We start from the raw sequence: 922746 nt of genomic DNA, 5'->3' as shown, positions 1-922746 counted from the left end.
CGCTGCACGAGCTGTTGTGGCCGGTATTGGATCGGCTGGAGACGCTCGCCGCCCCGCAGGCCATGGCATTGCGGGGTGCGCTGGGAATGAGCCGGGACCCGGCCAACCGCTTCCTCATCGGCGTGGCCGTGCTGTCGCTGCTCTCCGGTCTCGCGTGGGAGCGACCGGTGCTGGTCGCGCGTGGAACGAGGCCCTGCGTTCGGGTCTGCTTCCATGCCTCGGGAGCTCGCCTGGAGTTCCGGCACCCACTTGTCCCGGCGGCCGCCTACGACGGTTCTCCTCTCCCGGAACGACAAGCTGCGTCGTCAAGCCGCGCGGGCTGACGTAGAGGGTCACCTGCCACCAATGGTTGAGCAACGGGGCGTAGGCGGATCTTGCCCACGATCTGGGTCCACATGTGCAGGGTGTCGCGGGTGGGGGTCCAGTGCGAGACCCGAAGGCTCGGCCAGCTCATCGTTGCCGGGCTTGTCATCGCAACTCACATCCTCGATGCGGGCCACTCGTCGGTGACCCACCCGTACTCGGTCATGTCACGCCGTCGACCCACCGGTCGGCTCACTGGTTCCCGCACCTCTATCTCGGTCCAGACCGGGGAACTGCCTACCTTGGTGAGCGCAGCGGCGCATCCGGTGCGTCCGCGTAACGAGTGTCGGACGCCGCGGCCTGCGTCGCATCGGTCGGTCAATCGGTCGGTACGTCGATGCGGCCGTGCAGAGTCGCCCTCGACCCGGACGGACTCAGGGTGAAGAGCACCTAGCGCGGCAGGTCGAGCAGAACGACCGCGCCGATCTCGACGACCTGGCCCGGGAGAGCCAGCTCCACGGCCCCGAAGGTCGTGCTCGTCGGCCGGTGGTCGCCGAAGTAGGCGCTGTGCGCCGCAGTGGCCGGGCCGGAGCTCTCCCAGCCCAAACCATCAAGATCGGCAGAGGTGGTGCTGTGCGAACTCGCGTAGAGACTCCTCCAGCGGATGCCAACCTGGGTGAACCGGTGCCAACACGGGTCACCATGGCCGTTCACCTTGGGTGGCAGGGGAGTGGCCCACGTTCACCCACTTTGCCCGGACCCCTGTTCGCCCAGCCCAGGACCACACCCGGAGCACACGAACCCCGGTTCGCGACCGACGGTCGGTCGGGTCGCTAGACTAGGCCCTCGCGCCCTCGTAGCTCAGGGGATAGAGCATCGGTTTCCTAAACCGTGTGTCGCAGGTTCGAATCCTGCCGGGGGCACCAGGTCACAGCCTTGATCAGCGATCATTTCTCCGCCTTCCGGGGCTTCCGTGCCCGTTGCGTGCCCGATCGAGTGCGGTTTACCTTGTCCAGGTGCCGGGCCACCTCGTCATCCCGCTGGTCGATGGCACGGGCGTAGTGCCGGGTCGTGACACTGGCGTTGGCGTGCCCGAGCCGACGCGCGGCGACCAGGACGCCATGCGAGTCGGCGACCCAACTCGCGTGAGTGGCTCGCAGATCATGCGGAGTCACGTCCTCCAGCCCGGCGGCGGTGACCGCACGGAGGAACCGGCGGCGGAATCCGTGATAGCTCTGCTGCCGGTCCGAGGTCTGCCGCTGTCGACCCGGGAACACGAACGTATCCGGATCGTCGGGCAGGGTGGCGAGGTGCTGTTTGAGCAGCCGCACGACGAACGCCGGCACGGCCAACTCCCGCCGCTGATGATTCTTCGGGGTATCGATGACCGGCCCGCCAGGCAGTTCACTGACCGCATCCGCGACGACGATCCGAGACTCGGCCACCTGAACGTGCCGACGCCGCAGCGGCAACGCCTCACCGATCCGCAGCCCGGCGTAGGCCAGCAGCAGCACGAGCACCCGATCACCCAGCACGCAGTTGCCGGCAATCTGGTCGACCTGCTCGACGGTCAGGATGCGCGGGTCAGCCTCGGGGAGCCGAGGCAGCCGCACCTTCCGGCACGGCGATGCGGGAATCATGCTGTTGTCCACCGCAGCAGTCATGATCTGCGCCAACAGTCGGTACGCCTGCCGCACCTGAGACGGGCTCCACCGTTCCGACAGGTCAGCTACCCAGCGGTTCACCGCGATCGGGCGCAATACGGCGAGCTGCACCCGGCCGAGCTGCGGCAGGACCAGGCGGTCGAGGACGGACCGGTACGTGTGGCGGGTCTTCGCCTTCCAGCCCGACGACGCCGAGGCGAACCACTGTTCCGTCCACTCCGCGACGGACGTACGGCCCGCGTCCGGGTTGAGCCAGCGCCCGGACGTGATGTCAGCCTCCACCAGGCTGAGAAACCGATCCGCGTCACGCTCGCTACGGAAGGTCGTCGGTGCGGGATGGTCGAGACCGTCCGGACCGCGATAGCGCGCCTGGTAGCGGCCGGACGGCAGCTTGCGAACCCGTCCGAACCGGCGCTTACGGGAGCCCATCAGGCCGCCCGACCGTTCCGCCAGCGCACCGTGACCGGTTGCACGGTCGAGGCAGCGATGTACGCGTCCAGCACGCTGGCCGAGATTCGGACATGGGTGCCGAGCTTGACGAAGGCGATCCGCCGCTCGGCGATGAGCCTGCGCACGAACCGCACCTTCGTGCCGAGTCGTGCCGCCGCCTGGTCGACGGTCAGCAGTTGATCCACGGTGTCCCCCTCCTGATTGTTGACACGTACGTGTCAAGCGGCCACGGGTTGATCAGCGGCTTGTCGGGTGACGCGCTCATCGTCGAGGGCGTCGCGGGCGGCTTGTTGTCTGGCGCGGGCTTGGGCGGCGGCGGTGTTGGCCAGGAGGGCGTCTCCGGTGGTGATCCAGCCTGTGGCGTGGTAGCCGAGTTGGTAGATGACGAGTTCGGTTTGTTCGTCGTCCCAGGTGTGGGGGTGGCCTTCGGTGCGGCGCCAGATGGTGCGTTGGTGGCGGATGAAGCCGAAGGTGACGGAGAAGGCACGGCTTTTGGTGGTGATGTGGCCGCCGTAGCCGTACTGGTGTGCCCACCGTCGTAGCCGCTGGTAGTCGGGGTGCTCGCCGAGGTCCCAGTAGGCCCGGATGAGTCGGCCGGGGTGGCTGTTCGGGTCGGCGTAGGCGTCGAGGTTGGTGCCGTCGACTCGACGCAGGTTTAGGCCGGTGACTTCGGTGGATTTGGTGACGTACTTGGCGATGTAGCCGGTGATCCGGGCGAGGTTGACCTCTCCGCCGGGGGCGTTGACGTGCTTGAGGTCCAGGCCCTTGTCTCCCCACCGGATCGGCCAGCCCCGGCCGCCGTTGGCCGGATGCGGTGCGGAGGTGTAGGCGGTTTTCCGGAATGCGGTCTCGACCGCTTCGGCGAGCATGGGTCGGGTGATCGCGGCCGGGGGTGGGGTGATCGCGGTGGGGCAGTCGGGGTGGTAGCCGTCGAGACGGATCAGGGCGTGGTAGTGCACGACGCCTCGGGCTTGGAATTCGTAGACCTTGATGTAGCGGCGTCGTAGGTCGACGCCGTGGCGTTTGCCGAGTCGGCGGAGTTCCCGGTCGACTTGTTGGATGGTGCGGCGCCACAGTTCGGGGGCTTCGTGGTTCCAGACGACCTGTGCGGCGTGGTCGTAGCAGTCGAGGCACAGGGGTTGGCCGAGACGGTGGTCGCCGGGCTTGTGCCGGTCGCCGCAGCGGATCGGTATCCCGTGGGAGCAGGTGCGTCCGAACGGGTGGCAGGGTGCGGGCCGGCAGGCGCAGCCGTCTTTCTTGCGGCAGTCGGCGGCGTGGACCTGGACGACGCGGTGATGGACAGGGCCGAACGAGGGGGCGGTCGCCGTGACGAAGACGGCGATGTGCTCGTTTAGGGGTGGTAGTCCCCACCGGTCGCCTTGGAGGCCGGCTTTGATGAGGTGGTAGGTGTCGCGGCGGTAGACCTCGGCGCAGGCGGGGCAGACCGTGGCGCGGCGGTTGCCGCACGGGGTGTAGATCGCGCCGTCGGGCATGGTGTCGGTGTCGACGGTGGCGACCCGTTGTCCGTCGGGGTTGTTGACGTGGATCTGGCCGGCGAGGCGGATGGGGTGTTTGCAGGCCCAGGCGCCCCGGACGTGGTGCAGCCATTCGGGGTAGTCGGGGTCCTGGGCGCGGGCGCGCCCGGAGTCGACGGTGCGGGGGTCGTGGCCCCGGACGTAGCCGTCGCGGTGGCCGGTGGTGCGGGTGGGGGTGGCCCAGGGCCAGTACTCGGCGGAGGCTCCCGTGCCCGGAACCTTGTTAGGGGTTCCGGGTACGAGAGGCAGCGTCGAGGTCACGCGGTGGCTCCGACAGGCTTGCCGTTGTGCGGTTGGGTGTTGGTGGCCGGCTGGTTGAGTGCGGTCAGGATGTCGGCGGCGATGTTGGTCGGGACGCGGAGTCGAACCGCGAGTTGTCCCGGGGTGATGTCTTCGCCGTGTACTTGCCGGTGGCTCTTGACGATGGTCCGTGCTCCGGGGAGCAGTCCCGTCACGTTGGTCGGGGTGCTGTCCGGCGCCGGTTCGGGACGCGGCGTCGGCCGTTCCGTGTCAGGGCTGGACGGCGGTTCCGTGCTGCCGGTGGTGCTATCTGCTTCGCCCGGGGTTGCAGGGTTGGGTGCTTCGATCGGTTGGGGTTGGGTGGCCGGTGTCGGTGCGGCGGCCGGGCTGACCGTCGGCGCGGCGGGGATGTCCGTGGGGGACGACGCCGGGGCGACGGTGGCCGGCACTTCTGCCGTGACGGTTGTAGGCCGGGAGACGGTGAAGACGAGCTTGGACAGGGCGAAGAAGGCCAGCGCCGGTAGGGCGGAGACCATCCAGCCGAACACGGTCGGTTCGGCCACGGCCAGCTGTGCGGTCAGTGACAGACCGACAGCGACGACGAGCAGGAACATCGGGTAGCCGATCGGGCCGCCGGTACGGCGACGGATGGCGATGACGATCAGTGCGGCTACGGGGATGAGTTCGGTGATGACGGCGTTGGCCCAGCCGAACCAGTCACCGGTACCGGTGGGGCTGTTTTCCATGGTCCAGTCGTGGACGTGGGAGAACGAGGCGGCCCCGGCCATGCTGCCGACGAGCAGCACGATGAAGATGAGGACGCCGTACTGAAGTTCAGACGCTGCGCCGTTCTGCGTCTTGGTGGGCTTGGCGGGTGCGGCCATGTCAGTCACCTCGCTTGAGCTTCTGGGCGAGGAGGCCGTACCGGATGCGCTCGTCTTCGTCGATGATCGAGACGTGGTAGCCGAGCGCTTCGAGGTCGCGCTTCTGGCGGTCGATGTTGGCGGGGTCGACCCGGACCTCTCGGACGGAGGTGTCGGTCTCGGCGAACATGAACAGCTTGCGCATGTGGTTCTCCTTAGAGGCAGGCGATGAGGAGGGCCGAGATCCAGAGGCAGGCGTAGTGCAAGGACTGGTCAGCGACGTACATGCCGCAGACCGGGGTTAGCCGGTCAGCGAAGGCGGCGGAGCCGGTCAGGCGGAGGATGAGGCGTACCGGCCAACGGCGGTCCAGCAGTGCGTGCGTGACGGCGGAGAAGCCGATACCGGTGGCGAGTCCGATTACGGATACCGGCAGGTCGAGTAGGACGACGGTGGCGGCGAGCATTGCCGTGAGGGTCAGGTGGTAGGTGGCGACGTGGAGGAGTAGGTGTCGCCAGCCGGCCCAGCCGGGGTCGGCCTTGTGCGAGGCATCGGAGTCGGTTTGCACGATGTGGTCGGCGAATTGATGGGCCGGGATGAGAACGGCCGTGACGACCGCGAAGACGATGGCGGAGTTCATCGGGCACCTCCAGGTGCGCAGTCGAAGCACTCCCCGAGGGAGCGTTGGATGTAGTAGGGCCGGACCTGTCGGCAGGTGGGGCAGGTGCGGCGGGCGGTCAGCGCCCGGTCGATAGCGGCGCGTTGGGCCGGGGTCGCGGTCCGTTTCGGGACGGCGAGGTCGATGCGGTAGAGGTAGGCGCAGCGCTTGCCTTTGCGCCACAGGATTTGCGCGGCGATGTCTTGGCCGCCGGGGCGGAGGTTGCGGGCGCGGAGTTGCCTGCGGGTGGCCAGGCCGGCGGGCGCGAGCTTGAATGGGTAGGTGGGTAGGCCGTATTTGTCGCCGGTGGGGTCGTAGAAGACCATCGAGTCGTCTCCCTCGTCGGCGTCGTCGTCCTGGTCCTCGTTGTCGTCGGCCGGGTTGGGGCCGGTGGTGAAGGTCGGGTGTTGGTAGGTGTCGCGGTCGATGTCCTCGGGGAGGAACGCCGCGCCGCAGACGGCGCAGACGATCGGGCCTTCGTCGAAGGCCGCGATGGAGATGCGGAGTTTGCGGGGGCACTCGCATTCGCAGGTGTGGCCGTTGTTGTTGTTCGTGCGGCCTTTGCTCTCTCCGGTCGGTTCGGGGTGCCGGTAGACGCGTAGTGCGTCGCCGAGAGCGGTGATGACGGTGCGGTAGCGGGCGCGGGTGATGTCGGTGAGGGTGCAGGGCGAGTAGCCGAGCTTGTCGTCCTTGGTTGTGGACATGCCGAGTTCGGCGGCGAGGCTGGCGAAGTGTTTGTTGTGCCAGCGGCCCTGCCGGGAGGTGTCCTTGATGCCCCGGGCATCGGCGAGGCCGTGCGCGGCTTCGTGTAGGAGGGTGGTGAACACGGCATCGGGTTCGCGGGATAGGCCCTCGCCGGAGATGAGGACTTCGGGTAGCTGGTTGTCGCCGGCCTGCCAGCGCAGGGCGGCGAAGTGGCCCCACTTCATCGGCTGGTTGGCCTTGTGGGGGGAGCCGGAGCCGACGATGAGGACGGCGGCGGGTACGTCGGGGTTGTGGTCGCGGATTGCGGACCAGGCGTTTTCGAGTGCGGTGAGGATGTCGGCGGTGGAGTGGTCGCCAAGGTTTTGACACGTACGTGTCAGGTTGGTGATGTTGGGGGCGGTCATCGGTTCACCTCCGACGGCAGGGCGGTCGACAGGCGTTTGCCGGTCAGGTCGGCAAGCTGGTTCGGGGTCAGCGGTGCGAGTACGCGCGGGCCGGCTTCGTAGCGGCGGCGGCGCAGCAGCGGCCGGACGACGGCGGCGGACGGGCACAGTGGCGCCGTCTGGCTGTAGGCGTGCTCGCAGGTCGGGCAGGCCACCGGTACGGGAAGCCGGGCCGGGGTGTGATCGGCCCAGATGGTCACGAGCTGCGCGACGGTGAGGTTGGGTCCGGCGGTCAGGAGCCGGCGGTCGAGGCGGATCATCGGGTGCCGCCGTGGGTGCGGTCGTGGTCGTCGGCGGCGGCGCGGAGGATGTCCAGGACATCGGCCAGGGCTTGGGTGCTGTCGTCGTTCCAGCCAGCGACGATCTCGGGGGCCGAGCTGCACATGGCGCCGTAGTAGTCGGATTCCTTGACGCGTCCGTCGGTCCAGAGATATTCGGCGAGTTGCGCGGTTACGCGGTTGACCAGGCGCCACGCGTCGTGGCGTTCCTGCCGGTCGACGGGCGCGCTGAGACCGCCGTAGATGCTGATGGTGATGGCGCCGATCGCGCAGGCCGCAGGGAACGGGTCCGTGGTGTCGGGCTGGTACGCGTTGCCCTGGATCCAGCCGTGGCGTTCGAGGTAGCGGGCAGTGCAGCGCAGGATGTCAGCCGGGGTCAGGTCGGCCAGCGCGGCGGCGGTGGGGTCCGGTTTTTGGGTAGGGTTCATGGCGGCCACGTCCCTTCGTGGGCGTTGGTTGGGGCCGGCAGATCGGGCAGCTTGCTAGGGCGTGGACCGGTCTGTCGGCTTTCCTCTATCGGCGGTACAGGTGGAGCCGGATCGAGACGCGGATGCGGCGGTCGCCGGGTCCGCAGGGTTGTGGGGCGGTGGAGTGGACCAGGACCCCGGCCCGGTAGGCGGCGTTGACGAGTTCGTTGATGTCTTCGGTCAGCCCGGTGATGGTCAGGTCGGTGTAGCGGGCCGGGTCGTTGAGCGGGTTCATGCCGCCACCGCCACAGGCTGCTGGTCGACGGCGGCCGGGTGTGGGGTGGTGAGGCGGTCACGGCGGCGGGTCCAGGTGGCGTAGTCGGCCACGCGGATGATGTCCATGTCGGTCATGTACGCGGCCTTGACCCGGTTCGGCATGCCGCCCTCGGCGATGAGGAAGCCCTCACCCTGGTTGTCCGGGTCGATGCTGTTGGCGGAGAATCCGCGGGCGTACCAGCCGTGGCCGAGAACGATGTCCGAGGACACGTCGTTGGTGCAGCGGCCGGCGAACCGCCACGCGAACAGGTCCCGCAGCGACGGCGGAATGATGTCCGAGGACGGGCGCTGAGTCGCGGCGGCGACGATGATGCCGACGGCGCGTCCCCGGGCCACGATGTCGCGGAGCAGGGCGGCGAACAGCTTCTGTGTCTTGTCGTCTCCGGCGGTGGCGGAGAAGTAGGCGATCTCATCGACCGCGACGAGGATCTGACCGAACAGGTCGTTGGGGCCGACCTTGCGGCGGCGGCGGGACAGCAGGAACGTGTACCGGTTGTCCATCACCCGCTGCACCCGGATCAGGGTGCGGATGGCGTGGCCGATGTTCGGGCCGACGAACACGTCGGCGGCGTCCTTCCACAGGCCCAGCTCGACCTGCTTGCCGTCGAGCAGACACAGCCGGACATCGGTGGACAGCGCGGCGTGACCGACGATGGTGTTGAGCAGGCTCGACTTGCCGGCACCCGGTTCGCCGCCGATGAGGATGTTGCGGTACATCATCGGCAGGTAGACCGGCTGACCGAACTCGTCGATCCCGAGGAACACCGGATCGAAGATCGACATGATGGGGCCGACCGGAACCGTGTCCGGCTGTGGGTCACCCCGCAGTGGTAGCGGGATGGTGTCGGTGGTCATAGCAGACTCCCAGGCAGGATGGTGGGGAAGGCGCGGACGGTCGCATCCGACGGCCGGTGCTCGGCCCGCGCACTCCAAGAGGCAGAGGTTGGTTAGGCGTAGTCGGAGGGGTCGAACCCGGACGGGTCCGCGACGGTGCTGTTGTTGGTGGGGTTGCGCGGTTTGCGCGGCCGGGGGTTGTCGTCCGGCCCGGTGACCGGCTCGTCCGGCACGTCGGGCAGGTCCAGGCCGACAGGCGGCATGCCCGGAGAGGTAGGAGCGTTGGCCGGCACATCCGTGGGGATGAAGCCGGGCAGCGGCGACACGACGGTGTCGGTCAGGGGTTCACGTCGGGTGATGTCGACCCGGATCAGCGCCGCGTACCTACGCGATGCCCGCATGACGCGGACCTCGTTCGCCCAGCAGGCGACCGCCAACCTGTGCACCTGCCCCTCGGCCTCCAGGTCCTTCAGAGAGAGGCCGGGGCGCAGCCAGATCCAGACCCGTTCCCCGGCCGGGGTCGGCCGGGCGAGCAGGACCAGCGGCAGCACGCCGTTACGGTTCGTGGCGACGAACGCGGCGAAGCACATCCGTAGCCGGTGCCGGACGATCAGGCACCACGACCAGGCGACGAGGCGGCGGCGGACCGGGCCGACAGCGGCCGGGACACCGACCAGCACGGCCAGGACCAGCAGCGCCACCACCAGGTTCGCGGCCTGCATGAGTGCCTGCCAGCCGTAGACCAGGCCGAGGCCGAGCAGGATCTCCGGCAGCCAGTGCCAGAACACCCGCAGCACCGGCCACGACACGACCAGCACGAATACCACAGACGCGGTGAGCGCGCCGATCAGGGCGCCGACGATGAACCCGAGAATCGGATGCATGTACTCCGAGGCGACAGTGCCGGCCAGCAGACCGACCACCCCGAGAGTGACGAAGAAAGCGATGGTCGCCCGACGACGGTAGGAACGGGCAACCTGCGTTTCGATGACAGTGACAGTCCCCTGACGGTTCGACGAGCCGAACAGGGACCGACGGCTAGACTTCAGCACAACGAGTCCTTTCCTCGTGATGGGGGCAAGGAGTTGTTGATGAGGGACGCGGGGTCGCAGCCGACGCCAATCAACGGCGACCCCGTGTCCACCTCTCCCGGGCTGACACGTACGTGTCAACAGCCGGTAGGAACCCGAACCGGCTACCGGTCAGCGGTCTCGATCGGCCGCAGATCCGAAGCGCGGAACGCCACACCGGAGCGGACCTTCCCGTCCCGATCGTTGACCCACGGCAGCGCCTCCAGGTCCACCGGCACCACCGGCTGACGAACGGTCACCGGCGGCATGGTCGGGGCGACCACGGTCACGTTGATGACCTCACCCGCGTTCTCCGACAGCGCGTACAGGTGCACCGTCCACATCGGGTTCTTCGACTCCCGGTCGAACTTCTGCTGACCGTTCTGGTCCAGCTTCGGCACCGGGTTCACCGACACCTCGTACGACACACGCGACGTGTCCAACAGCAGACGACCCATCACGAACTCCTCTCGACTAGGGCGCACCCACCTTGGATGCCTGCCCGGCTGAGCTCGCCCTCGTCCGGCGAGCTGCTCACTTCAGAGTACCAACTCACTTGGTACTTCACCAGACCTTCCATGTCGCCCAGTTGGCGACCGGATGTTGGTAAGACAACGATCTCGCTCGATCGAGGTGAGCGACAGGTGTCACTGCGGTGACAGGCCGAAGTCCCCTGCCGTATCACCCCCGCAAGGTGGATACTCGGAGGTATGACGGATGAGCTGGAGGAAGACTCGCGGCCCGCGTGGGCGCAGCGACTTCGCTCGGAGCGAACCGCACGAGGTTGGTCCCAGGGTGACGCGGTGCGGGCGCTTAGAGCGCACGCGAGCGATCCGCTGCCGTCCGACAGCACCCTTCTGCGCAACTGGAAGCGGTGGGAGGCGGGGAACTCCGAGCCGGACAGCTTCTACAAGGCGCTGATCGCGAAGACCTACGGCACTGTTACGGCAGCGTTTTTCCCCCGGGGGAGTAGCTCCGATGCTGACGCGGAGCTACTGGTAGGTAGCGGCATGGAAACTCTTGAGATCCTCGCGCGTATCCGCGCATCGGACGTGTCGTCATCTTCGCTTGACGCTCTCCGCATCACAGCCGACCGACTCTGCTGTGAGTACCCCTACGCTCCTTCGGATCAGCTTTACATCGAAGGGAAAACCTGGCTCCGCCGTATCACGGGACTGATGGACCGCCGCTTGACGCTTTCTCAGCACCAGGAAGTGCTCACACTCGCCGGCTGGGTAGCCTTACTCGTCGGATGTGTCGAGTACGACATGGGAATGCGGAGGGAGGCGGAAAGCACGCGCAAAGCAGCGCTAAGCCTCGGTGAAGAGGCGGGTAACGCGGCGATTATCGGATGGGCGCACGAAATGCGCGCATGGTACGCCCTGACACAGGGCGATTACCGAGGAGTTATAGCCGCTGCGGAACTAGGGGCGGCGAAGGCCCCGCGACAGAGCGTTGCTGTGCAGCTAGCAGCACAGCAAGCCAAGGCATGGGCGCGGATCGGAGACCGCAGACAAGTCGAGACCGCCCTCGATCGCGGTCGGACCCTTTTAGAATCGCTGCCCTACCCGGAGGACACCGACCACCATTTCGTGGTCGATCCTTCAAAGTTCGACTTCTACGCCATGGACTGCTACCGGTTGGCCGGAGAAGACCGGCTTGCCGGGATGTACGCTCACGAAGTCATACGATCCTCTACTGACCCGGACGGCACCGAACGGAAGCCCATGCGAAACGCCGAGGCGCGTCTGACTCTCGGCGTTGTCGCTGCCCGTGCGGGAGAAGTCGAGGAAGCAGTAGCCTACGGTCGCCAAGCTCTGTCCGGCGATCGCAGGTCCCTACCCTCACTCCTGATGTGCTCCCGAGAGCTGGGGCAGCTCCTACACGAGCGGCACCCCGAGCACCCCGAGGCGTCTGCCTTCCTAGACGAGTTGCGGGCCCTTAGTGCCGCAGCAGGCTCCCGGTAGGCTCAGTCGCTGTCCGCCCGAGTGTCGGCAGATGCCGGTCGGCCACCAGTGCCGGGGCGGGGACGCTGCCTGTGCCACTCGATGATCCGGGTTGGCCGCCACATGTGGGTTCTGCCGACGGTCGCGTCCGGGGCCGGCATCTGGCCGCGCTTCCGGTAGTTCGTCACAGTTGCCACCTTGACGCCGAGGTACGCGGCGACATCAGATGTCGTCCACCACTCCGCATCTCTGTCGGGTACACCAGCCACGGTTTCATTGTTCCCCATCGGGCGATGATGTTCGACCCATGCTGACCTTGGTCCTGGTCGCAGTGGTCTGGGTGCAGGTCCGGTCCGGAGGCCAACACCCCGTGCGCTGGCTGTCTTTCCCGGTGCGTGCACGACAGCTGATGACCGCACGGCCGTGGCCCCGGTTACGATCGGTGACGTTGAGTCGGCGTGACGCACTCCACGTTGAGTTAGCGCACGGCGCCATTGTCTATTGCTCGGCATCGGCTAGGTCGATGACGGCTGACGCGACATGCAAGGCGTACTCCAGATCGTCACGGCAGCCGATGCAGGCGACACAGCGGAGTAGGTAGTGGAGCAAATACGGGTCATCCCGGTAATCGTCGATCATGTCCATGATGAAAGGTAGAAACTCGGAGCGGCACCCATCCTGAACGGCCCAAACCAATTCCTGCGGATAGTCCTCACATTTTGCTGCGACGGTTGCTGGTGACTCCGAAGACATTGCGAATTCGATTGCAATCTTTCGCATCTCCGTTGTCGGCGCGACTTTGAGTACAACAGCCAGATCCAGGTTCGCCACCAGTGCAGCATCCTTCGCGATCAGCGAGCCTGGATAGAACCGTACAGAGGCGGTACCCGGTTCCTCGATCTCTCCTCGGATGGCTTGAAACGCAAGCACGCTTCGTGCCTGATCATCGAGCCCCCGAATTCCGTAGAACTTATATGCCGCCCAGCGTCGTAGACTCCGCTCACTGCGGAGACACGCGAAGGCGAGGTCGTAGCTGGCGGTTCCCCGTAGGAGAAACAAGACGCGCTGTAGTGCGCGATCGAACTGCAAGCACCGCCTGCGGGGCATACTCCGCCGATGCAATTCATGCAGCACGCCGGCGAGCTGCTCCGCAGCCTCCGCTGTCGAGCCGCTGAGGCGGACGACGATCTCGTCCACTAGAAGTGTTGTATCAGTGTCCGATCGCTCCTCAAACCGGAGGAGGGCTCCCAGTAGCCCCTCGAACGACATCCCGCCGTATCCGTTGCGATATCGGGTTACCGCAGCACGGAGGTTCTCGAGCCCTTTCTTCCGGCGGTGTCCTAGCCCCCAGGGGTTGGGGTAGCGGAGGAGGTAGGGCGGCAGATCCCGCGGTTGATCAAACGGTTCAGTCACGACGCCAGTCTCCGACGCGGGTACGACAGTTCCGCCCAGTTCCCCGAGGTCGAGTTCCCCGAGATCGAGATCAAGCAGGAGAACGGCGCTCTTCTGCGTTTGGACTACGCCTGGAACGAACGTGCTCCCTGGATGTGAGAACTTTCTGTACGGGATCAAGGCGGCCCGCTTCGCAGGCCGCACGCGCCGCCGACCAGGGGCCGGGCCTCCGGCCCGCCGCCGACGCCTTGCCGCTTCGCTCCCGGCGTCGACGGTAAAGCCCCGCCGGCGGCGCGGAACATGACGAAGCCCCGGGCCGCCGGGATCAGCAGCACAGGGCAAAAGAACCAGAAGGACCGGCCTACGGCCGGACTCACCAGAAGCAGGAGCCTCCGGCGGGAGCGCTCAGGCTCCGGGATGGTGGAGAGCCATCCAGTCCACCGACGACCCAGGCGGAGCCGAGCAGACCAGGGCCAGGGCGCCAAGGTCGTACGTCCGGCAGGGCGCTCCACCTTGGCGCCCTGGCCCTGGCCCGCTCCACGGGGTGTGGGTCGACGGCAGACGGGATGGGAGAGGTTCGGTCGTCATCCAGGGTGCTATCTAGAAGGGGGCCTCGTCATCAGGGGCTCCGGTCACTTTGTTGGGCCTCACGACTTTTAACGTCCAGTGGCCGAAGGATTTAGTAGTGCCCTGCGCGAACACCAAGTCCGACTCATCGTCCGTGGTCAGTCGGCCTTCTTTTGCCATTTTCTCCACGAGCTTACGCAGTGTGGCGAAGTCTTCTGGGCTGACGGGATTGAAGCCTCTGCGGGTCTTCTCGCTCAGTATGGTGCGTTCGAGTCGCTGTACGGTTTCGATGATCTGTGCAATGCCTTGCTCCTCTGGGTCCCTGGATCCTCGGAGTTCTTGAAGGTCTAGGGCGAAGGAGAAGGGCGTATCCACTGGTGCGCCGGCTTCTAGGGAGGTGATGGCGCCTTTCAGCTGTGTTTTCGCCTCCGCAACGCTGTCTAAGTCGCGATGATCGACGAAGATCGTGCGCAAACCCTGAACGTCGAAGGGCAAGGTCTGTCCACCCTCTGCCAGCTGCACGAAAGGTTTACGGAGAGCGTGCCTGAGGGCCAGCTCGTAAAAGACGTTGGGATTTAGATCCGTAAGATCGGCGACCACTAGGTCATCTGTCGCGATCCGGTTGATGATCTGACTAGTAATCATCCCGGAGTGATCTATATCGTCGGCTCTGTCGGCACGGTATCCGAGTTCTTCCACTACTGGTCGTATGACATGTCGAAGTATCTTATCGCTCCGCTTCCTAGTTTCGCTGGCCGCAGCTCCTATTGGGGCTATGACAAAACACAACTTTGGGGAAACTTCGGACGACTCCTCCGTCATGTTCTCATGATAGGGAGGCCGCGCCCGCTCGATCCGACCAGGGTCCAACCTCCTGCCTTCGTGCCCCTCGCGTGCCCGTTTGTGCGGTAGCTGACGGGCAACGACGGCTAACCAGGGTTCCCGCACTCCGGCCCCGGCCAGCGCAGCGCCAGGCAGAGGTGCTGTCGGCTCGATGTGATTCAGAATTCCTAAACCGTGTGTCGCAGGTTCGAATCCTGCCGGGGGCACCGAACGGATATGCGACGCCGGTTGCGGTAGGTCGGCGGGCGCTGGTAGCGGAAGTTCTAGCCCCGGCGCGTCGGCCAAGGTGATCTCTACGTCGGCGACTCGATCCTCTGGGTGGTACCGCACCTGGACGTTCAACGCCTCGTATAGCGCGTGGAGATCCTCGGGCGGCCGTCCGATGAGGGTGTCGGCCAGTTCGGGAAGCCGGTTTAGCGCTGCCGTGATTTCGTCGAGGTCGGGTGGCGCGGTTGCGATCTCGGCTTCGGCCTGATCGGCCTCGGCCTGCCGGCGAGCGATCATGTCTTCGAGTTCGCCGATGCGGGTGGCGATTTGGCGTCTCGCCGCAGGCGTGATGTCGTCGGCTTCCAGGTTGAGTACCTGGCGGCGGAATCGCCGGTTGAGGTCGGCGATGTCGTTGTTGATCTCTGCTAGTCGAGTGGCTGCCGGGGCGCGGCCGTTGTTCTGGTCGTCGTCGGCTGCGTCGAAGCATTCGCGCCAGTAGGTGAGGCGGTCCTTACCGAAGATCGTGTAGGTCAGCCATGTGGCGATGGCTTCGTGGAGGGGTTCCTCTGCCAGGTAGATGGTGGGTGGATGTTCGGCGGGGATGTTGGTCGAGCGTGTCTTGCCGGGGTAGCAGAAGTAGTAGCGGCGGCCGGAGCGGCGGCGGATGTTGCCGGTCATGCGGAGGTCGCAGATGCCGCAGCGCAGCCGGCCTCGGTAGAGGTAGTCGGCGCGGGGCTTTCGTTGCTGGGACTGTTCTTCGCCGCTGAGTGCTGGGCGGCGAGAGCCTTCGTTGGCCGCCGCGCGAGCGGCCACGGCGTGGTACTCGTCCTTGCTCACGATCGGTTCGTGGGTCGGCTCGGGGGACCAGATCCACTCGCTGGGCGGGTTGAGCCGGTTTCCCGCGCTCTTCCGGCCGCGTCGGTTCCACACCATGTAGCCGGTGTACTTGGGGTTGCGGAGGATTTCCCACACGCTGGAGATCGACCACCTGCCGAGAGCCCGCTTGGGATCGGGCGGCGTCGGGGCGGGGAACAGATCGGGGTTGGCGTTGAGCCGGTCGCGGATCTGCTGGAGTCCCAGCCCGCTATAGAGGTACAGGTCGTAGATGTAGCGGACCACGGTGGCGCGGATGGCGTCCAGGATCAGGCGAGTCTTGGTCTTGCCCTGCTCGCGGCGAGCCGGCACCGGGTGGGGAATCTTCTCGGCCTGGTAGCCGTACGGCGGGCGGCCGATGTTGAAGCCCTGCTCGGTGTGTTCCTTGAAGCCGTCCCAGGACTTCTCCATCGCTTCCAAGGCGTACCACTCGGCGACACCCTGCTTGACGCGGCGCGTGAGGATGGCGGTGGCTCGCTTGCGTCCGGCGTGCATGGGCTCGTCGGCAGCGGCGAGCAGCACGCCGACCCGTTCCAGCTCGTGTTCGATCTTGGTGCCGTAGTAGGTACGTCGCGCGACGCGGTCGATGGACTCGCAGATGACGCCGTCGAACCGGCGGCCGGGCCGATTCGCTTCTGCGAGTAGGTCCTGGATGCCGCCATCGCGCGGGATGGGGATGTCGAACTGCTCGTGGGCGTGGCCGAACCCTCGGCGATCGAGATCCATTCGACCGGACTCGACATCGTAGAAGTGGGCGACGATCATCCCACCCGGCGGAAGAGCGACGGTGGAGTTGCCCAACTGCCGAGGTAGGGACAGCGTGGGGTCCTGGAGATCGTCTGTGGAGGTGCGGCCCAGCCACGCCCATCGAGTGATCTCGCTTTGCCTCATCGCCGGCCCTCCCGCACGAGTTCAGCGGGGTCACGTTCCGCGCACCTGTCCTGACAGGTTGTGGCGTCGGTGTCTCGCACTGTCATCCCTCCTCCATCTGAGGGCATGGTTCGGGTCAGCGGGTAGCCGCTGACCCGAACCATCTACCGGTTGGTCGTACCATCCGGGGTCGTCGCCGAATTGCCTGGCAGCGTGGCCAGCAGGGCGCGCACTGCGCGCCCCTGTGCGGCAGCGACAGCACGGGCCTGACCGCCGGCAGCGATCCGAACCTGCACCCTGATCGTTAGGGGTGGGCCGTCGTCGTTGATCCCCGATCCATCGATCCCTACCGGGGCCGGCGGGTCAAGGCCGGCGTCCGGGATGGAGCCGTCGGCCGTTGCGGGTGATGACTCTGCGTGCGGCTGCGTCGTCCGGCTACGACGCCGCAGCGGTTCTCGCCGGCGCCCGGTCATGGGCTCAGCGGGGCGCGGAGGACCACCACGTCTTCGTGCTGGACGAGCCATTGCGGGTCGCCGGTGGCGATGGCGTCGCGGATGTTCTTCTGCTGGAAGAACGAGGCGCGGGGGATGATCACGCCGTCGCGGACGCCGCAGATGAGGGCGATGCACTCCTCGACCAGTTCCAGGCCGGCGTTGATGCCGGCGGCGACGACCATGCCAGGGATGTCGACGAGTTCGCCGTGGCGGCGGTAGGGCCGGGCGGTGACGATGACCCGTCCACCAGGACGTAGCACCTGGCGGCAGCCGGCGAGGATCGCGGTGAACCCGTCGGCGAGTTGGCCGTGGCTGCGGTAGGCGAGGTTGTCGCCGTTGCCGTACTTGTGGTGGAGCTTGCGGACCTTGCCGCGTCTCGGGCCTGGGGTGCGGACGTGGCCGTGGGTGGATGGTCCGTACGGCGGTGAGGTGATTACTAGGGAGACCTGCCCGTGCAGGCTCGCCGGCAGCAGGGAGGGCAGCGTGGTGGAGTCTCCGTGGTAGATCTCGCCCCGGTCTGGCGTCCCAGCCTGAACGGCTTGGCGGATGTTGTTCGCTGCCTTGGCGACCCATTCGGCTTCGTACTCGACCCCGACGCCGTGCCGGCCGAGGCGCATGGCCTCGATCACGGTAGTACCGATGCCGGCCATCGGATCGAGCACCAGGTCACCGGAGCTGGTGTAGGTGCGGATGGCGTACCGGGGAATGGTCGGCAGCATCTTGCCGGGGTGCGTCAACGACTCCGGGGTGTATCGGCCGCGCCGCAGGTCGCGGGACGGGTGTTGGCCGGTGAGCCACACCGAGCCGAGGTAGCCCTCGGTGAGCAAGGCCCCCAGATCAGACGCGGCGGGGTACGGCGGTCGGAGGTCGTGGGAGCCGGCGGTGTGGAATATGGGACGAGTTTCAGGCACGGGCGTTCTCCTGACCGGTGGCGGTGGTGCCGAACACGACCAGGTCCCGGAACGCCGGGAGGTGCCGGCCGTCGAGCAGACGCCGGCCGTCGTCGGCCTCGTCTGGGTGTTCCGGGGCGGTGCGTGGCTCGTGGTCGGGCAGCGGAACGAAGACGGCGGGGATGTGCTGGTGGTAGAAGAGCCCGGCGGTGCGGGCGGCGGCGATGACCGTGGCGCGGTGGCTGAACCCGCCCGACTGAGGCGGCGGCGCGGTGGTGAGCCCGACGAGCAGGAACCCGCCGGGGCGCAGCAGAGGTCGCCAGGTGGTCATCGCCGTGGCCGCGCCGTGCCGGGTGAGGCCCTGCGTCCCTTCGGGCAGCCTCGCGAGGATCAGGTCCACACCCTCGCCGGACCGACATGCTGCCCGGCGTTCAGGGGCGGACGTTAGGAGCCGCAGACGCGGGCCGCGGCGAGTGGTGACCAGTCGGGCGGGTACCCGGCGCAGGTAGGTGGTCGCTGCGAGGGTGGCGGGGTGCGCGTCGAGGTCGAGCACCACACCGCCGATGCGGGTGTAGCGGCGGATGAGGTAGGCGAGGTGGCTCGGGGACAGCCCGTACCAGTCCGGCACGCTCCGCAGGGGAGTGCGTGGGACGCGGGTACGGGGAAGGAGCAGCCCGACCGGTACCGGCTGCGGCCGGTCACCGGGGGCGGTGGAGTTGGGCTTCGGCATGGGCGTGTGGGCCACGTCCGCCGACGAGCGCTGACACTAGGGGATTACAGATCCGGGCCTCGGATTGGAAACTGCACTGCGCGCCGACCCGGGCGCGTCATTTGGTGCCGCTGGGTTGAACAAGATCCTCCGCAAGTGACACGCAGGTCAGAGGCGCCGAAACATCGGCTCTCGGTATCGCTCGAGCCGTGCGGATCGCCGTCGAGATCCGTGAGCGGTTGAACAAGATCCGCGCCGCCTTGAACAAGATTGTCATCTGCTTGATACGAGGCGGCTGGTGCCTGGAGGTCACCTGCGGGGTATTGGGCAAGATCCCCAAGGTGGCGTTGAAGCTAGCGACGACCTCGTTGCGCTGGTCGTCCTCGGCGTTGAGTGCGATGTGCATCTGTCGGCCGAACTGGCTGACTGCCGTTCACGCCCGCGATAACCCGGGCCGGGCGTCCACGCGCACCAGGTCAGGGAACGAGCCGTCCCGGTAGCTCTCCGGATCCGCAAGCCTGCCCATCGTCGTCTGCCGGTGCTGCGCATGGCGGGCCATGTCGAGGTAGACAAAGCGGCGTTGCTGCTCAAACCGATCGGCGCGGTCTCGTTCGAGGCGGGTCTCTGCGCGGTAGATCAGCCGTGGAACGATGAGGCGCGTGGAAGCGCGTAGGAACCCGGACTACCTCAAGGCCCTGGCGTCGGCGGTTGCCGAATTCCGCGACGCGTTCGACGACCTGCTCGAACTGTACGTAGAAAACGGGGAGGCCGGCGGCTTAGGAGGCTTTGCGCGCGGCATCGCCCCTGCGGTGCTCCTTCGCGAGGGCTCCGACCCGAGAGAGGTCGCTCGCCGGCAGGCCCGTGTTTCTCGCGCCGCTGGGCGAGCTGCCGCAGCAGTACCCCTGACGCAGGTGGCGGTTGCTGTGCAGGGTGCCGGCGTCGTCGATCCGATCGCCAACTGGCAGACGGTCACGCGGCCGAAGCCGCTTCTGGAAGCGGTTGACGTTTTCGGGGCATGCGATCAAGCGCTCGGCCGGTTGGACGGGCTTATCCTGCAGGCCGAGGCTGAACGTCCGCCATCCGTTGGGGCGGAGGCGATGCATCCCGTGGTGTGGGGTGCCGCGTCGCGTTTGTGGCGTGACCGGCACTTTCGCGAGGCCGTCGCCGCTGCGGCTGAAGCCGTCGTCCTGTTGGTCAAGACACGTACTGGGCGTAACGATGTGGCCGACACCGCTTTGTGGCAGGAGGCGTTCTCGGACAAGGACCCGGTGCCGGGTAAGCCGCGGCTGCGCTGGCCGGGTAATCCGGCGAACCGGGATGTCAGCTCGATGAACGGAGGGCTCCGGTTCTATGCGCCGGGCGTGCAGATGACGATCCGCAACTCTGTGGCGCACGGGGCGGGGCAGCTTGATGAACAGAACGCCGTGGAGCGGCTTGCTGCTCTGAGCCTTCTCGCCCGATGGGTCGACGAATGCGACTTGGTCGAGGCGCCGGCCGGCCCCGGGGAGGCGAACTAGCCATACCCAAGATGTGGTGAGAGGCGAGCCGATCGGCTCGCCTCGGGCTACAGGCTGATGTTGCCGAGCAACGGGGTCGCGCGGTCGTTGTCGATCGTCTCTATGGATGCTGTGTAGATGGTGCTGGGGCTGGGACGCCGCTCGTCGGGCTCGGTGCCAGGCCGTTCGGGCTCGTTGTGTTGGGCGGGCTGCTGGGCAAGGAAGGCGTACAGGTCGCCGGGCATGTGGTCGATACTCCTGTGGGATTGGGCTGCGGGTTGCTCTGTTGCTTTGGCGCGCTGGAGATGAACGGCCAGATCAGCGCGTACAGCATCGCAGATGCGACCGCGAGCAGGACGCCGTCCCGGAGGACCGTGATCTGGGTCCGGATGGTCTCTTCTCCCCAGCCGATCGACCGGGCGTAGCCGATCGCGACCTGCTGCTGTACGGGTGTTGGGCCGGTAGCGATCGTGGGCGTGTCGACGCGTCCGAACACGGCCTGGGAGGTGAGCAGTGAGACTGCTCCACCCAAGGCGAACAATGCAAGGAACGCGCTCACAACCCAAACAACGCTGGTCCAGGGCCCGTGAGTAAAGGCCCGATTCGCGCCCGCCGCAAGGACGCCGATCTCCGCCAGCCCGACGGTCAGCATGGTCGCGGCTCGTGACTTGTTCTTTTCAAGATCAGCCAGTTGCCGGTCGAGTTGTCGGCGCCCTTCTTCAAGAACGATCTTGTAGTCGTCATCGGTGAGGCCGTCGAGGCTGTCGGTGAAGTCCTCGGGCCGACCGAAGGTGGGCACTTCGATCCCAGGGCGGAACACGGCGAGCACGTAGTAGGCGTACACCCGGGCCTCGGCGAACCGTTCGTTCGGGGCGATGACAGGCACTACCGGCCCGCTAACCAGTCGGCGAGGGCCTGCGCCACCGACGTGGCGATCGGCTCGGGAAGGAACAACCACTGGCCACCCGGATTCAGATCGAGGAACACCGGGCCGCCCTCGTCGATCAGCCAGTCCTGGCTGCTGTAGCCGACGCCCAAGATCGCGGCCAGCCGCACGGCAGCCTTCTCGACCTGCGGCCACCGGTCCGTGGCCGCGAAGGTGTGGTGCGCGGATTCGTCCTCGCGCCAATCGAGGGGCAGGCCATGGGCATCCAACTCCGCCGTCCACGCACGGCTGCCGACCGTCACGACCCGCAGGTGGGCTTCGGCCGCGACGACCTCCTGCGCAAGGAACGGCGCGTCGAGCAGGTCGCTACCAGCCAATCCGGCAGCCTGAACCTTCTTGATGTAGAGCACCCGCGACGAGCCGTCCGGCTCCTGAAAGTGGCCAGGCCCAAGCGGTTTCAGGACGAACGAGTCACCCAATTCCGCTGCCAGGTCACCTGGTGAGCCGCTCATGGCTGTGGCCGGGATCCGGATCCCGGCGGTCAGAGCGGCGCGGTACTGCACCACCTTGTTCTCTGCAGCAAACAACGGGTCCACCGAGGTCACCCAGGTCAGGCTCGGCTCGCGCAAAATCGCGGCGAGTAGCGCCAGCCGTGAGGACAACCTTGCAGCGCCGTGACCGCCCAGAGGCACACCCAGATCCCAGCCCGCAGGAGCCAGACGCCGGATCCAGCCACGGGCAGGCATGTGATTCGCTCCGACGCTCACGGCGGAGCCGGAGACGTCGACCAGTCGAACGCTGACCGGGTCAAGCCACTGCACGACGTCGCTTTGGCTGACCGCGTCGAGGACGACCGTGCCTCGAGCCGGAAGCAGGTCCACGACGGCACCGACATGCGGGTCTGCGCGTTCTCCGACGATCAGGACAGGTACGGCAGAACTCAAGGCGCGACCGAACCCAGGAGCGCGCCGGACCGCTCTTCATCGGTACTTTCGACTGATTCGGTGAACCGAGTCATCAGGCGAGGGTGGGGATCGGTCATCCCCGGCACCCGGGAAGGGGTCGCTGCCTCGGACGACTTGACTGCGACCGGAGCCGGAACGCTTAGAAGGCGATAAAGATCCACCGGACGGAACTCCCTCACTCGGCGTAGGTGGAGGCGAATCCGGCGAGTTTTCCACGGCGGTGTGGCCTTGTGGAACCCGATCGGCGTGCCTGCGCTGAACAGCGTACGCAATCCGCCGACCCGCAAACGGCCTCGACACCTTCGCGGAATCTACGGCCACGTGCGGAAGACTCAACTTTGACGGACCCACTCCATCAGTCAGTCAGCCTTGGCTGGAAGGTGCGTAGTCCGTCCATGCCGGGCGGCGCAGGCAGCCGGGTGACGTCCAACGCATACTCGGCAAGACCAGCCAGAACCTCCTCCAGTATTGCCGGGCCGGCGCGAGCGGTTAGCCACCTCGGGACCTTGAACAAGATCGTGATGGTACGTGGGCGCGCCAGGCGAGGGCCGCTCGTGACCCTCCTGCCTCACGCCCATGGCTGCCACGTGGGCGGCGCGTGTTCAACGGTGCCGCTCCGACGCGGGCCGCGGCCGGCGCCGGCGCCGAGGGTCTTGAACAGCCTGACCACGGGTTGAACACCTCGGCTCCGGTTGTCGGCCGGCGTGACGTCGAGGCGCATTGACAGGGATCGGCAATGGCCGGGTTGAACACGCGTGGCGACGGCTTGAACAAGATTCGAGTGTTCATGATCTGTTCAAAGGCCCTGGTGGCGTGGTGGCTCAGCGCCGACCGGCACTCCCGCCGGACGGCACACGGTCATCACGAGGGAGTACCACCATGGACCGTCGTACCCCCACCGCCGAGCCGGCCGCCGCACGGCGGGGCGAGACGCTGCTCAACGACATCGAGTGCCGGTTCCGGCTGATGGGGCAGGGGCCGAGCCCGCTGTCGGTGGACGGCCGCAGCCTCGGTCACGGCCTGCCCCGGCGGGCCATCGCCCTGCCTGAGCTGTCGGCGATCCTGATGCACCCGTCCTGTGGCTACGCCGCCCGGGACGCGGCGTGGCGGCTGCTCGTGCAGCGCGCCCGTAGCGGTGATCCGGCGTGGCGTGCCGGTGCCGTTGGCGTCGCGCTGCCGGGCCTGCGCTTCAAGGCGTACCTGCTGGCCAAGGTGTTCTCCGGGGATGTGCAGGCTGCCATAGTCGAGCACTTCCTGCGCGCTCTTGGCACGGTCGATGTGGCCAGGCCGGGTGTGGTCGGGAACCTGCTGTCGGCGGCATTCTCCAAGGCCCGCGCCGAGCTGCGTGACCTGGAGCCTGCTTCGTCCGGGGCGCCGAACCACGCGCCAGGCTCGGTGCTGCCGCCGGCCCCGTACGGACACCCGGATCTCGTCCTCGCCTGCGCGGTTACCGCCGAGGTCATCACCGTCCAGGAGGCGGAACTGATCGGCGCAACCTACCTGGAAGAGGTCAGCCTCACCGCCTACGCCGAACGCACCGGCCAGCCCCGCTGGAACCTCTACAAGCGCCGCACGGCTGCCGTCGCCCGGCTCAAGGCCGCGATCGAGTCCGGCGAGCTGTCCGACCCGTACGCCGAAGTGGTCAACGAGGCCACCGCGACCCTGGTTCTCGACATGCCAACCGCTCGGAAGCGTCCGTAAGCAGCCGTCCTGAGCTGTGGGTTTCCAATCTGAGGCTCGGATTTGTAATCCCCTAGTGCGGGACTCTTCCGCGCAGGAACCTGCTCCGACCGGACCCGCTGACGGCGCTGACACCCCGCACGGTTCCCGGCCCACCGCCATTGCTGGTGAGGAGGACGGCCGCGCCGGTCGGCATCACAGGTCACCCGCGAGCGCATCGCCCGGTCCCGCCTTCGCCAAGCCCACTCGCGCACCCCATGCCCCGCTGCGGGCTGCCCAGGCGTGCGCACCGGAGGTGCCCAATCCCATGAACCGCAACGCCTTCCCGCGCCCCGAGGCGGCGGCCCGCCGCCGTCTCGGGGCCGGCAGGCGCGGACGGCCCGTCCGCCGCCTGCGTCGATACCGTCTTCGGGCAGCCCGCGCCGGGCTGGCCCTACTCAATGCCGCAGCCGTCACGGCGGCCCTCGTCGCCGTACCCGGCGCGGCGTACGCGGCCGAGCCCGCTGCGGTGGTGCTGGCCGCTGAGTCAATCCAGGAGGTCGCGGAGAACATCCGTGCCTGGCTAGTCGGCATCCTTCTCTCGGTCGCCACGCTGTTCCTGACCGTCGCTGGGCTGCGCTACATGGCCGCTAACGGCGATCCCGGCGAGATTGAGAAGGCCAAGGTCACCCTGCGGTCGGCCGCGATCGGCTACGCCCTCGCGCTGCTCGCGCCGCTGCTCGTGACCATCGTCCGCGCGTGGGTGGCCTGATGAGCGCCCTCGCGATCCCATCCCGCCGCACGGTCCGACCGGTGGCGTTGCTGCTGCTCGGCGTGGCGATCCTCGCCGGCCTGACCCTCGCCTGGGCCGGACCGGCGCACGCCGAGCCGAGCCCGGCACCCAGCCCGCCCTCCACCGCACCCGGCACACCGACGCCTGGCGTGTTTGACCCGGGCGTCCGCCCGCCGGGCGTGGAGCCGTCCCCGCCGGCAGCACCCGCGCCCACGCCCGGCCCGGCTCCGAGTCCGGGCCAGCCCTCTGTCGGCGATGATCCGGCCTGGTATGACATCGGCGGCCAGGTCCGCAAGGCCGTTGTGGACCTGGCCGTGTGGGCCGCTGAGCAGGCCCTCCAGCCGGTGATGGAAGCCCTCGGCGCGTCGTGGCTGTCGACCCCCGACCTCACCAGCAATGAGCAGGTCAAGGCGATCTGGACGACCAGTCTGATCGTCGCCAACGGCGTCGTCGTGCTGTTCATCGTCGCCGGAGGGTTCCTGGTCACCGCCCGGGAGACCTTGCAAACCCAGTACGGGCTCAAGCAGGTGCTACCCCGCATCGCCGTGGGCGTGGTTCTCGCCAATTGCAGCCTGATCCTCGGCGAGAAGGCCATCGAGCTGACCAACGCGCTCACGATCGCTATCGCGGGCAACACGATCGACGGTCCGACCGCCGCGACCGCGATTCGGCGGATCGTGGACAACGCCCTGCAAGGCGACGGGTTCCTGATGGTGTTGATGGCCATCGCCGTGATCGTGATGTGCCTGATCCTGGAGTTTACGTTCGTGCTGCGGCTCGCCGCCCTGATCATCCTGTTCGGTCTCGCGCCGGCCGCGTTGATCTGCCACGCCAGCCCGCTCAGCGAGGGCGTGGCCCACCTGTGGTGGCGCTGCATCCTGGCCTGCCTCGGTCTGCAACTCGGTCAGGCCGTCGTTGTCATGGCCACGGTGAAGGTGTTCCTCACCCCCGCCGGGCCGACCGTGATGGGCGTACCCGCTACCAGGGCCGGACTCCTCGGCATCATGGTCTGCCTGACGATGCTGTGGCTGCTGATCAAGCTGCCCGGTTGGATGCGGCAGTTCATCCTCGGCCCGCTCGGACAGCGCAGCGGCCGAGGGCTGATCGGTCAGCTCGTGCACGCCTTCCTGATGATCAAGACGCTTGGCGCGGCAGCCGGTTTGCTGGGCGGTGCGAGCGCGGCGCGGGAGGCCGGACGGACGACACCTCGTCCGCCTGGCCCCCGTCCGTTGCCCGGTGGCCCTCGTCCGCCTCGGCCGGGGCCGGCTCCCGTCCGGCCGTCCCCGCTGGGGCCGGTGGCCTTCAGCCACGCCCCGGTCACCCACACACCGCTGTCCGCGCCGTCCGGGACGAACGCCGCACCCACCTTCAGCCACCCGGCGACCCCGTCCACACCAACGCCTGCGCCGTCCGGTGGTGTCCCGGCCGCGCAGTTTTCCCACCCGTCCCCGCCCCAGCCGAGTCCGTCGTCCCCGGCGCTGCCACCGGCGCGAGTCGCCTTCAGCGACGCGGCTTCCACGGCACCGGAACCTCCGGCCGGCGGTCCGGTACCGGCGGTGACGTTCTCGGCCGCGCCAGCGCCGCAGACCGCGCCGCGCCGGCCTCCTGCCCCGGTCACACCGGTGTTCTCCGCAGCTCCGGCCGCATCGGCAGCCGGCGGGTCACGACGTGCGTCGACCCCGGCGACACGGCCCACGGCGGCGAAGTGGGCCGCCCCGAGCGGGCGAGCCGCCACCAACGCGGGCACCCCGGCGGCCCCGCCCGTGGCCGCCACCCGCCGGGCACCGGCCACCAGCACGCCCCGGCCCCGTTCACCGGCCCCGTCCGTACCGCCGTCCCCGGACGGTCGGCGGTCGGCGGCCCCGTCCCCGGCAGCGAGGCCGTCCCCGGCGGCTGGTGCGACGTCGGCGGGTCCGACCGCCGTCCGTTCCGGCCCGTCCCCGTCCCCGTCCCCGCCGCCGGCCCGGTCGTCCGCTCCAATGCGGCGCCGGTCATCGAAGCCGAGGGGTGATCAGCGATGAGCCGCCGCGGCGACGAGGCTCCGATGAGGGCTCGGGTGCCCGCAGACATCGAGCGGCCGGACAGGATCGCGTTCAACCTGTCCGGCCGGCAGTTGGTGATCCTGGCCGTCACGGGCCTGCTGCTCTACGCGGCGTGGACGGCGGTGGCGACGCTCGTGCATCCGCTGCTGTTCGTCGCGGGAGCGATGCCGATCGCGGCCGGGGCGTTCCTGCTCGCGGTCGGCCGCCGTGACGGCCTCAGTCTCGACGCCTGGGTCCTCGCGGCGCTGCGGCACCGCCGCAGTCCGCGTCGGCTGGTGCCGGCTGAGGGACCGGTCATCCCGGCTCCGGCGTGGGTACAGACCAGCGCCGGGCCGGGTGACCGGCTGCCGTTGCCCGCACCGCTGCGGCTGCCCGCCCGAGGCGTCACCAGCGAAGGGCTGATCGACCTCGGCTCAGACGGCACCGTTGGTTTGGTCGCGGCCTCGACGGTGGCGTTCGGGCTGCGGACCCCGGGAGAGCAGAACGGTTTGGTGGCCGGGTTCGCGCGGTGGCTGCACAGTCTCGACGGGCCGGCGCAGATCGTGGTGCGGGCGCAGCGGGTTGACCTGGCCTACCTCGTCGACCGGTTCCTCGCTGCCGCCCCCGGGCTGCCGCACCCGGCGTTGGAACAGGCCGCCCGCGCGCACGTGGCGTTCCTCGATGACTTGGCCGGGCAGCGCGAGCTGCTGCACCGGCAGGTCACCGTTGCCGTGCGCGGCCGACGCGGCGCGCACCATACCGCGCACGCAGCGGCCGAGGGAGTGCGCGCCCTCGGCGGCTGCGAGGTTCCCGCCCGTGTGCTGGACGGGCCGGACGCGGCGGTGCGACTCGCGGCCAGTCTCGACCCCACTGCCCCGGCCCGCACTCCCTACGGCACGCCTGTTGGAGGTGACGACCTGTGAGCCTGTTCTCCGCGCTGCTGCCGAACCGGCGGCGTGCCGTTCCCGCATCGGCCACGATCCTGCCCGGTTCCCCAGATGCCGTTGAGGTCGACGGCCGGTTCGTGCGGGTCGGGGACGGCTACACCGCCACGCTTGCCGTCGTCGGCTACCCGGCCGAGGTCGGCCCCGGATGGGCCGAGCCGATCCTGTCCTACCCCGGCCTGGTCGACGCCGCCTTCCACATCGAGCCGGTCCCGCCGGCGGTGGCCTCGCAGCGGTTGCGCAAGCAGCGTGGCCGGTTCGAGTCCTCCCGCCGCCACGACGCGGCCAAGGGCCGCCTCGACGATCCCGAACTCGACGCCGCCGCGGCCGACGCCGCCGAGCTAGCCGGCCGTGTCGCGCGAGGCGAAGCGAGGTTGTTCCGGCTCGGCCTGTACCTGACCGTGCATGGCATCAGCCCCGCCGACCTCGCCGACCGGGTGGCCGAGGTGCGGTCCCTGGCCGCCTCCCTGCTGCTGGACACCGCACCGGTGACGTGGCGGCAGTTGCAGGGCTGGATCAGCGGTCTTCCGCTGGCGTTCGACGCGCTCGGGATGAAACGGGTCTTCGACACCGACGCTCTCGCCGCAGCCTTTCCGTTCACCAGCCCCGACCTGCCCGACACCGCCGTAGACAGCGGCATGGGTGTGCTGTTCGGGCTCAACCTGCACTCGGCCGGAGTCGTGGTCTGGGACCGGTGGGCGCAGTCCAACTACAACGCTGTCATCCTCGCCCGCTCCGGGGAAGGCAAGTCGTACCTGGCCAAGCTCGACCTGCTGCGCAACCTGTGCCTCGGGGTGGAGGCGTTCGTCATCGACCCCGAAGACGAGTACCTACGGCTGGCCGACGCGGTCGGCGGCACGGTCATCCGCCTCGGCGCGCCAGGGGTGAAGATCAACCCTCTCGACCTGCCACCCGACGACGACGCCCTCAACGACCGGGCACGGTTCATGCACACGCTCGTGACCGTGATGGGCAGCGGTGACACCGCCGCCAGCGCACCGCTGCCCGGCGACGAGGCCCGATCGCTCGATGTGGCGGTGCTGGCCGCGTACCGGGGCAAGGGCATCACCACCGACCCGCGCACCTGGAGACGACCGCCGCCGCTCCTCGGCGATGTGATGGCCGCGCTGGAGGACACCGACGACGCCGGCCGCAGAGTCGCCGCCCTCCTGCACCCATACGTCGCCGGCAGCATGAAGGGCCTGTTCGACGGACCGACCACCACACCCGCGCAAGGACACCTCGTGGTCTTCGCCATCAAGGACCTACCCGAGCAACTTCACCCGGTCGGCACGCTGCTCACCCTGGACACGATCTGGCGCACCGTACGCGGCGCGACCGCCTCCGGCGCTCGCCCGGACGTGCTGCGGATGGTGCTGGTCGACGAGGCGTGGAAACTGCTCTCCGGCGGTCGCGGCGGCCGGTTCCTGGAGATCCTCGCCAAGTCCGCCCGCAAGTACGGCGTCGGCTTGACCGTGGTGACCCAGGACGCCGCTGACGTGCTTGCCACCAAGACCGGCCGCGCCGTCGTCTCCAACGCCGCTACGCAGGTGTTGCTGCGGCAGGCGCCGCAGGCGATCGACGCCGTGGCCGAGGCGTTCGGGCTCACCGACGGCGAGCGGGCGTTCCTGCTGTCCTGCCAGCGCGGAGACGCGCTCCTCGCGGCGGGATCAGCCCGGGTGGCCTTCCACAGCCACGCTTCCGCCGAAGAGCACGAGTTGATCGTCACCGGCCCGGTCACCGGCCCGCCTGCCCGCCGCCGCTGACCCGGCCCACGAGCCTCCCTCCACCACCGCCGATCGGAGTCCCCGATGGTTTCCTCCTTCACGCTGTCCGCATCCCCGCCGTCATCTCCTGCGCCTCCTGCTGGCTGTGTGCCCGGCCAGGGCGGCGTGCCCGACTCGGTTGTGGGCGAGTTGCTGTGCGGCTCCTGGGGCGACGACGCCACCGACGCCGTGTGGCGTCTCCTCCGCGACCGGTGGCTGCTGCTCCTCGCCGCCCTAGTCGCGCTCATCGCCTTGCGGCTCGCGTGGGCGGTGTGGCGGCGGCACGTCTGGCGACGACACGCCGCCGGAGCACGGTGGCTGCAGATCACCCCGCCGGTGACCGCCACTCCGGCCGCGACGATCGGCCTGTGGCGGCTCCTCGCCACCGTGCTGCCCGCGCCGCGCCGGTGGGCGCTGCGCCCGCCCCGGCTCGTCTGGGAGGTCACCGCCGACCCGGACGGCATGCGCTGCGGGCTGTGGCTGCCCCCCGGAGTCAACCCGACCGCCGTCGTGCGGCTGCTGCAACGCGGCTGGCCCGGCGTGCGCGCCGAACAGACCACCCCACCGGCCGTGCCGACGACCGGGGCCGTCGCCGCCCTCGCGGTCTGGCCCACCCAGCCGGAATGGCTCCCGTTGGTCGAAGACGCCTCTCCACCAGCGCGCCGGGGCGTGGACGCGGGCACGCCTGAGGAGGACCGGTTACGGGCGGTCTACGGCGGGCTCGCCTCGGCCGGGCGCACCGGCGGCGCGCTGCTGCAGGTCCACCTCGGCCGGGCACCGGCCCACCGGCTGCGGCTGCTACGCCGCGCGATGACCCACCCCCAGCGCGCCCGCCGCCGGAGAGGGGCCGCCCGCGCCGCTGGCCTACTCGCCGATGGGTTGCGAGCGCTGCTCATCGGCGTGCTGAACATCCTCACCCCCGGCCCATCGAGCCCGAGCCGACGTACCGGCCCGACCGACCCGTACACCGCCGAGTTGGCCCGGCATGCGCGGGCGAAGTACGCCGACGCACCACACCTGCTCGTCGCCGTGCACACGGTCGCCACCGGCCCCACCAAGGCCGCCGCCGTCGCGGCGGCGGCTGATGTCAGCTCCGGATTCGGGCTGCTGTCGGCGCACTTCACCCGCCGCCGGCTCCGGCGTGGTGCGGTCGCGGCGGCCAATCGATGGGTGTCCGAGGCCCGGATGAGCCTCGTCTCCGTCGCGGAAGCCGCCGCCTTCGCAGGATTGCCTGCCGAACCGGCCGCCTACGGCCTACCCGGCGCGGCGTCCCGCCGCCGCGCCGCCACCCGCGACATCTTCCGGACCACCGGTCAGCAGACGCACCCGCGCACGACGGCGCAGGCACCGCCCGACGCAACCGACGATCCACCGACCGTAGGAGCACACCTTGAACAAGTCCAAGACCAAGGCCGCCGCGTCGAACACCCGCACCGAGTGCCGCCGGTTGAAACTGGTGCCCCTGGACGAGCGACACGGCCTGGGCGGCAAGGTCATCGGCGTCACCAACGCCGGACCGCCGATCCGAGTCGGGATCTCCCTGACCGACTGCCGGTACCACCTCCACGCGCTCGGACCGACCGGCACAGGCAAGACGACGCTGCTGATGCGCATAATCCTCGACGACGTGCAGGCCGGGCGCGGCGTCGCCGCGTTCGACCCGGCCAAGGGCGACCTCATCCGTGACTTGCTCGCCCGACTGCCCAGGACGTGTGGGGACCGGCTGGTCCTCATCGACCCGGACGAACGGGCCGCGCCACCGGCGATCAACCTGCTCGACGCGGCCGTGCACGGCGGCAGCGCACATGAGGTGGCCGCGAACCTCACGGCGGTAATGGCGAAGGTGTGGTCACGATGGTGGGGCCACCGCACCGCCGACATCTGCTACCACGGCCTGCTCACCCTCGCCCACCTCGAAGGCGCCACCCTCGCCCAACTACCGCGGCTGCTGTCCGACTCGACCCTGAGAACCAGATGGGTCAACGCCGTCACCGGCAAGCTGAACGCCTGGGAGGGCAACACCCTCGGCGAGTTCTGGGAAGGGTTCAACGAGCTGCCCGCCGCGCAGCGCTCCGGCCTCGTCGCCCCGCTGCTGTCCCGGCTACGTCTCGTGCTGGCGCACCCGATGGCGAACAGCCTGTTTGGGGTGCCGGCCACCACCTTCTCGTTCGCCGACATCCTCGACGGCGGCGTGCTACTGGCCCGGCTACCGAAGGGTGTCATCGGCGAGGACGGCACCCGCCTGGTCGGGTCGCTGCTGCTGGCGGGGCTGTGGCAGGCCACCACCGCCCGCGCCCGCATCCCCGAGGACGACCGTCCCGACGCGATGATCGTTTTGGACGAGTGCCACAACTTTCTGCACCTGCCCATTGGCATCGATGACGCCCTCGCCGAGGCCCGTGGCCTGCACACCTCGTTCGTCCTCGCCCATCAGTACCTCGGCCAACTGTCCAGGGACATGGTGGAGGCGATCGACGCGAACGCCCGCAACAAGGTGTACTTCGCCCTCGCCCCCCGTGATGCCATCGACCAGGCCCGGCACCTGCGGCCGTACCTCGATGACGGGGACCTGATCCGCCTCGGCGGCTACGAAGTCGTCCTCCGGCCCGTCGCCAACGGACGGGTCGTGCCACCGGTCACCGCCGACACCGAGCCCCCACCCCCGGCCGTCAAGGGACGTGCCGGCGAGCTGCGCCGAGCGGCCCGCGACCACACCGGCCTCGCCGCCGTGCAACGTCGCCGGCTGTTCGGCGAGACCGCGACCGCTGCCGCACCGGCCGAGATGTCGACGCCGGTCGAGGGGGCGGTGGTGGAGCTGGTGGGTCGCAACACCTTCGCCCTCCACCCCGAGTGGTCTAACGAGACCTCTAACGAGCGATCAAACGAGCAGTCCAACGACCACGAACAGCCGGGTGAACACGCCCCCTTGAACACGTCATACGCGCACGTCGACCGGGGTGAGGAGGACTGGTGGACCGGAACCGACTGATAAGAGATATCCCTCCTACCAGTACGCCAGCCAAAGGCAGCCCCCGCCTCACGGCGTCCGTCGTGGCCGCCGAACTCGGCCGGCTCACTCCCCGAGACCGGCACCTCCTGGACCTGCTCGACCAGCACCGGACCTTCACCACCGATCAGCTCGTCGACCTCGCCTTCGGCTCGGTCGGCCGTGCCCGCAACCGGCTCAACACCCTCCACGGCCGAGACATCCTCGACCGATTCCGGCACTACCAGCGGCCCGGCTCGCAAGCGTGGCGGTGGACCCTAGGCCCGGTCGGCGCGGCCATCATCGCGGCCGGACGCGACGAGGCGCTACCTCGTCCGGCTGTCGTACGCGACGCTACCGCCCGACTCGCCATGTCCCCGACACTGGCGCACCTGGTGACGGTGAACGGGTTCTTCGTCGCGCTCACGGCTCATGCCCGCACGCACCCCGGGGCGCGGTTGGCGCGGTGGTGGAACGAGGCACGCTGCCGTGAGGCGTGCGGCAACCTGGTACGCCCGGACGGGCACGGCGTGTGGGCCGACAACGGGCGCGCGGTGCCGTTCTGGGTCGAGGCTGACCTCGGTACCGAAACGCTGGGCAGAGTCGTGGGCAAGCTGGGCGGCTACGCCGCGCTACCGCCCCGGCGCGGGTATCCGGTGCTGTTCTGGCTACCCACCACCGCCCGTGAGACCAACCTGCACGCCCACCTCCGGCGGGCCGGGGTGCCCGACGGGGTGACCGTGGCCACCGCCACCGCCGACAACGGCGGTCCGGCGGGGCCGGTCTGGCGCATCGTCGGGCACCCCGACCGGGTGAGCCTGGCCGAACTGCCCGCACCGGGCGGGGACGGTGGCGCGCTGTGGGCCGGCTAGCCGTATGGGGCGCGTCCGGTGCCGCCGGGGCGTTGCTGCTGCTTACCGCCGCTACCGCCGGAGTCGTCTCCTCGGTGTTCGGCGGGGGCGGGGCCGTAGGTAGCTGCGGCGATACGTTGCCGGTCTGTGACGGTGCGCCGATCACCGCGTCCGGGTGGACCCGTCCGGTAGCGGGCACGGCCGGTTCCGGCTTCCGCACCGGCCGCCGGCCCGGCCACGACGGAGTCGACATCATGGCAGTGAAAGGCGCCGTCATCCGTGCCGCGTCCGGTGGCGTGGTGGTGCGCGTGCGGTGCAACGTCGGGAGGAACTCGTGGGAACCGACCGGCGGGCCGGTGCCGTGCGACCGTGACGGCTACCCCGGCCTCGGCGGGTGCGGCTGGTACACGGACATCCGCCACGCTGGCGACGTCGTGTCGCGTTACTGCCACCTGGTGCGACAGCCGGTTGTCCGGGTAGGACAGACGGTGATTGCAGGGCAGCCTATCGGCCACGTCGGCAGTTCCGGGAACTCGTCCGGACCACATTTGCACTACGAGATCCACGAAGGCTATCCCGCCACCGAGAAAAATGCGGTTGACCCGGTGCCGTTCATGCGCCGAAAAGGCGTATCCCTGTAAAGGCGTGAAGTGATTTCCCGCACAATCCGAAAAGGTGCCACGGGGTGCGGTGAGCGCCGCGCGTCCGGTCCGCCGGACGCGCGGCGTAGTCGTTGAACCCCCGAAAACCGCAACGCCGTAAGGCGGCGCGTGCGGGCCGCTCACCATCCACCCTACGCGGTACTAGCAGGACGGGCCGAACGCGCCGCAGCGGCGAACACAGGGCCGTCAAATGGCGTTCCGCACGACGGCAACGGTTCCGGAATGGAGAACGTGACCGGGGTGATGCGGCCCCATGTAAAGAGTCTTGCGCAACCGGGTTGACAACCGTCGGGCATCGAGCGTCCATGGACGTGGGCAACGAAAACCGCCCCGGCGAAACCGCCAAACAATGCGCACCACGCGTACGCGGAATCGCCATTTGCCGATCCCTTTTCATGGAGGTGTACTGCCATGCCCGCGAACATTCTGCTGACCCCCGGCACCGACGAGGCCCGGAGCGCCGTCGCCGAGGCGCTGCGCCGCCATCCTGGACTCACCTCCCGGAAGCTGGGCGCGCAAGCGGACATCCCGCTGCCGGCCGTCACCGAGGCGCTTAAGCACATGGAAGCGGCCGGTACCGCCACCCGCACCCCCGACCCGACCAAGGGCAACCGCAAGAGCGCCGACACCTGGGAACTCGCCACCACCACCGAGGACACCGCCGACGCGACCGACGAGCCGACTCCGGCGGACGACACCCCGGCGACCACCGACGCGACCCCGGACACGACCGACGAGCCGACTCCAGCCACCACCGACGCGACCCCGGACACGGCCAGCGAGGCGACGTCCGCCGACGATGACGCGAACGGGGACGGTGAGCCGGACGAGCCGACGGTGCCCGCCCCGGTGTCCGGTGCGCCGGTGTCAGCGGTGCCGGTCGCCCCGCGTCAGCCGGACCTGAAAGTGTTGATCATGGCCGGGGTGCTCGGTGGGCACCCGGACGGCATCACCGCTGACGAGGCGATCAACGAGAGTGGTCTGTCGGTCGTAATGGGGGACACGATCCTCGCCGCGATGGAGGTTGCCGGTGCCGCCCGTCGCCTGCCGGTGGACGACGCCGGTAACGAGTTGTGGGTCATCGGCGACGGTGACCTCGCCACGGTGGACCCGGCCAACGCCCCGACTCACACCACGTGCCCGACGTGCGGACACACCCGCAAGATCCGCCGCCCCTCGGCCCGGCGCACCACTGGCACGGGCCGCGCGACCGGTGAGATCAACAGCGACGGGTCGGTGCGGCTGGGCAAGAACGAGTTGCGTAACCGGGTCGAGGCGTTCATGCGTGACCTCGGCACCGGACACGAGGTGACCCCCGGCACCGTCGCGCGTGAGATCGGCGGCCGGAGCCCCGGCGCGGTGCGCAACGCCATGGAGAAGCTCACCGGGGTCGGTGTGCTGATCCTGACGCGCGAGGCCCCGGAAACGTACGCCCTCGCGGACAACCCGCCCGCCCCGACCGCCGAGGTGAAGGCGTTCCTGGCCCCGTCGCAGAGCGACGACACCACCGCCGACGAGGCCGACACCGACGAGGCCACTGTCGCGCCGGTAGCGGCCTAACCCACCCCCGCCGGGGCCGGGCACCGTGCCCGGCCCCGGCACCCGCACGCCCACCCACAACCGCACGGAAGGAACAGACAATGACCACCCCTCACAACCATCCCCACCGGGACCACGCCGCGCACGGTCCGACGCCCCCGCCGGGGTCGCTGCGCTGCCCGGAATGCGGGGAACCGGCCCGCAGGGTGCCGCCGCGTGACTGGCCCCTCGACGGACTCACCTCGCGTCCGGCCGCGTCCCACCACGACGGCACCCCGCTATGCCCGGTGCCCGGCCCGAACGGCTCACAACCGGCCGAACCGATCGGCGCTCCGGCACGCCTGACCATGTGGCAGGCCGTACGGCAATCCTGGCTAGTCCATCCTGATTGGACCGTTACCGATCACCTCGCGTGGCTCGACGACGAGGGTTACGACACCGGCACGCTGACCGGCGACCCGGCCGAGGTGATCGGCCGGTGGTTGGCCGAACACCGCCGTACCGGCCTCGGGTCCTGGCCCACCGACGATGCCCTCGTCTACACGGTCGCCGGAGGCGACATGGTGGCCGTGTTCGACTCGAAGGAAGCGGCCGACCTCATGGCCGGGACAATGGGCTGCGCGAACCTCGACTCGGTGACCCGGTGCATGACCGAGGCGCAATGGGAACAGGTGCGCGCCGTGTTGCGGACGGAGCAACCGCATATCACCGTGACCGATGCCCGGCCCGGCCGTGGGTCCGGTGCGTCATGACCGGCCCGGCAGGTACCGGCCCGGCCGGTGACCGGCCCGACATCCCGCCCTCGCTGGCCGCGCGTCCCCACGACGCGCGGCGCGGCCTGCCCATCCCGCCGGTCAACATCCACCCCGACCCGACCGGCGACGGGTCGCATGTGGACTTCACCACGATCAACACCACCACCTCGACCCGCCTCGCAGTCGAGCGTCGGTGCTCGCTGTGCGGGGAGCCGTTGGGCTATTGGGTGGCGTTCATCGGCGGCCCTCGGGCCGTTGAGCTGATGCGCTTCACGGACCCGCCGGGGCACCCGGAGTTTATCTCGACACTTTGAGATCTCAGTCCTGGGTGGCTGTAACACGGGGATAGGTCCAGGCGGCCTAGTTCTCCTGGGCTTACGTGCCTCGGGCGCTTGTGTCGCCGAGATGGCCGGACGGCCGTAGCCGGCCCAGCAGGGCGGCCCGAGGTGGCTCCACCCTCTGCGGCGGTCTGGATCGCCTTCGGCAACTATGAGTGATGGCAGCAAGCAATCGCAGACTCCGTCGGCGGAGTCCGCGCAGGTCTGGCCCCCACCCTCTTCTACTTGATACGCAGGTAATCCTCGTTGACCCAGTGTCGGTATCCCCCGCTGGCCGCACCCGGGCCGTGCTGACCACCAGCACCACCACGAGTAGTCGGACCATAATCGCGCTAACCGTGCCGAAATTCGCCGACGCCTCAACCTTCATTTTCGCCCTACCACCAAGGACACGCCCTGCACCGATCAACCTGGCGCCGAACATCCCAAGCCAGGCCCGACGAGCCCACCACCAGCGAAGACTCGGGCCGGAGGCAATCACCCAACGGATTGACGCTAAGCCAATAAGAGGTCCTAACAAAATGATCTCTGGGTCTTCCGTCCCTTGTAGAGGGTGATCTACGATGTCGGGCCGTGAGGCGTGGTGAGCAGCCGCCGTGGATTGTGCCGGACGGGCTGTGGCAGCGCATCGAGCCGCTGCTGCCCAAACGTGAGCGCAACCCGCGGCACCCGGGACGTAAGCGGATCCCGGACCGGCAGGTCCTGTGCGGGATCTTGTTCGTGTTGCATACCGGCATCCAGTGGGAGTTCCTGCCTCAACAACTGGGGTTCGGCTCGGGGATGACCTGCTGGCGGCGGCTGGAGGAGTGGAACCGGGCCGGGGTGTGGCAGCGGCTGCACGAGCTGCTGCTGGCCGAACTGCAAGCGGCCGGGAAGCTCGACTGGTCTCGTGCCGTGATCGACTCCTCACATGTCCGGGCCGCCAGACGTGGCTTAAAAGCGGGCCGAGCCCGGTCGACCGCGCCCGCCCGGGCTCGAAGCACCACGTCCTGACCGAGGGCGCCGGCATCCCCCTCGCGGTGTCGCTGACCGGCGGCAACCGTCACGACGTCACCGAACTGCTCCCGCTGATCGACAAGATCCCGCCGGTACGCAGCCGTCGTGGCCGACCGCGTCGCCGCCCCGACCAACTCTTCGGCGACCGCGCCTACGACCACGACAAGTACCGCCGGGCGGTACGGGCCAAGGGCATCCGCCCACGCATCGCCCGACGCGGTCAACCGCAGGGCTCCGGCCTGGGAGTAGTCCGATGGGTCATCGAGCGCACGATCGCCTGGTACCACGGCATGAAACGGCTACGCATCCGCTGGGAACGCCGCGACGACATCCACGAAGCCTTCCTCGCCCTCGCCACCTGCATCATCACGTACCGACACGTCGTACGACTTTGTTAGGACCTCTAAGGCCGCACTGCCGTCACGGTGTGTCCAAGGTCACATACTGGTTGTAGCCGTCGGCCTCCGTCGATATCTTTGCTCATAGATGGATTTGGCCTCCCTGCGCACCGCGTCACGGCGATGCATGTTGCGTGGAGGGTCGCCGACTGCACGGGGAAGCGGGATCTCCGATGGAGAGCGATGTCAACGATGTGGAGTTCGAGGCATTCGTCCAGGCGATGCGATCCTGGCTGCGCCGCGAGGCCTACCACATCTGCGGCGACTGGCACGAAGCCGACGACCTTGTGCAGGTGGCGCTATGCACGGTGTACCAACGCTGGGACCGCCTGGACCGGCGGGCGGAGTTGGGCGCGTATGTCCGCCGCGTCGTGCTGCGACGTTATCTGAGCGAGCGTCGCCGGCTGAGGTGGCGATACGAGGTCCCGACGCTCCTCGCGGCGGATGCCGTCTCGTCACCAGGTTCGCACACCGCCGTTGACGACCGTGAGATGTTGCTGCCCGCACTGCGGCGGCTGGGCCCACGTCAACGTGCCGTTGTCACGCTGCGCTTCCTCTGTGACCTCAGTGTCGAGCAGACGGCGCGGGCACTCGGGTGTGCTTCGGGGACTATTACCAGCCAGACGGTACGGGCCCTCGATGCGCTGCGTCGCGACCTCAGATTCTGACCGCCGCCATGCAGCATTCATCTCCCGCTGCGACGTGTACACAAGCAACACCCAACGTGTGGTCCCCACAAGGGAGGAACCAATCAATGAAAGTGCGTCGCACACTCGCCACAGTCACCGCCGCGCTGTTGGTCGGGTCGATGCCGATCGCGGGGGCGGCCCAGGCTGCACCCAACATCGAGGACACAGCTTGGAGCCCAGCCCTACTCTCCGCCGAGCTGCTTTACGACGGCTCGGCCGTCCGTACGCGCTACCAAGACGGCGCTAGCGTCATCACTGTCGTCGCCTCCACCGGCGCGAAGGTAATCTTCAAGGGTTCCAAGATACCGACCATCATGGCCAACGGCCTCCGCAGCTACGACCGGGAGGTGTCGGTAGTCCAACCGCGCACTGTCAACAGTTCCCGGACAACGGCCGCCGCCTACTCAGCGGCTGGTCGCAGCGTCTTCACCGACGCGCTCGCCGCTGGAATGAGCCCGTCTGAGGCCCAGCAGTATGCAACCACAAAAGGTGTGGCTGCTCTGGACGACCCGCCGATCTTGAACTCCTGGTGCATGGACAGCGAAAATGGGACACCGGACCCCGAATTCAACTGGTCCGGCTGCCACATATCATACGAGGGGCAATGGGGAGGGTCAGAGGGCAACTGGACCTGGTATGACTTCTGGAGTGCGACAGCACACGGCTGGGGCACCGGCGTACTTGCCGGTGGGAAGGAACTTCAGAAGGGGTACGTATCTACCGACTGGGTCCCCGACGTAAGTACCACGCTCAACATTATCGAGGCATCTCCGTCGGCCAACCAGCCCGGCCCAAACCCCTGTTCCACCTTCACGGTCGGCTTGTCCCAGGTCGTTGAGCTTGGGTTCACTATCCCGCTCTGTCGCGCCGGTTGGGACGTGACGTGGAACCAATCCTTCTACAAGGTAGAATGGCACGGCGCGAGCACTGGGGGTCAGTCGGATACTCGATCTGCGGCGGGCGCTCACACCATTGCGGCCCGCGGTGGTTACCAGGTCTCAGGCAGTATCGGTTGGACTTACGCCTGCTTGGGCTGCTGATGCGCTAACTCTCGCCCCCGTGGCGGTCCTCGACCGCCACGGGGACACCCAAACGTCGATACCAGGGTTCCCCGGGATTACCGCGAGATATCAATACCGGGCTAGACCAAGACCTGTTGAACGGCAACGGCGCGAGTTGGACTGACGGTCCAACCTGGTTCAATGGCCGGCCTACAGCCTCCGCTGTGGGTTTGATGGGTAAGAGTGAGGGCGCATACGAACCTGCCATCGGTGCGCCGCACCGCAACCGCCGTCGACCTCACCCGATGGTTCCAACTGCACGGTCTGGACGGCCACTTCGCCGTGGCCGACCAAGCGGCTGCGCCACCGAATCCGGCTCAACGAAGTTAGCGGGGGTTGAGGTGGCCTCGGGTTCGTCGGGTTGTGGCGCAGCGGGTGCGTAGGCGTTGGTTGACGGGGTTGCGGAAGCCGTAGGCGTCGCGGGCGATGGTTTTGATGACGCGGTTGGTGCCTTCGGAGCCGGCGTTGGTGATTCCGGTGCGGATGAACGCGAGGATTTGTGGCCACCAGGTCTCGATCGTGGTGGCGAGGCGGTGAAGTTCGGGCAGGTCGCTGGTGGCGCAGCGGCGGTAGAAGCGGAGCGTTATTCAGATTGGCTTGTCCCGGGTGCGGTTGGTCGCCAGGTCGGTGACGGTGCGTAGCACTCCGGGGAAGTCGGTTGGGCGTTCACAGTGCGGACGCTGTTGATGGTGGCCCTCTTGGCGCCTGCCGACCTGTTAGGGTCAGTGGATGCTGCCACTCCTTACCAAGCCTCTCGTTGCCGGACGTAGCGCGCTGATCGTTGTGGACCTGATGCCGCGTATCGTCGAGCAGGATTTGGGTCCCTACAAGGGCGTTGATGTGGTGGCCCGGGCAAGCCGTCTGGTGACAGCGTTCCGCCGAGTGGGCGGCACGGTGGTGCTGGTCCGGGTGGATCGCCCGGGGGTAGCCCAGCAGCCGCCCGGTAGCGGGTTCGTTCCCGAGCTGCAGCCGCAGCCCGGCGACATCGCGGTGGTGAAGCACACCATCGGCGCGTTCTACGGCACAGGCTTGGCCGAGCGGCTGCGGGAGCGCGGCGTGGAGACAGTGGTCATGACCGGTATTGCGACGACGATGGGCGTCGAGTCGACCGCGCGCGCTGCGTCCGATCACGGGTTCGAGGTCATCTTCGCCGCCGATGCGATGACCGGCATGACGGCGACCGAGCATGAGCACGCGCTGACGGTGGTCCTGCCGCGGTTCGGCCAGGTGGTCACCACTGACGAGGTGCTCGACCGGCTCAGTTGACGCCGAGAGCGCTGTTCAGAACCCACACGATAGTCCACTGTGGTCAAGGGCACGGGTGTTGCTACGGGTGACGGCGACCGCCCCGGTGTAGATCACCTGGGTTGTGTGGACCAAAGAGATCAACGAGGGGCGGCCGCCGCGCTGTCAGGCTATGACCGGACTACGCGGCGATCAAGTCACCGACCTGGTCGGCGCGGTGTTCGACGTGCTGGACGGGGTGTGGCAGCCGGTCCGGGGCCGGCGGCGGGTGCTCGGGCTGTACCGGGCGGTGGTGCCCACCTTGTTCCTGATGCGCCGTAACGAGTCCCAGGCCGTGGCCGGCGAGTTGTTCGGCTGCTCGCAGTCCACCGTCTCAAGGGTCGTGCGGCGGCTGCGGCCGCTGCTGCGCTCGGTCACCGCCGAGTTCGCCGGACAGGTACGCCAGCAGGCCAAGCGGTCGGCGGTGCTGGTCGACGGGTTCCTGGCCCCGACCGGTAACCGCGCCGGCGTACCCGACCTGTACTCCGGCAAGCGCCACGCCGCCGGGCTGAACGTCCAGGCGGTGTCGGACCTGGCCGGCTGGTCGACACCGGCCTACCGGTACCCGGTGCCCGCCACGACAGCAGAGCCCTGGCCGAGTCCGGCATCGCCGACCGCTGGGCCAACCACCTCCAACCCGGCGGCCCAGGCATGGTCGCCGACCTGGGCTACCTGGGCACAGCCGCGATCACCGGGCACCGCAAACCCCGCGGCGGCCAGCTCGGTGACGTACGACGCGCCTGCAACCAAGCCATCAACAGCACCCGCGCCGCGGTCGAACGCGCCATCGCACACCTGGTCAACTGGAAGATCCTCGACACCGGCTGGCGCGGACGCCTCACCGACTTCCCCGAAGTACTACGCACCGTCACCGGACTGGAAATCTACCGAACCTGGGGATAACCACATTCTGAATAGCGCTCGCGGTCCAGCAGCACGGCGACGCGTTCACGGTCCGGGTCGGTGCGGGTCAGTGCGAGCAGGTCGAGCAGGTCTTCCTTGGCGTTCCACGCCGCCAGGATCGGCACGCCGATGCGCGCGGGTAGCGCGGCCAGTTCGGCTTGCAGGTCGTCGACGTGCTCGGCGCGCATCCGGGCAGCGTTGCGGGTCAACCGGTTACGCAGTTCCCACTCGCGGTTGCCTTTGCGGCCACGGCGGCCCCGGACCTGCACGGTGACCCGGCGGCGGACCTCGGTGACGGTGGCGTTGGCCAACTGGACGAGGTGGAAGTGGTCAACGACGAGTTGGGCGTGCGGCAGCACCCGCCCGACGGCGGACTTGAAGACCGTGCACATGTCGATCGCGACGTAGCGCACCTGGGCACGCCACGCCGGTGGGCGGGCCAGGAGCCCAGTCGGCCACAACCTGGGCGCTGCGGCCCTCGACCTGACCGAGCAGCCCTTGCCCGCCTGACAGGTCGCAGAATCCGACGTGCCAGCGGTCGACGGTGCTCTCCCACGTGCCGGTGGTCTCGTCGAACACGAACTTCGGCCTGCCCCGGCGGATCTCGTCGATCCCCAACGCCTCGACCGGTCGCGGCTGCCGTGGCAGCACCGCAGCGGCATGCGCGGCGAACGCGGCGGCGACCACCGGCCAGGACATTTCGTGATCACGTGCCGACTGCACCACCGTGCGTCCACCGTCGGCGACCGCCGCACCAGCCGCCGCCCGCAACCGGGCGGTCAACCGCTTACGGGCCGGCACCGCCGCCACCGCCTCGGTGAACGACCCCCGCCCGCAGGCGGGCTCGTCACAGCGCCAGCGGCGCTTGCACCACCGCAGCGCCGGCCGCCGCCCTCCCACAGGCAGGTCACGAGGCCGGGTCACCCGCCGGCCCTTCGACCTACGCGCCGGTGTCCCGCACTCCGGACACCGCCGTGCCCACTCATTCGCGGTGACCAGGTCCACAACCGGACCCTCCGGCCCCTCGACAACCCCGACGACAGCCAGACCGGCAAGGCCCAGCAGCCGGGTCGTATCCTCAACCATGCCCGTGGCTCTTCTGTTGTGATCAACCTTGCTTCGACAACAAGATGATCAACCAGGAGCCACGGGCCCCCTCACACCAGGGTCCACCCTGGCACGCCGACGACATCAGCCGGCCCCCATCAACTTCGGTGAGCCCCGAATCCTGCACACAGCCGCCCGACTAACCCCCAGGACAATGACGCCGCTGGATACGTATCCCATCCAACTGGCCACGGGCCATCCAGATCATCACTGCGTACGACCGGATCGCGGCCATCCCTGCACCGGTTGATCGCCCTCAACCCTTCACCCCACGATCCAGGAGAATCCAGGAGACCACGCCCATCGGCGCGCCGGCCGCCCACGCACCCTGGCTGTCACCACAAGCGGGTCGACCAGCAGCGATAGATGCCGCACGAGGGTGAAACCGACGGGTCCGAGGCGTGTGGGGTCGGGAGCCGGCGCGGTGGCGCGGTGGCACGTCGTGGTGGTAGGCCCGGCAGCCTTCGAGTTTACGGCGATTTCTCGTCCGGGTGTCCCACTGGGTGGCCGTGACCATGGTGCTCCGTTTCCAACTCCCGCCGCTTCGAACCGTGCATGCGGTTCTCTCACACGGCTCACCGACGTCGTCACCGCCGGTTCGACTTGTCCCGCCGTCACGGCTGGGTGCACGAAGGACCGAGGCTCGTATCAGGGTGCCCGCTCCCCGGGCAAGCCCGATACACTTGAACCATGCGCTCTCGCATCACTTTGACCGTCTTAGCCGGGCTGTTTTCTATGTCAGGGTGTGCATCCGCAGGTCAAGCGGCTACGCCGCTACCTCATCCACCAGTTGGGCGGCCGCCCGTAGTCTTGGACACCTCTGTGCCAGGCTGGGAGACCTCCGCCTGGCTAACTGAGGGCGCATTCTGCGTACGCGCGACCCGCACCGGCGCAGAGGTCAAGGATGATGCGGCCAACAATTTCGTCTTCTGTAATCCGGTCTCGTCGGCTCTGGACAGCAGTGGTCCCCCGATGCTGCCCGCCAAGCCGCTACCCTACGTCGCGCCCCTGGACCCGCAGCAGCAGGAGATCATCCTGGTAGGGAACGTGCGCGGCGACGTCGCCACCGTCTCCGTAACCATGTTCGGTGAGACCGCGACAGCCGCCGTTCACCCGCTGCCCGTGTCGGAGGGTCGCCAGGTCGGTGCGTACGCGGTCTGGCTTCCCAAAAGCGGTCCCGGGCGTGACGGGATGAGCCTCTCCGACATCACCGCCGTCATTGGCTATGACGCGGCCGGCGACGTCATAGCCGAACTGGAATGACGCCACGGTGAGAACGGCAATAGTCGTCAGAGCGTCGACGCCGACGAAGCGGGCTATGACCGCAGGCGTCAACGTGCTGGACTGCGAGCTGGTCCCAGGGTCATCAGGGTTACGATGGGCGCCGGCCCCTTGGCGTTGTAGAGCTGACTGACTCGGCTACTCCGACACAGCAGGGATCACGCCTCCGTCGCCTTGCTTGGCGTCAGCGATCTCGGCGCCATCTGTCCGCGACGCGTAATCCCCCGCCGAAGCGCTCCGTGAGCCGTTCCGCACCCTGTGATCACCAGAAGTGGCCAGGTGGTTCGAGTGTGGTCGACGTGCGGCGCCTTCGCCGCCCGTGAGGAATGACGGTCCCGGCTGGTTGGACTACCTGCCGACACGGACGCTTGGCCGGGCCGAGCGGCGGGTGGACGCGTTTCCGTATGGCGAGGACACTGCCCTACTCGCTCGAGTGGCGCCGCCCAATCGATGACTGGCTCACCCGCACCGCGACCCAGGTGTACACCACCGTGGACTTGCATCTCAGTCTGGCCGGCTTCGCAGCCTCCGACGACACGTCAAGGACCTCAACGGAGACCCGGTGCCGCAGCGCAGTATCGGATGCCTGGTTCCGGATACCAGTGGCTTGCGTTACCCAGCGTCGACACCCTGAATGGCGCCATGTGGTCGGGAGGCCGGCTTGAACAAGCTGTCCGATGCTGCACGGGCAACGCTGTCGGGCCGACCGGCAGAGACGGCGGCTGGTTCGTTCACCTCGATTGCGACGGGTTGGCCGAGTTCGGTGAGCAGGTCAGCGATTCGGCGGGCTGTAGCGGTGTGCCGTTCTGCCTCGCGGGGCCAGTCCCGCTGCGTGGCGTCTTCGGCAAGCCGTTGCTCCAGGCAGTACCGCTGCTGTAGTCGGGGCGCGTACTCGGCGGTGGTGAGGAATTTGGAGCAGGTGAGGAACAGGTCGCACTCGCAGGGGCCCTCCTCCGGCAGCCGTAGGCAGTGGCCAAGTTCGAGGGCGGTCTTGTAGTAGTTGCTGGTCAGCCACTGCACGGCCTGTCCAGACAGGTCGTTATTGCGGATCGCCTCGGCTGCGGGGCCGGCGAGGTGAGCGCCGGGTTGCAGGGCGGCCTGGTAGTCGCGGAGCACGGCGGTGTCGGTGATGCGGGCGTAGAACAGGCTCATCGCCGGACTGGTGTGGCCGAGGATCGCCATGATCGTCTGGATGCGGGCGCCTTCCTCGGCGAGCTGGGTGCCCACAGTGTGCCGAAACCGGTGGCTGGTAACGGTCTTCCCGCCACCGGCGTCGACGAGGCCGGCGTGCTCGCAGGCTTGCTGCAGCGCCGAGTCGAACAGGAAGTAGTGGCTGAACAGCCGGCCACGGAGCTGGAACACGTAGCTGGTCGGCTTGCCGGTGACCTCGTCGACGAGCGGACGCTGGCGGCGCGCGCGGGTCTGCTCGATGCACGCTCGTAGCGTGTCGGCGGCCTCGGGGTGCAGCGGCACGATGCGCTCGGTGTAGGTCTTGCCGGCTGAGATCCGCAGCCTCGGGTGACCGTCGGGGTAGGTGTCCAGGCAGTCGAGTTCCAGGCGCAGGATTTCACTGCGACGTGGCCCGACCCACCGGGCGATCAGGCACGCCGCCCGCTGGTAGGGGTCGGTCAACGCGCGGATTCCCTCAACCACCGCGTCGAGGTCCCCAGTCGATAGGTAGCGGGGTACGGTCTTGACCTGCTTGGGCATGTCCAGGTGGCTCAGCAGCGGACGGTCCGGCACGTCGGCCCAGCCCCAGGCGAGAGTTCTGCGCAGGAACACGTTGAGCACCGAGATGGTGTGTACCTGGGTCGAGACGCTGACCGGCTCGCCGGTGCGGTAGTTGCGGTAACCGGTGGCCACCCAGGTCAGGAACTCCTCCACCTGGGCCCGGGTGAGCTGGCCGAGGTTTGTCACCTCGGGATGGTGCTCGGCCAGCCAGGAAGTGAAGACCCGAAACCGGGTGCGCAGATTTGCCTGAGTGCGGGCCGGCGCGATCCGTTCGATGTACCGGTCGATGACTTTCTCGATTGCCGGCGGCCCTAAAGAGCGCTGGTGAGGCCGCGGTCCGCTGGAGATATACCGGGCCTGCTCGGCGACCACGCCCAAGCTGTGCAGGACGACCCGGGTGGTGTAGATACTCGTGCGCAGGTTGCGGTACCAGTCGCGCACCGACCCACCCGCCACGAACTCCGGCCGCAGGGTGCGTACGTCGTCGCGGGCGGCGAAGGCGTCCAACTCGGCCCGGAAGTGGTCCAGATCCTCATCGGTGATCGTCTGCCAGTCCGGGCTGCCACGGTGCAGGGCGATGCGGATGCCAGCGCCGGCCAAGGTGCGGTGCGCGGCGGGCTGCCGGTACCCGATCCGCTCTGCCTCGCCATCCAACGGTGTCAGCCACTCAGGTCCCATACCCAGCAGCTTGCCGCTTTCGGTCAGCAGGTCCTTGAACGAGTTCGCCAAGAGCCACGGGTAGTCCAGCGTGACTCGCCCGTGCATCGCCAGCAGACTCACATAGAGCCGGTGCCCGCGGACCACCACATGCCGGTGTCGAGCGACGGCATACGGCGGGGCATGCAAAAGCCGCTCCGCCACCGGTGCGGCCATCCACGCGCCGAGATCTGGCCACTGCTCGATGAACTCACGCCTCGCCTGACGTCTTGTCCGGCTCGACTCCGACCGGCCCTTGTCCGCCGGGACGACCAACGCCGCGTACTCGTCATCGGTGAAGTGCCGCAACCAGTTCGAGCCCTGTCCGGCCACGGAAACAACGCCGCTCACCGTGCCTGCTCCCCACGGCGGATGATTGCCGCGGTCGCCGCCTCGTAGTCCGCCAGCACCTCCGGGTCGGACACCCGGGTGTAGATCCGGGTTGACTCCGGCGAGGCGTGCCCGAGCCGTTTCTGCAGCGTCAACTCCCGCATACCCGATTCCCACATCGCCGTGGCGTGGGTATGCCGTAGCGCGTGCGGCGTGGTCCACGGCGTGCGGATACCGAGCCGGGAGCAGCGGCGGGCGAAGCTCGCCCACAGCGCCTGATAGCCCAACGGCTCACAACGTCGACGGCCCCGCCCACCGACCAGGAACAGAAACGGTGAACCGGAGTCGCGGGGCCGTTCGGTCATCACGTAGTCCGACACCGCCGCGAGCGTGCGCGGGTCGTGCAGGTCCACCACCCGGTCCGTGCGGGACTTCTGCCGCACACCCTTCGGGTGATCGTCGCGGTGGCGCACATGCACCCGACGTCGGCCGTACTCAACGTCGTCCGGGATCCGCAGACCCAGCACCTCACCGGGCCGCAGCCCACCGTCGAGCATCAACAAGAAGATTGCTCGGTCCCGCTGCGTCGTTAACGTGGCGAACAACTCCATCACGTCCTCGGGCGCCATCGGGCGGGGCAGGCCCCGCACCGTCTTGACCCGGACCGCACGGCGCACTGGACGCTGCCGGCTGGCTCGGCCCATGAACGGCCGATGCCGATCGGCCACCCTGCCCGAGGCGACATCGTCGACCTTGCGTACCGGGTTCTCGCCGTCGCACTCCTCAACCGTAATCACGAACTCGTAGAAGCTCGATACCGCCGCCATTGTCCGATTAATCGAGCTGCCTGCCCGTCGCCGTCCCGATCCGCCCGCGTCGGCCGTGACCACCGCGAGCGCCTGCCGCTTGCCTGGACGGCGTACCGGCAGATGCGTCAAGAAATCGAGGAACTCCACCACCAACGCCGGGCCGATGGCTTCGTACGTCAGGCCACGGTGATCAAGGAAACGGAAGAACAATGTCAGATCTCGCGCGTACGCGGCTACTGTATTGGGCGACAACGACCGGTTCTGCAAGAACTTCAGGAACCGGCCCACGATCTCCACCGGCACGCCATCCTCGCCAGCCAACAGCCATCGCAGCACGCCGTGGTCGTCAACCACCTTCAACGCTTGCAACCGTCCTCCTTGGGTCGCCGATGAAGACCACTCGGACGAGTCCAACGAGGAAGACAGCCAGGGTGCCGCGAGCGCAACCGTCGAGATAACGGAGTGCATGAGCGCCGCCCTGTCGCTGTGTCCTCATCTGGCGCTCGGTCGGCACCGCCGTGCCCGTGCCGACCGTCCGGGGGCGGGCATCATTCCGCCGGGGTCGCACGGCGACAAACCCGACCGGTACCTGTTGGGCATCACCCGCACCTACCGGACCCGGTTCCTCCCCGAACACGGGTACAGCGTGTACCTACCGGCCCCGTTCAAAACCGTCCGCGTGTACGTCTACGGACCGGAGGGGCGACTACGCCCGGCCACCGGCACCAGGTAGGCCACGCCTGGCGGCGGGCGTGAGATCCGCCGCAACAACCTCGACCGATTGGCCCGGACCGACTCGATGGACCCGGTGGAGGTAGGAGCCATTGTTCATGACGGTGCAGCTACGGCGACCGGAGATGACCGAGAGCACCGCGAGACCTCGGTGTTCGTGTCCTTCGCGACCGACCAGGGCTGGCCGTCCCCGAACACTCGACAACAGGAGGCACGACACATGCACGACGAGCCCGATCGGCCGGAGACCTGCGGCGCCGCATACGTCACCGGCGGCCACGACTCGCACGGCACCGAGTGCGGCCTTACTCCCGGGCACTCCGACCCGCATCGAGGCGCGGACCCCTTCGGCGGTACCGGCCACGTGGAGTGGTCCGGCGGCGGCTCGGCCGGCAGCGACCCGCTCCCGTACCGCAACGTCCGCTGGACACCGTAACGCCGCATCCGCCGCCGTTCCAGCCTGCCTATCGTTCCGACGGGCAGCTATACCGGCCACCGGCACCCGGTAGGCCACGCCGCGCGGCGGGCGTCAGATTCGCCGCAGAAACCTCGATCGACTCCAGCCGATCGTCTTGATCGACCGGTAGAGGTAGGAAACATTGTTTGTGACGGCGCGGCCGGGGGTGCGACCCCCGGCCCGCCGCCCACCCGAACCACACGACCCGGAAAGGGGTGCCACCGTGGCACACGAACTCGAAACGTTCGCGAACGGGCAGACGGCCTTCGCCTCCGCGAGGGTGTCCGCCTGGCACCAACTCGGCACGATCGCCGACGCCTGCATGACCGCGCAGGAGGTCATGAGCAAGGCGTGGCTCGGCGGCTGGGAGGTCCGCAAAATCGCCATTCAGGGCATCGAGATCACCGCGAAGGGTGTGACGAAGGTCGACTGCCCCGACAAGTACATGACCGTGCGGACCAACCCGGTCACGGGCGTCACCGAGTATCTCGGCGTGGTCGGCGAGGACTACAGCGTGGTCCAGAACGAGCAGGTCGCCGAGACGCTCAACCTCCTAGTCGACGCCTCCGGCGCGCACTTCGAGACGGCCGGCTCGATGCGCAAGGGCCGGTCGGTCTTCGTGACCATGAAGCTGCCCACGGCAATGCAGATCGCCGGGGTCGACGACATGGACCTCTATCTCGCCGCCACCACCTCCCACGACGGCACCGCCTCGCTGCGCCTGGACGCGACCCCGGTGCGGATCGTGTGCGCGAACACCCAGGCATTGGCCTACCAGCGGTCGCGCGCCTCGTACACGTTCCGGCACACCTCGAACGTCAACAGCAAGATCGCCGAGGCGCGGCAGGCCCTCGGGCTGATGTGGAAGGCGTTCCGCGACTTCGAGACCGAAGCCGAAAAGATGATCAACGAGTCGCTGACAATGGGCGAGTTCGAGAAGATCATCGCGCAGGTGTGGCCCCTCGCCGACGACGCCTCCGACACGGCGAAGAACAACGCCAAGCAGCGCACGAACATGCTGCGGTACCTCATCCGCGACGCCGACACGCAGAAGGCGATCAAGGGCACCCGGTGGGCCGGCTACCAGGCCATCACCGAGTACGTCGACCACTTCGCCCCCGCCAAGACCGACCTCGTCCGCGCTACGCGGGCGCTGACCGGTGCCGGTGCGGACCTCAAGGCCCGCGCGTTCGAGCTGCTGGCGGTCTGAGGTGGGCCGGCATTGGGACCGGCGCGGGAACACCCCGCCGCCCGGCCCCGGTACCGGCGCGTACCCCGCGCCCGGAACCGCAGACGCCACCACCGAGCCCGCCGTCACGCCACTGCGTGCGCCGATACCGACCGCCGAGGCGGTGATCGAGCTGGCGAACGAGGTGTGCGGCCACTTCGCGCGGGCTGCGGTCGCCCGCGCCATGGTCGGACACTCGGAGGGCGAGGCCGAGCACGCCAGGCTGACCGCCCGTGCCGAGCGGTTCGACGCGCTCGTGAACGAGAAGTGGCCGGCGTTGGTCGAGGCACTCCGTACGGGATTGCCCAGCGCGGCGCCATTGCAGGGACCCGCGCCCACCGCCGAGGCAGTGATCGCACTGGCCAACGAGGTGTGCGGCCACTTCGCGCAAGCCGCTGTCGCCCGCACGCTGGCCGAACACTCGGCCAGCGAGGCCGAACACGCCAGCCAAGCCGCCCGCGCCGAGCAGTTCGACGCCCTCGTCGACGAGAAGTGGCCGGAGCTGGTCGAAGCCCTCCGCACGGGACTGCCCAGCGCGGCGCAGATCGAGCGGTTCATGCCGGTCCGGCCGCTGACCAACGGCCACGTCGAGCTGCACGTACACGACACCTCGGCCCGCCGTTTCGTCGTGCTGCTCACCGGCGTCCAGGCCCTCGCCGTGGGCGCGCACATGACGGCGTACGGGTCGATCGTTCTCGACCGGATCGGCCAGAAGCTCGACCCGCTCCTGCCGCATGTGAAGGCCGCCCCGCCGTTCGTCCCGCCCGGATTCGCCGGTCAACCGGCCACCCCGGACGGTGCCGCCGGGCCACCGCCCGCCCATCCCTGACCGATCGCGACGTGCCGCGCGGCCACGGTCCGACCCCGGGCCGCGCGGCACACCGGCCACATCCCTTCTGACTCACCACGGAGTATCCGCATGAATCCAGACCGACTGTTCGACCTCGCCGCCGAGTTCGCCCAGGCGACCGGCAACGCCGAACGATTCCACGCTGACGCCGCCTCCACCACCGGCGACGCCCACACCGCAAACACCAAAAAGGCGACGGAATGGGAGGCCGCCGCCGCCCGCCGCCGCGAGCACCTGCGCGCCGCACTGCGCGAAGCATTACGCGGGACCGTCACGGCCGTACCGGACCGCAAGCTGCCCGTCGCCACCTGGCAGCGAGGCCGCGTCGAGATCCGCGCCACCACCACCGACCGCGCACGTGCCGTCCGAGTGCGATACACCCCGGCCCAGGCCCTCGCCGCCGAAGCCGCCCTCATCGCCTGCGCCGCCATCACCGACGAGCAGGCCGGCGGCACTCTCACCAGCATCCTCGGCGTCTTCCCACCCAACCCGAGCACCGGCGACGAGCCGGCCAGCGACGCAGGGACACCGGCATGACGACCTCGGAGAACACCGACGGCATCGGCGACGGACAACACACCCTCTGCGGCGTGCGGCTCGCGGGCGCGCTCGCCGCGCTCGGCCTGGTCGACCCCGTGTGCGCCGAAGTGCTGACCCTCCTCAACCTGCGCGTCTACCCCGGCAACGCCACCGCCGGGGACCGCACCGCGTACGTGGTGCTCGACATCCACGGCGTCTCCATCGGCGTCAAACGCCGTGCCGCCGACCTGTACCTGCACGCCGACACCACCGAGACCGACGACCGGCTCATCGCCTTCGAAATCAACGGCGGCGGCGAAACCGACCACCCCACCCGCTAACCCCTTCCTCTGAACGGAGTACCGATGTACCGATCCATGGAAGTCGGCGACACCGCCCGAGTCATCACGCCGTCCGACGCCACCGAGTACCGCCTCGGCACCGTCACCGACGTCCGCTACTCCACCCCGCACACCACCTACGCCCTCGACTACACCCTCCGATTCCCCAACGGCACCGAACGCACCTACCCGGCCGAGCACGTCGTGCAGTGCACCCGCACCGACGACCGTGCCGCCCTGGAAAAGGCGTTCACCAAGGCGGCCGTCGCTTTGCGCGACGCCTGCCGCATCGCCCACGACTTCGACGCCGACCTCAGCAGCGAAACGGCGAGCCTGCTGCGGCGGCTGGTCGACCTCGCCCGCCTGCACCTCGGGCCGACTTTCGACCCCGCCGCGTGGCCGCACAGCGGCAACCAGGACGGAGGTGACCAGTAATGCCACCGCGCTCTCCCCAGCCGGAGGACTTCACCTGGTCTCCAGAGCGAATCGCACTCGGCGTGGGCGCAGCGCCGGACCAGGAATCGCTCTACTGCCGGCGGTGCCGCCGAGGGCTCAGCATCCGCTTCAACGACCTCGGCCTCATCGTCGGCTACCTACACGCGGCCGAGCAACGCGGCCAGCGCATCGACCACCGCCCCGAGCCCGCCCCCATCACCGAGATCCCCGATCCGATCATCGAATGCGACTTCTGCTCCGCACCCGAGGCCGCCTGGATCTACCGAAGCGCGAACCAGGTCACCGAAGCGCGCCGGATCACCGGACAAGTGGTGTCCGTCAACGACTACCGATCCCGGCACCACGCGGCCAGGGTGCTCCGCACCGACACCGAGCACGCCCTCACAGAGTCGTGGGGCGAGCGGTGGTCGGCGTGTCAAGGGTGCGCGGACCTCGTCGAGGCCCGCGACCTGTACGGGCTGATCCGCCGCGTGGTCGATGCCCTACCCGCGAAGGTCAGCCGAGGCAAACGCCTGACGCGGCTTCGGTGTGAGCTGCACGACAGGTTCTCCGTAGTGTTCGACACCCTCCAACCCGGCCGAGGCAAGATCACCCCCGGCCACCCGCTCGGCATCTGGTCCGACGCACCGGGAGAGGCGTCATGACGGCCACCTTGCGGCACGAGCGGGCCGCCTTCACCCACGCGAAGGCCCGCCGACGCATCGGGCCGGTGTGCGGAGCCGACGACGGGCCGCTGACCTGTTCTCGCCGACTTGTTCGGGCCCCACTGCTCCATCGATTCCTGGACCCGCCACGTCGATTCCAGAAACCTGCGGCCCCACATGGGCGTCGATGGCTGGCGGCGTTATCGCGGCCCCACCGGTTCGCGTCGCTCAGCGCCGAGTTGCTGCCGCGCCGGTCTTCGACCGGCTTGCCACCGAATCGCCGCCCCAAGGCGTCGCTGGTCGGAGCGCAGCTCCACGGCGTTGGCGGGTTGGTGGCGGGTTGGTGGGGCTCCTCCGGCCGAAGTACGACCGTTCCGGCTTCTGGGACTGGTGGAGCCAACTGGAACTGGAGTTTCCATCGAGACATGGACACATTCCGTGGCTGGAGGGTCCAGAACTTGCTGGAGAGGTGGGGCCCGAAAGGCCCGGAGAGAACACGCTGACCCGTATCACCGAGGATCCGCACCTCGTGGACTGCCCGGACTGCGAAGGACTGGCCGAGATCGACGCACTTCCCGACGACGCCGCCGCAGGCGATCCCCGCGTGATCGAGCTGCTGCGCGAGGCGAAGCGCGGCAACTTCCGCAAGATCGACGGGGTGGTGGTGGACGCGACCACCGCCGCCGCCATCCTGACCGTGTACGACGCGATCAAACCCGCCACCCGGGCCAAACTCGCCGCGCTCCCCATACACCTCATGGCGCAGGCGGCATGGCGGGCGCTGCGCCCGGACGACTAGCCAGGAGTGGGACGGTGGCCGGCGGGCACACCCGAGGGTGCGTGCGACCCCGACCGGCCACCTCGCCCACCCGGGCCACCTGCGGACCACACGACCGCCTCTACCCGAGCCGGGCGTACCGCCGATCCTACGGCGAACCCCGCCCGCCTCGGCCCCACGGCGACGACACCGAGCCACCCGCAGGGGAGGATGGGCGACATGGCACGACGCGTGATCGACGGCAGGACCGCCCTCGACCGGGCCGGCGTCGCCGCACACACCGGCGCGGCCTACTCCACCGTCAACCACTGGCACCGCCACCACGCCCGATTCGGCTTCCCCGAAGGATTCCACCACGACGGCCGCGAGTGGTTCTGGCTCGACGACATCGACGCATTCCACGTCGCACACCAGACCGCGAAACGCGCCGAACTGACGAAGGTCGACCGCCGCGGCAACTCCGAAGACCTCATCGGGTCCGGCGCGGCGGCGAAGGTCCTCGGCTATGGCTCGTACCGCAACCTCCCCGACACCCTGTACGACCACCCCGACCGAGTGGAGGTGCTACCGGACGGGCGGCTACGCCGCCTCTGGTTCCGGCGCACCGTGTGGGCCGTGGCAGACGCCCGCACGGGCCGGCAGTCCACCGGCCGCACCCCCGGCACCACCGGAGCCCGCAAGCCGCACACATACGCCGACGATCCTCGGCTTCCGGCCGCCATCGCACTCCTGGCCGAGGCCGACCGCACCGGACGTGACCGGCGCGGCCTCGGTGTCATGTTGGCTCAGCAACTCGGCATCACTGAACGCACCGCGCAACGGCTGCTTGCCGCCGCGTACGCCGCGAGCGGTATCTCTTCCAGGCAAACGGCCTGAGTACGACAGGTGCCGCCGAGGCCGGCTGACGGACTCGGCGGCACCTGTCGCGCGAGCTGTTCAGTCTTCGTCGTCGTCCGCCCCCGCCCGAGGGGTTGGCACCTCCATCAGGTAGCGCAGCGCGCCGTTGATGTCGGTTCCCCGGGTAGAGGCAGTCCGCTCCAGCACGTCATACACGTCGTCGGCGACCTCGATCGTGTGCAGCGTGGACGTCCGATCGGTCATGTGTGGTCCCTCCTGACAGCGTTGGAATGGTGCCCGGCGGGCACCCGGGCCTATCCACGCGGACCTCAACGCGGCGGTCAAGACCGCCCATGATCGTGGATCGCAGTTGGAGCCACCTGCACACGGCCACCCTGGCCCCACCCGGTCGGGAGCAGCCGAAGCGTCCGGCGCTCACCGACCGGGCACTCGGTGCTAACGAGCATCTCTTTGGCCGCCGGGAGCTTGAGGGCATCGCGTTGGGACCAGTTGCGGAGCGTTGCTTCGATGTGGTCCGTCCGAACCGGACACTGGCGGTCAGGTAGACGATCCGGGGCCGTGCTGGGACTCATGCACCGCAACGGCCAGGCCGACCTCCTCCAGGACCTGTGCTGGAGTATCGCCGCCACGATTGGCGGCGAGCTGGGCAAGCAGGGAAGCCAGGGCGATCAGGCCGCTGATGGTCGTGCCGGCCGTACGTTCGTTGATTAGCGGCGCGATGCGGTCAGCGAGTGCCTCGCCATCGCTGCCGGCCTCGATCGCGAGGGTTACGACGGCGATGGCGTGCGTGACTCCGTCGGCCGAGGTGGTCATCGTCCGATGCTACGACCGAGGACGACGGAGCGGGATAAGTTCTCGTGACGCCTGCGTAAGGACCGGCCGGGTAATCCTCGTATCGGAGTCGATGAATATTGGAGGTAGTGGGTCAGCTCCGAGCAGTAGGCTCCAGTCGGCGAACAGCGCTGGTAATGCGACTCCCAAGATCAACGCATGCGTCCAGGCGAGCGTGTACGTGATGGCGAAGACCCGACGGCCAGGTCCGTTTGCCCGAGCCCAAGGTTCGTCGCTGCGATGAGGGTGCCGAAGAGGCCGAACAGGCCGTAGAGGACGGCGACGAAGGTGACGGCCGTCACCGGTACGACGGAGCCCGGCCCTCGTTGAGGTTCCGGGCTCCCGCACGTCTTACCTCTCGCCTGGAAGTCCTGGCTCGGGCACTGGCGTCAGAAGGTGGTGGGCATCGATATGCCCGTAGGTCAGGGCGTAGGCCAGGTTGTTGCGCCACTCTTGGATGACCCCGTATCCGTCTCCTGGCGTGGTGTCGCCGGTGTTGGGGTTGATAGCCGTCGGAACAAGATCGGAGCGGTGCGACCTAATCTGGTCGGCAAGAAGAGAAGCAGAGTCGGCCCTGTTGCGAAGATCCTGGTGGTCCGAGTCGCGGTAGACGGTAGCGACAAGCTCAAGCAGCGCGGCGAGGCCATCCAAAATGCCGCAAACAGGCATTGCACCACGCGGGAAGCCTTCAGACATAGCCAAACTCCTGACAGTCGAGGATGCCGTCCCATCAAGACTGTTGCCTCCGGCCGGGTTTGTCGACGCTCGGCTATCGACCACTTTCCTGTCGTTAGTCGGACCGGTGCGGAGTGTGGTTCACCGCGCCGTGGCCGCAGGCTCGCTGACGTGCGGCTTCCTCGCGCGTTGGTTTTTGTCCGGTGCGGTGGTGTTGGCACGCTTACGCCGATGTAGCGGGGCGGGAGCCGTTGACCGATTGCGCCTCCTGGCGCAGTGCGGCGAGGAGTTGCGAGACCGCGCTGTTGCGGATCGAGTGGCCGCTCTGGCGTAGCCGGCGGGCGAGGGCGTCTCGGCTGACGGTGTGGCCGTCGCGGGTCAGTTCGTCGCGGGCTGCGCGGGCGGCGGGTAGCAGCGGTACGAGGTCCGGGGCGAGGTTAACATCGGCGTCGTCTGGTTCGTCGGACGAGTCGTCATCGCGAGATTCCGCGTCGAGGCCGTGACCAGTCTCGCGGCGGTCTGCTTCATCCTCGCCTACGGGGCGTTCGACGGTGTCGAGAGCCGTATCGAGGCCGGATGTGCCAGCACCCACGTAGACGGTCGACCGCTCGGGCAGCGCTCTCCGATCGGGTGGCACGGTATCGCTGGTGCTGTGCGCAGGTGCCACGGGCGCCGGTGCGGCGGTTTCAGCCGGGGACGGCGCGGCGGGTACGTCGGCCGGCACGGCGTGTGGTTGGCGTTCGGCTTCGCGGCGGCGGGCGGCGAGTTCCACGAGTGATACCGAGGCGACGATGATCAGCCCGTCCACTGAGAGTGGTAGGAGGTAGGGCACGGTGCCGGTCTCGCCGTAGCGGGCGACGACTCCGACCATGTGGTGGTAGCTGATCCAGGCGGCGATGGCGGCGATGGCCGAGGCGGCGACGATCCGGATCACGCCGAGTGAACGGCGGTGGACGGGTACCCGGGTGACCAGCTCGACGGTGATCAGCAATGCCAGCGGTGGCCATGCCGCGATGGCCTGGGAGATCGGGTTCGCTCGGGCGTGCAGGATGTTCGCGGTGACGGAGGCGGCTACGCCGAGGGCCAGTGTCGCTCGCACGGCCCATTGCATCCCCTGAAGTCGGCTCTCGTTCATGGCCGGCCTCGGCTGGCCGGGGCGACGGGTCGGAGCTGTCGTTCGGCGAGCCGGCGGGTGGCCTGGGACGGTTCGGCGTCGCCGAGGTCGGCGAGGCGTTCCTCCAGCCGGCGAAGGCTGCGCCGTACGGCGTCGGGGCGGTGCTGGCGGCCGTGGATGCGCATGATCCGTTGGTACAGCTCCTCGTTGACCGGGTCGAGGTCGGCGGCGTGTTCGAGGGCGGCGATGGCCTGGTCGGGGTGGTCGGGTTCGAGGATCTCGGCGATGCGGGCGTGGGCGGTGATGATCTGGTGGCGGTAGCTGGTGGCGTAGTCGGTGGCCCAGGTGTGGTCGTGGCCTTCGGCGAAGTCGCCTGCGTACAGGTCGGTTGCCCGGCGTAGCGCGGCGAGCGTGATTGCCTCGTCGTCGCTGCTGGTGGCCTGGTCGATGGCGGTGAGCATCTGCCAGAGGTCCACGGTGACGGTCTGCGGGTCGAGCTGGTATCGGCCGGTGGCCGGGTCGTAGACGATGAACATGAGTTCGTCGTGGCCGGTGGCGGCGCGGAGCACCCGACGGGCGGAGGTGATGTCCGTTCGTACGCGTTTGACGGCGGCGGTCGGGTCGACGTCGGGGTGCAGGTGGGCGGCGAGCTGGTCGAGGCTGCGGCCGGCGGGGTGGGCGGCGAGGACGGCGAGCGCGGTGTAGGAGCCGCTGCGCATTCCGGTGGCGATCGGGCCGGCGTCGGTGGCGACGGTGACCGGGCCGAGCACCCGGAGCCGGACCAGGGCCGCCGCGTCGTCGGGCTGGACCGGTACCGGCTCGGTCGCCTCGACGGTCACCGCGGCCGGTGAGATCTCGGCCGGCGGATCGTCGACGTCAGCGCCGGCCTCGGGCCGGGCCAGGGTGTCGGTGAGCATGGTCAGGATGGCGGCGAGGTCGTCCGCGCCGAGGGTGGACAGCCGGGTCACCGGGTGCGGGTCGTCGCCGGTGGTGGTGCCGTCGGCGGTGATCTCGATGGTGGGGATGCCGTCGTGCTGGCCGAGGATGACGGGGTGCAGGTCCAGGGCGGCGCGGTGGGTGGCGACGGCCTGGAGGCGGGCGGCGTGCCGGGGGCTGGACTCGATGAGCAGCACGTACGGCGGTTGCGTCTCGGCGTGGTCGGTGCGGGTGTTGAGGTCGCTGATCGTCTCGGCGTCGAAGGTGTCCAGCAGCCGGCGCCGGCCGATCATCTCCTCCTCGGCGTGGGTGACCGCCGCCGCGATGTCGGCGAGCACGATGAGGCGTTCCCCGTCGTAGGCGGTGCCGTCGGGGTCCAGGCCCACCGCCGGGGCGTCCTCGGGCAGGAGCCGGGTGAGCAGGACGGCGGTCGTGACGACCACCGGCCGTCGGACGGCGGTCTTGGCCACGTTGGTGGTCAGGACGGAGGCGAGGATGGCGCGGGCCGCCGGTATGGCTCCGTCGCCGTGTAGGGCGACGCCGGGACCGGGCAGGTGGAACAGGCTGACCTCGGCGGCGTCGGCGTCAAGGCCGACCGGGGCCGGCACAGCCGGCATCGCGGGTCGGTGGTCGCCGGTGCCGGGGCCGAGGTGCCGGCTACCGATCGTGTCGACTCGGGCCAGAGATGGCGGTGTCGGGGCGGGTTGCGGCGCGGTGCTGGCCGGGGCGGGGAAGGTGAGTCGGGCGCGGCGGCGTCGTTGCAGGCGGAGCAGCCCGGCGACGGCGGCGATGGCAGCGGCCAGGCCGAGGCTGATCCAGCCCTGCGCCGGCAGGGTGATCCCGGCCTCCTTGTCGGGCCGGTCGTCGGAGGGGTCGGTGCCCGGCGCGGGGGTAGCGACATCGGGCGAGTCGGCGGGTGTGCTCGGTCCGGCGGCAGGGGATGATGGGGTGCTCGGTTCCGGGGTGCTGGGGGTTGGGGTGGCACTGGCCGGTGGCGCGGGCGGTGGGACGGCCGGGGCGGTCTCGGTGGCCTCGGATGCGATGGTTCCGGGGCCGCTGGACGGGGAATTCTCGGTGTGGGATGGCTTGGCTGCCGCTGGCGCCGCGCGGGCGGGGAGAGCGAGGACCCAGCCGACGTGGATCTCGTCGGGGTCGGTGAGGGCGTAGCCGTTTGCCTGTTCGTGTCCCCGGTTGAGTTTGTAGATCTCCCGCCAGCGGTGCGGGTCGCCGAGATACTGCTCGGCGAGGTCCCACAGGTTGTCTCCGGCGACGACGCGGTGTGTCCCGCCCGGGGCGTCGCGTGCCCAGGCGGGAACGGCGGGGTTGTCTCGGTGGGTGGCGAGCGGGCGGGCGGTGCTGGTGGCGGACACGTCGATGGTGAGCGCCGGGCGTGGGCTGTGTTGCGCGGTCGGCGGGGCGGCGGGGTGTGCGGGGGCGACGGTCACGGCCGGGCGGCGTGCGGCGTCAGCGGCAGCCGCACTCGCAGTCGCGGGGCTGGTGAAGGCGCGGGCGGCGTCGAACAGCACGGCTGCGACGACCGCGCCGACGAGGACGGCCGCGACCCATCGGATCGGGCCGCGCCGCCTCGACAGTGGACGAGGTTGGCCGCGCCGGGTAGCTGACGCTGCGGCGGCCACTTCGATGATCTCGATGGTGGTGTCGCGAAGGAACTGCGCCCACAGCACCCAGCCGATCGTGGCCAGCAGCGCGAGAACCATGCCATCGGACCACGGACTCGTGACCGCGCTAGACAGGCCGGCCAGGCTCGGTATCGCGTTGGGGGTTGGCCAGCCGATCCAGTCGAGGGGCCAGCCGGCCGCGACGATCAGGAGCCACGGCACCCCGGCGGTGAAGCCGGCCAGCACGGCGAACGCGAGCAGGGCACGCGCCGTCCGGGCGATGGCGGCGACGGCGCGCAACATGCGGGTCGTCCTCTCCCAATGCATAGGGTCAGGTGTTGGGGCCGGTGATGCCCTGCACAGCGGTGGCGGTCGCGGAGGCGGACACGTCGAGCTGCCGCACGCCAACGATCTGCAGGAGCTGCGCGCGACTGGTCCGCCGTACGGTCACGGTGACTGTGGTCGTGGTCGCGGTGGCCTCGCCAGTCGCGCCCGCCGAGGCCAGCCACGCCCGCGCGGCCGACGCGGCGCGGACGGGGTCGAGCACAGCAATGTTGCGGGTGCGGTACTGGTACAGGTCCAGCTCCTGCGCCCCGGCCCTGGCCGCCGCCTGGGCAATGTCGAGGGCACGAACCTTCTGCATGAGGGCCAAGCCGGCGTCGAAGACCAGCCCGGCCACGGCGAGCAGGGCGACAATCATCAGGACCGTGAACGCGGTCACCTGGCCGGAGTCGTCTCCGGTGCGCTCGCGGAGCCGCCGCCAGCGGCCGGCATCGGGTTGCCTCACGAAGCGCCGCCTCTCCACACGTCGATTGGCGAGGTCGCCGTGGCCCGCGTCGTGCGGGAGCCGGGCACGGACAGTAGGGCGAGGTCGGACAGGGCAACGGTGCACTCCACTGTCACGGTGACCGCGCCGCCGGGACGGAGCCCGCCGGTGGACACGGTGACATTGACCTGCTGGCAGGTGACCGCGCGGGCGGCGAGGGTCTCCCGGGCGGCGCGGTCGGCCTGGGTGCGTGCGGCGGCGTCGGCGCGGGCGAGGGAGGCGGACCGGGCCGCGGCGCTGGCGGCGGCATCGAGGTCCATCTGCGCGGAGACCAACCTCCCGCACAGCACCACGAACAGCAGCACAGCCACCAGCAGCGGGGTAACGAGGGTCGCCTCGGTGGTGCTCGCCCCCCGGTCGCCGAAGGCGATGACCTGTCGCAGCCGGCGGAGCAATCCGGCCCGGATCATGGTGCGGCTCCGCTGGGGGGTACGAAGCGCTCTACGGGTCGTACGACGGTGGCGCGGACGGTCCACCGGACGCCAGGAACCACGGTCGAGGCTGTCCCTACGATCTCGGCCCGGACCTCGGTGGCGGTGCGGGTCACCGACACCGACGGTTCCTTGAGGACGCCGTTGCCGATCGCGGCGAGGGTCTGCTCGCCCGCGTCCCGGCCGGCGGCGGCACTCGATTGGTAGCCGGCGGCAGCGTTGGCCGTCCGGGTCGCGGCGCTTTGAGCGATGTGGGTGGCGTGCATCCACACTCCGGCCTGGATGACGAACATGACGATGAGCAGCAGCAGCGGCATCGCGATGGCCAGCTCGGCGGTGGCGGCGCCCGCGTCGGAACGGGCAGCCACGTGCCTGCACCGGGTGCGTAGCCGCCGGGCCGCGTCGAGCGCCGGGGAAGGTGGGCGCTCGACGCGGTGGTTCCGGATGGCCGGCGGCATCGGTCAGCCGAGGTTGATGCTGCTGGCCTTGTCGGTCACCTTGACCGCGATGATGCCGATGACCACGACCCCGAGGGTCACCAGCACGGCGGTGACGAGGACGGCTTCGGTGGAGTAGCCGCCGTCCTTGGTGTCGCGCACCGCCTGCCAGCGGTGCCGCAGCTCGGCGGTGAGGTAGCTGATGAGAGCGGACATTGCGCGTTCCTCCAATGCGGTAAGGGATCTCGTGGCTGTTCGGGATTGGTGAACTGGCGGGCCTCCTACAGCCCGCCGAGTACGGCGGCCATCGCGGGATAGCCGAGGAAGATCAGGAAGCCGGCGAACAGGGCGACGATGGGAAGAGCCATGCGCTCGGTGGCGGCGTTGGCCTCGCCCTCGACGTCGGTGATTTGCCGTGCGCGTAGGGCGATGGCGCGGGAGCGCAGTGACGCGCGTACCTTCGCCCCTTCGGTGCCGGCGAGGCCGACGGTGGCGGCGAGCTGCTGCAACTCGGCGACGGCGACGCGGCGGCCGAGGGCGGCGAGGATGTCCCACGGTGGTACCCGGGCCAGCCGTGCCTCGGTCAGCGCGTACCGCAGTTCGGTGTAGGCGGGGCCGGAGCCGACCTTCGCCGCGTCGTCGAGCGCCTGGTCCACCCCCGCCCCGGACGCGAGGCTGATGACGACCAGATCCAGGAACGACGACAACGCGTCACGGAACGCGGCCCGGTGCTTGGCGACGTCCGAGCGCACCGACAGCTCCGGGGCAAGGAACCCGACCACGCCGAGCAGCAACGACGCGGCGGCCGGCACGGCGAGGCCGGAACCGACACCGCCGAGAGCGAGTAGCCCGGCGGCGACCGGAGGCAGCAGCAGCCCGAGCACCGTCGCGGTCGCCTGCTCGGCCAGGTGCAGGTCCACCGGCTTGTCAACGGTCGCGAGGTCACGGCGGGTCGAGGTCAGAGGCAGGCCGGTACGGCGCAGCCACCGCACCGCCGGGCGGCCCCACCGCCCCGACCACCCGAAGGTGCCGGCCTCGGCGGCGCGGTCGAGCCCGTGCGGGGCGTCAAGGGCCTTGTCCATGCGGGGTGGGCGGGGGAACCAGCCGACCACCAGGAGCCACAGCCCCACTCCGGTGCCGAGCCCGGCCAGGAACACCAGCCCGGTCATGTCGACGCCGCCTCAGCCTTAGCCGGCGCGGCGACCCCCGCCAATATCCTCGCTGTGTCGCGGTCGCGCATGAGTCGGCCAAGCCATGCGAACGCGGCGGCGAAGCAGCCACCGGTGGCCAGCAGCACGAGCTGACCGGCTGCCGTGTCGAACGGAGCCAGATAGCTTCGGTTGAGCATGGCGAGGAGCCCGGCCATCGCGAGGGTGGTACCGACGATGACCCGCGCGGAGGTGCGGTTGCGTTTGCGGGCGGCGGCGACGCGTTGCCGGGAGGCGACTTTCGCCCGCGCGGACGCGGCCAGCTCGCCCAGCACGTCGCCGAGCTGCCCGGCGTTGCCCCGTGCGGCCATCACGAGCCCGGCGACGACGAGATCGGCGGTCGGGTCGGTCAGCTCGGCGGCAAACGCGCGCAGTGCGTCAGGTAGCCGCCAACTGCGCCGTAGGCGCACGGCGAGGAGGGTTACCTCGTCGTGGATCGGCTCTGGGGCTTCGATCGCGATGGCGGTGATCGCCTGTTCGAGCCCGGCCGCGCCGGACAGGTTGTCCCGCAGCGCCTCGGTCCAGGTGGCGATGGCTTCGATCCGGGCCACCCGGCGGGTGTGGTCGCGGTCCGGGCCGATGATGGCCGGTAGCATCCACGCCCCGGCCGCTGACAGGGCCGCCGCGACCGGCCAGCGGGTCACCACACCGACAACCACACCAGCGGCAAGGCACAGGGCTACCCGCCGCCGGTCGACCCGCTCACGCGTCGAGGTGAGCCTCGACAGCCACGACTCGGTGGTGGAGTCGACGGGTCCGTTGTCCCGGCGCGACAGGCCCAACGTGACCAGCAGCAGCCCGGACGCGGTTCCGGCCCCCAGCAGGGCGGCGAGGGGCACCGTCAACACCATCACGCCCACCCCCCACCCGGGGCGGTGCGGGCCTCGTCGAGCAACCCCGGGTCGAAGCCACACCCGGCCAGCGCCGACAGCAGGCCGGTCGACGGCGGCGCACCAGGGACCGCCCGCCCATCGGGGCCGGGGCGGAGGATCTCGTTGCTGGACACGGCCAGCCCGTCCGCGCTGACCACCTCCCGCACCGAGGTCACCGCGCGCACCGCGCCGTCAGCGACAAACCCCAAATGCACGACCAGGTGCACCGCCTCGGCAACAAGGAGGTACGTGGTGGCTGCGTCGAGGCGTTCCGGCGCCTGCGCGGCGTAGATCAGGAGCTTGTTGAACGCCCCGGCGGAGGACGAGGCATGGACCGTCCCGAGGCTGCCGTCGTTACCTTGGCTCATCGCGTTGAGCATGGGGATGACTTCGTGCCCGCGGATCTCCCCGACGATGACTCGGTCCGGCGACATCCGCAGCCCAGAGCGGAACAGGCTGCTCATGTCGATCGCGCCCTCGCCCTCGACATTGGCCTCCCGCGACTGCAACGCCACCACGTCCGGATGCACAGCTTTGTCCGCGTCGAGGGCCAGCTCGTAGGCGTCCTCGATCGTCACGAGCCGTTCGTCGCGTGGGATCGCCGACGCAAGCGCGCGCAGGAGAGTGGTTTTGCCGGCGCCGGTGCGCCCGGCGATGAGGACGTTCAGCCTCGCCCGCACCGCAGCGGCGAACAGCTCCCGCAGCACCGGGTTGACGGTGCCGAGCTGCTCCAGGTCGGCCAGGGTGACCTTCACGTAGCCGTGCCGGCGGATCGACAGCGACGGACGCCGGGCCACCGACATGACCGCGTGCAACCGGGAGCCGTCCGCGAGCTGCAGATTCAGGATCGGCGCGGCTCGATCCCAGCGGCGTTCCTCCGCGCCCTCACCGCCGGTCTCCGCCCGCCCAGCGTCGGCGGCCAGGCGGCGGATCAGCTCCACCATCTCCGCATCCGAATCGGCGATCGGCCCAACCTGGCCGCGCGTGCCGTCGCTGTAGCGTACGAACACCTGGTCACAGCCGTTGGCGTTGACCTCCTCGATCCGTTCGTCGTTCAGCAGTGGTTGCAGGCCGCCCGCGCCGAGCAGCATGTCCGCCACCGCCCGGCCCACCCGCGACTCGACCTCCGGGCGCAGCGGCGCACGCCCGGCGTTCATCTCCTCCGTGGCGTACACGTCCAGAACCTCGCCGATCAACCGGCGCGTCATCGCCGCGCGCTCGTCGGCCGGCATCAGCGAACCGGTCGCCGTCTCGTGCGCCCGCGCGGCCCGGGTCAGCCGCTCGGCGACCTCCCGGCGGATGCGCCCCACCACCGCGATCTCGCCGGACTCGCCGGCCCCCAGGAGCGACGGAGACGGGCTGGTCATGGTGTCGTCTCCGTGGCTACGTCGGTGGGCTGCGGGGCCACGGCTGGCAGGTACGAGGCGAGGTCGGTCCACAGCCGCGCGTACGCGACCATCAGAGGCAGGCGACGCCACCGCCGGCCCGCCACCAGCTCCCCGCCGAGTACCCCAGCCGCCTGCCGGTCATGCGGCAGCGGACCGAGGACGCTCACCGCCTGCGGATCGAAGGCCAACTCCTGCCCGATGTGGGTTGCGAGGACATCCGCCACGTCCGCCGTCGAGTAGACGCCGCCCGCGCCGAGCAGCACCGCCAGGCGAGCCCTGCCGGCGTCGACCAGGTCGCCCAGGTACTCGCGCAGATGGGCCACCTCGTCGGCGTTTGCCCGAGCCAGCACTAACACCACATCGGCGAGCCGCAGCAACGGCCACACCGGGGAACCAGGCTCCAGCCGGCCGCAGTCCACCAGGACCACCCGATCGGAGGTGGTCAGCATCGTCCGGCCGCTGCCGGTCAGCTCCGGCAACGCGGCGCGGGTCTGCGCACCGCCCGCCGGGGCGACCACCACCGGCACCGCCGCCTCCTCCCGCACCGTCACCGGCTGCGACGCGGCGGCGAACACATCTCCGGAACTCGCCGCGCCCCGGGCGGCGGCGGCCAGGTCCACCACGCTCGGTGCCGCCGCCAACCGGTGCCGGCGCATCAGGTCCCCACCCGCCGGATCGCACTCCACCACCACCGGACGCGCCCACTCCGGCGCGACCGCGGCCAACCCGAGTGCCGTCGTCGTCGCACCCGGACGACCCTTCACGTACGTCACCGCCAGCAGAGGCATGTCAGTCCCTCTCGGGCGAGGTCTGCATCAGCACCACACCGCCGGACGGAGCTGCCGCCAACTGCGGCGCGTCTGACGCGGCCAGCAGGAGCGTGACGACGGTCGAGCCCTCGCCATCACCGGCGAGGTCAACTCTCAGCACCACGGCCGACATCCGGGCCGGGGCCGCCGCTGAGCTGGCCGCCGGAGCCGACTGGCCGCCGTCCCGCGCGGTCGTCGAGACGTAGACGGACACCCGCGCCCCCGCCGCAAGCCCTTGGGGATACTGGCCCGGCTTCAAGGCGAGCGAGGCGGTCACCTGCCCGCCCGGCGGAAACGCGGCATCCCCGAGCAACTCCGGGGTCAGCAGCGTCCCGGCCACCAGCGGCACCACCGCCGTACGACCAACCACCTTCACCGCTTGCGAGGCCGGAACCAGCCGCACCCCGGGATCATGGGCAGCGGAGACCTGCTTGAGGTCGGCAGCCGTGATCGGCTGCCCGGCCGTCACCGGCCGCGCGACCGCGAGTACCTGAACCCGGTCACCGAGCTGCGCGGCGCCGTAGGCGTAGGCCAGCACGCACACGATCACCAGCAGCCCGCCGAGCGCGACGAACGGCAACCGGCGACGCCGCCGAGCCGCCCGCCACGGCCCCCGCCCCGCCCGGGTCGTAGCCACCGTCGGACGATCTTCGCGACCTGTTTTTGGGCGCACGGAATCCAGCGCCATGACGTGTCCTCTCGGAATGCGGCGCTCGAACGAACTGGTTGGCTGGCTAGCGGACGACCGCCTGCGACTCCTGGACCCGGGTCGGCACCTGCCCGGTCGTGGTCAGCCCCGGCACCGTGCCGGACTGCCCGGCCCCGGCCCAGGTCACCTCCCACATGATCGTGACCGTCACGATGTAGCGCCCACCCGGTGCGCCAGCCGAGGACCGCTGGTAGACATGCCCGCAGTCAGGCGACGCCTTCACCGGATTGGTACCCGAGGTCCACTGGGTTCCCGGCCCAGTGCACGTCACCGTCACCCCGTCACCCATCGACCAACTCGCCCTCACCGGCCGCGCCGTCGCCGTTACGGCGACCCCAGGAACCGAGGCGGTAGCCGACCGCGACCTCCACGACGCGGGGTCGAGCGCCAGCCACGCCGGCAGGTTGACGAGCTGGTCACCCGGCGGGTTCATGCGAATGCCGACCCTCGGCAGATCAAGACGCGCTCGTGCCTGCCGCGCCAACACCGCCGGGGAGACCACCGGTGGGGCACCCGCGATCCACACCACACCACCAAACGAGCTGTCATCGCCGTAGCACGTCCGGATGTACCAGCCGCCCTCACCGTCGGGCTGACCTCCGAGGGCTTCGATCGTGGAAGGCGACGGGTCGGTGGGCCCGTAGTAGCAGCCATCCGGTCCGGCCCACGCCCCGTCCCGCTCGCACGGAATCTCCTCACCGTCCGGGTTGCGGCACGTGCCATCCCCACCCCGGCCCCCACCGTTGCCGCCGTTCGGATTGCCCGGCCGGCTAGGAGCACCGGCGTTGACGTCACAGGCCGGGTTCGGGTCGCCCCTGCTGCACTCCACACCACCGGTACCACCATCGGCATAGGCAACTGCCGGCACCGCCACGAGCACCGCCACCGCGACGGCGGCCAGAGCCACAAGCCTTCGCGTAGCCGTCAGCATGTTCCCGCTTCCTCCAAGATGAATGAGCTGACCCGCCAGCCCTCGGCGGTCCGGTCGACGGTCGCGGTCGTCCGGTGCCTACCGCCAGGCTCGTCGTTGACTAGACCGCCGGACGCCTTGTGCTCCAACCACTTCTCGTCGTTGACGCAGTCCAGGATCGTGGCCTTGGTGGGGTCCCCCGCTGGCGTCAGAGCCGTGACCTTCGGGTCAATCACCAGCTCGCCGAGGATGACCTCCTTCTGCTGCCGGTTCGTGTGGAGCGCGGTGACGATCAGCCTGAGCGCCTGATGCGAGGCGTACCTACGTAAGACGGGGGCATCGGGATCCGACACCTTGCCCGCCTCCACAAAGGCATCCCACATGCCCCGGTACGCAGCAACAGCGTCACCCTCAGCGGCGGCGCTCGGCTCGACGGCCGCACTGGTCGGCGATGTCGCCGGGGTCGGTTGTGGCTCGCTACGGTCGCCGGAGTTGCAAGCAGCGCTAAGTAGCACCGACGCACCGACAGCACAAGCCAAGAGCAGGCGAGTCAACACCTGCCACCTCCTAATTTCCTGAAAGGCCGCTGATGACAGTCAGCTTTGCCAAGCGTCACGCTGGCAACAAATCACCGACCGTCTCCAAAGTCGCCAGTCGCTTTTTGCAGCGTGACGCCGCACAGAGCGCTGAATGCTGCGGATTCCGAAGAATCGCACGAGCGTCGATGGCACTGGTCATGCCGTAACAGGACCAGCACCAAGAACACCGTCGGCCCGAACGCCTGCGTAATTTCGATGACAGCCCCAACGTATCCGCCTTGGGTGGGCGCTGTATAGGTGACACCTGTTGACTCCATGTGTCGCCTGGTGACGCCTGTTGAGTCGTATTGAGTGGGCCCAACGGCGTGCGCGAGCGGGCGGCCGTACCTTGGGACCAGGTGTGGGGAGCACGTCAAGAGGAGGCAACACAAGCCACGTAGCCACTGCCGTCAGAGACAGTCACCCTGTAGAGAGAAGAACTGATCTTGCATCGATTTCGTCACGGGAGGTGACGCGGCTTGATCGCGGCGAGGCACCAACAGGACCAAGGCGTGGACTACCAGCCGACCAGCGTCATGAGGCTGCTTGATCCCCACGGCGAGAGCGATCGGTGGAGCCGGCAGCACCGCGCGAGCGGCGAACGGACCCGGCATCAATGACGAGCAGCCTCGCCGCGACCGTCCTCGGCCTCGCCGGTGCGATAGCTGGCGTCCCGATAGCCGCCATCGCGTACGGCGCGCAGGGATCCGGCCCAGTTCGCCTACCCGCCCGATGGTGGACCGGCAGACCGGCACACCCCACAGAGGTGATCGGCACCGCCGTCCTCGCCGCCACCGCCACCGCCATCACTGGTGCAACCGTCCCTCCAGGCATCGCACTTCCGGCCTTCTGGCTCTTCGCGGTGCTCGGGGTAGGACTCGCAATCATCGACCTGCGATGCCGTCGACTGCCCCATCGACTCACCGGCTCGTTGTGGCTCTCCTCCGGCTTGATCTTCCTCGCCGCGGCCGTCCTGAGCGGAGATGTGGAGCCGTTGCTTCGGGCTGCCGGAGCCGGAGGTGTCACCTCGGCCATCCTGTTGCTCGTGGCCCTAGCCATGCCAGGCCAACTCGGCCTCGGCGACGTCGTACTCGCGGGTGCGATCACGTTCAATCTTGGCTGGCTGAGCTGGCAGGTAGCAGTTGCTGGCCTCTTGGCTGGGTTGGTTTTCCAAGGCTCCGTGGGCATCGCCCGCGATAGCAAACGAGCAGGCCGTGCCAACCCGTCGCCAACGGGGCCAGCACTGGTCGCCGGCTGGCTGCTGGCCGTCGCGTTCGCCGCGTAACGACACTCGGCTATCGCTCGTCCGGTCCGACGTAGAACAGTCCTGTGTTGGCGCCATCTCCCTGTCGAGCGTTCGGTCGCCGCCCCCCGGGCTGCGACAGCGGGTCGGGCCTGTAACCGACTCATCCCCGACGCGGGCGTGTATCTCGGCGAACAGCAGGGTGGCGATGATGATTTCTCCGTTCTGACGCCGGTTCAGGTACTGAATGTCCTCTCGTCCCGTTCGATCCGACGCTCCCCCCGATGCCTCACTGAGGCGGGGCGACGGCTCGACAGGCTGGCAATGCGATGGTCCGAACAGCTTTTCGTACAACTACCGTCCGGCCATTGAACCTAGCCAACGTCCGAGCCGACGATGGGTGTTGGGACGACTCCGGCGCGTGAGACCGCCGGCCGTCCTGCCTCGTGGTCGGATCTCGCGAAGGTCAGGTGCAAGCCGATGAATGCGCAGGTCGAACCGCCCCCTCTCGCTCAGTTCGTCCTCAAGCCGACGGTCTACTGCTATCACCGCTGCCCGTACTGCGATCTTCGGCAGGACTACTACCAGGGCATGGTCACGGAAAAGAAGCAAGCGCTGCGGCTGCTGCCCAGCAACGGGTCGACCCGAATCCCGAATCCGGGACACATGCCGCTGGACCTGGCGCTACGCAGCATCGATGAGGCGGCGGCGCTGGGCATGAAGGAGTTCCAACTGTCCGGCGGCGACCCGCTGCTGTATCCCCATCTGGTCGAGATCATCCAAGCGGCGAAACGGCACCCGGGGGTGTTCGTGTTCATGAACTCGGTAGGCACCGGTGTGACGGTCGAGAAGGCACGGGAGATCATTGACGCCGGACTCGGGGCGTGGAACTTTTCGGTGGACACCCTGGACCCGGCGAAGTACGCCAAGCTTCGCGGGGTCCGCAACGCCCTACCGACGATCATGAAGGCGATCGACACGGTTCGGCGGGCGGGGGCCGACTTCCCGGAGTTCCGGATGAACTACATGACCGTGATCACCCGCGACAACTTCCGGGACATCCCGGAGCTAGTGGCGCACTGCGTGGACACGGGCATCGCCTCGATCTACCTGATGAATGTCTACGGCGACACCACGGGGAAGTCGCTGCTCACCGAACCGGAGATCCGCGAGTTCCGGAACGAGACGGTACCGGCAATCATGGCGATTTTGCAGGAGAGGAAGACCGCCGAAATCGTCCAGGCGAACGCCGTGCAGGTGTTGGCCACGTTCTTCTCCCGGGAGAACCCCGACTCCAACTACGCGCAGGGCATCTACTGGCCGGACATGGCCTCCGTGCGCAAAGCCTGCACAGTGCCGAACTACTACGCGCTGGCCGAGCCGGACGGTCGGGTGCTGCCGTGCTGCCTGGTGGAGATCTCGCACGAGGGCGAGGTCGGCAACATCACGGACCGGCCGCTGAGCGACGTATGGACCGGCCAGGAGTTCGAGCGGTTTCGCCGTGACCGGATCTCGTTCTGCCAGCAGTGTTCGGCGCCTCGGCACATGACCTTGGGGCTGGTTCCGTCGATGTGTCGGCAGTTCCGTGGCTGAGCCGGACCTGCTGGCCTCGGTGGTCGTCGCGGTTTGCGGAGATGGCCGGGCTCGACGGCTGCTCGACTCCCTCACCCATCAGACGATCCCGCCAGATGCGTACGAGGTCTGGATTGTGGAGAACGGCAGCGCGGTCCTGGCGGATGTAGACGGGTTGGGCGGGGTGGTGCGGTATCTACATCTGCCCGTGGCGAACATGGCGGCGGCACGCAACGTCGGGCTAGCCGCCGCCAGGGGTCGGTTTCTGCTCATGACCGACGCGGATTGTGTGGCTCGCCCTGACTGGATCGAGAAGATGACCACGGGACTCGCCAGCGGTCGGTTCGGGGCAGTCGGTGGCGCTATCGAGAAGTACGAGCCGCGGACGTGGACTCAGCGGCACGCGATCACCGTGGTCGACGGGCAGACCTCGTTGAACTATCTCCCCGCTCTACATCTGCCGTACGTCGTTGGGGCGAACTCCGGCTTCGTCACCGAGTACCTGCGCCGGGCGGGTGGCTTCGATGAGGAACTGCGGTCGGGCAACGACGTGGACGCCTGCTACAAACTCGGTCTCGCCGGGCATCCGATCGGGCTGGTACCCGATGCGGTGATCTTGCATGAGGACCGGTCCGGGCTGGCCGCTCACTTCCGCCGGTTCCGGGGCTACGCCGTCTATCAGGTGTTGCTGTTCGCCAAGTACAGGCGGGTGTCGGGCAAACGGTTCGTGTTCGACACGTACCCATGGCGGCGCGCTGGACGGGCGCTGACGGCCGTTCCCGGGGCGCTGCGGGCGTTGGCCAGGGGCGACGGCGGACCGGCGTCGCGGGCCGCCCTGCAACTCGTGGAAGCGGCCGGCGTGCTCGTCGGCGAGCTGCACGGCGCTATCCGATTCCGCCAGCTCTACCTATGACACCTGACCAACGACACGGCTCACTCGGAGGAGGAGACGGCGATGACTACGACCCCCTTGCCGCCCGTCTGGTCAACACAGCGGCAACCGACCCGGCGCGGCGTCCTGTGGTTGGGCTTGCGCTGCGACGTGCGGTGCAAGTTCTGCTACGACGAACTCGTGTCCAGCCGGGAGAAGGCGTGGATGCCAGTCGGTGAGGCCACCGCCGCGCTGGACAAGTTCCGCCACTTCTACGGCAACGAGTTCGTGGACTTCATGGGCGGTGAACCGACCCTGCATCCGCAGGCGTTGGACATCGTGGCGCACGCTGCTCGGATCGGGCTGCGCCCGACGGTCATCACCCACGGAATGCATCTGGCCGCCCTGGACCGCGCCCGCGCCTACGTTGAGGCGGGTATCCACGACTTCCTCGTGTCGATCCACGGTATCGGTGACACGGTGGCCGAGATCCACGGCCGGGGCCGGGACAACTTCGCCCGGCAGATGGCCGCATTGGACAACCTGAACACCCTCGGTGTGCCGTTCCGATTCAACGTGACCATGATTCGGGACAACCTCACCGAGCTGGAGGCCATCGCTGACCTCGCCGGGGAGAAGGGTGCCCGGGTGGTCAACTTCCTCACCTTCAACCCGTACTTCGAATGGACCGCGCAGCCGGAGATCGAGTTCCAGGCGCGGCACTCGGACATCGCCCCCTACCTGGCTAGGGCGATCGACCGGTGCACCGCCCACGGCGTCGAGGCGAACGTGCGGTACATGCCGCCGTGCCAGCTCCCCGGCCGCGAGGCGCACGTTTACACCGGCTACCAGCTCCCTTATGACCCGCACGAGTGGGACTACAACTCCTGGTACGACGCGGGCCATGAGGGGCCGCCGTCGCCGCAGTGGTACGGCGAGGCGTCCCAGCGTCAGCAGCAGCGTCACCATTACGTGCACGTGCCCGCCTGTGGCGGGTGCGCGTTACAGCCAGTGTGCGACGGCTTCCAAGCCCAGTACGTTGCCCGGTGGGGCGGAGACGAGGCCGTTCCCTACGCCGGACCACCGATCACGGATCCGACCCACTTCATCCAAGGGCAGCGCAAGCTCAGCTACCAGCAGGCCGACCCGGCCGGCGACGGCACAGCGGAGCCGGCGGCAGCGAAGACACACGTTGGCACGCACCTCCCGGTCGGCGATGACGGGCGCGCCGGGGTCAAGCGTGTTCGGGCCACGGCCCCATGACCGTGTCGGCACTCGCCGTCTCCGGGCTGCTCGGCGCTGCCCTGGTTCGGCAACTGTTCATCCTGTCCGGCGTTATCCGTTCCTGCCGCTTCACCGCCGCCGGCATCCCTCCGGCCCCCGCACACTCGTCCCCGGATCCGATCTTCTTCGTCGTGGTTCCGGTGCTGCGTGAGGCCGGCATCATCGCCGATGCCGCCGCTCACCTGACCGCAATGGCACGTGGGCATGCCGCGCAGCTCATCGTGATTACCACCGCACGGGAGGCCGTCGAGGCGTTCCAGCACGACAGCGAGGACACGGTGAAGGTCGTCGAGCAACTCGCCGCTGAGCACAGGCTGATCCACCTTCACTACGCCGACCCGGACGGGCTGAAGGGCGACCAGCTCAACTTCGCTGCGGCCCAATGCGCGTCTCTGCTGCCGCCCGGGGTATCGCCCTCGGAGGCGTTCCTGACCTGCTACGACGCAGACTCCCGCCCACCGAACGATTCCCTCGACCAGTTCACCCGAGCCATAGCGGCCTCACCCGAGGCCAGCGTCTTCCACCAGTCCTCCCGCTTCGAGGTCCGCACCCGGCCACCGGTGCGCGGTGTGCTGTCGTGGCTGGCGTGGGCCGTCGGTGAAGGCGGCGCCCTACGCGCTAACCGGTTCGTCGCCGGGTTCGAGATACCCCGGCTGCGTAACCGGTCCGCCGCAGCCGGCCCACTCAAACGGTGGCTGTGTTCGTACGTATACGCCCACGTCACCACCCACGGTCTGTGCATACGACTGTCCCTGCTGCTCGACCTGCCGTTTCCAGCGTGCTCGCCGTTGGAGGACATGCATTACAGCTTCTATCTCGGGTCACGGAACGTGCCCATGGTCGCCGTGCCCAGCCTCGACCAGGCTGAGGTTCCGGACACGCCCGCACGGCAGGTGGAACAAGCCTCGCGGTGGTTCTTCGGCCCCGCCCGTGCCTGGCGGTACCTGCATGATCCATCAACCCAGCCGGGCTGGCGGGCACGGTTGCAGACGGCCTCGGCCTGGGGGTCGGCGTTGGAATGGCTCGGCTGCGCCGTCGTGCCGCCGGCAACAGTGGGCCTGCTGATCCTCGGGCCCGCCGTCCTGCGTATCGCGGCCAGCGCGCTCACCGCTGTCTATCTGCTCCAACTGATGGCGATTGATCGCGTCTTCGGCGCGCCCGCCTCGGCGGGTCGGCGGCTGCTCCGGCTGCTGGCCTGTCCGGTGGCGACCATCCTGTTCGGCGTTGGCGGCTTCGTCGGCGCTGTCCGTCTGTTGAGAGGAGGGTCCGGCGTCGGCAAGACCGAACGCCGGCAGGCCGCATGACTGATACCCGCCTGTGGGTGGCTGTGGAAGGACCGTGCTGCGCCGGGAAGACCACCCTGGCCCGTCGGCTGCTGTCGGAGCTGCGTGACCCGGGAGCCACATATGTGCAGTGCTTCGCCGATCACGTCGGCGGCGGCCGGTTCCTGCCCCCGGCAGTGCCACAGTCCCTCGCCGAGGACGACGCTGGGCTGCGTCGACTGTTGGCTATCGAGTCCGACCGCACCAGCTACGCCCGCTCGAACCCGACCGCGGTCGTCCTGCTTGACCGCAGCGTGCACACACTACTGGCGCACCGCTACGCCCTTGACCAGGTGACCGGCCTCGCCTGCTACGAACACGCCACCCGAATGATGGCGGGAGCGGACATCCCGACCTGGCCGGATCTCGTACTATACCTAGACGTACCACAGGACGTGGTCCTTGATCGCAATAAAGGAAAATTCGCCGACGACAGCATTTTCATCAACCCAACGTTCAACTCCGGTATCCGAGGCTACTACCTCCGGCTAGCAGATCAAGGAACTGCGGTTTTTTGGATCGATGCCGCGCAGAATGTTCAGCAAACTCTCGAACGCGCCACGTCATATGTCACGAGACTCTTGCAGGGCCAGCACGCCTAAAGGGAGGACAGTCGGTGAGGCAAGTGCCGTTGGGAGGCCGGGTCATCTTCGTGGACTGGCATGGGGTGCTGTCCCGTGACCCGTTCTGGATGTCTATCCGCGATAGCGCCGCACATCCGCTCCGCGCCCAGCTAGAGGCGAACCTCGCCAACGTATTTTCGCGCGAGGGTGGCACCGCGAATGAGTGGATGAAAGGGCTGCTGTCGTCCGAGCAGATCATCGAAGCCATGGATATCCGCTTGGATCGCCGGTTCCGCGACGATTTCCTCAGCAGGCGTCTCTACGTCGACTGCGCGCGGATGAGGGTGAACGTTGAACTGTTTGACGTGTTACGCACCATGAAGGCCATGGCCCTCGTCGTAATCGCCACCGACAACATGGACTGCTTCGTTGACACCTTCGACAAGGCCCGCAACCGCCGCACACGCCCGCCATCACCACAGTCGGAAACCCTCGCCGAATGGGCTTTCACCTGTGACGACATTATCTGCTCGAGCAACGTGGCAGCCCTGAAGAGTGAAGATCCGGTTGGCTTCTTCGGGCCATGGCTCGCGCAGACCGGCCTGAACTTCGCCGACGCTATCCTCGTTGATGACCGCGCCGACAACTGTGCGGCTTTCCGTGAGCGCGGCGGCGCCACCCTGCAATGGAAGATGGGGGCGCAGCCCGTCAGCGAGGCGGCCGACAGACTGCGGCGATGGTTGGACGTTATGACGCCCGCATAATCAACCAAGTCATCGGTGTTGCTGCGACTCGATCTGCTGAGCAACTCCGCCGCGCAACGGGGTCCAGTTCAACGGGCCACACGTCCGTAACAGTTTTCTGTTATCACCCCATGTATGTACCGCGCCGATCGCCTCAACGCTCGTAGCCTGATCGGCCGAGATGCGCACGGACCGACCTGTCAACTCTCCCACGAGATCGACCAAATCCAGCACCGACCTGCTCGCACCAGTGCACACATTGAGCACATCTGAACGTTCAAGGTGCAGAAGGCGCCCCAGGCAGGTGACCACATCGTCAATGAACGTAAAATCACGCCGCTGTGTCCCATCGCCATGCACTGTGAACACATCGCCGATGAGGGCGCAGTCGATCAAACGGGACAACAGCAGGTCCTCTCGCTGACCCGGCCCGTACACCGAGAACAGCCGGGCCGTTACCAAGGTCTTGCCGCAGCCCGCGAGACGGACCTCGGCGACGCGCTCGGCGGCAAGCTTCGACCTCCCGTACGGCGATGCCGGCGCGACGGCGGACTCTTCCGACCACGGCAGCAACCGCCCCCCGTACACGCTGGAGGATGATGCCAACACCATCACGCGGGGCCGCTCTGCCATCGCGACATGCCGGCACAGCCGGTCGGTGGCCTCAACGTTGTCTCGCAGGTAGGGGCCGGGGTCGTGCCAGGAAGCGCGGACGTTGCCTCGCCCCGCTAGGTGAACGACGGCGTCCACGTCGGCCAGCAGCTCGTCCAGATCCACGTTCAGGAGGTCGTCGCCAATGAGCCGCAGTCGGGCGTCTCCGTGGTCCGCGGCGTCGGGCCACCGCAGGCGGCCAGCCTGCCGATCGAGTGCGGCGACCGCATGCCCGTCCTGAATCAGCCGTTCGGTAGTCGCACGGCCTATGAATCCCCCGGCACCGGTGACTAGGACTCTCACCGGTCCACCTCTCCAACGTCGCGCGGCTGGCGAGACGACCGGCGGCCATCCTGGCGCAGCCGTTCACGTTCAACTTCCGGCCACAGCCGCGTGAGCGCACCTCCAGTCTTCAGGACCTGGTCACAGCGCTGGGCAAGATCCTCCGGCGGCCAACGCTGCGCTTTCTCCACCTTGGCTACCGCTTCTTGGCTATACAGCACCACGACGGCAAGGGCCTGATGCGTCAGGCCGCGCCTTGTCCGCCAGGTACGCAGCTCGGCACCGAACCGGGCTCGCGCCGATGCCCCCGGTGTCAACCCTCGTGCTCTCCTACCCACCGCAATCTCTCGACTTTCCGACGACTGATCGAGTCAGTGGAGGCGGGTCCGTAGCGCGTGTGTGACCGGCCTCGATCAATGAAGGCAGGTGCTCATCGCTGAGCGGGATACCGTGCCGGTCAGCGTCGGTGGCGGCGCGCCAGGGCCGGTCCGGCCAGGTGAAATCGGCGCGCCGTGTCAGTCTTAGAAAAAGCGTGTAGTAGACGACGTGACCCGCCGGCACGTCGAGGTACTCGTGCTGGTCAATGAGAAGCTGTTCTGAGGCGAGGAGTTGACCGCTCGTCGGATCGAAGATCAGGCTGTATCGCAGGTTGTCGCGGTCGAGGCTCACCGCAATGCCGGGGCGCCCGAGCCGGTCGGCCACGCGCTCGTGATAGCGGAGTCCGGTTACGCCGGCGAGCACTCGCAGCACGGCTGCTCGAACGGGTCGGGGTGTTGGATAGACCGTTAACAGGTGGTCAATGGCGAGCAGGATGCCGGCAGGCCCCTCGATTATTGGCCTGGCGGTGAGCTGTTTGGTGAGAGTGTTCGGGTTTGTGGACGGTGGGGAGGGCAAGGCGGTGCTGCCGAGGTCGTCAGGCCCGTAGATGATGGGGCGAGGTTCGGGGCTGGCGAACTCGGCATCGGTGCTGCGGTGGTGGGGATCGGCAGTGGTGAGGTCGTAGTCGAGCGGCGGCTCGACGAGCGTGCCCCGCCCGGCCCCGTCCTCGGCGGTCCAGCGCCGCATCTCGACGGACTGCACGGCGGGAACCATCGGCCGCGAAGCGGGCCTCCCCGTCGTGTCGAGGACCCATCGGCGTAGGTGGACCAAGTAGTAACGGCCTTGCTGCGAGTCGAGGGCAGCGGGTCCGATGGTGTCGGCGAGCCGCTTGAGCCTGTCGGAGGTGCGCGGTTCCGTGGCGGGGGAGGTAGCCGGGGTCCCGGTGGCCTGGACAGGAGCAGCAGCGGACATTGGCGATACGTCCTCGGCGCGGACGGCCGCGGTGATGAGGAGTAGAACCACGATGAGCGGCATCAGGGCGTAGCCGCTCCTACGGCGGCGGATACGGCGGGAGGCCATTGGCGTCGCGGGGGTGCCGAGTGGTGTCATGGGAGCCCCGTCACCTCGGGTTCCTGGGGAGCGCCTCGGCCGCGCAGGGTTGGCGCCACATCGGCCAGAAGGCTGGGCCGCCGTGAGGCAAACGGATCGGTGCGTGGCGCATGAGCCGGTAGCCGTGGCGCGCGAACAGGTCCCGGCTGCCGGTGCTCGTTGCCACGAGATATGCGGGGATGCCTGCGGAGTCGAAAGTAGCGTGTCGATGGCGTAACAAGGCGCCGCCCAAACCCGTGCACTGGCGGTCGGGCGCGACGGCCAGATACCCAAGGCGGTGATGTCGGATGCTGGGGCTGTGGGCGGCGAGCGCGGCCTCGGCCTGGCGGATGCGCTCGGCGGTCGGGCTGTGGGCGTGAGTGTGGCTGAGGAAGGTGACCAGGCTGGGCGGTGTGCTGGTATCCGGATACCAGATGGCGACGGCGCTTTGGTCATCGACGGTGTAGACCACGCCGCTACGGTTGTCGAGGATGTAGTCGATCAGTCCGGTGCACAGCTCGGCGTAGACGGCGTGGCGAGTGTCGTCGTCTGGGATGAACCATTCGGCGTCTGGAGTATCGACTAGCGCATTGACGAGCGTGCTGGTGAGGGGCGGCGCGTCGTGGAAGGTGGCGTGCCGCACGGTGACGTGCGCGGTGGTACGCATGAGGGGTGCCGCTCCTTGCAGTTCGGTCTACGGGGCTGATGGCGGGAGGGTTGGTGCGGCTAGCGGTTTCGTCCGGCGGGTCGTAGTGGGGCGGTCTGCGGACGAAGGACCGCCACCCGGAGTAACTGGGTATTCGGAGATGGGCGTGGCCGTGACCGTGCGTGAGGCGGTCGGTTGGCTCGGATGTTGACGGCGGGGTCGGCCATAGAGCGCCGAGGCGCTGACAAAGTCACCTGCGTTCATTTCGTGCCTCGCTGGGTGGTGGCCGGCTTGCCATCGTTCTGTAGCCCGACGAGTTGGGTAAGCGCACGCTGAAGCCGCTCGACGGCCAGATTGGTGAGGATGCGGGCCGTAGCCATCCGGTCGGGGGTCGCGATCTCCCCCGCGGCTTGCGCGGGTGGCTTGCCGAACAGGTGGTCGGCGATGAGCAGGGCCGTCCTGATGTAGCGGCCAGCAGCGGCAGCGGGATCGCTGTCCCACGGAGGACGACGGTCGACTACCTGTTCGCACTCATGTGCCCGATCGGTGAGGAGATGGTGCGCTGCGCTGAGGTAGGCCGCACCGTCGCGCAGCGGGTCAACGGTGTGCGCCCCTCCAACCTTGCCGAAGGCGGCGGTGGTGTGGTCAATGGCGAGGCGGACACACTGTGCCGCGATGTCGGCGCGGTCAGCAGCCCGCGGCCGATCGAGGATCGGGATCGAGCCCTCGGACGAGATGACGGTCTGCGTTTCGGATTGAGTCACGGTGTTGTCCATCGGGAGAGGTTGGCTGTCGGATCGGACTTGGCGCCGTGGCTTGGGTTCTCGGTGGCGGCGGTCGGCTAGGGGCGACCGAGGTCGCTTCTCAGGTGGATCAGGACGGCCGAAATCAAGAGCAGGGCCAGTCCGGCGGTGAGTAACCGTGTGAGGCGTAACCGGAACAGCCACCAGGCGCTGCCCGATGTGCTACCCCCGACAAGCGCCGCAATCAGCAGTAGCAAGCCGATGGCCAGGGGCGATCAGCTCATCCACGGTCGTACCTCGTTGACGCGCAGTCGGGGGTCAGGCGTAGGGGGCACGCCCGGGAAGCAGGGTGACTTCTATTGGTGATCTTCACTGTGGCGGCTCCATTCGTTCGGCGATGAGCATTTCGCGGAGCCGGACTCTGAGCCGTGCGGAGCCTGGGACCAGCGAGGTCAGGCGGGCAGCTTCCTCAGCGTCGGTGCGTGCCTGCTCTGTGTCGCCGAGGAGGAATCGCGCCTGGGCGAGGTCGATCTGGCTGTGGGCACGTTCGCGGCGTCGTGTCGGGTCCGAGGCGGCCAGCGACTGGAGGGCTTCGGTCTCGGCGCTCCTGGCGAGTTCGCGGGCGTGGGTGGGGTTGGTGGTCGCCAGCCGTAGGTATGCGCCTGTGGCCTCGCGGTGCAGGCCGGCTTCAGTGACGTCGGGGAAGATGTCGCGTTGCCACGACGGTTGTGCCTCGTCGCGTGACTCGTCGCGGAGGTTGGCGGCGAGGTCGATCAAGCCTCGCACTTCGCTGAGACCACTCGTTGCCGTTGATGCGAGGACATTCGCCTTGAGGTTCCACAGCATGGCCCTGACGGCGGTGTGCTGTCCGGGCAGGATGCTGACCGCCAGGTCGATCAATCGCATTGCGGCGTGGGGTTGGTCCAGAGACCGTAGTTGGCGGGCCATATCGGCGAGGATGCGGACAGCGGTCAGGGGTGCGCGTTCGTCTGTGGATTCACGTGCCGCCTGAAGCGCGAAAGTGAAGTAGTGTTGCGCTGGTCCGTCGAGGCCGCTGTCATAGGACATGTGGCCGACGGTGCCAGCAAGGGTGGCGACCGCCGCGAGGAGTCGGTTCCCGGTCGTGTCGTCGTAGGTGCTGGCGTTGATCAGGTCGACGGCGGATTTGAGTTGTCCGACGGCGGCGTCGCGCGTAAGCATTCCGCCGAATTCCGCTTCGCTTGCCATCAACCGTGTCGTGGCACGTTCGACTCCCTCGACGGCGGACGTGTCGGTGCGCTGCGTTCCCTTAGTGTCTGAGGCCGATATTCCGATTGCGGCAGTGTCGTACCAGCGCACGATGGCGTCAGCGAACTCGGGTCCGGCGATGACAGGCACCATGCTGGTCGGGGATGCGTCCTGGCACAGCATGTCGCGTCGTACGAAGGTCGCCAGTTCCTTGAGCGTCCGGTCGGCGACGAACGGGTGGCGGTGGGCGGGCAGAGGCGCGGCGCCGTTGCGGGTGTGGGGCCAGATCAGGGCTGGGGTGATGTCGGTGCCCCACGCGTTGCTGAGGACTTCGGCGACGAGGTCGGGCCGCTCGCAGTCGCTACCCAGCAACCAGCGTTTGATGCTCTTGTAGTCGTAGCCGAGGTTGAGGCCGTACTTCTGCCGTCCGAGGTCGTTGATCGCGGTGGCGAGGTGTGACATGGACGTGTATCCCGATCCTTTGACGAGAACGGCAAGGACTCGGTTAGCCGCGTTCGCCGGCAGGATCATTCGACACTTCTCATTCGATTCGAGGGACGGGAGGCCAGGTGGAGTACCTACGGTCGTGGTCACTGCGGTTCGGTGTCGGAGACGGGCGAGTGGGCGGCCGGCAAGGACGAGGCGATGTGGACGGCCGCCCTTGTAGCGATGGGCCGGATCACAGCGGCGGCGAGGCGCTCATGTATGAGTCCCGTCTGGTCGAGGCTGGTGTCCCTATCGGTGCGTCTGGTGACGTACGGCGCGGTTACGGTGTCGACGCCGGTTCCTCTGGCGCCGGTGGGCCGGTAGGTGGCCAGCACTGCCAACGAGGTTGCGGACTCCACGACGCCGGGGCGCCAGGATCCGCCGCGATAGACCCAAACCCGGTCACCCGGCTTGTAGCTGCTCGCTGCTGCTATCTCGGTGGCTGGCCATTCGGTCGGTGTGATGGCGGGTGGCGGCATTGTCGATCAACCTCGGTCATTTGTGGATTCGGCGTGCCATGTCTGGCTTTGGAGCGGTTGTGGCCCGGATCGGCGCAGTGGGACTCCTGCCTGTCGCAGCCGGTCTCCCACGTAGACGCTGGAAACGCCGCCGGCTGCGGCGAGCCTCGGGATCGTCTCTCCGGCGAGGTAGCGGGTGACGATCTCCGGGTCCGGGATAGCGGCCCTTCGTCGGGCTGGGCCGGGACGCATCCGTACCTGGGCGGCCAGGAGGCGGTCTCGGACGTAGCCGCGTGACATTCCGGTGCGGTAGGCGATCCAGCCGATCGACTCGCCCGCCTCGTAGCGGGCGACGATCCGCTCGTCAGTGGGGATGTCGCTGGTGCGGAGTCGACGGGCCTTCTTGCGTCGGGGGATTTCCAACGCCACCAGGAGGTTGTGGACGTGACCGTGCGAGCATCCGACAGTGGCGGCGATCTCCTTGATCGACCACAGGTCGACCAGGTAGCGGTCGACCAGGTAGCGGGTGACGATCCGGGCGACCCAGGCGGGCGGGGGTGTTATCTGGCCCGTCCGCGTGAGCGCCGTCGATGCGGTATCGGCCCGTTGCGCGAACACCTCGTCCGCCTCGTGGGCCGTGTGCGTTCCGTCGCGGGATGCGACCGGCCCGTCTTGGACAGAATCGGTAGGACCGGCGGCATCGGGCCGCAGTGCTGACCCGAGTCGCGATATCCCCAACTCGATGAGGAGGTTGTTGATGTGGCCGTACGGGCAGCCGACGGACCGGGCGATCTCGCCGATCGACCACTCGTCGTTGAGAAACCGGTCCGTGAGGTAGCGAATGACGATGGTTGCCGCCCAGTCCGGTACGTTCGCCAGCGAATACGTTCCGATCCGCCGCCCCGGCCGGTTCGTCCGTGCCAGTGCCTGGCCAGCGCAGCCGAGATGGCCGGTCCGCTCATCCGGTGACGGCTTGGGTGCGGGTAGTCGGTGGCCCGGTTTACGGCGAGGTATCCCGACCTCGACCATTACCCGGCGGATGTGGATGTGCGTGCACCCGACCGAGCCGGCGATCTCCTTGATCGTCCAGCCGTCGACCAGGTACCGGTCGACGAGGTGACGGGTGGCGATGCGGGCTGCCCAGTCGGGCACCTCTGCTATCGAGTTCGTCCACGTCCACCCCGGCGGCACCGCCGCCGCAGTGGCACCGTCCGGCCATGCGATCTGTTCAGCCGGAACCGGGCCAGACCTGGCCAGCCGCTCGCCCGGCTTGCGACGCGGTATCCCTACCTCCACCATCACGCGGAGGAGGTGGGCGGATGAGCAATCAACCGACCTGGCGATCTCTTCGATCGTCCACCCGTCGAACAGATACCGCTCGGCAAGGTGACGGGTGACGATGCGGGCCGCCCACTCCGGCACCGCCGCCATCGAACTCGTCCGTACACGTTTTGCCGGAGCGGCGACACCGCCGGGAGCCGGTCCCACACCGGTCGAATCTGTCGATTCCATCGATACTGGTCTTTTCCTTCGTAGAGAGATGTACGTGTCGGTCTGGCGGGGTTCGTCGCACCCTGAGCCGGGGCAGGGCGGTGCGCTCAGACGCGCGGAGGCCGGTAGCTATCGGGCTTGTGGCGACGGCTCGGCCTTACAGCGGGCGGGTCTCGCCGAGGGTTCCGGACTCCGGCTGGTGCGAGACGGCTGTCTCGGCAAGAGCCGAACGGCAGGATGTCGGTGTCGGTTCGTAGCGCATAGGCCAGATAGGCGGGCCGCCGCGTGGCAGGTAGAACGGGCCGGTTGTGCGGTAGCCATGCCGTAGGTACAGGTCGCGGTTGCGCTCGTTACTCGCTTCCAGGTACGCCGGCTTGGAACCGAGCCGGGCGTGGTGATGGCGAAGCAGCGCGCTGCCGATTCCGGCGGACTGCCGCTGCGGGTCTACGGCAAGGAACGCCAGGTAATGGTGTGACCAGCCTGGATGGTGCAGGGCGAAGGTGTCGTCGAGCATCAGGAACTTGAACAGCCACGGTCCCGCCGCCTCGGCGAGACGGAGGCGGTAGTTGACCGGCTCGGCCGTGTGCGCCCGGGGATACCAGAGCGCTGTGCCGGACAGGTCGGCGGTGGTGTAGACGAGCCCGTTCTCGAGGGCGTGTGCCGCCCAGATGGCGAAGTAGCCGAGGTAGACCTTCCGGCGAATGGTCTCGTCGGGGACGAGCCAGTCGGCGACCGGGCCGGTCAGGAACGCATCGGTGAGGAGCTGAACGATCTGCTCCGCATCGTTTTCGGTGGCGCGGCGGATCTCCGCTTGCGGGGCCGTGACGGTCATCGGGCTATTCCTCCCGTGTCAGGCGTGGGTTGGTCCGGCGAGAGGGGCGTCGACCCGATGGGCTGTGGGTGTGACGCTGTTGGCGCCGAGGCCGATCGCCTCGTACACGTCCGGCTTCGTCATTCGTAGAAACACCGCCCAGCCGATGCCGGCCAGGGCAGCGAGCGCGTAGGCGGCCGGGAACATCCACCTCAACGGGCTGGTTGGGGTGACGCCGAGGAGGGTCGCGAACTCGGCGAGGGTCACCCAGAGCACGACGGCCAGCAGGATCGCGGCCAAGCCAGGCGCGACGAGGCGCCTCCACGCGCTCTCGCCGTGGGGGTGGCGGGCGAAGTAGCCGACCACGGCGGCTGAGGTGCCCGTCATGAGGATCAGCACGCCCAGGCCGCCGGTGACCGTCACCCAGAAGAACAGATGGACGATCGGCTCCGCGCCTGCGGCGGCGTAGCCGATCAGCACACCGAGGGCGAGTAGCGTCTGGGCGATCGATCCGGCAGCCGGTGCGCCGGACCGGCGGCTGGTCCGCCCCATCCATTCGGGCAGCACGCCTTCCCGGCCCAACGCGAACGAGTAGCGGGCGACCGTGTTGTGAAACGCCAGCAACGCGGCGAACAAGCTGGTCACGAAGAGGATGTGCATGATGTCGACCACGGTCTGGCCGAGGTGCGGCAGGACCAGGTTGAAGATGAGTTCGGTACCGTCCGCCGTTGCCGCGTCCACGATCCGGTCCGGGCCGGTGGCGACCGACATGGCCCATGCCGACAGGCCGTAGAGCAGGCCAGTTATCGCGACGGCGATATAGGTGGCGCGAGCGATCGTCCGCCTCGGGTCCCGGGTCTCCTCGGAGAACACGACGGTTGCCTCGAAGCCGACGAAACCGGTGATGGCGGTGACGAGCGCGGCGCCGATCCCGGCGGCGAACAGATGCGATGGGGACAGGGTGGCCAGGCTGAGACCGTCGTCGGCGGGGTGCCTCAGCATGACACCGTCCGCGATCACCGCGACGAGGATCTCGGCGCTGAGCATGACCGCGAGAACCCGGCCGTTGAGGTCGACCCGGAGCACGCCGAGGAGACCGACGATCGCCCATGCGGCGAGCGCGTAAACCCACCACGAGATGCTCAAGCCGGTCCGCGGGTTGATGAAGTCGGCTGCGACGGCGCCGAAGCCGCCGTAGAGGCCGATCTGCATCGCGTTGTAGGCCACGAGAGCGACCAGCGCACCCGCGACACCGGCGGGTTTGCCGAGCCCGTGGGTGATGTAGGTGTAGAACGCTCCAGCGTTGAGGATGTGCCGGGACATGGCCACGTAGCCGACGGCGAACAGGGCCAGGATGGCCGCGACAGCCAGGTAGGCAACGGGGATACCGGTGACGCCGGTGATGGCGAATCCGGTCGTGGCGCCACCCGCGACGACCGTGAGGGGCGCGGCGGCGGCCACGACGAAGAACACCACGGACGGGACGCCGAGGCGGTTGCGGGCGAGGGCGCTGGTCACGGTACTGACCCGGGCAGTTTGGAAACTGGTCACGGGCAACTCCGGGGAGAGGGGGTTTGTTGGAGGGGTGAGGGTGATCAGGTGCGATGAGCGAGCACGGCGTCGCCGATCGCGGCCTTGGTGTGGGCGAACAACTCCCTCATCGGGGGCCACAACCCGGCCGCGATGTGACGGAGGTATTCAGAGGCTCGCGACGGAGCGCCTTCCAGAACGAATGTGTCCAAGCCCGTCGCGAGCGTGAGCCCGGCCAGGCAGGCGGACTCGTAGTCGAACGGCTGCTCCTGCCGTAACCGCATCGAGAGCGACAACCACGGCCAGGCCGCTTTGTTCATATCGGTCGGGACATAGATCGTCTGGGTCGGCCGCAGCAGCCGACGCGATGTCACCGGCCGGAGCTGACCGGCCCGCAGCAGCCGCTCGGCCACCTGCCTGCGGGCGTCCTGGGAGAGGAACATCAGCCAGTTCCGTACGGTGTGCCGTTCCGCCTCCATGACCAGGGTGTCGAGCACCGCGTGGGAAACAGCGTCGGCCGGTGGAGTGCGGTCCACGACGACCAGCACGCCATCTCGAACATCAACTCGCCGGTCGGAGATCAGCTCTCCGAGCAACGCGCCGGCCAAGCCGATCTCGACCGCGCGGGCGTGCAGCCTCAGCCTTCCTGTTACGTCATGATGGGCCAACCGGAAGAAGTCATCAGCGAGCACAACCCACGCCCTTTCACACAGCGGTCAAGCGAACACACGACGTTTGTCCTGCCCGCCGCCACGCCTTCCCCGGCAGCGACAGCGGGCAGGAGACTCAGACGCGCCAGATGAACACCAAGTCCTCTGGCAGAGCGCCAATTCCGACGGAGGCCAACGTTTGTGCGAAGAGCGCACCCCACGCCGATCCGGGAACACCTTCAGCAGGAGTGAGGCCGCGCCGTTCGAGTGCCTCGTAGGTCAGCCGCTCAGCGGTACCCGCGTCGACCAGGTTCATTCGGCATCCGCACGGCGACCGGTAGCAGCGCCGTCCGTCGGCGGATTCGAGCGGGCACAGCGGCAGGTCACAGCCGTTGCAGACCAGCAAGCCCCACAGCGGATAGAGGTTGCCCGGCACATTCGTGCCCCCCACCATCGCGGCGAGGATCTTCATGGCGTGCAGCCGGGACCGGCATCCTGGTCGGCCACACCCACAGCCCTGTGGCGTCGCTGGATGCGTTCGATAGACGTCGGCAGCAAGGTTCACCATGCGCGAGCCGTTCAGACCCGACACGAGAACGCTCATCGCGTCCACCCCTCTCCGGCCGCTGCCCGGGTCCCGCCGCGCCGTTCGGGCACGGCCGCAGACCCCGGTAGCGTGAGGGCGTTCAGCGTTGCGCCTATGGCGTCCATCTCGCCTCCTCCGCACCTCGGAATGCCGGGTATCCGCCGCGAACCTGTCGCCGCTGACCCCACCCCAAGCCATAGACACATCGCTTGCGGTGCTTCCACGATCACGGTTCGTGGGTACCCCTGGGAACACCGGTCTAGGGGGAAAGTTATGGGGAGACTTACCGGTCGCCAATCGTCTGACCTGGGCTTTTGTGTGGGAGGCAAGATCGGGACCAGCGCTGGTTGGCGAAACCAGGGGTTACGATCTCGCCGCCGAGGTCCACCCAGGACGGACCACGGGCTTCTCGCGTCTCGTTCCGGAGGTGCCGGTGATCAGTCCCTACGTGCGTCGTCGCCGACTCGCCGCCGAACTCATCCAGCTAAGGGAGGAGCACGACTACTCTGCCGAGCGACTCTGCAAAGAGGCGAAGATCGCCAAGCAGAAGCTAAGCCGTATCGAGAACGCGAGAGTCCGACCGGATCAGGACGAGATCATGCGGGTCCTCGACCACTTCCGGGTGGACGAGCAGCGGTGGGAACAGATCATGACCATCGCTCGCGAATCCCAGGAAAACGGTTGGTGGGAAAAGTTCCGCGTCGAGATGGGGCCACGGCAGGCGCTCTACGCGGACCTGGAAGCGGGCGCGGAGCACATCGCCGAGTACCACATCACGCTACTGCCAGGCTTGTTGCAGATCCCGGCGTACACCCAGGTTCGGGCGGTAGCCGATCGTGCGGCCTATCCCCGCAGATTTACAGTTGAGCGAGCGTTGGAGGCGCGAGCTGCCCGGCAACGGGTCCTTGACCGGCCCGGCGGACCCACGTATGAAGTGATTATCGATGAACTCGCTATCCGTCGGTACGCGGCGCCGCCGGAGATCGTCCGGGCGCAGCTCGACCACCTGATCAACGTCGGTCACGAGAAGAAGAGGATCACCATCCGGGTGTTACGGCTGGACGCGCGGATTGCTGGCAACGCGGTACCCCGGTCCGCATTCTTCAGCTACCGCTACCCGGACCCGAACGATCCGGTGGTCGTCGCGGTCGACACCATCACCAGTGACCTCGTCCTCACCGACCCGGACGAGGTCGCCAACTACGCCGCCTTGTACGAACGGTTGCGAGCCGCGGCGCTCAGCCCCGCCGACAGCCTCGACTTCCTCGCCAGCGTGGCGGAGGAGCTGCCCGACTACACCAGGAGATGACCATGCACGCCGAGAAGTTCACCAACTGGCGCAAGTCCAGCCGCTCCGGCGGCGGGGACAACTGCGTCGAGGTCGCCTTCGCACCCAACGGCACCGTGGGCATGCGGGACTCGAAGGACCGGACCGGACCGGTGCTGGAGTTCTCGCCGGACGAGTGGGTGGCGTTCACCGGCGGGGTCCGCGACGGCGAGTTCGACGCGTAGCCCTGGGCTGCTGGCTCTTCGGCGCGCCCGGTCCCCGGGCGCGCCGCACCGCCCCGGCTACCGCAAGTGTCACCGCTTGTAAACGCTGGTTCACGCTGCCATGCTGGCCTGCGGGCACCGATCACCCGCCCGCCAATCCCGCACCGCCGTAGAGGGGAATCGGATGGCGCCCCGCCGTCGCCGCGAGTTGCCGCGCAACGACCTGCTGCGCGCCGCTCGCCTTCGTCTGCTATCGCCGACCGGGTCAGGACTGCCGATGTCGCGACGAGAACTCGCTGACGCCATCAACGCCTACCTCGCTGGCCGTACGAGGAGCGTCATCGACGCTAAGCAGATCGGCAAAATGGAGCAAGGCAAACATCGCTGGCCGGGCGCCCTCCGTCGTGAAGCGTTCCGCGTGATCCTCAACGCTGACAGCGATCAGGAACTTGGCTTCTACATCGCGCGGCAGCGGGTCAGCGAGACGGACCAGCCGGCCTCAGGCCAGACATTCACTGATCTCGCCCCCTTGACGGCTTGTGGACCCGACGCGACAGCCATCACATCTCTCGACTCACTCAGGCGGGCCGTGGACAACGCGGTATGCACGTCCACCATGAGCCCCGCCAGCCTCGATGATTGGGAAGAGGCCGTCACCGAGCACGGCAGAAGGTCCCGCACCCGCCCCGCAGCCCTGCTCCTAGACGAGCTGCAAGCTGACATGGTCGACCTGACCGCGCAGCTCAATGGTCGCCATCCCGCCTCGTCGCACCTGCGGCTTACCCACGTCACGGCACGGATGGCAGGACTGATCTTCCTCACCTTGATCAAGCTGGATCAACGAGGGCGGGCGCGTACCTGGGCGCGGACAGCCCGGATCGCGGCCGATGAGGCGGGCGACCGCAGTCTCCGTTCCTGGGTACGTGCGCAGGAGGCGTACGTGCACTACTACAGCGGCGACCTACGCGAAGCCGTCACCGTGGCTGCGCACGCGAGGCAACTCGCCGGCAACCGCCACTGCGTCGGTGCTGCCCTTGCCGCCGCACTCCAGGCACGTGCCCACGCTGTCTTCGGCCAGGTCCGCGAAACGCGTGCCGCCCTCGACTTTGCCGAGGCCACCCTCGGAAAGCTCGACGCCCAATCCGCCGTTGCGTCCGCGTTCGGCTACAACGAAGCCCAACTCCGCTTCCACGAAGGCAACGCCTATACCCACCTGGGCGACACCGCCGCCGCCTGGCACGCTCAGCGGACCGCGTTGACCCTCTGCCCTGCTGCCGACTACCTCGACCGCGCCCTGATCCACCTCGATCAGGCGGCCTGCCTCGCCCGCAAGGGCGACAGCCGGGAAGCCATCGCCGTCGCCACCGAGGCGATGACCGCCCTGACCGAACAGCAACGGACCGGCATGATCGCCACCAGAGGGTTGCAGATCATCCAGCTCCTACCCCGTCCGCACCGGACCCTGCCGGCCGTGGCTGAGTTCCGTACCCTGCTTGGGTCGAACACCCTCAAGGGAGAGGCAGATCCATAGTGGCCCCGCACGTGACCCCCGCCACCAGGCAAGACGCCCCTGCCATCGCCGATCTCCTCGAAGAGATGGACCGCTTCTACGGTGAGACTCAATTCGAATCACCCGATGTACGGGCAGCACAAATCGAGGAGCTGCTATTCGGCGACGCACCGGCTGCGTTCGTCCTACTGGCAAAGCATGACAACGAGGCTATTGGCCTCGCTACTTACACCTTCTTGTGGCCTGCGGTTGGTATCACTCGATCCCTTTACCTCAAAGAACTGTACGTTCGCCAAATCTGCCAACGCGCCGGCATCGGCACTCTGCTCATGCGACATCTCGCCGACATTTGCGTCCAGCACAAGTGCAGCCGGATGGAGTGGACAACGGACCGTGACAACAGTGCCGCGCAGAAGTTCTACGATCGACTGCCTGCGCCGATGAACAGAGGCAAAATCTTCTACCGATTGGACGCCGAGGCTATCGCACGACTCGCCGGGTAAGACGGGGCGCCGCCGCATACCGAATCGTCTTATTGTCTGGGTGGGAGGGCCGACCTCGCTACTCCTTCGCCGCACACAAGTTGTTTTGTTAAGGTCATCTGGCCTCACGTCGGCGCCAGTCGGACGTCCGCCACCACGCGCCGACACCGAGCTACTGTGCCTGGAGCAAGGCGATAGGACATGCGGGTTGATCTCGTCGCGTTTGGGCATCAGTTTCAGCATCGCTGAACGCTGCTCGGTATTGTGGGGCTCGTCGCTCTCAGCGGACCGAGGCGGATGTCTGCTCGATGTGCTCGAAGATGTCCGCGTCCGTCTCTCGTTGCCACTCCGGCATGTCCGGCCAGTCGGCCACATACGAAGGCTTGGGGTTCGGAAAGTGCCTAAAGATCTGCGCAGTCCAGCACAGGGCGACGAAACGGCCCTTCTGTTCCCTGGTCAACCTTGCGGTTGCACCCTCGGCCGCCTCGATGAACTGGCGGACCTGCTGGTACACGGCGGCAGCGCTTACCCGCTCCCATTCGGGCGTATCTTCCCAGCGCGTGACATAGCCCGACTTCGGCTCGCCGGGATAGTGCCTACGGACTCCAGCGATCCACGCCTCGCGGAACACTCGTCCCGGTTCTTCGACCTGCACGCTGGTCCTCCCTCTGGTCGTTTCAATCCGCTGCCCCCGTCAGGGCATTGATCTGGTTATTCAGGTGCTGCACATGACTGTCAGCAAGAAACGGCTGCAGGTGGTGTTGCAACCGGTGAAGTTTGGCGCCGACCACACCCGAACCGCTTTGACGGGCAGTATCAAGGACGGCGCTTCCGTAGAGCACGATCTGGTGCACGTCGCTGCGCTGAACTCCGACCATGGCGAGATCTGCCAGGACAGTTCCGCGCCGTCGCATGGAGAGCTTTTGTGACAGCGCACCGGCCAGGACCGGTTCGGCCAGATCTGGGCGCCCTAACTCGACATAGCAGGCTCCGCGCTCCTCGGCGAGCCGGGAGCCGTCGAAGCGCAACCATCCGCCGTTGTGGATTCGTCCGGGCAGCCGGTTAACCTCTTCGGCTTGGTCGAGTGCCCGCCGGCATCCGCCGAGGTCTCCGAGGCCTGCGAGGGTCTGTGCTCGCACAGTATGTGCCCAATGGCGGGTCGACAGCGCGCTGTCTCCGTTGTAGGCCAGGCCAACGGCAACTTCAAGCATTGGTGTGGCATGACGGAAGTCACGCTCGTAGACGCTGATGAAGGCGTGGCGGATCATGGCACACGCCCAGAGGTCGTAGGCAGCAGCCTCTCGGGCGGCGGTTGCGGCCAGGGTGTAGCAGTGTGCGGCCTCGCTGTATGCGTTCGCGTCGAAGGCGATCTCGCCAGCGAGCTGGAGCAGGTCGGCGGTGATCCCGCAGAGACGGCGATGTACAAGTGTCGTGTGGGAGCGGCGTAGGTTGGCCGTGAGCGTACTGAGCTGACCGTTGACCAGCGGTGATACTGCCATCTTGGACTCGGCTGCGCCGAACGCTGCCCACAGACGGGCGTTCAGAGCTTCATACTCGTCGAGCGTGGCTGGGTCTAGGGGCTTAGTCCCGTCCCTGGAGGATTCGATGCGTGCCCAATCGAGCTGGCTGCCAGGGACAGGTGCGGCCAGGAGCGCACCTGTCAGGCTCAGCAGGCGTAGCAACTCGCGGCGGTTCATGTCGCCAGTGTCCGTGATCTCCACGCCGGTCAGCGACTCGTCGCTGTGATCATTGCCAGCGCCGAGCGCCTGGCCTGGTGGCATCCGGCGTAGATCGTCGTCAGTGTGACGTTGGCCACGGGTGGTGTAGAAGCCTAGGTCAGCATCGCGAGAAGCCTTCAACACCGCACGGAACGCCTCCCGGGTCGCGGGTTTGGGCCAGCGGTGTTTCCCCCGTTCAAGCTTCCCGACGTGATTGGCATTCAGGCTGGTTCTTGTGCCGTAGGTGTCCCAGAGATAGGCGTTGACCGCCTCGGCGACCTCCTGCCGGGACATCTGCCGACCTGAACCACTTGGGGACCGAAGTCGGCGACGGGCGTCACTGAGCAGGGTGTTGGGGCCCTCCGACTCATCCGACTTCGGTGCCATCCCGTCACCGCCCATCGACTATCTGGTCGTCCATGCGGACGGCCTACAAACTCCCGGCCGCCACACACCTGGTCTGCCGAAACTCTGTGTTCGTCCTGATGAACGGCCCCATCCTCCGTGGTCCGGTTTGCCGGAATGCCAGGGCCAGAATGCCAGCGTGGGCGCCTGATCACAAGGCGCGTAGCCGACGGGAAGGTCGGTGCGCCCTCGCGGGCGCGGCGCTCTCATGAGCGCCGATCAGGCCGGCGAGACGTTGAGGGCTATCAGCGCGTTGAAGGGGATGCTCGCCCCGATCGCGACCGGGCTCGCTGCCGGCGACGGACCGGCGCGCTGGACTTCACGCGGACGGCTATCGAGCAGGTCGGCAGCCAGATCTGACCCGGCCGCCGAGTGGCAGCAAGAGACTCGGGTGACGACAAAACTTTTACGTACCTATGGGCGTACCTCCCGGGCGCCCCATGATGCACCTCCGGGGTACCGAGGGACGCCCCTTTCTGGTGATCTTCCACTCCTATTCGATGTCGGGTTTGGTGGTGGACGGCAGCGAGCAGACGGCGATTCCCCAAGATCGGTTGTGGACTGGCATGTCGATTGGTGCATTTCTCGCCTTGCCGCCGGATGGGACCTCGCCGTCCGGCTTTCAACTGTGCATTCGGGAGGGCCCAGGAGATGCCAATAACCAGGGTCCCCGGGAGGTGGAGATCGATGCTCGCGTGGGCCTCGCACACCGCCGCATAACACCCCGTTGCCGGTTTCCGTGAACACCCTATTCGACAGAGCGAGGAGCACGGCCGGGTGGACGCTTTGCGCATACGACCACGCCGCAGTTTGGAATCAACGGTCTGGTACTACCAGAACCCGGCGAAGGATCGATGGGTGACTGTGGTTGGCGTCTACCCCCAAGGCGAGATGGTCTACTACCTGAGCCTGCGCACGATCGCGCGTCGCGGCAGGGACGGCCGGTCGCGGGTCCACTTCGAGGGGCTGTTCGTGCCTCCGTCGGAGAAGAAGGCGGCGCTCCGCCCGGACGACACGGAGCTGGCTGAGCAGATCAGTCAGTGGCAGGTGCTCAGCATCGCGCGGGCCGGGGTTCTGGGCTGGGTCGACGCGCGGGAAGGGTTACGTCCCGAGGCGGATTGGTGTCCGCACACGGTCACTGTCTCAGAGCTGGTGAACCTCACCGGACTGCGCTGGGCTGACGAGCACGTCCGCCGGGAACTAGAACGCCTGGACTGGCCGGACGGCAGCCGTCGACGCCCAGCCCAGCACCGCTGGCGTGAAGCGACCATGGCCCGGCTGGCGGCCCGGCAGGGGCGGACCAACTCGCTGCGCGACCATCCCGCACTGCTGACGTACCGGGCCGCGAACGCCCTGAAGGCGGTCGTCGAGGACGACCAACACACCGTCCTGCTGTGGGGTCTGGAGGTTATGCCCCATATCGCGAACGGCCTCGCCGGCCTCGGCTACATCTGTCGAGGGCAAGAGTGGCTCCAGGTCGGTCAGCTACCTCACCGGGCAACCGCCGCCGCGCACCTGCTACTCGGCTGCGGCCCTCGCCACCCCTCCGTCCGACCGCGGGCCTCGCCACTACAGCGGCGCTGATGTCCCCATGACCAGATTCGGCGGTGCCTCATCCCGCCCGGTACCGCCGACCGGTCGCCGACAGGCCGCCAGATCCGGGTTGCCCGTCGCCGCACCGCCACGCACTACCGCAGAGCGAGCGGGCTGCATAACACACCGGTGGCAGACGCCAGTGCCGCCAGCGGTGATTCCGACCAAACCGAATAGCCCGCTCCCACCGAAGCCCTCTGCCCCGGGACAAACCAGCGGGGTCCCAGGGCGGGCCGCTCCTTACCGAGCACCTCCAACCCGCTGATTCACCCCAGGAAGGTCCCCTTTGTACCGCATGATTCGGAGCGTCGTCGCTGCGGCGATGCTCATCGGCCTCCTCGGCGCTGCCGCACCAGCAGCCGCCGAGACCGGCAAGCCGACCGCCGACGGGCCGACGGGCCGACGGTCGCGTACCGTCCCTTCCCACCCGCTCCGGGTGGAGGGACCACCCCCGGCGGCCCGCCCCGCGAACCCATCAGTCCGATGATCGTGGGCGGTCAACCCGTACCGTTGCCGAACCCGTACCCGGCCACCGCGAGTCTCCAGTTCCACAACATCGCCCGAGACGACCCGAATTGGCACACCTGCGGCGCCTACGTCGTCAACATCGGCCCCCGGCGCGACGTGGTCGCCACCGCCGCGCACTGCGTCACCGAGCGCAACACGAAGACGATCAAGGATCCGAACCTGTTCCACTTGCGTATCGGCTCGGCCGACCAGTCCACCGGCGGTGTCGTCGCGTACGTCGAAGCGATCGCCACGCCCAAGTTCTGGGACTGGGGCATGACCCCCGGCGTCGGCATGGACGGCGACATTGCCCTCCTGCGCCTGGACCGAAACGTGCCCGTCAACGGCTTCCCGATCCTGCCCCGCGCCAACCGGCACGACCCGGTGAAGCTCGTCGGCTGGGGACTCACCGAGGTCGACGGGACGGCCACGCCGAAGCACCTTCAGGAACTGAACGTCGAACTCCGCACGTCCAGCGAGTGCGCGGCGGGGGCGATCACCGTCGGCGAGCTGTGTCTCGACAGCCCGGCCGGCACCGGCGCGTGGTTCGGTGACTCCGGTGGCCCCGCCCTGCAACGCATCGGCGGACGCTGGTTCGTGGTCGGGATCGCCAGCCGCCAAGCCAGTACCGGCCCGGGTCGAGCCATCTACACCGACGTGGGCACCTACCTGTACTGGATCTTGAGGACGGTCGCCACCGATTGGGCGGACGGTCGTCACGCCGAACCCGAGCACACGCTGACCCGCGTCTCCTGAACACCCGTACGGCCGGCCCAACCCACTGGTCGGGCCGGCCGCACGGCTCAACTGATCGTCTACCCCGCATGGGGCTGTGCCGGCGCCCTCCCGCCCGGCCGGCATCCCGAAGGAACAACCAGAGCATGAGACTGCCCAGGCCCGAGCCGACGCGGCATCACCTCACCATCAGCGCCGCCGTGCTAGCCCTTCTGCCAACCGCCGGCATCATCGTCAGCGGGTGCGCGCCATTCCCATCCGCACCAGCCGGCCAGCGACCCGCATGTGTGGACTGGGTGAAATCAGGTGCACGTGAAGAAAGCGGCTGACGGATGACTCTGCTGGACGTGGTTAACGAACTGGACGAGATAATCGGCCAAGTCATCGACGCCGACCGCTCCTCACCGGACCAAATCCTTCGTTTCGCATTCGTGGTGCTTGCAAACGAGTCCGGGCAGTTACTCCTTCATCAGCGCTCACCAGATAAAGAGGACTACCCGCTCTACTGGTCCGGGTCGGCGGCAGGGCACCCCATCAGCGGGGCGAGCTACCAAGACGCGGCCTCACGGGAGCTTATGGAGGAACTGGGTATCAGGGTGTCTCTCAAATCTGTCGGCAAGTTCTATTCGGCGCCTGATCGAAGAATGGTAGGGGTCTTCTATGGGCGTTACGACGGGCCGGTCAAAATCGACAGACGCGAGATCACTCGGGTCGCACACGTCGATCCGCGAGACCTGATGGAGCGGGGACGAACGATTCCGATTACGAGCTTTGTCGAGCGATCTTTGCCGCTGATCCTCCCCCTCCTGGAAGCCACGGACCAAGCCGGCGGCTCAGGCTAGCCCGCCCCGCTGGATCTCGCAACGCCGACCCCGATCCGTGCGATTAGCCTGCGCGACAGGTGGCGACGCGGGTTAGCCCAGCCTCGCCTAGGATACGACGAGAGCTATGTTCGTCGCGCCGACAATGCAGATCATAAGGACGCATATGGATGTAATGCCCCATGAGGTGATTTCGCTACATGAAAGCCTCGCCCTGCCAACTGTCGTCGTTGATGGCCTTGTCGACCTCGCTGTAGCCTGTAACCACATTGTCGACGCCATCCAGACTGCCAACCTCAGCGAGAACCGGGCCCAAATCCTGAGCTATTCGGTAGAGTCGGATCGCCGCAATGCGAGGCACACGCGGGAGGCTGTCCACGAATTGGCGCTGTCCGCGTTGGACTACATTGACCATCTGATCGTTATCTACGCCCGACGTGCAGCTACCTATGCGACGTATGTAGTGCGAGTTGCCGGAGCCATCGCAGCCAGCAGACCGGCCCCAGAGCCCCTGAGTGCGCCTATCGAACCCTCACAGGTCATCAACGAACCGCATGTCTATGTGCCACTCGTGCGTTTAGGGCAGGACCACGAAGATTTGACGCACGCCCACGAGGCGGTCATGGGCGCGCTTTCGCGCATGTCACGTGATGCTGTCGCGTTCTATGGAGGTGAGTGGATCATGTGGCGTCGTCCGGCAGGGTCTGTGGAGGTTGATACCGCCCTACCCTGCACTCTCCATGCTTACGCCGCAGCACTCACTTCTGCCATCGGCAGCCACTTCGCCTCAGCCTAGATCTCCTTGTCATCCCGCCTTGATTCCAATCGGTAATCACGGAGGCCAGGGGATGTCCTTATTGATAGGCAAGGGGAGGTCCGCCAAGGGAATTCCCAGGGCCTTACACAAGACTCGCCGATTGTCTTCGTCTGGTTCTCTGTGACCCCCCTCCCATCGCGAGATCATCGATCTTAGCGATCCGGTGTCGGGTGGCTTCAGCCCGTAAGCCCTCGCGACGCATTGGAATTCGTAGGCCAGCCTCAGTTGAGTCCAACGGCGCTGTAAACGTGCCCGTCGAATTGTCGCACCAGCCGCCTGCGCGGATCTGCCTCTCGATAAGGATGTCATAACCACCTTCCCTTGAAGCCCTGATAGAGACCCCGGCATGCCTCCCGCCGAAGTCACGATGTAAGAACCGTTCGCCGAGAACAGAGGCCGCCGCTATCGCTGGCCTTTCCCATGTCCCCGGTGAGCCCACCATCCGCACGGACGAAGAAGCGCGAGTTCGAGCCGACTGTGCCGGTCGACCACGCCCCGAGACACGCCCCGCGCCTCCGGTCCCGCTGCAACGCGTGTAAGCCCCTCCCCCCAGGGCTGCTGGGTCGGGCCTTGCCCGGCCGGTATCGAGGAGACGCCCCCCAGCGCCTCCGGCCAGTGGCCACAACCGGATCTTCAACTAACAGTTGAGTTCAACGCTGACCGAGTCTAGACTCGACACCGTCGATGTTCAACCCATAGTTGAGGCGATTTCACGTTATGTGATCATCCTGCGGGTGGGATCTGGGGTGGTGAGCGGTGTCGGACAGTCGGCTTGCTGCCAGAGTGGAGCGTCTGTTCGACGCCATTCGTCCTGAGGGGCGCAATGGACGGACGTACACCAACGAGGAGGTCGCTGCGGCCATCCGAGGCTCTCACCCTTCCGTGCGGGTAAGCGGCGCGTACCTGTCGGCAATCCGAAAGGGCACGAAGAGCAACCCATCCCGCGAGCTGCTAGCTGGGCTAGCCAACTTCTTCGGCCTGCGGAAGATCTCGTTCTTTGTGGACGATCTGACAGCCGAGCAGGTAGAAGCGGAGATCACCTTCGCGCGGGCGCTCGGCGACGGCCAACCGGTCGAACGGGTCGACGCGGAAGCGACTCTCGCTCTGGCACTGGAAAACCACGGCGTCAGGATGCTCGCGATGCGCGCGCTGGCACTCTCGCCACAGCGGATCGCCGAAGTAACGAAAATCGTCAATGACATCCTCAACGAAGATCAAAGCGATGACGATGATCACGGCAGAGCGGACGAACAGGATGAGGCAGATGCATAATGCCGCTGACAGTCGCGATCTGGCGGGCCCGAGACACGATCGGGGGTGGGTCAGTGAACCTCAGAGCCATGAGTAGAGCCTGCACCGCCTTGATCAGCGACCTTGACCTGCCGATACCCACCGAGCCGCACCATGTGATCGCCAGCCTCTGCGACCGCATGGCGCAGCGGCTAGACCGGCCCGTCCGGCACCGCCTGGTCCCCTTCCCGCCCGGCGTCAGCGGCATATGGGCAGCCAAGAACGACGCGTACTACATCCTGTGTGAAAAGAACACGAGCCCGTGGCACCAGATGCTCATCACCGGGCACGAGATGTGGCACATCGAGACCGGCGACGTTCTGACGGCAATTCCAGCGGACATTGTCATGGATGCATTTTTTCCATCCCTGCGCCCTGACGCTGTGGTCCGCATCGCGGCTGCACGGACTGACTGCACCGGCTCCGGGCCGGCTGGCCTGAGCGGCAAGGAGGACGCTGCGCGAATACAGGCGGAGCAGGAGGCCGAACTCTTTGGGTCGATGCTGGCGGCCAAGGTAAGCCGTTGGCTACCTCGGCAGGAGTGGACGGTCCCGCCATATGCGCGCGGCGTTGTGGCGCGTTTGGAGTCGTCGCTCGGCCGCGGCGTCGAGCCCCAAGGACACAAATGAGCGGCGGGTTGTGGGTCGGATCGGTCCTTGGCTTTGCCGCGTTCCTTTATAGGCTTGGCGACCTTCTTGCCGACCCGCGCAACCCGACCCGGCGGGCCTTGTGTGCCATGCTCCTGATCGGTTCCTGCACGATGCTAGCCGTGGACCCGGCGTGGATCGCTGCGGTCAACCGGTGGACGGGCGTGCCCAACTTCGCTGCCGTCTTCGCCTACTGCCTCGTCGTCGCTTTTGCCGCGTCCATTCAAATCGTCCTCACATTCTGGCGGTACTCGCCAGCGACGGCTTGGCGTCGATCGCGCTTGTGGCTGCTCGGATACGGCACGGTCATCATCACGATGATCGTCTTATTTCTGCTCGGAGACGCGCCTGTCGAACGCCGGGTAGACTTCGATACCTACTATGCCCGAACGCCCTACATTTCGGGGTTGATTCTTTGTTATCTCGTGGTCGGCAGTATCGCCTACGGCAGCATTGCGGTAGCAACGTGGCAGTGGTCGAAGGTCGCCGGACGTCCACTGTTGCGACGCGGGCTGCGGTTGATCGTCGTCTCAATGAGCCTTGCCCTGGCGAGCCTTATCTGCAAGCTTGTCGCCGTGTTCGCCCGCTGGTTCGGCCTCAATCTAGACTTCCTCAGCTCGTCAGTCGCTCCCGGGCTAGTGGTAGTAGCGGCAGCCGCGTTCGCTGTCGGAAGTGTGTTTCCGGTGGCAGGCCACCGCTTGGCCCGGCTCTCCATCTGGGCTCGACGCTTCCAGTCATACCGGGCACTCTTTCCGCTGTGGGACGGGCTCAGGACGGCCACCCCACAAATCGCTGCACCGATACGACTGCCGTGGTGGGATCTCGACCTGCGCATCACGCGCCGTCTCGCCGAGATACGTGACGGGATCCTAGCCGTACGCCCTCACATCAATCCGGCTGTGGCCAAGACGGCAATGCGACATGCGCAGCGGGCCGAAGTGGAAGGCGCCGACCGTGACGCTGCGGTCGAAGCAGCCTGCCTCAAATACGCCATCAAGGCAAAGGCGCGGGGGGAAGCCTTCGCTCAGGACACAAGACAAGAAGATAGACGAGTAGCCGGCGGTGTCGACGGCATGGACGAGTTCGACTGGCTCGTAAAGGTCTCACGCGCCTACTCCACGCTGCCTACGGCGGCCCACTCAGTTGCTGATGACACTATCGGAATGCATGGTGGCAACCCCGTCGTCCCAACATGACGGTCGCCGACTCAGCTGAGATGAAGGATGCCCGTGAATACACCAAGGCGTGCGGTAGTCGCGGGGGCAGGACTAGCCGGCACGCTCGCGGCAGCGGTGCTGGCCGAGGACGGGTACGCCGTAACGGTCATTGAGCGTGATCGGTTGCCGACCGGACCAGCCGCTCGCAAAGGCGTCCCCCAGGCCCGACATGCTCACCTCCTCTGGTCCGGTGGAGCGCGGACGCTGGACTCCCTGCTGCCCGGCACGACCGACCGGTTGCTCGCCGCCGGAGCACACCGTATCGGAGTGCCAAGCATGCTCGTGTCCATGTCCGCTCAGGGATGGTTCCAGCGGCACCCCGACGGCCGGCAGTTCCTCATCACCTGCAGCCGCGATCTCCTCGACTGGGTGATCCGCGACCAGGCCCTGAGCGCCGGGGACATCGATGTCCGCGACACCACCGACGTCCTGGAGCTGCTTGGAGACGCCACCCGGCTTACCGGCGTGCGGATCCGCGACCAGCAGACGCAGATCATCGAGGATCTCCACGCCGAGTTCGTAGTCGACGCCACCGGCCGCGGATCGCACGCACCCGAGTGGCTGACCCGCCTTGGCCTACCAGCAGTCCGGGAGGAGATCGTTGACTCCGGCCTCGCCTACGCCACCCGACTCTTCCGCGCCCCGGCCACAGCGACACATAGCTTTCCGGTAGTGAACGTCCAGGCCGACCCTCGGGAACCACGCCCCGGACAGACGGCGACGCTGCTGCCGATCGAAGGGGACCGGTGGCTGGTAACGCTGTCTGGCACCCGGGGAGGTGAACCCACCACCGACGAAGACCGGTTCGTCGAGTTCGCCCGCAGGGTTCGCCACCCGATCGTGGGTGACCTCATCGCATCCGCCCAGCCATCTGGACCGGTCATCGGCTCCAGGAGCACGGTCAACAGGCGGCGCTACTACGAAAGATTGCCCCGCTGGCCACACGGCCTCGCCGTCCTCGGCGATGCCGTCGCTACCTTCAATCCCATCTACGGACACGGGATGTCGGTCGCCGCACACGGCGTCGCCGCCCTCCGCGACGGCCTGAGAAAGCATCATCACGACCCGCAGGCCGCCCAGAAAATTCAGCAGGTGATCGCCCGAACGGTTGAGCCGGCCTGGCTGATGGCCACCGGGCAAGACATCCTCTATCCGTCCGCCATCGGCCGACGTCCACCCGCCGCAGCCCGGCTCGCCCAACGCTACTTCGAACGGATGATGAGAACCGGCATCAGCCGTCGCGCCGTCGCGTACGCCCTCCTTGACGTCTTCAGCCTGTCCGCGTCCATGAGATCTCTACTGTCGCCGCGAATCGTCCTGGAAACGATCCTAGGACCCAAGCGACCACCGCCGAGCGAACCACCACTCACTGCCGAAGAACTTTCCGTGTAGCACTCGGAGACCCAACACCAGCGCTCCCCATAGAGCCATATCAACCGTAGGCCCTGCCAACCCTGACGAGAGTTGTGCAGCAGCAGGACACATCGCGCGGCAGACAGCGGCGGTCGTGCGTGTACCGCTCGACCGCCGCCCGCCCTGAAGCCGTTGCAGCGCTGTCAGGAGTCAAATACTCCTTAGCCGCCGCCGGTGGTGACGTCCGCGTTCACCCCCACGCGGACCTCATGCTAGGTGTTGTCGATCCGGATCGTGTCTCGATAGCAGGCCGTCGAGATCTGCGCTCGGTAGCTGCCGTAAAGGCCACCGATCCGTCTGGTCATGTACCCCCCCGATGGGGTGCGCCCGCTGCCGATGGTCACGCCCGTGCCGGCGTCCCACACCCGCCAGCGCGTGTCACGACAGCCCCAGAAGGTGACGTCGATGAAGCGACCACTGGTGTTGGCTGAGATGGTGCCGGTCGTGCAGCCACGGTCGAAGATTCCCCCGATGAATGGCGCGCTACATTCGGCACTGGCAGCCTGAGCTGGAGTCCCGGCGGCGACGAGAGCGCCGCTGAGCGTGATGAGGAGCGCGACCGCACTCGCGATGATCCTTTTGCGCATGTGTTTCCCCCCTACATGCGATTCCTGCTTCTTCTCGTCGTTGTCAGGTCTGTGGGCGCCGCGTGTCGACCACCCCCTTGGCAGTGGTTGTTGGTCCGCCTGCCGGCGGAGATCAGGCGCGCTGGCTGGAGCGCGGTTGAACGACAGGGAGCGTTCGGTGCGCCCGGAAGGCCACATTGGGTTTGAACCGCGACCGGTGGCGGGCGGCGAGCCGCAGTTGCGGCATCGCCTCGGCGAGTCGCACCAGGGCGACCCGGGCCTCCAGTCGGGCCAGTGCGGCACCGATACAGAAATGTGGCCCGTACCCGAAGGAGAGGTGACCCCGGTTGCCGGAACGTGACGGGTCGAACCGATCCGGATCGGCGAAGGCGGCCGGGTCCCGGTTGGCAGCACCGATCAGCACCAGGCATCGGGCGCCGGGCGGAATCAACACTCCGCCGATCGTCACCGGCCGGCGGGTCACCCTCAGCCACCCGTCGATCGCTGGCCCGAACCGCAGCACCTCCTCCACGAAGGCCGGTACCCCAGCGGGCTCGGCGCCGATCCGCGCCCACCGTCCCGGCTCGGACAACGCCCGGTCCAAGGCGTGCGCGAGCAGCCCAGCGGTGGTCTCGTGCCCGGCCACCAGGAGGTTGAACGCCAGACTCGCCGCCTCGGCAGCGCTGAGCACGGCATCGTCGCCGCCACGGTGGCGCAGCGCGCGGCTGACGAAGTCGTCGCCGGTGGCTCCCTCGCGGAGGCGCTGTGAGACGAGTGCCTGGCAGTAGTGCCAAAAGTCGAGCAACGCTTGGGCTAACCGGACCTGCTCGGCCGGCTCCGGCTGGCCCCAGATCAACGCGATCTGCCCGTCGGCCCACCTTCGGATACGGGGCACGTCCCGCTCGGGCACGCCGAGGATGTCCACCACCACCAGCAGGGGTAGCAGCGCGGCGAACTCGGACACCAGGTCGACCACCCCAGCCCGCCGGTCGGCAATCCGGTCGACCAGCTCTGCCACGCGACGATGCACGATCGGGCCGTACTGGTCGGCGACCCGAGGGCCGGTGTTGGCGAAGGTGGCCCGCAACGCCCGCCGGGTGCGGGCGTGCACCGGCGAATCCGCTGCCGCCGTGGTAGGCGGTACGTCCAGGCGCATGACGACGCTCCGCGCCTCCGGACACATCTCGTAGATCGGTGCCAGGGTGAGCGCGTTGCCGAAAGTCCCCGCATCCGCCAAGGCCCGATGCACGTGCTCATGGCGACTGATCAGCCACAACCCGAGATCATCGGCGAAGTGCACATCCTCCGGCGCGTTCAACAGCTCGCGCCAGACGACGGCCGGGTCGGTGAGGTAGGCGCCGGTGAATGGCCGCAATTGCATCGTTGACCTCCGCTGGATGTGGATGTTGAGCGTGAATGACATCTGCCGTCAAGAGAGCAACCGGATGCGGTTCATCGGGTCGACTCTTGGTTTCGCCTGCGATGAGGAACGTAGCGGGAGATCACAGCTTCGGCTACGTGTCGCCTTGTGACTCGCAAGCCACTTCGGCGCTTCTACCAGGACGAACGACAAGCACATCCCGACACCGCGCGGCACATGCCGACACATCGAGTCACCCGCCGTCATCTAGCCAATCGCACACCCGGTAGAACAGATTGCGAAGGGTGAGACCTGCGAGACGCACGATGGGGTCGAGATGACCTCTGCGAGGGGGGACCGTGCGTGCGGGAATCGCACAGCCGTGTCGGGTGTCTGCTCCCAGCGCCCGACACGGCGCACATTCATCTAACACGAGCAGCGGTATGACGAGTTGTGAAGGTGGTTGTTATGGCCGGGACCGGTGAAGACTCCGACGACTACCGGTCGTCCCTTGATCTGTCCGAGTCAGTTGACGACGGCAGTCCGGGTATTCAGACACGTCGCGTCGATGGAGGGTTGGCGTTGCCGCCCGTGCCACGGCGTTTCCGATCAGATGATGCCGAGGTTCTGTGGCTGCGTGCGGCGCGGCTTAGCCCGCCGTGCGCCGTGGTCGGTTTCGGGTCCGCCGACGGTGGAGTTGGTAGGTCGGCTATTACCGCAGCGGTGGGCGGGGTCTTGGCGCTGGCCTGCCCCGATCCTGTCATCGCCATCGACGCCACCGGCCGAAACTGGGGCGGACTCGGGCGCCGGATCGCCGGCACGTCGCGTAGCGTTTGGGACGCCGTAGACAACGCGTGCATACTCACCGACAGACAATCCGTTGAGCGATACGTTCAGCACGGCCCCACTGGGCTACACGCACTGGCTGCGGAGGAAACGGCAGCCGGGGGCGCGCGACGAGCGCCGATGCTGCATGAGACCTACGCACTGGTTGAACGGATCCGCCAAGTCTACTCGATCGCCCTCCTCGATCTACCGCAAGTCGAGGTGCGAGGCACCTGGTCAGCGTTGGCCGGTTGCGCCGTTCCCGTCCTCGTGTGTCGGGCGACCCGCGAAAGTGTTCAACACACACTTCGCCTCCTGGCACAGCTTCGCCATGTCGCCGACGGGTTAGCCGATCAGGCAATTCTCACCCTGGTCGTTGGTCGGCCGCACAACCCGCGAGAGGTGCGGCTCGCGCAGCAACAAGCCGCCGAAGCCGCGCATGCCGTCGTCACCGTGCCCTGGGATCCCGTACTGGCGCGACCCGAGCCAATCGACGTACGACAGCTCGGTGCGGCGGCTCGCCGGGCAGTCGTCAGGTTGGCTGTCGAGATCGTGACCAGATGCCCTTCCGTTCAAGCAGTGACAAATGCGCAGAGGGACGCCCAGGTGGCGGGCACGTCGTCGGTAGGGGATTGAACGTCGTCGGTAGGGAATTGAGTAGCCAAGGAGGACAGACGATGTCGAACATCGTAGATGACGAAGGTGGTTCCCCCGCTTCTCGTGGGCAGGCGATACTCCAGGAGGTGACGCGCCGACCACGGCGGCGTCTTCCCGTCACGATCCTCGCTCTGGTAGTGGCAATCGCGATCGGCTCCGTGCTCGCTACCGCGATCGTCTATTGGCCGACGGACCGCCGCGAGAGCGCGCCAGTTGCGGCGCCCTCCGGCAAGCAGCAGAGTCCCGACGGCGTTGGGTTCTCGGTGACACCTGCCACGTCCCACGGCGTCTACGAGTCCGTGGGCCGGCCCTGTGTGGCCGTCGGGTGGGCTCCGATCGCAGCGGAGGTTGGCGGCAAGCCGGGCAGCGATCCCCAAGAGAGCAGCACCGTCTTGGGTTCCATGGCGACGTTGAGATGCAGCGTCGCCCTTGGCGAGGGTGAGACCCACGGCGTGGCGATGGCCGAGATAACGATCTTCGGCAACAGCAGCGCAGAAGGTACGTACGAGGGCCTCCGACGCACGATTCCCGGCGACATCGTCCTGACGCCAATATCCGGGCTGGGCACCGCCGCATACGCCTACGTAGAGAAGGACGCAGGGCCGGCGGTGGTGGCGTATGACGGCAACATGCACATAAGGCTCGTCTGGGTGCCACTGCAACGGCAGATGCTTCCCATGTATGGCGGTCTCGCGCGAGCACTCGCGGAGGTCGCTCGCCAGACGATGGATTACCTTCGCGTCTGAGCTGACGTCACCCGCAGAGGACCCACATCGTGAGGACCCCCTGGCCAGCGGCCAGGGCGCCCTCACGCTGTGCTACCCGATCACGAAGGTGACTTTTACAACTAGATAGCGGTCAACCATGTTCCGCTGTTTCAGTTCTGTGACGTGCCCGCTGCCGGAGATACACCTGCAGGTATTTGATCTTTATGTAGCGAGTAAGCGGGATGTCCCTGCTGCTGACAGCATTGCCGGTGTGCGTTGCACCGATGTGGGGGCGCAGGGGAGGGTTTGCAGGTTCGAGCGGTCGGGATTGCCTGGCTGCTGCCTCAGGCGTGGCTCTGTCCGAACTGTCTACGGCGCGATGCGCGGGGTGTACGCGCGGTCGGTGTTGACAGTCCCAGCCCGACCCGTCGTTGTCGGTGTGGACAAGGCGCGGGCGTTCCTGCTCGGGTTGCTCTCCGATGTAGAAAGCCGGTCGTGTTGGCAGTTGACGGAGCAGGCCGGACACGCATCGCCGCATGCAATGCAGCGGCTGTTGGGTGAGGCGGTCTGGGACGCAGACAAGGTGCGCGACGATGTTCACGGCTATGCGGTCGACACGCTTGGCGCCCCGGACGGGGTGCTGATCCTGGACGACACGGGTGATCTCAAGAAGGGTGAGCTGGCGAGAACGCTGTTCACCGTCGACGATCAACGCATCGTCCGGGTGCCGAACGGAAGACGGTCGCCGCAGGACGCCGCACCGCGACTTGGTCGACGGCCGGCACATCGACCTCGGCGAGTTCGGGTTCATGTACGCGTCGGTGTAGCACGTCAGGGTTCTCCCACATCTGCTGGACCGTGACTTGGCCGCGCTCACCGATCAGCTCTACCTCGATGCGGCAGAACCGGTCACACGGGTACTCGACGACGAACGTCGCCTGTGGGCCGGGTCACCCGCACGTCCTCCGCGCTGACGCCTAGCAAGCACGCGCCGACCCGCGACATCGCCGAGGTGGAGCGGGTAACCGCCGCGCACTTGGCCCGGCTGGACCGGGCGGCGGCGGTCGTCGCCGCGATTCGCGCGCCGGTCTAGAACAGGCCGCCGCTACGAGATCGATCAAGCGCGGCATTGCGGAACGAGGGTTGCCCCGGCGGTCGGAACCAGTCAACGGGGCCGCTTGTGCCTGTCGGCAGTCAGGACGGGAGCTGGCTGCGGCACTGTTCGCGCAGGGGGCCGACCGCAGAGATCGCGTCCAGGCTGCGGGTGGCACGAGGCGCAGCATCCAGGTGGCGCCGCTCTCCCGGGATGTTGGAGACCGGCCGCGTAGCGGCTGGCGCGCTGCACTCGAAGTCCGGGCGGGTAGTGAGTGTCGTCCGCATCGTGTAAGAAGTGGTGGTGACGTTTGGTGCTGAGAGGCTGACTGAGGACGAAACGTGCCAATGGTTCGTGCTGCCCGCGCTTGCCGCCTCGGGCTGGCCGGAGGAGCAGATCTGGCCGCAATACCCGATTAATGCCGGCAAGTTGGTCGCTACCACCCGGCGGCATTCGCGTCAGCCGAAGCTGAAGGCTGACTATGTGTTGGAGCACCCTGATGGACTCCCGCTCGGGATCGTAGAGGCCAAACGGACCAGCAAGAACGCCGCCGACGGCATCGAACAGGCTAAGCGGTACGCACGGTTGCTTGACGTGCCATTCGCGTACGCAACGAACGGTCGCGTGATCCACGAAATTGATCTGGCAACGGGCCTGATGACCGACGTTGAGGCGTTCCCTTCCCCGGAGAAGCTACTTGCCCGCTATCGGCAAGCGCGAGGTCTCGACGGCGGGCTGCAGACCGAAGTGGTGTTGATGCCCTTCGACCAGCAGTTACGCAATTTCAACAATACACCACGCGAGGCACGCTACTACCAAAAGGTGGCGGTCAACCGTGCCGTTCACGCAATCGCCCGTGGCGATAAGCGGATTCTGTTGACTCTCGCTACTGGGACTGGCAAAACGCTAGTTGCCTACCTGATCGTCGCCAAGCTGCGGCGCGCCGAGTGGATGGGAGACCGCCCCCCTCGCGTTCTCTACCTCGCCGACCGCAGCATGTTGATTGACCAGCCAAAGGACGAGTACTTCATCCAGGGGTTCGGGGACGTGGTCCACAAGATAGAGCGCGGTGTTGCGGCACGTGGCCGGGACATCTACTTTGCACTCTATCAGACGCTCGACCGCGGCAACGATCAGCCACTATACACGCGCTATGATCCGGACTACTTCGATCTGATCATTGTTGATGAGTGTCATCGAGGAAGCGCCCGAGATGAGGCACAATGGAGCAATATCCTGAAGTACTTCAGTCCGGCGACGCAAATCGGGATGACAGCGACACCGATCAGCAAGCGCGATGCCGACACATACAACTACTTCGGCGACCAAGTGTATGAGTATTCATTGGCTCAGGGAATTGAGGACGGTTACCTGGCGCCCTATCGAGTTCGGAAGGCGCGCCTCAATGTCGATATTATGGGATGGCGGCCAAACGCAGGGCAGCGCGACATTTACGGCAACGAGATTCCGGATCGGCTGTATACGCCCAAGGACCACGAGCGGGTTCTGGCAATCCTCGAACGCACCGAGGAAGCTGCAGCCTACCTGACCAACTACCTACGGGAGACCGATCGGTTGGGTAAGACGATCGTGTTCTGCGAAAACAATGACCACGCACACCGAATGCGGCAGGCATTACACAACGCGAATTACGACATGGTCCAGCGGTATCCCGACTATGTTTGCCGGATCACCGACGACGATGGTGATCCTGGCCGGGCGTTGTTGGACCGGTTCAAGAAGATCGACACCGATGAGCCTGTTATCGCGGTGACGTCTCGCTTGCTCACCACCGGGGTCGATATGCCATCGGTACGCAACATCGTGCTATTTCGACGTATCGGTTCCATGCCAGAGTTCAAGCAGATCATCGGTCGCGGTACCCGGGTGTGTGAGGATGTGAGGAAGTCATCATTTGACATCATTGACTTTGTCGAGGCGACGGTCCTGTTCAACGATCCGACTTTCGACGGTCCACCGATCCGTATGGTGCGGGACGACGTTGACGACGACGGCACCTTCGAGACCACAATAGAGCAGCCAGAGGCTGACGAAGTCTTGACGGAAGAAGCCGCCGGTCCTAGGCCCGATTACCAGGAGCAGGACGGCAATGCCGCAGACAAGACAGCTGCAAGCGATGGCCCTGCCAAGGTAGTGGACGACCCCGACCAGATCGACAACATCCGCGCCAACGGCATCCGCCTCTACGTCAACGGTGTCGATGTATTTGTCTGGGGCGAGGCATTCTACGTCCTAGAGGGCGACGGCCGCCGACTGCGCCTGGTGACGTACCGCCAGTACGTCCAGGCTCGACTCATCGAACTGGACCTTGACCCTGTCAATCTTCGAGCGCAGTGGGCGATAGCCAAGAGTCGGCGTCTGCTCAGCGAAGCACTTGAAGCCGCCGACATTCCCGTCTCCGAACTCCCAGAGAAGCTCCAACATCCGGAGGTCGACCCGATCGACCTGCTGTTGCACGTCGGCTGGGAATTCCCCCTTGTCAGCCGCGATGAGCGGGTAGCCCGGCTACGCCGCGAACATCGGGACTTCCTCGCCGGATTCCCCACCCGAGCGCGGGAGATACTGGACCTCGTGCTAGAGAAGTACGCCGCGTACGGCCCGTCTGAGCTGTCGCCTAGCGCACTACAGGTCGCACCGTTTACCGAGCATGGGACGATCATTGAACTTGCCGAGCGGTTTGATGGGGGCGATAAGCTGCATGAGGCTCTGGACAACCTTGGCACACGACTGTTTAGCGTGGCGGCCTAAGCGGTACGATTACGCCTTGCGTGGCTCGTTCACGTTACGCTACCAGTGAATTGCAGTATTCTGCGTGGTAGCATCTCCGCGTGCTGGCTGATCCCCGCAGTGCTCGTAGTCTGCTCTGGCGCCTCAGCGCAAGCCGGCGAGCGTGCTTCAACGTGGCGCAGGCACGCGACGTCGGGCACAGCTATCAGGTCCAGCAATGCCACGTGCAGCACGGCAATTGGCAGCACGCCGATTGCCGCATCGTTCGACTCTGGGAGCACTCCGGCCTCTTCGGCGAAGAGAACAATCACTTGGTTCGTCGTTTCTCGGGTCGTCACCGACTCTGCTGCCTCATCCCTGACCGCCTACTTTGCCGACTCGCATTGACGCTAGGCGACCGAGAACTCTCGTCCGGCGCGATCCTGAGGTTTATGTTCTCCATTGGTGGATGTGCCATCAATGATCCCGATCTTGCCATTGTCATGTACGGTGGCGTCGGGGACATCGTGGGTGAGGCAAGACGCCGAAGCGCTACTCGCCGATTCGGACCGCCTTCCGTCCCGACCGACAACGCCTCCCCGATCCGCCACCGCACTGACGTTAGAGAATACCCGACGATCGTGGGCCGACGTCACCGTTACCAAAGCGGCGGCGACCGACGCGATGAACCTGATTTACGCCTTCTGGTCCAACGCTCTGACTGCCGACAACCGAACGGAATTTGACATGGCAACAAAGAGGAACGACGTACCACCGACCACTCGCGCCCAGTTCGGATCGGCAATCAAATCTGCCCGCGACATCATGCGCAAGGACGCCGGCCTAAACGGTGATCTCGACCGGCTTCCTCAACTCTCCTGGCTCCTCTTTCTTCGGGCCTTCGACACCCTCGAGGAAGAGCGATTCCTTATTGAGGGACCGCGCTTCAAGCCAGCGATAGATGAACGGTACCGCTGGAAGACTTGGGCCTCCGATCAGGACTTCAGTGGCGAACGCCTACTGAAATTTGTGAATGATGACCTGCTTCCATATCTCCGCGACCTTCCGTCGAGCAAGGACCCGTCGGATCCGAGAAACATCATTTCTACGGTCTTTAAAGAAATCAACAACCGAATGCTATCCGGGGTGCTGCTCCGCGATCTCGTCGACCAGGTGAACCGGATTAACTTCCGTACCTCCGACGACTACCACGCGATCGCGTTTCTCTACGAGTCCATCCTCAAGGAGATGCGCGATGCGGCAGGAGATTCAGGCGAGTTTTATACGCCTCGGCCAGTCATTAAGTTCATGGTCGAACAGACGTTTCTCAAGCTCGGAGAAAGTATCCTCGACCCCGCCTGCGGGACAGGGGGATTCCTGGTTGAAGCGTTTGAAAAACTCCGCACCTCGGCAAACAGCAGTGTACTGCTGGCTGAACTGCATGCCAATCTTCGTGGAATCGAGAAGAAACCTCTTCCCTACCTGCTATGCGTAATGAACCTTATCCTGCATCATGTCAACAGTCCGGCAGTTATTCGGGACAATGCACTCATTCGGATGCTTAACGAGAACAAGCCGGCGAACCGAGTGCGCGTCGTCCTAACTAACCCGCCGTTTGGTGGGGAGGAAGAGAGCTCGGTCGCACAACGCTTTCCTCAGGGCCTCCGAACGAAAGAGACTTCGTTACTGTATCTTCAGGCCGTCATTGATAAACTGGAGCCCGGCGGCCGGTGCGCGGTCGTGCTACCTAACGGCGTTCTTTCGGGAGCTGGGATTGGTCCGCGCGTCAGGGAAAAGCTTTTGAAAGAATGCAACCTGCACACTATAGTGCGGCTTGGCCAAGGAGTATTCGCGCCGTATACTCCGATACCTGCGAATCTGCTCTTCTTCGAGAAAACCGGGCCAACGAAAGAGACTTGGTTCTATCAGATGCCCGCTCCGGAAGGCCGGCGAGGGTATTCAAAGACCAAGCCCATGCGCTACGAGGAATTCGCCGACTGCATTGAGTGGTGGGGCGGTGAGCATCGTGATGGTCGAATTGAAAATCACCTTGCCTGGCGCGTGTCGCGGGCGGACATCGAACAAGACGACTTCAATCTTGACCGCCCTAACCCAAGCGCGGCCACTGGTCTTAGCCATCGCAATCCAAGTGATCTAATAGTGGACCTTGTGGCAACCGAGCGTCAGATCCTGGAACTGCTGGATGGACTCACCCCGGTGGAAGGTGCTATCAAAAATGCGCCATGGTCGCCGTTAAGCAAGATTTTGACGCTGTCAGCAGACCCGGTGACAGTGGAGGAAGAAGAGCGATACATTACAGCTGGCGTATACAGCTATGGCCGTGGCCTGTTCAAGCGGCCTATGATTTACGGATCGGAAACGAATTATCGCACGCTCTATCGCTTGCATGTTAACCAGTTCGTGTTTAGTAAACTGTTCGCGTGGGAAGGGGCGCTCGCCACGGTAACCAAGGATTTCGAAGGAGTCTTCGTCTCGCAAGAGTTCCCGACCTTCGACATTAATACCGAAGTGGCTGACCCTAGCTATGTAGCTCATTTAGCGCGCTGGCCGGAGCTGCATGCGCGACTACGGCACGGAACCACAGGGATGGGTTCCCGTCGCCAGCGAGTGAACGTCGCAAGGTTACTTGCAACCGAGGTCCCGCTTCCAGACTTGCAGAAGCAGCGTCAGATCGCTATGCACCTTGATAGCCTGATGAGCATCGACAAGGCCGTGATTGAGCAACAAGAGAAGTCTAAAGCTCTTCGCCTATCGCTACTCAATGCTGCCTTCAGTGGATCCTCATGATGGGTGTCATGCCGTCTCGAGCACCGCAATGGTCAAGGAAGAGACTCCCTTGCCTCGGTCGCTCCCGGACAGTCCGTAGAGATCTGGATGCGTGCTGGCGAAAGCAGCCCGGGGGCGACGGATCTCTCCCAGCGCCCTCGTAGGTCGACGGCGAGGGGCGGCCGAAGCGGAGTCGGGCGTGCGCGGTGATGATCAGCCAGGTTCAACGGTGCGGAAGTACGGATCTTCGGACGGGTCCAACCCAGCAACGCGTGCCAGTAGCGGTCGACATTGACAGCAGTAGCGAGGGACGCAAGGACCACCACAGACCGGAGGATGCGGAGGCGCCGTGATTCCGCTGCCCGGTGGTCATCAGACGCTCCACCACCGTTCGCAGCTGGATAGCGGTGCGTCGTCGGCTGGCCCGAGCCGCACGGCGTCCAAGACCGTGGTCCAGGACGCGGGTCCCTCAGAGCGGAGACGAAGGAGTATGGCCAGCCGGGATGAACTGGGAGGCGGTTTCGGCCCGCCCGTCAATGTGGCAGAACAAAGGTCGCGGGCTGTTGGCGCGTTTGACCGTATCCATGGTGAGACGTCTACGGCCAACACGATCTGTGCGTCGCCTAGGCCGTGTGTCGAAGTTGGTCACAGCCACTCGTTGATGGCGGCGAGGTGGATGGTGGCTTTGTAGCGGACAGCGAGTTTGTCGAACCTGGTGGATACAGCCCGGTGGCGTTTGAGGCGGTTGATGCCGCACTCCACGGCGTGACGCTGCTTGTAGATTTTGGGGTCGAAAGCTGGTGGCCGTCCGCCCTTGGAGCCCTTGGCCCGCCGGTGGGCGTCCTGGTCGGTCTTGCTCGGGATCGTCGCGGCGATACCGCGTCGTCGTAGATAGGAACGGTTGGCCTTGGACGTGTACGCCTTGTCGGCCAGGACCCGGTCCGGGCGGGTCCTCGGGCGGTCGGTGGCCAGGCGGGGTACGCGGATGGCGGCCAGGACCGGGACGAACTGCGGGCTGTCGCCGCGCTGTCCGGCGGTCAGCACGATGGCGAGGGGTTTCTGTCCCTGCTCACACGCCAGGTGCAGCTTCGTGGTCAACCCGCCGCGAGAACGCCCCAGGGCGTGATCGTCCGGCTCGATGCTGACGCCGCCCGGTGGTTCGGCCTGCAGAGCCCCCTTTTCCTCGCTCCGGCGGCGTGCTGGTGGGCTCGGGCGGTGGTCGAGTCCACCGACACGTCCCAGGTGATCTGACCGGCGGCGTCGGCACGCGCCTGCAACGCGGTGAGGATCCGCTGCCAGGTCCCGTTGCGCTGCCAACGTCGGAACAGGGCGTACACCGCCGACCAGGACCCGTACTGGGGCGGCACGTCCCGCCATGGGGCACCGACCCGGATCCGCCACCGGATCCCGTCGATCAACTGCCGTCTGCTCCACGACGACGGTCGACCCGGCCGCTTCGCCGCTGGCAGCAGCGGCTCCAGCGTCGCCCACTGGGCGTCGGTCAGGTCGAACCGCCTCGTCACCGCTAGGGTGTCCACGAGGTCTCCGGTTTCAGGTTCTGCTTGGTCGCTGAACCATCTACCGGAGACCTCGCTACATCACGACCACCGACACGCGAAGATCCTCACGCCAGCCCGAGCCTGACGCCGACTTCGACACACGGCCTAGGCGCAGCAGCGGCAGCTTGGCGAGGGTCACCCGGACAAAAGCGAGCTTAGGAAGCTGATTCCTCCCCGGATGTCTTTTACCCTCATACGGATCCTCCAGAAATACCCTCAGTCGTCGGAATCTCGGTCGACCGGTTCGTCCATAGCATCGTCGTTGTCTAGCTCGACATATCCGACGGTTTCGGGGGCGCCGCCGCTGCTGTCGGGCAGCCCGATGAGAGCGGTCAACCGTTGGTGCAAGGTTTCGCTTCGGGCGCGGAGGAAGCCCTCGAAATCGTCGCGTTGCGCGGCAGCGAAGGCGTCAGCATCGACCAGACATGTGGCGGCCCGTCTGCGCACCTCGGCTTCTCCCTCTGTGTCGCACAGGTCGCGGAGATACCTCGATGGCGGTTGGTTAGAGATCCAGATATTGCTGACCGAGCTAAGCATGATGAAATTGGCGCATGCATTTATTTGCGCCGTCGAGTACCCGGCTCGGCGAAGGAAGTCACGGGGGAAGAAGTGGTGGAACTCTTTGTCGTTGTCCCAGGACAGTGCCTTGTCAACGTCGATGCGCTGTCCAGTGCGAAGATCCAGTGGCTGTTCATACGCGAGCAGTAAGGCCAAGAGCTTTGCGGGGGCGTTGTCGGCGCGGAACTGGTTGCGTTGCCAAAAATTGCTAGTGGGTATAGCAGCGGAGATTTCAATGTCGACTGTGCTCTTCGCAGCGAACTGGGCGATCGCGGTACAGTCGGCCAGCATTTGGGTGCTGTTCCAGCCCTTGAAGTATCCGCCGCTGGCGGTAAGCCAGAACCAGCGGTGTATTGCCGCGAACTGCGCCGCAGTGGGCTTAGGTACCTGGCGGAACACCTCCACGAGCGGTGCGAATTGGTTCAGGTATGGCAAGGCCGCTGCACGGGGTGTGCCAATCTGGGTGGCCAGGAAATCCACCGCTCGGCGGGCGGCCACGGCCACCTCGCCGACAGCTGCCGTGATCTGCCGTCCCGAAAGGTTCCGCAGGTTGTCCATATCGCTGTTGGAGAAGCCGAGTCCAGCGGCGGCGGCGATCGTACGGAGGATCGTTTTACGATCGATTCGTCCGTACTTCTTAGCCTCCAGAACCGCCAGTAAGGTGTCGACTTCCTCGGTAAGGTCGAAGTCGGGCGCCCACGTTGCTGCGCGGACCAGATCCACGACGTCCAGCGGCGTACCGGTGCTGTTTATCCTGCCAAAAACCTTCGCGACCTCGTCCACTGGCATGTCGTGCAGGACGACCGCCGCGATCGAATAGTCCTGGAACCGGGCGAAGACCTGTTTCGCCTGAAGCCGCAACTCGGGCTCCGCGATCAGTCCCACGCGGCCAAAGTAGTCTGCCGGCTCGGACAAGAGCCGGGTCGGTATTTGAAACATTGGTGGCTCGTCATCGGTGGCTCGGTGCATGAACTTTTGCTCGGCCAAGTCGTATACGATGTTCCAGATGCTGCCCGGGTCTCCGTGGGGCTTCCAGTGCAGGGCGCCGAAGATTGAGGAGAGTCGCTGCTGTCCGTCGAGGATGTAGTTGACTGGATAGCCAGGACGGGGTGGTCTTACGGGGAGACCAGCAACGGTGCGTTCGCTCGCGAGTTCGCCGAGGTTAGTTTGCCAAAGGAGGATGCTGCCGATTGGATAGTTTTTGACGATGGAATCGAGTAGCTCTAGGACTTGACGACGGTTCCAGACGAAGGCTCGTTGAAACTTCGGAAGCAGGATGTCGCCGTGCAAGATCCTATCTGCGAGGTTGGCAAGCCGAGGCACCTCAGGCTGAGGATGCCTGATCGGCCCTTCGTCCCTGATGTCAACGGTCACGGTGTACCTCGCCACACCTGCATGACCGGCATCGTATGCGCTACCACCGACAGTCCTTCACGCGTCGCGGCACGAGCGGTTGTGGTAGACACCGTGCACGGCAGATGTGACAAACGGTGTGGGTCGCGGCTTTCAGGACGACTGCCACCGTCCTGACCACAGTCATCGAGTCAACGCGCGGATGCCCCGGGCGAGCGGCCGGGGCATCCTTGACCGTCTACTCGAACGCGAAACTTGCTTCCACGATCAGTGATCGACCGGTCGCGTTGTGCGTTGCAGGTCTGTGACGTGCCCCGGCAGGATACCGACCTGCGCTTCGGTCCTTCCGTGAGTGAACCGTGGCTGATCAGGCGATGCTGACGCGGTGTGTTAGCCGGACGGGGCGTCGCAGATCCGTTCTGGCTCCTGCCGGGGGCACCAGCGCGAGGCCCTGACCAGCGAAAGCCAGTCGGAGCCTCGAAGTCTATCTATGTAGCTCTGAATCGCCTCCCGGAATCCCCTCGGTAACCCTACGATCGATCGGGTTATGGCAGGCGCGCACCGTCAGGGTGTCGGATGCTGTCCCTGCACGTCCATCGGACCCGGTGTAGGCGATGGTGGCGTCGGTGAACTGACCTCCAGCGCAGAGATGAGTCCGGCTTGAAGTACGGGGCTGCATCGGCGGCGGGCAGCTTCGCGGTGGCCGACCGCCTTGACGGCTGCGAGACTGACCAGCGGGTTCAATCGGTCACCTTGTGCCGCGACCCACCACAGGGCGTGGCACCTGTTTGGTGCCACGGACGGCCACCGCGATTGAGTACGCTGACATTGAGCATATCGATTAGGGGTGTTGGTGTCGGCGCCCAGAGGCAGGCAACTCGTTGCCGTAGACGAACGCTGGTCGCTGGTCGCGCCGAGATATCTGGGGCGTTCCACGACCCGGCGGGCCGTCTCATCCGGCACGCGGTCGCGCAGGGTTGGCAGGCGCGTCGGGGGTGCCCGGCGGAGATGCTTCGTCAGCCCGCGAATCGGCGAGGGGCAGCAAGGCCCCGAGGATCGCGAGGGTGATCGGCCGCCGTCGAGCGTAGGGCGATCGCCGCCGCTTTCCGGCTTCAGAGGTTGAAAGGCTGACGGTCGTCGGCGTGTCTGCGTGATCTGCGTCGATGGTTTCGGTAGGCCGGAGGCATGAGGTATCCGGCTGGTGGTGGCATGAACGCGGCAGCCCGGGTCCGGCGTGAGAAGGTCCGAATGCAGGCCGCGGCCATGTTCGAGGAGTCCAAACCGTCCACGCAGATCGCTGCTGAGCTGCGAGTTTCCCCAAAGTCGGTCCGTGAGTGGAGACGTCGCTGGGCTGCCGGCGGGACTGCGGCTCTGGCATCGTCGGGGCCGGGTGGTTCGGACTGCAAGCTCTCCGAAGAGCAGCTCGGTGAGCTTGCCGACCTGCTCGACCGGGGGCCGGTGGAGCAGGGCTGGCCCGACGCCCGGTGGACTCTGGCGCGGGTCGTCGAGGTGATCGAACGTCGTTTCGGCGTCTCCTACACGCTGCGCGGGGTGTCCTACCTGCTGCACCGCATCGGCTACCGCCAGCAGGTCCCGACCCGACGGGCGATCGAACGCGACCCCGAGGCGATCGCGACCTGGCACCGCAGGCGGTGGCCGTCGGTAAGAGGTTAGCCGCGGCCCGCGGCGCCTGGATCTGCTTCCAGGACGAGGCCGGCCAGGTGCTGCGCCCGCCGGTAGCCAAGACCTGGGCACGCCGCGGCCGCACACCCGTCGTGGAGATCTCCGGCAAGGGCTCCGGACGGGTGTCGATCGCCGGCCTGGTCTGCCTCAAGCCCGGCGAACGCGGCCGGCTGATGTGGCGCACGCGGCTGCACCGCGGCCGCAAAGGCGAACGCGGCAGCTTCAGCGAGGACGACTACATCGCCTTCCTCGACCAGGCTCACTAGCGGTTACGTACACCGATCGTGCTGATCTGGGACAACCTCAACACCCACGTCAGCCGCCGCATGCACGCCCTGATCGCGGCCCGGCCGTGGCTGACCGTGATCCGGCTGCCGTCGTACGCACCCGATCTCAACCCGACCGAAGGAGTCTGGCGATGGATAAAACGCGGCCTGACCAACATCGCCGCCCACGGCGCCGACCACCTCGCCGACCTGGTCAAACACCGCCTACGCGCCTGCCAGCAACAGACCGATCTCCTCGCCGGCTTCTTCGCCAACACCGGCATGACCCTCGACCCCGAACCACCGTGACAGCCCGAACCTCAGCCTTTCAACCTCTGTAGCGGTCGGGCAGGGTGAGGTCGATCCGCCGGGCCGGCGCCGCGATGGTCAGCCGGACCAGTCCGGTGGCGTTCATGTGGGCTCCGTGGGATGGGTCACCGTCGGCGGCGACGTGTCGGCGGGTCCGCCGGCTGGGCGGGGACGCACCCAGGATCGCCGCGACGCCTGCGGGGAAATCGCATTGGCCGCAAGCGGACAGCCGTGGCGACGCCGGGTACGGGGCAGGGCGAAGGTGTCGCGGTGCTAAAACCGACCGGCACAACACGTCGTCCATCGAGAAGGTGACCACACTGCTCGCCCCGGCTCGGCTCACCGTGGACCGGGCCGGCACCGTCCACTTCGGGGGCAGAACCTGGCGGCTCCAGGGCGACGGCCTGTACCGCGCGGACGACGGTGAGCCGCTGGTGTTCCTCGCCGGCCCGGACGCGACGCGGTACGTGGCCACCGACACGTCGGCCGCCGAGCTGATGCCGCCATCCGAGACGCTTCCGGTGAACCTCGCGGCTCTGCTCACCCTGCTGCTGCCGACCCTGGGTCTGCTCGTCCTGCCCTTCACCGGACTGGTACGCCGGATCCGCAGGCGTCCGGCACGCGCCACCGGGCCGTGGCGACTGGCGCGCGGGCTCGCTGCCGGTGCCGCCGTCCTGGCCGTGACGTTCCTCGCCGGACTGGCCGTGACCCTGGCCGGCGACACCGGCGAGTTTCTCTACCATGTGCCGCTCAGCTTCACGCTGCTGCTCGGGGTACCCGTGCTCGCACTCGCGGTCGGCCTGGCCGCGACGGCGCTGACGGTCCGGGCCTGGTGCGGCGCGGGCGCCGGTCCCGTCGCCCGCATCCATCAGGTGATGCTGTTCGCCGGTCTCACCTCCGTCGCCTGGTTCCTCTGGCAGTGGAACCTGCTCGGCTGGCAGTACCCGTAACCGTATTCAGGCGTGACCGCGCATCATCAGGTGGTGCCGGCTGGCAGCTGGTTATCCCAAAGCCACGGCCCGCGCACCGGCCGCTGCACAGGGTCGTCAGGCCGGGCTGCCGGTGACCGAGCTGCCGGACTTCGTCAGCAGGTACGTGAGCTGCGTGCCGCTCCAGAAGTGGAAGGTGAGGGTGACCGGGCCGTCGTCGACCTCGGCGAAGAACTCGGGCTTCAGCAGGATCGTGTTCGCGGCGTAGTCGGGTTGGAAGTTGCTCCAGTACTCCTTGTATGTGGTCCAGTTGGCCGGCCCGGCGGGGCTGCCGTCGGCGTACCTGGCCTCCATGGTGGCGAGCTGGTCACCGCGGAACTGGGTGGGGATGGTCAGCCCGCTGGTCGTGCCGGTGGCCGCGGCCTGGGTCGGCGGGTCGTAGCTGATGATGCTGACCTGCCACGGCACACCCTGGGAGAAGCGGGCTTCGATGGTGGCGTTGACGCCGTAGGCGCGGTTGCCGACCAGCCGGGTCAGGGCGGCCTGGGTCAGCGTGAGCGTGTTGCCGGAGACGGTGTAGTCGGTGCCGCTGGCCAGCTGGGTGCTGCCCTGCCAGAGACCGCGGAACGTGCCGCCGTTGAGGTTGAGGGTGAGCGACTGACCGGTGATGCCGCCGGTGCGCCGGACGTAGACCTGGTCGGTGGACGCGGTCGCGGAGCGGGTCGTCAGGCTCGCCCGCATCATGTCGTAGATGCCCTGGTCCCGCCAACGCAGCTCGGGGCGGTGCAGGAACGAGCCCGCGTCCCACAGCATGGTGGTGAGCTTGCGGATCCGGGCGTGGTAACCGACGGCTTCGAAGAACTTCAGCAGTTCACCCCGCTGGATGATGCCGGGGCGGGTGTAGTCGTAGCTGAGCAGCGCCCACTCGCCGACGATCACGGGGATGCCCCGGGAGACGAAGGTCTGGTGCGCCCGGTCGAAGGTGCCGACGATGTCCTGTTCGACGTTGCTGTCGTAGCGGGTGCCACCGGCGATGTTGACGCTGAACGGCCACCAGCCGTAGAAGTGGATGGTCGCCACGAGGTTGGGGTCGTTCAACTGGTCGAAGGTGGTCGTCAGCGCGTCCATCCGGGCCTGCTCCCCGCTGGTGTGCAGGGTGGGCAGCACCAGCAGCCGCGTGGCGTTGTTCCCGCCGCTGCGGCGTACGAGGCGGACGAACGCGACGTTGAGTTCGTGCAGTACCTGGTCACTCTCGGCGTCGCCGGAGGTGCCGGCGAACTGCGGCTCGTTGATGCTTTCGAACACCAGTTTCGGGGAGTGGTCGCGGAAGGTGGCGGCCAGTTGACTCCACAGTGCCGTGTAGCGGGCCAGCACGTTCGTGCGGTCGGTGGGATAGGTGTTGATCCACTGCCACGAGTCGTGGTGCAGGTTGACCATCACGTAGAAGCCCTCCGCCAGGGACCAGTCGACGACCTCTCGGATGCGGTTCAACCAGGTCGGGTCGATGGTGTAGTCGGGCGCCGGGCCGTGGTGGTTGCTCCAGGTGACCGGCAGCCGGATGCTGTTGTACCCCTGGGACCGGATGTGGTGCAGCATTTCCCAGGTGGTTCGCGGGTTGCCCCACGAGGTCTCGTCGGGGATGGCGTCGAATGTGTTGCCCAGGTTCCAGCCGGGCTGCATCGCGGCCACCATCTCCATCCGGTTGCCGGGCTGCGGCGAACCGGTCGGTGGGACCGACGGCGAGGCCGTGGGCGATCCGGAGGGGGAGACGCTGGCCGTCGGCGTCGCCGTCGGGCCGACGTTTCCGGTGCACGCGACGCCGTTCAGGGTGAACGAGGTCGGGGCGGTGTTGGTGCCGGTCCAGGATCCGTTGAAGCCGAACGATACCGTCGCGTTCGTGCCGATGGCGCCGTTGTAGCTCACGTTCGTCGCGCTGACCTGGCTGCCGGACGAGGTGACGGTCGCGTTCCATGCCTGGCTGACCCGCTGGCCGGACGGGAAGGTCCAGGCCAGGTTCCAGCCGTTGACCGGGTCGCCGAGGTTGGTCACGCTCACGTTCGCGGTGAAGCCGCCCGGCCATTGGGACGAGACCGCGTACGCCACGCGGCAGCCGGCCGCCGCCTGGGCGTTGGCAGTCACCAGGGTTCCCGCCACCAGCAGCGCGGCCAGCCCGCCGGCGACCGTGCCGAGGCGCCAGGGGGTCTTGCGGATCTTCTGGGTACTCATCGGAGACTCCCGCTTGGAAAGTTTCGAACCCGGATGCCGGAAAGTTTCCGGTTGGAAGGTTACGATTTTCTTCGATCCGCGTCAATGTCTGCAGCTGGGTCGACCGGCTGAGCGGGGGGCGGGCCGGTGCCCGAAAGGTTCGCTTGAAAATTCCGGAGCTATTTGAGAATCTAAGTTCTTCGATGTGTGTGAGCGCTAACACAGTCTGTTTGCCGGGCTGGCCGCGCCCCGACCGGTCAGGAGGTGGCCGCGCCGATCCGGCACGAGGTCCACCTACCGCAGCCACCACCACCGGCAGGGCGGACGGCTGGACCTACCACTCACCTGCTCCTGGGCTGAACTGCGCAGTCTCGTCCTGTCCGCTCCCCGGAGGAGTACGCCGGTCGGGCCGGCTGTCCGTGATCCACCACCCACCAAGGAGGTAACGACAGTGCGGGAACACACCTACCACCCCCCAGCGGGAGAGGACGCCGGACCTGACCGGACGTCCCCCGACCCGCGCAGAAGACTGCTCAGCATCGGTGCGGCGGGAATCGCGCTCGCCCTCACCCTGCTCACCGCGATGGTGGCGACCGGGTCGGCGTCGGCCGCCGACAACCCGTACCAGCGGGGACCGGATCCCACCCGGGCCAGCGTCGCGAACGTGACCGGACCCTTCGCCACCGCCCAGGTCAGCGTCCCCAGCGGGTACGGCTTCGCCGGCGGGATGATCTACTACCCGACCGACACCAGTCAGGGGACCTTCGGCGGGATCGCCATCTCGCCCGGCTACACGGCGCTGTTCTCCGTCGAGCTGGCCTGGATGGGGCCGTGGCTGGCGTCCCACGGGTTCGTGGTGATCGGCATCGAGACCAACAGCCGGAACGACTTCGACGAGGCGCGCGGCACCCAGCTGCTCGCCGCGCTGGACTACCTCACCCAGCAGAGTTCGGTACGCACCCGGGTCGACCCGAGCCGGCTGGCGGTCTCCGGTCACTCCATGGGCGGCGGCGGCGCGCTGAACGCGGCGATCCGGCGTCCGTCGTTGAAGGCCACGGTCGGGATCGCCCCGTTCCTGCCCTCGTCGAACCTGGCCAACGACCGGGTGCCGACGATGATGTTCTCGGGACAGGCGGACACCGTGGTGACCCCGTCCACGGTCGTCAACCAGTACAACAGCCTGCCGGCCAGCACGGAGAGCGTCTATCTGGAGGTCGCCGGAGCGGATCACGGGTTCATGGTCGGTCGGCCGAACAACGTGATGATCCGCACCATGCTGCCGTTCGTGAAGATGTTCGTGGACAACGACACCCGGTACAGCCAGTTCCTGTGCCCGCTGCTGGACTCCTCCGGCGTGGTCACGTACCGCAGCACCTGCCCGCTGCTGCCCCCGGGTCCGACCACGCCACCGACCTCCACCGGCAACCCGACGAACCCGCCGACCACCCCGCCGGTCACCCCCACCGCCACGCCCACCCTGCCGCCGGGCTCCGCCGCCCAGATCGTCGGGGCGCAGTCGGGCCGGTGCGTCGACGTACCCTCGCGTACCAACGGCACCCGGGTGCGGCTCTACGACTGCAACCGGCAGGTCCAGCAGTCCTGGACGTACACCTCGGACAAACAACTACGGGTGTACGGGGACATGTGTCTGGACGCGGCGGGCTCCGGCAACGGCGCGGCGGTGCAGATCTACAGCTGCCACAGCCAGACCAACCAGCAGTGGAACGTCAACTCCAACGGCACCATCACCGGCGTGCAGTCCGGGCGGTGCCTGGACGTCTGGAGCACGGCCAACGGTGCGCAGATCCAGATCTACGACTGCCACGGACAGACCAACCAGCGGTTCAACCTGGTCCCCTGACCAGCTGAACCTGACCGACCCGACGGACGACCTGTTCGCGGACGCTCGGGCCGGTCAGCCACAGGGCGCAGACCCGACACACCTGAACAGGCCGGACTGATCACGGGCGGCTCGGCGTGAAGCCGGGCCGCCCGGAGGTCGCGGGGCACTCTCCGACGGACCGGCGAGGCACTGCGTCATGATCCGGGCGGGATCAGGCGAGGGCGGCGCGCAGCCGGTCGTAGGTCGGGGCGAGTTCGCGGAGCGCGCCGGCCGCCGCCGCGAGATCGCCCACCACCATCGGGTACTGCATCGAGCCGACCAGCCGGGCCTGGCCCGCGGCGACCGCCGCCGCCTCGGGGTACCCGGCCAGCAGCAGGCAGTCCGCGGTGTCGGCGAGCCGTCGCGCACCGACCCGGAGCGCGAAGTAGACCAGGTGCTCGCGCAGCCCGTCACCCGCCCCGTCCTCGACCAACTGGGCGACCCGTTCCGCCGCCTCCCCGTTGCCGAGGCTGCCGGGCGGCATCGCCAGTTCGGTCCGCATGTCGAGCCGGTCGACCGCGGTCGGCACGATCGACCGGATCGCATCGGCGTCGGTCACCTCCGCGACCTGACGGAATCCGGTGCGCATCGTGTACGGCTCGCCGTAGTCCACCGTCTCCGCCCGCCAGGCGGCCAGGAAGTCCCCGACCGGAACCTGGGCGTACGGGTAGCCGTGCGGGTCGTGTACGAGCACCCGCTCGTCGGAGACGTCGAGGACGACGACGTAGTGGTCGGCGCCGATCGGCCCGGTCATCTCGGGGTGGTGGCGCAGGTGGCCCAACTCCAGCGGGCCGACCCAGACCGGCCCCTTCCCGGCCGCTTCGGCGAGTCGGGCGAGCGCCTCGGCCGGCTCCCCGCCCCGGCTGACCGTCGAGGTCCAGCCGACCGCCCGCAACGCCTGGTCGAAGCCGAGTTCCGGATTCCAGCCGTACGCGTCGAAGAAGACCGTCCGGCCGCCGACGAGCTGCATCCCGAACGGGCCGCCGGTGGCGACCTCGATGACGGCGGTCGACGGGGACCGCTCGCCGAGCAGCATCGCGAACGAGTTGGCGTAGCAGTACGGACCACTGCCGACGTAGGGGGTGTGGCGCATGGGGGAGCATCCTCTCGGTCAGGTGGATACCGGGTACGCGACGTCGAAGAGCGCGTCCGTACCCGGATGGATCTCGTACGGGTGGCCGACGCAGGTGACCTCCGGACGCGCGTCGGTCCACGCCTCCACCGCGTCGTACGCCCGCAGGACCAGCGGGAAGTCGTGGTATCCGGCCGGCACCGGCAGGTACGCCTCGGTGTGTGCGGGCAGCAGGCGGGCGTACAGGTCGTCGGCCGGTTCGACGCTGCCGTCGTACGGCACCGCGACCTCGACCAGTCCCTCGGAGTCCGGGGTGACGAGGTCGTGGAAGTGCACATGCAGCGGAGCGCCGTCCGGACGGCCGGAGTCCCGCAGGTGTGCCCGGATGTCGTTGCCGGCCGTGTGGATCAGGTCGTCCAGGCCGCCGGTGTCGACGTGGCGGCTCCGGCAGAGCACCTTCGTCGCCGGCACGTCCCGCAGTCCGACGGCGTCGACGAGCACGGTTTCGCCGCCGTCCGACCGTATCGCCTCCAGCAACGCCGCCCGTTCGTCGAGCAGCGTGCGTTGGGCGTGCAGCCAGCCGCGCAGTTCGAGGGCCCGAGCCTCCGGGGTGAGGTCGGCGAGCTGGCCGATCCGGGCCAGTGGCAGCCCGAGGCGGCGCAGCCGGGCGATCAGCCGGGCCCGGGGCAGTTGGTCCGGGCTGTAGTAGCGGTAGCCGTTCACCGGGTCGACGTGTGCCGGCGGCAGCAGGCCCAGTTCGGCATAGCGGCGCAGGGCCTTCGGCGACAACCGCCCGGCCGCGCCGAACTCGCCGGCCCGTAGGTATTTCCGCTGCACGTCGTGAAGTCTGCGGCGTGCCCCAGGGGCGAGGTCAAGCCGTCACCGCCGGCCGGCCGCCTCGGACAGAGGTGCGTCGCACCGGGACCGGCACACCCGGTCTGCCGGCGGCGCGACGTATACCGTGGTTCCGGCAGAAAGGCCGGACCCGCAGGTGTCCCGCCCCGCGCTGGGCGCCGCCCGGCCGGGCCGGGTTGAGCAGGGTCGGGCCGGGTTGGGCCGGGCCGGGAGTGGTCTGTTCGGTGGGGAGGGGATCCGGGGTGCGGCTGGCCGTGGGATGCGCGATGTGGGCGCACAAGGCGTGGCAGGGGCGGTTCCTGGCGCACCAGTCGCCGGCCGCCGATCGGCTGCGCTGCTACGCCAGCTGGTGCGACGCGGTCGAGGGGAACACCACCTTCTACGCGACCCCGGGCCGGGAGACCGTGGCCAGCTGGGCCCGGCAGACCGGTCCCGGGTTCCGGTTCGTGCTCAAGATCCCGAAGGTCGTCACCCACGAACACCGGCTCACCGACGTGGACGGGCCGCTGCGGGCCTTCCTGGACGCGGTCGAACCGCTCGGCCCCCGGGCGCACACCCTCTGGATCCAGCTGCCGGCTTCGTTCGCACCGGACGACGTCGGGGTGCTCGCCCGCTTCCTGCGCCGGCTGCCCGACTCGCACCGCTACGCCGTCGAGGTCCGCGACCCCGCCTTCTGCACCGATCCCCGCGCGACCCGACTGCTCGAAGGGGTACTCGCCGACGCGTCCGCCGAGTGGATCCCGTTCGACACCACCGCGTTCTTCCAGGCTCCGCCGACAAGTGACGCGGAACGCGACGCCTGGACGAAGAAGCCCCGGATGCCGCTCCGGACGGCCGCGCTCACCGACCGGCCGATCGTCCGCTATCTCGGGCGCGACGATTCCGACCGGACCGTCGAGGGCTGGCGGCACTGGGTCGACGTCACCGTCGGCTGGCTGCGCGAGGGCCGCTCGCCGACCGTTTTCGTGCACACCCCGGACAACGCGGACGCGCCACAACTGGCCCGCCGCTTCCACGACGAGGTGCGGGCCCGGGTGCCCGAGCTCGAGGCCCTGCCGGAGCCGATCCCGGCCGAGCCGTTGACGCTGTTCTGACCGCTGCGGTGGTGACGGTCGCCGGCCGGGTCAGCGGATCCGGGTCCACTCGCTGGTGCCCGCGCCGAAGAACCGCATCGTGTCGCCGGTGCAGACGTACTCGCTCGGCTCCAGCACCAGCGACAGCGGGACACTCGCGTTGCGGCTGCTGCCCCGGTAGAGCACGATCGTCCCCTTGGCCCGTACGTTGCTGACGTACTCCATGCCGTTGCGGTGGTAGACGTTGGCCGAGGCATTGCCACGGGTCCGCTCCCGCCACCGGACGCCCCGGTAGGTGGCGGTCTCGTCGGTGGTCCTGCCGAAGTTCAGCGTCACCCGGCCGTCCGCGGAGTACGTCTGTATGGTGCCGGCGGCGCCGGTGAAGAGCACCTCCTGGTTGTCGATCTTCTTGAACGACTGGCTGCTGACGCTCCGCCAGCTGCCGACCATGCAGGCGTCCACCCCGGCGGCGGTCACCGTCGGGGTGGCGGACGGGCGGGGTGACCCGCTGTCGGTGGGCGTTGCCGAGGCGGCACCGGCCAGCTTCGTACGCCGACCCGGGTCGTCGTCCCCGGTGACGGCGGCGGCGACGGTAGCCGCGGCCAGGATGCCGGCGACCGCCCCGGCGGCAGCCGTGACCCGGACCCGCCGGGACCGGGACAGCGCCGCCCAGCGCCCGGACCGTCCGGCCGGCGTACCGGCACCCGCCGGGCTGCTCGGCTGCCCGGCGTCCGGCAGCGGTGCCGTCGCACCGACCGGGCCGGCCCCGCCGACACCGCCGCCGGACGGCACCCGCAGGCTGCCCTCGGCGACCACCAGTTCCGGCTGCTCGACGACGCTGGGGGCGATCTCCAGCGCCCGGTGCAGCGCGGTGGCGACCGCCGGCATCCGGCTGGAACCGCCGGAGAGGAAGACCGCGGCCACCGTGGACCCGCCGTCGTCCAGCCGGTCGAGCAGGGTACGGGTGGTCGCCACGGTACGCGCGACGACCGGGGCGGCGAGTTCCTCCAACTCCTCCCGGCCGAGCGGCATGTCCACGTCGAAGAGCGGTACGTGGATCAGCGTGGTGGTGTTCCGGGTCAGCATCTCCTTGCCGGCCCGCGCGTTGGTCCAGAGCTGCTGGCGCGCCCGCCGGTCGGAGGTGGTCTCCGGGCTGGCCAGCCGGGCCCAGAGCGCCCCGTCCCGGCTGCCGATCGTGGCACCGATCCGGTCCACGACGGCGGCGTCGACGTCCAGCCCGCCACAGTCGGCGAGCCCCTCGGTCGCCAGCACCTCGAACCCGCCGGCGGTCCGGCGTACCACTGTCACGTCGAAGGTGCCGGCGCCGAAGTCGTAGACCACCGCACACCGCCCGACCGGCAGGTCCCGGCCGGCCACCTCGACGAAGAAGTTGGCGGCGGCGACCGGCTCGGCCACCAGGCGTACGGTCGGCAGCACCCGGTTGGCGGCGGCCAGCAGGATGCCGCGGCGGTGGGCGCCCCAGGCGGCCGGAAAGGTCAGCACCGCCTCGGTGACCGGCTCGGTGGTGACCAGGCGGACCTCGCTGGCCACCCGGCGCAGCGGAGCGGCGAACAACTCCTCGACCGGCATCTCCCGGTCACCGAGCAGCACGGTGCCCTCGTCGACGCAGCGCTTCGGGTAGGGCTCGCAGGACTGCGGCAGCGAGAGCGCGGTGTGCAGGGCGTCCTGGCCGACCAGCAGCCGGGCTCCGGTGTCGGCGCAGACCGCCGAGCGCAGCAGCGGCGACCCGTCGAAGAGCAGTGGCCGGGGTTCCCGGCCCGCCTGAGCCAGCACCGCGACGGTGTTGTATGTGCCGAAGTCGATGCCGAGTCTCGCGCCCGCGCCACGCACAGCCAACACGGTACGGCAGCCGGGCCCCCGCACGGGCGCCCGTTCGCCCGCCTTCCGCGTCAGAGCCAACCGTTCCGCACGGCCGTCCGGTACGCCTCCGCGCGGCTGGCGACCCCGAGCTTGCCGACCACGGCGGCCAGGTGGTTGCGCACCGTCCCCTGGGACAGCGAGGTTCGCCGGGCGACGGCCGAGACCGGTGTGTCGGTACCGGCCAGCCGCAGCACCTCCAGTTCGCGCGGGGTCAGCGGGCACTCGGGTGCGGTCAGTGCCTCCGCCGCCAGCGCCGGGTCGACGTACCGGGCGCCGCCGTGCACCCGCCGGACGACGTCGGCCAGCGCCCCACCCGGTGCGCCCTTGGCCAGGAAGCCCCGGGCGCCGGTGGTGAGCGCTCGGCGCAGGTGTGCGGGCCGGCCACGACCGGTCAGGATCACCACCGCGCAGGACGGTAGTGCCCTGGCCAGTTCGGCGGTGACGCCCAGCCCGTCCAGCGCCGGCATCTCCAGGTCGACCACCGCCACGTCCGGCCGGTGCGCCAACGCGGCCCGCACCGCCGCCCGCCCGTCGCCGGCCTGCGCCACCACCTCGACGTCCGGTTCCAGGTCGAGCAGCGCGGCGACCGCAGCCCGGATCAGCTCCTCGTCGTCGGCGAGCAGTACCCGGATCACCGGCGACCCGCCCGCACCGCCGACCGCGTGCTGCCGCGCCGGACCGCTCTCCGGCTCATCCACCGCACCCACCGCCGCCACTCTCCGTCCGTGCCGCCGGAATACGCGACTCCGCAGCGCCCGATGCCGTCCCGGCCGGTACGACGGCCTCGACGGTGAACACGCCGTCGCGGTACGCGGTCCGGAGTACCCCGCCCGCGTCGGCCAGCCGGTCGGCGAGGCCACGCAGCCCCGAACTGTGCCGGTCCGGTGCGGCCGGTCCCGCCCCGTCGTTGGCGACGACCAGCCGGAACCCGCCACCCTGCCGGGCGAGCTCGATCGTGCACCAGCCGGCCCGACTGTGCCGCAGCAGGTTGGTGCTCGCCTCACGCAGCACCGGCACCAACCGCGCGGCGACCTCTGCCGGTACGTCCTCGCCGGCCGGTTGGTCGACGGTGCAGCGCACCCCGGAGGAGCGCAGTACCTCGGCGGTCGCCGCGAGCTGTTCCCGCAGGTCGACCGCACGGTAGCCGTGCACCGCCTCGCGTACCTCGGCGAGTGCCGAGACGGCCAGCCGGCATACCTCGTCGGCCTCCCGGCCGGCCCGTTCCGGGTCGACCGGGGCGAGCCGGGCGGCGAGTTCCGCCTTCAGCGCGATCACCGAGAGGTGGTGTCCGAGCAGGTCGTGCACGTCCCGGGCGAACCGGAGCCGCTCCTCGGTGGCGGCCAGCCGGGCCTGGGCGGCCCGACCTCGCTGGGCCTGCACCAGCAGGTCCCAGAACCACACCTGGACCCAGCCGACCGCCGCGACGGAGAGTCCGATGCCGCCGGTGACCAGGAGGTGGTGCCAGACCGAACCGCCGGTGCTCCGGGCCACCACCACGGCGACGCCGACGGCTGCCAGCACCGCCATCGCCGCCGTCCGGCGACCCAGCAGCAGCGGCGCGGTACCGACGACCGAGGCGCCGAGCCAGGCCCAGGTCGGCCAGTCGGCGCCGGCCACCGGTCCGACCAGGGGCACCGAGGCGACGGCGGTCGTCGCGTACCCGGCCAGTGCCCGGTGCCGGGCCGTGTCGCCGAGCCAGGGGGTCAGCAGTACGTAGACGGCCACGATCTGCGCGACGGCGGCGGCGACGATGCCGACGGCGCCGAGCGCGATCCAGACCGGATCGGGTTCGCGGGCCAGGCCGATCCCCGGCATCATCAGGGCGGTAAGCAGGGTGCCGAGCAGCGCGACAAGCGTGGCGATCCGGGGCCGGCGCAGCCGGGGATCACGTCCGGGCAGGTCGGCGGGGCTGGCCACCCGGCCGATGCTATGCCTCGCCGACCAGCCTGTGTCGACCAGCGGGTCGGGGACCGGTCCGTGCCGGCAGGCGCGTGCGCACCGGACGGGGCAACGGTGCGGCTCGGTTGTCTGCGATGCTCCGGTACCGTGACGCCTTCCCGCCACCTGGTCAGCTCAGGATCACCACTGGAACCGGAGATCGGCTTCTCGCGGGCCGTACGGACCGGGCCGTACGTCTGCGTGGCCGGCACCGCGCCGATCGCGCCGGGCGGTGGCACCGCCGGCCCGGGAGACGTCTACGCGCAGTCCGTGCGGTGCCTGGACATCGCCGAGCAGGCGCTGCGGGAGGCCGGCGCGACGCTGGCGGACGTGGTCCGGACCAGGGTGATGCTCGTCGACATTACCCGCTGGCCGGAGGCGGCGCGCGCACACGGTGAACGCTTCGCCGGGGTACGGCCGGCGTGCACCTTCGTGGAGGTGTCCCGCTTCATCGACCCGGAGTGGCTGGTGGAGATCGAGGTCGACGCCATTCGTGACTCACTTGTAGAGGAACGGATCACGGCGGTTGCGCCGGTGACGGCGTCGGGTCAGGCGCCGTACGACGGATAGGACTGACCTCAACGCGCGCGGCCAAACCATTTTCCCCTCCGGGGGACGGACGGCGGGCACCGACGGTGGTAGCGCTAACATCCTTGCGCAAAATATCGCCTCGCAAGGCGCTCGGCAACATCCGGACCGGAACGCCCGCCACCTCCGGGATATTCGCTGTGCAACGCTCCGGGCTCGGCAGGTACGCCGTGGGAGCGCGTCCATCTGATCATGCTCCACCCCTTGACGGCCGTCGCTCCATCGTATTGAGTCGATATCAATCCGAACGGGCAATGCACCCGACGACGGGAAAGACAGGGGGTGGCATGTCCGTGTCCCGGTTTGCTTTGGCATGCCCCGGAGGATTTCTCCGGACCAATGGCGATCAAATAGTCGACGGCGACGGACGGCCGGTTATCTGGCGGGGGATTGGCCTCGCCGGTTGGCTCAACTTCGAGAACTGGATGACCGGTTTCCCGGCCCACGAGCAGGGCATGCGGGCCGCCGTGCGGGACGTGCTCGGCCCGGAGCGGGCGGACGTCCTCTTCGAGCGCTTCCTGGAGCACTTCTTCACCGCCGACGACGCCCGGTTCATCGCCGGGCTCGGCTGCAACGTGGTCCGGATCCCGGTGAACTACCGGCACCTGGAGGACGACCTGCGGCCGTTCGAGATCGTCGAGTCCGGCTTCCACCACCTGGACCGGGCGATCGAGCTGCTGGCCGCGTGCGGCGTACGCACCATCATCGACCTGCACGCGCTGCCCGGGTGGCAGAACCAGGACTGGCACAGCGACAACCCCACCCACGTGGCCCAGTTCTGGCAGCACCCGCACTTCCAGGACCGGGTCGTACACCTCTGGCGGGAGATCGCCGGCCGCTACCGCGACGAGCCGTGGGTCGCGGCGTACAACCCGGTGAACGAGCCGGCCGACCCGAGCGGGGAGGTGATCGGGCCGTACTCGCGCCGGCTGGTCGAGGCGATCCGCGAGGTCGACCCGGAGCACATCGTGATCCTGGAGGGCAACCGCTACTCCAACGACTTCGACGTCTACGGCGAGCCGCTGCCGAACGTCGTCTACTCGCACCACGACTACGCGCCGCCCGGCTATGTCCCGGACGGCCGCTATCCCGGGGTGGCGCACCTGACCCACGTCTGGGAGTCGCCGGACGGCGTCGGTTACGAGCACGGCATCCTGCTGCCGGACCAGTCCCGCGACCAGTACTTCGACCCGGGCGTACTGGAGCGGACGTTCCTCAAGCGCAGCGAGTACATGCTGCGCACCGGCACCCCGGTCTACGTCGGCGAGTTCAACGCGGTCTTCACCGGTGAGCCCGAGCGGGACGGGATGCGGCTGCGGCTGCTCGCCGACCAGTTCGAGATCTACACCCGGCACCGGGCCAACTGGGCGTTCTGGCCGTACAAGGACATCGGGGTGGCGGCGCCGGTGGTGGTCGACCCGGACAGCCCGTGGATGCGCCGGGTCCGGCCGGTGCTGGAGAAGAAGGCCCGGCTCGGCGTCGACCTGTGGGGCGGCCGGCACGACCACATCCAGCAGGTGATGCGCCCGCTCAAGGAACTCTTCGCCCGGGAGTTCCCGGACTACCTGCCGTTCCCGTTCGGCAGCGAGTTCCTGATCGGCCGGCTGGTGCCGCAGATCCTCTTCGCCGAGGCGCTGCTGCCGGAGTTCGGCGAACTGTTCCGGGGCATGAGCGAGTCGGCGATCGACGAGATGATGGCCTCGTTCCGGTTCGACAGGTGCCAGCCGCGCCAGCCGCTGGTCGACCTGCTGCGCCGGGCCTGCGCCCAGCAAGCGCCGGTGTGAGGCGATGTCCTCGACCACCGGGGCTACGGCCCTGGTCCGGCACCGCGACCTGCCCGGTCCAGCGACGGCCCCACCGGAGCACAAGGACACGCTCCGGGCCGAACTGATCGACACCGTGGAACTGCGGATGCGGCGGGACCTGTGGCGGCCCGGCGACGCCACGCTGCTGCGGGCGCTCGGCGACGCGCGCCGGGTCCTCGCCGTCTGCGACCGGCCGGAGCGGCGCCGCCGGCTCGACACCTGGCTCGGGTACTGGCGGGAACGCGGCGTGCTCGACCACTACCGGACGGTCGACGCCGCCGACCTCGTCGGGCCGGGCGAGGCCGATCCGGTACGCGCCGTGCTGCGGGCCGCCGTCGCCACCGGACTCGGCCGGCGGGACGCCTTCGTCTCCCTCGCCGGGCCGTCGGCGACCGCCGCCACCGCACTCGCCGCAGCCGTGTACCGCCGGTACGTCCGCGCGGTGCGGCTGCACGACGACCTGCGGTCGCTGCTGGACTCGCTGGGCCGGACCGCCCGGGTGCTGGCCGGCGTTCCGGTGTGCGCCGCCGAGGCGCGCGATTCCGTCCTGCTTGTCGACGTGGACACCCTGCTCGCCGATCCCACCCCGATCCGCCCCGACGAGGCGTCGGCGATCCGCCACCTCGCCCGCCAAGACGACGTACTCGCCGGACAGTTCGACGGGCACCACGACGTACCCGCCGGAGCGCTCGACCGGGCGGCGCACCCGGCGGTGGTCCGGCAGGCGGCGCTGGACGCGGTGGCCCGGCTGCTGCATCGGCACGGCCCCGACGCCCCCCGGATCTGGCCGGCACCCGCCGTGCCCGCGGCACCTCCGGCCTCGGTGTGGCGGCCCCCGGCATCCCCGGCGTCGGGCCCGCAACCTGCGGCGGTGCCGCCTTCGCCGTCGGCACTGTCGTCCTGGGCGGCGTCGGCAGTGCCGGCCGGGGCGGTGGCGGCACTGTCGTCCGGGGCGGTGTCCGCAGTGTCGGCCGGGGCGGTGGCGGCGGAAGGGCTGGGGCGGTCGCCGGCGTCGATCCGGGCGCACCGGATCAGGAGGCTGGACTACCAGGTCACCTTCACCGCCGGGGTGCTCGATCCGGGCAACCCGGCACTCTCCGGCCACCTGCCGGCCGGCGCCCGGGTGCTGGCGGTGGTGGACGACTTCTCGCCGGCCGTCACCGCCGCCGTCCGGGAGGCGCTGGGCCGGCAGGGCCGGCTCGCCGGCTACACCGTGCTGCCGGTACGCAGCTCGCCCGGGGGGAAGACGCTCGACGCCGCCGTGCTGCTGCTGCGGCAGGTACGCCGACTCGGTCTCGGGCCCGCCGACCGGATCCTGGCGGTCGGCGGCGGTACGGTGCTCGACCTGGTCGGCTACGTCGCCGCCTGCCACCCCGGGCAGACGCCGTACGTCCGGGTGCCGACCACCCTGGTCGGGCTGGTCGACGCCGGGGTGGGGCTGAAGGTCGGGGTGGACCTGGACGGCCGGAAGAACCTGCTCGGGGCGTACCATCCGCCGCTGGCCTGCCTCTGCGACGCCGGATTCCTGGCCACCCTGCCGGCGGCCGAGTTCCGCTGCGGGCTGGCCGAGATCGTCAAGATCGCGCTGGTCCGGGACGACCGCCTCTTTCACCTGGTCGAGGAGCACCACGCCGTGCTGCGTGACCCGGCCGCCGCCCCGGTGCTGGACGAGGTGCTCCGGCGGGCGGTCGCCGCGATGCTCGTCGAGCTGGAGGAGAACCCCTGGGAGCGGCGGCTGCGCCGGCTGGCCGACTTCGGCCACGAGTTCGGGCACGTCCTGGAGGAGCGCTCCGGCTACCGGCTCCGGCACGGCGAGGCGGTGGCGGTCGGGATGGCGCTCTCCTGCCGGCTGGGCGTCGCCGCCGGGCGGCTGCCGGCGCAGGTCGCCGAGCGCGCCGAGACGCTGCTGCGCCGGATCGGGCTGCCGACGTACGACGGCTGCTGCGACGCGGACGGGTTGTGGCGGGCACTGCGCACCGACGTACTGCCACACAAGGGGGGCAGGCTGCACCTGGCCGTACCGGTCGGGATCGGGGTCGGCGGGTTCGTCGACTCGATCGCCGAACTCGACCGCGCCGACCTGCACCGGGCCTGGTCGGCGCTGCGCCGCCGGGCCGGTACACGGGCCGCCGACCAGCCGGCCCCCGGCCTGTCGGCCGCCGACCCGCAGCCGTGCGCTCCGACAGCGGCAGCCCCGACAGCGGCAGCCCCGACAGCGGCAGCCCCGACAGCGGCGGAACCGGCCTGGGCGTGGAGCGGCTCGTGACCGGAGAACCGGGACGGGACGTGGTGGTCGACGTCGGCGGCACCTGGACCCGGCTGGCGCTGGCCGAGTCGGGACGGCTGGTCGGCGAGGTGGTCCGGTTCGCCACCCCGAGCCGGCGGGACCGGCCGGAGCTGCCGGTGGACACCGTCCGGACCGCCCTGCTGGACCGGATCGCCGAGGAGGCCGACCGGCTGCACCGCCGCGCCGGGCCGCCCGGCCGGCGGGAGGTGGGCGTCGCCTTCGGTGCGGTGGTCACCGCCGAGGGGGTGGTCCGGGACGCCAGCGTGCTCTGGCAGGCGCGGTCGGCCGGCTACGACGTACGGGCGGCGCTGGGCGCGCGGCTGCCGTGGGCCCGGGTGACAGTGCTCAACGACGTCGCCGCGGCGGCCTGGCACTACCGGCAACTCGGCCGGTTCGCCCTGCTGACCGTGAGCACCGGGGTGGCGGTCAAGGTCTTCGACGACCAGCTTCCCGGCACCGCCAGGCTGCTCGCCGACCCGGCCGGGCTGGGCGGGGAGATCGGGCACGTACCGGTGGAGCCGAGCCGGCTCGCCGCGCTGCCCGGCGGCCCGGCCACCGCCGCCCGGCTCGGTCGGGCCGCCGCCGCCGGGGACCGGACCGCCCGCGCAGAGCTGGCCCGGCTGGACCTGCCGTGGTGCGACTGCGGTGCGGTGGCGGACCTCTGCGCGTACAGCTCGGGACCGGCGGTGCTGCGGGCGGCGGTCCGGCGGGCCCGGCGCCACCCGGACGACTTCGCCGGCTCGATCCTGCACCGGCTGGCCGACGGCGACCCGGGCCGGATCGACGCCGGGGCGTTCGCCGAGGCGGCCCGCAGCGGCGACGCGTTCGTCGCCGACCTGCTGCGCGGCGCGACCCGGCACCTCGCGGTGGCCGTGTTGCAGGTCTGCGCACAGCTCGGGCTCCGCACGGTGGTGGTGGTCGGCGGCTTCGCGCACGGCGTCGGGGCGCCCTGGTTCGCCGCGCTGCGCGGCTGGCTGGCGGAACTCTGCGTCGACGCCGGCTGGTTCTCCGGCTGGACGGCGGCCGAGCGGGACGGGCTGCTGCGGGTACCCGCCGACCCGGGCCGGGCCACCCTGGCCGGGATGGCCGGCTATCTCGACGCGCGGCGGGACGAGGTCCGCGAGCTGGTCAAGCCGGTCGGCGAGTCGCGGCTGGTGCTGACCACCGGCAGCCGGCCGCGCTGCGGGCGCGAGCAACTGCTGCTCCGCCCCAGGTACGCCGGACTCTGCGGCACCGACCTGGAGATCCTGCGCGGGGCACGCGGCCTGGAACCGGGGGTGCTCGGACACGAGTGTGTGGCCGAGGTGGTCGAGGTGGGCGCCGCGATCTCCGGCCCGCGTCCCGGTGACCTGGTGACGATCAACCCCAACCATCCGGGCGACGACTACCTCAAGCTCGGCCACAACGTCCCCGGGGTGTTCCGGGACCTGCTCGTCACCGACCTCGGCGCGCTGGCCCAGGGGCAGCTCGTCGGCGTACCCCGGGGCAGCGGTCCGGAGTGGGTGCTGCTGGAGCCGCTGGCGGCGGTGCTGCGGGCGCACCGGCTGCTCGCCGAGCACTGGGCCGGCCGGGACGTACTCGTCGTCGGCGCCGGGGTGCTCGGCCTGCTGCACGTCGCCGTCGCCCGCGCCCGGGGCGCCCGTACCGTGACCGTGGCCGCCCGGTCCGACCGGCGGCTGCGGGTCGCCGTCCATCGTGGACTGCCGGCCCCGGACGCGGTCCTGCCGTTCGGCCCCGGACTCGCCGCCGGGGTCCGGTCCGTCACCGCCGGCCGGGGTGCCGAGCTGGCCGTGCTGGCGGTGGCCGGGAACGCCGGGCCGGCGGCGGCCGAACTGAGCTGGCCGGCGCTGGCCGACGCGGCCAACCTGCACCTGTTCGGCGGCTTCCGTTCCGGCCGGCTGCTCCGGGTGGGCGGCGGCGCGACGCTCGACCCCGGGCCGGTGCGGGCCGGCCGGGACCGCCAGGTGGTGCCGAACCCGGCCGGCGGCCGGTGCACCGTGGTCGGCAGCCGGGGCGGTCGGGCCGGCGACTTCGCCGCCGCCCGCGACCTGCTCAGCTCGGGCGCCGACCCGGACACCCCGGCCGGACTCGACCTGGCCCCGCTGGTCAGCCACGTCGTCTCGCTGCCCGCCCTGCCGGGTGTGGCGACCGAGATCCTCGACCACGGTACGGTCGCCGGCCGCGCGCCGCTGCGGGTGGTGGTCGACTTCCGGCTCGACGGCACGGTGACCGCCCCGGCACCGGTACCGGCCCGGCGGGGCACCCCGTGACCGCCCGGCCCTGGGCAGGGGCGGCGGAGCCGAGCGGTGCCGGGCTGTGGGCGTACGTGCGGGCGGCGGCCAGCGGCGACCGGTACGGTCCGGCCGGTACGGTCGCCGCGCTGGCCAGCCTCGCCGGATCGCCCCGGCTCGGCTGGGTGGATCCGCCGTCCTGGACCCGGGTCGCCCGGCTCACCGCCGAACGGGGCGGCGGCACGCTGCTGCGCGGCTGCCGCCGGGCGGTCTTCGCCGGCACCGGCGGCTGGGCCTTCGGGCTGCGGGCGATCGCCGAGGCGGTGCCGGGGCAGGCTGTGATCCGGGTGCTGGACTCCCTCGACCCGTCGACGGTGCACCGGACGCTGGCCGAGTGGGGTGGCCGGGGTGCCGTCGCCGGGTTCGCGGTGAGCGCCTCCGGGCGTACCCGGGAAACCCGGCTGCTGGCCGCAACCCTGGCGCTGGCCCGGCACCGGACCGGCGGGGCGGCCCCGGCCTGGCTCTGCGAGCGCGGCGGCACCCTCTCGCTGGCCGGCGGGCGCGACCAGGTGGCGCTCTACCACGCCCCGCTCTCGGTGCCGGCGCTGCTCGCCGCCCGGATGCTGTGCTGGCCGCACTTCGACGACGCCTACCGGGCGTTCGCCGGCGCGGCCCGGAGCATCGGCGAGTGGGCCGCCGAGGAGTCCGCCCGGCTGCCGGCGACCGGCCGGCCCCGGGTGCTGTTCCGGCTCCCGCCGGGCGCCGGCCCGGGGCTGCGGCTCTGGACCCTGCAAGCCGCCCGGCAGGGCTGGGGCGGCAAGTCCGAGCGGTTCCGGCCCTGGCCGGAGGTGGCCGCCGAGCCGGCTCCCGGTGCACTGCTCGTCGACGTCGCCGCCGGCATCGCCGGGCTGCGCCGGCCCGGCGGGCCGGCCGGCGCGGTCGCCGCCGCGATGGCCGCCTGCTACGCGGTCGCCGCCCTGGTCGCCTGCGTCGCCGTCCGGCACGGGCTGCGGTTCGCCACGCACGACGCGGTGGACCACTACAAGCGGCTGCTGCCGGCGGCACCGACCGCCGCCGACCGGCCCGCCGGGGCCCGCCCGGTCGGCGACCCCGACGAGCTGGCCGGGGTACTCGCCGGCTGGCTGGCCCGGCGGCCCGACCTGACCGCCGTGCACGTCGTCGGGTACGGCGCCGCCCCGGCCGCCGCGATCGGCGCGGAACGGCTGGCCCGGCGGCTCGGCCGCCCCGTCGAGGTGCACGAGGGCAGCGCCTGGAACCACCACTCCTACCAGCTGGTCTGGCACACCCGCTCGGTCGGCGTGGCGGTGCTACTCGCCCCGGAGCGGCCGGTCGGCACCGGCAACCCGGCCCTGGACGCCGCCCTGGCGGCCCAGCGGCACACCCTGGACGCGATCGCCGGCGCCACCCACCGCTCGCTCGGCCCGCGCAGCCTGCTGCTGCACTGGTCCGGCCCGCCGGAGTTGGACCGGTCCGGCCCGCCGGAGTTGGACCGGTCCGGCCCGCCGGAGTTGAACCGGTCCGGCCCGCCGGAGCGGGTCCGATGACGTTCCGGATCGGCATCGTCGGCGCCGGGTTCCTGACCCGCCGGGCCCTGCTGCCGGCCATCGCCGCCGCCGACGACCTGCGACTGGTCGCCGTACTCGACTCCGACGAGGCGGCGCTGCGGGCGGTCGCCGGGCACCTGCCGGGGGTCTGGGCGGGGACGGACGTACGGGACTTCCTGCGTACGCCGCTGGACGGGGTGCACGTGGCGACGCCGAACCGGCGGCACGCCGAGTACGCCTGCCGGGCGCTGGCCCGGGGCGTACCGACGCTCGTGGAGAAGCCGCTCGCCGACACGGTGGCCGGCGGGCAGTGGATCCTGCGCGCCGCCACCGCCTCCGGGGCCCCGGCCCTGGTCGGCTACATGTCCCGGCACAACGCCTACAACCGGGCGGTGGTCGAGCTGGTCCGCTCCGGGCGGCTCGGCGCGGCGAGGTCGATCTCCGCCTGCCATCTCGGGCACCGGCAGCGGGACTGGCGCAACCGGCGGGCCGACAGCGGTCTCGGCTGCCTCGGCGACCTGGCGATCTATCCACTGTTGACTGCCGCCGACGTCTTCGACGCGGCCCCGACCGCCTGCCGGGGCACCGGCTATCCGGCCGGCGACCGGGAACTGACCGAGATCTTCGTCGATGCGACCGTCTGGTTCGGCGAGGAACGCCGGCTCCAGATCGAGTCGTCGTTCACCGAGCCGCCGTGCACCGGCGTCTCGCGCTACACCGTCGTCTGCGAGCGGGGCCTGCTGGTGGTCCGGAACTCGTGGGCGATGGACTCCGGTGGGGAGGTGCTGGTCTGCGACGACGAGGGCCGGCGCTGGCTGCGTCCCGAGCCGGTGGACCCGTACCTCGCCCAGTACCGGGCGTTCGCCGCCTGCGCGGCGGGGGCGCCGGTACCGGTCGAGGTGGGTGTCGCCCGTGGGCTGCGGGATCTGCGGGTGCTGCACGCACTGGAACGAAGCGTCGCCAACGGCGGAGTGCGGTTGGCGTTGACCGGAGGGCAGAACCCATGAAGCTCGTCCTGCACAGCTACACCTTCCGCCGGTACCCCCTGAGGCACGTCTTCGCGGTCGCCGCGCGGCACGGCTGGGACGGCATCGAGCTGGTGCACTTCCATTTCGACCCGGCCCGGGTCGAGGCCGAGGTCGCCGACGCGGTGGCGCTCGGCCGCCGCTACGGGGTGGACGTGCACTGCGTCGGCTACACCGGGAACTTCGTCGGCGCCGACCCGGCGGCCCGGGAGGAGTCGCTGGCGCTTGTCGAGCGCACCGTCGCCGCCGCGGGTGAGCACGGGATCCCGATGGTCAACGGCTGGTCCGGCACCCTGGAACGGGACCCGGACGACTGGCGGGCCAACGGCAGCGCGCTGGCCGAACCGGTGCACTACGAGCGGGCCGCCGAGGGCTACCGGCGGCTCGGCGACCACGCGGCCCGGCACGGCGTACGGGTCGGGGTGGAGGTGTATCCCGGCTCGGTGCACGACACGGTGGCCGGCACGGCGAAGCTGCTCGCCATGGTCGACCATCCGGCCGTGGTCGCCACCGCCGACCCGGGCAACGCCTACGTGGTCAGTCCGGCCGACCGGGACCCCGCCGTGCTGGACCGGCTCGCCGGCCGGCTCGGCTACTTCCACCTGAAGAACCTGCGTCCGGACGGCGGGCGGGCCGACTTCAACGTGGACACCGCCGAGGGGGTGCTGGACAACTACGCCTGGATCACCAAGGCGGACTCGCTCGGGGTGTCGGCGATCTGTGTCGAGTACTGCGGCGACGGTGACCCGCATCCGCCGATCGCCCGGGCCGGCGACTACGTACGCGGCTGCCTGGCGCTCCGGGACGACCTGGCCCGCCGGCACGCGGCGGCCGGCCGGTCGCCGGAGCTGGCCGGGCGCTCGGCGGAGCTGGCCGGCCACGCGGCGGAAATGGCCGGGCAGCTCGGCACCGGTACGGCGGCGCTGGCCGGTGCGGTCGGGTCCGGCCGGTGAGCCCGGCGGGAGCGCCGGCCGGCTTCACCGGTCGGCCGATCCGGTGGGGTGTGCTCGGCACCGGCTGGATCGCCGAGCGGTTCGTCGAGGACCTGCGGCGGCTGCCGGACGCCGAGGTGGTGGCGGTCGGGTCGCGTACCGCCGAGGCGGCCGAGCGGTTCGCCGGCAGGTACGCGATCCCGCACACGCACGGCAGTTGGGCCGGGTTCGCCGCCGACGACCGGGTCGACGTCGTCTACGTGGCCACCCCGCACGCCAGTCACCACGCGGCCACCGCGCTCTGCCTGGACGCCGGCCGGCCGGTGCTCTGCGAGAAGCCGTTCACCCTCAACGCCGACCAGGCCGCCGACCTGGTGGCCCGGGCCCGGTTCGCCGGCCTCTTCCTGATGGAGGCGATGTGGATGCGCTGCGTGCCGGCGATCCGCCGGCTGGTCACCCTGGTCCGGGACGGGGCGATCGGGGAGCCCCGGCTGGTGCAGGCGGACTTCGGCCTGGTCGGGCCGGTCGACCCAGGCCACCGGCTGCGGGACCCGGCGCTCGGCGGCGGCGCCCTGCTGGACCTCGGCGTCTATCCGGTGACCCTGGCCCAGTTGCTGCTCGGCGAGCCCGACTCGGTAACCGGGGTCGCCACGCTGAGCCAGCACGGTGTCGACGAGACCACCGCGCTGGTGCTCGGCTATCCGGGCGGCGCGCTGGCCAGCCTCACCTGCTCGATCGTCGCCGACACGCCCTGGACGGCCACGGTCTGTGGCAGCGCCGGCCGGATCGAGCTGGGCCGGGGCTTCTTCCGGCCCGCCCGGCTGGAGCTGTACACCGGCGACGGGGAGCCGCGCACGGTCGAGGTGCCGTACCAGGGGGAGGGGTTCGTGCACGAGGCGGTGGAGGTGATGCGCTGCCTGCGGGCCGGGCTGACCGAGAGCCCGCTGGCCACCCTCGCCGACACCGTCGCGGTGCTGCGGGTCACCGACGCCGTCCGGGCCCGCACCGGGGTGCGCTACCCGGCCGACGACGAGTGGCGTCATCCGGCCGACGACGACTGGGGCTACCCGGCCGACGGCGGCCGACACCATCCGGCTGCCGGCGAGCGGCGTGTCGCCGGTTGACGGCGAGCGGCGTTCTCCGGCCGCCGGCGGCCGGCCCGGCGGTGCGTGGGAGTCGCCGGGCAGGGGGCTTCGTCAGGGGAAGACGACCCGGTTGCGCAGGCTGCCGACGATCCGGCCGCAGCGCATCGCGCACCGGGTCACCCAGACGGCCCGCGCCCGGCGGGACCGGAGCAGGTCCGGCAGGTGGCCGAGCAGCCAGCGCCACTCCCGGGCGGCCGGCCGGACCGAGCGGGGTAACCCGGCTGCGGCGAAGTCGCGGTACAACCGGGGATGGCTGAGGCCGTACGCGTAGTACTGCCGGGCCATCTCCGGGAGCCGGCGGCGCAGCCGGTAGTGCACCACCGCCTTCGGCAGCGCCCCGATCGGGTACCCGGCGAGCTGCGCCCGCCAGAAGAAGCTCACCTCGTCCGAGCCGTACCGGTAGGCGGGGTCGAAGCCGCCGAGTTCCTCGAAGACGGCCCGGCGTACCCCGCAGTTGGCGCCGAGCGCGTAGGGGAGGAAGTCGAATCCGGACTGGAGTGAGCCGGCCGGCTTCTCGGGGCGGGTGGCCAGGGCGACGTCGTCGTTGAGCAGCCGCCGTTCGACGTGTCCGCCGACGGCGGGGAACCGGGCGAGTCCGCGTACCATCTCGGCCACCCAGTCGGGTCCGACCACGTCGTCCTGGTCGCAGAAGAGCAGCAGTTCGCCCCGGCTCACCCGGCAGCCCTCGTTGCGGGCGTAGCTGGTGCCGGGCCGGTCGTCCGCCCGGTGCAGCCGGAGACCGGGCAGCCGGCCGGCGAAGCCGGCGACCAGTTCCGGCGTACCGTCGGTGGAGCCGTTGTCGACGACGACGAGTTCCCAGGGTCCGGGGTAGGTCTGCCGGGCCAGCGCGGCCAGTTGCGCGCCGATGGTGGCGGCGCCGTCGCGGGCCGGCATGATCACCGACACCAGCCCGGGTACGGTCACCGCCCGCACCAACTGCTCGGCCCGGGTTGCCCGCTCTGCTCACCCTGCCCGCTCCGCCCGTCGCGGGGGAAGCGCAGCCGCTCGTCGGCGTCGAGCCAGCGCAGCAGCGCGGCGGCGAACTGCCGGTGTCCCTCCGCCAGCGGGTGGTCCCAGTCGCCGAACGGCACCCGGCCGAAGACCATCTCCCGGAAGGTCTCCTCGGGCCGGGGCGGCAGTGCGCCGAAGACCAGGTCGGCGCGGAGCGCCCGCATCACCGGGACCGCCTCGGCCGGGATCGGGTCCGGCAGGATCTCCCAGGCGAACGCGAACCGGCTCGGCACCCCCCGACTCGTCAGGTGGTGCTCCAGCAGCAGCCAGTCGACGAAGAAGTTGACCGTCTCGCCGGTGGTGCTGAACAGGTGCCGCAGGTACGCCTTCGACGGCCTGTCCCCCTCGGCGGCCTTCCAGTCGGCCACCCGCTGCCAGTGCAGCTCACCGGGCAGCGCCGGGCGTACGCCGAGGTCGGGGCGGACCGGCCCGTCCTCGATCCCGCTGTCGTGGTATTCGTTGCGGCTCAGCGCGGTCCACATGTTCACGAAGAGGATCTGCCCGAAGTCGATCCCGTGTGCCGCCCGGATCGAATCCAGGTGCTGCACGGTGGTCCGGACGGCCCGTCGGTTGGAGCCACCGTCGCAGGCCAGGTTGACCACGTCGATCTCCAGCTCCCGGCCGAGTAGGGCCGGCCAGGAGTCGCGGTCCGGCTCGGCCAGTTCGGCGCCCCGGGCGAAGCTGCACCCGTTCACCACGAGCAGCCGGATGGTGCTCATCCGCCCGATCTCACCCCGTCCCGCGCTCGCGGCCCCGTACGCATGGGAACGCTCCCATCCTGTGACGCAGGTGAATATACCCAGCTCTGCTGCCGGCCGGCAAACGGCTGTTCCGGTGTGCGGAGGGGCTGGTCGGGGCCGGGCGCTAGCCTGGGCCGCACAACTGACCTCCTGGGTCGCATCCCTGGCCGCCCGGGCCGCGTCCTCGTCGATCGGGAGAACTCCGTTATGCACGGCAAGCTGTTGAGCCGGCGGGCGCTCAACCGGGCCACCCTGCACCGACAGCTGCTGCTGCGCCGGTCGGACCGTACGCCGGTCGAGGCGCTCGAACACCTGGTCGGGATGCAGGCCCAGACCACCCACACCTGGTACGTCGGCTTCTGGACCCGGCTGCGTGACTGTCCACCCGAGGCGGTGGCGGAGCTGTTGACCGATCGGCGGGCGGTCCGGGTCGCGCTGATGCGCTCGACCATCCACCTGGTCACCGCCGCCGACGCGCTGGCGCTGCGCCCCGTGCTGCAACCGGTGGTCGAACGCGGCCTGACTCAGACCTACGGCCGGCGGCTCACCGGAGTGGACCGGGACGAGGTCGTCGCCACCGCCCGCGAGCTGCTCGACGAGCGACCGCTGACCTTCGGACAACTCGGAAAGGCCCTGGCGCGGCACTGGCCGGAGCACGATCCCGAGGCGCTGGCCCAGGCGGTCCGGGCCTTGGTGCCACTGGTCCAGGTGCCGCCCCGGGGCGTCTGGGGACGCAGCGGGCTGGCCGCCCACCAGAGTGTCGAGAAGTGGCTCGGCCAGCTGCCGCCGCCGGCCGGCTCCGTCGACGACCTGGTGCTCCGCTATCTGGCCGCCTTCGGCCCGGCCACCGTGCGTGACGTGCAGGTCTGGTCCGGACTGACCCGGCTCGCCGAGGTACTGGAACGGTTGCGCCCGAGCCTGGTGCCGTTGCGGGACGAGACCGGGGCGGAGCTGTTCGACCTGCCCGACGCCGTACGCCCCGATCCGGACGTGCCTGCCGCGCCCCGGTTCCTCTACGACTTCGACAACCTGCTGCTCTCGTACGCCGACCGGTCCCGGGTGCTCACCGAGGAGTTCCGGTCCCGGTCGGTGACCCGCAACGGCCAACTGCCCAGAGCGGTGCTGGTCGACGGCTTCACCGCCGGCACCTGGACGACCGTCGTCGAGCGGGGCAGCGCACTGCTCACGGTCGAGCCGTTCGCCCGGCTCTCCGCCGCCGACGCGGCGGCGCTGGAGGTCGAGGGAGCGGATCTGCTGCGCTTCCTGGCCGGTGACGACTGCTCACCGGAGGTCAGGATCGTGGGTCCACGCTGACCGGTGCGGTGCTCGGCTGTCCCGGTCGCCGGGGGCGGAGCGCTCCGGCGGCGAGGGCGACGAAGAGCGCGAGCAGGGCCGGCAGCGCCAGCGCGCGGGGCAGGCCGAGCAGTTCGGCGGCACCGCCGATCACCACCGGCCCGACGAGGAAGCCCAGGTAACCCAGGCCGGCGACCCGGGCCAGCGCCCGGCCGGCCTGGCTCGGGTCCCGGTTGCCGGCGGCCGAGAAGACCTGCGGTGCGATGCAGGAGAGGCCGGCGCCGAGGCAGCCGAATCCGATCAGCCCGGCGACCGGGTGGCCGACCAGCAGCGCCCCGCCGAGCCCGACGGCGGCCAGGATGCCGCTGCCGCGTACCAGGGGCACCGGACCGAGCGCGGCGGCGAGCCGGTCGCCGACGAGCCGGCCGGCCGTCATCATGATCGCGAAAGCGGCGTACGCGGCGGCGGCGAAACCCGGCTCGCTGCCCAGGCTCTCCCGGAGATACACCGTGCTCCAGTCGGCGGCGGCCCCCTCGCCGACCAGGCAGCAGAACGCCAGTACGCCGAGGAGGAGCACGCCCGGCGACTCCCGCCGCCGCCCGCCCGACCCGTCACCGCCAGACTGCCCGGCGTCGGCGGTTGGCGGGGTGGGGGAGGTGGGCGGTGCGGGGTGCCCGGTGCGGGGCAGGGCCCACCGGGTGGCCCAGCCGGCGAGGCCGAGCGCGACCAGCCCGGTCGTCCAGAAGGTGACCGGGACACCGGCGTCCGCGCGGGCGAAGAGGCCGCCGACCGCCGCGCCGAGAAATCCGCCGATGCTGTAGACCGCGTGGCAGGACGAGAGCATCGGGCGGCCCCGGGCGCGTTCCACCTCGACCGCGTTGGCGTTCATCGCGATGTTGAGGGTGCCGTGCACGGCGCCGAAGACGAAGAGGGCCAGGGTCAGCGTGACCAGGTTGCCGGCGTACCCGGGAAGCAGCAGGCAGCCACCCTCGGCCAGGGCGACCGGCAGCATCACCCGGACGCTGCCGTACCGGTCGACCAGGCGTCCGGTGAACTGCATGCCGGTGATGGCCCCGGCGGCGAGCCCGAGCAGCCCGATGCTGAGCTGGCCGTCGGTCAGGCCCAGGTTCTCCTTGACGGCGGGGATCCGGGCGGTCCAGGTGCCGATCGCCATCCCGAAGAGCAGGAACAGCAGCGACACCGCGATCCGGCCACGGCGCAGCGCGGCAGGGTCGTCGAGGGACGGTGGCGACGGCACGGACACCCCCACGGAACCGGAAGGGATCTCAGCCAAGCACCACCGACCCGACCCGGCAACCCGGTAACCCACGGCGGTCCTGCGGTGGCGGGCCCGCCTTTCCGGCCGACCCCGACCCCGGCTACCGGCTACCGGCTCCGGCGCTGGACGAACGCCTCGATCCCGTCGAGCAGCCGTTGCAGCCCGAAGTCGAACGAGCGGGCCGGGTCGGCCGGGGCCTGGTATTCGGCACCGGCCACCGAGCCGACCCGGGCGGCCACCGGATAGCGCTCGGCGTCGAAGACCTGCGCCAGCAGGGGTTCGTAGCTCTGCCACCACTGCTCGGTGGTCATCCCGGTGCGCTGGCGCATCTGGGCGGTCTCCACGGCACCGCGTACCGCGCCGTGCACGTAGTCGGCGACCAGGCTGACCAGCAGGTCCATCTCGACCTCGGTCAGGCCCAGCCCGTCGACGGCGGTCAGTTCCCGGTCGTACTGGGCCAGCAGGTTCGGGCCGAGCACCGGCACGCTGCGGGCCACCTGGAGCAGCCAGGGGTGGCGGCGGTAGCGGTCGTAGTTCTCCCGGGCCAGCCGCTCGACCCGGCTGCGCCAGTCGCCCCCGCCGTCGTCGGGGGCGTCGGTCCGGGCGTGCACGGCGTCGAGCATCACGTCGATCAGCTCGGCCTTGCCCGGCACGTAGGTGTACAGCGACATCGCGGTGACGCCGAGTTCGTCGGCGACCCGTCGCATGGAGAGCCCGGCCAGTCCCTCGCGGTCGGCGATCTCGATCGCCGCCCGGACGATCCGGTCCACCGTGAGCTTGGGTTTCGGGCCCCGCCGGGGGCGATCGGGTACGCCCCAGAGCAGCTCCATGCTCCGCTTCGGGTCGCCACTGCCGCCGTACTCCGTCGTCACCTCGCCATCCTCCCCGAACCAGAACTCTCTACAGCGTACGCCGTAGGATGGTTCGCGGCTCAGCTCGGTCGGCCCGCCCCGCTGAGCAGCCGGTCGCCGAGATCGGTGCGCGAGTAGAGCACCTGCCGGCCGGCCCGGCGCGAGGTGAGCAGCCCGGCGGCCCGCAACGCCTGTAGGTGCACGCTGAGCGTCGGCGCGGCGAGTGCCATCTGGGTGGCGGCCTGACTTGTCGACATCGGCAGGTCGAGCTGGGCCAGCAGGGCGGCCCGGGTGTGCCCCAGGACACCGGCCAGCGCCGAACCGGCCTGCTCGGGGTGCTCCTCCCAGAGCCGGCCGAGGCCGCGCGGCGAGTAGGAGATGCTCGGCGACGCGGGCTCCGCCGTCCGCACCAGGACGTCCGGCCAGGCGAAGGCGCACGGTACGAGGAGCAGGCCGCGCCCGCCGCAGTCGGCGTGGCCCTCGTAGTAGTTGACGATCCGCAGCGTCTGGTCGGCGAAGGTGACCGACGGGTGCAGGTTGCCCATCATCCGGTCGACGCCGCCGTCGGCGAGCGCGTCGAGCCGGTAGGCGATGTCGTCGTTCAGCAACGCCTCGATCCGCTTCCAGTCCGGCGCGATCGCGACCCGGTGGTATGCCTCGATCGCCCCGGTGACCCGGCCGAGGCCCGCATCCGGCCGGTCCACCAGCGCCTGGAGCAGGGCCTGCCGCCCCTCCCGGCCGGGCTCCTGCTGGGCGATCCGGTGGGTGGCCAGGTGCGCCAGCTCCCGCGCCACGATCTCCGGGTCGGCGTCGGCGACCCGCGCCAGCTCCTCGGCGAAGGACGAGGACCGGCGCTGCGGCGGCACCAGGAAGTCCGGGAGGTAGCCCGCCGGCCGTACCAGCGCCCGGAGCAGTTCGAGGTCGCGCTCGCGCAGCCGGTCCGCGCGCTCGGCGAACCCGTCGAGCCAGGGCCGGTGCAGGTGTGCCCCCCGCCGGCCGGCGGCCAGCGTACGTAGGCTGGCGACGGTCTCCATCAGCGGCGAGGTGGCGAAGCGTACCCGGGTCAGGTCGATCGCCGTGAAGTGCAGGTGGATCACGCGTCGCCCCTCCCGATTAGGGCTGAGTCTAATCGTGGCCGACCGCGCGACGCCGACAGCAGACTGGGCACACCCACCCGGACAACGGATAGGACTTCGAAGATGCGAACCCTGGTCTACACCGCCTTCGTCTCGCTGGACGGCGTCGTCGACTCACCCGGCGGCGGCACCGCCTCCGAGGCCCACCGCAGCGGCGGCTGGACGTACAAGGACATCGAGTTCGTGCCGGAGGCGTACGAGCTCAAGGGCCGGGAGACCGAGGAGGCCACCGCGCTGATGTTCGGCCGGGCCAGCTACCAGGTGTTCTCGCCGGTGTGGCCGGACATGGCGGACTTCGCCGCCCTCAAGGACCTGCCGAAGTACGTCGTCTCGACGACCCTCGACGAGGACGCCCTGGTCGACAACTGGGGGGACATCACGATCCTGCGCTCCCTGGAGGACGTCGCCCGGCTGAAGGAGACCGACGGCGGCCCGATCTTCATCCACGGCAGTGCCACCCTCGCCCGCAACCTCTCCGACGCCGGCCTGATCGACCGCTACCACCTGCTGGTCTTTCCGCTGCTGCTCGGGGCCGGCAAGCGGATGTTCAGCGACGCCGACCGGGACAAGCAGATGCTGAGGCTGGTCGAGTCCGAGACGTACGCCAACGGCATCACCAAGCTCGTCTACGACGTGCTGCGCTGAGGACCGCCGACGACCGGTGTCCAGTGCCGTACCGAGACCACGCTGACCCCGGGCGCCCGGTAGTAGGGATCGGCGTCGAGCGCCTCGCGTGCCGCCGCCTCGTCGGTGTCGAACAGCAGCAGCGCACCCGAGTCGTCCGCCCAGGGGCCGGCGGCGACCAGGCCGCCCTCGGCGTGCAGCCGGGCCAGCAGCTCCCGGTGGGCGGGGCGGGCGGCCAGTCGTTCGGTCGGGTCACCGGTGAAACGCACTTCCACAACGATCATGCGCCGACGATACGGCCACCCGACAGGCGGACGCGGTAAACCCTGATACAGCCGCCGCCGAAGCGAGGCTGGGCGGGTGGCCGGGGCGGTCGGGGACAATTCGGTGATGGAACCGAGCGAGTTGCGCAGGCTGGCTGCCGTACCCGTCTTCGCCGGGCTCGGGCCGGCGCGGCTGCGCCGGCTGCTCGACCGCTCGGTGTCGCGTACCGCCCGCCCCGGCGACGTGCTGGCGCTACGCGGCCAGCCCGCCGAGCACCTGCTCGTGGTGGAGGCGGGCACCCTCACCGGGGTGCACGACACGGCGGACGGGAAGCGGCTGCGGCTCGGTGACTTCACCGGCCCGTGTGCGGTCGACAAGAGCGCGGTGCTGGACGGCGGCGGGTACATCGCCACCTGGCTGGCCGGCACCGTGCTGCGCTACCGCCTGGTGCCGGCCGGCGAACTGCTCCGGCTGATCGAGGACGTACCGGCGGTCCGGCGGCACGTGCTCCGGCAACTGGCCGGTGGGCTGCGGGACCGGCAGGCGGAACTGGCCCGCACCGCGTACGCCGACGCCGGGACCCGGGTGGCGGCCTGGCTGGTCGCGGCGGCCGGCCGGAGCGGGCGCCGGGTGCCGCTGCCCGGTGCCCAGCAGGGGCTGGCCGAGTCGGTCGGGCTGACCCGGGTCTCGGTCAACCGGGCGCTGCGCGGCCTCGCCGACGCCGGGCTGGTCCGGGTCGAGCCGGGCGCGGTGCTGGTGCTGGCCCCCGAACTCCTGGCGGCCCGCGCCGCGTCGGCGGACTGACCGGCCGGACGACTGCGCCCCGACCAGGGTCCGGAGGATCGGCTCGCACCTCCGCCGGACGGCCACCGGGCTCTCCCGGACGTACGTCCACCGGGCTCTCGCGGACGCTGCCGCTATCCGGCCGAGCCGATCGCGACGGCGAGCTTGCCGACGGTACCGCTGTTGTTGAAGTCGGTGAACGCCTGCGGCACCTCGTCCAGCAGGTAGGTGCGGGCGATGGACGGGCGCAGCCGGTCGGCGGCGGCCTCGGTGGCGATGTGGTCGAGCACGATCCGGTCCGGGATCGCCTCGATCGTGCTGACGTTCAGCTCCCGGTCGCCGAGCTGCTCGGCATCCACCCCGACGGTGGAGGCGAACCGGCCACCGGGGGTGACCAGGTCGGCGACCATCTCCGGGTCGCCGGCCAGGTGGATGGCGTTGTCCACCCCGTCCGGGGCGAGCCGCCGGACCTGTGCGGCCAGGTCGGCCCGGTGGTCCACGGTGTGCGCGGCACCGAGTTCGTGCAGCAGGTCGGCGGCCGGACCGGCCTCGGCGGTGGCGATCACCGTCGCGCCGCGCGCGGTGGCAAGCTGGACGGCGTAGTGCCCGACCCCGCCGGTGGCCCCCGAGATCAGCAGCGTCTCGCCGCGCCCCGGGCCGACCGCGTCGACGCTGGCCAGCGCGGCGATCCCGGCCAGGCCGAGTACGCCGGCGCAGCGGTAGTCGAGCCCGGCCGGCAGCGGCGCCAGCCCCATCTCCTCCGGCACGACCACGTACTCGCCGAACGAGCCGTCGCCGAGCCCCGGCTTCGCCACCACGCCGAAGACCTTCTCGCCCGGCATGAACCCGCGCACGCCCGGCCCGATCTCGGTGACGATGCCGGCGAAGTCCCGGCCGAGTACCACCGGGAACTGGTGCTCGACCTCGCCGGCCAGGAAGCCGCCGGCGAGTTTGGCGTCGAAACCGTTGAGCGACGAGGTCTGCACCTCGATCTTCACCTCGCCGTCACCGGGCGTCGGCTCCGGCAACTCCCGGACCTCCGGCATCGCCCCGAACGACTCAGACATGACGGCACGCATCTACCGGCCCTCCCCGTTTGCCCGATCCGATCCCGGTGCTTTCCCGCCCAGCCCCGCTACATGCCCCCCAGGCGGTGGATCAGTCGAAGAACCGGGCCAGGTGGCCGGGGTCCGGGCCAGGGTCGTCCGGGCCGAGCGGGGTGAGGTCGGCGAAGATCGACGCGCCGTCGCAGCCGGCGTGCAGCGGGTACCACCGGGGCGCACCGGGATGGCGCTGGCAGATGTGCTTGATCGTCTGTACGTCGAGCAGCCGTACGTGGGTCGGGTCGGCGACCGCGTTGACATGCCCCCACCAGGGGCTCATCACGTGCAGTACGCCGCCGGGGCGGAGCACCCGGTGGCACTCGTCGACAAGGGTCAGGAAGTCGATCAGGTGCTCCAGGATGTGCACCGTGAAGATCACGTCGACCGAGTCGGCGGCCAGCGGCAGCGGGCCGGAGAGGTCGGCCTGGGCGTCCACCCCGGGCGCCACCCGCAGGTCGAGACCGAGGTTGCCGGGGTACTGCTTCGCGGCGCCGCAGCCGAGATCCATCACCACCGGGTCCCGGCCGGCCACCCGTACCCGGGACCAGACCGCGAGTACGCCGTCGAGCCGGCCGACGAGCTGGCGTACCGTGGCCAGCTCCTCGCGGTCGGCCACCTCGCCGGTCAGGTGCGCGACGCCCCGGTCGAACCGCGCCTGCACGGCGGTACCGCGCAGCCGGTCGTCGTGCTTGACCAGGTCGGCGTAGGCCATCCCGAGGAACTCGTCGATCGAGCGCAACCGTTCCCCGGAGGGTGCCCTGTGCAGCTGCGCGACCATCCTCCACCTCCTGGCCGCGGCTACCCGGAATCGTCCCCGTTACGCGTCCGGGTCGGGTTCACCCCGGGGTGCGGTCAGCCGGTGCCGGCCCGCCGGCCGGCCCGGCCGAGGTTGCGCAGCCGCGGTCGGGGCGTCGCCGCCCGGAGTACCCGCTTGAGGTGGTAGCGGTGCAGCTCGGCACTGCCCTGCATGTTGCCGTCCTCGGTCACCGAGACCAGCTCCCAGCCCTGGGCGCCGGCCCGGTTGAGGTGCGAGAGCGCGGTGTCCCCGTACGCGGAGACGTCGAGCACGGCACCGTCCGGGCCGTACCAGGTGTAGACGAGTTCCCAGCCGCTCTCGTCCAGCCGGGGCTGGCGGCGGCGCACCAACAGGGCATACTCCCAGGTGAGCATGGCGTGGTTATTGCCCAGCCCGGCGCCGGGAGAAACGAGGATCGATGGCCGGAGCGCCAGCAGGGCCGCGACCGGGCCGGCCGGGCGATCCAATCGGGCAGGTCGGTCGGTCCGCCGGTCGGCGTCAGGCTTCGCTGACCCGGCCGGCGTCGACCCGGACGTGCCGGGTGGTCCGGGCCGTCTGGAGCATCCGGCGGTCGTGGGTGACCAGCAGCAGGGTTCCCGGGTACGACTCCAGCGCCGATTCGAGCTGTTCGATCGCCGGCAGGTCGAGGTGGTTGGTCGGCTCGTCCAGGACCAGCAGGTTCACGCCCCGGGCCTGGAGCAGGGCCAGCGCCGCCCTGGTCCGCTCACCCGGCGACAGGGTGTCGGCGGGCCGCAGCACGTGCCCGGCGCGCAGCCCGAACTTGGCCAGCAGGGTGCGCACGTCCGCCGGGGTCAGCTCGGGCACCGCCGCGCCGAAGGCGTCCAGCAGGGGCTGGCCGCCGACGAAGAGTCCCCGGGCCTGGTCGACCTCGCCGACCACCACGCCCGGACCGAGCGAGGCGTGCCCGGCGTCCAGCGGCAGCCGGCCGAGCAGGGCCGCCAGCAGCGTCGACTTGCCCGAACCGTTCGCGCCGGTGATCACCATCCGGTCGGCCCAGTCCACCTGGAGGTCGACCGGGCCGAGGGTGAACCCACCGCGCCGGACGACGGCGCCGCGCAGCGCCGCCACCACCGCACCGGCCCGGGGCGCGGCGGCGATCTCCATCTTGAGCTGCCACTCCTTGCGCGGCTCCTCGACCAGCTCCAGCCGCTCGATCAGCCGTTCGGTCTGCCGGGCCTTCGCGGCCTGCTTCTCGGTCGACTCGGACCGGAACTTGCGGCCCAGCTTGTCGTTGTCGGTCGCCTTCCGGCGGGCGTTCTTGACGCCCTTCTCCATCCAGGCCCGCTGGACCCGGGCCCGCGCCTCCAGCCCGGCCCGGGTCTCGGCGTACTCCTCGTAGTCGGCGCGGGCGTGTCGGCGGGCGACCTCGCGCTCCTCCAGGTAGGCGGCGTAGCCGCCGCCGTAGTGCCGCACCTGCTGCTGGTGCAGGTCGAGTTCGAGGATCCGGGTCACCGTCCGGGTCAGGAACTCCCGGTCGTGGCTGACCAGCACCGTGCCGGCGCGCAGCCCGGTGACGAACTCCTCCAGCCGCTGGAGCCCAGCCAGGTCGAGGTCGTTGGTCGGCTCGTCGAGCAGGAAGATGTCGTAGCGGCTGAGCAGCAGCGACGCCAGCCCGGCCCGGGCCGCCTGGCCGCCGGAGAGCGCGGTCATCTGCTGCTCCAGGCCGACGGCGAGGCCGAGTTCGGCGGTGACCTGCTCGGCCCGCTCGTCCAGGTCGGCGCCGCCGAGCGCGAGCCAGCGTTCCAGCGCGGTCGCGTACCGGTCGTGGGCGCCGGCGAGCCCGTCGGTCAGCGCCCCGGTCGCGGCGTCGAGTTCGGCCTGTGCGGCGGTCACCCCGGTCCGGCGGCCGAGGAACGCCCGGACCGTCTCGCCCGGTCGCCGGTCGGGCTCCTGCGGCAGGTGGCCGACGGTCGCCGACGGCGGGTTGAGGGCCAGGGTGCCGTGTTCGAGCGGTTGCCGCCCGGCGAGGGTACGCAGCAGGGTCGACTTGCCGGCCCCGTTGGCCCCGACCACCCCCACCACGTCACCGGGGGCGACGACGAGTTCGAGGTCGGCGAAGAGGACCCGGTCGCCGTGTCCGGCGGCGAGGTCCTTGGCGATAAGTGTGGCGCTCATGAGACTTCAGATGCTATCCGCAGTCCTCCCCGGCGAGGGGCACACTGATCACCGTGACGACCACGTTGGCGATCGACTGCGGCGGTGGCGGGATCAAGGCGTCCGTACTCGACGCGGCCGGCACGATGCGGACCCGGCCGCTGCGGGTGCCGACCCCGTACCCGTTGCCGACCGCGCTCTTCGTCAAGACCCTGCTCGATCTCGGCGGCCGGCTGCCGGCGGCGGACCGGGTCACCGTCGGGATGCCCGGGATGCTCCGGCACGGCGTCGTGGTGGCCACCCCGCACTACGTCACCCGGGCCGGGCCGCGCACCAGGCCGGATCCGGAGCTGGTCGCCGAGTGGTCGGGCTTCGACGTGCGCAGCGCGCTCACCGACGCGTTCGGGCTGCCGACGCTGGTGCTCAACGACGCCGAGGTGCACGGTGCGGGGGTGGTCGCCGGCACCGGCCTGGAGCTGGTGCTGACCCTCGGCACCGGGCTGGGCTGCGCGCTCTTCGACGGCGGGCTGCTCGCTCCGCACCTGGAGCTGTCCCAGGCGCCGGTCCGGTGGGGGATGAGCTACGACACCTACGTCGGCGAGCACGAGCGGCGCCGGCTCGGCGACGGTTTCTGGTCGCGCCGGGTCCGGGGGGTGGTGGAGGGGCTGCGTCCGGTCTTCCTCTGGGACCGGCTCTATCTGGGCGGTGGCAACTCCCGGCTGGTCCGCCCGGAACAGCTGGCCCGGATGGGCGACGACGTGGTGGTGGTGCCGAACAGCGCCGGCATCGTCGGCGGGGTCCGCGCCTGGGACCTGGGCGCCGGGCGGGGCTGACCGCCGCCGTCCCCGGCTGGGGGCCGGCTCCGCACCCGCTCATGAAACCGGCTGGTGTGCGCAGTTATTGTCGCTACCACGACAATAACTGCGCACACCCCACAACACACCGCACACCGCGCGCACCGCAAGCATCCGCTGTCGCGATCTTGTCCATCGGAACAGTCGCGGTCCCGGCGGTGTTGTGCCAGCGTCGAGGGGAAGTAGTCGCGACATGAGGAGGTGGGTCTAGTGGATCTTCTGGCCGAGTACCGCCGGGCGACCATGTACTTCGAGACCGGGGACCCGTCCGGGGCCGCCCGGTTGCTGGAGCCCATCGTCGAGGCCGAGCCCGACAACGCCTCCGTACGCCAGTTGCTCGCCCGCGCGTACTTCCAGTCGGCGCAGCTCGCCCGCGCCGAGGAGCAGTTGCGCACCCTGGTGCGGCGCGACCCGAGCGACCACTACGCGCACCACGTGCTCGGCCGCACCCTGGAACGGGTCGGCCGGCCGGAGGAGGCACTTAGGCACCTCCGGATCGCCGCCGCGATGTACGCCGAGAACGACGACTACCGGGTCGCCCTGGAACGCGTCGAGACCCGGGTCGGCGGTCGGCGGTGAAGCTCAAGCTCGACCTGCACGAGATCTTCAACAAGGGACACGACATCGACCGGGCGCTGCGCGGAATCATGGACGAGGCGGTGGCCAAGAAGGCCACCATGGTCGAGATCATTCCCGGCAAGGGGTCGGGACAGTTGAAGAAGCGGGTACTCCGCTTCCTCGACCAGAAGGACGTCAAGCAGCTCTACCACCGGGTGGAGAAGGACTCGAAAAATTTCGGTCGCCTCTTCGTGCACTTCCGCTGGAAGTAGGCCACCGACGCGCGGAGACCCCCGGAAGGCAAACTTCCGGGGTCTCGCGGTGCGGGATCGGGGCTACCGGCGCCGGGGGACCCAGTAGAGGATCTGGCCGGCGATCAGCGCGGGGTGTGTGTCGGGCATCGCCTGCATGGCGCGGGTGAGGTGCGCGCCGAGGTACATCATCAGGCCCACCCGGTTGCCTTTGAAACCGATCAGCAGGGCGAGCCGGGCTGGGGCGCAGGGCCAGGGGTCGTCGCAGGTCAGGCAGCGGTACGTCGGCGCGGGGTGGTGCCGGCCGGCCGGGTGGCTGCGCTGGGCGAGCCGGCGCATGTGCCGGTACCAGCGCTCCTGCGGCCCGATCACGGCTACCTCCGGCCGACTCGCTGAGGCTGGCGCAGCCGCTCCCCGTAGCGGCCCCGGTTAATCTGGGCGGGCGTCAGGTGCCCTACGTGGCCGGTCGTCTCCCGGGACTCCCGGGCGATGGCAGCGGCGCTTGCCGCCTCCCGGACCGCTCTGCGGAACTCGTGCCGACTGATCGGCTGCAGGCGCGGCTGGTACGGCATCGGTACCAGCTCGACCGAGTCCGGGCAGACCCAGCGGAAACCGCACCGGCAGTAGCGCCAGAGGCGCCACCACGCGCGACGATGACGAGGCTTGGCGAAGCGTTGTCCCATGTCGTGCCCTCCCGAGTCGGCGGATAGCAGAGGGGCGGCACCCGGTTCCAGTCCCGAGCACCGTCTGTAATCGACCCTGGACTGTGACGGCATGGTGACGGAAGATGAGCGAGGTGGGCGCCGGACGGTGGCGACACCACCTTTCGACCACCCGGGGTGATAGTCATGGATGACCAGCCGGCATCACTTCCGGCCCGCATCCGGGAGCTGCGCACGCAGCGGAAACTGTCTCAGGACAGGCTCGCCGCGGCGATCGGCGTGGCCAAGTCGACAGTGCAGTCCTTCGAGAGCGGCAAGCTGATCCCGCAGGAAGGCACGGCGCAGCGCCTCGACGGGGCGTTCGGCACCGGCCAGGAGCTTCAGGAGCTGGCGAAGAATGCCCACGACGACCTGCGCCCGTGGTTGCGCTCGTGGGAGGATCACGAACGCCGCGCCCTGACGCTGCGCGCCTACCAGCCACTGCTGATCCCCGGCCTCCTCCAGTGCGAGAGCTACATGCGGGCGGTCTTCGCGGGATCTCCCGGTAACGCCGGCCGTGTCGACGAGCTGACCGCCGGCCGCCTGGCCCGCCAGGGCGCGACCATCGGCCGGGAACACCCTGCGATCCTGAGCGCCATCATCGGAGAGGTCGCGCTGCGCACCGGGCCACCCGAAGTCCTGAAGGAACAACTCAACCACCTTGTCGACGTGGGTCACCTGCCACACGTCAAGGTCCGCGTCGTCGCCCAGGGGGCCGGCGGGCTGCACGTCGGCCTCGGCGGCGCTTTCGTCCTCGCCGGCCTGCCGGAGGGCCGCCGCGTCGGCTACATGGACGACCAGTTGACCGGCCGCGTCGCCACCTCCCATGTCGAACTCGCCCGACTCGATGTAGCGTGGTTGGAGGTGGACGCGCTGGCCATGTCTGCCGACCAGTCCAGAGACGTGATCCTGAGGATGATCGATGGGCAGAAGTGAGCCACGCTGGCGGACGTCATCGCGCAGCAACGCTGTCGGCGAGTGCGTGGAGGTTGCGGACAACATCCCCGGCCTGGTGCTGGTCCGGGACACCAAGGACCGGGACGGCGGCACCCTGACCTTCGAGCCCGCCGCCTGGCAGGCGTTCGTCAGCCTGGCGAAGCAGAGCGTCTGACGTCAGCTCTCGGCTGTGCGCCGGACCGGCCCGCCCCGAGGCGTGACCTCGGGACAGGCCGGCGCGTGCGTCGGGTCGGGTCAGGAGGAGCAGGTGTTCAGCATGGTCTGCAACGCGCTCTTCTCCGTCGACTGCAACCGCAGGCCCCAGTTGTACTTGGTCCGGATCCACATCTTGGCGTAGGTGCAGTGGTAGGCGGTGCGGCTCGGCTTCCAGGTGGACGGGTCCTGGTCGCCCTTGGCCTGGTTGACGTTGTCGGTGACGGCGATCAGCTGCGGGCCGTTCAGGTCGTTGGCAAATGACTGCCGGCGATTGGTCGCCCACGAGCTGGCGCCGGAACGCCACGCCTCGGCCAGCGGCACGATGTGGTCGATGTCGACGTCCGCCGGGTTGCTCCAGGTCGCCCCGTCGTACGGGCTGTACCAGCTGCCCGAGGTCGGATAGCAGGAGCTGTCCACACCCACCCCGCTGCCGTCGCGCCGCAGTACCGTCTCCCGGGTGTTGCAGGCGCCGCTGACGGTGCTCCAGTGTGGGAAGAGGTCCCGGCTGTAGCCGCTCATCGAGCCCTGGGCGGCGACGGTGAGGGCGTTCAGGTTGGACTGCGCGGTGGACTTGGCCGGGATGCCGGGCGGGGTGGCGCCGGCCGGGGTGGCGACCAGCAGGGACGCGGCGATCGTCGCGCTGGCCGCGGTGGCGGCGAGGGTCAGCCGGAGACGGTGACGTCGGAGGTGGAACACGGATGCCTCCCGAGGCTCTGGGGGTACGGGAGAGATCAACTTAACTGACCACCGTGTCCGGATCGCCACGCTGACGTAACCGACCATCGACGCCCGCCGTAATGCGCGGCGCCACCCTGCGGGCAGGCGAGGCGTGCACTCGGGCCGGGCGGCGGGCCCGTCCGGTCCAGGACGGGCCGCGCCCGGCGCCGACCCTCGGTCGCCTCAGGCCGGTTGGCTGCTGCTGGGGGTGCTGGGAGTGCTGGGAGTGTTCGGCGTGCGCGGCTGGCGGGGCGCCGAGCTGCTGGTGCCGTTGTCGGAGACCGCGGGTGCGGCACCGACACCGAGTACGGTGAGCGCGGCCAGCAGCAGCGCCATCCACTCGTTCGAGTCGAGTCCACCGAGGATCACCGTGGCCAGCACCTGGAGCACGCTGAGCAGCACGGCGACGGCGGTCTTGCCCCAGCGGTACTGCGGGGTCAGCGGCACCAGGTAGACGCCGACGGCGGTCGCGGCGGCGATGGCGATCTGCACCGCCTCGTCCGACTCGATGCGCTGGTCTCCGGAGAGTGCGCCGTACGCGACCGTGAGGGCCGCCCCGACAACGGCGGCGAGGGCCTTGCCGTACTTACGGATCATGGGATTCTCACCGTACCTCTCGGGTGGCGGGTCGACCGGACGCGGACCTTACCGCCTGTCCTGGCGCCATGGTGTAACAGTCCGCCGCCGACTGTCAGTCAGATATTTGCCGGCACGCGGTCGGGCTTCCTGTCGTGCCGCCGAGTTCACCCGTCAGGGGTGAACTCGGCGCTCGGCCCGGCAGGAGTGCGCCGGTCCGGTGGCATTTCCGCGGTCCGATTCGGACCGACGATTCCCGGATCGGTCAGACCAACCCGCTCAGGGCCAGTACCTCGTCGGCGCATCCCCAGGAAAGGGCGAGCCCGGAGCCGCCGTGCCCGTAGTTGTGGATGAGCGGATTCCCGTCGACCTGGTCGCGTTCGATCCGTACGCTCGACCGGCTCGGCCGCAGCCCGACCAGGATGCGCCGGACCCGGGCCACCCGGAGCAGCGGCTCGACGGCCGCGCAGCGCTCGACGATCGCCGCTGCCCTGGCCGGGTCCGGGGTGAGGTCCTCGGAGCCCGGGGTGGCGCTGCCGCCGAGTACGACGTGGTCGCCGTGCGGCAGGATGTAGGTCAGGTCCTCGTGTTCGGCCCAGTCCTGGAAGAACGTCTCTATTCCGGGATTGTCGACGACCACCAGTTGTCCCCGGGTCGGAAATACCTGGTCGTCCGGCACCAGATATCGGGAACCGAGCCCGGTGCAGTTCACCAGTACGCCAGCGGTGCCGGCGAGTTCCTTGAAGGAGCGGATCGCGCCGATTTCGATGGTGCCACCCTGGCCGAGCAGTCGTTGGGTGAGATATTCGAGATAGGCCGGCATGTTCGCCAGGGGACTTGTGTAACGCCATCCGCTGACGTATCCGGGCGGCAGTTCGTCGGCGGGGCAGAGTTCGAAGTCGAAGATGTCGCGGACGCAGGCCGGCGGATCCAGCGGAAAGGGCGCGACCTCCAGACCACGGACCAGCCGGATGCCGGAGGACGGGTCCTCGGCGATCTTCTCCAGGGTCAGTCGGGTCTGCTCGCTCCAGTGCACGACGCGTTCGTCGGCCAACTCGTAGGGCCCCCAACTCGCCCCGGCGGAGGCGGAGGTGGTCTGCTGGGGCGGGCTCGCGGCCCTGATCCGGACCGAGAGTCCGGCCTCGGCGAACCGGACCGCGGTGGACAGTCCGATGACGCCCGCGCCGACAACGAGAGCGTCGGGCCGTCGGGGTGCTGCCATTGGGCCATATTAACGGAGGTCTTAGCCGGCCAGTGGTCGTGTGCTGCCGGATTCCCGGTTGCGCGGGCGCGGGTCATCACCCCGACACGTCAATATGGATTCGATGGCGTCGGCATCGGCTGGAAATTGCGGCCACGCATTACCGTGGGTGGTGGAACTGCCGGCGGTCCGACCGGTCGAATTCGCGACGACCAGGCATTTCCGTCGACGACCCTCGCGGCTAGTTACGCTGTGTGAGCGTAGTGCTCCGAGGGGTTGTGGTGGCGGGCCCGCTCGGGTGGTGCCGTCGGGCGACCCAGGTGGTTCCCTCGGGCGGCCCGGGGTGGCGGTCCGGTCGGCGGTTGCCGGCTCGGTGGGTCGGCGGTCGGCCGTTCGGTCGGTCGTGCCCGGGGTGCGGCGCCGGCTGTCCCGCTTCGATGGGATTTATCGCCGTCGACCGCTGCCGTCGCCGCCGGTGACCGGTTGACAGGCACGATACTCGATGTCAATCTCCCCGTATTCTCCCACTGGGAGCGCTTCCATAGATCTTGCTCCACGTCGTACCACCCCCGCCCGGCGGTGCCGGACACCGGTCACCGCGCCCACCGGAAGGAATGACGTGCTCAGACCCCGCTCGCCGCATACCGCGCCACTCGCCGCCGCCACCGTCGCGGCCCTGGCCGCCACCCTGCTGACCGCGTCCGGCCCCGCCACGGCGGCCGCCGACGAGGCACCGGAACAGATCGTCAACGGCACCTTCGACGACGGCCACGCCCCCTGGTGGGGGACGGCCAACATCAGCCTCGACTCCAGCACCGGCCAGCTCTGCGCCGCGATCCCCGGCGGCACGGTGAACCCGTGGGACGTGATCATCGGCCAGGACGTCGTCGCGCTGGTGGCCGGTGAGTCGTACGAGTTCAAGTTCTTCGGCCAGGCCACCCCGAACAAGGTCGGCCGGGCGCTGGTCCAGTTGCCGGTCGACCCGTACACGCAGTACCTGTCGGCCAGCCCCGAGCTGAGCGTCTCCGGCAACGAGTACAGCTACACCTTCACCTCCCCGGTCGACCTGCCGAACGCCCAGGTCGTCTTCCAGCTCGGCGGCAGCACCGAGCCGTGGACGATCTGCCTGGACAACGTCTCGCTGACCGGCGGCGCCGAGCCGGACGTCTACGAACCGGACACCGGCCCGAGGGTCCGGGTCAACCAGGTCGGCTACCTGCCGAAGGGACCGAAGAACGCCACGGTGGTCACCGAGGCGACCAGCCCGCTGCCCTACCAGCTGCGCGACCGGGCCGGCCGGCTCGTCAAGCAGGGCCGGACCACCCCGCGCGGCCTGGACCGCTCCTCCGGGCAGAACGTGCACACCATCGACTTCGGGCACTTCACCCGGCCCGGCACCGGCTACACGCTGACCGCCGACGGCGAGACCAGCCGGCCGTTCGACATCGGCGCCGACTTCTACGAGCAGCTCCGTACCGACGCGCTGAAGTTCTACTACACCCAGCGCAGCGGCACGGAGATCTCCGACGCGCTCCGCCCCGGCTACGGCCGCCCGGCCGGACACGTCGGGGTGGCGCCGAACCAGGGCGACACCTCGGTGCCCTGCCAGCCCGGCGTCTGCGACTACACCCTGGACGTCTCCGGCGGCTGGTACGACGCCGGCGACCACGGCAAGTACGTGGTCAACGGCGGCATCTCGGTGCACCAGCTGATGAGCGAGTACGAGCGCAGCCTCCGGGCCGGCACCGGCGAGCCCTGGCGGCTCGGCGACCGCACCCTGGCGCTGCCGGAGAGCGGCAACCGGGTGCCGGACATCCTCGACGAGGCCCGCTGGGAGCAGGAGTTCCTGCTCAAGATGCAGGTGCCGGCCGGTAAGCCGCTGGCCGGGATGGCCCACCACAAGATCCACGACGACTCGTGGACCGGGCTGCCGCTGCTGCCGCACCTGGACGCCAAGTTGCGTGAGCTGCACCCGCCGTCCACCGCCGCCACCCTCAACCTGGCCGCCACCGCAGCCCAGGCGGCCCGGGTCTTCAAGCCGTACGACCGGCGGTTCGCCGAGCGCAACCTCGCCGCCGCGAAGACGGCCTGGGCCGCCGCGCTGGCCAACCCGGAGCGGTACGCCGACCCGGCCGACGCCAACGGCGGCGGCGCGTACAACGACGCCGACGTCACCGACGAGTTCTACTGGGCCGCCGCCGAGCTGTACCTGACCACCGGGGCGAAGGAGTACCGCGACTTCGTGCTCGCCTCGCCGCACCACCGCGGCGACGTCTGGCGGGAGCGCGGGATGGACTGGGGCAACACCGCCGCCCTCGGCCGGCTGCAACTGGCCACGGTGCCGAACAGGCTGCCGGACCGGGCCCGGGTGCGCGCCTCCGTCGCCGAGGGCGCCGACCGCTACCTGGCCACCCTCGAGGCCCACCCGTACGGCATCCCGTACAACCCGTCGGACAACCTCTTCGACTGGGGTTCGAACAACCTGATCGTCAACAACGCCATCGTGCTGGCCACCGCCTTCGACCTGACCGGCCGGGACCGCTACCGGGACGGGGTGTTGCAGACGATGGACTACATCTTCGGCCGCAACGCGCTGAACCAGTCGTACGTGACCGGGTACGGCGAGGTGGCCTCGCGCAACCAGCACAGCCGCTGGTACGCCCGCCAGCTCAACCCCGAGTTGCCCAACCCGCCCCGGGGCACCCTCGCAGGCGGCCCGAACTCGGCCATCCAGGACCCGGTCGCCCAGCAGAAGCTGCGCGGCTGCGCGCCGCAGTTCTGCTACATCGACGACATCGAGTCCTGGGCGACCAACGAGCTGACGATCAACTGGAACTCCCCGCTGTCCTGGATCGCGGCCTTCGTCGCCGACCAGGACAACGGCGACGCCCGGCCCCACCGGCGGCACTGACGCCGTCCCGGGAACCGACGCGTCCGTACGCGGCGCGGACTCCGGCCGGCGGCGCGAGAGCTGCCGGCCGGAGACCCGGCCCACCGCACCTGGCCCGTTGTGGATGAGGTGGGCCGTTGCCCGGACATCGCGGATGCCCGTTGTCTGAACAGGCGTCGCGAACCCCGTCCGGTGTCACATCGGACGGTCACCGTGCACACCGGACGGGCGCACGGCGGCGTCGCCGGGGGTCCGTCCCGGTGCCGGCGCGAGCCGCCCGGAGGTTCCATCGGACCGGAGGTCACATCGGATACGTCCGGGCCACCGCCACCAGCTCCGAGCTGTGCGAGCCGACGATGCCGACGCCGGGCGGGCGCGGCCGGAAGCCGGGCAGCCCGGCGAGCCCGTCGCTGGCGTCCATCGCCCGCAGCCGCACCGGGCCGCCCCCGGCCGGGCGCAGCCGCAGCTCGATCTCGATCCCCTCGACCGGCGGGGCGTGGAACACCACCCCGAACGGCGCCGGGCCGGCCGCCGAGCCGTCGCCGGGCTCGACCCGGACCTCCCGGCCGGCGACCCGCGCCGCCACCACGCTGGCGGTCGCCGGGTCGACGTGCAGCGCGGCGAACCGTACCGGCCGCTGCGGGACCAGCCGGACCCGCAGGGTACGCAGCCCTGACTCGGTGACGTCGCCGAGCGGGTCGAGCCGGGGCGGGGGCAGTGCGGCGGCCTCGGCCGGGCCGGCGCGCAGTTCCCCGTCGCCGAGGACCGGGAAGGTGTCGCCGAGCCGGGTCGGGCCGTCGACGTACCCGTCGGTCCACGGCTGCGGATCGGTCTCCTCGCTGAGCCAGCGGGCGGTGCCGGTGTCGGCGTCCAGCGCGTACATCAGATGGGTCGGCACCGGGTGCCCGGCGTCGAACCGGTCGACGGCCAGGCCGGTGCCGGCGAGGAGCGCGGCGCCGAGCAGCGCGGCCAGCGCCGGCAGCGCACCGCGCCGCCGGGCCCGCAGCGCCGCCATCCCGCGCTGGCCGCCGGCCGCCGGGTGCAGCAGGTCCAGCACGGGCAGCGCGGCCAGCCCGAGCAGCACCGCGAAGAGCGCGCCGACGCCGCCCATCGCCATGCCGAGCGCCGGGAAGAGCAGCACGACGGTGGGTAGCAGCAGGAGTACCCCGACCGCCGCACCGGCGGTCACCGCGACCACCGCCCAGGGGCCGTCCCGGCGTACCGCCAGGGCGGCCAGCCCGGTGAGCACGCCGGCCAGCGCCGGCAGGGTGGTCAGGTACGACCCGCCGGGCGCGACGAGCGCCAGCAGCGCCCCGAGTACGGCGAGCCAGCCCAGCCCGCCGACGGCCAGTGCCGCCGGGCCGACCCGCCGCCGGGTCAGCGCGTACCAGCCGGACAGCACCGCGGCGGCGAGCGCCAGCACCGCCAGTCGATACCACAGTGGACGGTACGGGTCGAGCAGCGTCGCGTAGCCCGGCCGCAGCGCCGTGATCCCGGCCCAGAGCAGGTACGCCCCGGCCGGGGCGAGCACGATCGGCAGCAGCGCCAGCCCGAACCCGGCGGCGAGCCGGGGCCAGGAGGCGCGTCCGCCGCGTCGTACGGCGAAGGCCAGTACCCCGACCCCGGCCAGTGCCAGCAGCGCGAGCGGCAGGGTGAGCCAGCCGGGGTACCGGGCCAGCCCGCCGGGCAGCGGGAAGTACGTGGCGTCCCCGTCGGCGCCCAGCCGGGCCAGGTCGACCGCGCCGAACTCCCGGGCCAGCCCGAGCGCGTTCGCCCCGTGCTGTTGCAGGCTGCCCCGGTCGACGTTGGCCGGGGTGTCCAGCGGGGTGTGGTAGAGCGCGGCGCCGTCGATGTAGGCGGCGTTCAGCCCGGTGAAGCCGTGGTCGAGGAAGGCGGTGAAGTCGGTGTCGTTCGGCAGCAGCCGGTAGACCTCGACCGCGAACGAGGTGCCCACCGGGTACGGCGCCGCCCGGCCGAAGACCTCCACCAGGCCGGCGTTGCGCAGCGAGGTCTCGAACATGATCACCGGTCCGGTGCTGCCCCGCGCCTCCAGGTTGAGCACCACCCCGCCGTCGGCGGCCAGCGGATGCTCGGCGGCGAACGCCGAGGCGCCGCAGAGGCACGCCTCCTCGGCGTCGGTGAAGACCAGCACCACGTCGTTGCGCGGCCGCTCGCCGGAGGTCAGCGCGCGGGCCACCTCCAGCAGCGCCGAGGTGCCGGCACCGTCGTCGTTGCCGCCCGGACCGACCTGCACCGAGTCGTAGTGCGCCACCAGGAAGACCCGGCCGGTGGGGTCGGTGCCGGGAATCCGGGCGACCACGTTGCGTACCCGGGCCAGCGTCGCGCCGCCCGCGCCGCCGCTGAGCTGTCCGGCCTCCTCGGCGACGGTGTCCTGGACTTCCGGGGCGAGGCCGAGGTCACGCAGGGTGTTCTCCAGGTACCCGCGTACCTGCTCGGCGGCCGGACTGCCGGCCGGATGGGTCTGCGCCGCGATCGTCCGCAGGTGCCGGTACGCCCGCTCCGCGCTGAACTCCCCGGCCGGCGCGTCGAGCCCGGCCGGTGCGGGGGTGCCGAGGCCGAGCACGGTGACCGTGCCGACCGCCAGCAGCGCGGCCAGCGCGGCCAGCGCGGCCGTCAACCGGCGCCGGGGCCGGGCCAGCGCCCGCTCGGGGACGGAGGAAGGGTGGTAAGGGGTGGGCACGGGTGCCTCCAGGGGTCGGCAGCGACTGCCATCATCGCGGTCGGCCCGGACCCGGCCAGCCGGGGTCACCCCACTGGCGCCGGGCCGGGTCACCCTGCTGGCCGCCGGTCGCATAGCGTGATACTCATGTCCACGTACCGACTGACCGATCCGGCGGACGCGCTGCGTGAGTTCGTCGCCCGGGTGGCGCCCTACGACCCGGAGCCGGACGCCCCGCCCGTCGGGGTCCTCGACGTCCGGAGCGCCGGGGAGGCCGGGACGATCCCGCTCACCCCGCACCTGGCCCGGGCCCTCACCGAGGCACTGGCCGGCTACCGCGACCCGGCCGACCGGGGCGCCTGCGCGGGTTGCGGCGGGCGGCGGCTGGACGAGAACCTGCACTGCCTCGACTGCGGCCGGCTGCACGGGGTGCTCGGCCAGGTGATCGCGGACCGGGCCGAACAGGTGCGCCTGCGGCATCCGGCCGGTCCGGCGGAAGCCCCGAGGTGACACCGGGAGCCGTGTCGGCGCCACCTGTGTTGTGTGGCAGCGTTGGGTGGTACAGGATCGGCGCGGATCGTCGTGGCGGACGCGGTACGGAAAGGGCCGGACGAGACGCGGGGGGCGCGGTTACCGGACGGCCCGGTCGGGGCGGCCGTGGCGGCGGGGAACGGAGCGAGGAGGCGTCGTGACCGGATGGAGGGGGGCGGCCCGGTGACCGGGTCGTCCGTCGTACCCGCGCCCTCGTACCCGCACGGAGGGCTCGGCCGGCACGCCAAGCTGCCGCCCCGGGAGCGGCTCCGGGTGCTGCTGATCGAGGACGACGACGCCGACGCCTTCCTGGTCGGCGAGTTGCTCGCCGAGACCGGCGACGGCATCGAGCTGCTCGTGGCGAACAGCCTGAACACCGCGCGGGCGCAGCTCTCCGGCGTCGACTGCGTACTGCTCGACCTCGGTCTGCCGGACGCGCAGGGCCTGGACGGGCTCCGCCAGGTGCTCGACATGGCCAGCGGTGCCGCCGTCTGCGTGCTCACCGGCCGCTCCGACGAGCACCTCGGCATCGGCGCGGTCGCCGAGGGCGCCCAGGACTACCTGGTCAAGGGGCAGGTCGACGGGGTGTTGCTGGCCCGGTCGCTGCGCTACGCGGTGGAGCGCAAGCGGGCCGACGAGAACACCCGGCGGCTGCGCGAGGTCGAGCTGCGCCAGGCCGAGTCGGCCCGGCTGGAACGCGGCCTGCTGCCCCAGCCGTTGATCGACACGAAGCTGCTCCAGGTGCAGCCCTTCTACCGGCCCGGCCGGCACGAGGCGCTGATCGGCGGCGACTTCTACGACGTGGTGCAGACCAGCCCGGACCGGGTCGACCTGATCGTCGGCGACGTCTGCGGGCACGGCGTGGACGAGGCCGCGCTCGGCGTCGAACTCCGGGTCGCCTGGCGGGCCCTGGTGCTGGCGGGAGTTCCCGACGACCAGGTGCTGCCGGCGCTGGAGCAGGTGCTGATGAGCGAGCGGTCGGCCCGGGAGATCTTCGCCACCGTCGCCGCCGTCCGGCTGGACCTGGCCGGCAACCGGGCCACCGTCCGGCTGGCCGGGCACCCGCCGCCGCTGCTGCTGGCCGGCGGCCGGGTGGTGCCGGTGCCGGCGCCGTACGGGTTGCTGCTCGGCGTGAAGCCCCGGCCGCCGGTCGCGCACGAACTGCGTTTCGACACCGAGGACTGGTCACTGTTGATGTACACCGATGGGCTGATCGAGGGCCGGATCGACGACGGCGACGACCGGCTTGACGTGCCAGGGCTGCGCCGGCTGGTGGCCGATCCGCGGGCCGGTGGGGTGGGCCTGCCGGAGCTGCCCGGCTGGCTGGTGGAGCGGGCCGAGGAGTACAACGGCGGCCCGCTCGCCGACGACGTGGCGATGCTGCTGGTCAGCCGAGGGGAGGGGCGGTGAGGACACCGTCGAGGTGGACGTTGCGCCGCCGGGTCACCGCGCTCTGCGTGATCGTCGGCCTGGTGCTCGGCCTGCTGGCCGCCGGTGCGGCCGTGGTCGCCACCGACAACCGGCAACACCTGGACACCCTGCTCAACAAGACCGGTCCGCTGCGCACCGACGGCCAGGCGCTGCTCAGCACCCTGGTGGACCAGCAGGGCGGGGTACGCGGCTTCGCGGTCACCGCCAACGACGCCGACCTGGCGCCGTACCGGGAGGGGGTGCGGCGGGAGGCGGCGCTGATCGCCTCGATGGACGCCCTCCTCGACGACCAGCCGGAGATCCGCCGCGAGCTGTACACCGTGCGCGACCACGCCCGGCAGTGGCGGGCGGTGGTGGCCGAGCCGGCGATCGAGCTGACCACGGGCAGCGGCCCGGAGGCGGCCCAGGAGTTCCTGACCACGCAGACCGGTGCCCGGTTCACCGAGCTGCGCGGCGAGGTCGAGGCGTTGCAGGGTTCGATCCTCGAACTGCGCAACAGCGTCGCGGAGAACGCCCGGCGGACCGGCAACGCCCTGGTGCTGCTGCTGGTGCTGGCCGCGATCGTGGTGGTGCTGGCCGGGCTGGCCCTGCTGACCTCGCTGAACCGGCTGGTGATCGGTCCGGTCACCACGCTGGCCGCCCAGGTGCGGGAGGTGGCCGGCGGGGCGTACCAGCGGGAGATCGAGCAGGTCGGGCCGCCGGAACTCGCCGCGCTGGCCGGCGACGTCGACGGGATGCGCCGCCGGATCGCCGCCGACCTGGCCGAGGTGCGGCAGGCCCGGGAACGCATCGAGTGGGTGAACAGCCAGCTGGAGAAGCAGGCCGAGGAACTGGTCCGGTCCAACCGGGACCTGGAGCAGTTCGCCTACGTCGCCTCGCACGACCTCCAGGAGCCGCTGCGCAAGGTCGCCAGCTTCTGCCAGCTGCTGCAACGCCGGTACGCGGGCAAGCTCGACGAGCGGGCCGACCAGTACATCGCGTTCGCGGTGGACGGGGCGCAGCGGATGCAGCGGCTGATCAACGACCTGCTGGCCTTCTCCCGGATCGGCCGGATCACCAGCGGCTTCGGCGACGTGGACCTGAACGCGGTGATGACCGAGGTCGCCGCGCAGACCGAGAACACCCGGCGGTACGTCGGCGGCGAACTCACCTGGTCGGAGCTGCCGGTGATCCGGGGCGAGGAGACGCTGCTGATCAACCTGCTGGCGAACCTGGTCGGCAACTCGCTCAAGTTCCGCCGCCCGGACGTGCCGCCGAAGGTGCACGTCTCGGCCCGGCTGGTCGGCGACGAGTGGGAGATCAGCTGCCAGGACAACGGGATCGGCATCGAGTCCGAGTTCGCGGACAAGATCTTCGTGATCTTCCAGCGGCTGCACGCCAAGGACGCCTATCCGGGTACCGGCATCGGGCTGGCCATCGTGAAGAAGATCGTCGAGTACCACGGCGGCCGGGTCTGGGTGGAGCCCGGCGCGGTGGCCGAGGGCACGGTGATCCGGTTCACCCTGCCGGTGCCGCCGGAACTGCGGGAGTCCGCCGCACCGGCCGAGGCCGGCGGCGCGGAGGCCGGCGCGGCGGAAGCCGATGCGGTGGAGGCCACCGCACCGGCGGTGCCGGCACAGGCCGCCGAGTCGGGGAGCGGCGACTCGGCGGGCGCCGGGTCGGCGGGCGCGGAGCCGGCGGGCACCGGGTCGGCGGACGGGGCCGGCGTGGACGAGGCCGACGCCACACCGCCGGGGAAGTCGGCCCGGCCGGCCGGCGACATGAAGCACACTGTCTGACGGACTAGCGAATCCGGCCTGCGCGCTGGGCGGATCGAGGAGGAGGGGCCGATGACGGCACCGGCGGACGGCAAGAGCCCGATCGAGGTGCTGCTGGTCGAGGACGACCCGGGTGACGTGCTGATGACGCAGGAGGCGTTCGAGGAGCACAAGCTGCGCAACCGGCTCACCGTGGTCTCCGACGGCGCGGCGGCCCTGGCGTACCTGCGCCGGGAGGGCGAGTACGCCGACGCCGTACCGCCGGACCTGATCCTGCTCGACCTCAACCTGCCCCGCCGGGACGGCCGGGAGGTGCTGGCCGAGATCAAGCGGGACGAACAGCTCTGCCGGATTCCGGTGGTGGTGCTGACCACCTCGCAGGCCGACGAGGACATCCTGCGCAGCTACCAGCTGCACGCGAACGCGTACGTGACCAAGCCGGTCGACTTCGAGCGCTTCATCGCGGTGGTCCGGCAGATCGACGAGTTCTTCGTCAGTGTCGTGAAGCTCCCGCCGCGTGGCTGATCCCGAGGCGCGGCTCGTCGAGGAGGTCGGCGCGCTGCTGCGCCGGGCCGCCGCCGACGCCATCCTGCCGCTGTTCCGGCACCTGACCGTTGCCGACGTCGCGGAGAAGGCCCCCGGCGAGGTGGTGACGGTGGCCGACCGCCGGGCCGAGGAGCTGATCGCCGCCGAGCTGCGCCGGCTCCGGCCGGGGTCCGAGGTGGTCGGCGAGGAGGGCGTGGCCGACGATCCGGCGGTACTCGACCGGCTCGCCGGGCCGGCCGAGGTGTGGCTGGTCGACCCGCTGGACGGTACGGCGAACTTCGCCGCCGGCCGGCAGCCGTTCGCGGTGATGGCGGCGCTGCGCCGGGGCGGGCGTACCGAGGCGGCCTGGATCCTCGACCCGATGGCGGACCGCCTGCTGGTGGCCACGGCCGGGAACGGGGCGTACCGGGACGGGGAGCCGGTGCGGACGACCGCCGAGCCGCTCGCCGCCGGGACGCTGCGCGGGGTGGTGGCGACCCGCTTCCTGCCCGAGGAGCTGCGGCGCCGGGTGGCGGTCGGCGCGGACCGGATCGGTGCGGTACTTCCGGGGCAGCACTGTGCTGGCCAGGAATATGCCGATATTGTGGACAATCGGCAGCAGTTCGCGATCTTCTGGCGCACCCTGCCCTGGGACCACGTCCCCGGAGCGTTGCTGGTCGAGGCGGCCGGCGGGGTGGTCCGGCGACTCGACGGCAGCCCGTACGACCCGACGGACGGCCGGGCCGGGCTGCTGGTCGCCGTCAACGGGTCGGTCTGGGACACCGTGCACGCCGCCCTGCTGGCCACCTCCTGAGCGCCCTGCTGGCCACCTCCTGAGCGGCTCCCGGAACCCGTGCGCCCTCCGGCGAAACACCACGGCAAAAGTCGGTTTACCGCGCAATCTTCCACTTTTCTGTGATATTGCGGCGCCCGTACGCGGGCCGACAGCGCGGCCGGCTTCCGGTAGGCTGACCGGCGGTCTCCGCCAGGTGGCGCCGTAGAGGGTGCCGGTGGCGACCGCCGCCGAGTGGTCAGTGTGGACCCTTCGGGGTCGGCGGCCTACGGAAGGAACGGCTTTCGTGCGCACAACGGCCATCGCCCGGCTGCACCGTCCCGGCCGGTTCACTGCCCGGCTGCACCGTCCCGGCCGGTTCACCGCGCTGCTCGTCGCCGCCGCGGTCCTCGCCGGAGCCCCCGCGCTGCTGGTCACCACCGCCGCCGCTCCGGCCTCCGCCGCACCCAGCTCCCCTGGTGACGAGGGCGGCACCAAGAAGCTCCGGGACGCCCTGGAGTCCGCCTCCCGGGGGCACATCGAGGCGACCGCCAAGCTGAACAGCTCCAAGAAGCGGCAGAGCCAGCTCGGCACGCAGCTCAAGCAGCTGGAGACGCGGATCGCCACGCTGACCCGGGAGGTCGGGGTGATCGCCGCCGAGACCTACCGCCGCGGCCGGCTCACCCCGGTGTCGGCCCTGCTGAACAGCGCCTCACCGCAGTCGTTCCTGGAACGCGCCGCCGGGCTGGAGATGATCGCCCAGCGCGACGACAAGCAGCTCCGTGAGCTGGCCGACTCGCTGGACCAGGCGACCCGGGCGAAGAACGCGATCGACGCCGAGGTCCGCGAGCAGCAGCGCCAGGTCGAGATCATCGCCAAGAAGAAGAAGGACGCCGAACGGGCCCTGGCCTCGGTCGGCGGCAACCCGTCCGGCGGGCTGATCAGCGCCAACTCGCCGCTGGCCAAGCCCGCCCCGCGCAACTCCGACGGCTCCTGGCCCAAGGAGTCCTGCTCCATCGCCGACCCGACCACCAGCGGGTGCATCACGCCGCGCACCCTGCACGCGCTCAACCAGGCCAAGGCGAACGGCTACAAGCGGCACACCTCCTGCCACCGCAGCGGCGGCGGTGGCGAGCACCCCAAGGGACGCGCCTGCGACTTCTCGGCCGCGGCCGGCGGCTTCCGGAACGTCGACGCCACCGGCGGCGACCGGACGTACGGCAACAACGTCGCCGCGTTCTACGTCAAGAACGCCAGCCGGCTCGGGGTGCTCTACGTGATCTGGTACCGGCAGATCTGGATGCCCGGAAACGGGTGGCGGGCGTACAACGGCAACGGCGACCCGGCCTCGGACCACACGAACCACGTTCATCTGTCGATGTTGTAGCCCGGAGCCGCCGGTGGGGTGCGTACCATCGCTGCGATGGACTCTTCACCACCTGGGTTGGCGGACGCGGACGGCCGCAGCGGTCCAGCCGATGACCGCACCGCCGTCGCGGACGGGGCGGCCCACCCCGCGCCCCGGGCACTGCCGCCCGGCCTCGCGGCCACCCTGGTCTTCGTCGCCAGCGGTGCCGTACTCGTCCTGGAGACGGCGTCGCTGCGGCTGGTCGGCCCGTATGTCGGGGTCACCCTCCAGGTCACCAGCTCGGTGATCGGGGTGGCGCTGGCCGCCATCGCGTACGGCGCCTGGACCGGTGGCTGGCTCGCCGACCGCCGGGACCCGCGCCGGCTGCTCGCCCCGGCCCTGGTGCTGGCCGGCATCTGCACCGCGCTGACCCTGCCGATCGTCAGGTACGCCGGCGAGGTGCTGCGCGGCGGAGCCGCCGTCGGCATCCTGCTGCTCACCGCGCTGGCGATCTTCCTGCCGGCTGCCCTGCTCGCCGCGATCACCCCGCTGGTGGTGAAGCTGCAACTGGGTGACCTGCGGCAGACCGGCCAGGTGGTCGGGCGGCTCTCCAGCATCGGCACCCTCGGCGCGATCACCGCCACCCTGGGCACCGGGTTCGTGCTGGTCGCCGCCCTGCCGAGTACCGCGATCATCCTCGGCCTGGCGGTCCTGCTCGGGCTGACCGGCCTGGCCCTCGCTGTCTACCTGCGCCGGCAGGCCCCCGGGGTGCTGCCGAAGCCGTCCCGGGTCACCGCCGCCGCGGCCGTACTCGGGCTGGTCGGTGCCTCGCTCAGCGCGGTCGCGCCGACGCCGTGCGACGTGGAGACGGCGTACCACTGCGCCTCGGTCGAGCCGGATCCGGACAATTCCACCGGCCGGCTGCTGGTGCTCAACTCGGCCTGGCACTCCTATGTGGACCTGGCCGACCCGCGGCACCTGGAGTTCGAGTACACCAAGTGGATCGGGGCGGTGGCCGACGTGATGGCCCCGGCCGGGGCGCCGCTCCAGGCGGTGCACCTCGGCGGCGGCGGCTTCACCATGCCGCGCTACCTGACCGAGACCCGGCCCGGCACCCGGAACGAGGTCTACGAGATCGACGGCGAACTCGTCGAGCTGGGCCGCCGCGAGCTGGACGTGCGGACCGGCCCGGAGCTGCGCGCCCGGGTCGGCGACGCCCGGATGCTGATCGGGGAGCGGGCCGCCGGCAGCGCCGACCTGGTGGTCGGGGACGCCTTCGGACACCTGGTGGTGCCCTGGCACCTGGCCACCCGGGAGATGGCCGCCGAGGTGCGCCGGGTGATCCGCCCCGGCGGCATCTACGCGCAGAACGTCATCGACCATCCGCCGCTGCGCTTCATCCGCTCCGAGGTGGCCACGGTGGCGGCCGAGTTCCCGCACGTCGCACTCGTCGCGCCGCCCGCCGCGCTGGCCGGCTCGCAGGGCGCCAACTTCGTGATCCTCGCCTCCGACCGGCCACTGCCGGTGGAGGAGGTGGAGGAACGCCTGGTCACCTCGGTGAACGCACCGGTCACCGTCGTCTCCGGTGCCGACCTCGACGCCTTCGTCGACGACGCGATCGTGCTCACCGACGAGTACGCCCCGGTCGACCAGCTCCTCGCCACCGCCTGAGCCATCGCCTGAGCCATCGCCCCGGGGTCGGCGGAGGAGCGGCCGGGGCCGGTGTCCGGCGACCGATCCGAGAAGAATCGCCTCCGACAGGTGTAATCCAGTGCGGCACCGGCAAAGAGATCTCCATGACCGGGCAGGGCTGGTGGGGCGGAGCACAGCGGTACGGCACGGAACTGGTCGGTGCCCGCTACCGGCTGATCGAGGAACTCGGCGAGGGCGGCATGTCAGTGGTCTGGCGTGGCCACGACGAGGTGCTGGGCCGGCCGGTGGCGGTGAAGATGCTCGCCCCGAAGCTGACCACCGACCGGGCGTTCCGGCACCAGCTCCGCACCGAGGCCCGAGCCGCCGCCCGGCTCTGCCACCCGCACATCACCGGCGTCTACGACTACGGCGAGTCGGTCCGGTCCGGCCGGACCGTGCCGTACGTGGTGATGGAGTTGGTCGACGGCGAGACGCTGGCGAGCTGGCTGGACCGGGAGGGCCCGCTGCCCTGGTGGCAGGGCGTGGTGCTCGGCGCCCAGGTCGCCGCCGCGCTGGCCGCCGCGCACGCCCGGGGTGTGGTGCACCGCGACATCACCCCCGGAAACGTGATGCTGACCCCGATGGGTGCCAAGGTCCTCGACTTCGGCATCTCGGCGCTGGTCGGCGAGCGGGACGGCGACGAGGGCGGGCTCTACGGCACGCCCGCGTACGTCGCCCCGGAGCGGCTCGCCCAGGGCGACGTCTGCCCCGCCACCGACGTGTACGCCCTCGGCCTGCTGCTCTACCGGGCGCTGACCGGCCGGATGCCGTGGCGGACGTCGACGCGTACCCAGACGCTGCGGGCGCACCTCTACGCCGAGCCGGCGCCGATGCCACCGGTGTCCGGGCTGCCGGACGAGGTGGCGGAACTCGTCACCCGGTGCCTGGCGAAGGCGCCGGAGGAGCGGCCGCAGAGCGGCGAACTGGCCCGTACCCTGGCCCGGGCGGCCGGGGTGGTGCTGCCGGTAACCGCCGGTACGGTGCTCGCCGCGCCGTCACAGCCGGCCGGCCCGGACGATGCGGAGCCGGCCGAGGCCCGTCCGGCGGTGTCGGCGCACGGCGAGACCGCGATGCTGCCCCGCCCGGTGACCGACCCGCTGCCGCTGCCCGCCCGGCGGGGCTGGCCGCCGGCCTGGCTCGGCCGGCCCACGACGCGGCTCGGCAACCGGATCCGGGTCGCGGCGGTCGGGGTCGGCCTGCTGGCGGTCAGCGGTGCGGTCTGGGCGGGTGCCGGCGGCGGCTCCGCACCGGCCGGCGGGGCGGAGACGCCGACGAACCTGGCGATGGGTGGCACCTCGACGTGCCGGGTCGACTACGTACTCCAAGCGGACACCGGCCGCTCGTTCCAGGCCGAACTCACGGTCACCAACCTTGGCGCCAGGGCGGTACGGGACTGGACCCTGCGGTTCGCCTTCCCGGCCGAGCAGGTGCTCACCCGCGAGCCGTCGCCGGAGTCCCGCCAGCAGGGCCAGGACGTGCTGCTCCGGCCCGCCGACGGCGCCGGGTCGACCCTGCCGGCCGGCGGGGCCGTCCGGTTCGGGCTGGTCGGCGAGCACGCCGGCAGCAACCCGCTGCCAGTCGAGTTCCGGCTCGGCGAACACGCCTGCGCGGCCCGGGTCTCCAGCGTCCCCGGCGAGACCGGTGGTACGGCGGCCGGTGACCCGATCGGGGCGGTGGCACCGGCGACCGCGCCGGACCAGCCCGCTGCGCCGGCCGACCCGCGGCGCACCGGCCCCGGCGGCAAGCCGGCCAAGGGCGCGGCGCCGAAGGAGAAGGCGCCGAGGGAGAAGGCGCCGAAGGGCACGGGTCCGGGAAAGCCGGCCGAGGGCAGGGGTCCGAAGCCGGGCTAGCCCAAGGCCAGCCGCCCTCCCGCCCTTCGACGCTGGCGCGGTGTCGCCGTCGGCACCCCCTCAACGGGTGAGCGCCGCCAGGTGTTCGGAAGCGGATGCTACGAAGGCGTCCCTGTCGTCCGCGTACAGGCGGACCCGGGTCGTCGGTCCGCTCGGCCCCTTCGGCAGGTCCAACGAGGATGGTTCGCGCAGGGTGATGTCGACACTCGTCTGCCCACCCGTACCCAGGTTGACGACCGGCCCGTCGCTGTCCTGCTCGACCTGCACGGCCCTGCTCGACGGCAGCGACCGGTACCGCCCGTGTACGGCCGCGATGTCCGTCCACGGGATCGTCACGTCCACACCGATCCCGTTGCGTATCCGGATGCCGGTGTCACCCAGCTCGTGCGGATGCAGTCGCAGCATCGCGAAGAGACCGAGCATCCAGATCAGGCCGTAGACGCCGAGCCCGAGCACGATCCACCGCGCCGGTGACCACGGCACCAGCCGGCTCACGATGAGGTCGAAGATGGGAACCTCCACAGCGGACAGCACGATGAAAGTGATGAGGATCGGCTTGACCGCCCCCAGATAGCCGAACGTCCGGGTGCCCGGTGGGTACGACGGCGGCCGGCGCAGGACCCAGCGGAACAGGCTGCTCCACATCGCCGCCTCGTACGCGGTGGCCGTACGCGCCAGCCTCATCGGGTGCTCCGGCGGTACCCGACCAGCGCCAGCGGGGCGCCCACCGCCAGCCCGCGCATGGCGTCGCCCACCACGTGCCTCGATCATCATCCCTCCAGCGCGCTTTGTGTTGCGACTGCAATGTAACGCTATTTCATTTCAACTGCAATGTGAAATCATGGGGTCATGCCGAAGATGGTCGACCATCACGAACGGCGCAGGCTCATCGCCGATGCCCTGCTGCGCGTCGCGGTCCGCCACGGCTTCGAAGGCGTCAGCCTGCGACACGTGGCCACCGAGGCGGGCGTCACGTCGGGCATGGTGCAGCACTACTTCCGCACCAAGGACGAGATGATGCAGTTCGCGCTCGGCGTCGTGCGGGAGCGCAACGAGGCCCGCATCACCGAGGCGGTCAGCCGGCTGGGGCCGGACCCCGCACCGCGCGACTTCCTCCGTGCGGTACTGGCCGGGCTCCTCCCGCTCGACGACGCCAGCCGCGCCGACGGCCTGGTGGCGCTCGCGTTCCTCGCCTACGCGGCGCTGCGCCCCGAGGCGGGCGCGTCACTGCGCCGGGACACGTCGCAGCTGGTCGCCCATCTCGCCGACCAGATCCGCAGGGTGCGCACGACTGACGGGGCGCGCGCAGACATCGACCCGGACGCGGCAGCGGCCGGCCTGCTGGCGGTCACCGAAGGGCTGGGCACGTACCTGCTGACCGCGCAAACCACACCGGAGAACGCCCTGAGGGCCCTGGACGCCCACCTGACGCTGGTCCTCCCCACCGTTTGACGGGGCATCGGGCCGGGACCGTGCCTGGCTCCGCCGACCATCCGCCGGCGGCTACTTATGGGTCCGCGCCACATAGTACGTGCCTGACGTCACTTCTACCGTGAGCCGACGATGCTCTTCCACTTCACCCTCACGTGGAGCGATGATGACGGTCCGGACGACACGGCGGGTACTGGTCACCGCCGCCACGCTGCTGGTCGGGGCGCTTGCCGGCACCGCCTGCGGCAGCCCGCAGGAGACCGCGGACGGGGGTGGCGAGGGCGCCGCGCCGGTAAGGGTCGGTCTGGTCTACTCCCAGTCCGGGGCGTTGGCCAGCTATGGCAAGCAGTACATCGAAGGTTTCCGGGCCGGGCTGGCGTACGCCACCGAGGGCAGCAACAAGATCGGCGACCGTCCGGTCGAGGTGACCGAGGTCGACGACGCGGGCGACCCCGCCAAGGCGGTCTCGGCGGCGAAGGACCTGATCGGCAAGGGCCACAAGATCCTCGCCGGTTCCACCGCCTCCGGCGTCGCCCTCCAGGTCGCCCCGATCGCCGCGCAGAACAAGGTGCTCTTCGTCTCCGGGCCGGCCGCCACCGACGGCGCGACCGGGGTGAACAAGTACACCTTCCGGTCCGGGCGGCAGTCGTACCAGGACGTGATGACCGCGAAGTCCTTCATCGGCGACGCGGCCGGCAAGAAGGTCGTGGTCTTCGCCCAGGACAGCGCGTTCGGCAAGAGCAACGAGGCGGCCGTCAAGGCGGTCATCGGCGGCGCCGGTGCCACGGTGAGCAGCGTGCTCGCCCCGGCCAGCGCCACCGACTTCACCCCCGTTCGCCAGCCAGCTGACCGCGGCCAGGCCGGACCTGCTCTTCGTCGCCTGGGCCGGCACCACCGCCCCGGCGATGTGGCAGACCCTGGACCAGCAGGGCGTGCTCGGCTCCACCACCGTGGTCACCGGGCTGGACATCCGGGCCTCCTGGCCGACCTTCGGGGCGGCCGGCACCAAGATCTCCTTCCTGTCGCACTTCTTCGACGGCGCCGCCGACAACCCGGCCGCGCAGGCCGCCAAGCAGGCCGTACCCGGCGGGACGCTGGACCTGTTCCACCCGGACGGCTTCGCCGCCGCCCAGATGATCGTCCGCGCGGTCCAGGAGGGCGGCGACGACGTCGACAAGATGGTCACCGCGCTGGAGGGCTGGAGCTTCGACGGCGTCAAGGGCAGGATGACGGTCCGGGCCGAGGACCACGCGCTGCTCCAGCCGATGTTCCAGGCCAGGCTGAGCGGCACCGGCGACGCGATGAAGGCGGAGTCGCCGAAGGTGCTCACCCCGGACGAGACGGCGCCGCCGGCCGTGGCGATGAAGGGCTGAGGTGTGCTCGCCACCCGCGACCTGACCTGGCGGATCGGCGAGGTCGCCATCGTCGACGGCGTCGACCTGGAGCTGGCACCCGGGGAGTTCCTCGGCGTGATCGGCCCGAACGGCGCCGGCAAGACCTCGCTGTTCAACCTGGTCTCCGGGCTGCGCCGGCCGACCGCCGGCCAGGTTTTGCTGGACGGTACGGACATCGGCGCACTGCCGCCGTACCAGCGGGCCCGGCGGGGACTGGGCCGGACCTTCCAGGCCTCCTCGGTCTTCGGCTCGCTGAGCGTGCGGGAGAACGTCCGGCTGGCCGTGCAGGCACACCGGGGCGGCTCGATGAAGCTGTGGCGGCGGGCGGCCGCCGACCGGGAGGTGGTGGCCGCCGCCGACACGGCACTGGACCGGGTCGGCCTGGCCCACCGGGCCGAGGCGCTGGCCGGCACCCTCGCACACGGCGAGAAGCGGAAGCTCGAGATCGCGCTGCTGCTGGCCGGCGAGCCGAGGGTGATGCTGCTCGACGAGCCGATGGCCGGGGTGAGCGCGGAGGACGTACCGGAGCTGGTCGAGGTGATCCGGTCGTTGACCGGCGACAGTGGCCGGGCCGTACTCATGGTGGAACACCACATGGACGTGATCCTCGGGCTCGCCGACCGGATCGCGGTGATGCACCACGGCGCGCTGCTCGCCTGCGACGTCCCGGCGACCGTGATGGCCAACCCGGTGGTGCAGGAGGCGTACCTAGGTGAGTCGATATGAGTGACAGTCCTCCCGTCCTCGCCGTCGCCGACCTGTCGGTACGGATCGCCGGGCTGCACATCCTGCAGGGCGTCTCGTTCACCGTCGCGCCGAGCGGGGTGACCGTGCTGCTCGGCCGCAACGGGGTCGGCAAGACCACCACGCTGCGGGCGGTCCTCGGGCTCACCCCGCGCGGCGGCGAGGTACGCGGCACGGTACGGATGGGCGAGCGGTCGCTCACCGGCGAGCCGACCCACCGGCTGGTCCGGGACGGCCTCGGCTACGTACCCGAGGACCGGTGCGTCTTCGCCGGCCTCACCGTCAGCGAGAACCTGCGGCTCGCCGAGCGGCGCGGCAGCACCCCGGCGTACGACCGGGTCTTCGAACTCTTCCCGGAGCTGGAGCGGCGCGGCCGGCAGCGGGCCGGCTCGCTCTCCGGCGGTCAGCAGCAGATGCTGGCGATCGGCCGGGTGCTGCTCAACGACAACCGGCTGCTGCTTGTCGACGAGCCGACCAAGGGGCTGGCGCCGAAGGTGGTCACCGAGGTGGCCGAGGTGCTGGAACGGGTCGCGGCCACCGTGCCGGTGCTGCTCGTCGAACAGAACCTCGCGGTGGTACGCCGACTGGCCCGCGACGCGGTGGTGCTCGCCGCCGGCCGGGTCGCCTTCACCGGCACCGCCGACGACCTGCTCCGGGAGGCGGCGTTGACCAGATCCCTGCTCGGCGTCGGCGTGGCCGCCGACCACGCGACGGTCGAGACGGCCCGGGAGGTGTCGGCCGGATGAGCACGATCGTGCTGCTGACGCTCACCGGGCTGGGCCTGGCCGCGCTCTACTTCCTGGTCGCCTCCGGACTCTCCCTGGTGTTCGGGCTGGCCGACGTGCTCAACTTCGCGCACGGGCTGTTCCTCTCCGTCGGGGCGTACGCCACCTGGTGGGCGGCGGGGAATCTGCCCGGTGCCGGCCCCTCCGGGCTCGGCTTCGTCCTCGCGGTCGCGTTCGGCGTCGTCGCCGGTGCGGTGGTCGGGATGGCCGTCGAACTGGTGATGATCCGGCCGCTCTACTCCCGCACCATCGAGCAGGTACTCGTCACCGTCGGGCTCTCGCTGGCCGGGGTGGCCCTGCTCCAGGCGACCTGGGGCGCGGACCCGCGACCGTTCCCGCGCCCGGACTGGACCCAGCGGGTCACCTCGATCCTCGGCGCCAAGGTGCCGAACTCCGGCCTCCTGCTGGTCGTCGCCGCCGCCCTGGTGCTGGCCGCGCTGCTCGGCTTTCTCCGCTACACCCGCTACGGCCTGGTGATCCGGGCCGGGGTGGAGAACCGGGAGATGGTCACCGCGCTCGGCATCGACGTGCGGAGGGCGTTCACCCTGGTCTTCGCGATCGGCGGGGCGGCTGCCGCGCTGGCCGGTGCGCTCGGCGGGGTCTACTTCGGCTCGGTCTCGCCGAGCCAGGGCGGATCACTGCTGATCTTCGCCTTCATCGTGGTGGTGATCGGCGGGATGGGCTCGGTCGTCGGGTCCGCGTACGCCGCCGTCGCGGTGGGCCTGCTCCAGCAGTTCGTCAACTACTACGGCACCTCCGGGGCCGGGGACATCTGCGTGGTCGCGCTGCTGGCGATCGTGCTGCTGCTCCGCCCGCAGGGCATCGCCGGAAGGGCGGCGACCACATGACCGAGCCGAGCGGAGGAACCGGGATGACCGGCCTGAAGACGGGCTCCGGGGTGTCGGCCGCGGCCGTGACGGCGGAGGCCGACCCGCCTACCGCACCGCCGACCGCACCGCCGGCCGCCGGTTCCGCACCGGCATCCCGCCGGAACTGGCGGTCGGCCCTGCGCACCTGGTCACCACTGCTGGTGCTGCTGGTCTTCGCGGCCCTGCCGTACTCGACGCTCTCGGTACCGGGGGTCTTCGACGGGCCGCTGAACGGGCCGGGGACGCTGCAACTGCTCGCCATCTGCCTGGTCTTCGGTGGCCTGGCCGCCGGCTACGACCTGCTGTTCGGCCGGACCGGCATGCTCTCCTTCGGGCACGCGCTCTATTTCGCGGCCGGCGTCTACGGCACCGACATCCTGGTCACCCGGGCCGGACTGCCGCTGTGGCAGGCCGCCCTGCTGACCCTGGTCGGCGGCACCATCCTGGCCGGGCTGCTCGGGGCGATCGCGCTGCGTACCGCCGGGATCGCGTTCGCGATGGTGACCCTGGCGTTCGCCCAGGTCGGTGCGATCCTGGTGGCCCGGGACTTCGGCGGGCTCACCGGCGGCGAGGAGGGACTCTCGCTGGACGTGTCGGGGCTGCCGGCGATGCTGGTCGGGGTCGGCAACACCGTCAACCTGTACTGGTTGGCCCTGGCCTATCTCGCCCTGGTCGTCTTCGTGGTGCACCGGGTGACCGGCTCGCCCACCGGCCGGGTACTCGCCGGGCTGCGCGACGACGAGCGGCGGGTCGGGGTGCTCGGGCTCGACCCGTACCGGTTCAAGCTGCTGGCGTTCACCCTGGCCGGCGGGCTCGCCACCGCCGGTGGGGCGATCTACTGCCTGCTGGTCGGCGGCGCCTCGCCGCACGTCACCTCCTCCGAGCTGACCCTGTCCCTGCTGGTCATGGTGGTGCTGGGCGGGCCCGGCACCCGCTGGGGGCCGGTGCTCGGCGGCATGCTCTACATGTACCTGGACCACCGGCTGACCGCCTTCGGCGCCTCGTCGGCGGTGGACTCGCTGCCGGGGGTGCTGAGCGGGCCGCTGTCCCAGCCGCTCTTCGTGCTCGGCACCGTCTTCATCCTGGCGGTCTACTTCTTCCCCGGCGGCCTGGCCAGCCTCTCCACCCGCCTAGCCCCCTTCCGCACCCTCCTACCCACCCGCCCCCGCCCCCCTCGCCGCTCTTCATGACCACGTAGCGTCCGGCCTGCCCGAGAGCCTGTCGCAGAGCAGGCCGGACGCCACGTGATCACTGCCCTCTGCGGGGGAGGAGGAGGGCGGCCAGGGCGCCGGTGGCGACGACGGCCGCGCCGACGAGTACGGCCGGGGTGAGGCCCTGCACGAAGGAGGCAGGGCTGGTGTAGGCGCCGTTGGCCGCGAAGACGGAGGCCAGCACCGCCACCCCGACGGCGACCCCGAGTTCCCGGACGCTGTTGTTGGTGCCGGAGGCGACTCCCCGGGACTCGACGGGCACACTGGCCATCGTGGCGGTGCTCATCGGCGCGAAGGTCAGGCCCATGCCGATCCCGGCCAGCGCCAGCGGCACCACCAGGACGGCATAGTCGACCTCGGCGGTGCTGGCCAGGGCGAGCCAGCCCAGCGCGACGGCCAGCATCGCCTGCCCGGCGACGACCAGGGTGCGCACGCCGAGCCGGCCGACCAGCAGCCCGGCCAGCGGGGCGACCACCATCGGTGCCATGGTCCACGGCATCGTCCGGATGCCGGCGTCCAGCGGGCTGTGCCCCTGCGCCACCTGGAAGAACTGGGCGAGCAGGAAGACCGAGCCGAAGACGCCGAGCGAGAAGGTGAACGCCACCACGTTCACCACGCTGAAGGCGCGGGACCGGAAGAGCCGCAGTGGCAGCATCGGTACCGGGGTCCGGGTCTCCCAGCCGAGGAACCCGACGACAAGTACGCCGCCGCCGATCAGGGCGACCAGCGCCCGGGTCGAGGTCCAGCCGTGGTCCTGCCCGTGCACCACCCCCCAGACCAGGGCGAACACCCCGGCCGTACTCAGCACCAGCCCGACCGGGTCGAGCCGGGCGGCCGGGCCGTGCGACTCGCGCAGCACGGTCGCGGCCAGCAGCAGGGCGAGCAGTCCCACCGGCACGTTCAGCCAGAAGATCCAGGTCCAGTCGAGGCCCTCGACCACCGCGCCGCCGACCACCGGGCCGACCGCGACGCCGAGGCCGCTGATCCCGCCCCAGATCCCGATCGCGGCGTCCCGGAGCCGGTCGGGGACGGCGGCGGCGAGCAGGGTGAGCGAGAGCGGCATCACGGCCGCGCCGGCCAGGCCCTGCACGGCTCGGGCGGCGGTGAGCATCCAGGGTTCGGTGGCCAGGGCGCAGGCGGCGGAGGCGAGGGTGAACAGCGCGATGCCGGCGAGGAACAGCCGGCGGCGGCCGACCCGGTCGCCGAGTGCGGCGGCGGTGAGCAGCAGGGCGGCGAACGGCAGCGTGTAGGCGTTGACGAACCACTGGAGGTCGGTCAGGGACGCGCCGAGCTCGGTCCGGATCACCGGCAGTGCCGTGGTGACCACCAGGTTGTCCAGGGTGACCATGAACATCGGTATGCCGACGGCGGCGAGCACGGCCGCCAGCGGTCGCGCGGGGGTTCCGGGGTCGCTCGTCGCTCCGGCGGCCTCGATCGGTCGTTCCGGCACGGGGGTCGCGGCGCTGGCACCGCCGAGGGTGGGCGCACTGGACATGGCAGCTCCGTTAGTTGTTATCGACTGATAACTAGACGCTCCCAAGGTAAGCATTGACTGATAACATGTCAACGTCCGCCCGGGGTGACGGCGGCCCGGCGACTGCGGCAGGATCGACCCGGCCGGAAAGATCGACCTGGCCGGGAGATCGACGTGTCGGAGACGGAAGGGGTGCGTGACGATGTCCAGGACCCGGCTGACCGCCGCCGAGCGCGGCGAACAGCTCGCCGAGGCCGCCGTCAGGGCGTTCGCCATCTCCGGCTACGCCGGCACCTCCACCGACGACGTCGCCCGGCTGGCCGGGGTCTCCCAGCCGTACGTCATCCGGCTGTTCGGCTCCAAGCAACGGCTCTTCATCGCCGCCGTCGAGCACGCCGTCGCCCGGATCGAGCAGGTTTTCCGGGACGCGGCCGAGCGCTCGCCCGACCTGGAGAGCCTCGGCGAGGCGTACGACGAGCTGCTGGCCGAACGGGACCTGCTGACCCTGCTCCTGCACGGCTTCGCGGCCAGCTCCGACCCGGTGATCGGCAGCGCCGTGCGCGACTGCTTCGGTGGGATCTACCGGCTGATCCGGGAACTGACCGGCGCGGACGAGGACGAGACCAGGGCGTTCCTCAGCAGCGGGATGCTGCTCACCGTACTGGCCTCGATGCGGGCGCTCGGGCCCGGCGCGGTGCAGCCGGAACCGTGGGTGGCGGAGATCGCCGGGTCGTTCGACAAGTCCCGTGCCGAGCCTGCCGGGTAGCCTGGCTCGCCGGCCCGGCCGACGGTTCGGGTGGCGGCGTCCGCCGCCTGGTCGGTGGGGTCGACCTCCGGCCCGGGGCGGAGCGGGCGTTCGTGCGGCACGAGACAGGGGAGGACTGACGGATGGCGGAAAGACTGGCGGTGGTCAGCGGTGGCGCGACCGGGATCGGCGCGGCCGTCGCGGAGGGCCTGGTCTCCGACGGGTACGACGTCATCGTGGTCGGTCGGCGCGCCGAACCACTGGAGCAGACCGCGACCCGGATCGGAAAGCAACTCGACCGGCCTGGCTCGGTCCAGGCGGTACCGGCGGACCTGACCGACCCGGCACAGCTCGGCCGGGTCGTCGAGGCGGTCGCCGGACGCACCGTCGACGCGGTGGTCAACAACGCGGGCGGTTACCTGGACGGCGATTCGTCCACCCTGGACGGCGTGGCCGCGCGGTGGCGGGCCAACCTCGACAGCAACGTGCTCACCGCCGTACTGCTGACCGAGGCGCTCCGGCCGGCACTGCGCCGCCCCGGCGGTCGGGTACTGCTGATCAGCTCGATCGCGGCACAGCGCGGCGGCGGCGGGCCGTACTCGGCGGCGAAGGCGGCGCTGCACGGCTGGGGTTACCACCTGGCCCAGGAACTCGGGCCGGAGCAGATCACGGTCAACGTGATCAGCCCGGGTTACGTCGTCGACACCGAGTTCTTCGACGGCCGGATGACGCCGGAGGGGCACCGGCGGCGGGTCGACGCGACCCTGGTGGGGCGGGCCGGCGAGCCGGCCGATATCGCAGCGGCGGTCAGATATCTGGTCAGCCCGGCGGCCGGGTACGTCACCGGCCAGGTGCTCGGCGTGAACGGCGGCTCGGTCCTCGGCCGCTGACCCGGCCGCCGATTCCGCCCGCAGGCCGGCCCGCGCGAACGGGCTGCCCGCGCGAACGGGCTGCCCGCGCGAACGGGCTGCCCGCGCGAACGGGCTGCCCGCGCGAACGGGCTGCCCGCGCGAACGGGCCGGCCCGCACACGCGAGCAGGCCGGCCTGCGCTACCCGAACGGGCCGGGTGGCGGGCCCCCGTGGCCACCACCCGGCCCGCAGGCCCGCACCCGATGCCGTCGCGCCGGCCCGCGACCGCCTACTCGCCCCCGTTGAGCAGGTCGTACGCCAGCTTCGGCGCGTTCTGGGCCTGCCCTCCCGCCGGTGCGGCGAGCTTCGGCGTGCTGCCGAAGTCCTGGTAGTTCACGACATACTGGGCGGAGTTGGTGCCACCGGCCTTCGCCAGGTCGAGGACGAGCGAGGTCAGCCGCTGCTCGCCGTCGACCGTCGCGGTGAACGGCACCTGCTTCGCCGCCTCACCGAGCGCGGTCATCTGCTCCGCCTCCAGCACCTTCGCCGCCTCACCCGAGGTCAGGTCGATGCTGCCGGAGTACTTGCCGTTGCCCTCGTCGTTCACCGAGGTGGCGGCCTCCAGCAGCGGCCCGGTGTTGCCCGGGTCGGTCCCCTCGTACTTCGGCACGCTCTCCGCGTCGGTGAGCTTCGCGGGATCCAGTTTCAGCCACTTCTTCGGCAGCTTGGGAAGCCCGGTCAGCCCCTTGGTGCCGGTGAAGGAGATCTTCGTCCAGACGTCGTCGCCGACGATCCGGAACGCGATGTTGGTGGTGAAGCCGTGCTCCGGGTCCTTGATCGCGGTGGAGAGTTCCAGCCCCTTCGCGGCCGGGTCGACCGTACCGGAGACGTCGTCGCTGCCGTCCTTGCCGCTGAACCTGAACGGTCCCTCGTCACCGTCCGGCACCGTCCCCAGCAGTGTCTGCTTGGCGGTGACGGTCGCCACTTCCTCCTTCAGCTTCCCGCAGCCGCCCAGCAGTACCGCCATGCCGAGCAGTGCGGCCATCGGGCCGGCGGTACGCCGGGCCCAGCGTGCTGCGCGGATCTCTGTGTTCATTGCGTTCCCTTCTCAGCGGTGCCGTGGATCGACGCCGGAAATGCTGCCGGCCCGGACTGCCGTCGCACTGACCCCGCACTGCGTACCTGCCTTCGACCACTGCCGTTATGCTGCCGTCGGACTGCCGTGCGCTGGTCCGCGAGCAGTCGGGGGGTGATGGGCGCATGGTGGAGGCGGTGCGCTTCGAGATCCTCGGGCCGCTGCGCGCCTGGCACGCCGACCGCGAACTGGAGCTGGGGCCGGGCAAGCAGCGGGCCGTGTTGACCGTCCTGCTGCTACAGGCCGGGCGCCCGGTGCCGACGAACCGGATCGTCGACGCCGTCTGGGCCGAGGAGCCTCCGGCGAACGGCACGAACGTGGTGCAGAAGTACGTCGCCGGGCTGCGCCGGGTGCTGGAGCCCGGGCGGTCGCCGCGTACTCCCGGTCAGGTGCTCAGCCTGACCGACGCCGGCTATCTGCTGCGGGTCGGCCGGGACGACGTCGACGCCCTGCGCTTCGAGTGGTCGGCCCGGCAGGCGACGGCGGCCCGGGACGCCGGACGCTGGCCGGAGGCGGCGACCGGACTGCGTGCCGCGCTCGACCTCTGGCGCGGTGAGCCGCTGCCCGGCCTGACCGGGCCGTTCTTCGACGCCGCCCGGCACCGGCTGGTGGAGCTGCGTACCTCCGCGCTGGAGAGCTGGGCCGAACTGGAGCTGCGACTCGGCCACCATCACGAGGTGGTCGGCGAGCTGGCCCGACTTGTCGCCCAGTTCCCGGTACGGGAACGGTTGCGTGGCCTGCTGATGCTGGCGCTCTACCGGGAGGGCCGGCAGGCGGAGGCGCTGGACACGTTCCGCGAGGTCCGCACCCTGCTCCGCGACGAGCACGGGCTGGAGCCCGGCGAGCCGCTTCAGGAGTTGCACCGGCGGATCCTGCGCTCCGATCCGACGCTGGCCGCCCCCGACCGGCCCGCCGGACCGGCCACACCCGCCCCGGCCGCACCGACTCGGGCCGCACCGACTCGGGCGGAAGCGGTTCCGGCTGGGACGGTTGCCGCTGGGACGGCTGCCGCTGGAACGGCTGCCGCTGGGACGTTCGCGGCCCCCGGATCGGCCGCGCCGGTCGAGCCGGCCGCGCCGCTCGAACCTGTCGCGTCGGCCGCGCCGCTCGAACCTGTCGCGTCGGCCGCGCCGCTCGAACCTGTCGAACCTGTCGCGTCGGTCGAGCCTGCCGCGTCGCTCGAATCTGTCGAACCGGTCGCCTCGGTCGCGTCGGTCCAACCTGTCGCGTCGGCAGAGCCGGCGGTACCCGCTGCGGATGCGCGGCCGGCGCCGTCCACGGGGTTGCCGGTGGTTTCGGTGCCGCCACCGGTGTCGTTGCCGCCGCCGTTCCTGCCGATCACGGCGCCGCCGGGTGGCGGACAGCACGGTGCCCCGCTGCACTGGACCAGCATCGCCGGCACCGTGGTCGGGGCGGTCGGCATCCTGCTCACCTTCGGGATGCTCAGCTGGCTGGTCGCCTTCGTCTACGCCTGGCGGCGCCGCAGCTGGTGGCTGCTGGCGGCCGGATTCGGCTATCTCGTGGTGGCGGCCGGATTCATCGTCGCCATGGAGACCGGCGACCCGGAGGCTCCGGCGACCACGGGGGAGTCCTTCGCGATCTTCGGCCTCCTCCTGGTGAACTGGCTCGGCGGCGTCCTGCACGTGGTCCTGCTCAACCGCGGGGTGCAGAATTTCCTCGGCCGTGGCCGGCGACCGCCGTCACCGGCCGTCCCGCGCAGCGCCACCGAGCAGCGGGTACGCCGGGAGCACGCCCGCTACCTGCTCTACCACTACCCGAGCGCCCGTAGGGAGCTGCGGATCGGCCGGCCCGACCTGCCGCGCAACTTCGACGACGGTGGCCTGATCGACATCAACGCCGTCGCCGAGCACGTCGTGCTGGGGCTGCCCGGACCGTCGCCGGAGCAGAGCCGGCACATCCTGGTGGACCGCCTGGTACGCGGACCGTACGCCTCCCTGGAGCAACTGGTCGCCCGCTGCCTGCTGCCGATGGAGGTGGCCGACTCGCTCCGCGAGGTACTCCTCTTCCTGCCCCCGCTGGCCCGCCCGGAGCCGACGGCCCCGGCCGAGCTGGACGCCTGACCGGCCCTGACCACCCGGCCCGGGGCCGGGACGGGACGTCACGCCGGGCCGGGAGGTCACGCCGGGGCGGAAGGTCACGCCGGGGCGGGTGGCGTGGCTGACGCGGGTCGGCAGCTCTGCGCGGCGGGGTCGTCGGCGGTGCCGCAGTGGAACACCTCGACCGGTTCGGTGTCGACGTCGGTGACCCGGTCGACCCGGACCAGGGAGAGCCGCTTCGCCACCGGCTCGCCGGAGTCGGCCGCAAACCGGATCAGCCCGCTGACCCCCGGGTAGCCGTTCTCGGCGTTCTGCCGCAGTACCTCGGTGTGCACGCCGGCCGGGTTGACGGCCCGGGGGTCCCACGCCTCGCGCGGGCTGCCGTGCCGCAGCCGGGCGGCGAGGCTCTCCACCGCCCGGACCACCATCGTCGCGGCGTCGTAGGCCAGGCTGACCCGTTCGCCGACCGCCGCGCTCGGCTCGCCGTCCCGGCACCGGGGCGGGTCGAGCAGGTCGTCGGCCTGGATCCAGCCGAGGAAACTGCCGCGTACGTCGTCGCGCCGGTCCCGGGCGGCACGCAGGGCGGCGCAGGTGGCCAGAGCCGCCTTCGAGACGTACGTGACCGGGAGGTTGCCGGGTGCGCTGACCCGCAGCCCCGGGTTGGCCATGTACCGGTTGACCGAGTCGTCGCCGACCAGGTGTCGGGGCGGGTTCGGGCCGCATTCCTTGAGCGCCCGGAGGAAGCCGTCGAACTCGGACCAGCGGCCGGCGAAGACCAGCACTCCGGGGTAGCCGCACTCCTGGGTCATCCGCTGGCCGGTGCGCCACTCCTCGACCCGGGTCAGCCGGTCGCCGAACCGCTGGCGCAGGTCCTCGACGAGGGTGCCGACGTAGAGGTCCTCGGTGAGCGAGCTGTTCTCCCCGGTGGTGTAGTACACCCGGGCGCCGGTGACCCGGAGCACCTGGCGGGCGTACTCGTCGATCAGGGCGGCCTGGTCGCGGTTGGGTGCGGAGATCTGGAGATAGAGCCTGGAGTTCTGGAACATGCCGTCGGCGGAGAGCGTCGGTGCCAGTGCGGGCAGGCCGATCCGGTTGAGTTCGCGCAGCGCGCCGGCGGTACTGGTGCGACTCTCCACCAGTCCGACCACGCCGAGTACGGTCGGGTCGTCCCGGGCCAGCCCGGCGAGCATCCGCACCGCCCGGCCGGCGTACCGCATCTGGTGTCCGGCGTTCGCCACCACCACCCGGAGCAGCGCGGCTCCGTCGGCACCGGCCGACTCGCGCAGCAGCGCGTACTGGGCGGTCGCCATCCCTTCCAGCTCCTCGCGCTCGGAGACGTACGACTCCTCGTCGGCCCGGGTCCGGTTGCCGGTGAGCGTGCCCAGGTAGACCAGGGTGACCAGCGGGCGGCGCTGCGCGCTGCGCTGCCAGACCTGCTCGGCGGCGGCGTTCTGGGCGAAGATCCGGCGCTGCACGGCCCGCAGCCGGTCCTGTCCGGGGTCCCGGTTGAAGACGTGCCCGGCCGTGTCGCTGTAGCCGACGCACTCGTCGCCGACCAGTTCCACCTCGACGGCGCCGCCGAACGGCCGCGGATGGCAGTCGAGGCTCCACCGCGAGTTGGCCCAGATCGCCGTGACGGCGACGAGCAGCAGCACGAGGGCGGTGGGCAGGAAGCGGCGACTCCACCACGGCGGCTCCGGCGGGGTGAAGTTCAGCAGCCCGCCCCTCGGTTCCGAGCCGGCGCTGGGGTCGCCGAGCAGCAGGGCGATCAGCCAGGCGGCCTGGCGGCGCAGCCGCCGGGTCTCCGGCAGCACGTCCACCCATTCGTCGTACGCCTCCTCGGCGTCGACGAGCGCGTACGGTTCGGGCAGTTCCGGGGGCGGTTCGGCGCCGGCCGCGACCACCAGCAGCGGGTCGTTCCGGCCGGTCTCGTTGCGGACGTCGTTGACCAGCCGGATCAGGGTGTGCCCCGGGTCGCCGGCCGTGACGCCGGCCAGCAGCAGCACCGGGTAGGCCGTCCGCCGCCAGGTCGACGGCCGCCAGAACCGCCGCCGGTACGCCTGCCGCAGGTCCTCCAGGAACGCGTGCACCAGCAGCTTGTTCACCTGGTCCGGCTGTTCCCCGTCCCGCCATCCGGCGGTGAGCCGTTCGGCGAACCCGAGAAAGGTCACCGACTGCCGGGGCGCCAGGTACTGCTGCCGCATGAACCACCGGTAGTGCGGGCCGAGCAGCGGTACCCGGCCGGAGACCGCGATCCGGAAGACGGCACTCGGGATCGCCCGCCGGACCAGCCAGAACGCGAGCTGGTAGGCGGTGGAGAAGAGGTCGCCGTCACCGTCGCCGGTGCCGGCCTGGTCGCTGCCCGGACGGCTGCCCCGACGGTCCCGCAGCTGCCGGGCCAGGGCGGGCCGGCGGTCCTCGCCCGCCTCGCCCGGCTCGGGTACCGGCTGGTGCAGCAGCCAGTCGGCCAGCGGGTGGTGCCGGAACCGCAGCCGTTCGCCGCCGAACGCCTCCAGCGAGAGCTGGCGGTGCACCTCGCGCAGCGCAGCGGCGATGTCGGTGCCGGCCAGCTCGGCCAGGTCGAGTACGGCGTGCGGGATCCGTCGTCGCTGACCCCGGCCGAGTACCCGGCGTAGCAGGGCGACCACGTCCGGCGAACCGGCCGAGCGGACCAGCCAGATCAGCGGCAGCCGCCGGTCGCCCCGGCGGGGCCGGCGGAGCAGCCGGGCGAGCAGGGCGAGGAACTCCGAGCCGCCGGAGGGCAGCCGTTCCCGTCCCGAGGACGGTTCCCGTCCGGAGGCCGGTTGCCCCTGGGTCGCCACCCCGCGCATGCGCATCTCCCGCCGTTGCCATGGGTGTCCCACAGATCACCACAGTGTCGTGCCAAGGACAAGGCCGGCTACGCCTCTAAGCTGACGTGCAAGGAAGGGCCCCTTCTTAGCGCTTTTTGTATAAGAAGGGGCCCTTCCTTGCACGTCACAGGGTGCGCAGGTGAAAGCCGCCGGTCACGTCGATGACCTGGTGACGCTGCGTCGAGCCTGTCGTCCCGACCTGGTAGAAAAGCCGGATGGACGGAAACCGGACACCGCACGACCAGGACCCCGGCGGTTGGACGCGGGATGCGGCAAGGCCGGTGCCGGACGCCGCAGGGCCGGTGCGGGGCGCGGCAGGGCCGGGACCGGAGTCGGTCCGGGAGCGGGCCGAGGCCGTGCTGCGCCGGTTGGCCGGCGAGCACGCCCGGCTCCGGGACGACCAGTGGCGGGCGATCGAGGCGCTGGTGGTGGGGCGGCGCCGGGTGCTCTGCGTACAGCGGACCGGCTGGGGCAAGTCCGCCGTCTACTTCGTCGCGACCGCGCTGCTCCGGCAGTCCACCGGAACCGGCGCGGGTGCGGGTCCGGGCGATGTCGGCCCGGGGCGGACCGGGCCGACCGTGATCGTCTCGCCGCTGCTGGCGCTGATGCGCAACCAGGTGGAGGCGGCGGCCCGGGCCGGCATCCGGGCCCGCACCATCAACTCCGCCAACCTCGACGAGTGGGCCGATATCGTCGCCGAGATCGAGGCCGGCACCGTCGACGTACTGCTGATCAGCCCGGAACGGCTGAACAATCCCGACTCCGGGACGGGGTGCTGCCGCGGCTCGCCGCCACCACCGGACTGCTGGTGGTGGACGAGGCGCACTGCGTCTCCGACTGGGGGCACGACTTCCGCCCCGACTACCGGCGGCTGCGTACCTTCCTGGCCGGGTTGCCCGCCGGCACGCCGGTGCTGGCCACCACCGCCACCGCCAACGCCCGGGTCACCGACGACGTGGCCGAGCAGCTCGGCGACGCACTGGTGCTGCGCGGGCCGCTGGACCGCGAGTCGCTGCGGCTGGCCGTGGTCGAGCTGCCCAGCCCGGCACACCGGCTCGGCTGGCTGGCTGACCAGCTCGACCGGCTGCCCGGCTCCGGAATCGTCTACACCCTGACCGTGGCGGCGGCCGGCGAGACGGCCGAGTTCCTGCGCGGCCGGGGCTACCCGGTCGCTTCGTACACCGGTCAGGCCGACGACACCGACCGCCGCGCCGCCGAGCAGGACCTGCTGGACAACAAGCTCAAGGCACTGGTCGCCACCTCGGCACTGGGCATGGGGTTCGACAAGCCGGATCTCGGCTTCGTGATGCACCTGGGCGCACCGCCGTCACCGATCGCCTACTACCAGCAGGTCGGCCGGGCCGGTCGGGCGGTCGGCGCGGCCGAGGTGCTGCTGCTGCCGGGTGCCGAGGACCAGGCGATCTGGCGGTACTTCGCGTCGCTGGCCTTCCCGCCGGAGGACCAGGTCCGGGCCGTGCTGGCCGCACTGCACCCGGACCGTCCACTCTCCACACCGGCGCTGGAGCCGATCGTCGACCTGCGCCGGACCCGGCTGGAGCTGATGCTCAAGGTGCTCGACGTGGACGGCGCCGTACGCCGGGTCCGGGGCGGCTGGCTGGCCACCGGCGAGCCCTGGCAGTACGACGCCGCCCGGCTGGGTCGGGTGGCCCAGGCCCGCGCCGCCGAGCAGCGGTCCATGGTGGACTACGTCTCGACCGGGGGCTGCCGGATGGAGTTCCTCCGGCGCTGCCTGGACGACCCGGCGGCCACCGCCTGCGGGCGCTGCGACAGGTGTGCCGGAGCGCGGTTCGACGCCGAGGTGTCGGCCCCGGCGCTCGCCGCCGCACAGGCGTTCCTCGGGCGCGCCGGGGTGGAGGTCCCGCCGAAGAAGCTCTGGCCGACCGGGCTGGAGGCGGTCGGCGTACCGCTGCGCGGGAAGATCGGGCCGGCCGAGCAGGCGTACCCGGGGCGGGCCGTCGGGCGCCTCTCCGACCTCGGCTGGGGTGGCCGGCTGCGCGGGTTGACCGGGCCGGAGGCCCCGGACGCGGAACTGCCGGAGGACGTGGCGGCGGCCGTGGTCGACGTACTCAGGGCGTGGGCGCATGGCGACGACCCGTGGCCGGCGCGGCCGGTCGGCGTACTCGCCGTCGGGTCGCGGCGGCGGCCCCGGCTGGTGCGCGGGCTGGCCGAGCGGATCGCCGGGGTCGGCCGGCTGCCGCTGCTCGGCGAGGTGCCGGCCCGGGGCGGCGCGACGGCCGGTGCCGGTCCGCGGGGCAACAGTGCCCAGCGGGTACGCGCCCTGCACGACGCCTTCGCCCTGCCCGAGCCACTGGTCGATGCGCTGGCCGGGCTGGACGGTCCGGTCCTGCTCGTTGACGATCTCGTCGACTCGGGCTGGACGATGGCGGTCGTCGCCCGGCTGCTGCGCCAGGCCGGTGCCCCCGGCGTGCTCCCGTTCGCCCTTGCCATGGCCGGCTGAGCCCTCCTGCCGTAGGGTCCGTTGCCTGGCCCGGTCGGCTGACCTGGACGGTCGCGAATAGCCTGTCCGAATGTTGGCACGACGACTGTGGACGGTGCTGGCCAGCCTCCTCGTTCTGGGGGGCTGTGCGTGCGCGTGCGGACCAATCGGCCCCGCACCGGACCTCAGCCAGGAAGACCTGGCCGGGACCTGGGTGAACGCTCGGGGAGCGACACTGGAACCCGATGCCGACGGCACCTTCACCGCAACAGTTCTGCATGTCTGCGCGGAGCGGGACGAGCCGCCCGAACAGCGTGCCGAGCCCGACGGTGGGCGGGGAACCTGGGAGCTGGAAGCGCCAGAAACACTCGTGCCCTACCAGACGATGAACCTGAGTTTCGGGCCACCGGAGAGGTTCGCCTGGAGTGACTGGCAGGCCGCCGATGACGAAGTGTTCTTCTACATCGGCGATCCCGACACCAACGATCGCTGTAAGTTCCGGAGGCAGTGACCGGGAGCTGAGGCGGCCGTCGCCCGGTCCGGTGAAATCAGTTGCCCGGTCCCGGGCTCAGCCGGGGCGGCCGTAGCCGACGACCGGCTGGTAGTCGACCCGGTCGATCCGGATGCGGGTGCCGGCACGCGGCGCGTGGATGATCTTTTCGCCGCCGACGTAGATCGCGACATGGTGCAGGTCACGGTAGTAGAAGACCAGGTCGCCGGCGCGCCGGGCGGATCGGCTGACCAGGTTCACCGCCCGGTACTGTCGCGCCGCGTTGTGCGGCAGCCGTACGCCGGCAGCCGCCCAGGCGGCCGAGGTGAGGCCGGAACAGTCGTACCCGTCGGGGCCGTCCCCGGCCCACCGGTACGGCTTGCCGAGCTGCGCGTACGCGAACCGGACTGCCTCGCCGGCGGCGCCGCCCACCGCCTCCGGCAGCCGGGGGACGGATTTCCCGGCCGGCTCGTCCGGTCCGGTCATCCCGGCCAACCGGGCCAGCTCGGTCTCGATCGCCAGCTTCCGCGCGGCGAGTTGCCGCTCCTGGCCGCGCTGCCGGGCCGCGAGCGCCTCGACCGCGCGCCGGGCCTTGGCCAGCCGCTCGTACGCCTCGGTCAGCGCGGCGATCGCCCGGTGTCGCTCCCGGGTCAGCCGGTCGAGCAGGAGCAGCGGATCCAGCAGGTTCTCCGGGGTGGCAGCGCCGATCAGGGTGCCCAGCGTCCCCAGCGCGCGGGTGTCGCCGGTGCGGTACGCGCGGGCGGCGATCAGGCTGACCTCGCTCCGGTGTGCCTCGATCGCGTGCTCCAGCGGCGTCATCTCGGCGTGCATGGCCGCACTGTTCGCCCGGGTTTCCCGCAGCGCCTCCCGCAGCTCGTTGTACTGCTCGACGACGATCTCCAACTGCTCCGCCGCGCTGGCGACCCGCTCGGCGGGGTCGGTGCCCGGATTGGCCCGGGCCGGCGTGGGCGTCAGTGACAGCGCCACGGTCATGGCGGTGGCGAGGGCGGCGGCGCGACATGACAATGCGGAGGTCGGCACGACCTGTCCAACGATCGATGTGGGCCGGAGGCGACGCATCGAAACCGTTCGGGTTCGTACCGTGATGGCCGTCGCTGCCCCGCGCGACCTCGGCGACCGGCCCGGCGGCGCGTCGGGAGCAGCCCGGCGGTGTTTCCGGAACCGATCCGGCCGTGTTCCGGGACCGGCCCGGCCGTGTTCCGGGACCGGCCCGGCCGTGTTCCGGGACCGGCCCGGCCGTGTTCCGGGACCGGCCCGGCCGTGTTCCGGGACCGGCCCGGCGGTGCCTGCGGAGCGGGGCGGTAACCTGCCGGTCGTGACACGTGAGCAGCCAGCGGTGCCGGGGGCCGTCGAGCCAGCGGTGCCGGGGGCCGTCGAGCCAGCGGTGCCGGGGGCCGTCGAGTCGGCCGTGCCGGACCGGGGCACCGTGCGGCTCGCGCTCACCGTGGGCGGCCTGGTGCTGGCCCTGCTCGCCGGCTTCGGGCTCGGTCGGGTGAACAGCGGTGGCACTGCGCCGGCCGGTGCCGGCCCGCAGCCCGTGACCAGCACCGGCGACCACACCCATCCGGCGGGGACCGGGCCGCACGAGCATCCGACCGGTGTGCCGGGCGGCGGTGCCGAGCCGGGCGGGCTGAGCCTGAGCGGGAGCGGCCACACCCTGGTGCCGACCACCACGACCCTGACCGCCGGGCGGAGGCAGGACTTCCGGTTCCAGGTACGCGGCCCGGACCGCCAGCCGGTGACCGGGTACGCGGTGGTGCACGAAGAGCCGCTGCACATGATCGTGATCCGGCGGGACCTGAGCGGCTACCAGCACCTGCACCCGACGATGGCGACGGACGGCACCTGGAGTGTGCCGCTGACCCTGCCCGCCCCGGGCGTCTGGCGGGCGTACGCCGACTTCACCGCGCTCGACGGCACCGGCGGGCAACTGCCGCTGACCCTCGGGGTGGACCTGGTGGTGGCCGGCGACTACACCCCCCGGGCACTGCCGGCGGCGGCCCGGGAGGCGGGCGTCGACGGGTTCACGGTCACCTACGAGGGCACCCCGCAGGTCGGGGCGAGCCAGCCACTGCTGTTCCGGATCTTCTCCGGCGGCAATCCGGTCACCAACCTGGAGCGCTACCTCGGGGCGTACGGGCACCTGGTGGTGTTGCGGGAGGGCGACCTGGGCTACGTGCACGTGCACCCGGAGACCGAGTTGGCCGGCGGGGCGGTGAAGTTCTGGCTCGCCCTGCCGAGTTCCGGACGCTACCGGATGTACTTCGACTTCCAGGTCGCCGGCGAGGTGCGGACGGCCGAGTTCACCCTGACGGTCCCCTGAGCCGCCGCGCCGCCCTCGACCAGGGCCGGCCCGCCACCAGAGCCGCCCTCGGTCAGGGCCGGGGTCAGCCAGCCCGGCGGACCTGGCGGTGCGCGAGGTAGCGCAGCATGTCGCGGATCAGTTTCTTCTCCTCCGGCGGTACGCCTGGATCGGCGAGCCGGGTCATGATCACTCGGAGGTCGGCTTCCACCGGCGACTCGACCCGTTCCCGCCGGAAGGCGCCGGGCTGCTCGCCGTCGGGCAGGCCGAGGGCCCGGAACGCCACCCCGACCGGTACGTCCAGGGCGGTGCAGAAGCCGCGCACCTTGGCCAGCTCCGGATAGTCCTGCCAGTCTCCGGCGAGCCAGCGGAACAGGGTGGATCGGCCGACGTTCGTGTGCGCGGCCACGTCGCTGACCGTCCAGCCACGCTCGCTCTTGGCGTCGTCGATGGCCCGCCGGACGAAGCGGGCGAAGGCCGCCTGCGGCGAGTCCTGTGCGGCACCGATGCTCAGCGGAGAACCCTTTCGCCCGGACTTCGGGTGGTCTTCCGAGAGTAATCCGGAAACGTCTCCGGCATAGCCGACTGATCGCACCCACCCCGCCCGTACCATCGGTCGGCCGGCATCGCCCCCGGCTGCCCGATCGTCCGGACAGGTCCGCCGGTACGGCGGATGAGCCGCCGGTCGCCGGCCCGCCCCGACGGGCCCCGCCGGGGCGGGGCAGGACGCCTCGAAGACTCCGCCCGCGGGCTGGCAGGCTGTCAGGGCTGCTGGTCGAGCAGGGTCTGTAGGCGTGGCGTGACCTGCCAGTCGCCGGTCAGCGCCAGGTAGTCGGCGCGCTGCCGGTCGGTCGGCTCGGCGCCGGTGTGCCGGGCCCGGAGCAGCAGGTTGCGCGGGGTGTGCTGGGAGTCGACGAACTCGACCACCTCGACCCGGTAGCCGTGCAGCCGGAGCAGCGCCGCCCGCAGCGAGTCGGTGAGTACGTCCGCGAAACGCTCCCGCAGGATGCCCTGCCGCACCAGCGGCTCGTACGGGTCCGGGGCGGGGCGGGTCCGCAACTGGGCGGCGAGGTCGTGGTGGCAGCACGGGGCGGCGAGGATCCAGCGGGCTCCCCAGCGCACCGCCCGGGCCAGTGCCTCGTCGGTGGCGGTGTCGCAGGCGTGCAGTGCGAGTACCAGATCGGGGGCGGGTTCGACGGTTGCGCTCAGGATGGTGCCGGCGACGAAACGTACCCGGTCGGCGTAGCCGAGTTCGGCGGCGAGCGCGGTGTTGCGGCGGCGCTGGTCCTCGCGGACGTCCACGCCGACGAGTTCGACGTCGATGCCCCGCCCGGCGAGATAGCGGTATGCCGCGAAGCTCAGGTAGGCGTTGCCACAGCCCAGGTCGACCACCCGCAGCGGGCCGGTCAGCGCGGCCGGCAGGGTGGCCGCGAGGGCGCGCAGGAACGCGTCGACCTGCCGGCGCTTGGCCGCGCTGCCGCCGATCGCGGTGAAGAGCGGGTCACCCGGGTCGAGCAGGTGCTCCCGGCTCCGGTCGTGTGCGGTGGCCGGCGCGGCGGCCCGCTGCGCGGCGACCCGGTGCAGCTGCGCCTCGCCCCGCTTGGTCACCCGCAGTTGCAGGGTGGCGGTGGCGGTCTCGACGTGCCAGTTGCCGAACGGCTCGGCCAGCAGCGCGTCGACCGCCTCGTCCGCCTCGGGTCCGGGTGTCACGTTCCGGGTGTGCGGGCGGGCGCCGTCGTCGGTGACGATCTGGAGCTGGGCGCCCGACTTGAGGGCGACCGGGCGCAGTTCGGCGCGTACCACGGTGGGGAGCTGGCCGCGCCGACGCCCGGCGGCGACGGCGCGGGTCAACCCGGGATCGAGCAGCAGCGCCCGCACCTGGGCGAGCGCCGCGTCGAGCTGTTGCGGCATCTACTCGCCGGTGGCGGCGTCGCCGCCGGAACCGCGGCGGCTGCGCCGGCGTCGACGGCGCGGCTTGGCGGCCCCGTCGACCGCGGTCGAGGCGCCGCCGCTGCCGGCCTCGGTCGCCTCGGCCGGGCCGGTGCCGGCCTCGACCACCTCCGCCGAGCCGCCCGGACCGGCGACGACCTCGCCCGCCCGGCGCCGTCGGCGCTGCCGGCGGTTCGGCTCGGCCTCGCCGGTGACCTCGGCGTCCGGGACGACCGGGTCGGCCACGCCGCCGCTGCGGCCACCGCCGCCGCGCCGGCTGCGGGACCGGCCCGGAGCCTCACCGCGACCCCGCCGGCCGGCGGGTCCCCGGGAGCGGCCGCCGAGGTCCTCCTCGACCTCGGCAGACAGCCCGGCCCGGGTCCGCTCGGCGGACGGCAGGGTACCGGCGACGTCGGTCGGGATGTCCAGGTCCGTGTAAAGGTGCGCGGAGGTGTGGTACGTCTCCGGCGGCTCCGGCATCTCCAGCCCGAGGGTCTTGTCGATGATCCGCCAGCGGGGCATGTCGTCCCAGTCGACGAAGGTCACCGCGACACCGGTCGCGCCGGCCCGACCGGTACGGCCGATCCGGTGCGTGTAGGTGTCCTGGTCCTCCGGGCAGTCGTAGTTGATCACGTGGGTGACGCCGGTGACGTCCAGCCCCCGGGCGGCCACGTCGGTGGCGACCAGGATGTCGATCTTGCCGGCCCGGAACGCCCGCAACGCCCGCTCCCGGGCGCCCTGGCCCAGGTCGCCGTGCACGGCCGCGACCGCGAACCCGCGGAAGTCGAGATCCTCGGCGACCCGGTCGGCGGCCCGCTTGGTACGTGTGAAGATCATCGTCAGGCCGCGTTCCTTCGCCTGCATGATCCGGGCGACGATCTCGACCTTGTTCATCGAGTGGGTGCGGTAGACGAGCTGCTCGGTGAGCGGCGACGGCCCGGTCTCGGCGGTGTGCCCGGCGTGGATCGTGACCGGCTGCCGGAGGAACCGGCGGGACAGCGCGACGATCGGGTCCGGCATGGTGGCGGAGAAGAGCATCGTCTGCCGGTCCTCCGGCAGCATCGCCAGGATCTTCTCCACGTCGTCCAGGAAGCCCAGGTCGAGCATCCGGTCCGCCTCGTCCAGCACCAGCGCGTGCACCCGGTCCAGCCGGAGCTGCTTCTGCTTGGCCAGGTCCAGCAGTCGACCGGGCGTGCCGACCAGAATCTCGACGCCCTTGCGCAGCGCCTCGACCTGCGGCTCGTACGCCACGCCGCCGTAGATCGGCAGGACGCGTACGCCCCGGGTGCGGCCCGCCGCCGCGAGATCCTTGGCGACCTGGAGGCCCAGCTCCCGGGTCGGTACGACGACAAGCGCCTGCGGCAGGCCGTCGCTGCCCTCACCCGGCGCGAAGACCCGCTCCAGCAGCGGTACGCCGAAGCCGAGGGTCTTGCCGGTGCCGGTCGGCGCCTGGCCGATCAGGTCGGTGCCGCGCAGCGCGATCGGCAGGGCGTACTCCTGGATGGCGAACGCCCGGGTGATGCCCACCTCGGCGAGCGCGGCCACGGTCTCCTGCCGGGCGCCCAGCTCGGCGAAGGTCGGTGCTTCGGGTCGGACCGGTGCATCGGCGGTCAGCGCGTCGGTAAGCGCCTCGCCGGCCATGATGTTCTCGATTTGATCGCTCATGTGGTTGTGGGGGTGCCCTCTCGTGGTGCGCCCCGTTCGTCCGTAGGGCGCGGTATCGGTATGGCGCGGGCCACACGGTCGACGGCTGAACGCCGAGTAGAAGACCGGGCCGCACGCGCGCGCCGTAGGGCAGAATTTCCGGAACGGTCGAGCTCTTCCGGACCTCTGCCTCCTTCGGCAACTGATCCATGCTACCTGAGCCCGGCAAACGGCGTCTCGGGTCCTCCGAGACGGCCCGCGCCCGGGGGCCACAGATGTGACATCGGTTACACATCGCGCCTCCTGCCACTACGGACAGGCAGGTCGCCGCCCCACAGCCAGGACAACAACCACGAAAACATCCACGAGCACAACCGCGACAGCAAGCAGGACAGCAACCACGACAGCAAGCAGGACAGCAACCACGACAGCAAGCAGGACAGCAAGTCAGGACAGCAACCAGACAACGACGCACCGAACGACAACCCGACCCCGGCGACCGGGCGGTACCCTGCGGGCGTGTCCGCCCCCGCAGAGCCTGCCCCCGTTCCGTCCCACGGTCCCGCCGAGCGGCTCGGCGAGCCCGTCCCGCCCGCCGGGCCGGCCGACCTTCCGGCGGTACCCGGTGCCGTCGTCGACCTCCTCGGGCTGGTTGCGTACGGCGAACTGGTGGCCTTCGACCGGATGGCAGCCGACGCCCGGCTGGCGCCGGACCTGGCGCGTCGGGCGGTACTCAGCGAGATGGCGGCGGCCGAGATCGCGCACTACCGCCGGCTCGCCGACCGGCTCACCGAACTCGGCGTACCACCTGGCGAGGCGATGGCCCCGTTCGTGCCGGCGCTTCAGTCGTACCACGACTCGACCGAGCCGAAGGACTGGCTGGAGGCGCTGACCAAGGCGTACGTCGGGGACGCCATCGCCGACGACTTCTTCCGGGAGATGGCGGCGTTCCTGGCCGAGCCGGACCGGCAACTCGTGCTGGACGTACTGCACGACTCCAGGTACGACGAGTTCGCAGGTCAGGAGATCCGGCGGGCGATCCGGGCCGACCCGAAGGTGGCGAACCGGCTGTCGATGTGGGCCCGGCGGCTGGTCGGCGAGGGACTGTCCCAGGCCGGACGCACCGCGGGCGAGCGGGTGGCGCTGACCACCCTGATCGCGACCGGCTTCGACGACCAGGCGGGAGTGCAGGCGCTGTTCAAGCGACTGACCGCCGCGCACACCGCCCGGATGTCGGCGGTCGGCCTCAACAACTGAGCCCGGTGGTCGGCCTCAACAACTGAGCCGGACGAGCCCGGCTGGCCGGGCCGGACGTGCCAGCCCGACCGGCCGGGCGGACACCGGGCCCAGCCGGGTCCGGTGTCCGCCCGCGGTTCAGCGGGCGACGAAACCGACCGCGCGGGGCGACGCCTCGGCGATCTCCACGTAGGCCACCTTGCCGACCGGCACGATGACCCGACGGCCCTTCTCGTCCGTCAGCGACAACGTGCCGTCGCTGGTGCTGAGGGCGTCGGTCACGATCTGCTCGATCTCGGCCGGCGTCTGCGCGCTCTCCAGGACCAGTTCGCGCGGCGCGTACTGCACGCCGATCTTGACCTCCACGTGGCCTCCTCGTTCGGGGCGAAAGATCCGCCGTCGGAAAGGCTATCCGATCCGCGCCGGTTACGTTCAGGCTGACTCGCCCTGCAACGGAAAGCTCGCGATCCCGCGCCAGGTCAACCCGGTGAGCAGCGCCTCGGCCTCGGCCTTCGGCACCTGCCGCCCACCGGCCAGCCAGAACTGCGCCGCCGTCTCGGCCGCACCGACCAGACCGGAGGCGAGCAGCTCGGCCCGGGACCGGCTCACGCCGGTGTCCGAGATGATGGTGTCGGTGATGGCCGCGATGCAGCCCTGCTCGACCCGCTCGACCCGCTCGCGTACGGCCGGCTCGTTGCGCAGGTCCGACTCGAACACCAGCCGGAACGCCCCACTCTCGTGGTCGACGAAGTCGAAGTACGCCCGGACCGCCCCGCTGACCCGCTCCTTGTTGTCGATGGTCGCCGCCATCGCCTCGCGGACCTTGGCCACGATCGCGTCACAGTGCGTGTCCAGCAGCGCCAGATAGAGCTCCAGCTTCCCCGGAAAGTGCTGGTAGAGAACAGGCTTGGAGACTCCGGCCCGCTCGGCGATGTCGTCCATCGCGGCCGAGTGGTATCCCTGGGCGACGAACACCTCCTGAGCCGCGGCCAGCAGCTGCTTACGCCGAGCCGAGCGCGGTAGCCGCGTTGGCCGGCCGGCTGTCTGCGCGCCGTTTCCCACCTGGGTCATGGTCACCTCCGCTTCCCCTCGCACGCTGTGGAGCTTCTTCCGACCGGAGCAGGGATCCGTCGTGCGACTGCCGAATTAGCCCGCTGCTGTAACTTATCGGCACTGCCACCACACGGTAGCCTCAGCGGGGGCGACCAAGGAGCGCACGGTGGACGAAACAGGGCAACCCGGAGCCCCCACACCGGGAGAGAACGGTAACGGGGCAGGTCCGCAGGGTGACCCGGCCCGTCCGGTCAACGGCTGGGCGGCCGACGCCGGCTGGTCCGGCGCCGAGACCGGCGTCGATCCGGGCGGACGGCAGTGGCAACCGGCGGTCGAGCCGGCGGTGAGCCGCGGCTGGGGTGACCGGGCGGCGTACGCTCCACGGCCGCTGCCCGCCTCGCCCGGCATTCCGATCCGCGAACTCCGGCAGCCGGTCAACGGCGTGCATCTGGGGGAGGCGCCCGAGGCGGACCGGGGCTGGAGCGGCGGGCCTGGCTATCCGTACGAGGCGGAGGTGCTCGATCCCGCCGGACGGCACGGAGTCGGGCCCGAACTGCCGACCGGTGGCATCCCGGACTATCCGGGCCAGCCGGGGCAAACTCCGGGCGAGCCGGATCCGACGGGCACCGCCCGGCACGCCTTCGGCGAACCCGGTTACGGCGACCCGGACCGTGCCGGTTTCGGCCCTGCCGGCTATCCGCCGCGCTGGGGAGAACCGGCGGCACCGGCGCACCCGGGTCCGATCTCCGCGCCACCGGCCGCGGTCTCCGGGCCGCCCGGCCCGGTGCCGATGCCGCCGGTGGTGACGTCGGGTCCACCGGCCGCCGCCTCCGGGCTGCCCGCCGCCTCCGGACCACCGGCCGCGGTCTCCGGACCGCCGCTCGGGATGCCCGGTCAGCCGGGTGGTGTGGCGTCGCCCGAGCACCTCGTACCGGCCGACTTCGAGCGTGGGCACGGTTTCCGGTCGCTGCCCGAGCAGGACCACCCGCCGGTGACCGAGATGACCGCGCTGATGCCTGCCGTTCCCCGGCAACCCGACCGGTCCGCCGGCCAGCCGGCCGCTCCGGAACAGGCCGGCCCGGCAGGACCGGGCTGGCGCCCGGCGGAGACGGACGAGCGCGGGCCGATGCCGGCCCATCCGGCCGATTTCCGGGCCCAGGAGCAACCGCCCTGGTCGTCCGGCTGGGCCCCGCCGTGGGCCCCGGCCGGGACGTCCGGGGAGCAGGAGGGCAGCCGCCACCCGGAGAGCCAGCACGCCGCCGAGGCCGTCCCGCCGGTCGAGCCGTCCCGCGAGCCGGAAATCTCCGGCGGGCGAGAGCAACGCTGGTCGCCGAGCTGGGCCGACCAGCCGGCGCAGCGGGCCGCCGAGGCTCCGGCCGGCCCGGAGCCGGGAGAGGGGCAGGACCGGTCGGCGGCCGGACCGGGCTTTCCCGCGAACGCGGCCGGAGCGGGCTTTGCCGCGAACGCGGCCGGCCGGAACGCACCGGCGGCGCCAGAGGGCGGGGCCCGGCCCGGCGCGGCGGGTGATTCCGCCGGCTATCCCGGGCCGATCGGACCCGGTCCGGACGCGCCGGGCTACCTGCCTGGCCCCGGTGGCCTCGCCGGCCCGCCCGGAGCGGAGGCATCGGGCCAGTTGCCTGGGCAGGAGACGGCCGGCTACCTCTCCGGCCCACCCGGTCCGGACGCACCCGGCTACCTGCCCGGCCCCGGCGGTCTCTCCCGCCCTGGCGGACTCGTCGGCCCTGGCGATCTCGCCGGCCCTGGTGAACTTTCCGGCCCTGGTGAACTTTCCGGTCCTGGTGGGCTCGCCGGTCATGGTGGCCTCGTCGGTCCCGGTGAGCTTTCCGGCTCGGGCGGGTCCGAGTCGTCCGGCTACCTGGGCGCTCCGGCCGGACCGGGGTCCGAGCCGTCGGGCCCGCAGGCCGGGCCGGTCCCGGGGCCGGAATCCGCGGCCCGGCCGTCCTGGCACAACTCCAGCGCCGAAGGGTCCGGCTATCCGTCCGCCCCGCCCGGCCCGCAGCCGGGGCCGGAACCGGCCGGCTACCCTCAGGCCGGTCAGACACCTGGCTACCCGCCGGCTGGTGAGGCGCCTGGCTATCCGCCGGTCGGGCAGGCGCCCGGATATCCGTACCGGAGGGAGGCCCTGGCGTTGCCGACCGCGCCGAGTCATCCCGGTGCGCCGTACCGCTATCCGGAGTCGGCCCCGGCGGAGCCCGCGCCCGCCGCCCGGCCGGCGGACCCCGGTGACGTGTTGCCGCAACGCGTCCCGGCCGAGCCAGACGTGCCGACCGTGCCGGAGCCACCCAACGTGGAACCGCCCGCCGAGACGCCGGAACTGGCCCGGATCGCCACCCATCTGCGTCGGGAGGACGGAGCGGCACAGCTGCAGGAGCGACCGGACGGCTTCGACGTCAACGCGATCCTGGACGCGGTCCGCGGAGTTGCCGGGGTACGCGACGCCTCGCTGCGCACCACCCCGGCCGGAGCGCACAGCCTGCGGCTGGATCTCGCCGACGGCGCCGATCCCGCCGAGGTGAGCCGGCACGTGGCGCGGCTGCTCCAGGAACGGATGGGACTGGCCGCCGCCCCGCAGAACCTGCCCGGCGCGCCGGCACCGGCCAGCTTCACCGGCACCGCCGAGCCGCCGCGCGCCGCGGCGACACCGCCCCGGCACGCGCCGCCGGTCGAGCCGGAATCCCGGGTCGAGCCGGCCGCCGAGGAACCCCGCCGCCGGCACCAGGCGCCGGGACACCGGGGCCGGGCCACCGTCGGCGAACCGGCGACGGCGCCACGGACGGAGCCGGCCCGCAACGCGGCTCCGCCCGTCAGCGGCACGAGCACCGTCGGCGGTACGAGCACCGGCGGCACCTTCTACTCGGGCAGCCAGGTGACCACCACCGAGACCGCGCCGTCCCGGCCGCTGAACCCGGGTACGCCGCCCGGCCCTCGAGTGATCATCGACCACGTGCAGGTGAGCACCTTCGGGCTGGACGCCACCGTCGAGGTGCGGCTCGCCGCAGGGAAGCAGCCGGCGGCCGGGCTGGCCACCGGGCCGGCCGTCGACGGGTACGTGCTGCGGCTCTGCGCCGTGGCCGCCGCCGCGGCCGTCGACGAACTACTGAGCGCCTCGACCCGGGTGACCGAGCGGGGCCGGTGCTTCGTCGAGCACGCCGCGGTGGTGCCGTTCGGCAGTTGCGAGGTGGCCACCGTGGTGGTGCTGCTGGTCTGCGACGGCTGGGTGGAGCAGTTGGCCGGCTCGGCGCTGGTCTCCGGCGACCCGCGGCAGGCGGTGGTCCGGGCCACCCTGGCGGCGGTCAACCGTCGCCTTGAGGCGTTGCTCACCTGAGTCGCCTCCGAGCCGGTGCGATCGGCGGGGCAAACGGCACGAACCGGGGCGGAGAACGCCAGTAGATCTCTCCGCCCCGGACAGTCCCGGCCCGGCACGGCGGCGTGATCTCCGTACGGCCGGCACACTTGACGGATGAAGCGTGCGCTGCTGGCGGCGGACGAGTCGATCGTCCGGGACGAGATACCGCCGCCCTGGCCCGGCCGGGGCGTACGGATCGACGGCGCGATCACCTACGTCCGGCAGACCCCGGCCACCCGCCCGGACGCCGAACCGGCGCTCTACGTGCACGGGCTCGGCGGCTCGGCGCAGAACTGGACGGACCTCGCCGGCCTGCTCGCCGACCGGCTGGACGGGCACGCCATCGACCTGCCCGGCTTCGGGCGCAGCGACCCGGCCCGGAGATACACGATTCCGGCCTTCGCCGACCGGGTGGTCCGGTACATCGAGCACTCCGGCCGGGGACCGGTGCACCTGTTCGGGAACTCGCTCGGCGGAGCCGTCTCGGTACGCGTCGCCGGCCTCCGCCCGGACCTGGTCCGTACGCTCACCCTGGTCTCGCCGGCGATGCCGTTCCTGGATCCGCGACGGTCGTTGCAGGGTCGGCTGGTGCCGCTGCTGGCGGTGCCCGGGGCGGAACGGCTGGCCTCGCGCTGGCTGACCCAGTTGCCGCCGGAGGAGATGGCCCGGCAGGTGATGGAGGCGTGTGTCGCCGACGTCACCCGGATCTGCGACCAGCGCCGGCTGGAGGCGGTCGAGGAGATCCGGATCCGGTACACCGCCGAGCACTACGCGGCGGCGTACCTGCGTACCCTGCGCGGCCTGGTCGGCAGCTTCGTCCGGGCGTACCTGCCGGGGGCCGGCTCGCTGTGGCGGATCGCCAGCCTGGTCAGCGCGCCGACCCTGGTGATCGGCGGCGGGCAGGACCGGCTGGTGGACGTCCGGGTACCGGCCCAGGTGGCCCGGCTGATCCCGGACAGTCGACTGCTACTGCTGCCCGGTGTCGGGCACGTGCCGCAGCTGGAGGTGCCCCGGACGGTCGCCCGGGCCGCCCTGGCGCTGCTGGACGAGACCAGCCCGCTGCCGGCCGTACCCCGCTGACCTGCGTCGACGGTTGACCCGCGAGGATGGGGTGCAACCAACCGGACGGGTCAGGCGTACTAAGTGAGCGTGTGGAGAAGAGAGCGTGGCCGGCCCCCGGCGACCGAGGACGTACCGGCGGCTCCGAGATCGGCGCACCGGCGACCCGCCCGGCGGTACCGGCGTGGCCGGCGGCTCGCGGTGCTGCTGCTGAGCGTGGCCGGCGCGGTCGCGGTGGTCGGACTGCTGGTGCCGCCGACCGATCGGCTGACCGCGGACGAGTCGCCGGCCGCCGCCGGACCGACGTCGTCGCCGGCCGGATCGACCCCGACCCCGGGCCCGAGCCCCACGGCCACGCCGAGCCGGACGCCCGCGCCGGTGCTCCGGCTCACCGGCGCGGTGCCGTCGACCGGGCCGGGCAGTTTCAGCTACGCGACCGGCCGGGGCGAGGTGCTGGGCCGGGCCGGGACGCTACGGCGCTACCGGGTGGCGGTGGAGCGCAACGTCGACGAGCACCTCGCCGAGTTCGCCGCGAAGGTGGACGCCTCGCTGGCCGATCGGCGCAGTTGGATCGGCAGCGGCCAGCTGAGGTTGCAGCGGGTACCGGACCGGTCCGGTCACGACTTCACGGTCTACCTGGTCACCGCCGGTACGGCCCAGAAGATGTGTGCCGCGTCCGGGGTGAACATCCGGATCGGCGGCAAGCCGTACACCTCCTGCCGGGGCACCGGGCGGGTGATCATCAACCTGGACCGTTGGGTCTCCTCGGTGCCGCACTACGTCTCGGCGAAGGTGCCGCTGGACCGGTACCGGACGTACGTGGTCAACCACGAGGTCGGGCACGAGTTGGGACACGGGCACGAGCGCTGTCCGCGCCGGGGCCGGGCCGCCCCGGTGATGATGCAGCAGACGCTCTTCCTCAACGGCTGTGTGGCGAACCCGTGGCCGTACCTGGAAGGTGAGCGGTACGCCGGTCCGCCGCTGTAGCCGCCCGCCCGTATTCCCCGCTCCCGGATTTCGGGCAGGTGTTTCAGCTCATGGCCCGTTTCCGCTCCGGCGAGGAACAATGGCCGGACATGCCACTGTCGATGCGCTCAGCCGCCGGCTGAGCGAGGATCCGAACCGGGGAGTCCACCGTGTCACTGCCCCCGCTCGTCGAACCCGCCGCCGAGCTGACCGTTGACGAGATCCGCCGCTACTCGCGCCACCTGATCATCCCGGACGTCGGGGTGGAGGGGCAGAAGCGGCTGAAGAACGCCCGGGTGCTCTGCGTCGGCGCCGGCGGCCTCGGCTCGCCCGCCCTGATGTACCTGGCCGCGGCCGGAGTCGGCACGCTGGGGATCATCGACTTCGACACCGTCGACGAGTCCAACCTCCAGCGGCAGATCATCCACGGCCAGTCGGACGTCGGCCGGTCGAAGGCCGAGTCCGCGGCGGCGAGCATCCGCGAGATCAACCCGCTGGTGCAGGTCGAGATCCACAACACCGCGCTGGACCGGGACAACGTACTGGAGATCTTCGGCCAGTACGACCTGATCGTCGACGGTACGGACAACTTCGCCACCCGCTACATGGTCAACGACGCGGCCGTACTGCTCGGCAAGCCGTACGTCTGGGGGTCGATCTACCGGTTCGACGGCCAGGCGTCGGTGTTCTGGGCCGAGCACGGCCCCTGCTACCGCTGCCTCTACCCGGAGCCGCCGCCGCCCGGGATGGTGCCGTCCTGTGCCGAGGGCGGCGTGCTCGGCGTGCTCTGCGCGTCGGTCGGCTCGATCCAGGTCACCGAGGCGATCAAGCTGCTGACCGGGATCGGCGAGCCGCTGGTCGGCCGGCTGATGGTCTACGACGCGTTGGAGATGTCGTACCGGAAGATCAAGGTCCGCAAGGACCCGAACTGCGCGCTCTGCGGGGAGAACCCGACCGTGACGGAGCTGCTGGAGGACTACGAGGACTTCTGCGGCGCGGTCTCGCCGGAGGCCGAGGAGGCGACGCTGGACGCCACCATCACGGCCCGGGAGCTGAAGGAGTGGCAGGACGCCGGCAAGGACATCTTCCTGGTCGACGTCCGGGAGCCGGCGGAGTACGAGATCGTCCGGATCCCCGGGGCGACGCTGATCCCGAAGGGTGACATCCTCTCCGGTGCCGCGCTGGCCACGCTGCCGCAGGACAGGCAGATCGTGCTGCACTGCAAGTCCGGCGTACGCTCCGCCGAGGCGCTGGCCGCGGTGAAGGCCGCCGGGTTCCGGGACGCGGTGCACGTCCAGGGTGGCGTGCTCTCCTGGATCAAGCAGATCGACCCGTCGCTGCCCGCCTACTGACCGCGGCCCGACTCCTGCGACGCGGGGGCGGCTCCTTTCCGGAGCCGTCCCCGCGTCGCGTTTCCGGCAGCACGCCTGCTCGGCGATGTAGCAGATGTACTATCTTCCCGCATAGCTACATGACGAGGGGGTGTAGACCTATGACCATCGCCGAGACTCCGGACCGGACCGCCGAGTCCGCCGGGACGACGGCCGAGCAGCCGGTGCTGAACGTCCGTGACCTGCGGATGCGCTACGGCAGCACCGACGTGCTGACCGGGGTCACCTTCACGGCCCGCCCGGGTGAGGTGCTGGTGCTGCTCGGTCCGAACGGTGCCGGCAAGACGACCACGATCGAGATCCTCGAAGGGTTCCGGAAGCGGTCGGCCGGCGACGTCACGGTGCTCGGGGTCGACCCGGCACACGGGGACGAGCGCTGGCGGGCCCGCCTCGGCGTGGTGCTCCAGTCCTGGCGCGACCACGCCAAGTGGCGGGTACGCGAACTCCTCGCCCACCTCGGCTCCTACTACCGGCCATACTCGACCGAGCAGATCCGGCGCCCCTGGGACGTCGACGAGCTGATCGACACCGTCGGGCTCAACCCGCACGCCGGCAGGCGGGTCGGCCAGCTCTCCGGCGGGCAGCGACGGCGGCTGGACGTGGCGATCGGCATCGTCGGCCGTCCCGAACTGCTCTTCCTCGACGAGCCGACCGCCGGGTTCGACCCGGAGGCCCGGCGCGAGTTCCACGACCTGGTGCACCGGCTCAGCGACTTCGACCAGACCACCATCCTGCTCACCACGCACGACCTCGACGAGGCCGAGAAGCTGGCCGACCGGATCCTGATCCTGGCCGGCGGCACGATCATCGCCGACGGCTCGGCCGACCAGCTCTCCCGACGGATGTCGGCGGAGGCCGAGGTCAGGTGGAGCCGGGACGGGCAGCGGTTCGTGCACGCCACCACCGATGCCACCCGATTCGTCCGGGAGCTCTTCGGGCAGTACGGCGACAGCATCGCCGACCTGGAGGTCCGGCGGGCGAGCCTGGAGGACACCTACATGGCACTGGTCCGGGAGTTCGAGTCCGGCCGGAGCCTCGCCGCGCTGCGCGACTTCGAGGAGTCCGACCGATGAACCCGATCTCGACAGCGCTCCGGTCCGGTGTGCGACGCGGCGGGATCGAGGTGCGGCAGTCCCTCACCAACGCACAGGACCTGTGGAACTACATCTTCCCCAACTTCTCCTTCCTGCTCGTCATGTTCTTCATGCGCGACGCCACGGTGCCCGGCACGGACTTCTCGCTCGGCGCCCGGACCCTGCCCAGCGTGCTCGGCGGCGGGCTGGCCTTCGGTGCGCTGGTCACGATGATGATGACGCTCACCGTGGAGCGCGAGGACGGCACCCTGCTGCGGGCCAAGGCGATTCCGAACGGGATGCTCGGCTATCTGGTCGGCAAGGTGGTGCAGGTCGCCGGGATGAGCGTGCTCGGCTCCGTCATCCTGGTGGTGCCCGGGGTGCTCCTGGTCGGCGGGATGACCGTGGACGGCCTCGGCTCCTGGCTGACCCTGGCCTGGGTGGTGCCACTCGGCCTGGTCGCCTGCCTGCCGCTCGGTGCGGTGCTCGGCTCGATCTTCGACAATCCCCGCAACGTCGGCATCATCATGCTGCCCATCATGGGCCTCGTCGCGACCTCGGGGATCTTCTATCCGATCACCAACTTCCCGGTCTGGTTGCAGTGGATCGGCCAGGCGTTCCCGATCTACTGGCTGGGTCTGGGCACCCGCTCCGCCCTGCTGCCGGACGAGCTGGCGGCGACGGAGATCGGCGGCTCCTGGCAGCACCTGACGACGTTCGGCATGCTGGCCGGCTGGGCACTGCTGGGTCTGCTGGTGGCACCGATCGTGTTGCGCCGGATGGCCCGGCGGGAGTCCGGTTCGAGTGTCGCCGCTCGAAAGGAGAAGGCGATGCAGAGAGTCGGCACTTGATGAGCGAGGCGATCTACAACCGCATCGCGGTGCTGCGGGCCGAACGCGGGACCTCCCGGCGGGAACTCGCCGACGCGCTCGGGGTGCACTACCAGACGATCGGCTATCTGGAGCGCGGCGAATACAACCCGAGCCTGCACCTGGCGTTGCGGATCGCCCGGCATTTCGAGGTCTCGGTGGAGGTGGTCTTCTCCACCGAGCCCTTCCCGAGGATCGGGGCCGCCGAACGCGCCAGCGCCTGAGCCTCCGGTCGGGCTGGCCACCGGCGGTACCACGGCGTGCGGACTGTCGAGTTGCCCCGCTTGCGCACCCGGGCGCTGCCCCGTTCGTGCACCCAGCTCGACAGTCTCGAAAACAGAGTCATGCCGAGGACCGAAGGACACAGCGTCATGCCGAGGCCAAGAGCGACGACCGAGGGGCGGTGACCGAGGGCCGACGACCGAGGGCCGACGACCGAGGAGCCGCTGGCCGGCGGATCAGACCAGCAGTACCAGGTCGTCGCGGTGCACGACCTCGCGCTCGTACCCCGGCCCCAGGGCGGCGGCGAGTTCCGCGGTGGAGCGGCCGAGCAGGCCCGGCAGCTCCACCGCGTCGTAGTTGACCAGCCCCCGGGCGACCGCCGCACCCGCGCCGTCGACCAGGTCCACCGGGTCGCCGGCGGTGAAGGTGCCGTCGACCGCGGTGATCCCGGCCGGCAGCAGGGACTTGCGCCGGTCCACCACCGCCTGCACCGCGCCGGGGTCGAGGTGCAGCCGCCCCCGGGGCGAGGTGGCGTGGGCCAGCCAGAAGAGCCGGGCCGCCGGGCGCTGGCGTACCCGGTGGAAGAGGGTGCCGACCGGCTCGCCGGCCAGCGCGGCGGGGGCCAGCGGCGCGGCGGTCAGCACCACCGGGATGCCGAAGCCGGTGGCGATCCGGGCCGCCTCCACCTTGGTGACCATGCCGCCGGTGCCGACCCCGGCCCGCCCGGCCCGGCCGACCGCCACCTCGGCGAGGTCCTGCTCGTCACGGACCTCCTCGACGCGCACCGTGCCGGGGCGGGCCGGATCGCCGGTGTAGAGGGCGTCCACATCGGAGAGCAGGATCAGCAGGTCGGCGTGTACCAGGGCGGCCACCAGGGCGGCCAGCCGGTCGTTGTCGCCGAACCGGATCTCGTCGGTGGCCACCGTGTCGTTCTCGTTGACGATCGGCACCGCACCGAGGTCGAGCAGCTTGCGCAGCGTGCGGTAGGCGTTGCGGTAGTGCGCCCGCCGGGTCACGTCGTCGACGGTGAGCAGCACCTGGCCGACCGTGCGGCCGTGCCGGGCGAAACCGGCGGAGTAGCGGCCGATCAGCAGGCCCTGCCCGACGCTGGCGGCGGCCTGCTGGGTGGCCAGGTCACGGGGGCGGGCCGGCAGCCCCAGCGGCGCCAGGCCGGCGGCGATCGCCCCGGACGACACCAGCACCAGCTCCCGGCGGTCCGCCGCGGCGGTCCGCCGGCGCCCCACCCCGGCCGGTCGGGCGTCCGGCTCGGTGCCCGGGGCGCCGGCCGGACCCTCGGCCAGCCAGCCGGCGAGTACGTCGGCCAGCGCGTCGACCCGCGTCGCGTCCAGGCCACCGGCGGCGGTGGTCAGCGACGAGGAGCCGACCTTGACCACGATCCGGCGTGCTGTGGTGACTGCTTCCCGCACCCGCCCATTCTGCGGTGCGCCTGTCGGCCCGCCCCGCCGGCCCGTCCGGTACTCCCATATCGTGGCAGCTCATGACGCCCGAGGAGTACGTCGAAGAGGTGCTCGCGCTGGTCGAGCGGATCCCACCCGGCCGGGTCATGTCGTACGGCGGGATCGCCGACCACCTGGCCGACCGCTCCGGCCGGTCCTCGGCCCGACTTGTCGGCTCGATTATGGCCCGGCACGGTGGCGGGGTGCCGTGGCACCGGGTGGTCAACTCGGCCGGCCGGCTGCCGCCGGGGCACGAGTCCGAGGTCCGGTCCCGACTGCGCGCCGAGGGTGCTCCGCTGCGCGGCGCCGGGGTCGACATGGCGGCGGCCGACTGGCGGCCGGTCGAGGAGCCGCACCCGTCCGACTGAACGAGCGTCGCCCGGCCGGCCCCGGTCAGCTCACCAGGACGGTCGGCTGGGCGCTGCGGCGCAGGATGCGGTCCTTGTCCGGGCCGCCCGGCACGGTCACCAGCAGGCAGCCCGAGCGGGGCGCGACCGAGGCGGGCGAGCCGAGCACCTGGGCGCCGCGGACCAGCACCGCCGCGAGTTCGGTGTCCCGGATGCGTACCCCGAGGATCGTGGTCCGGACGTGTCGGCCGGCGGCGAGCAGCGCGGCCCGCCAGGCGGCGGCGGCCAGCGCCTGCCGGCGGGCGTTGCGCGGCGCGGAGGCGCCGATGGCGGCCGGGTCGAGCAGGGCGGTACGCCCCTGCCGCCAGCCCATCGCGAGTACGGCCGGCTGCCCCGGGTCGGTGAGGTGCAGGCGGTGCAGTTCGTAGCGGCGCCGGACACCGGCGGTGATCCGTTCCGGCCGGGCCGGCATGCCGAGCCGGACCAGCAGTTCGGCCAGACGGGTGGCGGCAGCCTCCGAGCTGAACTCGGCCACCAGCGTTGCCGGCTGCCGCACCCCCTCCACCTGGATGCACCTGATCAGGCACGCCGCCTCGAAGGCGTCCGCCAGCGAGGTGCGGTCCAGCAGGTTGGTTCTGCCGGACGGCCGTAGGGGTGACCGCGTGAAGGCGTACGCCCCGGTGCTCCAGACCATCTCTGTCGCCCCCCGTTGTCGCGACGACCAACTACTTTCAACGGTGGCCGTTAGCGCGCCGACGCGGTAGACATCGGCTGAAGGCTTGAGCAAAATTTGCGCTGAGTGTCGATCATCGCCGGGGTGGTGGTGGGGTGGGCGAGGCACGGTGGCACCGACACGTCGGCCGGAAACTGCCCGGTCGGCGGTTCGGGCTGCCCCGGCTCGGGCTGCCCGTGCCCCGGCTCGGGCTGCCGCGTACGCGGTCCGGCAGGCTCGCCGCGGCACTGGCCGTGGTCGCGGTCGCGCTGCCGGGCTCCACCGGCTGCACCACCGAGGCGGCCGAGCCGACCCGGCTGCGGATCGCCACCGGCAGCGCCACGGCGGTCTACTACGCGGTCGGTCAGTCGCTGGCCGGCATCCTCAACCGGGAGTTGCCGGACGTCACGGCGAGCGTGGTGGTGACCGCCGCGTCGGCGGAGAACGTCTCGCTGGTCCGCGCCGGCCGGGCCGAACTCGGCTTCACCCAGGCCGACATCCTGGCGACCGAGCCGGATCAGCGGGTCGGGCTGAGCGCCGTCGCCCGGGTCTACGACGACCTGCTGCACCTGGTCACGCTGAGCCAGCAGCCGATCCGTAGGCTGACCGACCTGACCGGCAAGCGGGTGGCGATCGGCGCACCCGGCTCCGGCACCGCGGTCACCGCCGAGCGCCTGCTCGACGTGGCAAAGGTCGACGACAAGCTGGCCGAGACGCTCCGGCTCGGCATCGACGACTCGGTGGCCGCGCTGCGGGCCGGCCGGATCGACGCGTTCTTCTTCTCCGGCGGGCTGCCGGTCAAGGCGGTGGCGGACTTCGCCGCGCAGACCCGGGCCCGCTTCGTCGACCTCGGACAGTGGGTGGAGCCGCTGCGGCGGTCGTACCGGGAGGTCTACGTGCAGCGGGACATCCCCGCCTCGGCGTACGGGTCGGCGCCGGTGACCACGGTGGCGGTGCCGAACTACCTGGTGGTGGCGACGAACCTGCCGGAGCAGCTGGTCTACGACGTGACCCGGCTGCTGATGCAGCGCCGGGACGAACTCTCCAGCGCGCATCCGGCCGCCGCCCGGCTGAACGTGCAGTCGGCGATCACCACCACCCCGCTGGCGCTGCACCCCGGCGCGGCCCGCTACTACCAGACGCACAAGCCCTGAGCGGGAGCCGCCCTTTTCCCGGCTCGCCGCCGCGGAGCCGGCTCACGGCTCGCCGGGGCGGAACCAGACGTCGGCGGTCAGCCCGGTCGGCTCGGCCGGGCGCATGGTGAGCCGGCCGCCGGAGGCGTCGACGAGTACCGCCACGATGGTCAGGCCGAGGCCGGCGCCGTCGATGTTCTGGGTGTCCGGGGCCCGCCAGAAACGCTCGGTCGAGGACTGGAGCTGGGCGCCGGTCATCCCCGGGCCGTCGTCGCTGACCCGGACCACCACCCCGTCGTCGTCGCGGTGCACCGAGACCTCGACCCGGCCGCCGGGGTGGCCGAACTTGACCGCGTTGTCGATGAGCGCGTCGAGCACCTGGTCGACGGCGGTACGCACCGCCCGGGCGGGCACCGGGCCGTCAACCGGGGTGAGGGTCAGCGTCATCCCCCGGTGGTTGGCCAGCGGTTGCCAGGCGGCGACCCGGGACGCGGCCACGGCCGCCGCGTCCACCACCACCATGGTGTGCTGGGCACGCTCCGCGCGGGCCAGGGTGAGCAGCCCGTCGAGTACCTGGGCCAGCCGGTCGGTCTCCTCCAGCGCCAGTTTGTGCTCGTCCCGGCCGTACTCGTCGGTCAGGCTCGGCCCGAGTTCCTCGACCCGCAGCCGGAGCGCGGTCAGCGGGTTGCGGAGCTGGTGGCTGGCGTGCGCGACGAAGGCCCGCTGCCGTTCCAGCGCGTCGGCGACCGCGTCGGCCATCTCGTTGAAGCTGGTGGCGAGCCGGCGCAGTTCCGGCGGTCCCTGCTGGGTCGGCACCCGGGCCAGGCCGTCACCGGCCGCGATGTCGTGGGTCACCACGTCGAGTACGGTCACCGGGCGCAGCACCCAACCGGCCAGCCGGAACGCCGTCATCACCCCGGCGGAGACCGCGAGCAGCCCGACGGCGGCCAGGACCGCCCACCAGATGGTGACGGTCCGACGCACCCGTTCGGTGGCCGAGACGGTGATCACGGCACCGATCACCTCACCGCCGTCGTTCACCGGTACGGCCACCACCAGCGGGCCGACCTGCCAGGGCCAGAGCACCTCCGGCACGGTCATCTGCCGGCCGGCGAGCGCCCCGAAGGTCGCCGTGTCGGCCGGTTCGGTGTCCAGGCGCGGGCCGGCCGGGGCGGCCACCTGGCGGCCCTCCCGGTCGATCACGGCCGCCCGGATGCCGTACAGCTCCTGGTAGCGCTGCAACTCGTCGGTTATCGCGCTTACCGCGCCGGTACGCAGGGCGGGGCCGGCGAGCGAGGCGAACCGGTTGGCGTCGGCGAGCCGGTCCGCCCGGACCCGTTCGGTCTCCCGGTTCGCCAGCGTGACCGCCAGCGGAGTCTCCAGGGCGAGCAGGACCAGGATCATGAGCAGCGAATAGCTGAAGACCAGGCGGCGGCGCACGGACGGTCCTACTCGGCTCGGAGCCGGTAGCCGACGCCGCGTACCGTCTGCACCAGGTCGGGGTCGCCGAGCTTGCCGCGCAGCGAGCCGACGTGCACCTCGACGGTGTGCCGGGCGGCGCCGGTGGTCGGCCAGACGTCCAGGACGATCCGCTCGTGCGGCACCACCACACCGGGTTGCCGGGCCAGCGACACCAGGATGTCGAACTCCTTGCGGGTCAGCGCGACCCCGGCGGCGCGTACCGTGACCAGCCGGGCGGCGACGTCGATCGAGATCGGGCCGACCTCGATCACCTCGGGGCGCGGCACCCCGGCCCGGGCCCGGCGCAGCACCGCGACGATCCGGGCCTCCAGCTCGGCCATCGAGAACGGCTTCACCACGTAGTCGTCGGCGCCCATCCGCAGCCCGATGACCCGGTCGCGTTCCTCGCCGCGCGCGGTCACCGCGATGATGCCGAGCTGGGCACTGCGCTGCCGCAGAGCCCGGCACACCTCCACCCCGTCGCCGTCCGGCAGGGTGAGGTCGAGCAGCACCAGGTCGCAGGGGGCGGCGGCGAGCGCGGCGGCGGCGGTGCCGGCCCGCTCCACGTCGTAGCCCCGCCGGGAGAGGGCGCCGGCCATCGCACCGGCGACCCGGGCGTCGTCCTCGACCAACAGGATGCGCATGCCGGCCGCTCCTCGTCTGTCGTACCAGCCGTTGCGCATCATCCCGCATCCGGCTGGTCGAACACAGCGGCGCGGGATGCCGGAACACTCAAGATTGGCTCAACGATCGGCTTCAAGCCGCAGTGCGGGCAGGACGGCCGGGGGCTGGCCCCACCAGGACGGTTACCACCGGCGCACGGTGCGTTCGTTCGAGGTGTATGACATCAAGGCCGACACTCCGGAGGCGCTGCAGCTCGTGCAGAGCTTGCTCGCACTGGGCCGCGACACGGGCGAGACGGCGATCTTGCTCGCGGCGGCCGCCGACAACACTGACCGCCGGTGATCGGGTGGCCAGTCTGAACTACTTCAGATTACCTTGACAGGTGGCAGTGCAGACCTTCCCATACAGCTCATTTCTTCGCGGACCCTCACAGGTCCTCCCGTCGCTGACTGACGCGGACGTCATCCTTGAGCGCCGTGATGAGGAGAATCTGGTCCTCACTCGGGTGGAGCGGTTCGAAGCCGTCGCGACCGGGCTTCGGATCGCGGCGCGATCGCTGGCGATCCTCGCTCGACGCCACCGCGACCTCGCCGAAGAGGCTCTCGCTGAAGAACTGCCCTGGCTGTCCTGGCTGCCGGCCGAGGAGCGGCTCACCTGCGTCCGTGAACTCCTCTCCGATCTCGTCGCTGGGGCCGATACCGGCCTACTGACGCCGTTCGCTCGAAACCTCGCTTCCTGGCGGTCCACCGCCGAAGCCTGGTCCGACCCGCGCCTGGCCCGCGAACTTCAAGGGCCATTCAACGGCGACGGCCCCGTCATCGACCGCCCCGGCGAGGACGCCGCGTGACCGGACGGGGCGCCGAGATCCCACGACCGACACCATGGACGGTCCGCGCGGCCGATCGTCAGGCATACCAGGGGTGGCAGGGACTGCTGACCGTTATACCCGGCAACCTGGACCGGGCGTGGGTCGCGTTGACCAGTGACCCCCGCAAGATCGATCAGCGCCAGCACCCGTTGAAAGGCGCGCTCGGATACTTCGCATCCACCATGCCCGACGCGGGTGCTTCGCCGGCCGTCCGCCTTGGTCGGGCGGCGTTACACCGATCGGCCACCGTCGCCGTACGAAAGCGGGAGCCCGCAGGCAAGATCGATACCGATAGCATCCCGGCGCATGGACGCCGTGCCCGGCACTCGCGCCGACCCCTCCGAGTCCCCGTCCCCGGCCACCCTGCCGCGCCGGGTGCACGCCGGGTACGCCCTCGGCTCGCTGGCCACCGGCGCCTTCGGTACGGTGCCCGGCCTGGTGCTGCTGCCGTACCTGACCGACACCCTGGGGGTGGCCGCCGGGCTGGCCGCCCTGCTGGTGCTGCTGCCGAAGGCCTGGGACGTGCTGGTGAACCCGGTCGCCGGGCGGATCTCGGACCGGACCCGGTCGCGCTGGGGTGCCCGCCGCCCGTACCTGCTCGGCGGCGGGCTCGCCCTCGCCGTCCTCTTTGCCGCCATCTTCGCGGCGCCGTTCCCGCCCGGCCCGGCCGCCGCCGGGTACGTAGCGCTGGCCTTCCTGCTCACCGCGACCGCGTTCGCCTTCTTCCAGGTCCCGTACGTCGCCATGCCGGCCGAGCTGACCGACGACTACGCCGAGCGGACCCGGCTGATGACCTGGCGGGTGGCGGTGCTGGCGCTGGCCATCCTGGTCTCCGGCGCGCTGGCCCCGGTGGTGGTGGCCGCCGGTGGCGACGGCGTGTCCGGGCACCGCTGGCTCGGTCTCTTCGTGGCGGTGCTGATCGCGGTCGGCGCGGTCGGTGCGTTCCGCGGCACCCGGTCCGCGCCGGCCGGGACGGTGCTGGCCAGCGAACCGAGCCTGCGGGCCCAGCTCGCGGTCGCCGCCGCCAACCGGCCGTTCCGGCTGCTGCTGGTCTGCTTCGTGGTGCAGGCGGCCGGGATCGCGACCGTGCTGGCCGGGGTGGCCTACTTCGCCGAACACGTGCTGCGGGATCCGGAGACCGGCGCGACGCTGCTCTTCGCCTGTTTCGTCGGTCCGGCGCTGCTGGTGATGCCGCTCTGGAGCCGGGCCGGTGCCCGGCTCGGCAAGCCCCGCGCGTTCGCCGTCGCGTCGCTGATCTTCGCGGGCGGCGCGCTCGCGCTGGCCGCCGCGCCGGTGCTGCCGGCCCCGGCGGTCTATCTGGTCGTCGCGATGATCGGCTGCGGGTACGCCGGCCAGCAGGTCTTCGGGATGGCGATGCTGCCGGACTGCATCGGGTACGACACCGCGCGCACCGGCCGCCGCCAGGCGGGAGTCTTCACCGGGGTGTGGACGGCCGGCGAGACGTTCGGGTTGGCGCTCGGGCCGGGCATCTACGGCCTGGTGCTGCAACTGTCCGGCTACGTCTCCTCGTCGACCGGTCAGGCGGCGGCGCAGTCCGGCACCGCGCGGGCCGGGGTGCTGGTCGGCTTCACCGTGCTGCCCGCGCTGCTGGTCGGGCTCGCCCTGCTGGCCATGCGCGGCTACGACCTCACCCCGGAGCGGCTGGCGGCGGCGTCGGCCGCCGAGCCGGAGCGGTAGCCGGGTCGCTTCCCCAGTCGCTGGTGAGCCGTTCGTACGCCACCCTGGCGGCCCAGCACATTCCGGTGTGATCCGGCGGCCTGCCGCACGACCGGCAGTTGCCGCCGCTGCTGACGTGGCGCAGGAGCACGCTGCGCATCTCGGCCCGTTCGACGGACTCCGGCACGGGTACCGGTCCAGGGTTCGTCAGTGGCACGGGCTGCTGCGGTAGGTCGTCGCTGAACACCCGCGTCCTCCTTCGCCGCCAGACGGCAGGTCCGGCCACGGAGCCCTACGTCGCGTAGCCGGACCGCCTTCCGCCCCACCTGGTTTGCCGACCGGAGGAGGCTGCTGTCGAACTTCCCACAGCTAGCGTTGGGTAGTCAATGGCTTCCCTTTGGTGATTTCCTGTAGGTGCCGACCGGAGGGATCACCGTGCCACCGCGTTACCGCTACGAGGAAATAGCTGACGACCTGGAGAAGCGGATCGAGGCGGGAGAGTTTCCGCCCGGCTCCCGGCTGCCCAGCCGACGAGAGTTGATCGAGCATTACGGCGTCACGGAGCCGGTCATCGACCGGGCCATGCAGAACCTCCGCGCCAAGGGCATCACCGAGACGCTGCCCGGCGTCGGCGTGTACGTCCGGGAGCGCTGAGCGGCCGGCACCACGGCAGGGAATCGTGCCGTGGTCGCAGGTCACAAGGGGGTCGACGGGGTCGTTACGACTGTTACGGTGGCCGCCATGATCGACGCGTTGCCGCCGGTGGGCGTACCCGCGGACAAGGTGCTTGCCGAGCTGGGCGACCTGCGCGCCGCGGACCTGCCGACGCACGGCGGCCGGCTCTTCGCCTACGTCTACGACCCGGCGGTCGCCGGGCTGGACGAGCTGGCGAACGCGGCGCACGCGCTGGCGGCACACGTCAACGGGCTGGACCCGACCGCCTTCCCGTCCCTGCTGGCCCTGGAGAACGCACTCGTCGGCGCCGCCGCCCGGCTGCTCGGCGGCGGGCCGGGGACGGCGGCGCCGGAGGTCGCCGGCAGCGTCACCGGTGGCGGCACCGAGTCGCTGATCCTGGCCGTCAAGGCGGCCCGGGACGCCCGGCCGGAGGTGGCCCGGCCCCGGCTGGTGGTGCCGACCAGCGGGCACGCGGCGTTCGCCAAGGCGGCGCACCTGCTCGGGGTCGCCCTCGACCAGGTGCCGGTGTCGGCGGAGACGCTCCGCCCCGCACCTGGGGACGTGGCGGCGGCGATCGGCCCGGAGACCGTACTCGTGGCCTGCTCGGCGCCGTCGTACCCGTACGGGGTGCTGGACCCGGTGGCCGAGATCGCCGAGCTGGCCGCCACGGCCGGGGTGCGCTGCCACGTGGACGCCTGCTTCGGCGGCTGGGTCCTGCCCTACCTGCGCCGGCTCGGCGTGCCGGTGCCGCCGTTCGACTTCGGGTTGCCCGGGGTCACCTCGATCTCGGTGGACCTGCACAAGTACGCGTACACCCCGAAGGGCGTCTCGGTGCTGCTGCACCGGGACCCGGGGCTGCGCCGGCCGCAGTACTTCGCGTTCGCCGGCTGGCCCGGCTACACGATGGTGAACCCGGTGCTCTCGTCCACCCGGTCCGGTGGGCCGATCGCCGCCGCGTACGCCACGCTGCGGCACCTCGGCGACGCCGGCTATCTGACGCTTGCCGAGCAGACCCTGACGGCGGTACGCGGACTGGCCGGCGCGGTCTCCGCGGTGGACGGCCTGCGACTGGTCACCGAGCCGGAGTCGACGGTGGTCTGCTTCACCAGCACCGATCCGGGGCTGGACCTGTTCGTCCTGGCCGACGAGCTGACCCGGCGTGGCTGGCACACCCAGCCCCAGCTCTCGTACGCCGGCCTGCCGGCCAGCATCCACCTCTCGGTGACCGCCTCGGTGGCGCCCCGGGTGCCGGAGTTCGGCGCGGACCTGCGGGCGGCGGTGGCGGACGCCCGCTCGGCCGGCCCGGTCGCGCTTCCCGCCGAACTGCTGGGCGTCCTCGACACGCTGAGGCCCGAGTCGCTCACCCCGGAGCTGGTCGCCGGGGTGGCCGGCGGGCTGGGCCTGGACCCGGCCGCCGGCCGTCCGCCGGAGCGGATGGCCCCGGTCAACACCCTGCTGGACGCGGCGCCGGTCCCGGTCCGGGAGGCGCTGCTGGCGGAGTTCCTCGGCCTGCTGCAACGCCCCGGCTACTGATCTGCGGTCCGGTGCCGGCCGAGCCGACCGGCGGGCACCGGGGACGGGACCGCCGCCGCCCTGGCCCTCGCCGGTCAGCTCAGTCGCCGACCAGCCGGAGGCGTACCTCGATGGTGTTGTTGCCGGGCGTCCGGTCGGTCAGCAGCCTGCCGTCCAGGTTGCTGCGGATGGTCATCCGGTAGCCCTCGATCGTCCGGGTGCCCGGTGCCGGCGCCACGTCGACGAAGAGGGTCAGGGCGGTGGTCTGGGAGCCGCCGGACGGGACGGTGCGGAACCCGGTGCACTCGTTGGTGCGGGTCTCGTTGTTCTCGTCGGTGTACCAGCAGGCGCCGAACTCGCTGCCGTCGGTGCGGGTCCGCACCTCCAGCGGCTCCACCACGATCAGGGCGTTCGCGTCGTACGGCTGCTCGCCCTGGTTGCGGATGGCGATCGGGATGCTGCCGCTGTATCTCCCGTCGACCGGGGTGAGGGTCACCTCGGACGGGCCGGTCAGCACCAGGTCCGTCGGCCGGGACGGCTCGGCCGGTCCGGGGTCGGGAGCCTGGCCCTGGTCGGGCGGGCGGGTCGGCGGCGGGCCGACCGGGGTGGCCGGGGCGGTCGGCGACACCGTCGGGCTGGGCGTGGCGCTCGGGCTGGGGGTGCCGCTCGGCGTGGGAGAGCCGGAGGGGGCGGCCGACGGCGCGGCGCCCGTCGGCGCGGCGGTCGGGTTGGGGGTCTCGGCGACCGGCGGGTCGGACCGTTCGACACCGGGCAGGCCGAGTACGCCGACCAGGCTGCCGGCCACCACGGCCAGCGCGAGCGCCCCGGTGGCGGCCATCCGGTTGCGGGTGCGCCGGTAGGCGATCCGCCGGGGGGCGTCCGGATCTCCGCTCGTCATCCGGTCCAGCGCCTCGGCCCGGAAGTCGGCGAAGGCCGCGTCGAGCCGGCGGTTGGTCGCCGGGTCCAGCTCCGCCACCTCAGCTCACCTCCATCCGACCGGTCGGCTCCGTCGGTTTCCGGCCGCCGGACCTGCCGGCCGTGCCACCGGATCGGGAGTCCGTGCCACCCGATCGGGAGTCCGTGCCAGCCGACCGGGAGTCCGTGCCGTCCCGAGCAGTGTCGCCGAGTCGGGCGGCCAGCGCGATCCGCCCCCGGTGCAGCCAGGATTTGACCGTGCCGGGGCCACCTCGCACTCCAGGGCGATCTCGCTGATGGAGAGGTCCGCCAGGTGGTGCAGCACCACGGCCCGGCGCTGGTTCGGCGGCAGGGTCGCCAGCGCCGCCGCCAGGGCCACCCGGTCCGGGCCGGGACCGGGTACGTTCTCCGGCCGCTGCCGCTCCAGATATCTCCGGGCGGTACGCAGCCGGCGCCACCGGCTGGTGGCGGTGTTCCAGGCGACCCGGCGGACCCAGGCGACCGGGTCCTCGTACCGGGCGATCCGGTCCCAGCGCGGCCAGGCGCGGCTGAACGCCTCCTGCACCAGGTCCTGTGCCTCGGTCATGTCACCGACGTACGCGAACAGCTGGACGACAAGCGGCTGGAAGTGGGCCCGGTAGACGTCGTCGAACCGTGGCCCCGACTCCGCTGCCTGCACACCCGTCTCCCCGTGGCTGTTCCGTGTGCCCGCCCTGCCCACCGGTTGACCGACCGGGTGGCCAGGAGGGAGCCGCCCGGCCCCTGGAAGGTCAGGGGCCGGGCGTCGACGACCGACATGCTAGGCAGCGCCGTCAACGGCGGTGACCGCGAAGCCGGCGGTGTTGTCCGACGGGTCCACGTCGGACAGCTCGGTGAACAAGAAACCGGCGTGCAGCCGGATCGAGCCGGTGCCCAGGTCGCCGGGGGCGGTGCCGGCCGGAGCGCCGACCAGTACCTCAACCGACCGCTCCTCGCCGGGCATGAACCTGCCGCCCGGCACCTCGCACCAGGTCCCCGCACAGACGGCGCCCGGCTCGATGCCGCGCAGCTGCACCCCGGCCGGGAGTTGCGTCTCGACCTGGAGCATGTCGTGCGGGGCGTCGCCGCCGTACCGGACGGTCACCGGGACCCGGCCGAGGTAGCTGCCGTCGGGCTGGCGTACCAGGGTGGCGGCCCCGGCGGTGACGCTCGCGTCGGTCCGGGTGTCCTGCACGTACGGCCGGGGGTCGCGCAGCGACCCGGTGGTGGACCGGAACAGCGTCTGGAAGCTGTCGGTCACGGTCGCCGGCTGCGCGTCCCTGGTCTGCACGGTCACCGCACCGCCGTCGACCGACATCGGGTACGCCCGGGTGCTGGTCAGCACCTCGAAGTCGATCGTGTACGTCCGGTGCTCGCCGCCCCGGATCGCCGACGCGCCACAGTGGATGTCCCGGCGCAGCTCGCCGGGACGGGTCCCGAACCAGCACGGCAGGTCGGTGTCGATGTCGGCGAAGGCGCCGGCCACCGGCTCGGCGACGGTCACCTGGAGGTCGGCGCTGCCCCGGCCCCGGTAGGAGACGGTAAGCGGCACGCTGCCCCGGTAGCCGCGCTCGGTCGGCTCCAGCACGAGCCGGCCGACCGTGACCGAGGTGTCCCGGTACGCCGGCGGCTGGCCGTCCCGGGTCCCGGCCTGTGCCGCCGGTGCCATGGCGAGAGTGGCGAGCGCGGTGGCGGCGCCGAGTGCGCCGGCCGCCAGCCGGCGGCTCCTGCTGATGGTCATGACTGTCCTCCAACTCCACATTGGACGGGTGGACGGTCCCCCCGTTTCGTGTTGCGGCCAAGACACGTCGCCGCCCGAAGACCGGTTGCACCCCGCATCGTGTCGGCTGGCCGACACCCCGCGACCGGTGCCGGGTGGCGGTGGGCCACCGGCGACCGGCGTGGCAATCCATCGACGAATGTTGCCGGTGAGTATTTACTGTTAACAATCTTTCTCTTATGTTGAAGAGACCTTCCCGATGCAGTAAAGGAGCCCACGATGCGAAGAACCGTGGTCCTGGCGGTCACGACGGTGGCGACCGTCGTCTCCGCCCTCCTCGTCGCCCCGCAGGCCGCCCAGGCGCACGGCTACATCTCCTCACCACCGAGCCGGCAGGCGCTCTGTGCGCAGCGGGCGGTGTCCTTCGACTGCGGCCAGATCCAGTGGGAGCCGCAGAGCGTGGAGGGCCCGAAGGGGCTGCGCAGCTGCCACGCCAACATCGGGCACTTCTCGGTGCTCAACGACGACAGCCGGCCCTGGCCGGCCACCTCGGTCGGCCAGACGGTCAACTTCAACTGGGTACTCACCGCCCGGCACGCCACCAGCACCTGGGAGTACTACATCGGCAACTCCCGGATCGCCGTCTTCGACGACGGCGGCCGGCAGCCCGGTGCCACCGTCTCGCACAGCGTGAACCTGGGCGGTCGCAGCGGCCGGCAGAAGCTGCTGGCGATCTGGAACGTCGCCGACACCGCGAACGCGTTCTACGTCTGCGTCGACCTCCAGATCGGTGGCGGGAGCGGCAACCCCAACCCGAACCCCACCCCCACCCGGACCAACAGCCCGACCCCGCCGCCGGCCACCACCGCCCCGCCGCCGGCCGGCGGAACCTGGCGGGCCGGTACGGCGTACTCGGTCGGCAGCCAGGTGACCTACGGCGGTGCGACGTACCGCTGCCGCCAGGCGCACACCGCGATCGCCGGCTGGGAGCCGCCGAACGTACCGGCGCTCTGGCAGCGCGTCTGACGCCAGCCCGCCGGGACGTACCCGTCGCGGATACGGACCCGTACCCCCTGCGGGTCCGTATCCGCCACAGGTCCGCTCCCAAGGCCGTACCAGGAGACGAGGGCATGAAGCGCTTCCGCCGTACCCTGATCGTCGCGACGCTGGCGCTGCTCGCCGGCTGCGCACCCGCACCGGCCGGGACCGGCGGTCCGGTGGCGGCGCCGGCACCCGCGCCGACCGGTCCCACCCCGGCGGCGGCGGGCTCCGTCCCGGCGACCGCGCCCGCCGGCGCCGTCAACGACACCGACGTGATGTTCCTGCAGATGATGGTGACCTCGCACGGTCAGGGGCTGGCCCTGGTCCGGCTGGCACCCGAGCGGGCCCGGCAGGAGGAGCTGAAGATCCTGGCCGCCGCGATCGAGGTCACCCAGGAGGCCGAGCAGCAAACCATGCGGGACTGGCTGCGCGGTTGGGGCCGGAGCCCGTCGGCGGACCCGGCCGCGCACGCGCACGCCGACCACGGCGGACTGCCGGTACTCGACCCGGCGCAGCTCGCCGCGCTGGCCCGGACCAGCGGGGCGAGGTTCGAGACGGACTTCCTCAACCTACTGATCGGGCACCAGCACAGCGCCGTCGAGCTGGCCCGGACGGAGACGAGGGCCGGCAGCCACCCCGAGATGCGCGAGCTGGCCCGGCGGATCGACATGTCCCGGACCGCGCAGATCGACCAGATGCTGAAGATGCTGCCCCCGGCCGGACCGGCCCGCTGACCGGACCCGTCGCCCTGCCCGGAGTCCCCGCGCCGCTCGGACCGTCCCGTTGCCGGAGGTTCCGCCCCGATCGGACCGTCGCGTTGCCCGGTCGGCCTAGCCTGGCGATCGACGCACGGCAACGTGTGCGCGTCGACCGGAGGTGAGGCCCCGATGATCAGTGCTGCGCTGTCCCTGGCCCTGGCGGCGATGCTGGCCGTACCACCCGGCGGCGCCGACGGAACCCCCGGTTCTCCGGCGGCCGGTCCGGCACCGGGTCACGGCACGACCAGCCGGGTCAGCGTCTCCGGCGCCGGCGAGCAGGGCGAGGCCGGCGGTTCCGACGGCACGACCAGCCGGGACGGGCGGTACGTGGCCTTCTCGTCGTACTCCGCGAACCTGGTGCCGGGGGACACCAACGGGGATTCCGACGTGTTCGTCCGCGACCGGGTGGCCGGCAGTACGACCCGGGTGAGCGTCGCCAGCGACGGGACCCAGGGCGACGGCTGGAGCGTCGAGCCCGTACTCAGCGCCGACGGCCGGTTCGTGGTCTTCACCTCCAGGGCGTCCAATCTCGTGCCCGGCGACACGAACGACGAATCGGACGCGTTCGTGCACGACAGGCGTACCGGCACGACCCGGATAGCCAGCGTCTCCACCGCAGGCGTCCCGGCCGACAGCGGAGCCGGCGGTACGACGATCAGCGCGGACGGCCGGTACGTCGCCTTCGACTCCTGGGCCTCCACCCTGGTCCCCGGCGACACGAACGGCATCTCGGACGTCTTCGTCCACGACCTGCGCACCGGCGTCACCGGCAGGGTGAGCGTGTCGAGCCTCGGTGCCGAGGGCGACCACCTCAGCCAGGAGCCGGCCGTCTCGGCGGACGGCCGCTACGTGGCCTTCTCGTCCAGCGCCTCGAACCTGGTGTCCGGCGACACCAACCTGTCGCCGGACGTCTTCGTGCACGACCGGCGGACCGGCCGGACGAGCCGGGTCAGCGTGACCGACGACGGGGGCGAGGGGGTCGGGCCGGCGGAGGAACTCGGCAGCCGCAGCCCGGCGATCAGCGCGGACGGCCGGTACGTGGCCTTCACCTCGTTCGCCCTCAACCTGGTGCCCGGCGACACCAACGACTTCCCGGACGTGTTCGTCCGGGACCGCCGGGCCGGGACCACCCGGATGGTGAGCGTCTCGTCCGACGGGGTCCAGGCCGACGCCGCCGGTCGCGGCCCGTCGATCAGCGCCGACGGCCGGTACGTCGCGTTCAGCTCGGACGCGACCAACCTGGTGCCCGGGGACACCAACCAGGACCTGGACATGTTCCTGCACGATCGCCGGGCGGGGCGGACGGTCCGGGTGAGCGTCTCCACCGGCGGTGTCCAGGGCAACGGCAGCGTGCTGCCCGGCCAGGTCAGCGGGGACGGTCGGCACGTCGTCTTCGCGTCCTACGCGTCCAACCTCGTGCCGTCCGACGGCAACGAGGCGCCGGACGTGTTCGTCTGGGACCGGCGGGGCCTGCCGGGCTGACCGGGCACCCGGTCCCGACCCGAGCGGACCCGAGCCGGACCCGAGCTGGAGTGACGGCCCGGGTCGGGACCCGGCGTCCTGTGGTTCACTGTCGACGGGGAACCGGCCGAGTCGACGGGGAACCGGAGGCGTGGACCGGGGACCGGAGGAGGGGGTGGACCGTGCAGTTGCCGGCGGTGCTCGGCGAGCCGATCCGGTTCGTGCTCAACTGGGGTCGGCGCTACTCGCTCTGGGTCTTCAACTTCGGGCTGGCCTGCTGCGCGATCGAGTTCATCGCGACCAGCATGGGCCGGCACGACTTCATCCGGCTCGGCGTGATCCCGTTCGCGCACGGTCCCCGGCAGGCCGACCTGATGGTGGTCTCCGGGACGGTCACCGACAAGATGGCCCCGGCGATCAAGCGGCTCTACGACCAGATGCCCGAGCCGAAGTACGTGATCTCGTTCGGCGCCTGCTCCAACTGCGGAGGCCCGTACTGGGACTCGTACTCGGTGACCAAGGGCGTGGACCAGATCATCCCGGTCGACGTCTACGTCCCCGGCTGCCCGCCGCGCCCCGAGGCACTGCTGCACGGCATCCTGCGCCTACAGGACAAGATCGCTGCCGAGCGCTCCGGCCCCGGCGGGGTGGCCCGGCCGGACGAGCTGGCCTCGCCGGCCGACCGGGGCGGCGTACCGGCCGGGCGCGGCGCCGACGCGCTCACCGCGCCTCCGGTGCCGCCCCCGGCCGCCCGGCAGTGACCTCCCGTCCACCGTCCGGACAGCGGCGGCGGAAAGTAGCGATTGGTGCCTGATCTGCCGGAATTGGCAGGTTGACCGATTGAACCGCGTCCGGGGGACCGGCACGATTACTCTCCCGGCTCATGGAACTGCGTTGGGTGACTTCTATGGCCGGAGTGCTGGTAGTGGCGCTCTGCCTGCCGACCACACCGGCGGCGGCCGCGCCGGTCGCACAGACCTCCGCCGGCTACGCCGGCACGGTCCGCACCGAACACGGCCGCCCGGTGCCCGGCGCCTGTCTCGCGCTGCTCCGCACCGAGACGGTGGAACAGGCCACCTTCTGCACCGATCCCGCCGGCCGGTACTCGATCAGCGGGGTGCCGACCGACCTCGGCTACCGGGTCCGGGTGACCGCCCCCGGCCACCGCACCCACTGGTGGCCGGACGCACCCGACTACGGCAACGCCGAGACCGTCTGGGTGCCCGGCGACACGGTGCTGGAACGCGACGTGGTGCTCGGCACCGGCGCCGGCACCCTGCGGGGGCGGGTGGTGGACGACTCCGGCGCCCCGGCCGACGCCACGGTCACCGTCTGGGCCACCGACCGGGACTGGCACGCGCTGGCGTACGCCACGCCGGACGGGGACGGCCGCTACCAGATCGGCAACCTTCGGCCCGGCCGCTACCAGGTCTCCCTCTTCGACGACGTGCACGGCACCCAGTGGCTGCCGGGCCGGGAGGACCGGACGGACGCCGGAACCTACCCGCTGGCCGACGCCCGAACGCTGACCCTGGACGAGGCGTGGCTGCCACTCGGCACCGTCGAGGTGCGGGTCACCGACGCGGCGACCGGAGCACCGGTACCCCGGCCCTGTGCCCGGATCGACGCCCCCACCCGGACCGTGGAGTCCTGCGGGGCCGCCGGGCTGGTCCGGCTCGGCCAGGTCCCGCCCGGCCGGTGGGAGGTGGCCGTCACCGCCGCACCCTCGCACTTCCCGCCCGCCCGTCCGGCGGCGGTCGAGGTGGTCCGGGGCGCGGTGGCCCGGCCCGCGGTGACGCTGGTCGCGGGTGCCGGGCTGACCGGCACGGTCCGGGACTCGGTCACCGGAGGACCCGTGGACCGGGTCTGCGTCCGGCTGGTCGTGCCGGGTCGGGGCGGGCAGTCCGCCGGCCAGCCCGGCTACTGCTCCGACGCCACCGGCCGGCTCGCGATCGGCCCGCTGGACCACTCGGCCACCGTGCAGCTCTATGCCTACCGGGCCGACGACCCGTACGAACGGACCGACCGGCGGTACGGCGCCCAGTGGGTTACCCCCAACGGCGGTACCGGTGACCAGCGGCTCGCCGCCCGGGTGCGGATCAGGGCCGGCCGGACCGCCGCCATCGCGCCGATCGTGATGGACCCGCCCGGCGCGATCGGCGGCACCGTCACCGACGCGTCGACCGGGGCGCCGGTGCCGGGGGTCTGCGCCTACCCGTACGCCTTCCGGCCCGACCGGGGCAGCGGGCACGGCCGGCACTGCTCGGGACCGGACGGCCGCTACACGATCGACGACCTCGGCCCGTACTCCTGGCCGGTGCAGTTCGTCCCGCCTCCGGGCAACGGGTACGCCTGGCAGTGGTCCGGGGACGTCGCCGACCGGCTGACCGCCCGACTCACCCCGGTCGCCGCCGGCCGGACCGCCGAACTGCCGGCCCGGCTGGTCGCCGGGGGCAGCCTGGCCGGCACCCTCACCCGGCGCGGCGTGCCGGCCGGTTCCGGGTACGTCTGGACGTACCACCACCGGACCGGGGACGTCGCGGGGGCCGGGCCGGCGCACCCGGGCCCGGACGGCCGGTTCGTCCTGCCCGGCCACCGCACCCAACAGGTGCACGTCGAGTACGCCGAGGCCGCCACCACCTGCTGGTACGGGCTACCGGCCGACGGGAACGCCGGGCCGAGGACCGCCAGCCCGGTCCAGGTCACCGACGACCGGGCCACGACGCTGGAACTGGACCTGGTCACCACCTGCGCGCCCCGGCCCGGAGGCTAGCCGGTCCCGTGCCGTCGGTGCCGACCGTTCCCGTGGTCGTCGGTCAGTGCGGGAACTCCAGCACCACCTTGATGTCGTCGGGCTCCGAGGCGTACGCCTCGGCATACCTGTCGACCGGCACCCGCCGGGTGACCATCCTGGCCAGCCAGTCCCGGTCGGCGGCGGCGAGCGCCTCGGCGGCGAGTTCCCAGTGCCGCCGGTTCGCGTTCACGGTGCCGAAGACGACGTTGTTCTCCAGCACCAGTTCGCGGTTGAGCGCGCCCGCGTCGAAGTCGATCGTCCGCCCGCCGGAGGAGACGCCGGTCAGGCAGACGATCCCGTTCGGCGCCGCCTGGCACATCGCGTCCAGCACCACCGTCGGGGCGCCGGTGCACTCCAGCACGATGTCGAACTCCACGCCCAGCTCGGGGATGCTGCCGGTGTGGAACTGGCCGCCGAGCGCCTCCACCAGGGCCGGCTTCTCGCCGTTCGCCGAGCGGTTCAGCACGTGCAACTCGTGGCCGCGCTGCGCGGCGAGCAGGGCGGCCAGCAGGCCGATCGGTCCCGCCCCGGCCACCAGTACCCGTTTCGGTTCCCAGGCGGCGCGGGCGCCGATCCGCTCGATGTGCTCCCACGCCTTCGCCACCACACTCGTCGGTTCGAGCAGCATGCCCAGCTCGGCGAGGGCCGGGTCGAGGCGTACGGCGAACTTCGGCGAGACCCGCCAGCGGTCCCGGGCGAAACCCTGGAGGCACTTGATGCCGTGCTCGGTGTAGAGACCGTTGCGGCACATGTCCCACTCGCCGACCGCGCAGTTGGTGCAGGGCACCGGGTCCGGGTGCCGGACGATCCCGGCGACCAGGTCACCGGGGGCGAGCGAGCCGCTCGGGTCCTCCAGCACCCGGCCCAGCGACTCGTGCCCGAGCACCAGTTCGGTGCTGCCGGGCGGCGGCTCGCCGTAATCGCCGTCGATGATCTCGCGGTCGGTGCCGCAGACACCGACCGCGACGGCCTCCACCAGCACCGCGCCCTCTTCGGGGCTCGGCTCCGGGAAGTCGTCGGCCAGTCGCAGCGAGCCGGCCCGGCCCGGGGTCACGGTAATCGCACGCACCTGGTCATTCTTCCCTCCCGGACTGTCCGGTACGCCGGGAGTTGCCGAATAACCCGTCCGGGCCCGGCGGTACGGCCGGAGATGGCCCTAGGATCGCGGACATGACCCCGGAACAGGTCGGTGACCGGTTGGCCACCCTGCTCGCGGATGCGGAGACGACCGTCGGGCAGTCCGGCGGCCAGGCGTACGCGCGGGCGACCGTCGACGTACCGGCCGGCCGGTGGCGGGACGCGGTCCGGGCGGTCCGGGACGACACCGAGCTGGCCTGCGACTTCTTCGACTGGCTCTCCGCCGTCGACGAGTTGGACGGCGGGTTCGACGTGGTGGCGCACCTCTGGTCGACCCGGCACCGGCACGGCGTGCTGCTCCGGACCCGGGTGCCCCGGGACGCCGCGACCGTCGGGTCCGTGGTGGACCTCTATCCGGGGGCGGCCTGGCACGAGCGGGAGACGCACGAGATGTTCGGCGTCGACTTCGCCGGCCATCCCGGCCTGGCGCCCCTGCTGCTGCCGCCGGAGTTCGAGGGGCATCCGCTGCGCAAGGAGTTCGTGCTCGCCTCCCGGGTGGCGAAGGCGTGGCCGGGTGCGAAGGAGCCGGGCGAGTCCGAGGCGGGTACCACCCGGCGGCAGGCGATGCGCCCACCGGGCGTACCGGCACCTGGGGAGTGGGGGGTGGCCGCCGCCGTACCCGTCTCCGCCGCACCCGCCTCCGGCCCGCCCGCCCGGACCTCCCCGGCCAACAGACCGCCGCGCCGCACCCCGCCGGCCGCGCCCGCGTCGGGGCCGCCGGCCCGGTCTGCCTCGGGGTCGCCGGATGATGGCGGCGGCGGGGTGGCTGGCGGGGCCGGGGCGGCGGAGCCGGAGCGCCGGGACGGGGGCGCGTGATGCCGCTCTGGCTGGAACTGCTGGTCCGGGTCGTCGGGGTGGTGGCGGCGTTCCTGGTCCTGCCGCTGGTGGTCGGGCAGGCCGAGCACAAGGTGATGGCGCACATGCAGGGCCGGCTCGGCCCGATGTACGCGGGTGGCTTCCACGGCTGGGCACAGTTGATCGCCGACGGCGTCAAGTTCGTGCAGAAGGAGGACATCACCCCGCGCGAGGCGGACCGGGCGGTGTTCCGGCTCGCCCCGGTGGTGGCGCTGGTGCCGTACCTGCTGGCATTGCTGGTGATCCCGCTCGGCCCGAACGACCTGGTCGGGCAGCCGCTGGACATCGGGCTCTTCTTCGTGCTCGCGGTGGTCGGCGTCGGGGTGGTCGCGGTACTCATGTCGGCCTGGGCCTCGGCCAACAAGTACAGCCTGCTCGGCGGGCTCCGGGGCGCCGCCCAGTTGCTCGGCTACGAACTGCCGCTGGTGCTCGCGGCGGCAAGTGTGGCGATGGCGGCCGGCACGCTGAGCCTGCCCGGCATCGTGCAGGCGTGGCAGCCGTGGTGGCTGCTCTGGCAGGCCCCGGCGATGGTGGTCTTCTTCGTCGCCGGGCTCGCCGAGATCCGCCGCCCGCCGTTCGACATGCCGATCGCCGACTCCGAACTGGTCTTCGGGTACATGACCGAGTACACGGGTCTCCGGTTCGCCTTCTTCCTGCTCGCCGAGTACGTCGGCATCGTGGTGATCGCCGCGCTGACCACGGTGCTGTTCCTCGGCGGTTGGCAGGGGCCGTTCGGTGACGAGTACCTCGGCTGGCTCTGGACCCTGCTGAAGGTCTTCGCCGTCTCGTTCGTGATCATCTGGTTCCGGGTGACGTACCCCCGGCTGCGCGAGGACCAGTTGCAGCGGCTCTGCTGGCTGGTGTTGGTCCCGGTGGCGCTCGGCCAGCTGGTGCTGACCGCCGGGGTGAAGTTGGCGATCGCCTGATCCCGGGCGCCCAGCCGCGAATGGCGACGATGGTCGGACGCGTCGAGGTCACCGCTTCGGGCCGCTCGGCCGGGTGGCGGCGGCCCGGGGTCGTGGAGTCGGGCCGTCGTTGCCGCGACGGTCCGACTCCACGACCCCGGGAACCGACTGATCGAGAAACGTCGTCGGGTTTTGCCGGCACCATTCCACCGCTATCGCGGCTTTGAAGCACCGGCCGCCTGGACCGGCCCGCTCGCCACACGCCTGACACAATCCGCCGATCATCCGATGCAGCCGGATCGTTTCGACAAGTCGTGTCCGGACGACCTCGGCGGGTAGCGGCGGGCCGTCCGCCGCGACGTCCAGATGGCCGCTGAGGACCAGCGCCTCGCGTGCGTCGAGTTCCACGCCGCCACCCCCTCGTCCGGGCGGCGCGGACGGGCTCCGCGCCGCTCTGCGAGAGCAGTGTGCGGCCGTTCGCGACCCCCGCCCCACCCGCGATGTCCGTCGTCGCCGGAGCGATGCGCGGGGCGGCGAGCCGGGTTGGGCTACAGGTGCCGGGGGGTCAGCCGGCTGATCGGCAGGTTGATCGGCCAGGGCTCGCCGGTGTCGACGAACTTCGTCCACCGGCCCGTCTCGACGTAGACCTCCTCGACCGGGTCCAGCCGGTTGGTGTGCACGACCAGCCCGTGCTTCGTCTCGATCCGCCAGTAGAACGGTATGCCGGCCCTGGCGTAGAGGGCCGGCTTGGTGAACCGGTCCATGCTCTCCGAGCTGTCCGAGACGATCTCGACGGCGAGTACCACCTCGTGCGGCTCGTACCGGGCGGTCCGGCGGGCCGCCGCGGTGGCCGTGCTGACCAGCACGTCCGGGATGAACGAGCGGCGCTGGCTGAGCCGCACCTCGACGGCCTGGGTCACGTCGTACTGGTCGGGGCAGTCCTCTTCGAGCGCGACCATCAGACGGCCGGCGATGGTCTGGTGTGCCGCGGTGGGGGAGGGCGACATGATCAAGACTCCGTCGAGAAGCTCGCGGCGGTGGCCGTCGTCGGGCATGGCGTCGAGGTCGTCGGTGGTCCACCCGCCGCTGGGCGGGTACGGATCGTTCAGGGCCGCGGTCATGGCATCCCTCTCGCGGACGGCGGGGCTCAGGTCACCCGACGCCACCGTACCGCTTCAACTGGCCAGGGGTGGTCGCGCCGGAACCGCCGACACGGCAGGATAAGGCGCATGAGTGTGCCGGGCGAGGGGTTGACGAAGGGGCTTGCCGTCACCTTCAGGACGATGACGCGGCACTCGCACACCCAGCAGTACCCGGACGTCGCCCCCGAGCTGCCGCCACGATCCCGGGGCGTGATCGCCCTGCTGGAGGAGAACTGCACGGTCTGCATGCTCTGCGCCCGGGAGTGCCCGGACTGGTGCATCTACATCGACTCCCACAAGGAGGAGGTGGCGATGCCCGGTGCGGCCCGGCCGCGCCAGCGCAACGTACTGGACCGCTTCGACATCGACTTCTCGCTCTGCATGTACTGCGGCATCTGCATCGAGGTCTGCCCCTTCGACGCGCTCTACTGGTCGCCGGAGTTCGAGTACGCCGAGTACGACATCCGGGACCTGCTGCACGACAAGGAGCACCTCGGGGAGTGGATGGGCAGCGTGCCGCCGCCGCCCGCGCACGACCCGAACGGCGAGCCGGCCAAGGAGGAGACCGCCGCGCAGAAGGCCGCCGCCCGCCCCGCCGGCCGTCCCGCCACCCGTCCCGCCGGCAGCCCCGCCGCCGCTGCGGGCCGGGAGGAGGAGCCGCCGTGACCGCCGCCGACGTGCTGATGCTGGCCCTCGGGGCGGTGGCGGTCGGCTCCGGCGTACTCGTGGTCGCCACCCGGCACCTGGTCCGGGCCGGCCTCTACCTGGTGGTCTGCCTGGGCGCGGTCGCCGGGCTCTACCTGGTGCTCACCGCCGAGCTGGTCGCCTGGGTGCAGTTGTTGATCTACGTCGGCGCGGTGGTGGTGCTGCTGCTCTTCGCGGTGATGCTGACCCGGGCGCCGATCGGCGCCGCCGACGACCTGGACCGGCCCGGCTGGCCGGCCGCGCTCGTCGGCGGCGGGACCGGGCTGGGCCTGGCCGCCCTGCTCGTCGACGCGTACCGGTGGTCCACCGTGGAGCTGCCCGAGCCGGGCACCGCCGAACGGGTCGGCACCGAGCTGTTCCGCTCCTGGGTGCTCCCGTTCGAGGTGCTCTCGGTGCTGCTGCTCTCCGCACTCGTCGGTGCGATCGCGGTGAGCGTACGGCTGCCGGGGCGGCCCCGGTGAGACCCGCCATCCCGTACGTCGTCGCCGCCCTCCTCTTCGGCATCGGCGTCTACGGCGTCCTGCGCCGGCGCAACGCCGTACTGGTGCTGATGGCCGTGGAGCTGATGCTGAACGCGGTGAACCTGCTGCTGGTCACCGCCGACGCCGCCCCGCTGCACCGGGCGCTGGGCCACCCCGCCCCGGGCGCCGACGGTGCCGCCCCGCTGCCGCTGACCGGGCAGGTGTTCACGCTCTTCGTCATCGTGATCGCCGCCGCCGAGGTGGGGGTGGGGCTGGCGATCGTGCTCCAGCTCTACCGGCTGCGCGGCACGGTGACAGTCGACGACGTACGCCTCGACACGCACACCCCGGACGCCGGCCCGCAGGGGATCGTGGCGGCTCCGGCCCGGACCGGCACCGGCCCGACGCCGGCACCGGGACCGGGACCTGGGACAGGGCCGGCGCGACCGGGGACTACGCCGGGGGCGGGCCGATGAGCGCCGCGACGGTGCTGGCCGCGCTGCTGCCGTCCGTACCCTTCGGACTGGCCCTGGTCGGGTTGCTGCTGCCGCAGCGGTCCCGGGCGGGTGCGGCGGCGCTCGGCATCGGCGGCGCGGCGGTGGCGCTGGCGGCGGCGATCGGCCTGGTCGTCGCCCTCGACGGCCGGGGTGCCGAGGCGGGCACCGGGTGGGTCGACTTCGGCGGGCTGGCGGTCACCCTCACGCTCCGGCTGGACCCGGCCGCCGCCCTGGTCGCGGTGGCGGTCGCCGCGGTGGCCCTGGCGGTGCAGGTCTACTCGGTCGGCTATCTGCACGACGACGACCGGTACGCCCCCTACGCCGCCCAGATCAGCCTCTTCACCGCCGCGATGCTGCTGGTGGTGGTCGCCGGTGACCTGATCATGCTGCTGGTCGGCTGGGAGGTGATGGGCATCTGCTCCTACCTGCTCATCGGCCACGACCGGCGGCTGCCGGAGGCGCCGGCCGCCGCCGTGAAGGCGTTCCTGGTGACCCGGGTCGGCGACGTCGGCTTCCTGCTCGGCATCGTGATCCTCGGCGTGCAGGCCGGCAGTTTCCGGATCTCGGACGTGCTGGCCCACGACTTCAGCCCCGGCACCCTCACCGCCGCCTGCCTGCTGCTGCTCGCCGGGGTGGCCGGGAAGAGCGCCCAGTTCCCGCTGCACACCTGGCTGCCGGACGCGATGGCCGGCCCGACCCCGATCTCCGCGCTGATCCACGCCGCGACGATGGTGGCCGCCGGGATCTACGTGCTGACCCGGCTCTTCCCGCTCTTCGAGCAGGCCCCGGCCGCGCTCGCCGTGCTCGGTGTGCTGGCGGCGGTCACCCTGCTGCTCGGCGCGCTCGCCGCCACCGCCCAGGACGACATCAAGCGGGTACTCGCCTGGTCGACGGTCTCCCAGCTCGGCTACATGGCCGGGGCGCTGGCGGTCGGCTCGCCGCCGGCCGCACTGTTCCACCTGCTCAGCCATGCTGCCTTCAAGGCGCTGCTCTTCCTGGCCGCGGGTGCGGTGATCCACGCAGTCGGCAGCAACCTGATGTCGGCGATGGGCGGGCTGCGCCGGCCGATGCCGGTGACCTTCTGGTGCACCACGGTCGGGCTGGCCGCGCTGGCCGGGGTGCCGCCGCTGGCCGGCTTCTGGAGCAAGGACGGCATCCTGGTTGTCGCCGAGCGGGCGGCCCGGCACCACGCCGGCCCGACCGCAGCCTGGGTCGGCTGGCTGGTCTGGCTGGCCGGGCTGGCCGGGGTCGCGCTGACCGCCTGGTACGCCACCCGCCTGCTGCTGCGCACCTTCCTCGGCACCTCCCGGGCGCAGACCCACCCGGTCGACACCCCGGCAGCGCACGCCGGCCCGGCGAGCCCGGCAGCGCACGCCGGCCCGGCGAGCCCGGACCTGTCGCCCGCCGAGCGGGGCGCGTCGGCGATCGACGCGCCGGCCGGCTCGCCCGCGCACACCCCGGCCGGCCCGCCGCACGACCCGCCCGGCCTGCTGCGCTGGCCGGTGATCCTGCTCGCGGTGCCGAGCGCGCTACTCGGACTGGCGGTCTTCGTCACCCCGTTCCGGGACGCGCTGGCGCTCGACGAGGCCCACCTGGGCAGCTTCGTGATCATCCCGGTGGCGTTGCTGGTCGCCGGTGCGGCGCTCGCCTGGTGGCGCTGGCGGGCCGACCCGGCCGCCGACCCGGCGACCGCGCTGGGGCCGCTGCGCCCGGCCTTCGCCCGCGCCTTCTGGCTCGACGAGGCCCAGCACGCCCTTGTCGTACGCCCGGTGCGGGCGCTCGGCCGGCTGGCCCGGCGCGCCGACGAGGGGCTGGTGGACGGGGCGGTCGAGCGGACCGGCCGGGGGACCGGCGGACTCGGCGGCGGGCTGGAGTCGCTGCACCGGGCCGGGGTGCCCCGGGCGGTGGTGGCGGTACTCGGCGGCGCCCTGCTGCTCGGCCTCGCCGCCGTACTGGCCCTCGGGGGCGTGGCATGACCCTCGGCGGGACGGGGCTGGTCGGCACGCTGGCGGTGCCGGCGGTCGGTGCGGCGGTGCTCGCTCTGCTGCCGGGGCGGTTCGACCGGGCCGCCCGGATCACCGGTACGGCCTTCGCGGCGGTGACCCTGGTGCTCGCCGCGCTGCTCGTGCTGGGCGCCACCGACAGTTGGGTGGTCTACGACGCGTCCCCGGTCGGCGCGCCCGGGACGGCGGCGCCGGCCATCTGGCCGTGGCACCAGGTGGACCTGGCCTGGGTGCCCGGACTCGACCTGCGGTTCCAGCTCGGCGTGGACGGGATCTCCTACCCGCTGGTGGTGCTTACCGCGCTGCTGACGCTGCTCTGCTGCGCGTACACCTGGTGGCGGGTGCCGGCGCCGGGCCGGGGCCGCAGCCTCGTCGCGCTGCTGCTGGTGGTCGAGGTCGGCATCCTCGGCACCTTCCTCGCCCTCGACCTGGTGCTCTTCTTCCTCTTCTTCGAGGTCGTCCTGCTGCCGATGTACGCGATCATCGCGGTCTGGGGCGGCGAGGGCCGGCAGCACGCGGCCCGGAAGTTCGCCCTCTACACCCTCTTCGGCTCGGTGCTGCTGCTGGTCGGCGTCTTCACCGTGGTGACCGCCGCCGGCACCGCCGACCTGACCGAGCTGACCGGCGGCACCGGCCTGTCCCGGGGCACCCAGATCGGCGCGTTCGTGCTGCTGGCGATCGCGTTCGCGGTGAAGAGTCCGCTCTGGCCGCTGCACTCCTGGCTGCCGGACGCGCACACCGCCGCGCCGACGGTCGGCAGCGTGATCCTGGCCGGCGTACTGCTGAAGATGGGCACCTACGGGCTGATCCGGGTGGCGGTCGGGGTGGCGCCGGAGGGGGCGCGGGCGGCGGCCGGGGTGCTCGGGGTGCTGGCGGTGGCGGCGATAATCGTCGGCTCGCTGGTCTGCCTGGCGCAGAGCGAGCTGAAGCGGCTGATCGCCTATTCGAGTGTCGGGCACATGGGGTTCGTGCTGCTCGGCATCGCCACGCTCACCGCCACCGGCCTCCAGGCGGCGCTGATCGGGAACATCGCACACGGGGTCATCACCGGCCTGCTCTTCTTCCTGGCCGGGGCGGTCAAGGACCGCGCGCACACCGGGGGGCTGGCCGAACTGGGCGGGCTCCGGGAGAGCAGCCCGCGGCTGGCCGGGCTGCTCGGCTTCGCCGCCGTCGCCTCGCTCGGACTACCCGGCCTGGCCGGATTCTGGGGCGAAGCCTTCGCGGTGGTGGCCGCCTGGCAGGTGGGAGGTCCACTCTGGACCACCCTGGCCGTGCTCGCCGCGCTCGGCGGCGCGCTGACGGCGGCGTACCTGCTGCGGCTGCTGCGCCGGGTCACGCACGGGCCGGCCAGCCCGAGGGTGCTGACGCTGACGCCGGGACTGGCCGGGGCGGAGTGGGCCGCCTGGGGGCCGCTGGTGCTGCTCGCCGTGGCGCTCGGGCTCGCCCCGACCCTGGTGCTCGGCTATGCCGAGGTGCCGGTCGAGGCGCTGCTGGAGGCGATCCGATGAGCAGCTCGGCCGACGGGTGGGCGTCGTGATCCAGACCGTGGACAGTGTGGCGCTGCTGCCGGCGTACCTGGCGGCCGGTACCGCCGTACTCGTGCTGCTGGCGGACCTGCTGCTGGCCCGGCGGGGCGCGACGGTGGCCGTCTTCGCGGCCGGGGCCGCCGCCACCGCCCTCGGTGCGGTGCTGGTCGGCGTCGCCGGACCGCGCCGGACGTTCTGCGCCGGCACCGACTGCTCCTATCTGGCGAACGGCCGGGCGGCGCTGGTCGGCTGCCTCTTCGCGCTGCTCACCCTCGGGGTGCTGGCGCTCTCCGTCCCGCTGCTCCGGTCCGGCCAGGTGCCGCCGGGGGAGTACTGCTTCCTGCTCGCCTGCTCGATGACCGGCGGCGTGGTACTCGGCGCGGCCGGCGACCTGATCACCCTGGTCGTGGCGCTGGAAACCCTGACCCTGCCGCTCTACGTGCTGGTCGGGCTCCGGCAGCGCAGTGTCGCCGGTGCCGAGGCGGCGCTCACCTTCTTCGTGGTGAGCGTGGTCGCCACCGCCGTCACCCTGCTCGGTGCGGCGCTGCTCTACGCGGTCACCGGGGCGGTGCACCTGAGTCGACTGGACGCGGTCTTCACCGCCGAGGCGAACCGGCCGGTGGCGCTCGGCGGCGGCGACTTCCCGACCGGGCCGGCGCTGCTGAGCCTGCCGCTGACCGTGGTCGCGGTGGCCCTGGTCGTGCTCGGGCTGGCTTTCAAGGTGGCGGCGGTGCCGTTCCACGCCTGGGCGCCGGCCACCTACGACGGCGCCCCGGTGCCGGTGGCGGCGTACCTGTCGACCGCGTCGAAGCTGGGCGGGGTGGTCGCGCTGCTCGCGGTCACCGCCGCCGCGCTGCCGGCGCGGCTGACCGGCCCGGTGCTGGCGGCGGTGGCGGTGCTGACGATGACCGTCGGCAACCTGGTGGCGCTCCGGCAGCGCCGGATGGTCCGGCTGCTGGCCTGGTCGTCGGTGGCCCAGGCCGGCTACATCCTGGCCCCGCTCGGCGCACTGGCGCTGGCCTCGGGGCGCAGTGCGGAGGCGGTCGACACGGCGGTCGCCGCCGCGGTGGCGTACACGGTCTTCTTCGTGCTGCTGGAGCTGGCCGCGTTCGGGGCGGTGGTGGCGCTGCGGCCGGCGGTCGCCGACGGCGGCGAGATCGCCGACTACCGGGGTGCGGCCCGGCGCCGGCCGTGGGTCGGGGCGGCGTTCGTGTTCGCCCTGGTCGGGCTGGCCGGGTTGCCGCCGGGGCTGGCCGGGCTGTTCGCCAAGATCACCGTCGTGCGGTCGCTGCTCGCCGGGGAGGCAGGCTGGCTCGCCGTGGTGGTGGCGCTGAACGCGGTGGTCGGACTCGCCTACTACGTACGGGTCGCCGCCACCCTCTACGCTCCCGAGCCGGCCGCCGACCGGGCCGGGGAAGCGGCTGCCGCACCCGTCGTGCCGGCCGCCGCCGATCCGGCCGCCCCGGTCCCGCCCGACGACGGCAGCCCGGTCCCGGCCGCCGAGCCGGCACGACCGGCCTGGGCGGTTGTCGCCGCGCTGGCCCTGGCCACCGCCGTCGCGGTGGTCGTCGGCTTCGCCCCACAGTTGATCCTGGACGTCGCCGCGCTGTGAGGTTCGTCCTCCGGGTGTGATTTCGGCCGCCTTCGGCCCTCGACATGGCCCTTTCCCAGGCAACTCTCAGTCATATCCGGATTGTGGAGAGGGTATCCCGGTGTTGTACCGGTCAGCGGGTCCACCGGCCCGCGCACCGAAGGAGTTATCGTGCATAGCCATCACAACCGGCTCAAGACAGCCGCGCTACTTGGCCTGCTCACCGCACTGATCCTCGGCGTCGGCTACTGGTTCGGCGGCAGCGGCGGTCTGGTGATCGCCGTCTTCGTGTCGCTGGCCCTGAACGCTGCCAGCTACTTCTGGTCGGACAAGCTCGCACTTCGCTCGATGCGGGCCCAACCGGTCACCGAGGCCGAATTCCCGGCGCTCTACCAGATGGTCCGGGAGCTGGCGACCGAGGCGAAGCAGCCGATGCCCCGGTTGTACGTAAGCCCGACCATGCAGCCCAACGCGTTCGCCACCGGGCGCAACCCGAAGAACGCGGCGGTCGCCGTGACCCAGGGCATCACGCAGATCCTGGACTACCGGGAGCTGCGGGGCGTCATCGGGCACGAGCTGTCCCACGTCTACAACCGGGACATCCTGATCTCCAGCGTGGCCGCCGGCCTGGCCGGCATCATCACCATGCTGGCCAACATCGCCTGGTTCATCCCGCTCGGCGGCGGGGACGACGAGGACTCGCCGAACCCGGCGGTACTGCTGCTGACGCTGATCCTCGGCCCGATCGCGGCCACCCTGATCCAGCTCGCCATCAGCCGTAACCGGGAGTTCCAGGCGGACGCCTCGGGTGCCGCGCTCACCCGCGACCCGCTGGCGCTGGCCAGCGCGCTTCGCAAGATCCACGCTGGCACCAAGGCGCTGCCGCTGCCGGCCGACAACCGGCTGACCAGCACCGCCCACCTGATGATCGACAACCCGTTCAAGGGTGGCGGCGTTGCGAACCTCTTCTCCACCCACCCGAAGATGGAGGAGCGGGTACGCCGCCTGGAGCGGATGGCGGCCACCAACGTCGGCCCGGTGCAGTACCAGCGCTGAGTAAGGAAGGGCCCCCGCTTATCGTTTTCTGTTGTAGAAGGGCCCCCTCCTAACACCTCCGGCCGAGGACCTGCGCCCACGGCATCGACGCCGAGCGGGCGCAGGTTCTCTGCTATGTGAGGTGCGCGTGCTGCGGTGGGACGTGACCGGCAGCGCACAGCCGGGAATCCGGTACTGCGGGACGCAGAGCTCAGGTTAGGGTCGGTTGGCTATCCGCTCGTTACACACGCCACCACCGACCCGCAAAGGGAGTTCCGCCGTGACCGCGCTGCGCCAGTACCTGGGAGTGTGGCGGATCCCTGGTGCACCGATGCTGCTCGTCTCCGGCATAGTCGGCCGGCTCGGCATCGGCATGACCCCGCTGGCGCTGCTGCTCGTCGTCGAGCAGGTCACCGGCCGGTATTCGCTCGCCGCCGTGGCCGGCGGCGTCTACGCGCTCGCCGGCGCCGCGGTCAGCCCGATCGCCGGCCGGATCGCCGACCGGGTCGGGCCGAGCCCGGTGCTGCTGGTCACCGGCGTGACACACCCGGTGGCCCTGGTCGGGCTGCTGCTGGCCAGCCGCGCCGGCTCGGACGCGCTGGCAGTGATCTTCGCCGCCTCGGCGGTGGCCGGCGCGACGTTCCCGCCGCTGACCGCCGCCATCCGGGGCGCCTGGAACGACCTCACCGACCCCGCCTCCGGCCGGTACGCCCTGCGCAACACCGCGCTCGCCGCCGAGACCACGCTCTTCGAGCTGGTCTTCGTGCTCGGCCCGCTGCTGGTCGCCGGGTTCGTGCTGGTCGCCGACGCCGGGGCGGCACTGCTCGGGGCCGCCGTGGTGACCCTGGTCGGCACCCTGACCGTGGCACTCGGCCGGGTGATGCGCGGCTGGCGGCCCCACCCGAGTGGCAGCCACGCCAAGGGACTCGGCCCGCTGCGGGTCGGCGGCTTCCCGGCCCTGCTGTTCTGCGTGGCCGGGCTCGGCATCGCGTTCGGCGCCGCCGGGGTGGCCGTGCCGGCGTACGCCTCCGCACACGACCCGGTCGACGCGGAGAGCGTGGCCGGGGTGCTGCTGGCGACCTGGGGGACCGGCAGCGCGATCGGCGGCCTCTGGTTCGGCACCCGCAAGCCGGCCCGGAACGCCGCACGGCAGTTCGCCCAGCTCCTCGGCCTGCTCGCGGCCACCTTCGCGGTCTTCGCGGTGATGCCGAACCCGATCGCGCTCGGCGTGGCCCTGGTCGTCGGTGGGGCCACCATCGCGCCCGCACTGACCGTGGAGAACACGATGGTCGGCCGGATCTCCCCGGTCAGCATGCTGAACGAGGCGTACACCTGGGTGGTCACCGTCGCGGTGGCGGCCAGCGCGGCCGGCGGCGCGGTGGCCGGAGTACTCGCCGACCAGGTCGGCGTACCGTGGGCCTTCGTCTTCGCCGGCGTGGCGGTGGCAGCCGCCGCGGTGGTCGCGGCGCTACCCACCGGTTCGATCGCCCGTGCCGAAGCCCTCGCCGAGGTACGCCTGGAGCAGGCACTCGCCACCGAAGGGTAACCGGGTGTCGGCGGTGCTGTTCGCGCAGTGACCGCTGTCGAACATCGAACCGGGTCGCTTCGGGTGCTACCGTCCGGAATGGTGGCCGAGGTCAGCGGTCACGTCCACCCAGCTTGACCTGGGAGATCGAGATGGCCGACAGCATCGGTGCGCGGATCCGCTACCGGCGTCTGCGGCGGGGCGGCATGACCCAGACGGTCCTGGCCGGGCTGGCCGGTGTCTCGCAGTCCTACATCTCGCAGGTGGAGGCCGGGCGGAGGGTCGTCGACCGGCGATCCACGCTTGTCGGCATCGCGGCCGCGCTCCAGGTGACCGTCGCGGACCTGCTCGACCAGCCGGGTGACCCCACCGACCCGGCCAAGGCGGGTGCTGCCGACGCGGTTCCGGCGATCTGGGCGGCCCTGATCGAGATCGAGGAAGGCGAGCGGCGTACGCCCAGCCACAGCATCGGCGAGCTGACCGCCGCGATCGAACAGAGTGCCGCGCTTCGCCTCCGTGCCAACCACGCCGCCATGGCACCACTGCTCCCCGGGCTGCTCCTGGACGCCGCAGGCTACGGCGGGACGATGCTCGCGCAGGTCGCGTACCAGACCTCGACGTGTCTGCGGCACATCGGCTATCGGCACCTGGCGCTCAATGCGGCGAAGGTTGCCCTGGCGGCGGCGCAGGAGACCGAGTCGCCGGCCTGGATCGGCGCGACCCGTTTCACCTGCACCCAGTCTCTGCCGATGGAGGCGCCCGAACTCGCCGCCCGGGTGGCCGACCGCGCCCTGGTCGATCTCCAGTCGACGGCTGCCGCCCAGGACGTCCGGCAGGTTCTCGGCCAACTCCACCTGGCCGCCGCGTTCACGTCGGCAGTGGCCGGCAGGCAGGACGACGCCCGGTCCCACCTGGCCGAGGCCGACCGGGAGGCGCTGGTCGCGTTCATCCGGGCCGAGCGCGCTGCGCCGCGGCTCTTCGCGATGAACCCGATAGCTCGCGATTCAGTGGTGGCGATGGTCCGGCGAGCACAGCGTCGATCCATCTCGGAGGATCTGCGCGTGTTGGCCCGCCGCTTCGGCATCGAAGTGTACGCATAACACCGCGTAATACGCCTCGCCGCTGCTCTCCGTAGCGTTCCTGTCACGGATGCGCGGTTCGAGGGAAGTCCCTTCGTTCGTCGAGCCGGGCGTCCGGCCGGTCGGGCCTGCCTTCTCCGAGGGTTGACCCGACCGGCGCCGACAACAGGTGGAGAGTGGCGCTCCTGATCGGGGATCCGGGGCGCCACGGTCGAAGGAGGCGTGGACGTTGACCAACTCGGAACAACACCAGGCGGACGAGCAGATCTTCGAGGCGCACGCCGGTGGCGGCCGGTGCGCGGAGTGTGCGCCTCGGGGCGGGTGCCTGGTGCTGCTCGCGGCGGTCCGTCGCCGGGTCGATTCCGGCCCGGTCGGGACGCGGTCCGGGCTGGTCCGGCTGTGCTGATCCGGATGCTGCGGCGCTGGGTGACGGTCCAGTGGCCGGTACCGGTCGAGTGCGCCTTCGCTCGGCTGGTCCTCGGCACGCACGCGCTGCGGAAGTGCGACCGGTGCGGGCCGGACGGCTGCCCGCTCCGGGCCTGGGCGATCGAGGTCCACCGTCGGGAGCACGCCGTCCGGGTGTTGCTCGGCGGGACGCTGCCGGCGGCGGTCACGGCTGGGGACGTACGCGCGGCTCTGGAGCGGGTCCAATGACCGCCGTGCCGGGCGGTGGTGCCGGACCGGCGGTCGACTGGGCCTGGGCGACGATCACCGCGCACGCCGAGGGTCGGGGCTGCGCCGGCTGCCGGGGCACGTGGTGTCCGACCGTCGAGTGGGCGTTGTGGCTGGTGGTTACGGACCGGCTGGTGACGCCCACCGGTCGGCAGGCACTGGTCACCGTCGTGGCCCGGCAGGTGATGACGGCACACTGGCCGCACCGTCGACGGCTGCCGACCGTGCGGCCTGCCCGACTGCGGCCGGATGGTGCTCGCCGGGACCTGGCTGGAGGTCGTCGGCGACGACGCCGTACCGGAGTCGGTCCGGATCCTCCGGCCTTCCGCCGTGCCGACCGAGGCCGACCTGCGTCGGCTCACCGGCATGGACGGGCCGAGTCGCCGGCCCGGCGGACCGCCGCGAGCAGCACCGACGCATGAGCGCGGAAACGCCCGCCCGACCAGCCGCCGCGAGCCGGCGCTGGCGGTCGGCGGGCGGGGCTGCGGGCAACCTGCTGGTACGAGCGCCGCCCGACCCGTGCCCCGCGCGATCATGGCGACGGGCGTCGCCGCTGGTCACGGGTGCGGATCGGGCGGGTGTCAGCTCTGCCTGGCAGCGGCAGCGCTCAGCAGACCGCTGGCGGGATGCTCTGCTCGTACTGGAAGACGTTGTGCGGGTCGTACTTCGCCTTGATCTTCCGTAGCCGGTCGAAGTTGTCCGCCCAGTAGGCGGTCTCCCACTCCTGCATCCCGATGTTCGGCACGTTGACATAGGCGCCGTCCACGTACGGCCGCAGTGCCTGGCTGAACTCGGCGATCCAGGCCTGCGCGACCGGGGTGAGCGGGTCGCCGCTGTCCGGCTCGCCACGAGTACCCCAGCCGGCGCCGGGCTCGGAATAGAAGAGTACGTCCCGGTGCGGGAATGCCGAGCCGCCGCGAGGTTCTCTTGTCTGCGCCCCGCTGCCGAAGGCCTGGGTGAAGAAATTGCTCTCCTCGGTCGGGGCATCCTCCATGAAGGCGCGGATGATGTCGATCGCCTTCCTCGGGAACGGCTCGACGGTGAACTGCGAGAAGAACTTCCAGTTCGCCGGCTCCTCATCGGTCGGGATCTGGAATCCGGCGTAGATCTCTCCCCAGTTCCCGATCTGCACCGTGACCTCGGGGGTGCCGATCGAGAGGATCGGCTCCAGCAGTTCCCTGGCCTCTTCCTCCGACCCCTCCGCGAGCACCGCGAACAACAGGATCTGGGATTTGTGGATCTCGACCTGGGTGCCGAGACGGTTGACGGCGAACGGCGCGCTGCGCTGCCAGGTGTCGAAGATCCCGTGCAGGTCGTCGAGGCCCTCCCAGGTCGCCTGGAGGTAAACGACGCTCCGCAGTGGAGTGACGTGGTAGGTGAGTGAGGTGACGATCCCGAAGTTGCCGTTACCCGCGCCACGGAGCGCCCAGAGCAGGTCCGAGCGGTGCCTGAGGTCGACCTCGACCGCCTTTGCGCCGTCGGCGCCCGAGGCGAGGACGATCTCCGCCCCGACGAGGTTGTCACAGGCCATGCCGAGGTAGCGGGTGAGGAAGCCGAAGCCGCCGCCGAGGGTCGCACCGGACAGCCCGACGCTGCCCTCGGTGCCGGTCGTCACCGCCAGGTCCTGCTCCCCGAGCGCGGTCACCGCCTCCAACTGGTTGAGCCCGGCGCCGACCTTCGCGGTGAGGGTGGCGGCGTCGATGTCGGTCGACTTCAGCTCGCTGACGTCGATCACGATGCCGTTGTCGACGTTCGACCAGCCCTCCAGGCTGTGCCGTCCGCTGCGTACCCGCAGCGCGACGTTGTTCTGCCGCGACCAGCTGAGGGCGTTGACCACGTCCTGGGTGTTCTGGGCGAAGACGATGACGAGCGGATAGTGGACGAAGAGTTCGTCCCAGCCGATACTCGCGCTCGGATAGTCGGGGTCACCGGGACGGACTATGCGGCCGGTCAACTCCGCTGGCGGGCTCTTCGCCATGGAAGATAGTTCCGGATCCTCGTTGGCGAAGCTGGGGGCGGCTCCGGAAACAATTCCCGGCAAGACGACGGCCCCGGCGCCGGCGGCGGCTGTCGCCCTGAGCAGTTGGCGGCGAGAAAGGTCGGGCATGGCGATATCCTCTCCATCGAGTTACGCCAGCGATCGACCAGGGAAACTCGTGCCCTCTATCTGGCGCGCGAAACCCACGGTAATACCCGTGATCTTTCGGGTACCTGAAACCTTGTCGCAGAACCCGGTCGGGTGACGCTGATTCACCTTCTGGGGTGCGACCAGGGGCGGTCGGTGCAAAGGTGCCCCGGCGGGCGGGTTCTGTGCGGCCGGGTTCTGCGCGGGGCGGCGGCGGTCGAGCGCCGCCCGCCGACTGCGCGGCCGTGCGCGCCGGGAGACCCTGCGGGCGGTCGCCACCGGGCCGCCTATTACTTGCCGGTAGCATATCGTCGACGTATCCGAAAACGCATACGCGCTGGCAACACCGCCCTGCCTTGACTGTAGGCGTGACCTACCGCGAAGCAGCACGGACGGCCGTCCACCGCACCCGATCGCCGGGGCCCTCGCCCGCGTCCTCGTCGGCTGTCCCGACCATGGGAATCACGATTTATGGATGTGGGCGGGACGAGGCAGATCTGTTCCGGGAGGTGGCACCCCGCTTCGGCGTGCTGCCCACCGTCACGGAGGCGGCCGTCTCCGAGGCCAACACCGAACTGGCCTTCGGAAACCGGTGCATCAGCGTCGGTCACAAGACGCGAATCACGAACTCCACCCTTCTCGCACTCGGGCGGGTCGGCGTGGCGTACATCTCCACGAGAAGCATCGGGTTCAACCACATCGACGTGAAGTATGCGGAGAGCCTCGGCATCTCCGTCGGAAATGTCGCCTACTCGCCGGACAGCGTGGCTGACTACACGCTGATGCTGATGCTTATGGCCGTGCGGAATGCGAAATCCACCATCCGTCGCGCGGACGTCCACGATTACAGACTGGATGGCGTACGCGGGAGAGAGCTGCGCGACCTGACCGTCGGGGTCATCGGAACCGGACGCATCGGCGCGGCGGTAGTAGCTAGACTCGAGGGTTTCGGCTGCCGAATACTGGCCTACGACAGCCGCCCGAAGATCTCCGCCGACTACGTCCCCCTGGACGAACTGTTGCGGCGAAGCGACATCGTGACGCTGCACACTCCGCTCAACGCGGGCACATACCATCTGCTGAATCGTCGACGTATCGCGCGGATGAAACGCGGGGCGTTCATCGTCAACACCGGACGCGGGTCGCTTCTGGACACCGAGGCCCTGGTTTCCGCTGTGGAGAGCGGCAGGTTGGGCGGCGCGGCGCTGGATGTCCTCGAAGGGGAGGAAGGAATCTTCTACGCCGACTGTCGAAACAAGGCCATTGACAGCGGGTCGTTGTTGCGACTGCAAGAGTTGCCGAACGTGGTCATCACTCCGCACACCGCCTACTACACGGACCACGCGCTGCGTGACACCGTCGAAAACTCCATCATCAATTGTCTGGAATTCGAGAACGGGGATCAGCATGGGTAGGTTGAGGATCGGGATCATCTTCGGCGGGTGCTCCGAAGAGCACCCCATCTCCGTCAAGTCCGCGCAGGAGGTCGCAAAGAATATCGACACCGAGAAGTACGAGCCGTTCTACGTCGGGATCACGACGAGCGGCGCCTGGAAGCTCTGTGCCGGCCCCAGCGCAGGGTGGGACGACGGCAGCTGCCGCCCGGCCGTGCTGTCACCGGACCGGAGCGTACGCGGACTGCTCGTCCTGGAGCAGGGGCGATACGAACCGATCAGTCTGGACCTGGTGCTGCCCGTGCTGCACGGCAAGCTCGGCGAGGATGGCGCGATGCAGGGGCTGTTGGAGCTTTCCGGCATCCCCTACGCGGGCTGTGACATCCAGAGTTCTGCCCTGTGCATGGACAAGTCCCTCACCTACCTCGTCGCCCGAAGCGCGGGAATCGCTACGCCGAACTTCTGGACCGTCATGGCGAACGAGAGTATCGATCCCGACCTGCTCCCCTATCCCGTCTTCGTGAAGCCGGCCCGTTCGGGGTCATCCTTCGGCGTCAGCAAGGTGTCCCGGAGTGAGGAGCTGCCGCGCGCTGTGGAGGCCGCAAGGCAGTACGACTCGAAGGTGTTGATCGAGGAGGCTGTCGCCGGCCGCGAGGTCGGATGCGCCGTGTTGGGAAACGATCTGGATCTGATGACCGGTGAGGTGGATCGCATCGCCCTGTCGCACGGCTTCTTCAGAATCCATCAGGAGAGCGAGCCTGAGAGTGGTTCCGACAACTCGACGGCGATCGTCCCCGCAGACATCTCGGCAGAATGGCGCTCGCTCGTGCAGGAGACAGCAAGGGCCGCGTACCGTGCTCTGGGATGCCGGGGGCTATCGCGCGTCGACATGTTCCTCAAGGAGGACGGAATGGTGGTTCTCAACGAGGTCAACACCTTTCCTGGCATGACCTCCTACAGTCGTTATCCGAGGATGATGGCGGCCGCAGGCATGCCGCTTGCCGAAGTGATCGACCGGATGGTGACGTTGACGTTGACCGGAAAAATGCGATGAAGGACGATTTTGTCTTCGTGGACGAGTTGGTGCCAGGCATACGTTGGGATGCCAAGTACGCCACCTGGGACAACTTTACCGGCAAACCGGTTGACGGATATCTGGCAAATCGGATCGTCGGAACGAAAGCCTTGTGCGCTGCGCTGGGCAGGGCGAGAGAGCAGGCCGAATTCCTTGGCTTCGGCCTGCTGCTCTGGGACGGCTATCGCCCACAACGGGCCGTAGACTGCTTCCTGCGCTGGTCGCAACAGCCCGAGGACGGCCGGACGAAGCAACGACACTACCCGAACATCGACAGGGCCGAGATGTTCGAGCGCGGGTATGTGGCGGCGAAATCGGGCCACAGCCGGGGCAGTACGGTCGACTTGACCCTCTATCACCTGGCAACCGGTGAACTTGCCCCAATGGGCGGTGACCACGATCTGATGGATCCGGTCTCACACCACGGAGCAGCGGGCATCACGCAGGTCGAAGCGGCGAACCGTCGTACCCTGTGCTCGATCATGGAGTCATGCGGTTTCGCTGCGTACGATCACGAGTGGTGGCACTACAACCTGAAAGACGAACCGTACCCGGACACCTATTTCGACTTTCCGATAGTCGAGCCGGCCAGGGGAGGCGGCACGGCACCGAAGCTACTTGTCGCAGCGGACAGCTTGGCGAAATGATCCGCACGTGGTGGGGTTCGGGCGAACGCGGAAGGTCATCCGCCGCTGGTCGGCGGCGCGGTGGGGAGTTGCACGGTGGCGCGGAGCCCGCCGTCCGGGCGGGCAGTGAGCGTGAGGGTCCCGTCGTGCGCCTGGACGATGCTCTTGACGATTGCCAGCCCGAGGCCGACACCTGCCTGGCCATCGCGGATCCGTCCGGTGCCCCGCTGGAACGGCTCGACAATCGTGGAGGCCAGTTGCGGGGAGAGCCTTTCGCCAGTGTTCTCGACGGTGAGCACCACAGCCCTGGAGCGAACGCTGGTCCTGACCCACACGGTGCCGTGTTCAGCCAGGTTGTGCACGATCGCGTTGTGCACGAGATTCGTGGTCATCTGCCGCAGGAGCGCGTGGGAGCCGCTCGTGAGGCTGATGTCGCCGGAGGTTTCGATGGTGAGGCCGCGCTTTTCGGCGAGCGGCAGAAGCGTCTCGACGGCCTCTTCGGCTACCAGGGAGAGGTCGACGTCCTCCCGGGTGAACGATCGTTGGTCGGCGCGACTGAGCAGGAGCAGTGCCTCGGTGAGGTCGATCGCCCGGCTGTTGACGAAGTGGAGACGGTCGACAAGCTCGTCGGCCTCGCGGTTCGGATCGTTGCGGGCCACGTCGAGAAGCGTCTGGGTAATCGCCAGCGGGGTGCGCAGCTCGTGGGAGGCGTTCGCGGAGAATCTCTGCTGCTCGGCACTGTGTGCCTCGAGCCGGCCGAGCATGGTGTCGAAGGCGTCGGCGAGTTCGCGGAACTCGTCCTGGCGGCCCTCCAGGTGGATGCGATGGGAGAGTGACCCGTTCGCGGCCAGGCGTGTGGCACTCGTGATGCGGGTCAGGGGCGCCAGCATGCTCCCGGCCAGGAGCCATCCGCCCAGGAGGCCGAAGACCAGCAGGAAGGCCAGCACCGCCGCTGCCTTCGGGGCGAAGGCGTCCACCAAATCGGAGCGGTCGGGTCCGGGGAAGGGGCGTGGATCACCTGGGATACGGTGACCGGGGGTGTAGATCTCCTCGGGTACGTAACGCAGCAGGAAGGCCCACACCACGGCGAGCAGCAGGCCACCCGCCAGCATGAGGAATCCCGCGTAGCTGAGGGTGAGTTTGAGTCGAACACTCAAACCAGGCGCCCTATCCACGATCCCCTCCCAGACGCCCGCTGCCGGACGCGGTGTCGATGCGGTAGCCGACGCCGGCCACGGTGGCGATGATCCAGGGCTCGCCGAGCCGCTTCCGCAGTGCCGAGACAGTAATGCGCACCGCATTGGTGAAAGGGTCGGCGTTCTCGTCCCACGCGCGCTCCAACAGTTCCTCGGCGCTGACCACACCGCCTTCGGCCGCGACGAGGACCTCGAGTACGGCGAACTGCTTCCTGGTCAGCGCGACGAATCGGCCGTCGCGGAAGACCTCACGGCGGAACGGGTCCAGACGCAGACCCGAGAGCTCCCGCACTGGCGGCCTGTTGTGCGCGCGCCTACGGTCGAGTGCTCTGAGCCTGAGCACGAGTTCTCGAAGCTCGAACGGCTTCGTGAGGTAGTCGTCGGCGCCGAGTTCGAACCCGGAGGCTTTGTCGTCGAGACGGTCGGCAGCGGTGAGCATCAGGATCGGCATCCCGCTGCCGGAAGCGACGATGCGTGCGGCGATATCGTCACCGGAGGGCCCGGGAATGTCGCGGTCGAGGACTGCGATGTCATAGGCGTTGATGCTCAACAGCTCCAGTGCGGAGTTGCCGTCACCGGCGATGTCCGCGGCAATCGCTTCCAGGCGCAACCCGTCACGGATGGCCTCTGCCAGATAGGGCTCGTCCTCGACGACCAGCACACGCATACACCCGATGCTACGAGCCGCAGCATATCGCTGGCATATCAGAAACCGCATACGTGTTGACAACACGCCGCTGTCTTGACTACCAGCATGACCGGCAGCGAACCAGCCCGAGCAGCAGGTGGCCGTCTCCGATCGCCGGCGTCCACGTCCCACCCGGCCGCGTCGACCGCGTCGACCGCGTCGACGGCGTCGACCGTCTCGGCGGCACTCGGCACGGCAGATGGCGCCGTTCCCGAGGGCGTGACGGTCTTCGATGACGAACTTCCGGCCGTGGCCAACCTCGACCCCGATCTGCTCGGTGCGCTACGCCGAGCTGCGACCGATGCCGCGGGCGACGGAGTCGAGTTCTGCGTCAACGGCGGCTGGCGCTCGCCGCAATACCAGGAGAACCTACTCCAAGGGGCCATCTCGAAGTACGGTTCGGCAAAGGAAGCCGCCCGATGGGTCGCCACAGCCGAAAAGTCTCTCCACGTGTCGGGGCACGCGATCGACATCGGGCACTCCGATGCCAGAGCGTGGTTGTCCAAACACGGCGCCGAGTACGGCCTCTGTCAGATCTATCGCAACGAACCGTGGCACTACGAGTTGCGCCCCGAGGCGATCGATCGCGGCTGCCCACCCATGTACGCCGATCCGTCTCATGATCCGAGGTTGCGGCAGTAGTCGGCGCGCTCGGCATCGCGATCACGCGAGGCGCTGTGACGCCTTGAGATGAGGATGTGTCAACTTCTGACCGAGGTTGATCCTGGTTGTGATCTCAGCCGGCCAGGTCCCGCAGGAAGCGGGACGATTTTCCTGCCTGGTCGGCGTATCCCAGGCGCTGATAGAACGTGTGCGCGTTCAGCCGTCGGTCTGCGCTGGTGACTTCCATCCGGAGGCACCCGTGGCTCGCGGCGAAGGATTCGGCCGCCGCGACAAGTTGGGAGCCGACACCCCGTCCGCGCACCCGGTCCGACACGACCAAGGCTACGATTCGGCCCGAGGCGCCATCGCGTTCGAAGAATGGGCAGACGTGGACGGCTATGACGCCGTGGGGATCGCCTTCGACGTCAGCCACGTAGGCCGCACTGGCCGGGTCGTCGACCCACGTCTGGATCCGGACCGCCGTCGTAGCCTGACCATCCTGGGGATAGCCCAGTTGTTCGAGCAACTGGTTGACGGCCTCGGCGTCAGCGCTGCGCGCCGGTCGTATCCGCATGCCGCGACCCTAGGCGCCGGAGCATATCGTCGGCGTACCGGAAAGACGCAGGCGCCGCCAGCACCACGCTGAATGGCTGTGCCGGTCGCGTGGGCCGACGGGAGATTCGGCGTCGACGCCGTCGACGCCGGGCCGCCGCTGGTCGTCGAGCACGTGAAGCGACGACGACCAGCGGTGCCGAGGCCGGTAAGGCGAGGTCGTCCGACGGGTACGAACCTGGTCGCCGTTACCGGTAGTTGGTGAACTGGAGGGCGACGCCGAAGTCCTCGCTCTTGAGTAGGGAGATCACGGTCTGGAGGTCGTCCTTCTTCTTCCCGGTCACCCGGAGCTGGTCACCCTGGATCTGCGCCTGTACGCCCTTCGGCCCCTCGTCGCGGATCTTCTTGCTGATCGCCTTGGCCTTGTCGGAGTCGATGCCCTGGATGATCTTGCAGTCGATCTTGTGGACCTTGCCCGACGGCCGTACCTCCCCGGCGTCCAAGGATTTGAGCGATATGTTCCGCTTGACCAGTTTCTCCTTGAAGACCTCCAGGGCCGCCTTGACCCGCTCCTCCGTCTCGGCCTGGAGGCTGACCCCCTCCTCGCCCGACCACGAGATGTCGGCGCCGGTGCCCCGGAAGTCGAAGCGGGTGGAGAGCTCCTTCTCGGTCTGCCGGAGGGCGTTGTCGATCTCCTGCCGGTCGACCTTGCTGACGATGTCGAACGACGGGTTGGCTGCCATGAGTTCGCTCCTGCTGTGGACGACATGTGGTGTACCGGGCCGCCGCGCGGCGGTACGACATGCCGACGGTACCCGGTTGCGCGGTGGCCCGATGTAACCGCTATCCTTGCTTCCGCTGCCGCGTTCGGCGTGGCGGCACGCCCTGGCGGGTTGCCCGAGCGGCCAATGGGAGCGGACTGTAAATCCGTCGCGAAAGCTACAGAGGTTCGAATCCTCTACCCGCCACCAGGTGCGAAAGCGGCCCCTGACCAGCGCAAACGCCGGTCAGGGGCCGTTTCGTCATGTCCAGCCGTGTCCAGCTATCACCGGCCCTTCACGGCCGTTCACGGGGAATACGCGGGGAAATTCTTACCATGATCACCCGTCGTCGTCCGAGGTCATCGCCTCCTCGATCCGCCGTCGCGCGGCCCGGTCTTGTCCCACGATGCACTTCGCGTACACCCGTAGGAGAACGGCCACGCTGTGCCCGGCCCACTCGGCGACCTGTGTCGCGGGTACCCCCGCGTTCAGCCACGTCGACACAGCCGCGTGACGCAGGTCGTACGGCACCCGGGCCAGGGGTGACCGGTACTCGGCCGGGGTGAGCGCGTAGGCGCGCGCCCGGTGCCACACTCCGAGGTAGGTCGAGTCCCCGATCGACCCGCCACGCGGCCCGACGAACAGCCGCCCATCCGACGCCGTGCCGAAGTGGTCGAGGTGGCAATGCAGGATCTCCACCAGTTCGGGGTGCGCCGGTACCGGTCGGGTGTCATCGGCGGCCCGATGCTTGAGGCCGCGACGTTCCCGGGACAGTCCGCTGTCCGTCCAGGCCGTACCGGTCCGGGGTGACGAATTGCCTAACAGCAGTTCGCCCCACCCGTTCGACGGTAGTTCTGCGATATTCTCTTCCCGGAAGTCGAGCGCTTCACTTGGCCGTAGTGCGGCGTAGTACATGAGCGCGAACATTGCCACGATCCGACTCGCTACGCCCGGTTGCACTGCGACGGCCGTGAGCAGCGTTCGGGCGCGTCGCCGGTCGACCACCACCCGGCGGTCTACCGATTCCGTTGCCTTGGGTGCCTTCCAGGCCACCCGTCCCATCGGGTTGTCGGTCAGTAGACCCAACTCGACCGCGTACTCAAGCGCGTTGTACAGGATCGCGCGCTTTCTCGCGATGGTCTTCGCGGATGCCGCCTGACCATCCAATCGTACGGCCAGCGTGTCCAGTGCCCGGCGCACCAATTCGGGGCCGCGCGTACGGTCTTCCAGATCGGTAAGCGCAATCGTGTTGCGCTCCAACCATCGCAGCGTCGAGACAAGGTCGGCCGGCGGCTGACCGGACTTTCGGCGTGGTGGAATGAATGCCCACCCGTACAACGCTCGCCGGATATCCTCCGCCGGAGGTCGGCCGCGATCGGTTGCCAACAGGGCAGGTGTGACGGTGGCGAGTGATTCGGCGATGCCGGTCCGCGACTTCGGGGCCGCGCTCGGCCACTTCATGTCGGTGTACTGGCAGGCGTGCTGATACCAGGGACGACGTTGCGCTTCACGGAGCATCGGCGCGGGTAGCCCAGTGGCCTTGTCGAACGCGGCGCCGCGTTGGATGTAATTCAGCAGCTTCGCGCGGAACGCGTGCGCCAGGTTGCGACTGGCGAACGTTCGTTGATTCTCCTTTCCAGCGACTACCCATCGCACGGTGTAGGTCGTGCGTCGCTTGCCCGAGTTGGGACGCAGGTCCCATATCCGAACGCTGTGGGAGTAGCGCGATTCTTCGGTATCGTCAAGTCCGGTCATGCGGCCTCCTCAAGGCTTTCCAGCCACCTGTCAAGGTCTGTGCGCCTCACCCGGATTTCGCCATTCGGTAGCTTGATGCACCGGGGTGCTTTTCCGGTCTGACGCCAGTAGTAGAAGGTCGATCGTGATACCTGTAGCTCGGCGATCACCTCCGCAATGGTGAGAGAGGACGGCTGTCGGTCCTGTCGGCGTGGCATAGGGACGACGCTCACGGCACTTCTCCTCTGCCGGTATGTCGTGGGGCCTGAGACGCGTTGTGGGCGCCTTTCGGCTGGCATCGGTCTGTTGTGGTAGGTGGGGGTGGCATTTCGACAGAAGGTCTCTGGTTGGCCCGCTGAGAGCCCCGTAGACACAAGATCTCCGGTGGGTCGGTACCCGTTGATAGGGCAAACCGTCTGAGGGCTTCTCAGCGGGCCGAATTTAAGATGATCGGGAAGGAGTCGCCCCGATACCTCGGTCGGTGTGGAGCCGGGGGTAGCCGTCCCAGCCGTCCCAGCCGTCCCGGGGCTGGTCAGGGCTGGGACGGCTTGTTGGGTGGGACGGCTTAAGCCGTCCCAGCGGTGGTGTTCGTGTCGGCTGGTTGGGACGGCTCAAGCCGTCCCAACGAAAGAAGCCGTCCCGGGGTTGAGCTGGGAAGGGACGGCTGGGACGGCTGGGACGGCTTACCCCCGGGTACCTTGTCCGGGCCTGGGCAGTAGCGCTGCCACGCATCGGCGAAGTCGGCTCGGTAGTAGCCCTTGACCTGCCCATATTCGGCGAACGGCCCCGGCGCAAATCGAATGTTGGATGATCGGATGTCGTACTCACGTAGCAGCAGACCGAGCTTCATCGCAGTGAGCCCGGTTCCGCCGTACTCGGCCCACGGCGCCTCTGCGTCGGCTTTGAGCCGCTCCAGCAGGACAGCGGAGGGCATGGCATCGGCACCCCGAAACGCGGTGCGACAGTCGGCCAGTAGCCGGATGCGGTCCGATGGTGGGGTGCTGCCGTCCCGTTCGGCGGTCAGCGTTTCGCATGCGCGGCGTGCCCGGTCGGGCCATGTCCCGCCGGCCAGGTCGGCAACGGCTACGAGGGGTTCCCATGTGTCGGCGGCTCGGTCCTCAACTGGCATGAACGGGGTGGCTGCCGACAGTTCGGGCAGGTGAGCGCTAAGCCACTGGTTGAGTCGTTCGGCCAGCGCCCGGAGCGCTGGGCCGTCACGTCGTTCCCGGTACGGGGCGACCTTTTCACCGGGCGCCCGGCGGCGCATCCTGACGACTACGGCTCGGTCTTCGATGGTGTCGGGCATGGCGCCGATGCCTGCCAGCGCGGCCATGGCGAACGTGGCGATCTTCTCTAGCCGTTGGTTGGCGGCGTCCCACCGGATCGTTGGCCGGTTGCGCTGGTGGCCGGCGTTGAGCAGGCCGCGTAGATCCTCGTTGCCGTCCGCGCTGGCGCCAAAGATGGTGTCTGCCTCGTCCAGCAGGATCGTCGGCGGGTTGTCGGTGCCCACGGACCGATAGACGGCGGCCGGGCTGGCGTTAACGGTGATCAGCGGGTTGTGGCAGGTGCCTTCCACCACGTCGAGTAGCCGGGACTTGCCGCACCGCTTCTCCGGTGCCCGGATCACCAGCCGTGGGGCGTGTGCCCATGCCGGTTGCGCGTGGCTGGCGGCGACCCACAGCGTGACGGCGTCGACTGCTTCCGGGGACGGCAGGATCACGTATCGGGTGATCGCGGCGTGTACCGCGTCGAGAATGACGGCGCCCGGTTCGGTTGGTGCGGGGTTTGGGCTGGTCATGCGGCTACTCCGTTCTGTGCGGGGCGCGCGGCTGCAAGCACTCCGGCCCGCCACCGCAGGGCGTAGGGCAGGCAGTTCGCGCAGTTCTTGTGCCGGCCAGCGCGCACGCATTCGGGTAGTGCGGGCCGACGAAGTTTGCGGGCCACGTCAGACCAGGCCATCGAGTCGGCCGAGGTCAGTAGGTGTCCGTGCTCGATCAGTCCGAGAGTCTTGAACCCGAACCCGTGTAGTCGACGTACGCCCCTGATGTGCAGAGCGCGCAGGATTACGCCGGCTTCCCGGGTGCCTTGCCGGCGGCACACTGACCCAAGTCCGACCAGCGGCATCGTGGTCAGATCCACCCCGAGCATCGACCAATACAGGTCGACACAGCGGAGGTAGTCGTCCCTCTCCCAACCCTGAACGACCGGGACGATCGGCAGGTCCGGAGCAAGGTCACGCAGCTGTGCGAAGTTCGCCACCGTGCGGCGTTGATGCTCGGCCACCGACAATCGGGTGCCGACGAACCACTGTCCGGCAGCTACCCCGCCGTTGATGACGATCGGCTCACACATCCAGTCCTGCGGGGCGGCCCACAACATCCGGCCGGTCTCGTCACGGTAGCGCCGTAGCCGAGCCACGTATTCGATCGGTCCGACGGTCCACCGGCCGTACTTCTGCAACTCGGTGAACCCGCCGGAATCGCATGCCCACGGCGCAGCTGCGCGAGGCAGCGTCTTGTAGACCCGTAGCCGCCGGTCGGAGACGAACAGCGGCACCCCGGCCCGGCCCCGGTTCAACCAACCCGGTTGATGGGTGCCGAGCATGAACAACGGCCCGGTCATGCGGCTACTCCCTCGGCTTGGAACCCGCCACGTACGGCGGCGCGGATATCCCGGTCGGTCTGCTCGGCGGCCCGGCCCGCCTCGGCGAGTGCGGTCCACGCGTCGGCGGGGGTGAGTGCCCCGGCGGCGACCATGCGGGCTACGCCTCGGGCGGCGCCGTAGAGCGTGGTGCGGCGTCGTCCTTCGGGGGCGCGGCGGACCGCGTCTAGGTGTGCAGCCAGGAGTGCGGTCGGGGATGAGATGCCCCCCGCTTCGCGGGTGATCGGCTGGTGCGGCCGGGTCGCGGGTGTCAGGTCGGCGGGTGGGGTGAGCACGGCCGCGCGAAGCGCGGGGGGCATCTCCTCCACCGACCCGTGACGTGCCCACCGGTACGGGCGGCCGGTGTCCGGATGGATCGAGGGCGGGGCGACGACGTACCCGCCGTCGGCCTTGATGTCGATCCCGGTTCGGCCGGGCAGCGGCCGGGACAGCACCGGGGTTCCGGGGTGCCGGTAGTACAGGTGCCAGCCGCCGGAACCGGTCGCCACGGCGGCGGTAGGCGGCATCAGAGCCGGCACGAGTCGGCCGCCGTGCCTGGGGTCGATGTCAACCACCACGAGGCCGGACACGGCACCGGTCCGCACCGCGAGAAGCCCGGACGGGTGCGCGGTCAGCATCGCGGCGATGCGGTCGGGATCGCGGGTGGCGGCGTAGAAGCCGTGACAGGTCAGGCACGGGCAGGCTTCCCGGTCATGGTCGGTGCCGACGGTTCGGCAGGCCGGGCAGTTGGCCATGGGCCGTTTCGACCTGCCGAGTAGGAACACCGGCCAGCCGCGGGCGGCGTAGTCGAGAGCTGTGGTTAGGCGGTTGTCGGGCATGCGGGTATCGCCTCCCCTTCATCGGTCGTTGCCGGCGGTGCGGGGGTGGGGTTGGGTTTGGCTGGCCACCGCCGCGTAGCGGCGGGGTGGTGAGTCGCCGCGTAGCGGCGGCCTGTCAGGGTTTGCCGCCCCAGCGGGTGCCGATGATTTCGGCATCGGCGGTGATCGGTACGCCGCGGAAGGTGGTGGTCATGGACCGGGCCAACGCGGTCCGGGCGTGCTCGGCGTGGTCGGCGGGGACCTGGATCACGATTTCGTCGTGGATCAGCGCCCACAGGTAGGGGTGGTATCCCTCGGCGACGCAGAGCCGGTAGACCGATTCCACGAGTAGATCCCGGGCGGTGGACTGGATGGAGTAGTTCGAGTTGGCGTAGGCGCGGCCCGGGTCGGCGGGTATACGGCGCCGGGCGGCGTTACGGACCGGGTCGCGGTCGGCCATGGCACGGCCGAATTTCGTGATGCCGGGGTACGCCTTTCGGAACCGGGCAACTGCGTTGCGGGCTGCTTCGAGGGGGATGCCTGCCTGTTTGGCGAGCCCTGGTGCACCGCCGCCGTATGCGGTGCCGAAGTTCAGTGCTTTTGCGATCCGGCGTTGGTCCTTGGTGAAGTCGGGGCCGAACAGCATCCGGGCCGTGTTGTTGTGCACGTCCTGGCCTTCGCGGAATACCCGGACCATTTCCGGGTCGCCGGACAGTGCCGCGGCTAGCCGGAGTTCGACGTTGGCGAAGTCGCAGCCAACCAGGACGTGCCCAGGTTCGGCGATGAAACAGCCGCGTAGCCGCGGGTCGTTCTTCTTGAGTGTCTGCATGGCCGGGTACTTCACGCTCATACGGCCGGTGTGTGCGGCCAACGTCTTGTAGTCCGGATGCACTCGGCCGTAGGCGTCGGCGTAGCCGGGTATCTTCTTCAAGTTGTTGGCGAAGTTCGATGTAGTTGCTAGGTCCATGCACGCCCGCAGCATGTCCCCGACTTCACCGTCCGGATACCTGGTCAACAGGTCGGGTAGTCCATCCTTGCTTGACAGTGACGGGCGGCCTCGGTCGGTGAAGACGGTGAAGGTCACGCCGCGGGCCGCGAGCCAGTCAACCCGTTTCGGACTAGCCGCCGGGTATCCGGTCATCGCTTCTAGCCGTGCGCGGGCGGCACGGTGCTGGTGGTCGAACTGACGCGCGAGTGCGGTGGTGTAGTCGACATCCAGCCGGATACCGCGGATCGTGAGCGCCGTGGTTTGCGCAGCGAGCCACATCTCTATCCGGGGCAGGTGTCCCATGTCGGCTACCAGTGGCGCCAACCGGTCGAGTAGGCGGCGCACATAAATCGCATCTAGCCCGGCGTAGACGATGTACGGTTCGGCGTCGATCGGAACGTGTGTCCATCCGTAGTTACGGATTTGGTTGGTGCCTCGGATGGTGGGTGGGGCGATTGCCCGGAACAGGGTGTGTAGGTCGTCTTCCGCGGCGCGTAGCCCGCCGTCGATGTGGCGTTCGGTGAGGCTTTTCAGTCCGTGGTCCGCGGTCTCTCCGGGCTCGATCAGGCATGCCAACAGGTGCGTGTCTGCGACACGTTGCCCAAGCGGAATTCCGAACGCGGACCATACTGCGAGGACATCAAAGTTCGTGTGTGTCACGAATCGTGCCGCCTGATTGGTCAGCAGCGTTTCGGCCATTCGCCGCTGTTCGGGGTCAGCGGCCCGGAGAACCATGGCTTCGTCTTCGGTGGCGAATTGGACCAGGCGGACCCCGAAGTCCGGGCCGAAGAATCGCGGCCCGTCGTCCTGAACGGGGGTGGTTTCCACGTCGAGCCCGAACAGGCTATCTGTGGCGGTGAAGCGGTGGAAGGTGCCCGGGTCGGGGTCAGCGACGATACGAACGGGCCGATCGTCAACCGTTCGGGTGTAGGTGATCATGCGTTCACCTCGGCAGGGAAACAGACCGGGCAGGCCAGCAAGAACCCGGCCGGTCGCCGGTAGACGTGCACCGTCGTGCAGGACACGCACCGCGGCGGCGGGGTCGGAGACAACCGGCCGCTGAACCACGCCATCTGGTCACCAGCGACCGCGGACGCAACCCCGTCTGCCTCTCGCAGCTGCCCGGCGAGCGCGGCGACGGGCACCACCGGGGCATGGGCAATGGCCGGCAGGTCGAACAGGGTGAGCGCTACCGGCGCCGGGATCGTGTCGGTACTCATGCCGCGGCCCGGTCGGAACGAGGCTGGTCGGCAAGGTCAGCCAAGACGGTGACGGCTCGCTGCATCCGGGTCCGGGCATCGCCGAGGGTGGTCGGGACCTGGGTGAGCATGTCATGGATCTGGTGGCGTGGGTGCTGGTGCCGGCGGGTCCAGCCGGTGAGGTAGGCGTGGAACGTGACATCGACCATCCACGTCTGCCGGGCCGCGTGAGTGGCCTTGGTGAAGCCTTCGGCGGCGGTGGCGAGGCGTCCGGTCAGCATGTGCAGCCGGCTGGCCAGCGGGAGGGCATCGACGGCGGGTACAGGGGCGGGTAGGGCCTGGAAGGTAGCCAGCATCCGGGTTGCCGCGACGGTGGCGCGACCGGCCAGGGTGGGGTCGACGTGGGCGGGAAGCGCCGTGATGTGCTCGGGTGAAACGCAGATCAGCAGCGGGTGGCCGGTGGTGATGGCGCCCAACTCCAGACTCGGCACGTCCGTGTCAAGGCAGTTGTCGCAGGTGCAAGGGCCGTTGAGCCGGTAGACGCCGCGGTGGGCGCCGAGGCTGCCGTGATAGTCGACGGTGTCTCCGGCGGTGATGGCGCGGGCGGTCAGTGCGGCGCAGTCGTGCAGGTTCTCGGCGGTGACTTCGATCAGGTCGGCGGCGTGGTACATCGCGGCTTCGACGGTCGCCAGCCGAGCATTCCGGTGCCCGAACCGGCGTGGCGGGTAGAGGTGTTCTTGGAGTTCGGCGACGGAGGCGGCGATGCCGTGGGCGAGCCGGCTCAGCGTGTTGCAGACGATGGCGCGGTCGGCGGTGTTCGCCGCGGCGGCCGAGTCAAGGCCGCGAAGGATCGCGTCTACACCGCGCATGATGGCGACGTTCATTGGATGCCTTCCAGGCTTGGGCGTGCGGAACCGACGGGCGGGGACACCCCGGCCCGTAACAGGTAGGTGGAGCGGCTAGCGGAGCCAGTACAAGGCGGTGCCGAGAACGCCGATCACGGCGAGACAGGCGGTAGCGACAGCGGCGGCGCGGTGCTGGCCGGCGTGCATCTGCCACCGCCAGCGGCGCCACAGCCACACGATGAGGCCAAGAACCGCGGCGGTGACGGCGAGGCCGGTCAGGCGGGGTAGCCACCACACGGCCGACCGGGCGGCGACCGCGACGGCAGCAGCGACGGCAACGAGGATCAGGAGGGTGGGTAGGGTGCGGCGGATGATGGCGGCGGCGAGGAACCAGCGCCAGAAGCGGCGGCCGAATTCGTCCGCGGCGCCGCGGCGAGCGGTACGGAACCAACTCATCGGACACTCACTCTCGGTGAAGTTCACGGGCTTTACGGGCTTCACACTTCACGGACTTCACGAGCGGTCGGGGTCGCGCGCACGCGCGCGATGGGGGCGGGTTGCGGGCCGGCGCGTGAAACGCGTGAAGTGCGTGAAGACACGCCGGCCCGCGTGACGCTAGGTAGTAGACGCGCCTACGAGATGCGGTTGCGGGGTGACGGTGATGATCTCGTAGACGCCACGGTCAGCAGCCTTCCGCAGCAGCTGCGTCGGGCCGGGGGTGCACAGTTCGCCGAGGATCTTGCTAATGGTGGGTGGCTTGAGCCCGTCCTCGCCGACGATGTCCACGATCGGCGCGAACGATGACGGCTTGACCTGACGCACCCCCGCGGCGCGGGCGTCGATGATGGCCTGACGGAAGATCTCCCGGATCTCGCTCGGGGTGAACTGCTGCCCGTCGCGGGGGTCCAGCGCCAACTCGATCCGCGGCCGGTTCGGCACGCTGATCGGCGTGTGCGGGTCCGGGTCGGGCAGACAGTCCGGATCGATCGGCAGCGGCGGGCACTCCGGATCATCCGTGTCGTCCGCATCGTCCGGGTCGTCGGTGTCGGTGACAAGCTCACCCTCACCGTTCGGCACGGGCAACCGCTCGGCCGACACCTCCGCGGCGGGTGAGCCGCCGGCCTGCCCGATGGTGTCGAGGTAGCCGACCAGTTCGTCTAGGACCCGGTCGCGGTCGGGCTTGAACGTGCGGGCCGGTAGTGACCAGTCGTCCGGGTCGGTGCCGGGTAGCTCGGCGTAGAGAGCGCCGGGCTTGGTGTTCTTCCATCCCGGGTCGGCACCCGCGGCGATCGTCTCCTCAGACAGCACCCGGGCGCCTTCGCCCACGTCCTTGACGCCCATGCAGATCACCCCGCCGATGGTCGAGCGGACCGAGGTGGGAAGCCGGTCACCGGTCGCCCGCTGGATACCGAGCACCAGGCAGATACCGACCGACCGCACCGATTCGGCCAACTCGACTAGGGTCTCTTCGGCCTCGATGAACTTACTGGCTTCGTCCACGATGACCAGGTCGAACGCCGGGCACAGCCCGCACCCGGCGGTCCACTGCTCATGCCCATGCGCACCAATCTGACCGGCCCGACGGGCGACCGCGTCAACGAGGCCGTCAAGGTAGCGTTCCCCCTCATCGGCGCGGTGGATGAACACGTGCACGTTGCGGCGCAACGCCTCCGGCAGCTGCAAGCCCTTGCGGCCGTCGATGTAAATCACGCGGGCGTCCCGACGTGACCGGGCCTCCGCAGCGAGGGTGATCTGTAGCTCGGTCTTCCCGCTACCGGACTGGCCCAGCAGGATCAGCACTCCCACCGCGTTCCGGCCCGCGGCCTGGTCGCCGGGGAGGTAGAACGGGACGGGCTTGCCGGTCTGGTAGACCATGATCCGGATCGGGTCGGCGATTGACCCGCCGGGGGCGGACAGGCCCGGCCATGCGGGCGGGTTTTCCAGCATGTCCACCGGAGACACCTCCATCCGCCCCAGCCGGGGCGTGTTCCGGTTGGGCACCATCCGCACCCCACCGGCCGGTACATCGAGCGCGGACGCGATTGCGGTCCGCACCTCGGGCTTGGCCAGAGCGCCGAAGTCGGCGCCGGGCAGCATCTCCGTGTGGGTGACGATCCGGCCGTCGATCGTCTTCGGTCGGCCGGTCTTGCCCACGTCCTGCAACTCCCGGACCCGCTCACCGAGTTCGCCGAACAGGTTCGCTCGGGCGTCGGTGCCGTCCCCGCGCAGCAGCTTCGTCAACGCCAGCAGGATGCACGCGCAGGTCATGACGATCAGGTAGACCATCACCGAGTCGAACGACCAGCCGCGGAACGTCAACACGAACAACCCGGCACACGAGCCGGCGGACATCAGCATCGACGCCACCCGCAACTCGGTCTTCCGTGCCCGGCCGACCGCCCACGTCGCCCACACGATCAGCGCGGAACAGGTGAGGATCAGCGCGGACCGCCAGGCAACTTCCCACACGGTCGGCTGTGCGTAGGCGCCCCACAGCCGGGACAGCACCCCGGACAGGATCAGATTCGCCACCGCGGCGACCGGCGGGACCAGGTAGGGCCATGGGTTGTTGTGCACCGTGTACGCCGCGCCGCGGGCCGCGTCGGCGTAGCCGTGCCTCTGGCGGGCCATCAGGCAGCCCGCCGAGACGGCGACGGCCGGCGCCGCTGCTTGACCTCGAAGTCGGAGCGGCCGGCGTCGTCCTCATCGAGCGCGACTACGAACGCCTCGAACCGGTTCTTACACACCTTCGCGTAGGCTGCGACCGCCAGCATCGCGTCGGCGGACCGCGCCAGCGGTAGCGTGACGGTGCGGCCCCAGAAGCGGGCGCGCATCCGGGACATGCCGTTGCGGCGGCCGTACCGCTCGATCTTCATCCGGATCAGCCCGGCCAACTCGTCCAACTCGTCATGGCCGGCGACCCCGACCTGCCGGACCCCTTCCAGGAGGGTGATCAGGTCTTCATCGGTGCGGATATCGGTGTCAGGAATTAGGCGTGCCATCAGGGCGTATCTCCTTGCTCAGTGGCGGCGGGTAGCGGTGGTGAAGGGCCACGGCCAGCGGCGCGGCTTGCTGACCTTGACCGGCTTGTGCCGGGCTAGGTGTCGGGTGGTGTCTCGCAGCCGGTGCGGGCGGTTGCAGTGAGCGCACGTAACGATGTCGTTCACCGGGGTTACCTCGTTCGGGTACGACGCCGCACCGGCCGGCGCGGCGATGGGCGGCGGGCCGGTCGCACGGCGACCGGGAAGAACGTGACCAGGAACGCCACCGCGGGCAGCAACACCGGGTCAGTACCGACCCGTACCGCGATGACCACCGCCACGACCGCGACGATCAGACCAGCGGCCGACGCTTCAACAACACGCATCGCAACAGCTCTCCTTCCAGGAGCGCCGTCCCCACCGGCCGGTGAGGATGGAAGTCGAATACGAACTGCGGGGCGCGGCCCGCCGTGGTCGGTTGAGCCGCGCCCCGCAGGCTTGTTTGGGCTGGTCAGTCCTCGAACCGCTGCCAGCCGGTGATCGTCAACCGGTCGATGCTCTTGTCCTGGTTAGCGATCAGGTTGGTCATCGACAGAACGTCGGCGCTGGACCGGATCGGCGCGTCCCGAGTTACCTCGGTCCATCCGTTTCCCGAGCCCTGATAGGTCGAGAAGACGTAGGCGATGAAGTAGCGGTACACGGTGCTGCTCCTCTCAAAACCGCGGCGCGGCCGAGTGTCGGGGTGTCGAACTTGCAACCGTTGGCGTATGCCGTCTCAGGATCAGAACGGCGGTTCGTCGCTCGTGGCGCCGCCGTTGGCGGCCGTGCGGGCGGGGGTTGCAACGGCCCACGGGTCATTCGGCGGGATGTCGACCGGGCCGGCGCCGCCGTTGCCGTTGGTGCGGGTCATCTTCTGCACCTTGGCGGTGGCCCATCGCAGCGACGGGCCGATGTCGTCCACGTCGAGCCCGTAGGCGGACCGCTTGTCACCCTCCGGGGTCTCCCAGCGGGACAGCTTGAGCCGACCGGTCACCACGACCCGGGCACCCCTGGTCAGGGACTCGGCGATGTGCTTGGCGAGGTCCCGCCACGCGGTGCAGGTCAGGAACAGCGGGTCACCGTCCTTCCACTGCCCGGACGCCTTGTCCAAGACCCTCGGGGTCTGGGCCACGGTGAACTTCGCCACCGCCGTCCCGTTCGTGAGGTAGCGGAGTTCAGGGTCGGCGGTCAGGTTGCCGACGACGGTCAGGGAGGTGATGTCGTTAGCCACGACGGGGCTCCTTCCAACTGGTGCCGGGGGCAAATCTGGTTGCTGTGGGGCGGCTTACTGGGGGTGCGAACTCGGCGGCGACGACGAACGCACCAGGTGCGCCAGCGCCGCGCCCATGCCGAGCACGGCCACCGGGATGCAGGAGACGGCCATGGTGACCCCCCACGGCGTTGTCGGGAGGTTCGACTCGACCAGCAGGTGATACGTGACCTGTCCGGCCGCGCCGACGATTAGGGAGATGGCGGCCGACCACCCGGCGAACTTCCGAGCCCGTGGCGGCACCCGGCCGGACAGGCACACGTAGAGGGCGTACGCGGCGTACACCTCCATGCCGATCGGCAGGGTGATCGCGGTGTTGATCGACAGCAGCGGCTTGCCGTCGTCGTTCGTGAACCCGGGAAGCAGGTTCATCACGCCGTATCCGGTGCGCTCCCCGAGCCCAACCCAGCCGGCCCAGACGGAGACGAACGCGGGCGCCAGCATCACCCAGACCGGCCACACGACGACCGGCTTGCCGTTGACGGGTGCGGCGGTGTCATCCGTGTCTTCGTCCACCCGGGCCTGCTTCGTCGTCTCTGCGACCGGCTCAGCGGGCAGCGTGGCCGGTTTCCGCTCGGGGATCGGCTCAGGCTCGGTGTCATCCGTGTCCGGATTGCCCACCGGCGCGGCCCCGAAGTCGCGCTGCACGCCTTCCTCGATCAACCGGGCGCGGATCTCCTTCGCCTTCTCCTGACCGACACTGAGTACGGACATGAGCCGACGCTGCGACGGCACCAGCTCACCATCGCGGACGGGCACCTTCCGGGCCTCGGGCATCAGGTCATCCACGGTGCGCGGGAACGCGCTGGCGGGGGCGGTCACTTCTTCCTCCCTGTGTCGAGGCCAACGGCCACCACCAGAGCGGCGATCAGCACGGCGGCGAAGATTCCGATCAGCGCGGCCATCAGGCCACCACCAGCGCGGTCAGCCCATCCCGAGTCGGCTCGTCCAGCGGCGACGGGTCGGTGTACTCGGTGGCGGTGGCGTAGATCTTCCAGCCGTGCCACGTCGGGTACGCGGTCAGTTCGCGATACGACCGGCCGGTGACCGTCGTTCCGGAATGCTCACCGGTCAGCGTGTCCGGCGTGTTCAGCCCGGCTGCGTCCAGCCACGACCGCATCTCGGCGATGCTGTCGAACTCAAAGGCCAGCGAGATTCCGTCGCCCCGCTGCCTCATCTCCGTCGGCGACGCCAACAACAGCAGCGCGGCGTACACGGTCCGCCGGCTCTTACGCTTGGTCATGTCGGGGGTCTCCGTTCCACGTCAGGGGGCACAGTCGATGCACTGGCCTAGCGAGCGGGGGATGCAGTAGGGCTGAACCACGCCACAGGTCGGGCAGGTCCGACGGGCACGAAGCGCGGCCCGAACCGCCCGCAGCTGCGCGGGAGTCGTGGTGCGCTTCGGCTTGGCCAGATCGAGGCGGTACAGGTAAGCGACCCGGGTACCGCCGATCCCGGCCCACATGATCTGGGCGGCGACCGGTTGGCGGCCGGGGCAAAGCCCGGCGGCCCGCAGTTGCCGGCGGGTGGCGTATCCGGCCGGGGCACCCTTCCACCACCAGGTGGGGATGCCGTACCGGTCGCCGGTCGGGTCGTGAAAGGCGGCGCGTATTCGCGGCATGGCCAGCGCCTATGCCGCGTGTCGGGCCGGAATACCGAGCGTGGCGGCGGCCCGCAGAACACGCCGCTGAGCGCTTCGCCACCGCTGCCAGTCCAGATCCACTAGCGGCCGGGCCGCGAACAAGATGGTGATCTCTACGTCGAGCCGTTCAAGTTCGGCCTCAATCAGCGGCCATTCCGTCTCGATCGCGGACAGGTCAGCGTCGGACGGGCCTTCGAGCGAGTCCAGGTCGGGAAGCATCGGGGTGTTCCTCTCAGGAAGATCAGCGGCGGCGACGCTTCGGGCAGGTGCACGCCGTACGCGTGCTCACCTCGCCGCACCGGTCGCATTGGCGCAGGGGAGTCGACTTCCGGGCCGAGATTCGGACACAGCCGGCAAGGTTCATGGGGATCACTCCTCGGTCGGGAAAGCCCCGGGCCGACACGCAGCGTGGCCCGGGGCAGTAACAGGGGTACTCAGCACCCAGCAGAGCCGGGGTACGCGAACGCCGTCCTTTCCCGACACCCGCTCGCCCCAGCTCTGCACCCGGGGGTCGGCCACCGTGTGGCTCAAGGCAGGCGACTACCGAGAACGGCATAGTCCGCGCTTCTTGCAGACGTCACTGTTGAGTTCTCAACGATCAAGTGCACGGCGGTCCGGGGATCGCACGTCGCAGCCGTGAAGCCGCTCCGCCGTTCCGGTCGCCAACCGGCGAGGGACTCAGCGTATACGCAACTGCGTATACACACAAGCCCTGTGTATACGCAGTTGAGCCCCGGTGGGCCGCTGCCCCCGCCGTCGCCTCACTGATGCCGAGGTGTGGTCGGCGGCACCCGTGCAGGGGTGTCGAACCCTGGGTTGTGGCCCCGGCGGCTTCCGGGCGGCCCGCCGGGGTCGATTCAGCCGGAGGATTTGCCCGCAGCCACAGCCGCGCGACCGATCAACTGCGTATACGGTGTTGGGTATACTGACAGTTGACCGGGCCTCGCACGTAGGCCAAGCCGTCGAAGGGACGACAGTCATGGAGGAACCCGCGTACGTCTCCATCGCGGGCCAATACGCGCGGAAGATCCGCAACGGCGACCTTCCGCCGGGGGTGCAGCTTCCGAGCTATGCCGAGATCGCTAAGAGGAACGGGGTGTCGGATATCGTCGTACGGAAAGCGATCGAATTACTTCAAACCCAAGGTCTCGTAAGAACTGTTCAGCGTCGTGGCGTCTTCGTGACGGATCGCCCCAACCTTGTACGAGTCTCGCCAGAGCGTCAAATGGAGAGCGCGGAAACTACTTTCTCCAACGAGTCAGCTAGCGGAATCCAAGTCGAACGCGAAAGCATTCAAGTTCGGGCGACCGACAGCCTTGCAGAGACATTTGGCGTCGCTCCGGGCGACGAAATCACGCTTGTCGTGACCCGCGCCACAGAAGATGGTCGGCCGATTTCCATTTCGGACACGTACCTTGCCCCGGGCGTCACTGACATATCAAGTGCGACAACTCTCGAAGAGATCCTAGCGGACCGAATCCCGTCGCCCACACATGCGACGTGGTTGCGCACGACCCCCGGCGAATTGACCAAAGCCGTTCACCAGCGATTCTTTGCGGCAGACGGGCGGACAATCATGGTGTCAGACGTGTCCTATCCGTGGAACCGCTACGACGCATTTGCGTTCAGGATGCCCCTAGTCTAAAGACCTAAATGCCCCCGGCCGGCGGTCGCCGCGCGGCCGGGGGCAAGTTGTTTCAGCGCCGAACCCAACCCTGCGCCACGTCCGACAGGTTCCACCACGAGACGTAGCTTTCGTCCTGCGATTCCATCCGCCAGCCTGTTGTTAGGCGCTCAAAGAACGCATCGTCGCCAGTCTTGCCGCCCCTAGGTTCGCCGATAAAGATGAGGCGCTGACCTCTTGCGCGTTCAAAAGCAACCAGTGCATCAGACGCCATCGTGTCACCCCATCCGGGGGGCCAACAAAGAAACAGCACCTCGTCCGAAGCGTTATGTAAGCGCGAAGTAAAGTCGGGCAGATCGCCAACGTCATGCCAGGTATCGGGCTGCCCTGAGGCGCGAGGAAATGACACATTCTGCGCTCGGTCGGGCGGCTCAGAATCGAAGGCGCGCACCGCAAGGCCCGCGCGAGTTAACTGAGCCGCCCAGTATCCTCGTCCAGCGCCAAGCTCCAATATTGGACGGTCGCCGCAAAACTGCGAGCACCACTCAATCGTCTCCGGGGACGGAATGGCATATGCGTAGTGCGCCTGTAGGATCATTTGTGCGAATGCAAGCCGCGCACTACCTCTGGCATTGCCACCGTTCACCACTCGACGATCCTCGTGTACAAACACGGATGGCTCGACAATGTCCCAATAGGGGTTGCCTGTCGCAGACTCACCGCCAGCCAGATAGTGCACGAATCGCAGATCGAACGCTGCGTCGGCTTGCTGATCACTTGTCCCTGACAGCATTGGTGCCGTCTCCACATATTCGGCCACCTTGGGATACCTGGCGCGCAATAGCTGTTGGTCGTTCAGTAGCGCGAGAAGTTCGTCACGACGTTCCGTAGTCAACATCAGCTCAGCCACGCCATAAGATTTTGCCGTCCTCCGACGTGCCGCGACAGTCGGCTCGCCGCTGCGCACGTCGAGCTTTGGCCACCTGCTAACCGACACGGGTCGCCTGTGGTTCCGCGTGACGGTTCCCACCAGGCGGCTTCCGTCGTCGGTTGACACGCAACCCCCGCCCCCGGGGCGGTCCTTGCATCACTGTGACTGGTTGAGGCGGCCCGACAACGGTCAAGATCAAGAGCCATACGGGGAATATGCGGGTAAGAGGGTGCCATCGGGTCGCAACGCCGCAGGTCACGGCTGGTTGGAAGCGTGGGCTGTAAATCCGTCGCGAAAGCTACAGAGGTTCGAATCCTCTACCCGCCACCAGGTGCGTAAACAGCCCTTGACCAGCCAAACACCGGTCAAGGGCTGTTTTAGTATGTCCAGCCGTCAACGGCGATGTTCGGCGCGGTCTCGGCTGGTCTGGTTTCGCCTGGTGTCACCCCGGCGTATCGCCCGTGGACGGCCCGGCACCTTCGTGTTCCTCGTCGGCCGGGCGTAGGTGCTCCCGCTGAGGGTCGTAACAGACAAGACCATGCTCGGCGGCCAACCTGGCGGCCTCGGCTGACAGCTCCCTCGATCTCCCGTAGGGCATCGTCAGATAGATCATCGGCCCGGATGCGTCGTCGAGCAGGGAGCCCCACTCAGAGGTTGCACCGTCAGTCATCTCGGCCCAGCACTCGGCCAGCGCCGCAGCGTAGCCCCGGATGCGTGGCGTCGGGGGGAACTCCTCGTCCTCCATGAACTCCTGATACAGCCGCTCGTAGACAACACCGCCGTCGACATCATCAGCTGGAGGGGCGCCCTCCCACACCGCAAGGTCGTAGCTCATGCCGGCATTGTGCGGGCATGTGCCGGCATTACGTCCCAGAGGGTCCATGCGACCCGGAGAGGGGAGCGTGTCCGGCGGCCGGAGAGCTACCGGCGAGATCAAGAGTGTCGCGCTCGCGGTTGGTTTCGGCCGATCGCCTTGACTGACTCCCGACCGACTTCAACCGGATGTTGGTCTGTAGTACGACGTCATCCGCACGGACGAGCACGGCAAGGGGGTCGTACCAGGCTCGTACTCGCGCTAACGACCAGGAAGCCGGGCCGACGCGTGGCGGGCACGCCGTCCCTCCGTCGCGTCGGCGCGGTCAACACCCGCGCCGGATGCGAACCGATCGGCGGCGTCAGCGCGTCAAGTGGGCAGTCGACGCCACGGGGGATCGGATGAGGACGAGAGCGCTGCTTGCCACATGTCTGTTCATGACAGCCACGGGAGTGACCGCGTGCGGCGCCGACGATCCTTCGCCAGCACCCGCCAGGCCGGCGGTCTCTCCCGCCCCTGGCGACCACACGCTCCACCTGGACTGGCAGGGCGTCGAGCGCAACTATGAACTGCACGCGCCGCCGGGCTACCGGCCGGGCGTCGCGGTACCACTGGTCGTTGCCCTGCACGGCCGGCCCAGCTCGGCGGCGAAGCTGCGGGCGGCGAGCGGGCTGGACAAGGTGGCGGACCGCGAGGGCTTCCTCACGGCATACCCGAACGGGATCGACGGAGCGTGGCAGGCGACAGGCGGCGTGGGAGCCGTCGACGATGTCGGGTTCCTCCGCGCGATGGTGGAGCACCTGGTCAAGACGTGGGGTGTCGATCCGCGCCGGGTGTACGCGACCGGGTTCTCGGACGGCGCGCGGATGAGCTACGAGCTGGCGGTGAACGCGTCGGACGTGTTCGCCGCGATCGCCCCGGTCAGCGGTCCGTTCGAGTGGGGCCGGGCGAGGTCGGACACCGGCTACAAGCCCGCCGAGCCGGTTTCGGTAGTGGCCTTCCTGGGCAGCCGCGACCGGATCGCCGACCAGATCTCCTACGGACTCAGCCGGTGGTACCGCCACCTCGGCTGCACCGCCGACGAGCCGGTGTGGATAGACAAGGACAGGACGGTCAACCGTACGGTCGCGAAATGCGCCGATGGCAGCGAGGCGGTCGACTACGTGGTCAACGGGATGGGCCACTCCTGGCCGGCGCCGACCGACCGGGCCGCGGCGATCGACGCCGGTGTCGTCATGTGGGAATTCTTCGCCGCCCATCGGCGCGGATAGTGCGGCCGAGGTCACGATCTCGTCGTGAATGAGCCCTTCGCCCGGGACAACCAGGTGAAGGGGCTGATTCGTTCCGGCCCCGCCCCGGCCCCGGCCCATCCCGGTCCGTGACGATGGCGACGGACAGGTCGACCGTGCGTCCTCCTCTGGCCGAATGGGCGCTGCCCGGGTCTACGAGCAGCAACTGCTTCGGTCAGCCGCTCCGGCGCCGACGAACTCCTTGGCGCCACCACCTTCTGCGGCCTCGCCGCACTTACAGCCGTCGTCGGCGCCCGGCTGCGTGTCGGCGCTCCTGCCGTACTGCTCGGCGTCGCCCTTGACCACGTACACCTCCCACGGCTCGTTGCCGGGGCCGCGTACCCACACCTTGTCCTGCAACGCGTAGCAGCAGGAGGTGTCGTTCTCGCTGAGGGTGATCAGTCCGGCGCTGCTGAGCCGCTCGGTCGCGGCGGTGACGTCGTCGCCGTCGAAGACCTCGACGCCGAGGTGGTCCATGACGGTGGGCTGGTCCGGGGCACCTTCGAGCAGGACGAGCTTGAGTGGCGGCTCCTCGATTGCGAAGTTGGCGTACCCCGGCCGGCGCTTCGCCGGCTGCACGCCGAAGAACTTCGAGTAGAACGCCACCGATCCCTCGAGATCGGAAACCCGGAGCGCGAGTTGGACGCGGGACATCCCGCACCTCCCTGCCTAGATGGATATCAAAACAAAGAATGCCACCCTGCCTAGACCGCTGTCAAATTAGACGAGTGTCGAGACAGTGACACTGCCCGGGAAGGGCGGCCCTGCTGCCGTCTGCCGCCGGAGGTGCCGGCCGGCGACGAACTGGACCAGACTGTCGAAGTGCAGATCGACGAACGCGGTGCACGGGTCCGCGCGGTACGCCGACGACTCGCGCAGGACGGTCCGCCGTGGACCCGGCCCCACGAGCGGGACTTCGAGACGGTCGCGTTGCCGGAGCGGGACTGCGATCTGCTCCGAGACCTGTTGATCGCGGAACGGGCCGAGACGGTCGTCGAGGTCGGGCTCGCGTACGCCAGCTCCGCGCTCGCGATCGGCGAAGCCCTGATCACGGTCGACCCGCCGAACCCTCGGCACGTCATCGTCGACCCCTTTCAGGCCCACGCGTACTCCGACGTCGGCTGGGACCTGCTCCGTGCCGCCGGACTGGACTCGATCGCCAGGCTCATGCGCGTGCAGTCGTCCGTCGCGCTGCCCGAGCTCGTCGCCGAGGGGTTCGTCGCCGACGCGGCCTTCGTGGACGGGAGCCACCGCTTCCACGAGGTCTTCGTGGACCTCTACTTCCTGCGCAGAATTGTCCGGCCGGGCGGGCTGGTCGTGCTGGACGACGACTGGACGCCGTCGGTGCGTACCGCCGTGCGCTACTACGAGCGAAACCTCGGCTGGTCGGTGATCCCCGACGCCTTCGCCGCCAGCGGAACCCTACGGAGCATCGGCGACGATCCGGCAGCCGAAGCCGTGACCCGCTGCCGCGCCCTCCGGCTTCCCGATCCCCTGACCGAGCCGCCCTTCGAGCAGTTCAACGCCTTCTGACCGCACGGCAACATGGTGCACGGCCGCCGACAACACGATGACCGGGCCGGCAGCCGTCGCGGCTCATCTATGGAATGATCGCTGACCGTGCGCCCCACGCGTGTCCTGCTGGCGGTCTGCGGCGCTGCCGGCACGCTGTCGGTGCTGGCTGCGCTGATCAGCGCCGACCGCACCGCCGCGCAGTGCGCGCTCGCCGCGTCGGCCGCGCTGATCGGGTACGTCCTCTTCGCCGGCCCGGCCGCACCCCGGGTACGCCCGGCGCTGGCCGCCGGCATCGCCCTGCTCGCCGTTCCCGCCTCGGTGGAACTGTGGCGGGACTCCACCGCACCGGTCCGCCGGCAGACCCTCGCCCCGCTCTACACGCCCCTCGACGGCAGTGTCGCCTCGACCGGTCCGGCCCGACTTCCGCAGTCGGTCCTCGACCAGTGGCGCCAGTCCCTCGACGAGCGGCAGTTCGCCTGCGTGGGCCTGTTGCTCGGGGTGGTCTGCCTCGCCGTGGCGGTCCGCGCCCTGCCAGCACAGCAGCGGCCGAAGGCCACCGCACTGGCCGGCGCCGGCGCCGTACTCATGATGGTGTTCGTCGGGGCGGACGCCTGGTCGCGGGTGGACGACGAACCGCTGCTCGGCCTGCTCGGGGCCGGCTGGCCGGCGCTGCTGGCCACCCTGGCGGCGGCGCGGATGCTGGCGCTGTCGGGGCCCCGCGCCGACCGGGCCGCCCTGGTGCCGATCGGCGCGCTGCTCGTCGCGGTCTCGGCGGCAGCCGCCTTCCAGGACCTGACCGGCAGGTGGGCGGCCTGGTGGACGTTCTCGCATCCGGACGACAACGTCGTCGTCTCGGTCGGGGTCGCGGTGTCGCTGGCCAACGTGGTCGACGGCGAGGCCGCGCTGCTGGCCGCGGTGGCCCTCGCCGGCCCGGCCCTGCTCGCCGTCGGCGTGCTCCGGGCCGGCCGCACCGCCGCCGCCGTACCTCCGGCGTACCCGCCGGGCCCGTAGAGTCCCTGCCCGTGGGAGATCTGGTCGGGACGCTCGTCGCGGCGGTCGGGCTCTTCGCGGGTACGAACGTCGACGACCTCATCGTGCTGACCCTGTTCTTCCTCTCCGCGCGGGCGGTGGGAAAGCCCCGGCCGTGGCAGATCTGGCTCGGCCAGTATGCCGGGATAGCCCTTCTCGTCCTCGTCTCCGCCGTGGCCGCGCTCGGTCTGACGGTCGTGCCGGACCGTTGGGTCGGGCTGCTCGGCCTGGTCCCGTTCGCCCTCGGGGTGCGGGGCCTCGTCTCGGCATTCCGCTCCCGGGGCGAGGACGACGAGCCGCCGGCTCCGGTCGTCGGCACCGGCCTGCTCTCGGTCGCCGCCGTCACGGTGGCGAACGGCGCCGACAACATCTCCGTCTACACCCCGGCGTTCCGGACCATCGGTCTCGTCGACAGCCTGCTCACCGTCGCGGTCTTCGCCGTCGGCGTCGCCGCCTGGTGCCTGGCCGGTCGCTGGCTCGGCTCACACCAGAAGGTCGTCACCCTGGTACGCCGCTGCGGGCACTGGCTCGTCCCGGTCGTCTTCGTCGTGATCGGCGCCGTGATCGTGGTCGAGTCCGGCGTACTCGGCCGGCTCGCCAACTGAGCCTGCCGGCGCCGGCGTACCGTCTGGGGCGGCGCCGGAGCGCCCGGGTGACTACCGTCTCGGCATGGCCTCCGCCGACCAGATCCCCGCCCTGCTGTTCGTGCTCACCGTCTATCTCGCGCTGTCGGCGGTCGGACTCGGCGTGCTCTACTGGGTCGTCCGGCTCGCGGTACGGCACGCCATCGAGGACGCCGACCGCCGCCGTTCGGCCCAACGGACCCACTGACGCCGACCAACGTGAACCGGGCCACGGGCGGCATCCGGTCAGTACGTCAGCCGGGCCACGGCACCGATCTCCAGGGCCACCCACACCACCCCGTCCGGATCGACGGTGATGCCGTGCGGCTCCGAACCCGCCGTCGGCAGGGCGTACTCCCGGATCGTCCCCTCCGGGGTCAGCTGCCCGACCCGGTTCGCACCCCACTCGGTGAACCAGTAGCTGCCGTCCGGCCCGGCGGCGATCGCGTGTGGCCGGGCGGCCCGGTCCGGCAGCGGGATCTCGGTGATCTGCCCGTCCGGGGTGATCCGGCCGAGCTGGCCGGCGACGATCTCGACGAACCAGACGGCCCCGTCGGCGCCGGCCGCGATCCCGACCGGCCCGGCACCGGCGGTCGGCAGCGGGTGCAGCGTGACCGTGCCGTCGACGCCGATCCGGCCGATCGCGTTCGCCTGGTTGACGGTGAACCAGAGTGCCTCGTCGGCACCGGCGGTGATCATCGACGGGAAGCCGCCCGCCACGGGCAGTGGGAACTCGGTCACCTCGCCGTCGACATCGATCCGGCCGATCCGGTCGCCGGTCAGCTCGGTGAACCAGAGCGCGCCGTCCGGCCCGGCGGCGATCCCGTACGGCCCGGCGCCCGGTGACGGGACCGGATAGGAGCTGAGCTGCCCGGACGTCGACAGCCGGCCGATCCGGTGGTCCCGGGACCGGGTGAACCAGAGTGCCCCGTCCGGGCCGGTCGTGACGACCGACGGTCCACTCGCCGATTCGTCGAGCGGGTACTGTCGAACATCACCATCCGGCGTTATTCGGGCGATTCCCCCGGCATGCACCAGGGTGACCCAGACTGCGCCGTCCGGCCCGATGGCGACGCCGTACGGGCCGGCCGTGGAATCGCTCACCGGAAACTCCCGGACCGCTGGATGAGGTGGCAATGCCATTCGGGTTCCCTTCGATTGGAATTCGAGTGCCGGACGGCTCTCCGGAATCGCGATCCGCCTGGACGGATCCGGCCCGCCGGGCTGTGCCGGCCGGATTCAGTAGGCGGCGGAGACCGGCTGTTCGGGGGCGAGTACGCCGCCGCTCATCACCCGGTGCTCTCCGCGCCACCGCTCGCGCAGCCGCCGGTCGTGGCTGACCACCACCACGGCGCCGGGGAACTCGGCGAGCGCCGCCTCCAACTCTTCGACCAGGCCCGGCGAAAGGTGGTTGGTCGGCTCGTCCAGCAACAGCAGGTCGGCCGGCTCGCTGACCAGCCGGGCCAGCGCGAGCCGCCGCCGCTGGCCGGTGGAGAGCTCCCCGACGGGTATGCCGAGCCGCTCCCGGTCGAACAGTCCCAGGGCGAGCAGTTCGTCGAGGTACTCGTCCGGCTCCCCGCCCCGACCTCGCGCGAAGGCGTCCAGCAGCGGTTCCCGGGAGTCCTCGACCTCGACCTCCTGGGGCAGGTGACCGATCCGGCCCCGCCGGAGCACCCGGCCGGCGTCCGGGGCCAGTTCTCCGGCGAGCACCCGCAGCAGGGTGCTCTTGCCGGCCCCGTTCGCCCCGCTGACCAGCAGCCGTTCCCCGCCGTGCAACGTCAGCCAGGTGACCGACAGCCGCCCGCGCACCGCCACCCCGTCCGCCCGCAACAGCACCACACCGCCAGCACCATCCCGGGCGGCTCCATCGCCAGCGGTGTCACCATCACGGGCGGCACGATTGCCAGCGGCGTCACCACCGACAGGCGACGGGCCGGAGGCGGCGAGTCGAGGGGTGAACCGGAGTGGTTCCGGTGGCGGGGGCACGGGGCGCTCGGTCAGCCGGCGGAGCCGCTGTTCGGCGTTGCGTACCCGGCTGGCGACCGACTGCTGCACCCGCCCGCCGCTGCGGTCGTACGCCATCTTGTTGCGGTCCTTCATCTCCCGGCCCGGCGCGACCTGCCGGGCGGTGGTCGCCACCGTCTCCCGCAACCGGTCGACCTCGGTACGCCAGTCGAGGTGTGCCTGGGCCCAGCGTGCCCTTGCGGCCGTCTTCTCGGCGAGGTATCCGGGGTAGCCGTTGCCGTACCGGGCCACGGTGTGCCGGTCACCGTCCACTTCGACAAGTGTGCCGGCGACCCGGTCCAGGAAGACCCGGTCGTGCGAGACCACCACCGTGCTGCCGTGCCGGGCGCGCAGGTGCTGCTCCAGCCAGCCCAGCGCGTCGTCGTCGAGGTGGTTTGTCGGTTCGTCGAGCAGCAGCACCTCGGCACCGGCCGACAGCACGGCGGCCAGGTGCAGCCGGGCCTGTTCGCCGCCGGAGAGTTCGCCGAGCCGCCGGTCCCGGTCGACGCCGGCCAGCCCGAGCGCGTGCATGGTGCGTTCGACCCGGGCGTCGGCGTCGTACCCGCCGCGCAGTTCGAAGACCGTGGCCAGTTCGCCGTACTCGGCCAGTCGCCGGTGGTCGTCCTCGCCACCGGCACCGAGCAGCGGCTCCAGCTCGCGCAGCCGGGCCTCGATCCGGCGCAGTTCGGCGAGAGCGTCGTCGATGGCCTGCCGCACCGTCAGGTACGCCGGCAGCGGCGCGTCCTGTCCCAGATAGCCGAGCCCGCCGGTGGTGACGACGGTCACCTGCCCCTCGTCGGGCTGTTCCCGCCCGGCGAGCAGCCGGAGCAGGGTGGATTTGCCGGAGCCGTTCTCGCCGATGATCGCGGTGCGTTCGCCTGTGGCGATGGCACAGCTGACCCCGTCGAGCACGGTCCGGCCGGCGTAGCGCTTGGTGACGGCGTGCAGGCTGAGCTGGGTAGGCATAAGAGCGGCTCCGGTCGTCGACGGATGGGCCGCCGGGGGTGCGGCGGCCCGGGACGCGGGGGACGCTCACCTGATCATCGGACCGGGCACCTACCTTAAGTCTACGGATGTAGCAGTAAGATACTGCCATGCCTCCGCCCCGACCACCAACCAATTCCGCCGAACCGCCGCCGCCTCCGACGCAGGAGCGGGAGCAGGAGCAGGCGCAAGGGCAGGAACAAGAGCAGGAGCAGGCGGCGGCGTCGCGCCGGGAGACCGGTCCGGTCCGGCGGCCGGGCGGGCGCAGCGCCGAGGTCCGCCGCCGGGTGCTCGACGCGGTCCGGGCCCACCTGGTCGAGTACGGCTACGACGCGCTCGGCATCGACGCCGTGGCGGAGCGGTCGGGAGTGCACCGCACCACTGTCTACCGGCGCTGGCGGGACGTGGGCGGGCTGCTCGCCGACGTACTCGCCGAGGCCACCGGCGACGCCTGGCGACCACCGGACACCGGTTCCCTGGAGGGCGACCTGCTCGCCCTGAACATCGAGGTGTACGCGGCGCTGACCGCCGAACCTCCGCTGACGGCGGCGCTGATCGCCGCTTCGTTCCGTTCGGCGCCGGCGGCGGGCGCTCTGCGCTCCTTCTGGGCCGACCGGTACGACCGCTGCGCCCTCCTCGTCCACCGGGCCGTACGGCGGGGCGAGGTCCCGGCGGGCTGCGACCCGCGCCGGTTGCTCGTCGCCGCCACCGCACCGCTCTATCACGAGCTGGTACTGCTGCGGTCCGCTCCCGGCCAGGAACTCGCGGCACAGGCGGCACGGGACACCGTGGCAGCCGCCCGAGCCGGGGCCTTCGTGGGCGATGCCCGCGCGGGTCGTGATCCTGCCGACATCCGCGTGCCGGCCGCACAGTCTCCAGCGGGTACTCGCTGAGTCTGCTGTGGACAGTAGGCCGAGGTGCACCTAGTGTCCCGATGTCGACCCATTCTGCGACGCAAACTCCGTCCGTGATGGGCGGACTTACGCGATTGCAGTGGTTTAGCCGAAATCCGTCGATGACGGTATTTGATACACCTGATCGCGTACGGGTGGTGAGTCTTATTGAGCGGGGAGTGAACCATGTCGGGGATTGGCGGCGGATGGGGTTGCAACCGGCTGGCGAAGTTGTCCCTACCAAACGGTTAGACTTTGCCGATCCCCGGGTGGTCGCTCTTCCGATGGCTTTGCGGGTTCCTCGGACTGTGGCACCATCATGGAACATCTACCTTCCACGCTACCTCGACGGGAGCAACCGATGCCTGCATGGAGGTTGGGCCGCCTCGTAGGCTCCCTGCTTCTGCTCGCGGTGCTCGCCGTCAGTGGCTTCGCCGCCGCGATCGCGGCGACCGATCTGGCTGTGCCGGACCAAACCAGCCGCACCTGGATCGCTGCCTCGGCCGACCCTCCAGCCGAGAGCGACGAGCCCGGACCCCAGGCCGGGCTCCAAATCCTCGGCTGGGAGTGGGGATAGCGGCCACCCGAGTCGAGGGACGGACTCTCTTCCATCGGGAGTGGTATGGCTGGGCGCCCACCGTCACCACGTCGATCTCCTGAGCACGCCTGGCTGATCACCGGCCCGCTGGCCATCTTCGCGGTCATCCTGGCGGTGGTGCTCGGTGTCCTCGACGGTCCGCCCGGCGATTGGGCGTGGGCGGCCCTGGTGCTCGCTCTCGCGCTGCTGGGTGACACGCCGCTGCTCTTCTACGTCGTCCGGCGACAGACCACGTTCATCACCTTCAGCGAGATTCCGCTGCTCTTCGGGCTCTACCTGCTGCCGCCGCTCACCGTCGTGCTCGTCTTCACGCTCGGTTCTCTGATCACCCAGCTTTACCGCCGATTCCCACCGGCGAAGTTGTGGTTCAACGTCGCCAGGTCCGCCGCGGCGGTGTCGCTGGCGAGTCTGGTCGTGTTGGCGCTGCCGGAGACGCACGGCTTCGGGCCGAGCACCTGGGGTGTCCTCGTCGCCGCCGTAATGACCCACGCGCTGGTGACGCTGGGCGCGGTCGCCGGAGTCTTCGCGATCATGCATGGCGCACAGGCGGGCTGGGAGGTGTTCCGCACCTCCGGTCCCGGCCTGCTCACGGTGATGCTCAACGTGGCCATGGGCCTGGTCATCATGATCTGCCTCCGGATGACGCCGTGGTCCGCCCTGCTCCTGCTCGCACTCGCCGCCGCGCTGGTCCTGCTCTACCGCTCGTACGCACAGTTCTTCCGCCAGCACCGGACCCTCGCCGACGTCTACGAACTCACCAAGGCAATGAGCGAGAGCGGCCAGGACGGCACCCTGGCCGACTCGCTGCTGGGCCGGGTCCGGGCGCTGATGCAGGCCGAATACGCCACTCTCTGGCTCCCGGCCCAGGGCCGGCACCCCGAGGTCCTGCTCACAGCCAGGGTCGAGGACTCGGGACTGCTCGATCTGTCCCGCACCCCGCTGGTCGCCCGGGAGCGCGCTACCCGGAAGAGCCGGACGGTCGCTGCCGGCAGCCGGTTGGATGGCCATCCGGACGTACGGGAGGCGCTGCGGGAAGCGGGTCTCAAGGACGTGATCGTCGTTCCACTCCGCTCCCGCCAGGCGGTGATCGGGACGCTCGAGGTGGTGAACCGGCTCGGCGACATCGGGCACTTCACCCCGGCGGACGTGCCGATCTTCGAGACGATCGCCGCGCACGCCGCCGTCGCGTTGGAGAACTCGCGGCTGGTGGACCGGCTGCGGCACGACGCGTACCACGACGGGTTGACGAACCTGCCCAACCGGCGACGGGTGACCGGGGCACTGGAGGAGGCGGTCCGGGTACGCGCGCCCAACGAGGTGGTGGCCCTGCTCCTCTTCGACGTGGCGGGACTGCGCCAGGTGAACGAGTCCGTCGGGCACGCGGCCGGCGACCGGGTACTCGTCGAGGTCGCGACCCGGCTGCGCGCCTCGGCACCGTCCGCCGCGCTTGTGGGCCGGGTCGGCAGCGACGAGTTCGTGGTGACGCTGCGGATGGAGAGCACCGACGCGGCGCTCGACCTCGCCGCCGAACTGCGCGAGCAGATCCGCGACCGGATGGTCTTCGACGTGCTGGTCCTGGACATCGACACGGTGGTCGGGGTCGCGGTGCACCCGGACCACGGTGACGACCCGGCCACCCTGCTCCAGCGCGCCGACCTCGCCGTGACCAGGGCCAAGTCGGCCCCGGACGGCATCCAGCTGTTCAGCCCCGGGCTGGAGTCCCGGTCGTCGCGCCGGCTCGGCCTCGCCGGTGACCTGCGCCGCGCGCTCGACCACGCCGAGGTGGAGGTCTACTACCAGCCGAAGGTCACCCTGACCGACCGGCGGCTGGTCGGGGTGGAGTGCCTGGCCCGCTGGGTGCACCCGGCACACGGGACGGTCGCCCCGGAGGACTTCGTGGCGGTCGCCGAGCACACCGGGCAGCTTCCCGAACTGACCAGGCTGGTGCTCGGCGAGGCCCTGCGGCGCAGCCGGGACTGGACCAGCGGCGGCAACACCCTCGCCGTCTCGGTGAACATCTCTCCGCGTACCCTCGCCGACCAGCAGTTCCCGGCGCTGGTCCAGGGGATGCTCGCCGAGTACGGCGTCGCACCGGAACTGCTCACCCTGGAGATCAGGGAGGCCGGCGTGCTGGACGGCACCGAACGCGCCGTGCCGGGGCTGCGCCGACTGCGCGACATCGGGGTACGCCTCGCCGTCGACGACTTCGGCACCGGCCACTCCTCCCTGTCCTACCTGCGCCGGCTGCCGGTCAACGAAGTGAAGGTCGACCGCTCGTTCGTGCAGGGCATGGCGACCGATCCGGTGGACCTGGCGATCGTCAACGCGGTGGTGACGCTCTCCCAGCAGTTCGGCCTGGCCGTGGTCGCCGAGGGGGTGGAGAGTGAACTGACCCTGGAACTGCTCCAGGACATCGGGTGCCAGATCGGGCAGGGCTTCCTGTTCAGCCGCCCGCTGCCGTACGAGCGCCTGGAGGCCTGGTTCGCCGCCCAGACCGAGTCCGACGCGCAGGCCGGCCCGGCCGACGTACGGCGGCTGCGCGCGGTGCCCTGACCTGCGCCGAAGTGCCGGACCCGACGACCCGGTCCGGACACCGGGGATCTGATTTCACCTCGTGCCCGACGACGTGTACTCTTACCTCTGCGCGCCGGCAGGAAAGATCGCGTGCGCGCCCCCTTAGCTCAGTCGGCAGAGCGTCTCCATGGTAAGGAGAAGGTCTACGGTTCGATTCCGTAAGGGGGCTCAGAGGGTTCAGTTGGACCCGCCGCGGCGGTGTAGCTCAGATGGCAGAGCAAGCGGCTCATAATCGCTGTGTCGCCGGTTCAAGTCCGGCCACCGCTACTCTCGGGCGCCGGGTCTGACCCGGAGACCGGAACGAAAAGGGCGCCGACGGCGCCCACTTTGCGTGTCCGCGTGGCAGGCGTCTACGCTGGTACGTCGTAGTTCAGTCCCGCTAACGAGGAAGGCGCCCCGCCGTGGCCAAGGCGACCGATGTCCGTCCCAAGATCACTTTGGCGTGTGTGGAGTGCAAGGAGCGCAACTACATCACGCGTAAGAACCGCCGTAACGACCCGGACCGCATCGAGCTGAAGAAGTTCTGCCCCCGGGACGGCAAGCACACCGTTCACCGCGAGACCCGCTGATCCGCCGCCGACGCGGGTCGGCCGGTCAGAGACCTCCAGGATCGCCGCTCCGGCCCTGGTGAGCGCGGCAGCCGAGCCCGCTCCCGCCAGGCCCGGGGCGGCGATTCTGCGTCCCCGGGACGCCCGTTTCGGCGGGGCCGTCGGGCCGTCCGGCGGTGGCCCCGACGGGTCGCCCCGGCCGTGTAGGTTCGGCGGCATGTCCCTGGACCCGTCCTTCGTCGGCCGCAGCTATCCGCCGACCCCGCCCTACCAGGTGGGCCGCGAGAAGATCCGAGAGTTCGCCACGGCGATCGGCGCCGACGACCCGGCGTACCACGATCCGGATGCCGCCCGCGCGCTCGGGCACGCCGACGTGGTGGCGCCGCCGACCTATCCGTTCACGATCACCATGGCGGCCAGCCGGCAGATCGTCGAGGATCCCGAGCTCGGCATCGACTACAGCCGGGTGGTCCACGGCGACCAGCGGTTCCGCTACACCCGGCCGGTGGTCGCCGGTGACGAGCTGGTCTGCGTGAACACGGTCGAGGAGATCGTCAACCGGGCCGGGCACGGCTTCATGACCACCCGTACCGAGGTGAGCACGAGTGCCGGGGAGCCGGTGGTCACCGTCTGGACCAAGCTCGTCGTACGCGGAGAGGGCTGAGATGGACCTGTCACCCCGTACCTTCCGGATCACCCGCGCCGACCTGGTCCGCTACGCGGGCGCCTCGGGCGACTTCAACCCGATCCACTGGAGCGAACGGTTCGCCACCAAGGTCGGGCTGCCCGGGGTGATCGCGCACGGCATGTTCACCATGGCGCTGGTCGGGCGGGCCGTCACCGACTGGGCCGGCTCGCCGGACGCGGTGCTGGAGTACAGCGTCCGGTTCACCCGGCCGGTGCCGGTGCCGGACGACGACGAGGGCACCGAGATCGAGGTGAGTGCCGCCGTACGCGGCGAGCCGGCGGACGGTCTCACCCGGCTCGACCTGACCGCCACCTGCCAGGGCGAGAAGGTGTTGGCCCAGGCACGGGCGGTGATCCGCACCCCCGCCTAGTACCCGTCCGGGGCGGGGCGCGCCGGGCTCGCCGGGACACACCGGTTGGGAAACTCGTGCCTCTACCCGTACACTGGTCCGCCGTGGGGCAAGTGGCCTCTACTCAGGCATGCGTGCCAGAGTGGGTCTGCTGCCCGCACAGGGGTGTAGCTCAATTGGCAGAGCAGCGGTCTCCAAAACCGCAGGCTGCAGGTTCAAGTCCTGTCACCCCTGCGCCTACGGCCTGACCGGTCCCGGGATCGGCGTCGCCATCACCTGTGGCGACCGGCTCGTGTTGGTGGCATCGGCGGGGTCGAGCCGAGGCGGTGAGTCCGCCCGGTCCGTCCCGACGGATCCGCCGGCCGCGGGCCGTTCCGGGGACGGTCGTCCGGGGGTTCGGTCGAGGGCGGTCGGTGCCCGAGACGGAGACTCCGGGTTCCGGCCGGCGTGAAAAGCGCAGCGCGCGTCCACTCGGCGCGCGTACCAACCACCCGGCGACGGAGGGCGAAGTGGCCGACAAGAATCGGCGCGACGAGGACGACAACGACCGTCTCGACGACGAGATGATCGACGACGCCGTCGACGATGACGCCGACGAGGCGGACGAGCCGGTCGGCCGGGGTGGCACCGCCACCCGGGAGCGGACCAGGGCCGATTCGGCGGACAGCAGGCCCAAGACCAAGACCGAGGGTCGGGTCGGAATGTTCGGCCGGCTTGCCCGGTTCTTCCGCGAGGTCGTGGCAGAGCTGCGTAAGGTCATCTGGCCGACCCGCAAGGAGCTGCTGACCTACACCGCCGTGGTGGTCGTGTTCGTCGCCGTGGTGCTGACGATCGTGGCCGGGCTGGACTACGCCTTCGCCCGCGGCGTGCTGTGGGTCTTCGGCGGCTCCAGCTGACCACCTGCCCCACCTGATAGTGACGGAAGTGAGCGAGAGCGTGCCTGAGTACGACGAGACCGCCGAGACCCCGGACGAGCAGTCCGCGGTGGCGACGGCGAGCGGTAACGAGTCGGTCGAGGCCGCCAGCGAGCCGGGGTTCGACGCTGCCGAGGCTCCGGAGGAGGACTACGACCCGGTCGCCGAGCTGCGGCAGAAGCTGCGCTACGCGCCCGGCGACTGGTATGTGGTCCATTCGTACGCCGGTTACGAGAACAAGGTCAAGACGAACCTGGAGACCCGGATCACCAGCCTCGACATGGAGGAGTTCATCTACCAGGTCGAGGTGCCGACCCGGGAAGAGGTCGAGGTCAAGAACGGCAAGCGCCTCCAGGTCCAGAACAAGGTCTTCCCGGGCTACATCCTGGTCCGGATGGAGCTGACCCCGGAGTCGTACTCCTGCGTGCGCAACACCCCGGGGGTGACCGGCTTCGTCGGGGCGACCGACCGGGCCGACCGGCCCGCGCCGCTCTCGCTCGACGAGGTGCTCAAGTGGCTCGCCCCGGCGGTGGAGACCGAGACCAAGAAGGCGAAGCCGGAGGTCAAGGTGCTCGACTTCGAGGTCGGTGACTCGGTCACGGTGACCGACGGCGCCTTCGCCTCGCTGCCGGCCACGATCAGCGAGATCAACGCCGACCAGCAGAAGCTCAAGGTGCTCGTCTCGATCTTCGGTCGGGAGACTCCGGTCGAGCTGAACTTCAACCAGGTCGCCAAGATCTGATCGACCGCCGCGGATCCGGCCGGTCACCCGGCGCCGGCCGGTGGGCCGGGTCGGGTGCGGCCGGTGGGCCGGTCGGGTTCGGCCGACCTCGGCGCGTCGCCCCGGCCGGGGTTGCGCTACTCTAGAACGTCGCCCGCCACGCAGGCGCGCTTGACCGTGCGCGCCGACGGGCGAACTCAGGTGCACGTTCCCCAGTTTCAAGCCCAGGAAGAGACATGCCTCCGAAGAAGAAGCTCGTCAAGACGTTCACGCTTCAGCTGCCGGCGGGCCAGGCCACCCCGGCACCGCCGGTCGGCCCGGCGCTGGGTCAGCACGGTGTCAACATCATGGAGTTCTGCAAGTCGTACAACGCCCAGACCGAGTCGCAGCGCGGTGACATCGTGCCGGCCGAGATCAGCGTGTACGAGGACCGGACCTTCACCTTCGTGCTGAAGACCCCGCCCGCCGCCCGGCTGCTGATCAAGGCCGCCGGCGTGCCGAAGGGCTCCGGCGTCCCGCACACCCAGAAGGTCGGCTCGGTCACCCGCGCCCAGCTGCGCGAGATCGCCGAGAAGAAGATGGCCGACCTGAACGCCAACGACATCGACCACGCCGAGAAGATCATCGCCGGCACCGCCCGGTCGATGGGCATCACGGTCAAGGAATAGGTCCGCCCCCACCCTGACCGGCACGACCCGTTCGTGGGAGGGCCGCGGCGCCGCCCGGCCCGACAGACACCACAGGAGTAATCAGAGATGCAGCGCAGCAAGAGCTACCGCAAGGCCGCCGAGGCCATCGACCGGGACAAGCTCTACAACCCGGTCGAGGCCGTCAAGCTGGCCAAGGGGAGCAGCACCGTCAAGTTCGACGCCACGGTCGAGGTCGCGATGCGCCTCGGCGTCGACCCCCGCAAGGCGGACCAGATGGTCCGGGGCACGGTCAACCTGCCGCACGGCACCGGCAAGACCGCCCGCGTGATCGTCTTCGCGGCCGGCGCCAAGGCCGAGGAGGCCACCGCCGCCGGAGCCGACGTGGTCGGCACCGACGAGCTGGTCGCCCGGATCCAGGAGGGCTGGCTGGACTTCGACGCGGCGATCGCCACGCCGGACCAGATGGCCAAGATCGGCCGGATCGCGCGGATCCTGGGCCCGCGCGGCCTGATGCCGAACCCGAAGACCGGCACGGTGACCATGGACGTCACCAAGGCCGTCTCGGACATCAAGGGTGGCAAGATCACCTTCCGGGTGGACAAGCACTCCAACCTGCACATGATCATCGGCAAGGCCTCGTTCTCCGAGACCCAGCTGGTCGACAACTACGCCGCGGTGCTCGACGAGGTGCTCCGGTCCAAGCCCTCCGCGGCCAAGGGCAAGTACCTCAGGAAGGTCACCATCACCACGACCATGGGTCCGGGCGTGCCGGTCGACCCGAACGTGGTGAAGAACCTGCGGGAGTCGGCCGAGGACTAAGCCTCCGCCGACCCGTTCGTCCCGTCCGACGCGGGGCGCCCAGCGAGATTCTCGCGGGCGCCCCGCGTCGGCGTTTCCGCCGCATGGCCGACCCCGTCCCGGGTCGCCGGCAGTGGCCGGACAGGTCGGGGTCCCCGTCCGCCGGGCGGTGCTGTGGCACCCTCCTATCCGTGCGAGTGGATCAGGTCTGGCTGCGCTACGGCCGCCGTGCCCCGTGGGTGCTGCGGGCGGTCGAGCTGGAGATCGGCCCCGGGCAGAGCGCCGTGGTACTCGGCCGCAACGGCGTGGGCAAGTCGACGCTGCTGCAACTGGCGGTCGGGGTACTGCGGCCGAGCCGGGGAGCCGTCCGGGATCGGCCTCGGACGGTGGGCTGGGTGCCGGAGCGGTTTCCGGCGGAGCAGCCGTACACGGTGGCGCGGTACCTGACCGGGATGGGCCGGATCCGTGGGCTCCCGGGCGCGGCGGCGGACCGTGCCGCCACCGGCTGGATCGAGCGTCTCGGGCTGGCGGCGTACCGCGACGTCCGGCTGCCGGCGCTGTCCAAGGGCACCGCCCAGAAGGTCGGACTCGCCCAGGCCCTGCTCCGGCCCCCCGGCCTGCTCGTCCTCGACGAGCCCTGGGAGGGGCTGGACGGGCCCACCCGCGAACTGGTCCCCGAGTTGATCAGGGAGGTGCTCGACGACGGCGGCAGGGTGCTGGTCAGCGACCACCGGGGCGAGACGGTCCGGCTGCCGTACGCGATGCGGTGGAGTGTGGCCGACGCGACGGTGACCGTCACGCCTCCGGACGCCAGCGGCGAGGGGGCCGCCGGGACCCCCGCCGCCGGGGCCGGGTTCGCACCCGGGCAGCGGGTCGTCGGGGCCGGCACGTCGGTGGTGGAGATCGCGGTGCCGACCGACCGGGCCCTGGAGACCGTCGCCGCGCTGCGCCGCGCCGGCCACCAGGTGCTCGGGGTACGCTCCGCCGAGCCGCTGTCCGGCGCGTCGTCGTCCGTCGAGCCGCTGAAGGCCGAGCCGCTGACTGCCGAGCCGCTGAATGCCGGCCCGCCGCCCGCGCAGACGAGGCCGGGCGCGGATGCCGGGGAGGCGTCGTGACCGCGCTGGCCCGGATGCGGCTGCTGGGGTTCGTCCGGACCGCCCGGGTGTTGCCGCCGCTGATCACCGGGCTGGTCGCGCTCAGCGTGCTGTACGGGGGCGGCGCCGCCCAGGCCGCCGAGGCGTACGGGGTCTCCGCCGTGCTGCTCTTCCCGGTGCTGGCCTGGCAGACCAAGCTGCTGCTGGACACCGAGCCGGACGTGCAGCGCCGGCTCGCCGTGGTGGCCGCCGGTCGCCGGGCGGAACTGGCCGGTGGACTCCTGGCCGCCGGGCTGGCCGGGCTGGCCCTGGTCCCGGTCGCACTGCTGCTGCCCTGGCTGCTGGGCGGGGTGACCGGGCCGGAGCGGGCCGGCGACCTGCCCCTTCCGCTGGGCCTGGCGATCGGGCTCTGGGCACACCTGCTGGTCCTGCCGGTGGCGGTCGCCCTGGGCGCCCTGGCCAGCCGGGCGGCGACCAACAGCCCGCTGTACGGGCTCGCCGCCCTGGTCGGCGGAGTGGTCGGCGGGTACGTGTTCGGGCTGAAGGATTCCGTCCTGCCCTGGATCGCGCCCCCGGTGCTGGCCACCGCCCGGGCCGCCACCGCCGGGCCGACCGGTGCCTCGGTGGCGCTGCTGACCGGGCACGCCCTGCTCTGGAGCGCCCTGGCCCTGGCCGGGTACGCCTGGCTGCGCCACCGCCGGACCTGACCGACGAGCCGCGGCGGCCGGGACGTGACCCGGACCACCCGGGGTGATTTGGCGGTCACGGCAGGCGTCCCGTACTCTGGCAAGTCGGCCAAGCCTGCTTGGTCGACGTTCTAACCCAGAGACCGCTGGTCGCCGTGCCCTGGCACGGTCGAAGGTCCCGCTCGACGGGCGGCCCGCGCAGGGGGAGACGGCAAGCGTGTCAGGTCGTGTCCAGCGCGACCTATCCCGCCCCGTGCGCCCTGCGCCGGGGCTTCTCTCGTTGGGGTGGACTTCCGATCCGTCGGGCTCCGGCCGTGCCGACAGCCGGCCGGGCGTGACCAGCCTGGAGCAAACGAGAGAGGAGGGACATGGCGGACAAGCCGGTTCGGGCCGACAAGGCCACCGCCGTCGCCGAGCTCACCGAACACTTCCGCAACGCGGGAGCCACCGTGCTCACCGAGTACCGCGGACTGACGGTCGCCCAGCTGACCCAGCTGCGCCGCTCGCTGGGTCGGGAGACGACCTACGAGGTGGCGAAGAACACGCTGGCCAAGCGTGCCGCGACGGACGCTGGCATTGCCGGCCTCGACGAGCTGTTCACCGGTCCTACCGCGCTGACCTTCGTCTCCGGTGACGTGGTCGAGGCGGCGAAGGGCCTGCGGGAGTTCGCGAAGGCCAACCCGAAGCTCGTCATCAAGGGTGGCGTCTTCGAGGGCCGGGCGATCAGCGCCGACGAGGTCAACAAGCTCGCCGACCTCGAGTCCCGCGAGGTGCTGCTGGCCAAGATGGCCGGCGCGATGAAGGGCAGCCTGAGCAAGGCCGCTGCCCTGTTCCAGGCGCCGCTGGCGCAGACCGCCCGGTTGGCGGCTGCCCTGCAGGACAAGCGTGAGAAGGAGGGGCAGGCCGCCTGACCGGCCAGCCCTCCCGGTACCCCGATATTCGTGTAAGAGATTACGAAAGGACGCCAGACACCATGGCGAAGCTCAGCACCGAAGAGCTGCTCGACGCGTTCAAGGAGATGACGCTGATCGAGCTCTCGGAGTTCGTGAAGCAGTTCGAGACCACCTTCGAGGTGACCGCCGCCGCGCCGGTGGCCGTCGCCGCCGGTGGCGCCGCGGCCCCGGCTGCCGAGGCCGAGCCGGAGCAGGACGAGTTCGACGTCATCCTGGAGGCCGACGGCGGCAAGAAGATCCAGGTCATCAAGGTCGTGCGTGAGCTGACCGGCCTGGGCCTGAAGGAGGCCAAGGACCTCGTCGAGGGCGCGCCGAAGCCGGTCGTCGAGAAGGCCAACAAGGAGACCGCGGAGAAGGCCAAGGCCAAGCTCGAGGCCGAGGGCGCCAAGGTCACCCTCAAGTAGTTCCGCACCACGTCGCCCACCGGGCGGGCCCGTACCGGGAGTCCTTCCGTTCCGCCGAGCGGGGGAGCGAGCGCGGTACGGGCCGCCCGGAGGCGGCTCGCGTCGGCCGAGTGAGCTGACGCACAGCTCTGTCGCCGACGGGCGGCGATCCGGCGCCGGATCGCCGCCCGTCTCCGTCCGCTGACTGGCTGCGACCGTCGATGATCAGGGCTTTGGCGCCTCCGACGGCCGGCGGAGGCCCGTCCGGGCGGTCAGCTTCGGATGCCGACCCGGGTAAAGAGGTGGTCCGACCCGGGCATCAGCCCTTGACGCGGCACGAACCGGCAGGCACGCTGACATCAGCAAGACCTTCCGCGCTTGCGACGGCCGACACCTGGGTAAGAGCCACGGCAGCACCACGAGCCGCTGGCTACTACGGGCCTAGCGGGTTGCGTGCGGGACGTGTGAGCGCGCTCGGCGCGCGCCGACCAGCCGGTCGGCGACACGTTCTGCAACGCCCTGCCGTGGTGGGCTGGACAGCGGTTAGCCGCTCGGCTACACTGCTAGTTTGCGCTGCCTTCCGACTTGACCCCTGCTCGGAATGTCCAGTTATGGGCGTTTGGAGTGGGGCCATTGGAGTGCACGCGTGACAGCCGCAGCTAGCAGCACCGGTCCTCGGAAGGACGCATCTTGGCAGCTTCCCGCCCTGCGAAGACCAGTCGTACGTCGAGCGCTTTCGCGCCCCGCCGAATCTCCTTCGGCAGGATTACCGAACACCTCGAGGTCCCCAACCTCCTTGCCATCCAGAACGAGTCCTTCGACTGGCTGGTTGGCAACGAGGCTTGGCAGGGCCGGTCGGCTGACGACCCGCACGCTCGATCGGGTCTCGCCGAGATCCTCGACGAGATCAGTCCCATTGAGGACTTTTCTGGCACAATGTCGCTCTCCTTCTCCGCGCCCCGCTTCGACGAGGTCAAGGCCTCGATCGAGGAGTGCAAGGAGAAGGACCTGACCTACTGCGCCCCGCTCTTCGTGACCGCGGAGTTCACCAACAACACCACCGGCGAGATCAAGAGCCAGACGGTGTTCATGGGTGACTTCCCGATGATGACGCCGAAGGGCACCTTCATCATCAACGGCACCGAGCGCGTGGTGGTCAGCCAGCTCGTCCGGTCCCCGGGCGTCTACTTCGACAAGCAGCCGGACAAGACCTCCGACCGCGACCTCTCCAGCGTCAAGGTGATCCCGAGCCGGGGTGCCTGGCTGGAGTTCGACATCGACAAGCGCGACACCGTCGGTGTCCGCATCGACCGTAAGCGCCGGCAGGCCGTCACCGTCCTGCTCAAGGCGATCGGTTGGACCAACGAGCAGATCCGCGAGCGGTTCGGCTGGTCCGAGCTGATGATGACCACCCTGGAGAAGGACCACATCGCCGGGGTGGACGAGGCGCTGCTCGACATCTACCGCAAGCTCCGGCCCGGCGAGCCCCCGACCCGGGAGAACGCCCAGACCCTGCTCGACAACCTCTTCTTCAACCCGAAGAGGTACGACGTAGCCAAGGTCGGCCGATACAAGTTCAACAAGAAGCTCGAAGTCGACGTGCCGATCAACACCGGCACGCTCACCGAGGACGACATCGTCGCCACCGTGGAATACCTCTGCCGGCTGCACGCCGGTGAGGAGGGCTACGAGGCCGACGACATCGACCACTTCGGCAACCGCCGGCTGCGTACCGTGGGCGAGCTGATCCAGAACCAGGTTCGGGTCGGCCTCTCCCGGATGGAGCGGGTGGTCCGGGAGCGGATGACCACCCAGGACGTCGAGGCGATCACCCCGCAGACCCTGATCAACATCCGCCCGGTGGTGGCGGCGATCAAGGAGTTCTTCGGTACGTCGCAGCTGTCCCAGTTCATGGACCAGACCAACCCGCTGGCGGGGCTGACCCACCGGCGCCGGCTGAGCGCGCTCGGCCCGGGTGGTCTGTCCCGGGAGCGGGCCGGCTTCGAGGTCCGGGACGTGCACCCGTCCCACTACGGCCGGATGTGCCCGATCGAGACGCCGGAAGGCCCGAACATCGGCCTGATCGGCGCCCTGTCGACCTTCGGCCGGGTCAACCCGTTCGGCTTCATCGAGACGCCGTACCGGAAGGTCGTCGAGGGTCGGGTCACCGACCAGATCGACTACCTGACCGCCGACGAGGAGGACCGGTTCGTCAAGGCGCAGGCCAACACGGCGCTGCGGGCGGACGGTTCCTTCGCCGAGGACCGGGTCCTGGTCCGTCGGAAGGGCGGCGAGATCGACTACGTCGCGCCGACCGCCGTGGACTACATGGACGTGTCGCCGCGCCAGATGGTGTCGGTCGCCACCGCCATGATCCCGTTCCTCGAGCACGACGACGCCAACCGGGCACTGATGGGCGCGAACATGCAGCGCCAGGCGGTGCCGCTGGTCAAGGCCGAGTCGCCGCTGGTCGGCACCGGCATGGAGTACCGGGCCGCGGTCGACGCCGGTGACGTGGTCGTCGCCGAGGTCGGCGGCGTGGTCGAGGACCTCTGCGCCGACTACGTGACGGTGCACCAGGACGACGGCCACCGGCGTACCTACCTCCTGCACAAGTTCCGCCGCTCCAACGCGGGTTCCTGCGTCAACCAGAAGCCGATCGTCTTCGAGGGCGACCGGGTCGAGGCGGGCCAGGTCATCGCGGACGGCCCGTGCACCGACGACGGCGAGATGGCGCTCGGCCGCAACCTGCTGGTCGCCTTCATGCCGTGGGAGGGTCACAACTACGAGGACGCGATCATCCTGTCGCAGCGCCTCGTCCAGCAGGACGCCCTCACCTCGATCCACATCGAGGAGCACGAGGTCGACGCCCGGGACACCAAGCTCGGTCCGGAGGAGATCACCCGCGACATCCCGAACGTCAGTGAGGAGATGCTCGCCGACCTCGACGAACGCGGCATCATCCGGATCGGCGCCGAGGTCGTCACCGGCGACATCCTGGTCGGCAAGGTCACGCCCAAGGGCGAGACCGAGCTGACCCCGGAGGAGCGGCTGCTCCGCGCGATCTTCGGCGAGAAGGCGCGCGAGGTCCGGGACACCTCGCTGAAGGTGCCGCACGGCGAGACCGGCACGGTCATCGGCGTACGCACGTTCAGCCGGGAGGACGGCGACGAGCTGCCGCCGGGCGTCAACGAGCTGGTCCGGGTCTACGTGGCGCAGAAGCGGAAGATCCAGGACGGCGACAAGCTCGCCGGCCGGCACGGCAACAAGGGCGTCATCTCCAAGATCCTGCCGGTCGAGGACATGCCGTTCCTGGAGGACGGCACCCCGGTCGACATCGTGCTCAACCCGCTCGGCGTGCCGAGCCGGATGAACATCGGCCAGGTGCTGGAGACCCACCTCGGGTGGGTCGCCAAGACCGGCTGGCAGGTCGACGGTGACGACGCCGACTGGAAGCGGGCGCTGCGTTCGATCGACGCGGACTCCTCCGAGCCGGACACCAACGTGGCGACGCCGGTCTTCGACGGCGCGAAGGAGGAGGAGATCTCCGGTCTGCTCTCGTCGACCCTGCCCAACCGGGACGGCAAGCAGCTGATCGGCGCGAGCGGCAAGGCGCAGCTCTTCGACGGACGTTCCGGCGAGCCGCTGCCCGACCCGATCGCGGTCGGCTACATCTACATCCTCAAGCTGAACCACCTGGTCGACGACAAGATCCACGCTCGGTCGACCGGCCCGTACTCGATGATCACGCAGCAGCCGCTGGGTGGTAAGGCGCAGTTCGGTGGCCAGCGGTTCGGCGAGATGGAGTGCTGGGCGATGCAGGCGTACGGCGCCGCGTACGCGCTCCAGGAGCTGCTGACGATCAAGTCCGACGACGTACTCGGCCGGGTCAAGGTGTACGAGGCGATCGTCAAGGGCGAGAACATTCCCGAGCCGGGCATCCCGGAGTCCTTCAAGGTGCTGCTCAAGGAGCTTCAGTCGCTGTGCCTCAACGTCGAGGTGCTCTCCAGCGACGGTGTGGCCCTGGAGATGCGCGAGACCGACGACGAGGTCTTCCGGGCGGCGGAGGAACTCGGCATCGACCTGTCCCGGCGCGAGCCGAGCTCGGTCGAAGAGGTGTGAGTGGGTGGTGGGTTCGGGGCGGCTCGACCCGCTCCGGGCGGTCAGGCTTGATCCCTCCGCGGGTCGAGCCGCCCCGAACCCCAGCCCCGGGTGCTAGCAACAGGAAACGACACGACACGAGGGACGTATAACGTGCTCGACGTCAACTTCTTCGACGAGTTGCGGATTGGCCTGGCCACTGCTGACGACATCCGTCAGTGGTCGCACGGCGAGGTCAAGAAGCCTGAAACGATCAACTACCGCACCCTGAAGCCGGAAAAGGACGGGCTCTTCTGCGAGAAGATCTTCGGTCCGCAGCGGGACTGGGAGTGCTACTGCGGTAAGTACAAGCGGGTCCGGTTCAAGGGCATCATCTGCGAGCGCTGCGGCGTCGAGGTGACCCGCTCCAAGGTGCGCCGTGAGCGGATGGGCCACATCGAGCTGGCCGCGTCGGTCACGCACATCTGGTATTTCAAGGGTGTGCCGAGCCGGCTCGGCTACCTGCTCGACCTGGCGCCCAAGGACCTCGAAAAGATCATCTACTTCGCCTCGTACGTGGTCACCAGTGTCGACGCCGAAGCGCGGCACCGCGACCTGTCGACGGTGGAGAACGAGATCCTGGCCGAGAAGCGGCAGGCCGAGAACAGCCGCGACTCGGAGATCGAGAAGCGGGCCGCCAAGCTCGAGGCCGACCTGGCCGAGCTGGAGGCCGAGGGTGCCAAGGCCGACGTGCGGCGCAAGGTCAAGGAAGGCGGAGAGCGCGAGATGCGCCAGATCCGCGACCGGGCGCAGCGCGAGATCGACCGCCTCGAAGAGGTGCTGGACACCTTCCGCAAGCTGGAGCCGAAGCAGCTGGTCACCGACGAGCTGCTCTACCGCGAGCTGCGGGACCGGTTCGGCGAGTACTTCACCGGTGGGATGGGCGCCGAGGCGATCAAGGCGCTGGTCCAGAACATGGACCTGGACGCCGAGGCCGACAACCTCCGCGAGATCATCCGTAGCGGCAAGGGGCAGCGGAAGATCCGGGCGCTCAAGCGGCTCAAGGTCGTGGCGGCGTTCCTGAACACCCGCAACTCGCCACTCGGCATGGTGCTGGACTGCGTACCGGTGATCCCGCCGGACCTGCGCCCGATGGTGCAGCTCGACGGCGGTCGGTTCGCGACCTCGGACCTGAACGACCTGTACCGCCGCGTGATCAACCGGAACAACCGGCTCAAGCGACTGATCGACCTCGGCGCGCCCGAGATCATCGTCAACAACGAGAAGCGGATGCTCCAGGAGGCCGTGGACGCGCTGTTCGACAACGGGCGGCGGGGCCGGCCGGTCACCGGTCCGGGCAACCGGCCGCTGAAGTCGCTGTCGGACATGCTCAAGGGCAAGCAGGGCCGGTTCCGGCAGAACCTGCTCGGCAAGCGGGTCGACTACTCCGGTCGTTCCGTGATCGTCGTCGGTCCGCAGCTCAAGCTGCACCAGTGCGGCCTGCCCAAGCAGATGGCGCTGGAGCTGTTCAAGCCGTTCGTGATGAAGCGGCTGGTGGACCTCAACCACGCGCAGAACATCAAGTCCGCGAAGCGGATGGTCGAGCGGCAGCGGCCGGTCGTCTGGGACGTGCTGGAAGAGGTCATCGGCGAGCACCCGGTGCTGCTGAACCGGGCGCCGACCCTGCACCGGCTCGGCATCCAGGCGTTCGAGCCGCAGCTGGTCGAGGGCAAGGCGATCCAGATCCACCCGCTGGTCTGCACCGCGTTCAACGCGGACTTCGACGGCGACCAGATGGCGGTGCACGTACCGCTGTCCGCCGAGGCGCAGGCCGAGGCCCGGATCCTGATGCTCTCGTCGAACAACATCCTCAAGCCGGCGGACGGCAAGCCGGTCACCATGCCCACCCAGGACATGGTCATCGGTCTCTACCACCTGACCCACCTCACCCCGGGTGAGGTCGGCGAGGGCCGGGTGTTCAGCTCGGACGCCGAGGCGCGGATGGCCTTCGACAACGGGGAGCTGCACCTGCAGACCCCGGTGAAGGTCCGGCTGCGCGGTGTGGTCGAGGTCGACAACGGGCCGGGTGCGTCCCGGTGGACCGCTCCGGAGGACTGGACTCCGGGCGAGCCGCTGACCGTGGAGACCACGCTGGGCCGGGTGCTCTTCAACGAGACCCTGCCGGTCGGCTACCGGTTCGTGAACTACGAGATCCGCAAGGGGCAGCTCTCGGCGATCGTCAACGATCTCGCCGAGCGGTTCCCGAAGGTGGCCCTGGCCGCGACGCTCGACGGGCTGAAGGAGGCCGGTTTCCACTGGGCCACCTGGTCCGGCGTGACGATCGGCATGGAGGACGTCATCGCGCCGCCGCGCAAGCGGGAGATCCTGGAGCGGTACGAGAAGGAAGCCGAGCGGATCGACAAGCAGTACCAGCGGGGTCTGATGACCGCCGAGGAGCGTCGCGGCGAACTCATCGAGATCTGGACCAAGGCGACCAACGAGGTCGCCAAGGAGATGGAGACCGCGCTGCCGCAGGAGAACCCGCTGTGGAAGATGATCAACTCGGGTGCCCGCGGTAACCTGCTCCAGCTTCGCCAGATCGCCGCGATCCGTGGTCTGGTGGCCAACCCGAAGGGTGAGATCATCCCGCGGCCGATCAAGGCCAGCTACCGGGAGGGTCTCTCCGTGCTGGAGTACTTCATCTCCACGCACGGTGCCCGGAAGGGTCTCGCCGACACCGCGCTGCGTACCGCCGACTCGGGTTACCTGACCCGTCGTCTGGTGGACGTCTCGCAGGACGTGATCATCCGCGAGGAGGACTGCGGCACCGACCGCGCCATCCCGATGCAGATCGCGACCCAGCTGGACGGCAGGCTGGTGGCGCACGAGCACGTGGAGACCAGCGTGCACGCCCGTACCCTGGCCGACGACATCAAGGGTCCCGACGGGAACCTGGTCGCCGAGCGGGGTGCGGACATCAACACGATCCTGGTCGACCGGATCGTGGCGGCCGGGGTGGACACCGTACGGGTCCGCAGCGTGCTCACCTGCGAGTCCAAGCTCGGCGTCTGTGGGGCGTGCTACGGCCGCTCGCTGCCGACGGGCAAGACCGTGGACGTCGGCGAGGCGGTCGGCATCATCGCCGCCCAGTCGATCGGTGAGCCGGGCACGCAGCTGACGATGCGTACCTTCCACACCGGTGGTGTCGCGGGTGAGGACATCACCCAGGGTCTGCCCCGGGTCCAGGAGATCTTCGAGGCCCGGGTTCCGAAGGGCAAGGCGCCGATCGCCGACACCCCGGGCCGGATCCGGATCGAGGACGGCGAGCGGTCGCGCAAGATCATCGTGGTGCCGGACGACGGCAGCGACGAGATCGTGTACGACAAGATCTCCAAGCGGGTGCAGCTCCAGGCGCACGACGGCGACCACGTCGACGTCGGGCAGAAGCTGACCAAGGGCACCATCGACCCGCACGAGCTGCTGCGGATCCTCGGCCCGCGGGCGGTCCAGGTCCACCTGACCCAGGAGGTCCAGGAGGTCTACCGGTCGCAGGGTGTGCTCATCCACGACAAGCACATCGAGATCATCATCCGCCAGATGCTCAAGCGGGTGACGGTGATCGACTCCGGCGCGACCGAGTTCCTGCCGGGCGTGCTCGTCGACCGGGCGCTCTTCGAGTCGGAGAACCGCCGACTCGTCTCCGAGGGCGGCGAGCCCGCGGCGGGCCGGCCGGTGCTGATGGGTATCACCAAGGCGTCGCTGGCCACCGACTCGTGGCTGTCGGCGGCCTCCTTCCAGGAGACCACCCGGGTGCTCACGGACGCGGCGATCCACGCCCGGAGCGACTCGCTGATCGGTCTCAAGGAGAACGTCATCATCGGAAAGCTCATCCCGGCCGGTACGGGCATCAGCAAGTACCGCAACATCCGGGTCGAGCCGACCGAGGAGGCGAAGGCCAAGGTCTACTCGATGACCGGCTACCCGGAGACCGACTACGGGTTCGGGCCGGCCAGCGGGCAGGCAGTGCCGCTGGACGACTTCGACTTCGGGTCGTACCGCTAGACAGGCGACACCGGGCAGCCCCGCTCCGTCACGACGACGGGCGGGGCTGCCCGCTTTTCCGGCCCGGGTCGCCGGGGTGGGTAGGCTGGCCCCGTGACGACGATGCCGGCGGCCGGTCCGGCCACCCGCCATCCGCTCGACCCGGATCCGGTCCGCTCGACCAAGTCGCGGGCCGTCTTCGCGCTCGGCCTGGTGGCGCTGCTGACCGGTGCACTTGTCGGCGGGATCGTCCCGGCGACGGTGGCGATGCTGCTGGCCCGGCAGGCCCGCCGCGAGGCGTACGCCTCCGGGGGTTACCTGACCGGCGCGGCCTGGCTGCGTCGCGGCGAGCGGCTGGCCTGGGCCGGAATCGTCCTCGCCGCCACCGCCGTGGTGGCGGCGACCGTGGTCGGCGTGGTGAACCTGGCCAACGGGTCGGTCGGCCGGGACTTCGCGCCCGGCGTCGACTGACGCGACCCCGCGCGGACCGCCGGGGCTGACCTGGCCGTGCGGCGGTAACCTGGCCTCGACACGACGTGTCGGTTCCGGTCGACGCCCGGCCGGTCAGTTCCGCCGTGGTCGGCGGCAGGTGCTTTCCAGGGGGAGTTTCGTGACGGATGAGGCGCAGCCACCGCAGGTGGAGCGCGCGGCGGACGAGACTCCGGGGTTGCCCGACGGGCAGCAGCCCCGCTACCACGAGCCCTCGTACACGTTGCCGACGGCCGCGCCGGCGCGGCCGGGTGGTGCCGTCGGTGGAGAGCCCGGTGCCGCGGCCAGCGAGTGGGCTCGGCCCGCTCCCGCCGCGTCCGGCCCGGCAACGACGAACTTTGGCCCGGCAACGACGAACTCCGGCCCGGCAACGACGAACTCCGGCCCGGCAACGACGAACTCCGGCCCGGCAACGACGAGCTCCGGCCCGGCAACGACGAGCTCCGGCCCGGCCGGGCCGGCGACGGGAGACTCCGGCCCGGCCTGGCCGGAAGTCGCCGCCGGACAGACCTCGGGAGGGCCTGGCTCCGGGCCCGTCCCCGCGATCCCGATCTCCGGGCCGGGGCCGGTGGCCGCGGCCGCCGGGTCGGTCGGGGTGCGCGGGTCGGCCACCGGTGCGGCGTACCCGATGCCGGAGGCCCGGCCCGGCGGTGCGCCGCGACCCGGGTACCCGACGATGTCCCTGCCGGCAGGCGGGCCGGGTGCGGGCGGCGGCGGTGCACCGGCGGTGGCGCCGCCGCCCCGGGAGTCGGTGCGGGCACCGAGCCGGATCGACGCCGTGCCGGGTACGCCGTTCGGGCTGGTGCACCTGGAGGTGGCGCCGGTCACCTCGGGACCGGCGGTGGCCTCGCTGGTGACCGGGATCGCATCCGTGCTCGTCGCCTTCACCGCGGGTTGCCTGGGCCTGGCCGGCAGCAGCCCGAGCGACTGGGGCGGCTGGGTGGCCGGCGCCTTCGCGGTACTCGCCGGGCTGCTCGGCCTGGCCGGCGTGCTCCTCGGCGAGCTGGGCCGCCGCCAGACGTCGGCCGGCGGCCGGTCGGGCTGGCCGGGTGGGCGTGCGCCGGTGCCCGGGTCCGGTCCCACCGCGCCGCCGGTCCGGTTCACCGGCCGGGGCCTGGCGATCGCCGGGTTGAGCTGTGCCGGCGTCGGCCTGGCCCTGACCGTGCTCGCGGTGGCCGTGTCGGTGCTGCTGCAAGTGCTCTGAGCGCCGGGGAGGACCGTCGGGCAGGGCCGTGCGGGCGGTGGGCGCCCTGTCGGGTTGCCGGGCCGACGGGCCGATCGTGGGATCAGCCGGTACACTTGACAACCGGCAGTGCTTTTCGGGAGCGACGCGGAGATCCGGGCCTGGCCGGGGGTTGGCTGACAACCTCCCGGAGTCCTGTTTTTGACGTGCCCACTCACGGTAGGTACTCTTTCCTCTCGTGCCCGGGCATGCCCGGGCAACTCGTGCGTGTGCCCGAGCCCATGGCGATCGGGCAACGTCACGACACAGTCGAAACGAGTCGGCTACGCCCCCGGCGTGCCGGCGAGCTGGAATCCGGCGTCGACGAGCGGCGGCGGAAACCGCGAGCGGGCGACACGCCCGACCGCGGGTGCCGGGACCGCCGCGAGACGGCCCTGGTTGGAAGGTAAGAGAGCCACCCGTTGCGGGCGGCTAAGACACACGGCGCGGTCGCAGAGGGCGGCCGAAGGGAGCGGAAAACCCGGTGCCCACGATCCAGCAGTTGGTCCGCAAGGGCCGCCAGGCGAAGACGAGTAAGACCAAGACGCCGGCGCTGAAGGGAAGTCCCCAGCGGCGCGGCGTGTGCACGCGCGTGTACACCACCACCCCCAAGAAGCCGAACTCCGCGCTGCGCAAGGTCGCTCGGGTGAAGCTCAGCAGCCAGATCGAGGTGACCGCCTACATCCCGGGCGTCGGGCACAACCTCCAGGAGCACTCCCTCGTGCTGGTCCGCGGCGGCCGGGTGAAGGACCTTCCGGGCGTGCGTTACAAGATCGTCCGCGGTTCGCTGGACACCCAGGGTGTCCGCAACCGCAAGCAGGCCCGCAGCCGCTACGGCGCGAAGAAGGAGAAGAGCTGACATGCCGCGTAAGGGCCCTGCTCCGCGCCGGCCGCTGGTCGCCGACCCGGTGTACAACTCCCCGCTGGTCACCCAGCTGGTGAACAAGATCCTGCTGCGCGGCAAGCGGCAGCTCGCCGAGCGCATCGTCTACGAGGCCCTGGAGGGCTGCCGGGAGAAGTCCGGCACCGACCCTGTGGTCACCCTCAAGCGGGCGATGGACAACGTAAAGCCGACCCTGGAGGTGCGCAGCCGCCGGGTCGGTGGCGCGACCTACCAGGTGCCGGTCGAGGTCAAGCCGCAGCGTGCCACCACGCTGGGCCTGCGCTGGTTGGTCACCTACTCCCGGGCCCGTCGGGAGAAGACGATGGTCGAGCGGCTGATGAACGAGCTGCTGGACGCGAGCAACGGTCTTGGCGCCGCCGTGAAGCGGCGTGAGGACACCCACAAGATGGCCGAGTCCAACAAGGCCTTCGCGCACTACCGCTGGTAACGGCCTCCGGGTTCCGGCGCGGTCCACCGCGCCGGAGCCCGGCACCGGTCGCGATCACACCGACGAGACGACAAGTAGGGATTGAAGTGGCCGCCGCAGACGCGCTCGCCAACGTACGCAACATCGGCATCATGGCGCACATCGATGCCGGTAAGACCACTACCACCGAGCGGATCCTGTTCTACACCGGCATCACCTACAAGATCGGTGAGGTCCACGAGGGCGCCGCCGTCATGGACTGGATGGAGCAGGAGCAGGAGCGGGGGATCACCATCACCTCCGCCGCCACCAAGTGTGAGTGGAAGGGCCACACGATCCAGATCATCGACACGCCCGGCCACGTCGACTTCACGGTCGAGGTCGAGCGGTCGCTGCGGGTCCTCGACGGTGCGGTCGCAGTCTACGACGGTGTCGCCGGTGTGGAGCCGCAGACGGAGAACGTCTGGCGTCAGGCCGACAAGTACAACGTCCCGCGGATGTGCTTCGTCAACAAGCTCGACCGGACCGGGGCGGACTTCTTCCGCTGCGTGCAGATGATGATCGAGCGGCTCAACGCCACCCCGCTGGTGCTGCAGATCCCGATCGGGACCGAGGCCGAGCACATCGGTGTCGTCGACCTGGTCGGGATGCGCGCGCTCACCTGGCGCGGCGAGACCCAGAAGGGCGAGGACTACGCGGTCGAGGAGATCCCGGCCGACCTCGCCGACCAGGCCGCCGAGTGGCGCGAGAAGCTGATCGAGACGCTCGCCGACGTCGACGACTCGGTGATGGAGAAGTACCTCGAGGGTGAGGAACTCTCCGTCGACGCGATCAAGGCCGCCATCCGGCGGGCCACCATCGGCGGCAAGGCCAACCCGGTGCTCTGCGGCTCGGCCTTCAAGAACAAGGGCGTCCAGCCGATGCTCGACGCGGTGGTGGACTACCTCCCGTCGCCGCTGGACATCCCGGCGATCGAGGGCACCGCGACCGACGGCGAGACCCCGCTGCAGCGCAAGCCGGACCGCAAGGAGCCGTTCTCCGGGCTGGCCTTCAAGATCCAGACCGACAAGCACCTGGGCAAACTGACCTACGTCCGGGTCTACTCGGGGGTGGTGGAGTCCGGATCGCAGGTGATCAACTCCACGAAGGACCGCAAGGAGCGGATCGGCAAGATTTACCAGATGCACGCCAACAAGCGGGAAGAGCGCAGCTCGGCCCAGGCTGGCGACATCATCGCGGTGCAGGGTCTCAAGCAGACCACCACCGGCGACACCCTCTGCGATCCGGCCAACCCGGTCATCCTGGAGTCGATGACCTTCCCCGAGCCGGTCATCGAGGTGGCGATCGAGCCGAAGACCAAGGCCGACCAGGAGAAGCTCAGCACCGCCATCCAGCGGCTCGCCGAGGAGGACCCGACCTTCCGGGTCAAGCTCGACGAGGAGACCGGCCAGACCGTCATCTCCGGCATGGGCGAGCTGCACCTGGACATCCTGGTGGACCGGATGCGCCGCGAGTACAACGTCGAGGCGAACATCGGCAAGCCGCAGGTGGCGTACCGGGAGACCATCCGCCGCAAGGTGGACAAGATCGAGTACACCCACAAGAAGCAGACCGGTGGTTCGGGGCAGTACGCCCGGGTCATCGTCAGCCTGGAGCCGCTGCCGCTGGACAACGACTCGCCGACGTACGAGTTCGCCAACGCGGTGACCGGTGGCCGGATCCCGCGGGAGTTCATCCCGTCGGTGGACGCCGGTGCGCAGGACGCCATGCAGTACGGCATCCTCGCCGGCTTCCCGCTGGTCGGGCTGAAGCTCACCCTGCTGGACGGCCAGTACCACGAGGTCGACTCGTCGGAAATGGCCTTCAAGATCGCCGGTTCGATGGTGCTCAAGGACGCGGCCCGCAAGGCCGACCCGGCACTGCTCGAACCGATGATGTCCGTCGAGGTCACCACGCCCGAGGAGAACATGGGCGACGTGATCGGCGACCTGAACTCCCGCCGAGGCATCATCCAGGCGATGGAGGAGCGCAGCGGCGCTCGCGTCGTCCGGGCCCTGGTGCCGCTGTCGGAGATGTTCGGCTATGTCGGCGACCTGCGGTCGAAGACCCAGGGCCGGGCTAGCTACAGCATGCAGTTCGACTCCTACGCCGAGGTTCCCGCGAGCGTGGCGAAGGAGATCATCGCGAAGGCGACGGGCGAGTGAGCGGAAACGCGCACTGACCTGTTGCCGGGCCGGTGATTCCGCGAGTGTCGCGGGCGGGTAATCTCGCCCGCGGCGCCCACGGGCCGGGCTGCGAGACCGGGCCTGAAGGTTTCACCGCCGCAAGACCCACATGACTTCCCGATCGGGAATCCTCGGTCGGAAAGGCTGTCGACAGAGTCCTGAGCGCCGAATGGCGTGCCGGGCGTACGAACCAAGAAGTCCACAGGAGGACACCAGTGGCGAAGGCGAAGTTCGAGCGGACTAAGCCGCACGTCAACATCGGCACCATTGGTCACATCGACCACGGTAAGACGACGCTGACGGCGGCCATCACCAAGGTCCTGCACGACAGGATGCCGGACCTGAACCCGTACACGCCGTTCGACGAGATCGACAAGGCGCCGGAGGAGAAGGCCCGGGGCATCACGATCTCGATCGCGCACGTCGAGTACCAGACCGAGGCGCGGCACTACGCACACGTCGACTGCCCCGGTCACGCCGACTACATCAAGAACATGATCACCGGTGCCGCGCAGATGGACGGCGCGATCCTGGTGGTCGCGGCGACCGACGGCCCGATGCCGCAGACCCGCGAGCACGTGCTGCTGGCCCGCCAGGTCGGCGTGCCGTACATCGTCGTGGCGCTGAACAAGAGCGACATGGTCGACGACGAGGAGTTGCTGGAGCTCGTCGAGCTCGAGGTCCGCGAGCTGCTCTCGGCGCAGGAGTACCCGGGTGACGACCTGCCGGTCGTCCGGGTCTCGGCGCTGAAGGCCCTCGAGGGCGACCCGGAGTGGACCGACAAGCTCATGGACCTGATGAGCGCCGTCGACACCGCCATTCCGCAGCCGGAGCGGGAGACCGAGAAGCCGTTCCTGATGCCGATCGAGGACGTCTTCACGATCACCGGTCGGGGCACCGTGGTGACCGGCCGCGCCGAGCGTGGCATCCTCAAGCCGAACGAGGAGGTGGAGCTCGTCGGTATCCGCGAGAAGTCGCAGAAGACGGTCTGCACCGGCATCGAGATGTTCCGCAAGCTGCTGGACGAGGCCCGTGCGGGCGAGAACGTCGGCCTGCTGCTCCGGGGCATCAAGCGCGAGGACGTCGAGCGCGGCATGGTGGTCGTCAAGCCCGGCACCACCACCCCGCACACGGAGTTCGAGGCGACCGTCTACATCCTCTCCAAGGAGGAGGGTGGCCGGCACACCCCGTTCTTCCAGAACTACCGTCCGCAGTTCTACTTCCGGACCACGGACGTTACCGGCGTCGTCACGCTGCCCGAGGGCACCGAGATGGTCATGCCGGGTGACAACACGACGATGTCCGTCAAGCTGATCCAGCCGATCGCGATGGAGGAAAACCTCAAGTTCGCGATCCGTGAGGGTGGCCGGACGGTCGGCGCCGGGTTCGTCACGAAGATCGTAAAGTAATTCAGGTAACCCCGATTAGCGTTGCCGTGCGGTAGTACGGCATACTGGTCAGGTTGCGTACCGGCGGGGTGGTTGGCTGCCCAGCAGTCAGCCACCCTTGCTGGGCGTCCGGGGGTAGTTGATCTACCGCCGGCGCCCCGAAACTTCCCGCACGGGCGGGACCGTCTCGGAAATATTCGGGGTGGAGTCCGGCCCCGGGGTGCGACACGCCCGACCGCGGGGGTCGGACAGCACGGGAACTGGGCAGCGCCCGCGCCCGGCGTGGAACATCCCGCTCCCCACCCGGGAGCGCGCTCCGCGGCAGCGGACGGGCGGGACGGACAAGGCGAGAGAAGGAACAGAGGCCACCATGGCGGGACAGAAGATCCGCATCCGGCTCAAGGCGTACGACCACGAGGTGGTCGACTCCTCGGCGCGCAAGATCGTTGAGACGGTGACGCGTACCGGGGCTCAGGTCGCGGGCCCGGTGCCGCTGCCCACGGAGATCAACCGTTTCTGCGTGATCCGTTCGCCGCACAAGTACAAGGACTCGCGTGAGCACTTCGAGATGCGCACGCACAAGCGTCTGATCGACATCATCGACCCGACCCCCAAGACGGTCGACTCGCTCATGCGCCTCGACCTGCCGGCTGGCGTCGACATCGAGATCAAGCTGTAGGGACCGGACTAATGGACAGGCAAGTGAAGGGCATCCTGGGCGCCAAGCTCGGCATGACCCAGGTCTGGGACAACAACAAGGTTGTCCCGGTGACCGTGGTGCAGGCCGGACCGTGTGTCGTCACCCAGGTCCGCACCGCTGAGAAGGACGGCTACTCCGCGGTCCAGCTGGCGTACGGCGCGATCGACCCCCGGAAGGTCAAGAAGCCGATCACCGGCCACTACGCCAAGGCCGAGGTGGCACCGCGCCGGCACATCGTCGAGCTGCGCACCACCGACGCGACCGACTACGAGCTGGGCCAGGAGGTCAACGTCGAGACCTTCGCGCCGGGCGCGACGGTCGACGTGACCGGCCGGACCAAGGGCAAGGGCTTCGCCGGTGTGATGAAGCGGCACGGCTTCCACGGCCTGCGCGCCAGCCACGGTGTCGAGCGCAAGCACCGCTCGCCGGGCTCGATCGGCGCCTGCGCCACCCCGGGCCGGGTTTTCAAGGGCGTCCGGATGGCCGGCCGGATGGGTGGGGCGCGGTACACCGTGCAGAACCTCACCGTCCAGGCGGTCGACCTGGAGAACAACATCCTGCTGGTCCGCGGCGCCATCCCCGGCCCCAAGGGCGCGCTGGTGCTGGTCCGCTCCGCGGCCAAGACCGAGGCGAAGAAGGGCGGTGCCAAGTGAGCCCGAGGAGTGAGCTTGCGAGCCCCGCAGTCGCGAACGGAGGACGAGCGCTGTGACCACCGTTGACGTGCTGAACGCCGAGGGGACCAAGAGCGGCTCCGTCGAGCTGCCCGCCGAGATCTTCGACGCCCAGGCGAACATCGCGCTGATGCACCAGGTCGTGGTCGCCCAGCTCGCCGCCGCGCGGCAGGGCACGCACAAGGTCAAGACCCGGGGCGAGGTCGCCGGTGGCGGCAAGAAGCCGTACAAGCAGAAGGGCACCGGGCGGGCCCGGCAGGGTTCGATCCGCGCGCCGCAGTTCGCCGGCGGTGGTGTCGTGCACGGGCCGGTCCCGCGCGACTACAGCCAGCGGACCCCGAAGAAGATGAAGGCCGCCGCGCTGCGTGGCGCCCTCTCGGACCGGGCCCGCAACGGTCAGGTGCACGTCGTCGAGACCTTCGTCACCGGCGAGACGCCGTCGACCAAGGGGGCGCTCGGCGTGCTGCGCAAGGCGAGCGAGGCCAAGCGGGTGCTTGTGGTGCTCAGCCGCACCGACGAGCTGAACTGGCTCTCGCTGCGCAACGAGCCCCGGGTGCACCTTCTGGAGGCCGGCCAGCTCAACACGTACGACGTGCTGGTGGCTGACGACGTGGTCTTCACCAAGGAGGCCCTGGACGAGTTCCTGGGCGGCCGTGGTGGGGCGCAGGGTGAGGAGAGCGACAAGTGACCACCATCGCCGACCCGCGGGACATCATCTTCGCGCCGGTCGTCTCGGAGAAGAGCTACAGCGTTCTCGACCAGAACTGGTACACGTTCCTGGTGCACCCGGACGCCAACAAGACGCAGATCAAGATCGCTATCCAGCAGATCTTCAACGTCCGCGTACTGACCGTCAACACGGCCAACCGCGAGGGCAAGCGCAAGCGCACCCGCACCGGGTACGGCAAGCGCAAGGACACCAAGCGGGCAATGGTGAAGCTGGCCGAGGGCGACCGCATCGAGGCCTTCGGCGGCCCGGTCAGCTGAGGGGTATAGACAATGGCTATCCGTAAGTACAAGCCGACGACGCCGGGCCGGCGTGGCTCCAGCGTCGCCGACTTCGCCGAGATCACCCGGTCGACCCCGGAGAAGTCGCTGCTGGTCCCGCTGCCGAAGAAGGGCGGGCGCAACGCCCACGGCCGGATCACCACGCGGCACCACGGTGGCGGGCACAAGCGGCAGTACCGTCTGGTCGACTTCAAGCGGGTCGACAAGGACGGCGTGCCGGCGAAGGTCGCGCACATCGAGTACGACCCGAACCGCACCGCGCGGATCGCGCTGCTGCACTACGCCGACGGCGAGAAGCGGTACATCATCGCGCCGAAGGACCTGAAGCAGGGCGACCGGGTCGAGTCCGGGCCGAGCGCCGACATCAAGCCGGGCAACAACCTGCCGCTGCGCAACATCCCGGTGGGTTCCACCATCCACGCGGTGGAGCTGCGTCCGGGTGGCGGTGCCAAGCTGGCCCGCTCGGCCGGCGTCGGCATTCAGCTGCTGGGCCGCGAGGGCGCGTACGCCACGCTGCGGATGCCCTCCGGCGAGATCCGGCGGGTGGACGTGCGCTGCCGGGCCACCATCGGCGAGATCGGCAACGCCGACCAGTCGAACATCAACTGGGGTAAGGCCGGCCGGATGCGCTGGAAGGGCCGCCGCCCGACCGTCCGTGGTGTGGCGATGAACCCGGTCGACCACCCGCACGGCGGTGGTGAGGGCAAGACCTCCGGTGGTCGTCACCCGGTGAACCCGCAGGGTAAGCCCGAGGGTCGTACCCGGCAGAAGGGCAAGGCGAGCGACCGCCTCATCGTCCGCCGCCGCTACGCCACCCGTAAGCGCGGCTAAGGAGATAGGTAGATATGCCTCGCAGCCTGAAGAAGGGCCCGTTCATCGACGACCACCTGCTCAAGAAGGTGGAGACGCAGAACGAGAAGGGCTCGAAGAACGTCATCAAGACCTGGTCGCGCCGCTCGACGATCATCCCGGACATGCTCGGGCACACGATCGCCGTGCACGACGGGCGCAAGCACGTCCCGGTGTTCGTCACCGAGGCGATGGTCGGGCACAAGCTCGGTGAGTTTGCGCTGACCCGCACGTTCAAGGGTCACGAGAAGGACGACCGGAAGAGCCGCCGGCGCTGAGCGCCGACCACGGATAAAGGATCAAGGGGTTTCAGCGATGCCAGTAAAGGGCGACGCTCCGGTGCTTCCGGGCGCGCGGGCGGTTGCGCGACACGTGCGCATCTCGCCGACCAAGGCGCGCCGGGTGGTCAACCTCGTCCGCGGTCTGCCCGCGAAGGAGGCGCTCACGGTGCTGCAGTTCGCGCCGCAGGCGGCGAGTGAGCAGGTTTACAAGGTGCTCGCGAGCGCGATCGCCAACGCGGAGAACAACGAGCGGCTGGACCCCGACGCGCTGCTCGTCAGCGAGGCGTTCGTGGACGAGGGCCCGACGATGAAGCGGTTCCAGCCCCGGGCGCAGGGCCGGGCGTACCGGATCCGCAAGCGGACCTGCCACATCACCGTCGTGGTGGAGGCCGTGGCGCCGGCGGCGCCGGGCGGGCGGGGTGCGGCGAAGAAGGCCGCGCCGGCCAAGGCGACCAAGGCGACGGAGCCGGCCAAGGCGACCGAGTCGACGGAGTCGGCCAAGGCGACCGAGCCGGCCGCGAGCGAGGGCGGCCAGACGCAGAGCAAGACGGAGGGTGCCGAGTAATGGGTCAGAAGGTTCACCCGCACGGGTTCCGGCTCGGCATCTCGACCGACTGGAAGTCGCGCTGGTACGCGGACAAGCTATACAAGGACTACATCGCCGAGGACGTCAAGATCCGGCGGATGATGTCCAAGGGCCTGGAGCGGGCCGGCATCTCCAAGGTCGACATCGAGCGCACCCGGGACCGGGTACGCGTCGACATCCACACCGCCCGGCCGGGCATCGTGATCGGCCGGAAGGGCGCGGAGGCCGACCGGATCCGTGGCGAGCTGGAGAAGCTGACCGGCAAGCAGGTGCAGCTCAACATCCTCGAGGTGAAGAGCCCGGAGTCGGACGCGCAGCTCGTCGCGCAGGGCGTGGCCGAGCAGCTCTCCAGCCGGGTCAGCTTCCGGCGGGCGATGCGTAAGGCCATGCAGTCCGCGATGAAGAACCCGCTGGTGCGGGGCATCCGGGTGCAGGTCTCCGGCCGGCTCGGCGGCGCCGAGATGAGCCGTACCGAGTTCTACCGCGAGGGTCGGGTGCCGCTGCACACGCTGCGGGCCAACATCGAGTACGGCTTCTTCGAGGCCCGGACCACCTTCGGCCGGATCGGCGTGAAGGTCTGGATCTACAAGGGCGACGCCGTACCCGGTCGGGAGGCTCCGGCCGAGGCGGGTCCGGCACGTCCGCGCCGCGAGCGGGGCGACCGTCCCGACCGGCCGCGTCGTGGCCGCTCCGGCTCCTCCGGCACCACCGCCGGTGGGACCGAGGCGGGCCGGGCCGCGCAGGCGGAGATCTCCGGTCCGCCTGCCGAGGCGACGAACGACAGCGCCGCGCCGGCTACCGCCGCGGCGACTCCGGCGGCTTCCGCCGGAACGGACAGCTCAGCGCAGGAGGGCTGACAGATGCTGATGCCGCGCAAGCCCCCGAAGGGCTTCCGCAAGCCGCACCACCCCGACCGCCATGGCGCGGCCAAGGGTGGCACCCGGGTGGTGTTCGGCGAGTTCGGAATCCAGGCGCTCGAGTCCGCGTACCTGACCAACAGGCAGATCGAAGCGGCCCGTATCGCGATGACCCGGCACATCAAGCGTGGTGGCAAGGTCTGGATCACGGTCTTCCCGGACCAGGCCCTGACCAAGAAGCCCGCCGAGACCCGGATGGGTTCCGGTAAGGGTTCGCCCGAGTGGTGGGTCGCCAACATCAAGCCGGGGCGGGTGCTCTTCGAGATGTCCTTCCCCAACGAGCAGATCGCGCGAGAGGCGATGCGTCGCGCGATCCACAAGCTCCCGATGAAGTGCCGCATTGTGACGCGCGAAGTGGGTGAAAGCTGATGGCCGCGGGCGTCAAGGCCAGCGAGCTGCGTGAGCTCTCCGAGGAGGAGCTGGTGAGCCGGCTCCGGGAGGCCAAGGCGGAGCTGTTCAACCTCCGCGTCCAGGGGGCGACCGGTCAGCTGGACAACAACCGCCGGCTCCAGGTCATCCGCCGGGAGATCGCCCGGATCTACACGATCATGCGTGAGCGTGAGCTTGGGCTTTCGGCCGCGCCGACTGAGGTGACTGCATCATGAGTGACGAAACGACCACCGCCGCGCAGGCGCGGCCCCAGCGCAAGGTCCGCGAGGGCCTCGTGGTGAGCGACAAGATGGAAAAGACCGTGGTCGTCGAGGTCGAGGACCGGGTCAAGCACGCGCTGTACGGCAAGGTCATGCGCCGCACCAGCAAGCTGAAGGCGCACGACGAGCAGAACGCGTGCGGCGTGGGCGACCGGGTGCTGCTCATGGAGACCCGTCCGCTCTCCGCCACCAAGCGGTGGCGGGTCGTGGAGATCCTCGAGAAGGCCAAGTAAGAGCCGTACCGCAGGCTCAGGGTTCCGCCAAGCTCAGCCGGCAGCCGCCGACCTCGGTCGAAAGGCAGGCCGGACGTGCCGCCGGCTGAGAACTGGCAGACATAGGAGATAGACGTGATTCAGCAGGAGTCGCGACTGCGCGTCGCCGACAACACGGGTGCCCGGGAGATCCTGTGCATCCGGGTGCTCGGTGGCTCCGGTCGGCGCTACGCGAGCATCGGCGACGTCATCGTGGCCACGGTCAAGGACGCCATCCCCGGTGCCGGTGTGAAGAAGGGCGACGTCGTCAAGGCGGTCGTCGTCCGCACCGCGAAGGAGAAGCGGCGGCCGGACGGCTCGTACATCCGATTCGACGAGAACGCGGCCGTGATCATCAAGGATGGTGGCGACCCGCGAGGTACCCGTATCTTTGGCCCGGTTGGCCGTGAGCTGCGGGACAAGCGGTTCATGAAAATCATCTCGCTCGCGCCGGAGGTGTTGTAAACCGTGAAGGTCAAGAAGGGCGACACGGTCATCGTCATCGCCGGCAAGGACAAGGGTGCCAAGGGCAAGGTCATCGCGGCCTACCCGCGGCAGGACAAGGTCCTGGTCGAGGGCGTGAACCGGGTCAAGAAGCACACCCGCATCCGCACCACCCAGCGCGGTGCGAAGACCGGCGGCATCGTCACCCAGGAGGCCGCGATCCACGTCTCGAACGTGATGGTCCTGGACTCCGACGGCAACCCGACCCGCGTCGGGTACCGGATCGACGAGGGCGGCCAGAAGGTTCGCATCGCGCGCAGCACCGGTAAGGACCTGTGATGACGGCAACCGAGACCAAGACGCTGCCCCGGCTCAAGCAGCGCTACCGCGAAGAGATCGTGGGCCAGCTGCGCGAGCAGTTCCAGTACGGCAACCCGATGCAGGTGCCCGGACTGGTCAAGATCGTCGTCAACATGGGTGTCGGCGAGGCGGCCCGGGACGCGAAGCTGATCGACGGCGCCGTACGCGACCTGGCCACCATCTCCGGCCAGAAGCCGCAGGTACGCCGGGCCCGCAAGTCCATCGCGCAGTTCAAGCTCCGCGAGGGCATGCCGATCGGTGCCAAGGTGACCCTGCGGGGTGACCGGATGTGGGAGTTCCTGGACCGGCTGCTCTCCATCGCGCTGCCCCGGATCCGGGACTTCCGCGGCCTCGACGGGCGCAAGCTCGACGGGAACGGCAACTACACGTTCGGTCTGACCGAGCAGTCGGTCTTCCACGAGATCGACCAGGACCGGATCGACCGGGTGCGGGGCATGGACATCACGGTGGTGACCACAGCCAGGACCGACGACGAGGGCCGGGCGCTGCTCAAGCTCCTCGGCTTTCCGTTCAAGGAGAGCTGAGCAGCCGTGACGGATCGAAACAAGGAGAACTGAGATGGCGAAGAAGGCGCTGATCCTCAAGGCCGCCGCGAAGCCGAAGTTCTCGGTTCGCGCATACACCCGCTGCCAGCGGTGCGGTCGGCCGAAGGCGGTCTACCGCAAGTTCGGCCTCTGCCGGGTCTGCATCCGGGAGATGGCCCACCGCGGTGAGCTGCCCGGCGTGTCGAAGGCTTCCTGGTGACACTGCGCCCCATCCGTGGGCGGCGGAGCGGAGAACGTCCCGCCGTCCGCTTTGGGCCCAGCCACGTTCCGGCCGATGTCCGGGGCGAGGATCGCAACGCCGCAGGCCCGGGCCAGTGCCCCGGGAACCCCGGCGAGAAAGGCTGACGAAATCCATGACGATGACCGACCCGATCGCAGACATGCTGACGCGTCTGCGTAACGCCAACCAGGCGTACCACGACCGGGTGACGATGCCCTACTCGAAGATCAAGGCGAACATCGCCGAGGTCCTCAAGTCCGAGGGCTACATCGCCACCTGGTCGGTCGAGGAGCCCGAGGAGGGCGCCGTCGGCAAGCGACTGGTCGTCGAGCTGAAGTACGGCCAGAACCGGGAGCGGAGCCTGGCCGGCATCAAGCGCGTGTCCAAGCCCGGCCTCCGGGTGTACGCCAAGTCCGACGGGCTCCCGCGGGTGCTCGGTGGACTGGGTGTGGCGATCATCTCGACGTCCCAGGGGCTGCTGACCGACCGGCAGGCCCGCAAGCGGAGCGTTGGCGGGGAAGTCCTCGCCTTCGTCTGGTAACGGGAGACAGAGAGATATGTCGCGTATTGGACGTAAGTCGATCCCGGTGCCGTCCGGCGTCGAGGTGACCATCGACGGCTCCACCGTCAAGGTCAAGGGACCGAAGGGCGAGCTGTCGCACACCCTTGCCGAGCCGATCACGGCGGAGCGGGGCGAGGACGGCCAGCTGCACGTCAACCGGCCGAACGACGAGCGCAAGGCCAAGGAACTGCACGGCCTGAGCCGTACCCTGGTGGCGAACATGATCGTCGGGGTGACCGAGGGCTACCGCAAGACCCTGGAGATCGCCGGTACCGGTTACCGGGTCACCGCCAAGGGCAGCGACCTGGAGTTCGCGCTCGGGTTCTCGCACCCGGTGCAGGTGAAGGCCCCGTCCGGGATCACCTTCACGGTCGAGCGGCCCACCCTGTTCCACGTGGCCGGCATCGACAAGCAGCAGGTCGGCGAGGTGGCCGCCAACATCCGGAAGATCCGCCCGCCGGAGCCGTACAAGGGCAAGGGCGTCAAGTACCAGGGCGAAGTGGTTCGCCGCAAGGCCGGAAAGGCAGGTAAGAAGTGACCGCCACGCTGCTCAAGCGCCGTCGCGGGGTTGCCGCCCAGCGCGCCGTCGGGCGGGCGCGTCGGCACTTCCGGGTCCGCAAGACCGTCTTCGGCACCGCCGAGCGGCCGCGTCTCGTGGTCACCCGCTCGCTGCGGCACATCACCGCGCAGATCGTGGACGACGGCAAGGGCCACACGCTGGTCTCCGCCTCGACCATGGACGACTCGATCCGGGGTGCCGAGGGCGACAAGAGCGCCCTGGCCGGCAAGGTCGGCGCGCTCGTCGCCGAGCGGGCCAAGGCCGCCGGGATCGGCAAGGTCGTCTTCGACCGCGGTGGCAACCGGTACGCGGGGCGGATCGCCGCGCTGGCCGACGCGGCCCGCGAAGCCGGGCTCGAGTTCTGAACCCCGTCACGAGGAGAGAGGAAGGCTGCTGATGCCAGGTCAACAGCGCCGTGGCGGCGGGTCCGGTGGCAACGAGGGTGGTCGCCGCGACAACCGCCGTGAGGGCGGTCGCGGAAACGCGCCCGCCGAGAAGACGCCGCATCTCGAGCGGGTCGTCGCCATCAACCGGGTTGCCAAGGTCGTGAAGGGCGGTCGTCGCTTCAGCTTCACCGCCCTGGTGATCGTCGGCGACGGCGACGGCACGGTCGGTGTCGGTTACGGAAAGGCCAAGGAGGTGCCCGCGGCGATCGCCAAGGGTGTCGAGGAGGCCAAGAAGCACTTCTTCAAGGTGCCCCGGATCGGTGCCTCGATCCCGCACCCGGTGACGGGTGAGGACGCGGCCGGTGTCGTGCTGCTCAAGCCGGCCAGCGCCGGTACGGGCGTCATCGCCGGTGGTCCGGTCCGGGCCGTGCTGGAGTGCGCGGGCATCCACGACGTGCTCTCCAAGAGCCTCGGCTCGTCCAACCCGATCAACATCGTGCACGCCACCGTGGCGGCCCTGAAGGGGCTGGAGTCGCCGGAGGCGGTCGCGAAGCGTCGGGGTCTGCCGGTCGAGGACGTCGCCCCGGCCGCCATGCTGGCGGCCCAGGCGGGGGTGACTGCCTGATGGCACGCCTGAAGGTGACCCAGGTCCGGTCCGGCATCGGGACCAAGCACAACCAGCGCGAGTCGCTGCGGTCGCTCGGTCTCAAGCGGATCAACGACGTGGTGGTCAAGGAGGACCGTCCCGAGATCCGGGGCATGATCTTCACCGTGAGCCACCTCGTGAAGGTCGAGGAGGTCGAGTAATGACGATCAAGGTCCACCACCTGCGCCCGGCACCGGGAGCCAAGACCGAGAAGACCCGGGTGGGTCGCGGTGAGGGCTCCAAGGGGAAGACCGCCGGTCGCGGCACCAAGGGTTCCAAGGCCCGGAAGAACATCTCGGCGGCGTTCGAGGGTGGGCAGATGCCCATCCACATGCGGCTGCCGAAGCTGAAGGGCTTCAAGAACAAGTTCAAGGTCGTGTTCCAGGTGGTCAACCTGGACCGGCTCGCCGAGTTGTTCCCGGAGGGCGGCCAGGTCGGTCCGCAGGAGCTGGTCCAGGCCGGCGCCGTCCGCAAGGGTCAGCCGGTGAAGGTCCTCGGTACCGGGGAGCTGGGCGGGGTCGCCCTCCAGGTGTCGGCGCACGCGTTCAGCGCGTCGGCCAAGGAGAAGATCACCGCTGCCGGCGGCTCGGTGACGGAGCTGTAAGGACGTCGTGGTCGAGGCGCTCGCCCAGTTCATCGCAACTGGCGGGCGCCGCGACCTACTAGCGGGTCACGCGTCCCGTTAATATCGGAAGCGGTGAATGCTTCCCGGGTGGATCTGCCCGGAAGCGCGCCGGACTGTTAGAGTCCGATCCCAGCTATGGGTATCGGGTCGATCGCCCGACCACCACCCCGTCCCGCCACGAACCACCGGCGGCCCGCCTCGCGCAGGAGGAAGAAGTTGCTCTCCGCCTTTCTCAGTGCGTTCCGCACGCCTGACCTGCGCAAGAAGCTGCTGTTCACAGTAGGCATCATCGCGATCTACCGGCTCGGCGCCACGCTGCCCAGCCCAGGCGTCTCCTACGGCAACGTGCAGCAGTGCATCAAGACCATGGAGTCGGGTGAGGGCAACGGTGTCTTCAACCTGCTCAACCTCTTCTCCGGCGGCGCGCTGCTGTCGCTGTCGGTCTTCGCGCTGGGCATCATGCCCTACATCACCGCGTCGATCATCCTTCAGCTGCTCACCGTGGTCATCCCGCGGTTGGAGCAGCTCCGCAAGGAGGGTCAGGCCGGTCAGGCGAAGATCACGCAGTACACCCGGTACCTGACCCTGGGGCTGGGCATCCTGCAGGCCTCGGCGTTCGTGGCGCTGGCCCGCTCCGGTCAGCTCTTCAACGGGATGTGCCAGGAGTTCCCGATCATCCCGGAGGGCACCGGGCTGCCGACCTGGCTGACCGTGAGCGTCCTGGTGATCACGATGACCGCCGGCACCGGCGTGGTGATGTGGCTCGGCGAGCTGATCACCGACCGGGGTGTCGGCAACGGCATGTCGGTGCTGATCTTCACCTCGATCGCCGCGCGGCTGCCCAGCGAGGGCTGGACGATCAAGAACAACAAGGGCTGGGGGATGTTCGCCCTGGTGCTGGTGCTGGTCTTGGTGGTCATCACCGCGGTCGTCTTCATCGAGCAGGCGCAGCGCCGCATCCCGGTGCAGTACGCCAAGCGCATGATCGGCCGGCGGATGTACGGCGGCACCTCCACCTACATCCCGCTGAAGGTCAACCAGGCGGGTGTGATCCCGGTCATCTTCGGCTCGTCGCTGCTCTACCTGCCGTCGCTGCTGCTCCAGTTCTTCGACCAGAACAACCTCAACGGTTGGCAGACCTGGGTGCAGAACCACCTCGTGCAGCCGGACAGCCCGACCTACATCAGCGTCTACTTCCTGCTGATCATCTTCTTCACGTACTTCTACGTCTCGATCACGTTCAACCCGACCGAGGTCGCGGACAACATGAAGAAGTACGGCGGGTTCGTCCCGGGCATCCGCCCCGGCAAGCCGACCGCCGACTACCTCGACTTCATCCTCAGCCGGATCACCCTGCCGGGTGCGCTCTACCTGGGTCTGATCTCGATCCTGCCGAACTTCTTCTTCATCTGGCTGGACAACCAGCAGTTCCAGAACTTCCCGTTCGGTGGTACCGCTGTGCTGATCATGGTCGGCGTCGGTCTGGAGACCGTGAAGCAGATCGAGAGCCAGCTCATGCAGCGGAACTACGAAGGGTTCCTGCGGTAGATGCGACTCGTTCTGGTCGGTCCCCCCGGGGCGGGCAAGGGGACCCAGGCCGAGTTCATCGCCGCCCACCTCGCCGTGCCCAAGATCTCGACGGGGGACATCTTCCGGGCCAACGTCTCGCAGGGCACCCCCCTTGGTGTCGAGGCGAAGCGCTACATGGACGCCGGCAAGCTGGTGCCGGACGAGGTGACGATCAACATGGTCCGGGAGCGGCTCGCCGAGCCGGACGCCGCCGAGGGGTTCCTGCTCGACGGCTTCCCCCGGACCACGCCGCAGGCCGCCGCGCTGGACAAGCTGTTGGCCGATCTCGGCACCGCGCTCGACCTGGTGCTGGAGTTGGTGGTCGACGACGACGAGGTCATCCGGCGGCTCTCCGGCCGGCGTACCTGCCGGGGCTGCGGCAAGGTCTGGCACATCGAGTTCGACCCCTCCTCGGTGGAAGGGCTCTGTGACCGCTGCGGCGGCCAGCTCTTCCAGCGCGACGACGACAAGGCCGAGACGATCGCCGAGCGGCTGCGGGAGTACGCCAGCAAGACCGCGCCGCTGATCGACTACTACGGCGCCCAGGGCAAGCTCGTCGGCATCGACGCCACCGGACCGGTGGAGGACGTCACCGTCCGGGCTATCGACGCCCTGCGGTCGTACGGCGGATAGGCTGGCACCATGCGCCGTCACCAGCTGGACATCCAGCTGAAGACCCCGGAGCAGATCGAGCTGATGCGGGCCGCCGGGCTCGTCGTCGCAGCGGCCCTGGAGCGGATGCGTGCGGCGGTCGCGCCCGGCGTCTCCACCGCCGACCTCGACGCGATCGCCGAGTCGGTGATTCGGGAGGCCGGCGGCGTCCCGTCGTTCAAGGGCTACCACGGCTTCCCGGCGTCGATCTGCTCCTCGGTCAACGAGCAGATCGTGCACGCCATCCCGGCCCCGACCCAGGTGCTCAGGGACGGCGACCTGATCTCGATCGACTGCGGTGCGGTGCTGGACGGCTGGCACGGCGACGCCGCGATCACCGTCGCGGTCGGCGAGGTCCGCCCCGAACTGCTCCGGATGGCCGATGTCGCCCAGGACGCGATGTGGGCCGGGATCCGGGCCGCGGCGCGGGGCATGCTCAGCGGCCGCGGCCGGCTGACCGACATCTCGTACGCCGTGGAGCGGGCGGTCCGGGCCGGTGGCCGGTACGGCATCGTCGAGGGGTACGGCGGGCACGGCATCGGTACCGAGATGCACCAGGACCCGCACGTGCTCAACCACGGCCGGCCGGGTCGTGGCCCACGGCTGGTGCCGGGGATGGCGCTGGCGATCGAGCCGATGGTGACGATGGGCTCGCCCCGCTCCGTGGAGCTGGACGACGGCTGGACGGTGGTCACCCGGGACGGGTCGATCGCGGCGCACGTCGAGCACACGATGGCGCTGCTGGACGACGGTGTCTGGGTGCTGACCGCCCCGGACGGCGGCCGGTCCCGGCTCGGCGACCTGGTCACCTCCCGCGAGCCCGCCCGCTCCGCCTCCTGAGGCGGACCGCTCCTACGGACGGGAGTCGCGGGCCGGGCGGTCGGGAGTCGCCGCTTCGGCATCGGGCGTGGCCGGGTCGCCCAACCCTTCGCTGGCCACCAGCACCGACGCAGCAGGTCGGGGCCGTCGGGTGTCGCCTCGGCATCCGGCTAGCGGGTCGGCGCTGCTGGACCGGGGGTGGCATCCTCGTAGCTATGGACCGGCGGGACCAGATGCGCGCTGCGGACTCCGATCGGACAGCCGTGGCCGACCAGCTCCGGCAGGCCCTGAACGAGGGCCGTCTCGACCTGGGCGAGTACGACGACCGGCTCCAGCGGGCGTACGCCGCGAAGACCTACGCCGACCTGGACGGGCTGCTCACCGACCTGCCGGGTACGGTGCCGGTCGACCAGGCTCGGCTGGTGCCGACCGACCCGAAGTCCCCGGTGTTCCGCCCCGGACCCGACGGCCGCTATCCGGGTGCCACCCGGGCCTGGCTGGCCGACACCTGGGACGGCTATTTCGGCCTGGTCGGCGTGGTGGTGGCGATCTGGGCGGTCACCTCGGTCGTGGCGAGGGACTTCCTCTACTTCTGGCCGGGTTGGGTGGCGGGACCGCTGGGCGCGCTGCTGCTGGTCGGCACGGTCACCGGGCTGGCGAAGGGGGAGCCGCAGCGCTGGGCGGCCAAGCAGGCGGCGAAGCAGGCCGCGAGAGAGCGGGCGAAGATCGAGAAGCAGGCCCGGATCGAGGAGCGGAAACGCCGCCGGGACGAGCAGGCCGGCCAGGGGGAACCCCCCTGATATAGTCGCGTTCGTCCGATCCGACGGCCCGGGGGTCCCCGGGTTGGCGCTGGCGTGCGGGCGCGCGTACACTGGCTGATCGGCGCACAGCGTCCACTCCGGCATGCCCACCAGCGCTTCGGTGGGGGCCCGGAGCCGCGGCTGGCTCGGACGTTCTCCGTCCGGGAAAAGGCGTTGTGGGCCGTCCGGAGTAACCGACGTCAGGACAGCGGAGGACATGCCGAAAAAAGACGGAGCCATCGAGATCGAAGGCCGAGTGATCGAGCCACTGCCGAACGCCATGTTCCGGGTGGAGCTCGCCAACGGTCACAAGGTGCTGGCTCACATCAGCGGCAAGATGCGGCAGCACTACATCCGCATCCTGCCCGAGGACCGGGTCGTCGTCGAACTCTCGCCGTACGACCTGACCCGCGGGCGCATCGTCTACCGCTACAAGTGAACCGCGCCGGGCCGACTCCCGGTCCGGGGTTCAGGAACTGCCTGACGGCGGCCGGGTGTCCGTGTCCGTCCTCAAGACTCGACGGCGTCAGCGCGCTGCCGGGCACAGATGGGAAAGTAAGGCAACCGTGAAGGTCAAGCCGAGCGTCAAGAGGATCTGCAACAAGTGCCGGGTGATCCGCCGGCACGGCCGGGTCATGGTCATCTGCACCGACCCGCGCCACAAGCAGCGCCAGGGCTGATCCGCGCCCGCCGGCCGGCGACGAGCCGGTGCAGCGGGCAGTAGGTCCGGGCCGCAGATCCCGTACAACAACACAAGCTCGTCCCAGCCGCGAGCAGCGAGATCGCCCAGCGAGAACGCGTCGTGGCCGACCCCCGGTCGGAGGCCGGGGCCCGCAGGTTTGGGCAGGCGGGGTGGGGCGGGTCCAGACCTCCGTGAACTATTCCGAGGAGTACGCCCGCACATGGCACGGCTAGCCGGCGTCGACCTCCCCCGCGAAAAGCGGCTGGAGATCGCGCTCACCTACATCTTCGGGGTCGGTCGGACCCGCGCGGCGGAGACGCTCGCCGCCACCGGCATCTCCCCCGACAAGCGCGCCAAGGACCTCACGGACGAGGAGCTGGTCCAGCTCCGGAACCACATCGAGGCCAACTACAAGGTAGAAGGCGACCTGCGCCGCGAGGTCGCCGCTGACATCCGCCGCAAGGTCGAGATCGGCTGCTACGCGGGTATCCGGCACCGCCGGGGTCTGCCCGTCCGTGGCCAGCGGACCCGTACCAACGCGCGGACCCGGAAGGGCCCGAAGCGGACCGTCGCCGGCAAGAAGAAGCCCGGCAAGAAGTAGAACTGAACCGGAATCCGGGTCGGCGTCCGCCGAGGTAGGCCGGACTCCAACCCGCACCGGAAAGTCAACTAGGAGCGCACAGACTTATGCCACCGAAGGCTCGCGCCGGGGCCGCCGTCAAGAAGGTCCGGCGCAAGGAACGCAAGAACGTCGCCCACGGGCAGGCGCACATCAAGAGCACGTTCAACAACACGATCGTCTCCATCACGGACCCGACCGGTGCCGTCATCTCCTGGGCCTCCGCCGGCCAGGTCGGCTTCAAGGGTTCCCGCAAGTCGACTCCGTTCGCCGCGCAGCTCGCCGCCGAGGCCGCCGCGCGCCGGGCGATGGAACACGGCATGCGCAAGGTCGACGTGTTCGTCAAGGGTCCCGGCTCCGGCCGGGAGACCGCGATCCGTTCGCTGCAGGCCGTCGGCCTCGAGGTCGGCCAGATCGCCGACGTCACGCCGCAGCCGCACAACGGGTGCCGTCCGCCGAAGCGTCGTCGGGTCTGAGAGGTAGACGAAGAACATGGCTCGTTACACCGGTCCCGACTGCCGCCGTTGCCGTCGGGAGAAGATGAAGCTGTTCCTCAAGGGCAGCAAGTGCGATGGCCCGAAGTGCCCGTTCGAGTCCCGGCCGTTCCCGCCCGGGCAGCACGGCCGCGGCCGCACCAAGGAGACCGAATACCTGCTCCAGCTCCGGGAGAAGCAGAAGGCCCGCCGGGTCTACGGCGTCCTGGAGAAGCAGTTCCGGGGGTACTACGAGGAGGCCGTCGCCAAGAAGGGCAAGACCGGCGAGATCCTCCTGCAGATCCTCGAGTCCCGGCTCGACAACGTCGTCTACCGGGCCGGCCTGGCGAAGTCGCGTGACCACGCGCGGCAGCTCGTCAAGCACGGCCACCTGACGGTGAACGGCCGTAAGGTCGACATCCCGTCGTACCGGGTGAAGGAGCACGACATCGTCGAGGTCCGGGCCAAGTCCAAGGAGATGACGCCGTTCATCGTGGCGCAGGCCGAGGCCGGCTCGAAGACGGTGCCGGCCTGGCTGGAGGCGATCCCCAGCCAGATGAAGGTGCTGATCCACACGCTTCCGGCCCGGGGTGTCATCGACACCCAGGTCCAGGAGCAGCTGATCGTCGAGCTCTACTCGAAGTAGCGGTTCCTGGCGCTCCCGCGCCGACTCCCGGTCTTCTGCCGGGAGCCGGCGCGGAGCGCCGGACACCAGCCGGTGCCGAGCGCCGGACATGAAGTTTGGGCATCAAATAGCGGGTGCCCCGAACGAAAAGGAAACAGCATGCTCATCACCCAGCGGCCGACCCTCACCGAGGAGTCGATCAGCGAGACCCGGTCCCGGTTCACCATCGAGCCACTGGAGCCGGGCTTCGGATACACCCTGGGCAACTCGCTCCGGCGGACCCTGCTCTCCTCCATCCCGGGCGCGGCGGTCACCTCGATCAAGGTCGACGGTGTGCTGCACGAGTTCACCACCATCCCGGGGGTCAAGGAGGACGTGGTCGAACTCGTCATGAACGTCAAGGAGCTCTGCGTCAGCTCCGACCACGACGAGCCGGTCAGCATGTACCTGCGCAAGCAGGGCCCCGGCGACGTCACCGCCGGCGACATCCAGCCCCCGGCCGGTGTCTCCGTGCACAACGCCGACCTCAAGCTCGCCACCCTGAACGGCAAGGGCCGGCTCGACATGGAGCTGACCGTCGAGCGGGGTCGCGGCTACGTCACCGCCGCACAGAACAAGCAGGCCGGCGCCGAGATCGGGCGGATCCCGGTCGACTCGATCTACTCGCCGGTGCTGAAGGTGACGTACCGCGTCGAGGCGACCCGGGTCGAGCAGCGTACCGACTTCGACCGGCTGATCATCGACGTCGAGACCAAGGCGTCGATCGGGCCGCGTACCGCGCTGGCCTCGGCCGGCTCCACCCTGGTCGAGCTCTTCGGCCTGGCCCGGGAGCTGGACGAGAGCGCCGAGGGCATCGACATCGGCCCGTCGCCGCAGGACGCGCAGCTCGCCGCCGACCTGGCGCTGCCGATCGAGGAGCTGGACCTCACCGTCCGGTCCTACAACTGCCTCAAGCGCGAGGGCATCAACACTGTCGGCGAGCTGATCGGGCGTACCGAGGCCGATCTGCTGGACATCCGCAACTTCGGTCAGAAGTCGATCGACGAGGTCAAGATGAAGCTCGCCGGTATGGGGCTGGGGCTGAAGGACTCGGCGCCCAACTTCGACCCGGCGCACGTCGTCGACTCCTTCGGCGAGGCCGACTACGACACCGACGACTACCGCGAGACCGAGCAGCTTTAGTCCGGGGCTAGCCGGATTTCCGGCCACCCACTGGAAATCCGGCCACCCACTATCGAGGAGCACCAAGAATGCCCACGCCCACCAAGGGCCCCCGCCTCGGCGGTAGCCCCGCGCACGAGCGGATGATCCTGGCGAACCTGGCCACCGCGCTGTTCCAGCACGGCCGCATCACCACCACCCAGACCAAGGCCAAGCGGCTCCGCCCGCTCGCGGAGCAGCTCATCACCAAGGCCAAGCGGGGAGACCTGGCCTCCCGGCGTCGGGTGCTGACCGTCGTACGGGACAAGGACGTGGTCTTCACCCTGTTCGACCAGATCGCGCCCCGGTTCGCCAACCGCCCCGGCGGCTACACCCGGATCGTGAAGACGGTCCCGCGCAAGGGTGACAACGCGCCGATGGCCATCATCGAGCTGGTCGAGGAACTGGTCGAGGCCCCGGCGGCGCCGGCCAAGAAGACCGCCGCCCGCAAGGCGGCGCAGCAGGACAAGGTCGAGGCGCTCGCCCCGGACGAGGAGACCCCGCGCTCCTCGTCGTCGGACGACCAGGACGCCGAGGCGCCGGAGTCGCGCTCCGGCGACACCCCGGCCGCCCGGGAGGACACCGACGAGGCCGACACCAACGAGGCCGACACCAAGTCGGACAACAAGTAACACCGAGGAACGACGCCGGCCCGGCATCCCCGTGGGGGTGCCGGGCCGCGGCATATCGGGAGCTGGTCGTGGAGTACGAGGTGGATGAGGAACGGACCCGGGTACGCCTGGACGTCGCCTACGACGGCGGGGACTTCTCCGGCTGGGCGGTCCAGCCCGGTCGGCGTACCGTCGCCGGGGTGCTGGTCGAGGCGCTGACCAGGATCGTCGGGCCGGACCGGGTCAGCGGGCTGACCGTGGCCGGACGCACCGACGCCGGGGTGCACGCCAGCGGGCAGGTCTGTCACCTCGACCTGCCGAGCCCGGTGTGGCGGCAGTCCGCCGAAACCCTGCTGCGCCGGCTCGCCGCAGTGCTGCCGCCGGACGTGCGGGTACGCGCCGTGACCGAGGTACCGGCCGAGTTCGACGCCCGGTTCTCGGCCACCTTCCGGCGCTACGAGTACCGGGTCACCGACGCCCCCTACGGCGCCGAGCCGCTGCGCCGGCACGAGGTGCTGGCCTGGCCCCGCCCGCTCGACCTGGCGGCCTTGAACGAGGCCGCCGCCGGCCTGGTCGGCGAGCACGACTTCGCGGCGTACTGCCGGCGCAAGGAGAACGCGACGACGGTGCGCGAGCTGACCAGGCTGGACTGGCGGCGGGAGCCGGACGGCGTGCTGGTCGCCACGGTGCAGGCCGACGCGTTCTGCCAGTCGATGGTGCGCAGCCTGGTCGGGGCGATGCTGGTGGCCGGGGACGGGCGGCGCCCGGTCGACTGGCCCGGTGGCCTGCTGGGGCGCCGGGAGCGGGCCAGCGAGGTGAGCGTGGCACCGCCGCACGGGCTGATCCTGGTCGCGGTCGGCTATCCCGTCGACCCCGCCGACTACGCCAGCCGCGCGCAGCGTACCCGTCGGCTCCGGCTGACCGCGTCGGCCGCAACGGCGCCGACGGCGCCGACGAGCCCTACTGGCCGGGGCTCGGTGGCCCGGACGGGGCGATGATGCGCTGGTCGAGCACCTTGCCGCGCAGGTACACCTCGATCATGTCGGAGAGGATCTGCCGGGCGAAGAGGTCCTCCTCGCCGATGGTCTTGCCGTCGCTCTTCGCCACCACGCAGTAGATCAGGAAGTGGCCGCGGACGTGCCAGCCGGCCTGCGCCGAGGCGGCCGTGACGGCTTCGGTGCCGCGTCCGGCGGCCAACCCCAGGAACCGTCCCTTCCGGCCGTCCACGATCGGTTTGATCTTCTCCCGGGCGGCGGTCGCGCCTGCCTCGTCGGTCAGGTTGACGATGCCGGCGGTGGCGAGGTAGAGGCCGGTGGGGGAGCGTACGGTGCCGCGGACGAACTGGCTGCATCCGGCGTCCCGCAGCACGGTGGCGATCTGGCGGTCGGCGGCGAGGTCGCAATCCTCCGCCTCCTGGGTCTTGAGCAGCTCGTACGGCGTCTGCTCGGGGTCGACCTGCACCTCCTTGCCCGGGAAGACCTCCTTGACGGTCAGCGGCGCCGGGTCGACGGCCCGGGAGCTGATGTCCCGGGGCGCGGCGGCCGCACCGACCCCGTCGGCGGCCCGGGAGTCCCGGCCGACGGGTTCGTCGACCATGAAGAAGTACGAGCTGAGCCCGCAGATGCCGAGCATCAGCAGTACGCCCAGCGAGCCGATGATCAACTGCCAGGTCCGCTTGGCACTGCGCAGTGGTGGATCGGCCCTGCCGGGCGTCGACGGGAGGGTGGCGACCGCCGAGCCGGGAGTCGGCTTACCTGGTGACTTGACCGGCTTTCCCGAGGGCGCGACCGGCTTTCCGGCCGGGGCGGTCGGCTTTCCGGCCGGGGCGGTCGGGGCGGAGACGGGTGGGGCGCTGACGGCCGACCGGGGTGCCCGTTCCGCAGCCGGGACACGGGCCGGCGAGACCTGGGCGGCACCGCCCGCCGGCCTGGTACGCCCACCCTGCACCGACGGTCCCGACGGGCGCGTACCGACTGGGCCCGGCCGCCCGGCTCCGGGCGGCCCGGCTCCGGGCGGCCCGGAACGTGGGGCGGCGGGTGAGCCGGGAGCCCGGTCGTGTGGTGGCCCCGAGCGCGGCCCGGCAGGTGATCGTGGTGCGCCCTCGGGTGCCGGTCCGGGGCGGGGGCCGAGGGGCGAGCCCGGGGCACGGTCCACGGGCCCGGTGCCCGTCGACCGGCCGGCCGGTCCGGCAGGTGATCGTGGTGCGCCCTCGGGCGCCGGTCCGGGGCGGGGGCCGGCGGGTGAGCCCGGAGCACGGTTCCCGAGTGGCCCGGAGCGGGTGCCAACAGGTGGCCCGGAGCGGGGGCCGACGGGTGGGCCGGGGCGGGGGCCGGGGGGCTGGTCGCCGGGGGCCTGGTCGCCGGGTGGGCCGGAACGAGGGCCGGCAGGTGAGCCGGGTACCGGCGGCCCACCGTGCCGGGAGCGGCCCGGGGGACCGTCCGGCCTCCGCCTGCCCGGCTCGGTGCCGGGTCGGCGAGCGGCGTCCACGCCCGGATCTCCCGGGCGGGGTCGAGGCGACACCGCCGACGCACCCCCCGGCCCGGCGGGCGGCGGGCCGGGGCGGCGGCTACCGGCCCGGCCGGCGGGTGGTTCCGCGGCGGGTCCACCCGGCCGTCGGGCGGCCGGATCCTCCGGTCCCGGCCGGGAGGGCATGGCGCGGTCCAGCGGCGGCCGACTCCGGTCACCCCGACGCTCCGCCGGGATCTCGTCCGGTCGGTCGGCGGACCTGCGCCGACCACCGGGTCCGGCGGCAGGGTCGGGGTAACCGGTCCGGGGTGGCTCCTGGTCGGCGGAGGGCGCCCGTCGCTGACGGGGCACCGGGACGGACCGCGGTGCGCCGGGCGGCCCCTCCCCGGGGAGCGGCCGGTACGGCCCGCCGGGTTCGGCAACGGGATCGGGCTGGGCACGGCGGCGCCCGCCAGGCGTACGGTCCCGCGGATCCGGCGATGCGGCCGGACCGGACACGCTGTGTGCTGGACCGAACGGCCCGGCACCGGCCGAAACCGGTCGGCCCCGGCCGGCCGGACGATCCGAGCGGCCGGGTGGGCCCGGCCAGCCTTCGGATCCGGGCGGTTCGTCGGCCGGCATCCGGGTGCCGGGCGCCGGTCGGCCGCCGGGGGCCGTCCGGTCGCGTGGTCCGGGCCGGCCGCCGGATGCCAGGTTGGCCGGGCCGGGCAGGTCGTCGGCGGGCATCCGGCCACGGGGGCCGGCCCGGTCGCCGCCCGCCGGTCGTCCGTCGCCCGGTCCCGGTCGGGTGCCAGGGCCGGCCGGCATGCCGGTGCCGGGAAGTCTTGGATCGGGTCCGGGAAGTCTCGCGCCGGGTCCGGAGAGTCTCGCGCCGGCTCCGGGAGGTCTGTCGTCGGGAGCGGCCAGGTGGCGACCGCCATCGGGCGGGCGTGGTGTCCGCAACGGGCCGCCCGGAGGGAGCCGGTCCTGGCCGGGACGGTCCGGCGAGATCCGGTCGCGGGTCCGGCCGCCGCCGGGACGGCCGGGGAGGTCAGGGGCCGGCCCGCTCACCGGCGGGTAGCCGGCATCCGGCCCGGGGGCGTCGAAGTCGGCAGCGCCGTGCCGGGCTCGGCGGGACCGACCGGGGGCGTCCACGGAACGCCCCGGGCCGTCCGGCGTACGCCCCGACGGCTCCGCCGGGTACCTGCCGCCCGGTCCGTCGGGGTGCCGGTTGCCGAGTGGTCCGCCCGGGTACCTGGCACCCGCGCCGTCCGGGTGGCGGTCGCCGGCAGGTCCGTCCGGGTATCTGTCGCCCGGTCCGGCTGGGTATCTGTCGCCCGGTCCGGCCGAGTGCCGGTCACCGTCCGGTCCGGCCGGACGCCGGCTGCTGCGGGGACCGTCGCCGGGTCGGCCGGCGGGTCCGTCCGCGGGCCGTTCCGCTGCGTTCCGGTACCGGCCGGGGCCGTCGGGGGAGTGCCCCGCCGCCGCCGAGTGGCCTGGTGGTGCCGAGTGGCCTGGGTGGTCGGTCGAGCGTCCGGTGCCGTCGCCGGGCCGGCCGTAGGAAGGGCCGGGGCCTGCGGATTCCTCGATGGACGGTCGGAAGCGGGCAGCCGCCGGTAATCCCTCCGACCGGTCGGCCCCGGTCCGGCGCCGGCTGGCCCGTCCCGGTGACGGACCAGCCGCCGAGTCCGTGTCGGCCGAAGGCTGATCGGCGGGATCTCGGCGGGACCGCGGCGGTCCACCGCTCGGTCCCGGTCCACGCCCATAAGCCATGTCGCACAGCGTAACGGAAATGCGGATCGGCGCGCCGCCGTGCCGGAGTCACAGTTTGGTGAGAGAGTAGTCATTTGCCCGGAACCCGGGCAGGGCCCGGAACCCGGGCAGGGCCCGGAACCCGGGCAGGGCCCGGAACCCGGCCACCGGCGAGGACGCCGCAGCGGTAGGCGAGAATGCGTGACGTGACCGGCGACCACTACTTCAGCACCGAGCCCGCGACCAGCGCCGACCGGCGTACGGTGGTGTTCTCCGTCGACGGGTCCGACTATGCGCTGACCTCTTCGGCCGGAGTCTTCTCAGCCGACCGGCTCGATCCGGGCACCGCCGTACTGCTGCGCAAGGCCGAGCTGCCCGGGCCGGGGACCGGTGGAGTGCTGCTCGACCTGGGCTGCGGTTACGGGCCGGTCACCTGCGTACTCGCCAGCCGGGCGGGTACGGCCACGGTCTGGGCCGTCGACGTCAACGCCAGGGCCCGGGAACTCACCGGCGAGAACGCCCGGCAACTCGGCCTCGCCGACCGGGTACGCGTCGCCGCGCCGGACGAGGTGCCGGACGACCTCACCGTCGACCAGCTCTGGTCCAACCCGCCGATCCGGGTCGGCAAGGAGGAACTGCACGGCATGCTGCGGCGCTGGCTGCCGAGGCTGGCGCCGGACGGCGTGGCCTGGCTGGTGGTGGCCCGGCACCTCGGCGGCGACTCGCTCCAACGTTGGCTCGTCGAGTCTGGTTGGCGGGTGGAGCGGCACGCCAGCCAGAAGGGCTACCGGGTACTCCGGGTGACCCGCTGAGTACTCCGCAACGGGCGGGGAGGGGCGGGGGCGCCGGCTGAAACCCGGTGTCGGCGGACGGGGTGGTTGGGGCAGTATGCCGACGTGGGATACGCGGACGTCGCCGGAGTCGGGCACATCCTGCCGGACGGGCGGCAGCTCTTCGCCGACGTCTCCTTGCGGGTCGGCGAGGGCGCCAAGGTCGCCCTGGTCGGGCCGAACGGCGCGGGCAAGACCACGCTGCTGAGGATGGTCGCCGGCGACCTGCCGACCCGCACCGGAGTCATCGCCCGCTCCGGCGGGCTGGGCGTGATGCGCCAGTTCATCGGCATGATCGGCGACGAGTCCACGCTGCACGACCTCGTACTGTCGCTCTCGCCGCCGCCGGTGCGCGCGGCCGGGCAGCGGCTGGCGGCGGCCGAGGTGGCGCTGCACGCCGCCGAGGTGCGCGGCAAGTTCAGCAGCGCCGCCGGCAAGGCCCAACTGGCGTACGCGGAGGCGCTGGCCAGCTGGGGTGAGACCGGCGGCTACGACGCGGAGGTGCTCTTCGACACCGTTGCCACGATCGTGCTCGACCTGCCCTGGGACAAGGCCCGGGACCGGCCGGTACGCACCCTCTCCGGTGGACAGCAGAAGCGGTTCGCGCTGGAACTGCTGCTGCGCGGCGTGGACGAGGTGCTGCTGCTCGACGAGCCGGACAACTTCCTCGACGTGCCAGGCAAGCGCTGGCTGGAGGGGCGGCTGCGGGAGTCGGCGAAGTCGGTGCTCTACGTCTCGCACGACCGGGAGCTGCTGGCCCGCACCGCCGACCGGGTGGTCGCGGTGGAGGGCGGGAGCGCGTGGGTGCACCCGGGCGGCTTCGACAGTTGGCACGAGGCGCGGCTGGCCCGGCACGACCGGCTGGAGGAGCAGCGCCGCCGCTGGGACGAGGAGCACCAGAAGCTGCGCGAGCTGATGCTGATGTACAAGCAAAAGGCGGCGTACAACGACGGGATGGCCTCCCGCTACCAGGCCGCGCAGACCCGGCTGCGCAAGTTCGAGGAGGCCGGGCCGCCGCCCGTACCGCCGAAGGACCAGGACATCCGGATGCGGCTGACCGGCGGGCGCACCGGCAAGCGGGCCGTCGTCTGCGAGCAGGTCGAACTGGACGATCTCACGTTCCCGTTCGACCTGGAGGTCTGGTACGGCGACCGGGTAGCCGTGCTCGGCGCGAACGGTACCGGCAAGTCGCACTTCCTCCGGCTGCTGGCCAGGGGCGGCACCGACCCGGAGCCGGCGAACGGCCCGGTCGACGGCGGGCTGGCCCTGGCACCGGTCCGGCACGGCGGGGTGGCCCGGTTGGGCGCCCGGGTCCGGCCCGGTCACTTCTCGCAGACCCACGACCGGCCGGAGCTGCTCGACCGGACCCTGGTCGAGGTGCTGTGGCGCGGCGACGACCACCGGGCCGGGATGGACCGGCACACCGCGATGAAGGCGCTGAACCGCTACGAGCTGGCCGGCCAGGGCGACCAGCGGTTCGGCACCCTCTCCGGTGGACAGCAGGCCCGCTTCCTGGTGCTGTTGCTGGAACTCTCCGGGGCGACCCTGCTGCTGCTCGACGAGCCGACCGACAACCTGGACCTGGCCTCGGCCGAGGCGCTGGAGGCCGGGTTGCGGGCCTTCGAGGGTACGGTGCTGGCGGTCACCCACGACCGCTGGTTCACCCGGTCCTTCGACCGGTTCCTGCTGTTCCGGGGCGACGGCGAGGTGGTCGAGACCCCGGAACCGGTCTGGGACGTGGGCTGAACAACCTCGACTGACTGCGTCGCCGCGTGGCTCTGCGGATCAGGAAGGTCACCCAGAGTATCGTCCCTGTCGTGGTGCCGCACCCGACAGGCAGCTGGCGCCTGGCGGGGCGAGCCGTCCAGGTGACCCTGACCGGGGCACTGCTCGGCCTGGTCGGCTGGTCGGTGGCGCGGCGCTGGGACGAGATGCCCGGCGTACTCGACAAACTGTCCGTGCCGGGACTGCTGCTGGCCGGCCTGGCCGCCGTCGCGGGTGGACTCGGCGGCTGCCTGGCCTGGCGGGCCGTCCTGGCCGACTTCGGCGCCGTACTCCCACTGCGGGGTGCGGCGCGGATCTTCTTCGTCGGACAGTTGGCGAAGTACCTGCCCGGCAAGGTCTGGCCGATCGTGGTCCAGGCCCGCCTGGGGCAGGCGTACGGGGTGCCGGGGCGGGCCTCGGCGGCGGCGGCGTTGCTGGCGATGCTCGTCACGCTCGGCACCGGCCTGCTGCTCACCGCCGCCGCCCTGCCGGTGCTCGGCGACCGGGCGGTGCGGGACTACTGGTGGATCCTGCTCGCCGTACCGCCCGCGCTGCTGCTGCTCTGGCCGCCACTTGTCAACCGGCTGCTCGGCGCGCTGCTCCGGCTGACCCGCCGCGAGCCGATGCCCGGGCCGCTCTCCCCGCGTGGCATCGCCGGAGCCGTCGGCTGGTCGCTGGCGACCTGGCTCGGCTACGGCACGCACCTCTGGCTGCTCCTGGTCGACGTCGGTGCGGGCGGCGGCCCGGAACTGCTGCTCGGCGCGCTCGGCGCCTTCGCCGGCTCCTGGTCGGTCGGGTTCCTGCTGGCGGTGGCACCGGCCGGACTGGGCCCCCGGGAGGCGGCGCTGCCGCTGCTGCTCGGTCCGACCGTCGCCGGACCGGCCACGCTGGTCGCCACCGTGCTGTCCCGACTGCTGCTGACCCTGGTGGACCTGCTCCTCCCGGCGGTCGCGATCACGCTGACGTCGCGGTGGTCGCCCCGGCTGCCGTTCCGGTGGTCGTCCCGGTCTCCGTTCCGGTCTCCGTTCCGGTGGTCGTCAGGTCGGCTGCCCCGGCAGTCGACACCGGCCGGGTCGGCGTCGACCACGGGGGAGTCGGCCGGGTCCGCGACGCGCCAGTCGTGACGACGCAACGTGGCGACGGGCGTACGACGGGTTACGCTGCTGCTCGTGCGCTGGCTGGTCTTCGGCAGCTACGACGTACGCCGACATCCCCGGGTCGGCGTACTCGTCGAAGGGCTGCGGGCAGCCGGTGACGAGGTGACCGAGCTGAACGTACCGCTGAGCCTGGACACCGCCGGCCGGATAGCCATCCTCCGGCAGCCGTGGCGGCTCCCGCTGCTCGCCGGCAAGCTGGCCCGCTGCTGGGCCCTGCTGGTCGTGCGCACCCTGCGCGCCCTGCGGCAGCGGCGGGCCACCGGCAGCGGCCCGGTCGACGCCGTGCTCGTCGGCTATCTCGGGCACTTCGACGTGCACCTGGCCCGGCTGCTGTTCCGCCGCACACCGATCGTGCTCGACCATCTCGTCTCCGCCGCCGGCACCGCCCGGGACCGGGGACTCGCCGGTGCCGGAGGTATCCGCGACTCGCTGATGCGGGCGATCGACACCGCCGCGCTGCGCCGGGCCGACACCGTACTGGTGGACACCGCCGAACACCTCGACGCACTGCCGGCGGCGGCCCGGGAGCGGGGGATCGTGGTACCCGTCGGAGCCGGCGCGGAGTGGTTCGCCGCTGGTGCGCGTACCGCCGGACAGTGCTGGACCGGCGACCGGGCCGGCGATCGGGCCGGCGGCGGACGGCGGCTGCGGGTCGTCTTCGTCGGATTGTTCACCCCGCTGCACGGCACCCGGACCCTGGGCGCCGCACTGGCCGCACTCGCCGACGACGACTTGGTCGAGGTGACCGTGGTCGGCACCGGGCAGGACCATCCGGCCTGCCGCCAGGCCGCGGCGGGCAACCCCCGGGTGACCTGGTACGACTGGTTCCCGGCCGGGGAACTGCCCGCGCTCGTCGGCCGGCACCACGTGTCGCTGGGCATCTTCGGCGAGACGACGAAGGCCCGCCGGGTGGTGCCGACGAAGGTGTTCCAGGGCGCCGCCGCCGGCTGCGCCATCGTCACCTCCGACACCGCGCCGCAACGCCGGGCGCTCGGCGACGCGGCCGTCTTCGTGCCGGCCGGCGACCCGCTCGCCCTGGCCGGCGCACTGCGCGAGCTGGCCCGGGACCCGGACCGACTCGCCGAACTCCGGGCGGCAGCCCGGCGCCGGGCTGCCGACCACTTCTGGCCGGCGACCGTCGTCACACCGATCCGGCACGCGATCAGCCCTCCCGGCCACCGGATCAGCCCTCCCGGCCACCGGATCAACCATCCCGGCCGCCGGATCAGCCCTCCCGCCCAGCCGGACTCCGCGGCACCAGCGCCGCCGGTGGACGGGTCCGGTGCGTCGACGCCGGCCGGCGGCACGGTGGGGTCCACTCCGACAAGGCAGCCCGGATGAACGCGCTGGTGGCCGACCCGCCGCTGCCGCCCCGGGCGGCGCTGCGCTGGCACGTGGTGCGCCCGATCGTGGCGCAGTGCCGGCCGGCGACCATCCTGGAACTCGGCTGCGGGCTCGGCTCCGTCGGCACCCGGCTGGCCCGACTGGCCAGCTACACCGCGGCCGAACCCGACCCGCGCAGCTTCCGGACCGCGCACGACCGGATCACCCCGCTGGGCGGGACGGTCCTGAACGGGGATCACCGGCAGGTGCCGGCCGGCGTGGGCTACGACCTGGTCTGCGCGTTCGAGGTGCTGGAACACATCGCCGACGACCTGCCGGTGCTGACGGAGTGGCTGACCCTGGTCCGGCCCGGTGGCCGGCTCCTGCTGTCGGTCCCTGCCGATCCGGAGCGGTTCGGCCCCTGGGACACCCTGGTCGGGCACTACCGGCGGTACTCCGCCGAGCAGCTTCGGCAACTGTTGCTCGACGCCGGTGCCAGCGACGTACGGCTGGTGCACTACGGCTGGCCGCTCGGCTACCTGCTGGACTCGGTACGGGACCGCTGGGCGGGTCGTCCGGCCGGGCAGACCGGCGGGACGACGGAGCAGCGGACCTCGACCTCGGGGCGGATCCTGCAACCGCGCGGAGCACTCGCCGGCGAGATGATCCGGATGGCGGTCTCGCCGTTCGCGCTCCTCCAGCGGATGCGCCCGGATCGCGGTCCGGGGCTCGTCGCCGTCGCGACCCGCCCCTGAACCGGGCGGGCCGGGTTCAGCGGCCGGGGACCGCGTCGAGTGCGCCGACCGGTTCGCGAGCTGGGCGAGCCGGGCTCAGGAGCCGGTGGCGGCGTCGAGTGCGGCGACCGGGACGAGCGCGTACGGGCCGTCCTGCGCCACGGCCGTCGTCCCGATCGACTCGGGCAGCCAGTCCGGGCGCTTGTCGAGGTTGACCAGGACCAGGTCTCCGGGACGGGTCGGTTCGGTGTGCAGGGTCGCGGCGGTGAGCTGCTGCGGCTTGAGCCGCCAGTAGTAGGCGAGCCACCGGGCACTGGTCGCGCTGGTGCCGGCGATCCAGGCGTACCGCTGGCCGGCCGACGGCGGGTGCCCGGAAACGAGCCTGCCGGCGCGGGCGGGCTCGTCGACCAGACGCTGCCGGTCCGGGCCGGCGACCAGCACCCCCAGGTACGCAGCCAGCGTCGTCCCGGCCAGTACCGCCGTGGTCACCCGGACCGACCGCCGTGCCAGCCGCTGTGCCAGCCGCGGTGCCGGTCCCCGGGCCAGTCGCCGTGCCGGTCGCTGGGGCTCGGTGCTGAGCAGGTCGGTCAGCCGGTCCAGCAGTACGCCCGCGCCGACGAGCCCGACCACCAGGACCGGATACGACCAGTACGAGTGGACGAAGGCACCGTTGTTGAACCCGAGGATCCAGGCGACGGTGAAGCCGGCCGCCACCGCCAGGTAGATCCGGGTACGTCGATCCCGCAGCCCGGCCAGCACGCCGAGCGGCAGTGCGGCGAGGTACCAGACCGGCAGCAGTTCGGAGACGTGCCCCCACTGCCGGCGCAGGAACTGCGGCACCGTGTACCCACCCCCGGTGCTGCGCAGCTCGGCCTGCCCGCCGAGCAGGGCCAGCCCGGTCACCCCGACCACGTAGCCGACGCTGATCGCGACTCCGGCCAGCATGCTCGCCCCGACCAGCACCGTCACCCGGTCGAGCCGGCGTGCCGCCAGCAGCCACAGCCCGAGTACGGCCGCGAACCCGACGCCGGGCCAGGAGACCAGGGTGCTGAGCAGCGCGGCGACGCAGGCGGCGGCGACGAGCCGGCGACCCGGATCCGGCCGGGCGCGCAGCCGGACCACCAGGGCGGAGAGCGCCAGGATCGGGCCCAGGTCGAACATCAGCGGGCTGTAGACCCAGTAGAACGGGGTGGCGACCGTCAGGCCGAGCGCCAGCAGCGTCGCCGACCAGCGCAGGCCGAATCCGCGCAGCAGCGCGGCGCCGGCCGGGATGACCAGCAGGGCCAGCAGGTACGCCGGCAGCCACACCTGGTACTCGCCGTCGCCCGGCAGCAGCCCGGTAAGCGCGGTGAGCAGGTTGAACAGCGGCGGATGGTGCGCGTACGGCGTCGCGGCGTACGGCAGCCAGTCGGCACCGAGGTGCGAGCCGAGGATGCCCTGCTCCTGGAGGTTCCGCAGGTGCAGGGCGTACCGGCCGACGATCCGGCCCAGGTGGTTGTCGCCGTACGGCATGCGGAGCAGCGGGAACCAGGTCAGCGCCACGACGCCGGTGATCGCGGCGACAGCGGTCCAGCCCCGCCGCTCGACCCGGCGAGCCACCGCGTCAGGTTCCCGAGCCGCCGACGTCGATATCCGGGCGGCGGTGGCCTGGAGTCCGAGGCCGGCGTCCCGGACCCGCAGCAGCGCGGCGGCGGTCGGCAGCAGCGCGCGGGCGGTCGGCACCGTCCGGCTCACGAGCGGTTTCCGGGCGGCCAGTCGATCCTGGACCGCACGATCAGGTCGGCGAGCAGCGCCACCGCGCCGACGATCAGGCCGGCGCAGAGCAGCAGCACGGTGTTGGTGGCGATCCGGACCGGATGCGCCACCAGGTCGTAGACGATTTTGCCGGAGCCGACCGTGAGCATCAGCAACGACGGCGGCATCAGCACCTTGAGCGGGTTGAAGTACATCACCATCCGGAGCACCTGGAGGAGATAGCGGTAGGCGTCCCGGACGAAGTGGAACTTCGACGAGCCCGACCGGCGGGCATAGGAGATCGGCACGTAGTGCACGTCGTGCTGGTTGTGCAGGAACGCCATCGTGATGGTGGTCACGCAGGAGAAGCCGGGCGGAAGCAGCCGCAGGTAGGGCAGCGAGACATCCCGGCGAAAGGCGCGCAGCCCCGAGTTGAGGTCCGGGATCCGGGTGCCGGCCAGCCACTCGGCGACCTTGCGGATGAACCACTTCGCGGGTACCCGGAGGAGCTTGTGGCTGCCCTGCTCACTCGTCCGGGCGCCGACGACCTGGTCGACGTGCGGGTCCCGGAGCAGCAGTCGGACGAACTCGGGAATCCGTTCGTTCGGATAGGTCATGTCCGCGTCGGTCCACACCACGATGGAACCGCGCGCCTGTTCGGTGCCGATCCGCCGGGCGGTGCCGGAACCGCCGTTGCGGTGGAACGCCAGCAGCCGCAGCCGGGGGAATCGGCCGGCGGCGGCGCGCAGGACCTCCAACGTGTCGTCGGTGGAGGCGTCGTCGATCGCCAACAGTTCGTAATTCAGGCCGCTGGTGTCCAGTGCCGCGCAGATGCGTTCGATCTCCGCCAGTACGTGAGCCTGTTCGTTGTAACACGGCAGTACGACGGTCACCTCGACCGGCGCGTTGCTCTCCCGGCTGACCTGGGCGGGTACGACGGAAACCTCCGTGCCCGGCCGGTCGAATCGGCCGTTCACCGCCATGTGAGCCCGCCTTCCGCCGCCTCGTCGCGACGACCGTGAACGGCGCGGAAATCGCACGGGTCGCCGTATCCGTGCTCACGGTATAGCAGTTTCCGGTCCACGCACGCGACGCGCCAGAACGCCGGTCGACTTTACGGACGTGAATCGGCGCCGAATTCTTTTCTCGATTGGATGTGTCGATATAGAGGCACCGAACGGACTGTCGAATGGGCGTACCGCCGCCGGGGTGTCCTATGGGTTGTGTCGCGCAGCGAGGCGGAGTGCGGTGCCGGGCGCCGGACCGCTGCCGGCGGCATAGGGTTGATCGCTTGACTGAGATGACCTACCGCCGGTTGGGCGAATCCGGGCTCGTGGTGTCCGTCGTCGGGATCGGCTGCAACAACTTCGGCCGCAAGCTCGACGCCACCGGCACCCGCGCCGTGGTCGACGCCGCCCTCGACGTCGGGATCAACTTCTTCGACACCGCCGACATCTACGGCGAACCGCACGGCGGGTCGGAGGAGCAGCTCGGTGCCGCGCTGCGCGGCCGGCGGGACGACGTCGTGCTGGCCAGCAAGTTCGGCATGAGCATGTCCGGGATGAACGGGCCGGACCACGGCGCCCGGGGCGCCCGCCGCTACGTCGCCCGGGCCGTCGAGGCGTCGATGCGCCGGCTCGGCACCGACCACATCGACCTCTACCAGCTGCACGAGCCCGACCCGGGTACGCCGATCGAGGAAACGTTGAGTGCGCTCGACGACCTGGTCCGGGCCGGCAAGGTCCGCTACCTCGGCAACTCCAACTTCGCCGGGTGGCAGATCGCCGACGCCGCCTGGACGGCGCGTACCCGGGGCTGGACGCCGTTCGTCAGCGCGCAGAACGAGTACAGCCTGCTGAACCGGGCGGTGGAGACCGAGGTGGTGCCGGCCGCCCGGCACTTCGGGCTCGGCCTGCTGCCGTTCTTCCCGCTCGCCGACGGGCTGCTCACCGGCAAGTACAAGCGGGGCGCGCCGCCACCGCCGGACAGCCGGCTCGCCGGCACCAGCCCGAGGTACGCCGCCCGGCTGGCTTCCGCGCCCTGGGACACCATCGAGCGCTGGAGAAGTACGCCGCCGAGCGCGGGCGCAGCCTGCTCGACGTGGCGATCGGCGGCCTGGCCGCCCAGCCGGCGGTGACCTCGGTGATCGCCGGTGCCACCACCCCCGACCAGGTACGCGCCAACGCCGCCGCCGGCCGCTGGCAGCCCACCCCCGACGACCTCAGCACCCTCCACACCCTCCTCTGACCCCGCCCGCACCAGGCTCTCTCCCGTCGACCTGGACAACAGAGGCGTTACGACGCCCGGGTAACGCCTCTGTTGTCCAGGTGAGTGGGTTGCCGCATGCCGGCCAGCCCGAACGATTCCTGTGCTGCACCGGGTCGATGAGGACGGTCGGGTGCGGATCAGCGCGGGCGGGCGGAACGTTCGCGGAGCGCCTGGGTGAGCTGGGCGAGTAGGCGGGCGGGGTGGCGCAGGACGTCGTCGGCGGTGAACCGGAGCACGGTCCAGCCGGCGGCACGCAGCTCGTTGTACCGGGAGACGTCCTGGCGGAAGTGTGCCCGCTCGCGGTGGTGGTGACCCTCGTACTCCAGGGCGATCCGCAGCCCCGGGTACGCCAGGTCGACCCGGCCGACGAACCGCCCCCGGCTGTCGTACACCTCGTGCTGGGCGGTCGGGGGCGGTAGTCCGGCGTCGACGACCAGCAGCTCGCCTGCCCCGCACCACCGACGCCCGCCACCCGCCGCCCACCGCCGCGCCGCCGGCCGTCGCTCGGCCGTCGACCTGGACAACAGAGGCGTTACCCGACCGGGGTAGCGCCTCTGTTGTCCAGGTGAGCAGGGTGACTGACCATGTTGTCGGCCGCCGGAGGCGGGGCGCCGGGGCGCCGGGCCGTCGGAGTGCCGGGCCGCCGGGATGCGGGGCGCCGAGGCGGTGACGGGGGTGTCAGGGGTGGCGGGTGCGGCGGACGCGTACCAGGAGGGCGCCGAGGGTGGCGACGGCGGCGAGAGCCACCGCGGCGCCGGCCACCCACCACAGCCAGGTGGTGTCGGCAGACCCCGACCCGGCGGTCGGGGCCGGCGCGCGTACCGGTGGGGCGGCCTGGGCGGCGCGGGCCTGCACGACGACGCGTACCTCGGCTGCGGTCGGCTTCGGTGCGCTGACCGTGACCTGCCAGGATCCGGGCGTGAGGATCGGCCCGGTGCTGTAGAAGCCCTTGCCCTCGCCGGCCGGGTTGAGCTGGACCGGGCCGACGCTCCGGCCGCCCTCGCCGGTGGCGGTCAGCACCAGCCGTACGCCGGTCTCCACCGGATGCCCGTCCTGGTAGCTGGCCTGCACGGTCACCCCGGTGGACCCGTCGCCGGCGACCAACAGTTTGATGTTGTCGCCGTGCGCGCCGGCCGGGGCCGCCGGCACCAGCCCGGCGGCGAGGAAGAGGGCGCCGAACAGCAGCGGTACGAGCGCCCGGACCCCGGAATTCCGCCGGAGGGCTCGCACGGGTCGACGTGGCATTCGGGTACTCCTTCCCGGCGGACACGCCCGCCGGACCATGTCCCGACGAGCGAGCCCGTCGGTCTTCTGCCGACGAGCGAGCCCGCCGGTCTTCTCCCGGCAGTGGGCCTGCCGGACGGGTGCGGGGGCGGTCGCCTGTCGGTGACCGCCCCCGCGCCTACCTGACGTGCCGGAGGCTCCGGCTCAGAGCCGGCTGCCCCGCTTCACCCGGGTCGGGTCCTCGACCAGCCGGCCGGTGCCCTGCACCGACTTGCCGTCGTTGGCTCTGACCCCGGCGGCGCTGGGGTCGCCACCGAGCCGCACGATCATCGCGTCGGCGTCCCGGATCAGTACGTCCCGGATCTCCGCCTCGGCGACCAGCCCGGTGTCCGAGGCGAGCGCCTTGAACTGGTCGAGCTGCTTGATCGCCTTGTTGTCGTTGCCGTTCGCCTCGGCCTGGCGGACCGTGTCGAGCTTGTTCGACAACTGCTTGTGCCCCTTGGCCGACAGCCGACCCGTCGCCTTGAACCGGTCCAGCAACTGTTGCATGTCCCGGAACGAGGTGGTGACGAAGAACCGTACGGTCGAGGTCGTCGTGTTGCCGGCCTTGTCCGTGGCGGTCACGGTCAGCTCGTGCAGGCCGAGCGGCAGCTCGTACATCGCCTGCAGGGTGTTCGGCTGGTAGGGGCGACCGTCGAGCGTGCCGACCGTCGCCTTGATCCCGGAGGTCGGGTCGACGGCCGACCAGTTCACCCGGACGTCCTGGCTGTCACCGTAGAGCTGGCCGTCGGCCAGCCCGGAAACCAGTACGGTCGGCTTGTCTCCGTCGATCTTCAGGATCGCCGACTTGAGCGTCTCGACGTTGCCGGCGGCGTCGGTGGCCCGGTAGAGCAGCTCGTGCTGCCCGTTCCCGGTCACGTTCACCGGCTCGGTGTACGCCGTCCAGGGTCCGCCGTCCAGCGACCACTCCAGGGTGGCCACTCCGCTGCCGGCGTCGGTCGACGACAGCGTCACCGGGATGGTGCCGCTGTGCCAGCCGTCGTCGGTCGGCGGGGCGAACTCGGCGGTGCTGACCGGCGCGGTGGCGTCGATCTTCACCTCGACCGACTTCGTCTCCTCGACGTTGCCGGCCTCGTCCACCGACCGGAACCGGACGGTGTGCGTGCCGTCCCCGGCGACCGGTACCGGCTCCGAGTAGGCCGTCCAGGTCGTCGCGGTGTCGAGTTGGTATTCGGTGCGGGCCACCCCGCTGCCGCCGGCGTTGTCGGTGGCAGCCAGGGTCACCGTCACCGGGCCGGTGTACCAGCCGCCGGTCGGGGTCCCCGACACGGTGGCGGTGGTCACCGGGGCCACCTCGTCGGCCGCCTCCGTGCTGAGCCGGAAGTAGTCGAACGAGACGGTCTTCGACGCGGTCTGCGCCCCGCCGAGGCTGAACAGACCGATCCGCGGCGTGGCGCCGACTGCGGCGTTGGTCAGCGACTCGAACTCCGTCCAGGTCGTCCCGTCCGCCGAGTACGACGCCGTGTAGGTGTCACCCGACTTTGCCAGTCGCAGCTGCCACACCGAGTCGGTGAGGTCGGTGACCTGCGGCTGCGGGTCCTGCACGGTGGCGTCGATCTCGCTGCGGAACTCGATCCGCCGGCTGACCGGCTGACCCACCTGGTTGTCGGCGATGAAGTCGAGCTTCAGGTAGTTGTCGTCGTCGCCGTAGACGAGCAGACCGGCCTGCTGGTACTGCTCGTCCAGCTTGCTGCCGTCGACCTTCGTCTCGATCGTCCAGTCGCCCTCGGGAGCGGTCTGGAGCACGAAGTTCGTCGGCCCGGTGTTGTTGCCGGTGTAGATGTCACCGTTCGGCACGTCGACGTGCAGCGCGCCGTCGGCGACCCGGTACGCCGTCGGGTCCTCCCGGACGATTCCGTCCCACCGGCACTTGTCGAGGGTGGTCCCGGTGAACTCGTCGTTCGGGGTCACCTCGCCGGCCGGCTCGTCGGGCGTGACCTGGAACCAGTCGAAGCTGGCGTCCACCACGGGTGCGGTGGTGCCGCCGTTCAGCGCGAACAGCCCCACCTTCGGGTCGGTGATGCCGGCCAGCGCCGCCGACCGGCCGACCGGGGTGAAGGTCTGCCCGTCGGCCGAGAAGGCCGCGGTCAGGTTCACGCCGTCGCTGGTCAGCCGCAGGTAGACCGAGTCACCGGCCGGTGCGGGCGCCGAGTCGCCGCTTTCGTTGCGCGGGGTTCCGGCGGTCTCCCGGATGAACTCGACGACCCGGCTGCCGTTGTACAGCAGGTCCAGTTTGGCGTAGTTGTCGTCGTCGCCGTACACGATCAGGCCGGCCTGCTGGTAGTTCTCGGTCACCGCCAGGCTGACCTTGGTGGTGGCCTGCCAGCTGCCGTCCGGCGCCGGTTGCAGGACGACGTTGGTGGCGTCGTTGCGGCTGCCGTACAGGTCGCCGGAGGAGGTGGGCAGCACCAGGGAGCCGTCCCGCACACCGTAGAGCTGGTTCTCCCGGAGCACAGTCGACCAGCGGGCCTTGTCCAGCTCGCTGCCGTCGAACTCGTCCGAGCGGGCCCCGAAGCACGAGTTGTTCGGCGCCTCCACCCGCACCGGCACGCTCGCGTACGCGGCGGCGCCGCGCGAGTCCGTCACGGTAAGGGTCGCGGTGAAGTTGCCCGGGGCGGTGTACGTGTGCGTGGCGTCCAGGGTGTCCGCCGTGCCCCCGTCCCCGAAGTCCCAGGCGTACGTGAGCGGTTCGTCGCCCTCGGCGTCGCTGGCGGTGCCGTCGAAGCTCACCGCGACCGGCGCGGTGCCGGTGTTCGGGGTGGCGGTGGCGGTCACCGTCGGCGGCGCGTTGTCGGTGACGCCGCGACCGACGAACTCGACCCAGTTGACGTTGACGATCGCACCCGTGCCGGTGGCCCCGACCGGGTTCTTGGCCACGAAGTACAGCGGCCCGCTCGTCGTGCTGGGGGTCGCCAGCTCGGCCGTGGCGTTGGTGAAGGCCTGCCAGCCGCCGGTGTCCGGCACCGTGGCGGTGGCCAGTACCGGGCCGTCGGCCGCGCCGGACCGTACCTCGATCCGGGCGCCGCCGCCGGCCGAGGAGGCCCGGAACCGGAACCCGGTGATGTTCGTCAGGTTCGTCGGGTCGAAGGTCCAGTAGTCGCCGTCCTCGACGAACGCGATGTTCTGGAAGCCGCCCTCGACGTCGGAGGTGGCCTCGGTCTGCACGCCCGGGTCACCGCCGCCGACGCCGTCCGGCGCCCGGCCGGTCGCCGAGAAGTACTCGGCCTGCTTCCGCTTCGGCTGCAACTGCTCGATCGCCCGGCCGGTCAGCGCGTTCGACCCGCCGGCTCCGCCGCCGTCGGTGTAGCTGGCCTCGAAGACCGCGAAGACGTCGGCGTCGGCGCCGTGCCCGGAGGCGAGCGAGGTCTGCACCGTGCCGGTGCAGCCGGTCTGATCGTCGAGCGGGTGGGCGTGCTCGTCGTGGCCCAGGTAGTACTGCAGGACCACCCGGTCGCAGTCGATCTCCCCGTCCTCCGGGTCGGTCACCTTCACCGTGTACTTGACCTGGTCGCCCCAGTCGAAGAAGCCGCCGTCCGGCGGGAACTCGATGGTCACCGTCGGGGCGGTGTTGCCGACCGTCACCGGTACGTTCGCCACCGCCGTCCGGCCGGTGTCGCCGGTGACGGTTAGCTGGGCGGTGTAGTTGCCGGCCGCCGCGTAGGTGTGCGTCGGGTTCGGCTCGGTCGAGGTGGCGCCGTCGCCGAACGCCCAGGCGTAGGTGATCTCTCCGCCGTCCGGGTCCCGGGAGCCCTCGCTGGAGAACGCCACGGTCAGCGGCGCCGGGCCGGAGGTCGGCTCCGCGCTGGCGACCGCGATCGGTGCCCGGTCCCCGGCGATGTAGTCGATCCGGTAGACCCCGGAGTTGTCGTTGTTGCCGCCGAAGCCGCTGCCCCACTCGATGAGGTACAGCGCGCCGTCCGGGCCGAACTCGAAGTCCATCGGCCGGAGGAAGGTCATCCCGGTGAGCATCTGGTTGATGTCCACCAGGGACTTTCCGTCCGCGGCGACCTGGAAGGCGTACATCTTGTTCTGGTTCCACTCACCGAACGTCGCCTTGCCGTCGTAGTACGCCGGCCACTTGCGGTCGGAGGTGTTCGCCGGGTCGTACCGGTAGACCGGGCCGCCCATCGGGGCACCGCCGCCGCCGATCTCGGGGAAGAGCGGGTTGCCGCCGTAGTCGTAGTCGACGGTGGCCGGGATCGCCGGCGGCAGGTTGGTCAGCCCGGTGTTGTTCGGCGAGTCGTTCACCGGGGCGGCACAGTCGAACTTCGCCCCGCTCGGCCCGGACGGGAACTGGTAGTCGTTGTAGGCGTAGTTCGCCCCGTGGCAGTACGGCCAGCCGTAGTTGCCGGCCTCGGCGACGATGTTCCACTCCACCGTCCCCTCCGGACCGCGGTTCGGGTTCGCCGCCCCGGCGTCCGGGCCGTAGTCGGCCACGTAGAGGGTGTCGGTCTTGGGGTCGATGCCGATCCGGAACGGGTTCCGGAAGCCCATCCCGTAGATCTCCGGCCGGGTCTTCTCGGTGCCCGGCGCGAAGAGGTTGCCCTCGGGGACGGTGTACGTCCCGTCGTCCTCCGGGTGGATCCGGAGCACCTTGCCGCGCAGGTCGTTCGTGTTGCCGGCGCTGCGCTGCGCGTCGTAGTCCTGCCGGCCCGGCCGCTCGTCGATCGGGGTGAAGGAGTTCGACTCGAACGGGTTGGTGTTGTCGCCGGTGGCCAGATAGAGGTTGCCGGCGCTGTCGAAGGTCATGCTGCCGCCGGCGTGGCAGCAGGTGTTCCGCTGCGTCGTCACCTCGAGCACGATCTTCTCGCTGGCCAGGTCGAGGGTGTCACCGACGACGGTGAACCGGGAGAGGTAGTTGCGCGGGCCGCCGCCGTTCGGGGCGTAGTAGAGGTACACCCACTTGTTGCTGGCGAAGTCGGGGTCGAGCCGGAGGCCGATCAGCCCGTCCTCGTTGCCGCCGAAGACGTCGAGGTCGGCGGCGGTGACCGTGGTGCCGGTGTCCGGCTTGACGATCTGGACCCGGCCGTCCCGCTCGATGTAGAAGACCCGGCCGTCGGCGGCGACGTCCAGCTCCATCGGGTTGTTCGTGTTGCTGTCCAGCGTGATCTTCTCGAAGCTGCTGGTCAGCGAGGCGGAGCAGTCGGCCTCGACGGCACCGGCCGCGGTCTGGATGCCACCGAGCAGGTGGCCCAGGAACTCCGGCTCGGCGTACGACTGCTGGGTGTGGCCACCGGCCGTGTACCAGGCCCGGCCGCCGTCGTAGTCCTGGCACCAGGCGAACGGGTGGTCGTGGCCCATCGCCCCGGCGCCCGGGGTGTAGCTGCGCTCGTCCAGCGAGGCGAGTACGTGCACGTCGCCGCGCGGGTTCTCGCGGAAGTTGTACCACTCGTCGTACCGGGACCACTGCGCCGGCAGGTCGTTCGTGGACTCGTGCGCGGGGTCCTCGACCTTGATGGTGGCCTGCTGGTTGGCCGGGTGCGAGGCGAAGTACGCGCCGACCAGGTCGCCGTACCAGGGCCAGTCGTACTCGGTGTCGGAGGCGGCGTGGATGCCGACGTACCCGCCGCCGGCCTGGACGTACCGCTCGAACGCGGCCTGCTGCTCCGCGTTGAGTACGTCGCCGGTGGTGGAGAGCCAGATCACCGCCTGGTACCCGTCGAGGTTGGCGTCGGTGAACGCGGTGGAGTCCTCGGTGGCGTCGACGGTGAAGCCGTTGTCGGCACCGAGCTGCTGGATCGCGGCGATACCGGCCGGGATGGAGTCGTGCCGGAAGCCGGCGGTCTTGGAGAAGACCAGCACGCTGAACGGCTCGGCCTGGATCGCCGGGGCCTTCCCCATCGGTGCCGGGGCCTGCGGAAGCGCCGCCGGGGCGGCCAAGGCCGGGGTCGGGGCCAGCATGGTCGTGCCGAGCAGTACGGCCGCGGCGGTGCCGACCAGGCGACGGAAGAGTCTCGGGCCGTGCGGGCCGGAAGCGGGTCTGCGGTGGGGGTGTGGGGGGTGCGAGGTGCCGCCGGGGCGGCCGGGAGTGGACACGGAGGATCTCCTTGGTCCGCGAAGGACAGAGGGATCCCGCGCCGGACGCCGAAGCCGCCACGGGGGTGTGGTGGTACGCCCGGAGCTCGCCGAAGCACCGGCCGTCGAGGTCTTGCCTTGTGGTCGGGGTCTTGCCTTGGGGTCGGGTTTTGCCTTGGGGTCGGGGTTTTGCCTAGTGGCCGAATTTTGCCTTGTGATTGAACAAATTAGGGCCGGGCGCTGGCCGGTCGGAATACGACGGTGAGGTTAATTCGGGTAACGGTTGCGTAACGGGACGGCGCGATCCGGATAGGACAGACATATCCCTCCGGTGCCGGTCAGCCGCTCCGGAACGGCGGTACGTGCTTCGATGTCGATCCTGTGCGCTGGGCCACGGCCCTTTACGGATTCGTGACCGGCGACGTACGCTCGCCGACAAGTAACCCACGGGAGCCCGGTGGACCGGGCTGAGAGGGGGGCTGCGAGCCCCCGACCGTCGAACCTGATCCGGGTAATGCCGGCGCAGGGAGGAGCGTTGCCGTGCTATCCATCGGACGACTTCACCTCATCACCGACACCCGGCCGGGGCGGGACCCGCTCGCCGTGGTCGACGCGGCCCTGGCGGTCGCCGGCCCCGAGCTGGTCGTACAGGTCCGGGTGGAAGACGACGCCGACGACCGGACCGGGTACGAACTGGCCGCCGAGGTCACCGGCCGGTGCGCCGCCGTCGGGGCGACCTGCCTGGTGAACGACCGGCTGCACCTGGCCCTGGCGGTCGGGGCGGCGGGCGGGCACGTCGGCGCCCGGGACCTGCCGGTCGACGCCGCCCGCCGGGTGCTCGGCCCGGACGCCGTGCTCGGCGCGACCGCCCGGGACCCGGAGACCGGCGCGGCGGCGGTCGCGGCCGGCGCCAGTTACCTCGGCGTCGGCCCCTGCCACGCCACCTCCACCAAGGACGGCCTGCCCGCCCCGATCGGCCCGGACGGCATCCGCCGGGTCGCCTCGGCGGTCCCGGTACCGGTGATCGCGATCGGCGGGATCACCGCCGAACGGGTACCCGCGCTGCTGGCCGCCGGGGCGTACGGGGTGGCCGTGGTCGGTGCCGTCGCCAACGCCGCCGACCCGTCCCGAGCCGTCGCCGACCTGCTTACCGCACTCGCCACCGTCCCGCCCCCACCCCTGCCGGAGCGGGGATTCCCACCGGGGTGGGACCCCCGGCGGGGATCCCCGACCTCCGCGCGGGGTGCGGGGGCGGCGGGATGGTAGGCACCGGCCGGGCGGACGTCGCCGTGGTGGGCGGCGGGCCGATCGGGCTCGCCGTCGCCTGGCGCTGCGCCGCCCGGGGCATGCGGGTCGACGTGTACGACGACGACCCCGGCTCCGGCGCCTCCGACGTGGCGGCCGGGATGCTCGCCCCGGTCGCCGAGACGTACTTCGGCGAACGGGTGCTGACCGGACTGCTCGTCGAGTCGGCGGCCCGCTGGCCGGGATTCGCCGCCGAACTCGGCGAGTACACCGGAGTGGACCTCGGCTACCGGACCGAGGGGACACTCACCGTCGCGCTCACCTCGGACGACCTGGCCGAGGCGGAGCGGCTCTGGACGTACCAGCGGAATCTCGGACTGCCGGTCACCCCGCTGCGGCCGGCGGAGCTGCGCGAGCGCGAGCCGCTGCTCGCCACCCGGCTGCGCGGCGGTGCGTTCGCCCCCGGCGACCACCAGGTCGACCCGCGCCGGCTGGTCGCCGCGCTGCGGGTCGCGGCCGAACGCGCCGGGGTGAACCTGGTGCCCCGGCCGGTCCGGCGGCTCGCCGAGCTGGACGCGGCGGCCACGGTCGTCGCGGCCGGCTGCGGCACGGCGGCGCTCACCGGCCTGCCGGTCCGGCCGGTGAAGGGGCAGATCCTGCGGCTGCGCGCCCCCGGCGGCGCGACACCCGGCTTCCGGCACGTGATCCGGGGCCACGCCGACGGCCGGGGCGTCTACCTGGTGCCCCGGATCGACGGCGAGGTGGTGGTCGGGGCCACCGTCGAGGAGCGCGCCGACCTGGCGGTCACCGCCGGAGCGGTGTTCGAGCTGCTCCGGGCCGCCACCGAGGTGCTCCCGGAACTGACCGAGTACGAGCTGGTGGAGGCGCGCTCCGGGCTGCGCCCCGGTACGCCGGACAACGCGCCGCTGCTCGGCCCGCTGCCGGACCGGCCCGACGTGGTGGTGGCGGCCGGGCACTTCCGGCACGGCATCGTGCTCACCCCGCTCACCGCCGACCTGGTCGCCGACCTGCTGGCCACCGGGGTACCCGACCCGGCGCTCGCGCCGCTGTCACCGGCCCGGTTCGCCGAGCTCCCGACGCCGACGGCGCGACCGGCACGGCCGGGCGCGGCTTCGGCGCCGAGCCGGGCGGACCGGGACGGGAAACCGGCGGCCCGGCCGGCAGAGGTGCCGGCGGAGGCGGTCGACGGGCCGGTTACCGGCGGGCGGCGGGCGGAGCCGGACGACGAGACGAAGAGGGTGGGGAGGACGCGGTGGAGCTGACCGTGAACGGAGTCGAGCAGCGGCTGCCCGGCGAACTGACCGTGGCGGACCTGGTGCGGCAGATCACCAACGCGCACCGGGGGGTGGCGGTGGCGGTGAACGGCGAGGTGGTGCCCCGGGGTGGCTGGCCGGCCCGGCAGCTGCGCGACGGCGACCGGGTCGAGGTGCTGACCGCGGCGCAGGGCGGGTGAACGGCATGACCCACGGACTCACCGACCGCGAACTCGAACCCGCCGCCGAATCCGGGCGGAGCGCCGATCCCGGGCGGAGCGCCGATCCCGGGCGCAGCGCCGATCCCGGAAGCGATCTCGTACCCGGAACCGGTGTGCAGCCGGACGCTGGGTTCGTGCTCGCGGGCGAGCGGTTCGGCTCCCGGCTGATCCTCGGCACCGGCGGCGCGACCAGCCCGTACGTGCTGGAGCAGACGATCCGGGCCAGCGGCAGCGAGCTGGTCACCGTGTCGCTGCGCCGGATCGACAGCAGCGCCACCATGGGCGGCGGCATCCTGGAGGTGCTCTCCCGGTGCGGCGTGCGGCTGCTGCCGAACACCGCCGGATGCCGTACCGCCGCCGAGGCGGTCACCGTGGCGCGACTCGCCCGGGAGGCGTTCGAGACGCCGTGGGTCAAGCTGGAGGTGATCGGGGACGACCGCACCCTGCTGCCGGACGCGGTCGAGTTGGTCACCGCCGCCGAGCGGCTGGTCGCAGACGGTTTCACGGTGCTGCCGTACGTCACCGACGACCCGGTGCTGGCCCGCCGGATGGTGGACCTTGGCTGCCCCGCGGTGATGCCGGCGGGTGCCCCGATCGGTTCCGGGCTGGGCATCACCAACCCGCACAACCTGCGGCTGCTGCGGCAGAACGTGGACGTACCGGTGATCCTGGACGCCGGTGTCGGCACCGCCTCGGACGCGGCCCTGGCGATGGAACTCGGCTGCGACGCGGTGATGCTGGCCAGCGCGGTGACCCGGGCGGCCGACCCGGTGCGGATGGCCACCGCCATGCGGTACGCGATCGAGGCGGGCCGGCTGGCCGCCGGTGCCGGGCGGATCCCGCGGCGCTTCCACGCGCTCGCCTCCACCCCGGACGAGGGGCGGCCGGAACTGTGACCGGCCCCCGCGGGATCGTGCTGGTCACCGACCGGTGGCAGGCGAACCGGCCGCTCGACGAGGTGGTCGGGGCGGCGGTCGACGGCGGGGTCCGCTGGGTGCTGCTGCGCGAGCGGGACCTGCCCCGACCGGAGCGGCTCGACCTGGCCCGGCGGCTGCGGGCGCTGCTCGCCCCGGTGCACGGCACCCTGCTGGTCGCCGGGCCGGACCCGCTGGACGGCGGCGCTGTGCACCTGCCGGCCGCCGGCCCCTATCCGCCGCCCGCCCTGCCGCTGGTCGGCCGGTCCTGTCACGACCTGGCCGAGCTGGGCCGACTTACCACAGAGGACTACGTGACCATCTCGCCGCTCTTTCCGAGCCCGTCCAAGCCGGGATACGGCCCGCCGCTCGGGACCGCCGGCCTGGCCGGGCTGGTCGCCGACAGCCCGGTCCCGGTGCTCGCGCTCGGCGGCGTGGCCACCCCCGACCAGGTCACCGCCTGCCTGGCGGCGGGTGCCGCCGGGGTGGCGGTGATGGGTGCGCTGATGCGCGCGGACGATCCGGCCGGACTGTCCCGGGAACTGTGCGCGGTCGCCTCTGCCGGGTCCGGCGTTCCGGCGGTCGCATGCGCCGAGCCCGGCGTCCCGGCGGGCGCCTCTGCCGGGTCCGGCGTCCCGGCGGTGCCCACCGCCGGCACGGGGTGGCCCCGGTGACGCCGCCGGTGGTGTTGACGGTCGCCGGGTCGGACTCCGGGGCGGGTGCGGGGATCCAGGCCGACCTGAAGGTCTTCGCCGCGCTCGGCGTCTACGGCACGTCGGTGATCACGGCGGTCACCGCACAGAACACCGGCGAGGTACGGGCGGTCTTCCCGGTGACCGCCGAGATGGTGACCGCACAGCTGCGCACCCTGGCCGAGGACCTGCCGCCGCTGGCGGTCAAGACCGGGATGCTCGGCGAGCCCGAGGTGGCGGACGCGGTGGCCGAGGCTGCCCGGGACGGGCTGCTGCCGAACCTGGTGGTCGACCCGGTGCTCGTCTCCACCAGCGGAGCCCGGCTCGGCGTGGTCGGGGCGATCGAGCGGCTGCTGCCGTACGCCCTGGTGGCGACGCCGAACCGGGCGGAGGCGGCGGCGATCCTCGGCCGTGCGGTCTCCGGTCCCGACGAGATGGCGCAGGCGGCCCGGCAGCTTGCCGCGGGCGGCCCCCGCTACGTGGTGGTGACCGGCGGCGACAGCGACGACTCCGGGGCCGCGACGGGCGGCGGGGTGGAGTTCGGCGGCGCGGTCGACGCGCTCTGGACCGGTACCGAGGTGCGGCTGCTGCGCCGGCCGTGGGTGCCGACCCGGAACACCCACGGCACCGGCTGCTCCTTCTCGGCCGCGATCGCCGCCCGGCTGGCGCTCGGCGACCCGGTGCCGGACGCGGTGGCCTTCGCCAAGGAGTACGTGACCCGTGCGCTGCTCGGCGCCCGCGCCTGGTCGCTGGGCGGCGGTCACGGGCCGCTGGACCACTTCGGCTGGTCCGCCCCGACGGCGCCCGACCGTGACTCCGCGCCCGCGCCGTCCGGCGGTTCTGTTCCGTCTGCCGGTTCTGTTCGGTCTGACGGTTCTGTTCCGTTCGGCGGCGGCGGATCGTCCAACCGCTCCGGTTCGTCCGGCGGCGCCGGATCCTCCGGTGGCTCCGGTCCATCCAGCACAGGGAGGTTGTTGCCATGAACGCTCGGCGCAAGGTGTACGTGACGGGGGAACGACCGGACGTCCGGGTGCCGTTCGCGGAGGTCGAGCTGACCGGCGACGACCCACCGGTACGGCTCTACGACACCTCCGGCCCAGGCTCGGATCCGTCCGTCGGGCTGCCGGCGCTGCGCGGAGCGTGGATCGCGGAGCGCGGTGACGTGGCCCCGGTACGCGGCGCCGGCACCCCGCTGGCCGGTCGGGACGGCGCCCGGCCCACCCAGCTGGAGTACGCCCGGGCCGGGATCGTCACCCCGGAGATGGAGTTCGTGGCGATCCGGGAGGGGATGCCGGCCGAGGTGGTCCGGGACGAGATCGCCAGTGGCCGGGCGGTGCTGCCGCTGAACGTGAACCACCCGGAGTGCGAGCCGGCGATCATCGGCAAGCGGTTCCTGGTGAAGGTCAACGCCAACATCGGCACCTCGGCGGTCACCTCGTCGATCGCCGAGGAGGTGGAGAAGCTCACCTGGGCGACCCGGTGGGGCGCGGACACCGTGATGGACCTCTCGACCGGCAAGCGGATCCACGAGACCCGGGAGGCGATCGTCCGCAACTCCCCGGTGCCGATCGGGACCGTCCCGATCTACCAGGCGCTGGAGAAGGTCGGCGGCGACCCGGTGAAGCTTTCCTGGGAGGTCTTCCGGGAGACCGTGATCGAGCAGGCCGAGCAGGGCGTCGACTACATGACGGTGCACGCCGGGGTACGCCTCGGCTATGTGCCGCTGGCGGTGAACCGGGTCACCGGGATCGTCTCCCGGGGTGGCTCGATCATGGCGGCCTGGTGCCTGGCGCACCACCAGGAAAACTTCCTCTACACCAATTTCGCCGAACTCTGCGAGATCCTCGCCCGCTACGACGTCACGTTCTCGCTCGGCGACGGACTGCGGCCCGGCTCGATCGCGGACGCGAACGACGAGGCGCAGTTCGCCGAGCTGCGTACCCTCGGGGAGCTGACCTCGGTGGCCTGGGAGCACGGCGTACAGGTGATGATCGAGGGGCCGGGGCACGTGCCGATGCACAAGATCAAGGAGAACGTGGACCTCCAGCAGGAGCTGTGCCACGAAGCCCCGTTCTACACCCTCGGGCCGCTGACCACTGACATCGCCCCGGCGTACGACCACATCACGTCGGCGATCGGTGCCGCGATGATCGGCATGTTCGGCACCGCCATGCTCTGCTACGTCACCCCCAAGGAACACCTGGGCCTGCCCGACCGGGACGACGTCAAGGCCGGGGTGATCGCGTACAAGATCGCGGCACATGCTGCCGACCTGGCCAAGGGGCACCCCGGGGCGCAGGCCTGGGACGACGCGCTCTCCAAGGCGCGGTTCGAGTTCCGCTGGGAGGACCAGTTCAACCTGTCGCTGGATCCGGAGACCGCGCGGGCTTACCACGACGCGACCCTGCCGGCCACGCCCGCCAAGACGGCGCACTTCTGCTCGATGTGCGGCCCGAAGTTCTGCTCCATGAAGATCACCCAGGAACTCAGGGAGTACGCGGCGCAGGGCATGCAGGAGAAGTCGACCGAGTTCCTGGCCTCGGGCGGCAAGGTCTACCTGCCACTCGCCTGAACCGTCCGACCTGCACACTGGAGGCGTTACCAGCGCTGGGAAACGCCTCCAGTGTCCAGGTCAGTCGGCGTGGTGGCGGCCGGTCGAGCGCAGCGAGCGTCGTACTCCCCGGTCCGGGTCGAGGTCGTCGGCGGTCGGGTCGGGTTCGCTGAGTCCGCTCACCCAGTCGACGTACTCCGCGTCGCGGGCCGGGACCGGTTCCTCCGTACGGTTCCGGCCCTTCGCGTCACGCTGCTTCGGCTCGCCCTTGTCGGTCTCGGTGGTGTCGGTCTGCTCGGGGTCGCCACCGCCCCGATTGCGCCGGAACAGACCGCGACGGATCCGTCCGGTCCGCCGCTCCGCGTCCCCCGACCCGGTCTCGGCCCCGGCCACCACTCCGGTCTCAGCCCCGGCCGCTCCGGTCCCGACGGCTCCGGTGCTGCTCTCAGTCCCGACGACTTCGGTCTCGGACTCGGTCCTGGCCGCAGCCCTGGCCTCAGCCTCAGTCTTGGCCTCAGTCTTGACCTCGTACTTGACCTCAGTCTTGGGCTCGGGCTGGCCCCCGGTCGCGGCGCGGGGTCCGGGACGAGAAGTCGCCTCCGCCGCGCCACCCGGCTCGGCTTCGGCCGTGGGCGTGCCACGACTCGACGTCGCCGGGACCGGAAGATCGGTCGCCGGGACCGGAAGATCGGTCGCCGGGACCGGCGAGTCGCCGGAGACCACCGGGATGGGCAGGCTCCGCCCGGTCCGGCTCGCGTCCGCCGAGGTAGCGCCCTGTCCCAACCGGTTGACGGGATCCGCCGGTGCCTCGCGACGGCCGTCGGAGCGGGGCCGGAGCACCGGTGCGAAGGCGTCCCAGGTGTCGCCGGTAGGGGCCGGCCTGACGACCGGTGGCGGCGTGACGGGCGTGGGCGGCACCGGAGGCGGCATCAACGGCTCTGGCGTGGGTCTGGTCGCAGGCTGCGCCGGAACCACGGGCCGGGCCGGAGCGGTCGGCGGCACCGGAGTCCGCGGTACCGGCGCCGGAGCCTGCGGTACCGCGGGTGGCGGCGCCGCTGCCGCCGGGGGCTCCGGGACCGTCGGTGTGTTCGCCGCCGACGAAGTGCCCACTGCCGCCTCAGGCGACGGCGACGGCGTGGTCGGCCAGAAGTCCTCGGTACGCAGTCGGCGCGCCCCTGCCCAGCCGGGCGGGAAGCCGGCATCCGCCGACGCCTCACCCGTCCCCCCACCCGTACCGCCGTCGGCCGGCCTGGTCGGTTCTGTGCTGCTGCTCCGTCGGCCGGTCTCGGGAGCAGCGGCCGAATCAGCGGCCGAGGTGGACGAACCGAACCGCTCGGTGTGCCCGGAGGAGTACTCCGTCGGGACGCGTGGTGTGGGGATGGAGATGTCGAACGACCAGGTACCCGGGCTCGACCCCGGCTCCCGGGACGGTTCCCGCGACTCGCCTCCCGCCTGCCTTCCGGCCACCGGACCAGGTGGCCAGCTGTCTGCGGGAGACGTTGCGCTGCCCTGGTCGCCGCCGGTTCTGTTGCCGGTGCCGACCGTCGGGGACCCGCCACTCGGCAGGTCCAACCGCCAGGTCTGCTCGACCGGGGGACCGGCGGCGCCGATCTCACTGGTCGGGCTGCCGTCGCTCGGCCTCTCCCTCGTCGGCCTCTCCCTCGTCGGCAGGGTCGTGGTCGGTGCGTCATCCGCGGCCGGGGTCATGGTCGGCGCGTCCGTTGTCGGCAGGGTCGTGGTCGCCGCGATCCCCGTCGGCAGGATCGTGGTCGGCGCGTCGCCGAGGTCGTCGCCGAGGTCGCTGCCGTTGCCGAGGTCGCTGCCGTAGCCGTAGCCGTTGCCCGGCGGCGTCGGGCCGGTGCCGCTGCCGCCGGTCGGGTCGGCTCCGACCGTGGACGGGGTCCCGGAGGGCGAACCGGCCTCGGCGCTCTGCGCCGGAGCGGGCGTGGTCAGCGGCCAGCGGGCCCAGGCTGCCAGCGCCGAGCCCAGCACACCGGTGGCCACGGCGATCAGGGCTCCCCAGTACGGTGCCGCCTGGTAGGCGTCGGCGGAGTCGCCGCGGCCGGCGACGAGGTACGCCAGGGCGAGCATCGCCGGACCGGCCGCTCCGCAGCTGGCGACCGCCGGCAGCGGGAATTGGCGGGACCGGGCCAGGGCACCGGTGAGGGCGCCCGCGACCAGGGCCAGCGCCGGCAGAACGACGAAGGCCAGTCGTTGGCTCGGGCCGGCGCCCAGCCAGCTCGGATCGAGCCCACCGAGCCGGACGGCGGGCAGCGGGTCGGTGGGACCGAGCGAGGGCAGTACGGACAGCACGGCGAGGAACCAGGCTGCCCCGGTCAGCGCCGTGACGTTCCAGGCCACCGGGCGTTGGGTCAGCGCGGCCAGGGCGGCGAGGAAGCCGACCCCGGCCCCGGCCGCCGCGGCGACGCCGGTCAGGGTCACCGGGTCGCCCGAGGCCAGCTGGGCCGCCCGGGCGGGCTGCATGCAGAGCGGGGCGACCGCGAGTGCGCCGAGGGCGGCCACCGCGGAGACGGCCGCCCGGGTGCCGAGCGTGCTGGGCAGGGCGAACCTGTGGGCGAGCCGGTCCGCCAGCAGGGCGCCGAGGACGGCCGCCACCGTGGCGATCCAGCCGACCCAGGCGAGCTGGGCGGGCCACTGGTTCACCTCGTCGGCGACGAAGCCGCGGTCGAAGCGGACGAGGCCGAGCCCGTACGCGATCCCCAGCTGACCGGCGCCGCTGACGATCCCGCCGACGAGTGCGGCGAGCAGCACCCTGCCCCAGGTCCGGTAGGCCATGCGGGGCACGTTACGCACCCCCATCCGTACCCGCCAGTCTGGGCCGGGCGGCGGGCGCGAGCGGAGTCGTCGAACGACTACCTGTTGTGACTGACTGTCGGATCAGTGCTGTTGCTCGCCCTGACCGCTGCCGCTGAGCGCCAGGCCGGGGCCGTTGTCCGGGTGGTCCAGCAGGAGTTCGTGCAACTCGGCGCTGGTCCGGGCGACGTCCTCGAAGTGCGCGTTGCGGCCCAGCGAGCGCGGGCGCGGGATGTCGATGCCGAGCACCTTGCGGATCCGCCCGGGTCGCGGGCTGAGTACGACGACCCGGTCGGCGAGCAGCACCGCCTCGTCGATCGAGTGGGTGACGAAGAGGATCGTCGCCGAGTGCTCCATGTGGATCCGCTGGAGTTCGACCGACAACTCCTCCCGGGTCAGCGCGTCGAGCGCGGAGAACGGCTCGTCCATCAGCAGCACCTTCGGCTGCTGGATCAGGGCCCGGCACAGCGACACCCGCTGCTGCATGCCGCCGGAGAGTTCGTGCGGGAGCCGCTTCTCGAACTCGCTGAGCCCGACCATCGAGAGCAGGTCACGGGCCCGGTCGCGGTGTGCGGCCTTGCCCCAGCCGAAGATCTCGGTGGGCAGCAGTACGTTGTCGAGCACCGACCGCCAGGGCAGCAGCGCGGGGCGCTGGAAGACCATGGCGATGTCCCGCCGTGGCCGGGTGACCACCTCGCCCGCCACCTGGATCTCGCCCTCGGTCACCGGCAGCAGCCCGGCGACCAGGCGGAGCAGGGTCGACTTGCCGCAGCCGGAGCGGCCCACCACGGCGAGGAACTCGCCCTCGGCGATGTCGAGGTCGATGCCCCGCAGCGCCTCGACGGAACCGGACCGGCCACCGAAGGTCCGGGACACTCCGGAGAGTCGGATCATCGCTTGGCCACCTCATTCGACAGGCCGACAGTGTCGACAGGCTATCCCGGACGCCCTCCGGCGGCGAGAACCCGTTTCCCCGCCGCCGGATCGGCTCCTCTCCAGCGGGCCAGCCGCACGCAGCCGGCCAACCGGACGCAGCCGGCCAGACTGGTCAGCCGGCCAGGCGCCAGCGGCCGCCGCGGGCCACCAGCAGGCTCAGCGCCTGGGGCATCAACCCGGAGTGGTTCTCCGGCGTCATCCGGATCGGGCCGGAGAGGCCGTCGGTCTCGGCGGTCTCCAGCAGGCTGCGGATGCGGGCCCGGTCCGGTTCGCCGCTCTTGCCGCCGGCCCGTACCGCCGCGTCGACGACGAGTTGCAGCGCGTCGGCGGCAAACGAGGAGTACCCGTAGTAGCCGCCGAACCGGGCGGTGTAGTCCCGGAACCACTGCTTGCTCGCCGCCTTGGCCGGGGTGGTCGCGATCACGTCGTCGATCACCATGGTCTGGGTGAAGACCATCGTGGTGTTCTCGGCCGCCCGGCCGCTGTTGCCGATGAAGAGGTCAGCGGCGGCGACCGCGTCGAAGAAGACCTGGCCCTTGAAGCCCTCGGAGCGCAGGCTGCCGATGGCCAGGTTGGCCTGGTCGGCAGGGGTCCACACGATTATCGCGTCGGGCTCCTCCTCGACCAGTGCGCCGACCGCCTGGCTGACGTCGGTGTCGGTGACCTTCACCGACCGCTTCGCCAGGATCGGGACGTCGGTCGCGTCCTCTTCGGGTCCGACGAGTTCGTTCGCCAGGGTCGCCGCGCCCTCTTCGCCGTATTTGTCGGCGGTGTGCAGCAGTGCCACTGTTTCGATCTGTCGGGTACGCAGTTCGGCGGCGATCGCGCCGACGTTGTCCCGGGCGTTCGGACCGAGTTTGAACATGTATTCCCGATCCGCACCGGCGGCCACGTCACCGGCCGGAGCGAGCGCGATCGTCGGGACCTGCTTGCTCTTCACCGTCTTCGCCGCACCGATGGCGCACTCGTTGCAGCTGCCCATGATGATGCCGCTGATCGCCGGATCGGCGGTGAAATCGCCGATGTTGGTCGCCGAGATGCTCGGGTCGAACTTGTTGTCCCGGACGTCCAGCCGGACCCGGCGACCGCCGAGCGCACCGGACTCGTTCAGTTGTTCGACCTTGAGCTCCAGGGCCCGCTGGTAGGCCTTACCCACCTGCGGGGCGGCGCCGGACAGCTCCAGGTCGGCGCCGATAACGATTTCCCCGGACTCCTCCTCCGGCGCGCCGAACTGGCAGCCGGTCAGCGAAGTAGCCAGGATGGCCGACGCGAGCAGCGCGGGTATCGCGGAGCGGATGGGCCTCAACTCAGTCCTCCAGGTATCCGGCGCGGGTGGGGGGCTTGCCCGGCCGCGGATCTAGTCGTCCACAATGGAAGGGCAACGATCTGCCGTACGGTTCACGCGAAGCCTTCAAACCCGCAAAACCTTGCCAATGCCGGCCGCCTGGGTCAAGCGCGGGATAGCCGGCCGGTTTCGGGATGACGGGTCTCACATAGTGATAAGAGGGGGTACGGGTGCGGGATAACTTTCCAGATGCAAGTGACCACTCTAGAGATATATGTGCTGATCAGAGACTTGCAGATTCATCGATCTCGTGGACCCGAGGGTAGTCGACGGCCCATGATGGACCTTTGCTGCCCTCCCGTCGCTTCCCAAAGCGGCCTTCTTCTGATGAAATCGCGGCCGTGCCGCGTGCGGCTCGATCCGCTGCAGCAGGCATCGGTCGACGGGTCACGTATCGAAACGACGGAGGCGATGTCGTGAGCACCGGACCTACGACCCTGCCCGCGAAAGGCTTGCGGGCAGGTGCCGTACCGCGCCGCTGGCTTCCCCGGCTACGGGACACCCGGATCCGGTCCAAGCTCGCGCTCCTGCTGGTCGTTCCGGTCGCCGCGGTCCTCGCGCTCGCCACGATCCGGCTGGTCGACATCGGACAGGGTGCCTACCAGGCCGGCGTGCTCCGGTCACTCACCGAACTCTCCGCCGACGTCTCGGCGCTCACCCAGGACGTGCACAAGGAGCGGATCGCCGCCGCCCGGCTGCTGGCCAAGTCGAAGGAGACGACGCCCGAGGTCTACGACGCGTACGTGCAGCGGACCGATGCCCGGATCGCCGCGTACAACGACCGGCGGACGCAGGTGAGTGACGTACCGGCCTCGGTGGAGGACCGGTTGCGGGTCATCGACGACCGGCTGGCCACCCTCAACGGGACCCGGCAGGAGGTGCTGGAGCGCCCGCAGATGCCCCCCGGCGAGGCCACCCTCCGGTACGGCATGATCATCGGCGAACTCGTGGCGTACGGCGAGACGCTCGGCCAGATCTCCGGCGAGAGCGCGGTCGGCGACAGCCTGCGTACCCTCTCCGCGCTCGCCCAGGCCAAGGAGGCGGTGGCCGAGGAGGAGGCGGTGGTCTACAGCGCCTTGGCCGTCGGCGGGGTGCTCGACCAGCAGCAGTTCTCCGCCTTCATCGCCACCCTGACCAGCCAGCAGGAGGCGCTGCTGGCCTTCGGCGCCTCCGCCAACTCCCGGCAGGAGTCGGTGGTCAACGGCTCCGTCACCGGCGACGCGGTGATCCTCGCCGACAAGGTGGCCCGGGACCTGACCCGGTCGGTCGGGCAGCGGTCCCCGGTCAGCGCCAGCTCGGCGGCGATCGCGATCGGCTCGATCAACGACCTGATGCGCTGGGCCGAGACCCTGCTCGAACGCGACCTGCTGGACCAGGCCGAGGCGGCCCGCTCCGAGGTCGTCCAGCAGGCGATCGTCGAGTCGATCGTGGTACTCCTCACACTGATCATCGCGCTGGCCCTCGCCGTGGTGCTGGCCCGGTCGCTCAACCAGTCGCTGCGCCGGCTCCGCGAGGGCGCGCTCTCGGTGGCCAACCACGACCTGCCGGAGGCGGTCCGTCGGCTCCGCGACGTCGGCACCATCGGCGAGGGCGGCGTCGACGAGATCGTCCGGCAGGTCCGGGACCCGATCCGGCTCAACAACAAGGACGAGGTCGGCCAGGTCGCCCTGGCGTTCAACGTCGTACACAAGGAAGCGGTCCGGATCGCGGCCGAGCAGGCCGCCCTGCGGACCAGCGTCTCGGCGATGTTCCTCAGCCTGGCCCGGCGAAGCCAGACCCTGGTCGACCGGATGATCGGCGAGCTCGACGCGATCGAGCGGGGCGAGGAGGACCCGAAGCGGCTGGCCCAGCTCTTCGAGCTCGACCACCTGGCCACCCGGATGCGCCGCAACGACGAGAACCTGCTGGTGCTGGCCGGTGCCGACTCGACGGCGCCGCGCCGCGACGACGCGCTGCTGATCGACGTGCTGCGGGCCGCGCAGTCCGAGGTGGAGCTCTACAACCGGATCGAGTTCGGCACGGTCGACCCGGACATCTCCGTCGCCGCGCACGCGGTCAACGACGTGGTCCGGCTGGTCGCCGAGCTGCTCGACAACGCCACCCGGTTCTCGCCGCCGCACACCACGGTGGTCGCCGACGCCCGCCGGATCCGCGACTACGTGCTGATCCAGGTCGAGGACCGGGGACTCGGGCTCAGCGAAGAGCAGATGGACGCGCTCAACCGCCGGCTGGCGGAACTGCCGGCCGTCGACGTGGCGGCCTTCCGGCTGATGGGTCTCGCCGTCGTCGGCCGGCTGGCGCACCGGCACGAGATCCGGGTCGACCTGCGCCGCAACGTCGAGGGCGGCACGGTGGCCCAGGTCACCCTGCCGGCCAGTACGGTGGTGCTGCCCGGTCCGCGCGGCCGTGACCAGATGCTCGCCCGGCAGCGGCAGCCGCTCGCCGTCGAGCCGGGACCGGCCGCGGCCCGCCCGTCGACGGGTGCGGCCTGGCAGGAGTCGCTCTCCCCGGTCGGCGCGGCGCGGTCCGGCGGCAGCCTCACCGACCAGTGGCGCAACGCGGGCGCCAACCAGTGGCAGACCACCGGTGACCAGACCGGTGCGATGCCGGCCGGTGCCCCGGGCGGCAACAACCACCTGACCGGTGCCCCGGTCAACAGCCACCTGGCCGGGGGGCAGTTGCCGGCCACGCCCACCCCGGGCTACCAGCAGCACGTGACGCCGAGCTACCAGACCCCGGCGTCCACGGCACCGCCCGCGCACACCGGGCTGGCCGGTGCGGGGATGGCCTCGCCGACCGTGCAGTACCCGACGGTCGCGTCGTCGCTGCCGCAACGCGGCGCGGCGGGCTCCGGCCCGGCCCCGACGCACGCCATGACACCGGCGGCGGGGACACCGTCCGGCCTGCCCTCCGGCCCGGTGGCCGGTGCTCCGGTCAACGCCGCCTCGGCGGTCGCGCCCCGGGTGGAGGACACCGGCGAGGCGCCGATCTTCCGGGAGATGGAGGCGGTCTGGTTCCGTTCGCACGGATCCGACTCGACCGCGATCTTCACCGTGCCGCCGGGCGGCTACCAGGCGCCGCCGAGCGGCTACCAGGCGCCACCGAGTGCGGCGCCGTCCCCGATGGCGACTCCGGGCCGTACCCCGCTGACCCCACGCACTCCGGGACGGTCCGCGCCGCCGCCGGCCCCGTACAGCCCACCGACACCGCCGCCCGCCCCCGTGCCGGCACCCGCCGCCGCACCACCGCCGGTGCCGGCGCCCGCGCCGGCCGCCACCCCGGCACCGGCCGCGCCGGCCGGGACCGAGGGGTCCTGGCAGACGGCGGCCGACGAGGGCTGGGCCCGGGCCAGCCGGGCGGCGGAGCCGGCCAGCGGCGGTACGACCCGGTCCGGCCTGCCCAAGCGGGTGCCCCAGGCACAACTGGTGCCCGGCGGCGTCGAGACCAGGAGCGGGCGCGAGCGCAGCAGGCGTACCCCGGACGAGGTACGCGGTCTCTTGTCGGCCTACCACCGTGGCGTACAGCGCGGCCGGACGGCCGGTTCCGAGCAGAACGGCATGATCTCAACCAAGGAGACGAGCGGATGAACAGGCCAGCAGCGATGCAGGACATGGGTTGGCTGCTCAGCAACTTCGCCGACAGCGTCGCCGGCATCGCACACGTCGTCGCGGTCTCGGCGGACGGCCTGCTCCTCGCCTCCTCCCGGGACCTGCCGCCGGACCGGGCCGACCAGCTCGCGGCGATCACCTCCGGCGTGGTCAGCCTGACCGACGGCGCCTCCCGGATGTTCAGCGCCGGTGGGGTGCTGCAAACGGTGATCGAGATGGACAGTGGATACCTTTTCCTGATGTCCATCAGCGACGGATCGTCGATGGCCGTGCTGGCCGCCCGCAGTTGTGACGTGGGCCAGGTCGGCTACGAGATGGCGTTGCTCGTCGAACGGGTCGGCGCGGCCCTGGTGCCGTTGCCGCGCGAGGCCGTTTCGCGTCCCTGACCCGGCAGACCAAGGATGGCATCGGTGCGGCCGCGACCTGACCCTGAGGAGGTGACCACGGTATGGATGGACGACGCGATGACCCGCGTGGCGCGCTCGTCCGACCGTACGCGGTCACCCGTGGCCGTACCGAACCTCGCCAGGACATCGCGCTGGAGGCGGTGCTCGTGGCGAGTCCGGCCGCGGTCGTCGAGTCCCGGTTCGCCGGTCACGACAAGCACCGCATCGCCACGATCTGCGAGGGCCGGGCGCAGTCGCTGGCGGAGATCGCCGCGTACACCCGGCTGCCGTTGGGTGTCGCCCGGGTGCTGGTCGCCGACATGGTGGCGGACAGCCTGCTGACGCTGCACAATGCCGCTCCACCGTCTGAGGCGTACGAGGAGCGGATGGAACTGCTTGAGAGGGTGCTAAGTGGACTTCGCAGGCTATGACCGGGCCAGGCCGCGTCGCGGCGGTGGCGGCGCTGGCAGCGGCGGCGGTGGCGGCGGCGGTGGCGGGATCACCTCCGCGAAGATCGTCATTGCCGGCGGCTTCGGGGTCGGCAAGACGACACTCGTGGGTGCGGTCTCGGAGATCACCCCGCTGACCACCGAGGCGGTGATGACCGCGGCGGGGGTGGGCATCGACGACCCGTCGAAGGTGCCGGGCAAGGAGACCACCACGGTCGCCATGGACTTCGGCCGGATCACCATGGCCCAGGACCTGATCCTCTATCTGTTCGGTACTCCCGGACAGACCCGGTTCTGGTTCATGTGGGACGAGATCATCCGGGGGGCGGTCGGCGCGGCGGTACTCGTCGACACCCGGCGGATCACCGACGCGTTCGCCCCGCTGGACTACTTCGAGAACCGGCACCTGCCGTACGTGGTGGCGTTGAACTGCTTCGACAACGCCCCGCAGTACGAGCCGGAGGAGGTACGCGAGGCGCTCGCCATCTCCCCGCACGTACCGTTGGTGATGTGCGACGCCCGGCAGCGCGAGTCGGTCAAGCACGTACTGGTGAACGTGGTACAGCACGCGATGGAGACGCTGCGCGCGGAACACGGCCGGGGGCAGCCCACCCCGGTCGGCTGACCCTCCGCGGTTGAGCAGGCTTGCCGGGCCCGGGGAGGCTCCGCGGTTCAATCCTGCACAACGAGAGGGACGGACATGCCACAGCACGATGGCCCCGATGGCGGCTGCGTAGTCGTCATCGGGGGTACCTCCGGCCTCGGCCGGGACGTGGCCGAGTACTACGCGAAGCGGGGACGCGAGGTCGTCGTCACCGGCCGGGACACGGCCCGGACCGAGGCGGTCGCCGCCGAGATCGGCGGCCGGACGACGGGGGTGGCGGTCGACCTCGCCAAGCCCGACTCCATCGCCGCCGCGCTCGCCGGGATCGGCGAGATCGAACACCTGGTCCTCTCCGCCTTCGTCCGGGACGTCAACAAGGTCTCGGACTACCAGATCGACCGGGCGGTCAGCCTGGTCACGGTCAAGCTGGTCGGCTACACCGAGGTGGCGCACACCCTGGCGGGGCGGCTCTCGCCGACCGGTTCGGTGCTGCTCTTCGGCGGCGGTTCCAAGGACCGGCCGTTCCCCGGCTCGGCGACGGTCTCCACGGTGAACGCCGGGGTGGTCGGCCTGGTGAACGTGCTCGCCTCCGAGCTGCGGCCGGTCCGGGTCAACGCCCTGCACCCGGGGATCGTCGCCGACAGCCCGTTCTGGGCGAAGCAGCCGGCGCAGGTGCACGAGACCTACCGGGGGCGTACCCCGACCGGCCGGCTGACCACGATGGCCGACGTCACCGACGCCGCCGTCTTCCTGCTGGAGAACCCGTCCGTCAACGCGGTCAACCTCGACCTCAACGGCGGTGCCGGGCTGGGCTGATCCGCCCGCCCCGAAGTGCAAGGAAGGGCCCCTTCTTATCGCTTTTTGTATAAGAAGGGGCCCTTCCTTGCACCTGAGTCAGGCGGAGATCTTCCGGGCCCAGGGCACCACGAGCCGTTCGGCCAGCACCACGGCGTAGAAGACGCTGATCCCGATCACCCCGGTCAGGGTGATCGCGGCGAACGCCAGCGGGGTGTCGAAGGTCTGCTGGGTGCTGTAGATGATCGCGCCGAGCCCGCTGTTCAGGGTCTGCAACTCGGCCACCACCGCGCCGATCAGCGAGAGCGTGATGCCGAGCTTCAGCCCGACGAAGACCTGGGGCAGCGCCCACGGCAGGCGTACCTTCAGATAGGTCTTCAGCCGGGAGGCTGAGAGCGACCGGGTCAGCTCGTAGAGGTCCGCCGGGGTCGAGGTGAGACCCGCCATGGTGGCCACCATGATCGGGAAGAACGCGATGAGTACGACCAAGGCCAGCTTGGTCCGCGAGTCGTAGCCGATCCAGAGGATCAGCAGCGGGACGAGCGAGACCTTCGGCACCGCGTTGAACGCGACGATCATCGGCAGGGTGGCCTGTTCGATCAGGCGTGAGCTGGTCAGCAGCAGTGCCGCCACCATCCCGCCGAGCGCGGCGATGCCGAAGCCGACGAGCGTGCCCCAGAGCGTCGCCCAGGCCGCCTCGAAGAGGTACGCCGGCTGCCGCTCGAAGGCGTCGACGACCTCCGGCGGGTTGGGCAGGAAGAGGGTCTCGACGTCGAAGACGATCGTCGCCAGCCACCACAGGCCGATCGCGACGACGGTGCCGACGACCGGCAGCGCGATCCGGGTGCCGGTGGAGAGGTTTCGCCGGTTCATCGGTGCGGCCGGGCCGGATGTGCGGGGCCGGCGGGGTCGGCGGGGTCGGCGGGGCCGGTGCGCCGGTGGGGCGGGTCGGGCAGGTCCCGGACGTCGCCGGCCGGACGGGTGCGGACGCGCAAAGCGTTTCCCTTCTCTGCGTCGAAAAGGGGACGGCGAGTGGCTGTCCACTCGCCGTCCCCGAGGTGTCCCGCCGTGGGTCAGGCCTTCGGCGCGACGGAGAAGTCGATGACCTTGTCCGGGGTGAGGCCGGCCGGGATCAGCTCGGCGCCCTGGAGGATCGCGATGGCCCGGGCGGCCCGCTGCTCGTCGAGCGCGCCGACCACGCTGCCTGGTGCCGAGGTGACGTACGGCGTCATCAGCCGGATCTCGGCCGCCGCGCCCTGCTCGTTCACGTTCGGGTTGTTGGCCTTCATGATCTTCGCGGCCTCTTCGGGGTTCTCCACCGTGTACTTGAGGCCCTTCATCGCCGCGTCCTTGAACCGCTTGACGATGTCCGGGTTCTCCTGGGCGTACTTGGCGGTGGTGGTGAGCCCGGTGCCGAGCAGGTCCCGCAGGTAGTCGGTGAGCGGCATGACCGTCATCTGCTGCTTGGTCACCGTCTCCACGGTGTTGCGGGTGATGACGAAGGTGCTCAGCACGTCGACCCGCTTGCCGACCAGCAGGCCGACCAGGGTCTGCGGGGTGGCCTCGACGAACTGGAGCTTGCTGGCGTCGAAGCCGGCCAGCTTGCCGTACGCCGGGAGCAGGGTCTTGGTGATCGAGCCCTGCGCGACGCCGACCCGCTTGCCCTCCAGGTCCTTCGGCTTGGTCACGCCGGACCCGGGCGGCGCGAAGATCGCGACCAGGGTGCTCTGGTGCACCGCCGCGATCACCCGCATGTCGGTGACCTGGCCCTTGCCGGTCTGGATCATCAGCTGGGTCACGTCGCTGTAGGTGAACTGGGCCTTGCCGGAGAGCAGACCCTGGTTGTTGGTTGCCGGGGCGCCCTGCTGGATGGTGACGTCGAGCCCCGCCTCCTTGAAGAAGCCCTTGTCCTTCGCCACCCACGCGAATGCGTCGTGGCCACCGGTGCCGAATCCGGTGAGGTATGTCACCTTGTCCGGGTTCTTGCTGCCGGCGTCACCGCCGTCGGAGTCGTCCGAACCGGAGCAGCCGGCGGTGACCAGCATGGCTGTGGCCATTGCCGCGGCGGCCAGCACGCGTATACGCCTCGTCATTCCTACCTGTCCTTTGAGGAGAATCCATTGAGGATGTGGATCGGTCGCCCGGTTCAGGATCGGCCGCGTCCCGCTGGTGGCGCCACGGGTGCTGATGATGCCGGCCGGCTCGCCATGGCCGGTGTCCGTCATGATCGTAATGCCTTGCCCGATGTTCCCGGCAGTCCTCCTGACGCGTTCGCGAGCAGGGTGTGACGCGATCCGAAATGTTTTCTGCCAGGGCGACGCGGCGCCTCCACCTGTCCCCTGTGCACAGACCCGGAGGGCAGTTTACGGGCGCTTCCGGGACGTTGCGGCCTTACCCTGCCAACCGGCTGTCCGGCAGTCAAGGGATCAAACCGAGCCGATACCCAAGCTTCATGCGGACCGGCCCCAGCTCAGTCCGGGTCAGGTGAGGAGTTCCGGAACGTGATCAGTCGACCGGGAGCCGGTAGCCGCGCTTGACGACCGTCTGCACCACCCCGGGGGTTCGCAGTCCGGCCCGCAGCCGGGCCACCGCCATCTCCACGGCGTGCTCGTCGGCGCCCCGGGGCAGGGTGCGCAGCAGGGCGGCCCGGGACATCACCCGGCCGGGCGTACTGGCCAGGGCGCGGAGCACCGCCATCGGGGCGGGTGCGAGTGGACGCAGCTCACCGTCCAGGATGGCCGCGTGCCCGCGCAGGGTCAGCAGGTGACCGGCGACCTTGACGCTTATCGCCCGCTGCGGCAGCTCGTCCACGATGGTCCGGACGAGGGCGCCGAGCCGGGCCCGGCTCGGCGCCACCACGGGTACGCCGTGCCGGCGCAGCGGCGCGGCGGTGACCGGCCCGACACAGGCGGCGAGTACGTCCGTACGCAGCGCGTCCAGCACCGCCTCGGTGCTCGGGCCGGCGGCCCGGAGCAGTGCGGTGACCGCCGGCGCGGAGGTGAAGGTGACCGCGTCGACCAGCCGGCCGGCGATCAGGTCGACCAGCCGGTGCAGCGGGGCCGGGTCGGTCGGCGCCGCCCAGCGGTAGACCGGCACCTCCAGCACGCTCGCCCCGGCCGCCTCCAGCGCGGCGGTGCACTCCGGCTGACGTTCCCCGTGCAGCTGCATCGCGATCAACTGGCCGCGTACGCCGCGCTGCCGGAGGTGTTCGATCACCTCGTCACAGCTCTCCGAGGCCGGCGACCACTCGTCGTGCAGCCCGGCGGCCCGGATCGCGCCCCGGGCCTTCGGCCCCCGACTGACGATGTAGGCCCGGGAGAGCACCGTGCGCAGCGGTTCGGCCAGCCCCCAGCCCTCGGCCGCCTCCAGCCAGCCGCGCATCCCGATCCCGGTGTTCGCCATCAGCACGTCCGGCGGGTTGTCCAGACAGGCCCGGGTCGCCGCGCGCAGCTCGGTGTCGTCGGCCAGCGGCACGATCCGCAGGGCCGGGGCGAGCACCACCCGGGCACCGCGCCGCTCCAGCATGGCGGTGAGTTCGTCGCGGCGCCGGTCGGCGGTGACCCCGACCGTGAAGCCGGACAGCTCGCCGGCCATCAGCGGTCTCCGGCCGGCCGGGGCGCGACCTCGACCAGCCCGTCCCGGCAGCGCACCGGGTAGGTCGGCACCGCCACCCCGGGCACGTCGAGGCAGTCGCCGGTGCGCAGGTCGTAGACCTGCTTGTGCAGCGGGGAGGCGACCGTCGGGATCTCGCCCCGGCTGCCGACGATGCCCCGGGCCATCACGTAGGCGCCGGCGATCGGGTCCCGCTGGCCGATCGCGTAGAGCGTGCCGTCGTGGGTGCGGAAGACCGCCACCTGCTCGCCGTCGACAAGTGCGGCCACCCCGCGCTCCGGCTCCAGCCGGGGGTACGGGCAGACGGCCGTCCAGTTCACGTCGTCGTTGATCGTGATGTCGAGAGTCAACTCGGTACCCCCATGGTCGTCGGGAGGCCGAGCGACACCGGTCGGCGGTCTCCCAGGGCCGGAACGGGCTGTCCCCGTTCCACCTCGAACGTGATCGACGGGTCGGGTACGCCGGGCGCGTTGACGAAGGAGGTGAACCGGCGCAGCCGCTCCGGGTCTTCCAGCGTGTCCCGCCACTCGTCGGAGTACGCCCCGACGTGCCGGGCCATCGCGGCGTCCAGTTCGGCGCAGAGCCCGAGGGAGTCGTCGACGATCACCGCCCGCAGGTGCTCCAGGCCGCCCTCCATCGCCTCGATCCAGGCGGCGGTGCGCTGGAGCCGGTCGGCGGTGCGGACGTAGAACATCAGGAAGCGGTCGACGTACCGGACCAGGTCCTCGGTCGACAGGTCCTGGCCGAAGAGTTCGGCGTGCCGGGGGCGAAAGCCGCCGTTGCCGCCGAGGTAGAGGTTCCAGCCGTTCTCGGTGGCGATGATCCCGAAGTCCTTGCTGCGGGCCTCGGCACACTCCCGGGCACACCCGGAGACCGCTGACTTGATCTTGTGTGGGGCGCGCAGCCCCCGGTAGCGCAGCTCCAGGGCGATGGCCAGCCCGACCGAGTCCTGCACCCCGTACCGGCACCAGGTGGAGCCGACGCAGGACTTGACCGTACGCAGTGCCTTGCCGTACGCGTGCCCGGACTCGAACCCGGCGTCGACCAGCCGGCGCCAGATCTGCGGCAACTGCTCCACCCGGGCACCGAAGAGGTCGATCCGCTGCCCGCCGGTGATCTTCGTGTAGAGATTGAAGTCCCGGGCCACCTCGCCGATCACGATCAGCTTCTCCGGGGTGATCTCGCCACCCGGGATCCGCGGCACCACCGAGTAGGTGCCGTCCCGCTGGATGTTGGCCAGGAAGTGGTCGTTGGTGTCCTGCAACGACGCCTGCTCGCCGTCGAGCACGTAGCCGTTGCCGAGCGAGGCGAGGATCGAGGCGACCGCCGGCTTGCAGATGTCGCAGCCCCGGCCCTGGCCGTGCTCGGCGACCAGCCGGGAGAAGGTCCGGATGCCGCGCACCCGGACGATCTCGAACAGCTCCTGCCGGCTGTGCGCGAAGTGCTCGCAGAGTGCCTTGCTCAGCTGCACCCCGGAGACCGCCAGCAACTGCTTCAGCATCGGTACGCAGGACCCGCAGCTCGTCCCCGCCCGGGTGCACGCCTTCAGCGCGGGCACGTCGGTGCAGCCCTCGGCGATCGCACCGACCAGCTGGTCCTTGGTCACCGCGTTGCAGGAACAGACCTGGGCCGAGCCGGGCAGCGCGGCGATCCCGGCCCCGGTGCCGGCACCGTCGCCGGCCGGGGCGAGCAGCGCCAGCGGCGGGCCGGGCAGCGCACCGCCGACGCTGGCCCGCAACGTCGGGTACGCGGTCACGTCGCCGACCAGTACCCCGCCGAGCAGCGTCTTCGCGTCGTCGGAGAGGACCAGTTTGGCGTACACCCGGGTGGCCGGGTCGGTGAAGGTGACGTCCAGGCAGCCGGGAGTGCGGCCGTGCGCGTCGCCGAACGAGGCGACGTCCACGCCGAGCAGCTTCAGCTTGGTGGAGAGGTCGGCGCCGGGGAACGTCGCCGTGCCGCCGAGCAGCCGGTCGGCCACCACCTCCGCCATCGCGTAGCCGGGGGCGACCAGGCCGTAGCAGGTGCCCTCGACGGCGGCGCACTCGCCGATCGCCCAGATCCGCTCGTCGGCGCTGCGGCAGCTCTCGTCCACCAGGATGCCGCCGCGCTCGCCGAGGGCGAGCCCGGCGCTGCGGGCCAGGTCGTCCCGGGGCCGGATGCCGGCGGCCACCACCACCAGGTCGGTGGGGAGCCAGCCGCCGTCCGAGAGGGTCAGCCCGGCCAGCTCGCCATCCCGGCGGGACCGGATCGCGGTGGTGGCCACCCCGAGGTGTGCCACCACGCCCAGCTCCTCGACATAGCGGCGCAGCATCGCGCCGCCGGCCTCGTCGACCTGCACCGGCATCAGCCGGGGGGCGAACTCCACCACCGAGGTGGCCAGGCCGAGCAGCCGCAGCGCGTTCGCCGCCTCCAGGCCGAGCAGCCCGCCGCCGATCACCGTGCCGGTGCGCCGGCCCTTGGCGAAGTCGCGGATCGCCGCCAGGTCGTCCAGGGTGCGGTAGACGAAGACGCCCGGCCGCAGCGCCGGGGTGGGTCCGGGGGCGTCCGGGCCGCGGTCGACGTACGCGCCGTCGATCGGGGGGACGAACGGGTACGAGCCGGTGGCCAGCACCAGGGCGTCGTACCGGTACTCCCCGCCGAAGGTGAGCACCCGCCGGGCGGCCCGGTCGATCTCCAGCACCGGCTCGCCGAGTCGCAGGTCGACACCGTCGTCGGGCTGGTGCAGGCTCAGCTCGTCCGCGTCCGCCCCGTCGAAGAACGCCGAGAGCCGCACCCGGTCGTACGCCGGCCGCCCCTCCTCGGCCAGCACGGTGACCTGCCAGCGGCGCCCGGTGTCCCGGGAGCGCAGCGCCTCCACGAAGCGCTGCCCCACCATGCCGTTGCCGACCACCACGAGTCGTCGCTGCTCCGACGTCATGCCGCCGCCACCTCTGCTTCCACCGGGTCGGGAGTGTCGATCGAGGAGAGCCAGCCGAGGATGCCCTCGACGGCGTCCCGGCAACTGCCGCAGCCGGTGGTGGCCCGGGTCGCCGCGACCATCTCGGGCAGCGACCGGGCGCCCGCCCGCCAGCAGGCCACCAGCGCGCCCTTGCGGACCGTGTTGCACTGGCAGACCGTCGCCGCGTCCGGCATCAGCGCCGGTGACTCCACCGGCGCCGGGCTGCCGGCGTCCCGGCTGCGGCCGAGCAACAGGGTGCGGCGGTCGAGCGGCACCGGGGAACCCCGGTCGAAGAGCTGGATCACCGTGCCGACCGCCGGGTTGTCGCCGAGCATGATCGCCCCGGTCAGCCGCTCGCCGACGATCCGCAGCCGGGCGTAGGTGCCGCGGACCGGGTCGGAGAAGCTCAGCTCCTCGACGTCCGGGGCGGGGCCGGCGGCGGCGTCGCCCATAGCGGCCAGGTCGATGCCGGCGGCCTTGAGCCGGGTGACCGGCGGCTGCGGCCGGTAGCGTGCCCGGGGGTCGTGTCCGGCGAGCAGTTGGGCCAGCACCCGGGCCTGCTCCCAGGCCGGCGCGACAAGCCCGGTGACCGTGCCGGCGTGCTGGGCGCAGTCGCCGATCGCCGAGATGTGCGGGTCGCTGGTGCACAGCCGGTCGTCGACCACCACCCCCCGGTCCACGGCGAGCCCGGCGGCCCGGGCCAGCGCCGTGTCGGGGCGGACCCCGCAGGAGAGCACCAGCAGGTCGGCGTTGAGGACCCGGCCGTCGGAGAGGGTCAGGGCGACCCCGTCCGGCCGGGCGTCGACGGCGGTCGCCGCCACGTCCAGGTGGGCGGTGACGCCGAGCCCGCCCAGGGTACGTGCCAGCACGGCGCCGGCCGTCGGGTCGAGTTGCCGCTCCATCAGGTGCCCGACCGGGTGCACCACGTGCACGTCCAGTCCCCGGGCGGCGAGCCCGCGGGCCGCCTCCAGGCCGAGCAGCCCGCCGCCGAGCACCAGCGCCCGGCGTGCCCCGGTGGCGGCGGCCAGGATCCGCCGGCAGTCGTCGAGGGTGCGGAACACCGCCACCCGCTCCGGCAGCCGCTCCCGGTCCAGCCCGGACAGCGGTGGCACCAGGGCCTGCCCGCCGGTGGCCAGCACCAGGTGGTCGTAGCCGATCAGGTCGCCCTGCCCGGTCGTCACCGTCCGGTTCGCCCGGTCGACAGCGGTGACCGCCACCCCCGGGCGTACGTCGATGCCGTGCCCGGCCGCCTCGGCCAGCTCCACCCCGGACTCGTCCACCTTGCCGGCCAGCAGGCTGGAGAGCATGATCCGGTTGTACGCCCGGTGCAGCTCGGCGCCGAGTACCGTGATCTTCGCGTCGCCGAGCCGGGCGGCGAGTTCGGCCGCGAGCCGGGCGCCGGCCATGCCGTGCCCGACGATCACGAACCGGTTCCCCGACCCGTCCACCGTCTCCTCTGTCGTCATGCCGTCCCCTCGGTCGTCATGGCGTCCTCCCCGGTCGTCGCGGCGTCGCCTCGCCGGCGCTCGCTGCCGCGTCCCCGACCGGCACTGTCCGTTCGGCGGGCACCGCGTCGTCGACCCGCACGTCCTGCTCTGCCGGCTCCGCCTTCTCGACCTGCACGTCCTGCTCCGCCGGCTCCGCCTTCTCGACCCGGACCGCGCAGACCTTGAACTCCGGCATCCGGGAGACCGGGTCCAGCGCGTCGCTGGTCACCGAGTTGATCCGGGCCGCGCCCGCCCAGTGGAACGACGCGAAGACCGTGTCCGGACGGATCGTCGGGGTGAGCCGGGCCGGGGCGCGCATCTCGCCCCGCCGGCTGGTCACCAGCACCTCGTCGCCGTCGTCCACCCCGAGCCGGGCCGCCAGGTCGGGGTGCAGTTCCACGAAGGCGTGCGGGCTGGCCCGGCGCAGCGCCTCGACCCGCCGGGTCTGCGCGCCGGACTGGTACTGCGTCAGCACCCGCCCGGTGGTCAGATAGACCGGGTACTCCGGGCAGACCTCCTCGGCGGCGGCCCGGTGCTCCACCGGCAGGAACCGGGCCCGCCCGTCCGGGGTGTGGAACCGGTCGGCGAAGAGTCGCGGGGTGCCCGGGGCGTCCTCGGCGGGACAGGGCCAGAAGACCCCGTCCTCGGCGTCGATCCGCGCCCAGGTGATCCCGGCGTAGTCGGCGGTGCCGCCGGCCGAGGCACGGCGCAGCTCCGCGAAGACCCGTTCCGGCGCCGCCGGGAAGCGGTCCCGGCCCGCCCCGGCCACCCCGTCCACGTGGTCGAGCCGGTCGGCGAGGTCGGCCAGCAGGTCGAGATCGGTGCGTACCCCGGGCGGCGGCGGGCGGAGCGCGCGGCGGCGCAGCACCCGGCCCTCCAGGTTGGTCATCGTGCCGTCCTCCTCGGCCCACTGCGCGGTCGGCAGCACCACGTCGGCGATCTGGGCCGTCTCCGAGCGGACGAAGTCGGCCACCACCAGCAGGTCGAGGTCGCGCAGCCGGCCTTCCACCCGGGCCGCCCGGGGCGCCGAGACGACCGGGTTGGAGCCGAACACCAGCAGCCCCTTCGGGCCGGCGTCGGTGCCGAGCGCACTGAGCAGCTCGTACGCCGAGACACCCGGACCGGGCAGCGCGTCCGGGTGCACCCCCCAGACCTCGCCGACGTGTGCCCGGGCGGCCGGGTCGTCGATCCGGCGGTAGCCGGGGAGCTGGTCGGCCTTCTGCCCGTGCTCGCGCCCGCCCTGCCCGTTGCCCTGCCCGGTGAGGCAGCCGTAGCCGGAACCGGGCCGGCCGGGCAGGCCGAGCGCCAGGGCCAGGTTGACGAAGGCGGTCACCGTGTCCACGCCCTTGGCATGCTGCTCGGCGCCGCGCGCGGTGAGGATGATCGCCCGCCCGGCGCCGCCCAGCGCCCGGGCGGCGGCCTCCAGGTCGGCCACCGGGACCCCGGAGAGCCGTTCGGCGCGGGCCGGCCAGTAGCCGGCGGCGACCCGCCGCACCTGGTCGAACCCGGTGGTCCGGGCGGCCACGTAGTCCTTGTCGACAAGCCCCTCGGCCAGCGCGATGTGCAGCAGCGCGTTCGCCACCGCCAGGTCGGTGCCGGGGGTCGGTTGCAGGTGCAGGCTGGCCTGCCGGGCGGTGGCGGTGGCCCGGGGATCGACAACGATCAGCGTCCCGCCGCGCTCCCGCTGCTCGTTGAGATAGCGGACCAGCGGCGGCATCGTCTCGGCGACGTTCGCGCCGACCAGCAGCAGGGTGTCGGCGGTGCCGAGGTCGGCCAGCGGGAACGGCAGTCCCCGGTCGACGCCGAAGGCGCGCATCCCGGCCGCCGCCGCCGAGGACATGCAGAACCGGCCGTTGTAGTCGATGTTGCGGGTGCCGAGGGCCACCCGGGCGAACTTGCCGAGCGCGTACGCCTTCTCGTTGGTCAGTCCGCCGCCGCCGAAGACGGCCACCGCGTCCCGGCCGTACGTTCCCTGGATGTCGCGGATGCCGGTCACCACCCGGTCCAGCGCCTCCGGCCAGCTCGCCGGGCGCAGCCGCCCGCCGGGGCGGTCCCGCAGCAGCGGGGTGGTCAGCCGGTCGGGGTGGTCGAGCAGCTCGGCGGCGGTCCAGCCCTTCTGGCAGAGCCCGCCCCGGTTGGTCGGGAACTGCCGGGGCAGCACCTCCACCCGGTCGCCGGTGCGGCGCAGCGTCATCCCGCACTGCAGGGCGCAGTATGGGCAGTGTGTGACGACGTCCTGGGACACATCCTCCGAATGCGTCGCAGTGCGTGCACCGTCTGTCATGTCCGAAGCGTGCCGGTGCCCGGTTTCGCTGCCGGGTCCCTTCTGTTTCGGGCCTGTCAAGAGCCGCTCACACACCAACCGCTTCGCGGGTCGGCTCGGCGGGTTCGTCCCGGTGCCGTCCGGGGGAGTGGATCTATGATCGGTTCGGTCGGTGAACTGGCCGGTCGTCGCACATTCTAGGAGGCACTCCGTGGCCGTGGTGTCGCTCTTCGACGCGGTGGCCGGGTCGTACGACGAGTCCCGCCGCCGGCTGGTGCCGTGCTTCGACGACTTCTACGGCACCGCCGTCGAGGTGGCCGCCCCGCCGCTGCGCCGGGCCCTCGCCTCCGGGCGGGTACCCGCGGTACTCGACCTCGGCGCCGGTACCGGGCTGCTCTCGATCCTGCTCGGCGCCGCCGTACCCGGGGTGCGGACCACCCTGCTCGACGGCGCCCCGGCGATGCTCGCGGTCGCCGAGGGGCACCTGAGCCGGCGCGGGGTACCGCACGAGACCGTGGTCGCCGACCTGACCGCCCCGCTGCCGCCCGGCCCGTACGACGCGGTGGTCTCCGCGCTCGCCATCCACCACCTGCCGGACACCGACAAGCGCGACCTCTACCGGCGGGTCCGCCAGGTGCTGGTCCCCGGCGGGGTCTTCGTGAACGCCGAACAGGTCTCCGGCGGCACCCCCGACCTCGACTCCCGGTACGACGAGGTGTGGCTGGCCCAGGTCACCGCGCTCGGCGCCACTCCGGCGGAGATCGCCGGAGCCCGGGAGCGGATGCGGCACGACCGCCCGGCGCCGGTGCCGGACCAGTGCCGCTGGCTGGCCGAGGCCGGCTTCGTCGGGGTCGACTGCTTCTACAAGGCGTGGCGGTTCGCCGTCTTCGGCGGTCGCCGCGAACTGGACTGAGTCTCCGGCGGTCGCCGCGAACTGGACGGGGCCTCCGGCGGTCGCCGCGAACTAGACTGTCCGGGCGGGCGGACAGCACATCTCACTACCCGCCGAGGGCCGCCGTGCGCCGACCGTTGCCGGCCCGACTCGGAGTGCGAACCGCCGGGAAACCCCGGGCTCCTACGTTCCGGGGGCATGACTAGTACTGCCACCGCCAGCGGCCCGACGGCCGAGCCCGGGCCCGACAGCACGGCCGCCGCCCCGCCGGCGGCCGGCCTCGGCACCCTCCCGCCGCCACAGACCAGCGCCCCGCCGGCCCCGCAGGCCGGCTCCGCGCCGGCTCCGCGCCGGCACCAGCTCGACGACTGGCACCCCGAGGACCCGGAGTTCTGGCGTACCACCGGAGCGCCGATCGCCCGGCGCAACCTGATCGTCTCGATCGCCTCAGAGCACATCGGCTTCTCGGTGTGGAGCCTCTGGTCGGTGATGGTGCTCTTCCTCGGCCCGCAGTACGGGATCGACCCGGCCGGGAAGTTCCTGCTCACCGCCGTACCGGCGGCGCTGGGTGCGGCGCTGCGGCTGCCGTACACCCTGGCGGTGGCCCGGTTCGGCGGGCGGAACTGGACAGTCGTCAGCGCCCTGCTGCTCCTGCTGCCGGCGGTGCCGATGGCGATCCTGATCGAGCCCGGGGTGTCGTACGGCACCCTGATGGTGCTGGCCTGCCTGGCCGGGGTCGGCGGCGGCAACTTCGCCTCCTCGATGGCGAACATCAACCTCTTCTACCCGCAGCGGCTCAAGGGCTGGGCGCTGGGCCTGAACGCCGGGGGCGGCAACATCGGGGTGGCCGCCGTGCAGCTCGTCGGGCTGGCGGTGCTGGCCACGGCGGGCGCCACGTACCCGCGCCTGGTGCCGGCGGTCTACATCCCGCTGATCGTGCTCGCCGCGCTCGCCTCGGCCCGCTACATGGACAACATCACCGGGGCGCGCAACGAGCCGGGAGCGCTCCGCGAGGCGGCCCGGGACCCGCACACCTGGGTGATGTCGGTGCTCTACATCGGCACCTTCGGCTCGTTCATCGGCTTCGGCTTCGCCTTCGGGCAGGTACTCCTGGTGCAGTTCGGCGACCGGTTCGCCACCCCGCTCGACGCGGCGTACCTGACCTTCCTCGGGCCGCTGGTCGGCTCGCTGATCCGGCCGGTCGGCGGGCACCTGGCGGACCGGTACGGCGGGGCCCGGATCACCTGGCTGACCTTCGCCGGCATGGCGGCCGGGGCCGGACTGGTCTACTACGCCTCCCGGGAGCGCTCGCTGACGCTCTATTTGGTCGGGTTCATCGGGCTCTTCGTGCTCTCCGGGGTGGGCAACGGATCGACGTACAAGATGATCCCGGCGATCTTCCGGGCCAAGGCGGCCCGGTCGGTGGCCGACGGCGAGCTGGACCCGGCCGCCGCACAGCGCCGGGCGTGGCGGCTCTCCGGTGCGCTGATCGGCATCGCCGGGGCGGTCGGCGCGTTCGGGGGCGTACTCGTCAACATCGCCTTCCGGCAGTCGTTCCTGGTCTACTCCTCGGCCGACGCCGCCTACCTCGCCTTCATCGCCTGGTACGCCCTCTGCCTGGTGGTGACCTGGGTGGTCTACCTCCGCCCCTCCCCGCACCGCCTCGCCGGAGTGTGACGGATGTTCGGAGTGTGACGGGTGTAAGGAAGGGCCCCCGCATATCGTTTTCTGCGGTAGCGGGGGCCCTTCCTTACACCCCGTTTTGACCCCGGTGCCGGCGAGCGGGTATCGTTGCCTGCTGTTGTGTGACACCCAAGTTTTCACGTGACATCCGCGGGCGTGCCCTTCCCGGGTACGCTTGGTCGTTTGTGCGTGCCTGGCGACCGGTGCGCGACCCCAGACCGACGACGAGACAAGGTAGACCTGTGCGTACGTACAGCCCGAAGCCGGGTGAGATCGAGCGTCAGTGGCACGTCATCGACGCGTCAGACGTCGTGCTGGGCCGTCTGGCCACCCACGTTGCCACGCTGCTGCGCGGCAAGCACAAGCCGACTTTCGCGCCGCACGTGGACACCGGTGACTTCGTCGTCGTCGTGAACGCCGGCAAGGTCGCGCTTACCGGCAACAAGCGCCAGCAGAAGATCGCCTACCGGCACTCCGGCTACCCGGGCGGTCTGAAGCAGGTCGGCTACGAGGAGCTGCTGTCCAAGCGCCCCGACCGGGCGATCGAGCTGGCCGTCAAGGGCATGCTCCCGCACAACAAGCTCGGCCGTCAGCTGATCAAGAAGCTGAAGGTCTACGCCGGTGCCGAGCACCCGCACGCCGCGCAGCAGCCGGTGCCGTTTGAGATCAAGCAGATCGCGCAGTGAGCGCGGGCGAAGGAAACAGCATGACCGACACCATCGCGACCGCCGAAGCCCCGGTGCCCGCCCCGGTGGCCCGGGCTCCTCGTGGCGACCGCCCGATCCAGACCGTTGGTCGCCGCAAGGAGGCGATCGTCCGGGTCCGGATCGTCGCCGGCAGCGGCAAGATCACCTGCAACGGGCGTGACCTGGAGGCGTACTTCCCGAGCAAGGTGCACCAGCAGCTGATCAAGGAGCCGCTGGTCACCGCCGAGAAGGCCGAGGCGTTCGACATCATCGCCAACCTGCGCGGCGGCGGCACCACCGGCCAGGCCGGCGGACTGCGGCTGGCCATCGCCCGGGCGCTGATCGCCAACGACCCCGACGACCGCCCCGCGCTGAAGAAGGCCGGCTTCCTCACCCGGGACGCCCGGGAGAAGGAAAGCAAGAAGTACGGCCTCAAGAAGGCCCGCAAGGCGCCCCAGTACTCCAAGCGCTGATCAACGGCAACATCTTGTACGTCTGACGTACGGCCGGATACCGTCCCCTTCCGCGGTGGCGGTATCCGGCCGTTTCGTCTTCCACTGGTGTGCTTCGCACCTTTTCCACTGGTGCGCTTTCCGGAGGTTTCGCGCATGGGGCGGCTGTTCGGCACTGACGGCGTACGCGGACGCGCGAACGCCGACCTCACCCCCGAGTTGACCCTCGCGGTCGCGGTGGCGGCGGCGCACACCCTTGCCGAGTCCGACCGCAGCCACCCGCCGCTCGCGGTGGTGGGCCGGGACACCCGGGCCAGCGGCGAGATGCTCGAGGCGGCGGTGGTGGCCGGGCTGACAAGTGCCGGCGCCAACGTGGTCCGGGTCGGCGTGCTGCCGACTCCCGGCGTCGCGTTCCTGGTCGGCGAGGCCAAGGCCGACTTCGGGGTGATGCTCTCCGCCTCGCACAACCCGATGCCGGACAACGGGATCAAGCTCTTCGCGGCCGGCGGGCACAAGCTCCCGGACGACGTCGAGCTGAGGATCGAGGCCGCGGTCGAGGCGAACGGCGCGGCCGGCTGGACCCGGCCGACCGGTGCCGGCGTCGGTCGGGTGCACGACCTGCTCGACGGCGCCGAACACTACGTGCAACACCTGGTCGGCACCATCCCGCACCGGCTGGACGGGCTGAAGGTCGTGGTCGACTGCGCCAACGGCGCAGCCTCGGAGGTGGCCCCGGTGGCCTACCAGGAGGCCGGCGCCGAGGTGATCGCGATCCACGCCGCACCGGACGGGCTCAACATCAACGACGACTGCGGCTCGCAGCACCTCGACAACCTGCGCGCCGCCGTCCTCGAACACGGCGCCGACCTCGGCATCGCGCACGACGGCGACGCCGACCGGTGTGTGGCGATCGCCGCCGACGGCAGCGAGGTGGACGGCGACCAGATCATGGCGGTGCTGGCGCTGGCCATGCGGGAGGCCGGCACGCTCACCCAGGACACCCTGGTCGCGACGGTGATGAGCAACCTCGGGCTGCGGCTGGCCATGTCCGCCGCCGGCATCCGGCTGGTCGAGACCAAGGTCGGCGACCGGTACGTGCTGGAGGAGCTGCGCGGCTCCGGCCTGGCGCTCGGCGGCGAGCAGAGCGGTCACCTGGTGCTACCGGCGTACGCAACCACCGGCGACGGCATCCTCACCGGGCTGCACCTGATGTCCCGGGTTGCCGCCACCGGCCGTACCCTCGCCGAGCTGGCCTCGGTGGTGACCAAGCTGCCGCAGGTGCTGATCAACGTGCCGGTCGGCGACCGGACCGTGGGCGCCGGTGCGCCGGCCGTGCTCGGCGCGGTGCAGCGGGCCGAGGCCGAGCTGGGCGAGACCGGTCGGGTGCTGCTCCGCCCGTCGGGCACCGAGCCGCTGGTCCGGGTGATGGTGGAGGCGCGCACGCTGGAGCTGGCCCAGGAGGTCGCCGAGCGGATCGCCGCCGAGGTGCGTACCGCCAGCCCGGTCCCGGCGTAACGCGCCGGCAGCCGGCCCGGCCCGGCCCGGCGCGTCCGGTCAGCCGGCGGTGTCGGTTGGCTGCGTCGGCCGGTCAGCCGGCGGTGTCGAGGGTGCGTAGCCGGGTGACGGCTTCGGCGAGCACCTCCGGGCGCTTGCAGAAGGCGAACCGGACCAGCCGCCGTCCCGCCTCGACGTCGTCGTAGAAGACCTGGGTCGGCACGGCCACCACTCCGCAGCGCTCCGGCAGCGAGCGGCAGAACTCCACCCCGTCCCGCCCGCCCAGCCCGGTGATGTCGGCGGTGACGAAATAGGTGCCCTCCGGCACCAGTACCTCGAAACCGGCCTCGACCAGCCCGGCGGCGAGCTGGTCGCGCCGGTCCTGGAGGTCGGCCCGGAAACCCTGGTAGTAGCCGTCCGGCAGGGTCAGCGCCACCGCCACCGCCGGTTGCAGCGGAGCGCCGCCGGTGTAGGTGAGGAACTGCTTGACCCGCGTCGTCGCCGCGACCAGCGGGGCCGGGCCACTGGCCCAGCCGATCTTCCAGCCGGTGCAGGAGAAGGTCTTGCCGGCCGAGGAGATCCGCAGGGTGCGCTCCCACATTCCCGGCAGGGCCGCCAGCGGTACGTGCGTACTGCCGGCGTCGGTGAAGACCAGGTGCTCGTAGACCTCGTCGGTGACGGCGAGCACGTCGTACTCCTGGCACAGCCGGGCGACCAACGCCAGTTCGTCGGCGTCGAAGACCTTGCCGGTCGGGTTGTGCGGCGAGTTGAGCAGTACCAGCCGGGTCCGGGGTCCGAACGCGGCGCGCAGTTCCGCCGGGTCGAAGGCGTACCGGCCGCCGTCGACCGGGCGGAGCGTGACCGGCCGGCGGACCGCGCCGGCCAGCGCGATCGAGGCGGCGTACGAGTCGTAGTACGGCTCGAAGCAGACCACCTCGTCGCCGGCCTCGCAGAGTCCGAGGATCGCCGCCGCGATCGCCTCGGTCGCCCCGGCCGTGATCAGCACCTGCCCGTCCGGGTCGTAGTCCAGCCCCCAGAACCGGCGCTGGTGCGCGGCGACCGCGGCCCGCAACGCCGGGATGCCCGGACCGGGTGGGTACTGGTTCTGCCCGCCACGCAGCGCCTCGACCGCCGCGGCCAGCATCTCGGGCGGCCCGTCCGTGTCCGGGAAGCCCTGACCCAGGTTGACCGCGCCGGTGCGCACCGCCAGCGCCGACATCTCGGCGAAGATGGTGGTGCCGAACGGGCGCATCCGGCGGACCAGGGGGTCGGAGTCCGTTGTCGTCACCCAGCCACCCTAGAGGCGCGGTGCGGCGTCGCGGCAGATCCCGGCCGTCTGGTCCCGGTCGCTCTGGTCCCGGTCGCTCTGGTCCCGGTCGCTCGGGTCCCGGTCGCTCGGGTCCCGGTCGTCGAGGAACGGAGCGGACGCGGGCACCGGCTGCGTCCGCTCCCCGAGCCGGCCGGTCAGAACCCGAAGTCCGAGCAGTTGACGGTCGCGTAGGTGCCGCTGGAACTCTTCGACGCGGTTGCCTTGCCGTCGACCGTGATCTTGCAGGAGACGTCCCCGGAGCCGCCGCCGGTGCGGATCGCCACCACCGTCTTCAGTTCGTCCTCGGGGAGCTTGACCTCCTTGCGCCACGGCAGGTCGACCGAGGGCGCGTGCACCTGCTTGCCGGCACCGTCGATGTAGGAGAGGGCTACCCGGCCGTCCCCGGTCACCTCGTAGACCACCGTCTGGCCGCTGCTGCCCGGGTCGCCGCCGTCCGTGCTGTCCGAGGTGGACGGCGGCGGGGTGACGTCCAGGCTGCTTTCCACCGTGTCCCGCATCCGGTCCATGAATGCCAGCGGACCGAGGCAGACGCCGACGCAGGCCAGCAGCACGACGACCACCACCGCCACGATCACGATGATCATGGTCTTGTTGCTCTTCTTCGGCGCTGCCGGCGGGAACGGCCCGCCGGGGTAGCCCGGCTGTCCCGGCTGTCCGGGATAACCCGGCTGTCCCGGGTATCCCGGCTGTCCGGGTTGTCCGTAGCCGGGGTAACCGCCGGCCGCCGCCGCGTACGGGTCGGGCGGCCCGGACTGGGGTGGCCCGGACTGCGGTGGGCTGGACTGCGGCGGGTAGACGCCGTAACCGGCGTCCTGCTGGTTCGGCGCCCCGCTGGTCGGGTATGGCGTGGCTGGCGGGCCGGACTGCGGCGGGTACGCCGGGCCGGCACCGTAGGCCGGGGTCGGCGGCTGGCCCGGGCCGGGCTGCTGTGGCGGGGCGTACGGGTTCGGCTGTTGCGGCTGGCCCCAGGCAGGCTGCCCGTACGGGTTGTCCTGCGGCGGCTGACCGTACGGGACGCCGGACTGCGGCGGCTGGCCGTAGGGAACGCCGGACTGTGGCGGCTGGCCGTACGGGACGCCGGACGCTGGTGGCTGGCCGTAGGTGCCGGCTTGTGCCGGCTGCCCGTACGTCGTCGGCTGTGCCGGCTGTCCGTAGCCGCCGGACCGGGGCGGCTGGGGCGGGGCGTACCTCGTCGTCGGGGCGTCCTCCTCCTCGGCCGGCTCCTCCGGCCGGGGCTGCTGCGGCGGGCCGTACTTCGTCGTCGGCGGCTCGTACTCGGCGGAGGGGTCGTACGGGTTCTGCGGGGGCGGCGAGTCGGTCATCGGGTCTGGGCTCCAGATATGGCGGACAGCAGGGGTACGGCGACGGGGAGAGGGGGCGCCGGGAAGATGGCAGCGAATGCGCCAGTCACGGTACCGCGTCCTCGCTGGCCGCGATGTACCGGTGAAGCCTGGCCAGGCCGGTCCGGGCACCCTTCGTCCGGTCGGCATGTCCGGCCGCGTCCGGGTGGCGGTTCCGCGCTCGGTGTCGCCGTTCGTCCGGTTGAGGAGGCGGGATCAGAAATTGAGCATATGCAGTGATCGAATGAGCACCTTTCGAGCAGGCCATCTGAGCGAACTTAGGTTAGGCTGCGGGCCATGTGCGGAATCGTGGGTTACGTCGGCGCCAGGCCGGCGCTGAGCATCGTGCTGGACGGGTTGCGGCGGCTGGAGTACCGCGGCTACGACTCGGCCGGGGTGGCGGTGGTCGCCGAGGGCGAGCTGCTGACCGAGAAGAAGGCCGGCAAGCTGGCCAACCTGGAGAAGGCGCTGGCCGAGCGGTCGACGCCGGACGACGACGCGGTACCCGGCATCGGCGCCGGCGCCACCGGCATCGGGCACACCCGCTGGGCCACCCACGGCGGCCCCACCGATCGCAACGCCCACCCGCACCGCTCCGGCGACCGGGTGGCCGTGATCCACAACGGCATCATCGAGAACTTCGCCAAGCTCCGCGCCGAGCTTGAGGCCGACGGCGTCGAGTTCACCAGCGACACCGACACCGAGTGCGCCGCGCATCTGCTCGCCGGGGAGCTGGCCCGGCTGCGCTCGGCCGGCGAGCCGGACGGCCCGGAGTTGCTGGCCACCGCGATGCGACAGGTCTGCCAGCGGCTGGAGGGCGCCTTCACGCTGCTCGCGGTGGACGCCGCGATCCCCGGCGCGGTGGTCGGGGCCCGGCGCAACTCGCCGCTCGTGGTCGGGCGCGGGGTCGGGGAGAACTTCCTGGCCAGCGACGTCTCGGCGTTCATCGAGCACACCCGGGAAGCGGTCGAGCTGGGCCAGGACCAGGTGGTGCTGATCACTGCGGACGCCATCGAGATCACCGACTTCACGGGTGCGCCGGCCACCGGCAAGGACTTCCACATCGACTGGGACGCCTCGGCCGCCGAGAAGGGCGGCTACGACTACTTCATGCTCAAGGAGATCGCCGAGCAGCCGCAGGCGATCGCCGACACCCTGCTCGGCCGGCTCAAGGAGAACGGCGAGATCGTCCTCGACGAGGTCCGCCTCTCCGACCAGGACCTGCGGGACGTGGACAAGGTCTTCATCGTCGCCTGCGGCACGGCGTACCACGCCGGGATGGTGGCGAAGTACGCGATCGAGCACTGGACCCGGATCCCCTGCGAGGTCGAGCTGGCCAGCGAGTTCCGCTACCGCGACCCGGTGCTGGACCGGTCCACCCTGGTGGTGGCGATCTCCCAGTCCGGCGAGACCATGGACACCCTGATGGCGCTGCGGCACGCCAAGGAGCAGAAGGCCCGGGTGCTGGCGATCTGCAACACCAACGGCTCCACCATCCCGCGTGAGTCCGACGCGGTGCTCTACACCCACGGCGGGCCCGAGGTGGCGGTCGCCTCCACCAAGGCGTTCCTCACCCAGCTGGTCGCCTGCTATCTGATCGGCCTGCACCTGGCCCAGGTGCGCGGCATCAAGTACGCCGACGAGGTGGCCGCGGTGGTCGCCCAGCTCCAGGAGATGCCGGACAAGCTGCGTGTGCTGCTCGACGGCATCGAGCCGGTCCGCGAGCTGGCCCGGGACATCAAGACGGCCCCGACGGTGCTCTTCATCGGCCGGCACGTCGGCTTCCCGGTCGCCCTGGAGGGAGCGCTCAAGCTCAAGGAACTCGCCTACATGCACGCCGAGGGCTTCGCGGCCGGCGAGTTGAAGCATGGCCCGATCGCCCTGATCGACCAGGGCACCCCGGTGGTCTGCGTGGTGCCCTCACCGGCCGGGCGCGGGATGCTGCACGACAAGATCGTCTCCAACATCCAGGAGATCCGGGCCCGGGGCGCCCGCACCATCGTGATCGCCGAGCAGGGCGACGAGGCGGTGCGGCCGTACGCCGACCACCTGATCTACGTGCCGCGTACCCCGACCCTGCTGGCCCCGCTGGTGACCACCGTGCCGTTGCAGGTGCTCGCCTGCGAGATCGCCGCGGCCCGGGGACACGACGTCGACCAGCCGCGCAACCTGGCCAAGTCGGTCACTGTGGAATGAGTCGCGGCGCCCGCCGGTAGGGTGAGGCGGTGATCGTCGCAGTCGGCATCGACGTCGTACTCGTCGACCGGTTCGCCAGGGCGCTCGCGCGCACCCCGCTGCTGGCCGACCGGCTCTTCACCGAGGCCGAGCGGGTCACCGGGTCGGGCAGTCCCCGCTCGGCCGAGTCGCTCGCCGCCCGGTTCGCCGCCAAGGAGGCGGTGGCCAAGGCGCTCGGCGCACCGGCCGGGCTGCGCTGGCACGACTGCGAGGTGGTCGCCGACCCGGACGGGCGGCCCTGGCTCACCGTCACCGGCACGGTCGCGGCCGCCGCCACCCGGCGCGGGGTGCAACGCTGGCACCTCTCGCTGTCACACGACGGCGGCATCGCCTCGGCGATGGTGGTGGCGGAGCGGTGAGGACGATGCCGCGCACGGCTGGGCCGGCGAGCGTGGCGGTGCGGGAGACGGAGCGGGTGGGCACGGCGCTGCGGAGGGCGGAGCGATGAGGACGGCGTGGCGGGTGGCGGACGTACGCGCCGCCGAGCGGGCCCTGCTGGCCACCGTGCCGGCCGGCACCCTGATGCGGCGGGCGGCCGGCGGGCTGGCCGGACACTGCGCCCGGCTGCTCGCCGAGCGGGGCGGGGTCTACGGCTCCCGGGTGCTGCTGCTGGTCGGCTCCGGCGACAACGGCGGCGACACCCTCTACGCCGGTGCCCTGCTGGCCGGCCGGGGCGCGGCGGTGAGCGCCCTGCTGCTGGCCCCCGACCGGGTGCACACCGGCGGCCTGGCCGCGCTGCGCGCCGCCGGTGGCCGGCTGGTCGAGCGGCTGCCGGAGCGCGCCGACCTGGTGCTGGACGGGATCGTCGGGATCGGCGGCTCGGGCGGACTGCGCGAGCCGGCGGCCGAGCTGGTCGCCGCGCTGCCCGAGCTGACCGGCCGGTCCGGGGACCGGGCGACGGTGGTGGCGGTGGACGTGCCGAGCGGGGTCGAGGTGGACACCGGCGGGGTGCCCCGGCCCGGCAACCTGCCCGGCACCGTGACCGCCGACCTGACGGTTACCTTCGGCTGCCTGAAGCCGGCCCTGGTGGTCGGGCCGGCCGCGCCCCGGGCCGGGCGGGTCGAACTCGTCGACATCGGGCTCGGCCCGTGGCTGCGGGGCACCCCGGCGGTCCGCGTACCCGAGTGGTCGGACGTGTGCGACTGGTGGCCACGGCTCGGCCCGGAGGAGGAGAAATACAGTCGGGGGGTGGTCGGGCTGGCCACCGGCTCGGCGACGTACCCGGGTGCGGCGGTGCTCTCGACCGGCGGCGCGGTCGCCGGGCCGACCGGCATGATCCGGTACGCCGGTGGCGCCCGTGCCGAGGTGCTGCGCCGCTATCCGTCAGTGGTCGCCGCCGAACGGGTCAAGGACGCCGGCCGGGTGCAGGCGTGGGTCTGCGGCTCCGGGCTCGGCACCGACGAGCGGGCCGCCACCGAGCTGCGCTGCGTACTCGCCGCACCGGTGCCGGTGGTGCTGGACGCCGACGCGCTCACCCTGCTGGTGGACGGCTCGATGGCGGAGCGGCTGCGGGGGCGGGACGCGCCGATCGTGGTCACCCCGCACGACCGGGAGTACGCCCGGCTCTGCGGCGAGTCGCCCACCGACCGGGTCGGGGCGGCGCTGAAACTGGCGAGCTGGATGAACGCGGTGGTGCTGCTCAAGGGGGACCGGACGGTGATCGCCACCCCGGACGGGCGGGTCTTCGCCAACCCGACCGGCACCCCGGCGTTGGCCACCGGCGGCACCGGCGACGTGCTGGCCGGGTTGCTCGGCTCGCTGCTCGCCGCCGGGCTGCCGGCCGAGCGGGCGGCGGCGGCTGCGGCGTACCTGCACGGGTTGGCCGGGCAGGAGGCGGCCCGGCACGGCCCGGTGACCGCCGCCGACGTGGCCGCCGCGCTGCGCCCGGTGATCGCCCGGCTGCCCCGCTGACCGGCCGCCCGGCTGTCCGGCTGCCCCGCTGACCGGCCGCCCGGGGGAGCGGGAACTGTCCTGGTCACGCCACCTGGGGCCGGTTCGATCTACCGGACAGTAGGCTGAGGGCATGTGGCAGGCCGAGGTACGCGTCGACCTTGACGCGATCCGCGACAACGTCTCCCGGCTGCGGGCCGGGACCGGCGCCGAACTGATGGCCGTGGTCAAGGGCGACGCGTACGGCCACGGCATGCTCCCGGTCGCCGGTGCGGCGCTGTCGGCCGGGGCGGACTGGCTGGGCGTCTGCACCCTAAAGGAGGCGCTGACGCTGCGCCGGGGCGGGATCGAGGCACCGGTGCTGGCCTGGCTGCTCGCCCCCGGGCTGCCGCTGCACGACGGGGTGACCGCCGACGTCGACCTGGCCGCCGCCAGTGTGGGCCAGCTCGCCGAGCTGGTCGCCGCCGCCGAGCGGGCCGGCCGGCCGGCCCGGGCCCACCTCAAGATCGATACCGGCCTCTCCCGGGGCGGCGCGACAATCACCGACTGGCCCGAGCTGCTCGACGCGGCGGCGAAGGCCCAGGCCGACGGGCTGGTCGAGGTGGTCGGGCTGTGGAGCCACCTGGTCCACGCCGACGCGCCCACGCACGCCACCACCGACCGGCAGCTCGCCGTCTTCGCCGAGGGGCTGGCCCTGGCCGAGCGGGCCGGACTGCGCCCCCGCTACCGGCACCTGGCCAACTCGGCCGCCACGCTGACCCGCCCTGACACCCACTTCGACCTGGTCCGCCCCGGCATCGCGATGTACGGGCTGTCGCCGGTGGCCGGCGAGCAGTTCGGGCTGCGCCCGGCGATGACCGCCCGGGCCCGGGTGACCCTGACCAAGCGGGTGCCACCCGGCACCGGTGTCTCCTACGGCCACACCTACCACACCGATCGGGAGAGCACCCTCGCCGTCGTGCCGCTCGGCTATGCCGACGGGGTCCCCCGGCACGCCTCGAACGTCGGCCCGGTCCAGCTCGCCGGGGCCCGGCGCCGGATCGCCGGCCGGGTCTGCATGGACCAGATCGTGCTGGACTGCGGCGACGACCCGGTGGCCCCGGGCGACGTGGCGACGCTCTTCGGCGACGGCGCGGACGGCGCACCGACCGCCGACGACTGGGCCGAGGCGATCGGCACCATCAACTACGAGATCGTCACCCGGTTCGGCGGGGTCCGGGTGCCCCGGGTGTACGACGGAGCAGCATCGTGAGTGCGAGGAGTGAGCCGGGTTTGCGAGCCCCGCAGTCACGAACGGAAGGCGGGCTCCGGTGAGTGCGAGGAGTGAGCCGGGTTTGCGAGCCCCGCGGTCACGAACGAAAAGCAGGCTCCGGTGAGCCCCGCCCGCCGGCTCGCCCCGTCCCGGGTGCCCGTGCAGCGGCAGCCGTCCCGGCGTACCCCGGCCCGGACCGGGCTGTTCCGGGTGGCCGGCATCATCGGCGCGGCGGCCGGGGTCGCGGCGGCCGGCATCGCCGCCGGGGTGGCCGCCGAACGAGCGGTGGTACGCCGTTCCAAGGCCGCACCCGGCGACCGCTACGCGACCGAACCGTTCGGCGCGCTGCCCTACGACGAGTCCTGCACCGTCACCACCGCCGACGGCACCGACATCCACGTCGAGATCGTCGGGCCGCCGCCCGACCCGGGGCGGCCGACCCTGGTCTTCGTGCACGGCTTCTGCCTGGACATGGGCACCTTCCACTTCCAGCGCAAGGTCCTCACCGAGCGGGGCGAGGACCGGATGGTCTTCTACGACCAGCCGGGACACGGCCGTTCCGGCCGGCTGGAGTCCGGCGAGTACCAGCTCCAGGCGCTCGCCGAGACGCTCCGTTCGGTGCTCGACCGGACCGCCCCGACCGGCCCGCTGGTGCTGGTCGGGCACTCGATGGGCGGGATGACCCTGATGGCGCTCGCCGAACGCCATCCGGGGCTGTTCGCCGAGCGGGTGGTCGGCACCGTGCTGATGGCCACCTCGGGCGGGCTGGTGGCGGAGACGAAGTTCGGCCTGCCGACGATCGTCGCCCGGGCCGGCACCCCGCTGCTCCCGGTGGTGGACAACGCCACCCGGCTGACCGGTGGCGTGCTCGACCGGGCCCGGCGCGCCTCCGCGAACCTGGCCTGGCTGCTGACCCGCCGGTACGGCTTCGGCACCCCGACCCCGAGTCCGGCACTGGTCTCCTATGTGGAGAGAATGAACTCGCGGACCTCCACCGAGACGGTGGCCCGCTACCTGCGCACCATCTACCTGCACGCCCGCTATCCGGTGCTCGCCGCACTGCGGAACACCCCGACCCTGGTCATCGTGGGCGAGCGCGACATGATCACGCCGGTCACCCACTCCGACGAGATCGTCCGCTGGCTGCCGGAGGCCGAATATGTCAAGGTGCCCGACAGTGGGCACGTGGTGATGCTGGAACACGCCGACGAGGTCAACACGGCACTGCTGGACTTCCTCGACCGGCTGCCCGGCCGAGGAGAGACCTGAACTGTGGAAGGAACAACTGCGCGGATGAGCGACGCCTCGGCCGGCCCGCACGGCAGTCCGGAACTGGTCCGCGAGCTGCCCACGGTGGCGGACACCCACGGGTTCGGGAGGCGGCTCGGCGGGCTGCTCCGCACCGGCGACCTGCTGGTGCTGACCGGCCCGCTGGGCGCCGGCAAGACCGCCCTGGTGCAGGGGATCGGCGCCGGGCTGGGCGTACTCGGCGAGATCACCTCGCCGACCTTCGTGATCGCCCGGGTGCACCGCCCCGATCCGGCCCGGGGTGGCCGGGTCACGCTGGTGCACGCCGACGCGTACCGGCTCGGTGAGGCGGTCGACCCCCGGGCCGAGATCGACGACCTCGACCTGGACGCGTCGGTGGACGAGGCGGTCACCGTCGTCGAGTGGGGCGAGGGCATGGTCGAGCACCTGGTCGATGAGCACCTGCGGGTGCTCATCGACCGGCGGGACGACGACACCCGCCGGATCGTGCTGGTGCCGTTCGGCGGCGACTGGGCCGAGCGCCTCGCCGTACTGCGCTGAGGCCGAGCGCCTCGCCGTACTGCGCTGAGGCCGGGTGCCGCTGGCGCCGGCTGGTTGGAGCCGATGCCCCCGGTGTCGTACCGGACTTCTAGAGTGCGGGAAACATCCTGGCGTTCGAGAGGTTACCGATGACCCTGGATCTTCCGGCCCTGCTGCCGCCGGCCTGGCGGGCGGCGCTGGACCCGCACCTCGACCCGGCCGAGACGGCCGCGTTGGGCGAGTTCGTCGCCGGGGAGTATGCCTCCCAGACCGTCTTCCCGCCGCTGGAGGACCTCTTCGCGGCCTACCGGCTCTGCGCGCCGGAGGACTGCCGGGTGCTGATCCTCGGTCAGGATCCCTACCACAAGGCGGGCCAGGCGCACGGGCTCAGCTTCAGCGTCCGGGACGGTGTCGCGGTGCCGCCGTCGCTGCGCAACGTCTTCAAGGAACTGGCCGACGACCTCGGGGTGCCGGTGTCGCGCAGCGGCAACCTGACCCGCTGGGCGAGCCAGGGCGTGCTGCTGCTCAATGCGGTGCTTACCGTCCGGCAGGCCACCCCGGGCTCGCACGGCAACAAGGGCTGGGAGGCGTTCACCGACGCCACGATCAAGGCCCTGGATGCCCGCCCGGAGCGGATCGTCTTCCTGCTCTGGGGCGGCTACGCGCGGAAGAAGGCCGCGCTTGTCGGCAACCCGGCGCACGTGGTGCTGGAGGCCGGCCACCCGAGCCCGATGAACCCCCGGGGATTCCTGGGCAGCCGCCCGTTCAGCGCCTGCAACAAGGCGCTCGCCGACGCCGGTCGGCCCACCGTCGACTGGGACCTCTCAGCCCGCTGACGCGTGCCGGGCCCGCCACCGTCGCAGACCTCGACCAGCCGGCGGTCAGCGCGCCGGTGGGGAAGCTCCGGTCCCACGCCGCCCCGGGCGGGGCCCGGTGCGGGTGGCAGTCCGGTTAGGGTGCCTATGTGCTCGTACTCGTGCTGGAATCCTCGACCCCGGCGGTGACCGCCGCACTGGCGGAGATCACCACCGACGCGGTAGTGCCGCGCGGCGAACGCCGCGTCGTCGACGCGCGCGCCCATGGCGAACTGCTGGCGCCGCAGGTCTCCGAGGTGCTCGCCGGGGCCGGCGCCCGCCCGACCGACCTGGCCGCCGTGGTGGCCGGGGTCGGACCCGGGCCGTTCACCGGACTGCGGGTCGGCCTGGTCACCGCCGCCAGCATGGGACAGGTGCTCGGCATACCGACCTACGGTGTGCCCTCGCTCGACGCCATCGGCCACGCCGCCACCCACCCCCAGCCGGGGGCGGTGCCGGAGGCCGGACCGGTGCTGGCCGCCACCGACGCCCGGCGCCGGGAAATCTACTGGGCCGTCTACGACCCGGCCGGCGAGCGGCTGGCCGGACCCGGGGTCGACACCCCGGCCGCCGTCGCGGAGCGGGCCCGCGAGCTGGGCGTCCGGGTCGCGGTCGGCGAGGGTGCCCACCGGTACGCCGACATCCTCGGCCTGACGCCGCGAGCCGGCCTCGACTACCCACCGCCGTACGCGCTCGCGGAGCTGGCGGCCGAGCGGGTCCGGGCCGGCGCCCCGGGCGAGCAGCTCACCCCGCTCTACCTGCGCCGGCCGGACGCGGTGGCGGCGGCCGGCCGCAAGCCGGTCTTACAGTGAGGGTCCCACGGTGACGCCGGCGGTCGACGAGGGCAGTGCCCGGACGATCCGGCTCGGGCCGTTCCGCTGGTGGCACATCTCCGAGGCCTTGCCGATCGAGGCGGACCTGTTCGGCGCCGAGCAGTGGTCGGCGGCGATGTTCTGGAACGAACTGGCGAACGGACACCACTATCTCGCGGCGCTCGACGACACCGACGCGCTCGTCGGCTACGCCGGGCTGGCCGTCGCGCCGCCGGACGAGGCCTGGGTGCAGAACGTGGCCGTACGCCGGGACGTCCAGCGCGCCGGGATCGGCCGGATGCTGCTCGTCGAGCTGCTGGCCGAGGCGACCCGGCGCGGCGTACGCCGGGTGCTGCTGGAGGTGGCGGTGGACAACGCACCGGCGCAGCGCCTCTACGCCGCGTACGGATTCGAGCCGGTCGGGGTGCGGCGCGGCTACTACCAACCGAGCAACACCGACGCGCTGGTGATGCAGGTCGAACTGGAACGGGCGGAAAATGGCTGACGAACCCCTGATCCTCGGGATCGAGACCTCCTGCGACGAGACAGGCGTCGGCGTCGTACGCGGGCACACCCTGCTCGCCGACGCGCTGGCGTCCAGCGTGGACGAGCACGCCCGGTTCGGCGGGGTGGTGCCGGAGGTGGCCAGCCGGGCCCACCTGGAGGCGATCGTGCCGACCATGCGGCGGGCGCTCGACGACGCCGGGGTGAGCCTGGCCGACGTCGACGCGATCGCGGTCACCGCCGGGCCCGGGCTGGCCGGAGCGCTGCTGGTCGGAGTGGCCGCCGCCAAGGGCTACGCGCTGGCCGCCGAGAAGCCGGTGTACGGGGTCAACCACCTGGCCGCGCACGTCGCGGTGGACACCCTGGAGCACGGCCCGCTGCCCGAACCGGCGATCGCGCTGCTGGTCTCCGGCGGACACTCCTCACTGCTGCTGGTGGACGACCTGGCCACCGGGGTCACCCCGCTCGGCGCCACAATCGACGACGCCGCCGGGGAGGCCTTCGACAAGGTGGCCCGGCTGCTCGGGCTGCCGTTCCCGGGCGGCCCGCCGATCGACCGGGAGGCCCGCTCCGGCGCACCGGACGCGATCGCCTTCCCGCGCGGGCTGACCGCCCCGAAGGACCTCGCCGCACACCGCTTCGACTTCTCGTTCTCCGGGCTGAAGACGGCGGTGGCCCGCTGGGTGGAGGCGAAGCAGCGGGCCGGCGAGCCGGTACCGGTGCCGGACGTGGCCGCCTCGTTCCAGGAGGCGGTCTGCGACGTACTCACCCGCAAGGCGATCGCGGCCTGCCGGGACCGGGGCGTCGACACCCTGGTGCTCGGCGGCGGGGTGGCCGCCAACTCCCGGCTGCGGGCGCTGGCCGAGGAACGGGCGGCGAAGCACGGCATCCGGGTCCGGGTACCCCGGCCGAAGCTCTGCACCGACAACGGGGCGATGGTCGCCGCACTCGGCTCGCACCTGGTCGCCGCCGGGGTCGCCCCGAGCCGGCTGGACCTGCCCGCCGATTCCGCCATGCCGCTCACGATCGTCAGCGTGTAGTGTTCCGGCGGCGTCGAGGGCGGGAGGAGTGATGGCCGACGTGATCGTACGGATGTGGGAGGTACGCGCCGAGCGCGCCGGCTTCGCCGACCTGATCTCGTGGGTCTGCGACAGCGCCCTGCCGGAGTTGGAGCACAACCCGCTGCACATCTCCAGCGAGGTCTTCTCCTCCACCGACAACCGGCTGGTGGTCATCTCCAAGTGGCGGGCCAACCCGGTCTCGCTGCCCGACCCGCCGGCCCGGATGCTGGCCCGTACCCCGCACTTCTGGGACTTCACCCAGGTCGACCGCTGACCATCCGAGCGGCCGGGCCGCCAACCGAAGTTGACCTTCTGTCGTAATAACGACCACCCTACGTGTGGCCAGCATCTGCCATCATGGCCGGGTGCACCCAGGGACGTACCGGTATCACCTCTCGGTCGGCTTCCACGGCACTCGTGCGTTGCGAGTGGTGTTTGGGGTGGTGCTAGGCGGAATGGCCGCACTGGCGTCCGGCTGCCTCGGATTCATCGTGGGCATGATGCTGCTCTGGGTGATACCCGATCGCCCTGATAGTCAGATATCGCTCGGCTACCTGCCGCTTGGGACGGCTGCAGTATTCACCCTGGGCGTCGTTGTCTACGTGGCGCTGGCGATCACCTTCGGTGTTCGGCTGGCTGCGTGGCTGGAAGGAACTCGGTTGACCGTGCGGGGCCTACGGCAGCGGAGCGTTGAGCTTGCGGACGCCCGATCGGTGGCGTTGCGTCAGACCAACCAGAAACTCGTCGGTCCGGTACGCCACAGCGGGGTCATCGGTCCGGCTCGACCGGTGTCGGTGCTCGACATCGCTGATGGCAGAAGCAGGGTGCGGCTGCGCCTAGCCAGCCGTGAGGCAGTCCAACTACCACCGGAACAACTACTCGCACTTGCCAGTGCGCTGTCGACAGCTCGGTGTCCGGGCGCCGTAGAGGTCGTGGCGTGGCTGCGCGGGACTGCGGCGCTTGCCCAACGTGGTTGATCAAGGGAATTGCGTTCGTCAACTAATCACACGGTGGGGAGTATGAGCGCGGAACGAAGGATCCATCACCTCGGCAGGGAGATCGAACTGGTCAGCTGGCAACTCGACGGCTCTAACATCACCGGGAGCGGAGCGGACGAGTCCGGCCTCGTACAGGTGTCGTTGGACGGCACCGGGCAGGTGCGGGAGGTCAAGATCGGCCGGGACTGGTGGAGGGATCTCGGCCCCGAACGGTTGCAGGCCGCGATTGTCGAGGCACTCGACCGGGCGGTCGGCGACCGGTTGGCGGCTTGGTCGGTTCAGGTGGCCGAACGAGAAGCTGATGAACCGCCGGCCGGTTGGCAGCCGCCAGTTCGTCAGCGGTCGGAAGGCGATTCACCGGACCGCCGGGACCCTGACCAGCCCGCTGGCGGTGACGATCGGGACAGCGAGGTGGCACGGGTTGTCGATCTGCTCAGGGATGCGATGTCTGAACTGGACGGCTACCGGGAGCGGGTCGACGACCAGGCCGGGCGGCAGGTGCTTGGGAGCGGTGAAGGCGGGCGCGTCACGGTCGCGATGACGGCCGGGCGGGTCACCCAGCTGGAAATCAGCCAACGGTGGTTGCGCGAGCAGCCGACCGGCCAGTCGGTCGCCGAGGAAGTAGAAGCCGCTTGCCAGGACGCATACCAGCGCGCGTCCCAGCAGGCCGCCTCACTCTCGGCCGCGTCGCCTGCCATTTCCCAGGTACGGGAGCTTGCTGCACATCCAATGGCCCTGCTGCGGCGTCTCGGCCTCGGCTAGTGAACCTCTCTTGCGCCCATACTGACGTGATCTCAGCAAGAATCCGGTAGGTATCGGTATTCGACGTGGGTGAGGTGAAGGGCGGCGCGGACGATGTCGCCGATGCCGCGAGGGCTGGCGGTGGTGTGTCGTAGCGTTCGCCATCGGCCGGTGAGGATCGCGAAGCCGCGTTCTCCGAGGCATCGCATGGATCGAAGCATGGTGTTGTAGGCCCGGTTGTCCGGAGCCAGGCGGCGGCTGTCGGCGGGTTGCTTGTACGGGGTGTGGATGCCCTGGCCAGCGCCTTCGTAGCCGGAGTCGGCAAGGGTCGGAAGGTGGAGTTGCGATGCCGCCCAGTACAGGGCGCCGGTGACGTCGAGGTGGTGGGCGCAGGTCAGGTCGTGTAGGTGTCCGGGCATCGCATCGGAGGTCCAGATCGGCAGTCCGTCCGGGCGGATCACGGCCTGGATGTTCGCGCCGAAGTCGCGGTGTTTCCCGGAGTACCAGGCGTCGATCGTCTCGCCTTTCACACTGGTGGTCGTCTCTGCGAGCCGGTCGGTGTTGAACAGCTTCCCGTCGAGGATCACGTGTGACCAGCCGTCGGCGGCCACTCGTCGCAGGGCGTCGTGCAGGGTCGGGGTCTGCGTCGCCAGGACGCGTATGGCCTCGGCGACGTACCGGTAGGCGGTTGCTCTCGACACTCCGAACCCGGCCCCAAGGATGGTCTTGTCCTCACCTTGCGGAACCACACCAGCACCAGGAGTGCTTGGTAGAAGCAGGTCAGAGCGCGGGTACCCGGTCGAGTGCCGACCGCGCGACGCTCGGCGCGGAGCAGCCGCGCCAAGTACTGCACGAGTTCCTTGGGGACGTCGAGGATGGCACGATAGGCAATCACGTGGGGTCCTTCCTGGTAGATCAGATTCCGTCGCAAGAACCTGTCTACCGAGGGCCCCACGCTCTGTCTCTGGACCATCCGTTATGGACGCGATGCCCGTGTCATCCCAACCTGAGCCCGGATCCTTGTTGAGATCACCTCACTGACGAGGCGCCGACTGTGAGGAGGACCTGAGTTGCATCCTCAACCGGATGCCGGCCAGATCAAGATGGCACGTGAAACCCTCGTGAGGGACGCGGGGAAATGGGCGGAGGCCGCCAGCGTGATGGACACGGCCGCGACGCGCGCCGCCTCCTTGATGCTCACCGGCTTCCACATCGGATATTTGCCGAACCAACAGGGCGTAGGCGCTAAGTACGCGGAGTTGCAGGAGTTCGTCGTCAAGCTGTTGGCCGACGGAGCCAAGACCATGCGGGACATGGAGGAGGCGCTGCGTACCGCTCTGGACAACTACGATCGCACCGACCAAGGCGCGGTCGTGCGTATCGAGCAGACCTGGAGCGACACATGACAGCCGTGGGAGCTGGGCCCTGGCGAGCGGGACTTTGAGCAGCTGATCAGTCAAATCAACGAGGCGATCGAACGAGTCCAACAGTTGACCGTCGAGTTGGTAGACCGGCTGACACAAGCGCTCCGTTGGATGCCGCCCGGCATCGGGGACGCGGCGATCAGGCGGTCCTGGGACAAATTCCTCGGGCTTAAGGACCAGGTTTTCGACGAGATTCAGGAGTTCATCAGCGAGCCAGGCGTCCCGCCCGCGTTGACCCGAATCGGCGGCTACTGGAACACAGACGTTGGTGCTCCGGTCAGCGACCTGCACCAAATGGTGTCCGCGTACGGGATGAAGGCCGACAATCAATGGTCAGGTTCGGCCGCGTCGGCGTATGGGGACTCCGCGGACGCGCAATCGGATGCCATCGAGACGATCAAGCCGATGGTGGAAAAGATCCAGAATATACTGGTCGATCTTGCCTGGGGGCGTCGTTGCGTTCTGGGCCGCCCTGGTGACAGCGTTCCTGGCATTTGTCGCCGGCCTGATCAGTGCCGTCGGGCTCGCGCTCGGTGTGGTGACGGCTCCCGCCGCACCAGTCGATGCCGCTGCCACCGCCGCAGTGGTGCTCGGGATGCTGGGAGCTGCCGTCATGGCAACGATCGAGTACTGCGAGCGGATCAACAAGTCGATGACCACCGCTCGGCAGTTGCTGACAGACAACACCGGGATGGTCAAGGTTGGCGACACCTGGCGGTGGCCTCCAGCTGACACCGCCGGCAGCTGGTCCATCCGTGGCTCCCGTCAGTGACTCGCTGTAGATCGTGGTCGGCTCCGGCGTGCGTAGGCCGGTCGGTGGGAAGTCGAGGATGACGAAGTTGCTGCCGGCCACAGCCCAGTTCGGCTGCGTGGCCAACGGCAGCACCCGGATGTCCGTCGTCTCGCTGCTCGTCATCATCGAGTGCAGATGAGTGAGCTGACGAGCCATCCCGGGTGTCCGACGACGCAGCACCACCTCGTCGAGGATGACTTCCAACCGCGGTGGCGCGGGCTTCCTCCGAAGAAGGATCTGTTGGCGCTCCATCCGGACCTCCACCCGGCGCTCGATTTCCGATTCCGGAAGGTCCGGCTGGGAGCGCAGGAGGTGAGTCGCGTACTCCCTGGTCTGAAGGAGTCCGGGGAACGAGGCCGGCTCCCAGTGGCGGAGGCGGGAGGCGGCGGCTTCCAGGCCGACGTACAGCTCGAACCAGGAGGGGATGGCGTCGCCGTAGGAGTGCCACCAGCCTGCTGCCTTGGTCTGGGTCGCCAGGCCGATGAGCGCCTCGGTCATCTCGTTCGACACCCCGTACGTGGTGCACATGGCGAGGACGTCGGCCTTGCGGACGGAAGTGCCGCCGCTCTCTATCCGGTACATGGTCGTCCTGGAGACCTCCAACTCCTGGGAGGCGGCCTCCAGGCCGAGCCCCGCCTGCTCGCGCGCGATGCATAGGTGCCGTCCGAGTTGGCGGCGTGGCACCGATGATCCGCTGTCGGTCATGTCATCCCCCTGTTTCAGTTTGATACGGAGAACCGTTCAGGGTGAAACGGTCGGCCGATCACCATTCGAAATAGCGGCCAATCGATTCAACTTATCGACGCTAGGCACTTTTGTCGGCGGATTCCAGCCGCGACTGCTCGCGATTCCGAGCCCGTACGTCGGCGATCATGAGGCGGCCAGGACCCGGAAAACCCGTGGCGATCGTGGCGATTGGTCTCATAGCGTCGCCGGGTGCGCTCCTTACCTGTCGCCGATCCCGGCGTGCCCGACCGGCGTTCGGCGATCAGGTTCCTGCTCTGGCTAGCCGCCCGGATCTGGCCCACCCTCGCCTGGGGGATGGGGCTGGCCGTCGTCTCCTTCGTCGGCCAGGCGCTGATGCCGGCCGTGCTGGGCCGGGCGATCGACGCCGGCCTGGTGGCCCGGGACACCGACGCGCTGCTGCGCTGGGGCGGGGTGCTGTTCGCCCTCGGTGTCGGGCAGGCGGTCGTCGGGATCGTCCGGCACCGGTTCGCCACCTTCAACTGGCTGGCCGGGGCGTACCGGACGGTGCAGCTCACCGTCGACCACGCCAACCGGCTCGGCGCCACCCTGCCGAAGCGGCTCGCCAACGGCGAGGTGGTGAGCATCGGCACCGCCGACATCAACCACATCGGCGGGGCGCTCGACATCCTCTCCCGGGGCACCGGTTCGATCTTCGCGGTGCTCACCATCACCGGGATCCTGCTCGCCACCTCGCTGCCGCTCGGCCTGGTGGTGGTGCTCGGCGTACCGCTGCTGATGGCGGTGGTCGCCGTACTGATCCGGCCGCTGCACCGCCGGCAGGAGGCGTACCGGGACCAGCAGGCGACCCTGACCACCCGGGCCAGCGACATCGTCGCCGGGCTGCGGGTACTGCGCGGGGTCGGCGGCGAGTCGGTCTTCTCGGCCCGCTACCGGGCGGAGTCGCAGGCGCTGCGGCACGGCGGGGTACGGGTGGCCCGGGTGGAGGCGCTGCTGGAGGCGACCCAGGTCCTGATGCCCGGCATCTTCCTGGTGCTGGTGACCTGGCTCGGCGCCCGGTTCGCCCTGCGCGGCGAGATCAGCGTCGGGCAGCTCGTCTCGTTCTACGGCTACACCGTGTTCCTGGTCGGTCCACTGCGGATGCTGACCGAGCTGATCGACCACATCACCCGGGGGCACGTCTCGGCCCGCCGGGTGGTGGGCATGCTCGACCTGCGGCCGGACATCACCGACCCGGAGCACCCGGTCGAGTTGCCGGCGGGCCCCGGCGAGCTGGTCGACGTCGAGTCCGGGGTGACGGTGCGGCCCGGCCGGCTGACCGCGATCGCCGCTGCCGCGCCGGAGGAGGCGGTCGCCGTCGCCGACCGGCTCGGCCGGTACGTCGACAGCGAGGCGACGCTGTGCGGCGTACCCCTGCGGAGGCTCGCGGTGGCCACGGTCCGGCGCCGGATCCTGGTCGCCGACAACGACGCACGGCTCTTCTCCGGCCCGCTCCGGACGGAGCTGGACCCGCACGACCGGGCCGACGACGGCAGTTTGGCGGCGGCGCTGGCGGCGGCCAGCGCCACGGACATCGTGGCGGCGCTGCCGGGCGGGCTCGCCGGCCGGGTCGCCGAGCGGGGCCGGGAGTTCTCCGGCGGCCAACAGCAGCGACTCCGGCTGGTCCGGGCCCTGGTCGCCGACCCGGAGATCCTGATCCTGGTCGAGCCGACAAGCGCGGTGGACGCGCACACCGAGGCCCGGATCGCCGAGCGGCTCGGCCCGGCCCGGCGCGGCCGGACCACAGTGGTCTGCACCACCAGCCCACTGCTGCTGGACCGGGCCGACCACGTGGTCTTCGTCTCCGACGGCAAGGCGGTGGCCGAGGGTACGCACCGGGAGCTGCTCGACACCGAGCCGCGCTACGCCGCGGTGGTCAGCCGGGCCGAGGGGGAGTGAGATGAGCGAGCGTCCCGCACTGCCGGTCGCCGACGCCGCACAGGTGCGCCGGTACGCCCGCAGCATGCTCCGCCGGCACCCCCGGGCGCTGGCCGGGGCGCTCGGACTGCACGCGCTGGCCGCGGTCACCGGGCTGGCCGCGCCCCGGCTGCTCGGCGACCTGGTCGAGGCGATCTCGGCGGGCACCAGCACGGTGACGGTCGACCGGGTGGCGCTGGCGATCGCCGGTTTCGTGCTGGCCCAGGCGGTGCTGATCCGGTTCGCGCACTTCGCCTCGGCCCGGCTCGGCGAGCGGGTCCTCGCCGAGCTGCGCGAGGAGTTCGTCGACCGGATCCTGGCCATCCCGCTGCCCACCGTGGAGCGGGCCGGCACCGGTGACCTGCTGACCCGGAGCAGCCGGGACGTCTCGGCGCTGTCCAGGTCGGTCCGGTTCGCGGTGCCGGAGACACTGATCGCCGTGCTGACGGTGCTGGCGGTGGTCGGCGCGATCCTGCTGACCAGCCCGCTGCTGCTGTTGCCCGCCCTGGTCGCGGTGCCGATCCTGGCCGTCTCCACCCGCTGGTACCTGCGCCGGGCCACCCCCGGCTACCTCGCCGAGAACGCCGCCTACTCCGACATCACCGACGGGATCAGCGAGACGGTGGAGGGGTCGCGGACCACCGAGGCGCTCCGGCAGCAGGCCCGGCGCCGGGCCCGCACCGACGCCGACATCGCCCGGTCGTACGCGGCGGAGCGGTACACGATGTTCCTGCGTACCGTCTATTTCCCGCTGGCCGAGACGGGTTACGTGCTGCCGGTCGTGGCGACCCTGGTCTGCGGCGGCTGGTTCTATGTCGAGGGTTGGGTGTCGCTGGGCGAGGCGACCGCGGCCACCCTCTACGTGCAGCAGTTGATGGACCCGGTCGACCGGCTACTCTCCTGGCTGGACGAGGTGCAGGTCGGCGGCGCATCCCTGGCCCGGCTGCTCGGAGTGGCCCGCCGACCCGACGACGCACCGGCCGGCGAGGCGCCGGCCGACGGTGTGCCGGCGTCCGGATCGGCCGGCGAGGCGGCGGTGTCCCGTCCGGCCGACCGGCGGCTCGTCGCCCGGGACGTCCGGTACGCATACCAGCCGGGGCGGGACGTGCTGCACGGCGTGACCCTCGCGCTGCGCCCGGGGGAGCGGCTGGCGATGGTCGGCCCGTCCGGCGCCGGCAAGTCCACCCTCGGCCGGCTGCTCGCCGGGATCCACCGGCCCCGGCAGGGTGCGGTCACCGTCGGCGGCGTCCCGCTTGCCGACCTGCCGCTGGCCGAGCTGCGCACCGAGGTCGCGCTGGTCACCCAGGAACACCACGTCTTCCTGGGTACGCTGCGCGACAACGTCAGCATGGTCCGGCCGGACGCCACCGACGAGCGGGTACGCTCCGCGCTCGCCGCCGTCGACGCACTGGACTGGGCGGAGCAGCTTCCGGACGGGCTGGAGACCCGGGTCGGCTCGGGGGGCCATCCGCTCTCGGCCGCCCAGGCGCAGCAGCTCGCGCTGGCCCGGCTGGTCCTCGCCGATCCGCACACCCTGGTACTCGACGAGGCCACCTCGCTGCTCGATCCTCGGGCCGCCCGGCACCTGGAGCGCTCGCTCGCCGCCGTGCTGCGCGGCCGTACGGTGATCGCGATCGCGCACCGGCTGCACTCGGCGCACGACGCGGACCGGGTGGCGGTGGTGGAGGACGGCCGGATCACCGAGCTGGGCCCGCACGCCGAGCTGGTGGCCGCCGGCGGCTCCTACGCGGCGCTCTGGCGTTCCTGGCACGGCGACCGGAGCTGACCCCCGGGCGCTCCGACCGGAGCTGACTCCCCGACGCTCCGACCGTCAGCGTTCTGACCGCCCGGCTGACAGGTAGTCCGACGTGCAGACTGTCGAGCTGCCCCGTCTGACACCCAGCTAGCCCCACCCAATCTCCGCGCTGCCCGTGCCCCGTCTGTGCACCCAGCTCGACAGTCTCCGCAACGAACCTGGCCCGGCCGGCGGAGCCTCCGGCCGGGCGGAAGCCTCTGGCCGGGCGGGGCGTCACCTCGGACCCGTCCAGTCTTGCAAAGGAAGCTTTGCAAGACTAGCGTTGCAAACATGTCTAGGGATGAAGTTCGGCTGAGTGCCACCTCGCTGCGCGGCCTCGCCCACCCGCTGCGGGTGCGGATGCTCAACGCGCTGCGCGAGCACGGTCCCGCCACCGCCACCCTGCTCGCCGAACGGCTCGGCCAGTCGACCGGTGCCACCAGCTACCACCTGCGACAACTCGCTCAGTACGGCTTCGTGGTCGAGGAGTCGGGGCGTGGCGCCGGCCGGGAGCGGTGGTGGCGGGCCGTGCACCGGAACACCCGGCTGGACCGCGAGGTGGGCCGGGACGCGCTGCCGGAGGTCGAGACGTACCTGCGCGCCGTCGCCGCGCTCTACGCCGAGCGGGTCGACCGGTGGCTGAACGAGCTGCCCCGGCTGCCGGAGGAGTGGAGTGACGTGTCCACCCTGAGCAACTGGCAGCTCCGGCTCACCCCGGCCGAGGCGCGGGAGTTCTCCGCCGGCCTGCACGACCTGGTCGGCCGCTACCGGCGGGACGAGCCGGGCGTGACGGCGCCGGAGGACGCCGAGCCGTTCATGGTGCAGGCGCAGCTGATGTCCTTCGTCCGGACCGGCGACGACAGCCCGGGGGCGGGCACGCCACCGGAGAGCGGCGGCAAGTCGGCGGGAGCGGCCTGATGGACCGGGAGCGCCGGCCAGTCGGCGGGAGCGGACTGACGGGCCGGGAGCGTCGGCCACTGGTCGGGCTGCTGGTCGCCGAGTGGATCTCCCTGGTCGGCAGCCGGATGAGCATGGTCGCACTGCCCTGGTTCACCCTGGTAATCACCGGCAGCGCCGCCCGGACCGGGGTGGTCGCGTTCGGCGAGATGCTGCCGTACGTGCTCGCCTGCGCGCTCGGCGGGCCGCTGATCGACCGGATCGGCGCCCGCCGCACCAGCGTGCTGGCCGACGTCGGCAGCGCGGCGGCGCTGGCCGGCGTCCCGCTGCTGCACCTGGCCGACCGGCTCTCCTTCGGCACGCTCGTCGGCCTGGTCGCGGTCGTCGGGCTGCTGCGCGGGTTCGGCGACACCGCCAAGCGGGTGGTGTTCCCGGAGACGGTGGCGGCGGCGGACATGTCGATCACCCGGGCGACGAGCATCCACGACGGGCTCAGCCGGCTCGGCACGCTGCTCGGTGCGCCGCTGGCCGGGCTGCTGATCGCCGTACTCGACGCCCCGCTGGTGCTGCTCCTCGACGCGGGGACCTTCCTGGCCGGGGCGGTGCTGCTGGCCCTCACCGTGCCGAAGACGCTCCCCGGCACCGCAGCCGCGACGGAGTCCGCCCCGCCGTCCCCGACACCGGAGCGGGAGCCCTACCTGGTCGCGCTCCGGGCCGGTCTGCGCTATCTGCGGCGGGACCGACTCGTACACGGCATCGTGCTGATGCTGCTGGTCACCAACCTGGCCGACGCGGCGTACACCTCGGTGCTCGCGCCGGTCTGGGCCAGCGAGGTGGTCCGGTCGCCGACCGCGCTCGGCCTGCTCAGCGCGAGTTTCGCGCTGGGTGCGGTACTCGGCAACGTGGTCTTCACGCTCGTGGCCGACCGGGTGCCCCGGTTCGCCGTCTTCGCCGTCGGCTTCCTGCTCGCCGGGGCGCCCCGGTTCGTCGCCCTCGCCGTGCTGGACCGGCTCTGGGCGGTCTATCTGGTCTCGTTCGTCGCCGGGGTCTCCATCGCGGCGGTCAACCCGATCCTCGGCGCGGTCAGCTTCGAGCGGATCCCGCAGCAGCTCCGGGCCCGGGTGCTCGGGCTGGTGCACGCGGCGGCCTGGGCCGGCATCCCGCTGGGCGGGCTGCTCGCCGGGCTGGCCGTGCAGGAGCTGCGGCTGCCGGTGGCCTGCCTGGTCTTCGGGACGGCGTACCTGCTGGTGACGCTGCTGCCGTTCGTGATGCCGGTCTGGCGCGAACTCGACCGGCCACCGGCCCCGCCGGCCACGGCCGAGCCGGCGCCGGCGGCGGCGCCGGTCAGCGGGTGACCGCCATGAAGACCGCCAGCAGCAGCAGGGTGGCCACGGCCACCGCGAAGACGACAAGCAGTTCCCGCCGGCTTCCGGCGCCGCCGCCGGCACCGGCCGACCCGGCGGCGGTCTCCGGCGCCGCCGGCAGGTCCCGGACGACGGTGGCCAGCTCGCCGAGGGTACGCGCGGACCAGACCGCGCCGACCCGCTCGGAGAACTCGTCCAGGCTCAACCGCCCCTGCTCGGTGTGCCGTTGCAGGTCGGCGACGACCCGTTGCCGGTCGACGTCGGAGGCGCGCAGTTCCCCGTCCACGCCGGACAGCGTACGCCCGCCTCAGCCCGCGTCGAGGGGGTCGGCGAGCAGGTGCTCGAAGGCCAGTTCGGCGGCGCCGACAAGCGCGGCGTCCTCGCCGAGCTGCGGGGTGCGCAGCCGCACCTGCTCGCGCGGGGTGGGAAGGGCCAGCGAGTTGAGCCGGCTGCGCACCCGGGCCGCCGCCGCGAGGTAGACGTCCCGGAGGGTGCCGCCGAAGATGACCACACCGGGGTTGAAGATGTTGACCAGGTTCGCCACGCCGAAACCGAGCCAGTCGCCGACCTGCCGGATCGCGGCCTGGGCGTTCGCGTCCCCCCGGGCGGCGGCGTCGACCACCCGCAGCGCGGCCTCCCGGCCGGCGGCGTCACTCCGGCCGGCGGCCTGGAGCATCGCGTACTCGCCGATCTCGGTCTCCCAGCAGCCGTACGAGCCGCAGTCGCAGGGCCTGCCGCCGGGGTTCACCACCATGTGCCCGACCTCGCCGGCGTACCCGCCCTGCCCGGTCAGCCGCCGCCCACCGACGATGATCCCGGCGTCGACCCCGACGTCCCGGTGCAGGTAGACGACGTCGTCGTGGCCGCTGGCGGCGCCCCGGGCGTGCTCGGCGACCGCGCTCGCGTCGGCGGCGTTGCTGACCAGCACCGGCCGCTCCTGCGGCAGCAGCTCGCCGAGCGCCTCGGCCAGCGGCCTGTCCAACTCGCCGCTGCCGGCCCAGGCGGTGCTCGCCGGCCGGAGGTGTGCCGCCTCCTCCGAGCGGCGCAACCGGCCGCAGACCGCCACGCCGCTGCCGACGTAGACCGAGCCGTCCGGCACCGCCTGGTGCATCTCCTTGACGAACCCGGCCAGCAGCGGCAAACACTCCACAGCGGACAATCCTGGCGGACGCTCCGCCTGCCGACGGTCCAGCACCTTTCCGCCGAGCCCGATCCGGGCGGCCCGCAACCGGTCCACCTCGATGCTGTACGCGTACGCGAAGACCCGCCCCGACTCGGGCCGGACGACAAGCGACGGCCGTCCGGCCCGCCCGGTCTCCCGGGGTGCCCGTTCGCTGACCAGGCCGGCTGCGGCCAGTTCGGCGGTGAGCGCGCCGATGGTGCTGCGGTTGAGCCCGAGCGAGGTGGTCAGCTCCGCCCGGGAGGTGGCGCCGTGGATGTGCACGTACCGCAGCAGCGCGCCGAGATTCTGCCGGCGAATCTCCTCCTGGCTCGGCCCCGCGCGCATGCTGCCCCTTATCGGTTACCGGTCGCGGCGGCCCGCCGTCGGGACAGCGCGTCCACACTGGCCGCGAGCAGCAGTACCAGGCCGGTCACCACGAAGGTGAAGCCGGAGCTGCGGCCGAGCAGGCCCATGCCGTTGTCGATGACCGCGATCACCGCACCGCCGAGCACCGCGTCCACGATCCGGCCCTTGCCGCCGAAGAGGCTGGTGCCGCCGATGACCGCCGCGCCGACCGCGTAGAGCAGGACCTTGCTGCCCCCGGTGTTGGCGTCGACCGAGGTGGCCCGGCTGGCCGCCACGATGCCGCCGATCGCCGCCATCGAGGAGCAGATCACGAAGACGGAGATCCGGATCCGGTCCACGTTGATGCCGGCCCGGCGGGCCGCCTCCCGGTTGCCGCCGACCGCGTAGACGTGCCGGCCGTAAGCGGTGCGTTGCAGTACGAAGGTGAGCGCGACCAGCAGCACCACGATGATCGGAGCCACGATGGGTACGCCCTTGAGCGAGACGAGCGCGTTGCGGCTGCGCTCCTGATTGAGCAGGTACACCGCCGTGCCGGCGATCACCGCCAGCCCGCCGATCCGGATCAGCACCACGGCGAGCGGTTCGGTGACCAGCCCGAGCCCGCTCCGCTTGCGGTGCCGCAGCAGTTGCACGACGGCGTAGCCGGCCACCCCGAGCAGGGTCAGTGCCCAGCCGAGCCACGGCGGCATGTTCCGGTTGGCGATCGCCACCAGCACGTCGTCCCGGACCGAGACGTTGGTGCCGCCCTTGATCAGCAGCAGCACGATGCCCTGGAAGGCGAGGAAGGCGGCGAGGGTGACCACGAAGGAGGGGATGCCGACCTTGGCCACCAGGAAGCCGAGCACCAGCCCGATCACCACGCCGGTGACGAGTGCGGCGGCGACCGCGACCCACCAGGGGTAGCCCCGCAGGGTGACCAGCTGGGCGAGTACGGCCGCGCAGACCCCGCTGGCGAAGCCGGCCGAGAGGTCGATCTCGCCGAGCAGCAGGACGAAGACCAGCCCCATCGCGATCAGCATCACCGCCGCGCCCTGGGTGAAGAGGTTGGCGAAGTTGCCCTCGGTCATGAAGTTCGGGCGCAGCGCGGTGAAGACTGCGCAGAGCACGATCAGGCCGAGGACGGCGGGCAGCGCGCCCATGTCGCCGCCGCGTACCCGGGCCAGGTAGTCCCGGAAGTGGCTGCCCACCGTGGGCACCGGTGCGCCCGGCACCTCGGCCGGCGGCACCACGGTGGTGGTGGGGGCGGCGCTCATATGTCGGCTCCTGCACTCGTCGTCTCGGTGGGTGGGGTGTCGTGCCTGCCGTTGCCGTTGCCGTTCTCGGCGGTCAGCCCGAGGCCGCCGCTGCGTCCGGCGGTGATCAGCTCGACCACCTGGGCGTGCGTGACGTCGCTGGTGCGCAGCTGCGCGACCATCTGGCCGAGATAGAGCATGGCGATCTGGTCGGAGACGGCGAAGATGTCGTTCATGTTGTGCGAGATGAGCACGACGGCGAGGCCGTTGTCGGCCAGTCGCCGGACCAGTTCGAGCACCTGGGCGGTCTGTGCCACGCCGAGCGCGGCGGTCGGCTCGTCCAGGATCACCAGCCGGCTGTTCCAGAGCACCGCCTTGGCGATCGCCACGGTCTGGCGCTGCCCGCCGGAGAGGCTGGAGACGTGCTGCCGCAGCGACTTCACGGTCCGCACGGAGAGTCCGGCCAGGGTCTCGGCGGCCATCTGTTCCATCGTCGGCTCGTCCAGCACGAGGCCGCTGCGCTTCTCCCGGCCGAGGAACATGTTCTGCACGATGTCGAGGTTGTCGCAGAGTGCGAGGTCCTGGTAGACGACCTCGATGCCGAGAGTGGCGGCGTCCCGGGGATTGTGGATCTGTACGGGCCGGCCCTCGAAGAGGATCTGGCCGCCGTCGGCCGAGTGGATCCCGGCGACGCACTTGACGAGGGTCGACTTGCCGGCGCCGTTGTCGCCGACCAGCGCGGTCACCTCACCGGGGTTGACCGAGAGGTCGACGTCGTGGAGGACCTGGACGGGACCGAAGCTCTTGTCGATCCCGCGCAGTTCCAGCAGGGGTGTCGCGGACACGGGTTGGTCTCCTTTACGCGGGTGTCCGGGTGCGGGTGCCGATCGCGGGGTCACCGATCACGGGTCCGGTCCAGTCGTCTACGGGGCGCGGACGCCGCCCGGCACGGATGGTTCCGTACCGGGCGGCGTCCGCGGCGGGCCGGTCGAGCCCAATGCCGTACTCGGGTCAGCCCAGGCCGACCTCGGCGCAGGCGGCGGCGAAGGCGCCCGTGCAGAGTTCCGCCTTGCTGACGTAGCCGTCGTCGACGACGTCCTTGACGTTCTCCTTGTAGATGGCCTTCGGCTCGAGCAGCACCGACGGTACGTCCCGGTTGCCCTCCGGGTCCTTCACCGTGGTGGGTGCGCTCTTCTTCTCGCCCTTGGCCAGCGCGATCGCCAGTTCGGCGGCGGCGTCGGCCTCCTTCTTGACCGCCTTGTAGACGGTCATGCACTGGTCACCGGCGAGGATGTTCTGCAGACCCTGCACGCTGGCGTCCTGGCCGGTCACCGGGACCTTGCCGTTGAGCTTGTTCCGCTTGAGCACGGAGATGACCGCGTTGCCCAGCCCGTCGTTCGCGGCCAGTACGCCGTCGATCTTGCCGTTCTGCTGGGTCATCATCTGCTCGAAGATCGTGCCGGCCTGGGTGTTGTCCCAGGCGGGCACCCACTGGTCCGGGCCCTTGACGTACTCCTTGGCGTCGTACTTGGGCTGGAGGATGCTGTCGTAGCCGTTCTTGAACAGGGTGGCGTTGTTGTCGGTCTCCGAGCCGTTCAGCTCGGCGACGACCGGGTTCTTGGCACCCTTGTCGGTCAGGCACTTGACCAGGCCCTCGCCCTGGAGCTTGCCGACCGCCTCGTTGTCGAAGCTGACGTAGTACTCGGCCGAGCCGCCCAGGGTCAGCCGGTCGTAGTCGATGGTGAGCACGCCCTGGCTCTTGGCCTTGTCCAGGACCGCCTTGCCGGTGCCGGAGTCCAGGTTGACGATCATCAGGACGTTGACGCCCTCGGTCATCATCTGGTCGGCGAGGGTCTGGAACTGCGCCTTGTCGCCCTGGGCGTTCTGGATCTTGTACTTCACGCCGGCGGCCTTGAACGCCTCCTCCAGGTACTTCCGGTCCGCCGTCTCCCAGCGGACCGACGAGGCGCTGTCCGGGAGGATGACGCCGATCATCGGTTCGGCGGTGCTACCGCCGCCGTCGCCGGAGTCGTCGCCGCAGGCGGCGAGCCCGCCCGTGGTCAGCAGCCCCACGGCAGCGATGGTGAGGATCCCTCTGCGCATTGCACGGGTCCTTTCGGGGTGGGTGTGGTGTCTCGGGTTCAGCGGTGGTACACCGGAACGGGTCGCCGTGCTGCCCGGTGGCCTCCCCCCGTTGGGCTGCTCCGAGCGTCTCCGCCGGGTGCCGGCCCGGCGGCGGTCAGGTGGGCTGCGGCGACCGCCCCGCCTCACTTTTGTTGTGTCCGGCAACGTATTTCGCGGAGAGTCGTTCGGGCAAGGTCACCGAGGCCACGAGTTTGTTGCTGGGAATAACAATTCAGCAACGTGAGGGACATCCCGGCATCGGCCGGTGGCAATAAGCCGGAAATATGGCGACCCGGCTGCGGGTCCGGCGGGCCGGTGCGCGGAGCGCGGTGCGGAGCCCGTCGGGCCGGCGCGTGGGGCCGGTCGGGTCAGGTGCGGAACCCGTCGGGTCAGGGTGCGGCGACCGGCGCGGTGCTGGCGGAGGTGAGCCGGATCAGGTCGGCCGGAGCGAGTTCGAGTTGCAGCCCCCGGCGGCCGGCCGAGACGTAGACGGTGGGAAAGCGCTCGGCCGAGGCGTCCAGCACGGTGGCCAACGCCCTGCGCTGTCCGAGTGGGCTGATGCCGCCCCGGACATAGCCGGTGGTCCGCTCGGCCAGTGCCCGGTCGGCGAGCGTCGCCCGCTTGCCGCCCACCGCCACCGCCAGTGCCTTGAGGTCGAGTTCCCCGGTCACCGGCACCACCGCCACGGTCAGCACCCCGTCGACGGTGGCGACAAGCGACTTGAAGACCCGCTCCGGCGGTACGCCGAGCGCCGCCGCCACCTCGGCACCGTAGTTCGGCGTCTCCGGCGCGACGTCGTACGGGTGCAGGGTGTGCGCGACCCGCTGCCGGGTCAGCAGCGCGGTCGCCGGTGTGCCCCTGCCCGCCACGACCGCGCAGCCTACCCGCTCGACGTGGCCAGGTCCGGGGCCGGCAGCGGACGGCAGAGCAGCACCGTGGGCGCCCCGGCGACCCGGGTCAGCACCAGACTGGTCGCCGCGTCGCCGGCCAGCCGCAGGTCGCGACGGAGCCGCTCCGGCTCCAGCGCCGAGCCCCGCTTCAGGATCTCCGCCCGGCCGACCCCCAGCTCCCGCAGCCGGGCGCGCAGCCGTTTCAGCGAGAACGGCAGCGCCTCGACCACCTCCAGGCACCGGGCGTACGGGGTGGGGTGGGCGGTGTCGGCGTAGACGTACGCGATCTCGGGATCGGCGAGGGTGCCGTCGACCGTACCGGCGAACTCGGCGACCAGGTGGGACCGGACCACCGCCGGGTCCGGGTCGTACAGGTAGCGCCGGAGCGGGCCGACCGGCGCCTGCCGGGTGCCGTCGCCGGTGAGTTCGTGCACCGCCGACCCGACCAGCAGGGTGGCCCGGCGCGGCACGGTGCCGAGCGGGCCGGAGTCGGTCGGGCCGGAGTTGGTCGGGCTGGCGCCGTGCGGGCCGGAGTCGGTCGGGCCGGACCAGACGGTCGCCTCGACCAGGTCGCCGTCGACGCTCACCCACTCGCCCTCGGCACCCGCCGGCAGCAGCCGGTGTTCGATCCCCGGGGCGACCTTGAAGACTGTCCGGGGCACCCGGTCGACCAGGTCGAGCAGGAAGTCCCAGGGTGGCGAGTAGGCGGCCGGGTCGAAGATCCGCCGGCCGGTGCCGGCCCGCCGCCGGGCCGGGTCGCAGAACACCGCGTCGACCGGCCGCCCCTGCACGGCGGTGAGGTCGAACCGCGTCGCGTCGCCGAGCGTGACCGTGAAGGTCTCGGCCACCCCGGCCGCCCCGGCGTTCGCGGCGGCCATCGCCGCGGTGAGCGGGTCGGCCTCCACGCCGTACACCCGGATGCCGGCCCGGGCGGCGGCGATGGCGTCGGCGCCGAGGCCGCAACCGAGGTCCACGAGCGTGCCGACCCCGGCGGCGCGCAGCCGGGCGGCCCGGCGGGCGGCGACGGCGGCCCGGGTGGCCTGCTCCAGCCCGGCCCGGGTGAAGAACATCCCGGCGGCCTCCGGGCCGAACTTGACCGCCGCCCGGCGGCGCAGCCCGGCCTGGGTCAGCGCGGCGGCGGCCAGCCCGGCCGGCACCCCGGCCGCGCGCAGCGCCGCCGCCGCGGCCAGCGGGTCGCCGCCGGCCAACTCGGCGGCGGCGGCCAGCGCGGTTCCCCCTTCCGGGGTACGCAGCGCGGCGAACTGCTCCAGGTCCACCGCAGCATTGTGCCGGCCGAGGTAGGGAAAGGGCGTGTCGGGTTGGCACTCTCCTTGACGGAGTGCTAGCCACCGGCATAACCTGCGGTTAGCACTCTCAAACCGAGGGTGCCAGCTTCCGGGCGGTTGTCCGGGAGTTGAACGCCAGGCGGACCGGCACCCGCGACGACGGCCCCGCCCGGTGGCATGTGGCAGATTGACGCTGGTCGGCTCGCCGGCCAGCACAGAAACCAGTACCCCAGGAGGGTATGCCCGTGACTACCGCGACCAAGGTTGCGATCAAGCCGCTCGAGGACCGGATCCTGGTCCAGGCGAACGAGGCTGAGACGACCACGGCGTCGGGCATCGTGATTCCCGACACCGCCAAGGAGAAGCCGCAGGAGGGCACCGTCCTCGCTGTCGGCCCCGGCCGCTTCGACGACGACGGCAACCGGATCCCGGTTGACGTGAAGGTCGGCGACACGGTCATCTACTCGAAGTACGGCGGCACCGAGGTCAAGTACGCCGGCGAGGAGTACCTGGTGCTCTCCGCCCGCGACGTCCTCGCCGTCATCGAGAAGTGATCTGACTGATTTCAGTGACGCTGCCCCGGACCGGCCCTGCCGGGCCGGGGCAGCGCTGCGTGAAGGGACCCTGTTAACACAATGGCGAAGATTCTGAGCTTCTCGGATGACGCCCGGCACCTGCTGGAGCACGGTGTCAACGCGCTCGCGGACACGGTCAAGGTCACTCTCGGCCCGCGCGGGCGCAATGTCGTCCTGGACAAGAAGTTCGGTGCCCCGACGATCACCAACGACGGCGTGACCATCGCCAAGGAGATCGAACTCACCAACCCGTACGAGAACCTCGGCGCGCAGCTGGTCAAGGAGGTGGCGACCAAGACCAACGACGTCGCCGGCGACGGGACCACCACCGCCACCGTGCTGGCCCAGGCGATGGTCCGGGAGGGCCTGCGCAACGTCGCCGCCGGTGCCGGCCCGGCCGGGCTGAAGCGCGGCATCGACCTGGCCGCCGCGAAGATCTCCGAGGCGCTGCTGGAGAAGGCCGTCGAGGTGGGCAGCCGGGAGTCGGTCGCGCACGTGGCGACGATCTCGGCCCAGGACGCCACCATCGGCGACCTGATCGCCGAGGCGATGGAGAAGGTCGGCCGGGACGGTGTGATCACCGTCGAGGAGGGCTCGACCCTGGCCACCGAGCTGGAGGTCACCGAGGGCCTCCAGTTCGACAAGGGCTTCGTCTCGCCGAACTTCGTCACCGACACGGAGTCGCAGGAGGCGGTGCTCGAGGACGCGTACATCCTGATCACCACCCAGAAGATCTCCTCGATCGAGGAGCTGCTGCCGCTGCTGGAGAAGGTCCTGCAGAGCGGCAAGCCGCTGCTGATCGTCGCCGAGGACGTGGAGGGGCAGGCGCTCTCCACCCTGGTGGTCAACTCGATCCGCAAGACCGTCAAGGTCTGCGCGGTGAAGGCGCCCGGCTTCGGCGACCGGCGCAAGGCGATGCTCCAGGACATGGCGATCCTGACCGGCGGCGAGGTGGTCGCCCCCGAGCTGGGCTACAAGCTCGACTCGGTCGGCGTCGAGGTGCTCGGCACCGCCCGCCGGGTGGTGGTCGACAAGGACAACACCACGATCATCGACGGCCGGGGCCGGGACAACGACGTCACCGAGCGGATCACCCAGATCCGCAAGGAGATCGAGGCCTCCGACTCCGACTGGGACCGGGAGAAGCTCCAGGAGCGGCTGGCCAAGCTCTCCGGCGGCATCGCGGTGATCAAGGCCGGCGCGGCGACCGAGGTCGAGATGAAGGAGCGCAAGCACCGCATCGAGGACGCCATCGCCGCGACCAAGGCCGCGGTCGAGGAGGGCACCGTGCCGGGCGGCGGCGCCGCGCTGGTGCAGATCTCCTCGGCGCTCGACGGTGACCTCGGGCTGACCGGCGACGAGAAGGTGGGCGTCTCGATCGTCCGCAAGGCGCTCGTCGAGCCGCTGCGGTGGATCGCCCAGAACGCCGGGCACGACGGCTACGTGGTCGTGCAGAAGGTCGCCGAGCAGGGCTGGGGCACCGGCCTCGACGCCGCCACCGGCGAGTACAAGGACCTGGCCAAGGCCGGCATCGTCGACCCGGTGAAGGTGACCCGCAACGCCGTCACCAACGCGGCGTCGATCGCCGGGCTGCTGCTTACCACCGAGAGCCTGGTGGTGGAGAAGCCGGAGAAGGCCGAGCCGGCCGCCGCCGGTGGGCACGGGCACGGCCACGGGCACGGCCACCAGCACGGTCCGGGCTTCTGAGCCGACGTTCGGCGGGCCGCCGACCGGTCCGGGCCGTGAGCCCGGACCGGCCGGCGGAACGGATTACGAACCCCTGACGTGCCTTCCGGTCCCGGCCACGGCCGGCAACACTTGGTCCGGTGAAGACGATTCCGGATCCCGGTGCCGACCAGCCGACGGCGCCGCCCCCGACCGGGGGCGGGAGACTGCCCCGCCGGCTCGGCGCGCTGGCCGGATTGGCCGCGGCGGCCGTCGCGGTCGGCGTGGCCGAGGCGGTGGCGGTGCTCACCGGCGCCCGTTCCGCACCGCTGGTCGCGGTCGGCGGTGCGGTGGTGGACCTGGCGCCCGCCCCGCTCAAGCGGTTCGCCGTGGACCTCTTCTACGTGTACGACAAGATCGCCCTCCTGGTCGGCACCGCCGTACTGCTCGCCGGGTTCGCCGTACTGGTCGGGCTGGTCGCGGTCCGCTCGCTGCCCCTCGGGTACGCCGGGATCGCCCTCTTCGGCGCGGTCGGCGTACTCGCCGCGTCGACCCGGCCCGGAGCCGGCCCGGTGGCCGTACTGCCCTCGCTGGTCGGGGCCCTGTTGGCGGCCGGCGTACTGCGGCTTCTCGTCGCCGGCCCGCTCGGCCGGGCCGCCGCCGCACCGATTGTCACCGCCCGCCCGGACGCGTACGCGCGACGGCGGTTCCTGACCGCGGTCGGGATCGCGACCGGCGGGGCGGCGGTCGGCGGCTTCGGCGGGCGCTGGCTCGCCACCCGCCGGGACGTCTCGGCGGCCCGGGAGGCGATCGAGTTGCCGGCCCCGGCCGTCCCAGCGGCACCGCTACCGGCCGGCGCCGAACTGGCGGTGCCCGGGTTGGCGCCGTACGTGACGCCGAACCGGGACTTCTATCGGATCGACACCGCCCTGGTGGTGCCGAGGGTGGATCCGCACCGCTGGCGGTTGCGGATCTCCGGGCGGGTACGCCGACCGATCACCCTGGACTACGCCGAGTTGCTCGCCCGGCCGATGGTCGAACGGCACATCACCCTCGCCTGCGTCTCCAACGAGGTCGGCGGCGACCTGATCGGCAACGCCCGCTGGCTCGGCGTGCCGCTCGGGCCGCTGCTAGCCGAGGCCGGGCCGCTGCCCGGGGCGGACCAGGTGGTGGCCCGCTCCGCCGACGGGTGGACCTGCGGCAGCCCGACCGAGGTGCTCACCGACGGCCGGGACGCGATGCTGGCCGTCGGGATGAACGGCGAACCGCTGCCGATCGAACACGGCTTCCCGGTCCGGGTGGTGGTGCCCGGCCTGTACGGCTACGTCTCGGCCTGCAAGTGGCTGGTGGAGCTGGAGTTGACCAGTTTCGCCGACTTCGACGCGTACTGGGTGCCCCGGGGCTGGTCGGCGCGGGGGCCGATCAAGACCCAGTCGCGGATCGACACGCCCCGGGCGGGCCGGCGGCTGGCGGCCGGCGAGGTCACGGTCGCCGGGGTGGCCTGGGCGCAGCACGTGGGGATCCGGCAGGTCGAGGTACGCGTCGACGACGGCGACTGGCAGCCGGCGACGCTGGCCCCGGCGACCTCGACCGACACCTGGGTGCAGTGGTCCTGGCGGTGGACCGCCACTGCGGGTGAGCACACCCTGCGGGTGCGGGCGACGGACGCCACCGGTGCGGTGCAGACCGGCCAGTCGCGTCCGGTCGCTCCCGACGGCGCCACCGGTTGGCACGCGGTCCGGGTCACCGTCGCCTGAGGAGCGGGGCGCCGGTCCCGTTCCGGTGCGCCGTCCCGGATCGGCATCGTTCGCCGATCACAGGTACGGCGGGTGTGCGGACATTCCCGCCCCGGGTGACTACGACGGTGACGGGCGTACGGACCTGGCGCTGTACCGGCGCGACTGTGCCGACATCCCGGCCGCCAGCAACCCCGCCACCACCTGATCGATCGCAGAAATCGGCCGGCGCCGTCCCCCTGGAGGGGGCGGCGCCAGCCGGCACGTCGCGGTGTTCGCCGGCGCGGTCAGGCCGACCGCTGCATCGGCACCGTCGAACGGAAGGGCTGCCCGAGCCGGGCCTCCAGCCGGGCGATGTCCACCCGGTGTCCTCGACGGTCGGCGAGGTCCTCCCAGCCGAGGGCGAGCAGCCGGAGCCGCTCGGACTCGCTGAAACCACCCCACACCCCGTACGGCTCGCGGACGGCGAGCGCGTGGGCGGCACATTCGGCCCGAACCGGGCAGGCTCCGCAGACCGCCTTGGCATTGGCCTCCCGGCGGTTGCGGGACGAGCCCCGCTCACCGTCCGGGTGGAAGAACTGGGCGCTGTCCCGGCCCCGGCAGGCGCCAAGCCGCTGCCACTCCCACAGGTCGACGATGGGTCCAGGCAGCCTGCGTACGTTCGACATCAGCACCCTCCTTCCGCGCGGCACCGCGAGAAACGCTCCGGTCGGGATCCGGGCGGCGGGCCGCGCAGGCGCACCGTTCCGACCACGGGTCCCGATACCCCCGGCGCGGACGGCTCACACGTACTTGATCGCGAACTTCTGGCCACGAAGCCGATCGGTGCGGCGAATCGTCCAAAAAGTTTGTGGTTCATCCGGGGAAACTCATCATGATCATTCGCTGGCGTGGTCTCCTCGTTGCGGAGAGGAGACCACCGTGCGCACCGTTCTTGTCTGCGTCCGGACCCCGCTCGCGGCCCAGAACGTCGCGGCGGCGGCGGCCCGGCTGGGGTTGGCCGCCGCGGTCCGTACCGCGGTGTCCGACCCCGAGGCCATGCTCCGGCTCGCCGAGCGGCCGGCGGACGTGGTGCTCGCGGACACCGCGCTCACCCGCCCGGACAGCGTCGGCTTCACCCGGCGGGTCCTGGCCCGGTCACCCGGAGCGGCGATCCTGCTGCTCGGCACCGAGGACCCCGGGGTCGCCGCGGCGACCATCGCGGCCGGCGCCCGGGGGCTGATCCAGGGCAGCGACCATGACCTGGTGAGCGTGGTCGCCAAGGCGATCCTGCTGCTCGGCGGCAGATCCGGCCGGGGCGGTGCCGCGCTGGCCGGCGGCGCGCTGACCGGCGGCCAGGCGGGCGGCCCGGTCGGCGCCGGGCGCGGCGGTGAGCCCGGCGACCCGGGGGGCCACCCGGGCGCCGGTCAGCGGCTGGGCAGCGCGGTGCGGGCGCCGGCCGGGCCGCGACCGGAGGGTCCGGCAAACGACGGACCCGGCGGTCGCCCGGCGGCGGACGAGTCGACGGTACGCCGCCGCGACGACCCGGAGTCGCGGGTCGGCACCGGCGAGACGGGCGGGGAGCAGCCGACCGGGCCGGCGGTGGTGCCGGCCCAGCGCGGTGACGACCCGAACGCCCCGACCGAGCCGGCTCAGCCGGGCGGCACCGGTCCGGCGTACCCGGCGGAGCAGGGTGCCCCGGACGGGCCCGGTGGAGTCGCCGGCCAGCAGCCGCGCGGCGCCGACGCTGCCGACGGCTCCGGCCGCCCCGTGCCGCCGCGCCGGCCGGTGCTTACCGAGCGCGAGATGCAGGTGCTGGTCGGGATGGCGGACGGGAAGAGTAACGCGGAGATCGGCCGGGAACTCTTCGTCTCCGAGGACACCGTGAAGACCCACGCCCGGCGGCTGTTCCGCAAGCTCGGCGCCCGGGACCGGGCGCACGCCGTGGCGGCCGGCTTCCGCGCCGGCCTGGTCGCCTGACCGACACCGCCGAAGGAGTGCAAGGAAGGGCCCCCGCTACAACAGAAAACGATATGCGGGGGCCCTTCCTCACACCTCAGCGCGGCGTCTCGGCCTCGCCGTCGTTCTCCTCGGCGGTCTCGGTCAGGGTGTCGTGCACCCCGTCGGCGTAGCCTCGGGCGTACTCCCAGCTGACGTAGTGGTCCGGGTCGGGGTCGTACGCCGGCTCGTGCACCCGGGGCCGGCCGGAGTTGAGCAGGTGCCGCAGGTTGCCCCGGAGCAGGTCCCAGTCGAAGTAGTGCGGCTCCCGGCAGTCCTCGCACTCGATGACGAGGCCGCGTACCCCGACCGGACCGAGCAGCGCCTGGTAGATCTCCAGGTCGGCGAGGTCCTCGAGCACGTCCTGTCGCTCGACCTCGCTGAGCGGGTCGAGGTCGGCCTCCTCGCCCGGGTCGTCGAGGCCGGCGGAGGGATCGGCGGGGTCACCGTTGAACGGGTCGATCGGCTCCTCGTGCACCCCTCCACCGTAGTCCCAACACCGCCCGGCGTGGTCACCCGTTCCTCGCCTGTACCGCGCCATCCCCGCGCCCGCGACGCCCACCCGGCACGGATGGGTACGATGAACCATCGCGCCGTACCCGGGGCGAGCCCTGACACCGCCCTGCCGCCAGGCAGCCTGTCCGACCAGCACAGCGCCGAGGCGACCCGCGTCGGCGGTGGTCGCGCCGCGTCGGCCGTGATCGTCGTCGACCGTCAACCGCAGCGCACCGTCAACCACAGCAGCAGGGGACACATCGTGGAGAACCGACCCACCAACGACCTTCCGCTGGCCACCGACGCCGACCAGCTCGCGGGGCACCTGCCCGAACTGCCGGCCGGTTCGGCCCGGGTGGTGCCGCTCGGGTTGACCTTCGACGACGTGCTGCTGCAACCCGGTGAGTCCGAGATCATCCCGAGCCGGGTGAACACGATCACCCGGCTCAGCCGCAACGTCGAGCTGTCCATCCCGCTGGTCTCCAGCCCGATGGACACGGTGACCGAGGCCCGGATGGCGATCGCGATGGCCCGGCAGGGCGGCATGGGCGTACTGCACCGCAACCTCTCGATCGAGGACCAGGCGCTCCAGGTCGACCTGGTGAAGCGCTCCGAGGCCGGCATGGTCACCCACCCGGTCACCTGCGGCCCCGACGACACGCTGCGGGACGTCGACGCGCTCTGCGGGCGCTACCGGATCTCCGGGGTGCCGGTGACCGACGCCCAGGGCACCCTGGTCGGCATCGTGACCAACCGCGACATGCGGTTCGTCACCGACGGCGACACTCCGGTCCGGCAGATCATGACCCGGATGCCGCTGGTCACCGCCGAGGTCGGGGTGACCAAGGAGCAGGCGCTCGACCTGCTCCGCCGGCACAAGGTCGAGAAGCTGCCGATCGTCGACCCGGACGGGCGGCTGCGCGGGCTGATCACCGTCAAGGACTTCGCCAAGAGCGAGCAGTACCCGCTGGCCACCAAGGACGGCGCCGGCCGGCTGCGGGTGGCCGCCGCCGTCGGGGTCGGCGAGGACGCCTACAAGCGGGCCCGCGCGCTCGTCGACGCCGGGGTCGACGTGCTGATCGTGGACACCGCGCACGGGCACCAGCGGGCCGTGCTGGACATGGTCGGCCGGCTCAAGCGGGACACCACGGTCGACGTGATCGGCGGCAACGTGGCGACCTACGCCGGGGCCAGTGCACTTGTCGAGGCCGGTGCCGACGCGGTGAAGGTCGGGGTCGGCCCGGGTGCCATCTGCACCACCCGGATCGTCGCCGGGGTCGGCGTGCCGCAGATCACCGCGATCATGGAGGCGACCCGGGCCGCCCGGCCGGCCGGGGTGCCGGTGATCGCCGACGGCGGCATCCAATACTCGGGCGACATCGCCAAGGCGCTCGTGGCCGGCGGCGACACCGTGATGCTCGGCAGCCTGCTGGCCGGCTCCGAGGAGAGCCCCGGCGAGCTGATGTTCATAAACGGCAAGCAGTTCAAGGCGTACCGGGGGATGGGGTCGCTCGGCGCCATGCAGTCCCGGGGACAGGCCCGGTCGTACTCCAAGGACCGCTACTTCCAGGACGACGTGACCAGCGAGGAGAAGCTGGTGCCGGAGGGCGTCGAGGGGCAGGTGCCCTACCGCGGCCCGCTGGCCCGGGTCGCCCACCAGCTCATCGGCGGCCTGCGGCTGGCGATGGGGTACGTCGGCGCGGAGACCATCCCCGAGCTGCACCGCCGGGGCCAGCTGATCCGGATCACCGCCGCCGGCCTGAAGGAAAGCCACCCGCACGACATCCAGATGACGGTCGAGGCGCCGAACTACCACACCCGCTGACGGTCGCCGCCTTCCCGCCACCACCCCCTTTTTCTACTCTGGAGTGACCCATGCGTGACGTGGTCGAGATCGGGCTGGGCAAGACCGCACAGCGCGGCTACCACCTGGACGACATCGCGATCGTGCCGAGCCGGCGTACCCGGGACGTGGACGACGTCTCCACGGCCTGGCAGCTCGACGCGTACCAGTTCGGGATCCCCTGCGTCGGGCACCCCTCGGACGCCACCATGAGCCCCGCCTCGGCGGTCGCGCTGGGCCGGCTCGGCGGGCTCGGGGTGCTCAACGTCGAGGGCCTGTGGACCCGGTACGAGGACCCGAGCAAGGTCCTGGAGGAGCTGTCCCGGCTGGAGGAGGGCTCCGCCGCCACCCGCCGGCTCCAGGAGGTGTACGCCGAACCGATCCGCCCCGAGCTGATCGCCGAGCGGGTACGCCAGATGCGCGAGGGCGGCGGCACGGTCGCCGTCCGGGTCTCCCCGCAGCACACCCTGGCGCTGGCCCCGGTGATCCTGGACGCCGGGGTGGACATCCTGGTGATCCAGGGCACCATCGTCTCGGCCGAGCACGTCTCCACCACCGACGAGCCGCTGAATCTCAAGGAGTTCATCGCCGACCTCGACCTGCCGGTCGTCGCCGGTGGCTGCACCGACTACAAGACGGCGCTGCACCTGATGCGCACCGGCGCGGCCGGGGTGATCGTCGGGCTCGGCGGTGACGACTGGTCGACCACCGAGTCGGTGCTCGGCATCCGGGTGCCGATGGCCAGCGCGATCGCCGACGCGGCGGCGGCCCGCCGGGACTACCTCGACGAGACCGGCGGCCGGTACGTGCACCTGATCGCCGACGGCGACCTGCAGACCTCCGGCGACATCGCCAAGGCGCTCGGCTGCGGCGCCGACGCGGTGATGCTCGGCGAGCCGCTCTCGCTCTGCGCCGAGGCACCGGCCGGCGGCGCCTGGTGGCATCCGGCGGCCAGCCACCCCAAGCTGCCGCGCGGGGCGTACGGGGTGGCCGACGAGCCGCTCGGCTCGATGGAGAAGCTGCTCTTCGGGCCGTCGGACGACCCGGAGGGGCAACTCAACCTGTTCGGCGGGCTGCGCCGGGCGATGGCGAAATGCGGCTACCGGGACCTGAAGGAGTTCCAGAAGGTCGGGCTCGTCCTCGACCGGTGACCGGTGGCCGCCACCGTGACCGCGGAGGCGTGATGGAGAGGTCGTCGGGCCACCGCCCGACCGGCGACGACGGCGGCCCGGTCCGTGCGCGGCCGGCGCCGGCCGGCATACTGCCGGCACTGCTGGCGGCGTTGTCGGCGATCCTGCTGGTGCTGGTCTCGACCGGCGGTTGCACCGGCTTCCGCCGGGACGACCGGCCGGCGACCGCCGGTTTCCGCCCCGGGGCGCCCGGGGTCGGCGACCCGTACTTCCCGACCTACGGCAACGGCGGCTACGACGTCGCCGGCTACCGCCTCAAGGTCCGGTACGACCCGGCCACCGACGAGCTGACCGGCGACGCCACGATCGAGGCGACCGCGACCCAGGAGCTATCCCGGTTCAACCTCGACCTGGCCGGGCTGACCGTGGCGTCGGTGCAGGTGGACGGGGTCGACGCCGGACACGCCCGGACCGAGGACGAACTGGTGGTCACCCCGGCGACCGGCCTCGGCAAGGGCAGGCAATTCGGGGTACGGGTGCGCTACTCCGGCAAGCCGGCCCCGATCACCAGCCCCGAACTGGGCAACGGCGGCCTGCTGCACACCTCGGACGGCGCGATCGCGCTCGGCCAGCCGGAGTCGGCGAGCACCTGGTTCCCGGTCAACGACCATCCGCAGGACAAGGCGACGTACCAGATCGAGGCCACCGTGCCGGAGGGGCTGGCGGCGCTGAGCAACGGCGTACCGGACGGCCGCAGTACCGACGCCGGCTGGACCACCTGGCGCTGGGCGGAACGGGTGCCGATGGCCAGCTACCTGGTCACCCTGGTGATCGGGAACTACCGGGTCAGCACCGGTACGCACGCCGGCAGGCCGATTGTCACCGCGATCGCGGCGAGCCTGCCGGCCGGCGGCCCGGCCGAGCAGTCACTGGCCCGCACTGGCGAGATCGCCGACTTCCTGGCCACCCGGTTCGGCCCGTACCCGTTCGAGGCGTACGGCGGGATCGCGATCGCCGAGGAACGGATCGGGTACGCCCTGGAGACCCAGTCCCGCCCGGTGTACGGCCCGGCGTTCTTCTCCGGCGGCCCGGACCTGGAGGTGGTGGCGCACGAGCTGGCCCACCAGTGGTTCGGGAACAGCGTCTCGATCCGGCGCTGGAGCGACCTCTGGCTCAACGAGGGCTTCGCCAGCTATGCCGAGTGGCTCTGGACCGAACACGACGGCGGCCCGAGCGCGCAGGAGATGTTCGAGCGGGTCTACGCCGGCACCGACTGGGCGGCACCGGCGCTGGATCCGGGCCGGACGCAGATCTTCAGCCGGGCGGTCTACAAGCGCGGCGCGCTGGCCGTGCACGCGCTGCGGCGTACGGTCGGCGACGAGGCGTTCTTCCGGATCCTGACCACCTGGACGGCGGAGCGGCGCAACGGGAACGCGACAACCGACGATTTCGTCGCGCATGCCGAACGGATTTCCGGTAAGAAACTGCGCCAGTTTTTCGACGACTGGCTCTCCGGCTCCACGGCACCGCCGATGCCCTGATCGACCGGGCGGAAACCGCTGTGGCCCGATCGCCGGGCCACGGCAATTTCCGCCCGTTGTCGCGCTAGGCGGCGACGTAGTCGTTGAACACGTGGACCCCGTCGAACGAGCCGTCCGCGTTCGCCCGGTTCGTGTTGAAGTACAGTTTGCCGTCGCTGATTCCCACGCCTTCGATCTCGAACAGCGTCGAGTATTTCGAGGACGTGATCCGGAAGGAGAGGTCGGTGGCGGCGGGTGCCGTCCCGGTCGTCGTCGGCAACACGTTCCGGTAGACCAGCACGATGCTGCGGTTGGCCTTCGTCAGCGGGTAGTAGAGGACCCGCTTCGACGCGTCGTAGAAGAACCCCTGGTTGGTGAAGGTGTTCAGGTCCGGCACCGTGGCGCCGTTGACGAGGGCGCCGTCGACCTGGAGGGTGAACGCGGTCGTCAGCTCGATGGTCCCGGCGGAGGCGCGCAGCGGGAGACTGCCGTTGTAGACCGTCCGGCCGCTCTTGAACATGAACGCGATCGTGGTGCTGCTGACCGAGACCCGGCTGATCCCGGACGGCGTCGCCACGGCCCCGTTGAGCCGCAACTGGTAGGACCCGGCGTGATAGTAGGTCGTGCCGTCGTAGCGGAGCTTCACGAGCTGCGCGCCGCTGTCCTTCATGGTGACGACGAACAGGTGGTGCTGCCCGTCGATGTCGACGATCGTCATGTCGTTCCCGTGCCCGAGCCACGGGTTCGTCGTCCCGCCGTTCGTGCCGTTCGTCATCAGCACCCGCGCACCGCTGGTCTTGTGCACCCGGTAGATGACGGAGGTGTCGTCGTAGTTGGTGCGGTTCTTGATGGAGTAGAGGTAGGTGGATCCGGCGGCGAAGCCCTGCGCCCCGGTGCAGCAGCTGGTGTTGGGCGTGCTGGCTATGTCGCTGTAGATGTTGTAATAGGCGGCCTGTGCTGGATTTCCGGACAGGACCAGAAGACCACTAACCATCGCGACCAACAAGGTCAGTCGTTTACCGAATCGCACGCTGTTCCTCCCCGTCGTCGACGACCCGAGGCCGGATGCCCCGGAGATCATCGAGTGCAGGCTATTGCTCGACCCAGGGACGGTCAAGACGACGACGAGACCACCGAAGTGCCCGCGAAGCGTTATCCGTACCCGCCACAGAAGACCACCGGAAACCGTCGCACGGAGTGCCCTCCGTACGGGTGGTCAGGTCTTGACGACGAGTTTCGGGTTGGCCGTCAGGTAGGCGTCGGCTCGGCCGGCGCGCAACTCGGTGATGAACTTCCTGCCGACCGAGGTGAGCTGTTCGCCCCGGTAGGAGCCGCCCCGGCCCACCCCGCTGCCGGGGAGCGCGACCAGGGTCATCGTCTCGGGGCGGAGCCGGCTGAGCGCGTACCCGAAGTCGACGACGTCCGAGCTACCGCCGCTGACGAAGGTCAGGGCGTCGCCGAGCCTGCGGACCACCTGGCGGACCCGGTCGGGGTCCCGGGCCAGGTCCTGACTGAGGATCTTCGCCAGCATCGCCTTGATGAGCTGCTGCTGGTGCCGCTGCCGGGTGTACGCCCCGCCGCTGGTGTAACGCTGCCGGGCGTAGTCCAGCGCCTGCCAGCCGTTGAAGTTCCGGCGCCCCTTCTCGTAGACCATCTGCGGCCCGACGTACCCGCCGCCGCGCAGCGCGCGGTGCGTACCGTCCGGTTCCCGGTGCTGCGAGACGACCCGCTGGTCGACGTAGAGCCGTACCCCGCCGAGTGCGTCGACCAGGTTGTCGAAGCCGCCGAAGGTGAGTACGGCACCCGCGTCGAACCGCTTGATCCCGGTGTACGCGCTGACGGTCGCGGAGAGCAGTTCGAAACCCTGCGCGGTGTTCGGCTGCTTCTTCTTGCCCGGCACCCGGCTGCCGTAGCTCATCGCGTGGGTCAGCTTGGTGCGCTCGCCGGGAAACTTCGCCTTCGGGAAGCGCGGGATGTCGGCCACCAGGTCGCGGGGGAGCGCGAACAGGTAGGCCCGGTCGAGTTCCTTCGTGACGTGCAGGATCAGTACCGCGTCGGCGTGCGGCTCCCAGCCCGGCTTGCTGATCCGGGTGTCGACGCCGACCAGCAGCAGGTTGAGCGGCCCCTTGATGTCGGCGCCGGGTTCCGGGGTCGGGCTCGGCGTCGGCGTCGGTGCCGCCGTGGTCGGTGCCGGCGTGCCGGGCCCCGCCGCCGGGGGTGGGTCCCCGCCGCCGCCCCAGAACCGGTTGGCCGCGTACGCCGTGCCGGCCAGCAGCACCGCCACCGCGACGATCGCGGCGACCCAGACGATCCGCCGCCGTCCGGGCCGGCCGCCTTCGCCGGGTACCGGCTCGCCGCCGTTCCCGGGTACGCCGTCGGGCTTTTCCCCGCTGTCTGCCACGCGTCCACTTCCCCTCGGCCGTGCGGTCTGCCAGGACCGGCCGTAATTAACAGACGCATCGTCGGCCCGCCGACGTTGCACCGCCGTGAGCGCGGCAGCAGGAAATGATGGCGCAGTCGCACCCTGGTGCGATAGCTACTCGTCGGTAATGATGGCCGACATGGCACGACCGCCCACCCCCACCCCCACCCCCGCCGCCGATGTCGACTTCGACGTCGTCGTGGTCGGTTCCGGCTTCGGCGGCAGTGTGGCGGCGCTGCGGCTGGCCGAGAAGGGCTACTCGGTCGCCGTCCTGGAGGCCGGGCGGCGGTTCGCCGACCACGAGTTGCCGGAGACCTCCTGGCGGATCCGCCGCTTCCTCTGGGCGCCCGCCCTGGGCTGCTACGGCATCCAGCGGATCACCCTGCTCCGCTCCGCCGGCCGCCGAGCCGCCAGGCGACAGGGCGGCGGCGCGGCCCCGGCGAAGGTGCTGGTCCTCTCCGGTGCGGGTGTCGGCGGCGGCTCGCTCGTCTATGCCAACACCCTCTACGAGCCGCCGCCCGCGTTCTACGACGATCCACAGTGGAAGGGGATAACCGACTGGCGGGCTGAACTCGCCCCCCACTACGACCAGGCGAAACGGATGCTCGGCGTCACGACGTACCCGCGGGAGACCGGCGCGGACCGGGCGATGCGGGCGGTGGCCGACCGGATGGGGGTCGGGCACACCTTCCGGGCCACCCCGGTCGGCGTCTATCTCGGCCGGCCGGGACAGCGGGTCCCCGACCCCTACTTCGGCGGGGCGGGGCCGGAACGCACCGGCTGCCTGCACTGCGGCGCCTGCATGACCGGTTGCCGGCACGGCGCCAAGAACAGCCTGGTCAAGAACTACCTCTGGCTGGCCGAGCGGCTCGGCGCCGAGGTCCGGCCGCTGACCACGGTGACCGCGGTCCGGCCAGCGCCGTCGGGCACCGGTTACGAGATCGAGACGGTACGCACCGGAGCCTGGCCGGTCCGGCACCGCCGCCGCATCCGGGCCGGTCAGGTGGTCCTCGCGGCCGGCGCGTTGCAGACCCAGCGGCTGCTGCACCGGATGCGCGCCGACGGGGCGCTGCCGCACCTGTCGCCCCGGCTCGGCACCCTGACCCGGACCAACTCGGAGGCGATCCTCGGCGCCACCGTGCCGCTGCGCAGCGCCGACCGGGCCGGCGTCGACTTCACCGAAGGGGTGGCGATCACCAGCTCCTTCCACCCCGACCCGGCCACCCACGTCGAGCCGGTGCGCTACGGCCGGGGCGCCAACGCGATGGGGCTGCTCCAGTCCGCCCTGGTCGACGGCGGTCCGCACCGGGTCCGGCGCTGGCTCGGCACGCTGGCCCGGCGACCGCTGACCTACCTGCAACTGCTCTCGGTCCGGGACTGGTCCCGGCGTACCGTGATCGCGCTCGTCATGCAGTCGCTGGACAACTCCCTCACGGTGCGGCACCGGCGCGGGCGGCTGGGTCGGAGCCGGCTGGTCAGCACCGCCGGGCACGGCGCCGCCAACCCCACCTGGATCCCGGTCGGCAACCGGGCGGTCCGGCTGCTCGCCGAGCAGCTCGGCGGGATCCCCGGCGGGTCGGTGACCGAGCCGTTCGACATGCCGGTCACCGCACACCTGCTCGGCGGTGCGGTGATCGGGGCCAGCGCCGCCGACGGGGTGGTCGACCCGTACCACCGGGTCTTCGGGCACCCGGGGCTGCACGTGGTGGACGGGGCGGCGGTCTCGGCCAACCTGGGGGTGAACCCGTCGCTGACCATCGCGGCCCAGGCGGAACGTGCCATCTCGTACTGGCCGAACCGGGGTGACCCGGATCCCCGACCGCCACTCGGCGCGCCGTACGCCCGGATTCCACCGGCACCGCCGCGCTGCCCGGCGGTGCCGGCAGACGCTCCAGGCGCGCTGCGCTGGGTGTAAGGAAGGGCCCCCGCTTATCGTTTTTTGTATATGAAGGGCCCCCTCCTTACACCTCATCCCCGGCGGGGCGTGGTGCGGTGGCGGCGGGTTCTGGCTATCGGTCGGGGCTGGGTAGGCTTCGTACACATGAACACGCCGCGCCCGGTCCTGGTGGTGGACTTCGGAGCCCAGTACGCCCAGCTCATCGCCCGCCGGGTCCGCGAGGCCCGGGTCTACTCGGAGATCGTCCCGCACTCGATGCCGGTGGCCGAGATGCTGGCCAGGGATCCGGCCGCGATCATCCTCTCCGGCGGCCCGGCCAGCGTCTACGCGCCGGGTGCCCCGCAGGTCGACGGCAAGCTCTTCGACAGCGGCGTGCCGGTCTTCGGCATCTGCTACGGCTTCCAGGCGATGGCCCGGGCCCTCGGCGGCACGGTGGCGCACACCGGCGGCCGGGAGTACGGCGGCACCGTGCTGCGGGCCAGGCCCGACGCGACCGCCGCGACCGCCCTGCTCCGCGACCTGCCGGCCGAGATGTCGGTCTGGATGAGCCACGGTGACTGTGTGACGGAGGCGCCGGACGGGTTCACCGTGACCGCCGAGTCGCCCGGTGCTCCGGTGGCGGCGTTCGAGGATCTCGCCGGACGGCGGGTCGGCACCCAGTTCCACCCGGAGGTGGGGCACACCGAGCACGGCCAGCGGATGCTGGAGTGCTTCCTCTACGACGTGGCCGGGATCGAGCCGACCTGGACGCCGGAGAACATCATCTCCGACCAGATCGCCGAGATCCGCGCCCGGGTCGGCGACAAGGAGGTCATCTGCGGGCTCTCCGGCGGCGTCGACTCGGCGGTCGCCGCCGCGCTCGTGCACCAGGCCGTCGGCGACCAGCTCACCTGCGTCTTCGTCGACCATGGCCTGCTCCGGGCCGGCGAGGCCGAGCAGGTGGAGTCCGACTACGTCGCGGCCACCGGGATCAAGCTCAAGGTGGTCGACGCGGCCGACCGGTTTCTCGACGCGCTGGCCGGGGTGACCGACCCGGAGCAGAAGCGCAAGATCATCGGTCGGGAGTTCATCCGGGTCTTCGAGGCGGCGGCCCGGGAGGTCGCCGCGAGCGGTGACGTGGAGTTCCTGGTGCAGGGGACCCTCTACCCCGACGTGGTGGAGTCCGGCGGCGGCAGCGGCACCGCCAACATCAAGTCACACCACAACGTCGGCGGCCTGCCGGAGGACCTGAAGTTCGCGCTGGTCGAGCCGCTGCGCACGCTCTTCAAGGACGAGGTACGCCAGCTGGGTCTGGCGCTCGGCCTGCCCGAGGCGATGGTCTGGCGGCACCCGTTCCCCGGCCCCGGGCTGGCGATCCGGATCATCGGGGCGGTGGACCGGCAGCGGCTAGACCTGCTCCGGGAGGCCGACCTGATCGCCCGGGAGGAACTCACCGCCGCCGGCCTCGACAGGGACGTCTGGCAGTTCCCGGTGGTGCTGCTCGCCGACGTACGCAGTGTCGGGGTGCAGGGTGACGGACGCAGTTACGGACATCCGGTGGTACTCCGGCCGGTGTCGAGTTCCGACGCCATGACGGCGGACTGGTCCAGGCTGCCGTACGACGTGATCGCCCGGATCTCCACCCGGATCACCAACGAGGTTGCCGAGGTCAACCGGGTGGTGCTCGACGTGACGAGCAAGCCACCGGGCACCATCGAGTGGGAGTGACCGTGGGCCCGGTTCACGCCGGGTAGCGCGGCTCCGTCGGCGGGTTCTCCAGCACCTCCGCCGGCCCGTCCCCGCGCGGCTGTGAGGTACCCGTCGTCCCAGCGGGTGCGCCGGGCGGTGGCGGGGCAGGGGTGCCGGGCGGTGGCGGGGCAGGGGTGCCGGGCGAGCGGGTGGCCCAGGTCGGCGGCCAGACCGGGCCGGTGCCCGGTGGGTGCGGCCAGGCGGGCGCGTCGGCCGGCTCCTCCGGCATCAGGAACCAGAGCACCGGGTACGCCAGCAGGCCGAGCCCGCCGGTGAAGACCGCGATCGCGGCGAACACCACCCGGACCAGGGTCGGGTCGACGTTGAAGTAGCGGCCGAGCCCGCTGGCCACACCGGCGATCATCCGGTCCGTGGTCGGGCGGCGGAGCTGCTTGTACGGGGGCTGGCTGAGCGGTATCTGCGTCATGTCTCCACGGTCCGCCCCGAGAGCCGTACCGTCCTCGGTGACCGCCCGGATAGCGACCCTGACCCTCCCCTGACGGTGCTCCACCACCGGATCACGGACAGGGCGGACTGTCAGGAATCCGACTCTTTTCATGGTCGGGTCGGATGATCGAGGGAGAATTTGGTCCTGTGACCCCCGCGCTGGAACCGATCCGCAAGATCGCCGCTTACGCGATCTGCACCGATCCAACTGATCGGGTGCTCCTGGTCCGGGCCTCCTCGAAGTCCGGAACGCCCGGCGTCTGGTCGCTGCCCGGCGGCGCCGTCGACCACGGCGAGGACCCCAACCACACGGTGGTCCGCGAGACCGCCGCCGAGACCGGACTCTCCGTCTCCGTCGTCGGCCTGCACGACGTGCTCGCCGACATGAGATCGCTGCCGCACCGTGGCGTCACGATCCACACCGACCGCCTGCTCTACCAGGTCTCCGTGCGTGGCGGCACGCTCTGCGACCGGGTGGGCCAGCCGACCGACCTGGCCCGCTGGCACACCCTGGCGGAGGCGGAGAAAGTGCTGCTGCGGCCGTTCACCGCACGCGCTCTGGGACTGCCCAGCGGGCCGATCGACCTCTGTCCGGAGGAGGCGCCCGACTTCCCCTCCTTCCACGCCGTACCAGGGCCGGACGGGTTGCACCGGGCGCAGCGGTTCGCGGCGTACGCGGTCGCCACCGACCCGGACGGCCGGGTGCTGCTGACCCGGGTCGCCGACGGCTACCCGGGAGCGGGCTGCTGGCACCTGCCCGGTGGCGGCACCGACTACGGCGAGCAGCCGGGCGCGGCACTGATCCGGGAACTCGTCGAGGAGACCGGGCAGCGCGGCCGGCTGATCGAGTTGATCGGGGTGGCGAGCCACCGGGACGCCGCCTCGCTCGGCCCGGAGGGCTATCCGATCGACTGGCACGGCGTGCGCGCCTTCTACCGGGTGATGGTCGACTCGCCCGCCCCGCCGACGGTCGGTGACGTCGGCGGCTCCACCTCCGAGGCGCGCTGGTTCGGCCGGGAGGAGTTGGAGGCGCTGCCGGTCGACCGGCTGACCGAGGTGACCGCCGAGGCGGTCCAGGCGGCCCGGCTGGGCTGATCGCCGCCCGCGAGCGCCGCCCTGTCGTGGGGAACGCCGGCCTGTCTTCCGGTTCCACCCTGGATGTGTCGGGTGCCGGGCGGGCCGGCATGATCGGTGCGGCGCGGGGAAGGGGGCGGCGGTGCGACGGCGACGGCGGATCGGGGCGTACGGGCTCTGTCGGGACGGTGAGCGGGTGCTGCTCGTCCGGGGGTCCGCGGCCGGACCATTTCCCGGCGTCTGGCAGCTCCCGGGCGGAGACGTCGCACACGGGGAGCACCCGAGGGTGGCGGTGCACCGCGAGTTCGCCGAGGAGACCGGGCTGGCCGTCGCGGTGACCGGGCTGCGCGCGGTACTCGCCGACGTGATCCGGCTCAGCGCGGACGGTGGGCCGGTGGCCGAGCACACCGACCGGGTCGTCTACGACGTCGAGCCGACCGGCGGGACGCTCCGGGCCGAGCCGCACGGCGGCACCGACCGGGTGGCCTGGCTCGCCCCCGAGGAACTCGCCGGACTGGTCCTGATGCCGTTCACCGCCGAGCTGCTCGGCCGCCCGGCGGACCCGCTGCCGGAGAGCACCCTCCCGACACCTCAGGACGCCGGTTCTCCGGCATTTCGGGACGCCGGTTCCTCGGCGGGGAAGCGGGACGGGGCCGTGCCGGAGGGGGTCGTGCGGGTCGGACCGGTCGACCGGTACCAGCGGTTCGCGGCGTACGGGCTGGCCACCGATCCCGCCGGGCGGATCCTGCTGACCCGGATCGCGACCGGGTTTCCCGGTGCCGGCCGGTGGCACCTGCCCGGCGGCGGCACCGACCACGGCGAGCAGCCGGTCAGCGCGCTGCTCCGGGAACTGGTCGAGGAGACCGGGCAGCTCGGCCGGGTGACCGGTCTGCTGCACCTGTCGCACCGGCACAACACCCGCGAGTTCGGTCCGGAGGGCCGGCCGCTGGACTGGCACGGGGTGCGGGCGATCTACCGGGTCGAGGTCGACGCGCCCACCGAGGCGAGGGTGGTCGAGGCCACAGGTGGGTCGACCGACACCGCCGGCTGGTTCTCCCCGGCCGACGTGGCGCAGCTGCCGCGTACCGAGGTGGTGGACGCCGCGCTGTCGCTGCTCTGAGCGCTCCGGTCGGCGTCGGCGCGGGATGCGGGAATCTCTCCCGGAACGATGGTGGTGACTGGTTCGGCTAGAGTTGGCAGCAGCGCCGAACAGTGTGCCAGCCCGGGATAGCGTCCCGGATGGGGAGGTCTGAGTGCCGCGGGTGGGTTTGGGAGGAATACCCCTCGGACGGCTATCGCCAACCCCTGCCGTCTGTGCGATGGTGTAGGCCGCAATCGGGTTGCCGGCCAAGGAGTCCCGGGTGCCCGATGGCGCTAGGGGGGTGCCGCCACGGTGGCGGACAAGTTGACCCGGTGATGGAGGAAACGTGCCGAGAGCCCCATGGCGTCGGCGTCGTACGTCGGACAGCCCGCGCCCGGCAGGGCGCCGCTGGGCGGGGCAGCTGCGTCGCAGCGGCGCGTTCGCCCGGCAGGTGTTGCTGGTCCGGGTGGGACGCCGGGATCACCACCTTGACGACGCCGGCTCCAGTGCCCTCGTGTTGCCAGACCGCCGCTACCCCGCGGACCGCGCTCGGCTCGACCCGTACGGCGTCGACCGGCTGACCGCCGCCGAGATCGAGGCGGTCGTACCGGTGAGTCCGGCCGTCGGCCCGACCGACCCGGTCGACGCCGCCAACCCGCCGATGGCGATCCCGCTGCTGCCCGGCGAGCGGACCATGGCCCGCCGGGTCAAGTTCGCCGTGGTCAACGCCTGCACCGTGGCCAGCCTGACCCTCGGACTGCTCGCCATCTTCCAGGCGATGCAGGGCGACGTGCGCGTCGCGGCGTACTGCCTGATCGCCTGCGTGGCGTTCGACGGCCTCGACGGTGCGCTGGCCCGCAGGATGGGCGTGGCCAGCCCGTTCGGTGCCCAGATGGACTCGCTGGCCGACATGTGCTCGTTCGGCCTGGCCGCCCCCGTGGTGGTCTACGCCTCCCTGGTGGGCTCGGTCTCCACCGCCGCCGCTGCGGTGGCCTGCGCGCTCGTCGCGGCCTGCGCGGCGATCCGGTTGGCCCGGTTCAACGTCTCGCCCAAGGACGGGCGGTTCTTCTGCGGCGTGCCGACCACGATGGCCGCGGCGGTGCTCGCCCTGGCGGTGCTGATCGGGCTGCCGGTCTCCGGCGAGGTGCAGGTGGCCGGCGTGGGGCTGCTCGCCTTCGCGATGGTCTCCAGCTTCCCGTACGCCAAGCTGGCCCGTCTGATCAAGCTGCCGCCGTGGCTGTGGCTGGCTCCGGTGATCGGTGCCCTGGTCGACATCCGGCTCACCTTCGCGCTCCTGGTGGTCGGCTACCTGGTCAGCGGGCCACTGCTCTGGTGGCGCCAACGCCGCACCGCCTGACCTGACCTGACCCGGCACCGCCTGACCAGACCTGGCAGCGTCTGACCTGGCCAGACCCGGCAGCGCCGCAGCGACTGGCGACCCAGGCGTACCCGCCCGCCGCCGGCGACGATCCCGTCGCCGGCGGCGGGCGGTCCGCGTTTCCGGTCAGCGCCAGCGGGCGATCACGGAGCTTCCGCCGATGACACGTTCGCCCGGCCCGACCACCGGCTCGGCGGCATCGGCGGGCAGGTAGACGTCGGTCCGCGAACCGAACCGGATCAGGCCGAACCGTTCGCCCCGGGCCAGCAGCGCGCCGACCGGCGCCCGCTGCACGATCCGCCGGGCGATCAGGCCGGTCCGCTGGGCCACCACCACCGTGCCGCGGTCGGTGTCGAGCACCGTGTACGCGGCCACGTTGTGCTCCGCGTCCGGTTTCATCGCCGCCGCGAAACCTCCGTCGGCGACGAAGTAGTCCACCACCTTGCCGGCCACCGGCGAGCGGTTGACGTGCACGTCGAGTACGGAGAGGAAGACCGCGACCCGCAGGAACTCGCCGTCGCCGAACCGCTCGTCCCGGAGCCGCTGCACGGAGAGCACCTGGCCGTCGGCGGCGGCGACGACGGCGGACTCGTCGTCCGGGACGTCCCGCTCGGGGTCCCGGAAGAACGCCGCGACCGGGCCGGCGGCCAGCGCGGGCACCAGCCAGAGCCGGGACTTCGGCCGGGTGGCCCGGGTGAGCGCGGCCAGCCCCAGCGCGATACCGGCCGCCGCGACCCCGTTGGAGTCGATGTGCATCCGCTGGGTGAGCCGGACGCTCGACGTGCGGTGCGCGGGCGCCAGCCGGGCCGCCACCGAAACGTCGGCCGGGGTGAACCGGAGCCGGTGTGCCCGCACCGGAGGCTGGTTGACCAGTACGAGATCGGTGCCGACGCCGAACAGTGCGCTCTGCCGTTCGAGTTCACCCACCGCCCCGGCGGCCCGACCGGGCAGTGCGGGCACCAGCACGCTGAGCACCCCGCCGTCGGTCAGGTACTTGGCGAGGCCGTTCAGCGCCGACCGGGTCTCCTCGGCGCTGCCGGTCAGCGGTTCCGCGGCGATCACCACGTCCGCCGTGTCCGCTTCGGCCAGCGAGTCGACCACCCGTACCCGCTGGGCGGTCCACTGCCCCAGGGCCGTGACGTGCTCCCGGAGCTCGTCGGCGGCGAGCGCGTCCGCCGGCACCACGGTGAGTACGTCGCCGGGGAGCAGCGCGTCGGCCGCGGCGGCCAGTACGGACGAGTCGGTGGTGCCCCCGACCAGCAGGGTGGTCTTCGGGCCCTGGTGCCGGGACATCTCGGTGGTCAGGACGCGGGCGGCGCGCTCGCCGACGCGGACCGGGCGGCCTGGGCCGGTGGCGCATACGGCGGGGGACTGGGTCATCTCGGGCGGGCTCCTCGCGAGGTCAGGACGGGCGGCTGCCGACGACGGCGCGGGCTACGCGGTGGGCGGAGCCGCACCGTGGGGTACGCGGTGAGCGGTTTCACGCACCGCCGGTACGCCACCGGCCGGCGGAGGTGCGAACCTCCGCCGGCCAGTTTAGGCACGGCCTGACCGAGTCGCACTGATCCGCCGGGCCGCTGGTCCCGTCCGCGGCAGCTGGTCCCGCCCGGGCCGGTGGTCCCGCCCGGACCCGCTCGTCGCGTCACCCGGGCCGTTCGTCGTCCCGGCGGGCTCCGGCAGCGTCTCCGGGGTGCTGCCGATCCGGCTCCAGCTCTGCGACCGGTCGGTCGGTCGGGTTCGCGCCGGATCGGTCGGTCGGGTCCGCGACCGGTCGGTCGAACTCCAGGGTGTGGGGGGCGTCGAGCCGGTCACCCCGGTCCTGCTCGAACAGCGTTCCGAGGGGTGTGTCGGCGGACCCGGGATCGGCGGGGTGGACGTCGGCCGGCGCTGCCGGGGATCCGGCGCCGGTGGCCACCGGAGACCCCGGGCCGGCTGTGGCCGGTGTCGTGGCCGGCCGCCGGCCGGACCGGTTGGCCCGGATCGCGCCGACCAGGCCCAGCGTGCCGACCAGGATCAGCCCTCCGGCGATCAGCCAGCCGACGGCCGGCAGGGCGAGGTGCATCAGCTGGGCGAAGAGCCACCAGCCGGCGACGCCGAGGAAGATCAGGGCGAACGTCAGCGACACCCCGTCGGTGCGGTGCGCCTTCATCGAGTCACCTCCGCGGTGGCCGCGTCGACCGAGAGGTTGAGCAGCAGTTTCCCGCCGCCCGGACCGTCCTCGCCGAGGTCGGTCACCTCTCGTTGGTTGCCGTCGAAGTTGCTGTACCTGCGGTCCAGCACCAGGGCGTCACCCGCGTTCACGTCGAGGCGTACGGTCACGTCGACGTCGGGCGGCAGGATCACCTTCACCTCGCCGAGGTCAACGTCCACGCTCACCTGGGCGTCCTTGGCGGCGAAGTCGACCCGGGTCAGGTCGAGGGTGGCGCTGCCGAGTCGGGTCTCGTAGCGGTCGGCCAGCGCGGCGTAGCTGGCCGGTGCCCAGAGCACGTCCTCCTCGCTGCGCAGCCGGGTGTAGGACTCGGCGACCGTGGAGATGCCCAGTGCGCAGGCCGCGACCAGGCCGAGGGCGATCAACCAGCGGGCCCGGCCGAACCAGGCGCCGACCAGCAGCCCGAGCGCGATCGTCACCAGCACGGCGGCGAAGTAGGTGGACGGCATGACCCGTACCGCGTTCGTCAGGTCCAGGATCGCGACCACGCCGATCGCCACGAAGATCATCGAAAAGGTGGCGGCCCCGAGCGCGGACCGCTCCCGGGGGCGCTTCGGTGGCTTCACCTTCGGCGGGGGTGGCGGCGGGGGAGCCGGCCGAGTGGCGTACGGGCCGTGCGGTGCGAACGGTGCCCGGTAGCCCCCCGGCACCGGCGCCACCGGCACCGCTGACGGAAGCGGCCCGGTCGGCCCGGTCGGCACGGCCACCGGTGGCCCGCTCACCGGCCCGGCGGGTGCCGGTGAGGCCGGTACGGCCGCTGCGGGGTACCCGGGGTAGTCGGGTGCGACGCTCGGCTGCGCCGCCGGCGGGTACCAGCCGGGCTGTCCGGGCGCGGCCGGCGGGGGCATCTGCTGGCCGGGTGCCGGCTGGCTGGACGCCGGGTAGCCGGGTGCCGGGTAGCCGGCTGCCGGGGGCGGATAGCCGCCCGGTGGTGGCCCGGCGGGTGGTGGGCCGGCGTGTGGTTGCCAGTACGGCGCGGTCCGGTTCCGGTCCCGGTTGAGCAGCAGCGCGCCGCCGATCAGGACGGCCGCGCCGAGCAGGACGGCCCGGTAGGTGTCGGTCACGATGAAGCCGAACATCACCGCGACGACGATGCCGAGCACCAGCACGGTGACCGGGGACATGCTCGACCGTCCCCGGCCCAGCATCGACTCCACCGGCGAGGCGGTGTCGCCCTCGGAGGGGATGATCAGCCAGGCGGCCAGGTAGACCAGGATGCCGATTCCGCCGAAGAAGCCGAGTACGGCGAGGAGCACCCGCCAGAGGATCGGGTCGCTGTTGGTGGCCCGGCCGATCGCGGCGCAGACGCCGGCCAGGTAGCGTCCCTCGCTCGGCCGGACCAGGCCGTACCGGTAGGTGAACCCGAACTCCGGGGGCGGCCCGCCGGCAGCCCCGGGCGGCGGTGGCGGCGCACCGGCCCCGGGCGGCGGCATGGCGCCGCCTCCGGGCGGCGGCGGCCCGCCGTCGCCGGGCGGCGGGGTCGGGCCGGCCCCGGGCGGCGGTGGGCCGGGTGTCGCCCGGGCCGGGTCGGTGCTGTCCACCCGACCAGAGTCGCCGGTGCCGGCGCGTTCGGCGGCGTCCACGCGGGCCGAGGTGTCCGCGCGTTCGGCGGTGTCCGTGCCGGCCGAGGTGTCCGTGCGGGCCGAGGTGTCCGTGCGGGCCGAGGTGGCCGTGAGGTCCAGGGTGTCGGCGCGGTCGGGGCTGTCCGCGCGGTCGGGGTCGCCCGCCGGACCGGGCGTTCCACGGGCGGCGGCAGCTTCGTCGGTCATGCTCCGATCCTCCGTCGTCGCGGGACCGGCCGGCCTCAGGCGACAACCCTGAGGCCACCCTGAGATATCGCGCGCGGGAAGTCCGGGGAGTCCCCATGGTTGCTGGTGCCGGCAGCGTGTGACGATCGGAGCGTCGGTGGAACGGGGCCGCCGCGGCAGGCCGCCGCACGTCACCTCCGCCGCCCGAGACGACGAGGAGTGCGAAGATCCGCGCCACGACCGAGCCACCCCGCCTCTACCGTGCCCGCGACCATCGGATGGTCGCCGGCGTGGCCGCCGGGATCGCCCTGCACCTGGGCGTCCGGGCGGTGTGGGTACGCGTGACCTTCCTCCTGCTGCTCGGCTTCAGCGGCCTCGGCCTGCTACTCTACGCGGCGTTCTGGGCGGTGGTGCCGCCGCTGCCCGGCAGCGGTACCCCGCCCCGGCGCAACGTCTTCCAACTGCTGCCCTTCGTGGCGTTCGGGCTCGCGGTGATCCTGATCGAGGTGCTCGCCTTCAAGTCCGACGGGGTGGCCGGCACGGCCGGCTGGCTGGTCTCGATCATCGCGGTCGGCGCCGGGGTGATCTGGCACCAGTCCGCCCCGGAGCGCCGCTGGCAGTGGGACCGGTCCCCGGTGCCGTGGCTCGGGGCGGTGGTGGCCGAGAGCGACCGGCGGGCCTTCGTGCTGCGGTTCATCGGCGGCGGGGTGCTGGTCGCGGTCGGGCTGATCGGTGTGGTGGCGGTCTACCGCCCGCAGGGCAACTTCGACGCGGTGGTCAACGGGGTGATCTTCGCCCTGGTCGCGCTCGCCGGGGTCGGCGTGGTGGCCGCCCCGGTGCTCTGGCGGACCTACAACCAGCTCCGGGCCGAGCGGGAGGGGCGGATTCGGGAGCAGGAGCGGGCCGAGCTGGCCGCGATGATCCACGACCAGGTGTTGCACACCCTGGCCCTGATCCAGCGCAACGCCGCCGACGTCAAGACCGTGCAGCGGCTCGCCCGGGGGCAGGAGCGCTCGCTGCGGAGCTGGCTCTACAAGCCGACCGGCTCGCCGACGGAACGCTTCGCCGCGGCGCTGGAGCAGGCCGCCGCCGAGGTGGAGGACACCTTCGCGATCACCGTCGAGGCGGTTGTGGTCGGTGACCGGGAGACCGACGAGCGGGTCGGCGCGCTGGTGGCCGCCGCCCGGGAGGCGCTGGTGAACGCGGCCCGGCACGCCAAGGTGCAGACCATCTCGCTCTACGCCGAGGTGGAGCCGGAGCAGGTGAGCGTCTTCGTCCGCGACCGCGGCGCGGGCTTCGACCCGACTACCGTTGAGGACCACCGGCACGGCGTACGCGGCTCGATCATCGGGCGGATGAAGCGGCACGGCGGGCGGGCCGAGATCCGCAGTACGCCGGGGGACGGCACCGAGGTGAGACTCTTCCTCCCGATACCCAGGGAGAACGCGGCACCAGGGAAGGACAGGTAACGATCATGGTCGAGCCGACGGAGCCGATGGAGCCGACGCGGGACGGTACGCCCGAGCCCAGGCTGCTGCGGGTGTTCCTCGTCGACGATCACGCGATGTTCCGGGCCGGCGTACGCGCCGAGCTGGGCGCGCACGTCGAGGTGGTCGGTGAGGCCAGCACGGTGGCCGAGGCGGTGAGCCGGATCGCCGCCACCGAGCCGGACGTGGTGTTGCTGGACGTGCACATGCCCGACGGCGGTGGCCGGGCGGTGCTGGAGGCGGTCCGGCGTACCCGCCCCGAGGTGCGGTTCCTGGCGCTGAGCGTCTCCGACGCGGCCGAGGACGTGATCGGGCTGATCAGGGCCGGCGCCCGGGGCTACGTGACCAAGACCATCTCGCCGGACGAGCTGACCGCCGCGATCCGCCGGGTCGCCGACGGTGACGCGGTGTTCAGCCCCAGGCTGGCCGGGTTCGTGCTGGACTCCTTCGCCTCCCGGCCGGACGCGCCGGTCGCCGATCCGGAGCTGGACCAGCTGACCAACCGGGAGCGGGAGGTGCTCCGGCTGCTGGCCCGGGGCTACGCGTACAAGGAGATCGCCAAGGAGCTGTTCATCTCCATCAAGACGGTGGAGACGCACGTCTCGAACGTGCTGCGCAAGCTCCAGATGTCCAACCGCTACGAGCTGTCCCGCTGGGCCGCCGACCGCCGGCTGGTCTGAGGTCGGGCGCGCTCCGTTCGAGTCGGGGTCGGGTCGGCGGTACGGGTATCGGCGGATCCGCCCGTACGCCATCGGCCGAGCGGTGGGTGCCCGGGCGATGGTCATCGGATACCATTCATCGATGGTTGTGACTGTCCTGCTGGCTGTCGGACCCCCGGTGCGCAGTTCCGTATCGTACAAACGGACGAGTACGTTAGGTATGCGCTTGACATCGGAGAGCGCCGGCAGTGACGCGGGAAAGGTCACAACGACCTGTGTGCGCGGTTGCCGGAGCATCTCGCCCGGGTGACGTTTTACCTGCTCAACGCCGTGTTCGGAGGGGTGTCCGAGGTGTCCGGCACGCGCCTGAAACATTGCCGGCAACTAACGGGTTGATAACGGCACCTTTCCGCGCTAGGCAGCTCAGTGTCACAGTGTCAGTCACCTCACAGTCCCTCGTGAGCGCCCTGAGGAGGCTTCACTCATGCGCGGGCAATTCCCGTTAAAGATGGCGGTCGGAGCGACCGCCATAATGTTGTTGGCGGCAGGCTGCGGCGGCGGCGGTGACGACGAGAGCTCGGCGGCGGACGCCCTGGTCTCGATCGGCGTCGGCGAGCCCCAGCACCTGATCCCCTCCAACACCACCGAGTCCAACGGCGCGGAGGTGCTGGCCGCGCTCTTCAGCCCGCTGGTGGACTTCGACGCCGACAACAAGCCGTACACCGTCGCCGCCGAGTCGGTCGAGTCGACCGACAACAAGGTCTGGACGATCAAGCTCAAGGACGGTTACACCTTCCACAACGGTGAGAAGGTCGGTGCCGACAACTACATCAACGCCTGGAACCACGCGGCGTACGGCCCGAACGGCAACGGTGGCTCGTACTTCTTCGAGCGGATCGAGGGCTACAAGGACCTGCAGTCCGAGGACCCGGACGGCGAGGGCCCGAAGAAGGCTCCGGAGCCGGCGGCCAAGACCATGACCGGTCTGAAGAAGGTCGACGACCTCACCTTCACGGTGACGCTGAGCGAGCCGTTCTCCGGCTGGCGCTCGGTCATGGGCTACACCGTCTTCTACCCGCTGCCGGCGGCGGCGTGGGCCTCCGAGGGCGTGCTCAAGGAGGACTACGAGCAGGCCCCGATCGGCAACGGCCCGTTCAAGATGAAGGGCACCTGGCAGCACGACTCGAAGATCGAGGTCGAGCGCTACGACGCCTACCCGGGTGACAAGCCGAAGGTGGGCGGGGTCACCTACAAGATCTACCAGGAGCAGACTGCCCAGTACGCCGACCTGATGGGTGGCGCTCTGGACGTGGTGACCCAGATTCCGATCGAGAACCTGGCGACCGCTCCGGCCGACCTGGGTGACCGGTTCAAGACCGGCCCGAACTCGGTCTTCCAGTTCGTCGGCTTCCCGACCTTCCTCTCGCAGTACTCGAAGGTCGAGGTCCGCAAGGCGATCTCCATGGCGATCAACCGCAAGGAGATCACCGACAACGTCTTCCGTGGCGCGCAGACCCCGGCGACGTCCTTCGTCTCCCCGGCGGTGGCCGGCTACCGCGAGAACAGCTGCGGCGAGCCCTGCACCTACGACCCGGCCAAGGCCAAGGCGGCCTACGACGCCGCCGGCGGCCCGAAGCAGATCAAGATCACCTACAACGCCGACGGTGGTCACAAGGCGTGGGTGGACGCGACCTGCAACCAGCTCAAGACCAACCTGGGCGTCGACTGCGTCGGTGTGGGCGAGCCGAAGTTCGCCGACCTCCTCACCAAGGTCGAGAACAAGGAAGACGTCGGCATGATCCGGCTCGGCTGGATCATGGACTACCCGCTGATGGAGAACTACCTCGGCCCGCTGTACGGGACCAACGGCTCGTCGAACTACTACGGTTACAGCAACCCGGAGTTCGACAACCTGGTCAAGCAGGGTTCGGCCGCCGCGACCGAGGACGAGGCCATCAAGCTCTGGCAGCAGGCCGAGGACATCCTCGCCCGCGACATGCCGGTGATTCCGCTGCGGCTCGGCCAGAACGTCTACGGCCACTCGGAGCGGGTCAAGAACGTCGAGCTTGACAAGTTCCAGAAGGTCGAGCTTCTCAAGATCGAGGCGACGAGCTGACCTGATCGCTGCACGACGGACGGTCCGGCCGACCCGGGTCCAGCCCGGGTCGGGTCGGACCGTCCGTACGAGCCTCACCGGCCCCGGTGACCGGGACCGGTGAGGCTGCGGTCGCTACCGTGAGCATCACGGTCCGCTGCCCACCAGGCAGTCGCCGACGCTCGTATCGCTAAGGACTGATATGTTCCGCTACTTCGTGCGGCGCGTGCTGCAAGGGGTCCTGACGTTCTTCGGGGCCACCTTCATCGTGTACGCGCTGATGTTCGCCAACCAGGACGACCCGCTCCAGGCCCTGGCGGGTGAGCGTCCGCTGACGGAGAACGTCCGGCAGGTGCTCACCGAAAGGTACCATCTGGACGATCCCTTCATCCTCCAATATGGCCACTACATGCGCGGCCTGCTGACCGGGGACTTCGGCATCTCGCTGACCAACCGGAAGATCAGCGAGATGATGGCCCAGGCCTGGCCGGTGACGATCCGGCTCGCGGTATTCGCGATCATCATCTCGGCGCTTGTCGCCGTCGTCGCCGGCATCGTCTCCGGAATCCGGCGCGGCGGTGCCTTCGACAACACCACGCTTGTCATCACGCTGATCCTGCTCTCGCTGCCGATCGTGGTGCTGGCCCCGCTGGCCCAGCTCCTCTTCGGCGTGCAGCTCAAGTGGTTCCCGGCCACGGCCGGAGCGGATCCCGGCTTCTATCAACTGATCCTGCCGGCGGTGGTGCTGGCCTGCCTGGTGATCGCCACCGAGCTACGGGTGACCCGGGCGTCGGTGGCGGAGAACCTCCGGTCGGACTACGTGCGTACCGCCCGGGCCAAGGGGCTCGCGAACCGGCGGGTGATCGGCGTGCACGTACTGCGCAACTCGCTGATCCCGGTCGTCACGCTGATCGGCGTCGACCTCGGCAACCTGATGGCCGGGGCGATCGTCACCGAGGGCGTGTTCAACATCCCGGGCGTGGGGTTCAACCTGTTCCGTGGCATCCGCACCGAGGACGGCCCGCTGGTGGTCGGCTTCGTCAGCATGCTGGTGATCGTCTTCCTGGTGGTCAACCTGGTGGTCGATCTGCTGTACGCGGTACTCGACCCGAGGATCCGCTATGAGTGAGCGGAACCAGCGACCCGGTGCACCCGTCCGGTGCACCGGACGGCGGACCGAACGGACCGGTCGTCGGACCGGGCGAACCAGTAAACGAAACGAGCGGACCGGTCGGCTCAGCGTGGACGTGCCTGATGGCGGCGCGGAGCGTAGCGAGGTGGCGGGCATGAGTGAGCGAGGCGCCCGATGAGTAACATCGAATCCACCGCCAAGGCGGAGATACCCGCCGACGCCGGTGTGCCGGCGCCGGAGAGCGGCCAGGAGAAGCCGCGCAGTCTGACCGGCGACGCCTGGGAGGACCTGCGGCGCAACTGGATCTTCTGGGCCGCCGCCGTCCTGGTCGTCCTGGTCGTGGTGATGGCGGCCTTCCCGGGCCTGTTCACCTCGGCCGACCCGGACTCGTGCGCGCTGTCGAGGCAGCACCAGGGTCCAAGCGGCTCGGCGATCTTCGGCTACAACTTCCAGGGCTGCGACGTCTACGCCCGGACCATCCACGGCGCCCGCAACTCGGTGCTGATCGGGCTCTTCGCGACCATCATCGCCGGGGTGATCGGCCTGGTCGTCGGGATGGCGGCCGGCTACTTCGGCGGCTGGATCGACGCCCTGCTGGCCCGCGGCATCGACATCGTGCTGGGCATCCCCACCCTGCTCGCGGCGATCGTGCTGGCCCGGCGGCTCTCCGCCGACCCGCAGAACTCGGGCTTCTGGGCGGTGGTCTTCACCCTCGGCGTGCTGACCTGGACCACCGGGGCCCGGATCATGCGTTCGTCGGTGATCTCGGCCAAGAGCCAGGACTACGTGGCGGCGGCCCGGATGTTGGGCGCGAGTCCCGCCCGGCTGATGTTCCGGCACATCCTGCCGAACGCCGCCGCGCCCTTCGTGGTCGTGCTCACCATCCTGCTGGGCGTCAACATCGCCACCGAGGCGACCCTGACGTTCCTCGGTGTCGGCCTGCGCGGCAACGCCATCTCCTGGGGGATCGACATCTCCACGGCGGCGCCGTACGTCCGGGAGACGGCCACCCCGCTGGTCTGGCCGTCGGTCTTCCTGGCCCTGACCGTGCTGGCGTTCATCATGCTCGGCGACGCGATCCGCGACGCCTTCGACCCGAGGCTGCGGTGAGCTGACCATGACCGATATCAAGGCAGAGATCGACGTCCTGCCCGGGTTGGACTCGTCCGCCCGGCTGCTCGAGGTCGAGGGTCTGCACGTCGAGTTCCGTACCCAGGTCGGGATCGCCCGCGCGATCAACGGGGTGGACCTGCACCTGGATCCCGGCGAGACGCTGGCGATCCTCGGTGAGTCGGGTTGCGGCAAGTCCGTCACCGCCCAGGCGATCATGGGCATCCTCGACTCGCCGCCCGGCTTCGTCACCGGCGGTGCGATCCGCTACCGCGGCGTCGACCTGCTCAAGCTCGCCGAGGAGCAGCGCCGCAGGGTACGCGCCAACCACATCGCGATGATCTTCCAGGACGCGCTCTCCGCGCTGAACCCGGTCTTCTCGGTCGGGTTCCAGCTCGCCGAGCTGTTCCGGGTGCATCGCGGGATGTCCCGGGGCGACGCGAAGAAGCGCTCGATCGAGCTGCTCGACTTGGTCAAGATCCCGGCCGCCAGGCAGCGGATCAACGACTATCCGCACCAGTTCTCCGGCGGCATGCGGCAGCGCGTCATGATCGCGATGGCGCTGGCGCTGGACCCGAAGGTGCTGATCGCCGACGAGCCGACCACCGCGCTGGACGTGACGGTGCAGGCCCAGATCATGAACCTCCTCGCCGAGCTGCGGCGGGAACGGAACATGGGCCTGATCCTGATCACCCACGACATGGGTGTGGTCGCCGACGTGGCCGACCGGATCTCGGTGATGTACGCCGGCAAGGTCGTCGAGGAAGCGCCGGTGCTGGACATCTACGCCCGGCCGGCGCACCCCTACACCAAGGCGCTGCTGGAGTCGATTCCCCGGCTCGACCTCAAGGGGCAGCAGCTCAACGTGATCAAGGGCCTGCCGCCGAACCTGACCCGGATCCCGGCCGGCTGCCCGTTCCACCCCCGGTGCGCGTACGCCCGCGACGCCTGCCGGGTCGACCCGGCCCCGCCGCAGTACGACGTGGCCCCGGGCCGTACCGCGCGGTGCCATTTCTGGACGGAGGTGGTCGGCGATGAGCCAGCCGTCAGGTAACGAGGTCGTGCTGGAGACCCGGGAGCTGGTCAAGCACTTCCCGATCACCCGGGGCATCGTCTTCCAGAAGAAGATCGGTGCGGTACGCGCGGTCGACGGCATCGACCTGCAACTGCGCCGGGGCGAGACCCTCGGCGTGGTGGGCGAGTCCGGCTGCGGCAAGTCGACGCTGGCCAAGCTGCTGGTCGGGCTGGAGAAGCCGACGAGTGGCGCGATCAACGTCCGGGGTCAGGACATGACCCGGCTGGCCGGCAACGAGCTGCGCAAGGCCCGGCGCAACATCCAGATGGTGTTGCAGGACCCGTACACCTCGTTGAACCCGCGGATGACCGTCGGCGACATCATCGGCGAGCCGTTCGAGATCCACCCGGAGGTGGCACCGGCCGGTGATCGGAAGCGGCGGGTCCGGGAACTGCTCGACCTGGTCGGGTTGAACCCGGAGCACATCAACCGCTATCCGCACCAGTTCTCCGGCGGCCAGCGGCAGCGGATCGGGATCGCCCGGGCGCTGGCGCTCCAGCCGGAGATCATCGTCTGCGACGAGCCGGTCTCGGCGCTCGACGTGTCGATCCAGGCCCAGGTGATCAACCTGCTGGAGCGGTTGCAGGACGAACTGGGGCTGTCGTACGTCTTCATCGCGCACGACCTGTCGGTGGTCCGGCACATCGCCGACCGGGTCGCGGTGATGTACCTCGGCAAGATCGTCGAGATCGGCGTCGAGGACGAGATCTACGAGCGGCCGACGCATCCGTACACCCAGGCGCTGCTCTCGGCGGTGCCGGTGCCGGACCCGACCCTGCGCGGCCAGCGGGACCAGATCGTCCTGGAGGGCGACGTGCCGTCGCCGGCCAACCCGCCGTCCGGCTGCCGGTTCCGCACCCGGTGCTGGAAGGCACAGGACATCTGCGCCGCCGAGGAGCCGGCGCTGGTGCAGCGGGACCGCTCGGCGCACCCGAGCGCCTGCCACTTCGCCGAGGTACGGAACGTGGTGCACGCGGTCGAGTAGCCCGCACAGACGCCGGTGGTGTGCCTGACCCGGCCAACCACCGGTGCTAGAAGAACGCCTCCTCAGTGCCCGGGGCGCGGGCCGCCATCCACGCGGCCGGCGTCCCGGGCTCGCGTCTGTCCCCGGTTGCGGGCCTGCCGCTCTACAGCGGACCGCGACCCGCCCTGTCGCGGCGTGCGGGCCTGTCGGCCCTACAGCGGACCGCGACCCGCCCTGAGCAGCAGCAGGGCGAGCTGGGTGCCGTCCGCGCCGAGCGCCTCGCGGAACCGGTCCACGATCTCGCGCTCCCGGGCGAGGACGAGCCGGGTGCCGCCGGAGGCCATCCGGGTCCGGCCGACCTGCTGGGAGAGCGCGGCGCGCTCCTGCCAGAGGGCGATCAGTTCCCGGTCGATCTGGTCGATCCGGTCCCGCAGCCCGAGGATGTGCTCCGAGGCGTCCGGCGCGCTCGTCCCGGTCCCGGGCTCGGTGCCGTTCGGCTCGACGGGAAGCTCTGCCACCTTCGCTGCCACCTCTGCCGCCATGGGGTCCTCCTTGCCAGACAGGGCCCCGGTGCCTGGATCCCGACGCGAAAAGCCCCGGGCTCCAGGAGCCCGGGGCTTTCGTAGGTCATGTTCAGGCGCGACCCACGGCTGCCGGACTCCCGGAGCTGTAGTAAAAGTAGGACTGCGCCCGATGGATCACGGCTTGAGTATGCCCAGCCAGCGATGTCTTGGCAAGCGCATTGCCGAAGCCCGGGAACCGGCCGGTGCACAGGTGTAAGGAAGGGCCCCTTCATATCGTTTTCTGCATAAGAAGGGGCCCTTCCTTACACCTGCACCTCAGGGGCTGGGCGGCGCCGTGCGTAGGTTGTCCGCCCGGCGGCATAGACTCGCGAGGCGATGCATGCTCTCTTCGAACCCCCGCCGCCCTCCGTCCCGCCGACCCAGGACGCGCCGCGGCACCGGCCGCCCGGCCTAGACCCGCAGGCCCTGCTGGCCGGGCTGAACGGGCCACAACGGGACGCGGTGACCCACTCCGGGTCGCCGCTGCTGATCGTGGCGGGTGCCGGCTCGGGCAAGACCCGGGTGCTGGCCCACCGGATCGCCTATCTGCTCGCCGCCCGGGACGTGCACCCGGGGCAGATCATCGCGATCACCTTCACCAACAAGGCGGCCGGGGAGATGAAGGAGCGGGTCGCCGCGCTGGTCGGGCCGAGGGCCCGGCTGATGTGGGTGTCGACCTTCCACTCCGCCTGCGTACGCATCCTGCGGGCCGAGCACGAGCACGCCGGGCTGAAGTCGACGTTCTCGATCTACGACGCCGACGACTCGCGCCGGCTGATGCAGTTGGTCACCCGGGAGCTTGACCTCGACCCGAAGCGCTATCCGGCGCGCGGTCTGACCACCCAGGTGTCGAACCTGAAGAACGAGCTTGTCGACCCGGAGACCTTCGCCGACCGGGCGAAGGGGCCGAACGAGCGGGCGCTGGCCGAGGCGTACACGCTCTACCAGCGGCGGCTGACCGAGGCGCACGCGCTGGACTTCGACGATTTGATCATGACCACGGTGCACCTGCTCCAGTCACACCCGCACGTCGCGGAGAGTTACCGGCGCCGGTTCCGGCACGTGCTCGTCGACGAATACCAGGACACCAACCACGCGCAGTACACCCTGGTCAAGGAGCTGGTCGGCGGCACCGAAGGGGTCGAGCCGGCCGAGCTGTGCGTGGTCGGCGACGCCGACCAGTCGATCTACGCGTTCCGGGGCGCCACCATCCGGAACATCCTGGAGTTCGAGCGCGACTTCACCGACGCCCGGACGATCCTGCTGGAACAGAACTACCGCTCCACCCAGACCATCCTGAACGCGGCCAACGCGGTGATCGAGCGGAACAGCTCGCGCAAGCCGAAGCGGCTGTGGAGCGAGGAGGGGGCGGGGGAGCAGATCGTCGGTTATGTCGCCGACACCGAGCACGCCGAGGCGGACTGGGTGGGTCGGGAGATCGACCGGCTCTGCGACGCCCGCGCGGCCCGCCCCGGCGACGTGGCGGTCTTCTACCGCACCAACGCGCAGTCCCGGGTCTTCGAAGAGGTCTTCATCCGGGTCGGGTTGCCCTACAAGGTCGTCGGCGGGGTCCGGTTCTACGAGCGCAAGGAGGTCCGGGACGCCCTGGCCTACCTGCGCGCGGTGGTGAACGACGACGACACGGTCAGCATCCGGCGCATCCTGAACACCCCTCGCCGGGGCATCGGCGACCGGGCCGAGGCCTGCGTCGAGGCGCTGGCCAGCCGGGACCGCATCTCGTTCGGTGCCGCACTGCGCCGGGCGGCCGAGGCACCGGGCATCTCGATCCGCTCGGCCAACGCGATCGCCGAGTTCGTCGCGTTGCTCGACGGGCTGCGCGAGCTGGCCGGGACCGCGCTGCCCGAGGAGGTGCTGGAGGCGGTGCTGACCCGCTCCGGCTACCTCGGGGAGCTGGAGGAGAGCATCGACCCGCAGGACGCCGGCCGGGTGGAGAACCTCCAGGAGCTGGTGAGCGTCGCCCGGGAGTACACCGAGCGGGCGGAGGCGCTGGCCGACGAGGGCGGGCCGGGTGCCACCCTGGCCGGGTTCCTGGAGCAGGTCGCACTGGTCGCCGACGCCGACCAGGTGCCGTCGGACGACCCCGACCATCAGGGCGTGGTCACCCTGATGACCCTGCACACCGCCAAGGGGCTCGAGTTCCCGGTGGTCTTCCTGACCGGCCTGGAGGACGGCGTCTTCCCGCACCTGCGGACCCTCGGTGACAACCGGGAGCTGGAGGAGGAGCGCCGGCTGGCGTACGTGGGGATCACCCGGGCCCGCCAGCGGCTCTACCTGTCCCGGGCGGTCACCCGGTCGGCCTGGGGGCAGCCGTCCTACAACCCGCCGTCCCGGTTCGTCGACGAGCTGCCGGGCGACCTGGTCCGCTGGGAGCGCACCGGGGCGGCCTACACCTCCTGGTCCGGGACGGGCGGCGGCGTGGGTGGCCGGTCCGGCACCGAGGACCGGTCCGGCGCCTATCGTGGCGGCGGCTTCTCCGGAGGTACGCCGAAGGCCGCCCAGCTCGCCTCCCGGCTCGGCATCGACGGCAGCCGGCTCAGCACCGCCAGCGAGCTGAGACAGCCGCCGAAGGTCGCCGCCGGGGACCGGGTCAACCACCAGCGGTACGGCCTCGGCCGGGTGCTCGCGGTCGAGGGGCACGGTCCGGGTGCCCGGGCCCAGATCGACTTCGGCGACCAGACGCTCTGGCTGGTGCTCCGGCACGCCCCGATCGACAAGCTCTGAGCATCGCCGGACGGTGACGGCCGTCGGCGGGGCCCCACGAGCACGACCAGTTCGCCCGTCAGGCGGCACAGGGCCGACTGTGGCACGGGATCGTCCGATGGGACGATTTCCTGCATGATGGCAGCCGACGATATCGCCGTACACGCGCGGGGGCTGCTCGACACGAACGCCTTCCTGACCCTTGGCACCGTCGATCCGAGCGGCCGGCCCTGGACCTCCCCGGTCTACTTCGCCGCATCCGGCCTCCGCGAGTTCTACTGGATTTCCCAGACCGACGCCGTGCACTCACGCAATCTCAGCGACCGCCCGCACGTGAGCATCGTCGTGTTCGACTCGAGCGTCCGGCCCTACCACGGCCGTGCCCTGTACGCGTCCGGGACGGCGGGTGAGTTGCGGGGTGACGACCTCGAGCGCGGGCTGCGGGTGTACCCCGGGCCCAGCGAACGGGGCGGCGCCGTGCTGACCCGGGACGACGTGACGGGATCCTCGCCGTACCGCCTCTACCGGGCGACCGCGACCGACCTGTGGGTCCTGTGCCCTCGCGAGCCGAGGCAACCATGCCCGCTGCACGGTCTCGCCAAGGACCACCGGACCCCTGTCGAGCAGGGACCGCGCGAACGACCCGAAGCCTGAGAGATCGACAGCGGACGGACGGCGGCGGATTCAGCCGGCCCGGCTCCACCACGTTCCCAGCCAGCCCGGCGTTCGCTGCCAGCCCCGCGCCACGCCGCGATCTCAGCAGCCGAGGTCCACGCCACGGTCCCGCATCCACGGTGCCGGGTCGACCTGGTTCCACAGCCCGTCGTGCACCTCGAAGTGCAGGTGCGGTCCGGTGGAGTCGCCGGTGGAACCCTCGTACCCGATCACCTGGCCGGGCTTGACCCGGTCCCCGACGCCGACCGTGGTCCGGTTCTGGTGGGCGTAGTGGGTGAGCCAGCCGTTGCCGTGGTCGACGACGACCGAGATGCCGTACCCGGCGTAGGCCCAGCCGGCCTCGACCACCGTGCCGGCGCCGGCGGCCCGGATCGGGGTGTCGGCCGGCATCGCCAGGTCGATGCCGGCGTGCAGCACTCCCCAGCGCATCCCGTAGCAGGAGGTGATGGCGGCCCCCGGCATCGGGTTGACCCAGGCGGGCGCCTTCCGGCTCGCGGTCGGGCTGGCCGCCTTGGCCTTGCCGGACCCGCCGCTCCGGCTCGGCGTGGCGGTCGGCGTCGGCGTCGCGGTGGCGCTCGGCGTCGGCGTGGCGGTCGGGGTCGTGCTCGGCGTGCCGGCGGCATCCCGCGCGGACCGGTCGGCCCGCTGTGCGGCGGCGGCCCGGGCCGACTCCTCGGCGGCCACCGAGACCCGGTCGGCCGGCCGGTCGTCGCGGACGGCCACCGCCGTCGCCGCCCCGGCCACGCCCAGGCCGAGCAGCACGGCCAGTCCGGGGACCAGCCACCGCCGCCGGCTGGCCCGGTGCCGGGCCACCCCGGCTCGGCGGGTACGCCGGCTGGGGCCGGACCCACCGGACGGGCCCTCGACGGCCGGCCCCCCGACGTCGCCACCAGCGACGCCACCGCCCTGGACGGCTCGGCCGTCGACGGCCTGGCTCTCGACGGCCTGGCTCTCGACGGCCTGGCTCTCGACCGTTCGGCCCTCGGTCGTCTCGGGCTGGTTCGGATCGGTCTCCGGCACGACGGGTCCCTTCGAAAGGTGGGGCGTGGACCCGAAAATGGTGGTCAACCCGTGCCGCGGCGCGGCTTCCCGGGTCGGGCGACGACTGTCGATGGGCGCGACTACCTGCCGGATTTCGCCGCGAAACGCCGTTGATGGCCGATATCGTGGGCGAGGCGATGATGCGATCGCTCACACCTGTCGGTGTGGCGCACGCAACTTCGTCGCGGGTCAGTGCAACGAAAACCGCCCAACCGGTACCGGTCGGGCGGTGAAGCGGCGTTACGCCGAGTCAGGAGGCAGCTACACCAGCGTACAGATCGTCGACTTGTAGCTGGATGTCCACTCCACGGTCCCGCAGGTAGGGGATCGGGTCGGTCGGCTTGCCGTTGACATGCAGTTCGAGATGCAGTTGCGAACCGTAGGCGTGGCCGGTGAGGCCGACCAGGCCGAGCTGGTCGCCGGCCTTGACCTCCTGGCCCTCGCTGACCACGATCTTGGACGAGTGCCCGTAGATGGACTCGGTGCCGTCGGCGTGCCGCACGATCACGCAGTAGCCGTAACCGCCGAACCAGCCGGCCTTGGTCACCGTGCCCGCGTGCACGGCGCTGTACGGCGTCCCCTCGGGAGCGGCCAGGTCGATGCCGGCGTGCAGCTTGTTCCACTTCATGCCGTACGGCGAGGTGAAGCTGTAGTTCTCCAGCGGTAGCCGCCAGACCTCGGGGGCGGCGGCCAGGGTGGAGGCGAGCCCGTCGTCGCCACGGTCGTTCCGGGACGCCCGCTCGGCGTCGGCGGCCCGCGCGCTCAGGTCCTCGCTGGTGGCGGCCGCCTTCTCCAGGTCGGCCAGGGCGGACGGGCTGACCGCCTTCGCGTCGGGCAGGGCTCCCGCGCCGAGCGCGACGACGCCGGCTCCGACGAACGCGGTGGTGACGACGGCGGCGTAGCGGCTGCGCGGGGGTGTGGGGACGCGGCGTCGCCCTCGATAGCGATCGGGCTCAGACGACAGGCGCTGGCGCACGCACACCCTCCGTTGTCGGATCCGTGTTGCGACCGTGACCGGGGTTCGACGATCCAGGTGAACTCCGGTTGACCGCGTCGCCACCCGGTCATGGACCTGATGACAACCGTGGGCCACGGTAACCAACCCCTAGGCGCGCCACAAGTCGCAGCGCCAGAATGCCGGTTCGATGTGCGGTTGTGCGTCCATGAATGCCATATCTCGTAACCTTTTGCGATCACCCTCGTTAATAGCGCTCAGTTACCGGAGGGGCAGCGCGGTGTCATCCATCCGACCCGTGTCGTAGGGTCCGCCGCAGAGTCCCTAGGGGTATGGCCGGAGGGGGTTCCCCGGCCGGTTGCCCGGGGGAGTTCCCGGCCGGCAGGCCAGCGGGTTACCGTTCGTTCAGGTAGGTCCGGTCGTGCCCAGGAGAGGTGTTGCGCTGATGAGTTCTCGGATCCGGGTGGTCGTCGCCAAGCCCGGCCTGGACGGGCACGACCGGGGAGCGAAGGTGGTCGCCCGGGCCCTGCGGGATGCCGGCATGGAGGTCATCTACACCGGCCTGCACCAGACCCCCGAACAGATCGTCGAGACGGCAATCCAGGAGGACGCCGACGCCGTCGGCCTGTCGGTGCTCTCCGGGGCGCACATGACGCTGTTCCGCAGGGTGCTGGAGCTGCTCGCCGAGCGGGACGTGGCGGACCTGGTCGTCTTCGGCGGCGGGATCATCCCCGACGCGGACATCCCCGAGCTGGAACGGCTCGGCGTGGCGAAGATCTTCACCCCGGGGGCCACCACCGGCTCGATCGTGGAGTGGGTCCGGGCCAACGTCGGGCAACCCGTCGGCAACTGAGCGACCCGGCCCGGGCAGAACCCGCGGGCCGCGCCCGGAGATGGGGGAGAGGCCGGACGCACCCCTCACACGTCCGGCCTCTCTATGCGCGATGCCCCGCCGCCACCCCTCGACCGACAGGGCATCGGCCGTATCCGTCATCGCGCTTCCCAGCGCTCCGACATCAGACTCAACGACGTCCCTTACGCCGGGTTACGCCACCCGGGAAATCTTTTCCGCCAGGCCGGCGGCCGGCCCGCCGGCCGCGCGGCCACCCGGCCCGGCACGGCCGCCGGCCTGCTGTGCGATACCGCACACCGCGCACCCACGTGGATGCCCGCCGTGGTCGCCTCGCTAGGCTGCGCCCGACGGCCTGTTTCTGGGTATACGACAGGTCCAAACCATTCACACGCTGGCGGCGGCGCGACGGCGCGCCGCGAAGACGCAGACGGGACGCGCAATCGTGGACCTGTACGAATACCAGGGGCGTGAGCTGTTCGAGCGGCACGGGTTGCCCGTGCTGGCCGGCGGTGTCGCGACGACCCCGCAGGAGGCCCGCGCGATCGCCGAACGCCTCGGCGGCCGGGTGGTCGTCAAGGCGCAGGTGAAGGTCGGCGGCCGGGGCAAGGCAGGCGGCGTCAAGCTCGCCGAGGGACCGGACGAGGCGGTGGCCCGGGCCACCGACATCCTCGGCATGGACATCAAGGGCCACACGGTCAACAAGGTCATGCTGACCGTGACCGCGGACATCGCCGAGGAGTACTACTTCTCCTACCTGCTCGACCGCGCGAACCGCACCTTCCTCTGCATCGCCAGCGTCGCCGGCGGGATGGACATCGAGCAGGTGGCCGCCGAGACGCCGGAGCGGGTGGCGAAGGTGGCGATCGACGCGAACGCCGGGGTCGACGAGACCAAGGCACGCGAGATCGTCGAGGCCGCCGGTTTCCCCGCCGAGCTGACCGAGCAGATCGTGCCGATCGCCGTACGCCTCTGGCAGGCGTTCGTGGCCGAGGACGCCACCCTGGTCGAGGTGAACCCGCTGGCCCGGACGACCGACGGCACGGTGCTCTGCCTGGACGCGAAGGTCTCGCTGGACGAGAACGCCGGCTTCCGGCACCCCGACCACGAGGCGCTTGTCGACCAGGCCGCGGTCGACCCGCTGGAGCAGCGGGCCAAGGAGAAGGACCTCAACTACGTCAAGCTGGACGGCGAGGTCGGCATCATCGGCAACGGCGCCGGCCTGGTCATGTCCACCCTCGACGTGGTGGCGTACGCGGGCGAGTCGCACGGCGGGGTCAAGCCGGCGAACTTCCTCGACATCGGCGGCGGCGCCAGCGCCGCGGTGATGGCCAACGGGCTGGAGATCGTGCTCTCCGACCCGTCGGTACGCAGCGTCTTCGTCAACGTCTTCGGCGGCATCACCGCCTGCGACGAGGTGGCCAACGGCATCATCCAGGCCCTCGCCCTGCTCGCCGAGCGTGGCGAGACGGTCGACAAGCCCCTCGTGGTACGCCTCGACGGCAACAACGCGGAGGCCGGGCGGGCCATCCTGGACGGCGCCGCGAACCCGCTGGTGCAGCGGGTGGACACAATGGATGGCGCGGCCCAGCGGGCCGCCGAGCTCGCGGCTGCGGGGGTCTGAGATGGCAATCTGGCTGACCAAGGAGTCCAAGGTCGTCGTACAGGGGATGACCGGCTCCGAGGGGATGAAGCACACCAGGCGGATGCTGGCCGCCGGCACCAACGTGGTCGGCGGGGTCAACCCGCGCAAGGCCGGCCAGAAGGTCGGCTTCGACACCGTCGAACTGCCGGTCTTCGCCAACGTCGCCGAGGCGATGGCGGCCACCGGCGCCGACGTCACGGTCATCTTCGTACCGCCGCAGTTCACCCGGGGTGCCGTGGTGGAGGCGATCGACGCCGGCATCCCGCTCGCCGTGGTGATCACCGAGGGCGTACCGGTGCACGACACCGCCGCGTTCTGGGCGTACAACCTGGCGCAGGGGGAGCGGACCCGGATCATCGGGCCGAACTGCCCCGGCATCGCCTCGCCGGGCGCCTCGAACGCCGGCATCATCCCGGCCGACATCACCGGGGCGGGCCGGATCGGCCTGGTCAGCAAGTCCGGCACCCTGACCTACCAGATGATGTACGAGCTGCGCGACATCGGCTTCTCCACCTGCGTCGGCATCGGCGGTGACCCGATCATCGGCACCACCCACATCGACGCGCTCGCGGCGTTCCAGGCCGACCCGGAGACCGACGCGATCGTGATGATCGGCGAGATCGGCGGCGACGCCGAGGAGCGGGCGGCCGAGTTCATCAAGGACAACGTCACCAAGCCGGTGGTCGGGTACATCGCCGGCTTCACCGCGCCGCCCGGCAAGACCATGGGGCACGCCGGGGCGATCATCTCCGGCTCCGCCGGCACCGCCGACGCGAAGAAGGCCGCCCTGGAGGCGGTCGGGGTCAAGGTCGGCAAGACGCCGAGCGAGACCGCGCGGCTGATGCGGGAGCTGATGTCCGGCAACTGAGCCGTCGAGAGCGTGGTTCCGGGGTGGTCGGCGGTCGCCGGCCACCCCGGTCCCGTTCCGGCCGCCGCCGAAGGGATACGGGTGTCGCGGTGGCGCCGGTCATCCGTACCGTGGTGTCGTGAACCGGCCGACCCGCTGCCGTGCCAGAGTAGGCGCTGATGCCACCACCCACCGATCCTGACCGGCCGCGTAGTCCGGACCCGCCGGTCGAGCCGGCCGCGCCGGCCGGCGGCGCGGAGCGCGGCGGCGCGCTCGGCGGCCCGGAGCGGGCCGACCGGACCGGGCCGACCGACGGCCGGCAGGCACGCCGGGGCAGGCCGTCCGGGGCGCCGCCGGTGCCGTCCGGACAGCGCCGGGTGCCCCGGCCGAGACCGGGCGGGACAGCAGGGTCCGGCCGGGCTCCGCTGGCGGTCGCGGCGGCGGTGGCCGCGGGCTGGGCGGCCCTGCTCGGCTACCTGCCGGTCGCCGTGGTGCTCGGGCTGGCCCGGTTCGCCGAGGGCGGCGGCGAGGTTCTCGGCGCGGCCCGGCTGGGCCTGGCCGGCTGGCTGCTCGGGCACGGCGTGCCGCTACAGACCGAGGCCGGTCCGTTCGGCCTCGCACCGCTCACCCTGGCCATGCTGGCGGCCTGGCGGCTGAACCGGGCCGGCGTGCACGTCAGCCGGGCGGTCCGGGTCCGGGAACGGCCGAGCGTCGGCCGGGCACTCGCCGTCGCGGCCGCGGTCGGCATCGGGTACGGCGTGCTCGGCGGACTGGCCGCGCTGCTGCTCGGCGGCGCCGGGCCGACCGCCGATCCGGTACGGGCCGCGGTGACGCTGGCCGGCTTCGGCACCCTCGCCGCGCTGGTCGGCGCGGCGAGGGCCGGCGGCGTACTCGTGATGGTGGCCCGGCGTACCCCGCTGGTGCTCCGGGACGGGCTGCGCACCGGGGTGGTCGCCGCGCTGCTGCTGCTCGGGGCCGGTGCCGGGGCGGCCGGGTTGGCGGTGGCGACCGGCGGCGGCGAGGCCGGCGACATGATCGGGGCCTACCGCACCGGTGTGTCCGGCCAGGCGGGCATCACCCTGGTCAGCCTCGGGTACGCGCCGAACGCCGCCGTCTGGGCGGCCAGCTATCTCCTCGGGCCGGGTTTCGCGGTCGGCACCGACACGGTGGTGCGGAGTTCCGAGGTCTCCATCGGAGCACTGCCGGCGGTGCCGCTGCTTGCCGGGCTGCCCCAGGGACCGCTCGGCGGGGTCGGCGGCGTCGTACTTGCCGTACCGGTGCTGGCCGGCATGGCCGCGGGCTGGCTGCTCGCCCGGCGCCGGATGCGCTCCGCCGCCGAGCGGAACGTGCCGCCGCCCGGCTGGGCGGTGCTGCTGGGCGCGGCCGCGGTCGGTGGCCCGGTCGCCGGGCTGGTGACGGGTGCGGCGGCCCTACTCTCCGGCGGCCCGCTCGGCGGTGGCCGGCTCGCCGAGGTCGGCCCGGCCTACTGGCAGGTGGCCGCCGGGGCGACCGTCGTGGTGCTGGTCGGCACCCTGGTCGGCGCTGCCGCGACCCGGGCCGTCGCCCGACGCTGACGGCCCGGCCCGGGTGCGCCGCAGGAAACACGCTCGGGGCGCCCCGGAGACTCCGGGGCGCCCCGATACGGCTGTCATGCTCCGGCGGGCCGTGGCCCGGCCGGGGTTCGGTCAGGGGGTGTAGGAGAAGCCGTTCACGTACGGCTGTCCCGAGGTCGGCTGCCCGTACGGCTGTCCCGAGGTGGGCTGCGGCGGCTGCGCGTACGGATCCTGGGGTTGTGGCGCGTTCGGATCCGACGGCTGCTGCCCGTACAGGTCCTGGCCTGGGTAGCCGGGCTGCATGACAAGACTCCTTCGACGACAGGTCTCAGACTAGATGTTCGACGCCGAGTTGGCGCTGATGACGAAGCTGATGACGCAGCAGATCAGCGAGACCACCCAGAGGCAGATGCCGATGATCAGGGCCAGCTTCGACCACTTGCGGGACTCGGCGGCGGCGGCCTGTGCCTCGGCGAAGTTGCCCTGCTGGAGCAGCGGGTTGACCTTCGAGGCGTTGATGATGGCCGGAATGGCCAGCGGCCAGAAGAGGAAGATCGCGACGATGGACATCGTCATGTTGTTGTTGATCTGTTGCGGCGGGTGTGAAGGGTAACCAGGTTGCATGTGTGTTGGGCTCCTTGGCCGGCACTCAGCGCATGTATGAAATTACCGAGGGTCTATCTCCTGGGGCACGTCACTGCCCCGAGCGTCCGGCAGCGTACCTAATCAGCGCCACTTTGGTGGCCCACCCGCCATCCGACATGCCGATCGTGACCGACACCGCTCCCGCCGGGTGCCGTCCCCGGGCCGCGCCGCCGCCGGGCCGGCCTGACCTGCCCGGTAGGGTGCTGGGGTGACTGAGCCCGTGTCGCCAGCCCGCATCGTCGTCCTCGTCTCCGGCTCCGGGAGCAATTTCCAGGCCCTGCTGGACGCGGCTGCGGACCCGGCGTACGGCGCCCGGGTTGTCGCCGTCGGCGCCGACCGGGACGGCATCGCCGGCCTCGACCGGGCCGCCGCGGCCGGGGTGCCCACCTTCGTCGCCCCGGTCCGGGCGTACCCGACCCGCGAGGACTGGGACCGGGCGCTCACCGCGCACGTCGCCGAACACCGGCCCGACCTGGTCGTCTCGGCCGGCTTCCTCAAGCTGGTCGGCCCGCACTTCCTGGCGGCGTTCGGCGACCGCTACGTCAACACGCACAACTCGCTGCTGCCCGCCTTTCCCGGCATGCACGGCCCGCGCGACGCCCTCGGCTACGGAGTCAAACTCGCCGGGGCCACGCTCTTCTTCGTCGACGCCGGTGTCGACACCGGGCCGATCGTCGCCCAGGTGGCGGTGCCGGTACTCGACGACGACGACGAGGAGACCCTCACCGAGCGGATCAAGGTGGCCGAGCGGCGGCAGCTCGTCACGCAGGTCGGCCGGCTGCTCCGGGAGGGTTGGACGATCACTGGAAGGAAGGTCACGATCGGAGTGAGCGACACGAGTTCGGGCGTGGACGGCCGGCGGCCGATCCGGCGCGCGCTGGTAAGCGTCTACGACAAGACCGGGCTTGTCGAGTTGGCCCGGGCGCTGCACGACGCCGGGGTCGAGATCGTCTCCACCGGGAGCACGGCGGCGACCGTCGAGGGGGCCGGCATCCCGGTCATCCCGGTCGAGTCGCTGACCGGCTTCCCCGAGGTGCTGGACGGCCGGGTCAAGACGCTGCATCCGAAGGTGCACGCCGGGCTTCTCGCCGACCTGCGGCGCCAGCGGCACGCGGCGCAGCTCGGCGAGCTGGGCATCGCCCCGTTCGACCTGCTGGTGTCGAACCTCTACCCGTTCGCCGAGACGGTCGCGTCCGGTGCGGACTTCGACGGGTGCGTCGAGCAGATCGACATCGGCGGGCCGGCGATGGTGCGGGCAGCCGCCAAGAACCACGCCTCGGTGGCGGTGGTGACGTCGGTGTCGTCGTACCCGTCGGTGCTGGCCGCGCTGGCCGACGGCGGATTCAGCGCCGGTCAGCGCCGGCAGCTCGCGGCCCGCGCCTTCGCCGACATCGCCGAGTACGACGTGGCGGTGGCGAACTGGTTCGCGACGCGTACCGGGTCGGAGGAGCAGGAGTGGCCGGCCTTCGCCGGTCAGGTGCTCACCGCCCCCAGTCCGCTGCGGTACGGCGAGAACCCGCACCAGGCGGCGGTGCTCTACGTCGACCCGGCGTCCCCGGCCGGGCTGGCCCAGGCGGAGCAGTTGCACGGCAAGGAGATGTCCTACAACAACTACGTGGACGCGGACGCGGCCTGGCGGGCGGTGAACGACTTCCCCGGGCAGCCGGCGGTGGCGATCATCAAGCACGCCAACCCGTGCGGCATCGCAATCGGTGTCGACGTGGCGCAGGCGTACCGCCGGGCACACGCCTGCGACCCGGTTTCCGCGTTCGGCGGGGTGATCGCGGTCAACCGGCCGGTCTCGGTCGAGATGGCCCAGCAGGTCGCCGAGGTCTTCACCGAGGTACTCGTGGCACCCGACTTCGAGCCGGGTGCGGTGGACGTGCTCTCCGGCAAGAAGAACATCCGGCTGCTGCGGGCGCCCGCCTGGGCTCCGTACCCGGCGGAGTGGCGTCCGGTCAGCGGCGGCGTGCTGATGCAGCTGGCCGACCGGGTGGACGCGCCCGGCGACGACCCGGCCGGCTGGCGGCTGGCCACCGGTGAGCCGGCGGACGAGGCGACGCTGGCCGACCTCGCCTTCGCCTGGCGGGCCGTCCGGGCGGTGAAGAGCAACGCGATCCTGCTCGCCGCCGACGGCGCGACGGTCGGGGTCGGGATGGGCCAGGTCAACCGGGTCGACTCGGCACACCTGGCGGTCTCCCGGGCCGGCGCCGACCGGGCCCGGGGCGCGGTAGCCGCCTCGGACGCCTTCTTCCCATTCCCGGACGGGCTCCAGGTGCTTGTCGACGCCGGGGTGCGGGCGGTCGTCCAGCCGGGCGGCTCGCTACGCGACGAGGAGGTCGTGGCGGCGGCCTCGGCGGCCGGCATCACCATGTATCTCACCGGTACCCGGCACTTCTTCCACTGACGCCGGCAGACACTTCGCCCACCGCCGGCCCGACCCGCCCGGTCAGCCGACTCTGAGCAGCGCACTGCCGGTCGCGCCGCCCGAGCGGCTGGCCCGGACGGTCCAGCAGCCGGCGGTGGGGAAGTTCCAGCCGGTACCCCATTCATCACCCAACCTGGTCCAACTGCTGCCCTGGTGCGAAGTCGGACCCCAGACCGGCTCGACGGCGGTCCCGTCCGGGCCGGTCGCCCGCACCTCGAAGGTGCCGGAGCCGGTCATCCGCCAGACGATCTTCTCGTCCCGGCCGGCGTGCAGCCCCGGACCGCCGCGCGGGAAAAGCAGCCCCCAGAACGAGTTGCCGGCGTCCGCGACCCCCCGCACCTCGAGCGGGTTCTCCACCGTGCCCGGGCTGGCCGGGCTGGCCGGGCAGTTCCCGGCCGGCCCGTCGACTCCGGTCGCGGGCACCGCTCCCGGGGCGGCTCCGGCCGAGGCCGACGGGCTTCCGCCCGCCGGACCGACGGAGCGCGACGGCTCCGCACCACACCCGGCCAGCGCGCCGACCAGGGCCACCAGAACCAACGTCACGGGTACGACTCTTCGCGCCATGTAGACCTGAGCCCGGGAACCGCCACCGGGTTCCCGGAAGATCCCGCGCCGGGGTTCGGCGCGCCGCTCCCTCCGGGACGGTGTCCCGAGCGGAGGTTGTCGAGCTGCCCCGTCGGTGCGCCCAGCTCGACAGTCTGCGGATCGGGTAGTAGCCGAGAACGCGATCTTCGTTTACATCGACGCCTTCTGCTTGGCGGTCAGTTCGCCGCCGGGTGGTTTCTTGTGTGGGGTGATCGGGCCGGTGCCCTGGTAGCCACAGTCGCCGATCATGCCCGGGCCGCCGGCGGTCAGGTGGTCTGCCCAGCGTTGCGCGATGCCGGAGATGTGGAACGCGGCCGCGTCGTGGCGGGCGCCGTTGACGGGCTCACCGACGTCGGCGACGTGGCCGTCGAGGTTGGCGATGACCTGCACGTTCTGCCCTGACAGGTGCTTCTTGCCGGAGAAGAGGCCGTGGTAGTCCTCGCGTTCGCCGACCGGGGCGAGGAACCCGTCGACGAGCACACCCTCACGGCGGGTCTGCGCCAAGCGCTGGTCGACCTCGGGACGGGTGACCCCGCGCAGGATCGGCCGCAGGATCTGGTGATAGCGGGTGATCGTGGCCTGCGAACAGCCGAACACCTCGGCGAGGACCTCGTCGGGCAGGTTGTGCCGCAGCCCGAACAGCACCGCGATCACCGTCGTGGCCAGCGGCAACACGTGCGGACGACCGACCGCCGGCTTTTCCCACTCATCGCCCACGATCTCGCGAACCCGGCCGATCAGGTCAGCAAGCCGGTCGGTCGGGAGTCCTGTCATACTCTCACCGCGCAGCGGCTGGCCCTCGATTATCTTCCACACAAAGCTGATCTATCGGATCCCAGCCGCTGCGTCTATTCCCGACAGTTAACCCGAGCGGTAGGCACCCTCGAATCTCACTGAACGTAACATCCATGGATATCGACCGATTTCTGAATAACTCTCCGGCTTCCGCGGCGATCTGCCGGGCCGCTGCCACGGCCGCGCCGGAGATGTCAAGACCAACCGCGCGAGCCCCCGCGACGGGTGAACGCCGCCGTCTCGGTACCGAGATGGCACTGTCACACGTCGCCGACGACGAGGCCGTTCCCGTTGGATCCACGGCCCCGGTCCTTCAAGCCTCGCCAGCGTGAAGCCGAGTCGAAGTCCTAGACCTGTAGCGTACGTGATCGGCACATTACCATATTGCGAAATGTTTTCGTCGATGTCTGACCGGAGGCGCCGACGTGTTGTCTAGATCTCGACGATAACCATGGTGGGGTGGAAATGAGACTTCGTGTTCGCGTAACGGCGCGGCTCGCTGTGCTGATGCTGTTTGGTGGTGCACTCATCGGCGTCGGCGAGCCGGGTCTGGCTGCCGGCGGCCCGGCGTACAACCAGAAAACCATCGACATAACGTGGCCCCCACCCCCGGATGCCAAGTCATGCACAATACGATCCATCAGCCTGGACAAGGGGACCTATCGGTGGCAGGCGTTCCGCCGCTACATTAATCCCTATGTCTCACCAGCCTGGACCGTACCAGCACAACCCCCTTCATGGGACATCGACCTGAATGGGGGCGAGTACTACTGGGAGGATTGCGTATCCGACGGCAGCGCTGCGCATCTCGACCCCAACTACTGGCACGGGTCAATCCTGCGGCTGAATGGAGCAGATGCCAAAATGGGGTACCACTGGTACGTGGGCCCCTCGGGCACCTACTACACCACTTGGGGCAGCTCGCTGACGCGAATCAGGTAACCGCAGGAGGATCACGTCTCCCGGCTCTCGTAGCTCTGCGCGAAATGAGCTCCTGTCAATCCCCCGGTGACCTGGACAAGGCGGTGCCGCCGCCCTTGCCGGGGTCCGGAGCGTGTGTTCCGGACCCCGGCTTTTCGCGTTCTGGCCGGCTGTGATCGTTTCGACGGTGGTGGCGATGGCTGGGGCGGTGTCAGCGGTGATCGTTACCCGGATGGTGAGGTGCGGACGCTGGGTAGCGCAGTTCGAGGTGGAACGCGTCGTAGATCTCCCGCCGTTGATCTTCTGGGAGCCGTCATACGCGGCAGGCACTTCGCCGTCTCTGCAGACCCTTCCCAACCCTCAAGATCACAACAGCCGTGGAAGACCGAGGTTAGCGGCCTAATACTCCAATGTCACTTCGCCTGTCTGCGCTGGTAGTGGGCTCGTCGGGCTCGGGCTTGGGATGTTCGTCGCCAGATCGACCAGTGCAGGGTGTGTTCTGGCGGTGGCGATGTGGCGAGGACGAAGGCGTTGAGGAGTCGGCGGATCTCGGCGACGGTCAACGCGATGATCTCCGAGTCGTCGTCGGGTTGCTGGGCGGCGAGGATGGTCCGCCACTGATCAACGTCTACGCTGTGGCACACGGCCACCGCACGATCTTCGGTTGTCCTCACAAACCATCGATGATCAACGCGGTGGCCGTCCTCATGCCCACGCCACGCCCATGGCCGAAGCCAAGTGACGTTGGAGTACCAAGTGGCCGGGCTGCTGCGTGCCGAACGGCGCCGACGGGAAACCCGGCGGCGGACACGTAAGCTTCGGGAGCCGCCAGACAAGCGCTGCTGGTGCCGGTGTGGTTCCGCAAGCACGAAGACCTCGCGTAGGTGGCCGCCGGGTTCCGAGTATCGCACGCAGCGCACTCGTCCTCACCCAATTCGAACACGGCGACTCGCTCTGCTTGTTGAGATCGCCTCACTGTTCAAGGCCGAACTCGTGCGCAACAAAGGTCCCTGGCGCGGGCTGACCCGCGACGACCTAGCCGACAACATCGCGCGGTACACGGACCCGGAGGACCGCCGCCGCCCGGCCCCAGCCGCTTCCGCCGTCGGGCTCGGCGCTGAGGTCGGTGACCGGGAGCCGCACGGGTAGGTCGGCGAGGATCTCCTGGACCAGTTCGCCGTCCCGGAGGACCAGCCGGGTGCGGAGCGCGGTGTGTCGGTCGACCAGCCCGCCGAGGGCCCGCCTCAGCGCGGCAGGATCGAGGTCACCGTCGATCCGGATCCGGTGGGCAACGTTGTAGACCTCCGGATGCGGGTTGGCGTGATGCACGCGCCACCCCCGCCGCTGGAAGCTGGTCGCCGGAGCGGTGTCCGCCGGGGCCAGGGCTGCGGCGTCACTGCCATTGCCGATGTCGATGGCGGCGGTGGTGCCGGTGGTGGTGAGGTGTCCGGCCATCGCCCGAATCGTCGGCGCGCGGAACAGGTCGGCGACCTGCACCTCGACGCCGAGCGCCTGCCGGATTCGGTTGACCAGTTCGACGCCGGTGAGCGAGTGCCCGCCAAGCGAGAGAAATGAGGCGTCGACCGGCACCTCGGTCAGCCCAGGCTGGTCGGACCAGAGCCGGTGCAGGGTGGGCCTGGCCCACCCGGCGCCACGTACCCCGAGCAGCACCAACCGCAGCTCCTGGTCTGGTGCCGTGACCGTCTGTGCTGTTCGGGGTAGGGTCTGCCGACCGCTCGGCCGGGCGGCGTCCATCTTCCTGTCGAACTCCGACAGCACCCGTGAGCGGGCCGCGCCGGCTGATCCCCGACGCGGCCCGCTCGGGCAGGCACTTTTCGGCTCCGGCTACTGGAACTTGCCGGGGGCGGGTCGGTCGCCGAGGCTGCCGTCGCCGAAGACGACGGCCTGGGTGGTGTTGTTGGCTCTGCGGATGTGGAAGGTGTTGGTGGTGGGTCGGTAGACGGCGATGTTGGTGTAGGGCAGGCCCTCGTAGTAGCCGGGTGCGGGTAGGTCGCCGGAGGCGCCGAAGGGGATGCGGATGGTGGTGCCGCCGTTGGCGGGGCGGATGTAGAAGGAGGCGTCGGAGGGTCGGTAGATGGCGAGGTTGTCGTAGGGGGTGTTCTCGTAGCGGCCGATGGCGGGGATGTCGCCGCGTTGGCCGAAGGGGATGCGGATGGTGGTGCCGCCGTTGGCGGGGCGGATGTAGAAGGAGGCGTCGGAGGGTCGGTAGACGGCGAGGTTGTCGTACGGGCTGTTCTCGTAGTGGCCGGGTGCGGGTAGGTCTCCGGGGTTGCCGAACGGGATGCGGATGGTGGTGCCGCCGTTGGCGGGGCGGATGTAGAAGGAGGCGTCGGAGGGTCGGTAGACGGCGAGGTTGTCGTACGGGCTGTTCTCGTAGCGGCCGACCGCGGGCAGGTCTCCGGAGGCGCCGAACGGTATCTGGGCGAGTAGCCCGCTGCCGTCGAGTTTGCGGATGTGGAACGTGGCGGTCGAACCCCGATACACCGCGATGTTCGACGTCTGGCCGCCGCCGCAGTTCCTGCTCGTGTGCTGGCGGGTGGTGCCGTCGTAGAGCAGGGCAACGGAGTCGATCACGATCGGTACCCGCGTTCCGCCGTTGATCTGTTCGTAGTGCAGATGAGGTCCGCTGGAGTTGCCTGTCGAGCCGACCTTGCCCAACTCCTGCCCGGTCGTGACCACCTGGCCGACCGCGACCGAGAACGCGTTCAGGTGGGCCACTCTGCTGCTCCACCCGCCGCCGTGGTCGACGACGACTTCGTTGCCGTAGCCGCCGTTCGCCCTGGCGGAGGTGACCGTGCCGGGCGCGGAGGCGAGCGCGGGTGTTCCGAGGTCGGCTGAGCCCGCGATGTTGAAGTCGATGGCGTTGCTCACCTCGCTGGCGTGGTGGTAGTAGTCGCGCACCTGGCCGCATGGCCAGGGTGCCCGGAAGTCCGGGCCTGCCAGCACGGCGGGACCGGCTCCGTCCGGTACGGCACCGGCTGCCACGCCGGGTGCCAGCACGGTTGCCGCAAGTGCCACGAGTGCCGCACATGTCCGAGCGGCCATTGCTACACGCATGTCTCCTCCGGTCATGGGTGTGGGTGGCGGCCATCAAAGCAAGCGCGGACTTCCGCCTGGCTTCACGCCCGATGTTCCCCCGGCATCCGGTCAGCGCTGGCGGCCTACAGCGCCACACGCGGCCCCGACCACGACCGTCGTCGATCCCTGTGAAGTCGATCGGAAGCCCTCGCCGAGTAGCGTTGCGACACTACGTTAAGAACCTTCGGACTCTGAAGTGGCGAGGAAAACATCCTTCAACCAAGCGCAGCAGGGAGATTAACATGAGTCGAGACAGCAGGGCGAAATCTCCGTCCACGACACAGGAGCAGCGTCACCACGCCACCCGCCGCAAGCTTCTCAGCATCCCACCCCTCGTCGTTCTCGCGTCGATGATGGCGGCGAAGCCGGCTCAGGCGAGTAGCGGTTCCGTCGAGTGCCTGGCCGACCTGGGAGCGTTCTGATGGCGATCCTGTGGTTGGCCGACGTGCTGCGCCAGGCCGGTGTAGCGGTCGTCGAGGAAGGCAACTGGCAGGCGCGCGGCGTCAGCGGCGCCTTCGCCCCGATCGGCGTGCTGTGGCACCACACAGCGGCTAGGTCGAGTGCCGCCAACCCGGCTCCGGCGCTCGGCATCTGCATCAACGGACGAGCCGACCTGCCGGGGCCGCTGTGCCACGCGTTGGTCGACTACCACGGCACCTTCCACCTCATATCGGCCAACCGTGCAAACCATGCCGGAGCTGCCAGGGCCAGCGGACCGATCCCCGCCGGCGATGGCAACACCATGTTGATCGGCTGGGAGATCGACTATGCCGGGGATCAACCGACCGGCGCCGACCAGGCCATGACCTCCGCGCAGTACTCGGCGTGCGTTGCCGCAACCGCTGCGGTGCTGCGCAAGCTGGGACGCGACGCCAGCTACGCCCGTGGACATCGCGAGACCAGCACCACCGGCAAGATCGATCCGTCCTTCGTCGACCTGAACGCCATGCGTGCGGACGTCGGCCGAAACACGACATCGAACGTGGCGGTGTATCGGGGTTCGAACAGTACCTTCTACATCCGCAAACTCGACGGCAGCGGGCTACTCGCCCAGATACCGTTCGGCGCCTCCGGAGACCTGCCCGCGGTCGGCCGCTACGAGAACAGCCCGTACGACAACCTCGCCGTCTACCGACCCTCCGACGCCTCCTTCTACATCCGCCCCGCCAACGGCGGCACCACCATCCGCATCCCGTTCGGCAACCCCGGAGACCTACCCGCACCCGGCCACTACGAGAACAGCCCGTACGACAACCTCGCCGTCTACCGACCCTCCGACGCCTCCTTCTACATCCGCCCCGCCAACGGCGGCACCACCATCCGCATCCCCTTCGGCCAACGCGGCGACATCCCCGCCATCGGCCGCTACGAGAACACCCCCTACGACAACCTCGCCATCTACCGACCCTCCGACGCCTCCTTCTACATCCGCCCCGCCAACGGCGGCACCACCATCCGCATCCCCTTCGGCGCCTCCGGCGACCTACCCGCACCCGGCTACTACGAGGGCCTGCCCTACACCAACATCGCCGTCTACCGACCCACCACCAACACCTTCCACATCCGCAGAGCCAACAACACCACCCAGGCCGTCGTCTTCGGCGACGGCAGCCTCGGCGACCGACCCGCCCCCGGCAGATTCCAATAGAAGGAGGAGAGCCTCGATGTTGGTTCTCCTCAGGCGGCTCGCGCTTTTGCTGGTGGTAGCGATCACGCTGACGCTGGGATCGGCACAGATCGGCTACGGTACGGCCCCGGCTCGGACCGGGACATCGGCGTCCGGCGGCACTACTGTCGCAGCCGTCGCGGAGACGATCACGGTCACCGGTGTCGACCTGCACGATGGCACGGTCGCCAAGTTCGGCAGCACCTACTACCTCTACGGCACGATGTACGGCTGCGGTTTTCGCTGGCAGGTGGCCGGCACCCCGTGGTGCGGCTTCGGCGTTTCCACCGCGACGAGCCTGCGCGGCCCGTGGTCGGCGCCGCGACGGCTGTTCTCGCCGTCGGACATGAACTCGTTCCGCCTGACGACGTGGCAGCAGACCTGCGGGGGTACCGGTGCGGGGTGCTTCAACCCGCGCATGCTGCGCCGCACGTGGGGTCCGAACGACGGCGTCTTCATCCTCTGGTTCAACGCCCCGTCCGACTATGCGCAAAGCGGCGCGAACGCGTACTACGCCATGGGGTGCAAGGGTCCCGAGGGTCCCTGCGGCGACGCTGCCGGCCCGCCGTACGGCTCGACCACGAAGCCGCGGTTGACGATCTGCGGCGGCAACGGCGACTTCAGCATCGTGACGAACGGCAGGGCCGCGCCCCAACTCTTCTGCACGAACGCCGACCAGACCTTCGCGCAGGAGCAGCTCGACACCTGGGGCACCAACGGCACGGGTACCGGCACCAGAAACCTTGCCGGCCTGCGAGCCGTCGAGTCGCCGGGCGTCTACCGCGATCCGGCCACCGGTAAATGGCTCATGACGTTCTCGGACCCCAACTGCGGCTACTGCGGCGGCACGGGAACGAGCTATGCGACCGCCGACAGCCTGTCGGGGCCGTGGACCGCACCCCCGAACACCGGCTACTCGCCCGCAGCGGCTGGACGGCGAGCCGTCTCCGCGACCTCCTGTGGCGGACAGCCGCGGACGGTGTTCACCGTCGACGACCGCACGTACCAGTGGATCGACCTGTGGGGCCGGTGGAACGGCGACTCGACGAACCAGGCCCGCGCCGGAGTCGTCCTCGCCGAGCTGAAATACACCCCGCAGCCGGCTCCGAACGGCGGCGTACTGCCGCCGCAGTTCGCCCAGTGGCCCTGTGCCTGATCCAGCCAACCCCACTGTCCGAGGAAGGGCATGATGAGATCACCTGTCCGCAGTTGGTGGCTCCGACTCGGAGCGACGATGTCTGCGCTCTCTGTCCTCGTGGCCGGGTCGTTGACGCTGGCCGGCCCGGCGAGCGCCCTCGCCGCGCTGCCCTGTGACCCGGCCGGCGTACGACCGACCGACGGCAACGCCGCCGGTCATGCCTCGCCCCAGCTGACCGGGCGCATGCGCGGCGGGCTCACCGCCTATCGCATCTCTTGCGCCCGGGTCATCGTCGACACGGTACGCAGCCGAGGACTGCCGATGCGTGCGGCACAGATCGCGCTCACCACCGTGATCGTCGAGTCCACGATGGACAACCTCGACGGCGGGGACGGGACGAGCGTGGGCCTGTTCCAGCAGACCGTTTCGTCGTACCCGAACATCAACCGCAACGACCCGATCGCCGCGACGAACGCCTTCCTGAACGAGATGCTGCGCATCTACGGTGACGGGAGTTGGGCGACCCGGCCGGTTGGCCAGGTGTGCCAGGCCGTGCAACGCTCGGCCTTTCCGGACCGCTACGAGCCGCAGGCACACGACGGCGGCCTGCTCGCCGACGCTGTCTGGAGCGGTACGTCGAACATCGCGGTGTATCGGGGTTCGACCGCCACGTTCCACATCCGCAAACTCGACGGCAGCGGGCTACTCGCCCAGATACCGTTCGGCGCCTCCGGAGACCTGCCCGCGGTCGGCCGCTACGAGAACAGCCCGTACGACAACCTCGCCGTCTACCGACCCTCCGACGCCTCCTTCTACATCCGCCCCGCCAACGGCGGCACCACCATCCGCATCCCGTTCGGCAACCCCGGAGACCTACCCGCACCCGGCCACTACGAGAACAGCCCGTACGACAACCTCGCCGTCTACCGACCCTCCGACGCCTCCTTCTACATCCGCCCCGCCAACGGCGGCACCACCATCCGCATCCCCTTCGGCCAACGCGGCGACATCCCCGCCATCGGCCGCTACGAGAACACCCCCTACGACAACCTCGCCATCTACCGACCCTCCGACGCCTCCTTCTACATCCGCCCCGCCAACGGCGGCACCACCATCCGCATCCCCTTCGGCGCCTCCGGCGACCTACCCGCACCCGGCTACTACGAGGGCCTGCCCTACACCAACATCGCCGTCTACCGACCCACCACCAACACCTTCCACATCCGCAGAGCCAACAACACCACCCAGGCCGTCGTCTTCGGCGACGGCAGCCTCGGCGACCGACCCGCCCCCGGCAAGTTCCAGTAGCCGGAGCCGCACCCGGCTGGTCCTCCGGGACGGCGAACTGCATCCTCGGCTACGCGACGACCAGCCCACCACGATGCTGGGCTGGTCGTCGCAGCGTTGAACATGGCCGCCGTCACCCGCGGTGGGAGCGTCGAAGGGGTGATCTTTCACAGCGACAGGGGCAGCGAATACTGCTCGGCCGACGTTGCCCGGGCCTGCGCCCGGTGGAAGGTACGCCAGTCGATGGGGCGGGTCGGGTCGTGTTTCGACAACGCCGTCGCTGAGGCCTGTGTTCCCTCCGCTTTGAGGATCTTCAACAGCACCGATGCGCGGGCGTTGGACACGCCCTGCCCGTCGCCGCGCATCGTGTCGGCCAACGCGTCCCGTGACAGTGACCGGCCGCTGTTGCCCAGCGCCGCGCGGGCCGCCCGCGCCGCCGGGAGCAGGTGGGCCAGGGTTCGGATGTCGACCGTGGCCTGGTTGCCCGGACCGGTCGACTGACCCGTGGTGGCCTCGCTGGTTTGGTCGACGACGCCGGTAGTGGACGGGTCGCACGTGTCCGCCGGCCCGTCCGCCGTCGTCCGAGACGATGCTCCACCGTCCTGGCCGGCCCCCCGGGGCCGTCCCGGGGACGGCCGGTCGATCAGCGGACGGCCGTTGATCGTCTCCGGCCGTCCGTTGATCAACTTCGCTGTGGTCGATCATGGAGAACAGCAGCTTGACCGAGACGAGCATGGACAGCGCTGGCCAACCGGCCAACGCCTTGCCGATCGGGGTCGTGCCCGCCCACCGCGACGTTCGCGGCGAGGCTGGCCAGAGTCCCGACCACCAGGGCGACCCACGGAACCCAGCCGGGGGGCGACCGGCGCGACGCTGCACCACCAGGTACAGGCTCGCCACGATCTCCAGCCCGTCCACACCGACTGGGAAGGCGTGCGCCTTCCAGCCGGTCTGACCGTGTTTGATGGCGAGCTCGGTCATGTGCGCGAACGAGATCGCACCCGCCACGATGGCCAACCCGGCAACGGTCAACCCGGTCAGCGCACGCAGCGCCTTCTCCGTACGGTTGCTCACCGGTCCGCCCCGGACCAGCTGCGGCAGCGAGCGCGGACAGCGTCGTCAGCACCGGGCCGGCATGCGCGACGGGCATGGACAGCTCCGCATCACCGAGGCACACCCGCAGGTACGGCGCGCACGGCCACGGGCTGCGGCCTCAGTGAGGAAGGCCGTACCGACCCGCTGCGGAAGCCATATAGCGGTGGTGAGATTCAGCGAGACCGGGGCCGACCGGTGCTGCCCGCCAGCACCGGCCCGGTAGCCGTCAGCGACGGTCGCGGCCGGGTCGGCGGTGCATAGATCGCGGTCGCACCAGGCGGGATGCCCCTGGTCAGGGCTTGTTCGGTGGTTCGTGAACCCTTATGCCATTTTCCGTTCACTGACGTCGGCGAAGTGGCAGGCTGACGGGTGCGGCTCGACGGCCCGAAGCACGAGCTGTGGCTCCTGGGTGGCGCAGATGTCCTGCGCCTTCCAGCACCGGGTGCGGAACCGGCAGCCTGACGGCGGGTTGGCCGGCGACGGCACGTCACCGTCGAGTCGGATCACCTCACGGTGTGACCGGGCCTTCGGGTCCGGCACCGGCACCGCCGAGAGCAGCGCCTGGGTGTACGGATGCGTCGGCCGCTCGTAGATCTCCTCCTCGGTACCGATCTCCACGATCTTGCCGAGGTACATCACCGCGACCCGGTCGGCGATGTGCCGGACCACCGACAGGTCGTGCGCGATGAAGATGTAGGAGAGCCCGAGTTCGTCCTGGAGGCTCTCCAGCAGGTTGATCACCTGGGCCTGGATCGAGACGTCCAGCGCCGAGACCGGCTCGTCGCAGACGATGATCTCCGGCTTGAGGGCCAGCGCGCGGGCGATCCCGATCCGCTGCCGCTGGCCGCCGGAGAACTGGTGCGGATAGCGGTTGACGTGCTCCGGGTTCAGCCCGACCAGGTCCAGCAACTCCTGCACCCGCTGCCGCCGGCTGCCGCGCGGTGCCGCGTCCGGGTGGATGTCGAACGGCTCGCCGATGATGTCGCCGACGGTCATCCGCGGGTTCAGCGAGGTGTACGGGTCCTGCATGACCATCTGCACGTTCCGGCGCATCCGGCGCAGCTCGGCGCCGGAGAGCTTGAACATGTCCCGGCCATCCAGCACGGCCCGGCCGCTGGTCGGCGTCTCCAGCCGCATCAGCAGCTTGGCCAGGGTCGACTTGCCGCAGCCGGACTCGCCGACGATGCCGAGCGTCTCGCCCCGGCCGAGTTCGAAGCTGACCCCGTCGACCGCCTTCACGGCGCCGATCTGGCGCTTGAAGACGATGCCCTGGGTGATCGGGAAGTGCTTGACGACGTTCTCGACCCGCAGCACCGTCTCGCCGCGTGGCTTGACCGGCCGACCCTGCGGGTTGACCGGCTGGCTCGGCGGGTTGTTGTCAGACGCGGCCATCGAGGACCTCCTGGGCGAAGTGGCAGGCGCTGGTCCGGCCGTTGCCGGGCGACCGGACTGCCGGCACGACGTCGACGCACTCCTGCCGGGCGTACGGGCAGCGGGGGTGGAACGGGCAGCCGCTGGGGATGCGCATCAGGTTGGGCGGCAGGCCCCTGATGGTGGTCAGCCGCTGGCCCTTGAGGTCGAGCCGGGGAATCGACTCCAGCAGCCCCTTGGTGTACGGGTGTGCCGGTGCCTCGTACAGCGAGTGCACGTCGGCGTGCTCGATGATCCGGCCGGCGTACATCACGGCGATCCGGTCGGCCACGTCGGCGACGACCCCGAGGTCGTGGGTGATCAGGATCATCGCCATGTTCAGGTCCCGGCGCAGCTCGCCGAGCAGGTCCATGATCTGGGCCTGCACCGTCACGTCCAGCGCGGTGGTCGGCTCGTCGGCGATCAGCACCGCCGGGTCCTGCGCCAGGGACATGGCGATCATGACCCGTTGCCGCATGCCGCCGGAGAACTGGTGTGGGTAGTCGCCGATCCGCTGCCGGGCGCCGGGGATCTTGACCAGTTCCATCAGCTCGATCGCCCGGCGCCTGGCCTGGGCCCGGGACATCCCCTCGCGCAGCCGGAGCGTCTCGCCGATCTGCCAGCCGACCGGGAAGACCGGGTTCAGCGCCGAGAGCGCGTCCTGGAAGATCATCGAGATCTGCTTGCCGCGTACCTTCCGGCGCTCCTCCTCGCCGAGCTTCAGCAGGTCGGTGCCCCGGTAGAAGATCTGCCCGGCGGGGATGACCGCCGGCGGCATGTCCAGGATGCCCATGATCGCCTGGGCGGTCACCGACTTGCCGGAGCCCGACTCGCCCAGCACCGCCAGGGTCTCCCCGGCGTCCAGGTGGTACGAGACACCGTTGATCACCTTCGCCACGCCGTCCCGGGTGTGGAACTCGACGAAGAGGTCCCGTACCTCCAGCAGGTGCCCGCCGTCGGTGCCGGCCGGCGCCGACGCGACGGCGCCGCGCCGGTTGGACTGGTCGCTCATGTGATCACCGCAGCTTCGGGTCGAAGGCGTCGCGGATCGCGTCGCCGAGCATGATGAAGGCCAGTACGGTCAGCGCCAGGAAGGTGGACGGCACCACGAGCGGTACCGCCGACTCCCGCATGTGCGTCCGGCCGGCGTCGATGTCGATGCCCCAGGAGATGGTCGGGGCCTTCAGGCCGATGCCGAGGAACGACAGTGTCGCCTCGGCGGCGATGAACGAGCCGAGCGCGATGGTCAGCACCACGATCACCGGGGCCAGCGAGTTGGGCAGGATGTGTCGCCACATGGTCCGGCCGTCGCCGGCGCCGAGCATCCGGGCCGCCGCCACGTAGTCCTGCTGCTTGGCGCTGATCACCGAGGAGCGGATCACCCGGGCGGCGGTGGTCCAGCCGAGGACGGCGAGTACGAAGATCACCGCGATGATCCGGACGTTCGGGTCGTCGCTGCCGATCCGCTTGAGCAGCACGATCGCGGCGAGCAGCAGCGGGATGCCGAGTACCACGTCGACCACCCGGGACAGCGTCGCGTCGACCCACCGGCCGAAGTAGCCGGCGAGCATCCCGACGGTGATCGCGATCAGCCCGGTGACCAGCGCGGAAAGGGCGCCGACCAGCAGCGACGCGCGGGCGCCGAAGACGGCGCGGGCGTAGACGTCGCAGCCCTGGAAGTCGTACCCGAGCGGGGCACCGCCGCCGGGGCCGGCGTGCTGCCGGGCCAGCGTGCAGTCGTGCGGGTCGTTCGCGGTGAACAGGCCGGGGAAGGCCGCCATCGCGGTGACCGTCAGGACCAGTACCAGGGAGATCCAGAAGATCGGGTTGCGGCGCAGGTCGCGCCAGGCGTCGCCGGCCAGGCTGCGCGGCCGGGCCGCCGGGTCGGTCGACCCGGCCCTGTTCCCGTCGCCCAGCTCCGTCGCCGTGACGCTCTCGAGTTCACTCATGCCTGTTGGTCCCTCACTCGTACCGGATGCGGGGGTCGAGGACGGCGTAGAGGACGTCCACCACGAGGTTCGACACCAGATAGACCACGACCAGCACGCTGACCAGGCCGACCACCAGCGGGCCGTCCTCGGTCCTGATGCCGCGGAAGAGGTTGAACCCGACGCCCGGGATGTTGAAGACGCCCTCGGTGATGATCGCGCCGCTCATCAGGTTGCCGAGTTCGACGCCGAGGAAGGTGATCACCGGGATCAGCGAGTTCCGGAGTACGTGCACGGTGACGATCCGCCGCACCGGCAGCCCCTTGGCCCTGGCGGTGCGTACGTAGTCGGAGCGCAGGTTCTCGGCCACCGAGGTACGGGTCAGTCGCAGCGCGGTGGCCAGCGACAGCGAGCCGAGCACGATGCCGGGCAGCAGCAGGGCGTGCAGGCTGGGATCGGCGCCGGCGGTCGGCGGGAAGATCGGCAGCTTGACACCGAGGAAGTACTGGGCCAGCGGCGCCAGCACGATCGTCGGGATGCCCAGCACCAGCAGGGTCAGCGCCAGGGTGGCGTTGTCGAAGATGCCGCCCCGGCGGAGCCCGGCGATCACCCCGGCGGTGACGCCGACCAGGATCGCCACCAGCAGCCCGATGAGCGCGAGCTTTACCGTCACCGGCCAGGCCTGGGCCAGCATGTCGCCGATGTCCCGCCCGGTGAGCGAGTCGCCGAGGTCGCCCCGGAGCAGGTTGCCGACGTAGTCGAAGTAGCGGTAGAAGAAGCCGCCGACGCCGGTCTGGTCCAGGTTGAACTTCTCGGTCAGGTACGCCCGCTGCGCCGCGCTGACCGGGCGTTCGCCCGCGAGTGCCTGGATCGGGTCACCCTGTCCGGCGAACATCAGCGCGTAGACGATCAGAGTGGTCCCGAAGAACGCCAGGACCATCTGGAGCAGGCGCCGCACGATGTAGCGGAACATGCTTGCTTACTCTCCGTGGGTGGGCTGGGGTGCGATGCGGCAGGGCACGGGCCGGACGACTGCGTCCGGGAAACGTTCCGGGCCACCCGTGGTCTGCACCGGGTGGCCCGGACCGGCCGTGCGGTCAGCTCAGCTGCTGACGACCTCGATCTTGGTCATGTCGACGACCTGGAAGAGGTCCACCTCGACGTTCTTGACCCGGGTCGAGTGCGCGTAGACGTTCTGGCCGAACCGGAGCGGGATCACCGGCATGTCCTGGGCCAGGATCTGCTCCGCCTGCTGGTACTTCTTGATCGCCTCGTCCGGGGTCGCGGCGGTCGTACCCTCCTGCACCAGCCGGTCGAACTCCGGGTTGCTGTACCCGTAGTAGTTCGACGAGCCGTTCGTGGTGTACAGCGGGCCGAGGTAGTTCTCCATCGACGGATAGTCCATCAGCCAGCCCATCCGGATCAGGCCGACCGGCTGCTTGCCCTCGACCTTGGTGAGCAGGTCCGAGAACTTCGGCTCGGCGACGCCGACGCACTCCACGCCCAGGTTGGCCTTGAGCTGGTTGCAGGTGGCGTCCACCCAGTCCTTGTGCCCGCCGTCACCGTTGTAGGTGATCTTCAGCTCGCTCGGGCCACCGGCGGCCTGGTACGCCTCCTTGGCCTTGGCCGGGTCGAACTCGCAGGCCTCGCCGCAGGTGTCGTCCTGGTAGCCGGCGACCACCGGCGAGACGAACGAGCGCGCCGAGATCTGCGACTCCTTGAAGATCGACTTGGCGATCTCGTCCCGGTCGATCGCCATGGAGATCGCCTTGCGCACCTCCGGCTTGCTGAACTCCTCCTGGAAGGTGGGGAAGGCCACGAACTGGAAGGACGAGTTCTGGCTCTGCTGGAACCGGTCGCCCAGGTCGGTCGCCGCGGTGCTCAGGTTCTCGGTCGGAACCGTCACGTCCACGTCGAGGTTGTCCGAGAGCACGTCGGCGTACGCCGCGGTGAGCTGCTGGTAGATCCGGAACTCGGCACCGGCGATCTTCGGCTTCTCGCCCGGGTACGCGTCGTAGCGCTCGACCTCGACCTTGGCGTCGTGCTGCCAGGTGCCCTTCATCTTGAACGGGCCGTTGCCGATCGGGGCGTCCTCGTAGCCGTCCTTGATGACGCCCGGCGCCGAGAAGGCCGCCTCCGGCAGCGGGTAGAACGCGGTGTAGCCGAGCACCGTCTTGAACTCGGTGTACGGCTTCGCCAGCGTCACCGTGAAGGTCGTGTCGTCGACCTTCTTCAGCCCGGTCAACGTCTTGGCCTTCGGCTCCGCCGCCTTCTCCGGGCCGTCGCCGTCCGGGTCCTCGGCCTGGAGGTCGTCGTAACCGGCGATCTTCTCGAAGAAGTAGCTGTTGCCCTGGCCGTTCGGGCCGTAGGCGCCGTAGTTCCAGGCGTTGATGTAGCTGTCCGCGGTCACCTTCTCGCCGTTGTGGAAGGTGTAGCCGTCCTTCAGCTTGATCGTCCAAGTCAGGTTGTCGGTCGAGTTCACGGACTCCGCGGCGACCTCGTACGGCTTGTTCTGCTCGTCGTAGTCGACCAGCGGGGCAAACAGGGCGGACAGCACCTGGTTACCGCTGGAGTCGTTGGTGTTCGTGGAAATCAGGTGCTGCGGTTCCGCGATCTGGATCGAAACCGTCGCATTCGGGTCGCTCTCCCCCGAGTCCCCGCCGCTGCCACAGGCCGCGAGGCCGAGGGTCGCGGCAAGGGGGAGGGCGGTCCAGGCAGCGAGCCTACGAACCTGCATTGAGCCTCCTCGTCTCCTTACGCTGAGCAGTCGTCCCCACACTGAGGTAACGCTGTGCAACGCTCGGCAAAGGTAGGTCGTGGCAGGACCCCTGGCCAAACCGGATGGTTACGAGTCAGTAACACAGGGGTCCGGTAGGACTTGCGGATAGCTGGTTTGAGCTGCTATCGCGGTCTCGGCGCGACAGACCGGCAAAATCGCGCGTAAAGGATTCAACCTCCCGAACTCCCCCGATCGGCCGCTGTGCACTGGGCCACCTGCTGCCCGATATTGGTCCGCATTCGCCCTGATCGTGCCTTCCATAATGTGGACAACTCCACAAGATCTTACTTAGCGTGACTAACGACACGACTACTGATAGTTAGCACTTGGTGTCGGTTGCCCGGCCGAGCAGGGGTTGGCCGAGTGGCCGATCCCGGTACCGACCGGCCGGGTGCCGGCTCGGCCCGGCGTACGGCGTGAGACGATCTGGGACGTGACGGCCACCCTTCTCGACGGCAAAGCGACCGCGGCGACGATCAAGGAAGAACTGCGCGACCGGGTGAAGGCGCTGGCCGACCGGGGCGTCGTACCGGGACTGGGCACCGTGCTCGTCGGCGAGGACCCGGGCTCCCGGGCGTACGTCGACGGCAAGCACCGGGACTGCGCCGAGGTGGGCATCGCCTCGATCCGCCGCGAGCTGCCGGCCGACGCCAGCCAGGAACAGGTGGACGCCACGGTCGCCGAGCTGAACGCCGACCCGGCCTGCCACGGCTACATCGTGCAGCTCCCGCTCCCGGTGCACCTGGACACCCAGCGGGTGCTGGAGATGGTCGACCCGGACAAGGACGCCGACGGGCTGCACCCGGTCAACCTCGGCCGGCTGGTACTCGGCTACCCCGGCCCGCTGCCCTGCACCCCGCGCGGCATCGTCGAGCTGCTCCGCCGGCACGAGGTGCCGCTGCGCGGCGCCGAGGTGGCGGTGGTCGGCCGGGGCAACACGGTCGGCCGGCCGCTCGGGCTGCTGCTGACCCGGCGCAGCGAGAACGCCACCGTGACGCTCTGCCACACCGGCACCCTCGACCTGGCCGCGCACACCCGCAGCGCCGACATCGTGATCGTGGCGGCCGGCGTGCCGGGCCTGCTCACCGCCGACATGGTCCGGCCCGGTGCCGTGGTGGTCGACGTCGGGATCACCCGGGTGATCGGGGCGGACGGTAAGGGCCGCTACACCGGTGACGTCGGGCCCGACGTCGCCGAGGTGGCCGGCAAGGTGGTGCCGATGCCGGGCGGCGTCGGCCCGATGACCCGGGCGATGCTGCTGACGAACGTGGTGGAGCGGGCCGAGGCCGAGCTGGAACCGCCCGCCCGGGGCTGAAGCCGCCGTAGTGGGCCGGAAGCCGTCGATGTGAGCCAGCACCGGCAATTCCGCCCCTGGCCAGAACCGAACACTCCTGACTGATACCGTCCGGAAATAACCAGACGGGTATCAGGGAGTGGGACGACCATGGGCAAAAAGGTCACCGTAGTCGGTGCCGGCTTCTACGGCTCGACGACCGCGCAGCGCCTCGCGGAGTACGACGTCTTCGAGACCGTCGTGATCACCGACATCATCGAGGGCAGGCCCGAGGGGATCGCGCTGGACCTCAACCAGTCGCGTCCGGTGGAGGGCTTCGAGACCAGGGTCGTCGGTGTCACCACCGGCAAGGGCGGCGAGGGCTACGAGGCGATCGAGGGCTCCGATGTCGTCGTGATCACCGCTGGCCTGCCCCGCAAGCCGGGCATGAGCCGAATGGACCTGCTGGAGACCAACGCCCGGATCGTCCGCCAGGTCGCCGAGAACGTCGCCAAGTACGCCCCGAACGCCGTCGTCATCGTCGTCTCCAACCCGCTGGACGAGATGACCGCGCTGGCCCAGATCGCCACCCAGTTCCCGCGCAACCGGGTGCTCGGCCAGGCCGGCATGCTCGACACCGCCCGGTTCAGCAACTTCGTCGCCGAGGCGCTCGGCGTGAAGGTCGGCTCGGTGCGCACCCTCACCCTCGGCTCGCACGGCGACACGATGGTGCCGGTGCCCTCCCACAGCACCGTCGACGGCAAGCCGCTGCGCGACGTGATGCCGGCCGAGCAGATCGAGGAGCTGGTGGTCCGCACCCGCAACGGCGGGGCCGAGGTGGTCGCGCTGCTCAAGACCGGTTCGGCGTACTACGCCCCGTCGGCCGCCGCCGCCCGGATGGCCCGGGCCGTGGCCACCGACTCCGGCGAGGTGATGCCGGTCTGTGCCTGGGTCGACGGCGAGTTCGGCATCTCCGGGGTCTACCTGGGCGTCGAGGCGGAGATCGGCCGCGAGGGCGTACGCCGGGTCGTGGAGACCCCGCTGGACGCCGACGAGATCGAGAGCCTGAAGGCCGCCGCCGAGGCCGTCCGGGCCAAGCAGGCCGACGTCGCCAACATGTGAGCTGTAAGGAAGGGCCCCCGCTACAACAAAAAGCGCTGTGCGGGGGCCCTTCCTTACAGTGGTACGAAGGGTTCGCTCAGGTGTGGGGTGCCGAGCGTGCCGGTCGGGCGGGCGGCCAGCTCGGCGAGGAGCCGCTGCCGGGAGGCGCGGGCGGTGGTCGGGTCGACCTCGTGCGCGTACGGCAGCTCGGGGGCGACAAGTTGCACGGCGTGCACTAGCAGATCGCCGGTGAGCAGCAGGGCGTCGTCGGCGTGCTCGACGAGTACCGACTGGTGTCCGGGGGTGTGACCAGGGGTGGCGACGATCCGTACCCCGGGGGTGAGCCGGAGGTCGCCGTCCAGCGCGTCGAGCTGCCCGGCGGCGGTGAGCGGGTCGAGCAGGTAGCCGGCCACCCCGGCCGGGTCGTGCCGGCGGAACGCCGCCACCTCGGCCCGTTGCAGCAGGTAACGGGCGTTGCGGAAGTACGGCGTACCGCCCTCGCCGGTGACCGCCCAGCCAACGTGGTCGGTGTGCAGGTGGGTGAGTACCACCGTGTCGACCTGTTCCGGGGCGATGCCGGCGGCGGCGAGTTCGGCCGGCAACCGGCCCGGGACCGGCGCCCAGCTCCGGGCCGGCGCGTCGGCCGGGCCGACCCCGGCGTCGACCAGGACCACCCGGCCGGCGTCCGGGCCGTCGTCGAAGCGGAGCGCGAAGCAGCGGAAGGGCAGCCGCCACCGCCCGTCGGCGGTCACCGCACCGGGGTCGCGTTCGTCGGCCAGCCGCCAGTGTGCGGCGGTGGCGGTCGGGAACGCCTCGGCGCGGGGCTGGAAGAACAGCCCCTCGGCGTCCGGCAGCGCGACGACGGTGACCGGGCCCACGCGGCGGCTGAGCATGGCAGGCAGTGTACGGGCCGCCGAGGCTCTCCAGTACGCTCGTACTGCTAGCGCAGATGTCCCGGAGAGGAGCGTCGCCCGATGGCGAAGATCAAGGTTACGAATCCGGTGGTAGAACTCGACGGCGACGAGATGACCCGGATCATCTGGAAGCAGATCCGCGATCAGCTGATCCTGCCGTACCTCGACGTCGACCTGCACTACTACGACCTGTCGATCCAGTACCGCGACGAGACCGACGACCAGGTGACTGTCGACGCGGCGAACGCGATCAAGCAGCACGGGGTCGGCGTGAAGTGCGCCACCATCACCCCGGACGAGGCCCGGGTCGAGGAGTTCGGCCTGAAGAAGATGTGGCGTTCGCCGAACGGCACCATCCGGAACATCCTCGGCGGGGTGGTCTTCCGCGAGCCGATCATCATGTCCAACGTGCCCCGGCTGGTGCCGGGCTGGAGCAAGCCGATCATCATCGGCCGGCACGCGCACGGCGACCAGTACAAGGCGACCGACTTCGTGGTGCCTGGGCCGGGCACGGTCACCATCACCTACACCCCGACCGACGGCGGCGCCCCGGTCGAGATGGAGGTGGCGAACTTCCCGGGTGGCGGCGTCACCATGGGGATGTACAACTACGACGACTCGATCCGGGACTTCGCCCGTGCCTCGTTCCGGTACGGCCTGGACCGCGGCTACCCGGTCTACCTGTCCACGAAGAACACCATCCTGAAGGCGTACGACGGCCGGTTCAAGGACCTCTTCGCCGAGGTCTTCGAGGCCGAGTTCAAGGCGGACTTCGACGCTGCCGGGATCAGCTACGAGCACCGGTTGATCGACGACATGGTGGCCGCCGCGCTGAAGTGGGAGGGCGGCTTCGTCTGGGCCTGCAAGAACTACGACGGTGACGTGCAGTCCGATACCGTGGCGCAGGGCTTCGGCTCGCTGGGCCTGATGACCTCGGTGCTGATGACCCCGGACGGCCGTACCGTCGAGGCCGAGGCGGCGCACGGCACGGTCACCCGGCACTACCGGCAGTGGCAGAAGGGCGAGAAGACCTCGACCAACCCGATCGCGTCGATCTTCGCCTGGACCCGGGGCCTCGCGCACCGGGGCAAGCTGGACGGCACCCCCGAGGTGACGCGGTTCGCCGAGACCCTGGAGCGGGTCTGCGTGCAGACCGTCGAGGATGGCCAGATGACCAAGGACCTGGCCCTGCTCATCTCCCGGGACGCCCCGTGGCTGACCACCGACGAGTTCATGGCCGCCCTGGACAACAACCTGGCGAAGACCCTCGCCGCCTGACCGTATCCCTCGTCTCCGGCCGCTCGCGGGTGGTTGTGCCGTGGATGTTGACGACTTGTCGTCGTTCCCGCGACAACAAGTCGTCAACATCTACTCGAAGTGCTCGGTCGGACGTCCAGGATCGGGGGTGGCTTGTGGCGTTACCGGTCGGGGGGCAGCCTCGTTGAACAGGGTGGACGTGATGCCAGTCGCGTCCAGGAAGACCGGCCCGGTCGAGGCCGCCGCGAGAGGCCCGTACCGGATGGAGCGGTCTTCCCGGCTGTTGCGCACAGCCGGCCGTCCCTTCCCTGCGGGGGGCCCTGTCCCGGGCCCCCCGCGCCCTCATTCACTCCTCGATCGGCCCCAGCGTCACCCGGCCGTCCTCGGCCACCTGCCAGTCCGGGTTGTGCGCCACCTCCCAGACCAGGTCGTTCGGGTCCGAGAAATGGCCGTGGTAGCCGCCGAAGGCAGCCCGCTGACCGGCCTTGACGATCGTCCCTCCGGCGGCGGCCGCCTGGGCCAGCACCCGGTCGACCTCCGCCGGGCTCTCGACGTTGTGCGACAGGGTGAACCCGGTCGGCGCGGGTAGCAGCGGCGTACCGGCACCGAGGTCGGCGGCGAACGCCTCCGCCTCGAAGAGCCCGAGCACCACTCCCGGGGCCACCTGGAAGAAGAGGATCTCGTCCGGTACGTCGAGCGTCGGCGTCCACCCCAGCCCGTCGACGTAGAAGTCCCGGGCCCGGTCCAGATCCCGGGTGGCGACGGTCAGGAAGTGCACGCGTTGCTCCATGACCAGTCATTGTCCGGCCCGGCAGCCTCCAGCGGCGCCTGCTTCGTCGAGATCCCGGGTCCCGCGTCCCGCCCCGCCAGCTCCGCACCCCAGCCCCGGCCCCCGAATCCGGTGCCGCTGTCCGGTGCCGCTGTCCGCTGTCCGCTGTTGATTGTCCGGGCGGTCGTGTCGAAGCCGGACAACCCGCAGCCCAGTAGACATCGGAGCAGCGGGACCGAGCACGGTGCCCGTACCAGCAGCGGGAGGGAACCCAACATGACCAGAAATCTCGTCCGACGCAGACGGCGGTTGCTGTCGGCGTCGCTCGGCGTACTGCTCAGCCTGGCGGCGCTGGTCGCCGGATCGGCGGCACCGGCGGCGGCCGGGCCGGCGGACCGGGCCTCGACCCAGGCTGCCGTACTCCGGTTCAACGCGATCTGGGAACCGGGCACCGACAACCGGGCCTGGGTACACACCTGGACCGCACAGGATCTGCTGCACCGCAACGGCGAGCTGTTCGGCCAGGGCTGGCGGATCGACTCGCTGACCATGGTCAGGGGTGCGAACGGGGAACTGCGGTACAACGCGATCTGGAAGCCGGGCAGCGGTCCGAGCCCGGTCCTGATCGGCTGGACCGAGCAGCAGTTCTTCGCCCAGGTCGGGACGTACTGGAACCAGGGGTTGCGGCCGTGGCGGATCAACCGCTACCCGCACGCCGGGAGCTTCCGGTACGACGCCATCTTCAAGCCCGGCACCGACGGCCGGCGGTACGTCGTCGACTGGACCCGGGAAAGCCTGCTCGCCGAGGACGCCAAGATGCGTGCCCAGGGGTACCGGCTGGTCCAGGTGACCGGGGTGCCGCAGAACAGCCCGATCACCAACGACATCCGCTACGTCGGCATCTGGATGCCGGGCACCGACGCCCGGCCCGTCCTGCTCGGCGGGACCTGGGACGAGGTCTCGCAGGCGAACGGCAACCACTGGGCCAGCGGCTACCGGATGAAGTACCTGAGCAGTTACCTGACCAACACCGGGGCGCTGCGCTACGACGCGATCTGGGAGCCGGGCAGCGACGGGCGGCCGGTCATCTTCGGCTGGGACGCGGCCGGTTTCGCCGCGAAGAACTCGGAGTTCTGGGCCGCCGGCTACCGGCCGACGGTGCTACAGAGTTATCTCAGTGTGAGCTGATCGTCCGCATTCGCTATGGCGGCGGCGTGCGGGCAGGACCCGTGCGTCGCCGCCGGCGATCCCGGCCCCCGAGCGTCAGGGCGCGGAGACCCCCGACCGGGAGCGGGCCAGCGCGGCGGCTGTCGAGGAGCAGGTGCGTGCTTTCGTCGTCGCCACGGACGGCCGGGGAGGCGTCGTCGGGGGTGACGGCCACGCCGACGCAGTAGTTTCAGCCGCAGCCGTCCAGTACCGGGCCGGCGGCGGCGATCTGCTCCGGAGTCAGCTGGTTGGTGGTGACCAGCTCGACCGACTTCTCCGACAGCAGCCGTGCGGCCGGTCCGGTGCCGCCGGGTGCAGCCGATCCGGTGTCGGGTCGCTCATGGCGGGCAGCCTACGACCCGGTGCCGACAGGGTCCCCTCGAAGTACCGGGGCGGCCCGAACTCAGCCGGCGGCCCGGAGGAGTTCGGCGGCCCGTTCCGGCGCGATGTCGTTGACGAAGACTCCCATCGCCGACTCCGAGCCGGCCAGGTATTTCAGCTTGTCGGCCGCCCGCCGGATGCTGAACACCTGCAGGTGCAGGTGGGCCAGGGCCGGATCGGCGTGCACCGGCGCCTGGTGCCAGGCCGAGATGTACGGCAGCGGCCGGTCGAAGAGCCGGTCGAGCCGGCGCAGCAGGTCCAGGTAGAGCGGGCCGAAGGCGTCCCGCTCGGCGTCGTCCAGCGCCGGGATGTCGGGTACCGGCCGGTGCGGCGCGACGTGCACCTCGAACGGCCAGCGGGCGGCGGCCGGCACGTACGCCGTCCAGTGCTCGTTGGCCAGCACCACCCGGTCCCCGGCGGCCCGTTCGGCGGCGAGTACGTCCGCGTAGAGGTTGCGCCCGCCGGTGCGTTCCGCGTGCCGGCGGGCCGCCGCCAGCATCGCCCGGCTGCGCGGCGGCAGGAACGGGTACGCGTAGACCTGCCCGTGCGGGTGGTGCAGGGTCACCCCGATCTCCACACCCCGGTTCTCGAAGCAGAAGACCTGTTCCACCTCGGGCAGCCCGGACAGCGCGGCGGTACGGTCGGCGAGCGCCTCCAGCACGGTACGCACCCGGCTCGGCGGCAGGGTGCCGAACGACGCGGAGTGGTCGGCGGTGAAGCAGATCACCTCGCACCGTCCCGTCCCCGGTCGCACCGCCGTGAACGGGGTGATCTCGCCGGGCAGGTCGCCGGGCCGGTCGCTGAAGGACGGGAAGCGGTTCTCGAAGACCACCACGTCGTAGTCGTACGCCGGGACCTCGCCGGAACGCTCCGGTGTGGACGGACACAGTGGGCACTTGTCGCTCGGCGGCAGGAAGATCCGGTCCTGCCGGTGCGCGGCGACCGCCACCCACTCGTCGACAAGTGGGTCGTAGCGCAGCTGCGAGGCCGGCGGCGGCAGCGGCAGGTCCCGCCGGTCCGGCCCCTCCCGGACCGTGTCCGGGCGCTCGTCGAAGTAGATCAGCTCGCGCCCGTCGGCCAGCTGCACCGCCGTCCGCCTCACCGGCCCACCTCGCCGCGCAGCGTGCGTCGCAGTTGTCTCGCCGGGCAGGCTCACCGTGCCACCTCACAGAGCAGTAGTTCCGGTACGTGTGCCCGGAGGACCTCCCGGGCCGGTTCGGGCAGGCCGGTGTCGCAGACCACGGTGTGCGCCTCGGCCAGCCCGGCGAAGGACGAGATCCCCACCGTCGCCCACTTCGTCGAGTCGGCCAGCACGACCAGCCGGTCCGCCGCGGCCAGCAGGGCACGGTTGGTCTCCGCCTCCAGCAGGTTCGGGGTGCTGAACCCGGCCCGCTCGCTCATCCCGTGCACCCCGAGGAAGACCAGGTCCAGATGGAGCGAGCGGATGGTGGCCACCGCCACCGGCCCGACCAGGGCGTCGGACGGGGTGCGTACCCCGCCGGTCAGCACCACCGTCTGGTCCGGGCGCCCGGACCGGTGCAGGATCTCGGCGACCGGGATCGAGTTGGTCAGCACGGTCAGCGCCGGTACCCCGGCCAGCCGGCGGGCCAGCTCGGCGGTGGTCGTACCCGCGGAGAGCGCGACCGCCATCCCGGCGGTGACCAGCCGGGCGGCCTCGGCCGCGATGGCGGCCTTCTCGGCCTGCTGCCGCACCGACTTGGCCGCGAAGCCTGGCTCGTCGGTGGAGCCGGGCCGGGCGGTGGTCGCCCCGCCGTGCACCTTGGCCAGCAGGCCGCGTTCGGCAAGCGCCTCCAGGTCGCGCCGGATGGTCATGTCGGAGACGCCGAACTCGCCGGCCAGCTCCGTCACCCGCACCCCGCCGGTGGCCCGGACCCGGCCCAGGATCGCCTCCTGGCGCTGCTGGGCGAGCATCAGGGTGTACCGGCCGGCTCGTCCGCTGCCGTTGCCTCTGCCGTTGCCTGTGCTGCAGCCGCCGCTGTCGCGGCGTGTGCTGGTGCGGCCGGCCGCTGTGCCAGCACCGCGACGCCGCGCGGTCCGACCCGGGTCGGACCGGCCCACTCGGTGCCGGTCAGCAGGTCGGTCCCGGCCGCGTCGACCTCCGCCGGCCGGTCGGAGCGGTTGAGCAGGAAGAGGTACGACCGCCCGTCCGGGTGCCGCCGCCGGATCTGCTCAACCCCGGGTACGACCGGACCGGTCGGCCCGGCACCCGCCTCGGCCGCGACCCGGGACAGCAGGACGCCCAGCGCGGTCTGCTCCAGCCGGGTGCCGAGATACCAGGCGGTGCCGCCGCCGGAGACCGCCCGTCGGGTGATCGCCGGACCGCCGGCAACCGGCCCGGTGTCGAAGCTGGCCAACACCTCGGCCTGCGGTGCGGCCAGCACCTCGGTCCAGACCGCCGCCGAGGTGCCGTCGTCCAGGCGTACGGTGCCGGCGGTCGGCAGCGGGAAGAACTCCTCGACCCGGATGCCGAGCAGCTCGGCGAAGGCGCCCGGCAGCGGGGCCGGCCGGACCCGGTCGCAGGCGTCCACCAGCCCGCTGTACGGGCCGACGACCAGGGTGCCGCCGGAGTCGACGTACCCGGTGAGGTTGCCGACCGCGGCGTCGTCGACCAGGTAGAGGGAGGGGGCCAGCACCAGCTTGTAGCGGCTCAGGTCGGCACCCGGCGGGGCCAGGTCGGCGGTGAACCCGGCCCGCCAGAGCGCGCTGTGCCACCGGCGGATCTCGTCGAAGGCCACCATGTCGGTACTCGGCTGGTTGGCCGCCTCCTGGGCCCAGACCGACGGGTAGTCCAGCAGCACCGCGACCTCGGCCTCGGTCCGGGAGCCCTCGACCTCGGCCAGCGCCCGCAGGTGCCGGCCCAGCTCGACCACCTCGCGCCAGACCTTCGAGTCGGTGCCGGCGTGCGGCAGCATCGCCGAGTGCCACTTCTCCGAGCCGGCCCGGCTGGCCCGCCACTGGAAGAAGAGCGCGCCCTCCGAGCCCCGGGCCACGTGCGCCAGCGCGTCCCGGACCAGCTGACCGGCCGGCTTGGCCAGGTTGCGCGGCTGCCAGTTGACCGCGCTGGTGGAGTGCTCCATCAGCAGCCACGGGCCGCCGGCCAGCGACCGGCTCAGGTCGGCGGCGAAGGCGATCTGGGCCGGCGGTTCGAGCGGGTACTCGCCGAGCAGGTAGTGGTCGTTGGAGAGCAGCCGGTCCGGGCCGGTCAGCTCCGGGCCCCAGGTCCAGTGGTCCAGGTCGACGCAGCTCGCGGTCATCAGGTTCGTGGTCACCGGTACGCCGGGGGAGAGCCGGTGCAGCGCGTTCCGTTCGGCGGTGAAGCAGGCCAGGTGCTCGTCCGAGCTGAACCGCCGGAAGTCCAGCACCTGTCCGGGGTTGGACGAGGTCGGGGTGGCCCGGGGCGGCAGCACCTGCGCCCAGTCGGTGTACGTCTGCGACCAGAACGCCGTACCCCAGGCCGTGTTGAGGGCGTCGAGGTCGCCGTACCGGTGCCGTAGCCAGTGGCGGAACGCCTCGGCCGAGACGTCGCAGTAGCAGTGCGGGTTGTGGCAGGCGTACTCGTTGTGCACGTGCCAGACGGCCAGCGCCGGATGCCTGGCGTAGCGCCGGCCGAGCTGCTCGGTAAGCGCCAGGGCGGCCTGCCGGTACACCGGTGAGCTGGCGCAGATCGCCTGCCGGCTGCCGTAGCTGAGCTGCCGCCCGTCGGCGTCCACCGGCAGCGTCTCCGGGTGGGCGGCGGAGAACCAGGGCGGTGGCGAGGCGGTGGCGGTGGCCAGGCAGACCCGGATGCCACCGGAGTGCAGCAGGTCCATGATCCGGTCCAGCCGGTCGAAGTCGTAGCTCCCTGGTGCGGGTTCGAGCCAGGCCCAGGCGAAGACGCCGACGGTGACCAGGTTGACCCCGGCCTCGCGCATCAGCGCCACGTCCTGCGGCCAGACCTCCTCGGGCCACTGTTCCGGGTTGTAGTCCCCGCCGTAGCTCAGGCCCTCGACGTTCGGCACCAGACCGGTCACACCGCCTCCAAACGCGCCCGCACGCAATCCAACAGATACGCACACTAGCGCCCGCGTGGCGCGTGTGAGGTGCTAGGAGGGGGCCCTTCCTATGCAGAATGCGATAAGGCGGGGCCCTTCCTTACAGTTGTTGCAGGCGGGACTCGACCCAGCCGGTCTCGGTCAGGTGCGCCAGCAGCTGGTGCACGCACTCGTCCACCGTCATGTCGGTGGTGTCCAGCACCAGGTCGGCGTCGGCCGGCTCCTCGTACGGGTCGTCGATGCCGGTCATCCCGCTGAGCTGGCCGGCGCGGGCGCGGGCGTACAGCCCCTTGCGGTCCCGCCGCTCGCAGACCGCCAGCGGGGTGGCGACGTGCACCAGCACGAATCCCGCCCCGGCGGACCGGGCCATCTCCCGGGCGGTCGCCCGGGCGCGGTGGTACGGCGCGATCGGGCAGCAGATCGCCAGCCCCCGGTGCCGGGCCACCTCGGCGGCGACCCAGCCGATCCGGCGTACGTTCAGGTCCCGGTCGGCCCGGCTGAAGCCCAGCCCGGCGGAGAGTTCCCGGCGCACCACGTCGCCGTCGAGGAGCGTGATGGTGCGGTCCCCGCCCTCCCGCAGCGCGTCGGCCAGCCCCCGGGCGATCGTCGACTTGCCCGAGCCGGAGAGCCCGGTGAGGAAGACCACCAGCCCCCGGTGCCGGCGCGACGGCCGGGCCCGGGTCAACTCCTTCGCCACCGCCGGCGGGGTGTGCCACTCCGGCAGCGGGAAGCCCCGGTCGAGCAGGTCCTCGATCTCCGCCTGGTCCAGCGCCAGCCGCCGGTTGCGTGGCGGGATGTCGTCCCGCCACCGCCACTGGCCGTCCCGGTTGTCGTAGGCCAGTTCCCGGGGGACGAGCATCCGCAGCCCGCCGCCGGTGACCATCTCGGTGGTGGAGAGCACGTGGGTCACCCCGTACGCCCGGGCCACCCGGGCCCGCAGCAGCGCGTCCCAGATGTCGTCGCCGCGCCGGGCGATCGGCACCGCGACGATCGTCGCCGGGGGCATCCGGTCCCGGGCCCCGAAGATGCTTCGGACCAGCACCTCCGGTGCCAGCCCGTCCGCACTGCTGCCGGCGACCGGAACCAGGATGAGCAGGTGCGCGGCGAGAGTACGGACCGCGTGCGCGATCTGCGCGAGCTGTGGCCGGTGCAGTGGCCGGTCGGCGATCACCCCGAGCACCCGCCCCGGCGGCAGCAGCTCCCGGACCTCGGCCGGCGTGCGGCGCAGCCGCTGGAACGGGCCGTGGCCGCCGTCGCCGATCCGGCGTACCGGGCCGCCGACGCCGTACCAGCCCTGGGTGGTGGGCCAGCGGTCGGCGACCTCCAGCAGCGCGATCGGCGCCCCCTCGGGGTCGGTGAGGACCAGGCCACGCTCGACCGGGTTGTCCAGGTCGAGGCCGCCGACCAGGTCCGCCGGCACCTGGAGGGTCACCGGCACCGGCCAGGGGCCGCCGTCGGCCAGCCGGCCGCGCCGGGCCACCGAGGCCAGGTCGGCCCGGCCCATGAAGCCGGCGAGCGGGGCGTACGCCCCGGAGAGCAGCAACTCCAGGTCGGCCAGCTCATAGGGGCGCGGCGTGTACGCCGGAGCATCCCGCAGCAGCTCGTCGGGCAGCACCCACCCGTTGCTCATCGCACCCCCAACTACGCCGGCCGGCACACAGTTTCGCAGCCGGCCGCCGATCGGTCGAGACCGCCACTCCCGTTTGGACGCGGCGCGACGGTTCCGCCGGGTTGCCGGCGGTGGCCATCAGGAGGTTACCGAACCGGGCCGAGTTCGGCCGCGCCGAAGGAGACCGCGAAGCGCCGGCACCAGATCGAGACACTGCGCAGCCGTTCCAGGTCGGTGCCGGCCGGCACGTCGTACGCCTGGTCGCCCCGGTTGCCCTTCAGCCGGCCGAGTTCGACGAAGCGGCCGTCGTCGAAGACGTGCCATCCTGCCCGGCCCGCCCGGACCGGCTGGTCGGAGAGCCAGACCCGCAGGTCGGGTCCGTTCGAGGTGTCCAGGTCCACCAGTTCCAGCCGGTGGCCGCCATCGGGCTGGCGGACGATCCGGGCCGTTCCGCTGGTCTCGTGTTCGTGGGTGACGAAGGTGCCCCGGCTGACCAGCACCGGCCGGTCGGCAGCGCCGGCAGCCGGCGAGGAGGGCGCGGTCGACGGGGCGACGGTCGACGGACCGGTGCTCGGCGGGCCGGTCGTCGGCGCCTCCGGCGCGGGCTCGGTGAGCCGCTCGGCGACGTTCTGGTCGACCACGAGCTTCCAGGGCTGGAACCAGTAGCCGCCGAAGATCGCGACGGCGACGAGTACGGCGGCGACCACCCAGGTCAACGGGGCGCGGAGCAGGCGACGGAACATGCGGCCAGTCAACCGGACCGACGCCGGTGCGGGTGGCCGTACCGGCTTACGAAAGTCTTACTCCTCCCCTAGGGGGGACCGCCGTCGGCGCCCGGACGATTCCGGGTACTTCCAGGGTGGCTTCCGGACCTCCGGGACGTGCCGCCGGTCCTACCCTGGCAGCGTGACAGTGATCGCGACCCAGTCGCTGACCAAGACGTACGGCAATCGGGTGACCGCGCTGTCCGACCTGACGGTCAACGTCGAGCCGGGCATCGTCGGTCTGGTCGGAGCCAACGGGGCCGGCAAGTCGACCTTTATCAAGATCATGCTCGGCCTGCTGGAACCGACCGGCGGACAGGCCCGGGTGCTCGGCCTCGACCCGACCCTCGACGGGCACCAGGTGCGGGCCCGGGTCGGCTACATGCCGGAGCACGACTGCCTGCCACCCGACCTGTCGGCCGCGGAATTCGTCACGCACATGGGACGGATGAGCGGGCTGCCCAAGACGACCGCCCGGGAGCGTGCCTCCGAGACGCTGCGGCACGTCGGCCTCTACGAGGAGCGGTACCGCCAGGTCGGCGGCTACTCCACCGGCATGAAACAGCGGGTCAAGCTGGCCCAGGCGCTGGTGCACGACCCGGACCTGCTGCTGCTCGACGAGCCGACGAACGGACTGGACCCGGCCGGCCGGGACGCCATGCTCGCCCTGATCGAGCGGATCGGCACCGAGTTCGGCATCTCGGTGCTGGTCTGCTCGCACCTGCTCGGCGAGGTCGAGCGGATCTGCGACGCGCTTGTCGCGATCGAGGGCGGCAAACTGCTCCGGTCGGCGCAGCTCTCCGATATGACCGCGGTGACCGAGGTGCTCTCGGTCGAGGTGAGCGAGGGCACCGACGAGCTGGCCGCCCGGCTCGCCGCCGCCGGCCTGCCGGTCCGGCGGGACGGCCGGCAACTGCTGGTACCCCTGCTCGACACCGAAGCCGGCCCGGCGGGCGTGCCAGCCGGCGCACCGGCCGCGGAGTCGGCCCTCGACCGGACCTACGACCTGATCCTGACCGCGGTCGCCGAGCTGGACCTGCCGCTGCACCGGCTCGACCAGCGGCGGCACCGGGTCGTCGAACTCTTCGCCACCGATCCGGCCCGGGTGCCCGCACCGGTCGCCGCCGGCACGTCCCTGGAGGGCGCCCGATGACCACCCTCGACGCTGCCCGGCCGGACCGACCGGCCGGGGTCATCCACGACATCGGCTACCAGCGCTACGACGGCCCCCGGCTGGGCCGGCGCTACCTGGTCGGCTCGCTCTACCTGCACAGCCTGCGTACCGCCTTCGGGCTCGGGCGCACCTTCAAGGCGAAGATCTTCCCGTGGTTGATCGTCGGGGTGGTCGGGGTGGTCGCCGCGGTGCTGACCGCCGTACGCGCCCAGACCGGCAGCCTCGCGCTGAGCTACGCCGAGTTCCCCGAGACGCTCAGCGTGCTGATCATCTTCTTCTGCGCCATCGTGGCGCCGGAACTCGCGTCGAGGGACCTGCACAGCGGGGTGCTGCCGCTCTACTTCGCCCGACCGCTGCACCGGGCCGACTACGCGCTTGTCAAACTCGCCGCACTGGTCTCGGCGACGTTCCTGACCGTCGGCGTGCCGCTGACGGTGATGTTCGCCGGCTCCGCGTTCATGGTCGACGGCTTCGGCGCGGTCTGGGACGAGTTCACCGACTTCCTGCCGGCGCTCGGCTACGTCGCCGTGCACGCGGTCGTCTACTCGGCGCTGGCGCTGCTGGTCGCCTCCCTGCTCCGCCGCCGGGCCGTCGCCGCCGGGGCGATCGTCGGGGCGTTCCTGCTCACCACCCCGGTCGTCGGGGTGCTGGCGGTGCTGCCGTACAAGGCGGCCAACCAGCTCGCCGGACTGGCCAGCCCGGTCACCATGGTCGGCGGGATCGGGGACTGGATGTTCGAGCCGAGCGGCGACCTCGACGTCGGCCCGTACGGCCCGCTCTACGCCCTGGTCGCCGTCGGGTTCGTCGTCGTCGGGATCCTGCTGCTGCTCGCCCGTTACCGGAAGGTCGCCGCGAAATGAGTGAACTGGAACTGGCCGGCGTCTCCCGCTGGTACGGCAACGTGGTGGCGGTCAACGACGTGTCGATGAGCCTCGGCGCGGGGGTCACCGGGCTGCTCGGGCCGAACGGTGCCGGCAAGACCACCGTGCTGCACATGATGGCCGGCTTCCTGGCCCCTTCCAAGGGCACGGTGACGCTCGACGGCGAGCCCACCTGGGGCAACCCGGAGGTCTACCGGCGGCTCGGCCTGGTCACCGAGCGGGAGTCGGTCTACGACTTCCTCAGCGCGTACGAGTTCGCGCTGGCCAGCGCCAAGCTGCACGGGCTGCCGCAGCCGGCGGAGGCGGCCCGGCGGGCGATCGAGCTGGTCGAGTTGACCGAGGCGCAGGACCGCCGGATCGGCACGTACTCCAAGGGCATGCGGCAGCGGGCCCGGGTCGCCGCCGCGCTGGTGCACGACCCGCAGGTGCTGCTGCTCGACGAGCCGTTCAACGGGATGGACCCGAGACAGCGGCTGCACATGATGGAGCTGCTGCACTCGCTCGGCGAGCAGGGCCGGACGATCCTGTTCAGCTCGCACATCCTGGAGGAGGTCGAGCAGGTCTCCGGGACCGTGCAGGTGATCGTCTCCGGCCGGCTGGCCGCCTCCGGCGACTTCCGGACGATCCGCCGGCTGATGACCAACCGGCCGCACGTCTTCGCGGTGCAGTCCAGCGACGACCGGCGGCTGGCGGTGCAGCTGATCGGCCAGCCGTCGGTGAACGGGGTGGACGTGACCCGGGACGGCCTGACCGTCCGGGCCGGCGACTACGGAAGCTTCACCCGGGCCCTGCCGAGGATCGCGCTGGCCTCCGGCATCCGGGTACGCCGGCTGCTGCCCTCGGACGAGTCCCTGGAGAGCGTGTTCTCCTACCTGGTGGAGGCGTGACCGTAATGTCGACTGTTTCCTGGATCACCGCGCGGGGGCTCTTCGGCCGGCGCCGGTTCCTGCTGCTCTTCCCGCTGCCGGTGCTGCTGGTCGGGCTCGCCGTCCTGGCCCGGTCGGCCGGCGTCGACGCCGCCCAGTGGGGCCAGCCGGTGGTGTACGGGCTCGGGCTCGGCGTGCTGCTGCCGGTCACCGCGCTTATCGTCGGCACGGGTGTGCTCGGCTCCGAGATCGACGACGGCACGCTGCTGCACATCCTGACCAAGCCGCTGCCCCGGTGGCAGATCGTGGTGCCGAAACTGGCCGTGGCGACCGGGGTCACCGCGCTCACCGTCGCCGTGCCGCTCTACGTCGCCGGGGTGCTCGCCGACTCGGTCCGCTTCGGGCTCGGGCTGGCCGCCGCGAGCGCGGTGGGTGCGCTGGCGTACTCGGCGTTCTTCCTGGCGTTGAGCCTGCTGACCCGGCGCCCGGTGCTGCTCGGTCTGGTCTACGTGCTGATCTGGGAGGGCCTGCTGACGAACGTCGTCAGCGGCACCCGGGTGCTGTCGGTGCAGCAGTACGTGGTGACGCTCACCGACCGGATCGCCCCGAGCGTGCTGTTGGACGCTTCGGTGTCGCTGCCGGTGGCGATCGTGATGAGCGTGCTCTTCACCGTCGGCTTCACGGGGCTGGCGATCCGTCGGCTGCGCACCTTCAGTGTGGCCGGCGAGACGAGCTGACCGGCGCGGCGGCCGTGGGCCTGGTCCGGCCCACGGTCACCCACGGCCGCCCGCGAGTCAGGCGAGCCCGAAGTACCTGGCGATTCCCCGGGCGTGTCCGACGGCGAGTGCCTGCCGGAAGTCCGCGCGGGCGAGCAGGGCGGCGTCGGCGGCCCGGTCGATGAAGAGGTTCTCGGTGAGTACCGCCGACATCGCGGTCTCCCGGAGGACCTGGAAGTTCGCCGTCTTCTGGCCCCGGTCGGTGACCGAGCCGACGGTGCGGGCGCTGCTCAGTACGGCCGCGTGCACGTCGTCCTGGAGCCGCAGGGTCGCCGCGCTGGTGACCGGGTAGATGTAGCTCTCGAAACCGGTGCCGCCACCGGCGTTGATGTGGATGCTCGCGAAGATGTTGGCGCCCCAGGTTGGGTGGACGACGCCGATCCGGGGCCGATAATTTTCACTGGCCGCCGCGATGGCATAAATTTTCGACATCAGATCGCATCGATTCAAGACCCCCGGGGGCGGCCGGGGACCCCCACGGTCCCCGGCCGACCACCCCGGCTACCCCTCCTCGGTCAACGGCTGCTCGCCCGGCAGCGGCGCGCGCCCGAAGACGATCCGGGCGTACGACCGGAAGTCCAGCGGGATCCGCACGCCGACCGAGCAGTTGCCGTTGGCGGTGCAGTTGCCGGGTGACTCGATGGTCTCGACCTCCGCGTCGGGACCGGTCTCCATGAAGACCACCCGGCCGACCCGCTCGGCCGGCACCGGCGCGACGGTGATCTCGATGTCGAGACCGTGCTTCTCCAGCTCCGCCTGGTAGCGGGCGGGGTCGGCGGTCGGGTCCACGATCGTCACGACGATGTGGTCGGTCTCCGGGACGATCGAGAGCGCGCGCCCGACCGGCCGCAGCGACGGGGCGGGGCTCGGCTGCCCGCCGGGCGTGCCGCTGGCCGCTCCGCTCGGGGCGACCTGGGCCGGGCCGGGGTCGGCGGGCCCGGACGGCAGGTTGACGGCGACCACGGCGGCCAGCGCGCCCAGAGCGGCCAGGGTCGGCACCGCGAAGGCGAGCCGGCGGCGGCCGAACCAGGACGTCGGGCGGCTCGCCCCACCGGCCGGTGCCGGCCCGGTGATGTCGACGCCCGTGGTGCTGGCCGTGGTCCTGGCCATGGTCGTGATCGTGTTCAGCAGTTCCTCGGCGGCCGGCCCGTCCGGTCGCCTGGTCTGCTCGGCGAGGCGGTGTTCTGGGGCGAGCAGCCGGACCAGCCGGTCCTGCTCGTCGTGGTCCGTCATGGTGTTCTCCCCGGTCATCTCGTCAGCGAGGGCTGGCGCAGCGCGACGGCGAACCGTCGCCGGGCCCGGTGCAGCCGGATTCGGGCGGCGTTCGTCGAGCAGTCGAGGACGACGGCCAACTCGTCGGCGGCCAGCCCCTCCCAGGCGACCAGCCGGAGCAGTTCCCGGTCCGCCTCGGACAGCGACCGGAACGCCCGGCCGATGTCGTCGGGCACCTCCGGTTGGACCACCTCGGCGGCGGCGAGTTCCTGGCGCAGCCGCGCCGCCAGGTCGGCCCGGCGCCGGACCGACCGGTGGTGGTTCGCCAGCACGTTGCGGGCCACCCCGAACAGCCAGAGCCGGGCCCGCTCCGCCGGGATCTCGTCGATCCGCCGCCAGGCGACCAGGAAGGTGTCCGCCACCACGTCGGCGGCGGCCTCCGGGCGGTCACACCGGCGCAGCGCGAAGGTGAGCAGGTCTTGGTAACAGGCCCGGTAGAGGGTCTCGAACCGGGCGGTGGCGTCGTGCGGGTCGTCCTCCGGCGGCGGGACGGGTGCGGCGCGGGCCAAGGCAGCTCCTTCGGACAGGTCCGGTGCCGGGCGGAGATGCCCGACAACCAGAACGTGTCCGCGTGCGGCCCGCTGTTTCGCTCTGATCCCGTTCCGCGGGCCCGCAGTGCCGCTCTGATCCCGTTCGGCGGGCCCGCAGTGCCGTGCCGGGCGGGGTCAGCCGGTGTTGCGCATCCCGGCGGCGATGCCGTTGACGGTGGTCAGCAGCGCGCGCTCCAGCGCCGTACCCTCGCCGGGAGCGCGCCGGCCGCCGGGCGCGGTGGCCACGGCCCGCCCGGCGGCACCCGAGTCGCGGTACTGCCGCAGCAGCGCCACCTGGAGGTGGTGCAGCGGCTCCAGGTAGGTGTCCCGGACGGCGAGGGTGCGTTGCAGCACCGGCGAGTTCTCCAGCAGGGCCGGCGAGGCGGTGATCGCCAGCACCTCCTGCTTGGTCAGCTCGTACTCCGCCTCGATCAGGTGGAAGATCGGGTGCAGCGGCTCCGGCACCAGGGTCTCGACGTACCGGCGGGCGATGGTCAGGTCGGTCTTGGTCAGCATCATCTCGACGTTCGACAGGAACGTGCCGAAGAAGTGCCAGGCCCGGTGCATCTCGGCCAGTACGTCGCCCATCCCGGCCTCCCGGGCGGCGGCCAGCCCCGTCCCGACGCCGAACCAGCCGGGCACGATCTGCCGGGTCTGGGTCCAGCCGAACACCCACGGGATGGCGCGCAGCCCGGCCAGCCCGGCCCCGGTGTTCGGCCGCTTCGCCGGCCGGGAGCCGATGTTCAGCGCGCCGAGCAGCTCGGTCGGGGTGGAGGCCCAGAAGTAGGCCGGCAGGTCCGGGTTCTCCACCAGCGAGCGGTAGCGCCGGTAGGCGGCACCGGAGACCACGTCCATCGTGGCGTCCCAGCGGTCCAGCGCCTCGGCCGGCTGCCGGGGGGTGGTGTGCAGCAGGGTGCTCTGCAACACCGCCGCCAGGGTCAGCTCCAGGTTCTCCCGGGCCAGCGAGGGCAGCGTGTACTTGTCGGAGATGACCTCACCCTGCTCGGTCACCTTGATCTCGCCGTCCAGCGTGCCGTACGGCTGGGCGAGGATCGCCTCGTGGGTGGGGCCGCCGCCCCGGCCGACCGTGCCGCCCCGGCCGTGGAAGAGCCGCAGCCGTACGTTGTGCCGGGCGGCCACGTCCCGCAGTGCCCGCTGGGCCCGGTGGATGGACCACTGCGACGTGGTGATCCCGGCCTCCTTGTTGGAGTCGGAGTAGCCGAGCATCACCTCCTGCACGTCGCCCCGGGCCGCCACGATCGCCCGGTACGCCGGCAGCGACAGCATCTCGTCGAGCAGTTCGCCCCCGGCGTCCAGCTCGGCCGGGGTCTCCAGCAGCGGCACGAAGCCGACCCGGGCCCGTCCGGTGTGCACGTCCACCAGCCCGGCCTCCCGGGCCAGCACCACGGCGGCGAGTACGTCGTCGACGCCGAGCGTCATCGAGGTGATGTACGACTCGATCACCTCGACGCCGAACCGCTCCTGCACCTCGCGGATGGTGTGGAAGACGTCGAAGGTCTTCCGGGCCGCCTCGGTCAGCGGGGTGTCCATGGTGGAGAGCGGCCGGCGTCCGGACAGCTCCTCGGCGAGCAGCTTGGTCCGCTCGGTCCGACTCAGCGCCGCATAGTCCGGCACCTCGCCGACCTGCGCGTAAAGCTGGGAGAGCGCCACGTGGTGCGCCTCGGCGTGCTCCCGGATGTCCATGGTCGCCAGGTGCGGCCCGAAGGCGGCGACGGTGCGGATCGCCGAGGCGAGCCGGCCGACGGCGGTGAGCTGGCCGGAGTTGCGGGCCAGCGAGGCGCGCATCAGCTCCAGGTCGGCGAGCAGGTCGGCGGAGCCCCGGTAGTCCCGCCCCGGCACGTGCGCGGTGCCCTGGTTGAGCCGGCGCCGGGTGTTGGCCAGCTTGGCGCGTACGCACCGGGCCTTGAGCCGGTACGGCTCCTCGGCGTTGACCCGGCGGAACCTGGGGGCCACCTCGGGGAGCGCGTCGAGGTCCTTGGCGAGGCTGGCGGAGAGGTCGAGGCTGACCCCGCGCAGCCGGCGGGAGACCGAGATCTCGTTGATCAGCGCCTCCATCGCCGCCTCGGTCGCCTGGATGCCGTGCTCGTACTGGATCAGCAGCACGTCCCGGGTGACCTGCGGGGTGACGAAGGGGTTGCCGTCCCGGTCGCCGCCGATCCAGGTGCCGAAGCTGAGCGGCCGGGCGGTCGGCGCGGTCTCCACGCCGAGCCCGCGCAGCGTGTCGGCGAGGTCGTCGAGGACCTGCGGGGCCGCCTCGGCGTAGAGGTCGCGCAGGTAGTAGATGGCGTTGCGGGCCTCGTCGGTCGGGTCGGGCCGGTCCAGCCGCAGCTCGTCGGTCTGCCAGAGCAGGTCGAGCAGTTCGGCGAGGCGCCGGCTGGCCGGGCCCTCGTCGCTGGCGCCGTAGAGGATCGCGGCGGCGGCCTCGGCGTCGAGTTCGTCGGCGACGGCGCGCAGCTTGGACAGGATCGACCGGCGGGCCGCCTCGGTCGGGTGCGCGGTGAAGACCGGCCGGACGGAGAGCCGGCGGGCGACCGAGGCGATCTCCTCGGGCGCCACCCCGCGCTCCCGGATCAGCCGGGCGGCCTGGTCCAGCCAGCCGCCGTGCGCGGCCCGCTGCCGGCGCAGCTCGCGGGAGCGGTGCACCTGCTCGGTGATGTTGGCCAGGTGGAAGTAGGTGGAGAAGGCGCGGGCCAGCTTGGTGCCGGTGGTGACGTCCATCGCGCCGAGCCGCTGGGCGGCGGCCTCCGCGTCGTGCCGGACCAGCGCCCGGACCTCCTCGACCAGGTCGAGCAGGGGCGGACCCTCCTGGCGGGCGAGGGTCTGGCCGAGAAGCTTGCCGAGCCGGCGGATGTCTGCTCGCAGTGCGGCGTCGGGCCCGTCGTGGTCATGCTGGTCGGTCACCGTGCGCTCCTTGATCGAGTACGGAGGACAGCGTTGTCCGACACAGTGGATGTTATCGGCGGCTGCTCCCGGAACGCTAACGAGACTCGTGCCGGAGCAGATGGGTACCGGTACGGATCGGGTCGATTCGGCAGCCGCGAAACGTGCGTTATGTCGAGTTGTGTCGAGTTCCGGGCGCTCGAGACGGATGATCGTTAGTTTGCTCACCCCGCTGGCTGGCTTGCCGCTGGCTGGCTTGCCGCTGGCTGGCTTGCCCGGTCGCCTGGCCTGGCCCGGTCGCCTCGGTGCGCAGACTGTCGAGCTGCCCCGTCTGTGCGCCCGCCGGCTGGCTGCCCGGTCCGGGCGCCCGCTGGCTGGTTCCGGTCCGGGTAGACGCTGGTGCCCCGTCTGTGCGCCCAGCTCGACAGTCTGCGTCCGGGGCATTGCGCTGCCGGCCCGGCCCGGCCCGGCCCGGGCGGTGCGGTGCGGTGCCGGGTCCGCGCCAGGGCGTGTCGCGGGCACGCGGCCGGTTCGAGGTGCGGTGGATGCCGTCGAACAGCAGGCGCGTGCCGGCCGTCGCCGGGAGTTCGTCGGAGTCAGGGGATAGTCTTGACGACGGCGTTGAGGAGGGGCCCTTCCGGCACGGCAACGCCCCGGGTCCTGCCTCACCCCGCACCCCCCGCCCGCTCCGGGCGTGGGGCACTTTCGGCGTGCCCGTCCGCAAGGTTGTGATCTTGGTGCTCACCGGTCTGCTCACCGCCGCGCTTCGCGACCCCGCCCTGGCCCGGGCCCGCTCGTTGGCCGGCGCCGGGGGTGCCGAGGCCGACGGCCTCGACCTGACCGCCCCGCCCGCGCTGCGGCCGTTCCTGGTCGCCGCCGTGGCGGCCGGCGAGCAGGCCGGCGGGGCCGGGCGGCCCGTGCTCGCCGTCACCGCCACCACCCGGGAGGCCGACGACCTGGCCGCCGCGCTGGGCAGCCTGCTCCCGCCCGAGCAGGTCGTCGTCTATCCGGCCTGGGAGACCCTGCCGCACGAGCGGCTCTCGCCCCGCTCCGACACCGTCGGCCGGCGACTCGGCGTACTGCGCCGGCTGGCCCACCCCGACCTGTCCGAGCACGCCGGTCCGGTCCGGGTGGTGGTCGCCCCGGTCCGCTCGGTGTTGCAGCCGCAGCTCAAGGGCCTCGGCGACCTGGAGCCGGTCCGGCTCGCCCCCGGTGGCGAGGCGGGGCTGGAGCAGACCGCCCGGCGCCTCACCGACCTGGCGTACGCCCGGGTCGACCTGGTCACCAAGCGCGGCGAGTACGCCGTCCGGGGCGGCATCCTGGACGTCTTCCCGCCGACCGACGAGCACCCCTCCCGGGTCGAGTTCTGGGGCGACGACGTCGAGGAGATCCGCACCTTCGCCGTCGCCGACCAGCGGACCATCGAGGCGGTACCCGCGCTCTGGGCGCCGCCCTGCCGGGAGCTGCTGCTCACCGAGCCGGTCCGGCAGCGGGCCGCCGAGCTGGCCGCCGAGCACCCGGAGCTGGCCGAGATCCTGGACAAGCTCGCCGAGGGGATCCCGGTCGAGGGGATGGAGTCGCTGGCCCCGGCCCTGGTCGGCGCCGACTCGCTCGAGCTGCTGCTGCACTGCATGCCGGCCGGCAGCCACGTACTGCTTTGCGACCCGGAGCGGATCCGGACCCGGGCGCACGACCTGGTGCGTACCTCGGCGGAGTTCCTGGAGGCCAGTTGGGCGGCGGCCGCCGTCGGCGGCCAGGCCCCGGTGGACCTCGGCGCCGCCGCCTTCCGGACCCTGGCCGAGGTACGCGGCACCGCCGCCGCCCTCGGCCAGCCCTGGTGGTCGGCCTCCCCGTTCGGGCTGGCGGAGGCCGCTCCCGGACCGGCCGCCATGCCCGAGCCGTGGGCGGTGGAGCCGGAACCCGAGGTGACCGTGGTGCCGGACACCGGCGAGGCGCTGGCCCTGGCCGCCCAGCCGGTGCCGCTCTACCACGGCGAGACCGCCCGGGTGGTCGACGACCTCAAGCGCTGGGTCGGCGAGGGCTGGGCGGTGGCACTGGTCTTCGAGGGGCACGGGCCGGCCCAGCGCGCCGTCGAGGTGCTCCGGGACGCCGGCCTCGGCGCCGCGCTCACCGAGAGCGTGCCGGCACCGCCCGGTGCCGGCGAGCTGCTGGTCACCTGCGGTTCGCTCAACCACGGCTTCCTGGACGGCGCGTCCCGGATCGCGGTGGTGACCGGCAACGACATCACCGGCGGCCGGGGCGCGTCGACCCGGGACATGCGCAAGATGCCGAGCCGGCGGCGCAACACCATCGACCCGCTGGAGCTGCGGGCCGGCGACCACGTGGTGCACGAGCAGCACGGCATCGGCCGGTACGTCGAGCTGGTGCAGCGCACCGTCAACGGCGCCGACCGGGAGTACCTGGTCATCGAGTACGCGGCCAGCAAGCGCGGCCAGCCCGGCGACCGGCTCTTCGTCCCGACCGACCAGCTCGACCAGCTCTCCCGGTATGTCGGCGGGGAGAACCCGGCCCTGCACAAGATGGGCGGCGCCGAGTGGCAGAAGGCAAAGGCGCGGGCCCGCAAGGCGGTCCGGGAGATCGCCGCCCAGCTCGTCCAGCTCTACGCCGCCCGCAAGGCGTCCAAGGGGCACGCGTTCGCCCCGGACACCCCGTGGCAGCGGGAGCTGGAGGACGCCTTCCCATACACCGAGACGCCGGACCAGCTCGCGGCGATCGAGGAGGTGAAGCGGGACATGGAGCAGTCGGTCCCGATGGACCGGCTGATCTGCGGCGACGTCGGCTACGGCAAGACCGAGATCGCGGTGCGGGCCGCGTTCAAGGCGGTGCAGGACGGCAAGCAGGTGGCCGTGCTGGTCCCGACCACCCTGCTGGCGCAGCAGCACTACAACACCTTCGCCGAGCGGATGGGGCAGTTCCCGGTCTCGATCAAGCAGTTGTCCCGGTTCCAGACACCGAAGGAGGCCGAGGGGACCCTGGCCGCCGCCGCCGATGGCACCGCCGACATCGTGATCGGCACCCACCGGCTGCTCCAGGCGGCGACCCGGTTCAAGTCGCTCGGCATGGTGGTGGTGGACGAGGAGCAGCGCTTCGGGGTGGAGCACAAGGAGCACCTGAAGACGCTCCGGACCGCCGTGGACGTGTTGACCATGTCGGCGACCCCGATCCCGCGGACCCTGGAGATGGCGATCACCGGCATCCGGGAGATGTCGACGATCGCCACCCCGCCGGAGGAGCGGCACCCGGTGCTCACCTTCGTCGGGGCGTACGACGACAAGCAGGTCGCCGCGGCGATCCACCGCGAACTGCTCCGCGACGGCCAGGTCTTCTACCTGCACAACCGGGTCGAGTCGATCGACCGGGCGGCCCGCCGGATCCGGGAGCTGGTGCCGGAGGCCCGGGTCGCGGTCGCGCACGGCCAGATGGGCGAGGACGCCCTGGAGAAGGTGATGGTCGGCTTCTGGGAGAAGGAGTTCGACGTCCTGGTCTGCACCACGATCGTCGAGTCCGGCATCGACATCCCGAACGCCAACACGCTGATCGTGGAGCGGGCCGACCTGCTCGGCCTGGCCCAGCTGCACCAGATCCGGGGCCGGGTCGGCCGGGGCCGGGAGCGGGCGTACTCGTACTTCCTCTATCCGCCGGAGAAGCCGCTGACCGAGCACGCGCACGAGCGGCTGGCCACCATCGCCCAGCACACCGAGCTGGGCGCCGGGATGTACGTGGCGATGAAGGACCTGGAGATCCGGGGCGCCGGCAACCTGCTCGGCGGCGAGCAGTCCGGGCACATCGAGGGGGTCGGCTTCGACCTCTATGTCCGGATGGTCGGCGAGGCGGTGCAGGCGTTCAAGGGCGAGCGGCCGGAGGAGGACGACATCAAGGTCGACCTGCCGGTCGACGCGCACCTGCCGCACGACTACATCGGGGTGGAGCGGCTGCGCCTGGAGATGTACCGCAAGCTCGCCGAGGCCCGGGACGCGTCTCGGCTGGCCGAGGTGGTCGCCGAGATGACCGACCGGTACGGCGAGCCGCCGGAGCAGGTCGGCAACCTGGTGGCGGTGGCCCGGTTCCGGCTGCTGGCCCGGGCGTACGGGCTGAGCGACGTCTCGGTGCAGGGCCGGCACGTCCGGTTCTCCCCGCTGCCGCTGCCGGACTCGAAGCAGCTGCGGCTCAAGCGCTACCACCCGGACGCGGTCTACAAGCCGGCGACCGACCAGGTGAGCGTGCCGCGCCCGACGACCCGCCGGATCGGCGGCGAGCCGCTGCGCGACCAGGCACTGCTGGACTGGTGTGCCCAACTCCTCCAAGATGTGCTGGGTGACCCCGTGCCGTCGGGGCGCGGCGGTGCGTGAGAGAGTGTCGAGCATGCAGCGTGCCCGTCGTCTGGCGTCGATCGCGGTCATCGCCGTGCTCGGCAGCACCGTCCTGTCCGCCTGCCGGTCCGACTCCAACGTCGCCGTCTACCTCGGGGATAAGAAGATCACCGAGGACGAGGTGACCTCGGTGCTGGACGACGTCCGGAGCAAGGCCTCGCCGGCCGCCGAGCCGGCCGCGATCGAGCAGGCCGGCGCCACGCCGGCGCCGGACGCGCCCGAGCCGAAGACGCCGAGCCGGGCCGAGGTGGTCGGCACGCTCGTGATGCGGGAGGTCTGCCTCAAGCTCGCCGCCGACAAGGGCTTCAAGCCGTCCGAGCAGGCCCCGGTCGAGCGGGTCGCCGAGGCGACCGGCCTGCCGGCGAACTCCCGCTACGTGCAGCTCTTCTCCGAGCTGGACGCCTGCCGGGCCGGCATCCCGGTGACCCAGCCGGTCGCGCCGACCAAGGAGGAGCTGCTGGACGTGGTGACCCGGGGCCGGGCCGCCGGGGTGATCCCGCCGGACGCCAAGGACGGCGAGGCCGGGCAGCAGCTCGACGGTGACGTGCTGCGCCGGGCGCTGGCCATGCGCAACGTGCTGACCGAGGCGCTGGAGAGCACCGACGTCACGGTCAACCCGCGTTACCGGCCGCTGGAGTACCCGGTGCTGACCTTCTCGGACAGCAGCCCGGCGCTTGTCGTGCCGATCGGCCCCGCCGGCTCCGACACCGTGATCGACGCCCGCTGACCGGGGAACTGCCCGGCCCGGCCGGCCGGATCGTACTGCTGGTCACCTCGCCCCGGCTGCCGGCCGGGCTGCTGACCGCGCCCGCCTGGGACGTCGTACGCGACCATCCGGTGCTGGCCGGCGCGGGAAGTGAACTGGCCACGGCGGTACGCGCGGCCGGTGCCGAGGTGCGGCTCACCTCGACCCCGGTGGCCGATCTGCTGGCCACGGTCGCCGAGCACGGTACGGCGGTCTGGCTGGCCGGTCCGGCCGGCGACGAGGACCTGGCCCGCGAGCTGGGGCTGCGACTGGCCCGCCAACCCGGGCTGGCCGAGTTGGAGCTGATGTACGGCTCCTGGGATCCGCCCGGCGCCCGGCTGCTGGACGCGGTCGAGGTGATGGACCGGCTCGCATCACCCGGCGGTGACCCGTGGAAGCGGGCCCAGACCCACGCCTCCCTGGCGCGGTACCTGCTGGAGGAGTGCTACGAGGCGTACGACGCGATCGTCGCCGACGACCTCGGCGCGCTCCGCGAGGAGCTTGGCGACGTGCTGTTGCAGGTGGTGCTGCACGCCCGGCTGGCGGAGAACCTGCCCGAGGGCGAGCGGTGGTCGATCGACGACGTCGCCGGTGGGCTGGTGGCGAAGATGGTGCGGCGCAACCCGCACGTCTTCGCCGGCACCGAGGTCGCCGGCATCGACGAGATCGTGGACAACTGGGAGCGGATCAAGCAGGCCGAGAAGCCCCGGGACTCGCTACTCGACGGCGTCGCGTTCTCCCAGCCGGCGTTGGCGCTGGCGGCGAAGGTGCTGCACCGGGTCGCCCGGTCCGGGCTCGCCGTGCCGCCGCCGGAGCCGGCTGCCGGTGCGGACGAGACGGCCAGGCTGGGTGCGAGCCTGCTGGCGACGGTGGCAGGTGCCCAGGCAGCCGGGCTGGACGCCGAGGCGGCGTTGCGCCGGGCGATCCTGGACTACGCAGCGGCGGTCCGGGCGGCGGAGCGTGCCGACAGCGAGCCGGGCGGCTGACGGGAGCCGGGCGGTTGACAGCGAGCCGGGCGGTTGACAGCGGAGGAGATCTCAGCTCTCCCGGCGGGCCCTGCGCCGGACCCGCAGCGTCGTTCCTGCTGCGGTGCCGGCGAGCAGCAGTGCGGTGAAGCCGAGCGCGATCGGGCCGGGTCCCAGGCTGTCCAGCCAGCCGGTGATCGTGGTCTGCACGGTGGCGGCGGTGTCGACGACGGGGTCGGCGTCGACCGCACCCCGGAAGACCCGGATCTCGTACCAGCCGTACCAGGCGACGTAGCCGCCGGCCAGCACCAGCAGCCCGCCGGCGACCCGGCCGACCACCGGTGCCGCCCGGCGCAGACGACGGACCAGCGAGACCTTGGCCAGCGCCACCGCCAGCGCGGCCAGCCCGACCACCAGGGCCATGCCGGCGGCGTACGCGAGGAAGAGACCGATCCCGGCGCCGATCGAGTCGGTGCGGAACCCCGCCACCACCACGGCGAGGAACGGGCCGACGGTGCAACCCAGGGACGCGATGGCGTAGGAGGCGCCGAAGAGTGCCATGGAACCGAACCGGCGGGTCAGCTCCGGGCTCGCACCGACCTTGGGAACGGCGCTGGGCAACTCGCGACCGGCCAGCAGCCAGGCGCCGAACCCGACGAGGGCCAGGCCGACCACGATGCCCACCCAGGGCAGGTGCTGGGCGAGCAGGCCGGCCACCGGCGCGGCGAGCAGACCGAACGCGCCGAAGACCGCGACGAAGCCGGTGGTCATCGCCAGGGTCGACCAGAGCGCCCGGCCGATCGCCCGGGACCGGCCGGCGTCGTCGTCGGCCAGTACCAGGAACGACAGGTACGCGGGCAGCAACGCGAACCCGCACGGGTTGACCGCGGCCAGCAGCCCGGCGGCGAGGGCCAGGGCGTACGGGGCGTCGAGCACCGGGCCGGTCACCCGGCCAGTGTGGCGACCCGCTCGCGCAGCGCGCCCGGGGTCAGGGTCCCCTTGTACGCGACCTTGCCGGCGGCGTCGAGCAGTACGTAGTACTCCTGACTGGTGACGCCGAACCGCCGCCAGACCTCGCCCTTGTCGTCGGCGAGGTTGACGAAGCCGTCGATGCCCTGGCCGGTGACGAACTCGCGCATGGCGTCCTCGCCGCTGTCCAGGCCGGCGACGCCGACCACGTGTACCCGGTCGGCGTGGCTCTGCCGCAGCCTCGCGACATCGTCGGCGGCGGCCCGGCAGCGGGGACACCAGGCTGCCCAGAACCAGAGCACGACCGGCCGGCCGTGCAGGGTGGCGGCGTCGAACTGCTCACCGGTCACCGTGGCGGCGGTGAACCGCAGCGTCTCCGGCACGGCGCCGGTGGTCGCCGGTGTACCCGTCCCGGCCGGTGCCGGAGTGGAACTCGGCGACGCGGCCGGCGTCGTGCTGCCGCCCGTCCCGGCTCCCGTCCCGGCGTCCGTCGCGCAGCCCGCCAGGGCGAGCGTGCCGGCGACGAGGAGGGCTCCCGCCCGACCTGCCCCTGTCATCCGACCTCCAAGTGCTTCCGTCAGGTGCAGGCAAATCTATCCACAGTGGGGACGGTGCGATTCTTACCGGCTGCTTACGTCTGCCCGTGCTGTGCCGGTCAGCCCTTCGGGCGGAGCATGTCGACCCGGGCCACCGCCTGGTCGATCCGCTGCTCGGTGAGCCGGCCCGAGCGGACCAGCCCGACGACGTTGTCCAGGGTCTGCCCGACGACGTTCGGGTCGTACTCCTGCTGGTTGCCGAAGACCAGCAGGTCGACGCCGGCCGTCAGGGCCAGCGCCACCGCCTCGTCCCGGCCGAACCGGCTGGTGACCGCCACGGCCTGGATGTCGTCGCTGACCACCGGGCCGCGCCAGCCGAGCCGGTCGTGCAGCAGGTCGGTGACGACCGCCCGGGACAGCGAGGCGGGCCGGTCCGGGTCGAGCTTCCGGTGAAGTACGTGCCCGACCAGGATCGAGTCGGTGGCCCCGTTGGCGATCAGTTTCCGGAACGGTTCGAGTTCGGTCTCCCGCCAGGAGTCGGTGACGTCGACGGCGGTGAAGTCGGTGTTCCCGGTCGCGCTGCCGAGGCCCGGGAAGTGCTTGAGCGAGGTGCGGATCCCGGCGGCCCGGTGCACCCGTACCTCCTCGGTCGCGTTCCGGACCACCACGTCCGGGTTGGCCGAGAAGCTGCGTTCGAGCGCACCGACGGCCGGGCCGTCCGGGCGCAGGTTCAGGTCGACCACCGGGGCGTAGTTGAGGTTCGCCCCGATCGAGGTGAGGCTGCGGGTCAGTCCTTCGGCCCAGGCCCGGGTGGTCGGGATCGAGTCGGCCCGGCCGATCTCGGCCTCGGAGCGGCTGGCCGGGAAGCCGTTGCCGGGGTTGAGCCGGGCGACCCGGCCGCCCTCCTGGTCGATCGTGACGAGCAGCCGGCCGCGCGAGGCCTGTTTGAGTGCCTTCACCAGCGCGGTCACCTGGCCGGGCGAGCTGATGTTGCGTACCGCGTCGGTCTTGATGTCGCGGTCGAAGAGAATGACGCCGCCGAGACCTTCCCGGATCGCCTTGACGACCCAGTCGGCCTCGGACGCCTGCTGGCCCCGGAAGCCGACCACCAGCAGGCTGGCGATCTTGCGGCGGAGCGCGGTCTCGTCCCGCCGGCCCGGACCGGGCCGCCGGGACGGGGTGGCGGCGATCCGGGCCGGCGTCTCGGCACCGCCGCAGCCGGCGGCGGCCACCACCGTGGCCGAACCGAGGCCGGCGAGCAGTCGTCGGCGGCTGAGGCGAGGACCCTTCACCCGACCCACGCTACGGTCGGTCACCGCCCCCGCGCCGGACAATGCCGGTACCGCCCACGCCCACGCCGCTCCCGACCACCCCCGTGTCGTCCGCGCCCACGCCGGTGCCGCTCGCGGCGGAGGTTCCACGTTCGCGGTGACGGTCGCGGTCACGGCGGTCGCGGTCGCGGTGGCGGCGGCCGGCGGTCATGCCGACGGCGATGCCGGCCGCCGCGACCAGCACCCCGGCGCTCTGCCCGAGGTCCGGCGGCCGGCCGGCCTGGACCGCCGCGGTGAGCAGGGTGGCGATCGGCATCAGCCCGACGAGTACCCCGGCCCGGTCCACCCCGAGCGCGCGCAACCCGGTGAACCAGGCGAGGAAGGCGACCACCGTCATCATCGCCGCCAGGTAGCCGAACGCGGCGGTCTCGGCCTGGGTGGGCAGCCGCCACCGGGCCGGTTCACCCGCGAGGACTGCCGCGACCAGCAGCAGCGGTACGGCCAGCCCACAGCTGTACGCCGCGACGCGTACCGGCCCGAGCCGGGGGAGTACGACGGCGGCCAGCAGCGAGAACGCGATCTCGCCGCCGAACGCGCCGAGCGAGGCGACGATGCCCACCGCGTCGGCCCGGCCGCTGCCCTGCACCAGTACGGTGCCCGCGACGACGATCCCGGCCGCCCCGACCAGCCGCAGCGCCGGTCGCCGGCCGGCGGTGAGCGGGCCGAGCAGGGCGAGTCCGAGCGGTGCGGCGCCGATGAAGGTGCCGACCACCGCCGGGTCGGCGTGTGGCAGCGCGACCAGGATGCAGGCGTTGAACCCGGCCATCCCGGTCAGCGCGAGGGTGGTGAGCACGACCAGTTCCCGCCGGTTCGGCCGGCCGGGCGGGGGCGTGCCGCCGGCCAGCAGTCCGGGAAAGCGGCGGAGCAGCCCGAAGAGTACGGCGGCGGCGAGCGCGTACCGGGCCGCCTGGCCGGTCAGGTGCGGATAGTCGAGGACGAGTTGGCTGATCGAGACGGAGCTGCCGACCAGCACCATCCCGCTGACGCAGAGCAGCACCGCGGCCGGGTTCGAGATCTTCACCAGACCGACGTTAGGGGGCGTTTGGTCCATGTGACAGAGCCAAACAACAGCGTTTCGACAGGGCCATTGGCGAGTGCGTGGTCGTCGGAGCGGTGCGTACCGGCCCTCGGCGCGCGGACTGGTCGTCTAGGTTTGCCCCATGCCGCCTTTCGTCCCGCTCGCCGAACGGATCGTCGACGCCCTGCTGGCCAGCGACCCCGAGCTGGCCTCCTCGGTCGGCGACCACCGGTTCGACGACCGGTTGCCGGACCCTTCCGCCGAGGCGGTCGCCGGCCGGGTGGCGATGCTGCGGGACGCCGCACACGCGCTCTCCGAGGTGGACGCCGAGGAGCTGGACATACCGGAACGGGTGGACCACGAGGTGCTCACCGCACTCGTGGACCGGGGGATCTTCGAGCTGACCGAGGTGCGGGCGTACGAGTGGAACCCCCTGGCGCACAACCCCGGGTCGCTGCTGCACGCGCTCCTGGCCCGGCCGTTCGCCCCGGCCGAGGTGCGGCTGACCAGCCTGGCCGGGCGGCTGGCCGCCGTACCCGACGCGCTGGCCACGGCCCGGGCGGTGCTCCGCGACGTGCCCCGGATCCACGCCGAGACCGCCGTCGGGCAGTTCGAGGGGACGGCGGCGCTGGTCCGGGACCAGGTGCCGGCGCTGCTGGCCGAGGCGCCCGGGCTGCGGGACACGGTCGAGCCGGTCGCCCGGGAGGCGGTCCGCGAGCTGACCGGGTTCGCCGACCGGCTCCGGTCCGGGCTGCGCGACGACACCGTACCGGGCCGGGACCCCCGGCTGGGGCGCCGGCTCTGGGAGGCGCGGCTCTGGCACACCCTGGACACCCAACTCGGCGCCCGGCAGGTGCTCGACTCGGCCTGGACGAACCTGGAGCGGGTCACCGAGGAGATCCGCGCGGCAGCGGTCGAGCTGGTCGGCGGCCCGGCCACCGACGAGACGGTACGCCAGGCGCTGGGCCTGCTCGCCGACGAGCGCCCGGACAACTCCTCGGTGGTGCCGCTGGCCCGGACCACCCTCGGCGAGGTGCTCGACTTCGTCGCCGACACCGAACTGGTGTCGCTGGTCGACGACGCCTGTGTGATCAGGGAGATGCCGGAGCACGACCGGGGGGTCGCGGTCGCCTACTGCGACGCGCCGGGGCCGCTGGAACCGGCAGCCGTGCCGACGTACTACTGCATCGCGCCGACCCCGGCGGACTGGCCGGCGGCCCGGGTCGACTCGTTCTTCCGGGAGTACAACGACCACATGATCCGCAACCTGACGGTGCACGAGGCGGTGCCGGGGCACTTCCTCCAGCTCGCGCACGCCCGGCGCTACCGGGGCAGCAGCCGGGCCCGCGCGCTCGGCCACTCGGGCACCTTCGTCGAGGGCTGGGCGGTCTACGCCGAGGAGGCGATGGCGGCCCGGGGCTTCGGCGGCCTGGCGGTCCGCCTGCAACAGCTCAAGATGCAGCTCCGGATGACCATCAACGCCATCCTCGACCAGTTGACGCACTGCGAGGAGCTGACCGAGTCCGACGCGCTGGCGCTGATGACCGGGCGGGGCTTCCAGGAGGAGGGCGAGGCGGCCGGCAAGTGGCGGCGGGCCCAGCTCACCTCGACCCAGCTCTCCACCTATTTCGTCGGCTACCACCAGGTCGCCGGGATCGCCGCGCGCCGCCCCGACGGGGTGCCGGTGCGGCAGTGGCACGACGCGATGCTGGCGCACGGCTCGCCGGCACCACGCCACCTGCCCGCCCTGCTCGGCCTGGACGACGACGGGTACGGGCTGGCCTGAGAGCGGGCGAGCCCGGGCTCAGGCTCAGACGGGCGGCTGGCCGTCGGCGCGTCGGTCGATCAGTCCGGCACCGGCCGGCAGGTCGAAGGCGCCGGTCTGCACCGCGTCCCGGTAGCGGCTCAGCGCCACCTCCAGTTCGGTGCCGTCGACCGTGCCGGTGAAGCTGCCCAGTGCGCCCTCGCCGGTGATGCAGGCGTCGAAGGCGGCCGTCTCGGCGTCACTGAGCTGGTCGACCTCCACGCAGGTGGCGTGCCGTCCGGCCACCGTGGTGTCGTACTGCCGGATCGTCGCGTCCGGGTCCAGCGCGGCGGCGGTGAGCAGGCCGACCACCACCGGCGGGGTGACCAGGCCGCGTTTGCGCATGTCCGCGAAGACGGTGACCGACGGCTTGGCGTTCGGAGCGGGCGGCGCGGTGAGGGTGCAGGTCGGTTTCCTGCTGCTGGTGTCACAGGCCGTGGTCGCGTCGGCGGTGACGGTCAGCTTGCCGCCGGGATAGGTGTACGCGGCCCGCAACGGGTCCTGCGACTGCGAGATCGAGGCGTTCCGGCCACCGGGGAGCTGGTAGTCGGCCGAGTAGGTCAGCTCGGTCGACCGGTCCAGCCGGGCGGCCAGGTCGTTGACCAGGTCGGCCCGGCCGATCACCCGACCGGCGTCGTCGAGGGACTGACACCCCGAGACCACCAGTACGGAAATGAGCGCCCCCGCGAGTGCCCGGAGTGGGTTAGACACAACCGGCATGGCCCACAGCCTTCACGATCGGGTCAAGCGCGCGCAAACCGGTTCCCACGTACTGTGAAGGAGATCCGCAAATGTCTCCTCCGGCCGGCTCGGCCCGACGGCCGGGAGTCGGAGGCAACGCCCGGCGCCCCGGACCCGACCGATAGGCTGCCCTGCGGGAGCCTGCGCCGCACCGCCGCGACGGGGACGGACCGCCAGCGACTGTCGATGGATCGACTGTCGATGGATCGACTTCAATTCTTGAGGAGCAGGACAGTGGCCACCATCGAACAGATCGTCGCCCGGGAGATTCTCGACTCGCGCGGCAACCCGACCGTCGAGGTCGAGGTCGGGCTGGACGACGGTACGGTCGGCCGGGCCGCGGTGCCGTCCGGCGCGTCCACCGGGGCCTTCGAGGCGATCGAGCTGCGCGACGGCGACTCCGACCGCTACAACGGCAAGGGCGTGGAGAAGGCGGTCGCCAACATCGAGGAGCGGATCGTCGACCAGCTCGTCGGCTACGAGGCCAGCGAGCAGCGGCTGATCGACCAGAAGATGCTCGACATCGACGGCACCGACAGCAAGTCGGAGCTGGGCGCGAACGCCATCCTCGGGGTCTCGCTGGCGGTGGCCAAGGCCGCGGCGAGCAGCGCCGAGCTGAGCCTCTTCCGCTACCTGGGCGGCCCGCACGCGCACCTGCTGCCGGTGCCGATGATGAACATCCTCAACGGCGGCGCGCACGCCGACTCCAACGTCGACGTGCAGGAATTCATGATCGCCCCGATCGGCGCGCCCTCGTTCCGCGAGGCGCTGCGCTCGGGCGCCGAGGTCTACCACGCGCTCAAGTCGGTGCTGAAGAAGAAGGGCCTGAACACCGGCCTCGGCGACGAGGGCGGCTTCGCCCCCGACCTGCCGACCAACTCCACCGCGCTGGACCTGATCGGCGAGGCGGTCGAGAAGACCGGCTACCGGCTCGGCACCGACATCGTCTTCGCGCTCGACGTGGCCGCCACCGAGTTCTTCGCCGACGGGGTCTACACCTTCGAGGGCGGCAGCAAGACGGCGGACGAGATGACCGCCTACTACCACAAGCTGGCCGACGAGTACCCGATCGTCTCGATCGAGGACCCGCTCTCCGAGGACGACTGGTCCGGCTGGGCCGGGCTGACCGGTTCGCTCGGCGAGCGGATCCAGATCGTCGGCGACGACCTCTTCGTCACCAACCCGCAGCGGATCGCCCGGGGCATCGCCGAGCGGAGCGCGAACGCCGTACTCGTCAAGGTGAACCAGATCGGTTCGCTCACCGAGACGTTCGAGGCGGTCGACATGGCGCACCGGGCCGGCTTCAAGTGCATGATGAGCCACCGTTCCGGCGAGACCGAGGACACCACCATCGCCGACCTGGCCGTGGCGACCGGCTGCGGCCAGATCAAGACCGGTGCGCCGGCCCGCTCGGACCGGGTGGCGAAGTACAACCAGCTGCTCCGGATCGAGGAGGAGCTGGCCGACGCGGCGCGGTACGCCGGCACCGGCGCGTTCCCGCGTTACCGTTCGAACTGAGCGGCTTTCGGACTGAGAGGCTTTCGAACTGACCGGGTCAGCCTTCGGGGGAGGGGTGCGACGGCGATGACGCAACGCCGTACGCCGAGCGGGCAGGGCCCGGCTCGACGGCCGGATCGTGCTGGCCGGTCCGGGACGTCCCGGACCGACCGCCGCACGGGCCGGGAACCGGGCAACCGGGCCGAGCCGCGCCAGGGCCAGGCCCGCTCCGCCGGGACCACCCGGGCGACCGGGGCCACCCGGGCCGGCGGCACCGGCCGGGGCGGCGACGCCCGCTCGGGCAGCCGGCCCGCCGCCGCCCGCCGGCCCGTGGCCGCCCGAGCGGTGAAGCGGACGTACGCCCAGCACCCCCGGCGCTACACCGGCCGCGCGACGGTGCTCGTCGGCGTACTGGTGGCGTTGGCGCTCGCGTACACATACCCGGTCCGGGTCTATCTCGACCAGCAGTCCGACATCGCCCGGATCGAGGCGGCCCAGCAGGCGCAGCGGGAACTCATCGGCGACCTGACCGAGGAGGCGGCGCTCTGGGACGACCCGGAGTACGTCAAGATCCAGGCGAGGGAGCGGTTCTACATGGTGCTGCCCGGCGAGGTGCCGCTGGTGGTGCTCACCGACCGCAAGGGCGCCGACCGGGACGCCGGGGTCGACCCGAAGACGGCCGAGCAGCCCGCGAAGCCGTGGTACGACACCCTCTGGTCCAGCGTGCAGGCGGCCAACGAGCCGGACAAGGCCGGCCGGTGAGCGGTTCCGATTCGGCCGGCGTACCCGGTGCGGTGGACCGTGCCGGCGCGGAGCCGGCGGCGGCCGGCGTGCCGGCACCGGTGCGGGAGCCGGCAACCGGCGCGGACCTGGCGGCCGTCGCCGCCCAGCTCGGCCGGACCCCGCGCGGCACCCGGGCGGTGGCGCACCGCTGCCCGTGCGGCCAGCCCGACGTGGTGGAGACCACCCCGCGGCTCGCCGACGGCACCCCGTTCCCGACGCTGTTCTACCTGACCTGCCCGCGTGCGGTCGCCGGGTGCAGCCGGCTGGAGTCGGCCGGGCTGATGCGGCAGATGCAGGAGCGGCTGGCCGCCGACCCGGAGCTGGCCGAGCACTACCGGGCGGCGCACCGCGACTACCTGGCCCGGCGGGAGGCGATCGGCACCGTGCCGGAGATCGACGGCATCTCGGCCGGCGGCATGCCTGGCCGGGTGAAGTGCCTGCACGTGCACCTCGGGCACGCGCTGGCCGCCGGTCCCGGGGTCAACCCGTTCGGCGACGAGGTGCTGGAGCTGCTCGAACAGTGGTGGGCCGGCGGCCCGTGCGTCGAGCCGGCGCCCTCGGCCCGCTCGGCGGAGCCGGCCGGATGACCGACGCCGACCACGGAGCCGGCCGGATGACCGACGGCGATCGCGGGATCGGCGCGGTGCCGGTGCCGGCCGAGCTGGTGATCCGGCGGGCCCGGACCGCCGACGTACGCGGGATCCGCGACCTGATCGACACCTACAGCCCCGAGCGGCGGCTGCTCAGCAAGGCCACCGTCACGCTCTACGAGGACGTCCAGGAGTTCTGGGTCGCGGCCGACCCGGCCGACGACGGCACGGTGATCGGCTGTGGCGCCCTGCACGTGATGTGGGAGGACCTGGCCGAGATCCGGACCGTGGCGGTGCACCCGGCGTACCGGGGGCGGAAGATCGGCCAGCGGATCGTGGCGGAACTGCTGACCACCGCCCGGGAACTGGGCGTCGCCCGGGTCTTCGTGCTCACCTTCGAGACCCGGTTCTTCGCCAGCTTCGGGTTCGTGGAGATCGACGGCGCACCGGTGCCGCAGCCGGTCTTCGAGCAACTGCTCCGCTCGTACGACGAGGGCGTCGCCGAGTTCCTCGGGCTGGAACGGGTCAAGCCGAACACCCTCGGCAACGTCCGGATGCTGCTCCGGCTCTGAGCGACCTTCCGCCGCGACCCCGACGACCCTTCCGCCGCGACCCCGGCGACCTCCCGCCGCGACGACGACCGGTCGCCGCGACCCCGACGACGTAGGGTGAAGATCGTGAAGAACCGGGTGGCCGCGATCGACTGCGGCACGAACTCGATCCGGCTGCTCGTGGCCGACCTGCCGGACCCGTCCGCCGGGCCGGAAGCCGAGCTGGTCGACGTGGTCCGGCGGATGGAGATCGTCCGGCTCGGCCAGGACCTCGACCGGACCGGCCGGATCGCGCCGGAGGCGCTGGAGCGGACCTGCCGGGCCCTGCTCGGGTACGCCGAGTCGATCGAGTCGCTCGGCGTCTCCGACGTACGCATGTGTGCCACCTCCGCGTCCCGGGACGCCGCCAACGCCGACGAGTTCCGGGCGATGGTGGTGGACGCGATCGGTGTCGAGCCGGAGGTGGTGACCGGCGACGAGGAGGCCAGGCTCTCCTTCACCGGTGCGGTACGCGGACTCGGCCCCGACGTCCCGGCGCCCTACCTGGTGGTCGACATCGGCGGCGGTTCGACGGAGTTCGTCGCCGGCGGGCGGCCGGTCGGTGGCGGGGCGGCGACCGTGGACGCGGCGATCTCGGTGGACATCGGCTGTGTCCGGATGACGGAGCGGCACCTGCCCGGCGATCCGCCGACGCCGGAGCAGTTGGCGGCGGCCGAGGCGGACATCACGGCGGCGGTGGACCGGGCCCTTTCGGTGGTGCCGGGACGGGAGGCGGCCACCCTGATCGGGCTGGCCGGTTCGGTGACCACGGTCGCCGGGATCGCCCTGGGCCTGTCGGAGTACCGCCCGGACCGGATCCACCACTCCCGCATCCCGTACGCCGACGTGGCGAGGGTGACCGACGAACTGCTGGTCCGCTCGTCGGCGGAGCGGCTGACGATCCCGGTGATGCACCCCGGCCGGGCCGACGTGATCGTCGCCGGCGCCCTGGTCCTGAAGATCGTCATGGAGCGCACCGGCATGACCTCGGTGATCGCCAGCGAGCGCGACATCCTCGACGGCATCGCCTACAGCCTCACCCGCTGAGCAAGCCGCTGATTCCGGGAAAGAGTCCCCTCCGCCCCTGGCGAAGAGGACTCTTTCCCGGAACTTGGTGGGAGCCCCCTTGTCCACAGGAGTGGGGGTTATGCACAGGGCGCGCAACGGGGGCGGCGCGGATCCGTGGGGGTGGGGACAGCGTGGCGGGATGTCCAGACTGGCTCGACGCCCGCCGGAACTGCGCGGGCGCATCTTCCGGGGTTCCTGGGCAGTCGCCCGTGGCCTGTTGACGAAGAACGACCTCCGCAGTTCCGCGTGGCGCCCGCTGTTCCGGGGCATCTACGCGGACGCCGAGCTGGCCGTGCCGCACCACACCCGCTGCGCTGTCGTCGCGCGGTGGCTGCTACCCCCGGGTGCGGCGATCGCCGGACGTTCGGCCGCCGTGCTGTACGGCGTCACGAACCTCACCGAGCCGGACGCACCGGTCGAGGTGCTGGTGCCGGCTGGTACCCGACTCGGTCCGATGGCCGGGCTCCGGGTGCACACCGGGACTCTGACCCCCGGCGACGTCCGGTCCCGGCGGGGAATTCCCGTGACGATCCCCGGGCGCACCTGCTGGGACCTGGCCTGCTGGCTCGATCTGGTCGAGGCCGTCACGCTGGTCGACCAGTTCCTCGCCGGGCGGATCGTCACCGTACCGGAACTGCGAAGCTATGCCCTGAGCCGGGCTCGTGCCCGGGGGTGGCGGCTGCTGCAACGCGCCGTCGAGCTGGCCGATCCCGGTAGTGAGTCCCCGCAGGAGTCCCGGCTCCGGGTCCGGCTGGTCCTCGCCGGGCTGCCCCGGCCGGAGACCCAGTACGTAATCCGGGACCGGGGCGGCTTCGTGGCCCGGGTCGACCTGGCCTGGCCGGAGGTCCGGATCGCGGTCGAGTACGACGGTCTCTGGCACAACGACCGAGCCCCGTTCCACCGCGACCGCCAACGCCTCAACCGGATAACCATCACCGGCTGGCTGGTGTTGCACGTAACCGCCCACCGCCTAACCACCGACCTCGACGGCATCGTCCGCGACCTCCGTGCCGCCTTCCGACTCCGTCGCGCTCGCTGAGGGGGGCTGCCCACAGTTTCTGGGAAAGAGTGGCTACTCGACGGGCTTGAGGCCACTCTTTCCCGGAAACTGTGGGCCCCCACCCCCCGCGTCAGGTGGTGGCGCGTTGCACGAGGGCGGTGAGGTGGGCCTCCACCTCGGGGGTGAGCGTGGCGATGGCGAAGGCGGTGGGCCAGATCGCGTCCTCGTCCAGGTTGGCGTGATCGCTGAAGCCGAGCGTGGCGTAGCGCGTCTTGAACTTGGCGGCGGGCTGGAAGTGGCAGATGATCTTGCCGTCGAGGGTGTAGGCGGGCATCCCGTACCAGAGCTTCGAGGCGAGCGCGGGGGCGCTGGCGGTGACCACCTCATGGATGCGTTCGGCCATGATCCGGTCCGAATCCTGCATCTCGGCGATCTTCGCGAGTACGTCCCGCTCCGCCTCCGCCGCCTTGTCCGCCCGCGAGCCACGGCGTGCTGCCGCCTTCTTCTGCTCCTGGGCGTGTTCCTTCATCGCGGCACGCTCTTCGGCGCTGAAACCCTGGTAACTGCTGTTGTCGCTGTTGCTCATGCCTGACATCTCCCAACGTGCGGTACGGGGGCCGGAGGTGGCCGGGTTGGCCCCGCCCTACTACTCGGACGAGGCGGGGACGACAGCGGAGGCGGTCTCCCACTGGAAGCCGTCCGGGTCGGCGAAGGCGCCGGCGTTGCCGCCGATGACGAGCCGGTGTGATCCGGTGCCGTCGGAAGAGACACCCGCGTCCTTGGCGGCGGCACGGCGGCCGTAGAGGGCCAGCTTGATCCCCGAGGTGGCGAACTCGACGTACTTGCGACCGAAGCTCTTGGCCACGGGCAGGCCGCGTTCGACGTAGTACCGCTTGGTCGCGGCGACGTCGGCCACGCCCAGCAGCAGGACGATGTCGTCGACGTGTCGGCGCGCCGGTCCGGTGTTCTTCTTCGACGATGACGCGATCTTCCAGATCGTGCCGTACGGGTCCTGGAGCACCCCGCCGTAGCCCCAGAAACTCTTCGCGGCCGGCTTCAATGCGGTCGCTCCGCGTTCGAGGGCGGCGTCGAAGTAACTGTCCACAATGCTCGGCTGGGATACCACGAGCGACACGGCGAACCCGCGGAAGCCGGTCGTGGGTGCCTGCGAGCCGCGTACCCGTACTCGGGCGCCCAGGTCGAAGGCCTCGGCGTAGAAGGTGCTGGCGGCGGTGGGCTCGGACGACACTTCTAGGGTGACAAAGTCGATCGAGGGCATGGCAGGGCCTTTCCGTGATTGTCGGATGGGGTGGGGGAAGAAGGTCAGTCCTGGATCAGTCCCAGGACGTTGCCGTCCGGGTCGCTGACGGTGGCGACGGTGCGGCCCCCACCGACCTCGTGCGCGGGCTCGGTCACGGTGGCACCGGCGGCGGTCAGTTCGGCGAGCTTCGCCGCGATGTCCGGTACGTGCCAGTAGGCGACCGGCGAGGTCATGCCCTGTGGTCCCCCGCCTGGCACCAGCCCGATGTGCTGACCCTCGGTGTCAAAGCCGACATAGTAGGACGAGTCAGTTGTCGGCGGTACGCCGAGCAGGGCCGCGTACACCGTCCTGGCCTTCGCCAGGTCCGACACCGGATGCAGCACGGTCTTGATTCCCTGGGTGGCAGAACCGGCCATGGTCACTCCTTCGATCGCTGGTTGCGGGCCGCCGTCGGCCCGGTCTTTCCGGGTACGCAGACAGCATCTCCGCCGGCCCGTCCGGTGCGGATCCGTGCTGGCCACGGAGCGGCCACGGGGAATCGGCCCACGGAGGGGCTGACAGAATGGGGCAATGGTTGACATCTCGCCTCGGGAAGCCGACGTGCTCGCGTTGGTCGGAGAGCACCTCAGCAACGCCGAGATCGGGGCACGGCTGTTCATCTCGGTGCGTACCGTGGAGACCCACGTCTCCTCGCTGCTGCGCAAGCTGGGGGTCTCGGATCGGCGTGCGCTTGCCCAGCGGGTGCCTGAGCTGGCCGTCTCCGGCCCGGCTCAGCCGGTACCGGTCCTGCCGGCCCCGCTGACCTCGTTCGTCGGCCGGGTGCGCGAGCGGACCGAGCTGACCGAGCTGATCAAGGATCACCGTCAGGTGACGGCGGTCGGCCCCGGTGGCGTGGGCAAGACCCGGCTCGCGCTGGCGGTGGCCGCGGAAGCTGCCGGCGAGTACCCCGACGGGGTGTGGTTCGCCGACCTGGTCCCGGTCGCCGACCGAGGCATGATCGCGACTGCCGTCGCCGGGGCGCTCGGCCTCGGCGAGCAGCCCGGACGCGACATGACGGAGTCCGTGGTCGCGGCGCTGGCCGACCATCACGCGTTGCTGGTGCTGGACAACTGCGAGCACGTACTGGACGGGGTGGCGCCGCTGCTCGAGCGGCTGTTGGCAGCGTGCCCCGCAGTGACGGTACTGGCGACCAGCCGGGCCCGGCTGATGGTGCCGTTCGAGCGGGTGTACCAGGTGCCGCCGCTGTCGCTGGCCGCCGACGGTGAGTCGGACGCGGTCGCGTTGTTCATGGAGCGGGCGGCGGCGGTAGGTTGGCCGCTGGATCCGCCGCTGCGCGAGCAGGTCGCCTCGATCTGCGAGCGGCTGGACGGCATGGCGCTGGCGATCGAGCTGACCGCCGCTCGGTATCCCACGCTCGGGCTGGACGGCATCACCGCCGCGCTGTCCCATCCGCTCCGGATGCTGACCGGCGGATCCCGGGCCGATGAGCGGCACCGATCGGTGCGAGCGGTACTGGACTGGAGCCACACCCTGCTGGAGCCGGCCGACCGGGCGCTGCTGCGCCGGGTGTCGGTGTTCGTGGCACCATTCAGCGCGCAGGCGGCGGCCGAGGTCACCGGCTTCGAGCACGCGGCGGCCGAGGTCACCGGCTTCGAGCACGCGGCGGCCGAGGTCACCGGAGCCGAGGTCGCCGGGTTCGAGGGCGCGGCGGAGGTCGCCGGGTTCGAGGAAGGTCTGGTCGCCGAGGGACTGGCCCGGCTCGCCGAACAGAGCCTGCTGGTGGTGACGGCCTCCCCGAGCGGCACCCGGTACCGGGCGCTGGAAACCATCCGCCAGTACGGGACCGAGCGGCTCACCGAGGCCGGTGAGCTGGTCGACGCCCGGTCTCGGCACCTTCGCTGGTGCCTGGCGCAGGCCGCTGGCCTGACCGAGACGGGAGCGGACTGGCGGGTCCGCTTCGACGCGATGGCCGACGACCTCCGTGCCGCCCTCGCCTGGGCGGCCGACCGGGCAGAGCAGCGCGCGGAAGCCTGCCGGCTCGCCGGTCTCCTGGCGGAGCTGACCTTCACCCGTCACCTGACCGCCGAGTCCCAGCAGCGCTACGAGCAGGCGGCCGTACTCGCCGACGATCCTGCGCTCACCGCCTCGATGTACCGGCAGGCCGCGGCCGTGGCCGGCTGCCGGACGATCGGTGACGACATGTACCGGCTGCGGCGCGCTGCCGCCGACGCCGCCCGACGGGCCGGTGACACCGCTGGCGCCGCCGGTGATCTGGCGACCGCCGCCACCACCGCTTACCGGTTCTCGAGCAAGTTCGTGCGGATCCCGTCCCCGGCGGAGGCGCTCGCGCTGCTCACCGAGGCGCGGGAGCTGGCCGGCGACGACCCGGCCGCGCAGGCTGCGGTGGCGCTGGCCGAGGCGGGGGTGCTCTCCGACGCGTTCGGTGCCGCCCAGGGTCCGCCGGACAACGCCGTACCGGAGACGATCGCGCGCGCCGAGCGGGCGGTCGAACTCGCCCGCCGGACCGGCGACCACCTCGCCGAGTCGGCCGCACTCGACGCACTCACCGCCGCGCACAGCTGGGCCGGTGACAACCTGGCGGTCGCGGCCACCGCGCAGCGCCGGATCATGCTGCTGACCGCCACTCCGGATACCCCGGCTGGCACCCACGAGCTGATCGACGCACTCGGCATGGTCACCGAGACGGGCCTCGGCGCCGGGGACGTGCCGGGCGCCCGGCGGTGGGCGCGGCAACTGGCCGGCCATCCGGCGCTGGCCGAGGTCGGGCACCTCGCCACGTACCGGTTGCTGATGGTGGAGGCAATGGCCGGCAATGCCACCGAGGTGCTGACCGGCAGTGTCCGGTTCCTCGACGGGTGGCGGCGGTCGGGCAGTCCGGCCCAGCCGGGGCTCGGTCCGGCCGCCGCCGGGGTGGCGATGATCCACGGCCTGCGTGACGACCAGGAGGCGAGGGGCGAATGGCAGGAGATCCAGGATCAGCTCGGCACCTCGGCGGGCGGGCGTACCTACGGCTACGGGGCGGTCTTCGACGCGATGCTCCTGCTGCACCAGGGGCGGGCGCCGGAGGCGCTGGAGCGGGTGGCACCCGAGCCCGGTGAGGTGTGGAAGTGGGTCACCTGGATCTGGCTCCACTGGTACGTCGCACTGCGCGCCGAGGCCGCCGTACTCGCCGGAAGCCCGGAGGCTCGCGACCGCCTGGCCGAGGCCCGGACCATCGTGGCCGGCAATCCGGTGGCCGATGCCATGGTGGCACGGGCCGAAGCCCTGCTGGACGGCGACCGGGCGGCGCTGCTCGGCACGGCAGCTGCCTTCGAGGTGGCGGGTTGCCGCTACCAGTCCGGCCGGACCCTGCTGCTGGCCGGCGGCGCCGATGCCGAGCGCGGGGCGACCGTGCTCCGCGAACTCGGACTCGCCCCGACGGGCGGAGGCGTCGACGGACTGGTTCGGCCGGGGCGATAACTCGGCTCGCGAACGCGGGAAGTCGGCCGGCGCACAACTTCCGGGAAAGAGTGGCTTCGCAGCGTGCGAAAGCCACTCTTTCCCGGAACTAGCGTTCCCCCACGGCTACCGAGCCCGCAGGAGGGCGATCTCCGGGTGGGTGCCGGAGAGGCTGATCGGGTACCGGTGGCGCAGGGTTAGTCCGGTCGTTTCCGCATCGGGTAACTGGCCGTCCATATCGGAAAGCAACAGCACCGCGCGGCCGGCTGGGCGGAGTACCCGGCGCAGCTCTGTCCAGAACCGCCGCTGCTGCCCGGCCAGGACGCCGGCGAACGGCACCTGCCGGTCCCATGGCGGGTTGGTGACCACCAGGTCGACGGCGCCGTCTGGCAGCGGGATCCGGCCGGCATCCGCGACCACCCAGCCGACCGGTGCGTCCCCGCCGTTGCCGGCGGCGATCGCGACAACGGCCCGGTCGATGTCACCGCCCATGATGGACAAGCCTCGACCGGCGAGGGCCGCCTCGACCGGTATCGTCCCGGCGCCGCAGCAGGGATCGAGGAGGCAGTCGCCGTCACGTGCTCCGGCGACCCGGACCAGCGCGGCGGCGACCGGCGGGTGCAGGCTGCCCGGCCGGGACATCCGACGGTACGCGCGGCGGTGCAGCGGCCGATCCGCGATCCGCAGCGCCACCAGCGCCCGGTCGTCGACGAGGGTGACCCGCCAGGAGAGTCCGCCCGGCGGTGGCGCGATCCCGCCCCGCCGGCTGTGGTGCGGCAGCCCGAGCGCGGCGGCGATCGGCTCGCCGACCGCGTCCTCCAGATCGAACCGGGTGAAGTTGCGCCGTCCCAGGAACGACGCGGAGACGTCGACCCCGGACAGCGGTGCCGACCGATGCGACCGGGGCGGCCGGCGGTCGTTTCTGGTGCTGCCGGGGGTCGGGTGTTGGGCAGCGCCGCCGCAGCGGCGCCACTGGGTCAGCAACTCCCGCAGCGGCAGCGCCGACGCGGCCTTGCTCAGCATCCGCAGGTCGGCCCGGCTGCGACCGATCCCGTACACCACCGTGCCGACCAGGAAGACGTCGTCGGCACAGCGCAGATCCAGTACTTCCGGCCCGGGATCGACGCGGTCGAACCACACCTCGCGATGTGCGACCGCACTGACCCGGCCCAGGTGAAGTGTTGCTATCTCGTCGGCCACCACCGGCTCGATGCCCCGCACCGTCCGCGCCACCAGGCGCGCGGCCGTCACGACGTGACGACGGTGCCAGGACGCGGTGTGGCCCCGGCGCGAGTACGCGCCGGCAACCGAAAGATCATCCGATCTTCTCCCACGTCGCGACTCGGGGCGACGCGACGCCGCCCCGCATCGCTGGCGAGGGGTTGTCCGCAACCCGCCAGCGGTCGCGTCAGGCGAGGAAGAAGAAACTCATGGAGCGGAGCCTAGCAACCGGTCCGGTTACCGCGCCGCCGGGTTTCACGACGGCGCCGGATCGCTCCGGAGCCGGCTGTAGAGCCAGCCGTCCCGCCACCGGCCGGCCCGGAACTCGACGGAACGGAGTACGCCCTCGCGGCGGAAGCCGGCCTTCTCCAGCGCCCGCTGCTCGGCCGTGTTCTCCGGATGGGTGCCGGCCTGGATGCGTTCGGCGGGAGTGTGCGTGAAGAGGTAGTCGCAGAGCAGCGCCTGGGCCCGCCAGCCGATGCCCTGGCCGCGCCACTGCGGCAGCAGCGCGATGCCGATCTCCCAGGACTTCGCCACGCCGTACCCGGTGGCCTGCCAACCGACGAAACCGGCGGCTGTCGGATCGGGGCCGTCATCCCCCGTCGCCGAGCCGGTCTCCACGATCAGCCGGCTGCTCTCGGCGCCGAGGTAGCCGTCGGCGGCGAACCGGCGTACCGGCTCCTGGGCGTCGCGGAAGCCGGTCCAGTCCAGTCCGACCAGGCCCGGCTCGGTCAGGAAGCGTTGCAGCATCGGGAGGTCGTCCTCGCGTACCGGGCGCAGCCGCACGGATGGTGTCACGGCCCGCTCCCTCAGGTGACCGGCTGCGGGTCGGGATAGCGGACGTCGCTGAGCTGTTCGGAAACCTCCCAGAGCCGGAGTGCGGCCGCGTCGTCCAGGGCAGGGGCGGGGAACCTCGCCGGGGCCGGCCCGCCGTGGAGTCCGCCGAGGCCGTCCGGGCCGTAGTAGGCGGCACCCTCGGCGGCCGGGCTCGTCGCGGCGTGGACCGCGGGCAGGGCGCCGGCCGGGATTTCCTGCCACACCCAGGGTACGAGGTAGATCAGCCGGTTCCAGAGCCGGTTGAGCCGGACCGACCCGCCGCCGTGCATCGGTCCGGTCACCTGGAGGTTGGTGATGGTGGCGCCCGGATGCGCGGCGTTGCTGAGGATGCCCCACCCACCGGCGGTGCTGCGTCGCTGGAGTTCCCGGGCGAAGACCAGCATGGCGAGTTTGGACAGCCCGTACGCGATCACCGGCTGGTATTTCCGCTGGCTCTGGAGGTTGTCGAAGTCGAACCGCCCGAACCGGCTCATCAAGCTGCCGATCGACACCACCCGGGCGGCTCCGGCGGCGCGCAGCAGCGGAAGCAGGCGACCGGTCAGCGCGAAGTGCCCGAGATAGTTGACGGCGAACTGGAGTTCGTAGCCGTCCTCGGAGAGTGCCCGACGGGGCGGCCCCATGATCCCGGCGTTGTTGACCAGGACGTCGATCGGGCGGCCCTCCCCGGCCAGGCGTTCGCCGAGCGCCGCCACGCTGGCCAGCGAGGTCAGGTCCAGGTGCCGGAGGCTCACCGTCGCGCCGGGCACCTCGGCACGGATCTCGGCCAGCGCCCGGTCGCCCTTGGCCTGGTTGCGTACCGCGAGGATGACCTCGGCGCCGGCCCGGGCGAGCCGGTGGCTGACGCCGAACCCGACCCCGCTGTTGGCTCCGGTGACCACCGCGAGCTTGCCGGTCAGGTCCGGTACGTCGATGTCTGGCGTGCGCTGCGACATTCGATCAGTATCGACGTTCAGCCGGATTCGGTGGGGGACCATCGCATCCGAGGAGGCCGAGCGGGACCATGCCGCTGCGCAGACTGTCGAGCTGGGTGCACAGACGGGGCGCGGGTGGCCTGCCCTCGCGTGCCTGTACGGACAGGGCACGGTTACGTCCTGCGCGTGGGCGCACAAGCGGGGCAGCTCGACAGTCTCGCTGAGAGGCTTGTCCTGCCCGGGTGGCTACCGAGCGTCCCACCCGTACCGCGTCCCTGCGTCAGCGGACGGCCGGGTTAGCCGCCGACGTCACCGGCCCGGGGCGCGCGAGCCGTACGCCGGGCCGAACACCACAAGCAGGGCCAGGTCCTCGGTGATGTCCTCGAACCGGTGTTCCTCACCCGCCGGCACGAAGATCACCGCACCGGGGCCGACCTCGGCCGTACCCTCCGGGGTCACGATCCGGGCCCGTCCGGCGGTGACCACGTAGATCTCGTCCTCGGTGTGTGGACTCTGCCCGTCGGTCCCACCTGCCGGAATGCAGTACGTCCCCACCGAGAGATCCGGCACCCGCAGGTTCTCCACCCAGTCGTCGGCCGCTCCGGCGGGCGGCGGCGTCCACGCGCCGGCACCATGGATGATCTGCATGGGTGCACCCTAGACGTGCCGCGCACGCGCCGACTCGCCCTGCTGGGCAGTCTGTCCCACCAACCGGCCGGCGGCGTGGTCGGAGTAGCCGGTCACCCGGATCAGGTCGCTGGCCGCGACCCGGACCTGCGTCACGAGCGCGTCGCCGTAGCTCCACACCCCTTCCCGCCGGGCTCGGCCGGCGGCGTCCGCCGCTTACAGTGCCTTCTCCCGAGTCTCCTGCCGGGTACGGTCGGTGCCGGCTGATCGCCTCCCGCAACCGGTCCACGTCCGGAGACGTCGCCCGCAGCGTCGCCAGTGCCTGCCAGGCCCGGTCCGGATCCTGGTCGCGCAGGGCCCATCCCGGCCTCCCGGAGCTGCGCCGTCAGGGTGTGCAGCACCGGTTCGGCAGCACGGTTGACCACCCGGATCGGGTTGAGCGGCACCAGCAGCGCGATCACGACGAAGCCCACCAGGCTGCCCACCAAGGCGTCCACGACGCGTGGTAACGCCAGATCCTGGGCGGTGGAGGAGAGCGTCGCGATCAGCACCGCCGTACCGCCCACGTGACCGAGGGCGGCGGCGATGGTGCCGAACCGCCGGTAGTTCCCTGTGGGTTGCGGCTCAATCCCGAGAACCGGTGCGGTCCGGCCTATCCGATCCCGAACGGGACGCAGCCGGTGGCGGGCGGTTCGGGATCGTCGGCGAAGGCCTTGGTCAGCATCGCACCGCACTGGGCGAGGGTGCGCAGCTCGTCGTCGGAGAGCCGGTCGAGGATCCGGCGCATCTTCTGGGTACCGGCGGTCACGAACCGGTCGACCAGGTCGCGGCCGGGACCGCTCAGCTCGATCCGGCGTACCCGGCGGTCGTGCGGATCCTCGCGGCGGGTGACCAGGCCCTGGGCGACCAGCCGGTCCACCATCCCGGTCATGGTGGCCAGGCTCACACCCATCGCCGAGCTGAGTTCCTGGCCAGCGATACTGCCGTGCGCGGACAGTAGGAGAAGTGCCTTGAGCTGGGGCAACGTGAGGTGCAGCGTGAAGAGGGGGTTCGCCGGGTCGTTGGCGAAGTGGTGCTGCATTTCCCGTTGCGTATCCATGATCTGGGCGATGAGATCGTCCCGGTCACTCATCGGTTCCTCCAGAGCAGGGAGACGGCGGCGTGGCGACGCCTCGGCCGCCGCGCAGCCACGCCGCTGCGGGTCAGCGGAGGCTACCAGGCGGGTGGTGGGCGACAGCCCCAGAATACTTCGCTGCGAGCGAACTGTTAGTGTCAGCCAAACTTTTATCCACGGGGAAAAGGAGCGAGCCGCATGTCCGTGGCCGTCCAACCTGACGCCGAGAGCGACAAGCTCGATCCCGGCGTCCTGAGAATCGCCGGCGTGGTGGTGCTCGGCATCATCATGTCCATCCTCGACGTCACGGTCGTCAGCGTCGCGCTGCCGACCTTCCAGCGCGAGTTCGACGCCAGCTACGCCACCGTCGCCTGGACGATGACCGCGTACACGCTGGCCCTGGCCACCGTCATCCCGATCACCGGCTGGGCCGCCGACCGGTTCGGCACCAAGCGCCTCTACCTGCTGTCGCTGGTGCTCTTCCTCGGCGGCTCGGTGCTGTGCAGCGTCGCCTGGGACATCGGCCCGTTGATCATGTTCCGGGTGCTCCAGGGGCTCGGCGGCGGCATGCTGATGCCGCTCGGCATGACGATCATGACCCGGGCCGCCGGTCCGCACCGGGTCGGCCGGGTGATGGCCGTGCTCGGCGTACCGATGCTGCTCGGCCCGATCGGTGGCCCGATCCTCGGCGGCTGGCTGATCGAGGCGGTCTCCTGGCACTGGATCTTCCTGATCAACGTGCCGGTCGGCATCGTCGCCTTCCTCCTCGCGCTGCGGGTGCTGCCCAAGGACGAGCCGCACCCGTCCGAGTCGTTCGACTTCGTCGGCATGCTGCTGCTCTCGCCGGGCCTCGCGCTGTTCCTCTACGGCGTCTCCTCCATCCCGGAGGCCGGCACCGTGGCCGACGCGGAGGTACTGGTCCCGGCGATCGCCGGCCTGGCCCTGGTCCTCGGCTTCGTGCTGCACGCGCTGCGCAAGGACCACCCGCTGATCGATCTCGGGCTGTTCAAGAACCGCAACCTCACCGTCTCGGTCATCACGATGACGCTGTTCACGGTGTCGTTCATGGGCGCGATGCTGCTGCTACCGAGCTACTTCCTCCAGGTGCGCGGGGAGGGCACCCTGGACACCGGTCTGCTGCTCGCTCCGCAGGGCCTCGGCGCGATGCTGACCATGCCGATCGCCGGCCGGCTCACCGACCGGACCGGGCCGGGCCGGCTGGTGCTGACCGGCATCGTGGTGATCTCCCTCGGGCTCAGCGTGTTCACCCAGATCACCGCCGGCACCTCGTACCTGGTGCTGCTCGGCGGCCTCTTCGTGATGGGTCTCGGGATGGGCATGACAATGATGCCGATCATGTCGGCCGCGATGGCCAGCCTGACCCACCAGCAGGTGGCCCGGGGCTCGACCACGATGAACATCGTCCAGCAGACCGCCGGGTCGATCGGCACCGCCGTGATGTCGGTGGTCCTCACCAACCGGGTGCTGGACAGCCCGGCCGCCGCCGGGTACACGGCGGTCACCCAGGGACAGGTGTCGGCGGACCAGGTGCCGCCGGAGGTACTGGCCCAGGGGCAGGCGTCCCTGGCGGACGCGTTCGGCCAGACGTACCTGATCGCGCTGGTCCTGGTCGTCCTCTGCGTGATCCCGGCGCTGCTGCTGCCGCGCAGGCGGATCGCCCCGGCGACGCCGGAGCAGGGCGCGGCACCGGTCCCGGTGGCCATGCACTGACCCCCAGGGCTGTACTCGCCGACCGCGAGGCCCTTCCGTCGCAGCCGACGGAAGGGCCTCGTCGTATCCGCCGTCGGCGGGTGTTTCGACCCGTCCGGCCCCGACGGGGACGGATCAGCCGGGTCGGGTGGATTATCTCCGTCGTGTCCGGGTAGGCGGTGACAGCTGCGGCACGGACGAGAGGACAGAGCGCATGGCTACCAGGGCGGGCGACGCGCGGCCGGAGACCAGGCCGGCCAGCCTGCGACTGCCGGGGATCGTGCTGGGCGTGGGGCTCGGCGGCTTCGTCGACGGCATCCTGCTGCACCAGCTCCTCCAGTGGCACCATTTGCTCAGCAGCACCGACACCGACAACGTCGGAGTGAAGTACTACGACCCGAAGACCGTCCCGGGGTTGGAGATGAACACGGTGTGGGACGGCATCTTCCACGCGGTCTGCTGGCTGGCCGTACTGACCGGCCTGGCGATCCTGTACTCCCGGGTCACCCGGCACCGCCGCCGGGTCTGGACCTCCCGGGTGCTGTGGGGCTGGATCCTGGTCGGCTGGGGCCTGTTCAACCTGGTCGAGGGCATCCTGGACCACCACATCCTCGGCGTCCACCACGTCTACGCCGGCGAGCACCAGCTCTGGTGGGACGTCGCCTTCCTGGTCCTCGGCGCGTTGCTGGTGGTCGCCGGCTGGCTGCTCCAGCGCCGCGGGCGGCCCTTCGACCCCGAGCCGCCGGCCGCCGGCCGGGTGGACGCCGCGACGCCGGGCGGGCCGGGGCGGACCGGTTGACGGAGCACGACCACCCGCACCCGGTGCCGGATGCCGGTGCGGGCGGCCTCCTCGGGCTGCTGCTGCCCGCGCTGGGCCTGCTGCTCTGCGCCGCCGGATACCTCTACCTGGCCGGGCGGGTCCGGCGGGGCAACCCGGCGCGGGGCTGGAGCCGGTGGCGTACGGCCAGTTTCGGTGTCGGGCTGTTGCTGCTGGCGATGGCGCTGCTGCCCCCGCTGGCCAGTTTCGCGCACACCGACTTCCGGGGCCACATGCTCGGGCACCTGCTCGTCGGGATGTACGCCCCGCTCGCCCTGGTGCTCGGCGCACCTGTCACGCTGCTGCTGCGTACGCTGCCGGCGCGGCACGGCCGGCGACTGGTGGCGGTCCTGCACGCCCGGCCGGCCCGCCTCCTGACCCGTCCGGCGGTCGCCTGGCTGCTCTCCACCGGCAGCCTCGTCGTGCTGTACTTCACCCCGCTGTTCGACACCCTCGCCGGCCGCCCGGCCGGGCACTGGCTGCTGCACGCCCACTTCCTGCTCGCCGGCTGTCTCTTCGCGCACGTCGTCGCCGGTCCCGATCCGGCACCCGCCCGTCCCGGTGTTCCCGCCCGGCTGGTCTGGCTCGGTTGCGCCATCGCGCTGCACGCCGTCGTCTCGCAGCTGATGTACGCCGGCTACTGGGTGCGGATCGCCGCCCCGGCCGCCGAGGTCCGGACCGCTGCCGAGATCATGTACTACGGCGGGGACATCGCGGAGCTGCTGCTCGCCGCCGCCCTGGTCGCCACCTGGCGCCCCGAACGCCGTAGCGCCGACCGTCGGCGGAGGGCGGTGCCGGAGGCCGCGTCGACGGGTGCGCTATCACCGCGTTGACGGTACTGTGCATTGAACAGTAGTATCGCCGCGTGGACACGACCCAGTTGCTCAAAGGCGTGCTGGATCTCGCGGTCCTGGCCGTGCTGAAGGACGAGGACGGCTACGGCTACGACATCATGCGCCGGCTCCGCGCCGCCGGCCTCGAAGAGATCGGCGACGCCTCCGTCTACGGCACGCTGCGCCGGCTCTTCCAGGCCGGCCTGCTCACCACCTACGTGGTGCCCAGCGAGTCCGGACCGCACCGCAAGTACTACGCGCTGAACCCGGCGGGGCGGGACCAGCTCCGCCGGTCCGGCAAGACCTGGCGGTCCTTCGCCCTCACCATGGACACGCTGCTCGACGACAAGGGGATGGCGGCATGACCACCGTGACGGAGCAGGAGATCGCCCGGTACGTCGGGCAGGTCCGCGCGGCGCTTGCCGACCTGCCGCCGCCGGTCCGCGACGAACTGCTCGAAGACCTGCCCGAGCACCTGGCCGAGGTGGCCGCCGAGGCGGAGGGGTCGCTCTACGAACGGCTCGGCCCGCCCGAGGCGTACGCGATGGAACTGCGCGGCGCCGCCGGGGTCACCCCGCCGCCGGCCGCCACCGTCAACCTCGACCAGCGGATCGGCGCGGCGGTCCGCAGGGGCCGGGACCGGCTCCGCGCCGCCGACACCCGGCTCGGCCCGGTCCTCGGCTACTCCCGGCTCAGCGACTTCCTCCGGCTGCTCCGCCCCGCCTGGTGGGTGCTGCGCGGCTACCTCGCCGCGATGCTGATCACCGTGCTGTTGACCGGCACCTCGTTCGGCCTGCTGCCCCGGCTCGGCGGCAGCAGCCTGGCCGCGCTGCTGCTGCTCGCCGCCACCATCACCGGGTCGGTCTGGCTCGGCCGGCGCACCGACCGGATGGGCCGGCGGCCGAAGCTGGTCCTCGGGGTCAGCGCGGTCCTGCTGGTGCTGTTCGGGCTGGCCGGCTTCGTCGAGCTGGACAGCCGGGCCGGCGGCACCTCGGTCCCCTACGAGCAGGTCTACACCGACCAGTACTCCGGGGTGCAGGACGTCTACGTCTACGACAGCGAGGGCCGGCTGCTGGAGGGGGTACGCCTGTTCGACCAGAACGGCGAACCGATCCGGCTCGGCCACCCGTGGTGTGCGGAGGCGGAGCAGCGCTACCAGGACCTCTCGGGCTACAACGACCTGACCCGGCAGCCGTACCCGTACTGCCCGGAGGGTGCGCCGTTCCGGTTCGGACCGACCACGCCGCCGGCCCCGGAACCGACCGCACCGGCCGGCTCGCCGGCCCCGGGCGCGACCGCGCCGTCGCCCACCCCGGACGGCGCCACGCCCGGCGCCACTCCGGACGGCGGGCGAACCCCCAGCCCTACCCCGACCGGCTAGACCGCAAACCCGGCTCCCCACGGGTCTGCGACGACGTGGCGTACACCTCCGCAACAGGAGGTGTACGCCACGTCGCTGTTGGCTTCCGTCCCCGGTGTCGGGCGTGGCAGGCTACCCGCACACCCGGCACACAACCCCCGGTACCCCGGTTGGGTGGGTGGAACTGTGCGACCAGCCAACGATGACTGACCGACAGGAGGGCCACCGATGGGCGAGATGGTGAGTTACCGGAGTAACGGGGGGACCAGCGAGGGCTACCTGGCGTTGCCGGCCGGTGGCGCCAGCGGCCCGGCCGTCATCGTCATCCAGGAGTGGTGGGGACTCGTGCCGCACATCACCTCGGTCGCCGACCGGTTCGCCGGGGCCGGCTTCGTGGCGCTCGCCCCCGACCTCTACCACGGTGCCTCCACCACCGAGCCCGACCAGGCCGGCAAGCTGCTGATGGGGCTGGCCATGGACCAGGCGGCCCGGGACATCGCCGGTGCCGCCGACTACCTGGTGCAGCGCGACGAGGTCGACGGGGACAGGGTCGGCTGCGTCGGCTTCTGCGCCGGCGGCAGCCTCGCGCTCTGGTCGGCCACCCTCTCCGACCGGATCGTCGCGACCGCCGGCTTCTATCCGGTACTCCCCTGGGAGCGGATGCGTCCCGAGTGGTCCAACTACGCCGGCAAGACCGCCGTGATCCACTGCTCCGAGGAGGACGGCACCTCGGCGGCGGACGGGGTGAAGGCGGCCCGCCGGGCGATCGAGGCGGCCGGCGGCGACTGCGCCACCCACGACTACCCCGGCACCCGGCACGCCTTCTTCAACGACGACCGGCCGGAGGTCTTCGACCAGCCGGCGGCGGCCAGCGCCTGGGCCCGTACCCTGGAACTCTTCCGGTCCCGACTTGGCTGAACCGCGTCCCGACCCGGCCGGACCGCGTCCCGACCCGGCCGGACCGCGTCCCGACCCGACCGGACCGGGTCGTTCGGCCGGACCGGGCCGCGCGCCGGGTGGCGGCGGACCGGGCCGGCCGTCGCGTACCCCCGCCGACGTGGCCGCCCGCGCACCGCGGGCGGCCGACCTGGCCGCGCTGGACGGCGCCGTCGCCGACTGCTTCGCCTGCCCCCGGCTGGTCGCCTGGCGCGAGGAGGTCGCCACCGTCCGCCGGGCCGCCTTCCGGGACCAGGAGTACTGGGGCCGCCCCGTCCCCGGCTTCGGGGTCGCCGACGCCCGGATCGCCATCCTCGGTTTGGCCCCGGCCGCGCACGGCGGCAACCGGACCGGCCGGATCTTCACCGGCGACCGCTCCGGCGACGTGCTCTTCGCCGCGCTGCACCGGGCCGGCCTGGCCAACCAGCCGACAAGCGTCGCCGCCGACGACGGCCTGGCCCTGCGACACACCCGGATCGCCGCCGCCGTCCGCTGCGCCCCGCCGGACAACAAGCCCGACCCCGCGGAGCGGGACACCTGCGCGCCCTGGCTGCACCGGGAGATCGACCTGATCAGACCCACCCTGCGCGTCGTGGTCACGCTCGGCGCGTTCGCCTGGGCGGCGTGGTGGCCGGTGCTCCGCCAGGTGTACGGCGTGCGACCGCCCACCCCGCGACCCGCCTTCGGGCATGGGGCACACTGGTCGCAGGACGGTGCCGTCCCGCAGGTACTCGGCTGTTACCACGTCAGCCAGCAGAACACCTTTACCGGGCGGCTCACACCGACAATGCTGGACGAGGTGTTCACCCGGGCCCGGCACCTGGCCGGGTTGGACGAGGACCGCTAGACGGCTCGGGAGGGCGGTGCGATGACCGACGGGCACTCCGGTCGTGCCCGTCCGGCACCCCAGCCGCCCCGGTCCAGCCTCACCAGCAGCCTGCTCCGGACGCTCTGGCCGCTGGCGGCGGTCGCCGGGCTGCTGGCGCTCGCCGCGCTCGCCGCCTCCCATTCGTCGATCGGATTCGACCGGGTGCAGCCGCCGGCCGACATCGTGCCGACGATCGAGCAGGCCCAGCCCACCGGGACGGAGCCGCCGCCGCCCACCGCCGGGCCGGGCCAGCCCGGCAGCTACCTCCCGCACTGGGTGCCGTACCTCGGCACCCTGCTCTGCGGCGCCGTCGTGCTGGCCGTGGTCGTCGCACTGCTCTGGGCGCTGGTCCGGGACCTGCTGCGCCGCCGCCGGGGACTGAACCGGCCCGGTGCCCGGAAACTCCGCTCCGCCGAGCAGACCGCCGAGGAGGTGGTCGCCGCGCTCGACGCCGGCCTGGTCGACCTCTCCGACACCGACGCCGACCCGCGCCGGGCGGTGATCGCCTGCTGGGTACGCCTGGAGCAGGCCGCCGCCTCGGCCGGGGTCGAACGCCGGCCCGGGGACACCCCGACCGACCTGGTGACCCGGCTGCTCGGCGCCGGCCGGCCGGTCAGCGCCGACGTGCTCGGCGCGTTCGCCGACGTCTACCGGGAGGCCCGGTACGCCACGCACACCGTCGACGAGCGGATGCGCGGCCAGGCGCTGGCCGCGCTGCGCCGGTTGCGTACCGAACTCACCTCCCGGGTCGACCGGCCCGGCGAGGACGCCGCGCCCACGACGGCCGGAGGCGGGCAGCGGTGAGCGGCTCCAGCGCCAGCATCTTCGACCTGCTCCAGGACGAGGAGGAGCAGCCGAGGGCCGCCCCGGCCCGGCGCGGGGTGGGCGGCTGGCTGCGGCTCGGGCTGGCCGCTGCCGGTCTCGCCGCGGCGGTCGTACTCGGGCTGCGCATGGTCGGCGTCGCCGTCTCGCCGGCCGCCGTCTTCGCCGGGTTCGTCGCCCTGCTGCTGCTGCGCCGGCTCACCCTGGCACTCGTACCCCCGCCACCGCTCCCGCTCCGGCTCCGCCGCCCCGCGCAGGAGCGGGGCGAGCCCGACGGCCACTACGACTGGACCGTCCGGGACGCGCTGGGCAGCTCGGTCGGCCGCTGGGAAACCAAACTCACCTGGTCGCAGGGGGAGCCGGCACGGTTCGCCAAGGCGGTGCTGCCGGTGCTCGCCGAACTCGTCGACGAGCTGCTCCGGCAGCGGCACGGCGTCACCCGGGCCGGCGATCCGGTCCGGTCCCGGGCACTGCTCGGCGAGCCACTGTGGAACTTCCTCGAATCCCCGCCCAAGCGCACCCCGGCGCCGCGCGACCTCGCGGCGATCGTCGCCACATTGGAGAAGCTATGAAAGACGCGGACCAGGTCAGCACGTTCGACGTGGGCCGGCTGGCGCAGGCCGTACTCGACCAGGTCGGCACGGTCGTGGTGGGCAAGCGGGACGCCCTGGAACTGGTGCTCGCCGGGATCCTGGCCGGCGGGCACGTGCTCCTGGAGGACCTGCCCGGGCTCGGCAAGACCCTCACCGCGCGCTCCTTCGCCCAGGCGCTCGGGCTCGACTTCCGGCGGTTGCAGTTCACCCCCGACCTGCTGCCCGCCGACGTCACCGGTTCGTTCCTCTACGACCAGCGCACCGCCGACTTCAGCTTCCGGGCCGGGCCGGTCTTCACGAACCTGCTGCTGGCCGACGAGATCAACCGTACGCCGCCGAAGACCCAGGCCGCGCTGCTGGAGGCGATGCAGGAGAAGCAGGTCTCGGTCGAGGGCGTCACCTACCGGCTGGACCCGCCGTTCCACGTGATCGCCACCGCCAACCCGATCGAGTACGAGGGCACCTATCCGCTGCCCGAGGCGCAGCTCGACCGGTTCCTGCTCCGGGTCTCGTTCGGCTATCCCGGCCCGGAGGAGGAGTGGGACGTGCTCCGCCGCCGGATGGCCCGCCGCCAGGAGGAGGCGGAGCTGAAACCGGTGGTCAACGCCGAGATGCTCCGGGCGATGCAGGCAGCCCTCGAGAACGTGGTGGTGGAGGACTCGATCGGCCGCTACATCGTGGCGCTCACCGCCGCCACCCGGGAACACGCCTCGGTACTCGTCGGCGCCTCGCCGCGCGGCTCGCTCGCGCTGCTGCTGCTGGCCCGCGCGATCGCCGCGTTCGCCGGCCGTGACTACGTGATCCCGGAGGACGTCAAGGCGGTGGCGGTGCCGGTGCTGACGCACCGGATCACGCTCCGCCCGGAGATGTGGCTGCGCCGGGTCGACCCGTCGTTCGTGGTCAACGAGGTGCTGGAGACCACCCCGGCGCCGGCCAGCGGTGCGCTGCCCAGCTACGCCGCCGGGCCGGCCGGGGCCCGCACGACGTGAGCTCCGCCGGACCGACCCTGCGTCCCGCCGTGCCCGGGCAGCGGGGCGCCGCCCCGGCCGTGGCGGCGGCGCCCGGGGACGTGCCGGACTGGGTACCCACCCGCGCCCTCGGCCGGGCGGTGCTGCTCACCGGGCTCTTCCTGGTCGCCGGTGCGCTGCTCGGCCGGGTCGACCTGGTCGTGCTGGCCACACCGTTCGCGCTCGGCACCGCGTACGCGCTGCGCCGCCGCCCGGCGCGGCCACCGGAGATCGGCATCGCGGTCGACGACACGAACCTGGTCGAGGGGGGTGCGCTGGTCGGCGGGATCGGCGTCGGCAACGTCGACGAGGTGCACTACGACCTGGTGCTGGTCCGTACCGTGGTCTCGTCCTGGCTGCGCGTCGACGAGGTCCGGTTCGCGTCCGGCGACGCCGGCCCGGACGGCTCCGCCCCGGCCGACGGCCCGGCCCCGGGGAACGGCCCGGCCGCGACGGACGGCTCCGGCGACCCGGGCCGGGCCGGCCGGCGGGACGCCACCGACCGCCCCTACGGCTTCACCGTGCCGGCCGGCACCATCGCCGACCTGGAACTGCGCGGCGGGACGTTGCGCTGGGGCCGGCACTCGCTCGGCCCGGCGGCGGTCCGGGCGATCGCCTGCGACGGGCTGCTGGCCAGCCAGACGGTGCTCACCGAGGCGCATCCGGTGCCGGTCTACCCGGTCACCGAGCCGTTCGAGGCGGACGAGGCAATGCCCCGGGCCGCCGGCCTGGTCGGCGGGCACCGGTCCCGGCGGCCGGGGGAGGGCGGCGAGCTGGCCGGGGTACGCATCTTCGGGCCGGGCGACCGGCTGCGCCGGATCGACTGGCGGGTCTCGCTGCGGGCCCGGCAACTGCACGTGGCGGCGATGCTCTCCGACCGGGACGCCGAGGTGGTGCTGCTGCTCGACGTGCTGGCCGAGGCGGGCCGGTCGGGCGGGATCCGGGGCAGCGCCTCGGTGCTGGACACCTGCGTCCGGGCCGCCGCGGCGATCGCCGAGCACTACCTGCACCGGGGCGACCGGGTCTCGCTGCTGGAGTACGGCCCGTCGGCCCGTCGACTCCGCCCGGCGACCGGCCGGCGGCAGTACCTGACCCTGCTGGAGTGGCTGCTCGACGTACGGGTCGAACAGTCCCCGCACGAGCCGTACGACCAGGTCTTCGGCCCGCAGCTGCTCTCCTCCAACGCCCTGGTGGTGGTGCTCACCCCGCTGGTGGACGCCCGGTCGGCGGCGATGCTGGCCCGGCTGGCCCGCTCCGGCCGGATCGTGGTGGCGGTGGACACCCTGCCGCCGTCGGCGCTGCCGCCGAAGCGGGGGCACTGGACCGAGTTGGCGCACCGGCTGTGGCGGCTGGACCGGGACACCACTATCGGGCAGCTCCGCGAGCACGGGGTGCCGGTGGTCACCTGGGCCGGGGCCGGCAGCCTCGACCTGGTGCTCCGGGACGTCGCCCGGCTCGCCTCGGCACCCCGGCCGGGTCTGCGATGACGGCCGGGTCCGCGGTGCCGGCCGTGCTCGCTGCGGTGCGCGACGGGGGGGCGTCGTGCTGACCCGGGTCAGGCAGCTCTACGGCGCGATCGGCCGGATCACCCCGGTGCCGCTGCTGGTCCGGTCCGGGGTCTTCGGCTGCGCGCTGGTGGCGCTGCTGCTGGCGTACCCGTCCCGGCCCTCCGATCCCCGGCTGCTCGGCCTGCTGGTGGTGGCGGCGCTGGCGCCCGCGATCGCGCCCCGGCGGAACTGGCCCACCGCGGTGCTGCTGGCCGCGGCCGGCGCCTGGGTGGTGGCCACCGGCTGGTACGACCACCGGGTCGAGCTGTGGCGGCTGCTCGCCCTGGCCACCTTCCTCTACCTGACCCATTCGCTGGCGGCGCTCGCCGCCCTGCTCTCGTACGACGCGGTGATCGCCCCCGAGGTGCCGGCCCGGTGGCTGGCCCGGGCGCTCGGGGTGGCGCTCGCCTCGGCGGTGCTCTCGGTGCCGCTGCTGGCCCTGGACGGGCGGCTGGGTGCCGGAACCTCCGTCGTCGTGCTGCTCGGCGGGCTGGCTCTGGCCGTCGGCGTCGCCGCGTTGCTCAACTGGCTCTTCCGCCGCCAATAGCGGCCCGGCTCCGGTCCGGGCGGCCCCACCCGGGTCTCCCGTCCGGGCGGCCTGGTCAGAGATGGGTGCGGGTGACGCCGGAGCACCGGGGTAATGCGGCTCACCTGGCGTCGTCAGTCACAAAGGGGGCATCTGGCCTGCATCCGGAGCCGGGGCGGGGAAGGATGGAGACGTGAATCCGCAGCGGATCCTTGTGGTGGGCGCCGGTCACGTCGGCCTGTACGCGGCCCTGCGCCTGTCGAAGAAGCTCCGGTCGTGGGAGGCGGAGGTCATCGTCGTCGACCCCCAGCCGCACATGACGTACCAACCCTTCCTGCCCGAGGCGGCGGCCGGCAACATCTCGCCCCGGCACTCCGTGGTGCCGCTGCGGCGCGAGTTGCGGCGCTGCACCATCGTCGCCGGTACCGTCACCCGGATCGAGCACGACCGGAAGACCGCCATCGTGCAGCCGATCATCGGGCCGGCCCGGGAGATCGGCTACGACCACATCGTGGTGGCGCCCGGATCGGTCTCCCGTACCCTGCCCATCCCCGGCCTGGCCGAGCAGGGCATTGGTTTCAAGACCATCGGCGAGGCGATCTACCTGCGCAACCACGTGCTGGACCGGTTGGACGTGGCGGCCGCCACCACCGACCCGGATACCCGGCGCTGCGCGCTGACCTTCGTCTTCGTCGGCGGCGGCTACGCCGGCATCGAGGCACTCGCCGAGATGGAGGACATGGCCCGGGACGCCCTGAAGTACTACCCCGAGCTGAAGCCCGACGACATGCGCTGGGTACTCGTCGAGGCGACCCTTCGGGTGCTGCCCGAGGTCGACCGGGACATGGGCGCGTACACCGTCACCCAGTTGCTGAAGCGGAAGATGGACATCCGGCTGGAGACCCGGCTGGAGTCCTGTGTGGACGGCCTGGTCCGGCTCTCCGACGGGGACAGCTTCCGGGCCGACACCATCGTCTGGACGGCCGGGGTGAAGCCGTCGCCGATGCTGGCCCAGACCGACCTGCCGCGGGACGAGCGGGGGCGGGTCACCTGCCTGCCGACCCTCCAGGTGGTCGACGGCGACCGGATCGTCGACGGGGCGTGGAGCGCCGGTGACTGCGCGGCGGTGCCGGACCTGACCGGCCCGCCCGGGGCGTACTGCTCGCCGAGTGCCCAGCACGCGGTGCGGCAGGCGGCCCGGATGGCCGACAACATCAGGGCGGTGATCCGGGGCCGGACGCCGGTGGACTACAAGCACAAGCACGCCGGCAGCGTGGCCAGCCTCGGCCTGCACAAGGGGGTCGCCCAGGTCTACGGGATCAAGCTCAAGGGGTTGCCGGCCTGGTTCATGCACCGGACTTACCACATGAGCCGGATTCCGTCGTTCAACCGCAAGGTGCGGGTGATCGTGGACTGGACGCTGGCTTTCGTGCTGCGCCGCGAGGTGGTGGCGCTGGGCCAGTTGCACGACCCCCGGGAGGAGTTCGTCGAGGCGAGCGCGGGGGCGGGCAGCCGCCCCGGCGACCGCAAGCCGGTCTGACCCCGGCCGGTCCCGCCGCAGGCCGGCCGGCTCCGCCGAGCACGGTGCCCGGTCCGCCACGCGCGGCCGGGCACCGTCGCCGCGGTCAGAACTTCCAGGTCCAGGCGTCGGCCATCCGGGTACCCGGACCGTACAGCGCCTCCAGGGTGCCCTTCAGGCTCGCCGCGTTCGGGGCGTCGTCGGCGACCGCGACACAGGAGGCGCCCCAGAAGTCGATGGCCCGGCGGGCCTGGTCCCGCTGTTCCTGGAGGATCGACGGCACCCCGCCGTTCTTGGACACGTCGGCCAGCAGTTGCGAGGTCGGCTGCTTGTAGGTGCCCATCGACGCCTGCCCCTCGGCCGCGTACGGGCCGATGAAGAAGCCCTCGGGCAGCGCGAAAGACGCGTCGGCGGCGGTCGCCCAGCGCATCGGCCAGGGCTCCTGCGGGGTCGGCAGCGGCACCGGCACGAGTACGCCGTTCGGCTCGACGCAGTCCCGCCAGTGCCCGTCCGCGATGAACCGGGGCAGCGGCGGCCGGGGAGCGGTCGGGATCTGGGCCGGGAAGATCGGCAGCAGCGCGACGACGGCGGCCAGCGGCACCATCACCTGCACCGGCTTCTCCGGGGTGGCCAGCCCCTTGTCGACCGCCAGCACCAGCACGGTGGCGATCAGCGGCAACAGGGCCAGCGCGAAGCGCATCGGCAGCGCCCCGTCCACCACGGGAACGCCGAGCAGCAGCGTGTAAGGACCGGTGATCCCGGTCTGCTCCTTGTCGACCACGATCGTCGGCCCGAGCGACAGCGCCGCCATCACGACGCCGGAGACGAGGCAGGCGATCACCACCGGTCGCCGGATCAGCCAGCCGACGGCGAGGACCGCCGCCAGCAGCAGCGGCCAGCCCAGGAAGGTGTTGTACTCGGCCGGCCCGGTGGTCAGCCGGGCGGCCTCCGGGGAGCCGGCGATCGACATCGGGGAGATGGCCGACCAGCTCGCCAGGTCGGCATAGAAGTAGTGCGGGCTGAACATCCCGTTCGGCACGCTCTGCGGCCCGGCGAACTGGAACCAGAGCGGGTACGCCAGCAGCGGCAGCGCCAGCCCCACCGCCAACACCATCCCGGCGAGGAAGCCGGGCAGCACCCGGCGGGCCAGTGACCAGTTCGCGGCGGCGTACGCCAGGGTGAAGACGACCAGGGCGACGGCGGCCAGGAAGAGCGTCTCCTCGCCGACGAAGACCTGCACCGTCACCCCGGCGGCGAGCCCGACGGCCGAGGTGACGACCCGCCGCCAGTCGATTCCCGGCCGGTCGGGCCGGCCCTGCGGATCGGCGGCCCGCACCATCCGGACGACCAGCCAGATCAGCACCGGCACCAGCCACTGCGCGGTCATGTGCAGGTGACTGTTGGACTGGGAGATGATCCCCGGCCCGAAGCCGCAGAGCCCGGCACCGAGCGCGGCCGCGAGCCGGCGGGCGCCGAGCAGCCGGGTGAAGAGCAGGTACCAGGCGATCGCGGTGCCGGCCAGGTTGCCGGCGGCGAGCAGCGCGAAGGTGACCGGCGCGCCGAAGGCCAGCGTGATCGGCGCGAACAGGAAGCCGAGGGCGATGACCGTGGTGTTGGCCATCAGGTTCACCCCGTCCGGGGCGTTCAGCCGCTCGCTCAGCAGACTGAAGTCGCCGTGCAGCACCCGGGAGTCCATCGCCAGGAACCACTCGTAGAGGGCCTGGTCCTCCGGGTTGAGCGCCAGCACCCGGGCGCCCGGGTCCGGCCAGAGCCCGGCGGTGAGCCAGCCGGCGAGGAGGACGAAGAGCAGGCAGATCCCCAGGTCGGGTCCGTGCCGGTGCAGTGCGCCGGGCCAGCGTCCCCGGAAGGACCGGGTCGGGCCGGAGACGGAGGCTGTCGTGGCCGGGCCGGGGTCGGCGTCCTGCGCCGCGCGGGCAGTGCTGGTCACGACAGTGACCCTAGTGCCGATCCGCGAACGGGGTGCGCCCGGTGGGGCTCCACCCGCTACCGTGGCAGGCACCAGGACCGAGGGGTCCGGCACCCGCCCGGGTGGTGGAAAGGCAGACACGGCCGCCTTAAAAGCGGCTGCCGCAAGGCGTGCGGGTTCGACCCCCGCCCCGGGCACCGCCGTCGCCGTCGCCGCGTGGGTCTCCCTTCCGACAGGCCGGGACCCGCCCGCCGGGTGGTGCGGTGACGTGGATCTCCACAACGTCGCCGGTGCCCATTACCCTGGATAGGGCACGGGCACTGCGCACCGACCTTTTCAGGAGGCTTGACAAAGTGAAGACGTCCAATCCGGTGCTGTCCCGACTCGGCCAGGCGGCCGAGCGGGAGCGCGCCGCGGGTCACGCCCCGGCCGGCGCATACGGGCAGCCCGGCTACGGGCAGCCCTACCCGACGGACGCGGGCTACCCCGCCGCGCCGCCCACCGTGACGCCGATGTCCATCGACGACGTCGTCGTCAAGACGGTCACCCTGCTCGGCATCACCGGCCTCTCCGCCGCGCTCGCCTGGGTACTCGTGCCGGACGCGCTGGTCGGCGCCGCCTGGATCGGGGCCGCCGTCGTCGGGCTGGTGCTCGGCCTGGTGATCTCGTTCATGCGGATGGCCAACCCGGCACTTGTCGTCACCTACGCCGTCGTCGAGGGTGTCTTCGTCGGCATGGTCAGCAAGTTCTTCGAGTCCTTCCTCGGTCACGACGGCATCGTCCTCCAGGCGGTGATCGCCACCTTCGGGGTCTTCTTCCTGATGGCCGGGCTCTACAAGGCCAAGGTCATCCGGGCTACCCCGAAGTTCGTCCGGGGCGTCATCGCGGCCACGGTCGGCATCTTCGCGGTCATCCTGATCAACTTCGTGCTGGCGCTCTTCGGCATCGAGACCGGGCTGCGCAGTGGTGGCCCGGTCGCCATCGGGTTCAGCCTGATCTGCATTGTGATCGCCTCGCTCAGCTTCATCCTCAGCTTCCACGAGGTCGAAGAGGGCGTGCGGATGGGCCTGCCGAGCCGCTACTCCTGGACCGCCGCCTTCGGCATCCTGGTCAGCCTGGTCTGGCTCTACATCGAGATCCTGCGGTTGCTCAGCTACTTCCAGGGCGACGACTGACCCGGTCGACGCCCCTGACGGGACGACATCCGGCGGCCGTGCCGGCCCGCCGAACCTGCACCGACGCCCGTCCCCGCCGCAGGCGGGGGCGGGCGTCGGCGTACGCGGGGGTGCGGCGGGCGCCGGTGGCCCAGTCGACTGGGTGGCGGGGACGGCCTGCCGGTCCGGTACGCCTGGTACTGCGCGTTCGGGCTGCTGGTCGGGCTGGTCTTGCGCTACCGGCAGATCCTCCGGCCGCTCAGCTACGTCCGCCGGTGAACCGACCGTAGACTCCCCGCGATGAACGCGCCCGAACCCGTCGTCCGCCCGGCCGAGCCGCTGCTCCGCCAGCTCGACCTGCTCGTCCGGCAGGTGGGGCACTGGACCCCGCCGCGCTGGGCGGCACCGGGCCCGTCCGGCGGGACGGCCCGGGCCGACCTGGTGCACCGGCTCGTCCAACGGCTGGCCGACCTGGCCGCGGCGGCGGCCGGCGAGCCGGCCCGGCCGGTACCCCGGCTGGAGAACGACCTGGCCCTGCCCGACCAGCTCCGGGTGGTGGTCGCCGACCTGGTCGCCGCGGACCCGGCGCCGCCGGTGCTGGCCGGGGCGGCCGACGAGATGGCAACCGTCCGGCAGGCGCTCTGACCGCGCCCGCCGTCGGCGAGCCTGCCGCCGACTGTCGCCGCGCCCCCGGCGGCCCGGCGCTCGGCGGTCGGCTCAGCTGAGCCGCTCCAGCACCATCGCCATGCCCTGACCGCCGCCCACGCACATGGTCTCCAGCCCGATCGTCCGGTCGTGCCAGTCCAGGGCGTTGAGCAGGGTGCCGGTGATCCGGGCGCCGGTCATCCCGAACGGGTGTCCCACGGCGATCGCGCCGCCCATCACGTTCAGCTTCTCCAGCGGGATGTCGAGCTGGCGGTACGACGGGATCACCTGGGCCGCGAACGCCTCGTTGATCTCGACCAGGTCGACGTCGTCGATCGTCATCCCGGCCCGCCGCAGCGCCTGCCGGGACGCCTCGACCGGACCGAGTCCCATGATCTCCGGGGAGAGTGCGGTCACCCCGGTGGAGACGATCCGGGCCAGCGGAGTGATCTCCAGTTCGCGGGCCCGTTCGGCGCTCATCACCACCACCGCCGCCGCCCCGTCGTTGAGCGGGCAGCAGTTGCCGGCGGTGATCCGGCCGTCGGGTCGGAAGACCGGCTTCAGTCCGGCCACCGCCTCCACGGTCACTCCCGGGCGCGGCCCGTCGTCGGCGTCGACCCACTCCCCGGACGGCAGGGTGACCGGGGTGATCTCCCGGGCCCAGAAGCCGTCGGCGATCGCCTTCTCCGCGAGGTTCTGGCTGCGTACGCCGAACTCGTCCATCTCGGCCCGGGTCACGTCGTACGCCTGGGCGAGGTTCTCGGCGGTCTGCCCCATCGCCAGGTAGACGTCCGGCAGCCCGCCGTCCAGCCGGGGATCGGTCCAGACCGGTGCGTCGGCCTCGGTACGGGCCGCCGAGCGGGCCCGTGCCGCGTCGAACCTCGGGTTCTGCCAACCGCCGCCGACCAGCTCCTGCGCCTCCGGGGACAGGCCGTCGGAGTTGCCCCGGGCGTACCGGGAGACGCACTCCACACCGGCCGAGACGAAGATGTCGCCCTCGCCGGCCCGGATGGCGTGCAGCGCCATCCGGGTGGTCTGTAGCGAGGAGGCGCAGTAGCGGGTGAGGGTCGCCCCGGGCACGGTGTCCAGGCCGAGCAGTGTCGTCACCACCCGGGCCATGTTGAAGCCCTGTTCGCCGCCGGGCAGCCCGCAGCCGAGGTAGAGGTCGTCGATCTGGCGCGGGTCGAGCTGTGGAATCTTGTCGAGCGCGGCCTGCACGATCGTCGCGGCCAGGTCGTCCGGGCGCAGTTCTCGCAGGGAGCCCTTGTGGGCCCGGCCGATGGGGGAGCGGGCGGTCGCGACGATAACGGCATCGCGGGGGGACGCGGTCGGCATGAACCAACGTTAACCCGGGTTGCCCCGCCGGTCATCAGTGGGCGGCTCCGCTTCCGTCCGGCGGGCAACGGCGGCGACCAGTTCCGCGACGAACCGGTCGGGATCGTGGTCGAGCAGCTGGTCGCCGGCCGGCCCGAGGAAGGCGACCAGGAAGGCCCGGTAGAAGCAGGCGCCCAGGAAGAGGTTGGCCAACGCCACCGGATCGGCCGTGGGCACGATCCGGCCCAGTTCCCGCTCCCGCCGGAGATACTCGGCCAGCTGGTCGTTGGCGTGTTGCGGCCCGGCGCCGGTGCTCAGGAAGAGGGCGCGCTGCCGGTCCAGCAGCACCGGCTCGGCGAAGAGGGCCATCGCGAGCTGGCCGGAGTCGGCGTAGACCCGCAGCATCTCGTGGCCGAGGCCGGTCAGCCGGTCCGGCACGCTGCCGGTGCCCGCCTGGTCCGGCAGCCGGATCATCAACCCGATGAACGGGGCGAGCCGGATCCGCAGTACGGCGAGGAAGAGTTCCTCCTTGCCGGTGAAGTACTTGTAGAGGGTGGCCTCGGAGCACCCGGCGATCCGGGCGATCTCCTTGGTCGTGGTGTGTGCCAGCCCCTGCTCCCGGATCACCGTGGAGGCCGCGGCCAGGATGCGTTCCCGGGTCGTCTCGCCTCGGCTCGTCGTGCTCATCGCCCTCGTTCCGTCGGCCGCCCACGGGCGGCGGTACGCCGGCCCCCCACACATCCTCGCCAACGCCACCCGCCGGCCGCCGACCAGAGGTGCACGGCGTGCTTGACAGGTGGTGAGTGCTCACTAGTCTAGTGGTAAGTGAACACTCACTCACGTACCGGGGACGGGGAGAGGCATGAAGCTCACGATCTTCGCGGCCAGCGGCGGGATCGGTCGGCACCTGCTCCGGCAGGCGGTCGACGCCGGCCACGACGTGACGGCGGTGGTACGAGACCCGGCGCGGCTGTCCGGCGAGCCCGAGGGCGTACGGATCGTCCGGGGCGACCTGGGCCACCCCGACCCGGCACCGCTGGCCGACGCCGTCGACGGGGCCGACGCGGTGCTGTCCGGCCTCGGCCCCCGGTCGATGGCGGACAGCGGGGTGACCTCCCGGGGCACCAGGGCGATCGTCACCGCGATGCGCGCCAGGGGAGTACGCCGGATCGTCGTGGTCAGTGCCGCCCCGGTCTCCACCGTCGCCGCGCCCGGCCAGCGGAAGCCCTCGCCCGACCCGGGTGAGGGACCCCTCGTGCGCTACCTGCTCGGCCCGATCCTCAAGACCGTGCTGCGCAGGCACTACGTCGACCTGGCGGTGACGGAGGAACTGCTCCGGGACAGCGACCTGGACTGGACCGTCGTCCGCCCGCCCCGGCTGACCGACAGGCCGCTGACCGGTGCCTACCGGACCGCGTACGGGCGCAGTGTGCGGGGCGGGCTCGTCGTGCCGCGCGCCGACGTCGCGCACTGCATGCTGCGGGCGCTCGAACAACCGGAGACGATCCGGCAGGCGGTCGCCGTCGCCACCTGAACATCCGCCCCCGGTGGCCCGGGACCTGGTGGGGCTACCGCTGCCGGGTGCCGGCGGCGGCCCGGGCCACGGCGGGGAGCAGGGCGTGCGCCCAGACCCGGTAGCCGTCGGCCGACGGGTGGTAGCCGTCGTGGCAGAGCGTGCCGGCGTCGGCCCGGAACACGGCGCCGGTCTCGGCGGCCAGGTCCACCACCGTGCCGCCGGCCTCGATGACGGCAACCGCCTGCGCCCGCGCGGTCTGCCGGCCCAGCCAGCCGGCGACCTGCCGCAACGGCGGCGCGATGGCCCGGACCGCGCCGAGATCGGGGCAGGTGCCGACCACCACCCGGACACCGGCGCCGCGCAGCCGGCGTACCGCCGCGCCGAGGTACGCCGCCGCCTCGCCCGGCCGGCGCAGCCCCACCACGTCGTTCGCGCCGACCAGGATCACCGCCACGTCCGGCTGCTCGCCGAGCAGTGCCCGGGCCACCTGGGTCGCCAGGTCGGTGGAGCGGGAGCCGGAGACGCCGACGCTGGAGAGCCGCACCTGGCGCTGACCGCCGCCGACCAGCGCCGCCCCCTCGGAGAGCAGCCGGGCGAGCTGCCCGCCGACCGTCTCGTCGGCCCGGTCCACCCCGACCCCGAGCGCGGCCGAGTCGCCGAGCAGGACCAGCCGCAGCGGCGGGGCACCGGCCCGGCCGACCGTGGAGCGCAGGGCCAGGCCCAGCTCCGGGCGGGCGTACCGGCGGTTGCGGGCCACGAACGCCTCGCCGGCCAGCAGCGCGATCCCGCCGACCGCACCGGCGAGCAGCGTGACCGCGGCCCCCCGGGCGATCCGGGTCGCTATCCCGTACGTCGCCGTGCCGATCGTCGTGTCGAGTCCCGTCATGCCCGTTCCTCTACTGTGGAGGACGTCGCCTCGTCCAGCGGTGCCGGTGTCTCCGGTGGGCCTCCAGTCTCCCCCGAGCGGGGGTGCCCGAACCAGGCCCCACGGCGGCGAAGCTGCGCCCACCGGCCGCCCGGGCCGTGCTCGTGGCCGTCGACCCGGACCGCCCGGACCTCCGTACCCGCGTGCCGGGCCGCCTCCTGGGCCGCCGCCGGCAGCGACCGTACGCCCTGGTCGCCGACGAGCGACGGGCGGTGCTCCGGGCGTGCGCCGAGCGCGGCCAGTACGGTCGGCAGCAGGGCGGCCGCCGCGATCGCGTACCCCTCGGCGGAGGGATGGAAGTGGTCCCAGGCGAACATCCGGGTCGGCTCGGCGGCGAACCGGGGACCGAGCAGGTCGCCGAGGGAGACCGTCAGGCCACCGGCCTCGACCACCGCCACGGTCTGCGCGGCGGCCAGTTGCCGGCTCCACCGCCGGGCCAGCCAGCGCAGCGGCGGCTTGATCGGCTGGATCGCACCGAGGTCGGGGCAGGTGCCGACCACCACCTGCGCCCCGGCCGCCCGCAGCTCGCGTACCGCCTCGACGAGATAGCGGACCGCCATCGCGTGCGGCGTACGGTTCGTCACGTCGTTGCCGCCGATCAGGATCACCGCCACGTCCGGCTCGCGCTCCAGCGCCGCGTCGACCTGCGGGCGCAGCCCCGAGGAGAGGCAGCCGACCACGGCGTACCGGTAGAGCCGGACCGGCCGGCGCAACCGCCGGGAGGTGCCGGTGGCGAGCAGTGCGCCGGGCGTCTCCCGGGGCCGGTGCACCCCGTAGCCGGCGGCCGAGGAGTCGCCCAGGACCACCATGGTGATCGGCTCGCCGGGAAACTTGGCACCGTAGACGCCGTCGCCACGCGGCGGCGGCGCCTCGGCCAGCGGGATCACCCGACGGGCCTGCCGGGCCTGCCCGAGCAGCAGCGCGTACCCGGCGGCGGTGGTCAGCGCGGCCAGCCCGGCGCCCAGGGCCGTCGCCTCGGCCACCCGCCGGGCGACCGGGGATTGCAACGCCGACCGCTGCGGTTGCCACCGCGACGTCAGGTTCCGTTGCCGCGACCGCTGTCGCCTCGTCGATCCGGCCGGACTCATCAGGGCCCCCCGCCTGTCGCGCCGTACCCCTCGCGACCTTCGACACTAGCTCCGCCTCGCCCATCCGCGCTGTCGGCGTCCCGCCAGCGCGACGGATGCCGCCTCGGGTACCCGGCCAGCGCCGGTTCACCGCCGGCCGGGCGGACGTTTCCGCTCGGGAGCCCCCGAAATATCTCGACGGGCGCCCGGTTGCGATCGGATGCATCATTGGGTGCAGAGGAGGGTGCCGACATGGCCACCAAGACACTTCGCCGAACCGCCGCGTTCCGGGCGCTGTTCCGGGCCCTGACCGCCGGTTCCCGGGGCGGGCCGTCGCTGGGCAGGCGGATCGCCGCCCTGCCCCGCATGATCGCCGCCACCGTCCGGGGCGAGTACGACGGCGGGGTGCGGCTCGCCCTGATGACCGCCGCGACCGCGTACGTGCTCTCCCCGGTCGACGTGCTGCCGGAACTGACGCTGTTGATCTTCGGTCTGGCCGACGACGCGGTGATGGTGACCTGGCTGGCCGGTGCCGTACTCGCCGAGACCGAGCGCTTCCTGGAGTGGGAGGCCCGCCGCGCCTCCGTCGTCCCCGGCCGGCTGGCACACTGACACCGTTCCTGCTGCGCCCGGCCGGCGCGGTCACCCGCTGCGCCCGGCCTGCGCGGTCACCTACCGGCCCGGGTCCTGCGGCCACCGGCCGGGCCGGCGGCACGTACGCTGACGGAAGAACCAGACCATCCTTCGCCCCGACCGCACGCCACCAGCACCGACGTGCCCGGCCAGTGCCGTCCGGCCGGCGAGCAGGCGAGAAGGGCACAACGTCGTGCGCTACTACGACAACGTCATCGAGCTGATCGGTGACACCCCGCTGGTCCGACTCCGGCAGGTGACCGCCGGCATCTCGGCGACCGTGCTGGCCAAGATCGAGTACTTCAACCCGGGCGGCTCGGTCAAGGACCGGATCGCGCTGCGGATGGTCGAGGAGGCGGAGCGGGCCGGACTGCTCGGGCCGGGTGGCACCATCGTCGAGCCGACCAGCGGGAACACCGGGGTCGGACTGGCGCTGGTGGCCCAGACCCGGGGCTACCGCTGCGTCTTCGTCTGCCCCGACAAGGTCAGCGAGGACAAGCAGAACGTGCTCCGGGCGTACGGCGCCGAGGTGGTGGTCTGCCCGACCGCGGTGGCGCCGGAGGACCCGCGCTCCTACTACAACGTCTCCGACCGGTTGACCCGGGAGATCCCCGGCGCCTGGAAGCCCAACCAGTACGCCAACCCGGCGAACCCGCGCTCGCACTACGAGACGACCGGTCCCGAGCTGTGGGAGCAGACCGGCGGCCGGATCACGCACTTCGTAGCCGGGGTCGGCACCGGCGGCACCATCTCCGGCACCGGCCGCTACCTCAAGGAGGTCTCCGGCGGGGCGGTACGGATCATCGGCGCCGACCCGGAGGGCTCGGTCTACTCCGGCGGCACCGGCCGGCCGTACCTGGTCGAGGGGGTCGGCGAGGACTTCTGGCCGGAGACGTACGACCGGGGCATCTGCGACGAGATCGTGGAGGTCTCCGACAAGACCTCCTTCGAGCTGACCCGGCGGCTCGCCCGCGAGGAGGGGCTGCTGGTCGGCGGCTCCTGCGGGATGGCGGTGGCCGCCGCCCTGGAGGTGGCCCGGCGGGCCGGCCCGGACGACGTGGTCGTGGTGCTGCTGCCGGACGGCGGCCGGGGCTACCTGTCCAAGATCTTCGACGACGAGTGGATGGCCCGGTACGGATTCATGGACACCAGCGCCACCGAGCCGACCGTGGCCGACGCGCTGAACAGCAAGCCGAACGGCATGCCGGAGCTGGTCCACGTACACCCGACCGAGACGGTCCGGGACGCGGTCGACTACATGCGCGAGTACGCCGTCTCCCAGTTGCCGGTGCTCAAGGCCGAGCCGCCGGTGGTGACCGGCGAGGTGGCCGGCTCGATCGCCGAACGCGACCTGCTGGACGCGCTCTTCACCGGGCAGGCGAAGCTGCACGACACCATCGAGCGGCACATGGGCCCACCACTGCCGATGATCGGCGGCGGGCAGCCGGTGAGCGAGGCGGTCGGGCTGCTGGAGAAGTCCGACGCCGCGCTGGTGCTGGTGGACGGCAAGCCGAAGGGCGTACTCACCCGGCAGGACCTGCTGGCCCACCTGGGCGCACACACCCGCTGAACCGAGGTGTAAGGAAGGGCCCCTTCCTATCGCTTTTTGTATAAGCAGGGGCCCTTCCTTTCACCGGGTCAGCTCGGCGGGGACGGCGATGACGTCGACGAAGGCGCCCCGGCGGAGCAGGGTGATCGGCAGCCGGCTGCCGATGGCCGGACCGAGCATCAGCCGTTGCAGGCTCTGCCCGTCCGCCACCGGCCGGCCGCCGGCCGTGACCACCACGTCACCCAGGTAGATCCCGGCGACCCCGGCCGGGCTCTCCGGGACCACCTCCACCACCCGCAGCCCGCGCCGCTGGCCGGTACGCTCGGCGACGGCCGGCGGCAGCGGCACCGGCACCCCGGCGACACCCAGCCAGGCCCGGCGGACCCGTCCGGAGGTCACCAGGTCGCCGATGATCTGCCGGGTGGTGGGATTGATCGGCACCGCCAGGCCGAGGCCGTACCCGGCGACCGCGGTGTTGATCCCGACGACCCGGCCGGCGGCGTCGGCCAGCGCCCCGCCGGAGTTGCCGGGGTTGAGCGCGGCATCGGTCTGGATGACGTCCTCGATCAGCCGGACCACCCGGCCGTCCCGGGCCGGCAGCGAGCGGCCCAGCCCGGAGACCACCCCGGCGGTGACCGAGCCGGCCAGCCCCATCGGGTTGCCGACCGCCACCACGAGCTGCCCGATCCGCAGCGGATCGGCGTCGCCGAGTTCGGCGGGCGGGGCGCCGGTCGCCCGGACCCGGAGCACGGCCAGGTCGGAGAGCGGATCGGTGCCGACCACGTCGAACCGAGCCTCCGCGCCGTCGCCAAAGGTGGCCAGCCCACTCGTCGCGCCGTCCACCACGTGCGCGCTGGTGAGCAGGAAGCCGTCGTCGGTGAAGGTGACCGCCGAGCCGGCGCCGGCCCCGCGCGGCCCGCGCACCGCCAGCGCGGCCACGCTGGGCAGCACCCGGCTCGCGACCCCGGTCACCACCTTCGAGTACGCGTCGAGCGCGGCCCCCTCGGCGCGCTCCGGTACTCCTCGTTCGGTGTCCATGTGCCGGTCAACAGCGGCCGGGCCGAGGTCGATCCCCGGCCACGCTGCGCCCAGAGCGAAATCCCGCCGAGCGCCGCCGCTACGTCGTCGCTGTCAGGGCAGGTCGCGGGCGTACCGGAGCTGCGGGGTCAGGACGCGACCGATGCCGCCCTCCCGCTGGGCGCCGTCCGGGCGCCAGCCGCCCCGGAGGTAGAAGTCCCGGGCGTGCGCGTTCTCGGCGAGCACCCAGAGCACGGCCCGGCGCCAACCGCGGGCGTGCAGCTTCGCCAGGGCGTCGACCATCAGGGTCCGGCCCGTCCCTTGGCCCTGCTCGGCCGGGTCGAGGTGGATCGCGTACAACTCGCCGACGTCCGGGCCGGCCGAGTCCGGCTCGGCCGGATCGTGCGGCCCGAGATAGGTGAACCCGACCGGTTCGCCGGCCCGTTCCGCCACCGTCATCTGGTGGGTGTCCCGCTCGTAGGACCAGCGCTCCGTCCAGTACCGCCCCATCATCTCGGCGGTCTCCGCCGCCAGCGCGTCGGCCGGGACGATGTCCCGGTAGGCCATCGCCCGGGATCTGTGTTGGAGCGCTCCGATCGCCATCAGGTCGCCGGCGGCCGCCGGGCGCAGGTTGAGGGTCATGATGATGATCGTAGTAACGTGGCCGACATGGTCACCTGGGACAGAGTGTGTGATCTGGTGTCGGTGTTGCCCGAAGTGGAACAGGGCATCTCGTACGGGACACCCGCCTGCAAGATCCGCGGCAAGCTCTTCGTCCGACTGCTGGAGGACCGCGAACGGATCGCGATCTTCACGCACGAGCGGGAGGCGCTGCTCGACGCGGCGCCGCAGACCTACACGGTGCCGGCGCACTACGCCAACTATCCGATGGTGGTGGTCGCGCTGGACCGGGCCGACCCGGTCGAGTTGAGCGAACTGCTCACCGAGTCGTGGCGGATCAGGGCGCCGCAGCGGCTGGCGGCGACGCTGCCCCGCTGACTCAGGGCGCAGCGGTTGGTGGTGAGCCCGTCCTGCTGACCGCTGCCCGGGGTGGCACGGCCACCCGGGTCAGGTCCTCGGCGACCACCAGCTCACCGTCGAAGTGCTCCCGGGCCTCGGTCGCGAAGCGCTCGGCGGCCGGCGGCACCCCGGCCCGGGACGTCGGGCCGTAACGCTGGGAGAAGTGGGTCAGCACGAGCCGGCGTACCCCGGACTCGGCCGCCACCCGGGCGGCCTGGGCCGCGGTCAGGTGCCCGACCTCGGCGGCGAGCGCGGCGTCCTCGGTCAGGAACGTCGACTCGATCACCAGCAGGTCGGCCCGCTCGGCCAGCTCGAAAACTCCGTCACAGAGGCCGGTGTCCATCACGAAACCGAACCGCTGGCCGGGCCGGGGCGCGCTCACCTCGGCCAGCGTCACCCGCCGGCCCGCCGCGTCGACCTGCCCGGTACGGATCAACTCGCCGACCGCCGGACCCCGGATCCCGTACGCCGCCAGCCGCTCCGGCAGCATCCGCCACTCGTCCGGCTCGACCAGCCGGTAGCCGTACGTCGGCACCGGATGCCGGAGCCGGCGGGCCAGCAACGTGCCGGCGGCGGTGCCGAAGGTCTGCCCGTCCCGCAGCACCGGCAGCTCGCGCAGCTCGGCGGTCTCGTGGAAGGAGCTGGCGTGCCGCAGCCGGGCGAAGAAGTGCGCGTCGTCGGCCGGGAAGTGCGCCTCGACCGGTCGGGCCACCCGGTCCAGGGAGAGCCGCTGCACCACCCCGGGCAGGCCGAGACAGTGGTCGCCGTGGAAGTGCGTGACGCAGATCCGGGTCAGGTCACCGGCCGGGATGCCGGCGAACATCATCTGCCGCTGGGTCCCCTCGCCGGGGTCGAAGAGGATCACCTCCCGGTCCCAGCGCAGCAGGTACCCGTTGTGGTTGCGGTGCCGGGTCGGGACCTGGCTGGCCGTGCCCAGCACCGCCAGCTCACGTACGGACACGGCGGGCCTCTTCCCGGGGAGTACCGGCTTGCGGCGGCGGCCGGTGGCGACGGAGGTCGACGGGGAAATGGTCGACCCCCGGGGTCCCGCGTGACGCCTGTCACGCGGGAGCCGGCTGGACTATGGCCGGCTCCCCGGGGGTCGGGTGGCTGTCGTGGATTCGCCGCACCGCTGCCACACGGTCTCGACGACTTGCAACTGCCCGCCTGCGGCGGACACCGAACTGTCAAGGACAGCGGCTAGCGGACAGCCACCTCACGAGTCCTATCGCTATACAAAGCTCGGACCACCTCCCTTCCCGTGTACGGCCACGCTATCCAGCCCGGTCGGCACCGGCAAGGGTTTTTGACCACACCGCCGGGACCGCCGAACCGGCCCGCCCGAGCGCTCCGTACGGCGCCGGCTGCCGGCTGCCGACTGCCGGCCACGGCTCAGGCGCTCTCGCCGTTCTCGCCGCTCTCGTCCACGAACTTGTAGTAGCTCATCCGGAAGCGCTGGAGCAGGGCCCGCATGAACTCCGGACCCGTCTCCGGCGAAACCCGCCCCGGCCCGGCCGGTACGCCCTTGTTGTAGAAGTCCCGCGCCAGCGCGGCCCACTCGGGGTCGAGGATGGTCAGCGACACCGCCTCGCCGGGCTGCCAGCGGAACTCGGCCACCCGCCGGTTGGTGTGCTGGGCGAACGAGTACAACGCCACCTTGGTCGGTGCCTGCTCGGTCATGTCTGCCTCCTGTGTCACCACGGCTCCTCTGGTCACCACGGATTCGGCGGATGGAAGGCCCGCCACGCCTCGCCGGTGATCATGCCCCGGCTGCGTAACTCGTCGAAGCGGTCCAGCGCACCGGCGACCGCCCTCTCGTCCAGGCCGGTGGCCCGGAGCCGGTCGGCCAGTACGGGGCTGGGTCGGTGGCCTGGAGCCGGGCCATCGTGTCCGGGCTGAGCGGGCTGTTCATCCGCTCCTGCACGAATTCCGAGCGCAGCGGCTCGGCGTTCGACTGCGGGAACGAGTAGCCGTGGTCGATGGCGACGAGGCGACCGTCCGGGCCGGTCAGGTAGTTACCCATGTGCCGGTCGGTGTTGCCGCTGACATAGTCGAGCACCGCCATCTGCTCGCGTTCCGGGACGGAGTAGTCGGTCACCTCACGGCCCTGGCTCGCGTTCTCCACGAACTCCTGCATCGAGCCGGACCCGTGCGGGCCGTCCCAGCGGGCGGTCGTCGGCACCAGGTCGAAGCCGAGGTCCTCGTTGAGGCGGGAGGCGGCGACCTCCCGGGCCGCCAGCCCGCTCTCCGGAATCGAGGAGCGGACCTGGACGAACTCGTTCTCGGGCACGTTCGGCTTGTAGATGCCGTGCGTGCCGTCGGTGAACGTGATGTCGTACACCTCGGGGTGTCTGCTGGGGTCGAGCTCGACCATGCTGTGCACCTCCCTGCCGAGCAACCGCAACTCGGCCTCGCTCGCATGATCGGGCACGGCGGGATCGGCGCCGGACCCGGCCTCCGGTTCTCCCGGCCCGTCCGCCGCCCCGTCCGCATCAGCCGCCCCGTCCGTCTCCGGCGGCTGACCCGCGCCGTCCCCGCCGTCCCCGCCGTTTCCGCCGCCGTCCCCGCTGTCGTACCACGGGTTCCGGCCAGCGTCGGACGGCGACCTCGGTTCGAGCGAGCTGAGATCGTCGGGAACGGTCGGTTGCGGAAGTCCGCGTGGCGAGCGCGGGTCAGCACCGGTCGGGCCGGAACCTCCGGGCGGCGCGGCCGGGGTGCCGGGCGTGGACGGACCGGTGGCCGGAGCGCCGGGCCTGCCGGCCAGATCGGGTGCGGTGGGTGTGCCGTAGAGGGTTCCGGTCGGAGCGGGGGCGGTGCCGGGCGACGGCGTAGCCGGGGCGGAAGCCGGGGGAATCTCCGGTGCGCCGGGGACCGTCGCCGGCGGGGCCACCCCGGCGAGCTGCGGGCTGGTCGGCGTGCCGTACACGGTGCCGGCGGGCGCCGGGTTCCGAGCCGGCGCGACGCCGTCGCCACCGCCTTCGCCGGACCCACCGTTCCCGCCGGCTCCACCCCCTCCACCCCCTCCGCCGGCTCCACCGGATCCGCCGGCTCCGCTGGGGAGATCGGTGGAGCCGGGAGCTTCCGGTGCGCGGGGGGCTGTCGGTGACGGATCGGCGGACACCGGTGTCCCGGCCGCTGGTACCGGGCCGGTCCATTGCGGCTGCGGTACGTCCGGAGTGGCGCCTGCGCCGGGGAAGCCGTCGCCGGTCGCGTCGCGCAACGCCCGCCACAGCTCGGCGAAGATGTCGTCGAGTCTGCGCAGCATCGGCATCAGCTTGGTGATGCTCCGGACCAGCCCGAGCAGCAGCTCGGAGATCTTGGCGACCCACTTCGCCACCAGCGAGCTGACCTGGGCGGCCACCAGCGGAGTGGCGGCCCCGAGGGTCAGGCCCGCCTCGGCCAGCCACATCGGCAGGCGGACGACCAGCACCGAGACGAAGTCGGCGATCAGGTCGCGGACGAGTTCCCGCACCAGGGTGACGAGCAGGCCGGCACCCTCCACGGCGGAACCGATCCCCTTGGCGGACTCGCCGATCTTCCCCAGCGAGTCGACCTGGAGACCGATGTTCGTCTGGTACGCGGTGGCCGCCGGTCCGGCCCACTCGACCAGGTCACGGGCGACGGCGGCGCGCAGCTCGTTCGCCGCCTTTACGGTGTGCTCGGCGACGTTGCGCCAGGTCTGTGCGTACGCGGAGATCTGGTCCGGGTCGCCGGCGAGCCAGTCCAGTGCGTCGGAGAGCGGCTTGACGTGCTCGATCAGCCAGGAGACGCCATAGCTGACCAGCGAGCCGAGCGGATCCAGGACGACGCTCAGCGCCTCCAGCGAGGTCGCCAGGCCGCCGATCGTCCCGTCGACCCAGCTGCCGGACTCGATGCCGTTCACCAGGTCGGCGACGCCCTCGGCGACTCCGATGCCGGTGTACCACTCGGTGCTGTCGACCCGCTGGGCGACCAGCGGATTGGCCCCTGAGGTCACAGCGGCAGCTCACGTCGGGGCGCGACGGCCCGGCTCCGGCTGGCGCTCACCTGGTCGGTCGACTCGGCGCTGGCGGCGGCCGTACGCAGTCCGGCGGCGGCGTCCCGCAGGCTGTTCAGGGATGCCTCCAGGGCCTTGACCCCGGAGCCGCCGAGTATCCCGATCATGGCGGGCAGCACCACGCCGCAGAGCTTGCCGTACGCCTCCTGACCCAGGTTGACCTGCTGTGCGGCGCCGTGCGCCGTCTGTACCGCGTCGGCGGCGGCGTCGACCGAGGTGGCGTGCCGGGCGACCGCCTCGATCGGCATGCGAATGTCCTGACCGGACACCTGTCACCTCCGGCCGTCGAGGTCGTCGTCGGGCTCGTCGGCCGGGAACCTCTGCCGGAAGCTGGCGATCACCGCCTGTCCGGTCTCCGTGTCGACGCCCACCGTCTCCCGGACGGCGGCGGTGACCGACTCGGCCAGCTTTGCCTGCGCGCGGCGCATGGTGGCCATGATCTCGGCGGCGAGGTCGCGGCCGGAGAGCGCCCGGGTGCGGTCGTCCAGCTCCAGGCCCAGCAGTACGCCGGACGAGGCGATCCGGACCCGGACCGTACCGTCGAGATTGGCCGCGGTGGTGGTGACGCCGGCAACCCGGTCGGCCATGGCCGTGGTCGCCTCGGCCCGGGCGGAGGCCTGGGCCGACCAGGAGCGGATCCATTCCTCGGCCTCGGTCGGATCCCTGTCCAGCACCGTTCCCCCGCTCGTCGTCACGTCCCCCGGCAGAGGTATTGAAGCAAACACACACCGTGTTGTCTGTCCCGGAATTTCGGTTGGTCGGCCCGGCGGGCAACTGGCGCTGGCGCGGACCCGCGCCAGCGCCAGCGCCTGTACCGGGGTCAGGCTGTCCTGGCCACGGCGACTCGGCTCACTCGTCACCGGGTTTCGACTGCGAGCCGAACCGTCGGACCTCCTGGGGCCAGCCGCATGCTTCGGCGAGCTTGCCGGCCCACATCCGGGCCGTCTCCTCGTCGGGCACGTCCACCACGGTCAGCCCGCCCAGCCACTCCTTGTTGTCGACGTAGGGCCCGTCGGTGAACACCAACGTGCCGCTCGTGGCGTCGGCACTGAAGACGGGGCCCTGCTCCAGGCCTCCGGCGAACACGTACGCCCCGGCTGCCCTGATCTCGTCCACGACCGCCGAGGCGAGTGGGCCGCGCTCGCGGAACCACTCCTCGGTGTGGTCGCCCACCCACTGCTGGTTGAAGTAGATGAGGTAATGGGCCATGTCTGCTCCCTCGTCTCGGGCGGACCTTCGTCTGCCTCCGTACCACCTACGGACGGCGCCGAGTGGATACGACACCTCGGGCAGGACGTTTTCACGTCGATGTCGGTGGGGAGCTGTGTGGCCAGGAGCCTGTCGTGCCAGGAGACGGGTGAAGGTCGGACGGCACCCGGGCGACGCCGACGGGGCAGCTCATCCCGGTGGGGCCGTGGTTGCGGTAGCCGCACCGTGGCGAACGGTGAGCTGCTGGCGAGAGGGTGGGACCGGGCCGACGTGGCCCGCGGTGAGTCAACGCGACCGGTACGCGTCCGCGCGGTCTTCGATCGCCGTAACGGTCACGACGCGGTTGTCTTCGTCGATCTCGTAGAGGACGCGGTACGTGCCCCGTCGCGCCGACCAGGTGCCTTCGAAGGGTGGTAGAAGAAGCCGTTTGCCGACCCGATTCGGGTTGTCGAGCAGGACCGTGGTGATGAACTCGTAGACGGCCGCTGCGATCTTCTCCGGCAGCCTTCCGGCTAAGGCGCGTGCGGCAGGGCCGGTGACCTGGAGTCGGTAGCGGTGGGGATTCGGGTCGGTCATCGTGACCGGTTCGACCGCTTCGCCATCAGAGCGGCGAGCTCGTCGGCGTCGAGGACGTCACCAGCTTCGACGGCTGCCCTGGATTCGGCGAGTTGCCGCATAGCCTCGGCGCTGGACAGGACCTCCAGGGTCTCCTCCAGCGCCGCAAGATCGTCGGCAGAGATGAGCACCGCGGCGGCGTGGCCGTGCCTGGTGATCTCTATCCGCTCGTGTGTCGAGGCCACCTCGTCGATGAGTTCCGAGAGGCGGTTGCGGGCCTCGGTGAACGGCACGGTAGTCATGCTCGAAGTATAGGCAGTGTCTGGCGCGAAGTCTGCACAGATCTCCGGGCATCCTGCTGTACTGGTCCGACGACTGATTCGGCATCCTGACCATCCGCCTTGCCAGGAGTTCTGAACAAGTTCAGAATTGACCGTGTCGATGTCAAGGAAGTGCACTGGAGCGAGTTGCAGCGTGATCCCAAGAGCGTCGCAGCGCTAGCCGATGCCGGCGACGTGCGTGTGCGACGCAGGGACGGCGCCGACCTGCTGTTGACCAGGGAAGATCGGATAGCCACTTCCGGCGAGGGAGCCATCGCCACCGTGCGGGCGCTCCGCAACCTTCTGGCGCATGTTCCCGTCGAGACCGCCGCAGCGGCGCTGAGCGAGGAGTTTCCCTGGCTCGAACTGCTGCCTGCCGACGCGGTGGCTCAGTTCGTCGCCGAATTCATCAAGGCAGCGAGGATATCGGCCGAGTTGGGGCAATGGTCGGTACTGGCCGAGATGCTGCGTGGGTGGAAGTCGACGGCCATGGTCTATGCCGATCCGGATCTTCTGCGCCAGCTGAGCGGCCCGGGGACGAGGACCTGGGCCCGGTGCCTGCTCCCATGGATGGCGACGCTGATGCCCGCTAAGCGAGGCGATCGGGTGGCCCCGCCGGGGAAACCGGGCGGGTGGGAAGCGCGGTTCGCCACGTCCGAGGCCCGCCAAAGGTTGGGAACACCTGTGTCAGGCCGCCCGGTCGAACACCTGGGAGGCGTGGATCGTTCTCACCGAACGACCTACCGCGCCGCCTAGCCCGCCGATCGCTGGAGAAGCTGTCGGGACGACTCGAAGCCCAGCCGTTCGTACACCGGGACTGCCTTGCGACCGGATTGAACCGTCACGCGGAGAGATCCGAGGTGTGTCGCATGCTCTGACGCAGCCTTCACGAGCGCCGAGCCGATCCCCTGGCCTCGCTGATCCGGCATGACGAAGACGCTTTGTATGTCTGCGGACAGCCGACCTGTCGCCCCGGGGCGCGGGATGCGGGGGACGAGCGCGACCCAGGCCATGCCGACGATCTCCGGTCGGCGGAGTCGAGCGACGAACGCCAGATGCGAGTCCTGGTGGGCTGCCCACCACCGCGCAAGGTCCGCCGTGAATGCCTCAACGGACAGCGGTGCTGGCTCCTCATGGAGTGTGTCCAGCCACAACAGCCGGGCCAGCTCCGCGACGTCGTCCGCGCTCGCCTGACTGATCCTCACGAGCTGAGTTTGCCACGGCCGTGGAGCGCCCCGGCCACGCCATGTCGGCGCTGGCGCGGGTCCGCGGATCTGCGGACCCGCGCGGTGCCGGGGTCAGGCCGTCTTGGCCACGCCCACGGGGCAGGTCATCCCGTTCGGGCCGTGGTTGCAATAACCATCGGGATTTTTGGTCGGCGCCAAATACTGCTGGTGGTAGTCCTCGGCGTAGTAGTAGTCGCCCAGCTCCGCGATCTCGGTGGTGATCTCGCCGCGTCCGGCCTGCGCCACCACCGGGGCGAACGCGTCCCGGGAGGACCGGGCGGTCGCCGCCTGCTCGTCCGTCGTGGTGTAGATCGCCGACCGGTACTGGGTACCGACGTCGTTGCCCTGCCGCATTCCCTGGGTCGGGTCGTGGTTCTCCCAGAAGACCTTGAGCAGGTCCTCGTAGCCGATCTTCGACGGGTCGTAGACCACCTGGACCACCTCGGCGTGCGCGGTCCGGCCCGAACAGACCTCCTCGTAGGTCGGATTCCGGGTGTAACCGCCCGCATAGCCCGCAGAGGTGGAAATCACCCCGGGCAGGGTCCAGAACAGCCGCTCTGCCCCCCAGAAGCAACCCATCCCGAAGACGGCGACCTGGGCGCCGGCCGGCCACGGCCCCCGCAGCGGGGTGCCGAGCACCTCGTGCCGGTCGGAAACCGGCATCGCGATCGGCCGGCCGGGCAGGGCCTGGTCGGGGGTGGGCAGTTCGGCATTTGCACGCCGTAGGAACACGATGGAACTCCTCTCGTACCTCTGTCGGGTGCAACGCGGCACGTACCCGGATCCTTACCCGCCCCGGCCCGCACCACCCGTCGGCCCGGTCGCACCGAGTGCGGCGGAGATCCGGTCGGCGTACCAGCTGGCCTCCTCGTCCGAGGCGTACCTGGTCCGCGGCCAGAAGAAGCCGCGCAGCCCGTCACCCTTGGTCCGGGGTACGACGTGGGTGTGCAGGTGCGGGACGGACTGGGACACCCGGTTGTTCATCGCCACGAACGTGCCGCCGGCACCGATCCCGGCCTCGACGGCGAGCGCGAGTCGCCGGACCAGCCGGAAGTAGCCCGGCAACGCCTGCTCCGGCAGGTCACCGAGAGTCTCCACGTGCTCCCGGGGCACCACCAGCACGTGCCCCCTGAACACCGGCCGTACGTCGAGGAAGGCCACCCCGTCCGGGCTGTCCGCCACCCGGAACGCCACCCCACCCGCCACGATCCCGCAGAACACGCAAGCCGCCACGGAGGGAGCCTAGTGGACCGGCCGGCGGGCGTGAGGTACTTGGGTACCATTGCGGCGAGGTAGGGGGTGACGGCATGGTGAAGCCGAAACGACAGGCGCCGCTCAAGGTCGATCCGGCGGTCGACGAGTTGATTTCACAGGGCGCACACTTCCTCGGGCTCACAAAGAAGGACTTGGTCGCCGAGGCGGTCAAGGACTACCTCGCGGCCCGTCGTACGGAGATACAGGAGCGGATGGCCGAGGCGATGCGGCTGCTCGACGGCAGCACGACTTCGCGGCTGAGCCTGCTGACCGGCGTTCCGCGCGAGGACATCGACCGACTCGGCGGGGTAGGGGAGTAGCCGCCGGCATGGAAGCCGCCCGCCCGACTCTGCGCTGCCTCCGGGACGACCTGGACCTACCCCTTCCCTCGCTCGACAAGCCGCTCGACAGCATCGCGCACCCCCTGCTGCACAAGGCGGGTGAACAGTTCGCCGCGGCCGAAACCCCGCACGAGCGTATCCGGGCCCTCGACGACCAGGTCTTCTTCAAGGTCAAGGTTCAGCGGTGGCGTGGTGCGGTGTGGGCGGAAACCGGACTGCCGTGGCTGGTTGCCGCCGGGCGTCGCGAGTCCGGCAGCCCGGACGACTTCTACGCCGCCTGGTCGCGGCGGGCAGGGCGGCGCGCCCGGCACAACGCCGAGATTCGGCCGCCGTTGGCTACCGACACCTGTTCGGCGTACCTGCTACCGACTCAGGACGACCGGTTGCGTTACCGGTTGGAGGCGGGCCTGCGGTTCGTCCGGAGGTTGGAGCGGACAGTCCCGGGCCTCGTGGGCGCCTCCCTCAGGGACGGGCACGAGCACTCGATGGATCTCGATACCTTCGTCCTCGGTGTCCAGGTCCGTGCCGACGCCGGACACGAGACCTACGTCGCTATCCGGGTCACCGGCTCGGTGCCGGAGAACATCACGAAGATCATCCTCGACATCGTTCCCGGCTGTGACCATGGTGGCTGGTACCCGGAGACCGTCCTGCCGGAGCGGAGCCTCCGGGCCAACGAGCAGGCCTGGTCGAACATCATGGATACGGCTGCCGCCGCGAAGTTGCTGGATCTGGATGAGGGGTAGCGTTTTCGCAACGTCCTCGCGTCCCCGCTATCCCGCAGAACACGCAAGCCGCCATCACGGCAGGCTAGCCTTCTGCAAATGAGTCACGGCTTCGAGACACTCGCCATCCACGCCGGCCAGGAGCCGGAGCCCCGCACCGGGGCGGTGGTGCCACCGATATACCAGACCAGCACCTACGCCCAGGACGCCGTCGGCGCGCCCCGGCTCGGCTACGAGTACAGCCGGTCGGCGAACCCGACCCGGGACGCGCTGCAGGACTGCCTCGCCGCGCTGGAGGGCGGCCCGGTCGGGCTGACCTTCGCCAGCGGGCTGGCCGCCGAGGACACCCTGCTGCGTACGGTCTGCCGGCCCGGTGACCACGTGGTGATCCCGGACGACGCGTACGGGGGCACGTTCCGGCTCTTCGCCCGGGTCGCCGAGCGCTGGGGGCTGACCTGGACGGCGGCCCGGATATCCGACGTCGACGCGGTACGCGCGGCGGTCCGCCCCGGCCAGACCAGGGTGATCTGGGTGGAGACTCCCACCAACCCGCTGCTCGGGATCGCCGACATCGCCGGGCTCGCCGGACTGGCCAGTGACGTCGACGCGCTGCTCGTGGTCGACAACACCTTCGCCTCGCCGTACCTCCAGCAGCCGATCGCGCTCGGCGCGGACGTGGTGGTGCACTCCACCACCAAGTACGTCGGCGGGCACTCCGACGTCGTCGGCGGCGCCCTCGTCGCGGCCAGCGCCGCGCTCGGCGAGGAGCTGCGCTACCACCAGAACGCGATGGGGGCGGTGAACGGGCCGTTCGACGCCTGGCTGACCCTGCGCGGGGTGAAGACCCTCGGGGTACGGATGGACCGGCACTGCGACAACGCCGAGCGGATCGCCGACTACCTCGCCGGGCACCGGGCGGTGGCCCAGGTGCTCTATCCCGGCCTGCCGGAGCACCCCGGGCACGAGGTCGCGGCGAAGCAGATGCGCCGGTTCGGGGGGATGATCTCCTTCCGGGCGGCCGGCGGCGAGGAGCACGCCGTACAGATCTGCGACCGGGCGAAACTCTTCGTCCTCGCCGAGTCGCTGGGCGGGATCGAGTCGCTGATCGAACACCCGGGCCGGATGACACACGCAAGTGCTGCCGGCTCGCCGCTTGAAGTTCCCGCCGATCTCGTGCGACTGTCTGTCGGCATCGAGACCGCCGACGACCTACTCGCAGACCTGGAGCAGGCGCTCGGCTGACCGTCGTCCGGCCGGCTGGCCGCCCGGACGGCGCCGCGGACAAGCCGATGGGGAGGTGGCCGTGCAGGACATCACGCCGAACTGGGTGGGCGCGACCGCGAAGCAGATCGCCCGGGCCGTCCGTCGCGGGGACGCCTCCGCCACCCAGGTGGTGGCGGACCACCTCGACCACATCGACCGGACCGACCGTGAGCTGTCCGCGTTCCGGGTGGTGCGGGGCGGCGAGGCGATCGTCGAGGCGGAGAAGGTCGACGAGCAGGACGACCTGGCGAACCTGCCGCTGGCCGGGGTGCCGGTGGCGGTCAAGGAGAACACCGCCGTGGCGGGCCTGCCGACCTGGAACGGGTCGGCGGCGGCGCGTACCCCGGTTGCCGAGTCCGACCACGAGGTGGTCCGGCGGCTGCGCGGCGCCGGTGCGGTGATCGTCGGGGTGACCCGGATGCCGGAACTCGGGCTGTTCGGGTTCACCGACGACGAGGCGGTGGCGACCCGCAACCCGTGGGCGCCCGACCGCACCCCGGGCGGCTCCTCCGGCGGCGCGGCGGCGGCGGTGGCCTCCGGCATGGTGCCGATCGCGCACGGCAACGACGGACTCGGCTCGATCCGGATCCCGGCCGCCTGCTGCGGCCTGGTCGGGCTCAAGCCGGGCCGGGGCGTGGTGCCGTGCCAGCTCGGCGCCAACGACTGGTACGGACTCGCCGAGCAGGGCATCCTGGCCAGCACCGTGGCGGACGCCGCGGTCGGCTTCGCGGTGCTCGCCGGACGCCGGCCGGAGAAGCTGACACCTCCGCAGCGGCTGCGGGTCGCCGTCTCGCTCCGGTCGCCGGTGGCCGGGGTACGCCCGGACCAGCCGAACCGGGACGCGGTGGCCGCCGCCGCGAAGCTGCTGGCGGTGGCCGGACACGACACCGTCTCGGTCGACCCGGTCTATCCGACCTCGCTGGGGTTGCGCGGCATCGCCACCTGGCTGGCGTCGGCGGCGAACGAGATCGAGGCGGCCGGCCTCGATCCGGCCACCCTGCAACAGCGCAGCCGGCGGCACGCCGCCCTCGGCGGTTGGGCCCTGCGCCGCGGCCTGGTACGCGAGCAGGACCGCACCCGGTGGCGGGAGCGGAGCATCGGCTTCTTCGGCGACCACTCGGTCGACCTGCTGCTCACCCCGGCCCTGGCCAGCGCTCCGCCGCCGGCCGACGGCTGGGCGTCGCGGCCGTGGCGGGCGAACCTGCTGACCTGCATCCGGTACGCCCCGTACGCCGGGCCGTGGAACCTGGCCGGACTGCCGTCGCTCGTGGTACCGGTCGGACTGCGCCCGGACGGGCTGCCGGTCGGAGTGCAACTGGTCGGGCCGCCCGGCTCGGAGCTGCTGCTGCTCGGGGTGGCGGGGCAGTTCGAGATGACCGGCCCGTGGCGCCGGCACGCCCCGAACTGGCCCCGGGTGCCGACCCCGGCCGGCTGACGCCCCCGGCGGGTCCGGAACCGCCAGTGCGTCCAGGATCGCGACGAGCGGGCCGGCGTCGGTCACCTCGGTCGGTCCCGCGCAGCGGTCGGACCGGGCCGGACCGGCGACACCCGACCCGGCCGGAGCACCCCGCGGCGACGCGGGGTCGCCAGCCATGGTGCGGTCGGCTCGGGCAGCAGGACCGGGCCGACCGGCGAGAGGGTACGGCCGTCGACAGTCACCGTGCCCCACTGTCCGGGTACGGGCACACCGTGCAGCACCGCCGGTCGGGGCTCGCGGCCGGCCGACGGTACCAGCCGGTCCCGTACCTGGATCTCGGCCAGCGGGAGTACGTCGGGGCCGGTGCCGGCGTAGACGTACACCCGGTCGACGCCCTGGTGCACGGCGACAGTGTGCAGCGGCTGCGGTCGCCGGAAGAACCGGCGGCCGGCCAGTACCCGGGCGGCGGCCCGGGCACCGACGCCGAGCCCGAGCAGGGCGAGGACCGTCACCAGGGTCAGCATCGGCGTCACGTCGTACGGCTCGCTGACGAGTTGCCGCAGGCCGGCGTCGTCCAGCGCGACCTCGACGGTGGAACCGACCGGATAGTCGGCCGGTTCGTAGACCGGCAGCCGTTCGCCCGGCCGGCCGTCCGGGAAACCGAGTTGGATCTCTGCCCAGGACGGGTGGGAGAGCACGGTGGCGCTCACCACCTCGGCCCGGCGCTGCTGGTCGTCGACCTCGCCCTGCCGCACGGCGCTCCAGGCGGCCAGGGCCAGCGCGACGGTGAGCAGCACCGTGCCGGCGACCACCGAGCCCAGCGGGAGGTGGGGCGGCCGGGCCGGCCGGGGTGGCCTCGCCTGGCGGGCCCGGCGGTGCCAGTCGCGCACCGCCGCCCGGTGCCGCCGGGGCAGCCGGGTCAGCCGGGCGAGCAGCCCGCAGCCGACCGCGTAGCCGACGAGCAGCAGGTAGAACCAGACCGGCAGGTGGTCGGCCTGGGTCAGCTCGTAGCCGAGCGCGGTGGGCACCGTCGCGGCGGTCACCGCCGAGGCGAACTCCAGCCGGACGAGGGCGAGCAGCGGGAGGCTGCCGATCAGCCCGACGACGACGTTGCCGGCCCGGTCCGGGCCGCACGGGTCCGCCGCCGTGCAGGGGGCGGCCGGCATGACGGCAAGTAGCACGCCGCAGAGCAGCAGGCCGGCGCCGAGGGCGAGCCAGCGGGCGTACCAGACCAGCCACTCCGGCCGGCTCTCCGGTTCGGCGGTCAGCCTGAGCCGGACCACGTCCCGCCAGGGCAGCGGTGGCGGCGGCCCGCCGGGCAGCGACCCGCCCGCGGAGGTCGGCTCGGTGCCGGCAGACATCTTCAGGCTCCGTTCCCATGCTGCGGCGGCTGGAGGAGAGGGCGACGACCCGAGCGGAGGATAGAACGGCGGCGACAATCCGGTGCCGGGTGACCTCGGGCACGCCGGCAGCGCCGGGTCGAGCGCGGCCGGGCCGGGATGCGACGATCTGGGACATGACGGAGCTGGTAGGACTCGCCGAGGTGACCGCCGCGCGCGAACTGCTCGCCGGGGTCGTCCGGACCACTCCGCTGGAGCCGTCCCGGCCGCTCTCCGCCGCCCTGGGCGGACCGGTCTGGCTCAAGTGCGAGCACGTGCAGCGGGCCGGGTCGTACAAGGTCCGTGGCGCGTACGTGCGGATCGCCCGGCTCTCGGCGGCGGAGCGGGACCGGGGGGTGGTGGCGGCCAGCGCCGGCAACCACGCCCAGGGGGTCGCGCTCGCCGCCGGCCTGCTCGGCGCCGCCGCCACCGTCTTCATGCCGGTGGGCGCGCCGCTGCCGAAGGTGGCGGCCACCAAGGGGTACGGCGCCCGGGTGGAACTGGTCGGCAACACCGTGGACGAGTCACTGGTGGCGGCGGAGGACTTCGCCGACCGTACCGGGGCGGTCTTCATCCACCCGTTCGACCACCCGGACGTGATCGCCGGGCAGGGCACGGTGGCGCTGGAGATCCTGGAGCAGTGTCCGGAGGTGCGGACCATCGTCGCCGGGGTCGGCGGCGGGGGCCTGATCTCCGGGATCGCGGTGGCGGCCAAGGCGCTCCGCCCGGAGGTACGGGTGATCGGGGTGCAGGCCGCCGGTGCCGCCGCCTTCCCCGCCTCGCTGCGGGCCGGCGAGCCGGTACGCCTGCCCGCCTTCGCCACCATCGCCGACGGCATCGCGGTGGGCCGCCCCGGCGAGGTCACCTTCGCGCACGTCAGCAAGCTGGTGGACGAGATCGTGACGGTGCCGGACGAGGACATCTCCCGGGCCCTGCTGATGCTGCTGGAGCGCGGCAAGCAGGTGGTGGAGCCGGCCGGTGCCGCCGGGGTGGCGGCGCTGATGTCCGGGGCGGTGCAGGTCGAGCCGCCGGTGGTGGCGGTGCTCTCCGGCGGCAACATCGACCCGCTGCTGATGCTGCGGGTGATCGAGCACGGGCTCGCCTCGGCGGGCCGCTTCCTGCGGATCACCGTGCGTTGCGCGGACCGGCCCGGCCAGTTGGCGTCGCTGTTGGGGCTGATCGGCGAGCACCGGGGCAACGTCGTCGACGTGGTGCACCAGCGGCAGAACCCGCACCTGCGGCTCGGCGAGGTGGAGGTGGCGCTCTCGGTGGAGACCCGGGGGCCCGAGCACTCCGACCGGCTGATCAGTGCGTTGCGCGGCTGCGGCTACCAGGTCGACGTCGCCCAGCCGGGCTGAGCCGGCCGGGCTGGGACGTCGTCCGTCGCCGGTCGTCTCCTGCTCAGCCGCCGTACGCCTCGAAGCGGACCACCGTCACCTTGATCTCCGCCCCGCTGGGCGCCGTGTACGTGACGGTCTGGCCGGGGCGGGCGCCGAGGATGGACTTGCCGAGCGCGGACTCCGGGCTGTAGACGGTCAGGTCGGTGGTGGCGGCGATCTCCCGGGACCCCAGCAGGAAGGTCTCGGTGTCGTCGGTGTCGTCGTCGAAGTGGATCGTGACGACGCAGCCCGGTGCCACCACGTCGGCGGCCGGCGCCTCGCCCACCTGGGCGGTACGCAGCAGTTCCTGTAGTTGACGGATCCGGAATTCCTGTTTGCCCTGTTCCTCCCGGGCGGCGTGGTAACCGCCGTTCTCCCTGAGGTCACCCTCTTCTCGCCGGGCGTTGATCTCGGCGGCGATCGCCGGCCGCCCGGCGATCAGCTCGTTGAGCTCCGCCTGCAGCCGGTCGTAGGCCTCCTGGGACAGCCAGGTGGCTGCCGCGCGGTCGGTCGTGGACACAGACGATCTCCTCGGGTAGTCGTGGACAGGGACGAATTACCAAGTTACCAGTGCGCTACACACCGGACGCCACGTCATTTACCGCTGTACAGGTGCGGACGGCGTTCCTCGGGCACCCGTGGACCGACCCCGGCGGAGCAGGGCCCGCCCGGCAGGCCGGGCGGCAGCGGGGGCAGGTGCTCAGCCGGCCGGGCGGCAGCGGAGCACCTCGCCGAGCATCGGCCGGGCCGTGGTGGCCAGCAGGTGCCGGACCGTCAGGTGCCGCTGTCCCGGCCCGGCGTCGACCCGTACCTCCTCGCGGGCGACCTCGGCGCCGTCCTTGGCGCGGGCCCGCAGCACGCAGACCGCCGAGCCGCCCGCCGGGACGGTCACCCGGAAGTCGAGTACCAGCTGGCTGTCGGTGATCTCGGTGTAGGTGATCACCTGGGCGTCGTAGTTCGGGTCGCCGTACTGCCGGTAGAGGCGGTAGGAGGCGGCGACGGTCACCGCCAGCAGGGCCACCGCCAGCAGCGCTGGGATCCAGGGCCGGCGGCGCCGGTGCGCGCGGCGCCGACCGTACCGGCCGGGTGGGAACACCGGGGCGGAGGGTACGGGTGTGGCGGGCGTCTCGGGCACCAGCGGGTATCTCCTGGGGCTGTTGTCGGTGGCATCGGCAAGAATGGGTACGCCCATTCTCGCAGTAGACGAGGGACGGGCGCCTGGAGGGGGACCGGGGGCCGAGCCCGGCCCAGGCATCACGAGGGAGCACCTGAGTTGGCAGAGCAGCTACGGCTGATGGCCGTGCACGCCCATCCCGACGACGAGTCGAGCAAGGGCGCGGCGACCATGGCCAAGTACGTCGCCGAAGGCGTGCAGGTCCTCGTCGTCACCTGTACGGGCGGCGAGCGGGGCAGCGTCCTGAACCCGAAGTTGGACCGACCGGACGTCTGGGCGAACATCGCCGAGATCCGCCGGGCCGAGATGGACGCCGCCCGGGCGATCCTCGGCATCGAGCAGGCCTGGCTCGGCTTCGTCGACTCGGGGCTGCCGGAGGGTGACCCGCTGCCCCCGCTGCCGGAGGGCTGCTTCGCGCTCCAGGACGTCGAGGTCGCGGCGGCGCCACTGGTCAAGCTGATGCGCGAGTTCCGGCCGCACGTCGTCACCACCTACGACGAGGACGGCGGCTATCCGCACCCCGACCACATCATGTGTCACAAGGTCAGCGTGGCGGCGTTCGACGCGGCCGGCGACCCGGAGCGCTTCCCGGAGCTGGGTGCGGCGTGGCAGCCGTTGAAGCTCTACTACGACATCGGCTTCTCCAAGGCCAAGATCATGGCGCTGCACGAGGGGATGCTCGCCCGGGGCGCCGAGTCGCCGTACGCGGAGTGGCTGGAGCGCTGGGAGGACCGGCCGGACAAGGGGCCGCGGATCACCACCCGGGTGCCGTGCGCCGACTACTTCCCGGTCCGGGACGCCGCGCTGCGGGCGCACGCCACCCAGGTCGACCCGGACGGCTTCTGGTTCCACGTGCCGATGGAGTTGCAGCAGCAGGCCTGGCCGACCGAGGACTTCGAGCTGGTCCGTTCGGTGGTGGAGAGTCCGCTGCCCGAGTCGGACCTCTTCGCCGGAGTACGCGAGACCGCGCAGGTCCGCTGAGCCCGGGTTAGGCGTACCGTAAAGCGGTAGGCCGGCACATCGGAGGATTTCCAGTCATGCTTAGCGCTGCGCAGGTGCTCGCGCAGAACAACTTCGGCGACACCCGGACCGGTGGCCTGGCCGGACCGATGGGTCTGTTCCTGATCACCGTACTGGCCATCGCCACGGTTCTGCTGATCCGCAACATGAACGCCAGGTTGCGCCGGCTGCCGGACCGCTTCCCGCACCAGCGCGACGACGACCTGCCGGGCACCGCGGCGTCGGCCGGCGAGCCGTCGGCCGACGAGGCGGAGTCTGCTGTGCCGGAGTCCGCCGTGGCGTCCGGGCCGGAGGAATCTGCTGGAAGCGCTCCCAATACCGCCCAGCAGGGCCGGAACGACCAGTCCGCGCCATGATTCACGCTAATCCGCCCAGGCGCCCCCTGTTGCGCTCAATCGGATTGGCTTAGCCTTCCGCCGGGGGACCAAAAGTCCCCGCACCGTGCGCGGGAGGGGGGCGCCGATGAGAAGCAGACCCGACGCCCGGCGCCGGTGGCGGCATGGCCACGTTCCGAAGTGGCCGCCGGCGAACGGCGGCGATCCGTGACCTCGGGGCGTCGGCCGGGACGCTTCCTCGCCCTGGCCGGCATCGCGTCGACACCCCGTCGGGCGCGCGCCCTCACCTTCAGCGTCCTGCCCGTCGCGGTGGCCCTCGCCGTGGCCGGCCTGCTCCTCCCCACCAGTCCGTCGGCCGACGACCCGCTGCCGGCGGTGGCCCGGTTCGGCATCGCCATCGCGGTGATGGCGGTCGCGCAACTGTTCCGGCTGCGGTTGCGGATCGGTTCCGGCCGGGTCAGCGTCACCTGGGGCGAGGCGTCGTTCATCATCGGCCTCGCCCTGGTGCCACCCGGCTGGCTGCCGGCCGCCGCCCTGCTCGGCGCGGTGCTCGCCTGGACCCTACTGACGATCTTCGTTGACCGGCGCTCGGCGCTGGACGTCGTGCACACCGCCGCCTCGATGGCCGTCTCGGTCGGGCTGGCCGTCACTGTGGCACTGGCGGTCGCCGGAACACTCGGCACGAACGTACCGGAGGCGCTGCGGACCCGGTTCGCCGGCGACCTGTCGCCGCCGCTGATCGCCGCGCTCGCCGTCGGTTCGCTGAGCTACCTGCTGGCCTCGGCCTGGCTGGTCGGGCTCACCCTGGCGCTGCGGCACGGCGAACGGCTCTGGCCGGCGCTGCTCCGCGCCCTTCAGGGCAAACTGCTGATGTTCGTCGGCAACGTCTTCGTCGGGCTGGCCGTGGTGGCCGTGCTCGAGTACGACCCCCGCTGGCTGCTCTTCCTGCCGCCGGTGCTCTGGCTGCTCCAGCAGACGTACAGTCACCGGCTCCGCGCCGACGACGAGCGCCGGGCCTGGCGGGCCCTGGCCGAGGCGACCGGCGCGCTCAACCAGCTCGACGAGCACGGCGTGGCCACCGCCGGCGTGGCCGGCCCGCTGGCGCTGTTCGGCGCGGAGTGGGTCGAGGTGGACGTGCGGCGCGGCGACGGCCGGTGGCGGCGCTACCGGGGCGAGCCGGGCCGGCCGGTGGTGCACCGCGACCTGACCACCGCCGAGCGGGCCGACCCGGAGCCGGCCGGGCCCGCCGGGGCGCCGATCGCCGGGAACGGCCGACTGCCGCTCGCCAGCCGGCTCGGCCTGGACCTGGCCGCGAGTCAGGTCGGCGGCGACCTGGCCGCCGACCGGGGCACCGGGCCGGCCGGCGGTCGTGCCGGCAGCCCGCCGGGCCTCGCCGTGACCGGACGGACCGAGCAGGAACTCGTCCGACCGCTGGTCGTCGGCGCGTCCCCGGTCGGCGAGCTGCGGGTCCGGTTCCCCCGCTCCGCCCCGCCGAGCCAGCGGGAGCAGGACGCGCTCTCCGCGTTCGGGGACGCGCTGGCGGCGGCGCTGCACGACGCGGCGACGCACCGCCAGCTCCGGCTGGTGACGGCCCGGTCGTCGTACGAGGCGGTGCACGACGCGCTCACCAACCTGATCAACCGGGCGGCGTTGCTGAGCAAGGGCGACGTCGCGCTGCACCAGCTCGGCCACGACCATCCGGTGGCGCTGCTGCTGCTCGACATCGACCACTTCAAGGAGGTCAACGACACCCTGGGGCACGCGGCCGGCGACGAACTCCTCCAGGTGACGGCCGACCGGCTGGACGCCGTGGTCCGCCCCGGCGAACTGCTGGGCCGGCTCGGCGGGGACGAGTTCGCCCTGCTGATCCCCACCCCGGCGGTACTCACCGAACCGTCCACCGACCGCTCGCCGATGCCGAACGTGCTGCGCCGGGCCCGGGAGATCGTCGAGCTGCTGGCCACCCCGATCGAGGTGGCCGGGGTGCGGATGTCGGTCGAGGTCTCCGTCGGGGTGGTGGTGGCCGGCGCGGGTACCGCCGACATGACCGAGCTACTGCGCCGGGCCGACATCGCGATGTACCAGGCGAAGCAGGGCGGCGGCAGCGTCGCGTCGTACGACAGCGCCCGGGACGCGGCCAGCACCGACAAGCTCGCCCTGCTCGCCGAGTTGCGCGAGGCGCTGGACGTCGACGACCAGCTCGAACTCGCGCTCCAGCCGGCGGTGGACCTCTGCACCGGGGAGCCGACCGGGGTGGAGGCACTGATTCGCTGGCGGCACCCCCGGCGGGGCCGGCTCAGCCCGGCCGACTTCGTCCGGACCATCGAGGGCAGCGAACTGCTCGGCGCCTTCACCCGGTATGTGGTGGACAAGGCGCTCGGGGTGGCCGCCGAGTGGGCCCGGCACGGTCTCGACGTACCGATCTCGATCAACCTGTCGGCGCGCAGCCTGCTCGACCCGAGGCTGCCGGCCGAGGTGGCCGAGTCGCTGCGCCGGCACCAGGTGCCGGCGCGCCGGCTGGTGTTGGAGATCACCGAGACGGTGGTGATGAGCGAGCTGGAGGTCATCGACGAGGTGCTCTCCGCGCTGCGCACCATGGGCGTGCAGTTGGCCGTGGACGACTTCGGCACCGGCTTCTCCTCGCTCACCTTCCTGACCCGGATCTCGGTGGACGAGCTGAAGGTCGACCGGTCGTTCGTGATGAAGATGGCGGAGTCGCCGGAGGCGGCGGCGATCGTGCGCACCACCGTCGACCTCGGCCGCGAGCTGGGGTTGCGGGTGGTGGCCGAGGGGGTGGAGACCGCCGACCAGCGGGCCGCGCTCGCCGAACTGGGCTGTACGGCTGCCCAGGGCTACCACTTCTTCCGGCCGATGCCGTCGGACAAGATCGTCGCGGTGCTGCGCTCGCTGCTCGACTCCGCCCAGGCCCGGATCCTGCCGCTACGCGCCGACGGCGCCTCCTAGCCACCACGACGGGGCCGGGCCGACCGCCCCGAGCGTCGAGCGCCCACCGCCGCGAGCGCCGAGCGGGCCGAGCGCCGAGCGGCGTACCGGCACAGCGGTTATGGTCGTCGGGTGAATCGACTGGCCGATGCGACCAGCCCCTACCTGCTCCAGCACAAGGACAACCCGGTCGACTGGTGGCCCTGGACGCCGGAGGCGTTCGCCGAGGCCCGGCGCCGGGACGTACCGGTGCTGATCTCGGTCGGCTACGCGGCCTGCCACTGGTGCCACGTGATGGCGCACGAGTCCTTCGAGGACGAGGCCGTCGGCAAGCTGGTGAACGACAACTTCGTGCCGATCAAGGTGGACCGGGAGGAACGGCCGGACGTCGACGCCGTCTACATGACCGCCACCCAGGCGATGACCGGGCAGGGCGGCTGGCCGATGACGGTCTTCGCCGCCCCGGACGGCACCCCGTTCTTCTGCGGGACCTACTTCCCGCAGGCGAACTTCGTCCGGCTGCTCCAGTCGGTGACGCAGGCCTGGACGGACCAGCGCGAGGCGGTGTTGCAGCAGGGCGCCGCCGTGGTCGAGGCACTGGCCGGCGCCCAGGCGGTCGGCGGGCCGACCGCGCCGCTCACCGCCGACACGCTGGACGCCGCCGCCGAGCAGCTCGCCCGGGAGTACGACGAGATCAACGGCGGCTTCGGCAACGCCCCCAAGTTCCCGCCGCAGATGAACCTGCTCTTCCTGCTCCGGCACCACCAGCGCACCGGCGCGGCCCGGGACCTGGAGATCGTCCGGCACACCTGCGAGGCGATGGCCCGGGGCGGCATCTACGACCAGCTCGCCGGCGGCTTCGCCAGGTATTCGGTGGACGGGCACTGGACGGTGCCGCACTTCGAGAAGATGCTCTACGACAACGCGCTGCTGCTGCGGGTCTACACCCAGCTCTGGCGGCTCACCGGGGACGCGCTCGCCGGCCGGGTCGCCGCCGAGACCGCCGCGTTCCTGCTGGACGACCTGGACACCCCGGCCGGCGGGCTGGCGTCGGCGCTGGACGCCGACACCGAGGGGGTGGAGGGGGCCACCTACGCCTGGACCCCGGCCCAGCTCGTCGAGGCGCTCGGCGACGACGACGGCCGCTGGGCCGCCGACCTCTTCGCGGTCACCGACGCGGGGACCTTCGAACACGGCACCAGCGTGCTCCGGCTGGCCCGGGACGTCGACGACGCCGACCCGGAGATCCGGGAACGCTGGCAGCGGGTCCGGGCCGCGCTCCGGGAGGTACGCGACCGCCGGCCGCAGCCGGCCCGGGACGACAAGGTGGTGGCGGCCTGGAACGGGCTCGCCGTCACCGCCCTGGTCGAGTACGCCACCCTCACCGCCGACCCGGTCGCCGGGGCGGCGGCGGTGCGGATCGCCGAGGTGCTCGCGCAGCGGCATCTCGTCGACGGGCGGCTGCGCCGGGTCTCCCGGGACGGTCAGGTGGGTGAGCCGGCCGGGGTGCTGGAGGACTACGGCTGTGTAGCCGAGGCGTTCTGCGCGGTGCACCAGTTCACCGGGGAGGGGCGCTGGCTGGAGCTGGCCGGGCAACTCCTGGACGTCGCCCTGGACCGCTTCGGCACCGGGCAGGGCGGCTTCTACGACACCGCCGACGACGCCGAGCAGCTGGTCAGCCGGCCTGCCGACCCGACCGACAACGCCACCCCGTCCGGGCTGTCGGCGGTGGCGGCGGCGCTTGTGGCGTACTCGGCGCTGGGCGGTCAGGTGCGTTTCCGGGAGGCGGCGGTGGCCGCCCTGGAGACCGTCGCGCCGATCGTCGCCCGGCACGCCCGGTTCACCGGGTACGCGGCGGCTGTCGGCGAGGCGCTGCTCTCCGGCCCGTACGAGATCGCGGTGGTCACCGCCGAACCGGCCGGCGACCCGCTGCTGGCGCTGGCGCACCGGCACGCCCCGCCCGGTGCGGTGGTGGTGGCCGGCGAGCCGGACCGGCCGGGCGTACCCCTGCTCGCCGACCGGCCGATGGTCGACAGCGACCCGACCGTCTACGTCTGCCGGGGCTTCGTCTGCGACCGCCCGGTCACCTCCCCGGACGCCCTGCTGGCGCAGCTCGGCGTGGCCGGGAGTTAGGCTTGCCCGCGCTATGGATTCCCGCACGGGTCTGCCCGTTGTCGGCATGGTGGGTGGCGGCCAACTGGCCCGGATGACCCACCAGGCCGCGATCGCCCTCGGCCAGTCGCTCCGCGTCCTCGCGCTCACCCCGGAGGACGGTGCCGCGCTGGTCGCCGCCGACGTCCGGTACGGCCAGCACACCGACCTCGCCGCGCTGCGTGACTTCGCCGACGGCGCCGACGTGGTCACCTTCGACCACGAGCACGTGCCGACCGAGCACGTGCGGGCGCTCGCCGAGGCCGGGGTGGCGGTCTATCCGCCCGCCGACGCGCTGCGTTACGCCCAGGACAAGCGGGCGATGCGGGAGCGGCTGACCGAGCTGGCCGCGCCGGTGCCGCGCTGGCGGCCGGTCGCCGAACCGGGCGAGCTGGTGGAGTTCGGTGCCGAACTGGGCTGGCCGGTGATCCTGAAAGCGGCCCGGGGCGGCTACGACGGCCGGGGAGTCTGGGTCGTCTCCGGCCCGGCCGAGGCGACCGAGCTGGTCCGCACGCTGCGGGAGGCCGGCACCGAGCTGATCGCCGAGGAGCGGGTGGCGCTGCGCCGGGAGCTGGCGGTGCAGGTCGCCCGCTCGCCGTTCGGCCAGGTGGCGGCGTACCCGGTGGTGGAGACCGTGCAGCGGGACGGCATCTGCGTCGAGGTGCTGGCACCGGCGCCGAGGCTGCCGGAGGAGCTGGCGCTGCGGGCCCAGCAGCTCGCCATCGACCTGGCCACCGCGCTCGGCGTGGTCGGCCTGCTGGCGGTCGAGCTGTTCGAGGTGGCCGGCCCGGACGGCGGGCCGGCGCTCGTCGTCAACGAGTTGGCGATGCGCCCGCACAACTCGGGGCACTGGACGATCGAGGGTGCCCGGACCTCCCAGTTCGAGCAGCACCTGCGGGCGGTGCTCGACTATCCGATGGGCGACACCGCGCTCGCCGCCCCGGTGGTGGTGATGGCCAACGTGCTCGGCGGCCCGGACGGCGGCATGTCGATCGACGAGCGGCTGCACCACCTCTTCGCCGAGGACCCGGGCGTCAAGGTGCACCTCTACGGCAAGCAGGTCCGGCCCGGCCGGAAGATCGGGCACGTCACGGTGCTCGGTGACGACCTGGAGAAGGTACGCGCCCGGGCCGTCCGGGCCGCCTGGTGGCTACGGGAGGGACACGAGTGACGGAGTCTGCGCCGCCGGTCGGCCTGATCATGGGCAGCGACTCGGACTGGCCGGTGATGGGCGCGGCGGCCGAGGCGCTCACCGAGTTCGGGGTCGGCTACGAGGTCGGGGTGGTTTCGGCGCACCGTACCCCGGTCAAGATGATGGAGTACGCCCAGTCCGCCGCCGGGCGGGGCATCCGGGTGATCATCGCCGGGGCGGGCGGCGCGGCGGCACTGCCCGGCATGGTGGCCTCGGCCACCCCGCTGCCGGTGATCGGGGTGCCGGTGCCGCTGGCGCACCTCGACGGGCTCGACTCGCTGCTCTCCATCGTGCAGATGCCGGCCGGCATTCCGGTGGCGACCGTCTCGATCGGCAACGGCCGCAACGCCGGCCTGCTGGCGGTGCGCATCCTCGCCGCCGCCGACGAGGCGCTCCGGGACCGGATGGTCGGCTACCAGGCCGACCTGGCGGCGCTCGTCGCCCAGAAGGAAGCCAACCTCCGCGCCAGCCTCCAGGTGTAAGGAAGGGCCCCTTCTTATCGCTTTTTGTATAAGAAGGGGCCCTTCCTTACACCTCAGCGCTACACCTCAGCGCTACACCTCAGCGCATGCCGCGTACGGCGCGCAGGCGCTCCTGGGTGCGGCGGCGGTTCTCGTTGCCGGCCCCGAACGCCAGCAGCAGCAGGCCGACCGGGATCAGCACCAGCCACGGACCGAAGCTGAACAGGGCACGCAGCGCGGCCAGCGCGGTGACCACCGCCCCGATGATCACCGGGGCCTGCTGCCGGCGGTAGGAACCCCAGATCAGTGTGGCCACCCCGCCGAGCAGCAGCAACACCTGCCGGAGCGCGCTGTCGTTGCCGGCCAGCACGATCACCAGGGTCGGCAGGAACGCCGCCACCAGCGCCGGCCCGTACGCCGCCCAGCTGCTCAGGTCGGTGCGGTGCCGCAGCTCCAGCAGGCCGACCAGCAGGGCCAGCACGGCGAAGACGAGCGTGTACGCCTCCGGCAGCGCCACGTCGGCGAGTGCCATCAGCAGCCACCAGGCGACCACCTCGCAGCCGACCGCCGACCAGAAGAGGGTGCGCCGCTCGACGGTACTGCGGTAGGGGCGTACGGCGGCCATCCCGAGCACGGCACCCCAGGCGGCGAGGAGTGCGGCGATGTGCCGGGGCGAGTCGTAGGCGAGCGCGGCGGCGATCAGCGCGGCGGCGTACCCGCTCCACTCCACGGTGGTCGCCTCGCGGATCGCCTCCGGACGGCGCAGTCGGGGCAGCAGCGCGGCGACCAGCAGCAGGATCGCGCCCACCGCCAGTACCCCGAAGGCGGACCAGGCCGGGTCGAGGCCGAACACCAGCCCGGCGGTGAAGACGAAGGTCTGGGCCATCACCGAGGCGAAGAGCCAGCCGAGGATGCGGGCGTTCTGGCTCCGGCCGCCCAGCGCGGCGACGGCGCCGACCCCGACCGCCGCGCCCAGGGTGAACAGGGTCAGCTCCCGGGTGGCGAGCGCGCCGGCCAGCCCGGCACCACCGGCGGCCAGCCCGATGCCGAAGACCAGGATCCGGGTCAGCCGCAGCGAGCGGGCGATCTCGGCGTCCGGCGGCGGCGGGGTGAGCGCCAGCCCGAGCATCGCGATGGTGAACACCCCGAGCGCGGCCAGGGTGACGTTCGGCCAGCCCAGGTCGAGCGAGATCGGGGCGATCAGCAGGGTGATCGCGGCACCGGGGAGTACCACCGGCACCGCCCGGGCCGGCCGGCCGCCGCCGAACCCGGTGGCGGCCAGCCCGGCGGCGATGGTCAGCAGCAGCGCGGCGAGTACGTTGCCGGGGTCGGCGGCACCGGGCTCGGGGTCGGTGAGTGCGGCCGGCGGCCCGGCCCAGATCCCGGTGAGCGTCTGGTACGGCTCGACAAGCGCCACCACCAGCGCGGGCGCCAGTGCGGCCACCGCGAGCGCGGTCGGCAGGACGGCGGCGAGCATCGCCCCGACGGCGGGGCTGACCGACCAGCGGCCGCCCCGGGCCGGCTCGGGCAGCCGGCGGAGCGCCCCGCCGAGCATCACCGACCAGCGCCGGATCGGCTCCCGCAGCGGGGTAGGTGCCGGGGTGACCGCCCGGACCAGCTCGGCGAGCACCCCGAGGAGTACGGCCGAGGCGGCGTAGACGCCCCAGGGCAGGCCGGTGAAGAGGGCCGCCACCGAGGTCGCGGTCGCGCCGCCGACGATGCCCACCGTGGCGTACGGGAGGTACTGCGGGACCTGCCGGCGGACCAGTCCGACCACCGCCACGCCGAGGCTGGCCCCGGCGAGGGTGGCCAGCACCACCACCTCGGCCGGCCAGTCCAGCGCGGCGGCGAGCGAGGCGAGCGCCCCGGTGAGCGCGAACAGCCCCCCGCCGGCGGCGATCCCGCCGATCAGCGCGGTCTGTGGCGGCATCGACCAGGAGTCGTCCTCCTCGGCCGGACCGGAGAGGGTGCCGACGACCCGGGCGAGGGTGGCGACGACGGCGCCGATCAGCGCGACGATGCCGAGCGCGGCGGCGGTCGTCCACGGCCGGACCAGGCTCGTGCCGACCGCGTGCAGGGCGACCACGCCGGCCACGGTGGCCCGGGCCAGCCCGGCCCGGGGGTCGGTGGCGACGACGGAACTCACCCCGTAGACGGTGGCGACGGCACCGCCGACCACGATCGGGGACCACCAGGGCAGCCCGAACGCCGCCGGGATGCCGATGGTGGCGAGTCCGACGCAGACCGCGGACACGTCGTACGCCCACGGCCGGGGCAGGGCGATCGCGGCGGCCCCGGCCAGCAGGAGCAGCGCGACCGGGGCCTGCCAGCCGGTGCCGTCCGGGCTGACGTGCCACTGCGAGAGGTCGGCCTCCCAGAGCCGGCCGGGGGTGGCCAGCACCTGTAGCCCGCCGCTGGCCGCCGTCGCGCCGGCGAGCAGCGCGACGATGCCGCCGGTGAGCGAGATGCCGAGGACCGGTCCGCGCCGCCAGTCGGCCGGCATGGCCCGGATCCCGGCGGCCACCACCAGGATGAGGAAGGCGGCGGCGGCCAGTTCGGCTCCGTCGCCGAGGATGCCGGCGATCCGGGCGAGGGTGCCGACCAGGGCGGCGGTGACGGCCGCGGCGGCGATGTCCGAGCCGTCGAGCAGCCGGTCGGCCCGGCGGCCGGCGTCGATCGACGGCGCCAGCACCAGCAGGATCGCACTGACCAGCAGCAACCCGCCGACCAGGGCGTCCGGCAGGGTGGCGCCGGGTGCGCCGAAGGCCGCCGCGGTGACGGCGAGCGCACCGAGGCCGGTGCCGACGGCCAGCGGCCCGCTGATCTGCCGCTGGGCCACCTGGGTGACCGCCGCGTAGCAGAGTACGGCGCAGACGGCGAGGAAGCTGGCGGCCAGCACCGGCTCGGTGGCCTCGCGGGTCGACAGGACGGTCGGGGTGGGGTCGACGGGTACCGCCGAGGCGACGAAGGACGCCACCGCGCCGGGGAAGGCGAACGCGGCCCCGCCGGCCGCCCAGTCGCCGACCAGCCCGGCGTACCGGCCCAGCGGCGCGGTACGGGCCAGCGGGGCGAGTGCGACGAGTGCGCCGCCGAGCGCGAGTGCGAAGAGCACGGCGGCGGTCAGGCCGGGCCGGACCACCGAGGCGGCCGCCCCGGCGAGGCCGACCACGGCGGCGGCGACGGCGTGGGTCAGCGCGGCCCGTCGGGTCTGCGCGGTGAGCCCGACCAGCCCGATGCCGACCGCGACCAGCACCGGCGGCCAGGGCGCGGCGGCCCAGCCGAGCCCGAGCGAGGCGGGGGCGGCCAGTGCGGTGAGCGCGGCGCCGACCACGGCGAACTCGCGGCGTACCTCGGGTGGCGAGGAGAGCACTGCGGCGATGGTGAGCAGCAGTGCGGTGACGACGAGCTGCCAGGAGGTGTCGCCGACCCCGGCGGCGAGTTTTCCGGGATATTCGGCGAGGTCGGCCTCCCAGACCGGCAGCGCGGCCCGGATCGGGGCCAGGGCGGCCCGCAGCGCGCCGCCGGCCACCACGATGCCGATCACGATCAGGGCGGCGGCGGAGGCGAGTTGCGGGCCGCGCCGGGCCGCCTCGGGCACCGCGCGTACGCCGAGTCCGGTCAGCGCGATGACGGCGGCGATCACCACCAGTGCCCGCCCCGGCAGGGCCACCGCGGCGACCCGGCCGGCGGCGCCGATCACGGCCAGCGTGAGGATTCCGGCGGCGACGTCCGGCAGCGGTGGCCTGCGCAGTACCAGCGCGCCGACCAGGCCGACTCCGGCGGCGAGCAGCAGGGCCAGGCCGGCCCGGGCCGCGCCCGGCACCGTGTCGGCGTCCACCAGGGCGATCACCGCGCAGATCACGGCGACGGCGAAGGCGACCCCGTGCAGGGTCCAGGCCAGTTCGCGTACCCACGGCGTGCTTGTCGTCGGCCGGGCACCCGGGGTGCCGGCCGGCGGGCGGACGCCCGGAGTGCGGACCCGCTGCACCGGCCCGTCCTGGGGCGGATCCGCCTGGACGACCGCGTCCGCCTCCTCCGGGAAGGTCTCCGGCCGGTCCGGTCCGGTCGCGGCCGGCCCGGACCCGGTGTCCCGGTCGGGGTCGTCGGTCGGGTCGGCCGGTGCCCGCCCCGGCCGGCCGTCGGGGCGGCGCGGCGGCGCGGGCGGGGCGTCCACACCGGCCTGTGGGCCGAACCGGAACCGGGCGGGCCAGCCGGTCAGCCGGCCGTCGTCGCCGAAGAGCCGGGCGAGGTAGAGGTTGCCGACCGCCACCGCCACGAGTACCGCCGCCCAGCCGGCCGGCCCGGTCACCCAGGAGTACGCCAGCAGCGGCAGGACCGGCTGCACCGCGAGTACGGCGGCGTAGCGGGGCGCGTTCAGCCCGGTCGCCACGGCGTAGCCGGCCGCCACCACGGTGGTGACCAGGAAGGTCAGCCCGGCGAAGATCGAGCCGGGCAGGCCGCTGTCGCCGAACCGGTCGACGGTCCAGAGTGCGTACCCGGTCAGCGGCACCAGCAGCAGCCCGACCGCCGCGACAGTCTCGGCGGTGGCGACCAGCCCACGCTGGGCCACCCGGGGCGGCGCGGCCAGCATCAGCGCGGTGGCCAGCACCAGGATCGCCACCCGGCTGAAGTCGTCGAACGAGCTGAGCGCGACGGCGACGAAGACCACCGCCGCGACGCCGAGCAGCAGTGCCCCGAGTCCGAGCAGGATGTTCTGCACCTCGAGGGTGGACGCCTCGGGGCGGGCCTTGCCGTCGTCCCAGGACGGTTCGGCGCCCGGCGGCGGCGGTGGCGGCGGTGGCGGGGCGACCGGCGGCATCCGGTCCGGGCCGCCGCCGCGGGGCTGGCGGGGCACCCGGGGCGGCGGCCCGCCCGGCGCGCTGCCCGGCGCGGCGGTCGGCGGCCGGCGGCCGGCCTTGCGCCGGAGCACCCGGCGGGGTTTGGTGCTCTGCTTGCGTCGCTGGTCGGCGGCGTGCGACAGGATGTCCCGCTGGAAGAGCGCCGCCTGCATCTGCGAGGCGATCGTCTTCTGTTCCTTGGCGATCGCCGCTTCGCGGATCTTCATCTCGGCGATCGAGCGCTCGATCCGGGCCACGTCGTCGGCCCACTGGAGCTGCTCCGCCCCACAGTTCGGGCAGTACGGCGCCGCCTCGATCTCGCGGCCGCACGAGGAGCACTGGTACGTCGTACTCACGGCACCCCCTCCAGCCGGCGCTGACGCCGCGTCCCGGGCCTACACCGAGCATGCCCACCCGGGGTCTGCGTTGAACAGCCCCTGATCGCATGCGAAACCCGGCTGAGGGAATCCTAAAAGGCCGGCCGTGGAGCCCGAGGGGTCCACGGCCGGCAAGTCGTTGTCGAATTCACGTTTGTCGCCGTCCGGCCGGTCCAGCGAGGGCCGGCCGGTGCGACGTTCCGCCGCGTTACGGTCGGCCCATCCCCCGGTAGTCCCAGCCGGCCTGGGTCCACAGTCCGGAGTCGAGGCAGTTTCGGCCGTCCACCACCCGCCGTCCGGCGGCGAGTTCGCCGAGTGCCACCGGGTCGGCGTTGCGGAAGTCGGCCCACTCGGTGAGTACGCAGAGCAGGTCGGCCCCGCGCACCGCCTCCTCCATGCTGGCCTCGTAGGTCAGCTCGGGCCGCTCCCGGCGGGCGTTCTCCATGCCCTGCGGGTCGTGCACGTGCACGTCGGCGCCGGCCTTGTGCAGGGCGGCGGCGACGGCCAGCGAGGGGGCGTCCCGCACGTCGTCGGAGTTCGGCTTGAAGGTGGCGCCGAGCACCGCGATCCGGGTGCCGGAGAGGTCCGGCCCGGCCGGCCCGTACCGGCGGCCGAGCAGTTCGGCGGCGAGCTGGAGCACCCGGCTGCGGCGGCGCAGGTTGATCAGGTCGACCTCGTGCAGGAAGCGCAGCGCCTCGCCGGCGCCCAGCTCCTGGGCGCGGGCCTGGAACGCCCGGATGTCCTTGGGCAGGCAGCCGCCGCCGAAGCCGACGCCGGCCTGGAGGAAGCGGTTGCCGATCCGGGGGTCGTAGCCGATCGCCCGGGCGAGCTGGGTGACGTCGCCGCCGGCCACCTCGCAGACCTCGGCCATCGCGTTGATGAACGAGATCTTGGTGGCCAGGAAGGCGTTCGCGGCCACCTTGACCAGCTCGGCGGTGGCGAAATCGGTCACCACCAGCGGGACCTCCCGGTCCTCGGTGGCGGCGAGGTCGAAGACGCCCTTGTGCGCGGAGTAGAGCATGCCGTTGGCCCACTCGCTCTTGACCCCGACCACGATCCGGTTGGGCCGGAGCACGTCCTCGACGGCGAAGCCCTCCTGGAGGAACTCGGGGCTCCAGGCCACCTCGACCCCGAGGTCGGCCTCGGCGTGCTTGCCGACGAGCTGCTCGATCCACTCGGCGGTGCCGACCGGGACGGTGGACTTGCCGACGATCAGCGCCTTGCGGATCAGGTGCTGGGAGAGCCCGGTGACGGCCGCCTCGACGTACGACAGGTCGGCGCCCATGCCGTCGGCCCGCTGCGGGGTGCCGACGCAGATGAAGTGCACGTCGCCGAAGACGGCGGTCTCGGCGATGTCGGTCGAGAACCGGAGCCGACCGGCCGCCAGGTTGCGCTTGAGCAGCTCGTCCAGGCCGGGCTCGTGGAACGGTACCTCGCCGCTGGCCAGCTTAGCGATCTTCTCGGCGTCGACGTCGAAGCCGATCACCTCGTAGCCGAGTTCGGCGAAGCAGATGGCGTACGTCGCGCCCAGGTAGCCGGTGCCGAGGAAGGTCAGCCGCGGGCGGGCGGCACCGGACGGCGGGGCGACCGCCGGGATCGCCGGCATGGGCTGGGTGCTCGGGTACGGGATCGTCACGCCTGTGTTCTCCGCTCGCAGTGGCGGCGCTTCATTGCGTCGCGGTGGGAGTTCGGCGCCGGAGGCGGGCGCCGATGTCGGACATTGTGGGCCTTGTTCACCTGGTGTCGACGGCGCTCGGCCGGTGGGTGGCCGCCGGTGCCGGGACGACAAGCGCTGAGCCTACGCGGACCGCGCTTGCCGGTGCACCTTCGGTCGGCATCTTCACAGCGTACCGGTCATCCGGACCGCCCGGCATCGCGGCTATTCCCCCTATTTCTACTGTTAGGCGTACTTTCAACGACCCAGGATGCCCCACCTGCAGGCAGGCGGGCGGCTGGCCGCAGGGGAAGGCACTCCTATCCCTTCTGCCCAGAGAGGGCACTTCCTGACGCCCGTCAGGTGATTATGTCGGTTGATCGGCTCCTTGCTCGGCTCGGCTGATCGGCCAGGGCACGGCCGGAACGGGAACCGGTGTCGGATTCCCCAGCCCGCCCCGGGGCGCCGGGTCGACCGCGCCACTACCGCTATGGCAGGTCTATGTATGCACCACCGGTCGACTCGTCTGCGGCGGTGTGGGCCGAGGCTCGGTCGAGCATGCCGGCAAGGTGGATCGTGTAGGCGCGCAGGGACGGGTGGGCGAAGAGGTCCGTCACCGACAGGTCGGGGAGCGGGAACAACGACGCGACCTGATCGTGGATCCGGATGAGGTCCAGCGAGCCGCAGCCGAGTTCGAAAAGCGTGCTCCGCGCGTCGAAGTCCGGGTCGATTCCGCTGCCGGCCAGGGCTGACAACCACGCGAGCCGGACGGTCTGTTCCAGGACGCCATCCCGCGTCGGCGGGGCGGCGGGGCGTGCGGACGGCAGCGCCGCGCGGTCGACCTTGCCGGACGGCAACAGCGGTAGTCGATCCAGCTCGTGGAACCGCGTCGGTACGAGATAGGTCGGCAGGCGCTGTGCCAGCGAGCGGCGCAATGCCGCCGCGCCGACGCTCGCCCCGTCGACCGGGACGATATGCGCCACCAGATGTACCGCCTCTCCCTCGTCACTCTCCTCGCGTGTCACCACGGCCTCGGCGACCGTTTCCTCCTGGCACAACTGGTACTCGATCTCGGCGGGCTCGATACGATGGCCGAGAATCTTGATCTGGGTGTCCACTCGACCGAGGAACTCGATGACGCCGTCGGCCCGCCACAATGCCCGGTCACCGGTGCGGTAGAGGCGTGCCGACGGGTCGGTGTCGAACGGGTCCGGTCGGAATCGTTCGGCCGTCAGGGCCGTATCGTTGAGGTAGCCCGCGGTTACGCCGTCGCCACCGATCCACAACTCACCCGACTCGTCGACGTCCGCCGGCGTCCCGTCGGCGCGCAGCACATAGCAGGCCGCGTTCGCGATCGGGCGGCCGATGGGAATGCTCGCCTGCCTGGCCGGCAGCTTGGTGATGGGGTACGTGGTGGTGAAGGTCGTGCCTTCGGTTGGCCCGTAGCAGTGAACGAGACGGCCGGGCGGCCGGGACGACAGGACCTGCCGAACCCGCTCCGGATTGACCACTTCACCGCCGACGAGTAGCTCACGCAGCTCGCCGAAGATGCCGGGGCGGCGCCGGGCGAGGTAGTGGAAGACGGCGGTGGTGAGGAATGCCGTGGTGATGCCGTGGCGGTGGATGGCGGCCTGGAAGTCGCCTGGCGACAGCAGGGTGCTCGACGGCAGCACGACCAGCCCGGCCTGCCGGAGCAGCGCACACCAGATCTCGAACAACGAGGCGTCGAACGATGGCGACGACGCGTGCAGCACCCGGTCCGTACCGTCGAGCGTGGTGAAATCGGAATTGATCGCAAGCCTCGATATGTTGCGGTGCCGCATGCCGACCGCCTTCGGCTGGCCGGTGGAGCCGGACGTGAACATGACGCAGGCGAGGTCTTCGCCGCGGGCCTCGCTGGCCGAGCGCGGCGGGTCGGGGCAGGACGCGTCACCCACGTCGAACGTCGGCACCGACATCGACGGCGCGGACTCCTGGCCGGGCAAAACGACGACACACCCCACACCTGCCGCCTCCAGCATCGAGTGCAGCCTCGCCGGCGGGTACGAGTCGTCGAGGGGCACGTACGCGCCTCCCGCCTTGAGAATGGCGAGCATGGCCACGACAGCGTCGGCGCAGCGCTTGCCGAGGACGCCGACGCGTCGGCCCCGGACGCCGCCCGCCTCGAGCACGTGTGCGAGGCCGTTGGACCTGGCGTGGAGTTCCTGATAGTCGAGGCTACGATCGCCGTCCACGACCGCGCACGCCGAGCCGGCCAGCCGGGCGCTTTCATCGAACAGAGCGACCAGACTCGCGTCCCGGGGATAGGCGGTCGCAGTCTGGTTCCACGCCAGCACGCGCGCATCGATTTTGTCGAACATGTTCAACTGATCCCTTGCGGAGAGCTTCCCACGGGAGGGTCGGCGAGGCATGCAACCATCCGGTCGATGATGTGGTGGCGGTCGGTCCTCAGGCTGAAGTGCCCTCCCGGCAGATCAACGGTCCGAAACGGTCCGGACGTCTCGACCGCCCAGGCGGCCAGCGTGTGAGGCGGGGTTTCGGTGTCCTGCGCGGCACGGAACACGGTCAGGGGGCATTCCAGTCCGGCCGGACCGGAATACACGTACTCCTCCGCCAGCCGGGCGTCGGCCCGCAACACCTTCAGGTACAACGCCATCAGCGGGGCGTGGTTGAGCACTGGTTCGGGCGTACCGCCGAGGCGGCGAAGATAGGCGATCAGCGCGTCGTCGGTCATCGTGCTGTAGATCGTGTCGGTCTGCGGCCAGCTCGGCGCCGGCTGCGCGCCGACGAAGAGATGGCGCAACGACCGGCGGGCCGGGCCGTCCAGGCGCCGGGCGACCTCGTACAACAGCAGCGCGCCGAGGCTGTGACCGAACAACGCGAACGGCCGGGTGGTCAACGGTGCGACCGCGCGCACGATCTGGTCGGCCAACGCGGCCGCGGGCTCGTGCAGCGACTCCGCCACACGGTGCTCCCTGCCTGGTAGCGCCACCGGCGCGACCGTGATCCTCCCCTGCAGGATGCGGCCCCAGTCACGAAACTCGCCGGACCCACCGCCAGCGCCGGCGAGGCAGATGACGGTCGGCAGTGTGCCGTGGTCCGCCGGCAGACCGGGAAACCATCGGCGTACGGAGTCCGGCAGGGTCATGCCAGCGCCTCTAGTTCTTCCCGTACCAGGGTCAGCAGCCGGTCGCGGGAGTCCCGGACGAAGAAGTGGCCGCCTGGCAGTGTGTGGCGTCGGAACCGGGAACGGGTGAACTCCGCCCACGCGTCGAGGTCGGCATCGCTGGTCTCGAAGTCGTCCGCGCCGCCGAAGGCCACGATCGAGCAGGACAACGGTTCGGTGCGGGAAGCGTCGTAACGCCCGCGGATCTGGTAGGCGGTGCGTACGTCGCGAACCAGCCAGTCGGTGAACCACGAGTGTTTCAGCAGTTCGTGCGGGGTGCCGCCCAGCTCACCGATCCAGGCCAGCAGGTCGGCGTCGTTCCGCTCCGCCACGCCGGGCTGGCCGCCCGGCCGGCCGGGAGCGGCCAGGCCACACACCATCAGGCCGGCGACCGTAGCTCGGGCATCCGCCTGAATGCGCTGGCACCACTCGAACATGACGAGGGCGCCGAAACTGTGACCGAAGCACACCAGCGGCGTGTCGGACGGATCGACCGCCTCGTCCAGCGCCGTCGCCACCGCCGCGACGATGAGTTCGAGGTCCGACCACGGCGCCTCGCGCATGCGTTGCTCCCGGCCGGGCAACTGCACCGGCCAGACCTCGACCGTCTCCGGCAGGGCCTCGCCCCAGCGTGCGAACTCGGACGGCCCGCTGCCCGCTCCGGCCAGGCAGAGCAGGCGCAGCCGCGGCTTCCTCCGCCGGACGACATAGTTGAACCAGGGCCCGTAGCCGGTCGCGGGGGTGGTGGAGGCCACGTCGATCACCTCCCGAGCTGCGTGGGTGACAGCCGTGCTCGGTCGTCGAGCACGGACGCGAGTGCGCTGATCGTCGGATGCTCGAAGATGTCGACCGGCTCGACGTCGATGCCCGCGCCCTCGCTGAGCCCGACCATCAGGCGGGCCAGGGACAGGGAGGTCAGGCCCAGCATGAAGAGGTCGTCGTCGGGACCGAGTTGATCGAACTGCAGTGTGTCGATCGCAACACGCAGCAGCAGCGCCTCCGTCGGCGTCAGGGTTCGATCGACGGACGTCCGGGGCCGGACCGCCGAGGCGTCCGGCAATGCCGCGACATCGACCTTTCCCCAGGCGGTGAGTGGCAGGCTATCCATCTCCACATAGAGCGTCGGCACCATGGCCAGCGGAAGCCGCCGCTCCATCCACTCGATGAGGTCTGTGGTGTCCACCGACGTGTCCCGGGCCGGGACGAGGTGCGCCACCAGACGGCCGCCGTCCGGCCGGACCACGCAGTCGTCGACGGCTGGATGGGACCGCAGGGCCTCGCGCACCTCGCCGAGCTCGACACGCAGTCCGCCCAGTTTCACCTGGTCGTCGTCGCGGCCATGGAACAGGAGGCGCCCTTGGGCATCGATGCTGCCGATGTCGCCCGTCCGGAGGAGGCGCCCACCCTGACCGGTGGTGAACCGGTCTTCGGCGGTGTCGTCGTGGTCGAGGTAGCCGACCGCGACCCCGATCCCGCCGAGGCAGATCTCGCCCCGCTGACCGGCCCCGACCGGTTCGAGGTCCGGCCCCCGGACCGTGACCTCGCAGCCACCGATAGGGATTCCGATCGGTGCGGTACCGTCTCCTTCTTCCTCATCGCCGGTGACCTCGGCCCAGGTGGACCAGATCGTCCCTTCTGTCGGACCGTACGCGTTCAACAGCCGCACGCTCGAGGTCCAGGGGCGAGCGACGGAGGTCGGCAGCGCCTCACCCGCGCTGATGATCAACCGCAGGTTCGTCAGCCGCTCGGATCGCAGCGCCCGGAGGGTCGACGGCGTCATCACCGCCACGGTCACATCGTTCTCGTGCAGGAACCGCTCGGCGGGAGGTCCGGGATACCGGTCTTCGGGACGGGCGACGCAGAGGGTGGCCCCGGCCGTCAGGGCGAGCACCATCTCGAACAGGGCGGCGTCCACGCACCACGGTGCGAGCTGGGCTACCCGGTCGGCGGGCACGATCCCCACGATGCCGTGCTGAGCCCGTGCTACGTTCGCCCATGCCGGGTGCGAGCAGACCACGCCCTTGGGCGTACCGGTGCTGCCGGACGTGTAGATGACGTAAGCGGGGTCGACCTCCGCACCTGCCAGGACGCGGCGGCCGTCGGTCGCGACCACCTGTACCGCGTCCGTGCGGGCTCCCGCTGCGACCACGAGGCCGGCGTCCGAGCTTTGGAGGATCTGCTGCTGGCGCAGCGGCGGTTGGGACGGGTCGCACGGCAGCAGAACACCCCCGGCGTGCAGAACTCCCATCGCGGCGGCGATCGCGGTTGCGGAAGGGGGAACGGTCAACCCGACCACCCCGCCCGGTCGCAGGCCGGTGTCGGTCAGCTGCGCTGCCACCAGGTCGGCCGCGTCAGCCAGTTCGCCGTAGCTCAGCATGCGGTCGTGGTCGACGACGGCAGGTGCGTCTGGTCGACGCCGGACCTGGCCGGCCACCAGCCCCATGACACTGCCATCCGTACGCTTCCGGAAGGTCGTGTCGACGCTCGTTCGTTCGGTCATCCTGATTCCTCCGCAGACGGTCGGCTAGCCGGTCGCGCCGGCAGGGGTTCGTCCGGTGCGGCGAGCGATCCGGACGCACATCGGACTCGGGAGATTGATGTTGTCGGACCACGGTGTCGACTCGTCGACCAGCGAGAGCCCCCTCGGGTCGGCGATGATCCGGCGCAGTACGACGCGGGACTCGAGGCGGGCGAGCTGTGCGCCTGGGCAGCGATGCCGGCCGAACCCGAAGGCCAGGTGGCGTCCGTGCGCCGATCCCGCGTGGCCGTCACCGTTGGTTTCAGCCCAGTTGGCGGCGGCGAGCAGCACGAGGACGGAGTGCCCAGCCTGTAGCGACCGCCCGTCGAGGTCGACGTCGCCGACCACGTGGCGGCCCACGAACCGGGATGGCGAGATCCGGGCCAGCAGCCGTTCCACGTCGGCGGCAACCAGATCCGGTCGAGGGATGCGCTGAGGCGCGGTGCTGAGCAGGTCGAGGACCGCGGCGGAAAGGAATCCCGTGGTGGTCTGGTGGCCGGCGGCCAACAGCATGACCAGGTTCGTCGCGAGGTCGAGGTCGGTGGCGTCTCCCGCAGCCCCCACCATCCGGCCGACGGCATCGTCGCCCCGGCGGGACCGGCCAAGTTTGACGACGTCGACGGCGTAGCCGAGGAAGTCGGCGACCAGCGAGATCGTCTGCGGGTCCGTGACCGGGTTGACGCCGGTGACCAGGCGGGTGTAGGCGTCCGACCATTCCTGGATTTCCCCGACGTCGCTGATCGGTAGGCCGAGTAGCCGTACCACAACGGAAAGTGGCAGCGGCCGGGCGACGGTCGCCACGAGGTCGAACTGCTCGGGCAGGTCAGCCAGCAGGCTCCGGGTGGCCTCTTCGATCCACGGCTCGAGTGCCGCGACCCGCGCGGGTTCGAGTACGTGGTGGATGATCCGGCGCCACCTGGCGTGTTCCGGGCCATCGAGGAAGAGCGCCTGCCGTGCGATCGCGTCGTGGACGAACGAGCGCAGCCCGGAGGAGTCACTCGCCGTTGACGTGACGGCCTTCACCGTTCGGCGGGCGCTGAAACGCTTGTCGGTCAGCACGGCTTCGACCGCGCTGCGACCTGACACGAGCCAGAGCCCGGCATACCTGTCCCAGTGGACCGGGTCCTCTCGATTCAGGCGTAGGAACAGGTCGTCCTGTGCCTGCGGACGGCCCAGGACCGAGAGGATGCTCAACTCGCGCGCTGATGATTTCGGTGTGTCGATGTCTCTCATACGGGTAGCTCACCCTCTAACCGTTGTTCTCCCCACGCGTGCCCCCGACATCTCCGGCTCCGTGATGAGCGCCGAGGGCAATGTAACGAGGTCGTGACTCCTAGATCAAGAGGTACGACCGCCGGGTTCCTTCGTCGGGGCCGCCGTCGAACACCTGCCGATATCATGTCTTCGTTACTGACAAGTACCCTCGTGATGTCGGGGCGGGATGCCGCCGAGGACGAGTGACGGGGAGTGCCGTGATGACCGTGGAGTCGTCGTTCGACGCGTACCGGATGCCTGAGGAGCACGAGGCGGTGCGGGCGGCCGTCCGGGAGGTCTGCGACGCCAAGGTCGCGCCGCAGGCGGCCGAGGTCGACGAGACCGGCGAGTTCCCCAAGGCGTCGTACGAGGCGCTGAAGGCCGCCGACTTCCACGCCCCGCACATTCCCGAGGAGTACGGCGGAGCCGGCGCCGACGCGCTCGCGACCGCGATCGTGATCGAGGAGGTTGCCCGGGCCTGTGCCGCGTCATCGCTGATCCCGGCGGTGAACAAGCTTGGCACCATGCCGCTGCTGCTGGCCGCCTCCGCCGAGCTGAAGCGGCGCTACCTGCCCGCGGTGGCCCGGGGCGAGGCGATGTTCTCGTACTGCCTCTCCGAGCCGGAGGCGGGCAGCGACGCCGCCTCGATGACCACCCGGGCGGTGCGTGACGGCGACTTCTACGTGCTCGACGGGGTCAAGCGGTGGATCACCAACGCCGGGGTGTCGGAGTACTACACGGTCTTCGCGGTGACCGATCCGGCGGCGCGGTCCCGGGGCATTTCCGCCTTCGTGGTGGAGAAGTCCGATCCCGGGGTCAGTTTCGGGGCACCGGAGAAGAAGCTCGGCATCAAGGGCTCGCCGACCCGCGAGGTCTACCTGGACAGCGTGCGGATCCCGGCCGACCGCATGATCGGCGAGCCGGGGACCGGCTTCGGCACCGCTATGCGGACCCTGGACCACACCCGGGTCACCATCGCCGCCCAGGCGCTCGGGATCGCCCAGGGCGCGCTCGACTACGCCAAGGCGTACGTCAGGGAGCGCAGGCAGTTCGGCAGGGCGGTCGCCGAGTTCCAGGGCATCCAGTTCATGCTCGCCGACATGGGGATGAAGCTGGAGGCGGCCCGGCAGTTGACGTACGCGGCGGCCGGAAAGTCGGAGCGTGGTGACGCCGACCTGACCTACTTCGGCGCCGCCGCGAAGTGCTTCGCCTCGGACGCCGCCATGGAGATCACCACCGACGCGGTGCAGCTCCTCGGCGGGTACGGCTACACCCGCGACTACCCGGTCGAGCGGATGATGCGGGACGCCAAGATCACGCAGATCTACGAGGGCACCAACCAGGTCCAGCGGATCGTGATGGCCCGGCAACTCCTCAAGGACTGACGCCGCTCCCGGCACGCCGTCGCCACGCCTGGGACGACGCGACGCCGACCGGTGGAACGGGCTGCGGCTACGATGCTGGGATGAGTGCGGAGGCGTTCGGCAGGCATCTGCCCGCCGTCGTCACGCTCGACGACCTGGCGGCCATGATCGGTGCTGACCAGCACGGCCATCGGTATGAGCTGAGCCCTGAGGGAGCCCTGTCGATCATGCCGCCGCCCGATTCCGAGCATGCCGCGATCGCCAGCCGCCTCCTGGTCTGGCTGGCGATGGCGGGTTGGCCGGCCGAGCAGGTGTTGCAGGCCGCGGGCCTCCGGATCCCCGGTCCAGACGGCGACGGTGGCCGGATACCCGACCTCACGGTCTGGGCCCGGCCGCAGCCCCGGACGGTCTGGCTGACCCTCACCGACCTGGTTCTGGTGATCGAGATCGTCTCGCCCGGCTCGGCCGCGGTGGACGAGGTGGTCAAGCGCCGCGAGTACGCCCAGGCCGGCATCCCCCGCTACTGGATGGTCGAGCGGGACGCGGCCCAGACGGTCACCCTGCACGTCCTCGGCCCGGACCGGTCGTACGAGGTGGCGGCGAAGATGCCCCTGGCCTGGCTGTTGCAGACCGACCCGGCCGACCACCAGATCGGCTGATCGTCCGGTCGCGGTTTCGCACGGCGTGCGGTGTGGCGGGAGGTGGGGCCGGTCGGCGTATCGGCCCCACCTCCCGGTCTGGGTCAGCTCCCCAGGGTCCAGCGCTGGTTGGTGCCGCCGTGGCACGCCCAGAGGTGCACCTTGGTGCCGTTCGCGGTCCCGTTGCCGCTGGCGTCCAGGCAGAGCCCGGACTGTACGCCGGTGATGGTGCCGTTCGAGTTGACGTTCCACCGCTGGTTGGTCTGCCCGTTGCAGTCCCAGATGATCGCCAGGGTGCCGTTGGCGGTGCCCTGCCCGTTGGCGTCCAGGCACTTGTTGCCGTACACCATGAGCTGCCCGCTGCTGGTGTAGGTCCACCGCTGGTTGGTGCCGGTGCCGCAGTCCCAGATCTGCGCCTGGGTGCCGTTGGCCGTACTCGATCCGCCGATCTCCAGGCAGCGCCCGGACTGCGCCCCGACGATCCGGCCGGTCTGCGGCTGTGGTTGTCCGTCGCCGCCGCCCTGCGGCCCGGCGGCGGCCATCACCGCCTGGGCGCCGGCCGGCCAGTTGCCGCCGCTGACCGTGACGTTGTTGTTGACCACGTTGCCCCGGTCGCCGTTCGTCACGTTCGTGCTGTTGTTCGTCGACCAGTTGTTGGTGACGGTGAAGTTGCCCATGTTCTCGGCGAACCAGTAGTTGGCGGTGGCCCAGGTGCCGGTGTTCGAGAAGACGTTGTTCCGGGCGGTCCAGTACCGCGAGCCCTCGTCGAAGTAGATCCCGAAGTAGCCGTTGGTCCGCAGGCAGTAGTTGTCGCTGATCAGCCCGCCCTGGTTGGCCGAGAGGGTGTAGATGCAGCCGCCGTCGTTCATCTGCTGCATCACGTCGTGCACGTAGTTGCCGATCAGCCGGTTGTTCGACGCCGTGGTCGGGGTGGAGTAGCGCGGCTGGTAGTTGTAGAGGCCACGGTCGGCGTAGTGGTTGCTGCCCCCGGCGTCGTTGGCGCCCCAGCCGTACCCCATGGACATGCCGGTGTACGGCATGTTGTAGACCTCGTTGTGCGAGATGGTGGCGGTGTTGACGTAGGTGGTCAGCACCGAGACGATGCCCCGGTGCTCCACGCCGATGTCGTGGATGCGGTTGTTGCTGATTGTGATGTCCCGGTTGGTCATCCGCTGGTCGCTCGGGTGGTGGGCGTCGGCGCGGACGCCGCCGACCACGATGCCGCCGGCCGAGGTGCGGGCGATCTCGGACCGGTCGATCGTGATGTTGCTGGCGCCCAGACCCACCCCGCTGGCGTGCGCGTTGGCGTCGTTGCCGATGCCGATCGCGGTCTGCCCGAGGTTGAAGAACCGGGAGTCGGTGACGGTGATGTTGTTGGCAGCGGAGATCTGCACGGCGGCCGGCGACTGGAACCAGTTCGGCCGGGCGGCCTCGAATTGCGGGCAGCCGTTGTGGCAGGAGCTGAAGGCGGGCCAGCTCCAGTTCCCGGCGATGTAGGCGCCGGTCTGCTGGTCGACGTAGCCCTGGTTACTGCTCGGGCCGAGCCAACTCGTGCCGGTGAACGTGATCCCGCTGAACGTGACGTGGTGCGCCGGTGCGTCGTACGTGCCGCCGAGGTTCAGCAGGGACTGCAACGTCGGCAGTTCGATGCCGAGGTTGTTGATGTTCTGCCCGGACGGCGGGATGTAGAAGAGGTCACCGGTGGTCCGGTTCAGGTACCACTCGTTGGCGGCGTCCAGGAACTCGTACGCGTTGGTCAGGTAGAGCGGGCCGGCCCGGTGCGGGCTGGTGAAGGTGTCGTACCCGAAGTTGTTGTTGTTCCAGGCCGGCTGCTGCATCGTGATCAGGTTTCCGCTGATGCTCTGCACCGGGGAGTAGCGGTCGGTGAAGGAGCCGACGCTCTCCATCTCGATCCGGCTCTGGTTGGCCAGGTTGTTCAGGTAGTTGAGCGCGCTGTTGGTGAACCGCATCCCGGTGCTGGACGGGGTGAAGTCGGCCCGGTTGACCTGGGTGCGGGCCCGGGTGGCGATGGCACCGTCGACGTAGAGCTGCCGGCTCTCGGTGCCGGCGCCGACGTTGGCCCGCCAGATGTTGCGGCCGGCGTCGACCTGGGTCCAGCCGGTGACCGCCCGGGAGCCGCTGATCACCGGGCGGGCCGACGCGGCGGCCTGCCAGACCACCCGGTAGCCGTTGTTGCCGGAGTCGGCGGCGGTGAACCGCAACGGCGCGGAGAGCCGGTAGACCCCGTCGGCGAGCTGCACGACGACGTCGCCGGACATCGCGGCGGTGAGCCCGCGCACTGCGGTCTGCGCTCCGGTCAGCGAACAGGGCTGGGCGGCCGAGCAGGTGGTGCCGCTGCCGGAGGGGGCGGCGTAGAGGGTGGTGGTGGCGGCTGACGCGGGGGAGGGTGCGGCGGCGACGAGGGCCACTGTGGCCAGTGCCGCCGCGGCGGCGCCGGCCAGCACCCGCCGCCGGCCGGGGGCAGATGACGGTACGGACACGGGACGGTCTCCTTACCTGGGGGTGGGTGGTGCTGGTGGTGGTAGGCGCCCCGCCGAAGGCTCTCCGTCTCGAAGTTCATCATACGAATTATGTTTCCGCAAGAATCGATCGAGCTGACTGGCGGTCTCAGTCCGGCGGCTCCGGCGGCCCCGGAGCAGCGGCCGGGGCGGACGGTGTGGTGGCTGTGGACCGTCCGTCCAGGAGCCTCCGGAGATGCTCCAGGCCGTCCAGGGCGAGCCGGTCCTGCGTGACGGCGAGTGGGCGCCAGATCGAGGCGGCGGTGGCGATCGTCTCGTTCTCGGCCGTGAACGACTCGATGCAGACCGCGCCCCGGTAACCGGTCCCGCCCAGCGTGCCGAGGAAGCGCGGCCAGTCGAAGTGGTCCGCGCCGGGAGCGCCCCGGTCGGTGCCGCTGACCTGCACATGCTTGAGGTAGGGGCCGGCGGTCGCCAGTGCCGCGTACGGGTCCGCCTCCTCGATGTTCATGTGGTACGTGTCGACCATCAGGCCGACGTTCGACGGCAGGCCCTCGATCATCTCCACGGCCTGCCCCAACGTGTTCACGACACTCGTCTCGTACCGGTTGAGCGCCTCCACCCCGAGCGAGACGCCCCGCTCGGCGGCATGGTCGGCGACCGGCGCGAGCGCCCGCCGGAACTCGGCGTAGCAGGCGAAGCGCTCCGCCGCCGACATCCGCCAGGTCCGGCCGACCGAGGCGTACAGCGGGCCGCAGACGCAGGACGCGCCGACGGCCGCCGCACTGTCCACACAGCCTTTCAGGTACGCCACGGTGGACTCGACCACGGCCGGCGGCGCGTACACCAGGTCCCGCCCCGGCGGCGTGACCGCGCAGACGGCGACGGCGGCCAGGCCGTACCGGGCCAGCAGTTCGCGGGTCCGGGCCGGGTCCCAGTCGCCGGGCTGCTCGATCGGCAGCTCGACCGCGTCGAAGCCGTACGCGGCGATCCGCGGGACGAGGTCGGCGAGGGCCCGGTCGTCGACCGGGGACGTCCAGACCCACGGGTTGACACCGATGGCGTACAAGCTGCCTACTTCCAGCGTTGCGGGTAGCCGGGCAGGTCGGTGCAGCCGCACATCGCGTAGTGCAGCGGTGGCATGCCCGGGTCGAGGTACTGGTCCAGGTTCTCCTGGGTGATCGTCGGCTGCGGCAGCTTCCACGGGTTGGAGACCGGCTGGCCGTCCAGGATCCGCAGCGCGGCCAGCACCGGGGTACGCCACTGGTAGGTCGGGTAGGTCGGTGCGATGGCGGTGAGGTTCTTCTCCTTCCACAGCTTCAGGAAGTCGAGCTGGTCCTCGCCGTTGATCGGCGGCACCGGCTTGCCGGCGTCCTGGAACGCCTCGACCGCCGCGACCGCGACCGCTCCGGCGTCCATCCAGACGCCGTCGATGGAGCCGTGCCGCTGGAGGTAGTCGTTGACGATCTTCTTGGTCTTGGCCGGGTCCCCGTCGGTGAACTCCACCCCGACGACGTCGACCTTCGCCTTGTCGAAGGCGACCTTCGCGGCGGACCAGCGGGTCTCCAGTACGTCGACACCGGGCAGGATGCGCAGCGCGAGCAGCTTGCCGCCGGGCTTCATCCGCTGGCTGACGAACTCGGCACCGACGTGCCCGAAGCCGTAGCCGCCGATCGGGTTGATGAAGGTCACCGGGCAGTCGGTGTCGACACCGCGGTCGAAAACGACGACCGGCAGGCCCGCCCGGCAGGCCGCCTCGACGGCCGGGGTGAGCGTGGCGGTGGTGTTCGGCGAGACGAGCAGCGCGTCGCAGTCCTTGCCGAGCAGGTCGTTGATGTCCGCGATCTGCTTCTGGTCCTTGCCCTCGGCGTCGACGTGCACGAACTCGCTGATCCGGCTCTTCTGGGCCTCGACCTCGGCCTGCATGGTCTTGAACCCGACCTGCCGCCACGGGTTGTTCAGGGCCGCGTTGGAGAAGCAGATCTTGTGCGGGCCGGCCTTCTTGAACTTCGTGGTCTCCGCCATCTTCGGGTCGAGGACCTGCTCCCACGGCTTGTCCGCCGGGCCGGTCGGGGTGGCGCCGAGCAGCGCGAGTTCGGCGTCGTAGTCGGCCTGCACGAAGAACTTGGACTGTTCGCCGGTGCCCGAGCCGGCGGCCGCGCTGGCGGTGCCGGAGGGGGTCGCGGTCGGCTCGTCGGTGGCGCACCCGGCGAGCGACAAAAGGGTGACCGCGGCCAGAGCCGCGAGGGAGCGTTTCACGGTATTTCCCCTTATCTGGACGAGGAACGCATTGCCGAGACCGCCACGGCGGCCAGGATGATCACGCCCTGGACGGTCGACCTGAGGGCGCCGGAGACGCCGTAGAAATTCATCAGGGTGAAGAGCAGTTCGAGGGTCAGCGCCCCGAGCATCGCGCCGACGACCGAGCCGCGGCCGCCGCCCAGCGCGACGCCGCCCAGCACGACGGCGGTGATCGCGGTGAACTCCAGGCCGGCGCCGGCCTGGAACGAGACCCCGCTGTAGCCGCCGAGCAGGATCGCCGCGACCGCCGCCGCGAGGCCGCTGAGCATGAAGGCGATCGTCCGGGTACGCCAGACCCGTACCCCGGCCAGTTCGGCGGTGCGCGGGTTGTCGCCGACGGCGACGAGCGTCCGGCCGAAGTCGGAGCGGCCCAGCAGGACGGCCAGGGCGGCGAGGACCAGCAGCACGAGCAGCGCGTACGGGACCCGGCCGAGCAGCGGCACGTCCTCGAAGGCACGCCGGCCGAACCGGCGGAACTCCTCGGAGAGCCCGCCCCTCGGCGCACCGTCGGACCAGAGGTACACCGCGCCGACGAGGATCAGGAACATGCCCAGCGTGGTGATGAAGGACGGCACCCGCAGCCGGGTGGTGACCAGGCCGTTGACCAGCCCGACGAACAGGCCGGCGGCGAGCAGCAGCAACACCACCGGCCAGGTCCGGCCCGGGTCGCTGTCGATCAGCCGGGCGGCGACCACCACCTGCGCGGTGACCAGGGAGCCGACGGAGAGGTCGAACTCGCCGGAGACGATCACGAAGTACTGCCCGGCGGCGAGCAGGATGATCGGTGCGGAGCGGCCGAGGAAGGACATCAGCGACGGCGGGGCGAGGAAGTCGGGCTGCCGGACCGCGACCAGCACCAGCAGCAGCGCGAGGATGGCGACGATCGGCAGTAGCCCGCCGGGGCGTACCCGGGACAGCGGTGACCGCAGCGGAGGGCGCTCGACGGTCTGCATCTAGGCCGCCTTCCGCAGGGACCGGTGGGCGTAGAGGGCGACCGCGGCGATGATCACGATGCCCCGGATCACCTGCTTGACGAACGCGTCGACCTCGAGCTGGTTGAAGACGGCGTCGATGCTGGCCAGCAGCAGTACCCCGCCGACGGTGCCGACCACGCCGCCCCGCCCGCCGGCCAGCGCGGTCCCGCCGATCACCACCGCCGCGATCGACTCCAGGTCGTAGAGGCCCTCGGTGCCGACCCGGGGAGCGCCCGAGCCGAGCCGGCTGGCCAGGTAGATCCCGGCCAACCCGGCGCAGAGCGAGCAGAGTACGTGGGCGGTGACCAGGACCCGGCCGGTGCGTACCCCGGAGAGCCGGGCCACCTCCGGATCGCCGCCGACGGCGAGCAGGTGGTGCCCGAACCGGGTACGCGTGAGCGCGAACCAGACTGCCGCGGCGACGGCGAGCAGCAGCAGGAACGACACCGGCACCGGGCCGATCCGCTGGTAGCCGAGGGTCTGCACCAGCGCCGGGGAGGTCCTGCCGGCCGGGCCGGCGTACCCGTGGTCGAGGTAACCCTTCAGCAGCAGCCCGACGCCGAGGGTGGCGATGAAGGCGTTCACCCGCAGCCGGGTGACGAAGAGCCCGTTGAGCAGCCCGATCGCGGCGCTCACCCCGAGGGCGAGCAGGACGGCCGGCAGCAGTGCGCCGTCGCTGCCGGCCATGGTCTCGGCGGCGAGCAGGGTACTGAGGCTGACCACGTACGCCACGGAGAGGTCGAGGGAGCCGCCGAGGATGACCAGGGTCTGCCCGACGGCGACGAGCCCGAGCCCGGCGGCGACGTGCAGCAGGCTCACCGTGGTCGCCTGGTTGAAGAGCTGGCCGCCGTCGATCCCGACCACCAGGGCGCCGATCGCCAGGGTCAGGGCCAAGGCGACGAAGACTCCCGGAACGCTCCGCCGGACCGCCAGGATGGGTGCGGCGGTCATCCGGCGGTCTCCCGTACCGCACCGACGGCCAGGGCGAGCACGTCCTGCTCGGCGGCGCCGGCCGGCAGCTCGCCGGCGATCCGGCCGTCGCGGAGGACGACTATCCGGTCGCTCATGCCGATCAGCTCCGGCAGCTCGGACGAGATCATCAGCACCGCGGCGCCGTCCCGGGCGAGCCGGCGGACGAGGTCGTGCACCACCGCCTTGGCGCCCACGTCGATGCCCCGGGTCGGCTCGTCGAAGAGCAGGATCCGGGGACTGAGGGCGAGCCAGCGGGCGAGTACCACCTTCTGCTGGTTGCCGCCGGAGAGGAAGCGGATCTCCTGGTCCTCCCCGGCGGAGCGCAGTTCCACGGCACCGAGCAGTTCCCGGACCCGTACGGTCCGGGCGGCGTGGCCGGAGCGGACCCGCATCCGCACCGCCCGGCTGGCCAGCAGGGCGTTGTCCAGCACCGACTGCCGGCCGACGATCCCCTCGCCCTTGCGGTCCTCGCTGACGTAGGCGATGCCGGCCCGGATCGCCTCGCGCGGCGAGCGCAGTGCCCGGGTGGTGCCGTTGACGGTCACGGTGCCGCTGGTGAACGGGGCGACGCCGAAGAGCGCCCGGGCCAGCGCCGAGCGCCCGGAGCCCTGTAGGCCGCCGATGCCGAGCACCTCGCCGGCGCGCAGCTCCAGGTCGACCCCGCGCAGTTTCCGGTTGCCGCCGTCCCGGACGCTGAGCCGGACCGGCCCGACGTCGTCCGGTGCGGCCCGCTCCGGGTAGTAGCTGGACAGCTCCCGGCCGACCATGTGCCGCACCAGGTCGTCCACTGTGGTGTCGGCGGTCTCCAGGGTGCAGACCCGGCGGCCGTCCTTGAGCACCGTGATCCGGCTGGACAGCGCGAAGACCTCGGTGAGCCGGTGCGAGACGTAGAGCAGGCCGATGCCGCGTTCGGTGAGCCGGCGGACCAGGCCGTAGAGCAGTTCGACCTCGTGGTCGGCGAGTGCCGCGGTGGGCTCGTCCATGATGAGCAGCCGCACGTCGAGGGCGAGCGCCTTGGCGATCTCGACGACCTGCTGCTGTGCCACCCCGAGCTGTCCGACCGGCACGTCGGTCGGCAGCGAGGTCTCGCCGATCGAGCCGAGCAGTTCGGCGGTGCGCCGGTGCATGGCCCGGCGGTCGACCAGGCCGCGGCGCACCGGCTCGTGGCCCAGGTAGACGTTCTCCGCGACGGTGCGCTCCGGCAGCAGGTTGAACTCCTGGTGGATGATGCCGATGCCGGCCCGCTGCGCGTCGCGCGGGCCGCGGAACGTCCGGTCCGCACCGGCGAAGGTGAGGGTGCCGCCGTCCGGGGCGTGCGCACCCGAGACGATCTTCATGAGGGTGGACTTCCCGGCGCCGTTCTCGCCGACCACCGCGTGCACCTCGCCGGCCGCCACGTCGAGGTCCACCCCGTCGAGGACGCGTACTCCGAGGAACGACTTGCCGACGTCGCGGAGCGAGAGCAGCGGCGTCCGTATGGCGGCATCGTCTGACAAAGCTCAGATCACTTCCTTGACACCCATGAGACGTAACACGTATGAAGATAGATGTTCACATCCGTGCATGCAATCCTCGTTCTGCCGTCCGGCCCGGCGTGTGGCCCCACGCGGCGTCGAACCGTCCACGATGGCCGGACAGGGGATGGCAACCGCTCGGCCTGGAACATCAGATCAATCCTGCGAGGAAATATTGACATGTATCTATGATCTGGTCATCCTGACCTCGCGGACCACGGGACGGACACACGGCAGCCCAAGTAACGCTGTGTGACGTTCTGCGGCGCTGACTGCCGTCGCGGCGGACGGCACGACGACCGACCGGGCGAACCCGCGCTCCCGGCGTCCAGGCCCCGACCTGGCACGCCGCGGCCCGCGGCCGGCCCGTGGTCGCACCCCGCCCCGCCCCTGCGAAAGAGAGACGGCATGCGTCGCAAGACACTTATCACCGGAGTGCTGGCCGGCATGTTGCTGGCACTGGCACTCGTCCCGCCGGCAGCGGCGGCCCCCACCTTCCGAGCCCTGCTGTTCACCAAGACCACCGGCTACCGGCACGACTCCATCCCCGCGGGGATCTCGATGTTCCAGCAGCAGGCGGCGGCGAACAACTTCGAGCTGGTGCACAGCGAGGACTCGAGCGTCTTCACCCAGGCCAACCTGGCCACCTTCGACGTACTCATCATGTTCCAGACCTCGGGCATGGTCTGGACCTCGGCCGCCCAGCGGCAGGCGGTGGAGGGCTACCTGGCCAGCGGCAAGGGCATCGTCGCCATCCACAACGCCACGGACATGGGCATCGAGTCCGAGTACCCGTGGTGGGACCAGACGGTGAACGCCGGAGCGCACATGCCGGAGCACTCACCCGGGGTACTGCCCGGCACCGCCATCGTCGCCGACAAGAAGCACCCGTCGACGGCCAGCCTGCCGGACCGGTGGAACCGCAGCGAGGAGTGGTACAACTTCGACCGCAACCCGCGCGGCCAGGTGCACGTCCTGGTCACCGCCGACGAGCGGACCTACAACCCGGGCTCCCGGGCGATGGGGCCGGACCACCCGATCTCCTGGTGCCGCAACACCGGCGGCGGGCGGGTCTGGGCCACCGCGATGGGGCACGCCATCGAGTCCTACAGCGAGACGCACTTCCGCAACCACGTGCTCGGCGGGGTCAAGTGGGCCGCCGGCAACGAGCCCGGCGACTGCGGCGGCACCGTCTGGGGCAACTTCGAGAAGCGCACCCTCGACGACAACACCGTCGACCCGATGGCCCTGGCGGTGGCACCCGACGGCCGGGTGCTCTACGCCCAGCGGGCCGGCCAACTGAAGATCTTCAAGCCGTCCACGAACACCACGGTCACCGCCGGCACGCTCAGCGTCTACACCGGCGGCGAGGACGGCCTCACCGGCATGGCGCTGGACCCCAACTTCGCCAGCAACGGGTACGTCTACCTCTACCACTCGCCGGCCAGCAGCTCGACCGACGTCAACCGGGTCTCCCGGTACACCCTCACCGGCGACACGCTGAACCTCTCCAGCGAGGTGCGGATCATCGACATCCCGGCGTACCGGGACCGGACGTTCCCCGAGCCCGGCCACACCGGCGGGTACATCGAGTTCGGCCCGGACGGGAACCTCTTCATCGGCACCGGTGACGACACCCCGCCGAACCTCGACCCCAACTGGCAGGGCTACGCCCCGCTGGACTGGCGGTCCGGCAAGTCCAACCTGGACGCCGCCCGGTCCGCCGGCAACACCAACGACCTGCGCGGCAAGCTGCTCCGGATCAGGCCCTCGGCAAGCGGCGGATACACCATCCCGACCGGCAACCTCTACCCGCAGGGCACCGCGCAGACCAAGCCCGAGATCTACGCGATGGGCTTCCGCAACCCGTTCCGGTTCTCGGTCGACCCGGCGAACGGCTGGGTCTACCTGGCCGACTACGGGCCTGACCGGAACCCGCCGACCACCAACCGGGGCCCGGAGGGGCTCGTCGAACTCAACGTCATCAAGTCCCCGGGCAACTACGGCTGGCCGTTCTGCCACGGCGACAACCAGCCGTACGCGCCGTTCAACCCGGACACGGGTGTGGTCGGTGCCAAGTTCAACTGCTCGGCGCCGGTGAACAACTCGCCGAACAACACCGGCCTGACCAGCCTGCGGCCGGTCGTCGCACCCCAGATCTGGTACGGCTACGGCACCTCGCCGACCTTCCAGGAGCTCGGCTCCGGCGGCTCGGCGCCGATGGGCGGCCCGGTCTACCGGTACGACCCGGCGAACCCGTCCCAGACGAAGTTCCCGCCGTACTACGACGGGGTGCACTTCTTCTACGAGTGGGCGCGCAACTATGTCAAGGAGGTGCACTTCGACTCCGCCACCACGGTCACCCGGACCAACCCGTTCCTGCCGGCCGGCAACTTCAACAAGCCGATGGACATGGAGTTCGGCAAGGACGGCTCGCTCTACCTGCTGGAGTGGGGCACCAACTTCGGTGGCGGCAACAGCGACTCCGGGCTCTACCGGATCGACTACATCCAGGGCGGTCGGTCGCCGATCGTCAAGGCCACCGGTACGCCCACCAGCGGCAACGCCCCGCTGAACGTCCAGTTCAGCAGCGCCGGCACGGCCGATCCCGACCCCGGCGACACGCTCAGCTACCAGTGGACGTTCGGTGACGGCACCACCTCGACCGCGGCCAACCCGGCGAAGGTCTACACCGCCAACGGCAACTACACGGCCCAGTTGAAGGTCACCGACAGCAGCGGGAAGAGCGGCTTCGCCAACGTACAGATCACGGTCGGCAACACCGCTCCGGTGGTCACCATCACCACCCCGGCCAACGGCGGCATGCTGACCTTCGGGGACAAGGTGTCGTACCAGATCACCGTCACGGATCCGGGTGGCGCCGCGGTCGACTGCTCCAAGGTGCTGCTCAACCCGGCCCTCGGCCACGACGACCACGCGCACGAGACCACGGACTACGCCGGCTGCTCCGGGACGATCTCCACCGACCTGCTCGGCGGGCACCCCGACGGGGCCAACCTGTTCTACGTGCTCAACGCCCGGTACACCGACAACGGCGGTGCCGGCGGCGCGAACCCGCTGACCGGGCACGGGCAGGCAATCCTGCAACCGAAACACAAGCAGGCCGAGTACTACAGCAGCCAGTCCGGCACCCGGGTGGTCGACCAGGCCGGTGCGGAGAGCGGCAAGCGGGTCGGCGACATCTCCAACAACGACTGGGTGGCGTTCACCCCGATGAGCCTGTCGGGCATCACGAACGTCAGCTACCGGCTGTCGTCGCCGTCCGGTGGCGGCACGATCGAGCTGCGCGCCGGTTCACCGACCGGCACGCTGCTGGCCACCACTCCGGTGCCGAGCACCGGCGGCTGGGACAACTACCAGTCCACCCCGCCGGTCAGCGTGGCGTCGCTGACCGGGTCGCACACCCTCTACCTGGTCTTCAAGGGCAGCGCCAACAACTGGTTCGACCTCGACTCGCACACCTTCGGCGGCAACGGGGTCGGCGTACCGGGTTCCGGTAACCCCGATCCTGGCAGCGGCGTGGCGGGCAAGACCTGGACCCTGACCGCGCAGCACAGCGGCAAGCTGATGGACGTCAGCGGCGTCTCCACCGCCGACGGCGCACAGATCCACCAGTGGGCGGCGACCGGCGGCAACAACCAGAAGTGGCAGGCCGTCGACGCCGGGAACGGCGCGGTCTACCTGAAGGCCGGGCACAGCGGCAAGTGCGCCGAGGTGACCGGCGGCTCCACCGTGCAGGGTGCCTACCTCCAGCAGGCCACCTGCAACAACACCGACCGGCAGAAGTTCACCGTCACCGCCACCGGAACCTCCGGGGTGTACACGGTGAAGAGCGTGCCCAGCGGGCACTGCCTGGACGTCGACGGCGGCGGCACCGCCGACGGGGCGCGGCTGTTGCAGTGGGGCTGTCACAGCAACGCCAACCAGCAGTGGCGGTTCACCGCGGCCTGACGCGTTCGACTCGACGCGCAGGCCGGTGACGGCCCGGTCGGGCCGCCGCGGAGGAAGAAGGGCCCCCTCATATCGCTTCTTGTATATGAGGGGGCCCTTCCTAACGGCCGGGCCGCCGCTCGCGGGCGGCGGGCTCAGTCCGCGGACGGGGGCGTTTCGAGCAGTCCGGCCGCCGCGAGCGCGTCCCAGAGTTCGTCCGGAACGACCGCCGTCGACCGGCGCAGGGTCTCGGCGACCTGGGAGCGGTCGCGCAGGCCGACCACCGTCGAGACGACCGCGGGATGCCGGCGTACGAAGGCCAGGGCCGCCTGCGGCAGGGTGACCCCGTGTTCCTCGCAGACCGCCGCGATCCGCCGCGCCCGGTCGAGGAGTTCCGGCGGAGCGGGCCGGTAGTCGTAGTACGCGTCGGCCGGTGGCCGGTCCCGGGAGAGCAGCCCCGAGTTGTAGACCCCGGCGACCACCACGCCCACCCCGGCATCGGTGGCGGCGGGCAGCAGGTCGCCGGCCGCGCCCTGTTCCAGCAGGGTGTACCGCCCGGCGCACATCACCACGTCGACGTCACCGCCGGCCACGAACCGGGCCAGCATCGCAGACTGGTTCATCCCGGCGCCGATGGCCCGCACCACGCCCTGCTCCCGCAGTTCGACAAGCGCGGGCAGCGCCCCGGTGACGGCCTCGGTCCAGTGCTCGTCCGGGTCGTGCAGGTAGACCACGTCGAACCGGTCCAGCCCGGTGCGTTCCAGGCTCGCCTCCAGCGACCGGAGCACGCCGTCCCGGCTGAAGTCCCAGACCCGCCGGTGGCTGGCCGGGACGTCGAACCCTTCCGGGTCGCGCCGGTGTGCGTCCTCCGGCGAGGGTACGAGCAGCCGGCCGACCTTCGTCGACACCACGTACTCGTCGCGGGGGCGGGAGCGCAGGGCGGCGCCGAGTCGCCGCTCGGAGAGCCCGAGTCCGTAGTGCGGCGCGGTGTCGAAGTAGCGGATCCCGCCGTCCCAGGCGGCGTCGACGGCGGCGGCGAACTCCTCGTCGGTGCTCGCCCGATAGAGGTTGCCGCCCTGCGCGGCGCCGAAGCCCAGCGCGCTGAGCCGGACCAGTGGGCTACGCGGCAGCTCCCCGACCGCCCCGCCCGCCGGCTGTCCGCTGCCCGGCTGTCCGCTCACCGGCCCAGCCATCCGCCGTCGACGGGCAGCACCACGCCGTTGACGTAGTCCGAGGCGGCGGAGGCGAGGAAGACGGTCGCGCCGGCCAGGTCGTCGGGGCGGCCCCACCGGCCGGTCGGGATCCGGGCGAGGATGGCGGTGTTCCGGTCGGCGTCCTCGCGCAGCGCCCGGGTGTTGTCGGTGGCGATGTAGCCGGGCGCGACGGCGTTGACGTTCACGCCGTGTGCCGCCCACTCGTTGGCCAGTGCCCGGGTCAGCCCGGCGATGCCGGACTTCGCGGCCGCGTACCCCGGCACGGTGATCCCGCCCTGGAAGCTGAGCAGCGACGCGGTGAAGATGATCTTCCCGCGTCCCCGGTCCACCATCCGCCGGCCGAGCTGCCGGCTCAGCACGAACTGGCTGTTCAGGTTCACCTCGATGACGTGGTCCCACATCTCGTCCGGGTGGTCGACCGCCGGGGTCCGGGCGATCGTGCCGCCGTTGTTTACCAGGATGTCGACCGGGCCCAGCGCGTCGACCTGGTCGGCCAGCTCGTGCACCGCGCCCCGGTCGGCGAAGTCCGCCCGCAGCGGCGTGAACCGTCGCCCGGCGGCGCGGACCCGGCGTTCCACCTCGCTGCCGTCCGGTTCCATCCGGGCGGAGACGCCGACGATGTCGGCCCCGGCCAGCGCCAGCGCCTCGGCCATGGCCAGCCCGATGCCCCGGCGGGCGCCGGTCACCACCGCCGTCCGCCCGGACAGGTCGAACAGGCCGGTCACCGGGCATCCTCCCGCCAGTCGAGCAGTACCTTCAGCACGGCGCCGCCCTCCAGGGCCGTGAAGGCGGTGTGCACGCCGTCGACGGGTACGACCTGGGAGATCAGCGGCTGGACCGGGACGGTGTCGGCGGCGACCAGCCGGACCGCCTCGACCACGTCGTCGCGCTGGTACAGCCGTGCACCGAGCAGCTCCAGTTCCCGCCAGAAGAACCGGTGCAGGTCGACCGGGCGGGGTTGCGGATGGATCGCGACCATCACCAGCCGGCCCCGGGTGGTCAGCACCCGTACCGCTGTGTCGACACCGGCGGCCGAGCCGGACACCTCGAACGCCACGTCGGCGCCGGCGCCGCCGGTCCACTCCTCGGTCAGCGCGACCACGTCCGCGGTGCTCGGGTCGACCGTCTCGATGCCCAGCTCGGCGGCGACCGCCCGCCGCGCGGGAGCGGGTTCGACGAGTTTCACCCGGGCGCCCCGGGCCCGGGCGACCAGGGCGATGAGCACGCCGACCGGACCGCCGCCCACCACGACGACGTGCTCGTCCGGCCGCAGGTCCGCCCGCCGGACGTCGTGCACGGCGACCGCGACCGGTTCGACGAGCGCCGCCCGGTCGAGCGGCAGTTCCTCGGGCAGCGCGATCACCAGGTCGGCGGGCAGCGTCCAGGACGACTGCATCGCGCCCGGTGAGTCGATGCCGAGGAAGTCCATCCGGTGACAGATGTGCGAGGTACCCCGCCGGCAGGCGGCACACCGGCCGCAGGACCGGGTGGGCATCACCGTCACCGGCTGGCCCACCGACCAGCCGGTGACGTCGGGACCGACCGCCTCGACCAGGCCGGACATCTCGTGCCCGAGTACGGCCGACGGGCCGACCCGGGCGTCCATGTCCCCGTGGTAGATGTGCAGGTCGGTGCCGCAGATCCCGGTGTACGCCACCGCGATCCGGAGCTGGCCGGGGCCCGGCGGCGTCGGGTCACGCTCCTCGATCCCGAGGTGGCGGGCGCCCCGGTAGACGACTGCCTTCAATCGATCCTCCGTCTCGGCGTTCGGTTGTCCGTTGCCGCGGGCCGCCGGGGCGGTCGCGGTGCGGGAGGTCTGCGGCGGGTCAGGGATGGTGCCGCCGGTGGTTGGCGGTGGGGCCGACGCCGACCGGGCCGACCGGGAGCAGTGGGCGGGCGCCGTCGGCTCCGGCCAGCAGCCGCCGCCCGGCCCGTTCCGGCCGGACGTTCGGGCTCTCCGCGGTCACGCCCCCCGGAGTACGGTCCGACCGCCCGATCGCCTCCTCGTCGAGCAGTACGCCGAGGCCCGGCGAGTCGCCGAGGACGAAGGCACCCTCCTCGACGTGCAGGTCGAGGGCGACCCCGATCGGGCGGTGCAGGTCCTGCAACTCGCTCACCAGGTGGTTCGGCACCGAGGTGGCGGCGTGCAGCAGCCCGGCCGGGCTGTTGCCGATCGGGCTGACCGGCAGGTCGTGGGCGTGGGCGAGGGCGGCCACCCGGAGGAAGTGCGTGATCCCCCAGACGGCGGACGCCTGGACGACGTCGACCGCCCCCGCCGTGATCAGCGGGCGGTACTGTTCGAGCCCGGTCAGGTTCTCCCCGGTGGCGACCGAGGCCCGCACCCCGCGGCTGACCGCGGCCAGCCCGTCGGCGTCCCAGCGCCGGACCGGCTCCTCGATCCAGATGAGGTCCAGCACCCGCTCCAGTTCGCCGACGTGCCGGACTGCCTGCTTGCGGGTCCACGCCTCGTTGACGTCGAGCATCAGTCCCGGCCGCTGCCCGGGGGCCGCCTCGGCGAGTACGTCCCGGACCAGGCAGAGCCGCTCCCGGTCCCGGTCGATGTCGAGGCCGCCCTTGAGCTTGGCGGCCCGCAGCCCGTGCCGGGCGTAGCGCTGGTACTCCGCGACCAGCTCGTCGTCGGTCAGCCCGATGTCCAGACCGGACGCGTACGCCGGGACCCGCCGGTCGCGGCCGCCCAGCAGTCGCCAGAGCGGCTCACCGGCCGCCTTGGCCTTGATGTCCCAGAGGGCGGTGTCGATCGCGCCGATCGTGCCGAAGACCTGTCCCGCGTGGCCGGCCTTGAAGGTCTGCCGCAGCATCCGGTCGTAGAGTGCCGGCACCGCGCGGGGATCCTCGCCCTCCACCGCCGGGAAGATCCGCTCGATCTCGACGTGCGGCCCGAAGCCCACCCCGGTGATCCCCTCGTCGGTCTCGACGACGACGATCGGCAGCGAGGTGACCCCGTCCGGGAAGATCCCGTTGGCGTCGCCGACGGGGCGCCCCCACTCCTGGACCGTGCTGAGGGTCCGGTACCCGGTGATCCGCATGTCAGCCCTTCGTGGAACCGGCGGCGACGCCGTCGGCGATCTGGCGCTGGAGGAAGAGGTAGACCAGCAGGACGGGAATCGCGGCGATCATGACACCGGCGGCGAAGGTCGGGATGTCGTCGGAGTACTGCCCGCGCAGCGAGGTCACCCCGACCATCAGGGTGCGGTGCTCGGCCGAGGGCATCACCACGAGCGCCATCAGGACGTCGTTCCAGCAGAACAGCGCGTTGAGGATGCCGACCGACAGCAGGGCCGGGGTGCCCAGCGGCAGCATGATCCGCCGGTAGACGCCGTACACGCTGTTGCCGTCGATCCGGGCCGCGTCGATGATCTCCGCCGGGATGGTCTTGTAGTAGCTCGTCATCAGGAAGACCGTGAAGGGCAGGAACTGCGCCACGTACACCAGGATCAGCCCGGGGTACGTGTCGAGCAGGCCGGTGTCCGCCATGATCCTGGCGAGCGGCACCATGATCACCTGGAACGGGACGAAGAGCCCGGCGAGACAGCCCAGGAAGAGCGCCGACGACCCGCGGAACCGCAGCTGGCTCAGGGCGAAGCCGGCCATCGAGCCGAACAGCAGCAACAGCAGCACCGAGGCGGTCACCACGACGAGCGAGTTGACGAAGTACCGGCCCATCCCGACGCTGGTCCAGGCGGTGACGACGTTCTCCCAGCGCAGCGCCTCGGTGAGCGAGAAGCGGTCCAGGATGTACTCCCGCCGGGTCTTCATCGCGACGTTCGCGGTGAAGACCAGCGGATAGACCGTGGCCAGCGCGAGCAGGGCCATCGGGATCGCGACGAACCACCGGCCCAGGCCGATCCGGGACATCAGTCCACCCTTCCGGTCCGGCGGAGCAGCCTGATCTGGAGCAGGCCGACGACCAGCATGATCACGAAGAGCACCGTCGACGCGGCCGAGGCCAGGGCCGGACGGTTCATCTGACCCTGCTGGATCCAGACGTAGTACTCCGGTAGGTAGGTGGAGCCCTCCGGGCCACCGCTGGTCATGACGTAGAGCAGGCCGAACATCGAGGTCAGCATCCCGATCATCGTGGTCACGAAGACGAACTGGATGGTCCGGGTCAGACCGGGGACGATCACGTGCCAGATGGTCTGCGGCAGGGACGCGCCGTCGACCCGGGCGGCGTCGAGCAGCGCGGCGTCCAGGGTCGCGAAGCCGGCCAGGAAGACCACCAGGGCCATCCCGAAGGTCGCCCAGACGTGTACGCCGACCACGACGAACATCGCCACGTCCGGGTCGCCGAGCCAGTCCACCGGACCGAGGCCGACCGAGCCGAGCACGCTGTTGACCGGGCCGTCGAACGCGAGCAGCAGGTTGAAGATCGCGCCGACGATGACCGGCGAGAGTACGGCCGGGAAGAAGTAGACGCTGCGGTAGAGCCGGTGCCCGGGTACGCGCAGGAAGATGAGGGTCGCGAGCAGGCCCGGGATGGCCACCGCCACCGGCAGCAGCAGCACGAGCAGCCCGACGTTCCGCAGCGCCTGCCGGAACAGCGGGTCGTCGAGCAGCCGGAGGTAGTTGTCGAAGCCGACCGCCGTGCCGTTGCGGTCGCCGTCGCCGGTGAAGGAGAAGTTGACTCCGAGCAGCAGCGGCCAGAGCCGCAGTACCACGATGATCAGGACGGCCGGCGCCACCAGCACGTACGGCGCCAGCCGCTCGGCGGTCAGCCCTCGGGACCGCCGCCGCGGCCGGGTACGGCCGCCGGGCGTGCCTCGGGCAGCCTCGCCGGCCCGCCCGGCCGAAGCCGGGCGGGCCGACGACACGGTTTCTCGGATCGACACCTGATCAACCCGCCTTGTCGACCGCGGCCATCTGCTTGGCGACCTCGTCGACGGTGACCGAGCCGCTCAGGAGCTGCTGGGAGAGGCGTCCCATCAGCTCCAGCGCCTCCGAGGAGAGCGCGACGTGCAGCGCTGGCTTGCCGGACTTCAGCCCCGAGATCATCGTCCCGACGGCCGGGCCGGCCTGGGTCGCGTCGATCGTGGTGTCGGCGGCGATCGCGCCGGCATCGGCGAAGAACGCCTTCAGGGCGTCGGTGGAGGTCAGCGAGCGCACCAGGTCGGCGGCCACCTTCGGGTCCTTGGTCCACTTCGCGACGCCGTACCCGATGCCGCCGTCGTACGGCAGGCTCGGGGTGGTGCCGGCGGTGACCACCGGGGCGCCCATCACGCCGAGCTTCTCCGGCGTCAGGAACTCGTTGAAGTCCTTCCAGTGCCCCACGTCCGACATCAGCCCGATCACGTGGGCGGCCTTGCCGGACTGGAACAGCGCGAAGGAGTCGTTGAACATCGCCGTCGAGTTGGCGCCGTCGTTGTTCAGCTTCTTGTCGCCGGCCTCCTTCCAGAGCTGGAAGATCCGCTTGACGTCCGGCGAGTTCCAGTCCCGCTTGCCGGCGATCCAGGCGTCGTACTCGGCGGTGGTGAGCACGCCGGAGGCCAGGCCGGAGAGCCAGAACTGGATGCCGTAGCCCTCCTTGTTGCCGAGGGCGAAGCACCTGGCGCCGGTCTTGCTGGTGATGGTGGCGCAGTTGGCGGCGAACTCGTCCCAGGTGCCGGCCGGCTTCGCCGGGTCGAGTCCGGCCTTCTCGTAGAGCGACTTGTTGTAGTAGATCGGGTGCCCCTGCAGGGTGACCGGGCTGGCGTAGGTCTTGTCGGCGGCGGTGAACGCCTCCCAGCCGGCCAGTCGTTGCCGGTCCTCGGCCACGTACTCGTCGAGCGGCAGGAGTGCGCTGACCCGGTCGCGGATCTGGCCGCCGCCGTTGAAGAGGACGACGTCCGGCCCCTTGCCGGCCTGGATGGCCGCACCGAGCAGGGTGTAGTACTGGTCGAACGGCTGAGCCACGAACTCGACGGTGACGTCGGGGTGCTTCTTGGCGAAGTCGGCCTTCGCCTTCTCGATATAGGCTGCGGCTGCGGGTTCACCGGATTTCCAGTCCCAGACCACCAGTTTGTCCCCGGAGCCCGAGGACGAGGAACCGGATTCTGTGGCGCTTCCGCAGCCGGCCAGCGCCAATCCCGCAACGAGGACCGCTGACCAGACTGCTCGCTTCATCGCGCTGCTCACCTTCGTAGGGAGTGGCCGACCGGGCGGCCGGGGATGTTGCTAGATTGCGGCGAAGGTAACTCGTATGACGTCTGACGTCAATAGTCAGGCCGTACACTGAACACGCCGTTCGTATCCCACACATGCGCACGGCACCCCGGAGGGGACATGACGACATCGCGACAAGCGAATCCGGGCGCTCCCGCACCCCCGGCCTGGTCACGGCGACCGGCCAACCTGGCCAGGGCGGTGACCGCGGAACTGGTCGAGCGGATCGTCCGCGGACAGCACCCGTCCGGCACGCCGCTGCCGCCCGAGCCGATCCTCTGCGAGACCTTCTCGGTCAGCCGGACCGTCGTCCGGGAGGCCGTGAAGATTCTCCAGGAGAAGGGGCTGGTGCAGGTCCGGCAGGGCAGCGGCACCACCGTCACCCCGCCCTCGATGTGGGACATGCTCGACGAGCTGGTCCTCGGTGCGACAATCGCCCAGGACGACACCCTGGCGATCCTGGACGACCTCGTCGTCACCCGGCGGGTGCTGGAGTCCGACATGGCGAACGTGGCCGCCCGGCAGGCCGGCCCGGAGCACCTGCGACGACTGCGCGAGCTGGTGGACCGGATGGACGAGCTGGTGGACGACCACGTCGCCTACCACGACCACGACCGCGCCTTCCACGACACCGTCATGCAGGCGTCCGGAAACCGGATCGCCCGCGGCGTCGTACGGTCGCTGGAGAGCCAGGTGGTGAACACCGCCCGGTACATGGGCCGGACCGAACGGGCGCTCTGCGTGGCGTCCAACCAGGGACACCGGCGCATCTACGACCGGATCGCCGCGCAGGACCCGGAGGGCGCCGCCGAGGCGATGTTCACGCACATCACCGAGGCGTGGCTGGTGCGCCGGGGTGGATCGGGCAGTCCGGCGCGCCTGCAACGGTGATCCGACCCCGCGCGGCCGGAGGTCCGGCCCCGCGGCCCGACGCCGGAGCGGGCTCCCGGTCGGCGGAGGGCCCACTTCCGCCGCCGTGAGCCCGCCTCGTCCGGTCGGCGCCGAGCCGTCGGGGCCGGAGTATCTGCTGGACCCCGGCGGGAGCAGGGCCACGACCCGTAGTGCCCCGGGCCGTGGCCGCTGCCCTGTCCCGCCAGAGCGCGGAAGGGCGTGTCCCTAGAACTGCGCGAAGAACCGCCAGATCTCACCCTTGGTCCAGGTCGTGACGCCACTCTCCGAGTAGGTCCCGTCGACCGGGCCGGGCATGTGGCCGTTGTCGAACGCGGCCCACTGCACCGGGTACCCCGACCGGCAGCCCGAGTAGGCGGTGGTGCGGTGCGTCCGGCTGCCCGCCGCCGGCTCGGGCGGGTTCTGCGCGGTGCACCCGTTGTTCCGGACGAACGTGTCCCGCAGGCCCCGGCCCTGGGAGATGTTCAGGACGTTGTCCGAGATGCCGTGCAGCCCGAAGTACGCGATGGGTTGTGACCCGCCGCTGCACCCGCTGATCTGCGCGCCGGCGATCACCGCGACCGCCCGGAAGACCGTGGCCCGCGCGCAGGCCAGGGCGTAGCTCATCCCGCCGCCCCAGCTGAAGCCGGTGGCGAACCGGCGGGCCGGGTTGACGCAGAGGTCGCTCTCGATCTGGCGGATCATGTCGTCGACGAAGACCACGTCCTCACCGCCGGAGTTGGCCCAGCCGTTGCCGAAGCCCTGCGGTGCCACCAGGATCGCGCTGTTGTTGCCCGACTGCTCCCACTGGCCGTAGTAGGACCAGGCCTGGCCGCTGGTGCCGCCCGAGTCGATCTCGTTGGCGGTGCCGCCCCGCCAGTGGAAGGCGAAGATCAGCCGGTACGGGGTGCTGTTGTTGTAGTTGTTCGGCATCCGCAGGATGAAGCTGCGGGCCTTGCCGTTGCTCTGGATCGAGTGCGTGCCGTTGCGCAGCGTCGGTGCCTTGCCACATCCGGCGCTGCCACCGGTCGGCGGCGGGTCGGTCGGTCCGCCGCCGCCGAGCCGGACCAGCTGCCACTGCTGGTTGTTGCCGTTGCCGTCGGCGTACTGGACGACGTTCGCGCCGTCGGCCGTCGAGGCGCCCTGCACCTCCACCGCCTTGTTGCTGTTCCGGTTGAGCAGCCGGACGTGGCCGCCGTCCGAGTCGGCGAGCCGGAACTGCTGGTTCGTGCCGTTGTGGTCGGCCCACTGGACGATCGCGCCGCCGTCGGCGGTCGACGCGTTCGACACGTCGAGGACCTTGCCGGAGTGCCGGGACTTCAACCGGTAGTAGCCGCCGCCGGAGTCGACGAACTGCCACTGCTGGTTGGCCCCGTCGTTGCGGGTCCACTGGCTGATCCGCGCACCGTCGTTGGTGGCCAGGCCGTACAGGTCCAGGGCCTTGCCGCTGTTCCGGTTGACCAGCACGTACCAGGCGTTGGTGTCCACGGTGGCCGCCGAGGCGGGTGTCGCGTGCAGTACGCCGAGGGCGCCGGCCGCGAGGACCGCCGCGGCCATCGCCGCCAAGCCTGCCCGCCAGCGGTGTCTGTGCCTGACAGCGGGTGGTGCCGCACCGGTGGCCTTCATGATCCGCTCCTTCGATCGGGCCACCCGCGATCAGGACGGACGCGGGCTGGCCTGCCGTGTGCCGGCGTCCGGTGGTGGCGTCAGCACGTCAGGTTGGTGTGCGAGCACGGCGGCGCGGTCGGCGCTCGCGTTCCGGCCCCTGCCCGTGGGCCGGCGAACGTCGAGCAGCCTGGGCAGTCCGCGCCGCTGCTTCGGGTCAGGCTCCCGGCAGCCTTCGACCCACCGGAAAAGTTAGCGCTAACAACGTCATACGTCAAACGATTCGCATCGATGCACCTCGCCGCTCGACGGCGGCGATCGCAGGCAGCGTCAGCGGCGGTCGGGCGGCAGCCCGGGTCCCCGGACGCGCTCCTCGGCGGGGTCTACCGGGGCGGGGTCCGGCGCTCGCCGGGGTGGTTCAGCGGTCGCCGAGGCGGCGGGTCGCCCCGTCCATGCCGTCGTCGTCCGGTCCGCCGGTGAACTGAGTGGTCTCGTCCGATCGACCGCCGACGAACTGGGTCGTCGCGTCACCGCCGGGTCGACCGGGCCGGGGCGCCGGAGCCGGCGGCGTCAGCGGGCTGAAGGTGGGCGGCACGGGCGGCGCGCTCGGCACCGGCGGGCTGGAGATCGGCGGACCGTACTGCGGTGCCCCGGCGGCCGGCGCGTTGTACGGCGGCGCCGGATACTGCGGCGCCGGATACTGCGGCGTTCCGGGACCGTAGCTCGGCGGCACGGCGGGACCGAAGTTCGGCGGAGCGGACTGGGCGTAGTTCGGTCCGGTCGACGGGCCGTAGTTCGGCGGATGCGGGGCTCCCGGCGCACCGGGCCCGCCGGGCGGGAACTGGCCCGGCTGCTGTGCACCGGGCGGGAACTGGCCCGGCTGCTGTGCACCGGGCGGGAACTGCCCGGCCGGCGGGTGCGACGGGTAGCCGGGCTGGCCGGCGGCACCGGGGAAGCCGGCCGTCGCGGGCCGGGGCGAGCGCCAGCGCTGCGGCACGAGCACGGTGGCGCCCAGCAGCACGGCGACAAGTGTGGCGAACGCTCCGGACGGCGCGGTGAACGCGAAGTCGACGCCGAGGAAGGAGCGCGGCAGCACGTCGACCATCGACCCGAAGTCGACCATCGACCAGAGTGCCATGATCATGAAGAGCAGGCCGGCGGCGGCCGTACCGACCGGGGACCAGCGGGGCAGCAGCAGGGCGGCGAGCAGCCCGGCGACGACCGCGATCACGACGAATCCGACGATCATGTCCTCGGTCCGGGCCCGGGTGATGCCGCCGTTGAACTGGACCAGGCCGATCCCGGACAACACCCAGATGATCGGCGCGCTGACCAGCCCGAATACCAGGGATCCAAGGTGTCGCACTGCATCCTCCTCGCACCGGGTGCCTGCCGGCACCATATCCGGACCGGGCAACACCGGCCTCGGCGTGTCGGTCCGGGGCGGGCCGATCGGACGACCCGCCCCGGCACGGGTCAGCTTGTCGTACTGCCGGCGTCGTCGTGCTTCGTCGCGGTCCGGGGCGGCGCCGACCACGGCGATCCGGCGTCCCGGCGCGGCAGTGGCGGCAGGGGTTCGGTGTCCCGCTCCGGATAGCCCAGCGTCGGCGGCTTGACGTCGCTGTCCGGCGGGTTGTTCAGCAGGGACCAGTCGGTCGGGGTCTTCTCCTCCACATCGGACGGCGTCGGCGCGGGGCTGGCGGCAGCCGGCTGGGGCCAGCGACGCCAGCGCTGGATGCTGAAGGTCGCCATCACCAGCAGCACGCCGACCAGGAACGTCGTGCCGTTGTCGAGCACCTGCACCAGCGGCAGCGGGTCGCCGAAGACCTTCCAGTTCGCCGGCACCGCGTCGCGCACGGTGAAGGGGTCGACGAACAGCCCGACGTACGGCGCGACCAGCAGCAGGCCGGCGACGAGTGGACCGGCCGGGGAGAGCCGCAGCGTGCCGAGCAGGCCGAGCAGGATGCCGGCGACGCCGAGGTAGACGGCCCCCTGGATCAGGTTGGCCGTGTTGAACGTACCGACTTCCACCCAGCGGGTGACGGTGCGGGCGGACCCGTCCTGACCGAGCGCGATCAAGGCCCAGGTCAGTGGCGCCGCCACCACTCCGGCGAGGAAGCTCCAGAGATGTCGCATCCGCGCACCGTACCGCCTCGGACGCCGCCCGGCAGCCTGCCTCGGCGCGTCTTAAATCGAACTTGCTGATTGTCACCGTCCGGTGACCGGCGGACCGGGGTGATCGGGGTAACCGGCGTCACCGGCGCGGGCGGGGGTCCGGGAGATCGCCGTACCGTTGCGGCATGACCGAGCAGCCCGCGCCGCAGCCGTCCGGCAAGCCGACCTCGTACTCCCGGGTCACGCTCAGCCGGATCATGACGGCGGTCGACGTCAACCTCTACGGCACCGTGCACGGCGGGGTCCTGATGAAGTTCGTCGACGACGTGGCCGGGGCGTCGGCGGCCCGGCACTCCGGCGGTACCGCGGTCACCGCCGCGATCGACGAGATCGTCTTCGCCGAGCCGGTCCGGGTCGGTGACCTGGTGCACGCGCACGCCCAGGTCAACTGGACCGGCCAGACCTCGATGGAGGTCGGGGTACGGGTGGTCGCCGAGCGCTGGGACAGCGCCGAGGACGACCCGATCCTGGTGGCCACCGCCTACCTGGTCTTCGTCGGGGTGGACGTGGCCGGCAACCCGCGCCCGGTCCGCCCGGTACTGCCGCAGACCCCCTCGGACGAGCGCCGGTTCCGCGAGGCGGAGATCCGCCGGGCGCACCGGCTGGCCAAGCGCAAGGCGATCCAGGCACACCGGGGCGCCGCCGCCGACCCCTCGGTCGCCGGCTGAGCCGACCCCGGCGGCGACCCACATGGTCCAGGGGTCGGAGATGTGGGCCGGGCACGCGTACCGGTGCCGGCCTCCGGGCGGAGAATTGCGGGTCGGGGTACGGCAGTATGGCGACCGGGCCCAGCACACCGGTGTGCTGGCCGTAGGGAGGAGCAGGACCATGGTGGGCGAGGTGCTCTGGACGCCGCCACCGGCCGGCGAGGACCGGTCCCGGATCGGCGACTACCTGCGCTGGCTGCGCCGGCACCGGGGACTCGACTTCGACGACTACGCCGCGCTCTGGCCGTGGTCGGTCACCGATCTCGCCGGCTTCTGGCGCTCGATCTGGGACTACTTCGAGGTCCAGGCGCACACCGAGCCGACCGCCACCCTGGTCGACCCGACCATGCCCGGCACCCGCTGGTTCCCCGGCGCCACCCTCAACTACGCCGAGCACGTACTCCGGATGCCCGGGCTCGGCGACGACGAGCCGGTGGTGATCGCGCACAGCCAGACCCGGGCCCCGGTCACCCTCACCGCCGCGGAACTGCGCGAGCAGGTACGCCGGGTCCGGGCCGGACTGGTCCGGCTCGGTGTCGGCCGGGGCGACCGGGTGGCGGCGTACGCCCCGAACGTCCCCGAGACCCTCGTGCTGATGCTCGCCACCGCCAGCCTCGGGGCGGTCTTCTCCTCCTGCGCCCCCGAGTTCGGCACCCGCAGCGTGCTCGACCGATGGCGGCAGATCGCCCCGACCGTGCTGGTGGCGGTGGACGGCTACCGGTACGGCGACAAGCCCGTCGACCGGCGCGCCGAGGTGGCGACGATCCGGGCCGAGCTGCCGTCCCTGGTACACACGGTGGTGCTGCCCTATCTGGAGCCGGACGCCGCGCCGCCGGACGGGACGCTGGCCTGGGCGGAGCTGGCGGCCGGCACCGACGAGCCGCTGGCCTTCGCGGCCGTGCCGTTCGAGCACCCGCTCTACGTGCTCTACTCCTCCGGCACCACCGGGCTGCCGAAGCCGATCGTGCACGGGCACGGCGGCATCCTGCTCGAACACCTGAAGATGCTGGCCCTGCACCACGACCTCGGCCCCGGCGACCGGTTCTTCTGGTTCACCACCACCGGCTGGATGATGTGGAACTTCCTGGTCTCCGGCCCGGCGGTGGGTGCGGCGATCGTGCTCTTCGACGGCAACCCGGCGGTGCGGGCCGAGCCGGGCCGCCCGGCCGAGCCGGACCTGGGCACGCTGTGGCGGCTGGCCGCCGAGACCCGCACCAGCTACTTCGGCACCTCGGCGCCGTTCCTGCTGGCCTGTCGCAAGGCCGGGCTACGCCCGGCCGAATCATTCGACCTTTCCGCGGTCCGCGGGGTCGGTTCGACAGGTGCGCCGCTGCCGGCCGAGGGCTTCCGCTGGGTGTACGACTCCGTCGGCGCGCACCTGCGGCTCGACTCGATCTCCGGCGGCACCGACGTCTGCACCGGTTTCGTCGGCGGCGTGCCGCTGCTGCCGGTGGTGGCCGGTGAGATCACCTGCCGCTGCCTCGGTGCCCGGGTGGAGGCCCGGTCGGCCGACGGCGAGCCGGTGCTGGACCAGCTCGGCGAGCTGGTGATCACCGCACCGATGCCGAGCATGCCGGTCGGGTTCTGGGACGACCCGGACGGCAGCCGCTACCGGGAGGCGTACTTCGACGTCTATCCCGGGGTGTGGCGGCACGGCGACTGGATCACCGTCAGCGGGCGGGGCAGCTGTGTGATAACCGGCCGTTCCGACGCCACCCTCAACCGGGGCGGCGTACGCCTCGGCACGGCCGAATTCTATTCGGTGGTCGAGGGGCTGCCCGAGGTGACCGACTCGCTGGTGGTGCACCTGGAGGACGACGAGGGCGGCGCGGGCGAGCTGCTGCTCTTCGTCGTACTCGCGCAGGGGTTGGAGCTGGACGCCGAGCTGACCGGGCGGATCAACCGGGAGCTGCGTACCGGGCTGTCGCCCCGGCACGTGCCGGACGCGATCCACCAGGTCGGTGCGGTGCCGAGGACGTTGTCGGCGAAGAAGCTGGAGGTGCCGGTGAAGAAGATCCTCACCGGCGCGGCGGTGGACTCGGCCGCCGCCACCGGCGCACTGGCCAACCCGGAGTCGCTCGTCGCCTTCGAGCGGTTCGCCCGGCAGCGGACCGCCGGCCGGCCATAGCACAGGGCGGGGCGCCGGTCCCGCTGCGGTGTGACGTGGATTACGTCAACCGAACCGTGACCTTCTCCGCCGCCGCCCGGTCGTCCAGCCGGGCCGGGTCGAGGTTGCCGCAGAGCACCGTGCTGGCCCCGGCGGCCAGCGGGGCGAGCAGCCAGTCCACCGGGTCCGGGTGCCGGGCCGCGTCGACGAGCACCCGGTCACCGGCGTCGATGCCCAGCTCGGTGGCGCGTTGGATCGCCAGGTCGACGAGTACCGGGTCCTGCGGACCGGCCGCCGGGTACGGCGTGAAGTGGTCGCCGTGCCCGCGTACCTCGGTCACGTAGTCGGCCCAGCCCGGCGGCAGGTCCCGGGCCGGGGCGGCGAGCGGGGCGAGCGCGAGGGCGTACTGCTCACCGGCCGGCCAGGCCGCCGACTCGCCGATCCGGTCGACGGCGGCGAAGAGCACGTCGACAGGTCCCGGGGCCGACCCGTCGGGCCGGGCGCCGCTCACCGCCGCCCCGGTCGACCAGCAGCCGAGCAGCACGGCGGCGGTCTGCCAGTGCGGCGGCAGCAGCACGCCGACGGGATCGGCCGGCGCCACCCCGGCCGCGTCGACAAGCAGGTTCGCGGTCTTCGCCACCCAGTTCGCCAGGGTCGCCCCGGAGAGTTCGGTGCGGTCCCCGGAGGCGTCGTCGTACCAGGTCAGCAGCGGTCGGGTGGGGTCGGCGGCGGTCCCGGCGGCGAACAGCCCGGCAATGTTCTCGGTCATCGACCGGAACGATACCGACCACGGCGGCGCGGCACCGCCCGAGTCGGCGGCGTCGGGCCACCGGCATGACACCGCGTGCGACCGGCCGCGAAGACACCGCGTGCGACCAGCCGCGGAGAGACCGCGTGCGACCAGCGGAAAGACCCCGCGTGCACCACCGGAAAGAGGCCGCGTGCGGTCAGCGGAAGGACCGGCGCCGAGTCGTCGGAAGAGTAGTCGGGAGAGCGGCCGTCGAGTCACCGGAAAGACAGTTGCCCGACGGGTCGCAGTCGACGCTTCCGGGGCGGTCCGGCGTAGGCTTGGCGTAAGTGTTGTTCCCCACATCACACCCAGCCGAGGAGTCGCCAAGTGACCGCCGGTCGCCCGCCCCGCGTGCTCATTGACGCCACCAGCGTCCCCGCCGACCGGGGTGGCGTGGGCAGATACGTCGACGGCCTGCTCGGCGCGCTGGGCAAGTTGATCGGACCGGGGCTGGAACTGGCCGTGGTCGGGCTGCGCACCGACGTCGAGCGGTACTCCCGGATGCTGCCGGCCGCCGAGGTGATCCCGGCACCGGCGGCGGTGGCGCACCGGCCGGCCCGGCTCGCCTGGGAACAGACCGGGCTGCCGCTGCTGGCCCAGCAGGTCGGCGCGCAGGTGCTGCACTCGCCGTTCTACACCTGCCCGCTGCGGGCCGGCTGCCCGGTGACGGTGACCGTGCACGACGCGACCTTCTTCACCGAACCGGAGCACTACGACAAGACCCGCCGGACCTTCTTCCGCAGCGCCATCAAGACCTCGCTGCGCCGGGCCGACCGGGTGATCGTGCCGAGCAAGGCGACCCGGGACGAGCTGATCCGGCTGCTGGACGCCGACCCGACCCGGATCGACGTCGCCTACCACGGGGTCGACCAGGCGGCGTTCCACGCGCCGAGCGACGAGGAAAAGGCCCGGGTACGCGCCCGGCTCGGCCTCGGCGGGCACAGCTACGTGGCGTTCCTCGGCGCCAAGGAGCCGCGCAAGAACGTGCCGAACCTGATCCGGGGCTGGGTGCTGGCGGTCAAGGACCGGCCGGAGCCGCCCGTCCTGGTGGTCGCCGGTGGCCAGGGGCACGACGACGACATCGACCGGGCGGTCGCCGACGTGCCGGCGCACCTGCGGCTGCTCCGCCCCGGCTACCTGCGCTACGCCGACCTGCCGGGCTTCCTCGGCGGTGCGCTGGTCGCCGCCTACCCGTCCTACGGCGAGGGTTTCGGGCTGCCGATCCTGGAGGCGATGGCCTGCGCCGCACCGGTGCTCACCACGCCCCGGCTGTCGCTGCCGGAGGTGGGTGGCGACGCGGTGGCGTACACCAGCGAGGATCCGCAGCAGATCGCGACCGACCTGGCGGCGCTGCTCGACGACGAGGCGCGGCGGCTCGCGCTGGCCAAGGCGGGCTTCGACCGGGCCAAGGAGTTCACCTGGGAGTCCAGTGCCGAGGTGCATCTGGCGGCCTGGGGCCGGGCCCGGGCGTGACCTGCGGAGAGCCCGTTCAAGGCGGTACGACCCCGGACGGTGATCGGGTGTTATCAGCCGGTGTGCGCGCCCCGCAGCGAGCGGGCAGGGCATGATGTGGCGATGTTCTACGCCGTGATCCCGGCTGGCGGCAGTGGCACCCGTCTGTGGCCACTCTCCCGCGCCGGCCGCCCCAAGTTCCTCCTCCCGCTCACCGGCTCGGACGAGTCGCTACTCCAGGCGACCGTACGCCGGGTGCGTCCACTTGCCGGTCCGGACAACACGTACGTGGTCACCGGTGCCGCGCACGCGGTCGCGGTGGCCCGGCAACTGCCCGACGTACCCGAGGAGAACGTCCTGGTCGAACCCTCCCGCCGGGACTCCTGCGCGGCGATCGGGCTGGCGGCGGCGATCATCGCCCGGCGCGACCCGGACGCGGTGATGGGCGCCTTCTCCGCCGACCACGTGGTCGGCGACCAGACCCGTTTCCTGGAGGTGCTCGGCGCCGCCATCGCGACCGCGCAGGACGGCCTGATGGTGGCGGTCGGCATCACCCCGACCCACCCGGAGACCGGCTACGGCTACCTGGAGTCGGGTGAGCCGATCGGCGACGGCCCGGCCCGGCGGGTGGTCCGGTTCAAGGAGAAGCCGGAGTACGACCTCGCGGTCAAGTACGTCGAGTCCGGCCGCTTCTACTGGAACGCCTCAATGTTCGTCTGGCGGGTCGACGTCTTCCTCGGTGAGCTGGCCCGGCAGCAGCCGGCGCTGTACGCCGGGCTGACCGAGATCGCCGCCGCCTGGGGCACCCCGGAGCAGGCGGCGGTACTCGACCGGCTCTGGCCGCAGCTGACCAAGATCTCGGTGGACTTCGCGGTGATGGAGGGTGCCGCCGAGCGTGGCCTGGTCGCCACCGTCCCGGCCGACTTCCGGTGGAACGACGTCGGCGACTTCCACACCCTCGGCGAGGCGCTGACCGGCGACGACGCCAGCAACGTGGTGCTCCGGGAGGGGCCGGACGGGACGGCACCGGCCGGCCGGGTGGTGCTCCGGGACACCGAGCGCACGGTGGTGGTGACCCAGTCGGACCGGCTGGTGGTGACCCTCGGGGTGCAGGACACCGTGGTCGTCGACATGCCGGACGCGCTCTTCGTCTGCTCCCGCTCCCGGGCCCAGGAGGTCAAGGAGATCGTCGCCGCTCTGGAGGCGGAGGAGGCGCACCCGTACCTGTGAGTCAGCCGACCCCGGCGGACGCCTCGGGCGCGGGTCCGGGCAGCTGGCGGGCCCGGGCGAAGACCGCGAGTGCCGGTGCCACCAGTTCGGCGGTGGCGCCGGCCAGCGGCTCCGGGAGCGCGTCCGGCGGGAACCAGCCGAGTTCCACCGACTCGGCGCTCACCCGCTCGACCGCGCCGGCCGGGGCGACCGCGGCGAAGCGTACGTCGTAGTGCCGCGAACCGCCCTGGCAGGCGACCTCGTGGATGTCCAGGTGGATCGGGGCCGGGTCGAGCCACAACCCGGAAATGCCGGACTCCTCGGTCGCCTCGCGCAGCGCGGCACCGGCAAGTGTCCGGTCCTCGGGCTCGCAGTGCCCGCCGAGCTGTACCCAGCGGCGGAACCGGCCGTGCAGGCAGAGCAGCACCCGGCCGCCGGTCGCGTCCAGCACCAGGGCGCTGGCGGTGACGTGGCCGGCCCGGTGTGCCCGGGTCAGCGCGGCCGGGCCGCCGTCGGCGAGCAGCCGCAGGGTCCGGTCCCGTGCCCCAGCTACCACCGTGGTGGGCGGCTGCCAGGCGCTGAGCAGGGCGATCGTGTCGGCGTAGAGGGCTTCGGGCACACCGCCACCCTAGTGCCGGGTTCGTAAAATGATCGGTATGACCTGCCTTCCGCGTACCGTCGAGCTGGCCGTCGCCGGCAACGAGGCGAGCGACCTGCTGCCGGTACGCGCGCCGGAGGTGCTCGCCGCGTACGGCGCCCGCCGGGCGTTCTGGACCGTACTCGACGAGGGGCCGGTCGAGGACTGCCTCGCCCTGCTTGTCGAGCGGCCCGACGGCGGCTGGTCGACCCACCACCTGCCGATGGACGCCGGTGCCGAGACCGGCCGGACCGAGGACGGCGAGGCGCTGGCCCGGCACGACGGCTGGGTCTACGTCTTCGGCTCGCACTTCGGCTCCAAACGCGGCCCGTTGCGCCCTCGGCGGGCCTTCGTGGCCCGGTTCCGGGAGGCCGATGCCGCCGCCCCGCTGCCCCGGCTGCACGTGGTGCGCAACCAGTTCCGGCTGCACCGGGCGGCGAACGACGCCCTGCTGGCCGCCGGGTTCGGCATCGTGGCGGCGGGGGAGCGGGTGCGGCACCGCTTCATCGCGGCGACCCGGGACCGGGGCACCGCCCGGGCGAAGACCTGGGTCGGCCGGCTCGCCGAGGACGACCTGCCGATCAACCTGGAGGCGGCGGCGTGCACGCCGACCGGCAACGTGCTGCTCGGACTGCGTTTTCCGGTGACCGGGCGGGGTGAGCCGATCCTGCTGGAGGTGGCGGGGCTGGCCGGGATGTTCGACCGGCGGAGCTGGCCCCGGGTCGTCGGGGCGTACGCGTTGACCGGGGTGACCCGGCCCGGTGAGCTGACCGGCTTCCGGGCGCTGTCGGCCCGCGACGACGGCGGGTACGACGCGGTGGTCGGCTCGATCGACGCCCTCGGCAAGCGCTCGGTACTGCTCGACGACCATCCGGCCGGCGGCGACGTGACAAGCCGGCACGTGCGGTTCCACGGGCCGCCCGACGGTGCGGCCGGTGGCCCGCTCGCCGGTGAGCTGGTCGCGGACCTCGGCCCGCTGCACAACGTCGAGGGACTGACCGAAATGGACGGTGCGCGCTACTACGTGACCGACGAGGACCACCGCGTCGCGCTGCTGATCACGCCGGCCTAGGTTGCCCAGCGCGGAAGGGGGTGTGGGAAGCGACATCCCGGACAGTGCCCTTCACGGACCACCGCCCGCGAACCCTCGTGGCGACCGTCCGGGTGCCGCGTTCCTCCCCTGCCCCCTGGAACGCCGCAGGGCTGTCCGGTTGTACGGGACACCGGTGACCCTGTCGGCCTAGTGAGCATGCCTGCTGGCTCCGCCGGGCGTCGAGGTCTTTCAGCCTGAGCTGAAAGACGCTGATAGATCGCGCCGGGTAGAGTGCGAATGGTCGCCGGGCCACCCCCATCCGGCGATTCGGGGAGTGCGCGCCATGCTGCGGATCTTCTTCTCCAGCGAGGACATCGCCCGGACCCGGGTCGCCCCTGCGGCGGACCAGGTCTGGGAGCTGGTCCTCAGCCTGCACCTGCTACAGGGGCGCAGCCGGGACCCGATGATGGCGGGCTGGCGGCGGGGCGTCTCCGGCGGGCTGCGCCGGGACACCGTACCGGGCCAGTTGCGGCTGCTCTTCGCGCTCAACCCGCCCCGGGGCTACTTTCCCGACTTCCTGACCCCCTACCACAGCATGTACGGCCTGGCGGCCGGGCTGGACGCCGTACGCTCCACTCCGATCGGGGCACTGGAACGGGACCTGACCGTACTGGCCGGGGAGAGCCCGCTGCCGCTGCCCGGCTCGGCGAGCGCACTGGCCAGGGGCGACGTCGAGATACTGGAACACCTGACCGACTCGATGCGGCTCTACCAGGCGACCGCGATCGAGCCGTACTGGGACCGGATCCAGGCGGCGGTGGAGGCGGACCGGTCACGGCGGGCCCGCGCCCTGCTCGACGGCGGTACCGAGGGGCTGCTGGCCAGCCTGCGCCCGGCGATGCGCTGGGACGCGGGCGTACTGGAGGTGCCGGACTATCCCGCCGACCGGGAGCTGCACCTCGACGGGCGCGGCCTGCTGCTGGTGCCGTCGTTCTTCTGCGCCCGCATCCCGGTGACACTGCTCGACCCGGAGCTGCCGCCGGTGCTCGTCTATCCCGTCGACCGGTTGGGCGGGCTGACCCCGGCTCCCGGCGAGGGCGTCGGTCCGGTGCCGGCGACCGGTCGGGAGGAGAGCCGGGTGGCGCTGGCGGCGCTGATCGGGAAGACCCGGGCCCGGGTGCTGGAGGTGGTCGGCGACGGCTGCTCGACCGGCGAGGTGGCCCGCCGGCTGAACATCTCGGCGGCGGCGGCCAGCCAGCACACCGGGGTACTGCGCAACGCCGGGCTGCTGGTCAGCCACCGCGACCGCAACACGGTGCTGCACAGCCTCACCCCGCTGGGCAGGGCGATGCTCAACGGCTGAGCCCGTCCTCGGCCGGCGGGTCAGTGGTCGCCGGCGCTGGCGGGTGCGGTGCCGGCGGGTCGATGCTCGTTGGCGTTGGCGTTGGCGTTGGCGTTGGCGTTGGCGTTGGCGGTGCCGGCGGGTCGGTGGTCGCCGGCCGGTGCGGCGGTGAGCAGCAGGGTCGCGCCGATCCGACCGGCCGGTGCCGGCAGCACGGCGGAGCCGAGACCCTCGGCGGCCAGCGCGGCCCGCAGCCGGTGCAGGTCGGCGCCGAACCGGATCAGCACCCCGGGATCGGTGCCGGCCGGGCCGGGAGGCGCACAGTCGAGCAGCCCGACACCGGCGGCGTACGCCTGGCCCGGGGCGGTCGCGTCGAGCCGGGTGCGTACCCGTGCCTCGTCGGTGACAAGCGTGCAGACCGTGCCGGGCGCCACGACGCCGGCCACCGTGCCCAGCGCCCGGTCGACCGCCGCCCGGCCCGGCCCGGCGTCGGTGCCGTCCAGCACGGCCGGCACCACCGGGCGGCCCGGTCCGTCGGCCGGCGACTCGGCGAGGGTGGCGGCGGCGCGCAGTCCGTCGGCCCGCGCCTCGGCGGTACCCAGCGCGAAGAGGTCCTGCTCGGCGTTGCGGACCAGCACCGCCGCGCCCGGCCCGTCGTCCGGGTCGGCCGCGCCGAGATAGCCGCGTACCACGGCCACCGGCACCTGGTCGCACTTGCCCTTGACCAGTTCACCCGCGCCGGCCAACTCGTCGACCACGGCCATCTGGGTGATGTTGAGCTTGTTGCCGTACGGGTCGACCTCGCCCCGGTGGTCGCGGACCGCCGGCATCCCGGCGACCCCGAGCGCCACGTCGGTCAGGCCGTTGCGCCACGGTCGGCCCATGGTGTCGGAGACGATCACCGCCACGTCGGCGCCGTGCCGCTCGCGGATCGCGGCCCGCAACGCCCGCGCGGAGGCGTCCGGGTCCTTCGGCAGCAGCACCAGCCGGGAGCGGTCCACGTTGGAGGCGTCGATCCCGGCGGAGGCCATCACGAAGCCGTGGTGGGTCTGCACGATCCGGGTCGCGCCGCGCCGGGCCACCGGCCGGGCGGTCTCGCCGGCCAGCACCTCGGCCCGGGCCGCCTCCCGTTCCGGCCCGTCCACCGGTACGTCGACAAGCCGGCCCTCCGCCTTGGAGACGATCTTGCTCGTCACCACCAGCACGTCGCCGTCGCGCAGCCAGGGCGCGGCGGTCGCGATCAGCGCCGACAGGTCGTCGCCCTCGGTGACGTCGCCGATGCCGAGCACCGGCAGCACCTCAAGTCTCATCCCAGCTCCACGGCTTTCGTCGTCCGCCCGGCTTTCGTCGTCCGCCCGGCTTCGGTCGTCCGCCCGGCTTCGGTCGCCGGCCGGGCGGCACGGGTCACGCCAGCTCCAGGGCGGTCCGGACCATGGCCGCGGTCGCCGCCTCGTCGGTCATCCAGAGCGGGGCCGCCCGCACGGTCACCCCCTCGACCTCGGTGCCGGCATCGGTGCTGTCCACCAGCCAGGCGTCCAGGATGCCACCAACCGACCGGGCGCCGTACAGCCCACCCACCCCGGCCGCCGTGCAGGGCACGCCGAGCACCGCCAGGCAGCGGTCGGCCATCCCGCGCACCGGTGCGCCGCCGATGATCGGCGACACCCCGATCACCGGTGCGGCGCCGGTGACCAGCGCGTCCCGCAACTCGGGTACGGCGAGTACCGGCGCGATGCTCACCACCGGATTGCTCGGGGCGAGCAGCACCACGTCCGCGCCGGACAGCGCGTCGAGCACCCCGGCCGCCGGCTTGGCCGCCTCGGCGCCGACGAAGACGAACCGGGAGGTGGGCAGTTCGCCCCGGTGGCGTACCCACCACTCCTGGAAGTGGATCGCCCGCTGGGTGCCCGGCGGGTCCCCGTCCGGGTCGGTCACCACGACGTGTGTCTCCAGGCGGTCGTCGGTGGCGGGGAGCAGGCGTACCCCCGGTTGCCAGCGGGCGCAGAGTGCCTCGGTGACCGCCGAGAGGGGGTAGCCGGCGTTCAGCATGGTGGTCCGGACCAGATGGGTCGCCACGTCCCGGTCACCGAGGCCGAACCAGGTCGGCTCGGCGCCGTACGCGGCGAGTTCCTCCTTGACCGTCCAGGTCTCACCGGCCCGGCCCCAGCCCCGTTCCCGGTCCGCCCCGCCGCCGAGGGTGTACATCACACTGTCCAGGTCCGGGCAGATCCGCAGGCCGTGCAGTACGACGTCGTCGCCGACGTTCACCACCGCGGTCACCTCGGCACCGGCCTGGCGGGCGTACGCGCGCACGCCGGTCAGGAAGCGGGCCCCGCCGATGCCCCCGGTCAACACCACGATGCGCATGACGTCCATCCTCGCCCATCGACGCGGAGCGGGCGTCGGGCGGGCCGGGCGACTAGGCTCAGGCGACGCAGGAGTCCGTAACCGCCATCAGGGGGAAGCCTTGACCAGCCAGCCCGGGCCCGCGCCGAGCGAGGCGTCGCAGGCCAGTTCGACAACCAAGCCGCTGCGCGAGCTGATCGCGCTGGTGCTCGTCGGGGCGAACGCCCTCTTCCTGTTCAGCGGGCTGATCGAGCTCTTCTTCGGTGGCTGGGAGAACTCCGACTTCGGCGACCGGTCGCTGGGCAACTTCTACGCCTTCGTCGGCCTGGAGCAGGTGGCGCTGCCGGTGCTGGCGGTGCTCCTCGCCACGCACATCCAGCCGGTCGTCGGGCAGGCCCGGGTGATCACCCTGGTGGCGCTCGTCGAGTACGCCGTCTCGGTGCTGCTCGGCGGGATCACCCTGCTCGCCGCGATCTTCGGGCTGCTGGCCGAGACGCAGTTCCGGCAGGCGTTCACCCGGACGCTGGTCTTCGTCGGGGCGTACCTGATCCTGCTGGTGGCGGCCTTCGTGGTGCTGCGGGTGTGGCGGACGCTCTTCCACGTGCCGAAGCCGAAGCCGCAGCCCGGCCTCTACGGCCAGCCCCAGCCGGGCACGTACGGCCAGCCCGGGACCTACGGCCAGCCCGGCACGTACGGCCAGCCCGGTACCTACGGTCAGCCGGCGTCGCACGGCCAGCCCGGTGTTCCGTACCAGGGCTACCCGCCGGCCGGTCAGGCCGGGCCGCACGGCTACGGCCAGCCGACGGTCTACGGCCAGCCGACCGACTACGCCCCGCCCACCGGCTACGGCCAGCCCGGCTACACCCCGCCGGTGCCGTCCTCGGCCCCGCCCACGTCCGCGTCCGCCCCGCCCGTCTCGGCTCCGCCGTCATCCGCGCCACCGGCACCCGCCTCCGCGCCACCTGCCTCCGCGCCACCTGCCTCCGCGCCACCTGCCTCCGCGCCACCTGCCTCCGCGCCACCGGCCTCCGCGCCACCGGCCTCCGCGCCGCCCGCACCGCGCGCGCCCGCCTCGTCCGCACCGTCGGTCGGCCCGGTGCCCTCGGTCGGGCCGGTGCCGTCGGTCGGCGCCACCCCGTCGGCGAAGCCGGAGCCGGACGACGAGGAGGGGCGGACCCAGGTGATCCCGCAGCGGCCGGCGCCGGCCGAGCCCACCCAGCGGATCAACCCGGCCAGCCAGCAGCCGTCGGCCGGCACCCAGCCGCCGCCGGCCGACCGGGACGACGACCCGACCCAGCCACACTGAGCCGGCCACCCGGCGAAGCCTGCACCGCCGGCTGCGGCACCGCCGGGCGTGGCACTGCCGGGCGTGGCGCCACCGGGTGCTCCACCGCCGGGCGTGGCACCGCCGGGCGCGGTCCGGCCGGCGGTGCGCCTAGGCTGCACGAGTGGCTGATGGGACTGATCAACCAACCGTCGCGAGTCTGCGCCGGGCGCTGCGCCGGGCGACCGAGGGGCGGCCCCTCGACCCGGACGAGGCGACCGCGCTGCTCGCCGCGCGCGCCGGGTTCCTCGACGAACTGCTGGCCGTCGCCGGCCGGATCCGGGACGCCGGGCTGGCCGACGCCGGCCGGCCCGGCGTGGTCACCTTCTCCAAGAAGGTGTTCGTCCCGCTGACCCGGCTCTGCCGGGACCGCTGCCACTACTGCACCTTCGCCACCGTGCCGCACCGGCTGCCGGCCGCCTTCCTGGAACGGGACGAGGTGCTGGCGATCGCGGCGGCCGGTGCCGCGCAGGGCTGCAAGGAGGCGCTGTTCACCCTCGGCGACCGGCCCGAGGAGCGCTGGCCGCAGGCCCGGCAGTGGCTGACCGAGCGGGGCTTCGACTCGACCCTGGACTACCTGCGGGCCTGTGCCGTCGCCGTACTCGAGGAGACCGGCCTGCTGCCGCACCTCAACCCCGGCGTGCTCTCCTGGGCCGAGTTGCAACGGCTCAAGCCGGTGGCGCCGAGCATGGGGATGATGCTGGAGACCACCGCCACCCGGCTCTGGTCGGAGCCCGGCGGCCCGCACTACGGCTCGCCGGACAAGGAGCCGGCGGTCCGGCTGCGGGTACTGGCCGACGCCGGGCGGGTCGGCGTGCCGTTCACCACCGGCATCCTGATCGGGATCGGCGAGACGCCGGCCGAGCGGGTCGACGCGATCTTCGCCATCCGGCGCAGCGCCCGAGAGTACGGGCACGTCCAGGAAGTCATCGTGCAGAACTTCCGGGCCAAGCCGGACACCGCGATGCGCGGGATGCCGGACGCGGAGCTGCACGAGCTGGCCGCCACGGTGGCGGTGGCCCGGATCCTGCTCGGGCCGGGTGCCCGGATCCAGGCCCCGCCGAACCTGATCGAGGGGGAGTACGACCTGCTGCTGCGGGCCGGTATCGACGACTGGGGCGGGGTGTCGCCGGTGACCCCGGACCACGTCAACCCGGAGCGCCCGTGGCCGCAGCTGGACGAGCTGGCCGCGCGTACCGCTGCCGCCGGGTTCACCCTGCGGGAACGGTTGACTGTCTATCCGGAGTACGTCCGGCGGGGCGACCCGTGGCTCGATCCGCGGCTCGCCGGGCACGTCGGGGCGCTCGCCGACCCGGTGACCGGGCTGGCGGTCGAGTCGGCCCGGCCGGTCGGCCGTCCGTGGCAGGAGCCGGACGACGCGTTCGTGCCGGGTGGGCGTACCGACCTGCACGCCACCATCGACACCGCCGGCCGTAGCGCCGACCGGCGTGGCGACTTCGACTCGGTCTACGGCGACTGGGCCGAGGTCGGCGCGAGGGTGAGCACCGCAGCCCCGGCGTCCGGTGCCGAGCTGCGGGCCGGGCTGCGGCTGGCCGCCGACGACCCGGCCGCGCTGCTGGAGCCCCGGCACGAGGCGGCGGCGCTGGCGCTCTTCGCCGCCGACGGGACGGCCCTGGACGAGCTGTGCCGGATCGCCGACGACGTCCGCCGGGACACCGTCGGCGACGACGTCACCTACGTGGTCAACCGCAACATCAACTTCTCGAACGTCTGCTACGTGGGCTGCCGGTTCTGCGCGTTCGCGCAGCGGGAGCGGGACGCCGACGCGTACCGGCTCTCGGTCGAGCAGGTCGCCGACCGGGCCGAGCAGGCGTGGGCGGCCGGCGCCACCGAGGTCTGCATGCAGGGCGGGATCGACCCGAAGCTGCCGGTGACCGCGTACGCGGACCTGGTGCGGGCGGTCAAGGCCCGGGTGCCGGGCATGCACGTGCACGCGTACTCGCCGATGGAGATCGTCACCGGGGCGGCCAAGGCCGGGGTGTCGATCCGGGAGTGGCTGACCGAGCTGCGGGACGCGGGGCTGGACACCATCCCGGGCACCGCCGCCGAGATCCTCGACGACGAGGTGCGCTGGGTGCTCACCAAGGGCAAACTGCCGGCCGCCACCTGGGTCGAGGTGGTCGGCACCGCGCACGAGCTGGGCATCCGGTCCAGCTCCACCATGATGTACGGCCACGTCGACCATCCCCGCCAGTGGCTCGGGCACTTCCGGGTACTGGCCGGGTTGCAGGACCGGACCGGCGGTTTCACCGAGTTCGTCGCGCTGCCGTTCGTGCACACGAACGCGCCGATCTATCTCGCCGGCATCGCCCGGCCGGGTCCCACCTGGCGGGAAAACCGCGTCGTGCACGCGATGGCCCGGCTGCTGCTGCACGGCCGGATCGCCAACATCCAGTGTTCCTGGGTGAAGCTCGGCGACTCCGGCACGGCCGAGCTGCTGCGCGGCGGCTGCAACGATCTCGGCGGCACCCTGATGGAGGAGACGATCTCCCGGATGGCGGGCTCGGACCACGGCTCGGCGCGTACCGTCGCCCAGCTCGAACGGATAGCCGCCGCCGCCGGCCGGCGGGCCCGACCCCGGACCACCGTCTACGGGTACGCCGGCTGACCCCGCCCGTCCCACCTGCCGGACAGGTCCGGAAGGTTTCGGCTCGGGCGCGCCGGCCGCGCCACGCCGGATATCCGACGCAACTCGCCGTGCGGGCGTTACCCGCACCGGGTCTGAATCGATAGGGCAGGTGTTGCGAGACCCGATGACTCCACAGTCGTCCGGGCACGCGGTAGGGGTGACTCCATTTAGCAGGTTCGGCTTGACGACGCACGTATGACACACGTGTAATTTCAGTGGGGTCGTTCGTACGGAGCGCATCAAATCGCTACCGGACGGACAAACACGCCTTCCGCGTGGGGGGTTGCGCCGGCTGCCGCGCCGGTGCGCGATAAGGAGGCAACTGGATGGACGGCCGACTCGAGGTGGCCGACCTGCTCGGAAATGCTCCGGAGTGGCAAGAGCGGGCGCTCTGCTCGCAGACCGATCCGGAAGCGTTCTTTCCCGAGAAGGGCGGCTCGACCCGCGAGGCGAAGCGGATCTGCTCCCGGTGTGAGGTCAAGACCGAGTGCCTGGAATACGCACTCGGGCACGACGAACGGTTCGGGATCTGGGGCGGGTTGTCCGAACGCGAACGGCGCAAGTTGAAGCGTCGCGTCGCCTGAGCGGCCGCGCCCGGGTGGTGGGGGCCACCCGGGTCAGGCCAGCTCGTCGGGATCGACGCCGAGCAGGTTCGCGACCTGCTCGATGATCACATCGTGCACCAGGTCGGCGAGGTCCTCGCGGTCTATCGCGCGGAACTCCAGGGGGCGACGGTAGAGCACGATCCGGGGTGGCACCTCCTGCCGCCCCGGGCGCCCGGGCAGCAGCCGGGCCAGCGGCACCTCGCCGTCCTCGAGCACGTCCGAGTCGTAGACGTTCAGGTCCGGCGGCACGTCCTCGACCGCGAACTCGACCCCGGCCAGCTCCTTGGCGAACCGCCGCTCCAGGGTTTCCACGGTGTCCAGCACCAGGTCGTCGAAGATCTCCGACTTCGTCCTGGCCAGCGGGACGGTGGCCGGTACGAGCCGGCCGCGCAGCCCGCGCCCGTGCCGGTCCCGCCGCGACCGGCGTCCGGAACCCGGCCGGCGGTTCTCCGGACTGGTCATCTGCACCCCGCTTCGTTAGTCGTGGACGACGGCCCACGACGACAGGGTAGACCTGCTTTAATCAAGATCGGCTCGGGGATTCGGCTGTGTCGGAGCGGGCTGCCCGGAATGTGATCACCACTATCGGCGTGTCGCAAGCCCAAGCGTGGTGGCGGAGCCGGTAATGGAGATACCGTGCCGCCGTGAGGTCACCACGGCGTTGCTCCCGCAACGGCTGCCCCCGACAGGCCGTAGCCACGCTGACCTATGTCTACAACGAGTCGACAGCCGTGGTGGGCCCGCTGGCAGCCTTCGCCGAGCCGCACACCTACGACCTCTGCGAACCGCACGCCCGGAGTCTGACCGCCCCCCGTGGCTGGGACGTGGTCCGGCACGAGGGCGAGTTCGAGCCGCCGCCGCCGACCACCGACGACCTGGTGGCGCTCGCCGAGGCAGTCCGCGAGGCGGCCCGGCCGGCGCCGCCGCGCCCGGACGAGTTCGAGGCGGAGCAGCACCCCGGCCAGCAGACCGGCCGCCGCGGCCACCTCCGGGTCATCCCACCCAGCCACTGACTCCCTCGGGGCCGCCCGGCCGACGGCGCTCGCTGCGCGGCCGGTGACCACGTGTTCAACCATCGACGCCGGGCTGCCGGATCGATCGCCCTCGCCGCCCAACCGCCTCCGGGCCGCCCGCTGGGCGACGTCAGCGCCGCTCCCGCGCCCGTCCCTGCGGCGCCGGACGAGGGTCACGTCCGTTGACCTGGACACCAGAGGCGTAACGGGGCGGCGATAACGCCCATGGTGTCCAGGTGAGTCGCCGGTGGCTGGCTACTGCGGTTGATCCCCGGGCGCGGTCGCCAGTGGACGAGTCGCCGGGACGCAGTGGCAGTGGCAGGCGCGCTCAAGATCACCTCGTTTGGACACTCTGGGACGTTCTTCGGACCTGCGGGTTCGCGGGGATGGTGTCCCAGTCCGTCGAGGTGATGCGGCGCTTGTGTTCCACATTCGAGCAGTTCGGAGCCTTTGGCGGCCAGATGGCCGTGTCGGGGCGGACATAGACGGACGTCGTCGATATGTTGGCCTGGACGACCCGACCTACTCGGAAAGGCGGCGCGGCGATGAACGAGGTGCTACGGCTGGCGATGGCGACGGCGGGGGAGACCGCCGAGTCCCTGGCCGAACAGGTGGGCGTGGACCCGAAGACCGCCGGGCGGTGGCTCTCACCCGGCCGCATCCCACACCCGAAGACCAGGGTGGCGGTCGCCGCGATCCTGAGACGGGAGGCTGCCGAGTTGTGGCCCGACCCCTACCGGAGACGGGACATGCCGTGGTTCCGGCCGTGGGCCGAGGCCGAGCGGGAGGCCATCGCGCTGCGGTCGTACGAACCTCGGACAGAGGTGGGACAGCCTGACCGGTGAGGCGCTGCCCGCCGACCGTCGATCGACCTGATCAGGGAGGTGGCGAAGACATGGAGATGACCGGCGCCCGGTGGCGGACCGCCACCCGGAGCAGCAACAACGGCGGCAACTGTGTCGAGGTGGCGGACAACCTGCCCGGCCGGGTGTTCGTGCGGGACAGCAAGGACCGTGCCGGTGCAACGCTCAGCTTCGGCCAGGACGCGTGGCGGGCCTTCGTGGGGCTGGCCAGGCGCGGCTGACCGGCGTACCCGACAAGGAGACCGCGCGGCGCGCCAGTCGCCGCCAGACGCCCCCGGCCAGCCGGCGCGGGGGCGTCGTCGTGCCCGTGTCAGGATCTCCAACTGATCGAGTCTCCCGCACCGCGCCGTCGGTACGACCGGAGGAGCCGCCGCATGCCCGACCACCCGCACCCGCACCCGTTGGCCCGGCGGACGATCGCCCGACCGACGATCGCCCGGCGGACGTTGCTGCGCGGCATGGCCGGCTCGGCGGCGCTTGTCGCGGCGGCCGGGCTGGCCGGGATGGCCGGCTGCGGCACCCGGGGAGCCCGGCAGACCGAGGCGAGCTGCGTCAGCGAGGACCACTCCGACACCGAGCGGACGCTTGCCTTCTCGAACTGGCCGCAGTATCTCGACGTCGCCGAGGGGGACGGGTCGGGGCGGCCGACGCTGGAGGCGTTCCAGCGGCGCAGCGGCATCCGGGTCAGCTACACCGAGGAGATCAACGACAACAACGAGTTCTTCGGCAAGATCCGCCACCAGCTCGCCGACTGCCAGCCGATCGGCCGGGACATCGTCGTGCTCAGCGACTGGATGGCGGCCCGGCTGATCGACCTCGGCTGGGTGCAGCGGCTCGACCTCGCCCGGCTGCCGAACGTCGGGCGGAATCTGCTGCCGTCGCTGCGCGACCGCACCTACGACCCGGATAACACCCGGGCGATCCCGTGGCAGTCCGGGCTGGCCGGGCTCGCCTACAACGGCCGGGTCACCGGCGAGGTGCGTACCGTCGACGAAGTGCTGACCCGGCCCGACCTGAAGGGCCGGGTGACCGCGCTGGCCGAGATGCGGGACACCATGGGGCTGCTGCTGGCGGCCGGCGGGCACGACCCGGCGAACTTCACCCCGGACCAGTTCGACGCGGCGCTGGAGAAGCTGCGCCGGGCCGTCGAGAGTGGGCAGATCCGCCGGTTCACCGGCAACGACTACACCGCCGAGCTGGCCCGGGGCGACATCGCCGCCTGCGTCGCCTGGTCCGGCGACGTGATCCAGCTCGCCGCCGAAGACCAGCGGGTACGCTTCGTCGCCCCGGACTCCGGCGTGATGCTCTACTCCGACAACATGCTGGTGCCGAACCGGGCCACCCACCGGGCCAACGCCGAGGCGCTGATGGACTACTACTACGAGCCGGCGGTCGCCGCCCGGCTCGCCGCGTACGTCAACTACATCTGCCCGGTGCAGGGCGCGCAGGCAGAGATGGAGAAGATCGCCCCGGAACTCGCCGGCAACCCGCTGATCTTCCCCGACGCGGCGATGCTGGCCCGGTCGAAGGTGTTCATGTCCCTGGACGAGGCCCGGGAGCGCGAGTACGAGTCGAAGTTCCAGCAGGTCGTCGGAGGTTGACCCGGATGGCCGTCGAGGAGCCTGGGCCGGACACGTCCGGCGCGCTGCGACTGGTCGGGCTGACCAAACGGTTCGGCGACGTCACCGCGGTGGACCGGCTCGACCTGACCGTGCCGGCCGGCTCGTACTTCGCCCTGCTCGGGCCGTCCGGCTGCGGCAAGACCAGCACGCTGCGGATGATCGCCGGACTGACCGAGCCGACCGCCGGCCGGATCCTGCTCGACGGCACCGACGTCACCCGGCTGCCGGCGTACCGGCGGCCGGTGAACACCGTCTTCCAGAGCTACGCGCTCTTCCCACACCTGGACGTGGCCGAGAACGTCGCCTTCGGACTGCGCCGCCGCCGGGTGCCGGACGTGGCCGGACAGGTGCACCGGATGCTGGCCCTGGTGCAGCTCGACGGGTACCAGCGGCACCGGCCGGAGCAGCTCTCCGGCGGGCAGCAGCAGCGGGTGGCACTGGCCCGAGCTCTGGTCAACCGGCCCCGGGTGCTGCTGCTCGACGAGCCGCTCGGCGCGCTCGACCTGGCGCTACGCCGCCGGATGCAGGGTGAGCTGCGGCGGCTGCGCGCCGAGGTCGGCGGCACCTTCGTGCACGTCACCCACGACCAGGAGGAGGCGATGACCCTGGCCGACACGGTGGCGGTGCTCGACGCCGGCCGGATCGAACAACTCGGCGCCCCGGCCGAGCTGTACGAGTTCCCGGCCACCCCCTTCGTGGCCAACTTCCTCGGCCGGTCCAACCTGCTCGCCGGCACGGTACGCGGGCGCAGCGGGGCCGACCTGCTGGTCGAGGCGTACGGGCGGCGCTTCTCGGTGCCGGCGGCCCGGTCCCGGGTCGACACGGGCGCGGTGCTGCTCGGGGTACGCCCGGAGAAGATGCGACTGGTCGGCACGGCGGAACAGGTGCCGGCCGGGCACCAGTGGCTGGACGGGACCGTCGTCGACGCCGGCTACCTCGGGGTCGGCACGGAGTACTCGGTGCGCGGCGACGCCGGGGTCGACCTGTCGGTCTTCGCCGCCGCCGACGGCGGGTCGGCCCGGCTGCCGGTCGGCGACCGGGTGGTCGCGTACTGGCATCCCCGGCACGCCTTCCTGCTCGACGGCAGCCCGGCGGCCGGGGCGGCACCGGCGGCGCCGGCCGGGTCGTCGACCGCACCTTTGCCGGCGGGGCGGGAGTGACCCGGCGCGGCCGGGTGCTGCCGTACCTGCTGGTGCTGCCCGGTCTGCTCTGGCTGGTGATCTTCTTCCTGCTCCCGGCGGTGCAGCTTGCCGCCACCAGCCTCTACGACCCGGCCGGCTCGCTCACCGACGGCTACCGGATGACCTGGTCGGTCGGCAACTACCCGGCCGCGGTCGCGGCGTACGGCGCACACCTCGGCCGCTCCTTCGGGTACGCCGCCCTGGCCACCCTGCTGGCGCTGCTGCTCGGCTACCCGCTCGGTTACGCCATCGCGCTGCGGGCCGGGCGCTGGCAGCACCTGCTGCTGCTCTGCGTGGTGGCGCCGATGTTCACCAGTTTCCTGGTCCGGACGCTCGCCTGGAAGGCGGTCCTCGCCGACGGCGGCGCCGTGGTCGGGCTGCTGCGCGCGGTGCACCTGCTCGCCCCGGACGGCCGGCTGCTCGCCACCCCGGTCGCCGTGGTGACCAGCCTGACCTACTGCTACCTGCCGTTCATGGTGCTGCCGGTCTACGCCAGTCTGCACCGGCTCGACCCCCGGCTGCGCTCGGCCGCCGCCGACCTCTACGCCCGGCCGGCCCAGGTGTTCCGGCGGGTCACCCTGCCGCTGTCGATGCCCGGGGTGGTGGCCGGCACGCTGCTCACCTTCATCCCGGCCAGCGGCGACTACATCAGCGCCGAACTGCTCGGCAGCCCCACCGAGTACATGGTCGGCAACGTGATCGAGGCGGCCTTCCTGGTCCGGCTGGACTATCCGCAGGGCGCCGCCCTGTCGGTGCTGCTGATGGCGGCGATCCTGGTGCCGGTGGTCGGCTACCTGCGCCGGCCCGGTGCCGCCGAGGAGGTGCGGTGAACGTGCGCGGCCGAGCCCGCCTGCCGGGCAGGATCGCGCGGTTCGTCGCCGAGCACTGGGTGCTGGCGGTGGCCGGGCTGGTCCTCGGCTATCTGCTGCTGCCGGTCGCGGTGGTGGTCGGGCTGTCGTTCAACCGGCCGTCCAGCCGGCTCTCCTACGACTTTGCCGAGTTCACAGTGGACAACTGGCGGGACCCGTGTGCGGGAGCCGGGATGTGCGCCGCGGTGCTGCGCAGCGTACAGATCGGGTTCGTGGCCACGGCGGTCTCCACCGTACTCGGCACGCTGCTGGCGTTCGCGCTGCACCGGCACCGGTTCCGGGGCCGGGGCGCGGTCGGCGTGCTGGTGCTGGCTCCGGTCGCCACCCCGGAGGTGGTACTCGGCACCTCACTGCTCGCCCTGCTGGTCGCCGCCGGCATTCCGCAGGGCTTCTGGACCGTGGTGATAGCGCACGTGATGTTCTGCGTCTCGTTCGTGGTGGTGACCGTCCGGGCCCGGCTGCACGGAATGGACACCCGACTGGAGGAGGCGGCGGCGGACCTGTACGCGAGCGGGTGGCAGACGTTCCGCCTGGTCACCCTGCCGCAGGTGCTGCCCGGCATCGTCGCCGCCGCACTGCTCGCCTTCTCGCTCTCCTTCGACGACTTCGTGGTCACCAACTTCAACTCCGGCACCACCGTCACCTTCCCGATGTACGTCTGGGGGGCCAGCCAGCGCGGCATCCCGCCCCAGGTGAACGTGGTCGGCACCGCGATGTTCGCGGTCGCCCTGCTGGCGCTGGCCGCCGCCGGGCTCGGCCGGCGCCGCACCCGCCCCGGCCGGCCGGGCTAGGCTGGGCCGCCATGGAGCACCGTCACCTCGGCCGCAGTGGCCTGCTGGTCAGCGAGATCACCTACGGGAACTGGCTCACCCACGGGGAACTGGTGGCGAGAGAGGCGGCGCTGAGCTGCGTACGGGCCGCACTGGACGCCGGGATCACCACCTTCGACACCGCCGACGTCTACGCCCGGGGAGCCGCCGAGGAACTGCTCGGCGAGGCGCTGCGCGGAGTACGCCGCGAGTCGGTGGAGATCGCCACGAAGGTCTGCCTGCCGGTCGGCGACGGTCCCAACGACCGGGGCCTGTCCCGCAAGCACGTCGTCGAGTCCTGCCACGCGTCGCTGCGCCGGCTCGGCACCGACTACGTCGATCTCTACCAGGCGCACCGCTTCGACGAGCGGACCCCGCTGGCCGAGACGCTGCTCGCCTTCGACGACCTGGTCCGGCAGGGCAAGGTGCTCTACCTCGGCGTCTCGGAGTGGACTGCGGCGCAGATCCGGGCCGCCCTGGACGTCGCCGGCCAGCTCGGGCTGCGCCACCGGATCGTCGCCAACCAGCCGCAGTACAACATGCTCTGGCGGGTGGTCGAGCCCGAGGTGGTGCCGCTGTGCGAGCGGGAGGGGATCGGGCAGATCGCCTTCCAGCCGCTCGCCCAGGGGGTGCTGACCGGCAAGTACCGGCCCGGTCAGGAGCCGCCGGAGGGCTCCCGGGCGGCAAGTGGTGGCCGGGCGCCGACCTTCATCCGGCGGGTCCTCGGTGACCGGCTGCTCGACCAGGTCCAGCAGTTGCGCCCGATCGCCGACGAGGCCGGCCTCTCGATGGCCCAGCTCGCCATCGCCTGGACGCTGCGGCGGCCCGCCGTCAGCACCGCGCTGATCGGGGCGTCCCGGCCGGAGCAGGTCACCGAGAACGCGGCGGCGGCCGGGGTACGCCTCGACGACGGGCTGATGCGCCGGATCGACGAGACGCTCGGCGACCTGGTCGAGACCGACCCGACCAAGACCGCCCAGATGATGGCGGTCAAGGCTGACTGGGCCGCCCCGGCCCCCGCCGCCGGCTGACCCGGCGGTATCCCGGACGGCCCGAGAGAGGCGCGGCATGAAGGTGATCCTGTTCGGTGCGACCGGCATGGTGGGGCAGGGGGTGCTGCGTGAGTGTCTGCGGGACCCCCGGGTCGAGAGCGTGCTCTCGGTGGTCCGCGCCCCGAGCGGCCGGCCGGACCCGAAGCTGCGCGAGCTGGTCTGGGCGGACTTCCTCGACTTCTCCGCAGCGGCCGGTGATTTCGCCGGAGCGGACGCCTGCTTCTTCTGCCTCGGGGTCTCCTCGTTCCGGATGAGCGAGGCCGACTACACCCGGATCACCCATGACATGACGCTGGCCGCCGCCCGGGTGCTGGCGGACGTCAACCCGGAGCTGACCTTTGTCTACGTCTCCGGGCAGGGCGCCGACAGCACCGAGCGGGGTCGCACCATGTGGGCCCGGGTCAAGGGCCGTACCGAGAACGAGCTGTTCCGGCTGCTGCCGAACGCGTACGCCTTCCGGCCCGGCATCATCCAGCCGCTGCACGGCATCCGGTCGAAGACCCGGCTCTACCGGGCAGGCTACGTGCTGCTCGCCCCGCTCGGCCCGGTGCTGCGCCGGGCGTTCCCGCGCTCCGTCACCAGCACCGAGCAGCTCGGGGTGGCGATGCTCGCCGTCGCCGAACGCGGCCATCCCCGGCGGGTGCTGGAGAACCGCGACCTGACCGCTGCCGGGGCCCACTGACCGCGGATAGGCAGCCGGCCGGACCGCTGTGCCTCGCCCGAATCACCCTGCGGTGGTTGGGGAGGCTTCGGTCGGCGAGCGATGTACGACGTACGGGTGCGGGTAAGGAGCCGTCACTGGTTCAGTTCTGGCGGCCAGCCGGGCGACGGCGTCGGCGTGGTTGGTGGCGAGCCAGTTTAGCCGTCCTGGGTGAGCGGCATCGAAAGCCTCCAGCCATCGACGGAACTCGGAATGGGCATAACGTGGGCCAACATCCCACACACCACGCGGGATGCGCGTCCTGGTACCCCCGGGGACCATCCGGTCGACGTGGGCCAACGCGCGAGTGAGGTCCACGAGGACGTCTCGGACCACGCGGAGGGCTTCCGGTGGTGCCTGCTGCAGCGTCTCCAGCAGCAGGCGTACTGCCCGATCGTCGCCACGGGTCGTCTTCAGGTGCCCAAGAAAGACATCGTTGCATAGGGATTCGTCGGCGATGCTGCGCTGCAGATCGCGCCGGACGCGAGAATGCCGCGTCCACAGTCGTGCGGTTGCGACGATACTCGACACTACAGCCAGGGAGGCTAGAAGAGACCCCCTGACCTCGCTTTGGTTAGCAACGGCTACGAAGGGAAGCGGGCCGAAAACGACGTAAATCACTGTTCCGAATAGTCCACCGACGACGAGCACCCTGGAGAACGCCTTCTGCCACCAACCGGGCGGGACCCTCTTGGCTCGGGTAGTCAGGACGGCGACGACGTGTAGCTGTGGGAGGGCCAAGCTCAGCAGAGATGGCGACGTTCCGAGGAGGAGTAGCGCGATGAAACAGCTAGGCCAGGTGATCCCGTACGCGAATACAAGTGCTCCTACGTTGATACCCGCACCTGAGCCGCCGATCAACCGAATCAGCTCCAGGAAGAGCGCCAGGATGGCGATAAAGGTCAACAGGGCGCCTCCTGCTGAACCGACTAAGAGCAGGATTGCCTCTGGGAGGCCAGCCCGCCGTTCTCCCCTTGCATACGTCCAAAGGACCAGGCCGAACCAAGGGATCGCCAGGACCAGCGTCGCGACGGTCATGGCCGAGTCATCGCCGAGGGAGCGCAGTGTCAGCCAAAGCCATGCGGCGAGCATGATTACAGCACCGGCGCGCACTCCGAAACGTAGGTGTCGTACGAGCAGGGGCAGGGTGTCGGATGCTGGCTCGATCGGTCCGCTGTGGATCACCTTTTCCGCGACGGTAGGCCGTTCCAGCAGACCGCCGACGAGTCGAAACCTCGACCAGATCGACAGATTAAATATCGGATGCTGTGTCTCGGACATGGCGATCGCGGCGGTTTCGAGCAGCCACCCGCCGCCGCGCACGGCACGCTCCGCAGCCCAATTCGCCACCCTCGGCGACGTCAGCCTAAGCAGGGTCAGCGCAGACCGTTGGTCGGTTCTGTCTCCGTGCGCGAACGCGGTGACTACGAAACGATCCGCCACGATGCGGACCGGTTTCGGGATCAGTGTCGCGCGGCCGGCAGGTATCGCCGAGATGAGGGTGAGAATGTGTCCCGTCAGGGATTCGGGCACGGGGACCGAACCCGTGGCGTCAAGTAGGACGGGCAGCGGTTCATGGGGCGCGGCGTCGAGGCAGGTAGCGAGATCGGAGATCAGCGGCTCGGCCAGGTCGCCGACGAGGTCGGCGGCCTTTGCCAGCACGATGCGCCGGAAGCTGTCCGAGCCTGCCCACATCGACATGATCGCCGCGTCGCGCCACCGTAGATCCGTCAGGACGGATCTGAGGTCAACCGCTTCGACGTTGCGCCTTAGCCAGTTCGACGCGAAGAAGTCCTGAAAGCTGCGATGGGCGAAGGTGAATGTCTGTGGTCGGTGTGCGACAACCAGCCCACACTCCGTCAGAAGATGGAGTCCTGCCTGGATTTCGTGTGACGCGCGCCCTGTCCGCCGTGCGAGGATGAAAGTCAGCCGTTGCCGGGACGGGGCAGATCCCAGATCCGCCTCGGAGGCCATGCATCCCGCGATGTCCTCGGCCAAGGCCCGCAGCACGCCTTTCACAGGGACGTCGGCGGACGCTCCGCCAAGTCGAGCGTCGACAGTGGCGGAGAGGAAGCTGTACAGGCTGTCCGGCGCCCGTGGCGCAGAACGGGCACCGAGGTCGCGGACCACTTCGCACCAGAGCCGGAAGGCCAACGGCCGCCCGGACAGCTCTCCGGCGTTCTGCCGCATCCGGTCGAGGGCGCGCATCTGGTCGGCGGATTGAAGGCCTGCGGCATGCATGAGTCGACGCTGTGCATCGCGAGTCATCGGAGCGATCCCGACAGTCGCGATTCCGGGCGGCAGGATGATCGAGTCCCGGGCGGCGACGATGGCCTGAAAGCGGAGATCTCCCGGACGGAGAAACCGGCGTAGGACGGTCAGGAACTCGCGTGTCAGCGCTGTGACCTGCTCGGCGGGCCAGGCCACCGCCAACTCGTCCAGTGAGTCGAACAGGAAGAGCCACCTCGCCCGGTCCGCATCGCCCCTCAGGGCAGCCTCGAGCTTGGACCGCATCGCCGGATCGGTCCCGATCACCCTGTAGAGTACGAAAGAACGCAACTGGTCGACGGTGGGCACGACGGGCGAGGTCGGCATCGCTCCCAGGTCGACGTAGACCGCCATCAGCCGGGGTGATCGTTTCTGACTGGCGTCGCGGCAGAGTGTGCGGGCCAGCGCGCGCAACGCAGTGGACTTGCCCGATCCGGGCGGCGCAACCAGCACCGTCAGCGGCTCACTCAACTCACGCAGGCGGGTTACCAACGACGGGGCGCGAAACCACCGGTTGACCCCGGCCGGAAACAGATCCACCCGCACTGAACCGTACGGGTCGGTTCGCGGTTCGGCCTCGCCCAGCACTCCGACCATCTCGGCGGCGAGTGCGCGAAGCGGCTCGGCATCCCGGTCGATCGGGGCCCCCCGCACCCGACGAACCCCGTTCACACAGATGCCGGTGCCAATCAGAAAGCTGGCGGCCAGCAGGACGTCGTGCAGGTCGCCGCCCCGCCATGGAACGCCGCCGACGACGATCCAGGGCAGAAGAGACAAAGCAGCCATAAGCAGGCCAATTGTCGATTGGGCGTAGCCGGTAAGGCGCTGAGATTGCCCCGGCCACTGGCTGGCGTGGCCGGCACGGCTGATCAGCATCGACATGACGCTGACCAGAATTCCCAGGATAGGGAGCGCGAGTGGCAGTACCTTGAGGAGCGCCTGTGCAACATCCACCACAGCACCTCACAGATGTGCGCCGATCAACCTTGTCGAGACGTAGTTGAATGACTACACGAATCGACGAGCGGGATGAACCGACGTACGGCTGTGATTCCAGTCGCGTGCGCTGTCGGAAGTCCGACGGGCCCAGGCGAAGCAGCCGACATCGGGGATGCGAGCAGGTCACGTCGCCGAGCAGCAGGGACTGGATGCCGGGCCGGACGGGTGGTCGTACTCGAAGAACTTGAGCCATACAGATTGGCCTGACGCCTCCGCCACGACGAGATGCTATGTGGACCCGTCGACCTCGGTCGAACCGAAGACCTGCTGGAACGCCGCCAGGGTCGGGGTGCCACGTTCCCGGTCGTACACGGCGAAGACCACCCGCTCGAACCACGGGCTCGCCCGGAGCGCCTCGTCGAAGGCGGTCGCCACCGTCGCCGGGTCGTTGCCGAAGACACCGCAGCCCCAGGCGCCGAGGACGAGCTGGCGGTGCCCGTACCCGGCGGCGACCGCCAGCACCCGGGCGGCCCGCCGACGCAGGACGGCCGGGACGTCACCCAGCCGGTCGGGCTGGTTGCGGCGCATCGCGGCGAGGTTCGGCGCCGCCGAGGTGAGGAACGAGACCGGGTACGGCGCCGGCAGCAGAGTGCCCCGGTCGTCCCGGAACACGGGTACGGCCGGCGAGTGCACGACCCGGTCGCTGTAGCCGAGGTACGGGTCGGCCCGGTGCGCGAGGTAGAAGTCCCAGGCGGCCCGGAGACACGGATAGAGCGCCGAGGCGCGGGCGATGCTCTCCTCCTGGGCCTGCGCGCCGTTGAGGAAGCCGCCGCCCGGGTTGCGGGCCGAGGCGAAGACCAGACAGGCCAGGTCGCCGTCGAGCCGGCGGCACGCCGCCAGGCTGGATTCGTCGGTCACCTCGACGGTGGGTGGCCCGGCCAGCGGCTGCGGTGCCGGCAGGGCTTCGTCGGGCAGGTGCAGCCGGGTCCCGGCCACCGCCCTGGCCACCTCGTCGCCGATGGCCACCTCGGCACCCTGCTCGGTCCGGTAGGAGCCCCGCTCCGCCGCCGCCACCGTCTCCTGGGCGATCGCCCTCAGCCGCCTGCTCACCCCGCCATCCTGCGCGATCCGCCGCGCCGGCTCGACCGGGTTTCCAGCGGGTCCCGGCTGGAGCTCACTTCAACGCCGCCGCCAGGGTCATGATCTCCGTCGCGACACCGGCCGGGTCGTGCAGCATGTGCAGGTGTTTCCCAGGGATGGTGCGTACCGGCCAGCCACGGGTCCGGGCGTCCGCCTGCTCGTCGGCGTAGGTGTCACCGAAACCGAGGTATCCCGCCGAGACGGCGTCCCAGCCCTCGGGCAGCTCCACCCGGGCGGTGAGGTAGTCGAAGGGCACCCGGGACTGCTCCGCCTCGACCCGGGCCCGGGATCCGGCATCGGGAAACAGCTCCGCCACCGACTCCTCGGGCCACCAGCGGGTCCACGGCGGCAGACGGCCGTCCGCCGGATCGATCCTGTCCCGGAGCATCTCGGCCAGTCGGGTTGGCGCCACCGGCACGCTGCCGCTCGCCGGTGGCAACAGCGCGTCCACGAAGACGGCGCCGCGCACCGGGCGGGCCGCGACGAGCGCCGGGACGTACAGGCCGGCGTTGCTGTGTGGCACGAGCACCAGATCGTCCGAGTCCGGCAGACCGTTCTCGATCGCCGCCAGGACCGTCGCGGGTGCCGAGGCCGCCGGGCTGGGCGGTGCGGGCACGGTCGCGGTGACCCCGAAGCGGGAGCGCAGCACCGAGGCGACCGGCGCCCACACCGACGGACCAAGCAGGGGACTGGGGATGAGCACCACCGGGGGCACTGCCGGACCAACCACTCCACCGACCTCCGAACACCCGAACTCCCTGGTCACCACACCACACCACATCGCATCGGGCCCGCGCCGCGCCCGCGAGGAAGGGCTCCCGCACGTACGGAACGACGTGCGGGAGCCCTTCCTGGCACGGTCAGGGCTGGCTGCGCGGCCCGTCGGGGTCGAGACTGTCGATGAACTCGTGCGGCTGGTCCGCCTCGACGGCGGTCCGGGCGGCTCGCGCCTGGGCCGACATCTCGGCGGCTACCCGGTCGGTCGGCACGCCGGCCTGCCGGGCGCCCCTGACCACCTCGGCGTACGCCTGGTCGGCGTAGGCGTGCGCGGCCGGGTACTGGTGGGCGGCGAGTGCCGCCTTCGCCCGGCCGAGCAGCCGGTCCGCCGCCGCCAACTCGTCCCGGGCCCGGTGCGAACGGGGCGAGCCGAGTACCTCCGCGGCCAGCCGGTTCGCCGCCTCGTTGTAGGCGGCGGTCAGGAACCGGTCGCTGTTGTCGTGGTCGAACTGGCTGAAGTCCCAGTTCAGGTCGATGTAGCTCATCATCGAGTTGGTCTGGTCACCGGCGCCGACGAAGTAGAACCCGTCTTCCGGCCCGTAGTCCAGTCCGGTCGTGCTGTCGTAGCCGTCGTGCGGGTGGCTCATCCCGATGTGGTGCCCGACCTCGTGGATCAGCGTGGTGGTCAGGCCGTAGCCGGCCTCGACGACCTCCGGCGAGACGAACGCGAAGACGTACGTCTGGGTGCCGTCGACGTAGTTGTCGTCGGCGAAGCCGAGGGCTGGCACGTCGGTGCCCGCCGGCACCGCGTAGCTGAACATCGGCAGCTCGTAGTCGACCCGGCCCTGGTCGTCCTGGGTACGCGCCACCTCCTTCTGGTTCTGCAGATAGAAGTTGGCGAAGCCGGGGTAGCCGGTCTCCGGATAGCAGGAGACGTCCTCCATCGCGAGCGTGTAGCAGCGCCGCGCGTCACCGGTGAACGGCAGGTCCTGGCTGTCGTAGTCGAGCCTGTTGCGCCAGCGCAGTTCGCGCAGCTCGGCCAGGAGCAGGCCGGGCTTGACGTACCGCTTGGAGGCGTCCACGCCCGGCCAGCCCTCGTACACGTTGCTGTCCAGGTTGATCGAGCGCGGCGGCTCGGCGGTGGGCAGCTCGGCCGGATAGAGCGGCGAGGTGGTGAAGAGCAGGTTCAGCGCGACGTACCTGGTGATCCGGCCGAGGTCACCGGCGAGCGCGCCGGCCGGCCGGTAGCTACCGGCGACGTACTCCCAGGTCGGTGGCATCCGGTAGTCCTCGATGCCGTTGCCGTCGAGGTCGGGGTTGTCGACGTTCCAGTTGGAGGTCCAGGATTCCGGGCCGGCGGAGAGGTCGTGGAACCAGATCCGGTGGGTGGAGCCGAGCCCGTCCTCCTCGTCCTTCGCGGTGGTGCCACCCCAAGCAATGATCTTGCGACTGTCCCGCTCGACGCCGAAGTTGTAGCCGGTGTCCGGGTCCGGCTCGTTGGTCTTGGTATAGACGTGGAACCGGAAGTCGGAGCGGCCGTACCAGTTGATGAAGAAGACGGTGTTCCGCCGGGTGTCCACTCCGGCCGGCGGGTTCTTCGCCAGCCAGCGTTCCACGCTCGGCGCGTCGATGTGGTGGTTCGAGGTGATGTCCAGGACGTTGCGCCGCTGCGCGTTGTACTCCGTCTGGAGCGCGGTCAGCGGTGCCGGCCTGGCCAGCCGCTTGAGTTCGCCGAAGAACCGGTCCTCGTACCGCCGGTCGGCGTAGCTGATCCGGTAGTCGTACGTGTAGTGCAGGCCCAGCTTCTCCCGGACGTCGTAGAGAAGCCGGGACCGGACCACCGGCTCGTAGTCGCGCGGCAGCTCCGTCTGGTAGTCCGCCCGGGGCACCTGGTTCGGCTCGTAGCCGAGGAACACGACGTTGACCGGCACCTTCTCGGCCAGTCGTGGCTGGCCACCGGGGTTGAGGTGGGGGTAACGCGCCGGCGCGGCCTGGCCGGCCGATGCCAGCGACAGCGACAGCACGGTGAGCACCGCCGTGGCGGCAGCCGCGGCGATGGTGCGTCTCGTTCTCATTCCTGACCTTCCGCCGTCCGAGGGGTCGACGGGCCGGCCGGACCGGGGAGGCGGCTCCCGCCCCGGGGCTCGGCGGGCTCGTCGTGGGACCTGCGTCGCCGAGCGTACGTCCCGTGTGGACGGCGAGTCATCCGTCGGCGTCAGTTTTCTGCCCGAGCCGGCGGCATGGCGGAAGGGTGCGCGGGGTCAGTTCGGGCTGCGCGGGGTGAGCATGGCGGCGACCGGCGTCCGGGCGAAGTCGGTGGCGCTGTCGTAGTCGGTGCTCCGGCTGACGTCGGCCCAGGCGGTGCACTCGGCGGCACGGACCCGCGCCGCCTCCTCGGCCAGCCGCAGGGCGTCCGAGCCGAGCAGCAGCCGCAGCGGCGGTGCGGCGAGCCCGACCAGGTCGGCTATCACCCGGGCGGCCCGTTCCGGGTCACCGGCCTGCTGGCCGTCCATGTCGCGACGCAGCGCGTGCATCCGCCCGACGGTCTGCTCGTAGTCCTCGCCCACATCGGCCAGCCGCATCGACTCCCCGCCCCAGTCGGTCCGGAACGCGCCGGGCTCGACGATCGTGACCCGGATGCCGAACGGCTTGACCTCGTTGTTCAGGACCTCGGAGAAGCCCTCCACCGCGAACTTCGCCGTCTGGTAGGCGCCCAGCCCCGGCGTGCCGCCGACCCGGCCGCCGACCGAGGAGAACTGGAGGAAGTGCCCGGAGCGGCGGTCCCGGAGCACCGGCAGGGCCGCCCGGGTGACGTTCACGACCCCGAACAGGTTCGTCTCGACCTGGGCCCGGAAGTCCTCCTCCGGCATCTCCTCGATCGGCGCGCTGTTGGCGTAACCGGCGTTGTTGGCCACCACGTCCAGCCCGCCGAAGGTCTCCACGGCGGCCCGTACCGCCGCCCGGGCGGCGGCCGGGTCGGTGACGTCGAGGGCGTACGGCCGCACCTGGTCGCCGTACCTGTCGACGAAGTCGGCGAGCTGGTCGGGCTGCCGGGCGGTGGCGAGCAGGTTGTCGCCCCGGTCCAGTACCTCCTGGCTGAGCGCCCGGCCCAGTCCCCGGGAACTTCCGGTGATCAGCCACGTCTTGGCCATGCTGTCGATTCCCTTCCGGCACGCGTCGGCGGGGAGGCCGCTGCGGGCGCTCCCGGGCTCGACTCTGCTATGCCGGTCCGGTCCGGGCGGGAAAAGCGCCCCGGCGCCACCCGTCCGGCTGAGCCAACTTTGAGGACAGGAAGTGGCCGCAATTCCGGCTAGCGTTCCGGCATGACATCTCCCCGCGTACTCGGTCCGCGAGTTCTCGGCCGGGCGGCCCTGGACCGGCAACTGCTGCTGCGCCGGGCGGAGCTGCCGGTCGTCCCGGCCGTCGAGCGGCTGCTCGGGCTGAACGCGCAGAGCCCGAACCTGCCGTACCTGGCGCTCTGGAACAGGTTGCGCGGCTTCACGGTCGCGGAGCTGACCCGGGCGGTCGAGGACCGTACCCTGGTCCGCTCGACCCTGATGCGGGCCACCCAGCACCTGCTGTCGGTGCCGGACTTCCGGCTGGTCCGGCCCGCCCTGACCGGCCTGCTCCGCCGGGTGCAGCGCAACGCCTTCGGTACCCGCACCGCCGGTCTCGACCTCGACGCGCTGGTCGCGCAGACCCGGCGGCTGCTCGCCGACGGGCGGGTGCTGACCCGGCCGGCCCTGGGCCGGCAACTCGCACTGGCCTGGCCGGAGTACGACCCGACCGCCCTCGGCTGGACCGCGCAGTATCTCGAACCCGTGCTGCACCCGGCCCCGAGCGGCACCTGGAACACCTACGGCGCGACCCCGTTCGCCAGCTCGGACTGGACCGGCGTGACCCGGGAGGCGACCGCCGAAGGGCTGCGCGAGCTGGTCCGGCGCTATCTGGCGGCGTTCGGCCCGGCGACCGTGGCCGACGCGCGGGCCTGGTCCGGGGTGGCCGGGCTCCGGGAGGTCTTCGCCGGGCTCCGCCCGGAACTGCGGGTCTACGCCGACGAGTCCGGCCGGGAACTGTTCGACCTGCCGGACCGGCCGCTGCCGCCGGCCGACCTGCCCGCCCCGGTACGGCTGCTGCCGGAGTTCGACGCGCCGCTGCTGGCGTACGCCGACCGGAGCCGGATCATGACCGACCAGGAACGCCGGCAGGTCTGCGTCGGTGCGGCGGTGGCGGCCACGGTGCTTGTCGACGGGACGGTGGCCGCGATGTGGTCGACGTCCCGGACGGACGGTGCCGCCGTGCTGACCGTACGTCCGCTGCGCCGGCTAACCCCGGTCGAGTACACCGAGATCGAGGCGGAGGCCGACCGGCTGCTCGCCTTCACCGACCCGGACGCCGCTAGCCGGCAGGTACGCCTGCTTCCTGGTCCAGCAGGTCCTCGTACACCCCGATCTTGAACCTGACCAGGTCCAGGGACTGGGTGAGCCTGTCGATCTGCTCCGCGACCTGGCCGTGGTGCTCCCGGAGCAGGGTCAGCCGCTCCCGCTCGTTGCCGGCCCCGGCCCGGACCAGGTCGGTGTACCGGCGGAGCACGGGCAGCGGCATCCCCGAGGCGCGCAGGATGACGCAGACGGTCAGCCAGTCCACGTCGTCCTGGTCGTAGACGCGCCGGCCGCCGGGCCCGCGTCGGACGGGATTGACGAAGAGCCCCTCGTGCTCGTAGAAGCGGAGCGCGTGCACGCTCAGGCCGGTGCGTTCGGCGAGCTGGCCGATACTCAACGCCGTCGGGACCTCGGTCATGTCGCTCAGCGTACCGAGGTTGACCTAGAGTCGACTCTAGCTCCTAGGGTGCAGCACCATGCGCTATCGCACTCTCGGCGGGACCGGAATCGAGGTCAGTGTGCACTGCCTCGGGACGATGATGTTCGGGGCCGTCGGCAATCCCGACCACGACGACTGCGTCCGGATCATCCACGCCGCCCTCGACCGGGGAATCAACTTCGTCGACACCGCCGACATGTACGGCCAGGGCGAGTCCGAGGAAATCGTCGGAAAGGCGCTGCGCGGCCGGCGCGACGACGTCGTACTCGCCACCAAGGTGCACTTCCAGATGGGCGAGGGCCGCAACCGCAGCGGCAACTCCCGCCGGTGGATCCTGCGGGCGGTCGAGGAGAGCCTACGGCGGCTGGACACCGAGTGGATCGACCTCTACCAGGTGCACCGCCCCGACCCCGCCACCGACATCGAGGAGACCCTGTCGGTACTCAGCGACCTCGTACGCCAGGGCAAGATCCGTGCCTTCGGCTGCTCGACCTTCCCGGCCGAGGAGATCGTCGAGGCGCAGCACGTCTCCGCGCGGCGCGGCTTCGAACGCTTCCGCTCCGAACAGCCGCCGTACTCGATCCTGGCCCGGGGGATCGAAACCTCGCTGCTGCCCGTCTGCCAGCGCTACGGCATGGGAGTACTGGTCTGGAGTCCGCTGGCCTTCGGGTTCCTCACCGGCAGATACCGCCGGGACCAGCCGATCGACCTGTCCACCGGGCGGGCCGCACTCCGCCCGGGGAACTTCGATCCCACGATCGCCGGAAACGCAGCCAAGCTCGACATCGTCGAACAGCTCGTCGAGGTCGCGACCGGCCTCGGCTGCACCCTGCCGCAGCTGGCAGTGGCCTTCACCGTGGCCCATCCCGCCGTCACCTCGGCGATCATCGGGCCGCGGACCATGCGGCAACTGGAGGACCTGCTCGACGGCGCCGCGCTCACCCTGGACGACGCCACCCTCGACCGGATCGACGAGATCGTGCCGCCCGGCACCGACCGGTACAGCCCGAACGCCCTCTTCCGGCCGCGATCACTCACCGACACCGCGCGACGTCGCCGCCCACCCGCCGACCGCGTCGCGGCCTGAGCGCGGGCACAGCCTGAGCGCGGGCACTGCCTGAACGCGTCCCGACCTCGGTGGGCCGCCAGCTCCGGGGTCGGGGTCGGGGTGCTCAGGCGAGGGTCGCCCGGACCACCTCGTCCGGCTCGGGTCCGGCCTCGGCGACCACCCGACCGTCCGGGGCCCAGATCCTCGACCGTCCGGCGGCGTGGGTGAACCCGCCACCGGTGGCGCCGGCGAAGCTGGCAGTGGCCACCCAGACCCGGTGCGCGGCAGCGGTGCGCAGGGCCCGCTCCGCCTGGACGCCCCACTCCGCCGCGTGGTCCAGCGCCCCGGCGAGGTAGGCGTCGATGCCGAGCGAGGCGGTCCCGGCGGCGTGCTCCGGTATCCCGGTGTCCTTGCAGACGGCGAGCCCGAGCCGCCAGCCGGCCACCTCGACCACCGCCGGCCCGTCGCCCGGCGCGAAGTGCGCCGGCTCGGACCCACCGAGGAACATCTTCCGGTACGCCACCCGCGCTCCGTCGCCGTCGACCGCCAGCACACCGATGTGCCGCCGTCCCCGCTCGCCGGCCACCGGTGCGCCGACCAGCGCCAGCGTCCCGGTCTCGGCGCAGGCCGTCACGACCGGGGCGAGGCGGGAATCGCCGGGGTCGACCGGTGCGGCGTCGAACTCGTACCCGGTCAGTGACATCTCGGGAAAGACCAGCACCCGGGCTCCGGCGGCCCGGACCGCCTCGGCGTGGGCGTCGGCGTTCGCCACCACGTCGTGCGCCAGGCAGCGCGGCTGGGCGACGGCGAGGACCAGGGGATCGCGCACCCGCCCGAGGGTAGTCCCGCCGGCAACCCGGGCCGCCGTGAGGAAGGGATCAGACCGGGCTGGAGGTCGGCGTGCCGGCGGGGGCCGGGGCGGCCGGCTCGGGCCGTTCCAGGGCGACCCGGGGCAGCCAGCGGTCCAACCAGGACGGCAGCCACCAGGCGCGGGCGCCGAAGAGCCGCATCACCGCGGGCAGGATCAGGCAGCGGATGACGAAGCCGTCCACGAAGATCGCCACCGCCAGGCCGAGCCCGAACTGTCGCAGCATCCGCCCCGGGTCGAAGAGGAAGGCACTGAACACCACGATCATGATGGCGGCGGCGGCCGTCACGATCCGCCCGGTGGTGGCCAGGCCCTCCCGGACGGCGCCCTGCGCGTCGTGGTGCCGTTCCCAGTGCTCGTGCATCCGGGACACCAGGAAGACCTCGTAGTCCATCGAGAGGCCGAAGACGATGGCGAAGATGAGCACGGGTACGAACGCCTCGACCGGGCCGGGCTGCACGCCCAGGTTGCCGTACTGGAAGACGTAGGTGATCACGCCCAGGGCGGCGGCCACACTGAGCAGGTTGAGCACCGCCGCCTTGACCGGGACGAGCAGGGAACGGAAGACGAGTACCAGCAGCAGGGCGGATAGGCCCACCACGACGACCACGAAGAGCGGCAGCCGGTCGGCGATCGCGTCGGCGAAGTCGACCGCGGCCGCCGTACCGCCGCCGATCGAGACGAGCACCCCGGTGTTCCGCTCGACGGTCGGGAGCACCTCGTCGCGCAGCCGTTGCACCAGCTCCATCGTGGCCGCGTCCTGCGGGGCCGAGGTCGGGAAGAGCAGCAGGGTGTGCAGTTGCCCGTCCGGGGCCGGGAACAGCGGGGTGACCGCCGCGACGCCGGCCGCCCCGGCCAGCGCGTCCCGCACCTCGGTCGCCGCCGGCTGGCCGCCCTCGACGACTACCACCAGTGGACCGTTGCGCCCGGGGCCGAAGCCGGTCGACATCAGGTCGTACGCCTGCCGGCTGGTCGAGCCCGGTGCGTCGCTGCCGGCGTCGGCGAAGCCCAGCCGCATGTCCAGGGCCGGCACCGCGAGCAGCAGCAACAGGGCCGTCGGCAGCAGCAGGGCCAGCCACGGCCGGCGCTGCACGAACCCGGCCCAGCTCCGCCACAGCGCGCCCTCGGCCCGCTTCGCCCGCGCGGCGCGGCGCCGGATGACGCGCTCGACCCGCCCGCCGAAGAGCGCCAGCAGCGCGGGCAGCAGGGTCAGCGAGGCGAGCATGGTGACCAGCACGGTCAGCGCCACCGCCACGGCCACGCCCTGAAGCGAGCCGAGGCCGAGCAGGACGAGGCCGAGCAGGGCGATCACCACCGTGCAGGCGGCGAAGAAGACGGTACGGCCGGCGGTGTCCAGTGCGGTCCGGGTGGCGGTGGCCCGGTCGGCACCGTCCAGCAGCTCGGAGCGGAACCGGGAGAAGACCAGCAGCGCGTAGTCGATGCCGACGCCGAGCCCGACCAGGGCCATCAGCGGGGCGGTGTAGTCGGCGATCGTGGCGACGTGCGAGGCGAGGACGACCAGGCTGAGCGTGCTGCCCACCGCGAAGACGGCGATCCCGACCGGCAGCGAGGCGGCCAGCAGGGAACCGAAGAGGATCACCAGGATGACCAGGGCCGCCAGCAGTCCGGCGCCCTCCGCCGCGCCGCCCTCGCTCTCTTGGGCCGCCCGCACCGGGTCACCGGCCAACTCCACCCGCAGCCCGTCCCCGGCGACCTCCCGCGCGGCGGCGATCACCGCCCGTACGTCCTCGGCCGGCACCTCCTCGGCCGGCCCGTCCAGGGTCACCGTGGCGTACCCGATGGTGCCGTCGGCGGAGACGGCCTCGGGCGTCCCGTAGGGGCTTGCCACGTCGGCGACCGAGGCGAGGGTGCGTACCTCGGCGAGCATCGGTTCGACCCGCTCGCGGGCACCGGCGAGGCCGCCCGCGTCGTGCAGCACGATCTCGACGCTGGCCGCCCGCTGCCGGGACCCGTGTTCGGCCAGCAGGTCCGCGGCGGCCTGCGACTCGGTGCCCGGCAGCGAGTGGTCGTTGTGGTAGTCCGGGCCGACCGCCTGGGCGGCCACGGCGAGGCCGACCAGCACGGCGACCCAGCTCAGCACGGCCACCCAGCGGTGCCGGTACGCCCAGCCGGCCAGCCGGGCGAAGACGCCGGCCCGGTCCGGGGTGGCGCCGGGTCTGGGGGTGGCGCCGGGTCCAGGGGCGGCGGGGGCGGGTTCGGTCGACACTGTCGGCTCCTTCCGTCGCAGAGCCCGGGACCGCACCGCGTCCCGGCCAAAGATAGGTTAGCAACCTACATGTAGATGCTCTACTTATGAAAGTCGAGCGGGTCGCAGGTCGAGCCGATCGGTTTCCGTCTGGGCCGCGCCTGGCGACGACCGCTAATTGACCGGATGTACCGGCGGGCTGGTCGCCGCACGCGCCGCCGACAGGCAGCGGGAGCCGTGCACCGCCACCAGGGCCATCGGCGTGACCAGGACCACAAGCACCAGCGGAAGCCGGATCAGTGGCGGCGCGTCGGCGGCCGGACTGAAGAACGCCAGCAGCAGGCCGTTGAGACTGAAGACGGGTGCCAGTGCGCAGGCGAAGATCCCGGTGAGCCGGGCGTGTCCGGGCCGGGCGCCGAACACCCGGATCCCGTGCCCGAGGACCCAGACGGCCAGCAGGGCGACCACCAGCGCCAGGGTGCCCAGCCAACTCACCAGGTCCTCCAGCACGCCGGAGAGCCCGGGCAGCGGATCCGGCTCGGCGAGCCGCCACGAGACCAGCCGCCAGAACGGGGGCTGGACGGCGAGGACGAACACGGCCAGCAGCGCGGTCCGGCGGCCCTGGGCCAGCGCGAGTTCCGCCTGGTAGCCGGGGGCGATCCGGCCGACCGCGCCGAAGTCGTCGACCGCCCGCCGGTCGGCGGTGCCCGGGTCGAGACCGAGGTCCCGGTACGCCTCGCTCGCGTCGACCAGGCTGTCCCGGGCCTCCCGGAGCAGGTCGGCCTTGACCCGCCGCGGCCCCCGCAGGGCGCGGTCGAGCTCGTCGAGGTATCCGTCTATCGCGGTCAAGGGGTCCTTCCGCCTCCGGCGCCCGGCCGGCGTCCAGGCGCTCCGGCGCCCCCGCTGGCGTCCGACTGCTCCGGGCGCCCGGCCGGCGGGCAGGTGCTGCTGGGCCAGTGCCGGTGTCCAAGTATTCCGGCCCGCCCCGGCGGCCGGAACCATCGGCGACCCGGAGTTTTCCCTGAGACCGCCGCCGACCGGCCCAGTCCTCCGGGGGTGTCCTCCGCGCCCCTACCCGTCCTGGGTACGGGGTTGCCCGAGGGCCGCGATCTCGGTGGCGGAGGCGTTTCCTCCGGTGCACACCACAACCAACCGCCGGCCGGCGAACACGTCCGGCCGGGCGAGCACCGCCGCCAGGCCGGCCGCCCCGGCTCCCTCGGCCAGGGTGTGTGCGCAGCTGGCCAGCAGCCGCTGCGCCTGCGCGATCTGCGCGTCGGTGACCAGGTGGAAGTCGTGCAGCCGCCCCCGGACCAGCCGTTGCGGCAGCGGGAACCCCCGCCCGGTGGCGAGGCCCTCGACCGTCGTGCGGATCGGCCGGCGCACGCAACTGCCGGCCCGCCACGAGTCGTGCGCGGCCGGCCGGCATCCCATCGGTCCAATGCCAACTGTCGTCCTGACCCATAGACCCGGTTGATACGTTGGCGCCATGCTCGACGTGACCCGGCTCCGGGTGCTCGCGGCGGTCGCCCGGCACGGTTCGGTCACCGCCGCCGCGCAGGCGCTGCGGTACGCCCAGCCGTCGATCAGCCACCACCTGGCCCGGCTGGAGGCCGAGACCGGCGCCCGGCTGGTGCAGCGGATCGCCGGGGGATCCGGCTCACCGAGGCGGGCCGGCTGCTCGCCGAACGGGCCGAGGAGATCCTGGGCCGGCTCGACGCCGCCGAGGCCGAGTTGGCGGCGCACACCGGCTTGCGGGCCGGCCGGGTCCGGCTGGCCGCCTTCCCGTCCGCGCTCGGCACGGTGGTGCCGGTGGCGGCGGCCGGCTTCGCGGCTGCCCATCCCGGCGTCGAGCTGCGACTGGTGGAGGCGGAGCCGCCGACGGCGCTCCGGCTGCTGCGCGCCGGTGAGGTCGACCTGGCCCTGCTCTTCTCCCACCCCGACGGCCCGCCGGACGACACCGGTCTGCGCCGGCTGCCCCTGCTGGACGAGCCGATCCACCTGGTCACCCCGGCCGGCACCCCGGCGATCCCGGCAACCGGGCTCGACGGGTACGCGGACCGGCGCTGGATCGCCGGCTGCGAGCGCTGCCGGACCCACCTGCTCCGGGCCTGCGCGGCGGCCGGCTTCACCCCCGACGTGGCCTTCACCACCGACGACTACGTGGCCGTGCAGGCGCTGGTCGCCGCCGGTCTCGGGGTGACCCTGCTGCCCGGCCTCGCGCTGGCGGCGCACCGCGATCCCCGGGTGACGACGGCACCGCTGCCCGGCCACGCCCGCTCGGTGTACGCGGCACTGCCCGGCCCGCCACCCGACCCGCCGGCCACCGCCGCGCTGCTCGGCCAGCTCCGTACCGCCTGCCGGGAAGCCTCCGGCCACCTCTTCGCCCCGCCGCAGGGCTCCGGCTGACCCTCCGCGCTGGCACACTCGGTGACATGATCGACTGGTACACCCGGACCGAAGTGGACGGTGACGTCGTCCGGATCTCGGAACCGCACGTCGACGAACTGCTCTCGGCGAACCTCTGGTGGCTGCGCGGCACCGACCGGGACGTCGTGGTCGACGCCGGGCTCGGTGTGGTCGCCCTGCGGGAGGCGATTCCCGCCATGTTCGAGCGCGACCCGATGGTCCTGCTCACGCACGCCCACCTGGATCATGTCGGCGGGGCGGCCGAGTTCACCGACCGGGCCGCCCACCTTGCCGAGGCGGAACTGCTGGCGGCGGGCGTAGCGGCGAGCCTCTACGGCGCGGAACTGTTCGACAAGCTCGGCATCGACGCGGCGGGCGAGCCCGTCCCGGGGCTCATGATCGACGTACTGCCCCGTCCCGGGTACGACCCGGCTAGTTACCGCGTCGAACCGGTGACCCTGAGCCGGACGCTCGACGACGGCGACCGGATCGACATCGGCGGGCGGGTGCTTACCGTGCTGCACCTGCCCGGCCACACACCGGGCAGCATCGGCCTGCTGGAGGAGCGCACCGGGACCCTGTACTCCGGCGACGTCGTCTACGAGGGTGCCCTGATCGACAACCTGCCGAACTCGGACGTGGCCGCTTACCGGCGGAGCATGGAGTTCCTCGCCGACCTCGACGTCTCCGTCGTCCATCCCGGCCACGGGAACAGCTTCGACCGGGCCCGCTTACGCCAGTTGGCCGAGACCTACCTGCGCGGGAAAGCCTGATCCAGTCGGGTGCGGCAGCTACGTCGTTCTCCAGTCGGTCTTCCAACTGTCAGGAGATCGGTGTGTCTGCCGTCTTACCCACCGTCATCGAAGCCACGAACGCGGCCCAAGCCGCCGCCTCGAACACCAGCACCGGCCCGGAGGGATCCTTGCTGTCCCGCACCGGCACGACGCCGGGAAGGTTCAGCGCGGCCTCAAGGCACTGGCTGTTGGCGTCGCTGCGGGTGCTCCTGCGCCACGCGGCACGTGCCAGATTCATCGCCGCGCCTCCTTCGTCCGGGTTACGGCAGCCGCCGTTTGAACTGTTGCTGATGAGGCGTGGTGGACGCGGAGCGGCCTCCGCATGATCGTCTGTACGTTGTGGACATAACTTCAGATCTGGCGGTGGCCGCGTGCGACAGCGTAGCTGTTGCTCGGTGGGATCGGGTGCTGGCCGAGGTGCTGGGCTGCTTCGCGGGCTGGTTCGGGCGGGTTGAGCCGCGTCGTGCGGCGGGGCAGTTTGTAACGGGGGTGCTGGCTGACCTTGAGGTGAAGACGTGCCATCGGTGGACTGCATTCGCCGGGCCACCGCTTGCGCACCCGGAGCCTGGATAGACGCAAAGAATGCTCAAAGTAACTCGCTGAGTCTCGCCGGAGGTGGGTCCGGAACACCGAACCACGCCCCCTACGACGTCCGCCTTCCGCCATGGTCAACAGTGACGCAGAGATGTGCTGCGTGTCGGACCGCTGTGCGAGACTGACGCAGTAATGGAGGCGAACCACCGAGATCACGACGACGAACCGGAGGTGACCATGACCGCGGCGGTGTTCGAGCACGGCGGGCCGTGGACCGAAGCGGAATACCTCGCCCTCGGCGAGACCCGGGATCGCGTCGAACTCTTCGACGGGAGCCTCTACGTGACACCTGCCCCTACCCCCCGCCACCAGCACATCTCCGGCGAGATCCGCGTTGCGCTCCGGCCGGCCGCGCACGCCGTCGGACTACATGTGCTGGAAGCGGTGAACGTACGGCTGCGATCCGGCCGCATTCCGATCCCGGACCTCGTGGTCGTGGGTGAGATCGACTTCGATGATCCGGTCGTCGACGGTGCGGCGGTCCGGCTGGTTTGCGAGATCATCTCCCCGAGCAACGCCGCTACCGACAAGGTGCTGAAGATGCACTACTACGCCGCTGCCGGGATCCCCTGGTACCTCCTGGTCGAACAGGACACCGGCACGCTGCGGCTGCACCGCCTCGACGGCTCCCATTACGTTGAGCACGCGGTGGCCAAACCGGGCGGCTCGCTGCGGCTCGCCGAGCCGGTCGTGGCGGAAATCCGACCGGCGGAGTTACTCCCCGGGCGCTGACACCTGCTCCTCAAATAGTCGTCCCATGATCCGCCGTCCGGCCGAACTGGACGGTGGCTCACCCAACGGGCGAGCGCGACGAGGAGATGTCGATGGCCGAGTTCGACGTGGCGACGGCGGCGGTGCAGACCGCCCTCGACGCCGGTCGAGAGTGCCGGGATCGGGGCATGCGCGCTTTGTCGGCTCGGGGTGGGGCTTCTACGCCGTACCCGACCTGGCTGAGTCGGCGGCCCGGGCGGCGGACGTAGAACGGGAATCGGCCATTGAACCTGAACTTCACCAGGCTTCCCCATGCCCTCGGGGGGCGGGACCTGCCAGCCCACGCCTGGAACTATCACGGCCAAGCCCTCGTCAGCCAGTGCGTCCATCGCCTTCGAAGCAGTCTCGCGAGCCACTCCGGGAGTCTGAGTCAGGGTCTTCTCGGATGGCAGCCGGCTCCCCGGCGGGTAGTGGCCGGCCTCGATCGCCGCACGCAGAATCGCCGCGAGCTGCCGGTATCGCGGTATCGGCGACATCGGGTCGATCTCTGTAGTCATGCCTTCACTAATCGCTGATCCAGCTTAGTTCGTTCACGGCGGGGTCTTTAATCATCAGGGCTCCCGGCACCCTGGGGCTCCACGCCGTTGGCTCGCAAGATCCGTCGGACCTGTTCGCGGCCGTAGCCGGTGACCCGGGCGATCTCGCCAACCCGCTGGCCGCTCCGGTACGCCGTCACGATCGCGGTGGCCAGCCGCTCACGCACCTTCGGCACATCGGCACGGGCCGAGGCGACTTCCGCGAGCCCATCCTGCACCCGCTGGAGTGCCGCTCGGTACGCCTCTGACGCTGCCTCAAGGTCGCCCGCCACGTGGCCACTCTGGCACGCATGCCGACTCCCACCTGCGAGGATATCTGAGTGGCCACCTTGCTGATAGGTAAGTGGCCACCTCTGCGTTAAGCTGGTGGAACCTACAGCCGGCCCCGGTTCGCGTGGCAGCGCCCACCAGGGGTTTTGATCGGACGCGGGAGGTTCGACCCGATGCGCAGGCTCCCCGACCCGGCTCCGCCGGACGAACCCACGGCCGCCGCGTTGCTCACGCTTCACCCGCCCAGCAAGAGCCCGGCCATCGACCGAGCGAAGAACACCATTCCGCCCTTCGAAGCCACCAGCTGGTACAACGCCGAACGTCTGCTCTCCACGTGGGCGCACACCTGGACACTGTCCCGCCGAGAGTGGGCCGTCCGGTTCGATCCCACCGGTGCGAGCGGAAGGCGTGTCTCGTGACGATTCTGGCGCTCGGCCCCCGTGAACTGCCGGGCTCAGGGTTGGTCGAGTTGTGGTTCGATGCCGGTAGCGGCTGGACGGGACAGCGGGTAATGGTCCCCTTAAAACAGCTGACCCTCTCCGACCGCGACCGCGGGGAGGGTGTGACAGCGCTGTACGAGTACGAGTCGTCCTACTGCCCGGGCTGACTCGTACGCCCGGCGCACGGCACCCCGATCTTGGTGTCCGCTTCCCGGCTTACGATCGCCGCATGATGCAACCGATCATCGACATGTCACTCGGCGCTGCGGGTCCGCCGCACGAGGTGGTGCTGAAGCTCCAAGGTGGCGACGACTGGGAGCTGAACGTCTGGGCGACCTTCGAGAATCTGGCCCAGCTCAGTGGTGTTCGAGCCGCCGTGTGGAACGAACGTAGGGCGATCGCGGCTGGAACAAGCGCCGGCAGCAGGGTCTTCTGGTGTGCTCCTGCGGAGGGCGCAGGTCCGGAGACTGCGACGGTACTCATCGGACACGACGACGAGACGTGGGACATCGCCTTCCTGATACCCGTCCGTGGCCCTTGTCCAAAGGATCGGCACTCTGGCGAGCGCACGAGCTTGCCCAGAGGGCATGGGAGCAGGACATGACGGTGGAGGCGTTGTTGGCGCTGACGGAGGTGCTGATCCCAGCGTCAAGCGATGCGCCCGCAGCCTCGCTCTGAGAAAATCATCGACTCAATTGCGCGTTCCCAGCCATCCTTCGGGCTGTCAGGAGGTGGGTATGTCCACCGTGAGGCCGGCTGTCGAGGCCGCCTCGGCCAGGCGTTTGTCGTAGGTCACGAACGAGGTCAGTCTGCCCTGGTCGCGAAGGCGCAGCCCGGTGGCCAGGTGGATGGCGTCGAGCGTGCGAACGGCGGGTGGGAAGACCGTCTGCGCGAGGATGCGTATTCCAGAGTCGATCTCGATGCGGGCGACGAGGTCGAGTAACGCGTGGAATCGATTGATCACTGCGGGCATGTCGGCAGGTCCCGTGACCCGGGCCAACGCCCGGTACGTCTCGATCTCCACAAGGGTCGAGCTGACCCACTCGAGACCGGAACGTTCGTCGAGGAAAGCCCGCAGGGCGGCAGAGCCGGCTTCGGCATGGACGAGTTTCACCGCAGCCGCTGAATCGAGATAGATCAAGGTTAGTTGCCTTCGCGCTCGCGAGCGATGTCGTCGGCGAGGTTGACCCCGTCTGGCGCGGGCATGGGGTGACGCAGGAAAGCGCGCTTCATCTCGACAAGGCGCTCCCGACGCACCGCTGCTTCCAGGACGGCTTGGCGGATCGCGTCAGACCGGTTGGTGCCGTCGCTGGTCAGTACGTCCAAGGCGTGCTCGGTGTCCGCGTCGGTTCGGATCGTGACGGTGTCAGCCATGCGCCAAGTGTAAGACGGCACGTAAGACGCAACAACATGATAAATGTTGGCTGGTCAGAGATTCTTTAGCAAGTGTGCCCCCGGCAGGATTCGAACCTGCGCTCCCGCCTCCGGAGGGCGGTGCTCTATCCCCTGAGCTACGGGGGCTCAGCGACCCAGGAAGAGTAGCAGGCATGGGTCCCCGGGCACGAATCGGTATCCCCGGCGTGCCGCCCCGGCGGACGAGACCCGTGCCCGCCCGGAAACCACGGCCACCGGCCGCAGTTCGCAGCGGGTCGCGGCTACCGGCCGCAGCTCGGCAGGGGGTGCAGCACGATCCGGGGCGGGAGGCGGCGGGGCCACTCGGCCCGGGTCCAGGAGCCGTCGACCACGACGTGTACGGCGTTCCCCTCCGCCCCGCTCAGCCGGAGCAGGAAGTCCCGGGGCAGTGCCGGGTCGACGTTCGGGGTGGTGATGAGGAACCGCACCCGACCGCGTACGGAGACCGCGGAGAGGACGTCGGCGGCGGGCACCACCCCGTGCAGCCGGGTACGGCCGATCCAGCAGAGTTCGGCTCCGTGCTCGGCGGCGGCGCGCACGATCGCCGGGTACTCCCGTTCGACCCAGAGGGCGACCGCGTCGACGCAGAGCCCGCAGGCCCGCTCGGTGGGCTGGCGCGGGCCGAGGCCCCAGGCGCGCAGGTAGCCGCCGATGTCGGTGGTGTCGGCGGGCAGGCCGTAGCGGCGGTCCACGAGGGTGCCGACGCTCTGCCGGGTCCAGAGTTCGTCGTCCAGCCCGAACTTGTCCGGATAGCAGCCGCGCAGCGTCTCGATAAGTTCCAGCTCCTGGTCGCGGCTGAGCACACCCGGCTCGCCGGACCGCTGTCCCCGCCGGACGGCCGCGACCGCGCCGTCCCCGCCGATGGTGTGCCGACGGCACCAGCTGGTGACCGACCGACGTCCGTCCCGGAGAGCAACCGTCATGTCTTGGACAACGACGGCAGATCCCGACTGGTCACGTTATGTGCGGAGAAAGCTCGTCAAAGCGGGCAAGTAGCTAATCTCGGACCTAACGGGAGCATCTGCGTCTGTAGCTAAGATCGAAAACGGAACCGGCGGCCGTCCCGATGGGGGACGGCCGCCGGACCAGCGTCACGGGTGCCCGGTCAGGGAGTGCCGATCCTGCCCTGGAGGCTCCGGACCAGCTCGATCTCCTTCTTCTGCCCGGCCACCATGGACTCCGCCATCGCGGTCACCTGCTCGTCGTCGGAGAGGTCCAGCACCCCCTCGGCCATGTGGATCCCGCCGAGGTGGTGGTCGAGCATCAGCTTCAGGAACAGCGCGTCGAAGTCGCGGCCGGTGGCGGCCCGCAACTGCGCCCGCTCGGCGTCGCTGGCCATCCCGGGCATCAGCCCGTCCTGCACCGCGCCCGCACCGTCCGGCATCCAGGCCATCCGGGGTTTCCGGCTGGTCGGGCCGAGGTTCCACTCCTTCAACCAGGTCTGCATGATGCCGATCTGGGCCTGCTGGGTCAGCGCGATGTCCGCCGCAAGCGTCCGGACGTCCTGGTCGGTGGTCTTCTCGTGTGCCAGGATCGCCATCTCGACCGCCTGGGCGTGGTGCGTCGACATGTCCCGGGCGAACCCGGCCTCGGCCGAGCCGTCACCCGGTCGGAGCAGACCCGGGGCGAGCAGGCCGGCGGCGAAGCCGAGTAGCAGGCCCAGCAGGATGGCCAGGGCCAGCGCGGCGGTGCCGGGACCCCGCCGCCCCGAGCCGCCGTCGACGACCCCGTCCTCCGGGACGGCGGTGGTCGCCACCGCACCCGACTCGGTGGTCATCGCGATCAACCGCCCGCCGGAGGCATCGGCGGCTGCTGCTGGTCACCGGGGACGTTGTCCCGGGGCGTCGTACCGGTGGCGGTGATGCCGCCCGAGCAGCCGGCGCCCTCCTCCATGGTGGCGTTCTGCCGCAGCGCCTGGATGAAGTCGTCGATCCGGCCGTCGGTCGGGCTGTCGACCTTGAGCTGGTAGCCCCAGGCCTGCAGCGAGATCGGCCGGTCGAGGTTCTGCACCGGGCTCATCATCATGAACTCGTTGCCCCGGACCTTGCCGGCCAGCTGCTCCACCTGGTCGGCCGGCAGGTCCGACTTGTAGGTGATCCAGACCGCGCCGTGCTCCAGGCTGTGCACCGCGTGCTCGTTGGCGATCGGGGCGTCGTAGACGTCGCCCATGCAGTTCTGCCAGGCGATGTTGTGCGAGCTGCCGACCGGCGGGTTGACCTTGTAGGTGAGCGGGCCGGCCTCGTGCGACTGCTTGCCCGGGATCGGCGCCACCACCGACGGGTCGCTCTCCCGGAAGTTGGTGATCCCGTCGATCGCGGCGGCCTTGTCCTCCCACTTCTTGCCGTTCTGGATCACGGCGTACGCGCCGTACCCGATGATGGCGGCGGCGACGACGCCGACGGCGGTGAAGAGGGCGATCGAGCCCCACGAGCGGCCCTGGCTGACCCTGACCGGGGTGACCGGGCGGCGCTGCTGCGGCTTCTTGGCGCCGCCACCGGCGCCCCCGCCTCCGCCGCGGCCGGCCGGCACCCTGGCGCCGGAGCCGGACTTGCCGGCGGCGGCCCCGTTCTTCCCACCGGTGGAGCCGGACTTGGCGGCCGTCCCCGCGGGCTTGGCCCCGGCCCCCTTCTCGGCGGGTTTGCCGCCGGCCGGCGCCTTCTTTCCGGTGCTGACCACGGACGGACGGCGCTGTTCGCCGCCCGAGGTGCTGATGCTCATGGTCCCTCGTCAGGTCGGTCGGTCAGGGGGGATGGCGGGCCACACACGCGCAGGGTCGCCACCGAGTGACCGAGTCTACCCCCGCTAGCATGGTTCGGTGACTCCCGCCAACCTCGCCGACGCTGTTCTCGCCGCCGCCCACGCCGTCTTCACGCAGCGTGGCCTGGATCACTCGGTGCTGCCCGAGTCGGTGACGCTGGAGCGACCCCGCAACCCCGAGCACGGCGACTACGCCTCCACGATCGCCCTGCAACTGAGCAAGCGGGTCGGGCTGCCGCCCCGGGAGCTGGCCACCGCGCTGGCCGGGGAACTGGCCCGGACCCCGGGGGTCAAGTCGGTCGAGATCGCCGGACCGGGCTTCCTCAACCTCCGGCTCGACCCGGCCGCCGCCGGGCAGCTCGCCCGCGAGGTGGTCCAGGCCGGTCAGGCGTACGGGCGCAGCGACCGGCTGGCCGGGCAGCGGGTCAACCTGGAGTTCGTCTCGGCGAACCCGACCGGCCCGATCCACCTCGGGCACACCCGCTGGGCGGCGGTCGGCGACTCGCTGCGTCGGATCCTGACCGCCGCCGGTGCCGAGGTGACCAGCGAGCACTACGTGAACGACGCGGGCGCCCAGATCGACAGGTTCGGCCAGTCGCTCTACGCCGCCGCGAAGGGCGAGCCGACCCCGGCAGAGGGCTACTCCGGGGAGTACGTCACCGAGATCGCGCAACGGATCGTGACCGAGCGCCCCGGCCTGGCCGACCTGCCGGCCGAGGAGGCGCTGCCGATCTTCCGGGACCGGGGCTACCAGCTCATGCTGGACGAGATGCGGGCCAGCCTGGAGCGGTTCGGCGTGCACTTCGACGTCTGGTTCTCCGAGCGCACCCTGCACAGCAGCGGTGCCGTCGAGCACGCCCTGCGCCGGCTGCGCGAGCAGGGCCACGTCTACGACGCCGACGGGGCGATCTGGCTGCGCACCACCGACTTCGGCGACGACAAGGACCGGGTGCTGATCCGGAGCAACGGCGAGCTGACCTACTTCGCCGCCGACTCGGCGTACTACATCGACAAGCGGGAGCGCGGCTTCGACAAGTGCGTCTACCTGCTCGGCGCCGACCACCACGGCTACGTCAACCGGCTCCGGGCGATCGCCGCCTGCGCCGGGGACGATCCCGACTTCAACATCGAGATCCTGATCGGCCAGCTCGTCAACCTGGTCCGCGACGGGGTGCCGGTCCGGCTGTCGAAGCGGGCCGGCAACATCGTCACGCTGGACGAGGTGGTCGACGCGGTGGGCGTGGACGCGGCCCGCTACTCGCTGGCCCGCTCCTCCACCGACTCGCCGCTGACCCTCGACATCGAGGTGATCACCCGGAACTCCAACGACAACCCGGTGCACTACGTCCAGTACGCGCACGCCCGGATCGCCTCGTTGCTGCGCCGCGCCGCCGACCTGGGCGTCGACCGGGGCGACGACTTCGACCCGGGGCTGCTCAGCCACGAGCGGGAGAACGACCTGCTCAAGTCGCTCGGCGAGTTCCCCGGGGTGGTGGCCACCGCCGCCGAGCTGCGCGAACCGCACCGGATCGCCCGATACCTGGAGGAGCTGGCCGGGTCGTACCACCGGTTCAACGACGCCTGCCAGGTGCTGCCGCTCGGCCGCCAGCCGGTGCCGGCGGAGCTGACCCGGGCCCGGCTCTGGCTGGTCGAGGCGACCCGGACGGTGCTGGCCAACGGCCTGGCGCTGCTCGGCGTCTCCGCCCCCGAACAGATGTGACCGGCCGCCGGCCGCCGGGCACGGCGGGCACGGCGGCAACACGCGCGTGGAAAGGGGCAGCACAGATGCGCGCTCACGAAGCGGGGGCACTGCACGGTGACCTCGGGATGCGGGGACCGGCCTGGCTGCGTACCCCGGAGGACGTCAACGCCCTGGTGCCGCAACTCTGGCCGCGCAACGTGGCGCGGGACGCCGACGGCGCCCTGGTGGTCGCCGGGCTCGGCGTCCGGGAGCTGGCGGCCGAGTTCGGCACGCCGGCCTACGTGCTCGACGAGGACGACCTGCGCAGCCGCTGCCGGGACTTCCTGGCCGCCTTCCCGGACCAGGACGTCTACTACGCCGGCAAGGCGTTCATCTGCCGGGCGGTGGTCCGGGTGATCGCCGAGGAGGGGCTGCACCTGGACGTCTGCTCCGGCGGGGAGCTGACGGTGGCGCTCTCGGCCGGCATGCCGGCCGAGCGGATCGGCTTCCACGGCAACAACAAGTCCCCGGCCGAGCTGGCCCGGGCCGTCGACGCCGGGGTGGGCCGGATCGTCGTCGACTCCTTCCAGGAGATCGACCGGCTCACCGAACTGGCCCGCCAGCGGGGCGTCCGCCCGAAGGTGCTGGTCCGGGTCACCGTCGGCGTCGAGGCGCACACCCACGAGTTCATCGCCACCGCGCACGAGGACCAGAAGTTCGGCTTCTCGCTGGCCGGCGGCGCGGCGGCGGCTGCCGCGTTCCGGATCCTCGACGACGACGTGCTCGAACTGCGCGGGCTGCACTCGCACATCGGCTCGCAGATCTTCGACACCAGCGGCTTCGAGCTGGCCGCCCGGCGGATCCTCGGGCTTCAGGCGCAGATCCGGGACGCCCGTGGGGTGGAGTTGCCGGAGCTGGACCTCGGCGGCGGCTTCGGCATCGCATACACCACCCAGGACGACCCGTCGACCCCGCACGACCTGGCGAAACGGATCAACAAGATCGTGGACGGGGAGTGCGAGGGGCTGCGGCTGGCCGTACCCCGGCTCTCGGTCGAGCCCGGCCGGGCGATCATCGGCCCGGCCGTCTTCACCCTCTACGAGGTCGGCACGGTCAAGGACGTGGACGGGATCCGGACGTACGTCAGCGTCGACGGCGGGATGAGCGACAACATCCGTACCGCGCTCTACGGTGCGTCGTACTCGGCGACCCTCGCATCCCGCCGGTCCGCCGCCGAGCCGATTCTGGCCCGGGTGGTGGGAAAGCATTGCGAGGCCGGGGATGTGGTGGTGAAGGATGAATTCCTGCCCGCCGACGTGCAGCCCGGAGATCTTCTCGCCGTGCCCGGAACGGGCGCCTACTGCCGGAGCATGGCCAGCAACTACAACCATGTTCCCCGGCCGCCCGTGGTGGCGGTCCGGGACGGTCGCGCGCGGCTGGTCGTCCGGCGGGAGACCGAAGACGATCTGCTCTCATTGGATGTGGGTTGACCTTGACGAAGCCTGTCCGTCTGGCTCTGCTCGGTTGCGGCACCGTCGGCGCGGAGGTGGTACGCCTGCTGCACGAGCAGGCCGCCGACCTGACCGCCCGGGTCGGTGCACCGCTGGAGATCGCCGGGATCGCCGTACGCCGGCTCGGCCGGGACCGGGGTGGACTGCCGGTCGACCCGACGCTCTTCACCACCGACGCGCTCGGCTTGGTCAAACGGGACGACGTCGACCTGGTGATCGAGGTCGTCGGCGGGATCGAGCCGGCCCGGAGCTGGCTGGTCGAGGCGTTGCGGGCCGGCAAGAGCGTGGTGACCGCCAACAAGGCGCTGCTGGCCGAGGACGGCGGGGCGCTGCACGACGCGGCCGCCGAGGGCGGCGCCGACCTCTACTACGAGGCGGCGGTGGCCGGCGCCATCCCGCTGCTCCGCTCGCTGCGCGAGTCGCTGCACGGCGACTCGATCACCCGGGTCACCGGGATCGTCAACGGCACCACAAACTTCATCCTCTCCGCGATGGACGCCACCGGCGCCGGCTTCACCGAGGCGCTGGACGAGGCGACCGAACTCGGCTACGCCGAGGCCGACCCGACCGCCGACGTGGAGGGCTTCGACGCCGCCGCCAAGGCGGCCATCCTGGCCTCGCTGGCCTTCCACACCCGGGTCACCGCCGCCGACGTGCACCGGGAGGGGATCACCGAGGTCACCGCCGCCGACGTGGCCAGCGCCAAGGCGATGGGCTGCACCATCAAGCTGCTCTGCATCGCCTCCCGGGGGCCGGACTCGGCCGGCACCGAGTCGGTGAGCGTCCGGGTGCACCCGGCGATGATCCCGGTCAGCCATCCGCTGGCCAGCGTCGGCGACGCCTTCAACGCGGTGTTCGTCGAGGCCGACGCCGCCGGTGAACTGATGTTCTACGGGCGCGGCGCCGGAGGTGCGCCGACCGCGAGCGCGGTGCTCGGCGACATCGTGGCGGCGGCCCGCAACCACCTGGCCGGAGTACGCGCACCGAGCGAGTCGGCGTACGCGGCGCTGCCGATCCGGCCGATGGGGGAGGCGGTCACCCGCTACCACATCAGCCTCGACGTGGCCGACCGGCCCGGCGTACTCGCCGCGGTCGCCGGAGTCTTCGCCCGGCACGACGTGTCGATCGCCACCGTCCGGCAGGCACCCGCGCCGGCCGGCCCGGCGGACGGGGTCACCGGGCCGGTGAGCCGGGGCGGCGACGCGATCCTGGTGATCGTCACGCACGCCGCGCCGGACGCCGCGCTCGCCGCCACCGTCGACGAGCTGCGTCGGCTGGAGATCGTCCGGTCCATCGCCAGCGTGCTCCGGGTCGAGGGCGGCGACCGGTAGGGCGGACCGGCGGCCCGGACCAGGCAGGACCGGCTGCCCGCCAGGAGCCGTGGCCGGGCGGCTGCCCGCCGGGAGCTATGGCCGGGCGTACTGCCTGATCGGCTCTGTCCCGCCAGATGGTTAGCGGGTGGTGCGGGCGCGGCGCGTCGGCCACGCTAAGTCACCGTGGAGAAGGTGCCCGCCGGCCGGCCGGCGGGCGGGACCGCGACGCGAGGAGAGCGACATGTGGCGGGGCTTGATCGAGGCGTACCGGGACCGGCTGCCGGTCAGCGAGGCCACGCCGGTGATCACCCTGCACGAGGGGAACACCCCGCTGCTGCCCGCACCGGTGCTCTCCGCACAGCTCGGCTGTGACGTCTACCTGAAGGTGGAGGGCGCCAACCCGACCGGCTCGTTCAAGGACCGCGGCATGACCCTGGCGGTCTCCCGGGCGGTCGAGGCCGGCAACAAGGCGATCATCTGCGCCTCCACCGGGAACACCAGCGCCTCGGCGGCGGCGTACGCGGCACGGGCCGGGCTGACCTGCGCGGTGCTGGTGCCACAGGGCAAGATCGCGCTGGGCAAGCTGGCCCAGGCGCTCGTGCACGGCGCCAAGCTGCTCCAGATCAACGGCAACTTCGACGACTGCCTGTCGCTCGCCGCCAAGCTGGCCCAGGACTATCCGGTGGCGCTCGTCAACTCGGTGAACATCGACCGGCTGCACGGCCAGAAGACCGCCGCCTTCGAGATTGTCGCGGCCCTCGGCGACGCCCCCGACATCCACTGCCTGCCGGTCGGCAACGCCGGTAACATCACCGCCTACTGGATGGGCTACCTGGAGGAGACCGGGGCCGGCAACGCCACCCGCCGCCCGAAGATGTACGGCTTCCAGGCCTCCGGCGCCGCTCCGATCGTCACCGGCGAGGTGGTCCGGGAGCCGTCCACCATCGCCACCGCGATCCGGATCGGCAACCCGGCCAGCTGGACCAAGGCGCTCGACGCCCGGGACGCCTCCGGCGGCCTGATCGCGGCGGTGACCGACCGGGACATCCTGATGGCGTACCGGCTGCTCGCCCGCGAGGTGGGGGTCTTCGTCGAGCTGGCCAGCGCGGCGAGCGTCGCCGGGCTGCTGCAACAGGCCGCCGAGGGCCGGGTGCCGGCCGGCTCGACGGTGGTCTGCACGGTCACCGGGCACGGCCTGAAGGACCCGGAGTGGGCGATCTCCACCGCCCCGTCGCCGATCACCATCCGTAACGACGTCCCCACCGCCGCCCGCGCCCTCGACCTGGCCTGAGCGACGCCTGCCTGGCCTGGGCGACGCCTGCCTGGCCTGGGCGACGCCTGCCTGGCCTGGGCGACGCCTGCCTGGCCTGGGCGACGCCTGCCTGGCCTGGGCGACGCCTGCCTGGCCTGGGCGACGCCTGCCTGGCCTGGGCGACGCCTGCCTGGCCTGGGCGACGCCTGCCTGGCCTGGGCGACGCCTGCCTGGCCTGGGCGACGCCTGCCTGGCCTGGGCGACGCCGGCCCGCGCCGGCCCATCCTGTCCGGGGCCGGAGTCGGATCCGGCCTGCTGAGAGGCGGCTGAGCCGGAGTTGTCGCCGGGGCGGGTGACCGGCACGCCGGTCAGCGCCCCGGCGCCGGGGCTGAGTTCCGGGTCAGGCAGACTTTCCCTGCCGCGCCGAGCCGGACCTCGCGCGATCGCAGACTCGCGCCAACCCGACAACACTCGCGCCGACCCGAAAAACAGGAGTGAGCCGCTGATGTCGTTCCTCGCCAGACTCAGTCTCGCCAACCGAGGGCTTGTCGCGCTCATCGCGATCGTGGTCACGGGGTTCGGCGTGTACGCCGTACCGTCGCTGAAGCAGCAGCTCCTGCCCTCGCTGGAGTTCCCGGCGGCCTTCATCGTCGCGCCGTACCCGGGCGCCGGGCCGGAGGTGGTGGAGGAGCAGGTCGCCGAGCCGATCGAGAACAGCATCCAGGGGATCGCCGGGCTGACCAAGGTCACCTCGACCTCCCAGGAGGGCAGCGCCACCCTCCAGGTCGAGTACGAGTTCGGCACCGACCTGGACGACGCGGTCAACAAGATGCAGACCGCCCTGAACCGGCTCTCGCTGCCCGAGGACGTCGAGCCGCAGGTGATCGCCGGCAGCACCGACGACCTGCCGGCGGTGGTGCTCGCGGCGGCCGGCAACGGCGACGAGCGGGCCCTGGCGGACAAGCTCGCCGAGACCGTCGTACCCGAGCTGGAGTCGATCGACGGCGTCCGTACCGTCGAGGTGACAGGTGCCCGCGACCAGCAGGTGGTGATCACCCCGGACCCGGTCAAGCTGGCCGCCGCCGGGGTGGCGCCGACCGCGATCGGCGAGGCGCTGCGGGCCAACGGGGTCACCATCCCGGCGGGGGCGCTGACCGTGGCCGACCAGACCCGGACCGTCCAGGTCGGCGGCCGGATCGGCTCGGTGGAGGAACTCGGCGGGATCTTCCTGACCGGGCGGGCCGGCGGGCAGCCGGTCCGGCTCGGCGACGTGGCGACCGTGCGGCAGCAGCTCGCCCCGCCGACCTCGTTCACCCGGACCGACGGCGAGGACAGCCTCGGCATCATGGTCACCGCCGCGCCGGACGGCAACGCGGTGCGGATCTCGCACGACATCCGGGACCGGCTCACCGAACTCTCCGGCGCCTCCGGCGCGACCCTGACGGTCGTCTTCGACCAGGCGCCGTTCGTCGAGAAGTCGATCGAGAGCCTGACCACCGAGGGCCTGCTCGGCCTGGTGATGGCCGTACTCGTGATCCTGGTCTTCCTGCTCTCCGTCCGCTCGACGCTGGTCACCGCGGTCTCCATCCCGCTGTCGGTGGTGGTGGCGCTCATCGCGCTCTGGGTCGCCGACTACTCGCTCAACCTGCTCACCCTCGGCGCGCTGACGATCGCGGTCGGCCGGGTCGTCGACGACTCCATCGTGGTGCTGGAGAACATCAAACGACATCTCGGGTACGGCGAGGACAAGCGCACCGCCATCCTCGGCGGGGTACGCGAGGTGGCCGGCGCGGTGACCGCCTCCACCCTCACCACGGTCGCCGTCTTCACCCCGATCGTGCTTGTCGGCGGCTTCGTCGGGCAGCTCTTCGCGCCGTTCGCGATCACCGTCACGGTGGCGCTGCTCGCCTCGCTGCTGGTCTCGCTGACCATCATCCCGGTGCTGGCGTACTGGTTCCTCCGGCCGGCGAACGGCGGTGCGACCGAGCAGGCGGTCCGGCGGGCGGCCGAGGAGAAGGAGCTGCGCAGCCCGCTGCAACGCGGGTACCTGCCGGTGATCCGGTTCGCCACCCGGCGGCGCTGGCTCACCGTCGCGCTCGGCCTGGTGGTGCTGCTCGGCACCTTCGCGCTCTCCACCCGGCTGGAGACCAACTTCCTGGACGACTCCGGCCAGGACACCCTGAACATCAGCCAGGAGATGCCGGTCGGCAGCAGCCTGGCCGCCACCGACGCCGCCGCCAAGCAGGTCGAGCGGGTGCTCTCCGACGCCGACGGGGTCGAGTCGTACCAGGTGACCGTGGGCGGGGGCGGCGGGAACCCGTTCGCCGGCGGCGGCAGTGCCAACGAGGCGAGCTTCTCGGTGGCGTTGACCGAGGAGGCCGACGCCGAGCGGGTCGAGCGGGCGCTGCGGGCCGAGTTCGACAAGCTGACCGGGGCCGGTGAACTCAGCTTCGGCGGGGCCGGCGGGCCGGGCGGGGGCGCGGTGGACGAGATCCAGGTGATCGTCCGCGCCGCCGACCAGGACGTACTTGTCCGGGCGACCGAGCAGGTGCGGGAGGCGATGGCGGAGACCGCGGACGTGACCGACGTGCGCAGCAGCCTGGCCGAGAGCGCGCCCCGGATCGACGTCACGGTGGACCGGGCCGCCGCCGCCCGGCTCGGGCTCTCCGAGGCGGCCGTCGGGCAGCTCGTCGCGCAGCAGTTCCGGGGCAGCCCGCTCGGCCAGGTGTCGCTGGACGGCGCGCAGCAGGACGTGGTGCTGCGTACCGGTGCGCCGCCGGCCGGGATCGAGGCGCTCCGGGCGATGCCGGTGGGGCCGCCCGGTCCGGCCGGTGCGGTGAAGCTCGGCGACATCGCCGAGGTGACCGAGGTGCAGGGCCCGATCGCGGTGACCCGGATCGACGGCGAGCGCAGCGTGACGGTCAGTGGCACGGCCACCGGCTCCAACCTGGGCGCCACCACCACCGCCCTGCGAGAGAAGCTCGACGGGATCGAGGTGCCGGGGGCGAGCTTCGAGATCGGCGGCGTCAGCGCCGAGCAGCAGGAGGCCTTCGCCGACCTGGGGCTGGCGGTACTCGCCGCGATCGCGATCGTCTTCGTGATCATGGTCGCCACCTTCGGCAGCCTGGGCCAGCCGCTGATCCTGCTGGTCTCCATCCCGTTCGCCGCGACCGGTGCGATCGGGCTGCTGCTGGCCACCGGCACCCCGCTGGGCGTACCCGCGCTGATCGGTGTGCTGATGCTGGTCGGCATCGTGGTGACGAACGCGATCGTGCTGATGGACCTGATCAACCAGTACCGGGCGCAGGGGATGGGCGTGGTCGAGGCGGTGGTCGAGGGCGGCCGGCGCCGGCTGCGACCGATCCTGATGACCGCGATCGCCACCATCTTCGCCCTGCTGCCGATGGCGCTGGGGCTGACCGGCGAGGGCGGGTTCATCTCGCAGCCGCTGGCGGTCGTGGTGATCGGCGGCCTGATCAGCTCGACGCTGCTCACCCTGGTGCTGGTGCCGACCCTCTACACGATGGTGGAGAACACCAAGGAGCGGTTCCGGCGCCGCCGGGCCGGGGCCGCCGGGGCCGCCGAACCGGACGGCCCGGGTGGGCCGGCCGAGCCGGTGCCGGCCGGGGTCGGATCCGGGGTACGCCAGCCCGGCGCCCAACCCGGCGCCGGCCAGGGTGCCGGATCGCCGGGCCCGGTGCCCGCCCGCCCCTCCGGCGCGCTGGTCGAGGGCACCGACCAGTTCGAGGTACTCCGGCTGCCGAAGACCCGGAGGTCCCCGCTGCCCCCGCCAGGGCAGGAGGACTGACAGTTCCCACCGCCCATCCGCCGCCGGTGCCCGGCCAGCATCCGCACCAGCGCCAGCACCGGCGGCGGAACGGCTCCGGGTAGGGTCCTGGTACGTGTCGTCTGCCGTTTCAGTCCTTACCCGGAACCGGGACTTCCGCCGCCTCTTCACCGCCGAACTCGTGGTCTTCGGTGCCGACTGGTTCGTGATGGTCCCGCTGCTGGTGCTGCTGCCCGAGCTGACCGGCAGCGGTGTGTGGGGCGCCCTGATCCTCGCCGCCGACAACGGCATCCTGGCCCTGCTGTTGCCGTACGCCGGCACCGTCGCGGACCGGCTGGACCGCAGGCGGATCCTGATCGCCTCGAATCTCACCGCGCTGGCCGCGATCGTGCTGCTGCTCGGGGTACGCAGCTCCGGCACCGCCTGGCTGGCCCTGGTGGCGGTCGGCGTGGTGGCGGTGGCCAAGGCGTTCTACTCGCCGGCCGCCTCGGCGGCGCTGCCGAACGTCGTCGACCCGGACGACCTCGCCGCCGCGAACGCGCTCGCCGGCTCGGCGTGGGGCACGATGAGCATCGTCGGCGCCTCACTCGGTGGTGTGCTCACCGCGGCCGTCGGCCCGTACGCCTGTTTCTGGGTGGCCGTCGGCGGCCTGGCGGTGGCCGCCGGGCTGACCCTGCTGATCCGCCGCCCGATGCAGCAGCCCCGCGACCACGGCCTGCCGGTGCCGAACCCGTGGGCGGCGCTCGGCGAGTCGATGCGCTACATCGGGCAGCGTCCCCGGGTGCTGGCGCTGGTGACCGTGAAGAGCGCGGTCGGCCTCGGCAACGGCGTACTCACCGTCTTCCCGCTGCTCGCCGTCCTCTACGGTGCCGGCCCGATCGGCACCGGCCTGCTCTTCGCGGTACGCGGTGCCGGCGCGCTGGTCGGCCCGCTGCTGATGCACCGGGTCCTCAAGCACCGCTCCTGGCTCTTCACCGGCCTGGCCCTGTCGATGTCGCTGTACGGCCTCGGCTATCTCGGCGTCTCGGTGACCCGCTGGTTCCCGCTGGTGCTGGTACTGGTCTTCGTGGCGCACCTGGCCGGCGGCAGCAACTGGGTGATGTCCAACTACGCGTTGCAGGACGAGGTGCCGGACCGGTTGCGGGGCCGGGTCTTCGCCACCGACATGATGCTGGCGACGGTGGCGATCGCGCTCAGCCAGCTCGTGGTGGCCGGCGTGGTGGACCACGTCGACCAGCGGGTGGTGCTGGCCGGCTGCGGCCTGACCACCCTGCTGTACGCCCTCGGCTGGTGGTTCGCCACCCGCCGCCTCGCCGACCCCGCGTCCACGGCAGGGGAGGTCACTCTTTCCCCGAAATAGTGCCCTTTCCGGCGCCCTGGGCCACTCTTTCCCCGAAATAGTGCCCGTTCGGGCGCCGGGGGCGCTCTTTCCCCCGGAGTGGTGGCGCGGTGCGTAGTTCGGGCGGGGTGGGGTAGTGGGGTGGGGATGGGCACGGGTGGGGTGGCGGGGCGGTTCGCGGGGCGGGTCGCTCGGTGGCGCGGGGGGCGGATGCTGCACCCGCGCGGGGTGTCGTTCGGCGGGGAGGTCGAGCTGTCGGGGGTGCTCGCCGAGCGGCTGGTCGGCGGTCCCGGCCGGTACCCGGCGACCGTGCGGCTCTCCCGGGGCACGCCGACCCCGGCGGGCTGGCCGGACGTGCTGGGGCTGGCCGTCCGGCTGCACGGTGCCGACGGCCCCTTCGACCTGCTGCTCTCCAGCACCGGCCGGCCGCGACTGCTCCGGCACCTGCCGGTGCCCCGCCGCGACTTCGCCGGCCCGTACGGGAGCCTGCTGGCGTACCGGGTCGACGGCCGCCGGACGTACCTGCTGGCGGCTGCCGACCGTCCGCTCGGGACTTCGCTGGCCGGGGTGGCCGCACTCGCCGCCCGGCACGGGGTCCGGTTCGACCTGCTGGCCGCCGAGGGGTTCCGGGCCCCGGGGCGGCTCGTCGGCCGGGTCGTGCTCGGCGCCCGGCTGCCCGCCGGGACGGACGCTGCGCTCGCCTTCGACCCGGACGGCCGGCGCGGTTCGGGGCTGCGACCCAGGGGGCTGATCCAGCGGCTGCGCCGGGCGAGTTACCCGGTCTCGCAGCGCGGCCGGAACGCCGCCGAGGACCAGTCCCGGTTGCCCTGACGCCACACCTCCGCCGGTCCCGCGTTGGCACGGGGTCGACGGGAGCGCGGCCGTTGGATATCCTGGTGATATCACTTCGCTAGTAAGGAGATGTCATGGAACGAGCCGCCTTCCGGATCTCCGGGTTCATCCCGATCGTGGTGATGCTGCTGCTGGCAGGCGCCGGGGTGGCGAGCATCCTGCCGGTGCTCGACGAGCCGGGTGTCGACGTCCGGATCGGCGTGGTCACCGTCGGCTACGCGGTCCTCGCCATGCTGGTGGCCACCGGCTTCACGGTGGTCAACCCGAACGAGGCTCAGGTGGTGCAGTTCTTCGGCCGCTACGTGGGCACCGTCCGGCAGGCCGGACTGCACTGGACCTGGCCGCTCACCGCCCGGGCGAAGGTCACGCTCCGGGTGCGCAACTTCGAGACCGCCCGGCTCAAGGTCTCCGACGCCGACGGCAACCCGGTGGAGATCGCCGCCGTCGTCGTGTGGCGGGTGGTCGACTCCGCCCGGGCCGCCTTCGCGGTCGACCACCACGTCGAGTACGTCGCCGTGCAGTCCGAGGCCGCCGTCCGGCACCTGGCCACCAGCTACCCGTACGAGGCGCACGACTCGGGGCGGGCCAGCCTGCGGGACAGTGCGGTGGTCAGCGAGGAGCTCACCTCCGAGCTGCGGGAACGGGTCGAACTGGCCGGCGTCGAGGTGCTGGAGTCCCGGATCACGCACCTGGCGTACGCCCCGGAGATCGCCCAGGCGATGCTGGCCCGCCAGCAGGCGAGCGCGATCGTGGGGGCCCGGTTCAAGATCGTGGAGGGTGCCGTCGGCATGGTCTCGAACGCGCTGGACCGGCTGCGCGAGGAGCACGTGGTCGAGTTGGACGAGGAGCGCAAGGCGCAGATGGTGTCGAACCTGCTTGTCGTCCTCTGCGGCGACCGGGCGGCCCAGCCGGTGGTGAACACCGGCTCCCTCTACAGCTAGGTTCGCCCCCTCATGGCGGAACGCAAGAAACTCCTGCTCCGGCTCGACCCGCAGGTCCACGAGGCGATCGCGAAGTGGGCGGCGGACGACCTCCGCAGCGTCAACGCCCAGATCGAGTACGCGCTGCGGCTGGCCCTGCGCTCGGCGGGTCGGGCGGCGAAGCCGGCCCCGGCCGGTGGCCCTGCCGGGTCACCGGCGGAGCCGGACGGCACCCGGCCCGACGGGAGTGGGCGGGAGGGCCGGGAATCCGACGAGCCGTAGGCGTCCCGGCCCTGCCGGGCGCGGTGGCGTCCCAGGGCGCGGACGGCGGGGCCCGGCGCCGGCCACGGGCCGCCTAGCATGAGCCGATGCGGCCGACCTTCGTTTCCGAACCGGTCCGGGTCCAGGTGCCGGCGACCAGCGCCAACCTCGGTCCGGGCTTCGACGCGCTCGGTCTGGCGCTGGCGCTCTACGACGACGTCACCGCCCGGACGGCGTCGAGCGGCTGTCGGGTCGAGGTGACCGGGCAGGGGGCCGGAGAGCTGCCGGACGGCGACGACCATCTGGTCGTCCGGGCCATCCGGGCCGCCCTCGACGCCCTCGGTGGCCAGCCGGACGGGCTGGTGGTGGAGTGCGTCAACCGGATCCCCCAGGCGCGCGGCCTCGGTTCCTCGTCGGCCGCGATCGTCGCCGGGATCCAACTGGCCCGGGGGCTGGTCGAGGACGGGATGCGTCGGCTCGACGACGCGGCGGCGCTGCGGCTCGCGGCCGAGATCGAGGGACATCCGGACAATGTCGCGCCGTGCCTGCTCGGCGGCTTCACGATCGCCTGGGTGGCGGAGGACGGCCTGGCCAGGGCCGTCCGGCTGCCGGTCGCGCCGCAGGTCCGGGCCACCGTGTTCGTACCCGAGGAGCGGGGCCTGACCGCGACGGCCCGGGCGGCGCTGCCGGCGACGGTGCCGCACGCCGACGCGGCCCGCAACGCGGGTCGGGCGGCCCTGCTGGTGCACGCTCTGACCACCGACCCGACGTTGCTCTTCGAGGCCACCGAGGACCGGTTGCACCAGGTTTACCGGGCGCCCGGGATGCCGGGCACCGCCGCCCGGTTGGCCGAGTTGCGTGCGGCTGGTGTGCCGGCTGTGGTCAGTGGGGCTGGACCCTCGATCCTCGCGCTGACCGGCGGTGACGAGATTTTCCAGCCGGGAATGGGCTGGACCGCGCAAAGGTTGCCGATAGACGTAGCCGGGGCCCGGGTCGATGGGGGTACACTGGGACACGCCGAGCGGGACCCTGTTGCCGCAGGTCGGAAGAGTTGATTACGCTCTAGACTTAGCACAGCCGCGAAGCAATGCGACTCCTGCGGGTCGGTGCACCCCCGAAGCTTTCGGCGGTCAGCCCGTCTCACCCCTGCCTAGGTCTACGCCGCACCGCAGTTTCCACAGGTCGCCGCAGGCGGCGAGACCTGCCCACCGATGTTGGTGGGCCGGGAAACCAACCGGCTGCTGTGTTACAGACTCCCGTGACGCGTCAAGCGAGACGGGTGTACCGAGGCCGCCCGGCCAGCCAGCACTTTCGGCCACGGGCAGCCCCGGCCTTATCGAGGGAAGGAATCCATTGAGCGACACCACCGACGTGACGTCGGATGTTTCCAACGTCGCTGGCGAAGCCACCACCGGCGCCACCCGTCGTCGGCGGACCGGCACCGGGCTGTCGGCGATGCTGCTGCCAGAGTTGCAGAGCCTGGCCGCGTCGCTCGGCATCTCCGGTACGGCCCGGATGCGCAAGGGTGAACTGATCGCCGCCATCTCGGAACGGCAGGCTGGCGCCACCAACACCGTGGGCGGCGGTGCGCCGCGTCCCCGCGCCGAGGTGTCGGCCGCGGCCGCCCCGGCCCGCGAAGAGGTCCGGGCCGAGGTGCGGGACAGCGCCGACCGGCCGGATGCCGAGCGTCGGAGCGCCGAGCAGGCGCCGGCCGCGACCGGCGGCAGTGAGGGTCGGACCCGGACGTCCCGCCGGTCCAGCCGTACCGCTGTCGCCACCGCCGAGGCGGAGACCGAGGCGACGCCGCCGACCGAGCGGGCCGACCGCGCGGAGCGTGGCGACCGGGCGGAGCGTGGCGATCGCGGTGACCGCGGCGACCGCGCGGAGCGGGCTGACCGCGGCGAGCGTGCCGAGCGCGGCGATCGTGCCGAGCGGTCCGAGCGCGGCGATCGTGCCGAGCGCGCCGAGGGTGCCGAGCGCACCGACGGCGGCGACCGCAACGACCGTTCCGACCGGGGCGAGTCGCGCAACGGACGTGACCGCAACGAACGCGGTGACCGGGGCGAGCGCGGCGAGTCGCGCAACGACCGGGGACAGCGTTCGGCGGACCGGGACAACGACGACGACGACGGTGACGGCGGCGGCCGGCGCAGCCGGCGGAGCCGTTTCCGGGACCGGCGCCGGGGCCGTGGCGACCGGGCGGAGAACGGCGAGGGCGGTGGCGGCCGGGAGCCGCAGGTCAACGAGGACGACGTGCTCGTCCCGGTGGCCGGCATCATCGACGTGCTGGACAACTACGCCTTCGTTCGGACCACCGGCTACCTCTCCGGCCCGAACGACGTCTACGTGTCGATGTCCCAGGTCAAGAAGTACGGCCTGCGCCGCGGTGACGCGGTCACCGGCGCGGTGCGCGCGGCCCGGGACGGCGAGCAGCGGCGGGACAAGTACAACCCGCTGGTGCGGCTGGACACCATCAACGGGATGGACCCGGACGAGGCGAAGCGGCGTCCCGAGTTCTACAAGCTGACCCCGCTCTATCCGCAGGAGCGGCTCCGGCTGGAGACCGAGCCGCACATCCTGACCACCCGGGTCATCGACCTGGTGACGCCGATCGGCAAGGGTCAGCGGGCGCTCATCATGTCGCCGCCGAAGGCCGGTAAGACGATGGTGTTGCAGGCGATCGCCAACGCGATCACCCACAACAACCCCGAGTGCCACCTGATGGTCGTCCTCGTCGACGAGCGGCCCGAAGAGGTCACCGACATGCAGCGCTCGGTCAAGGGCGAGGTCGTCGCGGCCACCTTCGACCGCCCGCCGCAGGACCACACCACGGTCGCCGAGCTGGCGATCGAGCGGGCCAAGCGCCTGGTCGAGCTGGGCCACGACGTGGTCGTACTGCTCGACTCGGTGACCCGGCTCGGCCGGTCGTACAACCTGGCGGCCCCGGCGAGCGGCCGGATCATGTCCGGCGGTATCGACTCCACCGCGCTCTACCCGCCGAAGCGGTTCCTGGGCGCGGCCCGGAACATCGAGAACGGCGGTTCGCTGACCATCCTCGCCACCGCACTTGTGGAGACCGGTTCCGTAATGGACACGGTCATCTTCGAGGAGTTCAAGGGCACCGGCAACGCGGAGCTGAAGCTGGATCGGAAGATCGCCGACAAGCGGGTCTTCCCGGCCATCGACATCCACACCTCCGGCACCCGTAAGGAGGAGATCCTGCTGGCTCCGGAGGAGTTGGCGATCACGCACAAGCTGCGCAAGGTGCTGCACTCGCTCGACTCGCAGGCCGCGCTGGATCTCCTGCTGGACCGGCTCAAGCAGTCCCGGACCAACATCGAGTTCCTGATGCAGATCGCGAAGTCGACGCCGGGGGAGTAGTCCGTACCCCTGATCCGTAAGCGCACGTCTCGAAGGCCCGGCCGGGATCCGGCCGGGCCTTCGGCTGTCTGTCTCCGGGGGTGTCCGCCTTCCACCGGCTGTCGACGTGGCAGCTCGGTCGGCTTGGAGCACTGACGGAGTTTTCCTTCAGTTCAGTCATCGACTATTGAAACTTCTATACGTCATCGGGTTGACTACCGGGCATGGTGACCCGCCGCCGATCCGGCCGCCGCCTCGCCGGCCTGCTGCTCCTGGTGCCGTCCCTCGTCCTCGCCGGTCCGGTCCCGGCCTACGCCGAACCGGGGCACGCGCCGCCGGCCGCCCCGGCATTACCGTCGCCAGCCGCCCCGGCGCTACCGTCGCCGGTCGCCCAGGGCACCGCGCCGGAGGAGGCGCCGGCCGCCTCGTCGTACCCGGCGCCGTCGACCCGGCCGGTCGCGGCCGACGCCGACGACGCGATCGTCACCGACCGCCGGACCCGGCCGGTCGCGCCCGGTCTCGACCTGACCTCCTTCGACAGGTACGACGCCAACGGCTGGATCCGGGCCGACGCGCTCACCGCCGACCTGGCCGGCGGGCTGACCGTCGACTACGTCAACTCCGGCGAGGTGACCCGGACCGAGCCGCTGCGGAAGGCGGCGGACCGGACCGGCGCGGTGGCCGCGGTAAACGGGGACTTCTTCGACATCAACAACTCCGGGGCGGCCCAGGGGATCGGCATCCGCGACGGCGAACTCGTCCAGTCGCCGGTCGCGGGCCACCACGAGGCGGTCGGGGTCACCGCCGAGGGGGTGGGCCGGGTGGTCCAGGTGCACTTCGACGGCACCGCCACGCTGCCGGCCGGACCGGTCCCGCTCAGCCAGTTCAACAACATGGTCGCGGCCGGCGGGATCGGCGTCTTCACCCCGCTCTGGGGGTCGTACCCGCGCACCCGGGCCGTCGAGGGTGCCGGCCGGGTCACCGAGGTCACAGTGGTCGGCGGCCGGGTCGACACGGTCACCCCGACCGCCGGCAGCGGCCCGATTCCGGCCGGTACGACCGTGCTGCTCGGCCGGGAGGCCGGCGCCGACACGCTCGCCGCGCTGCGCCCCGGCGACCCGGTCGACCTCCGGTACGCCCCGAAGCCGTCGGACGGCAGCACGCTGCGCGCCGCGGTCGGCGGCAACCGGGTACTGGTCCGGGACGGGGTGCCGCAGCAGATCGGCGACGTGAACCCCGAACCCCGCACCGCGGTCGGGTTCTCCGCCGACGGCCGGAAGATGTATCTGCTCACAGTGGACGGACGACAGGCGGACAGTCGGGGCGTGACGCTCACCGAACTCGGCCGGATGATGGCCGAACTCGGCGCGCACGACGCCCTCAACCTCGACGGCGGCGGCTCGTCCACCCTGCTCGCCCGCGAACCCGGCCAACCGGCGGTACGCGTCGAGAACAGCCCGTCGGACGGCTCGGAGCGGCCGGTGCCGAACGGACTCGCGCTCTACGCGCCGCAGGGGAGTGGACGGCTGCGGGCGTACTGGCTGAAGACCGTGCTCGACCCGACGGCCGCGCCGGGCGCGGGGCCGGTGCGCGGCGGACGCCCGGACCGGGTCTTTCCCGGGCTGACCCGGCGGCTCGCGGCGGCCGGCTACGACGAGACCTACGGCCCGGCGGCCGGCACCCCGCACTGGCGGGCCGAGCCGGCGTCCCGGGGCGGCGTCGACTCCGCCGGGGTGTTCCGGGCCCGCCGGGCCGGCGAGGTCACCGTGACCGCGTCCCGGGGCCGGGCGAAGGGCGAACTGTCGCTGACCGTGCTCGGCCCGCTGGCCCGGATCGACGGCACCGTCGACCGGGTCGGGTTGGCCGGTGCGGGCGGCACCGGCTCGTTCGGCGTGGTCGGCTACGACGCGGAGGGGAACACCGCGCCGATCGAAGCGGCCGACCTGCGCCTGGACTACGACCGGGAACTGCTGGAGATCGCCCCGGCCGTCGACGGCACGCTCACGGTGAAGGCCAAGGTGGACAGTGGCGCCGGGTTGGTCACGGTACGCGTCGGTGCGGCCAGCACGGTGCTGCCGGTGACGGTCGGGCTGACCGACGTACCGGTGGCGATGTTCGACGACGCGGAACAGTGGCGGTTCAGCGCCGCCCGGGCCACCGGCTCGGTGACCCCGGTGCCGGGCCGCACCGGCACCGGCCTGAAACTCGGGTACGACTTCGGCCAGTCCACCGGCACCCGCGCCGCGTACGCCGACCCGCCCGGGTACATCCCGGTCGCCGGCCAGCCACAGTCGTTCGGGATGTGGATCCACGCGAACGGAAACGGCGAGTGGCCCAGCCTGCACCTGCACGACGCCCTCGACCAGCAGCACGTGCTGCGCGGCCCCTACCTCGACTGGACCGGCTGGCGGTACGTCGAGTTCGCCGTACCGGCCGGGGTGGCGTACCCGGTGCGGATCCGCCGGTTCTACGTCGCCGAGACCGACGCCGCCGCCGCGTACACCGGGGAGGTGGTGATCGACGACATCGTCGCCCGGGTGCCCGCCGAGGTGGCCGCGCCGGCCGAGCCGCTCCGCACCGACCGGGTGGTGCTGACCGACGGCACCGTGGACCGGGCACCCTGGCGCTTCGCGGTCCTCTCCGACGCCCAGTTCGTCGCGGCCGACCCGGACAGCGACCTGGTCGCCCAGGCCCGCCGTACGCTCCGCGAGGTGAAGGCCGCCCGGCCGGACTTCCTGGTGATCGCCGGGGACTTCGTGGACACCGCCTATCCCGAGGACTTCGCCCTGGCCAGGCAAATCCTGGACGAGGAACTGGGCGGCACGGTGCCGTACCACTACGTGCCGGGCAACCACGAGATCATGGGTGCCCCGATCGGGAACTTCCGGTCGGTCTTCGGGGACACCTACCGGGTCTTCGACCACAGCCCGCCCCGGGGCGGCACCCGGACCCGGTTCGTCACCCTGGACACCTCCACCGGCAGTCTGCGCGGCGGCGGGTTCGACCAGGTGCGCGCGCTGCGTACCGCCCTGGACGGCGCGGCCCGCGACCCGGCGGTCGGCTCGGTGGTGGTGATCGAGCACCATCCGCCCCGGGACCCGACCCCGGCCCGGGCCAGCCAGCTCGCCGACCGGAAGGAGGCGGCGCTGCTGGAACGCTGGCTCGCCGAGTTCCAGCACGAGACCGGCAAGGGCGCGTTGTTCGTCGGCGGACACGTCGGCAGCTTCTCCGCCGACCGGGTGGACGGGGTGCCGTACCTGGTCAACGGCAACACCGGCAAGAACCCGTCGACCGCGCCGCAGCTGGGCGGGTTCAGCGGCTGGACGATGTTCGGGGTGGATCCGGTCTCGCCGGCCGAGGCGGCGGCGGCCCGGCGGGACCCGCTGGCCGAGGGACCCGAGTGGGTCAGCGCGCAGACCCGGGCGCACGTCGACGCGCTCACCCTGACCGCACCGTCCCGGCTGCCGGCGGGTACCGCCGCCGAGGTGACCGCCACGGTGACCCAGCCCGGCGGCCGGCAGGTCCCGGTGGCCGCCCCGCTCTCGGCCGACTGGTCCGGCTCGCCGAACCTGCACATCGGACCGGCCCGGACCATCCGCCCCTGGCACGCCGCCCACTTCGACCCCGCCACCGGCACCCTGACCGCCCGGCACCCCACCACCATCCACCTCACCCTCACCGTCAACGGCGCCACCACCCGCAGCACCGTCGAACTCACCCGCCGCTGACGGGACCGCAAGGGCTCGACCTGGACACCAGAGGCGCTACTTCGGCCGGATAACGCCTCTGGTGTCCAGGTCGACCCCGGCCCGGTGGCACCAGAAGCGGGGTGGGATGCCTAGAAGTCGCCCTCGGCGACCTGGAAGACGGTCAGGCCGAGGGCGCGCCACATCCGGACCACCTGCATCCGGTCGTCGAAGACGCCGACCACCCGGTAGCGGTCGCGGATCTCCCGGTCGAAGATCTCCCGCTTGACCACCGAGTCGCGCCGCTGGTCGCCGACGGCCCGCATGTGCAGGGCCAGGTACGGCACCCCGACGTGCTCGGCCAGCCAGGACTCCGTCTGCTCGCGGCAGGACGCGTCCCGTCCGGTGCAGAACACCACCCCGTAGCCGGCCGCGTGCATGGCCCGGACCGCCGAGATGACGGCGGTGTTCGGGAGGTCCTCACCCACCCGGGTCATGTCGTACGGGCTGCGTCCCGACATCAGCGCCACCGTGCCGTCGATGTCCACGAGTACGATCTCCGGCGCTTGCTCGTCCGGCGGCGGGGTGTAGACGGCGGCCGGCCCGCCCGGCTCGACCGCCGGCACCGGCAACGGCAGTGCCCGCCCGGCCAGGTAGCGCTCGTGCAGCCGGCGGATCGCCTCCTCGCCGACCCGGTCCGGCTCGGGCCGCTCGGCGTCGCGCCGGACACACTCGTCCACCGGTACGTCGGTGAAGTCGTGCACCTCGAACGTGGCACCGAACCGGGCGGCGAGTTGTGCCCAGTCCCGCAGGGTCCGGGAGCGCAGGTTGGTGTCGTCGACGCAGACGTCCGCACCGGCCCGGAGCAGCGCCTCCACCTGGGCCCGCTGCACGACGGTGACCTGGCCCTCGGCCCACTGGGTGAAGAGCCGCTCGCCGTGCAGCATCCGCCGCAGGTCGTCGCGGTTCACCCGGACGACGCCCGGTTGCAGCTTCCGGGCGAAGGTGGTCTTACCGGAGGCGGGCAGCCCCCGGGTGACGATCAGTCGGGTCATGTCGCCTCCTCTCGATTCGTCGTGTGCGGGGTCCAGTCCGCGGACGGGCGGGCCCGCTGCCAGAGCTGCGGGCGGTAGTCGCGGCCGTCCAGGCGCAGGAAGAGGAAGGCCCGCTCCGGATGCCGGCCGGCCCGTTCGGCGAAGTCGCGCCGGGTCCATCCGGTGGGGAGTCCGGCCACGATCTCACCGTACGCCTGCTCGATCTTCGCGGCCCGAGCCTCGACTGTCGCGGTCAGCTCGGCCACGACGGAGTCCACCCAGCGGTGGAACTCGTCCGGCAGCGGCGCGACCCAGGCCGCCAGGTCCCGCCCGCTGACCAGGTACTCCCAGACGGCCCGGGCGTTGAGTCCGAAGACCAGCCGGTGCAGCAGGAGGTACCCCGGATACTTGATCTTGACTCGCTCGTCCGTGTCCGGCCAGTGCACCACCAGCCCCTCCCGACCCTCCCGCACCGGCGCGGCCAGCGCCTCGGCCAGGGTGTGGTACGGCAGCCGCCCGACCACCGGCCCGGGCCAGTCCGGCACCGTCTCCGGGCCGGAGCCACGGCCGGTGGCGATCTCCACGCTGCCGAGCAGCACCAGGTCGTCCAGGCCGCCGTAGTCCAGCACGATCCGGTTCGCCGGATAGACGATCTCGACCAGCACGGTCCGCCCCGGCGGCGGGACGAAGCCGGGGTAGCGGGTCCGGAGCACGGCGGTGGCGTGCCGGGCCTGGTCCGAGGCGAACGAGCCCCGGGTGGCGACCGCGAAGCCGTCCCCGTCCGGATAGACCACGCCGAGGCTGCCGTCGGCCTTGTCGGTGACGATCGCGGGCGCGTCCGGCCGCAGCGCCGGGGCGCCGGGCTGGTCGTGGTTGAAGAACTTCGGGTACGGCCGGGCCACGACCGTACCTGTCGAGGTGTCCACGATCAGCCCCCGACAGGCCACCGTCACCGGCGTCCAGTTTCCGGCATAGGTGCACGCCTCGGTGTAGTTGTAGACCGCCAGCGGGCGCTCCGGATGCCGCTGGACCCGGACGTGGCCGTCGGCGAGCGCGGCGGCCAGCGCCGCCTCGTCCAGGACGTCGGCGAGTCGGGTGGCGGCGGGCCGGGTGGCGGCGGGCAGGGTGGGAGCGGGCGCGCGGGTGACCACGGGTGTGCCTTCCGGCGGAGTGGGAATGCGGGAGGGGGGAGTGACGTTATCCGTCACGGATCACCTGTGCAGCCCGATTTCTTCGGCGACGGTGCCCGGTTCGGGCAGCCCGCCGGCAGGTTCGGGGTCGGTCCGCACCGCCCGGTACCAGGACGGTCCGCCCGGCATGGCACACTGGTCAGTCGGCCACCGGTTCCGGTTCACGCCCGAGTCCGCCACCGGCCGCGACACACGTCGCGGACCCGGCGGAGGCGAGGGCGACCCGGCGACCACCCACGAAAGGACCGAGGCGACATGAAGCCCAACATCCACCCCGAGTACGTGTCCACCGAGGTCACCTGCTCGTGCGGCAACACCTTCACGACCCGCAGCACGGCGAAGGGCGGCTCGATCCACGTCGAGACCTGCAGCGCCTGCCACCCGTTCTACACCGGTAAGCAGCGCGTGCTCGACACCGCCGGCCGGGTCGCCAAGTTCCAGCAGAAGTACGCCAAGGTTCAGGCCAAGAAGGCCAAGTAGCCGCGTCGACGGCGCCCGCCTCCGGCTTCCCGCCGGGGGCGGGCGCCGTCGTGCCGTATCGGCCGGCGTCACCCCGGCCAGCCCGCGCGCCCACCGCCCCCGGCGGAGCCCGTCCACCGTTCCAGCAGAGGGAGTACGAGCATGAGCGGCGATCGGCTGGCCGGTCTCCTCGCCGAGTACGCGGAGCTGGAACGACGGCTCGCCGACCCGGCCATCCACGCCGACCAGGCGACCGCCCGGCGGGTGGGCCGGCGGTTCGCCGAGCTGACCCCGCTGCACAAGGCCGCCGGTGAGCTGGAACAGGCCCGTGCCGACCTGACGGCCGCCCGCGAACTGGCCGCCGAGGACCCGTCGTTCGCGGCCGAGGCGGAGTCGCTGGCCGAGGCGCTGCCCGCGCTGGAGGCCCGGCTCGCCGAGCTGCTGATCCCGCGCGACCCGCACGACGCCAAGGACGTGATCCTGGAGATCAAGGCCGGTGAGGGCGGCGAGGAGTCCGCGCTCTTCGCCGGTGACCTGCTCCGGATGTACCTGCGCTACGCCGAGCGGCACGGCTGGGCGACCGAGGTGCTCGACGCGCAGGACTCCGACCTGGGCGGGGTGAAGGACGTCTCGCTGGCGGTCAAGGCGAAGGGCGTACCGGAGGGCGGCAACGGGGTCTGGTCCCGGCTCAAGTGGGAGGGCGGCGTGCACCGGGTACAGCGGGTGCCGGTCACCGAGTCGCAGGGCCGGATCCACACCAGCGCGGCCGGCGTACTCGTGCTGCCGGAGGCCGAGGAGGTCGACGTCACCATCGACCCGAACGAGCTGCGGATCGACGTCTTCCGCTCGTCCGGGCCGGGCGGCCAGTCGGTGAACACCACCGACTCGGCGGTGCGGATCACCCACCTGCCGACCGGGATCGTGGTCTCCTGCCAGAACGAGAAGTCCCAGTTGCAGAACCGGGAGCAGGCGATGCGGATCCTCCGGGCCCGGCTGCTCGCCAACGCCCAGGAGCAGGCCGACGCCGCCGCCTCGGACGCCCGCCGTTCCCAGGTGCGTACCGTCGACCGGTCCGAGCGGATCCGGACTTACAACTTCCCGCAGAACCGGATCACCGACCACCGGATCGGCTACACGGCGTACAACCTCGACCTGGCGCTCGCCGGTGAGCTGGACGGGGTGCTCGACGCGCTCGCCGAGGCGGACCGGTCCGCCCGGCTGGCCGGCGAGACGGAGCTGTCCCGCCGCTGACGCACACGCCGGGCGGCTGCCCTGACGCCCGGCCAGGCGGCGCTCGGCAGCCGGGACCGGAGCTTTGGCCGGGGACCGGGGTCAGCGGGTGACCGCCGTGCCGGCCAGGACCGTGGCCCGGTCGGCGCCGGTGAAGGCGCGCTCCAGCGCCTCCCGCAGCCCGGCGGCCGAGGCGGAGACCTCGGCGAAGCCGACGCCGACCCGCACCGCGGTGCCCGGGACCACCGACTCCCAGTCCTCGGCGGCGACCGCCGCGCTGATCCGCCGGCCCACCTCGCCCGCCTCGGCCATCCCGGCGCCGGGCAGCACCACCACGAACTCGTCGCCGCCGTACCGGGCCACGAAGTCGCCGCGCCGCATCACCCGGTTGACCACCCCGGCGAGCCGTTGCAGCACCAGGTCACCGCAGTGCCGGCCGTGTGCCGCGTTCACCGCCCGGAAGCCGGCCAGGTCGACGACGCCGAGCACCGCCCGCTCGCCCCGGCTGATCATCGCGGCGACGTAGCGCTCCAGCCGGCGGCGGTTCGGCAGGCCGGTCAGCGGGTCGGTGAGCGCCTCGCCCGCGTCGTGGGCGGCCTCCCGGCGCTGCTCCTCGTGCTCGATCCGGGCCGCGATGCCGTCCACGTAGACGTCCCGGAGCCGGTCGTTGCGCTGGGTCGCCAGCCGGAACGCGTACCGGTCGGCCCGGTGCGCCGCCGCGTGGTCGCCGAGCCCGGCGTGCGCCAGGCTGGAGAGCCGGGCGTGTTCCGCCGCGCCCAGCGTCTCGGCCGAGACGTGCACCGTCTCCAGCCGGGCCAGCGCCTCGGCGGGCCGGCCGGCGGCGATGGCCAGGCACGCCGCGCCGAGCTGCCGCATGTCCCGGGTACGCGCGCTGTCCCCGCCGTTGCCGAGCAGCCGGTCGGGATCGAGTTCGGGTGTCGCCGGCCGGCCGGTCGCGGCGCCGAGCGCGGCCTGCCTGGCCAGCGCGTACCCGTACGCCGCCCGGCTGCTCGGCCGCAACCGGTCGGCGGTGCCGGCCGCGACGAACCGTTCCAGGTCGCCGCCGACGTCCCGGAGCACCCGCAGGCAGCCGTCGCTGTCCCCGTGGTGGTCGAGCGCCACCGCGTTGCGCAGCCGGATGCCGGGCGCGGCGAAGGTCTCCTCCGGAATTCCGACGGCCAGCCCGAGCCGGCGGGCCCGCTCGATGGCGTTCAGGGCGTAGCCGTGGAAGCCGAGGTAGGAGTACGCCATCGCCAGGTCGTGCCAGCCCCAGGCGGTCTCCCGGTCGGGATGGCCGATCGAGCCGAGCGCCCGGGCACCCCGGACCAGGTGGGTGACGCAGCGGTCCAGGGCGCCCTGGTTCTGCGCCGCCAGCGCGGCCAGCGCGTGCAGGTGGCCGTGCAGGTACGGCTCGGGCAGGTCCCGGGCCGCGTCGAAGGCCTGCTCCACCGCCCGGGTGTACTCGGCGGTACGTCCCAGGTTGAGGATCGCGGAGAGCCGCTGGAGCAGCGCCTCGGCCCGGGAGTACGGGTCGTCGGTGCTGCCGAGCACCCTTTCGAAGATCAGGCACGCCTCGGCCGACCGGCTGCTCTCCATCAGGGAGCGGGCCCGCTTCAGCTCCTCGGCCCGATCACCGACCCGGTCGAGCCAACTCACGCACAACCTCCATCGCCTTCGCCAGCGGCCCCGTGGAGTGGAGGAGCCGGCCGGTCGCCCGGAGGCAGGCTGCCCTCCGGCTGCCCGACCGGTCCGAGCACCCAGTCGATCGGGGGGTGGAACGCGCGCCCGCCACGCGATGATCCCCGGTCGACGTTTCATGATTATGTCGTGACACGTATTCCCGGGCACCCCCCGGAACCGCCGGAACCGGTCCGACCCTCGGTCCCGGACCGGGTCCGACCGTCGGTCGCACTCGCGGCGGCGGCGTCCGCGCTGGCCGGGGCCGGGGTCGGGCCGGCCCGCGTCGAGGCCGAGCTGCTGCTCGGGTACGTCCTCGGCGTGTCGCGCGGTGCGCTGGCCGTGGCCGACCCGCTCACCCCGGAGCAGCAGGGCCGGCTGGCCGAGCTGGTGCGGCGGCGTACCCGGCACGAGCCGTTGCAGCATCTGCTCGGCTCGGCGGCGTTCCGGTATCTGGAACTGGCGGTCGGCCCGGGGGTCTTCGTCCCGCGCCCGGAGACCGAACTGCTGGCCGGCTGGGGCATCGAGCAGGCCCGCCGGCTGGTCCAGCCCGAGGGCGGGTCGGAGCCGCTGGTGGTGGACCTGTGCAGCGGCAGCGGTGCGATCGCGCTCTCGGCCGCCGGGGAGGTGCCGCGGGCCCGGGTGGTCGCGGTCGAGCGGGCCGCACCGGCGCTGGACTGGCTGCGCCGCAACGCCGCCGAGCGGGCCGGCGCCGGTGACCGGCCGATCGAGGTGCTGGCCGGGGACGTGGCCGACCCGGAACTGCTGGCCGGGTACGCCGGCCGGGTGGACGTGCTGCTCTGCAACCCGCCGTACGTGCCGGACGGCACCCCGGTCCCGCCCGACGTGGCCGGGCACGATCCGGCCGACGCGGTCTTCGGCGGCCCGGACGGGCTGGCGGTGATCCGGCTGCTGCTTCCGCAGGCGGCCCGGCTGCTGCGTCCGGGCGGACTGCTCGGGATCGAGCACGACGACACGCACGGCACGGCGGTTCCGGAACTGCTCCGGGTCGACGGCCGGTTCGTCGACGTCGCGGACCATCCGGACCTGGTCGGCCGGCCCCGCTTCGCCACCGCCCGGCGGGCCGGGACCCCCGGCTGAGCAGCTTTGGCCCGATCTTGTCCGGTCCGGTCGACGCGAGGCGGTAACCGGCCGGAAGTCCCCGTGCCACGACCGGCGCGGCGGCGTGGCAGACTGGCTCCTCGTGATGCTCTACGACTGCCGGTCGCTGGCGGAGCGTGACCGAGGCATCGCCGCGGCCGTCGAGGCGGTCAAGAACGGCGAGCTGGTCGTGATCCCGACCGACACGGTCTACGGGATCGGCGCGGACGCCTTCACGCCGTACGCGGTCAAGGCGCTGCTCAACGCGAAGGGCCGGGACCGGCAACATCCGCCGCCGGTGCTGGTCGGCTCCCGGCGCACGCTGGACGGGCTGGTCTTCATGTTGCCCAGCGCCGCCCGGGACCTCGCCGACGCGTTCTGGCCCGGCGCGCTGACCATCGTGGTCGAGCACTCGCCGAGCCTCCAGTGGGACATCGGCGACACCGGCGGCACGGTCGCGGTTCGCATGCCGTTGCATCCGGTCGCCCTGGAGGTGCTCCGGGAGACCGGGCCGATGGCCGTCTCGTCGGCGAACAAGACCGGGCAGCCGCCGGCGGTCACCGCCGAGGAGGCGCGGGAGCAGCTCGGCTATGCGGTGCGGGCCTACCTGGAGGCGGGGCCGTGTCCCGATCCGGTGCCGAGCACGATCGTCGACGTCACCGGCGAGGTGCCCCGGGTGCTGCGCCAGGGTGCGATCCCGCTGGAGAAGCTGCGCGACGTCGTACCCGACATCCAGGGCCAGGAGTCCTGAGGTGCCGCCGTTCACGGTCCTGCACGTCTGCCTCGGCAACATCTGCCGGTCGCCGATGGCCGAGCGGCTGCTCGCGCTGGCCGTACGCGAACGGCTGGTCCGGTCGGCGGCGACCGATCCGGACGACGCGGACCGCCTGGTGCACAGCCACAGCGCCGGCACCGGCGGCTGGCACGCGGGCGAGGAGATGAACCCGCCGGCCGCCCGGCAGGTCCGGTCCCGGGGCGGGAACGTGGCCGACTTCGGCGCCCGAAAGCTCCGTTCCGAGCACATCGACGCGGCCGACCTGGTGCTCACCGCCACCGCCGACCAGCAGGAGTACGTCGTGGCGCTGCGGCCGGACGCCGCGGACCGCACCTTCGTGCTCGGCGAGTTCGGCCGGCTGCTGCCCACCGTGGACGCCACGGCACTGCCGCCGGCCGGCGCGGCCGACCCGGACGCGGTGTACGCCCGGGGCACCGCCCTGGTGGCGGCGGTGGCGGCGGCCCGGAGCGGCTCGTCCCCGCTGCCCGGCGACGACCTCGACGACCCGTGGGGCCGTGGCGACCAGTGTTTCAGCCGGGTCGCCGACGAGATCGAGGGGGCGGTCCGGCCACTCGCCGCCGTCCTGCTGCCCTGATCAGCGGCTGTCGACACCGTCACCCCGTCCGTGAATTTGCCCCGTTTTGCCGCGAAACCGGTGCGGCGCCCGGAATCACCCGTCAGGCTGACTGGGTCCCGATCCGGCTGACCCGCCGGGTCTCCCCGATGCTGTCCGCCCGGGAGGTACGGCATGCTCCGGCTGCGGCTGAGCCAGCTCTGGACCCTGACCCTGGCCGGCATCCTGGCCGGGACGATGCTGGCCGCCGCCGCGCTGCCGGCCGTCGTGCTCGGCGCGGTCGGGCTGCGGGCGATCGGCGCCCGCTACGAGGACCTGCCGCAGGACCTGCGCACCCCGCCGACCGCCCAGCGCTCCTACCTGTTCGCCGCCGACGGCCGTACCCCGATCACCTCGTTCTACGACGAGAACCGGACGAACGTGGCGCTGGGCCAGGTCGCCGAGGTGATGCGGCAGGCGACGGTGGCCGCCGAGGACGCCCGGTTCTACTCGCACGGCGGCGTCGACGTGAAGGGCGTACTCCGGGCGCTGGTGGCGAACCGGATCGGCGGCGAGGTACGGCAGGGCGCCTCGACGCTGACCATGCAGTACGTCCGCAACGTGCTGAAGAGCGACCCGGGGCTGACCGCCGAGCAGCGCGCCGGGGCGACCGAGACAAGTCCCGGCCGCAAGATCCAGGAGATGCGGTACGCGATCGCGCTGGAGCGCCGGCTGGGCAAGGACGAGATCCTCGGCCGCTACCTGAACATCGCCTACTTCGGTGCCGGCGCGTACGGCGTCGCCGCCGCCAGCCAGCGGTACTTCTCCAAACCGGCCCGGCAACTGACCCTGGCCGAGGCCGCCCTGCTCGCCGGGTTGCTCCGCTCGCCGGAGACCGACAGCCCGATCGGCGGGAACACCGAGGCCGCCCTGGTCCGCCGGGGCTACGTACTGCGCCAGCTGGCCGAGACCGGGGCGATCACCGCCGAGGCCGCCACCCGGGCCCAGGCCGAGCCGATCCGGCTGCGGGCCGGCGCCGAACCGAACGACTGCGCCGGCATCCCGGACGGGCGCGCCGAGTGGGGCTTCTTCTGCGACTACTTCCGGCAGTGGTGGAACGCGAACCCGGCGTTCGGCCGCACCGTCGACCAGCGGCAGCAGGCGCTGCGCCGGGGCGGCTACCGGATCGTCGCCTCGCTCGACCCGGCGCTCCAGGCCACCGCGCTGCGACAGACCCTTACCGTGTACGGCTACGCCGACCGCCGGGCCGCGCCGATGGCGGTGGTGCAGCCCGGCACCGGCCGGGTACTCGCGCTCGCGGTGAACCGGCACTACCGGCTCGACCCCAACCCGTCGGGCCAGCGCAACCATCCGAACACGGTCAACCAGCTGGTCGCCGGTGGCGGTGGCATCGACGGCTACCAGGCCGGCTCCACGTTCAAGATCTTCACCATGCTCGCCGCGCTGGAGGCGGGGATGCCGCTCAGCTCGGCCTACCTGGCGCCGTCCCGGCTGCTGACCGGCTATCCGATCGACGGGCCGCACGCCTGCGGCGGCTACTGGTGCCCGGCCAACGCCAACCCGGGCTGGATGGACGGCTACCGCACCATGTGGACCGCCTTCGGAAGGTCGGTGAACACCTACTTCGTGGCGCTGCAACAGCGCATCGGCGCCGACCGGGCGGTGCGGATGGCCGAGCGGCTGGGGATCGTGTTCCGGGCCGACACCGACGCCCGGCTGGCCACGTACGGCGCGAAGGGGTGGGGGGCGTTCACCCTGGGGGTGGCCGCCACCACCCCGCTGGACCTGGCGAACGCGTACGCGACGCTGGCCGCCGAGGGGACGTACTGCAAGCCGTTGCCGGTGCTGTCGATCGTCGACCCGACCGGCCGGTCACTGGCCGCCGCCAAGCCGAGCTGCGGCAGGATGATCAGGGCGGAGGTGGCCCGGGCGGCGACCGACGCGGCCCGATGTCCGGTCGGCGGCCAGTCGGCGTACCTCCAGTGCGACGGCGGCAGCGCGCCCGAGGTGACGAAGATGCTCGGCGACCATCCGGTGGCCGGCAAGACCGGCAGCGCGGAGGGGTACACCTCCGAGTCCTTCGTCGGCTTCACCCCGCAGGTAGCGGCGGCGGGCTTCGCCGTCAACCCGGACGATCCGAGCGACGCCGTCGGCCAGCCGGTGCAGCGGAAGGTGATCGCGGCGGTCGCCCGGACCATGGCCGCCGCGCTGGTCGGCAAGCCGCGTCGGAACTTCGCGCCACCCGGCCAGCAGATCGCGTTCGGGTACGGCGAGGGTGACCTCGCCCCGCCACCGGTCGGGCCGACTCCGGAACCGTTCGCCCCGGCACCGGCCCCGACGGTCCCGGCCGCGCCGCCGCCGACCCCGACAGCGCCGCCCACCGCCACCGTTCCCCGGCCGACGACGCCGCCACCGCTGCCGCCCCGGCCCACCGCCACCGTGCCGCGCCCGGTACGCACGACCCCGCCGGCCAGGGCCGCCGTCGCACCCCGACCGGCTCCTCCGCCCCCACCCGCCTCTGGCTGACCGCTCACCCGCCCGGCCCGTAGCCCGCTGACGGTTCACCCGCCCGGCCCGCGTCCCGCTGACCGCCGATCCGTCTCGCTCGCGTCCGGTTCGCCGGGCCCGGTCGCCCGCCCCTCGCCGGGGGCGGTTTCCACCTGGCCCGCGTCCCGGCGGCACGTCGGGGGCCGGCATTGCGGGTACCTGCATAGACTCGGACCCGGCCGGACGGGCGAGCGGGACGAGAAGGTGCCGGGGTGAGCGAGTTGAGCGAGCGGGCAGGTCGGCCCGGTGCCGGGGAGCCGCCCTTCTGGGGGCCGGACTTCGACGAGCTGGCCGGGACCGACCCGGAGATCGCCGAGGTGCTGCTCGACGAACTCGACCGGGTACGCGGCGGGCTCCAGCTGATCGCCAGCGAGAACCTGACCTCCCCGGCGGTACTCGCGGCGCTCGGTTCCACCCTCACCAACAAGTACGCCGAGGGTTATCCGGGCCGGCGCTACTACGGCGGCTGTGCGCAGGTGGACCGGGCCGAGCAGCTCGGCATCGACCGGGCCAAGGCACTGTTCGGGGCCGAGCACGCGAACCTCCAGCCGCACTCCGGGGCGAGCGCCAACCTGGCCGCGTACGCCGCGCTGGTGCAGCCCGGCGACACGGTGCTGGCGATGGACCTGCCGCACGGCGGTCACCTGACCCACGGCAGCCGGGTGAACTTCTCCGGCAAGTGGTTCGCCCCGGTCGGCTACCAGGTACGCCGGGACACCGAGCTGATCGACTACGACGAGGTACGCGAACTCGCCCTGGCACACCGGCCCAAGATGATCATTTGTGGCGCCACCGCGTACCCACGGTTGATCGACTTCGCCCGGTTCCGGGAGATCGCCGACGAGGTCGACGCCTACCTGATGGTGGACGCGGCGCACTTCGTCGGGCTGGTCGCCGGCCGGGCCATCCCGTCCCCGGTGCCGTACGCCGACGTGGTCTGCGCCACCACGCACAAGGTGCTGCGCGGGCCACGGGGCGGGATGATCCTGTGCCGCGAGTCGCTGGCCGAGCGGATCGACAAGGCGGTCTTCCCGTTCACCCAGGGCGGGCCGTTGATGCACTCGGTGGCGGCCAAGGCGGTCGCGCTGCGCGAAGCGGCGTCCCCGGCCTTCCAGGCGTACGCTGCCCAGGTGGTTTCGAACGCGCAGGCGCTGGCCGCCGCTCTCGCGGCGGAGGGGATGCGCCCGGTCTCCGGCGGCACCGACACCCATCTCGCGCTCATCGACCTGCGCGAGGTCGGCGTCACCGGCCGGGACGCCGAGGCGCGCTGCGACGCCGCCGCGATCACCCTGAACAAGAACGCCATCCCGTACGACCCGCAGAAGCCGATGGTCGCCTCCGGCATCCGGGTCGGCACCCCGAGCGTCAGCACCCAGGGCATGGGCGTGCCGGAGATGCGCCGGATCGCTGAGTTGATCTCCCGGGCCGTCCGGACCGACCCGGCCGCCCCGGGCGGTGCCGACGCCCTCGCCGCGATCGGCGCGGACGTCGCCGACCTGGCGGCCGACTTCCCGGCGTACCCCCGTGGCTGAGCGGGCCGAGCCGGTCGAGCTGGCGGACCGGACGACACAGCCGGACGTACCCGACGGATCGCCCGTCCCCGACAGCGCGGCCGGTCCCGGTGGTGCGGGGGAGCGGCACTGGCGGCTGGCCCACCTGCCGGTGGTGCTCGGGGCCTCGGCCGGGCTGCTGTTGCTGGCCACCGCGCTCGGCGCCCTGTTCGGCGGTGCGGTCGGCGCGCTCGGCGCGGCGACCGGGGTCGGTCTGGTGACGGTGAGTTACCTCGCCTCGACGCTGGTGATCGCCTGGGCCGACTCGGTCAACCCCACCCTGGTCCTGCCGTTCGGCGTGGCGATGTACATCGCCAAGTTCAGCGTGCTCGGGGTGGTGATGGCCCAGGTCGCCGGTGCCGGCTGGGCCGGACTGCCGGCGTTCGGCTGGGGGATCGTCGCCGGGGTGGTGGCCTGGACCGGCGCGAACTTCTGGTGGCTGGTCACCGTGCACGCGGTACGCACGCACCGGCTGCCGGCCGACCGGGCCGGGCGTCCACCGCAGGCGTGATCCGGGTCACCCGGATCAGCCCGGACCTGCCCGGAGTCCCGTTCACGGGACGGCACAGGAAACTGTCAGTGATCGGTCATTTTCCCGGTGGCGGAACCGGAGTAGCGTGCCCACAGACGACGCGCCCGCCCACACGCCCACACAACCACGTTGTGCGGGGGGTGAGGCACAGCCTCGTATCCCCGGCTGATATCGTTCGGCCGTCATGACCGGTGACCAAACCCCCCAACCCCCAAACGGTCCGGGCGCGCCCGAGGCCGGTGAGGGTTGGACCGCGCTGGCATACCTCATCGGAGGTCTGACGGTGTGGGGCTTCATCGGTTGGTTGGTCGACCAGTGGCTCGACACCGGTGGTCTGGCCACCGGAATCGGGTTCCTGCTCGGCGGGGCCGGGGGTGTCTACCTGGTCATCCGCCGGCTCGGCACCCCTAGCTAGGGAAGGGACGCGGTGATCGGACAGTCGGTCGTCCTCGCGGAGGGCGAAGTTCCGTTTCCACCCAGCGTGGAAGACTTCTTTCTGCCGAGCATCGTGCCGTGGGGTGCGCACAACTCGTACTGGATCACGAAGTTCACAGCGCTGGTCTGGCTGGCCGTCGCGCTTACCATCATCTTCTTCCTGGTGACCTACCGGAAGCCGAAGCTGGTGCCGACGAAGGGCCAGTGGATCGCGGAATCGATCTACGGTTTCGTCCGGAACAACATCGCGGTCGACATGATCGGTCACCGGGGTGTGGCCTTCGCGCCCTACCTGACGACGCTGTTCGTCTTCATCTTCGTCAACAACCTGTGGCAGATCATTCCGTTCGTGCAGATCTCGCCGATGTCGCACATCGCGTTTCCGGCGATTCTGGCGATCATCAGTTACGTGCTGTTCATCTGGGTCGGCATCCGGCACCACGGTTTCGGAAAGTTCTTCAAGCATTCACTGATGCCGCCGGCGCCGTGGTTCATGCAGCCGCTGCTGATCCCGATCGAACTCTTCTCGACGTTCATCGCCCGGCCGGTGTCGCTGGCGCTGCGGTTGTTCGCCAACCTGTTCGCCGGGCACATCATCCTGCTGGTCTTCACCCTCGGCGGCTTCGTCCTGCTGAACGCGGACTCGTTCTTCCTGAAGCCGATCTCGCTGCTCTCCTGGGCGGTGTCGATCGCGATCACCTTCCTGGAGGCGCTGGTCATCGTCCTGCAGGCCTACATCTTCACCGTGCTGACCGCCAGCTACGTGCAGGGCGCGCTCGCCGACGAACACTGACCCGCAACCGACGAACACCGACCCGCACACAACCGCACAACCGTTGTCGTCCCGCGTGAGCCCTCACGCGTGATTTCAGGAGGAACCAACCAATGTTGTCGTCGACCCTCGCCGCCGTAGAAATCACCGGCAGCCTCAGCGCCATCGGTTACGGCCTCGCGGCCATCGGCCCCGGTATCGGTGTCGGCCTGGTCTTCAGCGCCTACATCCAGTCGACCGCCCGGCAGCCGGAGTCGTCCCGGATCACCCTGCCGTACGTCTGGATCGGCTTCGCCGTCATCGAGCTGCTGGCCCTGCTGGGCATCGCCTTCGGCTACGCCTTCGGCAACTAGCCGTCCCCTCGAAACGGGAGGTTCCGATGTACCTCATCTTCGCCGCGGAGGGCGGCACCGAGCACAACCCGATCATCCCGCTCTGGCAGGAGATCGTGGTCGGCTCGATCGCCTTCGCCATCCTCTGCTTCATGCTGATGAAGTACGTCTTCCCGCGCATGGAGCAGACCTTCCAGGCCCGGGTGGACGCGATCGAGGGCGGGATCAAGCGTGCCGAGGCCGCCCAGGCCGAGGCCAACCAGCTCCTCGAGCAGTACCGCGCGCAGCTCGCCGAGGCGCGGACCGACGCGGCGAAGATCCGCGACGACGCCCGGGCCGACGCCGAGGGCATCCGGCAGGACGTCCTGGCCAAGGCCAGGGAGGAGTCCGACCGGATCATCGCGGCCGGCAAGGAGCAGCTCGCCGCCGAGCGGGCCACCATCGTGCGTGAACTGCGCACCGAGGTGGGCACCATCGCGGTCGACCTGGCCAGCCGGATCGTCGGTGAGTCGCTCGCCGACGAGGCGCGCCGCAAGGGGACGGTCGAGCGGTTCCTGACCGACCTGGACAACGTCGGCTCGGCCAACGGCTCCGCCGTACGGACGAGCTGATGCAGGCCGCCAGCCGGGAGTCGTACGCCGCCGCACGGCAGCGTCTCGACGCGTACGCCGGACAGACGGACGCGGACCGGATCTCCGCGACCGGTGACGAGCTGGGTTCGGTCGCCGGCCTGCTGCGGCACGAACCGCGGCTGCGCCGGGCGCTCTCCGACCCGGCGCGGGCCGGCTCCGACCGGGCCGCACTGCTGGGGTCGCTGCTCGGCGACAAGGTCGGCGCGGACACCAGGGAACTGCTCGACGTGCTGGTCTCCGGCCGCTGGTCGGCGCCGTCCGAGCTGCTGGAGGCCACCGAGCGGCTCGGGGTGGAGGCGCTGCTGGCCAGTGCCGACCGGGCCGGTGAGCTGGGCGAGGTGGAGGACGAGCTGTTCCGCTTCGGCCAGGTGGTCGCCGGCAACTCGGAGCTGAGCAACACGCTCTCCGACCCGATCGCGCCGGTGGCGCAGCGGGCCGAGCTGACCGGCGCGCTGCTGTCCGGCAAGAGCCGGCCGGTGACGGTCAAGCTGGTCGAGGTCGCGCTCGCCGGGTTCGGCGGTCGCTCCTTCACCGGGGCACTCACCCGGCTGGTCGAGCTGGCCGCCGACCGGCGGAACCGCCAGGTGGCGTACGTCACCGTCGCGGCTCCGCTGGCCGAGGAGGAGGAGGAACGGTTGGGACGCAAGCTCACCGAGCTATACGGTCGGGAGGTCAGCGTCAAGCAGACGGTGGACCCGACCGTGCTGGGCGGGCTGCGCGTGCTTATCGGTTCCGACCTCTACGACGGTACGGTCCTGCGCCGCCTCACCGACACCCGAAACGCGCTCGCGCGCGGCTGAGCAGTAGCGACGCCGCCGCGCAGCGCCGAGATAGACATCCACGCCGTTCCGGTTAACCGGGCCCTGAATAGAGGAAGAAGAGGATGGCCGAGCTGACCATCTCGTCGGAGGAGATCCGCGGCGCGCTTGAGCGCTACGTCTCCTCCTATTCGCCCGACGTCTCCCGTGAGGAGGTCGGCACCGTCGCCGACGCCGGTGACGGCATCGCCCACGTCGAGGGCCTGCCCTCGACCATGACCAACGAGCTGCTGGAGTTCGAGGACGGCACCCTCGGCCTGGCGCTGAACCTCGACGTCCGGGAGATCGGCGTCGTGGTGCTCGGCGACTACCGGGGTATCGAGGAGGGGCAGCGGGTCAAGCGGACCGGCCGGGTCCTCTCGGTGCCGGTCGGCGACGCGTTCCTCGGTCGGGTGGTCGACCCGCTCGGCAAGCCGATCGACGGCCTCGGCGACCTCGAGAACGAGGGCTACCGCGAGCTGGAGCTGCAGGCGCCGAACGTGATGGCCCGGCAGAGCGTCAGCGAGGCGCTGCAGACCGGCCTCAAGGCCATCGACGCGATGACCGCGATCGGCCGGGGCCAGCGGCAGCTGATCATCGGCGACCGGCGGACCGGCAAGACCACCGTCGCGCTGGACACGATCCTCAACCAGCGGGACAACTGGCGCTCCGGCGACCCGGCCAAGCAGGTCCGCTGCATCTACGTGGCGATCGGCCAGAAGGGCTCGACCATCGCCTCGGTGAAGGGCCTGCTGGAGGAGCAGGGCGCGATGGAGTACACCACCATCGTCGCCTCGCCCGCCTCCGACCCGGCCGGCTTCAAGTACATCGCCCCGTACACCGGGTCGGCGATCGGCCAGCACTGGATGTACGCCGGCAAGCACGTCCTGATCGTCTTCGACGACCTGACCAAGCAGGCCGAGGCGTACCGTGCGGTGTCGCTGCTGCTGCGCCGCCCGCCGGGCCGCGAGGCGTACCCGGGTGACGTCTTCTACCTGCACTCCCGGCTGCTGGAGCGCTGCGCGAAGCTGTCGGACGAGATGGGCGGCGGCTCGATGACCGGTCTGCCGATCATCGAGACCAAGGGCAACGACATCTCCGCGTTCATCCCGACGAACGTGATCTCGATCACCGACGGCCAGATCTTCCTGGAGACCGACCTGTTCAACCAGGGTGTCCGGCCGGCGATCAACGTCGGTACCTCGGTCTCCCGGGTCGGCGGCGCCGCCCAGGTGAAGCCGATGAAGAAGGTGGCCGGCCGGCTCCGGCTGGACCTGGCGCAGTACCGCGAGCTGGAGGCGTTCGCCGCGCTCGCCTCGGACCTGGACAAGGCGTCCCAGGACCAGCTCAGCCGAGGTGCCCGGCTGGTCGAGCTGCTGAAGCAGACCAACTACTCGCCGTTCCCGGTGCAGGAGCAGGTGGTCTCGGTCTGGATCGGCACCGAGGGCAAGCTGGACGACGTCCCGATCGGCGAGGTCCGGCGCTTCGAGTCCGAGTTCCTGGAGTTCCTCCGCCACCAGTACAAGCCGACGATGCAGTCGATCGCGGACAACAACTGGGACGACGACATCACGAACGCGCTGAACGAGGCCGTGGCCCGGTTCAAGCAGATGTTCCTCGGCAAGGAGGACGAGGTGAAGGTCAACGAGGCGCCGGCCCGTCCGATGGAGGGCGAGCAGGACCGCGAGACCGTCACCCGGTACCGCGACGGCGGCGAGCCGGCCGAGCCGGCCCAGGCCGAGAAGCAGTAGGGCTGACCGGTGGCTGCCCAGGTACGCGTTCTTCGTCAACGGATCCGCTCGGCGAAGTCGATGAAGAAGATCACCAAGGCGATGGAGCTCGTCGCGACGAGCCGACTCGCCAAGGCCCAGTCCCGGGTCGCGGCGTCGCTGCCGTACGCCCAGGCCATCACCGGGGTGCTCACCGCGCTGGCCTCCAACGCGGCCATCGACCACCCGCTGCTCACCGCCCGGCCGAAGGTCCGCCGGGCCGGGGTGGTCGTGGTCACCAGTGACCGCGGCCTGGCCGGCGGCTACACCTCCAACGCGATCAAGGCGGCGGAGTCGCTCATCGCCCGGCTGAAGGCCGACGGCAAGGAGCCGGTGCTCTATGTCATCGGCCGCAAGGGCGTCGGCTACTACCGGTTCCGGCAGCGGAAGGTGGAGGCGAGCTGGACGGGCTTCTCCGAGCAGCCGACCTTCGCCGACGCCAAGCAGGTGGGCGAGACGCTGATCAAGGCGTTCGTCTCCGGCGCCGACGACCTGGAGGGCGGCGACCCGGGGATCGACGGCGTGCTCGGGGTCGACGAGCTGCACATCGTCTTCACCGAGTTCAAGTCGCTGATGTCGCAGACCCCGGTCACCCGGATCATCGGCCCGATGGAGGTCGAGGACCGGCCGCGGTCCGAGGCGGAGGGCCCGCTGCCGGCGTACGAGTTCGAGCCGGAGGCGGAGGCGCTGCTGGACGCGCTGCTGCCGAAGTACGTCAACACGCGGATCTACGCCGCGCTGCTGGAGTCGGCGGCCAGCGAGTCGGCGGCCCGTCGTCGGGCGATGAAGAGTGCGACGGACAACGCCGAAGAGATGATCGAGAATTACACGCGCGAGATGAACTCGGCCCGCCAGGCCGGGATCACCCAGGAGATCAGCGAGATCGTCGGCGGCGCCAACGCGCTGGCCGCGTCGGGAAGTGAAGTGTGATGACTGCTCCTACAGAGACCAAGACCGCGACGGGCCGCGTGGTCCGGGTCATCGGCCCGGTCGTCGACGCCGAGTTCCCGCGCGACGCGATGCCGGACATCTTCAACGCCATGCACGTCGACGTGACCCTTTCCGGCGGCGAGAAGACCCTGACCCTGGAGGTCGCCCAGCACCTCGGCGACAACATGGTCCGGGCGATTTCGATGCAGCCGACCGACGGCCTGGTCCGGGGCACCGAGGTCCGGGACACCGGTTCGCCGATCACGGTGCCGGTCGGTGACGCGGTGAAGGGCCGGGTCTTCAACACCATCGGCGAGGTGCTCAACCTCAAGGAGGGCGAGACCTTCGAGGCGGCCGACCGGTGGCAGATCCACCGCAAGGCGCCGGCCTTCGCCGACCTGGAGCCGAAGACCGAGATGCTGGAGACCGGCATCAAGGTCATCGACCTGCTCGCCCCGTACGTCAAGGGTGGCAAGATCGGCCTGTTCGGCGGTGCCGGGGTGGGCAAGACGGTGCTGATCCAGGAGATGATCACCCGGGTCGCCAACAACTTCGGTGGCACCTCGGTCTTCGCCGGGGTGGGTGAGCGGACCCGTGAGGGGAACGACCTCATCCACGAGATGACCGAGTCCGGCGTCATCGACAAGACCGCGCTGGTCTACGGCCAGATGGACGAGCCGCCGGGCACCCGGCTCCGGGTGGCGCTCTCCGCGCTGACCATGGCGGAGTACTTCCGGGACGTGAACAAGCAGGAAGTGCTGCTCTTCATCGACAACATCTTCCGGTTCACCCAGGCCGGTTCGGAGGTCTCCACCCTGCTCGGCCGGATGCCGAGCGCGGTGGGCTACCAGCCGACCCTGGCCGACGAGATGGGCGAGCTCCAGGAGCGGATCACCTCGGTCCGGGGCCAGGCGATCACCTCGATGCAGGCGATCTACGTGCCGGCGGACGACTACACCGACCCGGCGCCGGCCACCACGTTCGCGCACCTGGACGCCACCACCAACCTGGAGCGGTCGATCTCCGACAAGGGCATCTACCCGGCGGTGGACCCGCTGGCGTCCTCGTCCCGGATCCTCGCCCCGGAGTTCGTCGGCGCCGAGCACTTCGCGGTCGCCTCCGAGGTGAAGCGGATCCTGCAGCGCTACAAGGACCTGCAGGACATCATCGCCATCCTCGGCATCGAGGAGCTCTCGGAAGAGGACAAGCTCACCGTCGGCCGGGCCCGCCGGATCGAGCGGTTCCTCTCCCAGAACACGTACGCGGCCGAGGTCTTCACCGGCATCAAGGGCTCGTACGTGCCGGTCAAGGACACCGTCGAGGCGTTCAAGAAGATCAGCGAGGGCGAGTACGACCACTTCCCCGAGCAGGCCTTCTTCATGTGCGGCGGGCTCGACGACCTGGAGCGCAACGCCCGGGAGCTGATGAAGGACTAGTTCCGCCCCAGCACGTACCGCAGCCGCACCGGTGACCGCCGGTGCGGCTGCGTCGTCTATGTCGCCTCTCCATTTGCGCGGTCTGGTGGATTTGAAGGTTATTCAGCCGGTTTCGGTGCTTTGGTAACCCCACTTCGGCGGGTACCGTCGTGGGCGGCCCGTGACCGGCGGCCCGGCTTCCTTCGGCGGATCCGTCCTGGTCACAGGGCGGACGACGAACGGAGACGTTGGTGGGTGAAGGCGGCGGGAACGCGGATCGGTCGGGCCTGCGCCGGCTGGTCCGGCAACGGGTCGGCGGCACGGACCCGGCGGGACCGCACGACGGTCCGGAGCGCTCCAGGCGCGGCCGGCGGCACCGGTCGGCGTCCCGGGTGCCGCGCTGGGCCCGGGTCTGCACCCTGCTCGGCGCGATCCTGGTCCTGGTCAGCGGCGCCGGGCTGGTCGGCTTCGAGGCCGTGCTCGCCCGCTACGAGGGTGCGGTGCGCGAGGCCGACCTCTTCGGCGACGAGGCGGCCGGCGTCGTGCCGGAGAAGAAGTCGGACATCAAGGGCCCGCTGGACATCCTGCTGGTCGGGATCGACCCACGGACCCCGGAGTGGTCGCCGCTGGCCGACTCGATCATGGTGCTGCACGTGAACGAGACGCTGGACTCGGCGTACCTCTTCTCGCTGCCCCGGGACCTGCTGGTGGAGATACCGGCCTTCCCCAAGGCGAACTACGCCGGCGGCACCGAGAAGCTGAACGCCGCGATGGCACACGGCAGCCGGGTGCCCGGCGAGAAGCTGCCGAGCGCGGCACAGGGCTTCGAACTGCTCTCCAGAACCGTCTCCGAGGTCACCGGGATCGAGCGGTTCGACGCCGGGGCGATCGTCAACTTCAACGGCTTCCAGAAGATCGTCGACGCGATGGGCGGCGTCGACATGTACATCGACACGAACGTCAGGTCCGAGCACCGGCAGCCGGACGGCACGATGCGGACGCTGAAGCCGGGCGGTGGCGGCTACCTCGGGCCGCAGGCGGAGTACACCAGGGGCAACGCGCACCTCAAGGGCTGGCAGGCGCTGGACTACGTCCGGCAGCGGTACGGCCTGCCGAACGGCGACTACGACCGGCAGCGGCACCAGCAGCAGTTCGTCCGGGCCATGGCCGACCAGGCGCTGAGCAAGGACGTGGTGACCAACCCGGTCAAGTTGGACGCGGTGCTCCGGGCGGCCGGCGAGTCGTTGGTCTTCAGCGGTCGCGGGCGCGAGCTTGTCGACTTCGCCTTCGCGCTGCGCGGGCTCCGGTCGGACTCGATCCAGATGATCAAGTTGCCGGGCGGCGGGGTCACCGAGGGCGGCTCCTACCGGGGCGAGCGGTTCCAGCCGATCGCCGAGGAGTTCTTCGCCGCACTCGGAGCCGGCACCCTCGACAGCTTCGTCATCAACAACCCGGAGCTGCTCAACAAGGCCAGGTAGCCGGCGTCTCGACAGGCCCAGGTGGCCGGGCCGGCGTCTCGACACGGTCGTGTCACCGTTTCGTCACAGCCGACGGCAGCCACCCGGGTCGCCGTCGGGCCAGGTGGCCGGCGTACGCGACACCGGTCGGAGCGTCCGGGTCCGCGCCGGATCCGGTCGGTCGCCGGGTACCGGGACCAGGGGTTCCGAAATCCGTAACCTTGCTCTGCAACAATTCGGCCCCGGCCGCCCGTCTCTATTGACGGGCGCGAGATTCGCGGTGCGCGGACGGATGGAGACGCAGTGAGCGAGGGTGGCAAGGGCGCTGGCCGGTCCACCAGGCGGACGGGGCGGCCGGAACGCGGTCGGGGCGGCGGCGCCGGGCTGGTCGACGCCGACCCGGTGGGCGACCTCTCCGGCGGCGGACGGCCGATCAGGGAGGGGCGGCGCAGGAAGTCCGCCATCCCGATGTGGGCCCGGCTCTGCACGATCTTCGGCGCGGTGCTTGTGGTGCTCAGCGGCGGCGTACTTGTCGGACTGGAGGCGGTGCTGGCCCGTTTCGAGGGCGCGGTCACCGAGCAGGACCTCTTCGGCGACCAGGCGGCCGGGGCGTCGGCCCCGGAGAAGAAGTCGGACATCAAGGGCCCGTTGAACATCCTGCTGGTCGGCATCGACCCGCGGAAGCCGGAGACGCCCCCGCTGGCCGACTCGATCATGGTGATGCACGTCAACGAGACGCTGGACTCGGCGTACCTCTTCTCGCTGCCCCGGGACCTGCTCGTCGACATCCCCCGGTTCGAGAAGGCCGACTTCCCGGGTGACCGGACGAAGCTGAACGCCGCGATGTCGTACGGCAGCAAGGTGCCCGGCGAGAAGCTGCCGAGCGCGGCGCAGGGCTTCGAGCTGCTCTCCCTGACGGTCTCCAAGGTGACCGGGATCAAGCGGTTCGACGCCGGGGCGATCATCAACTTCGGCGGCTTCCTGAAGATCGTCGACGCGATGGGCGGCGTCACGATGTACATCGACCAGAACGTGAAGTCGGAGCACCGCCGCCCGGACGGTACGCACCGGACGGAGAAGCCCGGTGGCGGCGGCTACCTGGGGCCGCAGGCGCAGTACAAGAAGGGCAACCGGCACCTGGAGGGCTGGCAGGCGCTGGACTACGTCCGGCAGCGGTACCCGTCCAACGGGGTGACCGACGGCGACTACGGCCGCCAGCGGCACCAGCAGCAGTTCGTCCGGGCGATGGCCGACCAGGCGCTGAGCAAGGACGTGGTGACCAACCCGGTCAAGCTGGACAAGGTGATCCGGGCGGCCGGCAAGTCGCTGATCTTCAGCGGCCGGGGAAACAAGCTGATCGACTTCGGCTTCGCGCTGCGCAACCTGCGGTCCGACTCGATCCAGATGATCAAGCTACCGGGCGGTGGGGTCGGGACCGGCCGGAACTACAAGGGCGAGAAGTTCGAGCCGATCGCCGACGACTTCTTCGCCGCGATCAAGGCCGGCACCGCCGACAGCTTCGTGATCAACAATCCGGAGTTGTTGAACAAGGCCAAGTGACCGGGCCCGGCCGGCCGATCCGGGTGCGAACCGCCCGGGTACCCGGCTGGGAGCGGCGGCGGGAGCCGGACTAGACTTTCCACAATCCCGCCGCCGCAGCAAGGAGACAGCGTGGCACAGCTTCAGGTCGAACTCGTCGCCGTCGAGGAAAAGATCTGGACGGGCGAGGCCGAGATGGTCGTCGCCCGGACGACCGAGGGTGAGCTCGGGGTGCTGCCGGGACACGCGCCGCTGCTGGGCCAGCTCGCCGAGCCCGGCCAGGTGCGCATCAAGCTGGCCGGTGGCGAGCAGTTGACCTACGAGGTGAACGGCGGCTTCCTCTCGGTGACCGGCGCCGGCGTCACGGTGCTGGCCGAGAGCGCCAGCCCGGTGACCGAGTCCACGAGCCGCTGACCCGGCACGTCGATGCTGGTCTTGCGTTGGATCGGAATCGGCGTCCTGGTGCTGCTGCTCGCGGTGGCGGCACTCTTCCTCCGGCGGTTCCTGGTGACCCGCTCCGGCGGGATCATCCGGCTCAGCGTCCGGGTCTCGACAATCCTCGACGGGCGCGGCTGGTCGCCGGGCTTCGCGCGGTTCGCCGAGACCGAACTCCGCTGGTACCGGATGTTCAGCTTCGCGCTCCGGCCGAAGCGGGTGCTCTCCCGGCGCGGCCTCGCGGTCGAGCAGCGGCGGCTGCCGGAGGGTCAGGAGCGACTCATCATGCCCGCCGACTGGGTGATCCTGCGATGTGTCAGCCACCAGGCGCCCGTGGAGATCGCGATGGCGAAGTCCACGGTCACCGGCTTCCTCTCCTGGCTCGAATCCGCCCCTCCGGGGGCGGTTTCGCATTTGGTCCTACACGACTGATCCCGCGCCACGGCTGAACGCCCTGCTCGGCCTGAATGCCCTGCTCGGCCAGGCAGCCGGGTGAAGGTCAGGGGCGGGTCGGCTCCGGGCCGCGCGGGGCGGAACGGTTCGCCGGGCGGAGCGGTCCGGGGTGCCGGCCGGGTCCGCCGCGCTCGGCGCCGGACGGGTGCCGGATCGGCCGCCGGCAGTGGTAGACCACCGCGGGCGGCAGGTTTGCCCAGACCGTACCGCCGACCACCACCTCCTCGAAGAGTTCCCGCAGGTTGCGGTGCAGCCGGCGGGCTGGTGGCGACCAGCGGGCGTGCTGGTAGGCGAAGGTGGTGAAGACCCCGTCGTCGGCAAGCGCCGCGACGACGGAGCCGAGGATCTCCCGCTGCCGCTGCGCGCCGAAGACCGTCCAGGGCAGGCCGCTGACGATCACCCCGGCCGGCGGAAGGTCCCGTTCGGCGAGCAGTCCGGCCAGCGCCCCGGCGTCGGCCCGGAGCACGTCCACTCCCGGGTGCTCCCGGGCCAGCCGGTCCGCGAAAGTCGGGTTGATCTCCACTGCGAGGTGCCGGCCCTGCCCGGCCAGTCGGCGCTGGATCACCCGGGTGAACGCCCCGGTCCCCGGGCCCAGCTCGACCACGAGTGGTTGCCCGCTCCGGGGGATCGTCGCGGTGATCCGTTCGGCCAGCGGCATCCCGCTGGGTGCGATGGCGCCGATCGCCAGTGGGGCGCGGGCCCACTGGGCCAGAAACGAGATCATCTCGGTGGGCACGGTCCGAAGCTAGGCGACCTAGTGGATCTCCGATGTCGTCCGGCCGGCCGCTGTACCGGCCACTCGGAGGATGCGCCGTGTCCGGTGGCAGGAGTCGCAGCCGGAGTTCCGGCTCCGTATCGTTGCCGGCGTGCGGGTACGGCGGAGATGGTGGCCCGATCTACTGATGGGCCTGTTCGGCGGCGCCTTCGGGCTGGCCAAGCTGGGCTGGCCGGTGGTGCCGAGCGAGCCGCTGCCACTGCTGGTGACGGTGGCGGCCGGGCTGATCCTGGTGGCTGCCCGCCGTTGGCCCTGGCCGGTGCTGCTGGCCGAGTGCCTGCTGCTCAGCCTCGCCAACTGGACCGCCCCGCTCGGCGGCGACGTCGCCCAGTTCGGTGCCCTCACCGCGCTCGGCATCATCGCGTACGCGGCGACCTGGCCGGCCACCGCCGTGGCACTGGGGCTGTCGTACGCGGCGTCGCTGGTGCACCTGATCGGCCCGGACAGCGCCGGGCTGCTTCCCGGGCAGCAGGGGTTCGTCCAGCTCGCCGGCTTCTTCGGCATCTCGGTCGCCCCGGTCGCGCTGGCCCGCTACCTCGGTCGGATGCGCCGGGCGACCCGGTCCGCCGAGGAGCGCGCCCGGGAGGTCGAGGAGCGGCAGGAGGTGCAGACCCGGGCCGCCCGGCTGGCCGAGCGGGCGGCGATCGCCCGGGACCTGCACGACATCGTCGCGCACCACGTCGGCGCGATCGCGTTGCAGGCCGGTGCGGCGCAGTACGCGGCCCGGCGTACCGGCCGGGTGGACGACGCGGTGCAGGCGCTGGGCGAGTTGCGGGTCACCGCCGGGCAGGTGCTCGACGAGCTGCGGGCGCTGCTGGAGGTGCTGCGCGACCCGGACGCGATCGTGTCGGGCGGCCCGACGATCGAACCCGAGCAGTTGATCATGGACGCGGAACAGCGGGTCCGGGCGGCCGGGGTGGCGGTCCGGATGAACCTGGCCGGTGACGTCGGCGAGGCGCCGCTGGTGGTGCGTACCACCGCCGCCCGGGTGGTGCAGGAGGGGCTGACCAACACCCTCAAGCACGCCGGACCGGGCGCGAGCGCCTCGGTGGACATCCGCCCGGACGGCTCCGGCCTGCTTGTCGAAGTGCTCGACACCGGCCCCGGACAGCCCCGGCCGGCACTGCTGCCGCCCTCCGGGCACGGCCTGGCCGGCATGCGGGAACGGGTCCGGCTGCTCGGCGGCACCCTGCTGGCCGGTCCCACCGGCGGCGGCGGCTGGCGGCTCGCCGCGCACCTGCCGATCCGGGAGAAGGCGGCGGCGGTCCGGGAGAGGCCCGCGACCTGCGCGAGGCCGTTGCTCCGGACGGCCGACACCGACCCGGCCGGGCGGCCCCGGTGACCGTACGCGTCCTCGTCGTCGACGACCAGGCCCTGGTCCGGGCCGGCGTGACCCTGCTGCTGCGTACGGCCGGCGGGTTCGACATCGTCGGCGAGGCCGGTGACGGCCGGGAGGCGGTCCGGCTGGCCGAGCGGCTCCGCCCGGACGTGGTGCTGATGGACCTGCGGATGCCCCGGATGGACGGGATCGAGGCGACCCGGCGGATCCTCGACCGGCATCCCGGGACCCGGGTGCTGGTCTTGACCACCTTCGCCGACGACGCCAACATCTACGGGGCGCTCGGCGCCGGTGCGATCGGCTACCTGGTCAAGGACGGCGCCCCGGAGGACCTGGTGGACGCGGTCGGCCGGGCGGCCCGGGGCGAGCCGCTGCTGGCGCCGTCCGTGCTGGCCCGGATCGTGCACCGGGCGTTGCAGGCGCACACCGAGGACGCCGAACGGGACGCGGACAGCGTACGGCCGGCGGGGCGGCGGCTGCTCAGCGTCCGCGAGCGCGAGGTGCTGGCCCTGGTCGGTGCCGGACTCTCCAACGCCGAGATCGCCGCCCGGATGCACCTGGGGGTCACCACCGTCAAGACGCACGTCTCGGCGGCGATGGAGAAGCTCGGGCTGCGCAACCGGGTGCAGGCCGCGGTGGTCGCGCACCGGCTCGGTCTGGTCGACGACGACTTCCAGCCGATTCCGTCCGGGCCCTGGTGAGTCGACGGGGTGTCAGGTGCCGGGCAGTGACGAGGCGCAGAGTTCCACCTCGAACCCGGTCTCGTCGGTCAGGTAGCCGGCGTAGTTCTCCGGCCCGCCCGCGTACGGGTGGCGGTCGGCGAAGAGCAGCGACCAGCCGTACGCCGGGGCACGGGCCACCAGCCGGTCCACCTCGGCCGGCGGGCCGGCGTGCAGGGCCAGGTGGTTGAGCCCGGGGGCGAGCCGGTCGTAGCTGCGGGAGGTGAGTGCGGGGGAGCACTCCAGCACCAGGTAGGTGGTGCCGTGCCGCCAGGAGCGCCCCGCCGGCCAGCTCTGGTACTCCGTCCAGCCCAGCTCGCCGAGCAGCCAGCCCCAGCTGGTGCCGGCCCGGGTCAGGTCGGGCACCCAGATCTCGACGTGGTGCAGGCCGCCGGGCGGGGCGGGAGGGTCGGCGCCGCCGGGTGGGGCGGCAGGGTCAGCGCTGGCCACCGGGGACCCATAGCACGTCACCGGCCGGATTCGCGGTTCTTGCCAGGATGAACAGCAGATCCGAGAGACGGTTGAGATACTTTGCCGGGGAAGTGCTGGTTCGATCTGGTTCGGTGCTGACCAGGGCCCACGCCGAGCGTTCCGCCCGCCGGGCGATCGTGCGTGCCACGTGCAGCAACGCCGCTCCCGGGGTGCCGCCGGGCAGGACGAAGGAGTCGAGTTTGGCGAGTCGGGCGTTGTACCTGTCGCACCAGCCCTCCAGGCGGGCCACGTACTCCTCGGTCACCCGCAACGGCGGGTACGCCGGGTCCGGCTCGACCGGGGTGGCGAGGTCGGCCCCGACGTCGAAGAGGTCGTTCTGGATGGTGCCGAGCACCTCCCGGACGTCCTCGTCGAGCCCACCGAGCGCCAGGGCCACCCCGATCGCCGCGTTGCACTCGTCGACGTCGGCGTACGCCCCGATCCGGGGGTCGGTCTTGACGACCTCTTCGTTGTTGACCAGCCTGGTCGTGCCGGCGTCGCCGGTCCTGGTGTAGATGCGGGTGAGGTGGACGGCCATGCCGAACAGCGTACGGGCGTCGACCGCGGCGAGCCCGGCCCGGCCCGGGACGGCCGCGGGGCAGGGCTGGCCCGACGGCAGCGGGCCGGGCGGGGCGGACGACTCTACGATTTGCGACGTGGACGTGATCAGAGTCAGTGGCGGGGCCCGGCTGGCCGGCCAGGTGCACGTGGTGGGCGCCAAGAACTCCGCGCTGAAGTTGATGGCCGCCGCGCTGCTCGCACCGGGGCGGAGTGTGATCACGAACGTACCCCGGATCACCGACATCGCGATCATGGCCGAGGTGCTCCGCCGGCTCGGCTGCGAGGTCTCGTTCGGCGACGACGAGGGTGACGGCCCGGCCGGCGACGACGGCGGCCCGCCCCGGTCCTGCTCGGTGACGATCGACGTGCCGCCCGACCCGGGCACCGAGGCGGACTACGACCTGGTACGCCGGCTCCGCGCCTCGATCTGCGTACTCGGCCCGCTGCTGGCCCGGCGCGGGTACGTCCGGGTGGCCCACCCCGGCGGTGACGCGATCGGCTCGCGCGGCCTGGACATGCACGTGGCCGGGTTGGCCCGGATGGGGGCGGAGATCTCCGGCGAGCACGGCTTCGTCATCGCCTCGGCGCCCCGGGGGCTGCACGGCGCGACGATCTGGCTCGACTTCCCCAGCGTCGGCGCCACCGAGAACCTGGTGATGGCGGCGGTACTGGCCCGGGGGGTCACGGAGATCGACAACGCCGCCCGGGAGCCGGAGATCGTCGACATCTGCACCATGCTGACCCGGATGGGTGCCAGGATCGACGGCGCCGGCACCTCGATGCTGCGCATCGAGGGGGTTCCGGAGCTGGGTCCGGTCCGGCACGCCACGGTCGGCGACCGGATCGTCGCCGGCACCTGGGCGTTCGCGGCGGCGATGACCCGGGGCGACGTCACGGTGACCGGCGCCAGCCCGGCCTTCCTGGAGATCGCGCTGGACAAGCTGGTCTCGGCCGGCTGCCTGGTGGAGACCCGGCCGGACGCCTTCCGGGTGCGGTTGGACCGGCGGCCGTCGGCGGTGGACGTGGTGACGCTGCCGTTCCCCGGCTTCGCCACCGACCTGCTGCCGATGGCGATCGGGCTGGCCTCGGTGAGCGAGGGGGCTTCGCTGGTCACCGAGAACATCTTCGACGGCCGGTTCATGTTCGTGAACGAGATGGCCCGGCTGGGTGCGGACATCAAGACCGACGGGCACCACGCGGTGGTGCGGGGGCGGGAGCGGCTCTCCAGCGCACCGGTCCGGGCCACCGACATCCGGGCCGGCGCGGGGCTGGTGATCGCCGGGCTCTGCGCGGACGGGGTGACCGAGGTGTCGCACGTGCACCACGTCGACCGGGGCTATCCGGACTTCATCGCCGACCTGCGGACCCTGGGCGTCGAGGTGGAGCGGGCCACCGCTCCCGAAGAGCCGGCGTTCACGATATGACCGGGCGGCGGCCGGCGCGGTCAGGAGCCGGACCCGGACCCCGGGTCGGAGTGCTCCGCGCAGGTGCCGGTCGTCGCGAACCTGCGCAGCGCGTCGGCGAGCCGGGCCAGGTCGAGCCCGTCGAGGTGGTCGACGACGTGCCGCCGGACGCTGCCCAGGTGGGTGGGATAGGCCGCCTCCAGCCGGCTCAGCCCGGCGTCGGTGAGCACGGCGTTCCAGCCCCGGGCGTCCTCGGGGCAGCGGACCCGCTCGACGAAGCGCTGCTGTTCCAGCCGGGTGACGATCCGGGTCATCCCGCTCAGGGAGAGGTCGCAGGCGCCGGCCAGCTCGTTCATCCGCATCCGGCGCCCGGGTGCCTCGGAGAGGTGCATCAGCGCGGTGTACTCGTTGATCGAGAGGCGCTGCTCGCGGGTGAGGTCGGCGTCCAGCGCCCGGGGCACGACGATGATCGCCCGACCCAGCGCCCGGACGACGGCCTCCTCGTCGCTGTTCAGCGGGGCCGGCGGGGCTGTCATGGAGAACACAGTAACACGAAGATTGCTTGACAAAGCAAGTATCGGTGGATTTGCTTGACGCGGCAAGCACAGGAGTGCTGCGCAATTCGGAGGAAAAGAACCAGCAATGACTGGAATCGGCATCATCCTGGGCAGCACTCGACCCGGCCGCAACGGCGAGGCCGTCGCCCGCTGGGTGTACGACAACGCCAGCCGGCGCAACGACGCCGAGTACGAGCTGGTCGACCTGCTCGACTTCAAGCTCCCGCACCTGGACGAGGCGGTCCCGGCGAGCATGGGCCAGTACGCCAACCCGCACACGCTGGAATGGGCCGCCAAGATCGCCTCGTTCGACGGCTTCGTGATCGTGACCCCGGAGTACAACCACTCCACCTCGGGGGCGCTGAAGAACGCCATCGACTTCCTCTTCGCCGAGTGGAACAACAAGGCGGTCGGGTTCGTCAGCTACGGCTCGGTCGGTGGTGCGCGGGCGGTGGAACACCTGCACCTGGTCGCCGGCGAGCTGATGATGGCCGACGTTCGGGCCCAGGTGACGCTCGCGCTGAACGCCGACTTCGAGAACTACAGCACCTTCAAGCCCGGCCCGCACCAGGCGGACGCCCTCGGCGTCGTACTGGACCAGACCGTGGCCTGGAGCAAGGCGCTCGCCCCGCTGCGGGCCAGCTGACCCGTTCCGAGCCGACCCGGTGGCGGCCCCGCGACGGCCCTCGTCGCGGGGCCGCCGGCCGGTGTGCGGGCGGGAACTGTTACCGGCGGGTAGCAGTGCTCGGTCGGACCGTTAAGGTGCTCTGCGAGGACACAATCCAGCCGAAGGAGTGAGCAGATGGCGGGTCGACTCGCGGTCGTCGGGGCCGGTCTGATGGGTTCGGGCATCGCCCAGGTCGCGGCGCGGGCAGGCTGGCAGGTGACCCTGCGCGACCTGGACGAGGCGGCCACCCGCCGTGGCCTCTCCGGCATCCGCACCTCGCTGGAGAAGTTCGCGGCCAAGGGCACCATCGGGGCCGACGAGGTCGAGGCGACCCTCGACCGGATCACCCCGACCACCGAGCTGGAGGCGGCGGCCGACGCCGACATCGTGGTGGAGGCGGTCTTCGAGCGGCTGGAGATCAAGCAGGAGGTGTTCCGGGCGCTGGACAAGATCTGCGCCCCCCGCGCGGTGCTCGCCACCAACACCTCGGCCATCCCGGTCACCCAGATCGCGGCGGCGACCGGCCGGCCGGAGTCGGTGGTCGGCACCCACTTCTTCTCGCCGGTGCCGATGATGAAGCTCTGCGAGCTGGTCCGGGGCTACAAGACCAGCGACGAGACGCTGGCCACCGCCCGGAGCTTCGCCGAGGAGATCGGCAAGACCTGCGTGGTGGTCAACCGGGACATCGCCGGCTTCGTCACCACCCGACTGATCACCGCCCTGGTGATGGAGGCGGTCAAGCTCGTCGAGTCCGGGGTGATCTCGCCGGAGGACCTGGACACCGCCTGCAAGCTCGGCTTCGGGCACGCCATGGGCCCGCTGGCCACCACCGACCTGACCGGCGCGGACGTGCTGCTGCACGCGACGAAGAACATCTACGCCGACACCGCCGACGAGAAGTTCTTCCCGCCGGAGCTGTTGCAGCGGATGGTTGCCGCCGGTGACCTGGGGCGCAAGACCGGGCAGGGCTTCTACTCGTACTGACCAGGCCGGGGGCGGCGGCGGGACGGGGACACAGTCCGCTTTCGCCGCTGTCGAGCTGCCCCGCCTGTGCGCCCACTGGTCGCGGTCACGGGCCGGACCCGCCCTCAGACTGTCGAGCTGCGCCCCGTCCGTGCGCCCACCGTGCCGGGCGGGGCAATGTCCGGAAATGTCGCGCCCCGTCGGTGCGCCCAGCTCGACAGTCTAGGAAAAGGGAGTAGTCCCGCGGCAGGAGTGGTGGCCACGGGCGGCCTTCGTCCGCGCCGACCGCCCTCGCACCGCGTCGCGCCGACCGCGTCGCGCCGACCGCGTCGCGCCGACCGCACGGCCCGGCCTGTGCGGCGACAGCCGATCGCCGGGCTGGTCGGGGTCAGCCGTCGCGGCGGCTGGTCCAGCGGAAGGTGGTCAGGCAGAGCAGCAGGCCGATGACGCACCAGGCGGCGAGGACCAGGGCGACCCGGCCCAGTTCGAACGAACCGGCCGGCTCCTGAGCGCCGAACGACTCGGGCAGGAAGACCGAACGCAACCCCTGGCACATCCACTTCAGCGGAAAGATCGCCGCGATCTGCTGCATCCAACTCGGCAGCTGGGTGAAGACGATGAAGACCCCGGAGATGAACTGGAGGACCAGCGCCACCGGGGTCACCGTCGCCGACGCGCCGCGTCCGGTGCGGGGCAGCGAGGAGAAGGCGATACCGCAGAGGGTGCAGGCGGTGATGCCGAGTACCGAGACCCAGAGCAGGGTGAGCCAGGCGCCGGCGGTCTGCGGCAGGGTGAGGTCGAAGAGCAGCGCGGCGACGGCCAGCAGCAGCACGGTCTCGGCCACGCCCACCACGGCGACCATGATGATCTTGCCGACGAAGTACACCCACTTCGGCATCGGGGTGCCGCGCAGTCGCTTCAGCACGCCCCGGTCCCGCTCGATCGGGATCTGGATGGCGAGGCTCTGGAAGCCGACAGTCATCAGGCCGGTCGCGATCATGCCGGTGATGAAGTACTGCGTGAACCGGGCCCCGCCGCCGATCTCGCCCTTGAAGATCGACGCGAAGATCAGGATCATGATCACCGGGAAGAGCATGGTGAAGACCACGGACTCCCGGCTGCGCAGGAACTGGCGTACCTCCAGGCGACCCTGCCGCAGGCCGAGCGCGACCGGCCCGACCCGGCGGGCCGGTGCGGACGCCGGCCGGTGCCCGGCGGTCTCCGGTGCGGTCGTCGAGGTGCTCATCGATGCCCGATCATCCGTAGGTAGACGTCCTCCAGGGTGGGCCGGGTCACCGTCAGGCCCGGCACCTCGCCGCCGAACCGCGCGGCCAGCTCGGCGACCAGCGCCGTCGGCGTCGCGCTCTCGACCCGTTCCACGTCGCCGGCCGGGGTACGCCAGGAGACCGTCGCCAGCGCCTCGGCCCGGTTGCCCAGCCGGGCCGGGGCGGCCACCTCGACCAGCCGCCCGCCGCTGATCACCGCGACCCGGTCGGCCAGCGCCTCCGCCTCGTCCAGGTAGTGCGTGGTGAGCACGATCGTGGTGCCCGCGGCGGCCAGGTCCCGGATCAGCTCCCAGAACTCCCGGCGGGCCTCCGGGTCGAACCCGGTGGTCGGCTCGTCCAGGAAGAGCAGCTCGGGCCGGCCGACGATGCCGAGCGCCACGTCCAGCCGGCGCTTCTGACCGCCGGAGAGGGTGTGCGTACGCGCCCTCGCCTTGCCGGCCAGCCCGACCCGTTCGATCACCTTGTCCGGGTCGTCGGGGTCGGGATAGAAGCCGGCGAAGTGGTGCACCACCTCGGCCACGCTCAGGTCGTCGAACTCGCCGGTGCCCTGGAGCACGATGCCGACCCGGGACCGCCACCCGCCGTCCGCGTGGTCCGGGTCGACGCCGAGCACGCTGACCTCGCCCGCGTCCCGGCGCCGGTAGCCCTCCAGGATCTCCACCGTGGTGGTCTTGCCGGCGCCGTTCGGGCCGAGCAGCGCGAAGACCTCGCCCCGGGACACCGCCAGGTCGACCCCGTCCACGGCGGCCGTCCCGCCGTACGCCTTGTGCAACCCCCGCACGGAGATCGCGAGCTGCTCTGCCATGGCTCAACTATGCGCGACGGAGCGGCCGTGCCGGTCACCGGGTCGGCCGGATCACCCGCCGGAAAGTACCTCCGACAGCGTCGCCGGGCGCAGCCCCCGGTCCCGCAGCCCGGCCAGGATGTGCGGCAGCGCCTCGTCGGTCATCGCCGCGTTCTCCTCGGTGACGTGCAACACGACCACCGAACCGGGCCTCACCTGCGACAGCACCGCCTTGACGATCGGCCGCCAGGCTCCGGCGAACGGGTCGCCGCTGACCACGTCCCCGTCGACCACCGTCACGCCGAGCGGGGCGAGCGCGGCCAGCGCGGCGGCGTCGTGACAGAGCCCGGGAAACCGGAAGTACCTGGTCTGCCGGCCGCCGTACGGCTCGATCAGCCGGAACGTCCGCGCGACGTCCTCGGTCATCCGGCCGGGCGGCAGCCGGGGCAGGCCGTAGCAGTCCGGGGTGAAGGCCAGGTGCCCGTACGTGTGGTTGGCCAGCTCGAAGCGCGGGTTGCCGGCGAGCCGTCGGGTCAGCTCCGGATAGCGCTGCACCCACTTGCCGGTCAGGAAGAACGTCGCCGGCACCCGTCGCCGCTCCAGCAGCTCCACGATCCGCAGGTTGGCGTACGAGCGGGCCCGGCCGTCCCGCAGGTTGCGCAGCATCGCGTCGGTCATGTCGGCGTCGAAGGTGAGTGCCACCAGGTTGCCGGTGCGGGGGCCGTGGTCGACCACCGGTGGGCGGCTGCCGGGTCGGATGGCGCCGGGAAGCGCGCCGCCGCCCGACGACCGGGGTGCGGGTGCCTCGGTCGACGGCGCCGGGGTGGCCGGGCCGGACGTCGCCGGAGCGGCGGTGGCCGACGGCGGCCCGCCCGGTGTGCCGCCGGCCGCCGCGTCGGCGGCCCGGACCGGGTCGAACCGGGGGGCCGACTTCGTCGAGCCGGTGCCGTCGCGGACCACGGTCACCACCAGGACGAGGGCGCCGAGCAGTGCGGCGGCGGAGCCGACGACAGCCGACACCCGAAAGAACTTCGTGAACACCCGGTCGAGGATGCCAGTCCGGCCGCGCCCCGGTGACCCCCGCCGTCAGTGATCCGTCGTCATCGGTGGTAGTCGTAGTCCGCCGTCGTCTCCTCCCGCGCGGCGACCCGGGCCGCCCGGCGTGCCGCCCGGCGGCGCCGGCGGCGGCGTACCACCCAGAACGCGAAGAGCGGCACGACCAGCAGGAAGAGCAGGACCAGCACCGGCAGCAGGATCGCCGAGAGCGAGAAGACCACGCTCGTGGCGTCCTCGGCGGTGCTCGCCACCGGGGCGCCGAAGCCGGCCGTACCGGCGTTGATCACCGGCCGGGCGGCCGCCTTGAGGCCGTGTACGCCGAGCGCGATCAGCACCCCGACCACCACCGGCACCCACTCGTGCGAGCCGAAGAACTGGCCGGGATCGCTGACCGTGACCGTCTCCGCGCCGGAACCCGCGCCGAAGGCGAGTCCACCGGCGGTCGGCCGGACCACTGTCTGCACCACGTCGTTGACGTGGTCGACCACCGGCACCTTGTCGGCCACCGTTTCGACGGCGAGCAGCACCACCAGGATGGCCAGCACCCAGCCGTTGGAGATCCACTGCCAGCCGCTGGGCAGGTTCACCACGTCGGTGTACCGGGCGAGCAGTCCCATGGTGAGCAGCGGGATGTACGCGTTGAGACCGGCCGATGCGGCGAGACCGGTTCCGGTGAGGGCTTCCAGCACGCCTACCAGGATGGCATCGACTCGCCAGGACGGCGCGGCCAGCGGGACCGGGGCGCTCCGCTACCCTCGTCGGGTGCGGTTGGTGATTGCGCGGTGCTCCGTGGACTACGTCGGACGGCTCTCGGCACACCTGCCGCTGGCGACCAGGCTGCTTATGGTGAAGGCGGACGGGTCGGTCTCGATCCACGCCGACGACCGGGCGTACAAGCCGCTGAACTGGATGAGCCCGCCGTGCCGGCTGGAGGAGGCCCCCGGGGTGTGGCGGGTGGTCAACAAGGCCGGCGAGGAGCTGCGGATCACCCTGGAGGAGATCTTCCAGGACACCTCCTACGAGCTGGGTGTGGACCCGGGTTTGCGTAAGGACGGTGTGGAGGCGCACCTGCAGGAGTTGCTCGCCGCCACCCCGACCGAGCTGGGCGAGGGGTTCACGCTGGTCCGCCGGGAGTACATGACGGCGATCGGCCCGGTCGACCTGCTCTGCCGGGACGCCGCCGGTGCCGCCGTGGCGGTCGAGGTGAAGCGGCGCGGCGAGATCGACGGGGTGGAACAGCTCACCCGCTATCTGGAGCTGCTCAACCGCGATCCGCTGCTCGCACCGGTCAGCGGGGTCTTCGCGGCCCAGGAGATCAAGCCGCAGGCCCGGGTGCTCGCCACCGACCGGGGCATCCGTTGCGTGGTGGTGAACTACGACCGGCTGCGCGGCATCGAGCGCGACGAGCTGACCCTCTTCTGATTCTCTCCCCGGTGGGGTGACCCCGGGCGGTTTCATGCGCCCGCACTGAAGAAACTTTCAGTTACATCGATTGACTCCGGGGATTTCTGCCAGGGCGACGGCATGTACGTCCGGGCGTCCGGCTCCCCGACGGCACCCTCGCCGCCGACTCGCTCTGGGCCAACATCGTCAACCTGACCGCGCACATCGCCTCGGTCGGCCGCAACGTGCTGCACCTCGACCACCACGGCCGGCGGCTGATCGGGCACGTCGTACCCGGCACCACCGCGGCGGTCTACAACGGCACCCCGGCCATCTCCGACGTCTCGCTGCTGAAGGTCGGCGGGCACGTCCAGGTGATCGGCGCCTGGCACCCGACACCAACGAGATCAGCATCGCCACCGTCTACGCCGCCAACTGAGGTGTAAGGAAGGGCCCCCGCATATCGCTTTTTGTTGTAGCGGGGGCCCTTCCTTACACCTCTTCCGAGAGAGGAGGGTGAGATGTTCCAGTCGTTGGCGGCGCTCCAGTCCCTGCTGGTCGGGGTCGTGCTGATCTGGTCGGCCCGGGTCAAGTTGTTCGACCGGCACGCGGCCGAACTGGCCGGCAACTCGGCGCTCGGCAGGCTGCTGAGTGCCGGGCGGGCGGTGCCGGCCTACCGCGTGCTCGGCGGGGCGGAACTGCTGCTCGGCGTCCTGCTGGTGCTGCCGCCGGCCCCGGTCGCCGAGCCGCCGGCCGCAGCCGCGCTGGCCGCCGGCTTCGTCGGCTTCGTCGGCTATCTCTGGTACGCCCGCCGCGTCGCGCCCGCCGCCTCGTGCGGCTGCCTGAGCGCCCGGGCCACCCCGGTCACCGGGCGCGGCATCGCCTGGGCCGGCCTGCTGTTGCTCGCCGGGCTCTTCGGCGTCGCGGCCGGTGGCACGTACTGGCTGCCGGCGCTGGCCGCCGCCCCGGCCGCGTCGACCGGGCTGCTGCTGGCCGAGGCGGCCCTGCTCGTCGCGCTCTCCCCGGAGTTCGACGGGTACTGGCTGCTGCCGCTGCGCCGGATCCGCGCCCGGCTCACCCATCCGCTGCGCGACGGTGCCGGGGTGCCGCTGCTGGCCAGTGTCCAGCAACTCCAGCTCAGTACGGCGTACCGGCAGGTCGCCGCGCTGCTCACCTCGGACGTCCGGGAGCACTGGCTGGAGGAGTCCTGGCGGATGGTCTGCTACTCGGCCCGCTACCAGGGCCGGCCGGCGACGGCGGTCTTCGCGGTGCCGGCCGGGGAGGTGGCGCCGGACCGGGTCCGGGTGGCCCTGGTGGACGACTCGACCGGAGCCACCCTGGTCGCCGGTGCCGGTGCGGACCGCGATCAGTAGTCGCCGGTGCCGGTGCGGACCGCGATCAGTGACTTGACCATCCCGGCCAGCCGTTCGGCCCGGATCCGGGAGTGCGGGAAGTAGTGCCGCATCTGCGACCGGTCCACGAGTTCGGTCCAGAGCACCTGCTGGGTCGCCGTCTCCCGGCAGTCCGGCCGGGTGTGCGCCAGTGGCCAGCGGCGGGCCAGCGCGATCCGCACCCGGACCGGGGTGAACTGCATCCCCGGGGCGATCCAGTGCGGCTCGATCGGGAAGTACCGGTACGGCGTCTGCACCCAGTGCGCGTCGGAGAGCGCGTGCACCGTCTCGGCGAACCGCAGCCGGCGCTCGTGCCCGCCGACGTGTTCCAGCACCGAGTTGGAGAAGACCAGGTCGTAGCGGCGGTTGGCGATCGGCCGGGGCAGCGCGCAGGCGTCGCCCCGGTCCACCTCCGCCCACTCGGGTACGTCGATCGGCACCTCTTCGAGGTTCACCACGTGCACGTGTTTGGGGCGTACCGGGGCCTGCTGCCAGGTGTCGACCCGTCCGCCGAGGTCGATCACGGACATCTGGGCCAGGTCCGGGAAGGTCTCGGCGAGCCAGCCGGCCCGGCGCGCACGCCGTCGGCCGCCCCAGGAGTTCTCGCTGTCGACCAGGCGGAATCGCAACGCGTGCAGCCCCATTGGCCGAACGGTACCGATGCGGGAGGCGGCCAGGGATGTCCTAGTCGCCCTTTTGTCCCTACGATCGGTCAGCTTGAAGTCACCGTCCGTACATAATCTTGGCTGCTTTGACGATCCTTTCCACCTGGGCCGGAGTCCGCTCGAAGGTCATCGACGGCAGCACGGAGCGGGCCCGCCGTCTCGTCACCGCCTTGCTGCGGGCGAACTCGCGGAGTCCGTCCGCGCCGTGGATCCGGCCGAAGCCGGAGTCGCCGATTCCGCCGAACGGGAGTGTCGGCATCCCGACGAAGGTCAGCGTGGAGTTGATCGCCGTCATCCCGGAGCGGATCCGGCCGGCGATCTCGGCCGCCCGGCGCCGGCCGAAGACCGAGCCGCCGAGGCCGTAGCGGACCGCGTTGGTGCGGCGCAGCGCTTCGTCGGCGTCGGCCACCCGGGCGATGGTGAGGGTCGGCCCGAAGGTCTCCTCGCGGACCGCGTCGGCATCCTCGGGTACGTCGAGCAGGATCGTCGGGTGTACGTACGGTGGCCGTACCGCCTCCGGCCCGCCGAGTACCGCCCGCCCGCCGCGCGCCACGGCGTCCTCGATGTGCTGACGGATCGTCTCGATCTGGCCGGGCATGGTGATCGGGCCGAGGTCGGTGTCGTCGGCCCCGACGGTGAGCCGGCTGGCCCTGGTCACCACCTTGTCGACGAAGGCGTCGTAGACGGGTGCGGTGACGTAGGCCCGCTCGATCCCGATGCAGGTCTGCCCGGCGTTCGTCAGCGCGCCCCAGACGCACGCCTCGGCGGCGGCGTCCAGGTCGGCGTCGTCGTCGACGATCATGGCGTCCTTGCCGCCCGCCTCGACGACCAGCGGGGTGAGCGTCTCGGCGCAGGCCGCCATCACCTTCTTCGCGGTACGCGTCGAGCCGGTGAACGCGATCTTGTCCACGCCGGACCGGCAGAGTGCGGCGCCCACCTCACCGAGCCCGTGCACCGCCTGCAACACCGGCTGCTCCGGCACGATCTCGGCGAACGTGTCGACCAGCCACTGCCCGACCGCCGGGGTGTACTCGCTGGGCTTGAGCACCACCGCGTTCCCGGCGGCGAGCGCGTAGCCGAAGGCGCCGAGTGGGGTCAGTACCGGATAGTTCCACGGCGCGATCATCCCGACCACGCCGAGGGGCCGGTATTCGAGCCGGGCGGAGAACTCGGCCACCACGAGCCGGGACCGCATCCGGCGGGGTCCGAGCACCCGCTTGGCGTTCCGGGCCGCCCAGTCGAGGTGGTCGATCGCGCTCACCGCCTCGACCACCGCGTCGGCGACCGGCTTGCCGGTCTCCAGGTGCGACAGTTCGGCGAGTTCGGTGATCCGGTTGGCCAGCAGCGCCCGCCAGCGCAGCAGCCGGCTCCGCCGGCCGGCGAAGCCGAGGTCGGCCCACCACTGCGCGGCGGTCCTGGCCCGTTCGACGGCCCGGCCGACCGCCTCGGCGTCCGCGACCGGAAACCGCCCGGCCAGCTCCCCGGTCGCCGGATTGGTGGAGACCAGCTCGCCGTCGGAGATTTCGGGTACGCCGGGAGCGTTCACGGTCGTCATGGCGGAAGTCTAGACCCGAGGATTACTCACGGGTAGCCATACGGATCGCCGCGTCCCGATCTCCTCTCGGCCGAACCGGCGAGCCCGGATCCGCTTCCTGGCCAGCGCGACTCGGACCGCCAGGACGTGGAACCGGACCTGGTCGGATGGGAAGCTGACCCGGGGCCGACGTTGCCGCGTCGGTGGGGCGGAGCCGGATGGAGAAATCCATGTCCGACGAACTGGAGCTGTTGCCGATACTGACCGTCACCAGCGGACCACTGAGAGGGGCCAGTTTTCGACTGCGCCCCGGCGTACGCCGGATCGGTCGGTCCGACGGCGCCGATGTGCCGCTGGACGATCCGTTGGTCAGTCGCTGGCACGCCACCGTCGAACTCGCCGCCGGGCGGGTACTGCTGACCGACAGCGGGTCGACAAACGGCACCTGGCTCAACGACGAGCGGCTCGCCGGGCACACCGAGCTCTGCGACGGCGACCGGATCCGGCTCGGGAATCTGGAGCTGCGGTTCTTCGACCCTGGTGCCGCCGCCACCGACCAGTTGGGCACCCTCAGCCGAGGGCTGAAGCCGCTGCTTCCGCCGCCACCCGCACCGCCACCCGCACCGCCACCCGCACCGGCATCCCCGCCGTCGGAGGCGGCCGGCGCGCTCGCCGCGCCGACCCAGCTGATGGGTACGGCCGGCCGGCGCTCCCGGCGGATCCTGCTGATGATCGGCGGCGGCGTCGCCCTCGCCACCGGGATGGCCTGGGTCTACCTGGCCTTCCAGTGACCACCTACCCGACCCGTCGAGCGGCGGCCCGTGCCGTTCGCCGGCCGGCATGACCTGCTGGGCAGACTGTCGAGCTGGGTGCACGAACGGGGCACCGAAGATCCTCCGGCCGGCCGGCCGCGCTCCGCCGCCGGAAGCGAAGCGGGCGCGGTTGGCGGGCGCGGTTGGCCGGGCGTGATGGTCGGGCGCGCGGTGGCCGGCTGCGGTGGCCGGGCGCGGTTGGCGGGCGCGCGGTGGCCGGCTGCGGTGGTTGGGCGCGGTTGGCGGTCGCGGTGACCGGTCGCGCGGTTGGCGGTCGCGGTTGCCGCGCGTGGTGGGCGGGCGTGGTTGGCGGGAGCACAGACGGGGCAGCTCGACAGTCTGCACAGCGGGTCTGGTCCGGCCCGTCCCGACGGCGCGGTCGCCGGGCGAACGCCCGCGTCGCGCCTGGGGGAGTGGTGCCGGGAGGAGTGGGGCCGGGGGAGGATCCGGCCCCGGGATGTGTCGGACGGCCACATGTCGCCGCGGGCGGACGGCTGGCATCATCGCTGCGATGGAGATCCGGCGACACGAGATTCCGGCGAACGGCATCCGGCAGCGGGTACTGGTGGCCGGTCCCTCCGACGGCCGACCGGTAGTGCTGATCCACGGCAACTGCTCGTCCGCCGACTTCTGGCAGCCGCTCATCCGGCAGCTGCCGACCCACCTCCGGCTGGTCGCCCCCGACCTGCGCGGCTACGGCGGCACCGAGGTGGCGCCGGTGGACGCGACGCGCGGGCTCGGCGACTTCGCCGACGACGTCGCCGCGCTGCTCGACGAACCGGCCCTGTTCCCGGTGGCGAACGCCCGGCCGGTGCTGGTCGGGCACTCGCTGGGCGGCGGAGTGGCGATGCGGCTGCTGGTCGACAGCCCCGACCGGGTGGCCGGGCTGCTGCTGGCGGCGCCGGTGTCGCCGTACGGCTTCGGCGGGACCCGGGAGTTGGACGGCACCCCGACCACCCCGGACTTCGCCGGCACCGGAGGCGGCACGGGCAACCGGGACTTCGTGGCCCGGCTGGCCGCCGGAGACCGCAGTGCCGACGAGCGGACCAGCCCACGGGCGGTACTCCGCAGCGCGTACGTCGCCGACCCGGCCAGCCTCGGCGCCGACGAGGAACTGCTGCTCGACTCGGTGCTCTCCACCGCCACCGGTGACGACAACTATCCGGGCACGACGGCACCGAGCGCCAACTGGCCGGGGATGGCGCCGGGGGACCGGGGCGTACTCAACGCGCTGGCGCCGAAGCACTTCCGGGTCGCCGACGAGCTGGTGGCCGTCCCGGTCAAGCCGCCGATCACCTGGGTACGCGGCGACGCCGACGTGATCGTCTCGGACACCTCCCTCTTCGACCTTGCCCAGCTCGGCGCGCTCGGCGTACTGCCCGGCTGGCCGGGGGTGCAGGCGTGCCCGCCGCAGCCGATGGTCGGGCAGACCCGGGCGGTGTTGGACCGGTACGCGGCGGCGGGCGGAAGCTACCGCGAGATCGTCTTCCCGGGCTGCGGCCACTCGCCCAACCTCGAACGTCCGGTCGAGTTCGCCGCCGCCCTGTCCGACCTGCTCGACCAGCTCGACCTGCTCGACCACCGGTAGGCCGGGGCACCCGCAGGCCCGGCCGAGGCGTCCGGGCGGCCCGTGGCAGACTCGCCGCAGGTGACCTAGCGGCCGTTCAGCTCGCGGCCCGGACACAGTGGGAGGCCAGGGGTGACAGGCGAGACGACCGGTGCCGGCGGCACCATCGACACCGGAACGACCGGTGCCGGCGGCACCATCGACACCGTCGGCGTCGTCGGGTTGGGCACCATGGGCGCCGGGATCGCGGAGGTCTTCGCCCGCAGCGGCCTCCGGGTGGTGGCCGTGGAGATCACCGCCGAGGCGCTGGACCGGGGCCGGGCCACCCTGGCCCGCTCCACCGACCGGGCGGTGGCCCGGGGCCGGCTGAGCGCCGCCGACCGGGACGCGCTCGTCGAGCGGATCACCTTCGCCGTCGGGCTGCCCGCGCTGACCGAGGTCGACCTGGTGATCGAGGCGGTACCCGAGCGGCTCGACCTCAAGCGACGGCTCTTCGCCGAGCTGGACCGGATCTGCCGGCCGGGCGCGATCCTGGCCAGCAACACCTCCTCGCTGAGCGTCACCGAGATCGCCGTCGCGACCGGCCGGCCGGACCGGGTGATCGGGATGCACTTCTTCAACCCGGCGCCGGTGATGAAGCTGGTCGAGGTGGTCCGGACCGTCACCACCTCGGCCGAGGCGGTCGGCGCGGTGCAGGCGCTCTGCGCCCGGCTGGGCAAGGTCGGCGTGACCATCGCCGACCGGGCCGGCTTCGTCGCCAACGCGCTGCTGTTCGGGTACCTCAACCAGGCGGTCGCGATGGTCGAGTCGGGGTACGCCACCCGCGAGGAGATCGACACCGCGATGCGGCTCGGCGCCGGGCTGCCGATGGGGCCGCTGACCCTGCTGGACCTGATCGGCCTGGACACGGCCTACGAGATCCTGGAGACCATGTACCGGCGGGGTGGGCGGGACCGGCGGCACGCCCCGGTGCCGCTGCTGCGCCAGATGGTCACGGCGGGACTGCTCGGCCGCAAGTCCGGCCAGGGTTTCTACGCCTACGAACGGCCCGGTTCGGCAACCGTCGTACCCGACGGGCGGACCCCGGCGGCGGCACCGGCGGACGGCGGCCGACCGGTGCGCCGGATCGGGATTGTCGGCACCGGCGATCCGGCCGACCGGCTCGGCGACCTCTTCGGACAGGCCGGCTACGACGTGCTGGTGACCCCGCCGGAGCAGCTCGGCGGGCTGGCCGACGCCGACCTGGTGGTGGAGGCGGTGGCCGACGAACTGGCGGTCAAGCGGGCCCTCTTCGCCGAGCTGGCCGAGGTCTGCAAGCCGGAGGTGCTGCTCGCCACCACCACCGGCACGCTGCCGGTGATCGACGTCGCGATGGCGGCCCGGCAGCCGGCCGAGGTGGTCGGGCTGCACCTGCTCGACCCGACCCGGGCCGGCGCGCTTGTGGAGATCGTCCGGACCGTGCGCACCTCGGCCGAGGCGGTCGCCACCGCCCGGACGGTCTGCGCCGGGCTGGGCCGGACCGGGGTGGTCTGCGGGGACCGGGCCGGCTTCGTGGTGAACGCACTGCTCTTCCCGTACCTGAACGACGCGGTGCGGATGCTTGAGGCGTCGTACGCGTCGGCGGACGACATCGACCACGCGATGACCCTCGGCTGCGGCTATCCTGCGGGCCCGTTCGACGTGCTGGACGCGGTCGGCCCGGCGGTGGTGCTGCGGATCCAGCGGGCGCTCTACCGCGAGTCCCGGGAGCCGGGGCTCGCCCCGGCGCCCCTGCTGGAGCAGTTGGTCACCGCCGGCCGCCGCTTCCGGGACCCGGCAGCGGATTGACGGCTCAGCGGACGGCAGCGGGCTGACGGCTCAGCGGGTGAGCCGGAGGCTCACCGCCGCGTTGCTGGTCCGGCCGGCCTCGGTGAGCCGGTAGACGAACCGGTCGGACCTGGCCTGGTGGCCGGGGTTCGGCCGGTAGACGACCGTACCGCCGGTGGTGACCTGCACCGTGCCGTGCGCCGGCCGGCTGACGATGCTGACCCGGGTCGCGCTGGTGGCGAAGTCGTTGGCGAGCACCCGGATGCCGGTCGCCCGGACCGCGCTCACCTGTGCGTTGTCCCGGACCGCCGTGGGGGCCGGGAGGAAGGTGCCGGTGCCGGTGCCGACGAAGACGTTTCGCGCCCCGGTCACGTCGCTGGTGGTGAGCACGTCGGGAAAGCCGTCGTCGTTCACGTCCGCCACCGAGACCGTCCAGAAGTCGTCGCCGTAGGCGTCACCCCGCAGATCCACCACGGTACCGTCATCCAGCACCACGACCACGCCGGTGAAGTACGCGCCGCAGCCCTCGACGTACGCGATCGTCACGTCCATCGCGCCGTCGGCGTCGAAGTCGGCGAGCTGGTACTGCGGCCGGCCGGAGCAGTACCGCACCGGGCCGGGGACCAGCGCACCGGCGCCGGTGTTGAGGTACGTGCTGAAGCCGCTGCCCTGGTCGTCCCACTGGTAGATGTCCTGCCGGCCGTCCCCGTCGAAGTCGGCGGTGCCGATGTAGCTGGGCTGCGTGATGGTGTCGAAGCCGGCCGAGACCGCGAAGTCGTCGAGCACCAGCAGGGTGTGGTCGATCCCGGGCGGCGGCCCGGAGAACCAGGTGACGGCCAGCTCGTTCGCGGCGTCGCCGTCGAGGTCGAGCCCGACTCCCATGTCGGGGCAGTCCGGCGCCGCCGTCAGGTAGCGGTAGGACCGGGCCGGGCCGTAGCCGCCGGGGCGGCCGAGTTCGACCCGGACCGCGCAGTCGGAGGTGCCGGGCAGGGTGCCGAGGGTGTTCCGGTCGGCACGGCCGTCCCCGTTCACGTCCGCGACGATCGGCTCGTGCTGCCAGCCGGCCCAGGCGGCCGGCGCGGCCAGACCGACGGTGGCGGCGGTGACCGCGATGGCGACGAAGGTGATGCGCCGATACCACATGATGCCTCCCGGGCCCTGACCAGCCATTTTGGCAGGCTGTCCAGATGGAGATTAGATCGCCTAAATGCCTAATAGTTCTGGTTGACCAGCATCTGACATGATTTGCCCGATGGCTTCTGTAGCCCGGCGTTCAGAGGACGACCCGTACCACCACCGAGGCTTCGCTGGTCCGGCCGTCCTGCACGAGTCGGTAGACGAACCGGTCGGTCGACTCGACCGTCGCGTCGGGACGGTAGCTGACGGCATGGCTGCCGGAGACCTCGACGCTTCCGGAGCTGGGCGGCACGACGACAGTCAGCTGGCACCGTCGACCGCACCAGTCGTTGGCCAGCAACGGGATGTGTACGGAACCGCCGACCGGCACCGTGGCGGTGTCGGGGACGGCCAGTGGCGCGCTGACGAACCTCCCGTCGCCGGTGCCGAGGAAGGTACCCGGCTCACCGGTGGGCTGGCGGTACGTGAGCACGTCGGACGTGCCGCCGCGGTCGGCGTTCAGCACGTCGACGGTCCAGCCGACCCGCCCGTGGTGGTCGCGCTGCAGCCCGACCGTGGTGCCGGCGTCGAGTACCACCACGACCCCGTCCGACCCGTCGTCGCACCGATCGGCATAGGCGATGGCCACGTCCATCGCCCCGTCCCGGTCGAAGTCGGCAAGCCGCTGCTGGACCCGGGCGGCACAGAACCTGACCGGGCCGGGGACGAGGGTTCCGGTGCCGGAGTTCAGGTACGTGGCGAAGCCCTCGCCCTGGTCGGTCCAGAGATAGACGTCCGGCCGCCGGTCGCCGTCGAAGTCGGCCAGTCCGATCTCGTTGGGACTGTCGAGCGCCGGCATCCGGGCCGACACGGCGAAGTTCCGCAGTACCAGCAGGTCCTGGCCGGACCGGTCGGGCGGCCCGGCGTACCAGCCCACCACCAGTTCGGCCCGACCCGGAACCGTCGGCTGGCCGGGGTCGAGGTCGACGGCGACACCGAGTTCGGGGCACCTGGCCGACCGGCCGGCGCCCGGCGCCCGGTAGGTGTACCGCTGTGCCGGCTGGTAACCGCCGTCCGGCCGACCACCCTCCACCCAGACCGCGCAGTCCGGCCGTGCGACGCCGAGCCGGACCCGGTCCACCACGCCGTCCCCGTCCACGTCGCCGAGGAAGGGCTCGTTCGGGCGTGCGGCCCCGGATGCCGACGCCCAGGCCAGGACCGGCGGGATCGCCGCCGTGGCGGCAAGCGCCGCGATCGCTCTTCTCCGCATTGGGTGCCTCCGGTGGTACTGGCGGTGCCGGCGACTCAGTCGACGATCCTGAGGCTGACGGCCGCGTTGCTGGTCCGGCCGTCCTCGGTCAGCCGGTAGACGAACGTGTCGGTCGGGCCGTGCACCTCGTTCGGGGTGTAGATGATCGTCCCGTCGGTGGTGACCTTTACCGTGCCGTGCCGGGGCGCGCTCCAGATCGTCACCTTGGCCCGGGTGCTGGCGTAGTCGTTGGCCAGCACCCGGATGCCGGTCGCCCGGTCCCCCCGGACCGTCGGATAGTCCCGGATCGCCACCGGAGCCCGGACGAAGTTGCCGTTGCCGAGCCCGATGAAGGTGGCGATCGCGTCGGTGAGCTGGTTGTAGGTGGTCACGTCGACCAGGCCGTCCCGGTTGACGTCACCGATCTCGACGGTCCAACTCGCCAACCCCTCCACGTCGGCGTGCAGGTCGACCCGGGTGCCGTCGTCCCGGATCACCACCACCCCGCTGAAGTAGTCGCCGCACCCCTCGACGTACGCGATCACCACGTCCATCGCGGCGTCCCGGTCGAAGTCGGCGAGCCGGTGGGTGAGCGGCCCCGAGCAGTGCCGCACCGGACCGGGGACGAGCGTGCCGGTGCCGGGGTTCAGGTAACTGGCGAAACCTTCGCCCTGGTCCGTCCACTCGTAGACGTCCAGCCGGCCGTCGCCGTCGAAGTCGGCGGTGCCGACGAAGCTGGGTTGCACGATGGTGTCGAACCCGCGGCTGATCCGGAAGTTGTCGAGGGCCAGCAGGGTGCTGGCCACCGTCGACGGCGGGCCGGCGAACCAGGCCACCGCGAGTTCGGCCGGCGGGTCCGCGTCGAGGTTGACCCCCACCCCCAGGTCCGGACAGTTGGGCTCGTCCACCGGCAGGGTCAGGAAGGCGTACGGCTGGGCCGGGCCCAGGCCACCGCCGGCCAGGCCCAGGCTCACCACCGCCCGGCAGGTGGTCGCGGTGGTGCCGGTGACGGCGTCGAGCACCACCCGGTCCGGGCGGCCGTCCCCGTTCACGTCGGCGACGATGGGCTCCGCCGGTCCGCCCGCGACGGCGACGGTCACCCAACCGGCCGTGGTGACGGCTGCCGCCATGGCGACGGCGGTGATCCGGCTTCCCCTCATGGGTTCGCCTCCTCAGGCCTGCCAACCCGCTCCGTGGGCTGGGCTATCCGGTCCACCGGAGGTACACCACCGCGCTGCTGCGCCGGGCGCCCTCGGTGAGCTGGTACGTGAACCGGTCGGTCACGCCGTGGTTGGCCCGGGGTCGGTAGACGATCCGGCCGCCGCTGATCACCTGGACGGTGCCGTATCGCGGTGCGGCGGTGATGGTCACCGTGGCCTGCGTACTGGCCTGGTCGTTCGCGCGTACGTCGATCGTCACCGCCTTGGTGCCGGTGAGCTGCACGGAGTCGGTGTTCGCCTTCGGTGACAGGACGAACTGCCCGCCCGGAGTGCCGATGAAGTACTCGGTGACACCTGTCGACCGGGAGACCGTGCGGATGTCCGGGATGTTGTCGCCGTTGGCGTTGACCACCCGGGCGTCCCAGGTCTCCAGGCCGACCGGGTCGTGTTGCAGGTCCTGGGCCCGGCCGTCGTCCAGCACCACCGCGACGCCGCTGACCACGGTCGTCGACCGGCAGCGCTCGATGTAGCTGTTCACCAGGTCGGTCGCCCCGTCGAGGTCGAAGTCCCGCAGGTCGTAGCCGAGCGGGCGGGCACACCACTGCTCGGGGCCGTGCACAAGTGTGCCGTCACCCCGGTTCAGGTACGTCTCGATGCCCTGTCCCTGGTCGGTCACCGAGTAGACGTCCTCGCGCCCGTCGCCGTCGAAGTCGGCGGTGCCGACGTAGTACGGCGCGAAGATCGCCGAGACGAGTCCGTAGAAGGGCTGGAACTCGCCGTCCAACGCCATCAGGTGGTACGGCACCGTCGGCGGTGGCCCCGGGAACCAGGCCACCACCAGCTCCTCCCGCCGGTCTCCGGTCAGGTCGACGGCCACGCCCAGCTCGGGACAGCGGGTGCCGATGCCGGAGCCGCCGGGCCGGAGGTAGACGAAGGCCACCGGCAGCCGGTAGTCGCGGGACGCGGTGCCGTACTCCACGATCACCGAGCAGAGGTCGGGCTGGACCAGTCCGAGGGTGGCCCGGTCGGTGAACCCGTCGCCGTTCACGTCGCCGAAGATCTGTTCGCCGCGGCCGGCCGCCCAGACCGGGCCGGGGGTCGGCCCGGCGATGCCACCGACGGCGACAACGATCACGATCACCAGCGTCATGGCGGTACGTCTGCGCCACATGGCCACTCCTCGTACGTCGTCGACGTGGACGGTCAGTCGGTCAGTCGGTCGCGGGGCGGCGGCGCGGCCTGTCTCGGCCCCGCCGCCTCACCTGCTGGGCGCGGCGGTCGGCGCGACCGTGCGACGGGTACGGTCGGCGGCGGTAACCAGGCCGGCGACGGCGAGAAGTGAGCTCCACATAGTGCTCCCCCTATGTAGTGCCTCGATGGGGCTGCCAGACAAGCCCTGTATCGGGGACGTTAGACCCATTCTGGTGATATCGACCGATGTTGACCGTGATCCGACAGTGGACGGGATGGCATATCGGCAGGTCACCGAGGTATGGCCGACTGGCGTCGGAGGCTCAGCCCGGGAAGGTGAGGTAGACGGTGGCGGTACTCCGCCGGCCGTTGCGCCGCACCTGGTAGCTGAACCGGTCGGTCCGGCCGTGCTGCGCCCGGGGGGAGTAGCGGATCCGCTGGTCGGAGAGGACCTGGATGGTGCCGTACCGGGGCGGGGTGACGACGACCACCCGAGCCGTGCTCGCGACGTAGTCGTTGGCGAGTACGTCGATCGCGACGGGCTTTTCGCTGGTCAACGTGATCCGGTCGGTGTTCGCGTCGGGGCCGCGGACGAATGTGCCGTCACCCGCCGAGTGGTAGTAGTTGACCTCTCCGGTTCGCAGGTTCCGGGTCTCCACGTCCGGATACTGGTCCCCGCCGAGGTTGCGCGCCTGCGCCTGCCAGCTGGTCTGGCCGGTCGGGTCGAGTTCGAGTTGCCAGGTCTCGCCGTCGGCGAACACCACCACCACGCCGTTGCCGTGGTCCACGCACCCGTCGGTGTATGCCAGCACGGCGTCCGTCCGCCCGTTGACGTCGAAGTCGGTGTGCGTGAAGGCCGGGCTGTCGGCCGAGCACCAGCGGGCGGGCCCGAGTTGGGCCACGCCGTCGACCAGGATGCTTGTGTAGTACCCGCCCGGCCCGACCGCGAAGGGCGAGCGGACGTCATTGCCGGTGAAGTCCTCGGCGCCCAGATAGCTGGGATTGGCCAGCGGCGAGGTGAACGTGGTGATCGTGTCGAAGTCGTGGTCGACGGCGATCCGGTTGTACGGCACGCTCGCCGGCACCGAGTCGCTCCAGGCCAGCCAGAGTTCGTTGAACTGGTCGTCGTCGGCGTCGAAGGCCGTGCCGATGTCCGGACAGTCGGTGCCCAGCTCGCCGCCGCCGGGACGCTGGTAGGCGTAGGCGACCGGTGGCAGGTAGACGCCGGGGGACGTGCCGTACTGGATGATCAGCGAGCAGAGGTTGGGGTAGATGGCCCCGAGGACCGCCCGGTCGACGGTGCCGTCGTTGTCGAAGTCGGACAGGATCGGTTCGCCGGGCCCGCCCGCCCGGGCGGCCGGAGGAATCGGGCCGGTGGCGACCACCGCCGTCACCGCCAGGACCGCGACGATGCGCCTGCTCCACATGGCGTCCTCCCCGGTTGTCCGGATCGGTGGGGTTTCCGTGACGTTAACTCCGGTTCGTGCCGACCAACGAAGCGCTGACCGTGATCCGACAACCACTCCACGTCACGAAGAGGCAGCTCAGTGCCCTTGATCCAGGTGTGCTGGCGCGGACGTACCCTGGAGACGTGAGCCCTCGTCGCAACCGTCCGCGCGCCGACGACGCGCCGCCGCTGGACCGTGCCCGGCTGGAGCGCGGCATCGGCTCGGTGCAGAGCTGGCGGGACGGCGAGTGGCAGGTACGCGACATTCCGGGCAGCGCGGCGACCAAGACGTACCGCTGTCCCGGCTGCCTCCAGGAGATCCGCCCCGGGGTGGGCCACCTGGTCGCCTGGCCGGCCGACGGGCAGGGCGACCTGACCGACCGCCGGCACTGGCACACCGGCTGCTGGCGGGCCCGGGACCGGCGCGGCCCCGGGGTGGAACGCTCACGCAGCGCCCCCCGGTACGGCTGACCCCGCCCCGGGTACGGCTGACCCCGCCGCCCGGCCCGGCCGCACCGCCCGGAGACCCGCGGGAGATTCGAGGGATCTTCGTCACGCGGTCGGCGGGTACGCCGTCCGGCCCGGCCGAAGCGGGTAAGACTGATCCCTGTGAGTACAGCCATCCGCGCCGCCAGCATCCTGCCCGCCCGCCGGGAGGAAATCGAGCTGCACACCGCCGACGGCCTGCGTCTGGTCGGCGAGCTGGCACTCCCCGCCGACCGGGACCCGGTCGCCACCCTGGTCTGCCTGCACCCGCTGCCGACGCACGGCGGGATGATGGACAGCCACGTCTTCCGCAAGGCCGCCTGGCGGCTGCCCGCGCTGGCCGACCTCGCGGTGCTGCGGTTCAACACCCGGGGCACCAGCAGCGTGCGCGGCACCAGCGAGGGGACCTTCGACGGCGGCGAGGCGGAGCAGTACGACGTCGCCGCCGCGATCGAGTACGCCGAGTTCGCCGAACTGCCGCAGATCTGGCTGCTCGGCTGGTCCTTCGGCACCGACCTGACCCTGCGGCACGGCTGCGACCCGGGAATCGTCGGCGCGATCCTGCTCTCCCCGCCACTGCGCAGCAGCGGCGACGCCGACCTGGCGGTCTGGGCGGAGTCCGGCAAGCCGCTGACCGCGCTGGTTCCGGAGTTCGACGACTACCTGCGACCGGAGGAGGCTCGGCAACGGTTCGCCGCCGTGCCGCAGGCCGAGGTGATCGGCGTGCCGGGCGCCAAGCACCTCTGGGTCGGCGACGCCGAGACCGTACTCGACGAGGTGGTCCGCCGGGTCAACCCGGCGGTGCGGGTACCGCTGCCGACCGAGTGGGACGGGCCGATGGAGACCGGCGACGCGAGCGCGTACGCCGACCGCACCGTCGCGGCCTTCGCCGACCTGCCGATGCCGGGCGAACAGCCGGACTGACTCGCGGTGCCGGGAGAGCGACCGGCGCCGGGGAGCGACCGGACCGGAACGCGGTGCCGGGGAAAGACCGGCCCGGAACGCGGTGCCGGGGAGCGACCGGACCGGATCGGCGGTTGGTTCAGCCCTCGGGGTCCGGGGCACCGCGCGGGGCCGGCGGCACCGGCTCGCCGACCTCCACCGGCGGCAGCTCCTCCACCGGCGGCAGCCCGTCCGCCGGTGGCCAGCCGGTCAGCCAGGTACGCCGCTGCCGCCACACCTGTGGCCAGTAGCGGGCCCGGCCGGTCAACCGAGACCCGGCCGCCCGCACGGCGATCCCGGTCCGCAGCAGGGCCCGGCCCAGCGCCGCCCGGAGCGGGGACCAGCGCAGCCGGAGGAAGGTGACCTGGCCGCGCAGCAGCATCACCCGCTTGCCCGCGCTGGTCGAGGCGGCCCCGCCGACGTGCAGGACCCGGGCCGAGGGGACCAGCACCGGGGCGGCGCCGAGCGCGGTCGCCCGCAGGCAGAGGTCGAGATCCTCGCAGTACATGAAGTAGTCCGGGGTGAAGCCGCCGAGCTGGCTGAAGAGGGTCCGCCGGACCAGCAGCAGGCAACCGGAGGCGGCCGGCACCCGCACCGGCGCGGCCCGGTCCAGCCAGGGCAGCGCCTCCCGGTTGAACAGCCGGGACCGGCCGAACAGCGTGGAGAGCCCGGTGGCGAAGCAGGTGAGCGTCCAGAGCGAGGGCGGGCCGAAGACCGAGTGCCCGTCGTCGCTGCCGTCCGGTGCGAGGGTGCGACCGGCGTAGATGCCGTGCCCGGGACGCTCCCGGGTGAACGCCAGCAGCTCGCCGATGACGTTGCCGACCGGTTCGGTGTCCGGGTTCAGCATCAGCAGCCAGTCGCCCCGGGCCCGCGCCGCGCCGATGTTCACCGCCCGGCCGAACCCGACGTTGCGGGCCAGCCGGACCACCCGGGCCTCCGGGAAGGCTGCGGCGACCGCCGCCGCCGACCCGTCGGTCGAGGCGTTGTCGACCACGATCACCTCGTACGGCTCGCCGGGGCAGGCGGTGCGCAGCGTGGCCAGCGCGGTCAGGATCAGCTCGCGGGTCTGGTAGGAGACCACCACCACGCTGACCAGCGGGTTCACCGCGCCGCTCCGTCCGGCTCGGCGGGGACCCGGCTGGACTCGTCCCGCCCCCAGCGGTTCCGTACCGCAGGCCGCCGGGCGGCGGTCGCGGCCAACAGCGTCAACCCGGCGTAGCAGACCCCGGCCGGCAGCAGCCACGGCCGGGGCAGCACCACGTCGACCAGCCAGGAGGTCCGCCGGGCCCGGCGGACCCGCTGGTCGGCGGCGCGCAGGCTGGCGTTGCCGGCCCGGACCCGGCCGAGCCGGCGGAGCAGGTCGGCGGTGCGCCGGGGAGTGGCCACCACCGTCCCCACCTCGGTCACCTCCCGCTTCTCCGTCCCGGTGAACTGGCCGTCCAGGAAGAGGTCGTCGGCGACCACGTCAGGAAACCTGTCGAACCGGGCCCGGCCGGCCGCCGAGAGCGCTATCGCACCCCGGCCGAAGAGCGCGTTCCGGTACGCCGGGTGCCGCCCGTTTATCGCGTAGTAGCCGCGTACCAGCAGCGGGCGTCCGGTGGTGTCCAGCCGGCGGCGCGGCGCGGCGGCCAGGATCCCCGGTGCGCCGACCGCCGCCGCCAGCGTCCGGGCCCCGGCGGTGGGCAGCGCGATGTCGGCGTCCAGGTAGATCCGCGGAAAGCCGGTGACCGCGTCGTCCCCGGCGTTCAGTGCGGCCGGCTTGCCCGGCTCGGGCAGCTCCCGCAGCAGCACCCCGGGCACCGACCGGGCCACCTCCGCCGTGCCGTCGGTGCAGCCGTTCGCCACCACGACCACCTCGAACTCGCCCGGCCGCGCGTCGGCGAGCAGGGTCCGCAGGGTCCGGCCGAGCACCGCCGCCTCGTCGTGCGCGGCGATCACCACGCTCACCGGTCCCCGGGTCACCATGGCGCCCGCCCGGTCAGCGCCAGCCGGATCCGCCGGGTGGCGTTCCGGCGACGCAGCCGCCAGCCCTGGTATTCCCGCAGGTCGAGCGGGGCGGCCTGGACCACCCGGGCGGAGTGCCGCATCTGCTCGGTCCACTGCGCCAGCGTCGTCACCCCGGTCCGCCGGGCCGACAGCGGCCGGCGGGCCACGAAGTCGGCGTCGGTGCGGTAGATGGTCTGCGGGCTGCGCGGGTCGTCCAGGTGGTCCTCGGGCAGGAACGGGTGGTACCAGCCGTTCAGCCAGCCGAGCCGGGCCGCCCGCAGGCACCAGGCGGTGAACGTCTCGTCGCCGGCCAGCGGGCCGACCTGGTCCAGCGTCTCGCGCTTCATCAGATAGCCGCTGCCCTGCACCCAGTGGTTGCGGAACAGCCGGTGCCCGTTCGGATAGTCCGCCAGCTTCGCCGCCACCAGCGCCTCGTCGACGTCCTCGGCCGGGAACCGCCAGGTGCCGACCACCCCGAAGCCCGGTACGTCCCGGTGCGCCCGGCGCAGGATGGTCAGCCAGTCCGGGTCGGGCAGGCAGTCGTCGTCCACCTTGCTCAGATAGGAGCCGGTCGCCTCCGCCCAGAGCCAGTTGGTCGGCTCGGTCAGCCCGGCGTTGGCCGGGCTGTGCCGGAACCGGTGCACCCGGGGATGGTGCCGGAGTTCCTCGACCGCCTCCAGGGTCGGCCGGTCGGTGCCGTTGTGCCAGAGCCAGACCCGGGCGTCCGCCGGGCAGCTGCCCAGCAGGTGCGGCAGCGACAGCCGGACGTACTCCGGCCGGTCGTACGTGATCATGAGAATGTCGATGCCACCGTCGCCGGTCATCCGACCGCCCACCTTCCGCTCGGTCCCCCGGAGCCGGCCGCTCGCCGGGTGCCGGTCATGCCCGTGCCACCGCCGGCACCGGCTCCGGCTCGTCGCCGTTGCCGGCCCGCCGGCCCGACTCGATCCGGTTGGCGCGTTCCGCCCTGGTGAGCCGCCACAGCGCACCGGTCAGGCCGAGCAGCACGTGCACCGTGACGAAGAACGTCGAGAAGTACATCGAGTCGAAGGTGAAGCCGGAGAAGGCGGCCACCCCGATCGCCACCGCCAGCGTCGCGGCCAGGTCGCGGTCCCGTTCGGTACGGGCGAACCGGCGTACCCGGCCGGCGACGACCATCCCGGCGAGGAAGAGCGCCGCCAGTCCGGCCACCCCGATGATGCCGCCCTGGACCAGGGTGGTCAGCCACTGGTTGTCCAGCAGTTGGTAGAGCTCCGGCAGGAAGGTGCCGACGCCCCGGCCCAGCCAGGGACGTTCCCGGATGAACGGGGTCACGTAGTCGTAGTCCTCCACCCGGGCCTGCACGCTCGGGTCGCTCTCACCGGCCAGCAGCAGCGACTTGATCGCGGCGAGCAGGCCGGGCCGGGCGACCTGGATCAGCGCGGTGAGGAGACAGCCGACCACGAGTACGTTGAAGGTGGTCCGCAGCGGCCAGAGCAGGACCAGCAGCAGGATCGCCGCGCCGAGGGCCAGCACCCCGGTCCGGGACAGCGAGATCGGGATGACCCCGGCCTGGAACATCGCCAGCGCGCCGTAGATCTGCCGGTCCCGCCGGGTCGCGGAGAACCGGGCGAAGTGGATCGCCACCACCAGGCCGATCACCATCAGCACGCTGAACTCGATGTAGTGCCCGGCGGTGCCGGCGACCCGGACCAGCCCGTCGCCGCCCCGGTCGCGGAACCCCACCACCTCCTTGTGGAAGGTCAGCAGCGGCGGCAGTTTCAGGTACGTCGTCAGGTCGACCCGGGTGACGAACTGCACCAGCGCGACGAAGGCCATGAAGGTGGCGCCCCAGCAGAACCAGCGGAGCACCCGGTCGACGCGTTCCCGGGTCAGCACCCCGTCGGCGGCGGCGAGCAGGATCCCGGCCCCGGCCAGGGCCATCAGCAGGGTCCGCTCGGCGCCGTTCGCCTCCAGCGCCGGCATGCCGCGACCCTGCCCGGCGACGTAGGAGAGGAAGAGGCTGACCAGGTAGATCGCCATCGCCCAGCGCATCGGCTGCTGGCCCCGGGTCACCAGGGTGGGGTGCAGCCGGCTCAGCGCCCACCAGACCAGCAGGCCGAACCCGACCATCAGACCCGGCTTGCCGAGGTCGCTCAGGGGCGGGAAGACCAGCCGGAAGGGGAGCAGGTAGGCGAGCATGACCGACGCGATGACCGCGGCGGTGGCATCCGGGAAGTGGCGTACGGCGGGGGTGATGCCGTCGTACACCGTGTCGGACCGCCGCGCGGATAGGTAGGTCGGCACGTCGCTCGTCTCGTCCGTGCGCCGTCAGCGGGCGCTGGGTGGCTGCCCGGGGATCATCGGCCCGGATCGTCCAGGACCTTGCGGGCGGTGCTGGTGAGCAGGACCGTCTCCTCGGCCGCCGGGGCGGCAGCCCGGTCGTCGACGGACGGGTCGGCGTACCGGTCGTCGGCCTGCGGGCCGGCGTACCGGTCCTCGGCCCGGGGGTCGGGGTGGCGGTCGTGCACCGGGTGCGCCGGGATCCTGTCCTCCGGGCCGCGCGCGGCGCGCCGGGAGACCGCCTGGGTCGGCTCGCGACCGGCGGAGACCGCCGCGGCCCTGGTCATCGGGGCCGGCGAGATCGGTGCCGTCCGGGCCACCGGGGTCGCCGCTACCGCCGGCCCCGGCCGCGGCGAGTTGACCACCGCCTGCCCGGCGGTCACCGCCGGACCGCCGTTCCAGGCCATCGGGGTGGGCGCGTCCCGGCGTACGCCGGGACGGGCGTTCGCCCGGCGCCGGGCCACCGCGTCGTGGACCACGGCGGCGACGGCGGCCAGCAGGAGGCCGATGGCGAGGATCACCACCTGGGCCCGCAGCACGTTGGAGCGGGACGGCAGGATGTTCAGCCCGGGATCGAGCACCTCGGTGGTGATCTGCTCGCCCGGGTTGGGCCGGTACGGCGCCTGCTGCCCGGCGACCTCGTCGTGGACGAGCTGGGTCACCGCCTCGACGGTCCTCCGGGCACTCTCCTCGCTGGACGCGGTCACCGCGATGGTCAGGATCGAGCTGCGGGTCACCAGCCCGACCTCGTAGTCGGGATCGCCGCCGGCCGCCGCGATCCTGGTCCGGGCGTCGTGCGCGGAGGTGGAGATCTGCACGGCCTGGGCCATCGCGTTCTCGCCGATGCGCAGCCACGGGTTGCCCGGCCGGGGTGCCGCGTCCGGCTCCGGGGCCGCCGAGGTGGTCGGCGGCACCAGCAGGATCGCGACCTCGGTCTTGTACTCGGGCTGGATCGCCAGTCCGAACGCGAGCGCCGCGCCGAGCGTCACGACGACGATCGGAGCCGAGACGTACCACCGCCGAAACATGAGCTTCAGCAGGTCGAGAAGGTCCATCGGGCGGCCCTTTCGAAAGGTGCGGGAATGCGGTGCGAGCGGTCAGATCGGCAGGCGCGCGGCATCGGCCCCGTTACCGTGTGGAACTTCGTTGTAGTCGCGCGGCGACGGGCGCAGCAATCGGTCCCACAGTCGGATGTACGACTTCACCTGGTGGTCCCAGGCGAGTTCATCGACGAACCGCTGTCTCCCGATCGCGCCCATCACGGCCCGGGTGCGTTCGTCGCTGAGAAGCTGGTCGATGGCCTTGGCGAACTCGTCCGGGCTGCCGTGTTCCACGTAGCTCGCCGCCGCCTCGGCGGTACGCCGGGTCTCCAGCAGGTCCACCGCGACCACCGGTACGCCCCGGGCGACGTACTCGACGGTCTTCGCCATCGTGTACATCTCGGCCATCCGGCTCGGCCGGTCCGGCTGGATGGCGATCGACGCGGAGCAGAGCAGTGCGTCCACCTCCTCGGCCTCCAGCCAGCCGGTGAACCGCACGACGTCGTCGACCCCGCGTTCGGTGGCCAGCCGGCGCAGCTCCGGCATGCTCTCGCCGTCCCCGGCGACCACCAGCTCCCAGTCGCCGGTGCCGCGCAGCCCGGCCAGCCGCTCGGCGGCCAGTACCGTCGCCTCCACGTTGTCCTGCGGGTTGATCACCCCGACGTAGACCACCTTCTGCCGGGGTTCGGCCGGCGGCGTGGGCTGCCGGCGTCCCGCCTCGTCCGGGGTGCCGTGGCCGCGCCGGACCTCGGCCAGGGCCGGGCCGTTGCGGACCACCACCACCTTCTCCGGCGGGCAGCCGCCCCGGCCCATCGCCAGTTCCCGGAACGACTCGTTGGTGGCGACCACGGCGGTGGCGGTACGCCAGGAGAGCCGTTCGAAGAGCCGGAGCATCCACAGTACGGCCGGCCGGGGCTGGCCCGCCTTGCACTCGTAGAGTTCCGGGCTCAGGTCGTGGTGGTCGAAGACGAAGGGCCGGCCCAGCGCCCGCATCAACAGCCCGACCAGCCAGAAGACGTCCGGCGGGTTGCACGCCTGGACGGCGTCCACCCGGGTCCGCAGCATCAGGCCGAGCAGCCGGGCGGCGACGGCGACCAGTGCCCAGGCGAACTCGGCGGCGAAGGAGAGGACTCCCTTGCCGGCGAGTGGCTGGGGGAACGAGTGGATCCTGGTGCCGGTGGTGCCGGGCAGCACCCGTAGCGGTCGTGGTCCCCGTGGGCAGATCACCGACGCCCGGTAGCCGGCCGCCTCCAGGGCCTGGCACTCCCGGATCACCCGGCGGTCCCGCTCGGCTGGCAGATTTACCACCACTATGACTACGTGAGGGCGTCGATCGGCCATCTCTAACTCCCATCCGCGCAGCTCGGACGACGTTTTCGATGGAAGGTCGCGACGCATTCGACAGCGCCGCGACCCGAATGAGTGTTGCTTGCGCACCGAGCTTGTCCCGTCACCGCCGGTGCCTACCAAGACCTTGCTCTACCGGCCCGGCCCGGGCAAGGACCGGGGATTGGTGTATGTGTCGAGTTACTTACAAGGTCACGACCGAACGTACGATTGTTCCTTCACTCGCTCATCCGCGTGTCGTACGCACACCGGCAGGTCAGTGCCCTGATCAACACGCATTCAGTGGCATCGGGTCGAACCGTCCGGGGAAGCGGCGTTTCGTTGATCTTCGTCCGGATTCGCGATTAGACCCTGGTGGCTGGCAAGCCTTGCGCCGAAAACTACTCTGTGCCCACAAAGGTGAGCGACTGTCATGTCCCGGGGAAGAGCCGGGCGGTCGCGCTCACCACGTGGGGAGAGGAAGTGGGCCATGCGACTGCGGCGCGGCTTGCGACTTGGTCTGGTAATGGCACTGCTGGGCAGCGTACTGGCGCCGCTGCACCCGACGGCGGCCTCGGCGGTGACCCTGCCGAACGGGTTCCAGGAGCAGGTGGTGTTCAGCGGGCTCAGCCAGCCGACGAACATCGAGTTCGCCCCGGACGGCCGGGTCTTCGTCGCCGAGAAGGGCGGCCGGATCAAGGTCTACACCGACCTGGCCGACCCGACCCCGACCGTCTTCGCAGACCTCTCCCGCGACGTGCACAACCAGTGGGACCGCGGCCTGCTCGGACTGGCACTGCCGGCCGACTTCCCGGCGAACCCCTGGGTCTACGTGCTCTACACCTACGACGCGCCGCCCGGACAGACCGCTCCGGTGTGGAACGACACCTGCGGCGACGCCAACAACGGCCGCTGCCTGGTCACCGGCCGGCTCTCCCGGCTGCGGGCCGCCGGTGACGTGATGACCGGCAGCGAGCAGGTGCTGATCTCCGACTGGTGCCAGCAGTACCCCAGCCACTCCGTCGGCGACCTGCGGTTCGGTGCCGACGGCATGCTCTACGCCACGGCCGGCGACGGGGCCAGCTTCAGCGCCACCGACTACGGCCAGCTGGGCAACCCGGCCAACCCCTGCGCCGACCCGCCCGGCGGCACCATGACGCCGCCGACCGCCGAGGGCGGGGCGCTGCGCGCCCAGGACGTCCGGACCGCCGCCGACCCGACCGGGCTGGACGGCGCGGTGCTGCGGCTCGACCCGGCGACCGGGGCGGCGGCGCCGGGCAACCCGGCGATCGGCGCCGCCGACCCGAACACCAGGCGGATCGTCGGGTACGGCGCCCGCAACCCGTTCCGGTTCACCATCCGGCCCGGCACCAACGAGGTCTGGTTCGGCGACGTCGGCTGGAACTCCTGGGAGGAGGTCAACCGGATCGCCGACCCGAGGGCCGGGGTGACCAACTTCGGCTGGCCCTGCTACGAGGGGCCCACCCGGATGGGCAGCTACGACAACGCCAACCTGAACCTCTGCGAGACGCTCTACACCGGTGCCGGCCAGACCTCGCCGTACTTCGCCTACCACCACAGCGCGCCGGTGGTGCCGGGGGAGAACTGCGGGTCGGGCGGGGACGCGGTCTCCGGACTCGCCTTCTATCCGGGCAGCGGCGGCAACTATCCGGCGGCGTACGCCGGGGCGCTGTTCTTCGCCGACTACTCGCGCGGCTGCATCTGGGCGATGCGCCCGAGCGCACCGGGCGGGCTGCCCGACCCGGTGAACATCGAGGCGTTCGGCCAGGCCGCCGCCGGCCCGGTCGACCTGGCGATCGGCCCGGGAGCCGAGCTGTACTACGCCGACATGGGCGGCGGCACGGTACGCCGGATCAGGTACTTCCCCGGCAACCAGCCGCCGACCGCGGTGATCCAGGCGACCCCGACCACCGGCCCCGCCCCGCTCGACGTCAGCTTCGACGGCACCGCCTCCACCGACCCGGACCCGGCCGACGCCGGACGGCTCAGCTACAAGTGGGACTTCACCAGCGACGGTACGGTCGACGCCAGCACCCCGACCGCCACCTTCCGCTATCCGAGCAACGGCAGCTACACCGCGACGCTCACCGTCACCGACACCCTGGGCAGCTCGGCGAGCAGCACCGTCCGGATCCAGCCCGGCAACGCCGCCCCGACCGCCCTGCTGGACAGCCCGGTGCTCGGCACCACCTGGCGGGTCGGCGACACCCTGAGCTTCGCCGGCCGGGCCACCGACCCGCAGCAGGGCAACCTGCCGGCCTCCGCGCTGCGCTGGAAGCTGCGGATGGAACACTGCGAGTCGGTCGGCAACTGCCACACCCACCACCTCCGGGAGTGGACAGGGGTGGCGTCCGGCTCCTTCGTCGCACCGGACCACGAGTACCCGTCGTACCTGGAACTGGAGCTGACCGCCACCGACGCGCAGGGCCTGTCGAACACGGTGCTGCGCCGGCTCGACCCGCGCACCGTCGACCTCACCTTCGGCACCGACCCGGCCGGGCTGCGGCTGAGCGTCGGCCCGACCACCGGTACGGCGCCGTTCACCCGTACCGTGATCGTCGGTTCGACGAACACGGTGAGCGCACCGGGGTCGCAGTCGGCCGGTGGCACGGCGTACTCCTTCGCCGGCTGGTCGGACGGCGGGGCGGCGACGCACGTCGTCACCGCGCCCGAGACGGCGACCACCTACACCGCGTCGTACGCCGGCGTCTCCGGCTGTGGCGCCGCGCCGGGCTACGTCTGCGGCACCGCGACCGACCGGCCCTGGCTTTCCGCCGGTACGGTGCTGCCGTTGACCGGCGACGACGCGGTGACCTCGGTGGAGCTGCCCTTCCCGGTGCCGCTCTTCGGGCAGGGCTACCGCACCGCCTGGGTCTCCGGGAACGGGTTCGTCTCCTTCACCGACCCGGGCGGGCCGCAGCCGGTGAACGCCGTGCTGCCGGCGGCCGGGGCGCCGAACGCGGCGCTCTACCCGTTCTGGGACGACCTCTGGGTACGCTCCGACTCCAGCGTCCGGACGGCGGTGACGGGTACCGCGCCGAACCGCAAATTCGTGGTCGAGTGGCGCAACAGCGGCATCTACGGCTCCAGTTCCGCCCGGATCAGTTTCGCGGCGGTGATCGGCGAGGACGGCGAGATCGTCTTCAACTACCGGGACCTGAGCAGCAGCGGGCGGGAGCGGGGCGACTCGGCGACGGTCGGCATCGAGAACCAGACCGGTACGGTCGCGCTGTCGTACTCGGTCAACCGGCCGGTACTGGCCGACGGCACCTCGATTGTCTTCCGGCCGGTCGCCCAGCAACCCTTCGTAGCCGAGCGGGGTGGGAACCGGCAGTCGCCGCTCGGCGGCCGACTACCAAGGTGATCCCTGTGCGAACGGTTGACCAGGGAGTCTGATCGGTCGTTAAGGAGCGTCCGGTCGGCTAGCCGCCCTGGTCAACCTCGCGACAGCCCGCCCCGCTACGGACGGTGATCCTGGAGCCGGCAGCCGCCGGACAAACTCGGCGGCGCCGTCGAGGGGAGGCCGCCATGTCCGCAGCCGTGCGGCGAAACTGGGCTCGGGCGCTGGTTCCGGCCCTGGCACTCGGGCTGGGCGTACCGGTCGTGGCCGGGCTGCCGCCGCTCGAACCCCGACCCGCGGCGGCGATCCCGCCCGGCTTCACCCAGCAGGTGGTCTTCACCGGGCTGACCCGCCCCACCAAGCTGGTCTTCGCCCCGGACGGCCGGGTCTTCGTCGCCGAGAAGAGCGGCATCGTGAAGGTCTTCGACAGCCTGGCCGACAACACCGCCACCGTCTTCGCCGACCTGCGCCCCAAGGTCTACGACTACGAGGACCTCGGACTGATCGGCCTGGCCCTGCCGCCGAACTTCCCCGCCGACCCGTACGTCTACCTCAGCTACACCTACGACGGGGTGGTCGGCGGCCCCGCGCCTACATACCACGACAGTTGCCCGGTGGTCGGGAACTGCCGGGCCAGCGCCCGGGTCTCCCGGCTGCGGGCCGCCGGGAACGTGACGACCGGCAGCGAGCAGGTGCTGCTGCACGACTGGTGCCACCAGATCGAGAGCCACTCGATCGGGGACCTGGCGTTCGGTCCGGACGGTGCGCTCTACGTCGCCGGTGGCGAGGGGGCGTCGGCGACCTTCACCGACTACGGGCAGGCGGGCAGCCCGTCGAACCCGTGCGCCGACCCGCCCGCACCGGCCGGCGGCGCGATGACACCGCCGAGCGCCGAGGGCGGCGGACTGCGCTCCCAGGACATCCGTACCCCGGGCGACCCGACCGGGCTCTCCGGCACGCTGATCCGGGTCTCGCCGACCACCGGGGCCGGGCTGCCGGACAACCCGCTGGCGGCGAGCAGCGACCCGAACAACCGGCGGATCCTGGCGTACGGGCTGCGCAACCCGTACCGCTGGACGTTCCGGCCGGGTACCGGCGAGGTCTGGATCGGTGACGTCGGCTGGCGCACCTGGGAGGAGGTCAACCGGGTGGTCGACCCGGCGGTCGGGCCGGTCCGCAACTACGGCTGGCCGTGTTACGAGGGGAACGCGCCGCAGGGCGGCTACAACGCGGCGAACCTGTCGCTCTGCGAGACCCTCTACCCCCAACCGGCCGGCACGGTCACCCCGCCGTACTACACCTACCAGCACAGTCAGCAGGTGGCGGCCGGCGACGGCTGCCCGACCGGCGGCTCGTCCCCGGCCGGGGTGGCGTTCTACCCGGGCGGAGGAGGCGGCTATCCGGCGGCATACGCGGGAGCGCTCTTCTTCGCCGACTATTCCCGGGGCTGCATCTGGGCGATGCGGACCGGCAGCAACGGGCTGCCCGATCCGGCCCGGATCGTGCCGTTCGCGATCGCACCCGGCGTGGTGGACCTGCGGATCGGGCCGGAAAACGACCTGTACTACGTCGACCTGCTCGGCGGCACCGTACGCCGGTTCCACTACAGTTCCGGCAACCAGCCGCCGGACGCCGTCGCCGAGGCGACCCCGACCAGCGGAAGAGCGCCGTTGGACGTCTCCTTCGACGCCGTCGGTTCGACCGACCCGGACCCGGGCGACATCCTCGAATACCAGTGGGACTTCACCAACGACGGCACCGTGGACGCGACCGGGCTGAACGTGACCCACCGGTACCCGTCGATCGGAACCTACACCGCCCGGTTGCGGGTGGTCGACTTCGCCGGGCTCAGCGACACCGCGACGGTGCAGATCAGGGTCGGTACGAGTGCGCCGGTGCCGGTGATCGAGCAGCCGACCGCCGCGCTGCGCTGGGCCACGGGCCAGACTGTAACGTTCAGCGGTGGCGCCACCGACCCCCAGCAGGGCGCGCTGCCGGCCTCGGCGCTTACCTGGACGCTGGTCAACATGCACTGCACCACGCCGGAGAACTGTCACAGCCACCCGGTGCGCGAGGTGACCGGGGTGGCCTCCGGGACGTTCCTGGCCCCGGACCACGAGTATCCGTCCTATCTGGAGCTGACGCTGACCGCGACGGACAGCGGTGGGCTGACCGGGAGTACCACGCTCCGGCTGGACCCGAAGACCGTGCAGCTCAAGCTGGCGACCAAGCCCGCCGGGCTGCGGGTCAACCTCAACGGCCGGAGCCTCACCACCCCGAACGCCGTGCAGGTGATCGTCGGCTCGACCAACACGGTCAGCGCGCCCGGGCCGCAGCGGCTCGGCCCGGGGACGTACGCCTTCCAGAGCTGGTCGGACGGGGGTGCCGCGACCCACGTGGTCACGGCTCCGGCCGCCACCGCCGCGACCTACACCGCCACCTACGACGGCGCGCCCGGCAGCTGCGCCGACGGCTTCGGCTACACGTGCACGACACACTCCGGCCGGGCGTACCCGCCGGCCGGTCCGACCGAGCTGCCGTTGACCGGGGACAACGACAGTACGTCGGTGGCGCTGCCGTTCCCGTTCCCGTACTACGGGCAGAACCATTCCAGGGCGTGGGTGGACGTGAACGGCGTACTGTCCTTCGCGGACCCGCGTGGCTCCTGGCCGGCGAACCGGGCGCTGCCGCACGCCGCGACACCGAACGCCGCGCTTTACCCGTTCTGGGACGACCTGGTGATGCACCCGGAGTCGCGGGTCCGGACCGCCTTGCTGGGCAGCGCACCCGACCGGCAGTTCGTGGTCGAGTGGAAGGACGTGGGGCTCTCCGGCGCACCGGCCGCGCGGGTCAGCTTCCAGGTGGTGCTCTGGGAGTGGGGTCAGATCGTCTTCAACTACACCGGGCTGAACGCCGGACGCGAGTTGGGCAACTCGGCGACGATCGGCATCGAGAACCTGACCGGTACCGACGCGGTGCAGTACTCGGTCAACCAGCTGGTACTGGCCAACGGCAAGGCAATCGTCTTCACCCCGCCGGCCGCACTCGTCGGGGCGGCACCGGGCCGATGCCCGCCACGACCCCGACAAACCGTCAGCTGCGACGCGACAAGCACCGCACGCGGACCGCGCACCGGGTGAGAGTGACGGTGGTCCGCCGGGATGAGCAGGAGGCGGCGGAACCACGGCGGTGTCCTGCCGGGCAGCGGCTCAGCCGGTCGACACCTGTTGCTGGACGTCTGCGGTTGCGTTCGCACCCGGTTCGGCGGGCTCCCGGGGGGAGCCGACCAACCCCGACGCCCAGGTAACGGGCAGCGCCACCACGCAGATGATCAGGCCGGTGAGTACCACGGCCTCCACGCCGCGGCCCGCGAGCGCCAGGCCGCCGATGACGGCGCCACCCGCGATGCCCGCGTTGACGGCGGATGCGCCCAGTGTCGCGGCAAGGTCGGCGCCCTGGCCCGCCAGGCTGATGACCCGTAGCTGGAACGAGGGGACGAGACCGAAGCCGACCATTCCCCATACCGCGAGTAGCGCCGCGGTCGCCACCGGCGATCCGCCGAACAGGTACAGCGCCCCGAGAGCCAGCACCAGCACGGCATTGGCCACCAGGAGGGTCCTGGTGGGGTCGATGTCGGCGAACCGTCCGCCGACCGCGATCCCCACCGCGCTGGCGATGCCGTAGACCAGGAGGAACGCGCTGACCAGGCCGCCGGATACGCCGGTGACCTCCTCCAGATAGACCGCCAGGTAGGTGAACACGGTGAACTGGCCGCCCAGCAGAAGCAGACCGACCGCGAGCGTGGCCAGCACGCGAGGCGCGAGCGCCGCCTTCGCCTGCACGACCGCGCCGCCGGAACCCTGGGTGGGCACCGCCGGTACGAGGGCCAGGGACAGCACCAGCGCCACCACGCCGAGCACGATGATGCAGACGAACGACGCCTGCCACCCGAACGCCTGCCCGACCAGGGTGCCCAGTGGCACGCCGAGCACTGTGGACACCGCTATCCCGCCGAAGACCATCGAGATGGCCTGCCCGCGCCGAGCCGCCGGGACCAGACTCGCCGCGATCATCGAGGCCACACCGACGAACAGCCCGTGGATCGTGCCGGTCACGGCGCGAGCGACCAGCAGCGAGCCGAAATCCGCGGCAACCACGGCGACGATGTTTCCGAGCACGTACACCGCGAGCGAGGCGTGCAGCAGGAACCGTCTGCCCAGCCGTGTCGTGACCGCGGTGAGCAGCGGGCCGCCGATCGAGATGCCGAGCGCGTAGGCGGTGACGATCCAGCCCGCGGTGCTGATCGACACCGTCAGGTCGGCAGCCACCAGGTTCAGGATGCCGACCACGACCAGCTCGGCGGTGCCGATGACGAACGCGCCAAGGGCGAGCGTCGCCAGGGCCAGGTTGCTGCGCTGCGGAGCCATCGTCACCACATCCCGGGTTGTGTGGTGGCCTCGGCGTGGGCGTCCACCGCGTGGATGGCACGCAGGGCGTCCTTGAGATATCCGACGCATTTCATTGCGTTTGCTCCAGAGGAGGTAGATATGAGAGGTCAGCTGAACGTTAGCCGCTCCACCATTGCGCCGGCAGGAACACCGGCCGTCTCATGCGTACTACGTCAGGTCGGGTGCGGACGCCGCCGTTCGGCGGCCCGAGTCGTGCCTAGATCAAGCGCAAAATGGCGTACTGTCCGGGCGGCAATACCTCGGCGTGGGCCGCGAACGTGCTCAATCGCGATGGTCGTCGGAGTAGGGCAGGTGAAAGGCGATGGTGACCAATGACCCGTCCGTCGGATGTACCACGGCGAGCTGCGTGGTCAGCTCGCCGAACGCGGGGTGCCGCAGCCTGCGCGGACGGGCCTGCTGCCCGCGCACCTCGAAGTCGGCCCACCACCGGCGGAACTCCGGGCTCGCTTCCAGCAGGTGATTGATGACGTGGGTCACCTTGCGGTCGCCGGGATGGCGGGCCGCCATCGCACGGCTGCGAGCGGTGATGTCGCGTGCGTCGTCGGCCCAGTCAACCACACGCTCGCGCGCCTCCTCGCTGGTCAACATCCACCACAACATGTTGCGGTCCAGCCCGTCACGGGCTCCCCAGTCCGTATACCACCGCGTGGCCGCGTCGTTCCAGGCGATCACGTCACCGGCGTGATTGAGCGCGTAGACCGGGTAGGGGCCTCGGCCCGCGTGCCGGACCAGGGCGGTAATCAGGGACATGTCGGGTTCGACGCCTTCGGCCGACACCGCGGGTGCGTTTCCGGCCGCGAGCTGGTGCAGGTATCTGCGCTCATCCTCGCTGAGCGCGAGCACCCGCGCGAGGCTGTCGAGCACCTCCGGCGACGGATGGATGTTCCGTGCCTGCTCAAGGTAGGTGTACCAGGTCGGCGAAAGGCCGGCTAGGACGGCGACCTCCTCGCGGCGCAGGCCGCGGGTGCGCCTGCGCCGCCCGATGGGCAGGCCGACATCGGCGGGGCTGATCCGTTCCCGCCTGGTGCGGAGGAAGTTGGCCAACTCCTGCCGGTATTCCTGGGACGACACCCTGCCCTCCGGTCGTCAACGGCCATTCGCCGGCGGTCCGGCCGAGCTGCCCGGACCACAACCTATCTCACCAGGCAGGGCGCAGGTCATCGCACATCCTGGTATCCCGAGTACCCACACTGTCAGCTTCTGGGCAAGCCCGGCGGATTCGCTGATCGTGGAGTCACCAGCTGTTCCCGGATGAGGCCAATGCACACCGACCGCCCTCCCGGCGGTCATGGCCACAGGGGCGGTCATGTGCCGGCATGGGTCCGCCGCGACGGCGAGGTGGTGCGGAATACCGGTATGAGCGGGCGGCGCCGGGTGGGGCGGTGAGTTGCGGACGAGCGCCGTCCGGGGTCAACGCGGGTCTGGGAGTAACGGGCAACGGAGAAGGACCATGACGGTAGGTGTCGAGACGGGCGCGACCATGTCCACCGCGCGTGGCGGGCCAGACCTGTCAGCGTTCTGCCGGGAGCGCCTGTCCTCCCTGTCCCGAGCCGACCAGCGCCGGTGGGGCGAGGCGTACGTGCGGGGTCTGGTGACGGTACCCGGCCGCAAGTCGATCCGGCGCATCTCCGACCAGATAATCGGCTGGCGGGCCGACCAGTGCCTCCAGCAGTTCGTCAACCAGAGCCCTTGGCCCTGGGAACCGGTCCGGCGCAACCTCGCCGAGCACGTCGCTGGCCTGGTCGCGACGCGCGCGTGGGTGGTGCGCGAGGCGGTCTTCCCGAAGGCCGGCTCCAGCTCTGTCGGGGTGGCCAGACAGTACGCGTTCGGGGCCGGCCGGCTCCTCAACTGCCAGCTTGGGCTCGCGGTGTTCCTCGTCGGCGACACGGCGGCGTGCGCCGTGAACTGGCGGCTGCTGCTGCCCCGGTGCTGGGACGACGATCAACGGCGCAGGGCACGAGCACACCTGCCGGCGGTGCAGCGCTACCGGCCGCGCTGGCTGCACCCGCTCGACGCGATCGACGAGATGATCAACGGGTGGAAACTGCCGCCCCGGCCGGTGCTGGTCGACGCGGACGACCAGCAGGACGTGCAGCCCTTGCTGACCGGGCTGGAGCAGCGCGGGCTGTGCTACCTGGTGCAGGTGGCACCGCACCTGCGGGTGCCGGCAGCGCCGGGTGCCTGCCCGGCACCATCCTTCGGCGAGTTGGCTCTGTGCGCTGTGCGCCCCCCGACGAGTCGGTTGCGTTGGCAGGCCGGGACCGAGCTGCGGACGGCCGACACACGGTTCGTGGCGTCGCCGCTGCCGCCGGGGAACCCCATGCCGGTCGGCGATCACCCTTTCCAGCCCACCCGTCATCTGCTCGCGCAATGGGCGGTCGGCCGCGGTCGCCCCCGGGGGATGTGGCTGACCAACCTGGATGTGGCCCGCCTGCCGGAGGTGATCGACCTGATCGGGTTACGTGCGCGCGCGGCGGAGCATCTGTGGCGGATGGAGGACGAAGTCGGGTTGCGGCACTTCGAGGGTCGTTCGTTCCGGGGCTGGCACCACCACACGACACTCGCCTCGGTCGCGTACGCGTACCGGCTTGGCGCAGCGGAGCTGCCGAGTTCCTGGTACTGCTGATACCACCACCAACGGGCTGTTGATCTCCGTTGCGTCCGACGGCAGGCTGGTGGCGCCCGGCCAATCCACCGGAGGTGCATCGAGATGCGTGCCGTCGTGATCGACAGCCCTGGCCCACCCGGCGTGCTCAGACCGGCAGAGGTTCCCGAGCCGGTGCCGGGAGATGACGAGGTGTTGCTTCGGGTGGCCGCGGCCGGGGTGAACGCGATCGACTGGGCCACCCGCGCGGGAGCGGGCGTCGCGGTGCCCGCCTTCCCCGCTGTTCTCGGCTGGGACGTGTGCGGAACGGTCGCCGCCCCCGCTGGGCAGTGGCGGGCCGGTGACCAGGTTTTCGGCATGCTGCGCTTCCCCGTGCTCGCGGGGGCGTACGCCGAGTACGTTGCCGCCCCCGCCGCACAGCTCGCCCGGGTGCCGGACGGCGTCGACGCGCACACCGCGGCGGCGTTGCCGATGGCCGCGCTCACCGTATGGCAGACCCTGGTCACCCATGGCGGGCTCACGGCCGGGCAGCGGGTGCTCGTGCCCGGTGCGGCCGGCGGCGTGGGTCATGTGGCCGTGCAGCTCGCGGCCGCCCTGGGGGCGGAGGTCACCGGCACGGCGTCGCGGGCCAACCACGACTTCGTCTGCGGGCTCGGCGCGAGCCGGGTCGTGCCGCATGACGGGGCCACGGCACGGGCCGGGGAGTACGACGTGGTGATCGATCCACGTGGTGGGGCGGACTTCGAGCGGCTGCTGTCCGCGCTGCGCCCGGGAGGGATCATCGTGACCCTCAAGGGCGAGGCACCAGGCATGCGGGATCTCGCTCGGGCGCGGGGCGTACGGGCCGGGTTCACCTATGTCCAGCCCGACGGGGCCGTCCTGGCCGATGTCGCCGACATGATGGCCGGTGGGGGGCTCACGGCCGCGATCGAGCGAGTGCTGCCGTTGACCGAGGCGGCATCGGCACACGAGATCGGTGAGGCGGGGCACGTGCGCGGCAAGCTCGTTCTCGCCGTTGCGTGAGGCTAGCGCCGCAGGAGTTGCCTGGCATGCCTGCCGGCGCCGGGAGAACGAGCGCGATCACCTGGCGCCTCGGCCGAGCCGCGGGCGGCGGGGGAGTCGGGCGAGCACCAGGCGGCGCAGCCGGGCGTCGGTGGCCCAGAGCAGCACCCCGGCGACCAGCCCGGCCGCCCCGCCCAGCACCAGCAGTTCGACCACCGGCCCGGCGTCCAGCCCGGTCCGGGCCACCGCCAGCGGCACCAGCGCGGCGGCCACCGCGGCCAGGATCGCCGGCACCGTCGGGGCGAGGAAGGCCGCGACCGACGCCCGCGCGGCCCGGTGCACGGTGACCCAGACCGCCAGTGCGGTCACCACCACCTGCATGCCGACCCCGGCCAGCGCCACCGCCGTCGCCTCGGCCACGTCGCCGTACCCGGTGAAGAGGGTGCCGACGGCGGCCAGCGTGGCCACCCCGAGCACGCCCCGGGTCCAGAGGATCGCGGCGAGCTTGCCCGGCTGGCCGATCGCCTGGAGCGCCGGGCCGAGCAGTACCCCGTACACGTTCACGGCGCCGAAGAGGCAGAGCAGCCGCAGCGGTACCTCGGTGCCGGCCCACTGCGGACCCAGCAGCGTGACCAGCGGGTGCGCCGCCGCCGCGAGTACGCCAAGCACCGGTAGCCCGGCCAGCGCGCCGAGGTGCTGGAGTTGGTTCAGGTGTGCGGCCAGCGCGGCCCGGTCCCGCTGCAACCGGGACAGCGACGGCAGCGCCACCTGTTGCAGCGACCGGACTGTCACGTCGACGAGCATGTCCGGCAGCCGGGCCGCCAGCCGGTAGATGCCGGTCGCCACCGGCCCGAAGAACAGACCGGTGAAGATGACGTCGGCCTTGGAGCTGAGCATCAGGCCGAGCCCGGCGTTCGCGGAGTGGGCGGAGAAGACCAGCAGGTCCCGGATGCCGGCCAGCCGGGGCCGCCGGCTCGGCCGCCACGGGCAGACCCACCAGAGCACCACCAGGCCGACCGCCGCGTTCACCAACTGCTGCGCCACCAGCGCCCAGATGCCCGCACCGGCCAGCGCCAGCGCCACGCCGACGGCACCGCTGAGCAGCGAGGCGAGCAGGGTACGGATGGCGACCGCCCGGAATCTCAGCTCCCGGCGCAACACCGCCTCGGGCACGATCGACAGCCCCTGCAACAGCACCAGCGGGGAGAGCGCCACGCAGATCGCGGTCAGCTCCGGCGCCCGGTTGGCCATCGCCCAGAGTGGACTGGCGGCGGCGGTGAGCCCGCCGATCACCACCCCGGCGACCACCAGCACCACGAACGCGCCGTCCAGGTGTTCCGGGGTGAGCCGGTCCCGCTGCACGATCGCGGAGACCAGTCCCTGCTGGATCAGCGTCTGCGCCACCGTGATGAAGACGGTGGCCATCGCCACCAGCCCGAACTCGCTCGGCCCGAGCAGCCGGGCCAGCAGGAAGGTGACCAGGATCGACGAGCCGATCCGGCCGGCGGTGAGCACGTACGACCAGCCGATCGCCGAGCGCAGCCGGCCGCCGCCGCCCGCCGGGGGCGACTCCGGGTCCGCCGGGGTGTGCTGCTCCGGAGCCGTCCGGGCGGGCTGCACCGCGGCCACCCTAGACGCTGCCCTTCGCCGTGCCGGTACGCCGCCGCAGCATCCGGCCGGCCCGCTCCCGGAGCTGGCTGCGCAGCCGGCCGAGCCGGACCCGGACCCGGCGGGCCCACCAGGTGGCCAGGAACGCCACCGCCGAACTGAGCCGGGTGCCGAGCGGCTCGGAGCCGGTGGCGAGGGTGCGCAACGTCTCGGCGACCATCCGCAGCCGGGGTGCCCGGACCCGCTTGCCGCTCTGCGCGAACCAGGCCAGTGCCGAGTCCGGGGTGGCGTCCTCGGCCTGCCGGGTGGAGGCGCCGTGCATCCGGCGCAGGAACAGCGGCTCGGCCACCTCGTGGATCTCGCCGAGCCGGGCCACCTCGGCGATCAACGTGTAGTCGGAGGAGAGGAACGGCCGGATCATCCCGGTCCGGCGCAGCGCCGACATCCGGAACACCCCGAAGTGCGCGTGGCAGAGGTTGATGTTCCGGGCCACCCCGGCCACCCGGCGCCACGGCCGGGGGTCGCGCAGGTCCAGCCGGTCGGCGTACGGGCCGATCACCTCGCCCGCCTCGTCGATCAGCACGGTACGCGGATAGGCGAGTACGGCCTGCGGCCCGGCCTCGTCCAGCGCCGCCACGCAGGTGCGCAGGTACGCCGGCAGGCACACGTCGTCGTACGCCACCCACTTGAACAGCTCGCCCCGGGCCAGTTCGACCACCCGGGCGTAGTTGACGTGCCCGCCGAAGTTGCGCGGGTTGCGGTAGAGCCGGATCCGGGAGTCCTTCGCGGCGTACGCCTGGCAGATCTCCCAGGTCCGGTCGGTGGAGGCGTTGTCGCTGACGACGATCTCGAAGTCGGGGTAGTCCTGGGCGAGCAGCGCGTCGAGGCAGCCTTCGAGGTAGCGCTCGGCGTTGTAGAGGGGTACCCCCAGACTCACCCGCGGCGCTGGCTCCATCGTTCCCTCCGCTCAGGCGACCAGCAGCTCGGCGCGCACGCCGAGCTGGCGCAGCGCGGCGTCGATCTCGTCCCGGTAGGCCGGGTTGGTGATGATCACGGTGCGGGTGCCGGAGCCGGCGAGGGTGGCCGGGTCCCGCACCTCGTGCCCGGTGACCGGCAGAAAGCGGCCCCACTTGCGCGGGTTGACGTCCACCACCGCGGCGAGCCGACGGTCCGGGTCGGCCAGGTGCAGGAACTGCACCCCGCGCGAGCCGGCGCCCCAGAGCACCGGCCGGTCACCTGCGGCGAGCAGCCGGTCGATGGTGCCCCGCCAGCGTTCCCGCTCGGCGGCGTGCCGGTCGGCGAAGCCGGCGATCGCGGCGAGCTGCCGGTCCCGGTCGGCCGTCCCCGGCAGCTCCGAGCCGGGCAGTTCGGTGCCGGTGGCCGGGTCGGCGGCGTTCACCGCGATCTCGACGTACCGGAACATGCCGGCGAAGAGCCGGCCGGTGGCGAGTACCCGCCAGCCGGCCCGTTCGACGATCCGGCACAGCGAGTAGCCGTCGAAGTAGGAGACGTGCGGGTAGATCACCTCCCAGCCGGCGGTGGCCAGGTCGTAGCCGGCGTCCGGCACCTCCAGGTAGCCGTACGCCGGCCGGTCGCCGGCCAGCCCGCGGAGCCGGACCAGGAAGGCGTACGGGTCGTCCAGGTGCTCGAACCAGTGCCGGGAGGTGACCAGGTCGAAGGCCGGGGTGCCGCCGTCCAGCGGCGCGTGGCCCCGGTGCAGGATCGCGCCGGACGGGTCCGGGCCGGGCGGGCCGGCGTACATCGCGTCGTAGCCGACACCCCGGCAGCCGGCGACGTGGCAGAGTTCGCGCAGGAACTCGCCCTGGCCGCAGCCGACGTCCAGCACCGTGCCGCCGCGCAGCGGGAACCGCCCGGCGAGATGCTTGACCAGTTCCGCCGAGAAGACGCCGAACGCGGGCGAGTGGTGCAGGTTGGTGTCCATGGTGGTGTCGTAGACCAGCACGGCCGGGTCGAAGGCGAGGTTGCGGACGTACCCGCACTCCGGGCAGTGGGCCAGGCACATCCGGCCCAGCGGGCTGGCCAGCGCCTCGGCCCGGCTGGCCCAGTGCACCCCGCAGTAGACCGGGATCTCGCCCAGGTCGGCGAAGGGCACCAGGTCGTGCCGCCCGCAGGCCGCACACCGGTGCACCGGCCGCCGCCCTCCGGCGTAACCGGCAGCGGTCACCGCCCGCTCCCGCACCAGCGCAGCTCGGTGTCGAGCCGGCCGGCCTCGACGAGCATCCTGATCCGGCGCAGCCGCTGGTGCCGTTCGCTGCGGAACGCCTCGATCGTCAGCCCGTACCGTTGGTACGCCTCGACCAGCTCCTCGATCCCCTTGCGCACCGTCCAGCGGGGCCGGAAGCCGGGCACCTCGGCGGCGACCAGGTCGCAGCTCACCCGGTAGTTGCGGGTGTCCGCCGAGGCGCCGCCCGCGAAGGTGACCCGGGAGCCCGGCACCACCTCGGCGACGAGTTCGGCGACGTCCCGGATCAGGTAGTTCTCGGCACTGAGCCCGATGTTGTACGCCCGGCCGTGCACCACCGCCCGGTCCGCCTCCAACAGTGCCAGGAAGGCCGCGCAGATGTCCTCGGCGTGCACCAGCGGGCGCCAGGCAGAGCCGTCGGAGAGCAGCCGCACCTCGCCGGTGAGCAGGGCGTGCGCGGTGAGGTCGTTGACCACGAGGTCGCCGCGGAGCCGGGGCGAGAAGCCGTACGCGGTGGCGTTGCGCAGGAAGGTCGGGGAGAAGTCGCGGTCGGCGAGGGCGGCGAGGTCCTGCTCGGCCCGGATCTTCGACTCGCCGTACGGGGTGACCGGGGCGAAGCCGGCGGTCTCGGTGAGCGGCCGGTCGTCGGTGCCCGCCCCGTAGAGGCTGCACGAGGAGGAGAAGAGGAACCGGGTCACGTTGGCGGCCTTCGCGGCCTCGGCCAGCCGTACCGTCGCCCGGTGGTTGATCTCGTGGGTCAGCTGGGGGTTCAGGTTGCCGATCGGGTCGTTGCAGAGCGCGGCGAGGTGGCAGACGGCGTCGAAGCCGGCGAGCTGCTCCGGGCGGACGTCCCGCAGGTCGGTCCGGAGTGCCGGTACGGCCGCCGGGGCCGGGCCGAGCAGGCAGTCGGCGTAGTAGCCGGTGTCCAGGCCGGTCACCTCGTGCCCGGCGGCCCGCAACATCGGGGTGAGCACGCTGCCGAGGTAACCATGGTGGCCGGTCACGAGAACACGCACGGCAAAGCTCCCGTCGTCGCCCGGGTTGGAGAAGGCGAGTTTATGGGTGGCCCGGAGAGCGGCCGGGCTATTGTCGGACTTTTTACTCAACCGCTCCCGGCGCGCGGCGGCGCTGGTTAGCGTGGCGCGCAGGCGGGCGGGCGCCGTGCCGGTATTTGCGATCATATCGGGGTGGGTGGGGCATGACCGATGCCAAATGTCGGCTGTGTACGGCGGTATTGACCGAAACGTTTGTCGACCTGGGCATGTCGCCGCTCTGCGAGAGCTATCTCGACGCCGACCGGCTCGATTCGGCCGAGACGTTCTATCCGCTGCACGTCCGAATATGTTCCACCTGTCTGCTGGTCCAACTTCCGGCGTACGTGTCCGGAGAGGAAATCTTCTCCGACTATGCCTATTTCTCGTCGTATTCCGACTCCTGGGTGGCGCACGGCAAGCGGTACGCCGACACGATGACCGAGGCGCTCGGGCTCGGGCCGGACTCGCTGGTGACCGAGGTGGCCAGCAACGACGGCTACCTGCTCCAGCACTTCGTCGCGGCCGGGATACCGGTGCTCGGGGTCGAGCCGGCCGGCAACGTCGCCGAGGTGGCCCGGCGCCGGGGCATCCGCACCGAGACGCGGTTCCTGGGTGCCGAGACCGGCGCCGAGCTGGCCCAGCGGCACGGCCGGGCCGACCTGGTGGCGGCGAACAACGTCTACGCGCACGTCCCGGACCTGATCGGCTTCACCGCCGGGCTGGCCGCACTGGTCAAGCCGACCGGCCTGGTCACCTGCGAGGTCCCGCACCTGCTGCGGCTGATCGAGCGCCGGCAGTACGACACCATCTACCACGAGCACTATCAATACCTGACGCTGCGGACGGCGATGCGGGCGCTGGCCACCGCCGGGCTGATCGTGGTCGACGTGGACGAGCTGTCGTCGCACGGCGGCTCGCTGCGGGTGCACGCCCGGCCGGCCGCGGCGGCGGGAGAGCCGTCCGGCAACGTCAAGTCGGTGCTGGACGCCGAGACCGAGGCCGGGCTGCACACCGTCGCCGGGCACCTCGGCTTCGCCGACGCGGTCTTCGACATCAAGCGGGAGTTGCTGGACTTCCTGCTCACCGCCCGCGCCCAGGGCCTGCGGGTGGTCGGCTACGGGGCGCCGGGCAAGGGCAACACGCTGCTCAACCACTGCGGGATCCGCACCGACCTGCTGGAGTACACGGTCGACCGCAGCCCGCACAAGCAGGGAAAGTTCCTGCCCGGCACGCACATCCCGATCCATCCGCCGGAGCGGATCGCCGAGGACCGCCCCGACTACGTACTCGTGCTGCCCTGGAACCTGCGCACCGAGATCTCCGCACAGCTCGCCTACGTACGGCACTGGGGCGGGCGGCTGGTCTTCCCGATCCCCGCCCTGGAGGTGGTCTGATGAAGGTGGTCCTCTTCTGCGGCGGCCTGGGGATGCGGATGCGCGAGGACGCCGCCTCCGCCCCGAAGCCGATGGCGATGATCGGGGACCGCCCGCTGCTCTGGCACGTGATGCGCTACTACGCCCACTTCGGGCACACCGACTTCATCCTCTGCCTCGGCTACGGCGCCGTCGCGGTCAAGGACTACTTCCTCCGGTACGACGAGACGCTCTCCAACGACTTCAGCCTGGCGATGCACGGCCGGGACGTACGCCTGCACTCCGCCGACATCACCGACTGGAACATCACCTTCATCGACACCGGGCTCGGGGCGAGCATCGGCGAGCGGCTGATGCGGATCCGCGAGCACGTCCAGGACGAGCCGATGTTCCTGGCCAACTACGCCGACACCCTCACCGACGCGCCGCTGCCGGAGATGGTCGACCGGTTCCGGCACAGCGGGGCGGTGGCCAGCCTGCTCGCCGTACCGGTGCAGTCGACGCACCACGTCATCGACATCGCCCCGGGCGACCAGGTGACCCGGGTACGCCCGATCCGCGAGCTGATGCAGTGGGAGAACGGTGGCTACTTCATCCTGCGTCCCGGCATCTTCGACGTGCTCCGCGACGGCGAGGACCTGGTGCCGCACGCCTTCGACCGGCTGTTGCCGGAGCGGCGGCTGATCGCCCAGCGCTACACCGGGTTCTGGCGGGCCGCCGACACCTTCAAGGACCGGGCCGAGCTGGAGCAGCTCTACCACTCGGCCCGCTGCCCGTGGATGCTCTGGGACGCCAACCGCAACCGGGGCCGCCGGCCGGCCACCCTGGAGCCGGTGCTCGCCGCCGCCGGCAGCGGAGCCGGGTCAGCCCGGAAGCTGGGGCTGACCGGTTGATGATGCCGCTACGCCTGAGCGCAGCCCGGTCGGTGGTGCTGCTCGGGGCACATCCGGACGACATCGAGATCGGCGCCGGCGGACTGCTGCTCGCCCTCGGCGACGTACCCGGGCTCCGGGTGCACTACGTGCTGCTCACCGGCACCCCCGCCCGGCAGGCCGAGGCCCGCGCGGCGGCCGCGGCCTTCCTGCCCGGCGCCCGGCTCAGTTTCGCGCTGCACGACCTGCCGGACGGTCGGGTACCGGCCCGCTGGGGCGAGGCGAAGGAGATCGTGAACGCCGCCGCCGCGACCCTGGATGCCGACCTGGTGCTGGCGCCCGGCCCGGAGGACGCGCACCAGGACCATCACACTCTCGGTGCGCTGGTGCCCACGTCGTTCCGGGACGCCACGGTGTTGTACTACGAGATCCCCAAGTGGGACGGCGACCTGGGCCGGCGCAACGTCTACCTGCCGCTGACCGGGCAGCGGGTACGCCGCAAGGTCGAGCTGCTGCACGCGAGCTATCCGTCCCAGAAGGACCGGGACTGGTGGGACGACGAGGTGTTCCTCGGGCTGGCCCGGCTGCGCGGGATGGAGTGCCGGTCCCGGTACGCCGAGGCGTACCGGTGCGAGAAAGCGGTGATCGAGCAGTGACCGAGGCAAGCGAGCGGACGGCCGGCGAGCAGACGGCCGGCGGGCAGACAGTCAGCGGGCAGACAGTCAGCGAAGAGACCGCCAGCAGGAGGACCGCCAGCGGAAAGGCGTTCAGACCGGTGTCGGCATGCCTGTTCGGGGTACCCGGCGCGCACCTGAACCTCGGGGTCGGTGCGCTGCGCGCGGCGACCCTGGGCGGGCTGCTGGCCCGCGAGCCGGACGCGGCCGTCACCGTCTTCGACGACGGCTGGGGACAGCGCGCCGGACACGCCTTCGTGGCCGGCCGGCCGGTGCCGATCTCGCTGGCCGGTGCCCGGCACTCCCGCCGCTACCACCGGCCGGAGTCCTATCTGAACATGCGGGTCAGCGCGGCACTCGGCGGGCTCGGCAACGCCGGGCTGGCCCGGATCGACGCCGCCGACGTGGTGCTGGACGTCAGCGGCGGGGACAGCTTCAGCGACATCTACGGCGAGCACCGGTTCCGCACCGTGACCTGGCCGAAGCGGTTGGCGCTGCTCCGCCGCCGCCCGCTGGTGCTGCTGCCGCAGACGTACGGGCCGTTCCGGTCGCCCCGGCTGCGGGCCGAGGCGGCGGCGCTGGTCCGGGGTGCCCGCACGGCCTGGGCCCGGGACCCGGAGAGTTACGCCGCCCTGGCCGACCTGCTCGGCCCCGACCTCGACCCGGGGCGGCACCGGGAGGGCGTGGACGTGGCGTTCGCGCTGGAGCCGAGGGTTCCGGACGAGCCGGCGTACCAGCGACTGGCCGGGTGGTTCGCGGCGGAGCCGGGTCCGGTGGCCGGGATCAACGTCAGCGGCCTGATCGCCCGGCCGGAGGGGCGCCGCCGGTTCGGTCTGGCCGGGGACACCGCCCGGGTGGCCAACCTGCTCTGCGAACGCCTGCTGGAACAGCCCGACACCCGGGTGATCATCGTGCCGCACGTGCTCACCCCGAACGGCGCCGACGACGACCGGGTGGCCAGCGAGCGGCTCTACGCCATCCTCGCGCCCCGGTACCGCGACCGGGTGGCGCTGGCCCCGTCCGGCCTGGACCCGCACCAGAGCAAGTGGGTGATCGCCCGGACCAGCTGGTTCTGCGGGATGCGGATGCACTCGACCATCGCGGCGCTCTCCTCCGGGGTACCGGCGGCGGTGGTCGCGTACAGCGACAAGGCCCGGGGCGTCTTCGCCAGCGTCCGGCAGCGCCGGCACGTCGCCGACGCCCGCCGGCTGCCCGACGAGGCCCTGCTGGACGCGCTCTGGACCTCCTGGACCGGCCGGGACACCGCCGCCGCCGAGCTGGCGGTGCATACCCCGGAGGCGGTCGGCCGGGCCGCCGCCCAGATGGACGAACTCGTGGCACTGGCCCGCGCCGAACGGGACCGCCGGACGCCGGCCGGAGTGCGCTGATGGCGCGGCTCGGGCGGGGTGCGTTGATGGCACGGGTCGGCCGGGCCGGTCGAGTGCCGGCCGGGGTGCGCTGATGGCACGGCCCCGCAGCGTGCACGACGTCGCGGCCGGCAAGCTCTGCACCGGGTGCGGAGTCTGCGCGTACCTGGCGCCGGACGAGGTGCGGATGGTCGACGTACTCGACCACGGCCGGCGCCCGCTGCCGATCACCCCGATCGGCTCCGGCGGGCGGGGCGCGGCGGCGGCATTGGACTGCTGTCCGGGGGTGCGGCTGGGGCACGGCAGCAGCCGGCCGGCGCCGGGCGAGATCGCCGAGCTGCGCCCGGCCTGGGGACCGGTCCGGGCCCTGTGGGAGGGGTACGCCGCCGACCCGGCGATCCGGTACGCCGGCTCCAGCGGCGGAGTGGCGACCGCACTGGCCGGACACTGCCTGACCGGCGAGGGAATGACCGGGGTACTGCACATCGGCGCCCGGCCCGACGTGCCGTACCTGAACGAGACCCGGCTGTCCCGCACCCCGGCCGAGTTGCTGGCCAACGCCGGCTCCCGGTACGCCCCGGCGAGTCCCTGCGACCGGCTGGACCTCGTCGAGGCGGCCGGAGGGCCGTGCGTCTTCGTCGGCAAGCCCTGCGACGTGGCGGCGGTCCGGATGGCCCGGCAGGTCAGGCCGGAGCTGGACCGCAAGCTCGGGCTGACCATCGCGATCTTCTGCGCCGGTACGCCTACCACCCGGGGCACCCTGGAGATGCTGGAGCGGCTCGGGGTGACCGACCCGGCCCGGCTGGCCTCGGTGCACTACCGGGGCGCCGGCTGGCCCGGTTCGGCCCGGGCCCGGCTGGTCGACGACCCACCGGAGCGGCGACGTGAGCTCAGCTACGCCGAGTCGTGGGGCGACATCCTGCAGAAGCACCGGCAGTGGCGCTGCTCGCTCTGTGCCGACCACACCGGGGAGTTCGCCGACGTGGCGGTCGGCGACCCGTGGTACAGGCCGACCGGCGACGACCCCGGGCAGTCGCTGGTGCTGGCCCGGACCGAGCGTGGCGTACGGCTGGTCGAGGCCGCCGTCGCGGCCGGCGTACTGGTGCTGACCCCGGTGGCCGCCGGCATCCTGCCCGCCTCACAGCCGAACCTGCTCCGGGCCCGGGGCGCGGTGTGGGGGCGGATCACCACGCTGCGGGCCGTCGGCCTGATGGCGCCCCGGCTGCGCAACCTGCCGATGGCCGGCATCTGGTGGCGGCAGCTCTCCACCACGGAGAAGCTGCGCTCCACCCTCGGCACCCTGCGCCGGATCGGCCGCAAGCGGCTGCGCGAACCGGCCGTCCTCCAGCCCTACCAACCCCAGTAAGGAAGGGCCCCTTCTTATCGTTTTTGGTAGATGCGGGGGCCCTTCCTCACACCTCAGACCACGGGGCGGCCGTTGTCGAAGTAGACGTTCGTGGGCCGGTCCCAGGTGACCCCGGCCCGGTTCCAGCCGGAGACCACGCCGTACCGGTAGTCGCGGCCGTACTTGTTGTTCTTGAACAGGATGCTCGAGCCGACCAGCCGGGGGCTAATCCCGATCGAGTAGTTGCCGCCGTTGCAGTAGTTGTCCTCGAAGGTCAGGTTGGTAAGCGACGGCGCGGTCTCCGAACCGATGGTGAGGCACGAGTTGAATGGGTCCCGGGTCACCGGGTTGTACGACAGCAGCGTGTTGTGCCGGATGAGGATGTTGTTCCCGCCGGTGCTCTGCAACACGTCGTTGTGCGAGCCGGCGACCCGGGTCAGGCTGTGGATGTACGAGTCGAAGACCCGGGTGTTGCTGGCCAGCCGCGGGCCGTCGATCATGTTGTAGACGTTGCCCCGGCGCAGCGTGTAGTCGCTACAGCAGATCGAGGCGGAGTTCTTCGCCATGCCGTTGATCTCGACGTCCTGGATCAGCAGGTTGCTCGTCCCGGGCAGCGTCCGGATCGAGTATGTCGTGCTGTTGCAGGTGATCCGGGAGCGCAGGATCTGCACGTTCGCGGCGGCCACGGTGACGCAGCCGACGATGTTCAGCCCGCTCACCACCTGCCCGGCGGTACGCAGGCTGAGCGATCCTGAGTTGCGCAGCGCCGTACCGGCCGGCACGCCGGTGTTCGTCGGGCCCGGCCAGTACGTGATCGGGGTGGGCGGCGCGGCGGCCGGCGCGTACGGCGGTCGTTCCGCCATCGCCCGGGAGTCCGGATCAGGGGCCGGCGGTGGCACCGACCCGGTCGAGCCCGGCACCCCGCCCCGGTACGGCTTCCCGTCCTGCGCCGACTCGACGATTGTGGCTGGGTTGTCGTCGGTCTGCCGGAACGCCTGGCGGCAGCCGTCGACCCGGACCCGCAACGCCGAGTATCCGCCCGGCACCACACCGTCGGTACCGGCCGAGGTGCAGCGGATCTCGGTGTCCTCGATCAGGGTGCCGAGCACCCCCGGCCGGATCACGATGGCGGCGGCGCCACCGGTGCGTACCTTCACCCGCCGGATGGTGACGTTGTCGGCCGCCACCTCGATCGGACGGTTGACCGTCTGTCCCCAGAGGACGGAGGCGGGTTGGTCGAGCACCATCGGCTCGGCCCGGACCGGCCGACCCGCGACGGTGAGCACGAGATAGCCGCTGGCGGCGAGGAGCACCGCCGTGACGCCGAAGACCCCGACCAGGACGGCGCGGCGTCGGGCGGGCTGTGCTGGGCGGACGAGTTTCGCTGGCTCGATCGGAGGTCCGGCGTTGGTGTCGGTCACGGCTACCCCCCACGGGCACGTCGCACACGGGCGGGGGCTATCGCTCGTGCGCGACGAGGCGCCCACCGCCGGTCCGGCCGCCGCGTCGGCTCCCCCCGAACCGGCGCGCGGGGCGATCGTGCACTCTCCCAGCTCAGGATGGGTGCGGTCCGATCGCCGCGATCTACTGGCCGTGAAATGAATACTACAAGCCGTGTCGAACGGGTTACTATTCTCGATTCAGACGGATTACGGACAGAAGCTACTGGTCGGCGGGCTGAGAGACAGGTGTTGGTCACTCTTCGGCTACGTACACCCCGCGACCGGGCTGTCCGAGTACGAGTTCGCGGTCATGTAGGAGTGACACGGCGCGATAAGCGGTCGCCACACTGACGCCGAACTGCTCGGCCAGCTCGGTAGTGCTAGGCAGCTTCGTGCCCGGCGCCAGCTCGCCGCTCTTGATCTTGGCGGTCAGTGCGTCCGCGATTCTTCGGTATTCGGCAGGTGCAGAGGGCATGGCATCCCCTTGGTTCGGCCCTGCCATTCGATCACGACCAGATTGAGTCAGCAAGTGACGTAGGAAGGAAGGCCGCATCGGGATTTACCTACGTCACCCTGTGATGGGGGTTGGTCACGGCTAGCCCCTTGGTTCGGCAAAACCTGGCGGCCAGCCCCGTCAGGACGGCAATCGCTCTGCCGTCCTGACGGAAATTCCACGCCGGAATCGGTGAGTATCCATGCGCCGCAGATACGCGACGGTGGTAGTGGGTCAGCGTGCGGCACCTGCTCCAACGAGTGGCAGGAAGGGACAACCTCGTGAGGTGGGCCGGATGACGTCGATCGGGAACCTGTCCGAGGACGAGGCGGAGGAGCGAGCTGGCCCGCTCGGTCGAGCACAGCGTCGAGGAACTGCGGCAGGCGTACGCCCGGCTGGTGCTGAACCTCAGCCGGGCGCGGGCGGCGACGGCCGGATCGACGCATCCACTGCCGGCGCGGGCGCTGCGGCACTGGACCGCCGCGCTGGAGTTGGCCGACCGGGCCCAGCGGTGGCTGTCCGGCGGGGTGGCCGAGCTGCGCCGGCTGCCCGGGGCCGCCCCGATCGGCTGCCTCGAAGACGTGGTCACCGCTCTCGGCGCGGCCACCGACGGGGTACGCGTCAGCATCGTTGGCCTGATCGAGCTGCGGCAACGGATCGACACCTGCACCGCCGAACCAACACACGCAGCGCTGCCGGTCACTGCGTTGGCGGACCTCCGGCAGGGCGCCGGGGTGATCGACGAGCTGACCGCGCGGATGCAGCAGGGCAGCGCCGCGCTGTCGACGTACGCGATAGCGGTTTCCGGGGTGGACCCGACGCCCGGCCGGACCGCGCGGACCGTCGCTCTCGCGCAGGCGACCTGGTATCCACCCGACAGCGTGGGTTTCGGCGCGCGGCTGGCGGGTCGGCTGGTGGGCGCGGCCGGTCGCCGGCCGCACGACCCGCCCGCGCCGGAGCACCTGCGGGTGCCGTCATGGCGTCGGGTGGCCTGGCACGCGGGGCGCGGCTTCCGGGCCTCCGGCGGGGTGCGGTTACTCCGCCCGTGTACCGACGCCGCATTCTTCGACGACTGCCTGCGGAGCATGCTCCTGCTCACCCAGGGCAACCCGATCTGGTACGCCGACCGCCTCGACCTGTATCGCCGGGCGCAGGTCCTCGACGGCTACGCCGACGCGCTGGCCGCCGCCGTGGTCGTCGCCGTCGACCGGCGGCTGATCCCCGGCCGGGACCGCCGAACGGTACGGCGGCTCGCCGCCCGGATGCACGCCCGCTACGACGGCGGCAGCGGGGAAGTGCCGCCCGAGGTCGTCATCGAGCTGATCCGAGCCGCGCTGGGCGAGGCACCCCCGCCGGTGGTCGACCCGGTCCGGCTGACCCTCCTCCAGACCCTGCTGCTGGTGGACCTACTCGGCGACGAACGCCTCACCCGCAGCGACCGGGCGGCATTCCGGGCCGAGGTGGTCGAGCTCGCCCTGACCGCCGGCCCGGCCCGGCTGACGGCCGAGCCCATCGACCGGGACCGCGACTGCGATGGCTGAGCACCCCGGACCGGACGACCGACCGCCGCCGAACCAGGACGTGTACGCACTGCTGCGCGCCTTCGCCGCCGAACGCGACGAGCTGTACCGTGCCGTCGGCGCGGCCCGGGGCGAGGCGGACAGGCTCCGGGCGACGCTGCGGCGCTGGCAGGCACGGCACGGCCACTGCTTCCGACGCGGCCCCGCCAACCAGGGCCGCTGGGACGGCGTGCCCTGACGACGAGCCGGCCACGCTCTGCCCGGGCACCCATGGCTTCAAGCCGGATCGGAAGCGGGCGGCGGCCAGGATCAGCGGTGTTGTTGGCGGGGGAGGACCACCTCGCGGAGCAGGAGTTGGATCGCGGCCACCGCCGGGATGGCGACCAGGGCGCCGATCACGCCGAACAGGGCCACCCCGAGCAGCGCGGCGACGATCGCCGCCACGTCGTTCACCTGCACCGACCGGCGCATCACGCGGGGATAGACGAGATAGTTCTCCACCTGCTGGTAGACCAGGAAGAAGACCACGCAGGCGATCCCGGTCGGCACGTCGGCGGCGAACCCGACCAGGCTGACCACCACCGCGCCGATGGTGGCGCCGATCTGCGGGATCAGGTCGCAGATCGCCACCACCACGGCGAGCGCGAACGGGTACGCCAGCCCGACGACGACCGCGAAGACGAACGTGCTCACCCCGGCCAGCAGGGCGATCGCGAGGGCACCCACCATGTACGCGCCGACCTTGGCGAGGATCTCGTCGCCGATCAGGCGTACCCGGTCCCGCCGGGTGGCCGGGACCAGGCCGTAGCCGAGATCGCGGAGCCGGTCGAAGGTGGCCATGAAGTAGATGGTCAGCACGATCACGGTGACGATGTTGAAGACGGCGCCGAAGACGAACCCGGCCGCCCCGAAGACACCGCCGAGCGCCCGGGTGATGTTCTCGGTGGTGGCCGCCGACTCGATCTTGCCTGCCAGGTCGTACTGCTCAATCAGCTCGTTCACGGTGGCGCTGCGGCGCAGTTGACCGACATAGTCGGGCACCTGCCCGATCAGCTCACCGGTCTGGCTGACGATCGGCGGGACCAGCGCGTAGACCGCGCCTGTGAGGACGGCGAGCAGGGTCAGAGTCACCGCCGCCACGGCCAGGCCCCGGGGCAGCCCCCAGTCGCGCAGCCGGACCACCGCCGGGTGCAGCCCGATCGCCAGGAAGAGCGCGATGAAGACCAGCACCAGCACCGAGCCGGCGTTGCGGACCGCGAGGAATATCGTGTACGCCAGCAGCACGCCCAGCCCGCCGGTGAGTCCGACCAGGAACGGGCTGAGCCGCAGCGGCTGACCGGGCCGACCGAACCGCCCACCCTCGGCCGTCCCCGCCGCCTCCGCACCGTCCGGCCCGCTGTCCTGCGGTGCCGTGCCCGCCGACTCGTCGTAGCCCGGTTCGACCTGCCGGGGCACGCCCGGCGTCGGGTCGGCTCTCGTCGGCCGGGCCGCCGTGGGGGCGGCGTCGTGCTGCTCGTCGTGCGCCGATGGCTGCTCGTTGCCCACCCCGGACCTCCCGCCGACCGATCGTCTCGGCAGAGGCTAACGGGCCCTGGCAACGTGCGCGACAACACCGGTCGGGCCGCGTCGGCGACTACTCCGGGTCGGTGGAAATCGCTCCGAGTCGGTGGCTACTCCGAGTCGACGGTGGCTACTCCGAGTCGACGGTTACCTTGTTCGACTTGGTGCCCTGGTCCTCGACCTTCGGTTTGGCGTTGCGCTTGCCGGAGTCGCCGGTGCTGGTGATCCGGGTCGGCATCGGCTCCCGGCCACCGGTGCCGGGCACCGCCGCCACCGTCGGCTCGCCGTCGATGCCCGCGCCGTCGGCGCCGGCGGTCACCGGCTCGGTCACCCGGGTCGTCCCGGCCTTGCCGTCGCCGGCCGATCCGGCGTGCAGGTCGGCGGCGACCTGCTCGGCGGCGGCCTCGACGATCTGCTGCATGTCCGCCTCGGCCTGTGCCAACTGCTGCTCGGCCTGCTGCGCCGACTGCTCCGTGCCGGTCAGCCGGTCCTGCTCGCCGGCGAGCTGGGCCTGGGCGGTGGCGAGTTGCCGCTGGATCCGGTCGGACTCCTGGCGGGACGCGACAGTCTCCTGGCGGATGTCGGCGAGTGCCTGCTGGGCCTCGGCGATCTCCTGCATCACCTCGGCCAACTGCTGCCGGCCGGCGACCGCCTCCTGCTGGGTACTCGCCAGGTGCTGCTGGGTGGTGGCCAGGTGCTGCTGTGCGGTGGCCATGTACTCCTCGAACTGCCGGCGGGACGTCGTCGCCTGCTCGTCCGCCTGCCGCTGCAACTCGGCGAGCCGCTCCTCGGCCTCCTGGCGGATCCGCACGGCGTGCTCGTCGGCCTCCCGGCGCACCTGCTCGGCGTACTCGTCGGCCTCCTGGCGGACCCGGTCGGCGCCGCCCTCGATCTCCGCCCGGCGGGTCTGGTAGGACTCCTCCAGCTCCGCGCGCCGCTGCTCGACCTGCTCGTCGAGTTCCGCCTGCCGTTGCGCGAACTGCTGCTCCAGCTCGGAGGTGCGCTGGTTGAACTCCCGGTCGGCGCCGGCCCGGTAGGCGGCGAGTTCCTCCTCCAGCGCGGCCCGGCCGGCGGCGAGTTCCTGCTCGGCCGCGCTGCGCTGGGCGGCGATCTCCGACTCGGCGGTGGTACGGCGCCGGTTCAGCTCCTGCTCGACGCCGGAGCGCCAGGCACCCAGCTCCTGCTGCGTCTCCGCCCGCACCTTCTGGGCGTACTCCTCGACGTCGGCCCGGGACGTGCGGACGTACTCGGCGGTCTCCTCGTTGATCCGGGTCGCCTCCTGCTTGGCCTTGTCGTGCGCCGCCTGCCCGGCCTCGCGGAGCTGGGTCGCCTCGTGCTTGGCCTTCGCGTGCAGCCCCTGGCCGGCCTCGCGCAGCTTGGTGGCCTCCTGCTTGGCCAGCTCGATCACGCGGTCGGCCTCCTGGCTGGCCGCGTCGGTGAGCCGCTGCGCCTCCTGCTGGGCCTTGACGTGTGCCGCCTGCCCGGCCTCGCGCAGCCGGGTCGCCTCCTGCTGGGCGGCGTCGCGCAGCCGGTTGGCCTCGTGCTGGGCCGCGTGCCGCAGCCGGGCCGACTCCTGGCGGGCCCGTTCGACAACCTGCTGGCTCTCCCGCTCGGTCCGCTCGGTCAGCTCCCGGGCCTGCTGGTTGGTCAGCTCGGTGAGCCGGGTCGCCTCCTCCTCGGCGGTGTCCCGCAGCTGCTTCGCCTCCTGCACGGCCTTGGCGTGCGCCGCCTGACTCGCCTCGCGGAGCCGGTTCGCCTCCTCGGCGGCCCGGTTGCGCAACTCGGAACCTTCCTGCTTGGCCTTCTCGAAGGCGGCCTGCCCGGCCTCGCGGAGCCGGGTGGCCTCCTCGGCGGCGGCGGCGACGGCGGCGTCCGCCTCGGCCCGGCGGGCCGTGTTGACCTTGTCCTCCTCGGCGCGGCGGGCGGCGAGGGCGAGTTCGAAGTCGCGCAGTGCGTCGGCGGCCTGCTGACGGGCGTCCTCGAGGACCTGCTCCGCCTCGGCCCGCCGGGCCTCGATCTCCTGGATGGTGTCCCGGTGGATGATCTCGGCCTGTTCCTCGGCGAGGGTCAGGATCTGTTCGACCACCGGACCGAGGTGCCGGAACGACGCCCGGTCGACAACGCCGACCTGCCGGCGTACCGCCGCCAGGTCGCGTTGCAGCACCTCGACCTGTCCGGCCAGATTGTGGATCTGGGTGTACGCGTGCTCGCGCTGGGCCGCCAGGGTGGCGATCTCGTTCTCGGCGCGAGCGACGTACCGCTCCACCTGGCCTTTGTCGTAGCCCCGGAAGGCCGGCTCGAAGCTCGGCTCCGTAGCCACGTCCCCGTTCAGGGCGAACAGTTCCTCGCCGTGCGACATGCTCCCATCCTCACACGCGGTGGACGGTTCTGCGGCGATACCCGACGGGGCTTATGGGACGAAGCTCACCGCTGGTGACAATGGCCAACCTACCGGATGCGGACGTCGGGCAGCACACGGGGCCGTACCGGAAAATCCGGTACGGCCCCGGCCGTACTGCTGCCCCGCAGTCCGACCCGCGACCGTGGTCGGGTCAGTTCGTCGCGTCCGCGGGAACCCGCTCCTCCGCCTCGGTCTTCTCCTCGGCGGCTGCGGCCTTCGGCGCCTCGGGCTTGGCTGCCGCCCCGCCCACGCCCGGCACGATCCCGGCCAGCCCGGAGAGCATCTGGCCGAGCTGGGAGGTGACGGCGTCCTTCTGCCGGGTGAGGTCCTCGACCTCGCGGCGGGCCGCCTGGGTGGTCAGGTCCGCCTCGGTACGCGCCTCGCTGAGCAGGCGGTGCGCCTCGGCGCGGGCCTCGTTCAGGGTCTTGTCGGCGAGTGCCTTCGCCTTGTCGATGGTCTCGTTGGCGTGCCGCTCCGATTCCACCCGGCGGGCCTCGGCGCGCTGCTCGATCTCCTTGGCGCGGTCCTGCGCGGCCCGGGCCCGCTGCTCGGCCTCGGCGACCAGCTTCTGGGTCTGGGCCACCTGGGCGGCGTGCCGCTCCGACTCCTCGCGCTCGGCCTTCTCCCGGCGCTCGGCGAGCTGGAGCTCCAGCGCCTGGAGATCCTTGTCGCGCTTGTCCCGGGCGTCGGTGAGCAGCTTGGTCGCCTCGGCGCGCTTCTCCTCGGCCTCCCGGGCCGCCTTGGCGCGCTGCTGGGTGATCTCCCGCTCGGCGGTGGCCCGCAGCGTGGCGACCTCCCGCTCGACGGTGGACTTCAGCTCGGCGACCTCGTGCGCGGTGACCGTACGCAGCTGCTTGGTCTCCCGCTCCGCGTCGGCGCGCAGGGTGTCCGCCTCCCGGCGGGCCTGCACCCGGACCTCGGCGGCCTCCCGCTCGGCGGCGGTGCGGACACTGCCCGCCTCCCGCTCGGCGGAGGCCTTCATCGCGGCGGCCTCGGCGCGCGCCTTGTCGGTGATCTCCCGCGCCTCCAGCCGGGCGGCCGAGAGGATGCCCTCCGACTCGCGCTTGGCCTCACCGCGGTGGTCGTTGGCCTGCTCCTCGGCGAGGCGCAGGATCTGCTCCACCCGGGTGCCCAGGCCGGAGAGGGTCGGGCGGTTGTTCTCCTCGAGCTGCTTGTTGGTGTCGGTGAGCTTCTGCTCGACCGACGTGAGCCGCTGCTCGGCCTGGCGGAGCCGGCGCTGGGCGTCGTTCATCCGCTGCTCGGCCTCGGCGCGGGCCTGCTCGGACTGGTTCAGAGCGGCGTTCAACCGGCCCAGGTGGCTGTTGACCTGCTCACGGTCGTAGCCGCGCAGGGCGACCGTGAAGTCTGGCTGTGAGTTCGCGTTGTCGAAGAACGCGAGAGGGGAGGACTGCTGCTGGGGCATTGGGACATACTTGCAGACTTACCGGGGTGCTTCGCAAGAGCCGTGTCGTACTATCGCGCCCAGTTCACAAGGTCAACTCGCCCCGCCGGTCGGTGGTGCTGTTCGTCTGTTCCACTGTGCTCTGCCGGCCCTTCCGGCGGTGCCGTCGACTCCGCTCCGGGAAACCCTTGCCACATCGGGCATCGGGCATCGGTCGACGGGCATCTGGCATCTGGCGCCCGTGCCGGCATCCGGCGCGTGGTCAGCGTCCGGACAGCCGGGCCACGATCGGGGCGGCGGCGTCCAGGTTGCCGCCGAGGTGCAGATAACTGACGCCGTACTCGTCGCGCAGGGCGAGGAGCTTGTCGACGCACTCGGCCACGCTGCCGTGCAGCACCGACGGCGAGCCGACCAGCGCGGCCGGGTCGACCCGCTGGGCGTGGCTGGACGAGGCACGGTGTTCGACACCCCGGTGCAGTACCCGTACGTCGAACATCCGGGCCTGGAACTCCAGTCCGGCCGGATCCCGCCCGGCGGCGGCCGCGGCGTCCCGAGCCCAGGCGACCTTGCGGGCGAAGCGTGCCGGGCTCAGCTCGGCCAGCGCGGCCCGCGGGTCGACGTCCGGGGCGAGCCGGGGGTTGATCCCGACGATGTCGGCCCGCCGGCCGGCGAGTTCGAGGATCCGCCGGCTGCCGCCGCCGACCAGCAGCGGCGGATGTGGGCGCTGCACCGGCTCCGGCAGCCCGGCCAGTCCGCTGACCCGGTAGTGCCGGCCGGCGAAGTCGACCGGGCCGCCGGCGAAGAGCCGGAGCAGGATCTCGACCGACTCGACCAGCCGCGCGACGCGTACCGTCGGGGGGTCGAAGGGTAGGCCGGCGGCGTCGTGGTCGTCGCGCAGCCAGCCGGCGCCGAGGCCGATCTCCAGCCGGCCGGCGGAGAAGACGTCGAGGTTGGCCAGCGCCTTGTGCAGGAGTACCGGATGCCGGAAGTCGTTGCAGAAGACCAGGCCGAGCAGCCGGAGCCGGGTGGTGGCCTCGGCGGCCACCGTCATCGCCACCAGCGGGTCCATCGACCAGCCGCCGGTGAGGTGGTCGGAGACCGAGACCGAGTCGAAGCCGAGGTCCTCGATCCGGCGGATCTGGTCGCGCCACCGCGCCACCGGATGGTTAAGCGCGGGCATCGCGGCGGTGAACCGGAACGGGCGTACCCGGACAGCACCGTCGGCGGGTGCGGCGTGCTGCGCCGGGGTGGCGGCGGGCGCGGCGGGCTGCGCGGGCGGCATCGGCCGACTCTATGTGCCGGCCGGCACCCCGGTCGCCGTTCCGGCCGGGTACCCGAGGCGAAGTCGGATTGTCGACACGGTCTCCGGCCCGACCGGACGGCGCATTCCGGCACCGCCGGCCGGCGCCTACCGTGACCGCTGCGCGGACCCAGCGTGACCCGCTGACCGACGACGAAGACCGAGGACAAAGACCGCTGACCGAAGACCGACCTACCGGGAGCTACCGCAGGAGGCCGCAGTGACGGTGCTGCACTTCGACTCGCCGATGTCCGACGACGAGCGGCGGGCCCGGCTCTTCGCCGGGGACCTGTTCGTCTACTCGCCGACGCCGCACTCGATGGCGCTCGTCGCGTTCGCCCGGCAGATGACCGAGACCGCGTTCGCGCCGTACTTCCCGCCGGAGGCCCAGCACCACCTGGCCGCCCCGGACTACGTGGGGGTGCTGGCCGAGCTGAAGCCCAGCTTCATCAACCATCCGCGCAGCGCGGAACTCGTCCGCGGGGTGCTCTCCGACCTGGGCGCCGACCCGGCGCGGACCTACTTCGACGTGCCCCGGCTGCGCTCGATGACCAGCGAGTACCTCAACGCGGGGCTGACGCTCCAGTTCGAGTCGCACCGGGACACCTGGTTCTCCGCGCCGATGTGCCAGCTCAACTTCTGGATCCCGGTGTACGAGGTGACCGGGGCGAACGTGATGGCCTTCCACCCGGAGTACTTCGGCACCGGGGTGCGGAACAGTTCGCGGCACTACAACTACGCGCAGTGGGTGGCGCACGGGCGTAGCGTCGCCGCCGCCCAGGTGCACGCCGAGACCCGCGAGCAGCCCCGGCTGGAGCAGGAGCTGTCCGGGGAACCTGATCTGCGGGTGCTCACCCCGCCCGGCGGGGTGCTGGTCTTCTCCGGCGCCCAGCTGCACGCCACCGTGCCGAACACCTCCGGCCGGACCCGGTTCTCCGTCGACTTCCGGGCGGTCAACCTCTCCGACGTGCGTACCCGGGCCGGCGCCCGCAACGTCGACTCGGAGTGCACCGGCACCACCCTCGGCGACTTCCGCCGGGCCACCGACCTGGCCCCGCTCCCGGCCGACCTGGTGGAGTCGTACGACACCGTGCCGGCCTGACCGGGTGTTAGGAAGGGCCCCCGCTACAACAGAAAGCGATAACGGGGGGCCCTTCCTTACACCCCGTCGGCGGCGGGTTCGACGAGTTCCACGAGTACGCCGCCGGTGTCCCGGGGATGCACGAAGTTGACCCGGGAGCCGGCGGTGCCCCGTTTCGGCGTCTCGTAGAGCACCCGTACGCCCCGGTCGCGCAGCGCCGCGCAGGCGGCGTCGACGTCGGTCACCCGGTACGCCACCTGCTGCACCCCGGGCCCACTGCGGTCGAGGAACTTCGCGATCGTGGAGTCCGGGGTCAGCGGGGCGAGCAACTGCACGAAGCCGCCGTCGGGCGTCGGGCCGACCTGGAGCATCGCCTCCCGGACCCCCTGCTCGGGGTTGGTCTCGGTGTGCACGCAGCGCATCCCGAAGACCCGCTGGTAGAACTCGATTCCGTTGTCGAGGTCGGCGACCGCCACCCCGACGTGATCGATGCCCAGCAGGCCGATGCCTGTGAGATAGTCGGCAGCGGGGCCGCCCGGGTTGTCGTCGTCCACCAGGCTAGTCTGACCTAACCGACGTTAAGGCGCTCCGCCAGGTTCCCCCCGGAGGCGACAGTTCCCATGGCATCCGTGATCGTCAACGGCGCCCGTACCCCGATGGGTCGGCTGCTCGGCAACCTCAAGGACCTCCCGGCGACGAAGCTCGGCGGGATCGCCATCCGGGGCGCCCTGGTGCGCTCCGGCGTCCCCGCCGACCAGGTGCAGTACGTGATCATGGGGCAGGTGCTCCAGGCCGGCGCCGGGCAGATCCCGGCCCGGCAGGCGGCGGTGGAGGCGGGCATCCCGATGTCCGTACCGGCGCTGACGATCAACAAGGTCTGCCTCTCCGGCCTGGACGCGATCGCCCTGGCCGACCAGCTCATCCGGGCCGGCGAGTTCGACATCGTGGTGGCCGGCGGGATGGAGTCGATGACGAACGCCCCGCACCTGCTGCTCGGCCAGCGGGCCGGCTACAAGTACGGCGACGTGATTGTGAAGGACCACATGGCGCTGGACGGCCTCACCGACGCGTGGGACTGCTGCGCGATGGGCGAGTCCACCGAGCGGCACAACGCCCGGCACGGGATCGGCCGGGCCGAGCAGGACGCATTCGCCGCCGCCAGCCACCAGCGGGCCGCCGCCGCGCAAAAGAACGGCGCCTTCGCCGAGGAGATCGTCCCGGTGGCGGTGCCGCAGCGCAAGGGCGATCCGCTGGTCATCGACGAGGACGAGGGCGTACGCCCGGACACCACCGCCGAGTCGCTGGCCCGGCTCCGCCCGGCCTTCACCCCGGACGGGACGATCACCGCCGGCAGCTCCTCGCCGATCTCCGACGGTGCCTGCGCGGTGCTGGTGATGAGCAGGGCGAAGGCCGAGGAGCTGGGGCTGACCTGGCTGGCCGAGATCGGCCCGCACGGCAACGTCGCGGGGCCGGACAACTCGCTGCACTCGCAACCGGCGAACGCCATCGAGCACGCGCTGCGCAAGGCCGGGCTCTCCGTCGGCGACCTCGACCTGATCGAGATCAACGAGGCGTTCGCGCAGGTGGGCATCAAGTCGACCCGGGACCTCGGTGTCTCCGACGAGATCGTCAACGTCAACGGCGGTGCGATCGCGCTCGGCCACCCGATCGGGATGTCCGGCGCCCGCCTGGTGCTCACCCTGGCGATGGAGCTGCGCCGCCGGGGCGGCGGTACCGGCGCGGCGGCGCTCTGCGGCGGTGGCGGGCAGGGTGACGCGCTGATCCTGCGGGTGCCGGGACAGGCTGGCGGGCGGGAGTGACCCCCGGCTCGGCCGCCGACCGGCCCGCAGCAGGGTCGTCCGGCCCGGACCGCGCGGCCGGCCCGGGGCAGGCGCCGCCGGAGCGGGCAGCGTCCCGGTCCGTCGGGGCGGCCGGGCCGGTGCGGCGCAGCCGGGACGTGCCGATGCTCGTCGAGCTGGCCCGGAACGGCGATCCCCGGGCGGTCGCCCGGCTGATCACCCTGGTCGAGTCCGGTGACGAGCTGCTGCCGCAGGTCGCGGCGGCGCTCGCCCCGCACACCGGGCAGGCCCAGGTGATCGGGCTGACCGGTTCGCCCGGGGTGGGCAAGTCGACCACCACGAACGAACTCGTCCGGGCGTTGCGGGCCCGGGACCACCGGGTCGGGGTGCTCGCGGTGGATCCGTCCAGCCCGTTCACCGGCGGGGCGATCCTCGGCGACCGGGTCCGGATGCAGGACCACGCCACCGACCCCGGCGTCTACATCCGGTCGATGTCCAGCCGGGGACACCTGGGCGGGCTGGCGGCGGCCACCCCGCAGGCGGTCCGGGTGCTGGAGGGGGCCGGCTGCGACGTCGTACTCGTGGAGACCGTCGGGGTCGGCCAGGCCGAGGTGGAGGTCGCCTCGCTCGCCGACACCACCCTGGTGCTGTTGGCCCCGGGGATGGGTGACGCGATCCAGGCGGTCAAGGCCGGCATCCTGGAGATCGCCGACGTCTTCGTGGTCAACAAGGCCGACCGGGACGGCGCCGACTCCACCGTGCGGGACATCAACGGCATGATCGCGCTGGGCGAGCGCGGTCCCGGGGAGTGGCGGCCCCGGGTGGTGCGTGCGGTGGCGGCCCGGGGCGAGGGGATCGACGACCTGGTCACGGCGGTGGAGAAGCACCGCGGCTGGCTGGTCGAGCACGGCGAGCTGCGCCGCCGCCGCGAGGCGCGGGCCGCCGCCGAGGTCGAGGCGATCGCGCTCGGCACCCTCCGGAACCGGATCGGTTCGCTGCGCGCGGGTACGTCCCTGGCGGCGCTCGCCGCCCGGGTGGCCGACGGCGGGCTCGACCCGTACGCGGCAGCCGACGAGCTGCTCGACCAGCTCGGCCGTTCCGCCGGCTGAGCCGCCTGCTCGGCCGTTCCGCCGGCTGAGCCGCCCGTTCCCGGTTCACGGGTGCAGGGCGGCGCCCCTGAACACCTTGTCGACGGCGTTGCGCGGCCCGTGCACGGCCAGCCCCACCAGGTCGAGCCGGTCCCGCCCGACCGCTGCGACGGCGGCCCGGTTGTCCCGGTCGTTGCCGGTGCCGAAGAGCTGCTCGGTGAAGATGGCGACCCGCATCTCCCGTTCGACGGCCCGGCGGTGCGCCCCGACCAGTACCTCCCGGGTGCCGGTGAAGACCAGCACCGGCTGGCGGAACATCGGCAGGTAGCGGGTGCCGTCGGCGTCGAGGTAGTCGGCGCCGAGCAGTTCCGGTTCCGCTCCGGCGACGCCGCTGGTCAGGAACGCCGTCACGTTGAGCCGTTGCCAGCTGGCCAGGTCGTCCCGGAGCAGGATGGCGATCTTGGTGTCGAAGCGGACCCGGGCCGGCTCCGGTCCGGCGGTCGGGACGGCTGCGGTCATGACGGATCCTCCTTGCTCGATGGTCGCCAGCGATCCTGGCCCGTCCCCGGCAGCACGGTCTTGTACGTTCCTTGCGCCACGAGCCCGTGCCGGTCCTCGCCCGCCGGGGATGTGTCAGTCACACCGCTGGTTGCCGGCGGCCGATAGGCTCCGTCAACGCCGGCGGCGCCGTGCGGGCCGTCGAGACCAGGGGAGAGAGACGAAGGATGACCGAGGTTCAGAACGATTCCGGCCAGGCTCCGGAGACCGCACCGGCGGCACCCGCACCGGCGGCGGCACCGAGGGGCGGCACCGAAGTGTCCGAAGAGGTCATCGAGAAGATCGCCGGTACGGCGGCCCGCTCGGTGCCCGGTGTCGCCGATCTCGGTGGCGACGTCGCCCGGTTCTTCAACACCGTGCTGGACAAGGTCGGCCTGGACGAGGTGGGCGACGCGGGGCGGGGCGTCTCGGCCGAGGTGAAGGGGACCAGCGCCACGATCAGGATCGTGCTGGTGATCGCCGCCGGGCACGTCGTGCAGGAGGTGACCGAGGCGGTCCGGGCCAGCGTCATCGAGGCGGTGGAGAAGTACGGCCTGACGGTCACCGAGGTGAACGTCAAGGTGGACGACATCGAGCTGAACGCACCGCCGGCCGCCGGGGCCTGACCCGGGCGGGGGAGGGCCCCGGCTCCACCGCGAGGCGATCCGCGGGCCCTACCTTAGCGATCGTTCAGGGTTCCCCTCTACACTCGGGCGGAGTCGAGGAGCGAGGAGGCCCGCTGCGATGAACGCCGAGGAGATCGCCGCCGGTAGAGCACGCTGGCAGGCCAGGTACGACGCGGCGCGCAAGCGGGACGCGGACTTCAGCACCCTCTCCGGGATGCCCGTCGAGCCGGTCTACGGCCCACCCGAGGGGAGCGCCGACCCGCGCTTCGGTCGGATCGGCTGGCCGGGCGAGTACCCGTACACCCGGGGGTTGTACCCGACCGGCTACCGGGGGCGGACCTGGACGATCCGGCAGTTCGCCGGCTTCGGCAACGCCCGGCAGACGAACGAGCGCTACCGGATGATCCTCGGCGCGGGCGGTGGCGGCCTCTCCGTCGCCTTCGACATGCCGACCCTGATGGGCCGGGACTCCGACGACCCGCAGGCGCTCGGCGAGGTCGGGCACTGCGGCGTCGCCGTCGACTCGGCCGCCGACATGGAGCTGCTCTTCGACGGCATCGACCTGGCCGCCGTCACCACCTCGATGACCATCTCCGGGCCGGCGGTGCCGGTCTTCTGCATGTACCTGGTGGCCGCCGAGCGGCAGGGCGCGGACATCGCCACCCTGGACGGCACCCTCCAGACCGACATCTTCAAGGAGTACATCGCGCAGAAGGAGTGGCTCTTCGACCCCGAGCCGCACCTGCGGCTGATCGGCGACCTGATGGAGTACTGCGACCGGGAGATCCCGCGCTACAAGCCGCTGTCGGTCTCCGGCTACCACATCCGGGAGGCCGGCTCGACCGCCGCGCAGGAGTTGGCGTACACCCTGGCGGACGGGTTCGGCTACGTCGAGCTGGGACTCTCCCGGGGCCTCGACGTCAACCGCTTCGCCCCGGGGCTGAGCTTCTTCTTCGACTCGCACGTCGACTTCTTCGAGGAGATCGCCAAGTTCCGGGCGGCCCGCCGGATCTGGGCCCGCTGGCTGCGCGAGGTGTACGGCGCCACCGACGCCCGGGCGCTCTGGCTGCGCTTCCACACCCAGACCGCCGGGGTCTCGCTGACCGCGCAGCAGCCGGTCAACAACGTGGTGCGCACCGCCGTGGAGGCGCTGGCGGCGGTGCTCGGCGGCACCAACTCGCTGCACACGAACGCGCTGGACGAGACCCTGGCGCTGCCCACCGACTCCTCGGCGGAGATCGCCCTGCGTACCCAGCAGGTGCTGATGGAGGAGACCGGGGTGGTGAACGTGGCCGACCCGCTCGGCGGCTCCTGGTACGTGGAGGCGCTCACCGACAAGATCGAGGCGGAGGCGGAGGAGATCTTCGCCCGGATCCGGCAGCTCGGCGGCGACGGCCCGCACCAGATCGGCCCGATGACCTCCGGCATCCTGCGCGGCATCGAGGACGGCTGGTTCATCGGCCAGATCGCCGAGTCGGCCTTCGTCTACCAGCAGGCGCTGGAGAAGGGCGACAAGAAGATCGTCGGGGTGAACTGCCACACCGGCACGGTCGCCAAGGAGCTGGAGATCCTGCGGGTCTCGCACGAGGTGGAGCTGGAGCAGCGGCGGGCGCTGGCCGAGCGCAAGGCCGGCCGGGACGCCGCCGAGGTGACCGCGGCGCTGGCCCGGATGGTGCAGGTCGCCCGCACCGACGGGAACCTGATTCCGCCGATGCTGGCCGCCGTACGCGCCGAGGCGACCCTCGGGGAGATCTGCGACGCGCTGCGCGCCGAGTGGGGCGTCTACCGCGAGCCGGCCCGGTTCTGAGCGCCGCGGCCGGTGCCGGATCGGTGGGCGTGGTCGGTGTACCCGGCTCGGCGAGGTGTCGGGCAGTGGCGGTTCGCCGGGGTTCGTGGCCTCGCGTGCGAGACTAGGGAACCATGAGCGACCCACGGATCACCTCGTCGATCTTCACCCGCGGCGCGGTCGACCTCGGCGCGCTGCGCGCCGCACAGACACCCGCGAAGCCGGCGGCCCCAGCCACCCCGCCGGCCGGCCCCGGCATCCCCGGAACACCGCCGGGCACCCCTGTGGGGGGCGGTGGTGGAGTCGCGGTGATCGACGTCACCGAAGCCACTTTCCAGTCCGAGGTACTGGAACGCTCCCTCACCACCCCGGTGGTGATCGACTTCTGGGCCGAGTGGTGTGAGCCCTGCAAGCAGCTCTCCCCGGTGCTGGAACGGCTGGCCGTCGAGGGCGGCGGCGCCTGGATCCTCGCCAAGGTCGACGTCGACGCCAACCAGCGGCTCGCGCAGATGTTCCGGGTGCAGAGCATCCCGATGGTCTACGCGGTGGTCGGCGGCCAGCCGGTCGACGCCTTCGCCGGAGTGGTGCCCGAGGCGCAGCTGCGGCAGTGGATCGGCGCCGTGCTCAAGGCCGGCGGCGTCTCGGTGGAGGCGCCGGAGGATCCCCGGCTCAGCGAGGCGGACGAGGCGCTGATCAGCGGCGACCTGGACACCGCGGAGCGGGCGTACAAGAAGATCCTGTCGGACGCGCCGGCGGACGCGGCGGCCGAGGCCGGGCTGGCGCACGTCGCGCTGGCCCGCCGGGTGAGCGGTGCGGACCCGGCGGCGGCACTGGCCGCGGCGGCGTCGGCGCCGGACGACGTACCGGCACAGTTGCTCGCCGCCGACGTCGAGGTGCTCAGCGGTCAGGCCGAGCAGGCGTACGCCCGGCTGGTCGAGCTGGTCCGTCGGACGGCCGGGGATGACCGGGAGGCCGCCCGGCAGCACCTGGTGTCCCTGTTCACCATCGCCGGTCCGGACGATCCTGCGGTGGCCGGCGCCCGGAGGGCCCTCTCGCGTGCGCTCTTCTAGACAATAGGAAGTACGACCAGCGCGCGTGCCGGCCTGGCAGCCGCGATACCGGACGGGAGCACAGTATGCGCCGGATCGCCGTCCTGGACGCCCCGTCCAACCTGGGCCTGCGCCCGCCGACCCCCACGTCGGTGCCGGGCTGCGCCAAGGCGCCGGGCGCGTTGCGCGACCACGACCTGGTCGACCGGCTCGCCGCCCGGGACGCCGGCTGTCTCACCCCGCCCCGGTACGACCCGGGCGACTGGCGTCCCGGGGACGGGGTGTGTCACGCCGGCTCGATCGCGCGCTACTCGATGGAGCTGGCCGACCGGATCGGCGGCATCATCGACCAGGGCGAGTTTCCGCTGGTGCTCGGCGGCGACTGCTCGGTCCTGCTCGGCTCGGCGCTCGCCATGCACCGGCTCGGCGAGGCGGTCGGCGGCCGGATCGGACTGGTCTTCGTGGACGGCCACTCCGACTTCCGGCACCCGGGCAACGCCTCGTACGTCGGCGCGGCGGCCGGTGAGGACCTGGCCCTGGTCACCGGCCGGGGTCAGGCGGACCTGGCGGCGATCGAGGGGCGCCGGCCGTACTTCCGGGACATCGACGTGGTGGTGCTCGGCATCCGCGCACACGACGAGTACCGGCTCGACCTCCAGGCGGCCGGCATCGTCACCCGGCCGGTGCCGGCACTGCGGGTCGAGGGGGCGGCCCGGACCGCCCAGTGGGCGCACGACCAGTTGACCGACTGCGCCGGCTACTGGGTGCACGTCGACGTCGACGTACTCGATCCGGCGGTGATGCCGGCGGTGGACGCCCCGGACCCGGGCGGGATCGCCTTCGCCGAGCTGGAGCTGCTGCTGGCCGGGCTGGTCGACACCCCGCACTGCCTGGGAGTGGAGATCACCGTCTTCGACCCCGACTACGACCCGGAGGGCGCCTACGCGGCCGAGATCGTCGACACCCTGGTCGCCGGCCTGGCCCCGGTCGCTGCACCGGAGGCGGTCCCGCCCCGGTTGGCCCCGGGACGCCCGCCGGGCCCCGAGCAACGGCCAGCCGTGCCCGCCCCCCGCACGGTCCCGCCCGACGTGCCGGTGGCACCGCCCAGGCAGTCGACGATGCCACCGACCGGCATACCGGCCGGGTCGGCGGCGGCTGGCTCGGCTGGCTCGGCGGTGGCTGGATCGGCGGCGGCGGCTGGCTCGGCTGGCTCGGTGGTGGGTGGACCGGCTGTCAACGGCGTCCGCTTCGGGATACCCGACCTGTCCGCCCGCTGGTCGGAGCCGGTGGGTCCGCCAGTCTCGGCTGGTCCGGGTCGGCTGCGCCGCACCCCGTCACTCCCGGCCGATGAGTCAGAGCCGGTCGGTCCGCCCGCGTCGGCTGGTCCGGGTCGGCTTCGCCGTGACCCTCCGCCGCCAGCTGAGGAAGCGGCCGCCGATGCCGTGCGCCCCACCCGTCCCGCCGAAGCGGAACCCGAGGCGTCGGCAGCGGCCCCGACATGGGACGCCGAGCCGGGGTCGGCGGACATCGCCTGAACCCCGCCGTATCCGCTCGTCCTGTCCCGCCGCTCGTCCTGTCCCGCCGCCTGGCTGTCTCGTCGGCCCGTCGGCCCGTCGGCCCGTCGGCCCGTCGGCCCGTCGGCCCGTCGGCCCGTCGGCCCGTCGGCCCGTCGGCCCGTCCGATCGGCCACCCGGCCACCCGGCCACCCGGCCACCCGGCCGACCGACCGCCGGGCCGCCGGGCCTGGCCTGGCCCGGGACCTCCGATCGGGAGACTGTCGAGCTGGGTGCATGGATGGGACACCTGGCGCACCGAGCTGTGGTTGGTATCGGCGCGACCCGGACTCGTGGGCGCACGAACGGGGCAGCTCGACAGTCTCGACGCCAGACCCATACGACCCCGCGGCGACATCCACCGATGGGAGCGCCCATGTCGGCGGCCGAGACGCCACGACGCGAGACCATGCTGCCCGCCCGGCGGTTCCGGCTAACCGGCGTGGGTCAGGTCGATCGTGGTGGCCAGGTCGGTGACGACGTCGAGCAGGTTCCGCAGTACCGGCTTCGGCGCGGCCGGATCCCAGACCACCACGGTCTCCGCCCGCTCGTCGGCCAGCGGCACGAACACCACCCCGGTCCGGCGCAGGCTCCGTGCCGAACTGGCCAGCCGGGACACGCCTAACCCGGCGGCGACCAGCCCGAGCAGATGCGGCACACCGGTGGCCCGGGCCACCACGTCCGGCGTGAACCCGGCCCGGTGGAAGTCCCGGTCGTACTTGCGGTGCCAGGGCGGCCAGGAATCGGGGGAGGTGAGCACCCAGGGTTCGTCGGCGAGGTCGCGCAGCCGCAGCTCGGACCGGCGCGCGAGCGGGTGCCCGCTGGGCAGCACGGCGCAGACGGGTTCGGTGACCAGGGTACGGGTGGCCAGGTCGTCCACCAGCGGTGGTCGGGTGAAGGCGGCGTCGTACCGGCGTTCGCGCAGGCCGGTCACCAGCTGGGCGATGCCGACGTCCTCGGTGTGCAGTCCGACCTCGGGGAAGCGTTCCCGGAACGCCCGGACCACCGGCGGCAGCATGTAGTTGGCGGTCGAGACCAGAAAGGCGAGGCTGAGCCGGCCGATCTCGCCGCGGACCGCCCGCCCGACGGTGCCGACCGCCTCGTCGGCGCGGGCCAGCACGGCGCGCGCCTCCGGTAGGAACACCTCGCCGACCTCGGTGAGCCGGGCGCCGCGGGTGTCCCGGTCGAACAGCCGCACCCCGAGGGATCGTTCCAGGACGGCGACCTGCTGCGACAGCGACTGCTGGGCGACCCGCAGCGCGACCGCCGCCCGGGTGAAGCTGCGGTGTTCGGCCACCGCGACGAAGTACCGCAGGTGCCGCAGCTCGGGGGGCACAGGCTAGGACTGTAGCGGCTGCTGGAAATGTGTGTTGGCGCTCCGGTCGGCCCGTTGGCCAGAGTGGACCGCGGGCGGTGGTCGGCACCGCCGGGCTGGACGAGGCGGGGAGGGGCGCGGTGGCGCGACGGGAACGGGTGTGGTTGGTGACCGGATGCTCGGCGGGCTTCGGCCGGGAACTCGCCCTGGCGGCGCTGGCCGCCGGTGACCGGCTGATGGCGACCGCCCGGGACACCGGGCAACTGGCCGACCTCGCCGGGGCCGGGCCGGAGCGGGTCCGGACGGCCCGGCTCGACGTCACCGACGAGGCGTCGGTGCAGCGGGCGGTGGCGGAGACCCTCGCCGGGTTCGGCCGGATCGACGTGCTGGTGAACAATGCCGGCTACGGCTCGGTCGGCGCCGTCGAGGAAATGACCATGCCGGAGTTGCGCGCCCTGCTGGAGGTGATGTTCTTCGGCGCGGTGTCGGTGACCAGGGCGGTGCTGCCGCACCTGCGGCGGCAGGGCGGCGGGACGATAGTGCAGATGAGTTCGATGGGCGGCCAGGTCACCATGCCCGGCTTCGGCGGGTACTGCGCGGCGAAGTTCGCCCTGGAGGGCCTCTCCGAGGCGCTGGCCGCCGAGGTGGCGCCGTTCGGCGTACGGGTGTTGATCGTCGAGCCGGGCGCGTTCCGTACCGAGTTCGGTGGACGCCGGATGCACCGGTCCAGGACGATCGAGGCGTACCGGGTGTCGACCGCCGGCACCAGGGCGGCCGTGGACGCGATGGACGGCACCCAGCCCGGTGACCCGGCGAAGGCCGCTCGGGCAGGACGCCCTGCGGAGCATCCGGGCGGCCCAGGAGCGGCGCCGGGCCGACCTCGACGGCTGGGAGAAGCTGAGCCGTAGCACAGATGGCGAATTTGACACGGCAGGCTAGCGCTACTAGCTTTCTGGCTATTGTGACTAGCAGATCTCCGGGTCGACGAGGAGCGTTCCACGGGCGTCGCGGTGCCTAGGGCCGGGCTCTCGCCGACCGCCGTCGTCGACGCGGCGCTCGGGGTGATCGACGAGCACGGCGTCGACGCGCTGACCCTGGCGGCCGTCGCCGCGCGCACCGGGGTCGCCCCGCCCTCGCTCTACAAGCACGTCGCCGGCCTCGCCGAGCTGCGCACGCTGGTCGGGATCCGGGTGCTGACCGAGATGACCGACCGGTTCGTGGCGGCCGTGCTGGGTCGCAGCGGCGACGACGCGGTGGCGGCACTGCTGCGCGCCTACCGCGACTACGTCCGCGAGCACCCGGCCCGGTACGCGGCGGTGCCGCCCGATCCGATGCACGAGCCGGCCATGGTCGACGTCGCCACCCGGATGTTGCAGGTCTTCCTCGCCGCGCTCCGGACGTACGGGCTCACCGACTCGGCGGCGATCCATGCGACCCGGTGCGGCCGGTCCATCGCACACGGCTTCGCCTCGCTGGAGGCCAGCGGCGGCTTCGGGCTGCCGGAGGACCTGGACGAGACGTACGAGCAGCTGATCGCGATGTTCGTCGCCAGTCTGCCGGGCCGGTGACTTCCGCCTGATCACGGTGCGGTTACCGGGGCAGCGGGGCCGACGGGATTCCGGTAATGTGCGCGACCGCTGTGCACGCAACTTTCCCTGAAATGTTCTGAAAGGAATAAACCATGTCCACAACCGCCGCCGGTCCGGCCGTCGGGCAGAAGTCCTGGATCGCCGCGCTGCTGCTCTGCCTCTTCCTCGGCACCATCGGCGTGCACCGGTTCTACGTCGGCAAGGTCGGCACGGGCATCCTGATGCTCCTCACCTTCGGCGGGTTCGGCATCTGGACGCTCATCGACCTGATCATGATCGCGGTCGGCAAGTTCACCGACAAGCAGGGCCTGGCCCTCGCCCGCTGAGCCGACCCGCACCGACAGCCGGGACGGTCCGGGGCAGACCCCGTCGACCGCCCCGGCTGTCGTGTTCGTCCGGGCCGGGCCGCCCCGGTCAGCGGAGGCCGCGGAGGAACTTCTCGGCGATCGGCACGGCGCTGGCCGTACTCGACCCGCCCTTCTCGACGAAGACCGCGAACGCGACGTCTCCCTGCCAGCCCACGAACCAGGCGTGCGTGTGCGCCGGGTTGTCGTCGTACTCGGCGGTGCCGGTCTTGCCGTACACCGGTCCGCCGGGCACGTCGGCCAGCGCGCTGCCGGTCCCCTTGGTGACCACCTCGCGCATCATCGTGCGCAGCGGCTCGACCGAACCGGCCTTCAGTTGCGGGCCGGGCGGGGCGGGCTCGCCGGGCACCGGCTCCAGCACCAGTTTCGGCTGCTGCCACTGGCCCCGGGCGACGCCTGCGGTGGCCGCCGCCATCGCCAGCGGGCTGACCACGGTGGTGCCCTGGCCGAACGAGGCGGCCGCCCGCTCGGCCGCCGACCCGCCCGCCGAGACCTTGCCGGTGAAGGCGTCGGTGCCGAGCTTCCACTCCGCCTCCAGGCCCAGGCTCCGGCCGGCGTTGGCCAGCCCGTCCGGTCCGAGCTTCGGCGCCAGCGCGGCGAACGCCGTATTGCAGGACTTCGCGAAGTCGGTGCGGAACGGCACGGTGCCGAGGGCGAAGTTGTCGGAGTTCTTGAACGAGCGCCCTTCCACGGTGAACGTCTTCGGGCAGCCGACCGGTCCGTCCAGGCTGACCGCGCCGAGGTCGAGCAGCCCGAGCGTGCTGACCATCTTGAAGGTCGAGCCGGGCGGGACCTGGGCGGTGAAGGCGAGGTTCTCGGCGGTGCCGGAGTTCGCGGCGGCCAGTACGGCGCCGTCGCCGACGCGTACCGCGACCAGGGCGGCGCGCTGCCGGGAGCCGCGTACCGCGTCGTCGGCGGCGTTCTGGGTCGGCACGTCGAGGGTGGTCTTCAGGGGTATCCCGGCCTGCGGCTCGCGCCGGAACACCTCGGTGCTCTCCGGCGCGACCGTGCCGTCCGGAAGCTTGCTGACGATGACCACGCTCAGTCCGACACCGCCACGCAACTGCTTGTCGTAGCGACCCTGTAGCCCGCCGTGACCGACCGAGTCGCCCTCCTGCACCAGGCCGGGGTTGGCGGCGATGTCGTCCGCCTGCGCCGGGTCGACCGAGCCGAGCAGGGCGCGGGCGAAGTCCCGGGTCGGTGCGAGTTCCCGCTGCTCGTCGCGGAACTTCGTCCCCGACAGGTCGTAGATGCGCGGTTTGATCTGGAGGTACGCCTCCCGGCGCAACGTCACCACGTCGACGAAGGCGTTCGGTTTCGCCTCCTTCATCCGGGCCGGCAGGTCGGTCAGGTCCACCGGCGGGGTGATCGGCGGGCGGATCGCCCGGAACGCCGTGTCGAGCTGCCGGACCAGGCCGGGTACGTCGGTCACCTGATCCGGCTGCACCCCGACGACCACCACCGGGCGGGGCGCCACCAGGGGCGCTCCGGCCCCGTCCGTCACTGCCGCCCGGCTGGCGGTCAGCCGGCGCACCGCCAGCTCGTCACCGCTGCTGAGGCGGGGCTCGACGACCTTCGGTTCCCAGATCACCTGCCACTCGTCGTCGTCGCCACGGTTGAGATGGATCTCCGAGGGGTACGACCAGTGCGTGTCACCGGGCAGCGTCCAGTCCACCCGTACCGTCGCGGTCGCGTTGTCCTCGTTGACCTTGGCCTCGCCCTCCCGACGGAGCTTCGGCGGCGTCCTGGCCAACTCGCCGGAGAGCTGCTTGATCTCCTCGGTCACCTCCTCGGCGGGCACCCGCTCGCCGGCCGGGTTACGGAAGCCGACCCGGTGCATGTCGCCGCCGAGCCAGCCGGCCAGGAACGCGTCGACCGCCTGGTCGGGCCCGTCCGAGCCCGAGCAGCCGGCCAGGGCGCCGGCCGCGAGCAGCACGCCGGCCAGTGCGACAGTCGTGCCTCGACGGGCGGTATGCCGGAGTCGGGCAGTATGCCGGAGAAGCGGGCGTGGGGATGGCGTGGAAAAGCGCATGCCGCGGTTACCTTCCAGGTCGGCGCACCACCGGAAGGCGCACCGGCGGCAGCCCGACCGTAGTACGCCGGGCCCAGCGCGGGCTGCCCCGGTGCTTCCGGCGGGGCGGATCGGGTGATGGCCGAGCGTGCGTGGGTACTCCCAGGCGGGCGTGTCGGGTGTCCGCGACGGCCGGAGGGAGAGACTCGAGATCCGGCATCCGCACCGCCGGTCCACCGGCAGAGGGGCTGATCGGTAGGGCCTAGTCTGGGCGGAGAGTGACCCACGGCGTGGTGGGTCGAGGGGAGTGGCACGATGGACCGGCGTCCGGCGATCAAACCGGAACCCGTTCTCCGGCCGGCGAATGCCAGCCGAGACGACAGCTACGACGCGGCGATCGACGACGACGGAGCCGGCTCTCGGGTCGCCTCCGGCGCGACAGGTGTGCCGGGGGCCAGCATCGACACCCTCTACGACCTCGGACTGCCACCGGAGGCCCTCGCCGACGACGTCGAGGACGCCGACCTGGACGAGCCGGTGCCGAACGCCGAGCGGCTGGTCGCCCAGGCGGTCACGCTGGCCGGGGACGACCACGACGCGGCGACGCTCGTCGACAGGTTCTGGCGGTTCGCGCCGGACGAGGAGCTGATCGGCTTCACCGCGGCGGAGATGCTCGCCGCCGCCAAGGAGCACCGGGAACTCGCCCAGCAGCGGGTGCCGGGCGAGCTGAAGCTGCGGATCCACGAGCCGGACGAGGACCAGCAGCACACCGTGATCGAGATCGTCACGGACGACATGCCCTTCCTGGTGGACTCCGTCACCGCCCTGCTGACCGGCCACCACCTCGACGTGCACATGCTGGTGCACCCGTTGGTGGTGGTCCGCCGCGAGCCGCTCGGCAGGCTGACCGAGGTCGCCGCCGACGTCGAACCGGACGACGCGATCGACGGCGACATCGTCGAGAGCTGGATGCGGATCGAGATCGACCCGGTACGCGGTGCCGCCGACCGGGACCGATTGCGCGCCGAGTTGCAGCGGGTGCTGACCGACGTGCGGGAGGCGGTGGAGGACTGGCCCAAGATGCGCCAGCGCGCCCTCTCGCTCGCCGACGAACTGGCCGCCGCGCGCACCGCCGAGAACCGCCCACCGGTGCCGGAGAAGGACATCACCGACTCGGTGGAGCTGCTCCGCTGGCTGGCGCACGAGCACTTCACCTTCCTCGGCTACCGCGAGTACCGGCTGATCCAGACCCCACAGGGCGCGGCGCTGGAGGCGATCCTCGGCACCGGGCTCGGCATCCTGCGCCAGGACTCCACCACCCCCCGGGCGCTCTCCTCGATGACCCCCGAGGCGCACCAGAAGGTGACCGAGAAGCGGCTGCTCATCATCACCAAGGCGAACAGCCGGGCCACCGTGCACCGGTCGGCCTACCTGGACTACATCGGCTTCAAGGTCTTCAACGAAGCCGGCGAGGTGGTGGGGGAGCGGCGCTTCCTCGGGTTGCTCGCCACGGCGGCGTACCGGACCAGCGTCCGCGAGCTGCCGGTGGTCCGCCGCAAGGTCGCCGAGGTGCTGGACCGCTCCGGGCTCAGCCCGCGCAGCCACTCCGGCAAGGACCTGTTGCAGATCCTGGAGACCTATCCCCGGGACGAACTCTTCCAGATCAAGACCGACGACCTCTACCACGCGGTGATCGGCGTACTCCGGATGGCCGGCCGCCGCCAGCTGCGGGTCTTCCTGCGCCGCGACGGGTACGGCAGGTTCATCTCCTGCCTGATCTACCTGCCCCGGGACCGGTTCACCACCCAGAACCGGCTGCGGATGCAGGAGATCCTGCTCCGCGAGCTGAACGGCATCGGCGTCGACTACACCACCCGGGTCACCGAGTCGATGCTGGCCCGGGTGCACTTCATCGTCCGGACCGACCCGGCCAGCCCGCCCGGCGAGGTCGACGCCGACCTGCTCGCCGAGGAACTCGCCGACGCGACCCGGCTCTGGGACGACGACTACCGGCTGGTGCTGGAGCGCAAGCTCGGCGACGAGCAGGCCAAACACCTCTTCACCCGGTACGCCGACGCGTTCCCGGAGGGCTACAAGGACGGGCACACCCCGTACGAGGCGATGAAGGACCTGGCCAAGCTGGAGCTGCTGGAGGAGCCGGGCCAGCTCGAGATGCACATGTTCCGCAAGCAGCAGCCGGCCCGGCCCGGCGGCCCCGCCCCGGCCACCGCCGTCGAGGACGTCCGGTTCAAGGTGTACCGGTACGGCGAGCCGATGGTGCTCTCCGCCGTCCTGCCGGTACTGCACTCCCTCGGCGTACGGGTGGTCGACGAGCACCCGTACGAGGTGGACCGGATCGACGGCCGGATCTACCTCTACGACTTCGGTCTCGAACTCCCCGACGGCGCCCGCGAGCTGGCCGAGGTACGCCCGCACGTCGAGAACGCCTTCTCGGCCACCTGGCGCGGCGAGGCCGAGGTGGACGGCTTCAACGAGCTGGTGCTGCGCGGCGGGCTCACCTGGCGGCAGGTGGTGGTGCTCCGGGCGTACGCGAAGTACCTGCGGCAGGCCGGCACGGTCTTCTCGCAGGACTACATGGAGTCCACCTTCATCGCGTACCCGCAGCTCGCCGCCTCGCTGGTGGAACTCTTCGAGGTGCGGTTCTCGCCGACCCTCGGGCTCAGCGCCGAGGAGCGCAACCTGCGGAGCAAGGAACTGGTCACCTCGATCGGGCAGCAGCTCGACGACGTGAGCAGCCTGGACCAGGACCGGATCCTGCGGTCCTACCTGACGCTGATCCAGGCGACCCTGCGGACCAGCTTCTACCAGCGGCGCACCGACGGCCGACCCAAGCCGTACGTGGCGTTCAAGCTCGACCCGCAGGCGGTGCCGGACCTGCCGGCGCCCCGGCCGAAGTACGAGATCTTCGTCTACTCGCCGCGCTTCGAGGGCGTACACCTGCGGTTCGGGCCGGTGGCCCGGGGCGGCATCCGCTGGTCGGACCGGCGGGAGGACTTCCGCACCGAGGTGCTCGGCCTGGTCAAGGCGCAGATGGTGAAGAACGCTGTGATCGTGCCGGTGGGCGCCAAGGGCGGCTTCGTGCTCAAGCAGAAGCCGGGGGACCGGGACGAGGCGGTCGCCTGCTACCAGGGCTTCATCTCGGCCCTGCTGGACGTGACCGACAACCTCGTCGGCGGGCAGATCGTGCCGCCGGCCGACGTGGTCCGGCACGACGCCGACGATCCCTACCTGGTGGTGGCGGCGGACAAGGGCACCGCGAGCTTCTCCGACACCGCCAACGAGATCTCGGTGCGCAACGGCTTCTGGCTGGCCGACGCGTTCGCCTCCGGCGGCTCGGCCGGCTACGACCACAAGAAGATGGGGATCACCGCCCGGGGTGCCTGGGAGTCGGTGAAGCGGCACTTCCGGGACATGGGGATCGACACCCAGAGCCAGGACTTCACGGTGGTCGGGGTCGGCGACATGTCCGGCGACGTCTTCGGCAACGGGATGCTGCTCTCCGAGCACATCAGGCTGGTGGCCGCCTTCGACCACCGGCACATCTTCCTGGACCCGGACCCCGACCCGGCCACCTCGTACGCCGAGCGCCGCCGGCTCTTCGACCACCCGCGTTCGTCCTGGGCGGACTACGACGCCGACCTGATCAGCGAAGGCGGCGGGATATACCCGCGTACCGCCAAGTCGATCCCGGTCAGCCCGCAGGTGCGCTCGGTGCTCGACCTCGGCGACGTCGAGTCGATGTCGCCGCCGGAGCTGATGAAGGCGATCCTCCGCGCCCCGGTCGACCTGTTCTGGAACGGCGGGATCGGCACCTACGTGAAGGCGTCGTCGGAGTCGAACTCCGAGGTGGGGGACAAGTCCAACGACGCGATCCGGGTGGACGGCAGGGACCTGCGGGTCAAGGTGGTCGGCGAGGGCGGCAACCTCGGCTTCACCCAGGTCGGCCGGATCGAGTACGCCGGCGGCGGCGGCCGGATCTTCACCGACTTCATCGACAACGCGGCCGGGGTGGACACCTCGGACCACGAGGTGAACATCAAGATCCTGCTCGGTGCGGCGGTGGCCGACGGCGAGCTGAGCGTGCCGGACCGGGACGCGCTGCTGGCCGAGATGACCGACGAGGTCGCGCAGCTCGTGCTCCGGGACAACTACGACCAGGCGCGGGCGATCGGCAACGCGCAGGCCCAGGCGGCCTCGCTGCTGCCGGTGCACCGCCGGATGATCTCCGACTTCGAGCGGGCCGGTCACCTCGACCGGCAGCTGGAGGCGCTGCCGCCGGACGAGGAGCTGGCGGCGCGCACCGACACCGGGTTGACCGCGCCGGAGTTCGCGGTGCTGCTGGCGTACGTCAAGATCGTGCTGGAGCGGGAGATCCTGGCCGACCGGCTGCCGGACGAGGAGTGGACCTTCGAGGTGCTCGCCGGCTATTTCCCGACCCCGCTGCGCGAGCGGTACGCCGACCGGATGCCGGAGCACCGGCTGCACCGGGACATCGTCACCACGGTGCTGGTCAACGAGGCGGTGAACCGGGGCGGCATCTCGTTCATCTACCGGGTGGTGGAGGAGACCGGCGCCACCCCGGCGGACGTGATCCGGGCGTACGTGGTGGTCCGGGAGGTCTTCGGGCTGCGCGAGGTCTGGGCCGACATCGAGGCGCTGGACAACCGGGTGCCGACCGACGTCCAGACGGCGGTCTACCTGGACACCCGGCGGCTGCTCGACCGGGCCGTACGGTGGCTGGTGACGAACCGCCGCTCGCCGATCGACGTACCGGCCGAGATCGCCCGGCTGCGGGACGGCATCTCCCGGCTGCTGCCGGAACTCGGCGGCCTCTTCTACGGCAGCGAACGGGAGGCGCTGGAGGCACATGTCGACATGTGCGTACGGCGCGGGCTGCCCCAGGACCTGGCCGAGCGGTCGACCCGGCTGATGTACAGCTTCGGCCTGCTCGACGTGGTGGAGACGGCCCGGGCGACCGGGCGGGACGTCGCCGAGGTGGCGGCGGTCTACTTCGTGCTCTCCGACCGGTTCCGGGTCGACGCGCTGCTGTCGAAGATCTCGCTGCTGCCCCGGGAGGACCGCTGGCAGACGCTGGCCCGGATGGCGCTGCGCTACGACCTCTACGCCGCGCTGGCCGCGCTCACCGCCGAGGTGCTCGGCGGGACGCCTGCCGAACTGTCGCCGGACGAGCGGGTGCAGGAGTGGGAACGGTCGAACTCGATCTCGATCGGGCGTACCCGCAGGGCGATGGGAGAGTTCGACGAGTCGCAGGCCGATCTCGCCGCGCTCTCCGTACTGCTGCGGCAGATCCGTACCCTGGTCCGGACCTCGGCGGCCGGCTGACCGGCGGCTGGCTGGGCGGCCTGACCCGGCCCAGCCGGCCCGTCCCTCCGCGGGACCCGGATCCCGTCAGGGGATCCGGGTCGCGGAGACGATCACGTTGTTCCGGTAGCTGCCCTCCTTGCGGTCGAAGCTGCCGCCGCAGGTCACCACCTGGAGCCGGGCGGCGTCGGCGGTCCCGTAGACCAGTTCGGAGGGGAACGAGGTCTTCGGGTACGACTTGACGGCGTCCACCGCGAACCGGACCAGCTCGCCGTCGGCGCGGACGACCTCGATCCGGTCGCCGCGTTCGAGCGAGCCGAGCCGGAAGAAGACGGCCGGGCCGATCGCGGCCGAGTCGACGTGCCCGACCACGACCGCGTTGCCGAACTCGCCGGGGCTGGCGCCCAGCTTGTACCAGCCGGCGCGGTGGGCCTGCTTGAGCGGCGGTACCTGGACGGTCCCGTCGGCCTCCACCCCGAGCGGCATGATCTCGGCGTCCACCCTGATCTTCGGGATGCCGATCCGGACCGGCTCGGAGCGCGGCAGTTCGGCCAGCGGGGGCGGCCCGCCGGTCGGCATGCCGGGCCCGGTCGGGGCCCCGGGCTGCCCGGTCGGGGTGCCCGGGGCCGGTGGCAGTGGTGGCCGGGGGGTCGAGCCGGGCTGCGGTGACGTTTCGGCGGCCTCGGTGTCGGCGGGCTGTGGCGGCTGTGCCGGTGCCGGGTTCAGGCCGGCGGTGAGCAGGGCGGTGCCGCTGATCGCGAGCAGGACGACCAGGGTGACGCCGGCGGCACGCCACGGTTTCCCGTGCCGGCCGCCGGCGCGCCTGGTCGGCACGTCAGGCTGGTGAGCCATCGGTACGACGTCGGCGGATCATCAGGAAGCCACCGAGCGCTGCCGCTCCCAGCAGGCTGGCGCCGGCAGCGGTCTTTCCGGAGTCGCTTCCGGTGGCGCCACCGTCACCGCCGTGCACCCAGCCCCGGGGCAGCACGACGATCTTGCCCTTGCTGTCGCAGGCGCCCCAGGCCGGGTAGTGCCCGGGCCTGGTCCAGTGCGGCACCTTGGCCCAGGCCGCGTAGACGGCCCCGCCGTACGCGGCCTGGCCGCCCTCACCCCCGGGCTGCCCCTCCATGTCCGGCTGGGCGTCCGGCAGCGGCGGCTGGGTGTTCTCCGGCGGTAACGGCGGCTGGGTGTTCGCCGGTGGCTCCGGCTGCGGGTTGGGCGGCTCCGGCTGCGGGCTGATCGGAGGCTGTCCGCCGTCGGGCTGTCCGCCGCCGTCGGGCTGTGGACGCGGGGTTTCCGGTACCCGGAGGCCGTCCTCAGGCACCGGCTTGAGCCAGATCTTGCCGGTGATCTTCGACGAGACCCAGGCCCTGGCCACCGGGTGTTCGCACTTGAGGATGATCTTGAATTTGTGTCCCGGCTTCACTCCCTTCGGGACGGTGTGGATGTGGCCCCTGTTGCCCCGGTCGTGCGGGGCGCCGTCCGCCAGAGCGGTTCCGGGCGCGCAGATCAGCAGGGATGCGGCACCGAGACCCGCGCCCGCCATCACCTTCCCCAGCAGTTTCCTACTCATGACTCTTGGTCACTCCTTCCCCGTTGGTGCGCTCGACGGCCAGTCGAGCCAGCACCGACGTTAGCTAGTTTGTGAGGAGATGTCGTTATTATGGGTGTTCCTGGGTGAACGCCGACTTCTGAGTGATAGAGGAGTTCACGTCGAGGATGTCCGGATCGGCGGGGTGGGCGGACACCCGACGGGGGGACAGCGGTAACGCCGCTGTCCCCCCGTCGTGGTCCGCCCGCCCGTCAGCCAGCCGGGCGGGTGCCGTCGGCGGCTGTCCGGCTGCCGGCTGCCCGGTTACCCGGCCAAGCGGGCGAAGGCGACGACGTTCTCCGGATAGGAGCCCGTGCGCTCGTCGAAGTCCCCGCCGCAGGTCACCAGCCGCAGCCCCGAATCCTCGCTCGGGCCGTAGACGAGCTCGGTGGGAAAGGCCGCCTTCGGGTACGACTTCACGCCGTCCACCACGAAGCTGGCCAGGCTGCCGTCCTCGCGGATCACCTGGATGCCGTCCCCGGGCAGCAGGGCGCCGAGCCGGAAGAAGACCGCCGGCCCGATCTCCCGGGAGTCGACGTGCCCGACGATCACCGAGTTGCCGGCCTCGCCGGGCGTCGGACCCAGCCGGTACCAGCCGGCCAGCCCCGCCCTGGCCAGCGGTGGCACCTGCACCATCCCGTCCGGGGTGAGTCCCAGCGGCATGATGGCCGCGTCCACGCCGATCTTCGGGATCGTGATCTTGACTGGCTCGGACCTGTCCAGTACCCGCGCCGGGCCGGTGTCGGTACCGCTGCCCGGTGTCGCCGTACGCCCGGTGTCGCCGAGGTCCGGACCGGTCACCGCCCGGTTCTGCTGGTCCGGGGCGGCGCCGGCACCGGGCTGCGTCGGCGGGGCCGGTTCCGGCGCGTTGAGGGCTGCCCCGATCAGACCGGCGCCGACCAGCGCCAGCAGGGCGACGAGGCCGGTGCCGGCGGCCCGCCACGGTCTCCCGTGGCCGCCGCCGGCACCGCTCGCCGTCGCCTCAGTCGGCCGACTCATCGGTACGGCGCTGCCGCAACAGCACCAGTCCGCCGAGCCCGGCCAACCCGAGCACCCCCATCCCGGCCACCGCGAGGTTGTCGCCGTTCCCGGAGGACACACCGCCGTCGCCGCCGTCGACCCAGCCCTTCGGCAGGATGGTCAGCTCACCCTTGCCGCAGGAGCCCGTGAGCTCGTACGATCCCGGCTTCGCGTCCCACGGGACGGTGACGCTGTTCCAGTACTCGTAGCCGCCCTTTCCGCCCGTCCAACCGTCCTCGGCCTTCCCGCCGCCGCTCTCCCAGCCGTCCTTGCCCGGTTCGGCCTTCTCCCAGCTGTCCTTGCCCGGTTCGGCCTTCCGGTCGGCTTCCCCGCCGTCGCTGCGCGGTTCGGCCTTCTCCCAGCCGTGCCTGCCGTCCTCGGCCTTCCCGTACTCCGCCCAGCCGTGCCCGCCGTCGTCCCGGGCCATTCCGCCGGTGCCCTCCGCCTTGCCCTCGTCGGGCTTCTCTGCCTTGCTCTCCTCGGGCTTCTTCGTCTTGCCCTCGTCGGTTTTCCCCGCCTTGCCCTCGTCGGGCTTCTTCGTCTTGCCCTCGTCGGGCTTCTCCGCCCTGCTCTCCTCGGGCTTCTTGCCGGCCCGGTGGTCGTCCCTGGGAATCAGGTCCACCTTTCCGGTGACCCTCGACCACAACCACGCGTGCTGCTGCGCCTCGGTGCAGACCTCGACGAGTTCGACCGTGCCGCCGGGCCGCACCGCGGCTGGTTTCGCGAAGGCGTGGCCTGAGCTGTCCTTCTGGTACCCCTCCGAGTGGTGGCCGCCGTCCGCGAGGGCGGCCGAGGGGGAGAAAACGAGTAGCGAAGTGCCGCCGAGAGCGGCTCCTGCGATCATCCTGCCGAGGAACTTCTTGGACATGACTTTCGTCATCCTTCCCTCTTGCCTCAGCCCGCCGGCAGACGAGCCATGACCGAGATTAACGAATTTGTGAGCTTTCATCGGATTCTTTCGCCTTTTCCCCTAACGGGTACTCAAGGCGCCCGGAGGTACCCCCTGGGACCTGTGGTGGGTAGCGGACGCCTCGGGTTCGGCGTACCGACCCGACCGGGGAGGGCGGGATCCGCTCCGGAGGGCGGGATCCGCTCCGACGGGCCGGCTGGCCGCGAACGCTCGGGGCTTGGCGGCGAAGCGCCTGATCGGCGGGTCCGGGGGAGTACGGCGTCGCTCGTCCGGTTCCGTTCGAGGCGGGCGACGGCGGCCCGGGGTAGGCTGCGGGTCGGGGTGCGGTCCACTGTGCCCACCCGACCGTGCCGCCGCAGGTCGCGATGACGAGCCTCGATGGCCGACGCAAGCCGGGAATCGTCATCCATCACTGTCGAGGTGTTGTGGTGGAAGCGCTCCCATGCAAGAATTCATCCACTGTGCTGGGGGAGCCACACCGCGCAGCAGACGCCGAGGGCAGCCGGTTCACCGGACGGCGTCACCACGGCCGCTCAGCCGGCGGCCGGCACCACCACCAAGATGCGCCCGTCGTCCGGGGCGGGTTTACCGCAGTCCCCCATGGCGTCCACGGACGTACCCACCTGACGTGACGTCCATGTGACCGCCGCGCCGGTTCCGCCTGTCGTGACCGGCTGGCCCAAGGAGATCAGTGGCATGAATTTACGGAGTAGATTGTCCGTCCGGCAGAAAGCCGTCGCGGTGGCAGGTGCGAGCGCTCTGGTCGCCGCCGGTCTGGTCACCCTTCCGGCATCGGTGGCGCAGGCCGCCCCCGGCTGCAGCGTCACCTACAGCGCCAACCAGTGGCAGGGTGGTTTCAGCGCCAACATCACCATCCGGAACGTCGGTGACGCGATCAACGGCTGGACCCTCCGCTTCACCTTCCCGGACTCGAGCCAGCGGGTCACCCAGGGCTGGTCGGCCAACTGGACCCAGTCCGGCAGCCAGGTGACCGCCACCAACGTGGCGTGGAACGGCAACCTGGCCACCGGCGCCTCCACCGGCATCGGGTTCAACGGCTCGTGGAGCGGCAGCAACCCGGCGCCGACGTCCTTCAGCGTCAACGGGACCAACTGCAACGGCACCGCGCCGACCACCGGCCCGACGACCGGGCCGACGACCGGCCCGACCACTGGTCCGACCACCGGCCCGACGGGGAACCCCTCGGCCCGGGTGGACAACCCGTACGCGGGCGCCCGGGGTTACGTGAACCCGGAGTGGAAGGCCAAGGCGGAGAGCGTCTCCGGCGGCAACCGGATCTCCAGCAACCCGACCGGCGTCTGGCTGGACCGGATCGCGGCGATCGAGGGCACCCCGGACAGCAGCTCGAACGGCGCCATGGGCCTGCGTGACCACCTGGACGAGGCGCTGGCGCAGAACGCCGGCTACATCCAGCTCGTCATCTACAACCTGCCCGGCCGGGACTGCGCGGCGCTGGCCTCGAACGGTGAGCTTCCGGCCGACGCGCTGGGCAGGTACAAGACCGAGTACATCGACCCGATCGCGGCGATCATGGGCGACACCAAGTACAGCAGCCTGCGGATCATCGCGATCATTGAGATCGACTCGCTGCCGAACCTGGTCACCAACGTGTCGCCGCGGGAGACCGCGACCGCGCAGTGCGACACGATGAAGTCCAACGGCAACTACGTCAAGGGTGTCGGCTACGCCCTGGCCAAGCTCGGTGCGGTTCCGAACGTCTACAACTACATCGACGCCGGCCACCACGGCTGGATCGGGTGGGACGACAACTTCCGGCCCTCCGCGCAAATCTTCGCCGAGGCCGCCCGCGCCGAGGGCAGCACCACCGCCAACGTGCACGGCTTCATCGCCAACACCGCCAACTACTCGGCCACGGTAGAGCCCTACCTGAACGTGACCGAGCAGAACCGGCTCTCGAAGTGGATCGACTACAACAAGTACGTGGACGAGCAGCGCTTCGCCCAGGCCCTGCGCACCGAGCTCATCTCGCAGGGCTTCTCCAGCAGCATCGGCATGCTGATCGACACCTCGCGTAACGGTTGGGGCGGCTCGGGCCGGCCCACCGGCGCGGTCACCTCGGGCACCGTGGACGAGCAGGTCGACGGCTCCCGTATCGACCGCCGGATCCACCTCGGCAACTGGTGCAACCAGAGCGGTGCCGGCCTCGGTGAGCGGCCCCGGGCCGCCCCGGCCACCGGGATCGACGCGTACGTCTGGATCAAGCCCCCGGGCGAGTCTGACGGCTCCAGCACCCAGATCGACAACGAAGAGGGCAAGGGCTTCGACCGGATGTGCGACCCGACGTACACCGGTAACCCGCGGAACAACAACAACATGAGCGGCGCGCTCGACGGTGCCCCGATCTCGGGTGCCTGGTTCCCGGCGCAGCTCACCCAGCTGATGCAGAACGCCTACCCGGCGCTCTGACCAGCGGACGACAACTGGGGTAGCACAACAGCACAGCAGCGACACCAAAGCGGTCCCCGGCCGGCGCGGCAACGCGTCGGGCGGGGACCGCCGCCGTCGGTGCCGACGCAGGGCGGTCCGGCCGAGAGCCGGGTCCGGCTCAGGGCACCGTCTTCTCCACCGCCGCCGCCGTACCCTCCCGGTCCAGTTCCGCCCCGGCCCGCCGTACGTTCTCCGGTGTCGGGTCGCGGCCCTGCGCCATCGCCAGGTCCTCCGGATCCCACGCCTGCTCGGCGCCGGTACGCGTGTCGCCCGCGCTGCCCGCGCCCTGCCCGTGCGGGTCGCCGAGCAGGTCCTCGGTGCGCGGGAAGTCGCCGGGAACGTCGTCCGAGTCCACGAAGTCCGGGTTGTCGGGACCCGGCCCACCGTCCGCCGCGAGCTGCGGAACAGCGGTCTCGTCCTCGATCGCGGCGGCCACCTCGGGGCTCTCCTCAAGCGGCCGGTTCGGCGTCGGGTCACGCTCGGTCATGCTGCTGCCCTCCTGTGCCGGATGTCGCGCGCGAGCGGTCTTCCGGGCCGACTACCCCGGACGACCCGTGCCATGCCTGCCTGCCCGCCCGCCCCGCCCCCGCCGGGCCGGGCCGGGGACTTCACCCACGGAAAGGCTGTTCCGCCTGCCCTTGGTGCCGACGGCTCCCCGGTACGCCGACGGCTCCCCGGCACCCACCGGTCGGCGGGCATCGGGGAGCCGTCGGGAGATCGGCGCGCGAGGCGGGCTATCGGCCGAGTAGGCGGTCCAGGAAGTCGCGGTGCCGGCGTACCACCATCCGCAGCTGCTCGGTGTCGGTGGCGTCGTCCCGCTGCCAGCCGCCGAGGTCGTCCTGCTGGCGGGTCAGTGCCTCGGTGACCGCCGCCACGGACTCCCGGACCAGCCGGTGGGCCTCCTCGGTGGCGCCCGGCGGGTCGTCGACGAACCGGAGCTGCACGTCCCGCCACCGGTCCCGGAATCCTCGTACGGCCTCGTCGTCGAGGATCGCGACGATCGGCTCGGCCGGCGCGGCACCGGGCGGAAGGCCGCCGTCGGTCGTACCCCGGGGCTCTGCCGCCGTTCCGTCGTCGACCTCCGCCGGCTCGTCGGGATCGCCGCCGACCACGTCGGGATGGCCCGCGCTGAGCACGTCCGGGTTCACCGGGTGGGCCACTCCGACCGCCGTCGAGTCCACCGGCCGGCCCAGCGGATCCGCCGCCGGCTCGGGTCCGTCGGCGTCGGTCACCGGTGCGCCGGGCCGGTTGGCGGTGGCGGCGTCGGCCGCACCGAGGCTCCGGTCCGGTACGCCCGAACCGGCGGTGACCTCGGTCCGCTCGTCGCGGACCCCGTCGATGCGGTCGTCGGCCGGCCCGTCGCCGGAGCGGACGGTGTCCTCGTTGCGCGGGTCGCGGTGGCTGCCGGCCAGCGCGGCGGCGGCGACCGCACCGCCGACGGTGGGCGCACCGAAGCTGGTGGGCAGCGGTGCCGGCGCGTGGAACTCGGAGGTGCCGGAGCGGTCCCGGGCGTCGTCGGCGGAATCGTCGGTCCGAGCGCTGCCGTCCGGGTCGTCGGTGCGGGCCGGGTCGTCCGGGTCGTCGGTGCGGATGCTGCCGTCGGGGTCTCCGGCGGCGTCCTTGCCGGCGGTCCGCACGTCGGCGACGTGGTCGACCCGTACGGTGTCGGCGTCGGCGGTGGCCGGCACCTTACCGGTCGGCTCGTCGGTGCCGTCGGCCGCGTCCGTCTGGCTGACGTCCGCCAGGTCGCCCCGGTCACCGGCGCTCGGGACGGCGTCGTCGGCACCGTCGGCACGAAGCGCCGGAGAGCGCTCCGGAAGGGCGTCGTCGTCCAGGGCCGCGTCCTCGGCCCGGTCCTCCGCCGAGCGGTTCTCGCCGCGCCGGTCGTCCCGGCTGCGGGCCTCGGCGGCCGGGTCGGACGGGAACGCCGGGCCGGTTCCGTCGGTCGCGAGGTCGCTGTCGTAGGAGCCCCGCTCGTCGAGCGCGTCGGGGCCCTGGTCGCCGGTACCCTCCGGATACCGGTTCCGCTGCCGGCCGTCCGGCTCGGCGGGGCCGGTCACGGGTACCGGCTCCGAACGGATCACGTCGGTGCCGCCGTTGTCGGTCTGCTGTTCCTGGTGACGCATCGCAGTGTGCCTCCTCACCGGCTCGGTACGTCCTGCGGGGTGTCCGGACGGGTCCCGTCCGAGTGCTGCTCCGAATGCTGCTCCGAGTGCTTGCGTACGGGGTCCTCGCCGAGCAGGTCGGCGAAGAGTTCCCGGTAGTGGACGACGGCCTGGCGGAGTTGCTCGGTGCTGGCCTCGCCGCGCTCGTTGCGCAGTTGGATCTCGTGCGCGTCCCGGTAGTGGGTCAGGGTGCGGGCGTGCTCGACGGAGAGGTGGGCGAGCTGCTCGTCGTACTCGCCGACCGGATAGCCACGCTCGGCGATCAGCCGGGTGACCAGTTCGTCCGCCGCGCCCACCGCCTCGGCGGGGGAGTCGACGAACCGGGCCTGGATCTCCTCCCAGTCGGCCGCGTACCGCTGGCGGGATTCGGCGGAGAGCGGAGTGAGCGTCAGCTCGGCGTGGCGGCGTTCGCGTTCCCGGAGTTCCTGCTCGGCGGCGGACCGATTCTGCTGCTCGGCGACCACCCGGTCGTACTCCGGACCGAACCGGGTGCGCAGGGCGCGGCGACGGCTGGCCACCCAGATGGCGGGTACGGCCGCAGCCACGACGAGGACCACAAGGACGATGAGGACGACTTCTATCGGCGACATGACTCCTCCTTCGTCTTCTGCTATTCCCGCTCGTCCCTGATCGCCAATCCAGATCCGGCATAATTTCGCGCCCCACGGCCGGGAACCGGGTTGGAGCGGTAGGAACCGCTCGTAGCGGGCCTGAGCGGGAAAAACGGCCGAACGGCCGGCCGGGATCGGACCTGCCGGAAACGCGCCGACCACCTAGACTGGCCGGCATGACGCATCGACATTAGTTCCGCGCCAGCGGCCGGCCCGGCCCGTGCTGCCGGGGCCCGCCCGGGACGTTTCGTGACCCGAAACCCGAGTCCGATTTGTTCCTGTGGGAAGGCCCCATGCCCGTCACCTCACCGTCCGCGCCGACAGTCCGCGCGCGGCGACTGGCCAGCACCTTCTACCTCTATGCGTTCCTGGACGAGTTCGTCCTGCTCTACCCGGTGTACGCGCTGCTCTTCACCGACACCGGGCTCTCCGTGCCGCAGATCTCGTCGCTCTTCGTCATCTGGTCGCTGACCGGGGTCGTCCTGGAGGTCCCGTCCGGGGTCCTGGCCGACGCCGTCTCCCGGCGACTGCTGCTCGTCGTCGCCCCGCTGCTCGGTGCCGTCGGCTTCGGACTCTGGGTCGCGGCGCCCTCGTACCAGGTCTTCGCGCTCGGCTTCGTGCTCTGGGGCGTCCGCGGTGCACTCCAGTCCGGAGCCGCCGAGGCCCTGGTCTACGACGAACTCGACCGGCTCCGCCTGGCCGACCGCTACGGCCGGGTGGTCGGGCGGGCCAGCACGGCCGGCCTGCTCGGTGCGCTGCTGGCCATCGCGGTCGCCAGCCCGGTCTTCGCGGCCGGCGGCTATCCCGCGGTCGGCATCGCCAGCGTGCTGGCCAGCCTGCTCTGCGCCGCCGTCGGGCTGGCGCTGCCGGAACACCGCACCCCGGCACCCGCCAGCGCTGTCCCCGCCGAGCCCGGCGTCGCCGGGGGCGCGGCGTCCGGCCCGTTCGCGATCCTGCGGGCGGCGCTCGCCGAGGCAAGGGGCAACCGGGCGGTCCGCCGGGCCCTGCTGATCCTGCCGGCGATGGTCGGCATCTGGGGCGGGCTGGAGGAGTACGTGCCACTGCTGGCCGGCGAGGTGGCCCCGGTTTCCCGGGTGCCACTGCTGGTGCTGCTGGTCTGGGTCGGGGTGATGCTGGGCGGCCTGCTCACCCCGCTCGGGCAGCGGCTGACGGCGCGGCGGTTCGCCGGCACGGTCGCGACGGCCTCGGTCGCGCTGGCCGTCGGGGCGCTGGCCGGCCGACCGGCGGGCTTCGTGCTGGTGGCGGTGGCGTTCTGCCTCCTCCAGACGACCAGCCTGGTGGCCGGGGTACGCCTCCAGGAGAGCATCGACGGGCCCGCCCGGGCGACCGTGACCTCGCTGGCCGGGCTCGGTGCCGCACTCGTCACCATCGGGGTGTACGGCGGGTACGCGCTCGCCTCGACGGTCGCCGGGCACGGCGTGGTTTTCGGGCTGCTCGCGGCGCCGTACCTGCTGCTGGCGGTCGGGCTGGTCCGGGCCGGAGCGCCCCGGCGGATCCGGCCGGTGGCTGCCGGTCGGGATGCGGCGGGGCCGGATGTGGCACCCGCCGACGCCGGCCGGGCCGGGTGAGGTCCGGCGCAAACGTCCCGGAGTGACATATCCGGCAGGAATCACCGGGTCGGCCCGGCCTGGCCACCGGATCGCCACAATGGACGGCACGGACGTCTCCGCTGACGGGCCGGTCGGTTCCCCGGGGCCGGCCGGTCACCGGGCGACGACCGGTACGGCCGCGTTCGCGGTGCTCATCCGGCCGGTCCGATCGCTCGACGTGGATGGGTCGAGTGGTGCGCGGGAGCTGCGACATCGACGCTGGTCGAAGCCCAGTTTGGCAAGACCGTTGTCGATCCGTCTGCCGGACCGGAGCAACGGCAGACCCGACGTCCGGTAGTGCCGGGGCCGTTGATTACGTATCCTGCCGAAGGCACGCGCGCCCGTGACCCTCGGACTCTGGCCGGAGCCGCGGGCCGCCGGTGCGGGTGTCGACCCTGACGTAACCCCTTCCGGCGAGGTCTGATGGAAACCCAGAACTGGCCGATCCGCTCGAAGATCGTCGCGCTGGTCGCCGTACCGATCCTCGCGTTGTCGGCGCTCTGGATCTTCGCGACCACGCTCACCGTGGGACCCGCGTCGAGCCTGCTCGCCGCCCAGACCCTGCTCGACGGGGTGGGGCGACCGGGCGAGACACTCGTGCTGGAGTTGCAGCAGGAGCGGCGCCTCTCGGTACGCCAACTGGTCGACTCGGGCGCCAGCGCCGCCCTCGCCGAACAGCGGACGCGTACCGACCGGGCGATCGCCGAGTTCCGGCGCCGGACCTCGGACGCCGACCTGCGGGACACCACCGGTGCCCTGCTCGACGCCCGGATCGACCAACTGCTGACCGCTGCCGACGCGTTGGGCTCCGGGCGGGTCTTCATCGACCGGCGTACCGTCGACGCCAGCGGAGCCCTCGGCCTCTACAGCGGGATCATCGACGCCGCGTTCCGGACCTTCTCCGCACTGAACACGCTGCCGGACGAGACCCTCGCCCGGGAGGCCCGGAGCCTGACCGAACTCGGCCGGGCCCGCGAGGTCCTGGCCCAGGCCGACGCGCTGCTCGCCGGTGCGTTCAGCGCCGGGCGGTTCGCTCCGGGCGAGCACTCCCAGTTCGTCCAGATCGTCGGCACCCAGCGGTTCCTCTACGCGGCGGCGACCGCGGAACTGCCGGACGCCGAACGGGTCGCCTACCAGCAGCTCACCGAGGGCGACGCGTACGTCCGGCTGCGCCGGATGGAGGACGACCTGATCGGCCGGGGCGGCGGCGACACACTTCCGGTCGACGCCCGCCAGTGGCAGGGCAGCTACGACTCCGTCCAGCGGCAACTGCGTGACTTCGAGCTGGCCGGCGCCGACTCGCTCGCCGACCGCAGCCGTCCGGTGGCCGCCGGCATCCTGCTCCGGCTGGGTCTCGCCGGCCTGCTCGGCTTCGTCGCCGTACTGCTCTCGGCGGTGATCGCGCTGCGGATCGGCCGGTCCCTGGTCCGGCGGCTGACCGGCCTGCGCGCCGCCGCGCTGAGCATGGCCGACGAACGGCTGCCGGACGTCGTCGGGCGGCTGCGCCGGGGCGAGGAGGTGGACGTCGAGACCGAGGCGCCACCGCTGGACTACGGGCAGGACGAGATCGGCCAGGTGGCGCAGGCATTCAGCGAGGTGCAGCGTACCGCCATCGCGTCGGCGGTCGACGAGGCCGCGCTGCGCCGCGGGCTGCGGGACGTCTTCCTCAACATCGCCCGGCGCAGCCAGACGCTGCTGCACCGCCAGCTCGCGCTGCTCGACAAGATGGAGCGGCGGGCGGCCCAGCCGAACGAGCTGGAGGACCTCTTCCGGCTCGACCACATGGCCACCCGGATGCGGCGGCACGCCGAGGACCTGGTCGTGCTCGCCGGGGCGGCCCCCGGGCGGGGCTGGCGCAACCCGGTCCCGATGGTGGACGTGATCCGGGGTGCGATCTCCGAGGTCGAGGACTACGCCCGGGTCGACCTGGCGAACGTGGCACCGGCGGCCACCGCCGGCCGGGCGGTCGGCGACGTCATCCACCTGCTTGCCGAGCTGGTCGAGAACGCGACGTCCTTCTCGCCGCCGCACACCCGGGTGCAGGTCACCGGGCAGGTGGTCTCCAACGGGTACGCGATCGAGATCGAGGACCGCGGGCTCGGCATGTCGGCCGAGGCGATCGAGCAGGCCAACCGACGGCTGGCCGACCCGCCGGACTTCGACCCGGCGAACAGCGCCCGGCTCGGGCTCTTCGTGGTCGCCCTGCTCGGCGCCCGGCACGGCGTACGGGTCCAGTTGCGGTCCTCGCCGTACGGCGGGGTGACGGCGGTCGCGCTGATCCCCGGCGACCTGGTGGTACCCGACACCACCCCCAGCACTACTCCCGCCACCGCCACTCCCACCGCCACTCCCTCCGCTGCCCCCGCTACCGCCACCGTCAGGGGTGACCAGGGCGCCGTGGCCGGCACTGAGCCTGCCGGTACGCCCAGCGCTGCCGGTACGCCCAGCGCTGCCGGTGCCGGTGCCGCTGTCGGCCAGCCCGCCGCCGGCACGGGTGGCTCGGAGACGACGGAACTGCCCATGCGGTCCGGCCGGGCCGCCCGGACGTCCCCGGAAGGCGCCGAGCCGGCCACCGGGTCCGGCTCGACCTCCGGGCTCGGACCCCGGCGCAAGGCGGGTGCGGCCCTGGCCGCGCTGATCGCCGCCGGCCGGCCGGAGAAGCCGGAACCCAGCCCGGTAGCCGACGGCGGAGCAGAACCTCCTGACCGGCGCGGCGCACCCGAGGCGGCCACCTCCGGTCCCACCGACTCCGCCGGTCCGGGCGCCGCTGCCGGCCCGACCGCCGCTGCCGGCCCGACCGACTCTGCCGGCCCGACCGACTCTGCCGGCCCGACCGACTCTGCCGGCCCGATCGGCTTTGCCGGCCCGACCGACTTCGCCGGCCCGATCGGCTCCGCCGGCCCGACCGACCGCGCCGGTTCTGACGACGCCGGCGTCCCCGGCAATCTCGCCGGGGACGCCGGACCGGAGACCAGCCCCTGGTCCGGCGTGCGGCGGCCGAAGACCGGCGGCCTGCACCGGCGGGGGATCGATCCGGCCGCCGGGCCCACCATCCCGGCCGACGCCGCCACCGGCCCGACCGGGCCGGCCGCGACGACGCCGGCCGGCGGGCCGCTGCCACGTCCGCCGATGGACGACGACACGGTCGTACTGCCGGCGGTCCCGCCCAACGGCGGTCCGGTGCGCCCGGCCGCCGGCCCGGTCGGCGCGGACGGCCTGCCCCGCCGGATCAGGCAGAAGAGTCTTGCCCCGCAACTGCGCGACGGGCCGGCGACCCGACCCGGCGGATCGGCCGGCGCGAGCGCCGCTGCCGGTGGGAACGCCGACGGCGAACCGGACGAGGCGGCGCCGCGGACCCCGGAGCAGATCCGGGCGGTGATGGCCGCGTTGCAGTCCGGCACGGCACGGGGACGACGGGACGCCGGCGCAATTCCACCGCCCGGCGACACCGCCGAGGCAACCTCCCGGGTCGCCGACCCGGGTGTTCCGAGTTCTGAAGGGGACGGGTGAGTGGTGCACACGACGAAGCCGGGTGCGGATCTCGGTTGGCTGCTCGACGATCTCGTGGAGCGGGTACCGTCCGCCCAGCAGGCCGTACTGCTCTCCGCGGACGGGTTGCTGATGGCCGCGTCGCGGGAGCTGGGCCGGGAGGCAGCCGAGCACATGGCGGCGATGGCGGCCGGCTTCCAAAGCCTGGCGAAGGGGGCCAGCCGGCACTTCCAGGCAGGACCGGTCCGGCAGACCGTGATCGAGATGGAGGCCGCCTTCCTCTTCGTCACCGCCGCCGGGCAGGGTGCCTGCCTCGCCGTACTGGCCAGTGCGGCGTCGGACATCGGTGTCATCGCGTACGAGATGGCGATGCTGGTGACCCGGGTGGGACAGAACCTGTCCGCGTCGAGCCGAACAGCGCGGGCGCCGGCAGATGCGCAGTGAGGCACCCGGCCCGCACCACGACTGGCTGGACGACGACGCCGGGCCGGTGGTCCGGCCGTACACGGTGACCGGTGGCCGCGTCCAGCCGTCGGCGGGTCGCTTCGACCTGATGGCGTTCGTGGTCGCCGGCCCGCCGGACGAGACCGGCGGCGACGGCGCGCAGCCGCAGCCGGAGCAGCGGGCGATCATCGCGCGGGCGCAGCAGCCGATCACCGTCGCCGACCTCGCCGCCGACCTCAACCTGCCGGTGGGGGTGGTCCGGGTGCTCCTCGGCGACCTGCTCGGCAGTGGCCGGATCTCGATGTACGACCCACCCACCTCGCGCCAGTTCCCCGACGACGACATCCTCAAGGCGGTAGTCGATGGACTCCGAGCTCTCTGACCGGCCGACGGCGAAGCGGCGGATTCCGCTCGCCCTGAAGATCCTGATCGCCGGTGGCTTCGGCGTCGGCAAGACGACCCTGGTCGGCGCCGTGAGCGAGATCCGTCCGTTGCAGACCGAGGAGATACTCACCGACGCCGGGGCCGGCACCGACGACCTCTACGGGGTGGAGGGCAAGCAGACCACCACCGTCGCGATGGACTTCGGCCGGATCACCATCAACCCCGATCTCCAGGTCTACCTCTTCGGCACCCCCGGCCAGGACCGGTTCTGGTTCCTCTGGGACGAGCTGGCGTTCGGGGCGCTCGGCGCCGTGGTACTGGCCGACACCCGCCGACTCGCCGACTGCTTCCCGTCGGTGGACTACTTCGAACGCCGGGGAATCCCGTTCGTGGTCGGGGTGAACTGCTTCGACGGGGCCAAGCGGTTCAGCACCGAGGCGGTACGCGGCGCACTCGACCTGGATCCGGACGTGCCGGTCGTACTCTGCGACGCGCGCAGCCGGCAGTCCGGCAAGGTGGTGCTGGTCGCCCTGGTGGAGCACGTCGCCGCCCGGCGCGCCGACCGGGTCTCGGCGAACTGACCGCCGCCGGCTGTGATCGACGATCGCCTGTGACCGCCGCCCGGCTCTGACCGCCGCCCGGCTGTGATCGACGATCGCGAACCGGCGGGCGGGGTCAGCCGGTGACCACCAGCACGTCCAGCCGGCGCGGCCCGTGCACGCCCTCCACCCGGTCGAGCTCGATGTCGCTGGTCGCCGACGGTCCGGAGACCAGGGTGATCGGTCGGGTCGGGTCGGCGAGCCGGGCGAGCGCCTCCGGCACCCCGCCGACGACCTGGGACGCCCGGACCACGCAGAGGTGGTGGTCGGGGACCAGGCTGAGCAGCCGGCGCCCCTGGTCCGGGCCGCCGTCCAGCAGCAGCGTGCCGGTCTGCGCGACCGCCACCGCGCAGCCGGTGACCACGGCGACGCCCGGCGCGTCGAGTTCGGCCACCGTCAGCGGGCCCGGGTCGCCGTCCCGGCGGATCCGTCCGAGGTACGCCGACAGCCACTCTTCCGGCGCCTGTCCGGGTAGCACCACGGTCGGCACCTCGCCGAGCAGTTCCGCCAGCGCCTCGGGCAGCTCCCGTGGACCGCAGCGGCGTACCGTGGCCCGGTAGTCGAGCAGCCGGTCGACCAGCAGGTCGATCAGGTCCCCGGCCGGCGGTGCCGCTGTCGTGACGTGGACGTTCTCCGACGGTGTCGGGTCCGGGCCGTCGGGCGTCCGCGGGTGGAGTGCGGCGGCCGGGGCGGTGCGGTAGTCCCGGGGGACCCGTACCGGCCCGTCGGGCCGGGCGGCCCGGATCCGGGCCAGGATCTCCTGCCGCGCCGAACTAGTCACGGTCGCCCCCGCCCTCTCGCCGCCCGTCCTCTCGCCGCCCGTCCTTCCGTCCCCCGTCCTTTCCGCCGCCCGTCCGTCCGCTACCCGTCCGTCCGCCGCCCGTCCGTTCGCCGTGCGTGCCGGCGTCCCGGCCGGTCCACCAGTCCCGGAAACTCTGCGGGGCGGGCAGCGGGGCGTCCCGGCTCGCCGTCCAGGCCGACAGCGGCCACGGCAGCCGGCGTACCTGGCCGCGGGTGCCGGCGACCAGGCGCAGCGGGGCGGCACCCCGGCGGGCCGCCCGGAGCGCGGCGGTGTACCGGCGGCGGTCCCGCATCGCCCAGGCCAGTGACCGCATCGCGGTACGCTCCGCCGACGGTCGGCCCCGGCGCGCGTCCACGCCCCGTTGCCGCAGGTGCACGAGCACCTCCGGGATGTCGATCTGGACCGGGCAGGCGTCGAAGCAGGCGCCGCAGAGCGTCGAGGCGTACGGCAGGCTGCGGTTCGCCCCCGCCCCCGGGCCGGTCAGCTGCGGGGACAGGATCGCGCCGATCGGTCCCGGATAGACCGACCCGTATGCGTGCCCGCCGACCCGCTCGTAGACCGGGCAGACGTTCAGGCAGGCGGAGCAGCGGATGCAGCGCAGCGCCTGCCGGCCCACCGGATCGGCGAGCGTGGCGGAACGCCCGTTGTCGACGAGTACGACGTGCACGGTGCCCGGCCCGTCTCCGGGGGTGACCCCGGTCCACATCGAGGTGTACGGGTTCATCCGCTCGCCGGTGGAGGAGCGGGGCAGCAGTTGCAGGAAGACCTCCAGGTCGCGGAAGGTCGGCAGCAGCTTCTCCACCCCCACCACCGAGATCAGCGTCTCGGGCAGGGTCAGGCACATCCGGCCGTTCCCCTCGGACTCGACCACCACCAGGGTGCCGGTCTCGGCGACCGCGAAGTTGGCGCCGGAGATCGCCACCCGGGCGCCGAGGAACTTCGCCCGCAGGTGCCGGCGGGCCGCCTCGGCGAGCGCGGGCGGGTCGTCGGTGAGCGCGTCGAGGTCGACCCCGGGCATCCGGCTGGCGAAGATGTCCCGGATCTGCCGCCGGTTGTAGTGGATCGCGGGTACCAGGATGTGCGACGGGGTGTCATCGGCGAGCTGCACGATCAGCTCGGCCAGGTCGGTCTCCACCGCCGCGATGCCGGCCTCGGCGAGCGCCTCGTTCAGCCCGATCTCCTGGGTGGCCATCGACTTGACCTTGACCACCTCGGTGCTGCCGGTCCGTCGGACCAGCTCGGTGACCACCTCGCACGCCTCGGTCGCGTCCCGGGCCCAGTGCACGGTGGCTCCGGCGGCGGTGGCGGCGGCCTCGAACTGTTCCAGCAGCTCCGGCAGGCGGGCCAGGACGTCGTCCTTGATCGCCGCCCCGGCGCTACGCAGTGCCGCCCAGTCCGGCACCTCGCCGACCATCCGCAGCCGCTTGTCCCGGATGGTGTGGGTGGCCCGGCGCAGGTTGGCCCGGAGCTGCCCGTCGGCCAGTTCGCGCCGGGCCGCCGTCGGGAACGGCAGCGGCGCGACGATGTTCCCGCCACCCGTGTTCATCCCCGCTCCCCCCGATAAGGAGGGGGCCCTTGTACAACAGAAAACGATAAGAAGGGGCCCTTCCTTGCCGGCTGGCTCATCTCGGCTCCTCGGTGGTCGCCAGGATTTCGGCGTAGTGGATGGTGCGGGGCGCGTCCGGGGTCGAACCGGCGCGCCGGGACAGGCCGCCGCCGATGTGCGCCAGGCAGGAGTTGTCCGCCGCCGCCAGGTACGCGGCCCCGGTGTCCCGGGCCGCCGTGCACTTGTCGGTCAGCATCGCGGCGGAGACGTCGGCGTTCTTCACCGCGAAGGTGCCGCCGAAGCCGCAGCACTCCTCGGCGCCGGGCAGCGCCACCAGCTCCAGTCCGCGTACCGCGCGCAGCAGCCGCAGCGGCCGGTCGCCCAGCCGCAGCATCCGCAGGCCGTGGCAGGTCGGGTGGTAGGTGACCCGGTGCGGGAAGGAGGCTCCGACGTCGGTCACCCCGAGCACGTCGACAAGCAGCTCGGAGAGTTCGTGCACCCGGGGTGCGAGGTCGGCGACCGCCGCCGCGAGGTCCGGGTCGGCCGCGGCGAGCCGGGGGTACGACTCCCGCACCATCGCCACGCAGGAGCCGGACGGAGCCACCACGGCCTCGTACCCGGCGAAGGTGTCGACGAAGCCGCGGACCAGGGGCAGCGCCTCGGCCCGGTAGCCGCTGTTGGCGTGCATCTGCCCGCAGCAGGACTGGGCGAGCGGGAACTCGACGGTGTGCCCGAGTCGCTCCAGTACGCGTACCACGGCCTGCCCGGTGGCCGGGTAGACCAGGTCGTTGACGCAGGTGACGAAGAGGGCTATCCGCATCGGGGTCCTTCGAAGAACGGCAGGTGCCGGTCGGCGGCGGCGAGCAGGTGGTCGCGGACGGCGGCACCGGCGGCGTCCGGGTCGCCGGTGCCGACCGCGTCGACGATACGCAAGTGCTCCTGGCCGCTGGTGCCGTGGTGCGCGGTGGAAAGTCCAAGATCCTATAGGAACGGTAGCGGGCCGGAAGATCGCCGAGCTGGCCGGCTCCGGCCGGGGCGGTCGACGGGGCGGCCGGAGCGATCGGCGGGCCGACCGGGGCGGGCTCTGGTTGGATCGGGCCGGAGCGGTGCGACCGGGTGGTCGGCCGGGAAACGGAGCGGGCATGTCGGGCGGCGCCGGAATCGTGTACGTCGGTTGCTACACCGGACGCGGCGGAGGACGCGGTACGGGCATCGTGGCCGCCCGCCGGGACCCCGGCAGCGGGCGGCTGGACGTACTCGGCGTGGTGGCGGAGACGCCGTCGCCGTCGTTCCTGGCCCGGCATCCCCGGCTGCCCGTGCTCTACGCCGTCAACGAGCTGCCGGACGGCACCGTCAGCGCCTGGACGATCCACCCCGACGGCGCGCTGACTCCGCTCGGGGTCCGGTCCACCGGTGGCGCCGACCCGTGCCATCTGGCCGTCGACCCGGGCGGGGAGTTCCTCTACGCGGCCAACTACGGCAGCGGCAGTGTCGCCGTACTTCCGTTGGACCCGGCCGGGGCGCCGGGGGACCGGGCCGACCTGGTCGCGCACGACGGGCGCGGGCCCGTGCCGGACCGTCAGGAGGGGCCGCACGCGCACATGGTCTCGCCCGATCCGGACGGCTGCGGGCTGCTCGCGGTCGACCTCGGCACCGACTCGCTGTACCGCTACCGGCGCGGGCCGGACGGGCGGCTGCGGGCCACCGACCGGTTCCCGACCCGTCCCGGCACCGGTCCCCGGCACCTGGCCCGGCATCCGGACGGCCGCCGCTGTTTCCTCGCCGGCGAGCTGGACGCCTCGGTCACCGCCTACCACACCGACGGGGCCGGCCGGCTGGTCGAGCGGGGTCGGGTCGGGGCGAGCCGGCGCCCCGGTCACGTCCAGCCCTCGGAGATCGTGGTCGGGCCCGACGGCCGGTTCCTCTACCTGGCCAACCGGGGCGTCGGCACGGTCGCGGTCTTCGCGCTCGACGAAGCGGCGCCGCGCTGGCTGGCGGAGGTCTCCGGGTTGGGGGACTGGCCCCGGCATCTGGCTCTGCTCGGCGGGCACCTCTACATCGCCGACGAGCGGGCCGACACCGTGGCGGTCTTTCCGGTGGACCCGGACACCGGCCTCCCGGCATCCTCGCCGGCCCGGGTCCCGGTGCCGAGTCCGACGTGCGTACTCGGCGACCAACCTTAATTCTTCGATAAATATCCATAAGATCTTTTTTGCTGGGTGGTGCGCTGATGCCGCCCCGTTGGGCGGTTTTAGCAACGTTGCGGGGTCGCCCGGCTACCCATGGTGAACGAAGTTCAGAAAGTCTTTGCTGCCTCGGTAACATTCGGCCGTTCGCCCCTGGCACGACTTCGCAGAAGCCCTCAGGATGGTCAGGTGCCTGGCCGCCATCGCATGCGTAGAAGTATCCGAGGGGCGGGTGCCGTCGCGAGCGCGATGGCGCTCGTCCTGGTCGCGGTTGGAGGGTGGTATGGCTATCAGCAGTGGGCAGGCTCGGACTGCTCCGGCGAGCTGGAGCTCACCGTCGCCGCGGCGCCGGAGATCGCTCCGGCCATCCAGAAGACCGCCGACGCCCTGAGCGCCGACCAGACCGAGGTCGACGGCCTCTGCGTCGCCGTCGAGGTCACCGCCAGCGAGTCCGTGGACGTGGCCGCGGCCGTCGCCGGGCAGCACGGCGTGTCGCTGTCCGGGGTCGGACAGCCCAGCGGCAGCGCCGTACTCCCCAACGTCTGGCTGCCCGACTCCTCCACCTGGCTGCTGCGACTGCGGCAGCAGGCTCCCGCGTTCGCGCCGCAGAACAACGCCTCGGTGGCCCGCAGCCCCGTGGTGGTGGCCATGCCGGAGCCGCTCGCCAGCACCGTCGGCTGGCCGGAGAAGAAGCTCGGCTGGAAGGACCTGCTCGGCAGGATCACCACCGGCACCCAGCTCAAGACCGGTCTCGTCGAGCCGAGCCGGGACGCGGCCGGGCTGGCCGGTCTGGTCTCGCTGGCCACCGCCGCCCAGACCTCCGGGGCGCAGGCCCAGCAGAAGACCACCGCCGCGCTGCGGGCCCTGGCCACCGGTGTCTCGGCGGTCCGCGAGGAGCTGATCGCCCGGTTCCCCCGGGCGACCGACCCGACGTCCCTCGCCCGCGGGCTCGGTGCGGCGGCGCTCTCCGAAGTCGACGTCATCGAGTTCAACGCCAAGAAGCCACCCGTACCGCTCGCCGCCCTCTACCTGGAGCCGGCACCGCTCTCGCTCGACTACCCGTACGCGGTGATGCCGGGCATCGAGCCGGCCAGGGCGTCGGCCGCCGAGAAGCTCTTCGCCGCGCTCGACTCCGGTGCCTTCCGGGGCCGGCTGGCCGGGCAGGGGCTGCGCGCCCCCGACGGCACCTGGGCCGACGGCTTCGCGCCGCCCCGGGGTGCGCCGAGCCCGGCCGGCACCCAGCCGCCGCCGACCACCGCGGCGCCGAACCCGGGCGGCACGGCAGGCGGCGGTGACGGCGCGACGATCGAGCGGGTGCTCTCCAGTTGGGCCGTGGCCACCCAGTCCGGCCGGATGCTGGCGATCGTCGACATCTCCGGCTCGATGTCCCGGAAGGTGCCGACCGCCAACAACGCCACCCGGATGCAGGTGACCCTGGAGGCGGCCAGGCGCGGCCTGGCGCTCTTCGACGACTCCTGGGCGCTCGGTCTCTGGGTCTTCTCCACCGAGCTGAGCGGCTCCCGCGACTACCGATCGCTGGTGCCGATCGGGCCGATGTCCGCACAGCGGGAGGAGCTGGAGGCCAAGATCGCCACCATCACCCCGAAGAAGCTCGGCGACACCGGCCTCTTCGACACGATCCTCGCCGGCTACAAGGCCGTGCAGGAGGACTGGCAGCCCGGCCGGGTCAACTCGGTGGTGATGCTCACCGACGGCAAGAACGAGGACGACAACGGGATCAGCCAGGCGGCCCTGCTCGCCGAGCTGAAGCGGATCAGCGACCCCGACCGCCCGGTGCAGGTGATCATCATCGGCATCAGTGCCGAGGTCAGCAAGGCCGAGCTGGACTCCATCCCCAAGGTGACCGGCGGCGCCGCCTTCGTCACCGAGGACCCGGCGAAGATCGGCGACATCTTCCTGCAGGCGATCGCCGCCCGCCGGGAGGCCCCGCCCCGCTGACCCGGCTGCTCCGCGCCCCGGCCCGCCGGACCGCGAGCCCGCGACACCCGACGCCCGTCGTACCGGCCACCCGTGCCGGTACGGCGGGCGTCGCGCTTCCCGGCCACCACCGGGTCACGCCCGCCCGGCACGCCCGCCCGGCACGCCCGCCCGGCACGCCCGCCCGGTCGCCGTGACGCGACGCGGAACTGAGCAGCCTGATCACCGGCGACGCAAACAAATGACAGTAATCTGTCGGAAGCTCTCGGTAACAGGCTCGTCAGGTGAAGATGTCGAGGTGCCTCCGGGCCGCTCCGGCAGGGAACGGGCGGCTGACGGGCGCCCCCTGGATCGAGGAGGGCCGGTGACGTCGGCGACACTGCTGAGCCCCGCCACGATGCCTCCGGAGCCGACCTCGGGGGCGTCGGCGTCCTCGTCCCGGACGCGCCAGCGCGACTACATCCGTACCCTGCTGGTGCTGGACACCGTCATCCTGGTGCTGGCGGTCATCGGCGGCTACTTCGCCCGGTTCGGTGGTGACGAGCCGCGCGGCTCCGACATCCCGTACGTGATCGTCGGCCCGGCCCTGGTGCTCGCCTGGCTGGTCTCGCTGAAGGCCCTGCGCTGCTACGACCACCGGGTGCTCGGCTACGGCGCCGACGAGTACCGCCGGGTCAGCTCGGCCAGCCTGCGGCTCGCCGGAGGGGTGGCGATCACCGGCTACCTCGCCGACGTCGGTGTCTCCCGGGGCTTCCTCGGCATCTCGTTCGCGGTCGGCACCGTCGGACTGGTGGCCGCCCGGTTCGCCGCCCGGAAACGACTGCACTGGTCCCGGTCCCGGGGCGCCGGCTGGTCCCGGCGGGTGCTGGCGGTCGGCGACACCGCGCACGTACTCGAACTGGTGCACACGCTGCGCCGCGAGCCGTACGCCGGTTACCAGGTGGTCGGTGCCTGCATCCCGGACGCGCTGCTCGCCCCGGTGCCGCAGCGCCTCGGCGACGTGCCGGTACTCGGCTCGTTCCGGGCGATCCTCGACGCCGCCGCGGCGATAAACGCCGACACGGTGGCGGTGACCGCCTGCAACGAGCTGACCGCCACCAGGCTGCGCCGGCTCGGCTGGCAACTGGAGGGCACCGGGATCGACCTGGTGCTGGCCCCGGCGCTCACCGACGTCGCCGGGCCCCGGATCCACACCCAGCCGGTCGCCGGACTGCCGCTGATCCACGTCGAGGCGCCCGAGTTCCGGGGTGCCCGGAAGATCGTCAAGTCCTTCGTGGACCGGGCGCTGGCCGCCGCCGCGCTGACCGTCACGCTGCCGCTGCTCGCCGTGCTCGCCCTCGCCGTCAAGCTGGACAGCAGGGGGCCGGTGATCTTCCGGCAGGTCCGGGTCGGCCAGGGTGGGCGGGAGTTCGGGGTCTACAAGTTCCGTACCATGGTGGCGAACGCGGACGCGCTGCTGGCCGAGCTGGCCAGCCGTAACGAGACCGACGGACTGCTGTTCAAGATGCGGGCGGATCCCCGGGTCACCCGGGTCGGCCGGTTCCTGCGCAAGTGGTCCCTGGACGAGTTGCCGCAGCTCGCCAACGTGCTCTTCGGGCACATGAGCCTGGTCGGGCCGCGCCCGCCGCTGCCGTCCGAGGTGGCCCGCTACGACGGCGACATCGCCCGCCGGCTGCTGGTGAAGCCGGGCATGACCGGCCTCTGGCAGGTCAGCGGCAGATCCGACCTGAGCTGGGAGGACGGCATCCGGCTCGATCTCTACTACGTGGAGAACTGGTCACTCGCGGCCGACCTGACGATCCTGTGGAAGACCTTCGGGGCGGTGGTCCGGACCCGGGGTGCGTACTGACCCCCGGGTCCGGCACCCCCCCGCCCCCGGGGAGGCACGGGTCAGGACCCGTGCCAGTCCAGGCAGACCACCACGGCGTCGTCCACCAGATCGTTGCCGACGAACGCCCGCACGTCGCCGAGCAGCGACCGGACCGCCTCCAGCGGCGCCATCGACCTGGTCCGCCGGACGGCCCGGTGCAGGGCGATCTCGCCGTACCGGGTGGTCCGGGAGGTGGCGTCGAGGACGCCGTCGCTGACCACGAAGAGCCGGTCGCCACGGGCGAGCTGGAAGTGCTGTGACTGGTAGAGGGTGCCGTCGAACATGCCGAGCGGGAACTGGTCGTCCAGCGGCTGCTCGACCACCTCGCCCTCGCGCAGTACCAGCAGCTGGGGCGAACCGGCGTCCACCGCCTCCACCACTCCGGTCCGCAGGTCCAGCTCCAGCAGCAGTGCGGAGAGGTGCTGGATGCCCTGGTGGTAGGCGTAGATCGCCTGGTCGGCCAGGGCCGCCTGGTCGGCGAGTTCGAGACCGGCCCGGCGGGCGTTGCGCAGCGCGTTGGTGCCGAGGCAGGTGAGCATGGAGGCGCTCACCCCGTCGCCCATGCCGTTGACGGTGCAGAGCCAGAGCCGCCGGCTGTCGTCGGCCCAGTCGAAGCTGTCGCCGCGCACCGCGTACGCCGGTTCGAGCTGGCCGGCGAGGCTGAACGAGGGACGGATCCGGCTCCGGCCGGGCAGCAGTTCCCACTGCATCTCGGCGGCCAGGGTCAGTCGGCGGGTCCGGGCGCCGACCGCGTACTTGTCGGTGCCGGCCCGTACCGCCACCAGTTCGTGCGCCAGCGCGGTGGCTGCCTGCGCCAGCTCCTCGCGCCGGTCCGGTTCCTCCGGCGCCGGGCTGAGCCGGAGTACGCCGATCCGCTCGCCGCGTACCGTGACCGGCAGGTAGAGCACCTCGTCCTGGAGTACCTCGCTCTGGTGGTCGAAGCACTGCCAGGCCGGGCTGCCGGCCCCGACCACCGGATCGCCGCCGTGCAGCGGCACCAGGGCGGCCAGCCGGTAGTCGACCTGGAGCAGCTCCGTCTCCGCCGTGCCGTAGGTGTTGGCCAGCTCCGTGCCGAGCCGTTCCAGGACGAGATCCGCGGGAGCCTCGGCCAGGGTGCGGCGGATGTCGACCAGTCGATCCGTCATCTGCGACCTACCGGGCGCGGGGCCGGGTCGGCGTACCGTTCCGGACGATTTGGCTGGGCTGTCCGGGCGTGCACCGATGCGGGCGGCCCGGTGACGGCGGTAGTGTCAGGATCACCATGGCAGACCCCGGCGGTCCCGGCGGACCGGATCCGACCCTCGCCACGGCGGTGGACACCGCCGCGGCGGCCCTGCTGTCGGTCTGGGACGTCGCCCGGGAGCGGACCAGCGGGCGGCTGTCCAGCTCTCAGTTGCGGGCCCTGATGGTGGTCGAGCAGTTCGACGGGATCAACCTCCGGGGGTTGGCCGGGATCCTCGGCATGCTGCTCTCCTCGGCGAGCCGGCTCTGCGACCGGCTCGTCGCGGCCGGGCTGCTCGAACGTGAGCCGGGCCGGGCGGATCGCCGGGAGATCTCCCTGCATCTCACCACGATCAGCCAGAAGCTGCTCGTCGAGATCCGCGACGACCGGCGGGAGCGGCTGGCCGAGACGCTCGGCCGGATGAGCCCCGCGGGCCGGCAGGCGTTGTTGCGTGGGCTGGTCGAGTTCGACCGGGCGTTCCGGGCCGAGGTGCAGCCGACCGAACGGTCGGCCTGACCGAGCCGGTCCCGTCGGCCGGCCCGAGCGAGCCGGTCCCGTCGGCCGGCCCGAGCGAGCCGGTCCCGTCGGCCGGCCCGAGCGAGCCGGCACCGTCGGCCGGGCTGGCGACGTCGCCGCTCCCCGCCGTCCGGCATCCTCCCACCCGACGGCGGGGAGGTCCGGGGGCTTCCCGCCGGGTCGTCGAGCAGTGCGCATCGGCGCTGGCACTCCTGTCGTCACGGAACGAACCTCCTTCCACCTTCCCCTGCGGTCGGCTCTGGCCGCAGCGGAAAGTAGCGGCGCGTTCCCGCGCCTTCCCCCGGGTCGAAGAAGGCCCAATTGTTGATCATGGAAATAGTTGTCCGGGGGCAACAATAGCGAGCGGCTTCCGATGTTGTCGCCGCGGTCGCCTCTTGCGCCGTGGCCGATCCCATGGTGCCGGTTGCTGGCCACCCCGGCGGTGCGGAATTGGCAACGGGCGGCTGGTCGGGCAGGCGCCGCCGGTGCTGCTGGCGGGCTCCGGATCGGCTCGGCAGGCAGCTGGATCGGCTCGGCTGGCGGCTGGGTGGGCTCGGCTGGCGGCTGGGTGGGCTCGGCTAGCGGCTGGCGCGACCGAGCCAGCGGGCCGGGTGCTCCAGCACGGTACGGACGACCGAGCCGGCAGCGCCGAGCGCGGCCGCGTCCCCGCCGAGCAGGGCGGCCCGGACGGTCACCGGCGACCAGGCGGCGGTCAGCACCCGCCGGCGGATCTCGGCCTCCACCGGCGGGGCCAGCCAGCGCGCGAGCGGCGCGTAGGCGCCGCCGAGCACCACCGTGTCCACGTCCAGCAGGTTGATCACCCCGGCGACGGCGACCCCGAGCGCGGTCGCCGCCTCGACCAGCGCTCGCTGGGTGGCCGGATCCTCCCTGGCGGCCGCCTCCACCAGCCGGGCGACAGTGGCGCCGGGGGCCGGGACCGCCGCCCGCCCGAGAGGCGTTTCCGGCCCCGCGGGAGTCGGTACGGTCAGCCGGGCGGCGGCCAGGATCGCCTCCTGGCCGGCGTACTGCTCCAGGCAGCCCCGGCCACCACAGCGGCAGGGCAGGCCCTCCGGATGTACGGGGACGTGGCCGAGCTCCCCGCTCCAGCCCCGGGCGCCCCGGAACAGGGTGCCGTGCAGCACGATCCCGGCACCGATCCCGACCTCGCCGGAGATGTAGATGAAGTTGCCGCCCTCGGGTGGGCCGGCGTGCAGTTCGCCGAGGGCGGCGAGGTTCGCCTCGTTGTCCACCCCCAGGCCGCTCCCGCCGAGCGCCGGATGCCCGCCGAGCAGCGCCGGCACGTCGACGTCCCGCCAGCCGAGGTTCGGGGCGAGCCGGACCAGCCCGGCGGCGGTGACCAGGCCGGGCACCGCGAGTGCCGTACCGGCCAGGGTCAGGTCCTGCCGCTTCGCCTCGGCCGCCGCCTCGGTGATCAACTCGCCGGCCAGGGCCAGTGCCTCGGCGGGCGGCACCGGCCGCAGGTCGACCAGGCGCACCGCGCGGTGCCGTACCGCACCGGCGAGGTCGACCAGGACGGCGGCCAGGTAGTCGACGTTGATCTCCAGGCCGAGGCCGGCCGGTCCGTGCCCGGCGAGCGTGAGGCCGACCGCGGGCCGGCCGGCGCCGGACCGGGGTGCCGGGGCGACCTCGGTGAGCAGCCGTCCGTTGATCAGGTCGTCGACCAGCGCGGAGACGGTGGCCCGGGTCAGGCCGGTGGCGCCGGCCAGGTCGGCCCGGGACGGCGGGCGGGCCGCGGTCGCGATCTGGCGGAGCACCAGGGCCAGATTGTGCTCGCGCAGGCTCGCCTGCCGGACGGCGGTCACCGCCGCGCCGACCGGTACCGCCGCGGGTTGCGCCACGGTATTGACAATGCCATACCGCAGCCAAATAATTCAACCGATAAACAAATCGGCGGAGTTGCCGGGGTGTCAACCCAGGGTTTCACGTCCGCCGTCCACCTCAACGTCGAGTCGGTTCCCTGGAGGTCAGCCATGGCAGCCCAACCCACCCCTGCCGACAAGTTCTCGTTCGGTCTCTGGACCGTCGGTTGGACCGCCCGGGATCCGTTCGGGGAGGCCAGCCGGGAGGCCCTCGACCCGGTCGAGGCGGTCAACCGGCTCGCCGAGCTGGGGGCGTACGGCATCACCTTCCACGACGACGACCTGATCCCGTTCGGCTCCGACGACGCCGCCCGGGAGCAGCACATCGCGCGCTTCCGCAAGGCACTCGCCGATACCGGCCTGGTCGTGCCGATGGTCACCACAAACCTCTTCAGCCACCCGATCTTCAAGGACGGCGGCTTCACCAGCAACGACCGCGACGTACGCCGCTTCGCGCTGCGCAAGGTGCTGCGCAACATCGACCTCGCCGCCGAGCTGGGCGCGCACACCTTCGTGATGTGGGGCGGCCGGGAAGGCTCGGAGTACGACCACGCCAAGGACATCCGGGCGGCGCTGGACCGCTACCGCGAGGCGGTCAACCTGCTCGGCCAGTACGTCGTCGACCGGGGTTACGGGCTGAAGTTCGCGATCGAGCCGAAGCCGAACGAGCCGCGCGGCGACATCCTGCTGCCGACGGTCGGGCACGCGCTCGCCTTCATCAACGAGCTGGAGCACCCGGAGCTGGTCGGGCTGAACCCCGAGGTCGGGCACGAGCAGATGGCCGGGCTCAACTTCATGCACGGGATCGCCCAGGCGCTCTGGGCCGGCAAGCTGTTCCACATCGACCTGAACGGGCAGCGCGGGATCAAGTACGACCAGGATCTCGTCTTCGGCCACGGCGACCTGCTGAACTCGTTCGCGCTGGTGGACCTGCTGGAGAACGGCGGGCCGCAGGGCGGGCCGGCGTACGAGGGGCCCCGGCACTTCGACTACAAGCCGTCGCGGACCGAGGACTACACCGGGGTGTGGGCGTCGGCGGCGGCGAACATGCGGACGTACCTGCTGCTGAAGGAGCGGGCGGCGGCGTTCCGGGCCGACCCGGAGGTGCAGGAGGCGCTGGCGGCCAGCAAGGTGGCGGAGCTGTCGACGCCGACGCTGAACCCCGGCGAGTCGTACGCGGAGCTGCTGGCGGACCGGAGCGCGTTCGAGGAGCTGGACGTGGACGCGGTGGCGGCGCGCGGGTTCGGGTTCGTGCGGTTGAACCAGCTCGCGGTGGAGCACCTGCTCGGGGCGCGTTGACGCTCGTCCTTCGTGGGGGCGCTGGCGTCCGCCGTTGGACGGGGTGCGTCGGCGCTCGCCCTTCGTGGGGGTGGGGTCGGGGGCCGGATCGCCCGCTCTGGGCGGTCAGGCTTGATCCCGACGCGGGCGATCCGGCCCCCGACCCCTGACCTGGTGGGGCCGCGCGGACAGGGTGCGGTCATACCGTTCGATGAGCCAGAAGACCTGAGCCAGAAGACCTGAGCCCGAGGATCTTAGCCAGAAGACGTGAGCCCGAAGACGTGAGTCCAGAAGGAGGGCGTGGGATGGCGCTCGTTGCCGGGGTCGACTCGTCGACCCAGTCCTGCAAGGTGGTGATCCGGGACGCCGAGACCGGCGCCCTGGTCCGCAGCGGCCGGGCGGCGCACCCGGACGGGACCGAGGTCGACCCCCGGGCCTGGTGGGAGGCGTTGCGGCAGGCGATCGCCGAGGCCGGCGGCCTCGACGACGTGGCGGCAGTGGCCGTGGCCGGGCAACAGCACGGGATGGTCTGTCTCGACGAGGCCGGCGAGGTCGTCCGGCCGGCGCTGCTCTGGAACGACACCCGGTCGGCGGCGGCGGCCCGCGACCTGGTCGAGGAGCTGGGTGGCGGCGAGGTCGGCGGGCGGGCCTGGGCGGAGGCGGTCGGCAGTGTGCCGGTGGCGAGCTTCACCGTCACCAAGCTGCGCTGGCTGGCCCGGCACGAGCCGGAGAACGCCGCCCGGGTGGCCGCGGTCTGCCTGCCGCACGACTGGCTGACCTGGCGGCTCGGCGGCGCGACCGGGCTGGACGCGCTGCGCACCGACCGGGGGGACGCGAGCGGGACCGGATACTGGTCGCCGTCGACCGGGGAATACCGGCCGGATCTGCTGGAGCGGGCGTTCGGGCGGGTGCCGGTGCTGCCAGCGGTGCTGGGGCCGGCGGAGGTGGCCGGGCGGCTGCCGGGCGGTGCCCCGCTGGGACCGGGGACCGGGGACAACGCGGCCGCCGCGTTCGGCGTCGGCGCGGTTGCGGGCGACGTGGTCGTCTCCATCGGTACGTCGGGGACGGTCTTCAGCGTCGCGGACACCCCGGCGGCGGACCCGTCGGGTACGGTGGCCGGCTTCGCGGACGCGACCGGGCGGTACCTGCCGCTGGTCTGCACGCTGAACGCGGCCCGGGTGCTGGACGCGGCGGCGGCGATGCTCGGCGTCGGCCTGGACGAACTGGCCAAACTGGCGTTGGGTGCCCCGGCCGGGGCGGACGGGCTGGTGATGGTCCCCTACCTGGAGGGCGAGCGGACGCCGAACCGGCCGCTGGCGACCGGGGCGGTGCACGGGCTCACCCTGCGGACGTCGACACCGGGGCACCTGGCCCGGGCCGCCGTGGAGGGGATGCTCTGCGCGCTGGCGGACGGGCTGGACGCGCTGCTCGCGCAGGGGGCGACGGCCAACCGGATCATCCTGGTCGGCGGTGGTGCCCGCTCCGAGGCGGTACGCCGGATCGCGCCGGAGGTCTTCGGCTGCCCGGTGCTGGTTCCGGAGCCGGGGGAGTACGTCGCCGACGGTGCCGCCCGGCAGGCCGCCTGGGTCGTCCAGGGTGGCGCCGAACCGCCCGTCTGGTCGGCCGGCGAGTCGCGGGAGTACGCCGGCAGTGCCGTGCCGGCCATCCGTGAGCAGTACGCCCGGGCCCGCGACCTGATCCTGGACCGGCCGGCGGGCTGAGTCCCGCCCGGCCGGGGCTGAGTCGGCGTCTCCTGCCGGCGGCGGTCCCGCGTCCACTTCTTCCCATTCGTCGACCCACGGTCCTATAGGCATCCACGGTTGCCTATAGGACCGTGGGTCGATGTTTGACACACTGCCTGTGGCCGGAGTTCCGGCTCGACCACGGGTGAGTGTGAGGAGACTGCCGATGGACGCGCCGGCGACCGGCGAGGTGCGGGCGGCGGCGGGGAACGCTGAGCGGCCCGGGGAGCGGGCCGTGCCTGCGGATGCCGAGCGCCCCGAGGAACGGGCGGCGCCTGCGGACGACGCCGGGCGACCCGGAGAGCCTGGCGGGCGCCGGGAGCCGGGCGAAGCGGGAGAGCCTGGTAAGCCCGGGAAGTCCGGGGGATCCGGGCCGGCGGCGGGGTCTGGTGGCCGGGTCGCGGCGGTGCTGGACTGGGTTCTCGTCTGGGCCGGGATGGCGCTGCTGGCGGTCTATCCCCGGCCGCCGATGATGGGCGACGGGCTGGCCCGTTACCAGGCGTTGCTCCAGTTGCTGGAGCAGCGGCAGATGCCGGAGATGGCGTACTCGTTGATCGGCCCGGTCTTCGCGAGTCCGCTGTGGATGGTCGGCCGCTGGTACGGCGACCCGCAGCGGGTGCTGGCCCAGTACAACCTGCTGCTCTTCGGGTTCGCGCTGATGGCGCTCCACCTGCTGCTGCGCGACCGGATGGACCCGCGGCTGCTCCGGCGGTTCCTGCTGGTCCTGATCGCCGGCAGCATGATCGCGGTACACCTCCAGGACTTCTACGGCGAGGTGTTCACGGCGGTCACCGTCGGGGTCGGGTTGCTCGCCGCGACGCTGCCGGGGACCGCCCGGTCGACCCGGCTCGCCGGCTGGGCCGCGGTGGTGCTCGGGGTGGCCAACACCCCCGCCTCGGGGTTGGCGCTCGGGCTGGTCGTGGTGCTGCTCTGCCTGCGGCGCCGGCGACTGCGCTACCTGCTGGTGCCGCTGGCCGCCGCGGCGGTGATCGCAGGCGAGGCGTGGCTGCGCTTCGGTGATCCGCTGCACGGGGAGTACGCGAGCCACGGCGGCGGCCGGACCGTGATGCCGTACTCGGGCGAGCCGGGTTTCTCCTATCCGCTGCTGCTCGGGCTGGTGGCGATCCTCTTCTCGTTCGGCAAGGGGCTGCTCTGGTTCACCCCGGGACTGTTCCTGCCGGCCCGGCGCGCGCTGGTGGCGCAGGCCGGCCGTGGCGTGGCCGGGTCGTGGCTGTGCTGGTTGGTCTTCGTGGCCGGCTTGGTGCTGGTCTACGCCCCCTGGTGGGGCTGGTACGGCGGCCTCTACTGGGGACCGAGGTTCTTCCTGTTCGCCATCTGGCCGGCCAGTCTGGCGCTCGCCGTACGGCTGGGCGCTACCGAGGCGGGACCCTGGGCGAATCTGGCCACTCTCGTCGCCGTACCGCTGTCGGTCTGGGGGGCCGCCAACAGCCTGGTGTACGGGCAGCTCTGGCCGTGGACCTGCTACGAAAACAACTACTACCTGGAGTCGCTCTGCCACTTCACGCCCGAGTTCAGTCCGCTGTGGTATCCGCTGGTGGACTCGCCGCCGTTGACCGGGACGCAGCGGGTGGCGCTCGGCGGGTACGCGGTGGTGCTGCTCTGGCTGGTCGCGCCGCTGGCCGGCCGGCTGGCCCGGCAGGCGGGCACGGCACTGTGGGGCCGTCGGCGGGTGTGGGCGCCCCGCAGGTGGCGCTGGTAGCTCGACCACTCACCCGGGCCGCTCCCGAGACGTACGTCCACGACAGACTCGGCCAAGTGGACGGTAATCAGGAAACTACGTCAGTTGTCCATATAATAATGTCGTGCGTTACTTAAGAGCATTAGTCGCATTTGCTCTCGTCGCAGCGATGTGCGTGCTGATCCCGTCGTCCGGACAGGCCGCCGCTGCCACGTTCGTGATCGCCCGTGCGCTACAGACGAATCTGGAGATCGTGGTGCCGGCCGCGGTCAATCTCGGCGCGGCGTTGCCCGGCACCACTCTCAGCCGGCAGATGGGCACGGTCACCGTCTACGACACCCGACCGATCAACCCGAACGTCTGGACCGTGACCGTCTCGGCGACGGCGTTCACCACCGGCGCCGGGTCACCGGCACAGACGATCCCCACCAGCCGGGTCTCCTACTGGTCCGGGCCGGCGACCCGGGCCGTGGGCGGGGGCAACCTGATCCCCGGACAGCCCACCAGCGCGCAGGCGCAGGTGCTGACGGTGCCCCGCGTCGCCTTCCGCAAGACCTCCGGCAACGCGAACAACCGGGTCAGTTGGAACCCGACTCTGGTGATCGCCATCCCGTCGACCGCGGTTGCCGGCCTCTACCAGGGCAGGGTGACCCATTCGGTCTCCTGACGACCTTTTTCCAGCAATAGCTCCGGATAGCCGGATTTCCTCCGAATCGTCGTGTTACAACATGCTCATGAAGAAGCTCCTACCTGTGCTCGGGGTGGCCGCGGTGACCCTCGCCGTCGCCTCCCCGGCGGCGGCGCAGCCGTCCGCGGACACGATCGTCACGTTCACCGTTGCCACCGCGAACCTGACCATCGAGGTGCCGGCCTCCGTCAACCTCGGCTCGGCCTTCCCCGGCGGGCGGCTCGTCGGGCAGATGGGAGTGGTTACGGTCCGCGACCAACGGGCCGCCGCTACCGCCACCTGGGTCGCCCAGGTCGTCGCCTCCGACTTCCGCACCGACGACGGAGAGCCCAGCGAGATCATTCCACCCCAGCTGGTCGAGTACTGGTCCGGACCGGCGGTCGCCACCACCGGGACCGGCGTGTTCGTGCCGGGCCAACCCACCCGGGACGAGCGGGTGACCCTCAGCGAGCCACGCGTCGCCTTCAGCAAGACCTCCGGCAGCGGCAACAACACCGCGAGCTGGAACCCGACCCTGGAAATCACCATCCCGCCGGGCGCTGTCGGTGGCCTCTACGTCGGTACGGTGACCCATTCTGTGTCGTGACCCCCGGCGCCTCGCGGCGCTCGGTCTCGCCGCCGCCACGCTGCTGACGGCGGCAAACCCGGTCGCCGCCGTGCCGCCCGCACCCACGCCGGAGCCGCCGCAGGTCGGGGTGGGCGTCCGGCTGCTCGACGCGCCGGCGAACCGCCGTGACGACATCCGCGCCTACCAGTACATCGTCGACCACCTGAACCCCGGCACCACGATCCGGCGCCGGATGGTGGTGGCCAACACCTCGCAGATCCGGCGGAAGGTCACCGTCTACCCGGCCGCCGCCGACGTGGACGGGGACCGGTGGACCGTCGCACCCGAGCGCACCGCGAACGAGCTGTCGAGCTGGGTGACCGTCGACTCCGACCACCTCAGGTTGAAACCCGAGGAGGAGAAGCCGGTATGGGTCACCATCGCGGTACCGGAGAACGCCTCGGCGGGAGAGCGCTACGGCGTCGTCTGGGCCGAGACCCCCGGGTTCGGCGACGAGAGCGTGCGGCACGTCGGCCGGGCCGGAATCCGGATCTACCTGTCGGTCGGACCGGGCGGTGAACCCCCGTCCGACTTCACCATCGGCCGTCTCGCCGGCACCCGGGCCCCGGACGGCACCGCCCTGCTCACCGCCGAGGTGACGAACACCGGTGAACGCGCCCTCGACCTGGCCGGAAGCCTGATGCTCAAGGACGGGCCGGACGAACTCACCAAAGGCCCGATCAAGGTCGAGGCACCCACCCTCGCCCTGGGCGCGACGGCCACCATCACGGCACCCGTCGGCCAACAGGTACCGGACGGTCCGTGGACCGCGACGCTCGATCTCCGCAGCGGATGGACCCGCCGCTCCGCGACCGGCCAGGTCAGCTTCGCACCCGGGACCGCCGCACCGGCCGCCGCCACCGACCACACCGGCAGCATCTTCCTGGGCGGCCTCGCGACCTCCGTACTGGTGCTGGCCCTGTTCGCCGGCTACGCCGTCCGCCAGCGCCGACACGCCGGCCAGCCCGGAAGCCTCCGGGTCCTGCTCCCCGCACCGCCGTTCCGGAGGACGTCCGCGAAGTAGCGGCCGGCTGACCGAATGCCGAGCAGGGCGCCCGGAGGCGGTCTCCGCCGGCACAGGTCAGCCCGGCGCTCCTCCGCCGCACCGCCCTCGGTGGCCGCGAACCCGGCGCACCGTAACCCGCTGTCCAGCGCAGAGCACGATTCGCCGGGGCGGCGACTGGGTAGCAACTCCGATGACAGCCAAGCATCCCCCACGAGGAGGCATGTCATGGGAATCGGCACCAGCATCTTCCTGATCGCGCTCGGTGCGATCCTCACCTTCGCGCTCAACGTCAGCGTCGGCGGCCTGGACCTGGACGTGGTCGGCTGGATCCTGATGGCGGCGGGCGTACTGGGCCTGATCATGACCACGGTGATCTGGGGCAACCGGCGTCGCGCGGTTACCACCACCGCCGAGCCGACCGAGTACCGCGAGGTCAGGACGACCGAGCCGACCGAGTACCGCCGGGTCGAGGAGCGGCGCGACGTGCTGCCGCCCCGGTAGTAACGGCGGAGCACGGACGTCGGGGCCGGCTGGGGTGTGACTCGGTGGCTGGGGGCACCGGGCGCACGCCGCACCCCAGCCGGCTGACTGGAATAGCGTCGCCGGGGACCCGGGTGTCACATTCCGGCTGATCCGCCGGCCCGTTCGGCGTAGCCGCTGGCCTGGAGGTCGAAGAGTTCGCGGTACAGGCCGCCGGCCGCCATCAGCTGGTCGTGGTCGCCCTGATCGACCAGCCGGCCGTCCCGCATCACGTAGATCCGGTCGGCGTGCCGCACGTTCGCCAGCCGGTGCGTGATCAACACGACGGTCCGGCCCGGATGCCGGCGGAACTGCTGGAAGAGCGCGTGCTCGGCCCGGGCGTCCAGCGCGGCCGACGGCTCGTCGCAGATCAGCAGCCGGCCGTCCCGGTAGAGCCCCCGGGCCGCCACCAACCGCTGCCACTGGCCGCCGGAGAGGTCGTGGCCGTCCCGGAAACCGCGGTCGAGCAGCGTGTTGTAGCCGTGCGGCAGCCCGCTGACCATCTCGTGCGCCGAGGCCGCCCGCGCCGCCTCCACCACGGAGGGTCCGGCCTCCTCGGCCCGGTCGTACCTGCCGATCGTGATGTTCTGCCGGGCCGTGAACGGAAACCTCCACCAGTCCTGGCTCAGTACCGCCACCTGGGCGGCGACACTGCCCGGGTCGAGCGCACCGGTCGGCACGCCGTCCCAGCGGATCGTCCCGCCGGTCGGCCGGTAGAGCCCGGCGAGCAGCTTGGCCAGGGTGGTCTTGCCGGAGCCGTTCTCGCCGACCAGGGCGATCACCTCACCCCGGCGTACGGTCAGGCTGACCCGGTCCACCGCCGGCTTCTCGGTGTCCGGGTAGTGCAGGCTGACCTCGTCGACCTCGATCTCCTCGAAGCCGGTGACCTCCGCCCCGCCCCCGCTGCGGGTACGCCCGTCAGCCCGCTCCAGGAAGGTCAGGAAGTCCCGGTAGTAGAGCGCGTCCTCGTACAGCGCGTTCGTGGCGTGGATCGTGTTGCCCAGGCTGGTCCGGGCGGCCTGGAGCGCCAGTAGTGCCGTCGCGGCGGCGGCCAGCGGCACCACACCGGCCAGCAGCAGCCAGCCGAGGACGGCGTAGACCGCGAAGGTGGCCAGCCCGGCCACCGAACCACCGCCGACCCGGGTCGCCGTCTGCGACCGGACCAGCCGGAGCTGGGCCCGGGTCTCCATCCGCATCACCCGGCGGTACTCGCCGAGCAGGAACCCCCGCATCTGGTACGTCCGCACCTCGACCGCGGTGTGCCGGTTCGCCATCAGGGTGGCGAGCATCCACATCCGGCGCCGCCGGGTGATCCGGGCCAGCAGCGCGACGTACTCCCGGCGGGCGATCCGGACCGCGGTGACCGCCGACGGCACCGCCGCGACCAGCAGGCAGGGCAGCAGCAGTGGCTGGATCACCGTGACGGCGGCGGCGGTGGCGACCACCCCGACCAGCCCGGTGATCAGGTTGACCGTGTCGTCGACGATCGACGCCGCCTCGGCCATGCCCCGGTCCCGGGCCCGGTCCATCTCCTCGGCGAAACCGGCGTCGTCGAAGGCGGCCAGGTCGACCGCGGTGGTCGCCTCGAAGAGCCGTAGCTCGACCCGGTAGTTGATCTGCGGGGCGAGCCGGGCCTGGGCCCAGCCGGCCGCGATGGTCAGGCCGCCCTTGGCCATCACCGCCAGGGCCGCCACCACCAGGCTGGGAGCCGCCGAGCGGACCCGGTCCGGGGTCGGCCCGGAGGCGAAGAGTTCCCGCAGTACGGTGCTGGTGGCGAGCAGCCCGAACGTGATCATGGTGCCGGCGACGACGTTCAGGCCGATCGCGGCCAGCGTGTCCGTCCGGCTCACCCGCCAGGCCAGCACCACCGCCTCGCGGACCAGCGCCGGCAGTTGCCGGGCCACCGCCCAGAAACTCGTCTCGGCGAACGTGGCACCGTGGTGCATCCACCCGGCGTCGGCCAGCTCCGGCAGCGCCGCCGGATCGTCCCGTTCCTCCTCCCGGGCGGACTCGGCGACCCGCTGCCGTACGTTCGTCATCGTCGGCTCCACCGCACCTCCACCGAATCCGGTGTCGAGACATCCGCCGCGAACCTTCCCGCCATTACGCAGGGTCGCGCGAACACTACGATGCCGTACCGGGGGCCGGACCGGAATGCCGTACCAACCAGCGGATTCCGGATACGCCACCCGGCGACACCGTCACCTCGGCGTTACCTGATCCTGGTTAGGTGCCGGAGATGACGATCGGTGGCCGGCGAGTCGCCCGGGGCGGGGGCCGGGTCCACCGGTTCTACAGCGTCGCGGTCTTCGTCGTACTCGCCTCGCTGGACAACGTGGCGATCGGGCTGGTGCCGCCGCTATACGGCTCCATCGCACCTGCCCTGGACGTCGGCGTCGGCGCGATCGGCGCGGTCACCGCGACGGGTTTCCTGGTCAGCGCGGTTGCCGCGGTCGGCTGGGCGTACGTCGGGGACCGGTCGAACCGCAAGCCGCTGCTGATGGTCGGCACGCTGCTCTGGGCCGCCGGCACCGCCGGCAGCGCGCTCGCCCCGAACTATCCGGCGTTCTTCGGCGCGCAACTGCTGGCCGCGATCGGGCTCGGCGCGGTCGGATCGGTCGGCTTCTCCGTGGTCACCGACCTGGTCAGCCCGCGCCGCCGGGGGGTGGTGCTGAGCTTCTGGGGCCTCTCCCAGGGCGTCGGCACGCTGGCCGGCACCCTGGTCGGCGGGGTGCTCGGCGCGCAGGACTGGCGTCGCCCGTTCCTGCTGCTCAGCGTCGTCGGCCTGGTGGCGACCCTGGCCTACCTGCTCACCTACGACATCCGGCGCGGCCAGAGCGAACCGGAGCTGACCGGCGCGCTGGCGGTCGGCGGGGACTACGACTACCGGATCAGCCCCGCCGACCTGCCCGGCATCCTGCACCGCCGGACCAACCTCTGGCTGGTGATGCAGGGCCTCACCGCCCAGGTGGCGTTCGGCTCGCTGGTCTGGCTGCCAGCCCTGTTCCGGGAACGGGCCGAGGCCCAGGGGTACTCGTCGGCCACCGCCACCGTGCTGGGCAGTGTCTTCGCCGTACTCTTCCAGCTCGGCGGGGTGCTCTCCATCGTCGGCGGGCTGGTCGGCGACGCCGCGCAACGGCGTACCCCCCGGGGTCGTGCCCTGGTCGCGGCGGTCGGCGTGCTGGCCGCGGTGCCGTTCTACGCGGTGCTCTTCTTCGTGCCGCTCCGGATCGACGTGCCGGACGGTGCCGGTGCCGGCGCGGTGGCCGCGGCCGTGCTCAGCAGCGTCTTCACCGAGCCGACCGTCGGGCTCAGCCTGCTCACCGCCCTGCTCGCGCTCGGCCTCACCTCGGCCAACTCGCCGAACTGGTTCGCGCTGATCGCCGACGTCAACCCGCCGGAACACCGGGGTACGGTCTACAGCCTCGGCAACCTGGTCAACGGGGTCGGCCGGGCGACCGGGAACGGCCTGATCGGGGTGGCCGCCTCGGCGCTGCGCGCGGCGTTCCCGCCACCGCTGAACTTCGCCGTCGGGCTCGCCGCCTTCCAGCTGTTCTTCCTGCCCACCGGGATCATGTACTGGCTAGCCTCGCGCAGCGCGCCCGACGACATCCGCCGGGTGCACGAGCTGCTGCGCGCACGGGCGGCGGAGGTGGCCCCGGACGACGCCGGACCGGCCGGGAATTCCCACCCGACCGGCCCGGCCCGCTGACCACGATCCAGAGTTGACTCGCCTGCTCGGCTCAGTCCGAGGCGCCCTGCTCGGCGACCCGGAGCCAGACGGTGACGTCGGTCGGCACCCGGCCGTCGGCGTCCAGCGGGCCGCTGGCGTGCACCAGCTCGGCACCGGCCGGCAGCTCGACCGGGTCGGCGCCGAAGTTGGTCAGCACCCGCAGGGTCCCGTTGCGGAAGTAGAGCACGTCGTCCGGGCTGGTCAGCCAGTACACGGTGCCGGCGCCGAGCCGCAGGTCGCGGCGCAGCCGCAGGCTGGTCCGGTACAGCTCGTACGTCGAGCCGCCCACCCCGCGCTGCCGGTCCAGGGCGTACTCGGCCCAGATCGCCGGCTGCGGCAGCCAGCTCGCGTCGGTCGGGCCGAAGCCGTACGACGGGGCGTCCGCCTCCCACGGGATCGGCACCCGGCAGCCGTCCCGGCCCCGCTCGGTGTGCCCACTCCGCTGCCAGGTCGGGTCCTGCCGGGCCTCGTCGGGCAGCGTGGTGTGCTCCGGCAGCCCCAGCTCCTCGCCCTGGTAGAGGTAGGCGGAGCCGGGCAGGGCCAGCATCAGCAGGGTGGCCGCCCGGGCCCGGCGCAGCCCGACGACGCCGTCCGGCTGCGGATCGTCGACGCCGATGCCGAGCGGCCGGCGGGTGCCGACCGGCAACCCGAGCCGGCTGGCGTGCCGCAGCACGTCGTGGTTGGAGAGCACCCAGGTGGTCGGTGCGCCGACCGCCTCGTTGGCGGCCAGCGAACGGGTGATCACCGCGTACTGGATCGGGGCGGTCCAGGCCGCCTCCAGGTACTCGAAGTTGAACGCCTGGTGCATCTCGTCCGGCCGGACGTACCCGGCCAGCCGCTCGGCCGACTGCACCCACGCCTCCGCGACCAGGATCCGCTCGCCCGGATATCCGTCCAGGACCCGCCGCCAGTCCCGGTAGATCTCGTGTACGCCGTCCTGGTCCCACATCGGCGGTCGCGGCCCCTCGGTGCCCTCCCCGGTGACCGGTTCCACCGGCGGGTGCCAGTCGGCCAGGTCGGCCTGCTTGACCAGCCCGTTCGCCACGTCCACCCGGAAACCGTCCACCCCCCGGTCCAGCCAGTACCGCAGGATGTCCCGGAACTCCTCGCGCACCTCGGGCAGGTCCCAGTTGAGGTCCGGCTGTCCGGTGTCGAAGAGGTGCAGGTACCACTGGCCGGGGCTGCCGTCCGGTTCGGTGACCCGGGTCCAGGCCGGGCCGCCGAAGACGCTGCCCCAGTCGTTCGGCGGTTCGTCGCCGCCGGTGCCCCGGCCGTCCCGGAAGATGTAGCGCTGCCGCTCCGGACTGCCGGGCCCGGCGGCCAGCGCGGCGGTGAACCACGGGTGGGCCGCGGAGGTGTGGTTCGGCACCAGGTCGACGATGAACCGCAGGCCGCGGGCGTGGGTTTCGGCGATCAGCCGGTCGAGGTCCGCCAGTGTGCCGAAGAGCGGGTCCACTCCCCGGTAGTCGGCCACGTCGTAGCCGGCGTCCGCCTGCGGCGAGGGATAGAACGGGGACAGCCACACCGCGTCCACGCCCAACTCGACCAGGTGGTCCAGCCGGGCGATGATCCCGGGCAGGTCGCCGAAGCCGTCGCCGTCGGAGTCGGCGAAGGAGCGGGGATAGATCTGGTAGATGACCGCGTGCCGCCACCACGGCCCGACCTCGGCCGGCCCGTCGCCCAGGGCCGGTCCGGGGTCCGATCCGATGCTGGCGGACATCGCCTCGCTGCTGTTCAGGGTGCTCTCCCATCGCCTCGCGCCTCGCGGGCGGCCCGGGGTACGGCTCCGCCCGTCGAGATCCAGTCTTCCGCAGGACCGGGCTCCAGTCTTCCCGAGGGCCGGGCCAGGGCCTTCCGGAGACGGCGTGGGTGCGACCTGGCGGGCCGCCTGGGCGGCGGACCGTCGACCCTGCGGCTCTCCGCCGGGACGGGGCTCAGGCTGTTTCGGGCGGGGCGGTCGACTCGCGTAGGACGAGCCGGGTGGGCAGGACCACCGGCGCGGGTTCCGGCTCGGCCCGGGTCCGCTCGGCCAGCGGGCCGAGCAGCGTACCGGCGGCCAGCCGGCCCTGCTCGGCCGCGGGCTGGGCCACGGTGCTCAGCCCGAACGCGGCGGACAGGTCGTGGTCGTCGACGCCGATCACGCTCACCTGCTCCGGTACCCGCAGCCCGGCCAGCCGCAGCCCGCTGCACACCCCCATCGCCAGCTCGTCGCAGGTGGCGAAGACCGCCGTCGGCGGGTCACCGCGGGCGATCAGCCGCGCGGTGGCCGTCCGGCCTCCCTCGGCGTCCGCCGGGACCTCGGCGCCGAGCCGGGGGTCCGGGGCGATCCCGGCGGACTCGAGCGCCTCCCGGTAGCCGTGCTGCCGCTCCTGGTGCGCCGGGTGCGCGAACTCGTCGGCCGGGTCGCCGCGGACGCAGGCGATCCGCCGGTGCCCGAGCCGGAGCAGGTGCTCGGTGGCGGTCCGGCCGGCCGCCCGGTCGTCGATCCGGATGCTCGGCCAGCCCGGCACCACCGTGCCGGCGCCGACCGTGACGCCCGGCAGCGCCAGGCCGGCGATCGTGGCCAGGTCGTCGGCGCGCATCGGCGTGCCGACGAGCATCGCCGCGTCGACCCGTTTGGGCAGCGTGGACCGGTGCAGCAGCCGGCTCCGGGCGTGCCCGCGACCGCCGAGGTTGTGCAGCAGCAGGTCGTACCCGGCGGCGTGCAGGACCTCCTCGGCGGCGTCCAGCACGGCACCGACGAACCAGGGGGTGAGCCGGGGGACGAGCGCGGCGATGGTGCCGGTCCGGCCGCCGGCCAGCCGGGAGGCGCTGGGCGAGACGGTGTAGTCGAGTTGCTCGGCGGCGAGCAGTACCCGCATCCGGGTCGTCTCGGAGACCGTCGGCAACCCGCGCAGCGCCCGGGAGACGGTGGCGGTGGAGACCCCCGCCAGCCGGGCCACGTCGTCGATTGTGGTCACAGTGCTGCCATCCTGATCCGGCCGTACGCCGGGCACGGCTGCCCCGTCCGGGGCCCGGCTGCCGGGCGGCTCGCCTGCCCGGCAGCCGTCGGCCCGGGACGGCCGGTCAGCCCTTGACGCCCCCGGCGAGCAGGCCGCGTACGAAGTAGCGCTGGAGGGAGAGGAACACGATCAGCGGTACGACGATCGAGATGAACGCGCCGGAGGTGAGCCGCTGCCACTCGTTGGCCCGGGTGCCGGCCAGCTCGGCGAGGCGTACGGTCAGCGGTGCCGTCTCCCGGCCGCCACCGGCGAAGATCAGCGCGACCAGCAGGTCGTTCCAGACCCAGAGGAACTGGAAGATGGCGAACGCGGCCAGCGCCGGCACGATCAGCGGCAGCACGATGGAGCGGAAGATCTTCGGGTGGGTGGCGCCGTCCACCCGGGCCGCCTCCATCAGGTCCTTCGGCAGCTGCGAGATGAAGTTGTGCAGCAGGAAGACGGCGATCGGCAGTGCGAAGCAGGTGTGCGCGAACCAGACCTGGAGGAACTTCTCCTCGTCGTCGAGGTTCCACGCCGGCATCAGTTCGACGCCGCCCAGGCTCACTCCCTCGGAGAAGAAGCTGAGCAGCGGCACCAGGGCCATCTGCAACGGCACGATCTGCAACGCGAAGACCGCGATGTAGATCCAGTCCCGGCCCCGGAAGTTGATCCAGGCCAGCGCGTACGCAGCCAGTGCCGCGAAGGCCAGCGGGAAGAGTACCGACGGGATGGTGATCACCAGCGAGTTGACGAAGTAGCCGGCGAGCTGCCCGGAGCTGGCGGAGCGGCCGAAGAGCACCTCCTGGTAGTTGCCCAGGGTGAACTGCGGGTTGCTGAAGGCCGTCCACCAGCCGGTGGTCTTGATCTCGTCCTCGGGGCGGAACGAGGAGACGAAGAGGCCGAAGGTCGGCACCGTCCAGATCACCGCGATCAGGATCGAGACGCCGGTGGCGACCGGGTTGTTGAGCCGGCGGCGCACCCGGGCGGCCCGGGTGACCGGCGGGGTGGCCACCTGCTGGGTGCCGGTGAGCGCGGGCGGGGTCGTGGTGGTCATCTCAGGCCTCCCGCTGCTTGCGCAGGTTGCGGATCTGGTAGATCACGATCGGGATCACCAGTACGAAGAGGAAGACGGCGAGCGCTGACCCCTGGCCGGTCTGGCCGAACCGGAACGCCTGGTTGTACATCTCGTTGGCGATGACACCGGTGTCGAAGTTGCCGTTGGTGGTGGTCCGGACGATGTCGAAGACCTTGAGGGTGGCGATCGAGACGGTTACCACCACGACGATCAGGGCCGGCCGGATGCTCGGCAGGGTGATCCGCCAGAACATCTGCCACGGGTTCACCCCGTCCAGCCGGGCCGCCTCGACGACGTCGCCGGGGATCGCCTTGATCGCGGCCGAGAGCACCACCATCGCGAAACCGGCCTGGATCCAGATCATGATCACGATCAGCAGCAGGGTGTTCAGCGGCGGGTCGTTGAGCCACTGCCGGGGCTCGCCGCCGAACATCATCCAGACCTGGTTGAGCAGGCCGATCTGGTCGTACTCGCCGGAGCGGTAGGCGTAGACGAACTTCCAGATGATGCTGGCGCCGACGAACGAGATCGCCATCGGCATGAAGATGAGGGCCTTGGCGATCGACTCGAACCGGGCCCGGTCGACCAGGACGGCGTAGAGCAGCCCGGTGCCGGTGGCCACCAGCGGCACCAGGACCACCCAGATCAGCGTGTTGGTGAGGATGCTGGAAATCTCGTCCTGGGTGAACATCCACCGGTAGTTGGCCAGCCCGACCCAGCGCTCGCTGCCACCGTCCATGAAGGACAGGATTGTGGTCCGGACGGCCGGCACGACCAGGCCGATCGCCAGCAGCAGCAGGGTGGGCAGCAGGAAGAAGAGCGCGAGCCCGCCCTCCGGCCGGTTCGCCACCGAGCGGCGGCGCGGCCGGGGGCCGCCGGCCGCCGGGCCGCCGGTCGAGGCCGCGACCAGCGCCGCCTCCCGGCGTCGGGCGAACCAGTTGGGTACGACGTCGAGCAGCACGAGCAGTCCGCCGACCACGACCGCGAAGGCGATCAGGCCGTAGAGCAGCATGAGTAGCTTCGGTGCCTCGTCGGCGAAATCCATCAGCGCCTCCAACGCCGGAAGGGACGACAAAGAAGCCGACGGTCCGGCCCGCGTGCTGCGGGCCGGACCGTCAGGGGGTCACTTCGGCCAGGAGCCTTCGACGAAGTCGAGGGTGCTCTTGGTGTCCTTGCCGTTGACCCAGTCGATCATGCCCTTCCACAGGGTCCCGGAGCCGACGGCGGCGGGCATCAGGTCGGAGCCGTCGAACCGGAAGACGGCACTCTTGTCGAGCAGCACCTCCATCGAGAGCTTGTCGACCGCCTGCTCGACCTTGCTGACGTCGAGCTTGTTGTTCGGCGTGATCCAGTTGCCGAGCCCGGCTCGGGAGTTGGCGTACTCGCCGGTCATCAGGTATTGCCGGACGGCCTGCACCGCCGGGCCGTCGGTGAAGGCCACGGTGAACTCGCCGCCGCCGAGCACCGGCTTGCCCTTGGCCGGGTCGACGGCCGGGAAGTAGAAGGCGTAGATGTCGCCGTCCGGACCGACCTTGGTGCCCTCCGGCAGGTAGTTGGCGTAGAAGTTGGCCTGCCGGTGCATCGAGCACTGGCCCTGCAGGATCGGCAGCCCACCCTCCTGGAACGGGGTGGTGGTCAGGCTCTTGACGTCGCCGTAGCCGCCGTTTACGTACTTCGGGTTCTTCAGCACCTGACCGGCCTGGTCGACGGCCTGGACCACCCGGGGGTCGTTGAACGGGATGCCGTGGCTGGTCCACTGGTCGTAGACCTCCGGCGGCTGCGTACGCAGCATCAGGTCCTCGATCCAGTCGGTCGCCGGCCAGCCGGTGGCCTCGCCCGACTCCAGCCCGACGCACCACGGCTTCTTGCCGTCCGCCGCGATCTTGTCGCTCAGCTCCATCAGCTGCTGCCAGGTGGTCGGCACCTGGTAGCCCTTCTCGGCGAACGCCTTCGGCGAATACCAGACGAAGGACTTCACGTTGGCGCCCAGCGGGGTGCCGTAGAGCTGCCCACCGGCGGTGGCGTACTTGAGCCAGTCGGCCGGGTAGTTCGCCTCGGCCAGGCTCTTCTGCTCGGCCGTCATCGGCTTGAGCTTGTTGGCCCCGGCGAACCGGGCGAGCAGTCCGGGCTGGGGGATGAAGGCGAGGTCCGGCGGGTTGCCGCCGTCCACCTGCACCTGGAGCTGGGCCTCGAACTCGCCGCTGCCGTCGTAGTCGATCTCGATGCCGGTGCAGTCCTCGAACTGCTTCCACGACTCCCGGAGCAGGTCGGCCTCCTTGTCCCGGATCGACGCGTAGATGGAGACGTTCTCCCCGTCGTGACCCTGGTAGGCCGAGTAGGGGGCGCACTCCGCGGAGTCCGGGTCGAGCCCGCTCCCACTGTCGCCGGAACAGGCGGTGGCGCCGAGTGCCAGGGTCAACACACCGGCGATCGCGAGGGCCTGGCGTGGTCTGGACTGGACCGCCATGCCGTCCTCCTTTCGTGCCGGCGTGTCCGGTTGCCTGTTGGCTTCCGCGCCGGCCTGTGGGCGTCCCCACATGTAAGCGCTTGCAGCCAAAGGTCGTCCAGACCCGGAGAGCCACGAGGCCGTAACGATTCGGAAACCCGACGACCCGCGCCGACCGGTAGGAGGGACGGCCGGCTATCCGGCGCCGGGAACCGCCGGGGCGGCGCCGGGCTCGTCGAGGATCGCCGCGAAGCGCTGTTCGGCGAGGTCGAGCTGGCCGAGGATGTGTGCCCGGGCGTCGTCGTCGAGCGGGGTGTCCGGCCGGGTCACCAGGTCCCGGAAGAGCGGCACCAGTGGACGGTACTTCCGGGCCGAGCGGTGCACCTTGTCGCCGGTGGTGTGGATGACCCCCACGCCGTTGTCGGTGAAGTCCGACATCTTGATCACCCGGGCCCAGGGTTCCCGGTCCAGGCTCTCCGCCAGGTGCGCGCGGTACTGCTCGTCCCGGTCCAGCGCGGGGTCGTACTCCGGATTGGTCACCGCCGCGATCAGCCGGGCCACCCGGGGGTTGAACCGCCGGGCCACCTCGGCCAGCGCCGCCTCGGTGGTCGCCGGCCCGGTCGTCCCGGCGGGCCGGCCGGCGAGTTCGGCCGGATGGTCCTCGACCGCGTCGTGCAGCAGCGCCGCCACGATCACGTCGACGTCGGTCACCGCGTAGTAGCAGATGATCCGGATCGCCACCCGGAGCAGGTGGTTGAGGTAGGGCTCGCGGACCCGGCGGTCGTCGCGGTGCAGCGTGCCGGCCAGCTCCAGCGCCGCCGCCAGCCGGGCCCGCTCCGCCGGGTCGAAACGCTCCGTCTCCAGCCGGAACCGGTCCCGCAGGCCGGCCTCGCCGTAGACCTCGGTCACGGCGTGCAGCGGCATGCTCCTCAGGTACGTCGGTGCGGCCATGTCGTTCAGGTATACCGGATCGACGCCAGCGGCGAGCCCTCCCCGCGCCCGGCGACACCCTTCCGCTTCTTGAAGTTTTCTGCCACAGTCAATCCATACATGGAAAATTTTCGCCATGGGAGGTACCCGTGCGTTCCCGCCTCGTCGCCACTCTCGGCGCCGGCCTGCTGCTGGCCGCCGCGGTGCTGGTCCCGGCCTCGCCGGCCGCCGCCGCGCCCACCTTCAAGGTGCCGTTCCCGTGCGGCCAGTCCCGGTCCGGACAGACCCGGACCAACCACAGCCCGGCGTACGCCGTCGACTTCAACCGGACCGACGACCAGGGCGACCCGGTGGTGGCCAGCGCCCCCGGCACCGTCGACGTGGTCGCCGACCTCGGCGGCACCAGCTACGGCAAGTACGTCCGGATCAACCACGGCAGCGGTTACACCACCTACTACGCCCACCTGAGCGGCTTCAACACCGCCGTCGGGCGGACCGTCGGCCACGGCACCGTGATCGGGTACGTCGGCACCACCGGCGGCTCCACCGGCCCACACCTGCACTACGAGCAGCGGCTGAACGGCTCCGACATCCAGGTGCGGTTCAACGGGACCCTCGCGCTCTACTGGGGAACCCGCAGTTACACCAGCGACAACGGCTGCTCGGGCGGCGGCACCGGGTCCGGCACGGTGAACACCGCGGGCAGCCCGCTGACCGTCCGGTCCGGCCCCGGCACGGGCTACTCCTCGGTCGGCACCGTCGCGGACGGCGCCGGGGTCACGATCCACTGCCAGACCACCGGGACGACGGTCACCGGCACCTACGGCACCAGCAACATCTGGGACCGGATCGGCACCGGCCGGTTCATTTCCGACGCCTACGTGCTCACCGGTTACGACGGTTTCATCCCCGGCGTACCCCGGTGTTGAGGTCCGGCCACCGGTAGGCCGGAAAAAGCGAATCGCCGGAGCCGCCGGGCCCGGGTCCTCCAGGGGGAGAGGGAGACCCGGGCGCGGCGACCCCGGCTTGCTTGTTTCGTTCCTGAGGTTCGTAGGGGCTTCGGGAAGAGGAACAGGGGCTCTTCAAGCGATGGGGGGCCGGCGGTGCGCCGTCGTCGGCCCCGCGTCAATTGAAGATGCTGACCCCGCCGGGGCCGACGAGCAGGCCGACGACGATCAGCACGATGCCCCACAGGATCTGCCGCCGGAAGAGTGCAAGCACACCGGCGACCACCAGCACAACCGCGAGAATCCAGAGCAGTAGTTCCATGACTCAGGAAATACCCCCGGCGCTGATCGCGGAAACCTTTCCCGCGGTGGCTCCCGCGTACGGCGGATGCAGGTGGAACACGCTGTACGCCTGCTTGATCACCGGGTGCGCCACGTTGCGCACCCGTACCCCGCCCGGCGTGGTGCCCCGCTCGGTGCCGGCGTGCGCGTGCCCGTGCACCGCCAGCTCGGTCGGGGCCGAGTCGACGGCCTGACCGAGCTGGTACGAGCCGAGGAACGGATAGATCTCCAGCGGCTCCCCGGCCAGCGTGTCGGGTACCGGGGCGTAGTGGGTCAACGCCACCCGCACGTCGCAGTCCATCTCCCGCAGCGCCTCGCCGAGCTGCTCGGCGATCGCGCTGGTGGTCCGGACGAACGCCTTCATCTCCGGCTCGCCGAACTCGCTCGCGCACCGGCCGGCGAACCCGCCGCCGAAGCCCTTCGCCCCGGCGATGCCGAGCCGGGTCCCGGAGCAGTCCAGCACCACGTTGGTGCCCTCCAGCACCAGGATGCCGGCGTCCTCGAGCACCCGGATCACCCCCGGCACCTCGTCGCAGTGGTGGTCGTGGTTGCCGAGCACCGCGACCACCGGTACGCCGAGGTTGCCGAACTCGGTCGCCACACAGCGGGCCTCGGACTCGGTCCCGTGCCTGGTCAGGTCACCGGCGAGCAGCAGGACGTCGGCGCGCTCCGGCAACTCTTCCAGTGCCGGCCGGAACCGCCCGACCACGTCCTGGTCCATGTGCACGTCGCCGACCGCCGCGATCCGGATCACCATGTCGTCACCTCCCTCACCGCAACTCCTCCACCTCGGCCGGCGCCTGGGCCCGGATCAGTCCGATGTCGACGGTCACCGGTACGTCCGGGAAGTGCTCCAGCACCGTCCGGAGGATCTCCTCGCGGCGCTGCGCGCTCTCCACCTCGCCGCAGAGCACCACCGAGTGGTCCCGGCGGGTCACCGTGATGCCCTGTTCGGCGATCTCGGTACGTTCGGTGAGCAGGCGCTGGATCGCCGCCTCCAGATAGTCGTCGGGCGGCTCGCCGCCACCCGTGCCGCGCTGGTTCATGTCGCCACCTCGCTGTGCTCGTCCATCCCCCGCATTCCCTGCTCCGTCGCGGCCGACGCGTAGCGCCGCTGCTCGCCGGTCGGGCGGTAGGGCAGCACGTCGAGCCGGTCCAGCAGCACCAGGAAGGCTTCGGCGTACGGGGAGTGCGCCGTCTCCTTGCGTACCCGGTCCCAGTCGATCTGCTCCCGCAGCGAGCGGGCCAGCGGCAGCCCGCGGGCGAAGTCGCAGTAGTGCTGCGAGAAGCTGAGCAGCTTGTGCACCATCAGGTGGGTGGCCGACAGCACCGGCATGTGGATGGCGTCGACCGGGCGGACCACGGTGTCCCGGAAGGTCTCGTCGGTCACCGGGGTCTCGATCGGCCGGTGGATCAGGTCCACCATCCGGTCGTCGTCCCAGACCTTGACCAGCCAGTCCTCCGGCGGGCGCTCGGCGGTGAAGCCAGCCTCGACAAGCGCTTCCAGGGCGCGCTCGGTGTCCTGCTCGCGGATGAGGAAATCGACGTCGTGGTCGCTGGAGTGGCCGCCGTGCGCGTACACCGCGAAGCTGCCGCCCAGCGCGAAGGGGATCTCGGACTGCTTGAGGACGGCGGCGACCCGCTTGAGGGTGGCAAGGAGGGTCTCGTCGCCGCGGTGATCCATCAGGCTCTCCCTGTCGGTGTCGTGGACATCTGGTCAATGGGGTGGAGATTTACCGTTACCCGGCACTTCGTTCCTTCACACCTGACCGGGCTCGGGGGCTGCGGACGCCGGGTACCGTTGCTGGGCGTGGCCCCAACTCTGCTCCAGCGGCGGAACGGGGGACGGCTGCGGGCCGTGGCCCTGGTCGGAATCGACGGCTCCGGCAAGACCACCCAGGCACACCGACTGGCGGACGCACTGACCGCGGGCGGCGTTCCGGCGACGTACTGGCAGAACGCCGGCGGTCGGCGGTGGTTCGGCCGACTGGCCCGCAAACTGGGCCGGCGGGACGCCCAGCGCCTACTGGGCCGGGACGGGATGCTGCTGGCCGAGTCGGCACTGCGCTGGCTGGCCATCGCCCGGGCGCTGCTGCGCTCCCGGCTCCGTTCCCGGGTCGCCGTGATGGACCGCTACTCGGTCTGCCAGTACGCCAGCATCCGGGCGCACGGCGGCGGCGGGCGCTGGGAGGGACTCGCCCGGCTGCTCTACCGGATCTTCCCGCCGCCCGAGCTGACCTTCCTGCTGGCGGTGGACCCGGGCGAGGCGTACCGGCGGATCGAGGCCCGGGGCACCGACCACGAGAACATCAGCTATCTGACCGCCGGAGCCGCGGCGTACCGCTCGCTGCCGGAGTTCGGCACCTTCGTGGTGGTGGACGCCAACCGCTCCCCGGACGAGGTGACCCGGGCGATTCAGGCCGGGCTGCGGGAGTGGCTGCCCGCCGACCGCCTCCCGCCCGGTCCCGACACCGTAAGGCCGAAGACGCCGGGCGCACCGGAATCCGTGCCGAAGACGCCGGGCGCACCGGAATCCGTGCCGAAGACGCCGGACGCACCGGAATCCGGGCCGAAGACGGCGGAGACGCCGGAATCCGGGCCGCAGGAGGCGGAGCCGGCCGCCCAGTCCTCGGGGACGCACGGACCGGCGGCGGAGCCGGCCGCGGTGGGCTGGCCGGTCAGGCCCGGCCGTACACCGGTATCGCCGCACCGCTCGTCGGCGCCGACTCGTCGCTGGCCAGGAAGCGGATCACCGCGGCGATCTCCGCCGGCGCCACCCAACGGGAGTGGTCCGCGTTGGGCTGCGCCGCCCGGTTGGCCGGCGTGTCGATGACGCTGGGCAGCACCGTGTTGCACCGCACCCCCGCCTGCCGGTACTCCACGGCGACCGCCGAGGCGAAGGCGAGTACCGCCGCCTTCGACGTGACGTAGCCGGCGGCGCCGGGGAACGGCGCGAGCGCCGCCCGGGAGGCGACGCAGACCACCGAGCCGCCGCCGGCCGCCAGCAGGTGCGGCAGCGCGCTCCGGGTGACCAGGTGGGTGGGGCGCAGGTTGCGGAGCAGCATCCGGTCGAAGTCGTCTACCGGGGTCTCGTGCACCAGGCCGCCGGAGGCGTACCCGCCGGCCAGGTTCACCACGGCGCGCAGCGGCGTCCCGGCGTCGCCGGCGGCCACCCGTACCGCCCGGTCGACCTGTTCCGGGTCGGTGAGGTCCGCCGCCACCCGCAGCACACCGTTGCCGGCCTGCTCCGGGGCGGTGGCTGGTCCCGGGCCGGTGGCCGGCTCGGTCCCGCCGGCCGGCCGAACGGGTACGACCACCCGCCACCCGGCCGCGACGAACGCGGCACTGACCGCCCCGCCCAGCCCGCCCGCTCCGCCGCTGATGAGCACACTGCGATCCGCCATACCCGTCACGCTATCGGCAGCCCGCCGCCGCACCGGACGGTGAACCGCCGGAAGGCCCGGCGTCGGGGCGGAGGAGAGCCGTCCGGACCGGTGCCCCCGGACGCCGCGCGCACCACTCCGGTAGCCTATCGATGGATGACTATTCATCCGGATGCCGCCCCGTGGTGCGGCTCGGTGACCCCGCCGAGACGAAGGTGTGGTGGGAATGGCACGCTCGGCTGGGCTTACCGGCCGCTTTTTCCCACCCGTTGGGCGTACTTTCGCAGGTGTAGCGCGTCACGGTTGACGCTCCCGCCTCCGTGAAAGTAAGTTTCATCCGTGGTGAAGACTGCGAAGGTTTCTGCGAGTCACGAGACAGGTGGGCTGATCGTCCATATCAGCGGCCTGCTCCCGTCGCTCTCGCCCGCCGAGCAACGGGTCGCCCGGCTCGTCGTGGCCGATCCCGCGGACGCCGCTCGCCGGACCATCACAGACCTGGCGACCGCCGCCGAAACCTCCGAGGCCACCGTCATCCGGTTCTGCCGCTCGGTCGGCATGGAGGGCTACCCGCAACTGCGGATCCGGCTCGCGGCCGAGGCGGCCCGCCGGGTCGAGCCGCCGGACGCCCGGGTGGTGGGCGGCGACATCCCGCCCGGCGCCGACCTGGCCCAGATCATCGCGACGATCGCCTTCAGCGACGCGCGGGCGGTCGAGGAGACCGCCGAACAACTCGACCCGGCGGTCTGCGAGCAGGTGGTCGAGGCGATCAACAGCTCCGGCCGGGTCGACATCTACGGCGCGGCGGCGAGTGGCTTCGTCGCCTCCGACTTCCAGCAGAAACTGCACCGGATCGGCCGTACCGCGTTCTACTTTCCCGACGTGCACACCGCGCTCACCTCGGCGGCCCTGCTCGGCAGGGGCGACGTCGCGATGGGCATCTCGCACACCGGCACCACGCTGGACACGATCGAGGTGCTGGAGCAGGCCCGCGCCCGGGGGGCGACCACGGTCGCCCTCACCAACTTCCCGCGCTCGCCGATCACCGACGTCGCCGACCACGTCCTCACCACGGCGGCCCGGGAGACGACGTACCGGTCCGGTGCGATGGCCAGCCGGCTCGCCCAGTTGACCGTCGTCGACTGCCTCTTCGTGGGAGTCGCCGCACGCAACCGGGCCAGAGCGAAGAAGGCCCTGGAGGTCACCGCCGAAGCGGTGCAGCCGCACCGGGTCAAGGGGAGGCGGGCATGAGAAGCGAGCAGATCGGGTCGTCCGGCGCGACGGCGTCGCGGGGCGGCGCGCGCGGCGAGGCGGCGGCCGGATGAGCGGTCGGCGCTGCGGCGGTCGAGGTGCTGGGGGGCGGACATGACGGCCGGACGGGTCGAGCCCGGTGCGCCACCCGCCACCCCGCGTCCGGATTCCGGCGCGGGGTCCTCTTACCCGACGCCGACCGAGCCGGACCACCGGCCGGACGGTGTGCCGGGACGGCCCGGCGACCCCGGCCCGACCGTGGGCGTGGCCGAGGAGCCGGACCGGCGGGCCGTGGTCCGGGTCAGTTCCCCCACCGAGCGGCGCAACCCGCGCAGCTTCGACCTGGACCTGCTGTCCGTCCGGGACGTGCTGAAGGTGATCAACGAGGACGACCGGCGGGTGCCGGCCGCCGTGACGAAGGTGCTGGACGAGATCGCGGTGGCGGTCGAGCTGGCCGTGACGGCGCTGCGGGCCGGGCACCGGGTGCACTACTTCGGCGCGGGCACCTCGGGGCGGCTCGGCGTGCTCGACGCCGCCGAGCTGGCACCCACCTTCAACGTGCCGGACCGCTGGTTCTGCGCCCACCTGGCGGGCGGGCCGGACGCGATGTGGCGGGCCGTCGAGGATGCCGAGGACGACGAGGCCGGCGGTGCCGGAGAGGCGCGTGACTGCGTACGCCCCGGCGACCTGGTGGTCGGGCTGGCCGCCAGCGGGCGTACCCCGTACGTCCTCGGTGCCCTGCGGGCCGCCACGGACCTCGGTGCCGACACCGTGCTGATCTGTGCCGATCCACGCGCCGCGGCGGCCCGGTCGGTGACGGTGTTCATCGGGGTCGAGACCGGCCCGGAGGTGGTTACCGGCTCGACCCGGATGAAGGCCGCGACCGCCCAGAAACTGGTGCTGAACGGGTTTTCCACCGCCGTGATGGTGCGTCTGGGGCGGGTCTATTCAAACCTGATGATCGACATGGTCGCCACCAACGCCAAACTCCGGGGACGCATGATCTCGATCCTCGTGGAGGCGACCGGGTGTGCCGAGGAGGTCGCCCGGCACGCGCTGACCGAGGCCGACGGTGACCTGAAGGCCGCCCTGGTGTCGCTGCTGTCCGGTGCTGCCGTCGCCGACGCCCGGGCCGCGCTGGACCGCTCCGCCAACCAGGTACGCCCCGCGATCGCCCTGCTCACCGGCTGACCCCCGGCCCACGCGCCGGCGCCCCGGCCCGCGACCGGAGCGTGCCGAAACCGACGCGCGGACGACCGACGTGCGGACCGGGGGACCGACGCGTGGGCCCGGACTATCGCCGGGCTCCGGATTGTTGACCGGGCGGAGGGGTAACCCTCCGGCGGGCGGGATGAACCGACCGGCCGGGCCGTACGTAAGACGAGGCGTGACGAGAATCGCAGCAACCTGGTGACGTGGATCGCTGTGTGTCGTTGTGTGGCAGTGGTCCGATAAGCCGGTCGCCTTCTGTCCCAGCCCCCCAGGCTGCGGTGACCGCCGGTAGCAGCGCACCCGATCGGGACGACTGACAGCAAACGTCGATCGTGCTTTCAGCAACTACTCAGCCATTCGTGACACTTTCGACTCACCAGATGGAATCCCTAACGCGTCTCAACTGTTGTGTAGGTGTCAGCACCGCGGGGCACAGCGGAGGTTACGGGGAGGGCTGATGAACGTGGGGATGGCAGGAGCAGGAACCCGGGCCACCGGGAGGAACGACGAGGGGACCGTGGGGAACGTGGAGAAGAAGATCGTGATGCGGACCGACGAGGTCGCCGAGGAGCGCGACCTGGTCGGCGTGTACCTGCACGAGATCTCCCGCACACCGCTGCTCGATGCCGCCGCCGAGGTAGACCTCTCCAAGGCCATCGAGGCCGGCCTCTACGCAGAGCACCTCATCGACTCCGAGAAGCTTCCGGCCGGCGTCAGCCGCGCGGAGCTGGAGCGACTGGTGGTCGAGGGGGAGCGGGCGAAGGACCTCTTCATCCGGGCCAACCTCCGGCTGGTGGTCTCCATCGCCCGCCGGTACGTCCGCTCCGGGATGCCCATGCTGGACCTGATCCAGGAGGGCAACACCGGTCTGGTCCGGGCGGTCGAGAAGTTCGACTACGAGCGGGGCTACAAGTTCTCGACGTACGCGACCTGGTGGATCCGGCAGGCGATCAGCCGGGCGATCGCGCAGCAGGAGCGCACCGTACGGCTGCCCGTGCACCTGGTCGAGGACGTCAACCGGATGCGCAACGTGGCCCGTCAGCTCACTCGTGAGCTGGGCAGCGACCCGGAGCCGGAGCAGATCGCGGCGGCGCTGGGCGTGACCGTGGAGCGGGTGCACGAGCTGGTCCGCTGGTCGCAGGACACCGTCTCGCTGGACACCCCGGTCGGCGACGACGGGGACACCAACCTCGGTGACCTGGTCGCGGACAGCGACGCACCGTCGCCGGAGGAGATCGTGCTCACCGGCCTGGAGCGGCAGCGCATCGAGGGCCTGTTGAACCACCTCGACGACCGGTCGGCCGGGATCATGCGCGCCCGGTACGGCCTGGAGGACGGCCGCGAACACTCGCTGACCGAGGTTGCCTCCCGGTTCTCGCTCTCCCGGGAGCGGATCCGGCAGCTGGAGATCCAGGCGCTGGGCCGGCTGCGCGAGCTGGCCCGGGCCGAGGGGCTCCAGGCGGCCTGAGCGGACCCACAGCCGGTGCTCCAGGGGAGCATCCCGGCACCACCGACGAGCACCCGGCACCATCGACGAAGCCGAGCGGCCGGCGTCCGACAGGGACGCCGGCCGCTCGTCGTCCCCGGGGTTCGGACGGTGGGTGCCTGCCCGGCGCGGCACCGGATGCGCCAACTAGGGTGACCGGCACCACGACAGTGAGTTCCGCTCGCGTCGCAGGGAACGCCGTGACCGGACGGGCGGCGTGCCAGGTACCGACGGAGGAATTCGGGGAGGACTCCGTGCCGATCAGTCCGACCGCCCGGCGTCGCCGGCTCGGCATCGAGCTGCGCCGCCTGCGCGAGCGGGAGCAGCTCACCCTGCTACAGGTGGCCCAGCGGATGAAGTGTTCCGACGCCAAGATCTCCCGGATCGAGGCGGGCAAGCACTCCACCCGGACCCGGGACGTCCTCGCCCTGCTCGACATCTACCAGGTGGCCGACGAGCGCACCCGGGAGGTGCTGGCCACCCTGGCGAAGCAGTCGACCCAGCGCGGCTGGTGGGTCACCTACGGCGGCGCGATCCCGGACTGGTTCGAGGTGTACGTCGGACTGGAGTCCGAGGCGACCGAGATCCGTACCGTGGAGACGCATCTGGTGCCCGGCCTGTTGCAGACCGAGGCGTACGCGGCGGGGCTGATCCGGGCCACCCAGCCGCTCGCCCCGGCCGAGGAACTCACCCGGCAGGTCGAACTCCGGCTGGCCCGGCAACGGCGGCTCTACGAGCACGATCCGATGCGGCTGCGGGTGGTACTCGGCGAGGCGGTACTGCGCTGCCGAGTCGGCGACGCGACGATCATGCGGGAGCAGCTCGGCCACTTGGCGCTGCTGGCCGAGCGCTCCAACGTCGAGCTGCGGGTGGTCCGGTTCAACAGTCCGGCGTACACCGCATTCGGCCGGCCGTTCGCGATCCTCGGCTTTCCCGAGCCCACCGATCCGGGCCTCGTCTACACCGAACATCGGACCGGCGCGCTCTACATCGACGAGCCGGCCCAGATCGCCTCCTTCGCGCTTGCCTTCGACCACCTGGTTGCGGCAGCGTTGTCGCGGAAAGAATCGGCGCGGCTGCTCAGGGAGACGGCGGCCTTCTGGACGTGAGGGAGGGCCGGACGGGATGCGGCCGGACGAAGACACGCTGACCTGGAAAAAGAGCCGCCGATCTGGCGGCGAGGGCGGCAACTGCGTGGAGGTGGCCCGGCTCGGGACGGGCGTCGCCGTGCGTGACTCGAAGGACACGCTCGGGCCGGTACTCCGGTTCGGGGTGAGCGCCTGGACCGCCTTTCTCAGCGGCTTCGTCGTCGACGGGAGGCTGCCCGGCTGACCGGCGGGGGCTCCGGCTCAGCCGTCGAAGCGGGCGACCAGGTCACCGATCTTCGCCGACGGCTGGGTGTCGCAGAGCTGGTCCACCGCCGTCATCACCAGCGGACTGTCGACGCCGGAGATTCCCTTGGCCAGCCCGATCTGCCGGATCGCCGCGACCCGCTCCTCGGGTGGAGCCTGCTGGTATTCCGTACAGCTGGAGTCAGCGGTCAGCCCACCGGCGTCGCTGAGCCCGCCGAGCGCCGCGCGGACGACCAGGCCGCCCACCACCAGCAACAGGACGACCGCGCCGAGCGCGATCCACGGACCGTAGCGGCGCGGCCGTCGAGCACCGCCCGATCCGGGTACGGCGCCGGCCGCCGCCCCGACCGGCTCCCCGGGCCCCGCTGGCGCCGCTCGGCCCGCTCCGGGCGTCGCCGACCGTTCCGCCGACCGCTGCGTCGATCGTCCCGCCGACCGCGGCGTCGATCGTCCCGCCGACCGCTGCGCCGACCGTTCCGTCGATCGTTCCGCCGGCAGGGCCTCGACGGCGTCGGCCAGTTCGGCGGCCCAGGCGGGATCCTCGGTCGCGGCGGTGCCCAGCAGGCGCTTGCCGAGTGAGTTGTTCCGGGGCTCCCGGACCAGCTCGGTCAGTGCCTCGGACTCGTCGAGGGCGTCCAGCCGCTCCGCCACCAGCCGATAGAGGCGCCCGGCCGGACCGGTTGGGGCCACGCCGCCGGTAGAGGCGACCTCGGGCAGGTGTGGGGCGAGGCGATCGAGCGCCGCAGCGGCGAGCTTCCTGGCCTCCGACGGGGTGACCCGGGCAGGTTAGCGCCTGACGGGCTCCGCCGCGGGCCGGGGCTGTCGGTGTGCTGGTCGAACCGATCCCGCATTCCGCCTTCACGAAAACCGCACAGCCCCCTCCTAGGCTCACCCAACGTGATCAGACTCGGCGGAGCAGGCAGCCTGACCCCCCTCGCGGAGGCGGTGGTCGACCTCGACGCGATCGCGCACAACGTGCGTACCCTGGCCGGCCGGACCGGTGCGGAGCTGCTCGCCGTGGTCAAGGCGGACGCGTTCGGGCACGGGGTGCTGCCGGTGGCCCGGACGGTGCTGGCGGCCGGCGCGCGGTGGCTGGGCGTGACCTCCCGGGCCGAGGCGCTGACCCTGCGGGCCGGCCGGGTCGACGCGCCGCTGCTCTGCTGGCTGCACGGCGAGGACGAGGACTTCGCGCCGGTGGTGGCCGCCCGGATCGACCTTTCGGTGGCCTCCGCCGGGCACCTGCGGGGGATCGCCGCCGGTGCGGGCCGGGCCGGGGTACGCGCCGACGTGCACCTGAAGGTCGACACCGGGCTCTCCCGCAACGGGGCACCGGACGGCGAGTGGCCCGAGCTGGTCCGCCTGGCGCGCGGCTTCGAGGCCGTCGGGCGGGTCCGGGTACGCGGCGTCTGGTCGCACCTGGCCGCCGCCGAGACACCGGCCGACCCCAGGAACACCACCCAGTTGCGGCGGTTCGGCCGGGCGCTGGCGTGGGCCCGGGCGCAGGGGCTCACGCCCGACCTGGTGCACCTGGCCAACTCGGCCGCCCTGGTCGGTCTGCCGCAGACGCACTTCGACCTGGTCCGGGCCGGCATCGCCGTCTACGGCGTGGAGCCGCTGCCGGAGCTGCCGGCGGGGCTGCGGCCGGCGATGACGCTGCGGTCCCGGGTGATCCTCACCAAGCGGGTCGCGGCGGGCACCGGCATCTCCTACGGGCACGACTACCTCACCGCCGCCCCGACCACGCTGGCGCTGGTCCCGGTCGGCTACGCGGACGGGGTGCCCCGGGCCGCCAGCGGAGCCGCCCAGGTCTGGATCCAGGGTCGCCGGTGCCGGATCGCCGGGCGGGTGACCATGGACCAGATCGTCGTCGACGTCGGTGACCTGCCGGTGCGTACCGGCGACGAGGTGCTGCTCTTCGGTCCCGGCGACCGGGGCGAGCCGACGGTCACCGACTGGGCCGGCTGGGCCGGTACCAACCCACACGAGATCTTCACCGGGATCGGTAGCCGGGTCGGCCGGCGGTACCTGCCGGTGCGGGCCGAGCGGCACAGCGGACGGGAGCGGGTAAATGTCTGAGTCACCGATCAGGATCGCGGTACTCGCCGGCGGACGCAGCGGGGAGCACCAGGTCTCCCGCCACTCGGCGGCGAGCGTGCTGGGGAACCTGGACCCGGAGCGCTACCGCCCCGAACCGGTGCTGATCACGCGCACCGGGCAGTGGGTCTTCGGCACCGGGGCGCCGGTCGGGGTCTTCGAGGCGGTCGAACGGCTGGCCACCTTCGACGTGGTCTTCCCGGCCCTGCACGGCCCGCTCGGCGAGGACGGCACCCTCCAGTCGGTGCTGGAACTGGCCGGCGTGCCGTACGTCGGCAACGGCGTACGGGCCAGTGCCGCCGGGATGGACAAGGAGTTCACCAAGAAGCTGCTCGCCGCCGAGGGGATCCCGGTCGCCGACGCGGTGGTGTCCCGGCCGACCGACCCGGACGGTGTGCCGCCGGAGGCGGAACTGCGCCGGCTCGGCCTGCCGGTCTTCGTCAAGCCGGCGCGGGCCGGCTCCAGTCTCGGGGTGACCCGGGTGACGGAGTGGAGTGAACTGCCGGCGGCTCTCCAGTGGGCCCGGTCCAGCGACCCGAAGGTGCTCGTCGAGGCGGCGGTGCCCGGCCGGGAGATCGACCTGGCGGTGCTGGAACGGCCCGACGGCCGGCTCGACGTCGGTCCGCCGCTGGAGATCCGGGTCACCGGCGACCGACCGTTCTTCGACTACGACGCCAAGTACGACGATCCGGAGACCGTCTTCGAGATCCCGGCCCGGCTCGACGACGGGGTCGCCGCCGAGCTTGCCGACCTCGCCGTACGCGCGTTCCGGGCGCTCGGCTGCGCCGGGCTGGCCCGGGTCGACTTCTTCCTCCGCGACGGGGTGTCCCCGGTGCTGAACGAGATCAACACGTTTCCCGGTTTCACCCCGGTCTCGCAGTACCCGCGAATCTGGCAGGCGGCCGGGCTGGACTATCCGGAGTTGCTGGACGTGCTGGTCCGTACCGCGCTCGCGCGCCGGACCGAGCGGTCCGACGCGCGAGCGGTGTCGGGCTGAGCCGGCGGGACGTCGCCGTCTGCCGGGCTATCGGACGCGTCCGTAGCCGTACGGGGTCATCATGTCCACGCTGGCGAGCTTGACGCTCTCGCCGGCCCGGGGGGCGTGGATCACCTTTCCGCCGCCGACGAAGAGCGCGACGTGGCCGAGTCCACTGTAGAAGACGAGATCACCGGGTTTCAGCTCGCCTCGGCCGATCCGGGCCACCTTGTCCCACTGCATCGCCGCGTTGTGCGGCAGTGACTTCCCGGCGGCCTTCCAGGCGGCCAGGGTCAGCCCGGAGCAGTCGTACCCGTTCGGTCCTTCGGCCGCCCAGACGTACGGCTTGCCGATCGCGCCGTAGGCGTACCGGACGGCGACGCCGGCCTTGCCGGAGACCGCCGGGACGCTGCCGGTGTAGCGGCTGCCGGCGGAGGTGGCCGACCCGTACGCCTCGCGGCGCATCTCGTAGAGCTTGGCCAGTTCGCCCTCGATCCGCTTCTTGCCGGCGGCGAGTTGCTTCGCCTGGGCGGTCTGCCGGGCCAGTGTGGCGTCGAGCCGGGCCTTCTCGTCGGTGTACCGGCGCTGCGTCGCGTCGAACCCGGCGATCTGCCGGTCCCGGTCCCGGGCCAGTTGTTCCAGCGCACCGAGCCGGTTCATCAGGCTGCTGCCCTCGCTCGGGCTCAGCAGGGCGCTCGCCGTGCTCAGCCCACCGAGCTTGTACGCCCGGGTGGCGAGTTCGGCCACCTCGGCCCGGCTCTGGTCCGCCTGCTGCCGCAGTGGTTCGATCCGGGCGCCGAGGGTGGCCGCGGCGGCCCTGCTCTCCTTGATCTCCTCGTTCAGCTTGTTGTACGACTCGACGACCTTCTCCAGCTCGGCGGAGGCCTTGTTGATCCGCTGCGTGAGCTCGCCGACCGAGGGTTCGGCCCGGGCCGCCGTCATCGGGGCGAGCAGTGCCGCCGAGAGGCCGGCCGCGACGAGACTACGCAGCAGGATCCGCACCGGTAACAACGTGTGCAGAACCCTTCTTCCGTGCGCCGCCGCGACTTGGGCGCGGCGGCCCTGCGCCACCGTGACCGATCTCCGTGCGTGGCACCGGGGTGGCGCCGTGTCGCAGGCGGTGGCACCGGAACGGCGCCGGTCGGGCGGTGGCACCGGGACGGCGTCACCGCAGAGGGATGACTGACGACCGGGCCCCGGCAGTCTCAACGTAGTCCGGGACCGGAACTGCCGACAGTGGTCGGCGGGCGGGATGTGACGGTGGCGACGGATAGCCCGAATGTCGTGATCACTCACCGTGTATCAGATCCGATCCGGCGGTGACGGCCGCCGGGGCTGGCGCGCCAGCTCGGACTGCTCCCCGGTCCTTCGCCCGATACGTCGGTCTTGGCGGATGGCGGCCGGCACTGAGTATGACCAAACCACCACGCAATCGGGCAGAGTGTCGCCAGTGGTCGGAATGCCGCCTGGAAAACTGCCAGGTGGCTGTCTGCATACCTTCGACTTCGCTGGTGCGCCCTTCGCACAATGAACGTGGGAGCCGAAAGGTTCTCCGGAGGACCGGCACAGCTGTATCAGGCGTGGTCGCCAGCAGGGGCAGGGTCGCGTGCGACGAAGCAGGCGTAGCCCCAGCCGTCGCCAGCGCTCGGACAGTCCGCGAGACGATCGGCATCCGGCTGCCACCAGATGCCGATCTTCGAACCATCCAGAGCAGCCCGCCTCAGGAGCCGTTGGAGGCAAGAATGGAGCCTACTCGCCCTCCCGCCCACCTGCTAGACGCGTCATTCGAGGTATCTGGAGCGTCCCGCCCCCGCCCGGTCGACATCTACCGGGCGCCCGGCGTACGCATCACGAACGAGGCGTTCATCGTCGCCGGCCGCAAGTTCTCGCTCTCCGAACTCACCCACCTACAGACCGCGCGCGGGCCGCACGACCGACTGACGCTGCGCGCCGTACTCGTCACCGCCGCCGTGCTGGTCGGCATCGGAGTGGCGCTGGGCTACACCGGCGACCTCTACCGGCTCCCCGCCAGCACGTACGCCGGGCTCGGGCTCGCGGCCTTCGTGCCGGTCGGACTCGCCCTGGCCGGCAACCGGTGGCGGCCACCGGCGTACGAGTTGTGGGGGCGGTACCGGGGAGAGATGGTGCTGCTGTTCAGCTCCGACCACGAGCGGCAGTTCGGTCATGTGACCCGGTCACTGATCCGGGCCCGCGAAGCCGCCCGGCTGGGCGGGCTGGCCTATCCACCCGCCTCGGACACCCCCTACGAGCCGATGTCCTAACCGGAGCGGTGCGCCGCCCTCGCCGCCTCAGCCGGCGAGGGCGGCGGCTATCTCGGCGATCCGGCGCAGGGAGTCGGCCGGGGTCAGCGCCGCCTCGCGGAGCCCGGTGAAGGTACGCAGGTGCGCGGTCACCGCGTCGGCATCGTCGATCACGTCCTCCAGGCCGGTGCTCTCCAGATAGACGACGTCGGCGTCCTCCTCGGCGGCGAAGCGCACGATCACGAACTGGCCGAGCGGGGTGTAGATCGTGGAAATGAACGGCAGCACCTGGACGGTGATCCGACCGGATTCGGCGAGTTCGACCAGATGCCGGAGTTGTTCCAGGATCACTGCCGGGCCGCCGGTCTGCCGATGCAGCGCCGCCTCGTCGAAGACCACCACGATTTTCGGCGGATCGGCCCGGCCGAGCAATTCCTGCTGACGACGCAGACGCAAAGTGACGGAGGCCCGTGCCTCGTCGGGATCGTCCAGCTTGGGAATTGTCGTCCTGAGCACCGCCTGCGCGTACGCCGCTGTCTGGAGTAGTCCGGGCATGCCGACGGACTGGTAGAAATAGAGTTCCGAAGACTCCGCCTCCAGCCCGATGTACGAATAATAGGCGGGCCGGACCGCGTCGCGGTATTGCGACCACCAGGTGCGCTGTCGGGACACCCGGGCCAACTGGACGAGTTCGGCGACCTGATCCGGGTCGCGCACCTGATAGTGGTCGAGCAGTGCCTTGACGTCGTTTGTGGAAATCGAGACGTACCCCGCCTCTATCCGGATCAGCTTGGACAGTGACCAGTCCATCGCGACGGCCACCTGCTCCTGGGTGAACCCGGCGGCTTCCCGGGCCCGGCGGATCGCCGAGCGGAGCTTGCGGCGACCTACCGTCGGGCCGTACGCCGTAGTCATCGCCGAACGCTCCCTTCGAACGGCGCCCCGGCGGCCGAGCGAGGGGTGGATTCGGCTGATTCCGATCCCGGCAACCTGCCACCTGGCTACCGGCCAGCTGCCAGAATGCCAGACTTTTGTGCAGGCTACACGGGACGGCTGCGTTCCACCAGCGTCCGTGCTTGCCGCGACGACGTCATCACCGGTCGTGTCCATTGTCTACACCGCATCATAATCGCGGGTATTCCGGCCTGTGCGGAATGGCGGGCGACGGGTAGCCTCTGTCCGTTGTCGCGGCATCTGCCGCAACAGTATTAGTGCCGGGGAGGGTGCATGTCACAGACTGGTTCCGCCGAGCTCGACTGGCGGAAGAGCAGTCGATGCGAATCGCAGCATTGTGTCGAGGTGGCTCGGGTCGGGCACGGCGCAGCCGTCCGTGACTCGGTCGATCCCGCGCGGTCGCTGCTGTTCGGCACGGTTGCCTGGCGGGCATTCGTGGCCGGGCTCCGCGAAGCGTGAATCCAAACCCGATCACGTGATTCATTCACGTTCCGGTCCGGTCGGCGACCCCGACCGGACCGCGTGACCGCACATATCGCAGAGACATTTGGTCGAACAATCGAATCCGGGGCGGCTCCCACCGGCAGCCGCCCCGGCCAGCGGCTCAGCCGGCCACCGGCTCCGGCTCGCGTACCTGCCGGGTGACCGCACGCTCGGCGAAGAACGAGACGAACGGGATCGTCCCGGCGAGCATCACCAGCACCATCCGGCCCAGCGGCCAGCGTGCCCGGCGCCCCAGGTCGAAGGTGACCAGCAGGTAGACCATGTAGAGGAAGCCGTGTGCCGGGCCGATCGTCTCGACCACCACCGGATCGTCCCAGAGGTACTTGAGCGGCATGCCCACCACGACGAGCGCGATCAACACGACGCCGACGACGTAAGCGACCACACGGTAGCGGGTCAGGGCTGCGCCCACGGTTCATCCTTCCTGCTGCCGGCCCAGGCCGGGATAGTCGGCGGGTCGAGCGCCCGGATTGGCGTTCAACCACGCGAGGTAGTGGTTGTACTCGGCCAGCGCCGGGTCCTCCGGGCCGACGGCGGCCAGCCGCGGCCGGGCCGTGCGCACCGGTCGGCGTACCCCCGGGGTCGTCGGCCGGGGCGGCGGGGCGGCCGGCTCGGCGCCCGGCGGCCGGCCACCGCGCAGCGTGTAGCGGGCCTCCCGCACCCAGAGGAAGACGACGAACCCGGCGAAGATCGGCCACTCGACGGCGTACGCCCAGCTCAGGGCGTTGCCGTTCAGGGCCCGGCTGATCTGCCACCAGCCGAGGGCCAGGAAGCCGACGACAAGTGCGACGGTGAGCACGTGGCGCACGATCCACGCCGGTGTGCACAGCCGTCTCATGCCCACGAGGGTACCGGGAGCCGGGCGCCATCTCCGACGCGGCGTCGTAGTGTCGGGCCGGCGGGCGGGCGCGCGGACGGGTTTGGCGGTGCCCGGTTTGGGCAACCGTCTAGTCGTCAACCCAAACGAGCTATCGGGGGCGACGATGTCCGAATCAGTACGTCACGACGAGTTTTCTCCGGTCGGCACCGGATTGCCGACCGACACCAGCCCCGAGCAGCGGATCGGCCAGTGGGACGGCGACCCGGTCCGGCACGGCGGCACGGCCAGCGACTTCGTGGCCGCCGAGGAGGAGATCCTCGGCGTCGACCCGGCCGAGTTGAGCGACGAGGACCTGCTGCGGGAGATGCACAGCCTGCACCGGACCCGGCTGGACACGCTCCGGCACGCCGCCGACACCGCGCTCGGCCACCACCTGCGGCGTACCGCCGAACTGGAGACCGAGTACCTGACCCGACACCCCGGCCGGGAGGTGGATCCCAGCCGCCTGCGGGACGGCGCATGGTGAGCGCCAGCGCCGAACGCGGCTTCTCCGCCCCGCCCGAGGTGGTCTTCAGCACCGCCACCGACCCGGACCGGGTCTCGGCCTGGCTGCCCGAGCCGCTGCGCGCCGAGGGTCGGCCGGGGCCGGAACTGGTCGCCGACGACCTGCGGGCGAACTGGGGCGACACCGGGTCGTCGGACTGGTCGGCCCAACTGGAGGTGTCCCCGGTCGACGCCGGCGGAGCCGTCGTCCGGCTCGACCTGGCGGCCGACCCGGCGCAGCGGCGGCTGGACGAGATCGCCGACGAGTCGCTGGCCAGCCTCGCCCGGGAGGTCGACGACAACCTGACCCCGGGCTGAACGGACAACCACTGGCGAAGGTGCGGAACAGCCGCGACGCGGAACGAGGCGGGATGAACGTACGGGACAGGGTGGCGCGACTGCGCAAGGCGTACGCGCCCGACGAGCACCGGCCGCTCGGCGGCTACCTGGCGGCGATGGGCACCTACGCCGGAGTGGCGCTGGCGCTGGCCACCGCGGCGAAGACGACCGGGCGGCGGGCTCCGGACCGGCCGAGCGCCGCCGACGTCGTACTGCTGTCGGTGGCCACCCACAAGCTCAGCCGGCTGCTGTCGAAAGATGCCGTGACCAGCCCGCTGCGGGCGCCGTTCACCCGGTACGACCGGCCGATCGGCAGCGGCGAGGTGATGGAGCAGGTACGCGACCAGGGCAGCTCGACCAAGCACGCCGTCGGCGAACTGCTCAGTTGCCCGTTCTGCCTGGCGGTCTGGGTCGCCACCGGGCTGACCGGCGGCCTGGTGCTGGCACCCCGGCTGACCCGGCTGGTGGCGACCGCCTTCACCGCGGTGGCCGCCTCCGACTTCCTCCAGATGGGTTACGCCGTCGCGCAACGCGCCGCCTCTCGCCCCCACTAGGGACGGCAGGCGGCGCACGGCGTGCTGGTGGACGGGTCGGGTCAGCGCTGCATGCCCGACCAGCCTCGGGGCGACTCCGGCTCCCGCTCGGTGTCGCTGTCGGTGATGATCTCCTCGTCCACCGCCGTCTTGTCGTGCTCGTTCGTGAAGTCCGGGTCGTCCTGCGGATCCGTCTCGTCGGGTGGCTGGCCGAGCGGAGCGAGACGGCCCCGCGCCTGCCGGTCGTCTTCGGTCATCGGTGCTCTCCTCGTTGATCCTGATCCTGGCGGGACAGGCCCGCGCTGGTGTTCCCGTCGTCGCCGTCGGGCGGCGTGCCCTACTGGTCAGCCGCTGGTGCCGCCGAGCAGGTCCGCGACCTCGTCGGCCGCGTACTCGCCCTGTGGAAGGGCGGTGATCCTGGTCAGCAGCTCGGCGGAGACGTCGGCGGCGACCGCCCGGCGCTGGATCTCCGACTGCGTCACCCGCTCCTGACCGGAGTACATGTCGTCGAGCAGGGCGTCGAGTTCCGGACTGGTCGAGCCGTCCGGGCTTGCCGGTTCGGCCGGGTCGGCCGGGTCCGCTGCGTCGGCCGGGTTCGCTGGGTCGGTCACGCCTGATCAGCTACCCGGTGCCGAATCGCCCAAACGACCTGTCCCGTACTCGGGACAGGGGCGTGACGTGCGTCACGACCGAGTACGGAACACCGGACCCGGATCCGAGGTTGACTAGGACTGTCGGTGTGTCCAGTGTCCCCGGGCCTCACCCTATTGCCTTCGCGGAATACCGTCCGGCTGGAGCCGCGTCGTGCCACTCGCCGAGAGGCGACCTGCACACCGACACCGCGCCGCCCATGGCCTCGCCATGGGCGGCGTACCCATCTCCGGCCCCACCGGTCGCGCGGGTCAAGCGCCCGGAACCCGGCGTCAGCCGCGCCGGCCGGGCCGGTCGGCCGGAGTCTCCCCGGCCGCGCCGCCCCCGCCCGGGGACTGGCCGCTGCCGGGACCGCCCGCCGCGGGCTGGCCGTTGCTGACCCGGAGCATCACCACACCGCCGGCCACGGTCCGGCCGGACGGGTCGGTGCCGGCGACCGCACCGGCGGGGCAGTTCGAGGGCACCCGGTTCGGGTCCACCTCGACCTTGAAGCCGGCGTTCCGCAGCATCGTGCTGGCCTCGTCGACCGAGCGGCAGGTGACCAAGGGCACCGACCGCTGGTCCCCGTAGACCAGCTTCTCGGTCGGCTTGGGGAAGTTCTTCTTCGGCTTGCCCTTCATCGCGTCGGCGAGCGTCTCGTAGACCGCCGGGTTGACCTTGTCGTGGTCCATGTTCGTGGTGGTCTCCGGCCAGTCCGGGTTCGCCATGATGCCGGCGACCGAGAGCGTGGTGGTCATGGCCACCAGGGACGCGGTCCGGTCGCTGTCGGTGGTACCCGTCTTGCCGGCGACCGGATGTCCCACCACCCGGCGGGCGTCCGCCTCGGTCGCGCCACGGCACCTGCCGTACGCCGACTGGTCGCCGACCGGGCACCGGGCCGCGTCGACCGCCGCCCGAGCCACCTCCGGGTCGACCGCCTTGTCGCAGCGCGGCTTGGCGATGTCCAGCGCCGTGCCGGTCCGGTCCTTCACCTCCTGCACCGGGATCGGCTCGCAGTGCGTGCCGTCGGCGGCCAGCGTGGCGTACGAGTTGGCCAGGTCCAGCGGGGTGGCGGCCGAGACGCCGAGGGTGAACGAGCCCCAGCCGTCGGCCTGGGCCGGGTCGGCGGCGACGGCGGCCTCGCCCGGTTCCCGGAACCGGATGCCGAGCCGCTGCGCCGCGTCGACCACCTTCGCCGCCCCGACCCGCTCCTCCAGGGGTACGAAGTAGGTGTTGACGGAGCGGCCGAACGCACTCCACATGTCGTGCATCCCGGCCATGCCCTCGTTGTCGTTGCTCGGGCACCACCGCTCGGTACCGGGGCAGGCCGACTCGGTGCCGGCCGCCGCCGTGTACTTCGACGGGTAGCGGTTCGGCGCGTTGTAGCTGAGGCTCAGCGGGTAGCCCTGCTCCAGCGCGGCCACCATGGTGAACATCTTGAACGTCGAACCGGCCTGGTAGCCGTGCACCCCGCCGCCGCCGGTCAACAGCGGGTTCGTGGTACGCGGATAGCTGGCCCGCAGCCCGGCGTCCTTCTGCTTCGGGTTGCTGGAGATCGGGTTCTTCGGCTTCGCCGGGTCGTCCAGCCCGAAGGTCCGGTTGGTGGCCAGGGCGCGGATCCGGCCGGTGCCCGGCTCGACGGCCGCCACCATCAGGGCGTCCTTCCGCCCGGTCGGCAGGTACTGCTGGACGTTTTTGTACGCCGCCTGCTGCACGGCCGGGTCGAGGGTGCTGACGATCCGGTATCCGCCGCCCTTGAGCCGGCGCTCCCGGTCGTAGGAGGTGGCGCCGAACGCCTCCTGGTCCATCCACCAGCGGTAGAAGGCGTCGCAGAAGAAGCCCCAGTCGTTGTGCACCGAGCTGGTGCAGCCGTTCGTCGGCCGCTGCCCCTTGACCTTGAGCGGAGTGGCCAGCGCCGCCGCCTCCTCCGCCTCGGTGATCGCCCCGATCTCCTTCATCTGCCCGATCACCCAGTCACGGCGTTGCACGGTCCGGGCGTAGCCGGGGCCGTCGGTGTCCAGCGCGTCGTAGTAACTCGGCGACTTGACCAGCCCGGCGATCATCGCCGCCTCCGGCACGGTCAGGTTCTTCGGCTCCTTGCCGAAGTAGAACCGGCTGGCCGCCGCCACCCCGTACGTGCCGTGGCCGAAGGGGGCCATGTTCAGGTAGCGCTCCAGGATCTCGTCCTTGGTCAGCCTGTTCTCCAGCGCCGCCGCCAGCCGCATCTCGCGCAGCTTCCGGGGGTTGGTGTCCTCGCTGGCCGCGACCACGTCGTTCGGGTCGGTCGCGCCGTAGGTGATCGACATCCGGACGAGCTGCATGGTCAGCGTCGAGGCGCCCTGCCGGGAGTTGCCGGTGAAGTTGGAGACCAGCGCCCGGACGAAACCCTTCACGTCGATCCCGTTGTGCCGGTAGAACGCGTGGTCCTCGGCGCCGATCATGGCGTTCCGCATCGCCGGGGCGATGTCGGCGAACCCGACGTCCTGGCGGTTCTCGTCGTAGAACGTCGCCATCAGGGTCTTGTTGTCGGCGGCGAAGACCTGGGTCGCCTCCGGCACCTGCGGCACGGTCAGCTCGGTCGGCAGGTCCTTGAACGAGTCGGCTCCGGCCTTCGCCGCGAGCCCGGACATCGCCACCGCCGGAAAGGCCGCCCCGGCGACCACCACTCCGGCGAGCAGGGCGCAGGTGAGCAGGGTGCCGGCCTTGGTCAGGCCGCGTCGACGGGATTTCGGCATGATCGCGTGAACCTCTGGGTGATCGGAGCAGGTCGCGGGCGGGGCGGCCGGCGCGAGCACAACCGTACGCGCGCCTTTCGCCCTATTGATCCAGACGCCGCACCGAACGGCACGGTTGCGTCGCGGTGGATCTCGCAACTGACTGCTACGTCACACCCGCAGGTGTCGACGGCGGCCCGGAACGCCCGCCGCCGACTCCGCCGCCGCCCCGTCGGGTCGACGAACCCGCAGGTCAGTGGGGGTTACCGGCAGGTGCCGCCACCCGCCGGGCCCGGACCGCCGCCGACAGGTCCGCCAGCACCTGCTCGGTCTCCGGCCAGCCGAGGCAGGCGTCGGTGATCGACTGCCCGTACTCCAGCGGCCGGGTCGGGTCGAGGTCCTGCCGGCCCGGCACCAGGAAGGACTCCAACATCACCCCGACGATGCCGCGCTGGCCGTCGGCCATCTGCCGGGCGACGTCGGCGGCGACGACGGGCTGCCGGCGGTGGTCCTTGCCGCTGTTGTCGTGGCTCGCGTCGATCACCAGCCGCTCGGGCAGCCCGGCCGCCCGGAGCAGCGCCAGCGACCGCCCCACCGACTCGGCGTCGTAGTTGGGCTCGCCCCGGCCGCCGCGCAGCACCAGGTGGCAGTCGGCGTTGCCCCGGGTGTGCATGATCGCCGGAGCGCCGGAGACGTCGATGCCGGGGAAGACGTGCGGCACCCCGGCCGCCCGGATCGCGTCGACAGCCGTGCCGACGCTGCCGTCCGGACGGTTCTTCATCCCGATCGGCATGGAGAGCCCGGAGGAGAGCTGCCGGTGCACCTGGCTCTCCACGGTACGGGCGCCGATGGCACCCCAGGCCACCGTGTCGGCGATGTACTGCGGGGTGATCGGGTCCAGGAACTCACAGCCGACCGGCAGCCCCAGCCGGAGTACGTCCAGCAGCAGCGCGCGGGCGGCCCGCAGCCCGGCGTTCACGTCACCGGAGCCGTCCAGCCCCGGGTCGTTGATCAGGCCCTTCCAGCCGACGGTCGAGCGCGGCTTCTCGAAGTAGACCCGCATCACCACCAGCAGGTCCTCGGCGTGCTCGGCCGCCGCCACCCGCAGCCGCCGGGCGTAGTCGAGGGCCGCCGCCGGATCGTGCACCGAGCACGGCCCGACCACGACCAGCAGCCGGTCGTCGGCCCGGTCGAGCACCCGGGCGACGGATCGTCGGCCGTCCAGCACGGCGCTGGCCAACGCCTCGCCCAGCGGCAGTTCGTGGTGCAGCAGCGCCGGGGTGGTCAGCGGCACGACCCGGTCGATGCGTTGGTCGCTGACCCGGCCCATTCCGGTGGTGGTCATCGTCGAGGCTCCCTCTGCCGACCGCCGCCCCGGGGCCGGCACCCGGGAGCCGAGCCGGCTGGTCACATGGAAAAAGCAGGGACGATGTCCCTGCTTCAGCCGGCTCTGCTGGATTCTGGTGACGTCAGGTCATGGCCGAGTCACCGGCTCCTGAGCCGGCTGACTAAACCATCGATACGACCGCGTCACGCAGCGAACCATACCCGATGCCGGCCCGCGCCGGCCCCTGCTGCCCAATTCCTGGTACGCCGGGCAGCCGTCGACCGGTTCCGACCAGGTCAGCGCCCGGTTCGGCGGTCCGGTTCGGTGGCCCGGTTCGGCGGTCCGGGTCAGCGGCCCGGGTTGCGGAGCGCGATCGCGGTGTTCAGGGCGGTGGCGAAGCCGGTCCAGGCCAGGTAGGGCAGCAGAGTGGCCCCGGCCACCCGGTCCGCCCGCCAGGCCCGGCGCAGCAGCGCAGCGTTGGCGGCGTTCAACAGGACCAGCTCGGCCAGGGCGAGCCGGGGCCGGTGGGCCCGGAAGAAGAGCGCCGTCCAACCGGCGTTCAGGACCAGATCGATCGCGTACGCCCGGCGAAGCCCGCGACGCTGCGCGGCACTGCTTGTCGCGTCCAGGGCGCGGGCGGCGGCGAACGCGATCGAGGCGTAGAGCGGGGTCCAGACGACGGGGAACGCCACTGGCGGCGGCTGCCATGCCGGCTTGTCCAGCGACCGGTACCAGGCGGAGTTCGGGTCGGTGGCGATCGAGCCGGCGGCGGCGGTGGCCGCGGTCGCCAGCCCGGTCCCGACGAGGGTGGACGTCTTCATCCCGATCGGGTACCCACCCCGGCCCCCGTCATCCCTCGACCGGAGCCTGCTTCGCGAAGTCGACGAAGGCGCTCCAGGTCGCCGGGGCGAACGTCAGGGTGCCACCCTCGCGGTCCTTGGTGTCCCGGACGAGCACGACGCCGGGCAGGTTGTCGGCGACCTCGACGCAAGCGCCGCCCGACCCGTTGCTGCGGCGGGACTTGCGCCACTCGGCACCGGACTGGTCAGTCATCGCTCATCTCCTTGGCGATCGCGGCTATCAGGTCGGCCGACCGAGACAGATCGAACGCCACCTCTTCGAGCGACCTCCATGCCTTAGCGTACGTCGCGACCTCGGCCGGCTTGTCGAGGTAGAGGGCGCCCGTGAGTGATTCGCTGTAGACGGTGGTGGGCTCGGGCGTCCGGAGCCCGATCGACGGGAACTCCAGGATGATGAACTGCCCGCCGGTCAGGGCGAAGCTCGGCGGCGCGGATCGCGGGACGACCCGGACGCTCGCCACCCCTGCGGCGGTCTGGGCGTGCAGGTGGGTGAGCTGCCGCCCCATGCCCGGCACCTGCCGGCGTAGCACCCCCTCGTCCACGATGACCTCCAGGCGCGGTGGCTCGGGCTTCCTGCGGGTCAGGATCTTCTGGCGTTCGATCCGCACCTCGACCAGCCGGCCGACCTCGCGGGGCGGGATGTCGGGGTGCGACCGCAGCAGGTGTTCGGCGTATTCCCTGGTCTGGAGCAGGCCGGGGATCGTGGCGGGTTCCCAGTGGCGGAGGCGTGCGGCGGCTGCTTCCAGGCCGACGTACAGCTCGAACCAGGCCGGCAGGGTGTCGCCGTAGGCGTGCCACCACCCCTTCGCCTTGGTCTCGGCGGCGAGCTTCTTCAGCGCCTCGGTCATCTCGTCCGAGGTGCCGTAGAGCCGGCACATCGCCTCGACGTCCCGCGCCTTGACCGCAGCCTGGCCGCCCTCGATCCGGTACATCGTGGAGCGTGACCACTCGAGGTCGGTGCCGGCGGCCTCCATGGAGAGGCCGGCCTGCTCGCGAGCCTGCCTCAGGATCCGGCCCAGTTGCCTGCGCGGGATGGACGATCCCACATCCGTCATCGCCGCACCTCCTGTCTCAGATTGGAGCAATAAGTCGATCGATCTTCGGACTGTTTCCGGTGGATTGTGAAAAAGGGACGACTAGCGCGGGATGCATCAGCTTAGACCGTTGCATGGCGCTTGTGGGGGCACCGAGAGTGGCAGCAGCAGGACCGCTCGGTGACCGCTCGCGCCCGGGTGGAACTCGCACCGGGAGCCGGTCTCAGCTCCCCCCACTGAGACCGGCTCCCCTCCAGCCAGCCGAGGAGGTACGTGATGAGAAGGCTCTGTCGGGGTCTGGTCGGCATCCTGGCCGGTCCACGGCCGCCGCACCGGCGGGACTGGCGTCGGCTGTGGCGCTACTGCCGGTGCGGATTCCGCTGGCGCTGCCCGGACTCGATCGAGTTGGTCCCGATGCCGTACCTGCCGGTGGTTCCGCCGTTGCCGCCGTTGCCGTCAGCAACGTCGTTGGTCCCGTCGGCGTCGGCGGCGCTGCCGGCTCGGGCCAGGGCCCGGAACACCCGCGATCCGATGTGGAGTGACCGGACGGTGCGGCGGCCGGAACGCGTGCGGCGGGCCGAGAGCGTCGGCGGGGTGTAGCGGTGATCGGCCCGGAGGAGCGTTGGCGGCGGCACGTGCCGAGGCAGACGTCGTACCGGTGCCGGGCCTGCGGCGACGACTGGCCGTGCCAGGAGGCGCGGCTGGCACTGCTGACCGGGTTCCGGGGTGACCGGGTCGGGCTGATGGTCTATCTCGGCGGCCACCTCGCCCGCGCCCTGCAACAGTTGCCGGACGTCCACCCCGCCCTGCTCACCACCCGCTTCCTGCACTGGGTACCCCGCCGACGCTGAGCTGATGGCCGGTCACGGTACGAGCGGGTCGGCTGGGGAGTATCAGATGTGAAGACTGTCGAGCTGCCCCGTCTGTGCTCCCGGGGGTGGGCGCACAGACGGGGCAGCTCGACAGTCTCCGTGCCGGATGTATGCCGGCCGGCCCGCACCCGTCTTGCGGCGAGTGGACCAGAGGCCCCTCTCGGTCCCGAGCAGCTCGCGCTGGGAAGTTGGGAAGGGCCCCTGGAATCCGCCGGTGGCTCAGAGGATCAGGAGGGTTCCGTTGGTCAGAGTGGTCTCCTGGGTGGTCAGGCCGGTCCAGTCGGTGGACAGGAGCAGCCGGTCGCCGTCGATGAGGGTGACCGCGATGCCGTCCCTACCGCTGAGCAGGCCCCGGTCGGTGCCGGTGATCCGCAGGCTGAGCCCGCTGGCCACGGTGACCGGGCGGCGGGGGTCGGTGACGTCGTACAGGCCGGCTCGGGTGCGCAGGTCGAGGCGGTCGGTGCCGCCGCCGGACCGTACGCCGAACGAGTCGAGCCCGACGCCGCGGATCTCGTACCGCCGGCCGTCCGAGCGGAACCCGACGGTGGTGGTGCCGGTGCCGCCGAGCCGGGTCTGCGCGACCAGCACGCTGAAGTCGACAGCGGACTTCGGCTGCACCGGGTACGCCCCGGCCGACCGGCTCGGGGTCAGCGTGCCACCGCCGAGCACCACGGTGGTGCCCGGCCGGGCCACCTCGACCCGGGCCGTCGTGCTGCCGGCGTAGTTGCCGCCGAGCGTGACGGTCAGCTCGGAGTTGCCGGCCGGCAGGGTCGCCCGGCAACTCGACACCGCCGCGAAGTCGTCGGTGCCCAGCGGCGCCGGTACGTCGGTGCAGAGGGTCCGGCCACCAGCGGCGAAGGTCACCGTGGCGGTCGAGACGTCACCCGGCCACGGCTCGGCGCCGGAGGACGGCGACGTCTCCCGGAGGGTGGCCTGGAGCAGCACCTCCGCGTGCCCGCCCGAGCCGGTCGAGGCCAGCGTGTCGCCGGTGTACGCCAGCTCGGCCGCCTCCGGCACCACCCGGACGGTGAAGGCGACGGTGCCGGCCAGCCCGTGCTGGTCGGTGACCGTCACCGTCACCGGGTAGTCGCCCGGGGTCGCCCGGTTGTTGCCGACGACTCCCCAGACCGCTGCCGCACCTGTCGCGTCCGGGTCCTCCGGCGTCCTGCCGCCCAGCGACAGTCCGGCGGGCAGTCCGGTGGCGGTCGCGGTGAGCTGCCCCGGCCCGCCGTCCGGGTCGGTGGCGGTGATCCGCACCTCGGGCAGCAGCGGGTCGCTGTACTGCACCGTCAACACCTCGCCCGGCCCGTCGAGGGTCACCTTCGGGGCGGCCCGGAGCGCGAGGTCGGCGTCGTTGAGGTCGAAGAAGACGTTGCCGACCGCCTCGACCCTGATCCGGGCCGCCTTGGCGCCGACGTTCGGCAGGGTCACCGTCTCGGCGCCGTCGTTGGCGGTCCGCTCCGCGAGGACGTACCCGAAGGTCTTTCCGCCGTCGACGGAGAGCGAGATCCGCACCTCGCCCACCCCGACCGGTGCGGCGTCGGTGCCGGCCACGTCCCAGCTCACCGGCAGCTCCGCGCCGCCGGTCAGCGTCTCGGCGGTGGCCTGCGAGGTGACCAGGAACGGCCCGGCGGCCGGGGCCAGGGTCAGCGCGGTGTCGGCGCTGCCGATCCCGCCCGCGCCCGGGTGCCCGTCCCGGGCGGTGAGCCGGAAGTGCATGGTCCGGTCACCGGTGAAGCCGACCCAGTCGGCGGTGGGCAGGAACTCCGAGTAGCAGTCGACGAGCTCCGGCGGCACGTTGCTGGCCCCGCCGCTGGTCGGTGGCGGCGGCGCGGCCGGGCAGCCGCCGGTCTTCGCGTTGGTGTTGCCGGCGACGACCTGCGCCAGGTCCGGGAAGACCCGGGTCGGGTCGGTGCCCACCGCGTTCAGTCCGGGGGAGTGGTATTCCAGGGTGTCGGTCGGGCTGACGATCGCCGCCGTGCCGAACTGCCGGAACAGCGGGCCGTTGGTCTTGGTGTTGCTGACCAGCGCGGTGCCGGCGGTGCTGCCGCCGCTGACGCCGCCCCGGTCGTTCTGCTCCCAGAGGTACGTCACCGTGTCGCCGTCGGCGTCGGTGGCGCTGCCGGTGAGCGCGAACGGGGTACGGACCGGAATCGTGTACGACGCCGGGGCGGTGACCACCGGGGCGCTGTTGCCGGTCTGCTCGACCCGCCAGCCGCCGTTGTCGATCGGGCCGCCCTTGACCGTCTCGCCGACGAACCCGTCCGCCCCGCTGGTGCCGCTGACGGCGAGCGCGCCGACGTTCACCGCCGCCACCGGTCCTCCCGAGAAGGTGACCTGGAAGCCGGTGTCGTCGAGCGTGCTGGTGCCGCCGAACGGCCCGACGGTGACGGTGGCGCCGGCCGGCCAGCCCGGAATTCCCTCGATCGCCGCCCTGATCCCGGCCGCGGTGTAGTTGCCGCCCCGGACGATCGGCGCCGACTCGGCACCGCCGAAGGTGAGCGTGAACGAGTCGCCGTCGGTGTCGAAGCCGCGCAGCGAGACGTTCTGCACCTCGTTGACCGCCGGCCGGTTCGCGGTTATGTAGCTGGTGATCTCGGTGTAGCTGCGCTGCGACCAGTACGGGTCGCTGTGCGGTTGCAGGTTGTCCTGCTGGCAGATGCCGGCGTACGCCATGATCGACGATCCGCTGCCCGGCTCGTACGAGTTGGCGGGGCTGCGGTTGCCGCCCGAGCAGTTCCACTGGGTGCCGTTGAAGGTGTGGTTGCCGGCGAACTGGTGGCCGATCTCGTGCGAGACGTAGTCGACGGCGAAGAAGTCGCCGACCGGGGTCGGCAGGCCGGTGCAGCCGCGCGCCTTGTTGGCCCCGCCGACCACGCCCAGCCCGGCGATGCCGCCGCCGTTGACCCCGAGCCCGATGTGCCCGACGTCGTAGTTCGACGCGCCGACGAGCTGGCCGAGCACGATGTTGTTGCGGTTCAGCGTGCCGCTGGCGCAGGAGGAGAGCTGCGCCGCCGTGTAGCAGGGCGCAGCACCGCACGGCCCGTCCGCGCCGATCGCCTCCGCCGGCGTGTTCAGGTTGGTCTTCTCGGTCTGGTCGACCAGCACCAGCCGGATCGCCGTCTCGTCTTCGTAGATCTGGGTCACCCGGTTCACCAGGGTCACCTTGGCCGCCGTCACGTTCGCCGCACCGAAGTAGGTCGCGTAGGACGGGTCGGTCACCAGGGCCAGCCGGTACGTCCGCAGCGTCACGTCCCCGCCCGCCGGCTCCGGGGCGGCGTCGATGTCGTCGGCGAGTTCCCCGGCGGCGTGCGCCACGTCCTCCCGCTCGACGAACGCCTCGTCCGGGTTCGTGGTGTCCCGCACGAAGTAGCTGGCGTACCGGCCCTGGTCGGACCGGCTGTACGGGTCGACGTACCAGACGCCGTGCTCGGAGCGGACCGAGGCGTGGAAGCCCAGCGGGGTCAGGTCGGCCCGGACCGTCGCACTCGGGTCGTCCAGCCCCCGGCCCGTGTACGTGCGGATCTCCGGGTGCCGGGCGGCCAGGCCGGGCGCCATCACCGGCGAGTCGACGAGCGCGAACCGCTGGAACGTGCCGTCCGGGGCGGGCAGCACCACCACCAGGGACCGGTCCGGTGCGACACCGGCCCGCTCCTCGGGTGCCCGGTCCAGGGTGGCGGCGAGGCTCGCCCGGTCCAGGGCGTACCCGGTGAACCGCTCGGCCTGGATGTCGACGGGCCCGGCGGACCGGGCGGCGGTCGAGCCGTCGGCGAGCCGGGTCCACGGGTTGCCCGACCGGTCCGGCGCGGAGCTGGCCGGGGTCGGGTCGACCAGCACCGGCAGCAGGCCGGCGGCGAGGGCGGCCACCGCCAGGATGACCAGGCGCCGGCGGGGCGCCGCCCGACCGCGGGTGGCGGCCGGTAACGAGAGGGTCGTCAACGCTGTCTCCTTGGGACTACTCCGGGCGCCGGTCGGTCGCGCGGGCGTTCCTGCCACCGGGTCGAATCCATCGACCAACCACGGGGGTGTTCGCACGATAGGCGCCCGCGGCCGGTCGTGAACATCCCTCCACCCGGTACGAAGCCTCGGGAGCGAGCCGTACCGGCCACTGTGTCCGGGCCGATCCGACCCGGCGGGGCTGGCGGCATCGGGGCGGGGCGATCGGATAGCGTCGGGGCCATGCCCGAGACCGGTTATCCCTGGCCGATCGAGACCACCCGGCTGGACAACGGCCTGCGCGTGGTGGTCAGCGAGGACCGCAGCGCGCCCGTGGTCGCCGTCAACCTCTGGTACGACGTCGGCTCCCGACACGAGCCCGCCGGCCAGACCGGCTTCGCCCACCTGTTCGAACACCTGATGTTCGAGGGCTCGGTGAACGTGGCCAAGACCGAGCACATGCGGTTGGTGCAGGGCTCCGGTGGTTCGCTGAACGCGACCACCAACCCGGACCGGACCAACTACTTCCAGACGCTGCCGTCGGAGCATCTCGCGCTCGCCCTCTGGCTGGAGGCGGACCGGATGGGCGGCCTGGTGCCGGCGTTGACCCAGGAGACCCTGGACAACCAGCGCGAGGTGGTGAAGAACGAGCGGCGGCAGCGCTACGAGAACGTCCCGTACGGGGACGCCTGGCTGCGCCTGCTGCCGCTGCTCTATCCGCCCGGCCACCCCTACCACCACGCCACGATCGGCTCGATGGCCGACCTGAACGCCGCCGACCTGGCCACCTTCCAGGCGTTCCACACCACCTACTACGCGCCGAACAACGCGGTGCTGACGGTCGCCGGGGACGCCTCGCCGGACGAGGTCCACGCACTCGTCGAGCGCTACTTCGGCCGGCTCGTGCCGCAGGCCGACATCCCGCCGGCCCCGGACGGGACGGTGGTGCCGGCCACCGGGGCACCGGTCCGGGAGGTCGTCGACGCGGACGTGCCGGCGCCGAGGGTCTATCTGGCGCACCGGACGCACCCGTTCGGCGGTTCCGGCTACGACACGGTGACCGTGCTGGCCACGCTGCTCGGCAGCGGCCGGGGCAGCCGGCTCTACCAGCGGCTCGCCGACGGGGCCCGGCTCGCCCAGCCGGACAGCGTTGGCGCGTTCGGCGTCGACCTGGCGTACGCGCCGGCTCCGCTGATCGTCACCGCCACCGCTCGGGACGGGGTGACCGGCGAGGAGCTGGAGGCGGGACTCGTCGAGGTGCTGGACGGGCTCGCCGACGGGGTGACCGCCGCCGAACTCGACCGGGCGAAGGCGCTGCTCACCACCGCCTGGTGGCGGCAGCTCGCCAGCGTGGACGGCCGGGCCGACATCCTCGGCCGGCACGCCACCCAGCTCGGCGACCCGGCCCGGGCCGCCGACCGGCTGCCCGGCTGGCTCTCGGTCACCGCCGAGCAGGTGAGCACGCTCGCCGCCGAGCTGCTCGGCCCCACCGACCGGGCCACCCTGATCTACCGGCCCGAGACCCAGGAAGAGGCGTCATGACCGAGCCCGGTCCCATCCTGACCGCGCAGCGGCCGTCGGCCGGGGCCGCCCGGCCGTACCGCTTCCCCCGGGTGGTCCGGGCGACGGTGGCCGGTGGCCGGGTCGTCGCCGCCCACCTGCCGGGGCACCACCTCGCCGTCGCGGTGCTGCTGCTCGACGGCGGCGCCGGGCGCGAGCCGGTCGGCCGGGAGGGGCTCTCCGGGGTACTGGCGAAGGCGCTGGAGGAGGGGACGACCCGGCGCGACTCCACGGCGTACGCGCTGGCGCTGGAAGGGCTCGGCACCGAGCTGACCATCGCCAACGACTGGGACGCGTTCCAGGTGAGCGTGCAGGTGCCGGTGGAGCGGCTGCCGGCCGCGGTGGAGCTGCTGGCCGAGGCCGTCCGGACCCCGCGCCTCGACCCGGCGGACATCACCCGGGTACGCGACGACGAGGTCACCGCGCTGCGGATGTACTGGGCGAACCCGGGGCCCCGGGCCGACGCCGCGCTCCGGGCGGACCTGTTCGGGGCCGACCAGCGGCCGGGTCGCCCGATGGACGGCGATCCCGACTCGGTCGCGGCGGTCACCGTCGACGACGTGACCTCGTTCCACGCGGCCTGGCTGACCCGGCTCGGCACCCTGCTGGTCGTCGGCGACCTCGACCGGATCGACCTCGACCAGCTCGCCAGCACCGCCTTCGCGGGCGCGGACGGGCACGCCGAGCCCGCCGGCCCCCCGCTCGACGTGCGGGTACGCGACCAGCGGCGGATCATCCTGGTCGACCGTCCCGGCTCGGTCCAGTCCACGCTGCGGCTCGGGCACCCGGCACCGCACCGGGCCCACCCCGACTACGTGCCGATGACGCTCGCCGCCACGGTGCTCGGCGGGGCCTTCACCTCCCGGCTGAACCACCTGATCCGGGAGGTACGCGGCTACACGTACGGGATCAGGTCCGAGTTCGGCCACTCCCGGCGGTTCGGGCGGTTCGTGGTCAGCTCCGGGGTGCAGACCGCGGTGACCGTGCCGGCCCTGGTGGACGCGGTCGGCGAGATCACCCGTACCCGGGACGCCGGGGTGACCGAGCCGGAGCTGGCGGTCGCCCGGGCCTGGCGGGCCGGGCAGCTCTCGGTGGAGTTGCAGGCTCCCCGGGCCATCGCCAGCGCGCTCGCCACCCTCGTCGTGCACGACCTGCCGGACGACTACCACGCGACGCTGCGCGAGCGGTTGCTGTCGGCGGCCGAGCCGGCGGTGTCGGCGGCGGCCGGCACGCACCTGCACCCGCAGGGGCTGACCCTGGTGGTCGAGGGCGACGCGGCGCTGATCCGGGACGAGCTGGTCGCCAGCGGGCTCGGCGAGGTGGTCGACGCGGCCGGCTGACCGGCCCCCCGAAACTGATCCGGCCGGGCGTGCGCTGCGACGTGGCCCGGCCGCCCGCCGGCGTTACCCCGCCACACCTGTTAGGAAGGGGCCCTTCCTATACAAAAAGCGATAAGCGGGGGCCCTTCCTTACAGCCCGGATGCTGGGCGGGCCGGTGATCGGCTTGCCGGGGTCGCCGGGCCGCTGGGTAGCCTCGCGGTATGAGGATCGGCATTGTGGGGGCCACCGGGCAGGTCGGTGGCGTGATGCGGCGGATACTCGCCGAACGCCAGTTCCCGGTGGACGAGCTGCGGCTCTTCGCCTCGGCGCGGTCGGCGGGGCGCACCCTGCCCTGGCAGGACGGCGAGGTCACCGTCGAGGACGCGGAGTCGGCCGACTACACCGGCCTGGACATCGCGCTCTTCTCGGCCGGAAAGGGCACGAGCAAGGCGCTCGCCCCCCGGGTCGCCGACTCCGGCGCGGTGGTGATCGACAACTCGTCGGCCTGGCGGATGGACCCCGAGGTGCCGCTGGTGGTCGCCGAGGTCAACCCGCACGCCGCCGGGGCACGTCCCCGGGGCATCATCGCCAACCCGAACTGCACCACGATGGCGGCGATGCCGGTGCTGCGCCCGCTGCACGCCGAGGCCGGACTGGTCAGCCTGGTGGTCGCCACCTACCAGGCGGTCTCCGGTTCCGGGCTGGCCGGGGTCGCCGAGCTGGACGAGCAGGTCCGCAAGGTCGCCGACGGCGCCGCCGCGCTCACCCACGACGGGCGGGCCGTCGAGTTCCCGACCCCCCGGCAGTACACCCAGCCGATCGCCTTCAACGTGCTGCCGCTGGCCGGCTCGGTGGTCGACGACGGGTCGGCGGAGACCGACGAGGAGCAGAAGCTCCGCAACGAGAGCCGCAAGATCCTGGAGATCCCGGAGCTGAAGGTCTCCGGCACCTGCGTCCGGGTGCCGGTCTTCACCGGGCACTCGTTGCAGGTGAACGCCAGCTTCGCCCGGCCGCTGAGCCCGGACCGGGCCCGCGAACTGCTGGCCGGGGCGCCCGGGGTGGCGCTGGCGGACGTACCGACACCGCTGCTGGCGGCCGGGCAGGACCCGACGTACGTCGGGCGGTTGCGGGTCGACGAGACCGTCCCGCACGGGCTGGCCATCTTCTGCTCCAACGACAACCTGCGCAAGGGCGCGGCGCTGAACGCCGTGCAGATCGCCGAACTGGTGGCCGCCGAGTCCCGCTGAGGGGTCCGCCGGCGGACCGGGCAGCGGTACGCTGGGAGCGATCTTGGCTCGGGAGGTGGGCGGCACGGACGGCCGGGCCAAGACCGCCAACCTGCGCCGCGACCCCAGGGCCAGCTTCCAGGTCAGTACGGCCGACGGCTGGGCGTACGCGGTCGCCGAGGGCACCGCCGAGCTGACCCCGGTGGCGGCCGGGTTGACCGACCCGACCGTCGAGGAACTGATCGACGTCTACCGGGCGGTCCAGGGCGAGCACCCGGACTGGGACGACTACCGCCGGGCGATGGTGGCGGATCGCCGGCTCGTGCTGCGCCTCCCGGTCGACCGCGTGTACGGCGTACCCCCGCGCGCATAGGCCCCCGCTTCCCCCCTTCTCCGGCCCTTCTCCTTCGCTGGCCTTCCCCCTCGGTGGCCCTTTCCCGGCTCCGCTCCGCCGTGCCCGCTTCGGCCGCTCTCGCCCCTTGCGTGCCTGAGACCGCACGCCTGGTCCCGTCAGGGCGGAGTGTCGCCCGGTGGCGACCTGTCCGGGCGGGCGCCGCGGCGTTACGTCGTGGCCTGCCCGGGTAGACCGCCCCCGGCCGACATTGAGAGGGGAGCAGGATGACGACCGTCGGAGAGTTCATGACGACCCGCCTGGTGACCATGGACGGCGGCGACACGCTCACCGCTGCCGCCCAGGAGATGCGGGACAGCGCCATCGGCGACGTGATCGTGACCAACGGGGACGACGTGATCGGAATCGTCACCGACCGCGACATCACGGTGCGCGGGGTGGCGGAACAGTTGAACCCGTCCAGCGCCACGTTGAGCGAGATCCTCAGCCAGGACGTCATCACGGTGTCGCAGTACGACGACGCGGTCGCCGCCGCCGACCTGATGCGCACGTACGGCGTACGGCGGTTGCCGGTGGTGGAGGAGGGCCGGTTGATCGGCCTGGTCTCCCTCGGCGACCTCGCGGTCGAGCGGGAACCGCAGTCCGTGCTCGCCGACATCAGCGCCGATGAACCGAACAACTGAGACCAGCCCGACGGGTCCGGGTGACAACGGCGTCGCCGGGCTCGTCGGGCTGCGCCAGCCCGGGCGAGCAGGGCGTGGGAGGGCAGGGCGATGGACCAGAGCACGCAGTTCTTCGAAGGGCTCAACCACCGGCCCCCGGAGCCGCTGCTGAGCAAGATCCGGGGAACCGTCCGCTTCGAACTCGAATCGGACACCGGCGTCGACGTCTGGCTGCTGGTCTTCAGCGCCGGCAGTGTGAGCGCCGCCCAGGCGGCCCGGCCGGCGGACTGCACCATCCGGACCGACCGGACCTTCTTCAACCTGATCGCGTCCGGCGAGGCGGACACGTTCGCGGCGCTGCTGCGCAACCGGCTCACCGTCGAGGGGGACCTCCAACTGTTCCCCTACCTGAACCACCTGGTGCCCGGCCCGCCCGGTGCGCACGAACCCCGGCAGTGGGTGCTGCAGCGGGGGCAACGGCCATGAGACCACTGGTCAGCATCCTCGACGGCAACACCTTCGTGGTCAGCGACGACCGGGGCGACATCGACCCGTCGCCGGTCTTCCCGACCGGACTGTTCTCGTTCGACACCCGGTTCCTCTCCAAGTGGGAACTGACCCTCGACGGGCACCGGCTCAGCGTGCTGTCCGTGGACGACCTCCAGTACTTCGAGTCGCAGTTCTTCCTGGTCCCGGGCGAGCCGACGCACTACGTGGACGCCAAGTTGTCGGTGATCCGGCACCGTACGGTCGGCGGCAGCTTCGTCGAGGACCTGACCGTGCTCAACCACGAGGACCGGGCGGTCGAGTTGGCCGTCCGGATCAACGTGGAGAGCGACTTCGCCGACCTCTTCGAAATCAAGGACGTCCGGGAGAAGGCCGGCGGCACCAGCGTGTTCGTGGAGCAGGACCGGCTGCGGCTCTGCTACCAGCGGGAGACGTTCCGGCGGGAAGCGGTCATCACCTCGACCGCGCCCGCCGATTTCGACCGGGGCGGGTTGAGCTTCACCCTGCGGATCGGGGCGCACCAGCAGTGGCAGACCCGGCTGCGGGTGGAAACCCTGGTGGAAGGGGCCGGTGGCCGGGACATCCGGCTCAGCATCCAGCGGCACCGCAGCCGGTCCCCGGAGACGCTGCGCCGGGACCTGGACGAGTGGATGGAGCGGGCGCCGAAGCTGACGAGTGACAGCGAGCCGCTGACCGAGACGTACCGGCGCAGCCTGATCGACCTGGCCGCGCTGCGGTACACGCCGCTGCTCTCCGGGCCGCCACTGCCGGCCGCCGGCCTGCCCTGGTTCATGACCATGTTCGGCCGGGACAGCCTGATCACCTGCTTGCAGACCCTGCCGTTCACTCCGGAACTCGCCGGGCCGACGCTGCGCTATCTGGCGATGACCCAGGGAGTCAGCCTGGACGACTTCCGGGAACGCGAGCCGGGCAAGATCCTGCACGAGATCCGGTACGGCGAGTCGACCGCGTTCGAGGAGCAGCCGCACTCGCCCTACTTCGGCTCCGCCGACTCCACCCCGCTCTTCGTGATCCTGCTCGACGAGTACGAGCAGTGGACCGGGGACGTCGAGTTGGTCATGACGCTGGAGCAGGAGGCGCGGGCCGCGCTGAACTGGATCGACCGGTACGCGGACATGATGGGCAACGGCTACGTCTGGTTCGAGCGGCGGAACCTGCGCAACGGACTGGAGAACCAGTGCTGGAAGGACTCCTGGGACGCCATCTCGTACTCCGACGGGCGGCTGCCGGCGTTCCCCCGGGCCACCTGCGAGCTACAGGGCTACGCGTACGACGCGAAGATGCGCGGCGCCCGGCTGGCCCGGCTCTACTGGCAGGACCCGGTCTACGCCGACCGCCTGGAGCGGGAGGCGGCGGAGCTGAAGCAGCGGTTCAACCGGGACTTCTGGGTCGCCGACGGCGAGTACTACGCGCTGGCCCTGGACACCGAGGGTGGCCAGGTCGACGCGCTCACCTCGAACATGGGGCACCTGCTCTGGAGCGGCATCGTCGACGAGAACCGGGCCGCGAAGGTCGCCGAGCACCTGCTCGGTCCACGGCTCTTCTCCGGCTGGGGGGTGCGGACCATGGCCGAGGGGGAGGGCCGGTACAACCCGATCGGATACCACGTCGGCACGGTCTGGCCGTTCGACAACTCGCTGATCGCCTGGGGGCTGCGCCGCTACGGCTTCCGGCACGAGGCGGGCCGGATCGCCGAGGCCATGATCGACGCGGCGCGGTACTTCGGCGGCCGGCTCCCGGAGGCGTTCGCCGGCTACGACCGGGCGCTGACGAAGTACCCGGTGCAGTACCCGACGGCCTGTAGCCCGCAGGCGTGGTCCACCGGAACCCCGATGCTGCTGATCCGGACCCTGCTGGGCCTCGACCCGCACGGCGAGCACCTGGTCGTCGACCCGGCCCTGCCGGAGCACATGGGCCGGATGGAACTGCTGGACATCCCCGGCCGGTGGGGTCTGATCGACGCCTTCGGGCGCGGCCGAGCGGAGCACGGCCAGACGCCCCCGCACATGCTCGACTAGCCAGGTGTCCCCCCCAGCACCAGCGGATGCGTGTGCCGGACGAGTCGGAAGGGAGGCACCGATGGCGGATCCGACCGCCGAGTTCTTCGCCCGGGTCGAGCAGCACGGGCCGGAGCTGCTGCCGACCGCGTCCAGGGGGACGATCCGGTTCGACCTGCAACGCGACGACGGGGCCGAGCACTGGTTCGTCGCCATCAACCGGGGCAACGTGCTGGTGTCGCACGAGGAGCGGGAGGCCGACTGCGTGGTCGCCACCGACAGGGGGCTCTTCGACCGCCTGGCGACCGGCGAGACGCAGGTGCTCGCCGCGTACAACCGGAACGAGCTGACCGTGCGGGGCAGCCTGGCACTGCTGCTGATGTTCCGGCGGGCCTTTCCGTCGCCGCCGGGCACCCGGGATCCCCGGGAGCGGATCCGGGAGCGGTTCGCGGCCCGCCGGGTGGCCCGGGAGCGGGGGCAACGACCGTGAAGAACCTGGTCAGCATCCTGGACGGCAACACCTTCATGCTCAGCGACACCCGCGGTGACGTCGACCCGTCGCCCGACTATCCGACCGGGCTCTTCGCCTGGGACACCCGCTTCCTCTCCAAGTGGGTCCTCACCATCGACGGCGAGCGGCTGCACGCACTCTCCGTCGACGACCTCCAGTACTTCGAGTGCCGTTTCTTCCTGGTGCCCGGCGAGCCGACCCACTACGTCGACGCGAAGACCTCAGTGATCCGGCACCGGTCGCTCAGCGGCGCCTTCGAGGAGCAGTTGACGGTGCTGAACCACCGGGACGAGCCGGTGACGCTGACGCTGCGGATGGAGGTCGACTGCGACTTCGCGGACGTCTTCGACGCCCGGGAGGCCCGCCCCCTTACGCGACGGACCGCCAAGTTCGTCACCTCGGGCGGGCTGCGGCTGTGTCACCAGCGGGACAAGCACGTCTCCGAGACGATCGTCACCAGCAGCGAGCCGGCCGAGATCGACGCCGAGGGACTCACCTTCCGGGTCGAACTCGGCCCGCACGGAAAGTGGTCCACCACCATCCAGGCGCTCGGCACGATCAGGGGTGCCGGCGGCCGGGACGTCCGGGAGAACCTGCGCGGCTACCAGCGGAACCGGCCGGAGAAGCACCGCGACCTGCGCGAGTGGCTGACCGGTACCCCGAAGCTGACCTGTGACTCGGACGCGCTGAAGGAGACCTACCGACGCAGCCTGGTCGACCTTGCCGCGTTGCAGTACACCGGGTTGACCAGCCAGGGGAAGCTGACGGCGACCGGACTGCCCTGGTACATGACGGTCTCCGGCCGGCACAGCATCGTCACCGGCCTCCAGACGCTGCCGTTCACCCCACAGATCGCCCTCAGCGCGCTGCGCGTGCTCGCCCTGTTGCAGGGCGGCCGGATCGACGACCTGCGGGACGAGGAGCCGGGCAAGATCCTGCACGAAGTCCGGTACGGCGAGCCGGGCGGCTTCGAGGACAGCGCGTACACGACGTACTACGGGGCGGCGGACTGCACGCCGCTGTTCGTGGTGCTGCTCGACGAGTACGAGCGGTGGACCGGGGACGTCGCCACGGTGCGGATGCTGGAGTACGAGGCCCGCTCGGCGCTCGCGTGGATCGACACGTACGGCAACCTGATGGACGACGGCTACGTCTGGTACGAGTGCCGAAGTCCCAGCGGCCTGGTCAACCAGGGCTGGAAGGACTCCCCGGACGCCATCATGTACTCCGACGGCCGGCTGCCGGGCAAGCCCCGGGCCACCTGCGAACTACAGGGGTACGCCTACGACGCGAAGATCCGGGGTGCCCGGCTGGCCCGGCGGTTCTGGAACGACCCGGCGTACGCGGAACGGCTGGAAGGGGAGGCGGCCGACCTGCGCGCCCGGTTCAACCGGGACTTCTGGATCGCCGACCGGGGCTACTTCGCGCTCGCCCTGGACGCCGAGGGCGGTCAGGTCGACGCGCTCTCCTCGAACATCGGGCACCTGCTCTGGAGCGGCATCGTGGAGGAGTCCCGGGCCGAACAGGTCGTCGAGCACCTGCTCAGCCGGCCGCTCTTCTCCGGCTGGGGGGTCCGGAGCCTGGCCCGACACAACCCCGCCTACAACCCCATCGGCTACCATACCGGGGCGATCTGGCCGTGGGACAACTCCATCATCGCGTGGGGGCTGCGCAAGTACGGCTTCACAGAGCAGGCGGCCCGGCTGGCGGTGACGATGATCGAGGCGTCCCGGTATTTCGGCGGCCGGCTGCCGGAGGCGTTCGCCGGCTACGACCGGCAGCTCACCAAGTATCCGGTGCAGTACCCCCGGGCGTGCGGGCCGTTCTCCTCGTCGGCGGGGGCACCGCTGATGCTGCTGCGTACCCTGCTCGGGCTGCGGCCGCACGAGGACCACCTGACAGTCGACCCGGCGATCCCGGAGCGGCTCGGCCGGATCGAGCTGATCGACATTCCCGGCCGGTGGGGCAAGACCGACGCGTTCGGCCGGGGTCGGGTGTGCCTGGAACCCGAGTGACCCGGCGGGTCGGCGCTGGAACCGGGTGCGTCTGGAACCCGAGTGATCCGCCCGGTCGGCGGCGGAACCGGAATTCCGGGTGGTGAACCGGGATCCGTCGTGATAGCGATATGCGATGGCGGATCCTGACACGGTGGAGGGGGCCGCGCTGGCCCGGGTGCTGCGCCAGGCCGGCGGCGCCGAGATCCTGAGCACCCTGGGCGTACGACTGTCCGGTTCGGACCTGGTGACGCTGCTGCTGGCCGCGTTCCGGACCCGGGCGGGCTTCCTGACTCCGGCCGACGTGCTGCGCCGCTACACGGAGGACCGGTTCGTCGCACCGGCGCAGGCCGGGTTCCGCCGGCTGCGCCGGGCCGAGGACGTGCTGCTCTCCGCCATCCCGGACCAGTACGACCTGCTCACCCTCGCCCCGGTCACGCCGCTGGGCACCCACTCCGCGGTCGCCGGACTGAACCAGAACAACGTGCTCGCCACGATCCGGGGCAGCGAGGTGGCGGCCGATCCGACCAACGGGCTGGCGCTGGAGGCGGCGGTCCGGCGCCGGGAACTGCTCGCCCGGGACGGCCGCTCGGCCCCGCCGGTGCGGCTGGCCACCCTGCAACGGGTGATCCGGGCCCAGCGGTTCGCCGGGGCCGGCAGGTTCGCGCACTTCAGCCTCCTCGCCCTGGTCACCGCCGGCCGGGACACCGGAAGTGTGGCCTTCGAGCGGGGCAGCTGCGGCGAGCAGTTGCGGATCCTCTGCGCGGCGCTGGAGGCGGCCGGGGTGCAGGAGGTCGACATCGCCCTCACCGTGCTGGACCCGGCGGCGGTGCCGATCGCGGAGGCGGCTCGGGCCGCCCTGGCGGACTCCCCGAGGGTCGTCGTGCGCGACGACCCGGACCGCTCCGGTGGCCGGGGCTACTACACCGGGTGGTGCTTCAAGATCGGCGCTGTGGTCGACGGCGAGCGGGTGGAACTCGGCGACGGCGGCTTCGTCGACTGGACGGCCCGGCTGCTCGGCAACCGCAAGGAGCGGCTGCTGGTCAGCGCGGTAAGCGTCGACCGGCTGGCTCTCTTCCTCGACCCACCCGCCAGAGAGCCGGCGGACTGAACTCGACCCTGTGCCCTGGCACTCGTTCCGCCCGAAGCGGCCCGCCCCGGACTGTGGGGGAAGGTGTCCGGGGCGGGCCATGGGGTGATGAGTGGAAAGTCAGGGTCGGCGTCGGGGCACCCAATAGATGATCTGGCTGACGACGAGGGCGGGGTGCGTGTCGTGCAGCGCCTGTAGCGCCCGGGTCAGGTGTACGCCGAGGTAGCTCAGTAGGGCCACGCGATCTCCTTCGAAGTCCTTGAGGAGATCCATCCGCGCTGTGGCACACGGCCAGGGAGTGTGTTCGCACACCTGGCACTGGTACCGCCCGTCGGGGTCGTGCCCGGTGGGTGCGCGGGCCGCTCTCGTGCGGCGTCGTGCGGCGTGCCGTTCCCATCGTGCCCACGGCCCGATCATGGGTCAGGCTCGGACGCCGGACCGGGAGCGGCGCTGCTGGGCCGGGGTGCGGTTACCGGCTGGGGTGAGGTTGCCGGCTCGGCCGTTGTTGAGGTGCGGGTTCGTCGGCGCGTCCCACCGGGGTCGTCGGTTTCCGGGCCGGGCGGGTGGCGGGGGGTCCGCCAGGGCCAGGATCTCTGCCGCCTCGGTGCTGGTCAGCCTGACGGGGGTGCTGCGCGGCGTGGACCAGCAGTCCCGGTAGACCGGCGACGGCGACGTGTGGCTGGTGGCTGGCGCGGTCGGCCGGTAGGGGCCGGGCGTCGACGCGATCGAGTCCGGGCAGATCCAGCGGTGGCCGCATCGGCAGTAGAGCCAGCATCGCCACCATGCCCGGCGGTGTCGGGGCCTCGCTGCGCGCAGGTGCTTCATGTCGTGCCTCCCGTCGGCGCCTCTGAAGGGCGGTTCGCGAATGGATGCCTGGAATCCACCCTGGACTGCCGGCCCCCAGCGCAGGAAGATGGCCGGTGACCTCGGGAGACGACGTGGTCACGGAGGGTTTCTGGTGTGATCGCGTACGAGATCGGAGTTCGTCGTGACGGATTGGGGGACGTGAAGGTCTATGAGCGGTAGCCGTTATCTGATAGGGGAGCTGCGCCGGGTGCGCGAATCGCTGGGGCTTTCCCAGGAGTCGTGGGGGGAGCGCATCCACTTCTCGGCGTCCCACGTCGGCGCCGTCGAGCGCGGCGAGCGGCCCGCGCTGCCGGACTATCTCGGACCGGTGGACCGGGTGTACCGGACGGGTCTGCTGGACTTCTACCAGGAGTTCGTGCTGGGCGAGAAGTCTCCGGTGTGGCTGCGGCCCTGGCTCGAATACGAGCGCGAGGCGTCGATGCTGCGCTACTTCGAACTCGCCGTGCTGCCGGGACCGTTCCAGACCGAGGGGTACGCCCGTGCGCTGATCGGCACCACGAAGTCGGGGGTCGCGCTGGAGGAGGCGGTCGCCGTCCGGATGGCCCAGGGTGAGATCCTCCGCCGCGAGGATCCGCCCCGGGTGGTCGCGGTGCTCGACGAGGGTCTCCTCTACCGCCCGGTGGGCGGTGCGGCGGTGATGCACGAGCAACTGCGTGCGGTCGTCGACGCGTGTTCTCTGCCGCACGTCAGCGTCTTCGTGGTGCCGTCCCACGTCGGTGCGTACGCCGGCCTGGACGGGCCGATCGGGCTCGCCACCGTGCACGGTCGCACGGTCGGCGTTAAGGACGGGCCGGGCGAGGGCACCGTGGTAGAGGACCAGGCCGGGATGGCCGTCCTGGAACGGCATTGGGAGGCTGTCCGGGAGTACGCTCTACCGCAGGGCGCCAGCCTCGAACTGCTCAGGAAGGCGATGGAGTCATGGACGTAGAGACCCCCCGCTGGCGTACGTCGACGCGGAGCAACGGCGCAAGCAACTGCATCGAGGTGGCCGACAACCTGTCCGGCCGGGTGCTGGTCCGGGACACCAAGGACCGTGACGGCGGCACCCTGGCCTTCGGGCCGGTGGCATGGCAGGCGTTCGTCAGCCTGGCGAAGCAGCAGCACGGCTGATCCGGCCGTGCAGCACGGCTGATCCGGCCGTCACTCGAATCTCAGGTGCCGGCGCTGGCGCAGCCTGATCCCGGAGGCCGCCGCCACCAGGGCGGTGAGCGTCAGGGCCAGGACCACGCCGTGCACCAGGCCGCGGGTCAGATAACCGCTGTCGGTGTGGTCGATCGCGTACGTGCCGATCTCGCGGCTGAACCAGAACGGCAGCACCCGGGCGGCGGTGTCGGACGGGTCCATCACCATCTGCAATCCGACCACGATCAGCAGCACCAGCGTCCCCTCCAACTCCCGGGGCAGGATCGCGCTCAGCGCCAGCCCGAACGGGACGGCGGTGGCCACCGTCAGCGCCATGATCAGCGCGATGGCGCCGTACCGGACGTCGTGCCGGTCGAAGCGGATCAGCAGGAAGTACGGCACCGACAGCACGACGCCGACCGTCCAGAGCGCCAGCAGCCGGCCCAGGTGCAGGTGGTGCGCCCGATAGCCGGAGAGCCGCAGCCGGGGCTCGATGCCTCGGGCGGCGCTGCCGGTGAAGAGCGCGGCGGCGCTCAGCGCCCAACTCAGCCCGAGGCAGACGAACCGGATCGACTGCCCGGTGTGCATGTCCCGCCGGCCGAAGTAGAAGGCGAGCGGGAAGAGCAGCAGGATCACGAGTACGCCCCGGCGGCGGAGCACCTCGCGCAGGGCCAGTTCCGCCACCGTCCAGATCCTGGTCATGCCGACACCTCCCGCGCCGGGGTGAGGTCGAGCACGGTGTCGACCCGGTCGAGCTGGTTGAGCAGGTGGGTCACCACGACGATCGCCCGCCCGTCGGCCCGCCACCGCCAGAGCTGCTGCCAGAAGTCCAGATAGGTGCCCCGGTCGAAGCCCTGGTAGGGCTCGTCCAGCAGCAGCACGTCCGGCTCGCCGAGCGCGGCCATCACCAGGTTGAGCTTCTGCCGGGTGCCGCCGGAGAGGTGCCGGGCCTGGGTCCGGCCGGCGGGTTCCCAGTCCAGTGCGGCGGCGTGCGTCCGGCCGGCCGCCCGCGCCTGCGCCCGGTCCAGCCCGCGGCCGGCGCCGACCAGCACGAAGTGCTCCTCGGGATAGAGGAAGTCGCTGGTGCCGCCGGACTGCGGGCAGTAGCCGAGGGCGCCGTACACCCGGACGTGTCCGGCGTCGGGGCTGAGCAGGCCGGCACAGATCCGCAGGAAGGTGCTCTTGCCGGCGCCGTTCGCCCCCACCACGGCGGCGATCTCGCCGGCCCGGACGGTCAGGTCCACCCCGGTCAGCACCGGCCGCCGTCGGTAGCGCTTGGTGATGCCGCGCACCTCCAGCCGGACCGGGCCGGCGGTCGACGCCGGTCCCGGGCTCGGCACCCGGGCCACCCCGACACCGCTGCCGGGCTGGGCCGCTCCGAGGCTCTCCGCGACGGCCGCCGCGTACGCCGACGGCGGGCCGAAGACCTGCAACGGCGGCTCGCCGCTGTCCCGCAGATGGGTGGCGGCCTCGGCGACGACGTGCCGGGACAGGTCCGGGTCGAGGCCGCGCCGGTGCAGTTCACCGGTGAGCGCGTGAAGCCATCCGTCGGAGTTCACCGTGTCCCCACCTCCCGCAGGACCGTCCCCACCCCGCTGGCGAAGGCGTCCCAGTCGACGGCCGTCCGGCGCAGCGTCTCGGCGCCGGCCGGAGTGATCCGGTAGTACTTGCGGGCCGGCCCGGCGGCCCCCTCCCGCCACTGCGCGCTCACCAGGCCGGTCCGTTGCAGCCGGAGCAGCACCGGATAGAGGGTGCCGCCCTGGATCGGGCCGATCCCGCTCGCGTCGAGCGACTGGGCCAACTCGTATCCGTAGGACTCCCGGCGGTGCAGCAGGGCGAGGACGCACAGGTCGAGCACCCCGCGCAGCCACTGGCCACGGCGCTCCTGATCCACGGCGAAGAAGGTAGCACAGCCAGCTAGCTTGCACGGCAATCTAGTGCGCTCCCGCTATGCCGCCCGTTGGTCGGTGCCGGCCGGCGGCACGGCGCTCACTAGGCTGATCACATGCGAGTGCTGTTCGCCTCCGCACCGTTGCTCGGACACGTCTTCCCGATGGTGCCGCTCGCCGAGGCGATCCGGGACGCCGGGCACGAGGTGCTGGTCGCCACCGGCGGCGACGGGCTCGCCGTACGCCGGACGGGGTTGCCGGTCGAGGACATCGCCCCCGGCTTCCGGTTCGACTGGATCGCGCGGCGGACCATGCTGCGCCATCCGATGATCGCCCGCGCCGAGCTGGCCGGCCGGGGCGGCACCCGGGGCGTCGCGCTGCTCTTCGGTGCGGCCAACGAGCAGATGGTCGACGGCCTGGTCACCCTGGCCGACCGCTGGCAACCCGATCTCGTCGTGCACGAACCGCTGGCCGTGGCCGGCGCGCTCGCCGCCGCCCGCCGGGCGGTGCCGGCGGTACTGCACGAGAACTCCCTCTTCGACGGCGCCGAACTGGTCCGGGTGACCGCCGCCCGGCTGGTCCGGGCCCAGCAGCGCAGCGGGATCGGCAGCCTGCGTCCGAGCGCCGCCATCCTGACCGTCGCTCCGCCAAGCGTGGTCGGCGGGCGGGCCGGCTGGCAGCTGCGCGGCGTGCCGCCGACCGGCGTCGGTGAGCTGCCGGACTGGCTCCGGGAGCCGGGCGGACGGCCGCGGATCCTGGTCAGCCGCAGCACGGTGGCCGGGCCGGGCGGTGGAGCGCTGATGACCGCCGTGGTCCGGGCCGCCGCCAACACCGACGCCGAGGTCGTGCTGGTCCGCCCCGACCGGCGGGTGTCGCGGCTGAAGTCGTTGCCGGAGAACGTCCGTACCGTGGAGTGGATCCCGATCAACGCCGCGCTGCCGTACTGCACCGGGGTGGTGCACCACGGCGGGGCGGGTTCGGTGCTCGGCGCGCTGGCCGCGGGCGTACCGCAGCTCGTGGTGCCCGGCCCCGGGGACCGCCGGCACAACGCCGAGCTGGTGGCGGCCCGGGGGGCCGGACTGGCCGTACCCGAAAAGGAGATCACTGGTGCGGTGCTGGACCGGCTGGTCACCGATCCGGCACTCGGCTCCGCCGCCGACGAGGTACGCCAGGAAATGGCCGCGATGCCGGCCCCGGTGGACCTGGTGCCCCGGCTCGAAGCCCTGCGCGGCTGACCGCCCGGCCACCCGGGGCGAGTGCCCGGCCGGACGGGCTGGGCGCCCGCACCACGGACCGTCCGGTGTGGAGGGTCAGCCGGGCAGGTTGGCGCCGAGGAAGGCCGCCGTGACGGCGTGGATGTCGGGCCGGTCGAGCGGCAGTGCGTGCCCGCCGTGCGTGACCAGCGAGTGCACCGGATGACCGGCCCGGAGCAGTGTCGAGGTCAGCGCGACCGCCTGGCCCACCGGTACGGCCGCGTCCGCCACGCCGTGCACCAGCAACACCGGTACCCGGCTGTTGCCGACGTGACTCGACGGGATCACGTCCACGGTCGCCGGATCGCCGGCCGCGGGCCGGTGACCCAGCAGTGCCACCCAGGGGTTGTCGTCGCCACGAGCCCGGAGCCACTCCTCGTCGAGCGGATCGACCGGCGACCAGAAGGCGAGTACGCCGTCCACGTCGCCCGGCTCGGTCACGCCGCGCAGGCCGAGGTGCAGGGCCAGGTGGCCACCGGCCGAGTCACCGGCGACCAGGAACGGCAGCCCGGCCGACCTGGCCCGGGCCAGCGGCTCCCGCGCCGCCGCCCGTACGTCGTCGAGCTGGGCCGGCCAGGTGGCCTCGGTACTCAGCCGGTAACGGCCCTGCACCACCGTCAGCCCGTGCCCGGCCAGCGCCGCGCCGTCCTCGTCCGACCAGCCACGCCAGCCCCCACCCGGCAGCCACAACACGATGCCCCGCTCCGTCATCGGACAAGCATGGGTGGCGAGGTCTGCGCAGGCCAGCCGGGACCGGCCGGATTCGCTCACGGCGCAACCGTCCGTCTGGGGCGGCGACCCGAGCCGCTTCGGGCTCCTCCGGCTGGGGTGACCAGGGCCGCTCCGGTTCGACGAGCGGTTGCCGGCGACCCGGGGTAGGTTGGGGTGCGTGTCTTCCGTCGCGCTGGTCCGCCCCGTGTGGTGGATAGCGTGCCGGTCGGTGCGGTTCGTGACCGCCCTGGTGTTGATGGGCCTGCTGCTGGGCGCCGGTGGCGCCCGAGCCGGGCTCTCCGGCCCCGCCCTCGCGGCGGCCGAGTCGCGGCCCGCCGTAGCGGAGTCGACCTCCGTAGCGGAGTCGACTGTGGACGGGCTCCGCTCGCCGCTGGCACTCGGCGGATCGTCCCGGACAGCCCGCCACGAAGCGTCAGGTGTTGCCGGCGACGCGCCGGTGGCAGTGGCCGAGCAGCCATCGGCGACGCTCGTCAGCGCGCCGCCGAGCGAGCAGGAGCCCGTCGCGGCCGGCTCGGTGGTGTCGACGGTGCAGGTCCCGGCCGCCCTCTTCGGCGGGCAGCCGGATCGGCCGCTGGTCGGGGCGGCGGTCGGGGGATGGCCGGCAGGTGACGCGTACGCCCGGGTGGCCGGGCCGCGCGCACCCCCGCTCGGCTGAGGACCGCACCGCGCCCGAGGCGCGTCCGGTCCGGCCTCGTCGACTCTCGTCCGCATCGTCCACCCCGTGAGGTGCCGCAATGGAAAACCTGCTGTCCGACCTCCTGATCGAGGTGATCCGGTCCACCACTCTCTGGCTCGTCCTGCTCGGGCTCGCGCTGGCCGCGGGCATCTGGCTGGTCGTCCGCCCGGGTGGCCCGGTCACCGCCCAGCCAGCCGACGAATCCGGCTACGACGTGGCGGTCCGGGACGCCGAGGGGCGCCGGCAGCGGCTGGTGACCCGGGCGGCGGAACTGCACCGGTACGCCGAGGAGGTGGCGGTCGCCGCCGAGCGGTCGGCGGTCACCGCCCAGCGCCGCCGGGACGAGTGGCTGGCGGCGCAGGAGACGGTCGAGACGACCTGGCAGGCGTACGAGGCGGCGGATGCGGCGGCCCGCCGGCTCGGCGCCACCGCCGTACTGCCCGAGCCGCAGACCCCACGCACCCCGGCCGAGTACGCCGACCGCGAGCGTTTCCTGCACCGCGCCGCGATGGTGGCCTGCACCCGGCAGGAGCTGACGGTGCTGCAACTCAGTGACGCGCTGGCCAACCGGAACGGCTGGGACCCGCGCCGGCACCCGGCCGAGCAGGAGATCCTGCTCCGCCGGGCGGCCCGGGACAGCCTGCTCGCCGCGCACCGGGTAGCCGAGGAGCGGGAGCGGACCGCGTGGCGGGACGCCGAGGTGGCCGCCGCGGCAGCTCGCAGCCTGCGGGAAGAGGCGTTCGCCGCAGCCAGCCGGGCAGCCCAGCTCCGGCGCTGGTTGCCGACCCCGGCCGGCAAGGCGCACGGGTTGGCGGGCGAGGAAGCCAGGCAGCAGCACCGTACCGCCCGTCGCTGGCGCGCGGCCCGGGCCGGCTGAGCAGCTCGGGCAGGGTTCGGGCCGGCTGGGCGGGGGCGGGCAGGGTTCGGGCCGGCGGCGGGGCGGGCAGGTTGGGGCGGGTGACCGGGCCCCGCTGCCCGGGTCCGCCGGGTCAGGGCGCCTCGGGATCCAGGCCGAGCGCGGAGCGTCCGCCGTCGACCGGCAGCACGACTCCGGTGAGCAGGCTCGCCTCGGGCGAGAGCAGGTGCGCGACGGTGGCGGCGACCTCCTCGGGGCGACCGATCCGGCCGATCGGGTGCAGCCGGCGCATGTCCCGCTCGATCCGCTCGACGCCGGCCGGGTCCTGCGCGGCCAGCAGGGCGGCATAGCGCTCGGTCGTGATCGAACCGAGGGCGACCGCGTTGACCCGGATGCCGTACCGGCCGTACTCCACGGCGAGGGCGCGGGTCAGGCCCTCCACGGCCGCCTTCGCCGTCGCGTACGGCAGGGAGCCCGGCACCGGCCGCTGGGCCTGGTGCGACGAGACGTTCACGATCGCGCCCGGGACGCCGGTGCCGAGGAAGCGGCGGATCGCGGTCCCGCAGCCCAGCACCGTGGCGTCGAGGTTCGCCCCGATGAGGTCGAGTACCTCCCGGGCGGGGGTGTCGTGCAGCGAGGCGTCCCGGAACACGGCAGCGTTGTTCACCCAGCCGCGCAGCGGTCCGGCGGCGGTCGCCTCGTCGGCGGCGCGTTCCGTCACCGCCTCGTCGGCCGCGTCACCGGAGACCACCACCAGCCGTGGCCCGGCCGGATGGTCGGCGAGCCGGGCCGGTGCCGCACGGTCCTGGTCGAGCACCACCACCCGGTCGGCGGTGCGGAGCAGCCGCTCCACGATCGCCCGGCCGACGCCACGGGCGCCGCCGGTGACCACGATCGATCCCGCACTGTCCGAAAAGGACGTGCGCCCGGAGGTTTCCGGGCCGGTCGGGTACGGCATCGCACCCACCGTACCGGCCGGTGCCCGTGCGCCCACGGCAGCGGCCGGCGGGCCGAGCGGCTCAGTCCCGGCTGCGTCGCCGCCAACCGGTACCCGGGTGCCACGACTCGATCACGAGATGGTCGGCGGGCGTGCCGACGTACGTCAGCACCGCCTCGCTGATGTCGATCCGGAAGAACCCGGCGTTCTCGTGCGGGTTGTCGGCCGGCGGCGGCACCGGGACCACCCGGCCGGCGAGCTTGGCGTCACCCGACCAACTTTCCGGAGCGTCCCCGGGCGGGTCGATGGTCGGGCTGTGCACGGCGATCCGCGGATCCCGCCGCACGTCGAGCAGCTTCATCGAGCCGCTCATCATGCCGAGTGTGACCTCTCCGTCGCCGAACTCGAGTTCGAGACCGCTGATCCGGGGCGAGCCGTCCCGGCGCAGCGTCGCGATGCTCTTGTGGGTACCGGCCGAGAAGCGTTCCCGCACCCGCGCCGCGAAGCCCGGGGCGTCCTGTTCGATCTCCCGCCAGCTCGCCACGTCGCCCTCCGAAGTCCGGCCCGGCCCCGTCCGGCGTGCCGGGCCGTGCGGGGCCGGAGAGACTCGACCGAGTACGCCTCGGCCACGGCCTCCAACCTACCGCCGCCCGACCGGTCTGCCGCCCGGCTGGTGGGCCCGGCCGGAGGAGCGCCGCCCTGCGGATCTTCACCCGGACGCAGGTGTCGGATAATCAAGATCGCCTGGAAGATCGTCAAGGTCCCGGAAGATCGTGAAGGCAGGTCATGACCACCGAGAAGCAGCACTGGCTGACCCGGCGGACGGGCGTACTGCCGACCGCCCCGCCGACCGAGCGGCTCAGCCCGAAGAGCGTGCTGGACGAGTCGACCCGACCGAACGCACCCGAGCCGCCGCCGGAGGTCACCTTCACGCACCAGGGCCGGTACGCCGGCCGGCACCTCGTCGACGTGCACGACCACTACCGGGCGGAACTGCGGCAGGTCCGCGACCTCCTCCAGCAGGTCAGGGAGGGCACGGCCGCGATCGGCGACGCCCGCGACGAGATCAACGTGATGACCGTCCGGGCCAACGACTGGACCCTCGGCGGCGTCTGCCAGGCCCAGTGCCGCGCGGTGGCGACCCATCACACCATGGAGAGTCAGGGCGTCTTCCCGCATCTGCGGCGCAGCCAGCCGGACCTGGCGGCCGTACTGGACCGGTTGCACTCCGAGCACCTGGCGATCCACGAGGTGTTGGAGGGGGTCGACGCGGCGCTCGTGCACCTGGCCCGCAACCCGACCGACTACGGCCCGATCAGCGAGGCGATCGACCTGCTCACCGACACCCTGCTGTCGCACTTCGCCTACGAGGAGGCACAGCTGATCGGCCCACTCGCCCGGCACGGCTTCTATCCCGGCCAGGTCTGACTGAATGGTAAGGAAGGGCCCCCGCATATACAGAAACGATATGCGGGGGCCCTTCCTTACCGGTCGGTGAGGTAGGCCAGCACCGCGAGTACCCGTCGGTTGGTGTCCTCGGTCGGCGGCAGGTCGAGTTTGGCCAGGATGTTGCCGACGTGCTTGCCCACGGCCGCCTCGGAGACCACCAGCACCCGGGCGATCGCCGCGTTGGAGCGTCCCTCGGCGACCAGCGCCAGCACCTCCCGCTCCCGGCCGGAGAGCCGGGCCAGCGGGTCGCGCCGCCGCCGCAGCAGTTGGCGTACCACCTCGGGGTCGACGACGGTGCCGCCGGCGACCACCTGGCGGAGCGCGCCGACGAACTCCGCCACGTCGACCACCCGGTCCTTGAGCAGGTAGCCGACCCCGCGACCGCCGCCGGAGTCGAGCAGCTCGGCGGCGTAGCTCTGCTCGACGTACTGGCTCAGCGCCACCACGGCCAGCCCGGGGTGGGCCCGGCGCAGCCGTACCGCCGCCCGCAGCCCCTCGTCGGTGAAGTCCGGCGGCATCCGGATGTCGGTCAACACCAGATCCGGGGCGTACTCCTCGACCGCGGCGCCGAGCGCCTCCGCGTCCGCGACGGCGGCCACCACCTCGAAGCCGAACCGGCCGAGCAGCCCGGCCAGCCCCTCCCGGAGCAGTACGCCGTCCTCGGCGAGGACCACCCGGATCAGCACGGCAGTTCCACGCGCAGCAGCGTCGGCCCGCCCGGCGGGCTGGACAGCAGCATTCTTCCGTCGACTCCGGCCACCCGGTCGGCCAGTCCGGTCAACCCGCTGCCATGGCCGGGCTCGGCGCCGCCGCGACCGTCGTCGGCGACCTCGACCGTCAACCGCTCGCCCCGCAGCCGCAGCGTGACCGTGGCCGCCGTCGCCCCGCTGTGCTTGGCGACGTTGGTTAGTGCCTCGGCGACGACGAAGTACGCCGTCCCCTCCACCGGGTTCGGCAGCCGCGCCGGCAACTCCGCCTCGACGGTCACCGGCACCGCCGAGGAGTCGGCGAGGTCGCGTACCGCCGCCGGCAGGCCCCGGTCGGTGAGCACCTTGGGATGGATGTTCCGGATCAGCTCCCGCAGCTCGGTCATGAAGAGTTTCGCCTGCTCGTGCGCGTCCGCCACCGCCGCCGCACCCGGGCTGCCGGCCGGGATCTCCAGCCGGGCCAACCCGAGTTGCAGGGTGAGACTGACCAGCCGCTGCTGCGCCCCGTCGTGCAGGTCGCGTTCGATCCGGCGCCGTTCGGCCTCGAACGCGTCCACCAGCCGGGCCCGGGACCGGGCCACCTCGACCAGCTCGGTGCGCAGCCGGTCCTGGCCACCGGCGCCGCCGAGCAGTGCCCGGGTCAGCGCCCCCTGCCCGGCGGCCAGCATCGCCAGCGGGTACGGCGAGACGGCCAGCAGCACCAGCCCGAGCAGCGAGTACGGCACCGCCTCCGCGACGGTGTCGATCCGCGCGAACCCGATCGAGATCGGGCCGTCGCCGGTGTGCAGCAGCACCGGGCCGGCGACCAGCACCGCGACCAGGAGCAGCAGCACACCGGCGGTGGCCGAGAGGAGCAGCCCGACCGTGCCGAGCAGGCCGGCGTGCAGCAGCGCCAGCCAGGTGGCCGGCTCGGCGTACCGGGTCCGCAGCCAGGACCACGGGTCGGCGGCGGGGACGGGCCGGTGTCCAGAGCTGACCGGGCGGTTGTCGACCAGGCGCAGCCGGAGCCGCTCCAGCCCGGCCAGCGGCAGCGCAACCAGCGGGCCGAGCCCGCCGAGCAGTACCGCACCGAGCGCCAGCAGCAGCGCCAGCGTGCCGAGCGGCAGCTCGGTGATCCCGGTGCCCCGGCCGAGCAGATAGAGCCAGGGCAGGCCGAGCAGCGCGAGCGGGACACCGGCGGCGAACGCCACCGGCGGGGTGCCGAGCAGGTAGGCGAGCGCCCGCCACGGCCAGCCGGTCAGCGGGAACCGGCGCCGGGCGACGGCTTCCAGCAGGGTACGGGGGCGGGGCCGGGTCACGGCACCAACGCTAGTGCTCCGCTCGCCTCGCCCGAAGGGCGCTGGCGATAGTCCTCGGGTATGTCCAGCCCTACCCCGAATCCGGTGTCTGCCGCCAGTGCCCTCGACCCGCCCCGGATGGTCTGCTCGACGGGCCGGCACCAGCCGCCATGACCGCTCGGCACCAGCTGCCACGACCGGCCGGCACCGCGCCCACGCCGGACCGGGGCGCCGGACCGTCCGAAGGAGGAGAGAGGGCACGTGCTCGAACTGCACGACATCGTGAAGGTCTACCGAGGTGGACACCGGGCGGTCGACGGCGTGACGCTCCGGCTCGGACCGGGGCTGCTGGGCCTGCTCGGGCCGAACGGAGCCGGCAAGTCGTCGCTGATCCGGATCGCCGCCACGGTCACCCGGCCCACCAGCGGTCGGGTCAGCTTCGACGGCGCCGACGTACTCGCCCGGCCGGACCGGCTGCGTCGGGTACTCGGCTATCTGCCGCAGGACTTCGGGGTCTATCCCCAGTTGACCGCCCGGGAGTTCCTGGGCTTCCTCGCCGCCGCCAAGGGGCTGCCGGCGCGGACCGCCCGGACCCGGGTCGACGAACTGCTGGAGCTGGTCAACCTGAGCAGCGCCGCCCGCCGCCCGCTGGGCGGGTACTCCGGTGGGATGCTGCGCCGGGTCGGCATCGCGCAGACCCTGCTGGCCGACCCCCGGGTGATCGTGGTCGACGAGCCGACCGCCGGGCTGGACCCCGAGGAGCGGGTGCGGTTCCGCAACCTGCTCGGCGAATTGGCGGTCGACCGGGTGGTGGTGCTATCCACGCACATCGTCCCGGACATCGAGTCGGTGGCGCACCGGATCGTCGTCGTCGCGCAGGGGCGGACACGCCGCCAGGGCAGCCCGGAGGAACTGCTCCGGGCGACCGACGGGCGGGTCTGGGAACTGTTGGCCGACCCGGCCGAGGTGCCGCGCATCCAGGCCCGTCACCTGGTCAGCCGGCTCGTCCGGACCAGCTTCGGGGTGCGCGTCCGGCTGCTCTCGGCGCAGTCGCCCGGCCCGGCCGCCAGCCCGGTCCCGCCGGACCTGGAGGACGCCTACCTGGACGCCGTCCACCAGCCGACCCTGTCCACCGCGGACGACCCTCCTGCCGGGCACGACCGGCGGGCCGGGGACGACCCTCCTGCCGGGCACGACCGGCGGGCCGGGGGCGGCGGTCCCACCGGGCCCGACGACCGATCCACCGGGCCCCACCCGCACGGCGGGCACCAGACGTGGCCGGTGCCCCGGTGACCGCCCCCGCCGCGACGGCGGTACGGGTGCCCGTACGCGTCCGGGTGCCCGGCGCGATCGCCGTCGCCGACTTCCGCGAGCGGGTACGCCGCCCGGCGTACGCGATGGTGCTGGCCACCGCGGTCGGCCTGGGCTATCTGGCGGTGCCGGCGGTCGACGGCCGCTGGGTGGTGTTCAACATGGGCGACGAGTACCGGGGCGTCTACAACAGTGCCTACGTCGGCACGGTCACCGCGCTCGCCGGAGCACTCTGGCTGGCCTTCGCCGGTTTCTACGTGGTGCGCGGTGCCGTCGTCCGAGACGAGCGCACCCGGGTCGGCGAGCTTCTCGCCGCCACCCCGCTGTCCCGGCCGGGCTACCTGCTCGGAAAGTTCCTGAGCAACCTGCTGGTGCTGGGTTCGATGCTCGGTGTCCTCGCCGGCACCGCCGTGCTGATGCAGCTCGCCCGGGGCGAGGACCGGGCGGTGGACCCGGTCGCACTGCTGCTGCCGTTCGGCCTGCTGGCCCTGCCGGTACTGGCGGTCACCGCCGCGGCGGCGGTGCTCTTCGAGACGGTACGGCCGCTGCGGACCGGGTTCGGCAACGTCGTCTGGTTCTTCCTGGCGATGATCGGGATGATCCTGGCGCAGGATCCGGACGCGCCGCTCGGCGGGCTCGGTGTGCAGCAGGTGGCCGGCTCGATCCGGGCCCGGCTGGTCGACGCGGGACTGGGGCCGGGCGGCGAGTTCAGCCTCGGCCTGATGTACCTCGACGCTCCACTACGGACGATCGAGTGGTCCGGCTTCGTCCCGGACGCCGCCTTCGTCGGGCAACGGCTGCTGCTCGGTCTGATCGCGGTCGGGATGGCGGTGCTGCCCGCGCTCTGGTTCGGCCGGTTCGACCCGGCCCGCGCCGGCCGGCGCCGGCCAGCCGTCCCGCCCGGTGCGGGGCCGTCGCTACCGGTCGCGGCGGGGCCGGGCCCGGCGGGCGTGGGGTGGGACGCACCGGCCCGGCCACGGTTCGCCGAGGCGGCGCCCTCCTGGATCCGTGGCGGGCGGCGTCAACCCGGCCCGCCACAGCCGGGCCGCGCCGCCGACAGCACCACCCGGGTACGCCCCGGCGGGCTTCCTGCGGTCGACGGCCTCGGCGGGCTTCCCGCAGTCGACGGCCTCGGCCGGCTGCTCGGCGCCGAGCTGCGGGTACTGCGCCGTGCGGGGTCCCGCTGGTGGTGGCTCGGGGTACTGCTGCTCGCCCTGGCCGGCGGGCTGGCACCCCTGCCGGCGGTGTCGACGGTGGTACTGCCGCTGGCCTGGATCTGGCCGGTACTGCTCTGGTCCCGGCTCGGCACCCGCAGCCACGAGTACGGCCTGGCCGGACTGCTCGGCGCGTATCCGGCGCTGCGCCGCCGGATGCTCGCGGAGTGGCTCGCCGGGGTGACCCTGGCCGGGCTGACCGGACTGGTGCCGATGCTCCGGATGCTGCTGGCCGTGGACGCTCCCGGGCTGGCCGCCTGGGGCGCCGGTGCGCTCTTCGTCCCGTCCCTCGCCTATGCCGCCGGGATACTCACCCGGACCGAGCGGATCTTCCAGGTCGGGTACCTGGCGATCTGGTACCTGACGCTGAACGGTGTCGCCGCGTTCGACGTCATGGGCGCGGTACGCGTCGACGGCCGCCCGGCCGGACCGGTGCCGCTGCTGGTCGCCGGCTGCGCGCTCGCCCTGCTCGGCCTCGCGTTGCTGGTCGGCACCCTCCGGCACTCCCGCCGCTGACGACGACCCCGCCGGCGGCCTGCCGACGCCGGTATCCGAATACCCCCGCCGCTCCCGCTCCGTGGCGGCAGCAGGCCCGGACCGTCGTCGGCGGTCTCCGACCCGGCGGTGGCCGGACCACGCCGCCGCCGTCGGCGGGGGATGGGCCCAGCAGATCTTGACGACTTCTTGTAGTCGGAACAGCAAGAAGTCGTCAAGATCTGGCTGGTGTCGGCGGGCGGGCGGGGCCGGCGGTCAGTTGGGGTGGCGGGTCAGCAGGGCGACGGCTGCCGCCTCGGCGCGGGAGAGTGCCTCGTCGACCCGGTCCGCCCGTCGGCCGCCCGCGTTGGCGAGCGGGCCCGTGCCACCGGCACCGCCGCCGATCAGCCGTCCCGGCTCGGCGAGCAGGTCACGGGCCCGGCCGCCCCGGTCCAGCAGCGTCCGGTCCAGCCCGGCCACGAACTGCGCCCGATCGCCGTCCGCCGTCGCGAGTACCACCACCGTCGGTGTGCCGGCCGGACTCCGGGCCAGTACGCCGCTGGCCACGGTCCGCAGTTCCGCCGCAGTCAGGTCGTCGCGCCGTGCGCCGACCAGCCAGCCGGAGCCGACCGCCCGGTGCTGCCCGAGCAGGGTCCCGGCGATCGCGTCGAGTTCGGCACGCCGGTACCGGCGCAGCGCCGCCTCCGCCTCGGCGAGCGCCTCCAGCCGCCTGCCGAGCGTGTCGAGCAGGTCGTCGGGGCGGCCGCCGACCAGCCGGCCCAGTTCGGCCAGCAGACGCCGTTCCGTGTCGGCGTACCGGAGGGCGTCCCGGCCGGTGAGCGCCTCGATCCGGCGTACGCCGGCGCCGACGGAGGACTCGCCGAGGATACGTACCGGTCCGGCCTGGGTGCCGTGCCCGACGTGGGTACCCCCGCACAGTTCCCGGGAGGCGTCGCCGATGTCGACGATCCGGACCTGTTCGCCGTAGCGGTCGCCGAAGAACGCGGTGGCGCCGGCCGCCTCCGCCTCGGCCCGGCTCGCCTGCCAGACCCGCACCTCCGGGTCGTCGAGCAGGTAGTCGTCGACCAGTTGGCCGACGGTGTCCAGCGCGGTCCCGTCCACCGGGGCGAAGTGCGTGAAGTCGAAGCGGAGCCGGCCGGGCGCGACGAGTGAGCCCTGCTGCCGGGCGTGCGGGCCGAGTACCCGACGCAGCATCGCGTGCAGTACGTGCGTCGCCGAGTGGGAGCGTTCGGTCGCCGCCCGCCGTGCACCGTCGACCTCCGCCGTCACCGGCTCGCCGGGGCGTACCTCGCCGGAGTCGACCCGGCCGTGCTGCACGTGCAGGCCGTCCAGCCCGTACCGGGTGTCGGTGATCTCGACCAGCCCGCCCTCGGCGGTGCGGATCCGGCCGGTGTCGCCGACCTGCCCGCCCGACTCGGCGTAGAACGGGCTGCGCCGGAGCACCAGCTCGACCCGGTCGCCCTCGCCGGCCGACCCGACCGGCCGGCCGTCCCGCAGCACGGCGAGCAGCTCGGTTCCGGTGTGCAGGTCGGTGTAGCCGACGAAGTCGGTCCGGCCGTGCCGGTCGAGCAGTTCCCGGTAGCTCTCCGTCCGGCGCCGCGCCGCCGCGCCGCGATTCCGGCCGCCGTCGCGGGCCCGCCGGCGCTGCTCGTCGAGCAGGGTCGCGTAGCGGTCCCGGTCGACGTCGAGACCGGCCGCCCGGGCCGCCTCGACGGTGAGGTCGATCGGGAAGCCGTACGTGTCGTGCAGCTCGAACGCGGTCTCGCCGGAGAGCCGCCCAGCGTCGGTCTGCCGGGCCCGGCCGATCGCCGCGTCGAGCAGCCGGCCGCCCTGCCGGAGGGTACCGCCGAACGCCTCCTCCTCGTGCGCGGTGACCGACTCGACCAGCTCGCGGCGGTCGACGAGTTCCGGCCACGCCTCGCCGAGGTTCGCCACGACGCTGCCGGTGACCGCGCCGAGCACCGGCCCGGTGATGCCGAGCGTGCGGGCGTGCCGGACCGCCCGGCGCATGATCCGGCGCAGCACGTAGCCGCGCCCCTCGTTGCCGGGGAGCACACCGTCGGCGACCAGGAACGCGATGCTCCGGGCGTGCTCGGCGACCACCTGGAAGGAGACCGACTCCAGGCTGCCGTCCCGGCCCGGGTACGGCCGCCCGGCGAGTTCCGCCACCAGGTGCAGGGTCGGGGCGAGCAGGTCGGTCTGGCAGACCGTCTCGACGTCCTGGAGGATCGCGGCGAGCCGGTCCAGGCCCAGTCCGGTGTCGATGTTGCGCCTCGGCAGGTCGCCGAGGATCGGGAAGTCCTCCTTCACCCCGCCCTCGCCGCGTCGGTGCTGCATGAAGACCAGGTTCCAGAGTTCGACGTACCGCTCGCCGTCGACCGCCGGGCCGCCCTCGGCACCGAACGCCGGACCCCGGTCGTAGCAGAGTTCGGAGGACGGACCCGCCGGGCCGGGTACCCCCGTCGACCAGTAGTTGTCCGCCATGCCGAGGCGCTGGATCCGGCGCTCCGGCACCCCGATCCGGCGCCACAGGTCGACCGTCTCCTCGTCGCCGGTGTAGACGGTGGCCCACAGTCGCTCCGGGTCGAGCTGGTAGTGCCGGGTGAACAGCTCCCAGGCGTACGCGACGGCCTCCGTCTTGAAGTAGTCGCCGAAGGAGAAGTTGCCGAGCATCTCGAAGAAGGTCGCGTGCCGGGTGGTCCGGCCGACGTTGTCGATGTCGCTGGTGCGTACGCACTTCTGCACGCTGGTCAGCCGTCGGGCGGGCGGGGTCGACTCGCCGAGGAAGTACGGGGTGAACTGGTTCATCCCGGCGATGGTGAGCAGCAGGGTCGGGTTGTCCGGGATCAGTGGACTGGACGGGACGGACGTGTGGCCGCGCTCGGTGAAGTAGTCGAGGAAGGTGCGGCGGATTTCGGATGATCGCATCACAGAGCCCTGTCGGGTAGGTGCGAACGCGTACCGGAGCCCGGCACGGCGGAGAGCCGTACGGGTCCTCGCGGTGTCCGTCCGGAGGCGCTCGCGCGGAACGTGGCTGTTCGGGGCCGAGAGGCCGCACGCCGAGCCGGGCCGAGGGGGTCAGGCGAGGACGCTGTCCTCGTTCCCCAGCTCGGCGTGGCTAGCTCGCCGCCCTGCCGTCGCCATCCGTCGCACTCCGGATCTTCTCGCTCCGATCCACCCGAACCCGGGTCGATCTGACTCGCCCGAGTCGTCGACCTGGCGGTCGGGCCGGATCGGTCGAGCGTAACTCAACTCCCGTCGAACGGCTCGCCGATAATCTGTCAAGGTTCACTTGACGAACGAAGTTTGTCAGGGCTACCTTGACGGTATGGACAGTTTCCTGGAAACCGCACTCGCCGCCGACGTCACCGCCGCCGCCGTGGCCAGCGCCGACGCCGCCGTCAACGAGGCGAGCCGGCAGGCCGACCTGCTGATGGGCGGCCGGCCGGTGCCCGGAAGCCCGGAGTGGACGGCCGAGCAGGAGGGGGCGGCCGGGCGGCAGCGTGAGGTGGCGACGCAGTTGTTGCACTTCCGGATCGTGCTGGCCGCCGGGCTCGACCCGCTGCCCAGCGTCGTCGGCCTGCGGCGCTGGGGTGTCACCTGGGAGTTGGTCGCCCGGGCGGCGGGGGTCACCAAGCAGGCCGCGCACGAGCGCTGGGGTCGCCGGGTGCTGGAAATTCTCGACCGGTACGGGACCGGCGAACTCGGCGGACCGGTCGCCGACGACGAGGCGGACCTGCGGAACCCCAAAGGGGGTAGCCAGTAACCCCATAGGGGTTATAGTGAAGGCGTCGCAGGGGGACGCACGAGAGGAGTCCGGCGATGCCGAAGATCAACGTCTATCTGCCCGACGAGCTGGCCGAGGCGGTGCGGGTGGCCGGGGTCCCGGTCTCGGCCGTCTGCCAGCGCGCCCTGGAACAGGCCGTACGCCGGGTTACCGCGATCCGTCAGGCCGCCCTCGGCGACCTGGACGACGCCGACCTGGCCGCCCGGTTGCCGCACTTCACCCCGCGGGCCCGCGCGGCGGTGCTGCTCGCCGTCGACCGGTCCCGCGAGGACGGCTCGGCGGTGGTCGGCAGCGCCCACCTGCTCGCCGGGATGCTCGCCGAGGGGACCAACCTGGCCCTGCACGTGCTGCGGGTGGAGGAGATCGAGCCGGAGCGGGTGCTCCAGGATCTCGCCGGCCGGCCCACGGCCGAGCCGGGCGGCGACCCGGCGGACAGCCTGCACTTCAGCGGGCCGGCGGCGAACGCACTGGAGCTGGCCGTCACCGAGGCGACCGCGTTCGGCCACAACTACGTCGGCTGCGAGCACCTGCTGCTGGGCCTGGTCGCCGAGCCCGACGGCGTCGGCGGGCAGCTGCTCAGGTCGCTCGGCGCCGAGCTGCGGCTGACCCGCCGGGCGGTGGCGGCGGCCCTGGCCGGCTACGTCCACCTGCGGGCGCAGACCGCGGCGCCGCCGGCCGCGCCGCACCCCGCCGGCCCGTCACCCGATCCCGCCGGCCCGTCCGCCGAAACCTTCGGAGCGTCACCCGGGACCGCCGGAGCACCGGCAGGCGCCGCCGCGCTGCTGACCGAGGCGGTACGCCGGGAACTGCGGCCGATCGTCGCCCGGCTCGAACGGTTGGAGCAGCGGGCCGGCGGGACCGGCACGGACTGACCGGCCATCACCGTGCGCAGGCTTCTGCCGACGGCCGTCGCGATACTGACCTTCCTGCTGGTACTCGCGCTGCCGTTGCTCACCGACAGCCCCTAGCCCCCGATCGGAGGGAACAGCCGTGGCCAGCCGGGTACTGATGCTCGCGACCAGGGACACCATCGCCTACTCCACAACCCCCGGGCGCGAGGGTGCCGCCAGCGGGGCGGAACTGCTCGGTCTGATCCCACCGGAGCGGCTCACCGCCGAGGTGGTGGTCGAGGACGTCCTTGCCGAGCCGAGCTGGGACACCGGTCCGGGCACCATGCTCGGGCTGGCCCGCCGGGCCCGGACGGCCGTCGTGGCCGAGGGCTTCGACGGTGTCGTGGTCAGCCACGGCACCGACACCCTGGAGGAGACCGCCTACCTCGCCGACCTGCTGGCCGGCGCGGCCGCCGGGCGCGGCCCGATCGTGTTCACCGGCGCGCGGCGGCAACTCGACGAACTCTCCGCCGACGGCCCACGCAACCTGGCGTCCTCGATCACCGCCGCCGCCGATCCGGTGCTGCGTGGAGCCGGTGCGGTGGTCTGCGTGGACGACGAGGTGCACGCGGCGCGCTGGGTGAGCCTGGTCGACGCCACCACCGTCCGGGGGTTCTCCTCGGCCCCGTTCGCCCCGCTGGGCAGGGTCGTCGGCGAGCGGGTCGAACTGTTCGGCCCGGCACCGTCCCGCCCACCGCAGGCGTACGGCGAGCCGGAGTCGGACGTGGCGCTGCTGAAGACGTACCCGGGGATGGACGCCGGGCTGCTCCGGGCGGTGACCGACGCGGGTGCCCGGGGCGTCGTACTGGAGGGGACCGGGCCGGGCAACGTCCCGGCCGGCCTCTTCGCCGCGATCGCCGAGCTGGTCGACTGGGACATCCCGGTGGTGGTCGCCTCGCGCTGCCGGACCGGGGCGGTCGACCTGGCCGAGCTGCCCCCACCCGCCGGGCTGGCCGCCCGGGTCGGCGCGATCGGCGCGCGGGGTCTGCCCGCCGCCAAGGCACGGGTCGCCCTGATGGTGGCGCTCGGCAACCCCAACGGTGGCGGCAACGCCAACGGCGACGCCGGCAGGGCCAGCGTCGCCGCCGACGCGGCCATGCCCAACGGCAACGGCAACGGCGACGGCGGTGGCGGCGGCCATGGCGGGGCGGTGGCGGCGGCCCGGGACTGGTTCGACCGGCTGGTCCCACCGTCAGCCCGCTGAGCATGCCGTCGAGCGTCCGGCCGGCGAGCGCGGGAGCGTGTCGTCGGTCGATGTTCGCGTAGGCTGCGGCGATGACCCGCACCAATCCGCAGACGGCCCGGAGCGGGCGTGGCGGCGTGCTCACGGTTGCCAAGATCGCTCGGTTGGCGGGAGTCTCGGCGCCGACCGTGTCCCGGGTCATCAACGGTCAGACCGGAGTGGCGCTGGAGACCCGCAGGCGGGTCGAGGCGGTCCTGCGGGAGCACGGCTACCGCCGGCCGGGCGGCTCGGCCTCGGTGGCCATCGTGGAGCTGGTCTTCCACGCCCTGGAGAGCCTCTGGGCCCTGGAGATCATCCGGGGCGTGGAGAAGGTGGCCCGCGAGCACGACCTCGCGGTCGTACTCACCGAGATGCAGGGCCGGTTGACGCCGGGGCGGGCCTGGACGGAACAGGTGCTGACCCGGCGACCGATCGGGGTGATCGCGGTCTTCTCCGAACTGACCGTGGCACAGCAGTCGCAGCTCGCCACCCGGTCGATCCCGCTCGTCGTACTGGATCCGACGGGGGAGCCGCTGCACCAGACACCGTCGGTCGGCGCGACGAACTGGAACGGTGGGTTGGCCGCCACCCGACACCTGCTCGACCTCGGGCACCGGCGGATCGCGATGCTGAGCGGCCCGATCGAGTGGCCGTGCTGCCGGGCCCGGCTCGACGGGTACCGGGCGGCGATGGACGCCGCGGGGGTACCCGTGGATCCCGAGCTGGTGCGGATCAGCACCCTCTACGTCGAGGGCGGGCTGGCCGACGGCGCGGCGCTGCTGGCGCTCCCCGATCCGCCCACCGCGATCTTCACCGCCAACGACCTCCAGGCGCTCGGGGTCTACGAGGCGGCCCGCCGGGCCGGGGTACGCGTCCCGGACGAGCTGAGCGTGGTCGGCTTCGACGACCTCTCCTTCACCCGCTGGTCCGGCCCGCCGATGACGACGATCCGGCAGCCGTTGGAGCAGATGGGGGTGACCGCCGCCCGGATGGTGATCGAACTGGCGGCCGGCAACGCCCTCGACCAGCACCGGATCGAACTCGCCACCGAACTCGTCGTACGCGAGAGCACCGCCCCGCCCCGTCGCGGGTGAGCCGCCCGGCCCGGTCGCGGGTGAACCGTCCGGCCCCGTCGCGGTGAACCGGTCCGGCGGGATCGTGGTGAACCGGTCCGGCTGGGTCGCGCGGGCCGGGTGCACACCGGTGTTGTGAACTCATGTCGGTCAATGTCTTGTGCGGTGAAACATTCCCATCGATACTTTGGGATGTTTCAGCTGGCGGGATATCCGGATCGCTCGTCCTTAACCCGCGCCTCGCCAGGTCGAGAGAGGATCAGGATGCGACGACTCGTACGCGCGCTCGCCGTCGCGACCGGCGCGATGATGCTGGCCGCGGGCCTGGCGAGCCTCACGGTGGCCACGCCGGCCTCCGCCGCGGCGCTGACCGAGGTGACCAACTTCGGCACCAACCCCAGCAACCTGCGGATGCACCTCTACGTGCCGGACCGGCTGGCGACGCGCCCCGCGATCCTGGTCGCCGTGCACTACTGCACCGGTACCGGACCGGCGTTCTACTCCGGCACCCAGTTCGCCTCGCTGGCGGACCGGTACGGCTACATCGTCATCTACCCCTCGGCGACCCGCAGCGGCCAGTGCTTCGACGTCTACTCCCAGCAGGCGCTGCGGCGCGACGGCGGCAGCGACCCGGTCTCGATCATGTCGATGGTCCGGTACGTGCAGCAGCGCTACAGCACCGGACAGGTCTTCGCCACCGGCACCTCCTCCGGGGCGATGATGACGAACGTGCTGCTCGGCAACTACCCGGACGTCTTCGCCGCCGGGGCCGCGTTCGCCGGTGTGCCGCACAGCTGCTTCGCCACCACCGGTGGTTCGACCTGGAACAGCGAGTGCGCCAACGGCCAGATCATCCGTACCGCCCAGCAGTGGGGTGACCTGGTCCGGGCCGCGTACCCCGGCTACACCGGCGCCCGGCCCCGGATGCAACTGTGGCACGGCACCAACGACGAGACGCTGCGCTATCCGAACTTCGGCGAAGAGGTGAAGCAGTGGACCAACGTGCACGGGCTGAGCCAGACGCCGACCTTCACCGACACCCCGCAGTCCGGCTACACCCGCACCCGGTACGGCGGCAGTGGCCCGATGGCGCCGGTCGAGGCGATCAGCATGCAGGGGGTGTCGCACAACCTGCCGGTGAACGCGGCCGAGGCGATCCGGTTCTTCGGGCTGGACGGCAGCGCGCCGCCGACCGGGAACCCGACCACCGCACCGCCGACCCAGCCGCCGACCCAACCACCGACGCAGCAGCCCACCCAGCCGCCCACCCAGCCGCCGACGCAGCCACCGGCGGGCGGGTGTGCGGTGAGCTACACCGTGAACGCCTGGAACTCCGGGTTGACCGCAGCGATCACCATCACCAACCGGGGTAACACCGCGATCAACGGCTGGACGCTCTCCTTCACCCTGCCGGCCGGCCAGACCATCGTCTCGGGGTGGAACGCCTCCTACAGCCCCAACAGTGCTGCGGTGACCGCCCGGAACGCCAGCTACAACGGCACCATCGCGCCGAACGCATCGGTCGGGATCGGCTTCCAGGCCAGCCACACGGGCAACACCGGCAGACCGGCCTCGGTCAGCCTGAACGGCACGGCCTGCACGCTGAGCTGAGCTGGTCGACGTACCCGATCTGCCCTATCCGTTACTGAAGCGCGACGGGCCGCGCGAGGGAGGGCGGGTTGCCGGCGGGTGATCCTCCGCCGGCAACCCGCCGGCCCGTCTCACGGTCCGGGTACGCGCGCGGTGCGCCGGTGCGGCCCCAGGTGCCCAGCCCGGCCTGGTGCTCGGCCGGGCGTGGTGCTCGGCCCGGCCTGGTGCTCGGCCGGGCCTGGTGCTCGGCAGGGCGTGGTGCTCGGCAGGGCGTGGTGCTCGGCCTGGTGCTGGCCCAGCTCGGTGGCGCGGCCTGGTGCTGGCCCAGCTCGGTGGCGCGGCCTGGTGCTGGCCCAGCTCGGTGGCGCGGCCTGGTGCTGGCCCAGCTCGGTGGCGCGGCCTGGTGCTCGGCCGGGCTCGGTGGCGCGGCGTGGTGCTCAGTCCGGCTCGGCGGCCCTGCGGGCGCGGGCCCGGCGCTTGCCTTCGTGCATCGCCTGCACCCGGGCGACCGGGATGGTGTGTCCCTCCGCGACCAGGTCGGCCGGGAGCCGCTGCGGACCGGGCATCCGGCCGGCCCACGGATCGTCCCCGCCCAGCAGGCGCGGCACGGTCCGCATCGTGAAGTCGGCCGGGCTGACCCGGTCCAGTTCGTCCCACGGAACCGGAAACGACACCGGCACTCCCGGCCGAAGTCGGGGACTGTACGCCGAGACCACCGTCGCACCGCCGGACCGGGTCGAGTCGACGAAGACCCGGCCGCCCCGGTCCTCCCGGATGAAGGCCGTGGTGGCCAGCGCGGGATCCAGCCGTTCCGCCCGGACCGCCAGCGCCCGGGTCGCCGCCGCCACGTCCTCGATCGGCGCCGCCTCCTCGACCGGTACGAAGATGTGCAGGCCCTTCGCCCCGCTGGTCTTGACCACCCCGGTCAGATTCGCCTCGGCGAGCACCTCCCGGACCAGGTGGGCGGTGCTCACGACCAGCCCGAACGTGTCGGCGGCCGGCGGATCGAGGTCCAGCACCAGGTGGGTGGAATGGTCCCGCCGATCCGCTGTGACCAGGGTCGGGTGGTATTCCACCGCCCGCTGGTTGCCGAACCAGAGCAGAGTGCGCCGGTCGTTGCAGAGGGCGTACGACACCTCGCGGCGGGACGCCTCCGCCCACATCGTCACCGTCGAGATCCACGAGGGTGTGTAGCGCGGGACGTTCTTCTGCATGAACGGCGGCTGTCCCCGGAGCACCCGGATCACCGAGAGCGGCCGGTCCCGCAACTGCTTGATCAACGGGTCGCGCATCTCGTCCAGATAGTCGACCAGGTCCCGCTTGGTCGCGTCCGCCCCGTCGAACAGGGGCTGGTCGAGGTTTGTCAGCGAGACGCCGTCCCGTACCTCGTCGGCCTTGCCCGTCATCGCACCACCTTCCCGGCCCGCCGCCGCACGGTCAACTCGCCTGGCCTGGCCCGGCTGGCTGTGGACGCTGCCCGTGCCCCCGGATCTTGTGGCCGGCTGCCGGCGCCGGGTTGCCGGTTGCCGGTTGCGGGTTGCCGGATCAGTCGAGCAGCAGCCGGACGCTGTGCCCGGAATCGTTGCGCCGGAAGGTGACCGTCCCGAGCAGTCCGGTCAGCTCGCCCGTCCCGGTGCCCGGGACGACGTGCCCGAACGTACGCGGAGTCTCGGCGTCCACGCCGCCGTGCTGGAAGACCACCGTCCCGTGCCGCCCGTCGATGCTGCCGGTGAACCGCTCCGAGGCGACGTAGCCCCGGTTTGCGGCAGTCAGCAACTCGGCGACGCTGGTCCCCTCGATCATGCCCCGGAAGGTCTTCCGGACGGTCACCCTGGCCAGGGTGCCGCCCTCGGTCGGCTCGTCGTAGGGCCGCTCGTCCCACCCGGTCACCTCGAACTCGGCAGTGAACTCGGTGCCGGAGGCGAGCGCGGTCTCGGTCTGTCGCGTCATGCCGGAATCGTAGGGCGGCCCCCCGACAACCGAGCCAAAATCGCCCGTCAGGATCCGCCGCTCGCCGCTCGCCGCTCGCCGCTCGCTGCTCGTCGCTCCCGGCCGATGGCCGGAGTCGGCTCCCGGCCCGGGGTCAGAACCCGCGGTACATCACGTGCAGGCCGACCCGGCCCAGGGTCGGGTGGGCGAAGGCGCCCGGCACCGTACCCAGCACGGCGAACCCGAGTCGCAGGTAGAGCCCGACCGCCGCCTGGTTGGACTCGGCGACGGCGTTGAACTGCATGCCGGCGTACCCGCGCCGCTCCGCCCAGTCCAGGGCGTACCGGCACAGCGCAGTTCCCACGCCCCGGCCGCGGGCGTCGGTGGCGACCATGAAGCTCGCGGTCGAGACGTGACTACCGGGGCCCGGGCGGTTCGGTCCCATCTTCGCCGTGCCGAGCAGCCGGTCGTGTTCCACCGCCACCACCGTCAGCCCCGGCGCCGACTCCACCCAGACGTCGTACGCCTGCTCGCCGGTCATCCGGGGGTCGTAGGTGAACGTCTCCCCGGCCCGTACGACGTCCCGGACAATCGGCCACACCTGGGACCAGTCGGCTTCGGTGAACTCACGGATCCGCACGCCGCGACGCTAACCGCGCCGTCCCGGACCCGACAACCGGGATACGGAGCGGTGGAGACCGAGCGGGGATGCCGAGCCGGGGTGCGGCAGCCCCCGTGGTGGTGGCGGTGCGGGGTCGGCCCGGTCGGCTCGCGCGGGGCGTTGGCGGCGCCGTCAGTCGGGGGTACCGGCCTTGGCGGCGAGCGGGCCGGTGCTGCTGACCACCTGGTCGATGAAGCCGTAGTCCCGGGCCTCGGTCGCGGTGAACCAGCGGTCGCGGTCGGCGTCCCGCACGACCTGTTCGTACGTCTGCCCGGTGTGCTGGGCGATCATCTCCAGCAGCATCCTCTTGGTGTGCAGCATCTGCTCGGCCTGGATCGCGATGTCCGCCGCCGTGCCGCCCATTCCGCCGGACGGCTGGTGCATGATGATGCTGGCGTGCGGCAGTGCGTACCGCTTGCCGGCTGTGCCGGCGCAGAGCAGGAACTGCCCCATCGAGCCGGCCATGCCCATCGCCACCGTCGACACGTCGTTGTCGATGAACTGCATCGTGTCGTAGATCGCCATGCCGGCGTAGACCGAGCCGCCCGGCGAGTTGATCCAGAGGTTGATGTCCCGCTGCGCGTCCTCGGCCGCGAGCAGCAGCAGTTGGGCGCAGATCCGGTTGGCCACCTCGTCGTTGACCTCGGTGCCGAGGAAGATGATGCGTTCCCGCAGGAGACGGCTGTAGACCGAGTCGTCGAGGGTGCCGTGCGGCGGTTCTCCGCTGCGGGCCTGTGGAGTGTACGGATCAGTCATGTCAGCAACGTAATGACGGCCAGCAGCGAGAATCGACGCCTTACGCTCTGAGCGCACGGGTTCAGCCGTGGGCGGAAACGGAGCCGGCGGAAACCGAGGCGGCGGTGCGGCGGGCATCGGCAAGAGTGCGCTGCTCGACCACGCCTGCGCGACGGCCGACGGGTTCCAGGTCGTCGAGGCGTCCGGGTCGCAGTTCGAAACGCAGATTCCCTTCGCCGCCCTGCACCAGGTGTGCACCCCGATGCTCGGCCGCCTCCCCGACATCCCGGCCGGGTACGCAGCCGCCCTGCGGGTCGCGTTCGGGCAGGTCGCACCTCCGCAGCATCTTCCGCAAACTGGCATCAGCTCCCGGCGTCAGCTCCGGGGCCTGGTTACGTAGTTTTCGCCGACGCGAGCGCCGCCGCCCGGGTCGGACAGTACGGGTATGCCAAACTCGATCGCTCCGTGGGCCGACCGCACCGGCCGCATTCTGCTGGCCATCTGTTCGATTGCCACCTTCGGCGCCCTGGCCCAGGGGATCCAGCAGATGATCGACTCGTCCGACGAGCACCTGATGACGGAAGCCTGGCGCACGCTGGCGTACGTCGTCTTCGCTGGCCTGTGGGCGATGCTGGCCGTCTGGCCACGCGGGCAGCGGGGGGTGTGGGAACTGGTGCTCTTCCACAAGATCGCGATCACCGTGTTCGCCCTCGCCGTGATCGACGTGCCCACGGCCAAGCAGCACGTGATCATCGACGGTTCCCTGGTGGTCGCGACGGCCGTCGCGTACTTCCTGTGCCGGGGCTGGTACTCCTGGCGGCGCCAGGTCTGAGCAGGCCTCCACGGGCGAGGCGGCGGGTCATGTCGCAAACCACCGTGCCATCGCGCTGCCCTCCTCGTGGTGACCGGCCGTCGCTGTGGAGATCAGCACGGACACCGCCTCCCGGTGACGGCGACCGCCGAGCCTCGCCAGGCAACCGATCCAGCACCCATTAAGAATCTTGATGGAAGCTGAGATCAATTGGCCTTAGACGTCATATAGTTTCCGTTCCATGCTGTTCCTTGTCAGGTCATCCGACGAGAGGGACAGCCGTGACACCGCACACCGCAGACGGCAGCTCCATGCGCCGAGGCCTGCTCACCGGCATCGCGGCCTACGTGGGATGGGGTTTCTTCCCGCTCTACTTCAAGCTGCTCGCACCCGCCTCGGCGGGTGAGATCCTGGCCCACCGGATCGTCTGGTCGGCCGTGTTCATGGCGGTACTGCTGGCGGTCCTGCGCCGGTACCGGTGCCTGCGCGACCTGGCCCGCGAGCCCCGACGGCTGGCCGCGGTCGGCCTGCCCGCGCTGTTGATCGGAACGAACTGGTTCGCCTTCATCCTCGGCGTCGCTACCGGACAGGTCGTGGAGGTCTCGCTCGGCTACTTCATCACCCCGTTGGTCAGCGTGCTGCTCGGCGTGGCCGTGCTCCGCGAACGGCTGCGGCGTACCCAGTGGACGGCCGTGGGCATCGGCGTGATCGCCGTGCTGGTGTTGGCCGTCGGGTACGGCGGGCCGCCGTGGCTGGCCCTGGTGGTCGCGATCACCTTCAGCCTGTACGGGCTGGTCAAGAAGCGGCAGGGACTGCCGGCCGCCGACGGGCTGCTCGTCGAGACGGTCGCGCTGCTGCCGCCGGCGCTGGGCTACGTCGCGTTCCTGATGATCACCGGCAAGCAGACCGTGGGCCACGTGGCCGCCGGCCACACCCTGCTCGTCCTGCTGGCGGGTGCGTTGACCGCGCTGCCGCTGATGGGCTTCGCCGCGGCGGCCAACCGGGTCCCGCTGACCACGTTGGGCGTCCTGCAGTACATCACGCCGATCCTGCACCTCGGCTTCGGCGTGCTCCTGTTTCACGAACCGATGCCGCAGAGCCGGTTGGCGGCGTTCGCCCTCGTGTGGCTGGCGCTGGCCGTCTTCACCTGGGACGGCGCGCGCTCCCGCGCAGCCAGACGGCAACCGCGGGCCGTCGACGGGCACGCCACCCACCCACGGGCCACCGCGCGCGTCCGCACCACCTGAGAGAACCGACCCGCCCAGTATCGAAGGAGCACCGTCATGTCACTCGTCCGCGTCCAGAACTTCTCGATCTCGCTCGACGGATTCGGCACCGGCGAAGGCCAGAGCCCCGACGCACACTTCGGCCACGCCGGCCAGCGGCTGCACGAATGGATGTTCGCCACCCGGTGGTGGCAGCAGGGCGGTGGCGGCGGCGTCGACGACGCCTTCGCGCGGCAGCACGGCGACGCGGTGATCGGTGTCGAGATCATGGGGGCCGGAAAGTTCGGCCACCCCGGTTGGCACGAGGACCCGGACTGGAAGGGCGCGTGGGGTCCCAACCCGCCGTTCCACTCACCGGTCTTCGTCCTCACCCACCACACCCGCCCGTCGATCGAGATGGAGGGCGGCACGACGTACCACTTCGTCGACACGTCACCGGCCGAGGCGCTCGAAGCGGCCCGCAACGCCGCCGACGGCAAGGATGTCCGCATCGGCGGCGGCCCCACGGTGATCCGCGACTTCCTCGCCGCCGGGCTCGTCGACCACGCGCACATCGTGGTGGTCCCGATCCTGCTCGGCCGAGGCGTCCGCCTCTGGGACGGGCTGGAGGGCATCGAGCAGAAGTACCGGGTAGAAACGACCGCCTCGCCCAGCGGGGTCACACACCTGACCTTCACCCGTGCGGGTGTCTGACCGGTTCCGTCACGGACCCGGCGGCGCGGCCACGGCCGTCGCGCTGCCGGGTCCGCCTTCCGCAGGCGACGGTCGCGGAGCGCACCCGGCAGCGCCACCGCGACGGTCAGCAGCGTCGTCACGGCGAGGCTCACCGGCGGCGCCGACCAGCCGTTCGCCGGGTCGATGCGCAAGAATCCTCGACCGGTGATCGAGGGTCCTGTATGTGTGGTCGCCCCGGTCCATGCGAAGGTGCGCCGAAATGGGCATCGCGGCAGTCGACGACGATGACTGCTGGACGAGCCGCCAGTTCGCCATGCTCGACGCGTGGGACAGGTACAGCGGTGGTCGCCGGCCGTGAGGTGGAGGCTGGTGTGTCGGCGATCTGCCGGTTTCAGCTCGAAAGTGCGGTGAACAGCCCGAGTCCGAGGTAGATCGACGCGAACCATCGATGTCCGTTCGAGATGCGGTTCAGCCTTGGGCCGATGGTGTTTGCGGCAAAGCAGAAGGCGATGTCCACGGCGAGGGCGAGGACGAAGAAGACCGCGCCGAAGACCGGTAGCTCGCCCTGGGACCGGGTGAACTGTGGCAGAAAGGCCAGAAAGAACAGCACGACCTTGGGGTTGAGTGCGTTCACGACGGCGCCGTCCACGAACAGTCGCCCCAGTGAGGTCTTCTGCGCGACGCCGGTCGTGGTGGTCGACGGGCCGCGAAGTGTCTTCACTCCGAGGTATACGAGATAGGCCACGCCCGCGTACTTGACGACGCCGAACGCGATCGGTGAGGTGGCGATGAGCGCGGCGACTCCGAGGGCGGCCGTGGCCACGTGCAGGAGTGTGCCGGCCTCGATGCCAAGTGCCGAGGCCAACCCCGCTCGCAGCCCCTGCGCCGCGGTACGCGTCACGATGAAGATCATGTTCGGCCCCGGAATCACGACGAGCGCGAGCGAAGCGAGGGTGAAGGCGATCATTCGGCTGGTCATCGATCTCTCCGATTCCGTCAGGAGTGCCTGGTCCTGAACGTATGCAACCGGTCGATCGCCAGCCTTGGACGAATCCGTCGTGTGGGCGGTCGGCGTTCCGGCGGGCGCGAGGGCGGCGGATTCGTTCAAGCCCGCCACGTTCCGCCGCGCCTAGATTCGGACGTGATCAAGGCGAACATACGGAGGAGTCATGACACGCGTCATCCTGTACATGGCAATGTCCCTGGACGGATTCATCACCGGACCCGGTGACAACAAGGAGAACCCAGCCGGCGAGGGCGGCATGCGGCTCATGGAGTGGCTCGGCCCGGGGCCCACGGTCGCCGCGTTCCGGCCAAGCAACAGCCAGAGTCAGATCGTGTTCGACGAGTCGAGGTCGACCGGCGCCGTCATCACCGGGCGACGAACCGGCGACTTCGCGGGCTACTGGGGCGGCGACCACCACGACGGCGTACCGATCTTCGTGCCCACCCACAAGGCGCCGGCGGACAACCCCCACGAGCGGGTGCATTACGTGACCGACGGCATCGCGGCGTGCGTGGAGCAGGCGAAGGCGGCCGCGGGCGATCGGGATGTCATGATGCACGGCGCCTACACCGCCCAGGAGTGCCTGAAGGCCGGTCTGCTCGACGTGATCGAGATTCAGCTGATGCCGGTCCTGCTTGGCCAGGGTCGGCTCCTGTTCGAGAACCTGCCACCCGAATGCGTCGAACTGGACCTGGTCCGGACGTTGGAAGCACCGGAGACCCTTCACCTGCGTTACGAGGTGAGGCGGGGATGACCGGCCCGATCCGGCTCTACATGTCCATGTCCCTCGACGGCTTCATCACCGGAACGAACGACCGCAAGGGCCACGGCCTCGGCGACAACGGCGGCCGGCTGTTCAACTGGCTCGACGACCGTATGTCGGCCGGGAACAGCGGACGTATCTACCGGGAGGCCATGGCGACCGGGGCTGTGATCGCGGGGAGGCGCACCTTCGAACTCGCCGGCCGCTGGAACGGTGACCACCACGACGGCGTCCCGATCCACATCCTCACCCATCACCTCGACGACGGTGGGGCGCTGTCGGCCAACACGAAGCTCTTCTCCGACGTCGCCGAGTGCGCCGCGCAATCCCGCGCCGCTGCCGGCGACCGCGCCGTGCTGGTCCACGGTGCGGGCGCGGCACAGGCCTTGCTCCGCGTCGGCGAACTCGACGAGCTGGAGATCCATCTCGTGCCGGTGCTTCTGGGCGCCGGCCGGCGGCTCTTCGGCTCCGCCGACCCCGGGCACATCGAGCTGGAACTCGTCCGACGGCTGGAGGACCGCGACGTGACGCACCTGCGCTACCGGGTGCTGAGACCGCAGTGACTCACCAGCGGTGACCGGCTCGATGCCGCGCTCGCAGCAGCGGCAGATAGGTCGGGGCGTGGTTGTGGTTCTCGCCGCAGTTGCGCGCGATGCCGGCCAGCAGCTCACTCGGGGCCACACCGGTGATGGCGACCGACTCGCGGGCCAGATGGGCCTGGTCGGCGTACCCGGCACTGCCGGCCAGTGCGGCCAGTGACCGGCGGCGGTGCGGCCCCGACTGGGCGAGCGCGAGGAATCCCCAGAACCGCAGGGTGCGGTGCAGCACCTTGGGCGGGCAGCCCACCGCCGTCATGAAACGACGCCGCAGCTGACTGTCGGAGATGTGCAGCTCGGTGGTGAGCGTGCGGACGGCGTTGGCCGGGTCGAACACCAGCATCCCGACCGCCGAGCGCACCAGCGGATCGGGATCGGTGGCCGCACGGACCCGGCGGAGCACCTCCGCCTCCAGCAGCCCGGCCGCCTCCTGCGGCGACCCGGCAGCCGCCAGCGTTTCGCCCACCGAAGCGGCGGAACCCCGCCACAGGTCGTCGCACCCGACGGTGAGGTCGACCATCTCGCCCGCCGAGGTCCGCAGGACCGGGGCCGCGGCGCCGGGGCGGAACCGGACACCGACCATCACCGTGCCGGGCGCCAGCATCTCCCGCGTCAGTCCCGACTGGATCCCGATGATGAAAGGCAACCCGCCCACAATGCAGACGACCTCGACGCAGCCGTTCGGCACGGCCTGGAACACGAACGGCGGAGAGCCGGGCGACACCTCCTGCACCCATACACAGCTCACGTACGGCGCGAGTTCGGGCACCGGTGCCCGCTCCCGGTAACTCTGCGGCCACCGGAACCAGGTGCTCCTGTCGATCTCCGACACGCCGGCAGTATCCCAGACGGAAATCCGGGAGACCATGGTGTTCGTGTGCGGTCGAGTTGTGCGCCCGGCAGGATTCGAACCTGCGACCAACTGCTTAGAAGGCAGCTGCTCTATCCGCTGAGCTACGGGCGCGGGAGGTCATTCGTGTCCCAGCAGGCTACCGTTGCCGGGAGAACGCGTCGGCGAGGACGTGACGATCTGGCCTGCACATACTAGGTTTCGAAGCGTGCAGTTGACGAGCACAATGTTTCTGCCGCTGCTGGTGTCGACGGAAGACGCCAGGTACGGCCAGAACCACCTGCTCGAAGACTTCACCCAGGACCTCGATGTCGGCTACTCGTTCGGACCGCCGTACGGTAACCGCCTCGTCACCTGGGATGATCTGGACGAGCTGGAGATCAGTCAGGCCGAGTTGCGGCAGGTGGCGGTCGACAACCTCTACCGATTGCTGCCCAGACTGCGGATCGACGGGCAGCCGCCCGCGCCGATGCTCTCGTTCGGCGGGCTGGAGTCCACCGTGCTGCTCGCCGCCGAGGTGTGGGAGGACCTGGAGCGGTCCGTGCCGGGCGAGCTGGTGGTCGGCGTGCCGGCCCGGGACGTGGTGATCGTCACTGGTACGGCGTCCCGACCGGGGATGGCGAAGGTACGGCGGGCGGTGGACCGCGTCTTCTTCGCGGGCGACCAGAATCTGCTCAGTCGTGAGCTGCTGGTGTGGCGGCAGGGTGGCTGGTCGCCGTACCGGACGACGCCGGACGCCGAACCGCCGGAGGACCGGTGGGAGGAGCCGGTGCCGGAGCCGGATCGTCGGGAGGGCGCGGAGCGGGACCGTGACCTCCGGGCGGCACCTGAGCGGCTCCGGGATTCCCGGCGAGAAGAACCGGCACGGTCCCGGGGCCGCGAGCTGTCCCGGGATCCGGCGTGGTCGCGGGACCCGGAGCTGCCCCGGGAGCGGGAGCGGTTCAGGGATTCGGAGCGCCGTCGGGGCGGGGGCCCGGAAATGGAGCCTGAGCCGGAGCGGTGGCGCAGCGCTCCCCGCCCGGATCCTGGCCCGGGCCCGGGCCGCTGGCGGGGTGGCTCGCGGTCGGAGCCGGAGGACGAGCCGGGACCGCAGCGGCGGCGGGGTGGCTCGCGGTCGGAGCCGGAGGACGAGCCGGAGCCGCAGCGGCGGCGGGGTGCCCCTCGGCCGGAGTCGGGGGCAGGGCGGGCGCGGTGGCACGGCGGCCCCCGTCCGGAGCCTGACCCGGAGCTGGAACCCGGATCCGAGCCCGAGCCCGAGCCGGATCGGTGGCGGGGCGCAGGCCCGGAGCCGGGTCCGTACCGGGTGCCTCGGCAGCGGCCGGGTGCCGGCGGCACGACGGACTGGCCGGAGCGGCCACCGGCCCGGCGGCCGAAACGACGTAAGCCGAGGCCCAACGGTTCAGCTCGCTGAACACCTGCTCACGTACGGCCGGGCCGGACAGGACGAGGTCGTGCATGGCGCCGTCGAAACGGACCAACGTCACGTGCCGACCCAGCTTCGGCGCCCAGCGGGCGATGTGTTCGACGTCGAGTACGGCATCCGATCCGGTGGCGGAGTCGTCCCAGGCCCGTCCCCGGAAACTGCGGGTCGAACTGCTGACCAGCACCGGCGCCGAGATCTCCAGTCCGGCCCGCAGTTGCCGTTGCGCCCGCCCGATCGCGGCGAGCCAGCCGAGCCGGATCGGGAAACCGGTCAGCGGCTTCCAACCGAGGTCGTAGTTCCACTCGCCCCGGTGCTCGGCGTGCAGGCTGTGGCCGTACACCGTGGAGAGCCTGCGGGGAACGGTCCGGTAGGGGATCCGGTGGCTGACCCGCGCGAGCGTCGCCAGGACCGGCCGGCGGACCAGCCAGGGCAGGTCGAGGTCGAAGAACGGGCTGTTCAGGAAGAGACCGTCGACGGCCCCGGTGGACCGGCGGGCGTGTGCCCAGAGCGCGGTGACCAGGCCGCCGGTCGAGTGGCCGTTGACCAGTAGTGTCCGGTTGCCGTCCGTCTCGCGGATGATCCGGGTCGCCGCGTCGAGTTCCGGGAAGTAGTCGGTCAGGTCGGAGCAGAAGTTCGGCGTCTGGTGTGGCAGCAGGCTGCGTCCGTGCTTGCGCAGGTCGAGCGCGTAGAAGTGCCAGCCGTGCGCGACGAGGAAGTCCGCCAGGTGGGTCTGGAAGAAGTAGTCGGCGAAGCCGTGCACGTAGAGCACCGCCCGGTCGCTCGGCCGCTCGGCGCGCCGCCGGACCAGGGTGGCCAGTACCGGCCCCTCCGCGTCGCGGCCGAGGTCGATCGTCTGCCGCTCGTACGGGAGGCCGAGCAGGTCCGGTTCCACCCTCCCGACGCTACTCGGCGATACCAGATCAATCCTTGATCAGGTCTTTTTCCACAGGGTGCCCGGTTGTCCACAGAGCGGCTGGTGGCGGTGGCGGGCCATCGGGTACGGCGGCGAGGCTTTCCGTCGAGTCGGCTCGGACTGGCACAACCGGATCCCTGTGGAGGGACGATGTTCGATACCTATGTAACTATCGTCGGCAATGTACTGACTGCTCCCGAATGGCGGCGTACCACCCAGAGCGGCACGCTGGTGGCGAACTTCAAGGTGGCCTCGACCGCACGACGCCTCGACCGGGAGAGCGGACGCTGGGTCGACGGCAACAGCCTGCGGGTCAGGGTGAACTGCTGGCGGAAACTGGCGGAGGGCGTCGCCTCCTCGGTGATGGTCGGCGACCCGGTCGTCGTGGTCGGCCGGCTGTACACCCGGGACTGGACCGACGACGCCGGCAACCACCGCACGATGTACGAGCTGGAGGCGGTGGCGGTCGGCCACGACCTGTCCCGGGGGAGGGGGCGCTTCGCCCGTAACCGACCGTCGACGGTGACCTCCTCGATGGAGGAGGCGGAGGCCGAGGCCCGGGTGCATGGCGAGGTCACCGAGTCGGTGGCGCCCGGGGAAGCGCCGGCACTGCCCGACGAGCGCGCGTTCGACGACGACGGCGAGTTTCCTGGCCTGCCGGTTCCGCCGGACCAGGGCTTCTATCCGGTACGCCTGCCGGACGATCCCTTCGACGGCCGGATCGACCTCGACGGACAGCCCGACGGTCGGTTGACCGATCCGGGCGAGGTGATCACCTCCAGGGCCGGCGGCGACCCGTACGGCCGGCCCGCCAGCGTCGATGAGCAGGACGGTACCGACGAGCGGGAGGGCGCCGACGAGCGGGAGGGCGTCAACGGACCAGAGGACCCCGACGGGCGGGACGGCGCCGATGAGGCCGTTACCGCAGACCTCGGCAAGTCCGGCGGTGCCGGTCGTGGTCGCCGTGGCCGGATGCCGGTCTCCGTCTGAGTGCCGCACACCTCCGGCCCAGGCGCTTCCGGTCTGAAGGGGATCGGCCTGGATGTTGCCTGGGCCGGCGGTCCGGCCGGTTAGCCGGCCGGACAGCGGGTCGCCCGGATCGACGTGGTGGTCGCCTCCGCACCGCCGTCCGGGCCGGCCAAGGGTGGGGAGGGCGGTCGTGGCACCGGCCGACCTCCCCACCGAGCCGTCGAGCACTCATTGTGGGGACAAACGGTCGTGGCCTAGGCCCTCGCCTGTTGCCGATCGGCGGACGCGTCTGGGGACTCCTGGTCGCGGCGGGGCGCAGGCACCAGCCGGGAGGGCCGGTCGTCGGGACCGCCCCGGCCGGGCCGGCCCGGCTCCGGCCCGGCCGCGCTCTCGACGACCTTCCCGGCCACGCCCTCGACGACCGGCCCGGCCGCGCCCTCGACGACCTTTCCGGACGGTGGCGATGTGGGTCGGGGACGTCGTCGACGGCCGAGCAGACGCATCATCGGTGTCTCGACGAACCGGAAGAGCAACCAGGCGGCAGCCAGGCTCACCACCAGCATGGCGACCGCGACGACCGGACCCTGCCAACCGGGAAAGCCGCCGGAGTGCCCGGCGAAGCGGAAGATGGCCTTGATCAGGAAGACATGGACCAGGTAGAACGCGAACGAAACCTCGCCGAGCCAGACCAGCGTTCGGGACCGCCACGGCGACCAGCGACCGGTGGTGTCCGCCCGAGCCGCGCTCGCGATCACGAGTACGTAGCCGAAGGCCAGCACGGTGGTCCAGAGTTCGGCGCGGATCCATTCCATCGACGCCACCCAGATCGCGACGAAGAGGGCGGTGGAGAAGAGCAGTCCCGGCCCGCGCCACTTTCCGCGCAGCATCAGTTCGGCGGCGGCGACGCCCATCCAGAACTCGAAGGAACGCACGATGGGGAAGATCTGGGTGAACCACCAGCGGGTGTCCTCCGGCAGCAGTTGCTGACCCGGCCACATCGCCAGGATGAGCAACGGCATGGCGACGACGACGGCGTAGAGCTGCCACGCCCGCATCCGACGGATCAGTGGGAGGGCGAACGGCAGCGAGAGATAGAAGAACATCTCGCAGGCGAGCGACCAACTGACGTTGTTGATGCTGTAGAAGTAGCCGTCGACCGGAATCCAGGCCTGGACCAGGAACAGGTTGGCCAGGGCTGCCTTCAGGTTGACCGGATCGGCCCAGTAGACCGCGAGCGCCATGACGACGGCCCAGGTGACGAGGTGGTTCGGATAGATCTTCGCCGCGCGACGCCGCCAGAACGCGCGCTTCGTGTCACCGGGCCGGGCGGACCAGACCAGTACGAACCCGCTCAGGATGAAGAAGAACTGCACCCCGGAGAGGCCGAGCGTGAATACCCAGTCGACCACCTGGCGGTAGTCGGGCTCGGCGACGATTCCCATCGTCCCGACGTGGAAGCCGAAGACCAGCATCGCGGCGACCCAGCGCAGCCCGGTGAGCGACGGCAGCCGGTGCAGGGCGGCGCCCGCACCGGCCCTTGCCGACGTGCCACCGCCGGCCGATCGACCGGCCATGTCGTCAGGCGGGGACGGGTCGCTGCCGTACGCCTCTTCGGAGACGGGCGTCACACTGGTCATCGGACCTCCTCGATGGGCACATCGATGGCCAGCACTTATGCCTCCGGTCGGCTGGATTGTTCCGAGATGTCCTGTCCTGCGGCGATCTTCAGCCGCGTACACCCGCTGTGGCGAGTCCGCCCGCGACCCTATCCGGTGCCGGAGCGGATCGGCGCGGGCATGCTCCCCGGTCGTCCTGCCGCACCGGTCACGGCGCTGGTCAGCACGGCGCTGGTCAGCACGGCGCTGGTCAGCACGGCGCTGGTCGGCACGGTGCTGGTCAGCACGGTGCTGATCCGGCCCGGTGCGGTCGGACTAGGCTCCCGGGCGGGGAGGTGATCCGTGTGCGAGCAGACGGCAGCTTGTCCGGAAACAGCCGGTACCGGCAGCAACGGCAGGAACGGCAGCAGCGACAGCGACGGCAGCAACGGCAGCACCAGCCGCGAAGGCAGTACGGCGGCGCGGCCAACGCCGCCGGGCTGGTTGCCGGCTACGCCCTGGACGCGATCTTCGGCGACCCCCGACGGTGGCACCCGGTCGCCGGATTCGGGCAGTTCGCCACCGCGCTCGAACGGCGGACGTACCAGCCTCGGCGTACCTCGGGTGCCGGGTTCGCGGCCCTGGCGGTCGGCGTACCTGTGGTGCTCGGCGGGGTGGCGGCGGTCGCGACCCGGCAGCGACCGCTGGCCCGTACGGCGTTGGTCGCCGCCGCCACCTGGACGGTGCTCGGCGGGCGGACGCTGCGCCGGGAAGCCACGGTGATGAGCCAGGCCCTGCGCCGGGCGGACCTGCCGGCGGCACGGCTACGGCTGGGCCACCTCTGCGGGCGGGACCCGGCGACGCTCGACGAGCCCGAACTCGCCCGCGCCACGGTCGAGTCGGTGGCGGAGAACACCTCTGACGCTGTGGTCGCGCCGCTGGTCTGGGGTGCGGTGGCGGGACTGCCCGGGCTGCTGGGCTACCGTGCGGCGAACACCCTGGACGCGATGGTCGGGCACCGGTCCGAGCGGTACGCCCGGTTCGGCACCGCAGCCGCCCGCCTCGACGACCTGCTCAACCTGCTGCCCTCCCGGCTGACCGGGCTGCTCACCATCGTCGCCGCGCCGCTGGTCAGGGGTGACCGGACGCGTGCCTGGCAGGTCTGGCGGCGCGACCGGGCGGACCATCCGAGTCCGAACGCGGGCCAGTGCGAGGCGGCGATGGCGGGCGCCCTCGGGGTACGCCTGGGTGGTCGCAACGTCTACTTCGGACGCTCCGAGGTCCGGCCCTTCCTCGGCGACGGTCCCCGGCCGGAGGCCCGGCACATCGACCGGGCCGCCCGGCTCTCCGGCGCGGTTGGACTCGCCGCCCTGGCCCTGACGGCGGCCTACGCGGCCACCAGCCGGGCGCGTCGGGCGACGACGGGTTGGCTCGTCCGCGGTCGGCTTCCGTTCCCGCTTTCGCTTCCGCTTCCGCTTCCGGTCCGGGAGTCGACGAGCCCGGCGGAAGCGATGCGCCGGTGAGCGGCGGGCTGCTGGTCGCCGGCACCACCTCGGACGCCGGCAAAAGTGTGCTCACCGCCGGCATCTGCCGCTGGCTGCGTCGCCAGGGGGTCCGGGTGGCGCCGTTCAAGGCACAGAACATGTCCAACAACTCGGCGGTGGTGGTCGGGCCGGACGGCCGGGGCGGCGAGCTCGGCCGGGCGCAGGCGATGCAGGCCGCCGCCTGCGGACTCCCGCCGGACCTGCGGTTCAACCCGGTACTGTTGAAGCCCGGCAGTGACCGGTCGAGTCAGGTGGTACTGCTCGGCCGGGCCGTCGACACGATCACCGCCGGCAACTTCCGTACCCTCCGTCCCCGGCTCGCCACGGCCGCCTTCGAGGCGCTCGCCGAGCTGCGCGGCGAGTACGACGTGGTGGTCTGCGAGGGGGCCGGCAGCCCGACCGAGATCAACCTGCGGGACACCGACTACACCAACATGGGGCTGGCCCGGCACGCCCGGCTGCCGACGATCGTGGTCGGCGACATCGACCGGGGTGGCGTCTTCGCCTCGATGTTCGGCACCCTCGCCCTGCTGGACGCCGCCGACCAGGAACTCGTGGCCGGCTTCGTGGTCAACAAGTTCCGGGGAGATCTCGACCTGCTCCGACCCGGGCTCGACATGCTGACCCGGCTCACCGGGCGGCCGACGTACGGGGTGCTGCCCTGGCACGTCGACCTCTGGCTGGACGCCGAGGACTCCCTCGCCTACGGGCGGGTGCTCGGCCGGCCGGCGGCTCCGAAGGGCGACGAGTGGCTGGACGTGGCGGTGGTCCGGCTGCCCCGGATCTCCAACGCCACCGACGTGGAGGCGCTGGCCACCGAGCCGGGGGTACGGGTGCGGCTGACCGTCGAGCCGGCCGAACTGGCCGCCGCCGACCTCGTCGTACTGCCCGGGACCAAGTCGACGGTGGCCGACCTGGACTGGCTGCGGAGCACCGGACTGGCCGAGGTCGTGCACGCGCACGTCGCCGCCGGCCGGCCGCTGCTCGGCATCTGCGGCGGCTACCAGATGCTCGCCCGCGGCATCGACGACGAGGTGGAGAGCGGGCGCGGCCACGTCGCCGGCCTCGGCCTGCTACCAGTCGAGATCACCTTCGGCGCCGCCAAGACGGTGACCCGCTCGGTGGGCACGGCGTTCGGAACCGTCCCGGTCGAGGGCTACGAGATCCACCACGGCTACGTCTCCGGCGCCGCCGATCCGGCACCGGAACCCCTGATCAGGTACTCGGACGGCCGGTCGGAGGGCGCTGCCGTCGGCAACCTCTTCGGCACCCACTGGCACGGTGCCTTCACCTCGGACCAGTTCCGCCGCCGCTTCCTCACCGAGGTTGCCCGGCTCGCCGGCCGGCACGGCTTCCAGGTCGCCCCGGACACCTCGTTCGCCGCAGCCCGGGAACGCACCCTCGACATCCTCGGCGACCTGGTGGAGGAACACCTCGACACCGCCGCCCTACGGCGGCTCGTCGAGCAGGGCCCACCGGCCGGCCTGCCGTTCGTGCCCCCAGGCGCCCCGCCAACCCCCGGCCCGACCGGGCCGGGTGATCCGGTGTCGGAGTCACCTCCGCACGTCGGCCGGGCCGGCGGTACACGGCAGCCCGGCCCGCCGCCAGGCCTCGAAGCCGCCGATCAGGTCCGTCGCCCGCCACAGGCCGATCGCCCGGAGGCTCGCCGCCGCCAGACTGGAGCTGTACCCCTGCCGGCAGATCACCACGATCTCGAGGTCGTAGCCGACCGCCTCCGGGATCCGTGACCCGCTCGCCGGATCGAGCCGCCACTCCAGCACGGTCCGGTCGATCACCAGCGCGCCCGGCAACTCGCCCTGCTCCGCCCGCTGCGGATCGGTACGGGTGTCCACCAGCAGCGCCCCGCGCCGGCTCGCCGCGAGCGTCTCCGGCGGATTCAGGCGGCGTACTCCGGCACGGGACCGCGCCAGCAGCGCCGCCACCCCCCGATCGTGGTCGAACACCCGATCATTGTGTCCCCGCCCAGCTCGACGCGGAGTAGGGTCGGCGTCAGTGTCACCGATGGTGGAGTCGTACGCTGACTGTGCGGTCCGGATCCTGAACCGGCCGGCGCGGCTGGGCCGGACCCGACTGGTCGCGGTCGACGGGCCGAGCGGCGCCGGCAAGACCGTCTTCGCCAGCCGGTTGGCGGCCGCGTTCGAGGTGACCGTGCCGGTGGTGCACACCGACGACCTGCTCGACGGCTGGGCGGACCAGTTCACCTTCTGGCCCCGGCTGGAGGAGTGGATCCTCGCCCCGCTGCGCGCCGGCCGGCCCGCCCGATACCGCCGGTACGACTGGATCCGCGGCCGGTTCGGGCCCGACTGGATTGTGCTGCCGCCCGCCCCGGTGGTGATCGTGGAAGGAGTCTCCAGCGCCCGTGCGGCGATCGCCGCCGAGGTGACGCTGGCCGTCTTCGTCTCCGCACCGGCACGGCTGTGCCGGGACCGCACCCTGGCCCGGGACGGCACCGCGCTGGTACCCGCGCTGACGGTCTGGCGACGCGGCGAACGGGCACACTTCGCCGCGGACCGTACCCGCGAACGGGCCGACCTGGTGGTGGACGGCGCCGCCGGCCCGGCGCAGGAGAGTGCCGCCGGTCCGGCGCGGGACAGCACCGCCTTCCACCGGATCCGGTGACCGACCGACCCTCGTCCGCTTATGGACGTATCCGGGTCACTGCGGCACGATCGGCAGGAGAAAGCCGAGCAGCGGCCGGGCGGGGGACCCCATGACGACAGGCGGCACGAGTGGCACTCCCGCCCGACGGCGGGTGGCACTCAGCGGTATCAGCTCCCGCGCCTGGGAACACCCGGCCGACCGTGGCGCGCTCACCGCGTTGCGCGAGCTGCGCGGCTTCGACGACGTGGTCAAGGCGTTCTTCGGGATGTGGAACGAGCGCGGCTTCCGGCTCTCCTACCTGGCCGCCGCGATCCGGGTCGACCACCGGCAGTACTCGCGGGTCTACCGGCTCTACGCCGAGGCCGGCGCCGCGCTCGACGTGCCGGAGCTGCCGGAACTCTTCGTGACCCAGTCGCCCTGGCTGACCGGCGAGGCGATCGGTCTCGAACGGCCGTTCATCGTGCTCAGCTCGGCCTGCGTCAACCAGCTCGACGACGACGAACTCCGCTTCCTGCTCGGCCACGAACTCGGGCACGTGGGCAGCGGACACGCCGTCTACAAGACCATCCTGACCATCCTGACCCGGTGGGCGGCCAACCTGAGCTGGCTGCCGGTCGGCGCGCTCGCCCTCCGGGCGATCATCGCCGCCATGCTTGAGTGGTGGCGCAAGGCGGAACTCTCCGGCGACCGGGCCGGGCTGCTCGCCGGCCAGGATCCGGCGGCGGCGCTCCGGGTGCTGATGAAGATGGCCGGGGGCGGCGACCTGAGCCAGATCGACACGGCCGCCTTCCTGGAGCAGGCTTCCGAGTACGACGGCGGCGGTGACCTCCGGGACAGCCTGCACAAGATCCGGATGACCGCCTGGAGTACCCACCCGGTGCCGGTGGCCAGGGCGGCGGACCTGCGCAGGTGGGTCGACTCCGGCGAGTACGCCAGGCTGCTCGGCGGTGACTATCCGCGCCGGGAGGACGACGACCTGACCTCGGTCTCCGCCGAGATCAAGGCGGCGGCGGAGTCGTACCGGGAGGCGTTCGAGCGCTCCCAGGACCCGCTGGTCGGCCTGCTGCGCCGGCTCGGCGACGGCGCCACCGACCTCGGCGACTGGGCGGGCGGCACCGCGGGCCGGGCCCGCTCCTGGATGAACGCGGCGGGCGAGGCCGCCGCCCGAGCCGCCGGACGGACCCGCCGGGGTGCCAACCCGGGCCCGAGCGGCCCCTCCCGGGCGGACACCGGGCCGGACGGCGGTGGCGGCGAACCGTCCCCGCCGACCGACGACACCCAGCCGTAGCAGCCGGTCCAGAACTGCCCAATTCCTTCCTCGGCCGCGCCTGTATGCCGCTCCGAGCTGGGCCGGCGCCGGCCGGGTCCGGGGACTCGGACGATCAGGTCGGGCCCGCGCAGCCTACGATCTTCGGCATGACCACGACTATCCGCACCGAGTCCGAACTGCGTGCCGCGGTCGAGCGCGAGATGCCCGGCGTACGAGCCGACCTGGAGCGGCTGGTCCGGATCCCCGGCATCGCCTTCGAGGGATTCGACCACTCCCACGTCGAGCGTTCCGCCGAGGCGGTCGCCGAGCTGCTGCGCGGCTGTGCCCTCGACGTCCAGGTGGTCCGGTCCGGCGGCCAGCCGGCGGTGATCGGCCGGCGTCCCGCCCCGCCCGGCGCGCCGACGGTACTGCTCTACGCGCACCACGACGTGCAGCCGGTCGGCGACCTGAGCCTCTGGCAGAGCGAACCGTTCGAGCCGGTGGAGCGGGACGGCCGGCTCTACGGACGGGGTGCCGCCGACGACAAGGCGGGCATCCTCGCCCACGTCGCCGCGCTGCGGGCCTTCGGCGACGCGCTGCCGGTCGGCGTGGTGCTCTTCGTCGAGGGCGAGGAGGAGTACGGCTCCGATTCGCTGGAGCGGCTGCTCGTCGAGCACCGGGACGAGATCGCCGCCGACGTGATCGTGATCGCCGACTCGGGCAACTGGGACATCGGCGTACCGGCGCTGACCACCTCGCTGCGCGGCATCGTCAACTGCTTCGTCGAGGTTCGCACGCTCTCCCAGGCCGTGCACAGCGGCATGTTCGGCGGAGCGGTACCGGACGCGCTGACCACGCTCTGCCGACTGCTCGCCACCCTGCACGATCCGGCCGGTGACGTGGCGGTGGACGGGCTGGTCAGCGCGGCGGGTGCCACCGTCGACTATCCGGAGGAGCGGCTGCGTACCGAGGCCGGGATGCTCGACGGTGTCTCGTTCGTCGGCACCGGCCGGCTGACCGACCGGTTCTGGAACAAGCCCGCGATCTCGGTGATCGGGCTGGACGCACCGTCGACCGCCGAGGCGCCGAACGCGCTGGTCCCGTCGGCCAGGGCGAAGCTGAGCGTCCGGCTGGCCCCGGGCGACCAGGCCGCGAAGGCGTACGCGGCGCTGACCGAGCACCTGAACCGGCACGTACCGCACGGGGCGAGCGTCACGGTGACCCTGGAACACGACGGCGAGCCGTGCGTGATCGACGCCTCCGGCCCGATGTACGAGGCGGCCCGCGCCGCCTTCCGGACCGCCTGGGACGGCGTCGAGCCGGTGGACATGGGGGTGGGCGGTTCGATTCCGTTCATCGAGACGTTCCGTCGGATGTTCCCGGAGGCGGCGATCCTGGTGACCGGCGTCGAGGATCCGTACGCGCGGGCCCACGGGCCGAACGAGAGCCTGCACCTGGGCGAGTTCGCCCGGGTCTGCCTCGCCGAGGCGCTGCTGCTGGCCAAGGTCGCCGAGACCGCCACCGCCGACTGACGCGCCGACTACCACCGCCGGCTGGCTCCCGGGAGCACCGACTGACTCCCGGGAGCGGTGCGGGTGGTGGTTACTCGGCGGGCGGGGGCGCGGCCGCTCGGCGGCGCCGGCCGAACAGCAGCAGTACCGTGCCGAGCAGCAGGGCACCGGCACCGATGGCGGCGATCGGGCCGGTCCGTACCCCGGTGATCGGCAGCCCGTCGTCCGCGCCGCCGCCACCGCCCGGCTCGTTGACCAGGATCTGGGTCGTGTTGCTCTTCGGACCGCTCTCCGTCGACGGGCCGAGGCCGCGGACCGTGATGGTGCCGCCGGTGACGGTCGCGGACTTGATCTTCACCCGGACGACGGTCGAGACCACACCGGCGCCGGAGGCGGTCGCCGGCCACCTGTCGTCGGTGCGGCAGTCGACCTCGGTCAGCTCGGCGACCGCCGCGCCCTGCTCGTCCTGGAACGCGCACCACTGGCTGGGCAGCAGCACGGTGCCGCTCGGCGCGACGATCCGCCAACCGGCGGCACCGTCCGACGGCCCGTGGTTGGTGACGGTGTACGGCACCTCCACGGTGTCACCGACCGAGCCGGTCACCGCCGTCGCGCGTACCTCCAGATCGTGGCTGTTGGACTTGGTCCAGACCGCGAACTCGGCGACGTGGGGTTGGGCAGCGGTGGCCGGCCGGGCCGGGCCGGGCCCGTCGGTGTCGTCCTGCCGGTCCGGCGTGGTCGTCGGCTCGTCCTGGCCCGGCCGTTCCGGTGTGGTCGTCGGCTCGTTCCCGCCCGGCCGTTCCGGCGCGCGGGGCTTGCCCCGGGCCGGCTGCCCGGCCCCGGCCCGCGACTCGGCCGCAGTCCGCAGTTGCCCGACCCTCTCGGCCAGCGACGGCCCGTCCGGCGTCCCGGCCCCGCGCCGGGCCTCGGCGAGTGGCTGCTCCAGCACGTCGACCTCGAACCGGCCGGTCTCCTCGGCGGGGCCCGCCAGGTTCTTGCCGAAGACGACGGTGAACGCCGCGTCGCCGGAGACCGGGTCGGAGAAGCCGACGCCGTTGCCCGGTTCCAGGATCACCTGCATCGGGCAGGTCACCCGCTGCGGACCGTAGACGTAACCGT

834 protein-coding genes, 8 tRNA genes, 28 pseudogenes and 1 riboswitch (2 of these 871 only partly in view) are annotated in these 922746 nt (G+C 71.6%); of the genes and pseudogenes, 496 read left to right on the top strand and 374 right to left on the bottom strand.

The window, feature by feature from the left end; all coding sequences use genetic code 11:
• On the top strand, positions 1–323 hold the 3' portion of the coding sequence (locus O7626_RS30765) for a hypothetical protein (protein ID WP_278066534.1). Its footprint begins 25 nt before the window's first position; only the last 323 of its 348 coding nucleotides appear in the window; its start codon lies beyond the left edge, outside the window; it ends in the stop codon at positions 321–323.
• Between the two features lie 25 nt (positions 324–348).
• On the opposite strand, the pseudogene O7626_RS30760 reads toward O7626_RS30765, so the two are convergent.
• Positions 349–397 (bottom strand): annotated as a pseudogene (locus O7626_RS30760) (hypothetical protein); the annotation flags it as partial.
• A 356-nt stretch (positions 398–753) separates the two neighbouring features.
• Positions 754–909, bottom strand: coding sequence for a hypothetical protein (locus tag O7626_RS30755; protein ID WP_278064528.1), 156 nt, complete (start codon positions 907–909; stop codon positions 754–756).
• 244 nt (positions 910–1153) lie between these two features.
• Between O7626_RS30755 and O7626_RS30750 the strand changes: the two genes are divergently transcribed.
• Positions 1154–1229, top strand: a tRNA-Arg gene (locus O7626_RS30750).
• A gap of 21 nt (positions 1230–1250) precedes the next feature.
• Here the strand turns inward: O7626_RS30750 and O7626_RS30745 are convergent.
• The 13 genes from O7626_RS30745 to O7626_RS30685 form a co-directional block, all read right to left on the bottom strand.
• Positions 1251–2396, bottom strand: coding sequence for a site-specific integrase (locus O7626_RS30745; protein WP_278064527.1), 1146 nt, complete (start codon positions 2394–2396; stop codon positions 1251–1253).
• The gene (locus O7626_RS30740) at positions 2396–2593 is read right to left on the bottom strand and encodes an excisionase family DNA-binding protein (protein WP_278066389.1); all 198 of its coding nucleotides are present in this window, start codon (positions 2591–2593) and stop codon (positions 2396–2398) included. Before O7626_RS30740 ends, O7626_RS30745 begins: the two co-directional genes overlap by 1 nt.
• A gap of 42 nt (positions 2594–2635) precedes the next feature.
• A complete protein-coding gene (locus O7626_RS30735; protein WP_278064526.1) occupies positions 2636–4213 on the bottom strand; it encodes a replication initiator in 1578 nt (525 codons plus the stop codon).
• Positions 4210–5076 (bottom strand): hypothetical protein, encoded by an 867-nt coding sequence (locus tag O7626_RS30730; protein WP_278064525.1) that lies wholly within the window; start codon positions 5074–5076, stop codon positions 4210–4212. The genes O7626_RS30735 and O7626_RS30730 overlap by 4 nt, the downstream gene beginning before the upstream one ends.
• Position 5077: 1 nt before the next feature.
• Positions 5078–5260: a hypothetical protein gene (locus O7626_RS30725; protein WP_278064524.1), complete on the bottom strand. Its 183-nt coding sequence runs from the start codon at positions 5258–5260 to the stop codon at positions 5078–5080.
• A gap of 10 nt (positions 5261–5270) precedes the next feature.
• On the bottom strand, positions 5271–5693 hold the full coding sequence (locus tag O7626_RS30720; protein ID WP_278064523.1) for a DUF3307 domain-containing protein: 423 nt from the start codon (positions 5691–5693) through the stop codon (positions 5271–5273).
• Entirely contained in the window at positions 5690–6037 is a 348-nt protein-coding gene (locus O7626_RS30715) for an RRQRL motif-containing zinc-binding protein (protein WP_278066388.1), read from the bottom strand. The genes O7626_RS30720 and O7626_RS30715 overlap by 4 nt, the downstream gene beginning before the upstream one ends.
• 779 nt (positions 6038–6816) lie before the next feature.
• Complete coding sequence (locus O7626_RS30710; RefSeq protein WP_278064522.1) at positions 6817–7119, bottom strand: hypothetical protein; 303 nt, start codon at positions 7117–7119, stop codon at positions 6817–6819.
• Positions 7116–7574, bottom strand: a complete 459-nt coding sequence (locus O7626_RS30705; protein ID WP_278064521.1) for a hypothetical protein — start codon at positions 7572–7574, stop codon at positions 7116–7118. Before O7626_RS30705 ends, O7626_RS30710 begins: the two co-directional genes overlap by 4 nt.
• A 76-nt stretch (positions 7575–7650) precedes the next feature.
• Positions 7651–7839, bottom strand: a complete 189-nt coding sequence (locus O7626_RS30700) for a hypothetical protein (protein WP_278064520.1) — start codon at positions 7837–7839, stop codon at positions 7651–7653.
• Positions 7836–8735, bottom strand: coding sequence for an FtsK/SpoIIIE domain-containing protein (locus O7626_RS30695; protein ID WP_278064519.1), 900 nt, complete (start codon positions 8733–8735; stop codon positions 7836–7838). The genes O7626_RS30700 and O7626_RS30695 overlap by 4 nt, the downstream gene beginning before the upstream one ends.
• A 92-nt stretch (positions 8736–8827) precedes the next feature.
• Positions 8828–9598 (bottom strand): hypothetical protein, encoded by a 771-nt coding sequence (locus O7626_RS30690; protein WP_278064518.1) that lies wholly within the window; start codon positions 9596–9598, stop codon positions 8828–8830.
• 311 nt (positions 9599–9909) lie between these two features.
• Positions 9910–10242 (bottom strand): hypothetical protein, encoded by a 333-nt coding sequence (locus O7626_RS30685; RefSeq protein WP_278064517.1) that lies wholly within the window; start codon positions 10240–10242, stop codon positions 9910–9912.
• 252 nt (positions 10243–10494) lie between these two features.
• Between O7626_RS30685 and O7626_RS30680 the strand changes: the two genes are divergently transcribed.
• The gene (locus tag O7626_RS30680; RefSeq protein ID WP_278064516.1) at positions 10495–11751 is read left to right on the top strand and encodes an XRE family transcriptional regulator; all 1257 of its coding nucleotides are present in this window, start codon (positions 10495–10497) and stop codon (positions 11749–11751) included.
• 477 nt (positions 11752–12228) lie between these two features.
• Here O7626_RS30680 and O7626_RS30675 read toward each other — a convergent pair whose 3' ends face one another.
• The 5 genes from O7626_RS30675 to O7626_RS30655 all read right to left on the bottom strand — a co-directional run bounded on the left by O7626_RS30675 (position 12229) and on the right by O7626_RS30655 (position 18981).
• Positions 12229–13302 carry a hypothetical protein gene (locus O7626_RS30675; protein ID WP_278064515.1) on the bottom strand — a complete coding sequence of 358 codons (1074 nt, stop codon included), beginning with the start codon at positions 13300–13302 and terminating at the stop codon, positions 12229–12231.
• A 420-nt stretch (positions 13303–13722) separates the two neighbouring features.
• Positions 13723–16503 (bottom strand): recombinase family protein, encoded by a 2781-nt coding sequence (locus O7626_RS30670; protein WP_278064514.1) that lies wholly within the window; start codon positions 16501–16503, stop codon positions 13723–13725.
• Between the two features lie 448 nt (positions 16504–16951).
• Positions 16952–17887, bottom strand: a complete 936-nt coding sequence (locus O7626_RS30665; RefSeq protein WP_278064513.1) for a DNA methyltransferase — start codon at positions 17885–17887, stop codon at positions 16952–16954.
• On the bottom strand, positions 17880–18596 hold the full coding sequence (locus O7626_RS30660; protein ID WP_278064512.1) for a hypothetical protein: 717 nt from the start codon (positions 18594–18596) through the stop codon (positions 17880–17882). Before O7626_RS30660 ends, O7626_RS30665 begins: the two co-directional genes overlap by 8 nt.
• Positions 18597–18693: 97 nt before the next feature.
• A complete protein-coding gene (locus tag O7626_RS30655; RefSeq protein WP_278064511.1) occupies positions 18694–18981 on the bottom strand; it encodes a hypothetical protein in 288 nt (95 codons plus the stop codon).
• 132 nt (positions 18982–19113) lie between these two features.
• Here O7626_RS30655 and O7626_RS30650 point away from each other — a divergent pair, with 132 nt between their 5' ends.
• On the top strand, positions 19114–19248 hold the full coding sequence (locus O7626_RS30650; protein ID WP_278064510.1) for a hypothetical protein: 135 nt from the start codon (positions 19114–19116) through the stop codon (positions 19246–19248).
• Entirely contained in the window at positions 19235–20092 is an 858-nt protein-coding gene (locus O7626_RS30645; protein ID WP_278064509.1) for a TIGR02391 family protein, read from the top strand. Before O7626_RS30650 ends, O7626_RS30645 begins: the two co-directional genes overlap by 14 nt.
• A gap of 100 nt (positions 20093–20192) precedes the next feature.
• Here O7626_RS30645 and O7626_RS30640 read toward each other — a convergent pair whose 3' ends face one another.
• Together O7626_RS30640 and O7626_RS30635 are read right to left on the bottom strand one after the other, a co-directional pair.
• The gene (locus O7626_RS30640; protein ID WP_278064508.1) at positions 20193–20957 is read right to left on the bottom strand and encodes a hypothetical protein; all 765 of its coding nucleotides are present in this window, start codon (positions 20955–20957) and stop codon (positions 20193–20195) included.
• Positions 20957–21838: a hypothetical protein gene (locus tag O7626_RS30635; protein ID WP_278064507.1), complete on the bottom strand. Its 882-nt coding sequence runs from the start codon at positions 21836–21838 to the stop codon at positions 20957–20959. The genes O7626_RS30640 and O7626_RS30635 overlap by 1 nt, the downstream gene beginning before the upstream one ends.
• A gap of 963 nt (positions 21839–22801) precedes the next feature.
• Here O7626_RS30635 and O7626_RS30630 point away from each other — a divergent pair.
• The 14 genes and pseudogenes from O7626_RS30630 to O7626_RS30565 all read left to right on the top strand — a co-directional run bounded on the left by O7626_RS30630 (position 22802) and on the right by O7626_RS30565 (position 39359).
• Positions 22802–23623 carry a hypothetical protein gene (locus O7626_RS30630; protein ID WP_278064506.1) on the top strand — a complete coding sequence of 274 codons (822 nt, stop codon included), beginning with the start codon at positions 22802–22804 and terminating at the stop codon, positions 23621–23623.
• Between the two features lie 286 nt (positions 23624–23909).
• Positions 23910–24353 (top strand): pilin, encoded by a 444-nt coding sequence (locus O7626_RS30625; RefSeq protein ID WP_278064505.1) that lies wholly within the window; start codon positions 23910–23912, stop codon positions 24351–24353.
• A gap of 323 nt (positions 24354–24676) precedes the next feature.
• Positions 24677–26395 (top strand): hypothetical protein, encoded by a 1719-nt coding sequence (locus tag O7626_RS30620; protein ID WP_278066387.1) that lies wholly within the window; start codon positions 24677–24679, stop codon positions 26393–26395.
• Positions 26392–27318, top strand: a complete 927-nt coding sequence (locus O7626_RS30615) for a PrgI family protein (protein ID WP_278064504.1) — start codon at positions 26392–26394, stop codon at positions 27316–27318. The genes O7626_RS30620 and O7626_RS30615 overlap by 4 nt, the downstream gene beginning before the upstream one ends.
• Positions 27315–29105, top strand: a complete 1791-nt coding sequence (locus O7626_RS30610) for a DUF87 domain-containing protein (protein ID WP_278064503.1) — start codon at positions 27315–27317, stop codon at positions 29103–29105. The genes O7626_RS30615 and O7626_RS30610 overlap by 4 nt, the downstream gene beginning before the upstream one ends.
• A gap of 1390 nt (positions 29106–30495) precedes the next feature.
• Positions 30496–32094, top strand: a complete 1599-nt coding sequence (locus O7626_RS30605; RefSeq protein WP_278064502.1) for a type IV secretory system conjugative DNA transfer family protein — start codon at positions 30496–30498, stop codon at positions 32092–32094.
• Positions 32095–32156: 62 nt separating this feature from the next.
• Positions 32157–32963 (top strand): replication-relaxation family protein, encoded by an 807-nt coding sequence (locus O7626_RS30600; protein WP_278064501.1) that lies wholly within the window; start codon positions 32157–32159, stop codon positions 32961–32963.
• Positions 32964–32995: 32 nt separating this feature from the next.
• Positions 32996–33583: a M23 family metallopeptidase gene (locus O7626_RS30595; RefSeq protein ID WP_278064500.1), complete on the top strand. Its 588-nt coding sequence runs from the start codon at positions 32996–32998 to the stop codon at positions 33581–33583.
• A 432-nt stretch (positions 33584–34015) separates the two neighbouring features.
• Entirely contained in the window at positions 34016–35164 is a 1149-nt protein-coding gene (locus tag O7626_RS30590; protein WP_278064499.1) for a helix-turn-helix domain-containing protein, read from the top strand.
• Between the two features lie 266 nt (positions 35165–35430).
• Positions 35431–35895, top strand: a complete 465-nt coding sequence (locus tag O7626_RS30585; protein ID WP_278064498.1) for a hypothetical protein — start codon at positions 35431–35433, stop codon at positions 35893–35895.
• Positions 35892–36203, top strand: a pseudogene (locus O7626_RS30580) (hypothetical protein); the annotation flags it as partial. The gene O7626_RS30585 and the pseudogene O7626_RS30580, both read left to right, overlap by 4 nt.
• Before the next feature lie 633 nt (positions 36204–36836).
• Positions 36837–37630 (top strand): IS5 family transposase gene (locus tag O7626_RS30575; protein ID WP_278066386.1). Its coding sequence is split into 2 segments (ribosomal slippage): positions 36837–37170 and positions 37170–37630, totalling 795 coding nucleotides; the frame shifts between segments, so codons are not numbered across the junction.
• 173 nt (positions 37631–37803) lie between these two features.
• Positions 37804–38298, top strand: coding sequence for a SigE family RNA polymerase sigma factor (locus O7626_RS30570; protein WP_278064496.1), 495 nt, complete (start codon positions 37804–37806; stop codon positions 38296–38298).
• Positions 38299–38384: 86 nt separating this feature from the next.
• Positions 38385–39359, top strand: a complete 975-nt coding sequence (locus O7626_RS30565) for a hypothetical protein (protein WP_278064495.1) — start codon at positions 38385–38387, stop codon at positions 39357–39359.
• A gap of 347 nt (positions 39360–39706) precedes the next feature.
• Here O7626_RS30565 and O7626_RS30560 read toward each other — a convergent pair whose 3' ends face one another.
• Positions 39707–39967: a transposase gene (locus tag O7626_RS30560; RefSeq protein WP_278066385.1), complete on the bottom strand. Its 261-nt coding sequence runs from the start codon at positions 39965–39967 to the stop codon at positions 39707–39709.
• 142 nt (positions 39968–40109) lie between these two features.
• Here O7626_RS30560 and O7626_RS30555 point away from each other — a divergent pair, with 142 nt between their 5' ends.
• The 3 genes and pseudogenes from O7626_RS30555 (at position 40110) to O7626_RS30545 (ending at position 41567) form a co-directional block, all read left to right on the top strand.
• A complete protein-coding gene (locus O7626_RS30555; protein ID WP_278064494.1) occupies positions 40110–40646 on the top strand; it encodes an isochorismatase family protein in 537 nt (178 codons plus the stop codon).
• Positions 40647–40797: 151 nt separating this feature from the next.
• Positions 40798–40983: pseudogene (locus O7626_RS41605) on the top strand (hypothetical protein); the annotation flags it as partial.
• A gap of 221 nt (positions 40984–41204) precedes the next feature.
• On the top strand, positions 41205–41567 hold the full coding sequence (locus tag O7626_RS30545; RefSeq protein ID WP_347404876.1) for a transposase family protein: 363 nt from the start codon (positions 41205–41207) through the stop codon (positions 41565–41567).
• Here O7626_RS30545 and O7626_RS30540 read toward each other — a convergent pair.
• Complete coding sequence (locus tag O7626_RS30540; RefSeq protein ID WP_278064492.1) at positions 41549–41980, bottom strand: transposase; 432 nt, start codon at positions 41978–41980, stop codon at positions 41549–41551. The genes O7626_RS30545 and O7626_RS30540 overlap by 19 nt on opposite strands.
• 131 nt (positions 41981–42111) lie before the next feature.
• On the opposite strand from O7626_RS30540, the gene O7626_RS30535 reads away from it, so the two are divergent.
• Positions 42112–42273: a hypothetical protein gene (locus O7626_RS30535; protein ID WP_278066533.1), complete on the top strand. Its 162-nt coding sequence runs from the start codon at positions 42112–42114 to the stop codon at positions 42271–42273.
• Between the two features lie 197 nt (positions 42274–42470).
• Here the strand turns inward: O7626_RS30535 and O7626_RS30530 are convergent.
• A pseudogene (locus O7626_RS30530) lies at positions 42471–42653 on the bottom strand (ISL3 family transposase); the annotation flags it as partial.
• Positions 42654–43496: 843 nt separating this feature from the next.
• Between O7626_RS30530 and O7626_RS30525 the strand changes: the two are divergent.
• Positions 43497–43937, top strand: a complete 441-nt coding sequence (locus O7626_RS30525) for a hypothetical protein (protein ID WP_278064491.1) — start codon at positions 43497–43499, stop codon at positions 43935–43937.
• Between the two features lie 630 nt (positions 43938–44567).
• Here O7626_RS30525 and O7626_RS30520 read toward each other — a convergent pair.
• Both O7626_RS30520 and O7626_RS30515 read right to left on the bottom strand, forming a co-directional pair.
• A complete protein-coding gene (locus O7626_RS30520; protein WP_278066383.1) occupies positions 44568–45665 on the bottom strand; it encodes a site-specific integrase in 1098 nt (365 codons plus the stop codon).
• A 1064-nt stretch (positions 45666–46729) separates the two neighbouring features.
• Positions 46730–47890: a tyrosine-type recombinase/integrase gene (locus O7626_RS30515; RefSeq protein ID WP_278064490.1), complete on the bottom strand. Its 1161-nt coding sequence runs from the start codon at positions 47888–47890 to the stop codon at positions 46730–46732.
• Positions 47891–47987: 97 nt separating this feature from the next.
• Between O7626_RS30515 and O7626_RS30510 the strand changes: the two genes are divergently transcribed.
• The 10 genes from O7626_RS30510 to O7626_RS30465 all read left to right on the top strand — a co-directional run bounded on the left by O7626_RS30510 (position 47988) and on the right by O7626_RS30465 (position 54402).
• Positions 47988–48254 (top strand): hypothetical protein, encoded by a 267-nt coding sequence (locus O7626_RS30510; RefSeq protein WP_278064489.1) that lies wholly within the window; start codon positions 47988–47990, stop codon positions 48252–48254.
• 219 nt (positions 48255–48473) lie between these two features.
• Positions 48474–48689, top strand: a complete 216-nt coding sequence (locus tag O7626_RS30505) for a hypothetical protein (protein ID WP_278064488.1) — start codon at positions 48474–48476, stop codon at positions 48687–48689.
• A gap of 244 nt (positions 48690–48933) precedes the next feature.
• Complete coding sequence (locus O7626_RS30500; RefSeq protein ID WP_278064487.1) at positions 48934–49920, top strand: DUF932 domain-containing protein; 987 nt, start codon at positions 48934–48936, stop codon at positions 49918–49920.
• A 1-nt stretch (position 49921) separates the two neighbouring features.
• Positions 49922–50767: a hypothetical protein gene (locus tag O7626_RS30495; protein WP_278064485.1), complete on the top strand. Its 846-nt coding sequence runs from the start codon at positions 49922–49924 to the stop codon at positions 50765–50767.
• A 90-nt stretch (positions 50768–50857) separates the two neighbouring features.
• Positions 50858–51325 carry a hypothetical protein gene (locus tag O7626_RS30490; RefSeq protein WP_278064484.1) on the top strand — a complete coding sequence of 156 codons (468 nt, stop codon included), beginning with the start codon at positions 50858–50860 and terminating at the stop codon, positions 51323–51325.
• Entirely contained in the window at positions 51322–51648 is a 327-nt protein-coding gene (locus O7626_RS30485) for a hypothetical protein (RefSeq protein ID WP_278064483.1), read from the top strand. Before O7626_RS30490 ends, O7626_RS30485 begins: the two co-directional genes overlap by 4 nt.
• Before the next feature lie 24 nt (positions 51649–51672).
• A complete protein-coding gene (locus tag O7626_RS30480; RefSeq protein ID WP_278064482.1) occupies positions 51673–52083 on the top strand; it encodes a hypothetical protein in 411 nt (136 codons plus the stop codon).
• 62 nt (positions 52084–52145) lie between these two features.
• A complete protein-coding gene (locus O7626_RS30475; protein ID WP_278064481.1) occupies positions 52146–52748 on the top strand; it encodes a hypothetical protein in 603 nt (200 codons plus the stop codon).
• Positions 52749–53190: 442 nt separating this feature from the next.
• A complete protein-coding gene (locus O7626_RS30470; RefSeq protein ID WP_347404875.1) occupies positions 53191–53547 on the top strand; it encodes a hypothetical protein in 357 nt (118 codons plus the stop codon).
• A 189-nt stretch (positions 53548–53736) separates the two neighbouring features.
• Entirely contained in the window at positions 53737–54402 is a 666-nt protein-coding gene (locus O7626_RS30465) for a hypothetical protein (protein WP_278064480.1), read from the top strand.
• A gap of 60 nt (positions 54403–54462) precedes the next feature.
• Here O7626_RS30465 and O7626_RS30460 read toward each other — a convergent pair whose 3' ends face one another.
• The 16 genes from O7626_RS30460 to O7626_RS30385 all read right to left on the bottom strand — a co-directional run bounded on the left by O7626_RS30460 (position 54463) and on the right by O7626_RS30385 (position 67706).
• Complete coding sequence (locus tag O7626_RS30460; RefSeq protein ID WP_278064479.1) at positions 54463–54627, bottom strand: hypothetical protein; 165 nt, start codon at positions 54625–54627, stop codon at positions 54463–54465.
• Between the two features lie 294 nt (positions 54628–54921).
• Positions 54922–55197, bottom strand: coding sequence for a hypothetical protein (locus tag O7626_RS30455; protein ID WP_278064478.1), 276 nt, complete (start codon positions 55195–55197; stop codon positions 54922–54924).
• A 369-nt stretch (positions 55198–55566) separates the two neighbouring features.
• Positions 55567–55911: a hypothetical protein gene (locus tag O7626_RS30450; protein ID WP_278064477.1), complete on the bottom strand. Its 345-nt coding sequence runs from the start codon at positions 55909–55911 to the stop codon at positions 55567–55569.
• A 202-nt stretch (positions 55912–56113) separates the two neighbouring features.
• The gene (locus tag O7626_RS30445) at positions 56114–57025 is read right to left on the bottom strand and encodes a DUF2637 domain-containing protein (RefSeq protein WP_278064476.1); all 912 of its coding nucleotides are present in this window, start codon (positions 57023–57025) and stop codon (positions 56114–56116) included.
• Positions 57022–59862: a BTAD domain-containing putative transcriptional regulator gene (locus O7626_RS30440; RefSeq protein WP_278064475.1), complete on the bottom strand. Its 2841-nt coding sequence runs from the start codon at positions 59860–59862 to the stop codon at positions 57022–57024. The genes O7626_RS30445 and O7626_RS30440 overlap by 4 nt, the downstream gene beginning before the upstream one ends.
• A gap of 28 nt (positions 59863–59890) precedes the next feature.
• Positions 59891–60346 carry a pilus assembly protein TadG-related protein gene (locus O7626_RS30435; RefSeq protein WP_278064474.1) on the bottom strand — a complete coding sequence of 152 codons (456 nt, stop codon included), beginning with the start codon at positions 60344–60346 and terminating at the stop codon, positions 59891–59893.
• A complete protein-coding gene (locus O7626_RS30430; RefSeq protein ID WP_278064473.1) occupies positions 60343–60795 on the bottom strand; it encodes a TadE/TadG family type IV pilus assembly protein in 453 nt (150 codons plus the stop codon). Before O7626_RS30430 ends, O7626_RS30435 begins: the two co-directional genes overlap by 4 nt.
• A complete protein-coding gene (locus O7626_RS30425; RefSeq protein ID WP_278064472.1) occupies positions 60792–61184 on the bottom strand; it encodes a TadE family protein in 393 nt (130 codons plus the stop codon). Before O7626_RS30425 ends, O7626_RS30430 begins: the two co-directional genes overlap by 4 nt.
• A 93-nt stretch (positions 61185–61277) precedes the next feature.
• Positions 61278–61469 (bottom strand): hypothetical protein, encoded by a 192-nt coding sequence (locus O7626_RS30420; protein WP_278064471.1) that lies wholly within the window; start codon positions 61467–61469, stop codon positions 61278–61280.
• A 65-nt stretch (positions 61470–61534) separates the two neighbouring features.
• Positions 61535–62422, bottom strand: a complete 888-nt coding sequence (locus O7626_RS30415) for a type II secretion system F family protein (protein ID WP_278064470.1) — start codon at positions 62420–62422, stop codon at positions 61535–61537.
• Complete coding sequence (locus O7626_RS30410; RefSeq protein WP_278064469.1) at positions 62419–63321, bottom strand: type II secretion system F family protein; 903 nt, start codon at positions 63319–63321, stop codon at positions 62419–62421. The genes O7626_RS30415 and O7626_RS30410 overlap by 4 nt, the downstream gene beginning before the upstream one ends.
• Complete coding sequence (locus O7626_RS30405) at positions 63312–64700, bottom strand: ATPase, T2SS/T4P/T4SS family (protein WP_347404874.1); 1389 nt, start codon at positions 64698–64700, stop codon at positions 63312–63314. Before O7626_RS30405 ends, O7626_RS30410 begins: the two co-directional genes overlap by 10 nt.
• Positions 64697–65509, bottom strand: a complete 813-nt coding sequence (locus O7626_RS30400; protein ID WP_278064467.1) for a hypothetical protein — start codon at positions 65507–65509, stop codon at positions 64697–64699. The genes O7626_RS30405 and O7626_RS30400 overlap by 4 nt, the downstream gene beginning before the upstream one ends.
• Position 65510: 1 nt before the next feature.
• Positions 65511–66110: an SAF domain-containing protein gene (locus O7626_RS30395; RefSeq protein ID WP_278066381.1), complete on the bottom strand. Its 600-nt coding sequence runs from the start codon at positions 66108–66110 to the stop codon at positions 65511–65513.
• A 154-nt stretch (positions 66111–66264) separates the two neighbouring features.
• Positions 66265–67170, bottom strand: coding sequence for a hypothetical protein (locus O7626_RS30390; RefSeq protein ID WP_278064466.1), 906 nt, complete (start codon positions 67168–67170; stop codon positions 66265–66267).
• Entirely contained in the window at positions 67164–67706 is a 543-nt protein-coding gene (locus tag O7626_RS30385; RefSeq protein WP_278064465.1) for a hypothetical protein, read from the bottom strand. The genes O7626_RS30390 and O7626_RS30385 overlap by 7 nt, the downstream gene beginning before the upstream one ends.
• A gap of 787 nt (positions 67707–68493) precedes the next feature.
• Here O7626_RS30385 and O7626_RS30380 point away from each other — a divergent pair.
• The 7 genes from O7626_RS30380 (at position 68494) to O7626_RS30350 (ending at position 75346) form a co-directional block, all read left to right on the top strand.
• A complete protein-coding gene (locus O7626_RS30380) occupies positions 68494–69012 on the top strand; it encodes a prepilin peptidase (RefSeq protein ID WP_278064464.1) in 519 nt (172 codons plus the stop codon).
• A 438-nt stretch (positions 69013–69450) separates the two neighbouring features.
• Positions 69451–70563 (top strand): radical SAM protein, encoded by a 1113-nt coding sequence (locus O7626_RS30375; protein ID WP_278064463.1) that lies wholly within the window; start codon positions 69451–69453, stop codon positions 70561–70563.
• Positions 70556–71455: a glycosyltransferase gene (locus tag O7626_RS30370; RefSeq protein WP_278064462.1), complete on the top strand. Its 900-nt coding sequence runs from the start codon at positions 70556–70558 to the stop codon at positions 71453–71455. The genes O7626_RS30375 and O7626_RS30370 overlap by 8 nt, the downstream gene beginning before the upstream one ends.
• A gap of 42 nt (positions 71456–71497) precedes the next feature.
• Complete coding sequence (locus O7626_RS30365) at positions 71498–72676, top strand: radical SAM protein (RefSeq protein WP_278064461.1); 1179 nt, start codon at positions 71498–71500, stop codon at positions 72674–72676.
• On the top strand, positions 72673–74001 hold the full coding sequence (locus tag O7626_RS30360; RefSeq protein WP_278064460.1) for a glycosyltransferase family 2 protein: 1329 nt from the start codon (positions 72673–72675) through the stop codon (positions 73999–74001). The genes O7626_RS30365 and O7626_RS30360 overlap by 4 nt, the downstream gene beginning before the upstream one ends.
• Positions 73998–74621 carry a hypothetical protein gene (locus O7626_RS30355; RefSeq protein ID WP_278064459.1) on the top strand — a complete coding sequence of 208 codons (624 nt, stop codon included), beginning with the start codon at positions 73998–74000 and terminating at the stop codon, positions 74619–74621. Before O7626_RS30360 ends, O7626_RS30355 begins: the two co-directional genes overlap by 4 nt.
• A gap of 14 nt (positions 74622–74635) precedes the next feature.
• On the top strand, positions 74636–75346 hold the full coding sequence (locus tag O7626_RS30350) for a hypothetical protein (RefSeq protein ID WP_278064458.1): 711 nt from the start codon (positions 74636–74638) through the stop codon (positions 75344–75346).
• A gap of 9 nt (positions 75347–75355) precedes the next feature.
• Here the strand turns inward: O7626_RS30350 and O7626_RS30345 are convergent, their stop codons facing one another.
• From O7626_RS30345 to O7626_RS30300, 10 genes are all read right to left on the bottom strand, one after another.
• Positions 75356–76279: an NAD-dependent epimerase/dehydratase family protein gene (locus O7626_RS30345; protein ID WP_278064457.1), complete on the bottom strand. Its 924-nt coding sequence runs from the start codon at positions 76277–76279 to the stop codon at positions 75356–75358.
• A gap of 309 nt (positions 76280–76588) precedes the next feature.
• Positions 76589–77338 carry a hypothetical protein gene (locus O7626_RS30340; RefSeq protein ID WP_278064456.1) on the bottom strand — a complete coding sequence of 250 codons (750 nt, stop codon included), beginning with the start codon at positions 77336–77338 and terminating at the stop codon, positions 76589–76591.
• Between the two features lie 358 nt (positions 77339–77696).
• Positions 77697–78332, bottom strand: coding sequence for an N-acetyltransferase (locus O7626_RS30335; RefSeq protein ID WP_278064455.1), 636 nt, complete (start codon positions 78330–78332; stop codon positions 77697–77699).
• A 239-nt stretch (positions 78333–78571) separates the two neighbouring features.
• On the bottom strand, positions 78572–79087 hold the full coding sequence (locus tag O7626_RS30330; RefSeq protein WP_278064454.1) for a hypothetical protein: 516 nt from the start codon (positions 79085–79087) through the stop codon (positions 78572–78574).
• 336 nt (positions 79088–79423) lie between these two features.
• Positions 79424–80812, bottom strand: coding sequence for a hypothetical protein (locus O7626_RS30325; RefSeq protein ID WP_278064453.1), 1389 nt, complete (start codon positions 80810–80812; stop codon positions 79424–79426).
• 440 nt (positions 80813–81252) lie between these two features.
• Positions 81253–82656 carry a hypothetical protein gene (locus O7626_RS30320; protein WP_278064452.1) on the bottom strand — a complete coding sequence of 468 codons (1404 nt, stop codon included), beginning with the start codon at positions 82654–82656 and terminating at the stop codon, positions 81253–81255.
• Between the two features lie 217 nt (positions 82657–82873).
• A complete protein-coding gene (locus O7626_RS30315) occupies positions 82874–83548 on the bottom strand; it encodes a GNAT family N-acetyltransferase (protein WP_278064451.1) in 675 nt (224 codons plus the stop codon).
• An 18-nt stretch (positions 83549–83566) separates the two neighbouring features.
• The gene (locus O7626_RS30310; RefSeq protein ID WP_278064450.1) at positions 83567–85045 is read right to left on the bottom strand and encodes an APC family permease; all 1479 of its coding nucleotides are present in this window, start codon (positions 85043–85045) and stop codon (positions 83567–83569) included.
• A 77-nt stretch (positions 85046–85122) separates the two neighbouring features.
• Positions 85123–85749: a GPP34 family phosphoprotein gene (locus O7626_RS30305; protein ID WP_278064449.1), complete on the bottom strand. Its 627-nt coding sequence runs from the start codon at positions 85747–85749 to the stop codon at positions 85123–85125.
• A 94-nt stretch (positions 85750–85843) separates the two neighbouring features.
• Positions 85844–86311: a hypothetical protein gene (locus O7626_RS30300; protein WP_278064448.1), complete on the bottom strand. Its 468-nt coding sequence runs from the start codon at positions 86309–86311 to the stop codon at positions 85844–85846.
• A 415-nt stretch (positions 86312–86726) separates the two neighbouring features.
• Here O7626_RS30300 and O7626_RS30295 point away from each other — a divergent pair, with 415 nt between their 5' ends.
• From O7626_RS30295 to O7626_RS30280, 4 genes are all read left to right on the top strand, one after another.
• A complete protein-coding gene (locus O7626_RS30295; RefSeq protein WP_278066380.1) occupies positions 86727–87602 on the top strand; it encodes a helix-turn-helix transcriptional regulator in 876 nt (291 codons plus the stop codon).
• A complete protein-coding gene (locus O7626_RS30290; protein WP_278064447.1) occupies positions 87599–87805 on the top strand; it encodes a DUF397 domain-containing protein in 207 nt (68 codons plus the stop codon). The genes O7626_RS30295 and O7626_RS30290 overlap by 4 nt, the downstream gene beginning before the upstream one ends.
• A gap of 163 nt (positions 87806–87968) precedes the next feature.
• Positions 87969–89315: an XRE family transcriptional regulator gene (locus O7626_RS30285; protein WP_278064446.1), complete on the top strand. Its 1347-nt coding sequence runs from the start codon at positions 87969–87971 to the stop codon at positions 89313–89315.
• Positions 89316–89326: 11 nt separating this feature from the next.
• Positions 89327–89797, top strand: a complete 471-nt coding sequence (locus O7626_RS30280) for a GNAT family N-acetyltransferase (protein WP_278064445.1) — start codon at positions 89327–89329, stop codon at positions 89795–89797.
• A 259-nt stretch (positions 89798–90056) separates the two neighbouring features.
• Here O7626_RS30280 and O7626_RS30275 read toward each other — a convergent pair whose 3' ends face one another.
• Positions 90057–90431 carry a hypothetical protein gene (locus tag O7626_RS30275; RefSeq protein WP_278064444.1) on the bottom strand — a complete coding sequence of 125 codons (375 nt, stop codon included), beginning with the start codon at positions 90429–90431 and terminating at the stop codon, positions 90057–90059.
• 22 nt (positions 90432–90453) lie between these two features.
• A complete protein-coding gene (locus O7626_RS30270) occupies positions 90454–91788 on the bottom strand; it encodes a transcriptional regulator (RefSeq protein ID WP_278064443.1) in 1335 nt (444 codons plus the stop codon).
• Between the two features lie 888 nt (positions 91789–92676).
• Between O7626_RS30270 and O7626_RS30265 the strand changes: the two genes are divergently transcribed.
• The 8 genes from O7626_RS30265 to O7626_RS30230 all read left to right on the top strand — a co-directional run bounded on the left by O7626_RS30265 (position 92677) and on the right by O7626_RS30230 (position 100918).
• Positions 92677–93483 (top strand): hypothetical protein, encoded by an 807-nt coding sequence (locus O7626_RS30265; RefSeq protein WP_278064442.1) that lies wholly within the window; start codon positions 92677–92679, stop codon positions 93481–93483.
• A gap of 492 nt (positions 93484–93975) precedes the next feature.
• Entirely contained in the window at positions 93976–94755 is a 780-nt protein-coding gene (locus O7626_RS30260; protein ID WP_278064441.1) for a trypsin-like serine protease, read from the top strand.
• Positions 94756–95066: 311 nt separating this feature from the next.
• Positions 95067–95576 (top strand): NUDIX domain-containing protein, encoded by a 510-nt coding sequence (locus O7626_RS30255; protein ID WP_278064440.1) that lies wholly within the window; start codon positions 95067–95069, stop codon positions 95574–95576.
• Positions 95577–95682: 106 nt separating this feature from the next.
• Positions 95683–96351 carry a hypothetical protein gene (locus tag O7626_RS30250; protein ID WP_278064439.1) on the top strand — a complete coding sequence of 223 codons (669 nt, stop codon included), beginning with the start codon at positions 95683–95685 and terminating at the stop codon, positions 96349–96351.
• 804 nt (positions 96352–97155) lie between these two features.
• Complete coding sequence (locus O7626_RS30245) at positions 97156–97644, top strand: hypothetical protein (protein ID WP_278064438.1); 489 nt, start codon at positions 97156–97158, stop codon at positions 97642–97644.
• Between the two features lie 89 nt (positions 97645–97733).
• Positions 97734–98291 carry a hypothetical protein gene (locus O7626_RS30240; protein ID WP_278064437.1) on the top strand — a complete coding sequence of 186 codons (558 nt, stop codon included), beginning with the start codon at positions 97734–97736 and terminating at the stop codon, positions 98289–98291.
• The gene (locus tag O7626_RS30235) at positions 98288–99505 is read left to right on the top strand and encodes an MAB_1171c family putative transporter (protein WP_278064436.1); all 1218 of its coding nucleotides are present in this window, start codon (positions 98288–98290) and stop codon (positions 99503–99505) included. The genes O7626_RS30240 and O7626_RS30235 overlap by 4 nt, the downstream gene beginning before the upstream one ends.
• A 27-nt stretch (positions 99506–99532) precedes the next feature.
• A complete protein-coding gene (locus O7626_RS30230) occupies positions 99533–100918 on the top strand; it encodes an FAD-dependent monooxygenase (RefSeq protein WP_278064435.1) in 1386 nt (461 codons plus the stop codon).
• Positions 100919–101151: 233 nt separating this feature from the next.
• On the opposite strand, the gene O7626_RS30225 is transcribed toward O7626_RS30230, so the two are convergent.
• Together O7626_RS30225 and O7626_RS30220 are read right to left on the bottom strand one after the other, a co-directional pair.
• A complete protein-coding gene (locus O7626_RS30225; RefSeq protein ID WP_278064434.1) occupies positions 101152–101526 on the bottom strand; it encodes a hypothetical protein in 375 nt (124 codons plus the stop codon).
• Positions 101527–101638: 112 nt separating this feature from the next.
• Positions 101639–102886: a cytochrome P450 gene (locus tag O7626_RS30220; protein WP_278064433.1), complete on the bottom strand. Its 1248-nt coding sequence runs from the start codon at positions 102884–102886 to the stop codon at positions 101639–101641.
• A 945-nt stretch (positions 102887–103831) separates the two neighbouring features.
• Between O7626_RS30220 and O7626_RS30215 the strand changes: the two genes are divergently transcribed.
• From O7626_RS30215 to O7626_RS30200, 4 genes are all read left to right on the top strand, one after another.
• A complete protein-coding gene (locus tag O7626_RS30215) occupies positions 103832–104326 on the top strand; it encodes a hypothetical protein (protein ID WP_278064432.1) in 495 nt (164 codons plus the stop codon).
• Between the two features lie 41 nt (positions 104327–104367).
• Complete coding sequence (locus O7626_RS30210; protein WP_278064431.1) at positions 104368–105093, top strand: hypothetical protein; 726 nt, start codon at positions 104368–104370, stop codon at positions 105091–105093.
• Positions 105094–105493: 400 nt separating this feature from the next.
• Complete coding sequence (locus O7626_RS30205; RefSeq protein ID WP_278064430.1) at positions 105494–105916, top strand: transposase; 423 nt, start codon at positions 105494–105496, stop codon at positions 105914–105916.
• Positions 105917–106444: 528 nt separating this feature from the next.
• On the top strand, positions 106445–108916 hold the full coding sequence (locus O7626_RS30200; RefSeq protein WP_278064429.1) for a DEAD/DEAH box helicase family protein: 2472 nt from the start codon (positions 106445–106447) through the stop codon (positions 108914–108916).
• A 29-nt stretch (positions 108917–108945) separates the two neighbouring features.
• Here O7626_RS30200 and O7626_RS30195 read toward each other — a convergent pair whose 3' ends face one another.
• Positions 108946–109233 carry a hypothetical protein gene (locus tag O7626_RS30195; RefSeq protein WP_278064428.1) on the bottom strand — a complete coding sequence of 96 codons (288 nt, stop codon included), beginning with the start codon at positions 109231–109233 and terminating at the stop codon, positions 108946–108948.
• Positions 109234–109405: 172 nt separating this feature from the next.
• On the opposite strand from O7626_RS30195, the gene O7626_RS30190 reads away from it, so the two are divergent.
• Complete coding sequence (locus O7626_RS30190; RefSeq protein WP_278064427.1) at positions 109406–111682, top strand: N-6 DNA methylase; 2277 nt, start codon at positions 109406–109408, stop codon at positions 111680–111682.
• Between the two features lie 624 nt (positions 111683–112306).
• Here the strand turns inward: O7626_RS30190 and O7626_RS30185 are convergent.
• Together O7626_RS30185 and O7626_RS30180 are read right to left on the bottom strand one after the other, a co-directional pair.
• Positions 112307–113199 (bottom strand): annotated as a pseudogene (locus tag O7626_RS30185) (IS5 family transposase).
• A gap of 237 nt (positions 113200–113436) precedes the next feature.
• The gene (locus tag O7626_RS30180) at positions 113437–115152 is read right to left on the bottom strand and encodes a DUF262 domain-containing protein (protein ID WP_278064425.1); all 1716 of its coding nucleotides are present in this window, start codon (positions 115150–115152) and stop codon (positions 113437–113439) included.
• A gap of 1164 nt (positions 115153–116316) precedes the next feature.
• Between O7626_RS30180 and O7626_RS30175 the strand changes: the two genes are divergently transcribed.
• The 4 genes from O7626_RS30175 (at position 116317) to O7626_RS30160 (ending at position 118339) form a co-directional block, all read left to right on the top strand.
• Positions 116317–116805 carry a winged helix-turn-helix domain-containing protein gene (locus O7626_RS30175; RefSeq protein ID WP_347404818.1) on the top strand — a complete coding sequence of 163 codons (489 nt, stop codon included), beginning with the start codon at positions 116317–116319 and terminating at the stop codon, positions 116803–116805.
• Positions 116784–117080, top strand: coding sequence for a hypothetical protein (locus O7626_RS30170; RefSeq protein WP_278064423.1), 297 nt, complete (start codon positions 116784–116786; stop codon positions 117078–117080). The genes O7626_RS30175 and O7626_RS30170 overlap by 22 nt, the downstream gene beginning before the upstream one ends.
• 18 nt (positions 117081–117098) lie before the next feature.
• Positions 117099–117389, top strand: coding sequence for a transposase (locus O7626_RS30165; protein WP_278064422.1), 291 nt, complete (start codon positions 117099–117101; stop codon positions 117387–117389).
• Between the two features lie 311 nt (positions 117390–117700).
• Positions 117701–118339, top strand: a complete 639-nt coding sequence (locus O7626_RS30160; RefSeq protein WP_278064421.1) for a hypothetical protein — start codon at positions 117701–117703, stop codon at positions 118337–118339.
• 96 nt (positions 118340–118435) lie between these two features.
• Here the strand turns inward: O7626_RS30160 and O7626_RS30155 are convergent, their stop codons facing one another.
• Positions 118436–120544: a cellulase family glycosylhydrolase gene (locus O7626_RS30155; protein ID WP_278064420.1), complete on the bottom strand. Its 2109-nt coding sequence runs from the start codon at positions 120542–120544 to the stop codon at positions 118436–118438.
• A 430-nt stretch (positions 120545–120974) separates the two neighbouring features.
• Between O7626_RS30155 and O7626_RS30150 the strand changes: the two genes are divergently transcribed.
• Complete coding sequence (locus O7626_RS30150) at positions 120975–122384, top strand: ricin-type beta-trefoil lectin domain protein (protein ID WP_278064419.1); 1410 nt, start codon at positions 120975–120977, stop codon at positions 122382–122384.
• A 193-nt stretch (positions 122385–122577) separates the two neighbouring features.
• Here the strand turns inward: O7626_RS30150 and O7626_RS30145 are convergent, their stop codons facing one another.
• Complete coding sequence (locus O7626_RS30145; RefSeq protein ID WP_278064418.1) at positions 122578–123498, bottom strand: hypothetical protein; 921 nt, start codon at positions 123496–123498, stop codon at positions 122578–122580.
• Between the two features lie 18 nt (positions 123499–123516).
• Positions 123517–124314: a MerR family transcriptional regulator gene (locus O7626_RS41600; RefSeq protein ID WP_347404817.1), complete on the bottom strand. Its 798-nt coding sequence runs from the start codon at positions 124312–124314 to the stop codon at positions 123517–123519.
• Between the two features lie 284 nt (positions 124315–124598).
• On the opposite strand from O7626_RS41600, the gene O7626_RS30135 reads away from it, so the two are divergent.
• On the top strand, positions 124599–125426 hold the full coding sequence (locus O7626_RS30135; protein WP_278066379.1) for a DUF72 domain-containing protein: 828 nt from the start codon (positions 124599–124601) through the stop codon (positions 125424–125426).
• Between the two features lie 30 nt (positions 125427–125456).
• Here O7626_RS30135 and O7626_RS30130 read toward each other — a convergent pair whose 3' ends face one another.
• From O7626_RS30130 to O7626_RS30120, 3 genes are read right to left on the bottom strand one after another with little or no spacing between them, the layout of a single operon-like run.
• Positions 125457–127256: an Hsp70 family protein gene (locus tag O7626_RS30130; protein WP_278064417.1), complete on the bottom strand. Its 1800-nt coding sequence runs from the start codon at positions 127254–127256 to the stop codon at positions 125457–125459.
• 59 nt (positions 127257–127315) lie between these two features.
• Positions 127316–127921 (bottom strand): response regulator transcription factor, encoded by a 606-nt coding sequence (locus O7626_RS30125; RefSeq protein WP_278066378.1) that lies wholly within the window; start codon positions 127919–127921, stop codon positions 127316–127318.
• A 55-nt stretch (positions 127922–127976) separates the two neighbouring features.
• Entirely contained in the window at positions 127977–129203 is a 1227-nt protein-coding gene (locus tag O7626_RS30120) for a histidine kinase (RefSeq protein ID WP_278064416.1), read from the bottom strand.
• A gap of 129 nt (positions 129204–129332) precedes the next feature.
• Here O7626_RS30120 and O7626_RS30115 point away from each other — a divergent pair, with 129 nt between their 5' ends.
• From O7626_RS30115 to O7626_RS30080, 8 genes are all read left to right on the top strand, one after another.
• Positions 129333–129794 carry a RidA family protein gene (locus O7626_RS30115; RefSeq protein WP_278064415.1) on the top strand — a complete coding sequence of 154 codons (462 nt, stop codon included), beginning with the start codon at positions 129333–129335 and terminating at the stop codon, positions 129792–129794.
• 443 nt (positions 129795–130237) lie between these two features.
• A complete protein-coding gene (locus tag O7626_RS30110) occupies positions 130238–131596 on the top strand; it encodes a cellulase family glycosylhydrolase (protein WP_278064414.1) in 1359 nt (452 codons plus the stop codon).
• 4 nt (positions 131597–131600) lie between these two features.
• Positions 131601–133883: an iron-containing alcohol dehydrogenase gene (locus O7626_RS30105; protein WP_278064413.1), complete on the top strand. Its 2283-nt coding sequence runs from the start codon at positions 131601–131603 to the stop codon at positions 133881–133883.
• Complete coding sequence (locus O7626_RS30100) at positions 133880–136174, top strand: ROK family protein (RefSeq protein ID WP_278064412.1); 2295 nt, start codon at positions 133880–133882, stop codon at positions 136172–136174. Before O7626_RS30105 ends, O7626_RS30100 begins: the two co-directional genes overlap by 4 nt.
• Positions 136171–137700 (top strand): hypothetical protein, encoded by a 1530-nt coding sequence (locus tag O7626_RS30095; RefSeq protein ID WP_278064411.1) that lies wholly within the window; start codon positions 136171–136173, stop codon positions 137698–137700. The genes O7626_RS30100 and O7626_RS30095 overlap by 4 nt, the downstream gene beginning before the upstream one ends.
• On the top strand, positions 137697–138707 hold the full coding sequence (locus O7626_RS30090) for a Gfo/Idh/MocA family oxidoreductase (protein WP_278064410.1): 1011 nt from the start codon (positions 137697–137699) through the stop codon (positions 138705–138707). The genes O7626_RS30095 and O7626_RS30090 overlap by 4 nt, the downstream gene beginning before the upstream one ends.
• Positions 138704–139678, top strand: coding sequence for a sugar phosphate isomerase/epimerase family protein (locus O7626_RS30085; protein ID WP_278064409.1), 975 nt, complete (start codon positions 138704–138706; stop codon positions 139676–139678). The genes O7626_RS30090 and O7626_RS30085 overlap by 4 nt, the downstream gene beginning before the upstream one ends.
• Complete coding sequence (locus O7626_RS30080) at positions 139675–140781, top strand: Gfo/Idh/MocA family oxidoreductase (RefSeq protein WP_278064408.1); 1107 nt, start codon at positions 139675–139677, stop codon at positions 140779–140781. The genes O7626_RS30085 and O7626_RS30080 overlap by 4 nt, the downstream gene beginning before the upstream one ends.
• A gap of 72 nt (positions 140782–140853) precedes the next feature.
• Here O7626_RS30080 and O7626_RS30075 read toward each other — a convergent pair whose 3' ends face one another.
• Together O7626_RS30075 and O7626_RS30070 are read right to left on the bottom strand one after the other, a co-directional pair.
• Positions 140854–141726, bottom strand: a complete 873-nt coding sequence (locus O7626_RS30075) for a glycosyltransferase (RefSeq protein WP_278064407.1) — start codon at positions 141724–141726, stop codon at positions 140854–140856.
• Positions 141723–142532, bottom strand: a complete 810-nt coding sequence (locus O7626_RS30070; protein WP_278064406.1) for a DUF6071 family protein — start codon at positions 142530–142532, stop codon at positions 141723–141725. Before O7626_RS30070 ends, O7626_RS30075 begins: the two co-directional genes overlap by 4 nt.
• A gap of 228 nt (positions 142533–142760) precedes the next feature.
• On the opposite strand from O7626_RS30070, the gene O7626_RS30065 reads away from it, so the two are divergent.
• Positions 142761–143867: a winged helix DNA-binding domain-containing protein gene (locus tag O7626_RS30065; protein ID WP_278064405.1), complete on the top strand. Its 1107-nt coding sequence runs from the start codon at positions 142761–142763 to the stop codon at positions 143865–143867.
• On the opposite strand, the gene O7626_RS30060 is transcribed toward O7626_RS30065, so the two are convergent.
• From O7626_RS30060 to O7626_RS30050, 3 genes are all read right to left on the bottom strand, one after another.
• Positions 143845–145110: an MFS transporter gene (locus O7626_RS30060; protein ID WP_278064404.1), complete on the bottom strand. Its 1266-nt coding sequence runs from the start codon at positions 145108–145110 to the stop codon at positions 143845–143847. The two genes, O7626_RS30065 and O7626_RS30060, sit on opposite strands and share 23 nt — an antisense overlap.
• 122 nt (positions 145111–145232) lie before the next feature.
• The gene (locus O7626_RS30055; protein ID WP_278064403.1) at positions 145233–145997 is read right to left on the bottom strand and encodes a TetR/AcrR family transcriptional regulator; all 765 of its coding nucleotides are present in this window, start codon (positions 145995–145997) and stop codon (positions 145233–145235) included.
• Between the two features lie 59 nt (positions 145998–146056).
• Positions 146057–147073: a DUF5937 family protein gene (locus O7626_RS30050; RefSeq protein ID WP_278064402.1), complete on the bottom strand. Its 1017-nt coding sequence runs from the start codon at positions 147071–147073 to the stop codon at positions 146057–146059.
• 102 nt (positions 147074–147175) lie between these two features.
• On the opposite strand from O7626_RS30050, the gene O7626_RS30045 reads away from it, so the two are divergent.
• A complete protein-coding gene (locus O7626_RS30045; RefSeq protein ID WP_278064401.1) occupies positions 147176–147757 on the top strand; it encodes a dihydrofolate reductase family protein in 582 nt (193 codons plus the stop codon).
• Here the strand turns inward: O7626_RS30045 and O7626_RS30040 are convergent.
• Positions 147739–148020 (bottom strand): YciI family protein, encoded by a 282-nt coding sequence (locus O7626_RS30040; RefSeq protein ID WP_278064400.1) that lies wholly within the window; start codon positions 148018–148020, stop codon positions 147739–147741. The genes O7626_RS30045 and O7626_RS30040 overlap by 19 nt on opposite strands.
• A gap of 106 nt (positions 148021–148126) precedes the next feature.
• Here O7626_RS30040 and O7626_RS30035 point away from each other — a divergent pair, with 106 nt between their 5' ends.
• Positions 148127–148804 (top strand): Crp/Fnr family transcriptional regulator, encoded by a 678-nt coding sequence (locus tag O7626_RS30035; RefSeq protein ID WP_278064399.1) that lies wholly within the window; start codon positions 148127–148129, stop codon positions 148802–148804.
• A gap of 113 nt (positions 148805–148917) precedes the next feature.
• Here the strand turns inward: O7626_RS30035 and O7626_RS30030 are convergent, their stop codons facing one another.
• From O7626_RS30030 to O7626_RS30015, 4 genes and pseudogenes are all read right to left on the bottom strand, one after another.
• Complete coding sequence (locus O7626_RS30030; RefSeq protein WP_278064398.1) at positions 148918–149850, bottom strand: NADP-dependent oxidoreductase; 933 nt, start codon at positions 149848–149850, stop codon at positions 148918–148920.
• A gap of 91 nt (positions 149851–149941) precedes the next feature.
• Entirely contained in the window at positions 149942–150664 is a 723-nt protein-coding gene (locus tag O7626_RS30025) for a methyltransferase domain-containing protein (protein WP_278064397.1), read from the bottom strand.
• A 143-nt stretch (positions 150665–150807) separates the two neighbouring features.
• Positions 150808–151056: pseudogene (locus O7626_RS41595) on the bottom strand (hypothetical protein); the annotation flags it as partial.
• A gap of 124 nt (positions 151057–151180) precedes the next feature.
• The gene (locus O7626_RS30015) at positions 151181–152818 is read right to left on the bottom strand and encodes an ABC-F family ATP-binding cassette domain-containing protein (protein WP_278064395.1); all 1638 of its coding nucleotides are present in this window, start codon (positions 152816–152818) and stop codon (positions 151181–151183) included.
• A 53-nt stretch (positions 152819–152871) separates the two neighbouring features.
• Here O7626_RS30015 and O7626_RS30010 point away from each other — a divergent pair, with 53 nt between their 5' ends.
• The 3 genes from O7626_RS30010 (at position 152872) to O7626_RS30000 (ending at position 154481) form a co-directional block, all read left to right on the top strand.
• Positions 152872–153630 carry an ROK family protein gene (locus O7626_RS30010; protein WP_278064394.1) on the top strand — a complete coding sequence of 253 codons (759 nt, stop codon included), beginning with the start codon at positions 152872–152874 and terminating at the stop codon, positions 153628–153630.
• Positions 153631–153861: 231 nt separating this feature from the next.
• Positions 153862–154230, top strand: coding sequence for a tetratricopeptide repeat protein (locus tag O7626_RS30005; RefSeq protein ID WP_278064393.1), 369 nt, complete (start codon positions 153862–153864; stop codon positions 154228–154230).
• Positions 154227–154481: a Smr/MutS family protein gene (locus tag O7626_RS30000; protein WP_278064392.1), complete on the top strand. Its 255-nt coding sequence runs from the start codon at positions 154227–154229 to the stop codon at positions 154479–154481. Before O7626_RS30005 ends, O7626_RS30000 begins: the two co-directional genes overlap by 4 nt.
• 63 nt (positions 154482–154544) lie before the next feature.
• Here the strand turns inward: O7626_RS30000 and O7626_RS29995 are convergent, their stop codons facing one another.
• Positions 154545–154832 carry a hypothetical protein gene (locus O7626_RS29995; RefSeq protein WP_278064391.1) on the bottom strand — a complete coding sequence of 96 codons (288 nt, stop codon included), beginning with the start codon at positions 154830–154832 and terminating at the stop codon, positions 154545–154547.
• 476 nt (positions 154833–155308) lie between these two features.
• On the opposite strand from O7626_RS29995, the gene O7626_RS29990 reads away from it, so the two are divergent.
• Both O7626_RS29990 and O7626_RS29985 read left to right on the top strand, forming a co-directional pair.
• Positions 155309–156097, top strand: coding sequence for a helix-turn-helix transcriptional regulator (locus tag O7626_RS29990; RefSeq protein ID WP_278064390.1), 789 nt, complete (start codon positions 155309–155311; stop codon positions 156095–156097).
• Complete coding sequence (locus tag O7626_RS29985; RefSeq protein WP_278064389.1) at positions 156084–156272, top strand: DUF397 domain-containing protein; 189 nt, start codon at positions 156084–156086, stop codon at positions 156270–156272. The genes O7626_RS29990 and O7626_RS29985 overlap by 14 nt, the downstream gene beginning before the upstream one ends.
• An 80-nt stretch (positions 156273–156352) precedes the next feature.
• Here the strand turns inward: O7626_RS29985 and O7626_RS29980 are convergent, their stop codons facing one another.
• The 3 genes from O7626_RS29980 to O7626_RS29970 all read right to left on the bottom strand — a co-directional run bounded on the left by O7626_RS29980 (position 156353) and on the right by O7626_RS29970 (position 158828).
• A complete protein-coding gene (locus tag O7626_RS29980; protein ID WP_278066377.1) occupies positions 156353–156946 on the bottom strand; it encodes an HNH endonuclease family protein in 594 nt (197 codons plus the stop codon).
• A gap of 267 nt (positions 156947–157213) precedes the next feature.
• Positions 157214–157627 carry a hypothetical protein gene (locus O7626_RS29975; RefSeq protein WP_278064388.1) on the bottom strand — a complete coding sequence of 138 codons (414 nt, stop codon included), beginning with the start codon at positions 157625–157627 and terminating at the stop codon, positions 157214–157216.
• A gap of 244 nt (positions 157628–157871) precedes the next feature.
• Positions 157872–158828: an FAD-dependent oxidoreductase gene (locus O7626_RS29970; protein WP_278064387.1), complete on the bottom strand. Its 957-nt coding sequence runs from the start codon at positions 158826–158828 to the stop codon at positions 157872–157874.
• A 598-nt stretch (positions 158829–159426) separates the two neighbouring features.
• Here O7626_RS29970 and O7626_RS29965 point away from each other — a divergent pair.
• Positions 159427–161718 carry a glycoside hydrolase family 9 protein gene (locus O7626_RS29965; protein ID WP_278064386.1) on the top strand — a complete coding sequence of 764 codons (2292 nt, stop codon included), beginning with the start codon at positions 159427–159429 and terminating at the stop codon, positions 161716–161718.
• Between the two features lie 280 nt (positions 161719–161998).
• Here O7626_RS29965 and O7626_RS29960 read toward each other — a convergent pair whose 3' ends face one another.
• Positions 161999–164398, bottom strand: a complete 2400-nt coding sequence (locus tag O7626_RS29960) for a M28 family peptidase (RefSeq protein WP_278064385.1) — start codon at positions 164396–164398, stop codon at positions 161999–162001.
• Between the two features lie 126 nt (positions 164399–164524).
• Between O7626_RS29960 and O7626_RS29955 the strand changes: the two genes are divergently transcribed.
• The 8 genes from O7626_RS29955 to O7626_RS29920 all read left to right on the top strand — a co-directional run bounded on the left by O7626_RS29955 (position 164525) and on the right by O7626_RS29920 (position 174283).
• Positions 164525–164887, top strand: a complete 363-nt coding sequence (locus O7626_RS29955; protein WP_278064384.1) for a hypothetical protein — start codon at positions 164525–164527, stop codon at positions 164885–164887.
• Between the two features lie 270 nt (positions 164888–165157).
• Entirely contained in the window at positions 165158–166318 is a 1161-nt protein-coding gene (locus tag O7626_RS29950) for a fused response regulator/phosphatase (RefSeq protein WP_278066376.1), read from the top strand.
• Positions 166315–168117, top strand: a complete 1803-nt coding sequence (locus O7626_RS29945; RefSeq protein ID WP_278064383.1) for a sensor histidine kinase — start codon at positions 166315–166317, stop codon at positions 168115–168117. Before O7626_RS29950 ends, O7626_RS29945 begins: the two co-directional genes overlap by 4 nt.
• Before the next feature lie 51 nt (positions 168118–168168).
• Positions 168169–168621 carry a response regulator gene (locus tag O7626_RS29940; RefSeq protein WP_278064382.1) on the top strand — a complete coding sequence of 151 codons (453 nt, stop codon included), beginning with the start codon at positions 168169–168171 and terminating at the stop codon, positions 168619–168621.
• The gene (locus O7626_RS29935; protein WP_278064381.1) at positions 168614–169435 is read left to right on the top strand and encodes an inositol monophosphatase; all 822 of its coding nucleotides are present in this window, start codon (positions 168614–168616) and stop codon (positions 169433–169435) included. The genes O7626_RS29940 and O7626_RS29935 overlap by 8 nt, the downstream gene beginning before the upstream one ends.
• Before the next feature lie 385 nt (positions 169436–169820).
• Positions 169821–170780 carry a hypothetical protein gene (locus tag O7626_RS29930; protein WP_278066375.1) on the top strand — a complete coding sequence of 320 codons (960 nt, stop codon included), beginning with the start codon at positions 169821–169823 and terminating at the stop codon, positions 170778–170780.
• 36 nt (positions 170781–170816) lie between these two features.
• Positions 170817–172412, top strand: coding sequence for a fused MFS/spermidine synthase (locus O7626_RS29925; protein WP_278064380.1), 1596 nt, complete (start codon positions 170817–170819; stop codon positions 172410–172412).
• A 125-nt stretch (positions 172413–172537) separates the two neighbouring features.
• A complete protein-coding gene (locus tag O7626_RS29920) occupies positions 172538–174283 on the top strand; it encodes a protein kinase (RefSeq protein WP_278064379.1) in 1746 nt (581 codons plus the stop codon).
• A gap of 60 nt (positions 174284–174343) precedes the next feature.
• On the opposite strand, the gene O7626_RS29915 is transcribed toward O7626_RS29920, so the two are convergent.
• The gene (locus tag O7626_RS29915) at positions 174344–174967 is read right to left on the bottom strand and encodes a hypothetical protein (RefSeq protein ID WP_278064378.1); all 624 of its coding nucleotides are present in this window, start codon (positions 174965–174967) and stop codon (positions 174344–174346) included.
• Positions 174968–175132: 165 nt separating this feature from the next.
• Between O7626_RS29915 and O7626_RS29910 the strand changes: the two genes are divergently transcribed.
• From O7626_RS29910 to O7626_RS29885, 6 genes and pseudogenes are all read left to right on the top strand, one after another.
• Positions 175133–175735, top strand: coding sequence for a TetR/AcrR family transcriptional regulator (locus O7626_RS29910; protein WP_278064377.1), 603 nt, complete (start codon positions 175133–175135; stop codon positions 175733–175735).
• 145 nt (positions 175736–175880) lie between these two features.
• Positions 175881–177087 (top strand): annotated as a pseudogene (locus tag O7626_RS29905) (substrate-binding domain-containing protein).
• 3 nt (positions 177088–177090) lie between these two features.
• Complete coding sequence (locus O7626_RS29900) at positions 177091–177834, top strand: ABC transporter ATP-binding protein (RefSeq protein ID WP_278064376.1); 744 nt, start codon at positions 177091–177093, stop codon at positions 177832–177834.
• Positions 177831–178598, top strand: a complete 768-nt coding sequence (locus O7626_RS29895) for an ABC transporter ATP-binding protein (protein ID WP_278064375.1) — start codon at positions 177831–177833, stop codon at positions 178596–178598. Before O7626_RS29900 ends, O7626_RS29895 begins: the two co-directional genes overlap by 4 nt.
• Positions 178595–179485: a branched-chain amino acid ABC transporter permease gene (locus O7626_RS29890; protein WP_278064374.1), complete on the top strand. Its 891-nt coding sequence runs from the start codon at positions 178595–178597 to the stop codon at positions 179483–179485. Before O7626_RS29895 ends, O7626_RS29890 begins: the two co-directional genes overlap by 4 nt.
• A 23-nt stretch (positions 179486–179508) precedes the next feature.
• Complete coding sequence (locus O7626_RS29885; protein ID WP_278064373.1) at positions 179509–180696, top strand: branched-chain amino acid ABC transporter permease; 1188 nt, start codon at positions 179509–179511, stop codon at positions 180694–180696.
• Positions 180697–180754: 58 nt separating this feature from the next.
• Here O7626_RS29885 and O7626_RS29880 read toward each other — a convergent pair whose 3' ends face one another.
• Positions 180755–182212, bottom strand: coding sequence for a DHA2 family efflux MFS transporter permease subunit (locus O7626_RS29880; RefSeq protein WP_278064372.1), 1458 nt, complete (start codon positions 182210–182212; stop codon positions 180755–180757).
• Positions 182213–182393: 181 nt separating this feature from the next.
• Between O7626_RS29880 and O7626_RS29875 the strand changes: the two genes are divergently transcribed.
• Both O7626_RS29875 and O7626_RS29870 read left to right on the top strand, forming a co-directional pair.
• Positions 182394–182957, top strand: a complete 564-nt coding sequence (locus O7626_RS29875) for a TetR/AcrR family transcriptional regulator (RefSeq protein WP_278064371.1) — start codon at positions 182394–182396, stop codon at positions 182955–182957.
• A gap of 122 nt (positions 182958–183079) precedes the next feature.
• On the top strand, positions 183080–183826 hold the full coding sequence (locus tag O7626_RS29870) for an SDR family oxidoreductase (RefSeq protein WP_278064370.1): 747 nt from the start codon (positions 183080–183082) through the stop codon (positions 183824–183826).
• A gap of 249 nt (positions 183827–184075) precedes the next feature.
• Here the strand turns inward: O7626_RS29870 and O7626_RS29865 are convergent, their stop codons facing one another.
• Positions 184076–184882, bottom strand: coding sequence for a hypothetical protein (locus O7626_RS29865; RefSeq protein WP_278064369.1), 807 nt, complete (start codon positions 184880–184882; stop codon positions 184076–184078).
• A gap of 164 nt (positions 184883–185046) precedes the next feature.
• On the opposite strand from O7626_RS29865, the gene O7626_RS29860 reads away from it, so the two are divergent.
• A complete protein-coding gene (locus O7626_RS29860) occupies positions 185047–187002 on the top strand; it encodes a BTAD domain-containing putative transcriptional regulator (RefSeq protein ID WP_278064368.1) in 1956 nt (651 codons plus the stop codon).
• Between the two features lie 74 nt (positions 187003–187076).
• Here the strand turns inward: O7626_RS29860 and O7626_RS29855 are convergent, their stop codons facing one another.
• Positions 187077–189809, bottom strand: coding sequence for a hypothetical protein (locus tag O7626_RS29855; RefSeq protein ID WP_278064367.1), 2733 nt, complete (start codon positions 189807–189809; stop codon positions 187077–187079).
• A 323-nt stretch (positions 189810–190132) separates the two neighbouring features.
• Here O7626_RS29855 and O7626_RS29850 point away from each other — a divergent pair.
• Both O7626_RS29850 and O7626_RS29845 read left to right on the top strand, forming a co-directional pair.
• Positions 190133–192309: pseudogene (locus tag O7626_RS29850) on the top strand (DEAD/DEAH box helicase).
• A 70-nt stretch (positions 192310–192379) separates the two neighbouring features.
• Positions 192380–192799, top strand: coding sequence for a hypothetical protein (locus O7626_RS29845; RefSeq protein ID WP_278064366.1), 420 nt, complete (start codon positions 192380–192382; stop codon positions 192797–192799).
• Positions 192800–192856: 57 nt separating this feature from the next.
• Here the strand turns inward: O7626_RS29845 and O7626_RS29840 are convergent, their stop codons facing one another.
• Positions 192857–193819 (bottom strand): C40 family peptidase, encoded by a 963-nt coding sequence (locus O7626_RS29840; RefSeq protein ID WP_278064365.1) that lies wholly within the window; start codon positions 193817–193819, stop codon positions 192857–192859.
• Positions 193820–194114: 295 nt separating this feature from the next.
• Between O7626_RS29840 and O7626_RS29835 the strand changes: the two genes are divergently transcribed.
• Positions 194115–195122 (top strand): hypothetical protein, encoded by a 1008-nt coding sequence (locus tag O7626_RS29835; protein ID WP_278064364.1) that lies wholly within the window; start codon positions 194115–194117, stop codon positions 195120–195122.
• Positions 195123–195186: 64 nt separating this feature from the next.
• Here the strand turns inward: O7626_RS29835 and O7626_RS29830 are convergent, their stop codons facing one another.
• From O7626_RS29830 to O7626_RS29820, 3 genes are all read right to left on the bottom strand, one after another.
• The gene (locus tag O7626_RS29830; protein ID WP_278066374.1) at positions 195187–195609 is read right to left on the bottom strand and encodes a helix-turn-helix transcriptional regulator; all 423 of its coding nucleotides are present in this window, start codon (positions 195607–195609) and stop codon (positions 195187–195189) included.
• Positions 195610–195863: 254 nt separating this feature from the next.
• On the bottom strand, positions 195864–197012 hold the full coding sequence (locus O7626_RS29825) for an SAM-dependent methyltransferase (RefSeq protein WP_278064363.1): 1149 nt from the start codon (positions 197010–197012) through the stop codon (positions 195864–195866).
• On the bottom strand, positions 197013–198695 hold the full coding sequence (locus O7626_RS29820; protein ID WP_278064362.1) for a DEAD/DEAH box helicase: 1683 nt from the start codon (positions 198693–198695) through the stop codon (positions 197013–197015). It abuts the gene before it with no gap.
• A gap of 498 nt (positions 198696–199193) precedes the next feature.
• Here O7626_RS29820 and O7626_RS29815 point away from each other — a divergent pair, with 498 nt between their 5' ends.
• Positions 199194–199931 (top strand): ferritin-like fold-containing protein, encoded by a 738-nt coding sequence (locus tag O7626_RS29815; RefSeq protein WP_278064361.1) that lies wholly within the window; start codon positions 199194–199196, stop codon positions 199929–199931.
• Between the two features lie 117 nt (positions 199932–200048).
• Here the strand turns inward: O7626_RS29815 and O7626_RS29810 are convergent, their stop codons facing one another.
• Together O7626_RS29810 and O7626_RS29805 are read right to left on the bottom strand one after the other, a co-directional pair.
• Positions 200049–200276 carry a DUF3107 domain-containing protein gene (locus O7626_RS29810; protein WP_278064360.1) on the bottom strand — a complete coding sequence of 76 codons (228 nt, stop codon included), beginning with the start codon at positions 200274–200276 and terminating at the stop codon, positions 200049–200051.
• 66 nt (positions 200277–200342) lie between these two features.
• Positions 200343–200981, bottom strand: a complete 639-nt coding sequence (locus O7626_RS29805; RefSeq protein ID WP_278064359.1) for a TetR/AcrR family transcriptional regulator — start codon at positions 200979–200981, stop codon at positions 200343–200345.
• A gap of 148 nt (positions 200982–201129) precedes the next feature.
• Here O7626_RS29805 and O7626_RS29800 point away from each other — a divergent pair, with 148 nt between their 5' ends.
• From O7626_RS29800 to O7626_RS29770, 7 genes are all read left to right on the top strand, one after another.
• Entirely contained in the window at positions 201130–204309 is a 3180-nt protein-coding gene (locus tag O7626_RS29800; protein WP_278064358.1) for a hypothetical protein, read from the top strand.
• A 135-nt stretch (positions 204310–204444) separates the two neighbouring features.
• Positions 204445–205410 (top strand): alpha/beta hydrolase, encoded by a 966-nt coding sequence (locus tag O7626_RS29795; protein ID WP_278064357.1) that lies wholly within the window; start codon positions 204445–204447, stop codon positions 205408–205410.
• A gap of 69 nt (positions 205411–205479) precedes the next feature.
• Positions 205480–206376: a DUF3152 domain-containing protein gene (locus O7626_RS29790; RefSeq protein WP_278064356.1), complete on the top strand. Its 897-nt coding sequence runs from the start codon at positions 205480–205482 to the stop codon at positions 206374–206376.
• A 128-nt stretch (positions 206377–206504) separates the two neighbouring features.
• Positions 206505–207707: an adenylyltransferase/sulfurtransferase MoeZ gene (gene moeZ, locus O7626_RS29785; protein ID WP_347404873.1), complete on the top strand. Its 1203-nt coding sequence runs from the start codon at positions 206505–206507 to the stop codon at positions 207705–207707.
• Positions 207708–207934: 227 nt separating this feature from the next.
• A complete protein-coding gene (locus tag O7626_RS29780) occupies positions 207935–208819 on the top strand; it encodes an ABC transporter ATP-binding protein (protein WP_278066373.1) in 885 nt (294 codons plus the stop codon).
• Positions 208816–209670, top strand: a complete 855-nt coding sequence (locus tag O7626_RS29775; RefSeq protein ID WP_278064354.1) for an ABC transporter permease — start codon at positions 208816–208818, stop codon at positions 209668–209670. Before O7626_RS29780 ends, O7626_RS29775 begins: the two co-directional genes overlap by 4 nt.
• Complete coding sequence (locus O7626_RS29770) at positions 209670–209912, top strand: helix-turn-helix transcriptional regulator (RefSeq protein ID WP_278064353.1); 243 nt, start codon at positions 209670–209672, stop codon at positions 209910–209912. Before O7626_RS29775 ends, O7626_RS29770 begins: the two co-directional genes overlap by 1 nt.
• A 234-nt stretch (positions 209913–210146) precedes the next feature.
• Here O7626_RS29770 and proB read toward each other — a convergent pair whose 3' ends face one another.
• Positions 210147–211337: a glutamate 5-kinase gene (gene proB / locus O7626_RS29765; RefSeq protein ID WP_278064352.1), complete on the bottom strand. Its 1191-nt coding sequence runs from the start codon at positions 211335–211337 to the stop codon at positions 210147–210149.
• A 71-nt stretch (positions 211338–211408) separates the two neighbouring features.
• Here proB and O7626_RS29760 point away from each other — a divergent pair, with 71 nt between their 5' ends.
• A complete protein-coding gene (locus O7626_RS29760) occupies positions 211409–211735 on the top strand; it encodes an MGMT family protein (protein ID WP_278064351.1) in 327 nt (108 codons plus the stop codon).
• A 25-nt stretch (positions 211736–211760) separates the two neighbouring features.
• Here O7626_RS29760 and O7626_RS29755 read toward each other — a convergent pair whose 3' ends face one another.
• Positions 211761–212408, bottom strand: coding sequence for a hypothetical protein (locus O7626_RS29755; protein WP_278064350.1), 648 nt, complete (start codon positions 212406–212408; stop codon positions 211761–211763).
• A gap of 230 nt (positions 212409–212638) precedes the next feature.
• Between O7626_RS29755 and O7626_RS29750 the strand changes: the two genes are divergently transcribed.
• Positions 212639–213580 (top strand): TAXI family TRAP transporter solute-binding subunit, encoded by a 942-nt coding sequence (locus tag O7626_RS29750; protein ID WP_278066372.1) that lies wholly within the window; start codon positions 212639–212641, stop codon positions 213578–213580.
• 42 nt (positions 213581–213622) lie between these two features.
• Here the strand turns inward: O7626_RS29750 and O7626_RS29745 are convergent, their stop codons facing one another.
• The gene (locus O7626_RS29745) at positions 213623–214999 is read right to left on the bottom strand and encodes a HAMP domain-containing sensor histidine kinase (protein ID WP_278064349.1); all 1377 of its coding nucleotides are present in this window, start codon (positions 214997–214999) and stop codon (positions 213623–213625) included.
• Positions 215000–215007: 8 nt separating this feature from the next.
• Positions 215008–215664 carry a response regulator transcription factor gene (locus O7626_RS29740; RefSeq protein WP_278064348.1) on the bottom strand — a complete coding sequence of 219 codons (657 nt, stop codon included), beginning with the start codon at positions 215662–215664 and terminating at the stop codon, positions 215008–215010.
• A gap of 178 nt (positions 215665–215842) precedes the next feature.
• Here O7626_RS29740 and O7626_RS29735 point away from each other — a divergent pair, with 178 nt between their 5' ends.
• The 5 genes from O7626_RS29735 to O7626_RS29715 all read left to right on the top strand — a co-directional run bounded on the left by O7626_RS29735 (position 215843) and on the right by O7626_RS29715 (position 220397).
• Entirely contained in the window at positions 215843–215986 is a 144-nt protein-coding gene (locus O7626_RS29735) for a hypothetical protein (protein ID WP_278064347.1), read from the top strand.
• Between the two features lie 40 nt (positions 215987–216026).
• The gene (locus O7626_RS29730; RefSeq protein ID WP_278064346.1) at positions 216027–216491 is read left to right on the top strand and encodes a hypothetical protein; all 465 of its coding nucleotides are present in this window, start codon (positions 216027–216029) and stop codon (positions 216489–216491) included.
• 327 nt (positions 216492–216818) lie between these two features.
• Positions 216819–218210 (top strand): MFS transporter, encoded by a 1392-nt coding sequence (locus tag O7626_RS29725; protein WP_278064345.1) that lies wholly within the window; start codon positions 216819–216821, stop codon positions 218208–218210.
• Between the two features lie 414 nt (positions 218211–218624).
• Complete coding sequence (locus O7626_RS29720; protein ID WP_101371566.1) at positions 218625–218843, top strand: GntR family transcriptional regulator; 219 nt, start codon at positions 218625–218627, stop codon at positions 218841–218843.
• Between the two features lie 87 nt (positions 218844–218930).
• On the top strand, positions 218931–220397 hold the full coding sequence (locus tag O7626_RS29715; protein WP_278064344.1) for an aspartate aminotransferase family protein: 1467 nt from the start codon (positions 218931–218933) through the stop codon (positions 220395–220397).
• Between the two features lie 79 nt (positions 220398–220476).
• On the opposite strand, the gene O7626_RS29710 is transcribed toward O7626_RS29715, so the two are convergent.
• From O7626_RS29710 to O7626_RS29700, 3 genes and pseudogenes are all read right to left on the bottom strand, one after another.
• Positions 220477–221352, bottom strand: a complete 876-nt coding sequence (locus O7626_RS29710) for a hypothetical protein (RefSeq protein ID WP_278064343.1) — start codon at positions 221350–221352, stop codon at positions 220477–220479.
• A 139-nt stretch (positions 221353–221491) separates the two neighbouring features.
• Positions 221492–221970: pseudogene (locus O7626_RS29705) on the bottom strand (sigma-70 family RNA polymerase sigma factor); the annotation flags it as partial.
• 120 nt (positions 221971–222090) lie between these two features.
• Positions 222091–223050: a hypothetical protein gene (locus O7626_RS29700; protein WP_278064342.1), complete on the bottom strand. Its 960-nt coding sequence runs from the start codon at positions 223048–223050 to the stop codon at positions 222091–222093.
• Positions 223051–223308: 258 nt separating this feature from the next.
• Between O7626_RS29700 and O7626_RS29695 the strand changes: the two genes are divergently transcribed.
• The 5 genes from O7626_RS29695 to O7626_RS29675 all read left to right on the top strand — a co-directional run bounded on the left by O7626_RS29695 (position 223309) and on the right by O7626_RS29675 (position 229062).
• Positions 223309–224055: a lytic polysaccharide monooxygenase gene (locus O7626_RS29695; protein WP_278064341.1), complete on the top strand. Its 747-nt coding sequence runs from the start codon at positions 223309–223311 to the stop codon at positions 224053–224055.
• Between the two features lie 104 nt (positions 224056–224159).
• Positions 224160–224804, top strand: a complete 645-nt coding sequence (locus tag O7626_RS29690) for a DUF305 domain-containing protein (RefSeq protein ID WP_278064340.1) — start codon at positions 224160–224162, stop codon at positions 224802–224804.
• A gap of 153 nt (positions 224805–224957) precedes the next feature.
• Entirely contained in the window at positions 224958–226310 is a 1353-nt protein-coding gene (locus O7626_RS29685; RefSeq protein WP_278064339.1) for a hypothetical protein, read from the top strand.
• A 161-nt stretch (positions 226311–226471) separates the two neighbouring features.
• A complete protein-coding gene (locus tag O7626_RS29680; RefSeq protein WP_278064338.1) occupies positions 226472–227050 on the top strand; it encodes an NADH-quinone oxidoreductase subunit B in 579 nt (192 codons plus the stop codon).
• Positions 227051–227172: 122 nt separating this feature from the next.
• Positions 227173–229062 carry a carboxypeptidase-like regulatory domain-containing protein gene (locus tag O7626_RS29675; RefSeq protein ID WP_278064337.1) on the top strand — a complete coding sequence of 630 codons (1890 nt, stop codon included), beginning with the start codon at positions 227173–227175 and terminating at the stop codon, positions 229060–229062.
• A gap of 43 nt (positions 229063–229105) precedes the next feature.
• On the opposite strand, the gene O7626_RS29670 is transcribed toward O7626_RS29675, so the two are convergent.
• Positions 229106–230152, bottom strand: a complete 1047-nt coding sequence (locus O7626_RS29670; protein ID WP_278064336.1) for a glucose 1-dehydrogenase — start codon at positions 230150–230152, stop codon at positions 229106–229108.
• 101 nt (positions 230153–230253) lie between these two features.
• Here O7626_RS29670 and O7626_RS29665 point away from each other — a divergent pair, with 101 nt between their 5' ends.
• Together O7626_RS29665 and nuoH are read left to right on the top strand one after the other, a co-directional pair.
• Positions 230254–231036 carry an NADH-quinone oxidoreductase subunit C gene (locus tag O7626_RS29665; protein ID WP_278064335.1) on the top strand — a complete coding sequence of 261 codons (783 nt, stop codon included), beginning with the start codon at positions 230254–230256 and terminating at the stop codon, positions 231034–231036.
• Entirely contained in the window at positions 231036–232001 is a 966-nt protein-coding gene (gene nuoH / locus O7626_RS29660; RefSeq protein WP_278064334.1) for an NADH-quinone oxidoreductase subunit NuoH, read from the top strand. The genes O7626_RS29665 and nuoH overlap by 1 nt, the downstream gene beginning before the upstream one ends.
• Before the next feature lie 527 nt (positions 232002–232528).
• Here nuoH and O7626_RS29655 read toward each other — a convergent pair.
• A complete protein-coding gene (locus tag O7626_RS29655; RefSeq protein ID WP_278064333.1) occupies positions 232529–233101 on the bottom strand; it encodes a Uma2 family endonuclease in 573 nt (190 codons plus the stop codon).
• Between the two features lie 108 nt (positions 233102–233209).
• On the opposite strand from O7626_RS29655, the gene O7626_RS29650 reads away from it, so the two are divergent.
• From O7626_RS29650 to O7626_RS29600, 11 genes are all read left to right on the top strand, one after another.
• Positions 233210–233788, top strand: a complete 579-nt coding sequence (locus tag O7626_RS29650) for an NADH-quinone oxidoreductase subunit I (protein ID WP_278064332.1) — start codon at positions 233210–233212, stop codon at positions 233786–233788.
• Positions 233785–234288, top strand: coding sequence for an NADH-quinone oxidoreductase subunit J (locus tag O7626_RS29645; RefSeq protein ID WP_347404816.1), 504 nt, complete (start codon positions 233785–233787; stop codon positions 234286–234288). The genes O7626_RS29650 and O7626_RS29645 overlap by 4 nt, the downstream gene beginning before the upstream one ends.
• Entirely contained in the window at positions 234285–234764 is a 480-nt protein-coding gene (gene nuoK, locus O7626_RS29640; RefSeq protein ID WP_278064331.1) for an NADH-quinone oxidoreductase subunit NuoK, read from the top strand. The genes O7626_RS29645 and nuoK overlap by 4 nt, the downstream gene beginning before the upstream one ends.
• Complete coding sequence (locus tag O7626_RS29635) at positions 234761–236761, top strand: NADH-quinone oxidoreductase subunit L (RefSeq protein ID WP_278064330.1); 2001 nt, start codon at positions 234761–234763, stop codon at positions 236759–236761. The genes nuoK and O7626_RS29635 overlap by 4 nt, the downstream gene beginning before the upstream one ends.
• Positions 236758–238296, top strand: coding sequence for an NADH-quinone oxidoreductase subunit M (locus O7626_RS29630; RefSeq protein WP_278064329.1), 1539 nt, complete (start codon positions 236758–236760; stop codon positions 238294–238296). Before O7626_RS29635 ends, O7626_RS29630 begins: the two co-directional genes overlap by 4 nt.
• 25 nt (positions 238297–238321) lie before the next feature.
• Positions 238322–239926: a proton-conducting transporter membrane subunit gene (locus O7626_RS29625; protein WP_278064328.1), complete on the top strand. Its 1605-nt coding sequence runs from the start codon at positions 238322–238324 to the stop codon at positions 239924–239926.
• Between the two features lie 150 nt (positions 239927–240076).
• The gene (gene htpX / locus O7626_RS29620) at positions 240077–240961 is read left to right on the top strand and encodes a zinc metalloprotease HtpX (RefSeq protein WP_278064327.1); all 885 of its coding nucleotides are present in this window, start codon (positions 240077–240079) and stop codon (positions 240959–240961) included.
• A 259-nt stretch (positions 240962–241220) separates the two neighbouring features.
• The gene (locus tag O7626_RS29615; RefSeq protein ID WP_278064326.1) at positions 241221–242486 is read left to right on the top strand and encodes an MFS transporter; all 1266 of its coding nucleotides are present in this window, start codon (positions 241221–241223) and stop codon (positions 242484–242486) included.
• A gap of 131 nt (positions 242487–242617) precedes the next feature.
• Complete coding sequence (locus O7626_RS29610; protein ID WP_278064325.1) at positions 242618–243565, top strand: helix-turn-helix transcriptional regulator; 948 nt, start codon at positions 242618–242620, stop codon at positions 243563–243565.
• Positions 243566–243773: 208 nt separating this feature from the next.
• Complete coding sequence (locus O7626_RS29605) at positions 243774–243950, top strand: hypothetical protein (RefSeq protein WP_278064324.1); 177 nt, start codon at positions 243774–243776, stop codon at positions 243948–243950.
• Positions 243951–243955: 5 nt separating this feature from the next.
• Complete coding sequence (locus tag O7626_RS29600; RefSeq protein WP_278064323.1) at positions 243956–244198, top strand: hypothetical protein; 243 nt, start codon at positions 243956–243958, stop codon at positions 244196–244198.
• Between the two features lie 625 nt (positions 244199–244823).
• Here the strand turns inward: O7626_RS29600 and O7626_RS29595 are convergent.
• On the bottom strand, positions 244824–246323 hold the full coding sequence (locus O7626_RS29595; protein ID WP_278064322.1) for an FAD-binding oxidoreductase: 1500 nt from the start codon (positions 246321–246323) through the stop codon (positions 244824–244826).
• A 473-nt stretch (positions 246324–246796) separates the two neighbouring features.
• On the opposite strand from O7626_RS29595, the gene vanH reads away from it, so the two are divergent.
• From vanH to vanX, 3 genes and pseudogenes are all read left to right on the top strand, one after another.
• Positions 246797–247756: a D-lactate dehydrogenase VanH gene (gene vanH, locus O7626_RS29590; protein WP_278066371.1), complete on the top strand. Its 960-nt coding sequence runs from the start codon at positions 246797–246799 to the stop codon at positions 247754–247756.
• Positions 247749–248789, top strand: a complete 1041-nt coding sequence (gene vanA, locus O7626_RS29585) for a D-alanine--(R)-lactate ligase (RefSeq protein WP_278064321.1) — start codon at positions 247749–247751, stop codon at positions 248787–248789. The genes vanH and vanA overlap by 8 nt, the downstream gene beginning before the upstream one ends.
• Positions 248786–249388, top strand: a pseudogene (vanX, locus tag O7626_RS29580) (D-Ala-D-Ala dipeptidase VanX); the annotation flags it as partial. The gene vanA and the pseudogene vanX, both read left to right, overlap by 4 nt.
• 104 nt (positions 249389–249492) lie before the next feature.
• Here the strand turns inward: vanX and O7626_RS29575 are convergent.
• On the bottom strand, positions 249493–250593 hold the full coding sequence (locus O7626_RS29575; protein WP_278064320.1) for a HAMP domain-containing sensor histidine kinase: 1101 nt from the start codon (positions 250591–250593) through the stop codon (positions 249493–249495).
• A gap of 10 nt (positions 250594–250603) precedes the next feature.
• Entirely contained in the window at positions 250604–251299 is a 696-nt protein-coding gene (locus O7626_RS29570) for a response regulator transcription factor (protein ID WP_278064319.1), read from the bottom strand.
• Between the two features lie 87 nt (positions 251300–251386).
• Here O7626_RS29570 and O7626_RS29565 point away from each other — a divergent pair, with 87 nt between their 5' ends.
• Positions 251387–251962 (top strand): M15 family metallopeptidase, encoded by a 576-nt coding sequence (locus O7626_RS29565; protein WP_278064318.1) that lies wholly within the window; start codon positions 251387–251389, stop codon positions 251960–251962.
• Between the two features lie 94 nt (positions 251963–252056).
• On the opposite strand, the gene O7626_RS29560 is transcribed toward O7626_RS29565, so the two are convergent.
• Both O7626_RS29560 and O7626_RS29555 read right to left on the bottom strand, forming a co-directional pair.
• Positions 252057–252497, bottom strand: a complete 441-nt coding sequence (locus O7626_RS29560; protein ID WP_278064317.1) for a GNAT family N-acetyltransferase — start codon at positions 252495–252497, stop codon at positions 252057–252059.
• Positions 252498–252723: 226 nt separating this feature from the next.
• Positions 252724–253218: a YajQ family cyclic di-GMP-binding protein gene (locus tag O7626_RS29555; RefSeq protein WP_278064316.1), complete on the bottom strand. Its 495-nt coding sequence runs from the start codon at positions 253216–253218 to the stop codon at positions 252724–252726.
• A 144-nt stretch (positions 253219–253362) separates the two neighbouring features.
• On the opposite strand from O7626_RS29555, the gene O7626_RS29550 reads away from it, so the two are divergent.
• Positions 253363–253446: transfer RNA gene (locus tag O7626_RS29550), tRNA-Tyr, on the top strand.
• A 129-nt stretch (positions 253447–253575) separates the two neighbouring features.
• Here O7626_RS29550 and O7626_RS29545 read toward each other — a convergent pair.
• The 18 genes from O7626_RS29545 to O7626_RS29460 all read right to left on the bottom strand — a co-directional run bounded on the left by O7626_RS29545 (position 253576) and on the right by O7626_RS29460 (position 267611).
• Positions 253576–254991 (bottom strand): integrase, encoded by a 1416-nt coding sequence (locus tag O7626_RS29545; RefSeq protein ID WP_278064315.1) that lies wholly within the window; start codon positions 254989–254991, stop codon positions 253576–253578.
• Positions 254988–255188 carry a helix-turn-helix domain-containing protein gene (locus O7626_RS29540; RefSeq protein WP_278066370.1) on the bottom strand — a complete coding sequence of 67 codons (201 nt, stop codon included), beginning with the start codon at positions 255186–255188 and terminating at the stop codon, positions 254988–254990. Before O7626_RS29540 ends, O7626_RS29545 begins: the two co-directional genes overlap by 4 nt.
• A 347-nt stretch (positions 255189–255535) precedes the next feature.
• On the bottom strand, positions 255536–256768 hold the full coding sequence (locus O7626_RS29535; RefSeq protein ID WP_278064314.1) for a DUF3631 domain-containing protein: 1233 nt from the start codon (positions 256766–256768) through the stop codon (positions 255536–255538).
• The gene (locus tag O7626_RS29530; RefSeq protein WP_278064313.1) at positions 256765–257592 is read right to left on the bottom strand and encodes a hypothetical protein; all 828 of its coding nucleotides are present in this window, start codon (positions 257590–257592) and stop codon (positions 256765–256767) included. The genes O7626_RS29535 and O7626_RS29530 overlap by 4 nt, the downstream gene beginning before the upstream one ends.
• Positions 257589–258449 carry a bifunctional DNA primase/polymerase gene (locus O7626_RS29525; RefSeq protein ID WP_278064312.1) on the bottom strand — a complete coding sequence of 287 codons (861 nt, stop codon included), beginning with the start codon at positions 258447–258449 and terminating at the stop codon, positions 257589–257591. Before O7626_RS29525 ends, O7626_RS29530 begins: the two co-directional genes overlap by 4 nt.
• Before the next feature lie 115 nt (positions 258450–258564).
• Complete coding sequence (locus O7626_RS29520) at positions 258565–260355, bottom strand: DNA polymerase (protein WP_278064311.1); 1791 nt, start codon at positions 260353–260355, stop codon at positions 258565–258567.
• Entirely contained in the window at positions 260352–260636 is a 285-nt protein-coding gene (locus O7626_RS29515; RefSeq protein ID WP_278064310.1) for a hypothetical protein, read from the bottom strand. The genes O7626_RS29520 and O7626_RS29515 overlap by 4 nt, the downstream gene beginning before the upstream one ends.
• The gene (locus O7626_RS29510; protein WP_278064309.1) at positions 260633–261484 is read right to left on the bottom strand and encodes a hypothetical protein; all 852 of its coding nucleotides are present in this window, start codon (positions 261482–261484) and stop codon (positions 260633–260635) included. The genes O7626_RS29515 and O7626_RS29510 overlap by 4 nt, the downstream gene beginning before the upstream one ends.
• A 90-nt stretch (positions 261485–261574) precedes the next feature.
• Positions 261575–261943, bottom strand: a complete 369-nt coding sequence (locus O7626_RS29505; RefSeq protein ID WP_278064308.1) for a hypothetical protein — start codon at positions 261941–261943, stop codon at positions 261575–261577.
• A 132-nt stretch (positions 261944–262075) separates the two neighbouring features.
• Positions 262076–264091: a hypothetical protein gene (locus O7626_RS29500; RefSeq protein WP_278064307.1), complete on the bottom strand. Its 2016-nt coding sequence runs from the start codon at positions 264089–264091 to the stop codon at positions 262076–262078.
• The gene (locus O7626_RS29495) at positions 264091–264462 is read right to left on the bottom strand and encodes a hypothetical protein (RefSeq protein WP_278064306.1); all 372 of its coding nucleotides are present in this window, start codon (positions 264460–264462) and stop codon (positions 264091–264093) included. Before O7626_RS29495 ends, O7626_RS29500 begins: the two co-directional genes overlap by 1 nt.
• A gap of 170 nt (positions 264463–264632) precedes the next feature.
• The gene (locus tag O7626_RS29490) at positions 264633–264827 is read right to left on the bottom strand and encodes a hypothetical protein (protein WP_278064305.1); all 195 of its coding nucleotides are present in this window, start codon (positions 264825–264827) and stop codon (positions 264633–264635) included.
• A 125-nt stretch (positions 264828–264952) separates the two neighbouring features.
• Positions 264953–265141, bottom strand: a complete 189-nt coding sequence (locus O7626_RS29485) for a hypothetical protein (protein WP_278064304.1) — start codon at positions 265139–265141, stop codon at positions 264953–264955.
• Positions 265142–265222: 81 nt separating this feature from the next.
• Positions 265223–265711, bottom strand: coding sequence for a single-stranded DNA-binding protein (locus O7626_RS29480; RefSeq protein WP_278064303.1), 489 nt, complete (start codon positions 265709–265711; stop codon positions 265223–265225).
• Positions 265712–265765: 54 nt separating this feature from the next.
• Positions 265766–266572 carry an ABC transporter permease gene (locus O7626_RS29475; protein WP_278064302.1) on the bottom strand — a complete coding sequence of 269 codons (807 nt, stop codon included), beginning with the start codon at positions 266570–266572 and terminating at the stop codon, positions 265766–265768.
• A gap of 82 nt (positions 266573–266654) precedes the next feature.
• The gene (locus O7626_RS29470; RefSeq protein ID WP_278064301.1) at positions 266655–266993 is read right to left on the bottom strand and encodes a hypothetical protein; all 339 of its coding nucleotides are present in this window, start codon (positions 266991–266993) and stop codon (positions 266655–266657) included.
• Positions 266994–267014: 21 nt separating this feature from the next.
• Positions 267015–267371 (bottom strand): RRQRL motif-containing zinc-binding protein, encoded by a 357-nt coding sequence (locus tag O7626_RS29465; protein WP_278064300.1) that lies wholly within the window; start codon positions 267369–267371, stop codon positions 267015–267017.
• A gap of 9 nt (positions 267372–267380) precedes the next feature.
• Positions 267381–267611 carry a DUF6284 family protein gene (locus O7626_RS29460; protein WP_278064299.1) on the bottom strand — a complete coding sequence of 77 codons (231 nt, stop codon included), beginning with the start codon at positions 267609–267611 and terminating at the stop codon, positions 267381–267383.
• Positions 267612–268371: 760 nt separating this feature from the next.
• Between O7626_RS29460 and O7626_RS29455 the strand changes: the two genes are divergently transcribed.
• Positions 268372–269037: a GntR family transcriptional regulator gene (locus tag O7626_RS29455; RefSeq protein ID WP_278064298.1), complete on the top strand. Its 666-nt coding sequence runs from the start codon at positions 268372–268374 to the stop codon at positions 269035–269037.
• 52 nt (positions 269038–269089) lie between these two features.
• Here the strand turns inward: O7626_RS29455 and O7626_RS29450 are convergent, their stop codons facing one another.
• Both O7626_RS29450 and O7626_RS29445 read right to left on the bottom strand, forming a co-directional pair.
• Positions 269090–269926, bottom strand: coding sequence for a hypothetical protein (locus O7626_RS29450; RefSeq protein WP_278064297.1), 837 nt, complete (start codon positions 269924–269926; stop codon positions 269090–269092).
• 463 nt (positions 269927–270389) lie between these two features.
• Positions 270390–270782: a hypothetical protein gene (locus O7626_RS29445; RefSeq protein WP_278064296.1), complete on the bottom strand. Its 393-nt coding sequence runs from the start codon at positions 270780–270782 to the stop codon at positions 270390–270392.
• 416 nt (positions 270783–271198) lie between these two features.
• Here O7626_RS29445 and O7626_RS29440 point away from each other — a divergent pair, with 416 nt between their 5' ends.
• Positions 271199–272032: a PHB depolymerase family esterase gene (locus tag O7626_RS29440; protein WP_278064295.1), complete on the top strand. Its 834-nt coding sequence runs from the start codon at positions 271199–271201 to the stop codon at positions 272030–272032.
• Between the two features lie 171 nt (positions 272033–272203).
• On the opposite strand, the gene O7626_RS29435 is transcribed toward O7626_RS29440, so the two are convergent.
• Positions 272204–272704: an ArsI/CadI family heavy metal resistance metalloenzyme gene (locus O7626_RS29435; protein WP_278064294.1), complete on the bottom strand. Its 501-nt coding sequence runs from the start codon at positions 272702–272704 to the stop codon at positions 272204–272206.
• A 168-nt stretch (positions 272705–272872) separates the two neighbouring features.
• On the opposite strand from O7626_RS29435, the gene O7626_RS29430 reads away from it, so the two are divergent.
• From O7626_RS29430 to O7626_RS29415, 4 genes are all read left to right on the top strand, one after another.
• Positions 272873–273583: a class I SAM-dependent methyltransferase gene (locus O7626_RS29430; RefSeq protein ID WP_278064293.1), complete on the top strand. Its 711-nt coding sequence runs from the start codon at positions 272873–272875 to the stop codon at positions 273581–273583.
• Between the two features lie 87 nt (positions 273584–273670).
• Positions 273671–274576, top strand: a complete 906-nt coding sequence (locus O7626_RS29425) for a hypothetical protein (protein ID WP_278064292.1) — start codon at positions 273671–273673, stop codon at positions 274574–274576.
• Positions 274577–274587: 11 nt separating this feature from the next.
• Positions 274588–275199, top strand: a complete 612-nt coding sequence (locus O7626_RS29420; RefSeq protein WP_278064291.1) for a cadmium resistance transporter — start codon at positions 274588–274590, stop codon at positions 275197–275199.
• Between the two features lie 64 nt (positions 275200–275263).
• Positions 275264–275425 carry a hypothetical protein gene (locus O7626_RS29415; protein ID WP_278064290.1) on the top strand — a complete coding sequence of 54 codons (162 nt, stop codon included), beginning with the start codon at positions 275264–275266 and terminating at the stop codon, positions 275423–275425.
• Positions 275426–275463: 38 nt separating this feature from the next.
• On the opposite strand, the gene O7626_RS29410 is transcribed toward O7626_RS29415, so the two are convergent.
• Together O7626_RS29410 and O7626_RS29405 are read right to left on the bottom strand one after the other, a co-directional pair.
• Entirely contained in the window at positions 275464–276321 is an 858-nt protein-coding gene (locus tag O7626_RS29410) for a virginiamycin B lyase (RefSeq protein WP_278064289.1), read from the bottom strand.
• Positions 276322–276456: 135 nt separating this feature from the next.
• Positions 276457–278187, bottom strand: coding sequence for an ABC-F family ATP-binding cassette domain-containing protein (locus tag O7626_RS29405; protein ID WP_278064288.1), 1731 nt, complete (start codon positions 278185–278187; stop codon positions 276457–276459).
• A 305-nt stretch (positions 278188–278492) separates the two neighbouring features.
• On the opposite strand from O7626_RS29405, the gene O7626_RS29400 reads away from it, so the two are divergent.
• The 19 genes from O7626_RS29400 to O7626_RS29310 all read left to right on the top strand — a co-directional run bounded on the left by O7626_RS29400 (position 278493) and on the right by O7626_RS29310 (position 298646).
• On the top strand, positions 278493–279098 hold the full coding sequence (locus tag O7626_RS29400; RefSeq protein WP_278066369.1) for a TetR/AcrR family transcriptional regulator: 606 nt from the start codon (positions 278493–278495) through the stop codon (positions 279096–279098).
• Between the two features lie 622 nt (positions 279099–279720).
• Positions 279721–282249: a sensor domain-containing phosphodiesterase gene (locus tag O7626_RS29395; RefSeq protein ID WP_278064287.1), complete on the top strand. Its 2529-nt coding sequence runs from the start codon at positions 279721–279723 to the stop codon at positions 282247–282249.
• A 117-nt stretch (positions 282250–282366) separates the two neighbouring features.
• A tRNA-Thr gene (locus O7626_RS29390) sits at positions 282367–282439 on the top strand.
• Positions 282440–282464: 25 nt separating this feature from the next.
• Positions 282465–282537 (top strand) — tRNA-Met (locus O7626_RS29385).
• Positions 282538–282671: 134 nt separating this feature from the next.
• Complete coding sequence (rpmG, locus tag O7626_RS29380; protein ID WP_013288652.1) at positions 282672–282839, top strand: 50S ribosomal protein L33; 168 nt, start codon at positions 282672–282674, stop codon at positions 282837–282839.
• Between the two features lie 196 nt (positions 282840–283035).
• Positions 283036–283482, top strand: a complete 447-nt coding sequence (locus O7626_RS29375) for a MaoC family dehydratase N-terminal domain-containing protein (protein ID WP_278064286.1) — start codon at positions 283036–283038, stop codon at positions 283480–283482.
• Position 283483: 1 nt separating this feature from the next.
• Positions 283484–283876: a MaoC family dehydratase gene (locus O7626_RS29370; protein ID WP_278064285.1), complete on the top strand. Its 393-nt coding sequence runs from the start codon at positions 283484–283486 to the stop codon at positions 283874–283876.
• Between the two features lie 140 nt (positions 283877–284016).
• Positions 284017–284089: transfer RNA gene (locus O7626_RS29365), tRNA-Trp, on the top strand.
• Positions 284090–284364: 275 nt separating this feature from the next.
• Positions 284365–284751: a preprotein translocase subunit SecE gene (gene secE, locus O7626_RS29360; protein WP_278064284.1), complete on the top strand. Its 387-nt coding sequence runs from the start codon at positions 284365–284367 to the stop codon at positions 284749–284751.
• Positions 284752–284791: 40 nt separating this feature from the next.
• A complete protein-coding gene (gene nusG, locus O7626_RS29355) occupies positions 284792–285511 on the top strand; it encodes a transcription termination/antitermination protein NusG (protein ID WP_278066368.1) in 720 nt (239 codons plus the stop codon).
• A 215-nt stretch (positions 285512–285726) separates the two neighbouring features.
• Positions 285727–286158, top strand: a complete 432-nt coding sequence (gene rplK / locus O7626_RS29350) for a 50S ribosomal protein L11 (protein WP_278064283.1) — start codon at positions 285727–285729, stop codon at positions 286156–286158.
• 87 nt (positions 286159–286245) lie between these two features.
• Positions 286246–286959 (top strand): 50S ribosomal protein L1, encoded by a 714-nt coding sequence (rplA, locus tag O7626_RS29345; RefSeq protein ID WP_278064282.1) that lies wholly within the window; start codon positions 286246–286248, stop codon positions 286957–286959.
• A gap of 170 nt (positions 286960–287129) precedes the next feature.
• Positions 287130–288053 carry an ATP-binding cassette domain-containing protein gene (locus tag O7626_RS29340; protein ID WP_278064281.1) on the top strand — a complete coding sequence of 308 codons (924 nt, stop codon included), beginning with the start codon at positions 287130–287132 and terminating at the stop codon, positions 288051–288053.
• A complete protein-coding gene (locus O7626_RS29335) occupies positions 288050–288739 on the top strand; it encodes a hypothetical protein (protein ID WP_278064280.1) in 690 nt (229 codons plus the stop codon). The genes O7626_RS29340 and O7626_RS29335 overlap by 4 nt, the downstream gene beginning before the upstream one ends.
• A 347-nt stretch (positions 288740–289086) precedes the next feature.
• On the top strand, positions 289087–289629 hold the full coding sequence (gene rplJ / locus O7626_RS29330) for a 50S ribosomal protein L10 (RefSeq protein WP_278064279.1): 543 nt from the start codon (positions 289087–289089) through the stop codon (positions 289627–289629).
• Between the two features lie 62 nt (positions 289630–289691).
• Positions 289692–290075, top strand: a complete 384-nt coding sequence (rplL, locus tag O7626_RS29325) for a 50S ribosomal protein L7/L12 (RefSeq protein ID WP_278064278.1) — start codon at positions 289692–289694, stop codon at positions 290073–290075.
• A 669-nt stretch (positions 290076–290744) separates the two neighbouring features.
• Positions 290745–294176 carry a DNA-directed RNA polymerase subunit beta gene (locus O7626_RS29320; protein WP_278064277.1) on the top strand — a complete coding sequence of 1144 codons (3432 nt, stop codon included), beginning with the start codon at positions 290745–290747 and terminating at the stop codon, positions 294174–294176.
• Between the two features lie 132 nt (positions 294177–294308).
• The gene (locus O7626_RS29315; protein WP_278064276.1) at positions 294309–298196 is read left to right on the top strand and encodes a DNA-directed RNA polymerase subunit beta'; all 3888 of its coding nucleotides are present in this window, start codon (positions 294309–294311) and stop codon (positions 298194–298196) included.
• 102 nt (positions 298197–298298) lie between these two features.
• Positions 298299–298646, top strand: a complete 348-nt coding sequence (locus O7626_RS29310; protein WP_278066367.1) for a hypothetical protein — start codon at positions 298299–298301, stop codon at positions 298644–298646.
• Positions 298647–298865: 219 nt separating this feature from the next.
• On the opposite strand, the gene O7626_RS29305 is transcribed toward O7626_RS29310, so the two are convergent.
• Entirely contained in the window at positions 298866–299276 is a 411-nt protein-coding gene (locus O7626_RS29305; RefSeq protein ID WP_278064275.1) for a hypothetical protein, read from the bottom strand.
• Between the two features lie 64 nt (positions 299277–299340).
• On the opposite strand from O7626_RS29305, the gene O7626_RS29300 reads away from it, so the two are divergent.
• The 38 genes and pseudogenes from O7626_RS29300 to truA all read left to right on the top strand — a co-directional run.
• Entirely contained in the window at positions 299341–299868 is a 528-nt protein-coding gene (locus O7626_RS29300; RefSeq protein WP_278064274.1) for a hypothetical protein, read from the top strand.
• Between the two features lie 502 nt (positions 299869–300370).
• The gene (gene rpsL, locus O7626_RS29295; RefSeq protein ID WP_101368150.1) at positions 300371–300745 is read left to right on the top strand and encodes a 30S ribosomal protein S12; all 375 of its coding nucleotides are present in this window, start codon (positions 300371–300373) and stop codon (positions 300743–300745) included.
• 1 nt (position 300746) lies between these two features.
• Entirely contained in the window at positions 300747–301217 is a 471-nt protein-coding gene (gene rpsG / locus O7626_RS29290) for a 30S ribosomal protein S7 (protein ID WP_101368149.1), read from the top strand.
• 86 nt (positions 301218–301303) lie between these two features.
• The gene (gene fusA, locus O7626_RS29285; RefSeq protein WP_278064273.1) at positions 301304–303400 is read left to right on the top strand and encodes an elongation factor G; all 2097 of its coding nucleotides are present in this window, start codon (positions 301304–301306) and stop codon (positions 303398–303400) included.
• Between the two features lie 236 nt (positions 303401–303636).
• The gene (tuf, locus tag O7626_RS29280; protein WP_101368147.1) at positions 303637–304830 is read left to right on the top strand and encodes an elongation factor Tu; all 1194 of its coding nucleotides are present in this window, start codon (positions 303637–303639) and stop codon (positions 304828–304830) included.
• Positions 304831–305179: 349 nt separating this feature from the next.
• Positions 305180–305488, top strand: coding sequence for a 30S ribosomal protein S10 (gene rpsJ, locus O7626_RS29275; protein ID WP_007073037.1), 309 nt, complete (start codon positions 305180–305182; stop codon positions 305486–305488).
• A gap of 11 nt (positions 305489–305499) precedes the next feature.
• Complete coding sequence (gene rplC, locus O7626_RS29270; protein WP_278064272.1) at positions 305500–306162, top strand: 50S ribosomal protein L3; 663 nt, start codon at positions 305500–305502, stop codon at positions 306160–306162.
• Positions 306163–306214: 52 nt separating this feature from the next.
• Positions 306215–306868, top strand: coding sequence for a 50S ribosomal protein L4 (gene rplD, locus O7626_RS29265; RefSeq protein WP_278064271.1), 654 nt, complete (start codon positions 306215–306217; stop codon positions 306866–306868).
• Positions 306865–307167 (top strand): 50S ribosomal protein L23, encoded by a 303-nt coding sequence (rplW, locus tag O7626_RS29260; protein WP_278064270.1) that lies wholly within the window; start codon positions 306865–306867, stop codon positions 307165–307167. Before rplD ends, rplW begins: the two co-directional genes overlap by 4 nt.
• A gap of 12 nt (positions 307168–307179) precedes the next feature.
• On the top strand, positions 307180–308019 hold the full coding sequence (gene rplB, locus O7626_RS29255) for a 50S ribosomal protein L2 (RefSeq protein WP_278064269.1): 840 nt from the start codon (positions 307180–307182) through the stop codon (positions 308017–308019).
• A gap of 14 nt (positions 308020–308033) precedes the next feature.
• Positions 308034–308315, top strand: coding sequence for a 30S ribosomal protein S19 (gene rpsS / locus O7626_RS29250; RefSeq protein ID WP_067359615.1), 282 nt, complete (start codon positions 308034–308036; stop codon positions 308313–308315).
• A 37-nt stretch (positions 308316–308352) separates the two neighbouring features.
• Positions 308353–308883: a 50S ribosomal protein L22 gene (gene rplV / locus O7626_RS29245; protein WP_278064268.1), complete on the top strand. Its 531-nt coding sequence runs from the start codon at positions 308353–308355 to the stop codon at positions 308881–308883.
• Positions 308883–309761, top strand: a complete 879-nt coding sequence (rpsC, locus tag O7626_RS29240; RefSeq protein ID WP_278064267.1) for a 30S ribosomal protein S3 — start codon at positions 308883–308885, stop codon at positions 309759–309761. The genes rplV and rpsC overlap by 1 nt, the downstream gene beginning before the upstream one ends.
• Before the next feature lie 3 nt (positions 309762–309764).
• Complete coding sequence (gene rplP / locus O7626_RS29235; protein ID WP_192765393.1) at positions 309765–310190, top strand: 50S ribosomal protein L16; 426 nt, start codon at positions 309765–309767, stop codon at positions 310188–310190.
• The gene (rpmC, locus tag O7626_RS29230) at positions 310190–310426 is read left to right on the top strand and encodes a 50S ribosomal protein L29 (RefSeq protein WP_278064266.1); all 237 of its coding nucleotides are present in this window, start codon (positions 310190–310192) and stop codon (positions 310424–310426) included. The genes rplP and rpmC overlap by 1 nt, the downstream gene beginning before the upstream one ends.
• On the top strand, positions 310423–310704 hold the full coding sequence (rpsQ, locus tag O7626_RS29225; RefSeq protein WP_278064265.1) for a 30S ribosomal protein S17: 282 nt from the start codon (positions 310423–310425) through the stop codon (positions 310702–310704). Before rpmC ends, rpsQ begins: the two co-directional genes overlap by 4 nt.
• Positions 310705–310818: 114 nt before the next feature.
• Positions 310819–311187: a 50S ribosomal protein L14 gene (rplN, locus tag O7626_RS29220; RefSeq protein ID WP_007073026.1), complete on the top strand. Its 369-nt coding sequence runs from the start codon at positions 310819–310821 to the stop codon at positions 311185–311187.
• 3 nt (positions 311188–311190) lie between these two features.
• A complete protein-coding gene (gene rplX / locus O7626_RS29215) occupies positions 311191–311505 on the top strand; it encodes a 50S ribosomal protein L24 (protein WP_278064264.1) in 315 nt (104 codons plus the stop codon).
• On the top strand, positions 311505–312071 hold the full coding sequence (gene rplE, locus O7626_RS29210) for a 50S ribosomal protein L5 (RefSeq protein ID WP_278064263.1): 567 nt from the start codon (positions 311505–311507) through the stop codon (positions 312069–312071). The genes rplX and rplE overlap by 1 nt, the downstream gene beginning before the upstream one ends.
• Before the next feature lie 34 nt (positions 312072–312105).
• Positions 312106–312291, top strand: a complete 186-nt coding sequence (locus tag O7626_RS29205; RefSeq protein ID WP_007073023.1) for a type Z 30S ribosomal protein S14 — start codon at positions 312106–312108, stop codon at positions 312289–312291.
• A 154-nt stretch (positions 312292–312445) separates the two neighbouring features.
• Positions 312446–312853 carry a 30S ribosomal protein S8 gene (rpsH, locus tag O7626_RS29200; RefSeq protein ID WP_018784557.1) on the top strand — a complete coding sequence of 136 codons (408 nt, stop codon included), beginning with the start codon at positions 312446–312448 and terminating at the stop codon, positions 312851–312853.
• A 16-nt stretch (positions 312854–312869) separates the two neighbouring features.
• Positions 312870–313412: a 50S ribosomal protein L6 gene (gene rplF / locus O7626_RS29195; protein WP_278064262.1), complete on the top strand. Its 543-nt coding sequence runs from the start codon at positions 312870–312872 to the stop codon at positions 313410–313412.
• An 8-nt stretch (positions 313413–313420) separates the two neighbouring features.
• Entirely contained in the window at positions 313421–313798 is a 378-nt protein-coding gene (gene rplR, locus O7626_RS29190; protein ID WP_347404872.1) for a 50S ribosomal protein L18, read from the top strand.
• A gap of 31 nt (positions 313799–313829) precedes the next feature.
• Positions 313830–314444, top strand: coding sequence for a 30S ribosomal protein S5 (gene rpsE / locus O7626_RS29185; RefSeq protein WP_101368132.1), 615 nt, complete (start codon positions 313830–313832; stop codon positions 314442–314444).
• Entirely contained in the window at positions 314444–314626 is a 183-nt protein-coding gene (rpmD, locus tag O7626_RS29180; protein WP_013735939.1) for a 50S ribosomal protein L30, read from the top strand. The genes rpsE and rpmD overlap by 1 nt, the downstream gene beginning before the upstream one ends.
• Entirely contained in the window at positions 314626–315069 is a 444-nt protein-coding gene (gene rplO / locus O7626_RS29175) for a 50S ribosomal protein L15 (protein WP_101368131.1), read from the top strand. Before rpmD ends, rplO begins: the two co-directional genes overlap by 1 nt.
• Before the next feature lie 237 nt (positions 315070–315306).
• On the top strand, positions 315307–316638 hold the full coding sequence (secY, locus tag O7626_RS29170; RefSeq protein WP_278064260.1) for a preprotein translocase subunit SecY: 1332 nt from the start codon (positions 315307–315309) through the stop codon (positions 316636–316638).
• Entirely contained in the window at positions 316639–317292 is a 654-nt protein-coding gene (locus O7626_RS29165; protein WP_278064259.1) for an adenylate kinase, read from the top strand.
• Between the two features lie 9 nt (positions 317293–317301).
• The gene (map, locus tag O7626_RS29160; protein ID WP_278064258.1) at positions 317302–318150 is read left to right on the top strand and encodes a type I methionyl aminopeptidase; all 849 of its coding nucleotides are present in this window, start codon (positions 317302–317304) and stop codon (positions 318148–318150) included.
• A gap of 194 nt (positions 318151–318344) precedes the next feature.
• The gene (locus O7626_RS29155) at positions 318345–318929 is read left to right on the top strand and encodes a DUF1707 domain-containing protein (protein WP_278064257.1); all 585 of its coding nucleotides are present in this window, start codon (positions 318345–318347) and stop codon (positions 318927–318929) included.
• Positions 318930–319146: 217 nt separating this feature from the next.
• Entirely contained in the window at positions 319147–319368 is a 222-nt protein-coding gene (infA, locus tag O7626_RS29150; protein ID WP_007073013.1) for a translation initiation factor IF-1, read from the top strand.
• Between the two features lie 127 nt (positions 319369–319495).
• Positions 319496–319609, top strand: a complete 114-nt coding sequence (gene rpmJ / locus O7626_RS29145) for a 50S ribosomal protein L36 (RefSeq protein WP_012184307.1) — start codon at positions 319496–319498, stop codon at positions 319607–319609.
• Between the two features lie 222 nt (positions 319610–319831).
• Entirely contained in the window at positions 319832–320212 is a 381-nt protein-coding gene (rpsM, locus tag O7626_RS29140; RefSeq protein WP_278064256.1) for a 30S ribosomal protein S13, read from the top strand.
• An 86-nt stretch (positions 320213–320298) separates the two neighbouring features.
• Positions 320299–320706, top strand: a complete 408-nt coding sequence (rpsK, locus tag O7626_RS29135; protein WP_030329919.1) for a 30S ribosomal protein S11 — start codon at positions 320299–320301, stop codon at positions 320704–320706.
• Positions 320707–320722: 16 nt separating this feature from the next.
• Positions 320723–321349 (top strand): 30S ribosomal protein S4, encoded by a 627-nt coding sequence (rpsD, locus tag O7626_RS29130; protein ID WP_278064254.1) that lies wholly within the window; start codon positions 320723–320725, stop codon positions 321347–321349.
• Positions 321350–321487: 138 nt separating this feature from the next.
• Positions 321488–322510: a DNA-directed RNA polymerase subunit alpha gene (locus O7626_RS29125; protein ID WP_101368124.1), complete on the top strand. Its 1023-nt coding sequence runs from the start codon at positions 321488–321490 to the stop codon at positions 322508–322510.
• Positions 322511–322578: 68 nt separating this feature from the next.
• Positions 322579–323160, top strand: a complete 582-nt coding sequence (gene rplQ, locus O7626_RS29120) for a 50S ribosomal protein L17 (protein WP_278064253.1) — start codon at positions 322579–322581, stop codon at positions 323158–323160.
• 80 nt (positions 323161–323240) lie between these two features.
• A pseudogene (gene truA, locus O7626_RS29115) lies at positions 323241–324071 on the top strand (tRNA pseudouridine(38-40) synthase TruA); the annotation flags it as partial.
• A gap of 28 nt (positions 324072–324099) precedes the next feature.
• On the opposite strand, the gene O7626_RS29110 reads toward truA, so the two are convergent.
• Positions 324100–325086: a hypothetical protein gene (locus tag O7626_RS29110; RefSeq protein ID WP_278064252.1), complete on the bottom strand. Its 987-nt coding sequence runs from the start codon at positions 325084–325086 to the stop codon at positions 324100–324102.
• Positions 325087–327542: 2456 nt separating this feature from the next.
• Here O7626_RS29110 and O7626_RS29105 point away from each other — a divergent pair.
• The 5 genes from O7626_RS29105 to O7626_RS29085 all read left to right on the top strand — a co-directional run bounded on the left by O7626_RS29105 (position 327543) and on the right by O7626_RS29085 (position 333165).
• Positions 327543–328148 (top strand): methyltransferase, encoded by a 606-nt coding sequence (locus O7626_RS29105; RefSeq protein ID WP_278066366.1) that lies wholly within the window; start codon positions 327543–327545, stop codon positions 328146–328148.
• Between the two features lie 84 nt (positions 328149–328232).
• Positions 328233–329912 (top strand): ATP-binding cassette domain-containing protein, encoded by a 1680-nt coding sequence (locus O7626_RS29100; protein ID WP_278064251.1) that lies wholly within the window; start codon positions 328233–328235, stop codon positions 329910–329912.
• 74 nt (positions 329913–329986) lie between these two features.
• Positions 329987–331054 (top strand): lysylphosphatidylglycerol synthase domain-containing protein, encoded by a 1068-nt coding sequence (locus O7626_RS29095; RefSeq protein ID WP_278064250.1) that lies wholly within the window; start codon positions 329987–329989, stop codon positions 331052–331054.
• 45 nt (positions 331055–331099) lie between these two features.
• Positions 331100–332428 (top strand): glycosyltransferase, encoded by a 1329-nt coding sequence (locus O7626_RS29090; protein ID WP_278064249.1) that lies wholly within the window; start codon positions 331100–331102, stop codon positions 332426–332428.
• Complete coding sequence (locus O7626_RS29085) at positions 332425–333165, top strand: class I SAM-dependent methyltransferase (RefSeq protein WP_278064248.1); 741 nt, start codon at positions 332425–332427, stop codon at positions 333163–333165. The genes O7626_RS29090 and O7626_RS29085 overlap by 4 nt, the downstream gene beginning before the upstream one ends.
• A gap of 75 nt (positions 333166–333240) precedes the next feature.
• Here O7626_RS29085 and O7626_RS29080 read toward each other — a convergent pair whose 3' ends face one another.
• The gene (locus O7626_RS29080) at positions 333241–334878 is read right to left on the bottom strand and encodes a hypothetical protein (RefSeq protein ID WP_278064247.1); all 1638 of its coding nucleotides are present in this window, start codon (positions 334876–334878) and stop codon (positions 333241–333243) included.
• Positions 334875–335861, bottom strand: a complete 987-nt coding sequence (locus O7626_RS29075; RefSeq protein WP_278064246.1) for a glycosyltransferase family 2 protein — start codon at positions 335859–335861, stop codon at positions 334875–334877. The genes O7626_RS29080 and O7626_RS29075 overlap by 4 nt, the downstream gene beginning before the upstream one ends.
• Positions 335862–336178: 317 nt before the next feature.
• Here O7626_RS29075 and O7626_RS29070 point away from each other — a divergent pair.
• Positions 336179–337125 (top strand): annotated as a pseudogene (locus O7626_RS29070) (aldo/keto reductase).
• 158 nt (positions 337126–337283) lie between these two features.
• Here O7626_RS29070 and O7626_RS29065 read toward each other — a convergent pair.
• The 3 genes from O7626_RS29065 to O7626_RS29055 form a co-directional block, all read right to left on the bottom strand.
• Entirely contained in the window at positions 337284–337670 is a 387-nt protein-coding gene (locus O7626_RS29065) for a DUF559 domain-containing protein (protein ID WP_278064245.1), read from the bottom strand.
• A 154-nt stretch (positions 337671–337824) separates the two neighbouring features.
• Entirely contained in the window at positions 337825–338391 is a 567-nt protein-coding gene (locus O7626_RS29060; protein WP_278064244.1) for a hypothetical protein, read from the bottom strand.
• A gap of 183 nt (positions 338392–338574) precedes the next feature.
• Entirely contained in the window at positions 338575–344331 is a 5757-nt protein-coding gene (locus tag O7626_RS29055; protein ID WP_278066365.1) for a ThuA domain-containing protein, read from the bottom strand.
• A gap of 550 nt (positions 344332–344881) precedes the next feature.
• A riboswitch (TPP riboswitch) is annotated at positions 344882–344991 on the top strand.
• Here O7626_RS29055 and thiE point away from each other — a divergent pair.
• From thiE to thiC, 7 genes and pseudogenes are all read left to right on the top strand, one after another.
• Positions 344986–345603, top strand: a pseudogene (thiE, locus tag O7626_RS29050) (thiamine phosphate synthase); the annotation flags it as partial. Its footprint overlaps the riboswitch before it by 6 nt.
• Before the next feature lie 101 nt (positions 345604–345704).
• Positions 345705–346973, top strand: coding sequence for a glycine oxidase ThiO (gene thiO, locus O7626_RS29045; RefSeq protein WP_278064243.1), 1269 nt, complete (start codon positions 345705–345707; stop codon positions 346971–346973).
• Positions 346964–347164: a sulfur carrier protein ThiS gene (thiS, locus tag O7626_RS29040; protein WP_278064242.1), complete on the top strand. Its 201-nt coding sequence runs from the start codon at positions 346964–346966 to the stop codon at positions 347162–347164. Before thiO ends, thiS begins: the two co-directional genes overlap by 10 nt.
• Positions 347165–347169: 5 nt before the next feature.
• Entirely contained in the window at positions 347170–348081 is a 912-nt protein-coding gene (locus tag O7626_RS29035) for a thiazole synthase (RefSeq protein WP_278064241.1), read from the top strand.
• Positions 348078–348773, top strand: coding sequence for a thiamine phosphate synthase (locus tag O7626_RS29030; protein WP_278064240.1), 696 nt, complete (start codon positions 348078–348080; stop codon positions 348771–348773). Before O7626_RS29035 ends, O7626_RS29030 begins: the two co-directional genes overlap by 4 nt.
• Positions 348770–349582 (top strand): annotated as a pseudogene (gene thiD / locus O7626_RS29025) (bifunctional hydroxymethylpyrimidine kinase/phosphomethylpyrimidine kinase); the annotation flags it as partial. The gene O7626_RS29030 and the pseudogene thiD, both read left to right, overlap by 4 nt.
• Positions 349583–349770: 188 nt before the next feature.
• Positions 349771–351363 carry a phosphomethylpyrimidine synthase ThiC gene (thiC, locus tag O7626_RS29020; RefSeq protein ID WP_278064239.1) on the top strand — a complete coding sequence of 531 codons (1593 nt, stop codon included), beginning with the start codon at positions 349771–349773 and terminating at the stop codon, positions 351361–351363.
• Between the two features lie 60 nt (positions 351364–351423).
• Here thiC and O7626_RS29015 read toward each other — a convergent pair whose 3' ends face one another.
• The 3 genes from O7626_RS29015 to O7626_RS29005 all read right to left on the bottom strand — a co-directional run bounded on the left by O7626_RS29015 (position 351424) and on the right by O7626_RS29005 (position 356398).
• Positions 351424–354138 (bottom strand): hypothetical protein, encoded by a 2715-nt coding sequence (locus O7626_RS29015; RefSeq protein ID WP_278064238.1) that lies wholly within the window; start codon positions 354136–354138, stop codon positions 351424–351426.
• A 102-nt stretch (positions 354139–354240) separates the two neighbouring features.
• Positions 354241–355050: an ABC transporter ATP-binding protein gene (locus O7626_RS29010; RefSeq protein WP_278064237.1), complete on the bottom strand. Its 810-nt coding sequence runs from the start codon at positions 355048–355050 to the stop codon at positions 354241–354243.
• Between the two features lie 154 nt (positions 355051–355204).
• The gene (locus O7626_RS29005; RefSeq protein WP_278064236.1) at positions 355205–356398 is read right to left on the bottom strand and encodes an ABC transporter substrate-binding protein; all 1194 of its coding nucleotides are present in this window, start codon (positions 356396–356398) and stop codon (positions 355205–355207) included.
• A 455-nt stretch (positions 356399–356853) separates the two neighbouring features.
• On the opposite strand from O7626_RS29005, the gene O7626_RS29000 reads away from it, so the two are divergent.
• From O7626_RS29000 to O7626_RS28980, 5 genes are all read left to right on the top strand, one after another.
• Positions 356854–360024 carry a sensor histidine kinase gene (locus O7626_RS29000; protein ID WP_278064235.1) on the top strand — a complete coding sequence of 1057 codons (3171 nt, stop codon included), beginning with the start codon at positions 356854–356856 and terminating at the stop codon, positions 360022–360024.
• The gene (locus tag O7626_RS28995) at positions 360021–360431 is read left to right on the top strand and encodes a roadblock/LC7 domain-containing protein (protein WP_101368105.1); all 411 of its coding nucleotides are present in this window, start codon (positions 360021–360023) and stop codon (positions 360429–360431) included. The genes O7626_RS29000 and O7626_RS28995 overlap by 4 nt, the downstream gene beginning before the upstream one ends.
• A 62-nt stretch (positions 360432–360493) precedes the next feature.
• Positions 360494–360862: a DUF742 domain-containing protein gene (locus O7626_RS28990; protein ID WP_278064234.1), complete on the top strand. Its 369-nt coding sequence runs from the start codon at positions 360494–360496 to the stop codon at positions 360860–360862.
• 67 nt (positions 360863–360929) lie between these two features.
• Positions 360930–361505: an ATP/GTP-binding protein gene (locus tag O7626_RS28985; protein WP_278066364.1), complete on the top strand. Its 576-nt coding sequence runs from the start codon at positions 360930–360932 to the stop codon at positions 361503–361505.
• Between the two features lie 75 nt (positions 361506–361580).
• The gene (locus O7626_RS28980) at positions 361581–362300 is read left to right on the top strand and encodes an SDR family oxidoreductase (protein WP_278064233.1); all 720 of its coding nucleotides are present in this window, start codon (positions 361581–361583) and stop codon (positions 362298–362300) included.
• A gap of 78 nt (positions 362301–362378) precedes the next feature.
• On the opposite strand, the gene O7626_RS28975 is transcribed toward O7626_RS28980, so the two are convergent.
• The 7 genes and pseudogenes from O7626_RS28975 to O7626_RS28945 all read right to left on the bottom strand — a co-directional run.
• Positions 362379–363152 (bottom strand): ABC transporter permease, encoded by a 774-nt coding sequence (locus O7626_RS28975; protein ID WP_278064232.1) that lies wholly within the window; start codon positions 363150–363152, stop codon positions 362379–362381.
• Positions 363153–363352: 200 nt separating this feature from the next.
• Positions 363353–364372 (bottom strand): ABC transporter substrate-binding protein, encoded by a 1020-nt coding sequence (locus tag O7626_RS28970; protein WP_278064231.1) that lies wholly within the window; start codon positions 364370–364372, stop codon positions 363353–363355.
• 412 nt (positions 364373–364784) lie between these two features.
• A complete protein-coding gene (locus tag O7626_RS28965) occupies positions 364785–365873 on the bottom strand; it encodes a uroporphyrinogen-III synthase (RefSeq protein ID WP_278064230.1) in 1089 nt (362 codons plus the stop codon).
• A complete protein-coding gene (gene nirD / locus O7626_RS28960) occupies positions 365873–366241 on the bottom strand; it encodes a nitrite reductase small subunit NirD (RefSeq protein WP_278064229.1) in 369 nt (122 codons plus the stop codon). Before nirD ends, O7626_RS28965 begins: the two co-directional genes overlap by 1 nt.
• Positions 366238–368808: a nitrite reductase large subunit NirB gene (nirB, locus tag O7626_RS28955; protein ID WP_278064228.1), complete on the bottom strand. Its 2571-nt coding sequence runs from the start codon at positions 368806–368808 to the stop codon at positions 366238–366240. The genes nirD and nirB overlap by 4 nt, the downstream gene beginning before the upstream one ends.
• Positions 368805–370295: an FAD-dependent oxidoreductase gene (locus tag O7626_RS28950; RefSeq protein ID WP_278064227.1), complete on the bottom strand. Its 1491-nt coding sequence runs from the start codon at positions 370293–370295 to the stop codon at positions 368805–368807. Before O7626_RS28950 ends, nirB begins: the two co-directional genes overlap by 4 nt.
• Before the next feature lie 178 nt (positions 370296–370473).
• Positions 370474–372600: pseudogene (locus tag O7626_RS28945) on the bottom strand (molybdopterin oxidoreductase family protein); the annotation flags it as partial.
• Between the two features lie 190 nt (positions 372601–372790).
• Between O7626_RS28945 and O7626_RS28940 the strand changes: the two are divergent.
• The 5 genes from O7626_RS28940 (at position 372791) to glmM (ending at position 377807) form a co-directional block, all read left to right on the top strand.
• The gene (locus tag O7626_RS28940; protein ID WP_278064226.1) at positions 372791–373492 is read left to right on the top strand and encodes a class I SAM-dependent methyltransferase; all 702 of its coding nucleotides are present in this window, start codon (positions 372791–372793) and stop codon (positions 373490–373492) included.
• Positions 373493–373669: 177 nt separating this feature from the next.
• Positions 373670–375148, top strand: coding sequence for a nitrate/nitrite transporter (locus tag O7626_RS28935; protein ID WP_278064225.1), 1479 nt, complete (start codon positions 373670–373672; stop codon positions 375146–375148).
• A gap of 248 nt (positions 375149–375396) precedes the next feature.
• Positions 375397–375840, top strand: coding sequence for a 50S ribosomal protein L13 (gene rplM, locus O7626_RS28930; RefSeq protein ID WP_278064224.1), 444 nt, complete (start codon positions 375397–375399; stop codon positions 375838–375840).
• Positions 375841–375860: 20 nt separating this feature from the next.
• Positions 375861–376313 carry a 30S ribosomal protein S9 gene (rpsI, locus tag O7626_RS28925; RefSeq protein ID WP_278064223.1) on the top strand — a complete coding sequence of 151 codons (453 nt, stop codon included), beginning with the start codon at positions 375861–375863 and terminating at the stop codon, positions 376311–376313.
• Between the two features lie 135 nt (positions 376314–376448).
• Entirely contained in the window at positions 376449–377807 is a 1359-nt protein-coding gene (glmM, locus tag O7626_RS28920) for a phosphoglucosamine mutase (protein WP_278064222.1), read from the top strand.
• A gap of 73 nt (positions 377808–377880) precedes the next feature.
• On the opposite strand, the gene O7626_RS28915 is transcribed toward glmM, so the two are convergent.
• The 3 genes from O7626_RS28915 to O7626_RS28905 are packed head-to-tail and all read right to left on the bottom strand — an operon-like array spanning position 377881 to position 380438.
• Complete coding sequence (locus O7626_RS28915) at positions 377881–379074, bottom strand: pyridoxal phosphate-dependent aminotransferase (protein WP_278064221.1); 1194 nt, start codon at positions 379072–379074, stop codon at positions 377881–377883.
• A 9-nt stretch (positions 379075–379083) separates the two neighbouring features.
• Positions 379084–379221 (bottom strand): hypothetical protein, encoded by a 138-nt coding sequence (locus O7626_RS28910; protein ID WP_278064220.1) that lies wholly within the window; start codon positions 379219–379221, stop codon positions 379084–379086.
• 29 nt (positions 379222–379250) lie between these two features.
• Complete coding sequence (locus O7626_RS28905; protein ID WP_278064219.1) at positions 379251–380438, bottom strand: MmpS family transport accessory protein; 1188 nt, start codon at positions 380436–380438, stop codon at positions 379251–379253.
• Between the two features lie 315 nt (positions 380439–380753).
• On the opposite strand from O7626_RS28905, the gene glmS reads away from it, so the two are divergent.
• The 13 genes from glmS (at position 380754) to O7626_RS28840 (ending at position 392612) form a co-directional block, all read left to right on the top strand.
• The gene (gene glmS, locus O7626_RS28900) at positions 380754–382652 is read left to right on the top strand and encodes a glutamine--fructose-6-phosphate transaminase (isomerizing) (RefSeq protein ID WP_278064218.1); all 1899 of its coding nucleotides are present in this window, start codon (positions 380754–380756) and stop codon (positions 382650–382652) included.
• Between the two features lie 29 nt (positions 382653–382681).
• A complete protein-coding gene (locus tag O7626_RS28895; RefSeq protein ID WP_278064217.1) occupies positions 382682–383050 on the top strand; it encodes a holo-ACP synthase in 369 nt (122 codons plus the stop codon).
• Between the two features lie 85 nt (positions 383051–383135).
• The gene (locus tag O7626_RS28890) at positions 383136–384602 is read left to right on the top strand and encodes an NAD(P)H-hydrate dehydratase (protein ID WP_278064216.1); all 1467 of its coding nucleotides are present in this window, start codon (positions 383136–383138) and stop codon (positions 384600–384602) included.
• Between the two features lie 112 nt (positions 384603–384714).
• The gene (gene alr, locus O7626_RS28885; protein ID WP_278064215.1) at positions 384715–385833 is read left to right on the top strand and encodes an alanine racemase; all 1119 of its coding nucleotides are present in this window, start codon (positions 384715–384717) and stop codon (positions 385831–385833) included.
• A 201-nt stretch (positions 385834–386034) separates the two neighbouring features.
• Positions 386035–387102: an alpha/beta hydrolase gene (locus O7626_RS28880; protein ID WP_278066363.1), complete on the top strand. Its 1068-nt coding sequence runs from the start codon at positions 386035–386037 to the stop codon at positions 387100–387102.
• 24 nt (positions 387103–387126) lie between these two features.
• Positions 387127–387642 (top strand): tRNA (adenosine(37)-N6)-threonylcarbamoyltransferase complex ATPase subunit type 1 TsaE, encoded by a 516-nt coding sequence (gene tsaE / locus O7626_RS28875; protein WP_278064214.1) that lies wholly within the window; start codon positions 387127–387129, stop codon positions 387640–387642.
• Between the two features lie 128 nt (positions 387643–387770).
• Positions 387771–388457, top strand: a complete 687-nt coding sequence (locus tag O7626_RS28870) for a uracil-DNA glycosylase (RefSeq protein WP_278064213.1) — start codon at positions 387771–387773, stop codon at positions 388455–388457.
• A gap of 128 nt (positions 388458–388585) precedes the next feature.
• On the top strand, positions 388586–389287 hold the full coding sequence (tsaB, locus tag O7626_RS28865) for a tRNA (adenosine(37)-N6)-threonylcarbamoyltransferase complex dimerization subunit type 1 TsaB (protein ID WP_278064212.1): 702 nt from the start codon (positions 388586–388588) through the stop codon (positions 389285–389287).
• Positions 389288–389333: 46 nt separating this feature from the next.
• The gene (rimI, locus tag O7626_RS28860; RefSeq protein WP_278066362.1) at positions 389334–389792 is read left to right on the top strand and encodes a ribosomal protein S18-alanine N-acetyltransferase; all 459 of its coding nucleotides are present in this window, start codon (positions 389334–389336) and stop codon (positions 389790–389792) included.
• The gene (gene tsaD / locus O7626_RS28855) at positions 389785–390831 is read left to right on the top strand and encodes a tRNA (adenosine(37)-N6)-threonylcarbamoyltransferase complex transferase subunit TsaD (protein WP_278064211.1); all 1047 of its coding nucleotides are present in this window, start codon (positions 389785–389787) and stop codon (positions 390829–390831) included. The genes rimI and tsaD overlap by 8 nt, the downstream gene beginning before the upstream one ends.
• A 40-nt stretch (positions 390832–390871) precedes the next feature.
• On the top strand, positions 390872–391126 hold the full coding sequence (locus O7626_RS28850; protein ID WP_278066361.1) for a hypothetical protein: 255 nt from the start codon (positions 390872–390874) through the stop codon (positions 391124–391126).
• A gap of 181 nt (positions 391127–391307) precedes the next feature.
• Positions 391308–391829 carry a hypothetical protein gene (locus O7626_RS28845; protein WP_278064210.1) on the top strand — a complete coding sequence of 174 codons (522 nt, stop codon included), beginning with the start codon at positions 391308–391310 and terminating at the stop codon, positions 391827–391829.
• A gap of 42 nt (positions 391830–391871) precedes the next feature.
• Complete coding sequence (locus tag O7626_RS28840) at positions 391872–392612, top strand: YbaB/EbfC family nucleoid-associated protein (RefSeq protein WP_278064209.1); 741 nt, start codon at positions 391872–391874, stop codon at positions 392610–392612.
• A gap of 32 nt (positions 392613–392644) precedes the next feature.
• Here the strand turns inward: O7626_RS28840 and O7626_RS28835 are convergent, their stop codons facing one another.
• On the bottom strand, positions 392645–393202 hold the full coding sequence (locus O7626_RS28835; RefSeq protein ID WP_278064208.1) for a transposase family protein: 558 nt from the start codon (positions 393200–393202) through the stop codon (positions 392645–392647).
• 459 nt (positions 393203–393661) lie between these two features.
• Here O7626_RS28835 and O7626_RS28830 point away from each other — a divergent pair, with 459 nt between their 5' ends.
• Complete coding sequence (locus tag O7626_RS28830) at positions 393662–393997, top strand: hypothetical protein (RefSeq protein WP_278064207.1); 336 nt, start codon at positions 393662–393664, stop codon at positions 393995–393997.
• Positions 393998–394412: 415 nt separating this feature from the next.
• Here the strand turns inward: O7626_RS28830 and O7626_RS28825 are convergent, their stop codons facing one another.
• On the bottom strand, positions 394413–395513 hold the full coding sequence (locus tag O7626_RS28825; RefSeq protein ID WP_278064206.1) for a helix-turn-helix transcriptional regulator: 1101 nt from the start codon (positions 395511–395513) through the stop codon (positions 394413–394415).
• A gap of 231 nt (positions 395514–395744) precedes the next feature.
• On the opposite strand from O7626_RS28825, the gene O7626_RS28820 reads away from it, so the two are divergent.
• From O7626_RS28820 to O7626_RS28805, 4 genes are all read left to right on the top strand, one after another.
• Positions 395745–397451 carry an ABC transporter ATP-binding protein gene (locus O7626_RS28820; protein WP_278064205.1) on the top strand — a complete coding sequence of 569 codons (1707 nt, stop codon included), beginning with the start codon at positions 395745–395747 and terminating at the stop codon, positions 397449–397451.
• A 1-nt stretch (position 397452) separates the two neighbouring features.
• Entirely contained in the window at positions 397453–399255 is a 1803-nt protein-coding gene (locus O7626_RS28815; protein ID WP_278064204.1) for an ABC transporter ATP-binding protein, read from the top strand.
• A gap of 300 nt (positions 399256–399555) precedes the next feature.
• On the top strand, positions 399556–400182 hold the full coding sequence (locus O7626_RS28810; protein WP_278064203.1) for a winged helix-turn-helix domain-containing protein: 627 nt from the start codon (positions 399556–399558) through the stop codon (positions 400180–400182).
• Positions 400182–401516, top strand: coding sequence for an MFS transporter (locus O7626_RS28805; protein ID WP_278064202.1), 1335 nt, complete (start codon positions 400182–400184; stop codon positions 401514–401516). Before O7626_RS28810 ends, O7626_RS28805 begins: the two co-directional genes overlap by 1 nt.
• On the opposite strand, the gene O7626_RS28800 is transcribed toward O7626_RS28805, so the two are convergent.
• The 7 genes from O7626_RS28800 to O7626_RS28770 all read right to left on the bottom strand — a co-directional run bounded on the left by O7626_RS28800 (position 401506) and on the right by O7626_RS28770 (position 408576).
• Positions 401506–401811: a DUF1707 domain-containing protein gene (locus O7626_RS28800; protein WP_278064201.1), complete on the bottom strand. Its 306-nt coding sequence runs from the start codon at positions 401809–401811 to the stop codon at positions 401506–401508. The genes O7626_RS28805 and O7626_RS28800 overlap by 11 nt on opposite strands.
• Before the next feature lie 21 nt (positions 401812–401832).
• Complete coding sequence (locus O7626_RS28795) at positions 401833–403032, bottom strand: ROK family transcriptional regulator (protein ID WP_278064200.1); 1200 nt, start codon at positions 403030–403032, stop codon at positions 401833–401835.
• A gap of 8 nt (positions 403033–403040) precedes the next feature.
• Positions 403041–404306, bottom strand: coding sequence for an ABC transporter permease (locus O7626_RS28790; RefSeq protein WP_278064199.1), 1266 nt, complete (start codon positions 404304–404306; stop codon positions 403041–403043).
• Positions 404303–405130, bottom strand: coding sequence for an ATP-binding cassette domain-containing protein (locus O7626_RS28785; RefSeq protein WP_278064198.1), 828 nt, complete (start codon positions 405128–405130; stop codon positions 404303–404305). Before O7626_RS28785 ends, O7626_RS28790 begins: the two co-directional genes overlap by 4 nt.
• A gap of 166 nt (positions 405131–405296) precedes the next feature.
• Positions 405297–406388: a substrate-binding domain-containing protein gene (locus O7626_RS28780; RefSeq protein ID WP_278064197.1), complete on the bottom strand. Its 1092-nt coding sequence runs from the start codon at positions 406386–406388 to the stop codon at positions 405297–405299.
• Between the two features lie 410 nt (positions 406389–406798).
• A complete protein-coding gene (ybaK, locus tag O7626_RS28775; RefSeq protein ID WP_278064196.1) occupies positions 406799–407278 on the bottom strand; it encodes a Cys-tRNA(Pro) deacylase in 480 nt (159 codons plus the stop codon).
• An 11-nt stretch (positions 407279–407289) separates the two neighbouring features.
• Positions 407290–408576, bottom strand: coding sequence for a methyltransferase domain-containing protein (locus O7626_RS28770; RefSeq protein WP_278064195.1), 1287 nt, complete (start codon positions 408574–408576; stop codon positions 407290–407292).
• Between the two features lie 248 nt (positions 408577–408824).
• Between O7626_RS28770 and groES the strand changes: the two genes are divergently transcribed.
• The 3 genes from groES (at position 408825) to O7626_RS28755 (ending at position 412582) form a co-directional block, all read left to right on the top strand.
• On the top strand, positions 408825–409139 hold the full coding sequence (groES, locus tag O7626_RS28765; protein ID WP_199187625.1) for a co-chaperone GroES: 315 nt from the start codon (positions 408825–408827) through the stop codon (positions 409137–409139).
• An 81-nt stretch (positions 409140–409220) separates the two neighbouring features.
• Positions 409221–410867, top strand: a complete 1647-nt coding sequence (groL, locus tag O7626_RS28760) for a chaperonin GroEL (protein WP_278064194.1) — start codon at positions 409221–409223, stop codon at positions 410865–410867.
• Between the two features lie 185 nt (positions 410868–411052).
• Complete coding sequence (locus O7626_RS28755; RefSeq protein WP_278066360.1) at positions 411053–412582, top strand: molybdopterin-dependent oxidoreductase; 1530 nt, start codon at positions 411053–411055, stop codon at positions 412580–412582.
• Positions 412583–412848: 266 nt separating this feature from the next.
• Here the strand turns inward: O7626_RS28755 and O7626_RS28750 are convergent, their stop codons facing one another.
• The gene (locus O7626_RS28750) at positions 412849–413229 is read right to left on the bottom strand and encodes a WhiB family transcriptional regulator (RefSeq protein WP_278064193.1); all 381 of its coding nucleotides are present in this window, start codon (positions 413227–413229) and stop codon (positions 412849–412851) included.
• A 253-nt stretch (positions 413230–413482) separates the two neighbouring features.
• Here O7626_RS28750 and O7626_RS28745 point away from each other — a divergent pair.
• Together O7626_RS28745 and O7626_RS41590 are read left to right on the top strand one after the other, a co-directional pair.
• Positions 413483–413839: pseudogene (locus tag O7626_RS28745) on the top strand (helix-turn-helix transcriptional regulator); the annotation flags it as partial.
• Positions 413813–414520, top strand: a complete 708-nt coding sequence (locus O7626_RS41590; protein WP_347404871.1) for a LuxR C-terminal-related transcriptional regulator — start codon at positions 413813–413815, stop codon at positions 414518–414520. The pseudogene O7626_RS28745 and the gene O7626_RS41590, both read left to right, overlap by 27 nt.
• Positions 414521–414596: 76 nt before the next feature.
• Here the strand turns inward: O7626_RS41590 and O7626_RS28735 are convergent, their stop codons facing one another.
• Positions 414597–415016 (bottom strand): DUF5319 domain-containing protein, encoded by a 420-nt coding sequence (locus O7626_RS28735; RefSeq protein WP_278064192.1) that lies wholly within the window; start codon positions 415014–415016, stop codon positions 414597–414599.
• A 351-nt stretch (positions 415017–415367) separates the two neighbouring features.
• On the opposite strand from O7626_RS28735, the gene guaB reads away from it, so the two are divergent.
• Genes guaB through O7626_RS28720 form a run of 3 tightly spaced genes read left to right on the top strand, consistent with a single transcriptional unit; the run spans position 415368 to position 419547 of the window.
• A complete protein-coding gene (gene guaB, locus O7626_RS28730) occupies positions 415368–416858 on the top strand; it encodes an IMP dehydrogenase (protein ID WP_278066359.1) in 1491 nt (496 codons plus the stop codon).
• A 50-nt stretch (positions 416859–416908) separates the two neighbouring features.
• Positions 416909–418027, top strand: coding sequence for a GuaB3 family IMP dehydrogenase-related protein (locus tag O7626_RS28725; protein ID WP_278064191.1), 1119 nt, complete (start codon positions 416909–416911; stop codon positions 418025–418027).
• Between the two features lie 32 nt (positions 418028–418059).
• Entirely contained in the window at positions 418060–419547 is a 1488-nt protein-coding gene (locus tag O7626_RS28720; RefSeq protein WP_278064190.1) for a M1 family metallopeptidase, read from the top strand.
• Between the two features lie 64 nt (positions 419548–419611).
• Here the strand turns inward: O7626_RS28720 and O7626_RS28715 are convergent, their stop codons facing one another.
• Both O7626_RS28715 and O7626_RS28710 read right to left on the bottom strand, forming a co-directional pair.
• Positions 419612–420520 carry a hypothetical protein gene (locus O7626_RS28715; RefSeq protein WP_278064189.1) on the bottom strand — a complete coding sequence of 303 codons (909 nt, stop codon included), beginning with the start codon at positions 420518–420520 and terminating at the stop codon, positions 419612–419614.
• A 222-nt stretch (positions 420521–420742) separates the two neighbouring features.
• Positions 420743–421837, bottom strand: coding sequence for an LCP family protein (locus tag O7626_RS28710; protein WP_278066358.1), 1095 nt, complete (start codon positions 421835–421837; stop codon positions 420743–420745).
• A gap of 250 nt (positions 421838–422087) precedes the next feature.
• Between O7626_RS28710 and O7626_RS28705 the strand changes: the two genes are divergently transcribed.
• Together O7626_RS28705 and guaA are read left to right on the top strand one after the other, a co-directional pair.
• Positions 422088–423863 carry a GMC family oxidoreductase gene (locus tag O7626_RS28705; RefSeq protein ID WP_278064188.1) on the top strand — a complete coding sequence of 592 codons (1776 nt, stop codon included), beginning with the start codon at positions 422088–422090 and terminating at the stop codon, positions 423861–423863.
• A gap of 126 nt (positions 423864–423989) precedes the next feature.
• Complete coding sequence (gene guaA / locus O7626_RS28700; protein WP_278064187.1) at positions 423990–425552, top strand: glutamine-hydrolyzing GMP synthase; 1563 nt, start codon at positions 423990–423992, stop codon at positions 425550–425552.
• Positions 425553–425565: 13 nt separating this feature from the next.
• Here the strand turns inward: guaA and O7626_RS28695 are convergent, their stop codons facing one another.
• On the bottom strand, positions 425566–426000 hold the full coding sequence (locus O7626_RS28695; protein WP_278064186.1) for a PspC domain-containing protein: 435 nt from the start codon (positions 425998–426000) through the stop codon (positions 425566–425568).
• 167 nt (positions 426001–426167) lie between these two features.
• Here O7626_RS28695 and O7626_RS28690 point away from each other — a divergent pair, with 167 nt between their 5' ends.
• From O7626_RS28690 to O7626_RS28680, 3 genes are all read left to right on the top strand, one after another.
• On the top strand, positions 426168–427115 hold the full coding sequence (locus tag O7626_RS28690; RefSeq protein ID WP_278064185.1) for an NUDIX domain-containing protein: 948 nt from the start codon (positions 426168–426170) through the stop codon (positions 427113–427115).
• Positions 427116–427236: 121 nt separating this feature from the next.
• Complete coding sequence (locus O7626_RS28685) at positions 427237–428214, top strand: NUDIX domain-containing protein (protein ID WP_278064184.1); 978 nt, start codon at positions 427237–427239, stop codon at positions 428212–428214.
• A gap of 382 nt (positions 428215–428596) precedes the next feature.
• Positions 428597–429532, top strand: coding sequence for a CDP-alcohol phosphatidyltransferase family protein (locus tag O7626_RS28680; RefSeq protein WP_278066357.1), 936 nt, complete (start codon positions 428597–428599; stop codon positions 429530–429532).
• Positions 429533–429679: 147 nt separating this feature from the next.
• Here the strand turns inward: O7626_RS28680 and O7626_RS28675 are convergent, their stop codons facing one another.
• The 3 genes and pseudogenes from O7626_RS28675 to O7626_RS28665 all read right to left on the bottom strand — a co-directional run bounded on the left by O7626_RS28675 (position 429680) and on the right by O7626_RS28665 (position 433195).
• The gene (locus O7626_RS28675) at positions 429680–430933 is read right to left on the bottom strand and encodes a phosphatidylserine decarboxylase (RefSeq protein WP_278064183.1); all 1254 of its coding nucleotides are present in this window, start codon (positions 430931–430933) and stop codon (positions 429680–429682) included.
• Positions 430934–431516: 583 nt separating this feature from the next.
• A pseudogene (locus tag O7626_RS41585) lies at positions 431517–431702 on the bottom strand (hypothetical protein); the annotation flags it as partial.
• Entirely contained in the window at positions 431699–433195 is a 1497-nt protein-coding gene (locus tag O7626_RS28665; RefSeq protein WP_278066356.1) for a PspC domain-containing protein, read from the bottom strand. The pseudogene O7626_RS41585 and the gene O7626_RS28665, both read right to left, overlap by 4 nt.
• Before the next feature lie 542 nt (positions 433196–433737).
• Between O7626_RS28665 and O7626_RS28660 the strand changes: the two genes are divergently transcribed.
• The 7 genes from O7626_RS28660 (at position 433738) to O7626_RS28630 (ending at position 442053) form a co-directional block, all read left to right on the top strand.
• Positions 433738–434979, top strand: coding sequence for an ATP-binding protein (locus O7626_RS28660; protein ID WP_278066355.1), 1242 nt, complete (start codon positions 433738–433740; stop codon positions 434977–434979).
• 26 nt (positions 434980–435005) lie between these two features.
• Complete coding sequence (locus tag O7626_RS28655) at positions 435006–435677, top strand: response regulator transcription factor (RefSeq protein ID WP_278066354.1); 672 nt, start codon at positions 435006–435008, stop codon at positions 435675–435677.
• Between the two features lie 511 nt (positions 435678–436188).
• Positions 436189–437772 carry an ABC transporter substrate-binding protein gene (locus O7626_RS28650; protein ID WP_278064181.1) on the top strand — a complete coding sequence of 528 codons (1584 nt, stop codon included), beginning with the start codon at positions 436189–436191 and terminating at the stop codon, positions 437770–437772.
• Between the two features lie 181 nt (positions 437773–437953).
• A complete protein-coding gene (locus O7626_RS28645) occupies positions 437954–438880 on the top strand; it encodes an ABC transporter permease (protein ID WP_278064180.1) in 927 nt (308 codons plus the stop codon).
• 177 nt (positions 438881–439057) lie between these two features.
• A complete protein-coding gene (locus tag O7626_RS28640; RefSeq protein WP_278064179.1) occupies positions 439058–439993 on the top strand; it encodes an ABC transporter permease in 936 nt (311 codons plus the stop codon).
• Between the two features lie 7 nt (positions 439994–440000).
• Positions 440001–441047 carry an ABC transporter ATP-binding protein gene (locus O7626_RS28635; RefSeq protein ID WP_278064178.1) on the top strand — a complete coding sequence of 349 codons (1047 nt, stop codon included), beginning with the start codon at positions 440001–440003 and terminating at the stop codon, positions 441045–441047.
• Positions 441028–442053 (top strand): dipeptide ABC transporter ATP-binding protein, encoded by a 1026-nt coding sequence (locus tag O7626_RS28630; RefSeq protein ID WP_278064177.1) that lies wholly within the window; start codon positions 441028–441030, stop codon positions 442051–442053. The genes O7626_RS28635 and O7626_RS28630 overlap by 20 nt, the downstream gene beginning before the upstream one ends.
• A gap of 191 nt (positions 442054–442244) precedes the next feature.
• Here the strand turns inward: O7626_RS28630 and O7626_RS28625 are convergent, their stop codons facing one another.
• Positions 442245–442574 carry a chorismate mutase gene (locus O7626_RS28625; RefSeq protein WP_278064176.1) on the bottom strand — a complete coding sequence of 110 codons (330 nt, stop codon included), beginning with the start codon at positions 442572–442574 and terminating at the stop codon, positions 442245–442247.
• A 357-nt stretch (positions 442575–442931) separates the two neighbouring features.
• On the opposite strand from O7626_RS28625, the gene pcrA reads away from it, so the two are divergent.
• Both pcrA and O7626_RS28615 read left to right on the top strand, forming a co-directional pair.
• Positions 442932–445337: a DNA helicase PcrA gene (pcrA, locus tag O7626_RS28620; protein WP_278064175.1), complete on the top strand. Its 2406-nt coding sequence runs from the start codon at positions 442932–442934 to the stop codon at positions 445335–445337.
• A 114-nt stretch (positions 445338–445451) separates the two neighbouring features.
• On the top strand, positions 445452–445970 hold the full coding sequence (locus O7626_RS28615; RefSeq protein ID WP_278064174.1) for a pyridoxamine 5'-phosphate oxidase family protein: 519 nt from the start codon (positions 445452–445454) through the stop codon (positions 445968–445970).
• 102 nt (positions 445971–446072) lie between these two features.
• Here the strand turns inward: O7626_RS28615 and O7626_RS28610 are convergent, their stop codons facing one another.
• Positions 446073–446804: a M23 family metallopeptidase gene (locus O7626_RS28610; RefSeq protein WP_278066353.1), complete on the bottom strand. Its 732-nt coding sequence runs from the start codon at positions 446802–446804 to the stop codon at positions 446073–446075.
• A 478-nt stretch (positions 446805–447282) separates the two neighbouring features.
• The gene (locus O7626_RS28605) at positions 447283–448008 is read right to left on the bottom strand and encodes a M23 family metallopeptidase (RefSeq protein ID WP_278064173.1); all 726 of its coding nucleotides are present in this window, start codon (positions 448006–448008) and stop codon (positions 447283–447285) included.
• 424 nt (positions 448009–448432) lie between these two features.
• Here O7626_RS28605 and O7626_RS28600 point away from each other — a divergent pair, with 424 nt between their 5' ends.
• The 4 genes from O7626_RS28600 to O7626_RS28585 all read left to right on the top strand — a co-directional run bounded on the left by O7626_RS28600 (position 448433) and on the right by O7626_RS28585 (position 452903).
• A complete protein-coding gene (locus O7626_RS28600) occupies positions 448433–448840 on the top strand; it encodes a cobalamin B12-binding domain-containing protein (protein ID WP_278064172.1) in 408 nt (135 codons plus the stop codon).
• Positions 448841–449282: 442 nt separating this feature from the next.
• Positions 449283–450461 carry an ADP-forming succinate--CoA ligase subunit beta gene (gene sucC / locus O7626_RS28595; RefSeq protein WP_278064171.1) on the top strand — a complete coding sequence of 393 codons (1179 nt, stop codon included), beginning with the start codon at positions 449283–449285 and terminating at the stop codon, positions 450459–450461.
• A gap of 1 nt (position 450462) precedes the next feature.
• Positions 450463–451350: a succinate--CoA ligase subunit alpha gene (gene sucD, locus O7626_RS28590; protein ID WP_278064170.1), complete on the top strand. Its 888-nt coding sequence runs from the start codon at positions 450463–450465 to the stop codon at positions 451348–451350.
• A 158-nt stretch (positions 451351–451508) separates the two neighbouring features.
• On the top strand, positions 451509–452903 hold the full coding sequence (locus tag O7626_RS28585; RefSeq protein ID WP_278064169.1) for a DUF6350 family protein: 1395 nt from the start codon (positions 451509–451511) through the stop codon (positions 452901–452903).
• A gap of 111 nt (positions 452904–453014) precedes the next feature.
• Here the strand turns inward: O7626_RS28585 and O7626_RS28580 are convergent, their stop codons facing one another.
• Both O7626_RS28580 and O7626_RS28575 read right to left on the bottom strand, forming a co-directional pair.
• Positions 453015–453185, bottom strand: coding sequence for a hypothetical protein (locus O7626_RS28580; protein WP_278064168.1), 171 nt, complete (start codon positions 453183–453185; stop codon positions 453015–453017).
• 30 nt (positions 453186–453215) lie between these two features.
• Positions 453216–453506, bottom strand: coding sequence for a CD225/dispanin family protein (locus O7626_RS28575; RefSeq protein ID WP_278064167.1), 291 nt, complete (start codon positions 453504–453506; stop codon positions 453216–453218).
• A 229-nt stretch (positions 453507–453735) separates the two neighbouring features.
• Between O7626_RS28575 and purH the strand changes: the two genes are divergently transcribed.
• A complete protein-coding gene (purH, locus tag O7626_RS28570; protein WP_278064166.1) occupies positions 453736–455934 on the top strand; it encodes a bifunctional phosphoribosylaminoimidazolecarboxamide formyltransferase/IMP cyclohydrolase in 2199 nt (732 codons plus the stop codon).
• Between the two features lie 42 nt (positions 455935–455976).
• On the opposite strand, the gene O7626_RS28565 is transcribed toward purH, so the two are convergent.
• Positions 455977–456498, bottom strand: a complete 522-nt coding sequence (locus tag O7626_RS28565; protein WP_278064165.1) for a hypothetical protein — start codon at positions 456496–456498, stop codon at positions 455977–455979.
• A 192-nt stretch (positions 456499–456690) separates the two neighbouring features.
• A complete protein-coding gene (locus tag O7626_RS28560) occupies positions 456691–457314 on the bottom strand; it encodes a transposase (RefSeq protein ID WP_278064164.1) in 624 nt (207 codons plus the stop codon).
• A gap of 480 nt (positions 457315–457794) precedes the next feature.
• Here O7626_RS28560 and O7626_RS28555 point away from each other — a divergent pair, with 480 nt between their 5' ends.
• Complete coding sequence (locus O7626_RS28555; protein ID WP_278064163.1) at positions 457795–458277, top strand: hypothetical protein; 483 nt, start codon at positions 457795–457797, stop codon at positions 458275–458277.
• Between the two features lie 392 nt (positions 458278–458669).
• Here the strand turns inward: O7626_RS28555 and O7626_RS28550 are convergent, their stop codons facing one another.
• From O7626_RS28550 to O7626_RS28540, 3 genes are all read right to left on the bottom strand, one after another.
• Positions 458670–458900, bottom strand: coding sequence for a hypothetical protein (locus O7626_RS28550; RefSeq protein WP_278064162.1), 231 nt, complete (start codon positions 458898–458900; stop codon positions 458670–458672).
• 391 nt (positions 458901–459291) lie between these two features.
• Positions 459292–460011, bottom strand: a complete 720-nt coding sequence (locus tag O7626_RS28545) for a phosphopantetheine-binding protein (RefSeq protein ID WP_278064161.1) — start codon at positions 460009–460011, stop codon at positions 459292–459294.
• 90 nt (positions 460012–460101) lie between these two features.
• On the bottom strand, positions 460102–461295 hold the full coding sequence (locus O7626_RS28540) for a M23 family metallopeptidase (protein ID WP_278064160.1): 1194 nt from the start codon (positions 461293–461295) through the stop codon (positions 460102–460104).
• Positions 461296–461597: 302 nt separating this feature from the next.
• Between O7626_RS28540 and O7626_RS28535 the strand changes: the two genes are divergently transcribed.
• The 4 genes from O7626_RS28535 (at position 461598) to O7626_RS28520 (ending at position 465467) form a co-directional block, all read left to right on the top strand.
• The gene (locus tag O7626_RS28535) at positions 461598–461777 is read left to right on the top strand and encodes a hypothetical protein (protein ID WP_278064159.1); all 180 of its coding nucleotides are present in this window, start codon (positions 461598–461600) and stop codon (positions 461775–461777) included.
• A complete protein-coding gene (locus O7626_RS28530; RefSeq protein WP_278064158.1) occupies positions 461777–463003 on the top strand; it encodes an N-acetylmuramoyl-L-alanine amidase in 1227 nt (408 codons plus the stop codon). The genes O7626_RS28535 and O7626_RS28530 overlap by 1 nt, the downstream gene beginning before the upstream one ends.
• Positions 463004–463019: 16 nt before the next feature.
• On the top strand, positions 463020–464177 hold the full coding sequence (locus O7626_RS28525) for a hypothetical protein (protein WP_278064157.1): 1158 nt from the start codon (positions 463020–463022) through the stop codon (positions 464175–464177).
• A gap of 78 nt (positions 464178–464255) precedes the next feature.
• Positions 464256–465467: a hypothetical protein gene (locus O7626_RS28520; RefSeq protein WP_278064156.1), complete on the top strand. Its 1212-nt coding sequence runs from the start codon at positions 464256–464258 to the stop codon at positions 465465–465467.
• A 146-nt stretch (positions 465468–465613) separates the two neighbouring features.
• Here O7626_RS28520 and O7626_RS28515 read toward each other — a convergent pair whose 3' ends face one another.
• The 7 genes and pseudogenes from O7626_RS28515 to O7626_RS28485 form a co-directional block, all read right to left on the bottom strand.
• Positions 465614–466132, bottom strand: a complete 519-nt coding sequence (locus tag O7626_RS28515; RefSeq protein WP_278066532.1) for a hypothetical protein — start codon at positions 466130–466132, stop codon at positions 465614–465616.
• A gap of 211 nt (positions 466133–466343) precedes the next feature.
• Positions 466344–466427, bottom strand: a pseudogene (locus tag O7626_RS28510) (DUF2637 domain-containing protein); the annotation flags it as partial.
• Between the two features lie 435 nt (positions 466428–466862).
• Complete coding sequence (locus O7626_RS28505) at positions 466863–467933, bottom strand: dipeptide ABC transporter ATP-binding protein (protein WP_278064155.1); 1071 nt, start codon at positions 467931–467933, stop codon at positions 466863–466865.
• Positions 467920–468963, bottom strand: coding sequence for an ABC transporter ATP-binding protein (locus O7626_RS28500; RefSeq protein WP_278064154.1), 1044 nt, complete (start codon positions 468961–468963; stop codon positions 467920–467922). The genes O7626_RS28505 and O7626_RS28500 overlap by 14 nt, the downstream gene beginning before the upstream one ends.
• A 4-nt stretch (positions 468964–468967) precedes the next feature.
• A complete protein-coding gene (locus O7626_RS28495) occupies positions 468968–469900 on the bottom strand; it encodes an ABC transporter permease (RefSeq protein ID WP_278064153.1) in 933 nt (310 codons plus the stop codon).
• A 13-nt stretch (positions 469901–469913) separates the two neighbouring features.
• The gene (locus O7626_RS28490; RefSeq protein ID WP_278064152.1) at positions 469914–470852 is read right to left on the bottom strand and encodes an ABC transporter permease; all 939 of its coding nucleotides are present in this window, start codon (positions 470850–470852) and stop codon (positions 469914–469916) included.
• Positions 470853–470981: 129 nt separating this feature from the next.
• A complete protein-coding gene (locus O7626_RS28485) occupies positions 470982–472616 on the bottom strand; it encodes an ABC transporter substrate-binding protein (RefSeq protein ID WP_278064151.1) in 1635 nt (544 codons plus the stop codon).
• A 475-nt stretch (positions 472617–473091) separates the two neighbouring features.
• Between O7626_RS28485 and O7626_RS28480 the strand changes: the two genes are divergently transcribed.
• A complete protein-coding gene (locus O7626_RS28480) occupies positions 473092–473973 on the top strand; it encodes a bifunctional methylenetetrahydrofolate dehydrogenase/methenyltetrahydrofolate cyclohydrolase (protein WP_278064150.1) in 882 nt (293 codons plus the stop codon).
• A gap of 129 nt (positions 473974–474102) precedes the next feature.
• Entirely contained in the window at positions 474103–475053 is a 951-nt protein-coding gene (locus tag O7626_RS28475) for a malate dehydrogenase (protein ID WP_278064149.1), read from the top strand.
• Positions 475054–475106: 53 nt separating this feature from the next.
• Here the strand turns inward: O7626_RS28475 and O7626_RS28470 are convergent, their stop codons facing one another.
• A complete protein-coding gene (locus tag O7626_RS28470; protein ID WP_278064148.1) occupies positions 475107–475925 on the bottom strand; it encodes an MBL fold metallo-hydrolase in 819 nt (272 codons plus the stop codon).
• Between the two features lie 81 nt (positions 475926–476006).
• Between O7626_RS28470 and O7626_RS28465 the strand changes: the two genes are divergently transcribed.
• Positions 476007–477224, top strand: a complete 1218-nt coding sequence (locus O7626_RS28465) for an NADP-dependent isocitrate dehydrogenase (protein WP_278064147.1) — start codon at positions 476007–476009, stop codon at positions 477222–477224.
• A gap of 325 nt (positions 477225–477549) precedes the next feature.
• Here the strand turns inward: O7626_RS28465 and O7626_RS28460 are convergent, their stop codons facing one another.
• Positions 477550–477993: a VOC family protein gene (locus O7626_RS28460; protein WP_278064146.1), complete on the bottom strand. Its 444-nt coding sequence runs from the start codon at positions 477991–477993 to the stop codon at positions 477550–477552.
• Positions 477994–478248: 255 nt separating this feature from the next.
• On the opposite strand from O7626_RS28460, the gene O7626_RS28455 reads away from it, so the two are divergent.
• A complete protein-coding gene (locus tag O7626_RS28455) occupies positions 478249–479160 on the top strand; it encodes a hypothetical protein (protein WP_278064145.1) in 912 nt (303 codons plus the stop codon).
• A gap of 421 nt (positions 479161–479581) precedes the next feature.
• Here the strand turns inward: O7626_RS28455 and galT are convergent, their stop codons facing one another.
• The 5 genes from galT to O7626_RS28430 form a co-directional block, all read right to left on the bottom strand.
• The gene (galT, locus tag O7626_RS28450) at positions 479582–480661 is read right to left on the bottom strand and encodes a galactose-1-phosphate uridylyltransferase (protein ID WP_278064144.1); all 1080 of its coding nucleotides are present in this window, start codon (positions 480659–480661) and stop codon (positions 479582–479584) included.
• A 50-nt stretch (positions 480662–480711) separates the two neighbouring features.
• Positions 480712–481491 carry a DeoR/GlpR family DNA-binding transcription regulator gene (locus tag O7626_RS28445; protein WP_278064143.1) on the bottom strand — a complete coding sequence of 260 codons (780 nt, stop codon included), beginning with the start codon at positions 481489–481491 and terminating at the stop codon, positions 480712–480714.
• Entirely contained in the window at positions 481491–483590 is a 2100-nt protein-coding gene (locus O7626_RS28440) for a beta-galactosidase (protein WP_278064142.1), read from the bottom strand. Before O7626_RS28440 ends, O7626_RS28445 begins: the two co-directional genes overlap by 1 nt.
• Before the next feature lie 121 nt (positions 483591–483711).
• Complete coding sequence (gene cysC / locus O7626_RS28435; protein ID WP_278064141.1) at positions 483712–485241, bottom strand: adenylyl-sulfate kinase; 1530 nt, start codon at positions 485239–485241, stop codon at positions 483712–483714.
• Positions 485242–485366: 125 nt separating this feature from the next.
• Positions 485367–485963, bottom strand: coding sequence for a DM13 domain-containing protein (locus O7626_RS28430; protein WP_278064140.1), 597 nt, complete (start codon positions 485961–485963; stop codon positions 485367–485369).
• Between the two features lie 163 nt (positions 485964–486126).
• Between O7626_RS28430 and O7626_RS28425 the strand changes: the two genes are divergently transcribed.
• The 4 genes from O7626_RS28425 to O7626_RS28410 are packed head-to-tail and all read left to right on the top strand — an operon-like array spanning position 486127 to position 489642.
• On the top strand, positions 486127–487137 hold the full coding sequence (locus O7626_RS28425; RefSeq protein ID WP_278064139.1) for an ABC transporter ATP-binding protein: 1011 nt from the start codon (positions 486127–486129) through the stop codon (positions 487135–487137).
• A complete protein-coding gene (locus O7626_RS28420; protein ID WP_278064138.1) occupies positions 487134–488018 on the top strand; it encodes an ABC transporter permease in 885 nt (294 codons plus the stop codon). The genes O7626_RS28425 and O7626_RS28420 overlap by 4 nt, the downstream gene beginning before the upstream one ends.
• A complete protein-coding gene (locus O7626_RS28415; protein WP_278064137.1) occupies positions 488015–488926 on the top strand; it encodes an ABC transporter ATP-binding protein in 912 nt (303 codons plus the stop codon). The genes O7626_RS28420 and O7626_RS28415 overlap by 4 nt, the downstream gene beginning before the upstream one ends.
• Positions 488927–488931: 5 nt before the next feature.
• Positions 488932–489642 carry an ABC transporter permease gene (locus O7626_RS28410; RefSeq protein WP_278064136.1) on the top strand — a complete coding sequence of 237 codons (711 nt, stop codon included), beginning with the start codon at positions 488932–488934 and terminating at the stop codon, positions 489640–489642.
• 57 nt (positions 489643–489699) lie between these two features.
• Here O7626_RS28410 and O7626_RS28405 read toward each other — a convergent pair whose 3' ends face one another.
• The 4 genes from O7626_RS28405 to ppc all read right to left on the bottom strand — a co-directional run bounded on the left by O7626_RS28405 (position 489700) and on the right by ppc (position 494405).
• Complete coding sequence (locus O7626_RS28405) at positions 489700–490113, bottom strand: N-acetylmuramoyl-L-alanine amidase (RefSeq protein WP_278064135.1); 414 nt, start codon at positions 490111–490113, stop codon at positions 489700–489702.
• 69 nt (positions 490114–490182) lie between these two features.
• Complete coding sequence (locus tag O7626_RS28400) at positions 490183–490914, bottom strand: hypothetical protein (protein ID WP_278064134.1); 732 nt, start codon at positions 490912–490914, stop codon at positions 490183–490185.
• 14 nt (positions 490915–490928) lie between these two features.
• Positions 490929–491462 (bottom strand): sigma-70 family RNA polymerase sigma factor, encoded by a 534-nt coding sequence (locus tag O7626_RS28395; protein ID WP_278064133.1) that lies wholly within the window; start codon positions 491460–491462, stop codon positions 490929–490931.
• A gap of 156 nt (positions 491463–491618) precedes the next feature.
• On the bottom strand, positions 491619–494405 hold the full coding sequence (ppc, locus tag O7626_RS28390) for a phosphoenolpyruvate carboxylase (protein ID WP_278064132.1): 2787 nt from the start codon (positions 494403–494405) through the stop codon (positions 491619–491621).
• 716 nt (positions 494406–495121) lie between these two features.
• On the opposite strand from ppc, the gene mfd reads away from it, so the two are divergent.
• Genes mfd through O7626_RS28375 form a run of 3 tightly spaced genes read left to right on the top strand, consistent with a single transcriptional unit; the run spans position 495122 to position 500506 of the window.
• Entirely contained in the window at positions 495122–498754 is a 3633-nt protein-coding gene (gene mfd / locus O7626_RS28385) for a transcription-repair coupling factor (RefSeq protein WP_278066352.1), read from the top strand.
• A 13-nt stretch (positions 498755–498767) separates the two neighbouring features.
• Positions 498768–499502: a hypothetical protein gene (locus O7626_RS28380; protein WP_278064131.1), complete on the top strand. Its 735-nt coding sequence runs from the start codon at positions 498768–498770 to the stop codon at positions 499500–499502.
• An 8-nt stretch (positions 499503–499510) separates the two neighbouring features.
• Positions 499511–500506, top strand: coding sequence for a nucleoside triphosphate pyrophosphohydrolase (locus O7626_RS28375; protein ID WP_278066351.1), 996 nt, complete (start codon positions 499511–499513; stop codon positions 500504–500506).
• 51 nt (positions 500507–500557) lie between these two features.
• On the opposite strand, the gene O7626_RS28370 is transcribed toward O7626_RS28375, so the two are convergent.
• The 4 genes from O7626_RS28370 to O7626_RS28355 all read right to left on the bottom strand — a co-directional run bounded on the left by O7626_RS28370 (position 500558) and on the right by O7626_RS28355 (position 504342).
• The gene (locus O7626_RS28370) at positions 500558–501421 is read right to left on the bottom strand and encodes a cytochrome c biogenesis protein CcdA (protein ID WP_278066350.1); all 864 of its coding nucleotides are present in this window, start codon (positions 501419–501421) and stop codon (positions 500558–500560) included.
• Between the two features lie 8 nt (positions 501422–501429).
• Positions 501430–502011 (bottom strand): redoxin family protein, encoded by a 582-nt coding sequence (locus tag O7626_RS28365; protein ID WP_278064130.1) that lies wholly within the window; start codon positions 502009–502011, stop codon positions 501430–501432.
• Between the two features lie 98 nt (positions 502012–502109).
• On the bottom strand, positions 502110–503282 hold the full coding sequence (locus tag O7626_RS28360; protein ID WP_278064129.1) for a glycoside hydrolase family 3 N-terminal domain-containing protein: 1173 nt from the start codon (positions 503280–503282) through the stop codon (positions 502110–502112).
• Positions 503283–503292: 10 nt separating this feature from the next.
• Entirely contained in the window at positions 503293–504342 is a 1050-nt protein-coding gene (locus O7626_RS28355) for a DMT family transporter (RefSeq protein WP_278064128.1), read from the bottom strand.
• A 139-nt stretch (positions 504343–504481) separates the two neighbouring features.
• Here O7626_RS28355 and O7626_RS28350 point away from each other — a divergent pair, with 139 nt between their 5' ends.
• Positions 504482–506125, top strand: a complete 1644-nt coding sequence (locus O7626_RS28350; RefSeq protein ID WP_278064127.1) for a DUF885 domain-containing protein — start codon at positions 504482–504484, stop codon at positions 506123–506125.
• Positions 506126–506149: 24 nt separating this feature from the next.
• On the opposite strand, the gene O7626_RS28345 is transcribed toward O7626_RS28350, so the two are convergent.
• Positions 506150–506863, bottom strand: coding sequence for a hypothetical protein (locus O7626_RS28345; protein WP_278064126.1), 714 nt, complete (start codon positions 506861–506863; stop codon positions 506150–506152).
• A gap of 255 nt (positions 506864–507118) precedes the next feature.
• On the opposite strand from O7626_RS28345, the gene eno reads away from it, so the two are divergent.
• The 6 genes from eno (at position 507119) to O7626_RS28315 (ending at position 512451) form a co-directional block, all read left to right on the top strand.
• Positions 507119–508402, top strand: a complete 1284-nt coding sequence (eno, locus tag O7626_RS28340; RefSeq protein WP_278064125.1) for a phosphopyruvate hydratase — start codon at positions 507119–507121, stop codon at positions 508400–508402.
• A gap of 66 nt (positions 508403–508468) precedes the next feature.
• The gene (locus tag O7626_RS28335) at positions 508469–509143 is read left to right on the top strand and encodes a septum formation initiator family protein (RefSeq protein WP_278064124.1); all 675 of its coding nucleotides are present in this window, start codon (positions 508469–508471) and stop codon (positions 509141–509143) included.
• Between the two features lie 32 nt (positions 509144–509175).
• Positions 509176–509751, top strand: a complete 576-nt coding sequence (locus O7626_RS28330) for a DUF501 domain-containing protein (protein WP_278066349.1) — start codon at positions 509176–509178, stop codon at positions 509749–509751.
• Positions 509752–509777: 26 nt separating this feature from the next.
• Entirely contained in the window at positions 509778–510326 is a 549-nt protein-coding gene (locus tag O7626_RS28325; protein WP_278066348.1) for an amino-acid N-acetyltransferase, read from the top strand.
• A 117-nt stretch (positions 510327–510443) separates the two neighbouring features.
• A complete protein-coding gene (locus O7626_RS28320) occupies positions 510444–511391 on the top strand; it encodes a Ppx/GppA phosphatase family protein (RefSeq protein WP_278066347.1) in 948 nt (315 codons plus the stop codon).
• 160 nt (positions 511392–511551) lie between these two features.
• Positions 511552–512451: a DUF559 domain-containing protein gene (locus tag O7626_RS28315; protein ID WP_278064123.1), complete on the top strand. Its 900-nt coding sequence runs from the start codon at positions 511552–511554 to the stop codon at positions 512449–512451.
• Positions 512452–512542: 91 nt separating this feature from the next.
• Here O7626_RS28315 and O7626_RS28310 read toward each other — a convergent pair whose 3' ends face one another.
• The 3 genes from O7626_RS28310 to O7626_RS28300 all read right to left on the bottom strand — a co-directional run bounded on the left by O7626_RS28310 (position 512543) and on the right by O7626_RS28300 (position 514089).
• Positions 512543–512998 carry a DUF1801 domain-containing protein gene (locus O7626_RS28310; protein ID WP_278064122.1) on the bottom strand — a complete coding sequence of 152 codons (456 nt, stop codon included), beginning with the start codon at positions 512996–512998 and terminating at the stop codon, positions 512543–512545.
• A 60-nt stretch (positions 512999–513058) separates the two neighbouring features.
• A complete protein-coding gene (locus tag O7626_RS28305; protein ID WP_278064121.1) occupies positions 513059–513661 on the bottom strand; it encodes a glyoxalase in 603 nt (200 codons plus the stop codon).
• A gap of 74 nt (positions 513662–513735) precedes the next feature.
• Entirely contained in the window at positions 513736–514089 is a 354-nt protein-coding gene (locus O7626_RS28300; protein WP_278064120.1) for a VOC family protein, read from the bottom strand.
• A gap of 154 nt (positions 514090–514243) precedes the next feature.
• On the opposite strand from O7626_RS28300, the gene O7626_RS28295 reads away from it, so the two are divergent.
• Complete coding sequence (locus tag O7626_RS28295; protein ID WP_278064119.1) at positions 514244–517153, top strand: LuxR C-terminal-related transcriptional regulator; 2910 nt, start codon at positions 514244–514246, stop codon at positions 517151–517153.
• Positions 517154–517258: 105 nt separating this feature from the next.
• On the opposite strand, the gene O7626_RS28290 is transcribed toward O7626_RS28295, so the two are convergent.
• From O7626_RS28290 to O7626_RS28270, 5 genes are all read right to left on the bottom strand, one after another.
• A complete protein-coding gene (locus O7626_RS28290) occupies positions 517259–518383 on the bottom strand; it encodes a methyltransferase domain-containing protein (protein ID WP_278064118.1) in 1125 nt (374 codons plus the stop codon).
• 225 nt (positions 518384–518608) lie between these two features.
• The gene (locus tag O7626_RS28285; RefSeq protein WP_278064117.1) at positions 518609–519151 is read right to left on the bottom strand and encodes a GNAT family protein; all 543 of its coding nucleotides are present in this window, start codon (positions 519149–519151) and stop codon (positions 518609–518611) included.
• An 11-nt stretch (positions 519152–519162) separates the two neighbouring features.
• Positions 519163–520122 carry an SDR family oxidoreductase gene (locus O7626_RS28280; protein WP_278064116.1) on the bottom strand — a complete coding sequence of 320 codons (960 nt, stop codon included), beginning with the start codon at positions 520120–520122 and terminating at the stop codon, positions 519163–519165.
• Between the two features lie 288 nt (positions 520123–520410).
• Complete coding sequence (locus O7626_RS28275; RefSeq protein ID WP_278064115.1) at positions 520411–520749, bottom strand: cupin domain-containing protein; 339 nt, start codon at positions 520747–520749, stop codon at positions 520411–520413.
• Between the two features lie 9 nt (positions 520750–520758).
• On the bottom strand, positions 520759–520908 hold the full coding sequence (locus tag O7626_RS28270; RefSeq protein WP_278064114.1) for a hypothetical protein: 150 nt from the start codon (positions 520906–520908) through the stop codon (positions 520759–520761).
• Positions 520909–521145: 237 nt separating this feature from the next.
• On the opposite strand from O7626_RS28270, the gene O7626_RS28265 reads away from it, so the two are divergent.
• Entirely contained in the window at positions 521146–521298 is a 153-nt protein-coding gene (locus tag O7626_RS28265; RefSeq protein WP_278064113.1) for a hypothetical protein, read from the top strand.
• Positions 521299–521380: 82 nt separating this feature from the next.
• Here O7626_RS28265 and O7626_RS28260 read toward each other — a convergent pair whose 3' ends face one another.
• The gene (locus tag O7626_RS28260) at positions 521381–521860 is read right to left on the bottom strand and encodes a MarR family transcriptional regulator (protein WP_278064112.1); all 480 of its coding nucleotides are present in this window, start codon (positions 521858–521860) and stop codon (positions 521381–521383) included.
• A gap of 180 nt (positions 521861–522040) precedes the next feature.
• Between O7626_RS28260 and O7626_RS28255 the strand changes: the two genes are divergently transcribed.
• From O7626_RS28255 to O7626_RS28195, 13 genes are all read left to right on the top strand, one after another.
• On the top strand, positions 522041–523573 hold the full coding sequence (locus O7626_RS28255; RefSeq protein WP_278064111.1) for a DHA2 family efflux MFS transporter permease subunit: 1533 nt from the start codon (positions 522041–522043) through the stop codon (positions 523571–523573).
• 193 nt (positions 523574–523766) lie between these two features.
• Positions 523767–524351 (top strand): DUF2243 domain-containing protein, encoded by a 585-nt coding sequence (locus O7626_RS28250; protein WP_278064110.1) that lies wholly within the window; start codon positions 523767–523769, stop codon positions 524349–524351.
• Complete coding sequence (locus tag O7626_RS28245) at positions 524348–525202, top strand: cytochrome c oxidase assembly protein (protein WP_278064109.1); 855 nt, start codon at positions 524348–524350, stop codon at positions 525200–525202. Before O7626_RS28250 ends, O7626_RS28245 begins: the two co-directional genes overlap by 4 nt.
• Positions 525203–525234: 32 nt before the next feature.
• A complete protein-coding gene (locus O7626_RS28240) occupies positions 525235–525567 on the top strand; it encodes a PadR family transcriptional regulator (protein WP_278064108.1) in 333 nt (110 codons plus the stop codon).
• A complete protein-coding gene (locus tag O7626_RS28235; RefSeq protein ID WP_278064107.1) occupies positions 525564–526583 on the top strand; it encodes a hypothetical protein in 1020 nt (339 codons plus the stop codon). The genes O7626_RS28240 and O7626_RS28235 overlap by 4 nt, the downstream gene beginning before the upstream one ends.
• 207 nt (positions 526584–526790) lie before the next feature.
• The gene (locus O7626_RS28230) at positions 526791–527480 is read left to right on the top strand and encodes a dienelactone hydrolase family protein (protein WP_278064106.1); all 690 of its coding nucleotides are present in this window, start codon (positions 526791–526793) and stop codon (positions 527478–527480) included.
• Between the two features lie 139 nt (positions 527481–527619).
• Entirely contained in the window at positions 527620–528345 is a 726-nt protein-coding gene (locus O7626_RS28225; RefSeq protein ID WP_278064105.1) for a uracil-DNA glycosylase, read from the top strand.
• A 21-nt stretch (positions 528346–528366) separates the two neighbouring features.
• The gene (locus tag O7626_RS28220; RefSeq protein ID WP_278064104.1) at positions 528367–529170 is read left to right on the top strand and encodes a DUF4129 domain-containing protein; all 804 of its coding nucleotides are present in this window, start codon (positions 528367–528369) and stop codon (positions 529168–529170) included.
• Complete coding sequence (locus O7626_RS28215; protein WP_278064103.1) at positions 529167–529760, top strand: hypothetical protein; 594 nt, start codon at positions 529167–529169, stop codon at positions 529758–529760. Before O7626_RS28220 ends, O7626_RS28215 begins: the two co-directional genes overlap by 4 nt.
• Positions 529757–530770: a MoxR family ATPase gene (locus tag O7626_RS28210; protein WP_278064102.1), complete on the top strand. Its 1014-nt coding sequence runs from the start codon at positions 529757–529759 to the stop codon at positions 530768–530770. The genes O7626_RS28215 and O7626_RS28210 overlap by 4 nt, the downstream gene beginning before the upstream one ends.
• 29 nt (positions 530771–530799) lie before the next feature.
• Positions 530800–532275: a DUF58 domain-containing protein gene (locus O7626_RS28205; RefSeq protein WP_278064101.1), complete on the top strand. Its 1476-nt coding sequence runs from the start codon at positions 530800–530802 to the stop codon at positions 532273–532275.
• Positions 532276–532330: 55 nt separating this feature from the next.
• The gene (locus tag O7626_RS28200; protein ID WP_278064100.1) at positions 532331–532882 is read left to right on the top strand and encodes a hypothetical protein; all 552 of its coding nucleotides are present in this window, start codon (positions 532331–532333) and stop codon (positions 532880–532882) included.
• A 172-nt stretch (positions 532883–533054) separates the two neighbouring features.
• Positions 533055–534401 (top strand): NAD(P)/FAD-dependent oxidoreductase, encoded by a 1347-nt coding sequence (locus tag O7626_RS28195; protein ID WP_278064099.1) that lies wholly within the window; start codon positions 533055–533057, stop codon positions 534399–534401.
• 85 nt (positions 534402–534486) lie between these two features.
• On the opposite strand, the gene O7626_RS28190 is transcribed toward O7626_RS28195, so the two are convergent.
• Positions 534487–536328 (bottom strand): hypothetical protein, encoded by a 1842-nt coding sequence (locus tag O7626_RS28190; protein ID WP_278064098.1) that lies wholly within the window; start codon positions 536326–536328, stop codon positions 534487–534489.
• 95 nt (positions 536329–536423) lie between these two features.
• On the opposite strand from O7626_RS28190, the gene O7626_RS28185 reads away from it, so the two are divergent.
• The 4 genes and pseudogenes from O7626_RS28185 to O7626_RS28170 all read left to right on the top strand — a co-directional run bounded on the left by O7626_RS28185 (position 536424) and on the right by O7626_RS28170 (position 538106).
• Positions 536424–536504, top strand: a tRNA-Leu gene (locus O7626_RS28185).
• A 156-nt stretch (positions 536505–536660) separates the two neighbouring features.
• The gene (locus tag O7626_RS28180) at positions 536661–537482 is read left to right on the top strand and encodes a Bax inhibitor-1/YccA family protein (protein WP_278064097.1); all 822 of its coding nucleotides are present in this window, start codon (positions 536661–536663) and stop codon (positions 537480–537482) included.
• A 156-nt stretch (positions 537483–537638) separates the two neighbouring features.
• Positions 537639–537740: pseudogene (locus O7626_RS28175) on the top strand (Bax inhibitor-1/YccA family protein); the annotation flags it as partial.
• Between the two features lie 21 nt (positions 537741–537761).
• Positions 537762–538106 carry a hypothetical protein gene (locus O7626_RS28170; protein ID WP_278064096.1) on the top strand — a complete coding sequence of 115 codons (345 nt, stop codon included), beginning with the start codon at positions 537762–537764 and terminating at the stop codon, positions 538104–538106.
• A 72-nt stretch (positions 538107–538178) separates the two neighbouring features.
• Here O7626_RS28170 and O7626_RS28165 read toward each other — a convergent pair whose 3' ends face one another.
• Together O7626_RS28165 and O7626_RS28160 are read right to left on the bottom strand one after the other, a co-directional pair.
• Entirely contained in the window at positions 538179–539441 is a 1263-nt protein-coding gene (locus tag O7626_RS28165) for an acetyl-CoA C-acetyltransferase (RefSeq protein ID WP_278064095.1), read from the bottom strand.
• A 9-nt stretch (positions 539442–539450) separates the two neighbouring features.
• Positions 539451–540107, bottom strand: a complete 657-nt coding sequence (locus tag O7626_RS28160) for a TetR/AcrR family transcriptional regulator (RefSeq protein WP_278064094.1) — start codon at positions 540105–540107, stop codon at positions 539451–539453.
• A gap of 175 nt (positions 540108–540282) precedes the next feature.
• Here O7626_RS28160 and O7626_RS28155 point away from each other — a divergent pair, with 175 nt between their 5' ends.
• Complete coding sequence (locus O7626_RS28155; RefSeq protein ID WP_278064093.1) at positions 540283–540954, top strand: NAD(P)H-binding protein; 672 nt, start codon at positions 540283–540285, stop codon at positions 540952–540954.
• A gap of 34 nt (positions 540955–540988) precedes the next feature.
• On the opposite strand, the gene O7626_RS28150 is transcribed toward O7626_RS28155, so the two are convergent.
• Positions 540989–541822 carry an SGNH/GDSL hydrolase family protein gene (locus O7626_RS28150; RefSeq protein ID WP_278064092.1) on the bottom strand — a complete coding sequence of 278 codons (834 nt, stop codon included), beginning with the start codon at positions 541820–541822 and terminating at the stop codon, positions 540989–540991.
• Positions 541819–542868: an SGNH/GDSL hydrolase family protein gene (locus tag O7626_RS28145; RefSeq protein ID WP_278064091.1), complete on the bottom strand. Its 1050-nt coding sequence runs from the start codon at positions 542866–542868 to the stop codon at positions 541819–541821. The genes O7626_RS28150 and O7626_RS28145 overlap by 4 nt, the downstream gene beginning before the upstream one ends.
• Positions 542869–543180: 312 nt before the next feature.
• Here O7626_RS28145 and O7626_RS28140 point away from each other — a divergent pair, with 312 nt between their 5' ends.
• Both O7626_RS28140 and O7626_RS28135 read left to right on the top strand, forming a co-directional pair.
• The gene (locus O7626_RS28140; protein ID WP_278064090.1) at positions 543181–543540 is read left to right on the top strand and encodes a YkvA family protein; all 360 of its coding nucleotides are present in this window, start codon (positions 543181–543183) and stop codon (positions 543538–543540) included.
• A 214-nt stretch (positions 543541–543754) separates the two neighbouring features.
• On the top strand, positions 543755–545131 hold the full coding sequence (locus O7626_RS28135; RefSeq protein WP_278064089.1) for a cystathionine beta-synthase: 1377 nt from the start codon (positions 543755–543757) through the stop codon (positions 545129–545131).
• Positions 545132–545191: 60 nt separating this feature from the next.
• On the opposite strand, the gene O7626_RS28130 is transcribed toward O7626_RS28135, so the two are convergent.
• Positions 545192–546148 carry a trypsin-like peptidase domain-containing protein gene (locus tag O7626_RS28130; protein ID WP_278064088.1) on the bottom strand — a complete coding sequence of 319 codons (957 nt, stop codon included), beginning with the start codon at positions 546146–546148 and terminating at the stop codon, positions 545192–545194.
• Positions 546149–546241: 93 nt separating this feature from the next.
• Positions 546242–546769 carry a GNAT family N-acetyltransferase gene (locus O7626_RS28125; RefSeq protein ID WP_278064087.1) on the bottom strand — a complete coding sequence of 176 codons (528 nt, stop codon included), beginning with the start codon at positions 546767–546769 and terminating at the stop codon, positions 546242–546244.
• A 27-nt stretch (positions 546770–546796) separates the two neighbouring features.
• On the opposite strand from O7626_RS28125, the gene O7626_RS28120 reads away from it, so the two are divergent.
• Positions 546797–547126 (top strand): MmcQ/YjbR family DNA-binding protein, encoded by a 330-nt coding sequence (locus O7626_RS28120; protein WP_278064086.1) that lies wholly within the window; start codon positions 546797–546799, stop codon positions 547124–547126.
• A 1-nt stretch (position 547127) separates the two neighbouring features.
• Here O7626_RS28120 and O7626_RS28115 read toward each other — a convergent pair whose 3' ends face one another.
• From O7626_RS28115 to O7626_RS28080, 8 genes are all read right to left on the bottom strand, one after another.
• The gene (locus tag O7626_RS28115; RefSeq protein WP_278064085.1) at positions 547128–548108 is read right to left on the bottom strand and encodes a ribonuclease Z; all 981 of its coding nucleotides are present in this window, start codon (positions 548106–548108) and stop codon (positions 547128–547130) included.
• A gap of 431 nt (positions 548109–548539) precedes the next feature.
• Entirely contained in the window at positions 548540–548845 is a 306-nt protein-coding gene (locus O7626_RS28110; RefSeq protein WP_278064084.1) for a hypothetical protein, read from the bottom strand.
• 61 nt (positions 548846–548906) lie between these two features.
• Positions 548907–551123, bottom strand: coding sequence for a hypothetical protein (locus tag O7626_RS28105; protein WP_278064083.1), 2217 nt, complete (start codon positions 551121–551123; stop codon positions 548907–548909).
• Complete coding sequence (locus O7626_RS28100) at positions 551120–551431, bottom strand: hypothetical protein (RefSeq protein ID WP_278064082.1); 312 nt, start codon at positions 551429–551431, stop codon at positions 551120–551122. Before O7626_RS28100 ends, O7626_RS28105 begins: the two co-directional genes overlap by 4 nt.
• 24 nt (positions 551432–551455) lie before the next feature.
• On the bottom strand, positions 551456–551857 hold the full coding sequence (locus O7626_RS28095; RefSeq protein ID WP_278064081.1) for a YbaB/EbfC family nucleoid-associated protein: 402 nt from the start codon (positions 551855–551857) through the stop codon (positions 551456–551458).
• A gap of 175 nt (positions 551858–552032) precedes the next feature.
• Entirely contained in the window at positions 552033–552392 is a 360-nt protein-coding gene (locus O7626_RS28090; RefSeq protein WP_278064080.1) for a YciI family protein, read from the bottom strand.
• Positions 552393–552677: 285 nt separating this feature from the next.
• A complete protein-coding gene (locus O7626_RS28085) occupies positions 552678–552968 on the bottom strand; it encodes a type II toxin-antitoxin system RelE/ParE family toxin (protein WP_278064079.1) in 291 nt (96 codons plus the stop codon).
• Complete coding sequence (locus tag O7626_RS28080; protein ID WP_278064078.1) at positions 552965–553249, bottom strand: type II toxin-antitoxin system Phd/YefM family antitoxin; 285 nt, start codon at positions 553247–553249, stop codon at positions 552965–552967. The genes O7626_RS28085 and O7626_RS28080 overlap by 4 nt, the downstream gene beginning before the upstream one ends.
• Before the next feature lie 99 nt (positions 553250–553348).
• Between O7626_RS28080 and O7626_RS28075 the strand changes: the two genes are divergently transcribed.
• Positions 553349–554023: a hypothetical protein gene (locus tag O7626_RS28075; RefSeq protein ID WP_278064077.1), complete on the top strand. Its 675-nt coding sequence runs from the start codon at positions 553349–553351 to the stop codon at positions 554021–554023.
• Here O7626_RS28075 and O7626_RS28070 read toward each other — a convergent pair.
• From O7626_RS28070 to O7626_RS28060, 3 genes are all read right to left on the bottom strand, one after another.
• Positions 554020–554472, bottom strand: coding sequence for a GNAT family N-acetyltransferase (locus O7626_RS28070; RefSeq protein WP_278064076.1), 453 nt, complete (start codon positions 554470–554472; stop codon positions 554020–554022). The two genes, O7626_RS28075 and O7626_RS28070, sit on opposite strands and share 4 nt — an antisense overlap.
• Positions 554473–554565: 93 nt before the next feature.
• Entirely contained in the window at positions 554566–555225 is a 660-nt protein-coding gene (gene msrA / locus O7626_RS28065) for a peptide-methionine (S)-S-oxide reductase MsrA (RefSeq protein WP_278064075.1), read from the bottom strand.
• Between the two features lie 54 nt (positions 555226–555279).
• On the bottom strand, positions 555280–555726 hold the full coding sequence (locus O7626_RS28060) for an HIT family protein (RefSeq protein ID WP_278064074.1): 447 nt from the start codon (positions 555724–555726) through the stop codon (positions 555280–555282).
• A 74-nt stretch (positions 555727–555800) separates the two neighbouring features.
• Here O7626_RS28060 and O7626_RS28055 point away from each other — a divergent pair, with 74 nt between their 5' ends.
• The 4 genes from O7626_RS28055 (at position 555801) to O7626_RS28040 (ending at position 559511) form a co-directional block, all read left to right on the top strand.
• Positions 555801–556067, top strand: a complete 267-nt coding sequence (locus O7626_RS28055) for a hypothetical protein (protein WP_278064073.1) — start codon at positions 555801–555803, stop codon at positions 556065–556067.
• Between the two features lie 8 nt (positions 556068–556075).
• Entirely contained in the window at positions 556076–556834 is a 759-nt protein-coding gene (locus tag O7626_RS28050; protein ID WP_278064072.1) for a hypothetical protein, read from the top strand.
• A gap of 78 nt (positions 556835–556912) precedes the next feature.
• A complete protein-coding gene (locus O7626_RS28045) occupies positions 556913–558055 on the top strand; it encodes a cystathionine gamma-synthase (protein WP_278064071.1) in 1143 nt (380 codons plus the stop codon).
• 55 nt (positions 558056–558110) lie between these two features.
• Positions 558111–559511, top strand: a complete 1401-nt coding sequence (locus O7626_RS28040; protein WP_278064070.1) for an amidase family protein — start codon at positions 558111–558113, stop codon at positions 559509–559511.
• Between the two features lie 62 nt (positions 559512–559573).
• Here the strand turns inward: O7626_RS28040 and O7626_RS28035 are convergent, their stop codons facing one another.
• Positions 559574–560854, bottom strand: a complete 1281-nt coding sequence (locus O7626_RS28035; protein ID WP_278064069.1) for a hypothetical protein — start codon at positions 560852–560854, stop codon at positions 559574–559576.
• 155 nt (positions 560855–561009) lie between these two features.
• Here O7626_RS28035 and ilvA point away from each other — a divergent pair, with 155 nt between their 5' ends.
• A complete protein-coding gene (gene ilvA, locus O7626_RS28030; protein WP_278064068.1) occupies positions 561010–562230 on the top strand; it encodes a threonine ammonia-lyase in 1221 nt (406 codons plus the stop codon).
• A gap of 43 nt (positions 562231–562273) precedes the next feature.
• Here ilvA and greA read toward each other — a convergent pair whose 3' ends face one another.
• Both greA and O7626_RS28020 read right to left on the bottom strand, forming a co-directional pair.
• Entirely contained in the window at positions 562274–562771 is a 498-nt protein-coding gene (gene greA / locus O7626_RS28025) for a transcription elongation factor GreA (protein ID WP_278064067.1), read from the bottom strand.
• 180 nt (positions 562772–562951) lie between these two features.
• Positions 562952–563386 (bottom strand): DUF4307 domain-containing protein, encoded by a 435-nt coding sequence (locus O7626_RS28020; RefSeq protein ID WP_278066346.1) that lies wholly within the window; start codon positions 563384–563386, stop codon positions 562952–562954.
• Between the two features lie 138 nt (positions 563387–563524).
• On the opposite strand from O7626_RS28020, the gene mca reads away from it, so the two are divergent.
• From mca to purE, 6 genes are all read left to right on the top strand, one after another.
• A complete protein-coding gene (gene mca / locus O7626_RS28015) occupies positions 563525–564406 on the top strand; it encodes a mycothiol conjugate amidase Mca (protein WP_278064066.1) in 882 nt (293 codons plus the stop codon).
• Between the two features lie 56 nt (positions 564407–564462).
• Positions 564463–564801: a hypothetical protein gene (locus tag O7626_RS28010; RefSeq protein ID WP_278064065.1), complete on the top strand. Its 339-nt coding sequence runs from the start codon at positions 564463–564465 to the stop codon at positions 564799–564801.
• A 186-nt stretch (positions 564802–564987) separates the two neighbouring features.
• Positions 564988–567744, top strand: a complete 2757-nt coding sequence (locus tag O7626_RS28005) for an EAL domain-containing protein (RefSeq protein WP_347404815.1) — start codon at positions 564988–564990, stop codon at positions 567742–567744.
• 111 nt (positions 567745–567855) lie between these two features.
• Positions 567856–569856, top strand: coding sequence for a thioredoxin domain-containing protein (locus tag O7626_RS28000; RefSeq protein ID WP_278064064.1), 2001 nt, complete (start codon positions 567856–567858; stop codon positions 569854–569856).
• 13 nt (positions 569857–569869) lie between these two features.
• Positions 569870–571045 carry a 5-(carboxyamino)imidazole ribonucleotide synthase gene (locus tag O7626_RS27995; protein ID WP_278064063.1) on the top strand — a complete coding sequence of 392 codons (1176 nt, stop codon included), beginning with the start codon at positions 569870–569872 and terminating at the stop codon, positions 571043–571045.
• A gap of 29 nt (positions 571046–571074) precedes the next feature.
• Positions 571075–571548 (top strand): 5-(carboxyamino)imidazole ribonucleotide mutase, encoded by a 474-nt coding sequence (purE, locus tag O7626_RS27990; RefSeq protein WP_278066344.1) that lies wholly within the window; start codon positions 571075–571077, stop codon positions 571546–571548.
• 79 nt (positions 571549–571627) lie between these two features.
• Here the strand turns inward: purE and O7626_RS27985 are convergent, their stop codons facing one another.
• From O7626_RS27985 to O7626_RS27955, 7 genes are all read right to left on the bottom strand, one after another.
• A complete protein-coding gene (locus O7626_RS27985; RefSeq protein WP_278064062.1) occupies positions 571628–576721 on the bottom strand; it encodes a permease in 5094 nt (1697 codons plus the stop codon).
• Positions 576722–576950: 229 nt separating this feature from the next.
• Positions 576951–578378 (bottom strand): UDP-glucose/GDP-mannose dehydrogenase family protein, encoded by a 1428-nt coding sequence (locus tag O7626_RS27980; RefSeq protein ID WP_278064061.1) that lies wholly within the window; start codon positions 578376–578378, stop codon positions 576951–576953.
• A 506-nt stretch (positions 578379–578884) separates the two neighbouring features.
• Positions 578885–580756: an amino acid adenylation domain-containing protein gene (locus O7626_RS27975; RefSeq protein WP_278064060.1), complete on the bottom strand. Its 1872-nt coding sequence runs from the start codon at positions 580754–580756 to the stop codon at positions 578885–578887.
• Positions 580757–580758: 2 nt separating this feature from the next.
• Positions 580759–581544, bottom strand: a complete 786-nt coding sequence (locus O7626_RS27970) for an alpha/beta fold hydrolase (RefSeq protein WP_278064059.1) — start codon at positions 581542–581544, stop codon at positions 580759–580761.
• On the bottom strand, positions 581541–582317 hold the full coding sequence (locus O7626_RS27965) for an alpha/beta fold hydrolase (RefSeq protein WP_278064058.1): 777 nt from the start codon (positions 582315–582317) through the stop codon (positions 581541–581543). Before O7626_RS27965 ends, O7626_RS27970 begins: the two co-directional genes overlap by 4 nt.
• A 5-nt stretch (positions 582318–582322) precedes the next feature.
• Positions 582323–584005, bottom strand: coding sequence for a non-ribosomal peptide synthetase (locus tag O7626_RS27960; protein WP_278066343.1), 1683 nt, complete (start codon positions 584003–584005; stop codon positions 582323–582325).
• Between the two features lie 81 nt (positions 584006–584086).
• Positions 584087–585274 (bottom strand): cytochrome P450, encoded by a 1188-nt coding sequence (locus tag O7626_RS27955; protein ID WP_278064057.1) that lies wholly within the window; start codon positions 585272–585274, stop codon positions 584087–584089.
• Positions 585275–585555: 281 nt separating this feature from the next.
• On the opposite strand from O7626_RS27955, the gene O7626_RS27950 reads away from it, so the two are divergent.
• Both O7626_RS27950 and O7626_RS27945 read left to right on the top strand, forming a co-directional pair.
• The gene (locus O7626_RS27950; protein ID WP_278064056.1) at positions 585556–586719 is read left to right on the top strand and encodes an acyl-CoA dehydrogenase family protein; all 1164 of its coding nucleotides are present in this window, start codon (positions 585556–585558) and stop codon (positions 586717–586719) included.
• Between the two features lie 80 nt (positions 586720–586799).
• Positions 586800–587357, top strand: coding sequence for a Uma2 family endonuclease (locus tag O7626_RS27945; RefSeq protein ID WP_278064055.1), 558 nt, complete (start codon positions 586800–586802; stop codon positions 587355–587357).
• 83 nt (positions 587358–587440) lie between these two features.
• Here O7626_RS27945 and O7626_RS27940 read toward each other — a convergent pair whose 3' ends face one another.
• The 6 genes from O7626_RS27940 to O7626_RS27915 form a co-directional block, all read right to left on the bottom strand.
• Complete coding sequence (locus O7626_RS27940) at positions 587441–589837, bottom strand: RICIN domain-containing protein (RefSeq protein WP_278064054.1); 2397 nt, start codon at positions 589835–589837, stop codon at positions 587441–587443.
• A gap of 127 nt (positions 589838–589964) precedes the next feature.
• Positions 589965–590882, bottom strand: a complete 918-nt coding sequence (locus tag O7626_RS27935; RefSeq protein WP_278064053.1) for a sugar phosphate isomerase/epimerase family protein — start codon at positions 590880–590882, stop codon at positions 589965–589967.
• Positions 590883–590887: 5 nt separating this feature from the next.
• Positions 590888–592072 carry an ABC transporter substrate-binding protein gene (locus O7626_RS27930; RefSeq protein ID WP_278064052.1) on the bottom strand — a complete coding sequence of 395 codons (1185 nt, stop codon included), beginning with the start codon at positions 592070–592072 and terminating at the stop codon, positions 590888–590890.
• Positions 592073–592083: 11 nt separating this feature from the next.
• Positions 592084–593067, bottom strand: a complete 984-nt coding sequence (locus tag O7626_RS27925) for an ABC transporter permease (protein WP_278064051.1) — start codon at positions 593065–593067, stop codon at positions 592084–592086.
• Positions 593068–594039 carry an ABC transporter permease gene (locus O7626_RS27920; protein WP_278064050.1) on the bottom strand — a complete coding sequence of 324 codons (972 nt, stop codon included), beginning with the start codon at positions 594037–594039 and terminating at the stop codon, positions 593068–593070. It abuts the gene before it with no gap.
• Positions 594036–595556: a sugar ABC transporter ATP-binding protein gene (locus O7626_RS27915; RefSeq protein WP_278064049.1), complete on the bottom strand. Its 1521-nt coding sequence runs from the start codon at positions 595554–595556 to the stop codon at positions 594036–594038. Before O7626_RS27915 ends, O7626_RS27920 begins: the two co-directional genes overlap by 4 nt.
• Positions 595557–595982: 426 nt before the next feature.
• Here O7626_RS27915 and O7626_RS27910 point away from each other — a divergent pair, with 426 nt between their 5' ends.
• The gene (locus tag O7626_RS27910) at positions 595983–599546 is read left to right on the top strand and encodes a ThuA domain-containing protein (RefSeq protein ID WP_278064048.1); all 3564 of its coding nucleotides are present in this window, start codon (positions 595983–595985) and stop codon (positions 599544–599546) included.
• A gap of 134 nt (positions 599547–599680) precedes the next feature.
• On the opposite strand, the gene O7626_RS27905 is transcribed toward O7626_RS27910, so the two are convergent.
• The 7 genes from O7626_RS27905 to O7626_RS27875 all read right to left on the bottom strand — a co-directional run bounded on the left by O7626_RS27905 (position 599681) and on the right by O7626_RS27875 (position 606751).
• On the bottom strand, positions 599681–600706 hold the full coding sequence (locus O7626_RS27905) for an aldo/keto reductase (RefSeq protein WP_278064047.1): 1026 nt from the start codon (positions 600704–600706) through the stop codon (positions 599681–599683).
• A complete protein-coding gene (kduD, locus tag O7626_RS27900) occupies positions 600703–601464 on the bottom strand; it encodes a 2-dehydro-3-deoxy-D-gluconate 5-dehydrogenase KduD (RefSeq protein WP_278064046.1) in 762 nt (253 codons plus the stop codon). Before kduD ends, O7626_RS27905 begins: the two co-directional genes overlap by 4 nt.
• A complete protein-coding gene (locus O7626_RS27895; protein ID WP_278064045.1) occupies positions 601461–602486 on the bottom strand; it encodes an alcohol dehydrogenase catalytic domain-containing protein in 1026 nt (341 codons plus the stop codon). The genes kduD and O7626_RS27895 overlap by 4 nt, the downstream gene beginning before the upstream one ends.
• A 79-nt stretch (positions 602487–602565) precedes the next feature.
• Entirely contained in the window at positions 602566–603786 is a 1221-nt protein-coding gene (locus tag O7626_RS27890; RefSeq protein ID WP_278064044.1) for a mandelate racemase/muconate lactonizing enzyme family protein, read from the bottom strand.
• Between the two features lies 1 nt (position 603787).
• On the bottom strand, positions 603788–604615 hold the full coding sequence (locus O7626_RS27885; protein ID WP_278064043.1) for a carbohydrate ABC transporter permease: 828 nt from the start codon (positions 604613–604615) through the stop codon (positions 603788–603790).
• Positions 604615–605589 carry a sugar ABC transporter permease gene (locus O7626_RS27880; protein WP_278064042.1) on the bottom strand — a complete coding sequence of 325 codons (975 nt, stop codon included), beginning with the start codon at positions 605587–605589 and terminating at the stop codon, positions 604615–604617. Before O7626_RS27880 ends, O7626_RS27885 begins: the two co-directional genes overlap by 1 nt.
• 4 nt (positions 605590–605593) lie before the next feature.
• Entirely contained in the window at positions 605594–606751 is a 1158-nt protein-coding gene (locus tag O7626_RS27875; RefSeq protein WP_278064041.1) for an extracellular solute-binding protein, read from the bottom strand.
• Between the two features lie 267 nt (positions 606752–607018).
• Here O7626_RS27875 and O7626_RS27870 point away from each other — a divergent pair, with 267 nt between their 5' ends.
• Positions 607019–607789, top strand: coding sequence for a FadR/GntR family transcriptional regulator (locus tag O7626_RS27870; protein ID WP_278064040.1), 771 nt, complete (start codon positions 607019–607021; stop codon positions 607787–607789).
• Between the two features lie 225 nt (positions 607790–608014).
• On the opposite strand, the gene O7626_RS27865 is transcribed toward O7626_RS27870, so the two are convergent.
• From O7626_RS27865 to O7626_RS27855, 3 genes are all read right to left on the bottom strand, one after another.
• Complete coding sequence (locus O7626_RS27865; RefSeq protein ID WP_278064039.1) at positions 608015–609343, bottom strand: RICIN domain-containing protein; 1329 nt, start codon at positions 609341–609343, stop codon at positions 608015–608017.
• 466 nt (positions 609344–609809) lie between these two features.
• Positions 609810–610757: a hypothetical protein gene (locus O7626_RS27860; RefSeq protein WP_278064038.1), complete on the bottom strand. Its 948-nt coding sequence runs from the start codon at positions 610755–610757 to the stop codon at positions 609810–609812.
• A 110-nt stretch (positions 610758–610867) separates the two neighbouring features.
• Positions 610868–611527 (bottom strand): hypothetical protein, encoded by a 660-nt coding sequence (locus tag O7626_RS27855; RefSeq protein WP_278064037.1) that lies wholly within the window; start codon positions 611525–611527, stop codon positions 610868–610870.
• A gap of 164 nt (positions 611528–611691) precedes the next feature.
• On the opposite strand from O7626_RS27855, the gene O7626_RS27850 reads away from it, so the two are divergent.
• Both O7626_RS27850 and O7626_RS27845 read left to right on the top strand, forming a co-directional pair.
• Positions 611692–612234 carry an acyl-CoA thioesterase gene (locus O7626_RS27850; protein ID WP_278064036.1) on the top strand — a complete coding sequence of 181 codons (543 nt, stop codon included), beginning with the start codon at positions 611692–611694 and terminating at the stop codon, positions 612232–612234.
• 163 nt (positions 612235–612397) lie between these two features.
• Positions 612398–614401, top strand: coding sequence for an acetoacetate--CoA ligase (locus O7626_RS27845; protein ID WP_278066342.1), 2004 nt, complete (start codon positions 612398–612400; stop codon positions 614399–614401).
• A 40-nt stretch (positions 614402–614441) separates the two neighbouring features.
• Here O7626_RS27845 and O7626_RS27840 read toward each other — a convergent pair whose 3' ends face one another.
• Entirely contained in the window at positions 614442–615149 is a 708-nt protein-coding gene (locus tag O7626_RS27840; RefSeq protein ID WP_278064035.1) for a TIGR03089 family protein, read from the bottom strand.
• 348 nt (positions 615150–615497) lie between these two features.
• Here O7626_RS27840 and O7626_RS27835 point away from each other — a divergent pair, with 348 nt between their 5' ends.
• Together O7626_RS27835 and O7626_RS27830 are read left to right on the top strand one after the other, a co-directional pair.
• Positions 615498–616643, top strand: coding sequence for a glycosyltransferase family 1 protein (locus tag O7626_RS27835; protein WP_278064034.1), 1146 nt, complete (start codon positions 615498–615500; stop codon positions 616641–616643).
• 102 nt (positions 616644–616745) lie between these two features.
• Positions 616746–617852 carry a sugar phosphate nucleotidyltransferase gene (locus tag O7626_RS27830; RefSeq protein ID WP_278064033.1) on the top strand — a complete coding sequence of 369 codons (1107 nt, stop codon included), beginning with the start codon at positions 616746–616748 and terminating at the stop codon, positions 617850–617852.
• A gap of 1 nt (position 617853) precedes the next feature.
• On the opposite strand, the gene O7626_RS27825 is transcribed toward O7626_RS27830, so the two are convergent.
• Positions 617854–618423: an NUDIX domain-containing protein gene (locus O7626_RS27825; protein ID WP_278066341.1), complete on the bottom strand. Its 570-nt coding sequence runs from the start codon at positions 618421–618423 to the stop codon at positions 617854–617856.
• 64 nt (positions 618424–618487) lie between these two features.
• On the opposite strand from O7626_RS27825, the gene O7626_RS27820 reads away from it, so the two are divergent.
• Both O7626_RS27820 and O7626_RS27815 read left to right on the top strand, forming a co-directional pair.
• Entirely contained in the window at positions 618488–619540 is a 1053-nt protein-coding gene (locus O7626_RS27820) for a hypothetical protein (RefSeq protein ID WP_278064032.1), read from the top strand.
• Positions 619541–619844: 304 nt separating this feature from the next.
• Positions 619845–620864, top strand: a complete 1020-nt coding sequence (locus O7626_RS27815; RefSeq protein WP_278064031.1) for a winged helix-turn-helix domain-containing protein — start codon at positions 619845–619847, stop codon at positions 620862–620864.
• Between the two features lie 20 nt (positions 620865–620884).
• Here the strand turns inward: O7626_RS27815 and O7626_RS27810 are convergent, their stop codons facing one another.
• Both O7626_RS27810 and cofD read right to left on the bottom strand, forming a co-directional pair.
• Entirely contained in the window at positions 620885–622153 is a 1269-nt protein-coding gene (locus tag O7626_RS27810) for a coenzyme F420-0:L-glutamate ligase (RefSeq protein WP_278064030.1), read from the bottom strand.
• Positions 622154–622247: 94 nt separating this feature from the next.
• Entirely contained in the window at positions 622248–623210 is a 963-nt protein-coding gene (gene cofD, locus O7626_RS27805) for a 2-phospho-L-lactate transferase (protein WP_278064029.1), read from the bottom strand.
• Between the two features lie 100 nt (positions 623211–623310).
• Between cofD and O7626_RS27800 the strand changes: the two genes are divergently transcribed.
• From O7626_RS27800 to O7626_RS27790, 3 genes are all read left to right on the top strand, one after another.
• On the top strand, positions 623311–624495 hold the full coding sequence (locus O7626_RS27800; protein ID WP_278064028.1) for a hypothetical protein: 1185 nt from the start codon (positions 623311–623313) through the stop codon (positions 624493–624495).
• 142 nt (positions 624496–624637) lie between these two features.
• Positions 624638–627142 (top strand): bifunctional FO biosynthesis protein CofGH, encoded by a 2505-nt coding sequence (locus O7626_RS27795; protein ID WP_278064027.1) that lies wholly within the window; start codon positions 624638–624640, stop codon positions 627140–627142.
• 347 nt (positions 627143–627489) lie between these two features.
• The gene (locus O7626_RS27790; RefSeq protein WP_192765159.1) at positions 627490–627747 is read left to right on the top strand and encodes a WhiB family transcriptional regulator; all 258 of its coding nucleotides are present in this window, start codon (positions 627490–627492) and stop codon (positions 627745–627747) included.
• Positions 627748–627780: 33 nt separating this feature from the next.
• Here the strand turns inward: O7626_RS27790 and O7626_RS27785 are convergent, their stop codons facing one another.
• Positions 627781–628230 carry a metallopeptidase family protein gene (locus O7626_RS27785; RefSeq protein WP_130462161.1) on the bottom strand — a complete coding sequence of 150 codons (450 nt, stop codon included), beginning with the start codon at positions 628228–628230 and terminating at the stop codon, positions 627781–627783.
• A gap of 182 nt (positions 628231–628412) precedes the next feature.
• On the opposite strand from O7626_RS27785, the gene O7626_RS27780 reads away from it, so the two are divergent.
• From O7626_RS27780 to O7626_RS27740, 9 genes and pseudogenes are all read left to right on the top strand, one after another.
• Positions 628413–628781: a DUF3499 domain-containing protein gene (locus O7626_RS27780; RefSeq protein ID WP_278064026.1), complete on the top strand. Its 369-nt coding sequence runs from the start codon at positions 628413–628415 to the stop codon at positions 628779–628781.
• A 545-nt stretch (positions 628782–629326) separates the two neighbouring features.
• Positions 629327–629593: pseudogene (locus O7626_RS27775) on the top strand (helix-turn-helix transcriptional regulator); the annotation flags it as partial.
• 83 nt (positions 629594–629676) lie between these two features.
• The gene (locus tag O7626_RS27770) at positions 629677–629865 is read left to right on the top strand and encodes a DUF397 domain-containing protein (protein WP_278064025.1); all 189 of its coding nucleotides are present in this window, start codon (positions 629677–629679) and stop codon (positions 629863–629865) included.
• A 153-nt stretch (positions 629866–630018) separates the two neighbouring features.
• On the top strand, positions 630019–631245 hold the full coding sequence (locus O7626_RS27765; protein WP_278064024.1) for a spermidine/putrescine ABC transporter substrate-binding protein: 1227 nt from the start codon (positions 630019–630021) through the stop codon (positions 631243–631245).
• A 5-nt stretch (positions 631246–631250) separates the two neighbouring features.
• Complete coding sequence (locus O7626_RS27760) at positions 631251–632426, top strand: ABC transporter ATP-binding protein (protein ID WP_278064023.1); 1176 nt, start codon at positions 631251–631253, stop codon at positions 632424–632426.
• Complete coding sequence (locus O7626_RS27755) at positions 632423–633277, top strand: ABC transporter permease (protein ID WP_278064022.1); 855 nt, start codon at positions 632423–632425, stop codon at positions 633275–633277. The genes O7626_RS27760 and O7626_RS27755 overlap by 4 nt, the downstream gene beginning before the upstream one ends.
• On the top strand, positions 633274–634107 hold the full coding sequence (locus tag O7626_RS27750) for an ABC transporter permease (protein WP_278064021.1): 834 nt from the start codon (positions 633274–633276) through the stop codon (positions 634105–634107). The genes O7626_RS27755 and O7626_RS27750 overlap by 4 nt, the downstream gene beginning before the upstream one ends.
• Before the next feature lie 11 nt (positions 634108–634118).
• Positions 634119–635156 (top strand): aldo/keto reductase family protein, encoded by a 1038-nt coding sequence (locus O7626_RS27745; protein WP_278064020.1) that lies wholly within the window; start codon positions 634119–634121, stop codon positions 635154–635156.
• A 37-nt stretch (positions 635157–635193) separates the two neighbouring features.
• Entirely contained in the window at positions 635194–635859 is a 666-nt protein-coding gene (locus tag O7626_RS27740) for an NAD-dependent epimerase/dehydratase family protein (protein WP_278064019.1), read from the top strand.
• 42 nt (positions 635860–635901) lie between these two features.
• On the opposite strand, the gene O7626_RS27735 is transcribed toward O7626_RS27740, so the two are convergent.
• From O7626_RS27735 to O7626_RS27715, 5 genes are all read right to left on the bottom strand, one after another.
• Entirely contained in the window at positions 635902–639099 is a 3198-nt protein-coding gene (locus O7626_RS27735; RefSeq protein ID WP_278064018.1) for a hypothetical protein, read from the bottom strand.
• 273 nt (positions 639100–639372) lie between these two features.
• On the bottom strand, positions 639373–640194 hold the full coding sequence (locus tag O7626_RS27730) for a TIGR02452 family protein (protein WP_278064017.1): 822 nt from the start codon (positions 640192–640194) through the stop codon (positions 639373–639375).
• Between the two features lie 64 nt (positions 640195–640258).
• The gene (locus O7626_RS27725; protein ID WP_278064016.1) at positions 640259–640930 is read right to left on the bottom strand and encodes a hypothetical protein; all 672 of its coding nucleotides are present in this window, start codon (positions 640928–640930) and stop codon (positions 640259–640261) included.
• Positions 640931–641084: 154 nt separating this feature from the next.
• Positions 641085–643016 (bottom strand): hypothetical protein, encoded by a 1932-nt coding sequence (locus O7626_RS27720; RefSeq protein WP_278064015.1) that lies wholly within the window; start codon positions 643014–643016, stop codon positions 641085–641087.
• Between the two features lie 186 nt (positions 643017–643202).
• Positions 643203–644093 (bottom strand): oxidoreductase, encoded by an 891-nt coding sequence (locus O7626_RS27715; RefSeq protein ID WP_278064014.1) that lies wholly within the window; start codon positions 644091–644093, stop codon positions 643203–643205.
• A gap of 171 nt (positions 644094–644264) precedes the next feature.
• Between O7626_RS27715 and O7626_RS27710 the strand changes: the two genes are divergently transcribed.
• Positions 644265–645398 carry a winged helix DNA-binding domain-containing protein gene (locus O7626_RS27710; RefSeq protein ID WP_278064013.1) on the top strand — a complete coding sequence of 378 codons (1134 nt, stop codon included), beginning with the start codon at positions 644265–644267 and terminating at the stop codon, positions 645396–645398.
• Here the strand turns inward: O7626_RS27710 and O7626_RS27705 are convergent.
• Positions 645340–645741, bottom strand: a complete 402-nt coding sequence (locus O7626_RS27705) for a MerR family transcriptional regulator (RefSeq protein WP_278064012.1) — start codon at positions 645739–645741, stop codon at positions 645340–645342. The genes O7626_RS27710 and O7626_RS27705 overlap by 59 nt on opposite strands.
• A gap of 58 nt (positions 645742–645799) precedes the next feature.
• Between O7626_RS27705 and O7626_RS27700 the strand changes: the two genes are divergently transcribed.
• Positions 645800–646849, top strand: coding sequence for an aldo/keto reductase (locus O7626_RS27700; RefSeq protein WP_278064011.1), 1050 nt, complete (start codon positions 645800–645802; stop codon positions 646847–646849).
• A gap of 85 nt (positions 646850–646934) precedes the next feature.
• On the opposite strand, the gene O7626_RS27695 is transcribed toward O7626_RS27700, so the two are convergent.
• The 4 genes from O7626_RS27695 to O7626_RS27680 all read right to left on the bottom strand — a co-directional run bounded on the left by O7626_RS27695 (position 646935) and on the right by O7626_RS27680 (position 651372).
• Positions 646935–647639 carry a carbon-nitrogen hydrolase family protein gene (locus O7626_RS27695; RefSeq protein WP_278064010.1) on the bottom strand — a complete coding sequence of 235 codons (705 nt, stop codon included), beginning with the start codon at positions 647637–647639 and terminating at the stop codon, positions 646935–646937.
• A gap of 49 nt (positions 647640–647688) precedes the next feature.
• Entirely contained in the window at positions 647689–649905 is a 2217-nt protein-coding gene (locus O7626_RS27690; protein ID WP_278064009.1) for an MMPL family transporter, read from the bottom strand.
• Between the two features lie 153 nt (positions 649906–650058).
• Positions 650059–650733 (bottom strand): permease prefix domain 1-containing protein, encoded by a 675-nt coding sequence (locus O7626_RS27685; RefSeq protein WP_278064008.1) that lies wholly within the window; start codon positions 650731–650733, stop codon positions 650059–650061.
• Between the two features lie 222 nt (positions 650734–650955).
• The gene (locus tag O7626_RS27680) at positions 650956–651372 is read right to left on the bottom strand and encodes a pyridoxal-phosphate dependent enzyme (protein WP_278066340.1); all 417 of its coding nucleotides are present in this window, start codon (positions 651370–651372) and stop codon (positions 650956–650958) included.
• Here O7626_RS27680 and O7626_RS27675 point away from each other — a divergent pair.
• From O7626_RS27675 to O7626_RS27665, 3 genes and pseudogenes are all read left to right on the top strand, one after another.
• A pseudogene (locus O7626_RS27675) lies at positions 651371–651466 on the top strand (LysR family transcriptional regulator); the annotation flags it as partial. The gene O7626_RS27680 and the pseudogene O7626_RS27675 sit on opposite strands and share 2 nt — an antisense overlap.
• 149 nt (positions 651467–651615) lie before the next feature.
• Positions 651616–652290: a LysR substrate-binding domain-containing protein gene (locus O7626_RS27670; RefSeq protein ID WP_278064007.1), complete on the top strand. Its 675-nt coding sequence runs from the start codon at positions 651616–651618 to the stop codon at positions 652288–652290.
• A gap of 26 nt (positions 652291–652316) precedes the next feature.
• Complete coding sequence (locus O7626_RS27665) at positions 652317–653063, top strand: MBL fold metallo-hydrolase (protein WP_278064006.1); 747 nt, start codon at positions 652317–652319, stop codon at positions 653061–653063.
• Between the two features lie 49 nt (positions 653064–653112).
• On the opposite strand, the gene O7626_RS27660 is transcribed toward O7626_RS27665, so the two are convergent.
• Positions 653113–653322, bottom strand: a complete 210-nt coding sequence (locus O7626_RS27660; RefSeq protein ID WP_278064005.1) for a DUF397 domain-containing protein — start codon at positions 653320–653322, stop codon at positions 653113–653115.
• Positions 653323–653855: 533 nt separating this feature from the next.
• On the opposite strand from O7626_RS27660, the gene O7626_RS27655 reads away from it, so the two are divergent.
• Positions 653856–654410 carry a Uma2 family endonuclease gene (locus O7626_RS27655; RefSeq protein WP_278064004.1) on the top strand — a complete coding sequence of 185 codons (555 nt, stop codon included), beginning with the start codon at positions 653856–653858 and terminating at the stop codon, positions 654408–654410.
• On the opposite strand, the gene O7626_RS27650 is transcribed toward O7626_RS27655, so the two are convergent.
• Together O7626_RS27650 and O7626_RS27645 are read right to left on the bottom strand one after the other, a co-directional pair.
• Positions 654311–654925, bottom strand: a complete 615-nt coding sequence (locus O7626_RS27650; protein ID WP_278066339.1) for a GntR family transcriptional regulator — start codon at positions 654923–654925, stop codon at positions 654311–654313. The genes O7626_RS27655 and O7626_RS27650 overlap by 100 nt on opposite strands.
• A 68-nt stretch (positions 654926–654993) precedes the next feature.
• Positions 654994–655257, bottom strand: coding sequence for a helix-turn-helix domain-containing protein (locus tag O7626_RS27645; RefSeq protein ID WP_278064003.1), 264 nt, complete (start codon positions 655255–655257; stop codon positions 654994–654996).
• Between the two features lie 171 nt (positions 655258–655428).
• Between O7626_RS27645 and O7626_RS27640 the strand changes: the two genes are divergently transcribed.
• From O7626_RS27640 to O7626_RS27630, 3 genes are all read left to right on the top strand, one after another.
• Complete coding sequence (locus tag O7626_RS27640; RefSeq protein WP_278064002.1) at positions 655429–655674, top strand: hypothetical protein; 246 nt, start codon at positions 655429–655431, stop codon at positions 655672–655674.
• Positions 655671–655862 carry a hypothetical protein gene (locus O7626_RS27635; RefSeq protein WP_278064001.1) on the top strand — a complete coding sequence of 64 codons (192 nt, stop codon included), beginning with the start codon at positions 655671–655673 and terminating at the stop codon, positions 655860–655862. Before O7626_RS27640 ends, O7626_RS27635 begins: the two co-directional genes overlap by 4 nt.
• Positions 655863–655924: 62 nt before the next feature.
• Positions 655925–656299, top strand: a complete 375-nt coding sequence (locus O7626_RS27630; RefSeq protein WP_278064000.1) for a hypothetical protein — start codon at positions 655925–655927, stop codon at positions 656297–656299.
• Between the two features lie 120 nt (positions 656300–656419).
• On the opposite strand, the gene O7626_RS27625 is transcribed toward O7626_RS27630, so the two are convergent.
• The 6 genes from O7626_RS27625 to O7626_RS27600 all read right to left on the bottom strand — a co-directional run bounded on the left by O7626_RS27625 (position 656420) and on the right by O7626_RS27600 (position 659826).
• Complete coding sequence (locus O7626_RS27625) at positions 656420–656836, bottom strand: type II toxin-antitoxin system VapC family toxin (protein ID WP_278063999.1); 417 nt, start codon at positions 656834–656836, stop codon at positions 656420–656422.
• A 2-nt stretch (positions 656837–656838) separates the two neighbouring features.
• On the bottom strand, positions 656839–657069 hold the full coding sequence (locus tag O7626_RS27620; RefSeq protein ID WP_278063998.1) for a hypothetical protein: 231 nt from the start codon (positions 657067–657069) through the stop codon (positions 656839–656841).
• A 75-nt stretch (positions 657070–657144) separates the two neighbouring features.
• Positions 657145–657216 (bottom strand) — tRNA-Arg (locus O7626_RS27615).
• 134 nt (positions 657217–657350) lie between these two features.
• Complete coding sequence (locus O7626_RS27610) at positions 657351–658031, bottom strand: winged helix-turn-helix domain-containing protein (protein ID WP_278063997.1); 681 nt, start codon at positions 658029–658031, stop codon at positions 657351–657353.
• Positions 658032–658213: 182 nt separating this feature from the next.
• Positions 658214–658885 (bottom strand): DUF305 domain-containing protein, encoded by a 672-nt coding sequence (locus O7626_RS27605; RefSeq protein WP_278063996.1) that lies wholly within the window; start codon positions 658883–658885, stop codon positions 658214–658216.
• 5 nt (positions 658886–658890) lie between these two features.
• The gene (locus tag O7626_RS27600; RefSeq protein ID WP_278063995.1) at positions 658891–659826 is read right to left on the bottom strand and encodes a DUF3105 domain-containing protein; all 936 of its coding nucleotides are present in this window, start codon (positions 659824–659826) and stop codon (positions 658891–658893) included.
• Between the two features lie 97 nt (positions 659827–659923).
• Here O7626_RS27600 and argS point away from each other — a divergent pair, with 97 nt between their 5' ends.
• From argS to O7626_RS27540, 12 genes are all read left to right on the top strand, one after another.
• Positions 659924–661585, top strand: coding sequence for an arginine--tRNA ligase (gene argS / locus O7626_RS27595; protein ID WP_278063994.1), 1662 nt, complete (start codon positions 659924–659926; stop codon positions 661583–661585).
• A 65-nt stretch (positions 661586–661650) separates the two neighbouring features.
• The gene (gene lysA / locus O7626_RS27590; RefSeq protein WP_278063993.1) at positions 661651–663036 is read left to right on the top strand and encodes a diaminopimelate decarboxylase; all 1386 of its coding nucleotides are present in this window, start codon (positions 661651–661653) and stop codon (positions 663034–663036) included.
• A 2-nt stretch (positions 663037–663038) separates the two neighbouring features.
• Positions 663039–664388: a homoserine dehydrogenase gene (locus O7626_RS27585; RefSeq protein ID WP_278063992.1), complete on the top strand. Its 1350-nt coding sequence runs from the start codon at positions 663039–663041 to the stop codon at positions 664386–664388.
• Positions 664389–664611: 223 nt separating this feature from the next.
• Positions 664612–665661 carry a threonine synthase gene (thrC, locus tag O7626_RS27580; protein WP_278063991.1) on the top strand — a complete coding sequence of 350 codons (1050 nt, stop codon included), beginning with the start codon at positions 664612–664614 and terminating at the stop codon, positions 665659–665661.
• 466 nt (positions 665662–666127) lie between these two features.
• Positions 666128–669430 carry an efflux RND transporter permease subunit gene (locus O7626_RS27575; RefSeq protein WP_278063990.1) on the top strand — a complete coding sequence of 1101 codons (3303 nt, stop codon included), beginning with the start codon at positions 666128–666130 and terminating at the stop codon, positions 669428–669430.
• Positions 669431–669524: 94 nt separating this feature from the next.
• Positions 669525–670769, top strand: coding sequence for an MFS transporter (locus tag O7626_RS27570; RefSeq protein ID WP_278063989.1), 1245 nt, complete (start codon positions 669525–669527; stop codon positions 670767–670769).
• 189 nt (positions 670770–670958) lie between these two features.
• Positions 670959–671579, top strand: a complete 621-nt coding sequence (locus O7626_RS27565; RefSeq protein WP_278063988.1) for a phosphodiesterase — start codon at positions 670959–670961, stop codon at positions 671577–671579.
• A 95-nt stretch (positions 671580–671674) separates the two neighbouring features.
• Complete coding sequence (locus O7626_RS27560) at positions 671675–672541, top strand: SPFH domain-containing protein (RefSeq protein WP_278063987.1); 867 nt, start codon at positions 671675–671677, stop codon at positions 672539–672541.
• Positions 672542–672553: 12 nt separating this feature from the next.
• Complete coding sequence (locus O7626_RS27555; RefSeq protein WP_278063986.1) at positions 672554–672802, top strand: hypothetical protein; 249 nt, start codon at positions 672554–672556, stop codon at positions 672800–672802.
• Between the two features lie 86 nt (positions 672803–672888).
• Positions 672889–673836 (top strand): homoserine kinase, encoded by a 948-nt coding sequence (thrB, locus tag O7626_RS27550; RefSeq protein ID WP_278063985.1) that lies wholly within the window; start codon positions 672889–672891, stop codon positions 673834–673836.
• A gap of 298 nt (positions 673837–674134) precedes the next feature.
• The gene (rho, locus tag O7626_RS27545; protein ID WP_278063984.1) at positions 674135–676162 is read left to right on the top strand and encodes a transcription termination factor Rho; all 2028 of its coding nucleotides are present in this window, start codon (positions 674135–674137) and stop codon (positions 676160–676162) included.
• Between the two features lie 203 nt (positions 676163–676365).
• Positions 676366–679869 carry a phosphodiester glycosidase family protein gene (locus O7626_RS27540; protein ID WP_278063983.1) on the top strand — a complete coding sequence of 1168 codons (3504 nt, stop codon included), beginning with the start codon at positions 676366–676368 and terminating at the stop codon, positions 679867–679869.
• Between the two features lie 110 nt (positions 679870–679979).
• Here O7626_RS27540 and O7626_RS27535 read toward each other — a convergent pair whose 3' ends face one another.
• Both O7626_RS27535 and O7626_RS27530 read right to left on the bottom strand, forming a co-directional pair.
• Complete coding sequence (locus O7626_RS27535) at positions 679980–680882, bottom strand: AAA family ATPase (RefSeq protein ID WP_278063982.1); 903 nt, start codon at positions 680880–680882, stop codon at positions 679980–679982.
• Positions 680879–682012: an RNA ligase gene (locus tag O7626_RS27530; protein WP_278063981.1), complete on the bottom strand. Its 1134-nt coding sequence runs from the start codon at positions 682010–682012 to the stop codon at positions 680879–680881. Before O7626_RS27530 ends, O7626_RS27535 begins: the two co-directional genes overlap by 4 nt.
• A gap of 294 nt (positions 682013–682306) precedes the next feature.
• On the opposite strand from O7626_RS27530, the gene rpmE reads away from it, so the two are divergent.
• Together rpmE and prfA are read left to right on the top strand one after the other, a co-directional pair.
• The gene (gene rpmE / locus O7626_RS27525; protein ID WP_130462188.1) at positions 682307–682531 is read left to right on the top strand and encodes a 50S ribosomal protein L31; all 225 of its coding nucleotides are present in this window, start codon (positions 682307–682309) and stop codon (positions 682529–682531) included.
• A gap of 141 nt (positions 682532–682672) precedes the next feature.
• Positions 682673–683761 carry a peptide chain release factor 1 gene (gene prfA / locus O7626_RS27520; protein ID WP_278063980.1) on the top strand — a complete coding sequence of 363 codons (1089 nt, stop codon included), beginning with the start codon at positions 682673–682675 and terminating at the stop codon, positions 683759–683761.
• Between the two features lie 81 nt (positions 683762–683842).
• On the opposite strand, the gene O7626_RS27515 is transcribed toward prfA, so the two are convergent.
• The gene (locus O7626_RS27515) at positions 683843–685396 is read right to left on the bottom strand and encodes a GGDEF domain-containing protein (RefSeq protein ID WP_278063979.1); all 1554 of its coding nucleotides are present in this window, start codon (positions 685394–685396) and stop codon (positions 683843–683845) included.
• Positions 685397–685576: 180 nt separating this feature from the next.
• Between O7626_RS27515 and prmC the strand changes: the two genes are divergently transcribed.
• From prmC to O7626_RS27425, 18 genes are all read left to right on the top strand, one after another.
• The gene (prmC, locus tag O7626_RS27510; RefSeq protein ID WP_278066338.1) at positions 685577–686518 is read left to right on the top strand and encodes a peptide chain release factor N(5)-glutamine methyltransferase; all 942 of its coding nucleotides are present in this window, start codon (positions 685577–685579) and stop codon (positions 686516–686518) included.
• A 106-nt stretch (positions 686519–686624) separates the two neighbouring features.
• Positions 686625–687269 carry an L-threonylcarbamoyladenylate synthase gene (locus tag O7626_RS27505; RefSeq protein WP_278066337.1) on the top strand — a complete coding sequence of 215 codons (645 nt, stop codon included), beginning with the start codon at positions 686625–686627 and terminating at the stop codon, positions 687267–687269.
• A 1-nt stretch (position 687270) separates the two neighbouring features.
• Positions 687271–687888, top strand: coding sequence for a phosphotyrosine protein phosphatase (locus O7626_RS27500; RefSeq protein WP_278063978.1), 618 nt, complete (start codon positions 687271–687273; stop codon positions 687886–687888).
• Positions 687889–688041: 153 nt separating this feature from the next.
• Positions 688042–690393, top strand: coding sequence for a transglycosylase domain-containing protein (locus O7626_RS27495; protein WP_278063977.1), 2352 nt, complete (start codon positions 688042–688044; stop codon positions 690391–690393).
• Between the two features lie 233 nt (positions 690394–690626).
• Positions 690627–691946, top strand: coding sequence for a serine hydroxymethyltransferase (gene glyA, locus O7626_RS27490; protein ID WP_278063976.1), 1320 nt, complete (start codon positions 690627–690629; stop codon positions 691944–691946).
• A gap of 115 nt (positions 691947–692061) precedes the next feature.
• Positions 692062–692475, top strand: a complete 414-nt coding sequence (locus tag O7626_RS27485; protein WP_278066336.1) for a hypothetical protein — start codon at positions 692062–692064, stop codon at positions 692473–692475.
• Positions 692476–692680: 205 nt separating this feature from the next.
• Positions 692681–692911, top strand: a complete 231-nt coding sequence (locus O7626_RS27480; protein ID WP_278063975.1) for an AtpZ/AtpI family protein — start codon at positions 692681–692683, stop codon at positions 692909–692911.
• Between the two features lie 12 nt (positions 692912–692923).
• The gene (atpB, locus tag O7626_RS27475) at positions 692924–693724 is read left to right on the top strand and encodes a F0F1 ATP synthase subunit A (RefSeq protein WP_278063974.1); all 801 of its coding nucleotides are present in this window, start codon (positions 692924–692926) and stop codon (positions 693722–693724) included.
• A 92-nt stretch (positions 693725–693816) separates the two neighbouring features.
• On the top strand, positions 693817–694056 hold the full coding sequence (locus tag O7626_RS27470; protein ID WP_107260457.1) for a F0F1 ATP synthase subunit C: 240 nt from the start codon (positions 693817–693819) through the stop codon (positions 694054–694056).
• Between the two features lie 26 nt (positions 694057–694082).
• A complete protein-coding gene (locus O7626_RS27465) occupies positions 694083–694646 on the top strand; it encodes a F0F1 ATP synthase subunit B (protein WP_278063973.1) in 564 nt (187 codons plus the stop codon).
• A complete protein-coding gene (locus O7626_RS27460) occupies positions 694646–695467 on the top strand; it encodes a F0F1 ATP synthase subunit delta (RefSeq protein WP_278063972.1) in 822 nt (273 codons plus the stop codon). The genes O7626_RS27465 and O7626_RS27460 overlap by 1 nt, the downstream gene beginning before the upstream one ends.
• 83 nt (positions 695468–695550) lie before the next feature.
• Positions 695551–697215 carry a F0F1 ATP synthase subunit alpha gene (atpA, locus tag O7626_RS27455; protein ID WP_278063971.1) on the top strand — a complete coding sequence of 555 codons (1665 nt, stop codon included), beginning with the start codon at positions 695551–695553 and terminating at the stop codon, positions 697213–697215.
• 9 nt (positions 697216–697224) lie between these two features.
• Positions 697225–698163 carry a F0F1 ATP synthase subunit gamma gene (locus tag O7626_RS27450; protein WP_278063970.1) on the top strand — a complete coding sequence of 313 codons (939 nt, stop codon included), beginning with the start codon at positions 697225–697227 and terminating at the stop codon, positions 698161–698163.
• The gene (gene atpD / locus O7626_RS27445) at positions 698163–699599 is read left to right on the top strand and encodes a F0F1 ATP synthase subunit beta (RefSeq protein ID WP_278063969.1); all 1437 of its coding nucleotides are present in this window, start codon (positions 698163–698165) and stop codon (positions 699597–699599) included. The genes O7626_RS27450 and atpD overlap by 1 nt, the downstream gene beginning before the upstream one ends.
• 371 nt (positions 699600–699970) lie before the next feature.
• Entirely contained in the window at positions 699971–701056 is a 1086-nt protein-coding gene (locus tag O7626_RS27440) for an LCP family protein (protein WP_278066335.1), read from the top strand.
• A gap of 447 nt (positions 701057–701503) precedes the next feature.
• Positions 701504–702595 (top strand): LCP family protein, encoded by a 1092-nt coding sequence (locus O7626_RS27435; RefSeq protein ID WP_278066334.1) that lies wholly within the window; start codon positions 701504–701506, stop codon positions 702593–702595.
• A 111-nt stretch (positions 702596–702706) separates the two neighbouring features.
• The gene (locus O7626_RS27430; protein ID WP_278063968.1) at positions 702707–702988 is read left to right on the top strand and encodes a F0F1 ATP synthase subunit epsilon; all 282 of its coding nucleotides are present in this window, start codon (positions 702707–702709) and stop codon (positions 702986–702988) included.
• Positions 702989–703000: 12 nt separating this feature from the next.
• Positions 703001–703441 carry a DUF2550 domain-containing protein gene (locus O7626_RS27425; protein ID WP_278063967.1) on the top strand — a complete coding sequence of 147 codons (441 nt, stop codon included), beginning with the start codon at positions 703001–703003 and terminating at the stop codon, positions 703439–703441.
• A 67-nt stretch (positions 703442–703508) separates the two neighbouring features.
• Here the strand turns inward: O7626_RS27425 and O7626_RS27420 are convergent, their stop codons facing one another.
• Entirely contained in the window at positions 703509–704198 is a 690-nt protein-coding gene (locus O7626_RS27420; protein WP_278063966.1) for an SAM-dependent methyltransferase, read from the bottom strand.
• Between the two features lie 130 nt (positions 704199–704328).
• Here O7626_RS27420 and O7626_RS27415 point away from each other — a divergent pair, with 130 nt between their 5' ends.
• Positions 704329–705579 carry a histidine kinase gene (locus O7626_RS27415; RefSeq protein WP_278063965.1) on the top strand — a complete coding sequence of 417 codons (1251 nt, stop codon included), beginning with the start codon at positions 704329–704331 and terminating at the stop codon, positions 705577–705579.
• Positions 705576–706277, top strand: a complete 702-nt coding sequence (locus O7626_RS27410) for a response regulator transcription factor (RefSeq protein WP_278063964.1) — start codon at positions 705576–705578, stop codon at positions 706275–706277. Before O7626_RS27415 ends, O7626_RS27410 begins: the two co-directional genes overlap by 4 nt.
• A 12-nt stretch (positions 706278–706289) precedes the next feature.
• Here O7626_RS27410 and O7626_RS27405 read toward each other — a convergent pair whose 3' ends face one another.
• Both O7626_RS27405 and O7626_RS27400 read right to left on the bottom strand, forming a co-directional pair.
• Positions 706290–706745 (bottom strand): VOC family protein, encoded by a 456-nt coding sequence (locus tag O7626_RS27405; RefSeq protein WP_278063963.1) that lies wholly within the window; start codon positions 706743–706745, stop codon positions 706290–706292.
• A complete protein-coding gene (locus tag O7626_RS27400; RefSeq protein WP_278063962.1) occupies positions 706732–707304 on the bottom strand; it encodes a cob(I)yrinic acid a,c-diamide adenosyltransferase in 573 nt (190 codons plus the stop codon). The genes O7626_RS27405 and O7626_RS27400 overlap by 14 nt, the downstream gene beginning before the upstream one ends.
• Before the next feature lie 118 nt (positions 707305–707422).
• Between O7626_RS27400 and murA the strand changes: the two genes are divergently transcribed.
• Complete coding sequence (gene murA / locus O7626_RS27395) at positions 707423–708751, top strand: UDP-N-acetylglucosamine 1-carboxyvinyltransferase (RefSeq protein WP_278063961.1); 1329 nt, start codon at positions 707423–707425, stop codon at positions 708749–708751.
• 20 nt (positions 708752–708771) lie between these two features.
• Here murA and O7626_RS27390 read toward each other — a convergent pair whose 3' ends face one another.
• Positions 708772–709266 carry a MarR family winged helix-turn-helix transcriptional regulator gene (locus tag O7626_RS27390; protein ID WP_278063960.1) on the bottom strand — a complete coding sequence of 165 codons (495 nt, stop codon included), beginning with the start codon at positions 709264–709266 and terminating at the stop codon, positions 708772–708774.
• Positions 709267–709372: 106 nt separating this feature from the next.
• Here O7626_RS27390 and O7626_RS27385 point away from each other — a divergent pair, with 106 nt between their 5' ends.
• Complete coding sequence (locus O7626_RS27385; protein WP_278063959.1) at positions 709373–709933, top strand: NAD(P)H-dependent oxidoreductase; 561 nt, start codon at positions 709373–709375, stop codon at positions 709931–709933.
• Positions 709934–710089: 156 nt separating this feature from the next.
• Positions 710090–710938 (top strand): 3-hydroxyacyl-CoA dehydrogenase family protein, encoded by an 849-nt coding sequence (locus O7626_RS27380; protein WP_278063958.1) that lies wholly within the window; start codon positions 710090–710092, stop codon positions 710936–710938.
• 367 nt (positions 710939–711305) lie between these two features.
• On the opposite strand, the gene O7626_RS27375 is transcribed toward O7626_RS27380, so the two are convergent.
• From O7626_RS27375 to O7626_RS27360, 4 genes are read right to left on the bottom strand one after another with little or no spacing between them, the layout of a single operon-like run.
• On the bottom strand, positions 711306–712163 hold the full coding sequence (locus tag O7626_RS27375; protein ID WP_278063957.1) for an ABC transporter permease: 858 nt from the start codon (positions 712161–712163) through the stop codon (positions 711306–711308).
• Positions 712160–713008: an ABC transporter ATP-binding protein gene (locus O7626_RS27370; protein ID WP_278063956.1), complete on the bottom strand. Its 849-nt coding sequence runs from the start codon at positions 713006–713008 to the stop codon at positions 712160–712162. The genes O7626_RS27375 and O7626_RS27370 overlap by 4 nt, the downstream gene beginning before the upstream one ends.
• A 51-nt stretch (positions 713009–713059) precedes the next feature.
• Complete coding sequence (locus tag O7626_RS27365; protein ID WP_278063955.1) at positions 713060–714028, bottom strand: polysaccharide deacetylase family protein; 969 nt, start codon at positions 714026–714028, stop codon at positions 713060–713062.
• A 59-nt stretch (positions 714029–714087) separates the two neighbouring features.
• A complete protein-coding gene (locus tag O7626_RS27360; RefSeq protein ID WP_278063954.1) occupies positions 714088–714732 on the bottom strand; it encodes a DUF4126 domain-containing protein in 645 nt (214 codons plus the stop codon).
• 73 nt (positions 714733–714805) lie between these two features.
• Between O7626_RS27360 and nucS the strand changes: the two genes are divergently transcribed.
• The 3 genes from nucS (at position 714806) to O7626_RS27345 (ending at position 716799) form a co-directional block, all read left to right on the top strand.
• Positions 714806–715465 carry an endonuclease NucS gene (nucS, locus tag O7626_RS27355; protein WP_278063953.1) on the top strand — a complete coding sequence of 220 codons (660 nt, stop codon included), beginning with the start codon at positions 714806–714808 and terminating at the stop codon, positions 715463–715465.
• 206 nt (positions 715466–715671) lie between these two features.
• Complete coding sequence (locus O7626_RS27350; protein ID WP_278063952.1) at positions 715672–715872, top strand: hypothetical protein; 201 nt, start codon at positions 715672–715674, stop codon at positions 715870–715872.
• Positions 715873–715947: 75 nt separating this feature from the next.
• Positions 715948–716799 carry a MauE/DoxX family redox-associated membrane protein gene (locus O7626_RS27345; protein ID WP_278063951.1) on the top strand — a complete coding sequence of 284 codons (852 nt, stop codon included), beginning with the start codon at positions 715948–715950 and terminating at the stop codon, positions 716797–716799.
• Here O7626_RS27345 and O7626_RS27340 read toward each other — a convergent pair.
• Both O7626_RS27340 and O7626_RS27335 read right to left on the bottom strand, forming a co-directional pair.
• Entirely contained in the window at positions 716793–717461 is a 669-nt protein-coding gene (locus tag O7626_RS27340; protein ID WP_278063950.1) for a class I SAM-dependent methyltransferase, read from the bottom strand. The genes O7626_RS27345 and O7626_RS27340 overlap by 7 nt on opposite strands.
• A gap of 79 nt (positions 717462–717540) precedes the next feature.
• Positions 717541–719037 carry an aldehyde dehydrogenase family protein gene (locus tag O7626_RS27335; protein ID WP_278063949.1) on the bottom strand — a complete coding sequence of 499 codons (1497 nt, stop codon included), beginning with the start codon at positions 719035–719037 and terminating at the stop codon, positions 717541–717543.
• Between the two features lie 209 nt (positions 719038–719246).
• Here O7626_RS27335 and O7626_RS27330 point away from each other — a divergent pair, with 209 nt between their 5' ends.
• The 3 genes from O7626_RS27330 to O7626_RS27320 all read left to right on the top strand — a co-directional run bounded on the left by O7626_RS27330 (position 719247) and on the right by O7626_RS27320 (position 723222).
• Positions 719247–719807, top strand: a complete 561-nt coding sequence (locus O7626_RS27330; protein WP_278063948.1) for an FHA domain-containing protein — start codon at positions 719247–719249, stop codon at positions 719805–719807.
• Between the two features lie 532 nt (positions 719808–720339).
• Complete coding sequence (locus O7626_RS27325) at positions 720340–721416, top strand: alpha/beta hydrolase (protein ID WP_278063947.1); 1077 nt, start codon at positions 720340–720342, stop codon at positions 721414–721416.
• A 177-nt stretch (positions 721417–721593) separates the two neighbouring features.
• Entirely contained in the window at positions 721594–723222 is a 1629-nt protein-coding gene (locus O7626_RS27320) for a 3-hydroxybutyryl-CoA dehydrogenase (RefSeq protein ID WP_278066333.1), read from the top strand.
• Between the two features lie 30 nt (positions 723223–723252).
• Here the strand turns inward: O7626_RS27320 and O7626_RS27315 are convergent, their stop codons facing one another.
• From O7626_RS27315 to O7626_RS27295, 5 genes are all read right to left on the bottom strand, one after another.
• The gene (locus O7626_RS27315; RefSeq protein ID WP_278063946.1) at positions 723253–724344 is read right to left on the bottom strand and encodes an FG-GAP-like repeat-containing protein; all 1092 of its coding nucleotides are present in this window, start codon (positions 724342–724344) and stop codon (positions 723253–723255) included.
• A 130-nt stretch (positions 724345–724474) separates the two neighbouring features.
• On the bottom strand, positions 724475–725587 hold the full coding sequence (locus O7626_RS27310; protein WP_278063945.1) for a VCBS repeat-containing protein: 1113 nt from the start codon (positions 725585–725587) through the stop codon (positions 724475–724477).
• 35 nt (positions 725588–725622) lie between these two features.
• Positions 725623–726726, bottom strand: a complete 1104-nt coding sequence (locus tag O7626_RS27305) for an FG-GAP-like repeat-containing protein (protein WP_278063944.1) — start codon at positions 726724–726726, stop codon at positions 725623–725625.
• A gap of 43 nt (positions 726727–726769) precedes the next feature.
• The gene (locus tag O7626_RS27300) at positions 726770–727897 is read right to left on the bottom strand and encodes an FG-GAP-like repeat-containing protein (RefSeq protein WP_278063943.1); all 1128 of its coding nucleotides are present in this window, start codon (positions 727895–727897) and stop codon (positions 726770–726772) included.
• Positions 727898–728240: 343 nt separating this feature from the next.
• A complete protein-coding gene (locus O7626_RS27295) occupies positions 728241–729344 on the bottom strand; it encodes an Ig-like domain-containing protein (protein ID WP_278063942.1) in 1104 nt (367 codons plus the stop codon).
• A gap of 164 nt (positions 729345–729508) precedes the next feature.
• On the opposite strand from O7626_RS27295, the gene O7626_RS27290 reads away from it, so the two are divergent.
• Entirely contained in the window at positions 729509–729835 is a 327-nt protein-coding gene (locus O7626_RS27290) for a hypothetical protein (protein WP_278063941.1), read from the top strand.
• 138 nt (positions 729836–729973) lie between these two features.
• Complete coding sequence (locus O7626_RS27285) at positions 729974–730774, top strand: alpha/beta hydrolase (protein WP_278063940.1); 801 nt, start codon at positions 729974–729976, stop codon at positions 730772–730774.
• A 118-nt stretch (positions 730775–730892) separates the two neighbouring features.
• On the opposite strand, the gene O7626_RS27280 is transcribed toward O7626_RS27285, so the two are convergent.
• The 6 genes from O7626_RS27280 to O7626_RS27255 are packed head-to-tail and all read right to left on the bottom strand — an operon-like array spanning position 730893 to position 737448.
• Positions 730893–731897 carry a glycosyltransferase family 2 protein gene (locus O7626_RS27280; RefSeq protein ID WP_278063939.1) on the bottom strand — a complete coding sequence of 335 codons (1005 nt, stop codon included), beginning with the start codon at positions 731895–731897 and terminating at the stop codon, positions 730893–730895.
• Positions 731894–732757, bottom strand: coding sequence for a glycosyltransferase (locus tag O7626_RS27275; RefSeq protein ID WP_278063938.1), 864 nt, complete (start codon positions 732755–732757; stop codon positions 731894–731896). Before O7626_RS27275 ends, O7626_RS27280 begins: the two co-directional genes overlap by 4 nt.
• On the bottom strand, positions 732751–733602 hold the full coding sequence (locus O7626_RS27270; RefSeq protein ID WP_278063937.1) for a glycosyltransferase: 852 nt from the start codon (positions 733600–733602) through the stop codon (positions 732751–732753). The genes O7626_RS27275 and O7626_RS27270 overlap by 7 nt, the downstream gene beginning before the upstream one ends.
• A 55-nt stretch (positions 733603–733657) precedes the next feature.
• Complete coding sequence (locus tag O7626_RS27265; RefSeq protein ID WP_278063936.1) at positions 733658–735064, bottom strand: O-antigen ligase family protein; 1407 nt, start codon at positions 735062–735064, stop codon at positions 733658–733660.
• Between the two features lie 53 nt (positions 735065–735117).
• A complete protein-coding gene (locus tag O7626_RS27260; RefSeq protein WP_278063935.1) occupies positions 735118–736155 on the bottom strand; it encodes a hypothetical protein in 1038 nt (345 codons plus the stop codon).
• A gap of 42 nt (positions 736156–736197) precedes the next feature.
• Entirely contained in the window at positions 736198–737448 is a 1251-nt protein-coding gene (locus O7626_RS27255; RefSeq protein WP_278063934.1) for a glycosyltransferase family 4 protein, read from the bottom strand.
• A gap of 508 nt (positions 737449–737956) precedes the next feature.
• Between O7626_RS27255 and O7626_RS27250 the strand changes: the two genes are divergently transcribed.
• The gene (locus O7626_RS27250) at positions 737957–740851 is read left to right on the top strand and encodes a PQQ-dependent sugar dehydrogenase (protein ID WP_278063933.1); all 2895 of its coding nucleotides are present in this window, start codon (positions 737957–737959) and stop codon (positions 740849–740851) included.
• A gap of 164 nt (positions 740852–741015) precedes the next feature.
• The gene (locus tag O7626_RS27245; RefSeq protein WP_278063932.1) at positions 741016–743967 is read left to right on the top strand and encodes a PQQ-dependent sugar dehydrogenase; all 2952 of its coding nucleotides are present in this window, start codon (positions 741016–741018) and stop codon (positions 743965–743967) included.
• Between the two features lie 69 nt (positions 743968–744036).
• On the opposite strand, the gene O7626_RS27240 is transcribed toward O7626_RS27245, so the two are convergent.
• Both O7626_RS27240 and O7626_RS27235 read right to left on the bottom strand, forming a co-directional pair.
• Positions 744037–745254: an MFS transporter gene (locus tag O7626_RS27240; RefSeq protein ID WP_278063931.1), complete on the bottom strand. Its 1218-nt coding sequence runs from the start codon at positions 745252–745254 to the stop codon at positions 744037–744039.
• A 303-nt stretch (positions 745255–745557) separates the two neighbouring features.
• Positions 745558–746367, bottom strand: coding sequence for a helix-turn-helix transcriptional regulator (locus O7626_RS27235; protein WP_278063930.1), 810 nt, complete (start codon positions 746365–746367; stop codon positions 745558–745560).
• A gap of 379 nt (positions 746368–746746) precedes the next feature.
• Here O7626_RS27235 and O7626_RS27230 point away from each other — a divergent pair, with 379 nt between their 5' ends.
• Together O7626_RS27230 and O7626_RS27225 are read left to right on the top strand one after the other, a co-directional pair.
• A complete protein-coding gene (locus O7626_RS27230; RefSeq protein ID WP_278063929.1) occupies positions 746747–747922 on the top strand; it encodes a transposase in 1176 nt (391 codons plus the stop codon).
• Positions 747923–748006: 84 nt separating this feature from the next.
• Positions 748007–748924: an NADP-dependent oxidoreductase gene (locus O7626_RS27225; protein WP_278063928.1), complete on the top strand. Its 918-nt coding sequence runs from the start codon at positions 748007–748009 to the stop codon at positions 748922–748924.
• Between the two features lie 57 nt (positions 748925–748981).
• Here the strand turns inward: O7626_RS27225 and O7626_RS27220 are convergent, their stop codons facing one another.
• Genes O7626_RS27220 through O7626_RS27205 form a run of 4 tightly spaced genes read right to left on the bottom strand, consistent with a single transcriptional unit; the run spans position 748982 to position 753730 of the window.
• Entirely contained in the window at positions 748982–750523 is a 1542-nt protein-coding gene (locus O7626_RS27220; RefSeq protein ID WP_278063927.1) for a lipopolysaccharide biosynthesis protein, read from the bottom strand.
• Positions 750524–750533: 10 nt separating this feature from the next.
• Positions 750534–751466, bottom strand: a complete 933-nt coding sequence (locus O7626_RS27215; RefSeq protein ID WP_278063926.1) for a glycosyltransferase family 2 protein — start codon at positions 751464–751466, stop codon at positions 750534–750536.
• A 12-nt stretch (positions 751467–751478) separates the two neighbouring features.
• The gene (locus tag O7626_RS27210) at positions 751479–752696 is read right to left on the bottom strand and encodes a class I SAM-dependent methyltransferase (RefSeq protein WP_278063925.1); all 1218 of its coding nucleotides are present in this window, start codon (positions 752694–752696) and stop codon (positions 751479–751481) included.
• Complete coding sequence (locus tag O7626_RS27205) at positions 752693–753730, bottom strand: SDR family oxidoreductase (RefSeq protein WP_278063924.1); 1038 nt, start codon at positions 753728–753730, stop codon at positions 752693–752695. The genes O7626_RS27210 and O7626_RS27205 overlap by 4 nt, the downstream gene beginning before the upstream one ends.
• A 182-nt stretch (positions 753731–753912) precedes the next feature.
• Here O7626_RS27205 and O7626_RS27200 point away from each other — a divergent pair, with 182 nt between their 5' ends.
• From O7626_RS27200 to O7626_RS27180, 5 genes are all read left to right on the top strand, one after another.
• Positions 753913–755142: a class I SAM-dependent methyltransferase gene (locus tag O7626_RS27200; RefSeq protein WP_278063923.1), complete on the top strand. Its 1230-nt coding sequence runs from the start codon at positions 753913–753915 to the stop codon at positions 755140–755142.
• Complete coding sequence (locus O7626_RS27195; RefSeq protein WP_278063922.1) at positions 755142–756014, top strand: glucose-1-phosphate cytidylyltransferase; 873 nt, start codon at positions 755142–755144, stop codon at positions 756012–756014. The genes O7626_RS27200 and O7626_RS27195 overlap by 1 nt, the downstream gene beginning before the upstream one ends.
• Positions 756014–756649, top strand: coding sequence for a PIG-L family deacetylase (locus O7626_RS27190; RefSeq protein ID WP_278063921.1), 636 nt, complete (start codon positions 756014–756016; stop codon positions 756647–756649). Before O7626_RS27195 ends, O7626_RS27190 begins: the two co-directional genes overlap by 1 nt.
• A complete protein-coding gene (locus tag O7626_RS27185; RefSeq protein WP_278063920.1) occupies positions 756646–758055 on the top strand; it encodes a polysaccharide pyruvyl transferase family protein in 1410 nt (469 codons plus the stop codon). Before O7626_RS27190 ends, O7626_RS27185 begins: the two co-directional genes overlap by 4 nt.
• Positions 758056–758128: 73 nt before the next feature.
• On the top strand, positions 758129–759400 hold the full coding sequence (locus O7626_RS27180; protein ID WP_278063919.1) for a Coenzyme F420 hydrogenase/dehydrogenase, beta subunit C-terminal domain: 1272 nt from the start codon (positions 758129–758131) through the stop codon (positions 759398–759400).
• 53 nt (positions 759401–759453) lie between these two features.
• Here O7626_RS27180 and O7626_RS27175 read toward each other — a convergent pair whose 3' ends face one another.
• Together O7626_RS27175 and O7626_RS27170 are read right to left on the bottom strand one after the other, a co-directional pair.
• The gene (locus O7626_RS27175; protein WP_278063918.1) at positions 759454–760800 is read right to left on the bottom strand and encodes a hypothetical protein; all 1347 of its coding nucleotides are present in this window, start codon (positions 760798–760800) and stop codon (positions 759454–759456) included.
• Positions 760801–761074: 274 nt separating this feature from the next.
• Positions 761075–761296, bottom strand: a complete 222-nt coding sequence (locus O7626_RS27170) for a winged helix-turn-helix domain-containing protein (protein WP_278063917.1) — start codon at positions 761294–761296, stop codon at positions 761075–761077.
• Between the two features lie 416 nt (positions 761297–761712).
• On the opposite strand from O7626_RS27170, the gene O7626_RS27165 reads away from it, so the two are divergent.
• On the top strand, positions 761713–762855 hold the full coding sequence (locus O7626_RS27165) for a hypothetical protein (protein ID WP_278063916.1): 1143 nt from the start codon (positions 761713–761715) through the stop codon (positions 762853–762855).
• A complete protein-coding gene (locus tag O7626_RS27160) occupies positions 762848–763072 on the top strand; it encodes a hypothetical protein (protein ID WP_278063915.1) in 225 nt (74 codons plus the stop codon). The genes O7626_RS27165 and O7626_RS27160 overlap by 8 nt, the downstream gene beginning before the upstream one ends.
• A gap of 71 nt (positions 763073–763143) precedes the next feature.
• Here the strand turns inward: O7626_RS27160 and O7626_RS27155 are convergent, their stop codons facing one another.
• From O7626_RS27155 to O7626_RS27140, 4 genes are all read right to left on the bottom strand, one after another.
• Positions 763144–764379 (bottom strand): AI-2E family transporter, encoded by a 1236-nt coding sequence (locus O7626_RS27155; RefSeq protein WP_278063914.1) that lies wholly within the window; start codon positions 764377–764379, stop codon positions 763144–763146.
• Positions 764380–764524: 145 nt separating this feature from the next.
• A complete protein-coding gene (locus O7626_RS27150) occupies positions 764525–766753 on the bottom strand; it encodes a hypothetical protein (protein ID WP_278063913.1) in 2229 nt (742 codons plus the stop codon).
• Positions 766754–766946: 193 nt separating this feature from the next.
• Positions 766947–768218, bottom strand: a complete 1272-nt coding sequence (locus tag O7626_RS27145; RefSeq protein ID WP_278063912.1) for a cell division protein DivIVA — start codon at positions 768216–768218, stop codon at positions 766947–766949.
• Between the two features lie 241 nt (positions 768219–768459).
• Complete coding sequence (locus O7626_RS27140) at positions 768460–769479, bottom strand: TIGR03621 family F420-dependent LLM class oxidoreductase (RefSeq protein ID WP_278063911.1); 1020 nt, start codon at positions 769477–769479, stop codon at positions 768460–768462.
• A 238-nt stretch (positions 769480–769717) separates the two neighbouring features.
• On the opposite strand from O7626_RS27140, the gene O7626_RS27135 reads away from it, so the two are divergent.
• Positions 769718–770599, top strand: coding sequence for a hypothetical protein (locus O7626_RS27135; protein ID WP_278063910.1), 882 nt, complete (start codon positions 769718–769720; stop codon positions 770597–770599).
• Positions 770600–770655: 56 nt separating this feature from the next.
• On the opposite strand, the gene mce is transcribed toward O7626_RS27135, so the two are convergent.
• The gene (gene mce / locus O7626_RS27130; protein ID WP_278063909.1) at positions 770656–771132 is read right to left on the bottom strand and encodes a methylmalonyl-CoA epimerase; all 477 of its coding nucleotides are present in this window, start codon (positions 771130–771132) and stop codon (positions 770656–770658) included.
• A gap of 66 nt (positions 771133–771198) precedes the next feature.
• On the opposite strand from mce, the gene O7626_RS27125 reads away from it, so the two are divergent.
• The gene (locus O7626_RS27125) at positions 771199–772398 is read left to right on the top strand and encodes an acetyl-CoA C-acetyltransferase (RefSeq protein ID WP_278063908.1); all 1200 of its coding nucleotides are present in this window, start codon (positions 771199–771201) and stop codon (positions 772396–772398) included.
• Positions 772399–772541: 143 nt separating this feature from the next.
• On the top strand, positions 772542–773486 hold the full coding sequence (meaB, locus tag O7626_RS27120; RefSeq protein ID WP_278066332.1) for a methylmalonyl Co-A mutase-associated GTPase MeaB: 945 nt from the start codon (positions 772542–772544) through the stop codon (positions 773484–773486).
• Positions 773487–773531: 45 nt separating this feature from the next.
• Here meaB and O7626_RS27115 read toward each other — a convergent pair whose 3' ends face one another.
• Positions 773532–773984 carry a DUF2000 domain-containing protein gene (locus O7626_RS27115; RefSeq protein WP_278063907.1) on the bottom strand — a complete coding sequence of 151 codons (453 nt, stop codon included), beginning with the start codon at positions 773982–773984 and terminating at the stop codon, positions 773532–773534.
• A 206-nt stretch (positions 773985–774190) separates the two neighbouring features.
• Here O7626_RS27115 and O7626_RS27110 point away from each other — a divergent pair, with 206 nt between their 5' ends.
• The 4 genes from O7626_RS27110 to O7626_RS41580 all read left to right on the top strand — a co-directional run bounded on the left by O7626_RS27110 (position 774191) and on the right by O7626_RS41580 (position 778998).
• Entirely contained in the window at positions 774191–774628 is a 438-nt protein-coding gene (locus O7626_RS27110; RefSeq protein ID WP_278063906.1) for an Asp23/Gls24 family envelope stress response protein, read from the top strand.
• A 118-nt stretch (positions 774629–774746) separates the two neighbouring features.
• Positions 774747–776435: a methylmalonyl-CoA mutase family protein gene (locus O7626_RS27105; RefSeq protein ID WP_278063905.1), complete on the top strand. Its 1689-nt coding sequence runs from the start codon at positions 774747–774749 to the stop codon at positions 776433–776435.
• A gap of 113 nt (positions 776436–776548) precedes the next feature.
• A complete protein-coding gene (locus tag O7626_RS27100) occupies positions 776549–777484 on the top strand; it encodes a tetratricopeptide repeat protein (RefSeq protein ID WP_278063904.1) in 936 nt (311 codons plus the stop codon).
• Positions 777485–777549: 65 nt separating this feature from the next.
• On the top strand, positions 777550–778998 hold the full coding sequence (locus tag O7626_RS41580; protein WP_347404814.1) for an arginase family protein: 1449 nt from the start codon (positions 777550–777552) through the stop codon (positions 778996–778998).
• A gap of 451 nt (positions 778999–779449) precedes the next feature.
• Here the strand turns inward: O7626_RS41580 and O7626_RS27090 are convergent, their stop codons facing one another.
• Positions 779450–780352, bottom strand: coding sequence for a LysR family transcriptional regulator (locus O7626_RS27090; protein WP_278063903.1), 903 nt, complete (start codon positions 780350–780352; stop codon positions 779450–779452).
• A gap of 77 nt (positions 780353–780429) precedes the next feature.
• Here O7626_RS27090 and O7626_RS27085 point away from each other — a divergent pair, with 77 nt between their 5' ends.
• The 3 genes from O7626_RS27085 (at position 780430) to O7626_RS27075 (ending at position 782246) form a co-directional block, all read left to right on the top strand.
• Positions 780430–781239 (top strand): SDR family oxidoreductase, encoded by an 810-nt coding sequence (locus tag O7626_RS27085; protein ID WP_278063902.1) that lies wholly within the window; start codon positions 780430–780432, stop codon positions 781237–781239.
• 102 nt (positions 781240–781341) lie between these two features.
• On the top strand, positions 781342–781899 hold the full coding sequence (locus O7626_RS27080) for a WHG domain-containing protein (RefSeq protein ID WP_278063901.1): 558 nt from the start codon (positions 781342–781344) through the stop codon (positions 781897–781899).
• A gap of 113 nt (positions 781900–782012) precedes the next feature.
• A complete protein-coding gene (locus tag O7626_RS27075) occupies positions 782013–782246 on the top strand; it encodes a TM2 domain-containing protein (protein ID WP_278063900.1) in 234 nt (77 codons plus the stop codon).
• 88 nt (positions 782247–782334) lie between these two features.
• Here O7626_RS27075 and O7626_RS27070 read toward each other — a convergent pair whose 3' ends face one another.
• A complete protein-coding gene (locus O7626_RS27070; protein ID WP_278063899.1) occupies positions 782335–784221 on the bottom strand; it encodes a penicillin-binding transpeptidase domain-containing protein in 1887 nt (628 codons plus the stop codon).
• Between the two features lie 390 nt (positions 784222–784611).
• Between O7626_RS27070 and O7626_RS27065 the strand changes: the two genes are divergently transcribed.
• Entirely contained in the window at positions 784612–789660 is a 5049-nt protein-coding gene (locus O7626_RS27065; protein ID WP_278063898.1) for an NAD-glutamate dehydrogenase, read from the top strand.
• 66 nt (positions 789661–789726) lie between these two features.
• On the opposite strand, the gene O7626_RS27060 is transcribed toward O7626_RS27065, so the two are convergent.
• The 4 genes from O7626_RS27060 to O7626_RS27045 form a co-directional block, all read right to left on the bottom strand.
• The gene (locus tag O7626_RS27060) at positions 789727–790473 is read right to left on the bottom strand and encodes a class F sortase (protein WP_278063897.1); all 747 of its coding nucleotides are present in this window, start codon (positions 790471–790473) and stop codon (positions 789727–789729) included.
• Between the two features lies 1 nt (position 790474).
• Positions 790475–791212, bottom strand: a complete 738-nt coding sequence (locus O7626_RS27055; RefSeq protein ID WP_278063896.1) for a hypothetical protein — start codon at positions 791210–791212, stop codon at positions 790475–790477.
• 282 nt (positions 791213–791494) lie between these two features.
• Entirely contained in the window at positions 791495–792229 is a 735-nt protein-coding gene (locus O7626_RS27050; protein ID WP_278063895.1) for a class F sortase, read from the bottom strand.
• Positions 792213–793118, bottom strand: a complete 906-nt coding sequence (locus tag O7626_RS27045; RefSeq protein ID WP_278063894.1) for a hypothetical protein — start codon at positions 793116–793118, stop codon at positions 792213–792215. The genes O7626_RS27050 and O7626_RS27045 overlap by 17 nt, the downstream gene beginning before the upstream one ends.
• Positions 793119–793856: 738 nt before the next feature.
• Between O7626_RS27045 and O7626_RS27040 the strand changes: the two genes are divergently transcribed.
• The gene (locus O7626_RS27040; protein WP_278063893.1) at positions 793857–795608 is read left to right on the top strand and encodes a glycoside hydrolase family 6 protein; all 1752 of its coding nucleotides are present in this window, start codon (positions 793857–793859) and stop codon (positions 795606–795608) included.
• 139 nt (positions 795609–795747) lie between these two features.
• Here the strand turns inward: O7626_RS27040 and O7626_RS27035 are convergent, their stop codons facing one another.
• From O7626_RS27035 to O7626_RS27025, 3 genes are all read right to left on the bottom strand, one after another.
• Complete coding sequence (locus tag O7626_RS27035; protein ID WP_278063892.1) at positions 795748–796116, bottom strand: hypothetical protein; 369 nt, start codon at positions 796114–796116, stop codon at positions 795748–795750.
• 247 nt (positions 796117–796363) lie between these two features.
• The gene (locus O7626_RS27030; protein WP_278063891.1) at positions 796364–797755 is read right to left on the bottom strand and encodes a hypothetical protein; all 1392 of its coding nucleotides are present in this window, start codon (positions 797753–797755) and stop codon (positions 796364–796366) included.
• A gap of 14 nt (positions 797756–797769) precedes the next feature.
• Positions 797770–798384 carry a hypothetical protein gene (locus O7626_RS27025; protein ID WP_278063890.1) on the bottom strand — a complete coding sequence of 205 codons (615 nt, stop codon included), beginning with the start codon at positions 798382–798384 and terminating at the stop codon, positions 797770–797772.
• Positions 798385–798698: 314 nt separating this feature from the next.
• Between O7626_RS27025 and O7626_RS27020 the strand changes: the two genes are divergently transcribed.
• The 5 genes from O7626_RS27020 (at position 798699) to O7626_RS27000 (ending at position 804913) form a co-directional block, all read left to right on the top strand.
• A complete protein-coding gene (locus O7626_RS27020) occupies positions 798699–799994 on the top strand; it encodes an MFS transporter (protein WP_278063889.1) in 1296 nt (431 codons plus the stop codon).
• 444 nt (positions 799995–800438) lie between these two features.
• Positions 800439–803525 carry a nitrate- and nitrite sensing domain-containing protein gene (locus O7626_RS27015; RefSeq protein ID WP_278063888.1) on the top strand — a complete coding sequence of 1029 codons (3087 nt, stop codon included), beginning with the start codon at positions 800439–800441 and terminating at the stop codon, positions 803523–803525.
• Positions 803526–803948, top strand: coding sequence for a roadblock/LC7 domain-containing protein (locus O7626_RS27010; protein WP_278063887.1), 423 nt, complete (start codon positions 803526–803528; stop codon positions 803946–803948). It begins immediately after the preceding gene.
• On the top strand, positions 803938–804330 hold the full coding sequence (locus tag O7626_RS27005; RefSeq protein ID WP_278063886.1) for a DUF742 domain-containing protein: 393 nt from the start codon (positions 803938–803940) through the stop codon (positions 804328–804330). The genes O7626_RS27010 and O7626_RS27005 overlap by 11 nt, the downstream gene beginning before the upstream one ends.
• A complete protein-coding gene (locus tag O7626_RS27000; protein WP_278063885.1) occupies positions 804311–804913 on the top strand; it encodes an ATP/GTP-binding protein in 603 nt (200 codons plus the stop codon). Before O7626_RS27005 ends, O7626_RS27000 begins: the two co-directional genes overlap by 20 nt.
• A gap of 94 nt (positions 804914–805007) precedes the next feature.
• Here the strand turns inward: O7626_RS27000 and O7626_RS26995 are convergent, their stop codons facing one another.
• The 4 genes and pseudogenes from O7626_RS26995 to O7626_RS26980 form a co-directional block, all read right to left on the bottom strand.
• A complete protein-coding gene (locus O7626_RS26995) occupies positions 805008–805712 on the bottom strand; it encodes an LUD domain-containing protein (RefSeq protein ID WP_278063884.1) in 705 nt (234 codons plus the stop codon).
• A complete protein-coding gene (locus tag O7626_RS26990) occupies positions 805705–807279 on the bottom strand; it encodes a lactate utilization protein B (RefSeq protein WP_278063883.1) in 1575 nt (524 codons plus the stop codon). Before O7626_RS26990 ends, O7626_RS26995 begins: the two co-directional genes overlap by 8 nt.
• Positions 807280–807355: 76 nt before the next feature.
• Positions 807356–808099 (bottom strand): (Fe-S)-binding protein, encoded by a 744-nt coding sequence (locus O7626_RS26985; RefSeq protein ID WP_278063882.1) that lies wholly within the window; start codon positions 808097–808099, stop codon positions 807356–807358.
• Positions 808090–808227 (bottom strand): annotated as a pseudogene (locus tag O7626_RS26980) (FCD domain-containing protein); the annotation flags it as partial. The pseudogene O7626_RS26980 and the gene O7626_RS26985, both read right to left, overlap by 10 nt.
• Positions 808228–808421: 194 nt before the next feature.
• On the opposite strand from O7626_RS26980, the gene O7626_RS26975 reads away from it, so the two are divergent.
• The 3 genes from O7626_RS26975 to O7626_RS26965 all read left to right on the top strand — a co-directional run bounded on the left by O7626_RS26975 (position 808422) and on the right by O7626_RS26965 (position 813252).
• Entirely contained in the window at positions 808422–809462 is a 1041-nt protein-coding gene (locus tag O7626_RS26975) for a lactonase family protein (protein WP_278063881.1), read from the top strand.
• Positions 809463–809672: 210 nt separating this feature from the next.
• Positions 809673–811424, top strand: coding sequence for a VWA domain-containing protein (locus O7626_RS26970; RefSeq protein WP_278063880.1), 1752 nt, complete (start codon positions 809673–809675; stop codon positions 811422–811424).
• A 376-nt stretch (positions 811425–811800) separates the two neighbouring features.
• Entirely contained in the window at positions 811801–813252 is a 1452-nt protein-coding gene (locus O7626_RS26965; RefSeq protein ID WP_278066331.1) for a sugar transferase, read from the top strand.
• Between the two features lie 41 nt (positions 813253–813293).
• Here O7626_RS26965 and O7626_RS26960 read toward each other — a convergent pair whose 3' ends face one another.
• Positions 813294–814418 carry a PP2C family protein-serine/threonine phosphatase gene (locus O7626_RS26960; protein WP_278063879.1) on the bottom strand — a complete coding sequence of 375 codons (1125 nt, stop codon included), beginning with the start codon at positions 814416–814418 and terminating at the stop codon, positions 813294–813296.
• Between the two features lie 116 nt (positions 814419–814534).
• On the opposite strand from O7626_RS26960, the gene O7626_RS26955 reads away from it, so the two are divergent.
• A complete protein-coding gene (locus O7626_RS26955) occupies positions 814535–815011 on the top strand; it encodes a MarR family transcriptional regulator (protein WP_278063878.1) in 477 nt (158 codons plus the stop codon).
• Between the two features lie 578 nt (positions 815012–815589).
• On the opposite strand, the gene O7626_RS26950 is transcribed toward O7626_RS26955, so the two are convergent.
• Positions 815590–816870, bottom strand: coding sequence for an ROK family protein (locus tag O7626_RS26950; protein ID WP_278063877.1), 1281 nt, complete (start codon positions 816868–816870; stop codon positions 815590–815592).
• Positions 816871–817002: 132 nt separating this feature from the next.
• Between O7626_RS26950 and xylA the strand changes: the two genes are divergently transcribed.
• The 7 genes from xylA to O7626_RS26915 all read left to right on the top strand — a co-directional run bounded on the left by xylA (position 817003) and on the right by O7626_RS26915 (position 824412).
• A complete protein-coding gene (gene xylA / locus O7626_RS26945; RefSeq protein WP_278063876.1) occupies positions 817003–818190 on the top strand; it encodes a xylose isomerase in 1188 nt (395 codons plus the stop codon).
• A gap of 284 nt (positions 818191–818474) precedes the next feature.
• Positions 818475–819890: a xylulokinase gene (xylB, locus tag O7626_RS26940; protein ID WP_278063875.1), complete on the top strand. Its 1416-nt coding sequence runs from the start codon at positions 818475–818477 to the stop codon at positions 819888–819890.
• Positions 819891–820077: 187 nt separating this feature from the next.
• On the top strand, positions 820078–821631 hold the full coding sequence (locus tag O7626_RS26935) for a hypothetical protein (protein WP_278063874.1): 1554 nt from the start codon (positions 820078–820080) through the stop codon (positions 821629–821631).
• A gap of 148 nt (positions 821632–821779) precedes the next feature.
• The gene (locus O7626_RS26930) at positions 821780–822277 is read left to right on the top strand and encodes a hypothetical protein (protein ID WP_278063873.1); all 498 of its coding nucleotides are present in this window, start codon (positions 821780–821782) and stop codon (positions 822275–822277) included.
• A gap of 67 nt (positions 822278–822344) precedes the next feature.
• Entirely contained in the window at positions 822345–822884 is a 540-nt protein-coding gene (locus O7626_RS26925; protein ID WP_278063872.1) for a hypothetical protein, read from the top strand.
• A gap of 70 nt (positions 822885–822954) precedes the next feature.
• Positions 822955–823929 carry a hypothetical protein gene (locus O7626_RS26920; protein ID WP_278063871.1) on the top strand — a complete coding sequence of 325 codons (975 nt, stop codon included), beginning with the start codon at positions 822955–822957 and terminating at the stop codon, positions 823927–823929.
• 207 nt (positions 823930–824136) lie between these two features.
• Positions 824137–824412: a DUF6458 family protein gene (locus tag O7626_RS26915; protein WP_278063870.1), complete on the top strand. Its 276-nt coding sequence runs from the start codon at positions 824137–824139 to the stop codon at positions 824410–824412.
• A 116-nt stretch (positions 824413–824528) separates the two neighbouring features.
• On the opposite strand, the gene O7626_RS26910 is transcribed toward O7626_RS26915, so the two are convergent.
• Positions 824529–826469, bottom strand: a complete 1941-nt coding sequence (locus tag O7626_RS26910) for an ABC transporter ATP-binding protein (protein ID WP_278063869.1) — start codon at positions 826467–826469, stop codon at positions 824529–824531.
• Positions 826470–826669: 200 nt separating this feature from the next.
• Between O7626_RS26910 and O7626_RS26905 the strand changes: the two genes are divergently transcribed.
• The gene (locus tag O7626_RS26905; RefSeq protein WP_278063868.1) at positions 826670–828142 is read left to right on the top strand and encodes an MFS transporter; all 1473 of its coding nucleotides are present in this window, start codon (positions 826670–826672) and stop codon (positions 828140–828142) included.
• 31 nt (positions 828143–828173) lie between these two features.
• Here O7626_RS26905 and O7626_RS26900 read toward each other — a convergent pair whose 3' ends face one another.
• The 6 genes from O7626_RS26900 to O7626_RS26875 all read right to left on the bottom strand — a co-directional run bounded on the left by O7626_RS26900 (position 828174) and on the right by O7626_RS26875 (position 835616).
• The gene (locus O7626_RS26900) at positions 828174–829883 is read right to left on the bottom strand and encodes a glycoside hydrolase family 13 protein (protein WP_278063867.1); all 1710 of its coding nucleotides are present in this window, start codon (positions 829881–829883) and stop codon (positions 828174–828176) included.
• A 214-nt stretch (positions 829884–830097) separates the two neighbouring features.
• A complete protein-coding gene (locus O7626_RS26895; RefSeq protein ID WP_278063866.1) occupies positions 830098–831123 on the bottom strand; it encodes a LacI family DNA-binding transcriptional regulator in 1026 nt (341 codons plus the stop codon).
• A 106-nt stretch (positions 831124–831229) separates the two neighbouring features.
• Positions 831230–832198, bottom strand: a complete 969-nt coding sequence (locus tag O7626_RS26890) for a carbohydrate ABC transporter permease (RefSeq protein WP_278063865.1) — start codon at positions 832196–832198, stop codon at positions 831230–831232.
• A 1-nt stretch (position 832199) separates the two neighbouring features.
• Complete coding sequence (locus tag O7626_RS26885) at positions 832200–833264, bottom strand: sugar ABC transporter permease (protein ID WP_278063864.1); 1065 nt, start codon at positions 833262–833264, stop codon at positions 832200–832202.
• Positions 833265–833342: 78 nt separating this feature from the next.
• Positions 833343–834686: an ABC transporter substrate-binding protein gene (locus O7626_RS26880; protein WP_278063863.1), complete on the bottom strand. Its 1344-nt coding sequence runs from the start codon at positions 834684–834686 to the stop codon at positions 833343–833345.
• 174 nt (positions 834687–834860) lie between these two features.
• Positions 834861–835616, bottom strand: a complete 756-nt coding sequence (locus O7626_RS26875; RefSeq protein WP_278063862.1) for an HD domain-containing protein — start codon at positions 835614–835616, stop codon at positions 834861–834863.
• Between the two features lie 128 nt (positions 835617–835744).
• On the opposite strand from O7626_RS26875, the gene O7626_RS26870 reads away from it, so the two are divergent.
• Positions 835745–836524 (top strand): peptidoglycan DD-metalloendopeptidase family protein, encoded by a 780-nt coding sequence (locus O7626_RS26870; protein WP_278063861.1) that lies wholly within the window; start codon positions 835745–835747, stop codon positions 836522–836524.
• Positions 836525–836720: 196 nt separating this feature from the next.
• On the opposite strand, the gene O7626_RS26865 is transcribed toward O7626_RS26870, so the two are convergent.
• The 4 genes and pseudogenes from O7626_RS26865 to O7626_RS26850 form a co-directional block, all read right to left on the bottom strand.
• Entirely contained in the window at positions 836721–836864 is a 144-nt protein-coding gene (locus O7626_RS26865) for a GPGG-motif small membrane protein (RefSeq protein WP_278063860.1), read from the bottom strand.
• Positions 836865–836867: 3 nt separating this feature from the next.
• Positions 836868–837641 carry a metallophosphoesterase gene (locus O7626_RS26860; protein WP_278063859.1) on the bottom strand — a complete coding sequence of 258 codons (774 nt, stop codon included), beginning with the start codon at positions 837639–837641 and terminating at the stop codon, positions 836868–836870.
• A 13-nt stretch (positions 837642–837654) separates the two neighbouring features.
• Positions 837655–837930 carry a hypothetical protein gene (locus O7626_RS26855; RefSeq protein WP_278063858.1) on the bottom strand — a complete coding sequence of 92 codons (276 nt, stop codon included), beginning with the start codon at positions 837928–837930 and terminating at the stop codon, positions 837655–837657.
• A 92-nt stretch (positions 837931–838022) separates the two neighbouring features.
• Positions 838023–838568: pseudogene (locus O7626_RS26850) on the bottom strand (nucleotidyltransferase); the annotation flags it as partial.
• 126 nt (positions 838569–838694) lie between these two features.
• Between O7626_RS26850 and O7626_RS26845 the strand changes: the two are divergent.
• Positions 838695–839303: pseudogene (locus O7626_RS26845) on the top strand (thymidylate kinase); the annotation flags it as partial.
• 259 nt (positions 839304–839562) lie between these two features.
• Here O7626_RS26845 and O7626_RS26840 read toward each other — a convergent pair.
• Positions 839563–840288, bottom strand: coding sequence for an SDR family NAD(P)-dependent oxidoreductase (locus O7626_RS26840; protein WP_278063857.1), 726 nt, complete (start codon positions 840286–840288; stop codon positions 839563–839565).
• A gap of 318 nt (positions 840289–840606) precedes the next feature.
• Between O7626_RS26840 and O7626_RS26835 the strand changes: the two genes are divergently transcribed.
• From O7626_RS26835 to O7626_RS26815, 5 genes are all read left to right on the top strand, one after another.
• Positions 840607–841515, top strand: coding sequence for a MurR/RpiR family transcriptional regulator (locus tag O7626_RS26835; RefSeq protein ID WP_278063856.1), 909 nt, complete (start codon positions 840607–840609; stop codon positions 841513–841515).
• A 114-nt stretch (positions 841516–841629) separates the two neighbouring features.
• Positions 841630–842706, top strand: coding sequence for an N-acetylmuramic acid 6-phosphate etherase (gene murQ, locus O7626_RS26830; protein WP_347404813.1), 1077 nt, complete (start codon positions 841630–841632; stop codon positions 842704–842706).
• A 478-nt stretch (positions 842707–843184) separates the two neighbouring features.
• Positions 843185–844195, top strand: coding sequence for a sigma-70 family RNA polymerase sigma factor (locus O7626_RS26825; RefSeq protein WP_278063855.1), 1011 nt, complete (start codon positions 843185–843187; stop codon positions 844193–844195).
• Positions 844196–844467: 272 nt separating this feature from the next.
• Positions 844468–845322: a helix-turn-helix transcriptional regulator gene (locus O7626_RS26820; RefSeq protein ID WP_278063854.1), complete on the top strand. Its 855-nt coding sequence runs from the start codon at positions 844468–844470 to the stop codon at positions 845320–845322.
• A 16-nt stretch (positions 845323–845338) separates the two neighbouring features.
• A complete protein-coding gene (locus tag O7626_RS26815) occupies positions 845339–845545 on the top strand; it encodes a DUF397 domain-containing protein (protein ID WP_278063853.1) in 207 nt (68 codons plus the stop codon).
• Between the two features lie 17 nt (positions 845546–845562).
• Here the strand turns inward: O7626_RS26815 and O7626_RS26810 are convergent, their stop codons facing one another.
• Positions 845563–846255: a hypothetical protein gene (locus O7626_RS26810; RefSeq protein ID WP_278063852.1), complete on the bottom strand. Its 693-nt coding sequence runs from the start codon at positions 846253–846255 to the stop codon at positions 845563–845565.
• Positions 846256–846462: 207 nt separating this feature from the next.
• Between O7626_RS26810 and alr (O7626_RS26805) the strand changes: the two genes are divergently transcribed.
• Together alr (O7626_RS26805) and O7626_RS26800 are read left to right on the top strand one after the other, a co-directional pair.
• Positions 846463–847641 carry an alanine racemase gene (alr, locus tag O7626_RS26805; RefSeq protein ID WP_278063851.1) on the top strand — a complete coding sequence of 393 codons (1179 nt, stop codon included), beginning with the start codon at positions 846463–846465 and terminating at the stop codon, positions 847639–847641.
• Positions 847634–848656 (top strand): D-alanine--D-alanine ligase family protein, encoded by a 1023-nt coding sequence (locus tag O7626_RS26800; RefSeq protein ID WP_278063850.1) that lies wholly within the window; start codon positions 847634–847636, stop codon positions 848654–848656. Before alr (O7626_RS26805) ends, O7626_RS26800 begins: the two co-directional genes overlap by 8 nt.
• Positions 848657–848683: 27 nt before the next feature.
• On the opposite strand, the gene O7626_RS26795 is transcribed toward O7626_RS26800, so the two are convergent.
• Entirely contained in the window at positions 848684–849646 is a 963-nt protein-coding gene (locus O7626_RS26795) for a C40 family peptidase (RefSeq protein WP_278066329.1), read from the bottom strand.
• Positions 849647–850377: 731 nt separating this feature from the next.
• On the opposite strand from O7626_RS26795, the gene O7626_RS26790 reads away from it, so the two are divergent.
• Positions 850378–850917, top strand: coding sequence for a DUF6232 family protein (locus tag O7626_RS26790; protein WP_278063849.1), 540 nt, complete (start codon positions 850378–850380; stop codon positions 850915–850917).
• A 27-nt stretch (positions 850918–850944) separates the two neighbouring features.
• Here O7626_RS26790 and O7626_RS26785 read toward each other — a convergent pair whose 3' ends face one another.
• Positions 850945–851811 (bottom strand): helix-turn-helix transcriptional regulator, encoded by an 867-nt coding sequence (locus O7626_RS26785; RefSeq protein ID WP_278063848.1) that lies wholly within the window; start codon positions 851809–851811, stop codon positions 850945–850947.
• 312 nt (positions 851812–852123) lie between these two features.
• Here O7626_RS26785 and O7626_RS26780 point away from each other — a divergent pair, with 312 nt between their 5' ends.
• Positions 852124–852309: a DUF397 domain-containing protein gene (locus O7626_RS26780; RefSeq protein ID WP_278063847.1), complete on the top strand. Its 186-nt coding sequence runs from the start codon at positions 852124–852126 to the stop codon at positions 852307–852309.
• A 145-nt stretch (positions 852310–852454) separates the two neighbouring features.
• Here the strand turns inward: O7626_RS26780 and O7626_RS26775 are convergent, their stop codons facing one another.
• Positions 852455–852766 carry a DUF3817 domain-containing protein gene (locus tag O7626_RS26775; protein ID WP_278063846.1) on the bottom strand — a complete coding sequence of 104 codons (312 nt, stop codon included), beginning with the start codon at positions 852764–852766 and terminating at the stop codon, positions 852455–852457.
• A 3-nt stretch (positions 852767–852769) separates the two neighbouring features.
• The gene (locus tag O7626_RS26770) at positions 852770–853192 is read right to left on the bottom strand and encodes a hypothetical protein (RefSeq protein WP_278063845.1); all 423 of its coding nucleotides are present in this window, start codon (positions 853190–853192) and stop codon (positions 852770–852772) included.
• A 145-nt stretch (positions 853193–853337) separates the two neighbouring features.
• Between O7626_RS26770 and O7626_RS26765 the strand changes: the two genes are divergently transcribed.
• From O7626_RS26765 to O7626_RS26755, 3 genes are read left to right on the top strand one after another with little or no spacing between them, the layout of a single operon-like run.
• The gene (locus tag O7626_RS26765) at positions 853338–853700 is read left to right on the top strand and encodes a DUF6158 family protein (RefSeq protein ID WP_278063844.1); all 363 of its coding nucleotides are present in this window, start codon (positions 853338–853340) and stop codon (positions 853698–853700) included.
• Positions 853694–854035 carry a hypothetical protein gene (locus O7626_RS26760; RefSeq protein WP_278063843.1) on the top strand — a complete coding sequence of 114 codons (342 nt, stop codon included), beginning with the start codon at positions 853694–853696 and terminating at the stop codon, positions 854033–854035. Before O7626_RS26765 ends, O7626_RS26760 begins: the two co-directional genes overlap by 7 nt.
• Before the next feature lie 53 nt (positions 854036–854088).
• A complete protein-coding gene (locus O7626_RS26755) occupies positions 854089–854610 on the top strand; it encodes a DUF1360 domain-containing protein (RefSeq protein WP_278063842.1) in 522 nt (173 codons plus the stop codon).
• Positions 854611–854651: 41 nt separating this feature from the next.
• On the opposite strand, the gene O7626_RS26750 is transcribed toward O7626_RS26755, so the two are convergent.
• The 7 genes from O7626_RS26750 to O7626_RS26720 form a co-directional block, all read right to left on the bottom strand.
• Entirely contained in the window at positions 854652–854846 is a 195-nt protein-coding gene (locus tag O7626_RS26750) for a hypothetical protein (protein ID WP_278063841.1), read from the bottom strand.
• An 87-nt stretch (positions 854847–854933) separates the two neighbouring features.
• Complete coding sequence (locus O7626_RS26745) at positions 854934–855200, bottom strand: hypothetical protein (protein ID WP_278063840.1); 267 nt, start codon at positions 855198–855200, stop codon at positions 854934–854936.
• A gap of 312 nt (positions 855201–855512) precedes the next feature.
• Positions 855513–857954 carry a penicillin-binding protein gene (locus O7626_RS26740; protein WP_278063839.1) on the bottom strand — a complete coding sequence of 814 codons (2442 nt, stop codon included), beginning with the start codon at positions 857952–857954 and terminating at the stop codon, positions 855513–855515.
• A gap of 232 nt (positions 857955–858186) precedes the next feature.
• Complete coding sequence (locus O7626_RS26735) at positions 858187–859278, bottom strand: 3-deoxy-7-phosphoheptulonate synthase (RefSeq protein WP_278063838.1); 1092 nt, start codon at positions 859276–859278, stop codon at positions 858187–858189.
• A gap of 329 nt (positions 859279–859607) precedes the next feature.
• The gene (locus tag O7626_RS26730; RefSeq protein WP_278063837.1) at positions 859608–860081 is read right to left on the bottom strand and encodes a TspO/MBR family protein; all 474 of its coding nucleotides are present in this window, start codon (positions 860079–860081) and stop codon (positions 859608–859610) included.
• A gap of 28 nt (positions 860082–860109) precedes the next feature.
• On the bottom strand, positions 860110–860313 hold the full coding sequence (locus O7626_RS26725; protein WP_278063836.1) for a DUF397 domain-containing protein: 204 nt from the start codon (positions 860311–860313) through the stop codon (positions 860110–860112).
• The gene (locus O7626_RS26720) at positions 860306–861175 is read right to left on the bottom strand and encodes a helix-turn-helix transcriptional regulator (RefSeq protein WP_278063835.1); all 870 of its coding nucleotides are present in this window, start codon (positions 861173–861175) and stop codon (positions 860306–860308) included. The genes O7626_RS26725 and O7626_RS26720 overlap by 8 nt, the downstream gene beginning before the upstream one ends.
• A 255-nt stretch (positions 861176–861430) precedes the next feature.
• On the opposite strand from O7626_RS26720, the gene O7626_RS26715 reads away from it, so the two are divergent.
• Complete coding sequence (locus O7626_RS26715) at positions 861431–861754, top strand: hypothetical protein (protein WP_278063834.1); 324 nt, start codon at positions 861431–861433, stop codon at positions 861752–861754.
• A gap of 2 nt (positions 861755–861756) precedes the next feature.
• Positions 861757–862005, top strand: coding sequence for a flavin reductase (locus tag O7626_RS26710; protein ID WP_278063833.1), 249 nt, complete (start codon positions 861757–861759; stop codon positions 862003–862005).
• Positions 862006–862245: 240 nt separating this feature from the next.
• Here O7626_RS26710 and O7626_RS26705 read toward each other — a convergent pair whose 3' ends face one another.
• Positions 862246–865965, bottom strand: a complete 3720-nt coding sequence (locus O7626_RS26705; RefSeq protein WP_278063832.1) for a M12 family metallo-peptidase — start codon at positions 865963–865965, stop codon at positions 862246–862248.
• Between the two features lie 240 nt (positions 865966–866205).
• On the opposite strand from O7626_RS26705, the gene O7626_RS26700 reads away from it, so the two are divergent.
• From O7626_RS26700 to O7626_RS26655, 10 genes and pseudogenes are all read left to right on the top strand, one after another.
• The gene (locus tag O7626_RS26700; RefSeq protein WP_278063831.1) at positions 866206–867504 is read left to right on the top strand and encodes a pitrilysin family protein; all 1299 of its coding nucleotides are present in this window, start codon (positions 866206–866208) and stop codon (positions 867502–867504) included.
• Positions 867501–868862, top strand: a complete 1362-nt coding sequence (locus O7626_RS26695) for a pitrilysin family protein (protein ID WP_278063830.1) — start codon at positions 867501–867503, stop codon at positions 868860–868862. Before O7626_RS26700 ends, O7626_RS26695 begins: the two co-directional genes overlap by 4 nt.
• A 201-nt stretch (positions 868863–869063) precedes the next feature.
• On the top strand, positions 869064–870089 hold the full coding sequence (locus O7626_RS26690; protein ID WP_278063829.1) for an aspartate-semialdehyde dehydrogenase: 1026 nt from the start codon (positions 869064–869066) through the stop codon (positions 870087–870089).
• A 73-nt stretch (positions 870090–870162) separates the two neighbouring features.
• A pseudogene (locus tag O7626_RS26685) lies at positions 870163–870441 on the top strand (PPOX class F420-dependent oxidoreductase); the annotation flags it as partial.
• A gap of 245 nt (positions 870442–870686) precedes the next feature.
• Entirely contained in the window at positions 870687–871103 is a 417-nt protein-coding gene (locus tag O7626_RS26680; protein WP_278063828.1) for a CBS domain-containing protein, read from the top strand.
• Between the two features lie 90 nt (positions 871104–871193).
• Positions 871194–871568 carry an SCP2 sterol-binding domain-containing protein gene (locus O7626_RS26675; protein ID WP_278063827.1) on the top strand — a complete coding sequence of 125 codons (375 nt, stop codon included), beginning with the start codon at positions 871194–871196 and terminating at the stop codon, positions 871566–871568.
• Positions 871565–873628: a glycogen debranching N-terminal domain-containing protein gene (locus O7626_RS26670; RefSeq protein ID WP_278063826.1), complete on the top strand. Its 2064-nt coding sequence runs from the start codon at positions 871565–871567 to the stop codon at positions 873626–873628. The genes O7626_RS26675 and O7626_RS26670 overlap by 4 nt, the downstream gene beginning before the upstream one ends.
• A 61-nt stretch (positions 873629–873689) precedes the next feature.
• On the top strand, positions 873690–874097 hold the full coding sequence (locus O7626_RS26665) for an SCP2 sterol-binding domain-containing protein (RefSeq protein ID WP_278063825.1): 408 nt from the start codon (positions 873690–873692) through the stop codon (positions 874095–874097).
• Entirely contained in the window at positions 874094–876133 is a 2040-nt protein-coding gene (locus O7626_RS26660; RefSeq protein ID WP_278063824.1) for a glycogen debranching N-terminal domain-containing protein, read from the top strand. Before O7626_RS26665 ends, O7626_RS26660 begins: the two co-directional genes overlap by 4 nt.
• 115 nt (positions 876134–876248) lie before the next feature.
• The gene (locus O7626_RS26655) at positions 876249–877223 is read left to right on the top strand and encodes a hypothetical protein (protein WP_278063823.1); all 975 of its coding nucleotides are present in this window, start codon (positions 876249–876251) and stop codon (positions 877221–877223) included.
• 399 nt (positions 877224–877622) lie between these two features.
• Here O7626_RS26655 and O7626_RS26650 read toward each other — a convergent pair whose 3' ends face one another.
• Entirely contained in the window at positions 877623–878027 is a 405-nt protein-coding gene (locus tag O7626_RS26650; RefSeq protein ID WP_278063822.1) for a hypothetical protein, read from the bottom strand.
• Between the two features lie 229 nt (positions 878028–878256).
• Between O7626_RS26650 and O7626_RS26645 the strand changes: the two genes are divergently transcribed.
• On the top strand, positions 878257–878997 hold the full coding sequence (locus tag O7626_RS26645; RefSeq protein WP_278063821.1) for a helix-turn-helix transcriptional regulator: 741 nt from the start codon (positions 878257–878259) through the stop codon (positions 878995–878997).
• A complete protein-coding gene (locus O7626_RS26640) occupies positions 878988–879179 on the top strand; it encodes a DUF397 domain-containing protein (RefSeq protein WP_278063820.1) in 192 nt (63 codons plus the stop codon). The genes O7626_RS26645 and O7626_RS26640 overlap by 10 nt, the downstream gene beginning before the upstream one ends.
• Before the next feature lie 30 nt (positions 879180–879209).
• On the opposite strand, the gene O7626_RS26635 is transcribed toward O7626_RS26640, so the two are convergent.
• From O7626_RS26635 to O7626_RS26625, 3 genes are read right to left on the bottom strand one after another with little or no spacing between them, the layout of a single operon-like run.
• Entirely contained in the window at positions 879210–879893 is a 684-nt protein-coding gene (locus O7626_RS26635; protein WP_278063819.1) for a hypothetical protein, read from the bottom strand.
• Positions 879890–880750 carry an ATP-binding cassette domain-containing protein gene (locus tag O7626_RS26630; protein WP_278063818.1) on the bottom strand — a complete coding sequence of 287 codons (861 nt, stop codon included), beginning with the start codon at positions 880748–880750 and terminating at the stop codon, positions 879890–879892. Before O7626_RS26630 ends, O7626_RS26635 begins: the two co-directional genes overlap by 4 nt.
• Positions 880747–881085: a PadR family transcriptional regulator gene (locus tag O7626_RS26625; RefSeq protein WP_278063817.1), complete on the bottom strand. Its 339-nt coding sequence runs from the start codon at positions 881083–881085 to the stop codon at positions 880747–880749. The genes O7626_RS26630 and O7626_RS26625 overlap by 4 nt, the downstream gene beginning before the upstream one ends.
• A 111-nt stretch (positions 881086–881196) precedes the next feature.
• Between O7626_RS26625 and O7626_RS26620 the strand changes: the two genes are divergently transcribed.
• A complete protein-coding gene (locus tag O7626_RS26620; protein WP_278063816.1) occupies positions 881197–882315 on the top strand; it encodes a nucleotide disphospho-sugar-binding domain-containing protein in 1119 nt (372 codons plus the stop codon).
• 75 nt (positions 882316–882390) lie between these two features.
• Here O7626_RS26620 and O7626_RS26615 read toward each other — a convergent pair whose 3' ends face one another.
• On the bottom strand, positions 882391–883044 hold the full coding sequence (locus O7626_RS26615) for an alpha/beta hydrolase (RefSeq protein ID WP_278063815.1): 654 nt from the start codon (positions 883042–883044) through the stop codon (positions 882391–882393).
• Between the two features lie 229 nt (positions 883045–883273).
• Between O7626_RS26615 and O7626_RS26610 the strand changes: the two genes are divergently transcribed.
• On the top strand, positions 883274–883720 hold the full coding sequence (locus O7626_RS26610) for a hypothetical protein (RefSeq protein ID WP_278063814.1): 447 nt from the start codon (positions 883274–883276) through the stop codon (positions 883718–883720).
• Between the two features lie 79 nt (positions 883721–883799).
• Positions 883800–884618: a hypothetical protein gene (locus O7626_RS26605; protein ID WP_278063813.1), complete on the top strand. Its 819-nt coding sequence runs from the start codon at positions 883800–883802 to the stop codon at positions 884616–884618.
• A gap of 112 nt (positions 884619–884730) precedes the next feature.
• Here the strand turns inward: O7626_RS26605 and O7626_RS26600 are convergent, their stop codons facing one another.
• Together O7626_RS26600 and O7626_RS26595 are read right to left on the bottom strand one after the other, a co-directional pair.
• A complete protein-coding gene (locus O7626_RS26600) occupies positions 884731–885555 on the bottom strand; it encodes an SDR family oxidoreductase (protein WP_278063812.1) in 825 nt (274 codons plus the stop codon).
• Positions 885556–885616: 61 nt separating this feature from the next.
• A complete protein-coding gene (locus tag O7626_RS26595; protein WP_278063811.1) occupies positions 885617–886078 on the bottom strand; it encodes a pyridoxamine 5-phosphate oxidase in 462 nt (153 codons plus the stop codon).
• A gap of 242 nt (positions 886079–886320) precedes the next feature.
• Between O7626_RS26595 and O7626_RS26590 the strand changes: the two genes are divergently transcribed.
• Entirely contained in the window at positions 886321–886962 is a 642-nt protein-coding gene (locus O7626_RS26590) for a hemerythrin domain-containing protein (RefSeq protein WP_278063810.1), read from the top strand.
• A 56-nt stretch (positions 886963–887018) separates the two neighbouring features.
• Here O7626_RS26590 and O7626_RS26585 read toward each other — a convergent pair whose 3' ends face one another.
• Together O7626_RS26585 and O7626_RS26580 are read right to left on the bottom strand one after the other, a co-directional pair.
• On the bottom strand, positions 887019–887663 hold the full coding sequence (locus tag O7626_RS26585; protein ID WP_278066328.1) for a response regulator transcription factor: 645 nt from the start codon (positions 887661–887663) through the stop codon (positions 887019–887021).
• A complete protein-coding gene (locus O7626_RS26580) occupies positions 887663–888988 on the bottom strand; it encodes a sensor histidine kinase (protein ID WP_278063809.1) in 1326 nt (441 codons plus the stop codon). The genes O7626_RS26585 and O7626_RS26580 overlap by 1 nt, the downstream gene beginning before the upstream one ends.
• A gap of 240 nt (positions 888989–889228) precedes the next feature.
• Here O7626_RS26580 and O7626_RS26575 point away from each other — a divergent pair, with 240 nt between their 5' ends.
• Together O7626_RS26575 and O7626_RS26570 are read left to right on the top strand one after the other, a co-directional pair.
• Complete coding sequence (locus O7626_RS26575; RefSeq protein ID WP_278063808.1) at positions 889229–890260, top strand: ATP-binding cassette domain-containing protein; 1032 nt, start codon at positions 889229–889231, stop codon at positions 890258–890260.
• Positions 890257–892008: an ABC transporter permease gene (locus O7626_RS26570; RefSeq protein WP_278063807.1), complete on the top strand. Its 1752-nt coding sequence runs from the start codon at positions 890257–890259 to the stop codon at positions 892006–892008. Before O7626_RS26575 ends, O7626_RS26570 begins: the two co-directional genes overlap by 4 nt.
• Before the next feature lie 234 nt (positions 892009–892242).
• Here O7626_RS26570 and alaS read toward each other — a convergent pair whose 3' ends face one another.
• Positions 892243–894915, bottom strand: coding sequence for an alanine--tRNA ligase (gene alaS, locus O7626_RS26565; protein WP_278063806.1), 2673 nt, complete (start codon positions 894913–894915; stop codon positions 892243–892245).
• A gap of 400 nt (positions 894916–895315) precedes the next feature.
• Between alaS and O7626_RS26560 the strand changes: the two genes are divergently transcribed.
• The 5 genes from O7626_RS26560 (at position 895316) to O7626_RS26540 (ending at position 900570) form a co-directional block, all read left to right on the top strand.
• Positions 895316–895753, top strand: coding sequence for a hypothetical protein (locus O7626_RS26560; RefSeq protein ID WP_278063805.1), 438 nt, complete (start codon positions 895316–895318; stop codon positions 895751–895753).
• 56 nt (positions 895754–895809) lie between these two features.
• Positions 895810–896646 carry a Clp protease N-terminal domain-containing protein gene (locus tag O7626_RS26555; RefSeq protein ID WP_278063804.1) on the top strand — a complete coding sequence of 279 codons (837 nt, stop codon included), beginning with the start codon at positions 895810–895812 and terminating at the stop codon, positions 896644–896646.
• Positions 896647–896764: 118 nt separating this feature from the next.
• Positions 896765–897868 carry an asparaginase gene (locus O7626_RS26550; protein WP_278063803.1) on the top strand — a complete coding sequence of 368 codons (1104 nt, stop codon included), beginning with the start codon at positions 896765–896767 and terminating at the stop codon, positions 897866–897868.
• A gap of 71 nt (positions 897869–897939) precedes the next feature.
• Positions 897940–898980 (top strand): LacI family DNA-binding transcriptional regulator, encoded by a 1041-nt coding sequence (locus tag O7626_RS26545; protein WP_278063802.1) that lies wholly within the window; start codon positions 897940–897942, stop codon positions 898978–898980.
• Between the two features lie 243 nt (positions 898981–899223).
• Positions 899224–900570: a PHB depolymerase family esterase gene (locus O7626_RS26540; RefSeq protein ID WP_278063801.1), complete on the top strand. Its 1347-nt coding sequence runs from the start codon at positions 899224–899226 to the stop codon at positions 900568–900570.
• A gap of 416 nt (positions 900571–900986) precedes the next feature.
• Here O7626_RS26540 and O7626_RS26535 read toward each other — a convergent pair whose 3' ends face one another.
• The 4 genes from O7626_RS26535 to O7626_RS26520 form a co-directional block, all read right to left on the bottom strand.
• Positions 900987–901955 (bottom strand): ATP-dependent DNA ligase, encoded by a 969-nt coding sequence (locus O7626_RS26535; RefSeq protein ID WP_278063800.1) that lies wholly within the window; start codon positions 901953–901955, stop codon positions 900987–900989.
• A gap of 139 nt (positions 901956–902094) precedes the next feature.
• A complete protein-coding gene (locus O7626_RS26530; protein WP_278063799.1) occupies positions 902095–902499 on the bottom strand; it encodes a DUF3224 domain-containing protein in 405 nt (134 codons plus the stop codon).
• 133 nt (positions 902500–902632) lie between these two features.
• The gene (locus tag O7626_RS26525) at positions 902633–903118 is read right to left on the bottom strand and encodes a GNAT family N-acetyltransferase (RefSeq protein WP_278063798.1); all 486 of its coding nucleotides are present in this window, start codon (positions 903116–903118) and stop codon (positions 902633–902635) included.
• Positions 903119–903271: 153 nt separating this feature from the next.
• Complete coding sequence (locus O7626_RS26520) at positions 903272–903895, bottom strand: ATP-dependent Clp protease proteolytic subunit (RefSeq protein ID WP_278063797.1); 624 nt, start codon at positions 903893–903895, stop codon at positions 903272–903274.
• A gap of 67 nt (positions 903896–903962) precedes the next feature.
• Between O7626_RS26520 and O7626_RS26515 the strand changes: the two genes are divergently transcribed.
• The 4 genes from O7626_RS26515 (at position 903963) to O7626_RS26500 (ending at position 906604) form a co-directional block, all read left to right on the top strand.
• The gene (locus O7626_RS26515) at positions 903963–904274 is read left to right on the top strand and encodes a hypothetical protein (protein WP_278063796.1); all 312 of its coding nucleotides are present in this window, start codon (positions 903963–903965) and stop codon (positions 904272–904274) included.
• A 45-nt stretch (positions 904275–904319) separates the two neighbouring features.
• Entirely contained in the window at positions 904320–904706 is a 387-nt protein-coding gene (locus O7626_RS26510; protein WP_278063795.1) for a hypothetical protein, read from the top strand.
• 290 nt (positions 904707–904996) lie between these two features.
• The gene (gene rarD / locus O7626_RS26505) at positions 904997–905932 is read left to right on the top strand and encodes an EamA family transporter RarD (RefSeq protein ID WP_278066327.1); all 936 of its coding nucleotides are present in this window, start codon (positions 904997–904999) and stop codon (positions 905930–905932) included.
• A gap of 36 nt (positions 905933–905968) precedes the next feature.
• On the top strand, positions 905969–906604 hold the full coding sequence (locus tag O7626_RS26500; protein WP_278063794.1) for a dihydrofolate reductase family protein: 636 nt from the start codon (positions 905969–905971) through the stop codon (positions 906602–906604).
• A gap of 373 nt (positions 906605–906977) precedes the next feature.
• Here O7626_RS26500 and O7626_RS26495 read toward each other — a convergent pair whose 3' ends face one another.
• The gene (locus O7626_RS26495; RefSeq protein ID WP_278063793.1) at positions 906978–907694 is read right to left on the bottom strand and encodes a LysE family translocator; all 717 of its coding nucleotides are present in this window, start codon (positions 907692–907694) and stop codon (positions 906978–906980) included.
• A gap of 61 nt (positions 907695–907755) precedes the next feature.
• On the opposite strand from O7626_RS26495, the gene O7626_RS26490 reads away from it, so the two are divergent.
• Both O7626_RS26490 and O7626_RS26485 read left to right on the top strand, forming a co-directional pair.
• Complete coding sequence (locus O7626_RS26490; protein WP_278063792.1) at positions 907756–908346, top strand: dihydrofolate reductase family protein; 591 nt, start codon at positions 907756–907758, stop codon at positions 908344–908346.
• The gene (locus O7626_RS26485; protein WP_278063791.1) at positions 908343–908918 is read left to right on the top strand and encodes a dihydrofolate reductase family protein; all 576 of its coding nucleotides are present in this window, start codon (positions 908343–908345) and stop codon (positions 908916–908918) included. Before O7626_RS26490 ends, O7626_RS26485 begins: the two co-directional genes overlap by 4 nt.
• A 1-nt stretch (position 908919) precedes the next feature.
• Here O7626_RS26485 and O7626_RS26480 read toward each other — a convergent pair whose 3' ends face one another.
• The 3 genes and pseudogenes from O7626_RS26480 to O7626_RS26470 all read right to left on the bottom strand — a co-directional run.
• Positions 908920–909783 (bottom strand): helix-turn-helix domain-containing protein, encoded by an 864-nt coding sequence (locus O7626_RS26480; protein WP_278063790.1) that lies wholly within the window; start codon positions 909781–909783, stop codon positions 908920–908922.
• Between the two features lie 59 nt (positions 909784–909842).
• Positions 909843–909915, bottom strand: a tRNA-Arg gene (locus tag O7626_RS26475).
• A 1205-nt stretch (positions 909916–911120) separates the two neighbouring features.
• Positions 911121–912116 (bottom strand): annotated as a pseudogene (locus O7626_RS26470) (alpha/beta hydrolase); the annotation flags it as partial.
• Between the two features lie 171 nt (positions 912117–912287).
• Between O7626_RS26470 and ssb the strand changes: the two are divergent.
• Positions 912288–913127 carry a single-stranded DNA-binding protein gene (ssb, locus tag O7626_RS26465; RefSeq protein WP_278063789.1) on the top strand — a complete coding sequence of 280 codons (840 nt, stop codon included), beginning with the start codon at positions 912288–912290 and terminating at the stop codon, positions 913125–913127.
• 233 nt (positions 913128–913360) lie between these two features.
• Here ssb and O7626_RS26460 read toward each other — a convergent pair whose 3' ends face one another.
• On the bottom strand, positions 913361–914743 hold the full coding sequence (locus tag O7626_RS26460; RefSeq protein WP_278063788.1) for an acyltransferase: 1383 nt from the start codon (positions 914741–914743) through the stop codon (positions 913361–913363).
• A 135-nt stretch (positions 914744–914878) separates the two neighbouring features.
• On the opposite strand from O7626_RS26460, the gene O7626_RS26455 reads away from it, so the two are divergent.
• From O7626_RS26455 to O7626_RS26445, 3 genes and pseudogenes are all read left to right on the top strand, one after another.
• Complete coding sequence (locus tag O7626_RS26455; RefSeq protein WP_278063787.1) at positions 914879–915061, top strand: hypothetical protein; 183 nt, start codon at positions 914879–914881, stop codon at positions 915059–915061.
• 23 nt (positions 915062–915084) lie between these two features.
• Positions 915085–916224, top strand: a complete 1140-nt coding sequence (locus tag O7626_RS26450; RefSeq protein WP_278063786.1) for a cobalamin biosynthesis protein — start codon at positions 915085–915087, stop codon at positions 916222–916224.
• A pseudogene (locus tag O7626_RS26445) lies at positions 916221–917900 on the top strand (cobyric acid synthase); the annotation flags it as partial. The gene O7626_RS26450 and the pseudogene O7626_RS26445, both read left to right, overlap by 4 nt.
• On the opposite strand, the gene O7626_RS26440 reads toward O7626_RS26445, so the two are convergent.
• Positions 917799–918209 (bottom strand): rhodanese-like domain-containing protein, encoded by a 411-nt coding sequence (locus tag O7626_RS26440; RefSeq protein WP_278063785.1) that lies wholly within the window; start codon positions 918207–918209, stop codon positions 917799–917801. The pseudogene O7626_RS26445 and the gene O7626_RS26440 overlap by 102 nt on opposite strands.
• A gap of 58 nt (positions 918210–918267) precedes the next feature.
• Here O7626_RS26440 and O7626_RS26435 point away from each other — a divergent pair.
• From O7626_RS26435 to O7626_RS26425, 3 genes and pseudogenes are all read left to right on the top strand, one after another.
• A pseudogene (locus O7626_RS26435) lies at positions 918268–918816 on the top strand (hypothetical protein); the annotation flags it as partial.
• A 160-nt stretch (positions 918817–918976) separates the two neighbouring features.
• Complete coding sequence (locus O7626_RS26430) at positions 918977–920155, top strand: M48 family metallopeptidase (protein WP_278063784.1); 1179 nt, start codon at positions 918977–918979, stop codon at positions 920153–920155.
• 128 nt (positions 920156–920283) lie between these two features.
• On the top strand, positions 920284–921648 hold the full coding sequence (locus O7626_RS26425) for a dipeptidase (protein ID WP_278063783.1): 1365 nt from the start codon (positions 920284–920286) through the stop codon (positions 921646–921648).
• Positions 921649–921718: 70 nt separating this feature from the next.
• Here the strand turns inward: O7626_RS26425 and O7626_RS26420 are convergent, their stop codons facing one another.
• A protein-coding gene (locus O7626_RS26420; protein WP_278063782.1) for a hypothetical protein crosses the window boundary here: on the bottom strand, positions 921719–922746 show its 3' portion. The gene runs 712 nt beyond the window's last position; only the last 1028 of its 1740 coding nucleotides appear in the window; its start codon lies beyond the right edge, outside the window; its stop codon occupies positions 921719–921721.

Source organism: Micromonospora sp. WMMD1102, from assembly GCF_029626265.1.
Classification (GTDB): Bacteria; Actinomycetota; Actinomycetes; order Mycobacteriales; family Micromonosporaceae; genus Plantactinospora.
The sequence above is the reverse complement of the archived record's forward strand: the minus strand, read 5'-3'. Positions and strand labels throughout refer to the sequence as shown.

What these genes read in the sequence shown, in the direction of transcription:
- O7626_RS30745 (WP_278064527.1), bottom strand. Translation starts at nt 2,396, where the DNA reads ATGGGCTCCCGTAAGCGCCGGTTCGGACGGGTTCGCAAGCTGCCGTCC.
- O7626_RS30730 (WP_278064525.1), bottom strand. Translation starts at nt 5,076, where the DNA reads ATGGCCGCACCCGCCAAGCCCACCAAGACGCAGAACGGCGCAGCGTCT.
- O7626_RS30725 (WP_278064524.1), bottom strand. Translation starts at nt 5,260, where the DNA reads ATGCGCAAGCTGTTCATGTTCGCCGAGACCGACACCTCCGTCCGAGAG.
- O7626_RS30720 (WP_278064523.1), bottom strand. Translation starts at nt 5,693, where the DNA reads ATGAACTCCGCCATCGTCTTCGCGGTCGTCACGGCCGTTCTCATCCCG.
- O7626_RS30715 (WP_278066388.1), bottom strand. Translation starts at nt 6,037, where the DNA reads ATGGTCTTCTACGACCCCACCGGCGACAAATACGGCCTACCCACCTAC.
- O7626_RS30710 (WP_278064522.1), bottom strand. Translation starts at nt 7,119, where the DNA reads ATGATCCGCCTCGACCGCCGGCTCCTGACCGCCGGACCCAACCTCACC.
- O7626_RS30700 (WP_278064520.1), bottom strand. Translation starts at nt 7,839, where the DNA reads ATGAACCCGCTCAACGACCCGGCCCGCTACACCGACCTGACCATCACC.
- O7626_RS30695 (WP_278064519.1), bottom strand. Translation starts at nt 8,735, where the DNA reads ATGACCACCGACACCATCCCGCTACCACTGCGGGGTGACCCACAGCCG.
- O7626_RS30690 (WP_278064518.1), bottom strand. Translation starts at nt 9,598, where the DNA reads ATGCATCCGATTCTCGGGTTCATCGTCGGCGCCCTGATCGGCGCGCTC.
- O7626_RS30685 (WP_278064517.1), bottom strand. Translation starts at nt 10,242, where the DNA reads ATGGGTCGTCTGCTGTTGGACACGTCGCGTGTGTCGTACGAGGTGTCG.
- O7626_RS30680 (WP_278064516.1), top strand. Translation starts at nt 10,495, where the DNA reads ATGACGGATGAGCTGGAGGAAGACTCGCGGCCCGCGTGGGCGCAGCGA.
- O7626_RS30670 (WP_278064514.1), bottom strand. Translation starts at nt 16,503, where the DNA reads ATGAGGCAAAGCGAGATCACTCGATGGGCGTGGCTGGGCCGCACCTCC.
- O7626_RS30660 (WP_278064512.1), bottom strand. Translation starts at nt 18,596, where the DNA reads ATGCCGAAGCCCAACTCCACCGCCCCCGGTGACCGGCCGCAGCCGGTA.
- O7626_RS30655 (WP_278064511.1), bottom strand. Translation starts at nt 18,981, where the DNA reads ATGCACATCGCACTCAACGCCGAGGACGACCAGCGCAACGAGGTCGTC.
- O7626_RS30630 (WP_278064506.1), top strand. Translation starts at nt 22,802, where the DNA reads ATGGACCGTCGTACCCCCACCGCCGAGCCGGCCGCCGCACGGCGGGGC.
- O7626_RS30625 (WP_278064505.1), top strand. Translation starts at nt 23,910, where the DNA reads ATGAACCGCAACGCCTTCCCGCGCCCCGAGGCGGCGGCCCGCCGCCGT.
- O7626_RS30615 (WP_278064504.1), top strand. Translation starts at nt 26,392, where the DNA reads ATGAGCCGCCGCGGCGACGAGGCTCCGATGAGGGCTCGGGTGCCCGCA.
- O7626_RS30590 (WP_278064499.1), top strand. Translation starts at nt 34,016, where the DNA reads ATGCCCGCGAACATTCTGCTGACCCCCGGCACCGACGAGGCCCGGAGC.
- O7626_RS30570 (WP_278064496.1), top strand. Translation starts at nt 37,804, where the DNA reads ATGGAGAGCGATGTCAACGATGTGGAGTTCGAGGCATTCGTCCAGGCG.
- O7626_RS30565 (WP_278064495.1), top strand. Translation starts at nt 38,385, where the DNA reads ATGAAAGTGCGTCGCACACTCGCCACAGTCACCGCCGCGCTGTTGGTC.
- O7626_RS30555 (WP_278064494.1), top strand. Translation starts at nt 40,110, where the DNA reads ATGCTGCCACTCCTTACCAAGCCTCTCGTTGCCGGACGTAGCGCGCTG.
- O7626_RS30520 (WP_278066383.1), bottom strand. Translation starts at nt 45,665, where the DNA reads ATGCCCAAGCAGGTCAAGACCGTACCCCGCTACCTATCGACTGGGGAC.
- O7626_RS30510 (WP_278064489.1), top strand. Translation starts at nt 47,988, where the DNA reads ATGAGCGCCGCCCTGTCGCTGTGTCCTCATCTGGCGCTCGGTCGGCAC.
- O7626_RS30505 (WP_278064488.1), top strand. Translation starts at nt 48,474, where the DNA reads ATGCACGACGAGCCCGATCGGCCGGAGACCTGCGGCGCCGCATACGTC.
- O7626_RS30490 (WP_278064484.1), top strand. Translation starts at nt 50,858, where the DNA reads ATGAATCCAGACCGACTGTTCGACCTCGCCGCCGAGTTCGCCCAGGCG.
- O7626_RS30485 (WP_278064483.1), top strand. Translation starts at nt 51,322, where the DNA reads ATGACGACCTCGGAGAACACCGACGGCATCGGCGACGGACAACACACC.
- O7626_RS30480 (WP_278064482.1), top strand. Translation starts at nt 51,673, where the DNA reads ATGTACCGATCCATGGAAGTCGGCGACACCGCCCGAGTCATCACGCCG.
- O7626_RS30465 (WP_278064480.1), top strand. Translation starts at nt 53,737, where the DNA reads ATGGGCGACATGGCACGACGCGTGATCGACGGCAGGACCGCCCTCGAC.
- O7626_RS30460 (WP_278064479.1), bottom strand. Translation starts at nt 54,627, where the DNA reads ATGACCGATCGGACGTCCACGCTGCACACGATCGAGGTCGCCGACGAC.
- O7626_RS30455 (WP_278064478.1), bottom strand. Translation starts at nt 55,197, where the DNA reads ATGACCACCTCGGCCGACGGAGTCACGCACGCCATCGCCGTCGTAACC.
- O7626_RS30450 (WP_278064477.1), bottom strand. Translation starts at nt 55,911, where the DNA reads ATGTCTGAAGGCTTCCCGCGTGGTGCAATGCCTGTTTGCGGCATTTTG.
- O7626_RS30445 (WP_278064476.1), bottom strand. Translation starts at nt 57,025, where the DNA reads ATGAACGAGAGCCGACTTCAGGGGATGCAATGGGCCGTGCGAGCGACA.
- O7626_RS30440 (WP_278064475.1), bottom strand. Translation starts at nt 59,862, where the DNA reads ATGTTGCGCGCCGTCGCCGCCATCGCCCGGACGGCGCGTGCCCTGCTC.
- O7626_RS30430 (WP_278064473.1), bottom strand. Translation starts at nt 60,795, where the DNA reads ATGATCCGGGCCGGATTGCTCCGCCGGCTGCGACAGGTCATCGCCTTC.
- O7626_RS30420 (WP_278064471.1), bottom strand. Translation starts at nt 61,469, where the DNA reads ATGTCCGCTCTCATCAGCTACCTCACCGCCGAGCTGCGGCACCGCTGG.
- O7626_RS30415 (WP_278064470.1), bottom strand. Translation starts at nt 62,422, where the DNA reads ATGACCGGGCTGGTGTTCCTGGCCGGGCTCGGCACCGGAGTGGGGCTG.
- O7626_RS30405 (WP_347404874.1), bottom strand. Translation starts at nt 64,700, where the DNA reads ATGACCAGCCCGTCTCCGTCGCTCCTGGGGGCCGGCGAGTCCGGCGAG.
- O7626_RS30400 (WP_278064467.1), bottom strand. Translation starts at nt 65,509, where the DNA reads ATGCCTCTGCTGGCGGTGACGTACGTGAAGGGTCGTCCGGGTGCGACG.
- O7626_RS30390 (WP_278064466.1), bottom strand. Translation starts at nt 67,170, where the DNA reads ATGCTGACGGCTACGCGAAGGCTTGTGGCTCTGGCCGCCGTCGCGGTG.
- O7626_RS30375 (WP_278064463.1), top strand. Translation starts at nt 69,451, where the DNA reads ATGAATGCGCAGGTCGAACCGCCCCCTCTCGCTCAGTTCGTCCTCAAG.
- O7626_RS30365 (WP_278064461.1), top strand. Translation starts at nt 71,498, where the DNA reads ATGACTACGACCCCCTTGCCGCCCGTCTGGTCAACACAGCGGCAACCG.
- O7626_RS30360 (WP_278064460.1), top strand. Translation starts at nt 72,673, where the DNA reads ATGACCGTGTCGGCACTCGCCGTCTCCGGGCTGCTCGGCGCTGCCCTG.
- O7626_RS30355 (WP_278064459.1), top strand. Translation starts at nt 73,998, where the DNA reads ATGACTGATACCCGCCTGTGGGTGGCTGTGGAAGGACCGTGCTGCGCC.
- O7626_RS30335 (WP_278064455.1), bottom strand. Translation starts at nt 78,332, where the DNA reads ATGCGTACCACCGCGCACGTCACCGTGCGGCACGCCACCTTCCACGAC.
- O7626_RS30330 (WP_278064454.1), bottom strand. Translation starts at nt 79,087, where the DNA reads ATGGACAACACCGTGACTCAATCCGAAACGCAGACCGTCATCTCGTCC.
- O7626_RS30325 (WP_278064453.1), bottom strand. Translation starts at nt 80,812, where the DNA reads ATGATCCTGCCGGCGAACGCGGCTAACCGAGTCCTTGCCGTTCTCGTC.
- O7626_RS30320 (WP_278064452.1), bottom strand. Translation starts at nt 82,656, where the DNA reads ATGGCGGCGGTGCCGGAGTGGGCGGCCCGCATCGTCACCCGTCACCTT.
- O7626_RS30315 (WP_278064451.1), bottom strand. Translation starts at nt 83,548, where the DNA reads ATGACCGTCACGGCCCCGCAAGCGGAGATCCGCCGCGCCACCGAAAAC.
- O7626_RS30300 (WP_278064448.1), bottom strand. Translation starts at nt 86,311, where the DNA reads ATGAGCGTTCTCGTGTCGGGTCTGAACGGCTCGCGCATGGTGAACCTT.
- O7626_RS30290 (WP_278064447.1), top strand. Translation starts at nt 87,599, where the DNA reads ATGACCATGCACGCCGAGAAGTTCACCAACTGGCGCAAGTCCAGCCGC.
- O7626_RS30285 (WP_278064446.1), top strand. Translation starts at nt 87,969, where the DNA reads ATGGCGCCCCGCCGTCGCCGCGAGTTGCCGCGCAACGACCTGCTGCGC.
- O7626_RS30270 (WP_278064443.1), bottom strand. Translation starts at nt 91,788, where the DNA reads ATGTCCCGGCAGGAGGTCGCCGAGGCGGTCAACGCCTATCTCTGGGAC.
- O7626_RS30260 (WP_278064441.1), top strand. Translation starts at nt 93,976, where the DNA reads ATGATCGTGGGCGGTCAACCCGTACCGTTGCCGAACCCGTACCCGGCC.
- O7626_RS30255 (WP_278064440.1), top strand. Translation starts at nt 95,067, where the DNA reads ATGACTCTGCTGGACGTGGTTAACGAACTGGACGAGATAATCGGCCAA.
- O7626_RS30250 (WP_278064439.1), top strand. Translation starts at nt 95,683, where the DNA reads ATGTTCGTCGCGCCGACAATGCAGATCATAAGGACGCATATGGATGTA.
- O7626_RS30235 (WP_278064436.1), top strand. Translation starts at nt 98,288, where the DNA reads ATGAGCGGCGGGTTGTGGGTCGGATCGGTCCTTGGCTTTGCCGCGTTC.
- O7626_RS30230 (WP_278064435.1), top strand. Translation starts at nt 99,533, where the DNA reads ATGCCCGTGAATACACCAAGGCGTGCGGTAGTCGCGGGGGCAGGACTA.
- O7626_RS30225 (WP_278064434.1), bottom strand. Translation starts at nt 101,526, where the DNA reads ATGCGCAAAAGGATCATCGCGAGTGCGGTCGCGCTCCTCATCACGCTC.
- O7626_RS30220 (WP_278064433.1), bottom strand. Translation starts at nt 102,886, where the DNA reads ATGCAATTGCGGCCATTCACCGGCGCCTACCTCACCGACCCGGCCGTC.
- O7626_RS30215 (WP_278064432.1), top strand. Translation starts at nt 103,832, where the DNA reads ATGCTGCATGAGACCTACGCACTGGTTGAACGGATCCGCCAAGTCTAC.
- O7626_RS30210 (WP_278064431.1), top strand. Translation starts at nt 104,368, where the DNA reads ATGTCGAACATCGTAGATGACGAAGGTGGTTCCCCCGCTTCTCGTGGG.
- O7626_RS30175 (WP_347404818.1), top strand. Translation starts at nt 116,317, where the DNA reads ATGAGGTATCCGGCTGGTGGTGGCATGAACGCGGCAGCCCGGGTCCGG.
- O7626_RS30155 (WP_278064420.1), bottom strand. Translation starts at nt 120,544, where the DNA reads ATGAGTACCCAGAAGATCCGCAAGACCCCCTGGCGCCTCGGCACGGTC.
- O7626_RS30145 (WP_278064418.1), bottom strand. Translation starts at nt 123,498, where the DNA reads ATGCGCCACACCCCCTACGTCGGCAGTGGTCCGTACTGCTACGCCAAC.
- O7626_RS30135 (WP_278066379.1), top strand. Translation starts at nt 124,599, where the DNA reads ATGTGGGCGCACAAGGCGTGGCAGGGGCGGTTCCTGGCGCACCAGTCG.
- O7626_RS30110 (WP_278064414.1), top strand. Translation starts at nt 130,238, where the DNA reads ATGACCGGTTTCCCGGCCCACGAGCAGGGCATGCGGGCCGCCGTGCGG.
- O7626_RS30105 (WP_278064413.1), top strand. Translation starts at nt 131,601, where the DNA reads ATGTCCTCGACCACCGGGGCTACGGCCCTGGTCCGGCACCGCGACCTG.
- O7626_RS30090 (WP_278064410.1), top strand. Translation starts at nt 137,697, where the DNA reads ATGACGTTCCGGATCGGCATCGTCGGCGCCGGGTTCCTGACCCGCCGG.
- O7626_RS30085 (WP_278064409.1), top strand. Translation starts at nt 138,704, where the DNA reads ATGAAGCTCGTCCTGCACAGCTACACCTTCCGCCGGTACCCCCTGAGG.
- O7626_RS30070 (WP_278064406.1), bottom strand. Translation starts at nt 142,532, where the DNA reads ATGAGCACCATCCGGCTGCTCGTGGTGAACGGGTGCAGCTTCGCCCGG.
- O7626_RS30065 (WP_278064405.1), top strand. Translation starts at nt 142,761, where the DNA reads ATGCACGGCAAGCTGTTGAGCCGGCGGGCGCTCAACCGGGCCACCCTG.
- O7626_RS30045 (WP_278064401.1), top strand. Translation starts at nt 147,176, where the DNA reads ATGCGAACCCTGGTCTACACCGCCTTCGTCTCGCTGGACGGCGTCGTC.
- O7626_RS30040 (WP_278064400.1), bottom strand. Translation starts at nt 148,020, where the DNA reads ATGATCGTTGTGGAAGTGCGTTTCACCGGTGACCCGACCGAACGACTG.
- O7626_RS30035 (WP_278064399.1), top strand. Translation starts at nt 148,127, where the DNA reads ATGGAACCGAGCGAGTTGCGCAGGCTGGCTGCCGTACCCGTCTTCGCC.
- O7626_RS30030 (WP_278064398.1), bottom strand. Translation starts at nt 149,850, where the DNA reads ATGTCTGAGTCGTTCGGGGCGATGCCGGAGGTCCGGGAGTTGCCGGAG.
- O7626_RS30025 (WP_278064397.1), bottom strand. Translation starts at nt 150,664, where the DNA reads ATGGTCGCGCAGCTGCACAGGGCACCCTCCGGGGAACGGTTGCGCTCG.
- O7626_RS30015 (WP_278064395.1), bottom strand. Translation starts at nt 152,818, where the DNA reads ATGAGCGCCACACTTATCGCCAAGGACCTCGCCGCCGGACACGGCGAC.
- O7626_RS29990 (WP_278064390.1), top strand. Translation starts at nt 155,309, where the DNA reads ATGGATGACCAGCCGGCATCACTTCCGGCCCGCATCCGGGAGCTGCGC.
- O7626_RS29985 (WP_278064389.1), top strand. Translation starts at nt 156,084, where the DNA reads ATGGGCAGAAGTGAGCCACGCTGGCGGACGTCATCGCGCAGCAACGCT.
- O7626_RS29975 (WP_278064388.1), bottom strand. Translation starts at nt 157,627, where the DNA reads ATGATCCGTAAGTACGGCAAGGCCCTCGCCGCCGTTGTCGGGGCGGCC.
- O7626_RS29970 (WP_278064387.1), bottom strand. Translation starts at nt 158,828, where the DNA reads ATGGCAGCACCCCGACGGCCCGACGCTCTCGTTGTCGGCGCGGGCGTC.
- O7626_RS29955 (WP_278064384.1), top strand. Translation starts at nt 164,525, where the DNA reads ATGTCCACGTACCGACTGACCGATCCGGCGGACGCGCTGCGTGAGTTC.
- O7626_RS29940 (WP_278064382.1), top strand. Translation starts at nt 168,169, where the DNA reads ATGACGGCACCGGCGGACGGCAAGAGCCCGATCGAGGTGCTGCTGGTC.
- O7626_RS29925 (WP_278064380.1), top strand. Translation starts at nt 170,817, where the DNA reads ATGGACTCTTCACCACCTGGGTTGGCGGACGCGGACGGCCGCAGCGGT.
- O7626_RS29920 (WP_278064379.1), top strand. Translation starts at nt 172,538, where the DNA reads ATGACCGGGCAGGGCTGGTGGGGCGGAGCACAGCGGTACGGCACGGAA.
- O7626_RS29915 (WP_278064378.1), bottom strand. Translation starts at nt 174,967, where the DNA reads ATGAGGCTGGCGCGTACGGCCACCGCGTACGAGGCGGCGATGTGGAGC.
- O7626_RS29910 (WP_278064377.1), top strand. Translation starts at nt 175,133, where the DNA reads ATGCCGAAGATGGTCGACCATCACGAACGGCGCAGGCTCATCGCCGAT.
- O7626_RS29895 (WP_278064375.1), top strand. Translation starts at nt 177,831, where the DNA reads ATGAGTGACAGTCCTCCCGTCCTCGCCGTCGCCGACCTGTCGGTACGG.
- O7626_RS29890 (WP_278064374.1), top strand. Translation starts at nt 178,595, where the DNA reads ATGAGCACGATCGTGCTGCTGACGCTCACCGGGCTGGGCCTGGCCGCG.
- O7626_RS29885 (WP_278064373.1), top strand. Translation starts at nt 179,509, where the DNA reads ATGACCGGCCTGAAGACGGGCTCCGGGGTGTCGGCCGCGGCCGTGACG.
- O7626_RS29880 (WP_278064372.1), bottom strand. Translation starts at nt 182,212, where the DNA reads ATGTCCAGTGCGCCCACCCTCGGCGGTGCCAGCGCCGCGACCCCCGTG.
- O7626_RS29875 (WP_278064371.1), top strand. Translation starts at nt 182,394, where the DNA reads ATGTCCAGGACCCGGCTGACCGCCGCCGAGCGCGGCGAACAGCTCGCC.
- O7626_RS29870 (WP_278064370.1), top strand. Translation starts at nt 183,080, where the DNA reads ATGGCGGAAAGACTGGCGGTGGTCAGCGGTGGCGCGACCGGGATCGGC.
- O7626_RS29865 (WP_278064369.1), bottom strand. Translation starts at nt 184,882, where the DNA reads ATGAACACAGAGATCCGCGCAGCACGCTGGGCCCGGCGTACCGCCGGC.
- O7626_RS29860 (WP_278064368.1), top strand. Translation starts at nt 185,047, where the DNA reads ATGGTGGAGGCGGTGCGCTTCGAGATCCTCGGGCCGCTGCGCGCCTGG.
- O7626_RS29855 (WP_278064367.1), bottom strand. Translation starts at nt 189,809, where the DNA reads ATGCGCGGGGTGGCGACCCAGGGGCAACCGGCCTCCGGACGGGAACCG.
- O7626_RS29845 (WP_278064366.1), top strand. Translation starts at nt 192,380, where the DNA reads ATGTTGGCACGACGACTGTGGACGGTGCTGGCCAGCCTCCTCGTTCTG.
- O7626_RS29825 (WP_278064363.1), bottom strand. Translation starts at nt 197,012, where the DNA reads ATGCCGCAACAGCTCGACGCGGCGCTCGCCCAGGTGCGGGCGCTGCTG.
- O7626_RS29820 (WP_278064362.1), bottom strand. Translation starts at nt 198,695, where the DNA reads ATGAGCGATCAAATCGAGAACATCATGGCCGGCGAGGCGCTTACCGAC.
- O7626_RS29805 (WP_278064359.1), bottom strand. Translation starts at nt 200,981, where the DNA reads ATGACCCAGGTGGGAAACGGCGCGCAGACAGCCGGCCGGCCAACGCGG.
- O7626_RS29795 (WP_278064357.1), top strand. Translation starts at nt 204,445, where the DNA reads ATGAAGCGTGCGCTGCTGGCGGCGGACGAGTCGATCGTCCGGGACGAG.
- O7626_RS29780 (WP_278066373.1), top strand. Translation starts at nt 207,935, where the DNA reads ATGCGCTACGGCAGCACCGACGTGCTGACCGGGGTCACCTTCACGGCC.
- O7626_RS29775 (WP_278064354.1), top strand. Translation starts at nt 208,816, where the DNA reads ATGAACCCGATCTCGACAGCGCTCCGGTCCGGTGTGCGACGCGGCGGG.
- O7626_RS29770 (WP_278064353.1), top strand. Translation starts at nt 209,670, where the DNA reads ATGAGCGAGGCGATCTACAACCGCATCGCGGTGCTGCGGGCCGAACGC.
- O7626_RS29760 (WP_278064351.1), top strand. Translation starts at nt 211,409, where the DNA reads ATGACGCCCGAGGAGTACGTCGAAGAGGTGCTCGCGCTGGTCGAGCGG.
- O7626_RS29755 (WP_278064350.1), bottom strand. Translation starts at nt 212,408, where the DNA reads ATGGTCTGGAGCACCGGGGCGTACGCCTTCACGCGGTCACCCCTACGG.
- O7626_RS29740 (WP_278064348.1), bottom strand. Translation starts at nt 215,664, where the DNA reads ATGCGCATCCTGTTGGTCGAGGACGACGCCCGGGTCGCCGGTGCGATG.
- O7626_RS29725 (WP_278064345.1), top strand. Translation starts at nt 216,819, where the DNA reads ATGGACGCCGTGCCCGGCACTCGCGCCGACCCCTCCGAGTCCCCGTCC.
- O7626_RS29715 (WP_278064344.1), top strand. Translation starts at nt 218,931, where the DNA reads ATGATCGACGCGTTGCCGCCGGTGGGCGTACCCGCGGACAAGGTGCTT.
- O7626_RS29700 (WP_278064342.1), bottom strand. Translation starts at nt 223,050, where the DNA reads ATGACCATCAGCAGGAGCCGCCGGCTGGCGGCCGGCGCACTCGGCGCC.
- O7626_RS29695 (WP_278064341.1), top strand. Translation starts at nt 223,309, where the DNA reads ATGCGAAGAACCGTGGTCCTGGCGGTCACGACGGTGGCGACCGTCGTC.
- O7626_RS29690 (WP_278064340.1), top strand. Translation starts at nt 224,160, where the DNA reads ATGAAGCGCTTCCGCCGTACCCTGATCGTCGCGACGCTGGCGCTGCTC.
- O7626_RS29685 (WP_278064339.1), top strand. Translation starts at nt 224,958, where the DNA reads ATGATCAGTGCTGCGCTGTCCCTGGCCCTGGCGGCGATGCTGGCCGTA.
- O7626_RS29675 (WP_278064337.1), top strand. Translation starts at nt 227,173, where the DNA reads ATGGAACTGCGTTGGGTGACTTCTATGGCCGGAGTGCTGGTAGTGGCG.
- O7626_RS29665 (WP_278064335.1), top strand. Translation starts at nt 230,254, where the DNA reads ATGACCCCGGAACAGGTCGGTGACCGGTTGGCCACCCTGCTCGCGGAT.
- nuoH (WP_278064334.1), top strand. Translation starts at nt 231,036, where the DNA reads ATGCCGCTCTGGCTGGAACTGCTGGTCCGGGTCGTCGGGGTGGTGGCG.
- O7626_RS29655 (WP_278064333.1), bottom strand. Translation starts at nt 233,101, where the DNA reads ATGACCGCGGCCCTGAACGATCCGTACCCGCCCAGCGGCGGGTGGACC.
- O7626_RS29650 (WP_278064332.1), top strand. Translation starts at nt 233,210, where the DNA reads ATGAGTGTGCCGGGCGAGGGGTTGACGAAGGGGCTTGCCGTCACCTTC.
- O7626_RS29635 (WP_278064330.1), top strand. Translation starts at nt 234,761, where the DNA reads ATGAGCGCCGCGACGGTGCTGGCCGCGCTGCTGCCGTCCGTACCCTTC.
- O7626_RS29630 (WP_278064329.1), top strand. Translation starts at nt 236,758, where the DNA reads ATGACCCTCGGCGGGACGGGGCTGGTCGGCACGCTGGCGGTGCCGGCG.
- O7626_RS29610 (WP_278064325.1), top strand. Translation starts at nt 242,618, where the DNA reads ATGGCCGACAGCATCGGTGCGCGGATCCGCTACCGGCGTCTGCGGCGG.
- O7626_RS29600 (WP_278064323.1), top strand. Translation starts at nt 243,956, where the DNA reads ATGCTGCGGCGCTGGGTGACGGTCCAGTGGCCGGTACCGGTCGAGTGC.
- O7626_RS29595 (WP_278064322.1), bottom strand. Translation starts at nt 246,323, where the DNA reads ATGCCCGACCTTTCTCGCCGCCAACTGCTCAGGGCGACAGCCGCCGCC.
- vanH (WP_278066371.1), top strand. Translation starts at nt 246,797, where the DNA reads ATGGGAATCACGATTTATGGATGTGGGCGGGACGAGGCAGATCTGTTC.
- vanA (WP_278064321.1), top strand. Translation starts at nt 247,749, where the DNA reads ATGGGTAGGTTGAGGATCGGGATCATCTTCGGCGGGTGCTCCGAAGAG.
- O7626_RS29570 (WP_278064319.1), bottom strand. Translation starts at nt 251,299, where the DNA reads ATGCGTGTGCTGGTCGTCGAGGACGAGCCCTATCTGGCAGAGGCCATC.
- O7626_RS29565 (WP_278064318.1), top strand. Translation starts at nt 251,387, where the DNA reads ATGACCGGCAGCGAACCAGCCCGAGCAGCAGGTGGCCGTCTCCGATCG.
- O7626_RS29560 (WP_278064317.1), bottom strand. Translation starts at nt 252,497, where the DNA reads ATGCGGATACGACCGGCGCGCAGCGCTGACGCCGAGGCCGTCAACCAG.
- O7626_RS29555 (WP_278064316.1), bottom strand. Translation starts at nt 253,218, where the DNA reads ATGGCAGCCAACCCGTCGTTCGACATCGTCAGCAAGGTCGACCGGCAG.
- O7626_RS29545 (WP_278064315.1), bottom strand. Translation starts at nt 254,991, where the DNA reads ATGACCGGACTTGACGATACCGAAGAATCGCGCTACTCCCACAGCGTT.
- O7626_RS29540 (WP_278066370.1), bottom strand. Translation starts at nt 255,188, where the DNA reads ATGCCACGCCGACAGGACCGACAGCCGTCCTCTCTCACCATTGCGGAG.
- O7626_RS29535 (WP_278064314.1), bottom strand. Translation starts at nt 256,768, where the DNA reads ATGACCAGCCCAAACCCCGCACCAACCGAACCGGGCGCCGTCATTCTC.
- O7626_RS29530 (WP_278064313.1), bottom strand. Translation starts at nt 257,592, where the DNA reads ATGACCGGGCCGTTGTTCATGCTCGGCACCCATCAACCGGGTTGGTTG.
- O7626_RS29525 (WP_278064312.1), bottom strand. Translation starts at nt 258,449, where the DNA reads ATGCCCGACAACCGCCTAACCACAGCTCTCGACTACGCCGCCCGCGGC.
- O7626_RS29520 (WP_278064311.1), bottom strand. Translation starts at nt 260,355, where the DNA reads ATGATCACCTACACCCGAACGGTTGACGATCGGCCCGTTCGTATCGTC.
- O7626_RS29515 (WP_278064310.1), bottom strand. Translation starts at nt 260,636, where the DNA reads ATGAGTACCGACACGATCCCGGCGCCGGTAGCGCTCACCCTGTTCGAC.
- O7626_RS29510 (WP_278064309.1), bottom strand. Translation starts at nt 261,484, where the DNA reads ATGCGCGGTGTAGACGCGATCCTTCGCGGCCTTGACTCGGCCGCCGCG.
- O7626_RS29500 (WP_278064307.1), bottom strand. Translation starts at nt 264,091, where the DNA reads ATGGCCCGCCAGAGGCACGGCTACGCCGACGCGGCCCGCGGCGCGGCG.
- O7626_RS29495 (WP_278064306.1), bottom strand. Translation starts at nt 264,462, where the DNA reads ATGGCACGCCTAATTCCTGACACCGATATCCGCACCGATGAAGACCTG.
- O7626_RS29490 (WP_278064305.1), bottom strand. Translation starts at nt 264,827, where the DNA reads ATGCGTGTTGTTGAAGCGTCGGCCGCTGGTCTGATCGTCGCGGTCGTG.
- O7626_RS29470 (WP_278064301.1), bottom strand. Translation starts at nt 266,993, where the DNA reads ATGACCAAGCGTAAGAGCCGGCGGACCGTGTACGCCGCGCTGCTGTTG.
- O7626_RS29465 (WP_278064300.1), bottom strand. Translation starts at nt 267,371, where the DNA reads ATGCCGCGAATACGCGCCGCCTTTCACGACCCGACCGGCGACCGGTAC.
- O7626_RS29460 (WP_278064299.1), bottom strand. Translation starts at nt 267,611, where the DNA reads ATGCTTCCCGACCTGGACTCGCTCGAAGGCCCGTCCGACGCTGACCTG.
- O7626_RS29455 (WP_278064298.1), top strand. Translation starts at nt 268,372, where the DNA reads ATGGAGGAACCCGCGTACGTCTCCATCGCGGGCCAATACGCGCGGAAG.
- O7626_RS29445 (WP_278064296.1), bottom strand. Translation starts at nt 270,782, where the DNA reads ATGAGCTACGACCTTGCGGTGTGGGAGGGCGCCCCTCCAGCTGATGAT.
- O7626_RS29440 (WP_278064295.1), top strand. Translation starts at nt 271,199, where the DNA reads ATGACAGCCACGGGAGTGACCGCGTGCGGCGCCGACGATCCTTCGCCA.
- O7626_RS29435 (WP_278064294.1), bottom strand. Translation starts at nt 272,704, where the DNA reads ATGTCCCGCGTCCAACTCGCGCTCCGGGTTTCCGATCTCGAGGGATCG.
- O7626_RS29415 (WP_278064290.1), top strand. Translation starts at nt 275,264, where the DNA reads ATGGCCTCCGCCGACCAGATCCCCGCCCTGCTGTTCGTGCTCACCGTC.
- O7626_RS29405 (WP_278064288.1), bottom strand. Translation starts at nt 278,187, where the DNA reads ATGCCTACCCAGCTCAGCCTGCACGCCGTCACCAAGCGCTACGCCGGC.
- O7626_RS29395 (WP_278064287.1), top strand. Translation starts at nt 279,721, where the DNA reads ATGGCTGGGCGCCCACCGTCACCACGTCGATCTCCTGAGCACGCCTGG.
- O7626_RS29375 (WP_278064286.1), top strand. Translation starts at nt 283,036, where the DNA reads ATGTCCCTGGACCCGTCCTTCGTCGGCCGCAGCTATCCGCCGACCCCG.
- O7626_RS29370 (WP_278064285.1), top strand. Translation starts at nt 283,484, where the DNA reads ATGGACCTGTCACCCCGTACCTTCCGGATCACCCGCGCCGACCTGGTC.
- rplK (WP_278064283.1), top strand. Translation starts at nt 285,727, where the DNA reads ATGCCTCCGAAGAAGAAGCTCGTCAAGACGTTCACGCTTCAGCTGCCG.
- rplA (WP_278064282.1), top strand. Translation starts at nt 286,246, where the DNA reads ATGCAGCGCAGCAAGAGCTACCGCAAGGCCGCCGAGGCCATCGACCGG.
- rplJ (WP_278064279.1), top strand. Translation starts at nt 289,087, where the DNA reads ATGGCGGACAAGCCGGTTCGGGCCGACAAGGCCACCGCCGTCGCCGAG.
- rplL (WP_278064278.1), top strand. Translation starts at nt 289,692, where the DNA reads ATGGCGAAGCTCAGCACCGAAGAGCTGCTCGACGCGTTCAAGGAGATG.
- O7626_RS29310 (WP_278066367.1), top strand. Translation starts at nt 298,299, where the DNA reads ATGCCGGCGGCCGGTCCGGCCACCCGCCATCCGCTCGACCCGGATCCG.
- O7626_RS29300 (WP_278064274.1), top strand. Translation starts at nt 299,341, where the DNA reads ATGTCCCTGCCGGCAGGCGGGCCGGGTGCGGGCGGCGGCGGTGCACCG.
- rpsG (WP_101368149.1), top strand. Translation starts at nt 300,747, where the DNA reads ATGCCGCGTAAGGGCCCTGCTCCGCGCCGGCCGCTGGTCGCCGACCCG.
- rpsJ (WP_007073037.1), top strand. Translation starts at nt 305,180, where the DNA reads ATGGCGGGACAGAAGATCCGCATCCGGCTCAAGGCGTACGACCACGAG.
- rplC (WP_278064272.1), top strand. Translation starts at nt 305,500, where the DNA reads ATGGACAGGCAAGTGAAGGGCATCCTGGGCGCCAAGCTCGGCATGACC.
- rplB (WP_278064269.1), top strand. Translation starts at nt 307,180, where the DNA reads ATGGCTATCCGTAAGTACAAGCCGACGACGCCGGGCCGGCGTGGCTCC.
- rpsS (WP_067359615.1), top strand. Translation starts at nt 308,034, where the DNA reads ATGCCTCGCAGCCTGAAGAAGGGCCCGTTCATCGACGACCACCTGCTC.
- rplV (WP_278064268.1), top strand. Translation starts at nt 308,353, where the DNA reads ATGCCAGTAAAGGGCGACGCTCCGGTGCTTCCGGGCGCGCGGGCGGTT.
- rpsC (WP_278064267.1), top strand. Translation starts at nt 308,883, where the DNA reads ATGGGTCAGAAGGTTCACCCGCACGGGTTCCGGCTCGGCATCTCGACC.
- rplP (WP_192765393.1), top strand. Translation starts at nt 309,765, where the DNA reads ATGCTGATGCCGCGCAAGCCCCCGAAGGGCTTCCGCAAGCCGCACCAC.
- rpmC (WP_278064266.1), top strand. Translation starts at nt 310,190, where the DNA reads ATGGCCGCGGGCGTCAAGGCCAGCGAGCTGCGTGAGCTCTCCGAGGAG.
- rpsQ (WP_278064265.1), top strand. Translation starts at nt 310,423, where the DNA reads ATGAGTGACGAAACGACCACCGCCGCGCAGGCGCGGCCCCAGCGCAAG.
- rplE (WP_278064263.1), top strand. Translation starts at nt 311,505, where the DNA reads ATGACGGCAACCGAGACCAAGACGCTGCCCCGGCTCAAGCAGCGCTAC.
- O7626_RS29205 (WP_007073023.1), top strand. Translation starts at nt 312,106, where the DNA reads ATGGCGAAGAAGGCGCTGATCCTCAAGGCCGCCGCGAAGCCGAAGTTC.
- rpsH (WP_018784557.1), top strand. Translation starts at nt 312,446, where the DNA reads ATGACGATGACCGACCCGATCGCAGACATGCTGACGCGTCTGCGTAAC.
- rplF (WP_278064262.1), top strand. Translation starts at nt 312,870, where the DNA reads ATGTCGCGTATTGGACGTAAGTCGATCCCGGTGCCGTCCGGCGTCGAG.
- rpsE (WP_101368132.1), top strand. Translation starts at nt 313,830, where the DNA reads ATGCCAGGTCAACAGCGCCGTGGCGGCGGGTCCGGTGGCAACGAGGGT.
- rpmD (WP_013735939.1), top strand. Translation starts at nt 314,444, where the DNA reads ATGGCACGCCTGAAGGTGACCCAGGTCCGGTCCGGCATCGGGACCAAG.
- rplO (WP_101368131.1), top strand. Translation starts at nt 314,626, where the DNA reads ATGACGATCAAGGTCCACCACCTGCGCCCGGCACCGGGAGCCAAGACC.
- O7626_RS29165 (WP_278064259.1), top strand. Translation starts at nt 316,639, where the DNA reads ATGCGACTCGTTCTGGTCGGTCCCCCCGGGGCGGGCAAGGGGACCCAG.
- map (WP_278064258.1), top strand. Translation starts at nt 317,302, where the DNA reads ATGCGCCGTCACCAGCTGGACATCCAGCTGAAGACCCCGGAGCAGATC.
- O7626_RS29155 (WP_278064257.1), top strand. Translation starts at nt 318,345, where the DNA reads ATGGACCGGCGGGACCAGATGCGCGCTGCGGACTCCGATCGGACAGCC.
- infA (WP_007073013.1), top strand. Translation starts at nt 319,147, where the DNA reads ATGCCGAAAAAAGACGGAGCCATCGAGATCGAAGGCCGAGTGATCGAG.
- rpsM (WP_278064256.1), top strand. Translation starts at nt 319,832, where the DNA reads ATGGCACGGCTAGCCGGCGTCGACCTCCCCCGCGAAAAGCGGCTGGAG.
- rpsK (WP_030329919.1), top strand. Translation starts at nt 320,299, where the DNA reads ATGCCACCGAAGGCTCGCGCCGGGGCCGCCGTCAAGAAGGTCCGGCGC.
- rpsD (WP_278064254.1), top strand. Translation starts at nt 320,723, where the DNA reads ATGGCTCGTTACACCGGTCCCGACTGCCGCCGTTGCCGTCGGGAGAAG.
- O7626_RS29125 (WP_101368124.1), top strand. Translation starts at nt 321,488, where the DNA reads ATGCTCATCACCCAGCGGCCGACCCTCACCGAGGAGTCGATCAGCGAG.
- rplQ (WP_278064253.1), top strand. Translation starts at nt 322,579, where the DNA reads ATGCCCACGCCCACCAAGGGCCCCCGCCTCGGCGGTAGCCCCGCGCAC.
- O7626_RS29085 (WP_278064248.1), top strand. Translation starts at nt 332,425, where the DNA reads ATGAACGCGCTGGTGGCCGACCCGCCGCTGCCGCCCCGGGCGGCGCTG.
- O7626_RS29075 (WP_278064246.1), bottom strand. Translation starts at nt 335,861, where the DNA reads ATGGCGGTGAACGGCCGATTCGACCGGCCGGGCACGGAGGTTTCCGTC.
- O7626_RS29060 (WP_278064244.1), bottom strand. Translation starts at nt 338,391, where the DNA reads ATGCCACGTCGACCCGTGCGAGCCCTCCGGCGGAATTCCGGGGTCCGG.
- O7626_RS29055 (WP_278066365.1), bottom strand. Translation starts at nt 344,331, where the DNA reads ATGCTGGCCCCGACCCCGGCCTTGGCCGCCCCGGCGGCGCTTCCGCAG.
- thiO (WP_278064243.1), top strand. Translation starts at nt 345,705, where the DNA reads ATGGTAGGCACCGGCCGGGCGGACGTCGCCGTGGTGGGCGGCGGGCCG.
- O7626_RS29035 (WP_278064241.1), top strand. Translation starts at nt 347,170, where the DNA reads ATGACCCACGGACTCACCGACCGCGAACTCGAACCCGCCGCCGAATCC.
- thiC (WP_278064239.1), top strand. Translation starts at nt 349,771, where the DNA reads ATGAACGCTCGGCGCAAGGTGTACGTGACGGGGGAACGACCGGACGTC.
- O7626_RS29015 (WP_278064238.1), bottom strand. Translation starts at nt 354,138, where the DNA reads ATGGCCTACCGGACCTGGGGCAGGGTGCTGCTCGCCGCACTCGTCGGC.
- O7626_RS29010 (WP_278064237.1), bottom strand. Translation starts at nt 355,050, where the DNA reads ATGATCCGACTCTCCGGAGTGTCCCGGACCTTCGGTGGCCGGTCCGGT.
- O7626_RS28995 (WP_101368105.1), top strand. Translation starts at nt 360,021, where the DNA reads ATGAACAGGCCAGCAGCGATGCAGGACATGGGTTGGCTGCTCAGCAAC.
- O7626_RS28990 (WP_278064234.1), top strand. Translation starts at nt 360,494, where the DNA reads ATGGATGGACGACGCGATGACCCGCGTGGCGCGCTCGTCCGACCGTAC.
- O7626_RS28980 (WP_278064233.1), top strand. Translation starts at nt 361,581, where the DNA reads ATGCCACAGCACGATGGCCCCGATGGCGGCTGCGTAGTCGTCATCGGG.
- O7626_RS28975 (WP_278064232.1), bottom strand. Translation starts at nt 363,152, where the DNA reads ATGAACCGGCGAAACCTCTCCACCGGCACCCGGATCGCGCTGCCGGTC.
- O7626_RS28970 (WP_278064231.1), bottom strand. Translation starts at nt 364,372, where the DNA reads ATGACGAGGCGTATACGCGTGCTGGCCGCCGCGGCAATGGCCACAGCC.
- O7626_RS28965 (WP_278064230.1), bottom strand. Translation starts at nt 365,873, where the DNA reads ATGGCCGGCGAGCTGTCCGGCTTCACGGTCGGGGTCACCGCCGACCGG.
- nirB (WP_278064228.1), bottom strand. Translation starts at nt 368,808, where the DNA reads ATGACGTCGGAGCAGCGACGACTCGTGGTGGTCGGCAACGGCATGGTG.
- O7626_RS28950 (WP_278064227.1), bottom strand. Translation starts at nt 370,295, where the DNA reads ATGACGACAGAGGAGACGGTGGACGGGTCGGGGAACCGGTTCGTGATC.
- O7626_RS28935 (WP_278064225.1), top strand. Translation starts at nt 373,670, where the DNA reads ATGACTAGTACTGCCACCGCCAGCGGCCCGACGGCCGAGCCCGGGCCC.
- rpsI (WP_278064223.1), top strand. Translation starts at nt 375,861, where the DNA reads ATGACCGACACCATCGCGACCGCCGAAGCCCCGGTGCCCGCCCCGGTG.
- glmM (WP_278064222.1), top strand. Translation starts at nt 376,449, where the DNA reads ATGGGGCGGCTGTTCGGCACTGACGGCGTACGCGGACGCGCGAACGCC.
- O7626_RS28905 (WP_278064219.1), bottom strand. Translation starts at nt 380,438, where the DNA reads ATGACCGACTCGCCGCCCCCGCAGAACCCGTACGACCCCTCCGCCGAG.
- glmS (WP_278064218.1), top strand. Translation starts at nt 380,754, where the DNA reads ATGTGCGGAATCGTGGGTTACGTCGGCGCCAGGCCGGCGCTGAGCATC.
- O7626_RS28890 (WP_278064216.1), top strand. Translation starts at nt 383,136, where the DNA reads ATGAGGACGGCGTGGCGGGTGGCGGACGTACGCGCCGCCGAGCGGGCC.
- alr (WP_278064215.1), top strand. Translation starts at nt 384,715, where the DNA reads ATGTGGCAGGCCGAGGTACGCGTCGACCTTGACGCGATCCGCGACAAC.
- tsaE (WP_278064214.1), top strand. Translation starts at nt 387,127, where the DNA reads ATGAGCGACGCCTCGGCCGGCCCGCACGGCAGTCCGGAACTGGTCCGC.
- O7626_RS28870 (WP_278064213.1), top strand. Translation starts at nt 387,771, where the DNA reads ATGACCCTGGATCTTCCGGCCCTGCTGCCGCCGGCCTGGCGGGCGGCG.
- tsaD (WP_278064211.1), top strand. Translation starts at nt 389,785, where the DNA reads ATGGCTGACGAACCCCTGATCCTCGGGATCGAGACCTCCTGCGACGAG.
- O7626_RS28845 (WP_278064210.1), top strand. Translation starts at nt 391,308, where the DNA reads ATGGCCGCACTGGCGTCCGGCTGCCTCGGATTCATCGTGGGCATGATG.
- O7626_RS28840 (WP_278064209.1), top strand. Translation starts at nt 391,872, where the DNA reads ATGAGCGCGGAACGAAGGATCCATCACCTCGGCAGGGAGATCGAACTG.
- O7626_RS28825 (WP_278064206.1), bottom strand. Translation starts at nt 395,513, where the DNA reads ATGACCGACAGCGGATCATCGGTGCCACGCCGCCAACTCGGACGGCAC.
- O7626_RS28815 (WP_278064204.1), top strand. Translation starts at nt 397,453, where the DNA reads ATGAGCGAGCGTCCCGCACTGCCGGTCGCCGACGCCGCACAGGTGCGC.
- O7626_RS28810 (WP_278064203.1), top strand. Translation starts at nt 399,556, where the DNA reads ATGTCTAGGGATGAAGTTCGGCTGAGTGCCACCTCGCTGCGCGGCCTC.
- O7626_RS28805 (WP_278064202.1), top strand. Translation starts at nt 400,182, where the DNA reads ATGGACCGGGAGCGCCGGCCAGTCGGCGGGAGCGGACTGACGGGCCGG.
- O7626_RS28795 (WP_278064200.1), bottom strand. Translation starts at nt 403,032, where the DNA reads ATGCGCGCGGGGCCGAGCCAGGAGGAGATTCGCCGGCAGAATCTCGGC.
- O7626_RS28790 (WP_278064199.1), bottom strand. Translation starts at nt 404,306, where the DNA reads ATGAGCGCCGCCCCCACCACCACCGTGGTGCCGCCGGCCGAGGTGCCG.
- O7626_RS28780 (WP_278064197.1), bottom strand. Translation starts at nt 406,388, where the DNA reads ATGCGCAGAGGGATCCTCACCATCGCTGCCGTGGGGCTGCTGACCACG.
- groES (WP_199187625.1), top strand. Translation starts at nt 408,825, where the DNA reads ATGCCCGTGACTACCGCGACCAAGGTTGCGATCAAGCCGCTCGAGGAC.
- groL (WP_278064194.1), top strand. Translation starts at nt 409,221, where the DNA reads ATGGCGAAGATTCTGAGCTTCTCGGATGACGCCCGGCACCTGCTGGAG.
- O7626_RS28750 (WP_278064193.1), bottom strand. Translation starts at nt 413,229, where the DNA reads ATGTCGAACGTACGCAGGCTGCCTGGACCCATCGTCGACCTGTGGGAG.
- O7626_RS28725 (WP_278064191.1), top strand. Translation starts at nt 416,909, where the DNA reads ATGCGTGACGTGGTCGAGATCGGGCTGGGCAAGACCGCACAGCGCGGC.
- O7626_RS28720 (WP_278064190.1), top strand. Translation starts at nt 418,060, where the DNA reads ATGGAGAGGTCGTCGGGCCACCGCCCGACCGGCGACGACGGCGGCCCG.
- O7626_RS28715 (WP_278064189.1), bottom strand. Translation starts at nt 420,520, where the DNA reads ATGGTTAGTGGTCTTCTGGTCCTGTCCGGAAATCCAGCACAGGCCGCC.
- O7626_RS28705 (WP_278064188.1), top strand. Translation starts at nt 422,088, where the DNA reads ATGGCACGACCGCCCACCCCCACCCCCACCCCCGCCGCCGATGTCGAC.
- guaA (WP_278064187.1), top strand. Translation starts at nt 423,990, where the DNA reads ATGAACACGCCGCGCCCGGTCCTGGTGGTGGACTTCGGAGCCCAGTAC.
- O7626_RS28695 (WP_278064186.1), bottom strand. Translation starts at nt 426,000, where the DNA reads ATGACGCAGATACCGCTCAGCCAGCCCCCGTACAAGCAGCTCCGCCGC.
- O7626_RS28675 (WP_278064183.1), bottom strand. Translation starts at nt 430,933, where the DNA reads ATGACCCAGTCCCCCGCCGTATGCGCCACCGGCCCAGGCCGCCCGGTC.
- O7626_RS28665 (WP_278066356.1), bottom strand. Translation starts at nt 433,195, where the DNA reads ATGCCGCCGCCCGGGGCCGGTGCGCCGCCACCGCCGCCCGGGGCTGCC.
- O7626_RS28655 (WP_278066354.1), top strand. Translation starts at nt 435,006, where the DNA reads ATGGAGCCGACGCGGGACGGTACGCCCGAGCCCAGGCTGCTGCGGGTG.
- O7626_RS28650 (WP_278064181.1), top strand. Translation starts at nt 436,189, where the DNA reads ATGTTGTTGGCGGCAGGCTGCGGCGGCGGCGGTGACGACGAGAGCTCG.
- O7626_RS28645 (WP_278064180.1), top strand. Translation starts at nt 437,954, where the DNA reads ATGTTCCGCTACTTCGTGCGGCGCGTGCTGCAAGGGGTCCTGACGTTC.
- O7626_RS28640 (WP_278064179.1), top strand. Translation starts at nt 439,058, where the DNA reads ATGAGTAACATCGAATCCACCGCCAAGGCGGAGATACCCGCCGACGCC.
- O7626_RS28635 (WP_278064178.1), top strand. Translation starts at nt 440,001, where the DNA reads ATGACCGATATCAAGGCAGAGATCGACGTCCTGCCCGGGTTGGACTCG.
- O7626_RS28630 (WP_278064177.1), top strand. Translation starts at nt 441,028, where the DNA reads ATGAGCCAGCCGTCAGGTAACGAGGTCGTGCTGGAGACCCGGGAGCTG.
- O7626_RS28625 (WP_278064176.1), bottom strand. Translation starts at nt 442,574, where the DNA reads ATGGCGGCAGAGGTGGCAGCGAAGGTGGCAGAGCTTCCCGTCGAGCCG.
- pcrA (WP_278064175.1), top strand. Translation starts at nt 442,932, where the DNA reads ATGCATGCTCTCTTCGAACCCCCGCCGCCCTCCGTCCCGCCGACCCAG.
- O7626_RS28615 (WP_278064174.1), top strand. Translation starts at nt 445,452, where the DNA reads ATGATGGCAGCCGACGATATCGCCGTACACGCGCGGGGGCTGCTCGAC.
- O7626_RS28600 (WP_278064172.1), top strand. Translation starts at nt 448,433, where the DNA reads ATGAGTTCTCGGATCCGGGTGGTCGTCGCCAAGCCCGGCCTGGACGGG.
- sucD (WP_278064170.1), top strand. Translation starts at nt 450,463, where the DNA reads ATGGCAATCTGGCTGACCAAGGAGTCCAAGGTCGTCGTACAGGGGATG.
- O7626_RS28585 (WP_278064169.1), top strand. Translation starts at nt 451,509, where the DNA reads ATGCCACCACCCACCGATCCTGACCGGCCGCGTAGTCCGGACCCGCCG.
- O7626_RS28580 (WP_278064168.1), bottom strand. Translation starts at nt 453,185, where the DNA reads ATGCAGCCCGGCTACCCAGGCCAGGACCTGTACGGGCAGCAGCCGTCG.
- O7626_RS28575 (WP_278064167.1), bottom strand. Translation starts at nt 453,506, where the DNA reads ATGCAACCTGGTTACCCTTCACACCCGCCGCAACAGATCAACAACAAC.
- O7626_RS28560 (WP_278064164.1), bottom strand. Translation starts at nt 457,314, where the DNA reads ATGACAGGACTCCCGACCGACCGGCTTGCTGACCTGATCGGCCGGGTT.
- O7626_RS28545 (WP_278064161.1), bottom strand. Translation starts at nt 460,011, where the DNA reads ATGGACGCCGCCCGGCCGAGCGGTCGGCAGACCCTACCCCGAACAGCA.
- O7626_RS28535 (WP_278064159.1), top strand. Translation starts at nt 461,598, where the DNA reads ATGAGTCGAGACAGCAGGGCGAAATCTCCGTCCACGACACAGGAGCAG.
- O7626_RS28530 (WP_278064158.1), top strand. Translation starts at nt 461,777, where the DNA reads ATGGCGATCCTGTGGTTGGCCGACGTGCTGCGCCAGGCCGGTGTAGCG.
- O7626_RS28525 (WP_278064157.1), top strand. Translation starts at nt 463,020, where the DNA reads ATGTTGGTTCTCCTCAGGCGGCTCGCGCTTTTGCTGGTGGTAGCGATC.
- O7626_RS28520 (WP_278064156.1), top strand. Translation starts at nt 464,256, where the DNA reads ATGTCTGCGCTCTCTGTCCTCGTGGCCGGGTCGTTGACGCTGGCCGGC.
- O7626_RS28505 (WP_278064155.1), bottom strand. Translation starts at nt 467,933, where the DNA reads ATGGCCGCGTCTGACAACAACCCGCCGAGCCAGCCGGTCAACCCGCAG.
- O7626_RS28500 (WP_278064154.1), bottom strand. Translation starts at nt 468,963, where the DNA reads ATGAGCGACCAGTCCAACCGGCGCGGCGCCGTCGCGTCGGCGCCGGCC.
- O7626_RS28495 (WP_278064153.1), bottom strand. Translation starts at nt 469,900, where the DNA reads ATGAGTGAACTCGAGAGCGTCACGGCGACGGAGCTGGGCGACGGGAAC.
- O7626_RS28490 (WP_278064152.1), bottom strand. Translation starts at nt 470,852, where the DNA reads ATGTTCCGCTACATCGTGCGGCGCCTGCTCCAGATGGTCCTGGCGTTC.
- O7626_RS28485 (WP_278064151.1), bottom strand. Translation starts at nt 472,616, where the DNA reads ATGCAGGTTCGTAGGCTCGCTGCCTGGACCGCCCTCCCCCTTGCCGCG.
- O7626_RS28475 (WP_278064149.1), top strand. Translation starts at nt 474,103, where the DNA reads ATGGGCAAAAAGGTCACCGTAGTCGGTGCCGGCTTCTACGGCTCGACG.
- O7626_RS28470 (WP_278064148.1), bottom strand. Translation starts at nt 475,925, where the DNA reads ATGCTCAGCCGCCGCGTGGGCCCGGTCACCGTCGTCGCGCTGCCGGAC.
- O7626_RS28465 (WP_278064147.1), top strand. Translation starts at nt 476,007, where the DNA reads ATGGCGAAGATCAAGGTTACGAATCCGGTGGTAGAACTCGACGGCGAC.
- O7626_RS28460 (WP_278064146.1), bottom strand. Translation starts at nt 477,993, where the DNA reads ATGGAGCAACGCGTGCACTTCCTGACCGTCGCCACCCGGGATCTGGAC.
- O7626_RS28455 (WP_278064145.1), top strand. Translation starts at nt 478,249, where the DNA reads ATGACCAGAAATCTCGTCCGACGCAGACGGCGGTTGCTGTCGGCGTCG.
- O7626_RS28445 (WP_278064143.1), bottom strand. Translation starts at nt 481,491, where the DNA reads ATGCTCGCCCAGCAGCGCCAGGAGGCGATCCTGGGCCGGGTCCGGGCC.
- cysC (WP_278064141.1), bottom strand. Translation starts at nt 485,241, where the DNA reads ATGAGCAACGGGTGGGTGCTGCCCGACGAGCTGCTGCGGGATGCTCCG.
- O7626_RS28430 (WP_278064140.1), bottom strand. Translation starts at nt 485,963, where the DNA reads ATGTTCCGTCGCCTGCTCCGCGCCCCGTTGACCTGGGTGGTCGCCGCC.
- O7626_RS28420 (WP_278064138.1), top strand. Translation starts at nt 487,134, where the DNA reads ATGACCACCCTCGACGCTGCCCGGCCGGACCGACCGGCCGGGGTCATC.
- O7626_RS28415 (WP_278064137.1), top strand. Translation starts at nt 488,015, where the DNA reads ATGAGTGAACTGGAACTGGCCGGCGTCTCCCGCTGGTACGGCAACGTG.
- O7626_RS28410 (WP_278064136.1), top strand. Translation starts at nt 488,932, where the DNA reads ATGTCGACTGTTTCCTGGATCACCGCGCGGGGGCTCTTCGGCCGGCGC.
- O7626_RS28405 (WP_278064135.1), bottom strand. Translation starts at nt 490,113, where the DNA reads ATGTCGAAAATTTATGCCATCGCGGCGGCCAGTGAAAATTATCGGCCC.
- O7626_RS28400 (WP_278064134.1), bottom strand. Translation starts at nt 490,914, where the DNA reads ATGACGGACCACGACGAGCAGGACCGGCTGGTCCGGCTGCTCGCCCCA.
- O7626_RS28380 (WP_278064131.1), top strand. Translation starts at nt 498,768, where the DNA reads ATGCAGCGTGCCCGTCGTCTGGCGTCGATCGCGGTCATCGCCGTGCTC.
- O7626_RS28365 (WP_278064130.1), bottom strand. Translation starts at nt 502,011, where the DNA reads ATGACAGGGGCAGGTCGGGCGGGAGCCCTCCTCGTCGCCGGCACGCTC.
- O7626_RS28350 (WP_278064127.1), top strand. Translation starts at nt 504,482, where the DNA reads ATGCCGCCTTTCGTCCCGCTCGCCGAACGGATCGTCGACGCCCTGCTG.
- O7626_RS28345 (WP_278064126.1), bottom strand. Translation starts at nt 506,863, where the DNA reads ATGCCGGTTGTGTCTAACCCACTCCGGGCACTCGCGGGGGCGCTCATT.
- O7626_RS28335 (WP_278064124.1), top strand. Translation starts at nt 508,469, where the DNA reads ATGACGCAACGCCGTACGCCGAGCGGGCAGGGCCCGGCTCGACGGCCG.
- O7626_RS28325 (WP_278066348.1), top strand. Translation starts at nt 509,778, where the DNA reads ATGACCGACGGCGATCGCGGGATCGGCGCGGTGCCGGTGCCGGCCGAG.
- O7626_RS28315 (WP_278064123.1), top strand. Translation starts at nt 511,552, where the DNA reads ATGTCCAGACTGGCTCGACGCCCGCCGGAACTGCGCGGGCGCATCTTC.
- O7626_RS28310 (WP_278064122.1), bottom strand. Translation starts at nt 512,998, where the DNA reads ATGAGCAACAGCGACAACAGCAGTTACCAGGGTTTCAGCGCCGAAGAG.
- O7626_RS28300 (WP_278064120.1), bottom strand. Translation starts at nt 514,089, where the DNA reads ATGGCCGGTTCTGCCACCCAGGGAATCAAGACCGTGCTGCATCCGGTG.
- O7626_RS28295 (WP_278064119.1), top strand. Translation starts at nt 514,244, where the DNA reads ATGGTTGACATCTCGCCTCGGGAAGCCGACGTGCTCGCGTTGGTCGGA.
- O7626_RS28280 (WP_278064116.1), bottom strand. Translation starts at nt 520,122, where the DNA reads ATGTCGCAGCGCACGCCAGACATCGACGTACCGGACCTGACCGGCAAG.
- O7626_RS28275 (WP_278064115.1), bottom strand. Translation starts at nt 520,749, where the DNA reads ATGCAGATCATCCATGGTGCCGGCGCGTGGACGCCGCCGCCCGCCGGA.
- O7626_RS28260 (WP_278064112.1), bottom strand. Translation starts at nt 521,860, where the DNA reads ATGAGTGACCGGGACGATCTCATCGCCCAGATCATGGATACGCAACGG.
- O7626_RS28255 (WP_278064111.1), top strand. Translation starts at nt 522,041, where the DNA reads ATGTCCGTGGCCGTCCAACCTGACGCCGAGAGCGACAAGCTCGATCCC.
- O7626_RS28250 (WP_278064110.1), top strand. Translation starts at nt 523,767, where the DNA reads ATGGCTACCAGGGCGGGCGACGCGCGGCCGGAGACCAGGCCGGCCAGC.
- O7626_RS28235 (WP_278064107.1), top strand. Translation starts at nt 525,564, where the DNA reads ATGACCACCGTGACGGAGCAGGAGATCGCCCGGTACGTCGGGCAGGTC.
- O7626_RS28230 (WP_278064106.1), top strand. Translation starts at nt 526,791, where the DNA reads ATGGGCGAGATGGTGAGTTACCGGAGTAACGGGGGGACCAGCGAGGGC.
- O7626_RS28220 (WP_278064104.1), top strand. Translation starts at nt 528,367, where the DNA reads ATGACCGACGGGCACTCCGGTCGTGCCCGTCCGGCACCCCAGCCGCCC.
- O7626_RS28210 (WP_278064102.1), top strand. Translation starts at nt 529,757, where the DNA reads ATGAAAGACGCGGACCAGGTCAGCACGTTCGACGTGGGCCGGCTGGCG.
- O7626_RS28170 (WP_278064096.1), top strand. Translation starts at nt 537,762, where the DNA reads ATGAACGCGCCCGAACCCGTCGTCCGCCCGGCCGAGCCGCTGCTCCGC.
- O7626_RS28165 (WP_278064095.1), bottom strand. Translation starts at nt 539,441, where the DNA reads ATGCCGACCGCGTCCCCCCGCGATGCCGTTATCGTCGCGACCGCCCGC.
- O7626_RS28160 (WP_278064094.1), bottom strand. Translation starts at nt 540,107, where the DNA reads ATGAGCACGACGAGCCGAGGCGAGACGACCCGGGAACGCATCCTGGCC.
- O7626_RS28155 (WP_278064093.1), top strand. Translation starts at nt 540,283, where the DNA reads ATGAAGCTCACGATCTTCGCGGCCAGCGGCGGGATCGGTCGGCACCTG.
- O7626_RS28150 (WP_278064092.1), bottom strand. Translation starts at nt 541,822, where the DNA reads ATGACGGGACTCGACACGACGATCGGCACGGCGACGTACGGGATAGCG.
- O7626_RS28140 (WP_278064090.1), top strand. Translation starts at nt 543,181, where the DNA reads ATGGCCACCAAGACACTTCGCCGAACCGCCGCGTTCCGGGCGCTGTTC.
- O7626_RS28130 (WP_278064088.1), bottom strand. Translation starts at nt 546,148, where the DNA reads ATGGACACCGAACGAGGAGTACCGGAGCGCGCCGAGGGGGCCGCGCTC.
- O7626_RS28125 (WP_278064087.1), bottom strand. Translation starts at nt 546,769, where the DNA reads ATGACCCTCAACCTGCGCCCGGCGGCCGCCGGCGACCTGATGGCGATC.
- O7626_RS28120 (WP_278064086.1), top strand. Translation starts at nt 546,797, where the DNA reads ATGGTCACCTGGGACAGAGTGTGTGATCTGGTGTCGGTGTTGCCCGAA.
- O7626_RS28100 (WP_278064082.1), bottom strand. Translation starts at nt 551,431, where the DNA reads ATGCCGATCGAGGCGGTCGCCCGGCACGCCACCTCGGTCGACGCCGCC.
- O7626_RS28090 (WP_278064080.1), bottom strand. Translation starts at nt 552,392, where the DNA reads ATGGCCCATTACCTCATCTACTTCAACCAGCAGTGGGTGGGCGACCAC.
- O7626_RS28085 (WP_278064079.1), bottom strand. Translation starts at nt 552,968, where the DNA reads ATGACCGACCCGAATCCCCACCGCTACCGACTCCAGGTCACCGGCCCT.
- O7626_RS28080 (WP_278064078.1), bottom strand. Translation starts at nt 553,249, where the DNA reads ATGACTACCGTGCCGTTCACCGAGGCCCGCAACCGCCTCTCGGAACTC.
- O7626_RS28055 (WP_278064073.1), top strand. Translation starts at nt 555,801, where the DNA reads ATGGTGAAGCCGAAACGACAGGCGCCGCTCAAGGTCGATCCGGCGGTC.
- O7626_RS28050 (WP_278064072.1), top strand. Translation starts at nt 556,076, where the DNA reads ATGGAAGCCGCCCGCCCGACTCTGCGCTGCCTCCGGGACGACCTGGAC.
- O7626_RS28045 (WP_278064071.1), top strand. Translation starts at nt 556,913, where the DNA reads ATGAGTCACGGCTTCGAGACACTCGCCATCCACGCCGGCCAGGAGCCG.
- O7626_RS28035 (WP_278064069.1), bottom strand. Translation starts at nt 560,854, where the DNA reads ATGTCTGCCGGCACCGAGCCGACCTCCGCGGGCGGGTCGCTGCCCGGC.
- ilvA (WP_278064068.1), top strand. Translation starts at nt 561,010, where the DNA reads ATGACGGAGCTGGTAGGACTCGCCGAGGTGACCGCCGCGCGCGAACTG.
- O7626_RS28010 (WP_278064065.1), top strand. Translation starts at nt 564,463, where the DNA reads ATGCTTAGCGCTGCGCAGGTGCTCGCGCAGAACAACTTCGGCGACACC.
- O7626_RS27995 (WP_278064063.1), top strand. Translation starts at nt 569,870, where the DNA reads ATGGATTCCCGCACGGGTCTGCCCGTTGTCGGCATGGTGGGTGGCGGC.
- purE (WP_278066344.1), top strand. Translation starts at nt 571,075, where the DNA reads ATGGGCAGCGACTCGGACTGGCCGGTGATGGGCGCGGCGGCCGAGGCG.
- O7626_RS27975 (WP_278064060.1), bottom strand. Translation starts at nt 580,756, where the DNA reads ATGTTCGACAAAATCGATGCGCGCGTGCTGGCGTGGAACCAGACTGCG.
- O7626_RS27970 (WP_278064059.1), bottom strand. Translation starts at nt 581,544, where the DNA reads ATGACCCTGCCGGACTCCGTACGCCGATGGTTTCCCGGTCTGCCGGCG.
- O7626_RS27960 (WP_278066343.1), bottom strand. Translation starts at nt 584,005, where the DNA reads ATGGGGCTGGTGGCCGGCCAGGTCCGGCGTCGACCAGACGCACCTGCC.
- O7626_RS27950 (WP_278064056.1), top strand. Translation starts at nt 585,556, where the DNA reads ATGACCGTGGAGTCGTCGTTCGACGCGTACCGGATGCCTGAGGAGCAC.
- O7626_RS27945 (WP_278064055.1), top strand. Translation starts at nt 586,800, where the DNA reads ATGAGTGCGGAGGCGTTCGGCAGGCATCTGCCCGCCGTCGTCACGCTC.
- O7626_RS27925 (WP_278064051.1), bottom strand. Translation starts at nt 593,067, where the DNA reads ATGCAGACCGTCGAGCGCCCTCCGCTGCGGTCACCGCTGTCCCGGGTA.
- O7626_RS27920 (WP_278064050.1), bottom strand. Translation starts at nt 594,039, where the DNA reads ATGACCGCCGCACCCATCCTGGCGGTCCGGCGGAGCGTTCCGGGAGTC.
- O7626_RS27910 (WP_278064048.1), top strand. Translation starts at nt 595,983, where the DNA reads ATGCGTCGCAAGACACTTATCACCGGAGTGCTGGCCGGCATGTTGCTG.
- O7626_RS27890 (WP_278064044.1), bottom strand. Translation starts at nt 603,786, where the DNA reads ATGCGGATCACCGGGTACCGGACCCTCAGCACGGTCCAGGAGTGGGGG.
- O7626_RS27885 (WP_278064043.1), bottom strand. Translation starts at nt 604,615, where the DNA reads ATGTCCCGGATCGGCCTGGGCCGGTGGTTCGTCGCGATCCCGATGGCC.
- O7626_RS27870 (WP_278064040.1), top strand. Translation starts at nt 607,019, where the DNA reads ATGACGACATCGCGACAAGCGAATCCGGGCGCTCCCGCACCCCCGGCC.
- O7626_RS27865 (WP_278064039.1), bottom strand. Translation starts at nt 609,343, where the DNA reads ATGGCCGCGGCGGTCCTCGCGGCCGGCGCCCTCGGCGTACTGCACGCG.
- O7626_RS27855 (WP_278064037.1), bottom strand. Translation starts at nt 611,527, where the DNA reads ATGCGACATCTCTGGAGCTTCCTCGCCGGAGTGGTGGCGGCGCCACTG.
- O7626_RS27850 (WP_278064036.1), top strand. Translation starts at nt 611,692, where the DNA reads ATGACCGAGCAGCCCGCGCCGCAGCCGTCCGGCAAGCCGACCTCGTAC.
- O7626_RS27840 (WP_278064035.1), bottom strand. Translation starts at nt 615,149, where the DNA reads ATGACCGAGAACATTGCCGGGCTGTTCGCCGCCGGGACCGCCGCCGAC.
- O7626_RS27830 (WP_278064033.1), top strand. Translation starts at nt 616,746, where the DNA reads ATGTTCTACGCCGTGATCCCGGCTGGCGGCAGTGGCACCCGTCTGTGG.
- O7626_RS27820 (WP_278064032.1), top strand. Translation starts at nt 618,488, where the DNA reads ATGACCTGCCTTCCGCGTACCGTCGAGCTGGCCGTCGCCGGCAACGAG.
- O7626_RS27815 (WP_278064031.1), top strand. Translation starts at nt 619,845, where the DNA reads ATGCTGCGGATCTTCTTCTCCAGCGAGGACATCGCCCGGACCCGGGTC.
- O7626_RS27810 (WP_278064030.1), bottom strand. Translation starts at nt 622,153, where the DNA reads ATGAGACTTGAGGTGCTGCCGGTGCTCGGCATCGGCGACGTCACCGAG.
- cofD (WP_278064029.1), bottom strand. Translation starts at nt 623,210, where the DNA reads ATGCGCATCGTGGTGTTGACCGGGGGCATCGGCGGGGCCCGCTTCCTG.
- O7626_RS27790 (WP_192765159.1), top strand. Translation starts at nt 627,490, where the DNA reads ATGGACGGCCGACTCGAGGTGGCCGACCTGCTCGGAAATGCTCCGGAG.
- O7626_RS27785 (WP_130462161.1), bottom strand. Translation starts at nt 628,230, where the DNA reads ATGACCAGTCCGGAGAACCGCCGGCCGGGTTCCGGACGCCGGTCGCGG.
- O7626_RS27770 (WP_278064025.1), top strand. Translation starts at nt 629,677, where the DNA reads ATGGAGATGACCGGCGCCCGGTGGCGGACCGCCACCCGGAGCAGCAAC.
- O7626_RS27765 (WP_278064024.1), top strand. Translation starts at nt 630,019, where the DNA reads ATGCCCGACCACCCGCACCCGCACCCGTTGGCCCGGCGGACGATCGCC.
- O7626_RS27760 (WP_278064023.1), top strand. Translation starts at nt 631,251, where the DNA reads ATGGCCGTCGAGGAGCCTGGGCCGGACACGTCCGGCGCGCTGCGACTG.
- O7626_RS27745 (WP_278064020.1), top strand. Translation starts at nt 634,119, where the DNA reads ATGGAGCACCGTCACCTCGGCCGCAGTGGCCTGCTGGTCAGCGAGATC.
- O7626_RS27740 (WP_278064019.1), top strand. Translation starts at nt 635,194, where the DNA reads ATGAAGGTGATCCTGTTCGGTGCGACCGGCATGGTGGGGCAGGGGGTG.
- O7626_RS27720 (WP_278064015.1), bottom strand. Translation starts at nt 643,016, where the DNA reads ATGAGAACGAGACGCACCATCGCCGCGGCTGCCGCCACGGCGGTGCTC.
- O7626_RS27715 (WP_278064014.1), bottom strand. Translation starts at nt 644,093, where the DNA reads ATGGCCAAGACGTGGCTGATCACCGGAAGTTCCCGGGGACTGGGCCGG.
- O7626_RS27710 (WP_278064013.1), top strand. Translation starts at nt 644,265, where the DNA reads ATGACATCTCCCCGCGTACTCGGTCCGCGAGTTCTCGGCCGGGCGGCC.
- O7626_RS27705 (WP_278064012.1), bottom strand. Translation starts at nt 645,741, where the DNA reads ATGACCGAGGTCCCGACGGCGTTGAGTATCGGCCAGCTCGCCGAACGC.
- O7626_RS27700 (WP_278064011.1), top strand. Translation starts at nt 645,800, where the DNA reads ATGCGCTATCGCACTCTCGGCGGGACCGGAATCGAGGTCAGTGTGCAC.
- O7626_RS27680 (WP_278066340.1), bottom strand. Translation starts at nt 651,372, where the DNA reads ATGGCGCCAACGTATCAACCGGGTCTATGGGTCAGGACGACAGTTGGC.
- O7626_RS27665 (WP_278064006.1), top strand. Translation starts at nt 652,317, where the DNA reads ATGATCGACTGGTACACCCGGACCGAAGTGGACGGTGACGTCGTCCGG.
- O7626_RS27660 (WP_278064005.1), bottom strand. Translation starts at nt 653,322, where the DNA reads ATGAATCTGGCACGTGCCGCGTGGCGCAGGAGCACCCGCAGCGACGCC.
- O7626_RS27655 (WP_278064004.1), top strand. Translation starts at nt 653,856, where the DNA reads ATGACCGCGGCGGTGTTCGAGCACGGCGGGCCGTGGACCGAAGCGGAA.
- O7626_RS27650 (WP_278066339.1), bottom strand. Translation starts at nt 654,925, where the DNA reads ATGTCGCCGATACCGCGATACCGGCAGCTCGCGGCGATTCTGCGTGCG.
- O7626_RS27640 (WP_278064002.1), top strand. Translation starts at nt 655,429, where the DNA reads ATGCGCAGGCTCCCCGACCCGGCTCCGCCGGACGAACCCACGGCCGCC.
- O7626_RS27630 (WP_278064000.1), top strand. Translation starts at nt 655,925, where the DNA reads ATGATGCAACCGATCATCGACATGTCACTCGGCGCTGCGGGTCCGCCG.
- O7626_RS27620 (WP_278063998.1), bottom strand. Translation starts at nt 657,069, where the DNA reads ATGGCTGACACCGTCACGATCCGAACCGACGCGGACACCGAGCACGCC.
- O7626_RS27610 (WP_278063997.1), bottom strand. Translation starts at nt 658,031, where the DNA reads ATGACGGTTGCTCTCCGGGACGGACGTCGGTCGGTCACCAGCTGGTGC.
- O7626_RS27605 (WP_278063996.1), bottom strand. Translation starts at nt 658,885, where the DNA reads ATGACCACCGAGTCGGGTGCGGTGGCGACCACCGCCGTCCCGGAGGAC.
- O7626_RS27600 (WP_278063995.1), bottom strand. Translation starts at nt 659,826, where the DNA reads ATGAGCATCAGCACCTCGGGCGGCGAACAGCGCCGTCCGTCCGTGGTC.
- lysA (WP_278063993.1), top strand. Translation starts at nt 661,651, where the DNA reads ATGCGCGCTCACGAAGCGGGGGCACTGCACGGTGACCTCGGGATGCGG.
- thrC (WP_278063991.1), top strand. Translation starts at nt 664,612, where the DNA reads ATGTGGCGGGGCTTGATCGAGGCGTACCGGGACCGGCTGCCGGTCAGC.
- O7626_RS27575 (WP_278063990.1), top strand. Translation starts at nt 666,128, where the DNA reads ATGTCGTTCCTCGCCAGACTCAGTCTCGCCAACCGAGGGCTTGTCGCG.
- O7626_RS27565 (WP_278063988.1), top strand. Translation starts at nt 670,959, where the DNA reads ATGCTGCACCCGCGCGGGGTGTCGTTCGGCGGGGAGGTCGAGCTGTCG.
- O7626_RS27560 (WP_278063987.1), top strand. Translation starts at nt 671,675, where the DNA reads ATGGAACGAGCCGCCTTCCGGATCTCCGGGTTCATCCCGATCGTGGTG.
- O7626_RS27555 (WP_278063986.1), top strand. Translation starts at nt 672,554, where the DNA reads ATGGCGGAACGCAAGAAACTCCTGCTCCGGCTCGACCCGCAGGTCCAC.
- thrB (WP_278063985.1), top strand. Translation starts at nt 672,889, where the DNA reads ATGCGGCCGACCTTCGTTTCCGAACCGGTCCGGGTCCAGGTGCCGGCG.
- O7626_RS27540 (WP_278063983.1), top strand. Translation starts at nt 676,366, where the DNA reads ATGGTGACCCGCCGCCGATCCGGCCGCCGCCTCGCCGGCCTGCTGCTC.
- O7626_RS27535 (WP_278063982.1), bottom strand. Translation starts at nt 680,882, where the DNA reads ATGACCCGACTGATCGTCACCCGGGGGCTGCCCGCCTCCGGTAAGACC.
- rpmE (WP_130462188.1), top strand. Translation starts at nt 682,307, where the DNA reads ATGAAGCCCAACATCCACCCCGAGTACGTGTCCACCGAGGTCACCTGC.
- prfA (WP_278063980.1), top strand. Translation starts at nt 682,673, where the DNA reads ATGAGCGGCGATCGGCTGGCCGGTCTCCTCGCCGAGTACGCGGAGCTG.
- O7626_RS27505 (WP_278066337.1), top strand. Translation starts at nt 686,625, where the DNA reads ATGCTCTACGACTGCCGGTCGCTGGCGGAGCGTGACCGAGGCATCGCC.
- O7626_RS27495 (WP_278063977.1), top strand. Translation starts at nt 688,042, where the DNA reads ATGCTCCGGCTGCGGCTGAGCCAGCTCTGGACCCTGACCCTGGCCGGC.
- O7626_RS27480 (WP_278063975.1), top strand. Translation starts at nt 692,681, where the DNA reads ATGACCGGTGACCAAACCCCCCAACCCCCAAACGGTCCGGGCGCGCCC.
- O7626_RS27470 (WP_107260457.1), top strand. Translation starts at nt 693,817, where the DNA reads ATGTTGTCGTCGACCCTCGCCGCCGTAGAAATCACCGGCAGCCTCAGC.
- O7626_RS27465 (WP_278063973.1), top strand. Translation starts at nt 694,083, where the DNA reads ATGTACCTCATCTTCGCCGCGGAGGGCGGCACCGAGCACAACCCGATC.
- O7626_RS27460 (WP_278063972.1), top strand. Translation starts at nt 694,646, where the DNA reads ATGCAGGCCGCCAGCCGGGAGTCGTACGCCGCCGCACGGCAGCGTCTC.
- atpA (WP_278063971.1), top strand. Translation starts at nt 695,551, where the DNA reads ATGGCCGAGCTGACCATCTCGTCGGAGGAGATCCGCGGCGCGCTTGAG.
- atpD (WP_278063969.1), top strand. Translation starts at nt 698,163, where the DNA reads ATGACTGCTCCTACAGAGACCAAGACCGCGACGGGCCGCGTGGTCCGG.
- O7626_RS27435 (WP_278066334.1), top strand. Translation starts at nt 701,504, where the DNA reads ATGTGGGCCCGGCTCTGCACGATCTTCGGCGCGGTGCTTGTGGTGCTC.
- O7626_RS27425 (WP_278063967.1), top strand. Translation starts at nt 703,001, where the DNA reads ATGCTGGTCTTGCGTTGGATCGGAATCGGCGTCCTGGTGCTGCTGCTC.
- O7626_RS27400 (WP_278063962.1), bottom strand. Translation starts at nt 707,304, where the DNA reads ATGGCCGTCCACCTCACCCGCATCTACACCAGGACCGGCGACGCCGGC.
- O7626_RS27390 (WP_278063960.1), bottom strand. Translation starts at nt 709,266, where the DNA reads ATGACAGCCCCGCCGGCCCCGCTGAACAGCGACGAGGAGGCCGTCGTC.
- O7626_RS27385 (WP_278063959.1), top strand. Translation starts at nt 709,373, where the DNA reads ATGACTGGAATCGGCATCATCCTGGGCAGCACTCGACCCGGCCGCAAC.
- O7626_RS27380 (WP_278063958.1), top strand. Translation starts at nt 710,090, where the DNA reads ATGGCGGGTCGACTCGCGGTCGTCGGGGCCGGTCTGATGGGTTCGGGC.
- O7626_RS27375 (WP_278063957.1), bottom strand. Translation starts at nt 712,163, where the DNA reads ATGAGCACCTCGACGACCGCACCGGAGACCGCCGGGCACCGGCCGGCG.
- O7626_RS27370 (WP_278063956.1), bottom strand. Translation starts at nt 713,008, where the DNA reads ATGGCAGAGCAGCTCGCGATCTCCGTGCGGGGGTTGCACAAGGCGTAC.
- O7626_RS27345 (WP_278063951.1), top strand. Translation starts at nt 715,948, where the DNA reads ATGTTCCAGTCGTTGGCGGCGCTCCAGTCCCTGCTGGTCGGGGTCGTG.
- O7626_RS27340 (WP_278063950.1), bottom strand. Translation starts at nt 717,461, where the DNA reads ATGGGGCTGCACGCGTTGCGATTCCGCCTGGTCGACAGCGAGAACTCC.
- O7626_RS27335 (WP_278063949.1), bottom strand. Translation starts at nt 719,037, where the DNA reads ATGACGACCGTGAACGCTCCCGGCGTACCCGAAATCTCCGACGGCGAG.
- O7626_RS27330 (WP_278063948.1), top strand. Translation starts at nt 719,247, where the DNA reads ATGTCCGACGAACTGGAGCTGTTGCCGATACTGACCGTCACCAGCGGA.
- O7626_RS27325 (WP_278063947.1), top strand. Translation starts at nt 720,340, where the DNA reads ATGGAGATCCGGCGACACGAGATTCCGGCGAACGGCATCCGGCAGCGG.
- O7626_RS27315 (WP_278063946.1), bottom strand. Translation starts at nt 724,344, where the DNA reads ATGTGGTATCGGCGCATCACCTTCGTCGCCATCGCGGTCACCGCCGCC.
- O7626_RS27310 (WP_278063945.1), bottom strand. Translation starts at nt 725,587, where the DNA reads ATGCGGAGAAGAGCGATCGCGGCGCTTGCCGCCACGGCGGCGATCCCG.
- O7626_RS27305 (WP_278063944.1), bottom strand. Translation starts at nt 726,726, where the DNA reads ATGAGGGGAAGCCGGATCACCGCCGTCGCCATGGCGGCAGCCGTCACC.
- O7626_RS27300 (WP_278063943.1), bottom strand. Translation starts at nt 727,897, where the DNA reads ATGTGGCGCAGACGTACCGCCATGACGCTGGTGATCGTGATCGTTGTC.
- O7626_RS27295 (WP_278063942.1), bottom strand. Translation starts at nt 729,344, where the DNA reads ATGTGGAGCAGGCGCATCGTCGCGGTCCTGGCGGTGACGGCGGTGGTC.
- O7626_RS27275 (WP_278063938.1), bottom strand. Translation starts at nt 732,757, where the DNA reads ATGGTGACCCGGGGACCGGTGAGCGTGGTGATCGCCGCGCACGACGAG.
- O7626_RS27270 (WP_278063937.1), bottom strand. Translation starts at nt 733,602, where the DNA reads ATGACCGGCGACGGTGGCATCGACATTCTCATGATCACGTACGACCGG.
- O7626_RS27260 (WP_278063935.1), bottom strand. Translation starts at nt 736,155, where the DNA reads ATGGACCTTCTCGACCTGCTGAAGCTCATGTTTCGGCGGTGGTACGTC.
- O7626_RS27250 (WP_278063933.1), top strand. Translation starts at nt 737,957, where the DNA reads ATGCGACTGCGGCGCGGCTTGCGACTTGGTCTGGTAATGGCACTGCTG.
- O7626_RS27245 (WP_278063932.1), top strand. Translation starts at nt 741,016, where the DNA reads ATGTCCGCAGCCGTGCGGCGAAACTGGGCTCGGGCGCTGGTTCCGGCC.
- O7626_RS27240 (WP_278063931.1), bottom strand. Translation starts at nt 745,254, where the DNA reads ATGGCTCCGCAGCGCAGCAACCTGGCCCTGGCGACGCTCGCCCTTGGC.
- O7626_RS27230 (WP_278063929.1), top strand. Translation starts at nt 746,747, where the DNA reads ATGACGGTAGGTGTCGAGACGGGCGCGACCATGTCCACCGCGCGTGGC.
- O7626_RS27225 (WP_278063928.1), top strand. Translation starts at nt 748,007, where the DNA reads ATGCGTGCCGTCGTGATCGACAGCCCTGGCCCACCCGGCGTGCTCAGA.
- O7626_RS27215 (WP_278063926.1), bottom strand. Translation starts at nt 751,466, where the DNA reads ATGGAGCCAGCGCCGCGGGTGAGTCTGGGGGTACCCCTCTACAACGCC.
- O7626_RS27200 (WP_278063923.1), top strand. Translation starts at nt 753,913, where the DNA reads ATGACCGATGCCAAATGTCGGCTGTGTACGGCGGTATTGACCGAAACG.
- O7626_RS27195 (WP_278063922.1), top strand. Translation starts at nt 755,142, where the DNA reads ATGAAGGTGGTCCTCTTCTGCGGCGGCCTGGGGATGCGGATGCGCGAG.
- O7626_RS27190 (WP_278063921.1), top strand. Translation starts at nt 756,014, where the DNA reads ATGATGCCGCTACGCCTGAGCGCAGCCCGGTCGGTGGTGCTGCTCGGG.
- O7626_RS27180 (WP_278063919.1), top strand. Translation starts at nt 758,129, where the DNA reads ATGGCACGGCCCCGCAGCGTGCACGACGTCGCGGCCGGCAAGCTCTGC.
- O7626_RS27170 (WP_278063917.1), bottom strand. Translation starts at nt 761,296, where the DNA reads ATGCCCTCTGCACCTGCCGAATACCGAAGAATCGCGGACGCACTGACC.
- O7626_RS27160 (WP_278063915.1), top strand. Translation starts at nt 762,848, where the DNA reads ATGGCTGAGCACCCCGGACCGGACGACCGACCGCCGCCGAACCAGGAC.
- O7626_RS27150 (WP_278063913.1), bottom strand. Translation starts at nt 766,753, where the DNA reads ATGTCGCACGGCGAGGAACTGTTCGCCCTGAACGGGGACGTGGCTACG.
- O7626_RS27145 (WP_278063912.1), bottom strand. Translation starts at nt 768,218, where the DNA reads ATGCCCCAGCAGCAGTCCTCCCCTCTCGCGTTCTTCGACAACGCGAAC.
- O7626_RS27140 (WP_278063911.1), bottom strand. Translation starts at nt 769,479, where the DNA reads ATGCCGCCCGCGCAGCCCGCCGCGCCCGCCGCCACCCCGGCGCAGCAC.
- O7626_RS27125 (WP_278063908.1), top strand. Translation starts at nt 771,199, where the DNA reads ATGGCATCCGTGATCGTCAACGGCGCCCGTACCCCGATGGGTCGGCTG.
- meaB (WP_278066332.1), top strand. Translation starts at nt 772,542, where the DNA reads ATGCTCGTCGAGCTGGCCCGGAACGGCGATCCCCGGGCGGTCGCCCGG.
- O7626_RS27115 (WP_278063907.1), bottom strand. Translation starts at nt 773,984, where the DNA reads ATGACCGCAGCCGTCCCGACCGCCGGACCGGAGCCGGCCCGGGTCCGC.
- O7626_RS27110 (WP_278063906.1), top strand. Translation starts at nt 774,191, where the DNA reads ATGACCGAGGTTCAGAACGATTCCGGCCAGGCTCCGGAGACCGCACCG.
- O7626_RS27105 (WP_278063905.1), top strand. Translation starts at nt 774,747, where the DNA reads ATGAACGCCGAGGAGATCGCCGCCGGTAGAGCACGCTGGCAGGCCAGG.
- O7626_RS27100 (WP_278063904.1), top strand. Translation starts at nt 776,549, where the DNA reads ATGAGCGACCCACGGATCACCTCGTCGATCTTCACCCGCGGCGCGGTC.
- O7626_RS41580 (WP_347404814.1), top strand. Translation starts at nt 777,550, where the DNA reads ATGCGCCGGATCGCCGTCCTGGACGCCCCGTCCAACCTGGGCCTGCGC.
- O7626_RS27075 (WP_278063900.1), top strand. Translation starts at nt 782,013, where the DNA reads ATGTCCACAACCGCCGCCGGTCCGGCCGTCGGGCAGAAGTCCTGGATC.
- O7626_RS27065 (WP_278063898.1), top strand. Translation starts at nt 784,612, where the DNA reads ATGGACCGGCGTCCGGCGATCAAACCGGAACCCGTTCTCCGGCCGGCG.
- O7626_RS27055 (WP_278063896.1), bottom strand. Translation starts at nt 791,212, where the DNA reads ATGAGTAGGAAACTGCTGGGGAAGGTGATGGCGGGCGCGGGTCTCGGT.
- O7626_RS27050 (WP_278063895.1), bottom strand. Translation starts at nt 792,229, where the DNA reads ATGAGTCGGCCGACTGAGGCGACGGCGAGCGGTGCCGGCGGCGGCCAC.
- O7626_RS27045 (WP_278063894.1), bottom strand. Translation starts at nt 793,118, where the DNA reads ATGTCCAAGAAGTTCCTCGGCAGGATGATCGCAGGAGCCGCTCTCGGC.
- O7626_RS27040 (WP_278063893.1), top strand. Translation starts at nt 793,857, where the DNA reads ATGAATTTACGGAGTAGATTGTCCGTCCGGCAGAAAGCCGTCGCGGTG.
- O7626_RS27035 (WP_278063892.1), bottom strand. Translation starts at nt 796,116, where the DNA reads ATGACCGAGCGTGACCCGACGCCGAACCGGCCGCTTGAGGAGAGCCCC.
- O7626_RS27030 (WP_278063891.1), bottom strand. Translation starts at nt 797,755, where the DNA reads ATGCGTCACCAGGAACAGCAGACCGACAACGGCGGCACCGACGTGATC.
- O7626_RS27025 (WP_278063890.1), bottom strand. Translation starts at nt 798,384, where the DNA reads ATGTCGCCGATAGAAGTCGTCCTCATCGTCCTTGTGGTCCTCGTCGTG.
- O7626_RS27020 (WP_278063889.1), top strand. Translation starts at nt 798,699, where the DNA reads ATGCCCGTCACCTCACCGTCCGCGCCGACAGTCCGCGCGCGGCGACTG.
- O7626_RS27015 (WP_278063888.1), top strand. Translation starts at nt 800,439, where the DNA reads ATGGAAACCCAGAACTGGCCGATCCGCTCGAAGATCGTCGCGCTGGTC.
- O7626_RS27005 (WP_278063886.1), top strand. Translation starts at nt 803,938, where the DNA reads ATGCGCAGTGAGGCACCCGGCCCGCACCACGACTGGCTGGACGACGAC.
- O7626_RS27000 (WP_278063885.1), top strand. Translation starts at nt 804,311, where the DNA reads ATGGACTCCGAGCTCTCTGACCGGCCGACGGCGAAGCGGCGGATTCCG.
- O7626_RS26990 (WP_278063883.1), bottom strand. Translation starts at nt 807,279, where the DNA reads ATGAACACGGGTGGCGGGAACATCGTCGCGCCGCTGCCGTTCCCGACG.
- O7626_RS26985 (WP_278063882.1), bottom strand. Translation starts at nt 808,099, where the DNA reads ATGCGGATAGCCCTCTTCGTCACCTGCGTCAACGACCTGGTCTACCCG.
- O7626_RS26975 (WP_278063881.1), top strand. Translation starts at nt 808,422, where the DNA reads ATGTCGGGCGGCGCCGGAATCGTGTACGTCGGTTGCTACACCGGACGC.
- O7626_RS26970 (WP_278063880.1), top strand. Translation starts at nt 809,673, where the DNA reads ATGCGTAGAAGTATCCGAGGGGCGGGTGCCGTCGCGAGCGCGATGGCG.
- O7626_RS26965 (WP_278066331.1), top strand. Translation starts at nt 811,801, where the DNA reads ATGCCTCCGGAGCCGACCTCGGGGGCGTCGGCGTCCTCGTCCCGGACG.
- O7626_RS26960 (WP_278063879.1), bottom strand. Translation starts at nt 814,418, where the DNA reads ATGACGGATCGACTGGTCGACATCCGCCGCACCCTGGCCGAGGCTCCC.
- O7626_RS26955 (WP_278063878.1), top strand. Translation starts at nt 814,535, where the DNA reads ATGGCAGACCCCGGCGGTCCCGGCGGACCGGATCCGACCCTCGCCACG.
- xylA (WP_278063876.1), top strand. Translation starts at nt 817,003, where the DNA reads ATGGCAGCCCAACCCACCCCTGCCGACAAGTTCTCGTTCGGTCTCTGG.
- xylB (WP_278063875.1), top strand. Translation starts at nt 818,475, where the DNA reads ATGGCGCTCGTTGCCGGGGTCGACTCGTCGACCCAGTCCTGCAAGGTG.
- O7626_RS26935 (WP_278063874.1), top strand. Translation starts at nt 820,078, where the DNA reads ATGGACGCGCCGGCGACCGGCGAGGTGCGGGCGGCGGCGGGGAACGCT.
- O7626_RS26930 (WP_278063873.1), top strand. Translation starts at nt 821,780, where the DNA reads ATGTGCGTGCTGATCCCGTCGTCCGGACAGGCCGCCGCTGCCACGTTC.
- O7626_RS26925 (WP_278063872.1), top strand. Translation starts at nt 822,345, where the DNA reads ATGAAGAAGCTCCTACCTGTGCTCGGGGTGGCCGCGGTGACCCTCGCC.
- O7626_RS26915 (WP_278063870.1), top strand. Translation starts at nt 824,137, where the DNA reads ATGGGAATCGGCACCAGCATCTTCCTGATCGCGCTCGGTGCGATCCTC.
- O7626_RS26910 (WP_278063869.1), bottom strand. Translation starts at nt 826,469, where the DNA reads ATGACGAACGTACGGCAGCGGGTCGCCGAGTCCGCCCGGGAGGAGGAA.
- O7626_RS26905 (WP_278063868.1), top strand. Translation starts at nt 826,670, where the DNA reads ATGACGATCGGTGGCCGGCGAGTCGCCCGGGGCGGGGGCCGGGTCCAC.
- O7626_RS26900 (WP_278063867.1), bottom strand. Translation starts at nt 829,883, where the DNA reads ATGTCCGCCAGCATCGGATCGGACCCCGGACCGGCCCTGGGCGACGGG.
- O7626_RS26890 (WP_278063865.1), bottom strand. Translation starts at nt 832,198, where the DNA reads ATGACCACCACGACCCCGCCCGCGCTCACCGGCACCCAGCAGGTGGCC.
- O7626_RS26885 (WP_278063864.1), bottom strand. Translation starts at nt 833,264, where the DNA reads ATGGATTTCGCCGACGAGGCACCGAAGCTACTCATGCTGCTCTACGGC.
- O7626_RS26880 (WP_278063863.1), bottom strand. Translation starts at nt 834,686, where the DNA reads ATGGCGGTCCAGTCCAGACCACGCCAGGCCCTCGCGATCGCCGGTGTG.
- O7626_RS26875 (WP_278063862.1), bottom strand. Translation starts at nt 835,616, where the DNA reads ATGGCCGCACCGACGTACCTGAGGAGCATGCCGCTGCACGCCGTGACC.
- O7626_RS26865 (WP_278063860.1), bottom strand. Translation starts at nt 836,864, where the DNA reads ATGGAACTACTGCTCTGGATTCTCGCGGTTGTGCTGGTGGTCGCCGGT.
- O7626_RS26860 (WP_278063859.1), bottom strand. Translation starts at nt 837,641, where the DNA reads ATGGTGATCCGGATCGCGGCGGTCGGCGACGTGCACATGGACCAGGAC.
- O7626_RS26855 (WP_278063858.1), bottom strand. Translation starts at nt 837,930, where the DNA reads ATGAACCAGCGCGGCACGGGTGGCGGCGAGCCGCCCGACGACTATCTG.
- O7626_RS26840 (WP_278063857.1), bottom strand. Translation starts at nt 840,288, where the DNA reads ATGGCGGATCGCAGTGTGCTCATCAGCGGCGGAGCGGGCGGGCTGGGC.
- murQ (WP_347404813.1), top strand. Translation starts at nt 841,630, where the DNA reads ATGACGGCCGGACGGGTCGAGCCCGGTGCGCCACCCGCCACCCCGCGT.
- O7626_RS26825 (WP_278063855.1), top strand. Translation starts at nt 843,185, where the DNA reads ATGAACGTGGGGATGGCAGGAGCAGGAACCCGGGCCACCGGGAGGAAC.
- O7626_RS26815 (WP_278063853.1), top strand. Translation starts at nt 845,339, where the DNA reads ATGCGGCCGGACGAAGACACGCTGACCTGGAAAAAGAGCCGCCGATCT.
- O7626_RS26800 (WP_278063850.1), top strand. Translation starts at nt 847,634, where the DNA reads ATGTCTGAGTCACCGATCAGGATCGCGGTACTCGCCGGCGGACGCAGC.
- O7626_RS26790 (WP_278063849.1), top strand. Translation starts at nt 850,378, where the DNA reads ATGGAGCCTACTCGCCCTCCCGCCCACCTGCTAGACGCGTCATTCGAG.
- O7626_RS26785 (WP_278063848.1), bottom strand. Translation starts at nt 851,811, where the DNA reads ATGACTACGGCGTACGGCCCGACGGTAGGTCGCCGCAAGCTCCGCTCG.
- O7626_RS26780 (WP_278063847.1), top strand. Translation starts at nt 852,124, where the DNA reads ATGTCACAGACTGGTTCCGCCGAGCTCGACTGGCGGAAGAGCAGTCGA.
- O7626_RS26770 (WP_278063845.1), bottom strand. Translation starts at nt 853,192, where the DNA reads ATGAGACGGCTGTGCACACCGGCGTGGATCGTGCGCCACGTGCTCACC.
- O7626_RS26765 (WP_278063844.1), top strand. Translation starts at nt 853,338, where the DNA reads ATGTCCGAATCAGTACGTCACGACGAGTTTTCTCCGGTCGGCACCGGA.
- O7626_RS26760 (WP_278063843.1), top strand. Translation starts at nt 853,694, where the DNA reads ATGGTGAGCGCCAGCGCCGAACGCGGCTTCTCCGCCCCGCCCGAGGTG.
- O7626_RS26755 (WP_278063842.1), top strand. Translation starts at nt 854,089, where the DNA reads ATGAACGTACGGGACAGGGTGGCGCGACTGCGCAAGGCGTACGCGCCC.
- O7626_RS26750 (WP_278063841.1), bottom strand. Translation starts at nt 854,846, where the DNA reads ATGACCGAAGACGACCGGCAGGCGCGGGGCCGTCTCGCTCCGCTCGGC.
- O7626_RS26740 (WP_278063839.1), bottom strand. Translation starts at nt 857,954, where the DNA reads ATGCCGAAATCCCGTCGACGCGGCCTGACCAAGGCCGGCACCCTGCTC.
- O7626_RS26735 (WP_278063838.1), bottom strand. Translation starts at nt 859,278, where the DNA reads ATGACCACCACCGGAATGGGCCGGGTCAGCGACCAACGCATCGACCGG.
- O7626_RS26730 (WP_278063837.1), bottom strand. Translation starts at nt 860,081, where the DNA reads ATGAAGACGTCCACCCTCGTCGGGACCGGGCTGGCGACCGCGGCCACC.
- O7626_RS26725 (WP_278063836.1), bottom strand. Translation starts at nt 860,313, where the DNA reads ATGACTGACCAGTCCGGTGCCGAGTGGCGCAAGTCCCGCCGCAGCAAC.
- O7626_RS26720 (WP_278063835.1), bottom strand. Translation starts at nt 861,175, where the DNA reads ATGACGGATGTGGGATCGTCCATCCCGCGCAGGCAACTGGGCCGGATC.
- O7626_RS26715 (WP_278063834.1), top strand. Translation starts at nt 861,431, where the DNA reads ATGAGAAGGCTCTGTCGGGGTCTGGTCGGCATCCTGGCCGGTCCACGG.
- O7626_RS26700 (WP_278063831.1), top strand. Translation starts at nt 866,206, where the DNA reads ATGCCCGAGACCGGTTATCCCTGGCCGATCGAGACCACCCGGCTGGAC.
- O7626_RS26695 (WP_278063830.1), top strand. Translation starts at nt 867,501, where the DNA reads ATGACCGAGCCCGGTCCCATCCTGACCGCGCAGCGGCCGTCGGCCGGG.
- O7626_RS26690 (WP_278063829.1), top strand. Translation starts at nt 869,064, where the DNA reads ATGAGGATCGGCATTGTGGGGGCCACCGGGCAGGTCGGTGGCGTGATG.
- O7626_RS26680 (WP_278063828.1), top strand. Translation starts at nt 870,687, where the DNA reads ATGACGACCGTCGGAGAGTTCATGACGACCCGCCTGGTGACCATGGAC.
- O7626_RS26675 (WP_278063827.1), top strand. Translation starts at nt 871,194, where the DNA reads ATGGACCAGAGCACGCAGTTCTTCGAAGGGCTCAACCACCGGCCCCCG.
- O7626_RS26670 (WP_278063826.1), top strand. Translation starts at nt 871,565, where the DNA reads ATGAGACCACTGGTCAGCATCCTCGACGGCAACACCTTCGTGGTCAGC.
- O7626_RS26665 (WP_278063825.1), top strand. Translation starts at nt 873,690, where the DNA reads ATGGCGGATCCGACCGCCGAGTTCTTCGCCCGGGTCGAGCAGCACGGG.
- O7626_RS26655 (WP_278063823.1), top strand. Translation starts at nt 876,249, where the DNA reads ATGGCGGATCCTGACACGGTGGAGGGGGCCGCGCTGGCCCGGGTGCTG.
- O7626_RS26650 (WP_278063822.1), bottom strand. Translation starts at nt 878,027, where the DNA reads ATGAAGCACCTGCGCGCAGCGAGGCCCCGACACCGCCGGGCATGGTGG.
- O7626_RS26640 (WP_278063820.1), top strand. Translation starts at nt 878,988, where the DNA reads ATGGACGTAGAGACCCCCCGCTGGCGTACGTCGACGCGGAGCAACGGC.
- O7626_RS26635 (WP_278063819.1), bottom strand. Translation starts at nt 879,893, where the DNA reads ATGACCAGGATCTGGACGGTGGCGGAACTGGCCCTGCGCGAGGTGCTC.
- O7626_RS26620 (WP_278063816.1), top strand. Translation starts at nt 881,197, where the DNA reads ATGCGAGTGCTGTTCGCCTCCGCACCGTTGCTCGGACACGTCTTCCCG.
- O7626_RS26615 (WP_278063815.1), bottom strand. Translation starts at nt 883,044, where the DNA reads ATGACGGAGCGGGGCATCGTGTTGTGGCTGCCGGGTGGGGGCTGGCGT.
- O7626_RS26605 (WP_278063813.1), top strand. Translation starts at nt 883,800, where the DNA reads ATGGAAAACCTGCTGTCCGACCTCCTGATCGAGGTGATCCGGTCCACC.
- O7626_RS26600 (WP_278063812.1), bottom strand. Translation starts at nt 885,555, where the DNA reads ATGCCGTACCCGACCGGCCCGGAAACCTCCGGGCGCACGTCCTTTTCG.
- O7626_RS26590 (WP_278063810.1), top strand. Translation starts at nt 886,321, where the DNA reads ATGACCACCGAGAAGCAGCACTGGCTGACCCGGCGGACGGGCGTACTG.
- alaS (WP_278063806.1), bottom strand. Translation starts at nt 894,915, where the DNA reads ATGCGATCATCCGAAATCCGCCGCACCTTCCTCGACTACTTCACCGAG.
- O7626_RS26560 (WP_278063805.1), top strand. Translation starts at nt 895,316, where the DNA reads ATGGACAGTTTCCTGGAAACCGCACTCGCCGCCGACGTCACCGCCGCC.
- O7626_RS26555 (WP_278063804.1), top strand. Translation starts at nt 895,810, where the DNA reads ATGCCGAAGATCAACGTCTATCTGCCCGACGAGCTGGCCGAGGCGGTG.
- O7626_RS26545 (WP_278063802.1), top strand. Translation starts at nt 897,940, where the DNA reads ATGACCCGCACCAATCCGCAGACGGCCCGGAGCGGGCGTGGCGGCGTG.
- O7626_RS26540 (WP_278063801.1), top strand. Translation starts at nt 899,224, where the DNA reads ATGCGACGACTCGTACGCGCGCTCGCCGTCGCGACCGGCGCGATGATG.
- O7626_RS26535 (WP_278063800.1), bottom strand. Translation starts at nt 901,955, where the DNA reads ATGACGGGCAAGGCCGACGAGGTACGGGACGGCGTCTCGCTGACAAAC.
- O7626_RS26530 (WP_278063799.1), bottom strand. Translation starts at nt 902,499, where the DNA reads ATGACGCGACAGACCGAGACCGCGCTCGCCTCCGGCACCGAGTTCACT.
- O7626_RS26520 (WP_278063797.1), bottom strand. Translation starts at nt 903,895, where the DNA reads ATGACTGATCCGTACACTCCACAGGCCCGCAGCGGAGAACCGCCGCAC.
- O7626_RS26510 (WP_278063795.1), top strand. Translation starts at nt 904,320, where the DNA reads ATGCCAAACTCGATCGCTCCGTGGGCCGACCGCACCGGCCGCATTCTG.
- rarD (WP_278066327.1), top strand. Translation starts at nt 904,997, where the DNA reads ATGCGCCGAGGCCTGCTCACCGGCATCGCGGCCTACGTGGGATGGGGT.
- O7626_RS26500 (WP_278063794.1), top strand. Translation starts at nt 905,969, where the DNA reads ATGTCACTCGTCCGCGTCCAGAACTTCTCGATCTCGCTCGACGGATTC.
- O7626_RS26490 (WP_278063792.1), top strand. Translation starts at nt 907,756, where the DNA reads ATGACACGCGTCATCCTGTACATGGCAATGTCCCTGGACGGATTCATC.
- O7626_RS26485 (WP_278063791.1), top strand. Translation starts at nt 908,343, where the DNA reads ATGACCGGCCCGATCCGGCTCTACATGTCCATGTCCCTCGACGGCTTC.
- ssb (WP_278063789.1), top strand. Translation starts at nt 912,288, where the DNA reads ATGTTCGATACCTATGTAACTATCGTCGGCAATGTACTGACTGCTCCC.
- O7626_RS26460 (WP_278063788.1), bottom strand. Translation starts at nt 914,743, where the DNA reads ATGACCAGTGTGACGCCCGTCTCCGAAGAGGCGTACGGCAGCGACCCG.
- O7626_RS26430 (WP_278063784.1), top strand. Translation starts at nt 918,977, where the DNA reads ATGACGACAGGCGGCACGAGTGGCACTCCCGCCCGACGGCGGGTGGCA.
- O7626_RS26425 (WP_278063783.1), top strand. Translation starts at nt 920,284, where the DNA reads ATGACCACGACTATCCGCACCGAGTCCGAACTGCGTGCCGCGGTCGAG.